This window comes from Methylomonas sp. 11b (assembly GCF_000515215.1).
GTDB lineage: Bacteria > Pseudomonadota > Gammaproteobacteria > Methylococcales > Methylomonadaceae > Methylomonas.
In genome coordinates this window covers 3,615,923-4,538,668 of record NZ_KI911557.1, presented here as the reverse complement: position 1 = coordinate 4,538,668, position 922,746 = coordinate 3,615,923, and the positions used below count along the sequence as shown (strand labels likewise).

Below are 922,746 nucleotides of genomic sequence, written 5' to 3'. Positions count from 1 at the left end.
TAATTCTATATCCGATAAATTTTCCAAACTCAGCAGCAAACTATGAGCGAGCTTTGCGCGCTCTGATGGGGGAAGATGTAGCGCTTCGCTTTCGATTATTGACGTGTCCATTATTTTTCCCGTAAAAATCGATTTAAATTTCAAGAATGCAATATGCTAGGCGTACGCGGTCAATACTAGCCGTAGACGCCAGAGTTCTAATAATTTGGTAATAAAACAAATAACACACCAAATATCAGTCTGATAACATGAAAAAAAGCAATCCCAACTGCAACAATTTGTGCCAAATAAATTTTCCAATTTTTTTGGCACAGACTTATAGATCTCCAGAAACAAATCAGGCCTGTTGAGTAGATTAAAAACTCAAAAAGTCCAAAAGGTATTGATAATGCAGGGTGCAACAAGTATCCATATGCAAACAAATTGGCATGACCATAAATCTTACCCAAAACCCTAACAATTACTATTGGAAGAACAACCAATAATAAAAATGCTAAACGTGGCGACAAATCTCCATTCCATGCACGAATAAACCAAATCATAAACAAATACTCAACCCGGTAACTCATAAGGCAGAAGCCGCTGGGCGTTCCTCCTTGTCAAGAGCAAGGGCGGATCGCCTGATGGCATCCGCCCTACACCTTACTTTTTATCGTCCTTAACTTCTTCAAATTCGGCATCGACCACGTTGTGATCATGCTCGGCGGCAGCGTCAGAGGCGCCTGCGGCATGTCCGGCCTCGGCACCGCCTTCCGCACCTTTCTGTGCGTAAACGCGTTCCGCCAATTTACCGGACAGTTCGGTCAAGGCATGAGTTTTAGCTTCAATCGCCTCTTTATCGTCAGACTTGATCACCGCGTGCAGGTCTTTGATCGCCGATTCGATGGCCGATTTTTCGTCGCCGGATACTTGATCGCCCAATTCTTTCAAGGACTTTTCGGTGGCGTGGATCATGCCTTCAGCAGAGTTGCGCGCCGACACCAGTTCTTTCAGTTTGCGGTCTTCGTCAGCATGTAATTCGGCATCTCGCACCATGCGTTCGACTTCTTCATCCGACAAACCGCTGGACGCTTTAATCACGATGGATTGTTTCTTGCCGGTGGCTTTGTCTTTCGCCGATACGTTCAAGATACCGTTAGCATCGATATCAAACGATACTTCGATTTGCGGGATACCGCGCGGTGCGGGTGGAATGTCTTGTAAATCAAAACGACCCAATGATTTATTACCCGCCGCCACTTCGCGCTCGCCTTGCAACACATGCACGGTTACTGCGGTTTGGTTATCGTCTGCCGTCGAGAAGGTTTGCGAGGCATTGGTCGGAATCGTGGTGTTTTTCTCGATCAACTTGGTCATCACGCCGCCCAGGGTTTCGATACCCAATGACAGCGGGGTGACGTCCAGCAACAATACGTCTTTGACGTCGCCACCCAATACGCCGGCTTGAATCGCCGCACCCAAGGCTACCGCTTCGTCAGGGTTAACGTCTTTGCGTGGTTCTTTACCAAACAACTCTTTCACGAAGGCTTGGACTTTCGGCATGCGGGTTTGACCGCCGACCAAGATCACGTCGTTGATTTTAGATGTCGAAATACCGGCATCTTTAATCGCTTGCAAGCAAGGACCTTTGGTTCTTTCGATCAGTTCGTCAACCAGCGACTCCAGTTTGGCCCGCGTCAGTTTGACATTCAAATGTTTCGGACCGGACGCATCGGCGGTAATGTACGGCAGATTGATGTCAGTTTGTTCGGCTGATGACAATTCGATTTTGGCTTTTTCCGCGGCTTCTTTCAGACGTTGCAGCGCCAATGGATCGTTGTGCAAATCGATGCCGCTGTCGCGTTTGAATTCGCCGGCCAGGAAATCGATTATGCGCAAGTCAAAGTCTTCACCACCCAGGAAAGTATCGCCGTTGGTGGCCAATACTTCGAATTGGTGCTCGCCTTCAATTTCAGCGATTTCGATGATGGAAATATCGAAAGTACCACCGCCCAAATCGTAAACCGCGATGGTAGTGTCGCCTTTCGGTTTGTCCATACCAAACGCTAACGCGGCAGCGGTCGGCTCGTTGATGATCCGTTTCACATCCAGACCGGCAATCCGTCCGGCGTCTTTAGTCGCTTGACGTTGCGAGTCGTTAAAGTACGCAGGCACGGTGATAACCGCTTCTGTGACTTCTTCGCCCAAAAACGCTTCCGCGTCTTTTTTCAGCTTCATCAGCACCCGTGATGATACTTCTGGCGGCGCCATTTTTTTACCGTGACATTCCACCCAAGCGTCACCGTTGTTGGCTTCCATAATTTTATAAGGCACCATCTTGATGTCTTTTTGTACCGCATCTTCTTTAAAGCGACGGCCGATCAAACGTTTGATCGCGAACAAAGTATTCTCAGGGTTGGTGACCGCCTGACGTTTAGCCGATTGGCCGACCAATACTTCGTTGTCGCCGGTGAATGCGATGATAGAAGGCGTGGTGCGCGCGCCTTCGCTGTTTTCGATAACCCGCGCGGTGCCGTTTTCCAGGACTGCGACGCAGGAGTTAGTGGTTCCTAAATCGATGCCGATCATTTTGCCCATTGATATTCTCCAGACTTGATTTGGTAATAAATTAAAAAGTTGTTAGCGATATGCGGTTGATCGTCTTAATTTCAAGCCTGCTCATCGATTTTTGCACTATCGGCCGGTTTATCGTCGGCTTTGGCCACCACCACCATGGCAGGACGCAGCAGACGGCCGTTCAATACATAACCTTTTTGGAAGACGTTTAACACGGTGTTGGGTTGGGCGGTGGCGCTGGGTTGCATCACCATGGCCTGGTGTAATTCCGGATTGAACACTTGACCAATGGGGTCGACGGTTTCGATATTAAACTTGGCAAATACCGACTCGAATTGTTTGATGGTCAATTCGCTGCCTTCGCGCAATTTCACTATTTCCGGGCTATCGCCGGTCGCCGCTTGCAGGCCTAATTCCAGACTATCCAAAACACTCAGCAATTCTTTGGCAAATTTCGCCAGACCGTATTTGCGTTCGTCGTCCAAGTCTTTTTGCACGCGTTTTTTTAAATTTTCCATCTCAGCCATGGTGCGGATGGCTTTATCCAGATTGGCCGCAGCCTGTTGCTGGGCTTGCTCCAGTTGTTCCTGCAAGGCTTCCACAGTGACTGCGGCGCCGGGCGCTTCATTAGGCTGTTCGTCGGCGTCCATTGGCTTGGTTTGCTCCAAGACTTCGGCTATCAAATCGCTATCCGATTGTGGTTCGTGGCTAGATTGCTGATGACTCATTACTTACTCCATGGTTCTAAAACTTTTTGTTGGCCTAACGATAGGGCCATTTATTTCGGATTCAAGGCCGCGCCCAATAATTTTGCCGTCACATCCACGAACGGAATCACTTTTTCGTAAGCCATGCGGGTCGGTCCAATCACACCCAACACCCCAACCACTTCGTCATTCACTGAATAAGGCGCCGTCACCAAGCTGCAATGATCGAATGCGCTATAGCCGGACTCTTCACCGATAAAAATCTGCACACCTTCGGCCTGTAAACACTGATCCAATAAATGGATGACGCCACGCTTTTGGCTAAAAGCTTCGAACAGTTGTTTAAGACGCTCCATGTCCGACAACTCGGAAAAGCCCATTAAATTCGTTTCGCCGCTTAATACATAATCGTCGTTGGGTTGCTCGGTGAAGGTAAGCTGTGCCATGTTCACCGCGTCCATCATGCCTTGATTGACCTGCCGCTGATCGTGTTCCATCTCCCGCACGATCAAATCGCGAATTTTCGCCAAGCTGCGGCCGGAATAAACCGAATTCAAATAGTTGGCAGCCTGTTGTAATTCCGCAGGACTGAATTGCTTGTGGGTATGAATAATTTTGTTGTGCACTTCCTGGTCGTCGGTGACGAAAATCACCAACACCCGGGTATTGGACATCGGTAGAAATTCGATGTGCCGCAAGGTGACGCTTTCTCTGCGCGGCAAAGTCACCACGCCGGCCATCCGCGTCACGTCCGACAGCAATTTAGAGGCCTTGCTCAACACGTCGCTAGCCTTATCCGCCTCGCCTTTCAAGCCATGTTGCAGTTGATCCAACTCGCTGGATGCCAAAGGCTTGACGGTTAACAAACTGTCGACGAATAAACGATAGCCGCTCACGGTCGGTACTCGGCCGGCGGAAGTGTGCGGGGAATGGATCAAGCCCATCTCTTCCAGATCCGCCATCACATTGCGAATACTGGCCGGACTAAGCTTTAGCTGCGGATCTTTAGACAACAATCGCGAACCAACAGGCTGGCCGTCCTGGATATAACGTTCAACCAAGGTTTTTAATAAATACAGCGATCTTTCGTTTAAATCTTGTCCGCCAGCCACGTCATCCCCCAAATTCCGTTAGCACTCGATATTGGTGAGTGCCAGACAGCAAAGCTATCAGCTGGGTCCAGCATTGTCAACGGCTTGAACAGGTTATCAATAAACTAAGCATAGCCTGCACATTCAAGGGCTGGGATTGAATCTCCGAAACACCAATCTTATCAAGAACTGATAGACGGGCAGTTTTTCCGGAACTGCAATTTTTAGACGCATCCTCGATATTGTCCAACAACGGGCAATAAAAAACCCTGCAAGCCTTGCGACTTGCAGGGTTTTGATTCGATCTAGCGTTTGGTTATCCGGACTGTATAACGGGAACGCAAACTGACAATAAACCGCTACTGCCAGTGATCTCAAGCGCCCATTTGGGAGAAAGACAACACATAGTAGCTGTAATAGACAACGACAAAAAACAACAATACATTCAATAACTTTTCCACTCTACTGTATTGCTCTTGTTGATATTTTTTACCATTTTTTATTCTCATTTTGTCCTCCTGTCGCATGAGCATCCAAAAATTCAAAGCCGGTTAATTAATTGGCGGTAGCTGATTAACGACTCATACTGTTGCCGATCCAAGCGCCCGCGGCGGCACCGATGCCGGCTCCCAACGGATCGCCCTTACTCATCTCGTAACCCGCTACACTACCTAACGCGCCGCCTACCAAGCCCTGAGTGGATCGTTGGTCGTTACTGTTGTAGCGCGGTGCAGGCGTCGGTGCCGGGACGTATTGCACAACCCGCTCCGGTACATACACCCGCTCGACCTCGACGTACCGGTCATGGTGGTGATGTTTGTGATGACCTCGTCCATGCCCATCAGCCATTGCTAACGGCGAAACCAACAGACTAATTACAACGACACTTGCCACTCTAAACATAAATCCCCTTTATCGAGAATAATTCATCTATGAGTTGATTCTAGAGCGCAATGTTTAAGTCTTGATTAGGAAAAGATTAAGAACAGATGAAGACGGCAAAGCCAGCGCTGACATCGCCAATTTTTGTGAACTGTGCACGCTAAGCGAGCGCTGGAGCCGCCAATAGCCTTGCTTCCGAATACTCGGTAGCGTGCGAATATCCGGAAACTGACAATCACTAAAGCTAAAAGCTGTAAGAAATTTCCCCATAAACCGTGCGGCCGGCTTGTTGGTAAAACGCCGAATACTCCCTAGCCAACAAGTTATTCACCGAAAACGACAAGTCGATATTCTTCGTGGCCTGATACGCGATGCGGGTATCAACCAGAAAATACGGGTCGTAGCTACCCGGCACATTAGTGTATTGGTCCAGGTTCTGATCGTCGAAGTACGGCTGACTGACATAGCGGCCAATGATGCCACCGATCCATTTGTCGTATTTGACGTCCAGTGCGCCGCTAAACATGGTTTCCGGCAATTGCACCATTTGCTTACCGACGATTAACGGATTGGCGGTGTTTTCGGTGATGATCGAATCGTTCAGCGTGTACGTGCCGTTGAAGTGCAGCCAATCCCAATACAGTTTCTGCCGCAACTTAACTTCCACGCCTTCCACCTCGGCCTTGCCGGCATTCTGCCTTTCGGTGAGCGTTTGCAGTAAACCGGGAGTCGGAATTCCGCTTTTGGCATAGATCAGATCGCTGATGTAATGATGAAAATAGCTGGCTGCTATAGTGGTGCCCCCGATAGGCGTAGCCTCGCCGCCCACTTCCCAGGAATGCATGGTTTCCGGTTCCAAGTTCGGATTGGGTTCGGTCAAAACCGTTGATGTTTGCGTGTTGCCGTACAACTCGAAATTGGTGGGCGGACGAAATGCCCAACCAGTGGACGCAAACAACTTGTAGCCGTCGACTGGCAACCAAGTCAGGCTAAACTTGGGATTAAACTGTCCAACCGAGCGTTCCTGATAGCTGCGGTTCACTGCGGGACTGGTACTTTGATTCAAACCCGAGGTCGACCAATCGTCATAACGCACCCCTAAATGCGCGATCAGATTGCTCATGATCCACAGTTCATCCTGCAAATAGGCCGAATAAATACTGGACTCACCGCTACCAAAAGCGGTGCGGCTGGTGATTGAGTCCCAGTTACGCCAGTTGCCTAGTGCATAGCGCGATTGGCCTTCCAACTCGCTGTGCGTGGCGCCAAAGCCCACAGTCAGGAAATTGCGTTGCGCCCAAAGAAAAGGAAAACGCAATGCCACGTTACCGTCAATCCGGTTGCTGGGCGTCACCGTCAATTGGCCAGTGCCGCCGCTTAGCGAATCCGAGGTAACGTTGGCAAACGGCGAGTAAGTCTCGTGTTGCATGTATTGGAAGTCGATATTCAACTTCACATCATGCCCAAAATCGTGCTTCAGATGCGTGAAATAACGCCGCGTGTCTTCGATTGACGGCAAGGAATGCAGGAATAATTGTTCGTAGACGTTGTAACGGCGACCGTCGATATTGATGTTATTGCTGGGATTGCCGGCGTTGCCGACGCCTATCGCCAGTGGATTGCCGTTACTACGGGTCAAATAACTGTTATAGCTACCGGTATCGCTAGTTTCGCTGCGGCTCCAACTCATGCCGCCGTCGATTTGGGTGCTGGGCGTCAGATCGTAATACAGATGCAGCGACGCGTTATTTTGCTCCCAGGGGCGCCTGCCCTTGTCGCCGATCAGATACACCGGGGCGCCCTGGTTGTTGATGGTCGGCGTTGCGCCTAACACCGGCACCGACGCACCGTTGGTGGCCGTGGTACTGCGCGCGACCGTGACATAATCCGAGACCGCCCAATTGTCGCTATCCATATGATTAAAGGTCAACGAAATCCCTAAACCGTTTTCGAAACGGTCCCGGTAACGGCCCTTGATGCCCCATTGATCGACCGCCGCGCCGCCGGCACCAAACGACAAGCGGCCCTCGCGTTTGGTCGGCACCTTGGAGATCACGTTCAATACCCCGCCCATCGCCCCGCTGCCGTACAAAGCCGAGAACGGTCCCGGCACGTACTCCACTTGCTGGGCGTCGTCCATGTTCAGGATATTCCAATCGACATTTCCGTTGCTGCCGGTATTGACCGGCAGACCATCGATTAAATACAAGGAGCGGTTAGTGCCGCTGACACCGTGAAAACTTGAAGACGCCACGCTGGATCCAGGAAAGTTAGTACCGTAAGCACTCCCGCGCAAATACACCCCCGGCACGTCTTTCAACGCATCGCCGATACGTTGGGTCAGGCGGTTTTCAGTATTATCGGTGGTAATCACACTGACATTCGCAGGGGCCATCGCGGCGCTCATTTCCGAGCGGGTAGCGGTCACCACGGTTGCGCCCAACGTGTCTTCGTTGCCCGCCGATTTGTCTGTCTTCGTGGTTTCGGTAGACCCCGCCGCAGCTTGATCGATTTCTTCCGCCAGGATTTGAGTGCTGTAGGCCAAATTGCTCAAGGCCAACAGCGTTATTAAAGATAAACGAGACAAAGTACTCCTCCTGTAATCAACCGCCAAACGAGATGGCTGCTTATGGTTTGTTGGATATATTTTTAATTTTTCTTACATCGAGCGCGGACCAGCCCTCGAATTTCGTCTATCAAGGCACCACGCCGTTATTCATATCGGGCCTAAGTCGGCCCTTAAATCCCCTATAGCCGCCATCCCCGCGCAAGCGGGGATCCAGACTTCCAACTTTTCTGAGTTACCGCCTTCGCTGGAAAGACATAACCAAGGTTTTCGGGCCGACCTCTAGGTTTTTTGCTTACGCTGCTCCCAACTACCGCGCAGATAACCGGCAGCAAACAACAGCAATATCGCGAAACTCAACCACCAGCTTTGCGCCGAACTCAACGGTTGCTGTTGCTCGGCGCTGTCGCTGTCGCTGGCGGCTTTCTTCTCTTCCATCTCATAGCCTTCCAGAGGCTTGGCGGCATCCGGCGCAGCTTGTGCTTGAGACTGCGCGGGTGGCTGTTGCGATTGCGGCTGACTCTGTATGGGCTGCGGCTGTGACTGAGCCGCTGCGGATGCCGGTGGTTGGGCTTGCGCCCCCGGCGCCGCTGCTTTCGCAGCCTTGGCTGCATCCTGTTGTTCGGCTAGCTTGGTGATTTCCGGGCTGCTGCAAGTGTCCTTGTTGCAGGCCACGCCAGCTTTGGCAATGACTTCCTTGTTAACTTGTTCCAGCTTGGCTTTCACCGCCGGATCGGCTTTCCAGTAGCCTTTGTTGATAGCCACCAACATCCGATCCACCATCGCTTGGTAGGCCAGCAGGTTGTCGGCCTGTTCGAACTTTTTCTGGATGTCCAGCTGGTATTTGTCCTCGACGTAGGTTTCGTACATCGCCTGCCATTTCTCGCTGCCGACCGCTTCCGGCACCGTCACCTGCCAACCCCACAGGTTTTCCGCGACCATATTGATGAAGCGGGCGCCGGCATAGCCTTCTTTCAACATCGACTCTATCCATTTCGGGTTCAGGTAGCGGCTTTGCATTTCCCGGCCCTGATAGCGCTCCAGACTCATAGTCTTGGCAGCGGTCGGGTCGGACAAATCGGCGACCAACACTTCAGGGGTTTTGCCGTTGACCTGCCTTGCCGCCATTGCGGTGCCGCCCAGATATTGGAAGAAGTCGTCGCCGTCCAGGCTGGCGTAGACGTTACTAGAGCGGCTGTGGATCACCGCGTCGGTATCCTTTAACGACATTTTGAATAAGTCCACCGCCAGCGTCGCGTCCTGGCTGGCTGCTTCGCCCCAATGGCCGCGACCGTAAACGTGGTGCATGCGGTTGAAGAATATGTCGGCCAGTTGCTTTTCGTCGGTCCAGGTGTTGGACAGCGGAATCGCCCGATCCAAATTGGTGCCGTAGGCACCGGACGGCACGCTGAACAAGCGGGCCGAAGCCATGTCCAACGCTTCCTCAGCTTTCAATCCGCGCTTGACCAATTCAGCCTGGGTTTCCTGGATATGCCGGCGTAATGGATTGTCCGGCTCGTCCTGTTCCTGAGCCTTGGTTTCGGCCTGATCCAACAGCTTGATGACTGAGGAGAACAAATCCCGATACAAACCGGACGGAATGATGGTGACATCGACGCGTGGCCGGCCCAGTTTATCCCGCGCAATCACGTCCACACCTTGGGTGCGACCGCGTTCGTCCCAATGCGGTTTGACGCCGAGCAGATGCATGATCTCGGCTTCCATCACGCCTTCGTGGCGCGAGCTTTCCACGCCCCACAAATTGAATACCAGCCGCTCCGGATAGTGGCCGTGCTGCTTTTTGAAATCGGCGACCACTTGCTCCGCCAGTCGTGCGCCTTCGTTATAAACCGACTCGCTGGGAATCCGCGACGGATCGAAACCGTACAAATCCTTGCCGGTCGGCAACGCGTCCGGGTTACGCAACGGGTCGCCGCCGCTGCCGGCTGCGATATAGAAGCCGGCCAGCGCATCCATCAGCGCGTCCATTTCGGCGTTGGCGCTGTCGGCTATGATGTTGGCCATGGCCTGGATTTTCTGCTTGCGGGCCTCACCTTTCAGCTTGGTGTCGCGCGACACGATGGCTTCGGCAAAACGCAAGCGGGTTGCTTCGTCCGGCGCCTTGCCAAAGGTATGCAAGCCCATCGGCACTTTTTTCTCGCGGATTTCCTTTAAATAATGTTCCAGCTCTTCCAGCTGGTCGCCGGTTTCGGCGCGTTGCATTTTCAGGTCTTTCAGCAGCCCGGCCTTGCCGGCGATCTGGTTGATCTCATCCAGCCTGATCTTTGCCAGCTGTTCGCTTTTTTGCGCGGCGACGTTGTAGTCGTCCAGTAAACCCGCCAGCTTAGCCAGTTCCGGATTCAGATCGGCCTTGTCCAAAGGCGGCGTCATATGCGAAATAATCGTCGCCATCGCTCGGCGCTTGGCCTGCAAGGCTTCGCCGACGTCATCCATGATGTAGGGGTAAATCTGCGGCACGTCGGCCATCAGAATCTCGCCGGGATCGACTGCGCTGAAACCCACTTCCTTACCGGATAGCCATTCGTGGGTGGCGTGGGTGCCCAGATGGATCATCGCGTTCGCGCCATAGCCTTTTTGCAGCCATAAGTAAAACGCCACGTATTGATGGTGCGGCGGCATGGTCACGTCGTGGTAGAGTTTTTTGACGTCCTGCTCCCAACCGCGCGACGGTTGCGGTGCCAGCAGCAGATTGCCGTATTGCAGCGCCGGTAGGATCAAAAAGCGCTTGCCCTTGGCGTCGGTCCAGGCGCCGATCTTGCTGTCTTCCGGTTTGCCCCACGACTTCAGCATCGCCGCCTTGAAGGTTTCCGGCAAGGTGTCGAACCATTTTTGGTAGTCTTCGATCGGCAGCAACACCGCGCGGCCGCTGGCGGCGGCTTCGGCAATCGCGCCGGGCTCCCAGTTGCCTAGGTTGATGCCGTGATTTTTGACAGCGGCTTTCAAGGCATCGCCATCTTGCGGCGCATTGCCCAATTGATACCCTTCCTTACGCAGTCTCTCCAAGATTTGCAGCAACGATTCCGGCAACACGTTCAAATAGGAGGCGCCGATGTTCTCCTTGCCCGGCGGGTAGTTGTAGTACATCAAGGCGACTTTTTTGTCGGCGTTGCCGGTACTGCGCAATTTCACCCACTTGTCCAGGCGGTCGGCGTAGCGGGCGATGCGTTCCGGGATTGGGGTTTCGCGGACGAAATCCTGGCCGGTGATCTTGTCGTGTACGCTCTCCTTGCTGGCGACCACGGTCGGGGCGATTTCGCCGGCGAATTCCGGCAAGGCCACTTGCCAGGCCCGCTCCATGACGTCCAGACCAGTTGCGGACTCGGTCCATTGCGTCTGGCTTTGGCTATTCAAGGCAATACCGTTTAACACCGGCACCCCCAAACGCGTCAGCGTCGGTACGGTTTTGTCCGGGCTGGCGCCGATCTTCAAGGCTAGCGCGGCGATGGCTTCGACCCGTGATTTGCCGTCGGCATTGATCAGCATTTTTTCCAGAGTTTTGTCGTAGGGGTAGCCGAACACCGGCAGTACGTTGTAGCCTTTGGCCTCCAGATTTTCGGCCAAAGTTTTTACCGTATCGGTTTGCCCGGACAAAGCCGAGGAGCGATAGAACAAAATGGCTATCCACGGTTGGCCTGCTTTGAAACCCGCGTAAGCTTTTTGGTAGCTATCAAAATCCGCGAACAATTGCTTGCTGCGCACGTCGAAGGCGCCGATTTCCGGCTGAGCTTGCGGCGGCGCGATGTCGGCCTGGACGTTTTTGAATTTGGCCAAGGCCAGTCGGATCATGTTGGCGGCATTGTCGGCGCCGCCGGCCGACATATAGGCTTGCAGCTCTTTGTCCAGTTGCAGGCCGTAGTCGGCGAAATCCGCGTCGTAACTCAAACCCACCGCGTACAGCTTGCCGCCGCGCGCGACGATCTGTTTGAACATCTCGCCGCCCTCGCGCAGAATGCCGCGCCCGGTAATCTGCGCTAGTACCAGATGGGATGTTTGCAATGCAGCACTATCGGCTTGCGCCAGCTTGGAGCTGGAATACACTCGGATCGACACGCCTTTCAACAACGGATCATTTTGCAGTTTGGCCGTGGCTTCGACGGCGGTTTGCGAATCCAGGTCACCGAGGATCAGGCTCAGGTTGATAGGCGTTTCGGCCGCTGCCAAACCGGTCGCCAACCACAGCAACGGGATCAGCAGCCAGGCCCAGTATTTATTCCGGCACATAAACTACCTTGCCGTCGTTCAAGCGATAGGCGGTCCCCAAGCGCTCGCCGGAACCGCTGAGTTTGCGGTCGGTGACTTTGGATACCTTGATCTGCGAACCCTTCTTACTGACGATCTCCATCGTGCCGTCGGCGTTCTCCTTGGTCATCGTCACAGTCGACTCCGGGTTCATCAAATCCAGCATGTTGTAAGCCATGAACAAGGCCACCATCATGCTAACGATGAACACCACGCTGGCATCGAACAGATTCGCGACGCCGGCAATCGGATCTTCCAGCGGCTCGCTGTTGCGGTGCAGATTAGAGCGTCTCAGATAGCGCATGGCTTTCCTCCGCGATAGTCAGGTCTTGTGCGTCCAGAATCCGACTGGCAGCCAGTTCGGCCTGATGGCGCATCGCCGCAAAATCGGCACGCAGCCATTGCTCGCGTACCAATGCCACCAGATAGGTGATTACGCCGCAGCCCAAACCGGTGACGGTAGCGGTAAACGCGGTGACCATGCTGCCGGCCATGCTGGGAATGTTGCCTTGTGCCAAGGCAGCCAGGGAAATACCCATCGGAATCAAAGTGCCCATCAAACCCAGCGCCGGCCCCAATTTAATGACAAAGCGAACTTGGTCCAACTTGATCAATTGCTGATGTTCGTGGGTTTGCAGCAGCAACTCCAATTCCACGTCCAGCGGCGCGGCATTGGCGCGTTGCTGGCGCCCCAGCGCGACGGCCAGATCGAGATTGAACAAGCGCACGGTGCGCGAGCCGGCCTTGCGTCGTTCCAGCCATTCCTGCGCCAAACGACCGCAGACATAGACCGAATAAGCGGCCAGCAAAGTGACGATCAGCAATACCGGCAGGTAGAGCGACGACGAGATCATGTACAGAATTTGTTCTAGTGTATGGGTGAGTTCCACGGCCTTCCTCCTCTATAAAATTGTTGTTGTTTTATTAAAAAATCTTTTTTACTCAGACGCTTACCTGAAAACCCATCACCGCTTTACCCAAACGACAGGCAATAGCAATCCGTGGCTCGGATGAACCATTTTTTTGGATCAGGATTGAATCAGGCCAGTTTAGGTGGCCTTGAGGCAGCAACTGCGGGCTTGGATCCCGCCATTCGGTTGTATTTACAGCATGATTCGCTCCACCAACCAGAATGCGCCCATCAAGCTGACGGCAATCGAACCGGCTTTTAGAAACTTCTCGGCAGTCTCGACTTTATTATTCAGCCACCAGATCATCGGCAACACGATAGCGGCGACGGCGATTTGTCCGGTTTCTATGCCTAAATTGAACGACAGCAAGGGCAACAAGATGCCGGTATCGCCCGAAGAAATATCCATTTCCTGCAACACGCCGGCAAAACCAAAACCGTGGATCAAACCAAAACCAAAGGTCAACCAGTGCCGGCCCTTGGGATGGTCGCCGCGGATGATGTTCTCCACACCCACATAGATAATCGTCGCGGCAATGAACGGCTCGACAAAACTGCTGGGCAACTCGATCAAGTTAAGTCCGGCGCAAGCCAGGGTGATGGAATGGGCTATCGTAAAAAACGTGATGATTTTCAAGGCCGGCCAGAAGCTGTGAGTGACCGCCAACAAAGCGAACAAAAACAGCAGATGGTCGTAACCGGTGACGATGTGCTCGATGCCCAGCTTAAAAAAATCGCCAAACGCCGCAAACGGAGCTTGGGGGGACTCCGCCGCCGCGTTAGCGATGGGTAAACTGATTTGATCGTCGTGTTTGCCCAGCATTTTCTCGGCAAGCGCTTTGCCGTCGGCGTCCCTGACCGTCAAATACTGCTGATGGCCGTCGGGCAGCAAAGCCAAAAACTTCGACTGTAGCAACAAAGCTGTTTGCACATGCGCCGCATAGTGCAGTTCCACCCGCGCATTATTTTGATCGTCGAAACTGACCTGCCCAGGTTCGCTAGGCTGAACATCCCGGCTATCGACACTGACGCGCAGTTGCGCGGCCAGCAATTTGGCAATTGCTGGCTTGGCCGCTTCACGCTCGGCATCGGTCACCTCCGCGTCCAAATCGCTATCCATCGGCGCGAAGGCTTCGATGTCTTGCAAGGCAAAGGTCACCTTGGCATCAATTTGCGCGGGTTTGATCGTTACATCCAGCGAGCTCAGGCCGGGCGGATGCGCGTAAACCCAGACCGATTGGATCATCAACAATGCCGCCATCAGCCATCGTCCATCTTTAAAGGTGCGAAATATCATCAGGCTGCCCTTAAAAATTGACCGTGATGGTGCCACGCACCATGCGCGGCTCTACCGGATGTTTCATTAGGCCTGCCCCGGCGACGCCGTTCGGATAGTTATATTCGTAGTTGTAGGCAATATCGTTGCTTTGCGAACCCAGGATGTTGAAGATATCGATCTCGAACTTGTATTGCTTTTGCTTATAGCCCGCGCCCAGGTTGACGATATTGGTATCGCCGGCCCAAACCGCGCCTGATTCATCCAAGGGTACGCTGCCGAAATGTCGAAAACGCAAGGTGCCGAACAGGCCGTTGGGCGCTTCGATCAGGGCACCGGCACTGATTACTCGGCCCACCGAATTAGGAATGAATTTATTGGTGGCGCCGTCCGGAGCTTTGTTGAATTGAGCGGTCGTCAGCGCATAATCGGCGTCCAGCGTCAGCCATTCGGTGGGTTTGTAGTAGTTGGTAAACTCGATACCGTAACGTTGCGATTTACCGTTGACTTCGGTAGTACCGGCATCGCCAACGAACACCAGCTCTTCGCTGGATTGCAGCCACCACAAGGCAAAGGTACTGTTCAAACCGGGGATGATATTCGTGCGGGCGCCAACCTCGCCGCCGCGCGACCAGGCCGCCGGACGAATCCGTGGGCTAACCGCATTGCCGTCCGGGTCCAAATCGGTGCCGGTCACTGGATGTACTTGCAGCGTAGTGCCGCGTGCATCGTTGGAGTGATAGCCGTAACCGATATTCGCGAAGTATTCGGTGTTGTACCAGGGGCCGACCACCAAACTCAGTTTCGGACTGATCATGGCTTTGCCACGGCTGCCGGAGTTAGCCGCATTGGTCTCGGCCGTGCCGCTGCCGCTGGCCAAAACCTCAACCTCATTATTGATGAAATCGCCACGCAAACCGGCGATGGTGCGGACTTTATCGTGCCAGTGGGTGGTGTTTTTGAAATAGGTGCCCACCGTGGTCACACCGACATTGCTTTTGCTGACGGTATTGACGATCTGCCGGGCTGTGGTTTCGTATAGACCTAAGTCCATGATCTGGTCGTTACGAAATTGCAGGCCGATGCTGTTGTCCATTTCAAAACCGAACAGCTTGTTGTAGCGGGTATGCTCGAAATGACCGCCGGTTTGTACTCGGCGCTCGGTTTGCAAAATCTGGTCGCCGCCGTCACCGCGGGTAAAGCCGCTGAAATTGGAGAATAAATTCAAATCGGTATAGACCGCGTAGATATTCGCGTCGTTTTTCCAGTTGCCGCCCTGGTTCCAAAAGCTGGCCGAGGCGCTATAGCGGTTGGTCTCGCCGCCGTCGGTCGGGTCCATGCTGCCGTACAGGCCGATGGCGCCGCTATCAATCGCGGCTTGCGGGATCTGGTTGGTGGCAGTCCAGCTGTTGGTATAGGCTTTGCCGTTGATTGCCATGCCCCAATCGCCGCGATCCAGCGTGTAGCGCAATTGGCCGTTAAATTTCTTCGAATCTTCCGGCACTTCCCAAACACCGTCGTACAGATTGAATTCGCCGGCATAGAGCAAATCGCCGTCGCCGATTTTATGGGAATTGGCCACCAGCGTTCGGTAGTAATCAAACGACCCGGCAGTAAATTTGGCGATACCTTTATCCAGCCTGTCCATACTGAACATTTTGGCGTAACCGGCCGCCGAGAAGTCCCCCACTTCCGCGTAATACGGGCCCTTGCCGTATTCGACTTTTTTCACCAGCTCCGGAATGATGCTGTTGATGTCCATATAACCTTGACCGTGGGCGTGGGTAGTCATGTTCATCGGAATACCGTCGACGTAAGTCGTAAAATCGGTACCGTGGTCCAGGTTAAAGCCGCGCAGGAAGTATTGGTTGGCCTTGCCGGAGCCACTATGCTGGGTGGCGACGGCACCGGGTACCACTTCGACCAATTCGCCGTTACGCGAGAACGGCCGGTATTCGAATTGCTTCTGGCTGACTTCGCCTTGCGAGGCCGACGGTGCAATACCGATCAAATTCTTGCCGCGGCCGTCTTCTTCCACTTCCACCGCGCCCAGCTCTTCCGTGTTATCGGCTTTGGCCTTCACCTTGGCTTTAGCCGGTTTGTCGGCAGTATCGGTAGCTTCGGACTGCGCCTGTTGTTCCGGCTGCTCTGTGCCGGGTGCAGCCTGGAGCGTCGCGCAGCTTAGGCCCAAAATGATTTCCAGGGCGACAATCAAAGGTTTCTTTTTCGTCATTGCGATATACGGATTCATTTCAGCTCCTTTACTGACCGTTAACAGGTGTTAGCGCACAAAAGACATGGGCACAGCGGACGTGGGTTAGGGTGTGCATTGCTTTCCTCATAAGTTGAATATGTGGTTGATTGTTATTGTTATGTTTGGAACGGGAAACACTCGGTCGAGCGGTTTTACTGACATTGCAAACGGCAAGCTAATTCGGCTTACCGGAAGCACATGAATACTGAAAATGCCGCCTGGAAACCTAGCGTCGGCGGTTAAGTACGATAGAAATTTAGTGGGGCAGAGAAAGCTGCCATGAGCGGATTGCCAGGTAAGATCTTGATTACGAACGGCGCAATCAGGCCTGGAGTATTCGAGCGTTTGGGTATGGAGATTGCCGCTATGAGGTTGGGCAAATTTCGATTGAAGATCAGACTCTTCAATGAATGAATTCGGGGTGGTGCAGGAGTTTTGGAACGCTTGCGGAGCTAAAACACTTGATACGGGCGGCGAAGTGAGGCCGACGCCGTTGCTGAGCAGATGTTTTCCGGGGGTGTGATTGACATCCCGATAGTAGTGCTTGAAATCCAATCCGGCATTGACCAGACGATCGCCATCGAATATCGCCCTATCCCGGCAAATAGCCAGCCCCTGAGCAGGCTTAGCTTTGGCCAGCAGCTGATGACTGTGCGAATGCTCGGCGCTAACCAGTAACTTTGAGCCACTGGAACCGCTGTGTGATCGGACACTGCCTAGCTGGTCTCGACAACATGTCGATTCGGCATCGAGTATTCGCTGCCGGGAGAACGCGTTATCATTCCCTGCCCCTCCTGCAATCTGCATGGTCAGCCAGAACGGCGCAGTTTGCTGCAAACCGGAATCGTGAACCAGTTTGACAGACGCGTCCAACCGGTCTTCATGGATGGAATCGGCAGATTTAGCCAGCGCCGCATTGGCAAACATGGCGGTCAACAGGCAAGTGGCACAGAACACCACCAATTTGGCTACCAAGATGCCGGCGCCATGCAGCAGCAAAGTCGCCAGCATGAATCCCAAAGTGTATGAAATCAGACTGGCCGAGGTGGATATTTCCTGACCGTGCGCATAACCGTGGAAAAACGCAAAAAACGCCACGATCAACACGTTGACTTTGGCGCTGAAACGCACCTTGCGGGTAATCAGGACGCTGAATACCGCGCACGATAACAGGATGATGCCTTCGACGCTGGGCAGCGCGATACCTGCAGCGCCGGCCAAACCGCCAAGACTCATCACCCCAACGAAGGCCAGCGGCAGCATCCAGATAGCCTGTCCGCGCAATTGCGCAGCCCAGATGCCGACGGCCAGCATCGTCACCAAATGATCCCAACCGTTCAATGGGTGGCTAAAACCATTGCTCCAGCCGATACTATCGAAACCGACGATTTGCTTACCCAAAAACGCCAACAACAAAACCAAAGGCAACCCAAAAGACAGCAGCTTACTTAGCTTACGTCTGGCAGTTGATTGTTTGTTAAGGAGGTTGGCTGGCATGGTGCGGTGATGGATTAGGTATTTAGTCTGATTAAATGTCGGTTAAAAAATAGCCAATAGAATTTGCGGAATTATGATACTGGTTTTTATGTGATGAACCTAAAACTTTCTTGCGCGTGGCCGGCAGACCTAGTTGCCAAACCTGACACTCCAAACTGCTTACGTCGAAGCCATTTTCGAACGATCAACGCCGAGGGCCTTGCCGCCTACTTATAGCGTTTCGCCATTTCGCTTAATGGTTTGGCTTTAATTTTACCGGCATGTCCAGCGGAACCGAATGCTTCGTAACGTGCCCGACAAAGCGTCTGCATGGCGTCTCTAGCGGCCTGGTAAATCTTGCGGGCATCCAATTCTGAGGCATTTTCCGGCTGGGCGACGAAACGGCGTATCGCGCCGGTGGATGCCATGCGCAAGTCGGTATCGATATTGACTTTGCGCACCCCGTATTTAATGCCTTCCACAATTTCCGCAACCGGTACGCCATAGGTTTCTGCAATATTGCCGCCGTATTCGTTGATGACTTGCAGCCAGTCTTGCGGCACAGAACTAGAACCGTGCATGACAAAATGCATATTCGGCAGACGCTGTTGCAAGGTTTTTAAACGGCTGATCACCAACACTTCACCCGTCGGCGGCTTGCTAAATTTATACGCCCCATGACTGGTGCCGATGGCCACCGCCAATGCATCGATCTGGGTTTGTTTGACAAATTCTACCGCCTCGTCAGGATCGGTCAGCAAGCGACTGTGATCCGAATCCTGCTGATTTTCCAACGAGCCCAGGCAACCGATTTCCCCTTCCACCGACACACCACAGGCATGCGCCATATTCACCACGCGGCGGGTCACCTCGACGTTATATTCAAAAGATGCCGGGGTTTTCATGTCCTCCAGTAAAGAGCCATCCATCATCACCGAACTAAATCCCGATTGAATAGCCTGGGCGCAGATGTCCGGCGACGGCGCGTGGTCTCTATGCATCACCACCGGAATATGCGGATATTGCTCGACGGCGGCTAATATCAAATGCCGCAGAAATACCTCGCCGGCATAACGATTCGCCCCAGCCGAGCCTTGCATAATCACCGGACTGTCGCAGGTATCGGCCGCCTGCATAATAGCCTGCACTTGCTCCATATTGCTGATGTTAAAAGCCGGCACGGCAAAGCTGTGTTCCGCCGCGTAATCCAAAAGTTGTCGCAATGATATTAAAGCCATGAACGGCTCTCCTTAGCTTGGTTTTATTAGATTCTATATGGAGTCTCGCAGTATCTATCCGCTGGTTATCGGCTCAGAAGCTCTCCGCGTCGCGGCGAATCAGTCGCTTGTTTAAAGCCTGCCGGCTTATACCTAGCAAGCCGGCGGCAACACCCTGATTGCCTTGGGCGCGCTGTAAGGCTTCCGCAATCAGCGACTCTTCGGCTTCCTTCAAAGTCGGCAAACGCTCCGGAAACTGGCCGGACAAAGCGGTCAGTCCGTCCATTGCCTCGCCATCTGCATTCATCGGCGCTTGGTCGGCAATGGCCTCCTTGAAGCTCTGCAAGGACAACACCGCGCCCTGACTGCGGGCCACCGCATCGAATGCCATGCCTTCCAACTCGCGGATATTGCCGGGGAACGCATAGTTATGCAACCACTGAAACAGCGCCGGCGGCACGCTGGGTACAGGCTTTCCCAGGCTGTCGGCGGCCTTTTCCACGAAATGCAGCGTCAGTTGCGGCAGATCCTCCCTGCGTTCGCGTAGCGGCGGCAGTTGAATATGATGGGTCCGCAACCGAAAATATAAATCCTTGCGAAAATTGCCTAGTTCGACCTGGCGTCTGACATCGCAATGGGTAGCGACGATAATCCGCGCCCGGTTTTGCCGGGGCCGATCCGCACCTATCGGGTAAAACGAACCATCCTGCAATAAGCGCAACAGCTTGACCTGCGAAGCGATGCTGAGGTCGCCGATTTCATCGAGAAACAGCGTACCCTCGCCGGTACTGGCGAGCAAACCGTCCCGAGCCCGTTCGGCGCCGGTGAACGAGCCTTTGGCGTGGCCGAACAGCGTGTCGGAAAATAGCGTATCGTCCAAACCGGCGACGTTGACCGCCACCAAGTCGCCAGTTCGCCCGGACAGACGATGCAAGGCGCGGGCAATCAACTCTTTGCCGGCCCCGGTTTCGCCGGTAATCAATACCGGCTGCGGTGAGGCGGCAATGGCTTCGATGTAACGGAATATCGCAAACATGGCAGGGCTTTGGGTAACGATGTCGGCGAATCCACTGGGCTCGTGCGGGCTGTTGGTTAACAGCCGGTCTTTCAGCGACAAAAACTCCGCGCGCAGCACTCTGCCCTCTACTGCCCGCCGCACCGCAGCCACCAGACAATTTTGCTCCACCGGCTTTAGCAAATAATCGCTCGCGCCGCTGCGCATACACTGCACCGCGATTTGCAAATCGTTGGTGGCGGTCATCATGATCACCGGGATTTCCGGATACTCGGCGGCTATCTGCTCCAATAACTCCTTGCCGGACAGATGCGGCATGGTCAGATCCAGCACTATTACGCCGACGGGCCGGCTAGCTAGTAACGGCAACACCTTCCGACTGTCGTCCAGAGTCAGCACCTCGGCGAAGCCGGCGCTGCGCAATACCAGACTGGCGCTGTGCAGCAATTGCGCTTCGTCGTCCACCAACAAGATAGGGAGGTTGCCCAGATCTTTACATTGCATGATTCGCTTCCATAGCTGGCACCGGATTTAGCGGAAAAATGACCCGGGCGCAGGTGCCTTGACCCGGCGCGGATGAAAAACTTAAGCGGCCGCCCTGGGCGCGCAGCAAAGAGGCGCTGATCGCCAAACCCAGCCCGGTGCCGCCATTGGCCTGCTTCGTGGTAAAGAAAGGGTCGCATAGTTGCTGGATATGCTCGGCGGCTATGCCAATGCCTTCGTCGCGGACTTCCACACACACGTGCCCGCCGTCGTCCAGCAGTTTGGTGGCAACGCTAACAGACTTTTGCGGGTCCGGAAGTGCTTCCAGTGCATTGATCAGCAGATTGACCAGCACTTGCTCCACCTGCTGTGGATCACCGTGCAACAAGGGCAAAGCTTCAGCCAAATCGGTTTTGAAATGCTGCGTTTTTTGGTCTATCAAATGTTTCAATAATCGCACTGCCCGTTCCACCACCTCATTGATAGCAAAAGACACTGAGGCCTCCGCACTTTGCGGGCGCGCATAATTTTTCAGTTCGGCGACGATGCGTTCGATACGTTTTGCGCCATCGTTAATGTCATGGATCAGCACCGCCGCACTATTACGCATTTCGCTGTAAGGCAAACCGCCCAACGAAAACTCACCGCTCGCCTGATAGCGATCTTCCAGAATTTCCAGCGCATCGCTCCAAATATCGGCGAGCAAACCGGAATTAAACAAAATCAGTTGATTGGGGTTATTGATTTCGTGGGCGACGCCGGATACCAAGGTACCTAAGGCCGTCATCTTATTAGCTTGGATGAGTTGCAGTTCTTGCTGCCGGGCTACTTGTTCCAAGTGTTTACGGGCACTAATGTCGCGGATGATGGCAGTCAGATAGCGCTCGGTGCCGCGCGTCCAACTGGATAGGGACAATTCGACCGGAAACTCGCTGCTGTCCTGCCTAAAAGCTATCGAATCCAGCATCGGGCTATTGAGTCGATTTATCTCCCCTTCTTCCCGAATTTGGTCGAAAAAGTCTGGCGACGGGTTTGCCAGCAACTGCTGAAATGGCTGCCCCAACATCCGGTCGGCCTTAAACCCAAACATTTGGTGCGCGCCCTGATTCCAGGAAACGATGTTACCTTGCATGTCCGCGGAGATAATCGCTTCATGGGCTGAGTCGGTGATGGCCCGCAGCCGGGCTTCACTTTCCCGCAACCAGGATTCCGCTTGCAAACGTTCGTTGATTTCTTGTTGCAGGTTGGCGTGGGCCCGGCGCAAAGCCAGCGTGTTCGCTCTGAGCAGCGCGAATTGATACAGCAAATACGCCAGCAGGACCACGGCGACCAGATATAGCGCCAGACGATAGACGTCGGCTTGTTGCTCCACGCTGTCGCTGTACTGGCGCAAGGCTTGTTGCAAATCATCGACCCGGCTGACGATAGGCTGGGCGATGATTTGTCGTAATAGCGTATCCACCTTAGGCGAGACGTCTATGATCAGCCGGCCGTGGGCGATCAGCAGCCGATAGTCATCTGACAGAGCGGCAAGTCCGGCCAACCGATCAAGCTCCTGCTGGATTTCGTTGGCTAATTCCAGCTGCGGGCTGTCCATGAAACTGAACATCAAGCGCCATAAATTGCCCAGCTTTGCGCTGTCAGCGGGCTTTGCTGAGGCCCGCAAGTTCTTACCGATCTCGTCGAAGGACATCACCGAATTGCGCAGCAAGGCATTGTCCGATTTGAGATACTCGATTTGCACCAAGCTATCCTGGACAGTCGCGGTTAGCTGGTCCGCTAATTTACCCATTAGTTTTTCGGCGTCAGCATTTGCCGGTGGCAATTCGGTTTGCAAACTCTGCGATAAACGCAGCAGTTCCTGACCGGCTTTTGTTAGTGAATCGTAGTTAGCGAGCAGACCGGCACGGGCCAGCAAAATATCGCGCATCAATTCGGCATCGCGCAATTCGATGATGCGCAGCGTAGTTTGCAGGCGGTTACGCCTTTCCAGTTCCGGACTGGCGCTTTGTAGCCAGAGATAGGTCAAGGCCAGCAACAGACCGGCGACGATCAGCCTGGGCTGCCAGGAAATAGCAGTCATGGATTGGTTGTGTTCTTGACGACCAAAGCCTTGCCAGCATATTCCCCAGTCAATGTCCGCAGAAATTTGACGATAGCATCGCGCTGTTTCGTCGCCAGCCGTTTGCCTAATTGATGCTCGGCCATCGTATCCACCGCCGCTTCCAGATTGGCGGCACGACCATCATGAAAATATGGCGCTGTGACGGCGACATTGCGTAAACTCGGCACCCGAAACACGCCCCGATCCCGCTCATTGCCGGTCACGCTAAAACGTCCCTGATCCACGGGCCCCTGCTGGCCTTGCGGTGCGCCGAATATGCCGAACTTCTGGAATAAATTGCCGCCCAGATTGACGCCCTGATGGCAAGCCACACAACCCAAGGCATTAAACTGGTGATAACCCTGCTGTTCATCAGCATCAAGCGCCGCAGTGTCGCCGCGCAGAAAACGGTCGAAGTGCGCATTGGGCGTGATCAAACTGCGTTCGAAATTGCTCAAGGCATCGACCACGTTGGCTTTCGTCAACCCGTCCGGATAGGTCCGGTTAAACGCATCGACATAATCAGGCACCGTGCGCAGACGCTCGAGCAACTCCGGCCATTTGGCGTTCATGATTTTCGGATTAAGCATGACTTTTTCGGTATGCGCCTCCAAAGTGGTGACTACGCCATCCCAATTGAAAAAGTAGTTAAAGGAAACGTTGAACAAGCTGGGAGTATTGCGCAGCAGCGAAACACCGTCCGCCGATTCGGCACGGACCTTACCGTCCATCCCGCCGCTGTCTAGTGGATGACAACTGGCGCAAGAGCGCTGGCCTTGATCGGAGAGTTTGGGATCGTGGAATAAGCGCTGCCCCAACACCACGCGCGGGGCATCTAAGTCCACCGTGAGCGGCAACGGTGCCAGCGGTTCCGGCGTTTGCGCCTGCACGGCAACCGATAAGGCTATACCTAAACATCCCGCTAAAAAAAGCCCAGGATTACTTTTCTGCTTCATGTTTACTTGTGTCAAAGCTTGGTTTACGAATCCGGTCTTCATTCTATCCTCGATTGAAATAGCGGTAAGCCTAAATTTCGCACTGGCTAAACGGCCTTTTGCACCGGTAATCGGCCACATTTAAGGGCCTGGCAATCATTCTGCTAATCCTCTCCGAAACCACCCAGCGACAAAAGTTGCTGACTATGCAGCTCTGTCAACCGTCCTCCGTCGCTTAACGCCTTGCACCCATCCGCTTTCAAGCGCTTTAGCCGCAACTTCCGTCGCACCCTCTCGCCAGAAAAATCATGTCACAAACAATCATAATTAACTGATTTTTAAACATTATTTATAAAAAAACACTTTTGGCACGCTACTCGCATTGTTAGAGACAGAAGCTGTCAGCAGTTTCTTTATCCGAGACAAGTTCTCCGCACTTTAACCATTTTAGGAGTATCCCCATGCAAACCAAATTAATCCCCATTCTGGCCATTTCCACGCTATTTGCCGCCAACGCCGACGCCGCAGCCTTCACTTTCAGCACCGGCAATTCGGATTATAGAATCGCCACCGGCGCACAAGCCGGCGGCACCAGCAAGGAAATAGAATCGGCCGACGATTTCGTGTTGACGCAACATACCCAGCTAAACCAAGCCACGTTCACCGGGTTGCTGGCCAACGGCGCCACGCTCGACGACATCGCCAACGTCAATGTAGAAATCTACCGGGTATTCGGAAAAGATTCGGTCAATCCGCCATCCGGCCGCGTCCCGACCCGTGTCAACTCGCCTTCGGATGTGGCGTTTTTGGGCCGCGAATCGGCCAGCAACTCGCTGAGTTATAGCGTCACTTTACTCAATGGTAACGCCTCGGCCGCCAACTCGGTAATAAACGGCATCCATCCGTTGCCCGATCAAACCACCGGCGGCGAAGGTGCGGTTTCCGGGCAGGAAGTGAGATTTGAGGTTAATTTTAACGACGCCATCTCGCTGGCGGCCGACCATTACTTTTTCGTGCCGCAGGTGGAATTGAAAAACGGTAATTTTCTCTGGTTATCTGCAGCCAAACCGATAGTCGGCGGCAGCGGCCCGTTCACGCCAGACCTGCAATCTTGGATACGCGACGGAAACCTGGACCCGGACTGGCTGAGAATCGGCACCGACATCGTCGGTGGCACCACCTTCAACCAAGCCTTCTCGGTATCCGGCGTTTCCGCGGTACCGCTGCCCGGCGCGACCTGGCTGTTCCTGAGCGGCATGCTGGGGGTAATGGGTTTGGGTAAACGTCGAAAAGCCGCCGCGTAAATCATCCTGCGCTCCCTTCCTTCCTACCTGCCATGCCGTTGGCGATCATCTTGCTGGCGGCATGGTTTTTTTGCCTAGAAAGCTACTCAGCGATGCCAAGAAGACGTTTATTTATTTGCTTGCCACAACGTAAAAAAGCCGGCACTTGGCCGGCTTTCTGATCAGAACCTCTTACTTTACGAAGAAGCCGATCTCAGCGGGTGGTAACGGTTGGGGATTAAGGCTTACCATGTTAAGCCTGCTAACCGCGCTATTGAACAGGTCGGGCAGAGGGCCGGGTTTTGGTCCTTTCCAAAAACCGGGGTAAGTAGTTCCGCACCAACCGCCGGATACGTTTTGCAGTTCTTCAGCATTCAGAACTCTGAAACTTTGATTTAATTGAGCGTTCATTTGACTGGCTCCTTTGAAATATCGAAAAATTACCACCTGTAAAAAGGTGGCTCCAAACCGCGAGTCGAACCGATCAGCCTTGAAACCGACCATTAAGGCAGGATGATTCAACGTGCTATTGCTCGTGACCAGAAAGGTCCATTTTCTGCCCAGAGCCAGAAAGTAAGGCCTATTTCTATCCGACCGGCAACGAACGTCTATCAGTCCTGTCACCAATCCCTGTGATGTCGGCATAGTCACTGTACGACTGCCGCACCCTTAAATCTGTGGAAAAATACCTGCTGCCGCCGGCAATAGTCCCTAGCGTCCCAATTACCCTGCTCTGACCATAATTTCGAAAGCTTTCGGTTCATCGAGTAACATTGATACAGTCGCCCTGAAGCGGTGCTGGCCCCTAAAACACACAGGAGAAAAATATGCAGCAGTTTATTTTCGGTTTATTGATAAGCATTGCAGCAGCCACCGCCAACGCCCTGCCGCCACCGGAGGCGAGATCGTTGCCACTGGAAGAGATAAGCCTGGAGCACATCAATATTCAAGGCCAGATCCAAACCTGGCGTTTACATAAGGTATGTATCGACGGCCAAGCCTATCTGCTAATCACCGGCGCCACTGGTCCGGGCGGTATATCGGCGGCGTATAAGGACGGCAAACCGGAACAATGTCAGATACATCCTGCTGATAAATGACATGTCCATCCTGAGTACAAACTCTGCTAGGCCTGTCCTTACGTCCGCTTACCTACTTCAACCCAGGGCAAGACGAAAACCAATATCGTAGATACGGTAGTCTGGCTGGCGCCTAATACGAATCGCGGAACGCACGAGCCTACCCTGAGAGTACCAACCGCCACCCCGCAACACGCGGTCACGGTCTTGATCCGACAGATCGAACAGCGGATCAGCTACATCGTTCCTGCCCAAATCAGCCAACCCGACATCTTGGCACCATTCCCAGACATTGCCATGCATTTCGTACAGGCCCCACGCGTTGGCAGGCAAGCTTTTCACCTCCACGGTGGTTTGGCGGTATTCGCCTTTTTCGCCGCCGGCGTAGGGAAGGTCGCCGTTATAATTAACTTGCCGCGGGGTAATGTAGTCCCCGAAACTGAATGCTGATTCGGTGCCGGCCCGGCAGGCGTATTCCCATTCAGCTTCGCTCGGCAGACGAGCATGCAATACAGCGGTTTGCCGGCTCAGGGTGTCAATAAATTGCTGAACCTCATACCAACTGACCATTTCAACGGGTTTTTGGGAATCGTCGTTAAAACGGCTGGGATTCTCCCTCATCACAGACTCCCATAAGCCTTGGGTACATGCGGTATCAGCCAGCCAAAAACCCTTGGTCAGGGTAACCAGGTGCCAAGTTTCTTTGCTTTCATTCCAAGGCTCGCGGTCCGGCTCGCCCGGCGGCGAACCCATCCAAAAACTGCCTGGCAAAATCCAACGAAAGCGTTGAACACACCCTTGGTAGTGCAACTCGGCAAACAAGCCAAATGTGTCTTCGCCCCAAGCCCTGGCCCAGGAGGGAGGAAACTTCTCGGGTAGTAGCTTTGGTGAAATCGAAATAAAAGATGAAAGTGCGGGTCTGAATTCGACCGGCAAGTTTTCCTGCTCAATGACTGTGCCGGGAAACAGGATATTCAAACGCTCGCACAAATCACGCAACTCGCGAATATTGCCTGGCCAAGCGTAGTCGCGCAGTAATTTAATCGCCTGATGACTGAGAACCGGTGCTTGCCAATTGTGGAGTTCGGCGAAGTCCGCCAAAAAGTGATCGGCCAGTAGCGGGATGTCTTCCTTCCGTTGGCGTAGCGGCGGTAATTCCAACGGCACGACATTCAAACGGAAATACAAATCTCGGCGAAAAGTGCCGTTGGCGACTTGCTGGTTTAGATCGGTATTGGTGGCGGCAATGACTCTGACATTAACACTGTAGAAGTTGGTGTCGCCCACCGCCAAGCATTCGCCTGTCTCCAAAAAACGCAGCACTTTAGGTTGAATGAATAGCGGTAAAGAATTGATTTCGTCGAAAAACAACGTGCCGCCGTCGGCCGCTTGAATCAGACCCTGCTTATTGCTAATTGCGCCGGTGAATGCGCCCTTAATGTGGCCGAACAGTTCGGACTCCCATTCGACTTCCGTCAGACCTTCCAGCATAGCGGCGCAATTTAGAGTAATGAAAGTTTGGTTGGCGCGGGGGCTTTCTTGCTGAATGGCAGCAGCAAGCAACTCCTTCCCGGTACCGGTTTCACCCTTGATCAAAACAGTGACGTCGGTGGCCGCAACTATACGGGCGCTTCGGATTAATACATGTATTTCCGGCGATTGACCGAGAATGGCGTTAAAGTGACTCATCGATAAAACCTCTCAAAGCGTCATGGTAAGTTCTGCGCGCATAACATTCAGCCATGAGAGTTGGAACCGAAAAACTGATGTTTTCATGATGACTGCCTTCCTGAAAATTTATTGTCACCGTCTCCGGCCTGACCGCCTGCGTTCCACTCCGGCTGTCCGTCCGGAGTTGTGCCTGCCAGAAAGCGCCTTCAACCTAGGGCAAGACGGAAACCGATTTCGACATCACTGTTGCCTGACTGGTACCTGCCACGGAAAGCGGAACGTACTTCCCGGCCGATAGTGATCCAGCTGCCGCCGCGCATCACGCGGTCAAGGTCTAGATCCTGCAAATCAAACAGCGGATCGGTCATTGGCTCGCTGCCCAAAGTCTCCTGCCAACCGTCCTGGCACCATTCCCAGACATTCCCGTGCATTTCGAACAATCCCCAGGCATTGGCCGGCAGGCTTTTCACCGCCATCGTGGTACCACGGTATTCACCTTCTTCGCCGTTGGCATACGGCCGATCACCGTAATAGTTGACTTGCTGCGGGGTAATGTTGACTCCGAAACTGAACGGCGTTTCCGTGCCTGCCCGGCAGGCGTATTCCCATTCGGCTTCTTTCGGCAGGCGAGAGTTCAGCGAGGCCGTTTGCCGATTTAGGACTTCTATGAATTGCTGAACGTCATCCCAGCTAACCGTCTCAACGGGTTTCCGGGGATCGTCGTTAAGACTGCTGGGATTCTCACCCATCACCGTTTGCCAGAAAAGTTGAGTACAAGCCGTATCGGCCAACCAAAATCCCTTTGTCAGCGTCACTGCGTGCTGTACTTCGTCATCATATCTCTCTATCTCCGAAGTAGGTGAACCCATCATAAAACTGCCAGGCTCTATCCAGCGAAAGCGCTGCGTCACAGAGCGAAAGCTCAAATCGGCATACAAGCCAAAGCGATCGACACCCCATTCCTTGGCCCAAGCCGGCGCCACCAGTTGATTCAAACAGATTTGCTGGCGGCCGGTGTGCAGCCAGAGGTCCCCGGCATGCAATTGGCTCAATGGCAAGGCCACAGATTGCAACAGCGGATCGGCCAGCACTGGCTGCTGCAGCCAATGCCAGGGCCGATAATGCAATGTTTGCCCGGCCTTTTGCACCGACCAAAGCAACACCTGCCGATCCAGTTTCAAGGTTAGCAAACGTTGCCAGCCCAGTTCTATTTGAAAATCCGTATGGTCGATAACTAGCGCGCCATCTTGGTGTTGCAACAAGTTGACCGACTGTGGCGGAATATCCGGCTGGCTTTGCAGCCAAGCAGCCCAATCCAGACCAACCGGCAAGGGCTGGGTATCCATAGGCCGGTTGCGGCTGACGGCAACCGACAGCCGATTCAGGTAAGCCTCGCCGGACAGGCTGACGGCGGTATGCTGCAAGTGGTGGTCGGCCATGTTCAGCAGCAAATGCCGGGCGGCGCGATGGTATTGGCCACTGTCGTCTTCTTGCAAGCTTTGGGTCAGTTTATGAAAAAACCCGCGAGCCTCTTGCGCATGGCCGTGTTCCGACTTTGCCAATTCGGGATTCACTCGGCTGGACCACAGCAAGGTTTCTTCATGATGGATCATTTGCGGCAAGCCGGCATGATACCGGCGCAGACAGGCCAACAGCTGTTGCTGCAAAGCGGCATCGAGCGCAGAAAACGCTCGCTGCCATTCGGCCGCCACCGCTTCGTTGACCGCACAGGCGCCGGCTGAGGTGTTCAATCGGGCATCCAGCCAGACCGCACCTTCCAATCCGGCATTATCGGCCTGCATCGGCAAGCTAAGACGCAGAGCCCGCAATAAGGCCGGTTCCGCGCGCGTCGCCATCGCCAGCAGGGTCAGCAACACGCGGTAGGCTAGATCGTCGTCACCGTAGACGTTGGCCTGATGCAAAGGCGACAGTTTAGCCACCGGTCGCAAACTGCTATCCGAACTAAGACGAAGCAACGGCAAGAGGTTGGCCGCTTCCGCCAGCAATTGGCTGTACGCCAACGGTGCGGCCACCAAACAGGGTATACCCTGCCGGCGAAAAGTCTGTAAGCGGTGCTGCCAGATTTGCCGGGCATAGGGCCTGGCGTTATCCAGCATACCCAAGTCGCTGGCTATCAATAGGGTTTGGTGGCTATTTGGCTGCGGCCAGGGCCGAGTTTGCGGCGATGAATAACTATGCAAGGCGGTCGCATCCGACCGATATAGTACCGACACCAGCAGGCGATCTTTGAGCAATTTACTTAGATTGTCTGCCAGCCAATGCCAGTCATCCCAGTAAGGGGTCAGGCGGTCGGAAAAATCCAGAATTAAATGCACTTTAGCTGGCCAGGTTTGCCGGGTCTGCCGGGGCAGTCGCTGAACCCATTTGGCTTGCGCTAATAGCTCGGTGAGCCCCGCGACATCCACGCTGGCTTTATGGCGTTGCGAGACGGTCTGATGCAAACGCGGCCACAGTCGTGTCCAGGGTACCAGCGGCTGAAAGGGTGGAACGCAGGCCGCTTCGTCCCAAGGCAGCTGGTCGTCGTCGCTTAACACGCCGTAGTTGGCCAGAGACGCGGGGTTCTGCCACTGTTCTTCACTGGCGGCGACTTGCAAATATTGCGCATGCAGCGGGCGGAAAAGGCCGCGCGGCAATCTTGGCGTGCCGGTTTGCGATGTAAACCCTGGCAACTGGCTAGTCAACTCGGTCACGCCCTGCTCTGGCTTTAACTGACCAATTTTCGAAGAAAAATCGAAACCAAGGACGTCCGCCAGCGCCATCTGCCTTTCGCTGCCGGCGTCCGCATGATCCACAAGCATTTGCAACAAATGGGCGCGCCCGAGCGCGGCTTTGCTTGAGTTGTCGGAGAGCATCGGGCTAGCCGGTTAACGAGGCGCTCTTACGGTAGGCAAATGCGCATATCCGCTCCAACCAAACTTGCTGTGTATGCGGATCGTCCGGTGCCAGCTGATGCAGGCCGCGCAGTAAATCCAGGTATTCCGCCAATCCCGGTAAATGCGCCTCGCCGCGCAATTGCTGCCGGTCTTCCATCAATATTTTTGCGGCTTGATCGAGGATGGCTTGAGCCATTGCCGGACGACCATCGTCATCCGGCTCAAGTTCGGGATCACGGTAATGACTGCGCGCACGATCTTTGATCCATAGTTGAAAATCATCACCGGCAGCCAAAGGTAAAACCAAACAGCGGCGTATGAAAGCGGCGGGTAGTTCGCGATCTTCGTTGGTGGTGATGATAATTAACGGTTTGCACTGGCTAGCTTTGATTTCGTAAGCTTCGGCACAGGGCAAGCGAAAACCACTGTTGGCCAGTACCTCCAGCAGACTGTTGGGTAATTCGCTGTCCGCCTTGTCGATTTCGTCGAGTAGCAAGACACAACCTTTGGTTTGGGCACGTTGCTGTTGATCGATAGCCTGGCTTTTTTGATCTTGCAGTTTTGCATCTGGACGTTGTGCGTGAACTTTAAAATCATTTTGCCATTGTTCGGCACGTTGCCAATCAATCGCCCACCATAAAGCGCCGGGAACAATATAATGGCGAATGTCTTGGGCACGCTCTTTTTGTTGTGCCTGGGCATCGGCCAGCCTTGCTACGGCATCGAAACGCCACAGTAAATCTTGTGGTTCGCTACGTGCGGTGACAACTTCGTAGACAAACGCCCGCTGCAGAAACTCTGCCGCCGCCCGCGCCAGATCACTTTTACCGGTGCCTGGCAATCCACGCACCAGCAAGGGCCGACCGCTGGCTTGCGCTAACTGAATCGCATCCTGGCAACGACCATCCAGCAAATAATGACTGGCGGGCCAGGTACCGACGGCGGGTAGATAATAGGTGATGGGGTCTGGGTGCTTGATGTTGGTCATAAAATGTCAACTGATCAGGGGAATCAAGAGTTGGCTAAGCTTTTCGATGCTGCCGGCAATGCTGGCAACATTTTTGAAACCTTCCAGCGTTTTTGCAGCGTTGGCAAGGGTCAACTTGTCGGCTTGCGGTTTGGCAATTTCGGTTTTCAGGGTTTCTGTGGCGGCTAGAATCTCCGCATATGGTTTTCTTTCTATGCTTTCATCCTCATCAGCAGCGTTTTTAAGGCGTTCCAGTTGGTCAGCTAGTGATTGCTTGGTGCTGCTTTCGATGGTTTGGGTGATATTGTTTCCAATAGCAGTACCGGGACTATTGTTAACCACATTGACGGTAATCGGCGAAGTGGTTTGATGGCTCATACTGGTTTCCTTTTGTTGAGTTGCGATGGCTTCGTGACCGGTTCGGTAAGGCGCTATGCGCTCAACCAACATGCCGCGAATATCGTCTTCGCTGACGTAAAGATAATCCTTTTCATCACCTGAACCGACGTCGCCGTATACAAATACCGGCAAATAGCGGCCGATTTTGCTGAGAAAATATTCAGCGATTTCGTTGTTTGCCAAAGGATGTTTATCCAAACTGCTTTGGTGGATGCGGATGCCTTTGATGGGTCGATTTTGAGGATTGGTGTCGTAAGCACGCAGGCGACTCGACAACAAAGTCACTGCGTTGTCGCTATCCGCATTTGGATCGGCAAGACTACGTAATAAGTCTTTAGCTATTTCCCGACATACGCGTTCTTTATCCCAATGCCCACTCGGCGGTTGATAATGGCTGTGGTCGTAAATATCCGACTTCTGTCTGCCATTGGTAAATTCATCATTCCCATAATCCGGAATCAGCGCTTGGTTATTGCGACTCGCCGAGAATAAATCCAGAGTTTCCGAATAATTAAACGGTACGCGGTTGATGCGATCAGCGTTGACTTCGTCCTTTCGAATCAATGTGTGTAGCAAATAAGCCAATAAAGTTTCTGCTTCCGACACACTAGATTTATCTTTGATCGCATCAAGTGCGTCCAGCAAAATTAAAACTTGCCGCCTACGCCGCTCATCATCCGCTTGGTTGACTAAATAGGTTGCAAAGTGTTTGTAGTCGGTTTGATGGCTGGAAAAGGCAGTATCGAAATGATCATCAATGAGCTCGACGAATTCGGTAATCAGTGTCAGCAATTCAGGGCGTTGAAACTGAGCAGCCAGATTATTGATTAGTTTTCCCCTGCTTTGTTGACCAATTTCGTTAACTGGTTGATTGGCAGCTGTGATTTGGATCTTTTCAATTGATACCCGATCAATTTCTGCTCTATGGTTGATCGGAGGTAAAACCATCCGCTTACCGATGGGTGGTTTTACAACCTCAGGTTGTTTGGTCAAAACCCGGCAGAGTCTTTCATAATCGGAATTGATTTTATAAGTTGAACCACGTTTTAGGATCAATGGAACATGGTCGATACTGCCGTGTTCCGGAATCACCGGCAGAAACTTGGTATTTTCCAAAAAATCATCGTACAACGTTTGGCTGATCAGTAAACCCTCGAAATTTACGCCCCTTCCGCCCAGTCTATCTTCGCCTTTGAATCGTTGCAGATAACTCTCTGTACAAACCACTAGCACGAATTCAGCCCATTCTATTTGCCGCTCCATCCAGCGAATCCAGCCCTCTGGCGGAGCTCCATTGATAAATTGATCGATCTCACAATCGATGCCGTCGTTACGCAGACGAGAAGCCAAAGCCAGAATGTCAGACTTGTGCTCTGACGTATCGTGGCTATAGCTAATGAACACCTTCGGAAAAATTTGCTGATCCAAGTACAAATCCCTGCTTTGGTTTTATTGGACCCGTGATTTCGCAACGTGAAATAGGTCTGCGACTCAAGACTCCGTCAAGCCAATGGTAACAAAATCCAAAACTAGTCAGTAGCTCAGATTTGATTTTTCATGGGCTCCAAATCTCAGCAATGGCGGCCGCTTGGGCTCCGGGCGTTAAGATGTACCGACAGATCCCCTTGCAACCCTTATCGTTCTGCTTAGTTGTCCTTTAAACCGCATCTTAATTGAGCTTGATAGCCATACAAACACCTTACAAGGTCTGAGATACATTCCGTGCTGCATATCAGACTGGATTAAGGCAGACCACACCCGATAAATATCATGAGGCATAAAAAAACCCGCTAAGCTAGAAAGCTTGCGGGTTTTTTATACTTCTTTGCACTTCCGTGCATCTTCAAATGGTACCGACGGGCGGATTTGAACCGCCACGACTTGCGTCACCACCCCCTCAAGATGGCGTGTCTACCAATTTCACCACGTCGGCTTAATTTGTTACGAGCTTACTTTGCCGCTGGTTTTTCGACTTCTTTGATAGCCGGCGCTTCAGGTAAGGTAAGTTCCTGAATTGGCAAGCTGCCGTCTGCGGGCATGCCCTGAGTTAGCGGCACATCAGACTTAACTGGTTCAGCAGCAGGCGTCGAATCCAATATGACGTCGGTTTTTTTACCTTGATAGCCGCTTAATACTGCCAAGCCTAAGCTGGTAATAAAAAACAAGGTGGCGAAAATAGCAGTGGTTCTGGACAAAAATGAAGCTGAACCTTGGGCACCGAATACTGAACCGGATGCGCCACCGCCGAAAGTCGCGCCGGCATCGGCGCCTTTTCCTTGTTGCATCAGGACTAAGCCCACGATGCCTATACCCAGGAAGATATGAATAATTATTATAATTTGGTACAACATAAAGACCTTAATCGGATGAAACTAAACCGAATGGCAAATTTGCAGGAAGCCTTTTGCATCCAGGGATGCGCCACCCACCAATCCACCATCAATGTCGGGCATAGCAAACAAGCCTTTTGCGTTATCTGGCTTGACGCTACCGCCGTATAAAATTTGTACTTTTTCCGCGATTACCGGATTTCTATCGGCAATCCGTTGACGAATGTACTTGTGTACTTCTTGCGCTTGCTCATCGGTCGCCACTTTACCGGTACCAATAGCCCAAACGGGTTCGTAGGCAATCACAGCTGTTTCGAACGCTTCGATGCCTGCGGCGGCGATCACGGCGTCCAATTGCTCGTCAACCACTTGGAAGGTTCTGTCTTGCTCGCGCTCTTCCAGCGTTTCACCAACGCAAAGCACAGGCACTACACCTTTGCTTAGGGCTTGGCAAAAACGTTTGGCAACCGATTCATTGGTATCGCCATAGTAGCTGCGACGCTCGGAGTGACCCACCAATGCATATTTGCAGCCGACTTCGCTGAGCATTGCCGCTGATACTTCGCCGGTATAAGCACCGGATGCTTGGTCGGCAACATTCTGCGCGCCAAGTGCGATAGGGGATGCAGCCAATACGCTACGAATATCTGACAAATAGACGAATGGAACGCAAACCGCGACTTCTTGCTGAACATTACCAAGACCATCAGCTAAAGCTTGAGCAAGTTTTTGCCCATCTTCCAGCGAGCCGTTCATTTTCCAGTTACCCATAATCAAAGACCGACGCATTACATCCTCCGAGCTAAATAAGACCGCATATAATATCGAGTTAAACCTTTTAGTTCAAGCCGGAATCGCTTTCTTGACATCGGCAGCGAGTTGGTTTGCAAACCTCACAACCTCGTCTTCGTCAACGCCTTCCACCATCACTCGGATCAACGGCTCGGTACCGGACGATCTCAGCAACACCCTGCCCCGCTCTCCCAGTTTTTTCTCTACTGCTTCCACGGCTTTTTTGATGCTGTCGATCTCTTCGATTTTGACTTTTTTATCGATTCTGACGTTAACCAACACTTGCGGATATTTGCTCATGCCGGATTTAAGCTCATTCAGGCTTTTACCGGTGCGTTGCATTTCCGCGAGCACTTGCAGGGCGGAAACGATGCCGTCGCCCGTGGTGGTTTTATCCAGACAGATAATATGTCCGGAGCCTTCGCCACCCAGCATGCCTTTGTGCTCCGTCAACATTTCCATCACATAACGATCGCCTACATTTGCGCGCAACAAGGGCACACCGACGGCTTTCAGCGCATGTTCCATGCCCAGATTCGACATCAGAGTGCCTATTACCGGCCCGAACAGCTTGCCTTCTTCCAGACGTGATTTAGCAATGATGTAAATCAACTCGTCGCCATCGACGATTTCGCCTTTGTGATCGACCATAATAATCCGGTCGCCATCGCCATCCAGTGCTATGCCCAAATCGGCGCGAAACTCCAAGACCTTCGCGGCGAGATTTTCCGGCTTGGTGGCGCCGCACTCGTCGTTGATATTTAAGCCATCGGGATCGGCACCGATGGTAACTACTTCAGCCCCCACTTCACTGAACACGTGCGGAGCAATGTGGTACGTCGCACCGTTGGCACAATCGATGACAATCCGCATCCCTTTAAAGTCCAATTGCGGCGGCACGGTTGCTTTACAAAATTCGATGTAGCGACCGGCAGCATCGCTAACCCGTTTGGCTTTACCTAATTTTGCCGATTCGACAGTGGTCATCGGCGTATCCAGATATTGTTCGATCTGATGTTCTACCTCATCCGGCAATTTGGCGCCGTCCACCGAAAAAAACTTGATACCGTTGTCGTAGTAAGGATTGTGGGAAGCGCTGATCACAATGCCGGCTTTGGCTCTTAAGGTCCTAGTCAAGTATGCGATGCCTGGGGTGGGCATAGGTCCCAACAAGCGGGTATCGACACCAGCCGCCGACAAACCCGCTTCAAGCGCGGACTCGAACATATAGCCGGAAATCCGCGTGTCTTTACCCAACAACACAAAGCCGCTGCCTTCCTTGGCAAACACTCTGCCTGTCGCCCAGCCCAGCTTTAGCATAAAGTCGGCAGTGATGGGGTATTCTCCGACCTTGCCGCGAATACCGTCGGTACCGAAATATTTTTTTGCCATACTCAAAACTCTCTTAACTAAATCCCAAAAAAAAGAGAGGCCGGAGCCTCTCTCGCTTTTGCCGTTAAGGCATCAGCCCTGCTCGGCCGCGCCTCCGATCGACGGGTCGGTATCTTTCTGATCCCAATGATCGCTTTTGATACCGCCGCTGGAAGACGGGGTGTCGTCCCAACCTTTTGGCTCTCTCACCGGCTTTCTTTCCATCAAATCATCGATTTGATATTTATCGATGGTTTCATACTTCATCAAGGCATCTGCCATTGCATGCAGAATATCTTCGTTTTCTTTCAGAATCTTTTCAGCTCTTTCATAATTTCTATCAATGATAGACCGGATTTCTTCGTCGATGGTGTGCGAAGTCTCTTCCGCCACAGATTTATGTTGAGTTACGGAGCGGCCCAAGAAAATCTCGCCTTCTTCTTCGCTGTACGCCAAGGGGCCAAGACGTTGCGACAAGCCCCATTTGGTGACCATGTTTCTGGCCAACTCGGTAGCGCGTTCGATGTCATTGGAAGCACCAGTGGAAACTTGTTCCCAACCGAAAATCAATTCCTCGGCAATCCGACCGCCGTACAAGCTGGAAATCATGCTATCCAGTTTACGTTTGCTGGCACTGTACTGATCGCGTTCCGGCAAGAACATTGTTACACCCAACGCACGGCCGCGCGGCATGATGCTGACTTTGTAGACAGGATCGTGCTCAGGTACCAAGCGACCAACGATAGCGTGACCGGCTTCGTGATATGCGGTCATTTTCTTTTCTTTCTCGTCCATCACCATGGAGCGTCTTTCCGCACCCATGATCAGCTTGTCCTTGGCTTTTTCCAAATCAACCATGCTGACCAAACGCTTGTTATAGCGCGCGGCGAACAAGGCAGCCTCGTTAACCAAGTTGGCTAAATCCGCACCGGAGAATCCTGGCGTACCTTGCGCGATGTATTTTATTTTGACATCGTCCGCCGCCGGTACTTTTTTCAGATGCACATTAAGAATCTGCTCACGCCCCCTAACATCGGGCAATCCGACCACCACTTGACGGTCGAAACGACCTGGGCGCAACAACGCTTTATCCAGTACGTCGGAACGGTTGGTTGCAGCGATAACAATAATACCTTCGTGACCTTCGAAGCCATCCATCTCAACCAGCAACTGGTTCAAAGTTTGTTCACGCTCGTCGTTACCACCGCCTAAACCGGCGCCGCGTGAACGACCAACGGCATCGATCTCGTCAATGAAGATGATGCAAGGTGCGTGTTTTTTAGCTTGTTCGAACATGTCACGCACCCTGGAAGCACCGACACCGACGAACATTTCCACAAAGTCCGAACCGGAAATAGTGAAAAACGGCACTTTTGCTTCGCCGGCAATCGCTCTAGCCAACAAGGTTTTACCGGTACCCGGGGGACCGACCATCAAGGCGCCGCGCGGCACTTTGCCACCCAGCTTTTGGTATTTTGCGGGGTCTTTAAGGAAGTCGACCATTTCTTCGACCTCTTCCTTCGCCTCGTCGCACCCCGCCACATCGGCGAAGGTCACTTTGTTTTGATCCTGATCCAACATCCGCGCTTTGCTTTTACCAAAGCCCATAGCGCCGCCACGACCGCCCACGCCGCCACCCTGCATCTGGCGCATGAAGAATACCCAAACCGCTATCAGCAACAAAATCGGGCCGAATGACACGAATATTTGCATCAGCATCGAAGGTTCTTCGGGAGGCTGAACAGATATTTCCACACCGTTAGCCAACAGATCGTCGATCAAATGCGGATCGTTAGGCATATAAGTCTTAAACTTATCGCCGGAGACCATTTTGCCTTTGACAGTATTATCGGAGATCGCAACCTGCTGAACTTGTCCAGCTTTGACAGCGTCGATCAATTGCGAGTACGAAAAAGTCGCGTCGCTACGAATCGCCCGCGACCCGAAACTGTTGAATACAGCCATCAACACTACGGCGATGACCACCCACAAAATTAAATTTTTAATCATATCGCTCAAGTTACGCGCTCCGGCCTGGATTGGCCTCAAAATTTAAAAACCGAGTAATTGTATCAGGACTACTCGCATCCCACCGCCATCATAGCCCTATGAACGGCGACTATCGCATATTTATTTAAAACCTTTCGCCAAAATATACACTTCGTTACTTCTGGCCCGCGAAGCTTTCGGCTTTCTAATCACTACACTACTGAACTGCTGACGCACTTGATTATAGTATTCATCAAATCCGGCGCCCTGAAACATCTTGATCAAAAACGTACCGCCCTTAGCCAATATGTGTTGCGCGGCATCCAGGGCCAATTCGCCCAAGTAAATCGCCCGCGGCTGATCCATTTCCCGGCTACCACTCATATTGGGGGCCATGTCCGACAATAACAAGTGAACCGGTTCGCCATCAAGCACTTTATAGAGTTGCTCAAGCACTTCGTATTCTCGGAAGTCGCCTTGAATAAAATCCACACCGTCAATAGGATCGATAGCCAACAAATCCAGCGCAATCACCTTATTTTTTTTACCGACGATTTTGCTGACATATTCCGACCACCCGCCCGGTGCGGCGCCTAGGTCAACTATATTAATACCAGGTTTTATGATTTTGTCTTTTTCTTGGATTTCTATCAGTTTGAACACGGCACGAGAGCGATAACCCATTGCCTGTGCTTTCTTGACATACTCGTCTTGGAAATGTTCCTGCATCCATTGCTGGCTACTTTTGCTGCGTGCCATATTTTCTATTCGTGTAAAATTGCCGGGTTTTTAAAGTTCAAGGAAATAGAGTGAACCCTATTCAAAAGAAAAAGCTGAAAGCTCAAGCTCACCCGCTAAATCCCGTGGTGATTATCGGCCAGGCCGGCTTGACCGACGCGGTTATTAAAGAAATTAATGTGGCGCTTGACGCTCACGAGTTGATTAAAGTCAAAATTCGCGCGGAAAGAGACGAGCGTGCCGCTATTAGAGAACAAATCTGCGCCCAAACCAAGGCCGAACTGGTGCAATCGATTGGTCAAGTAGCCGTTATTTATCGTTTGAACCCAAAAAAATAAAGCCAATGGGGAGGCGCTCCTCCCCATCAACCAATCAGCTTAAATATACTGAACCGAGAGAATCTCGTATTCGATATTGCCACCCGGCGCTTTTACCGTCACCACATCTTCCACTTCCTTGCCGATTAATGCTCTGGCAATCGGCGACCCCACCGAAATGCGGCCTTCCTTGATATTGGCTTCGTCTTCGCCGACGATCTGATACGTTACCGTCTTGCCGGAATCGAGATCCTCGATTTCCACTGTCGCCCCGAATACGACTTTGCCGTTGGCTTCGGTTTTAGTGACATCAATGATATTGGCATTGGATAACTTGCCTTCGATTTCAGCTATCCGCCCCTCGGCAAAGCTTTGCTGCTCGCGCGCCGCGTGGTACTCCGCATTTTCTTTTAAATCGCCGTGGGCACGCGCTTCAGAGATAGCCTGAATGATACGCGGTCTAACCACAGTTTTAAGTTCTTCCAATTCGGCGCGCAATTTATTGGCACCCACCACTGTTAGTGGAAACTTTTGCATTTACTGCTCCCCTCTTGAATTCAAATTCATCCGTTAAAATGTTTTGTGCAAGTCTTGCAGGCAATTCACATCGCCCGCATCGAGTTCACCCAAGGCATAACACGCTGCACGCGCGCCCGCCATCGTCGTGTAATAGGTAACTTTGCGCTGCAAGGCTTCGCGACGCATCGTAAACGAATCAGCCACGGCTTTAACGCCTTCGGTGGTATTGACGATTAACTGCACCTCGCCGTTTTTAATCATATCCACGGTGTTGGGCCGACCTTCGTTGACCTTGAAGATTTCCTTGCACGGAATGCCGGCTTCTTTCAACACCCTGGCAGTGCCGCGCGTAGCGACGATTTCATAGTTTTTCGCAATCAGCATTTTGGCTAATTCCGGCAACTTAGGTTTGTCGGCGTCGCGGATACTAATCAAAACTTTGCCGCTGTGGCTCAAATCTACACCCGACGCGCGCTGAGATTTAGCAAACGCTTCCCCGAAGGTCTTACCGACGCCCATGACCTCACCGGTCGATTTCATTTCCGGCCCCAACAACGGATCGACGCCGGGGAACTTAATGAATGGGAACACCGCTTCTTTCACCGAGAAATACTCGGGAATACGCTCTTCGGTGATGCCCTGTTCTTTCAAGGATTTACCGACCATAACCCGCGCGGCGATTTTCGCCAGCGGATAACCGGTAGCCTTGGACACGAACGGTGCGGTACGCGAGGCGCGCGGATTGACTTCCAGCACGTAAATAGTTTCGCCTTGAATCGCAAACTGGGTGTTCATCAAACCGCGCACTCCCAGCGCTTCGGCCATTTTCGCCACTTGCGCACGCAATTGATCCTGCATATGCACGGGCAAATCATAAGGCGGCAAGGAACACGCCGAGTCGCCGGAATGCACGCCGGCTTGCTCGATATGCTCCATCAAGCCACCGATCAACACAGTTTCGCCGTCGTAAATCGCATCGACGTCCATTTCCACCGCATCGTCCAGAAAGCGATCCAGCAGCACCGGCGAATCGTTGGAAACGCTAACCGCTTCTTTCATATAGCGACGCAAGCCTTCCTCGTTGAACACGATCTCCATCGCCCGTCCACCCAACACATATGATGGACGTACGACCAACGGATAACCCAGCTCGCGAGCGGAATTAACGGCTTGCTCTACCGAACGCGCGGTGGCATTGGGCGGTTGCAACAGATTCAGACGCTCCAGCAATTTTTGGAAGCGTTCGCGGTCTTCGGCCAAGTCTATGGAATCGGGCGAAGTGCCGATAATCGGCGCACCAGCGGCCTCCAAGGCCCGGGCCAGTTTCAACGGTGTTTGTCCGCCGTATTGGACGATCACACCCTTCGGCTTTTCCAGTTCGATGATTTCCAGCACGTCTTCCAGCGTTAATGGCTCGAAATACAAACGGTCCGAAGTATCGAAGTCAGTAGAAACGGTTTCCGGATTACAGTTGACCATGATGGTTTCGTAACCGTCTTCACGTAACGCCAATGCGGCATGCACGCAGCAATAATCAAATTCAATACCCTGCCCAATCCGATTTGGACCGCCGCCGAGAATGACGATTTTTTCTTTATTGGACGGATTGGCTTCGCACTCCTGCTCATAAGTCGAATACAAATAAGCGGTATCAGAAGCGAATTCTGCCGCACAGGAGTCGATACGCTTGTATACCGGACGGATGCCTTTTTTATGTCTGGTATAGCGGACTTCCGATTCTTTGGTTTCCAACAATTTTGCCAAGCGTCTATCGGAAAACCCCTTACGCTTCAGTCGCAACAACTCACCCGGCTCCAATGTGGCCAGGGTTTTGGTAGACAAGGTTTTTTCTGTGACAACCAAATCCTCGACCTGCGCCAGGAACCATGGATCAATCTTACAAGCCTGATGAATATCTTCGAAACTCAAACCGCTGCGAAAGGCGTCAGCCAGATACCACAAGCGCTCAGGACCGGGATAACGCAACTCCCTGAGTATAATGTCTTCGCTGTTGGCATCGCTTAGATCGGCAATTTCATCCAAACCATCCACACCCACTTCCAAACCGCGCAAGGCTTTTTGCAAAGATTCCTGAAAAGTACGACCAATCGCCATCACTTCGCCGACCGACTTCATCTGCGTCGTCAGACGGTCATTGGCTTGCGGGAATTTTTCGAAGGCAAACCGCGGCACCTTGGTGACCACATAGTCAATAGACGGCTCGAACGACGCCGGTGTCGCACCGCCGGTGATTTCATTGCGCAGTTCATCCAACGTGTAGCCCACAGCCAATTTGGCCGCGACCTTGGCAATCGGAAACCCGGTGGCTTTGGAAGCCAATGCCGACGAGCGCGACACCCTGGGGTTCATCTCAATGACGATCAGCCGACCGGTATCGGGATTGATGGCAAACTGCACATTGGAACCGCCGGTATCGACGCCGATTTCCCGCAATACTGCCAACGAAGCGTTACGCAGAATTTGATATTCCTTATCGGTCAAAGTTTGCGCCGGCGCGACGGTGATCGAATCACCGGTATGCACGCCCATCGGATCGAAATTTTCGATCGAGCAGATGATGATGCAGTTGTCTTTTGAATCCCGCACCACTTCCATTTCGAACTCTTTCCAACCCAAAATGGATTCTTCGATCAACAATTCGCTGGTCGGGGACAGATACAGGCCACGCTCGCAAATTTCGATGAACTCTTCGCGGTTATAGGCGATACCGCCGCCGCTGCCGCCCATCGTAAAGGAAGGACGAACTACCGTGGGGTAACCGACTTCTTCTTGTGCAGCAAACGCTTCTTCCATGTTATGCGCGATTTTAGCTCTGGACACTTCCAGACCGATGCGTGCCATTGCTTCATTGAACAGCGCGCGATCCTCAGCCATATTGATGGCCTCCTTGGTCGCGCCTATCATTTCCACGCCATATTTTTCCAGTACGCCGTGCTTGTCCAGCGCCAGCGCGCAGTTCAACGCAGTCTGGCCGCCCATGGTCGGCAGCACCGCATCGGGGCGTTCTTTTTCGATGATTTTTTCGACGGTCTGCCAGTCGATAGGCTCAATGTAAATCGCATCGGCCATATCCGGGTCGGTCATGATCGTCGCCGGATTGGAGTTGACCAGAATCACCCGGTAACCCTCTTCTCGCAAGGCTTTGCAAGCTTGGGTGCCGGAATAGTCGAACTCGCAGGCCTGACCGATGACAATCGGTCCGGCGCCCAGTAATAAAATCGATTTTATGTCGGTTCTTTTTGGCATATCACTCTGTATAAAACTTAAGCGGAACGAGGCTGATTCATCAAATCGATGAAATCGTCGAACAAGGACTCGACATCGTGCGGACCAGGGCTGGCTTCCGGATGCCCTTGAAAGCTGAAGGCCGGCACGTCGGTGCGAGCGATGCCTTGCAAACTACCGTCGAACAGCGACACATAGGTTGCCTTTAGATTGGCCGGCAAAGAATCCGGGCTGGCGGCAAAGCCGTGGTTTTGGCTGCTGATCATCACCCGACCGGTTGCCAGTTCTTGCACCGGGTGGTTGGCGCCGTGATGGCCGAACTTCATTTTTTCGGTTTTTGCGCCGCTGGCTAAGGCCAATAACTGATGCCCCAAGCAAATGCCAAACACCGGTACTTTTTTATCCAAGATGGTTTTAATCGCTTCGATTGCATACGTGCATGGCTCCGGGTCCCCTGGGCCATTGGAGAGAAATACACCGTCGGGATTCATTGCCAAAACCGTTTCGGCTGGCGTAGTAGCCGGCACAACCGTCACCCTACAGCCGCGATTGACCAGCAAACGCAGGATATTGCGCTTAATGCCAAAATCGTAAGCCACGACATGTTTAGTCAGATTGGGCGCTTGAGTATGGCCTTCGCCGAGTTTCCAGACGTTTTCGGTCCATTCGTAGCTCGTGGCCGTCGTCACTTCCTTAGCCAGATCCATACCTTGCAGACCAGGAAAACCTTCGATCGCCTGTTTCGCGGCATCTAAATCAACGCTCTCGCCGGCCATGATGCAACCGCGCTGCGCGCCTTTATCCCGCAGCAAACGGGTTAACTTACGGGTATCGATGTCGGCAATCGCCACCACTTTGTGCTCGCGCAGATATTCCGGCAGGGTTTTAGCGTTACGCCAGCTGCTGGCCAGCAAAGGCAAGTCGCGTATCACCAGACCACTGGCAAACACTTTTGCCGATTCGTCGTCTTCAGCGTTGGTACCGACATTGCCTATATGCGGATAGGTCAATGTGACGATTTGCCGTGCGTATGACGGGTCGCTGAGTATTTCCTGATAGCCGGTCAGTGCCGTGTTAAAAACCACTTCTCCCACGGAACAGCCGTCGGCACCGATCGAAATGCCGTGAAACACTGTCCCGTCTTCTAGTACCAGTAATGCAGGTTTGTTCAAGATTGGCCACCTTAGATGTAGAAAACGGGATAAGTCTTGCGACTCATCCCGTTCCTGATAGATAAAAACTTGAGTGATTTTACGAAATTATGGCTGTTTGGTCATTAACAATTTTCTAACTTGGTGCGTCGCTAAGATTCTGATCGTTCACAAAGACACTGTATTTATTGCCAATTCCACCTTAGCCGGACTGCCCTGGTGCCAGCAGCCACTGCAACGGGCTATGCAGGGACAACAGGTTCATTCAGTGTTCGAATTTGCCGATTTCAGCTTTCAGTTTTTCTTGCTGTTCAGCCGTTAACAACATAAAAATCTCATGATCAAGCTTGGATTTTTCCAAAGCCATCTGCTGATGCATAGCGGTAGATTTCTCAAGCAAGGCTTTGGTCTTTCCCTCATCGTAATCGGCGGAAAAGCTCAAAGCGTGCAATTCGCCTCTCAATGCATGCTCTTCTTTAAAACGGGCCTGCCCGTCGCCGAATCGGGTCTTCATTAAATTTTTGATATCGGCTTCCTGCTTTTCGCTGAGATCAAGTTTCTTCAAATACCGCGGCAAATGTTGCTCGCCGTCCGCTTCGCCGAACATATGCATCGGCGGTTTGCCGCCGCCGTGGTGTTCGCCATGCGGTGGCTGAGCCATCGCGGTTAAGGGTAACAAGCCGAGTAACAATACTAATTTTTTCATAAAAAATGCCTCAAAAATGATGATAAACATAAGGACAAAACCTGTTCGATTTCGTCGTAGTCAGTATTTCAAATCAGAGGTTAAGTGCTGTTAGTGCCGTGTAAAATCAGGTAAACCCCGCTGGTTGTCGGCGGAAGCCGGGGCTATGATGATGAGCACACAGCCAACGAGCGACAATCATGCACAAAGTGTTAATTATCGATGACGACGTAGAACTGGCCGGATTGTTCCAGGAGTATCTGGCGCAGGAAGGTTTTGCGGTGGACGTCAGCAATACCGGCGCATCCGGACTGCAACATGCCCTATCCGGCGAATATCAACTGGTCATTTTGGACATCATGTTGCCGGATATCAAAGGCACCGAGATATTGACGCGCATCCGCCTGGAAAGCAGGGTTCCGGTACTGATGTTCACAGCCAAGGGCGATGACGTCGACCGCATCATTGGCCTGGAATCCGGTGCCGACGACTATGTCCCCAAGCCTTGCACGCCCAGAGAGCTGGTCGCAAGAATCCGCGCAATTTTGCGCCGAACCCAGCCCGCCGCCAATCTCTCGCCCGGACCGATTGTGGCCGGCCCGCTGAAACTGTGGCCGGAAAAACGCAAAGCTGCCTGGTTCGAACAAGACCTGGACCTAACCAGCACCGAGTTCAATTTGCTGGAAACTTTGGCCAGTCAGGTGGGCCGGGTCGTCAGCAAAAACGAGCTCTCCGAAAAAGCTCTGGGACGGCCACTGGCACGTTTCGATAGAAGCATCGATGTGCATATGAGCAGCATCCGCCAGAAACTCGGCAACCAGCCGGACGGCCGCTCTTACATTCAGACCGTGCGCGGCCAAGGCTACCAGATGATCAAGGAATAAGATGGGCAGATTGTTCTGGAAGTTTTTCTTTGCGTTCTGGCTGGCGTTGTTAACGGCGGGCATTGGTGTGGGTACCGCCGTTTGGCTCAGACACTCCGCGCAGCAAAACCTGTCGTCCAAGGCGGCCGATGTCGTCGATGTCAGACGCGCCTCGCTGGTCAAACTGGCCGCCAGCACGTTGCCGCATGGCGGCGTCAAGGGCTTGCACGACTTTATTCAGACCTTACAAAACACCCGTTTCCCACCGATATACGCAGTAGACGATACGGACCGGGAGTTGTTGGGCAGGCCGTTAGCGACAGAGGTATTGCAACAGGCCCGAGCCTTACATCGAAAAAATGCCTACCCGGATGCCATACAAATGATTTCGGCCGACAACGGTCACCGCTATTTGCTGTTCGTGCCCTTGCCAGAGCACGGCTTTGGCGACCTGTTCAGGCCGTCATTTCCGGGTCATCCCGGACTATCTCCCTTTGGCTTCGACGGCCCTATGCCTGGAGATCGGCCGCCCCCGCCGAGCGGTAACCCGGAGGAGCATAGCCCTCGCCCGCACCGCGAACCGCCCGCGCCGATTTTACCGATAATCTCCGGCTGTTTGGCCAGTCTGCTGTTCAGCGGACTGTTGGCCTGGTATTTCGCCAAACCCATTCGCAACCTGCGCGATGCGTTTAGCGCTGTGGCTCAAGGCCGGCTGAATACGCGAATCGGTAATGCAATGGGTAGACGGAGCGACGAATTGGCGGACCTGGGTCGCGACTTTGACCATATGGTGCAAAAAATCTGCTCGCTAATCAGTGCCCAGCAACATCTGCTGCACGATGTGTCTCACGAACTGCGCTCACCGTTGGCGCGGATTCAGGCGGCTATCGGTCTGGCCCAACAACAACCGGAAAAATTGCCGGCCACGCTGGAACGTATCGAACGTGAATCGCAACGTATCAGTGATTTGGTGGGCGAACTATTGATGCTATCGAAGCTGGAAGCGGGCGTCGCGCCGGAAAAAATCGACCGAATCAATCTCGCCGATCTGTTGGCCGATATTGTCGCCGACGTGCGTTTCGAGACGGGACCAAAGAGTATCGCTTTGAGCTATCACGGCAACATCGATGCGGTGGTCGAATGCCAAAGCGAACTATTGCATCGCGCTATCGAAAACGTGCTGCGTAATGCGGTGCAGCACTGTAAAGCCGAAGGCACGGTATTAATTGCCGCCGATTTCAGTAGCGATAATCATTGCTTAAGAATTCGGGTGGACGATGACGGCCCTGGGGTACCCGCTCAGGATTTGACGGCTATTTTTCAGCCGTTTTTCCGTAGCGGCCAAGCACAAAAGCCGCACAGCACCGGCCTGGGACTCACCATCGCGCATCGCGCCGTCGAAGCGCATGGCGGCAGCATCAGCGCCAGCAACCGGCCGCAAGGCGGTTTAAGCGTGCTGATTGAGATCCCGTTTCCAACCCGGCAAGCAAACCAGAGGTAAGTATGTTTAAATTCAAAAAGTGGATGACAGCCCCGCTGATCGCTTTACTGTCGGCATGGGCACTAAGCGCGAACGCCGACCCGTTTCACCATCACGGCGGTCGGCATTTCGGCGGCCATTTCCGTCCGGGTTTTGGCTTTTACTTTGGTGCGCCACTCTATCCCAGACCGTTTTACCCGGCTTATCCTTACTACCCGGCGTATCCGTATTACCCGCGGGAAATTATCACCGTACCAGTGCAACCCCCGGTCTATATTGAACGCGAGCGCAGTCAACCCCAGAACGGTCCCTTAGCCGAAGGCTACTGGTATTACTGTAACGATCCGGCCGGCTACTATCCTTACATAAAAGAGTGTGCGAATGGCTGGCAACAAGTCGAGCCCACGCCGCAAAATTAAAGGGAGACCGCAAACATGAACACTAAAAAGCAAATGGCGGGAATCTGCGCGGCACTGGCCTTCAGCGGCTGCGCCCATATGCCCTCCGGCCCCAGCGTAATGGCGCTGCCCGGCACTGGCCTATCGTTCGAACAATTCCGCCAGGACGATTATCAATGTCAGCAATACGCGGCCGGGCAAGTCGGCGCCACACCGAACCAGGCCAGCGCCGATAGCCAAATTGGCAGTGCAGCGGTCGGCACGGCAGTAGGCGCAGCAGCCGGCGCCGCAATTGGTGGGGGAGGCGGAGCGGCAATCGGCGCGGGCTCCGGTTTAGTAGCCGGGACTATCGTCGGCAGCGGCGAATCAAGACGCTCCGGCTATGCCACTCAACAAGGTTACGACAATGCTTATGTGCAATGCATGTATGCCAAGGGGCACAGAGTACCGGTATCCGGGCAGTTTTCTTACCAATCGCCAGCCCCCAGAACGGCGCAACCGAGCATTCCACCACCACCTCCCGGATCACCACCGCCGCCACCGTATCAGTAACGGTCAAGAAGAGCTTGCGGAGCTAGAAAGTCATCCGCAGGCCGGCTTCCAGGATATGGTCAGAAATATTGGCTTGCCCTAAGCGGGTTTCGTAACGCACGAATCCGGATCCGCCATTGGGTAATGTTGCACTAACCGAACCGCCGAGGTTGAGATAATCGCGGTCGGGTTCACCGGTCTGAATCGTAAAATTGCCCTGCCCTGGCTCGGCCTGCGCCAAACGCATGTGGATCAAACGATTGTCGTTAAGGTATTGATGCTCCCATTCCACGCGAGCTGCCGGCGTGAACACCCCCCATGGCGTGCTGAGCGCATAACTGATTTGGGTACCGAGATTACTGACGAAGGAATGATTGATCTGCTCGCCGGTGATGATGTCGAAGCCGTTGCCGCTTTGCTCCTGATATCGGGCGATGTTCATGCCCAAATACTCCAAACGCAGATAAGGGCCGATGGCCCATTCGTCCCAATTAAAGTCTTTGCCGCCGCTCAAGGCAAAACCGTATTGATTGCCGGTGGTTGTAGACGTGGATTGGCCGGCGAAGCCGGAATAAGCATATTGGCGATTGAAGGCATAGTCATTAGCGCCATAATTTCCCACCCAATCCAGATAAATATCCTCGGGCAAATAATAGCTACCGTAAATCGCACCCAGATAGGTATCGCTACTCATATTACCGGCTGAATCGGCGTACTGCGTAGAAGAGTGCGTGTAGTTAAACGCCGCGCCAACCACCAATTTATCGCTAAGCCGATAATCCGCTCCGCCCGTCACGGTGCGCGCTTGCGAATCGAAGCCGCGATCCCAGGCGTCACCTTGCAGATTGGCAAAATTAAACCGGGTTTGCAAAAACAGACCCAACGGCGAATCGCGGAACAACTCGTCATCGCCGGCTGCGCCGCCTAGCCCCTGAGCGCCCAAGGTATTGGCGGATAATTGGATACCGTTAAAGTTAACCGACAATGGCGCACTGCCGCCGCCAGCGCGTAAACTCGCCAACCGGGTGAGCGGACCATCCATGCGCGTCGCTCCCAATTTCACCGGCCCGGCCATCTGGCTCGGCACTTGATCGGGAGTCAAAGCGGCAACCGCACTGGTTTGCTCCTCCGGACTGAGCGCCTGTAGTTGCAAGCACCGGGTAGCCAAAATGCCGCTTGGAGTAGTGCAAGCCTCGTTTAGGGCTGGCGCAAAGGTCTGTTGATTAAAGGTTAATTCCGACGCGGTAGTAGTCTCTTCGGCAAAAGGCTGCAAGCTCCAGGGCGCCAATTGCCCCCTACCGCCACCAAAACTGCGTATCGCCCCCAAAAGATACTGATTTTCGGGCAAAGTCGGATCTACGTAGATATTGTAATCGCTGCTGATGTTGCTTAATTGGTTTACACCATCCGCCAATACCAGCCGGCTGGCATACAGCGCAGCACCGGGCGTGCTATTGCCATCGATTAACTGCAAGCCGTTGCCGCTCGCCACTGTCACCGACCCCCAGGCAAAATTATTGATCGCACCGCTGGTGGTTTGTCCTTGGTCGCTGCCCGTCAAGCTCATTGCGTGTTGCGTGGCGTTGGGTCCGCTGAAAACCAGATCGGCATTCGCGGTATTCCATAGCGTATTTTGCGTACTGGCATTATTGAAATCACCGGTCACAATGAAAACATCGCCGGCACCGCCCACCAAATAGCCGCTGGAACCTATCGAAAGATTGTTGAATTGATTGGTCGACGGATCGCTCTCATAGCGGCCGTTATTCGTAAAGTTGCCGGTAAAAGCCACCGAGGTGTTAACCGTTCGAAAAACACCGTCGTTACTGACATTGCCATCAAATCGATGCGGATTGGTACCGGAAATATCGACGCGTCCTTGAGCACTATTATAGAAATCGCCGGCCCCGGTAATGAGTCCGGTTTGCGTCAGATTAAATTGGCCGTTATTGCTGATGGTCCCAGCATTGTTAAGCACGCCGTGATTGTTGAAAGTACCCTGATTACTCAGTTGTCCGGCATTGCCGAAACTACCCTGATTAACCAGTTCGCCGACGTTTGTCAGCGTATTGCCGGTAACATTGTCAATGCTGCCGCTATTGACCATCTGTCCAGCATTCTCAAGTACGCCTTGATTGTTGATGGCGCCAAAGTTGGAGAAAACCCCTGAACTATGACTGAGCGTGGCACTGTTATTGATCAATGTGCCGTGGTTGCTGAAATTGCCGCCGGTGCTGTAATAGTAACCAGGCAGCGTGCTGAAGCTGTCGCTGGACGTAATGGGACTCAGCGCTAAGGGTGTAACAGTAACCTGGAACGGCGCGAAACCGGAAATGCCATTCTGATCTTTTCCGAACCCACCGGCAGTATTCGGTTGGTAAACATAATCCAGCGTTGCGCCAAGACCAATAAAGTAAGTGCCAGGAGTTTTAGGGGCAGTGAGTTGGTTCGAGAAGGATCCGCTTTGGCTACCAAAACCGGGATAGATTACTCCCGAGAAAAAGCCGGCGGAACCGGCTTGAGCCGGTGCAATCCAAGCGTTGTAAAGCTGGATGACGCAGCCTGGACAATAACTGGTATCGCCTTCCTGGATGTTGTAACTACCAGCCAAATTGACGCTGGACCCCGAACCTACCGTTGCCGAATTACCGGCAAAACTGCCCCTGCCCACGCCGGCAAAGGACGGTTGAGTAATGGTGATGTTGCGCCCAATCACCGACCACGTCACGTCGGACGACAACGAATCGGCTAGCGAAGACTCCGAGGCGCAAGCCAGCAAAAACCCAATCCGCATTGGACCATTTAATTTCATCGCACTATTAATTTGCTACGCGCTTGGATTGTGGGATTCGGACAAATCTGCGCACTAGATTAGCCGAAACATTCAACAAAGCAACCGCATCGCTCCGGTACTCTAAACGATGCGGAACATGACAATAATCTACAAAGACCCCAAATAAGCCGCCACAGCCTTGATATCATCATCACTGAGTGACTGCGCCAGGGCATTCATTTGCGGCGCCTTGCGCGCGCCTTTTTTAAAATCGGTCAGCTGTTTGGCCAAATATTGCGGGTGCTGTCCGGCCAATTTCGGCACCATACCCATACCTTGCGCATTATTGCCGTGGCAACCCAGACACATTGCAGCTTTGTCTTTGCCCAATTTGACCAAGTTGGCGTCGCTGCTACCGGCCGATTTGCCGTGCAAGCTGGCGTAATATGCAGAAATATTTTGAATGTCGGTATCGCTCAAACCTGACGCCAACGGCTTCATTACCGGGTTTTCGCGCTGGCCGTTGCGGAATTTATTCAGCTGGCTCTCGATATACACCGCGCTCTGCCCCGCCAGACTGGGCCATAACGGACTGCTGCTGACGCCGGCCGCACCGTGGCAACCTTGGCACGCAGCGGCTTTCGCCTTGCCCGCTTCAATATCCGCCGCGTTGACGCCGGCGGCAAACAGCCCCAGCATGACGATATACTTGATTTTATGATATTTATTATTCATCGAGATCACCCTTGGTTGGCTTGTTGTACAATCCTGGCGACATAATGCGCTATCAGGCTTCTGCATCATAGTCAGGCAACATTGACTAAGCAAACCTAAAATTTCCTCAACCCACTCGAACCAAAGGAATAGGCCATGTCGTGGTTGCTATCACTTTTTAATCAAGATTCCGTACCGCACACACTACTAATTATCAGTTTGGTAGTGGCTAGCGGCCTGGTTTTGGGCAGAGTATCGCTGGCCGGCATCCAACTGGGTATTGCCGGCGTATTGTTTTCCGGACTACTGTTCGGACATTTCCAGTTCACTATCAATCCGGAAGTCATGCATTTTTTGCGCGAATTCGGCTTGGTGCTGTTCGTCTATGCAATCGGATTGCAGGTCGGCCCCAGTTTCGTCAGTTCGTTTTTTCGTTACGGCTTGCGCCTGAACGGCATGGCCGCCGCGATCGTGATACTGGGCGCCTTGATTACGGTATTGATCAGCATTTTAGGTGATATTCCCATGCCCGTAGCGGTGGGCCTGTTTTCCGGCGCCACAACCAACACCCCGTCGCTGGCCGCCGCCCAGCAAGTATTGAGCGGGATTGCCGGCATCGATAGCGAAACCTTGAAAATGCCGGGTCTGGGGTATGCGGTGGCCTACCCATTCGGTATCGCCGGCATCATTCTGGCCATGCTGTTAAACAAACGCCTATTTAAGGTAGATATTGCAGAGGAAGCCAAAAGTTTTGCCGACAGACAGCAGCAAGATGCGCACATCCCAATCTGGAAAGATTTACGGGTGGAAAACCCCAATCTAAACGGTTTGACGCTAAGCCAAATTCCGTTTTTCGAAGGCATGAACGTGGTGATGACCCGGATTCTGCACAATGGCGCGGTGGATGTGGCCGGTCAGGAAAGCCACTTGGCAATTGGCGACACCATCCGGCTGGTCGGCGAACGCGAACCCTTGGAACAACTGAAAATTCTGATCGGTCCGGAATCGGATATCGATCTGAAACAAATTGCCACCAATTTGCAAAGCAGACGGCTGGTAGTCACCAATAAATCAGCGATCAATCAAACCGTTGGCAATCTGTGCATGCTTTACGGCGTCACCATTTCCCGGATTCATCGTCCCGACGTCGAGTTTTCTCCCACCAGCAACGTGCATGTGCATTTTGGCGATGAATTGAATGTCGTCGGCAGCCAGGAAGCGCTGAACAGTATCGAAAAAGCCCTGGGTAACTCGCTGGAAGAACTGGCTCACCCGCAAATCATGCCTATCTTTATCGGCATTTCGCTGGGGGTGTTATTAGGCAGTGTGCCAATGTATTTGCCGGGCATTCCCTCGGCGGTCAAACTGGGCATGGCCGGCGGGCCGCTACTGGTAGCCATTATGCTGAGCAGAGTGGGCAATTGGGGGACGATGACTTGGCACTTGCCGAAAAGCTCCAACATCATTTTAAAAGACATCGGCATCGTGCTGTTCCTGGCATGCGTCGGTTTGCACTCCGGCGATCAATTCGTCGAAACACTGGTCAAAGGCGACGGTTTTTACTGGATGGCCTGCGCGGCTTTGATCACCTTACTTCCGCTCCTTATCATCGCCGCCGTGGGCCGGATAGTCTATAAACTCAACTTCCTGACGCTTTGCGGCTTGCTGGCCGGCAGCATGACCGATCCGCCGGCTTTGGCATTTGCCAACAATCTCAGCCCGGCGGCGGCGGTGTCTATGGCGTATGCTACCGTATACCCCTTGGTCATGATTCTCCGGATCATTGCCGCGCAGTTGATTATTTTGTTGGTACATTAAAACCGACTCATTTGTCTGATGGACTGGTTCGGCGGCTAAAGTCGCCGAAGCTGTCCAAACTCCTGCTGCGATGACATCGACCTTAATCGTCAAGTACCAGAATCTGGCTCCCTGCGATGGCGAGCTGTACCTGCTGCAAGCTTTCTACCCACAAACCATCGCAGACAATTACTTCAACAGCCTGCGGCAAAACCTGGCCTGGCAAACCGAGCAAATCCATATCTTCGGCCGCTGGGTGGAGGTACCGCGCTTGATGGCCTGGTATGGCGACGCAGACGCAGAATACCGTTATTCCGGGGTCGATCACCAACCCTTGCCCTGGACCAACGAGCTACAAACCTTACGCATCGACGTCGAAGCTGTTTGCCTACAACCATTCAACAGCGTTTTGGCCAATTTATATCGCGATGGCCGCGATTCGATGGGGTGTCATGCCGACAATGAAAAAGAACTGGGACCGAATCCGCTGATTGCTTCGCTGAGTTTCGGCGAGACACGACTGCTGCGTTTCCGTCATGCCCGCAGCCGTACGACGTTGGATATAGAACTAAGTCACGGCGACTTGCTGATCATGGCCGGTGAGTTGCAACACCACTGGCGCCACGAATTGCCAAAAACTCGCCAAGCCAAGCAAGCCCGTATCAATCTGACTTTTCGGCGGATTGTGTCAATGCCCACTTCGCCCGCGCTATCCGCAACGCGTTAATCTTATCGACCAACAGCTGTCTGACAGTCTGCTCCGCCGGTAGTTTGCTGATTACCCGGGTATTATCGCCATCCAGTTTCACCAGAAATTCATCGTTTTCGCCAAACACGCTAACCATATCCCGATTGTCGCCGCGACGATGAATGATGTATTTGGGTGAGGCTTTCGCTGCGCCGAACAATACTCCATTCCAATCCGAATAACACTGCTTGCCGGCGATCAGACCCTGCAAACTATTAAAGACATCAATTTGTTGATATTGATTGTTTTCCACGCTTGCCGGCTGATAACCATCGGCAATCACTAAAGGCACTTTTGCCGAAGCTTTATACTGGCCATATAACTCAACCTCGGCTTTTTTTAAGGGCGTCATCGAATGATGGTCGCCGACAATAATCAAGATGCCATTCTTGAAAAAGCCACTATTTTGGAGTTCTCGATAAAACCGGCCTATTTGCTTGTCGGTATAAGTAATGGCCGCCGATTCGGATTTTTCCTTAGTCTCCGGATTAATATAGGGATGATGGCTGCTAACCGTTTTGATAAACAGCAAAAAATTATTTTTTTTATTTTTCTCGATCCTATCCAAAGCTCTTAAATATAAGGCCTCATCCGGCGCGGCCTCAAAATGAAACCGTTCCCATTTATCGTATTCCGGCTGGTCGTGGCCTTCGACATAATCAAAACCCACACTTTTTGCCCAAACGCCGGTGTTACCGAATTCCAAATCGGCAGTGGTTAAAAACTCGGCTTTATAACCGTGCTTTTTAAGGATATTGGGTAGGGAGTCTTTTATATTATAAAAACTATAAAATGACGTACCGCCGTCGTCGGTATAACTGGAGGGCGGATAGAGCGGCTGCAAGCCAGTCAGCAGGGCGACTTCGCCGTCTTCGGTTATAAAACCATTGGCGTAAAAATTCTTGAACGCTTGATGTTGGCTAGCAATCTCGTCCAGATTGGGCGTCCAATCGTGGATGCCGGAGAAATACCGGCTTTGATAAGCGGAAAGCGACTCTACCATCAACATAATAATATTCTTAGGTTGAGCCGGCTGAGTTTGGCAGTTTATATGCTCTTGAAAACTAAAAGTATCGACATAAGCGGCGCTATACGGCGCAGCCTCAGACAATATGGTTAAATTATAATCAATGACATTTTTATAAATCCAGGCATGGGCATATTTTTCATTATCGGCAAACGCGGCGGCCAACGGCAAACTAAGAATTAAGAAGATGGGCCACTTTTTGACATAAGGATTTACGGATTTAAACCTTACCCACGAAAAATATAAAGGTACAGCCAACATTAATACGCTAAGCGCAAGCATACCAAAATCGCTTAAACCGTAAATTTGCTGAATATATTTATACGAATAATCCGTATATTTTATGGCGTCACCCAAAGCCAAATGGGTATTGAAATTAACGATAATGGCGTAATCGATAATATAAACTGCGAACAACAGTATAGCCGCCAGGCGCAATAATGCCGCCAACCAACGCATCATAGTCGGCAGCAGCGATAAATACAGTAATATTAAAATACCGCCATAAATCACGGCATCGTTAAATAAAACCTGGGTAAACCCCAACAAACGGGTACCGGTATAGCGATAAATGAAATTATCGACATACCAGCCTTTCAGCAGCAACGGCGCCACCAAAATAAGCAACCAAACAATCTGTCTCATGCTTGGGAAACCGCTGAAAATGGCGTTGGGATTAATCGCGCGTCAACTTCAGAAAATGAAAAATATCGACTTCAATCACGCCGAATGCGGCGATCCACAGCAGCGCATCGTAAGCATCCAGCCACTCTGACTGCATCAGCCAAGCCACAACCATACCGACTAAACCCACAAATACAGCGAGAGTGATCGACCAAAACAGCTGCCGGTGTCGAGCAACCAAAGTCGGCCAGCGCACTTCCAACTCGAGCAGCACAATCAACCCAAACCAGAGCAGAGAGTTGAGCACATCCAACCATTCGTTATCGCGGACGTAGCTGCCGAATACCAAGGCAATCACCACAATCAACACGTTCCTCACCGCGTGCAAGGTCGTCTCATTAAACGGCGCGGCCTTGACGGTTTCCAGTTCGAACATCACCAATAAGATCACCCAAACCAGCGCATCAACCGCAGTGGTCAGCGTATCGACCGCTGCGTATATGCCGATGTTGAACGTCAACAAGGCCAAAATCGCCAGCTTGAATTTGGGGTAGGAGAGAAAAAACTCGGCGTTGGGCATATTAATTGAGTCCGACGGCAAACGCCAAACTGCTCGTATAGCGATGGTTTGACGGAAAAGACATGAACCATGATGACAACCCAGTCGGGGCCATCATGGTCAACAGGAATTATTTAACGAAACAGGCTTTTTCCGCTTCGGCGTCAGCATCTTTCAACTTGGTGCGCAAATCCTTGGATTGTTTAGGATCGCGAAACGCCGCACCGGCTTCGCCTGGGGTTTTTTGCATCTGGGTAAAGGTTTTGGCTGACTCGTATTCTTCAAAACTGAGTTTTTCAGCGATTTTATCGATTTTGCAACCGCAGGCATATTGGCTGATATAAGTCAGGCCGCCGTGCTTGGCGACGCATTCCAACACATATTCGACGCGGTCGCGGGTGGGATAGTCATTGACCAATGCCGCAGGTTCGGCAGCGGCGGCCTCCGGCTTTGAGTTTTCCTGAGTCGTGGCGCAGCCGCTTAGCAGCGTTACAACAGCGAGAGTAGCGAAGAATGATTTTTTCATGATGCTCGGTTTTTATCGTTGTAGGGATATTTATTGTTCGGCGGCGAAGTCGACAATCTGTCGCAATTGCGGGTTCATTTCCTTGGCGAATTTATTCAAGGCCGGGTTGCCGGTATCTTCCGGCAACAGATGCGTCCTGACGATGGTTTTACCTTCGAATTGGTAGGTCACCACATTGCAGGGCATATAGCCTATCGCGTGCGGGGTGATTTCCAGCACGACCTTTGCCAACGTCAGATTGCAAAACTGTACGGTATCGTATTCCGGAAAATTCGTGGCCCCTCTATCACGGATCACCTTCCCCACCCGACTGTGGCCGGTGATGCGAAAGTTGTGTTCGGCAATCGCCACTTCCAGTTCCGCCAATACTTCGTCGTACGGTTTGCTGGTTTCCACCTGGTAATACGTGACTTCTTCGGTATGCAGAGGCTGCGCGGCACAACTTGCAATCAACGGCAGGCTTGCGAAAATGACGAGTCTTTTTAACATCGAGAAAGCTTACCATCATGAGCGGGCAAAACAAAGTTAGCGGCGTGGTGCTGGCGGGCGGCATGGCCAGACGCATGCAGGAGCAAGATAAGGGCTTGATGTTGTGCAATAACCGGCCCTTGGTTAGCTATGCGCTTGCTGCCATGGCCCCGTTGGTGGATGAATTATTAATCAGCGCCAATCGCCATCAAGACCAGTACCGGCAATTCGCTTACCCGGTTATCAGCGATGCCGAACCAAGCTTCGACGGCCCGCTAGCCGGTATCTTGGCGGCGATGCAGGCCACACAACATGGGATATTACTGGTAGCGCCGTGCGATTCGCCGCTGGTAGCAAGCATGCATTTGCAACGCTTGCTCGACGCATTAATTAGCCAGGATGCGGACATCGCCGTGGCGTTTGACGGCGAACGCTTACACCCGGTTTTCGCAGTGCTGAAAACCAGCTTGCAAACTGATTTACAGAATTACCTGCGTAGCGGTGAGCGCAAGTTGCAGACTTGGTTTCATCGGCATTCAATGGTCGAGGTGGATTTCAGCGACACGCCGCACATCTTCGTCAACATCAATACGCCGGCGGAATTGCTGACTGTGGAGCAATCGTTAGCCGAAATCTTGCCTTAATAGCAACTTGATATTAGCCGCTCAGCGCACCGCTTTTTCACTGCTGACTATTAACAACGCTTCTCCTGAACGATTACCCAGCACGGTGGCATGCATGCGCACCGGGATGATTTTCTGATCCTTGGTGAGGCGTTTGGTCTTGATACTTTTCACGCCGCCACCGACTATCAATTCCTGAATCAACTGTTGAGTAATGGCCCGTTCATCCTCCGAGACGATCTCTGTAAACGTCATACTGGCTGCATCCAAGCTATCCCAGCCGTATAAGGTTTCGGCGCCCTTATTCCAAGCCGTAATTTTACCCGACACTTCAAATAGAATTATCGCCTCATCGGTGTCCATCACTATCGTTGCCAGTTTTTGCAAACAATTTAAACATTCCTGTTTTTCAACTTGATGTTGGTGAACGTAGTCGCGCTCAGTCAAAGCGATTAACTCTCTGGCCGAGTTCTCCGCTTGAAACATGCAAGCCGACGCCGAAACGTGCACCACCTTTCCGGATTTGGTGAGCCGTCTGGCCTGAAAAGACGGCAAGGTGTTACCCACTTTCAAGTTGTTCAGACCTTGCTTGGCAAAATGTTTTTCCTCTTCCGGAATTAAATTGTAAAAATTCATCCCCAGCGCATCATGCGCCGACCAACCATAGAGTTTCTCGGCGGCGTGATTCCAGGTCACAATGGTACCGTCCGGATCGAGCAAGGTGATCGCATCATTGGAAAACTGTACAAACTTGGCCAGCCTCAGCGTTTCTTGCTCCTCACGCTTATGCAATTCCAGTTGCGCACTTTTCAGCTGATTGATGTCCACAAATGTCAGAATGACACCGGCATTGACTTTAGCGGAAACTACATAGGGAATAACCCGCAATAAATACCAGGTACCATTTTCCAGCTGAATTTCTTGATCAAAACAGTTGTGCCTATCATTGACACTTTTAACCACTGCAATGACATCGAGATTTTTAATGGTATGGGTTAGATGGTAAAACGGTCGCCCGAGATCGGTTTCCAAAATATGGAATATCGACTGTAGTTTCGGGGTAAAACGCCTGATATCCAGATTCTCGTCTAAAAACAAGGTAGCGATATTCGTACTATTGAATAAATTATCCAAATCGTTATTCAATAAGGTCAGTTCGACTATCTTGCCCTGGTGTTCGGCGTTAACGGTGTAAAGCTCTTCGTTAACCGATTGCAACTCCTCGTTGGTGCTCTGTAACTCCTCGTTACTCGCCAACAATTCTTCGTTGGTGGCCTGGAGCTCCTCGTTGGAGGTTTCCAATTCTTCCACCGTGGCTTGCAGGTTTTCGCGGGTAAATTGTAATTCTTGCTCCAAATCGATAATGCGTTGTTTGGCATCCAAATTGACATCGTAGACCAAGGTTTCCGTCTCGCTGAAACAGGAAGGATCGACCGTCTCCGTGATCATCGCCGCCACTAAGATTTCTTGGCCCTTCTTACCCGGCAGAGGTTTAAATTGCAGTCTAAACGTCCGCAAACTGTCCTGCTCTCTGACCCGAATATTGGACAACACAATTTCGTTATTCGTTTTTAAGGCTTTTTGAATACCTGTGGAAATAGGTATGGATAAATCTTTTTTGACAATTTTACTGACATTACTCACCAGCTTGCCGCTGGGATAACTCAAATAATCCTTGGAATCGCCGAAAATATGGGATATTTCCATATTCTCGTTGATTATCATCGTAAACGGCAATACATCATTGGATATTGCCCTGATGAACCTATCCAATACTCTTTCTTCCTGACCACTAAGCGCATTCGATGAGCGCACAGAAGTCGGATACGGCGAGTAAGTCATTAAAGCACTGGGAGATGCAGTAAAACCCAAGGATTTATATTTGCCTTTAGAGCGATATAGTTTTGATTTGGCACTTGCCACATCGAAATACTCACCCATATCGCCTATCGTTTCACTGGTACCCAACACCAACAAGCCGTCCTTTACCAGAGAAAAGTTGAATAACTCCAATATTTTCTTTTGCAATACCGGCTGTAAATAAATCAACACATTTCGACAGCTTAGTATATGAATATTGGTAAACGGCGGATCTTTAATCAGGTTATGCTGGGCAAACACCACCATTTCCCGAATTTTCTGGCTGACCTGAAAATAATCTTCCCGGCGAATAAAATATTTTGACAAAAGCTTAGGTGGAATATCCGCGATAATACTTTCCGGATATTTGCCATTACTGGCTTTCTCGATGGCCGTAAGATCGACATCCGTCGCAAAAATCTTCACGCGAAAATAATGTCCGGAATACTCCCGGTATTCCGACAACAACATCGCCAAGGAATAAGCTTCCTCGCCGGTGGAACATGCGGTCACCCAAACTCGCAACTCATCTTCTTGTAATAATTTGACGACTTTTTTCAACCAATGCTCGCGAATATCATCAAATACGTGCTCGTCGCGAAAAAAACTGGTAACGCCTATCAACAATTCCTGAAATAAAACCAAAACTTCGTGAGGATTTGTTTGTAATAAGTTTAAATATTCTGATATATCTTTTAAATGATTGATAGATATGCGCCGTTCAATGCGTCTAACCACCGTATTGGGTTTATAAAAGGTAAAATCGATTTTGCACTTTTCCCTAAGAATCGAAAAAATCCGCGTGATGTCGCTATCGTCGGAAGAAACGATATGCTTTTCCTGCAAGGTGGCATAGGGATGCTTAACAAAAGCCAACAACTGATCGGGCATCTTCTCCGGCGGCAAACTAAAATCCGCCAAACCGGTAGCAAAAGCATTCTTGGGCATACCGTCGAATTTGGCGGAGTTTTCATCCTGCACCATGACCATGCCGCCAAATTCCTTGATGGCGCGAATACCACGCGTGCCATCACTGCCGGTGCCGGACAAAATAATGCCTACAGCCAGTTCTCTGGCGTCTTCGCTCAAGGAGCGCAAAAATATATCGATCGGCAGATTAATGCCTTTGCTGGGGTCTTGCTCGGCCAACAACAGCTGATTGTGAAACACCGTGACGTTTTTCCGGGGTGGAATCAAGTAGACGGTGTTGCGCTCGATTTTCATACCGTCCTCGATGCGCTTTACCGGCATAGCAGTATGTTTGGACAATAGTTCAGCCATCAAACTTTTATACTGCGGTGACAAGTGCTGAATCACTACAAACGACAAGCCGCTATTGGCAGGCATATTCTTGAAAAATGCCTCAATCGCCTCCAAGCCTCCGGCGGAAGCGCCGATCCCGACAATGTACTGCGGCGGCACTTTTACAGTGTTTTCATTATCCATAAAACCATGTTATTTAATATCAATCGTTTAAATTAATAAAGCCTCTGGACAACTTTACCCGTCACGCTGCGACAGTACACTCAAGTCTTATTTGCGTCTGTTTTCACGTCGCTAATATCTGTGATAGTCACGATTAATTTACGCGTTTTCAAATCGAACGATTCGCTCGCCGTATCGCTACCGTCATCCGCATTACCTTTGATTAAAGCAGGGAAAGCAAAATTCTTATCCCCTTGCAAACGCAACTGTAAGCTTTTATTGGTTGGCGCTTTGAAAAAGGCATCAAAACGGTGAATAAATATATTCTTGTCTTCTTCGAAAATTAGCTTGGAAAAATGCGTTTTCTGCAATTTACTGGCTTTATAGCCCAACATATCTGCAAAGGTATGATTCGCTTGTTCTATGAAGCCTTGATAATCTAGGGTTATAATACCCACCGGAACACAATGGTAGGTAAAATTTAATTTATTATTTAAGCGGGACAATTCAAATTGCGCTTTTTGCAGCTCTTCATTCTGCATTTGCAACTCAATTTGATAAACTTGTAAATCATAAAATAAACGTTGAATTTCTTCCGGCGTAATACTACTGATTTCTTGAGGCGTAAAATCTATAATTTTCTCCGCCATTTCTTTTAATTTAGCAGCATGAGAATCTAATGTCATAACGGCATTTCCTTATTAATCTATTAATTTTTTGAACAATTTAGCGGAAAAATTCTAGTTCCCACTATTTATACTCCCTATCGATTCGTCCACTTCTACCCTCTTCGGATTTTACCGATACCCTGCTGGCAACTTATTGACTTAAAACAGCCTGATTCAGCACCCAGCCGCCCAGCGCACTGGGATTGTAGTACAGAACATATATTCGAGCGCTTGCTACGTGGTGTTTGCCGGCCTCAATATCCCTATTTTTTGCTTGAAAATTTATTTCAAGCGGTGAATTTTTTTGGTTCCCGAACATAAACCGCCTCCTTTTCAGAGCAAACACCAGGAAGCAAAGCCTAGTTTTCCGCAAATTATCAGCACTGGCAAACACTACAAATTAGTGGCGTTAAGGTCCGACTAATCAAAGGTTGTGTCATTTACGCCGCATTATGCTAACGTAATTTTCTTTTTGCTTGGAACCACGATGAAACGAACGACTCTCGCCATCATTCTGACATTCTGTTCGTCGGGTGTTTTTGTCCAATCAGCCTTTGCACTCACTACGCCGGCAGAGCAGGATAAATTGCGCATTCATACCAGCATGCCTCGCAGAACCAGCGATTCGCTGTTTTCATACACGGCGGAATGGCGTATCGACGATGGAGAGCTGTATCGCTCTACCGGCTTGAGCTTTCTCAATGCACACAAATTTGATGATGCGACACAGCCTCACGCGGTCACAAAAAAACTGCTCACATCGATGAAGGACGGCATGATTCAGCTGGATCCGAATTGGCGCGGCATCACCATTACCCAACCGCCGGAACAAGCAGAATTAATCATCGCCAACAAAACCGGCTATTCGTTGACAACGATAACAGTGAGAGATTACAGCAACCAAGGCTTGCGTTTCGATCTTGCCGATAAAAATTTCAACGCCGACGGCGTGCAAGTGGCTTTTGATCTGGTGTTCAGCGCGGATGTGGAATATTTGGACGGCTTTTCCTCGAAAAAAGCCCTCACCGCCTCGCAAGGCGAAATCGAGATTAAGATAGACGACCAAAAACCGATTCATATCAAAACCGACGGCAAAACCACTCGCGAGCTTGAGCAAGAAATCGCCAAGCAGTTGAGCATCTCGCAACTTGCTGAAACACCGCTTTATCCTGGCATGGTCAGCAACGATACCCGTAACAACAAGCCATTCGATGGCAGCGAAGTGCAATTTTTAAATCTTGCCGCCAAATCGATTACCATCGACATTACCGACCCCGCCTTGGGCGTACTCGCCAAGTTCAAATTCAAAGACGAAAATCATTCGGTGAAGGTCGTGGAACCGCGTTTCATGCTTGGCGCGTTGGCCTTGACGGTACTTTTAGCCATTGTCTATTTTCGGCGCAAAAACCAGCAGAAATCGATATAACAGTTCTAATCTCCGGGTGGCCGCCAGCGCACGCGGCCACCCGGCTTAAGGTTTAAATCAATGCCCGGAATGTTCAGGCTGCTTATCGGTGACGCTGGTTCTACGCAAAATATAGCGATCCGCAAGTTTGCCGGTGAACCGGTTGCCGCTGTTATCCAACTGAATCAACGCATCTTTTTCAACCAGATATTGCTGCGACGTTGAGCCATTCTTTGGCGTCAAAACCAGAGTATTGGCTTTTTCGCCAGGGGCAAACTTACCCTTTTCAGTAAACTCCCGTTCCGATTTCCCCAAAAACTGGGTCATCAGCAGATAACTGCCGTTTTTGTTCAAGGCCAGTGTGGTTTTCACGCCGATACAGTCGGCACAAGGGGTTAAGCCAGTATAAATCCCTGGCCAATCCATACTCTTGTGTTCGTGATGAACATCCTTATCATCAGCCCCAGCCGTTTCGGCAAGCGCTGGATTAAATGCAGAAAAAGCAGCCATCACCAGAAAAATGACCAGATTTTTTTTTAATTTTGATTTAACTGTTCGCATATTTGCTCCTGAGCAAACCGTCGCTAATAATAATTATTGAGTAGGTACCACGCTGGAAATCTTTTGTGCGCCGGCGTTCATTCGTGAAAAGCCGCCAAGGCAAAAACGGCCTGTTAACAACCAATGAGCATCTTTTTTACCGACCTTCATCAACTGATCGACGCACACAGTTGCTCTATAAAGCCCCGCTTACAAACACAGATGATTCCAACCGCCTATTGTGGCATAGCTGCAAAGGATTAACTGATTTCATATCGCTAAAGCCCCCCATTAAGCAATCAGCCAACTGCGCTAGAGAGCTAATAATCGGCGCGCAAACCGTTCGTTAACACTCGTCCGTACAATACCCTCACCAAAAATTAAACCTATTCGTGCGCTTTACCAGTATCGGCTGGGACATTTTTGTGCGCCAACCCGGACTTTTCGCAGACGTTTTTTGACTGAACACTTAAAAATTGGACCGTATTTCACCGAATATATTTTTGGATGTTACATTGCCGCCCGATTAGAAAATTTAATCGTTTATTACCGGTACCAAAACGGTAGCACTATTTTTACCCCGAGACGCCGCTAGGCGATCTCGCTTCAGTAAGTTGGCTCGGTTGGTGTGCTTGCTGAAGTTAAACTCCAAAGGTGACCGATATGACTACTCATATCCTTAAAAAACCCAAAACTCTGGCATCCGCTATTTCCGCCGGACTACTTTTTTCCACAATGGCGTTTGCCGCAGATACGTCCCGCCTGATCGGCAAGGATCTCGACCAAAATCGCGATCTGGTTGCCACTGTGATGCAGGGCCGCAACTACACGGTACAAATCGACGACCAAGGAAAAATCAAACAAGTCATCGACACCGGCGCCAACGGCGACGGCAGCGATCCGCTTTCAATCGCCAGTAACGCCTCTACTACGCCGTCTAACACAGGTGGGATGGTCGAATTGCCGGTCAATTATCAAGGCCAATACGCTATCGATATGCTGGGTGCCGATTTGCCCAAAGTGGCGTCAAATCATGGTTTGACCCCGGAAAAATTCAAGGAAATGTTGACTCAAGACGAGACGATGCGGGTCGACGGTAACGGCAGAGTATTATATGTGGACAATACAGCCGATCAGCAAAATCAAACGCAAGCCGGCAATCTGGTATCGCCCAATAATGTCGCCGGCACAACAGGCACCAGCAATCCGCCGGTACCTATAGCATCGAAAGCGGCGCTGGCTAACGCCTTTGTATTGCACAGCAAGCCTGGTGCAAGCAAAACCATTTACCTGGATTTCGATGGTCATATTGCTCAGGGCACCGCTTGGTCCGCCTCCACCATTAACGCGCCAGCTTACGATCTGACCGGCAACCCCAGCGTTTTCGACGACACGGAGCGCAGTAACATCATTAGCATGTGGAATCGGGTCGCGGAAGATTACATCGCCTTCGATGTGGACGTGACCACCCAACTGCCGACTAACGATGCCTTATTCCGCACCAGCGCGGCGGATACCAATTATGGAATACGCGTGGTGGTCACCAAAACCGTATTTAACTGCGGTTGCGGCGGTGTTGCCTATGTCGGCGTAGTCAATTTCGTCAACAACGCTTATTACCAACCGGCCTGGGTGTTCCAAGACGGCTTGGCAAACAACGAAAAATACATCGCTGAAGCAATCTCTCACGAAGCCGGCCATAACCTAGGCCTGCAACACGACGGCCAAAATCCTAGCACCGGCTATTACACTGGCCACGGTACCGGCGTCACCAGTTGGGCTCCGATTATGGGTGTGGGCTATTACAAAAATCTGACGCAATGGAACCCGGGCAGCTATCCAAACGCCAACAATCAACAGGATGATATTGGGACCCTTGCCAGTTACGGCATTCTGGCTCGAAGCGACGATTACGGTAATACACCAAGTACAGCAAGCTCTCTGAAAAATATCGGTACTGCCACTGCACTGAATATTCAAACTTTCGGCGTCATCGAAACATCAACCGATACTGATATGTTTGTGGTCAGCACTGGTGGCGGGCTTATTAACTTGACAGCCAGTCCGGCAGCGGTAGGTCCAAACCTGGATATTAAGCTGACTTTGTATAACGCCAGCGGTGCCGTGGTTGCTACCAACGCGCCGGAAACCACTTTAACGGCCGCAATCAACCAATCGGTACCGGCAGGCACGTATTATTTGGCTGTAGCAAGTTCAGGTCGCGCAGCAATCAGCGGCGACGCGGGCTACCCGGTTTACGGCAGCTTGGGGCAATACCAGATCACCGGCAATTACGTGCCAGCCGGCACAGTCCTGACAAAACCGCCAGTTGGCAGCATATCCGCCTCAACTTTGTCAGGCCCTGCACCGTTAACGGTAAATTTCTCGGCCAATAACACAGTTGGCAATGGCAACATCACCAGCTATCAATGGTCATTTGGGGATAACACCAGCGCGACCGGGTCGAATCCAGCTCATACTTTTACGACAGTTGGCACCTACACCGTTAAATTGCTGGTTACCAATCAATATCAATTGACCGACACCAAAACGGTGCAAATTACCGTCACCGCACCGCCCCTGCCAACCATGTGGGTGTCTACGATAGGTATGTCAATCGTTAAAAGTACGAATGTCCAGGCCAGAATGACAGTCAGATTGATCGACTCTAAAGGCAAACCGGTGCCAAATGCGACGGTTGTGGGAGTTTTCAGCGGCTCAATGACCGGCACCATCACCAGTAAAACCGACGCGAATGGCATCGTTATTCAATCGGCCACCACCGCTAAGCGAACTGGCGGTTCAGCCACCTACACGCTAAAAAGCGTTACCGCGACGGGTTACACCTACAACCCAAGCAAAAATGTCAGGTCGGTTATAAGCATGACTTGGTGAGCCACCTCTCCCGAAAAAGGGGGCGCTTACCCACTTTTTCATAGCCCTTCGGACCCCGTCGCCACTTAGCTGGCTAAATAAAAAGCCTGTAGCTAAACGCTACAGGCTTTTTCCTTTGCGCGATTGCCAACTCTCTAAAACGGAAATACCGAAAGATTTAAACCTATCATCGCGACATTAAGCACAAATCCGTAGTTAGCCATGGTTTTGCGGAGTTTCGACTTGAACATCGCCACGGAAGCCAATCCTAAACCGACCAGATCCATCACGATAAAAGACACAACTAAGAAGCGTAAGCCATCGCTGTTGGACACGCCATCCGTAGCAGCATAGATCGGAAATAAAATAAATAACCAGATCACAAAGTTACAAGCTGCAAGCAATAACGCCGCATTCGAAAACCCGAGTAATCGATATTTCACATGGCGGGGCGGCGTTTCTTGAAATTCGTTGATCGGTTGATTCATTGTGGCTACCGCTGGTTAGTGATTCGGCACGGACTCTTGCAAGCAGTTTTTAGGTGTTTCATGCTTGCGGGTCGTGGTAATTTTTATAAGGTCTAACTATCTATTTGCACCAAATAGTGACATGCCGACTTCGCCATTACCAGTTTTTTGGCTTTTTGACATACGCATCGGAGATTTCCAACCGCGCAGGGTTTCTAAATCTCCCGCTCTCCATCGTATTCCCCGCCCCATTAAAAGCCGAGGCCATTCTCAGCAAGCTTTCAGCCAATCCTCCTCTAACAATTCGTACCACTGATTTATCGCTTTCGATTAGTCCGAAGCTAAGGGTATGATTACCCCAGCAATCAGATGGTAAAGTCATCGGTAAGAATGACAAAGCCCCTGCTGTTCATGCCGTTGGTTGCCAACATAATTCCTATCAAAACGCATACAAGAAGGAAGGATATGAACAATCTCTCTGAAGAAGAACGTAAAGAAATTCTGCAAAGCGCCCCAATCGGCACCTGGGCATTAATGCTGATCGTCAGCGGCGGCATGGTGATAGCTTGGCTGCTGATGTATTACGGGGTGTTCTTACCTCGTGGCCATATCGGTTAGGGGGTCCAATGCATATTCATCAACTGGAAAAACAGTGGGCAGCTATTGCCCTAATGATCGCGGGACTATTTGTAGTAGTCATTTTATCTTCCGCATTATTCCATGGCATTCATGCCCCGAGTAATGTTGAAGCCATCGATTCGGCCAAACTGCATCTGTCGGCAGAATTTGCCGAAGATAAGCTCGGGGTGCAAGAGCATCCCGACGGGAGCATCACTGTCCGTATGGTGGCCGGCCGTTACGGGTTTTACCCTAAAGACCTGGTTTTACCCGCAGAAACCAACATTACCTTCCGCTGGGTCAGCCTCGACGTCATTCATGGCGTGCATATCCCTATGACCAACATGAGCACGATGATTGTGCCCGGCTATGTCGCGCAAGTCAAAACCCTGTTACACCATACTGGCGACTATCCGCTGCTGTGCAACGAGTATTGCGGCATGGGCCACGCCCACATGTGGAGCAATATTAAGGTAGTCGGCAAAGCGCAGTGGGAAGCGCTCAACAAACAAGGGGGAGTAAATCATGGATAACGTAGCGGAAAAAAAACTGGCGCTGACCCATTTCTGGGTGGCGTTTGGCGCGTTCGCGTTGGCCTGTGTAATGGGCGGCTATCAAGTCATCGAACGTAGCGGCTTTTTCAAAATTCTGGAATCGCGGGAAGTGTATTACGCATCGGTCAGTACTCACGGCGTTTTGATGGGTTTTGTACTGACAACCTTCTTTATCATGGGTTTTGGCTATTACGTAGCCACCAGCAGCTTGAAATTGCCGGTCTGGAATAAAACCTTCGCCTGGACCGGCTTCGGTGTGGCATTAACCGGCGTGGTTCTGGCTGCATTGCCGTTGTTAGGTGGCGCGGCCTCGGTGATGTTTACCTTTTACCCGCCCTTGCAAGCGCATCCTTTGTTCTACATAGGGGCAACCTTACTGGTGGTGGGCTCCTGGTTTTGGGCCGTGACGATGATCGTCATGTACATGCAATGGAAAAAAGCAAATCCTGGTAAGCCGGTGCCGCTGGCAATGTTTGCCACCACTGCCAACGCAATATTATGGCTGTGGACCAGTGCCGGGGTAGCCGCTGAAGTATTATTTCAATTGATTCCCTGGGCTTTGGGCTTGATTGACACCATAGACCCCGGTCTGGCCCGGACGCTCTTCGCTTGGACCCTGCACCCCATCGTCTATTTCTGGTTAATTCCTACATACACCGCTTTTTATACCTTGGTACCAAAGCAGGCTGGCGGCTATTTGTTCAGTGACATCATGGCGCGTGCCGCCTTTATTTTGCTGGTGGTCTTCAGCCTGCCGATCGGTTTCCATCATTTGTACATGGACCCGGAACAGAATCACGGCTGGAAGATTTTGCATGCCATCGGCACATTCGTGGTGACCTTGCCGACCTTTGTTACCGGCTTTACGGTGATTGCCTCACTGGAAATTGCCGGTCGTTTGCGCGGGGGTAAAGGCCTGTTCGGCTGGATAGCCGCCTTGCCTTGGCATAATCCGATGGTACTGGCGATTATCCTGGGTTTGTTGATGCTGATCTTCGGCGGCTTCGGTGGCTTGGTCAACGCCAGCTACGCGATGAATGCCATGGTGCATAACACCGCCTGGATTTCCGGTCACTTTCACCTGATCTTCGGCGGCACGACCATTATCATGTATTTCGGGATTGCTTATTACTTCTGGCCGGTTTTGACCGGCAAGCCCCTATTTAGCAACTCGTTGGCTACCACTCAATTGTGGACCTGGTTCGTTGGCATGGTCATCATGACCACGCCTTGGCACATCTTGGGCTTGTTGGGCCAACCGAGACGCATCGACAGTGTCAATTACAATAATTTATTGACCTTGTCATGGGAGCCTTATGAAGTAACCATGATATTCGGCGGCCTGATCCTGATCTTTTCTGCGGGATTGTTGATGTATAACCTCTATAAAACTCAAACCGGCACTGAAGTATTCAGCGGTGAAGTCGAATATGCCGAACAGTTCGACAGCCCTGACTACTTGCCCGGCTACCTAAACAGCTTCACCTTATGGAACATCGTGATAGGCGTATTCATGCTAATTGCCTTCGGCTATCCGATCCTGCAATTTTTCTTGATGGAAACCTTTGGTTCAGGCAGATGGGGGGTCTGATCATGAAAAAACTCATTTTAAGCGCAGCATTATTGTTGCCAAGCGCCGCGTTTGCACAACCGTCGTCGCAAGTCGCCTGGACCGCCGATCAGTTAAATTTCGTGAAAGCCGGCAACCCGCAAAAAGGCGAAGCACTGGCCAAGACTTGCAACGCCTGTCACGGCGAAAAAGGCATCAGTACCTCGGCGGCTTTCCCGTCACTGGCCGGGCAATTGCCAACTTATTTATATAAGCAATTGCAGGACTACGCTGACGGTAGCCGGGATAACGCGATGATGTCCGGTTTGGCTAAAACGCTCAGCAAACAAGACGCCGCCGATTTGGCGGTATGGTTCGGCTCGCAAACACCAGCGTTCCAATCAAAGACTGTCATGGTCTATGAAAAAGCCGAAACTCTGGTTAAAGGCGGCAGTAGCGAACGGGTGTTGCCGCCTTGCGAAGTGTGTCACGGCGGTGACGGCAAGGGCCAAGTGGTCGACATTCCAGCGCTGTCCGGCCAAAATGCGGATTACATCTCAGCCACACTGCATGCATTTAAGGATGGTACACGTCACAACGACATCTACAGCCGGATGCGCATCATCGCGCAAACCTTAACCGACGAAGAAATCAGCGAACTGGGTTATTACTACCAAAACATCAAAAAATAGTAATATGCTTGGCACGGGAGGCAAGGCTTTTGCCTCCCGCTTAAAGCCTTGCTCGAAGCGATAACTTTCCCAACAACCCGGATTGCAACTATGCCTGATCGCAACGAAACACCCGTTAAATATGCCTACAAAGGCGCTAATCTGATCAGTTTCGGCCTCTCGATCAAACTGCTGTTCACCGGTTATCTAACCACAATAGCCGCCGGTTATTTGATGGCATTAATCCAGATTTTGTTTACCCACGGTATGGCCGACGGCAAATTCGGTTTGTCGATGGACGATATTGTTTACAGCTATTATGGCGACCGCTCCGGTTCGGTATTGGAATCCAAACTAAACGGTTCGATGAAATACAACGCGCCTGAACAGGAGCGCTTCAAAATCATTCAATGGGTCCGGGATGGCGGCGACGAAGCGGTTTACAACAAGGAAATTAAACCCATCATCGAGCAATTTTGCACTGGCTGCCATGGCGCCAATGCCGGTTCGCTGCCCGATTTCACCAAATTCGAAAACTTAAAAAAGCTGACGGAATCGAATGAAGGCGCAACGTTTCAATCGCTGACACGGCTATCGCATATCCATTTGTTCGGCATCAGTTTTATTTTTATGTTTGTCGGCATCATTTTCAGCTTTAGTACTGGGGTACCGTGCAAGTACAAATATCCCGCTATCGTGATGCCCTATTTGTTTCTACTGATCGATATCGCCTCGTGGTGGCTGACTAAACTCAATCCACACTTTGCCTTGTTGGTGCTTTTTGCCGGCGCAGGCTTGGGCGTTTCCTTCGCGTTTATGTGGACCGTGTCCATGTATCAAATGTGGATACTAGGCGGCATACTGAAGCAATCGGACCGCCGCAATGCGATATTGCGCGATTAAGTGCTGAGTTGATTGATGGGGCGCAGAAGAATTTCTAAGCGCCCACTTTACGATAACAGGCGGCAAATTTAATCGGTAAGTTGTTCCGCAGTCGCTAGAATTTTCACTAAATCGTCATTCTGGCTATCGAGTATTTCCAGACAAACAGCCTCATCCAAACCCAGCAATCCCGGCACGTCTTCCGGACACACCTGGTTCGATGCGTCGCCTATGCCTAAACGTCCCAACAGACAATCGCTATAAAACGTCAACAGATTCAGTTGGTGGTTTTCGCCGCGATAGTAGGGGTTGTGGTGGTGATAGACAATATCGGTAATCATGCGCGGCATCGACCAGACATTCATCAGCCAAGCGCCGATTTCGGCATGATTGAGGCCGAAGGCAAAAGTTTCCAGATTGAAAATAGCCAGACTAGGGTTCGCGTTGATCAAGCCGCTCAAATAACTAAATTCGTCAGGAAAACGATGACCCAGCAATGGGAAACCGATATTGTGCATCAAGCCGGATAAAAACAAGGCTTGCGGCTCCGGCCGTGCGGCGGCAGGCATAACCGCGGCCAACTGCGCCATCAAGCGGGTGCTGGCCAAGGCATGGGTCCAGAACATCCGCGTACCTATCTGCCCTTCCTTGGGCGATTTCAACGGTGCCAGCACCGCCAAACCCAAAGCCAAATCCAATACAAAATCAAACCCCAACACACGAGTGATCGCATCATGCACGGTCGTGATCTGACCACGATAACCGTACAGAGCTGAACTGGCCCAGCGGGTAATTTGCGCTGTTAATAAAGGGTCGAGTTCGATGATGTCGGCTAATTTACGAGCATCCGCACTAGGATCGGCGATCAGATTCAATATGCGCAGCGCGCTGCCGGGCAACGGCGGCAAGGCTTTAATCTGGGCGATAGTCTCGCGCATGTCGCGCGGCGGGGTCAAACCGTTGCGTTGCCGGCTGCCAATGTTATCAAGCGTCCAGTTTATCAGGTTGGATTCCATCATTGCTCCGCCGCTTAATTCAGATTGAGTCGGTTAAGTTTACGGTAAAGCGTTCGTTCACTGATATTCATTTCCGCCGCTATCAACTTGCGATTCCCCTGATACTTGCTGATCAAACTATTGATAAACTCCGCCTCGAATTGCGCCATGCTGTTAATCGGTAGGGGATGCGCATCGCCACTTGCCTCGCTGGCGGCGGCCGACTCAACGCCCCCTTGGCGCTGCATGAAATGAATGTCGGCTTCTTGAATACTCTTGTCCTTACACAAGCCGGCCGCCAATTGCAGACAGTTTCTCAGCTCACGGATATTGCCGGGCCAAGCATATTGGATAAGCTTGATTAAGGCCGATTGCGTAATCGCATAGCCACCATCGGCGTCCGTGTTTAACTGCGCTAAAAAATGATCGATCAATAAGGGCAAATCCTGTCTACGCTGCCGCAGTGGCGGCACTTCGACCGGAAACACCGACAAGCGGTAGAACAAATCTTCGCGAAACCGGCCGGCTTTGACCATGTCGGCTAAATTTCTATGTGTGGCGCAGACCACTCTGACATTGGCTTTTTGCATCGCAGTGCCACCTACCCGCCGAAATTGACCGCTTTCCAATGCTCGCAATAACTTGGGTTGTTGCGATAGCGGCAGATCGCCAATTTCATCGAAAAATAAGGTGCCATTATTGGCTAATTCGAACAAGCCTTTTTTTGCAGATGTCGCGCCGGTAAAAGCGCCCTTTTCATGCCCGAACAATTCGCTCTCAAATAACTCTTCGCCAAGAATCGTACAATCGACAATCACAAAATCGCCATCCGCCTGCCTGGAATGGCTATGCACAAATTCGGCGGCCAATTCTTTACCGGTGCCTGTTTCACCAAGCAATAATACCGGTGCTTGCGTATCGGCCGCCTGTTGCAGCCTGGTTTTATATTGTGCAAACGCCGCTGACTTCCCGATCATGGCCGGTGCCTCGTCGCCTTTAGCTCCAGACCTTTTTAATACGGTTAACGTTTCGCCCAAATATAAAGTCGCGTCGGCATCCAGCAACGGAAAACCGCGAGCACTGAATGAGCGCTGGGCACTAGTATCGCTGGTGTCGGCAAAGATACCGGCGTAGGCTTCCAGAGTCTGAAACAAGCGCTGATGGCGGCAATTGCGGTTTTCGACGCAGCACGGTTGACCGACCAGATTCTGTCGCATGACGCCAAAACTATGTTCCCAAGCGCGATTCACTGCCACGATGCGTAAATCGGCGCCGATGATGATCAGCGGCAGATCATGAGTTTCCAGCAACGATTCCAGCGTAAAAGCACTTTGCGGCATAAATTCCTATCAATGTTTTCGGTGTTGTCAGCGTATTAAGGGCCATTTTAACCAAAAACGGCCCAAACCAAGGCCTAAAGCCCTTGGCATCGATGTTGTAATACCGCTAAGGATAACTCATTCATCATCAGGGAACATCTATGAAAGTTGGCCACCTGCCGATAAGAATGCGCCTATGTTTTAACCCTAGGGCAAGAGAGGCAGCATAACTATAGACGGAGATGTGTCCACTTGGAGGGGTACATCAAAACCGGGATGGCGAGAATGAGCGTCTCATTCATCCGGCAATGATCAAGTCTCACAGTATTCGGACTGCGGCTACATACCGCAATCCGTTAAAGAAAAGGGGGTGTTCAAGAATTTCAAGAAAATACAAAAGACGATGGGCAACAACGATATTACAACCATTGACCTAATACTGAAGTGCCGGGGCTTACTATCCGAACAGGGCCGGCAACCGGCCCCGCAAAATTTTTTTGAATGGCGCGTTTTTTTACATCTGCGATTGCAGATAGTTTTGAATACCGATTTTTTCGATCAGCTCCATCTGGGTTTCCAACCAATCGACGTGCTCTTCTTCGTTTTCCAGAATATGCTCGAACAACTCTCTGGTAACGTAGTCGTTGATGCTTTCGCAATAAGCAATCGCATCTCTTAATAACGGCAAGGCCAGATGCTCCAACTTGAGGTCGCATTCCAGCATTTCCTTGGGATTCTCGCCTATCATCAAACGGCCCAGGCTTTGCAGATTAGGCAAGCCTTCCAGAAACAAAATCCTCTCGATCAATTGATCGGCGTGTTTCATCTCGTCGATCGATTCGTGATATTCCTTTTCATTCAGCTTTTGAAAGCCCCAATTTTTGAACATCCGGGCATGCAAAAAATATTGATTGATGGCGGTTAATTCGTTTTCTAACGCTTTATTTAAAAATTCGATAACTTTTTTATCGCCTTGCATGTCAAATCTCCCGGGTTTTAGTGATTAGTTGTGCATCATTGGCAGCCTGCAATAGCCGACATGCATTTTTTCTATCCAAAATTTGCGTAATGTCCTTGTTACATTTACCGCAATCGCCACCAACGCCGAAACATTGAACCAACTGTTTCCGCGAACATAAGCCGCTGTCTATGGCGGCATCGAGCTGACTGTCGGTTACCGCTTTGCAGACACAAACGTACATGGGCTATGCCACCCGCCTGCGCTGGACTTGCGCGGGATCGGCGGTGATTTTACGATAAATTTCCACTCGGTCGCCTTCCTTGACCGGCGCATCCAACTTTGCCAGTTTACCGAAAATCCCGACTTTTTGGCTTTCCAGATCGATCTCCGGATACTGCGTCAACACGCCGGACAATTCGATAGCTTCGGCAATGGTACTACCCTCCGGCACTTCCAGCCGCAACCAGATTTGCCTGTCGGCCTGCGCATAACATACACCCACATTCATAGTTTACGCTCCTTCTTCCAAGACAATCGCATCAGTAATGATAGGTTCGGTAATTTTGGCTGCCGCTTTCCGGTCCAACAGCCGCTTCAGCGCCACCATGAAACCCAGCATGATGAAACCACCCGGCGGCAAAGCCATCAGCAAAAAGCCTTTGTATTCCGGAATCAAAGTGGTTTCCAAAAACCGGAAACTTTCGCCCAACAACACAGACGCATTGGCGAACAAGGTGCCAGCCGAACTAATCTCCCGCATGGCTCCCAGCACCACCATCGCAGCGGTAAACCCCACACCCATCATCAAGCCGTCCCACATCGACGGCATCACCGGTTGTTTGGAGGCAAAGGCTTCGGCCCGGCCGAGAATGACGCAGTTGGTAACAATCAGCGGAATAAACAAGCCCAGCACCTTATGCAATTCGTGCATCCAGGCGTTCAGAAAAATATCCACCAAGGTTACCAATGCGGCAATCAGCAACACGAAAATCGGGATACGGATTTCCGACGGAATCAGATGCCGGCTCACCGACACGGCGGCATTGGATGCCACCATTACCACCATGGTCGCTAGGCCCATGCCCAAGCCATTGGTCGCCGTCCCGGTTACCGCCAGCAACGGGCACAAGGCCAGATTCTGTGTCAGCACCACGTTATTGTCCCACAGGCCGTCGCGGGCGATTTTTCTATATTGTTCTGAAAACAGAATCGAAAGATTCATAGCAAGGCCTCCTTGCAGAGATGTTCGTAAGTTTGACTTTGTGTCGCTATCGCGACGAATATTTGAAGTCGGTTCTCGCACCGACGAGCGAGATACTTTTCTTTGCTTGTCCAAAGAAAAGTATCCAAAAGAAAAGACACCCGGATGCCGCTTATTCCCTGCGCTCCGAAGCTTTTGAACGTGGTTGCCGAAAGGGGCTTCCTGCCCCTTCGGCAACGTGCGGCATCCATGCCGCCCCCCTACGGGCTGATCCGTTCAAAAGCTCCGGTGCTCGGCGCGGCATACGGGAAAAAACCTTCTCCACCGAAAATAATTGCCATACATTGAATAAGCGTTATTTCTCAGCCAACAACTCCGCCTGATGCACCTTATAAAACTCCAATCCCCGCTTGATTGCCTGTACGACTTTGCGCGGCGTAATCGTCGCCCCACTAAACTGATCGAACACGCCGCCATCTTTTTTTACCGCCCATTGCTCAACGGTCAGGTTATTTAAGGATTTGCCGTTGAAGGACAGGACCCATTTGGATTTGGTCACTTCGATCTTATCGCCTAAGCCCGGTGTCTCAACATGCGCAATAACCCGTACCCCGAGAATTTCCCCTTTACTATCGATACCCATCACCAAGCTGATCGGCCCGGCATAACCGTCAGGTGCGACGAATTTAAAACAGACCGCGTTAACCAAACCAGCCTTTTTAGCCAGATAGACCTCAGTTTGCTCAGCGCCCAGATTGGCATCGGCAGAAGGCAGCAGCACGCTGTCTTTCAACAAATTATTATCGTAAAGCTCTGCCGGAACCACTTGCTCCAAATTAGCCTGTAGATCTTCCTGCAAGCGCAGCTCTATCACGCCGCGCGTCGCCAGATCGGCAACACCCAATAAAATTGCCGCCAACAGTGCGAATCCACCCAGCACGCCGGCCTGATACTGTAATAGCGGCCGCAGTTGCTCCAAATTTCCAGGTTCCAGCCACACGGCCAGTTTTTGCCTAAAGTTACTCACGGTACGCAAGGCATACTCAACGTATTGGTTCGCTTTAGGAGGTGATTTGACAGGTTCGGAATTCATAGCCGGTCTCAGGAATTGGAAATATCGAGCGGCTTGCCGTTACGGTAGCGGCCATAAATTCTCGGACGAATGTAATGATCGATCAACGGCGTGACCGCGTTCATCAACAGGATTGCAAAACCGGTGCCTTCCGGATAGCCGCCCCAAGAGCGGATCACGAAAATCAATAAACCGCAGCCGGCGCCGAAAATCACTTGGCCTAAAGGTGTGTTAGGCGAAGTGACGTAGTCTGTCGCGATAAAAAACGCCACCAGCATTACCGCACCGGAATTCAGATGTACCCACGGCCCCATATAGTGCTGACTATCCCAGGTATGAAAAACCGTCGACAGCAGGAAAATACTGAATAGCAGCGAGACGGGAATGTGCCATTTGATGACGCCCTGGCGCATCAACCAGATACCGCCGGCCAACAACAATAACGAAGAGGTTTCCCCCAGACTACCGCGCTCCCAACCAAGAAACGCTAAAAACCCAGAGTACTCGATCAAACTGCCGGGCAACAGCCGGTTTTGCGAAAACTCGGTCTTGACCCAACCCAACGTCGTGGCGCCGGTCACCGCATCGGGATTCTCCAAACCGCCAAAGGTTATTGCCAAGCTATCGATCACGCCGGGCCCGATGAACAGCGGGGATACGTTGGCCCAGGTAGTCATCTCGATGGGAAAGGAAATCAGCAAAGCCACCCTGGCCAGCATGGCCGGATTGAACAGGTTTTGCCCTAAACCGCCATAAACATGCTTGCCCAATACAATCGCCAACGCCGAACCTACGACGCCTATCCACCAAGGCGCCCAAGGCGGCAAGGTCATTGCCACCAGCAAACCGGTGACTATCGCCGAGCCGTCGCGCAGATAAGGCATCGCCGCCACGCCTTTCATCTTCAAACACAAACCTTCAAAAGCCATCGCCGACAATACAGTTACCGCCAGCAAATACAGCGCTGGCCAGCCGAACAACAACACACCGCAGGCCGTGGCCGGCGCCAGGGCAATAATGACCAAGCGCATGATTTGATCGACGCGGCGGGTAGCCGCAACGTGAGGCCCGCTAATCGGTTTATTACTCATACGGTTTCCTCTGCTGGCGCTGCTTGCGCCTGTTGTGCGGCAGCCAGACGGGCGGCCCTGGCTTCCTGAGCGCGCAGGGCTTCCGCTTCGGCTTCCAATCTAGCTCGTTCCATCCGATTATTTCTATCCTCGACTAAACGCTTGGTTTGTTCAGCTTTGTGCTCGGCTTGTTGCCGCTTCACCAACTCGCCGGAAGCGAATTTAAAGTAATGCACCAAGGGTATATTCGACGGACAGACATAAGAGCAACTGCCGCAACTGATGCAGTCCTTTAGGCCCAAATCAACTGCGGAGTCTAATTGATTGGCTTTGATGCGGCTGGCCATTTCCAAGGGCAACAAGCCTACCGGACAAGCAGTCACGCAACTGGAGCAACGAATGCAAGGCTGTACCGGCGGTTCGTCAATATCGGCAGCGGACAAGGCTAAAATGCCATTGCAGGCTTTGACGACCGGCACTTCGGCCAGCGGCAGCGCGTCGCCCATCATCGGTCCGCCCATCACCAAGCGCGCCATTTTCGATTTTTCCAAACCGCAAAATGCCAGCACTTCCGACATCAAGGTACCAATGGGCACTTCCACGTTTCTGGGTTTGGCGACGGCGGCGCCGGATACGGTGACTACTCGGCTAATCAAAGGCTGGCCCAGACATATCGCTTGATAGACAGCGAAGGCGGTGGCGACATTGTGCACCACCACGCCGATGTCGGTGGCTCGGCCATCGGCGGGAATCTCCTGGCCGGTCAGATAACGCAGCATTTGCCGGTCCCACCCCATCGGGTAGCGAGTCGGCACTTGTGCCACGACGATATTGGCAAAATCCCGGCTGGCCAGCTGCATGGCCGCAAAAGCCTCGGGCTTATTATCTTCGATACCTACCAAAGCCTTGGGAGCATCCATACCGCGCAACATTAACCTGATACCGACAACGATTTGTTCGGCGCGCTCCTGCATCAAGCGGTCATCGCAAGTCAGATAAGGCTCGCATTCGCCGGCGTTGATCAAAAGGGTGTGAATCTTGTTTTTGCGGCCCAAACTTAGTTTGACCGCCGACGGGAATACCGCACCTCCCAAACCCACCACGCCGGCGGCGCCGACTCGTTGACAAATTTCTTCCGGTTCGAGTTGAAACGGGTCTTCCGGCACCACTAATTCGGCCCATTGTTCTTTACCGTCGCTTTCAATCACTACGGTACGAATCGGCAAGGCGGACGGATGCGGTGCCGGAAAATCCTTCACATCGGCGATAACGCCCGATGTTGGTGCATGCACAGGCGCCGAAATGGTGCCTTGACTATAGGCCAGCAATTGTCCCTTCAAAACTTTTTCGCCGACTTTAACTACGGGCTCGGCAGGCTTGCCGACATGCTGTTGCACCGGAATGTACAACTTCTTGGGCAATGGAAAATCGGTAACAATGCTGAGCGGAGAGGTTTCGGCTTTGTGCTCTTCGGCATGGATGCCGCCGCGCAAGCGGGGATTCTCGAACAGGGCGAACATAGGTGTCTCCGTCTCAGGCGGCTAGCGGTTTCGGCCAGCGCCAGTTGCGCAAGGTCACTTCAACAGGGTGCATTTGCAGACATTCGGTAGGGCATACTTCCACGCATTTTTTGCAACCGATGCAGGCATCCGCTACTACGGCGTGGATCTGTTTTGGTGCGCCGACGATCGCGTCGGTAGGACAAACCTTGAAGCAGCGGGTGCAGCCAGTGCAGGTTTCTTCGCTAACCCTAGCCACCATTGCTTCTTGATCTTGCGTTTGGCTTAAATCGACATCGACGCCTAGTAATTTGGCGAGCTGTTCGACGAGAGATGTGCCGCCTGGCGGACACAATGTCACCGGTGCAGCGCCCGATACCAGAGCTTCCGCAGCTGGTCGGCAGCCGGGAAAGCCGCACTGCCCGCATTGCGAACCGGGCATTAAGGCCTCGATGGTTTCTATTAAAGGGTCCGATTCCACCTTCAGATATTTGGCGGCAATCCCCAAAGCCACGCCCAGCAACAATCCTAGCGATGTCAAAATAACAATGGCAGATAAAACGTACATGATGTGCCTCTTATTTGCTGTAAAGCCCCGCGAATCCCATAAACGCCAGCGACAGTATGCCGGCGGTGATAAATGCGATGGGGGTGCCGGAAAAAAGCGCCGGTACTGCCATGAGCGCTAGGCGTTCACGTAGACCGGCGAAGAGCACCATCACCAGGGTAAAACCCATTGCCGAACCAAAGCCGAACAGCAGGCTTTGCACGAAATTGTATTTCTCTTGGATGTTAAGCAGTGCCACACCCAAAACCGCGCAATTAGTCGTAATCAGCGGTAAAAAAATCCCTAAAACCTGGTACATGACCGGACTGGTTTTGTGTATCACCATCTCGGTAAACTGCACCACTGCCGCGATCACCAGAATAAAACCCAACACTCGCAAAAAACCGATATCGAACGGTATCAATAAGCGATGTTCCAACACCCAACTGGCCGCAGAAGCCAGGGTCAAGACAAATGTGGTCGCCAAACCCATGCCCAATGCGGTATCCAGCTTGTTGGAAACCCCCATGAACGGGCATAAACCTAAAAACTTGACCAACACGACATTGTTGACCAAGGCCGTACCCAATATCAGTAGTAAGTATTCGCTCATCGTTTTAGACCCGGTGTTTTGTAACAAGACAGCATCATTTATGCCAATGCTGCGAAACCCCCACAACTCCCCGATTTAGTGCAAAGCCAGGAGATTTAGCGCCAACATCTCTGTCCTAAAAAATACAGAGCTGAAACAAGTCCGCTAAAATTTGTCGTAAACCATACAAATAGCCGGGATTTTCCAACAGCAGCTAAGCCGAAACGCATTTGGCTCTCAAATTGCATGTAGTTTTCCAACTTAAGCCTAGAAAAACACGCGAGAACCATTTGCCATGACCAAATCCACCCCTGACTACCTGCAAGGCCAGATTGAGATTGATACGGCCGATATGCTATCGCCAGCCCAAAATGCCCTCGGGCAATCTCTCAAAGGCGGTAAAGCCTCTAAAACCCTGCCGTTTTCCTTATTCGTTAAGGCTGTGGAGCAGGCGCCGGTCGCCATTTCGATTACCGATAAAAAAGCCAACATCCTTTATATCAACCAAGCCTTCACCGATGTAACTGGCTACAACGCCGCTGAAATACTGGGTAAGAACGAATCCGAGCTGTCAGACAAGTCTACGCCCCGACAAATTTACTACGATCTGTGGCATACCATCTCCCGCAAACAGGTGTGGCACGGCCAACTGATAAACCGTCAAAAGATGGGTCAGCGTTATCTGGCCGACCTGACTATTGCGCCGATGTTCGATGACCGGGGCGCCATTAGCCACTACATAGGTATGCACCGCGACGTCACCCAGGCGCATTACGCGGAACAGCAGGTCAGCAACCAGAAACAGCTGATCGAATCGGTGTTGAACGCCTCTCCCGTAGCAATGGTGGTCATGGATAGCGACAAACGCGTTGTCCTCGACAATCAGATGTACAAAATGCTGATCAGCGAACTGGACAAGAAGGAACCCGCTTTATTTTTCCTGGAGGCTCTGGAACAGGACATGGGCGACCTGTGGGGCGAAAACATCGACAGGCAACAAGGTTTCGCCAATCGCGAAGTACGGATTGAAAGTGCCGGGCTCAAAGGTACGCGCTGGTTTTCCTGCTCCGGCAACTGGTTTATTGAAAACGATGTCTGTGCAGACAGCTTCTTCGCCAGGCAATCCAAGGACTATTTGTTGCTGACGATTAACGACATCAGCCCCTTGCGCCGGCAGCAGGAAAAGCTGCAGATACAGACTTTACGCACCATGTTGGCGGAAGAAGAACACATTCGCAGCATCCGCGAAACTCTGCTGGGCGCAATGCACCAGATTCGGCAGCCGTTGAACCAGATCCACGCGGCGATTCAAATCATGACCCAACGCAATGACGCCAACAACAGTCCGATCCGCGACCTGTTGGGCCAAGTGCAAAAAATGGGGGAAGAAACGCTTGCCACCTTGCAGCGCTGTGTGCCGGAAATACCGGAGTCCGCGGTGGTACCTGTTAACTTAAATCAGCTGCTACACGAAGTGATGCTGCTGTACAGCACCAAATTTCTGGCAAACGGCATCGTAGTGGATTGGCTGCCCAACCCGGTATTACCGAATATTCTTGGCGCCGAGAACAAGTTACGCATGTTATTCAAGCAATTGATCGACAACGCGGTGAATGCGATGAACCGGGCCAGCAGCCAGGAACGCATCATCAAAATCAGCACGACTATCGAGCATGATTGGGTGTGCGTGTCCGTAGCCGATTCCGGCCCCGGCATACCCGCCAACCAACGGAGCAAGGTGTTCGAACCGTTTTTTACGACAAATCAAAGCACGGCCGGCGTCCAGGCCGGCATGGGACTGGTCATGAGTAAGGAAATCGTCAATCAGCATAACGGCATGATAGAAATCGACCCGCAATATAAAAACGGCTGTAGTTTTAAAATCCGCTTTCCCTGTCAAAAAAACCTGGCCATGGTGAACATCCATGAGTGATCGTTTATTACTGGTTGAATCCGAGCTGGATACCCTGTTTCTGGTCAGTCAATTGCTGAATAGCACGCATGACTTACGCACCAAACTAAAGGGTATTCTGGAGATTTTGCACAAGCGTAACGGCCTGCATTTCGGCATGATTACCTTGCGTGACGTCGATGACGACAGTATGAGTATTTGCGAAATTTATGGTGACGGCATTGACCGTTCCGTGCGATACCAGCCGGGCGAGGGTCTGGTCGGCGCGATCCTCGACGAAGGCAGCACCATCGTTGTGGAGCGCATCGCCGACGAACCGCGCTTTTTAAGCCGCTTGGGCGTGTATAACCCTGATTTACCGTTTATCGGTTCCCCATTAGCCATCGAGCAAGGCGAAGTGGTCGGCATTTTGGCCGCGCAGCCTTGTACCTCGACATTTTTGGGCGAACGCGCCCGCTTCATGGAAATGGTCGCCAATCTGATCGCCCAAAGCGTGAACATGCTGCGGGTGATGGAGCGCAAGCAAAACGAACTGGCCAGCGAACGCGACTATTTAAAACAAACGCTGGTCAAAAATTACCGTTTCGAAAACATCATCGGTCATTCCGAGCCAATGCTGAAAGTGTTCGACATCATCCGTCAGGTGGCAAAATGGCATACCACAGTGTTGATTCGCGGCGAATCCGGCACGGGTAAGGAAGTGGTCGCCAGTTCCATCCACTTTAATTCGGCCTGTGCCAATGGCCCGTTTCTTAAGTTGAACTGCGCAGCGTTGCCCGACACCTTGCTGGAGTCCGAGTTATTCGGCCATGAAAAAGGCGCTTTCAGCGGCGCAATCGGCCAGCGCAAGGGCCGCTTTGAACTAGCGGACAACGGCACGCTGTTTCTCGACGAAATTGGCGAGATTTCCGCGTCTTTTCAGGCCAAGTTATTGCGCGTGTTGCAAGAAGGCGAATTCGAGCGGGTCGGCGGCGTCAGAACTTTGAAAGTAAACGTCCGCATCATTGCCGCTACCAACCGCAATCTGGAGCAGGAAGTAGCGGAAGGCAATTTTCGGGAAGATTTGTATTACCGCTTGAACGTGATGCCCATCAATATGCCGCCGCTCCGTGAGCGCATCGAGGACATTCCGGAACTAGCCAGTTTTCTCTTGAACCGAATTTCCCGCCAGCAAGGCGGTCGGCCCCTGGAAATCAAGGAAAGCGCGATTCGGATTTTGATGAAACATGATTGGCCCGGTAATGTCCGCGAATTGGAAAACCGCCTGGAGCGCGCAGCGATTATGAGCCAGGAAGGGATTATCGACCGCGACGTCATCGCCAGCACCGGCCTGGAAAACGAAATCGGCATTAGCCGCATCCCACAATCGATCAAACACATCGATCTGCACGACGAGAACATGGACGAACGGGAGCGAGTGATCGCTGCGCTGGAGCAAAGCGGCTGGGTGCAAGCCAAGGCTGCCAGGCTACTGGATATGACGCCTAGGCAGATTGCTTATCGGATCCAAACTTTGAATATCAACGTCAAGCAGATTTAGAAAACCTGGCACTTACGTTTGTCAGAGACGCGATAGGGGCGATTTCAATCGCCCCGGCCCGCACGATGCATGATTTAAAGCTTTTCTCGGACTATTCGGTAAATTTGCTCGGCAGCCTGTTCGCCGGCTTGCAACAAAGTATCCAACTCGGCGAGCTGCGCTTCGGCAAACGTCCTGTCCTTCAAACTCGCGGCATTGATTTGTACATTCAGCGCCGCGCTTTTTAATCCGGCATAGCCCGCCATCACAGCAACACCGGCATCGCTGATTACACCCAGGTTGCCGTGTTCGGCAGCCACCCGACTGAGCTCTATAGCTTTGGCACAGGCTTTGGCGCATTCCAGCGGCACAAGAGTGGCTTCTCTCAGCACCGCTTGAATTTGCCCTGCGCGCAGCGCTTTCTCGTCGTCAGTGCTTTTAGGTAAGCCATAACAGGCCATCAATTTGTCGAACACATCGACATCGGCTTTGATCATACCGATCAAGGTTTGCCGCAAGGCTTCTGATTCGGCCAGCAAGGCCTGCATCTGCGCTTCCACCGCCGCGTATTTGGGTTTGCCGATGGTCAGGTTACAGACCATGCTGGTCAAAGCGGCCGCTTGCGCGCCCATCACCGCCGCCGCACTACCACCACCGGGGGTAGCTTGCTTGCTGGCCAATTCGTCCAGAAATGTTTCTACCGCTTTATCTTTGATTTCGCTCATCGCCAGTCCCTTAATTTTCTCGGCGCCAAATGGTGTTACCGCCCGCCACATCCTCCAAAACAATGCCCTGCGCCTTCAATTGATCGCGAATTTGGTCAGCTTGCGCCCAGTCTTTGCCGGCTTTGGCGGCTTTTCTGACGCCGATCATTTGCTCGATTTCCGCTTCATTCAGGCCGTCGGTTATTGTGCCGCCTTTCAGGAAACTGTCGGGATCTTCTTGCAGCAAGCCCAAAATGGCCGCCAACTGCTTCAAAGTCGCGGCCAGCACGGTTTTGTCATCAGCTTTGTTCAATTCGCGCGCTAGATCGAACAGCACCGCCAAGGCCACCGGTGTGTTGAAATCGTCATCCATCGCCTGTTCGAACCGCAAGCGGTAGTCGGCATCAATGGTCGCATCGACAATCCCGACGCCTCTCAAGGCAGTGTAAAGACGCGTCAACGCCACGCCGGCATCGTCGAGCTGTTCGTCGGAATAGTTAAGCGGGCTGCGATAATGGCTGGAGAGTATGAAGAAGCGAATGACTTCCGGCCGATATTGTTTCAACACCTCGCGCACTGTGAAAAAATTACCCAAGGATTTGGACATCTTTTCTTCATTGACCCGCACGAAACCGTTGTGCATCCAGTAATTGACGAAGGGTTCGCCAGTGGCGCCTTCGGATTGGGCGATCTCGTTTTCGTGATGCGGGAATTGCAAGTCCATGCCACCGCCGTGAATATCGAAATGATTACCCAGACAACAAGTGGACATGGCCGAGCATTCGATATGCCAACCCGGCCTGCCCTGCCCCCACGGCGAATCCCAGTAAGGTTCACCGGGCTTGGCCATTTTCCACAGCACAAAATCCAGCGGATCGCGTTTAGCGGTATCGACGTTGACCCGTTCGCCGGCCTGTAAGTCCTCAATATTTTTGCCGGACAATTTGCCGTAGCCGTCAAAGCGGTTTACCGCGTAAAACACATCGCCATTGCTACCGACATAGGCAAAATCACGCTCTATTAATGTCGAAATCATCTTCACGATGTCGGCGATGGATTGCGTGGCTTTGGGTTCAATATCCGGCGGCAAAACCGACAAGGCCCGCTCGTCTTCGTGCATGGCATCGATGAAGCGTTCGGTCAATGCGGTAAACGCTTCGCCATTCTCGTTGGCACGCTGAATAATTTTGTCGTCGATGTCCGTAATATTTCTGACATAGGTAAGCTGATAACCGGCATGCCGCAAATAACGGGCGACCGTATCGAACACCACCATGACCCGCGCATGGCCGATATGGCAGTAGTCATAAACTGTCATGCCGCAGACATACATGCCGACTTTACCTGGCTGTTTGGGAATAAATTCTTGCTTACTTCGGGTTAGCGTGTTGTAAATTTTCAGCATGAGGATGGTAGGTGGATGCAGCGAAACATCTGGCAATCTATCAAGATTTCGGCTTCTCTTTCAAGATAAAAACACATAGAATTCGCGGCTTGCAGCGAGATTAAGGAGCTTTTAATGCGCACCACCCTGGTTTACCTGATGCTGTTTTTATTCTCAACCCTTTCATTTGCAACAGAAAATAAAATGTCAAACACACATAGCAAAGTCAAATTAACCACTTCACTGGGCGACGTCGTCATTCAATTGGAAGACGAAAAAGCGCCGGTTTCCGCCGCCAACTTTTTGGCCTATGTAAAACAGGGCTTCTATTCTGGCACCATTTTCCACCGGGTAATCCCAGGTTTTATGGCGCAAGGCGGCGGTTTTGACAGTTCTTTTAAGCAAAAAGAAACCAATGCACCGATCAAGAACGAAGCCGACAACGGCCTGAAAAACAAACGCGGCACCTTGGCAATGGCTCGCACTAACGATCCGCATTCGGCTACCGCGCAATTTTTTATCAATTACAAAGATAACTCGTTTCTGGACCACACCAGCCCAAGCCCGAGCGGCTGGGGTTACGCAGTATTCGGTGAAGTTGTCGAAGGCATGGATGTAGTCGATGCGATAGCCAAACAGGCCACCGGCAACCGCGGTCCGCATCAGGATGTACCGAAAACCGACATCGTCATCGATAAAGCTGAAGTTATTGAATGACAATTAGCGGTTTCGGCCTGCAAGTGGGCAGAAACCGCTGTTACTAAACGTGAAACAAGACGTACTCTTCATATCCGACCTGCATCTGGCTTTGGAAAAACCGGAGATCACCCGGCGTTTCTTGCACTTTTTGCAGCAGCGCGCCGTCGCAGCAAAATCGCTTTATATCCTTGGCGATTTATTCGATGCTTGGATCGGCGACGACGACAATACTCGGCCTATCCCGACCATCAAAAAAGCGCTCAGACAACTTGCCGACTCCGGCACCGAAGTTTTTCTGCTGCAAGGCAACCGCGATTTCCTGCTGGGCCAAAAGTTTTGCCAGGAAACCGGCATCCGTTTGCTGGACGAATATGCGCCGATTGAGCTGAACGGCCAGCGGATTTTGCTGACCCACGGCGATTTACTGTGTAGCGACGACCTGGCCTATCAGACCTTTCGCATTAAATCGCACAGCCCGGAATGGCAACAAAATGTGCTCTCAAAACCCTTATGGCTGCGGCTAATAGCGGCACGTTGGTATAGGTTCCGCAGTTTTTATCACAAACGCGGCAAAACGCTGGACATTATGGATGTCAATCAAGAGTCGGTGGCGGGATCTCTGCGTAAATATGCCTGTTATACATTGATTCATGGTCACACACACCGGCCGAGACTACACGAATTTATGCTTGACGGTTTGCCGGCCAAACGTTACGTGCTGGCGGATTGGAAACCGGATGGAGCGGAGATTTTGTGCTGGAAGAACAACGACTTTCAAACAGAATCGGTCTGATCTAAGCACAAAAAAACCGGTAGCGATATAACAGATTCCAGCGACCTGCGTTTTCTAATCTAAAACCCGCTGATACGTCACTGCCAGACACTACCGGGAATTGACTTACTATCTCCAAAAAGTAAGACTCAATAGAAACCAACTAGTTCACTCGGTATATGATTTTACTTGGTCAATGCCCGCTCGCGTTGTTCCAGGTGGAAATTAAGCGCTATGTAAGCAGGTACCTGCTGTCAAAGTGTAAACAACTGTTAATTCACGACGACGACCGCATTCATGCTAAGTTAGACTAAACTTTCCAAGCTGTGCCAATTAAGGCCCCATAACTCCTCTAGCCATGAAAAACCAAACACTGTATCTCTTGGCGCTATATATCGGACTATCCGCCATCGCACCCAGCCATGCCGATGAAATTAACCTCCCCGACATTCTTACCCGAGTCAAACCCGGAATAGTAGCTATAGGCACTTATATGCCAACACGAAACCCGCGTGCGGTTTTCCTGGGCACCGGCTTCGCCGTTGCCGACGGCAGAAAAGTGGTTACCAACGCTCACGTAACGGCAAAAAAACTAGACGAAGAGCACCTCGAGCGTTATGCGGTTTTTTATCGCCACGAGCAAAAAGAGCAAATGCAAATTGCCGAACTGACCGTGACCGACGAAGATCACGATCTGGCACTGTTAAAGGTAGACGGCGGAGTATTACACGCGCTGGAAATCGGTGACTCCCTGAGAGTGCGGGAGGGCGAGCAATATGCATTCACCGGTTATCCTATAGGTATGGTGCTAGGCTTATATCCCGTCACCCACCGAAGCATTATTGCGGCTATCTCGCCGAATGCCATACCGGCAATCGCCACGCGACAGTTAAACGTCAATATGCTGAAGCGGCTACAGACGCCTTACAATGTGTTCCAATTAGACGCCACGGCCTACCCCGGCAACAGCGGCAGCCCCTTATACGACATCAATTCCGGAAAAGTTATTGGTATCATTAACAAAGTCTTTGTACAGGGGAGCAAAGAAAATGCCATATCCAATCCCAGCGGCATCACCTATGCTATTCCCGCTGAACATATCAAGACGCTTCTAAACCAGAATGCCGTCAAATAGTTATTATTCAGGAGTTACACGGTAGCCGTATATGATAAGAATTTTTCGACATTACATTTCCACTGCCTATCTGTGGTTGCTCATGGCGGAATCGTTAGTGTTTTATTTAGCCATGTATTGCGGCGCGGGCCTAAGATTTTTATACACAGCGTCCTGGTACTCCCAACCCGAGCTTGCCGCCTCAGCAACGGTTTATTCCATCGTATTCATCGCTAGCTGCTCCGGCCTAGGCTTATATCGGAAAACACTGGATAAAGAAGAATACAATATCCTACAGCGTATCAGTTTCAGCTTCGCCGTTGCGGTATTCATACTGGCTTTCATCTATTACATCATTCCGGATTTGATGCTGGCGCGTAGCGTCTTGATTTCCGCAATTATTTTTTCTTTTGTGGGCTTGCTGTTAACACGTTATTTATTTTATCGCTTCGTCAATCTGGATAATTTAAAACGCAGGGTGTTAGTGGTGGGTTGCGGCCAAAGAGCGGGCGAACTCAGCGTCGTTAATTCCAGCTATATTTATAGAGGATTTGAAATAGTCGGTTACATCACGCTGGAGGACGAACCAATAAGCGTGCCCCATGCGATTGCGCTCAATGAAAAAATCAGGCTAACCGATATTGTCGAAGCCGCTAACGTTGATGAAATAGTTATCGCTGTGGATGATCGTAGAAAAAAGCTGCCCGTTGAAGAACTGTTGGATATAAAAATGTCCGGCGTGCAAATCATGGACTTGCAAACCTTCTACGAAAGAGAGCAACGATTGGTTTTTCTAGAGGCGCTGAGCCCTAGCTGGCTGATGTTTTCCGATGGTTTTGTGAGCGGCGGACTTCGTCCTATCGTCAAGCGCAGCTTCGATATTCTAGCCAGCCTGTTGCTACTCTCCGTAAGCTGGTGGCTAATGATACTCACTATGCTGGCAATCTATATCGAAAGCGGCTTTGGAGCACCGGTTTTCTATCGACAAAAACGTGTCGGCTACCGAGACATACCGTTCGATGTCATTAAGTTTCGCAGTATGCGTATCGACGCTGAAAAGAATGGCGCGCAATGGGCGAGCCAAACCGATGATCGCGTGACTCGCGTCGGCAAAGTGATCCGTAAATATCGGATAGACGAGTTACCGCAACTGCTAAACGTATTAAAAGGCGATATGAGTTTTGTCGGCCCGCGCCCGGAGAGACCGGAATTCGTTAAAGGCTTTGAAGAAAATATCCCTTACTACAAAGAACGGCACCGGGTGAAGCCTGGCATTACCGGCTGGGCGCAATTGTGTTATCCCTATGGCGCCAGCGAATACGACACACGACAAAAACTGCAATTTGATTTGTATTACGTCAAAAACTACAGCCTGTTTCTGGACTTGACGATAATGCTGAGCACGGTGGAAGTCATTTTGTGGGGTAAGGGAGCAAGATAATTTCTTGGCTCTGTAGTAAGAGAAACTAGCAATCAGCTTCACAATCTAAAACTACAATTTTTAACTGGCTTTACTAGTTTAATTACTCGCAAAAACTAAATTCATTCGAGGCCTGCAAAAACCTCTTAACCTTAAAAATTTACCAATTTCCGGCGAGGTGAACATGGCCAGCTGTAAGCAATGCTTGATTTCCGATGCAGTACCCGAAATAACCCTGGACGCGAATCGCGTTTGTAATCTTTGCCGGGATTTTAATCCTCAAGACCAAAGACAAGAGGAAGAGAGCCGCAAGGAGCGAGAGCTCGACCTGGAAAATGCGCTACGAGACTGTAAAGGTCAAGCGGAATATGACTGCCTAGTGCCAGTCAGCGGCGGTAAGGATAGTCTTTATTTGCTTTACAAATTAAAGGTCGAACACGGTCTAAAAATCCTGGCATTCACCACCGATATTAATATTCCTCCAATCGCCTGGGATAATATCCGGCGCACACTCGGTAAACTCGACATTGACCATCTGGTATATCGCCCATCCGATAACTTCTACCAAAAGGCTTTTCGCTATCTCTTAAAACACCAAGAACCGAGAGGCGCCGTCTACACAGTATCGTATGTCTATGCCCCGCTATTCGAAGGCGATGCAATCAAACTCGCCATGCAAAAAAACATACCGCTAATTCTTGCCGGATACTCGCCCGGGCAACCCGAACCGGAAAGAATGCTCTACGAATTCTCCAGAAAGCTGATTTGCGAAGTTGACTGGACGCCGCCGGCATTGAAAACCTGCGGCGAATTCGATGAATATGAATTGTCCCGCTTCTTCAATCCCAACAACTTCCCCAAAGGTACTCTGTTTCCACGCTATTTAGCCCCTTATCATGCTTGGGAATATAATCAGGAAGAAGTGATGCAAAAAGTGGTCGAATTGGGCTTGGTCAAGTCAAGCAAGCACGCCAGTCCGATCTTTAGCAACTACCCGATTAACTGGTTGCTAATGTACTCCGACTTAAAACACTTTGGCTACAATCCTTATCTGCCGGAATTCGCCTCGTTAATTCGTGAAGGCAAAGCCAATCTGAAAGAGTGGAAAATTTTAATCCCGTTGGTCGACTTCATGATCAAAAACAAAGTCTTCTTGGGCAAGGATGTCAGAACTAGTCTAAATTGGTTGGGAATGTCGGAACGCGAACTAGCTATTACCGAGCCTAAAGGTGCTTACGACCCGCCTGTATGACTTAAAAGGAGACCGTATGAGTCGATATAAGACACTTCCCGATTTATTAAAACTCAGAGCGAACGAACATCCGGACGATACAGCGCATTGGATTCTCAATACAGATGGTACTTGGCGCCCGATAAGTAACTTAGAGTTTTATCGGAAGGCGATGGATTTATCCTGGAAACTCAAAGACCTTGGCGTTAAAAAAAATCAAGTGGCAGCGATTATGGCTACCACCTCGCACGATTGGGAACTAGTCCATCATGCCTTTTTAGCAGTGGGTGGGATTGTGGTCGGTATCGATCCGAACGAGAATCCCGAACAGTTAAACGCCATCGTAAAAATTGCAAACACTAAAACACTTGCAATAGACCACGTAAAATATCTGGATAAGTTTCAGGATCTTAGTCAATTCGAAACCATTATTGTGCTTAATTCCGCTCCATTGGAGGGGCAACCAGATAATCTCAAATTTATAGATCTCTCCCTGACCGCAACCGGCAAACTCAACGACACTCCGCAACCCGATATACTTCAGCCTTCGGATATCGCCACCATCCTTTTCACTTCAGGCACTACGGGAACCCCAAAAGGCATAGCCTATCGACATGATCAAATCATTGCCGCTATCGACGCAATATTGCAAACTTACCCTGAGTTAAACCATCAGCCGTGTCATTTAGCTTGTTGGCTGCCGCTTTCCAACCTTTTTCAACGTATTGTAAATTTATGTGCTTTAGCAGGCGGAGCCGAAGTCTACTTTGTGGAACAGCCGCAAAAAATCATCGAATACCTGCCAACAATAAATCCGCACATATTTATTGCCGTTCCGCGTTTTTATGAAAAACTTTATCAGGGATTTGAAACTAAGCTAAATCAACAACCGCAGCTTATTTCTCAATGCCTACGATATTCCCTTAAAAAGGGTGAAAGCCAAACTGCTATCGGCTTGCTCTTCCGAACCGCCAATCGCCAAATTTTTAAATCATTTACCGCCCTTTTTGGCAAAAACATAAGGTATATGGTGAGCGGATCGGCAGCCATGCCACTATGGTTGTTACATCGCTACCAAGCCTTGGGTCTGTTGATTCTAGAGGCTTATGGCCTGAGCGAAAATGTGGTGCCTATTGCCGCAAATAGACCTTCGGAATACCGTTTTGGCACGGTAGGCAAGGCCTTACCCGGCAATACCATAATCTTGGCGGAAGATGAAGAACTACTGGTTAAAGGCATAGGCGTTTTTGATGGCTACCTTGACGACCAACACCCGGAAAAGAGTGCCAATGAATCGAAATTCCTTCCGACAGGTGACTACGCAAAAATCGACACACAAGGCTTTATAAGCTTGACTGGACGCAAATCCGAAGTTTTTAAAACGTCAACCGGTAGAAAAATAGCACCCGTTGCGATCGAGTCGGTACTCCAAAACAACATGACTGTAGAGCATGCTGTTGTTTTTGGCGAAAACAGAAAGTTCTTGGTTGCTTTGATAACCGTTGGCGATTCAAATATCATTAAAGACCAATCTATAACCACTTATGCGCAAAAAGTCGCTATCAATCTAACGGCGGCCATTGCCGGTCTACCTGAATATAAACGCCCGGTCGGCATCATTTTTTCGTTTAAGACCTTGTCGGTTGCTGAGCAAGAGCTAACGACAAACCTGAAGCTTCGGCGTAAAAATATCCGACACAAATACGAAAATTGGATAAACGAACTTTATAACTTGTTGGAAGACCCAAAATCGACCCTCCATTCCCAACCAATTTCAGCTAGTCCCGATATCGTGCTATTGAAACTTTAGTTTCAATTACAATACAGATCAGCTAAAAATTCACCACTACTGCGAAAGCGGTGATTCTGGATTTTTAGACGTCGGCAATATTCAATCCATCAAGGAGTGCCCTCATATGGCAAAAAGAATTTTTGTTACTGGTGCCACGGGTGCAGTCGGCAGTGCCTTGGTGCCCTTACTTTTGGAGGAAGCTGATAACTTCGTGTGGCTGCTGATCCGCGCTGAATCCTCTGAGCATTTAAAAAATCGTCTCGAAGAACTATTCCTTTTTTGGAATCTGGATAAGGAACAAGAAACAAGCGCCAGACACCGTGTCATCGCTTTACAAGGCGATGCCGATCTTGAAAAATTTGGAGTATCTGAAAGTGTTTACACCGAAGTATCTAGCCAATGTACCCACATTATTCATTGTGCGGGCGTTGTAAGAATGAATTTGCCCTTGGAAGTGGCCAGACACCATGCGCTGGGCTCCGCAAAAAGCGTTGTAGAACTTGCCCTAGCCTGTCAAGCGTCGGGAAATTTACAAAAAGTTGAATATGTCAGTACCGTTGGCGTTGCCGGCAAAATGTCGGGGGTCGTCCCGGAAACTTGGATCACCCAACCGAGGAGCTTTCACAACACCTATGAGCAATCCAAAGCCGAGGCCGAAGATTATCTTCGCCAAAAAATTGAACTTTACAATTTGCCGGTAACCGTTCACCGGCCCAGCATGGTTGTGGGCGACTCAAAAACCGGAAAGATTATCCACTTTCAAATTTTTTATTACTTGTGCGAATTCATTTCAGGATCCAAAACTCATGGCCTTCTACCTAATTTAAAAGACGCCACGCTTGATACAGTGCCGGTAGATTATGTCGCACGCGCGATCCAATGGAGCGCCGATCAGAGGACGGTTGCAACGAACAATATCCTTCATCTTTGTTCGGGTCCGCACCTATCCATGCAATTGATCAATTTGCAAAATTTGGTGCGCGACAAGATGCGTGAAGTTGATATGCCTTTGCCGGCTGTTATTGCCGTATCGTCAGTATTTTTTACAGTACTTCTGCGAGCGATGATGCCAATTGTTAGTCAAGCTACTTTGCGCCAACTAAAAACCGTTCCGATTTTTCTTGATTATTTGGCTGATAGGCAGATTTTTGGCAACGATAAAACAATCCATCTGTTTCAAGTAAATGGTGGTCCAGACTTGCCGCCGGTTAAAAACTGTTTGGCGCTTGCTATAACCCATTATTTACAAACTAAAACGGGTAAAAAATAAACTCTCGTAACGCCAACGGCCAAAATCACCCTGCATTAGGAAACAAGAGCAAGCCTGTCGGGAATTTTTACATCTGAAATTCTTAAAAAAATAACTTATTGTTTTATAGGTATTTTTTATATGGCACGCTTTCTGCTTCAAGTAAAACGTAAACCAACACTCTTACAACCCATTAAAACAGGAAATTTTATGAAACACTCAATTGCAAAGCTCACATTGGTGGGCGCACTTATCGCCCCTAGCTTATCTTTTGCTGCCAGCGTCGGCGGTGTAACGTGGAATGAAGCTAGCGGCTTCGACTTAACCTTCAACGGCACAATCTGGGAAAACGACGTGAATACCGTAGGTGATATTGTGACCGTTTACGGTACAGTGTCTAATATTAACGGCATTACAAACTTCGTTAGCGCGGGCTCAGAGTTGAGCTATTTTGGAACATATACATTGGCAAATGCTGGTGATTTTGACGGCGACACCAAAGGCGAAGCTATATTCAATTTGGCAACCTTGTCGTTTTATGTTGACCCAACCGCTGATTTCGATGCATCAAATAGCGCCACAGCAAACGACGGCAACCTCTGGCTAACACTGACCGGGCACGATTATGCCGCATTTGGTGCAGTTAACGGCTTGGGTTCAATTTTAGCTGAGTTAAATGGAGCCTCTATTAGCGCTACTGGTGACACCGGTGGCGGCTATGGCGCATGGGATGTAACAGGGGGCGTAGCTGCACCGTTCTTTGATACAAACACCATTGACGTTATTAATGGAATCTCTGTCGGCGCAACCAACGCGGACTTCACCTTCTCTGATAGCTTTCAACCAGCTGGTGTTCCTGGTCTTCTGACAGGAACTGGCGAACTAAGAGGCAAAACAGCTTCAGTTCCTGAGCCAGGCTCATTGCTTTTGCTGTCTGTCGGTTTGTTAGGCATGGGCTTGCGTAAAAACTACCGCTAATAAATCTGGCGAGATACATTTGCTATAACGCAATTAATCCCGCTTTTTGTTAAAGCTTAAAGAGCCACTTAAGTCCTTAAAAACTTAGGTGGCTTTTTATTGGCTTGCTACATGTACATGTCCTAGCCACTCTCATACATACCACGCTATATTGAAATGGTCTAAGAATCCCGGACACTTCTAAAGGCAGAATTTATAATGCTAGCGGAAGTGACCATGAGTAACGACAAAAAATACAATAGACCCAAATACAGCCTGGAATTCAAACAAAATGCCACCAGACTGGTTCTGGAAAAAGACTACAGCCAGCAACAAGCGGTCGATCATCTGGGTATATCGCAAAGTGATCTTGCCCGGATTTGAAGGACACTGAACTAAGGGATTTTTTTAGCTATAAATACTTCCGGGCTGACATAGCCCAATTTGGAATGAAGCCATTTTCGATTGTAATACACTTCGATATATTCGAACGCTTGGTACTTGGCTGCTGATCGGGTTAAAAACCGTTCACCATGAATCGCTTCGACTTTAAAGCTGTGGTTCCAACTTTCCATGGCGGCATTATCATAGCAATCGCCTGTCTTGCTCCTGCTACAAATCAATTGGTGTTTGGTGAAAAGCTTCTGATAAGCGGCAGAGCAATGCCGACTCCCCGCTCCGAATGGACAACCACACCTTTTGGAATTTGTTGACGCGATAACGCCATGATCAAGGCATCACAAACCAGCGTTGCCGTCATTCGCTCGCCGATGGCCAAACCGATTACTCGACGTGAATAAAGCTCAAGCACCACCGCTAAATACAACCAACCTTCTTCCGTCCAAATATAGGTGATATCCGACACCCATTTTTGATCAGGGCCGTATGCCGTGAAATTTTGTTCCAACAGATTCGGTGCGGTAATCCCCCCCTGAAAAAAGCAGCGTTTAAAAGTAGAATTTTCTCGTAACAGACGAAGGAAGTTTTACATGAAGACCTCACGATTTAGTGACAGCCAGATTCTGGCGATTTTGAAGCAAGCGGACGCCGGCACGCCAGTGCCTGAGATTTGCCGGGAACACGGTGTTAGCTCTGCCACGTTTTACAAATGGCGTTCCAAATATGGCGGCATAAATGCGTCCTTGATGGCACGCCTGAAAGAACTCGAAGACGAAAACCGGCGACTGAAGAAAATGTATGCCGAAGAACGGCTAAAGGCCGAAATTATCAAGGAAGCCTTGGAAAAAAAGGCCTAACGCCATCTTGCCGACGCGAGATGGCGCAAACCCTGTTGCAAGCTAAGCGGGCCAGTCTTCGGTTGGTGTGTTCGGCTTTAGGCATCAGCCAGAGCGGTTATCGCTATCAGTCTAAGCTCTCGACGGAAAACGCCGAGATTGCCGACTGGCTGAGGCGTCTGACGGACACCCATCGCACGCGGGGCTTTGGATTGTGCTACTTGTATTTGCGCAATGTGAAAGGCTTTCGTTGGAATCACAAGCGGGTCTATCGGATTTATCGAGCACTCGAACTCAACCTGCGGATCAAGCCTAAAAAGCGTTTAGTGAGGGAAACCCCGCAACCCTTGGTTGTTCCGGACCGCATCAACGCCGTTTGGTCGATAGATTTCATGCACGATCAACTGGCTGATGGGCGCGCGTTCCGCTTGCTCAATGTCATTGATGACTTTAATCGGGAAGGCTTAGGGATAGAAGCGGATTTTTCGTTACCAACGCTGCGGGTCACCCGCACCTTTGATCGCATCATCAAGCACCCATAGGGCATAAATGGCGCGGAAAACCTGACGCCATTCGCTGCGACAATGGGCCGGAATACATCAGCGAGACGCTAAAAACCTGGGCCGAGCAACAGGGAATCCAGATCAACTATATCCAACCGGGCAACCCGCAACAGAATGCCTACGTTGAGCGCTATAATCGAACGGTGCGTTACGAATGGCTGGCTAAGTATCTGTTTGACTCAATCACCCAGGTTCAGGATTTTGCCCAACGCTGATTATGGACCTACAATCATGAACGGCCCAACATGGCTATTGGCGGCATCACGCCAAAACAAAAGTTGGCACTCGCCGCTTAACCTCTACTTTTAGACTCTGCTCAAAATGGAGGGATTACCGTGCGACCAGTATCGAGTGGTTTCTGTTCGTTATCGCCTTGTATTTCTTAGCCGCTTTCGCTCTACAGTCATAGCTTCGCATGATTCTGGCTACGCGGTGTCGGCCCGCTGATTTGCCTTCGTCTTTTAGCCGTTGTGTAATTCTGGGCTAACCAAGACGGCCTTTCTCATCCTCAAAAATACGTTTAATATCATTGGCTAGCCATTTATTGGCTTCGCCTCTGCGGAAAGCGGCTTGTGTTTCCAGAGTCGTAGTAGCCACTCCGTGAGACCGCTAACAGGCGACACATGAGACCCATGAGACCCACAGGAAATTGATCTTCATTGGCTTTGATCATGGCGTACTTCACTTGGGCTGTTTGGCAAACTACCCACAGGGCATAAATACGCTGCCGCCTTTTTTAAAAAGGCGACTTCCTCTTCCAGTCGGGCGTTTTCTCGTTTAAGCCGCGCCACTTCGGCTTGCTGTAGCGTTGATCTTCGAAGGGCTGTCCCGTTTGGCGACTTTTGGCTCGCCAGTTGTACAGCATCGATTCGGCGAGCCCTAAATCTTTGGCCTTCTTTGGTATGCCATCCTTGTCGGCACGCTCCAGGGCCTGTTCTTTAAACTGCGCGGTATATTTGTTGCGTACAACGGGGATCTTTGATTTGTTTTCAGCTTTCATGATTTTCCTCGGGGTTAGAGATTACTCTCTTAGCCGAGTGTCCGATAGATGGGGACAAGATCACTCTGATCGAATTCGAGCGGGAGTTTTCGAAACACGCTGCCTAAACCGGTGTCCGGTTTTTATTGACCATTTCAGCCGCTGACAGACCGATAGGGGCAAGTTCAATAGCAAGAACCTATCCCGACTTTTTCCATCAAAAGATGTACAAGATTTCTTAATGTTTTTGGAGGCGCAGTTATCTTAAATCTTGCTTAACAAAAAACCTGAACATCCGCCAAACCGAACCAAATCCCATTAATGCCAATAAGCTGTATATAAAATTCTTTATCGTCAAGTATTCTAAAATATATTGAAGTCGCCCAGTGTCGACATCTTCTTTTCTTGCGAAATTACGTTGAGAAAAGTCAAGTATAACCTTGGAATTAGTATTGGAATCTTGATTTTTACTACCCCCAACGCCGTCAGGTTTCCCAGTTATCCCAAGACTGCTCTTGAAAACCATCATAGCATTCAGATTCTCATCCACCCCGATAAATTGTTGTAACTTTCCCAACAAACTGCTGCTACTTAAATCATACCCGACCATGCTAGCATATATTCTGTCATCAATATCTTTAAGATCGTAATACGTCCAAACTAATTTGCTATATATTCCTTCCCCAAGACCATCTCGTACTTCATCCAGGAATTTTTTAGACGAAAATACATCATCGGAGTAATTGTAGTTTTCTATACCCCCAACAAAATTGGTATCAAAAAAATCTCGAATAAAAAAGGAATCCTGCGTAGTTTTATTAATTTTTTCCTGCTGACGAAATATAGGTCGTGAAATCGAATAATCATCAACAGCGGGTTCGCCCGGAGAAACCTTGCCTCTGATGTTTTCGACGCCTATTTCATGATCATGGATTTTAGCAATATCTTTTTTAATACCAACCGAACTTAGAATATCTTTAACACCATCTGGAGCTGATTGAATCTTCTCTTTGTCATCTTTTTCTTTAACATTATCTACGACAAGATCAGCCTGAACACCCATCGCTACCACATTAGTAAAGAATATGCTCAACAATGCCATCAGCATAAGTGCGAATGGAAAACCTCTAAATATCATGCAAGACTACCCAATCGCAAAAATACATATCAATTTAAAAAACAGAATAAAAAATTAAAATTGCCACTTGGCAAACAAAAGAACGACTAAGTACTTCATTACACGCCTGTTTGACTATTTAATTGCGATGAATATCTTGACGCAACTACGTTACGAAAAATCATACACAGCGGAGCCTGAGCCATAAAAACCAATGAAATCAGCCCAAAGTGCGCCACAAAAAAACGCGCCTTTAATATATCGCCAGAAATTAAATGACTTCTATCAGTACTTAACAAAAATTGCATAGCCGAAAAAACAGTATCATATTTTAGAATAAACTGTTCAGTCCCCCAACTTAACAACTGATAGCCTAACCAAAAAGAAATTATAAATAATAATCCGATAACAATAATGCGCCGATTTTTATTAAAAACTGATAAAAACAAAATGGACGAACCTAGCCAGCCGACCAGAAAAAAATAAATACCAATACAGATGACCGAGAAAGAATAGCCACTATTGATCATTAACTCTGTTAGGTTGTCCGTCGCAGCTTCAATAACCACGACCCAATACCCAAATGGCAGTAACAAAACTATCCAAAACAAACCCAAAATAAAAAGCCGCACCAACTGTCGGGTTGAAACCACCCAAAAAAGCGCCGCATGAGTGGCTATCAATGCGATTAAGGAATAAACACCAAACAAACCTAAAAACCGAAACGCTAGCTCTAGCTCTGCGGGGACACTCAAAATTGGAGATCCCAACACATCATGTATACTTTCTAGGGGAACAATAGCCCTTACCAACATCCATGCTATCAGCGTATGTACTGCTAAAAAACGAGCATAAAAAAAAACCTCTCCCCTATCATTTTTCAATATATTCACCAAAGAGAATAGCGGATATGCAAAGCACCAATAAATCAATATGGTTATACCTAAAGCACTGATGATTGGGTATTCTTTCGCAAATAACTCCCTCACATTGTAAGGCATAGCCTCAGAGCCACTGACAAATATCAACGTACCCAGAGTCACAAACACAGATCCCACTGCCAGCAAAAATAGGAGACTCCCACGAGTGTCGCTTGTTTTATTTATTGGACGACTCACGGGGGCAGAGCCTTCAGTAAAATTAGTCTGCGGCCTTGAAATCGTAAAAAAAACATCATTTTCCAGCTTGTTTTTGGGCTCCGCTAAAGAAGGTCTATTAAGTTGCAGCAGTTTGACCACCGAATAACCGAGATACCCTCCAAAAGACTCTAAAATAACATCTGTGATATCAACATTTTTATTTGGCAAAAACAATTGCACAAATTCAATGCCCAGAGCCGTCAAAACTATTACTGCTAAGAAAATGATACTTACTTGATGACGGCCAATAACAGACAGAAAAGCATACCCCCCTATCAATCCAAAAGGCATAAAAAATAAAATTTTATGAAAAACCTCTGTAATAGCTCTGAATTCCGTACCATAATAATAAGCATAAAAAGGTACTCTAAGAAACTTATCACTCCAAGTTGAAAGCCTTATATAACTCCATTCAAAATCGTAAGGGTACAAAAATACAAAGCCGACAACCAATACCCATAAAAAATACGCTAAACACGCATATAAAACAGCGAATCTATGATAAGTTTTCAAACCACTACTGCTTCCAACCAAAGCAAGTCTATTTGAATCTAAAACTATCAATTGCACGCCAATAAAACCCCCCACCAACGCAAGGAAAATGTCCGTAACATCGGTAACCCTGCTGTATACAAACAGTTGAAAAAACTCAATTATAGCTGCCGATAAAAAAACTCTTTTTAATAGATCGCCTTTACCCAAAGGCTTCAACTTATACCATAGCCAAGGAATTGGCAGCCATAATATGACATCAGACAAGCAATCATATATATCTCGAAAAGCGTCTCCTTTTAACCCATAAAACGGCAGTAAAATAACGCGCCCTTCATGCCATTTATGATAAAACTCAACAGGACTTAGGGTTAAATCCAGCGGCATGACACTGTAAAAAAACATACACCCCAAGTAGATTTGCAAATAGGAAACTGAATTGGTTTTATTTATTTGCCAATTTTCCAACCAATTGACAAATCTTTCACCAAGAATCCACCAAGCAAAAACACCAATAATGGCTCCCAAAGTTTCGGCTATTATGTCGTTTAAGGACACTGTCCTAGGAGGAAAAAATAACTGAGTAAACTCGATAGCAGAACAAAGCAAAAAACTGCCTATCAATACAAAAACTGACGACACGCACCTGCCAAAAATTTGTTGTTTTAGGGAAAGCATACCCAGCCAAAGAAAGGCAAGCGGTATAAATAGCAGAATATTGGCAACCCAATCTGCTCTTGAGGCAATACCCAGTGTCAAATACTCAATATTCTGAAAACGAAACCAAGCATCGCTTAACGAAATACTATTAAATTGCCATGGCACCAAACTGCCATAAACGACAAAAATCGTATAAACAACACAAGAAATTAATAAGCTATTTTTCACAAAAAACTTGGCTCATTGATATTGGCTTTGAAAAGCGGCTACAAAATTGCTCAACTGCTGGTATGGAATATGATTAATACCTGCCGCTGCCTTACGGCCGCCACCGGAAAATAAGGCACATAACACATCTGCGCCAACTTTATTATTCAATGGGGCTCTCACACTAATTTGATAACCTCCCCGTTGATTGTTGCTAACGATTGCGTGAGCCCTATCCGGGTACTGATTAGCCAGTTGATTCCCCCACACACCAGATACCCGCCTTGCCCATTTTTCATCGGGCAAAATATATACCGAGATGCTGTCTGTCTTATATTCAGCGTCGACTTGTGCAGCTAGACGCATATCCTCGTTATAACCATTAAATAATTGCTGACAAACTTCCGCCTTATCTCTGATAAAGTCAAACGGCGATATATAACCTTCCAGCTGCCTATAGAGCATATCCGGAGCAAAATATAGATCATCGATACACGTACCGTAAGCGTTGTAATTGATAGCGATTCCCAGTTGCTTTAGTTGAAGCAATTCTTGGGCCGTTAAATTAAGTAACTTAGCGGCTTCGCTTGCCGAAGCATCCAAATTATCACCAAAAGCCCCTGTCACAGCCCACTCGGTAAAGCGTTGCTTTAAATGTATGTTCATCAATAAACTTGTGCAAACATTCGCATCCGTGTTTATTAAAGAGGTTAGACCCTGGTGAACAGGAATTTCACCTGCATAATGGTGATCCATGTAAAAAATACTGACACCATTGTTAAGGAGCTCGCACAGAGGCAAGCGATTCTTATCGAGAGAGATGTCGAGCACAACTATCTGATCGCCTACTTCAGCGCAAACTCGACTTAGCAAATCGATGTCGCGCTTGACCCCCGTAACAAGTGTCGACTCCAAGGGACAAGCCAGGCGCAACTGTAACAACGCACAAATACCATCCGCATCGCCATTAAATACGTCGATATTCACTTTACATTTCTCTTTGAGTAGGAGCGATAACACCACGCAGTTCGAGCATGTTCATCACTTGATCGACACACATTTCCAACTCATAAATCCCGGTATCTATTATCAAATCGGGTTTTTCCGGCACTTCATACGGCGAAGATATACCGGTGAATAGCTTGATATCGCCTTGCCGCGCTTTTTTGTATAGGCCTTTTACATCCCGCTGTTCGCACACAGACAAATCGCAGTTGCAGTAAATTTCGATAAAATCGCCGTGCGGTACCAAATTTCGCGCATACTGCCGTTCGGCCCGGAAGGGCGAAATAAAGGCAGTTAACGTTATCGTACCGGCTTCCAGCATCAGTTTGGCGACTTCGGCAATTCTACGGATATTCTCCTGCCGGTCTTGATGACTAAATCCCAGATCGCCACATAACCCTTGGCGAACGTTATCGCCATCCAACACAAACGTTCGACACTTTAATTGATGCAAACGCTCTTCGACGGCATGAGCCAAGGTTGACTTGCCGGCCCCGGACAAGCCGGTAAACCACAAAATAGCGGATTTATGCCCGTTTAATGCCTCTCGGCGACTACGCGTTACCGTGGCATGATGCCAAACAGTATTTGAGCTTTGTTTATCCATTTAATTGAACTCCATAATTGTTCCACCAAGACTACTTCATCGCAGGCAAACGATGCAATCCTCTTCAACAAATCCGGAAATCTCTCCGATTGCTTAAGCTTCTGCTTCATTCCCGGATTTCGCGGCAAGGATGGTCAGAGAATATTTAAAAGCCAACTTAATAATCAGGACTTACTCCCAAATCAACGCCATCAACGATTTTCAAGAACTTTCCTCTAACCGTCGTTAATCCGCGCGTTTTCGGGTATGATTTGCCGCCTTTTTCGACTAGCTTGGCTTTTCATGCGAATTGGCCCTTACGAACTTCCCAACCAAGTATTATTAGCACCGATGGCGGGCATTACAGACGCGCCGTTTCGGCAAATCTGTAGCGAATTTGGAGCAGGCCTCACTGTGTCGGAAATGGTGATTTCTAATCGCAGCTTGCAACATCACCCACGCACTCTGAAAAAGCTCGATTACAACGGCGACATCAGCCTGCGCTCGGTACAAATTTTGGGTACCGATCCTCGGCAAATGGCTGAAGCGGCCAAATTAAACCAAGACCGAGGCGCGCAGATTATCGACATCAATATGGGCTGCCCGGCAAAAAAAGTTTGCTCGGTGGCGGCGGGTTCAGCGCTGCTGAAAAATGAGTCATTAGTGGCTAAAATTTTAGATGCGGTGATTGATGCAGTGGAAATTCCGGTAACCCTCAAGATTCGCACGGGCTGGGACTTAGCCAATAGAAACGCGCCAAGCATCGCCAAGATTGCTGAGAGCTGCGGCATTCAAGCGCTCACCATCCACGGACGCAGCCGAGCCTGCAAATTTACCGGAAATGCCGAGTACGACACAATCAAACAGATCAAAAAAAGCGTCAGCATTCCGATTGTCGCCAACGGCGATATCGATAGCGCCGCCAAAGCCAGGCAGGTCTTGGCATACACGGGTGCCGATGCGGTGATGATAGGGCGAGCTGCACAAGGCAATCCCTGGATATTTAGCGACCTAGTCGCCCATCTCAGCAACACCACATATTCACCACTTTGCTTGACCGACATCAAAGCCGTCATTAACCGACATCTGGAAAATTTATACAGTTTTTATGGCAACGACAGTGGTGTTAGAATCGCCCGCAAGCACATCGGCTGGTATTTCGATCATCTCGGCACTCTGCCTGCCGACCAAAAGACTGCGATTAACCAAGCCCAACACGCTGCGCGGCAACTCGCGCTCGTCAATGCCTCTTTCAATTTGCTGACACCACGAGCCGCCTAGATGGGAAAACACCTTACACATAAAGTCACCGGCAGCGAGCAAACGCTGTCTGACCATGTCCGTCATTGCGTCGAAGACTATTTCGCCCACCTAAACGGGCACGATTCCAGCGGCTTATATCATTTGGTGTTAGCAGAAGTGGAAAGACCTTTATTGGAAACCACACTGAAACACTGCGATTACAATCAAAGCAAAGCCGCGATTATCCTCGGCCTCAGCCGCAGCACCTTACGCAAAAAGCTTGAACATTACGGCATAGGTTAATTTCCACCCCCTTCTCTTTACCCTTTTTTGAGGTTTGCATGAATCCCCCTTTGGGCATAAGTAAAAAAGTGACCCGCGCTCTGGTCAGCGTCTCCGACAAAACCGGTATTCTGGAGTTTTGCCGAGAACTAAACCACCTGGGCATCGAGCTACTATCCACCGGCGGCACGGCTAAATTGCTAGCCGAAAACAATATTGCCGTTACCGAAGTATCCGACTACACCGGTTTCCCGGAAATGATGGACGGCCGCGTTAAAACTCTGCATCCCAAAGTTCACGGCGGCATTCTAGGTCGGCGCGGCATTGATGACGGAGTGATGGCCGAGAACGGCATCAAAGCCATCGATATGGTGGTGGTGAACTTGTATCCGTTCGAACAAACCGTCGCAAAACCCGATTGCGACCTGGAAACCGCGATAGAAAATATCGACATCGGCGGCCCAAGCATGATCCGCGGCGCAGCCAAGAACCATAACGACGTGGCTATCGTTGTCGACCCTATCGATTACCCGAAAATTTTGGCCGAGTTACAAGCTAATGCAAGCGCCCTAAGCCACGATACCCGTTTTAAATTGGCGCTAAAGAGCTTCGAGCATACCGCGCGTTACGATACGATGATTGCCGCTTACCTCAGTAAAGTCCTCGATGGCGGTGATTTCCCGGAAACTCTAAATCTGCAATTCCATCGCCTACAGAACATGCGTTACGGCGAAAATCCGCATCAAAATGCAGCTTTTTATGGCGAAAAAAATCCACCGGCTGGCAGCATCGCAAGCGCCAAGCAATTGCAAGGCAAAGAACTGTCTTACAATAATATTGCCGATGCCGATGCGGCATTGGAATGCGTCAAAGCATTTAACGACCAACCGGCCTGCGTGATCGTCAAGCACGCCAATCCCTGCGGTGTCGCGGTAAGCGGCGACATTTTTGACGCCTACAATCTGGCGTACGCGACCGACCCGACCTCTGCTTTTGGCGGCATCATCGCTTTCAACCGCGAATTGGACGAAAATACCGCGGCGGAAATCGCAGGACGCCAGTTCGTCGAAGTCATCATCGCGCCGGCCATATCAGCGGGTGCGCAAGCGGCGTTGGCCAAAAAGCAGAACGTCCGGGTCCTGGAGACTGGCTATTGGCCGAATACCGATGAATCAGCCCTAGAGTTTAAACGCGTCGCGGGCGGTTTGTTAGTTCAAGAGAAGGACATCGGCAAGATTAGAGCTGCCGATTTGAAAATAGTCAGCAAACGCGCACCGACTGAACAAGAATTGGCAGATCTACTATTCGTCTGGAAAGTCGCTAAATTCGTCAAATCCAATGCCATCGTTTACGGTAAAAACGGCCAGACCGTCGGCATTGGCGCCGGCCAAATGAGTCGGGTCTATTCGGCAAAAATCGCCGGTATCAAGGCCGCCGATGAAGGCTTAACCGTGCCGGGCTCGGTAATGGCCTCCGACGCCTTCTTCCCATTCCGCGACGGCATCGACGCGGCAGCGGCGGCAGGCATAACTGCGGTAATCCATCCAGGCGGCTCGATGCGCGACGCAGAAGTGATCGCAGCGGCTGACGAGCACAATATTGCGATGGTATTGACTGGCATGCGGCATTTCAGACATTAATACGGGACAACCTAATATGAACATTTTGATCGTAGGTAGTGGCGGCCGAGAACATGCCTTGGCCTGGAAAGTCAGGCAATCCGCACAAGCCGACAACGTCTACGTTGCGCCGGGTAACGCCGGTACTGCCCTGGAACACGGCATAAGCAATGTCGATATTCAAGCCGACGATATCGAAGGTTTGCTGAGTTTCGCCCAGGCCCGAAACATAGAACTAACCATTATTGGACCGGAGGTACCCTTAGTTAAAGGCATAGTCGACCGATTTTCCGCCGCAGGTTTGAAGTGCTTCGGGCCGACGGCTCAAGCAGCGCAGTTGGAGGGCTCTAAATCGTTCTGCAAGGATTTTATGATCCGCCACAACATCCCGACAGCCGCATATAAAAGCTTTACCGAAGTCGAACCGGCCATCGCTTATATCCGCGAAAATGGCGCCCCCATCGTCGTGAAAGCTGATGGTTTGGCTGCCGGTAAAGGTGTGGTCGTCGCCCAGTCTGAACAACAGGCGATAGATGCCGTCCAAGATATGCTATCCGGCAATACGTTTGGCACGGCCGGGCATCGGGTAGTAATTGAAGAATTTTTGGATGGCGAAGAAGCCAGTTTTATCGTCATCGCCGACGGTTTGCATGCCTTGGCCATGGCCACCTCTCAGGATCACAAGGCTCGCGACAACGGCGATCAAGGCCCCAATACCGGAGGCATGGGGGCTTATTCTCCCGCACCTGTCGTGACGCCGGAGATCCACCAACGTGTCATGGATGAAGTAATTTTGCCCACCCTACAAGGCATGCGGGAAGATGGTAACGAATATACCGGCTTTCTCTACGCCGGCCTGATGATAGGTAAGAGCGGTAGTATCAAAGTATTGGAATATAACTGCCGCTTTGGCGACCCGGAAACGCAACCGATTATGATGCGTTTAAAAAGCGATTTAGTTGAGCTTTGTCTGGCGGCCATAGACAAAAATCTTGATCAGACGGCTACAGAGTGGGACGAACGCCCCTCATTGGGTGTGGTGCTGGCAGCGGGCGGCTACCCCGACGAGTATGCCAAAGGCCATCCGATCAGCGGCTTGCCAAACGATATCAGCAGCGAATACAAAGTATTTCATGCCGGCACCATACAAGTCGGCGACCAAGTAGTCACTGCGGGCGGCCGAGTATTGTGCGCCTGCGCGTTAGGCGACAGCATCGCTCAAGCTCAACAAAAAGCCTACGAGCTATGCCGACATATCGACTGGCAGGATGTGTATTTTCGAACGGATATTGGTTTTAAAGCGATTAGATCAGAAACCATTTAACAAGGCTTCAGAATAAGGTAGGTAAAATGTAATCCGGCCGATAGACCGGATTACATCGTGACAGACAACTTAGGCGTCGCCTACACGCAGTACTTCGAGTTTTATTTTCGCCAAGCCCGCTTGGATGAAACCAAGTTCGCTGGCTGCCCTTTTGGACACATCAAGCAACCGTTTATTGGCTTTGTGAGCGCGGCTATTTATCCGCAACTCCACACTACGATTATTGCTAAGATTAACGACACGCACCAAAGAGCCAAACGGCAGGCTCGCATGAGCCGCAGTTAATGCGTTTTTATCATAAAATTCACCGTTTGCTGTCCGCTGACCATGCATTTTGTCGCTGTAATACGATGCGACGCCGCTTTGTTCAAGGGAAAGAAAACCGTTCCTTTCTGTTTTCGCTAAACCTACAGAGCTAAAAGACGCTAGACTCGCTGAAAGCAATAAAATTGCCGTCAATTTCGTTTTTCGCATCCTACCCTCCTTACGTTGAGTATTGACAGGAGGTTTGAGGTTATCCGAATAAAAACGCTTTGACAAGCTTTTTTCGTTAGCCTACAGGTTTTACAAATTGTCAATAACTATTTTTATGCCAGCCAAAACTATCTTAAAACTGCTAAAAACAGGGCCTCCAGCATAAATCTCAACTTATAAACCAACACTTAAAAAAAGAAAAAAACTTGTTTAGTCACAGCGACCTTGGAGATGTAATACAGACAAAACAATGCACCACCGAAAGCCAACCAGCGAGTACGTCCCGATTGGCGAATCGCCAAAATCCCCAAGCCTATGTAAACCAGCAACATCAATAATTTGGCGACAATCCAAGCAAATTCGCTTGATAACCAACCCCCTTGAAAAACCAAGGCAAATCCAGTCAACAAGACCAAACTCGCAATAATGTGCGGACTAATTTTTAGCCATTTCTGCTCCAACAGAGCTGGCTTTAATTCGGCGAGCGCCACTCGACCGATAAAACTGATAACCAAAACTGCCACGAAAAGAAGATGTATATGTTTAAGCATGAATACCCCCTAGTTAATTAACGATTGTTTTCCCCGTTCCACCCGCTCGAACAGCACACTCGGCGAGAACAAACAGGCTGTCAGATTTAAAGCTCAATCCTATCATGCAACCTGCGCGATGACCGAGTTTACAGCCCCCCCTTCTTCATCGCATTGCCGAACACCCCGACAAGCTACGCGGATTCCCCACGACATTCCTCGACTTATGCCCCGCATTATCGACTTAGGGTTTGTTGACTTTATGCGTCACAAGCCGCGCCGAATCAGATATTCAACAACTATAGCGCATGAAGACAGGATGACTTTCTATCAGAAGAATCCGGTAATCATTTGATTTTATTAGAAATAAAAAATAAGCATAGAACAGCAAGATTAATCGCAAAAATATTGTTTTGACACAAAACAGTTTTGAGTGTAAAAAATGCACCGTCGACCAACAATAATACTAACTTCGACATACAACTCGAGTTGCCCCTTTTAGGGCTAATTATTACAACAACAAGATGAGGATTATAAAAATGGCTGAACAAGAAAAAGACAATACCTTTACTGTAGTTGCTGTCGTTACTGCAATTGCTATTGCCGGCGTCGTTATGCTGAAAGCTGACGAAACCAAACATCTTCAATACGGCGGCGAAACTTCTGCCCAAGCTGAAGCTCAAGTTTTGGCAAAGCACAAAGACTTTAACAATGACGTTTTAAGCCAAGCAAAATAATTTTTGCTTAGCAACTTAGGCGCCATCCGAAATTTCGGTTGGCGCCTTTTTTATGCCCGCAAGTTTCTCACTACGTTTCTGATAGTTCGCTTTTTCAAGAACCCGCCCTAATGTAGAATTGAACCTTTTACCAATTCTATTTCACCTAAAAGATGGACGTTATCCAACGAATTGCCGAAGAACTTTCAGTCAAGCCGCAACAAGTTGCAGCCGCTGCAGCCCTGCTCGACGACGGCGCCACAGTGCCGTTTATTGCTCGTTATCGCAAAGAAGTAACTGGCGGCTTAGACGACACGCAATTGCGAAACCTCGAGGAAAGATTGATATATCTGCGGGAGCTTAACAGCCGCCGCGACTCAATTCTCGATACCATTCGCTCGCAAGGAAAGCTTACGCCGGAACTGGAAAGAGCAATACTCGACGCCGACACCAAAACACTGCTCGAAGATCTATATCTCCCGTATAAGCCCAAGCGCCGCACCAAAGCGCAAATTGCTCGCGAAGCCGGCCTGGAACCATTAGCCGACGCCATTCTTGATAATCGCAGCGCAATTCCCGAACAAATTGCAATTAACTACATCGATGCTGAAAAAGGTGTCGCTGATGTCGCAGCAGCCCTGGACGGCGCTCGACAGATCATCATGGAACGCATTTCGGAAGATGCCGAACTACTAACAGAGTTGCGTGAACGTGTTTGGAATAAAGGTATCCTGCACTCTAGCGTCGCGACCGGCAAAGAAGCAGAGGCAGCAAAATTCAAGGATTATTTCGACTACAGCGAAGCGATCAACAAGATTCCATCACATAGAGCCTTGGCCCTATTCCGCGGCCGTAACGAAGATTTACTGTCTTTAACCCTGAAACCGGCAGAATTGGATCAGGAAGAACATCAGTTATTCGCCCAGTTCGTCAGCCAACGCCTGCAAGTGAAAGACACAGCAAAACCCGCCGATGCTTGGCTAGCCGAAACCGCTCGCTTTGCCTGGAAGATCAAGCTGTTTACCCGTATCGACATGGATCTAAAGTTACGACTGCGTGAAGCAGCCGAACAGGAAGCCATTCGTGTGTTTGCCAGCAATTTGCGTGACTTGATGTTGGCGGCGCCAGCCGGCCCGAAAGCAACCATGGGCCTCGATCCCGGCATTCGCACTGGCGTCAAAGTAGCTGTTGTTGACCCCACCGGCAAATTGTTAGCGACGGAAACCATTTACCCGCATCAACCTAAAAACCAGTGGGATCAATCGATAGCGGTTCTGGCTAAATTGATTAAGCAGCACCAAGTACAGCTGGTTAGTATCGGTAACGGCACTGCTTCTCGGGAAACGGATCAATTGGTTGCAGACTTAATGAAGCAACATAAAGAACTGTATTTTCAGAAAATCACCGTTTCCGAAGCTGGCGCGTCGGTGTATTCAGCATCCGAATTGGCCGCCAAGGAGTTTCCAGATCTCGACGTATCGTTACGCGGTGCGGTATCGATAGCACGCAGACTACAAGACCCATTGGCCGAGCTGGTAAAAATCGATCCAAAATCAATAGGGGTTGGCCAATATCAACATGATGTCAACCAAGTGCAACTGGCTCGTATGCTCGATACCGTGGTAGAAGATTGCGTGAACGCGGTCGGCGTAGACGTAAATACAGCATCGGTAGCTTTGCTTAAACAGGTATCCGGACTAAGCAGTAGCATCAGTGAAAACATTGTTGCGTTTCGCGATGCCAATGGCCCGTTTGCGAACCGCAATCAACTAAAAAAAGTACCGCGCCTGGGCGATAAAGCGTTCGAACAAGCCGCCGGCTTTCTCAGAATCATGACCGGCGACAACCCGCTTGACGCCTCGTCCGTTCATCCGGAAGCCTACCCCGTGGTCAATGCAATCCTTGATGATACCGGCAAGTCAATCCGCGACTTGATCGGTCAAAGCCAATTTTTACGCAGCCTGAATCCGGCAAACTATGCCAACGCAAATTTTGGCGTTCCCACCGTCTCGGATATTTTGCAGGAGTTGGAAAAGCCAGGCCGCGACCCACGCCCGGAGTTTAAAAGCGTACAATTCAAGGATGGGGTCGAAAAAATTACCGATCTAGAACCCGGCATGACACTAGATGGCGTCGTGACCAACGTCGCCAATTTCGGTGCTTTTGTCGATATTGGCGTACACCAAGACGGCTTAGTGCATATCTCGCATTTGGCGGACGACTTTGTCAAGGACCCGCGTAGCGTGGTAAAAACCGGCGATATGGTAAAAGTACGCGTATTGGAAGTCGATGTGGCACGCCAGCGTATATCTCTGAGCATGCGGAAAAACGTCGACGCCAGCGATATTGTTCCAAAAGAAAAGCCGCAAAAAACAGCTCATAAGCCTAAACCGCAACCCGTGCTACAAAACAGTATGAGCAATGCATTTGCCAAGGCATTGAAAAAGTAAACAGTTCAGGGCTCTGCTATACTTTTTAGAGAATGCTGGCCGAGCCGGTTAATCCGGCTCGGCCAGCAGATCTTACATCCGTTCTAATATACAGGATAAGTCATGAAACGAAATACCCGCACCCTGGCCACTGTTTTATTGGCAGCCTTCCTATTGACCAGCTTGCCAACCCAGGCGGAAGAGGCCGAAACCTACGGCGCAACCTTCGGGCGAAAATTGACCACCGGCTTGGCGAACATAGCGACATCTTCTCTGGAAATACCGAAAAACATTATTTTAATCAACAATCAAAGCAATGTTATTTACGGCTTTATCGGCGGTACATTTAAAGGATTATTGAACATGGGCGGGAGAATCGGCGTCGGTGTGCTGGATTTGGTTTCCTCGCCAATCCCCACGCAGCCTATCGTCTATCCTTTATATGTTTGGGACAATTTCAACGCTGAAACTACGTACGGCAAAGCCTTCCGCCCCAGCAATTAATCGCATAATTTTGTGGTGGAGCGCTCGCCGACTCCACCATTTCATCAAGCAACCATTTTCAACTCGCTCATACCGTTAGCTTTTTTTACCAATTCGATCTGCGTTTTAATGCGCTTTTTGACCGCTTCGACATGAGAAATGACGCCAACCGTTTTACCTTGAGTTTTCAAGCCTTCTAAGGCACTCATGGCCAGATATAAGGCTTCCGCATCTAAATTGCCAAAGCCCTCATCCAGAAACAACGAATCGATAGCCTTGCCATTGTTGGCAATCTCGGATAAAGCCAAGGCTAAGGCCAAACTCACCACAAAGCTCTCGCCGCCAGACAAGGTTTTCGGCAAGCGACGCAGGTTTTTTTGCTTGGTGTCTTCAACCTCCAACGCTAACCCGTTATCGCTGGCTAAACTACGAATATAGTAACGCCCGCTCAGTTTTTCCAAAATTCGGTTGGCTTGCGACAACAAATTATCTACCAACAACTGTTGAATACGCCGCCGGAAACCACCCTGCTCGTCGTTAATCAACTTCATTTCCGCTTCGGCTTGCGCGTGTATCACCAATTGCTCAGCCAAAAGCGCCTGGAGGCTCTGATGTTTTTCTTGATAAGAAGATTGTTTATCCAGCTTAGTATCCAACGTAGCCACTTCTTGTTCGGCAATATCGATTTTCTGGGATAGCTGACGTTGCATTGCTAAAAGATCCGCTTCGTTTAAGTGGACCGGCGCAACGGCCAACTCATTTTGTAAATCAGCGGATACTTTGGCCATTTCTTCGCCAATTGCAGCCAATTGCCGATTTTGCTGCTCCAGTGTCTGCTCTATTTCCGCCCGTCTATCGATCAGCTCTAAAGCCGAGCGCAAGCTGTCTACGTCAGCAAAAACGCCACCCGCAATTTTATTAGCCAGTACTCGCCGCATTGCATCCAGTTCGAGTTGCTGGGTAGCTATTTGTCGCTCCAGTTCTACAATGAGTTTTTGCTTCTCCAAGATAAGCAAATGCAAACCCAGCGATTCTTCAGTTTGCAAGCTACTCAAAGCGTCTGCCATCTGTTCCTGATAACTGGCTATTTTTGCTTGGCTAGCGTGCAGTCTATCTTGCAAGCTAGCAATTTCCTCCAGCAAGCCCTTCTGACGCAACTCTCTGATTTGGTAATCCTGGCGCCGGGTATTGAGCTTATCGAAGACTATATTTTCTTTGCCTTTTCCAGGTAGCTTCTCACCCAATAGAGCCAACTGCTTTTCAAGTTTATCGACAAGCGCTTTTTGTTCCGCCGTGCGACTAGCGAAAAGCTGTTCGGATTCGATGTATTCCTGCGGCCGATTACGCCAGGTCGTATCAAGCTGCTCCACCGACGCCGTTAGTTTTTCCACCAAAGCTTGCTTGGCTTCTACTTCGGCCGTCCACTTAGCCACATTACGCTGCAACTGCGCGTGATCATTGACCAGGTTTTTGATTTTCTCCAACTCCTGGGCTTCTGCGTCCCACAAGTGCTTTTGCAACGACAAATTGTTTATGTCCAACTCTGCACTGACGACATTTAAACGGTTACTCAAAACCAACCATTGCGAGCGCATTTGCTGCAATCTTTGCTGTCGCGCTGACAATTGTGTGCCTTGCTTTTTTGCTACTGCCAACTGGCCGGAGACACTATCAATCGCAGCTTTTAAAGCCTGCATCTTGCCGCGCTGGTCGACTAAGGCCTTTTTAGAGTTGGTTTGGATTGGCGGTTTAGAGACATAAGGATGATCTAATGAGCCACATAAAAAACACGGTTTACCGACAATCAACTTGCCACGATCACCGCTAAATTTTTTCAGCAATGCTTCATTAAGGACAGCTTGCTCCAGTGCTTTGCCGATATTCTCTTCACGGTCCATCTCGTCTCGCAGCGCATCCAATCTGGCTTGCAAGCGGGCCTCATCGGGCAGTTCCGACGTTTTATTACGAGAGAACCAACTAAAAAAACTTTTTTTGGTAAATTTGGCGTTAACCGCAGCCAGCGAGTGTAGCTCCTGAAAATCATTAACCCGTCTTTGCTGCTCTACCAGTAATTCCTTCAACTCCTCGAAACTTTTGCCTTGCGCCAACTCCAGCAAGGTTTTGCGTGCAGCTTCAATACGCTCACTCAATTCGGCGACCGCAGTTTTAGTATCGCGCAAAGCTGTCTGGTTTTTTTTCAACGCCGCTGTCGTGTTTTTAGTCCAATTGGCTTGTGTCTTCTGCTTACCGGCCAACTCCGCCAGTTCTGTCCGGAGATTACGTAACTGCACCACATCGGGAAAGTCAGACTGCAAACTAGCGTCCACCTGATGTTCTTGCAACCAGCCGTCTATTTCCGCTAGACTGGCCTTTCTTTCATCCAATTGCAGTTGCAGCGTTTGCGCCAGCTCGGTTTCACGCGGCAACTCCAGCTTCAGATCACCCACTTTCAACTTCAGCGCGTCGATGGCCTGCTTTTGTTCCTCCATGGTCTTGCCATTCAAGCCTGGGGCGATTGCGTTACTGACATCTTCACCAAGTTGGCGCTGTAGCGCATTCAGCTCCTGACGATATGCATCCAAGGTCGCCTGACTTTGGACAATCTGCCCCTGCTTACCATCCAATAAAATTACTTCTTCGCGAAACTGCGTCGCTTGCTGAAAGTCGGCAATTTTCTGTAAATCGTCTTGTAACAGCTTAATGTGCGCTTCTACTTTTTTTGACTTTTCGAGAAGTTGTCTTTGGCGGCCTTCAAGTGAATGAATGTTCTCGATTGTCAGTAGTTGCTGTTGCAACTGCTTTTGTTGGATTTTTAACTCAGCAACTTGATCCTTGAAATCCTGTAAGTCTTGCTCACCAGCTTGCAAGGCCTCCGGACTGAGTAAAGGAATCAGATCAATATCCTGCTGTAGTTGCGTTAAACGATTAAGCGATTTATGAAAGTTATCTTCGGTCCGTTGCCGATACTCAACATAGATGTTGGTACCGCTGATTTTTTCCAGAATATCCATGCGCTCGCTATCAAGCGCATTCAGAAAAGCAGCAAAGTCGCCCTGCGGCAAGACCATGGATTTGCTGAATTTATGAAAGTCCATGCCCGTCAACTCGGCAATTTTGGTCCGTACTGTATTTGGTGTCCTGGCTAGTAACTCCGAATCATCGCTTAGCTTAGTCAAGCTCATTTCCGGCTGTAAGACCTGATCTTGATTAGCGTCAGCAGGCCGTTTTACATGCCAAGAGGAACGAAACCTCTCGCCATCCAAAGCAAATTCAACCTGTGCGAAGCTATCGTTTGCCTGCTTGGTGATTACATGCTCGGCAGGCTTGTCGAAACGAAATGTTTCACCGTATAGGCCTAGCGTGATGACATCGAGGATACTGGTCTTGCCGGAACCGTTGGGACCAGTAATAGCAAACACACCACTGTCGGCAATAGGTCCCTGGTCGAAATCGACTCGACCTTCGCCTTCCAGTGAATTGATATTTTTAAAGACTATATTGAGTATCCGCATAATCCCAGGCCTTGGGCTGTTCTAACTAGCTGAATGCCAATTCACCGCTAAAAGAGCGTTGTCGATGAACCGGGGGCAAAACAAAGAGGTATTTTAGTGAATTTAAGCCGGGACTGCTCGACAATAACAAGACCGAAAGCTGATGTTTACTTTAAGGCTGCAAATTCGCTTGTAGGGAGACAATGATATCGCGAAGTTTTTGAAATTCTTTTCTGTCAGCTCCGTTTGCCACGCCGCGAGACTCGGCTTCACGCATCACCTGTTCCGCCATATCGAATTTCTTGAGCACCAAATATAAATGCGCCTTTTCGGCGTAGAAATACATTCGGTCTGGAGACATCGCAATAGCCTGATCGACCCCTTCCCAAGCTTTATCAAGCCGCCCTTGAAAGAAATTCAGCTTGGCTTTAATAATATGCATCATGGGCTTATCAGCAAAATCAGCCTGATTCAAGGTGCCATCTACCCACTCCAGAACATCCGGTGCCATGTTAATGCACATTGGATTTTCATTGAGCACACAGTTAGCGGCGGTCCGAATCGTAGTCATGGTACGTAATGTGTAGGTTCGATTTGCTATCCGCCTCAAAATCTCCTGATGAACCAATTTCTTTAAGGCTTGCATGTATTTTTTGTTTAAAATCAAAGGGTCATCATAATATTTTGGCAGGGGAACGTCTTGGCTATCTGGATTGAAGTGATACAAATCGAGCAAACTATTTAACTCGATAAAAACATCGACCAGCGTCGACATTTCAAAGGTGTCGAGCTGCGAAGCGATTAAAAAATACCGATAGCTTTCCTCATTTGCCCCGTACTTTAGCTCCAGAACTTTTGCATACGCACTGGTGGCACGCAGCGACGCTGGGTGATTGCGCATTTCAAAATAGCTAAAACTATTCGCATTAGACCAGACCGCTGATCGGGTATAGGTTGCAAAGGCCAGGCTGATTGTAATGCAAGCATACAAGACGTTGAGCAAACCATTGGAAATTTTTCCTGCGAGCCATTGATACAGTAAAGCTACAAAGCCAATCACAATACCAATACTGGGCAAATAATTACGATGTTCATAGACCAACTCCAGTGCAAATACACTGGACTCCATGACATGCCCTACAAAAAACCAAAGTATCGCAAAATTCAAAAATGCTAATCTTTTTCGGTGACAGTTGTATAGAGCAACTGCAATTAACCCGACAACGCCACCTATTGCCAGTACAGTATTAAAGGGCTGAAACAGGTCTGTGCTCAACGGAAAATCGTCATGCGCCAAGCTTAGTTGGGTGGCATCGGGATAGATAATTAGACCCAGGTAGTAAAACAAAACTCTAGCCTCAGTCATTACTCTTTCTGTGATTGAAAAATCCCTGATCAGGTAGCTGTTTAATAAGTATTGTGGATTAATGATTAAGTAAGCCACTCCCAATAAAACCGGAAGAATCGTGCTAACTGCGTAATACCCGTATACTTTATTGCGGGCTGCCGAAGGGATGGTTGGCAAAAGAGTCAATTCGGCGATAAAGATCAGGGCAGGCAACAGCAGGGCATTTTCCTTACTTAATACACCTAACACGGTGCCTAGTGCACAGCCCGATAGCATTAGAATGATACCAATAGGTTTATCGGCTTGAAATCTACCTTTTAAAAACAACAAAAAACCGCTCAACATGAATAAGCAAGACATGCTGTTCATCCTCTGCACTACGTATAACACCGAAGTGAGTTGCAGGGGATGTAATGCCCAAATTGCGGCGGATAGAAACGCTAATTTTCGTGAGGGAAAAGCTGGAGACACTGCTTTAAAAAGTAGTCGACTCAGAAAAAACACCAAAAAACTGTTGATGATATGAAGTCCAATATTAGTGAGCTTAAAAGCGGTCGGACTGAATTGCTGTCCAGAAAAATAATAATTGAACGCAAAACTTAGACTAGCTAGAGGACGCTTAAAAGGCCCGCTAGTATTAGCACTCCATGCGGCGGACAATTCCTGGCTATTGAAATGCTTCAGTAGCACGCCACTGTTATCGACAATATTTGGATAATCATCCGCTAGAAATGGACCTGCCTTACCAGGATTGTAGATAGCAATCACCGCCATGGCCAAAACCAGCAATATCAAGCCAGTCGACCAAAATAGCGAGGGCCGAACCAGCCATTCCACTAATCGCTTCATTACGGATAAAGGAAAATTGATACTTTCAGTAAACTTTACAAAAAACAAAGGGGGCATTCGCCCCCTCTGCACCTTTCAACTTATAGAATAGCTATCAGGATTTAGGCTGGTATTTGGGGTTGACATTACCCCAAGGAGTGGTTGAGTTTGGCTGCGTTGTAGACCATTGCATTCCAGAGCCGGTATTGCATGTGCCGTGATAAACAACAGTTTGACCACTATTGACCGAGGTACCAATTTGCTTATATGAAATAGACACACTTGCACCCGTGCCGCTCGTACCGGTAAACGTTACCGCACTAACATATTTCCCTGTGATTGCTGTTGCTGTATTAAGCCCAACAGAACCGTTAGTCAGAGAACTAGTCAGAGTTTGTTCGCTACAAGCCACACCACCAGCTGTCAGCGCCGGCGAAGCCAAGCTAGGACCTTCGGATACCTTGGATTTAACGGTGTAATCTTGGTAAGCCGGAATCGCGATAGCGGCCAGAATACCAATGATGGCGACCACGATCATTAACTCGATCAAGGTAAAACCTTGTTGTACTTTTTGCATTTGCTTATTCATAACCACCTTCTTTTTTATGATGAACGGGATTTAAAACTCTTAAAGATATAAACAATTAGCATGCCAACTACTTGCCCAACAAGATTAAAGAATGAAATAAAGAATATTTCACATATCTTTCAATAAGCTACAAAAAATGCTTTCTATAAAAAACCATGACAATATGGAAATATACCTGTAGCCACAACCCTATAAAGCAAGTAGTTTTTGTTCATAACTGACGTTTTTTGTCACTCTCTATAAATCGCTAGTTAATACGGGGATTGTTTGACTACAAACCCTTACCGGCAAACCAAAGCTCCAGCATCATCAACATCCACACTAAATCACCGTAATAGGCGGCATGCACACTTTGATGCATCTCGATAGCATGATCCAAAAAGTCCGGTTTAAAAAACTCGCGCCGCTTCAAATCATTTATTGCGCCATAAGCCAGTTGCTTAAGCGGCTGATGGTCCTTCAGCCAAACGCCGAAAGGCAACCCAAAGCCGTGCTTAGGCTTATTGATAATCCGCTCCGGAAGGAAATCCATCATGGCCTGTTTGTAAAACCAGCGCAGTTTTTGTCCACGCAACTTGTCATTCGAGGGAATTCGGCAAGATAAGTCGAGAATGCGTCGATCCAACAAGGGGTAGCAAACTTCAACACCTGCCATTTCGCACATTCTATTGACTTTGACCAAATCGTTATCGTGGAGCGTATTTTTCCAATCCAGATACAACATACGGTTCAAGGTACTAGCAGACTCCGGCCGCCAATAGTCTTCCCTAAACTGGCGCAAGGGCGCAGAAGTATCAATTTCCGCTAAAAAATCAGCTTGAAAAATGTCTGCCGCAGCATGCCTATGCAAAAAATTGTAGTCCTGTAAGCGGTCTGGCATCGCTGCGTTCGCTTGATCAATATAGCGTTTTGCCTTAAACGGCAACTTCTGCTTAGCTATGACGTCTGGCAGGGCATTTAATGTCGCTTCGAGGCCGGCGCTGAGAAATTTTGGTAAGCGGTGATAATTCTCAAACAACATTTGCTTGGCGTAACGCTCGTTACCCGCAAAAATCTCGTCCCCACCATCACCCGCAAGCAAACGGTCAACACCGTGATCCTTAGCCAACTTCGCGCAATAATACGCTGCCAAGGCCGACGCATTCCCAAACGGCTCATCGTAGTAAGCCGCTATTGCCGGCACGGCATTAACGGTATCCTCGGGAGTGACGTAATACTGGTGTTGCCGCGTATTGAAACGTTGCACTGCAATATTGGCGTACTCGATTTCATCATAGCCGTCAGCGTCAAAACCCATCGAAAAGGTTTTCGCCTTGCCTGGAAATACCTTAGCTAAGGCTCCCGCAACACTGGAACTATCTAGCCCGCCACTCAGAAACGCACCGGTGTTGTCTTCGGTATCGGCCATACCTCTAACCGCTTCGATCAACTGCTGCTGCAATTCCAGGCCGGCTTGCTGCAAATCGCAGGATTGCTCATGAAATACCGGCAGCCAGTAGCGTTTTAAGCTGATTCGTCCGTTGTGATAAACCAGGCATTGCCCGCCTTCCAGCTTTTTAACCTGCCGATAAATCGTTGTGGGGCTGGGACAATGATTGAGATAGATGTAATCAAATACCGCTTGCGGCGCAATGCCGTTACTGACCTGAGGATGACGCACTACAAAATCAGCACTTGAGCCAAATATTAGGCCGTCGGCAATTTCTGCGTAATAGATGTTACTGAGACCGATCGGATCCGTAGCCAACATCAGCAGTTGCTGATTGGTATCAATAAGCAGAAAGGTATCAGCTTCCGGCAAACCGACTAAAAAATCGACGCCGCGACTTAAATAGGCGTCCAACAAACCCTGTGAGCAACCTAATCGCGAACCGGATTGCGGAGCAAGCAACAACGTCCCATTACGGTCCGCAATATCGGTCGCGGTGGTTGAAAAGGCATAATTCTGACCATGCCGAACACTAAATGTCGAATCTGCCGCCGTCATTTGCCCCAGCAAGGCGATAGATTCATCTTTCTGGAGACCGCTCCCCATCCATCCCGCAAATTTTGTCATAGTGGTAGGTGTAATTAAGCCTTGACGTGACTGATCACATAACGGAACTTTCCTGAGCGTTCCTTGGGAATGTAATCAGTGTATTCGATCTTGATAGTAACTGCTTGTCCCAAACGTTTTTTAAATTCGTCGATGATTTTTTGTTCGTAAGTAGCTTGATATTTAAGGGTTTTAACAATTTGTACGGTAGTTTTATCCAAACTATCCTGGGTGATTTTAAATGAATCAACGCCTTCTAAATCGCGCAGCACATAAATCAATGCCAAGCCATGTAATACCGTTCCATCCTGAGCAACTACAAAGTCGGTGGTTCGACCTTGAATCTCCTCCAGTACTGGTAATCCGCGCCCGCAGGCACAAATTTTATCCGACAATATTCCCATATCGCCGGTACGATACCGAATAAATGGAAAATCTCTGGTCGCCATATGCGTAACCACAATTTCACCGAGCTCTCCATTAGGTAAAAGCTGCCCTTGTTTGTCTACAATCTCGACGACAATGTCTTCAGCGGTAATATGCATACTGCCTTCGGGACACTGATGCGCGATAAAGCCGGCATCACGCCCACCATAACCATTCGCGACCGGACAAGCAAACACGCTTTCTATTTTTGTCCGCTGGTGATCATAAAGCCGTTCTGATGTCACGAAAGCCACTTTAATCCCCAAATTATTCAATGCCACGCCCCTCTTCTCAGCATGACTGGCAATGTGAGCCAATGCGGAAGGATAACCAAATAACATTTTCGGGCGAATCTGCTGGATTTGTCGAACAAAGCCGTCCAACTTTTCCGACGACATTTCGAACGCCGGAATCAGATGCGTACGCAACAATTTATCGCGTAACAGGCGAATTTTATCCTGCGCACCTAGTTCAATTGGAGACCCCCAGATTACTGCTTCCGGATCGCCTATATCGACATCCCACCAACGGGTAGCTCGCCATTTTGCCGCGACATCATGACTAACTCGGCGGCTACCTATGTAAAAAATCAATGGCTCTCCACTGGAACCGCCAGTGTTGAAACGCGCGAGCCTTAGAGCATCGTCGGCTTTCATTTCATCAAGATGTTGCCTGATTTCCGGCTTACTCAACAACGGTAGCTCGGCTAATTTTTGCACACTATCGATGTTCGCCGGCTCAAACCCCAAGTTAGCGAACAACTGCCTGTAGTAAGGCACATGAATTTGTACGTCTTGCAGAAAAGCGCGTAAATGTTGCAATTGCAACTGTCTAATCTCGTCGGGTTTTAGCCACTGACTGCGCTCCATGCCGCGCCTAACCTGGACGGTAGTGTGCTTTTTTAAGGCTTCGTGAAGCGGAAAGATCACCGTTGAACAAAAAGACGTATAAAAGCTCATGACTCCACCAGTTTTTTGAATTCCGCCAACAAAATATCCACCCGCTTATCCCAAGAGTTATCAGCCGCATAATTTACAATAGCTTGCCGGCCCCACTGCCGCTGCAGAGCACCATCAAGCGCTAACAATAATGCCTCAGCATCCCCAAACGGCACGATAGTGCCCAGCGCTTTATCAGCAACCACCTCGCGATTGCCGCCAACATCGGTGCTAACCACCGGCAAACCGCAAGCCATGGCTTCCAGAAACACGTTTGCCCAACCTTCGTTAGCGGTCGCTAGCACGAATATGTCAGCCGCCGATAAGGGACCATGCAATTGTTCGGCAGGCATCGCCCCCAGAAAACGAACATGCTGACGAAGATTAAGCGTTTCAACCTGCTGCTCCAGGCGATTACGAATATCGCCTTCCGGACTGGCGCCTCCAACGATCAAGTATAGCAATCTCGGATATTTTTCGATTAATGCCGGCAAAATTTCGATCACCCGATGGAAGCCTTTTCTATCAACCAATCCGCCGACCGAAATCAAGACCTGAACGTCTTCAGGAATTTGCCAATGTTGCCGAGCCTGTTTCTTGTCGACAGGAAAAAACTTTGCGGTATCGATGCCGTTGCCCACCACCCGGATTTTTTCGGCGTCGGCCCCCAAATTAACCACATGCCGTTTTAAGGAATCCGATACCGAAAATACTCGGGCGGCATCGCTGAGGGCTTTCAATAGTCGTTGGCGACGACTGGGTATTTTAGACAACGGTACTTCCGTACCGCGCAACGTAATGGTGACCGGCACCTTAAACCGTTTGCCTAGCAGCGCAGCGGCATAGCCGTCCGGGTAAGCAAAGTGTGCATCGATCAAATTAAACGCAAAGTGCTTTTTTAATCGATAGCAAATTGCCAAGCTGCCAAGCGCCATAAAAAAGCCGTCCCAGGAACGCCCTACGCCAGGTATCGATAAAAAGCGTGGAAAATACACTGAGATACCGTCTTGATCTTCGTATTTATCCGGTTGTGGCCGGTAATCGGGTTTAATCCGTTGAATCAGGCTTTGCAGTGGAAACCAGGGAACCGGCGAAATGACAACCAAAGGGCAATGACGAGCCACTTTGGACATACGCTCGCGAATAAAAACGCCTGCGTTAGGTCTGACTCGACTGGGATACAAAGAACTGAAAACAATCAGTCTTGGCGAGTTATCTGCCATCTTTACCCGCCATTATCCGGCCGTAAACAGCTTGATAATGACTAACGCTTCGCTCCCAATTGCGCTCATCTTCGACATAGCGTCTGCCGGCGCGCCGAACTTGGTCCCATTGATCTTGCTGATTTAGGGCCGCCAACACCGTTTGCGCCAATGCTGCTTTATCGCCAGCCTTGAATAGATAGCCGGTTTCCCGGTCGCGAATCAATTCGTGATGCCCACCGACATCGGACGCCACCAACAATCGGCCTTGGGCCATGGCTTCCAGCGGTTTTAAAGGGGTCACCAGATCGGTTAAGCGCATCGCCAAGCGCGGATAAACGAAGATATCGACCAGATTGTAATAGCGCTGCACTTGATCGTGAGCAACGCGTCCGGGAAGGATTACCCAATCCCGCAAGCCCAACTCCTCAATTTTCTGCACAATCTGTTGCTGTTGCGGCCCACCACCCACTAACAACAAGCGCACATTTGGCTGTTGTTCGATAATCGCCGGCAACGCATCTAACAATAGCAATAAACCCTCGTAGGCATAAAAAGACCCAATAAAGCCGAGCACGATTTTGCCACTCAAACCTAGTTCTGCTTGCAAACTAGGCTCTGCGGCCTCGCCATAGGTAAACTTATCGATATCGACGGCGTTGGGAATCACGGTAATTTTTTCCTCAGCGACTCCGCGCCCGATAATATCTCGGCGCAAACCTTCGCAAATAGTCGTGACGGCATCAGCATGCTTAAACACGTGCGTTTCCAAAGCCTTGGTCAATCGGTAACGTAAACTGCCTTCTTGAGTGGTGCCGTGATCGACGGCCGCATCCTCCCAAAATGCCCGGCATTCGTAGACCAACGGCAGCCCATATTTCTTAGCTACTTTTAATGCCGCAAGCCCGTTCAACGCGGGCGAATGGGCGTGCAGAATGTCCGGCTTGATCTGCGGAATAATTTCATCCAACCGTTCCGCCAACGACTGTACGATGGCCCACTGATTTAAAACCGGCAGTTTCGCTGCCAAACCTTGCGGGATAACAGATCGATAAAAGGTAAGTCCATCAACGGTTTCAACGGAAGCTTCCGCGACTTGATGTTTGGCGGATGTGACGTGAAACGTCTCCCATCCCAGTTTGCGTTGTTGTTCGAGAATCGCACGAGTACGGAAGGTGTATCCGCTGTGCAAAGGAATGGAGTGATCCAGTATATGTAATATCTTCATGTCAAGAACGGGTTAAGGAATGTTCCTATTGGCAACTTGCCTGGTTCGACATGATTGCCATAATTTATGTTTTTTTAGTATTGTCGGCCAGCCGAAACCAAGCCTTTCTGATTAAATGCGGCACTAGTATATGCAAGGGCATTTTTAACCAATGCGAGCGAAGAAACAACAGCCAACGAGCAAAGCCGGTCAGGCTATCCGCGCAGCTACGATGGTGTGGCTTTAGGGCTTGCAAGAAAAGATAGTCCATAACTCGGTTTTTTCCGCGCCCCGCATAGATAGTAGAAGCCTCAATGGCACTATCAGGAATCGGGGTTCCCAATATTTTAGTGGCGTAGCGGAGGGCGTAAAACAAGGGCTTACCCAATCCCAACATTTCTGCTCGATTATGCAGGTTGTCCCAAAAACCCGGATCGTTGCCACTAAACTCGCGGAGAAGCAAATCTATATCGCTCAAATCGCGCAAACCATTTTCAAACTCTCCGCCCCAGAATAAATGGCTGGCGCTATGGAGAACCATATCTTCAGGGGCCAAAACCCAATAATCGGTATCGGTTATCTTAACAGCGGCTTTTAGCAACAACTCGGCATCGGGATATAAATTGCAGGTTTGCGGGAGTATATTGTGATGAATATCCAGCGAAGTCCCACGCTTGATATGCCTAAGTGGCGGCAATTCATGCATCCACCGCTCGTAATAGCGCCGATCATAATTATCCATGGATTCAGGAAGCCATCCATGCCATTTCAAGGCGTCTTTAACCGTTTTCAACTGATATTTAGGCACCAATATGTCGATGTCGCTGAATACGCGTCCCATACCAGCATTCAATCCGGATGCCGAATAAGCGGTGCCTTTCAACAAAATCAACCGAATATTCAAAAGCTTAAAGACCTGCGATAGGTTATATAGTTCCCAATTGACGATGCGTTTTTGAGACAACCAATAAGTCTCAGCTGACTCGAGATGATAAGAAAAATGCTGTGGCGGGTTGAACAATCGAAATTTTTTCCAGAAGAATGCCAGTCTGGACAATACTCCGGCACTCCTCGCTTGCCTTAACAACAGCTCCCAATCGGAATTCGAATCAATACTATCCTTTGCCTTGATCATCAAGTATTCATTCAACAAATCAGGCATCATGCGACTCTCTACCGTACATCATCCAATAATTGCACAAATAAATCAGATGCTTGGTTAAAGTCGCCATCGTAAATGAAATCATACGCCTGACAACTGTTTACCAGACCCACCATGGTTTCAAAACCCTGAGTACCTAGTACACTGTAATTGAATGAAAGGTCCGCCAGCCGCATGAACGCCTCGGCCTTTGCCACCGCGGATAAACTCAAGGATGATTCTGCCTGATATTTCGGAAATACAACCAAGCATGGCAGGGCGGTTTGGTCAGCTTTTGACACAGAGTCGGTGGGTGGCTTCATCAGGCAAACCGATCCTTTCAAAGTATCGTGAACAACAGGACTGAATTGGCAAAATGGAAAAGTATCCGCTACCACCGATATAGATTCGTTTTTCAAACTAACCGGACGCGGAACGGGAACAACATAACCGGTTGCGCGATCCACCAAAGTCAATTCATCAGATAATAGTCGCCAACCGTTGTTGATTAATGCTGCGCACAATGTGCTCTTACCTGACCCCGGCGCACCAGGTAAAATTAATGCTTTACCGTTTCGTTCCACTACGGCGGCGTGAACGATTAGAAACCGGTGTGAGTAGCCGGATATACACCAGTTCAATCCCCATTCAAAAAATGGAAATGCCTGCGCATAAGGCAAAGGCTTGAAAGGAATAAATTGATCAAAGGCAAATAGCACCTGTTTGCGAAAGAAACGTCTTACGCCCACTGGCTGAATTAAGCGAACATAAAAGTCGCAAAAAGTATCTGGGGGCAATATCGCATAGTCAGAGTAAAGCTCGAGGATACCTTGCTGAACTGACGATATAGCAGAATGAATTCTAATTGAAAAAGGACCAATCCTGACGACAAATTGCCCGGACGCTATCAAAGATGAAGTGGAATTAGGTCCGCTCAAAATATTTATATATTTTCAACAACATGAAGGCTCTGCAATACGCCTAACATGCCCGCTAAAGATTGCTGATCAACTCTCTGTAACCCTGCATTAATAGCCATACCTAGCAAGGCTGATTCACAAATCGGTGCTTGGGATTCCATAATCGTCAATAAAATTAAGCTTGCCGCCTCATCTAAACGATGAGTTTCTCCACTACCGTGATGAAATACTACGACCTGCTTATCAAGCAATACTATCTGAACAGGAAAACTTGAGGAAAGAGTCCAAGCCACAAATTAAAGAGGAACCAGACTTCTAAGTAACTCCTTAGCCGCTTCAGAATTAGAAACTAACAAACTCCCGTCATAAAAACTGTTTGCTGAATTAATTCCCAGAAGGTAAAGTTTTTTGATGTCTTCGGCGCTTACATCAGGTATTAAACCTAAGCTAGCGTTGAGATAATCAACACTAGCGGCTCCCCGGATGTCCACACTAGGGCTATAAAACAATGTTTCAAAAAACGTGGTCGCGGCTGATGCCGAACCAAATACGGATGAAAAAGTAGTTGCACTATAAGTTTCAGTGGTCTTTCCTGAGCTATCTACATTGACGCCGGTCTTAGGAAAGTTATTGACTATCAGTTGACACATCTTGATTTGGGCGGGTGTTGAAGCGTTTACCCAACTATTAGCTTTATAATACTTGTAAGTATAGTTAGTGGTATTTTTCGGCCACGATTTATTAACCAAAAAAGGATTGATCCTCGCGGCGATCCAGTCGTTGATATTTGGATGGGTGCCTGACTGAGTATTTACATCAATGGTATCGACATTACCCCTCCAGGCTAAAGCTGTATGCCCGGCCCTACAAACCGACATGTCCTCGGAATGACTTGACACATTGCCTGATTGCACTCCTGAGATAGTACACTGATACACACTGCCTAAAGCTGTCTTACTTGTGAGCGTCATTAAAACTGGCGCGATCACCCCGGCTTTCGCGAAAGATCTTCTGGATTTATCAAGTGATCTACCAACGTTCTGGGATTCTTCTGCAGTACGTTTCTTTTCATCTATTCTGTTCATCTGGAACCCTCTTAAATTAAACTTTGAATTGGTTCGCACTCTAGCAAAATACCTTGTATCTGTCTATTGCACACAGGTACAGATCCAGAATTTGAAAGTCGATCATTTAACTATTTCGAAGAAACGCTTCAAACATCAGCAATGACCAAATCGACGCGCTGTAATCGCGCAACCCGGACTGGTGTTGACTAACCAAATGATGCAAATAAGCCTCATCAAACCAACCGGTACTTTTCAGGGTTTCTCCCAACAATGCCTGCTGAACACGCAGCTTTAACGGCCCTCTAAACCAACTACTCAATGGCACTGCAAACCCCATTTTGGGCCTGTAAAGAATATCACTGGGCAAATAAGGTTCCAACGCTTTCTTAAAAAGATATTTACCTTCTCGCCCATGTAGCTTTAAATCGGGCGGCAAGGTCGCCATCCATTCGACTAGTTTATGATCCAACAGAGGTACTCGCACTTCCAGGGCATGAGCCATACTTGCCCGATCAACTTTAGTCAGAATATCGCCAGCCAGATAAGTTTTTAAATCCAAATATTGCACCATTGACAATGGATGATCAGGGGCTTGCTGACTATACCGACGGAATACTTCAATAGCTTGATAACCCTGCAACTCGCTCTTTAGACTATCGCTAAATAATTGGCTGCGCATGCCGTTGGAGAGTACCGACACACTATGAAAATAACCCGCCATCGAGTCTCTACCGATAGACTCGAGCGTGGTCTTCGCCCTCAATACCTTTGGCGCCCAATCCAGCTTCGGATATACCTTGCCTAAGGTAGAGAACAAAGGCATCCGCAACGCATCAGGCAATAATGCCCTCATCCTCTCTTCATAGGTATGCCAGCGATAGCGCCGGTAGCCAGCCAGATTTTCGTCGCCGCCATCGCCGGACAACACCACCGTCACCTGTTTCTTGGCCAATTCGCAAACCCGGTAAGTAGGTAACGCAGAACTGTCGGCATATGGCTCGTCATACAAACCGGACAATTGATCAATCAAACTAAAGTCTTCGGGATCGACTTGTTCGACTCGGTGTGCGGTGTGGTAACGGTCCGCAATCTGAGCAGCAAATTGCGCTTCGTTAAATTTAGGATCGCCGAAGGAAATCGAACAAGTATTGACCGGATCTTTGGATAGTCCCGCCATCAATGCCACTACGCCACTGGAGTCAACGCCGCCAGACAGAAAGGCCCCCAACGGCACGTCAGCGACCATTCGAATTTTCACGGCTTCTCGCAAGCGCTCGATTAACTCTTCACCGGCTTCGGCTACGTTGCCCGCAGAAGCTGTCTGAAATTTAACGTCCCAATATTGTTTAGGTCGAAAGCCTTTCTGCCCTCGTTTAATCGTTAGACAATATCCGGGCTCAAGCTTATAAACACCTTTATATATGGTTTTTGGATCGGGAATATACCCAAAGCCGAAATAGTCTTCTACCGCAGTAGGGTCAACATTTTTAGGCAGTAAAGGGTGTTGTTTCAATGCTTTCAGTTCGGAACCGAAAATGAACTGACCGTTACTTAATTCGGCATAAAACAGCGGTTTTACACCGAGACGATCTCTGGCCAAAAATAATGTTTGCCGCGGCCTATCCCAAATCCCAAATGCAAACATGCCGCGCAAGCGTTCCACGCAAGACTCACCCCAAGCTTGCCAAGCATAGAGAATGACTTCTGTATCGCAATGAGTCCTGAAGCTAAAGCCCAATGCCTCCAATTCTTCTCGCAATTCCGGAAAATTATAGACTTCGCCGTTATAGGTCAGCACCACATTGCCATCCTGACTATGCATGGGTTGCTGACCGCTGGACAAGTCAATAATGGACAGTCTGCGATGCCCAAACCCCAAACCAGGCTCGGTATGCAAACCGCCTTCGTCTGGCCCCCGGTGAAACTGGGATTCGTTCATCCGCGACAACAAATTGCGGTCTATTTCACTAGCACCTGTAATATCGAAAATACCGACTATGCCGCACATATGAGTTCTCTCTGAATCATTTACTGCTTGTCATAAACTTGCCGATAGCGGTTCACCATGCTATCGATTGAAAATTCCGCCTGAATCCGCTGAAGCGAAGCTTCGCCTAAATGTCGCCGTTTGCCGTCATCCAGCACCAACTCGCGCATTGCAGATGACATGCCCTTTACATCCTCTTTTTCTACCAGACACCCGGTTTTTCCGTCCAGCACCAGCTCGGGGTTGCCGCCGACTCGAGTGGCGATAACCGGCAAACCGCTAGCCATCGCCTCCAATATAGTATTGGAAATACCTTCCGCCTTTGAAGGCAATACGAAAATATCAAGGCTGCGCAAAATTTGGGGAATGTCGTCACGCTCGCCGGGTAACCAGGCTTTATCGATCAGGCTGGCGGTATTTAACAATTCAATCGCTTCTGCTCGCAAAGGCCCGTCGCCAATCAAAATCAAACGGGCAATTTGGGCAAATTCCGGAAAGTTTTCACAGGCATCGATAAATGCCCTAACCAGCGTCAATTGATCTTTCACGCCGTGCATGCGTCCAACTGTACCAATCACCAACTTTTGATCCAAATTCAGCGAGCAACCGTCCGGTATTTGTCTAATTCCGGAACGAGGATAAAACGTTTTGGTATCGACGCCGTTACAGATGCGCGTGATTTTATCTGAAGAAATGCCCACTCGATTCAGCAGATAATCCTGTAAATGCTGCGATAAGGGAATGAAGCGATCAATGATTGAACCCAATATGCGCCGCAGCCATTGATACTTGATATTAGTGCCGTCCGGATCGAAAACATCCCAACCATGCTCGCCATGCACCCGGTAAGGCACGCCGGCTAACAACGCGCAAGCCTGATATTCGATTGCCGCTAAATTACGGGTATGCACGATAGCGGGTTGCCATTGTTTCAACAAGCGATAGACTGTATAAAACGATGCCCAATCCTGCCCTGGTCGCTTATGCAACTCATGGACAAGCACATCTTGCCGCTTAATACGTTGGCTAAATTCGGTGCTATCCGCCAAACAGATAATGGCGTGCCGGTAATTGTTTTCCGGCAAATTGTTAATGATATTGACCAGACCGTTCTCCAGCCCGCCAATGCCAAGCCGATAAATGATGTGCACGATTAAGGGCGGCAACTGTCTGGACATTTAAGCAGACTCGCCCTCTAACAATCGGCACAAGCGTTGGCCGTTTTGCTCCCAACTGAAATCGCTTTCTACATAGCGGCGATTGACGTTAGCGGATTCGACCGGCTGCTCCAAAAACCGTAAAACTTGGTTGGCAAAGTCTTCCGGAGCGTCGGCTATCGCCACTTCCAAATTCGCCCCGCCCGGAATGCCTTCCATAGCCGCCGAGGTAGCCACTATCGGCTTGGCCATCGCCATGGCTTCCAGGACTTTGTTTTGAATGCCTCTGGCGATCCGTAAAGGCGCAACGACAACGTCCGCGTAAGCAACATAGGGCCTGACATCGTCAACCCGACCGGTCACAACTACGGCGGGATCTTTATCCGCCAGTTGCAACACTTCTTTGGCAGGCTTGGAACCCACTATGTAAAAATATACGTCAGGCAGGCGGTTTTTAATAATAGGGAACACCTGCTCGGCAAACCATTTGACCGCATCAACATTGGCCCAATAATCCATCGCTCCCGTGAAAACTACAGCCCGCTGCTTGGCCGGGAAGGGCATTTGCCATGACAAATCCGGATCGAACCTATCCGTATCCACTCCGTTGTTTACAAAACCAATTTTGCTTGCCGATTCAGGCGCCAACGTTTTGAACAAACCTGCTTCTTGTTCGGATACGAATATTGTCGCATCGGCCCTACCGGCGATACGGCGCTCATAAGTCAACAATTTCTCGGCTTCTCGCCGATAGATCCAACTTGCGGGCCAATGCTTACTAAGCGCATATTGCCGCCACTTGTCGGAATCGACATCGACAAAATCGGCCACCCAGTGCAAGTTTGTATATTTCTCAACATATTGCGCCATTGGCGACGAAAAGATCATTACCCGCTCGACACCCTGTTCGTGGATAGTCTTATCTACCCATTCCTGCAATTCGCGGTTACGGTAATACGGCAAACTCAAGGCTTCTCCATTCAGCAAGCCTATCAAACTTTTAATTTTACCTATCTTCGGATTTAATTCGATACAGCGAGTATCTGCACAGAAAGACTTTAAGGCGTCGATATGTTGCTTATCATCAGGGTCATCGATAAAGGTACCGAGGAATATCCGGTATTCGACCGCCAAAGCGAGCAAAAAATGAAAAGAACGAATTTTATCGCCCTTATTAGGTGGATAAGGAATACGATGGACTAAGTAAAGTAATTTAGGCTTTTCCATTAGCCTAAGTCCTTGGCAAGCCAAGGGCCGACCAGCTGACTAACCGGCAAAGGCAAGCGCTTCCAAGCCGCAATAAACAAGCGGTATTTAGGATTGAGCGGATTGATTTCGGGTATTTGTTTCGCTTTAACCAAATCAACCTCGTAATAGAGAGGTTCCGGTTCGAAACCCCAGTGCTTTTTAAAGCGATAAGAGCCTGTGCCAACTTTACTGCGACCGTAATCGAAAACCCGGCATCCCTTTTCCACCGCACGCCGCATCACTTCCCAATACATGAAATCGTTGCCTTTCAAATCACGGGCCGCGTCGGTGCCGCCGCCGTAATAAGGCAAAACCTCGTCCTTAAAATAAAAACTCATCACACTGGCGACCAGCTGACTTTCGTGCTCTATCGTTAGCACCTCGCAACGCTCGCCGAATACATCCTGCAAAATTTGAAAATATTTTTTCGGAAATACCGGGGTGCCCAGGTTCCTGACACTTTCAGAATAGGCGCGGTATAGACGTTCGACATTGTCGTCTATGACACTTGTAAGACCGGCTTTGATGCCAGCCCGCACCATAGCCCGCTGCTTGCGTGGGATTGCATTTAGATTTTTTTCAACGTCTGGATCGAGTTCTTTTCTAAACGTGACATAGAGTTCTTTATGCGGCCAATCAGGATGCTTCTGTTGCCGATTTCTCATTTCCAGACTATCCACGCCCAATTCCCTGGCCAGTTCTTGGGCTTTGGTTTGCAACGCTGCGAAGGCTTCATCATTGCTCGCGACAATTCCGCCATAAACACAAAACGCGTTTGACACCAAAGAATTGCCAAATAACAAGCTATTGACATGGGTCAAAGGCAAAATACCGGTGATTTCGCCACCTTGTTCTGCGTAGAAATAGTAAGTATCGTGGCCGAAGGCTTGTTTAATTACCTGCTGCCAAGCTGATAAATGAAAAAAGCTGCCATCGGCCGCAGCCATGACATAGTGATCCCAACGCTCTCTTTGGGCTGGCTCAAGTAATTTGATCATGACTAACTATGATGATTTGTCTGTTTGTTTGCTTAGAAACACATTCTGCATGGTGTCCCAAGCAAAATCGGACAGTAAACTGTTAAGGCGATTTTGCATTCGACCCAGATTCAAATAATGTCTGAAACGAGTTTTAAACGATAGATCATGTTGCCGCGGCTGTTCAGGATCTATTTCCCAAGGGTGAAAATAAAAAATTCCAGACTGATTTTCGTGTTTATTGAGGTGGCTGTAAGCCCACTTCGAAAACTGATAGGGATACAATCGAAAAAATCCACCGCCACCGCAGGGGACATTACGATCCAGGATTTTCAAAGTAGTAATCGGTATTTCTAAAAGTTTGGGTGCGTTATCCGGCCTGTAGGCGAAGCGGGGAGCGCTCGGCATACCGTATAAATCGTGTTTTACAGGATATATACTGGAACTGTACTGAAAGCCCTCGTCTTCCAATACCTGAAGCGCCCAGAGATTCTTAGCGCCTATCGAATAGCTAGCGGCGCGATAACCCACAATTGGCTCACCGCCGATGTCTTCGAGAATCTGCCGGCTAATTCTAAGATCTTCCCGGAACTGTTCCGGTGTTTGTTCGGTTACGCGGGTATGTTGATAACCGTGCGAAGCGAGTTCGTGCCCTTCATCGACAATCCGCCGAACCAGCTGCGGATAACGTTCGGCTACCCAGCCCAAGGTAAAAAAAGTGGCTTTTACCTGATGTTGCGCAAATAAATCCAAAATCCTCTGGGTATTCTGTTCTACCCGGTGCGGCAGAGCATCCCACTGACTACGCTGAATATTCGCCTCAAAAGCCGAGACCTGAAAATAATCCTCGACATCGACCGTCATGGCATTAACCCGTACAGGCAAATTCATATAGCCTTACCCTGCCAACTCATAACGACGCACAATTTCATCGACGATGCGACCAGCGGCTTTACCATCCCAATATTCCGGGACTCGGCCACTTTTACCACCAGTGAGCAAAATATCATCAACGCATTGCATGATTTTAGCCCGATCAGTTCCCACAATAGTATTAGTACCCTCGGTGATCGTGATCGGCCTTTCGGTATTTTCCCGCAAAGTCACACAAGGTACACCCAATGCGGTGGTTTCTTCCTGTAAACCACCGGAGTCAGTCAAAACCAATTGGGCGGATTGCATCAAACCGAGCATTTCCAAATATGCCACCGGAGGCAACATAATCACCCTCTGTTGCGGCAATATTTGCAGCAAACCCGCTTCCACAATTTTTTGCTGTGTACGTGGGTGGACCGGAAATATCACCGGGAGTTTTTCACTGATATCCCCTACCACCCGAACCAAGCGCGCCAGTGTTTCGGGGTCGTCAACATTAGAAGGCCTGTGTAGCGTTAACAAGGCATAAGCTTTTTCCGAAACAACCTGCTTAGAACCGTATCGCAGCAATGTTTCCGCCAAAGAAGAGGCTTGTTGGCAGTTAGCCAGAAGCGTGTCGATCATCACATTACCGGTAAAGCATATCCGCTGTTCGGCAATACCTTCCTTAATCAAATTGTCCGCCGCCGCACGTTCCGTGGTGAATAGCAGGTCTGAGATTTGGTCTGTCAAAATCCGGTTAATCTCTTCCGGCATTTGCCGATCATAACTTCTCAAACCGGCTTCAACATGGATCAATGGAATATTTTTTTTAACTGCGACCAACCCGCAGGCGATGGTTGAATTGACATCACCCACTACCAACACGGCAAAAGGCTTAACCTCATCCAAAACCGGCTCAAACCGCAACATGACATTTGCAGTCTGCATTGCATGACTGCCGGATCCAACACCCAAATCTTTGTCAGGTTCAGGAATACCGAGCTGTTGGAAAAAAGTATCTTTCATGGCTTGGTCGTAATGCTGACCGGTATGCACCAAATAAGGTGTCACCAAATGCCTAACTGCTTGTAACTGCCTAATAATTGGCGCCATTTTCATGAAATTAGGTCGCGCGCCAACCACGCAAACCAAGACTTTAGGGAACATTTTTGTTAATCCAGGGAGGTTGTTGTATCGCTGTAAACTGCATCCATATCCAATTGCAGCAAAATAGCTTTTCTAAGCAGCGCTTTTTCTTTATTCAGACTGTTTCTAAGATTGGTGACAAGATCTTCGAGTCTGGCAATCCGATGCTCGAGAGACTCTGAATCAGCACCACTGAAACGATGTAACGGAGGCATGGAACTCTCATACTCCTCGTCAGCAACCTCGAGCAACATTTCTTCCTTAACCTCGACGATAACTTTAGTTACTGCCTGTTCGTCCAACAGCTTCAACTCTTCCAAATAACCGAACAACAGCAGACGGTCACACAAGGAATTAATGCGTCTAGGAATACCTCCACTAAACTCGTGAATAGCCTCAAAAACACTTGGCGTAAACTCAGGAGTCCCAGACCAACCAGCAGTTTGCAACCTAAAAAGTATATATTCTTTGGTCTCTTCCAAATCCAACGGATCAAGCTGAAATGTAGAGACAATGCGCTGCTTTAGCTGCTCCATATCCGCAGAGTAAATGGTGCGTTTCAATTCGGGTTGCCCAATCAAAAACACCTGAAAAACAGGATTGCCATTAACATCCAAATTGGTAAGCATACGCAATTCTTCCAAGGATTGTTTTGGCAAATTCTGAGCTTCATCGACGATTAAAAGCAATCGCCTTCCTTCTCTGGCTTTTTCAGCGATAAACTTTTCAAACCCAGATAATAAACTGGCCTTATCCGTCAGAGAAAATGAAAAACCAAATGTCGATGCCGCCATCCTCAAGGTGTCTTCGGGACCCACTTGAGAAGTCATCATCACCCCAATTAACAACTTCTCTTTGTTCAAATTTTTTATCAAACTCTTTACCAGCATAGTTTTACCCGTGCCAGGCGAGCCTATAACGAGAACAAAGCCCTCACCCTGCGTCAAGCCGTAATGCATATAAGCTAAAGCACGTTTATGTACAGAGCTTTGGAAAAAAAAATCTGGATCAGCGCTAAGCTGAAAAGGCTTTTGGGTGAGATTATAAAATCCGTCGTACATGTATTTTCTGTTTAGAATCGTACGTTAAAATTAGCTGTCGCCCGGTTCTCAACATAACCATCAAATTGAGAGGAATTAGATATTTGATTGATATGTCGAAACTCGAGCCTGGTATCCATTAATAAAGGCCGTCCCAGATTAATTGGAACGCCCCTACTTACACCCAAAGCGACATCATATCGAGAATTACTGGACAATTCGCCATCCGTATGTTGCCAAGAAGGACGTAGATAAAGGTCCATTCTCGGAGTAAACTGCCATTGCCAACTGCCCGTAACGCCGTATGACATGTCCTCTCCTGAACGAGCTTCGTATGTTCTACGTTCATTAAATACCGAAGCGGTATAACTGCTCTTACCGGTTTGGTAGGAAAAAGAAAGGTTTCCACGCTTTCTAATAATCACGTCATTTACCAAATCAAACGGATTCAAAACTAGCTGGGTATTGTTAAAATTGGGCCCTGGAATCAACGACGATCGTCCGGTAACAGGATCAGTCGGACCAGGGGTTAGAATTCCCCGTGAAACTAAATCTTGAGTATTTACCACCTGAGTTAAACTGCCCGAAGCATCCCGAAGGAAAAAACCCTGCTCGGCGAACAATTGTTGCAGCGTCGTTGTCTCTTGGGAATAATTAAATCCAATAGTCAGCTGCTTAGCTCGATAGTTAAAATTTGCATCCCAAGAATCGCCAGTGTTTAACCCAACATCTTTATTACGATACGTAATGGTCGAACTAAGATTTTCCGATGGATTAAATTGCAATGTAGCATGCTTGTTATTACCGATACCAACCTCAAGTGAATACCACTTGCTTGGCGTCCATTGCCCGCCAACCGTATAAAAAAAACCATTACTTATGCTGTTCGTCGAGGTTTGAAAATCGTTATTTTCAAACCCTACCTGTCCAAAAAGGTTGAATTTATTATTGATATAATATCGGGCATTACCTTGGTATTGTTCAAATCGAACATCTTGTCCGGCAGCCCTACTTTGCTCTTGGGACGAATAGTTCAATCCCCAGTTAACTCTATTAAAGTAACTGCCGCTGGACAATCTAGCCTGACGCGTAATAGTATCTGAATCAGACACTAAACTAGACAACTGCGGTGTGACTGAAGACCCATTCAAATTCTCAAAGGAAGATTTACTATAACCGACTTTAGCTAAACCCGTTGCAAACTGGCCAAAACGAGGTGTCCAATAGGGTGAAACACTAAATGTCTTTACTTCAGTCCGACCACCGTTCCCAGAAATATTATCGGTCGTAACAAACGAATTACTAATATTTTGTTGACTAATTGAACTTGCAGTTTCCAGAAAAAGAGTGTTACGAACGGCTTGATACAAAGAATTCATATTAAGCTGATGATTTATATCTATAGCATCTCTACCACCCGCATTATAGAGACCTTGCATACGATAATTTAAATTGAAATTACTCCAAGGAGAATCTCCATACAACGAAACTCCAGGACTAATCTCAGTTACAAAGCCACTTTTTTTGTTATTTTCAGAAAGCGTCAAATTATCAGAAAATATTTCACTCGCCGATAAACTTGGACTAAATCTCCAATCAAGCGCTTTCGCAGCGCTAGAATGTAAAACCATGCCTACACTTAAACCAGAAAGCAAAGTGGCTAGAGATAAACCGGAAAGACGATTACTGTCACAAATGTCCATATTTCCCATAACTATAATTGTGACCGTATATATCTATCTCTTTTCTTGTTTTGTTCAGAAGGGTCATAACAACATCGCAATTACTAAGCTTCGCAACCGACTCATTAACCACGCTCTGAGGGGTTACTTCCGCCGCGATCACCAGCACTACTTGACCTACAAGTTCTGCAAGTATTTGGGCCTGAGTAGCAACTAACAACGGAGGCGAATCAAAAATAACAATTCGATCTTTGTATCGCCGACTCACTTCTTCCGCAAACAAATACATCCGTTGACTTGATAACAACTCTGTCGAGTATTTATGTCTTTTACCCGCCGTAATTAAACTAAGATTTGGAAGATCTGTTTTTAGTAAAATATCCGAAAAAGTGACTTTATCATCTTCTAGATACTCTATTAAGCCACGAGGGCTATTAATCCCCAATTGTTTTGATATACTTGGCTTTTCTACATCGGCATCTATAAGCAAAACTTTTTTATCTCTTTCGTTAGCGATGCTCAAAGCCAAGTTAATTGAAACGAATGTTTTACCTTCCCCAGGCAAACTGCTGCAAATAAGAATTAAATTAGAACGATTAATACCATTATTTTCCGCGCCCTGTATATTGTTTACCAAAGGTCTCTTAATAACCCTAAACTCTTCAGCTAGCTGAGACTTTGCATTATTATTATCTATAAAACCATTTTCAGCCAAACCAACCCAATCAACAACAACTTGTTGCTCGGGCGAAAATGCGCGGGAAGATTCTCGCAACCCAACCGATTCTAAATTGCTTTCGCTGACACCCAGATCAGGTTTACTTGTGATAGCCGACTCTTGACTATTATTTTCCACAACTAACCCTTGGCTCCCTGCCTTTTTCAGCGCATTCTCTATAATGCTCATATGCTTACCTGTTTAATACCACTTTACTTTAGTATCTCAAATATCATGATACCGATATAGCCACTTAGCAGTATTGCAAAAGTCGAAATAAGTAACCAGTCAATATTATTAGTCTGACTTATGCCCTGTGAGGTAAGAGACACACTACCTAAGGATGGTAGCCCGGTCACAATCCTTACTTGTCTTGTTGACATGAACACTGGTCGTATAAAATAAACCAAAAACGCGACACCGAATCCTAAAATCACCCCAACCAAAAGTGCGAAAGAGTAAAATAATTTTCTATTAGGGGAACTAGGTTTGTTGGGCTTACTAGGGGGATCAGCAATTTTGAATTTCAAACGAGATGTCTGGTCGTCAACGCGTTCGGTAATGTGAGCCTGTTCACGCCGATCAAGTAACTCAGCGTACTTACCGCTTATCGTTTCATAGTCCCGGTTAAGATTTTTCATTTCCGTTTCTATGGTCAATCTTTCATTCAAGCCTTCTTCAAGTTTTGCTATCCTGTTTCGAATTGATTCAACTAAAGTTTGACTAGAAGCAACTTCAGCCTGAGCATTGTCAAAACCCATTTTTAACGCCTGAACGTAGGGATTCGCCATTTTCTCTGCCCCAATACTTTCGGAAAGACCTTCCTGTATATCTCCGCTTGCTTGTGTCTGACTCGCCTTAGTTTGATTCTCTTGAGTTTTCAGCGTCTCAATCAACTTATCAATTTCAATTATTTCTGGATGGCGCTCGGTATATTTCAGCAACAATTCAGTGCGCTTATCTTTCAGCGATTCTATCCTTGCATTATCTGCAGATACTTCCTGAGTGGATGTAGGTAGCCCCCAGTCTTCTTCAGACTCTTGGATCTCAGCAACCTGCTCCGCTAATACATTTCGTCGAGAAATAGCTTGATCTAGAGCCGTGTTGGCATCTAAATACTGTTCCTTCATTTTCTGCAAACTCTGAAATTGATCTGAGCCGTTGAGTAAATCTATGTTTGCGCGCTTGAATTCTTCTTTTGCTTTTTCAGCATCTTGCAGCCTAATCTCGTATTCTCGTATCTGCTGTTCGATGAAACGTTGCGCATCACTTGCGTCAGCCAATGCCTTCCCCTCAGTTTGTTCTGAAAACACGGTAAGAACAGCCTGGACCACACTCTTCGCAACTTCAGGATCTTGGGAAGTATACGCAATATCGAATATATCTCCTCTGCCTCCGGCAATTGTTATGTCTTTCTTGAGTTTCTCAATCAATTCCGTAGCAGATCCTGAGCTATCCTGCGATCTACTTAGTTGAGATAGCGCAACAATTTTTTCCAGATTAGGTCTCGTAAACATTAGCTGCTGAATTATTCTGATCAGCGCAGATATATCAGGCTCTATAACCATCCCTCTCATGAGAGGTCTAATCACTGTGGCTGAATCAATATGAACTTTGGCTTTAGATTCAAATTTATCGGGCATCATAAAAATGTACGCCCAAGCAGCTGAACAGACAACCAAAGCGAAAACGATGGCGAGGCGCTTGTACTTTAAAGTACCTTTCAAATAAAAATAAACTTCGGAAAGATCTTGCTGCATATTAACTAGCCGTTGTTTTCAATCTAAAATTAATGGGGATACTACCTACAGAAAAAGTCAAACTACCTAAAAATACGCATCGGGAATAATTAAAATGTCCCCAGGCATCATCAAGACATTAGCTGACAAATCTGTATCATCAATCAGGTCGTCAATCCTTACTCCAAAAGGCTTCAATTCTCCATTCACGTCCCTGATAACACTGGCTCTATTGCCATCAGCATATTGGTTCAGACCAATTTGAATAATAACATCCAATAACGTCATCCCCCTCTCGTATGGAATGGATTTACCCTGGTAACGTCCTACGCCACCACCACCGGCTCCACCACCACCGCCACCGGCTCCACCACCAATTCTCCCAATAACCCTGATTTGCTGAGTGCTAATCCCTTTGAATCCGCTTACCATAACAACCACCTGCGGACTCTTGATATAGGTCGAAAGCACCTTCTCAATGTCCCGAGCAAGTTCAAATGGCGTTTTACCACTGGCCAACAATTCTTCTACTAGAGGAACGGTTATCTTTCCATCCGGACGAACGGGTGCTGAAGTAGATAACTCAGGGTTACCCCAAACAAAAATGTTGACACTATCACCGGGCCCTATCTGATAAGTATAATCAGCAGCCTGTTGCACATCCTCAAGCAGAGGTTGGGAACAACCAACAATACTAGAAACAAGGACAAACTCTATCAAACAGTACAACAACTTTTTTTTAAATATCGGCATATTCATAATCTAAGTAGTTACCCCAATTACCTGCTCAATTCTCTACTTCTTCAAGGATTTTTTTTGCGTTATCTTTACCAGAAAAACTTCGTTTTTGCTTTTCAGACATACTAATAGCTTGTTTAAGCTCACTTATTGCAGTCGCTTTATTACCCGCATTCATGTGTGCAACTCCTAAGTGATATCTAAACTCAGGCAGTTTAGGCTCTTTTAGAATCAAGGACTGTAATAACTTAAGTCCCTCCTCATTACTACCAGCTTTAATTAATGCCCAAGCATATGTATCTTGAAAATAGGAATTCTCGGAATCTTTAAATACTTTTGCTAACTCCATACCTTGACCAATCTCGTCGCGACTGTTTGACTCCACCAATAATGATGCTAAATTGTTAATAGCTAATTTATTGTCAGGATTTTTATCGAGCACTGATTTATACGCCCTGATTGCATTTTCCTTTTCGTTTAATTGCTCATACAAAGCAGCCAGAGCCATAGCTAATTGAGGATCATCTGGATTGACTTCCAATCCTCGCAAATACACATCTTTAGCTGAAGAAATATTTTTATTCATCATGGCCTCAACCCTTGCTAGAGCGAGATAAATAGATACTGCCTTTGGAGTGTGTTTAATCTGATCCGTCAGCAGCTTTTTGGTTTTTACAAAATCATTATTTGCAATATATATATCACTCAAAGCACCGACTGCATTTAATTGATCAGGATACTTCAAATGATGCTTTTCTAAATAAGCAACAGCCTTATCTCTTTGCCCAAGAGCCTCGTAAGATCTAACTAAATTAATCAATGAATTTAGATGATTAGGATACTGTTGTATCAATCTGTCATACAAGCTAATTGATTCAGAATACTTACCTTTACCCTGCAAAATATTGGCTTGAAGATATATAGGCATCGCCTTATCTTTAGAAAAAAGTGCTAGCCGCTGAATAGCCTCTTGGGCGCCATCCCACTTTTTCTCCAAAATATCCAACTCAGCCTTACTGGTAAGCAGTAAAACATCGTTTTGTTTTATCGATAACGCCTTTTCAAGATATTGTCTAGCATTTTCATTTTGCCCAGCCTGTATGTAGTTACTATATACTCGAGAAAAGGCCGTCAAATTGGCTGGATTAACTTCTAAGGCCTGCTTAAAACTTTTCTCAGCCTGTTTCCGATCTTGTTTTATCAAATAGGCATCACCTAACAAGGAATAAACATCGTCTACATTAGTTTTGTTCCATATAAGCTTATTCAGAAACTCAATGGCTTCATCCGTTTTATTTTGAGCCAGCAAAAAGCGACCTTTAAGCAAATTTGCCTGAATCAATTCTGAATTAACACTAAGAACATCTCTCAACGAGCTTTCTACAGCACTAAACTGCTTTTCCGTTAGCGCAATTTCCGCAAGAATGACTTTAGCTGACAAGCCTGCTTCGTTATTCTTCTCTAGCTGAACAACTTGTTCCAATCCTTCTTTACCAGTCTCAGCATACCCTGACGCAACCATCCATTTCGATAGCTCTAACAACACCTTAGGTTGCCCTTGATGACGGTTAAGCATAGCCTTGTACTCTGGAATAACCCGATCTTTAGCACGAGCATTTAGGAATTCGATCAAAACGATTTCAGGTTCGCTTTTATCATTTGATTTTTCAACCATTTCCCTTAATAGCCTCTCCGCCTCCTCAAGCTTATCAGTCATCGAGTAAATGGAAGCCAAACTCAATTTAAAGTTACTAGCATCCGGGTATAACTGAATAAGCTCCTCATACCCCTTTATCACACTATCTATATTATTCAGCCCTGCATCGAGTTTAATTTTAAATAAACGCAAAGGAAGGTTTTTAGGCTGTTTTTCCAACGCTCTATTTACCAATCCCAAGGCTTGATCTATTTCATTTTTTTCAGCAAGTAAAGCCGCCTGCAACGACAACGCCTCAACATTATCCGGGCTGTCCTTCAAAACAAAATCAACTATTTCCGCTGCTTGATCTTTTTTCAACTGCTTAATATAAACTGATGCCTTGATCAATTTTGCATCAGTATTGCTTGAATCACTTGCCAAAACTGACTCAGCTTGCTCCAATGCTTTCTCCAAATCTCCGAAAACGATATCGAGCTTACCCAGTTTTATTTTTGCGGAAGTCAAACTTGGCTCTAATTCTAAGGCCCTAATTAGGTTTTGCCGCATAGACTTGAAATTATTATTTTTTTCGTCCAATAAGGCCATATAGAAATAGGTCTCACCAAACTTATCGCTGCTTTGGCTAGACGTCTTCAACTCCAGCAAGGACTTATCAAACTCCCCTTTTTCAAAAAACTCCTTACCTTTTTGCAAATGACTCTGAGCAGCCTCCTCCGGAGAGGAACATGCCGCTGTTTGCAATAAAAATGAGCATGCGAGCACTACGGAACTGATTATTTTTTTCATCCTATTACCAAAACCTCGATATTTTATCTGGCTACCTATTAATCGCCGAGAAATATATAATTACATTCGATCCCGTCATATTAACTAACAATATTTTCTTTTATCCAGGAATATAACTCTAACAAATCGGGATGCATATTTCCCAAAACAGCCTGAGTAGTAATGAAATAAGGCGCACGTATTCCATGATAGTCAATATCCTTACCAACTCGTTGAAAATCTATACCTGACCGATGCATCAAACGCGGCAAGAACGGCTCCATCATTGCAAACACATTTGTACGCCCATCAACCTCTGTCAGGACTGTGGCAGCAAAAAAACAAGCAACTGCTATTGACGAAAAAGTCCTCTGCTCTTGAGGCGAAAACTGTAAGCCGTTAATTTCACCGAAACGCGTTAGAGTCTCTCCAGTACGTCTACGAAACGCCCCATCCACAGCTAATCTGGATATTTCGCATACTGTATTTCTCTGAAGCTTTAAATTATCTATAAGCTTGCTATCTAAACTAACTCCACAGTATTTTTCTAACGGCAATGGATTATTGTGTCGTTCTCCGATAGCAGGAACCATTCTTACACAACCAGCCGGGATACCAGTTTGCAAATGCGTAATCAAACAGTGGCGGGAATATTGATCGTATTCGTCTACTTCAAGGCGATTAGCAAAACGTTCAACAGGCTCATATTTAAACTCTTCACAATAAACACGATATCTTACTTGAAAAACAAATTCCTTTTGAGCGTCACTTTCAGCGAGACCCACCTTGAAGTAACGGCTAAAACTTTCTGCCAGTGATAACTTAGGCCCCACATCCATCTTGCCCTCTCATTTTCACGAGCATCATCCAACTACAAATATTTATCGATGTCATGTGCTTTAATTCCCCATGCCAGTAAATGCGCTATTCGATCATTTGCTAATCCCAAACGATTAGACATAGCTTGAAACAAGCCTTTCAAAAATAAATAACCCTGCACCGGATGATCGTCCAAGTAAACGCTCAACATGTCACTACGAACTTCAAGTAAACACACATCAGTCAATGAAACAACAGAGGCCGTTCTCTCTCTGGGCTCGTACAAACAGACATCTCCAAATACTGCCCCAGCCTCTAAATCACAGAGGCCGGGACTTATGCGCCGATTCCCATCCAGCTCTGCACCACCTAACACTCTAACAACACCTTCTTCTATGAGAAATAATGTGTTTCCTTGCTGGCCTTTTTTAACGATAGTCTGCCCCGCACTTAGGCGATATCGTTTCCAGCCGGAACCGTCGGAGAATTGCGCATTAGTTAGTACGTCACTAAATAATTCTTTCATGTCCGCCTGAATTTGCAAAGTAATGATCCTACCTACTGCTTATAAGGTCGTATAATAATTAACGTAGTATAAAAAACACTTAAAATCGACACTAAATGCAAAGCTACATTTATTACAGCTACTTGAGCGCAGCAATCGCTTATGGTTTTTTACTTTTATACGCTTGCTTTAGGAAAAACTGGCATCTGCCTTTCATAATAGCAGTTTTGTGCTCTTTAGCATGGTGCACAAGCGTGATAATCGCCACAAAAAACAGCCATTTCTTCTTCGCTGACACGCTGCCGTACGAAACTCTCCGCAATGCATCTTGGTTTTTGCAGCTTGGAGCACTGCTATCCAAACAGATATACAACGATCACAAGCAAATATTTAAGTCGAATGTTAGTGTGGTCGCTACCCTAACTATCGTGCTGGTTTTAGGTATTGAGATCTTCCCTGGCTACCTAACCCTAATCCGAGAACATCTGAACGTCGATCCTCGTTTCGCATCGCACGTTGTATCCGCTGTATTTGGCCTCATCCTGGTTGAGCAGCTTTACCGCAGCACCCCCCTGAAGCAAAGGTGGAATCTCAAATTTCTGTGTATAAGCCTTGGCTCGCTATTCGCGTTCGATTTGCTCGTTTACAGCAAATCACTGCTATTCAGCAGCTTAGACTTCGAGCTCTGGCAGTCACGAGGTGTAATTAACGCACTCATGACACCACTTTTAGCAGTCACATTGACCCGACTAAAGCTTAACAGCCAAAGTACAGAACTGACAACACCTCGCAAAACTATTTTTTACTCAACGATCCTGCTAGGTTGCGGCATCTATTTAATCCTCATGTCGTTTGCCGGTTTTTATATCAAACGCGCAAATACCGAATGGGGTGAGGCTGCACAAACTCTGTTTATTTTCCTCGCCATTCTCCTGCTGATTATCCCGTTTACATCCGGAAAAATACGGGCGATCTCCAAGGTGTATTTTAGTAAGCACTTTTTTCACTATAGCTACGATTACCGAGAAGAGTGGCTCAAGATCAGCAAATCGCTGGCAAAACTTGAGTCGCTTGAGGAACTGAAAGGATTCATCATAACCACTTTGACGGACTTAGTAGAAAGCGCAGGGGGCGGTTTGTGGTTAAAAAACGATCAAGGCCATTTTTTTCTAGCCGCAGAACAAAACCTCAAACTCACTCCACAAGAAATTGAATATCTCCACAACATAGGCGACCTGCCTCAATATTTAGCTAACAAGCAATGGGTCATCGATTTTTTCGAACTAGCTCATGCTCCAGAAGTGTACGATGATATAGATCTATCGCCGTGGTGCTACGAAGATAGCCAAGTGTGGCTTATAGTGCCGCTATTTCACCTAAACAAACTTGAAGCTTTTGTCGTGTTAACTCAGGCGCGCGCGCCAAGAAAACTTGACTGGGAAGACCACGATCTTTTAAAAACTGTGGGAATGCAACTTGCCAACGCTCTCGCGCTGAACCGGACAAGCGAAGAACTCGCCAATAATCGTCAATTTGAAACTTATCACCGCCTTTCAGCATATTTGGTACATGACCTCAAAAATCTGGTGGCCCAGATTTCCCTGATCGTAAAAAACGCGGAAAAACATAAACATAACCCGGACTTCTTCGACGACACCATAGACACGCTAAATAACGTAGTCAAAAAAATGCACCATATAGTCGAACAGTTAAAACAAGGCGAGACCAACACAACCACAGCCAATACCTTCATTAATTTGGTGGAATTGGTTAAAAACATCGCGCAACAGCATCTCGGCACTCCGCCATTGCAGATGGAAACCACAGTCAGCGAGTGTTTCGTGACGGCCGACAAAATCAAACTTACCAATATCTTGACTAATTTGGTTCAAAACGCCCAAGACGCCATAGCGACAAGCGATGGATGGGTTAAGCTTGAATTAACAAAAAACCAAGACTATGCTGTCATCAAAATTATCGATAACGGTATAGGCATGGACCACCAGTTCATTGCTGAACGCCTATTCAAGCCGTTCGATACGACAAAAGGCAATGCCGGAATGGGTATCGGCGCCTACGAAGCCCGCGATTACATTCTAAAGCAGTCCGGAAATATCCGGGTTGATAGCAATCCAGGCCAAGGCACTGCTTTCACCATTCAATTACCACTAGCTCAGCGAGTTTCCGCAAATCAAGGAAATAATGATCACTTCTAAAGTACTGTTAATTATTGAGGACGACCTAGGCTTACAAAAACAACTGAAATGGGCCTTCGAACAATACGAAGTAGTAATTGCAAGCAATAGAGATGAAGCAATAGCAGCACTTAGAAGATATACCCCAAGCGTCGTTACCTTGGATCTCGGTTTACCACCCGACCCTACCAACGCCACTGAAGGCCTAGCCACTCTCAAGGAAATCCTCGCGTTAGCGCCAGCCACTAAGATAATCGTGGTAACCGGCAATGATGACCGCGCAAATGCTATTCATGCAGTAGCCTTAGGCGCTTATGACTTTTATCAAAAGCCGGTAGACCCGGACGTCTTGGGCCTAATCATAGAAAGAGCGTTTCAACTCGACGCATTGGAGCGCGACTATCACATATTGCAGCAACAAAAGCCCCTGACGGGCGTGATCGCCACCAGCCCACAAATGCAGGCGGTCATGCGGATGATTGAAAAAATTGCACCTACTCAAGCGACTGTATTGCTAATCGGCGAAAGCGGCACCGGTAAGGAGCTAATGGCAAAAGCCTTGCATCGCTTAAGCGCACGCGCCTCTCAACCTTTTGTAGCGGTGAACTGCGCAGCCATACCAGAAACATTGTTAGAGAGTGAATTATTCGGCTACGAGAAAGGTGCATTCACCGGCGCGGTAGCACAAACTAAAGGCAAAATCGAATATGCGCAAGGCGGCACATTCTTTTTGGACGAAATCGGCGACCTACCTTTTGCCTTACAAGCAAAATTGCTGCGATTTATCCAGGAACGCGTGATAGAACGGTTAGGGGGTAGAAAGGAAATTGCCGTGGATGTGCGCATCATATGTGCAACACATCGCCATTTACCCGATCTTATTGCACAAGGTAATTTCCGGGGCGACTTATATTACCGGCTCAGTGAGATCGTCGTTGATATTCCTCCCCTGCGCGAGCGCGAGGGGGATATCATCACGATAGCCAATGTACTGTTACAACGCTATTGCCGCGAAAACAATTCCAAGGAAAAGCATTTTTCCCACGACGCTGCTCGTGCTCTTGAAGCTTATAACTGGCCCGGCAACATTCGTGAGATGGAGAACAAAATCAAACGTGCCGTCATTTTATCCGACAACAATTTCGTCACCGCCGAAGAGCTGGAAATTGGTACCGATAGCGACAAGTCTATGCCGCTGAATCTAAAGTCGGTACGAGAAGCGGCAGAAACCATCGCCATCAAACGAGCTCTGACCTACGCAGACAATAACATATCCGAAGCAGCTAAATTATTGGGCGTTACCAGGCCAACCTTGTACGGTTTATTTGAAAAATACGGACTCCAGGCTTTGCTGCGTAATCATACTGATGAACACCAAGAATGACATAGAAGGCCTGGTCAGATAATTCCAGGCCAGAGTTTTACGCGGCGGATTTAAACGGATAAATCATATTCTCGATACATAAGAAATAACCCCGATTTGCTTTACCTGGCGCCCGCCCATATCGACAGAAACGTCATTTGTAATATCCGAATATAAGCGGAAATCGTGTCGGTAGTCCTCAAACCATAAGGAATTTTCCAACACTTGCTTTGTGCTCAAACAATAAAGCAGACGCGTACTCTGACGACTGGCATCGCCTATTTGCTGTATATCAAAGCCTTGTTTTTTAACACTATATGCCAGTGCCGGATTGGATAACATATACCAATGCTTAATACCCTGCCGGAGAGAATAAACAGCCGCCGCCCGATACAGCCCCCACATTATGTCTCTATTGATATTGCGGTAATCGTGCAGAAAACTAATTTTGCGATTTTCTTCAGGTGCGTCTATAGCCGGGTTTCTAAAAGCAAACCGCCTTGCGTCCTTAGTAACGCATAGTCTGGAAATTTCAACGGAATTTTTGTATCTGCCGCTAGGTATACGTTCAGACGTAATGCTACTTTCTTGAAACGGAAAAACGTGACCTTTGGGCTTGACCATCCTCAACCCGCCCAACCACTGCTGCGTGTATTTATGCCTGACTAAAAAATGAATTGCGCTTTTATCCCATTCGTCGATTTCTTGCTGCGCCGGAAACTGCTCCGTATCGTCGAAGCCCATTTCATCGCAATAAACCCGGTATCTGAGTTGATAATGAATTTTTTTACTTTCCGGCGTATCAGCTAAAAATACCTCGAAACAATGATCGAAAGACTGCTTCTGTCGATTCAAGATACACCCCACCCTATAAACAAATATTCATAACAAGTTCAAATAGCTATAGCCACTTTGTCTCGTTCCTCAGGTAAGGATGGTATAGCAAATCGAGTCAATTTCAAGCTAAATTGTAAAAAAAACCGACACTCACTGATTGGATTTTTTTAATTTCCTCGTTCTGTCTAGCTCGCATTCCAGCGTAAATCCAGTGTAAACGGATAGTCTTTATTTAACTCCTCACTCGGTAATTCCAACACGGAGTCCGTCGGCGTATGACCGTGCTGCCAAAAACGACTAACCCTGCGTCCTTCAGCTTCGTAAGCATTAACCGGCAGCGTATCGTAATTGCGGCCGCCCGGATGAGAGACGTGATACGTACAACCGCCGATAGACCGGCCGTTCCAGGTATCAACCAAATCGAATACCAGCGGGGCCTGCACACCGATAGAGGGATGCAAGGCCGACGGCGGGTTCCAAGCCCGATAACGGATACCCGCCACCAGCTCGCCTTGCTTGCCGGTTGCCTTTAACGGCACCCTGCGACCATTGCAGGTTAAGGCATAGCGTTCACCCATCGCCCCACGAAGCGACACCTGCAAGCGTTCCACCGAGGAGTCGACATAACGGGCGGTGCCGCTGCTGGTAATTTCTTCGCCTAACACGTGCCATGGCTCAATAGCCTGATACAGATCCAATTGCAGATCGTTAACCCGCAGACTACCGATTCGAGGAAACCGGAATTCCAAAAACGGCGCGAACCATTCTGTCTTGAATTCGTACCCCGCGGCTTGCAGATCGCGCGCCACATCGTAAATATCGCTGGCAATGAAATGCGGCAACATAAACCGGTCATGCAATTGCGTCCCCCAGCGCACCAAGGGCTTCTTGTATGGCTCGCGCCAAAACCAAGCTACCAGGGTTCGCAGCAACAGCATTTGCATCAAACTCATTCGTGCATGCGGCGGCATTTCGAACGCACGCAACTCCAGCAGACCAAGCCGTCCGGCATCGGTACCCGGCGCATAAAGCTTGTCGATACAAAACTCGCTGCGATGCGTATTGCCGGTCATATCCACCAGTAAATTGCGGAACAGCCTATCAACCAGCCAAGGCGCGGCTACTTCGCCCTCCGGCATTTGTTGAAAAGCAATTTCCAGCTCGTACAGACTGTCATTGCGCGCTTCGTCGACGCGCGGCGCCTGGCTGGTTGGACCGAGAAACAAGCCGGAAAATAAATAGGACAAGGCTGGATGATGTTGCCAATAGGTGACCAAGCTGCGCAACAAATCCGGCCGCCGCAAAATCGGACTATCGGCCGGCGTAATGCCACCCAATGTCACATGATTGCCGCCACCCGTCCCAGTATGCCGGCCATCCAGCATGAATTTCTCGGTGCCAAGCCGTGTCAGCCGGGCCAGCTCATACAAAGTGGTGGTGTTATGCACCAGCTCTTTCCAACTGGCGGCCGGATGAATATTCACCTCTATCACGCCAGGATCGGGCGTCACCGGCAAACGGGTCAGACGCAAATCGTGCGGCGGTTGATACCCCTCTATCACCACCGGCATTTTCAAAGCCGCTGCCGTGGCTTCTACCGATGCGATAATATCCAGGTAGTGCTCCAACTCGGTAGTGGGCGGCACAAATACATATAAGCGGCCTTCACGGGTTTGCACCGACAAAGCGGTATGCGGCACCCATTCCGGGTCGTGCGGCATCTCATCGTCGGCCGCGTCCATTTCGGTCGGATGCAATTCCTGCTTTGCCATTTGACTGTAACGACGGCTAACTTCCGAATCAATATCGCCCAAAGGTTCCACCGGTTCGTAAAGACTGCGTTCATGGGGGTGATCGCGCTTTTCGAACGGCACCCAAGGCAAACTGTTCAAAGGTAAACGCAATCCCATCGCCGAATCGCCCGGCACCAGGAACATCTCCCCGCGGCGGAATTCCCAAGCGCTACTGTTCCAAGCGCTGGCCTGATAGCTCCAGTGCAAAGGCAAAACATAACCGACCGGCGCGCCGAGATCCGCGCTGAGCAATTTGGCCAAGCGCTGGCGCTCCAAGTCGTCTTTTAAATCGACTTGCAAAGGATCGAGGTTTTTCGGAACCAAACCCTCCTGTAATAAATAGTAAAGAGGGTCTTCGAAACCCGGCAGAATGAATTCTCCGGCCACGCCCAGCCGCTTCACCAAATCACGGATAAAAGCTTCCGCCTGCTTGATGTCGAACCCATAATCGCGGGTCTCATCCGCCAACAAGGCCGGATTCTTCCAGATCGGCTTGCCGTCCTTGCGCCAGAAACACGCCAACTGCCAGCGCGGCAACGGCTCGCCCGGATACCATTTGCCCTGACCGAAATACAACAAACCGCCCGGCGCAAAGCTGTCACGCAAACGTCTGACCAGTTTTCCGGCCAACTTGCGTTTTTCCTCGCCGTCGGCATCGGTGTTCCATTCCGGCGCATCCATGTTGTCGATGGACACGAAAGTCGGCTCGCCGCCCATGGTTAGACGTACATCGCCCGCTTTCAGCTCGGCATCCACCTTTTCGCCCAGACGCTCAATGTCTGTCCATTGCCTATCGGTGTAAGGCTTGGTAACACGCGGATCTTCATGGATGCGGCTAACGCGATTGGAAAAACCGAAAGTAGTCTCGGCCTTGCCGACAAAGCCGCCGCTGACCGGTGCTGCACTGACATAGTCGGCGGTGCAGGCTAACGGAATATGGCCTTCGCCGGCAAACAGTCCGGACGTTGGGTCAAGACCAACCCAACCCGCACCCGGGATGTAGACCTCAGCCCATGCATGTAAATCGGTAAAATCGTGATCGGTACCGGATGGGCCGTCCAGCGATTTCACATCCGCTACCAGCTGTACCAAATACCCCGATACAAAGCGCGCGGCCAAACCCATGTGTCGCAACACCTGTACCAACAACCAGCCGGAATCTCGACAAGAACCCAGCTTTTTTTCCAGAGTTTCCTCGCAACTTTGCACGCCCGGTTCCATGCGGATTGCATAATTGACAACCTGATTCACAGCTTGATTGATGCCCACCAGAAAATCGACGATCCCTTGCTTATCCCGCTTCAATCCGGCTAGAAAGGCTTTCAGTAAAGGGCCATGCTCACGAATTTCCAGATACGGCGCCAGTTCCTTGGCTAATTGCTCCGGATAGGAAAACGGATAATGCTCGGCGTACTCTTCCAGAAAAAAATCGAAGGGGTTGATCACCGTCATGTCGGCGATCAAATCCACCTCTATCGAAAACTCGGTGGTTTTTTCCGGAAACACCAAGCGCGCCAGATAATTGCCGAACGGATCCTGCTGCCAGTTAATGAAGTGCTTGTCCGGTTTGATGGTCAATGAATAGGCACTGACCGCAGTCCGTGAATGTGAAGCCGGCCGCAGCCTCAGCACATGCGGAGTCAACTGGACTGGATGATCGTAGTGGTAACTGGTTTTGTGGTTGATCGCGACTCTGATACTCATGCTGACACCGCATTGGCTGCTTCACTCTCTGCCTGCAACAAGCGCAGATTTTCCTCTACCCCGGCCGCGTGCGTTAATTCAGCAACATTCTGCTTGGTGAAAAAACCGTCGAAATTCCCGAAACGTTGTACATATTCCACAATCAACGAGGAATGCTCGGAAGCGCTGGAAAATATCTGTTTTAGACCTTCCTCGCGCGAACCGATGACATCCAACAGAAAATCCTTGCCCCTGGCTCTGATTGCCTGCACCACATAATCGATATTGGCTAGACCGTTGATCTCGCCGTCCGCCACTTCCAAAGCCACATGGTGCAAGCGCGGACCATAGTTACGCACGAAACTTTCGGTCGGCGACGGCAAGCCCACCAGATGATTAACAAAATACGGATGATTGGCAGCGGTAAACACTTTGGCCGGACTGATCCGCTCCTCGGGATAATGAATGCTTTTGGTCACGTTGGTAGACGAATTCTGATTGGCAATGTCGTAAGACCCCCAATAGTAATAGCTCGAGAGCGTCAAATATTCCAAGATCGCCACTTCCCGGTTCTGACTGTAAACCCGGGTGGCTAAATGATCGATGGGCCGGATGAGTTTATCCAGCCCTAATTCTTCCTGAATTTCCTTGGCTTGCAGATAGCCGCGATTCACTTCGTCGAGAATGATGCTGTTTCCCAAGGCATATACTCGGATGTCCTCCGGCGGCCTTTCCCAGTAAGCAACGATGTTATGCGTATACGGCGACGGCTTGACGATAGCCATATTGCCCGGCAATTCCAGTTTGCGGATTTGATCCTGATTGAAGAAGCGGATCTCCCTGGCTTTTTGCTGCTCGACCACTTCATGCAAATTGCTGACCCGAAAAATCTCGCCCATATAGCGCGAATTGGGCTTATGCGCGCCGATCGGATACACCTCGTTCAGACTGCGGAAGATGTCGCCCCGACCGGGTGCACGCACTTCCCGCACTAACAAGTCCGGCGAATTCATATCAATCCGCAACACATGGGTCCAATGACTCTCGGACTCTAAAGTCACCAGATAGTGGTAAGGCGTCATCAACGCCAATTCGCTGACGTAGGCCGCCGAACAGCCTGGCTCCACCGTCAACATCAACGCGTCGATTTCGCGGATCATTTCGGTCAGACCGGTACGATCCCGGTTTTCCAGCAATTTGACCAGAAACTCGTCAAACCAAGGCGAATTGGCCTTGTCGCCCTGCTTGGGGTGGATCAATGAATTTATCATCCGTTTACCTCTAACTCTATTTGTCCGTTAGGCTGAATCGCCAAAATGTCCTTTAAACCGTCGGCAAATCACATATTTGCGACTCGGTTCAATCAAGTGTTTATTCCGGCCCGTTTAGAAAAGCCCGCTGAATTTCGCCGCCAAGCGCGTTGTTGCGCAAAATGAAATCCTGCAAAAACTCATGCAAGCCGATACTAAAAATGTCGGCCATCCGCCCGTAATGCAGCCGCGCATGATTTTCGCCGGCTAACCGCAGACATTCCATGCCCCGCTGCCGGCACAGTTGCTCCAGAATAGGCGCCAACTCATCGTAGCATGCATGTAAGGAACGCGGCATGTCATCGCGTAACACCAATAACTCCGCCACTTTCCAGGGCTCGATGGTGTCCCGAAACACTTTTTGATAGGCCTCGAATGCCGACACAGAGCGCAGCAAGGAACTCCATTCGTAATAGTCGACCTGGGCTTCCTGAGCATCAACAGCCGGCAACAGCAATTGATACTTGGCATCTAAAAGTCTCGCGGTATTGTCGGCCCGCTCCACAAAGCTTCCCAAACGCACAAATTTGTAACTGTCATCGCGCAGCATGGTCCCGAAGGTAACACCGCGAAACAGGTGCGAGCGGGATTTCACCCAGTCGCAAAATTCGCAAATATCGGCTTCGTTCAGACCCTGGCGAATCCGTTGCCTTAGTTCCAGCCACAAGGCGTTGACGGTCTCCCACATCTCCGAAGACATCGCCACCCGCACCGCCCGCGCATTTTCTCGCGCCGAGTTAAGGGCGCTGACGATACTGGACGGGTTACGCTCATCCAAAGCCATGAAGTGAATTACATTGGCCGCAGTATAACCGGAGTAGTTTTTCTCGAAAGCCTCGATATCGTCGGCAATCTGCACCGGGGGTTTCCAGCGTGCGGTTTCGTCGTAGGCGCTGTTCGCTACCAATGACATCCGATAGGTCACGTCCAGCACCCGCGCCATGTTCTCGGCGCGCTCGATATAACGCGCCATCCAGTAGAGATGATCGGCGGTGCGGCTCAGCATGGTGCGTCTCCATTCAATACCCAAGTGTCCTTAGTGCCGCCGCCCTGCGAGGAATTGACCACCAGCGAACCTTCCCGCATCGCCACTCGGCATAAGCCACCCGGCACCAGCGTGGTGGTTTTGCCGGACAACACAAACGGTCGCAAGTCCACATGACGCGGTGCTACCCCTTGTTCAACCAAAGTCGGACAAGTCGACAATGCCAATGTAGGCTGAGCGATGTAATTGTCGGGCTCGGCCAAAATCCGCGCCCGAAAATCCTCGATCTGCTGTTTGGATGAGGTTGGCCCCACCAACATGCCATAACCGCCGGAACCCTGTACTTCCTTGACCACTAGTTCCTCCAGATGCTCTAACACATATTTCAAATCGTTAGGATTTTCCAGCTTATACGTGGGCACGTTGGACAGGATAGGCTCCTCACCCAGGTAAAAACGCACCATGTCAGGTACATAGGTATAGGTGGCTTTGTCGTCTGCCACCCCCGTGCCAATCGCGTTAGCCAGCGTGACGCCGCCGTTGCGATACACCGAGACCAAACCCGGCACACCGAGCATAGAATCTTCGCGAAACGCCAGCGGATCGAGAAAATCGTCGTCGATGCGCCGATAAATCACGTCAATGCGCTTTGGGCCTTCCGTGGTGCGCATGAACACCGCATTGTCCTTGCAAAATAAATCCTGGCCTTCCACCAGTTCTATACCCATTTGCTGGGCCAGAAATGCGTGTTCGAAGTAAGCACTGTTGTAGGCACCGGGGGTTAGCAGCACCACGGTCGGATCGTAAACGCCGGGCTGCGCCACCGCGCGTAGATTGTTCAGCAACACCTGCGGATAATGCTCGACCGGCGCTACCGCATAACGGCGGAACAGTTCCGGGAACAGACGCATCATCATCTTGCGGTCTTCCAGCATGTAGGAAACCCCGGACGGTGTGCGCAGATTGTCTTCCAGCACATAAAACTCGTTCTCGGCGGTGCGCACAATATCGACGCCGGCGATATGCGCATAAATGCCGCCCGGCACGTCCACGCCCTGCATTTCCGGCCGATACATCTCGTTTTCCAGAATACTGGCGGGAACGATACCGGCTTTGATGATTTCCTGATCGTGATACAGATCGTTCAAAAACGCGTTCAGCGCGGTGACTCGCTGAATTACGCCAGCCGACAATACCCGCCATTCCGTGGCAGCTAGGATACGCGGCACGACATCAAATGGAATCAGCCGCTCGGCACCGGCCTCGTCGCCGTAGACGTTGAATGTAATTCCCACCCGCCGGAACAGCATTTCCGCTTCGCGGGACTTTTGCATCAACTGGGCATGATCGGTACCGCTCAGCCACTCCGCGAATGGTTGATACAGGCGCCGGACGCTACCGGTTGAGGTGCGCATTTCATCGAAAAAAGTATTTATATTCATGACCATCCTTCAGCAATCCACATGCCAATCTTATTAATGTCTATTTATCAAAAAGTTAAATCGCCGCTACATCGCCCAAACCGCATTACGCACCATATCAGTGCAACACACTTCGGCAAGCGCCCTGAAAACGACCACAGCAGTTCAAACGCCGTTGTTATTTCCGCACGCGTTGATTATTGTGGCCGCCTTAAACCAGCAATTGCGGCGAGGTCAGACTGATGCAAACAGCTTTTTGTACCATCTTCGGTGAAGTACTATTCGACAACTTTCCGGACGGCAGCCGGATCCTCGGTGGCGCACCGTTTAATGTCGCCTGGCATCTGCAAGCTTTGGGCCGGCCTGCCCTGTTTATCAGCCGTGTGGGGGAAGATGACGCCGGCCGCGAAATCCTCGCGGCCATGCAAAGTGTCGGCATGACTCGATCCGCGATGCAGATCGACGCCGATCATCCATCCGGCAGCGTAGCGATCAGCATAACAGATGGGCAGCCCAGCTACCGGATTCTGGACCAGCAAGCTTACGACTACATTGATGCAGAGGCTTTCCATCATCTTCGCAAACAGGGCTTGCTCTATCATGGCAGCCTAGCGTTGCGAAACAGCGTTTCCAGGCAAGCCTGCCTCGATTTGCAACAAACCTGGAATGGCCCGGTGTTTCTGGATGTCAATCTGCGCGCGCCCTGGTGGCAAACGAATCAGGTCTTGGAATGGGTAGCCGGCGCGGATTGGTTGAAACTGAACGATGAAGAGTTGGAATTGCTGCTGCCCGGCGAGCAGAGCATAAGCAACAAGATGCATTTATTGCAGCAGACTTATCATTTAAGCGGCGTGGTACTTACACGCGGCAGCCAAGGCGCGATGGCGTTAGATTCAGAGGGTGAGTTGTTCGACATCGCTCCCGACCGTAACATCGAAATTCTCGATACGGTTGGCGCCGGTGACGCGTTTGCAGCGGTTTTGTTAGTGGGCATTGCCGAAAATTGGCCTATGCCTATGATACTAAAACGGGCGCAGGATTTTGCGTCCGCGTTGGTAGGTCAGCGCGGCGCGACCGTCGCTGACCCCGCGTTTTATCAAAGATTTATTGACGCGTGGCAATAACAAAAAACGCCATGTCTTACGCCTCTGCTGCACTCATCAAGACTGTTGTCTGGCAGGCACGCCGTCCGACCAATCGCCGGATTGTGCAGAAAAAAACTTTTTAAATGGCGGCATAAAGCTGGCGGTGATCGGAATCGAATAAAAACAGTACATCGCCGCCGCTTCGCCGGTACTGACCCCGAACAACCATTGCGGCATGAACAAGGTCATCAATGCCCCAAAGCAATGATAGATCCCGATGCGCCAATTGTTTTTCCAGACAAAAGCGCTGAACGCCAATGCAAACAGCGAGCCATGGGTCACCAGCAAACCAAAGGCACTGGAGATCGCATAACCGATGTGGTAAATGCCCGTGAAAAGGCAAGAGTTCATCCGGCCGATGAAGTTAGGGTCTATGTCAAACAGCTGCCAGTCGTTCGGCAAGCGGGTCAAAATCAAAAACAAACCACTCAAAGAACTACCGACAATAAAGGCTTTCTTCAAGGCTTTGGGGTCCGACGAATAGGTCGCCAAAGCCGGCATGATCGCAAACGCTTGCAAACTGATATGCACCGACGACAGCTCGCTCAGAAAAAGGTTGGTGCCATAACCGCACTGGTCCGCCACCGGATAGGCGAAAAACTGAATGAACTCCATCAAGGAGAAATGGAAGATGGCATAGGCACGGGCCAATCTGACCCAAAAGGTTTCGTCTTTATCCAGAAAAGTCACACTCGCTGCGACCAGGCCTGCTACGCCCAATCCCAGCGACATATTGGCGCTAAAACACATGGTTAATCCGTCATTTAAATTTTTAGAAACGGCTCGCGCGCAACTGCGATTGCCGGTTTAGTCTATTGGTTTCGGTCATGTTTACCGGAAGGCAAAGATACACGTAGCGGCATTTTATTGCAGCAATTTTGTGGAAATTAATCGCTATCAGCCTGAATACTACTCACTTAGCGCGGCCGATTGGCTAACTCAATCTGTTCTATCAACTGTTCGGCGCCATCCAACTCTCGATCATAAACGTCGGTGCGATAAGCCTCGCCGTTCAGCACAAGCGCGGATGCGGCTCCCGAACCCTCTGCTTTTTCTATGTTGATACGGGTTAATGTAGACAGGCCGGGCTGCAAGGGATTGGCCTTGAGTTCCGCGGCATCCAGTGCGACACGTACCTGCATGCGTTCGGCAATATGAATGAAATTACCGGTGGCATTATCGGTCGGCAACAGCGCAAAGATACTGCCTGTGCCAGGGTTAATGCCCTGCACCCGGCCGTGATAAAGCCGGTCGTCACCATAAGCGGCGACGCGAATTTCCGCCTTCTGCCCCGGCCTAACCCCAGCGATCTGGCTTTCCAGGAAGTTGGCTTCTATCCAAACATCGTCCAGCGGCACGATGGCTAGCAAGGGCGCGCCAGCCTTCAGATTATCGCCGACTTGTACCTTGCGCTTGGCCACGCATCCCGAGACCGGCGCGACCAGATTGCGCCGCTGATAGTCCAGATAAGCCTGGCGCAAGCGGCTCTTGGCTTTTTCCACGGCGGGATGATTATCGATGCCGGAATCCAGCAATTGCGCATCGACACCGCTTTGTTCGGCGCGAATTTCTTTAATCGCCGCGTCCAGCTCGCGGACCTTGTCCTGCGCGGTTTGCAGTTGCTGATCGGAAACCGCGCCGTCCTTGGCCGCGGCGTTGAAGCGCGCCAAATCGTGATTGACTTGTTCCAATACGGCTTGCTTGACCAACACCCGCTGCGTCAAGGTCTCGGATTTGGCGCGCAAACTGACAATATTCCGCACCGCCTCCGCCAGTTCGGCTTGCGTCTGCTGCAAGGCAATGCCGGCATGCACACCGTCCAGCCGCACCAGCAGCTGGCCTTTTGCCACGCACAGCGTGTTTTCGGCCAATACTTCCACCACGGTGCCGTCGGTCTGTGTTTTCAGCGTAATTAAATGCCCGGCCACGAAGGCGTCGTCGGTGGCGATCCAGTCGCGATGCGCCAGCCACCAATACCCCAGATAAGCCAATCCGGCCAGCAATAAGACCAAGGTGACGCCTTGCAAGCGGCGCCGGCGTTGGCGCAGAATTTCCCGAGGACGAATTTTTTTTGGCATGTTTGCAGTCATGGCATTGCAGGTTTAGTGTCGCTGTAGCCGCCGCCCAGCGCCTTGATAATATTGATCTCGGCTTTGTGGCGTTCGCCCACCAGAGCCGCCAAGCGAAACTGTTGTTGGTAGACCTCCAATTTGGCCAGACTCGGCGCGGCGCGGTCAGACAAGCCATGACTGCGTAAACTGTCGGCCAGCTTGTCAGCGGCTAATGCGTCGGCCAGGCTTTGCCTCTGGGCCACCAGGCGCTCATCCAGTTCGCGCCAGCGGCTCAGCGCATCCGCCACCTCCTGCACCGCATGCACCAAGCTGCGGTTATAGCGCTCGACCGCCGCGTCATAAGCAGACTGCTGATAATTCAAATTGGCACGCAAGCGGCCGCCTTCGAAAATCGGAAACTCTATTGACGGCCCGACCGCATAAGCCAAGCTGGAACCTTGCAACAACACATCGCTCAAGCTGACGCTATGTAAACCGGTGAAGGCCACCAAATTGACATCCGGGTAAAACGCCATCTCGGCCACCTTGATTTCCTCGGCTGCCGCCTCGGCATGCAAACGTGCCGCGCTAATATCGGGACGATGCGCCAATAAATGCAAAGGCAAATCCACCGGTAGGGTTAACGCCTGGTCAACCTCACCTGGTTCGATAACGATGCCGCCCCCCCAATCCGCACCCTTTCCGGCCAGCGCCGCCAACAGATTTTTATTTAATTCCACATCGGCGCGTGCCGCAGCCAAACCTTGCTCGGCGTTAGCAAGGGCAATTCGGGCCTGCAATATTGGTGCGTCGGCGGCCAAACCGGTCGCCAGACGCGTTTGTTCGAACCTCAACAACGCTTGGCGCTCGGCGACGATACGCGCGGCGATGTCCTGCTTTTCGCTGGCGGCCAGCAACTCGAAATAAGCCTTGGCCACGGTAGCCGCCAACAATAGCCGCGCATCGGCCAGTTCAGCCGCGACCGCCAGCGACCGACCGACCGCGCCTTGCAGGGCCGCCGCATCGCGCCCCCAAAAGTCCAGGTGATACCGCAAGATCAGGGGATTAATCAGCATTTGCCGAAAGTTTTCGCCGGCCAGCTTGGCTTGCACGCTGTTCGCCGAGAATCGTTGCGCCGAGAAGCTGACATTGGCATCAACCGTCGGATACAGTTCGGCCGCCTGGGCATCGACCATCGCCTGCGACTGCCGCAGCCGCGCTGCGGTGGCTTTGAAATCCGGATTATCGGCGAGCGCGGTCATTATCAAGCGCTGCAATTCCGGGCTGGCGAAGCGCGTCCACCAATCCTGCGCCGGCCAGACATCGCTGCTTGGGAAACTACCGCGGGCGACAGCGACGGTGTTTGTCATTTCGGGCATTGGTAATAGGCTGGCGCGCGGAGTTTCTTCATCGCCGAACCGGGCGCAGCCTGCTGAAAAGCTCGCCACCAAGGTTAACGCAATCAGTCTGCGGGCAGACATCAGGCTTCCTCCGCGAGCAATTCCTGAGTTTCCCGGCGCAACGCCTGCTCGACACTAACTTTCACCGGCGTGCGAGTCGGGTGCGCAAACCAGACCAGCGCCGCCATGCCGACAAACAGGCAACCTGCCAACCAAAAGGCATCGTTCATGCCATGCAGTACCGCATCTCGGCCGGCTAGCTTGGCATATTTGGCCAAAGCCGCCGTCTCGGCGAACCCCAACGAATTCAGTGCAGCCAGCGCGGGATGATCAGCCAGTTCAAACGCGCCATGATTTTCGGCAAAGCGCGTCAGATGCTGCGGCACCCGCCGGTACAACACGATGCCTTGTACGGCAATGCCGATTGCCCCGGCGGCTATTCGCAACAGATTCGCCAGCTCCAGTGCCCGCCATTGCCGCTCGGCTGGCAGGCCGTGCAGCAGTAAAGCGGTCATCGGAACGAAAAAACTGCCCAGGCAGGCGCCTTCCAGCAATTTTGGCCAGAACAATTGCGCAAACGCATCCGGATCGTCGAAACGGCTCAACCAGAAATAGGTGGCGGCAAATCCCAGTAAATTGGCACTGGCTAACAGCCGGGCATCGCAGCGTTTGACGATCTCGTGAAAGACGCTGGCCATCGGTTTGGCCAAGATGGCCATCGGCAGAAATACCAAACCGGCTTCCCAGGACGAGTAACCGAAAGCCAGTTGTAACTGTACGATTAACAAAGACAACAAGCCTTGAAAACACAGAAAACCGGTGAATAAAATGAAGACGCCGATGGCGAAATTGCGCTGGGCGAATAGGCGAATATCCAGAAATGGCCGGCGCACGTTCAATTCCCACACTACCCAGTAAATCAGCGTGACGCCTATCAACGCGATTAAGCCCTCGATATAGGCCGAGTGGGTCCAATCCCAATCGTTGCCCTGATTCAACAAAGTTTGTAAACCAAACACCAGCATCGCCAACAAGATAAAGCCGACGCTATCGAAACGCTGCCAGGATAGTCGATGACCGCGCCGATACAATAGCGCGCCGACGATGCCGGCAATCGCCAATGCCGCTGGGATGTTGAGCCAAAACAACCAACGCCAGCCGAGGTTGTCGGCTATCCAGCCGCCCAGGGGTGGGCCGAAGGTAAACGGTGTCAGAGTGAATATGCTCCAGACGCCGATGCCGAGCGATTTACGTTGATCGGGATATTCCTTAAGCAACAAGGCCTGCCCCAAGGGCAGCGTCAAACCGCCGGCAAATCCCAGCAAAATGCGCCCGGCCAGATAGCTATAAAAACCAGTGCAATAGGCGCAGATGAAAGAAGCCACGGTAAAAGCCATGAAGGCCGCGACGAAGGGCCGGTATTCGCCGAAGCGCCGCGCCAACCAGCCGCCCACCGGAAATGCCAGCGCCAGCGCTATCATATAATCGGTCTGGGTCCAGGTCGCAAAACTGGGCGGCACGCCCAAGCCGCCGGCTACTCTGGGCAGCATGGCGATATAAGCGCCGGCATTGAAGATCACCAGCGCATGCCCGAAACCCAGACACAGATTAAACAGCGTAAAACGCCAGCCGCGCAGGCGTTTTTGATAGACAACGCTCATCGGGTTATTGGCCGTGTCATCGCTCTAAGTTTCATCGGCTTGAGACGGCATGCGCAGACCGATGTCACCCAAGCTTTGCCGCAACAGCGGGACCGCCATATCGCCAATCAATTGCTTAAACGCCGCGCCGTCGTCATCCAGGGAGGCAAGCGCCCGATCATCCACCTTAAAACTCTCCGAAAGCGTGCGGGCGATAACATTGCGCGACACCGGATCGATGAGCTTGATCATTAACTGCAAAGACGTTTGTCCCTCGAAGATTCGATACCTGCCAACCCCCACCTCTATCACCGCATCGTAGCGGCCCATCGCCACATAATCGACTGGCGTGGTGTTCTGACCGTACCAGGCCTGAATCGCCTGATGCCAATGTTGCAAACTGGCGTCGCCCGCCGTCGGCAACTGATAATACTCAAGGCTCAATTCCCCTTTACGATTTTCCGCAGACAGCAAACCGCGCAGCTTCTGAGCCGCAGCCCTGGCCGGTGTCCAAAGCAAATCGGCACTCGCCGAACCGCCTGCGGCTGTTGGCGCTGCCTTGGTCATCGAATCCACATCCGCCGTATGAGTGTCGCTGACCATGCCCGCAACCACGATGCCTCCAGCGGTCTGATACAGCCCGGTGGGCAGTGCATAACCCAAGGCCATGTTTTCGAAATGTCGATAAGCCGGATCGCGGCGCTCGATCAAATCGGGTATCACTTCCAGTGGCGGCGCTTGCACCGGCACAATCAAGAAACTGTGCAATCGGTCGATTTGTGACGCGGCCGGCTTAATACTCGGCGCCGTACATGCCACCAACAGCCATGGCAAAGCCAATCCCATCAGGACTTTTTTGTGGTCGGCAAATAGCCAGGTAAACGAACATTTTGAAGTTTTCATGATTTCCTCCGCGCCAATGAATACCATCGAATCGACACATTACTAGACTGGCACTATAAAAACCGCTTTGATATAAGACAAGCGATATTTATTGGACTTTAATATCGACAAATGCAATATTAAAACCATGGACATCGATCAAATCAGAACCTTTTTAAGCGTCGCGGCTAACGGCAGTTTTTTGGAAGCCGCCAATCGCCTGTACGTGACGCAATCCACCGTCAGCACCCGCATCCAGCGCCTGGAAGCCTATTTGGGCGTCACGTTGTTTGTCCGCAATCGCTCCGGTGCAACTTTGACCTTGCCGGGCCGGCGTTTTTTGCGGCATGCCAAATCCTTGCTATTAACACTGGAACAAGCCCGGCACGACATTGGCCTGCCCAGCCGGTTTCGCGGCAGCATCAGCATTGGGGCGCGGATTGCCTTGTGCGAAACCTTGTTGCCGGAATGGATAGGCGCGATAAGACAGGCTATGCCGGATATTTCCATCCGTAGCGATATCGGTTTTGAAGAAGACTTGATGCGCAGTTTGGTGGAAGGCGCATTGGACATCGGCTTGATGTACACCCCCCAGCACAGCCCTGGCCTGCAAATCGAACATTTATTCGATGAAACATTGGTGCTGTTGACCACCGATCCCAAACAGCCCTGGCCAAACGACGATTACATTTATGTCGATTGGGCACCCGGGTTTTACGCCCAGCACAGCAATAGTTACCCCAATCTGGAACGGCCGGCCCAGGTGGTCAATATCGGCTGGATGGCGGTACAGCTGATTCTGGCACAAGGCCGTGGATCGAGCTTCCTGCCGGTGCGCCTGGCCGAACCACTGCTGCAAGCCGGCAAACTGTTTCCGGTCGCCGACAGCCCGCAATTCAAATTACCGGCGTATATGGTGTCGCAGCGCGATAACGATGCGCCGGTTTTGCAGCAGGTGCTGGCTCAGATCCGCGCCTTAGCGACCCTGGAGCGGCAAAAGGCTTATACGCTGCCCGATCAATCCAAGGTTGCCGACGCCACATGAAACGCATCGGCATGGATATCCTGCAAAGCCGCGCCATGCAAAAACGCCTGGCGCTTGGTTTGACGCACCATGTCGGGATGGCCGCATAAATACAGGCGCCAGCCTTTCAGACTGGGCAGCAGGGTCATTGCCACATCGTTGGCTCGACCCTTGGCCACGCCGTCAGGCGCGTCGCCGCGTGATATACACGGCGTGTAGTGAAAATTAGGGTACTGGCTAGCGAGATCCTGCATTTCCTCCAGCCAATACAAACCGTCCATCTCGCGGCTGCCATGAAACAGATGGATCGCACCCTTATGACCGTGATGCAGAGCTTCGCTGACAATCCCGGCCAAGGGCGCCAAGGCGCTACCGGTACCGATCAGTAACAGATTATTCTCTTGGCTCGTGGGCAGGTAGTAACACAGCCCTTGCGGATCAGAAACCTCTAACTTGTCGCCGACATTCAGTTCCTGGTGCGCCCATTCGCTGAAGCGGCCGCCGGCCAAACGGCGGATATGAAAGCTGAGTTTGTTGGCGTGCAAACGATTGTTGGCAATCGAATAGCTGCGGCTCAAACCGTCTGCGCGTTTCAGGTTCACGAACTGGCCGGCGTAATAATCCATGGTGTCCTTACACTGCAAGGTAAGTTGCAGCGTTTCCGCATTCAGCAAAGTTTTTTCAATCACCGTCGCTTCGGTAAAAAACTCGGCCGGCGGGCTAATGCTGATCGCCATATCCTGCTGCGGATAACACAGACAGGCCAGAAAATGGTTCTGATGGCGCAACACTTCTTTTAAACCGTCTTGCGCCGCCAGCGGTGGCGGGCCCTGCAAGCTGCGCACCATACAGCTCTGACAGGCGCCCTGCCGACAACCATAGGGGATGTCGATGTTTTCGCGCAGACACGCGTCCAGCACGGTTTCGCCTGACTCGCAAATAATGTCGCGGTCGTTCACGCTGAGTTTATACAAGCTCATCCCCTACTCCAGCGCCTAGCGGTCCAACACGTCGTTACGCGTGCTTTCGGCAATAGCCGCGACTTGATTGATCAGCTCTTGCGGCACGTTCAGCTCTTGTAAGGTAGCCGCCAGATCCTCGACCACCGCGTCAAAATGCGAATCGTCCAAACCCAGTTTTTTTACCAGATGCGCATGGGCCTGACGCATATCGGCGCCGGAATAGTTATTAGGACCGCCGAAGGCCATGGTTAAAAATGACTTTTGTTTGGCTGCTTGCTTGTCCATATCGGTGTTATCGAAAAAGCGGTTGATGCGGTGATCGCTCAAGACTTTGCGATAAAAAATATCGACGGCTGCATTAACGGCCGCTTCGCCGCCTAGTTGTTCGTAAAGAGTTGCCGTGGTTTCGCTCATGATGGTCTGCCTTTCGTTGCAAATAAAAAAATGCGGCTGTTTAAAGCCGAGCGCAGAGTAAGCGAAAAAAAACACTTTTGCAATATTTTTATTATAAAAGTTATTTATATGGCAAAAATAGGCTTGTAGTGCTTTGCCTGCCAGTTGATCCGGCGTAGAATGCCGCATCCCTTATTTCCGACCGCCCCACATTCACATGGTCAAACTCACCGGCTCACGCCAGGAACAAATCTTAAAATTACTGCTGTCCAGCGCGGCCGGTATGAGTATCGACGAGCTGGCCGCGCAATTGGAAATCTCCAGAAACGCGGTCAAACAACATCTCACCGGTTTGGAAAAAGACCAATTGGTTGCAGAAGCGGCCTTGAACAGCACCGGCGGCCGGCCTTCGCGCAATTACACGCTGACCGAACAAGGCCGTAACCGCCTGCCCAAGCAATATCCCTGGTTCTGCAACTTGTTGCTGGGCGAGTTGAAAGCTGAACTCGGTGAAACGGCTTTGCGGCAAATGCTGTGGCGTATGGGCGTTAATCTGGCACAGTCGCTGGCCCCGCAATTCAGCGGCAAAGATCCGGCACAAAAGCAAAGCGCGCTGGTGGAATTAATGCAATCGCTGGGTTATCACGCCGAAATGGACACCGAACAAGCGCAGCCGACCATTAAAGCCGTTAATTGCGTTTATCACGATCTGGCCCAGCAACATCCGGAACTGTGCGAATTCGACCGTGCGCTGATGTCCACCCTGTTGGACAAACCCATCGAGCAAACCGCCTGCATGGCCTTGCAGGATTGCGCCTGCAAATTCAAAATCTGCAATGCGGGTGCGTGAGCCAACTTGCCAACTAATCCAAACAGTTGCAACAATCTTCGGCTTTTAGCTCAAGCTGCTTAGCACAATACGAGGGTTTTTCTAAGCGGCGGCTCTCAGTGGTACAATGTCGGCTTCCAGAATGACTTTTTTGAATTGCGACCATGAGCCAACCTTTCCGTACGACAATCAGCCTGTTTAGCGGGCTGCTGTTATTGTTAACCGCCTTCTCGCTGCAAGCCGCCAGCCCGATTTTCACCCCCGCCGCCCCTAGCGTCGCGGCCTCCAGCTACTTCTTGATGGACTTCGACAGCGGCCGGGTATTGGCCGAAAAAGACGCCGATAAACGCGTCTCCCCTGCCAGTTTGACCAAGATCATGACGGCCTACGTGGTGTTCCGGGAACTGAAAGCCGGCCACTTGACGCTGGACGAAAAAGTCACCATTAGCCAGAACGCCTGGGAAACCGGCGGTTCGAAGATGTTCGTGGAAGTGAACAAACAAGTCGGGGTGGAAGACTTGCTGCAAGGCATGATCATTCAATCCGGCAACGACGCCAGCGTGGCCTTAGCCGAACACGTCGCCGGTAGCGAACAAACTTTTGCGACGATGATGAACGAACAAGCCAGTCGCCTGGGCATGGCCAACAGCAACTTCGAAAACGCCACCGGTCTGCCCAGCCCCAACCATTACAGCTCGGCGCATGACCTAGCCACGTTGGCCCGCGCGGTGATTAAAGAGTTCCCGGAATACTACCGCTGGGACAAGCAAAAGGAATTTACCTACAACGGCATCACGCAGCAAAACCGCAACCTGCTATTGTGGCGTGACCCCTCGGTTGACGGTTTGAAAACCGGGTTTACCGACGATGCTGGCTATTGCATGGTCGCCTCCGCCAAGCGTGAAGACATGCGGCTGATTTCGGTGGTCATGGGCACCGCCAGCGCCGGGGCTCGTTCCAACGAGAGCCAGTCCTTGTTAAATTACGGTTTCCGCTTTTTCGAAACCCATCGTTTGTACGAAGGCAACAAGCCCTTAGGCGAAGCGCGGGTCAGAAAAGGTGTGACGTCCAAAGTCCCGGTCGGTTTACCGGAAGACCTGTATGTCACCGCCCCGCGCAAACACTTCAACGAATTAAAAGCCGAAACCCAGATTGATAAGGGCGTGTTCGCACCATTAAACAAGGGTGATACGGTCGGCAACCTGAACATTTCGCTGGCCGGCGAATCCATACTCAGCAAACCGCTGGTGGCCTTAGATGCTGTCGCCGAAGGCGGCATTTTCCGACGCCTATACGATGCCGCTATCGGCCTGTTGGAGAAAGAATGACCGAGCAAGTCTATCTGAACGGCGCTTATCTGCCACTAGCCGACGCGAAGGTGTCGGTGCTGGATCGCGGTTTTTTATTTGGCGACGGCGTCTACGAAGTGATTCCGGCTTATAGGGGCCGGCTGTTCAGACTGGAAGACCATATTACCCGGCTCAACAACAGCCTGAACGGCATCCGTTTACCGTTGCCACATAGCGTCAATGACTGGGAAGGTATTTTCCGGCCGCTGCTGGCGGATGACCGGGATCAATATATTTACCTGCAAGTCACCCGCGGCTATGCGCCGAAACGCGATCACGGCTTTCCCGAGCAAATCGTACCGACGATATTTGCGATGAGTGCGGACATCAAGCCTTTCGCCGGCCGGGTCGACGGCATCAAGGCGATCACGCTGGACGACACCCGTTGGCAGCTCTGCAACATTAAAGCCATTACCTTGCTGGGCAACATTCTGCTCAGACAGGAAGCGCTGGATCAAGGCTGCGCGGAAGCGATACTGGTACGCAACGGTTACATCGTCGAAGGCGCAGCCAGCAATCTGTTTGCGGTATTGGATGGCGAATTGATTACGCCGCCCAAAAGCCATGAAATCCTGCCCGGCATTACCCGCGACGTGATTCTGGAACTAGCGGCGGAGAATAACATCCCTTATCAGGAAGACATTATCGCGCTGGAAGCGCTGCACAACGCCAGCGAAATATGGGTCGCCAGTTCCACCCGCGAGATCGTGCCGGTGATCGAACTGGACGGCCAGCAAGTCGGTGACGGCAAGCCCGGCCCGGTCTGGAAACGCATGGACGACTTACTGCAAGCATACAAAACATCACTGTCATGAGCGAAACCGAAAGTTTACTGGAATTTCCCTGCCAGTTCCCTATCAAGGTGATGGGCAAACATCGTGACGATTTCGACGCCATCGTCGTGGAAATCGTCCGCCGCCATGTCCCGGACATCCTGGAAGGTGCAGTCACCACCCGGCCCAGCAAAGGCGGCAATTATCTGTCGGTGACGGTAATGATCGAAGCCCATAGCCGCGAGCAACTGGACGCGATCTACCTGGGCTTGACGGCCTGCCCCGATGTGCTGATGGCCCTATAAAACGGACTGATGCCAAGTAAGGCGGCGACCGTCCTGCGTAATTTGGGGCGACAAGACTATCTCGGCGTCTGGCAGGCCATGCAGCAGTTCACCGCCGAACGCGATAGCGACACGGCCGATCAAATCTGGATCGTAGAACATCCGCCGGTTTACACCCTGGGTTTAAACGGCAAGCGCGAACATCTACTAAAAGCCAACGCTATCGAAATCGTCGAAAGTGATCGTGGCGGCCAAGTGACCTATCACGGCCCTGGCCAATTGGTGATTTACATTCTGTGCGACTTACGCCGACTCAGCAAGGGGCCAAGGCAGATGGTCACCATTCTGGAAAACTCGGTGATCGATACGCTGCGGCAATACGGCATCGCCGCCCAAGCCCAACCCAAGGCACCGGGCGTCTACGTCAATCAGCAAAAAATTGCTTCGCTGGGACTGCGTATCAAGCACGGTTGCTGTTACCATGGCCTGAGCATCAATAACGATATGGATTTGGCGCCGTTTGCAGACATCAATCCCTGCGGCTACGCTGGCTTGCAAGTGACGCAACTGGCTGATTTGGGCGTTAAGATAAGCACTCAGGAACTAGCAGTGCCGGTTGTGCATCAGCTACTGCAAGCGATAGAAATGTAAGACAAGCAAACTCAACAAGCCTCGCTGAACAATGCCAAGCTTGCGGAGATTCAAACACAAACTTAAGTGCCCGGTGGCAATATGACCCTCAACGCCCCTTCCCGCTCGACGCCAGAAACGCACCAACGCAACGCCGACAAGCTGTCGCGGATTCCGGTGAAAGTGGAAAAGCCCGAACAAATCTTACGAAAACCGGACTGGATCCGCATCAAACTGCCGACCGGCGACCAAGTCAACCGCATCAAGCAATCCCTGCGCGAGAACCGATTGCACACGGTCTGCGAAGAAGCCGCCTGCCCCAACTTGAGCGAATGTTTCAGCCACGGCACCGCCACTTTCATGATCATGGGCGATTTATGCACGCGCCGCTGCCCGTTCTGCGATGTCGCGCACGGCAAACCGCAGCCTTTGGATGCGGAAGAGCCGGCCAATCTGGCCGCGACCATCGCCGCGATGGCCTTGAAATACGTGGTGATCACCTCGGTAAACCGCGACGATTTGCGCGACGGTGGGGCCAGCCATTTCGCGGCCTGCATCGCGGCGGTGCGCAACGAGTCACCGAACACTACTATCGAGGTGTTGGTGCCTGATTTTCGCGGCCGGATGGACACGGCGCTGGATATCCTGCAGCAGCAACCCTGCGATGTGTTCAACCACAATCTGGAAACCGTGCCGCGCCTGTATCTGCAAGCCCGTCCCGGCGCCGATTACCACGTCTCGCTAAAACTGCTGCAACAACACGGCCAGCGTCTGCCTGACGTACCGACCAAATCCGGCTTGATGCTGGGCATAGGCGAAACCGAAGCGGAAGTGTTCCAGGTGATGAAAGATTTACTGGCCCACGGGGTCAGCATGCTGACCTTGGGCCAGTATTTACAACCGAGCAAGGATCATTTGGCGGTGCAGGAATATATTCATCCCGACCAATTCCAGCGCTATGCAGAAATTGCCCGCGAACTGGGCTTTCAACAAGTCGCCAGCGCGCCCTTGGTAAGATCTTCTTACCATGCGGATTTACAGGCGGCGGGGGTTGGCAAATAGCTCGACTACCGCCAACGAAACACTTTAGAGACGCAAAATCTTGCGTCTCTACGAATAACCGGTAAAACTACTAATTTTAAAGACAAATACCTCACCGAAAGCCTATGACTTCATGCAGAACCTTTACTTTGGCAACTACTGTCGTTCTGGGAACAGCGCTAATCAGCGGCTGCTCGTTTTCCACCAGCTCCGAGAGCTCGTCCGACAGCGTAGGTAGCTTGTCCGACAGTTCCGGCGGCATCTTCAAAAGTGCCTCCAGCCCTTTTACCTCCAGTTCCGACTCCTCGCGCAACAAACACGAAAAATACGAGACAGATGTAGCCGACTATACCGCTACCTTCGTGGTATCCAGCAGCGGCACTCTGGACAGTTTTCGCGGACATCTCAGCGAACTGGCCGAAAGTCATGAGATCACCAACTGGGAAACCGACCGGAATACTTACGTAGGTATCGGCCGCGGACTTGCCAAAGCCAAGCTCGGCAAACCGCAAATTTCGGCGTTTACCGAAAGTTTGAGCGATAACGAACCGTGGAAGAAACAAGCTATTGAAGAAGGATTGAAAAAATAATCCCGCAGTCCGTCGCCCACTTGGTCATGCCAGTTGCTGGCTTGAAATTCGCAAAGTGGGCGCTGGCACTGGGCTGTTTACTTTGGGTAACGGTTGCGGAAGCGGAAGATAGTCATCACTTCGAATTCCTGTACATAGACGCCAACGAAGGCAGCGCCAGCGGCGGCCATACCGCGATTAAATTCGACCAACAAGTCTTTCATTTTCAGCTCGTCGAACCTGGCCTGCTGCGTTTGTATCGCAACGATGCAGCCGCCTTTGAGTTTGCCTACGGCTTTCAGGAGAACCGTAACATATACGGTCACCGCATCGAAGTTTCAGAGGATTTTTTTCAAGCACTACGGGATACCTTTAGTCGCCGCCTGCTCATTCAAAACCAGCAATTATCACTATTACAAGCTCTGCACGACGATCAAGCGCTGGTTTCAGGCTTGCAAAATCTTGGCTCTGCGCCGCCTCTACCGATAAAAGGATTGGGATATTTTTTGACGCAATACCGAGCGACTGAAGCGCTCCCTATCGAAGCAGGCAACAGCAGCCACGCACTACAACAATTGCACGAGGCAATCGTTAACGAGTATGGCGAAGATTTTTTGGTGGCCAAACGCCAACAAGCTTGGCAAACCTTACAAGCCCTGAAACCGGACGTGGCGGTTGACCCCACAATTATTGAGCCAACCGATACACACTTTATCGCCACGAACAGTTCGTTTGCCGAACGCTACCGCAATCAGTTGCTGAATCTGGCTGCACTGGATGTACTGCAAGCCAGGCTATCGCCGCGTAGCGAAAGTTTGTTACAAATCCCCGAGGCGGCATGCAAACTCAACACAACGCAACGTGCCAAGCTGCAAGATTTTCGACAACGTTTGTTTGCCGATTTAATTAGACTGATGCAGAGCCAACGCAGCGACTGGGGCTATCCGATGCTGGTGGGTATGGCCCGTTTACATGCGCTGGACCATGCCATCGCATCAGGCTATCTAAGCGTGCTGGACCGCAGCCGCGCGGAAAATGACGACCCACAAGCCACTGTTATCGACGAAGACAACTTGCCGGCAGCGCTGCAATACAGTCAAGAGCTGTTTGCAGCGACGTCCAAACAACTGGACAGCCCCATAGCGTTGGATGAACTTGCTTACTCGGAACTTGAGCTAAGCGCGACAGCGCTAATGCAATTGCATAAGCCGCGCCATGACCAGCAGTCTTTGAAGCTGTTGCCATTGACAACCACGCCGTCGCGACCGACAGCGGCGGAATTGGTTGGTTTACCGCTGCCAACAAGCGAACTGGCAGATGTCCAAAACATCGTCACGCAGCAAATCGAAACATATCAAAACCAATTGCAGTCCTTGTATGGCTATAACCTGCTTAGCCGTAATTGCGTCACGGAAATATTTCGGCTCATCAACCAGACGATTTCTGACATGTCGACGACAGCCGAGGAAAGTAGAAGCCAGGCGTCGCAGCGACTGCTGGGCGGTTACGTTGACGAAGACGGCTTGAACATGATTCCGTTTGTCGCCTATGACCAGATAGGGAGCGCATATCGACTCAGCACCAGCTTCCAGCGCCAGCCCTACAGAGAACGGCAACGTCAACTGCGTTACCGGCAGATGCCGCAATGGCAGGTGGATTTACAGGAATCCAATACCCTAAGTTCGAGGATTTATAAATGGAACGGGGACGACGCGGCGTTTTTATTCTTCACTCAAGATCAGCTATGGCCTCGGCCATTGCAGGGCGGCTTGAATCTGGCGATAGCCGGCAGCCAGGGCCTATACGGCTTGTTCAGCTGGCCCTGGGATGACGGGGACAATTTACGCAAAGGCTTGAAAGGCATTATCGTCAGCCTGCCGGAACTGCTGTTCTTTAACATCCGCAAAGGCTCGTTTCCCGGATTGCTGCCGGAGGCAAGCATATATCGACCTGAGGCTTTTTAACGGGACTACCTGGCGGGTATCGACATAGCCAATCTAACTCTCAGCGGGATGGGGCGAATAATTGGTTGGCGTTTTACCGGACTGCTCTCAGACCTTAGGCAGTTCGGCGTAAAATTTTCGGGCATCAGGCGCGAACGTCAATAAATCTGCCTTTACCACCTTCGGTACTTTGATCGGCTTCTTTAACAACCGTTTGGGCTTGCTGGAACACTTGCGTGGGGCTGTTTGACTGGGCCTTTTTGACTGTTGGAACATTTGCCCCGGCAGCACTATGAATTTGGGACGCACCTGAATTAATTGACATGTATGACATTGGCTACTCTCTTTCACGGATTTAATTGCTACAACTCTAATCGAGAGCGTCCAATTTTATTCTAAGCCCCCTGTACGAGTTGCATGCTGCCTCGCAGTTTCCGAGATAAGTTTTATAACAGGTTCGCAGCCTATGCCTGGGCAATTGATCTGATTCGTCCGGCGTCCCGCATTGATCCGTTGTCGTGATGGTTTTGGCAAAGATTTGGCTGGGAAAACATCAGCCGGCATTTCGCTTATCGCCCCACCCTATTGATTACTGTCATTGAGTTCGGACTAAATGTATTGAAGCCTGACCTAGACTGCCCTATGACAGGCTCTTTGCAAGCTGAATCAATATTGCGGGTTAAGCGTTGTAGCATCGATCAACGCTTTATGACCGGCCCCGCTGGAGCCGCGTTCTGCGGCGCAAAAGGCGGTGGAGTCGGTGTCGTGGTTGCGGCTGGGGTGGCAAAATCGAAGGTAGCGATACAGTTGACACCGCCGATTAGTTCATCGCTGGGGTTGGGTAAGGTCATGCGCACCGTAAAGCTACCGCTGGCCGGATCGATCAATTGGTCAACTTTGGTGACCGTGGCTTTCACGACTTTTTTGACCGGCAGTTCAGGGCGTACGTCCACTTCCATACCCGGTTGAATCAGGCCAAAGTATTCAGTCGGCGCGATCAGCTCAACCCGCAAAGGATTCACTTGCGCCAGTTTCATAATCGCGCGATCACTGACCGACTCGCCGGGCATGGCATAGCGGTCGATGACGATGCCGTCTATCGGACTTTTGATGGTTTTAACCTCTAGTTGTGCCTTGGCCATTTCCAATGCCAGCATTGCGGACTTTTTGCGTTCCTCTGCCTTTTTTAACTCGATTCCAGCTAACACCACTTCGGTTTCGACTTTGTCTTTCTCGATTTGAGAAATAACACTGGTCGTGGCTAAGCTGCGATAGCGAGTGCGGTTGCGCGTGGCGTACTCCAATTTCACTTTCTGATTGCGCACCTCGCTATTGGTCTCGGCATCGGCCTTGGCCTGGTTGAACTTGGCCCATTCCACCGAGGCTTCCAATTGAGCAAGCGGCTGGCCTTTGGCAACGTGATCGCCCTTATCGACCAACAGCGCTTCGACGGTACCGGCAACCGGGCTGCTTAGCTCGACGTACATTTCCGGCTTGACCATGCAATCCAGATTGGCGGCAAGCAAGGTGCCGCTGAACAGGCCAGGGCCGAGTAGTGCGCGAAAAAAATGGTGGAGTATGGACATGTAAAAGTTACTAATGGATTAATTTGACTTGATTTGAAACGGTCTGATTTTTAACAAAATAGTAAATTCAAGGCCACAGCGTTTATTCAAACTTGCCGGAAAACGCCAAAATACGCGACAAATGCTTGTCCTGTTTGCTTAATTGCCTTCTGATGTTGCGCTGTTGCCGCTCTTTGTAAGTTTGCGGCAAGCGTAATATCAGTTTTCCCAACAGCGCCGGCAAAGCTTGCTGATCTTTAGCCAGACCGGCCAGAGCCTTGCGGATAGCAGACGAATAAAACTCACTCAGCGGCGCATCCTCCAGCGACAGTATCGCTTCGCAGCTACCCGGATCGCCTTGCCGGGCGCAACGGCCGTATAGTTGCCGATCTATGCGCCGAGACTCGTTACAGTTCAACGCGATCACATGCAAACCGCCCAGGTCCGCCACGCCTAAGCCCAATGCAATATCGGTGCCGCGGCCGGCCATATTGGTCGCCACGGTAAGGGCATTTAGCTGGCCGGCATGGGCAATAATTTCCGCTTCGTGTTGATCTTGCTCGGCATTTAATACCCGGTGAGGAAAGCCGGCCTGCTCCAACCATACGCTGACCTCCAGCGATTCGGCGACCGAACCGGTACCGATCAATACCGGCTGGCCTAATGAGTGCAACTCGCTGACCCGTTGTAGAAACACGCGTTGCTTGGCTGCCTGCGTGGCATAAATCCGCTCACTGAGCAAAATCCGTTTCGACACTCTATGAGTCGGCACTTTTACGCTATGTAAACCGTAAACGCGCTGCATTTCCGCCGCCACTTCCCGCACCGTGCCCGAGGTACCGGCCAGTTTGAGATAGCGACTGAAAAAGCGCTGATAACTGATCCTTGCCAGAGGTTCGCGCTGTTCGGAAATCAAGCAACCTTCCTTGGCTTCTATCATCTGCTGCAAGCCTTGTTCCCACGACCGATCTTCCATCACCCGGCCGGTAAACTCGTCGATGATTTGGACCTTGTTATCTTTGAGGATGTATTGCTTGTTGCGTTTGAAGCAATACTCGGCGATTAGCGCCTGCTTGACCATGGCTTCGCGCCAGCGCTTGTTTTTCCAACTCGGCCCCAAGCCGATAATCATATCCGCAATGGTATTTTCGCCTTGCGGTGTCAGTTCTATGTCGCGGGTCTTGGGGTCCATGACAAAGTCGTCGTTGATGAACAACGATGAGGCCAGATACAAGGCGTCACCATAGGTTTCCGGAGACTCCTCATTCGGCCGGGTCTGGGTGATGATCAGCGGCGTTTTGGCTTCGTCGATTAATACACTATCCGCTTCGTCGATGATGGCAAAGCATAAGCCGCGCATGATCAACGCATTGCTTTGCGGCTGTTTGATTTGCCGTTGAATCTGCTTGAATTGAAATTTCAACAAGCCCACATCTTCACCCATTTCAATGCGGTCTCGCAGATAATCAAAGGCAATCTGTTTATTCGTCGTGTGTACGATGGGTTGTTGATACAGTTTTCGGCGCAGCTCAAGATCCATGCCGTCAACCACCGCGCCGGATTTCAAGCCCAGGCGCAGATAAAGCGGTTTCAGAATCTCCGCATCGCGCGCCGCCAAGTAATCGTTGGCCGTAATCACATGCACCGGGATGCCCGCCAAGGCGGCGGTGCAGGCCGGCAACGTCGCCGTCAGCGTCTTGCCTTCGCCGGTTTCCATCTCCGCCAGCATGCCGTTGATCATTAACCAGCCGCCAAACAATTGCACATCAAAATGCCGTTTATTAAGAGTCCGACCGGCGGTTTCGCGAATCAGCGCGAAGGCGCTGATCATCAGCTCTTCGGTCAGACCATGCCTGTATAGATTTTCCCGCAGCTCCAGAATAGCGATGGTCAACTGTTGCTCGTTGTAGTTGCTTAAGGGTGGGGCAACTTTTTCGACGCGACTGACAATGTAAGCTTGGCTGTAACGCTGGCGAATCAAGCGCTTATGGGTTTTGTCAAAAAAAGCCGCCGCACCCTGCTCGAAATCGGTTAGCCGACTTTCCGGCTTTTGCGGGTAACTGCCGAAGCGCACCCCGGGACGCAGCAAAAGCTCAGACATTGAACTGCCGCAAAAATACCTGGCGAACTCGGCGGTAGACCTGGGTCATAACCGATTCGCCGCCATGGTTGATCCGCACATAGGCGCGCATGCCTATCGGTAGATTGCTCGGCGGCGAGAAGTCCAGATCGACCAAAAAGATTTTTTGCAGGGTTTGCATGTCTTGTTCGTTTTCCGTATTCACGCGGATCTTGCCGCCGCCGGTGGTCGCCAGGGCCAGACTGGGCAGCGTATTGGTCGCTTCCGGCGCCAGCCTGATAATGTGGGCCGGGTAGTCCCGATAGGGATCGCTAACTAAACGCACGCTAATGTCCGAGCTGCCTTGCCGTAGCAGGCCAATATTGTCTTGCGTTACCACCATGCGGATCGTCGGCGGCTGTTGGTCCATTATGTAGCCGATCAATTCGCCTTGGCGCAAATAGCTACCGGTCAGGTCGTCGGCATCCGGCAATAAAACGTAGCCGGATTTGGCAGCGCTAATCGTCATCGCAGCAGCTTTTTTGTGCAACTGATCCAGCTCGGATTCGGCAACGTGCAGCGATTCTTTCAAAATTTCCGCCTTCACCAAATCCGACTCTTTTTCCGCCCGATATTGGCTTTGTAATTCGGCAACTTTGGCGCGGGCGATCTTGGCTTTGGTTTCTAAGGCATCGTCATGCATAGTCAGCAAGACATCGCCCTGATTCACAAACTGATTGGATTTAACCAACAGTTCGCCGATAAAACCCTCTTGCTCGACCTTGATCAACGCTTCATCGGGCAGCCAGACCACGCCTTCGGCCAGGGTGTAATGCGGAATCGGCAAAGCACCGAAAACCAGAACAAGAAACAAGGCCAACCCTGCCGTAGTCAGCAGCGCCTTATCTCGTTTCCGACCCAGGCTGGGGCTGGTGAACACAAAACGAATGGCCTTGTACAGCGGTAACACTATCTGCAACGACACCATCAACAAGGCGACGACGACACCCAAGGAGAAAAATTTTTCGGTCAGATAGACACAGACGAACCACAACATCATCAGGCGGTAAGTCAGCGACGCCAAACTATAGATGACAAACCAAGCCGTTTCGCCCGGCGCGGAGGCCGGGGACACCGCTTGTTTCAAGTCAAACAAATAACGCTGGGCCAAAAAGCCCCAGATTTGGCTTGAACGCTGGTACAAATTAGGAATACTGAGCGCATCGGCCAGAATGTAATAGCCGTCGTACTTCAATAGCGGGTTGCCGTTAAAAAACAGCGACGACACGCCACCGGTCAGCAGGATGTCGAAACCAATATCCTGGACAAAGCCCGTCTCGGTGCTCAAAAACAAGAATAAACCGAGCGCGGCCAGAAAGCCTTCCACCAAAATGCCGGCGGCGCTGATCAACATCCGGTCGTATTTGTTACGCAGATGGTTGGCGGCTGAGACATTGACGTAAGGGACCGGCATAAACAATAAAAAATTGACGCCCATTTCATGCACTTCGCCGCCTTTCACCTTCATCGCAAAGCCATGTCCCAATTCATGCAAGACTTTGATGAGGGGGTACAGCAAGAACATGATCAAAAAATTGTAGGGGGCCAAGGCGTTCAATTCGAAATGATGGCTGATTTCCTGCCAATTCGCTCCGGCTTGCAGCAAAGCGATCGCGACGACCAGCAGCCAGACCACGCCGAATTTAACGCTGTACAAACCAGCCACTTTGGACACATGTTTGCCGAGAAACTCGTCCGGATCCCACAGCGGTAATTTCAACGACAGTGGATTTAACAAACGCTGATTGCTTTTCGCGCTGTTCAGTCGGGCTTGACGCTCGAACAATTCTTCGGTGTTGACCAAGGCGTCGGTTTGGATCAAATCGGCCTGATGCAATTGCCCCAGCAACTGAATGAGGTCTTGTTGGCTGGGTGCGTAATCACCCAATTGGCGATTCAGAGTGTCGGCAATCCCTTGCACCGTTAACTTGCCGTCCAGTAACCCGATAAACTGATAGGCCAGGCTGTTAAAGCGCTGGTGGCGGGCAGTATTGGGGTCTTCGAGGATGTACCAAATCAGGCCGCGATACTCGTGGCGATGGATCTCGATATGGCTGTGTAGCCTGGGCTTGAGTTTAGCGACTCGGTACCAATGCGGACTGAAAAGTTCGTTAGCCATGACGCAGCCTCAGCCCTCGTTTCACCACGACCAAATCCACAAACGCAACCAAGCCAGCATGTCGTGGCTCCAGATCCATAGCAAACTGGCCCGACCGGCCGCGATTTTGCCTATGCCCTCCATGCCTGGCCTTAGTAGCTCAGGCGCGTTTTCCAGACTGGCTTCGACGCGGAAGATATTTTTGCCACTATCGGTTTTGGCGACTGCGGTAATCTTTTGCACCTGTAGTGGGAAGGTCTGGCTGGGCATGCTGGCCAACACCAAGGCGCCTTTTTGGCCCTCCTGCACATAGGAAATCAAACTTTCATCCACTTTCAAAATGATACGGTAGCCCTCCAACGGGGCGATTTTGAACAGGATTTCGCCGCGTTCGACCGGTGAGCCGAGTTTCTGACTCAAATCGCCTTCAATCACCACACCATCGAACGGCGCGGCTAAATTGATCTTCTGCAACTGCTGACGCGTCAGCTCCATTTCCGCGTCGGCCTGATCGATTTGCGCGCTGATGACCCGGACTTTAACCAGATCGCCGCCGGACAGGGCTTCGCGGTACTCGCGGCGGAATTTTTGCAGCTGCCCATCCAGTTTGTTTAGCTCCAATTGCAGTTCCGCGTCGTCCAAACTAGCCATCAATTCGCCTTGTCGCACCGTATCGCCGGCCCGTACCGCCGCCGATTGCAAAAAACCGGCTATCGGCGCAGCCACCACCCGCTGAATTTTGCCTTCCAACACCGCGTCTGCCGTCAGGCGGAAATCACCGCGCAACAGGGCGGAGATCGACAAAAACAACACCAAACCCAGAACCGTCAACTTCACTTTAAATTGCTTCACGCCCAACAGTTCGGCTAGCCGTTGTTTAAGCTTGATGCCGATTTTTACCGACAACGCTTGTTCGTCGAGTTTTTTTAAGGCCAGATAGGGCGAGAGCAGTGCCAAGGCTTGTTGGCAAAGTAGAACGGCTTCCTTATCAAACGACTGTTCTTCGCCGCGCAGCAGGGTAACCGCGCCAATAAACTCACCGCCATGCAGCATAGGTATGGTCAGCAATGAACCATAGCCGTACTTGCGGACAATTTCCTGATGGGCACGCTGAATGGCGACCGATTTGACATCGGGAACCACCACAACACTATCCTGTTCAATGGCTTCGTCCATCGCGTCGGCGATTTTTTGCAACAGATTGGCTTGCTGGTCGAATTGCGCATTATTGGAAATCGCCACTACCGTGCTGTAGTTGTCTTTGAATTCGCCGATGGCAACCCGATCACAACTCAGCATGCGCGTCAGTTCGGTACCCAGGCTAATCAAAACCTCGCGATAACTGTGTTGCTCAAAACAAGCCGCCAGCAAACCCACTACGAAGCTGTAAAAATCATCGTTCTGCTGCAAACGGCCTTGCGCCAAACGCCACCACTCCACGCTCTGCTCCAGCATGGCAAAAACAGCCTCTCGCCGATCAGTAAGGGCATGCTCAAGTTTGAGCGCAATCACGCCCAGTAGTACAGAACCGTCAAATACCGGGAGACCGAAGAAGTCGTAATGGCGTTGATCGGCCTGTACTACGTTGGGAACGCAACTTGGTTGATTTTTCTCCAGCACAAGTTTGCAAATAGCGGACAACTCGGCAGCATCGGCGATGTTCTCCGGCCATTTCGCCAACAGCCGCAGTGCTTTGCCATCCGTATCGCTCACCATCAATACCGCAGCCTGAGTTTGCGTCACAATCCGGCAGACAATGTCCAGCCACTGTTGGGCAAATCTAATGCTCATGGCAGAAAACCTCGTCCTGGCTGGCAGAATTCAGAACAATATTCTGCGGACACAACATCAAAAATATTTCATCGAGATGGGAGGCTATTTCTTGACTGACCAGGTCTTTCAAATTGCTGGGGATAGCCGCAAATTGTTGATGGCTATCCTTTAGACCGCTGAGCACTTTATTAAATTGCTCCGGTTCGGCAAACACTTGCTGAGCCAAGTAAATCAGATAGGTTTCGTTGCGATAATGCGGATCGGTACGTTCGGGGTGCAGGTGGTGACCGATGATGTGCGAATACACCTCGGGTAAATGCCATAAGCGCATCAGCTCCGAGCCCAACTGGCAATAGTCAAAACCAAACACCAGCCGTTCCTGCTCGTCAATCGGCAAGCCCTCCTCCCGGCTTGCCATTAATGCGTTCAGCGCCTGTTCCGGAGCTTTGACAAACATCGCGGCGTGGCCGATTTCCAGTAACAGGCCTAGGGCAAAAAAGCGATGTCCAGCAGGCAGTCCGGCCAGCTTAGCCAGAGTGCGGCAGGCAATGCCGCATTCGATGGCGTGCAACCAGAACTCTTTCAAGTCCAGAACCGCGCCGGGAATATTGCAAAACGTGCGCATGCACAGACTGCTCAACAGCAAATCATGCAACTGGATGGTGCCTATCAGGCTGATTGCATCGTAAAGATCGTCGGCTTTGCGATTAAAACCAAAGAAGTTGCTGTTGGCCATGCGGATTATGCGAATTGTCAGCATCGAATCGGTTTGCAGCACGGCGACATAATCGCGGATTCTGGCATCCGGCTTTTCCAGTAACCGCCTGATTTTCAGATACACCTCGGGCATCGAAATTTTTTCGGCCAAATCGCAAAGGAATTGTTGTTCGGCTTTCATACGGGATCAGTTGAACATGAGCTTTTCCATCTCAGTCGCGGCTTTTAAGGCTTGTTCGACAGTGTCGTCCAACTGTTCGGGGTTGAGTTGCAAAATATCCCAAATGTCCCTGGATACGCTCTGCTCGATTGCGCTGATATGTCCGAATATAGATTTTTCGGCACAAGCCCGCACCAGATGCAGCAGAGCGGTTTCCCTGCGCTGCTCCGGGGCAAGGTCAGGGGTGGGCTGATAATGCACGATATCTTGAAAATGCGCCGGCAAACACCATTGCGCCATCAACTTGGCACCGATCTCCCCGTAATGCATGCCTAACAGCTTTTGTTCAGAGATGTGCAGCATTTCCTGGTTATTCCGGGAAAGTTCCATCGCGCGCTTCGCCAACTCAGAGTGCTTTGCGTAAAGCACCAGATGCCCTATCTCATATAACAAACCAATCACAAACAGGCGTTCGCTCTTGGGGATTTTTAGCTGGCTTGCCAACAACCGGGTCAGCACCGCCGAGAACAAGCTGAACCGCCAAAATGTCTTCAGCGGCATGATGTCATTGGGCAATTTTAACGAGGCAATCGCCGAGGTAGCCAGCACCAAGTCATGTAGCTGCCCTATGCCCAGCATGCTGACCGCCCGACTCAAGCTGTCGATTTTGCCTGGAAAACCAAAAAAAGCACTGTTGGCAACTCTTAACACGGCGACGGTTAAATTGGGATCGCTGGCCACAACTTCGACAAAGTGCTCGATATCCGAATGGGGATCGTCGATCAAATTTCTAACTTTCTGATATACCTCGGGCAAGGAAACCAAACCTTTGATTTCTTGCAAGGTGTGTTCGATCAAATCTGCTTGCGAATTGATCTTGACAGGATCAAGCAAGGGCGTCCCTCCAAATTAGACAGTGTTTAAATCAAGCGGAAGTATAGAACGGAAACCGGAGCTGTAGTAGGGAAACTACCGGTATTCCGTTCGGGCTGAGGTCGTCGAAACCCAAGCTGGTTTGCTCTTCGAGGGGTGATGGTATTTAAGGGTGGGGCTAATAAAAGCCACAAGCTCTCCATTTTTTCCATACACCCTCCGACACTTAACCACTGCACATTTTGAGTACGCTTATCTGTGTTCTATTGCGGATTATTTGTTGCAATCACAGAATAATTAAAGCGAAGTCGCTAAACTCTAGCAACATCTATGGCATCCGGTGCCAACGGCGTTCCATGCACATCGGTCAAACTGCAAATTTCAACGCCCATGAATTCAAAGTCACATCTCAAGCACTACCACTCCAAACCGATTCTGGAAGAGTTGGAATCTCGACAGCTGTTCTCCGGCGGCATCGAGGGGCTTTTGACCGAACAACTCATGGACCCCAATGCGACCTACGCCAACGCGACACCGCCCGCCGACACCCAACAGCCCCCCACGCAAACCAGCGCCAGCGAGACCAGCCGCAATGAAATCGTGTTTGTCGATACCCGCGTCCAGGGCTACGAATCGCTATTAAACGACATCAAAAGCAGCGACGTTTCAGACCGCAATCTGGAAATCATTACGCTGGACAGCAGCACTAACGGCATTCAACAAATCACACAGATTCTGGCCGAGCGCGACAATCTGGACGCGGTGCACATTATCTCGCACGGCAGCGACGGCAGCCTGGATTTAGGCAATAGCCAGCTCAACTTCGACACCTTGATTCAAAACCAGACCGACATCAGCGCCTGGGGGGATTCCTTCAACGCCAACGGCGATATTCTGCTTTACGGCTGCAATGTCGCTGAAACGCAGTTCGGCCAGAGTTTTGTCGAGTACCTGTCCGGCATCACCAATACCGAAGTCGCGGCGTCGGAAGATACCACCGGTAGTGCCGATTTGGGTGGCGACTGGTTACTCGAATACCAAAGCGGCGACGTCGAAACCGAAATTGTAGTCAGCGCGGCGGGTCAAAGCGAATGGACTGGCTTGATGGCGGTTACTGCCAATGGCACAGTGACATCTACGGATAGTACCAACACCAGCCAGCTGACATGGTCGCATAAGGTGAATGCCGGCGTCGACCGGGTACTATTCGTCGAGATTGCCATTGATGACGGCAACGCTGGGGTCAACAGCGTTAAATACGGTGCCGCCGATCTCACCCGCGTCGGACGCACAGCAGCCAATCACGCCGTCGAAATCTGGGCTTTGGTCAACCCCACCGAGGGAACCGATAACGTCTTTATATCATTTACTGGAAATACAGAAGCCGCTGCGGGTGCATCGACCTTTAACGGTGTTAACCAATCGACGCCCTACTATACTTACGCTGGCAACACCGGCACCACCGGTTTGTTGGGAGGATCAGGCACGGTGAATGTCGCCAGTGCGACTGGCGATTTGGTTATCGACGTGCAGTATTGGAAAGCTATTTCAGCTGATACAACGGGTACCGGGCAAACTTCGCAATGGACCAGCTCTTCCCTATTGTCTACGGCAAAGGCTGGCTCTTCCGTGGCGGAAGGCGCGAGCTCAGTAACGATGAGCGGTTCAGCGTTACTTGCTGCCGATTGGTCGATAGGTGCGGTATCTGTCAAAGCAAGTATAAACATCGCGCCTATGAATACAGTACCCGCAGCACAAACGACGAATGAGGACACCGCCAAAGTGTTCTCATCGGCCAATGGCAATGCGATTACGATAGCCGACGCCGATGCCGGCGGCGCAAACAACGAAATCACCCTGACGGTCACCAATGGCACGCTGACCTTGGCCGGCACCACCGGCTTGACCTTTTTGGCTGGCGACGGCACCGCCGATAGCACGATGACGCTTCGTGGCTCGGCCAGCGCCATCAACACCGCACTCAATGGCTTAAGCTTCACGCCCACTGCCGAATACATCGGCAGCGCGACACTGACATTGACTACCAAAGACTCGGTACTGTTGAGTTTGGATATCGATACCGGTCTGTTGGGCCGTTATGCTTTCGAGAACACCGGCACACTGGGTACCGATAGCAGTCCGGCGGCGGGTTACGCGGGCTCGGTCATCAACGGCATAGCGGTCAGTGACGCTACCCGCGGCAATGCGCTGAGTTTGGCTGGTGACGGTTATCTACAAACTACCGGGCTTTATGGCCAGCCATCCAGTGTAACCCTGGCGGCCTGGGTAAACTTGACGTCCGCCGACACCGGGGGCGCGGAAGTAATTTCGCTGGGTGACAACGTGGTACTCCGCCTAGATGCTGGCGGCAAAATCAAAGGCAGTTATGTCGACAGCGGGACTTTCAGATTTACCGAGACGGCTACGACATTGGCCGGAACCGGCTGGCACCACGTTGCATACACCATCGACAGCGCAGCCCATACCCAAACGGTTTATATCGACGACGTTGCCGTGGCTTCTACCGCTTACACCACATCCATTGCTTACAGCCAGGGAAGCAATAGCTTTATCGGCAAACACGGTAACGGCGGCACCACTTACGACTTTAATGGCAAGATAGACGATGCGCGGGTTTACAATCGAGCACTGACTACAGCCGAAATTGCCACGCTTGCTAAGGATTTGACATTAACAGATACCGATACGGTGGCGATCACAGTCGCGGCAGTCAACGACGCACCCAACGATTTATACAGTATCAACGGTGTCGCGGAATCCGATCTGGTGGGCGTTTATGGCTTCAATAATCTTGCCAATCTCGGCCGAGATGATGCCGGCAACAATGCCCCAATAACCTTTTACGGCAACCCTGGCCAAACCACCGGCCCCAGTGGCTCCGGTGCGTTAGAGCTGGCCGGCGGGACATTGGGCCAGTATGGTGATATTTCTGGAATCACAACTGGCGGCGCAATGACCTTTGCCGCTTCGGTCAAATTCGATAGCACCGGCGATTGGCAACGCGTGTTCGATTTCGGGCAAACCGATAGCACTGGAATTGGCAACATCTATGTCGGTCGGGAATGGAATACCAACAACCTCACCTTCACGATCGAAAAAAATGGCGTGTACACCTATCGCGCCACCGCTACCAATGCTATTACCAATGGCTCATGGTTGCATTTCGCTGCCACAGTAGATGCGACAGGCAATATGAACCTGTATGTCAATGGCAACTTGGCCGCTTCCACCACCGGCGTGGCACTGGAGACCGGTGTTCGCAGCAATAATTTCATCGGCAAATCACATTGGGGGGGCGACGCCGCATTTGACGGGGCTATCGACAATTTTGTCATCGCCAACGGCGTCATGAGCGCTGCCAACGTGGCGGCGCTGTATCAGCAAACCACCGGATTTACGGTCGCCGAGAACTCCGCTAACGGCACCGTAGTGGGCACCGTGGTGGGATTCGATGTCGACGCCAGCGCTAATCCCACTTACAGCCTAACCGACAGCGCCGGCGGACGCTTTGCCTTAGGAATCGACGGCACCATCAGCGTCGCCGATGGTAGCAGGCTGGATTTTGAAACCGCATCCAGTCATATCATTACCGTGAGGGTTACGGATGCGGGCGGTGCCTCGTACGATGAAAACTTCACCATTCAACTGTTGAATGTCAACGAGGCACCGATCATTTCAGGCATCGAAGGTACTGCACTGGCTTACACGGAGAACGGTCCCGCGACGGCGGTGACCTCAACTCTGGTGCTTTCGGACGTCGATAGCGCCAACCTGGCCGGTGCCACGGTGCAAATCTCCGGCAACTACGCCAGCGGGCAGGACGTGCTGGCATTCACTGACCAAAACGGCATCACCGGCAGTTGGAATGCAAGCACCGGCACACTGACCTTATCCGGATCGGCTACCGTCGCCCAATATCAAACCGCATTGCGTTCTATTACCTATGAAAACACCAGCGATGCACCGTCCACCGCCAGCCGTACCGTAAGTTTTAGCGTTACCGACGGCACGACGGCCAGCAACGTGACCACTCGGAGCATCGCGGTCACGGCAATCAATGACGCCCCAGTCAACAGTCTGCCCACCAATAGCTATACGGCCATCAACACCAGCAAAACCTTCTCCAGCGCCAATGGCAATGCCCTACAAATTGCCGATGTCGATGCGGCCTCCAGCAGTGTGCAACTGACCTTAAGCATCAGTCACGGCAGCTTGTCGCTGGCCAGTACCACGGGCATGACCTTGGTCAGCGGCGCCAATGGTAGCGGCAGCATGACCTATTCCGGCACAGTGGCAGTAATCAACACGGCGATGAATAGTGGCCTGACCTTTACCCCCGACAGCAATTACCGTGGCCTGGCAAAATTGACCATGACCACCAACGATCAAGGCAATACCGGTACCGGCAGCGCCTTAACCGACACCGATAGCCTGGATGTGCATGTCGGCGCCATCGTCGTCACCAACACGTCCGACACCATCAATGCCAGCGCCAATACCAGTTCGATCAGCGCATTGATCGCCAGCGACGGCGGCGACGGCATCTCGTTGCGGGAGGCGATTGCCGCCGCCAACAATACCGCCGGCCCGAATTATATTTATTTCGGCATCAGCGGTTCGTCGGTGCATACCATCAATCTGACCTCAGCGCTGACCATAACCAGCACAATTGTGCTGGACGCCACCAGCGACGATAGTTTTAGCGCCAATGGCAGTCGACCGGCCATTGTATTAAACGGCACAGGGAACATACAAAATGGCATCCAACTCTACGGCGGCAGCGACGGCAGTACCATCTGCGGCCTGGTGATTCAAAATTTTGCCGGCACCGGCATTGAGATTTCCGGCAGTAACGGCAATACCGTCGCCGGCAACTGGATCGGTCTTAACGCCGCCGGTACCGGCGCGGCGGGTAACTCCGCAGGTATTGGTATTTGGAATTCGGCCAATAACATCATCGGCGGCAGCTCGGCGGCGGATCGCAACGTGATTTCCGGTAATACTGGTATCGGTATCGGCTTGAGTACCGATAACGGTTCGGCCACCGGCAACCAAATCAAAGGCAACTACATTGGCACCGATGTGACCGGCGCCAATGCTGTGGGCAATGCCAATCAGGGGATCTGGGTCAATGCCGCCGGTAACAGCATCGGCGGAACGATGGCTGGCGAAGGCAATGTCATCAGCGGTACCACCAACTGGGTGGGCATTCAATTGGAAGCACCCGCCAGCAACACGCTGGTTGCTGGCAACCTGATCGGTCTCAATGCCGCCGGTACCGCAGCAATAGCCAATGCCGCCGGCGGTATTTACGTGCAGTCGGCCAACAACACCATCGGCGGCACAACCGCCGCCGCACGTAACGTCATTTCCGGTAACAACGGCTCTGGCATTACGCTGACCGGTAGCTCAGCTACCGGTAACGTCATCACCGGCGACTACATCGGTACCGACATTTCCGGTACTGTTGACTTGGGCAATGCCAATTCCGGTATTACCATCGAGTCAGCCGGCAATACCATTGGCGGCACGGCAATCGGTGCCGGCAACCTGATCTCAGGTAATAATTACTCCGGTATTTTTATCAATGGCGAAAGTGCCGACAATACGGTCATCCAAGGTAATTATATCGGTACCGATATATCCGGCAATGCCGGCTTGGCAAACAGTTGGGACGGCATTTCAGTGATCGGCGGCGCAGACAACACCGTAATCGGCGGCACCACGGTGGCGGCACGCAACATCATTGCCGGCAATACGGAGGCAGGCGTCTACATCAGCGATAGCGGCACCACCGGTACTGTCGTTCAAGGCAACTACATAGGGGTTAGCACGGATGGTGTGACAGCGTTGGGGAACGGTATGCAAGGTGTTGCTATTGAAAATTCCGCCACCAGTAGCTTGATCGGCGGCACGGCGGCCGGTGCAGGCAATATCATCGCCAACAATGACGTGGGCATAACCGTCGTGGGCGGCAGTTCCAGCAATGTGTTTTTGCAGAACAGTATTTACGACAATACCCGGCTTGGCATCGACTTGGGCGACGATGGAGTAACCGTAAACGACACGGGCGATGTAGATACTGGACCGAACAGTCTGCTGAACACCATGTTGCTCACCCGCGCGGCGGTGAATGGCACCAATTTAACGTTGAGCGGCACCTTTAACGGGGCCGCAAACAGCTATTACCGCATCGAAGTTTTTTCCGATGCCACGGCCAGCGGCGAGGGGCGGACCTATCTCAATGCGCTGAACATGGCCGTCGGCAGCTCAGGCATCGTCAATATTCAATTTAATTTCTCCGATGCCCGCCTAGCGACTGGCCAGTACCTTACCGTTACCGCTACCCGCACCGATTCCAGTTATTCGACGTTTTACGAAACCTCAGAATTTTCCAATGCCATTGTCGCGGAAACGCCCAACAGTGCGCCGGTCGGACAAGACCACACGATTACGGCGACCGAGGATACTGCTTACACCTTTACCACCGCCGATTTTCCGTTCACCGATGTCGACGGTAACAATCTCAGCCAGGTCTGGATCGAATCTCTGCCCGCCTCCGGCACACTGTATTTGAATGGCGTTGCCGTGCAAGAGTTGGACGCAATCAGTGCCGCGGACATTCAATCCGGAAAATTGACCTACACACCGGCTACCAATAGCACCGCAGCAACCAGCTTTTTATTCAGTATCGTGGACGATGGTAGTAGCTATGGCGGCGGACAAACCCTGGATAGCACGGCCAATACGCTGACCATCAACATTACCGCCGTTAATGATGCGCCGGTGTTCGCTAACCTGAATGGCGCGCCTACCTTTATCGAAAACGGTTCGGCGGTGGTCCTTGACGCCGACGTGACCCTTTTCGATGCCGAGTTGTCTGGTACTAACAATTTCAACGGTTCGACATTGACCCTGGCCCGCCACGGCGGCGCCAATGCCGAGGACGCGTTGGCGTTCGACGGCATCACCGTCACGGTCAGCGGCGCCGACGTTTATGTCGGCGGCGTCCAGGTCGGTACCTACACGTTCACCGGCGGGCAGATGGAAATTACTTTTGGCGCCAACGCGACCAATGCCCGGATCAACAGTTTGATGCGCAACACCGTCTACTGGAACTGGAGCGACACCCCACCGGCCAGCGTGCAGATCGACTGGACATTCAGTGATGTCAACGCTGGTGCCCAGGGCAGTGGCGGGGCACTGACCACCAGCGGTAGCACCACCGTAAGCATTAATGCAGTAAACGATGCGCCGGTTATCAACGTCGTTAGCGCCAGAACCACCAATGAAGATGTCGTGAAGCGTTTTTCGGCTTGGATTGGCAATGCCATTACGATCTCTGACGTTGATGCCGGTTCCGCAAATCTGGAGATGACGATTTCTGCTATCAACGGCACGGTCACTTTAGGCGGGTTGAGCGGATTGACATTTTCCGTTGGCGATGGCGCCGCGGATACCACAATGACGTTCCGTGGCACCCTAGCGGCGATTAACACCGCTTTGGATAACATCGATTACATGCCGGACCCCAACTACAGTGGGCCAGGCGGTATGGAATTTACGCTGAATGATTTAGGTAATACCGGAACCGGCGGCGGTTTGGTAGCCACTGCGACTCAGGTCATCACAGTCAATCCAGTCAACGATGCGCCGACTGCAACGATAACCCCAGCCAGCTATAGCGCTACCGAACAAACCAGCCTAACCCTGCACGGCACCGGGCTGAGTATCGCTGATGTCGATGCGGGCAGTTCCAGCGTGCAAGCGACCGTGTCGGTGGTATCCGGCACATTGACAGCCAGTGCGGGTACGACGGGGGTTACCGTTTCCGGCGCCGGCACCAGTTCCATCACGTTGACCGGCAGCCTCAGCCAAATCAACGATCTGCTGGCCGGAAATGCCAGCGGATCGTTGAGCTATATCATCAATTCCGATACGCCGCCCGCCAGCGATACCTTAACCTTGAGCGTTAACGACCAAGGCAACACCGGTTCGGGCGGCGCGCTGACTGGCTTTGATGTCGCCACGATCAACATTACCGCCGTGAACGATGCGCCGGTCAATACCGTTTACGGCGAAGGCACTAGCGTGCCGGAAGACTCGGTGATTCAAATGCTCGGCTCGGTCGTCATCTCCGATGTTGACAGCGGTTCGGGAACCGTGACCACCACCTTGTCGGTAAGCGCGGCAGCGGGTGTTTTTTCGGCTACATCAGGCGGAGGTGTCACGATCAGCGGTAGCGGCACCAACAGCTTGGTGCTCTCCGGCGATATAGCGTCGATCAACACCTATTTTGCGTCGGCGGCAACCGCACCGATTTTTACCGCCACGGCAGACTATAACGGTGCAGTTTCTTTCACAGTAGTGACTACGGACAACGGCAATTCCGGCTCCGGCGGCGCTTTGTCGGATAGCGACACTATCGGCGGCTCGATCTCGGCTGTCGCGGACATTGCAAATGACGGCGTGACAACGAATGAAGATACGCCGGTCACCTTCGACCCTCTGGCTAACGATACCTTTGAGAATTCAGGCCGGTATATTTCGGCTATCGACGGCATCAACATCAGTAGCGGTCAAACGGTCGCCATCACCGACGGCAACGTCACGCTAAATGCCAACGGCACCTTGACCTTCACGCCCACTGCCAACAGTAACGGCGCCACCAGTTTTAGTTATAGCGTGACATCCGGCGGCGCCACCGAGACCGCAGCCGTCTCGGTGACTGTCAATCCCGTCAACGATGCGCCGGTGTTAAGTTTTGCCACCGGCAATGTCAGTTATCCGGAAAATGCAGGGGCCGTAATATTGGCACCCAATGCGACGGTAACCGATGCCGACTTGACAAATTTTGACGGCGGCCAGATGGTGATTGAGTTTAGCGCTAACGGTCAAGCGGAAGATCGTCTGTCTATCCGTAACCAAGGTACGGCCAGTGGACAAATCGGCTTGTCGGGTAACGATGTCACCTACTCCGGCGTCGTCATCGGTAGTTTCACCGGCGGTAGTGACGGCGCGACGCCTTTGGTCATCAGCTTTAACAGCAATGCCAGCGTGGCCGCTGTGCAGGCCTTGGGCCGTAACATTAGCTATCAGAATATCTCGGACGCGCCGTCAAGCTTGGTGCGTACCTTGCAAGGATATGTGACTGATGGTGATGGCGGGACCAGCAATGTGGTGTCAGGTACGCTGAGTATCACCGCCAGCAACGACGCCCCGATAATCAGCAGCGCCAACCTGACCTTGAACGAAGGCGAGACCGTCACCCTATCGGCTGCCAACTTCGGCGTCACCGACCCCGACAACGCCAGCTTTACCTACACAGTCAGCAGTGTGTCCGGCGGCTACTTCCAATTGACGTCGGCAGCAGGTACACCGATCACCAACTTTACGACCGCCCAGCTGAGCGCCGGCCAGGTGCAGTTTGTAGATGACGGGAATGAAGTCGCACCGAATTTTGATGTCACCGTCAGTGACGGTTCCGCCAGTTCTACCACAATGGCCGCCAGCATTGACTATAGTGCATCTAACGACACAACGAATACTTTGCGCGACATCATCACATATAACCAAAAAAATGGTTTAAATGATAAAAATCAGGGAGACAACGCTCAAACGAATATCTCAGCAAGTCACCACGTTCCGACCGATCAATTTGCGGTCGTTGTCGATTTGAACACCCCAATCGAGCAACTAACCCGACAACCAGGCCGAGATAACCAGGCAACAGGCAATCGATTTATCCTAGAACCCAGTGCATGGATTAACGATGGAAATAGCCCACGGTTATCCGGACTGATAGACACTAATAAAAATGAGCAACAACGCAGCAGCGAAAATAGCCGAAAATACCACTTCCAATCCAGAATTCCATTGGTCGAAGAATACAGGATTGATAGCCAGACTGCTTTAAGTGAGCAAGAAGAAATGGAGTTTTGGAACAGATTGGAAAACATTCGCAAGCAAATGAGCGACCCTACGGTTGTGGCCGACGCCAATCCGGTAAACATTAAAATCATTCTGGGGACCAGCGCCGGCCTCACTGCCGGATTTGTCAGCTGGATCTTGCGGGCTGGGTCGCTAATGGCCAGCTTTATGTCTACGGTGCCGTTACTGAAACGCTTTGATCCATTGCCCATAATGAGGTCAGTCAAAAAATCAAGGCCGGCAAAAGACCATGAAGCTAATGAGCTTGACTCTGTATCTTCCCAATCTGAAGACACCCGGTGATGATCAGAAACGGTTTGCTTGAGTTTGGGTTTAATATTCCGGCATCGCAGCATTTAAGAGCATGGACACCCTAAAAAAGACGGTTGGACTTTTATTGCCGGCAATGCGCATCAGCCTGGCTTTAGCACTAATCAGTATCTGCTTGCTGTTTACGGCGGAAATGTTGGGGTTCATGCCGGATAAATCCAAATTTATGTTGGAGTCACGCAAACAAGTCAGCGAAGCGCTGGCCATTCAATTTTCCACCATCGCCCCCGATCAAGACCCACACCGCATTGAGAGAATGCTCAATGCCCTGATCAAAAGAAACCCGGACATTCTTTCCGCCGGAATCCGCTTGCAAAACGACCAATTAATTTTTCAAGTCAACGATCACGTTAAGGAATGGGCCGATTACGATAGCCAAAAATCCACTTCCACCCATTTGGTGGTGCCTATTTTTCGGGACTCGGAAAAATGGGGCGATATTGAATTTAAATTCGCGCCAATAGCCGGCGAATCGGCTTCGGATTTTCTTGAACACCCCAGTTTTAAAATGGCGATATTCTTTTTGGTCGTCGGCTTTTTTATTTACCTGACGTTCATGCTCAGAACCTTGAAAGTACTCGACCCAAGCGCCGTGATTCCCGACCGGGTCAACGCGGCTTTCGATACGCTGGCCGAGGGTGTCATCATCATTGATGAGCACGAGCAAATTGTGTTGGCCAATAATGCCTTTCTGAAAAAGATCTCCAGCCCCATGGCTGCTTTGCTGGGGAAAAAGGCCTCGCAATTAAAATGGAAAAGCGCCGACGATTCGACTACCGACACCTACCTGCCCTGGCAAACCGTTTTAAAAACCGGCAAAAGTTCGATTGGCGCGCATCTAAAATTGATTAACCCTGGCAATGACACATTTAAATTTGTGATCAATGCTTCGCCCATTCTCGGCGGCAACGATGCCGCTCAAGGGGTGTTGATTACGCTGGATGACATTACCGAAATAGAAGAACGCAATACCAAATTGCAAACCATGGTCAGCAAGTTGGAGGAAAGTCAGGCTCAGGTTAAAGAGCAAAACAAGGAATTGCACTTTCTCGCAACTAGGGACTCTCTGACCGGCTGTTTAAATCGGCGGGCATTTAACGAACTGTTTGAAAAAGCGTTTGCCGATGCGCTGCAAAACAATTTGGAGCTATCATGCATCATGGTCGACATCGACCATTTCAAACTGGTTAACGATAATTACGGTCATGCGACCGGTGACGTCATCATCAAATTGCTGGCCGAAATCTTAACCACCAACACCCGCAAAATTGATTTGGTTGGCCGCTATGGCGGCGAAGAGTTTTGCATCGTGCTGCCCGACTTAAGCGTTGACGAAGCCATTACCGTGGCCGAACGGATCCGCTTACGCATCAAATCGGAATCTGTCGCCCGTTACGAGAATGGACCATGGGTCACTGCCAGTTTAGGGGTCGCCAGCATCCTCGACCAACCGGAAGACCCGGGCGAACTGAATAAATTTGCCGATGAAGCGTTATATGTTGCCAAGGAATCGGGCCGGAACCGCGTCGTGCGCTGGCAACTACAAAACGAATTTGCGGAAAAAGTTAAATCCGACCCACAGCCCGCCGAAAAAAATCTACCTGCACCTCAAACAGAGACGGCTAAGGACGACAGTAAAGTCTCCAAATTGCAGACGCGGGTTGATGAACTTGAACAAATAGCCTCGCAAATCTCGACGGAACTGGATTATTCCAAACACTACGACAATCTTACCGGCTTGCCGAATCAGGTTTTATTTTACGACCGGGTCAATCAAGTCATTGAAAGAGGTCATCGATATAGCCATTTGGCGGCCATATTTGTGATCGATATCGGTATGTTCGGCATGATTAACGCAACCCTAGGCCGCGCGGTTGGCGACAAGGTTTTGAAAGCGATCGCCGACCGCTTGAATGTCACTTTCAGAAAAAGCGACGATATCTCGCGCTTGACGCTTTCCCGAATCGGCGGCGATGTATTCGCGGTGTTAATTCCAGAACTGTCGAATAAGGAAGCGGTTACCTGGATGGTCGAGCGTCTGATGGATGCTTTAGCCGATCCAATCGATATTGACCGCAACAGTATCTATGTTACCGGCCACATCGGCATCAGTGTGTATCCGGCCGATGCGAATTCGGTTGATGACCTGATCAACAATGCCATCACGGCCAAAACATTCTGTAAAAAAACATCATCTGAAACCAGCTTTCAGTTTTTTGACAACCAGATGCAGGCACTCTCCATCAAGCATCTGCACTTGGATAAAGAATTGCGCAGGGCCGTTCAGAGCCAAGAGTGGGAATTGTTTTACCAACCCATAATGGACATCGCCACCCAAGCTATCGTGGGAGTAGAAGCCTTGATTCGGTGGCGGCATCCCAGCAAAGGACTACTTGCACCTTTTGAATTTATCGACTTTGCCGAACAACGAGGCCTAATTGTTGCAATGGGCGAATGGGTAATCAGAACGGCATGCCAGCAACTCAAACAGTGGGAGGAGATGGGCTTTATGAATCGCAAAATTGCCGTCAACTTATCCGCGGTACAGTTGAGACAAGACGATTTTGTTGAAAAAGTCCTTGCCATCATCGCAGAATACCAAATCGCACCAAGGCAACTGGAATTGGAAGTAACGGAAACCACGTTGATGAATAATTTCCAGGCAGCATTAACGGCCTTAAAGCGGCTTAGCAGCCGCGGCATTACAATATCCATTGATGATTTCGGCACCGGCTATTCCTCTTTGAGCTACCTGAAAAACCTGCCGGTAGACAACTTAAAGATTGACAGATCCTTCATTATCGATATTTGCCATGACGAGAACGACCAAAAAATCGTCAAGATGTTGATCAACATCGCCCATTCCATGAACATGATGGTGATTGCCGAAGGCGTAGAAACCCAAAGCCAGTTCGATGTTTTGGCTGAATACGGCTGCGACGAAATTCAAGGTTATTTACTCAGCAAACCCGTCCCAGCTGAAGAGATAGTAAAAATGTTTAGCAAAGCAGGAACGGGAAGAAGCTCGACACCTTTAAGCGGCGATTCCCAAAATTAAATTGAAATCCGTGCTGTTGGTTAGAGAAGCTCTGATTAATGCAGTTTAGAGGTGGCCCCAAACCTTTAAACAGCAATTCCCAAAATTAAAGTGAAATCCCTGCTGTTGGTTAGGCTGCCATTTTGACCGGTGGCAGCAAATCGGTATAGGCCTGATGAGGCTTTTTTCGGTTCAAGCTGGAATGGGGTCGCTTGTGGTTATACCACTCGAAATAATCCAGAATCGAGGCTCTGGCTTGGCCGACGGAATCGTACGCATGTAGGTAAACCCGCTCGTATTTGACCGATCGCCACAATCGCTCGACGAAAACATTATCTCGCCAGGCGCCCCGTCCGTCCATGCTCAACTGGCAACCCTGATTTTTCACGGCATCGACAAACGCCTTGGCGGTGAATTGGCTACCCTGGTCGGTATTAACGATCTCCGGTTTACCATACAGCCGAAACGCCTGTTCCAGCACATCGACGGCATGACAGGCTTCCAGTGTAATCGCGACCTTGGCTGCCAAGACCTTCCGACTGGCCCAATCCACAACCGCAGTCAGGTAAACAAAGCCTTTTGCCATCGGAATATAGGTCGTATCCAGGGCCCAAACCTGATTGGCTCGGTTGATGGTCATGCCGCGCAGCAAGTAGGGAAAGATTTCGTGCCCTGGCGTTTTCTTGCTCGTATTAGGCTTGCAATACACGGCTTCGATGCCCATCCGCTTCACTTGTGCCCTGTGGGTATCAAGGTTTTCACATGCTTACGGCCAGTGGTGATCCCTTGTTCATTCAACTGATCTCGCAATTGCCGGGCGCCCATGAAGGGATGTTTCATGTGCAATCGATCCAGGCGTTTCATGATGTCCAGATCGCGCGCTGATAACGGCTTGGGCAGGTAGTAAACGCTACCTCGACTGATCCCCAACAGGTGCGCTTGCTGGCCAATCGACAGTTTGGATTCACGGTCTATCATCGTTTTGCGCTCAGCAATCCCGCCTTGGTGAGCGCGTTCCCTAAAAAATCGTTTTCCAAGGTCAGTTGGCCGATTTTCGCATGCAGGGCTAGCAGGTCGACTGGCGGTGATTCGGGCTCCGCGGGTTTCCCAAACACCTCGGCAGCCCGTTCGGTCAGCTGTTTCTTCCAGTCGACAATCTGGTTTTGATGAATCTCAAACTCCTGGGTCAACTGCGCCAGGGTTTTATCACCCGTCAAAGCGGCCAAGGCGACTTTGGCCTTGAAGGCCGGCGAATGTTTTCTTCTCGGTTTTTTGGACATCTTCTGCTCCATTGTTTTGTCCTTACGGACGTTCAAAAGTAGCAGGGATTTTCACTTAACCGGCTGTTCAATTTTTCGGGGCCAGCTCTGTTCGGTTTCGGCAATAAAGGCTTGCAGGTCTTCTTCGATAATCAGCGACTGGGTGATGGTATTGGCTTTGACTTCCCGGTAACCCAAGCCATCGCGCAGAAAAGGCACTAAAAATCGGTCTTGCAGGTGTAATTCATTCATCGTCGGTCAGCCATTCCGCTTTGACTTGGGCGATCACGTCATTCAATAAACTCGGACGAATGTGTAAGCTGGATTGGGCAGGTATGGCGGCTAATAACGCTAACACTTCGGCAGGGCTGCGATGTTGTTTGCGCACGGCGCGGATCAATAAACCCAAGGTGCCGTGGGCGTTGATATTGAGGTTTTTGGCGGCCAAACGGGCGGCAGTGTCGTCCGTCAGCAGCAGCGCAATGTTCTGTTGCAAACACAAGGCCAGCGCCTCGCGTTCGCCCCGATGCAAGGTGTATAAAGCCGCGACGGCATTGACTTGCGCCGAGGCCGACAGCATGGACTGTCTGAGCAGCTTTACAGCGGGATGTGATAAAGCCAGCGGCCGGTGTTGTTGCACTTCCCGCCAAACCGCATCGGGGACGATCACGGCGGCGAAATCGCCGAGCACATCCAGCGCGCCCAATTCATCCAGATGGATCAACGGCCCGGCGTCGGCGACGACCAGTGCCAATTTAGTCATCCCCATGCAAGCCCCATTGCACATCTTCCTGGATAAGGGCTTCGGTCAACGCCTCCTGATGGGATTCCAGATAGCGCCGCAGGGCATCGTTGACGATTTCCTGAAAACTGCCGGCCCAACCCTGATGCACCAGGGTTTGCGCCTGTTGGAACAGTTGATCGGGTATTTCGGCTTGTACGGTTTGGCTCATGGTCAGGTCCTCCTAAAGGATGCAGATTTTACCGGTCACGACATCGTTAATCAGGGTTTTGCGCAGTGCTTTCAGGTTGTCGATTTGGGTGTTGATAGTTTCGACGATGGCGTCGATTTTTGCGGTTTTTTCATCGAGATAATCAGCTATGGCTTTTTGTTCTGGAAGATGTGGAGAAAATACTCTTAAATTTTTAATAGTATCTTGGCTAATGTTTGGTTGTCCGCCACCGTAACTCAAAGAAATAATGAAATTTCTTTTTGAGATAAACCAATATAGTAGAAATTTACTACTAATAGTTTTACTTCCATTCAGAACACAACAAGCTTGATTAGTACAACCTTCTATCATCGCAATAGATACTTTACCGATTGTTGCTCCATACATAGCAATAATAATTGACTCTACAGGATAAATTGTCAGGCTATAGTCTTTCAAAGCTTCTTTGGTAACTTTTCTTTTACATATTTCGAGAATACCGTCATTTAGATCGCCTGTATTTATCCAGTTGATCGTACCGTTATCGTAATAAACATCCGATCCAGATTTTGGCGTTGTACCACTACCTATCTGACTAAATGACTGCGAAAGTTTTTTTAATCCCCAATGCGCCGGAATCTCACCAATCCACTCAATCCCGCTGTCTTTCATGGGCACGGTTTTATCCAGCCCGCGTGCGACGTTTGCCGTGCTCGATTTTGGAATCCACCCGAAACCGGCTTTCGATTTTGGCCAAGGCGTAAAGGGCGTCGTTCCAGTCCTGGCCGAAGGTCTGAGTCAATCGCTGGACCTTCTCGCTAATCCTATCTTCCACGCCAAATAGCATGTTGCCGCCGCCGCAGCTGCAGTCGTAAAGCTTTAACAGCTTTTCGGATGGCTGAATCTTGGAGGCGATAATCTCGGCAATCAGGCCGATGACATCATCAGGAGTATATTGCTCCCCGGCGGTTTCAGCGGAAATATCCGCCCATTTGCGCTTGATGTGCTCTTCCAGCGTGGTGATTTCGGAGTTATTGAAGGGCTTGAGGTCAATTTCGCTCCATTCCTTGGTGTAGCCCAGCAGCACGTTTTTGGCTTTCAGCTTGGTGATAACGCCTTTGATGTCCAGAAACTTCTCGCCCTCGCTGGCATCCACGCCCAGCAAATCCTTGGTTTCGCCGTCAAAGCCGTGCAAATAGGCGTCAAAATCAATCTCGAAGGATTTGTCGTTGGCGCAAATATCTTTCAGGGTTTTATGGCGCTCGAAAAGATAGCCGTTGTAACCCTGGCCCTTGTCCCTGATCATGCCAATGAAATCGTCCTGATCCATCTCCGCTAAAGTTTCTGCGCCGTATTCGGCTTTCATGTCGTCCAGCATGCGAATCAGCCGACTTTCGATCATGACCAGGGCAAAGAATGGCATCATGAAAGACGGCCACTCGGACTCTTTAATGCCGCAGCCTCTTAACAGATCGGCGGTTGCCCAGATTTTGGATTCGTATTGCAGGATATTTTGATTGTCGGCCATGGTTCCTAAGTAGATCGTATCCGTTGTTTATGTACAGTCAGGGTGCCGGCTAAATGTACAGGGTTTTGGTGGATTGCGTGTTGCGGCTTTTGAAGAAAGAATCCGCCGGTTTTTAAAGCGGATGAATTCCTGAGGTTGGACTATTCCGGTTCAACAAGCATTAAGCCGCGAATAATGGCGAATCTGCTGCCTTAGCGCAAGGTGAAATCATGAATAGGTGTGGCGCTGGTGAATTCGTTTTAATATGTTGATACGCTGTTTCTCGAAAGTGCAGAGGCGCGCGTCCAGCCTAGTCATGAAGACTATTGGGCACGCCTATCGTCCCAACGAGTTGTAGTGAGCGGGTTACATAATGCAAACCGATTGTTTTCATTGAAAATATATGCCGAAAATCCTGATCATCTACTCAACACGCGATGGGCAAACGCTGAAAATCTGCCAAAGGCTGCAATCGGTTATCGAGCAGCAGTCGCATCAAGTGACTCTGGTGCCGATTCAAGAGGTTGATCGCGTGGCGTTGCAGAGTTTCGATAAAATCGTGATGGGTGCCAGCATTCACTACGGCAATCATGGCCCTCAAGTTCTGGCTTTCATCAACCAAAACCAAACGATTTTGGACAGCAAACCCAACGCCTTTTTCTCGGTCAACGTGGTGGCTCGCAAACCGGAAAAGCAAGCGCCCAATACCAATCCCTACCTGAAGAAATTTCTCAAACGGATACCCTGGAAGCCTAAGCAGCTGGCGGCGTTTGCCGGGAAGATCGACTATCCCAGCTACAGCTCGTTTGATCGGTCCTTGATCCGCTTGATCATGATGATGACCAGGGGACCGACTGATCCGACAGCAGTTGTCGAGTTTACCGACTGGGATCAGGTGGACGCTTTTGGTCTTGCTATCAGTTCGATGGAAATCAGCGATCCTTAATGGCGCCGCCTATATATCAACACCAACATTTATTTACCGCCCCAGCGGTTGAACAAGAGGCGCATTATGGCTGCATTGGCCAAGCGTCGATCAAAGCGTTCGGGGTCGAAATCGCCGTCTGCCCATTCCCGCAAGCGTGCGGCTTCCTCTGAATCCGGTTCCTCTTGCAAGACTTCCAGAAAATCGGCATAACCTTCAACGCCACCGACATCTTCAGGCGGACAAGCCCGTTCGCCATCCAATACCCAGGCTCCGCCTTTGGGATCGTTGTCTAAGTCGCTGCGTATCGCTTCGACGGTAATCAAGTGTTCCCAGTTATCGCCCAGATCGTAGCGATACAGCATCGTGTCGTTGGTCGCCAGCAAGCGATTCAGGTAGGCTTTGCGCTCGTCCAAGAGGGCGTCCTCATCGCCAGGGTCCGGCATGGCATAAACCTTGTCATGAATCTTAAACTGATGCAGGTGAGAGTCGCTCCAGCCAAAGGCGGCCTGAATAAAGTGATGCAACTTCGCCAAGCTGATCCGGCCATCGACTTCCAGTCTGCGCCAAACCGGCGGACGAATTTCATTGGGCCTTAGCTCGATATGCAAGGTGTATAAGCAGGGTTGGCTGGTACTGCTGGCGTGTTTGTTACGAACGGACTTTTGCTCGGTCATTGCGACTCTCGAAATAGTTGATGACTTAAGTTTAACCCCAGGTCAGCAAGATTCGATTCGATAATAGTGATCGCGTGTTTTGATAAAGCGGCATAAACTGCGGGTTGAAGATGATGAAAACTCGTTTCCCGAGTTGATCGAGCGAATTGATAAAACACTGGCCCATATAAACTCATTCACCGCTGAACAAATCGACGGCTCCGAAGACAACACCATTCTGTTACCACGGCATGATCGGACATCAACCTTTACCGGCTTGGCCTACGTGACCGATTTCGTACTGCCGAACGTTTATTTTCACGTCACCACCACCTACGCTATTTTGCGACACAACGGGCTGGAAATCGGTAAGAAGAATTATCTCGGCGATGTGGGATGAAATTGAGTAGAGGGCGCGTTAGCGGACATACAGTTTGCTGAGCTGGGCGTGACATTTCGACCCGTTCCTGACAATCACTTCATTAATTTGAATGGCAGAAACGAGGCTCATAGTTGACACTTATTCTTTAATCACCATAGGGTGTGTAAGCTCTCTAAAAGTTGTGACTATTTTTCTTACGAACCCCTAATTTAATGTGATATTAAAAATTTAATGTCTTTTATTTATCTAAAATGCTTAGGCTATAAGCTTATCTAGTTCACTAAAATATTTAGCCACCTGTGCAAGATTTTTTTTCGAGTAATAAAAAATAAAATTAAGGATATCATTTTTTGTAATCAGCTAAAGCCTTGACCATGTTTATGGCATCCTTGTCTCCGCCTTGCGCAGCTTGTTGAAAAAGCTTTTTTGCGATATTTACATCTTTAGAAAAAGATTTGTCGCCAATAAAGTAAAGCCATGCCAGTCGATAAGTAGCATGTATTGAGCCCGAATCCGAAGCACTTTTGTAGGCCATTGCTGCAGTTCCAATATCCTTATCTACAATGTCAGAACCATTTTCCAACATCCCAGCCCATCTCAATTTATCGTCGGAGTTACCGATTTTAGAGGCTAAAGCAAAGCTATCATAAGCTTCCTTTGGGCTTCCATTTACTGATTGAATTTCGCCAAGCTTCCAAGCTGATGAAGAATATCCGTTGCTTGCAGAAAGTTTATACCAATGTAAAGCGCCCCCTATATCTTTAGAACCCAAACTGCCATCTTCTAAACAACTCCCGTAATTATGTTGAGCTACCGGGTGATTCATGTTGGCCGCATTCAAATAATGTGCGCAACCGACAATAGGATTTTTTTGATTGCCATCAAATCCGTTATAGATGATAGAGCCGAGCACAAACTCGTAATTGGGGTCAATTTGACCAGTAATTTTTTCTAAATTTCCTCGAGCCACACGAAAGGCTTGTGACGCAACCTGATTATCTGCAATTACCCCACCAAGACCATATAGGTAAATCACACCTTTATTATAATAACCTAGTGGCTCAACAGATTCCAAAGAACGTTGTGACCATTGAACAGCCAGCTTTTCATTCTTTTCAATTCCTGTGCCCCGCCATAACAATTGACCAAGTAATGCTTGGCAATATGGAACGCCCTCTTCAGCAGCAAACTGAACTGCTTTTGTATTAATAGGGTAATTATTACAATCCTTAATTCGATCGTTGGCTCCCGCCCAAACATTCCAACCTGATGATAAATTAATATATAAGATTATTCTTACTAATTTGATACGGCTTGAGAAAAACTTAATCATTAACTCACAACCTCAAATTAGATTTTGATGGTGACACAATAGATAGCATCCCTGAAATTACGCTAGAAATAAGATACGCTTTATCGACTTCGTCAGAGCCAATTGTTAGTTGCCCATTTTTATCTTTATCAAACAAGATTATTTCAGTTTGACCATTTTTACACTCAAATTCTAACTTAGAAAACAACCCACCTTCTCGGCACTCAAATTCTAACCTAGATAACATCCTGCCTTCTCGTACGAAGTTTATTTTATCTTGATCCGATTGAATGGAAGCAACTAACTCAGACTTATTGTCTATATATATGACTTGAATATTTGTACCTGCATGATTTGCGATAATTAGACGTCCTTTGTCATCGTATTCGTATGAATATTCACTATTTTGGATGCCATTTATAGTCAACAAAGACTTAATGCTACTATTAGATGCTGAAGAGCTATAAACATAATCTCGACTCCACTTGTTACTATGTATCGATTGTACGCGACCAGAATCATCAAACACAAAATCTGAAGAAATTATATCTTTGCTGTCAGGAGGCGACTTCTGTTCTAAATGTTTAAGGATGCCTTTATCATCGTATGAATATACTCGCTTTATGTTGTCAGAAACCGTAACAATTTCGTTGTTAACTTGTGTTCCAGAATCAGTTATTTTTAAATGATATTCCCGTCGTTCTTTAGAGGGGTATCCATATGTTTTGGGGGAAAGTCTTACAATTTCAGTAAAGTAATTCAACTCAGGACTTCCATTCATTGTTCCATAATAATATGATGTTTTAGTCCCATCTCTATCTATGACTTCGGTTGCTAGACTGTTTTTATCATATCCGATGCTCATTTTTGATTGATCGATGTATACGATTTGAGTCATATTGTGTCTGGCATCATATAAATATTGGTATATATTTGCCCCTAGATCATTACTCAAAATCAAGTTTTTATCACGATAACTATAAATAGTTATTTTTCCTGATTTCGGATTAAAAAGTCGATCAATAAATCCTTGGTCATTATAAAAAAAATAAATACTATCACTATCAAGATGAATTCCCCGAATACGTCCGTTATCTGATTGATCTCGTTCAATATTCAAGGCTTTTCCGCTATTGTCTGCTAATGAAACAAGCCGGCCCTCATTATCGAAAATATCCGTTTTACCCTCTGAAGTATAGCGATAACCGTCGATTGTCCTAATAAGATGTTGCGCTTTAAAGTTACAAGTGCAGGTATAGGTGAACTCAGTACCCAATGCAACATCAATGGGTTTGACTTTATTCTGACGTACAAGTCTATCCCATTCACTCGTTCTAAACTCTGCATCTTTGAGTTTTTCTTTAATGTCTTCATGCGCATTTTTTAAGACATTATTATCTTTATTGTTATCAAGCTTCTCATCAACTAACAGCTTTTGCATTTTTTCTAGAGAATAATTCAGTTGCTTCTCATATTTTTCATCCGATTTAATTGGTTTAAAGTAACTTACAGCTCCTTGTCCATTTTGATATATTACAGGGAGGCCTGAGGGATCGACAAACAGTCTGGTTTCAAAACTGGAGCCCCAACCAAAACCGAATAACCCGACAGTTACTGATTTAGAATTATAGGTTCTAGATACTTCTAATAAATCATTAATGTAAAAATCCGTGTAAGTGATATAAAAATTTCCATTTTTATCATTCACGCCACCTATGGCTTTTGAAGAGAAGAAAGATATGTCTAAAATCAACGTAATGATAATAATCCACTTCATCTCTGGGAATTCCATATATCCTGCCCAGATAAGACCTTAAGATCTCCAAGTCCGAGTAACCTAATAGCTTCTGACTGACCGTCATTCAAACCTTTTGAATATGCTGGAGAATTAATATCACCTTTTAAAACATTTTGAATGTACGCATTTTCTGCTTGAACCGATATGTCGCTAGAAGAATTAGAGGTGTTATTCAGTTTTTTTAACGCTTCAAGTCTTTGACCATGACTGCGGGCAAGTAAGTAAATAAATCGATCTTGATAGGGTGAGTTCAGCGCAAAGTTATTTAGTTCTTGTTCTGATTTTTTTGCAATTGCCAGTTCTGATGTACAACTGTTGTATTCAGCACTAGAAACGAAATCTTTATTTTCGGTACAAGATAGAGGACTATCTGAATTGATTATTGATTGCACAGCTATTGTTCCCGAGGCAGTTGCTAGTGCTGTTACAATTGGTATCAATACCGCAATGGGAATTCCGAGGAAAGTTCCAGGAGCTTTTGGTCTGAATGCCACCAGTCCATAAACTTTTGAAGGCCATTCGTCCAAAGGAGCAGTCCAAAGAATTCTATATTCTCCTCTTGGACTACGCTCAATATGATATTTTTCGGATGAAACTTGGCTGTAGCTTAATTCGTTCTTACTCAGCAAACCTTTTAATTCAACCCAATCATGCTCCATCAGGGGGAATGACCAATATTTACCTTCGTCATTCCACTCTAAAGGGACTTTGGTATCCGATGACTTTTCTTGCATTCCTTGATCCTTAAAATTTTATGCTCTTGGGATTAGAGAGGTGAGTCTCGTTCATTCCTAATAATTTTACTAATATCAAAAGGCTGTAGTCACGACATTTCAAATTAGTACCTATGGGGCCGATCGCACAAGGAACAGAACGCTTTACATTTTGGTCGCCCTGCTCCCTGACACCATGTATTGTGAGCTGCTAGTAAACGTTTTGCTGTCAAACTATTATTCTCGACAAAAGTCGGATTTTGGCCGAAGCTGTGAATACACAACTCTTAATAGCTGGCCTTACGGGTTTAACCTGTCAAGGCTAGCCTTCCCCGAGGCGGTCCCGGTTAGCTTGGCGTTAGACGCTGAATCAGAAAAATAAAATAATTTTGAAGGATTACTACCTATGGCTACAAGCATAAACTTTGCAAAAGCGTCAGTCAGCATACTACGGCTCATCTGCACGATAGCCCTATTCGCAATATTTGCCACACCAAGCTTGGCCAAATCAATCAGGATGACTATTTACGATGACGGCAAATCTTGCCCCGCTAGTTGCAATGCCCATGTGGTTTTTGGGGAAAGTTTAAACGGAACCGATTTTGCCCATGACCCTCGAACTCCGAAGGCACCTTTCAATAAATGTTCAATCGGCTCTTCCTGCGAAATTTGCTTTGACGACAAATCCCCGACTTCCTGCATGAAGGCAGAATATCAAGGCGGCGGGCCGCATGCTGACACATTCGATTTCACACCGAACTTTTATAAGGAAAACTGCCCGATTGCTTCAATTCCTAGCCAACTAAAAAACCAGTGCGCGGCGTTCCACAAGGCCGCGAAGCCTTTGGTAAACAAGACCAACTGCATCCAAAACCCCGGAGATACCAAGTGCGTTGCCATCATTAAAACCGCCGACACGTCACAAACAACCGACTTGCCTTTATACGACCAATGTAAAAAGGAAGGCGAGGCCAAATTCAATAGAGATCGACCTATCGAAGAGCAGCGCAGCAATGATTGCGCTTACGAACAAAAAGGAACCGGCGGCCCGAACTCTAAGGGGAATAGATGGAAACGGCTACTACCTGGGGCGTGCAGGACAGGCACTTATGTAGGCAAAGACGGTTTAGATTGCTGCACGGGAATTGTTGTCGCGGATGGGCCATTGGGTAGTGAGTGCCGGAACTTCTATCAATAGCCCGCGCAGAGCCTAACTCGGGGCCAAGCAGGAGCGCGGTTATAATGCGGTTTTATTTTTTCAGCGTCCGCGCCGCACCCGGTTAGCTCCACGTTGAATGACTGCTCTGAGGCCATCACTTTCCATTGACCTAAAAAGCTTGAAGGTCGGCTGCTGGCCGATACCGCCAATAAACTAGTAACTCCCATTTCTGGTAAAGAACGTAAACCCAAGCAAATTCTCGGATGGCAAAGCGATGAGCTTTTACTCGGACTTTGCTGTCCAGCCGCAAGCCCTTCAATGCTTCAGATTCCCGTAATTGACAATTGTCCATTACGGCTACTTTTTTGTCCTCACTGTTCAAACCTGTAAAACTGCCAGCCGATTTCAGCATGATTATCGGTTGTAGCCCCAGAAAGCTTAGGCTGGGATAAGTCATTGAATATGTTATACTATATCAACAGCAATCATCTTTCGTTTGATCGCTGTTCACGCCCTCCGCCCCTCGACGCTTCCATAGCATGACGCCTTTTTTTCATCGGGTTTGATCATCCGCTGCGTGTTCGTACGCCTGTCGTTTTGTGTGGGTTAGTCCGAGGTCCGGTGGGATTTGCTTGTTTATTGTTGTTTACTTCATAACAGGAGACATTTGATGTCAATTACCACCCTTGATAATGCCAGTCCGTTGCTACAGGTGTTAGCCGACGGTTTAAAAACCGCTTGCCGGGATTACACGCAGACGGTGCAACAGCCCGCTTCTTATGCTCTAACCCTGGAACTGGGCCATACCGTGCGCTATTTAGCCCGCTGTGTCACGCTGGTGTTATGCGCGGCACTGGGTGAGCACGATCCCGATTTAGAGGAGTTGGACAATCTGAGTCTGACTGACCTCAGCGGTGAAGACGATGACGAACAGGAATAAGCTCAATTGCTTCGGTCAAGTCAATCTCTTGGTCTTAAGGCGGCTTACCTTGAGAACTAGTCTGATTATTCGCTTCGCCGAGGGAGGACACAACTATGTCCAGTGATGCCGAGCACGAAGACGCTGGCGTTCACCCGTGTCTGCCGCAACCGCGTTTCGAGTCTGGGGAGTTGGTGGCGACGCCGGGGGCTTTGGCCGTGCTGGAACGCTTAGGGATAAGCCCCTTCGATTTACTGGGCCGTCATATCCGCGGCGATTGGGGCGATGTCTGTGCCGAGGATGCCAAGGCCAATGAGGACGCCTTACGCAGTGGCTCACGACTCCTGTCAGCCTATTACATTCCCACCCCAGCAGCGAATAGCCCTGCAACGGGGTTAGCAAAGCTTTGGTTGATTACCGAGGCAGATCGTAGCGTGACCACCATTCTGTTACCTGAGGACTATTGAACAGCGTCTGCCTGTTCGTTATCTCGTGCCATTTTTTTAACACTGATTGATTTCGTAAATACTTTGGAGAACTTCTCATGACAAAAAAAACTACCCAACCCGCATTAGATTCTAATACCCCCGCTAAAACCGCTGCAGAGACTGGCCCAACCGATAGTGCAAGTACCGGTACGGCGACTGCTAAAGGCGGGACAACCACTGCCGGTAAAACCGCGTCGGTCAAACCTGCAAAAAATCAACCTTCGCCTCAGCAAGTCAAGGAATCGGCTGTGGCTGGCGATGACGCTACTGGCCAAGATAACGGCGTTGGCGTTGGCGATGGTACTGGCACGGATGCTGATGCTAATGGTGACGATGATACCGAGAGTGGTACCGATAATGGTGTTCTTGACGGTGATGGTGATACTGATACTGATCAGGCTGGAGTTGACGATGCTGGGATTAGCGCCCCTGCAACGATTGCCGCAGATGCTGATGCAGAAACCAACATTGGGCGCACACGTACACTGGTTGGCAAAAGCACCGGCAAAGCCTCTGACACCAAAGGTGAGCTCTCGCCGGAAATCGTGGAACTGGTCACGGAGTTGCGCGATACGGTCAAGCAACTTGCCCCTAATCGGCATACGCCTAAGACCTTGAAACGGGCTTTGTCGAATGTCACCGCGATTCTGCAGGACATCGACAGTCTCTACCAACAGGCCGAATAACCGCTATTCACCGTGATAAGCGCTTGTCAGTTGTACTAATTCTGAACTGACGCACCTTTTTTTAAATCCCGACGTGACTTTTCCTGATGAGCCTCACCGCTCAGGCTGAGTCACGCCCATCGTTTTTGGAGTATTGACGATGACCGATCAGCATCCGCACCATCATCCCTTTCAAGTACACGAACTGCCTGGCCATTTTCTGATACTACGGCCCGTTACCGAAGCGGAAATAGTGGCGATGGCCAAGCATTTAATCGCGCAGCAGTTCATCCGTGGTCAGGCCTTACCACTTCAGAAGCGCTGGTTGAGCATTTCCAGCTACTGCGTTCGGTACGTTTTAAGCCGAGTTACAACATTGCGTCCAGTCGAAAAATACTAAATGTAGTAGAGTTGGATGACCACTCACGCAAATCGGTGAATCTGTTTTGGGGGTTGGTGCCTTCGTGGGCTAAGGACACTAGGAACAGTGGCCATTTGATCAATGCTCGGGTGGAAACGATGAGGGAAAAGCCTTCGTTCCGTTCGGCATTCAAACACCGCCGCTGCTTGATTCCCACCACCGGTTTTTACGAATGGGCGCGACTCGATGGCAAACAACCGTTTCACATTCACCGCCGAGATCATGGCCTATTTGCTTTCGCCGGCCTTTGGGAACAATGGTAACACGAGGCCGAAACCCTTTATTCCTGCACCATCATTACAACTGCGGCCAACGCACTCATGCAGCCCATTCACGAGCGGATGCCAGTAATTGTGTTGCCTCAGCATTACCAAGAGTGGCTAGACAAAACCGCCTATGCGGACCAGGCTTTTACGCTGCTTGATAACACGGCCTACGATCAAATAACAACCACTCTAGTCAGTGACCGGATCAATAACGGTAGGCATAATGACGAACGATGTATTCAACCCTTAGCGATTAGCGCCACGCTTAACCAGTGCTAACCCTCTAAGAAGAGATTCCGATACCTGATTCCGGATACTATTGACCGAGCAAGATCGACCCATACTTGACTGTCGCGTTTCTCCAAAGCGGTCAAATACCCAAACATCGTTTTTAGGGTTTCGCTTCTTCAAAGCAGCCTTTCGTGGTCTCCGGCAGTCGGCCATTTGCTGACCATCGTGCTTATAAAGTCATTGGCAAGAAAAACCCATAGAGCAGCCATTCAAAATGAGGATAAATTCATTGAGATCAGTGTTTAGCTTAATGGCCTAGGCAATCGGCGTTTCGTTTTGCGAGCCTCGTTCGTGCTTTTTACCTCGGAGTTCAATACCTAAACGCGGTGAATTCTTTTTCAATGGGAATTCGTGAATTGAAGATACAGTTTGTGCGCATGGAAATTGAACTTTTTAAGGAACGACCTTGCTTTTCCAGTGAAATTTAGAGCTGGTTTACAAATATTCTATAAACCAGTGACTAGTGACTGGTTTTATATACTAGACTTTAGCAGGCTGGTGAAAAACTCCCAAAGCCGAAGCCATCAAGACAGATAGCCTCACCAAACAGGTAAAATAACGCATCTAAATTGGAGAGCCCCCAATGCGCGGACACGATGCCATCCAAAACAGCTGGTTCAGCTATGTCAGCCTGGAAGACCCCATTCCCAAGCAGCATCCGTTGCGTCGTTTACGGCTATTGGTCGACGGCGTCTTGGCCTCGATGGACGGGGTGTTTGCCGAGCGTTACTCCCACACTGGTCGCCCGTCGATTGCCCCCGAAAAACTGCTGCGCGCCTTGCTGTTACAAGTGCTGTACACGATCCGTAGTGAACGGCAATTGATGGAACAGCTGGACTACAACCTGCTGTTCCGTTGGTTTGTCGGGCTGGGCATCGACGATGCCGTCTGGGAGCGCACGGTATTCAGCGCCATCAACGAACTCAAAGCACGAGACATCAAAGCCCATGTGGCCCGTAAAAAGACCGGCAGTGCCGTTGATGGCCGCACCGCGCGTGGCAAAGGCTATGCTCAAAGCCTCAAGCGCCGCTTCTTCGTCGAAGAAGCCTTCGGCTGGATCAAGACGGTGGGCGGCCTGCGCAAAACCCGTCACATCGGTTTAGCCAAAGTCGCCGGCCAAGCCTTGTTTTGCTTCGCCGCCTATAACTTGACGCGGTTGCTCAACCTGTTGGTGTTCACGCCAAAAGCGGCGTGGAGCTCGCCCACCTAGGGCGACGTGCGCCTGAGCACCGTCCAAAGACGGCTGCAGGCAGATAAAAAGCCCTTTAAACCAGGGGAAATTCGTTGAAACTTGGCTTCATGATCAATTTCAACGCAAAAATTTACCACTGGCGTGGGTAAGGGAAAATATGCCTGGGTTTTTCACCAACCTGTTAGGTGTGAACGCTTCTTCTGTCCGCTACCATTGAGCTATTTCCATACAAATTAAGCTAGTGCTTATTAGCTATTCTAACAACAAAAGGAAAAACATGAGTCACATCAACGTTTATCTCCGTGAAAACTTAAGTAGAATTTCGGCTAAAAATATTTCGATCGCTCCGCAAATCGACGAAAAAAAACTCAACAATGCGATTAAGTCTTTTGGCTACTCGGGAAGCCCAAGCAGCATTATTGCTTTATTTGACGACAGTATGTTCGGGAACGGTAAGGATGGATTGTTATTTACTGGTGAGCAGCTCATATATCGCGCAACTTTCTCTGATCCAATAAAAGTCACATATAATTCAATTGCTTCTGTGGAATACAAGGAAGCGCTAACTGGTAGCAAACAGGACAAGATTGAACGGAGCATAGAGCTAACTACACATGATGGCAGCGTCGTCGTAATTGGTAATATGCTCGAATTAGACTACCAGAAGCTTACTGAAATATTGCAAAAAACTATCAGCGATTTTGACGATTATAAAGAAGAGAAGCAGCTCATTTCGATTGATGAAATGAGCGAATCGCTCAAAGTCGCTTACGTCAAAGCTATCATCAATATGGCTTATGACAACGATGATGTCGTCGATGATAAAGAGTTTGCTGAGATATTACTTCTCATGACTCGTCTCGACCTTAGCACCGAATCACGATTCAGCTTGCGGGCCTATATGGCTTCGACAGAGGAAGTCACTCCCTTTGAACAATTGATTGCAGAAATTGATAATGAATGCCCAGATGGACAGGGTAAATCGCTGCATATTTCGTTGACCAAAGATCTGATCAATTTATATTTATGCACGGGCGGATCGTCGATTCAGGATTTTGCATTCTTCCAGAAGAACCGTCATTTGCTTAAGGTGACGGACGAAGAGGTAGAGCTCACTGTAATGGCAATTCAGAACGATCATAACATGCTGAAGGATGACTTCACTGATGATCAAATTGTCAGTGCATTAAAAGCCTTAACTGCAAAAGCTGCTGCCGTGGGTACGCCATTGGCAGCGGTTTATTTATCTGGCTCCGTCGTAGGGATGTCTGCCGCGGGATTAACATCGGGTCTCGCCACGCTAGGAATGGGCGGTATATTAGGGCTTTCCAGTATGGCGAGCGGTATCGGTGTTGCTGTGCTACTGGGGGTGGGGGCTTATGCCGGTGTTCGTAAACTCACGGGCGCTAATGAGCACACTCGTTCCAAACGTCGTGAACTCATGTTAAATGAAGTTATCAAGCAGACCCAGACTACCATTTCATTGTTAATCCAAGACATTAATTACATTACAGTAAAACTTAATGAGTTTATTTTGGCACATGGCACACAGGATGCCCAAATCAAAAAACTGATGAGTTTGATGAGTCAGATGACCGCTGCTGGAACCGTTCTTACAGGTAAATCAAATTCCGCCCAAAGTAGCGCGACTAAACTACGCTGCGCACAATATCTTGACGAAAACAAGCTGAAAACACTAACCCGTGAACCCACCAAAATGGAGCTATATAATTTCATAATGAGTTTTTACGAGGAAAGGAAATTCACGGAAGAAAAAGATGGTGAAACGCGAGATGTTATCAAGCTAACAATTAAGAAAAATCAGGCCATTAAAGACCTTGAAAATCTTGCCAAAGCATTTGAGGCTGTTGGTTATTTCAATGTCACTGACGTGCTGAAAGGAACAGCTGCCGACGTTGCCGGTAAGGCTAAAGGTAAACTGGCGGAACTACTTTCGTGACAAAAAAAAACAAATTTGACGATCAAGCTCATGCTCTGATTGTTCAAAAACATCAGCTTGATAGCACCCAAGCGCAGCTTGGGCGGATGAATAGTACTCTGGATGTCATGAGTATTGAGCAACGTTGTAACCAGGAGTTGGTGGAAACACTTTTGTTTCAAGCGCAGTCGATAGTTGAAGAAACAGATATTGTATTTGAAACCGAGGAAAACGATGCTCTATTGATTGAAAAATCGATCTATGTAACCTCAAGTGAAATTCAGATTGCTCATCAAATATTTTCTACCCTCGATCACATAGCAGTCTCGGCCGAAACTGATTGGGGCGATTACATCGACAATGTTGATGCCTATGCGACTCGGCATGACATTGACTTTGGAAAAGACCCGTTCCGCGATTTGATGAGCGTTAGTCAGCGTATTGCGTTGAAAAAACGTATAAAGGAAGAGTTCTCTCTAAAAGGTGCAAATTGCGATAAATACGATTACATGATCGCTGGTACTTGCGGCTTGATCGGTGGACTAATTGACGTGTTTTTTGTTGGACTACCCGGTCAGGGAGCTTTGACACATTTTACTGACGATCTAACAAATACTGCAGTTCAAAAATTTGCAAGGTTCAATGGTTGGAGTGGTCCGCGAGAAGGACATGATGCAACTGCAAGCGCAATTGGTTTTTTAGAGCAAAACTTCAAAGTCAACTACGATCATCGCCACGGTGGTGATGTAGATGGTCTTTTCAAAATGAGCACTAAGAATCACCACATCAAAAGCTTGGGTCACTCTCCTGATTTAGTTGGTCTTTTTTTCTCAATAGTTGATCAGTTCAATAGTACTGCACATTTTGTTGACGGCGGGCGCATTATCACAATTGATACTAAAACTTTTGAACTACAGGGAGCTGATGTAATTTCCAAATTTTTCGCCGGATTTACTAATTGGCTGGGACATTTATTTTCAGATGTTGCAGGATCTTCTGGTGCAGAAGGCAGAGGGTCAGGTATACCTATTCCATTTTATTCACTACTTCAATTTATAAACTTTGGTGAGTTTGGGCAGCATAGGCAAACTTTCGCAAAGGTAGCAGTTCAGGTCTTTGAGAATGGCTACGATTTACGTCATGGGATGGCACTATCCATACCTGTACTAATCACCGAGCTACTTACTAGACTGATGTGGACAGTCAAACAACGCTTTTACCATAAAAAATCGTGGGATAGTTGCATTCCTAGTGCTAGCAACCCTGAACTTCGAAGAATGTTGCTGATTGGTCATGGTTCACTCTGTTTGGTAGATACAACCGATGCTGCACTTAGATCTGGTGGCAATATGATTCAATTTATGCTCAGAAGTAATCTCTTGGCTTGGGCTCGTTTTGGTACGCTTACACTGAAAGAACTTAATGCCTGGTATAGAAAGGGAGGGATTGATGATGAAGCGGTCGATGCTTACCTTGATGCCGAATATACTCGCTTACTAGCCTCTTAGATCTTTACAGTCCATTTATTGCCTGTCTGATCAACATCAATTTGCAGTCACTGAAATAGTTATGCAGACAGTCTGGTTTGGGTCGCCTGACGACCGTCAGCTCATCAGATTCATCGCCCGGAAGCCGTCATTGAATTCCGATACCCGAAAGCCGCCGTTCGTCAACGAGTCCAACCGACCCATTCTTGTCGGTCACGTTTCTCAAAACCGGCCAGCCATCCAATGCAGATTCTGCGAACTAGAGGTCTATAAAGCCGTCACTGGCGACCGCCCCCCTATCTGCTCTTAAAAAACACCGCCCTTCCAATTAAATTGATCGAATTTTGCACTTCCGTGGGGTAGAGTCCTTATTTGCTGGTGCGTTTACGAAATGGCATAAGCAACTGATCTACCAAGGTCTCTGGCATTGAATTATTAATGCCGTAATGTTGCGGAAGTTGCTTGCGTGGGAGATAAAACGTGCCAAACAATTTATCTACCCAGGGGAATAATGCCGAGTAGTTTTTATTGATGACCTCGGGATTATCGTTAGCATGATGCCAATGATGGAATGCTGGGCTGGTAATCAAATATTCCAGGAAACCGAGGCGGATACGACAATTAGTATGGATAAAAAAGCCCCAGGTGGTGTTAAAGATCAGAATCGTAGCCACCAGATCCAAGATGTCGCTATCCGATTGATGACCCAGTCCAACAAGGAGTAGAAAAGTGGAGCTGACTGAACGGTCAAAAGCCAAATCAATTGGATGTGCCCGAGTATTCACCAGCCAATCAATCTCTGTCGGACTATGATGGATAGAATGAAATCGCCATAAATAGGGAATCTCGTGTGACCAACGGTGCGCCCAATAATAGGCAATTTCCCCCATCACTAGGGTGGCCGCCAGACGCCACCAGAACGGCAGCTCGCCAACCCAAGCGTAGAAATCGTGCGGGATTTGAGCTTGTGCGAGTTTCGCCGGGTAAAGGATCGCCACTACAAAAAAAGCGGGAATAATACCGCCCATAAAGTAGTAGAAAAGGTCATCAATAAAATTTTTACGAAAGACTTTTTGTTTTTTTACGGGCCATAAGCGCTCTAACGGGATAAATAACAACATGATGATTAGCAGCCAAGCGGCTAATCCAAAGAATCTTGGTGTACTCTCTGCAAGTAATTGTATCCATTGATTTATTAGTTCCATGGTTTACTCGATAATCACAAACAAAAACGGCGCTTGCTGAGTTGAGCAAAAGCGCCGTATTAAATCGATCAAGCTCGAATACTGCCTGAACAATGCAAATTAATTTGTTTTTCGTCTTCCAAAGCCGATCAAACCAGTAACTGCTGAACCGAACAACCAAATGGCAGCAGGAACGGGAACGGAAGATGTTTGCGTCAAAGTGACGCCATCGAGATTAAGGATCTGCGGGTTTGCGCCCGGCAGAAATGTTGCCAAAAACTTTAATGTCTCTGAGGTGTTGGTCGCGGTAAATTGCAGAGTGTCGGTAATCCAAGTGGTGTTGGTTAAGGTGCTAAATCCAGTTTGGTTTCCAAAAGACACTTTCCATTGTGCCAAGAAATTAGGGTTGGTATGTTCCTCATTCGATTCAAATGACAGGCTGTATGTTGCACCAACGGTTAGGTTATCAATGGTTTGATAAATACCACCAGCAGAAAATCTGGGTGCAAAAGCGTTTAAGTCCTGAATGCCAAAATAAGAGCCACCGTCACTACTGTGGATGCCAGGTTCAAAAGTATTCCATAACTCGCCGCCGGGAGTGATTAAAGTCCAGCCCGTTGGTTTACCAAGGGAAAAGTTCATTGATCCATTGGTTACCAAATTTGTTACCGGCGACGCCTGTGTTGTTGAACTTAAGAGCAGAACAAGTGTTGCGGAGACTGTCGTTAATTTTTTACTAATATGCTTCATGATTAAATCCCAAGTTGACTTGATAAAATGAGTTTCTAGCACCTTTTGGTAAGTAAATCAGAAGCTGTATATTCTTCTGTCCCGACCGACTTTAAGCGGGGTAAAGTTAATTAATTGAATATTGAGCAAGATAGCGTTAAGCTAAAAAGATCCAGTTAAATTAAGGCAAACTTAATACCAGTATAAAAATTGCTCATCTATTCATACGCATAATTAACAAGCTAATTTTACCTAAACTGGGCAGTGTAAAAAATACTGACATTAAAAGTGATTAGTCTTAACTTGCGCTCAGCCATATTACACAATTTGGGTCGCCAAGGAGCCGCCTTCTCTTCTGATTCATCTCCAGAAAGCGGACATTGAGCGGCCGACTCCCGAAAGCGGCCAGTCGTCACTGAGTTAAACCGACCCAAAAAGCCAGATATAAATCTCTAAGAAACGACTGGTTCAGCCCTTAAAACGACCCGTCAAATACCAAGGCATTCCGATTACTAGGCATATTACCAGGGCTCGCAATCTGGCAAATTCTATTCCCGCAAAAAGGCCTCATGGATATCACCCCTATGCCCTAAAAAAAGAACTTAAGCACTCTCATAAAGGAATTACCTAGCGAGCCCGCGACGTTTTAAACCCAGCAATCCCACCAGTCCAGTCACCATCAGCCAGATCGCACCTGGCACCGGCACGGCGGCCACTTGCCCTGGGCTGACTGCCCATGCGTACAACAGTTTGTACTTATAGTCGACATCGCCTAGTCCACCATTGGAGGTATTGAAAAGGTAAGCGAGGTCAGGAATAAAATCCGCCTCCGTAGCCAACCAGTACGCTGAGGCTTGCTCGTTGATGAAGTTGGCGGTGTTGGGAATGTTGTTGCTCGCTGTACCCCCTAATTCGTTGTAGAACAACTGGCCGAATGACGTGAAGGGATGGGAATAGCCGATCGGGGTAATGCCTGCGGCCGGCAAGGCCCACTGGTTGGAACCGGCGTAGTTGATAGAGTTGAGGTACTTGGTAAAGGCTTGGGCGCCAAACCAGGAGACCGCGCCGTTAGTGCCGAAGTCGCCTGTGTTTAGGGTGTGGCTACCGCTATTGACGGGGATGTCAAAAATATTGGGGGTATCGGTGATAGAGCCGATGGTACTGATGATGGTATTGATCAGATTGGCATTACTGGCTTCCAGGGTGCCCAGCAGATTGGCGTCGGCGGTCCAGGTGACGCCGCCGATGCTGCTATACACCAGGTTTTTACCGGCTGAGGTATAAGACGTTAATGTGGCCTCGGCATTGAGGGCTGCTAAGCTCAGTAGCAGGCCGGCGGCCAGCAGAGGTTTGTTGAATCGCATTTCCATACTCCATGTTGTTAAAACATAAAAAAATTGCCAACGGTTTGCCAGCTAGCTTTTTGCGTTAGCCTTTTGCCCTTAGCGCAACATGCAACGCAAAATATTAACGTTTGGAGTTTGGTGTTAATCAGAACTCAGTATCAAGCCTTGTAATGTTTAGACATCTTCAACCGAATTTGTGAACTGTGTCAAGTTTTACGAACTCAAGGTGAAGTACAGCTTGGAGACTGATCTTTGCCGGTGGGGTTGAAATCAGTGACTGGCAGTTGATGACGAGGTGCGGCTGCGATAATCTAAATTTGCTCGCCAAATACCGGACAGTCAGTGGAGCACAGGTTGCCATAACTGTCAAAATTGGATAGCGAGCCCGACGGTCGGGTAATGGCCGTATTTATTGAAAAATCCATATAAAACCTAAGCCAGTTATGAAAATTATGGCGTTGCTGGTCCGGATTATTGCGTAAGCTAAGCTTCAACTCGAACGCCTGGGGTAAGGATGAGGTAACGGTCAACATGACAACCTCCAATATCAGCTATGGGCTCCGTTTGGATGATATACGGAAGGGAAAATCCTTGTTCACAAATTTAGTGTTGCGACCCATGTTTCATGGTATACGTACCCTTAACAGCTTAATAACTTTTTAGGTGTCAGAAATAAAGACCTAGCAGCGGGTTGTTCGGAAAAAAATTCGGACAGAAATGCCAGTCCATCTTAGATGCATGTGGTCGACGAACCAGTCGATGTTCGCGCCTTTGCCCCCGTCCCCTACTGGGCAACAAATATAGTTACAGTAGGTATCGTTTCGTATTAACGTCCGGGCCGTCGGGTATGTTTCTACCGGTTGGGGCTAAAAGAAGGATAAATAGCAGATGAAAACCTTATTGCTCGCCGCCTCGCTGTTGCTCATCGCTTCGGTCCCCGCGCTCGCTGCTCCGCAGACCTATTCGCGCACAATCGTGACCAACAGAGACACGCAAATGCTCGTTGAGGATTTCCACGTGGTTCCCGGCGCGGCGTCGAGCGCCGCTTCTGCGCTCGACGGAAGCAGCGCCACCGCCACCGCCGATTTCGGCGTCGTCAAACTGTCCGCGAACGCACCCACCGATATCGGCTTTGCGCAGGCGATCGGCTCATTCCGCGATACGATCACGCTGTCAGGCACGGGCCCAGTGCCGATCACGATCAGCTTCCTCGCCAATGGAGTGGTGACCAATCACAACCCGGGCGTGGGCGACTGGTCCTACGATGTCGCTCTGCACCTGCAGGGCAACTTCACCGATCTCTCCCGCGAGACGCCAGTAATCTCGACGGCAACAGGCAACGTGTCGATCCCGCTCTCGATCAGCGGCAGTGCGTTCGCCGGCGTTCCACTCGATCTGTTCGGCTATTTTGCCATCTATTCGAGCGGGAATACATTCAGCGCCTTTGGGCTCGACTTCGCGCACACCGCGCTACTGACTGGAATCGACGTTCCCGACGGCGTGACGGTCACCTCGGCCACCTACGGGCTGCTGCCTACCAGCAACGGCCAATTTACCTATCAGGCTGTGAAAGACGCCCTCGTGCCTGTGCCGGTGCCGGCCTTGTTACCGGTGTTCGGGCTGGGGTTCAGCGTGGCAGCTCTAGCGCGTTGCCGTCGAATCTTTGGAGGAAAAGGCGGGTGTCTACTGTCCTAAATAGCCGGTAACGTAAGGAGCAATGACCAGCAAATCCGCCCCATCCGGCACGTAGCGCAGCTGGGACGCAAAAAGGTGCTTCGCTATTTGTTTTTTGACATGGATCTGAAGTGCCGAGCAAGGACATCCAAGAATTCATGCACTACCTGGCCAGCGCATCGAAGCGACACGCGTGGGGATTTGAATATTGTGCAGGCTCGGAACCTCTATGAGTTGCAAGCTGCCTCGGCGCCCATCATCTATATTCCATTGTCTATAGCCAACCCCGTAGCGAGTCCGAGGCACGAAGTTCGGTGAAAACTGAAAGGCCACGCACTCGTTTCCTCGGCTTTGAAAGATCGTACAAAAGCCAAAACGCCTTTCGGAACTGCCGCGCAGCAAGCGCCAGCTATGATTGCAGTTGAGTGAACGTTTGCCGACGGTCTATTGCTTATCAGCGTGTGTTGGCGGAGGTAGGCGCATAGCAAATCGACAAAGCCTTTAAATCTGTACTACATTGCAAAACCTAACCTAACTATTCAGCGTAAACACTTTCCGCTTCATCAAAACCGTTTGCTGAATAGTTACGAATAATCACAAAAAAGTAGGCCGCAATGAACGAAGAGCTGATTGTTGGTATTGACCGGCTTAACAACCCAAGTCTTAACAAGTCCACCGCCTTTACTTTAGAAGAAAGGGATAGGTACAAATTACACGGCCTGCTGCCAACAGCGGTGACGACCCAAGACATTCAGCTCACCCGGGTTTTAGCCAATATGCATCGACAGGAAAGCAATATCGCCCGCTATATCTTTCTGAATAGCTTGCAAAGCCGCAATGAGCGCTTGTTTTTTCGTCTGGTGTCGGAAAATATCAAAAAAATGCTGCCCATCATCTATACCCCGACCGTGGGGGAGGCCTGCCAGCAATTTGCCCATATTTACCAGCAACAAAAGGGTTTGACGCTAAGTGCTCAGTATCGGGGGCGCATTAAAGAGGTGTTGCAAAACTGGCCGCAACAAGATGTACGCATGATTGTTGTCACCGATGGCGAACGCATTTTGGGGCTCGGAGATCTGGGCGCTAACGGCATGGGCATCCCGATTGGCAAACTATCCTTATATACCGCTTGTGCCGGCATTCATCCCAAAAACTGCATGCCGGTGATGTTGGACGTGGGTACCAACAACGTTGGCTTACGCGAGGATCCGTTGTATTTGGGCTCGCCCCAGAAACGCCTAGAGGGTGAGGACTATTTTGCGCTGGTTGATGAATTTGTGCAGGCCGTGCAGGAGATTTTTCCGAAGGCATTGATTCAGTTTGAAGACTTTTTGACACCTAACGCCTATGCCTTGCTGGAAAAATACCGCCACGCGGTCTTGTGTTTCAATGACGATATTCAGGGTACAGCCGCTATGGCTCTGGCCGGTGTACTGGCTTCCTGTCGCATAACAGGACATGCCTTCAAAGACCTGCGCTTGATGTTTTTAGGCGCCGGATCGGCAGCTACCGGAATCGGCGACTTGATCAAACAAGCGCTGATAGCGGAAGGCCTGAGCGAATCAGAAGCCCTGCAGCGGCTATGGTACGTGGATGAACATGGCTTGATTTGTCGTGAACGAGACGATTTGATGCCGCACAACCTGCCGTATGCCCATGATCAGCCGATGCTGTCATTCATTGGCGCCATCAATCACTTTAAGCCGCATGTCTTGATAGGCGCGACGGGTATTGGCGGCACGTTTAACCACAAAGTGGTCAAGTCGTTATGTAAGCATAATGAACACCCGGTGATGTTGGCCTTGTCCAACCCAACTTCGCGTTCTGAATGTACCGCCGAACAAGCTTACGAATGGAGCGAAGGCAATGTCATTTTCGCCAGCGGCAGCCCATTTCCGCCGGTTAATATCGATGGGCGGCATTTTATCCCCGGACAAGGTAACAATGTCTATATTTTCCCGGGCGTGGGTTTAGGCGTATTAGCCAGCGATGCGAGTATCGTCACCGACGAAATGTTCTTGATTGCCGCCAAAACCCTGGCGAAACAGGTTTCAAAAGCCGATCTTCTGCACGGCACCATTTACCCTGATCTTAATAACATTCTGGATATTTCCTTAAAAATTGCCGAACAAGTGGCCGCCTATGTTTTTGAGCAAGGACTTAATCGCTCACCGCAACCAGCCGATATTAAGAAGGTTTTGCAAAATATGATGTACAACCCTACGTATTGATTGGCTGTAACCTCAATGCACGGCATCGGTGCTGGGGTTGGGGTTGTAAGCCGGAACCCCAGAAATTTTGTCACACTGAATAGACCTATTTTGCGTATTCCAGCAACCAGTTCCGATTCCACTCAGGCCATCGATTCCGGCACGAATCCACCAGTAGTGAATGTCGGCTGCTTATGGAAATAGCGAATTTACAGTTTCGACCTAAACCGGCCGTCACACTTCTCCAAACCGGCCAGTCAGCCAAACTCAGAGTCTGCGAACTGGAGGTCTACAAAGCAGCCATTTGCACTTCAACCAATCGGTCACTCCTGCCACTGACCAATCATTTTGAATTGACTGCCATTCGACTCATTGACTCCAATGATTTTCCTCCAAAACCCAGTGGACTTTTCGATTCCTTAATTGTTTTGCTGGAAATGGCGTAGATATTTCTATGGCAAAACCACGATCTAACGTGGTTCGTTTTCTTGATAAATTTCCCGATTTTTGGAGAGTTGCTTGCGCACGACGGCCGCGTAGGTTCTGCCTATCCTAACCTCGGTGCCGTCCTTCATGATGGCTAACATGGCGGCGAACGGTGCTTGTTTGATGCGAGCAATGGCGTCGCGCCGCACGATGGCGCTGCGGTGAATGCGTATAAAGTCTTCGGGGCATAGGCGTTGCTCCAGTGCAGTCAGCGTTTCGTGGTAGAGGTACTCCGCCCCGTCGACATGAATGCGCACATAGTCGCGCTCGGCCTGGATTCGAGTGATTCTGTCCTCGGTGACGCGGATGTGTTCTCCGCGGACCTTGACCCAAAATTCGTGGTTTTGCTTGGGTTGTTCGCGCAAGGCGCGCTTGAGGGCGGCGATGGTTTCTTGCAATTCGGCGATACGGTCGGTTTGGTTGCGTGCTGCAACGGCGGCTTTTGCCCTTTCCATTGCCTGCTTGAAACGGCCTGGTTCGACGGGTTTGGTGAGGTAGTCGACGGCGTTGGCTTCGAAAGCCCGCAATGCATGATGATCGAAGGCGGTGACGAAGACGACGACGGGCAGCTCCGAGCCTAATTGTTCCAGCACGTCGAAACCGCTGCCGCCGGGCATCAGAATATCCAGAAGCAGAATGTCCGGCTGCAATTCCAGCGTCTTACGGCGAGCGTCCGCCACATCGCCGGCTTGTTCGATGTGGCCGATCCAATCCAGTCTACTCAGCAGACGAACCAGCCTTCGCCGGGCGAGCGGCTCGTCGTCCGCAACCAGAACGCTGAACCCGGTCATACATGCCTCCAAGGTAGGTCCATTGCAACGCGGTAGCGACCGGGTACAACACATCCGGCTGATAAGTGCGCCTGTTCTTGAAACCGGGCCCGCAAGCGCTCTTCGACGTTACGCAATCCAACGCCAATGCCAGGACGGCAGTTTGTTTGCGCGTCTTCACGCGGCATGTCGTTTTCCACGACAATATGCAGCCGGTCGGCGATGCGGGAAGCGCTGAGAACGATTTCGACTGGACCGCTGGTGGCGCCGACGCCGTGTTTGATGGCATTTTCGATCAATGGCTGGAGGATCAGGCTGGGAACGAGGGCATCGCGCGCGTTTTCCGGCACGTCGACATTGAACGTCATGCGGTCGGAGAATCGCTCGCGTTCGATCTCCAGATATTCTTCCTGAAGGGCAATTTCGTCGACGAGCGACACGTCGTGCATGGGGTCGAGCGAAAGCGTGGTGCGCATAAAGGTTGAGAGTGACAGTACCATGCGCTCGGCGCGCGTGGCGGCGCCTTCCTCGATCAGACCGGCAATGGAGTTGAGCGTGTTGAACAGGAAATGCGGATTGATCTGGTAACGCAGTGCTTTCATTTGTGCGGAAAGTGCTTCTTCCCTAACTGCTGCCAATTGTCGCTCCCGGTCTCTGACATCAAAACTATACAAAAGTGTAAGAAACACGCTGGACCAGCCAAAGAACATGGCCCAACACATAAACAATTCCATTATGTTATCAATGAATGAAATACTCTGGCCCTCTTGGGCGTAGAGCATTTTGTAGAGCTCCTGTGTGAGAACATAATCCGTAATGGAAACAACCGCAGATATAAGGAAACACATGATTATGTTGTGAATCATGCTGTTTTTTCGCAGATACCAGACTGCAATCGACATGATGAAAAAAGATGTAAGTCCCGACACAATTTCGACCAGCGCAGAATGATCGACGGAGTCTGCCGGGACATTTTTATATGATTCCGGGTAGGGAATGAATGAAGACAGACTGAAGAATAAAGTGGCCAGGAGCAGGTAACTTACCCCCAGCCTGAATGCCTCTCTAAAAAGGGATTCACGAGGAGGTATTTCATCCTCGATCTGAAGTGCTAAAGACTGAATAGTCTTGCGTCTGGCAAGAGACTTGTCGTCCGACTCAAGCTGACGCATCAATTTCTCCCCAGCAGGCGACAAGCCGAATTTTGCAATTGCTGAAAGATTCTGAACATTTTTCCGTTGCTCTTTGCTCAACCTCTGTAATATCTGGCCCTCTTGCGGCAACATTGCCTTCGCCTCCCCTTGGAAACAAATAAGCAGAGAGCCGATAATCTTTCTTGAGGCTTTTGCATGTTGGCTTCCTCAGATCGGCCCCTGCGAACGAATTCAAGGTCAAGTCAGCCCCACCCGTTACAACGAACACAGTGTTGACCAACCTGGGGGTATGCATTGCTTATCGCGTACCTCAATGACGTCGGCTGTTCTCGACCCAGTAGATCCAGCCCGATGGCGCAAAAGCCGTATGAGGCTGCATATTGCCAGCAGTTCGTCGTCGATACGAATAAGGCCCTGTTCATGCGGTTCTCCAAGGCAGCGTAATGGCTGCCCTGTAACGGCTAGGGGATATTCGGCCTGCCAGAAAGCTGGCGGCATCCTGAAAGCGCACCCGCAGACGCTCATTCACGTTGCGCAGACCCACACCTGTGCCCGGGCGGGCACTGCTGGCTGCATCATCACGTGGCATATCGTTTTCGACAATAACATGAAGCCGGTTGTCTTCGCGATAGGCGCTGAGCGTAACCTCTACGGGGCCAACCGTCGCACCGACGCCATGCTTGATCGCGTTTTCAATCAAAGGCTGAAGAATGAGGCTGGGTACAAGGGCGGACTGCACGTCGTCTAGAACAGAGATTTTGAACGACATACGGTCGGCGAATCGCTCACGTTCGATCTCCAGATACTCTTCCTGCAGGGCGATTTCGTCGGCGAGCGATACATCGTGCATGGGATCGAGGGCAAGTGTGGTGCGCATGTAGGTGGAGAGCGAAAGCACCATACGTTCTGCTCGGGTGGCAGCGCCTTCTTCAATCAAACCGGCAATCGAGTTGAGAGTGTTGAACAGAAAATGCGGATTAATCTGATAGCGCAGCGCTTGCATTTGCGCGGCAAGCGCTTCTTTACGTGCAACTTCCAGGAGTCGTTCACGTTCCAGCACTTCGAAGTTATCGAGCACGGCGACAAATAAGCAGCTCCAGCCGAACAGTATTGAGGCGCCTTCGATCAGGGTATAGCCGGAATAAAGCGGGTCGAAGTTAACGGGGTTGGGATATTGGCAAAGGGTGTAGTTGATGAAGTCGATTGCCGTGTAGATCGGCGCAGTGACGGCCGCCATCAGGAAGCACAGCAGGGCTTTTTGCAAGAAGTTCAGTCGATGGCGCAGGCGTATCAACAGCCTCGCCATCAGGTAGGTCATGACCGCACTGATTCCAAACAGCACGGTTTTGAGCGGGGCGGATTCGATCGGATCGATGTTGATGAAATAACCCAGGATGCTGTCCGCGACGAACATACACAACCAGTAAAGTACATTGAGGCGGAACGCGGCTTGCAGGATTCCGCAGGATTCAGATGTGTCTTCGGTAGTCGTGGCCGTCGTATTCATATAGATATTATCGCCTGCTCAGGCACACAGTTGCGTGCATTTCGTCGTCGATTATTCGCTGTTCGCAGATTATTTTCGCTTCCGCCGACACCCTGCAACGCTTGAAAGAAATTCAATGGTATTTGCAAACATGGGTTTTTACACTGCGCGTGGTCCCTGCAACAAGCCGATGAGCAAGATGAATTTCGATTGGCTAAGCACGTTGCATGAGACTAGCTATGCGAGTCGATGAGTTCTGTAAAGATGGCGTTCAATCCTCCTTCGGTCGCCGGATGCCGCTATAGCGTTACCGGTTAGCTCTCTACGCTGGGCATCTCTTCCCGCTCCTATGCCCTGCGTTTCCTTAACTCGGAGTGGTGGAGAATCAAAATGGTACAAAAACTTCTGACGGCGACCCTTTTGTCGATGATTGCTGGTTGCGCAACGACGGCAAATAACACTTCCGCTCAAGGAAGCAACCAAGCCGAGAAGAAAATATCGATGGCTATTGGCCGTGAAATTGGCAACTTTAAAATCTCCAATTCACAGGCAACAGAAGCTCCTGCTGGTTATAACGGCACGCAGTACACCGTGAAAACTAATGATGGCGCCACCTTTAAATGTGAAATTTTAGAACCGTCCGGGTTTGGTAAGTTCGCGACGTGGGGCATGGCAAGCGGGGCAGACGCCATGTGCACGGATTTTACTAAAGGCTCGAGCGACATTGGAAAAACGAACAATGCAAGCTGCAATGCATTACTACGAGCTGCCGACAAATGCTAACGATATGCCCAAGCAAACTCCGCCACCGGTCGGTAGTTGTTATATGCCTCTCTGGCACTTATTCAAATGCATTTCGTCGTCGATTAAGCGCTGTCCGCAGAATTTCTTCTCCTTCGCAGTCGCATGGCGACTATTGAAAGAATTTGAATAGAAGCGGCAGACATGGGTTTTTACAATGCGGTCACGGTGTTGAGTGATGATTTTTTTAATTTTAAAGACGACTTCTATGGAGAAATACGATGAAACGTCGAGCTCTCTGCTGTGCGCTAGCAGCGTACTGTTCATTAATGATTGAAAGCGCGCAGGCGCAGTTGTTCGATCGAGGCGGCGGCCTAATTTATGACAGCGGCCTCAACGTCACCTGGCTGGCCGACGCCAATTACGCTAAAACCAGCGGATTCGACGCCGACGGCAAGATGAGCTGGCAAAACGCTACGGCCTGGGTAAGCAATCTCAGTTACGTCGACAGCGTGCGCAACACGACCTACAGCGACTGGCGCTTGCCAACCTTTACGGATCTGGGCGGGTCGGGCTGCGATTACGGCTATAGTGGCACCGACTGCGGATTTAACGTATCGACGTCAAGCTCCGAACTGGCGCATCTGTTCTACGGCGATTTCGCGAACAAAGGCGCTTTGGATTCGCGCGGCCTAAACCAATCCGGCTACGGCCTTGTCGACAACCCTTCTGACCCGAACGACGAAAGCTTGTTCAACAACCTGCAATCGTATTCATATTGGATGGGTACCTCATACACGGTTCCCGGAGCCAGTACACCGGGCACCGCCGCATGGTATCTGCAATTTTCGACCGGCATGCAGAACACTATCAGTAAAGGCACTCAATATTACGTGCTAGCGGTACGCGATGGCGACGTCGCCGCGATGCAGCCGGTGCCTTTGCCGGGCGCGGTTTGGTTGTTCGGGAGCGCAGTGCTGGGTTTATTTCTTCAGAAGCGCAAGCATTCGTCCTGATAAATGGACTGAAAGCTCGAATACAGGTTCGCACTGAGAGCGCTTGTCAGAATAAAACTTATTGCAGCAAATACTGAAAATTGATGGGAGTGAAAATAATGAAGAATAAACAGCGATTTCTAGCCTCTATGTTTGCCTTGGGATTGCCTATGTCGGCACATGCCTCAACCGTGGTGACGTTCGAGGATATTTCCCCGAACGATCTGGCGGATGGCTATGGTGGAATATCAGGATGGAGCGCTCTGGGCAGCGTCGGTATCGCTGATAAGGACTTGGGCGGGAATGGACATAAAGCACTTTATGGCCATGAGGGTATGATCAGTTTCGATCATTCGCCTGTTGTGTTTCAGGGTACGTATTACAAGGCTTATGCCGTACCTCAGGATGAGTTTCCGCTTGTCGCAATAGAGCTTTGGTATCAAGGCGCAATGGTACACAACCTCCAATATTTACATTCACCCCTTGGTCTGGAATGGCTGGCTTCGGGATATTCCGGACTCATCGATAAAATTTACTTCAGAGGAGGGCTGGAAGGCTTTTCGATCGACGACCTGAGCTATGATTCCGTCAGTTCCGTGCCGTTACCCGCGAGTTGGGCGATGTTCGCCGGTGGAGCCGCCATGCTGGGTTTCGCGCGGCGTCGCGATCGTTCCGCCATTTCAAAATCGCGAACATGAAAATTGCCGGTAATCCTGGGCTGTTGGCGCAATTTCGCTCAATCACGGCGGCAAAACCGAGTTTTCCGCGCAACGCCACGCGCGTTGCGTCGGATGCCGCCACGATTTCGTCGTTAGGCAAATCGTTGAGTGAGGGCAACAATCACCCCGTTGACCGCCAATCGATCACGCAAATCATGGCCGGAAAAAGTCTGCGCAACCTTCGATACACGGAACTCGTTTCCGTCGCCGACAAGCTACGAGATGCGGGACAACTTGCAGGTAAGGATTATCTGGATTTTATCGGGCCATCACCCGAATATTCCTCGATTGACGGCTCATTCAATCCAAACTGGGATGCCCCTATGGACTACATCGGCCGTCACGAAATGAATCTCGCGTTCTTGGCCGCAACCGGCGCGGAGCAGCGCTTTATCGACTTCGAGCGGCATCTGTTATCGCTTTACAAATCGTTTGAACCCTAATCAAAAAAGCGCCAGGTCAACCAAGTTGCTCATGCTAACTCAAATAAAAAACAACTGGCTCATACCGGTCGGCTTACTAATACTCAGCTTTATTCCTATATCAGCGGGCATTTTTCGTGTTGTCCAACTCGGTTTTGGTGCAGTCATTGCCGAGGAGAATGCGCGCTTCTTTGCCGCACCGCTACCTGTGGTACTGCATATTGTTAGCTCCAGCCTATTTTGCACCTTGGGTGTCGCACAATTTTGTTCCGATTTTCGTCGAGAGCATCTCAATCTGCATCGTCTATTCGGGCGCGTGCTGATCCCAATCGGGCTAGCGGCGTCGATTTCCGGCCTATGGATGACGCTGTATTACCCTCGTGCGACGGTAAATTTTGACGGTCCTGTGCTCTACGGTGTGCGTCTCATGGTCGGGCTGGGAATGAGCTTATTTTTAGTGTTCGGTTTAATTGCCGCCCGTAGGCAAAAATTTGCGAATCATCGAGCCTGGATGACACGTGCTTTCGCACTTGGCTTGGGCGCTGGCACCCAGGTTTTCACCCATATTCCGTTGTTTGTCTTCCCAAGCCTTTGGGGAGAAACATCTCGCGCACTTTGTATGATCGCCGGTTGGAGTATCAATATAGCTGTCGCCGAGTGGATATTGATACTCCATCGGCGTCGTTCGGCATTTTTTCAGCAACTCAGTTGATGCGGTGAAAAACATGAAAATGGTCAAAATACTATCATTAATTTTTCTTCTCGGCATGGCTTTCAATAAAAATTCCTATGCTGATGCAGACTACGATTATTGGGTGGATGCTTGGGACAGGGCATGGCTTGAACGAAATGGGGATAAGCTCTGCCCCGAGGGAAAGCAATGCAAGCTGATCGAGGTTTTCGATTCAAGCCAAATAGCGGACCAAGTCATTCAATAGGTAGCTGGCATGGACATTTACTTAAAGGAACTTGCTTTGGAGCAAAGACTCGTTGGTATTTTACTTATCATCATCGGCTTGTGCTCCGGCTGCACGTCGCAACAACTTTATGCGACCGGACAGTCCTATCAACGTAATCAATGCCTCCACCTTACTGACCCTGGCGACCACGACCGGTGTTTAGGAAATGCCGAAGCGTCCTACGATGAATACAAGCGTAAAGCCAGTGGGGTAAGGGGAAACGAGGCGATAAGCTATGAGTAGACTTGCAGTTATTTTATTGCTGGCGACGCTGGCGTCCGGTTGCGCCTCGCTACCGAACAAGGCCACGACTCAAATCGACAACCGACGCGTCGAATACGCTTTATCCGGCAACGGAGATAAGACAGTTGTGATTGAAAATGGCCTGGGCGGCACGATGGATTTGTGGGCAAAAGTGTTGCCCGAACTCAGCGGAAACGTTACCGCGTTCACTTACAATCGACCCGGATACGGTAATAGCGATCCCGTTTCCTCCCCTCGCGACGGTCAGCATATTGTCGAAGAATTGCGTCTGCTGCTGAATGCCAAACACTTGCCGCCACCATACATTCTGGTGGGGCATTCTCTGGGTGGTTTATACATGCAACTCTTTGCCAGGCTTCATCCCGACGAGGTGAGCGCATTGATTCTGGTCGATTCCACTCACCCGGAACAGTTCAAAGGCAATGGCGCCTACGAAAACTGGCCAACCTGGATACGCATAGTGTACCAGTTGGCCACCTCGGATGTCGTCAAGCAGGAATTCGATGCGATAGATGCCACCGGAAACGCGGTATTGGCAATCCCCACCTTTACCGGAAAACAGGTGCTTGTGCTCAGCGCGTTACAACCAACCAAAGAAACATCGGCATTGGCGGACGATGCCAATGCCAAACGCCGTGACATAGCCAGACTGTATCCTGGCGCCAAACAAATCTGGGTCGATAGCGGCCACGTCATTCCGCTGGAAAAGCCCAATTCAGTCGTTGAAGCAATTCGCGATGTGTTGGAGCAACACTGACGTAGCTCAAGACGGGGTGCGGCACATGGAGAAAGCCTGTACGTAACAGATACGAACTTATCTCAGCCATTGCTGATGGACGCCAAAAACGATGGATAACTTCTGATGGGCAACCCCGTTGAACCCAGTGACTTACTTGTCATATTGAAGCACTGGCAGCTAATTCACGAATAGACCGTTTAGAGCAACATGAAGAATGAACACAACCCTTTAGGCGCTTTGCTCGGCTTGGCTGCATCGTTTTATTGGCTTGGCGGAGTTATTTATTTGCCGACGCTGTTGGCAAATTATGACCCTGTTAGCCAGACCATTAGCGAGTTGAGCATAATTTCGACACCGCTCGCAAACCGAATCAATTTTGGCTGGTCGTTACCGTTGGGCTTGTTGCAATGCTGGGCCGTATTCACAGAGTGCCGGCAACGACATATTACGGTAGAGGTTCGTAAAGGGTTGGCAGCGTTCGGTAGCGTCGGAATCGCTTACGTGGCTTGCAGTTTTTTTCCGTGTGATCCGGGAGCGCCGCTATGGGGTTCATGGCGTCAAATGGTTCACAATGCGTTTGGCGGGCTTGAATACGCCGGTGGCGGTTTGGGATTATTACTATTTGGGATAGCCAGACGCGATAACTACCGATTGGCCATGGCAATTCAGCTGTCCGGACTATTGGTGTGGACGGGCTTACTGTTAATGACCGTTCAAGAGCTGTTTGGTGTACGCGGAGCGGTGCAACGCTTCAGCGAAGCACTACTATTTGGCTGGCTGGCCTGGGGAAGCATCAAACGACTCACCAGCGGATGACAGCTTGCTTGCGTCGTAGCCAAAAATGAGTGGAACGCTTCGAATATCTCGGATGGATCGTAGTGACGCGGTGATAATGTCAACTTGCTCGCCGAATACCGGACATTCAACAGGGTCACAGGTTGCCTTAACTATTGATTTTGGATAGTGACCCCGACGGTCGGCTTTTGGCCGAAGTGAGACCCAGACAAAGCAGTAAGTCATTGGTCGCTTAAACAACCAATGACTACCGAATGATAATTATCGGGGTTAGAGACCGAGAACCCGATTCATTGTGTCGTTCAGAATTTGACTTTTGTGCTCGGTACAAAGATGAGCATAGCGATCAGTACTAATCAAGCTTTTATGTCCCAATATCTCGGCAATTTCTTTCAGTGTTCGCCCATCTCTCGCCAGCGTTGAGGCCGTATCGTGGCGTAAATCATGCCAACGAAAGCTTTGGATATTGGCGGCCTTCAAGCAATTGGCCCACTGTTTTTTGTAATCGAATGGCTTATTGGGATCAGTGGTCGAGGGAAACAAAAGCCCACTCCCGATTTCACGGTGCTTTCGCATTTCTTCCAAGGTCACATCGGGGATTGGCGTGTGCCGAGGCTGTCCGTTTTTGGTGTCCGCCAGCAGTGCCAAACCTTTGTCGAAGTCAATGTCGCACCAGCGTAATTTATCCAACTCGCCTTTACGCATACCAGTGGTCAGCGCCATAAGCACTTTCAAATAAAATTTTCCACCAATGGTTTGTGCGGCCCGGATTAAGCGTGGCTTTTCCTCGTCCGACAGGTAGCGGACAACTTTATTATCCAAAGTTTGGGATCGGACTTTTTTACAGGGGTTTTCGTCGATGTATTGGTCGGAAACGGTATCGTCCTCTTGCTGCCGGGTGGCAAAATCCATAATGGAGGATAGAACGGCCAGATAACGGTTATAGGTGGCTGCCGCTTGCGAACGTTTAGGTTTGAGTTTAAATCGGATTTCGTCGGGCGTAATGTCTGGCAAAAGGGTTTTGCCGAATTGATCAACCCACCATTTTACCAATCGGGCGCGGTCATGATCTTTTCCTGTCCACCAAGCCATGTATTCATCCGCGAGACGGTCAAAAGGGATAGTGCATGGACGTATGCCTTTAGCGTCGTATTCTTGGTGCTCAAGAACAGAACGAGTACCCCATGTCCGGGCGTCTTGCTTACGTCTGAAAGTTTTGGTTTTGATGCCCTTACCAGATTTGGTAAGAATGGTGCGATAACGGGTTTCGCCGTTTTTGAGATCAATCTTGATGATATGAAAATTTAGCATCTGTGTTTCCTCAATTTGAGGTTAAAAACACGACTACCTATAAAATCACTGTAGTCGATGGTTTTTAGTACACAGTTACTAAGGCCATACTTCCTTGCAAGCCTTTGAATTTAAAACTTATTCAGTGGTGGGTCGTGTGCGATTCGAACGCACGACCATCGCATTAAAAGTGCATCACCAACGAATTGAAACAACGTGAAACTTCAGTGTATTCCTTATATGCACGCAGTTTCAAGTAGTTTCATTTTGAGTTGATTTAGCCTCAAGTTGTTTGACTAGTGCGCCTAAATTTACGCCTTGTTCTAATGAATTATTATCGATGCTTTTGGCTTATAGCGCATGCTTAGCACCATTAAACCTATCCACGCGCTAAACAACCACGCAGCGCCAGACAGTGGCACGGAAGTAAGATTGCCCGGGCTCACTACCCAAGCATATAACGGGAAGTCCTTAGTGGCGAAACTGCCTTGGTAGCCAGTGCTGGTAGCGAAGTACCATGCGTTGCTGGGATAAGGTGCATTCTCTGTAGCTAACCAGTAGAAGTAGGTTTGCTCATTAGTGAAGTTGGCGGTATTTGGAATAGGATTAAGAGCAGTGCCGCCTAGCTCGTTATAGAACAGTTCCGCAAATTGGCTACCGGGTGGGTTCATTCCAGATTGTGGGGTACTACCAGCGCTGGGCAACGCCCATCGATTGGAACCCGCATAGTTGATGGCATTTAAATAGCTCGCGAACGCTTTGGCACCAAACCAGCTGACTGCTCCAAGTCTATTGCTATCAAAATCTAAACTTGAGACGGTGTGCTTGCCACTATTGGCAGGTGTATCAAAGATATTCGGCATATCAATGATGACCGGACTAACGGCGATGATAGAATTCACCACTACCTCATACCCCAATTTGTTTTGAAGAGTACCCAGCAAATTGGCATCTCCAGTCCAAGTGATGTTGCCTAAACTACTATAAACGACACTTTTGCCGTCGGCATAACCAACAGTTAATGAGGCCTCTGTAGTTATAGAAGTGAGGCTAAGCAGCAGGCCGGCCATTAGGGTTCTATTTTTGCTCATACTTACCTCTCAATAGTGGATAACGAGTTGATTTTTCAGAAAACTTGAACGGGCTACCATCAAAAAGGGTTTATTCGCTACGAACCATTACATCTAAAGCTTCGAGTAGCGACTGGCTATCTACAGCCATAACACATTGCCAAATATGCACATATTGACCCAGGCAAAGGTATAAAACTCACTGGGGCTTTCTGCCCATTCGGAAAGCTCCCATTGCTAGTAAGCCAGATGCGAACATTAGAATACCAGATGGGATAGGCACTGCAGTTCCATACAATGTGTAAGCACCACCATCATAGCCGAGGGCATATACGGGTGAATTATCGTGACGGGTTAAGAATTGATTTACAGACGTGTAGTGCTGGTTAAATCCAAAAACGGCCTCAACAAAAGATGCCTTTGGAGGCCATTCTGAAAGCTGTATTACATTGTTAAATAGCCCCATATGGTTAGAAAACGATAGGCCGGGCGAAACCATATACGGTTTTGATTTGATAATGGGATTATCATCTTTGATAGCATCAATACCAAAGTCAATTATTTTAATGTCGTTACCGATGAAACTAGTCACAACATCAATAGACCCGTCGGGCAAAAGTGAAAACGAAACATTGCCAACCGATGGAATGCTAACTATTGATCCAGTTGCAACAGAATATTTGGCATCTAATGCGTAAGTGATTGAGTCAGCACTCGCGTTTGATTGAAAAAGAGAATAAGCAAAAAACATAGTTAAAAGGGCTAAGAATGCTAACTTTTTCATTTAAAGACCTAAAAAATAAAGGAAATTATTAAAAACAATTCATCTTATTTTGTTTCCAAAAAAAAGGGGGGCGATCTATGCAATATGGCGCTAAGGTGCGCGCGCCCAACTCGGGAACTAGATTTCTCTCCCATTTATGCACGATAGTGTTCTATCACTGTTTGCTATTCACTGAAGGTCATTCTTCTTCTTACGAAAATCTGATTTCGCCTCTTTCATCACTTGCTGCCCATCACTATCCGTAGCTACCAATGCAACCATGGCTTGCAACGCTTGCTCGCGTATTGTCGAAACATAACCCCCTTCGCAAAAAGCAAAGTCATCGCTTTAAAGTAAATGTAGATTACCAAGGCCGATAAAACGTATCACAGCAGCCATCAGTAATCTGTACGTTAACACTCACAGGCAATTCAATTGCTACGTTATTTTAGTTGTTTTAGGCAATCATCCTGCTCCCGCAACAGCGCTGACATTTCCAGAAGTCTTTGCCGCCACCCCCCTTAAATGCGTTCTGAGAGGCTTTAGCCTTACCAGTAACTGACTGCGGCCCCGTAGACTTATTCCACGGCTGCCATTACCTGATCTTGGCTGATTAGCTGACTCCTTAAGAGCAACTAAGCGCACCCCATCACCGCGACCTCTTTTTTCCTTGGCCTTAGCCAACTGCGCCAGGAAGTAGGTATCGTAATTCCAGCCTGGTCGAGGTGGCGGGGGTATGCGTGGCTTTGGCATGGTCATCATTGTGATATTTCGAGTTTTAAAGCTGATAGTTTATGCCTTGGATTGGGTGTTGCTGCGGCAATGTTCCTGCCGTGATCAAGCCACCGGTTTTAGGTTTAATTCTGATGGGTGAATTTGTAAACGATCTGACCCAATAATACCCCAGTCAGGATTTGAATGGTTCGGCGCCGACGCAACCCTACTTTTGTCTTTCTTTCGAGTATTGCCAGAGCGCAGCGTCTACTTGCCTCATAGACAATTTATTGCGTTTCGCCAAATCCCTGCAGATTTCGACATATTTCCCCCAAAACTCATATGTATACACAGGAGCTTTGGGTATCGAAAGTGACCAGAGCGCACGAAAATCAAGAATCGGGTACTTACTACTGTGGCAAAAATGAAGAATATATGACGCCGTCGGCCAACTGACGCCCGTGAGCATCATTAGAGATCTTATATGCAATTCCTCGAGCTTCGAGCTCATCGCAATTCTTGTAACCTCTTCGATCAGTTCAGTAGAATTGCTGGCGCAACGCGGCTTTGATCTAGGTGACTTCTCTGCACATATGCTAAGAAACTCTTGCCTTGAAAGATGTCCCCTTTCCCTAGCAGATTTTCCAATACGCTCTAAAGCTGAAAGATCACCTGTGTTTCTTTCTGCCCATTTCTCTAGTTCAAACTCAGGAAACCTCAACTTGAATTTCATCGATTTCTCCATCATAAACCTCCTTAATAGCCCAACTAAGCAAATCGATACCACCAGTTAGCCACAAAAAAAGCCGATAACCCAAGATCGGACTATCGGCCGTTTAGTGTGTATCAACTGCTCTTTGCCTGACGAGCCAAGTCTAGGCGCAGATAGAAAACAGCCTGGAAGTTATGCGCGGAAATAGAACGCTGGTCACAAAAAAGCCGACACTAGGCCGGCTCTTGTTACGGGGATCGCAGCCTTAATGAGTTGCCCAAGTCCACCGCATGAAAATGTAAAAAGCAGTCACCACCTCGAACGCTGCCAAGCATAGCCGCCTGATGATTTTAGGTTGTGTATGGCTATATCGCCTCTTGATGGCCGCGCGAACCCAGAACACCGCCATGCAAAGCTTAAACCGGATATACCATTTCATCTCGCACCGCCGTTGCCGAGCTGGCTCGCCCCAGCAGTGGCAGAATCATTGACTGCCGCTGCGGCCCGGTACCGTTTCAACTCAACATCGATGACGGCGGCTTCTTCGGCGACTGACTCGGCAAAACGAAACAACTTATCTAACAACTCAGATTGGCCAGTGTGAGGTTCCTCTCGCGCGGCCTGCTTCTCCGCACTGCCATCCGGAACGGCGGCGACTTCCAGATTATCACCCCAATTCAAAGCCTCAACGATACGCAACACTTCATGAATTTCTTGTTGAACGGAGTACAAAGCCAGTTGAACATCATCCCTGACGATACTATCGATAAACCCTTCAAAAATCAGTGACAGTATTCCATTGGCACGTTGCGCGGCGCCAAAGGCGTTGTCTAGGTTGTTGAAGTTAGGGGCGGTCATGCTGCACCTCCCGTTTCGCGTTGCGCTAGACCTTCTTGGGGCTCGTCACATGATACGGCGTCTATCGCCGCTTTGATTTCCCGAATCTCGCGCTCGACCGCCCACAACGAATAAGTAATAGCGTCGCCATACACAGGGTCGGAACAGGCGTCGGTTAACAATAAAATCACGGCGTGTGCGCGTTGTGCGGACTCAAAAAGAGTATCTAGCCTTGGTGGGGTTGCTGTGATTGCGTTCATGCTGCACCGCCTTTAACAAATTCTTGCGGCTTATCGGTGATAGCGTCGTCTTTGGGATAGATAAACCGCTCTAAGGTGCCAAGCCCGCTATTTACCTCATTCTGGACAACAAACAGCGAGTTAAGGACGTTCTCGTCGGTAATGCTGTCAACGTAACTGTCTAAGATCAGCGCAAGGACAGCCTGTGCGCGCTGAATATCGCAAAAAGCATTGAAAGCGGTGTCGAAGGCGGCGGTTTTTGGGCTGGTTTCGCCCTGGGCGGTTTGAGTGGTCATAGCGGTATTCCTTGAAAAGTCGAATAACCGCCGCCGAGCTTCTCACGGCATAGGCGACGGGATTGAGTGGGGTGAGAATACCGCATCAAGGAGCGGCCAGCCTTTCGGCTGCCCAAACAATCCCGCCATAAAAGAGGCACGGCAAAGCCATGCAAAAATGACGCGCATAAAAAAACCACTAAGGTCAGTGGCGTTTTTTACGCCTTGATAAACAGGTTCTCACGCCCGGCGCCGAATGTGTCGGCACGGTTAAAGCTTAGGCTGGGTGTTGTGGTGGTGTCAAGCAGAATTTATCAGGAACAAAAAGAATGATGATGTTGTCTAGGATCAGCATATTGGATTCCGTGCGAATCTGGGGAGATCCAATCCTCGGCTGAACCGGCAGATTCCGGTATAACAATAGAGAGCAGTCATGAAAACGATTATTCAAAGAATAAATGATCTAGCCAATCACCTTGATAATACTGGTGAGACTCGTGATGTTGGTTTTGATGTTATTTTCAAATTGCGACAAGCGTATGAGGTTGCTTCCGATAGCGAATGTTCAAAACAAGAACTGAGTGATTTGATCCTCTCCCATAAAGACTGTTTAGCAACAGAGAAAGCCAACGAGCTGCCAGCAGAGATGCTCGAAGAAATCAAAAATTTGCAGCATGAAATTGTTGACACCTTTGGTCTACAAGATTGAAACTCATCATAGCGCCTAGCCTATTAGATTATAGAAGCCGCAAGGATGCGGCGTAGTAGTTCGACTAGACGCCACCGGTTATCCCCAACTCCTGTGGAAAACCCTGTGACAAAGCCGTGACAACATAACCTAAGTAGCCGCCAGGCAACAAGGAAGGTCAAATTGACTGAAATTTGGTCAGCACTCAGTAGCGAGATATTGCGAACACCGCGCACAGTTGACGAGGCTGTTGACCGGCTTTTGCTCATCATGAACGACACCGAGCGCCGGGCAGTTGCCAGCGCTGAGGAAGACGAACTGGTCGAGTTCCACTTTTGCCTTGGTGTAGCGATTCGGAATGCGTTTGGGCTACACAACCCCGGCAGTGAATTGGCGGCGGCCTGCGGTACCGGCATTCATCCGGATGATGCAAGTGGTGTCATTATCACTTCACACCAACGGTTCATCGGTATCCACATCGCCAAACTGCAAGCCGCAGCTTTGGCAGACGTAGTTGTGTAACACCTTTTGGTCAATGACCTGACCCAGCTTGGCGCCGGTGACCCCGCCGGTAGCGGCCCAGATCAAGGCGCCGATCAACGCACCGCCGGCTGTGCCCGCCGCCACGCCCACCGGTCCGCCCATAATGCCCACCGTCGCACCCAGCTCTGCGCCCACCGCCGCCCCGGAACTCGATGCAGCCAGACTGCTCATCGCGCCACCCACGGCGCCGACCATACCGCCAAGCCGCGAACGGAAAGCCGGGCAAGCCATTGGAGGAATTATCATGGCAAAATCAACCCCCGGCCTTAGAAAGAAAGGCAACATCTGGCACATCGACAAAACCGTCGCGGGCATCAAACTTCGCGAAAGCACTGGAGAATCGGAGCTCGAAGAAGCAGAACGCTACCTAGCAAAGCGTATACAAGAGATCCGAAGTGAAGTGGTCTATGGTGAACGTCGGGAGCGAATCTTCGATGAAGCCGCCGCTCGCTTCATCGAAGAGTATGGACACAAACGGTCTTTGGACCGTGATATTGACACGTTAAAGGCTGTGATGCCTTATATCGGTGATCTTGCTTTAAAGAAAATCCATTCGGCTTCTCTGGATCAGTATATTCGAGATAGAAAGGCCGCTAAAATTTCTGCAGGAACACTGAACCGGGACATGGCTGTCATTCGTAGAGTGTTGAAACTCTGCGTGGCGATGTGGCGTGATGAACAAGGTAGGCCTTGGCTCGATAATGCGCCATTACTACCAACCGTTCAGGGCGTGAAACGTAAACCGCGCCCCATATCGGTTGCAGAGCAAGACAGGCTGATAAATGGTATGCCGCAATATTTGGCTGACATGGCATTGTTCGCTCTGCATACCGGCTTGAGAGATCAGGAGATATGTGGCTTACAGTGGCAACACGAGCGCCGCCTTTCTGGAACATCGGAAATTGTCTTTATTATCACGGAAGAGCGCGCGAAAAACGATCATGAAAGAATAGTGCCACTTAACTCCGTGGCAAGATCAATTGTGAATCGTTATCGGGATCAATCCGAGTTTGTTTTTCATCTGAAAGGCAACCGGTTAGAGAGGATGAACAACAGGGCCTGGCGAAAAGCGCGCGAAGCAGCTAATCTGGCTGATGTTCGGGTGCATGATTTAAGGCACACGTTCGGTATGCGTTTACGTGCAGCGGGTGTGAGCTTTGAAGATCGTCAGGATTTGTTAGGGCATCATGCAGGGCATATCACCACGCACTACTGCAAAGCAGAAATCGCTCGGCTGATAGAGTGTGTTGAATTGCTTTGCGGCGATATGCACGGAACAGAGCTTACGCTGATCCGGTAAGTCAAATCGTCAAAAAATCGGAAATGAAAAATGACAGGCACAAAAAAACCAGCTGCCCGCTAAAGCTAACTGGTTAATTTGTAAAGCTATTCAGTGGTGGGTCGTGTGCGATTCGAACGCACGACCATCGCATTAAAAGTGCAATTATGGAATCATAACCAATTGATTTTATTGTAATTTCAATCATCAAATATCGCGTAATATCCGTACAGATCACAACGAATCAGAACCAAGTCGCGTAAATCTCGCGTAAGATTTTTGCATATTTCTCTACCAAAATTACAGCGGCCCAACCTGTAGTGCTCGTTCTCATCGTGAAAATAGCCGTATAATATCAATTTTAAAATATATATTTTGTCGACATGCAACTAACAGCCTCACAACTTCAGTCGAAGCATAAAGTGCTCATTGATGCGCTTAAACGTGGAGAAACCGTTGAGATTACTTACCACGGCCAAACCCTGGGTATCGTTCATCCCGCTACTCCTACTGTCAATTCACAAGAGCAAGAAGCGGCAATGAATGAGTTTTTTGGTATGCACCAAGATTTAGGTATTGCCGATGTGGAGGATGAATTACGCGTTATTCGCAAAGGTCGGCGGAGCCTTTTGAGTGATCTTTGATACCAACATTTTGATTTATGCAGACCGAGGCGTGGTTTCGGCCAAAGAGCTGATCATGAGCACACAGCATCGATCAATTTCTGCTGTAACGTACATGGAATACGTACCTTTTTGCCGTAACAAAAAGGAATTGGCAACGTTTGAAAAAATGCTTCAGGCTCTACAGTTCACCATCCATGAAATTGATCATGGAATTTCTTACCATGCTCGGCAATTGGTTCGACAATTTGCACTAAGCCATTGCATGGAGATGGGCGATGCTTTAATTGCCGCAACGGCTATGGCGCACAATGAATTGTTATGCACCGGCAACATTAAGCACTTCTCTCAAATCACTGGCTTGTTGCTTGATCATTATCAGTCCAACGAAAACTGATCAGAAAAGCCTATCCTAAAACTCTATTCGCGGTGAATGAATCTATTTAGGGAGTTGGCCTCACCGATTTTGATCTAGCGAGTTGAATGCAATAAAAATTATGAATGTTCAAACCAATTTTCTATTGTCTAACCGACACAATAGTCTTCCCATGTAAACTCACGATCTGTGTTTGATTCTTTACGTAAGGATTGGAGTTCCTTGTCGTTAAATCCGATGTTGTCGGTCTGATTAAACCGACTGCGCCAATTCAAAATGGCTGAATTGAGGCTCTTATGTGTTCCGATAGAACATTTATACGGATCCTCAGAAATTAAGACCACAAAAGGTTTTCCATAGCGACTCAGATGGATGGCTTCCCCAGTTTCGAGTTGATGAATCAACTACGACAAGTTGTTTTTTCTGCAGCCATCGCGCTTGTTCTCATAGCTTTGACTCACTCAATAGATGTAGCAAGTTTTATGAGCTGATTTTGCTGATCAGATCAGAAGGTGAATAAATTGGCAGCGTTGCCAGCTTAAAATCATTCGAGTTTCTTGTGACAACGCCATCCAGACCTATTGCAACGCCAGAAAAATAAAGCACAGCATCTTCAAAGTCAGTAAAGTCCGAATCAAGGGCAGACCTGAGCGTTGCAGTGTTTACTTCCGCAATTTCGAATAAATCTAACAAACAGCTGATCGCATCTTTTGACGCAGCTCTGCCTTTGGACTTGGTGATCAGATAATCGATTGTTGTGATGGTGGTTGCACACAAAGTACCGTCGATTATTTTGTTCTCAACCGCGCTTAACAGTTCAATTGCGGCTGATGAATGCGGCTTTCGATCTAGCAATACGTCGAGAATGATGTTCGTATCAAACAAGATTTTCATGCTCAAAGGTACTTATTCTCAAGATGCTGCTTGTAGTCAGCTTCATCGATAGCCGAACCGCTCATTAGGCCTATCAATGATTTTGTCTTGGGTGGAATGCTCTGCGTCAGAGCCTTTTCTTCAAGAAGCAACCGTTCAATAGCGGTTTTCACAAATTCTTGAACGTTGGGGTGTTTTAGCACTTGCTTACCAAGTTCGTCTGGTAAATCGATAGCGAGCTGCATGTAATTCTCCTGAGTATCACCTGGAACGATTATAAAGCTTAGGTTCGTTTTTGCTAAATCTGAGGCGTCAGAGTCCAAACTGACACTAACCAAAGATTCCTAATCCACTATCACCGGTAGAGTCGAGATGTGGCGCGGTAGCATTAGATTTGGCTTGCTGTTTCCGTCCCTTTCGTTTGACGGTGTCCTAATAGCCTTGCCTTAACCCCGTTTCCACACCCCGCTCATCGAACCGGACTGGCAGATTTCCCGCATCCGGCTCTCGGACAAAATATCACGCGTTCGCCCACGGTTCGTCACACCCCAAGCGGCTTAAGCGCACCAAACCTAGCGTCTGGTAGAGGTACGGAAGTGGATAGCCTCCGCCTGCTCGCTTTCTCACCTTATACTTGTTGCGTAACCACCGACGCAACCGCGCTGCCGTGTAATTATCCAGCGCACGATAGGCGCGATTGAAGGTTCCTACCTTAAAATAGTTTGCCCAACCGCGTAGCATGCGATTCAATTTATATATCAGCAACGTGGTGTCATGCCACGCCATTGAATAGGCAGTCAAGGCATGGATCTTTTCGACCATGCGCCTGATGCTTTTCTTCGATGGCCGGAAGCCCAAATAGACCTTACCGTTTTGCGGCCGATACTGCAGGCCAAATGTGTAACCCAGAAAGTCGAACTCATCTTCCAACACATTACAGACTCGCGTTTTATCCTCGTTTACCGTCAGCTTGATTTGCCCCATGACCTTGCGCATCCATTGCAATGCTTCTTCGGCTTTACCTCGTCGGCACAAGATCACTAGGTCATCGGCATAGGTGACAATCCGACTGCCGAGCCGCTGTTCCAGGCCCAGTTTCTTCCACGCCAGCACAAACCGTCGCATGTACAAATTCGACAGCAGCGGTGAGATAGGCGATCCCTGTGGAATACCACACCGATGATCTTTGGCCTCGGTTGTGCGCTTCGTCCGTCCTCGCTTATCGGTTTCCTCTACCGGACATTCCAGCCACATCGTGATCAGATGCAGCACACGCCGATCCACAATCCGGCGTGCTACCGACTTGAGTAGCTCGGCATGGGGTATTGTCCCAAAGTAATCTGCAAGGTCGGCATCGACGACATCCGGGTGACCGTGATAGAGATGATCCTTCACCTCGATCACCGCCTGTTGAGCATTGCGGCCCGAACGGTAAGCATACTGCTCGTCCGGCAGATCGGCTTCGAAGATCGGTTCTATTACCAGCATGGCTGCCGTCATACAGACCCGGTCTCGTAGCGTCGATAGACCTAGCGGCCTCAGTTTGCCATTCGGCTTGGGGATGTAGACTCGTCTGATGGGATCTGGTCGATAAGTTTCCTCTCTGAGCGCAAGCGCCAGTTCACCAAGCCACCGCTCCACGCCATACGCTTCTATATCCGCAAAGCTCTGACCATCCACACCCGGTGCACCCTTGTTGGCGCGGCAGCAGGCATAGGCATGCGCCAAGATGTCTTCTCGGTATAGCTTGTCGTACAGCGCATAGAAGCGATAGTCAGTTTCAGCCTTCGCTTTTGCGTGTAACGCCATCTGTAGTTTCTGAACGCTTAACGGAGTTGATAGGTTGCCCAATCTCCTGTCCTTTTCCACTTATTGCGTTGATTTTGAACTAAGGCACCTTCCCTCCACCAGCATTACCCGGCTTCCTCGGTACTACAAGCCTCTCCGCCACCCTGCAGCGCCCGGCCTGTCCCTCACGGGCATCCGGTTGGTCATCGCTGGCCACGCCACAGGGCTTCCCGTGTTGCGTGCGCTTACCTTGTGTACATGCTGTCACCACTGCCCCGGCGCAGCGACTGGAAATACTCTTCGCTCGATTTCCCAGCCGTATCAGCCTTCCCCGAAAGGGTTGTCGGGTCGGCCTGCGCATCGACCTTTTCGAGGCTTGCTCGGTGTTCACTCACATTACGGCCTGCACACTCGCTGAATCGCCTAAAGCGATCTCTTTACATCGGAGGCTCCAGCCACTTCGTTACCTCCATGACTGCTCCGATTGCTTCCGGCCGGAGCGATTTAGCCGGGTGGGTCTCTCACCCACTGGTAAAGCGCCGCCTTTGCACGGCGCACGCCCAATACGGTCATTAGGCTCAAGGGCTGAAAATCAGGGGCTTTCTTAAGCCTGATAGTGGTCGAGTCACCTAGAATCACCAAAAACGCATCAAATTGCGAGTAACTGCAAAAAAAGCATTCAGTCTTTTAATCGATCAGCCGATAACAACGGCTATATCGCTTTCATTACTTCATAGCCCATCAGAGAGAAACCAATGAACTTTGTACACGCTTTACATACCCTGCTGGCGTTGACCTTGATTGGCTGTAGTTCCACCCACATGCTCCAGCCGAGCGCACCGATTGATTATCGCGCTGATGCCAGCGTGACAGCTGACCTTGATGTCGGAAGCAAAATTCAAGGTGAGGCGCATTCAACGCAAATTCTTTGGTTTATTACCTTGGGGCCCAATAAGTTCGCAGATGGGGTCAATTTCACCGCTAATGGCACCGACCCAATCAGTCAGGTGTTCCGATTCGATCCATTTTTCGCCGTCAAATCTGCCGCAGCCTACGATGCTGTCTCACAAGCCAATGCCGATGTGATTGTGGGTCCACGCTATATTATTGAAATCGACGATTACTTCATCTTCAGCAAGACCAAAGCCACGGTAAATGGATACAAAGGTACGATCAAAAAATTTAACAACTCGTTTCATTTTGACCCATCTAAGCTTGTACGCTGAATGCTTTGAAAACAATTACGCAAGGCCTCTACTGGCTTCTTGGATATAGCGTTTCACAAAAGCCGACGTATCAAAAAAAACACGCATGAACTTACCCGGTTATGCGTTTGACTCGCGCTCTTGCAGGATCAATTGGCTGACTGCAACCCCATCCAGCACTAAAGGTTGAGCCTTCCGTCGTTTCCATGAAGGCACATCCGCCATCACCGGAACGATATCAGCGATAGGTTTGCCATTGCGAATAACCCTAACGGACTCACCTGACTCAACAATATCGAAGTACTGTTTGGCGTGGTTACGGACTTCGGTAAAGGTCGCTTGTTTCATAGCCAGACTCCTGATGTACATTTATTTGAAATAATAATGTACATGCCGCCCATGTTATCGAGCTTTTACAGCTATTGGTGGATGTCGTCTTAACCAGCCGTTCAATATGTTGCCATCCGCTCCAAGCAAGGCAAAACTGCTTCCAACCTGTGCCTTCACTGTTTCTGATACGTTCCAATCAGCTCGGCTTGTTCAAGAATACGACCGTGAGAGCGCAGCATGGGCATTCAGGATAGAGATTACTACTGGGAAAAACATAAATCAGCGTCAAAATCGAATGTCAGTGACTTTTACCAATTTATCAAGCGCAATAAATACACCAAGAAATCCTCCAAAAAGAACTCTGGCGGTTTTAAATATCTTTTGATGCCGGCACTGATGCTGTTCGGGCTTTGGCAGGGTGCAGATAGGTTGCTGAAACAAAGAGCAGATCATCGCCCAACATCGCCAACAATTTCCATTCCTGGTGGTCCTAATCCTGTTGCTATTCCCATTTCAGGCGGTCTTGAAATAACGGCCGACCGGCAAGGACATTTTCGAGGGAGGGCATATATCAATGACGTTCCAATGCCTTTCTTGATTGATACCGGCGCAACCATAACCTCAATTCCTGCCAGCTTAGCCTATGCTGCTCATCTGCCCGTTGGTGCCCAAATAAACGCACATACAGCCGGAGGCCAAGTTGTAGACCGGCTTACTAAAATAAACCATCTGAAAATCGGCAATGCGGAAATCCAAAATCTTGATGCGGCCATCAACGAGCATCTGGAAGAAGTGCTGATCGGCATGAATACCTTGAAGTATTTCAATATCACCCAAAGCGGCAACACCATGACACTGGTGGCCAATGGTTTCAGCCTAAAAACAACGACAGATTGATCGTGATATGACGACAGATTGATCGTTGACCGTATATGCTTAATTTCCATCGCTTCCAGAACCTTTATTTCTGTTGTTATCCATGACCATATGACGACAGATTGATCGTTAAAACAACGACAGTTATTTTTATTTGTCGTTATTATGGAAGGGGCGTATAGTTAGACATCGTTTACTTCATGTCGTCATATTATCTTGGAACAATCGGCTCAACTCACCGTTGTCAAATCCAACAAGGTTGTCGAAGCTAGCTATATGCTGACGCTGGCCGAGCAGAGGGTTTTGCTGGCCTGTATTGCGCAGATTGATTCCAAGGCTATTTTGACGGAGAACTATCGTTTTGAAATAACGGCTTCCGGCGTGGCTGATTTGGCGGGTTTGGAAAATCTTACCAACGCCTATCGTGATCTCAAAAAAGCCACTGAAAAACTTTATGAGCGCAGCGTCATTATTGATGATCCCGATCCGGATAATCCCCAAATCAAACAGCGAAAAACACGCTGGATAAGTAGCATCGACTATGTGCCAGGCGAGGGCAAGCTGGTTCTTAGTTTCTCTGTTGGTATCATCCCTTATTTGTCGCAATTGTCCCGAGAATTCACCAAATACAAGCTCAAGCACGTTGCCAGGTTCGAAAGTGTGTACTCAATCCGCCTATACGAATTGTTAGTGCAATGGAGTTCGGCAGGTGAGCGAGAAATTGAAGTCGAGTGGCTAAAACGCCAGTTCCAGGTGGCCGAGAAATACGATAGGGTGGTTGACCTGAAAAAGCGGGTTATCGATCCGGCTGTCGAGGAAATTAATCAGCATTCCAATTTGTGGGTCAAATATGGCCAGCGTAAATCCGGTCGAACCATCACGCATTTTCAGTTTCAGTTTGGTTTGAAAGACAGCAGTAAATCTAAGTCGTTAGAACGTAAACAGCTTACCGAAGATGAAATCAACAAACAGGCAAGGCCAGGGGAAACAAGGGCGGCTGTGATTGCACGGTTGACGGGGACGTCGTTGTCGGAGATAGCTAAGCCAGGGGAGTCGTTTGATCAGGCATTGGAGCGGAAGCGGAGCTTGGCCGAGGTTAAGAAGAAGTTGAGGTGATTGCATGACGGAAGACGAAGACGATATTTACAGCGATCCGGAACTGGTCGAGGATTTTTTGCAAAAAGTGCTTTGGCCAATCCTTGAGTTTGGGCCAAACAGTGAAGCATTTCATTCCCTTGGTGTTATGAGTTCTGCACCTCTTAAAACTATGCCTTTCTGCGTAACACGATCAAAGCTGAAAACATGCTCTCTTGGGCTGTCATAACAGCGACCGACCAAGCGCAGAGGGAAATCAGGCTCCCCGTTCCCAAGATGAATTGTCGCACCACAGATAGGGCAGGGGGCTGAATACCGAACAAGACGTAGTAGTCTTAAATCTCCATCTCGAAATATCTCAATTTGCGCTGATTTTTCTTCAATCGATACCAATAATTCGGGTGCAACCACAATACGTTCATCGAACAAACGAAACCAAGGTTTGATGACGAAAAGCCATGTTCCGTAAGGGATGATGAACATACTCAAAAACATGCTTAATTCCCTTGTTGTAACAGTGCGAGGGGTTGTAAGTACGATCCAGTTTGCGAGAGATATGAGTGCAGCGATTCCGCCTATGGTTATCAACCAGATAATAATTGCCCGCGTGGACAATCGCACATCACCGTTACGAAGCAACCACTTAGCTATCCAGGCTGGTTTAACTTCTCCTTTATCGGCTAAATCATAATGGATAATATTATGTTCACTCGACGCTTCGATATTCGATGATTCATTGTCATTAACAACTTCGGGTAAAGGCTTTTTTACTATCCAATAACTGGATGGCCTACTCCTTCCACCATCAGATATATAAAATTCAATATCAGGATATGAATCCAATCCTTGGTTACGTGCAAGTTCTATAACGTGCCGTTTTTTGATATCCCAATAGGGTAATACAGTATTTTTCCAATTCACCCATTTATTCGGTGTGTCCTGTGTTTCTGGCTTAGCGGCATCAAAAATATCCCTGTTTGTAAATCGTTTAACCTCTTTCTGATTTGTATCTTGACTAAGCGATCCTATCGCTAAGATACGAAGTATTTGATGTGCTTTATCATCACTAGGTACATTGTCTAACCATTTGATAAGACATTGAATTACCTCTTTCATAAACTATCCAAAATCTGGTTTACGGTGGTTTGAGCCTTTTTTGGCCGGAAAAAATTCATCAAACTGAGTTCTCCTTAATTTCACTCAAGAGGTAAATAACTATGAGTACTCAGTTCGCAATAGACATATCAAATCGCATCACTCACATTTCAGAAACTGAACGCGGATTAAGCTGTAACTGTAACTGCATAGTCTGCGGTGAAAGAATGGTAGCTAAAAAAGGTGGAGAGCGTGAGCATCACTTCGCTCATGAATCTAACAAGATTGCCTGTGTGGTAAATCATGAAACCCTTTTGCATCAGTTTGCCAAGCGGGTTATCCAGGAAGCGGGCGGTCTTAATGTGCCATCAGTGTTACATACGCGATTGTCTCAGCAACTCAAGCTTAGCAGCGTTAACCAAACCTGGCTTATGTTGGAAAGAATCGAGGTTGAAAAACAACTAGGTGACATCGTTCCAGATTTGATGGGTTATTCTGGCAACACCCAGGTTTTGATAGAAGTGGCCTATAGCTCTTTCGTGGACAGCGAAAAACAGGCTAAGTTAGATCAGCTAGGTCTTTGGGCATTGGAAATCGATTTGAGAGAATTTCATCCAGAAAACTTTGATCCTGACGAAGCGAAAGAAGCTATTGTTAATGGCGTCGATCTGAAGAAATGGCTGGTTAGCGAAGACATTGTTGTCGAGCAGAAACCCCGCTACGTCGAGGAAGTTGTAACCATCAATGGTATTTGGGTTTCTCTGAGAGAATTACCTTTTGGTGGATTGGCGATCAAAGTCATCGCCTATAATCCGGAAGTGAATGCGATCGTCAAAGCTATTGCCAAACGTTACTACGGTAGATGGCGGAATGACTATAAAAACTGGATTGTTGAAAACCGTTGGCTGCAAAATGCGAAAAATGACCTGAAAGCTGTCGCCGATCAAGGGTAATTTTATAATTAGGCTAATTAACGAGAGAATAGCGCATGATATTGAGTCATATCATACCATTTCATATTTAGTGATTAGGTAGTCAACTCATGTCAAGAAGACGCCTGCATTGTCCACTAGACCCGCCGATAGTTCGCGATATTCGGCTAGTTCACGGCTTTTAACTTAGAGAGCAAATCTCCAGCTTTAGCGCTTATTGATAGATAATTTGGGTGTGTACGGATAATTTCCAAGCCGTATAAAACAGATTTTTTGTGTGTTGGCATTAAGCTAAGCATGAGACTGATAATCCATAGCAATCCGTGTCCCATGCCGCCACGCTTTTCTATCTCAGTGCATAGCAAAGCATTCTCAGATATTAATGGGTAGTTTCGGTTGTTGGCAATTGTTAGAGAAAAGCACTCTGTTAATGAGTAGCCTAGCTTTTGGCTATTTATATTTTGCGCATATGCTAATTCTTCGGGTGATAGATCCGCTATACCAAGCCCTAGATTACGTAAATAGGGGCCATTTTCACCCTGGCTATTTTTGCCCATCCCCTCGAAAAGGTAAAAATTAGCAATGGCTAATATTAAGGGTCGCTACCTTCTTCCACAGACTTACGCCAGAAATCAGGATCGTTATATCGTGCCGCCAACGCATCGATGTCAACCTTGGCGTTTTCTTCCGTAAATTCAAACTTACCGATCAGATTCACATTTTGCCAGGCGACGGGCGAAGTGCCTTTAATGATCTCGATAGCATCCTGGTCGTCGGCTGCCAGTTTTTGCTCATACACCCGCGACAAGATCAGCGTGTTGTAATGAATGATGGCGTTGGCAATAAGCCGGGAACAATCGTTCCAGATTTGCTGCTCCGCTTCGGTTTTTACCCGGAATTTACCGGCATTGACATAGGAAATCGCTCGTCGCATACGGTGATACGCCTCGCCGCGATTAAGTGCCTTTTGAATGCGCTGCCTGAGTATCGGGTCGTCGATGAAATCAAGGATATGAAGCGACCGACAGATATTGTCCAATTCCCATAGTGCCTTCTTGGTCTGGTTCTGCCGCTTATAACTGGCGAGCTTACGCACGATGGTTGCTTGAGTCACGTCTTTTTGAGCAAGCGAAGCCAGAATGCGCTGGATATTCGGCCACTCCTTGCAGATTAAGGTATCAAAGACCTTACGCGAGGGCTTAATCAGGATATCGCCATAACGGCTCGGGTGCTGGAATCCAACCAGGCTATCGATCTTTTTATGCAGGTCACGATAACGCGGCGAAAATTGGTAGCCGAAGACGCGCAAGGTAAAGAAGTTCACTTGATTGGTGCCATGCGTGTCCGTCGAATGCCTTTCCGGCTTGATCTCCGTGGTATTGTTGTACAGGATGTCGAACACGAAATGTGATTCGTGTTCGTGCGCACCGATAATCTTGGCATTAATCGGGACATGATTCATGGCCAAGGTAATGGCGTTTACGCCTTTCTTTAGCGCGAAAAATTTGCTGGAGTGCCGGGCATTGATCGTGTCGATCTGCGTGACTATATGCTGGCCATCACTGCTAGAATGTTTCTGATGGTGGATGTCGTACGCTTGGAAAACAGGTAACGCCGCCGTAGCGTTGGAAATGGCGTCATTCGCCGCATGCAGTGTTTCCGCTCGTAGGAAATTGCGCGCCGTCGTCAGCAACGCAGAATAACTAAGCCCCGAGACTTCCGCCATTTTCCATAAGCCCATATTGGTACCCATGGCAACAATACAAGCCAGGATCAGTTTCGGCTCGGTATCTTGTTTGACGTAGCGCTCCAAAACGTGGGCAAATGACTTCAGGAATCCTGTTTTTTCAGCGACAAACCAAAGCAGGTCGGCCACGCCGATACTTGGCAATTGAGCATAGAAAGGACTGTTGGTTGACTCTTCCTCGGAGGGATAAACCAATGTCCAGCGAAGCTTGTCCCCGCTGCCGGTGATTTTGATATGTTTATTGTCACCGCTAGCAATGCGCTGGTTCACTGATTTGTACTTGGCTTCCAGTTCCTGCTTCAGCGCGGCTAACGTATCCTGAATTGGCGTCAACAAAATCGGTGCGCCGATTTCTTGCAATATCGCGTCTTTATCCTTATTCCAGCGCTCGGCGTTGATCAGGTCGTCATCAAAGCTGCGAAATTCGTTACTATCCCGAACAAATACGTCACAGGCTTCCAGCGCCTTCCGTAGCTCGCGGTATACCAGGAACTCATAGCGGTCAACCTCTAGGGTTTTCTTTTTTTGTTCTTCCGCCCTGGTATATAAATACCGCTGCAAATTCTTTGCGATGATTCCGGTCGGGAAGTTGGCCGGGTTCATTTGTCGTGGTGTCTTGCCCTGGCGCAGCAGCTCCTGTAGAAACAAAATGGCTTCCAACAGTGGTTCATCCGACACCAGGCAGACGAAATCGAGGTTACAGAACAAATGTCGTAAATTGAGCTTGAATTTGTGGCGTAGCGTGCCGTAATACGACCATTCAAAAGCGGTTTTATCGAATTCGATGTTACGCATAAAACCGGATACGACTGGAAAGCTCTCGACGTTGAGTAGCTCGAAAGCCTTTTCCTTGATGGCCGCAAACGGTGTTTCGTCAGGGATTGAATTGTCGATGAACAGTTCCAGAACTTGGCCTGCCGCCTGTAGATTCGCGCCGGCCTCGTTGATGGCTTGCTGCATGGCCTCGTCGGCGGCAAGTTTGGCTTGTTTCTCGTATTGGCCAATGAGACAAATCAGGGCTTCGATCAAATTATCGTTGATTTGCCGAAAGCGATGAAAGGCGAAACACAGCAAATACAGGCGTGTTGTGGGTTCCGCCATGCGCCGCAGCTTGTAGACGGAGTAGAACGGAACCAATGATGCATAGTATTTTATACTCTCATTGGACAGGCCGGCAGTACCCAGAAAGCTTTGCCCGAATTCATACAGCGGCTGAAAAAATTTGCGGCGGTCAACCTCCTGGCGTAACTCGCGGTAACTGAAATCCTTAGGCTCGTGTTTGAGTAGGCTGATGCGATACATGCCTTCCTCGGACTCAAGCAAGGCTTCGAGCTGCTTGTCGACATCCGGCGTCATGGCTTTTTTCAGTAAGTCCGTAATTCGCCGACGTTCGCCAGTCACTACTCGGCTCACCATGTCCTGTAGATAAGTGTAGCCAGGAGCAATTAGGCGTTGGTTTGTCAGGTATTGTAAGGTTTCGCGTAGGATGTAAATCGGCTGTGTCGACAGCATGGCGACCCGCTGCGCTTTCTGTTCCAGTGCCGCCTTGGCCTCGCCGTCGCATAGGCGATAGTCGAATAACTGGAGGATGATTTGTTGCTGTTCGAGCCGGGTCGGCTTGGAAAGGGATTTGATCTTATCTAATGCCTGGTCGGGGAAATACCGCTGGAGAATATAGTGTAGGTCGTCGAGCACGGCCTCCCGCACGTAAACAAAAAACTGTTGCTTGGCCTTGAAATACCCGATTTGAAGGATTAAATGGACTGCCGATGAGCGGGCATAAACGGCGTCGACGGCTTTCTGTTCAACCGCGCTTAAATCGAAGAAGACACTGCGGTCGTCATCGCTGAAACGAGGCAACCCGTATAGATCATCGATTTCACTTTTCGTCAGGATAGACAGGCGGCGCGAATTGACATTCATTCGGCGCCGCTTTTCGGCGAGTGCAGAAAGTACACTTTTTGCACTCTATGTTCACCGATCCTTTTCAATTTCAATTCCTTCAATTTTTAGTGCAAAAACCTTTGCCAAAATCATAATGCATTTAACCCTACTATGTGATAACTTTTTGCACCATGCAAACCAATACGACTACGCCATTTCATCGAATCGGCTATGCCCGAGTCAGCAGTACCGGCCAAAATCTGGATTCTCAGATTGATGCGTTGCAAAAAGCCGGGTGCGGCAAAATATTTTCCGACAAGATGACCGGCTCGCACATGGATCGACCCGGCTGGGATCAGCTTTTAGAATATGCTCGCCCAGGCGATACCTTGGTCGTCAGTGAACTAAGCCGCATGACGCGCTCGTTGATGGATTTACTGACAACGGCAAAGGTGTTGGAACAGCGGCAAATTAACTTAGTGTCATTGCGCGAAAATATCGATACTACATCCGCAACTGGCCGTTGTTTCTTGTCGATGATGGGCGCTATTCACCAAATGGAACGGGAACTTCGCGCAGAGCGGGCGGCTGCCGGCCGTTCGTCCGCTAAAGCGCGGGGCAAAACGGGTGGAAGACCTAAAACTGACCCAGAAAAATTGGAGAATGCCAGAATCCTCTATGAAAACTCAGACAAAACTGCCGCCGAGGTTTGTGAGATTACCGGCGTAGGGAGGCGAAAATTCTTCTCCTACGTGGCAGAGAAACGGAATGGTTCTGGTAAAACGTAAAATTACATTTGAATTGGGGCGCAATCGAACGAAAAACCGAGTTAGCACCTAAAATAAGGTGCTAATGATTTTATATGGCTCGTCTGGCCGGCAATACCCGACCCAAACCGGCCATCGGATCTCAATAATTGACCGTCAGGTTCCCCTCGGATAGCTGCCAGTCAATTTAAGACAGCCAACTGGATCGATCTGCCGATCCATCAGCGGAAGCTGGGCCTTTCGAGTACTTCTCTAATAAGAATTCGCAGAGCCGGAAGCAGCTCAATTGTAAACCACGGATTTCTGCGTAACCACAGATTATTGCGTGGGCTGGGGTGCGGCAACGGCACTACGCCAGGCCAATGCTCGCGCCAATTTTGAACAGTTGCTGTTACTGATTTACTGGCATTCGGCAAATGATACCCTTGTGCATACTGACCAATGACCAGGGTCAGACTTAGGTTTGGCAGCAGCCCCAACAAATCCCCACGCCATTGGGTGGCGCATTCCGGTCTTGGTGGAAGATCACCCGATTTGCCCGTGCCGGGAAAGCAAAAACCCATCGGCAGAATGGCGACTTGTTGTGGGTCATAGAAAGTTTCACTGTTTAAGCCCAACCAATCCCTAAGCCGATCACCGCTGGCGTCTGAAAACGGCACTCCGGATTCATGGACTTTTCGCCCGGGTGCTTGGCCTGCCACCAAAATCTTTGCATCAGGATGCAATTGGAGGACAGGACGCGGACCTAGCGGTAAATGTTCTGAACAGAGTATGCAAGAGCGCACTTCATAAAGTAATGATTCAAACCCCGCCATAACTCGCTTCCTTAAGCAACGCAGTGACCATCCATTAGGTCATTGACCATTTGTTTTATATCAATTGGACAAGGCTTTTTCATCACTTGGGCAATTGCCCCCATGCCTTCCAGCAACACCAGCAGTTTAAAAGCCAAATCATTTGGATACATGACAGGAAGCCCCTTGGTTAACTCACGGAAAACATCCAGCTCCCACGTTTTAAATACAAGGCAGGCATTTTCTATCTTAGGATCTTTGCCGGAAAACTCGCCCATCGCATTGACCGCCAAACAACCGTGAAACTGCCTGTTCTCAAACCAGTTACCCGCATCTTCAAAAATGGCTATTATTTTTTCGCGGCTGCTTAAGTCATTTCTGGCTAACAAATCAGTTAAACCCTGATCGTAATTGGCACGGTAAAATTCCAGCACGGCGACGATCAAATCGTTTTTGGTCGGAAAATAAATGTACATCGTGCGTTTGGAGACATTAGCCTGGCGCATGATCAAATCTACGCCGGTGGCATAAAAGCCATTTTCGGTAAACAGCTTGAAGGCTGCCTGGATAATTTGTAAACGTTTAATGGATTTTTTAGGTACCGCTTCAATTTCGTTAGTCATAGTTCGCATTATTAGTGTGGGTGAACGTAGCTTAACAAATGCCCATAAAAAGTAAACAGATAAGTTTACAATTTAGTTGACAAGATAAACAGATCGGTTTACACTTTGCAGCAAGTAAACTTATCGGTTTACTTATCACGCTTAACTTTAATTAGGAATTTACCATGCAAAGAATCAAAGCAGTTACCCACGCCGAAGGCAAAGCCAAAGAATTGTTAGATGGCGTTAAAAAAGCGATGGGCTCGACGCCAAATATTTTCACCACGTTTGCCAATGCCCCGGCAGCATTGGAAGCTTATCTTAACTTCAACACCGCGTTAAGCAGCGGCGTACTGGACAAAAAACTGAGGGAACAATTGGCGGTCACCGTGGCTGGTTTTAACGGCTGTAATTATTGTGCTTCCGCCCATGTTTTCTTGGGGGGTAAAGCCGGTGTTGATAGAACCGAATTGGTTGCCAATAGCAAAGGCCATTCCAGCGATGGCAAAACCCAAGCGGCGATCAGCTTTGCCCGCGCTTTGCTGGAACAACGGGGCAAAGTCAGTGATGACGATTTAATAGCTGTCCGCGCGGAGGGCTTTACTGAGGAAGAAATTATCGAAATTCTGTCCCACGTCGCTTTGAATACGTTTACCAATTATTTCAACGAAACCGCTTTGACCGCTATCGATTTTCCTGTGGTCGATTTAAAAACCCTATAACGGAGAAGAACCCTGTTCAATGCAAAATTAGTGGCCATTATTTTTGGCTTAACGTTCGTTGTCGTCGGTTTGATGGGCTTTGTGGAAAATCCCATTGCTTCCGAATCCGGTTTTTTTCAAGCAAACTGGGCGCATAACCAAGTGCATTTAATCACCGGAGTGGTTTTTTTGTTGGGTGTCATAATTATCCAGGCCAAGAAAAACGCTTTGTGCTTTATTCAGGGTATTTTTATGGCTTGGTGGCCTTATTAGGCTTTGTTTGGCCAGGCGACATGTTGCTGGGTTTTATCCATATTAACGGGCCTGACCGCTGGCTACATTTAGGCTTGGCGATTGTCATCGTGGCGGCAGGAGTTCTTTCCACGCCTGTCCAAGCCCGGTTAAAAGCTGAATACAGCTAATTGAAAACAGGGCGATGTCTGACAAAAAATCAGATTCGCCCTTTTGCTAAACGCTTACGCCTTACTGTCAGCCGCACCCCTTTTGGCACCGCGACAACAGGGTCGAAAAAATGTTTAAAAATAGTTTAATTTCAAACTTTGAATAGACCAAAAGTGTATTTGCTCTTTGGCATCCAGATTTTTTGTAAGTCTGAAAATAGGTGCTTGGGATATTTTTTATAATCGAGGTTGCAACACATGTACTGGCTAACAAATGATTGGCAGCAATTTTTGCCCCATCCCTGGTTGGAAATCGCCTTAATAGCAGTTTCAGTGCTGTGCGGTTCACTGATCGGTACCGAACGCGAGCGTAAACTTAAACCAGCGGGACTTCGCACCATGATCTTGATTTGTCTAGGGTCTACGGTGTTCACACTGATATCGCCCGTGTTAGAAAGCAGCTCTGGTGAAAGTGGCCGTGTGGCTGCCCAAATCGTCACCGGCGTTGGCTTTTTAGGCGCAGGTGCCATCCTCCAGGGTAGCAGCGGTGTGCGTGGCTTGACATCCGCCGCCCTTATCTGGACGACTGCCGCCATCGGCATGGTTATTGGAGCCGGATTGGGTGGTGCAGGGTTAGCGTTAAGTTTGTTATTGCTTATAATTCAGACAGTCGTTACAAGAGTGGAAAGCCGTTATATTGGCCCCTGCGTTCATCGCCAAATTAAAATGATTTACGATCCTAGAGGCGGTAAAACCGCTGTCAAAATCGACCATATCCTTGATAATTATCAACTGCTCCATAGCATGGGCCAGGTCGAAACAAGTGAGGAGAAAAAAGTGAGCCTGACTTTAAGTTATTGCAACGCCCATAAGCACCATAAGGATTTTCTGGTAAAACTGGCTGAGCTGCCGGAGGTTGAGTCGATTGTTCAATTTGACTAAAAGCCTTAGGCTACAGATATATAGCGTGCAGTTATTGATTAATGGCTTTGGCTTAATGACTGCTTTCAACCGTATGCCGTCAGTTGTAAATCCGGCATCAGTGACTCCTGTTGGCCGGGTGTTGTCCGTCAGTTTGCTTAAGAAAGCCTGCAAGCGAATTAAAGTAGCCGCTAACGTACGTTTTCGTACCGCTGAATTTATCAGGCCGGGTCGGCATGCAGATGAATGCCTAGTGCCTTTGTTACCTTGAGAATCGTATCGAAACTAGGGATATGCTCGCCGTCCAGGGATCGATACAGGCTTTCGCGGGAAAGTCCGGTCTCTTTGGCAATCTGCGACATGCCACGCGCACGGGCAATATCGCCAAGCGCTTTGGCTATGAAGGCCGCATCGCCGTCGGCTTCCTCGATGCAGGCATCCAGATAGGCCGCCATTTCTTCGGTGGTTCTCAAGTGCTCCGCTACATCGTAGCGACTGATGATAGTTTTTGTCATTGCGTTATCCTACAGGTTACGGGCAAGACCTTGGGCGGTTTTAACATCGGCATCCTGAGTGCTTTTATCGCCACCGGCCAATAAAATGATGATTTCGTTGCCGCGTCGAGTGAAATACACCCGATAACCGGGGCCATAGTCGATGCGCATTTCTGATACACCTTCGCCTACCGACTTCACGTCACCCGGATTGCCGGCAGCTAGACGTTCGACCCTGGCCAAAACTCGTGCACGAGCACGAATGTCACGAAGATTGTCCAGCCATCGGGCATAAACATCGGTTTTCTTTATATCGACCATGCTTTAAGTGTAGCCTATAGGCTACGTTTGTCAATAGACTGACTACGAGCCAAACGTAAGGGCTCGTGTTGAAATGGATAATAGCGGGGTGGATTATGTGCCAGATAATATGGTGGAAATTGCATGCTAGCCTATTAGATATTGCTAATTTTTACCTTTTCGAGGGGATGGGCAAAAATAGCCACCCTCGAAATCGCGTTTATACGCCAGGTCAGGAATAACTATAGTAATCCCACCAGTAAGCATTGTCTCCAGTAACTGACAAAGTTCAAGAGTCATTAAAGTTGCAGTATCGGAGACAAAAACAGGCATCAACTGTCGAGGATGAGGTCGCCATTGTCAGTAGCAATCTCGAAAACGCGACTTAACAGCCTTTCTGGCTTCGGTGTATCAAAAGCATCATCAGCGCCAAACAAAACGTTGATTTCTTTTTTTGCTTCCTGGTTATGGCCAACTTCGGAATTGGTCCACCACGTCCAAGAGCTGATTCCTTCACTTTCAGAAAGATAATTTTTCACACGAGGCCTAGCTGTACCATCCTTGCCAAACCACATCCGACCTTCATGAAGTAGGCGTTTATATTCACTTTCAACATTTCCCCAGCAGCGTCCTGGAGGCGGTTCAAATTCATGTCCACTAGGTGAACGCAATTTATACATTTGATTTGGTCGCCATCCCTGCGCAGTAAAGTCGGCAGAAGCCCAAGGTCCCCGTGGATCATCATCAGGGTTTTTAAAGTTTTTAGCTTGTTCAGGTGAGATGGTTAACTTCCTAAACACGACTTTTTCAGCTGACTTCGCATACACCATTATGTGGTCGTGGGCTCCGCCAAGCTGAATCCGAGCATCAGGCGATGTTCGCTTCTGCCAGAGAACATTCGCAACAAAATTCCCCCGCCCAAACACCTCATCCATCATCACCTTCAAATAATGGGCTTCGTTGTCGTCGATGGATACCCAGATGCTACCGTCTTCGCTCAATAATTCCCGCAGCAGTTCCAGACGCGGGTACATCATGCTCAACCAAATCGAGTGTTCCAAATTATCGTCGTAATGGCTGAAGGCCGAGCGGGTATTGTATGGCGGGTCAATGTAGATACATTTGACCTGGCCGGCGTAGAACGGAATCAGTGCTTTCAAGGCTTCCAGGTTATCGCCTTGAATCAGCATGTTGTGGTTGCCGGCATCGCCATACGACAAGGCCGGCACTTCTTCCAACAAACGGTAAGCGCATTGGCTAACGGTTTTGACGGCTTGGTTTTTGTTGAGCCAGTGCAGAATTGGCACGGTAGGTTCCTTTCGTAGAGTCCGTTAAAGGTACAAATTCAAGTCCGGAATGAATTTGAAGTCCTTGGTATTCAGGGTGTACAGCGTCACATCATGGCTAAGCGCGGTCGCTGCAATCAACATATCGGGGACCGAGGCTTTATGGCTAAGCGAATAGCGCCGCATCAAGTCGATAAACAAGGATGAAATAGCCGGATTCAGGCCGTAGCAATGGCACTGTCCAAGATGGCGTTCAATTTTGGCCAGTTCTTGTTTGTCTCTAGCGCCGTAAAACAGTTCGGCTTTGGTGATGACGCTGACCGCTATATTAGTTGGTCCAATGGTTCTGAGGGTTTGGATGATCTCCGGATTGCCTTTGTAAAATTCAATCAGGATATTGGTATCACAGAGAATCATCCGCGCCGATCCGGCCAGGCTTTGGCACGAATGGACGTTTGGTCGATTTCTCGATCTTCCCAAATGCCGGCACAGTTAAAGAAATCGTCGCCGGATGCGGGCTGGGCGATGGCTGCCATTTCCTTGATCACCTCGTCATGCTCGATCACTTCGCCACGGTCAGCGGCGGTTATGCCTTGGCTGATTTTTTCAATTTGCCGGGCATGGGTTTTCAGATATTCGCGCAAGGCTTGGTTGACCAAGTAATTGCGGGAACGGTCCAAAGCTCCTGCCATGCTATCGAGTTGATGCACGATGTCTGTTTCCGCTCTAACGGTAAAGGCTTCTGTGGCCATGGTGGTTGCTCCGGTTAATGGTGGTTCGTTTGTAATCATATAGCATGGTTTAACGCTTGGCTAATTGCGTATTTAGTAAGCTTCCAATTTGTCCGATTATGATTCACTAATCGGACGCTGGCTAAATCATCGATCACTGATTTGACATATCAAACGGCGTTGAAAAGTTACCGGAAGCACTTAGGCGCTAAGCTATCACGCGGCACCCGTGCGCAACAAATGACCAACTCCAGAATGGTTTTTCAGCAGCTATACGACAGGAACGAATAACCAAATTTGCTATAATTTGTTATTCGTAGCCACAGCGAAGAACACTAACCATGAACATTTCCCTTAACCCCCATTTTGAAGAACTGGTGAAGGCCAAGGTTGATAGCGGTCTTTATAATTCCGTTAGCGAGGTCGTGCGCGAGGCTTTACGCCTTTTGGAAGAACGCGATCAGTTACGAGCGTTGCGAATGGATGAATTGCGGCGAGAAATTCAAAAAGGGATAGACAGCGGCGATCCCGCCCCTTTGGACATGGACGTCATTAAAGCCAGAGGTCGCCAAAGGCTGGCCGAGCGGAAACAATAAGGATAAAGATAAATGCCGCGTCTGCTCATTAGGCCAGAGGCCGAAAGCGATCTTGATGAAATCTGGTGGTATATCGCCCAAGATAGCCCGAACCAGGCCGACAAGTTTCTTGATCGGATTCAGGAAACACTATTGGCGTTGGCCGACTATCCGAAAATGGGATCCTGCCGAGACGAAATCAAAAACGGGGTGCGCAGTCATTCCGTTGGAAATTACCTGATTTTTTATTTTCCGCTACATGACGGCATTGACATTATCCGCGTGATGAACAAAGCGCGGGATATTGAAAACCTGCTCTAACATCAAAGAATACTATGCCTATTTTTTACGGGTTGACACGGGACAGGGCAGTAGGATGATGCCGAATTTATTTTGATGGCTTTGGCCGGTAGCCTTTTTTACATTTATTGGCTGCCAGTGTGTCTTCCGCGGCTAAAGCTTCCCTTTCGTTGGCAAACCAATCTTTCCTCACCGTACCTGGTGAGCCTACCCTGCCCCACTCCCTAACCAACGACCAATCCCCGAAAACGCCTGGCGTCACAAACATCTGATAAAACCGGTGCAGGTTTTTTTCGGGGTCGTGGCGTTCCAGATGGATGTGGGTCATGTTTTTGCCTCAAATATCAGCTACCAATTTACTCAACCGTTCCTGTCCTGCATGGGTGTATATCTGCGTGGTGGCGATACTTTCGTGACCGAGCAAGGCCTGAATGTCGACGAGTTGCACATCTTTTTCCAGTAAGCGGGTAGCGTAGGTGTGGCGCAGCTTGTGCGGCGTGACTTTCTTATCGATCCCGGCTTTCTCGATCAGCTTCTTTAAATAAGCTCGCACGGCGTGGGCTGTTGGCGGCTTGCCGCCAGGTTTCTTGGCGAATAGGTATTCATCGCCGTCCTTCCCTCCAATCGATAAGGCCAGCACCCGGCCGAAGGCCTCCGGCAACGGGACTTGCCGCTCCTTGTTGCCCTTCCCTATCACGCGAAGGCTTTTGGCCACGCCATCGACCACGCGTACATCGCGGTTTTTCATGCCCAAGGCTTCGCTGATGCGCAAACCGGACTTCTGGATCAGCTCGAACAGCAGTTCGTAGCGCCGGCGTACTTCGAGCAGGCTATCACGGCTGCGGCCAAAGATGTTGTCTGGAATATCGTCGTAATTGCGGGTGGCCTTGATAAAGGCGTTTTGCTCTTCGGTTTCCAGCCAAACCGGAATTCGGCGCGGACGTTTGGGTTTCTCGATCTGGTAGATAGGGTCTTCCTGGACTTTGCTATTACGCTTGGCCCATTTATAAAAGGTAGCCAGGCAGGAAATCTTTCTAGCCACCGCATGGGCCCCTACCCCTTCGCGCGACAAATGCGAAACGAAATGCTCAACATCGGTTGGGCTGCAGTTTTGCCAATCCAGTTTGGCCTCGAGTAACCAGCGCTGCCATATGCCCAAATCCGAGTTGTAGTTGTAGCAAGTGGTGTCGGAGTGGCCTTTGGTGTATTTCAAAAAGCTAAGGAAATCCTTTCGGGTTTGCTCGAAGGAAATTTCGGTGGATTCGCTCATCTTCACTCCTTACCGCGTGTGTAAACCTGGTCGGGATTTTTGGCCTTCGGGGCAGGATACCAGATTTACTAAAATTACTATTTTATAGCATCATACTTAAAATGCAAAAACGTAAACATTAGGCGAATAAACAAAAAATCGTTTATTCATGGGTGTGAAAACACCATGATATGGTATGAAAAACGACTATAATTACTAAAACATTTTTTTTGGTAACTATATGAATGATAAATTAGACTGCCTTTACAAGAAGGCGAAAGACCGGGCGAGGAACACAGAAGGTTTTGGTGAAAGTTTTGCGGGTAAATGCGGCAACATCAGCTTGGGATTGTTACAAGACGCAAGGCGCATTTTTGGCCAAGAAGTTCAGCTTTTTGTTGGTTATGTTGAAATTAAGGGCACAAAGCTATTTCATTTTGAAGACCATCAGCTAAATGAATGGCTTAATGGCAAACCAAAAGAGAAATACAGCGTGCATTGTTGGCTATCGTTACATGAAGAGCCTATTGATTTGACGTTGGCTGAATCAATTTACGAAATGCAACGCCAAAAATTGGTAACAGATTTGATTCCTGAAGGGATAACCTATATCGGTCAAAGTCAAGCTATAAAACATCAGATTACCCACCACAAAAAAATGGAAGGTGATGATGTTCTCAGTCGGATCGGGATGCTTCCTAACACTGTTATCCCCAGAATCTGTGGATAAGGTTGTGACCATTTGGTGACAAACCGCCCTAAACCGCCGTTAGGTAAGAAGAGAACTTAAACTGACTAAGAATTGGCCAGCACTGTAACCCCAATCACATATCTTAAAAGCAAAATTTACCTATTCTGGTTTTTATTATAAATTTAATTGATACCATCTTTTCCGAGGCGCTGAACATGGGTGACTGGTCCGATTATTTCGAAGATTTCCCTGAAGAAAACCCTGCCAACCAAGTTGATGGACATTAGCCTCTCCCTCATCCATACGCGTCAGTTTATGTACACACCTAGATGCTAGGTATCCCTGTTTTTCTCTATCGCTCATCACCCTGAATTGTTCTAAACTGCACAATTCAATGGCAATTCTGCGTTTGTTCTTTAAATTACAAAGCTCTTTGTATTGTTTTTCAAAGCAGTCCGAATTAAATGCCATAGTTTTCTTTGGCTTCAACCTAGATTTGAGTCGATGTTTTGAAGTACTAGAAATTTTGTTCTCTGATTGCGAGACATCTATTTCCGGGTACTTTAGCCATGGAAAACGTACAAGCAATGCCGGTCCAGTAACAACTTCTGGAGTTTGATCTTTCATTATCGTCTCCTTTGAGAATCATTTTTACATAAAGAAATGTTGACCAGAGAGTTATAGTAAATACATCGCTCGGTGTGAATTAGAGAGCGTCATTCCTAAAATCACGCCCAAGCGCCAGAAAATCCTAGATGTTTTTCCGGTAGTCGAGTTTTCCACAAAACTAGACCCTGCCAATAACACACCACCCGTCTTCCAAAAAGACTACGACTATCCTATGTGCTTTAGAGCCTCGGAAGATGAAGATGAAATCGCATTTTCAATAGATGGCAAGGATGAAGTTTTTATGGTGTTTTCTGCTGCGTTGCCAATAAAGGATCAAATTGAAAAAGCCAGGAAATATTTACTTAAGCAACAACAAGATTATGAAGAGCAAGGTAACGAACTACACCACAAAGGCCGGGTACAAACACAGCCTCTAAGAAATTATCTGCGTTATCTGGATGGAAAAGCTAGTGGAGCAACCCAAGCAGAAATAGCGAGTTATGTTCACTCTAATGAAGATAAAAATACGGCCCAACAAAAAGTCAGCAAAGGGCTCAATCAAGCGGAATCTTACAGAGATACGATTACACCAGAAGTTAATGACGGCTTTTGGGATTGGCGAACTAGCAGTACCGACCCTAGGGAGCCAGTCACATACTCGATTTGAACGGCAGCAAATGAGTTATTCTGTGGAAAAAGTCGGTTTTCGGTGAATTTAGGCCAATTTTGCCTACACTCGTATTTTCAACCCATTGTTTTTAAAAGGTAATAATTTTTATAAAAAGTACTGTTTTCACAAAAGAGCTTTTTTCAACACAATCGAGTTATTGCTTTCGTTGATCAGCGCATCCAGCCGCCATTTTTGAAACTATTTGGGGTGAGAACCAATCAATGCCATTATCCCATTCCTAGTCTTAGAGGATCGCACAAATGAGTTTTGCCGCTTTGAGTCAAATATTTTTGTTTCTATTATGGCCTGGGATTTTTCTGGCGATTTTTTACTTTAGCGACAAGGAAAAGTTTAAACAACGGTTGAAGCAGTTTAAATTTAAGGATTGGTAACTCGTAAGGGTGAGCGTATTGCAGTTTCGCCTAATGGGGATTAACGAATTTGCCTAACAAATCGCTCAAACCGGACCCGCTTCCGCTGGGCTCCAGTGGTCGGCTTAGCTCTAGGTAAAACGGCAGTTTAGCCGACTGACGCTATTGGAATTGAAGGAGCAAAACCGACCCTGAGGAGCCACTCGGCCGATAAATCATAATGGCAGCTTATCAACAGCAAGAAGACATCAGAAATTCTTTCCAATTTTGAACTTAAACAGCCAACCAGGAATGGTTCAGTGCTTCCTTCAATAGTCATCTAAATCCCCAGCTATATTACGGCTATGGTGTTTGCTCTTTGGCTTTTGACAATGCTTGTTCTGCTTCAATTCGTTTACGCTGCGCATCTAATAGTGCCGTCTCGGAAGCCAGAATAGCCAGTTGCTTGTCTTGGTCGGAGGATGGTTGTAGCGCTAATTTTGCTTTCTCATAATCCGCTTGGGCTTGAAGCTCGGCAGTGGACGCTTTGATTTCTTCAGCTTTAGAAAGCTTAGGTTTGCTCACCAGCGGGGCTATATCCTTAGTGCCTTGCAGGATAGTTGAGGCAACTTGGTTGAATGTGTCACTGGCTACTTCCGCCCGGCTGGACTTTTCCGTATATTGGAATGAGCTTAAAGTGCCATCGATGGCAAATTCGGCATTCAAAAGGTTGTTCTGGAAAATACCATTATGAAAGGGCAATACGAATGTCTGCCCTAGTTGAGGAATTGATGCACTAGTAATTTCTTGATCATCCATGGCCTTACATTTAGGGGCCAATGTGCCAGGTGCATGTTCAAAATTTTTGCAAACGGAAACCATTAACTTCCCTTTAACTGGAATCCGATAAACAATTCCATTTGTTGATTTTAATTTATTACTTGGTGCTTGCGTGTTTTCACTGACCGAAACCAATTTGGTGTCGACAATCGGTATGAAAACAGAGTGAGTTTTTTTGACATTTGGATCTATCTTGTTAGCAGTTTTGGTTTTATCAAAGATCTTATCAAGAAGCCAATCGTTTATTTTTTCCTTTTCTGGTGTAGAAATAATGTCTTTTTTTTCTAATTCATCGCCAGAATCAGGCCAACTGAGCTTTACCACAGGGCTGGTGATCTTTTCTATTGTTGCGGTTAGCTCTTTTGATTGGTTGCCGAGTTGCACTTGCAACAAAGCCAACTGCTCGGAATGAAAGAATATTTTCTTTTGTATTTCTGGGATTACTTCTTTACCGAGCGATGGGATGACATCAATTATTGCTTTAAGGTGCTTTGTCTCGGTATCAAGCCTGTCCGTCGTTTTTTCTAAACTTGCTTTTTGGGTGTCGTAATCTAATAAATATTTCCTTGCATCTGCGCTACATAGATTATCTATTTTCTCACCCCCAGCGCCAGCGCCAGCAATTACTGCGGCATGGGCGAGGTTTATCAAACCGCCCACGGTATTCACGATGACTTTTCCTGTTTTGTCTTCTGAGATAACTCCAATGGATTTCAGCATCTGACTATTGTCATATTTCTTAATCTGGAAGTCAGAAGTTTTCATCCAGCTTGAAAGGCTGCTATAGTCAATCAGAAAGTGCTTAGATGGGTCATTTTCATATCTTGCCGATGCCGTGACAGTGGTCTGTAAATCGGGCCAGCCTGATTCCGTTGCACATTTTTTAAGTCGAGTGCTGATAGCAATATCAAACTGCGCAAAAGGTAAAGCATAATCAATACCTTCCAAAGGTGTTTTTGAATACTCCATTGGGCTTACCTTTAGATCAGTTGTACAAGCCAACATTATTGATGCCACAAGAGCTAGAAAAAACCATCTAATCAAAGCGTTATAAAAAAACATGACAACTCCATTATGACAGGTAAAATTCGCCAACTGATTATTAAGGATGCACCGGGTAAGCTGAAGCGACAAACTCGCTCCAAGTTTGCAAGGCCATGACATTTTCATTCGCTGTGGCATTTGAGAATGATAAAAATCCTTTTGCGGTGTGCGATATCCATAAACACGATTTTGCACAATCAGGCAAATCAATAATTTTGATTTGATGCAAGCCAGCTATCCATTTGCGTTTTTTTCCCAACACCTGGAGGTAGGCAAGCGCATCATGTAAGGATAGTGCGGCATCGCCTGAGTGAATGAAGGGGGGACGTGTAGCTCCCTTTTTTATATCACAATCTATTAACGCGACGGGTTGGTCATCCAGCATAACCAGCATTCTCCATCCGAATTGCACTGTAGCCAGCTTAGGGCTGGCATTGTTGAGTATTTTTTCATAAATGACATGAAGCAAAGGGAATGGGCCAATTATTTCACAGTCAGCCTTCGACTCATTCATATCGCTAGGAAATATTCCGGCATGTTCTTTACTATATGCAATACAACTCAGAGCATGACTGATTTTCAGAATCAAATCCGTTACCAAATTTGGCGGATGGCTAGAATATGAGAACATATTTATCGACAGATTTTATGCTCAGGATAATGTGAAAGTGACTTTCCATTGTCCATTATTATAATAACTGTCACATAACTGATTGTAACTTGACCGCTGAGTGTTATGCAGTGGATCACCAATGATATATCTCCTATTGCCATCCTGGTCTCTCATCGCCTCAATGCCAACAATAGCTATCGCATGATAGCCTGTGCCATTTGACCATTCAATAAAAGCACAAACTGGACGGCCATTGGACAACTCATGGACCAATTCTTCCTCCTGGAGTGGGGCTTCTTTGCTAGCCGCATTCGGAAATCCGACACTACTGAGTGGAATTATTAAACTCGTATGGTCACCATGCTGGTTGTCATTAGAATCACATGCCGCACTGTTGGAGAGCTTCTCTTCCACAGTAAAATTAAAGTAATTGAAAACCAGATCTTCCTGCGTTTGATAATCGGTCACACCGAAATGTTTTCCCACGCTTAATGCCACTGCAGCCCAACACCAGTGTGCGCGGCATTGCCGTTCGACCGTCAAGATAGCCGGAATCCCGGCCTCTTGACCACCCGTCAGCTTCAGAGAAACGAGCTGTGAATTAAATGATGATAACCTCATAAAAGATATTTTCTGAAAAACACAGAACTAAACCATACCTTATCGACTTTAAGATAACAGCCAATACCAGGAAAAATAAATCGTCAAAAATCATATGGTAATTAACCCATATACCAGTTTATTGTTAACGGATCGGATTCGCTAGCGACCCAAAAACACATCGTTATCTCAGTAACTAAAATGGCTAACTCTTGAGCGACAATCGTATCATTATAATTTGTGTTTGATATCCAGTACTTTTGTACCAGTACGTAAGTAAGAAAAATATTGATGAAAATGCCTTCCACAATGAGCTATCAATCCTCCATCGAATTTGAATGAGATTCTTATAGAAACGCTGCTTGAATAGGTGTCCGATTTTTGTTGATAATTACAGACTAATAGCTACTTGAAGAAGACTTGATGCATGAACTCTGGCTCCACAATGGCAGCCATATTGGTAAAATATGGGGCGCGAAGAGATGTATTAGCACAGCAATTTTTATAAGTAGACATCACAAGGACTGGCTGCGACGCTGCCAAAACTTAGATTGTGGCCAGCGACGTTCGAGAGAGTAATAGTGTGTCCGATTTTCGAGATACTTTGAGAAAGTCTGGCGCTGTAAGTTTTGATATAGCTCTCCAGCACTCTGATGACCTGCTAGCATTTCTAAAATAACTGGGGCGGCGTTTTTCGCCGAATTCATAGCATTCACCAATCCGAGTCCGGTAAGCGGGTCATAGCTTTGGACTGCGTCGCCAATGGCGATCCAGTTTGGCTGCGCCGATACCATTCTTTGCATTGACAGGGCAGAGAACGCTCTTCTTCGTGCAGGAAACAAACTTACACGATTTTTTGTTAAGTTTGTCTCTACTATCAGTTCTTCTAAGTAGGTTGCAGAACACTGTATTCCCTGCGCATATATATCAGGATCAGTCATGAACGCTATCACGAGTTTTGAAGCAGGGAGACGAGCAGAGTAAAACCATCCGTCCCGCACTGCCTCGATCATTGTATAGTCCGATGAGGCTTGACTATTGGGACCTACCTCCAGAAATCCTGCGATTGCTATCAACCTATCATGCGTGATCCGGAAAGGATATGGTAATCGTTTTGAAGGATGACGTCCGGAAGCATCGACCAGCACAGTACACACTAACTCGCCGCCCGTGTTCGTACTAAGTACCCAGCCAGTTGCATTTTTGGATCGTTTCCAGCTATTTAGCGTTGTAGCATGAAAGAACTGTGCCCCTGCTTCAGAGGCTACATCGCGAAATTGCGTATTAAAACGCGATCTATCAATATGCCAACCATCTCCGTGCGGTGAAAAAAGGTAATCTGTGGCCAAAGGTTCTTCACTGCCCCAAACTGATACTATCCCTGGTGAAGGACGGTGACTTTGTTTCTGAAACCACTCTAGCAGATCTGCTTCTGCGAAAATACGTGTTGCTGCCGGAGGTAAGGTTTCACCGATCAGCATTTGGTTAGGGCGTGTATGATCGAACACCGCAACCGAGCATCCTGCACGGGCTAGAAGTAATGCGGCAAAACATCCTGCGGGACCTCCCCCGATGATAGCTGCATCATATCGAATCAGCGATCGATTCACGGACGTGGCAGTTCTTCGAAGCGACCGTCACCCCCTTCAACTACAAAGGCTAGATGGTTCCAACCATCAATCATTTCTTCGACCGACATCGCTACCGAGTTAACATCGCTCACCCGAGCCCACGGTATATATGTATTTGAACCTGGCTTCAAAACGTCAACCGGGCGCTGTGCTGGCCACCAAACAAGATCGTCTGGCCCATTACCAGATTCAACAGCGCAGTCGAGGAAGTCAGACTGCCATGGGAGGGACATCTGACTGGTTAAATCACCCGGATGCACTTGGGTAGGGTCGAGACGAAATGGCTCTATAAATGCGAATAAGTCGCGGGTTTTCCAACTTACCTCGATCCCAGGGAAGAATGCGGCTCCGACACAGGGTTCAAGGGCGGCGCGCGTGAGGCCTGCTGGAGTAATGGGGTCGTCGGGAGATGGCGGAGACCCCGCCTCAGTCTCTCCTTCCGTCCACATCTTCATCATAGTATATTGAATTCGAGTAAGTGTGCCGTTCGAACCGTCTGGATAGTCATCCGACCACATTTTGGGCATGTCGCCGTTGCCAGAACCTGGTTCGCCCGGGTTGGCTGAAGGCGTGGATAGCCTATTGAACACATTTTCCGCTGCAGCAGGTGGGATATTATTGAAAGTGTGGTGAAATCCTAGGGGGCGAAATTGTTGATGGCCTGCTGAATAAACCCAACGCACTTGGGCCGCACGCGTAAGGATTGGTATGATGTCTCTCTCAATCGAGGGTTTGAATTCTGGATTAGCAAACGGACTTGGCATCAAGTTACGATCCACGGCCGCCTGAAGCAAAGTATCGTAAAGTGTCACTATCGGCTGAATGCCTGGTGCGTATTTCGGTGGTGCGACGACTACCCAAGCGCTTACAACAACCGGCTGAGATCCGTCCGGAAGAGTTACTCTGGCGGTTACCAACCCATCAGAGACGTCATCATACCAGCCATCATGGTTGGCAAAATTGGATCCAGGCTCGTGAAGCGAGGATCCCGTCGGTGATTTTGATTCGCCATAACCGCCGAGTATAAGCAATCGTCCGATATCGTCAGTTGTCGCAGTGCCAAGGCTGAGTTGGATGTGGTGGCCGATGAATTGCTGATCAACTGTAAATTCCTTCGCCAAACCTGCAAGCCTGGAAGCCGCAAGATCGCTGAAGTTCTCATTCCTACCACTGACAGAAACTGGTGAAGGTGTCAGCTTGAGTTGGTCGCGATTTTGAAAATCGGCATTGCGTAGCCCGTGAGCTGTATCGTCTTTATCGAATTTACCGAAGAATCGATTCGCAGCAGCTTTGGTATTTGCGAGTTTGACAGTCCATTCAATGCTCTGTGCATTATCGAGCGTGACTTCTTCAACAAGTTTGTTATTTTCGTCAAATGCGAAAAGGCGAAATCGAGCAGCCTGACGCTTGATGAGTCCGAAGGCATCTCGGTAGCCTCCGTTTGGGATAGTCGGTGGTATCGGCTGCTCTGGACCGATGAAATAGCTATCTGGACTCTTACCTAACCGGGCTATACCGATTGGCGGGAAAATCTTAATTGATTCGATCATTGATCAAAACCTCTTTCGATTGTTAACACTAGGTTGCAGCCATCAGCATTCCTGTTCACTCAGGGAATCCGTTTAGCAACCAGTCAATAATATCGTCCTGAATCTGCTGTCCAGAAACTTGCGACCCATCCAACAGAGTAATTGCGTAGCCCTCATCAGTAATCCACGGTCCACCTCTCGGCATCTGTGCCTTGTTGCAAAAGGCCGCGTTGGCTTTCAGCACTAAGAAGAATGAGGAATTAGCTGGATTTTCGTGATCAATTATCGGGATGTCTGCTCCATGGCAATGCACGTTTGGAACAGTGCCGTTAACGAATTGTTCTCGAGACAGATCCTTCCAGAAGCGGTCATGCGGTGCGTCTTCGGTTTTGTTGATTCCTTTATCGGCGATTGCATCGAGATAAGCGATTACTCTGCTGTAGGTGATAGGCATATTGTTAATCTCTGAAAGTTGGCTACGGTTTAGGAGCGTCTATTAAGTATTTGGAGATAATGTGGCTGACATTGATCAGCTTTCCCCCAATTGTGAAGTCTTTATCAATTGGGATGTCCTGAGTGTCATGACAGGCAAAGCAGTTCTTATCGCTCTTCTGGGTAAAGGATTCCATGGCCGTACTAGAGAGGGCGTCTTCGCCAGCGACTATCCCGTCATCCGACGTCTCGGTTAGACCATTCTTAAATGGTTTACTAGGCTTAAATGTTTCGCTCGGTTTGTCAAGCCAGACGGCTCCTACCAAACGGTAATAGCGACGCTTGTCGGCAGTACCGTTTGCAACTTCCGTCTTGAAAAGATCTCCCATCCCCTTATTTACTGCGACGATTTGACCATCAAGTTTGTTTGCTGGTATCACCTTTTTAGTCGCATCATCTTTGCCATTGACCTTCGAGAAAGGATAAAGCCTGTAAATCGATGAGGGTATCTTGTCCGTCTTTCCTATGAATCTTTGGGTTGCTTCGTCGAACGAGGCGATTCGCTCTGCGGGGGATGAAGCCTTATTTCCTCCACCGACTGTTGTGTGCTGATGGAAGAAGAGAAAGTGGTCATCCGCATTTATTTCAGAGGTCTGCAACGGCGGTGGATTACTGTTTGGAATCGGCCCATTTGGTGCACTATCGGGATTTCCGTCTTCATCGGTATGTTCGAAGGTTGACCATATAAATTCGCTATGATTGCCAAGCACAAACACGACGTGAATTGCTACCAATGCTACTCTTACGTCGAGTGGAGGTGAACCCGTATCGATAACCACATCAGGGTCAGCACCGCTAGCCTTTTTCAGGCGTGGCACTTGCGCATCAACGGTGAAATACTTCTCATCGAGCTTGGAGCCAGCGGGAACGACCTTCCAGGCCGATTTGAGTTCTATTGCGCCTGCAGGAAACCCTTTATTTTTATCGAATGACTGTACTGCTGACTTTACTACTTTAGGGTCTGAATTAATTAAATTGTTGTCGCGTAGAAATTTCGTGAACACAAAGGGATCCATGTGAATCGCGTAATAAACTGGATAGCCATCGCGATCAATCAAAATGCCCGCCAGATCTCCAGCCTGCGCCACCCCGGCGTTAATTTGGGCGTGCCCCGGTTGCTTATCCCCCCGAGGAAGCAGCGCAAGCTTGCCAAGTTTCTGTGATGGAAACTTACCCTTCGCGGCCGTACCCAAGGCGCTTTCGATCGTATCAAATTTCGACACAAACGCAGGAAGTCCACCATCTGGATTCGTCGCGTAGAGGAATGTGTTCCAAGCAGCTTGATAAAAGGGGCAATCGTCACCTTCTGGGTGCGACTTCGGTGTCAGTGTAAGGTCGGGCGGTGAGGTGGGATGCAACCAAGCTTTATCTGGAGCGCATTCTTCCTCTGCGTAGCTTCGGTTGGTGGCAAATGGCAAGATAACAGCTAAAAACAAAACGATTTTGCCGCAAAAATGTAATTTTTTCATGATCCTCTGCCTCTTAAGTGAAAGTAACTTTTGGGATATCGTTCCCTGAACTCCATTGCCCATCAATCTGAACCCTGAGATTCAAAGTTTAGTTATTTATTAGTCACCGTAAGCAACTTGGACACTGATTTAATTGCCGTTTTTCCGTCTGTCCCGAGCAGTTCAAGAGTTATGGTGTATTTTGTGCTGGTAATGTCTTCCGGTAAGGTAAATGATTCGTTTATATTCCCGTCTGCGGATGTTTTGTTGGCGGTAATACCAGACCCATTCGTGCCAATCTTCAAGGAAGGGTCGGTTTTAATACGATATGTTCCACCCGGAGCGATCTTTCCCTCCAATTCAAGATTTTCCCCTTGTTTTATGCTCTCGACTTTCAGTTTTAATTCCGGGTTGATTTCAGATGGGCCATTGGGCTGTGAATTGCCGCCGCCATCCGGAGCCGTTGGCGGTTTTTTGACCATGACAAGGCGTTTCAACTTAGCAATTTCGGTATCGTTGCTGTCCTTGGCAGTTAGGGTGATTTTATAGGCGGTGTCAGCTTTTATGTCCGCTGGTGCATTCACCTGTAGATTGATGACGTTGTCAAGAATCTCCCCTTTCTTCTCAATGCCATTGGGTTCTGAACTTACCTCATAAGTATACGGTGGGGTGCCGTGAGTTAGTACACTGACGAGCGTGACGGGGCTACCAGCCTGCACTTCATTTGGGCTGACGATGAAAGTTTCGGAAACAGATCCGGTGGAGCCATGATCCGAACCGTAATGAAACCCGACGATGGTGCCAAGAATGCCGACAAACATCGTCAGTACTTCCTTTGACAACATAAAGCGATCTTTTAAGGAAAGGTTCTCCTTGTCAGAGCCTGTGATTGGATAGAGAACCAAAACCATCGCCATTGCAACGCTGACTATGGATATGGTCGTGGTGATCAGTCCACGGGCAACATCAATATTTTGGATTTTGTCCAAAAAGTCGCCCTTGAGCAAAAAATAAAGACCCAATAAGGCAACCGCACATAACAAGACATAAAAGCCAGAAATTGCCCCTGGTGAGGTTATCTTGTCAAAAAGCGTTGAAAATGAACCGAATTTGATACGCGAATTCAAAGCCTCCATACCGGCCTTTAATTGGCTAAACCTGTTCGCCGCAGCCTCAAATTCCTCCCTAGCTTTTTTCGCTTCTGTCAAAGCGTCAAATTCATTGTCAATGGCGGTTTTCAATTCCTTGTCGGCTGTTTCCTTGGCAGCTTTTGCATCGTCCAAATTAGTGGTGGCTGAGTTCACCAGTTCGTATTGCTTATTGACTTCAGTGTTGGCATTTTCAAAGTCCTTGTTGAGTTGGGCGTCGGCGGGGTTGGCATCAAGTTTTGTCTTTATTTCGTCCCGGTACTTCTGAAGGCGGACCAACTCCTTATTGACCTTATCCAGATTTTCCAATGCTATTTTCAGAGTGTTTTCACTTTCGGTGACTTTCTTAACCAAAGCGACGCTGGCGATTCTGGCTTGTTCTGCGTTTTTGTAAGATTCATCAGCATGCTTTAATTTGGTTTCGGCATCTTCACTCGTGTTGCGTGTTTGCTCGGTGAAAACCGCGACAGAGTTTTCAATCAGTTGCGCCTCTTCAAATTGTTGAATTTTTTGAAGCAAGCTCTCTGAAGTGGTTTTTAAGGGGGGGTTCTCTAATTCAGACTTTCTCAACGCCTCGATTTGTTTAATTGTGTCCTCTATCATAGGGATATGCTCCAGAAGTTGATTTTAGTACCCTTTGAATAACAAACCACGTGACTTACTTCACTACAATTTCCTCCCGGAGTAAAAAAGATCTGTAAGCTTAATGTCTGCAGGAAAATCAAGTGAGTTAGTAATCGGCATTACTTTTCCTAAAAAAGATTCACAACAATTAGAGAATGAATTTTGGATTGCAGAGTCAGTCGAGTTTTAAGTTTGATATGCTTAAAACATCGGCTAGTAAATGAAAATACAGGCCATCGATACTTTGTGTCAACCTTTCAAATGTACTAGTACAAAAGTACTGGATTGAAATTAATTTTCAGACAGCAATTACTAGTTGGCTCGATGAATTTCTAAATTTATAGTGCTTGCATGTTATTTTTTCAGAGAGAGATCAGTTGATCAAAGATGATCTACAAGCAATATGACCGTCAGCTTAGAGTTGAGTAAGTGCCATTAAGAGATTTTGAGCGAGTGTCTCCTGATGGCCGAACTTGCTCTGACAGGCCAAAATGTTTAGGATTAAATAACCCATTGCTTTGGGTTATTTAATCCTCGATTTACTCATTGAAAAAATCAAGCGCTTACCGTCTCCATCATCTGCGGGTTGTTAGTTTTTCGCCTTTAATACTCGTATCGTTTTTGCACACTCATGCAACTGGGGCGGAATTCTTCGAATGTCTACATGCTGATGTTTTAAAGTGTTTAGTTGATGTATCGCATCACTTGTTTTCCCCCATTGGTGACTTAAATCCCACCAAGGTGCAATGGATAAGGCGTTTTCAACTCCACCAATATACATTTGACCTGCACGGAAACATTGGCCAAGTATCGTAGCAAATTGATCATTTCGAATCGACTCTGCAACGCAAAATACAATCAATGACCTTAGGAAAAAGACGTTATCGCCACGAGCCTGACATTTGGCCAAGTCTTGAATAGCACTATTCAGTGATCCAGCACTAACTTTGGCGGCCCTGAAGGTCGAAGCATAACGTTCCATGTTAGCGGTGGCTACTTCGTTGATATAAAAATCCTTCTCGTTTACCTCAAGTTGGAGTGGCGGCGTCCCCGTGTTTTCCCCTGCAGAAAGTAAAATTCTGAATAATTGCGACGACTTCTTGCAAATACGATAGAAGGTGTTATCGAATCGGATAAGTCCCGTTTCATCGGAATGCGCGTTTCGGATCTGTGCAATTTGATCGGCCCACTGGAAGCCCACCTTTAAATGATGCATTTTGGCCTCGAATTTGGAATGTAAGGCGGTCTACTGCTCGATTTAACCTAAGTCTAGCTAAGATTCTCGGTGTCTGCTTTAGGTGCAATGGGTATTTGTGTCTAGCACAAATGAACTAGCAAACAAACCCTGATAGCCCTGGAACCTGAGCCTAGTTTAGTCGTTCCTATAGTCGTCTCTGCGTTGGTATTACTGTTGCTGCGATTGTTGCTGAGGTCAATATCTAAACTACCAAATGCAAGTCCATGCGTATGTGCGCCAATGATGTGCCAATGCTCATCAATACATCGCAATGCTGGGCGGCTGCTTCGGCAGCGTGCCAGCTGTCTAAGGGCAACGATTCGCTATGGATAGAGCTGGCCCCGAAAAATTGAACAGCCGGTTAAGTGAAAATCCCTGCTACTTTTGAACGTCCGTAAGGACAAAACAATGGAGCAGAAGATGTCCAAAAAACCGAGAAGAAAACATTCGCCGGCCTTCAAGGCCAAAGTCGCCTTGGCCGCTTTGACGGGTGATAAAACCCTGGCGCAGTTGACCCAGGAGTTTGAGATTCATCAAAACCAGATTGTCGACTGGAAGAAACAGCTGACCGAACGGGCTGCCGAGGTGTTTGGGAAACCCGCGGAGCCCGAATCACCGCCAGTCGACCTGCTAGCCCTGCATGCGAAAATCGGCCAACTGACCTTGGAAAACGATTTTTTAGGGAACGCGCTCACCAAGGCGGGATTGCTGAGCGCAAAACGATGATAGACCGTGAATCCAAACTGTCGATTGGCCAGCAAGCGCACCTGTTGGGGATCAGTCGAGGTAGCGTTTTACCTACATGCGTACGATTCCGTCGGCCAAGCCAGAGCCTCGATTCTGGATTATTTCGAGTGGTATAACCACAAGCGACCCCATTCCAGCTTGAACCGAAAAAAGCCTCATCAGGCCTATACCGATTTGCTGCCACCGGTCAAAATGGCAGCCTAACCAACAGCAGGGATTTCACTTTAATTTTGGGAATTGCTGTTTAAAGGTTTGGGGCCACCTCTGAACTGAACCAAAAGCCCTACGAGGCCTTGCTGAGAAAATACGGCGGCAACCAAAACAGTTGCTGGCCGATTTGATCGAGCTGATCCAGGAACGCTGCGGCAGCAGCCGCAACAAGGCCTTGTTCCTGAACGCCAACAAATCCGTGGCTTTGCAGGGCATCAAACTGCACTTGTTCTACACCGGCGACAGCGTGATTCATGACAATGCCTTGTTCGAGCAGAACATTTTTTCGGTGGTGCAGGAATTGCCCTACAAATACCGCTGTCAGGACCAACTGTTCTATTCCTTCCGGCCGGATTTGGCCTTCTTCGTTAACGGTATTTATCTGGGCTACAGCGAGCTGAAATCCAACTACACCAACCAGAACGCCAGCAAGAATGGCCGTGGCAAGGTCATCAAGGATTATTTCGAGGCGGTGAAAGCCTATTACACGTATGTGGACGCCAACGCCATGCTCAGCGAGAAGGACAAGGAAGCCGTCCGCCGCGATTTTCTGAAAGTGTTTGAAAAAGCCATTCACATCAGCACCACCGATATTAAAGACACCTACGTGATTCGCAATATCTCGGACTTTTTCGACGACATTCTGGAAACCTGCCGCCAGGGCAAGTTTGACCGCGAAGAGGCCGAAAAACGGGTGATGAAGGTGTTCAAGCCTTATCCCTTGGTTAATCCCGATGTCGACAAAAAGGACAAATTCAAGGAGCTGTTTACCGCCCATTACGGCAAGCCGTTCATCGAGAAGGAAATCCTGTATTACAACTTCATCGAGCGCGATGTGTATGTCTACGACAAGATCATGATTGTGGTGGATCGCTTGCAATTGCGCAGCCAGCTCGATGCCTTGATGCTGAATATGAACATCGACACCTAAGTGGCAGTAATGAGCATAATACGCATTCGGATAAAATTTATCGCGCAGAAAATTTACGCTGGACTCCGCCGATATTGCATTTTGAACTCGAGCGACATGGAGCTACAGCCAATGGTTCTAGCAGAGCCGATGTTCACCACTGGGAAATCGATATAGATGAAGGCACTGCTCAAATCGTGAAGGTCGGACGTCGACAGCTTACAAAAATGGCACCTAGAATGGATGTCAAAGCAAAAGCAACGGAGATTGCTAATGCTATCTTAAATGGTCTCGAACATCCGTCGCTCAACTGGGATAACAATCAAGAGAGTGTCGTTCTAACGATTAGTAAAATTATTCCGGAAACAGTAGCCCAGACGACACAGTCTAGGAGAAAACGTTTTAAAGATAGCCTTGATTCGATATTATTTGAACAAGGCTGGGTGCGTAAAGATCATGGGAATAAGTTAGGCTAGCTTTCGTTGTCTTCGTCACTTTCGAAACTTTTCTCGATCAACGTTTCGCCATCTTGTTTGTCCTGTTTGATAGTGACCTTAGGTTGCTTTTTGGAAGGAGCTTCAAACTTACGAAGATTGAGACGTTCAAGTTGCGCTAGAAAATACGAGTCGTAATGCCAATTCGGTTTTGCTGAAATTGGCTCTGGTTTAGTGTCGGTGATGTCGCTCATATTGCTTTTCGTTAATTTCTATCAAGTACCGCGAGAAAACTCGCTGCATTGATAATGGGGGTAACACCAACTCGCTGCATTGAAAGCAAATCCCGCTTATCTCCAGTAACAAGAAAGTCAGCTTTGCATTCCAAAGCAATAGCTAATATCGGATTGTCGTCAGGGTCTTTGCATAGATCGACTGCTGGGAGCGATTGGTAAACGAAAGCATTAAGCTTGATTCCGTTTATCATCTGCCCCGCTTCAGCAGGGTTGATAAATTTTTTGAGTTTTGGATAGCGACTGACACGACGAAACTCTTCAAGTTGCCATTCGGATGTCACTAGTTCAAACCGCTTCTTTTTCCAAGCTCTGTAGATTTTATCCGGCGGGGTTTCGGTAGTGATAAGCGCAGCAATCAAGATGCCAGTGTCTAATACGACTCGCATTCAGATCAGTGAGCAGCAAGAGCTTCGTCGATAGAAGAGAGAATCTCGTTCTGATCAAATTGTTTGTTGCGACTTTTCACCTTTTCCGTCACTAGGTCTGCTAAATGCAACTGGACAGCTTCATCAACAAAGTTGGAAATATCCCCTTTTTTCATCCCTGTTCCAGCAAGATAGGTTCTTAGCGCAATATCAGTAGATTCAGGAACGACAACTGACCATCGGACTCTGTTCATTGTAAGCACCTCATGTTTAGTTTAGAGCAACAAGCTGATTATATGCGTTTATGTGTTTATACGCACAATGCTTTTGAATTGCAGCATCACAGTTCTTAGCGCTTTAAGCACTCAAGAGGTCCAAGGCCATTCAGACTTCGATAGCATAGGTTTGTGAAAAATGATCTTTTTAGAGGTTGCTGACTTCAACGATAGCATAACAATGACTTGCGTAACGCCAACACTCATCTGCTTCAACATGTAATAGTGGTGAGTAATGGACGTAATACCGCCATTGGAACGAACTGATCGATAAACCGCAATGAGTCGGTTTTGCTCCTTGAATTCTGACAGAGCAAGTTCGGCCAATTGCGGACTGCTGGTTTTCTCTCGTCAGTGACCGGACTTGAATGAATAGCTGCCTGACAGTAGTTATAAGCGCCTAGCAAAAACTTTGGATGCATTGCTTTCCGCCTAGCCTTCCTGCTATCGACAATTAGGAGCAAAAGACACCTATCGATTTGTTGCTAAGCGCTTAAGTGCTTCATTGCAAGCTAGCCTTGACCATTTACTCGATTAGTTCTAGGTCATGTTTTTCAAGTGAATCGTATTTTGTTGTTTTACTAATGAAATAAAATGAAAAATGCTAGTACTATAAAAGCCACGAAATAGAGATAAATTTTATAGTCTTCATTATATGTGTTTAGGGCTGCGACAGGGATTTCTATTGAACCTATGTCGCATATAACTGGATGGTCTGTTATTATGTCAATAAAATCATCCCATTGATAAATTGTTTTTTGATCAATATTATTACAATGCGGTAACGTTAAACCTGTAACGTATTTTGATTCATCATAATAAATAACTAATGCATAGCCGTGATGTTCTGGTAACAGCAAAAACCTAACGACTCCATCTACATTTGTTTCTTGGCAATTAAGTGATTTTGAGATGCTGGTGGCTGTTTTTCCTTTGAAAATCCCTTGTAGCTTCCATGAAGTTTCGTCTCCTCCAGTTGGAGTTGAAATTGCGTGTCCAATGTAGCCCTCTGAATCTTTTAATAAATGAATCCAGAAGCCGTTAAATATTGGATTTTCGATTTTTCTCGACTGTATATTATAAGGAAGCTCTATTATTTTTAAAGATTCACAAAGGCTTATCGCGTTTTGTGGTAAAGCGTCGTTAAATGGCAGTGTTATTAGGGATTTATTTAATAAATTAGAAATTGTTTTAACTGAATTATCTGGCAAATCATCGAATTTAAGCATAAATCTAAGCCCCTTCTAATTCCGCCCATGAGTAAATCCAAGATCCGTATCCCCACGCAGACTTTAGTGCTGAATAAGGTATCCACCCATCAGAGTAATTTGGCCTGCTATCTATTACATAAATACCTATATCATCCTGAGTATTTTGAATGTGAACCCCACTTAACAGCAACATGTGCCCCGCCCCATTATTATACTGAATCATCGCAATAATGGGGCGATTGTAGTCATACAACTCTCGATATATCTCGTTTGGAGATAATGGGCGTGGAATAAGTCTACTCGATATATTTACTAACTTATACACACCAGATAGAAAATCTATTTGGCAGGGTAGATTGCAATTGCTAGGATTCAAGCATGCGTCACCACTGAAAGAAGGGGCGAGGAACTTTTTTATATATATATTTGCTACAGTACACTGATCAACTTTCTTTTTCAGTAGATATTCAGCTACCATTGCACCACAGGCTGCCCAGCACCATTGGCTTTGCGTCTGTTCTATGCTATTAATCGCCAAAAGCTTAATGATTGGGACTTGTTCGAGTGAGTTTGACATAGCGTGGGCCTGAGTACTCATATATATTTCCTAACGCTTCACTCGCATGCTGCCGGTTTCGGAGTTTGGCTGCAAATTTCCTGTTTTGCCTTTAACATTTCAGCATTTTTTGAAAGAAGACTAGTTTGAGCTTCGATTAATGTTTTCTGTGCGTTTAGTATGGCCGTTTGATCTTCTAGCGGGCGCTTCTCTTCATTTAATGCACTGTTAAGATTTTGGGTTCTTATGGTTAGCAATTCTGCCGGCACGGCTAACGCTTTTTGCGAAAGGGTCAATGGTATGGTTGAAAAACCTAAAAGTTGACTTCCTTTCTCCCAGCCATCTTCTTTCAATGAGCCTTCGTTAAAAGCTACTGTATATTGTTTTTTTGTAAACGCTGATCGCGATAGATCTAATGCGAAAATGGGAGATTCATTTGGTAAATAGACAATTGAAGAAGTTATTGATTCTTTTGTGGGGTTTAGGAATTTTTGTTGATTACGCAAATCTGGATTAGAAATAATCGTTAGTTTGTACGGCAGTTTTTGGCGATAAAATATTCCGTCATATTTCAAAGGGTTTTCTGTTAAGTCCTTGCTGGGATCAGTTCTTTCTCCTATTGACCATCCGGCTTTTTCGAACTTAATAACTAAACCAACATCCTCTAACGACTTATTGATATTATCTAATTCATCTTTTTTTATTGGATTAATAGTTTCATCGATCTTAAAAACTAATTCTTCGGCACCGGCTCCGCCAGCCATGGCCGCTAACTTAATAGCGTTTTTTGCTGTTTCTGCTAAATTAGAAATTATCTCTGGGCTTTTATCTTCAACTGTAAACGATACTGAGTTCAAGAGCCCCTTATCGCTTAAAGAGACCTTTATGTTGTCATTAAAAAACCAGTTATCTTTATAAGATAAAAGATAGGTTAAATTCGGGTCTGCCTCAATGCTGGTCTGAGTAGTTATATTCATTGTGCCACTAGAGAATAACTCAACTGTAACACGCAGTCTTCCTGTAGGAAGAAAATAATCTCTTGAATTTTCATTTGTGTCTGATAATTGAATCGTCCCCGATTCTAACCTTGAGAGCTTTGATTCTAAAACAGTGCATGATTGAAGTAGAAGGGAAATTGTAGATAACGTAAATAAGGTTTTTGACGCTTTTTTAATTTGTGTTTTCATATATTGTTATCCTGTTTTTCCGTTGAGAATTGTCGGCACTATCTTTATTGCCCGTAAAACTAGAGTCAGATCTTTCAAGCAAACAGAACTTGCGTAACCTGTTACTGTTTTTCATTTGATTAGCTGAAAATTGAAAGAATTAATCTATTTACTTCGTAATTTTGCTAAAGCCGGAAGCCCATTATTAACGCCTGAGATATTATGTGTCAACTATGCCTATCCGTAGATCTGGCAACGAAATTATGCCGATTACTCGCCTTACCCTGCCTATATTCTGTCCACAACCCTATCATAGCTGTTCTAAAAATCCAGTAGTTGTCAGATCTAGTTTAAAGTTCTACAAATTAATTATCACAAAACATGGATTTCGTGCAAAATACGCTCTGCATTCGGAATATAGAGATAAAGCTTATCTATGGCTTCAGTTCGGCTTATCGAGTTTGATGCATCAAGCAATTCTTTTGATGCCCAACAATTAATTTCGCATGTTGTTTTTTTATGTGAACCATTAACTGAATGTATTTCTTCAATTTTGGATAATGCATCTGGAGGCAGTTCGTTAGATAGTCTTATTAGGTATGGCCAAACATCATCATAAACAAACGTTATTTTTCCTTTTAACAAGGTACATACTAGAATCCTGTCCCACTCTCTAAGCGTCTGCAAAGAATTATAGATTATTGATGATTTAGGTAACGACCACCAACTTCCTTTGTAATCAAATCCAACAATAAAACCAACCACAGAGGGAAGACCTATTCTAGCCGACTCTAAAACAATCTTTTCTTGCTTGACAAATTCTTTTAAAATATCAGATGATGTTTCATAGGTAATAGTATTCATCTGCTTTGTTTTAATAGATTGTTATCCGTAAGCGATTCCAAGAAGGACACTATATCTGTAATTTCCTGATCTGTAAGAAATAAGGGCCTTATACCTGGCGCAATATTTGGATTCGGTATTCCGCCGTCGTTGTAGAATTCGACAACCTTTCTTAGAGTAGGCAGACTTCCGTCATGCATATATGGCGAAGTTAATGCTACATTTCTCAATATGGGAGTTTTGAATGCACCCCAATCTTCTTTTGCTCTTGTAGTCCAATATCTGCCAGTGTCAGACATTTTTCCGTTTTTATAACCAACACCCAAGTTGTGAAACCTATGATCAGTAAAGAGCGCTAAAGCCCCGCCCAAAGAATTTACCGTTGGGTGAAAAATATCATGACAAGTAATACAGCTTGCCTTGCCGATAAAAAGTTCGTAGCCTCTCATTGCTGATTGGCTAAGTGCTGATATGTCTCCTTTAAATAAAAATTCATCAAAAGGAGAGTTAGCCGAAATTAACGATCTTTGATAGCAAGCGAGTGCTTGGGCAATACCTATTTTATCAACGGCTCGTCCAAAAGTAGCCTCAAATAATCCATTATAATCTGATTGTGACTGGATAATAGTTATCGCTTCATCAATTTCAATATCCATGTCACCAGATTTAGAAAATGGAGTTTGTATTTGATCTTCCAACGTTCGAAAACGTCCATCCCAAGTTACTGTTGCAAGATATCCAGCATTTAATACTGATGGCGCATTCCTTTCTAGCCTTAAACCATTGGCATTGAAACTTATTGACCTTTTTTCAGAAAAGCCATGCTCTGGGTTGTGACACGTTGCACAGCTCATTCTTGAAGTGGATGACAACCTAGTATCAAAGAATAATTTTTTACCTAAATCTAGCTTTTCCTGGGTTAAGGTATTTGTATCAGGTATATCAGGCTCAATTAACCCTTTTGGAATATCTAAAGTTATTTCATTCGCAATAGCTCTATCGATAGACTCAATAGCACATATAAGTACACAACATTGAAAAAGCCGAAAAATAAACCTAGTTATATTCATACAATGTTATCTCGTATTTATTTCAATTGTGGTTAAATTGAGCATTTTATCTACATCTGAATCTAGTCGTTTTATTGTATTAGGAGTTACCTTCGAGAAATCTAATTTGATATTTTCTATTCGCCTTAAATCTGAAACAACCTCAGCAAATCTTTCCGGTCCAATATTTAATGCTCTAAGACGATTTGGATCTACACCAGCCTCATTCTCTTTAGTAAAATCCAAGTTTTCAAGCTGGATACCTTTTTTCTTTAGGACTTTTAATTTTGTTTGAATTTCTTTAAGTTGGTCAATCTCAAAAATCGGATTTTTCTGTGTCCGAGGGAAAATATAGGCATTTTCCAGCAATTTATTTGCTCCAGGAGGTGCGATGAAAGAAGTTGCATCAGAAGGAATAATTGTCGCAGCATTTCCGGCTGTATCAAGAGCTGTAAATCGAAGCTGAACTTTTGTATCCCTTCGAAATGGGCCTATCACAGTTTCAAATAACGTCGGGCGCACAAAGTTTCCAACTTTATAATTATGAGCCTTTCTTGCCCAAGTTTTCCCGCCATCAACTGAAAACTCTGTTGAAACTCCAGTTGCTTCAAGTATGCCCGAACCCTCGTCGGAAACCAGTGCTTGAATAGCAAGAGTACCATCCTCTAAAGAAATAAGCCTATAATCGGTTACAACAGGTGGTTTGGTATCATGTATTTGGAACCATTCATTCTGCATAAAAATCTGGTTACTATCTACATCGACTAAGCTTAACCTAGCTTCAAGAAAGTCGCCTTCTTTTAGTTCCATTGGCGCGCGCATTGTCAACGCTCCCTTCAAAGATTGGCCAGGCTCAAGAGTAATAGTTTGTTCGTTTTCAGGGATACCTTCAATTTTCCAATCCTTAGGGTAAGGCGTATGTTCGAACATCCACTTAACATGCTTAGTAGTGTCACTATGGTTTTTAAATTCGTAGTTATAACTATTCAGTTCCCCCGGGTTTACACGAAAAGGAATATTCCATGATTTAACTTTGACATTATCTAAAGGGTTGCTGTCAATTTTTCCAACTGTCTCTACTGTCGCGCGTATATGGTAACGAATTCGACTAATATCAAATCTATCAATTAGTGCATTGAGAACCCATTCCGCTCTCATTCGTAAAATTTTACCTTCTTTTCCACCTCTATCGCGAGCTGGCACTCTAATAACTTTTAACTCCTCAGGAGGCTCTAAATGCAGAAGCTGCTTTCCTGTTGCATCTAACACATCAACATAGACCTTCCCTTCTCCAGGTTCATCACCGCTATTAATTACTCTTACTTCTACCTCTTCAACCTGATTCGCATTTCGCCAAGCTATTGATACACCTGGCCGACTACCGACCCGGATTGCATCACTTAGTAATATCCTGGTTCCATCATCAGCGGGTTCTTCATTTTGAGACCACGCATTTGGTCTTTTGTAAGTCTCATCATCCGCAATACCTAAATCAACATCTGCGAAAGAGTTATTAGGGTGTATTGAGAGGATAAAGCAAATTATGCCCAAAAATTTATATTGCATATTATTAACCTCTAATAAACTAACGATTAGCCTTAATTATTCGTGAGAATAGATTTTATTGAAAAAAATTCAAAGGATTTATAGCATATAAATTGATTGTTGCAATAAACCACACAGTATCCATGGATTTATCTTTCGCAATTTTGATAACCTCAGTCCAAACAGAGAACTAGCAGGTTGGTGAAATACCATATCTTGGCCACTAATGTAGCTGAAAGAAGGCTTTATTTAGCAGGCAGTTGAAATTTAAAATTATTTTCTACTTTGGGCGGTTAAAACACAGTTTTTGCAAAGTTGATACGTATTAGCATCTATAAGATTAGCGATTGTCTCTGAAAGAGTCTTATTCAAGCGTTGTTGCAACTCAAGCAAACGATCTGCGTGTTTTGCATCTAAATCAGCTTGAATGTGCATAACAAACTCTAAAATCGTTTCAGCGCAATATTATGCGAAATTCTATCAAGTCGCTCTGTTCTGATGCCCACTGAGCAAAGCTAAATTGTCACGCCTAAGTAACACAATTGCATTCTGTAACATAGAAGTCATTGATAAGCGACAACAAAGCGATTCTGTTGCTCGGATTCGCTAGTGATCAAGGCTAGCTAACATTATCGTTGCGTCACAGTAGTCTTATTTTGTAAACATTATAAGACCACTATTATGTCGCCATAGAATGCTCCCTTGACGCGTCTTGGTTTATGTCTTATTTTATGGTCGTAGTAAGTTTAAAGACTTATGAGACATATAAGTGAGTAAGAATCATGGCTAAAATTGGATATGCAAGAGTTTCATCAACTGGACAGTGATTAGAAGTCCAGCTTACAAACAGTACTTGAAAATCTTAAAAATGATGATGGACGTTTAGAGCGCATTTTACGCGAGGAATTATCTGGGAATCGCCGCGAAATAAGTGACGCATTAAAACAAAATCGCGATGAATTAAATGCTTCTATTGATAGACAAAATAATGTCTTACAGACCCAAACAGAGCAATCAAGAAAAACCTTAGAAGATAAATTGAGTGCTTTTCAGAATGAATATATCAAGCAATCTGAACGCCTGCGCCAATTAGTTGATGAAAAACTAACTTTAGTTCAACAGGATGCAAGGCAAGGTCGTGAGGAAATGGCAAATAGTCTTAATCTATTTGGCGTAAATCAGAAGGAACAAGTCGAGGGACTTGGTAATTTACTTAAAAATCAGATTGAAACATTTACAAGTCAGTTGGGCTTGCAATTATCGGCATTCACTCAAAATAATGAACAAGGTCTGACTAAAATTGGGAAGATCTTAGATGAACGTTTAATTTCTGCTCAACAGGATGCTCGTCAAGGTAGGACAGAGCAAGCCGAAAGTTTGAAAAACTTTGGCGAATTATTAACAGGTCAGTTACACCAATTAACTCAACGCAACACCCAAAGTTTAGAAACCTTGCGGGAGACAGTAGAAACAAAGCTTTCAAGCATTCAAGTTGATAACAATCAAAAACTTGAGCAAATGCGCCAGACTGTTGATGAAAAATTACATAATACGCTCGAACAAAGATTAGGAGAATCATTTAAGCAAGTCAGCGATAGGCTAGAACAAGTACATAATGGATTAGGAGAAATGCGTACCTTGGCTTCAGGCGTTGGTGATCTTAAAAAAGTGCTAACCAATGTTAAAGTGCGTGGCACATGGGGCGAGGTCCAATTAGATACCTTATTGGATCAGATTCTCAGTGCTGACCAATATGCTAAAAATGTTAGTACACGTCCAAACAGTTCAGAGCGGGTCGAATTCGCCATTAAATTACCTGGTCGAGATATGACCGATGATGTTGTATGGTTACCAATCGATGCAAAGTTTCCACTGGAAGATTACCAAAGGCTTGTTGAGGCTCATGAATTAGCAGATCTAGTAGCCATGGAAGAAGCGTCCAAAGCTCTTGAGATTCGTATAAAGGCAGAAGCAAAAACCATTCGCGATAAATACTTGGAGCCGCCTCATACAACTGATTTCGGTTTATTATTTTTACCAATAGAAGGTCTATACGCTGAAGTTATACGCCGCCCAGGACTATCTGATTTCTTACAGCGTGAATATCGCGTTACGGTCATGGTTTCCTCCTTGTCAGGATCGGTAGTTTCCTACCTCAGGGCCGTTTACACAAAAATTCTTACACCCTCAACAAAAGAGCAGTTGAAAGAGTTGGTCGAGGCCACCCCATTGTGGGAACCCAAGCCCGTCACTGAACTCAGTGAGATTGAGTTGGCCATTAAGGCAAAAATTGAAGAGTTAAATCGTAAATATGCTACAGCGATGGTTAGAGGCAAATATGTAATCCTCGAACCGGACCGGATGGATCCTTCATTACAATGTTCCTCTGTGGAAATTATTCATCCAAGTTCGCTGACTAGTAAATTTGCCCACGATAAAATCACTGTCGGCTACAAAGCGGACAATAAGCCTATTGTGAAGAATGCCGTCAGTGTTTGGTTAGAAAGCCCGGATCGTCGCAATTATGAAGGTATCGTATTTGACCCTGGAGTCGATCATGGGAGCCAATATTTTAACTATTGGCGTGGCTTTTCTCTAAAACCCAAAGAGGGGAAAATTGATCTCTATTTACAACACATTCACGAAGTTATTGCCGATGGAGACACTGCGGTCTACGACCACATTATTGCGTTAATGGCCGATGCAGTTCAATTAAGGCCGAGACCGGGTGTGGCTTTGGCTATTATTGGGCAGCAAGGTGTTGGAAAGGGGGTTTTTGTCAATAATTTTGGCCGGCTATTTGGTGCACATTATTTACACATCTCCCAAAATAGCCACCTTATCGGGAAGTTTAATCGGCATCTTGCTGAAGGAATGATTGTGTTTGTCGATGAGGCATTTTGGGCTGGCGATAAGGCCGCTGAAGGTGTCTTGAAAGCATTGATTACCGAAGACCGTATGATGGTTGAGGCAAAGGGGGTAGATGCTATCCAGATAAAAAATCACACCCGTATCTTTATGGCATCGAATAATGATTGGATTGTCCCGGCAGGTCTTGAGGAACGTCGTTTCTTTGTGGTGAAGGCTTCCGAAAAATATATTGGAAACCAGGATTACTTTGGACGGTTGCAACAACAGATGGATCGTGGAGGTCATGCAGCTCTATTGCTTTACCTGCAACAATTTGAGTTGGATGGGATTAATTTATCTGCATTTCCTCGCACGGAAGCACTTGCTAGTCAAAAGGTGCTCAGCATGGGATTAGTTGAAAAGTTCTACTACCATTTACTCAAGGAGGGTATCTTATTTAGATCAAATGGTGATTTTGATCTCGAAAAAAGTCAAACGCCATGGGGCCAGGGTGAAGTTTCAACGAGTATTATATACACTGCCTTTTTGGACTATATCAAATCTGACCCTCGCAAGTGGTTTTCAGGGCCTGAAGGTTTTGGAATAGAGATAAAGAGGTTGGTACCGACCATCGAAAAAAAACGAATCAAGGGCCAAGCATGTTACATTTTCCCTTCGTTAAAGGAATGCCGTGATTCATTTGACCAACGTACAAAGCAAGATTGGGGTTGGCCTGAGGATTAACTAGAACGGCTAGAACGATGCAACCCATGCTCAGTTGCATGGGTTGCATGGGTTGCATGGGTTTTCTGGGGACTTTTCAATCAGAAAACGTAAAAAAAAACATTTGCTGAGTGGTTAGGGCAAAGGTTCGCTTCTAGCTTCTAGCTTCTAGCTTTTTAAAATTTAATTTATACCTATACAACCCATGCAACCCATGCAACCCATGCAAACAATGTAGCAATATAGACATTACCAGAGAGAATCAAATTTCTTAAAGCCAAGAACTAAAAAGCCTGAGCACCGAGAAGTTTTTTTTCACGTTTCTGGCTCCAAGCTTCTCGATGAGAAGAAAATGAAGCCACAAATTTATAATGTTTCTATATTTTTTTTGCGTGCTGGAATATCCGATGCTGGCTTAGATTATCAGTATGTGCTGTTTAAGCCCCCAAATCTAAATTTGATCAAATCGCCGAAAACTCAACGCTTACCGGACATCGTCATTGTCTGGAAAGCCCACCTGTTGGCGCCAATGCCGACCGCTTGTTCATTGCAACCGATTCGGTCAACTACCGGGTATTTTTTTTACGTTCCACGCCTCGGCTGAGCCGTATGTCCTGCTTCTGAGATTGTCATGATCAAGCGATTTAAAGTAGATGCAGGATTCATCCCTTGCCCGGTGAATGAGGGCGACGAGCTCTATCCGAATGGCATTTTCGAGTTCAATATCTCCTGCATCCTTGAACATATCCAACGCAACCCAACCGATGTCGCCCTCGTGGAGATTACCGTGAATGACTTCTATCACGGCTTTTCGTCCCTCAATGAATCGCAAGTCGAGTTGGCTGATATGTCTAAGCCCGTGGTTCTCGCCGAGATTTCTCCGGGGAAATCCAACCTGATCGATGGACACCACCGCCTGGAAAAGGCACGACGGAGCGGCGTGTGCACTCTACGTGCCCACAAATTGACAGCTGTCCAACATCTGCGTTTCTTGACTAGCGAACGAGCCTATCTGTCATACATTGAATACTGGAACGGCAAAGTGAAACAACTGAGACAGGTTAGCAGGGCCGAACATTGCCCTAACGGGTGAACAGAGCACTAATGACCAGATGTTCATAATCTGGTTAGGCTTGTACGGCGTTGATGATATGGGTTGTAGCTTAGCGGTTGCGATTTATGAATGGAACCTGCGGTCGATTTTCTCGAAAGTCGCAAAAGTAAATTCCATGCCAAACTATCACATGTTCCAATACAAACATGGCCATCGATTCGGATACGATTGCACCGGAAGTTAATGACGGCTTTTGGAAGTGGCGAACTGGCAATACCGACCCCTAGCCGACGCTCGGGCACGTCAGCAAATTATGTCTGCTACCGAGCATCAACCAGACATTGAATTGAGAATACAAGGCTTAATATGGCCTGTTGTAAAGTATTGACCAATCTTGTTGGAATCAGTTTGCGGCGTTAGACTATCCAGAGAATATTACTTTAGGTCCGTTCGGTAAATCACATGAAAAGTCTATTCAAAGTATACCTACTGTCCTCAGCGATGCTATTTAGCCAAAATTTGGCTGCCGTAGAGTCATTCCTTGGTTTGACCTTAAACCGATCTTCGATGAACGATGTGTTGCAGATCATTGCAACAAGTGGCGGCACTATTACTGAGAATGCACCTATGGATCGATTTGGGTTAACCCGAGTAATTAGGTTTAGTGGGGGTGCGTTACCCGGAGTACCGTTTTACACCAGCGGTAATTTTCTGTTTGATAAAAACGGCACGTTGTATCGATTTAACCTGGCCGGCCCGCTTTCTGATGCTAATGCCACTCAGGCTTATGGTGCACATGTCAAAACGGTCATCGCAGACAACAAGCTGCTTTCCAAAACCAACGATATTATGAAAGTAGCTCTATCAAACGCAATATTAACCTTCACACTAAATCGAAGCCAAAATATTTTTACTGAAGATTGGCAAGAAAGTCTTGCTTCTTCGCCCAGACAAAATGCCCCAGCGGACCATTGGGCTCTGAATGCCTTTTGCATCAATAACTGTGGCGTGGGGACGTGTAAAGTTTATGTAGGAACTGGCTCTGAAAGCATCGATTCAACAAACGAAGCAGCATGTAACCAAAACGCCCATCAGTGCGTTCAAGATTGTATGGCTGAACATGAGCAATAACACCCATGATGTAAACTAGGCGGCATTTTTTTTCAAAAATTAAGGCCCTGTGTGAAATACAGCGGGTAGCTAAATTTAAGCTTTCCGCAGAGGACGAAATATATATTGATGAAGTTATTGATATTCGATAGCCCCATAAGTACAAAATTTCTAATGTCATATGGAAGATTTCATCAGAATTAGAAGCGAAAAGGAATATCATTGAAAGCTAGACTAGTGCAGATAAATATATACGGATTATTGATAAATACTTATCGAGTTCAACAATTTTGGAGAAAAATATGAATGCAGTCAACACGTTTGGCATAACCTCCATTGGGTTTGTTTTAATTATTTATGGCCTAATTGGTCTAGGTTTATGGTTTTCCCACAAGAAAAAATGGCGTGAAGTCACCATCAACCCCAAAACCAAAGCTCGATATTCTTTTTCAGGCCTTGCCGTGTTTTGGATACTTTATATCTTCATAAATTGGATGAATCATAAATATGATGGCCAGTCGCCAACTGGCGAAACTGCACCTACTTTGTTGTCAATGTTTTTTCCTATTGGGCTTTTATTTTTTATTTGGATTAAATCAAGTCGAATTGCAATGAATCCAGGTAAAGAAGAAATTCTCGCCCACTTTGGTCAAACTAAAGAAGAACGAAGAAATAATATTGAGAAGTTTTTCGATGCTAAGCATGAATTTATCAATACCAGTCATAGCTATTTAAATGTCAAAGGTAATTTAGTTAAGATAAGTGCCCAGCGCAATTTAGCTGTCTTCAATCATAAAGAGCTTAATGCACTCAGAGTAGCGTTTCACCTGCTCAATGAAGATTTTTATACTAATGTAGACTATCTTAGAATAGCTCTTGCTATAGTGGCAGGCGAGCAAGCAGGGCAGCTGACTTATTCAATCAATGGAACGGCATGGAATCAGTTCCCAGAAGGCACTATTAACGAACCACCTGCAGAAATTCTAAAACAATACCTTTCAAGTTTGGGATTTGTAGGTACAACTAGCGTGGTTGATACTGCTTTAGGCCATTTTTTGTCTTTTGCCAAAACACCCACGACATCAAAGTTCTACCTAGAGCTATGTGAAAAGATTGGAATTGGTGATCCAGTAAATAATGTTTATGAGGAGGCCGCTTATGAGCCTGCGGCTGACTAATTTAAGCTCACGCGATGACGAATTTTTTCTTGGCAAGGATGGCGATAAAAATATTGCTTTCAGCGGGCCTGGCGCATTAATAACAATAGGTAGGCCAGGCAGTGGTAAAACGCAATGCCACGCAATGACTAACTTATTGAATTGGTCAGGATCAGTGTTGGTGCTGGATATTAAGGGCGAGCTTTACGACAAAACGCACAAATGGCGTGAACAAAATGTCGGCCCAGTTATTCGCTTTAGCCCCTTTAAAAAACAGACCGCTCGTTATAATCCATTAGCGTTCATTAGCAGCCAGCCAGCAGAAGCTTGGTCTCAAGGTAAATTCCTTGCTGAAATGTTAATACCGTCAGCGGAGGATGAAGGCAACCAGAAGTTCTGGAATGACTCGGCCCGTGAGATTATCGGCGCGGCTATAGCCGCCATCTGTGTCAATTTACAGCCACAAGACCGAAGCTTTGACAAGGTTTTAGACATCGTCAGTGGTAAGGGATGGGCATGGTTGATTGAGCAATTAACTGACATGTCGAACGCTTCTGGTTTACGGGCTGCAGCCAGAACCGTAGCTAATTTTGAAGATCTGCGTGTAAATGAACCTCGGCTGTTTACTTCATCAAGAACAACAGCATATGTAGCAATAAACAGCTGGAGTGACCCCAACCTTGAACATGCCATATCTGCTTCGGATTGGTCTCCCCACGATCTGCATGGCGATAAACCGCTCACAGTTTATATCACCGCATCTCCCCAACAACTTGCAACCCAGCGCAATTTCTTTCGCTTAGTCATTGGTCAGCATATAAACATGCTAATGGATGATCAATTCCTTCAAGACCATGGCAAAGACAAGGTTAAGCGGCAGGTTTTACTTTTGTTAGACGAATTTCCAACATTGGGATACATGAAGCCCATAGAAGAATCAATTGCCTTGGGTCGTCAATACGGTTTACGTCCTTGGTTACTTGCTCAATATGCACAGCAAATTACTAAAGCATATGCCAGTGATGCCGTGATTCAAACCTGCGCAGTACGCTCATATATGAATCCTGATTTTGAAACTGCCAAACAAATTTCTGATGAATTCGGTTACATAAACGATATAAACGGTAGTGGACGCAGACCTCTTCATGAACCTCAAAAAATCGTGGGGCCTGACCACAAGAATACCGTTTTTGTATTTGCAACTAACTGGAAAGCTACTTTGTTGAGCAAAGTTTTTGCTGGAGCGGTAGATGGGCCATTTTCTAGCCGGTATGGGGATTCATAATTAGTAGCAATGGCAAGTGTTGATCTACCCAAGTTTTGTTTATCAATATGGAGTTTTTAATGACACTTCAAGAAATCGATGCAGAAATAAATAAATTAGAACAAGATCGCGATCTTGTGAATACTACATTGGACGAACTGAAATTAAAGGCTGACTCATTAAGTAACTCCATTACTTCAGCTAAACAAAATACCGCTAGTATTTTAGATTCGGCAATACAAGCTAACGAGGACGCATTGAAAAATATAAATGCGCTTATTGGTAATTCAGAAAGAAAATTGTCTGATTTAAATAATCAGATTACAGAGTTTCATATAGAGAAACTAGAACAAGATCGCGTTCTTGTGAATGCTACATTGGACGAGCTGAGATTAAAGGCTGGTTCGTTAAGTAGCTCCGAGGTTTCGGCCCAACAAAACACATCTAGTATTCTAGATTCGGTAATACAAGCTAACAAGGACACCTTGGAAAACATAAATGCACTTATTGGTAATTCAGAAAGCAAATTGTCAGATTTAGATAATAAAATTGCAGAGCTTAATATTAAGCTAGTCAGTGAAACTCCAATTTTATACGGAGATAGCAAGGAAGAACTTTCTGAAACTAGGGTTAAAAATAATGCTAATACAGTGTTGGAAAGTAATAATCCTTCTTTTGCGGAAGATGCACATTCCGGTGGTCTTTTAAGAGCCCTAAAAAAAATAGAACCGGTGTTTAAGTTATTTGAGGCAGTTGAGCAGGTGGTTCAAATAATTCATCCTTCTCAACGCGAATTAATGGAGCATGTCATAAATGAGGCTAACAAGGATCAACCTAAAGTAAAAATGGAAATACCAGATGCAGAAAAATATCAGCCTCCTCTTGTTGAAAAAATTAACTTATCCTCTGACGAAATACTTGCGTTGGAAAATACAGGTATGGTTGTCAGCTCTAGTTCCGGGGCATTATTAGAGGCTAGCCCAAGCAATGATAAAAATCATAACAGATCCAATGATATTGCCGAGGAAGAAGTTAACAATATCCTTGCTAAAGGTTACTCAATAGAAAAGGATAAGGAAATAGAAACAGCAATTCATTCATGGGATGAAATGATGCGAGAGGCGAAAAATAAAACCGAAGAAATAAATCTGAGTCAAAAGAATGATTGGTTATCTCGGTAGTTGACTTAGTCTAACACTAAATGGTGTCCATAATGAATAATAAATACAACAAAATAATAATTGATACCGTAATCGTCATTGCCTCATTAGTTACAATATATGCAGGGTACCAGTACTATTCGATCAGAAATATAGACTGGAAGCCATACTCATCACAAACCTATGGCTACTCGGTTTACTTGCCAGATAGCCCATCCGAAATAACTAAAGATAAACCAGGTGAAGCTATTTTATCACTTCAGAAATTTTCAGACGGCAGCTACTTTGGGGCAAATAAATTAGTATTTTCTGTAACTGTTCAAATTGACAAACCATCAGATAACAACCAAGGTTGATGGCGTTGCTGGTGCATTAACCTCCTCGGATGATGCAAAAGTGATTTATGAAAAACAGCTACCTTTCGATCCTGGACTTCCTGGCATTAATCTTCCAGGAAAAGAGATAAAATTTCAAAATAGCGCCAATGAAAAAGTAGTCAGGGTATTAGGAAAGGATAAGTATGTGTATATCCTGATAGTTTCCTCAGCGCTAGGACAATTTGATCAAGAAGCTGCAAAGCGGTTTTTCGAGTCTTTTAAGGTTAGTTATATTAAATAATATGGTAACGAAAAGAAGAAAGTTAATTAAGATAATTATCGCTACTGTAGCGGTTATTTTGGTAGTTTTTATTTCCGCAATAATACTAATTGATCCTTATGCCTATTCAAAAAAACATATTGGCGATAACTACCCTTCACTTTAATTATTAAGCTATAAAAAATTGATTTATGAGCTATCGAGATAACTGTGGAATTTGCGGTGAAAGCTATAACGATGAAAATTTGCTGACATGTAAAAACTGCAGTACAAGCTTTTGTTATCATTGTGGCGATTGTAGAAAGTCCCTTTGCCAACGATGTATTGATAGTTTATTAATCGATAAAAGCAAAGACGAAAGTCTTGAAAAATTTATTGATGCTGAATAATTATTCCCAGTATTTAGCAAGGCATTCAATTTAATTCTTTTGTCTTTGAATAATTGTCCGGTTTCAGTCAAACACTGGTCATTTATGATTTGAATCTAGGATCAGTTGAATGACAGCTGATGGCCGATACCGCCAATAAACTAGTAACTCCCATTTCTGGTAAAGAACGTAAACCCAAGCAAATTCTTGGATGGCAAAGCGATGAGCTTTTACTCGGACTTTGCTGTCCAGCCGCAAGCCCTTCAATTCTTCTGATTCCCGTAATTGACAATTGTCAATTACGCCTACCTTTTTATCCTCACTGTTCAAACCTGTAAAACCGCCAGCCGATTACAGCACGGTTTGCGAATGCAGCCGCAGAAAGCTTAGGTTGGGATAAGTCATTGAATATGTTATACTATATCAACAGCAATCATCTTTCGTTTGATCGCTGTTCACGCCCTCCGCCCCTCGACGCTTCCATAACATGACGCCTATTTTTCATCGGGTTTGATCATCCGCTGCGTGTTCGTGCGCCTGTCGTTTTGTTTGGGATAGTCGTAGGTCCGGCGGGATTTGCTTGTTTATTGTTGTTTACTTCATAACAGGAGACATCTGATGTCATTTACCACGCTTGATAACGCCAGTCCGTCGCTACAGGTGTTAGCCGACGGTTTAAAAACCGCTTGCCGCGATTACGCGCAGACGGTGCAACAGCCCCCGTCTTATGCTCTAACCCTGGAACTGGGTCATACCGTGCGCTATTTAGCCCGCTGTGTCACGCTGGTGTTATGCGCGGCACTGGGTGAGCACGATCCCGATTTAGACGAGTTGGACAATCTGAGTCTGACTGACCTCAGCGGTGAAGACGATGACGAACAGGAATAAGCGCAATAGCCTAGGTCTCGTTATTCTCTTGGCTTTAAGGCGGCTTACTTTAAGGGCTAGTCTGTTTTTTCGCTTCGCCGAGGGAGGACACAACTATGTCCAGTGATGCCGAGCACGAAGGCACTGGCGTTCAACCGTGTTTGCCGCAGCCGCGTTTCGAGTCAGGAGAGTTGGTGGCGACGCCGGGTGCCTTGGACGTACTGGAACGCTTAGGCATCAGCCCCTTCGATTTACTGCAACGCCATATCCGCGGCGATTGGGGCGATGTCTGTGCCGAGGACGCCAAGGCTAATGAAGACGCCTTACGCAGTGGCTCACGACTCCTGTCAGCGTATGAATTACCTACCCCAGCAGTGGATAGCCCTGCAACGGGGTCAGTCAAGCTCTGGTTGATAACCGCGGCAGATCGTAGCGTGACCACCATTCTGTTACCCGAGGAGTATTGAACAACATCTGGCTGTTCGTTTTCACTTCCTATTTTTAAATACTGATTGATTTCATTACTACTTTGGAGAAATTCTCATGACGCAAAAAACTACCCAACCCGCATTAGATTCTAATACCCCAGCTAAAGCCGCTGTAGAAACTGGCCCAACCGATAGTGCAAGTACCGGTACGGCCACTGCGAAAGGCGTAACAACCACTGCTGGTAAAACCGTGTCGGTCAAACCTGCGAAAAATCAACCGTCGGCTGAGCAAGTCAAGGCGTCAGCTTTGGCTGGCGATGACGGCATTGGTCATGATAATGGCGTTGGCGGTGATACTGGCACGGATGCTGATGCTAATGGTGACGGTGATACTGAGAGCGGTACCGATACGGGTGTCCTTGACGGTGATGTTGATGGGGATACTGATCAGGCTGGAGTTGACGGTGCTAGTGTTAGTGCCCTTGCAACTGTTGCTGCAGATGCAGATGCAGAAACCAACATTGGGCGCACCCGTGCACCAGTAGGCAAAAGCACCGGCAAAACCGCTGACACCAAAGGCGAGCTCTCGCCGGAAATCGTGGAACTGGTGACGGAGTTACGCGATACGGTCAAGCAACTTGCCCCTAATCGGCATACGCCTAAGACCTTGAAACGGGCTTTGTCCAATGTCTCGGCAATTCTGCATGACATCGACACTCTCTACCAGCAGTCCGAATAACCGCTATTCACCGTGATAAGCGCTTGTCAGTTTTACTAGTTCTGAACTGACGCACTTTTTATTTTAATCCTGACGTGACTTTTCCTGATGGGCTTCACCGCTCAGGCTAAGTCACGTCTATTGATCGGAGAACAGATCATGAATAACCCTTTTCAAGTACACGAACTGCCTGGCCATTTTCTGATACTACGGCCCGTTACCGAAGCGGAAATAGTGGCGATGGCCAAGCATTTAATCGCGCAGCAGTTCATCCGTGGTCAGACGTTAACCTCCCCTGACGATGCGCGCGAGTTTCTGATGTTGGAATTAGCACATTTAGAGCATGAGGTGTTCTATTGCATTTTCCTGGATAACCAACACCGCATTATTGAGGCTGAGGCCTGTTTCCAGGGCACGATAGATTGTGCCAATGTCTATCCCCGTGAACTGGTGAAACGCACCTTGCAATTGAATGCCCGCGCGGTGATTTTGGCGCATAACCATCCTTCGGGTTTGGCGGAACCCAGCGAAGCCGACCGTGCGATTACACGTAAATTAATCGACGCCCTCAATCTGGTCGAAGTAAGAGTATTGGATCATTTCATTATTGCCGGCATTGAGCAGTTTTCCTTTGCCGAAAGAGGCTTGTTATGAGCGGGAATACACAATTGCCCGGAAGAACGTGCAGCAGTGCGGCGTTAACCCGTTTGACGTTTATCCGCTTGCCATGGATCGGCGTGAACACCCGCGTTGGTATCAGCCGAGCCGTCAACCTTGAACCAGTCGCCAATTGGCGACAAACCTCGCCTGTGAACATGCGATGGGGCTTACGGCGTCTCTTGCCGTCAAAGGTCTGGAGAACTGCACATCATTTAGGCATGTTAATGCACATTAACATGCCTATGCGGGCATTTATGATCACGGATATAGCAATGAATGCGGAAATTAGCGACGTGAGCGACATGGCTGTCGCGGACCGGATCGACTTCACTAGCATCGGTGTCCTTGATGTCCTTATCAACGTCTTTTGTGACGTCGATGTACTTGCTACCGTTGCGGCCTTTTTTGCCCCTGATGTCCTCAATGATGTTGATGTGATTGATGTCGTTAATGACATCAATGCGATTCATCGAGGCGCGGTAGATCACGAGGAGGCTGCGGTATGACCAACGACTCGTCATTACCCCTGACACATGATCATGCAGTCCGCAGTCGTGTCGCGCTGATGGTGTATCTCGATAATCTGGCACCCAGCGGTCGCCGTTCGATGCGGTCCTTGTTACAACGCGCGGGTCGGTTGTTGGCTTGGTCAGGGACAGTGGAGGACATGCCCTGGCTGTCGTTACGTTATCAGCAGCTGATGCAGTTACGGTCGGCGTTACGTCAGGCGGATTTGTCGATCAATACCGTGAATACCTGCCTGGCGGCGATACGCGGGGTGTTGAAAGCCGGCTTTTTGCTGGGTGACTATCCGGCGGAGGACTGGCAACGGATTCAGGCGCTAAACAGTGTGCGCGGTAAAGTGCTGCCAGCCGGTCGTCAGCTGGCGACACGGGAAATCCACCGGCTATTAGCTATTTGCGAACAAGACAAAGCCGCTCTGGTCGGCCAACGCGATGCGGCGATCCTGACCTTGTTGGTGTTTGCCGGCCTGCGGCGCAGTGAGGTCGTTAGTCTCTGTGTCAACGATTATGTGCCCCGCAACGGCTTGCTGCTGATTCGTGAAGGTAAAGGGCAGAAGCCGCGAGAATTGCAGCTGCCGGCCCAGGCCAGGCAGGCTTTAAAGCGCTGGTTGCATCAACGCGGAGGCGTGCCGGGGCCGTTGTTTTGCCAATTGGCGAAAACCCAGCGCTGTTCTGATCAAGATCATGTCCAGCAACAGCGAGGGAGTCTGGGTTGTTTACCGACCGAACCAATCAACGCCCATCAAGTGTATGCGCTGCTCAAGCGGCGTTGCCGGCAGGCGAAGCTCAAGCCTTGTACACCGCACGACTTACGTCGCACGTTTATCAGCAAGCTGTTGGAACAAGGGGTGGACTTTAACACCACCCGGCAATTGGCCGGCCATGAGCATTTGCAAACCACGGCCTTGTATGACCGCCGCACAGTGAAAACGCAACGACAAGCCATGGCGAATTTTCGCTTGTAACAAGCTAACAGCACGCTGCTGGTTGGTACAGCCCAACCGCGTTATTAAAAACTGTCACTCAATCAACGATGCCGGTATGCCGCGCCCGATGAGCAGGATGCTGTGCGTTTAAATCACCTCACCGAATTATCTCTGTTATCTGGAGGATTATTTATGCCTGTACTAATTGAACACATCGATGCCATTGCTCGCCAAAAACAACGGGCGGTGTTGTATCTGGAATTTCATCCGCAATCGGACTTCGCAGACTCGTCTGTTTACGACTATGAAGCCGATAACAAACGCCAAGCATTTTTAGACTGGCTGCAACAACACGGCATCGCCTGGCAGCCTAGCGCGCCGATAGCCTCAGGCTGTGGTTTCGGTGCCTATCTCGGCCAGATCTATGTCGATTTGCCGATGGACGATGACGATCCACTGTATCGCCATTTACGTGATCACTTGGAATATCCCGATGGTTCGATGCGCGATCCTAACCAACGATTTTTCTATCTGCCGTTAGACATCGCTATGCGGAATGCTCATCACGACGAGCCGGGATTTTGGGACACATGGGCCAAGGATTTTTAGTCACGTTGCAGAGAATGCCTTAGCGATTTTTTCGGGAAGGTTCATACAAAAAACCATCTTGCAAAGATAACAAAGTCGGCAATACCGATGCCGTTTTTTCAAATTATTTTTTAACCAAAAAGGACACCCAAAACTAACGATTACTACGCAGTGAAAAAATGCGCGAATTTTTTTGCGAAAAAAACGCACTGCAAAAAACACCGCAAAAACGCGGGAAAAACCGCGATTTTCAAAACTGTAAATGAGTTGCACCTCAACAAACCGTGGTGCCAATCATGTTCGAAAAAAATCATTCACAACTGCCATTTGTACCGAGATTTATCCGCATTCGCGATGCGCCGTTTTATCTCGGCATGGACAAAAACCGCTTTAACGCAGAGGTCAGACCGGCACTCACCGAAATCAAAATCGGTACGCAAGGTATTGCCTTTGATCGCAACGAACTTGATGCGTGGGCCGACGATTACGTGCGTCGTGTCGGTACGCCGGGTAACCAAAAACTGGAGAAAGAAACATGGCAAAAAAATCAACAGGGCTTACCAAAAGGAACGGTGTCTGGCACATCAATAAAGTTATCAAAGGAAAAAGACTTTATGAAAGCACTGGCACAAGTGACCTCGAAGAAGCGGAGCGCTACTTAGCGCAACGCATCACTGAATATCGGGGACAACTGATCTATGGCGAAAGAAAGTCCTATACCTTTATCGAGGCGGCAACGAAATACCTGAAAGAAGTCGAGAAGAAAAGTCTGGATCGAGATGCTGTCACGTTGAAGGCGGCGATACCTTTTATCGGTGATACGCCATTGGAAAAACTTCATATGGGCACGCTGGATAAATTTATCGCCGCCAGGAAAAAGTCCGGCCTGAAAAATGCCACCATCAATCGTGATCTGGCGATTATCCGCCGAATCTTAACCTTGGCGGCACGACTGTGGCGGGATGAGTTCGGTAATTCGTGGCTCAGTGAACCGCCGCTTCTTCAGCCGTTAAAATCCGATTTACGCAAACCCTATCCTATCGACAGCGAAGAAGAGCAGCGCTTATTGGCTGAATTACCGGAACATCTGCAACCGATGGTGACATTCGCATTACATACCGGGCTACGCGAACAAGAACTGACTCAACTGCAATGGTCTGAAGAAAATCGCAAGCTTGGGGTGTTTGTATTGCCCGGCGACAGGACTAAAAATAATGAGGATCGAATTGTGCCGTTAAATAGCAAGGCGCTGGCAATCATCAATGCACAACGCGGTAAGCATGATGAATATGTCTTTACCTTTAAAGGCGAACCCGTGCAACGCATCAACGGTCACGCCTGGCGCAAAGCAAGGAAACGAGCAGGCCTGGAGCAATGCCGAGTACACGATCTGCGCCATACGTTTGGTCGACGGCTACGTGCGGCTGGCGTCAGCTTTGAAAATAGGCAAGATTTGTTGGGTCATAAGTCCAACCGAATAACAGATCATTATTGCAAGGCGGAACTGGAAGAGCTGCAGGCTGCCGTTGAACGATTATGTAGCCTTTAGACCGCTGCGCCCATGAAGGATTGTGTGCATTCATGGGCATCCTACCCGCCGCATTCGCTTCATAGTCAAAGCTGTAGGCTCGAAGCCAAAACATCGATTAACCCAAAATCAAAACCATAGAGAGGAATACCCTAATGTTCAATGACCGCTTAATACAATCCCTACGCGATGCCCGGCATCTGGTTATTTTGACCGGCGCCGGGGTGTCGGCTGAATCGGGCATTCCGACATTTCGCGATGCCATGACCGGACTCTGGGCGCGATACGATCCCCAGCAATTGGCCAGTGAGAACGGTTTTCGTGCTGATCCGGCCTTAGTCTGGGGTTGGTATGAATGGCGTCGCGCCAAGGTCATGCAATCGTCACCCAATCCGGCGCATCGGGCAATTGCACAGTGTCAGCCATTGGTCCCGAAGCTAACGCTGATTACGCAAAATGTCGATGACTTGCATGAACGCGCCGGCAGTCAGTCCGTCATCCATCTGCACGGCAGTTTACATGAAGCGCAGTGTATTGCCTGTGCCACGCCGTTTGCATTGAGCGCTGCCCCAACGGTCATTTCTGAATCAAAGCGGGTTGAACCGCCTCGCTGTCCGGCTTGCGGTGATTACATTCGTCCCGGCGTAGTGTGGTTCGGTGAATCGTTGCCCTTAGACAGCTGGCACGCTGCAGAAGCCGCAGCGCAGCATTGCGACGTATTGATGAGCATCGGCACATCGGCGTTGGTGTATCCCGCCGCCACTCTGCCGCTGGCTGCCCTCACCGCCGGAGCCAAGGTGATACAACTCAATCCGGATAAAACCAACCTGGATGCCAAAGCCCACTTTAATCTACATGGTAAGGCGGGGGATCTATTGCCCGCACTGCTGCAAGCCGTGTATGCCCAGTAAAGAAAAAGGTGCTGACAAAAACCAGAGAACGGACAAGCATATGGCAGCAAGTTGCTCACTCCAGTCGTTGGTTTCTAAACAAAATAGGGGAATCTTTATCTTAAGCGAACGACCGTGCCATCCATAATTCTCGCGGCATTCACTGTGGCCATTTATTTGAAAATCATCGGCCCAAAATTTGCGTTACTCATTTTCAGTGCGGGCTTCGATGCTTTCCACGTCACCCTGCGAAGATTCAACGGCGATCGTGATAGGTCTACAGCAGACGCTACAGTCTTCAATATACTCCTGACTCTGAACCGAACAATCAACCAAAACCTCGATTGCTTCCCCGCAATACGGACATTGAATAATAGTGGGTTCTAGGTTGTGCATGATTTCATCCGCTAGTTAAAATTGGTGGCCGTAATCATGGTAATACACTTTGCTGTTTCGCAAGTAAACGTTGCGTTAGCCCATTAAAGAAAGCAACTCTGGTTCCAGAGCCCATCCTCTAAAGCAGATATGTCACCACCCAACAAATGACCGTCAATTCCAGCGCAATGGGCAGCACGAAAAAGTACGGATGATGCTTCATCACATTAAACAACTCAAGCAATTTGCTGCCGTCATATCCGAATGGACTCTCTACTTTGAAATCAGGTCTGGAAGGCACCGATTGAACTGGCGCTGGAGCGCTGCTGATATAAAAATTGTTATCGTCAAAAATGGAATCAAACAAATCATCCAGCTTTTTTTGATTTTCAAAAAGACCGTATAAGGCATTTCTATCAAGGACAACAGAGCTCATGACCATTCCTCCGACACGTTGCTTTGGACAATAGACTAATGAATCGTCCAGCAAGAATCTGTGAAAAGTCTCATGTTACGGATAGGTCCTTACGGACACCCGCTTACCAAAAACCGTCTTTCCATAGCGACGAATTCACTTCGGATAAAAAACTTTCCTCCGACGGTCTCTTGATGGCCGAGCTTGCTCTATCAGAATTGAAGGGGTGACAATACGTCACAACGAAGCTGGACGAAGCATAACGCCAAGTCGCGTAAATCTCGCGTACTCAAATTTCAGGCATAAAAAAAGCAGGTATCGAATTAACGATAACTGCTTGATTTTCCTAGTCATTCGATGGTGGGTCGTGTGCGATTCGAACGCACGACCATCGCATTAAAAGTGCACCCAACAGCGAATTATTCTATATAAATCAATAGCATATGCATGCACGATTGCGTGACTTTGCACGACAGCGCATAACAAGTCACGACCAAAACACGCAAAATTCACGCATAAATATTGCAGATGATGTCATGCGCTAGCCTGTTTTGACACATCCGTACCCTATGCGTATTCCAATTTCAAAACACCCAGGCATTCCAATCGAAACCTGCCAGCGGTGCCGACCGGCCAAAACCTACCGGTCGTTGTAGGACGTTGAAAGGCAGGTTTCCATGCTAAAGCAGTCACGCGATGCCCGTCCAAGTTCAAGAAATATAAGTAGTAGTGTTTGGACTACGACTTGATCTCCCAGAGGATAGAGAAGTCTTGCCAAAAATTCGCACTTGCAGCAAATATTTAGATAACAACATGCCGAGTGCCTTTCCGCTTATCGGCATTCAAAAACCGAAAAAAGAATCGCATGCCCAGTAACAAACTCAGCAATACAGCGAAGATGATTGGGTTGGTGAGATCTTTTTTCACTAACCAGCAGAAATGCACAACACCAGCGATTGCACATAGATAAATTACACTATGTAATGTCTTCCAGCGTTTCCCGCCCAGGCGGCGGATCATGGCGTCGTTTGAAGTCAATGCCAGAGGAATCAGCAACACAAACGCGCTAAAACCGATGGTGATATAAGGCCGCTTGAGGATGTCTTTCCCAATCGCGTCCCAATCGAAAAACTGATCCAGGACTAAATAAGTCGAAAAGTGCAAAGCGGCATAAAAAAACGCAAACAAGCCCAGCATGCGCCGTAAACGCATCAGCCATAACCAGCCCGACAGCCGCCGCAGCGGAGTGACCGCCAAGGTAATCAGCAAAAAGGTCAGCGCCCAGTAGCCGGTAACGTGGGTAATTTTTTCAATGGGATTGGCCCCCAAATCATCCACATAAGCCGCTAAACCCAATTTGGCGAGCGGTAGCAAGGAGGTTAGAAAAACCAGGGTTTTTACACAGCCCAGGGCGCGGTTGTCGAGATTTTTAATGGTCATGGCTTAAAAATTTTGTTTAAGGTCCATGCCGGCATAAAGTCCAGCCACCTCGTCGGCGTAGCCGTTGAACATCAGCGTCTTGCGCTTCAAAAACTCGCCGATGCGACGCTCTTTGGCCTGGCTCCAGCGCGGATGGTCGACCTCTGGATTGACGTTGGCATAAAAGCCATATTCACCGGGCCCGGCTTTCATCCAACTGGTCACGGGTTGTTTGTCGACAAAGCGGATTTTGACGATGGATTTCGCACTTTTAAAACCGTACTTCCATGGCGTCACAATTCTGACCGGCGCGCCGTTCTGATTGGGTAACACTTCCCCATACAGACCCAATGTCAACAGCGTCAAGGGATGCATGGCTTCATCGATTCGTAAGCCTTCGCGGTAGGGCCAGTCGAGCACCGCGGTTTTTTGTCCCGGCATCTGTTCCGGATCGTGCAGGCTGACAAATTCGACAAACTTGGCATTGCTGGTGGGCTCCACTCGCTTGATCAGTTCAGCGAGCGAATAGCCTAACCAAGGCACCACCATCGACCAAGCTTCCACACAGCGTAAGCGATAAACCCGCTCTTCCAAGGGCGCCATTTTTAATAACTCATCAATATCAAACACCTTGGGTTTTTTAACTTCGCCTTCGACTGTGACGGTCCAGGGCCGGGTTCTTAAGCTGCCGGCGTTGATCGCGGGTTCATCCTTACTGGTACCGAACTCATAAAAGTTGTTGTAACGGGTAACATCCTTCAATGGCGTCAGCTCTTCCGCCACGTTGTAGGCCGATTTTTTAACGTCGGTTAATTTATCAGCCGCCCATAGTGCCTGCGGCCAAATAGCTGCCAGCGATGCGCCTCCAGCCATTTGCATAAATTTTCGTCTTGCATGGAACAAGGCTTGCGGCGTGATTTCCGAGGAAGGGATAGCTGGTGGTTTATAGGTTTTCATCTTGTTGATCCTCCGTTCTTAAGGTTATTTCGCACTGGATCGCCATAAACGGCTGTAGCCAAATCAACTGCTATCTTTGCTACATCCTCTTGATTGGCATACCGACATTCAGCAAGGGAGGGAAAGTCCGCCGAAGTGAGATCAATGTTGGTATTTTCTTGATCAAGCGTTGTAGCGAAAGCTTTCGACAAACTGCTCATGCTGGGTTTGCTGACCGAATAAGCGATCCGCCCGTCCGGACTTAAAGCATTCCGCAACGAGGATACGCAAATGATATTACCTGCGGAATCCGGCAACGCAGAATGGCCCCCTTGTCTGGAAAATGCTCGCAAAGCCTGTCTAACGCAAAGAAATTGCTTGGCCAGATTTTGAGTAAGCACTGTCTGCGATGGCGTCTGTTTTATATCCAGCGCTGAGGTATCAATTTCCAGATCGGCATTAGTGACCAATATATCAAGGCCGCCCCAATAAGCGACCAGGACATCAAACATGCTTCTCACCTGACTTTCCTGGCTAATATCGGCTTGAAATATCATGGCTAGTCCTTGTTTTACGCGAATACGTTGCGCAACCTGATCGGCTCCCGCATTTTCATGCAGATAATTAATCATTACCTTGGCACCGGCTGCGGCGAATGCTTCCGCGACTGCGGCACCGACGCCGGCATTGGCTTGAACGACCAAGGCGGTTCGGCCTTGCAGCGGCTGCGCGGCATTTGCCGTGCTCATTTGCTCTCCCGATTGTCGGCTCTCGCTACGCGCTCGTTTTGCGGCGGAAAAAGGCAGAGTTTTATCCACGCATCGAGCGATAATTTACCCGGTCCCTGTAACATACAGACCAGTAGCATGATGCCCCAGACTTTATGTTGTTCAATACCGGCAGCGCCCAAATCAGGGTAGGAAATAACCGCGACGAGATTGAATAGAAACATTAGCACAGCTGCACCGCGCCCAAACAAACCGATTGCCAGCAATAACGGACCGGCCAGTTCAACCGCCGTCCCCAGCATAGCGGCAAATTCCGCTGATAATAGAGGGACGGCATATTCGTTTTCGAACAGGTACAAGGTGCTGTCCCAGCTTTGTAATTTGAGTAAGCCCGACACCCAGAACGCATAGGCTACCCAGCAACGCAGAATTGAATTGCCTAAGGGTGCCAGCTTATCCAGCAGGATTGCGAATCGATAAACCCGGCCGTTCGCTTGATAAAAAGGCGCTATCAGTTTGCAAATGTTTTTTGTGTTCATATCAGTGACATCAAACCAGATAAAAATCGGTCAATAGGCCTTTGCGCAACCAATGTTGCAAAAGGAGTGGGATATTTATATCGGGGTGAGCCGACATCACGGTTTCGACCGCTTGGTTGAGTGTCTGCCCGGCCCCCAATAGCGTTAAAAACTGATATTCGGCTGCCGCCAAATAATGGATTTCCACCTGCCACTGCGGCCGGTAAAGCAGCAAAGAACAGCCACCGGCATTTAAGTCGATGCATTCCTGCCCGCGATAATCAGGCTGGTTGCTTGCCCAGATACGTTCTATCGGATAATCCGAAGCGATGAAGCGCGCGCTGGGATGGAGCCTGAATGCCAATCGCGCGTATTGAGCCGGATCGATCTGAGCAAGGGCGGACAGCAGCAAAGGCTGTGCATCGGCAGCGTGATAGGCCTCGTGCCAGTGCCATTCCAGCCTGGCGATATCGGCTAAATAAGGTAAGCCTTGCGCTGCCTCAAACCGGGCTATGAGTTCGGCAAAATGCCCGCCGTATGTCAGCAAGCTGGCGGCTTGCAACGGATAGCATTTGATATAGTCAGCCGCGAGCCAATCAAAAAACGCGTCGCCGACCAAGCAGTTCACCACCGGATACGTGTCGCGTAATGCTGCGGTTAAGCTCAACCGGGTATTATTCCGATAGATGTTTAAACGTTGCTCGACACTCAAGCCATTCGCTTTGATGTCCAGCGGCAGCTGTTGGGTGTCTTGGCAAACAAAGCGGGAAAAATCCCGCTGCAGATCATGCAGTCTGTACATAAGCCTGCTCCAAATATCGATCGGCTGTTGCGGCTTCCGCCACTAATACCTGCCATTCGGGTAAGTCCGCATCCCATTCGATCAACGTCGGACGGCTGCCCAAGTGTTGAATTGCCGCTTGGTACAATTGCCAGACTGCGTCACTGACCGGCGCATTGTGGGTATCGATCAGTATGCTCTGCTCGCCTATTTTTTTGACGGTATGCCCCGCCAAATGAATCTCGCCGACTTTGTCAGCGGCTATTTCGTATATGTAGTCCAGCGCATTCCAGCCGTTGTTGACGCAGGACACATAGACATTATTCACGTCCAGCAAAATGCCGCAGCCGGAACGCTGCGCGAGTTCGTTGAGAAAACCGCTTTCCGAATAACTGGAAAAGCCGTATTCGAGATAGCTAGACGGGTTTTCGATCAATAGCTGTCTGCCCAAGTAATCCTGAACCTGCGAGATGCGTGCGGTTAAATGAGTCAGCGTTTCATCGGTATAAGGCATCGGCAGCAGATCGTTCAGATACCTGCCACCAAAGGAACTCCAGCTTAAATGCTCGGATACCAATCCCGGTTCGATGCGTTGAATTAAATCCCGCAATTGGGCTAACTGCTGCCGATCCAATTCGTCGACCGAACCCAGCGACATACCGACGCCATGCAGGCTGATCGGATAATCGTCTCTGATCGCTTCCAGGTCGCGTAACGGGATACCACCCGTGCCAAAATAATTTTCGCTATGCACTTCCAACCATCCAGTTTTGACGGGGCTAAGTAAAGCATCCCGATGATGCTGCGAGCGGAGTCCGATTCCGGCACACGCCGGAATCGCCGAGCTCACTAATGCATGTTTAGCTTGTTGCTGAGTGAGATGCATGTCTTATGATTTTTATTTCATGTCCGCAGGCGCTTCCATACTGCCGCCGACGATGCGCTCGCAAGTACCGGCAGGCAAGGCTATAAACGCATCTTTTTGATTGTCGGCTGTAGAGTGCCCTGCACAGGCATTGGACAGTGTTTTGCAGTCGTTCTTGCCGGCTTTGGCGACGCCATAACATTTCTCGACGTCTTTTTTGTCGGCGGCAAAGGCGTCGGATTGCAAACCCAAAGAGCCTAAAGCGATCAGTGAAGCCATGGCGGTCGATACAACAGTGTTTACGTTTTTCATGAGTCTTTTCCAAATAGTTAAGTGGTTTAGTTATGTCCACTAAGCTTTCAGCGGACATTTAACTAATGGCAAGCGGCGTGCCAACATCGAATAACAATATCTTTTTCTATTAAAACAATTGCTTACAGAAGGCATAACGAATTTTGACCAAGGTCATGCGTTTCTTGTGGCCACAACTATTTGCGGTTGCCGCGAATAGTTGTGGCTTGGTGTTGTGGAATCGACTGGTTAGAATGGCCGGTAGCCTTAGCAACTGGACCAAAAACTCATGCAAACAGTCGATTCGTCGGAACTCGCCATACTGCGGGCGTTGGTGGAAGGCACCGTGCAAACCACCGGCGAAGACTTCTTACGGTCTCTGGTGCGGAATCTGTGTATGGCCATCGACGTTGCGAACGGCTTCATTGCCGAATTCACCAGCGACAAAACCCGGATAAGGTCCTTGGCCTTCTGGACGAACGGCGAATTTATCGACAATCAGGAGTGGGAACTGGCGGGAACGCCCTGTGTAGACGTGTTGGCTGGCAAGCTGTGCCATTACCCGTCGGACCTTTGGAAAATATTTCCCAAGGAAGAAGGCGTAGAAAGTTATCTCGGCGTACCTTTACAAGATGCCGACGGTCATATCCTGGGACATCTGGCGATATTTGATGAACGGGCGATGCCCGAAGAACCGAGATTGCTCTATACGTTCAAGATCTTCGCCGCCAGGGCGGCGGCGGAGCTCAACCGGATTCGGGTCGAAGAGCTGCGGCGACAGAGCGAACATCGCTATAAGGATTTATTCGATGAAGCGCCGATTGCTTATGTGCACGAGGATACCGATACCCGCTTTCTGGCCGCCAATCAGGCCGCTATGCGCATCCTGGGCATCACGCCGGAACAAGTGCCGGGTCTGATTGGCAGCTCGTTTATACCCGACACGGTGGAAGCACAACAGCGATTGCAGCTAGCGCTAAAATCCATCGAAGACGGTACGAATAGCGATGGCGTCGTTCTGGAATTACGTCGCAAGGATAACGGCCAACCGATTTGGATACAGTGGTGGTCCAAACTCGATCCTAGTCGTCAATACTTGCGCACGATGTTCATCGACATTACCGAGCGTGTGTTGATGGAAAAGGAGCAAGCGCAGAACCTGTATTTGCAGGAAGAAATTAAATCGACGCATAATTTCGACGACATCATTGGCCGCAGTCCTGCATTGCAATCCTTATTAAACCAAGTCCAGCGTGTGGCGCAGACCGACGCGTCGGTATTGATCCAAGGCGAATCGGGGACCGGTAAAGAGCTGATCGCTCGCGCCATTCATGCCGCCAGTCCTCGGAAAAACCGGCCATTGATTAAAGTCAATTGCGCGGCCTTGCCTTCCAGCTTGATTGAAAGCGAATTATTCGGTCACGAAAAAGGCGCGTTTACCGGTGCCATCAGCAAACGCATCGGCCGTTTTGAATTAGCCGAGGGCGGCACACTGTTTCTCGATGAAGTAGGCGAGATTCCGCTGGACGTGCAGGTCAAATTGTTGCGCGTGATTCAGGAACGCGAATTCGAACGAGTTGGCGGGCAAATACCGATCAAAATGGACGTTCGGGTCATAACCGCCACCAACCGCAACCTATTACAGGAAGTGGCCGAAAAGAATTTTCGCGAAGACCTGTTTTATCGTCTGAATGTGTTTCCACTGACCACGCCGCCGCTGCGCGAACGGCTGGAAGATATTCCGTTGCTGGTGAATTTTTTAATCGCTAAGTTCGCGCCGAAAATTGGTAAAAAAATAACCGGGATCAGTGCCAAATCAATGCAGCGTTTGCAGAGCTATCGCTGGCCCGGCAATATCCGTGAACTGGAAAATGTTATCGAACGTGCCGTCATACTGGCCGATGCGCCGATTTTGGAAGTCGAGCCCGAGCAATTACCCACTTGTGCCAACAATGGCGTAAAACTCGCTCAAACCAGCGACGCCAGCCTGGATAGCGTCGCCAAAGAGCATATCCTCGGCGTCCTCCAACAAACCCGCTGGGTCATCGAAGGCCCAAACGGCGCCGCGCAACTGCTCAACCTAAAACCCAGCACTTTGCGTTACAGGATGCAAAAATTGGGTATCGATAAGGCGAGTCGATAGATATTGCCTTTTACTTAGATTAACTAAAGAACTCAGGGGAATAGCTTTTGCCTCGTCTCTCTCGGAACGTCTTGTCAGGCGAAGGTGAGCTCTGTCTTATCGAAGCACCCAATGCTTTTTCAACCCAATTACGCATAGAATCCGGGGCTTCAAATACTTCCGGAGGAGCTTCGAAATACCGCAAGGTTACTGACTTTCCTTGCGCCACGTAGGAAAATGGCTGCAAGTACTTTTCCTCAAAGTCGCGTTGGATGATGGCGTCTGATTTTAGGTAAAGCGTATCCTTAACGATGATCGCAAATATATGATCATCTTGATAAAGACCAAATCCACCGAACATCGTACGTATCCGCAATCCTTGAACAAATGCCATTTGCTCTAAAACAAACTCTACAAACTCTGAACGGTATCTCTTAATCATGATGTGAAGGTTGAAAACTGCCCGGTTGAACTATTCAAATCAGGCATCTCATCAAGAAGTTGAGTCAGCCATAACATAAAAGTATCAGAGGGTTCCGCTTGTGGATGAGAGCGGTAGAGAGCGGCAACCCGGCGTGTCTCTTCCAGTTGTCGAATAGCTTGCAATACTTCCGGGAAGCGCTTGGTCTGTGCGAGTGATTGCGCAAAAAGTAACTCCTTGGGCTGTATGCAGCCATGATCAATCGCCGCTCCTACTCTGAGGCGGCATTGGCAAGCATTGCTCGCTTCGATCAAGCCGCAGTGAGATGTCATGAAGGACACGATCCGCGATTTTGCACGTGACAACCGTTTGCGAAATGCCACAGGCGTAATTGCCAAGATTTCGGCGCCTTCCCGATGATCCAAATCCATAATTTCACCCAGAATGTAAGCAAATCGGTGTTCGCGATCCAGGCACATCAATAGAGCGTGAGTGCAGCCTATTTTTACTTCCTCTATCAGTAACTCCTCAGAAATATCATGGGTTTCTAAAGGAGGCGCAACACTAAGCCCGGTAGCTAAAGCGTCGCCAAACTCTTCAAACGTCAACGCCGACTGCTCCATGCGTTTTTTACCCAACGTCAGCAGGGTATTACTGGCGATGCGAAATACCCAGGTACGAAAACTGCTTTCACCTTTAAACCCGGCTAGGCCCGTTATTACACGAATTAGAATTTCTTGAGTGGCATCCTCGGCATCCTGCGGATGCCAGAGAAAGCGCATAGCTATGCTATGCACATCTCTTTGCACAAGGCGCACCAGGGACTCCAAGGCTTCGCGCTTGCCTTCCTTGGCGCGCAATATTAGGAAATCTATCTCATGCAGATCTTCGCTAAGCACGTTCAAGAATTCCTTTCAGTTTGGCAAGCTCTTTCGTCAGGGTTTTGGATTGCATCTCCAAAGCTCCCTCCAGCAGTTCAAGGGGAACCGGCGGTGGCGTTAAGATGAAAGTAAATATGCAACTATCGCAATTCAGCTCTACAACCCGCGAATAGGCGACGGCGATGCTACCATCCGGGAAAGTCATATGCCAATCTACCGTTCCCGTTTGTTCTGAAGCGCGCACATCGAGTCCAATTTCAACCTCGCCATTCGGTGTGCGCATAAGTGCCATGCCATTTGTAACGGAGGCAAACGCTTGTGCCCATTCAGGTAGACGCTGTCCATCAGCGATATAAATGAACGCTTGTTGCTGAGGAACATTGAGCGAAACGGCCTGAACATCGAAGTTTTTCATAAAATTTTCCTATCTTCACAATGAGCCAAGGAAATCTCGGCTCTTCGCTGGATTTAGACTCGTATTTGTCTCAATGTGTGACCGGACAATTTGTGGCTAATAAAATTATATTTGGCTACTGTGACGTAGCCCCACTGAGGACTCAATTTTTTTCCAGAACGATGTGTTTTTTCTCCGATGGGGGAGAAAAATTTCCGAAGGCTTCGTATAAATGTCATTTTTTTTTGGCCTTAGCACAAGGCAACACCCACTTTTCGACAAAGCCTGTTCGATGATGTTCACGACAGCTAAGCTACCGAAGGCGATCAGCGTTGATTGCTTTGCTGGGACCGCCCCGGTCGTAAAACGGTGAAGTCCTGCACATCTTCAAAAAGTTAGATGGTAAACATAAAACTGTTTATCGCGGGTCCAACCGGCAGATTGGTAAAGCGCTTGTGCTTCGGTATTGGTTATGGCGGTCGATAACGTCAGCCGTATGGCTTCCAAGGCTTTTGCATATTTCGCGGCCGTTTCGATGAGCCTTCTAGCCACCCCTTGTCTACGGTATTTTGAATCTACAAAAATATCATTGAGTACAAAAGTTCGTGCCAAAGAAACCGATGAAAAGCAAGGATATAGTTGTACGAAGCCTATGGCAGTGGCATTGTTCTCAGCAATAAACAGTACCGATTCGCCGTGATTGAAGCGATCCAGTAAAAATGATCGAGCAGCGCCGAAATCGCTGGCTTCGCCGTAAAACTGGCGATAGTTGTCGAACAAGAGGGCCAGTGCGCCCAGGTCAGACAGCACGGCTTGGCGAACGGAAAGTGTGTTCATGGTTTTGAAGTGAAGTGAACTTAAATTAATTTATGGCCTTATATATCAACAAACCCGCAATCCCCGGTTTGCCGGACGAGAGGGCAACACCAAATTCAATGCCGAAGCTCCAGTAGATCAGTGTGTCGGTAAAGTCATCCGACACATCTGACAATATCCGGGGGATCTAGAATGCTAACTCATGGTAAGCGGTCAATATTTCAAGCAGATTGCGAATCGATTTCGAATCATCAATTACCCCCAATGTGCCTTTAGTATGTGCGACCGCATTGTCAATGCATGACGCCATTTCATAAAAATTACCACCCAAGTATCACGAAACCTTCACGAATTCGTCAAATTTATGTGACTAGGACAGATTAGGTGATTCGATGATAATGCAGCATTTCGGGCTATTTTCTAAGTCATATGGCTAGGACGAACAAACGCATTCTGGTGATTGAGGACGACCCCGATATCGCCGATCTCCTGAACCTGAATTTACGCGACGAAGGCTTTGCGGTGGAATTGGCTACCGACGGTGAAACAGGGCTGGCGAGACTGGCGGCGCAAGCTTACGACTTGCTAATCCTCGATTTGATGTTGCCTGGCATAGACGGCTTAGAGGTGTGCCGACGCGTGCGCAATCAGCCAAGCTATACGCCAATTATCATCGTCAGCTCCAAATCAGGGGAATCGCAGCGCATCGTTGGTTTGGAAATGGGTGCCGACGATTACCTGACTAAACCGTTTTCCGTGTTGGAACTCACCGCGCGAGTTCGCGCTTTATTGCGTCGGGTCGAGGCGCTTAAGCAGGTGCCGCCCTTATCCAACAATACGACTATCGTCACCGCACACCTGCGTATCGATCCGCAAACACGGGAGGTATGGCTGGATGGGCGACCGATAACGCTGACAGTACGCGAATTCGATCTACTGTATTTCTTTGCAAAACATCCCGGTCATATATACAGCCGCTTGGAGCTACTTAATCAGGTATGGGGTTATTCTCACGACGGCTACGAGCATACGGTCAATTCACACATCAACCGGCTTCGTGCAAAAATCGAATCCGATCCGGCCCATCCCAGCCAAATTTTGACGGTGTGGGGAGTGGGTTACAAGTTTTGCGCCGCCGATCCCGCCGATGCTTAGACGTCGATGTGCCAGCCAAAACGGCTGCGCAACCGAAATGACACCCAATCCGATAACGGCTTGTCAGTGACCGTGAGTTTTCAATCCCGCATCGTGCTGTTTTTTTCAGCCTTATTTGTCGGCATACAAGCCTTGACGCTAGCGTGCGCGTATCGGGTTTCTCTCGACAATGTCACCCGACAACTCGATCAAAACCTACTGTTTGCAGAGCAAACCTTCGAACGATTAATGATGGAACGCGGCAAACGTATCGCTAGCGAGACGCGGATATTGGTCGCCGATTTCGGGTTCCGCACCACGGTTAGCGATGGCGATTCGAAAACCATTGCCTCGGCATTGGAAAATCTGACTTTACGGATTCGGGGGCAACGCGCCTTTTACATAGATCTGCAAGGTAACACTGTTGCAGACACCGCAGAGCTTTTGCAGGGCAAGCCGTTTATTTTCCCGGATGCCTTGGCTCAGGCCGAAAACCAAGGCAGTGCGGTGGTCTTCGGCCTGCTAGACGAAAAACTCTACGAATGGGCTATCGTGCCGGTACTGGCGCCGATCCCAATCGGCTGGGTAGCGGTGGCAATAGCGGTGGATCATGGCCGGGTCGATCAGTTTAAGCATTTATCCAGCCTCCTCCTCGATGTCTCGTTGATCGAAACGTCGCATAATCGGCCCCGGATTTTAACCAGCTCTCTACCTCTGGAGATACAGACTTTACTCGGCAATTTATCTATCGGGACGTTCAACCAGGAAAAAAAAGACTCCGTAATGTTCGAACTCGGCAATCGGGTGTTTATTAGTCGCATACAACGCTTACCCGCCGCGTCGCGCACCGTACCGATTTGGGCAATATTACAGATCGATTTCAAACAGGCATTAGCGCCGTATTGGGTCATGTTTTACGCTGCAGTGGTACTTTCGGTTATCGGTCTGATCGCGACCTTGCTCGGCAGTATCGTAATTGCCAAAAAAATCTCACAACCATTACGTCGCCTGGCCGGAGATACTGAACGTATCATCGATGGTCAGTTCGATTCAACATTGCCGGTATCCGGTGACGATGAATTGAGCCGATTGGCGAAAACCTTTAACCGAGCAGCTTGTCTTGCTAGTCAAATTGGCGAACTTAAACATAAGGACCAAAGACGCCGGGAAATGGTAGCGACGGTCTCGCACGATCTGCGTACCCCACTGACTTCACTACGTGGATTTCTGGAAACCCTTAAGCTAAAAAAAGATGGCATGCAGGCATCGGAGCAACAACATTTCCTGGAAATCGCCTTGCGCCAGAGTGAAAAGGTCAGCCGATTGGCGCAGGAATTGTTTGAACTAGCCAAATTGGAATGCGACGAGACCAGTCTTAACTTTGAATCCATAAACCTGGCGGAATTGGCCCAGGATGTCTGCCAAAAATTTCAGTTACCGGCGCGGCAAAGGGGCATCGAGTTGATAGCGGGATTAAGGCCCGATTTGCCGGCCGTCTCGGCGGATATCGGCTTGATCGAACGGCTGTTGACTAACCTTATCGACAACGCGCTACGCCATACCCCTTCAGGTGGCCAAGTCCGTGTGGACGCATGGCCTGCCGAGCAGCGCATCATGATGAGTGTGACCGATACCGGTATCGGTATTTCGGCGGAATATTTGCCGGGTTTGTTCGACTGGGAGTCGCCATTGTCAAGACAGGCAAGAGTCGAGGGAGGAGGCTTCGGTTTGGTGATTGTCGCCAAAATCGTGAGTTTGCATGGCGGCAAGATTCAAGTCCAAAGCAGGTTGGGACATGGCAGCTCATTTAGTTTCGACCTGCCGGTTGCATCGCCATGAGCTTCTCATCCGCTAGCCCCCGATTGTCCACTGCATATTATTACTAATGGCACGGTTGCTGACTAACACCGTTTTGCTCGGCATGCTCTCAGGCGCTGTGACAGCAGCAGAAAACACTTCGGAATTTCCGAATTTTACGCTGCACGGGGTGTTGGACCTTCGTTATCAAATCATGGATGCGCAATCCGGCGAATTGCAGCACGGTCTCGGAAAATTCCGCAGCGGGGCTGAGGGAGATCGTTTGCGTGTCAACGAGGCCGCAGTCGTGCTGCAAACGCGTTTGAGTTGGGACTGGTCGGGAACCTTCACGCTGAAATATGCCGATAAACAACACAATCCACTCGATCTGACTGAGGCGTTCCTCAGCTATCGACCGGTCAGCACTTCAGGGTGGCGGATCGGCGGCAGGGTGGGTATGTTCTTTCCGCCGATTTCGCTAGAGAACACAGGCACTGCCTGGAGTAGTCCCTATACATTAAATTCATCGGCTATCAATAGTTGGGTCGGTGAAGAACTAAGAAGCTTCGGCGGTGAGGCCCAGCTCAGTTATCAGCTGGACAGCGGCGACCGCCTCGGACTATTCGCCGCCGGCCTTGCCAATAACGATGCTACCGGCGTGCTGCTGGCCTGGCGAGGCTGGAGCTTACAGGATTACGAATCTACACTTCAAGACCGTTTGCGTCTACCCGATAACATCGGCATCCGTAGTCTATTTCCACGGCAAGCGGCTTTCACGCAGCCTTTCGTAGAAGTGGACGGGCGGCCCGGATACTATGTCGGTTTGAATGCCGAACAAGCCAATCGCTATACCTTCAGGGCCTTATATTACGATAACTCAGCAGACCCCTCCGCCATCAACAACGGCCAGTACGCTTGGCATACGCGTTTCTTTAGCTTGGGACTCAAGGCCGAATTGCCCTGGGAATTGACGCTAATTAGCCAAGGCATCAGCGGTCGAACCAGCATGGGTGACATTAAAGACGGTAAACGGGCCGTGGACGTTGGCTTCTGGTCGGCTTCTTTGTTATTCAGCAAGTCGTTTGGCAACCATCGCCTCAGTTTTCGCCATGATCGTTTCGGTACTGACGAAAACGATTATCTCCCCCAAGACCGCAACTCCGAAAACGGTTACGCGTGGACTGCCAATTACAACCTGACATTGGCGCAACGCCACCAATTAAATTTCGAGGTCAGTCATATCAACAGTAACCGCCCGGCACGCGCTAGCCTGGGACAGTCATCGAACCAAGAGGAAACTTTATGGCAAGTCGCCTATCGCCTGTTTTTCTAAGCTGCAGTGTTGCCGCCGTGGCATTGCAAGCTAACGCCGACAGTATATCCGGCACCGTTGAAAATGCCGGTAAGCCACTTGCCAGTGTCGTCATAACCGCAGAGCCGACAGTCAATGGCAAGCCAAGCTCGGCTAACGTCAATCCGGTCACGATGAAAATGGATCAGAAAGGCAAGGAATTTGTTCCGCATGTGTTGGCGATCAAAGTGGGCACGCCGGTTTATTTTCCGAATAGTGATGACATTCAGCACCATGTGTACTCATTTTCTCAGGCCAAACGCTTCGAAATTAAGCTTTATAAAGGCACGCCGTCAGCGCCGGTTATCTTCAACCAGCCGGGCGTGGTGGCATTGGGCTGCAATATCCATGACTGGATGTTAGGCTTTGTATTCGTTACCGAGAGTCCGTACTTCGCTATAAGCGACGATGCCGGACGCTGGACATTGGATCTTCCCAGCGGCGATTATCAATTGTCACTCTGGCATCCGGATGCTGCCGTAGAATTGCCGCCGCAAACCTTACGCGTGCCGCTGGAACAATCGTTGCACCATGTTATCGATTTGAAAATGAGTCGCCGGACCGGCAAGCCGCCGGGAACCTTACAAGCGGAAGGATATGCGGACGGTTTTTAACGGCTTCCGGTTACGCAATCGGCGTTGTTTAAGCCGAATCAGGGAATGACCTAACAAGAAAAACCCGGCTTGCGCCGGGTGAGAAGAGTTGGATGATCGCGCAAGCGGTCAGCGATCCCAGCGTTTAGGCAAGCACTGATGGGCGGCGCCCCCTTTGTAAACCCAAAAGCGGCAAGGCGCTGGCGAATAGCCAGAATGCCGCCGGTACCGGTACCGCCGCCACTGCGCTGATTTTTAACAAAGGCGTATTCGCGTCAGGTAAATCAGTAAAGTTATAGCCGGCTGCGGTTGCCAGTCCGCTGTATACCGAAAAGTCGCTATTGGCCTGAATAAAGCCGTTTTGCGCGGGGCTATCGGCGGCATTTGAACCGACCAGGAAAGCCGCGCCGGTGGTGCCGTCGAGTTCGGTGCCGGCATCCCAGATTTTATTGCCATTATCGACAAAGGTACCACCGGTAAAATGCCCCATTGCGTCGAACAGCTCGATTTCGGTTGGTGAGTCGTTACCGACGAAACGGTCGTTAGACGGCACGACCATGGCGAAGAAACTCAGATAGCGATTTTTCACCGGGTCCAAATCCAGGGTGACACTGCCGCTTCCTCCCGGTAAAAAAATTCCAGGACCAAACCCATTGACGGATGCGGTAACAGTTGTACTGATGCCGGCGGGAAATGCCGCCGCAAAACTAGAAGACAAGCCAGTGCCGCTCCCAAGCTCGGCTATCGCTTCGATGGCGGACGAGGCCGACGCGCCTATGTCGAAAGCATCGAAAGACCCGTCGTGGAGAGCGACAAAAAACGGACTCAGCGCGGGTCCGTTAGCACCCGAGATATTGGCAAAACTAAGTGTGACATTCGAGGCCTGTGCGCCGGCAACGGGCGCCAACATACCGGCGAGCAACAATACTGGTAAAGCTACTTTACTCTTAGACAAACGCATCATGTATCTCCGTTTTAGATGAAAGCCGATAGTGGCGATACTATTGTGCCGGGCAAAGAATCACGAAATCCTCACCGAACCTTAAAATAGTCGTGAGGCGCGCGCGAACACTGGCTGGGGTTCAAATTCCGCTTCTGCGATCACTAACCTAAAGTCGCTATTCGCAGTTGGGTGTGTTTTTTGTTCCATTTATTGGAATAGTCTCTTCAAATTTATGCGTATTCTCTCTCCAAACGGCATGTGACAAAGTATAGCCATCCCCACAACGCTGGGCGATGACGCTTAAAACCACAACCTTTTATTTGGAGAATTAGCATGAACAGAATCGCAATCCCTACCGCAGAACAAACACCTGCCGCCTCTTTACCCTTACTGGATGCGGTTAAAAAGCAACTGGGTGTCGTACCCAATTTAATGAAGCTAGTTGGCAATAGCCCCGCTGCCTTGGAAGGCTATTTGAGTCTTAATGGTGCTTTAGGCAAAGGTGTGCTGGAACCCAAAACCAGAGAACGCATCGCCCTGGCTATCGCTGAAATCAACGGCTGCAGTTACTGCCTGTCGGCTCATACTTATCTCGGCAAAAATGTTGCCAAGCTGGACGATGCTGAAATTGCCGCCAACCGTAGCGGACTTTCGTCCGATCCTAAAGCGGCGGCTGCCGTGAAATTCGCCGCCCGCGTGGCGCAACAGCGCGGACATGTTTCGGATGCCGAGCTATCCGCTGTCAAAGCCGCTGGTTACAGTAATGCCGAGATTGTGGAAATTGTGCTGCATGTGGCGCTGAATACCTTAACTAACTACATCAACGAGGTGGCCGAGACTGAAATAGATTTCCCTAAAGTGGATCTAAAAATCGAGGCATAACTTGCAACGTTGGAATTAGTCCGGCGGCAATCCATGCCGCCGGTCCTTTTGGAGAAATGTTATGGCTACTGCATTTGCGGACATCACTTTTACGCCCAGTGTCAAAGCGGCCCAGTCCTTGTATGGCAGCAGGGAAGCCAACAGCCGGTTTGAACTGGCCGACGATCCCGGTATCGGTTTGACCGAACCGGAAATTGAATTTATCGGCGAACGCGACAGTTTTTACCAAGCCACGGTATCGGAGTCCGGCTGGCCTTATGTGCAGCATCGCGGCGGCCCTAAAGGTTTTTTGAAAGTGCTGGATGCCCATACGCTAGGCTTTGCGGATTTTCGCGGTAACCGTCAATACCTGAGCATTGGTAATCTTAATTTCAATGATCGAATATCGATGATTTTGATGGACTACCCCAACAGAAGGCGTCTGAAATTGTGGGGCCGGGTGCGTATCGTCCATGAAAGCGAAGATCGCGACTTGGTCTCGAAACTAGGAGCACCGTCTTATCGCGCTCGCGTCGAGCGAGGCATCGTGATTGATGTCAAAGCGATTGAATGGAATTGCCCTCAGCATATTACGCCGCGCTATTCAAAAGCCGAGCTTAGTCCTTTAATCGAGCCCTTGCTTGATGAAATTGCAACGCTAAAAGCGCAGCTTGCTGCATCGAATGATTCGTCAAAACCTTAACTGATTATTGAGGAAATACCCATGATTACCCTTTACGAATTTGCCCTATCCGGCAATTGCCACAAAGTCCGCCTGATGTTGTCGCTACTGGGTCTTCAGTACCAGAGCATTGCTGTCAACGGCGGTGAACAGCAACAAAAATCCGAGTCATTCATCGCCATGAATCCCTTTGGCCAAGTGCCGGTATTAACGGACGGAGAGGTGGTGATTCGGGACAGTCAGGCGATTTTGGTATATCTGGCCCGGCAATATGGCGACGAGCCATGGTTGCCGAATGACCCTGCCTTACTGGCACAATGCATTGCCTGGCTTTCTACCTCAGCGAATGAACTCGCCGCTGGACCGAATCGCTTGCGCTTGCATTTTAAATTTGGCCGCACCATTAACCTGGACGAGTCCCGGCAAGTCGCTGCAAACCTGTTACAGGTGCTACAGAATCGGCTAACCAACCATGCCTATCTGGTTGCCGATCATATAACCGTTGCCGATATTGCCATCTATCCGTATATCGCGCTGGCACCGGAAGGCATGATTGACCTTGATGCCTATCCGGCCATTACAGATTGGCTTAGTCGCGTACAGGCGTTGCCCGGTTATATCGGCATGCCCGGTATGTGGCAATCTCAAAAGTGAGCTTCCCCCAGCGCTCCATAAGGCAAGCGCATCAAAATTTTCATTATTTATCTGGAGTTTTCAATGAATACTAGCAATGAAGCACGTCCGCCATTTCCGCCGTTCACCCATGAAACAGCAAGCCAAAAAGTCCGCATGGCTGAAGATGGCTGGAATGGCCGCAATCCGGAGCGCGTCGCTTTGGCGTATACAGTCGACAGTCAATGGCGAAATCGTGCCGAGTTTCCAGTCGGCAGGGAACAAATCCTGGCATTCCTTAGCCAAAAATGGGCTAAAGAGCATGAGTATCGTTTAATCAAAGAACTCTGGGCTTTTGCAGGTAATCGAATCGCTGTCCGCTTTGCCTACGAATGGCACAATGACGATGGCGAATGGTTTCGTTCTTACGGCAATGAGAACTGGGAATTTGACCAAAATGGCTTGATGCAGCGTCGGTACGCCAGCATTAATGATTTGCCGATCAAAGAAGCTGACCGTAAATTTCATTGGCCACTGGGACGCCGTCCTGACGATCATCCCGGACTCAGTGCTCTGGGGCTTTAAAGTAACTATCGATACCGTGCTGCTCGAATATTTCCACTGATAACAAGGGTTAAGATAATGATTACACTCTGCGGTTTTGGCGTCAGCAATTACTACAATAAACTCAAACTAGTCATGCTTGAGAAGGGTATTCCCTTTCAAGAGAAACTGGTCTATCCCTGGCAGCGTGAATCATTCAGACAACACTCTCCGTTAGGCAAAATTCCTTATATAGAAACTGAATACGGTAGTTTGTCGGAATCCCAGGTTATTCTGGACTTTCTGGAAGAACGTTATCCAGAACTGCCCCTTTACCCCACAGCTCTATTTGAACGGGCAAAATGTCGAGAGTTGATTCAGAACCTGGAACTCAATGCCGAGTGGGTGGCCCGTCGTCTCTATAAGGAGTCATTTTTTGGGGGCAATGTTTCAGAAGAAACCAAGCGCGAAGCCAAAGAAAGACTGATGATCGGTCTCCAAGCGGTGGCCCAACTGGCGCAGTTTTCCCCCTATATATTTGGCTCTGTGTTCACCGCCGCTGATTGCGTTGCCTATGTTCACTTTGTCATGATTGAGCATACGACCGTAAAAATCTATGGCCGTAACATGCTTGAGGAATTTCTGCCGGATGTGGCTGCGTATATGGCGCTAATGGATTTGCGTCCCCATATTCAAACCATAATGGAGGATCGCCAAGCCGCCTTGGCTAGCTTTCTTGCGCTAGACGTAAAATATGATGGATAGTCGAAGTTTGTAGATCTAATAAAGCATCTCGAATGGCGTCAGCCATCGTCGGGTGATAAACGACGTCGTCCGCTGTGAGGTTCGTTCCTAACAGGGGAACACAAATAGAGGCCTCTTCTACAATCACAGCCGACATGGTTCTGAGGGTTTCGCGCAGTGCTGCGTCGGCGTGGCTAGCTCGTGGTGAGGCATTTAGGACCGCGACGGGTTTGTTCGCGAAGGATTCAAAGCTAACTAACCAATCCAGGGCATTTTTGATTGCTCCGGTCACGCCATGCGCATACTCAGGACTTGCAATCAGCAGAGCCTGAGAGTCGGCTACCTGATTGCGAAACGTCTTTACTTGCTTAGGTACGTTGCATTCAAGATCAGGATTGTAAAGCGGTAACTCGCCGATGGTTGGATAGATTCTGATGCTCATGCCGGGTGGAGCTAGCTGAATGGCAGCATGCAACAGCATCCGATTAATTGAAGCAGTCCGCAGACTGCCGCAGATAGCGAGTACGTTCATCGTTAGTGTCGTTGACCAATGTCGAGGGAATTTATTTATGCCTGCGTTCATCGAGATCTGAATGTCTTGAAAAAACGCGGTGCTATTTGCAATATTACGCTGACCAGTGTCGAAATATTACACTCGCGTTGACACCGCCAAACCCAAAACCGTTAGACATCGCATGTTCGATAACCATTTTTCTAGCAACTCCTCTGACAATATCCACGCCTTCAGCAGCAACATCCGGATTGTCCAGATTGAGTGTTGCCGGAACGATCTGATCACGTAATGCTAACACCGTAAAAATGGCCTCAATTCCGCCGGCGGCTCCCAGCAAATGCCCTGTCGCCGATTTGGTGGAGGTAACGGCAACACTTTCTTGATTCCCGAACAGGGTTTTAATGGCGGCCAGTTCTCCCAGATCACCTACCGGCGTAGAGGTGGCGTGGGCGTTTATGTGCTGAATATCGTTAGCATCAAGCCCAGCCTGTTGCAGTGCTGTGAACATCGCTCGCTTAGCGCCCTCGCCATCCTTTGGAACGGAGGTCATGTGATAGGCATCTGCCTGTGTACCGTAACCGATAATTTCCGCAATGAGTTTGGCCCCACGAGCCAGGGCATGGTCCAGTGTTTCAATCACTAACATACCAGCACCCTCCGCCATCACAAAACCATCGCGAGCACTATCAAATGGTCTTGAGGCTGTTGTCAGCGAATGATTAAAAGCCGTAGACAAGGCCCGCGCCGCAGAGAAACTACCCAAGCTCACTAAGTCTATGCAGGCTTCTGCTCCACCGCAAATCGCCACATCGGCTTCGCCGCAGCGAATGAGCCGCACAGCATCGCCGATGGCTTGGACGCCCGCTGCGCATGCGGTAACCGGCGCTCCGAGTGGACCTTTATAACCATAACGGATGGACACATGGCTAGCTGCCATGTTCGCGATAAATGAGGGGATGCTAAAAGGCGACAGCCGCTGTACGCCACGCCGGTCTGTGGTGCGCACGGCATTAGCAATCGCGGGGAAACCACCGATTCCAGAACCGACAATAGTGGCGGTCCGTTCGCGTGAATACTCATCATCGGGCATCCAACCAGCTTGCAGAATAGCTTCTGACGCGGCTGCCAGGGCAAATAATATGAATCGGTCCATCTTGCGCCTTTCGTTTGGTGGTGCAACGCTGTCTGGATAAAATCCCGCCTCATTGTCTTCATCTTTTGTGGGAACGATACCTGCAACGGTGACCGGCAGGCTTTCGGTAAAGTCTTCACACAGTTTGCGTACTCCAGAGTGCCCAGAGATCAGCCTATTCCAAGTGGTTTCTACCCCACAACCCAGCGGTGAAACAATACCCATACCGGTGACAACGATACGTTGCCCGTTCAGACCATGATGTGTTTTGTAGGCTTTCATAAGCGGTTTTCCCGAAAAATAAAGGGTTGTAGCCGGCCGATGCTAGTGATATGCACGGCATGAGTGCTCTCCAAGAAATAGATGTATCAGTTCTGGAGTGAAATAAGCAGCGCCATTGGCTCGTGCATAGGCTACGGAATTTACCTAATGTAATGAATAACCTAAAATTACAAGACACTATTTCATTATTTGGAATAAATTATGGACAGATTTCATTCGATGCAGGTATTCGTTACGGTTGCCGATACGGAAGGTTTTGCGTCGGCTGCCAGGAAACTATATATGTCTCCACCGGCTGTGACGCGCACGATCTCGGCCTTAGAAGATCATCTTGGGGTGATGCTGTTTCATCGAACCACGCGGCAAGTAAAACTGACCGATGCGGGACTACGCTATTTGGAGGACTGCCGACGTATCCTAGCTGACCTCGCTGAAGCCGAGGAATCAGTGGTCGGAGCCCATCGCGTGCCACGGGGTAAATTGTCTGTGACTGCATCATCCAGGTTCGGACACCTGCATATCGCACCACTATTGATTGATTTTCTGGAACGCTACCCCGAGGTGTCGGTGCAAACTTTGTTTGTAGATCGGGTAGTGAACCTGATTGATGAAGGTCTCGATGTTGCGGTGCGTATCGGCGAGTTGCCGGATTCGTCACTTACCGCTATTAGGGTGGGCTCAGTGCGTCGGGTAGTCTGTGCCGCGCCGGACTATCTTGAGGCGCGAGGTGTGCCGCAAACGCCGCAGGATATTCAAGGACATGACATCGTCCAGTTTTCGAGCTTAGCTTCAAAAGCTGAATGGCGCTTCAAAGGCGTAGAAGGCGAAATCATAGTGCCTTTCTCGACTCGGTTTACCGTGAATACCGCCGATGTAGCCATAGCCGCCGCCGTGGCTGGTCGCGGATTAACTATGGTATTGTCTTACATGATCGTGCCGGAGCTTATGTCCGGAAAGCTCAGGATTGTTCTAGCCGACTATGAAAATCCTCCCCTACCTGTCCATGTGGTCTATCAGGAGGGTCGTAAAGCAGCGGCGAAAGTGCGTGCATTTGTGGATTTTGCAGTCGATCGATTGCGAACACTAGCTTATTTGAATTCTGGTCTGGACTAATACTCACTCATCATCGAATCAGGCGCTTTTCGAATCTTGAATTTTTTGATTAGTACAAAAGCAGCCAACTTGATCACAGCTTGAAATTGCAACCGCCACACTAAGCGAATACCGATCTAATGCTAACGGTTACAAACCAGCCAAACCAATGGCAGGGTTGTCACTTTAATTTCTCAAATCACTGTTCAAAGATTCGGAGACAATTTTTTTGATTGTCCGCTTGTAAGCCCCTTGTCGTCTTTCAAGGTTTTTTTTGCCAGGGGCTCTTTTGGGTCGGCTCATGTCCGTCACCCCTATTCAGTTTTCCGGTTTCTCACAGTCCGCTATGCCGATGTTGATGGTATTGGCTCAAGTTTGCTCAAGCAAATCTTCAACAGGAAGGAACTTGCAGCTATGTAAAGATTTCCGCAAAGTACAAATTCAAGTCATCCTTTTTCCCATTGGTGATGCGCTTGAGTACTTTGGCAAGGGGGAAAATCCAAGTTTCACCCTCCAACAAGCCGATCGCTTGGTGCTCATGGTTAATCTGCCATTCACCACCTTTGTTCTGACGGTAGACCTCGCCTATATAGCTCCCCAGCATTTTACAAACATTTTGGACGTCGCTTTCTGATGGCTCTTTGCGAAACAGTTTCGATATAAATCCTTTGGGGCGAGTGTGAAACAGTCGGTTTGCTAACGTTTCAACTTGTTCCACGCTCTCAACTGTAAAATCCAGTGTGATGCCAAAGTTACTGTGTGCGAAATTAACGGCATTTGCCGCATAGGCAGCCATCATTTCATTCGGACTGGGTTCAGTCATGGTTAATCCCTATAAGGCTAAATGGATTCTGCGGCAACCAACCAATGCGGCAAGATGGTTTCCAACTCCAGGTACTTCCTGTTTCCGTCGATAAGTCATTAACCCTGTCGTGGCAATCGACAACGCGGAGTGCCAAACAGCACGGATCACGCCGGTAGGTCGGAAAAACACTAGTTCCGTACCGAATGGCAGTTGGGTTTAGCCTTGAATCAAGAATTCGTCTTTGCTACGTCCTTCACTTAATAAGGCTTTCATCCATTTAGGTGCCAGACCGCGTCCTGTCCACGTTTCTGGACCATTGGGATTGCGGTACTTCGCCGATACTGATGACACTGAACGCTTAGAGGCCTTTTTATCGACTTCGTGAATTTCCACGGTCACACCTATGGATGCAGCCAGTTCTTTTATCTGGGCGATGGTGTCTTTACGCTTGCTATTTTGTTTTGCCGCTAATTGGGCTTGTGCTTGGGAAATAATGGCGGTTAATTCTTCTGGGCTTTTGGTATCGAGATCAATCATGTCTGTATGTTTGGTGATAATGGTTAATGGCGCTTTTAATTTACCCTACGCTAGGCTAATCGAGATGCGAAGTGACAGGCGTTTTAAATCGAATACAGCAATTTAAGTTCAAGTATACATCAAGTATGTTCCGGTGGATAAACAGTAAGAAACGTAATAGCTTTAAGCTCGCAATTGAATGCAAGCAATCTAGTTTCTACCAGAACTAGAATTATAATGTTTAACTTTCTATATATTTATTTTTATATAGACTTTTAAACATTTAAAATCTAACTCTTTAGCGGATGGAGTTAACCGGTAGAACAGCTTTATTTTCCGAGGGCAATTGGGTGAAAAATAACATATTTTCACCATGTGCATTGTGGCAAATACCATTTCATTATAAGAAACACGCCCAAGCAAAACGCCATCATCGAGTTACACAGGAATTTATACTGGCTCGACGGGGTCAAGCCGTACTAATAGCTTGGCGTCACAAACGATTCCAAATGCTTGAAATACCGCACTAGCAATTCCTCGTCATTATCATCCTGCCACTGGATAACGACCGGCAAATAGCCATCTAAATCTTGGTGGTCATTGATCTTAATCAGCAGATCAATCCACGCAATCGGCAAGGTGTGACGCTGATTGAGTACTTCAAGCCGATCCAAAGCCATTAAGGCACGTATTTGTCGAAACTCGTGCTGACAAAACACTAGACTCTGTATTTTGCCTAATACGGCCAAGGCTGCTTGTGTCGAGGGTAATCCGCAAGCGGTCAGTAACGTTAATGCGTATGAAGACCGATTTTCATGATCCGGTATAGAGGGGTGACAGCATGCCAATACCTTTGCCGGTGACCATTGCTGCTCTTGGACGACATTCAATAACAGCCATAGCAAGGTCGGCTGATGCTCAAACAGATCACATAATGCGGGATAACGGCTAATCAGCGCTAACAGCGTCAACCGCTGGCCACGATAGCGCATCAACAGCGCCACGACCGATGACGGCAATGTGGCCACCCAAGGCTGAAGGATGGGATGATCGAAACCATCGCCAATCAGCCAGTCATCGGTTAACAATGGCGGTCGGAAAAGAATTTGCCCATCGCGAACAATCCACCACTCCACCCCGCGATTCCTGCCCGTCAGAACCAACCGGTCATGCCGTTGGAGAACCGGCTGCAAATCGATATGCAATTGCTGTAGATCGTCATGCCATTGAGCGGTCGAAACTACAAATAACTGCGGTAGCTGTCGCAGATAACGGTCCATTAAGAACACTCCTTCCAAGACGTGAAAAGACTAACACCGCAAATGAGCAGTAATCCAAGCCTCCCCGCTTAAGTTCGTCACGATTTGGCTACCTAAAAATCCTTGGCACAGAAATGTTGAACTAACAAGGCAAGGCTCTACGACGCGCTTCTCGCTTCGAAAGCATCGTCGCATTCAAACCTCGATCAAATCGCACCTACCCAAGGATTGTCTGGGTGTACCAATACTTCGTTGATATTTGTGCGACAAATTTATTGCTCAGCAGGCAGGGAACATAGATGATAAATGGAGATCATTGATTGACTTGTTATGGGTTTAGTAATTATGGGTTTATCCAGGCGCCGCCATCCAACTTCGTGATCTTGCGGCGCGGTTCCTGGATACTGTAATGGTTTAATGATCCCGGACACTTCTAAAGGCAGACTTTATACTGTCAGCAGAGGTGACGATGACAAACGAGAAAAAACACAAGCAGCCCAAATACAGTCTGGAATTTAAGCAAGATGCCGCCAATCTGGTTCTTGAAAAGGGCTACAGCCAGCAACAAGCTGCCGACCATCTGGGCATCTCATTAAGCGCCCTGGGACGCTGGGTTCGAGCGGAGAGCAAGCCAATTACCCATGGCTCGGCGACGAAAAAGCCAAACTTGAGCCTAGGGGATCAGGATGAATTGATTCGCTTGCGGAGGGAAAATGAACAGTTGCGAATGGAGCGCGAGATATTAAAAAAGGCCGCGGTGAGTTCAACCGGTGGTCGCAACACACTGATTAAATTTATCACGGGGCGTTATAAAACCAAGCGTCTTTCTAGGTCTGGTATTGAGTTTTAAAGCAATCTCATCGAGATATGGCTGCGTATAACCACTTAGATCTGTCCCCTTTGGAAAATATTGTCGCAGTAACCGGTTGGTGTTTTCATTGGTCCCCCGTTGCCAAGGACTTTTAGGATCGCAGAAATACATTGCTACATCGGTCGCTACACTAAATCGTTTATGTTGGGCCAGTTCTGTACCGCGATCCCAAGTCAATGAAGCCATTACACCCTGGGGAAGTTGTTTTACTTGCCGTATCAATGCATTCACCGCATTAACCGTATCTTTACCATCTACTTGAACCAGCATGACAAATCGTGATTGACGTTCAACGAGCGTCGCAATGTGGCTATTTTTGGAGCCCGAAATAAGATCACCTTCCCAATGTCCAGGTATGGCTCGATCTTCAATTTCTGCTGGTCGCAACCGGATGGAAATGGCATCAACGATTTGCCCTCGTGGCTGACCCTCAGTGGAGGAAGACTTGCCTCGGCGCATCATGCGTCTAGAGCGAAGATGTTTCATAAGCTCCTTCTTCAAAACGCCTCGTGCTTGAATAAATAGGCTCTTATAAATCGTTTCATGAGATAAATGCATCTGTTGATCGACTGGATAAGTCTGTTTAAGCCAGCCTGAAATTTGCTCAGGCGACCAATCGAAATGAAGTTTGCTTGCGACAACCGCTTGTAATTCCGGATGTGTTTGCAGGCGACAGGATTTGGGGCGCTGCGCTCGATCCCAGGCATTTGCGTCGGCCTCAACAGCTCGATAATGATTTATGCTCTGATTTCGGGCAATTTCGCGGCTTATCGTTGAAGGGGAACGCTTGAGCTTGATGGCAATCTGGCGATGCGACTGACCCGCCGCAAGACCACGAGAAATTTCTTCTCGCTCCATTAAACTTAGTACCCTCGGCGATCGCGAACGTGTGGCTGGAATAATCCCACCGTGGGCAGATAGCACTGTATGGACGGAGCCCGCGTGCTTACCCAGAGCTCGGCCTATATCACTGAGTGATTGCCCTGCTTTCCATCGCCGCCAAAGTTCTGCCTTTTCTGCAGAAGACAAACCCGGTCGTCCTAATTGCGCCATGATTACACCCCCTATATCTCATTGTAGATTAGTTGGTGTTGCGACCACCGGTTGAACTCACCGCCGTCTTCTTTGCGAAAGAAGCCGAATAAAATACGGGTTTATTCAGGTGCAACAGCAGACGTATCCAGTGACCGTGCTCTGTCGAGTGATGCAGGTGAGTACCAGTGCTTATTATGAGTGGTTAAAAGCCCCGCGGGACTGTGACAAAGATAAACAAGATCAAAGCGTTGCCGAAAAAGCCAGGCAGATTTTCGTCGACAATAAACAGTGCTTTGGCTCGCGTCGTTTAGCGGATCGGTTGCAAAAACAAGGCTTTGCCGTTGGGCGCTTTAAAACGCGGCGCATCATGCGAGATTTAAAATTGCAGGTTCGCTATCCCAAGCGATTTAAAATCACGACTGATAGTAACCATAACGACGCTATATCGCCCAACCGATTAGATCGGCAATTCCAAGTCGCCAAGCCCAATCAGGTATGGACGACTGATATTACCTACGTGTGGACCCTGCAAGGCTGGCTGTATGTTGCGGTGGTGATTGATCTGTTTTCCCGCCAAGTGGTGGGCTGGGCAATTGACGATCACATGCGCACCTCGCTCTGCGTGCGGGCCTTGCAAATGGCATTTTGGCGCCGTAAGCCGCCAGCTGGCCTGCTACATCATTCAGATCGTGGCAGCCAGTACGCCAGCCGGGAATATCGCCAACATTTAGCGGTGATGAAGATGGAACAGAGTATGAGCCGCAAAGGCAATTGCTGGGATAATTCGCCGACAGAACGCTTTTTCCGTAGTTTGAAGCATGAACAGCTCAACTACGAGAAATTCAAAACCCAAATCGCGGCAAAACTGAGCGTGATCGATTATTTGGCTTTTTATAATGGCCGCCGGTCACACTCAACATTGGGCTATCAGTCCCCGATCGAATTCGAGCGGGAATTTTATAGAAACGCTGCCTAAACAGCTGTCCGGTTTCTGTTGACCATTACAATACATATACCCCGGAGCATGGACACGTCTCCGTTAGATGGTCAATGGTATAGGTCGAGATGTTCGCGCATTCCTTCCAAGCCTCGCCTGAGCTGTGCGTTCTGTTATTGAGAGCGTCATGATCAAGCGATTTAAAGTTGATGCTGGATTCACCCCTTGCCCGGTGAATGAAGGCGACGAACTCTATCCGAATGGCATTTTCGAGTTCAATATCACCGGCATTCTTGAACATATCCAGCGCAACCCAACCGATGTCGCCCTCGTGGAGATCACCGTGGATGACTTCTTTCATGGCTTTTCGTCCCTCAATGAATCGCAGGTCGAGTTGGCTGATATGTCTAAGCCCGTGCTGCTCGCCGAGATTTCTCCGGGGAATTTCAACCTGATCGATGGACACCACCGCGTGGAGAAGGCGCGACGGAGTGGTGTGTTTACCCTACGCGCCCACAAATTTACAGCTGTCCAGCATCTGCGTTTCTTGACTAGTGAGAGGGCCTATCTGTCATACATTGAATACTGGAACGGCAAAGTGAAACAACTGAGACAGGTTAGCAGGGCCGAACATTGTCCTAACGGATGAACAGAGCACTAATGACCAGATGTTCATAATCTGGTTAGGCTTGTACGGCGTTGATGATATGGGTTGCATCTTAGCGGTTGCGATTTACGATTGGAACCCACGGTCGATTTTCTCGAAAGTCGCAAAAGTGAATTCCATGCCAAACTATCACATGTTCCAATACAAAAGTGGCCATCGATTCGGATACGATTACGCCAAAAATTAATGACTGCTTTTGGGATTGGCGAACTAGCAATACCGACCCCTAGCTGCCGTTCGCACAATTTGCCGACCATGTCTGAAGTGCATCAATTAGCAGCCATTCCAAGCATTCATACTCCGAACGGTTGTAAAAGGATCTTGATCGCTTGATAAAGGGATAAATCCCGAAGGAATAAAATACCTCGGAAATCCGCTAATAGTCAGAAGGCAGACTAAACTTTGAAAAACTTTCTTGGTGTATAAGTAAATACTGAGCTGTTTGTTGATATTCTGCTGGTTAAAGGGAATCACCGTGCCGCAAATAGCTCCAGTTGGTCCAATAGGTGATGATGGTGCGCAGTTAGATTCGCCAACTCTGACGTTGCAGTCGATCAGGTTATTTTAACGTTTTGTTGAATAACAACTATGATTTCAGAATGAACTGAAATACTTTAAACGGGGTGAATACCCCGTCCGGCAATGGGTAGCAGGTTGGTGAAAAACCATATTCCGGCCACTAATTCAGCCGGAAAAGGCCTTTATTTAGTATAAAAACCAACCTGGTGACACTAAATGTAGGCTCGATTGATTGTAAAAAAGAGTTTTTCACCAACCTGCTAGAGCATTGGAGTTAGGTAAAACCTCTTACACGGATTATCAAAGTCCATCTAAGTGGCTCAAAGCTGATGTGAGCAACAATTTATTCATTTTCTGTTATTATTACAGTCTCATAAGTTACTTCAATATAGCCATCAACCAAATAAAGTCTAAAAATCATAGCTCCTGAGTTATTTTTCTTTACGTACCCATTGCTAATATTGCCTGCATTTAGATTAATTTCTAACTCACTCTTGTCGCAAGTAAATAATATACTCTTTACACCTTTAAACTGCAGCTTAAGGAAACTCCGACTTTTAGCATCCTCCGTTGAATAGATTAAGACCGAAATAACAAAGTCTTTTTCTACAGACATAGTCTCGAGGATTCCATCATGCCAGTCTATACTTTCTATGTTTGTTATTTTCATCACGATCTTAGAGATAAATTAATAAGCCAATTTACTACCGGCACCAACTACAAAAGGACATGCCTCAGGTTGTGCCACACAGATAGCTACAACACCAACACAACCGATACCAATGCCGACTCCCAGAATTACACCTTGGCATGTTGATCCGCACATTTGGGAATTATTTGGGCTACTTTGAGGAAGCACATCTGGTTCAAAACCATTTTTACGAGCACAATCTTTAATTTTTTGTGGGGCATCAGAAGAAGTTCCGCCATGGGATGTGCCACCGAATTCTCCCATCGATCCACTTCCTCCATTCCTACATTCCCAATGCAAATGCCTACCGTCACCTACAGAATTTCTGTCGATTCTTATGGTACAGCCCCCACCACAATCTATGGTTTTTCCAGTTTTATGGTCAGCTCCCATGGGATCAACAAAATTAATTGGATTTCCCTCTGTATAGGCATATAGGTTTGTACCTCCATTCTCGCCGATTGGATCTCTTGACAGCCATCGACCCGTATTTGGATCATATGCTCGGTAGTTAGTCAGATAAAGTCCAACACCCTGTAGATTAAACATCCCTCCGAATAGATAATCCGGCGTAATCCTGGCCAAACTCTGGACCGGTTTGCCGTAGGCATCATAATCGAACGAAGATGTCGTGGCGCCGGTATTCATCAGTTGTGCATCACGCACCGAGCCTAGGTGGTCACGGGCATAATAAAGACGCACGTTGCCCGCGGTTCGAATCTCCCCTTCTGGATAATAACGCCGTGTAACCGCATCAGCGGAAGTGCGAGCCTGACACAGGCTATCGCCACACCAAAGATAACGCGTGACCGTAGGCGCCGCCACGCCATTACTAGATCTGATAGAGATGCGCCGACCTAGGCCGTCGTAGCCGAATTGGTAATCAACGTTCGATTGCGCATTCAAGGTAACCTTGATCAGCCGGTTTTCGGCATCCCACACATAACTGCGCACACCGTCGTTGGTGACGTTGCCGTTGGCGTCGTAGGTATAGCTTTGGGCATTGACGGTAGTGATTTGATTCAGGCCGTTGACCGAGATTGGGATACTGCCTTTCGGCGTAGTGATCCCGGTCAGATTGGTGCCGGAGTCATAGTCGTAACTATATTGGTCTCCGGTAGACACATCGACCGACGTCAACCGGTCTGCACCGTCATAACCGAAGGTGTAATCCTTGGCAGCCCAGTTTCCGCTCAAGGTCGTGGTTTCGCTGATTTGGCTAATTCGATTTTCCGGCGTGGTAACATAGCCATAGCTTCGCGTGGCTCCGATGTTTTGGATGCCCAATAAACGCCGGTCGTTCTGGCTGCCGTCATATTCCCAGGTCGTTCCGACCTTGCCGGCGCTGTCTTGTAGACCAGTCAGTTGACTTGTTTCGCCCAAATAAGTTTGGACGAAGTTACCCAACGGGCTGTTGTGGGCAATCAAACGCCCAAGCGCGTCATAATTGAAGGTTTCAGTGACTGAATCAATGTTACGTTTGACGACTCTACGCAATTCATCATATTGAAAGCTGACCGTATCGTTGTTGTAGGGGCCATCGATCTGGCTCAGTTTTAACGCGCCTAATTGGCCAATAGCCTGATATTGGTACTGCGTGGCACCGGTACCGTCGGTCATCGAAGCCACTCTGGGGAACCAAGGATCGTAGCTAAAACTGACGTTCGGCGTGGTATTGACCGCATTGCTGTAAGTTAGCGCGGTTGGTTTATCATCCTTGGCATAGATGAAGGTTTTTTTCTGGCCCAGCGAGTCGGTTACCGATTTGAGCCGGCTGGTAGTCGCTTCATAGGCATAAGTTGTTTGTTTGCCGTCGGCATAAGTTTTAGCCGTGACCCGGCTTTGAATGTCGCGGTTCCAGGAGGTAACCTTGTCGTTGCCGTCGGTCAAACTTTTTAAGTACTGGTTAGGATAGTAAGTGTATTGGGTTTTATGCCCCAAGGGATCGGTTTCGGCGATTAGGTTGCGCACCGCGTCGTAGCTGTAATGCGTTGTGCGCCCTTCTCTGTCGGTGACTGACGCTTTGTCCAGCTTATCCCAGGTCGTGGTTTGCGAAGTGCCGTCCGGATAAGTGATTTTGGACAGGCGGTCGAAGTCGTCATAGCTGTACGCCAGGGTATAGCCTTCCGAATCGGTGCGGGTTTCGACCCGACCGTAGGTGTCGTAGGTCAAACTTAATTGGGTTTTGCCGTTTGCATTGGTCACTTGAGCCGGATAACCGAGATTATCGTAGCTGTAGCTAGTTATTTGGCCTAACGGATCTTTCACTTCGATCAGTTGGCCGGCACTGTTATAGCTATAGCTGGTCGTCTGTCCTGCTGCATCGGTCGAGGTTAACGGCAAATGCTGACTGTTATAGGTGAATTTAGCGATTGTGGTAAAGGTGTTCGCCGCCGTTTTTTGGTCGATCTGAATCGGATCAATTTGGTTGGCAGCGTAGGTAATTTTGGTATCTCGGCCCAGCGCATCGATTCGTTCGGTCACTTGCCCCAGACCGTTGTAACTGGTTTGCAACAATTGCGTCGTGCCGTCGTCCAGAACCCGGCCTTGCCGCGTCGGCTGGTCATAGGTACCGGATACAGCAGTGCCCAAGCCGCCATTCGGTTGCCCCGGATAATTGAACCAAATGCGGTTTTCCAGCGGGTATTTGATGCTTTCCACCGGCTGACAGGTAACCCCGGTATTTTGCGCGCAATGGGTCCAATGTTTGATGCGGGCCTTGGTGTAATCTCCCGCTGCAATTTTATAAGCGTGTTTGTCCCAGTAATAGGTATTTCTGCCGTTTATGTAGGAATTAAACGGTGCGATGATGCCTTGCGGTACTGTGGACGTGGGATCGTTAAAGGGAATAGACGATATGCCTTGCTGGAATTCCAGACGTTCGGTGTTTCCCAATGGATCGGTAGCCTGCAGATAACGCGAGGAGCCACTGCCCCCATAGGCGAAGGTCGTCGTTCCGTAAGGCGTGGTCATACTGTCAATCAGTGACGCACTGTCATAATGAAAACCGGAGGTCAGCCCAAAAACATCTTTAATACTGGTCAAGCGTCCACTGCTATCATAAGTCATCGATGCGCTACGTCCGAAGGGGTCGGTGATCTTCGTAACCAATAAAGGCCGGTTACTCAAGTCGTAGCTAAACGTCGTATCGCGCCCGGTAGCATCGGTAACGGATGACAGACGCAGTTGGTTATCATAATTTAAGGTTAACGCATTGCCGCTTGGGTCGACGATCTGGGTCAGAAACACCAAACGCGTTGACGTGGTAGAACCGTTGGATTGCCCATAAACCTCGACACTACCATTGGGTAAACGGCGTTCGTATCGTATCGGACTGCTGGAAACAAGGACTAAAACGGCTTGGTTTTTAGTCTCCGGGGTAAACTGATGGGTAGTGCTGTTATAACCGCTGTAATCATAACTACCGCCGCCAGCCGCGTAACGGGAAACACTGGCTCCAGGCGAAGTAGGGTTATCTTGAATGTAAGTCAACCAGTTCAGCGACCATTTTTGGCTGACGTTGAAAAAGCTGAAGTTGGCGGGTTGGTCTGCATCCCGTTGGTTATAAGTCAGGGTGGTAAAAACTTCTGGCCCTTTAGGCGGACGATAGCCAACTGGTATGTCACTGAAATTAAGGCTAACCGCCATCTCAGAGAAGTTGTAATCACACATCCCGCCATTACATTTACCGGGTTTGGTGGGGTCGCCTTGCGATCCGACTTGATTCGGATCGTTATTGCCGGTGTAACCCATACCGTACAATTTATCCGCCTCGGCGAGCTGAATTTTATGCCAGCCGGCTTCGAGCTTGTTAGTTGGCACCAAGTAATGACCACTGGCTTCTTGATCGATCGCGTCGCGTGTCACCCATAAGTCTTGGCCGAAAATGGGGTCTTGAATATGGTAGCGGCCTTGCCGCTCTTCCAAGATAGCGGCGTAATGGCTCACGTTCCAATGCACCACGGAAGGTACGGGAATCGGCTCGCCCGGAAGCCGTTTGATCAATGAGTAAGGGATTTTGGCTTGTTTAGCCAATTTACCGACTTTGGTCAGGCTTACGCCGTGAGTTCCGGAACGGTAGTTGTCTAAGAATTCGACTTGTTTAGGCGTCATGCCTTGCGATAGAAGCAGATTTTTCAACGCCATCGGTCCGCATAAATAAGCGATACCGTAATTATTGCGCATTTGCCATAAGCCTTCCCGCGCACCGGCGACATTCTCAGTTGCTGGTCCAGAGACTTGTCGATCACCCATTTCCGCAAAAAGGGCCTCCAAACGATCAGCATGACCAACACGGGCATGCATGCGCATTAATTCGCCTAAAGCACGATCGACCAGAACTTTAATTTGCGGTTCGGTAACGTTCTTGCCAAAAAGCCACGCTTTTTCCCAGGTGTCAATGGCCAGACTGAAACGACCCGCTTGATAATAAGACAAGCCTAAATTCGTAAGTAGTGCTGTTTGCCATCCTGAAGCCGGATGCGCGGCTAGGTAGTCGGTTAAGGCGCTGTAATCGTCTTCGCTACCACGTGTTTGATATTTTTGAATAGCCGAAAGAAGATCACTATCTTCATCTGCTGTCGTAGCGATGGTAGGGTACAGCGGTTCGGCAAATTGGGTGGCACTGAGTTTTGCCAGCTGCTCATGAACCCCATCTGCCGCTGGATTCACCTCTGCGTGAATAGCAGGGACCGTCAAACTAATGACCAACAGGAAAAGTAATTGGCGCCAACGTTTCAGGGTGTTCCCGAATTTGACGCGTTGTGATATGCGGAAGCCGAATAGTCCGGCGGCCAAAAGCAATAAAGACGACGGCTCTGGAACGGTGCCGCCGCCTGTGTTTCCGTTATTCGCTTGAACTGACAAATCGTCGACGGTAAATTGGGTGCAGTTAAAACTGCCGCAACTGTAGGGGTCGGAAGTATTCCCTGTCACGAGGGCAAAAAAATCCAATTGGTTGATACCGGTAAAATTGAAAGCGAATAATTGCGCAGTGGTCGAGGAAACGGTCACGGTCTTGCTAAATAGCACTGAACCGTTCAATAAGCCTTCTACCGTGACGTCGAGCCCATCGTAGTAGCCGGCAGCTAGATAGGCATCGCCAACATCGAAAAGACCGGAGGAACTCAAGGAGCCAATCACCGGCGAGATCGTAGAGCCATTAATCAATTCACCGCCAGTATAAGCGGCGTTTGTACCGGAAACTACCCCGCTGGAAAACCCAAAGAAACTATTGGAAGTGTCATAGGCTGAAAAATTGGACCAGCTATAGCCCTGATAATTGGTTCCGGTTAAATCGATGTCGCCGGTACTGGCATTGAGATCGTCGAAATTGAGGGAAAGCGCCTGGGCGAGTGGGGTAAATATCAGGCTGGAAACTGCGAAAAGAAATACGCTAACCGGCAAAACAAGAACGTTCATAAAAATCCCTCAAGAACATGTCCCTGCGCCCCTATAAACTCCTAGAGGCCAGTGAGAGTTGAAAAAAATCTAACAATTCAAGAATAGCGACCTACAAAAACCAAAAATATGGTCGGAACATACCATAACTTTGATGTACGTCACAACCGCGACAGAAAATTTTGACGTAGAGATAAATTCAGAGGACGAATTTAGGTATTTCTGCGAATTGCATCGACCAATAAGACCTAATGTAATCAGTGGGATTGTTGGAATTGACTTCTAAAAAATCCTCTGCGCCTATAAGAGTTAGCAGCCAGGCGCGGTAAAAATTCTCTAACTTTACACCTGATTCAAGCACCTAAGTCAAAGTTCAGCGAATCGCTGTCCTTATAATGCTATTCATATGCATATGACCGGAATGCGCTCAACAGCGGTCGTAGAAAAATATTTTTCCGACTTATTGGAGTGGCTGCTAATGGCCGAAACCGAGCGACCCTAAGCAACTCGCATTGCTAGTATTGAATGCACAGCCAAGCAAATTCTCGGATGGCAAAGCGATGAACGTTTAATCAAACTTTGCTGTTCACCCGCAAGCCCTTCAATGCTTCAGACTCCCGCAATTGACAATTGTCCATTACGCCCAACTTTTGTCCTCACTGTTCAAACCTGTAAAACTGCCAGCCGATTTCAGCGCGAATATCGGTTGTAGCCGCAGAAAGCTTGGGTTGGGATAAGTCATTGAATATGTTATACTATATCAACAGCGATCAGTTTGTTTCGGTCGCTGTTCGCATCCTCCACCCCTCGACGCTTCCATAACATGACGCCTATTTTTCATCGGGTTTGATCATCCGCTGCGTGTTCGTGCGCCTGTCGTTTTGTTTGGGATAGTCGTAGGTCCGGCGGGATTTGCTTGTTTATTGTTGTTTACTTCATAACAGGAGACATCTGATGTCATTTACCACGCTTGATAACGCCAGTCCGTCGCTACAGGTGTTAGCCGACGGTTTAAAAACCGCTTGCCGCGATTACGCGCAGACGGTGCAACAGCCCCCGTCTTATGCTCTAACCCTGGAACTGGGTCATACCGTGCGCTATTTAGCCCGCTGTGTCACGCTGGTGTTATGCGCGGCACTGGGTGAGCACGATCCCGATTTAGACGAGTTGGACAATCTGAGTCTGACTGACCTCAGCGGTGAAGACGATGACGAACAGGAATAAGCGCAATAGCCTAGGTCTCGTTATTCTCTTGGCTTTAAGGCGGCTTACTTTAAGGGCTAGTCTGTTTTTTCGCTTCGCCGAGGGAGGACACAACTATGTCCAGTGATGCCGAGCACGAAGGCACTGGCGTTCAACCGTGTTTGCCGCAGCCGCGTTTCGAGTCAGGAGAGTTGGTGGCGACGCCGGGTGCCTTGGACGTACTGGAACGCTTAGGCATCAGCCCCTTCGATTTACTGCAACGCCATATCCGCGGCGATTGGGGCGATGTCTGTGCCGAGGACGCCAAGGCTAATGAAGACGCCTTACGCAGTGGCTCACGACTCCTGTCAGCGTATGAATTACCTACCCCAGCAGTGGATAGCCCTGCAACGGGGTCAGTCAAGCTCTGGTTGATAACCGCGGCAGATCGTAGCGTGACCACCATTCTGTTACCCGAGGAGTATTGAACAACATCTGGCTGTTCGTTTTCACTTCCTATTTTTAAATACTGATTGATTTCATTACTACTTTGGAGAAATTCTCATGACGCAAAAAACTACCCAACCCGCATTAGATTCTAATACCCCAGCTAAAGCCGCTGTAGAAACTGGCCCAACCGATAGTGCAAGTACCGGTACGGCCACTGCGAAAGGCGTAACAACCACTGCTGGTAAAACCGTGTCGGTCAAACCTGCGAAAAATCAACCGTCGGCTGAGCAAGTCAAGGCGTCAGCTTTGGCTGGCGATGACGGCATTGGTCATGATAATGGCGTTGGCGGTGATACTGGCACGGATGCTGATGCTAATGGTGACGGTGATACTGAGAGCGGTACCGATACGGGTGTCCTTGACGGTGATGTTGATGGGGATACTGATCAGGCTGGAGTTGACGGTGCTAGTGTTAGTGCCCTTGCAACTGTTGCTGCAGATGCAGATGCAGAAACCAACATTGGGCGCACCCGTGCACCAGTAGGCAAAAGCACCGGCAAAACCGCTGACACCAAAGGCGAGCTCTCGCCGGAAATCGTGGAACTGGTGACGGAGTTACGCGATACGGTCAAGCAACTTGCCCCTAATCGGCATACGCCTAAGACCTTGAAACGGGCTTTGTCCAATGTCTCGGCAATTCTGCATGACATCGACACTCTCTACCAGCAGTCCGAATAACCGCTATTCACCGTGATAAGCGCTTGTCAGTTTTACTAGTTCTGAACTGACGCACTTTTTATTTTAATCCTGACGTGACTTTTCCTGATGGGCTTCACCGCTCAGGCTAAGTCACGTCTATTGATCGGAGAACAGATCATGAATAACCCTTTTCAAGTACACGAACTGCCTGGCCATTTTCTGATACTACGGCCCGTTACCGAAGCGGAAATAGTGGCGATGGCCAAGCATTTAATCGCGCAGCAGTTCATCCGTGGTCAGACGTTAACCTCCCCTGACGATGCGCGCGAGTTTCTGATGTTGGAATTAGCACATTTAGAGCATGAGGTGTTCTATTGCATTTTCCTGGATAACCAACACCGCATTATTGAGGCTGAGGCCTGTTTCCAGGGCACGATAGATTGTGCCAATGTCTATCCCCGTGAACTGGTGAAACGCACCTTGCAATTGAATGCCCGCGCGGTGATTTTGGCGCATAACCATCCTTCGGGTTTGGCGGAACCCAGCGAAGCCGACCGTGCGATTACACGTAAATTAATCGACGCCCTCAATCTGGTCGAAGTAAGAGTATTGGATCATTTCATTATTGCCGGCATTGAGCAGTTTTCCTTTGCCGAAAGAGGCTTGTTATGAGCGGGAATACACAATTGCCCGGAAGAACGTGCAGCAGTGCGGCGTTAACCCGTTTGACGTTTATCCGCTTGCCATGGATCGGCGTGAACACCCGCGTTGGTATCAGCCGAGCCGTCAACCTTGAACCAGTCGCCAATTGGCGACAAACCTCGCCTGTGAACATGCGATGGGGCTTACGGCGTCTCTTGCCGTCAAAGGTCTGGAGAACTGCACATCATTTAGGCATGTTAATGCACATTAACATGCCTATGCGGGCATTTATGATCACGGATATAGCAATGAATGCGGACATTAGCGACGTGAGCGACATGGCTGTCGCGGACCGGATCGACTTCACTAGCATCGGTGTCCTTGATGTCCTTATCAACGTCTTTTGTGACGTCGATGTACTTGCTACCGTTGCGGCCTTTTTTGCCCCTGATGTCCTCAATGATGTTGATGTGATTGATGTCGTTAATGACATCAATGCGATTCATCGAGGCGCGGTAGATCACGAGGAGGCTGCGGTATGACCAACGACTCGTCATTACCCCTGACACATGATCATGCAGTCCGCAGTCGTGTCGCGCTGATGGTGTATCTCGATAATCTGGCACCCAGCGGTCGCCGTTCGATGCGGTCCTTGTTACAACGCGCGGGTCGGTTGTTGGCTTGGTCAGGGACAGTGGAGGACATGCCCTGGCTGTCGTTACGTTATCAGCAGCTGATGCAGTTACGGTCGGCGTTACGTCAGGCGGATTTGTCGATCAATACCGTGAATACCTGCCTGGCGGCGATACGCGGGGTGTTGAAAGCCGGCTTTTTGCTGGGTGACTATCCGGCGGAGGACTGGCAACGGATTCAGGCGCTAAACAGTGTGCGCGGTAAAGTGCTGCCAGCCGGTCGTCAGCTGGCGACACGGGAAATCCACCGGCTATTAGCTATTTGCGAACAAGACAAAGCCGCTCTGGTCGGCCAACGCGATGCGGCGATCCTGACCTTGTTGGTGTTTGCCGGCCTGCGGCGCAGTGAGGTCGTTAGTCTCTGTGTCAACGATTATGTGCCCCGCAACGGCTTGCTGCTGATTCGTGAAGGTAAAGGGCAGAAGCCGCGAGAATTGCAGCTGCCGGCCCAGGCCAGGCAGGCTTTAAAGCGCTGGTTGCATCAACGCGGAGGCGTGCCGGGGCCGTTGTTTTGCCAATTGGCGAAAACCCAGCGCTGTTCTGATCAAGATCATGTCCAGCAACAGCGAGGGAGTCTGGGTTGTTTACCGACCGAACCAATCAACGCCCATCAAGTGTATGCGCTGCTCAAGCGGCGTTGCCGGCAGGCGAAGCTCAAGCCTTGTACACCGCACGACTTACGTCGCACGTTTATCAGCAAGCTGTTGGAACAAGGGGTGGACTTTAACACCACCCGGCAATTGGCCGGCCATGAGCATTTGCAAACCACGGCCTTGTATGACCGCCGCACAGTGAAAACGCAACGACAAGCCATGGCGAATTTTCGCTTGTAACAAGCTAACAGCACGCTGCTGGTTGGCACAGCCCAACCGCGTTATTAAAAACTGTCACTCAATCAACGATGCCGGTATGCCGCGCCCGATGAGCAGGATGCTGTGCGTTTAAATCACCTCACCGAATTATCTCTGTTATCTGGAGGATTATTTATGCCTGTACTAATTGAACACATCGATGCCATTGCTCGCCAAAAACAACGGGCGGTGTTGTATCTGGAATTTCATCCGCAATCGGACTTCGCAGACTCGTCTGTTTACGACTATGAAGCCGATAACAAACGCCAAGCATTTTTAGACTGGCTGCAACAACACGGCATCGCCTGGCAGCCTAGCGCGCCGATAGCCTCAGGCTGTGGTTTCGGTGCCTATCTCGGCCAGATCTATGTCGATTTGCCGATGGACGATGACGATCCACTGTATCGCCATTTACGTGATCACTTGGAATATCCCGATGGTTCGATGCGCGATCCTAACCAACGATTTTTCTATCTGCCGTTAGACATCGCTATGCGGAATGCTCATCACGACGAGCCGGGATTTTGGGAGAAATGGGCCAAGGATTTTTAGTCACGTTGCAAGTCATGCCTTCGCGTTTTTTCCGACAAGGTTCATACAGAAAACCATCTTGCAAAGATAACAAACTCGGCAATACCGATGCCGTTTTTTCAGATTTTTTTTAACCAAAAAGGACACCAAAAACTAACGATTACTACGCAGTGAAAAATGCGCGCATTTTTTTGCGAAAAAAACACACTGCAAAAAACACCGCAAAAACGCGGGAAAAACCGCGATTTTCAAAACTGTAAATGAGTTGCACCTCAACAAACCGTGGTGCCAATCATGTCCGCAAATACCCATTCACAACTGCCATTTGTGCCGAGATTTATCCGCATTCGCGATGCGCCGTTTTATCTCGGTATGGACAAAAACCGCTTTAACGCAGAGGTCAGACCGGCGCTCACCGAAATCAAAATCGGTACGCAAGGTATTGCCTTTGATCGCATTGAATTAGATGCCTGGGCCGACGATTACGTGCGTCGTGTCGGTACGCCGGGTAACCAAAAACTGGAGAAAGAAACATGGCAAAGAAAATCCCTGGCCTCGTCAAACGGGGCGACTGTTGGCACATCGACAAAGTCATCAAAGGCAAACGCATTTGCGAAAGCACTGGTACAGGCGACCTCGAAGAAGCCCAACGGTACCTCGCCAAAATCATAGATGACCTGCGGCAGGTGTCGGTTTACGGCGCAAGACCCGTACGCACCTTTCGCGACGCGGCCACTAAGTATTTAAACGAAACCGATAAGCGCAGTCTGGCGCGGGATGCGTATTGCCTGAAAAAACTGGAGCCGCATATCGGCGATATGGACATTACCCATGTGCACATGGGGACGTTGCAAGCGTTTATCGAGGCGCGTAAGGCGGACGGGGTTAAAAGCAAAACCATTTCCCGTGAATTGGCGGTGCTACGGCGGATTTTATCCTTGGCGGCCCGCGCCTGGCGTGACGAGCACAATAAACCCTGGATCGATACGGCACCGTTATTAGAGTTACCCGACTGGGAAGACGGTGCGGAACCCTATCCGCTGAACTGGCAGGAGCAAGAACGCTTCTTTGCGCTGCTGCCTGAGCATCTGCGCTGCATGGCGCTGTTCAAAGTTAACACGGGCTTACGGGAACAAGGCGTCTGCTGGTTACGCTGGGACTGGGAAGTCAACGTGCCGGAACTGAATACCTCGATCTTTATTACGCCCGGTAAACGGATTGAGTATGAGGATGGGATTTGGCGAGGCGAAAAGAACAAGGAGGATCAGATCGTGGTGCTGAATCAAGTCGCGCGCTCGGTCATCGCAGCGCAGCGGGGCTTGCACCCGGTTTATGTGTTTCCTTATGAGGGCCGCCGAATCGGTAATATTCATACCACTTCATGGAAAAAGGCTTGGCAGAAAGCCGGATTGCCGGTGGATGGCTCGTACAACAAAGGGCCGCATAACCTGAAGCATACCTTTGGCCGGCGCTTGCGCTCGGCCGGGGTGAGTCTGGAAACCCGGAAAGTATTGTTGCACCATAAGTCAGGCGACATTACCACCCACTATTCGGGTGCGGAAATTCAGGAGTTGATTAACGCCGTCGAACGGGTTTGCGCCTCGGAAGAAGGCATTAGTCTGACGATCCTGAAAAGGAGCTCCGGTAAACCCCGCTAGGGCGGATCATATGAAGATTAGAACTGCAATCCTGATCTGATAGTGACCGAATCGATTAGCACCGCCATACAGTGCTTTCGATGCGGTCAGCCGACCACAACTACTACGTCTTTGCAAACGGCTCAACAGCCGAATTTTATAACCCTAACACGCTAAGGAAATCTCTAATGTTCAACGACCGCTTAATCCAAACCCTACACGATGCCAAGCATCTGGTTATTTTGACCGGCGCCGGGGTGTCCGCTGAATCGGGTATTCCGACGTTTCGCGATGCCATGACCGGACTGTGGGCGCGATACGATCCCCACCAATTAGCCAGTGAGAACGGTTTTCGTGCTGATCCTGCGTTAGTCTGGGGTTGGTATGAATGGCGTCGCGCCAAGGTCATGCAATCGTTACCGAATCCGGCACATCGGGCAATTGCACAGTGTCAGCAACTGGTCCCGAAGCTAACGCTGATTACCCAAAATGTCGATGACTTGCATGAGCGCGCCGGTAGTCAGTCCGTCATCCATCTGCACGGCAGTTTACATACGGCGCATTGCATTGTCTGTGCCACGCCGTTTGCATTGAACGCTACACCAACAAGCCTATCTGAATCAAAGCGGGTTGAACCGCCTCGCTGTCCGGCTTGCGCTGATTACATTCGTCCCGGCGTAGTGTGGTTCGGTGAATCGTTGCCCTTAGACAGTTGGCACGCTGCCGAAGATGCGGCTCAGCATTGCGACGTATTGATGAGCATCGGCACATCGGCGTTGGTTTATCCGGCGGCCAGTTTGCCACTCGTTGCCCTCAATGCCGGTGCCCAGGTGATTCAACTCAATCCGGATAAAACCAATCTGGATGCCAAAGCTCACTTTAATCTACGCGGTAAGGCGGGTGATCTATTGCCCGCACTGCTGCAAGCCGTTTTTCCAAACTAAACCGACGGGGCAAGCAATTGTGAACAACGACGACCAATAATCTTGAACTACGCCAACGACTCGCAGCCTGCAAGGAATAATTGATTATCTGGGACATCAACTTCAGCCCTTCATAAGCAAATTTCGACCCAAACCGGACTCTGACGATTTTGTATAGCATCATATTGAGCTATGATGAATAACCTATTAATGGAACATGGAACATGGATCATTGCAATGATAACGTTAGATGATGCTGAAAGAAAAGCTATTGAGATACAAAATGATGTAATAAAGAATTTTGATAAAATCAAAAGTGAAGAAGATGCAAAGATTCAAATAATCAATAGGATATTGAACGAATGTTTAGATTGGCCATATACTGATTTTAGAGCAGAAAACCACCATGAGAGTGGTTTCTCTGATTACATACTTATAGATAATCAAAAACCGGTTTTACTCATTGAAGCAAAGCGCCTAGGTATTTTTGAAATTAGAACAGCGGAAAAAAACCAAGTTCGTCATCTTAAAATTTCAGGATCAAGCTTGAAAGAGGCAATGAGTGGTATTGATCAAGCGGCAAGCTATTCTCTGGCTAACGGTATTCCAATTACAGTTTTAACAGATGGTATTACATGGATAATATTTAAAACTTTTATTCCTGGAGAAAATTTTAAGACCAAAGAGGCTATTGTATTCCCTAGTTTGGAAGCAGTTATTTCCGATTTTTCACATTTCTTTGATTTGCTATCAAAGCAGCAATTCAAAAAAAGAGTATATAACTCTATTTTTGATCAGATTCACAATAATAGATTATTACTGAAGCAAGTACTCATGGCACCTTTGGAGGAATCTGAAATTAAAATTATTCAAAAATCCGATATTGCTTTTGATTTGGATAGGGTTTTTACGAATTTCTTTTCTAGACTTACAGGTGATGATGATGAAGACTTATTGATCGAGTGTTTTGTTGAAACACGTGAAAGTAGGATAGCTGATTTTTCTCTTGAGAAGATGACAACTAGCGTTCTAGGCAATATTACACCATTAGATAAAAACGTAGATTCTGAACTGATAAATTTAATTACATCAAATATTGAGGTAGAAGACCCACATTATGAAACCGGGCAGACTGTTTTTATTGTAGGTCCTACAGGAGCGGGTAAGACTACATTTCTTGATCGCTTCTTTCGCAAGACCTTGCCTGATGCAGTAAGGCGAAGATGTATAGTTGTGGGTGTAAATTGCTTGGATGCGACTGGGAGAGAAGATACTGCATTAGAATGGCTAACTGAAAGCCTAATTTCAGCTTTGGAGAAAGGGGTTTATGAAGAAGGTTTTCCAAGTTGGAATGATTTATTAGGTCTTTATCACCGGGAGTATAAAAGACGAAGTACGGGTGTAGATGCGGTGCTTTATGAAAAGGACAAAGATCAATTTAAGGTAAAATTTGGAGAGTTTCTTAGTGAAAGAGTTGAAAGTGATCGTGAGGGCTACCTTAAACGCATCCTTTCCGACGCAGTTAACAATAGAAAAATGCTGCCAATTATTGTAGTAGATAACACGGATGAATTTTCAAACGAATATAAACAAAAGTTTTTCCAGTTTTCCCAAGCCCTAAGGAGGCACGCCAATCACTGTCTGTTGATTTTTCCAGTTACAGATAAATCCGCGTGGTCTTTTTCTAAAACAGATATTTATGGAATTTACAAATCTAGATCCTTCTTTTTGCCTACTCCGTCACCTAGGGAGGTTTTTAGGAAACGAATTAACTTTCTAAAACAAAAGCTTTCGAACGATAAAGTCGATAAAAAAGAAAAGGGAGGCTATTTTTCAAGTAGAGGCATAAAAATTTCAATTGAGAATTTAGGCAGTTTTGCCCATGTCTTGGAGAACATTTTTGTTGATCATGACTATACTTCAAAAACAATCGGTGAATTAACAAACTACAATATTCGCAGAACCCTCTTACTTTCTCAAAGGGTGATTACATCACCTGTTATAAAAATTGAAGATATTATCAAGTCGTATGTAAGTGGTGACATTGTAACTACCAATTTTACTAGATTTATGGATGCTCTAATAAAAGGAGACTATGAAGCGTACAAGCAAGGTGACAATCATGAGATTTATCCAATTTTCCAAGTTGATAGCGATGTAAGACAGTCACCCCTGATAAATTTAAGAATACTATCACTTTTAGAATCTATACATAATAGCGGTAGAACAGTAGAAGAAAAACACTTAGGTATACAATCTATTGTAGATTATTTTGATGCTATTGGCTGTCCAGAGGTTGCAGTAGACAAGGCACTTATCTCATTGTTGGAGGCTGGTTTAATAGAACCTTATGATGTCTCAAACCGTGATTTGTCAAATAATCAAAAAATATCAATATCTTATAAAGGTATGGCGCATCTTAGGCTCGCGTCTCATAATAGTGTCTTTTTCTATCAAATGGCTTTAACAACAGCTATATCAGATCAAGATATTGCTTTAAAGCTACGTAGTTGCTACAAATCAAACGCATCATTTTCTGATAAGCTAATTACGATAAAGAGTACATTTCTTGCTTATTTAATTCAAGAGGATAAGCAGTTTATATCTATTGAATATCCATCTACACAATATGATTGCCAAAAAGAACTTACGAGTAACTTAGATAAATTTGTACATACTCATCCAACTCAAGATAATGACTTAGTTGCTTTTTACGGCGATGAATATAGGGAGGGGGTTTTTAAAGAGGACGTTTTAGCCACCGTTGAATTTTATGACTGTTCAAAAGGCTTTGGTTTCATAGAAGTTGAAGGCTTAGATTCTAAAATATTTGTTCACTCAGAAAAACTACAAAAATTTGGCGTGGAAGCCCTTAAAGACGGAGATAGTATTCTATGTGATTTGGCGCGTGGTAAAAAGGGTATTTATGTTTCAAAAATACATGATATTGAAACTGATGCTAGCCAAATTGAGGTAGTTAAATGCCGCATTGTAAGACTATTTCGTGACCGTGGTTATGGGTTTGTACAGCTAACGGATAAAGATCGTACTGCGTATTTTCATATATCAGTTTTTTCACAAGATTTAAGAAACAAAATTCAAGAGGGAGATTTTTTAGAGGCAGAAATTGGTCCTGATAGAAATGGAGACGGATTTCAAATAAAGCAAATTATATCAATCCCAGATTCAAACAAGTTTTTATCTTCCTAAATTCCAATGTCAGCTCCTGGCCGAAACCGCCATATGTAGCGCTATTTTTCCCGAATATCTTGCCTCAATTGACAACCGTTAACTTGCCACGCTTTTGAGGATGAGTTTTGTTTTAGGGGGCATAAGCGCATATCACTACTGCATAACTGCGGATTTATTCCCATTCGCGGCTAACAGTCCTACTGAGTTCGTTCTGTGGAATTATGGTCTGGTCGTCCTTTCGCATACAGAGCATATACACCATCAATAGGATGGCCCTTGATTGGCCCTAGGATGACCCGATTTAGTTTCTTGATTATTTCTGGCAGCATTGGTGTATGGACGCCGCCTTCATCTTCAATATGATAGCTGTACATAAATGACAACTCGTTCAGGCAGCCCAGGATTTGCCGACTGTTGGTATTGGCAAAGCCTACCTCATTAAATCTGGTCATCTGTTCGGCAATCCAATCTTGGTTGAATCCTTCTTCCGCCAAAATGCAGCCCAAGAAGGACTTGAACAACTCAACGAACTGATTGGTATTCATGCGGGGTAGATCGACGATCAGAAAATTGAACAAGGTCTGGTCGTTGGCAGCAATCACGCACAAATGCCGATCCAGTTCGATGATATTCAGATGCCAAGACCCCAAGTCCTCAGTTTGCGGATTCGCGTCAACAAGGCTGGTTTTGCCGATCTTTAAAAAGCTTTGCAGTTTTTTTGTGCAATGCAGTATGAGCACGGCGTTTCCCACCCCAACGGTTATCTGACACAAAGTGTACCCGCTATCTGACTTTACAGCATTGTGGCTGAACTGGTCGTGTTAAACAGCTGTGCTTTCGCTATTCGCGCAATGGGTGTTGTGATGCTGACGAATTGAGCCGGTGATGCGTGAAATCAAGTCACGCAAAATTCACGCAAGCCAAATTTCAGGCATAAAAAAAGCAGGTATCGAATTAACGATAACTGCTTGATTTTACTAGTCATTCGATGGTGGGTCGTGTGCGATTCGAACGCACGACCATCGCATTAAAAGTGCGGTGCTCTACCGGCTGAGCTAACGACCCCTGAATGAGCCGCCCATTATACTCAGAAATATTAGCTTTGCAACGACTAATTGTAATAAATACAAAAACAATGCTTTCCCTTCCTAAATAATGCCGGTCCTTTACTCTTTTACCGGCCTTTTTTCCAGCTTTCTTTGCAAGGTTCTTCTGTGCATATTTAATGCTCTGGCGGCGGCTGAGATGTTACCGTCGTGCTGCATCAGCACTTTTTGCAAGTGCTCCCACTCCAAGCGCTTTACCGATAGCGGATTGTCACTGATAGCTACCGACGCATCGCCTTCGTTTTTGTATAAGGCACTAACAATCTCATCGGCATTCGCCGGCTTGGTCAGATAATGGATAGCACCTAATTTTATAGCCTCTACAGCTGTGGCTATACTGGCAAAGCCGGTCAACATGACGATTTGGGTATTGTCATCCAAGGAAATCAATTTTTTGACCATTTCCAGCCCGGAGTCAAAACCGATTCGTAAGTCGATTACCGCATATTCGGGCTCGGTTTGTTCCGCCAGTTTCATTGCCGTATCGACATCATTGGCGACAGTCACTTGAAAATTGCGCTTTTCCAACGCCGGCTTCAGCACCGAACAAAAGGTGACGTCATCATCGACCAGCAATAAATTGGGCTTATCCATAGGTAATTGGTTCATGCATACTCTCCTTAGCTAATAGCGGCAAACTGATTTCGACGCAGGCGCCGCCCGACTCTAAATTACTGAACTGTATTTTACCGCCGAGCCGCTTGATAGTGGTATAAGTCAAAAACAAGCCAACCCCCATGCCTTGCTTATTGCTCTTGACCGGTTGATGCCCGGCAAACTCGATAAATTCAGCGGGCAAACCTGGACCGAAATCCCTGATTTTCAAGTTTAGTGTTTCTTCATCCCATTCCACATGAAACTCGATGCCCGCATCGACCGGCGATGCCTCAGCTGCGTTATTTAGAATATTGATGATAGAGTGAGTCACGGTACGTTCCGCAATCACGCGCGCATCCATATCCACATTCGGCGAAATAAATAGTTTCAGCCGGGTAGCGGCTTTATGCGTGCGCCACTGGCCCAATACTTCATCGATATACTCGCTCACCAGCATCACCTTGCCGGATTCCGCCCGCATCTCGCCGGCGGAGGCCGACATCACCGACAAGGCTTGTTTGCAGCGATCAATCTGCTGCTGAACAATCACCAGTTTCTGGTGCATATCCGGGTAACGATGCTCCGACAACTCTTCCGCCATTTCATGCGTCAAAATGGCAATCGTCCCCAACGGTGTGCCCATATCGTGCGCGGCACTAGCCGCCAAGGTGCCCAGGGATACAACTCGTTCGTCGCGTAGCGCACTCTCGCGGGCATCCGCTAAATTTCGCTCACGTTCTTTCAAGGTTTTGGACAGTTCGACTACGAAAAAAGCCACCAAGCCGGCGCTAAACACAAAACCAAACCACATACCAAATACATGCAGATTGAAATACCGCCTGTCGTTCATCAAATGCATTTGCAGACTCATTTCCGGCGTCATCTCCGCCATTGCCGGATGCGCCATATGCGGCTCCACGGCCGGCAAGGGTACGTTGTAGGCAATCAGCACGGTATAGACGCAGGACGTAATGATTACCATATTCCAGGCATAAGCCTGCGGTAGCATGATAGCGGTAACAATTAAAGGTAAAAGAAACACCCAAATAATCGGGTTTGACGCGCCGCCAGTGAGATAAAGCAAATAGGCCAGCGCCAACACATCCATGCATATTTGCGAAAAAATCTCGTGCTCGGTTACTTCTTCCGGCGTTCTCAGTCGCAGCCAGGTGTATAGATTGAGTATGGAAATCGCAAAAATCGCCAGCCACAACTGATTTTGCGGCAAATTGATACCCAAACCGTTCACCGCGATAAATACCGCTACCGTGACGGCAAACAGCATCAAATTTCTAAGAATGTATAACCAACGCAGGTTTTCGCGAATGGAGATTTCGGCTTTGGGCAGAATGTGTGAAAGCATAGAAACAACACTAAATTGAAGAAAGCACCGCAGCGATATACTACCGCCGCTCGCTTAATAAGGTGGAAAGCCAACCAAACTTGGATGGTGGCCACCTGAGTATTCACAATCGATTTTTGGTAGCAAAACCTTAACCCCGTTTGCTCGCCCGATATAAACCCCTACGCGCCTTGGCAAATACGGAATTAAGCTAGCCGCTTAAAAGATCGAAAGAAAATCTACGCGCTAATCTTTCCGGAGCAAACAACAAGGTCTGACGAATCATGCCCCAAAAAATAATGCGGCATATCACGCACCGGCCAAACGCCAGCCGCCGTTTTTATCCACCCACCTCATGCTCAGCCAATACCAGAAGGTCATGGGCAGCATCATCGCAAACCATTCCCAATCGTCGATTAAAAATAATTTGGCAACCCAGCCGTTGCCATCGAAATAGAGTGGCCAAGGCACACAGTACAGAGTAAAAACAATACTACTCCAGATCAACAGTAACGCACCTTTGCGGGTTTCTATACTGGACAGGGCCAAGAACACCCACAACGGGGTTTTATCGGTTTTTTGCATACATCTCTCCACTGAAAAATCTCGTGCCAACCCAATTAGCGGCGCAACAACCTAACAATAAACGACTAGAAAATAAAGAAATTCCTGATCAAATCCACCAAAACAAGCTTCAGCGCCAACCCCGGAATATTCCCCAATAATTGAACTGTGTTATATGAAGCAAGCGTCTGAGCTATTTCGCTGAGTTTCGCTCGCCGCTCACTCACGCCATCCCAGGCAAAATAAGCAGTAATGCAATGAAATTTATATATTTTATTAAGTTGGCCCACTATTCGCTTCAACTAGTGTACTTGCTTCGTGGTTTGCTTTCCGAAAAGCGGTTAGTAGGTCTCTATCCCTGCCATGTCTGCCGCTGGCGTAATTAGCAAATCTCTGAAAGCAAGAATTGCCACACCCGTCGTGAGGCGGGGCCGGAAAATCACGGTTCTTATAAAACGATTTAAAGAAGGCCGGATTGCCCCCATGCGCGCCATGGGCGAGGGCAAAATTTGGCTCGATGCAATTGGTCAAGTTTTGTCAGTTTCGCTGTTACCTTTAATTCCAATAACAAAGAGGACGATCATGATCTTTCATAAAACGGCTATAGCAGCTATTTTGACAGCTGGCCTAGCGGGCGTTTCAGGCCAAGCGTTTGCACATTCTTACTACAATCTGACCGGCGCGGGTACAGTAGCCTCGGGTAACTCAGCAATCGGCTTCGGCATCGCCAACAGCATCAACGGCACCGACGGTGTTTCCGCCAACTCTAACGGCACCAATAGAATCGCGAACGGTACCAACGTTTATACAGTGGGCGATTTAAGCGCGAATACCTTGATCCCTGGCACAGGTACAGCGGCTGAGACAGCCACAGAAGTAGCAGGTAACCTACCTTATATGTGGTACTCCGGTCAGCACACAACCGCTACCGGTTTCACCAAGCGCGAATTGCATACCGGCTCAAGCGCTACAGACAACACTGGCGCCTTGACAGCAAACCTTATTAGCTCAAACCCTAGCTTCGGCACCAACACTATCGGTAGCTTGTGGAAAGCTTACTCGGACAAAAACGGCGGCACCAACGCCGCTACCTGGGGCACCATCATGGCTGATCTGCCCGCTGATGGCGATCATCCTTACTTGGCGGTAGCAGGCAATTCGGCATCAACCGGCCTGGGACTGGATTACGGTTTGATTCATATTAGCTGCGGCGCAAACACAGCAAGCGCTAACTGCGCCAGCGCCGGCAATATCAAAACCACCATTACCGTGAAAAACGACGCCGATTACAGCCAATTTAACGGTTTATTGGATGTTGCCCTGTATCGCAATGTAGACAGCAGCTCCACATCTGACCGTAACGCGGCTGCCACAATCGGCGAAACCGGCCTGCAAGGCTCAAGCTTGGGCGAAGCTATCTGGACGGCCAGCATGAGCAGTACTTCCGACACCTTGTTCTACTCGTTTGTGTTCGACCAAGCCGAATGGAATGCAACCGGCACACCCGGGCTGCACACCAATGGCTTTTATACCTTGGTGGTCGGCGCACACGGTGGCGGCGCACTCGATGGCGTAACCTACGACGTATTGGTAACTACTTCGGCCGTGCCTGTTCCAGGCGCAGTCTGGCTGTTCGGCAGCGCCATGGCCGGCTTGATCGGTTTCGGTCGCCGCAAACAACAACTAGCGGCTTAATTGCCAAGCGGGATTGCCACCAGACAACGGCAATCCCCTCACCAAGCATTGTTTAACGATAGGCTTACTCTCATTTATTTCATTCGATAGAGATCCAAAATGACTGCAAACTCACCCTTTAAAAAACTAGTATTAGCAGGCGCCATGGGCGCACTGATGTCAGTCAGCGGCTTGGCTAGCGCTCACGTGACCTACAATTTGGCTGCCGGCGATACCTTCCCGCCGGACGGTTCCGCCACGGGCCCATGGTCTGATGGCGATCCAGGCTATATTGGCAATTTGCCCGCCACCTGGGTCGCGATGATCCACAACGACGGCGGCGTAGCGAACTCGCAAACCGCCAGCGGCCACGGCATAGGCATGGGCGCCAAAGCTTATAAAGACGGCGCGACAAACTGGGGGCATACCGCCGATTACGGTTTGTTTGAACTACATGCCGACGCGGAAGTGACTATCACCGTATCGTCGGACGGCTCCAATCTGCGTCCGGCTTTTGGTTTGTGGAGCGGCTGGGATACCGCGGGCAGCAGCAGTCGCCATCAAAGCTACCTGAACAACGGCGCACTGAACCCCATGGCTGCCAGCCCACTGGGCACAACGCTGGCTTTGGTTGACGCAAGCGCCTGGACCTTCGCGGCCACTCAAGGCACCACCGCCACCGCTACGCTGACCCGCTTCCTGACCGCCGGTAATTACACGCTGATTTTGGGCGGTTACGACGGCACGGTAGGCGGGGCCAATCTGGCCTATACCGCCACCATCTCCGCTGCTGCGTCACCGGTACCCGTACCGGGCGCGGTTTGGCTGTTCGGTAGCGCGATGGCGGGCTTAGTCGGTTTCGGCAAACGCAAAACGGCAGAAAACGTCTGACGCGTTTCTATGTAACTTAAGGCTGATTTTAACCCGATGTCCTTGAATACACGTGTTATTGAGGGCCGGGTTAATCAGTAAAAAATCAGTTCGGTTTCGGTCAAGGATGACCGGGGGCAAGGAAGCTCCATTTTTACATCCGCTCGATCCAAGTCCGCTTGGCCCAAAAGCTTAATCTACCCTTCCCATTCGCTTCATTCATGCGTAACCGAACGCATCGATATACGGCGCCAAAATCGGCAAAACCGGTTCGTAAAAACTTGCATAGTGCTGCCAACGTGCAACCGAGCGCGAATAAATCGGTTGAGAAACAGCAGCAAAACTCGGCGTGGCAATGTAACGGCCTTTAGCCTTTTCATGAAACGCGCTCACTTCGGCCACCCATTCCAAATCCAATAACGCAAACACCCGGCGAAAACTGTTTTCGAAATCGTTGACGGTATCCTCGTAACGCAATTCCATATAACGCGGCTGAATCATCGGCTTCATGTAAAGCCACAGCGCCATCACGGCCGCATATTGCTTGGCCACACCTTCCCAGCTCAGCAAATTGACTGTCACGCTAGACGGCTTAAACGCTTGCTGGAAACAACTGAGACAGACATCGCGCGGATCGCGCAGAGCAAAGATGATCCTGGCCTCCGGAAATAGGCAGCTAATCAGGCCTATATCGATACTATTCAGCGCCACTTTGTCGATGAAGCGTTTATTCAAGGCATCCGCGCCGTATTCCTCGCTAACCCGTCGCCAATAGTAAGCGCGCAACTTTCGGGCATCGTCCAAACCCAGCTGGCGGAGAGCGGCTGGAATGTCCTCTCGAAAACCGCTCAACCTTTGCAGCTCTTGAATCAAGCCATGAATCAGATCATTTTCATCGGAGGTAAACACATCGGGATGCGCTGCCAGGACTTGCTCAGTCAACGTCGTGCCGGAACGCAAAAAGCCCAGTAGAAACGTCGGCGCCGGCAAACTATCGGCAAAGTCGCTTACCGTCCAACGGAGCAGTAAAGCCCGATCAAACCCCTGTTTGTTGGATTGAATCGCGCGAAAAATCTGTCCGGCATCAAGAGAGCTGAGTTCAGGTAATTGCTTATACAAAGCTTTTGCTTGTTGGCAAGCCGCAAACGATGCCTCGTATTCTTCCAGCTTATCCAACACCCCTACCAACTCCTGCCAGGCGCGTGCGGTCTGCTGCATATTGCGATTGGCGGCTATCACATTCTGAAAGCGCTGTTTGGCTTCCGGCAAACGGTTCAAATGCGCCTCCAGCACCGCCAACATGTTATTGCAGGCCGGATCGTCGGGACGCAATTCGCAAACCTTGCTGGCGAAAGGGAAGGCTTCTGAGAATCGGTTAACCCGCGTCAAATAAAGCGCCCGATTATTCAGCGCGGCAGGATTATCAGGTTCCAGCTTAACCGCCAACGCGGTCAATTTAAGCGCGGTATCCAGATCGCCCCAGTGATGTAATTGCTCGGCCAGCTCCAGAATAAAACGGATATTACGCGTTTGCTGGGCGTCAATTTCCAGTTGGCGGGCGGCCTGTTGCAGATAAGCCAAGCCCTCCCGACGCTGCTGCTGCCAGCAGAGAGCCTGCCCCAGACCGGCCAGCGCTTCCGCATGGTTAGGCTGGATAGCCAAGACTTGCCGAAACCCCTGCAGAGTACCGGCCATATCGCGCCGCGCGACTGCTTGCCAAGCCTGCTTTAACGCATCGTCCACGCTTGGTTGAACCGATCTGGCGACCGCTTCGGCTTGTTTCAGGCAACAGGCTTTGTATTTCTTGCCGCTGCCGCATGGACACGGATCGTTGCGGCCAAATTTACCGTTGCCGGCTGCTGTTGTATTTTTCATATCGTTCCCTGACGAGGCATAGATTATTGGCGGCAATTATAAATCCGCTAGCACTGCCAACGCTTCTTGAATATTGCTGACCGCATGTATTTGCAAGTTCTTCACCGCATCCTTGGGTTTGTTGCTTTTCGGTATGATCGCCCGCTTGAAACCGTGCTTAGCCGCTTCGTTGAGCCGGGCGTGTCCATTAGCCACCGGGCGAATTTCGCCGTTCAAACCTACCTCACCAAAGAACACCGTGTCGTAAGGAATGATGCGATCACGCAGACTGGACACCACGCCTATCATGATCGCCAAGTCGCTGCTGGTTTCAGATACCTTTATACCGCCAACCACGTTGGCGTATATCTCATCGTTGCCGGTGAATATCCCACCGTGGCGCGACAACACCGCCAGCAACATGGCCAGCCGGTTCTGGTCCAAACCCACCGCCAGCCGGCGCGGATTGCCGTACTGGCTTTCGGTGACCAGGGCCTGAATCTCCACGAGCAACGGGCGGGTGCCTTCCCACAGTACGGTCACCACGCTGCCGGGCGACGGCTTTTCTGCCCGCGACAAAAACATTGCCGACGGGTTTTTCACTTCCTTCAAGCCGCTGCTTTCCATAGCAAAGAAACCCAGTTCGCCGACGCTGCCGAAGCGATTCTTGTCGGCGCGCAATACCCGAAATCGTGAATCGTCGGTGGACGACAACACCACCTGCGCATCGACGATATGGCTCAAGGTCATTGGGCCAGCGAGCGATTGATCCTTGGTCACATGGCCGACCATGAAAAACGACACGCCGGTACGTTTGGCGTATTGCGTCAGATAGCTCGCGGATTCGCGCACCTGCGACACCGAGCCGGGCGCCGAATCGGAGTCGGCGGTATACATCACCTGAATCGAATCGATGATCACCACCTTGGGCTGCTCCTCGTCCAAGACTTGGCAAATCTGCTGCACCGAGGTTTCTGCCAACATCTTGATGCCGGCAGTATTCAATTGCAGACGATGGGCGCGCTCGGCGATCTGTTGCAGCGACTCTTCGCCGGACACATACAACACCGGCAGTTGCTGGGCAATATGACCGATGGCTTGCAGCAGGATAGTGCTCTTGCCGGCCCCCGGCGCACCGCCGATTAACACCACGCTACCGGTGACGATGCCGCCGCCCAGCACCCGGTCGAACTCGGCCAGACCGGTGGAAATCCGCTCGGCTTGGGCCAGATTGACTTCCGACAACAAACGCACTTCGCTGCGGCTGCCGGCATAGCCGGAGTTATCGCGCGCGCTTTTACCGCTACCCAGCTTCACTTCCTTAATGCTGTTCCAGGCCCCGCATTGATTGCACTGCCCGGACCAGCCGGGAAAATCGGCGCCGCATTCGGTGCAGACGTAGGCGGATTTGGTTTTTTTAGCCATAACGATATTCGATTTCTGGTTGGTAAACGTCGCAAGAGGCGGTTAGGCTTTCATACTCAAAAAGCCTTTTGTATGTTCTGTCATTTAAGGCGAAGCCGACAATCACACAATGCACGGCAGCCTTGCCTTTCGCCTCATGTCCCGCATTTCTTGGTCGAAGGCCGCCATCAATATGCGTTCGAAGTACAGCTTGCCGCTGACATAAGGGAAGGCGGCTAGCTGTTTATCCAGGGTTTTCAGGCGTTTGTCGTGGGGTTTGTCCAACACTTCAAACAGGTTGACCAGCAATTGCGCGAGGTCTTAGCCGTCTTTCGCAGTGCGCTGTTCGATGAGCTCCCGAAACTGCCGCCGCTCTAGTGCCGACAGGCGCTTTTGGCGAAACGTGCTTCACCCCAGAAAATCCTCAATCGTCCGGGCAATCTCCGGAAAGGCTTTCTGCACTTTTCGGTCGGCGGTAATCAGCGGGACGTTCAACAGTTTGGCCAGCGCGACGAATTCGCAGTCGTAAGCCGAGCAATCGCTGCTGGCGACTAATTGCAAAACCTGGGCGGATGAGACTTCGTATTCGTTTTGCTGCAGCAAGGTTTCAGCCTGGCGCACAATCCGTAAGGCGTCGTCCAAGGCCAACAGATTTTTGCGTAGATACAAAGCCAGGACATTGCGAAATTCGCTTTTCCACAGATTGGGTGCAATCCACTGCGCTTCCTGTCTTAGCAGCTGTTCGGCTTGTGCGGATTTTTCGCTATTGAGGTAAAGATAAGCAATCGTGTTGGTATCGGCAACAATCATGGCCGGCCGGCAAATTTGGCTTGGTCGATGTCCTGGTCGGTTAACAGGTAATGCGCGGTTTTCTCGCGCAGTTGCCTGGCCTGAGCGAGATGCTGATCGACACTGAGCCGATGCGGATCGATGACCCTTTCCACGCAGTAAATGACTTCACTGTTAATGCTGCGGTGGTGCAGTTTCGCTGCGATTTTTAGCTGTTCGTATAAATCGTCGGGGATGTTTTTTAGGGTCAAGGTTGCCATGACGCTCACCTGGAAAATCAAATGGGTTCCATTATGGAACCAAATCAATACCTGTCAAGCGGCCGATCAGTAAAACACCCTAAACAAGCGCTGAATCTGCCCAAACTCGTACAAATACGGCTGCGCCACGTCGCGGTTGGCGGCGACCACGATCAAGTCGTGGGAAAACACCGAGGTGTTGTACCAGTTGAAACTGCCGTCGATGACGATGTAATCGTCGATCACGCAGTATTTACTGTGGATGGGCGAGTACGGCACCGGCAGATCGTCCTGGCCGTAAACCAAGCCCACGCGTATCCCGGCATCGCGCAGACGTTGTACGGCCGGTAACAGCGGCCTTGCCAATTCGTCGGCCATGCTGCGCTCGACGCCTATTTTGCCTTGACGGGCCAAGTGGCCGTTGAACAGCAGCTGCACATCAACACCACGGTCGCGGGCCTGGATCAAGGCGTTGACGACGCTATCGTGGTGATCGCCCAGCAAATCGCCGATCAAAAACAAACACAACTTCAAGGAGCGGCGCGCTCTATGAATTTCCGCCAATATAGCGTGATGCGGCCGGTAAACCCTGCCATTAGCCATGGTGTGGCGGCCAAAGGTATATAACAAGTTGAATGGGCTGAGCGGGTCGACGCCATACTTTTGAATCACACCGCCGCGCTGGCTCTGGAAGATGTTGTCCAGCAAACGGCACACGCCCTTGGAATGAAAACTCATCCCCGATTCCCAGTTGGCCCACCAGCGATCGAAAGTGATGTTGAACGAGCCGATAATGCAATCCTCGTCGTTGAAGATTACGAACTTGGTGTGCATGTCCGGTTCCACTTCGATCAAGTGGTGTTTGGGCGTGCAAAACACGCCAACCAGTTCAATGCCTGAGCGTTTCAAGCGCGCGTAATTCTGACTATTGGTCAGCGTCATCTTCCGCCAATCGACGATGCATTGCACCCATACGCCCTGCTGGCTGGCGTGAATCAAGTGGTTAATAAAATCGCCGTCGTCGATGCAATCCACGCTGACTTTAATGGTGCATAAGCGGTCGGGCTGGCTGTGTTTGGCCGCGATGACTTTATCGATATGATCGTGAATAAAGCGCTTGGGATGATAGGGGTGAAATTGCTGGCCCTTGGTAAATTTGGGCGTCAGTTGCAAGGAGTCGAAATGATGGTTGTACCAATCCACATCGCTTTGCAACTGTCCGGGGTCCAGCTCGTAACTGCGGAAATGGTTGGGCGTGGCCCAATGCTCGTTAATATGGCGCTGCTGCGGATGATTGTCGCGCAACTGGTCGCCATCCATGAAAATATAATCATGGCGCGAGGCGATGGAATGCTCGCCCAAATGCACGATAAACGAAAATTTGATGCAGCTGATCTTGCCGAATTGCCCGGAGTGCGGCATCACGTAAAAATCCCGCGTCGATCGTTTGTGTTTGTCCCACTGCACATCGTAAGCATCGGTGTCGACGATATAGGTTTCGCAGATCGACTCCCGATACACCTTTAGCACCACCTTCAAATTAGCGGCAATGCCGTGCGACATGTCGAAGTCTATCTTGCCCCAGCGCACGTCGAAGGTTTCCCTAAAATCGTTACCGCGTTGAAAACAACCGCCCAATTTGCCAAATACCGGTTTGGCGTAGTGTTCTGCTACTTGCATATGGTGCTGCCTAATTAAACAAGCTTTATTTTAATTGTAAAATCGCCTTAGCAATTCAGTCTATAGCGGCTCAAAGGTCATCAGATAGCCGCAATGATCGGATACCGGCCCGTAATCCTGCTCGGTGAACACAGTTCGCGCCGAACTGGCCCGCAGGCCGCTGTCCTTGTCCATAAAAATGTAATCGATTCGATAATCGTCGGCCAGATAATCCTGCCAATGCGCGTCGTTAACCCGAAAAATTTGTTGAAACAGTGCTGGGGCGTTGGCGGCCAGATATTGATCTTCATATTGATGGCCGTTGACCACCAATTCGTAACCAGTCGAGCCGGCGGCGATATTGAAATCACCACACAGCAAGGTGGCATCCACCTCAGCGCTGCGTTTGCCGTTAGCCCAAGCGGATAGCCGTTGAAATTGTTGCTGGAAGCCGTCTTCCCACCAACTCAAATGCGCGGAAAACACATCGAGAGTACCGATATACGGCACCTTGATCCGCGCCGACACCACTTTACGGGAATGAATGCTGTAAGCATCGTGACTATCCGACACGTAGCGGGCTTCTTGCTCGGCCAAGGGATGGCGGCTGAGTATGGCCACACCTTCGCGGAATTTGTCAAACCCCAGGTGCGACCAGTCGGTGTAAAGATGAAACGGTTGCGGCAAGCGCTGATTGATAATATTCGCGGAGTTCGACGGCCAGTCGCCGCGACCGTCATTCCAATACTCCGCCACTTCCTGCAAACAGACTACATCAGCGCCAAGTTCGTCGATGGCATTAGCAATTTGCCAGAATTTCCGGTCTTGCTCGTCTTCCTGATAACAATGCAGATTTAGAATCAACAGCCGCAGCGGCGTGCGGCTTAGGGTGTAATTTTGGCCGGCGTTGTTGTCCCACAGCGTCTGCTCCTTACTTTCGCAGCTGATACTGTATTGCAGACGAAACGCCTCCCCCACCCTGATCCGCCCGCTCCACACTTGGGCGAGATGCAGTCCGGCATAGAGGGCTTTACTGGCGGATTTTCTTTGCGCCTGGCGGCGGCAACTGGTCGTATGGCTGTGTTGCCAGTTATCGATAGTCCAGTGGATGGTGACTTTCTCTATCTCCAGCGCGGCGTCTACCGCCAGCTTGATCGGCACGGAATGCTGACCATCCTGAAGTTGTTCGGCATGGCTCAATTGTAGTATCGACGCAGCGCCGGTTAATCTGCCGCCGCTACCCGCACCGCTGAAATAATCGCCACCCTCGTTATTATCCCAATACTCAGTGCCGGCGGCTTGCAGACGCAAGGCAAATCGAATATCGCCGGGTATCTCGGCATGTGGTTGCGGCGGAAATACGATTTCGGCCTGCCAATACTCCCACCCATCTTCCGCCTTGCGGTTAAACAAGGCCGGCAAAAAGTGCCAGACGCCGTCTTCGCCGGCCCAGAGCACTTCCACCTGTTTGTGATAATCCAGGTCTGCGACTTGAATCAAAAACAGCAAGGATTGCTGACAGGCCACAGCTTTGCCGGTCACATTATTGGCTACATACAACAATTGGATGTTATTCATAGCTCCCCCTGGAGGTTGAGTTAGGCAGTGCCCGCCACGGGCGTCTGTCTAGGCGGCATAATGGCGAAAGTCAATATCCGGAAAAATATCGTCCATGATCTCCAGCGCTGTCAGGTAGCGTTCATCGATACGGTTTTTGCGGATCGCATCGTGCAGATAATTAAACCGGGCCAAATGATCGGTAATGCGTTTGCGCGCGTAATCGATCGTGGTGCCGGCCTTCATGATAAACGGCCAATCCGAAGACTGCGCCAGCAACAGTGATCGGGCGGCCTGATTTAAAGCGCGCCGCTGCAAATCACTCACGCCAAAGCCGCGCAAATCGCCCGCCAGCTTTTCCATTTCGGCGGCAGCCTTGTGCAATAAGGGATAAATCCAGTCGTTGCTTTCGTTCAGCCAGTAACTGGAATAACCGTGTTCGCCCCAACTGGAAGCGGCCGGCGTAGCCCGCACGTGCTGCAAAGGCAATTGCAAATAATCGCCGCAACTGACGGTCTGGACGCCGTTTTCGCTGCTGGCTGCCAAGCGTAATACTTGTTCAAGCCATAAAGGCCCTTCGAACCACCAATGTCCAAATAGTTCAGCATCGTAAGGTGCGACGATAATCGGCGCTTGCGGCATTTCCGCAGCCAACGCGTCGATTTGCTGCTGGCGGCGCAAGATAAAATCTTCGGCATGCCGGCGCGCTTTTAGCCTGGCCAGTTCAGGCTGGTAAACCTGCTTGGTTTGCTTGGCGCCGGTGATGCGGAAATACTTGATGCCGGTGTTAATCCGGGTTTCGCCGTCCAAAATATAAGGCGCGATATATTCCAGAGGCAAATCGAAACCGATGTCGCGATAATACTCGCGATAATCCCCATCGCCCGGATAGCCTTCCTCCGCGCTCCAGACCTGTCGCGACGACGCAGGATCACGGCCGAATGCGGCGACGCCGTTGCCGCAGTCCAGCGGCGCATACACACCATAGCGCGGAGACTGGTCGGCGTCCATGATCGCGTGACTATCGACGAAAAAATAATCTATGCCTTCGGCTTTCAGCAGCTGTTCCAGGCCCGGATAATATCCGCATTCCGGCAACCAAAAGCCGCTCGGCGCAAAGCCGAATTGGCTGTTAAAACTGGCAATGCCAACGCCAATTTGATTGCGCACCGACACCGGGCTGACATTCAACAATGGCAAATAGCCATGGGTGGCGGCCGTAGTGATCAACTCCAGGCAGCCAGCGCTGTGATGGCGCTGAAACGCTGTCAGCAAATCGCATTGATAGCGCTGCTGGTAGCGATGCAGGGCATCCTGAAACCACTGCATATACATCTGTGCCAGCGGCTCGAACTGCGGCAGCCGGCGCGTGCGCTCCAACTCCCGCTCCGCCAATTCCAGTCTGCCTTGCAGATAATGCAGATAACGGCTTTGCAACAAAGGGTCGCGCAACATCGTCATCAGTGTCGGCGACAAGGATAAGGTCAGCCGATACGGCACTTGGTCGACATGCAAGCGCTCCAGCATCGCCAACAAGGGCAGATAACATTCGGTAATCGCTTCGAACAGCCAGTTTTCTTCAAAAAAACTGTCGTGTTCTGGATGATGCACATAGGGCAAATGGGCATGCAAAACGATGCTGAGATAGCCTTTGTTCATCGCGGAGTTAATTTTGTTGGCCGGACGCGGTTACGGCAAGCGCCGAAGACGCTTGGGAAGGCGGTATTATAAACTGCGCCATCGCCGGCGACAGCCTTTCCATCATCGGCGACACTTGCGGTGCGAATGCTGCAGCCTGCGAATACGCCAACGGGCTGAATTCCTGCTGAGCGTTTAGCCGACCAATCGCTACCTGGTAAATCCCGGCGATGCAGGTGTCGCCGCTGGGCAGCGTAATCTGCTGTTGGCTGTGTTCGGCGGCGACCGGCACATCGAACCAAGTCTTGGCCGAGTCTTGCGGCGACGAGACCGCTTCAGCCGGCGCAGGCCGACTGTAAACGCGCAAGGTCAAATGCTGGGCATCTGGCGGTTCGGCAGGCGGCATAGACGCCTGTGCCACGTCATCAAGCTGCCAATAGACATGGATATGTTCCGGATCGACCGGCAACGCAACCAACTTGGCGCTTTCAACTTTGGCGGCAGTGAGTTGCTGGCGTGGGGCGAACTCGCGATTAATCTGCTGACTAATGCTTAACAGCTCTTGCGGCGAAAAGCCGCTACTCGTCAACCTCGCCGCGCCCGCTCTAAACCTTCGCGGGGCAAAGCCCCGGCTAATCTCCAGACTAATAGCCCGCATTTCCTCCGCAGAAAGCGGCATGCGGACTTGAGACGGTGAGGAGGAAAAGGCCATCGGCAATGTTAACGGGTCGGGTGACTAGGTTTTATCCTGTGGATAGCGGACATTCCGCGACGTATCGCCGCAGCGACCGGCGTTTATAGACTCTAACCGTTGTCGATTATTTACGCAAGGCGTAGGCCCGCAGCCCCTATATGCAGTAAAATCAGGACTAATTCACAGTTTCTCGGTAAAGGGCATGCACAAACCATACAGTTTAAAGTCAGGGAGTCCCTATCCTCACGGCGCCAAGGTTAGCGAGGGCGGCGTCAACTTCTCCATCTCCAGCCGCCATGCGACGGACGTGGAGCTGCTGCTATTTGCCGAGCCTGACAGCATAAAACCCTTACAAGTCATACCCTTACAAAAAGATAAAAACCATACGTTTTTCTCCTGGCACGTGTTTGTCGAAGAACTGCCGGTCGGCACTTGGTATGCCTGGCGCATCGACGGCCCGGACAACACCCGCGAATCGGGCCTGCGGTTTGATCGCGAAAAATTATTGCTGGACCCTTGGGCGCGCGCTATCAGCGACAAATTATGGAACCGCGCCGCCGCCTGCAAGCCCGGCGATAATAGCCATCACGCCATGCGCGCAGTGGTCGTCGACGACCGTTACGACTGGGAAGGCGACACGCCGCTGGCCATTCGTAGCGAAAAAGCCATTATTTACGAATTGCATGTCGGCGGTTTTACTCGCCACGCTTCCGCCAAGGTGAAGCACCCAGGTACCTTTATCGGCCTGATCGAAAAAATTCCTTATCTGAAAAAACTCGGTATCACCCATGTCGAACTGCTGCCCATCATGGCCTTCGATGAGCAAGACGTGCCGCCGCATACCGCCGATCTGGGCTTGAAAAACTACTGGGGCTACAGCACGCACAGCTTCTTTAGCCCGCATCCCGGTTATTGCGTCACACCGGAACAAGGCACGCACATCCGCGAGTTCCGCGATCTGGTCAAAGCGTTGCACAAGGCCGGCATTGGCGTGATCATGGACGTGGTGTTCAATCACACCTCGGAAGCCGGCGCCGACGGCCCGGTAATTAACTTCAAAGGCATTACCGGCAACAGCTTTTATTTGACCGACAAGCACGATAAACGCATCTTTCACGACTATACCGGCTGCGGTAACACCGTCAATGCCAATCACCCGCTGGTCACCAACTTCATCATCAGCTGCCTGGAATACTGGGTGCGGGAAATGCATGTCGACGGCTTTAGATTCGACCTGGCCAGCGCTTTGGCGCGCGGCGAAGACGGCAGCGTACTACAGGATCCGCCTCTGGTCTGGGGCATAGAACTATCCGAACAACTGGCCAAAACCAAGCTGATTGCGGAAGCCTGGGACGCGGCCGGCCTTTATCAAGTCGGCAACTTTCCCGGCTATCGCTGGGGAGAATGGAACGGCCGTTACCGCGACGTGATTCGCCGCTTCCTACGCGGCGACACCGGCATCATCAGCGAAGTAGCCACGCGTATCTGCGGCAGTAGCGATCTCTATCAACATCAGCACCGCCTGCCGATCAGCGGCATTAACTTTGTCACCTGCCACGACGGTTTTACGTTGAAAGATCTGTTCAGCTACAACGAAAAACACAACACCGCGAACGGCGAAAACAATCGGGACGGTTGCAGCAATAATCTCAGCAGCAATTGCGGCGCGGAAGGCCCGACCCCCGACCCGGCCATAGGCAAACTGCGGCGGCAACAGGTGAAAAACGCCTTTGCGGTTTTGCTGCTTAGCCATGGCGTACCGATGTTGCTGGCTGGCGACGAATTTCTGCACACGCAGCAAGGCAATAACAACTGCTATTGTCAGGACAACGAATTAAGCTGGCTGAACTGGGATAAAGCCAAGGAGAATGCCGACGTGCTGCATTTTGTGCAGCAGATGATCCGCTTGCGCAAACGTCATCCAGCCTTGATGCGTCGAAATTTCCTCACCGGCCGAAAAATGGAAGGCAAAGATATGGCCGACATCAGCTGGCATGGCCTGGAAGTAGATCAACCGCCGCGTTGGGACGACCCGAACACGCGGATTCTAGCCTTTACGCTGGCGGCATTAGGCAAAGACGAAGCTGACCTGCACGCGATAATGAACATGTCCGATAGCAAACACAACATGCAGCTGCCGGAGGTTGAAGGCAAAAGCTGGTGTCTGGCTTTGGATACCGCACAAACATCGCCCAAAGATATTATCGAGCCTGCGGAACAAAAAGCGCTGAGCAAACCCTGGTATACCGTGGAGCCGCATTCGATTGTGGTGTTTGAAAACATCCAACAAGCCGGTATCGATGGTGGCGATAGCGTGGCGAAACGGTCCGCCAGTTTTTTCAGCAAATTGACCGGCATCAAGTTGCTCGACCAGCCGGCGACGGAAATACCGACAAGTTAATGAGACAGCCTGTTGTCAGGGAACGCTATCGCGTACCCTGACCTACCGGACTTATCGCGTTATCACTGGCATGGATGACCGGAACCCAATTTCGCAGGCGAGATTGTCGCGATAGCGGCATCGCCGCCCCATGAGCAAGAATTTTCGTGCCTGCGAAAATTTTGACTCCGAGTCTGCGGCCTGGATTGCCCATGAACACGCCAAAGCAGCGAATTACTAGCGCTTGGCCGGCTTGTCCCCTACCCAGTTAGGGTGTGGGACGTACTTATGAACCTGTGCATCAAGTTCTTGGCTGTGATACATGTCCAGGCACTTAAGCAGGTTAAATTTCGCCCCAGCGTAACCTTCCACCGGATTGCTGTAGTCTCGATGCAGATATTTCTCAACAAGTTGATCGATTGCCGGATTCCCTTTATCGTCGTTGTAATACGTCCATTCCAAAAACGCGCTCTTGGTAATGTCAGCATCCTCGCCTGCCGGCGAATCCTTGTAAGCGGTTGATAAGCAGGCGGCCAGCGCCCTGTCTTTATAGTTTTCGGCGTTGCTACGTCGTGTGGCAGCGTTGGAATCCGCGATAGCTGTCAGTGAATAGCAACATAGCCCCACGGCAACGAATGTGTGGACGGCTTTCATTTGAGCACCCGGAAATTTGCGTGGCTAGTGCGATCTGTCACGCCTAGCTCGTTGAAATAGCAGTGGTCATAACAAGTCGTTCCGTCGAATAGCGTTGCATGACCGCTAGCATCACTCCAGCCATGAACTTCGAAGAGGACAATACCCTTTTTGCCTGACAGCGTACCACCGCCAGCGGGCGGATACGCAACGGCTTCCAGCGGCCCCCATTTGAGATTCAGAAAGGAAATCACGTCTTTTACCCGGTAAAAATAGTTTCGATGGTCCCCACCTTTCTTGGTTTTCCCCGCTGTCGCCGGGATGATCACGCAAGCTTGAATGGGTGCCAATCTTCCCCCTGAGTCAGAATAGTTGTTGCCTCAATCGAACACGTCGCCCCAATCCGGTGGTGGCGGGGCCTCTTCGGCTGGGGTTGCGTCAGTGTCAGCCGGTTTTGACTGCTCCGAATCGGTGCCGGCATGTTGTTGTTCAGTCTCGGCAGCCGGCTCGTCGGCAACCGGTTTTTCACCCGCTTTGGGTAAGCCGTCCAGATAACTATCCAGCAAACGGCACAGATTTTCGTAAAATCCGCCCACCGTCTGCTGCTGCATTTGCTGTTCTATAAACCCATACAAAAACTGCTTTTCCGCCGCAATCAGATTTTCGCTGACAGCCTGCGCGGTTTGTTCGTCTAAGTGATGTTTACCGGTCAAGGCCAAGGCCAACCTGTCGCTGCGCCGTTCCTGCCGGTCCTTAATGTCTTCCAGCAATTCTTCGATGCCGGCCAGCCGCCGACGTTTATTCCGGCGATTAACGACCAGCACGGCGATCAGGCCGGCCAACAACAACAGCGACAATTCTCCTAAGCCGATAAGCAGCAGAGATTGATTCATTTGCCCAACTCCGTAATGCTCTCGCGCACACCACGTTCGGCATCATGGAAAATTTGCAGCATCTTTTTACTGCTGTTTTCCAACTCTAAGGCGGTCTGGTTGCCGCTAAACACACGGGTATATTCGGCGGACATTTCGTCGATGGTTTTCATCGCGTTATCCAGTTGCCGCACCAGTTGTTGGTTAATACGTTCCAAGCCTGCCAATTGATGTGCTTGCGGCGAATCCTGCACCGCAGCAACCGGCGCAGCCGCGCCCCGATTTGCCAGCAAATTCTGATAAGGCTCGGTTAGGCGGCCGACACGTTGCTCGATCTCACTCAACAACACCAACTCGCGTTTCAGAAACAAGCGAATCACCCCTTCAAACACAGCGCGTTCAGACGCGTTGACTTCTTGCAACAATGGCTCGATCTCCGCTGTAGCCAACCCGCAGTTTTCCTCCAGAAATTGCTCCAGCCAGCGATTTTTGACGATGGCCTGCTCTTCAAGCTCGGTAATGAAATGATCAATTTCGGCCATCTCCTTCCCTCGCCGGTTTCTCGAGATAAAAAACAGCACGATAACCAGCAGCGTCAAAAACCCCAACGCCTCCGCCGCTAATATCACTACCACGGAATCGAATGGATTCATGACAATCTCTCCAGTAACTGCTGATGTTTTTCTGCTTGGCTTTTTTTCAGGTAACGATAGGTAAAAAACCCACCAACACCCAGTATCAGATTGATGGTCAACAGGATGCCGCCAACCAATAACCAATTGGTTTCCGCGGCGCCCGGCGGCGGATGTTGCTCATGGTCAGTCTGCTCATGCTGCTCGGCATCGGTTTTCTGATCGGTTTTTTCATGATCGCCTGACTCGTGATGTGCATCAGTCTCTGCCGCCGGTGCGGCAACCTCGACTTTCTCGGCAGCAACGAACCAACTGTCATCGATAGTGAGCGGTTTGATCGCCGGCGTCAGCGGCTTGCCGGCATGATCTTTAGCCATCACGTTGAAATTGACATGCGTGGTGGTCTGCGGCGGCAAACCGGCCAAATCCAGCAACCAGACTCCATCTTTATTGGTCAGCGCTCGGGTTTCCGGCTCATGCCCTGCTTGGTTAATCACCGCATGGACCACAAAGCCGGCAGGATCGATCAACTTGGGATCCGGCAGCAGTTTCAAACTAACCTGACGCTGAGCAGCATCCACGTGCTTCTCCACGGCAATAGGCGTGGCAACTACGTCGATCTCATGAATAATTTCCCGCTTGAAAGTCTTGCCGTCGGCGACGATTTTCAGCAGATGTTTACCCAAACTCAAATGCTCGACCTTATGCTGATAAAAACCGGGCTCGGCTGTCACAGCCTGCATTTTTGCCGGCGTTTGCTGATCTTGGATAATTTCCAGGGTCAACATGCCCAGAAAATCGGCGCGGTCGATCAGCTTATTTTTATCGGTGAAGTGCGCTTTGATTGGCAAGACTTCATTCTCGCCCAGAAAATTGGGAATTTCGCTAAGTTGCAGTTTCAGGTCGGTGACGATCATGACTTGGTTATCGGGATCGACTTCCGCCACCAAGCGCCATTCGCCGATCAAGGGTTGCTTAACGGTGATCAGGTCGTACGTCTGACTTTCCAGCCAGGACACATTGGCGACCATGCTTTGTTTACTGATGCTTTTACCGTCCGGCGCAACCAATTGCGTCGGCGCGGCATGCGGCTTTTTGAACACCAACACCGAAAATTCGTGGATGCCGCTATCGACCTTGAACTTATTGTCGGTTAGCGGCAAGGTTTCTTTCGGCGCGGCTTTTTGGGCCATTTTCAAAAATACCCGCTGCAATTGTTCGGCCGATTGCGCGGTTTCCGCCCAGCCGCCGGTCTCAAACGCCAGTTTTTCCAGCAGCTCTTTGTCGGCCTGCTCGGATAAGGCGATGGTTTGCACGTTGATATTTTGTTGCTGGAGTTTAGGGATCCACTCACTAAGAATTCGTTCGCGGGAATCCGCGCTTTGCATGATGTCCTTGGAAATATCCACAAAACCGTCGGTCAATAAAATCAGGTGTTTCTTGCCGCTACCGGTAAATCCTTGGCTGAGCACGGTCTGAATCGCATCTTCGATATGAGTGTACAAACCCCGAGAATGAATATTGGCCGTGGCTTTGCTGGCCTGCTGTTTCCAGGCAGAACTGACGACATCGGTCGCGGACAGCGGCGCGGTTTTTTCGGCGAACAGCCAGAACGAGGCCTTGGCACCATCCGGCAGCAAATTGACCAACAACCGGCTGGCGTCTATGCGCAGATTTTCCGGATCGTTCTGTTTCATGCTGCCGGATACGTCTATCAACACCTGAATTTCATCGGCGCCGGCAGCGGCAGGCGCGGGCTGGCAGTGCGCGGAATCGACACCTAATACCAACACGCAGAAAACCGAAAATACAATCGACTTGAACATAAGTCCGCCAACAAAAGTTTAGGCAATGGATAGCAAATATAGCCCAAGCATCTGACTGTTCTATTATTTTTTAAATCAGGCTGCGGCCGGCATTACACTTTATAATGTTTTCACTATTTCAACCAAAGGAGAACTTATGTCTATCAAACGAATGGTCGACCTGGATTTGGCCGGCAAACGCGTGTTAATCCGCCAAGATTTGAATGTGCCGGTTAAAGACGGCAAAGTCACCAGCGACTTGCGCATCCAGGCCAGCGTCCCGACCGTGGAAGCCGCATTAGCCGGCGGCGCGGCAGTGATTTTGATGTCGCACTTGGGCCGTCCCACCGAAGGCGAATACGACGAAGCCTCCAGCTTGAAGCCAGTCGCCGAGCGCTTTTCACAATTGCTGGGTCAACCAGTGCGCTTGGTGAAAGATTGGCTGGACGGCGTGGAAGTGAAACGCGGCGAAGTGGTGCTGTGCGAGAACGTCCGCTTTAACAAAGGCGAGAAGAAAAACAACGCCGAACTGGGCCAAAAAATGGCCGCGCTGTGCGACATATTCGTGATGGACGCCTTTGGTACCGCGCACCGCGCCGAAGCCTCGACCCATGCCGTAGCCGAACACGCAGCCATCGCTTGCGCCGGCCCGCTGTTGGCTGCCGAGCTGGATGCATTGGGCAAAGCCCTGGAAACCCCTGCCCGCCCTTTGGTGGCTATCGTCGGCGGCTCCAAAGTGTCCACCAAATTGACCGTACTGGAATCACTGTCTTCCAAAGTCGATCAGTTGATCGTCGGCGGCGGCATTGCCAATACCTTTATCGCCGCAGCTGGTTACCCAGTCGGTAAATCCTTATATGAAGCGGATTTAATTCCGGAAGCCAAACGTCTGATCGCCTCCGCCAAGGAACGCGGCGCGGATATTCCGGTGCCGGTCGATGTGGTATGTGCGAAAGAGTTTTCCGAAAGCGCTGCGGCTACCGTGAAAAACGTCGCCGACGTGGAAGCTGACGACCTGATCCTGGACATTGGACCGGAAACCTCCAAGCAATACGCGGAAATCCTGAAAACCGCCGGCACTATCGTCTGGAACGGCCCGGTCGGCGTATTCGAAATCGACCAATTCGGCGAAGGTACCAAATCCCTGTCATTGGCAATTGCCGAAAGCCCTGCTTTCTCAATCGCGGGCGGCGGCGACACTCTGGCGGCTATCGACAAATACGGCATCGCCGACAAAGTGTCTTACACCTCTACCGGTGGCGGCGCGTTCCTGGAGTTCCTGGAAGGTAAGGAATTGCCGGCGGTAGCTATTCTGCAAACACGCGCCTAAGCCCGCTGGTCTTGGCGGGGACTAATCGACCCTGCCAGTCTATTATGATCTGAAATTGTGTGCCAGTTGATCCACATCGAAAATTGTTGATCGACTGGTCACGACCCATTTCTGACTATCGAACAACTATTCGACCGACTGGTTTCTGAAGCATCGCAGCCGGTGAAACCGATTTAGTACTGGATATGCAGTAAACTATCTAGGCATTTTAGGGAGATTTTCTGTGTCTAGGACCACTTGTCTTTTAACGGGCCTGTTGTTTGCATTTGGCAGCAACACTTCACATGCGGCCACGGTATGCAAAATTTCTACCGAGAGGTGCATTACTGAATGTATGAATATTGCAGGCAGTGCTCTCGATGTCGGATACTGTTATTCTAACGAAATGGGAAAAGCCGATGGTGAGTTGAATGAACAGTATCAACGCTTGACAGTACTCGCAAAAAAGGTTTTTAGCGAAATAGCAAATCCTCTCTTGAATTCGGAAAGGGCGTGGCTCGCATTCAGAGAACATAACTGTGAACTATTCGAACGTAATGATATGGACAACCACGGTTTTGAACAGAAAGACTGCATGTTGCGTATGACAAGAGAGAGAATTATTGAATTGAGAGAGATAGCCGATAGCATTGAAAGCAGGTGATGAAGAGTAATAGCTCCAACAATATACTCCAGTGATGGTAATTATTTGTACCTGAATTCGTGACTTAAAAATCTATCCACAACTGCAACGCAATGATTTAAAAAGATTACTCTGAGATAATGCCGCTATTCTGCCATTCACCCAGAGAGTGATTTATGAAGCAAGTAGCCTCGATGAAATCGAGGTTTCGAAGACCAACCCCCCTTCAATTTCCGATGTGGGTTTGGTAGTCGGTAAGCCGACGCCCTCGATTCCGCTATCGCTGCATCGAGGCTACAATGGCCTGACTTCAATCGACGTAAGGAATGGCGATGGTGGCGTATCGGCGTAATTTCGTGGCGGGTGGCACCTACTTTTTTACGGTGACGTTGCGCGATCGCCGGGCGCGTTTTCTGGTCGAACATGTCGGCGATTTACGCCGAGCGTTTGCGCAAACCCGCGCCCGAAAACCCTTCGTGATTGAGGCTATGGTGGTATTGCCCGATCATTTGCATGCCATCTGGCGTTTGCCGGAACTCGATACCGATTATCCCGGCCGTTGGAAATCGATCAAATCACTGTTCACTCAGGCCATGGACCGCCAGGGTATGGATGTCGGCAAACGGCATGACGGCAGTGCATCTATCTGGCAACGCCGTTATTGGGAACATACCATACGCGACGAACAGGATTGGTTGCATCACATTGATTACATCCACTTCAACCCGGTGAAGCATGGTTGGGCGCAACGCGTGCAAGATTGGCCGTTTTCATCGTTTCACCGTTATGTCCGTCGCGGTTGGCTTCCTCTGAACTGGGCTGGCGAAAATGTTGCGGATCGGAGTTTCGGCGAACCGTAGCCTCGATGAAATCGAGGTTTCGAAGACCAACCCCTTTCAATTTCCGGTGTGGGCTTGATGATCGGTAGGCCGACACCCTCGATTCCGCTAACGCTAAATCGAGGCTACAATGGCCACACTTCAATCGAAAGGCCATAAGGTGCGCAGAATATAGGGTGCTGCCGGCAGGCGCACCGCTAGTGTTCGTTGCGCCTCGCATGGCTCGGCACAACCTATAGGCAGTCGCACATTTTTGGGATTACGGCTGGCGGCTGTATATTAATCAACTGACGTTCGTCAGAAAAACCATCCGTACACAAATGGCAGAACCTTACCGGACTGGATTTTTCTGATGGTGAAGTTTCGACTTCAATTTGATTGAAGCTAGAATTTAATCCCCTCTGTAGAGGATTAAATTCCATTAAACTCAGATTTTCATGAACTTTGGGAACGGACAGCGACTACCTTGGGCGAGGTATAGCGTTTCCAAAGTGCCGACCCCAGGTTTTTGAAATCGTCCAGATAGGTATAAGCCACCGGAATCACCAATAGGCTCAGCAAGGTGGACGTCACCAAGCCGCCGATGACCGCGACTGCCATTGGGCTGCGGAAGGATGAATCCGCGTTGCCCATGCCTATCGCAATCGGCAACATGCCGGCACCCATCGCGATGGTGGTCATCACGATCGGTCTGGCCCGCTTATGGCAGGCATCCAATAGCGCATCCATACGGCTCATGCCGTGCTCGCGGCGGGCGACGATGGCGTATTCGACCAACAGGATGGAGTTTTTAGTGGCTATCCCCATCAGCATCACCAAGCCAATTAGGGATGGCATCGAAAAGGCTTTGCCGGTCAATAGCAAGGCCACGAAGCCGCCGCCGAAGGACAGCGGCAAAGCCGCCAAAATGGTGATGGGCTGCAGGAAGTCTTTAAACAGCAAGACCAGTACGATAAAGATGCATAGCACACCGGTCAGCATGGCCAAGCCAAAACTGGTGAACAACTCGCCCATCATTTCCGCATCGCCGATATTGATGCGTTTAACACCGGCCGGCAGGTTTTTGATGCTTTCAAGATTCTCAACAGCAGCAGCAACGTCGCCGAGCGGCTGGCCGGACAACTCGATTTCGAAATTCACATTGCGCGAGCGGTCGTATCGATCAATCACCGCCGGTCCGCTGGACAGCTCCAGTTTAGCCACCTGGCCGACCATTACCGCGCCGATGCCCGGCTTGGCGGACGGCACAGCCAAGCGTTCCAATACGCTCAAATCGTGCCGGCCCTCATCGGCCAATTTCACCACCATCGGCACTTGCCGTTGCGCCAGATTGAGCTTGGACAACGACCAGTCGTAATCGCCCAGGGTGGCGATACGCAGGGTTTCCGCCAGCGCAGTGGTGGTCACGCCCAGATCGGCGGCGCGGGCAAAGTCCGGTCGCACCGCTATTTCCGGCCGAACCAGCGCGGCACTGGAAGCGATGCTGCCCAGGCCTGGAATGGTTCGCAGGTCGCGTTCCAGGCTGCGGGCGGCGTTACTCAAGGCTTGCGGATCGTCGCCGCTCAACACCAGCACGTATTTTTCGCCGGAAGCACCCAACCCCACTTTGGTACGCACGCCGGGCAGTTTTTGCAAAGCCTGGCGAATATTTTGTTCGATGACCTGTTTACGTACCGGCCTGTCCTGCCGGTTGGCCAGGGTAATCGTCAAGGTGGCTTTACGGACCTCGCCGCTGCCTTGGTTGCCGGCCATCGGGTCGCTACCTGCCGAGCCGCTGCCGATGGTGGTATAGATCGTTTTTACATAGTCGATACCGGCGACCAATTGCCTGGCGGCTTCGGCGGAAGCACGCGTTTGCGCCAAGCTGGAGCCAGGTGGCAATTCTACGAAGACCTGGGTCTGCGGGTTGTCGTCCGCTGGGATAAAGCCGGTGGGCAATAACGGAATCAAAAACAGCGAGCCGATAAAAAACGCCGCTGCGCCGCAGATCGTGGTGAACCGATGATGCAAACACCAGCCCGCTAGCTTCATATAGGTGCGCATCAGCACACCTTCTTTTACCTCTGCGTGCTCTTTGTCTTTTAACATGTACGCGGCCATCATCGGCGTCAGCATCCGGGCGACAACTAACGAGGCTAAAATTGCCAGCGCCGCCGTCCACCCGAATTGCTTGAAAAACCGCCCGGCCACCCCGCTCATGAATGCGGTCGGCAGAAACACCGCCACCAGCGCGAAGGTAGTGGCAACTACGGCCAAGCCGATTTCGTCGGCGGCCTCCATGGCGGCTTGATACGGGGTTTTTCCCATCCGCAAATGACGAACAATGTTTTCCACTTCGACGATAGCATCGTCGACCAAAATGCCGATTACCAAAGATAAGGCTAACAAGGTGATCACATTTAGCGAAAAGCCCAAATAATCCATGCCCAAAAAGGCTGGAATCACCGACAGCGGCAAAGCCACCGCGGAAATAAAGGTGGCCCGCCAATCGCGCAAGAACAGCCAGACCACTAAAACCGCCAATAAGGCGCCTTCGTAAAGCATGGTCATGGAACCTTGGAATTCCTCTTCGACCGGCGTCACGAAATTAAACGCTTCGGTGAACTCGATATCCGGGTTGGCGACGCGCAACTCGTCTAGGGCTTTTTTCACGCCTGCGCCGACTTCCACTTCGCTGGCGCCCCTGCTGCGGGTGACTTCAAAACCCACCACCGGTTTACCATTCAGCAGCGCCAGCGCGCGCGGTTCTGCTACCGAGTCGTCCACCTTGGCGACTTGATCGAGCCGAATATGGCGGCCGTCAGCCAATGAAAGCTGCAAGGGCCTTATTTCATCGACCGACGCCACGTTCGCCAAGGTGCGCACCGGTTGTTCGCCGCTACCCAAATCGATGCGACCGCCGGCGCTCTCGCGCTGGATTTGCCGCAATTGCCGGGAAATGTCTGCCGCAGTCGCCCCCAAGGCTTGCAGCTTGACCGGGTCCAAAGCAATCGTCACCTCCCGGCTGACACCGCCCACCCGGTTGACCGCACCGACGCCGCGTACCGCCAACAGGCGTTTGGCAACCGTGTCTTCGACAAACCAGGACAGCGCTTCTTCATCGCGCTGCGCGGAACTGACGGTTAAGGCCAAAATCGGCGAACCGGCCAAATCCAGCTTGGTGACAATCGGATCGCGCAGGTCGCCAGGCAAGTCGGCGCGGACTTTGGAAACGGCGGAACGCACATCGTCCAAGGCCTCCTGTACCGGCTTTTCCAGGCGAAATTCGGCGGTGATGGTGGCACTGCCATCCTGGACCTTGGAGGTGATATGTTTCAAACCCTGCAAGGTGGCGATGGCGTTTTCGATTTTCCGTGCCACCTCGGTTTCCAGTTGCGACGGCGAAGCGCCGGGCAGCGAGGTCGAGACCGTGATGGTAGGCAAATCCAGGTCGGGGAAGTTCTGGATTTTCATTGATTTAAAGCTGATCAAACCGGCAAAACTGAGCAGCACGAACAACATCATGGCCGGAATGGGGTTGCGGATACACCAGGCTGAAACGTTCATTGTGTTACCACCCGTACGCTGTCGCCGTCGGCCAAAAACGAGGCACCGCCGGCCACCAGCCGGTCTTCGGCGGCCACTCCGGATAAAATTTCCAGCTGGTCGCCGTTTCTGCGGCCCAGTTGCACTTTGACCTGCTTGACGCGGGCCCGGTCTTCGGTTTGTTCGGTCAGCAGAAACACATAGCTAAAGCCATCCCGCAGCGACAACGCATCTTGCGGCACGGTTAGAGCCGTGGAACTGCCCAAATCAAATTCACCACGGGCGAACATACCGGCACGTAAACCGCTTTGCGCAGCATGAGGTAAATCAACGTAAACCAAGCCATTGCGATTTTGCACATCAAGGGTTGGCGCCAGGAAACGTACACTTCCCTCTATGCTGCCGACATTCGGCACTTCCACCCTCACCCTGTTGCCCGGTTTCAGTTGCGTCATTTCCGCGGCGGTAAGCTCGCCGCGCCATTCCAGGCGGTTTTGCCGAATCAAGCGAAACAATTCCTGGCCTTTCGTGGCGACCGCGCCCAAGGTGGCGCTACGCGCGGAAATCACGCCGTCGTCGCTGGCCAATACCTTGGTATATTTCAGCCGTAGCAATTGCGCATCCAACTGCGCTTTGGCGGATTGCAGTTTGGCCTCCGCGGTTTTGGCGCCGGTCAGGTACTGGTCCACTTGTTGAGCGCTCAACGCCCCGGATACCGAGACCTTCCGTGCCCGCTCGGCGTTGAGTCGGGCTTCGGCCAGATTGGCTTCGGCTTCGGCCACTACGCCTCGGGCTTGCGCGACATCGGCCAATACGCTTTCGTCCGAAAAGGTTGCCAACACCTGGCCTTTTTTAACGGCTTCGCCGATTTGCACATTAATCGCACTCAGGCGCAGATCGCCGATTTCGGCGCCGATCACGGCTTCCTGCCAAGCCGCAATCGAACCGTTAGCCGTAAGACTGAGCGGAATATCACGCGTTTGCGGACGAATCGCCGAAACGCTGAGCGCCGGATTAGCCGCCGGTGCTTCGGCCGATGGCGCGGGCTGGCTGACGCGGCCGATAGCCACGCCAATACCGATTAATAGTAGTAAGGCGACGAATAGCGCGCCTATTTTTCCCTTGGTCATGATTTTCCTCCGCTGAGCATGTCTAATTGATTCGGAAATAAATGCGTGTTGCCGATGGCTCTAAGTTTGGTTGGGTCCGCTGCTGCCGTGTCAGGATTCGGCGAGTCGCCTCCGTCCGCCCAGCCGCCGCCGGCCGCGCGATAAAGCGCGATCCAGGCCCCGACCTGTTCCTGCTCCAGTTCTTCGAGCGCCAGTTCGGCGGCAAGCACGTTGCGGCGGGCCGTTTCCACATCGAGCAAATTACCCAATCCGCTTTGGTAGAGCGTTTGCAGCGCCTGAAAGTTTGCCCGGTAGCCGTTGACCGCCTCGCGGCCTTGCGGCAAGCGTTGGCGGGTGCTATCCAAACGCACCAGGGCGTCTTCGACTTCCTTGACCGCCGTGCGCACTTTGGCGCGGAAGCGGCTTTCCGCCGCTTGGTATTGCACCTTGGCGACTTCCACATCGGCCGCGCGCTTACCGGCGTCGAACAGCGGCAAGCTCAGGGTCGGCCCTATCGCCCAAGTCTGCGCCAGCATCAGCGCCGCGCCGTTGATGTTTTGCAACGTCGGGGTAATGTTGCCCGACAGGCTCAGTTTCGGAAATTGCTTGGCCCGTTGCACGCCGACATTGGCGCTGGCCTCGGCAAGGTCGCGCTCGGCGGCCGCCACGTCGGGCCGTTGCAATAACACCTTGGCCGGTAACGAGGCGATTTCGAACGCCGGTGGATTGGGCAGTTTCGCCGCCTGATCCGCCGAGCTGTTCAGTAATGTCCGCATGTCGGCTTCCGCGAGGCCGGTCATCGCCACCAGGCTTTTGATCGAACGTTCGCACTGTGCTTGTTGTTGCAGCAAGGTTCTGCTGCCTTCGGCGGCACTGGCGGTAGCCAAGGCCACGTCGCCCGGCGAGCGGAAGCCGCTCTGGCCGGCAACCGCCGCCACCCGCGCCGATTCGAGGCGCGAAGCGCTGTCGGTACGCAATAGTTGCACTTGCGCTTCGCAATAACGATAAGCCAGGTAGGCATCGGCGACTTCCACCGCCACCGCGACCCTGGCATCGTGCCAGGAGGCGTTGCGCGATGCCAGTTGGCTTTGGGCCGCTTCCTGCTGCCGGGCCAAACCGCCGAACAGGTCTATTTCCCAGCTGGATTGCAATCCGGCAGAAAACTGGTTCCAGATGAACGGTGTGCCGCCAAACGAGGACGAAGAGCGTTTGGAGGCGAGCTCGGAGTCCAATTTAGGGAGTAAGGCGGCATCGGCGCCCACGAGATTGGCTCTAGCTTCTTCGATGCGCGTTCTGGCATCGGCAACCGACGTGCTAACTTGCTCGGCGGCGCTCAACAGGCGAGTCAGGGCCGGGTCCTGAAAGCGCTCCCACCAGCGCATCAGCTCGGCGGGATCGCCTTGATGAGCCTGTTGCTGGTTGGCCACATCCGCTTGCGGCGCTTGCCAGCTTGCCGGCGCCGGCAGCGGTTCGGCTTGATAATCCGGGCCGACGGTAGTCAACAAACCGCCGGACCCGCAAGCCGAAAGCAGCAAGGGGATCACACTCAAGCCAAGCGGCCGCGAGATATTATTGCTCATGATCGCCATCCCGAGCGCGGCGCGCAGCTTCGCTGTCTATCATGGCCAACGCATAGCCGGCCAGACGTTCGGCCAGCACGTCGATGTGTTGTGGGGAATTTAAAATTTGCGGAGAGATCATCGAGATGACGTCTTGCCCCACATAAAAATACACCGCCATGCCTATCATCGCGAAAGCCAGCCTATGCAAATCCTCGTCGACGCTGCTCAATCCCAAATGTTCCTTGAGCAGCGACACCAAGGCTTCATGCTGAGGTTTGATTTCCGCATCGATTTCCTGTTGCCAGGCGCCGGTCGGCTCTATCATCTCCCGGAAGTGCAGTTTCATCACGAGCCCAAGCTCCTCGCCTTTTTTCAACGGTTCGAGGAATTCGCCGAAAAATCGGGTCAACACTTCGGCTAACGGTAAGTCGGCGTAGGCGGCGACATCGGAGCCGCAAGGCGTGTCGCCCATCGGTTCGAAAAACGCGGCGCGATATAGACCGGCCTTGTCGCCGAAGTAATAGCGGATGGCCGAAATGTTTGCCCCCGCCGCGTCGCAAATTTCCCGCGTGGAAGCGGCCTTGTAACCTTTTTCGGCAAATAGCCGCAATGCCGCCATTACCAGCCGGCTGCGAGCGTCGTGAGTTTCTATTTCGGAGTTTTCGGTTGTGACCATGCTGCCTCGGCGAAAGTGTATGCTGAAAAATAAATCAATCGATTGATTTTAAATTTATCAATCAATCGATTGATTGTCAAACTAAAATATGACGCATACCTTGAGCTTGAATGCCGAGCGATATTATTCGGCTTTACTGGGCAAGATTTTGGAAATGGCTTGACTGAAGCACTGGCTGCCAATTTGAAGGCCGAGGAGTTAACCGACGCCCAAGACGAATACCTTATTGCTGAACGATGAGATGTCGGTAAGGCAATCGGGCCTGCCACCGACTTACCCATCTACTGAAACGACCGCCTACCGCACCATGCGATGGCTGGCTTCGCACGTCAAATAGATATTAAATTGTGATTGACCGCCCGGCCGCAGAGATACCCAAGGTTCTTAACGTAAAACTTGCAAAGCTGAAGACGTCAAACGGGCGGCTTATCCAGGCTTTGGACTCCTGAAAACGCCACGATGCCGATTTGGCGATGTTTGAAAACAAACCTGTCTGGGTTGGAAAAGCTGAAAGTATTCATGTCGATACTTCAGTAACGGCCATGGTATGTAGCATGACCGAGCATCTGGATATGCTCAAGGACAACTTTCCCTCGATTCCTGCCGAAAATAGCTTCCATTGCGGCTGATTTGAGCAGAAACACCAGGTCATATGCCGCACGAAACTGCGTTATATGACATAGTTTTAGATGTAATCCTTCCCCCTACGCCTCGCCATCAACAACCTTACAGCCAAGCATTACCTGGATTGGCCGGCTGCCTGCGTTTATTGGCACACAGCTTGCGGCAATTTCCGTCTTCCCTTCACAAAATCCGGAGCCTGTCGCTTGTCCGTCATCGCCATCCAGCACGATCAGATAGCCGAATTATTTCTGAATCATAAAGAAGCCATCGTCGATTTTTTGCTGCAAAAGGTAAAGTGCCCCGATGCCGCACAAGATCTGAGTCAGGAGACTTATTTACGTTTACTGGGCAAGGACAGTCTGGCGCACACCGACAATCTGCCCGGTTATCTGTTTCGTACCGCCGAACGACTGTCGATAGACTTTATTCGCCACCATCAGCTTAGCGGCGCAAAGACTCAAGGCTTAGACGACGAGCTGACTTGCCCGCTTATGCAACCCGAGGACTTTGCCATTCTTAGCCAGCAATGCGAGCGCCTGTTACTGGCTATCGCCAGCCTGCCACGGCAATGCCGACATATTTTACTGCTGCGCAAGATCGACGAATTAACTTATGCGCAAATCGCCGGACAACTGGGCATCTCCGAAAAGACCGTGCAACGCCAATTGGTCAAAGCCATGCTGCACTGCCATCAGATGTTCAACGACGTGCGTTACTAAACCGGCCAATCAATGAAGGCGCCTAACCTTTCGCAAGAACAACAGATTCTTAAACAAGCCGCGACATGGTTTGTGGAGTTGCAGTCCGAATACTGCAACGACAGGCGGCGGCAAGCATTCGCGCAATGGCTTCTGCAAAACCCCGCGCATCAGCAGGCTTACGATGACATAGCCAGCCTTTGGGGAAACCTGGATAAGCTAAAAACCCGCGAGGTAGCTGGTTTGAGTGCCGCACGCTCAGCGCGGCCCCGCATCTGGCGAAACGGCAAAATGTTAACCGGCAGCCTGCTGCTTGCGACGATATTGACCGGCGCATGGCTGGACTTCAAGGCCCCTAGCAGGGTTTACCAAACAGGCATTGGCGAACGGCAAACCTTGCAGCTGGCCGACGGTTCCCAACTGCAATTGAATACAGACACACAACTGCGTGTGCGACTGTCCTGGTGGCGCCGCGAGATCGAATTGCAGCAAGGCGAAGCCATGTTCAACGTCGCCCATCAGGCTTGGCGCCCTTTTAACGTACATACCGGCAATCTACAAATTAAAGACATCGGCACCGTGTTTAACGTGCGGCACGATGCTTTGGGCACCGCCGTATCGGTACTGGAAGGCGAAGTGGCCCTGTACGCCGGCCGCAGCTGGTTTGGCGAAAATTTACCGGCCGGCTTCAGCCGCAAGATAGACCCAAACGGCCACTGGCAAAAATCCGAAAAACCCAATCCCGAACAAGTGGCGGCATGGCTTAACGGCCAGCTGTTGTTCGACCATACCCCGCTGACCGAAGTCGTCGCGGAATTGGAGCGTTATCACGCCGTGCGTTTTGCGTTTGCCGATCCTACTTTGGCCAAACAAACCCTGAGCGGCAGTTTCAATAGCGCCGATCTCAAGCCGTTTCTACAAGCCCTGGAAAAAATCCTGCCTATCCGCGTACAACGCCAAAAGCAAACCATCGTGCTTTACAGCCGCTAACAAGCAAGTGTGCGCTTTCGGGTTCAAAAAAATATTCCGCAAAAATGTCCAGTTTGACCAGTCTGCTTCGTTAATGGGGTATGGCGAATCAAAAAATATTGCCACCCACGACTAACAGGAGATGATCATGGATTGCAAACTTAACACCCCACCTGAGAAAAAACCGCGCCGACGGGCGCCGCTGCTGGCTTTGGCCCTAGCTGCTTCAATAGACGCAAGCGCGGCAGACAGCTCCGGCGCGAGCATAGACCTTCCCGCGCAGCCGCTGGCAGCTACGTTGGAGAACCTGGCAAAGTCCACCAATACCAAACTGATATACGCCGACTCAGTGGTGCAAGGCTTGCAAGCCCAGCCGCTGAAGGGCAATTACACTGTACAACAGGCCTTGGAAAAAGTGTTAAGTCAGAACGGCTTACAGTACGAGCAAGTGGGCGAAGGCGTAATTGCGGTTAAAAAAGTCCCAGCACCAAAAGCACAAGCCATCAAGGACGATTCGATTTTCGAGCTGGGTGCGGTCACCGTTAGTGATCAAGCAGAAAATGTAAAATTAACCAGCAAGGACATCGCCACTTCGGTGGACATCATGTACGCCGATAAGATCGCCGACCAAAACGTGTTGACGGCCTACGACTTATTCCACCGTATGCCCGGCGTCCAAGTTACTCAATTCGGCCAAGGCATTACGACCGGAAAAATGTCGTTTCGCGGCTTCAATGGCGAAGGCCGGGTTAACGCGGTCAAATTACTGATCGACGGCGTTCCCAGCAACACCAACAGTGGCGACACCTATTTCATCGACTCGCTGTTTCCGCTGGACATCGAGTCGATTGAAGTGGTGCGCGGTACCAACGACGCCCGCTACGGCCTGCACTCTTTTGCCGGTAACATCAGCATGAACACCACCGCTGGCGGCAACTACGCCAAGGGCCGGCTCAGTTACGGCAGTTTCAATACCCACGACATCCAGTCCGGGCTGGGTTACGAAAAAGACGGTCTCTCGCAAAACTATCAAATATCCTATCGTGCCAGCGACGGCTACCGCGACCACAGCGACACCGATAAAAACAGCTTTTCCGGCAAATGGTTTTACACCCCGGACGACCAAAAATACAAAATAGGTCTGATCGCCCGCTGGAGCGAAGCCGGCGCTCAAGAACCCGGCTATATGACTTACCAGGAACAGTTACTCAATCAAACCCAAACCTTCGCCCGAAATGCCACCGACGGCGGCAAACGTACGGTTGGTCAAGTCAGCACCCATTTGGATGTCAACCTCAGCAAAACCTTATTCTGGTCGTCCAAGGTTTACGGTAACTTATTCGACGACCAACGTTACGTGACCTATGGTCCAGGCGCGGCGCAGCAAGAACGCGACCGCGATGAAATCCAGTACGGCGCGATGACCTCGCTAACCTACCATCCGGTTGTCAGTTGGTTGGACGACTTTTCGCTGGAAACCGGTTTCGATTTCCAGCAGCAGGAGAACAAATACCTGCGTTATTTGACCGATAGCCGGGTTCGCCGTAGCAGCGGTTTGCGTAACGACGAGAAGTGGGATTTCTTGAACTACGGCGGCTACATTCAGGCCGTGATCAAACCCTTCAAATGGTTAAAGCTGACACCGGGCTACCGTGCCGATATCATCGACGGCAGCTTTTTCAACTACCGCCCCGGCACCACCTTCGGCTCTTCACCGTTGAACGATTACGGCACGATTTCGCAGCCGAAAATCGGCGCGGTGATTACGCCAATCGAAGGTTACAGCCTTTACGGTAACTGGGGCCGCACCTTCCAGGTCGGCCTGGGACAGGCAACCTTCATCGGCCGTAACCAAGCCAACATTGGCCCCTCGTTGAACGATGGCTGGGAAGTTGGGGTCAAGCTGAAACCGGTGGATTGGGCCGAGGGCCGGGTCGCCTATTGGGCACAAGACGCCAGCAACGAAATCAGCCGCAATTTGGCTAGCGTCGATTCGACGATGATCGGTGCCACCAAGCGCCAGGGCGTGGACATTGAAGTCAAGGTCTACCCCACCGACAAAGTCGGCGTTTGGGCGGCCTACTCTTTACAGGAAGCTAAAGTCACCAATCCGCCGGTGGTTTCGGCTGGCACTATGGAATACGTCGCCGGCAATCAGGTGGTCAATACCCCGAATTATTTGTTTTCGGCCGGTATCGACTACCAAATTTTGCCGCAATTGCGTTCTTCGCTGTGGACCAGCGGCCAAGGCGATTACTTTGTCGATCAAGCCAATCAACGCGGCCAATACGGGGAATACGCCCTACTTAACCTCGATTTGGGCTATCAGGTGACCAAGGAAGTGGAATTGCAATTTCAAGCCAAAAACCTGACCGATGCGCGCCGGGAATACGTTTGGTACGACGAAACTTTCGGCGCCACCGCCCAACCGTTCTTCTCGCCGGGCGACGGCATTGCCTTCTACGGCGCCGTCAACGTCAAGTTCGACTACTAAGCTCGCATCACCATGAAATTAACGGCCGGCAAAAAACAGGCTAGACGCCAGTTTTGGCTGGCCGTGCATTTGTATCTAGGCTTATCCTTGGGGCTGATCATCGCGCTGGTCGGTCTGACCGGCAGTCTATTGGTGTTTTATATCGATCTGGACGAGTGGCTGAATCCGCAATTGATCATTTCCGAACCCAGCCCCCAACGGCAAAGCTACGAAGATATTTTTCAAGCCTTGCGCCGGGCAGAACCTACCCGGCAACGCGGCTGGCGGCTGGAAATACCAGACGATCCGCAGCGGGCGATCACCGCCCGCTACTATAAGCCGCAAGAAACCGAGCATCACGGCTTTGCCCCGCTGATGTTGTCGGTCGATCCTTATACCGGCTCGGTACTCGCCAATCGCTTCTGGGGCGAATTTGCGATGACCTGGCTTTACGATCTGCATTACAAATTGTTGCTGGACGAAACCGGCAAGATATTGATGGCTATCGTGGGCGGCTTGTTGCTGATGTCCTTGGTCAGCGGCGTCTATCTGTGGTGGCCGCCGCTGCACAAATTAAAGAGCGCTTTGAGCCTAAAGCGACATGCCAGCCGCGAACGCTTAAATTACGATCTACATAAACTGGCGGGCGTCTACAGCTTAATCGTGATGCTGGTATTGGCGGTAACCGGGGTAGCTTTGGAGATTCCGCAATATGTCAATCCTATACTAGGTTATTTCTCGCCTTTGCAGGCATCGCCCGCGCCAAAATCGGCCATAACCCAAAACAACCCAGCCCGCATCAGCCTGGATCAAGCCGTCGCTGTCGGCCAAGCCCGCTTCCCGCAGGCGCGCCTGTGCTGGATAGAAACGCCGCACGACACCAACGGCAGCTATCGCATCAATCTGCGCCAAGCCGGCGAACCCAGTCTGCGCTTTCCCAAAACCAATGTCTGGGTGGATCAATATTCCGGCCAGGTGTTGGCCATCAGCAATCCGGATGAGCTTGGCGGCTCCGATACCGTCATTAACTGGCTGCATCCGCTGCATACCGGCGAAGCGTTTGGTTTGACCGGCCAATTGCTGGTGTTATTCTCCGGCCTCGTCTGCCCAATACTGTTTATCACCGGGCTGATACGCTGGCTGCAAAAACGTCGCGGTCGGCGTACGACCAAACGGCAGTCGCTCAGCGCAAAAAACCAGCCGCTATCGCCCCAAATGCTGAATCGATAACACCTTTGTGGTTTATGGCTGGTAACGGCTAAGTATTTGCGGCAAATTCGCTCGACTCATCTAAAATCTGCATAATTACTCGATCCGTTTCGGTGGCGTTTGCCGTAAATGGTCGCTACTCAATTCTTGATTTTAAAAGCACAACACTCATGTCTCACAGTAATTCGGCCTCAGCCATCATTTATGCGTTCGCCGCCAATCTGGGCATCGCCTTGACCAAAACCGGCGCGGCAGTCTGGACCGGCTCCGGCTCGCTGCTGGCGGAAGCCATTCATTCCTTTGCCGATTGCGGCAATCAGGTCTTGTTGTTTATTGGTATGAAACGCTCGGCGCGGGCAGCAACGCAGCACCATCCCATGGGCTTTGGCCGGGAAGCGTATATCTGGTCGATGATGGTAGCGATTACGCTATTCTCGGTGGGCGGATTATTCTCGATCCACGAGGGTTGGTTGCGTTATCACGAACCGCATACCGTGGAAAACGCCGGTATGGCTTTGGCGATATTGGCTATCGCCGTGGTTTTGGAAGGATTTTCGTTGCGCGCTGCCTTGGCAGCGATGGAAAACGAGCGTGGCGAACGGGGCATTTGGCAATGGTTTAAAGAAACTCAATCCAGCGAATTGATGGTGGTGATCGGCGAGGACTTGGCCGCGCTGCTTGGCTTGGTGATAGCCGCGGCGATGCTGGGTTTGACTATGCTTACCGGCAATTCAGCCTACGACGCGGTTGGCTCGATGTTGATCGGCGCATTGTTGGTGGTAGTGGCGGTGTTAATCGGCCGAGAAGTGCATTCTTTACTGCTCGGCGAAGCCGATGTCACGATTCGCGATGCAGTGCAAAGCTATCTGGAAAAACAAGGCTGTATCAACCGTGTGCTGAATATTTGGGCTGTTAGCCACGGCAGCCAAGTGATGCTGGCGATTAAAGCCGAATTGCTGGCGGATTTGAGCGTGGGGGAAGCTGTTGAATTAATTAACGGAATGGAAAAACAGATCAAAATCGACCATCCTCGCGTGAATTGGGTCTTTTTCGAAATCGATAATTCTGATTAAATAATACAGTCAAATGTTTAGGCCACATATCTGGAGCAAAGTAATAACTTGAGCACCCTACCGAAAACCCGTTTAGCGCTACTTTCTCTAGCTTGCCTAATGTTGCAGAGCGCTCCTGCGGCCGCCAGATACGCGGCAATCGTGATCGACGCCGACACTGGCCGCGTGGTCCACGAAACCGAATCCACCCAACGCTGGTATCCCGCGTCGTTGACCAAGGTCATGACCATCTATTTAACGCTTTCGGCATTAGAAAATGGCCGTCTGCGACTGACCGATACCGTGTTTGCGTCAAAACACGCCGCCTCGCAACCGCCTTCCAAACTGGGTTTGCGCACCGGCCAAAGTTTGACGGTAGAACAAGCCATCATGGCGGTCACCACTCGTTCCGCCAATGACGCAGCCGTAGTACTGGCGGAAAAGTTGGGCGGCACGGAAAGCAATTTTGCGACGATGATGACTCAACAAGCACGTACCCTGGGCATGTACAACAGCTCGTTCGAAAACGCCAGCGGCTTGCCAAACGACGGTCAAATCAGTAGCGCCCGTGACTTGGCCTTGTTGTCCGCCGCCTTGATTCGCGACTTCCCGCAACATTATCATTATTTTTCGGCGACGGAATTTAACTACAAAGGGCGGGTAATGCCCAATACCAACCGCATCCTGAAAAGCTATCCGGATGCCGACGGTCTGAAAACCGGTTTTACCTGCGGCTCCGGCTACAACCTGATCGCCTCGGCCAAACGCAACGGCCACCGCTTGATCGGCGTGTTATTAGGCGCGCACAGCAGCGGCGAACGCTTTGAACAAATGGGCAATCTGTTGGATATGGGCTTTGCCAATAGCGAAAAAGGCCTGTTCGGCGAACATATTTCGCAATTGAAGGATTACAGCGCCCTGCCGCCGCCGTTTCAGTTGTCGTCAAACCGTTGTGCCGGCAGTGCGGAACAAATGGGCGCCGACTCCGGCAGCAGCCGATATGAGCCGATTCGAATAAATGCGCCTTACAACAGCCGCCGCGAAAAACTCACGCAATTGGCGCAAGCCAAGCCGCAAAGCCACGGCAGCGTTTGGACGGTTAGCATGGGCAGTTATCCGAGAAAAATCGATGCCGATGTCAATCTACAGCGTGCGCGTAATGCTCTTGGTCCGTTAGCTAAATCCGGGCGGGCCGGCATCGTCAAAACCAAATCAAAAGGCAGCACTGCTTGGCGAGCCCAATGGACCGGCTTACAACAAGACGACAGTCAGGATTTTTGTCGGCGCTTGCGCGCCAAACGCATGGATTGCAGCGCCTCGCCACAACCCAGAACAAGTTTGGCGACAGCTTCCAACCCAACCAAGCAGCTACGCCGCGTCAGCCAGCGTAAGTCGTAATTTATACCTCAGTAATGGGGCGGACGCTCGTCGACCGCTCCGGCTTGGCGATCATCCAGCGCCAGGCTTTTGATCTTGTCGTGCAGCAATTTACAGGTTTCTTCCAGTTTGCCGATTTGCTTTTGCTGGTCTGCCACCACTTGGTTCAAGGCCTGAATCAAATCTTCCTGGTACGCTTGTTTGATCTCCAATTCGATGAATCTGTCTTCGCTCATGGCTCCCGCCGCTGACTGTGTAAATTTGCCATTCTAATCGAAAATCCCCACAGTTTTGCCCCATACACTCGCACAGCTTCTATAAACTCGCTATCATTGATAAGTCATCAACATAGCGAGGATGCAACTATGGCAACCATTACAGATCCGGTCATTGGCCGTTGGTATAAAGACCTGGAAAGTAATCTCACCTTCAAGGTCGTAGCGATTGAAGGTAACGACGAATCGGTGGAAGTGCAGTTCGCCAACGGCGACTTGGGCGAGTACGACAACGAATCCTGGTACGGTTCTACTATCGATTACATAGAAGACCCGGAAGATTGGAGCGCGCCCTTCGACGACCTGGAAGCCGACGATCTGGGCTACACAGACCCTGATCGCCACGCCCGCCCGGATGCGGAAGATTTGGACATTAGCGATTTGTTGGATTGAGATAATTTATGAGAATGACCCCGCAACAATTTCTGGACTGGGAATCCAAGAGTATCACCCTGCTGGCCATGTCCGGCGCCGGCAAGACCACCCTCTCGGCCAAGTTACCCAGGGATAAATGGTTTCATTACTCCGGCGATTACCGTATCGGCACCAAATACCTGGAAGAGCCGATTCTGGACAACATCAAGCAGCAAGCCATGGGTGTACCGTTTTTACGCGACTTGCTCAAATCCGATTCCATCTACATTTGCAGCAATATCACCGTGGAAAACCTGGCGCCGGTGTCCAGCTTTCTGGGCAAAATTGGCGATCCGGCCAAGGGCGGCTTGTCGCAAGCCGAATTCAAACGCCGCCAAGCGCTGCATCATCAAGCCGAAATCGCGGCAATGAACGACGTGCCGGACTTCATCCACAAAGCCGAAGACATCTACGGCTACAAGCATTTCATTAACGATGCCGGCGGTAGCGTTTGCGAACTGGATTGCCCGGAAGTCCTGGAAAACCTGGCCAAACACACTTTAATCGTCTACATCAAAATTCCACCGGCCTTGGAACAAACCATCATCGACCGCGCCAAACAAGACCCAAAACCCTTGTATTACCGGCCGGAATTCGTCGATGAAAAACTGACACAATTCATGGCTGAGCACGGTTACAGCTCTACAGACCAGATTCCTCCCGACGAATTCGTCAGCTGGGTGTTTCCGGAGTTGTTCAAAGCCAGGGTACCGCGCTACGAAGCGATTGCCGCCCAGTACGGCTACACCATCAGCGCCGACGAAACCGCCAAAGTTACTAACGAAGACGACTTTATCCGTCTGATTGCCGAGGCGATCGCCCGGCAACAATCCTGAGACCGTTCTTGTAATGCCGCTAGTTGCCCATACCGCTTTACCCACTTTTCAGCGCCTGCACGAAGAAGGCGAAGAAATTCTCAGCCCGGACCGCGCCAGCCATCAATCGATCAGAGAATTGCATATCGGTTTGCTGAATATCATGCCGGACGCGGCCCTGGAAGCCACCGAGCGCCAATTTTTCCGCTTGGTCGGTGCCTGCAATCAAATCGCGCAGTTTCATGTGCATCCATTTACGATTGAGGGTCTGGAAAGAAGTCCGCAAGCCCAGGAACATATTCATAGGTTCTACGAATCCTTTGAGCAAATTAAACAGGATGGCCTGGATGCCTTGATTATCAGCGGCGCCAACGTCACCCACGATCATTTGCAAGATGAGGATTTTTGGCGGCCGTTAACCGAAGTGTTCGAATGGGCCACGCAAAACGTCACCTCGGTACTCTGCTCTTGCCTGGCCACCCATGCCTTCATTCAGCATTGTTACGGTGTGGAGCGCACCCGTCTGCCTGCCAAACGCTGGGGCGTTTTTTCGCACAAAGTGGTCGATAGACAGCATCCCCTGGTGGCGGAAATCAATACCCGCTTCGACGTGCCGCATTCGCGCTTCAACGAAGTATTTCAGCGCGACATGGAAAAACACGGACTGAAAGTCCTGGTGGCAAGCGAAACTGCCGGCGTGCATCTGGCCGTCAGTCCGGACGGCTTTCGCATCGTGTTCTTCCAGGGCCATCCGGAGTACGACGACATCAGCCTGCTTAAAGAATATAAGCGCGAAGTGCTCAGGTTTTATCATGGCGAGCGCGACGATTATCCGCCCTACCCCGAGCATTATTTCAATAGCGAAGTACAACAGTTACTAGCCGAGTACGCAGAACACGTGAAAGAGGCCAAGCTGGGCAATTGCCTACTGCAAGCGATGCCGGAAAATCAGATCATTGAACACTTGGACATCACTTGGCGGGATTCCGCTAAAGCCGTGTTCAATAACTGGCTGGGGAAGGTTTATCAGATAACCAACGAAGACCGCCGGCTACCGTTCATGGACGGCATCGATCCTGATAATCCCCTGGATTTGTAATGCATCAAGGCTTTCTGAACCAAGCTATCGCGTTGGCCTGCGACAACATCGAAAACGGCGGCGGGCCGTTCGGCGCGATTGTGGTCAAAGACGGCGAAATTATTGCCGCCAGCGGCAATCGAGTCACGCCGGATCTGGACCCGACCGCGCATGCCGAAATTGTGGCGATTCGGCTGGCTTGCCAGCAACTAGGCGATTTTCAATTAAACGATTGCACACTCTACACCAGCTGCGAGCCTTGCCCAATGTGCTTGGGCGCCATTTATTGGGCAAGACTGCAAGCCGTTTATTACGCTTGCGACCGTTTCGACGCCGCTAGAGCCGGATTCGACGACGGATTTATTTACACCGAAATCGACAAACCCGCCGCACAACGCCGGATCGCCATGCAACAGCTAGGGCTAGACGCCGCCAACCGCCCTTTCGAATTGTGGCGGATCAAAACAGATAAAATTCGCTACTGAGCGGCAGCGGGCTGCTCCGCCGGTTTAGCGGCTTCTTCGCCTTTGATTTTAAGTAACCAGCCATCCTGGCCCAGACAACCGCTTTCCAATTTACTTTCCGCTGATTTAGCGGTGATATGCACTCGGGCAAACCCCGGAGTCAATGGCGGCAATTTGGCAGACACAAAATAAAAGGTCTTTTTATCCACCACGTTGACTTTCATTTTTTCGCCACGCGCTTCGGCGGTCACAGTCAAAGGATCAGCGTTGTGGGAGACATGAAACGAGACATCTGAACCCGCATCGACCTCAGTTTTTTGCTCGGGCACAAAATCCCGGAATTTCGGCCTTTTACACTCTTTTAACCTTTCTTCTTCATCCGGCGACAAAGCCAGCGCCGCACTTGAAAACACCATAGCACTCAGTAAGCACGCACCTCTCCAGCGATTTGACAATTTCATGACTACCCTCTTGTTGTTATTGTAATGTTGGAAACGCCGGTCAATGCGGCGCCTCCTTAAAATACCAGCACTTTGAACTTTAATCAGTTTTCTTACTTTGTTCAATATTTGCGCCTTTTACCCACCATACTTGCGGTTTTAAACTTCTACCCCATCGCCGCCGAGAACATGTAAAATCGCCGCCTTTCCCTTTTTCATTCACAGACATGACGAATTTCAGAGGCACCACCATTCTTTCCGTCAGACGCGGCGACAAAGTCGTGATCGGCGGCGATGGCCAAGTCACCCTGGGCAACACCGTGATGAAGGGCAATGCCCGTAAAGTCAGACGCTTGTATCACGATAAAGTGATAGCCGGATTCGCCGGCGCCACCGCCGATGCGTTTACCCTGTTCGAACATTTCGAAGGCAAGCTGGAAAAACATCGCGGCAATCTGACCCGCGCCGCCGTGGAAATGGCCAAAGACTGGCGCACCGACCGCGCCCTGCGTAAATTGGAAGCGCTGTTAATCATCGCCGACAGCAAAACCTCGCTGGTGATATCCGGCACCGGCGATGTAATAGAACCGGAATACGATTTTATTGCCATCGGCTCCGGCGGTGCGTTTGCGCAAAGCGCCGCCCGCGCCTTACTGGAAAACACCGAACTGAGCGCCCGCGAGATCGTCGAAAAGTCCCTGGGCATTGCCGCCGATATTTGCATCTACACCAATCACAATCTGCGTATCGAAGAATTAGACGCCGAACCACAACCGGCACAAGAGTAAAACCATGAGTCAAATGACCCCCAGAGAAATCGTCAGCGAACTGGACAAACACATCATCGGCCAAGCCGCAGCCAAACGTTCCGTCGCCATTGCCCTACGTAACCGTTGGCGCCGCAGCCAAGTTGCCGCCGAACTGCGCGACGAAATCACCCCGAAAAATATACTAATGATAGGCCCCACCGGGGTCGGCAAAACCGAAATCGCCCGTCGTCTGGCGCGCTTGGCCAACGCCCCATTTATCAAAATCGAAGCCACCAAATTCACCGAAGTGGGTTATGTCGGGCGCGATGTGGAATCGATTATTCGCGATTTGATCGATAGCGCTGTGAAAACCACCCGCATCTCGGCGATGGAACGGGTGCAAAACCGCGCAGCCGATGCCGCTGAAGAGAAGGTTCTGGACATTCTATTGCCGCGCGCCGAAGGCGGCATGCTCTCGGAATCAGAGGAATCGACGCGACAAAAAATGCGCAAAAAATTGCGCGAAGGCGACTTGGACGATAAGGAAATTCAAATCGACGTCGCCGCACCAGCAGTAGGTGTGGAAATCATGGCCCCACCGGGCATGGAAGAAATGACCAGCCAATTGCAAGGCATGTTTCAAAACCTGGGCAGCGGTCGCACCAAAACCCGGAAACTAAAAATCAAGGATGCCTTGAAACAGTTGCAGGAAGAAGAAGCCGGCAAACTGGTCAACGAAGAAGAAATCAAACAGACCGCGCTGGAAGCCGTCGAGCAGCACGGTATTGTGTTTTTGGATGAGATCGACAAGATTTGCAAACGCTCGGAAATGGGCGGCGGCGAAGTCTCCCGCGAAGGCGTGCAACGCGATTTATTGCCGCTGGTGGAAGGCAGCACCGTCACCACCAAGTACGGCATGATCAAGACCGATCATATTTTGTTTATCGCTTCCGGTGCATTTCATTTGACCAAACCGTCCGATCTGATCCCGGAACTGCAAGGCCGCTTCCCGATTCGGGTGGAATTGAATGCCTTGAGTGCGGACGACTTTGTGCGTATTCTGACTGAGCCCGACGCTTCCCTGACCGAGCAATATCAGGCGCTGCTTAAAACTGAAGGGGTTGACGTACAATTCAGCGCTGACGGCATCAAACGCATCGCCGAACTGGGCTGGCAAGTCAACGAAAAAACCGAAAACATCGGCGCCCGCAGATTACACACCATTCTGGAAAAGCTGTTGGAGGATATTTCCTTTGATGCGCCGGATCTGGTCGAAAAGTCCATCAACATAGACGCCGCCTACGTAGACGCACATCTGATGGAACTGGCCGACGACGAAGACCTTAGCCGTTATATCTTGTAATTATGCGTGTAAAAATCACCCCCACTCATCGCGTCCCGACCGAAATTAAGTTGCACAAGGTTTCGGCGATCCTGGAAATCCATTTCGACGACGAGAGCATTTACGAACTGCCCAGCGAATATCTGCGGGTGTTTACTCAATCGGCGGAAGCGGTCGGCCACGGCCCCGGCCAGGAAACCCTGCAAATCGGCAAGCAAGACGTGATGATCACCGACATCCAGCCGGTTGGCAATTACGCGATCAAGCTGGTGTTCAGCGACGGTCACGACACCGGCATTTATAGCTGGGATTTGCTTTACAAACTGGGTTCGGATTTCCCCCTTTTGTGGTCGAACTATCTGGAAGAATTGAAAGCCGCCGGCCTCAGCCGCCGCTCGCCCCTAACCAATTAAAGAACATCATGACAAACGACAATACCACCCATTTTGGTTTCAAACAGGTTCCCAAACAGGAAAAAGTGGCGCTGGTGCGCGGCGTGTTCGACTCGGTCGCCAGCCAGTACGATGTCATGAACGACTTGATGTCCATGGGTATCCACCGCATCTGGAAACGTGTGGCGGTGCAACTGGCCAACGTTCGGGAAGGCGACAGTGTGCTGGATTTGGCTGGCGGGACCGGTGACTTGACCAAGCTGTATGAAAAACGCGTGGGCAAATCCGGCCAAGTGGTACTGGCGGACATCAACGCGGCGATGCTGCGCACCGGCCGCGACCGGCTCATCGATCATGGTTTGAGCGGCAACATCCGCTACGCCCAAGTCAATGCCGAATGCCTACCGTTTGCCGACAACACTTTCGATTGCGTGACCATCGGCTTTGGTTTGCGCAACGTCACCGATAAAGACGCCGCCTTGCGGTCCATGTACCGGGTATTGAAACCGGGCGGCCGCGTCATCGTGCTGGAATTTTCACATCCCATCGATCCGATTACCGAAAAGGTCTACGACTTTTACTCGTTCAATCTGCTGCCGAAAATCGGTGCGATTGTGGCTAAAGACGAAGACAGCTACCGTTATCTGGCCGAGTCGATCCGCATGCACCCCAAACAAGACGAACTCAAGCAAATGATGGAAAACGCCGGCCTGGAACGTTGCGAATATTTCAACATGACTCAAGGCATTGTTGCCGTTCACCGCGGCTATAAGTTTTAAACAAGCACTATGCTCAAGCCGCTTTTTATTGCCACACTGGAAGGCGCGCTGAATCGCTATTTGGCGCTGGATGACAACTTGGAGCAATACCTGAGGCCGATGGCCGGTAAAGTTATTGCTTTGCACATTTCTTCATTTGACAGCAATCTCTATCTCTGCCCCACGGTAAATAGCATCCAGGTACTCGAAAGCTATCCAGGATCCGCAGATGCCACGCTGAGTGGCTCTCTGTCGGCACTGGGTTTGATGGGCTTAAGCGCCGCGCCGATGCGGTCCTTATTCAAAGGCGAAGTGCGCATCGAAGGTGACACCCAGTTGGCGCGCCGTCTGCAGCGGCTATTTGAAAAGTTGGACATCAATCTAGAAAGCAAAATCGCCCGCTATACCGGCGATGCCTTTGCCCAGCGCCTGACCAAGCTGTTTCGCAGCAGCCGCGATTGGACACAGCACAGCCTGACAACTTTTCGCTTAAACCTGGAAGAGTTTCTGCAAGAAGAAACCCGCGAATTACCCGCCAAATCCGAGGCCGAGTTAGTCTTTCGAGACATAGATACTTGCCGCAGTGATTGCGACCGCCTCAGCGCCCGCCTCGACCGTCTGGAAGCCTTGACCCAACCAACATCTGCGCCTCAATAACAAGGACCTGCCCGTGATTCGCCCGAAAATTCTGATGCGCCTCATCCATATCAACTGGGTGATGATGTTCCATGGCTTGGATGAAATTGTTTTAAAAACCCATTTGTTTCGCCCTATCCGTTATATCGCGTTTTTGTCGCCGAATTATTGGACCAGCAAAGCCCGCGAACCGCGCGGTGCGCGTATTCGTAAAACCCTAGAAGACCTGGGACCGATCTACGTGAAATTCGGCCAAACCCTGTCGACTCGCAAGGACTTGCTACCTGAAGACATCGCGGAAGAACTGGTCAAACTGCAAGATAAAGTCCCGCCGTTTTCCGCAGAAACTGCCCGAAAAATCATCGAGCAACAGCTGGGGCAATCGATAGAAGAAGCCTTTGCCGAATTCGATCCGCAACCCTTGGCCTCGGCGTCGGTGGCGCAAGTGCATACCGCGACGCTGAACACTGGCGAAAAAGTCATCGTTAAAGTCTTACGTCCAGACATCGAAGACAAAATCCATTCCGATGTGGGCTTGCTATACGAATTGGCGCGTCTGGCTGAACGCTTTTGGAGTGACGCCCGCCGCCTTCGGGCGATGGAAATCGTCGCCGAGTTCGAAAAGACCATCCTCGACGAACTGGATCTGGTAAGGGAAGCCTCCAACGCCAGCGCCATCCGCGCCAATTTCAAGAATTCCGAGATGCTCTACATCCCGGAGATCCATTGGCCACTGACCCGCCGCAAAGTGTTGGTGATGGAACGAATCTACGGCGTGCCGGTCGGCGACATCGAGGCCTTGCGCAAAGGCAACGCCGATTTCAAAAAGCTGGCTGAGCGCGGCGTGGAAATTTTCTTCACCCAAGTGTTTCGAGACAACTTTTTCCACGCTGACATGCATCCGGGCAATATTTTCGTGCAATTGCCGGACAAATATCTGGCAGTGGATTTCGGCATCGTCGGCAGCCTGTCCAGCACCGACCAGCGTTATCTGGCCGAAAACTTCCTGGCGTTTTTCAACCACGATTACCGCCGCGTGGCGCAAATGCACATCGAATCCGGCTGGGTGCCGGCTTCCACCCGCGTAGAAGAATTTGAAGCGGCAATTCGTAGCGTCTGCGAACCAATTTTCGAGAAGCCCTTAAAAGACATTTCGTTTGGCTTGCTGCTGCTCAGACTGTTCCAGACTGCTCGCCGCTTCGACATGGTCGTACAGCCGCAACTGGTGTTGTTGCAAAAAACTCTTTTGAACATCGAAGGTTTAGGCCGCCAGCTCTATCCTGATCTGGATTTATGGCAAACCGCCAAACCGTTCCTGGAAAACTGGTTCAAAGAGCGCGTCGGTCCGGCGAAAAAAATCAAAGAACTGTTCGCCAAATTCCCGGAAATCAGCGAACAAATTCCGGAAGTGCCCGGCCTGATATTCCAAGCCCTGCAAAGCGCTGCGCACATGGAGCAGCAGTTGCAGCAGCAGCAAAAAGATATGCTGGAGCTACGTAAGCAACTTAAACGTAACAACACCCGCACCTTGCGGGCTATTCTCAGCGCGGCGGTTTTGATTGCGGCGGCGATAGTGTTGCAGTCGCCGTTGTTTGGGGGGTAAGTGGTTGGTTTTTCTTCGCGAGGCGAAATCCAACCGGCACTTCACATGGCCTAGGGCGAGAGACAGAAGACAATATACTCTATAGAACATAGAGTTATTGGAGCCAGATTTGATTCGCGATAGATATGCAGTTAGCTATCTAATTACTTGTTAGCGTAGAAAGAGAGGATAAACGTGCAAAAAATCCACCCGTTGCAAGAGAAAGCATTTCCGCTTCTGCGAAGCTTGTACCTAGATGAAAATTTAGGTGTTACTAAAGCAATGCATGCCGCTCTCGCGAATTACTATCCGCCACTAGATGAAATTCTTGGAACGTTGAATAGATACAAAAAACATGAGCGGGTTACAAGGTTCGTTGCAGAGAACTTGGAGTTCATCGAGTCTGCAAATCACGAAATAGAAGCACAAAAACAACAAAAACAAGTCGAACCGTTTCAAACAGAAGAAGACAATCTTGCCTTGTCTTGGTTATCAGAACGTTGGTCAAAACCAGTCGATTTGCTAAAGTCTAAATCAACCAGGGAAATAGAAGAGGCGCTCTCAAATTCGTTAAGCGAGTTATGTAGCGGTCCGGTATCTATAGTTATTAAAAATATCTCCTACAATCGTAAAGCTCTCGATAATACAGTTGCCATTGAACTCTCAGTAGAAGCGGTGCGCTTTGAACGCTAACAACCGCGTAATTCCAACCTCTGCCGAAATGCGGGATAAGGGCCGTAGGGCCCATTAGCGATAACGTATGCGCAGAATGAATCAATACATGGCGCAATGCCCGTTGGTTATTGCGCCCTAGGGGTCAGACGTAGGGTGGGCACGGTTTTTGTGCCCACGCGGTTAATAGGCTTTCGTGTCTTGTGTCGCTAACGCGACGGTTGCTTTAATGTCGGGTGTCGGCCCGACAGCCGAGATACTTTTCTTTGCTTTTCCAAAGAAAAGTATCCAAAAGAAAAGACACCCGGATGCCGCTTATTCCCTGCGCTCCTCGCTTTTGAACGGGGTTGCCGAAAGGGGCTTCCTGCCCCTTCGGCAACGCGCCGCATCCCTGCGGCGCCCCTAACGGGCTGATCCGCTCAAAAGCTCCGGTGCTCGGCGCGGCATACGGGAGAAACCCATCCCGATTTTCAGTGGCCCTCTGTAGGTCCGATTAGCGAAGCGTAATCGGACGCATGTTGGCAACGCCTTAATAACTTGGGGCATATGCTACCTCGCAAATGGTCCAAACGATGTTTCGCATGTCCCTCGTTCCTCCGAATACGCTTCGCTATTCGGAGCTACACCATCATTCCTCTAAATCCAAAAGAACCGTCAAAGCCCTTTAAGCTCGCGACGGGGTTTCCCCGTATGCCGCGCCGAGCACCGGAGCTTTTGGTGGGAATAGCCCGAAGGGGTGCGGCAGGGATGCCGCACGTTGGCGAAGGGGCAGGAAGCCCCTTTAGCCAACCCCCACCAAAAGCTTCGGAGCGCAGGAAACAAGCGGCATCCGGGCGGCTTTTCTTTTGGTGACTTTTCTTTGGCCAAACAAAGAAAAGTTACTCGGCTGTCGGGCCGAGACCCGACATTAAAACCAACCGTTGCGTTAGCGACACCTATAAACCAAGCTTTACAAGTCATTCCCCCGATTACGCTGCACTAATCGGGGCCCTTGGAGTGGCACAGACTTTTAAGTGCAATTTCCCCCAGTTTGAATTAGCATCGTGCGACCATTTTCTTGAAGCGCCAGAACCTTGTATCAGCAATACTTCAATTTCAGCGAATTGCCTTTCTCAATCTCGCCTGACCCGCACTTCATGTTCATGAGCGAGCGGCATCAGGAAGGCTTGGCGCATTTGCTTTATGGCATTAATCAAGGGGGTGGGTTTGTCGCTTTGACTGGCGAGGTAGGCACTGGTAAGACCACGCTGTGTCACTGCCTGCTGCAGCAATTGCCGGACAACGTCGATATTGCCTTAATTTTGAATCCTAAATTAACGGTACAGGAATTACTGGCAACAATCTGCGACGAATTGGGCATTAACCATGCCGGTTTTGCGGCCAAACAGCTGATTGACGCCATCAATCAATACCTGCTGGCCGCTTATTCGCAAGGCAGGCGAACGGTTTTGTTGATCGACGAAGCGCAGAACCTTAGCTTGGACGTTTTGGAGCAAATTCGCTTACTGACCAATCTGGAAACCAGCAAAGCCAAGCTGTTACAGATCATTTTGGTCGGGCAGCCGGAACTGAATGCGCTGCTGCTTCGCCAAGACTTGCGCCAGCTCAATCAGCGCATCACCGCACGCTATCATTTGTTGCCGCTGTCGCTCGACGAGACACGGGCTTATATTCGCCACCGGTTGCGGGTCTGCAAGGGTAGTCATCGTCTATTCAACCCCGCGGCCATCCGCAAGATTTACCACTATTCGCAAGGCGTACCCCGCTTGATCAACATTCTCTGCGACCGGGCCTTGTTGGGCGCTTACGCCACCAACGCGCGGGAAATCAGCCCGGCGATCATTCGGCGGGCGGCGCAGGAAGTGCTGGGGTCGGTAAAAACAAAACGACGCTGGTATGGCGCAGCCGCAGCGATTTTGGCGTTCGGCGCCGCGGCGGGATTGCAATTTTGGCATCCGGCAATGCCCGTTATCGAACCGGCCAAACCGGTTGTTACCCAACAAGCCATGCTGCCGGCACCGCCGATCCCCGCCGCCAAGCCGGTCAGCTTTGCCGATCAGTTGGAGCATGCCGGCCTCAGCTTTTCCGAAGCATTGGCCGAGTCGCTGAAGACTTGGCATCTATCCTCCCCCCCTGGCCGCGCAGCGGATTGTGCGACGGTGGCGGCTCTGGGTTTGAGTTGCTTATTCGGCAAGGGCAACTGGCAAGAACTACTGAGCTTAAACCGGCCGGCGATTCTGGCTTTCTCCGACCCTACCGGCGCCAAACGCTATGTGTTATTGACAGGCATTGACGACGATTCGGCAATCATCCGCTTAAAGGACACCGTCAACATCCCGCTGGCGGAGCTTTTGACCATCTGGGACGGCAATTATTTGCTACTGTGGCGGCTGCCGCACCCCGGGGTTACGGAAATCGCACCGGCGCAGCAGTCCGCAGCAGTACTCTGGCTGCGCGAACAGCTAGGTAAAATCAACGGCAAACCTGCCGGCGACATGGCCTCCCAAGTGTTCGATGAAACGCTAAAAGCCGAGTTGATTGCTTTCCAACACCGACAACATCTGACGCCCGACGGCATAGCCGGCGCCCGCACCCTGATACAGCTAGACAATCAAAGCGGAGCCTCTGCTTCGCCCCATTTGGCAATCACCACTCGCTAGGCTTGTTGATATGTCTTACATCTTGAATGCATTGCGCAAATCCGAACGAGAACGCCAAGCCATGCAGCCCGACACGGTGACCAGTCGCATCGCTATCGAGCAAACGCCGGAACGGCACAGCCTGACCAAAGTCATCGTTTCACTGGTCCTGTTGAATTTGGCAATTCTGACCTATTTTCTGGGTATCGCGCCCCAAAAACCCGCAGACAAAGCGCCGCCGGTCGCCAACATCGAAAAACCATCGCCGTTGCTGGCGAAAACAAATCCGCCGCTTCCAGCCGATAGCCGTCCGAAACCGGCTAGGAATTCTCCCGCCCCCAAAATTGAGCAAGCTCGGAACCCGACGCCGACCCCCGAGAAACTTGCAACTAACGCGAAACAACCGATCGAGCCGGCCGTGAGGGTTAAACCGACCATTGCGCCGCAGCAGTCGGTAAAGGCTCTCCCGACGGTCATCGCCCAACCAACGCCGACTAGCAAACCAATTACCGAGCCTGAACCGCTTTCAAGCATGGTTCCGCAATCACACCCGGCCCCCGGCGAAGCTGCGGTCAAAAAACCGGAACCAGTCCCAACTGCACGAGTGCAGAACGATTTGCCCACAATACAAGACTTGCCGCCGGAGCTGCGCCAATCGCTCCCCAGTCTGCCGATCAATGTATTTAGCTATTCGTCAACCCCTGCCGAGCGCTTCGTGATGATCGACATGGTCAAATACGTGCCAGGCCAGACCATCAAAAACCAGTTGGAACTGAAGGAAATCGTGGAGGACGGGATTATCGTCCGTTACGAGGGCCGAGTGTTCAAGATCAAACGTTAATAGCTGTAGGCGGAACACCTATCGGCTTCCGCCCAGCCCATTGGAATTTGTTGCAACCAAGCTCAAAAACTATACTTGGCTGAAAACTGCACCCGCTGTAATACACCGTCCCGACCATCGATCAACTCGCGCGTAGCGTAGGTGTATTCCACGCCCAGCATGGCCTGACTGACTGGGCTCCACAGCAGATTGGCATGCACGGACTGCACCTGCTGGGTCAACACCGTATTGGCATACGTTGGGTAATCCGCCTGCGCAAAGCCATAGGTCAGATTGGAGCGCCATTGCTTATCCCACCAATGTTGATAAGACAACATCCCACCATACGCTTCGACCAGCTCGATAGCGCCATGTTGATCGAGCGCCGCGTCGGCAAAGGTGTTATTGGTGGACACGTAGCGCGCGTCGCCTTTACCGTAATGCACCATAAAGCGCATATTATCCAAACCGAAGGTACTTATCCGTCCGGCCAAGTTAATGCCGCCGCCCCACTCGGCTTGCCTATAACCCGTCGTGCCGTTGGTGTAGCGGACCTGTCTGCCGACCGCCGCCAGGGACACGTTACCCCAATCCGGATTCAGATTGAGCCTTGCCATCAAATCCGGATAACGATCCGCATTAGGGGTGGTGTAATAACCCGCATCCAGATTGGGATTGGCGCTTTTGCTCAATGAGGTTTCCAGCGCACTATCCACCCACAAGCGGCTACGCGGAGCCTCCAGCGCCACTTGCCACTCCATCGGCGTATCCAGCCAATTAAACGGCTCGCTCCAGCGTACCAAAGACTGGCGCAGACTGCTGACCGCCCCAGCCGAACCGCCAACATCCAAGGTATCGGGTAAAGCCGACACGTTCAGATAGGTTGTCCAGGTCTGTCCCGCCAGAAAATGCCCAACAGAACCATAGGCATGCCGCAAGCGCGGCGTATACGTATAGGTGGCAGGATCGCCAAAGAAATCCAGTTCGACATAGGTATTGACATCCCCCCAAGTATTGGGCGTAAACGATTTAAACCATAAACGGCTCTCCTTGCTATGGAACGCAATTTGGCCGCGCTCGCCAGCGGCTCCGACTGGAATTTGCGCCATCGCCAACTGTTGGTCGCCTATTCGATCCCGGCCGGCACTGACACTGTTGAACAGCGTATCCATTTTTACAAAGCCGCCTAAGCCCACGGACGTATCAGTACCGGGAATCTTAAACGTGCCTTTGACATCGCCCACGGTCACGGCCGCCTTCTCTTTGGCTTTATCGCTGGCTGCTCCGGAGCCGGTAAACACCGGTGGCGCCGAGGCCTCCACAGCATGAGCCGTATTGCTGACCGATGCCTTGCCGGCGGCAACTTGCTCGGCGCGGACATGCTGTAACTCCTGCTCCAACTGCTCTATCCTCGAGTTGGAACGATCAACTTGGCTTTGTAACTGAGTCACTTGCTGGCTCAAGGCTTTCAGCAAAGTCTTGATGTCTTCGTCGGCGGCGTGCACAGGGCTAACCATCCAACAACACAACAGCATTGAAAATAGTTTAGGCAATAGCGGCGATTGGCTCATTTTCTAACCCCCAAGCTTTCTAAACAAAGCATGACAAGAGGTACAGGTGGTATTGATTTCATGCAGACTATCCGGAATGGCGTCTATATGATTTTGCTCGGCAAGCTGCTGCAATTGGCGCATCTCTTCCCTCAGCTTGCCGGCCAGGGCCAGAAACGTGGTCTGCTCGACCGCGTTTAACTGCAAACGGGGCAACTGAGCAATCATCGTCTCGACATTAGCCGCCAAATCCCGCGCTGCTTCGCCGATTTGCCGTGAATATTTACGGCGCTCCACGTCTAATTGCTGCTCGGTCATAAACCGCTCCTGCATCAGGCTGTCCATCCTGTCCATCAGTTCATGCAAGCGATTGTCCCGCACCGCATGTAAGGCCGGCTGGCCGGTTTGGCTACGTCCGCCCTCCAAATGCGCATACTGATTATTTTGGCTACAAGCGCTCAATATCGATACTAGTGCCGATAGATACAGGGTTTTCATGCGTTGCGCTCCGATTCGATCAATCTGAAATCTGAAAGATGCGGCTCACAGCCGCATCATGGCCTAGTTTAAGTTTACCCGAATCCTGTAGGGATATTTTTTCAGTCGCTATCTAGGGTAGCGTTCGCAGTTTAGGTATCATGCTGCTTCCGTTCTTCCGACAGGATACCGCCTATGTCACTTCTCGATTCTCTGTCCCAGCACACGGTAATGTTGCCGGATGAACTGCGGACCTTGGCCGCCGACTTTTGTTCTCAGCTCGACGAAAAACTGAGTCAGGAGCAACGCCAAATTTTCGACAACGAGGTATTTTCCGCCTCGGTGCTAAAAGTGTGTGTTTGCAGCCAATTTATCAGCGAAAACTGGCTGCGCAATCCCGATCTGATTCCGGACCTGGTGACATCCACCGATCTGTTCGCCCCTTTGCGCAGCGCCGATTATGCCGCCGCATTGCAACAGAGCGGCTACGCCGAAGGTGAACCCGCCTTGGCCAAGCAATTGCGCCTTTTCCGCCGCCGGGAGATGATCAGAATCGCTTGGCGCGATCTGGCCGGCTGGTCCGACCTGGACGAAACGCTGACCGATTTAACCGCCTTGGCAGAGGCCTGCATTCAAACCGCTCTGGATTTTTTATACCGCCAGGCTTGCGCGCGCTGGGGCACGCCGACGCTGGCCGACGGTACGCCGTTTAATATCGTGGTGCTGGGGATGGGCAAGCTCGGTGCCTGGGAACTGAATTACTCCTCCGACATCGACCTGATCTTTGCCTACGCCGAGGACGGCGTACTGACCGAGAAAAAAGAAATCAGCTACGGCGAGTTTTTTACCCGCATCTGCCGGTCGCTGGTCAAAATGCTGGACGAGATAACCGTGGACGGTTTTGTGTTCCGCACCGACGTGCGCTTGCGGCCCTTCGGCGATAGCGGCCCGTTAATCATGAATTTCGACGGCATGGAGCAATACTATCTGACCCAAGCCCGGGAATGGGAACGCTATGCGATGATCAAGGCCCGCCAAGTAGCCGGTGATTTCCATACCGGCAAGCAACTGGCGGCGCTGATTAAACCGTTTGTCTATCGCCGCTATCTGGATTACGGCGCGTTCGAGGAACTGCGCTCGTTAAAATTCCAGATTGCCCAGGAGCTGAAACGCCGTGACCGCGCCGACAATGTCAAACTCGGCCCCGGCGGCATCCGCGAAGTGGAATTCATCGGCCAGGCCTTTCAACTGATCCGCGGCGGCCAAGACGTCGCCTTGCAGCAACGTGAAATTCAGACCGTCCTCACCGTGTTGGAAGAACTGGGGTTGATGATTGTCGAGGATGTGGCGACCTTAAAGTTTGCCTACCGGTTTTTGCGGCGCGTGGAAAACCACATCCAGCAATACCAGGACAAACAAACTCACGACCTGCCGGCAAATCCGCTGGTGCAGCGGATTCTGTCGTATTCGCTGGACTTTGAGGATTGGGGCGCGTTCAAAGCCGAGCTGGATCAGGTGCGTGCATCGGTGCAGGACATCTTCGAGCAGGTGTTTTCGCTCAGCGAACAAGACAACAAACAGCAAAGTGCCCGCTTGATCTGGACCAGCCCCGCCGACAACGAATTGGCGCTGGAAGCCCTGGCCGACTACGGCTTTACCGATCCGCTCAGCATCCAAAAAGCCCTGGTCGATTTTAAAGAATCGCACGCGATTAAACGCATGACCAGCAAGGGTGCCGGGGTGTTGGACCGGCTGATGCCGCAACTGATAGAACAAGTAGCAAACAGCGAAAATAGCGATGCGACCTTGCTGCGCATTTTAGATTTATTCGAAGCCGTGGCCGGCCGCAACGTCTATCTGGCCTTACTCGCCGAAAACCCGGATGCGCTGAATCAATTAATCAACCTAGCGGCAGCCAGCCCGTGGATTTGCGAATATCTGTCGCTGTATCCGATTCTATTCGACGAATTGCTGGATACCCGTTCGCTCTACGACCCGCTACAAAAACAGGCCTTGCGCGAGGACTTGCAACGCGAACTCGCCCGCGTCGATACCCAGGACAGCGAACAACTGATGATTGCGCTACGCCAGTTCAAGCACTTGAACGTGTTGCGGGTGGCCGCCGCCGACATCATGGGCGTGATACCGGTGATGATCGTCAGCGACTATTTAACCTGGACCGCCGAAGCCATTCTGGAGCAGGTCTTGCAATGCGCCTGGCACATGCTGGTCAGCAAGCACGGTCACCCGCCCGGCACCGGCCCTAATCCGCAGAACTTTGCGATCATTGCCTTCGGTAAATTCGGCGGAATCGAGCTGGGCTACGGCTCCGATCTGGATTTGGTGTTTTTATACGCCTGCGCCGACGGCGATGCGCAAACCAACGGCGAAAAACCGATCAATTCCGGCCAGTTTTATTTACGCCTGGGCCAAAAAATCCGGCATATTCTGGATACCAAAATGCTGTCCGGCATCCTCTACGAAGCCGACTTGCGCTTGCGACCCAACGGCGATTCCGGTTTGCTGGTCACGCATATCGACCATTACGAAGCGTATTTAAAAAACGAGGCCTGGACCTGGGAGCACCAAGCCTTGGTGCGCGGCCGGTTCGTGGCCGGCGACGAAAACTTAAAGCACAGCTACGAAGCGATTCGCGGCCGGATTTTAGCCTTACCCAGAGACCGGGAAGAACTGAAAACCCAAGTGCGGGAGATGCGCGAAAAAATGCGCGACAATCTGGCACCAAAAGACCCGGCGGTATTCGATCTGAAACAAAGCCAGGGCGGCATCGCCGACATTGAGTTCATCGTCCAATTCGGCGTGCTAGCAGAAACCGCGCAGCAGCCGAGTCTGGCGACTTACACCGATAACGTCCGCCTGCTGGAAGGTTTGCAGCAGCACGGTTTTATCTCGCCAACCGATGCCGCGCTGTTAAAACGAGCCTATTGCGCCTATCGCGATTATGGCCATCACCAAGTGTTACAAGGCCTCAGCGCCACCGCGCACGGTGACGACTTTCACGAGTTACGCGCTGAAGTAGAACGGATTTGGCAACAGTTTATGCTCTGATGCTGACCGGATGAAAAAGTAGGGGCGGATTCATTCGCCCTACCCTCTAAAACCTGGAGCAATTTATGAAAACTTGGTTACTGCTGTGTTTGGCAGCATTCTCGACCGGCCTGTCCGCCAACGGCAAGCCCGGCAAGTTCGACGCTTATGTGCTGGCTTTATCGTGGTCGCCCACCTATTGCGAGGAACAACCCAAAGACCGCGAACAGTGCGGCAAGAAATTGGGTTTGGTGCTGCATGGCCTATGGCCGCAATACAACGTCGGCTATCCGAGCTTCTGCACCAAAGAAGCCTATGCACCTAGCCAGGCCCAAGCGTTTCCAGAGCTATATCCCTCCGAATTTCTATTCGAACACGAATGGGAAAAACACGGCACCTGCTCCGGATTGACCCAAACCGGCTATTTTCAATTATCGCAAGCGCTGAAGAGCAAGGTCGCCATCCCGCTTAACTATCAGCGGCCGCAAAAACCTTTCCGAACCACAGCGGAAGGGTTGAAAAGCGCCTTTGCCGAGGCCAACCCTTGGCTGAAAGAACAAGCCATCGTCCCGTTTTGCAGCGGCGGTGGACGGTTTTTCAAGGAAATGTTCGTGTGTCTGGATAAGAGCGGTGCGACAGCCAGTTGCGGTGCCGACGTGGTGAAAAGTGCGGCGAAATCTTGCGGGCAAAAGGATTTTTTGGTGCGGAATATTAAATAGCTGCGCTGGCGCTACCGCTATTTTTTAATGTTTGCCAGCCTCGCAACTGCAAGGTTAAAAGACGTAAACTTGCTATCCACTCTATCTAAACGGAGACGGCCATGCGTAGCAAAATCGAAATCAGCCCCAACGGCTTACAAGTTAGGGCAATCGCCGGCACTTACGTGGTGCTGTTGGCATTTACCTGCCCGAAAGCGTATTGCAGCGGTTTGCTCGGTTTCGGCATCCGCCGCAAGGATCATGAAAACGGCGAAGTGACTTGGCTGCGCGGTTTGAAGCGCTTCGACCTGCCCGGTGACGACGGTTACAGCGTCAGCAGCCGCGACCATCCGATCCAGAAATTTCATTGGGGTGACTACACCACCAAACCTGGCCGTACGTATACTTACACCATTCACGCCCTGACCGGAAAACCGGGCGCATTAAAAACTTTCGAGTCGGTGGCAGTGCAAGTGAGTTGCGAACACCCGGTCGCCGTCGGCAACCAGGGACATGCCGTGCATTTCAATCGCAGCGCCGCTGCCAGCCAGGCTTTTGCATCGAGGTTTCCACATTTGCCGACCGGCGAAATTGTCGATGAAAACGCCCGCCGTTGGTTATCGCGCGGCTTGGAGGAAGCCCTAATCGCCTATATCGACGCTGCCAAAGCCAAACAGGGCCTACATTTATTTTTGTACGAATTTGCCAAAGACGCGTTTTTCGAGGCTTTGAAACGCGCCAAGTTGCGCAAAGTCAGACTGGAGATTTTGTACGACGGATTGCTGGACGGCAAGGGTGAAGGCCCCTCGCTTGACGCGCTACCGCAGATCAAAAAATACGGCTTAAAAAGCGCCTGCAAAGCTCGCACCGGTGCCGGCTTGACTATCTCGCATAACAAATTCATGGTGCTCAGCAACGGCAAAGGCCAGCCGATTTCGGTGTGGACCGGCTCCACCAATTTCACCGATGGCGCAATCTACGGGCAATCCAACGTCGGCCACGTGATAAGCGACGCCACAGTCGCCAAACAATATTTCGCTTGGCACCAAGCCGTCTGGAAAAACCCCAGTTTGCCGGGAGCCGATTCGCGGAAACTGGTGATGAGCTTAACCCAACCGCCGGCAACGACCGAAGCGGGATCGCATTTGGTACTTAGCCCGCGCAAATCCACAGAAGCCATCAGCGAATGCGCGGAATGGGTAACGGCGAGCAAACGCCTGATCTGTTTTACCGCGCCGTTTGCGATGCACGACGAACTAGAAGCCGCCCTAGTCAAAGCACCTGCGCATGTATTGGGTTTGTTGAACACCCGCAGCGTGGTGGGCAAAGCCTTACACGACGCCCCCAACACCCAACTCGCGGCCAGCGCCGCCATTAACGAAAAATCCATCCTGGAAGTATGGCAAGGCCGATTGTTAGCTGAGTCCAAACATCATTCCGGCGTACACGTACATACCAAAATCCTGCTGGTAGACCCGCTCTCGGATAACCCATTGGTCGTCACCGGCTCAGCCAACTTCAGCACCAACTCCTGCCGTTACAACGATGAAAACCAGTTATTTATCGTCGGCGATACGGCGGTCGCCGATGTTTATCTGGGCGAATTCATGCGCATGTTCGATCATTACTATTTCCGCGACTATTCCGCCTGGGCCGCCAAGCAGAAAAAGCTCAATCCGCAGGCCGGCTTTCTGGACGGCACAGACCAATGGGCTTTACGCTTTTTCGAAGGCGGCGAACGGGAGGCTGCACGGTTGGCGTTTTTTGCTTGAAAAGTTCCTCTAAGGAGTAAAGGACTCTCCATCTCCCTCTGGGAGGAGGCCGGTATGATGCAATATATTTAGAGATCCCCCTAAATCTTGCCTATCAATCTACGTCTAGGTAGACAGGCGCTAATCAAACTTTACCAAGCTTTACCTTTCCTAGAGGTTTGCCGGCTTGCCAAGCAAAGTGGCAGATAATACACTGCAAGCTAGTTTCAAAAGCCGCTCGCCCGCCGATTTGCAACGGGTTGATGCAGCGCACTCCCCAGATACCGCTGTCGAAGCCATCGCCACTACTGCTGGTCGGGAAACGATCCGTCATCCTAAAGTAGCCACTAATAAGTAACATGCCTCAATCCACCGCTTCATCGTCAAACCGCCGGGGTCTGCGCTGGCTTGTCGTGTTTTTATTGGCCATAGCCGTTGCTGTTGGCAGCTGGTATCTTGCCAAGCAACCCAAAAATACCGACCAGGACCACGCCGAAACCGTAGAAGTGACGCTGGGCGATCTGGAAGAAAACGTCACCGCCCAAGGCAAACTCGAGCCTAAGGAATATGTGGATGTCGGCGCCCAGGTGACCGGTCTATTGCAGAAAATTTACGTCAAAATTGGTGACAACGTGCAGACCGGCCAATTGCTGGCGCAGATCGATCCGCGGATCTACGCCGCTCGCGTCGCCGCTGGCGAGGCCAACATCAAGAATTTGCAGGCCCAGTTGACTGGTCAACAAGCCCAAGTGGTGTTTGCTCAACAGCAATACGACCGCAACCGCGAGTTGCTGCAAAGCAAAGGTATCAGCGTCCAGGACTTTCAGAACAGCGAGTTCACTTTAAAAAACGCCAAAGCCACTGCCGAGTCGCTGCAAGCGCAGATCGAACAAGTGCAATCGACTTTAAACGGCGACAAGACCAACCTGGGATTTACCAAAATCTTTGCCTCGATGGACGGCACCATGGTTGATCAGAAAGCCCGCGAAGGCCAGACCTTAAACGCCAATCAAACCACCCCCACCATCCTGCAACTGGCCAAGCTGGATACGATGACGGTGCGCGCCCAGGTTGCGGAGGCCGACGTGATGCGCTTGCGTTCGGACATGCCGGTCTATTTCACCACGCTGGGCTCCGGCGAACGGCGCTGGCAAGGCACGGTGCGGCAAATATTACCGACACCGGAAGTGATCAATAACGTGGTGCTGTACAACGTACTGGTCGATGTCGATAACCGCGACCGGCAATTGATGACCGGCATGAGCACGCAGATGTTCTTTGTGTTGGGCAAGGCCGAACAAGTGCCGCTGCTGCCGGTCAATGCCCTCGGGCCGCGCCAGCGCAACCAGGATCAAGGCAACGGCCACGCTTACCAAGTGAAAGTGCTTACCGAGCAAGGCCCGCAAGACAAAATCGTGCAAATTGGCTTGAGAACCCGCCGCTTTGCGCAAGTGGTTGAAGGACTGGTGGTTGGCGACCGCGTGCAGATCGCCGCCGGCAAAGAGGATAAATCCAAAAGCCGCAAAAAAGACCAAGGTTATCCCGGCGCCGGAGTTCCGAGACTATGAGCGCCCTCCCCCTGCTGGAACTTAAACATATTCAACGTTTTTACCCCAACGGCGACAGCATTGTCCGCGCGTTGGATGATGTCTCGTTGACCATCTGGCCCGGCGAGTTTGTGGCCATCATCGGTCAGTCCGGCTCGGGCAAATCGACTCTAATGAACCTGATTGGCTGCCTGGATAAGGCCGACGTCGGCAGCTACCGGGTGTTGGATCAAGACGTTGCCGACTTAAACCCGGATCAACTGGCCGAGCTGCGCCGGGAAAGCTTCGGTTTTGTGTTCCAGCGTTACAATCTGTTGAATACTGCCAGCGCCGCCGAAAATATCGAAATTCCGGCTCTGTACGCCGGCCTGGGCAAAGCCGAGCGTCATCAACGCGCCTTGCAATTACTAGCCAAACTGGGCTTGGCCGACCGTAGCGAACATAAACCGATGCAGCTCTCCGGCGGCCAGCAACAACGGGTCGCCATCGCCCGCGCCTTAATGAACGATCCGCCGGTAATTCTGGCCGACGAACCCACGGGTGCGCTGGACAGCCAAAGCGGTACCGAAGTTATGGCCTTGTTAAAGGCTTTGCATGCGGAAGGCCGGACCATTTTACTGATCACCCACGACGACAAAGTCGCCGCGCACGCCCAGCGCATCGTGCATATCGCCGATGGCAAAATCGTCAGCGACGGTCCCGCCAACCGCAGCGGCCAGCGCCTCGCGCCGCCCGTGCATCGTGGCATCGGTGCCGCCGGCTTGCTGGCCGAATTGGGCGAAGCCGCCAAAACCGCCCTGCGCTCACTGCGCGCCAACCTATTCCGCACTGCGCTGACCTTGTTGGGCATCGTCATTGGTGTTGCCGCCGTAGTAACCATGCTGGCGGTCGGCCAAGGCAGTCAGGAAAAAGTACTCGAGCAAATGCGGGCGATGGGCACCAACGTGTTATCCATCCGCCCCGGCATACCCGGTTTTCGCGGCGGGGGCGATGTTGCCACGTTGATGCCGGCCGACGCCGACGCCATCGCCGAGCTGGACAATGTGCTGTGGGCCTCACCGGAACGCAGCAGCCGTTTGACGTTGCGCTACGGCAATGTCGATTACGCCACCAGCGTGCAGGGCGTGGCCTCCAGCATGCCGCAGGTGCGCGACTGGCCCTTGGGTAGCGGCGACTTCTTCGACGAGCGCGACCAACGCCGCTACGCGCCGGTGATGGTGCTGGGCGAAACCGTGCGCAAATTGTTATTTGTAGACGGCGAAGATCCGCTCGGCCGCTACGTGATGATCGGCAACATCCCCTTCGAGGTAATCGGCGTGATGTCCAGCAAAGGTGCGGATGCCATGGGCACCGACCGTGACGACGCAGTGTTCGTGCCGATCAGTACTGGTTTGATCCGCTTGTTTGGGCAAAAGTATTTGGGTGGCATCACCGTGCTGGTCAAGGATGTCTCCATAATCGACACCACTCAGCAAGCGATCAGCGACTTACTGATTGCCCGCCATCAAACCGAGGATTTTCGGATTCGGAACATGGCCTCCATCATCGAATCGGCCACCGAAACTCAAAATACCTTCACGATGATGCTGGGCATCGTCGCGGCAATTTCCTTGCTGGTCGGCGGCATCGGCGTGATGAATATCATGCTGGTCAGCGTCACCGAACGTACACGGGAAATCGGTATCCGCATCGCCACCGGCGCCCGCCGCCGCGACATTTTGCTGCAATTTAATACCGAAGCCGCTGTGGTCTGCACTTTAGGCGGCCTAATGGGTGTGCTGCTGGGCTTTGCGGCCGGGTATGTCCTGAAGTATTTTGAGATGGCGGTATTGTTTTCGCCGCTGCCGGCGATCCTGGCTTTTTCCTGCGCCTTCGGCACCGGCTTGCTGTTTGGTTATTTACCGGCGCGCAAAGCCGCCCATCTGGACCCGGTTGTGGCCTTGGCGGCGGAATGACGATGAAGCCTAGTTATCCAGTGTTATTAGCTGGCTTGCTGAGTGTCGCAACCGGCTGCAATTTACTGACCGAATACCAACGGCCAACGGTGGAAACCCCGGCGCAATGGCACGAACCCGCGCAAACCACCTCGGCAAGCGTCGATCCGCAATGGTGGCAAGCCTTTGCCAGCAACCAACTCAACCGCTTAATGCGCGAGGCTTTGGCCTATAACAACGATCTGGCTGCCGCTACGCAACGCGTCGCCCAAGCCCGCGCCCAAGCCAAAATCGCCGGCGCCGGGTTATGGCCGGCGGCTAGCTTGAGCGGCGATTTCCGCGACAATCGGAACACCAAAACCGACAGCCAACAAAGCAGCGGTCAAATCGACATTGCCTACGAAGTGGATTTATGGGGCGCCAACCGCGCCCGACGCGACGCCGGCACCGCGCTGATGCTCAGTCAAATCTTCGCCCGCGATGCTTTGAAATTGGTGGTGATGTCCGACGTCGGCCAGGCATATTTCAATCTGCTGGCAATCCAGGAACGTCGGCAAATCGCCAGCGATTTCCTGGACACCGTCAACGCGATTTTGACCATCATCGAAGCCCGGCAACGCGCCGGCGCGGCTTATGAACTGGAAGTGGCGCAACAGCGCACCGCGCAAGCCAACGCCCGCGCCAGCCTGGATTTATTGATGCAGCAGCAAACGCTGGCGGAAAACAGCCTGGCGATACTGCTCGGTCATCCGCCGCAAAATCTGGCCCTGGAACCCGCGCGTTTCGTGGACCTTGCCGTGCCCGACATTGCCGCCGAGCAACCGGCCACGCTACTGCAACGCCGGCCGGACATCGGTCAGGTGGAAATGCAATTGATCGCTGCCAACGCCGACATCGCCGTGGCGCGCGCCGCGTTTTACCCAAAATTGCAACTCAGCCTGGGCAGCGTGTTAGCCAACCCGCAACCGGCCGGCGTCGCCGCGACGCTGGCGGCCGGCCTGACCCAACCCCTGTTTCAAGGCGGGCGTTTGGAAGGTGCTTTGAGCAACGCGCTGGCCGCGAACGCGGAGTTGGTGGAAACCTATCGGAAAACCGTGCTGACGGCGTTCAAGGAAGTCGAAGACGCCGCAGCTATTTACAACAACTCCAGCCGTCGCCTCAGCGCCCTGGAAACCGCCGCCGCGCAAGCCCGGCTGGCTTACAACATCTCCCAGGAGCGCTACCGATTAGGTGCCATCGATTATCAAGCCTTGTTAAACACCCAGACCAGTTACCTCAGCACCGAAAACAGCCGGGTGCAGGCGAGACTGGATGTGTTGGTCGCCCAGGTGCAATTGTATAAAGCCTTGGGGGGTGGTTGGTCGTTGAGTGAGCAGAATACCGATTTGTCGGCTGTGGGGCCTGGGCCATGACTAAGGAATTGGCGCAATGTCCGTTGCTTATTGCGCCTTACGCCCTTGACTAAGTTACCAGAATTGAATTCGTATTTTTAGAAAGTCATAGAATAACCGATCAGTCTATTTCCAGAATCCATGACATGACCAAGAAAATTTGAAACACCATTTAGGTACCGCTGCATTTCGAAATCTAATTTTTTTAAATTTACACCTTTGTATGACTCAAAATACGAAAATCTTGCAAGCCTATTATCGACTATTTCACTATGTTTAATCGCGTTATTCAACGTCCGACATTCATTGGTATCAGCATAACCATCTAAGTCTTTAAATTTTATTCCTTTCAATTTGAACTTACGTTCAAAATCCTCCCATTTGAATATACTTAAATTATCCTCAATCGAAATTGTTGGGAAATAGTATTCGATACACGTTATAAAGTTAAACAGAAACTTTTCCAAGGCTGCGGACAGCCCAATTACGGTATATTGATCAACAAATCTTTTAATTCTAGTTATTTCTTGTTCACAAGCCAACAAAGAGTCTAGGGATCTTATATTCTGAACCTGAAACCATAACAAATCATCTTCATCAAGATTTGGTGGATACTCACCCCATTTTATTTTATGAATAGCCTCCTGCTCATCCAGTAGTACAGATCTACGATTTATATCTTTATAAATAATTTGATGAAACTGACAAAGGTCTTGCATATGCCAATATAGCTCACCTCCATATTTTGAGAGTGGTCCAATATCAATAGAAAAGGGTTCTGGCCCGCCATCCTCTCCAAGCGGGAACTGATTTATCCAACGAATTGGTTTGAATCTTAAATTGCTGTGAACCATTGAAAATCTCTTAATCAAAAATTTTTGAACATATGGGGCATAAGAAACTCTGGTCATGTTCAAACGCGATAATGTTCGCAAAACCCTGACGAAAATAACTCGATAAGGTGCGCTAAATCCTGGCGAAAATAGGATGCTGCCGTTGTGGGCACATCAATCACGACTGTTGCGCCTCGTATGGCTCGGCACAACCTATTTTGGACTGAGCACCTTTATTGTTTCGGGCATAATGACAAACAGGGCTTTCAATGCGATAGCCTGCGCCAAATAGGATGTGCCGACGCCAGGAGGCGCATCTGTCGAGTTACTCGATACCTTTAATGTCCGGCCTTTCATTCTTCCCCCAACTCTCTGCATACACTCCCTGTTTCACAAAACGGTGGAAACTTGAATATGGCCAATCGACTACGTTTTTCACATGGCCGTGTTTTACCGGATTCCAATGAATATAATCGACGTGGCGATTGTAATCTTCTTGGTCTTCAATTAGGTGCGCCCAAAATCGCCGCTGCCAAACACCACGCTCGCGGCGTTTTTGCCGACTTTTCGAAATTCGTTCTCCATGGTCAATTGACCTGGAAAACCGCCCTTTCAAGATATTCCATCTGACAGAGAAATCGCCGTCATCGGGTGGCAAGGTCCAAACACAATGCAAATGATCAGGCATGATAACGATGGCATCGATATGAAAAGGTTTGCGTTGCTTTACATACCGAAAGGCATTTCGCAATTCGTCAATCCTATCAATCAGCAGGTCATTGTTTTTCCGTTCGGCAAGATTGACGGTGAAAAACCACATGGCGTTGGGTATGTAAAATCGACGGTATTCGGTCATGGGGTCATGGTGACTCGATCGATGCGCCTCCTAACGTCGGCACATCCTATAGGGTGCCCCTTAAGAAGCAATAAACAAAACAAAACAACCCAGCCCATCAACCGCTCAACACCTGTCGCCAAGCGGCATGTTCCTGAATAGTGGCCAAAGCCGCTTCCAGCAAACTGGCGCCCGGCTGGGTACGATGCCAGGTGGAGGCGCCGGAGGGATGCGGCAGCGGGATGACGTCGGTGTCGTGGCCGTGAAAATTCAGGCGATGCAGGCCGCCGATGACGTCGCTGAGTTTGTCGACCGGCAACATTTGCTGTATTGCAAGCTTGCCGACCGGGATGATCAACTTAGGCTGTAACAGTGCTACCTCTGCTTGCAGCCAAGTTCCACATTGCTCGATTTCCTGCGGGTTGGGCACGCGGTCGCCGCCCTTGGGATTTTTGCCCGGAAAGCAGCGGCACACAGCCGCCATATACACCCGCTCCCGAAAACTGGCTTCGTCCAGCCCGATCTGGGCAAACCATTTGAACATCGTCTTGCCCGCCGTCCAGGCAAATGGCCTACCGAGTGCGCCTTCCTTGTCGCCGGGTGCCTGGCCAATCAGCAAAATCGGCGACAACACCGGTTTGCCGCTGACTACAGGGCGGATCATGGCCGGACATCGGGCGCAAGCCAGCAGGGCTTGACGGTGTTGTTGCAGCAAATGCTCTGGTTCGCTCATGATTGATGAAAATCAAAAAATTAAAAACATCCCTCACCCTAGCCCTCTCCTTTATGCCCTGCGGGTACGGAGGGAGAGGGGACTTTTAGATTTTCCGGTTCAAAGCGCCAGCTCGATACCGACCGGGCAATGATCGGAACCAGTCACTTCCGGAAGAATGAAGGCGTCCTTGATCTGGCTGGTCAAAGCCTCACTGGTTAAAACGTAATCGATCCGCCAACCGATGTTGTTGGCGCGAGCATTGGCGCGATAGCTCCACCAGCTGTAGGCCACGGTATCGGGGTGCAGATGGCGGAAACTGTCGATCAGCCCAGCTTCGACGAAGTTACTGAAGCCGTCGATCTCGACTTGGGTATAGCCGGCGGATTTGTTGTAATTGGCTTTGGGTCGAGCAATGTCGATGGCTTGGTGGGCGACGTTAAAATCGCCGCAAGCTATCAGCGGTTTTTGGCTTTGCAGCTTTTGCATGTAGGCCAAAAACTCTTTATCCCAGGTCTGCCGGTAATCCAGCCGCGCCAAGCCGTCGCCGGAATTGGGTACATAGACATTCAATAGATAAAACGTTTCGAATTCCGCGACGATTACCCGGCCTTCCTGGTCGTGTTCGGCAATGCCCATATCGTGCACCACTTGCAGCGGCGGTTGCCGGCTTAATATCGCCACACCGGAATAACCCTTGCGTTCCGCCGAGTTGGTGTACAGGTGATAGCCGTGTATATTTTCCAAAGCCTTGCTGACTTGCTCGTCTTGGGCTTTGGTTTCTTGCAACAACACGCAGTCGGCGTCGAGTTGGCTCAGCGTATCGGCAAAACCTTTATCTTGCACGGCGCGGATGCCGTTGACATTCCAGGAGATAATTTTCATGTGGGATTCCATTGGGATAGAGCGAATTAGCTCGGTATTTTACCGGCTTGCCAGCCGCAAAGGGGATAGATCGTGAACAATTGGCGCATGCGCAAAACCTGGTCGGCCGCTGACAGGGTGCCGGCCGAACACCGATTGCAGGCTAGTTTAAGCTGGCCGCACCTCATGGCGCTGGGCGTAGGGGCGGTTGTCGGCACCGGCATTTTAACTTTGATCGGCGTCGGTGCAGCGAAGGCAGGGCCGGCGGTGATCCTGGCGTTTGTGATTGCCGGGGCGATTTGCGCCTGTGCGGCCTTGGCTTATGCGGAAATGGCGACACTGATGCCGGCCGCCGGCGGAGCCTACACCTATGCCTATATTGTCATCGGCGAATGGGCGGCCTGGTTTGTGGGTTGGAGCCTGATTTTAGAATATTCGCTGGTGGTCAGCGCGGTAGCGGTCGGCTGGTCCGGTTACGCAGCACCGCTGCTGCAGGAAGGCTTGGGCGTGCCGATGCAGTGGATGCAAGGCCCGGAACTGGGTGGATTGATCAATCTGCCGGCGATTATTATCATCCTGGTCGTCACCACGCTACTGCTGGTCGGCACCAAAGAGAGCGCCAGCGTCAATGCCTTGTTGGTGATGGTAAAGCTCACCGCTTTGCTGGTGTTTATTGCGGTGGTGCTGCCATTGTTGGACGTTACACATTTTCATCCCTTCATGCCGTTTGGCTTTGTTAAAACCCTGGGCGCTGATGGCGTGGAGCGCGGGGTAATGGCCTCGGCGGCCATCATCTTTTTTGCCTTCTACGGCTTCGATGCCATTGCCACTGCCGCAGAGGAAACTCGCAATCCTGATCGCGATTTGGCGCTAGGCATCGTCGGCTCTATGCTGATCTGCGTGCTGATTTATGTCGTCGTGGCGGTGGCGGCGCTGGGTGCTTTGGATTATCGGCGCTTCGCCGACAGCCCGGAGCCCTTAGCGCTGATCCTGCGCGAGTTGGACCGACCTAACGCGGCACGCTGGTTGGCGGCATCGGCGGTGATTGCTTTGCCGACCGTGGTGCTGGCGTTTTTCTACGGACAAAGCCGGATTTTCTTTGCGATGGCCCGCGACGGTTTGCTACCGCGCGCTCTGGCCAAGGTCTCGCGCCGCGGCATGCCGGTGCGCACCGTGTTATTTACCGCCGCCATCGTCAGCATTATCGCCGGTCTATTTCCCTTGGCCGAAATCGCCGCGCTGGCCAATGCCGGGACTTTGCTGGCGTTTATGACCGTGTCGCTGTGCATGCTGCTATTGCGGCGCAGGCAGCCGGGAATGGTTCGGAAATTTTCCGCGCCCATGGCCTGGGTCACCGGGCCGATTGCGATAATCGGCTGCCTGTATCTTTTTATCAGCCTGCCGAGTGCTACGCAGCTGTATTTTCTGATCTGGAATCTGCTGGGGATTGCGGTCTATTACTGGTATGGCTCGCGGCAAACCGCAAAGACGGGCTAATACCTGCCTTTGCTCTAGTTCAGTTATGGAGGGGACTTCTGAAAATTAAAAAACCTCCTTCTCCCTCCGGGAGAAGGTTGGGATGAGGGGAATAAAACCAATTATTTACATCCATCAGCCTAGCCCTCTCCCAGAGGGAGAGGGCTGTTTATAGTTTCCCCAGAGACATCACATCTTCAACTTACTGAATTGCGCTTCGAATTCTTCCAGCGACATCGCCCCGCTCTTACCCACACGCTGATGGCCAGCGTCGAAGAAATAAGTTCTGGGTAATTCGCCGTACCAGGCCGGGTCGATTTCGTAACGCAGCTTTTCCGGATTGTCCGAAGCAAACGCCCAGTTCTCCAGCCCGCCCAACTTGTGGCTATCAATAATCCGCTTAATCTCCGGCAAGGCTTCAGCATCGTCGGTGGCTAACATGACGATTTTTAAAGCCGGATGTTTCTCGTGCAGTTTACCTAGGATGTCCATGTCCTTTAGGCATGACGGACAATCCACCGACCAGATCGCCAGCATTAAAGGCTGATTGGGGCTTGCCGCCAAGATCTGTTGGTAACTGCCGGGGATGAAGGGTTTTATTTCGACCTGATCCGCCCAAACCGCGTTACTGCCAATTAGGTTTAAAGCTAGACCAACCAGAATGGTTCTTATGTTCATAGTATCCTTATTAAATAAGCTGCTATCGCAGGCCGATTGTAGACATCAAAATCAGCAAGCACCTTAACGCCAGTTAGGACGACATTCAAGCCTAAACGGAGGATGTGACGACAAAGTTGCTGTCGTCTAAATCCAATCCACGGAACATCGTTTTTTAACATAGTTTTATTTTTTTGTTTCTGCATGACTGACCCTTTATGACTAGGCACTTAATAATTTCACTACGCAAGCACCTCAATCTTTTATAAGCCGGTGTACGCATCAAATTGTTGAAAATATTGAACTATCCAGCATCTTTTAAAACTCTCGCTGGTTTAAAGGATATGGGTCCCAAGCATAGTGTCTTGGAATAACGAGGCGTATCACCCAAAAAAAACCAAAAAATCAGTCAAATAACACAGTTTATTAAAAATAAGCCGCAACTATTAATTATTTATCAATAAAATCAAAGCCATTTAATCTTGGCCCCAATCTTGCCGGAATTTCGGAATATCTTTTATCCGGAAAACCTGTTGGCTATCAGCATGATCAAGCTCTGAGAATCGCTAAAAGTGATTAGATCAGAAAGCTAAAAAACTTAGCAATAATCCAGAAATAATAATTACAACCGAGATTAAACGTGAAAAATCAATCCGAAACACTTGAGAAATCAGCACAACATAGATTGCCGATGCGTTCTTTACTGTCTACTGCTGTTCTGCTGGCCATTACCAGCAATTTAGCCATCGCTGAAACACAGAAGAAAAGTACTGGCGACGCGACGAAACATGCGGCAAAAAATGCAGAAGCTTCCAAGCCAACGGACCAGTCCATTGTTAGCGATAGCCAAACAGCATCAAAACTAGTGTCGTCGGAAACTCCTGCCGCGGGCAGTAACACAAAAGACGAGGTGATGGAAGAAATGGTTATCACCGGTGAAGTGGCGAAAGACTCGCATTTCACCTCGCCATCCACCCGCTTATCACGCGCCGAAATTGAACGGCAAAACGCCCAAACCACCGAGGAAGCCGTCAAGTACCAACCGAGCTTACAAATTCGTCAACGTTACATCGGCGACCCTAACGGCGTGTTGGGCATCCGTGGTGCCGATATGTTCTCTACGGCCAGAAACATGGTCTACGCCGACGGCTTGCCCCTGCACAATCAATTGCAAGCTTCTTTCAACGGGGCGCCGCGCTGGTCCATGGTGGGCCCAAACGAAATCGACGCGGTTGACGTGGTATACGGTCCTTTTTCCGCAGAATACAGCGGCAATTCCATCGGTGGCGTGGTAAATATCAAAACTCACATGCCGATGAAAGAAGAGTACTACGGAGAAACCAGCTACTTCGTGCAGCCTTGGGAGAACATTGGCGCCGATGGCGGCACCTTTGACGGCAATCGGCAATATTTCTCGTACGGCAACCGTCTGGATAAATGGTCGGCTCTGCTTTCCTATAATCGCTTGGAAGCGGAAAGCCAACCTATGAGTTACTTCATCGACAATACCGGTTTGCGTAATCCTACCGGTGTAACGACCGCAGTAAACGGCGCGGTACCGACACTGGACACCCGCGGCACGCCGAGTTATATCTACGGCGACACCGGCCCTGAATTGGTCAATACAGACCTGGTTAAGCTTAAAGTAGGCTACGACATCACCCCGGATTTGCAGGCGATATTTACCGGTGCATTCGAAGAACGTACCCGCAAATCAGAAAAACCGCGCAATTATTTGACCTCTGCAAACGGCAACGCCTACTACGGCGATAATACTACTGACAGCAACAACAGTACTCGTGATGCTGTATTCGCTGGCAGAGCGTTCAATGTTCAAAACAGCGGCTTTGGCCCTTCAGACGACGAAAGGCAAACCATGCAAATCGGTATGCAGCTTAAAGGGGCTATCACCGATACCTGGGACATCGACACCACGTTCAGTTATCTGGATGTCATAAAAGACGAACGCCGATCAGCGTTTTTCTCACCTGATGATCCCCGCAATCGAAACTCCGGCCAATTGCAGGTATTTGACGACTTCAATTGGAAGAACTACGACCTGAAACTAAGCACCCGGGAATTGTTCGGCTGGAAGCCATTAGAGTTCTTAGGTGGTTACCACTTCGATAACTACAACATGAATTTCAAGCAATTTGGTTATGACAGCTATTCGGCAAATCGAATTGGCGCTGAATCGTTAGATAGACGTAATCAAGGCGAAGTGACTACCAATGCGATGTTCGGTCAGTTCGCCTACCACTTTGCTCCCGACTGGGATTTGACCTTGGGCGCGCGTTACGAGTGGTGGTTGGCTTCCAGTGGTGTGGGTCGCGGCCGGGATTTGCCGGATCGCAGTGACGATGCAATTTCGCCGAAAGCATCTTTAGGCTTTGAACCAGCCAATTGGAAATTCCGCTACTCTTTCGGCCGTGCTTATCGTTTTCCGGTCATCGCGGAGATGTATCAAAACTCCGTGTCTCCAACAAGCGTAACGACCGCGAATGAAAACTTAAAAGCCGAGGACGGCTGGCATCACAACTTCATGATCGAATACGGATTGGACAACGGCTATGTGCGGGTCAATGTGTTCCGGGATGACATACGCAACACGATCCAGCAAGTCCGCCGCGCATCGGGCGTTTTTACAGAGAATGGGTTTCAAAACATTCCTGCTACCAGCACCACCGGCGTAGAATTGGTATACGACCAAGCTCGGGTGCTAGATTCTGACTTCGATTTGAATTTTAACGCCACGTGGATGAATGCCATCGTGGAAGATGGCGGGCCGGACCTCATCTTCACGGAAGCGAGTGGCTCACCCACCCGTTACAATCTGACCGGAAAAGAACGGATTCGACTACCCGAATGGCGCTTCAATGCCCTAGCTACTTATCACATCAGTGAGGCTTGGGACACATCAATGGCCGGCCGCTACACCAGCGACTCATACAACGATATCGACAACGGCGACCACGTTAACAACGTGTTCGGCTCTCAGGACGGCTTTTTCTTCCTGGACTTCAAAACCAGTTACCGCTTCAAATACGATTTGCTCGGTAAACCTGCGAAAAGTCGCATCTCATTCGGTATCAACAACCTGACGGACAAAACGGCTTATGTATTCCATCCTTATCCACAAAGAACGTTCTTTCTCGAGGGCGCAATAAGTTTCTAAGTTCTAAGAAATTTTTTGACCTAGCCCTTAAACATCGTCGCTCCCGCAAAGGCGGGAGTCCAGCGGCTATACTGGATTCCTTGAGCCGTCTAATGGCTCCCTCCTTCCCAGAAATGACGAATCCAAGAAATTTAAGAGCCGGGTTATTAATCGCCAAACCCGCGAGGCCATGGCGGTAGCACCAACCCACTCGAAATGCGCCCCAGCCTCTTTACAACCCATTTGATTTTTCGGATCCTATCCCCACAGCATCCGACCTAAAAAACACCCCATGCCATCAAACCATCGCATGCCCGCTAAAAGTTGCGCCCGCCGCCGTTTTCTAAAACTAGCGGCTGCCGGCTTGGCTTCCGCCAGCACACCGGCGTCTGCGCTATTTCGCTTAACCAACCAATGCCTCGATCCGACCGGGACGCCAGCATCAGCCCTGGAAACCGCCGCCTGGCAAGGTATTAATCCGGCAGACTGGTGGGATTGCCACACGCATATCGTCGGTTCCGGCGACAGCGGAAGCGGCATTACGCAAACGCCGGATATGCACGCGCCGCTAAAGCACCCGGTGCAAACCCTGCAACATTGGGCCTACGCCAACGCCGCCTGCATCCCCGACACCCACCAAGACGTCGCATTCGTCAAGCGTCTGCGCGCACTGATGGATACTACGCCCAAGGGCGCTAAGGCCATGCTGTATGCCTTCGACCGCGCTCACGGCGCCAGCGGCGACCCGGATCATGCCAATACCGCATTTTTTGTGCCCAATGAGTACGCCCAAAGTTTGGCGCAAGCCTATCCGGAGCGCTTCGAATAGGTGGCCAGCATCCATCCTTATCGCCAGGATTGCGTGACGGTATTGGAAAAAGCCGTGGCGAATGGCGCGCGTGCCGTCAAATGGCTGCCGCCGGCGATGGGCATAGACCCGGCTTCGCCGCAATGCGACCGGTTTTATAAAGCGGCTGCGCAATTAAACATCCCGATCATTACCCACGGCGGCGAAGAAAACGCGTTGCATGGTGCCGACCAACCTTTATTCGGCAATCCGCTACGTTTGCGGCGGGCTCTCGATGCTGGCGTCCGGGTTGTGATCGCCCATTGCGCGACGTTGGGCACGGATGTGGATGAAGACGGCCGGGAAGTCAGAAGCTTTGACTTGTTTGCCAAGCTGATGGCCGATAAACAGTGGCAAGATAGGCTATTTGGGGATATTTCCGCGATTACCTTGCGCAATCGTGACATGGAGGTCATTAAGACCTTGCTGACGGAAACGAGCTGGCATGGTCGATTGCTATATGGTTCAGACTACCCCCTGACCGGGATTTTGCCGTTGATTTCACCCGAAGCTTTTGCCAAAGCCGGCTTGCTGGCGGCAGACGCCATCGAACCGCTATTGGCCTTACAGGAATACCACCCCTTCCGCTTCGATTTTGTCTTGAAACGCAGTTTGGCCTGGCAAGGTAAGCGTTTTGCGGATGGCATCTTTGCGACTCGGCCGTTTTTTACGGGCCAACAACGTTAGAGTTAAAAAACTGCCGCTACGCCAAAGCGCGTGCTAGCATTGATAGCACCACCCCTTGGAGTTAGCTATGCCCAGCCTTGTTGTTAGAAATCTTGATGAAACGCTGGTTAAGGCTTTGAAAGCCAGAGCTGCCGCCCACCATCGTTCCACAGAAGCAGAACATCGCGCCATCCTGGCGGAGGTTTTGACCGGGCCGCAACGGAAATCTTTTACGGAAGCGCTAGCCGCCATGCCCAATGTCGGCTCGGATACTGACTTTCTGCGTGTTGATACCGAGAGCGATTTGGCTGATGTATTTGATTGACACGAATGTGATTAGCGAAATCCGCAAAGGCAGCAAGACAAATCCGGGCGTTAACCAGTTCTTTGCTGGCGTCGCCCAAAATGATCACAAGCTGTATATTTCTGTCGTCACCGTCGGTGAATTGCGGCGCGGCGTGGATCTGATTTATCACCGCGGCGATTTTAGCCAAGGCGAGTTACTCGAGAACTGGCTAAACCAGCTTATGAAGGAATATCGCCATCATGTCCTGCCTATCGACACCGAGATTGCGCTGGTTTGGGGGAAAATGCGCGTACCAAATCCTCAACACCCCTTGGATAAATTGATCGCTGCTACGGCGTTAATTTACGATCTTACCGTTGTCACCCGGCATGTTGGTGACTTTGCCGGCACAGGAATTCGGGTCCTCAATCAATTCACGGATTAAGCCGTCGCCCGCAGCAAATTGCCGTAAAACAAGGCTTTGCCGGTTTTGCTTTGCATCCAGAGCTGTTTTATTTCGATTTGGTTTTTAGCAAAGCATGGGGCGGCGTTGTTGGCCAAATCCGCCCATTCCACTTTCGGCGAGTAAGTATTCAGGATTAGAAACCCGCCGGGATTCATCAAGCGGCGCGCCGTTTCGATCAAATCGGCTAGCTGATTTTCCAGCTTCCATTTTTCGCCCTTGGCCCCCAAACCCCAGGCCGGCGGGTCCATGATGATGCCATCGTAATGGTTGCCGCGTTTCAATTCGCGCTTGGCAAATTTCAAGGCATCTTCCAACACCCATTTAATGTCGGTCAGCCCGCTACGCGCCATGTTGTCATTGGCCCAATCCAGCATTTGCTTGACCGAATCCACATGCACCACTTCCGCGCCTTTCGCTCTCGCCACCAGCGAGGCCGCACCGGTATAAGCAAACAGATTCAACATTTTTTGCCCTGGCTGCAAATGTTCAGCGATAAACTTCCAGTTAGCCTGCTGCTCCGGAAATAAGCCGACATGTTTAAATTTGGTGAGTTTCAAGCCAAACTGCAATTGCTCATAGGCAATTTGCCAGTGGTCCGGTGAATTCGGCTTCAGACTTTTCCAGCTACCTTGGGTGGATGATAGCTCTACAAACTCCCAATGCGCCCTGTCCTGCCATTCTAGCCATGACCAACCCGGCTTGGACTGCGCTTGAATCTCCGGACGGATGGTTATCACCTCGCCCCAGCGCTCCAGTTTTTTACCGTCACCGGCATCCAGTAACTCGTAATCGGGCCAGCTAACCGCGTATTCCCGATCTTCATTTCCAGAAATTGCCACGCTACTAGCGGGTTTGCTTGCAGATGATTGGCGGTGAAGTTGGTGCTTGGACATAGTGGTGGGCAGATGCAGAGGCTGGTTAAGCCGGCAATTTTATGCTCGAATGCGGCGGCACACCAACACTGACGGCGAACAGGCTAAGCAGAAACATCGTTTCGCCCGATTAACCTAATTGGACAGATAACATGGCTATGGCGCCCAGCGTAGTTTTGTCGGTTAAAAAACTCAGCTTATCGCCCTCGTCTTGCAAACCCAGGATATACAGCAAGGGCAGAAAATGCTCGTCGGTGGGAATAGCCAAAGCCGCATCTTTTAGCGCCTGGTAGTGAATTAAGGCCCGGTGATCGCCGGCGCGAATCAATTGTTTAACCCGTTCGGCAAACGTTACGGCCCAGTCATGGGCAGTATCCCGCCAAATCGCTGCCTGCAAGTTATGCACGATGTTGCCGCTGCCGACGATCAACACGCCTTCGTCCCTTAGCCAGCGTAACGCTTTGCCCAGTTGATAGTGTTCTTCCGGCGACTTATCGCTATCCAGACTGAGTTGTAAAACAGGAATGTCGGCATTCGGAAACATATGGCACAAAATCGACCAGCTGCCATGATCCAGACCCCACTCCTGATCCAGCTGAATAAATGGCATCTCGGCCTGAATCTTAGCCGCCAATGCGGGGCTGCCCGGCGCCGGATAGACAAAATCGAATAAGGCTTGCGGAAAGCCGTAAAAGTCGTGGATGGTCCTCGGTTGCGGCATCGCGGTAACCCAAGTGCCCTTGGTTTGCCAATGCGCGGAGACAGATAAAATGGCCTTGGGCCTGGGCAGGCTTTGTCCCAGCGCCGCCCAAGCTCGACTGAATTCGCTCTCTTCAATCGCATTCAACGGGCTGCCGTGACCGATGAATAAGGCCGGCATCCTTGGCAAGTTGCGGTTGTCAGGCTTGGCCGAATTCATCGTCTCTACTCCCATGAAAATCTTCTGTAAGCTACTAAGCGGCTGCGTTAAAGCGACCGGCCTGGTAATCGTCTATGGCTTGCTCAATCTGCTCGCGGGTATTCATCACAAACGGCCCGTGTTGCACGATAGGCTCGCGTAGCGGCGCGCCGGCCACCAATATCAAGCGGCTGTCTTGCTTGGCTTGCAAGATTACCCCATCTGCGGACGCATCGTTGTTCAGAACCGCCATGCGTTGCGCGGATACCGACCGCTCGGCCACAGCCGCTTCGCCGTGATATACATAGAAAAAAGCGTTATGGCCAACGGGCAGAGACTGGCTGAAACTAACGCCAGCCGGTACATGCACGTCCAGAAATAGCGGTTCGGTATCAGGCCGTTGAATTGCCCCCGCTGCGCCATGGCTACTGCCGGCTATCACCCGCACCTTGACGCCGTCAGCCGTGACAAATTCCGGAATCTGCTCGCTTTGCACGTCTTTGTAACCCGCCGACTGCATCTTCTCGGCGGCAGGCAGATTGATCCACAACTGAAAGCCTTCCAGCAAGCCGTCTTTTTGCTCGGGCATTTCCGAATGGATAATCCCGCGCCCGGCGGTCATCCATTGAATGCCGCCGGTTTCCAACAAGCCTTGATGACCGGCATTGTCGCTATGCCGCATCCGCCCGGCAATCAAATAGGTCAAAGTCTCGAAACCCCGATGCGGATGGTTCGGAAAGCCGGCGATGTAATCGTTAGGTTTATCGCTGCCGAAGGCATCCAGCATCAAAAACGGATCGAGACGTTGCTGTAAAGCCTGACCCAACACCCTGGTCAATTTCACGCCGGCGCCGTCCGAAGTCGCGTGCCCGACCACGAGTTGTTCGATAGCGCGCGAATGTTGGACTACATCTGTTTTCACTGCTTCTGTGTTCATGACTAATCTCCCGAAATAAGCTTAACGATCAGGCTGCCAACACGGCGATCTGGGTAGCAGCGGTTTGCAGGGCCAATTGTTCGGCATCGCCGCCCATCGCCAAACCTTCCGCGTAAATAAAGGTGACATCGGTCATACCCAAAAATCCCAGGACGGTACGTAAATAAGCACTTTGGCTGTCGGTCTCGGTGCCGCTATGTTTGCCGCCGGCGGTTTGGATTACATAGACCTGTTTGTTTTTCAGCAAGCCTTCCACGCCGTTTTCGGTGTATTGAAACGTCACTCTGGCGCGGGCGATAGCGTCTATCCAGGCTTTCAATTGTGCCGGAATGCCGAAGTTATACATCGGCGCAGTCAACACCACGATGTCGGCTTGTTGAATTTCAGCAATTAAGGCGTCGTCCAGCGCTACCCGTTGTGCTTGCGCAGGGCTGCGTTGCTCGACGGGCGTACTCAATGCGATCAAAGCCGCTTCATCCAGCAACGGATGCGGGGTTTTCGCCAAGTCGCGCACGACCAATTGTGCAGCCGGCGCTTGCTGCCGTAAGCCGGCAACCAAGCTATCGGCCAAGCGGCTGGAATAGGCATTTTCGGCGCGGATGCTGGAGTTGATTTGTAGAATGTTCATTTAAGTCTCCCAAAGGTGTTGAAGTTGGGTTGACTATACGCCTGGATAATATTGGGCAGAAGACCGGAAAATGGATAACATTGTTCCATTGGAGGAACAATAATGCAGATAGAACCTAACGACCTGTGGCTATTCGCCAAAATTGCCGACGCCGGCAGTTTTTCTAAAGCCGGCGAATTGCTGGGTTTACCAAAATCAACCCTGTCGCGGCGCATCAGCAATCTGGAAAAACAGCTGGGCGAACGTCTGCTGCAACGCACCACCCGGCAACTGAATCTAACCGAATTTGGCTTGCGCTTGCTGCAACATGGCCGGCAAGTGGGCGAAGAAATCGAAGCGGCGATGGCCTTGGCGCAACACCGGCAAATCCAGCCCAGCGGTGTGCTGCGCATCTCGATGCCCAACGACTTTGCCAATCTATTCTTGGCGCCGCTGCTGGCCGAATTCAGCGATACTTACCCGGCGATTGCCTTGGAGATCGATTTATCCGCGCGGCGAGTGGATTTACTCAGCGAGAGTTTTGATTTGGCGATTCGGATGGGCGATCTGCCTGACGACGCCACCTTGACGGCCAAGCGCCTGAACCTGCAAACCTGGGGCTTGTATGCGTCACAAGCCTATTTGCATAAACGCGGCACACCTAAGCAACCTGAAGAATTATTAACACACGATGCCCTCAGCCTGCTGGCCGGTAATCGGGAAGCCCCGGTCTGGCAACTGAGTAAAGGCGACCAACAATGGCTGGGTATGCCGCCGGTACGCGTCAAAGCCAACTCGCCGGAATTATTGGTCAAACTGGCAATCCAGGATCAAGGCATCGTCGCCGCGCCGGACTCATACGCCAGCACTTACCTACCTAATCAAGAGTTAGTGCGCGTGCTGCCGGAATGGTGCTTGCCGCAAACCACGGCTTGGCTGGTGTTCCCCGGCCGACGTTTGATGCCGACCAAAACCCGGGCATTTATCGATTTTTTGGAAACGCATTTAAATGCCTTTGCATGACACGGTATCGGCAACTGGGTAAACGGCAAAGCCGCCTGGCAGCATAGCTTATTTGTTTGACTGAAATTACCCGTGTCTATAGAATCCGCGTGGCCTAACGCATGGTTAGGAAGCCTGTCATTTCAACAATTCAAGGAAAATTCATGTTTAGATTTTTGGCTATTTCACGCGGCATCGCTCTGTTAGGCGGAATGATGGCGATTGGCTCCGCGCAGGCGACCGTGGTTGCTGGCTCGGACTTCATCAAGACCGCAACGACTCATTACGTTATTAACTCAGCGGAAAGCTTTGCTACCTACATCCCCTCTTTTATCGTAATCGGCGCAGACGGCTCAGAGCCAAGTGAGAACTTTGGACCGTTCAGCATAGCCGGATCATTTGACGTCGAACGCTATCAAAGTACGGCGAACCCTTCTGCAACGCCGGCAAGCGGTGGAATTGCCGACAAGCTATTGTTTACCAACGCCAACGTCACGCTGAACGGCGCAATCCATAGCTTCGATTTCCCAAGTTTCTTTAGTCTTATGACTAGCGGCACAGCCTTTCATTCGGAGTCGGCATCTTCCGGCTGTCCTGTGCCACTAGGCCTTATCGCGTCCTGTGTGACAATGCCCACCCCCAACCCATCGTCTTGGTACGGAACCCTGAGCGATGAATCCGTGAGCATGGACGGCTTCGCGGCAGTAGATAACATAAAAGCGGGTTACTCGTATCACATACAGGCTTCCGTGGTCCCGTTGCCGGGAGCCGTCTGGCTGTTTGCTTCAGCCCTAGGAATGGCCGGCATCACGCAAAGAAAACAGCGAGTCATTAAATAGTTCGCAAGGCATCGGATCTGCCTATGGCTTTGCATCTTGCTGGATTGATGCAAAGCCATGCGTTTGCCAAATCCTAACAGGCGTGTTTCCAGCTAATGTCCCGCCGCAGCCAAGCGGGGTATGAAGACGGCATCCTGCTCAAGCAATCGAGATTCCAGAGCAAAACCTTGTAACTCCACTTGGATATTCCGATCCGGTGCCGCTTGCAGGAAATCGCTTAGCGTTTCCAGAATGTCGTGATCGATAAACAACGCTTTGCCACCATCAACGATCAATTCACTATCATCGGCGATACTGCCCAGATAATTACGAAGCAAGGCTTTATTTAAAAAAGACACGTCCTTGTGCAGCCTCAGCAAATAGTTGGGCCCATGCTGGGTTAAGGTGATAGCCGCATGGAAATTGGCCCGTAATACGAAAAAAATACCGCACACCATACCTATCGCGATACCTTCCAACAAGTCGGTAAATAAAATCGCGAACACGGTGATCGCAAACGGCACAAATTGATTCAGACCTTTTTGGTAAAACTCCACAAACATGGCCGGCTTCGCCAGCTTGTAACCGGTTTGCAGCAAAATCGCCGCCAGACAGGCTAATGGGATCATGTTCAGAAAATGCGCGAAAAACAATACGCTGATCAATAACAGCACCCCATGGAAAAAACTGGATACCCGGGTTTGACCGCCGGCATTGATGTTGGCCGAGCTGCGCACAATCACTGCCGTGATCGGCAAGCCGCCCATCAAACCACTGAGCAGGTTGCCCAGGCCCTGGGCTTTCAATTCGCGATTGGTCGGCGAAACGCGTTTATGCGGGTCGAGCTTGTCCACCGCTTCGACGCTTAGCAGGGTCTCCAGGCTGGCGATGATGGCCAGAGTCAGCGCGATGCTATAAATCTTGGGATTGCCGAGATAGCTGAAATCCGGCAAGCGCAACTGGTTAACAAAATTACCGGTGGAACCCAGTTCCGGCAAAGATACCAGATACTTGACGCCGATAGACCATTCCGGCGCAGCCGCCAAGGCCCAGGCATTGAAAGATACCCCCCAAATCACCGCCAATAGCGGCCCCGGAATCATCCGTAAGGCATTAAATTGTTTGATGAAAGCGCTTTCCCAAAAAATTAGAATCAACAAGGCCACGCAAGCCACCAGGGTCGCGCCGGGCGAAATACCGTGCAAGGATTGCGTAAACTCGATGAAACTGGAGCCGGCGGTATCCGGCATATAACTCTCATCCGCCGCGTAGCCTTCATCGTAACCGGTAGCATGCGGGGTTTGCTTGATGATCAGGATCATGCCGATAGCCGCCAACATACCTTTGATCACCGCGGTAGGGAAAAACGCCGCAATCGCCCCAGCCCGAACGAAACCGAACAGGATTTGGAAAATCCCGGCAAACATCAGGCTCAACAAAAAAGCCTTGTAATTGCCCAAGGTTTCGATGGCGTTGAAGACGATGACCGTCAGGCCCGCCGCGGGGCCGGAGACGCTGAGCTGCGACCCGCTACACCACGACACGACGATACCACCGATCATGCCGGCGATAACCCCGGCGAATAAAGGTGCGCCGGACGCCAACGCCACCCCGAGACACAAGGGCAAGGCCACCAGAAACACCACGATGCTGGCCGAAAAATCCTGACGAAAATATTTCAGGTAATCATTAAACTGCATTTTCATAGACGGTCTCCGTGCGGGCAACTGGGAGCCTTAATGGGCGTATTGGTAGATGTTGTGAATCGGCGACGTGGCGTCGATGTGTATCAATTCATTCAGCAAACCATCGTGCAAACCGTATACCCAGCCGCGCAAACTGACTTTTTGGCCGGACATCCAGGCCGATTGCACGATAGAGGTGTGGGCCAGACGTTGCACTTGTTCAATGACATTCCATTCGATCAATTTGTTGAGTTTGCGTTCGGGCTGCAAATTGTCCAGTTCGTCTTGGTGCAAACGATACACTTCCTTAATGTGCGTCAACCACTTGTTGGCGATAGCCAGATCACCGCGCTGCTGCCGCAAGGCCGCTTCTACGCCACCGCAGCCATAATGGCCGCAGACAATCACATGCTTAACCTTTAAAGCGTTAATCGCATATTGCAACACGCTTAAACCGTTGAAATCGGTGGTGATGACTTGATTGGCGATATTCCGATGCACGAATATTTCGCCGGGTTGGGCGTGGACTATGGTATCGACCGGCACACGGCTGTCGGAGCAGCCTATCCATAAAAATTCCGGATGTTGCTCCTTGGCCATATTGACGAAGTAATCCGGTTGTTTACCGGTCATGGCTTCTGACCAGGCTTTGTTTTCCAGTAGTAATTTGTTGGGAGTCTGCATAAACCCCTCCTCTTGTGTCGTTGCAATGTAAACGATGCGATTCTTAGGTGTCGCACTTGAGCAACCGATGTATTGGAAGATATTGTCGGCGCCGGACAAATAATATCGAATCGAAATTTTTATGCAAGCAATAAAGTTTCGAATCGCTATTTATCGGCGCCAGTAGGGATTAAAGCAAGAGCTGCCGCGCACTATTTACGACAGTGCAAACAGTGCGCGAAAGACAGTCAGGATGACTTGGGGATGTGATGAATTTAAAACTGTCTGTTTTACCAGGGCAGCGCCGAGCCGTCGTACTTAACAAAGCTGCCGCTATCGGCCAGACTGAAATTGGCTATCACCTTACGCATGCCGGATACGCTTTCCTCAACATCGATCAAGCCGTTCGGTCCGCCCATATCGGTTCTGACCCAGCCCGGATGCAGAATCAATACGCCAATAGACGAAGGCCGCAAATCGATGGACAGGCTTTTCAATGCCGCATTCAATCCGGCCTTGCTGGAGCGGTACAGGATGCTGCCGCCGCTGGTATTGTCGGTCATGCTGCCCATCAAACTGCTCAAGGCCACAATCAAGCGTTTTTCGCTGCGTTGCACCTGCGGCAGGAAAGCTTCGGCCAATTTGACTGGCGCCATCACGTTGACCGCCAGCACGTTCGCCCAGGTTTGGTAGTCAAGTTGCCCAAAACCGCGACCGGCTTGATCGCCGTAAACGCCGGCATTGTTCAGCAACACATCGATTTTGCAGTCGGATAGTTTGCTTGCCAGTGCATCGATTTGATTGAAATCCGCTACATCCAGCGTCTCGATTTGCATCTGCGGATATTGTTGGGCAAGCGCGGCCAATTGCTCGGCCTTGCCCGGGTTGCGGCAGGCCGCAATGACTTTATAACCGGCGGCCGCATATTGCCGGCAAAATTCCAAACCCAAGCCGCGATTGGCACCGGTGATTAAAACAGTTTGCATCGTTACATCTCCAAACGAGTGATTGAAAGAATTAGGGAAGCTTATGCGGTTTGCTGAGGTGTTTACCGCAATCTTGATCAGAAATTGCCGATTGAACTATTCGTATTTAGCCATGCCTCACCGACACAGTTTTAGCATGACATTCCGGGAGGCTACTATGCAAATGCAGTCAGTGAAATCCAACACTATCGAAGTGATCGGCTACGACGAACAAACCCACAAAATGCGGGTGTGTTTCAAAGATAAGCAAGCCCAAGATTTTTGCCACGTTCCTGAACACCTGTTCGCCGCGTTTCTGAACGCGCGCTCCAAAAATCGGTTTTATAAGCGTCACCTACAGAACTTTTTTCCCTGCTAAAAAACTCACCTTGAAGCGGCGGCAGTTATTACCCCAGTCGCAATTGCCGATAAAGCCGAATCATGCTCTCTGCGATAGCTTGATCGGAGCAATACAACACGCCGCAATGATTCATATAAGTCGAGCCATCCGGATTTAACACCAGCGGTTTGCCGTGTATATCGCTGACCGGGACGCCGGCTTCCTGGAACAAACAGGCGGTGGCGGCGTAGTCCCAAACGCTGCCGCCGCCCTTATCCGGCTTGGGAAATTTGAAATAACACGCCGGAGCCTGCGTCAGCGCTTGGCAGGCATTCAAGGCCGCGCCGCCTTGCAGACGCAGCTTGGCGCCGGCATAGCCCAACTCAACGGCGATGCGTTCCAGTTCGGGCTGCGTAGCATGATACAACGGGTCCTGAGCAAAGCTTTTGTCGGTAATAAAAGTCAAGATTTGCGCTGGGGTTGCCAGCTTAAAAGCTTGTTGGTTTTGCCAAGCGCCTTGATCTTTAATCGCCCAATAAAGCGTGTGGGTTAAGGGATCGTAAACCACACCGATCGATGCTTGTCCGGCGCGCGACACCAAGGCAATGGACACCGAGTAACCCGGCACACCTTCGATAAACGGCAAGGTGCCATCCAAAGGATCGATGCACCAGAAATAATCCTTTTGTAGCCGCGCACCGTCGTCGGGACTTTCTTCCGACAACAGGGCTAAATCGTATCGCGCGCAAGTCGGCCGCAAAGTTTGCAAAATGATGTCCTGACTTCGATGATCGACTTCCGTCACGACCTGAGCCGCCAGACTGGTGCCGCCGTCTTTGGTATTGACCGCGACTGCGCGTTGCGCATGCCTGGCAATCAATGCTCCGGCCTGCATCGCCGCAGAAATAGCGGATTGGCCAAGTAAATGCAGATCGTCCGTTGACAAGCGCATCGGTTCTCCTTGTAGTTTTATAATTGCGCGATGACTTGCCGCGCCAGCCGCTCGCTATAGCTGTTGGGGGACCAATAGCCGGGGTTCCAGCCTTTTAAGAAGCGGTGAAAATCGGTCCAAGCCAGCGGATACAAGGCCCGCCAATCTTGCTCCACGGCATCGGCATCTACGGGTTTCTGTTTGCGCCGCAACGCTTGTTGCAAGGCTTGAAAATAAATATCCAGCAATTCACTCTCCCGGCGCTGGCACTCGTCCTGCCCTAAGCAGCTATCTATGAAATACGCGACATCCTTGATCCCGCATCCGCCGCCAACATACTGAAAATCCACCGCAGCGACCCGGCTGCCGTCCGCCGAAAAACAGAAATTAGCCAATTTGGCATCGCCGTGCACGAAGGTTTGATAAGGGGTATCACGCAGCTTTTGATCTATCGCCGACGCGGCATTTTTCAAAGCAATATCCTGCAAGGCTTCCAATTCGTTGGGCCGGGTTTGCAGATGCCAATAGGTGCCGGTGGGCCACAAACCCTTGGGCTTTTCGCCGATAAACGTGGCATGAAAATTTGCCAGCCATGCGAGGCAAGTACGTATTTCCTGTTCGCCGGCCCTAGAACGGCGTTGTGGAAATCCCACCGGGTGCAGGTCTTCCAAGACCATCACGATATCCTCGCCAAAGGTCTCGAATGCCAAATAAGCCGGCACACGGCAATCGGCGTCGCAATGCTTCGCCCAAGTTTGATACCAGGCTGTCTCAATCTGATAAGAGCGTACTTTGCGTCGATGCGACAAATCTTCATTGGAACCGGGCGTTTGCAGACTTTGTGCCGACAGTTTTACGTGTTTGACTATCACGCTAGCGCTGTCGCAACCGGTTAAACCGTAGCGAAAAATATAACCGTAGCCGCTCCATAGGCTTTGAATAGTCTCAAGTTGAAATGCATCATTAGCGCCGGAGGCCTTAAGCACGAGGTCGTGTATGGTATTTTGCATAGGGATGGTAAGTGCCTAAAGAATCGCTATTTTCCGGGAATACGCCGAACGAAAGCCAGGCTTACGTGTCGGATTGCGGTATCGTTGGTATAGTTCATACCGTCGCATCGCCAACACATTAAACATCACCGCCATGATACCGACCATGAATTTTGCATCCGATAATTGGGCTGGCGCGCACCCGGCCATTTCCCAACGCCTGTTGGCCGCTTCGGCGGGATTTTCGGCACCCTATGGCGCCAGCGCTCTGGATCGCCAAATCGAGCGACAGTTTAACGAGCTATTCGAACGGGAAGTCGCGGTCTATTTCGTCAGCACCGGCACGGCCGCCAACTCGCTGGCACTGGCCGCCGTCAACCGACCGGGCGGCGTATCGTTTTGTCACCGCGAAGCGCATATGTTGGAAGACGAATGCGGCGCTCCGGAGTTTTTTACCCATGGCGCGAGGCTGGCGCCGGTGGACGGCAACCATGGCAAAATCGCCCCCGACAATCTAAAAGCGGAAATCGAACGTTTCCCGCCCAATTTTGTGCATGCCGGCCAACCCATGGCCATTTCCATCACCCAAGCGACCGAAATCGGTACGCTTTACCAGCCCGAGGAGATTTCCGCTATTTCGGAGATTGCCCAAACTTACGGCTTACCGCTGCATATGGACGGCGCGCGTTTTGCCAATGCACTGGTCTCGCTAGAGTTAACGCCTGCGGAAATGAGCTGGAAGCTGGGTGTAGACATCGTCTCTTTCGGCGCTACCAAAAACGGCTGTTGGTGTGCGGAAGCGTTGGTGTTTATGAATCCGGCGCAGGCTAAAGATTTGCCGTTTATCCGCAAGCGCGCTGCTCAGCTGATGTCTAAAAGCCGGTTTATCGCCTGTCAGTTCGAGGCTTATTTAGAAGAGGGGCTTTGGCTGGAGCTGGCGCGCCACGCCAACGCGATGGCGGCACGCTTGCAACACGGTATTATTAACTCGAAACACGCCCGACTGGCCTGGCGCGCGGAAGCCAATGAAGTGTTTGCTGTGTTAGATCAAGGGCATGCGGAACGTTTGCAACAACACGGCGCGGTGTTTTACCCCTGGAATCCACCACGGGCGAACCCTGGTTTAGTAGATGACCAGGAAGTGTTGGTACGCTTGGTCACCAGTTTTGCGACGGAAGCGGAGCAAGTCGATGCCTTTGTCGCGCTTTTGAGTTGAAGGGGACCGATTTGCGCGGCTATCGTCCTAGACTCAACACCATGATCCGCCTGTTGACAATGCCGCCGCCTGGTAGGCCATGAGCTCGTCACCCACCGCAAACGTTTTGAAACGCCGCAGTTCATGGCCTACAACAGTCGCTGTTGCGCTCCTGGGAATTGCGCTGCTTTGCCTGGCCGTCTGGTGGCAACGCGCGGTTTTACTAGAGCTAATACTGCAACAGGCCCTGAAACACACCGTACTTAGCTCACCTTCGCTGTCGGGACTGTCGTTTGACTATAAGCAAGCCAAGCTGGCTGAAATCAGCTTCGGCTTGGCAACGCCGGCTGGCGACTTAACAGTCGCGATGCACGAGGTCGCCACTGATTACGATCTGGAAAAGCGCGTACTCTACAGCGTCAGCATCCGCCACGCCGTGCTGAAATTTAACTATCACCCTGCCGACCCACCCGCAACGAACGCTACGGAAAACGCCCCCATCAGTTTACCGCTGGACCGATTGAGCATCGCGAAACTGGAAATTGACGTCGACACACCCTGGGGCCTGAGCAGCTTCGCCGGTCAAGCTGAGATTAAGCGCAGTGCGGCCGATGCCATCGACGCAAAACTTCAGGATGCTCGACAATCGCTTCATCTGAAAATCGATCCGGGTTTTAGCGCAGCCAAACTCAGCGTTGATAGGCTACCAAGTGGCAATATATTAAAACTGGAAGCTCAACAACTGGATCGCCCCGCCAAGCAAATCAGTCTGCATGCCGGCGCACTTGGACTTATCGAGTGGTTTGGCAGCAGCTTACTGATACCGCAAACTTTGCGGGCAAAAACCCAGACCTATGATGTATCGAAGTTAAGCCCTTTGCTAAGTGCTGCGCAGCTAAGCGTAAACGCCAAAACAACGGACAACTTCGCCAGTCTGCAGGCTGAAGCCATGCTGAAACGCAATAAGCAGCCTTTAGTTGCTGTCGATATAGCGATGACAAACAAGCAGACTATCGATGCGATCGGCCGCCTGGACATGCCCGCCAGCGAGGCATTCGATTTAATCAAACCCTGGTTACCGGCCATGGCGGCTAGCGGGACAGTTACCGGCGGCGCAGTGCTGGGAAACCTGCAACTGCAAAAGCCGAGCAATCAAGATGCTTCCGGGACGGCACAATTGACTATTACCGATTTGGCCATGGCAGCCGGTCCGGCAAAAATCGAGAACGCTAAGGTCGAACTGAACATTCCGGAGTTGGCGACTCGGGCCGTGGACTTGTCTGCCGAAGTGCCGACGCTGGGATTGGGTAAAGATTTGATAGCGCGCAACCTTAATGTCAAAGCCCGCTATCTCGATCAGGCGCTGACCCTAAATCAGGCCAGCCTGGCACTATTTGGCGGCACGATGGAATTGATGCCGGACACGATACGCTTGGAGCAAACGCCGATTCTGTTGACCTTACGACTCCACGATGTCGATCTGTCGCAGCTTTTAATGAGCCTGCATTACCCGAATATTTCCGGGACCGGCGCGATAGCCGGCGAACTGCCGTTGCAGCTATCGGCGGGGGCCATAGACGTGCAAGACGGCAGCCTCAACGGCACGCAACCGGGTGTGTTACGCTATGTCGGACCGGCCGATAGTCAGAACATCGCCTTTAAGGCTCTTAAAAACTTGGTTTATCGGAGTCTGCAAGCCAAGGTAAATTATCGCCCGAACGGCGACTATCATCTGGGCTTACGCCTGGAAGGCAGTAACCCGGAAGTATTATCCGGCCATCCGCTGGCCTTTAACTTGAATATCAGCGGTCAACTGCCCGAGTTGTTGCAAAAAGGGATTTTAGCCGGCGATTTGGAACGAACCATTTTGGAACAAGCCATCGCCAAACCGGCTAATCTGGAAAAATCGCCGAACACCCCAACAGGGGATCAATTACCCAAACCGCCGCCGGCGGACCGGAGGAGTCAATGAACTGGAAAGCTGCAAGTAGCGCGGCCATGTTGTGCGGCAGCATCTACCTGACGGGGTGTTCGCCCTCGGTCAGGCTGGAAGCGCCGGACAAACCGATTGAAATTAATATGAATGTAAAGATCGAACACGAAATCCGTTTGAAAGTGGAAAAAGACGTCGACGAATTGCTTTCCAGCCAGAAAGGCTTGTTTTAAAGGAGCTAATGATGAACAACAAAAATTTGCTATCAATTTTACCGTCACTATTTTTAGGCTTATGTCTGGTCGCCCTGCCGGTCAACGCAACCGATCTAGCCCAGGCAAAATCGGCAGGGCTGGTGGGCGAACAAATGAACGGTTTCCTGGGCTTGGTCAAGCCCGATGCATCGGCCGAGATAAAAGCACTGGTTGAGAGCATTAATGCCCAACGCTTGGCGGAATATCAACGCATAGCCGCTAAAAACGGCGTCCCAGCGGAGGAAGTGGGCAGACTGACCGCGCAGAAAGTCATAGGGCAAGCGGCACCGGGTCAGTTTGTAGAAACGCCTTCGGGCTGGACGCAGCGCTGAGCGGTGAGAGCTTGGTCGGCACGAGTGGAGCGGTATTTTGAGTGGGCTTAGCAGGGTCTAAATACCTTCATTTGTTCGCAGTGGCACTAATAAGTCAAATTTAGCTATCTCCCGACCTAAACGTGAACATCACCAGCACCACTCGGGAGAAGTTACCTTGCGATCCCACTTAGTCAAGGCGAGCGAAATTCGTTAAAACCGCTGGCTGGAAAAGCAATTAGCTCTCTAAAGCGTCAATAAGCAGACGATTCGGTCATTCGCTCACGCCGAGGAGAAACCAGGCACAATGCCCACAAAATCAATGTGCGACAAATTGTCACACTTTTTTGTGGACAGCCGTATTTTAATCCAATAGAATGCGCCCACTTTCAGCGAAACGCAGATGATTCGAAAGAATCATGACCGTTAAATGAGGGGGGGGATAGGCGACCGTTAATCCGGTATAACAACAACAATAAACGCAAGAAATTAACCTACTGTTCAACGGTAGGCGTCCAATCAATATAAAAAATAACACCGGACGAAGCCCACTTTATGTGGGCTTTTTTATGCCTGCCGTTCTAGCTCACATGCCCGCCACTTTTTTATCGTCTTCTTCTTGGAAATTCCTGTAATTGATCGATATTTTTAAGCCGGCAAAGCGGCCAGACATTTTGATCAATTCGGAGGTGGTTTTATCGAACATCAACCTGACTTCGCTCAAAGCCCTGTCCTCGTAACCTTCTTCTATATCCTTGGCATCCAGCCGAAAATGGTAAAGATACACTTCCTGTTTTTCTTCATCGGTGATTTCCAGCGGTTCGCCCAATTGTTTGATCACCGTGGCTTTTTTCGGTAACAGCGCGGCGATTTTTTCCATTTGATCGGCTTTGGCTCTCAGCTGTTTTTTCTCTTCATTAATTTCCGCACCACCCAGCGAGCGAAACGAAGCCTCCAGAAACTCCGGCGGGGCGATTTGTAAAAACAGGTTGGAGAAGGTCCAGTCGGTGATTTTATCTTCCTTGTTAAAAGCTAGATCCAGGTAAAAGCTAATCTCCGGTGCAATCAACTTGCTGTCTTTGTCGATCTTACGAAACCAATAACGCCAGCGTTTGCCGTCTCCGGTATGTTCCTCAGTGCTGGCATGCAGCTTGGCCAGTGAAACAAAATCTTCGCTGAGCAGTTTGGGTTGTTTGAAATGCACGGTGAAATCATCTTTAGATGTCACCGCAAAATAACGATCAAACTCATCCATTTGTAGGTAAGTCTGGTAGGCGTGCAGCCAGTGCAAGCAGCCAGTCAAGGTACTCAGTAATACAAAAGCCAGGAACAGGCGAAAAAAGCGGTTAATTTTATTCATAGCCCCCTCAGTGCCGGGTAGGCGAGTTAGTATCGGTCTCGGCTGCCGGATTGGTCAGCAGGTTCTCCACATCAACCTTGTCAAAGTGGTATTGCGCTCCGCAAAATTGGCAATCGACTTCTATGTCGTCGCGTTCCCGCAAAATTGCTTCCAACTCTGACCGCCCTAATGCAGCTAAAGTGCCGCCGATTTTTTGCCGGGAACAATTACATTTAAATTCCACCGGCTCCGGCTCGTAAATTCTGACCTTTTCTTGATGAAATAAACGGTGTAACAAATCCTCGCAATCCAGACTTAACAGTTCGTCGGCAGTAACGGTATTAGCCAATATTTCAATCCGTTCCCAGTCGGCTTTATCCTGATTGCTACTCGGTAATTCCTGGATGAACAGCCCAGCCGCATGGGTTTTATTCGCAAACAGCCACAAACGGGTATCGAGCTGCTCGGATTGGGTGAAATAAGTTCTCAACACATCCGCCAGCGTTTCAGCTTCAACACCGACGATGCCTTGGTACGGTTCGGCATTCTCGGATTCCACCGTCAACACCAGCCTGCCGCCCTCACCTATCATGTCCCGCAAATTCGCACCGGTTACATGGGCCTCGCTGCGCACCAAGCCTCTGATTTGCCGCTCATTGCTGGATTGTGCCACCAGGGCTTTTAAATCACCGCCGCCTTGAATCTGCATGATCATCGCGCCTTTAAACTTGATGGTTGCCGACAATAACACCACCGCAGCCAAGGCCTGTCCCATTTGCGCATCGACAGCATCGTTGACTAAATGCTGATATTGTTTAGCTTGCTGCCAACTTTGTTCCAGCCGCACCCATTCGCCGCGCACCCCGTGTTCTTCGAAAATAAAGCGGCGTAAGCAATCTTGTTGTTTCATGATTTAGTGGAATCCTCTTAATTGAGCGGAGATTATAATCCGCACACCCCCATCATTCGACCTCGGGATGCACTTATGTCTTTTCTATTCAAAAAAACCGCAATGCCCAGCGCCGACCAAGCCTTACCGGGACGTCAGCAAGCCATAGACAGCGGCCAATTTCACGCTGTCAACGGACACCCTATCCATCCGCCATTTCCAGAGCATCTACGACAAGCCGTGTTCGGCATGGGTTGTTTCTGGGGCGCCGAGCGTAAATTCTGGCAACAAGACGGCGTATTCACAACCGCAGTGGGCTATGCTGGCGGCTTTACGCCCAACCCGACTTATCAGGAAATTTGCACCGGCATGACCGGCCACGCCGAAGTGGTGTTGGTGGTGTTCGATCCAGCCGTCATTACTTATGAAGATTTACTGACAATATTTTGGGAATCGCACAATCCAACGCAAGGCATGCGCCAAGGCAACGATGTCGGCACCCAATACCGGTCAGTTATTTACTGCCAGGACGACCAATATCAAGCAGCCTTGGCAAGCCAACAACAATACCAAGCAAAATTAACGGCCGCCGGCTTTCCAGCAATAACCACCGAAATCCGCAATGCCCCGACTTTTTATTATGCCGAGGAAGATCATCAACAGTATCTGGCTAAAAACCCGTCCGGTTACTGCGGCTTGGGCGGCCTGGGTGTCTGTTTTTCCGGATAGCCGAATCGCCGAGAAATCCTAAGGCATTATAAGACTTGAGATTATTGTTTCCCCGCCATCCCTGGAGAGTTTTTCCGGTTGACTTTTAGGAAAAAATCCTTCAATTTACGCGTCTGGTGTGGCTCTCCCTCTGCGCTCGGTTATAGCCGAACAAGCCCTAAAGGGCAGTCATCCAAACAGAGCTTTAAAACTAATATTAGTCTTAACAACACAAAACCGTACTCTGTCTCATCAACAGATTACCAGGAGGAAACATATGAAGAAGCCTGTAAAAAACTGGCTGCTTGCTTCGACTGTAGCTACTTTACTTGCTGCACCAACTGTCTCTACCGCTAACAGCGATGTTGAAAAACTGACACAAGACCCAGCTAACTGGGCTACATGGGGCGGCGACTACGCCGGCACACGTTACAGCAAGCTGTCGCAAATCAACGCTCAAAACGTTAAAAACCTGCAACCAGCCTGGTCTTTTTCTACAGGTGTTTTGCGTGGTCATGAAGGCGGCCCTTTGGTTGTTAACGGCGTTATGTTCATCCACACTCCGTTCCCAAACACCGTTTACGCGATAGATCAAAAAACTAAAGCAGTCATCTGGGAATTCACCCCGACCATGGACGCTGACGTAACCATCCCTGTGATGTGCTGCGATACCGTTAACCGTGGTTTGGCTTATGGCGACGGCAAAATCTTCCTGCAACAATCAGACACCGTTCTGACTGCATTGGATGCAAAAACCGGTAAACGCGTATGGAGCGTACAAAACGGCGACCCAAAACTGGGTATGACCAACACCAACGCACCATTGGTTGTTAAAGACAAAGTCATTACCGGTATTTCCGGCGGTGAGTTTGGTGTTCGCGGCTTTTTGGCTGCTTACAACATCCGTACCGGTCAACTGGAATGGAAAGGCTACAGCATGGGTCCTGATAAAGACACCCTGTTGAAACCAGGTAAATCCACCACTTGGGAAAATGGCAAAGTCACACCTGTTGGCGCTGACTCCGGCACTAGCACCTGGAAAGGCGACCAATGGAAAATCGGCGGCGGCACTACCTGGGGTTGGTATTCTTACGATCCTAAACTGAACTTGGTTTACTACGGCTCAGGCAACCCATCGACCTGGAACCCTGTACAACGTCCAGGCGACAACAAATGGTCTATGTCTTTGTGGGCACGTGACGCCGACACCGGTGAAGTTAAATGGGTTTACCAAATGACTCCACACGACGAATGGGACTATGACGGTATCAACGAAACCGTTCTGGTTGACCAAGAAGTGAAAGGCAAAATGCATAAAACCATCGTGCATTTCGACCGTAACGGCTTCGGTTATACCCTGGATCGTGAAACCGGCGAACTGTTGGTTGCTGAAAAATTCGACAAATCCGTCAACTGGGCATCTCATGTTGACCTGAAATCAGGCCGTCCTGAAGTAGTACCTGAGTTTTCTACAGAGCACAACGGTGAAGACGTTAACACTGTAGGCACCTGCCCTGCGGCGTTGGGTTCTAAAAACCAACAACCTGTTTCTTACTCTCCACAAACCGGCCTGTTCTATATTTCAGGCAACCACTTGTGCATGGAGTACGAACCGTTTGAAGTTTCATACACTGCTGGCCAACCTTATGTAGGTGCCACGCTGTCTATGATGCCTGCCGGTGCCGATGTGCTGACAGGTAAAAAAGACGGCACCACCAACCTGGGTCAGTTCACTGCGTATGATGCTAAAACCGGCAAAATCGCTTGGTCTAACAAAGAACAATTCTCTGTATGGTCAGGTTCGGTTGCTACAGCTGGCGGCGTCGTATTCTACGGCACCCTGGAAGGCTACCTGAAAGCAGTTGATGCTAAAACCGGTAAAGAATTGTACAAATTCAAAACCCCATCAGGCATCATCGGTAACGTCAATACCTGGGAATTTGAAGGCAAACAATACGTAGGCGTTCTGTCTGGTATTGGTGGCTGGGCTGGTATCGGTATCGCTGCCGGTATCGACGACGGTACATCTGCATCTAGCTCAGAAGGTTTGGGCGCGGTAGGTGCTTACAGAAGCTTGAGCTCTTACACCAAATTGGGTGGTACACTGACTGTGTTCGCTCTGCCTAACTAAGATCTAAGTCATTAGATTTCAGTAAAGCAAGCCTTGGCCGAGTAATCGGCCAAGGCTTTTTTACGTATAGACCCCAGCTAAAAGGAAACTGCGATGAAAATGTTCTCAACCGCCGCAAGACTGTTCATGACGGCGACCTTGGCGTTAGCCACTATTTCCGTGAACGCCCAAGATAAATTCCGGGTTTGCGCCGACCCGTTAAACCCGCCCTATTCGACCAAAGAACAAACCGGCTACGAAAACAAAATTGCCGCCCTATTTGCCGAACAGTTAGGACAGGAACTGGAATACACTTGGCTACCGGAAAGAATCGGCTTTATCCGCAACACATTGAAAGCCGAGAACGATAACGGCGAAGGTTTTAAATGCGACGTAGTGATGGGCGTGCCGGCCGGCTACGATCTTACCGATACCAGCAAACCCTACTTCCACTCGACATATGTACTGCTGATTGCCAAAGGCCGTGGCTGGGACGATATTAAAGACAGTGCACAACTAGCCAATCTCCCATTGGACAGACAGGAAAAACTGAAAATAGCGATGTTCGACCGCGGCCCAGGTACCGAATGGCTGCAAAAAAGCGGCTTGCTGGAGCAAGGAATTCCCTACCAAAGCATGACCGGAGACAGCGAACACAACACCGCCATGCAAATCGAAAAAGACTTACGCGCCAAAAAAATAGATATGGTGATACTTTGGGGACCTATGGCGGGATATGTGCAATCACAAGCCCCCAAAGGCAGTTATATTGCGATACCTATGCAATCTTCACCCGGCCTGAAGTTTGATTTTTCAATAGCCGTGGGCTTGCGTCAAGGCGACAACAAACGCAAGCAACAACTAAATGAATTGATCGACAAAAACCTGGATAAAATCCAAGCCATCATCGCAGGTTACGACATCGCTGTATTGCCGATCCCCGCAGACACCGGCAAAAAAGACGACGATTGAAATGCCATTTAAGGGTTAGCGTCCAAACAATCTCACCAGATGCGCAAAATGTCCGGCTTTATCATCGGTTAACTGCGACCAATCGAACCGCCAGCGCCAATTTCCTTCGGTTGTGCCTGGCGTGTTCATCCTATCGGGCGATCCCAACTTCAGAATATCCTGCATCGGAATCACCGCCAGATTGGCAACCGACCCGAACGCGGCATGAATCAAGGCACTGGGCATAGGCAGACTGGACCAGCCGAGATAATCGTATATGCGCTGTTTCTCGCCGTCATTAAGCCCTTCGAACCAGCCCAGCGTGGTATCGTTATCGTGGGTACCGGTATAGACCACGCTATTTTTCTGGTAATTGCACGGCAAATAGGGATTGCGGCTGTCGTCACCGAAAGCAAACTGCAAAATCTTCATCCCCGGCAAATCGAAGTCGTCGCGCAAAGCTTCTACTTCTTCGGTAATAATGCCTAGATCCTCTGCCACCAAGGACAGAGAGGCAAATTGCTCCTGAATAGCCGCCAGCAACTCAGCACCCGGCGCTTTAACCCAACGCCCGTTGATTGCGGTATGCTCGCTGGCCGGAATTTCCCATGCAGCCTCTAAACCGCGAAAATGATCGATTCGCAAAATATCGAACATTTCGTACTGGGATTTGATTCTATCCAGCCACCATTTAAAACCGGTTTTCTGCAAATATTTCCAGTCATAGTGCGGGTTACCCCAACGCTGACCGTTCTCAGAGAAATAGTCCGGCGGCACGCCGGCCACCGTATCCATTTCGCCCAAATCGTTAAGTTTAAATACCGCCCGGTTCGCCCAAACGTCGGCACTGTCGTACGACACAAAGATCGGAATGTCGCCAAACATCAACACGCCATGCTTGGCCGCGTAATCTTTCAACTCGTGCCATTGCCGGAAAAACACATACTGCTCGAATTTGATCGTTTCGATCACAGCCTTCAGTAACTGCTTCGATTCATTAAGCGCGTTCGGCTCGCGTTGCTTCAGCGCGTCCGGCCATTGGTTCCAGCTTTTATGTCCAAACACATTACGTAAGGCGATAAACAAGGCAAAGTCGTCCAGCCAATCGGCTTTTTCCACGCAGAACTGTTTAAAATCGTGCTGCTGCTCGGCATCAGCCAAGCTTTGAAAACCATAGAACGCTTTCGTTACCAAACAGCTTTTGGTGTATTCCGCATTGGTGTGGCAATCGCCGCAACGGTCTGTGGTTTGCAGCCAACCCTTGTCGGCTAGCCATTGAATGCTAATCAAGGCAGGATTGCCGGCATGTGCCGATAAGCACTGATAAGGTGAACCGTCGCCATGCGTCATGCCCAGCGGCAAGGTCTGCCAGACAGTGGCGCCTATATCATGCAGAAAATTAACAAAATTGAAGGCTTCCTTACCCAAATCGCCACACTCTCCACGGCCCGGGAGCGATGTTATGTGTAGCAAAACACCTGCGCGGCGTTTATCCAAGAGAGCACCCATGTTGTTTGTTCCGTTTTATTATATTTGAATACCGCGCCGCATTGCGCCACCCATCGCCGGGCTGCCGCTGCCTTGCGTAAACGATAAGGCCAGATACGGCGGAGGTTCTTCACCCAGCAAACGATAGAGATTGCTCAAATTAAGCCGGTACTGTTTTTCAAAATCGCTGACCGCTTCGCCCGGATTATAATCACCGAACCACCAAAACCAATCCGATCCCTCGCAGACGCCCAATTGCACCTGTGCGACAGCTAGCTGTTGCTCGGAGAGTTTACCGTTGGCGACCGCTTTGTCGAAAGCGATTTTGACATCGGCCAACATATCCCAGCCGCAGTTCTTATCGGCATCGCCAATCCAGGTCGAAAACGTACCATACACCCAACTACCGGCCACCAATTTCGGCAGGGATCCGCATTGGGGAGCAGCGCTATCCAGATAGTCCGAAAAAGTGGTTAATTCGATACGCGGGTGTTCGCTGAGCCGCTTATACAGTGCACTAAGAAAATGATACCCGTTATCCGGAAAATATTCCCAAGCATTTTCACCATCCATGATTATCGAAACCAAGGGCGTCTGGGGCTCATAATCGGCGATATTTTCCAAGTGATGAATCAGATCTGCCACCGCATCATCGGCATGCCATTTTGAATATTCAAATCCGATTAAATCCGACAATCCGTCGTCACGAAAAAAGCAGGCTATCTCTGCGGAACCCAACTTGAAGGGTCGATGCACAGCAACCGCTTCGCCGACCGCGCTGGCGCGTATGCTGTTATGCAAGACATTACCGCCACTGGCGGCCCATTTGAAACCAAAATCAGCTAACACTTGCAGAGTCCGCTGACTGATACTGCCCTCGGACGGCCAGCAACCTTGCGGTTCGAAACCGAAAAAATGCCGAAAAGTCGCCAAACCTTTTTGCAAATGCCAACGCACCCGCTCTTCACCGCCGGGGTAATGACTAATACCCGGCAAGATTACGCCGGGCATTGCCTCGCGCGCACTGTCTATCTCAAGCATCAACGGCATGATCGGATGCGCATAAGGCGTCACAGACAGTTCGATGCGGCCTTTTCTGGCCAAAGCTTTGTAACGGTAGATAACTTTCGATAGCAGATCGCCGATAATTTCGACAATCTCGATCCTATCATGCAGACTAAAACCACAGCCTTTTTCGATTAAGCGTTTCACCCGCTTATCATTGAGCTTGACAGTCTCGCCCATCCAGACCAGGTGATACCAAACCAAAATATCGGAAATAAATTGGGCGTTTAGATAATTGACAGAATCCTGATGCCCTTCAATCCAGTCGGCCATATCGGTTAATTTACGAAAAGCCGGATAGCGTTCGATCTGCCGTTCGCGATTGGCTTTCCGGCAATCGCGCAACAACTTTAAGCGCTTCTCCGGATCCGCGGACACCGAAGGCTCGACCAATGCTGCCAGCAGGGGGTCCTTGATGGCAATTCTATCGTGTAAATATCCGCTGACTTGGTTGGAATAATCTTCGATCTGCTCCAGCAGGATAGGCGCAAAATTCACTACCGCTTTGGCACCCGGCACGGCTTCCAGGTGTGCGACCATGTCCACATAGTCCTTGATCACATGCAGGTAGGTCCATGGCAGCTTGAATTCGCCGCTCTGCATGTCGCGGTACTCAGGCTGGTGCATGTGCCAGCACAGCACCAGCTTAAGCTTTTTATCGGACATAATTCCGTCTTTGTCCGAGCATATCGGAGGTCACCAACACCACGCCGCCCTCGCTGACATGAAAACGCTTTTCGTCTTCGGCTCGATCCTCGCCAATCACTGTGCCTTCCGGTATCTGACAACCTTTTTCGATGATGGCTTTGGTAATCCGACAGTGTCGGCCGATATTCACCTCGGGCAATACCACCGAATCCTGCACCGAGCTATATGAGTTGACCCGCACCATGGAAAACAGCAGGGAGTGGCGCACAGTGGCGCCGGAAATCACGCAACCGCCGGAGACCATGGAATCGATCGCCTGGCCCCGTCTATCGTCATCGTCAAACACAAATTTGGCCGGTGGCGTTTGCGCTTGATAGGTCCAGATCGGCCAGGTGTTGTCGTACAGATTCATATCAGGCTTAACACCGACCAATTCCATATTGGCCGCCCAGTAGGCATCAATGGTTCCCACATCGCGCCAGTAACTTTGCTGGCCGCTTTGTAAATCCAGGAACGGATAAGCATTGACCCGATATTTTTCGATCACCGACGGAATGATGTCTTTACCGAAATCGCGGCTGGAACCTTTGGTATCGGCATCCTTGATCAGTTGTTCAAACAAGAAACCGGCATTGAAAATATAAATACCCATGGACGCCAGCGCGGTGTTTTCGCGGCCGGGCATGACGGGAGGGTTTTCGGGCTTTTCCACAAAAGCCTTGACCCGGCGATTTTCATCGACGTGCATCACACCAAACGCTTTCGCGTCTTCCAGGGATACCTCAATGCAGCCTATCGTCAGATCGGCCTTGTTGGCGACGTGATCGGCCAGCATCACCGAATAATCCATCTTGTAAATGTGATCGCCCGCCAATACCAATACAAACTCCGGATTACGGGCCCGCAGGATGTCGATATTTTGGTAAATCGCATCGGCGGTACCTTGATACCAGGAATGTTCGTCATGCCGTTGTTGCGCAGGCATCAAGTCCACGTATTCACCAAACTCGCCTCGCAAAAAACCCCAGCCTTGTTGAATGTGGCGAATTAGCGAATCAGCCTTATACTGGGTAAGGATACCGATCTTGCGAATGTCGGAGTTGATACAATTGGATAATGGGAAGTCGATGATACGGAATTTACCACCAAACGGCACCGCCGGCTTGGCCCGCCAGTCGGTCATATCCTTTAGCCGCGATCCGCGTCCACCAGCCAGAATTAACGCAATGGTGTTGCGGGTTAAATCATTGACCCGTCTCTCCGTTTGATGTGTATCGACGACTGACATGTGTATCCTCTTTCAATTAAATAAGCTGTACCGCCCAAAACCGACTGCAACCGACATTTAACAGATTTCTCTACCTGCCACTTGCCGCGTAGAGCCATTATCGTTACTCTTCACGGAAAAGTAAAAACTCAAGCGATTTGATGCTGAAAAGTCGGTCATTACCAAAATTGCTATTCCTGCCAACCGATAACTAACTATAACTGAGGCATTGCAAAATGAACAAGCCAAGCAAAACCAACACGCTTGATTCAGAACTAATAAAACTCACCGAAGCAAAGCATCACGATCCTTTCTCAGTGCTAGGCCGTCATGGCCAAGGCCGCGATAATGTCATCAGAGTGTATTTGCCCTATGCGGAAACCGTGCGAATCAACAGTCCCCAAGGCCCTGAATTCTCTCGTATTCCCGACACCGATTTTTTCGAATACCATCCGGGTAGCGAAGCCATCGCCGAACATTACCCATTATTTTGGACGGATAAGGACGGCTATGACCACCAACACTACGATCCGTACTGCTTCGGCCCGGTGCTGCCGGAATTCGACCAGCATCTGTTTGCCGAAGGCCGGCATTGGCATATCTATCAAAAGCTGGGCTCGCATCTACACAGCGTAGCCGATATTCCCGGCGTACATTTTGCGGTCTGGGCACCGAACGCACAGCGGGTCAGCGTGATCGGCGACTTCAATCGCTGGGACGGCCGGTGCCATCCGATGCGCAGCCTGGGCAGTAGCGGCATCTGGGAAATTTTCATTCCAGGCCTGACCGTCGGCTGCCTGTACAAGTTTGAAATTCTGAATCGCCACACGGGCCAACTACTGGTCAAAACTGACCCTTACGGCCAGCAATTCGAATTCCGTCCGCAAACCGCCGCGATTGTCACAGCAGAAGACAGTTATACCTGGCAAGACGGCAGCTGGATGGATCACCGTCCGCAGCACGATTGGCTGCATCAGCCGATGTCGATTTACGAGGTACACCTGGGCTCCTGGCGGCGCGACCATCGCGGCAATTTCCTTAATTACCGGGAACTGGCCGAGCAATTGGTGGATTACGTCAAGGAACTGGGCTTTACGCATATCGAGCTGTTGCCAGTCACCGAGCATCCGCTGGACATTTCCTGGGGCTATCAAACCACCGGTTATTTTGCGCCCACCAGCCGTCACGGCACCCCTGACGATTTCCGCTATTTCGTCGACCATTGTCATCAAAACGGCATCGGTGTGATTTTGGATTGGGTCCCAGCCCACTTTCCGAAAGACAGCTTCGCGCTGGGTCGCTTCGACGGTACGCCGTTGTACGAACATGAAGACCCGCGCAAGGGTGAGCATCGCGACTGGGGCACCTTGATTTACAACTACAGCCGCAACGAAGTGAAAAACTTCCTGCTGTCCAGCGCTTTCTTCTGGCTGGAGGAATTCCATCTGGATGGCCTGCGGGTCGATGCGGTGGCATCCATGTTGTATTTGGATTATTCCCGCGACGCCAACGACTGGATCCCAAACATGTACGGCGGCAACGAAAACCTGGAAGCGATCGACTTCCTGCGCCAGATGAATACCGTCACCCACGAGCAGCATCCCGGCACGGTGATCATGGCCGAGGAATCAACCTCCTGGCCGCAAGTCACTCGCCCGACCTGGACCGGCGGCCTGGGTTTCTCAATGAAGTGGAACATGGGCTGGATGCATGACATTCTGCATTATATGCAGGAGCAACCGATTCATCGCTCGTATCATCACGATTCGCTGACTTTCGGCTTGCTGTATGCGTTCACCGAAAACTTCGTGCTACCGTTTTCCCACGACGAAGTGGTACACGGCAAAGGTTCGATGTTGAACAAAATGCCCGGCGATGAATGGCAGCGCTTCGCCAATTTGCGCCTGCTGTACACGATGATGTTTACCTACCCAGGCAAAAAACTGTTGTTCATGGGCTGCGAATTCGGTCAAGGCACCGAATGGAGTTGCAACCGCACGTTGGATTGGTACGTACTGGATTACCCACACCACAAAGGTCTGCAAACGCTGGTCAAAGACTTGAATAAACTCTATTCCAGCCATACCGCCCTGCACCGCTACGACTTTGATCATCACGGCTTCGAATGGATCGATTGCCACGACTATCAGCAATCCATTATTAGCTATCGGCGCAAATCAGCGCATGAAGATCTGATCGTGATCCTGAACTTTACGCCCGTGCCGCGTGAAGCCTACCGGATCGGCGTACCTAACCCAGGTACTTACTACGAAATATTCAACTCGGATTCGCAGTATTACGACGGCAGCAACACCGGCAATGGCGCAGTGCTGTCCGAACCGCAACCGTGGATGAACCAAGACCACTCCATTTCCGTCACCTTGCCGCCCCTGGCCGGCATTATTTTGAAAATGTAGTTTTATCGCCATGAAAAAAATTCTGTTCGCGAGCAGCGAAACTCATCCCCTGATCAAAACCGGCGGCCTGGCGGATGTCGCCGGCAGCCTGCCTTTGGCCTTGGCCGAACTGGGCCAAGACGTACGGATTATCATGCCCAATTACCAGGGCATCAAGAACTGCGAGCCCGGCCGTTACCTATGTACGGTGCGAGTCAACAATTGCGACGTCAATCTTTTGGAGACCCGATTGCCGGACAGCGACGTCATCGTCTGGTTGGTCGACTATCCGCCGTTCTTCAATTTTCCCGGTAATCCGTATCTCGATGAAGCCGGGCGACCCTGGCCGAACATCGGTGAGCGCTTTGCGCTGTTCTGCCGCATCATCGTGGAAGTGGCCACCAACCGGGCATATTTAAACTGGCACGCCGACATCGTGCATTGCAACGATTGGCAGACCGGCTTGGTGCCGGCGCTGCTGTCATTGGAACCCAACCCGCCAGCGACGATTTTTACCATTCACAATATGGCCTACCAAGGGCTGTTCCCCGGCAGCACCTACGCCCAGTTAAATCTGCCTGGGCAATTACTACACCCGGACGGCCTGGAGTTCCACGGCATGCTGTCATTCATCAAAGGTGGCCTGAGCTATTCCGACCGGATTACTACGGTGAGTCCCACGTATGCCCAGGAGATCCAGACTCCGGAATTCGGTTACGGCTTGGAAGGTCTGTTGGCCCATAAGCAAAGCCACTTGCGTGGCATTCTGAACGGCATTGATGTGTCGGTCTGGAACCCGGCTAAAGACGAATATATCGTTAAGCCTTTCAGCGTCGATACTTTAAAAGACAAGCTAATCAATAAAACGGCGCTACAACAACAACTGGGCTTGCCGGTGGACTCGGAAACCCCATTGTTCGGCTTGATTGGCCGCCTGGTCGAGCAAAAAGGTATCGATCTGGTACTGAGCTGTCTACAGGAGATGACCACCCTGCCCTTGCAATTTGCCTTACTGGGCAGCGGCGATAAAAGCATCGAATACCGCCTGCAAGAGTTTGCCCGCCTGTATCCGGAAAGAGTGTCCATCACCATCGGCTACGACGAGCGCTTGGCGCATCAAATCGAAGCAGGCGCAGACATCTTCCTGATGCCATCGCGCTTCGAACCTTGCGGCTTGAACCAAATGTATAGCCAATGCTACGGCACGATACCTATTGTCAGAAAAACAGGCGGCTTGGCAGACACAGTAGTCGATGCGCTGCCGGAAAGCATCAGCAATGGCAGCGCCAGCGGCATCTCGTTTAACGATGCGTCAGCGGCAGCGCTCATAGAAGCCATCAAACGCAGCCTGGTGTTATTCCACAACCGACCGGTCTGGAAGAAAATTCAGCGTAACGCGATGGTCAAGGATTTCTCCTGGCAGAACAGTGCGAATCAATATCTCGCGCTTTACAATGAAATCTAAACCCTGCTTGGCCGGCTTGATGTTGATAGCCGGCCTCGCGGTTGCCGACGAATCGGTGCTGGAAGTCATCCCGCTCGCCAACCGCCCCGCCTCAGAAGTACAGGCTTTAGTGGCGCCCTTGCTGGATGCAGATGATCGCGTCATCGATAACGGTTCCAGTCTGATCGTTAAAACCAATCCCGCCAAACTCGGCGAAATCAGGGCCCTCATTCAAAAACTCGATGCCCGGATGAGCAATCTAGTCATCAGCGTCTTACAAACCAGCAGCAAAACGGCAGCCGAGTTGAACGCCGAAGCGGCCATTGCCGCAGCGCCGAATACGATTCGGATGCGCGGCATGATGGGCAACACCGAGGATTTGCAAAACCGGCAACAACATCAACAATTACGCACCCTGGAAGGTCAGGCAGCCCATATCAAAACAGGACAGGTCCGGCCGGTGCAAAATTACAGCGTCTACGACTCAGGCTATGGTTCCGCGGTGAGCAGCAATACCCAGATGATTGAAGCCAGTACCGGCTTCGCTGTTACGCCGCGTTTGACCGGCAACCAAGTCACTCTCGATATCGAACCGTGGTCGGACACCTTTCAGCGCAACGGCCATATCGAAACCCAATCCGCACACACCACTTTACGCGCCAATCTCGGCGAATGGGTGGAACTTGCCGGCAATGCCGACACCGAACAATCCGACAGTCGCGGCTTCAACAGTTTCAACCACAGTACCCGGCAAAACGTTTTACGCATTCTGATCAAAGTCGATCAAGCGGATTGATCGGGACCCGCACTCGACTACCAGCCGAACAATCCTACCCGGCAGCGTCACAGTATTATTTTCGGAATCTGTGCGCGGCAACATAATATCAATATCGTAATTGGCGGAAAGCGCATACTAATTGGTTATGATGGCCCGACAAATTCATGCCGACAGCCTTATGAGCATTACTGCCAAACGTTCCGCCACCGTTTTTACATATTTTCTAACGATCATGTGTCTGGCAATATCCGGTTGGGTGTCCGCCCAGGAAACGTTGCGGATACTCACTTGGGACGGTTACGCCGATAATGAAGTGATTTCGGCATTCCAGCAGCGGTTCAACGTTGCGATAGAGTTGACCCTGGTAACGTCGGACGACGACCTTTGGCAGAAAATCAATAGCGGCAGCTATGACGTATTTGCTGTCAATACTGCGGAATTGCAGCGTTATATCGATCATGGCCTCAGCAGACCGATCAGCATGGCGAATATCCCCAACCATGCCCGGCAATTGCCGCGTTTCCAAAACTTGCAAGCTATCCCCGGTCTGGTTCGTGGGAACGACACGTATGCCGTTCCTTACACCTACTCGGAAATGGGGCTGATCTATAACCGCAAACTAGTTAACACAGCCCCACAATCCATGTCGGCTATGTGGGACACCGCTTATCGGGGCCGCGTGCTGGCTTTTAACGCCAGTAATCACAATTTTTCCATGGTCGGCTTACTGAGGGGCGTCTCCAATCCGTTCCGGATGACGTATCCCGAACTACAACAGGCCGCTCGCGAATTGGCCAAGTTACGCCGTAATGTTTTGACCTTTTACGCGACCGCCGAGGAAGCGACCAGGCTTTTTGTCAAATATGATATAGCCTTGATTTTCGGTAATTACGGCACCCAACAACTGAAAGCCTTGCGCGAAGCAGGTGCCGACATCGGCTATGTGATTCCCCGCGAAGGCGCGCTGGCCTGGCTGGATTGCTGGGCAATCACCCAAAATAGCCGAAACCCTGAATTAGCGGAAGCATGGATTAATTACACCTTGGAAAAAGCGGTCAGCGAGCGACTCACCCAGCAACACGGCTTGGCAAACACCCTTACAGCGCCGGAGAACGACAGTCCCCAAAACCAGCCCATCATTTGGCTGGAACCGATACTCAATCCTCTAGCGCGCAAAACGCTATGGGATAGAATCATTTCCGGCGAAGCGCCCGAGGCATTCTGAGTGCGCTCCAGCATAGGCATAAAACTGGGTTTCTGGCTGGCACTGCTAGGCACACTATCCACAGGCCTAACCGGTTATTATGTTTACGATCGTAGCCGGACCATGCTGGTGGGAACGGCCAAGGATAAGCTGTTAAACGACACCCAAGCCTTAGGACACCGATTTGCGGATGCGTTGGCAGCTACCGCCAGCAACGTAAAGTTTCTAACCCATCTGCCGGTCAGCGCCGACATCGTCTCGGCGAAACCTGAGTCAAAGTTGAGCATACGCAAAAATCAATTGGCGGAGATTTTTGTCAGCCTGCTGAATGCCCATCCCGAATACAGTCAAATCCGTTTGATCGACACACAACATTACGGCAAGGAATTGGTCAGAGTCGATAGAGACCAAGACAACCTCAAAATCATTGACGAGGCACAATTACAAGAGAAGAACCATTTCCCATACGTATTCGAAACCATGCCGCTAGCCGCCGAGCTATACTACGTTTCCGAAATCAATTTAAATCAAGAATTAGGCACTCACCTGGGATTCGGCAAACCCACTCTGCGGATAGCGATGCCCATCAAGTCGGCGAACGCCTCCACCATCGCGGTGATCGTCATCAATGTCGATTTACAAGGGTTGTTCGAGCAAGTGCGCGGCGATATTCCCGACGATATTGAATTGCTGCTCAGCAACGACAGAGGGGACTACTTGATGCACCCCGACGCGGCAAAAACCTTTGGATTTGAGAGCGGCCGCAATTTCCTGATTCAGGATGACATCCCGAACATAAAAGCGATTCTGGCTGGCAAACAAGCGCATTTGGTATTCGCGACCAGCGATAAGCAAAGTCTGGCCGCTTCTTCACTGGCCGCTTTCGTAAAACTGCCGTTGGGCTCGGAAAGCCGCGGGCGCTTCGCGATGCTGGGCTTGTACACGCCGCTGAAAAACGTTTTGCAGGAAAGTAAAGCCCTGGGAATAGGCGTTATCGAAATAACATTGTTGTTCAGCCTGCTGGCAAGTGCAATTTCGCTGCTGTTGGCGCGCGTCCTGGCCAAACCGCTAAATTCGATGACGACCGCCATCGGTCAATACAAGCTGGGCACGCCGCTGACCGGGCTACCGACGCAGCGTAACGACGAAATCGGCTACCTGGCTAATAGCTTCATGTCGATGACTGAGCAACTAAACTCGCAAATAGCTGAGCTACATGCCTCCGAAGCCAAGTTGCATGCCATTCTCGACAACGCACCGGTCGGCATTTGGCTGGCCGACCTTGATACGCGCTTTTTGTTTGTAAACCATACCTTTTGCGACGCCCTTGGCCTGCCGGAAGCCCGCTTCATTGCTAACGAGCAACTTGCCGAGCTGTTTGGGACGGAAATGGCCGCCCGTTTCCTAAGCGCCGATCAAGCCTGTTTAGCGCAAGCGAACCAACCGCATCAATCTCTCGAGCAAATTAAATTTGCCGACGGCAAACGGCATACCATCCAGATAACCCGCACCCAATTACAGGACATTAACCAAGAAACGGTCGGCATTATCGGTATTGCCATGGATATCAGTGATCGCCAACAAGCGGCTAATCGCGAACGCGCCCATAACCACGTACTGGAATTACTGTCAAAAGGTGCGGCATTACCGGATATCCTGCAAGCGGTAGTGCGGGGTGTGGAAACCCAAAATCCGGACTTACTCTGTTCAATCTTGTTATTGAATAGCGAAGGCAATCGCCTATTTATCGGTGCGGCACCGCGCCTGCCCGACTTCTACAATGCCGCCGTAGACGGCTTGTTCATAGGTCCCGGCGTCGGCTCATGCGGCACCGCCGCTTACTTTGGCCAACGCGTCATTGTCGAAGATATTCAGAACCATACGTATTGGGGACCTTTTACCGAGCTTGCGGCACGGGCCGACTTAGGGGCGTGCTGGTCGGAACCAATCCGTGGCTCCTCCGGCCAATTGTTGGGCACGTTCGCTATTTACCAGCGCCAGCCAGCGTCACCGGGAGCCGACGATATTCAGATGATTGAACAGGCTTCGCATCTGGCCGGCATCGCGATCGACCGTAGCCGCAGTAATGAAGAGCTGCAATTGGCTTCGTTAGTGTATCAAAACAGCAGCGAAGCCATGGCCGTAACCGACGCACAAGGCATGATCATCAATGTTAATCCGGCTTTCACCGCGTTGACCGGCTACACCTTGGACGAAGTCATCGGTAAAAACCATAACATTCTGAACTCCGAGCGGCAGAGCGAACAGTTTTATCAAGCCATGTGGCACGCCATCAACACTGGCGGTCACTGGAAAGGCGAAATTTGGAATCGCCGGAAGAATGGCGAGATTTTCGCCGAGCAACTGACCATCAATACCATCTTCAGTGCGGATGGCGTGCCGCAGCGGCGAGTTGCGTTGTTTTCCGACATCACGCAAAAAAAACAGTCCGAAGAACTGATCTGGACCCAAGCCAATTTCGATCCGCTCACTGGCCTGCCCAACCGCCGCATGTTTCACGACAGACTGGATCAAGAAATCAAAAAGGCACATCGTAGCGGCTTACAGGTCGCTTTGATATTGCTTGATCTTGACCGTTTCAAGGAAGTTAACGATACACTGGGGCACGATATGGGCGATTTATTGCTGAAAGATGCCTCGCAACGGCTACTGCGTTGCGTACGCGATTCCGATACTGTCGCCAGATTGGGCGGCGACGAATTCACAGTTATCCTCGGCGAACTTGATGATGCCGACGACGCCGAACGCGTCGTCAAAAACATCCTGCAAAGATTGGCCGAACCTTTTCAGCTGAAAAGCAAAGTGGCCTACATCTCCGCCAGTATCGGCATCACGCTCTACCCCAAGGACGCCGAGAGAATCGATTCATTAATCAAAAACGCCGATCAAGCAATGTACGCCGCGAAACATCAGGGCCGTAATCGCTATTGTTATTTCACTCCATCAATGCAGGAAGCCGCTCTAGCGCGCATGCTGATTGCCGACGATTTGCGTAACGCTCTGGAGGCCAACCAGTTCGAAGTGTATTACCAGCCGGTCGTGGAACTGGGCTCCGGCGCCATCCATAAAGCCGAAGCGCTGATTCGCTGGCAACACCCGACGCGCGGCATGGTCAGTCCCGCAGAATTTGTGCATATTGCCGAAGATATAGGCCTGATTGCCGAAATCGGCGATTGGGTATTTAAACAAGCGGCGGGACAGGTCAAACAATGGCGTTCCCGGTACCATCCGGATTTTCAGATCAGCGTCAACAAATCGCCGGTGCAGTTTTACGACGACCAGTCCCACGGCACTTGGCTGGATCACTTGCAAACACTTGAGTTGCCCGGACAAAGCATCGTGGCGGAAATTACCGAGGGCTTGCTGCTGGACGCCAGCAATGTGGTAAAAGATCAATTACTGGCTTTTCGAGATGCGGGAATTCAAGTATCGCTGGACGATTTCGGCACAGGCTATTCGTCGCTGGCTTATCTGAAAAAATTCGATATCGACTATCTGAAAATAGATCAGTCTTTCGTCGGTAATTTGTCGCCGAACTCCAGCGACAAGATACTCTGCGAAGCGATTATCGTCATGGCGCACAAGCTGGGCATAAAGGTCATCGCGGAAGGCATAGAAACCGAACAACAACGCCAGCTACTGCTGGAAGCGGACTGCGACTATGGACAGGGCTATTTATTCTCCAGAGCCCTGCCGGCCGATGCATTCGAGGAACTACTAGCCTCAGGCACCAGCGCACAGAACACACTTATTTGAGCTTCAATTTCAGTAAATGCACCCGCCGATTGTCGGCCCGCAATACCTCGAAACAGAAGTCTTCCAGCTCCACTTTTTCGCCTTTCTTGGGAAAATGCTCAAGGCGCTGCACGATCAAACCGCCTAGCGTATCGTATTCGTCGTCTTCCAGCGTAGCGGAAAAATAATCGTTGAATTCTTCGATGGGTGTAAGCGCGCTGACGATAAACTCTTTTTCGCTACGCTGAGAAATAAATTCTTGTACTTCATCGTCGTCGTGTTCGTCTTCGATCTTGCCGACGATTTGCTCGAGGACGTCTTCAATCGTCACCAAGCCGGCGGCGTTGCCGTATTCGTCTACAACGATGGCCATGTGATTGCGTTCGGTGCGAAATTCTTTTAACAACACGTTCAAACGCTTGCTTTCCGGAACCACGTTGACCGGACGCATCACATCTTCGACTTTCAGGGTTTTATCCCGCAAAGCATGAGCCAGCAAGTCTTTGGCCAGTAACACGCCGACTACCTTACTGCGGTCTTCTTCGATGACTGGAAATCGGGAATGGGCAAATTCGACAACTAAAGGAAAGATGGTTTCCAGCTCCGCATCCCGGGGCACGACCACCATTTGCGAACGCGGAATCATGATGTCTCTGACCCGCATCTCCGCTACGTGCATTACGCCTTCCATCATGGCCAACGCGTCGGAGTCTAAAAGATGTTTTTCTTGCGATTCTCTCAATATCTCCAGCAAGTCTTCCTGATCTTGCGGCTCCCCACTCAGAAAATGACCGATGCGCTCGATCAAGCTCTTATGGGGTTGACTACTCGGGGGGTTACCATCGCTCATTACTTTCCATCCTCCATATAAGGGTTTGCTATACCTAATTTGCTCAAAATCTCAATTTCTAATGCTTCCATTTGTTCGGCATCCTGATCCTCTATATGGTCATACCCTAGCAAATGCAATACGCCGTGTATAGTGATATGCGCCCAATGATGTTCGGCCAATTTGTTTTGCTGCGCCGCTTCCTGCGCAATCAGCGGCGCGCAAATCACCAAATCGCCCAGCAAGTCCATATCGATACCCGCCGGCGCTTCAAACGGAAAGCTCAGGATATTGGTCGGCCCATTCTTGTGGCGATATTGTTGGTTGAGTTGCGCACTTTCCGCATCATCGACTAACCGAATCACCAGTTCGCTGTCCGCGCCATCTTCAAAAATTGCCAGGGCGATATCCGCCCATTGCTGAAACTGCTCCAATTCGGGGTGAGGCGCCGACGTAGCAATTTGCATGTCGATATAATTCATACACTAAACCGAGGGCGTGTGCTCTTTTTCGTAGTGCTCGTAGGCGGCGACTATCCGCTGCACCAAAGGATGCCGGACCACGTCGCGCACGCCGAAAAAGGTAAAACTGATACCCTCTACATCCTTCAGCACTTTCAACACATGCTTCAAGCCGGACATTTTTTCGTTGGGTAAATCGATTTGCGTGACATCGCCGGTAATGACGGCGGTGGAGCCAAAACCGATCCGGGTCAGAAACATCTTGATCTGTTCCACCGTGGTATTTTGCGCTTCATCCAGAATAATGAAGGAATCGTTCAAGGTTCTACCGCGCATAAAGGCTAAGGGCGCTACTTCGATGACATTTTTTTCCAGTAATTTCTCGACGCGTTCGAAGCCCAACATGTCGTAAAGCGCGTCGTACAAGGGCCGTAAATAGGGATCGACCTTCTGCGCCATATCGCCCGGCAGGAAACCCAATTTCTCGCCCGCTTCGACTGCCGGCCGCACCAGGATAATCCGCCGTACCGTCTCGTTTTGCAGCGCGTCAACCGCACACGCCACCGCCAGATAGGTTTTACCGGTACCAGCGGGACCGACGCCAAAATTAATGTCGTGCGAAATGATCTTGCGCAAATAGTCCTGCTGATTAAAACCGCGTCCCTTGATTACTCCGCGCTTGGTTTTAATCGCCACCGGCTCCAATTTCACGTTCGGAGCCGCCTGTAGTAACTGGTCGATACTGGCATCCTGCAAACTCAAATGCACTTGCTCCGGGGTGATTTCTTCCCGCTCGGTGAGTTCGAACAATTTCTGAATCACCGCGCAAGCTGCCGTGACGGCGGCATCGACACCCGTCACTTTAAAATGATTGCTGCGATTGGCGATCTCTACCTGCAAGCGTTGCTCGATTTGGCGAATATGCGCATCCAATTGTCCGCAAAAATTGGACAAACGCTGCGCATCGGCGGGTAACAGGGTAATTTCTTGCGAAAAATGGTTGGCGTTCAACACTAGGCGGTCTGCTGGATTTTTTCGATGGACGATTCCACCAGACGGCCGCGTAACGAATTGGGCAAGGCTTCGGCAATGTAGACATCAACGAACTGGCCTATCAAGCGCGGGTGCCCGGCAAAATTCACGGCGCGGTTGTTCTCGGTACGACCAGTGAGATGCAGCGGATTTTTCTTGGAAATGCCTTCTACCAGTACGCTTTGCACCGTACCAATCATCGCTTCGGAAATAGCCATAAACATTTCGTTCAGCCTATCTTTCAAGCGCTTCAGGCGCTGTTCCTTAACCGCCATACTGACATCGTCGGCAAAATTGGCCGCCGGCGTGCCCGGTCTGGCACTGAAAATGAAACTGTAAGACAAGTCGTAACCGACTTCTTCGATCAGATCCATCGTATCTTGAAAATCCTGCTCGGTTTCGCCGGGAAAGCCGACGATAAAATCCGACGACAAACTAATGCCCGGCCGCACCGCTTTCATCTTGCGCATGATTTCCAGATAATCTTCGCGTCTATGGCCGCGCTTCATCTCGGCCAAAATACGGTTGCTGCCGCTTTGCACCGGCAAATGCAAATGATTGACCAACTGCGGAATTTCGGCAAACGCTTCGATAATATCGTCAGTGAATTCCAAAGGATGCGATGTGGTGAAACGTATACGGTCGATACCATCGACGGCAGCGACGCAATGCAACAGCAGCGCAAAACTAGCTAGATCGCCGTCTTCCATCGCACCGCGATATGCATTAACGTTTTGGCCGAGCAGGTTGATCTCGCGCACGCCTTGTCTGGCCAGCGTTTCGATTTCGGCAATCACATCGTTCAGCGGCCGGCTGACTTCTTCACCGCGGGTGTATGGCACTACGCAATAGGTACAGTATTTACTGCACCCTTCCATTACCGACACATAGGCCTTAGGACCTTCCGCACGCGGTTCCGGTAAATTATCGAATTTTTCGATTTCCGGAAAAGAAATATCTACGACATGCTTACCGCCGCTACGTGCTTGGTTTAACAACTCAGGCAAGCGGTGCAGAGTTTGCGGGCCAAACACGATGTCTACATACGGTGCGCGTTTTTGCAGCGCGGCACCTTCCTGGCTGGCCACGCAGCCACCGACGCCGATAATCACACCGGGACGTTTATCTTTGATTTTTTTCCAGCGCCCGACCGCAGAAAACACCTTTTCCTGGGCTTTTTCGCGAATCGAACAGGTGTTTAGCAGTAACACATCGGCGTGTTCCGGAATATCGGTCAACTCCATGCCATGCGATGCCATCAATACGTCCCGCATTTTATCGGAATCGTATTCGTTCATTTGACAGCCGTTAGTCTGTATGTAAAGTTTTTGCGCCATGCTTGATGAGATACCTCAACTACTCTCACTAACAAAAAACCCCCATCTCGCGACGGGGGCTCGTAATGGCCGGATTATAAACCCAATTTTCGGCAAATGCTTGTTTTATACGGCAATCCCCACTTGCAGGGCCTCGAACCAATCCAGAAAACGCTTCACATCATCGCCTTTAAACATCCGACCATGTTGCGGGGCCAGTATGTCGATATCCAACTTCCTGACCCGATCAATCCAGGCGCGCTTAGCTTGATTAGAGGGCATCCAACGCTGATGAAAGAAACGCATCTTCTCGACGTGCATATCGAAGTTGTCCACAAATACCGGCGTACCCGGCGCTTCCAAGGCTGCACCGACATCGCCGGACATCAGGATTTTGGCGTGTGGATCGTAAATATGGAAATTAGCAGAGGCATGCAGGTAGTGCGCAGGGATGATCTGCAACTCGGTAGTACCGAGATTGATGACCCCGCCATGATCGGGAATCGGCACATATTCGATAGTTTCGCAGCCGAAATGCCTTAAAAAACCTTCCCATAACGCTGCCGCATGCAGTTTGGCGTGAGGCAACGCTTGATCCCATAAACCTAAAGACGAAATGATGTCCGGATCTTGATGCGATGCGAACAAATCGGTAATTTCCTCTACCGGCGCATGGTGTAAAACCGCCGCCAGCATGGGTGCAAACAGTTCTATGCCGCCGGGATCAATCAATAAGCAGCGATTGGCCGTCCTCACCATATATTGGTTGGTATCGATAATTTTTTCGGGCTTATGTACGTCGCGGCCAAACATTATCCATTGGTAGGCGCCCTCATAAATTTTGGTCATTCTCATGCTAACTGTACCTCTTGGCCAGACTGGGTTTGGTGGGTGCGCTATTCGGTGACGTTTATAATCGTCAAAGCACTCCGGCATTTATGTACTTTATCGTTGATTATTTGCGCGGCGTTATCGACGCTTTCCGCGACCGCTTGCAGACTTTGCAGATACTCTCCCGCTTGCGAAGCCTCGATGCGGGAGTTGGCAGCAATCACCCGGGCCGCCCTGGCCGGATGCATCACATCAGCCAACTTAATCAATAATTCCGAAACCTGGATAATAAACTCTCGATGACAAATCTGAGTTCTTAGCCTGACTTCTTGCAATGGGGCGTTCAAGGAATCGGCATATCTGGCGCCGACGGCTAACTGTCCAACTTTCTCGAAGCGTCTGCACGCTTCGGTCATACGTTGTTCATTGACTGTCAGGCGATAAAGGTGGAAAGCGTATTCGTTGATGTTATTGACCAATTCGATCGTATCCTTGGCCAATTCGTTAATGAAGTCGGTGATGGGTTGGAAACCCTTGGCCTTTTCCCCGGCTCGAAAGGCAATGGCTTTGGCATTGGCTGCCGCTAGGGAAATTTCCTTGGCCACTTCCATCACCGCGCTCAATTCGGCGGCTATAGAAGCCACGGCGACAAATTGGGACTTGGTTTGTTTGACTTGCATACTGAAAGACCCTCAGATCGACGATAAATTTATTTATAGCTTAGCCGACAAATAAATACCCGTGCTATTTGAGTTTCTAATAAATGCGCGTCAACCCCGGTTATTTAGGTCGATAATGAGTTGGATCAGCCACGCCCAGATTTTGAAAACCGGCCGCCCGCAATCTGCAGGCATCGCAAACGCCACAGGCTCTACCTTTAATATCAGCAGAGTAACAAGATACGGTATCCGCGTAATCGACGCCCAGCTCCAAACCTTTTTGAATAATCTCAGCTTTGCTCAAAGCTATCAGCGGTGTGTGAATTTGAATTTTATGGCCTTCCACTCCCGCTTTGGTGCCCAGGTTGGCCATATCTTGAAAAGCTTTGATAAATTCCGGCCGACAATCGGGGTAACCGGAATAATCGACGGCGTTCACACCGATGAACACATCGTGAGCGTTCACCACTTCCGCCCAACCCAGGGCAAACGCCAGAAATATAGTATTTCTGGCCGGCACATAAGTCACCGGAATGCCGGCTTGCGGCGAAGTCGGTACATCGATCCGCGCATCGGTCAACGCAGAACCGCCTATTGCGCTCAACCCGAGGTTGATGATCTTATGATCAGCGACCTGGTAATGCTTGGCGATTCTCCGCGAAGCTTCCAATTCGGCATTGTGGCGCTGGCCGTAATCGAAACTCAAGGCGTAGCAAGTAAAGCCTTGTTGTTTGGCAAGTGCCAACACCGTAATGGAATCCAGGCCGCCGGACAATAAAATGATTGCCGGCCTGGAACTGCTGTTATTTTCCACGCGCGTCGTTCCAAAGAAATTTATGTAATTGAATTTGAAACCTAACCTGTAATTGGTCGGCCAAAATACGCTCGGCCAGCTCGGTATGTGACATCACATCCATCACCGGCGAGAACAGTACTTGGCAATGTTCGACTAAGCGATAGAGCTCAAGTTGCTGCTTGGCCCATTGGTAATCGGCGGCATCGGCAATCACGAATTTGACTTGGTCGTGCGCCGTTAAATACTGGATATTGTCATATCGATTGCGCTCAAGTTCACCTGAGCTCGGCGTTTTCAAATCCATGACTTTACTGACCCGGCTGTCAACCATCGACACATCCAAGGCACCGCTGGTTTCCAGCGAAACCTGGTAACCGGCATCCAACAAGCGAAGCATCAAAGGATTACAGGCAGGTTGAGCTAAAGGTTCGCCACCGGTTACCGTCACATAGCGGGTGTTGTAGCGGCCAACCTGCTGAAGAATATCGTCGAGGCTAAGTTTATCGCCGCCGCTGAAAGCATAGGCAGTATCGCAATAGGTGCAACGCAAGGGGCAGCCGGTCAAGCGAATAAAGACAGTGGGCAGCCCCACCGTATTCGCCTCACCCTGTAGGGAATAGAATACTTCGGTAATACGTAGCGTTTGCTCCATCCGTACGCCAATTTATTGCGGCATTTGCGCCAGCTTTTTTTCCGCCAAATGCGCAGCAGTAGTGCCTGGATAGCTGGTAGTCACCCGCGTTAGATAATCGCGAGCTTTTGCGGTGTTTTGCAGATCGAATTCGATATAGCCCAGTTTCAACAAGGCGTCCGGCACTTTAGAGCTGTTGGGGTATTGGCTGACCACCTTATTAAATGCAGCACGCGCCGCATCGAATTCACGATTGATCTTATGCGCTTCCGCCAGCCAATACTGAGAATTGTCGGCAAACTCGCCTGCTGGAAAGTCTTTCAGCAAATCCTGAAACATTTTGATGGCTTGGGCATTGTGGCCGTTACGCAAAGTATCGTAAGCCGACTGATAACGTTCCTTTTCGTTGCCTTGTGCCGCCGTCGCAGCCGGCTTATTGTCCACTACAGGCGCAGCCAGAGCTGGCGTCGCAGTTGCAACTGGCGCCGGGGTTGGTGCAACCGGGGCCGCTGGTGCGGGAGGTTGAGCAGCAGTGGCTGCCGCTTGTCCAGTCACAGCCGTATCGGCAGAAGCTGGCGCGGGCGATTGACTCTGCGGCGCTTGCCCACCGGCGGTAAGCGCCTGCATCCGATCATCAAGATCGGAGTACATATTGCTTTGTTTTCTTTGCAAGTCGGCGATGGTCTGGGATTGCTCCTCGACCATGCCGCGCAATTGTTGCACTTCCGACTGTAACTGCTCCAATCTGCCCAATACCTCAAAAATAGCATTGTCAGTAGCGGCCGGCTGCGCATAAGCATTCGCAGCCGGATAACCGGCACCATTAGGCGCAGCGCCAGCTTCGGCACATAAGCCAAAGCCGAGACTCAGGATCAGAAGCGCACGCTTACTCATTGATAGCCAACTTCCACGCGGCGATTTTGCTGCCAAGCTGATTCGTCATGACCCGACACAACAGGTTTTTCTTCGCCATAACTAACCACTTCCAATTGGCTCGCGGTGACACCTTGCGAACGCATCATTCTCTCTACTGATTTAGAACGTTGCTCGCCCAGCGCGATGTTGTATTCGCTGGAACCGCGCTCGTCGGCATGGCCGGACAGGATAACGTGTTGATTAGGATGTGAAGCCAAATAACGCGCATGCGCGGCCACGACAGGCACGTATTCTTGTTTCACTTGGCTGCTATCGATTTCGAAGTAAATGACCTGTTTGGACAACGGATTGTTAGGGTCGCTGAACTCAGGCCCCAGGTTCGCGCCGGAACCGGAGCCGAAGCTGCTGCCATTGCCTGAGCCGAATTGGCTACCAGACATAGATCCATCGGCCAGACCGCTGGTTGAGGCATCGGTACCTTGGGTGGAATCCGCCAAACCTTCTTCTTCGGTTGAGCTACAGCCTGTTGTTACCAAAATCGCAGTCATGGCCAAAGCCAAATAGGTTTTGTTAAATCTCATCAATTTTCTCCAATATATAAATTAAAACTCAGGTAGCGATAGTGTGAGGGCTATCGCGCTTGCAATCAAGGTGCCCAGGCCGGTTCACGGACCTCGCCACTCTCGAATGCCAATTTCTGTTGCATCGCGCCATCGGTAGACACCACCGATAAAGCCGACCGACCGCCGCGGTTCGCGGCAAATAAAACCATGCTGCCATTGGGCGCAAAACTAGGTGACTCGTCAAGATTTCCTTCCGTCAACACATTCACGGTGCGCGAAGCCATATCCATGACTGCAATTTTGTAGCCTCCGCCGCTGCCAGTAACCATTGCCAAGCTCCTACCATCCGCCGAAAAACGGCCTCTAGCGTTGTAGTCGCCCTGGAATGTAACGCGGCTGGCCTTGCCGCCGGAAGCAGGCATCAGGTAAAGCTGGGGTTTACCGCCTTGATCAGACGTAAACAAGATAGAGCTACCGTCCGGCGACCAAGTTGGCTCTGTATCGATGGACAAACCGCTGGTCAAACGGGTCAAAGAGCGACTACCCAAATTCAACACGTAAACATCCGGACTGCCGTCTTTAGAGAGCGTAATAGCCAGACGACTGCCGTCCGGTGAAAAAGCAGGTGCGCCATTGATACCCGGATAGGAAGAAACGCTTTCCCGTTGTCCGGTTGCCAGGGTTTGCACCCAAATTTCCGAACGCTTGGTATGGAAAGATACGTAGGCAATTTTACTGCCATCCGGCGACCAAGCTGGCGCCATAATAGGCTCTGGCGATTCGGCAATCGTCCTAGGGTTATAACCATCCGCATCGGCTACTTGCAGCATAAACTGCTTGCCGTTACCGCGACGAACGCTGGTCACATAAGCAATGCGGGTATTAAACGCGCCTTTGCGGCCGGTCAATTTTTCGTAAATCAGATCGCTAATATGATGCGCCGCCCGACGCAATTCGTTGGCGCCAGCAGTCAAACGGTAGCCCATTAACAACTGGCCGTTATGTACGTTGAACAAATGGAACTGGATGTTGTAGCTGCCGCCATTGCCGACCACTTGACCTATCGCCATATAGTCTTGGCCCAATACCTGCCAGTCCTTGAAGTTGACGCGCTCCGGCTCGCTGGGCTTGGTCAGCATATCGTCTTCCGACAAGGTTTTGAAAAAACCGCTGCCGCCCAAATCAGAACTGATCACATCGGACAACTTGACGTTGCCGATAGAGCCTTGTTGAGCAAACGGCACGATGGCAATAGGCACCGCAGTTTGCGAACCTTTGGTAATCTCTATGGTCAAACCGGCCGCCTGCGCCGCTGTAAACATCCCAGCCAAAATGCCGCCGACTAAAATTCTTGTGATTAACATCATTCTCTCGTTTCCGTTTACTGATTATTCCGGTTTAAACACAAAGGTAAAAACTCTAAATTCCTGATTAAATAAATTTCTATCTTGCGGTACCGGCAAAGGCGAAGCTTTTCTTACTGCATTCTCCGCCGAACGGTCAAAAATCGGATCGCCGCTGCTACCAATCACCACTGCGTCCATCACATCACCGCTAGCCAACAATTTTACCTGAATTGTGCATCTCAAGCCTTGCGTTGCGTTGATCGGCCGCGTCCAAGCCCCTTCGACTTTGCGGGCTATCATTTGCTTCGCGGAATCTACAGCTTGCTTATCCGACGCCGCTTTTGCCGCTGCAGCAGCGGCAGCCTCCGCAGCCTGGCGTTCTTTTTCCGCTTTTTCAGCCGCCGCTATCGCAGCTTGGCGCTCTTGTTCTGCCTTGGCTTTAGCAGCCGCTTCCGCCGCGAGCCGTTCTTTTTCGGCTTTCTCGGCCTTTTCCGCAGCCAGCTTGGCCTGACGTTCTTTCTCCGCCTTGGCTTTAGCTTCGGCTTCGGCCGCCATGCGTTCTTTTTCGGCTTTTTCTGCCGCTATTTTGGCTTGGCGCTCTTTCTCCGCTTTTTCGGCGGCGAGTTGTTTATCTTTTTCCGCCTTGGCTCTTGCCTCGGCTTCCGCTGCTTGTTTGGCTTTTTCAGCGTTAAGCGCGGCCTGTTTTTCTTTCTCGGCTTTAGCTTTTTCGTCAGCTAATTGCCTTTCCTTTTCCGCTTTTGCCTTGGCTTCCGCTTGCCTTGCTTGTTCCTGGCGCTTGGCTTCCTCGCTCTTTTGCTCCTGAAGCTTTTTTTGCTGTTCCAGGGCTTTTTGTTCCTGTAACTTCTTTTCCTGTTCCAGCTTTTTGATTTCCGCTTCCTGCTGTTGTTTCTCTCGCGCCGCTTCCGCCAGTTTTTGTTCCTTCAACTTGGCTTCGCGCTCCACTTCCTGTTGTTTTTGCTTTTCCAGTTGCTTTTGTTTCTCGGCTTCCTTTTGCTTTTCCGTCAATTCCTTCTGCTTTTCCAGTTCGGCTTGTTTCTGTTTTTCCGCGACTTCCTTTTGTTTCTCCAGTTCGGCTTGCTTCTGCTTTTCCGCGACTTCCTTGGCTTTTTTCTGTTCCAGAGCTTGCCGTTCCTTGGCTTCCTCTAACTTTTTTTCCTCTTCCTTACGCTTGGCGACCAGTTGTTCCTGCAGTTTCTTCTCTTCTAGCGCTTCTTGCTTACGCTTTTCGGCGGCTTCCTGAATTTTCTGCTCTTCAAGCACGCGTTGCTTTTTAGCTTGCTGCAACAACTGCTCTTCGGTTTTTCTGGCGTTTTCCAGTTGCTCTTGATGCTGCTTTTCGGCTTGTTGCTTGTTTGCTTCATTCTGCTTTAAGCGTTCGGCTTCCGCATCGATTTCCGCGCCATCCAATACAGTCGCTTCAATAATATCCGCCGGCGGGGCCATTTGTGCGTCGTCAGTTTCAGTTAGAAAACTAAAACTGAACAACAAGACAATCAGAATGTGCAGCGCTATCGCCTGTGCAAGCGAAGGTTTAAAACTTTTCATGGTGGTCTTTATTTGCTGTCTGGCGGCGGCGCGGTCATCAAGCCCACTTTGGGGGCACCGGTTTTCTTCAACTCCACCATCACGCTGACGATACTCCCGTATTCCACTTCGTGATCGCCACGCACATACAGCTGGGCTTTCGGATTATTTCTGAATACCGCAGCGACTCTGGTTTTAACGGTATCGACATCGACCGGCGTCTCGGCTTCCTCATCACCATTGCCAATATCGACATACAAACTGCCGTCTTTTTTGATCGAAACAATCACCGGCACCTGATCCTGTAAATCAACCGAATCAGCCTCGGCTTGGGGTAATTCGACCTCGACACCGGTTTGCACCAGCGGGGCGGTAATCATGAAAATCATCAACAGCACAAAGGTAACGTCGATATAAGGCACGACGTTAATTTCGGCCATTACTCCGCGTTTTTTGCGCGATCTGCGATTGCTGCCGCCTACATTCATTTGCTGTGCGCCTGTCTTTGCAGTAATACCACGAACTCGTCGACGAATAATTCGTAACGGCCAGCCAAACGATCCAAGCGCGTGGAGAAGCGGTTATAGGCAATAACTGCTGGAATCGCTGCAAACAAACCAATGGCGGTAGCAATTAAAGCTTCGGAAATACCGGGAGCGACATTTGCCAACGTCGCATTCTTGATTTCGCCTAAGGCACGGAACGAATTCATGATGCCCCAGACGGTGCCAAACAGGCCTATATAAGGACTGGTCGAACCGACTGTCGCCAAAAACGGCAAGGTCTCGTCCAGCCTATCCAACTCGCGAGATAACTCGATTCGCATCGCCCGCTGCGCACTTTCTACCTGCACCGAAGGTTCGACATCGCCCTTCTGGCGCATCCGCGCAAACTCGCGATAACCGGCCAGAAAGATTTTTTCTATGCCTTCCGGCTCGAAACGGTCACTGGACATTTTTTTATACAGCTCGGCCAAACCGACGCCGGACCAAAACTCCTCCTCAAAGTCGTCGGTGATGGCGATGGCTTGCTTCAATTCTTTACGCTTGGAAAAGATGAAGGTCCAGGAAGCAACCGATGCCGACAACAGGATGAACATAACAAACTGCACGACGATGCTGGCTTCTTTGACCAGCGTCAGGATGGATAAATCGGTATTCATTAGTTTAAATGTTCCAAAATAGCAGAGGGAATCAGTTTGGGCTTCATGCTTTGCGCATCAAGACAGGCAATTCGAACTTCAGCAGCGCACAACAGGTCTTGTTGCCGGGTAATCGATTGCTCAAAGGTAAAATTCGTTTTTTTGTGTTCAATCACTTTTGCATTAACATCCAACAGGTCGTTGAAGCGCGCCGGCTTCAAATAATCGACTTTTACCGAACGCACGACAAAAATCAGGTTTTGCTCAATAATCAGCCTGTCCTGTTCGAAACCGACAATACGCAGCATTTCGGTTCTGGCGCGTTCAAAAAACTTCAAATAGTTAGCGTAGAACACCACACCGCCCGCGTCAGTGTCTTCGTAATAGACCCTTACCGGCCAAGTAAATTCTTTCATTCGTCTCTTAACGAATTATTAATTGGCGAAGATGTCATCGACGCCGGGTTGCTGCTTGGGCACTGGTAAGCCAAAGTGGCTGTAAGCCTTATGCGTCACCACTCGTCCTCTGGGGGTGCGCATGATAAAGCCTTGCTGCAACAAATAAGGTTCCAGCACATCTTCCACGGTACCGCGCTCCTCGCTGATCACAGCAGCCAGCGTATCCAGCCCGACTGGACCGCCTTGAAAATGTTCTATCATGGCTGTCAATAACTTCCGGTCCAGCATATCAAACCCTTGCTGGTCTATTTTCAGCATATCCAAGGCTTGTTGGGCGATCTCACGACTAACCGTGCCGTTGCCTTTTACTTCGGCAAAATCCCGCACTCTACGTAAGAGTCGGTTGGCTATGCGCGGCGTGCCCCGCGAGCGGCAGGCTATCTCGTCGGCACCACCACTGTCCATGCCAATATTTAACAGCTTCGCCGAGCGACTGACGATACTGGCCAGTTCCTCAACGGTGTAAAACTCAAGACGTTGGACGATACCGAAACGATCGCGTAAAGGCGATGTCAACAAACCGGCTCGGGTCGTAGCGCCTATCAGCGTAAAGGGTGGCAAATCCAGCTTAATCGAGCGGGCTGCCGGACCTTCGCCTATTATAATATCAATTTGGTAGTCTTCCATAGCCGGATACAGTACCTCTTCCACCGCCGGACTGAGTCTATGGATTTCGTCGATGAATAGTACATCGTGCGCTTGCAGATTGGTCAGCAAAGCCGCTAAGTCCCCGGCTTTATCCAGCACCGGGCCGGAGGTTTGCCGAATGTTGACATTCATTTCCATGGCCACGATATTAGCCAAGGTAGTTTTCCCCAAGCCGGGCGGGCCGAAGATCAATACATGATCCAGAGCTTCCGAACGCGTTACCGCTGCCTGGATAAAGATTTCCATTTGCTCGCGGAGTTCTTTTTGGCCGACATAGTCTTTCAGACGCTTGGGGCGAATAGCTCGATCCACACGCTCTTCGTCATTATTTCCCTGAGCTGTAACCAATCTGTCACTCTCGATCATTTAACCGCACCGCGCAGCGCCAAACGAATAATGTCCTCACAGCTTTTATCTTCGGTGGCAATCGATTGCACCATTCGCGCCGCATCGGGCGGTTTATACCCCAAGGCGCACAGCGCACTAATCGCTTCTTGCTTCGGGCTGGCTGCCGACCCAGGTAACGAACTTGGCCGTTCATTCGTTGCCGATAGCTTGTTCAATTCCGGCAAACGACCGCGCATTTCAATAATCAAGCGCTCGGCGGTTTTTTGGCCGACACCCGGCAAGCGCACCAAACCTTTTAAATCGTTGTCATGCACGCAACGATAAAATTCTTCGGTGCTTTGCCCGGACAGTATCGTCAATGCCAGTTTCGGTCCGACGCCATTGACTTTGATCAGGGTTCTGAACAGCATGCGCTCGCTTTGAGTGGCAAAGCCGAACAAAATGTGCGCATCCTCTCGCACCACTAGATGCGTATGCAGTTTAACTTCCTCACCCAGTGCCGGCAGGTCGTAAAAGGTGTTCATCGGCGCTTCCACTTCATAGCCAACACCGTGTACATCCAGCAACAATTGCGGCGGGGCTTTGTGAATCAATTTACCGCGCAAAAAACCGATCACGAACTCGCCTTCTGCAAACGCATCGCGGTTTCCTGATAGTGACTATGACACAGACCTATTGCTAACGCATCGCTAGCGTCGATTTGCATATCGCCTTGAATACTCAACAAAATTTTCACCATGTGCTGAACTTGCAGCTTATCGGCATTACCTTTGCCAACCAAGGCCTGCTTCACCTGTCTTGCAGCGTATTCGAACACCGGCAAATCGCGGTTCAAGGTCGCGCAAATAGCCGCGCCCCGAGCCTGACCTAGCTTAAGGGCCGAATCGGCATTCTTATGCATAAACACCTGTTCGATGGCCATTTGCTCGGGACGATACAATTCAATCACCTGGCTGACGCCATCAAAAATCTGCTTTAAACGCTCAGGAAATTCATCGGATTTAATACGAATGCAGCCGCTCGCTACATAGCGAATACCGCGCGGCGTCGACTCCACCACACCGTAGCCGGTGATGCGCGAGCCTGGATCTATACCTAAAATTCTGGTCAATAGTCTATTGGTGCGAGTAATTGTGCGGTGTGATTAGGCATCGAGTGCAGTCATGATGTCGTCGCTGATGTCGGCATTGGAGTAAACATCCTGCACATCGTCCAGATCTTCCAAGCGGTCGATCAGCTTCAGCATTTTTTCGGCCGCATCGGCATCCAACTCGGTTTTGACGTCAGCATGCATCGTCACTTCGGCGTTTTCCGGCTCGAAGCCGGCAGCAACCATGGCATCCTTGACTGCCATATAGTCTTCAGGAGTGGTAAACACGTCGATAGAACCATCATCATTGGTGACCACATCCTCTGCGCCGGAGTCCATCGCCGCTTCCATCACTGCGTCTTCATCGACTCCATTGGAGTAGCTGATAATTCCGACCTTGCGAAACATATAAGCCACCGAACCGTCAGTGCCCAAATTGCCACCAGCCTTGGAAAACGCATGCCTCACATCAGCGACAGTACGATTGCGATTATCGGTCAAGCAATTGACCATCACCGCCGTACCTCCTGGGCCGTAACCTTCGTAACGTACTTCTTCGTAGACCACGCCATCAACCGCGCCTATGGCTTTTTTGATGGTGTTGTCGATGGTGTCGCGCTTCATATTGGCACCGAGCGCCTTATCGATAGCGGTGCGCAAACTTGGATTATTGGCAGGATCACCACCACCCGATCCTTTCGCAGCCACGGTAATCTCGCGAATCAGTTTGGTAAAAATCTTGCCGCGTTTTGCGTCCTGCGCGCCTTTACGATGCTTGATGTTAGCCCACTTACTATGCCCTGCCATTCTATCTCTCTGAATCTTCTAAAAATTTGGGAATTTTACCATCGTCCCGCCGGCTTATCGACCCTTGCTTAAAGTACTAGTGGCAATATCGCCGCTAACGAAGCATCCAAGACGTAACTATCGGCCTGCTCTTCCACCAACGGCCTGCGGACTACGCCGCCGAAACCGATCATATAGGCGCCGGCCAATTTAGCTTCCAAATCGGTCTTGCCATCGCCTATCATTACTAAAGATGAATGATTCATCCTCAGCCGCCGGCAAATCCTGGCTTTGCCGCCACTGACAGCCAAGGGCGAGTGTCGGGCAAAATCCTGATAATTACCGTCTTCGTCAAACAACACATCGACCGCATGCACATGCTCCTCCGGTATCCCCAACTGTTCCGCCAAGGGCAGTATCGCCTGCCGCAAGCCGCCGCTAATGATGTGGATTAACTTGTTTTTTGCTTGCAGGGCTTCGATCGTTTCGCTAACACCCTCGACCATTTCGGTGATATACAACTTGGCCAGCCAGTCTATCGCGGCTTTGTCGGGTTTGATCAAATCCAGCCGACTCGCGTAGACATCCTCGAGAGCCAATTCGCCGTTCATGGCCGCATCGGTTAACGCAGCAACTTGTTCGAATAAACCGTTACGCCTAGCCAATTCATCGATACCTTCGACCCGACTTAGCGTGCTGTCGCAATCGAAACAAATGACGTCATAACTCATAAAGCAATTTGCCTCGCCGTATGGACCGCCGGCACTTCGCAGACGGATTTCAGCACTTGTTCGTTTAGTGGATCCGAAACGCTGATGACCATCATCGCCAATTGGTGCTCGTCGGCGATACTGACCTGCATCCGGGTAATATTGATATTGGCGACGCCCAAGATTGAGCTAATCGCGGCGATCACGCCAGGCCGGTCATCATGACGGGTGATTAATAGAGCACCTTCCGGCACCACTTCGATTTCGAAATGATTGATGCTGACCAAGCGCGGATGTTGATTGCCCAACAAAGTACCCGCCAAGGACACCGATTTATCGGCGCAATGCCCCGTGATTTTGATTAGAGACTGATAGCCTTCTGATTCCTCGGTCTGCGACTCAATTAGCGTTATGCCTTGGCGCTTGGCAATGTTCTCGACATTGACGCGGTTGACCGGCGTGGAAAGTTGTCCACCCAGCAAACCGACCATCGCCTCAGCAGAAATCGGCCGAATTTTTACTTCTGCGGCCTTGCCAAATACTGCCACTTCCAGCTTTTGAATAGGCTGATCGATCAGACCAACCAGCAATTTGCCAAGAATATTGGCCAAGTTCATAAATGGTTGAGCCTTAGTCAACTCTTCTGCGGATAACCTAGGCAGATTCAGCGCATTAACAGCTTCACCGGTTTGCAAATATTTAACCGCCTGACGGGCGATCTCGACACTGACAGCCACTTGCGCTTCCTTGGTCGAAGCGCCCAAATGTGGGGTAAATACCACATTGTCTAGTGTAAGCAGCGGCGAATCCTTGGGTGGCTCTTGTTCGTAAACATCCAATGCCGCCCCGGCTATCCGACCTTCTTTCAAGGCATCGTACAATGCCGATTCGTCAACCAAACCGCCGCGTGCGCAATTGATCAAGCGTGCAGATTTTTTCATCATCGCCAATTGCTCCCGGCCGATGATGTTTTTGGTTTTTTCCAGTAAAGGACAATGCAGGGTCAAATAGTCGGCTTGTTTAACCAGAGTCTCCAAATCAACCATTTCCGCGCCATATGCGGCAAAAACATCCGGCGCTACAAACGGATCATAAGCGATCACGCGCATGCCCAAACCGTTGCCGCGTTGAGCGACTATCCGGCCAATAGTACCAAAACCCAGCACTGCCAGGGTTTTATGAGCAATTTCAGCGCCCATCAACTTGGAGCGTTCCCATTTGCCTTCTCTAACCGATTGATTAGCAAACGGCAGGTTGCGGCTCAAGGAAAACATATGTGCAATTGCGAGTTCTGCCGTCGTGGTGGCATTAGCATCAGGCGTATTCATAACGATGACGCCCTGCTCGGTCGCGGCATTTAAGTCGACGTTATCGACCCCTATGCCGGCGCGCCCGACTACTTTCAGTCGTGTCGCGGCTTTTAACACCCTCGCCGTCACCTGAGTATCGCTGCGAATCAATAAAGCATCGTACTCCGGAATAATCTCGCATAACGCGTCTTCACTCAAGCCGGTTTGAATATGTATCTGTATGCCTTCCTGGGCATTCAAGAAATTAATGCCATCTTCCGCAAGCTTGTCTGAAATTAGTATCTTTTTCATCGCCATGACTGGATTATTGGATAAGGCAGGCATTCTAGCAGCTTTGCTATAATCGCCGTAATGCGCGTTCCCGACAAACTACCGAATCTATGCTTATGAGAATAAAAGCGGCACTTGGCGTCCTATCGGTGATCTGTTTACTTGGCGCAATAGCCTGGTGGCTGACTTACACTAAAAGCTTCGCTCCCAACGCCGTTTTTACAACATTGACAGGTGAACGACTGGCAATTTCGGAGCTAAAAGGCAAGCCCGTATTGATAACATTTTGGGCAACCGACTGCCCTAGCTGTATTGAGGAAATTCCGGATTTGATCGCATTGCATCAGCAAGGCCTGCAAATCATTGCGGTGACAATGCCTTACGACCCGCCTAGCCGCGTGCAAGCATTAGCCAAGGAAAGACAGCTTCCCTATGCAGTGGCTCTTGATATAGACAGGAGTCTTGTACACGCTTTTGGTGATGTGCAGTTGACCCCCACGATGTTTTTAATAGATAGGCAAGGCATTATCATCTTGCACAAAGTTGGAGCATTTGACATGGCATCTTTGCAAGAGCTGCTGCGACATTTATAAACAATTGAGCACTTTGATGTTAGCCGAAGACTCCGACTAATCTTGATATCTCACAAAGTAGATATCAGCGATTCCACCACCGCAAATTTAAATGCCTTTGAGGTAGTCATATTTCCGGCCGAAAAAAAGCCCTGCTAGTGTTAGCAGGGCTTTTGGGATAGGCGCTTGGCGATGACCTACTTTCACATGGCAACCTGCCACACTATCATCGGCGCTAAGCGGTTTCACTTCCGAGTTCGGGATGGGATCGGGTGGTTCACGCTTGCTATGTTCACCAAGCAAACTGGTTAGGCTGTTGTTGCAGCCGTCATGCGCAGGTTTTAAGCGTTTCGCTTTGACCTGCTTTCATGGAAATCTGTATTGAGTTTGTCGTTCTCTTGCGTGTTCAGCTACTGTTGTCTTTTGACTTTACCCAAACGCATTGGGTGTTATATGGTCAAGCCTCACGGGCAATTAGTACACGTTAGCTTCACACATTACTGCGCTTCCACACCGTGCCTATCAACGTCGTAGTCTCCGACGGCCCTTCAGGGGACTTAAAGTCCCAGTGAGATCTCATCTTGGGAGGGGCTTCCCGCTTAGATGCTTTCAGCGGTTATCCTGTCCGAACGTGGCTACCCGGCAATGCCATTGGCATGACAACCGGAACACCAGAGGTTCGTCCACTCCGGTCCTCTCGTACTAGGAGCAGCTTCCCTCAAATCTCAAACGCCCACGGCAGATAGGGACCGAACTGTCTCACGACGTTCTGAACCCAGCTCGCGTACCACTTTAAATGGCGAACAGCCATACCCTTGGGACCTGCTTCAGCCCCAGGATGTGATGAGCCGACATCGAGGTGCCAAACACCGCCGTCGATATGAACTCTTGGGCGGTATCAGCCTGTTATCCCCGGCGTACCTTTTATCCGTTGAGCGATGGCCCTTCCATACAGAACCACCGGATCACTAAGACCTACTTTCGTACCTGCTCGACTTGTCCGTCTCGCAGTCAAGCACCCTTATGCCTTTGCACTCATTGCCTGATTTCCGACCAGGCTGAGGGTACCTTCGTGCTCCTCCGTTACTCTTTAGGAGGAGACCGCCCCAGTCAAACTACCCACCAGACACTGTCCCTAACCCGGATAACGGGTCGAGGTTAGAACTCCAAACATACCAGGGTGGTATTTCAAGGTTGGCTCCACGAGAACTGGCGTTCCCGCTTCAAAGCCTCCCACCTATCCTACACAAGTAGGTTCAAAGTCCAGTGTCAAGCTATAGTAAAGGTGCACGGGGTCTTTCCGTCTAGCCGCGGGTACACTGCATCTTCACAGCGATTTCAATTTCACTGAGTCCCAGGTGGAGACAGTGTGGCCATCGTTACGCCATTCGTGCAGGTCGGAACTTACCCGACAAGGAATTTCGCTACCTTAGGACCGTTATAGTTACGGCCGCCGTTTACTGGGGCTTCGATCAAGAGCTTCTCCGAAGATAACCCCATCAATTAACCTTCCAGCACCGGGCAGGCGTCACACCCTATACGTCCACTTTCGTGTTTGCAGAGTGCTATGTTTTTGCTAAACAGTCGCAGCCACCGATTTTTTGCAACCCCCTTCCGCTCCAGTCGCGAGGACCTTCACGTAATGAGGGCATACCTTCTCCCGAAGTTACGGTATCATTTTGCCTAGTTCCTTCACCTGGGTTCTCTCAAGCGCCTTAGAATTTTCATCCCACCCACCTGTGTCGGTTTAGGGTACGGCCACTAGTAACCTGAAGCTTAGAGGTTTTTCCTGGAAGCAGGGCATCTATCACTTCGCTGTTCTTTCGAACCGCTCGTCATCACGTCTCGGCATAAAGCACCCCGGATTTGCCTAAGATGCATGCCTACCTGCTTAAACTGCCACTTCCAACCGACAGCTGATATAGCCTTCTCCGTCACCCCATCGCAGTTACTACTGGTACAGGAATATTAACCTGTTTTCCATCGACTACGCTTTTCAGCCTCGCCTTAGGTGCCGACTAACCCTGCGTCGATTAACGTTGCGCAGGAAACCTTGGGTTTTCGGCGAGGGGGTTTTTCACCCCCTTTATCGTTACTTATGTCAGCATTCGCACTTCCGATACCTCCAGCCCACTTCTCAATGAACCTTCGCAGGCGTACGGAACGCTCCTCTACCACTCACGCTTAACGCGTAAATCCGTAGCTTCGGTACTATGCTTAGCCCCGGTAAATCTTCCGCGCAGACCGACTCGACCAGTGAGCTATTACGCTTTCTTTAAAGGATGGCTGCTTCTAAGCCAACCTCCTGGCTGTCTGTGCCTTTCCACATCGTTTCCCACTGAGCATAGATTTGGGGACCTTAGCTGACGGTCTGGGCTGTTTCCCTTTTCACGACGGACCTTATCACCCGCCGTGTGTCTCCCGTGCTTGCACTTGCTGGTATTCGGAGTTTGCATCGGGTTGGTAAGTCGGGATGACCCCCTAGCCGAAACAGTGCTCTACCCCCAGCAGTGATACACGAGGCGCTACCTAAATAGCTTTCGAGGAGAACCAGCTATCTCCGAGCTTGATTAGCCTTTCACTCCGATCCACAGCTCATCCCCGTCTTTTTCAACAGACGTGGGTTCGGCCCTCCAGTTAGTATTACCCAACCTTCAGCCTGGCCATGGATAGATCGCCCGGTTTCGGGTCTACACCTTGCGACTAAACGCCCTATTAAGACTCGCTTTCGCTACGCCTCCCCTATTCGGTTAAGCTTGCCACAAAATGTAAGTCGCTGACCCATTATACAAAAGGTACGCAGTCACCCCACGAAGGGGCTCCCACTGCTTGTACGCATACGGTTTCAGGTTCTATTTCACTCCGCTCTCCGCGGTTCTTTTCGCCTTTCCCTCACGGTACTAGTTCACTATCGGTCAGTAAGGAGTATTTAGCCTTGGAGGATGGTCCCCCCATATTCAGTCAAAGTTTCACGTGCTCCGACCTACTCGATTTCACTAAAAAAAGGTTTTCGTGTACGGGGCTATCACCCTGTATCGCCGGACTTTCCAGACCGTTCCACTAACCTTATCCTAGCTTAAGGGCTAGTCCCCGTTCGCTCGCCACTACTTAGGGAATCTCGGTTGATTTCTTTTCCTCCGGGTACTTAGATGTTTCAGTTCTCCGGGTTCGCTTCAGTGAGCTATGTATTCACTCAAAGATGACGTGCTGATGCACGCCGGGTTTCCCCATTCGGACATCTCTGGATCACAGCCGGTTTGCAGGCTCCCCAAAGCTTTTCGCATGCTACAACGTCCTTCATCGCCTCTTACTGCCTAGGCATTCACCGTATGCGCTTATTCACTTGACCATATAACCCGAATACGTCTGTACTTTGGTTATACTGTCAGCTGACATTTTCGCTGATTTTTTCTGCTTGAGAACGACATGCTGCTTGCTTTCCATCTTTATCTTTCGACATTGACTTCATTCAAACCGCAACTCGTTTCAGTTTCGATCATTGCTGATCGTTACTATAGTTACAGATTTCCATATTGTTAAAGAGCTATCGGTACGAATACCAATGCTATACAGTCTTTATCATGCGATAAAACCGTATAGCGCTGATGTCCACATCCAAGTGCTTACATTTGACGAACTGGTTTACCCTCAGCGTTCAGCGTGATGGTGGAGCCAGGGAGGATCGAACTCCCGACCTCCTGCGTGCAAGGCAGGCGCTCTCCCAGCTGAGCTATGGCCCCTAAAACAGACTAAAGACCAAGACTCAAGCCGGAATCCAACTATGCACAACCCTACCCATTTCTAACCAGGAGTGTTGTCTGATCGTTTTCCGCCTTATTGCTTTCGCCTTTTATGCGTTGGTGGGTCTGGGAGGAGTTGAACCTCCGACCTCACCCTTATCAGGGGTGCGCTCTAACCAACTGAGCTACAGACCCAGGTGCGTCTTTCAATCGAAATAATTTGTTGTGAGTACGTGTAACGGTGTGCCGTCTTTGTAAGGAGGTGATCCAGCCCCAGGTTCCCCTAGGGCTACCTTGTTACGACTTCACCCCAGTCATGAATCACAAAGTGGTAAGCGCCCTCCCGAAGGTTAAACTACCTACTTCTTTTGCAACCCACTCCCATGGTGTGACGGGCGGTGTGTACAAGGCCCGGGAACGTATTCACCGCGGCATTCTGATCCGCGATTACTAGCGATTCCGACTTCACGCAGTCGAGTTGCAGACTGCGATCCGGACTGGGACCGGCTTTTTGGGATTCGCTTACTCTCGCGAGTTCGCAGCCCTCTGTACCGGCCATTGTAGCACGTGTGTAGCCCTACCCATAAGGGCCATGATGACTTGACGTCGTCCCCACCTTCCTCCGGTTTATCACCGGCAGTCTCCCTAGAGTTCCCGGCATGACCCGCTGGCAACTAAGGATAAGGGTTGCGCTCGTTACGGGACTTAACCCAACATTTCACAACACGAGCTGACGACAGCCATGCAGCACCTGTCTCAGAGCTCCCGAAGGCACTCCGCTATCTCTAACAGATTCTCTGGATGTCAAGGGTAGGTAAGGTTCTTCGCGTTGCATCGAATTAAACCACATGCTCCACCGCTTGTGCGGGCCCCCGTCAATTCATTTGAGTTTTAGCCTTGCGGCCGTACTCCCCAGGCGGTCAACTTAATACGTTAGCTCCACTACTAAGTTCTTTAAGAACCCAACAGTTAGTTGACATCGTTTACGGCGTGGACTACCAGGGTATCTAATCCTGTTTGCTACCCACGCTTTCGTACCTCAGCGTCAGTTTTAGTCCAGGGAGCCGCCTTCGCCACTGGTGTTCCTTCAGATCTCTACGCATTTCACCGCTACACCTGAAATTCCACTCCCCTCTACTAAACTCTAGTTGCCCAGTATCAAATGCAGTTCCCAGGTTAAGCCCAGGGCTTTCACATCTGACTTAAACAACCGCCTACGCACGCTTTACGCCCAGTAATTCCGATTAACGCTTGCACCCTCCGTATTACCGCGGCTGCTGGCACGGAGTTAGCCGGTGCTTCTTGTATAGGTAATGTCAGTCTACCGGGTATTAACCGGCAGGTATTCCTTCCTATTGAAAGTGCTTTACAACCCTCAGGCCTTCTTCACACACGCGGTATTGCTGGATCAGGCTTTCGCCCATTGTCCAATATTCCCCACTGCTGCCTCCCGTAGGAGTCTGGGCCGTGTCTCAGTCCCAGTGTGGCTGATCATCCTCTCAGACCAGCTATGGATCGTCGCCTTGGTAGGCCTTTACCCTACCAACTAGCTAATCCAACATAGGCTCATCTATTAGCGCCAGGTCCGAAGATCCCCAGCTTTCCCCCGTAGGGCGTATGCGGTATTAGCGTGAGTTTCCCCACGTTGTCCCCCACTAATAGGCAGATTCCTATGCATTACTCACCCGTCCGCCACTCGTCAGCGCCCGAAGGCCTGCTACCGTTCGACTTGCATGTGTTAAGCATACCGCCAGCGTTCAATCTGAGCCATGATCAAACTCTTCAGTTTAATTTTAACTTGTCACTAAATAAGATTAGTGACCAATCTTGGCTCGACTACAGAACATCTTTTCTTGCGAATTGACGTGGTTTCTGTGTCGACTATTTTTAAACAGCACATAGTCGCTACACATACCCACACAAATTATTTCGATTTCGTTTGTTAAAGAGCCAGAGCATTTCGCCCTGTTGAGCCGACATATTCTACAGCGTTTTCAGTTCCTGTCAAATTTATTTTTAAGCCATTTCAAAAACCGAAACACTCAAAACAAACCCGCCACTCACAACCTTAAACCCGCCGAACCCAGCCGACTCCTTCACCGCCAAACCCAAAAAGCTAAAGCAGTGAAGAGCCGCGCATTTTAATCACCCATACACCCCGCGTCAAGATATTATTTCTATCCGCGCAAATTTTCTTTTGCCTACCTGATAAACATGCGTGGCCGGCGCCGAAATTAAGGTTTTCGGGTCTTCCAGTTTTTCACCATCAATCTTTACCGCACCTTGTTTGATCAAACGTAATGCTTCAGATGTGCTTTCCACTAACCCAGCATTTTTCAACACATTAGCAATCGGCATGCCCTGCTCATCGACTTTAATTCGAACTTCCTCGATATCATCCGGCAAAGCCCCGCGCTGAAACCGAGCCTCAAAATTCTCAAGCGCCGTTTTTGCAGCCTGAAACCCATGAAACCTGGCAACAATCTCCTGAGCGAGCGAAACTTTGTAATTTCTTGGGTTTTCGCCATCCTCGCACGCAGTTCGCCAATTCTCTATTTCAGTCATTGGCTTAAAGCTCAATAACTTAAAGTAACGCCACATCAGCTCATCTGAGATCGACATGATCTTGCCAAACATGTCATCAGGAACGTCGGCTATACCTATGTAGTTGTTAAGCGATTTGGACATTTTCTGGACACCATCAAGCCCTTCCAAAATCGGCATAGTCAACACGACCTGAGGTTTTTGCCCATAACCTTCCTGCAATTGCCTACCCATCAACAGGTTAAACTTCTGATCCGTGCCACCCAGCTCGACATCCGCTTTCATGACCACCGAGTCATAGCCCTGTATTAATGGGTATAAGAATTCGTGAATCGCAATGGGCTGCCCCCCCTTGTAACGCTTACTGAAATCATCACGCTCCAGCATTCTCGCCACGGTATTTCTCGCTGCTAACTGGATTAATTCGGCACTCGTCATAGAGCCCATCCACGCCGAATTAAATTTCACCTCGGTTTTATCAGGATCAAGGATCTTAAACACCTGCGCCTGATAGGTTTTCGCGTTTTCCGCCACTTCCTCACGACTCAACGGCTTACGCGTGACGTTTTTGCCGGTCGGATCGCCTATCATTGCAGTAAAATCGCCGATCAAAAATTGCACGTTATGCCCGGCATCCTGAAATTGCTTCAGCTTATTAATGAGCACCGTGTGTCCCAGATGCAAATCGGGCGCAGTCGGGTCAAATCCAGCCTTAATCGTTAACGGCCGATTTTCCTCCAGCTTTTTGATCAAATCAGATTCCAGCAAAATTTCTTCAGCGCCGTAACGCAACTGAGCCAAGGTTTCTTGCAACAATTTATTCTCCCGATAGCCTTTAGTTTTGGGCGCGCATTATAAGTGATGCAATTGTACGGAAGGATAAAAAATGGCCTTTTGTTGGCCTTATGCACCAAAATTGCCTACAATGAAACGCTCGACAAACAATGAAGTGTGATTACTGTGAAGAACAGAATACTCAAGTCGGTGCTATTAGGCACCTACACCGTTGTTGCCGCCAGCGCAAGTTACGGATTGATACCGCATAAAGGTTTTGAAGACGCAAAAACCTTGGAGCAAGACAGACTGATCTCTTCCAAGATCAACCAATACACCAAATACGTTGCACCACCCGAAGTACAACATCTCGATATTACCGAAGAACTGGAACATACCGTTAAGTCCGGCGAAAACCTTTCCAGCATTTTCTCAGCCTTAAATCTTAGCAGAGAAGATTTGCACAAAATTATCCACGCCAACGCCACGGGCAAGCAGTTTGCCGATGTCGAACCAGGCCAGGACGTTGTTGCCACCCTGAATGCGTCAGGCGAACTGGAACAACTTACTTACAGCAAAAATCCTTTCGAAACATTGATTGCCACCCGACATGATGACGAATTCGATGTGGCGTTGTTAAGCAAAAAAATCGATTACCAAGTAGCCAGCAGCAAAGGCACGATTAACTCTTCACTATTCGAAGACGGCAAGGAAGCTGGCCTTCCGGAAAAGCTCATACTGAAACTGGCTGACATTTTTGCGTGGGACATCGATTTTGCACTGAATTTAAGAGACGGCGACCAATTTACCGTCGTCTATGAAAAGCTGTTTGTGGACGGTAAAGAATTCGATACCGGCGAAATTCTCTCGGTCGAATTCGTCAACCAGGGTAAAACTTATACCGCCGTACGCTTCGAAGATAATCAAGGCAACACAGGCTACTACACCCCGGACGGTAACGGTTTGCGCAAAGCCTTCCTGCAAACCCCGATGGACTTCGCCAAAATCAGCTCGCATTTTGATTTACACCGCAAGCATCCGATCCTGAACACCATCCGCGCGCATAAAGGCGTCGATTATTCCGCAGCCATCGGCACTCCGGTTAAAACCACCGGCGACGGTAAAATCGTCTTCCGCGGCGTGAAAAACGGCTATGGCAATGTAGTGGAGATCGAGCATGGCCAAAAATATTCAACCTTGTACGCCCACTTGTCCGGCTTCAAATCCGGTCAAAAACTCGGCAGCACCATTAAACAAGGCGATGTAATTGGTTACGTCGGCAAAACCGGCTTGGCCACCGGCCCGCATCTACATTATGAATTCCGCATTGGCGGCGAGCACGTCAATCCGGTTACCGCGAAAATACCGCGCTCCATGCCTATGGATAACGCTTTACTGGCAAAATTCAAAGCACAAACCCAGCCATTTTTGGCGCAATTGAAACAAGCCAAAGGCGACGCGTTGGTTGCTCAAAACTAATACAGTGTCCGAGCTTTATATAGGCTTAATGTCAGGGACCAGCGTCGATGGTATCGATGCTGGTCTTGTCGATTTTAGCGACGGCAAAACACAACTTGTCGCATTCCATTACCAACCATTCTCCGTCGAATTCCGGCAAAAAATTCAAAATCTAAGCCAACCTGGCCAGCCTATTCTGCTAACCGATTACGGCTCTCTCGATAGCCAGATCGGTCGATTATTCGGCGAAGCAGTACAGAAGTTGCTTGATAATGCCAACATTCCGGCAAGTTCGATCAAGGGTATCGGCAGTCACGGGCAAACCGTTTATCACGCACCCGAGACTGCCTATGGCTTTTCTCTGCAAATCGGCGACCCGAATCGCATTGCCGAAATCACCGGCATCACCACCGTCGCCGATTTTCGCCGCCGCGACATTGCCGTTGGCGGCCAAGGTGCCCCGTTGGTTCCAGCCTTTCATCAAGCAGTTTTTAGCGATGTCACGCAAGCCAGGGTAGTCGTCAATATTGGCGGCATCGCCAACATAACAGTGTTAAACGATAAACCGGTCATCGGCTTCGATACCGGCCCCGGCAATGGCTTAATGGACTGGTGGTGTCAGAAACATTGCAACCAGCCTTATGACCGCAATGGCGATTGGGCAGCCAAGGGCAAACCCTATCCCGCCCTGCTCGATGCTTTAAAAGACGACGACTATTTCCGGCTAGCGCCACCGAAAAGTACTGGCAAGGAATATTTTTCGCCTGCCTGGTTGCAACAAAAGCTCAGCTTATTTCCAGACCTTGAGCCTGAAGATATTCAAGCCACACTCTGTCAATTCAGCGCCGATACTATCGCCGACGCCATTCGCCAATATGCGCCAAATACCTTGCAAACTTTGGTTTGTGGTGGCGGCGCGCATAACGGTCAATTGATGACCCTGTTACGAAAACTCCTCGATATGCCGGTGATTTCAACAGCTGAAAGGGGAATCGATCCCGATCATGTCGAAGCGATTGCGTTTGCTTGGCTGGCACGGCAAACTCTTAACAATTTGCCGGGAAACTTATGTAGCGTCACGGGCGCAGGGGCGCCCGTGATTTTAGGTGGGATTTATCCGGGTAGAAACGGTTTACGCTGAGAAAGACGAGCCGCAACCGCAGGTCGTCGTGGCGTTAGGATTGCGAATCACGAATTGCGCACCAGACAGGTCTTCCTTATAATCGATTTCGGCACCGCTAAGGTACTGAATACTCATCGAATCGATCAGAACTGTTACGCCGTCTTTGACAATTTGGGTATCGTCTTCATTAACATCTTCGTCAAAAGTAAAACCGTACTGAAATCCCGAACAGCCGCCACCACTGATATAAACTCTGAGCTTAAGATTATCGTTACCCTCTTCCTGAATTAAACCCGCAACTTTATGAGCGGCGCTGTCGGTAAACACAATAGGATCGGACATATAAAACTCTATAAGCAATTGAAAGATTGTATGATTATGACTATACCTAGTAATTCAGTCAAGAATTATCCACTATATTTTCCAGCCAAGCGATTAAAGCTCCAGCGAAGCAACCACCGCGCTAATATTTACGCTAAATTTAGCTGGAACTCTATTAACAAACTCCATAGCTTCGCCTAAAACCAGAAATTGTCGACAGCCGAAGATCCCACTTAAAATCGTTCGACAAGGAGACATACCATGCTTATCACCTTCCTCAGACACGCTACCGCGGAAGATGGCGGCTTATCGATACCCGACGCGGATAGAGCTTTAATTGACAAAGGCGAGAAACAGGTAAAACGCTTGGCGGCATTTTGTTTAGCCAACGGCTTGATTCCGGGATCGATTTATTGCAGCCCGCTGCTACGCGCCCAACAGACCGCGAGGATACTCAACCAGCGCTTGCCTGGCTGTCCTGCCCCACAAACCGTTGATTGGTTAGGCATCGATAATTCTGCGCTCACTATAATCGCAGAACTAAGCAAACTGGCAGACTTAGGCCTGGATGACATCTGGCTGGTGGGTCACGAACCGGATTTCTCAACTACCGTTTCCCTTTTATTAGGCACCGCTGCCGACAATATTGTTATCAAAAAAGCCTCTCTAACTCGCCTGGATGCCGATTTGTCGGATCAAGCTTCGGCCAAATTGCTGTGGAGCATTCCGTGCTCATTGATGCGCTAAGGACCAACTCACCCAAGTTCAAGCCAATTGTTCGACCAACTCCTTCAGTGCTGCCAGGGTTTCGGCATCGGTAACAGACTCCGCAATCCGCTTGTGCAAATTCTCCGCATAGCGTGTTGATGCCAGGCCAGCCTGAACCAAACCAAAATCCTGAACAAAGCTATCGATTTGCCGCCAGTCGTCGCCAGTCAATATGGCCTTTTCCGCAGCGGAAGCCATCTTGGCCCAGCCATCAATGTCGCCGGCAAACTTTCTGTAAATAGCAACTTTTTCCAGACTAATCATTTCTCATCTGAGACAGCACAATCTTTCTAAGCGCAGATCTCTTCGTCCAGCAAATAACAGCCTGGATCCTCAGCCCAAAAATCACCGGTCATTTGCTGCGCACGAACGCGGGTATTGCCGTTGCAGATACCTTGATAATGGCAATCGCCGCAGCGGCCTTTCAACGGCCGGGGCGAAGCTTTCAATCCGGCCATAAGCGGATCGCTGATGTCCGACCAGATTTCGGAGAACGGCCGTTTGCGGACATTACCCAAACCGTAATGCCACCAAAAGGTGTCGGGATGGACATTACCGAGATTGTCGATGTTAGCGACGTTGACGCCCGAGGCATTGCCGCCCCATTGCTGGAGTTTGGCCTGGATATGCTCTGCTTGCTCGGGGAAACGGCGCTTAACCCAATGCAGAAAATACACCGCATCCGCGTCGTTGTTGCCGGTCACCACTTCGCGATGCAAGCCTTGTTGTTCCCAGCTCAAAGATTTATCGAACACGACATCCATCACCTTGCGGGTCAACTGAAACTCGGCGTCGTCCTTGCGGTTCTTATTACCGCGACCGCCATAGTTCAAATGCGACAGATAGAATTTGTCGATGTCTTCGTCGTCCATCAATTGCAACAGACCTTCAAAGTCGTGTGCGTTGTCTTGGGTTAGCGTAAACCTGACCCCGGCTTTGATGTTGTGTTCGCGGCATAAACGAATACCGGCCAGCGACGCTTCGAACGAACCTTGTTTCTGGCGGAATGAGTCATGAGTCTGACCAATGCCATCCAGGCTGACGCCGATGTATTGGTAGTCAATCGCGGCGATTTGCTCAATGTTACTTTCGTTAATCAGCGTGCCGTTGCTAGACAGAGCCACATAAAACCCCTTATCCCGGGCGCGCTGCGAGATGGCAAAAATATCCGGATGCAGCAACGGCTCGCCACCGGACAAAATCAACACTGGCACTTTGAAGGCTTTCAGGTCATCCATCACCGTGTAGATTTCCTGCGTGCTGAGTTCGCCGGGAAAATTGATGTCGGCAGAGGTGGTGTAGCAATGTTTGCAGGTTAAATTGCAGCGGCGGATCAAATTCCAGATCACCACCGGCCCGGACGGTTTGCGCGGTGCGGCCAGCGGGGTCGGATGCAGCAATTCGCGCATGTATTGGCTCAGTCTGAACATGCCCTATCCCCCGATTCGCAAACCGGTTTTTTTAAGAATTTTGGTGCTGTACAGCACCTCGTGACTACGTGCCTGTTCTCCTAATAATTCGGCGATGATTGCGGACTGCCGTTCGGCATCCTGCTCGGTCTTACCATGCACCATGGCGAACAAATTGTACGGCCAGTCCGGCAAATGTCGGGGACGCTGGTAACAGTGGCTTACAAACGGCAGTTTCGCCACCTTTCGCCCAAGTTCGTCGACATGGCTATCCTCAACATCCCACACCGTCATACCGTTGTAGCGGTAACCCAGTTTGTAATGGTTGGGCACCGCAGCAATACGGCGAATGGTCCCGGTCTGCTGCATTTCAGCCAGATGTAACATGATCACTTGTGCAGACAAACCCAGTTGCTCGGCAACCGCTTGATACGGCTCACTGACTAAGGGCAAACCGGCCTGGGTGGCCTGGATAATTTTTCTGTCTATTTCGTCGATGGGCATCAGGCTTCCAATTGCAGACCAACGTAGTATTCGCTGATCTTCGGCATGTTGTAAACGGCCAATCCGGTCCGCCGCTCAATTTCCGCAATCACACTTTGCACCTGTTCCGGCTTTTCGGTGGCCAGCACAAACCACATATTCAACAAATGATTACGGGCATAGTTATGCGCCACTTCGGGGAAGGCGTTGACGATTTCGGTGACTTCGTCGAAGCGCTCATCCGGTACTTTCAGCGCCGCCAAAGTCAGAGCCCCACCCATTTGTTCGGCATGATACATAGGCCCAAAACGCGACAATATTCCGTCGGCCAACATGGCTTGCAATCTTGACAGCAATTCGGCTTCCGGCAGGCCCAATTCCGCGGCAACCCGTTGGTAGGGCGATACGCAGATAGGGAAACCTTGCTGCAAGCGGTTCACGATGGCTTTGTCTGTGGCGTCCATGTTTAGGCGAAGTGCATACGCAAAGACTGTTTGTTTTGAATCTCCTCACCCCTGCCCTCTCCAGCAAAAACGGGGGTTGGCCCATCGCCTTTTGTCATCTGGCGAGCATATAAAGCGCCCCGCTGTTTAAAGCAACGCCGGCTAAACAACACTTCAAAAGAATAATCGCTTAAATTGCAGTCATGCCGCAGTTCTGCCCATTGCTCAAGCACCACCTCCCGGCTCTTACCATGGATCATGCAATACAAGTTATAGGGCCAGACGTCACCCTGGCGCGGGCGTTGGTAACACAGATTGACGCAAGCCTGCTGACTGATCAACGCGCCGACCCGAGCTACCCGCTCGTCCGGCACATCCATCACGATCATCGCATTGGCCCGGTAACCCAACTGGCGATGCTTGACCACCACGCCCCAACGCTTGATCAAACCTTGAGTCTTTAAGCGCGCCAAACGCTCAATCACTTCCTGTTCGGTAATCGCCAATTGCTCCGCTATCGCCGCATACGGCCTAGCTGCAATCGGCAATCCGGCTTGCACGGCTGCAATCAGTTGATAATCAATGGCGTCAATCATGCAGATTAAGCTCAAATCCCAGGTTGATGAAATAGTCGGCCAACATCGGTAGCAACATCGCGGGATAGCCGGTTTGAGTCTCGATGTCCGCAATAACAGCTTTAAGATGGGTTTCGCTATCGGCAATCAACACAAACCACAAATTGAAGCGATTTTCGCGCTCATAGTTGTGATTGACTTCCGGATAAGCGCTCACCAATTCCGCAACTCTCGCCAAATCAAATTCCGGCACCGCCATCGCCACCAGCGCGCTGTTGCCAATGCTATTGGGCGCGATCACCGGGCCGATGCGGCTGATCATCTGTTGCTCTGATAAGGTTTTAAACGCATTCAGCACCTCGTCTTCGCTAACCCCAAGCTGCTCGGCGATGTCGCGGTATGGGGTCGGACTCAACGGAAAGTCCTGTTGATAATCGTTGAGGAGGCGTTTATGCAAGGGGGCCAGCATGTTACCAGCCTATGCGATTGGCGCGATCAGTGAAGAAAATCCCGCTGGGCTTCTGCGCCGGTAGACGGGCGGTCTCTTGAAAAGTTTCGGTGTCGTAAACCATCACCCGGTCCTCGTCGCGCACCGCCAGCCATACCGCTTCGCCGCGCGGGCTGAATTCCATATGCAATACGGCCTTTCCGGGCTGCAGGGTTTTTGCGATGTTAAAATCTTTCAAATCGATTACTTGTAAGGTCTGATTGTCCGGGAAGGCGAAATTCACCCAGACCTGCCGTCCATCCGGCCGCGAGGTGACGAATACCGGTTGTCCGGCTACGGGTATGCGCTTGACCAACTCCCATTCGCGAGTATCGATCACCAACACTTCATGCAATCCCACCGCTGGCACCAACAACCAATCGCCGGCCACAGTCCAACCCTCCAAATGCGGCATTTTGTAGACCGGCATTTGCTCGTCATCCTTACCGTAGTCTTCCAGGATATGTTCGACACCCTTCTCCGGCTGCCACAAATCCAGCAAGGCCAAGCCTTTCTCACCGAATAAACCAGCGGCATAGAAATGACCGTCCGGTGTCAGCAAGGCATCATATGGTTGTTTGCCGATGTCTTTAAATTTTTTCACAATGGGTTGACGCGGATTCTTGGCATCGATCAACCAAATTTCATTGCCTTCGAACAGGCTGCAAACGAAGCGCTGGCCCGGTGCATCAACAAGACCGACTACTTTGGATAACTTGTTGTCTTCGCCGTAAACAGCCGGAATCTCAGCCAGTTGCTCCAGCGTTACGGCGTCGAACAGTTTCACGCCGCCTGGTGTGTAATTAGAGACGGCAATTATTTTGCCATCCTGAGAAATCGCCCCGCCGATGCTGTTGCCGGCCTGGATGATGCGTTTTTCGATTTTGTCCTGGAGTAAATCGATCTTGGTCAAACCGCCGTCGCGACCGAAAACATAGGCATAGCGTTGATCGCGGGAGAACACCACTGATGCATGGGACAAATCACCCAAGCCTTCGATACGACTCAGCGACGCCGGTTTCGTGGTGTTAACGATCTGGATGCTGCCGGTTTCACGTTCGATGACTACGCCAAGGTCACCGGTAGCGCGCGGATCAGCATCAACTTGCGAACCAAAGCCGAGAGCAATTGAAAGAAAAATAAGCCGCAAACAGGGTTTCATAATTGACGCAGGAATGAGTGAGTAAAACCGTAACCTTGTGCTTTGCAAGGGGTCTTCATTACTTTAGGCCTTGACGTAATTGCTGTATTAGCCAGCCAGTTTCGTCAATTCTAAGAAAACTCTTCCAAGGCGGCATCGCTGACCCGGGTCGACCGTTTTGTATAGCATCCGCCAATAGCACGTCGCTTTTGTCGGCCAATGCTTCCGGCATCAACGATGGCCCCAAGCCGCCTTTCGGCGGCAGGCCATGGCAGGAGCCACAATCATGCTTAAGCATATTCAACAACTCCTGCTGCCTTTGCGGATTAGGTTGTTCCGCAAAGGCGCGGGATGACAGCAAGCCGATCAACAGCCAGCAATAGCGCATTGCTTAGGGTTTAACACTGCCGTAATACGCGGCGATGTCGTTAATTTCCGCATCGGTCAAAGAGCCGGCAATCGCATTCATGATGTCGGATTTCCGCGTCTTGTCGCGATATTGTTTGATCGCGGTTTTCAAATACTCCGGATCGCGGCCGCCCAAAGGGGGAAACGGTGCATCGGCGCTGGGCATCCGGATACCGTGACATTGCGCACACACCGCGCCTGCCTTGGCTTGACCGACATACAGACTAGTCGCCTGAACGCTACCGGCGGCGAACACCCCCGCCAACAGCGCCACGATAAAATGAGTCATCTTCATTTTGATTGCTCCATTTCGTCAGGCGACAAACCGCGAGTCATGTATTTGACCCGGCCACGCGAGAAGATACCCGCGGGGCTTTCCATCGGCACGGTCGCGACTTTTTGCAAGGTGTTGGAATCGTAAACCACCACTTCGTCGCCGTTATAGCCGGCGCTGATATACAGGAACTTGCCGTCGGCGCTATATTCTGGGAAGTAGGCGTGGCCGCCGACATCCAGCGTTCTCACTACTTCCAAAGTTTTCTTGTCGATCAATTGTACGGTGCGGGCGCGTCTGTCCTTGCTGATGATGTCAACCGCGACATAAGGCGCGTTGGCATGTGCGGCCGGCGATTCGGTGCCGCCGGAAACCGGTACTTGTTTGACGACTTCCATTTTATCCAGGTCCCAGACGCTGACCACGGTTTTGTCGCAATCGCCGAAGTTGGTACCGAAGCCCAAGGTACGGCCATCAACCTTGACCGCGGAACCTCCGCCGACATGCGGCACGCAACCGGCTTCCAATTTTTTGATGATTTCGCGTTTTTCCAGGTCGATGGCGGCGACGATGCTGTCGTCGTAAGAAGCAATCATCAATTTTTTGCCGCCGTGGGTCAGGAAGGCATCATGCAAATGTCGACCGACATTCTCGATCCGGGTGACAGGAAAACCCTCTTTGTTCAAATCAATCACCCAAACCTGCCCGGCATTTTCCAGCGCAATCGCGAAAATATCCGCATACGGGGTACCGATGATCATGCCGGAGTCGGATGACACGTGTTTGCCGTCCGGGTCGATGCCTTCCAACTCAAAGGTTTTTAAAGGTTCCAGCGTATCGGCATTTAGAATCACGGCGTTATGCGGTACGAAAGAACCGGCCATGATGTATTTACCATCGCGCGATACGCCCATACCTGGGCCGTTCCAGCCGGTTTTGATACTGCGCACCGCTTGCATGGAATACAAATCGACTTTAAAAATCTCGGCAGTATCGGTTTTTACATAGGCCCAGCGCGGATTGGCCGGGTTGAAATCGATAATATGCGCGGCGGTGCCGGTAGGTACTTCGCCGACTTTTTGATGGGTGGAACTGTTGATGAAGATGGCTTTGGAGCCTTCGCCACGACCGTATTTGCCGCGCGCCGCGACGCCGATCAGATTTTCGAATTTATCGTCGATTTGGAAAGTCGGCTTGGCCGGCAGCGTGCTTTCATCTTTAACATAGACTTTCAGCGACTTTTTCATGTCGTCGATAGTCCAGGCCGGGTTAGGCTGTTTGGGGGTTTCTTGCAAATGCTTAATCACGCCGCGAATTTGGTCGTCATCAAGCCTGCCGTAGAACGGAGGCATCAAAGTGTCGAAGCTGCCGGCCATTACGATGGTACGTAATGCGGTGGGGCTGCGGCCTTTCAAGGTAGCCGAGTTCAGCGCCGGCGCCAAATAACCGCCGTGATCGGAACCATGACAGCTGGCGCAATTGTCTTGGTAGAGCTTGTGGAAATCGTCGGATTTTGCCATCGCCACTCCGGATGACAACAGCATGGCGATAGCACTCGCCAGTAGGGATTTATTCAGCATTTTTATAGTATTTTTCATTTAAAATTCCTGCCACCCGCAAGTTAAAAAAAAGAGCCAACTTGGTGCATTAAACCATAAAAGACCAGGACGAACAGCCGCCCGATTTAGCATGGTAAAATAACAGCTTGTTGACTCCAGGCCGATGTTATAAAGTAAAGTTTCGATTCGCTATCAATTTACTCCCTGAACCATCGCCTTGTCAACCTTGTGGATCATGATGAGAATGCAATTTATGCAACAAACTGATATTTACGAACTTATTGAGTGCATGACCACCTTGATCCGTTCCGAGGAACGGAAAAAATGTACGGAACTGGGCTTGCAGCCAGTACACTTTCAAGTGCTCAATTACCTCTCGCGCTGCAACAAATACAGCAATACGCCTGCTGCTGTCGCCAATTATTTAGGTATGACGCGCGGCACGGTATCGCAATCGCTAATTATTCTGGAAAAGAAAGGTTATATCGGCAAAACGCCGGATGCCAACGACAAGCGCGTAGTGCATTTGCAATTGCTGCCGGATGGCGCTGCGATACTTAAGCAAGCGCGACCTTCGGATTTATTCCACAGCGCCACCTCTATCTTGCAAAGCAGCGATTCGCCGCCGTCAGACGCCAATGTTTTCCAACAAGCCTTGACCGCCCTGCAAAAAGCCAACCACTCGCAGTCGTTTGGCGTGTGCAAAACCTGCCGCAACTTCAGCGAAATAGACGGCGGTTTTTTCTGCCAGCTTACCCAGGAGAAGCTCAGCACAGGCGATAGCGAACAAATTTGCCAGGAACACAACCCTGTCTAACTATCCGACCAATGCACAGATAGGCATTAAACAAATCCCGGCCGGGCTTATACTGCGGGATTTACCGGGTCGATTGGGGAGCTAATATGTCTATACCTCGCATCGCTTTGACGCCCGGCGAGCCTGCCGGCATCGGCCCGGACTTGTGCATACAACTGGCGCAGCAGGAACAAGCTTGCCAACTCGTTGCCATTGCCGATCCGGAATTATTACAGCAACGGGCAGAACAACTTGGCTTGCCGCTGGCAATTCAACTTTTCGACATCGATCAAACTGCCAACAAACAGCAAGCCGGCACCATATCCGCTCTGCCCATCAGCTTGAGCGAGCCAGCCGTTTGCGGACGGCTCAATTCCGCCAATAGCCGATACGTTCTGGAAACCATCCGCCAAGCCACCTTGGGCTGCATGAGCGGCGCATTCTCTGCGATAGTTACCGGCCCGGTTCACAAAGGCGTGATTAACGACGCCGGCATTCCCTTTAGCGGCCACACCGAATTTATCGCCGAATTGGCTGGCGGTACGCCAGTCATGATGCTGGCCACACCCGGCCTACGCGTCGCTTTGGCGACGACCCATTTACCTTTGTCTGAAGTCAGCGCCGCCATTACCCCCGAATCTTTGGCAACGGTGATTAGGTTATTGGACCACGACCTAAAGCAACGCTTTGCAATAGCTAAGCCGAAAATACTGGTTTGCGGCCTCAATCCGCACGCCGGCGAGAGCGGCCATCTGGGCCGCGAGGAAATCGACACCATCGAACCGACTCTTGAACGCTTACGCTGCGAAGGTATCAACCTTTACGGACCACTACCCGCCGACACATTGTTTACGCCCAAATACCTGGAAAGCGCCGACGCCGTGTTAGCGATGTATCACGATCAAGGCCTGCCAGTATTGAAATACAAAGGCTTCGGCCAAGCCGTGAATATCACCCTCGGCTTACCCATCGTCCGCACCTCGGTCGACCACGGCACCGCGCTGGAACTGGCCGGCACCGGCAAAGCCAACCTAGGCAGTTTGCAGTTTGCGTTGCAGACTGCGCTGGATATGATTCCCCACTTAACAAACTAAAAATGACCCACACCGCCCGCAAACGCTTCGGCCAGAACTTTCTGCACGATCACAGCATCATTTACAACATTCTAGCCAGCGCCCATCCGGTAGCAGGCGAACATTGGGTGGAAATCGGCCCCGGTCTCGGCGCGTTGACCCTGCCTTTATTGGAGTCCGGCGCCAAACTCGACGTGGTCGAACTAGACCGGGACTTGGTCAGCCGCTTGCAAAAACAGTTTGCCGGCCACAGCAATTTAACCGTGCATAGCGCCGACGCGTTGAAGTTCGATTTTGCCGCACTGGCGCAAGCCGGCGAGAAGCTGCGCATTATCGGTAATCTGCCGTACAACATTTCCACACCATTAATGTTTCATCTGCTGGAATCCACCGATTGCGTGGAAGACATGTTGTTCATGCTGCAAAAAGAAGTGGTGGAGCGGATTTGCGCCGAACCTGGCAGCAAGGCATACGGCCGGTTGAGCGTGATGATGCAATATTACTGCGAAACCGAATTGCTGTTCGACGTGCCGCCGGAAAGTTTCGACCCGATTCCGCAAGTCATTTCGGCCATTGTCCGCCTGACCCCGCACGCACAGCCGCCGGTCAAGATTCCGGACCTGAAAAGCTTTAGCCAATTGGTGACTCAAGCCTTTTCGCAGCGTCGTAAAACCATCCGCAATTCACTGAAAAACTTCATCTCAGAGCAGCAGATCATCGAGCTTGGAATCGACGCCAATCTGCGCGCGGAATCGATCAGTCTCGCCGAGTTCGCCCTGCTCAGCGCTCACAGCCAAGCAAACATTGCCAGCTAGATTCGCAACTCCCTACACCCTCGACTAGACAAGATTTGACGGCATTCACAGGGCAAGTGCGATAAAATGTCGGATTTTTCCGCCAGGCTCACGAACTGATGCGCTTGAGCCGGCTCTCTTTATATATAAAGGCACCAAGCCTGATTCATACACTGGAGTGATTGATATGCGCATTATCCTGTTAGGCAGCCCCGGTTCGGGCAAAGGCACCCAAGCCCAGTTCATCACGGAAAAATTTGCGATTCCGCAAATTTCCACCGGCGACATGCTGCGCGCGGCTGTCCGCGCAGGCACCCCACTGGGAATCGAAGCCAAAAAAGTCATGGATGCCGGCGGACTGGTATCCGACGAGATTATTCTGGGGCTGATTAAAGAGCGTATCGCCCAGGATGATTGCACCAACGGCTTTTTGCTGGATGGCTTTCCGCGCACCATCGCTCAGGCTGAAGGCCTGGCAAAAATGGGTGTGGAACTGGATCATGTCATCGAAATTGCTGTGGACGACGAGGAAATCATCAAACGCATGAGCGGCAGACGTGTCCATATGGCGTCCGGTCGCACTTATCACGTCGTGTTCAACCCGCCGAAACAGGAAGGCTTGGACGACGCCACCGGCGAGCCTTTAATTCAACGCGACGATGACAAGGAAGAAACGGTGCGCAAGCGCTTGAGCGTGTATCACGAACAAACCAAACCGTTGGTCGGCTTTTATTCCGCGCCCGGTCAAAACGCTAAATTCGCGTCGATTGCCGGCGTTGGCTCGGTCAGCGACATCACCTCCAAATTGCTGGCCATTTTGGGCTGAGCAGTATTGTTAACTTCTTTATCGGAAACTGAGATGGCTGGTAAAACCTTATACGACAAACTCTGGGACGACCACGTCGTCCACACCGAAGACGACGGCTCCTGCCTGATTTACATCGACCGGCAATTGCTGCACGAAGTGACTTCGCCGCAGGCTTTCGACGGCTTACGGCTATCGGGTCGCCAACCTTGGCGCATTGCCCGCAATCTGGCTGTAGCCGACCACAACGTGCCAACTACTGATCGCGCCAAAGGCATCGCCGATCCGGTTTCAAGGTTGCAAGTCGAGACCTTGGAAAACAACTGCAAAGAGTACGGCATTACCGAATTTGATATGAGCGATATTCGCCAAGGGATCGTGCATGTGATCGGCCCGGAACAGGGTGCCACTCTGCCAGGCATGACCATCGTCTGTGGTGACTCCCATACTTCTACCCATGGCGCTTCGGCGGCTTTGGCGTTTGGTATCGGCACCTCCGAAGTCGAGCACGCACTGGCCACCCAGTGCCTGGTACAGAAAAAAGCGAAAAACATGTTGATCAAGGTCAACGGCAAAACCGGCCCAGGCGTCACCGCCAAGGACATCGTGTTGGCGATCATCGGCCAAATCGGCACCGCCGGCGGCAATGGCTACACCATCGAATTCGGCGGCGACGCGATTTGGTCTTTGTCGATGGAAGGCCGGATGACGGTCTGCAACATGGCTATCGAAGCGGGCGCCCGCGCCGGTTTGATTGCGGTCGATGACATTACCATCGATTACTATCAAGGCCGCCCCTATGCCCCCAAAGGCGATGATTGGAATATGGCTGTGCGTTACTGGCAAAACCTGCGCTCCGACAGCTATAGCGGAGATTTATTCGACAAAGTCATCGACATCGATGCCGCAACGATTAAACCGCAAGTTAGCTGGGGCACTTCCCCGGAAATGGTCGTAGCAGTCGATGCCAATGTGCCCGACCCTGCTCAAGAAGCTGATCCGGTTAAACGCCAAAGCATCGAACGCGCTTTGCAATACATGGGTTTGCAAGCCGGTCAAAAAATTACCGACATCAAGCTGGACAAAGTTTTTATCGGTTCCTGCACCAATTCGCGCATCGAAGACTTGCGTGCCGCTGCGGCAGTCATCAAAGGCCGGAAAAAAGCGGCTTCCGTGAAACAGGTACTAATTGTGCCTGGCTCAGGCTTGATCAAGCAACAAGCCGAAGCTGAAGGACTGGACAAAATCTTCACCGCCGCCGATTTCGAATGGCGCGATCCCGGTTGCTCGATGTGCCTGGCGATGAACGCCGACCGTCTGGAAGCCGGCGAGCATTGCGCGTCGACTTCGAATCGCAACTTTGAGGGTCGGCAAGGCTACGGTGGCCGTACCCATTTGGTCAGCCCAGCCATGGCCGCGGCGGCGGCGATTGCCGGCCATTTTGTCAACATTGCTGAGGAGGCATAATCATGACAAAAATACAGGATAGGATTTTTGCATCGCCATCGGCGACCCGTCAGGGTGTCGCACACGGAGGTGCGGCATGAGGGCTTTTACTACTTTGACAGCACTCGTTGCCCCCTTGGACAGAGCCAATATCGATACCGATGCAATCATCCCCAAACAGTTTTTGAAATCGATCCGTCGCGCCGGTTTCGGCCCGTATCTGTTTGACGAATGGCGTTATCTGGATAGAGGCGAGCCGGAGATGGATTGCACTAACCGGCCCTTGAACAAAGACTTCGTGCTGAACCAGGCAAAATATCAAGGCGCGCAAATCCTGCTGACCCGCGAAAATTTCGGTTGCGGTTCCTCGCGCGAGCATGCGCCTTGGGCTCTGGAAGATTACGGTTTCCGGGCCATTATCGCGCCGAGTTTTGCCGATATTTTCTTTAACAACTGCTTCAAGAACGGCATCTTGCCTATCGTCTTGCCGGCGGAAACCGTCGATCAGTTATTCCAGGAAGTCGTAGATGGCTATCAGTTAACCATTGATTTACAAGCCCAAACCATCACCACGCCTAGCGGTCAAAACATTGGCTTTACCGTCGATGAAAACCGCCGCTTCCGCCTGATGAATGGTCTGGACGATATTGCGCTGTCGTTACAACACGCCAACAAAATTAAAAGCTATGAAACCGAGCGCGCCAAACGCGCTCCGTGGTTGTTCAAAGACGCGTAAGCTCCATTGAAAGGTAAAAAAATGCCCAAAAAAATTGCAGTCCTGGCCGGCGACGGCATCGGACCGGAAATTGTTGCCGAAGCAATCAAAGTCTTGAGTTTTATCAACACCGACATGAATCTGGGTTTGATATTCGAGAACGCATTGATCGGCGGCGCCGCTTACGACGCTTTCGGTACGCCGCTACCGCAAACCACGCTGAATCTCTGCAAAAACGCCGATGCGGTGTTGCTGGGAGCGGTTGGCGGCCCAAAGTGGGAACCGCTGGCACATGCGGTACGTCCGGAACGCGGCTTATTGGGCATTCGCTCCGAACTGAACCTGTTCTCCAACCTGCGCCCGGCGATTTTGTATCCGCAACTGGTCGACGCATCGACCTTGAAGCCGGAAGTAGTCTCTGGCCTGGACCTGATGATCGTGCGCGAACTGACCGGGGGCATTTATTTCGGCCAGCCGCGCGGCGTGCATGTTGCGGAAAACGGCGAGAAAGTGGGCATCAATACCAAGATTTACAGCGAATCGGAAATCCGCCGCATCGCTCATTCCGCGTTCAAGATTGCGCAAAAACGCCACAAAAAATTGTGCTCGGTAGATAAAGCCAATGTGCTGGAAGTGACCGAATTGTGGCGTAGCGTGATGACCGAAGTCGGCAAGGAATACCCAGACGTGCAATTGAGCCATATGTATGTCGATAACGCCGCGATGCAACTGGTGCGGGCACCGAAACAATTCGACGTGATCGTGACCAGCAATATGTTCGGCGATATTTTGTCCGACATTGCGGCGATGCTGACCGGCTCTATCGGCATGTTGCCTTCGGCTTCATTGGATGCTAACGCCAAGGGCATGTATGAACCGATTCACGGTTCGGCACCGGACATCGCCGGCCAGGGTATCGCCAATCCATTGGCAACCATTCTGTCGGTGGCGATGATGCTGCGTTACACGTTTAACCAGCCGGAAGCCGCCGAACGTATAGAACGCGCGGTGAATACCGCATTAGACAGTAAAGCCAGAACCGCGGACATTTACTCGGAAGGCATGATCAAGGTCAGCACTTCCGGCATGGGCGATGCCGTACTCAACGCCGTAAAAGGATAATTAATATGTCTAAAACTTATGATGTAGCAGTCGTCGGCGCCACGGGTGCGGTCGGCGAAACCATGATTGCCATCCTGGAAGAACGTAATTTTCCGGTTGGCAAAGTCTATGCCTTGGCTAGCGAGCGCTCGGCAGGCAAACGCATCCCGTTTAAAGGCGGTTCGTTGGTCGTTGAAGATTTGGCAACCTTCGATTTTTCTAAAGTGCAGATTGGCCTGTTTTCGCCCGGCGCTTCCGTTTCCGCCGAGTATGCGCCGAAAGCGGCTGCGGCAGGCTGCGTGGTCATCGATAACACCTCGCAATTTCGCTACGACGACGACATTCCATTGGTAGTGCCCGAAGTTAATCCGGAAAAAGTCGCTGACTACAAAAATCGCGGCATTATTGCCAACCCGAATTGCTCGACTATCCAAATGTTGGTGGCCTTGAAACCAATCTACGATGCCGTAGGTATCAGCCGCATCAATGTTGCCACCTATCAAGCCGTTTCCGGCACCGGTAAGGAAGCAATCGAGGAACTGGCGACGCAAACCGCCAACCTGCTGAACGCCAAACCGGTGACACCTAGCGTGTATCCCAAGCAGATTGCTTTCAATGTGTTGCCGCAAATCGACGTGTTTATGGACAACGGCTACACCAAGGAAGAAATGAAAATGGTCTGGGAAACTCGAAAAATCCTGGGCGATGCCGATATCCAAGTTAATCCGACCGCAGTTCGAGTACCGGTGTTTTTCGGGCACTCGGAAGCCGTGCATATCGAAACTAAACAGAAAATCTCCGCAGAGCAGGTTCGCGAACTATTGGCCGCAGCCCCCGGCGTCACTTTGTTGGACGAGCGCGAGAACGGCGGCTATCCAACCGCAGTTACTGAATCGTCTGGTAACGACGACGTGTTTGTCGGCAGAATCCGCGAGGATATTTCGCATCCGACCGGCATCGATCTGTGGGTCGTTAGCGATAACGTCAGAAAAGGTGCTGCGCTTAACAGTGTGCAAATAGCCGAAGTGCTGGTAAAAAGCTATATCTAGTCTACGCTTAGCTCTGTGTTTTATAGTGGGTCAGTAAGTACCGAGGTATTACAAGTGAAGGAAAGCAATGTGAGCAATTTAACTAAAGCCTTAGCGGTTGTATCTTTACTGGCACCAGTCAGTGCCCAACCCTTAGGTATCGGCGAAATTGAATTACATTCTGCCCTTAACCAAAAACTCAATGCCGAAATCAGACTGAGCGTCGCGCCGGGCGAAAATCCGGCCGATGTCACGGTGAAATTGGCCCCACCGGAAAAATTCGACCAAGCCGGCGTGGTTTGGAATTATTTTCTGTCAAAGATCAAACTGGAACCGGTAGTCCAAGCAAACGGCTCCATCATCGTAAAAGTATCCTCTCGGGAAGCATTGACGGAGCCGTTTCTGGATTTCCTGTTGGAAGTGACGTGGCCGCAAGGCAGCATGATGCGCGAGTTCACATTGCTCATCGACCCGCCGACGGCTTATAACCAGCCGGTAATGCCTGTCGCGGAAACTAGCGGTTACAGCGCCGAACCCATTGAGCCATTAGAGCGCCCGGTAAGAAAACCTCGAACCGCACCAAAAAGAGCGGTACGTGCAGCCCCTACCGACGACATTACCCCACAAACACCCACCAGCGGCGAATTCGGCCCAATCCAAAAATCGGACACCTTGTGGAGTATCGCAACCCAAGTGGGTCAGGAAAAAAACATTCCTACCCAGAAAATGCTGACCGCTTTATACAGAGCCAATCCGGACGCATTTAACAACGGCAATATCAATTCCTTGAAAGAAGGCGCCACGTTAAAGATTCCTGAGCCGGATGCAATTATGAATCCGGCGCAAAGACAAGCGCAAAATGAGCGAAAAGCCACCAGTAAACAGGTCAAGCCGGAAACCGCTCAAGCCGAAACGACCAAGAAAGCGCTTGAATTGGTAGCACCCACCGAAGCCAAGGCCGCCGGAACCGGTTCGACAAAAACCGAACAAGCCGCGGCTGCCGCAGCTAACCCGGCTTTAAATAGCACTACTGATCAAGCCAGCGATGGGAAGGATTTGGAGCTACAAGCTCGCATCGAAAAACTGGAACAACAACTGGGGATGATGCAGCAATTGCTGGCCTTAAAAGATCAGCAACTGGCCACTTTACAAAATAACAAACCAGCACAGGCCGAGCCTAGCCCGCAGCCTGCGCAACCAACTCCTCAGCCGCCCGTCGTCAGCCCCGAGCCTCCAACGCCGGCCGTAACGCCCACGCCGCAACCACCGGTTTCCGAACCTGCAGTGGTGGCACCACCGACGCCCAAGCCTATTGTTCCACCCGCGCCTAAGGTTACCCCACCGCCACCTCCACCGGTTGTTGCGGAAGACGAAGGCTTATTTGGCTCGGACGCTTATTACTGGGTTGCCGGCACCTTAGGCACTGGCATTTTTGGCTTACTGGGCTGGTTACTATGGCGCAAACGTAAAATTGACGAGCGCACCAACACCGAAAGCATGTTCGCTTCGGCCAGCCAAATTCGGCTGCCCGACTCGGAAAGTAGCCTTTCCGTACCGATTATGGACATCAGCAGTACCGACGAATACGACGTCGGCACTGTAGGCGAAAGTTCGTTTATCAGCGACTTTACCCCTAGCGATTTCGATGCCTTCGATACCGATCAAAACGAAGTGGACCCCATTTCGGAAGCTGATGTTTACTTGGCTTATGGCCGATACCAGCAAGCGGAAGAACTGATCCGTCATGCGATAAGCGAACAGCCTAACCGCGACGAATGCAAACTGAAATTACTGGAAATCTATTACGCCAGTGAAAACAAAGATAGTTTTGCCAGTTATGCGCAAGAACTAGCCGATGCCGGCAAACAGGCAGATAAGCCATTCTGGAAAAAAGTCACGGACATGGCTAAAGAAATTGTCCCTGATTTAGCCTTGTTTGGCGGCAGTTTTGCCGCTACCACCGCCCCTATCAGCAAAAGCGATACTAGCGTCGGCGTAGCGAACTCCACTACGGCCGACACGGAAATTATCGATTTAGATAAAAGCTTTGCGTTGCTCGAAGACGACTTGTCGGATCTGGATATCGATAAGGATTTAGCGCTGGAGGATAACGGACTGGATTTTGATCTGGGAAGTTTCGGCGGTAGCGCCAAATCGTCGGACCAAAGCAAACAAGCCAATGTAAATATCGAAAGTATCGATTTCGATCAGCCACCTGCTTCCCAAACTGCTGCTGATACTACCGAAACCGCTGAAAATATCGCAGTTTCGAGCAACGACAACATAGAATCATTCGACTTCGACTTTGCGCTAGATACTGACTCGGAAAAATCTGAAGCGAATTCGGCTGCCTTGGAACTGGAATCTCTGGATTTCGCCAATTTTGCAGGAACAGGTGCAGATACTGCATCCGGACCGGCTGACAGCACCGAGGAATCTCCTAGTGCTCTGGACGCTTTGGAGAGTTTCGATTTTAACTTCGACATTGATAATGCCGACTCCGCAGCGACAGCCGATAAAACCAACACGGATGCAGCAAAGTCCGAGATACCAACCGATTTAGAGTCATTCGACTTTAGCGATTTCGATGACATAAAAAAGACTACTTCAGACCTGGCTGATACCAGCAAAGAAGCGTTAGCGGACGCAGACAGTTTCGATTTCGACTTCGACAGCATCACCTCCAAAGCACAAGCTGACGATAGCCTAAGCATCGAACCGGAGCTGAATTTAGAATCGCAGTTGAAGCTGGAAACATTCGATTTTTCCGATTTTGACAATATCACGCCTAAACCAGCGCAATCCTCCGACAAAGCTTTGGAAACGCCAGCGCAATCAGGCGGCGAGTTTGATTTTAACTTCGACTTCGACACGCCAATAATCAGTACCACTGACAACAACGAGTTTGAGTTGGGAGTTTCTGATTTGACCGATATGGACGAATTCGAAACCAAAATCGATTTGGCGAAAGCTTATATCGACATGGGCGATACAGAAGCTGCAAAATTGATAGCCGAAGATGTATTGTCCAAAGGCTCAAAACAACAACAGCAAGCCGCACAGGCTTTACTTGACGAACTTAAATAAGCATCCATTGCAGCCGATTTTCTGAATTATTAGCTCCCGCTTTTTGGAAAAATCGGTCGCCGTTCAGTTAATTCATAGGCCGATTAGCACAAGCGTTTTATCCCCCAGCTAGCACCGCCCTAATCAGAAATCGGCAACATAATTCACCGAGCCAAGCTGATACGGCCCAGCATTTTCACCGCAAAGCCACTTTTTTATAAATAGTTTGCAGTATCGCGTAACCTGCACTTACCAACCTGCCTAGAGCTGTTTCTGACACCAAAATTGGTGCTATGCTGGCGCATTAAACCAATCAAGACGCAATCCGCCTCATCAGATATGCCCAGCATCGTTATCACCACTCTCAACGCCCGATATATTCACACTGCTTTTGGCTTACGCTATCTCTACGCGAACATGGGCACGTTACAAACAGACACGGCTTTATTAGAATTCGGCATCCAGCAGCGTCCGATCGAAATTGTCGAAAAACTACTGCAACAACAAGCGCGGATCATCGGCCTTGGCGTTTATATCTGGAATGTGGCGGAAATCAGCGCAGTGGTAGCCATCCTGAAACAAGTCGCACCGGACATTATCATCGTGCTTGGCGGACCGGAAGTCAGTCATCCGCCGGATTTACCGAGCGTTGCCGAATTGGCGGACTATATCGTCACCGGTAACGGCGAAATAAGCTTTCCGAAATTATGCCGGCAGTTATTGTCAGGACTTAAACCAACAGAAAAAATTGTGGCCGGCGAAATGGCCGCATTGGACAACTTGGCATCGCCATATCCACACTATTCCGACACCGACATTCGTCAAAGAATTATCTACGTGGAAGCCTCGCGAGGCTGTCCATTCAAATGCGAATTTTGCCTGTCATCCCTGGATATTACTGCCAAACCGTTTAATTTAAACGGCTTTTTGCGCGAGATGGCGATTCTGTACCAGCGCGGCGCACGACATTTTAAATTCATAGACCGCACGTTTAATCTAAAAGTAGACAGCAGCGTCGCTATCCTCGAATTTTTTTTGGCACGCTTGAGCGAAGATTTATATTTGCACTTTGAAGTGATTCCGGACAATTTGCCTGCGCGTCTGCAGCAGGCCATCAGCCAATTCCCGCACGGTGTACTGCAATTTGAAGTGGGCGTACAAACCTTCGATCCGGCCATTCAACAATTGATCAGCCGCAAACAGGATAACCAAAAGACCGAAACCAATTTACGCTGGCTCCGGCAGCATTCCAACGCCCATATTCATGCCGATTTAATTGCCGGTCTGCCTGGCGACACCCTGGCCGGCTTCGGCGCCAGTTTCGATAAATTGTTTGCGCTGAATCCCCAAGAAATTCAGGTCGGGATTTTAAAACGCCTGCGCGGCGCGCCAATCAATCGACACACAGATGACTACCAGCTACGTTATGACCCACAGCCGCCCTATGCCATTCTCAGCACCCGAGATATAGGCTTTACCGACTTGCAACGTGTTACACGATTCGCTCGCTTTTGGGATTTGATCGGCAACTCCGGCCGGTTTACCGCGACCTTGCCGCTCATTGTCGCCGAACAACCGTTTACCCGATTTTTACAATTCAGCGATGCACTATACGCCTTAACGGACAGCACCTGGCAAATTGCTTTGAAGCGCTTATTCGAATTAACCTATTCGGTCATGACCGACACACTGCTTGTACCGCCCGCCGAAGCTATGGCTACATTAGACGAGGACTATCAAAGGAGCGGCGAAAAAAGTCCGCCAGCGTTCTTACAACAAGCCACAACATTGATTGCGACAAAACGTGGCGTGGCGAATAGGCGGCAAACACAACACTTATAACCTTGCTTGTGCTTGAATAACATGAAGGGGCTTAAAGGTATTGAGTTCACCCATCCGCGCCCGGCAAGGGTCACACGGTTGCATAACCGTCCCGATAGCTAGGGTACAAAAAGCGGTAACCCAAGGCCTTGAGCCTGGTGTTGCGGCAGCGTTTGTTTTGCGGGGTATCCGGAGCTACTGACAACGGTGAAGGCTGAGGACAAGCAAATTGTTCGGCCAACCAACTCATCACATCCCAAAGCGGAGCCGGCTCGTCGTCGGTCGCCAGATAACAAGGCTCTAAGGCTAAACCGGCGAGTTGTTTTTCCAGTAAAAATAGCAAAACCGCCACGCAATCCTCGGCGTGAATGCGGTTGGTATAACTGGGCGGTTGTTGCTGGACGCTCTCCCCCCGCTCAGCTCGGCGTATCAACCAATCACGACCCGGCCCGTAAATACCGGAAAAACGCACGACGCAATTACGATCACTCGCAGCCCACAACCGTTTCTCGGCCGCAGCCAGCCACCGGCTAGTGGCGCCAACTGGCTCTGCCATACTGGTTTCATCGACCCATTCACCGCAATTCTGTTCGTAAACACTGGTTGAAGATACCATCAACCAACTGGGTGATCTTTCAGCTGCCGTAAAATGCGCCAACAAATTGCTCAGACCGACATCATAGAGAGCCTGATACTCTTCGGCCAGTCGGCTACCGGGAGCCACTATAAATATCACCGCATCAAAATTGTTTGGCAAGGAAGCCAATGACGACGCCGATCTTATATCGGCAATAAAGATAGGAAACGGCGTTGGGATAGTTGGGGCGCTGCGCTTCAGCCCTGTTACCTGATGTCCCTGCTGATGCAAGCGCAAAGCCACCGGATAGCCAATATCACCACAACCGATCACTAGTATTTTTGCCATAGATTTTACCCTGGAGAATGTGCACACTGCCTATTATGGTCTGCCGCAGCAAGATAAATACTACAAAAATCCGTGTCTCGAACACATGCGTGCTGATTTCACTGCGTTCCCGATTTTTGCGAGAACGAGGAATAGGTATTTTTGGAAGTCCGCCAAAACGACTTTCCTATAGTGGGATGTATTGCCGGATTCGCTCACAGCTTTGTTTAAGCACTTCTGAACAGACCAGCCTGGAATATTCAATAGGCATAAAAAAACCGGGTGGAGTACTAGACTCCAACCGGCCTAAAAGCCCACTGATAGCTTGGGATTAAACGACCTGTTTACGACGACCTATATACAGAAAGCCCATCAATGCACTTGTCATAAACCATACAGAAGCAGGGAGAGGCACGCTAGTGACAGGGTTTTGATTAGCAGCTGCTTTCAGATCAAATCCAAACAGAAAGCTTAAGTTGTTGGTGATCACACCGGGTTTTACAAAGGTCAACAAGAACGTATTAGAAGCGCTCAGCTCGTAATTACCGGCTTCGCTAACCCAGCCGCTTGCTGTCAACAGGCCCAATTTAAAAGGGCTAGCAGAAGCAAAGCTGCCTACACCATTAAAAGTGTACACAGGTGCATCAGCAGCCAGATCAGCGGTAGCAGCGAAGATACCGAAGGTGTCACTTGAAGTAAATGGGAATGAACTGGAACCGAAGGAGATAAAATTACTATCGCCGTCAGTAGCTTCCCAAATGATACCTGCTGAGCTTGCAGTCGAAACTGCAAACAGGCAAACAGCAAGCCAAAGTTTTAAAGATAAAAGCATTTTCATGGATTGTTCCCCATTTTCACTTACGTTAACAAACGGCTATCCTTTAGCCACCTTATACTCCGAAGCCGATATCGCATAACAACATCAGCTTTAGCAGAGTTCTGTCTGCCTACAAAGAGTCTTTAACTCTCGTAAGCAGCTATTGCCGAACATTCGTTGATCGCAAGGCAATACTCAAAATGGTTAATCCCTGAAACAGAGATCAAGTTCAATAGATGAATTGATATATTCAAACGACTTTACTGAAACGAAGCTTTTTACAAAGCCATGGCAACTACTTGAATAACCTGGCTATGTAGGGCACATAGGCCCTCCGGCTTTCTCCAGAGACTTACCCATATTTAACGTCATAAACCACTTGATGGGGGCCCCGCTACCCACCACAACTCGCTCCTGACTCTACCGCGCAACGTAATGCGCCACAATCCATTGCTAAGACAGAAACGGCCCTTAAAATCTATGAAGAGTCGTGCATCTGTCGGGTAAATCGGTTGTTCAAGACTAAAAACTGCAATAGGAAATTGGATATGCGGAGATTCTACAGCCGGCAACTTAATCCTTTATTAACAAAAGATTAAGTTTTGATTAAAGCCTTCCTGACATTAAATTCATATGCCATTGATTAACACAAACTCAACGCAGCAGACGCCGGCTCTGTTTGCGGAGACCAGGGCTCGTGGGTAAGAAATATTCCAAAAATACATCACCTTGTTTATACAAGGTTCGCACATACATTCACAGGTAGGCGAAGCTAGCGTACCCCATTTTGGGACACACCTACATTAACCATAGATAGTGAAAAAAACAGAGGTCAAACAATATGCCGACTCCGAAATTTAAACCCGGTCAATCTGGGAATCCAAACGGTAGGCCCAAGAACAAAACCCCGGCGACATTGCTTAGAAAGTCGATAACCGAGGATATGCCGGAAATTGTTAAAACCTTGGTCGGGTTAGCCAAGGGCGGCGATGTGCAAGCGGCGAAGGTGTTGATTGATCGAGTCTGCCCACCACTTAGGCCGCAAGCCTTGCCGGTCAATATCGAAACCGGCGCAACTTTACCGGAAACCGGCGGCAATGTCGTTAATGCCACGTTAAACGGCAGCATTGCCCCTGACATTGGCTCGATGTTAATTAGGGCTTTAGCCGAGCAAGGCAAACTGATTGAATTGCAGGAAATGGCCGACCGCTTACAACGTCTTGAAAAACTGTTGGAGGCCAGAACATGAAGCCAGCACAAGTGAACAAGCTATATGCCAAGCTGACCCCACACGAACAAGCAGCACTCGCCGTTGAAGCTGCTTCAAGGCATGACGAAAGCGCTATAGATGCTATTTTGGCGCATGTTGAGCGTACCCCCCGCTCATGTAACACGGGGGGCTACAGATACATACCGTAAAAAATCTCCGCATCATCTAACATCTATAATCTTCCCGTCAAATTAGAAACCAATGAGCAGCCATCCACAGGAAGCGCCGCCGGGGCCCTCTAAAAGGCCCCAGAGGCGGTGTTTCCTGTGGGTGGGTGCGGCCCTTAAGGTTGATGAAAACCCTTTATGGAGTTACAGTACCCTTTCTCTTTGCCTTCTTCTATCCGAAAACCATGAAAAGCAATCCCCATTTTCAAGAAAATCTTGCCAAGTTAACACCTCGCGATTTGGAAAGAGCATCAGAACTGGAACGCATCGAACGTGAGGCCATAGCTGAGTTTCACGGTCAATTGGATGAACTTTCCGGTGCGCTTGGCATGCTGCGGATGGGCGATTATTTCGGTTGGCGTGTACTTGTTCTGATTCACAACAAGCGTACTGTTAGAAAATACGAGACCATTCTGGGAATTAAGATTCGTGAATTTTTCCCGGAAGAAGGCCCTGCTTCAGAACGATCAATTGGTTATAAGCTAGTAAAACAGATCGGTAATTTCTGGAAAGCTGTTAGTGGCGACATCAAGATTGAGCAACGGCGGGAAATCAGCGAAAACTAAAAGGGTATTGACAACCCTTAATCCCACCATTTACGATAAGGGTCATGAATAACCCTTATCACGCACTATTACAAAACCATCAGCCCCCGCCAGAGCACCAAGCTTTTCATTTGTTGCTTGCCGGCCTCGATACGGTTGAATGCGCATATTTTTTAGCACCTGGGCCGGCTTGCTCTCTCGATTTCGAACGGCTAACACTAGAAAAAGAAACCCTTCGCCAAAAAAAGAGCCGCGATCCAAAGCTGATCAATCTTGGCGACATTGAATTCATGCTCCAGCCTTACGGCAGTTCGTCCGGTTATCCCTTCGTCATATCAAATCAGGATTTCACGATTGCCTTTGGCGAATACAATACCCCTGCCTTCTTCGTTAAGTTCAGAAGCTTTGCCCTATGGCATCAAAGTGCATCCGCCTTACACCAGAGTTTTCTTAACTGGGCTCAATCGTTAGGCTTTTTCCAGCTAAGGCCGGAAAGCTTATCGCGAGTCGATTTCACCTTTGACTATGCCTTGTCTGAAATCAATTTCGACGAAAATCACTTCGTTTCCCAATCGAAAAAAGATAACCGTTTCCGCAAGGATCAACAAATTCAAACTCTGCAATTTGGCAAAGGAGATGTGGTGCTTCGAGTCTATGACAAACGCGCCGAAATTGAAGAACAAAGCCATAAGACTTGGTTTCAAGATCTGTGGAACACTGAAAGCGAAAAGGTTTGGCGTATTGAATGGCAGGTCAGAAAAGAGATTCTAAAACGGTTCAGCATCCGCAGCTTTAAGGATTTACAAGATGGCACGGGCGATATCCTTCGCTACCTGGCAAATGAACACGACAGCCTTAAAATGCCGACTACCGACAGCAACCGTGCCCGCTGGCCTTTGCATCCCTTATGGCAGGACTTGATTCAGCAGATTGGACGCTTCAACGCCCAAGGCGTTTATCGTTCAATCGATCCGCAAATGATGTTGGATGAGCGCCTAACCCGAATCGCCATCAGCATGTATGGCTATTTGAAACGCATCGCGGCAATCGATTGTGTTCAGAAAGGCAAGGAAATGATTAGCTACGAGGACGCCATTAAGCGTATTGCTCGAAAAATGGAATTGATCCACGATCCCCTAACATGGGAAACCGACGTGGAAAAACGCATCAATCAAATCAGGCTGGGCCAATGGTAACGGTTACGGTCGACGCCATCAAAAAATTGATTGATTCCCGGAAAAGCAGGGCACTGTTATTGGCGCAAACGGCGCTACCGGAACACCAGTATTTGGCGTTTCGGAGGTTATTTCTCGATGAATTCGGTAAAAGTGGTTTGGAATCGGATTTGGAAAGGCTATTCAACGAGAATTCAGAACACACCAGAAAGGCAAGGCATGGGCAGGAATAGATTATGCAAAAAAGGAGGTGTGTCATGAGTGACACCGGCTAACCTTTTTGACCTTTCCATCCAATTTAAACCAGAAACGGAGGAAGTCAATGCGGATGAGATGAAACACATCCTCGACTTTCTCCCAGATATTTATAAAGAACTGGCTCGCCAGACTGACAACGAAAATGAGGATTAATCAACGATGGCCGTTGCTCTTTATGCCCGTGTATCAACCACCCGCCAAGCTGAAAATGATCTATCCATCCCTGACCAGCTTAAACAAATGCGGGACTGGTGCAATGCCAACGGTTATTCCGTGGCACAAGAGTACATCGAGTCGGGAGCATCGGCCACCGACGACAAACGCCCGATATTTCAGCAGATGATCCGGGAGGCCACCTTATCGCCCTCGCCTTTCGAAGCTGTCATAGTCCACAGTCAATCGAGATTCTTCAGAAATTCGATTGATTTCGGATTATACGAGCGCAAGCTGAACCAAGCTGATGTGCGACTGTTCTCAATCACCCAACCGACCAGCGAAGACGCATCCGGCGACATGGTGCGGAAAATTTTCAGTGTCTTTGATGAATTCCAGAGCAAAGAAACCGGTAAACACACCGCACGCTCGATGCTGGAAAATGCCCGGCAAGGTTTTTTCAATGGTGCTCAACCACCTTTCGGCTATCGCACTATTGAAACCGAAACCATCGGCAATCGAGGTCGCAAGAAAAAACGCCTGATCATCGATGAAGCCGAAGCGGAAACAGTCAGACGCATTTTTAGGCTGTATATCCATGGCCAACAGGGCAAGCCACTCGGCATGAAATCCATTGCCACCCACTTAAATCAGCAAGGCGTCACCATGCGCGGACGTCCTTGGCGCACTCAAAAACTGCATGACCTGTTATCCGACACCCTATACATGGGCGAGTATTATTACAACCAATATGACTCAAAAAGGAGAAAGCTCAAGCCTAAAGAAGATTGGATCAAAGTCAGCGTTGATCCGATTATCGATGAATCAACCTTCGCCAAGGCACGGGGCGAGCGCGCCGAGCGCGCGCCCGGGGCCGTGGCACCAAGGTTGGTCAGTTCGCCAATCTTATTAAGCGGCCTTCTGACCTGTGCTGAATGTGGCTCTGGTATGTCTCTGATGACCGGCAAAAGTGGCAAATACCGTTATTACAAATGCACCAATCAACGGGACAAAGGCAAGAATCGTTGCAGCACGCCAAACATCCCAATGGATAAACTCGATCAATTGGTTCTGGAAGGTTTGGCAAATCGAATTTGCAAGCCGGAGCGGATCAAATCCATGCTTTCTGAACTCCAAAAGCAACGCAAACAAGCCAATGCCGAAAATGATCAGCAACTAACGGTGTTAAAAAATCAGATCAAGGGCAACGAACAAAAAACCGCCAATCTCTATCAAGCGATTGAAAACGGTCTGCCTTTTGATGACAGCACTAAAGAACGGTTGCACAAACTTAAGGCCGAACGTGAAAACCTGTTGATCGAAATATCGGCCATTCGTCGCCATCAATCGATACCAACTACCAGCATCAACCAGAACCAGATAGACGCGTTTTGCCGAGCCTTAAAAACAAGGTTGCTAGATAGAAGCTCAGGCTTTGGAAAAGGCTATCTGAAACTATTGGTGGATGAAGTCAGGATCGACGGCAAGCAAGCCATCATGCAAGGCAGCTACGAAAATCTAGCTTATGCCGTGGGCAGTTCTAAAGAAGCTAGCGAAGAGGTGCCCACTTTCATGCGTCAATGGCGTCCCGGAGACGATTCGAACGTCCGACCTGTCCCTTAGGAGGGGACCGCTCTATCCTGCTGAGCTACCGGGACCTGGGTTGCAATTTTATCACAGGGCAAAAGGCTAAGCTTTCTGTTTTCTAATCTCTACGCGTTCAAGCGAAGTGATGAAATAGGACAGCTTGGATTGGCTTTTTGAAGACAGGTTTTCGAATAGTCCGCCGATTTGCACTTTGGCTGATGCCGCCGACACCGGCTTTACAAAACGCACGGACAAATCAAAATCCATTACGTAATCTTCAAAGGTAATTTGACAGTTTTTGACGGTATCGCCGCGCTGAACCCTTGCTCTGTTGACGGGAACGGTAATACCTGCGCCGCCTCTGGATAAATCGAACAGACTACCTCCGACCGAAATACCCGTACGCTGCACAACCCCGGAAAACGGAATATCGATACTGCTTATTTCCAGACGCGGGGTGCGCCGCCGCTGGGGATAAAACACGCGATCAGGCAACGGCGCTTTATAGTAATTGATTCCTCGTGAATGACCGACTTCGATTCCAGTCAGATTAAACGATAAATGGATGCCTTTGTGAAAGGTAGAAAGTTTCAACGAGCGACTAAGCAACAAAAAATCGTTACCGTGCTTGGGCATCAGTTCGTCGAGGATAATGACCTTCTTATCCAATTTGACCGCGAGTATCGAGGAGCTAAAGTCCTCCCCCTCCACCTGGACAGTACATAGCGGCGAACTATTTTCAATTTCACCCAGCAACTTGGCAACCTTGTCGGGATCGGTAATAAAGTTGGGGTTCTCAAAACTTATTAGCTCGTCATCGTCATCTTGAGCGGGCTCCGTCGGCAACGGTTTTGAAAATAAATGCTTGAGTTTTCGCAGCATATGGGCGACCTGTCTGGTTATTCGTCGCTCAGTCTACACCGAAATTAATGTATGCGAAAACAGCTCGTTGCGGGTAACGCCATCGGGCCCGTAGGTGGCGGCTAACGGCGACTTACCTCTTAAGATTTGTAGCGATCTTTGAGTATGTCGACTCAATAACGCGATGCTGGCACCGTTTTGTTCGTTGATTGTGCGACAGGTTTGGGAGAGTCTAACGATGTGATTCCAATAGTTCCAAGATTCAGAAATATTGATACCAGCGGCTTTGGCTTTGACCAGATAGGCTTCGATGCCATCGTTACTCACCACCAATTGCTCGGTGGCGAGCACTTGCCCTAATTGCTTAGTAAATTGCTCAAGTTGGGCAACCAGATCTTTTTTGTGTGTAGCGAGTGCGGAAATCGCATCCGCATCGGTTTTTTGTTTCAGGCTTGCGGCTTCGGCGTTTAGCAGCTCGAGCAAACTTTGCGTCGCTTTTAAACCGTTATTTAGTAGTTTCTCGGTGATTTGGTAAGTTTTCTCTATCATGACGTCATGTGCTATTGGTTAGTTGACCTTCAAATTGCAACATTTTCTCGGCAACGCGCTCGGCGTTAACTTGATAGCTGCCATCCTGCACAGCGGCTTTTATGGCCGCCACACGGTCTTCGTTCACCACGGGGGCGGCAGCGCTTGAAGCGGTTGCCGATTTAATGTCCAAAGCGGTCGTGGTGATGTTGACTGTGTCCGTGGAGGCGCCGCTGACGGGCTTCTCTTTAAATTCGGCCGAGTCCTTAACCGCTGATTTTGCCGGTAGCGGTGTGCTAACAGATTTGCTGGTGATAGGGTCGATAGCCATGACGGAATTCCTAAATTAGTTTTATCTGTAGCATTTAGCGGCATCATCATAAATTCCTTTAATGCTTTATCAAAAATAAACCGACACCTGACCGGAATCGACCACGGTAGCCTGGATTACGCGTTGCGAAGACAGGTTTTTCACATTGATTTTCTGACCTTTGGCTCCATCCGCCATCGCCGTGCCAACCGCGCTAATCAGCACTCCGGCCTTGCCTGATTGAATATTTACCCGCTCGCCGCGCTTCACCAATGTCAACTCGGTAACGTGCTGCTTGCTTAACACACTGCCGGCGGGAATGTTGCGTACCGCCTGCTTATCGACGACGTCATCCAGCTCGGTCAGATAGCCCTGCTGCAACAAGCCGATATCGCGGGTTTCCGCAGTCAAATATTCGGCACGAATCACATCGCTGCGCTGTAATGATCGATTCAGGACCAATACGTCTTTAAACGACCTTACCGACACCATGCTGTAAATCGTCCAACCTCTTTCGCCCTGGCAACGCACTCCCACCGTATTCCTGCCCGGTTTTATCTCGCCGGATTGGACAAATATTTGCAATGGTTGTTCGCACTGCGGCAATTGCAAACGCGGGTCGATTTGCGCGCCGCCTATTTCGTACTTGCCACCAGGAGCAAGGCTGTTACTGATGTATTGGTTAACCGCATCCTGGATTAACGGCACCGATTGCATCGGCCCCGCTAACGCTGTTTCGCAGACCAACAGCCAAATCACTCTCAAGTTTTTGCTCTTCATTGCAGTCGCCATTTTTTTGACTTTTGCAAGGATAAAGCACGAAACATACCAGTAATTTTATAAAGTAAAAAAAAGCAAAGTGTCTATAATTGCAAGCAGTATATTTCAGGGGGTTTTATGGCCGGAGTCTTAGACGGAGTCGATCAGCGCACCAAACTGGCGGGGCACAACAGATTCGAACTTTTGTTGTTTAAACTTGTTAGTAAACAACGATTTGGGATTAATGTTTTCAAAGTTCAGGAAGTGATTCAATGCCCGCCCTTAACGCAAATTCCCAATTCACATTCTGTGATTTGCGGCGTTGCTCACCTGCGCGGCAAAACCATTCCCGTACTCGATTTGTCGATGGCTATCGGCATGAGACCCTTGGTGCGCGACGCCGGCTGCTACGTCATCGTGACCGAATACAACCGTTCCATTCAAGGCTTTCTGGTCGGTTCGGTAGACCGGATCATCAATATCGGCTGGGAACAAGTAAAAGCCCCACCTACCGGCACCGGTAAAGAAAGCTACCTAACCGCAGTAACTGAAATAGACGGTGAGCTGATAGAAGTGATTGACGTCGAAAAAGTCATGAAAGAAGTCATCGGCGGCCGCGAAGAAGCTTCTGCAGAAATCATCGACATGGAAGTAACCAGCAAAAACGATCACATACTGGTGGTGGACGATTCATCGGTGGCCAGAAACCAAGTTAAACGGGTCTGCCAGCAAATTGGCATCGAATGTACACTGCTAAAAGACGGCCAAGAAGCCTGGGATCATTTAAACGCACTGGTGGCCGACGGCATCGATATTCAGGACAAATACTCGATGATCATTTCCGATGTGGAAATGCCGCGCATGGACGGCTATACCCTAGCCACCAAAATCAAGGCCGACCCCAACATGAAAAAAATCTATTTGATTTTGCATACTTCATTAAGCGGCGTGTTTAACACATCGATGGTCCAAAAAGTCGGTGCCAACGAATTTCTGGCCAAATTTGATCCCGACTCGTTGATGAATTCCATCCAGCACCAGCTCAAACTTTATCATGCAGCCCATTCCTGACCGATACTCAAGGCGCCGTCCACCCGCAAAATTCAGACATGTTGAACCAGGCTGAACCGGGTAGTCCGGTGGGTAAAAATATCGACATTTCCGCCGCGGAGTATCAATCTATACAGCAGTTCCTCAGCCAAAATTGCGGCATTGAGTTGGGTGACAGCAAACAATACCTGGTAAAAAGCAGGTTATTGCCCTTGATGGGCAAATTTGAATTCGCAAGCTTTGCTGAACTGGTCAACAGCCTGCAATCTGCGTCATTTTCCGCGCAAAAAATCAAAAGCGCCGTCATCGACGCAATGACCACCAACGAGACCTTCTGGTTTCGCGACGAACGGCAATTCGTCGAACTCAAAGACCAGGTCCTACCCAGCTTGCTAAATCGCAAAAATGGCAACGTCAGAGTTTGGTCCGCCGCTTGCTCATCCGGCCAGGAACCCTACTCGATAGCCATCTGCGCACTGGAAGCAATCAAAGCCTCTACCAAATCACGCTCCTTGCAAATTATCGGCACGGACATCTCCGAAGCCATTCTCGAGGAAGCCAAGAGAGCGGTTTATTCGGAAGCCGCGCTGTCGCGTGGCATGGATAGCGCGGCAAAAGCGCGATATTTTCACAAAAATTACGACGGTTACTTACTGACCCCTGAAGTCAGCCAACTCGTGCGTTTTCAACAATTCAATCTGCTCAAATCGTTCACTGCCTTGGGCCGTTTTGACCTGATCTTCTGTCGCAACGTACTGATCTATTTCTCCGATCAAGTCAAACGCGACATTCTCACCCGCATGGCCGACAGTCTGGAACCGGGCGGCTATCTGTTCCTCAGCAGTACCGAAGCGATGCCAACGGGCTTAAACAGCTTTGAATTGGTTCGCTCCGGCTTAACCAGCTACTTCAAAAAAGTCGGTTAAGCCGCTCGCCAGTTTATTGACGACTTAAATCAGCGGCAGCATTTTGCCGCCCCGTCTGAAACACTGTTTTTTGACACTCACGTCAACCATTCAAATTGCTATACAAATGAAATAAAAGCATATTTATTTTATGGCACATTTACTGCTTTTAGGTATAAAAAACCCAAAGGTGGCAATTATGGCTATTAATTTCGACAGTGCCTTAGGCATACATCCGCAAGCGTTAGCGTTGCGCGAAAAGCGCAGCGAGATTTTGGCTTCAAACCTGGCCAACGCCGACACGCCCGATTACAAAGCCCGCGACCTGGACTTCAAGTCGGTGTTTCAACAAGCCCTGGCCGGCGACGGCTCGGAGCTGAAACGCAGTCAGCAAGGCCATCTACCTAGTCACAATAATGTACTCGGCGCCGATCTGCTCTATCGCAATCCGCAACAAGCCTCGCTGGACGGCAACACCGTCGAATCGCACATCGAGCAAGCCAAATACGCAGAAAACGCCGTGCAGTACGAAGCCAGCTTGCGCTTTATCAACAACAAATTTTCCGGCCTGATGTCGGCCATTAAAGGAGAATAGCCATGTCTTCATTTCGCATCTTCGACGTCGCCGGCAGCGGCATGAACGCGCAAAACCTGAGACTGAATCTGGTAGCCAGCAATATTTCCAATGCCAGCAGCGTCAGCAGCAGCATCGACCAGGTCTACAAATCCCGTCAACCGGTATTCGCCGCCGAGCTGAAAAATGCGATGGATAAGAACAGCACCAGCAGCGGCGTCAATGTGCTGGGCGTCGTCGAAAACCAGGCCCCGCCGGTGATGGAATACGCCCCCAATCATCCGCTGGCGGACGCCACCGGCTACATCTATAAATCCAACGTCAATACCGTGGAAGAAATGGCCAATATGATGTCCGCTTCCCGCTCCTACGAAAACAATGTAGAGGTGTTGAACACCGCAAAAAACCTGATTTTGCAAACCCTGAAAATGGGACAGTGAGGCATTTATGACCAGCGCAATCGATACATTTAACAGCCTCGGCTTAGCCACTACCGGTTCGGGCACGGCAAAGGGCGTGCAAAAACAAACCTTGGGGCAAGACCAATTTCTGAAACTGCTGACCACGCAAATGACGCATCAAGACCCGATGAAGCCCATGGACAACGGCGAATTTCTCGGTCAGATGGCCCAGTTCAGTACCGTTTCCGGCATTCAGGATCTCCAGGCTTCGTTCAAGGATTTCGCCAGCTCGCTCAGTTCAGACCAAGCCCTGCAAGCCGCCGGTTTGGTAGGTCGCCACGTGTCCGCTCCGGCTAAGGAAGCATTGCTGGGCGCCGGCGGCAGTGTCTCGGGGGATTTCGAAATGCCCAGCAGCTCGCCGAATGTCAGCGTAAAGATCATAGACCCGCAGACCGGAGCCATCATTAGAGAACTCGATATGGGCGCGCAAGCCGCGGGCACTACTACTTTTGAATGGGACGGCAAGGATAGCAACAAGCAATTGGCCGACCCGGGCGTCTACAAAATCCAAGCTGAAGCCAAAATTGACGGCGTCAATACGGTATTGGCCACCAACATTAAATCGCTGGTGAAAAGCGTGACGATGGGTGGCGGCAGCGGCGGTTTGCAAGTCAATCTCGACGGCGTCGGCACCGTGAAATTCAGTCAAATTAAACAAATCTTGTGAAGGAGAAGGCATCATGGCTTTTACAACAGCACTAAGCGGCTTAAACGCCGCATCCAACAACCTGGCGGTGACCGGCAACAATATTGCCAACGCCAATACCGTGGGCTTTAAAAAGTCGCGCTCGGAATTTGCCGACGTCTACGCCTCCAGCCTAGGCGGCGTGAGTAGCACTACGGCCGGCGCCGGCGTTAGAGTTGCCAATGTGGCCCAACAATTCAATCAAGGCAGCTTGTCGTTCACCGACAACAATCTGGATTTAGCGATCAGCGGTGAAGGCTTCTTCACCATGGCCAAAAGCCCGACAGAAACCAACGACATCACTTATACCCGCTCCGGCGAATTCAAACTGGACAAGGACGGCTACCTGGTCAATAACCAGGGCAAATCGCTGATGGTTTATAAACCCAACGGCACCGCAGTCTCCGACGGCTTCAGCACAGGGGTTACACAACCGGTTCAGATCAATACCCTCACCGGTCTGCCCAGCGCCACGGACACTGTATCGCTGGCGGTGAATCTCAATGCTAACGAAACAGTTCCGACGGTGACGCCGTTCGACCCAACCAACAATAACTCCTACAACTCGCAAACCTCGGTGACTGTTTACGATTCGCTGGGCTCGCCGCATATTCTCTCTACATATTATGTGAAAGGCGCCTCGACAGCTTCTACTACGGATTGGAGCGTGTATCATTATATGGCCGAGCCGGCCACCCCAACCGCCCGAACCTCAATCAATGCCGGCACCTATGGCACGGCAGTCGCCGCACCGGCCACCCCCACCACATTGCCGACCCCGGCCGTGATGACTTTCGATTCCTCCGGCAAATTACAAACCCCGGTGTCGGGCCGATTCGCCTTGAGTAATTACACCATACTACCGGCGACCGGCGCGGCACCTGTGAAGATCGGCACGATGGACTTCTTCGGCTCCACCCAGGTTCAGGAAAAATTCAGCGTGAATACGATGACCCAAAACGGCTTACCGGCCGGACGCTTGACGGGCATTGATATTGACGATGAAGGGGTAATATTTGCCCGTTTCAGTAACGGCGGTTCGCAAACCATGGGTAAAGTCGCCTTGACACGCTTCGCCAATACCAACGGCTTGGCCAAAATCGGCGATACGGCCTGGGGACAAAGCGCGAACTCAGGGGAGCCGATTCCCGGCGAGGCCGGCGCTAATAACTTCGGTCTGATTCAGGCCGGCGCGTTGGAAAGCTCGAATGTCGAGTTATCCGCGCAATTGGTCAATCTCATCGTCGCCCAACAGCATTACCAAGCCAATGCGCAAACCATCACTACTGAAAACAGCATCATGCAAACGATACTGCAAATTCGGTAATTCATAGGAAACCGCCATGGACCGTAGCCTTTATATCGCGATGAACGGCGCCAAGCAGACCTTGCTGGCGCAAGGCGCCAACGCCAATAATCTGGCCAACGCCCAAACCACCGGCTTCAAAGCCGATTTCGAGCAATTTCGCGCGATGCCGGCTTTCGGTCCCGGCTACCCCTCGCGGGTGTATTCGATGACCGAACGTCCCGGCACCAATATGTCGAGCGGCAGTATCCACACCACTGGCCGCGACCTGGATGTCGCGATCAACGGCCAGGGCTGGATCGCGGTGCGTAATGCAGAGGGCCAGGAAGCTTATACCCGCGCCGGCGATCTTCGACTAACTCCCGAAGGCTTATTGCAAAACGGCGCCGGACTCTCGGTACTCGGCGAAGGCGGCGAAGCGATTACCATACCGCCTGCCCAAAAAATGGAAATCGGCACCGACGGCACCATCTCTATCGTCCCGCAAGGCGTCAATGCCACCAACAGCGTGATTGTTGAACGGATCAAGCTCGTGAATCCCGATCCGGCCAATCTGGAAAAACGCGAAGACGGCTTGATGCACGCCAAGCAAGCCGGCGCCATACCGGCCGACGCTAATGTCACGCTGATTCAAGGCTCGCTGGAATCCAGCAACGTCAATGCTTTGGCGGCTATGGTGGAAATGATAGAACTATCTCGAAACTTCGAATTGCAATCCAAGGTCATGAAAAACATCGACGACACATCCGGCGCCAGTGCCAAGTTGATGCAAGTGGCATAGTTTCTGCTTTACTCCTGATAAGACAAAAAATTGTCAGATTAGGAGATTGTCATGACAGAAAGAGCATTATGGGTCGCAAAATCCGGTTTGGATGCCCAACAAACCCGCATGGCGGTTATTTCCAATAACCTGGCCAACGTCAACACCACCGGCTTCAAGAAAGCCAGACCGATTTTCGCCGACTTGATGTATCAAAACGTCCGTCAGGCCGGCGCGCAGTCCACCCAAAACACCCAATTGCCGACCGGCTTACAGCTTGGTACCGGGGTACGCACCGTGGCTACCGAAAAACTGCACACCCAAGGCAATATTCTGCAAACCGGCAACTCGCTGGATATAGCGGTAAGCGGACGCGGTTTTATGCAAATTTTAATGCCCAACGGCGATATCAACTACACCCGCGACGGCTCGTTCAAAATGGACTCCACCGGCCAAGTGGTCACCTCCAACGGCATGCCGCTGGAACCGGCCATCACCATTCCGCAGGACGCGCTAAGTATCACAATCGGCCAGGACGGCACGGTCTCGGTAACCCAACCCGGTGCTGCGGCAGCCAATCAAGTAGGCCAAATTCAAATTGCCGACTTCATCAATACTGCCGGTCTGGAGCCTATTGGCGACAATCTGTTCCGGGAAACCGTGGCCAGCGGTGCGCCGATTATCGGTGCGCCTGGCGAGAACGAACTTGGCACCATGATTCAAGGTTCTTTGGAAACATCAAACGTCAACGTCGTGGAAGAACTGGTGAACATGATCGAAACCCAGCGCGCTTATGAGATGAACTCCAAAGCCATTTCCACCACCGACCAAATGCTGTCCTTCGTCACGCAACAACTTTAATTTAGGACAAAGCTCATGAACAAATTCATTACACGGCAAGCAGGCGGCAAATTTTTGCTGGTAGCGGCAATCGCGATCTTAGTGGGCTGCGATACCTTGCCGAAACGCGACCCCGACTTCGCCCCGGTACAACCCGCCGATTTGCGCCCGCCCCAACAAAGCAACGGTGCAATTTACCAGGCCGGCTACGACATGCGTTTATTCGAAGATCATGCCGCGCGCCGGGTCGGCGATATTTTGACGGTAACCTTCGACGAAAATACCAACGCCACCAAGCAAGCCAATTCCAAAACCAGCAAGAACAGCGACATCAAGACCACTGGCTCCGCGCCAAGCATTTATGGCATGGCTACCTCTGCCTTGTTCGGACATGATTTAGAGACTTCCATCGACTTCAGCGCGGACCGTAGCACCGAAGGCAAAGGCGACTCCCGGCAAAGCAACCGGTTGACCGGCAGTATGAGCGTGACCGTAGTCGATGTGCTGCCCAACGGCAATCTGCGCGTGCGCGGCGAAAAACGCGTCACGCTGAACGACGGCAGCGAATATATCCGCCTGTCCGGCATCGTGCGGCCTATCGACATCAACGTCGCCAACACCCTGGCCTCCAGCAAAGTGGCCGACGCTACCATCATGTACACCGGCGACGGCGCCTTGGCCGACAGCAGCAAGCCCGGCTGGATTTCGCGAATTTTTTCAAGCCCATTGTTTCCTTTCTAGCCGAGGCTGACGGAGAAATCAGATGAACAAAATACTCTTTTCAATCGCCCTGCTGCTAACCAATACCGCGCAAGCGGAACGTATCAAAGACATCGCCTCAATCGCCGGCGTGCGCAGCAACCAATTGGTGGGCTATGGCTTGGTCACCGGCCTGGATAAAACCGGCGACAAAACCAAATTTACCGGCCAAAGCCTGCGCAGCATGATGGGCAAACTGGGCCTGACCTTGCCGCCCGATACCGACCCCAAATCAAAAAACGTCGCGCTGGTCAGCATTCACGCCGATCTGCCTGCTTTCGCCAAACCCGGTCAAAAAATTGACGTCACGGTTTCGTCGATAGGCGATGCGAAAAGCCTGCGCGGCGGTTCGCTGTTGATGAGCCCCTTACGCGGTGCCGACGGCAATGTTTATGCGGTGGCGCAAGGTAATCTGGTGGTGGGCGGCCTTAGTGCCAGCGGCCAGGACGGTTCGAAAATTACTGTCAATAACCCGCTGGTGGGCCGGGTGCCTAACGGCGCCACGGTGGAACGCATCGTCCCTAGCTCGTTCGATCAGAGTGCTGAGCTGGTTTTTAATTTGAACTCTTCGGATTTCACCACCGCGCAACGCATGGCGGACTCCATCAACAAAGCGCTGGGCGCCGAAACCGCGCAAGCCGTCGATGCCACCTCAGTCAGCGTCAGAGCGCCGGTCAATCCCAACCAACGGGTCGGCTTTGCCTCCGTTATCGAAAACCTGGAACTGGCGCCTGACGACGCCCCCGCCAAAGTGATTGTCAATTCCCGCACCGGTACCGTGATTATCAACAGCAAAGTCAGAGTACAGCCGGCCGCCGTGTCTCATGGCAGCTTGACTGTGACGATCAGTGAGAATCCGCAAGTCAGTCAACCCAACCCATTATCGGGCGGCAGTACCGTAGTGACACCGCAATCCAATGTCTCGGTAAATGAAGACAAGAATCACATGTTTGTCTTCAACCCCGGCGTTTCGCTAGACGAGATTGTCCAAGCGGTAAACGGCGTCGGCGCCGGCCCCAGCGACTTGGTGGCCATTTTGGAAGCATTAAAATCCGCCGGCGCACTCAGAGCCGAGTTGATAGTGATTTAAAGAACGTGACACAGCAGTTGATTAGATGAATTATTGGAGATTCCCATGTTAAACGTAGACAGCGCTTCGGTGTATACCGACTTCAACGGCCTGGCGAAACTTAAACAAGGCGCCCGCGAACAATCGCCCGAGGCGATCAAGGAAGTCGCCAAACAATTCGAGTCGGTGTTTTTAGGCATGGTCATGAAAAACATGCGTCAGGCTAAATTGTCCGACGGCATATTGGACAGCCAACAAACCCAGTTTTATCAAGACATGTACGACCAACAAATGTCCGTGCATCTGGCCGGTAAACCCGGTATCGGCTTTGCGGATTTGATTGCCCAACAATTGTCGCCCAAACAAAACAAGGACGAAGAAAAAGACAAGCAACTGTCCGCTAGCGATTTCTTGAATCGCGCGGCCGGCACCGGCGCCAGCAATAACCCCGACAATCACCAGTCGCTGCGGGCCGGCGAGGAAACCGAAGAACAAATGCCGCTGGATGCATCAGGTTTAAGCAGCCTGGAGCGCAGCTTGGCCCGCTTGGAACGCAGTCAGAAAGTCCTAGCCGACCAATGGCAAACCCTGGACGATAAAGTGCGCAACGATAGCGATCAGCCGCTAACCTCCAGAGACGAGTTCGTTAACCAACTCCGGCCGCATGCCGAACAAGCCGCGCGCAGCCTGGGAGTCGATCCCAACGTGTTACTGGCTCAAGCGGCACTGGAAACCGGCTGGGGCCAAGGCATGGTGAAAAATGGTCAGGGCGATAACAGCTTTAATCTGTTCAATATCAAGGCCGATAGGTCCTGGCAAGGCAAACAAGCCAAAACCATGACACTGGAATATGCCGGCGGTGTCGCCAAAAAAGAAATGGCCGGCTTCCGCGCTTACGACTCTTACAAAGACAGCTTCGACGATTACGTGAACTTTATCAAAACCAATCCGCGTTACAGCGAAGCCTTGAAGAAAGCCGGCAACGCCGGACATTATTTACACGAACTACAACAAGCCGGTTATGCCACCGATCCGCGGTATGCCGAAAAAGTCATGACGATCTACCACAGCCAAACCGCGGCCCAGGTAGCAGCTCTAAAAAGCGCGGGATAGGAGGCGAACATGGCCATTGGCATTCTCGGCAATGCATTATCAGGGCTGACCGCGTTCCAACGCTCGCTGGAAACCACCAGCAACAACATCAGCAACGCCAACACCGAAGGCTACAGCCGGCAACGCGTCGAACTAGCCACCCGCCCGGAACAATTTACCGGCAACGGCTATATGGGCAATGGCGTCGAAGTTGCCAACATCACCCGCAGCTACGACCAGTTCATCAGCAATCAAGTCCGCTCCAGCACCGCTACGTTTCACGATATAGACAGTTTTTACACCTTGTCGTCGCAAATCGACAATATCACCGCCGACGACACCACCGGTCTGGCGCCGGCCATGAAGAGCTTTTTCGATGCGATAGACAGCGTCGCCAACGACCCCAGCTCGGTGGCAGCCCGCCAAGTGATGTTGACCGAAGCCGAATCCCTAACGCAGCAATTCAACACCATGAGCGCCCGCTTCGGCGATTTGCGTAAGCGCGTCAACGATAACATCACCAGCTCGGTGCAAGAGCTGAATGGCTTTGCCAAAACCCTGGCCGAATTGAATGTGAAGATTGTCTCGGACATCGGCCGCTCGTCCGGCAAACAAATGCCCAATGAGTTGATGGATCAACGCGATCTATTGCTGACCAAAATCGCCGAAAAAGCCGACGTAACCTATGTCAGCCAAGCCGATGGCTCATACAACGTGTTTATCGGCAAGGGCCAACCCTTGGTGCTGGGCAGTGCGGCCTCCACGCTGTCCGTGGTCGGTGACAGTAACGACGTCAATCAAAAGCTGATCATGCTGAATGGTCAGGATATTTCAAAACAGTTGTCCGGCGGCGAACTCTCCGGCAATCTGCGTTTTAGAGATCAAGTTCTGGACCCCGCACAACAACAGCTGGGTCTGCTGGCAACCGGTTTGGCTACCGAATTTAACAACATCCATAAAGCCGGCTACGACATCAACGGCAATACCAATGTGGCGTTTTTTGATTTAAATTCGCCAACGCCGCAAGTGAAAGCCACCGTCAGCGATAGCAATCTGGTGGTGTCCAGCGCGTTTGTCGCGCCGACCACCGTGGCGGGTTTAGGCGCCGCCTATCGGCTGGACGTTACCGCAACCGCGCCGGCAGCCACGTTCAGCCTGACCAACCTCAGCGACAACACCACGACTGCCGGCTTAAGCGCCGCCACCCTGGCGACTACCGCTGCGACTAACGGTTTTAGTATCAGCTTTAGCGGCGGTTCGCTGACCATTGGCGACTCCTTCCAAATCAGCCCTAATTTTAACGCCGCCGCCAAAATCAAACTTAACTCGGCCATCACCAATCCTAGACAAATCGCCGCCGCCAGCGCCACCGGCCTGCCCGGCGACAACAGCAATGCGCTGAAATTGGCTAATCTGGAAACCCAGGCAAAAATGTTCGGTGGTAAAGCCAGTTTTACCCAAGTGTATGGGCAAATGATCTCGGATGTTGGTTCGCAAACGCATGCCGCCTCAGTTGGACGCACCGCCCAGGAAACCCTGTTAAAACAAGCCACCAGCGCTAAAGAAAGCGTATCCGGCGTCAATCTGGATGAAGAAGCGGCCAATCTCATCAATTTTCAAAATTCGTATCAGGCGGCCGCCAAGGCCGTTTCGGTGGCTAATTCACTGTTCGACACCCTGATCGGGGCATTCCGCTAGGAGATTATTATGCGCATTTCAACCTCATGGAATAATCAGCTAGGCCTTAACGCGATGTTGGATCAACAATCCAAACTCAGCGAGACTCAGCTAAAACTATCCTCCGGCAAGAAATATCTGAGCCCATCCGAAAACGCGGTGGCGGCCACCAGCATGATCGACCTGAATCACAACATTAAGGAAAATCAGCAATATCAGGTCAATATCGGCGCGGCGCGGCAAAGGCTGGACTTGGAAGAATCGGCACTGGATAACGCCGGCAGCGTGTTGCATAGAATCAGAGAATTGACCGTGCAAGGCTTGAACGACAGCAACACCGCCACCAACCGTAAGCAAATCGCCATGGAAATCGACGAACTGAACAAGCAATTGTTAAGCATCGCCAATACCAAAAATGCCAACGGCGAGTATATTTTTTCCGGGTACAAAACCGACCAAGCCGCATTTACCGACACTCCGGCTTACGCCTATCAAGGCGACACCAACCAACGCAGTATCGCTATAGGCCCCAGCCGGCAAGTAACCGACGGCGATCCCGGCGAATCGGTATTCGGCAGCATTCAAGCCGCACCGCTGACAGCCGGCAGCATCAGCAACGTCTTTCAAGCAGTCGCGCAAATATCCGCTGATTTAAAAGCCAACACCCCCAATAAGAACTCACTGAACGACATGGATACCGCGCTGGTGCGCTTCGATACCATTCGCGCATCGGCCGGCGCCCGCTTGAACGCATTGGACGACCAGGAAAACTTGAACGCCGACTACATACTGGATAACAAATCCACCGCCTCGGACATCGGCGATCTGGACTATGCGGAAGCCTTGAGCAAATTTAATCTGCAACAAATATCCCTGCAAGCCGCACAACAGGCGTTTACCAAAGTGCAAAATCTGTCGTTGTTTAATTACATTTCTTAAGTTTTTCGCGCGGGGCTTTACATAGCGCGGTAAGCACTTGTATGGCCCGTATCGCCTTCCGATGTTAATATTCTTGGGGCTGATCGAAATCCAGTAACAACGCGATTTAGGTCCATTGAGCTGATTTAGTGACGGAAGGAATGAAATGGCAAAAACCATGAGTTGGCACCGCATCACACTCTCGCGCCAGGAATACGAATCCGGCGAAATCTACGTGCTGTTAGGCGCGTTCCGAGCCGCCTATGTGGCGCGAAACGGCCCCGAGGGCATGGCGATGTTCGGCGGCTGGTCCGACGACGACACTGCCTTCCTGGTTTACACCACGCCTAGATCGGTACGCCACATCACGCCAATCTTGGACGCCTATTCGGCCAAACAAAGCAAAATTCCTGATCCGTCCGGTCTATCGTTGATATATGGCGACGAGTCCGGCTTCTCTTCCTTCGAGATTGGTTTCGAAGCCTGATGTAGTTCCGGGACTTTTTGAATTGTCTTGAAACCTATCGCAAACCTAATTTTTCGGTAGGCATTCTTGAAAGGCTTGATGGGCAAATTTAGGCCGATTGTGTTGAAAAAGGGCTCTTTTGTGAAAGGAGCTGTTTTTATAAAAATTATTACCTGTTGAAAACAATAGGTTGAAAATACGAGAGGAGGAAAAATTGGCCTAAATTCACCGAAAACCGACTTTTTCAACACAATCGGCCATAAGCCGCCGGTCGCGGCAACTAACCAATTTCAATAGTTAGGGCGTCCAGTGACTCATTCGACTGTCCGGTATTCGGCGAGCAAATTGACATTATCACTGAGTCACCTCGGTCATCTTCTGCCAGAACTAGTGATTGCTCTTAGACCGAATACGCATTGAAAAATCCACCGCCTGATCGGCCGTTTGCGCTAAAGGGTTGATCAGGGCTTGCCGTTGCAGTTCGGAAAAAGGCAAACCGGTGTCGAGCCGTTGAGCTTCGTATAGATATTCCGGCACATAACCGCTCAGCAAAATTTTCCAGGAAAACGACAGGTGATCCCGATTTGCCAAGGTTCGCATCCAGATCGCGGTCGTGCAATTATCCAGCAGCGTATTGTAGAACGCCGGCTTTTCGTTGAGTTCGTTGATTTTGCGCAGGTACTCCAGAAACAGCCGTTTCGCGTTTTCTATCGGACCTTGCAATTTATACAGATAAACCTGCTCGGGCGGATTATTGCGGTAGTTGGTACGTAGACGTATCACGTCGCGTTCGTCGGCGACGAAATAAATCAGTTCATACTGGCGAAAAAAACCTTTGATCGTCGAATAGCCTTCGCCTTGTTCTTTGCGCGCCTCGATGGAGATGGCCAAATGATCGTTGCCGCCGAAATCGAAACTCAGGATGGTATGGGCAATTGCCGGCCCCATCCAATAGACCGAAAACAGATCGACACCCTGCAATTTGTTCAGGTCGAAGGTTTTGGTGTAATACGCCGGCCGATAATCGAATTCGCTACGATAATCGAAGTTGCGGATGTCATGCACCGTTACGCTATCGCCCTCGAAGGTGGCATAGGCCAATTTTTCGGCGTCGGCTTGCCAATGCCGTTGGTTAGACGGGGCAATACTCAACCAATACAGCAAAACCAAACCAAACACCGTCCCATAGGCGATTAGTCCATACTTGCGCCAGCGGGCGAACGCAAGGCTAATCAACGTCGCCACGCCAAGTAGAGCGAACAGCGCCGCCAACACACGCTGCGGCCATCCCGTTGCGGAATCACCGAAATAGAGTGCGCAAACGCCCCATAGGATTGTTATCAGCAGAATGAGAACCGAAGCGCTGGCTTTGATCCATCTCACGGCGCTTCATGCTCCGCAGGGTCGAAAATCAATCGGCCTTTATCGGTGATCAGTTTGAGCTGCCCAGTCTTGTCGATTACTTCGAATTGGCGAACTTCGCTCAACTGGCGAAGATATTGCGCATAGTGCGAATCCGGCCCACATTCGGCCAAGGTCGCCGCTCCTAGCGATAACGCGATACGTCGCTCGCTTTCCAGCCGGTAAGCACCCTGCATGCGATTGCAATCCGCTTTGACACGATAAGAACCATCCGCCAGCAAGGTCAGCGTATAGCGGTCGGAGGCGCCAACCGTGAACGATTCATCGCCTGCATCGGCATCGAAGCGCGATAACTGCCATACCCTGTCTTTGATTGCCGCATCGGCCTGAGCTTCGCGTCCCACGCTTGCATCGCCGTCGACGACGGCGCAGGCGGAAATCCACAGCAACGGCAAGACCAGCAAACACCGTCGCGGCAACCGAAAATTTTTAAACATTGCTGACCTCACCGAAAGTCCATAAAACCGAAATCGCGCCGACTCGGCAGCCAGACACGACAGTTGGGATAAACAAGGGCCTGTTGAAACGATTGCTCATCAGCGACATCACAAGCCGCCACCGAAGCGATATTGCCAGGCGATACCGGTGGTGTCGAAATCGCTGCCTCTGCGTCCGGAAATTGCCGTGCTGTAATAAAGCTTGATCGAGTTGGCTTTATTGACGGGCAGCGCCAGCGTGGCGCCGCCACGGGTGTTTTCCAAGTTATCGTCATTTTTATCGCCGTCCACCCGGCTTTGTCCGCCGGTGTAAAAAGTGGCATCCGCCGCCACCCAGATGCCATGGGTAATGTGATAAATCAGGTGACCCTGCACCGAATAAACCGGGTCTTGCGAGCGCAGTTTGCCGCCGAAAAATTCGTCGTTGTCGGTGTAGAATCGGACACCGCTCGCCAATTCCAGCGTCACCGGCCCCATGCGTTTGGAAACGCCCAACTCCGGCTTGATCGACCAGCGGTTGGTGCCGAGGTTGACCAATTTGCCGGCATCGTACTGCCCACCCGGCGCCGTCACCTCGATATTAGCGCCGACTATCGTATCCTGTTCGTATTTTGCAAATTCCTCGAGCGAAAGCGCGGGCGCGCCGAAAAAATTGATCGAAAAATGAAACCGGGGATCGATCAAACCCGAGACTTCCCGGTCCCGCTCCTGACCCACCACCGTGGCCGTGCCCTGCAGCGAAGCATAGGGCAACGCCATATCGAATTTGGCCGATTTACCAAACACATTGATCGCACGCACATAAGCCAGCACGCCGGAATGCAGTTCGATCTGGGTATTTTCTATCGGCAAGGCAGGATCTGTGGCTACACCGCCCCCAGTGTAGCCATAACCCGCAATCAAAAAATTCAACCCTACCGGGGTATTAGCGTACGTGCGCGGCTCTAAATCCTGCCCCATGGCCGAAAAGCTAACAGCCAACGAAGCCGTCATGAAAACCGCGATTGTCGCGCTATCCCGACGAAAATAGTTCGTCATGAAAAACCAACCTCCCGTTAGTAAGGCGCCGGCACCGGGGTATAGATCGGGCCGTTGGCGCCATAAGCCTGCGTGTACCAAGAAGTACCGCATTGATAATACGTCACCCCTTGAAGAACGGCAGTGTTTGGGGTACATGGCAATCCGCCATTACCGGAAGGCGGGGTGGTATAGACCACGGTGGTCGACGGAGCCGTGGTTTGCGTCGTGTTTGATTGACCGGCCGCATAACCCGCCATCGCCCCTACTGCCGCCGCACCGACCGCTACAGCCGCCACTTCGCCATCGTCCCAGTGATCATCATCGTGGTAGTACCCGCCATGATACGACTCTGCCGTTTGCTGCCGGCTTTGGGATCTGCTGGTAGCGCCTTGCTGACGGGTATTGACGTTCTCATTCGATGCCGATTGGCGTTGAGCTTGGTTTTGCGACGCGGCGTCCTGCCGCTGGGCTTGATTTTCTGTTGATGAGGATGCCCGAGTTTGTTGGGTCGCGGCCCGGTTGGTCGACATTGTCGAAGCCGATTCAGTCCTATTGGCAGAAACCGATTGTGCGGTTTGGCTTTGTGTACGATTCGTGGAAGCCGTTTGAGCCGTCGCTGACCTGCTGGACGCCGACGAAGCGCCTCCCGCTGAAAAACTGCGGCTTGCCGAAAAACTACCGCTGGCCGCCGCGCCGCCTCGGGAAAAACCACCCGCGCCACCTTGCGAAAAACCACCCACACCACTAGCTCCACCACGGGCGCCTCCACCGCCTCCAGCCATGCCGCGGGCCGCCGCATCTCCGATGCCGACGCTGAAAATGACAAAGGTGGCGGTCATCGCCGTCACGATAGCATTAAGTTTTGTGTTCATTATTTTTCTCCCGAATGTGCTGGATTTTCAGAAGCACCAGGTACGATGCTGGGCACTTGCGCCAGGAAGGCAATTTTTTTGGCGCCTTCGGCTGGGGTAAAGGCAAACTGGGTGCTGTCGATTTGCGGAGCCAAATTCCAATCGGAAAATTGCGCCCTGAACTGCGGTTGGCCTTCCTCCAGTTTGTAGGTCAATACCACCCGCAGAGGCAGGGGCTTTGGCCCTTCCGCTATCCATACCTGATAATCGACGGTCTCGGTGCGCGCAGCCAGATGATGCGCGGCTTGTCCGTGTATCGTGGTCTTCTCGACGTACTCGAGCGATTGGGTCCTACGTTCCAGCTCGGCGGGTAATTCGCTTACCAGCAACACGGCCAGCGGCAGCCGCATATTCAGATCTTTCAGGAAGTATTTGACCGCTTCATCGATACCGCCCGGTTTTGCCGTCTGGGCATAAACGTTATCCGACGGACTGAATATCGTGATGTCCTTGCCGTCATACAACACCATCTGCTTCACGCCATCGCTTCCCTCGCGCTCAACCCGCAGGCCATTGGGCCGACTGACGACAACCTTGCGCGTGGCCGAAAATTCGATCTTTTCTCCGGACGCCTGTACCGTGTCGTAGGAATCGTTGAGGTTCACCGCAAATGCCGGAGTCTTGGCCAAGTAATTGGCCATACGCTGCAAAATACCCTTGGCATCGATCGCTTCCGGCCCTGCTTGCGGCAAGCTTTGCTGGGAAATCGCAGCCTGTGGATGGCTAACCGTCTGCTGCTCCGCGCAGCCCGCGAGTATCGACAGGATAGCCACGCATAGCGCGTTGCGTATTCCCGGTTGTAGTGTTTTATACATGTTTCACCTCCTTAAGGTGATGGGATTGAACTGATAAAGGCACCCGTCGAGGATAACCCTACGGCCACCAGCGAACACCAAACGATTTGAGTCGGAATAACGTTCCAACCGCCGATTTCTTTTCATGCCGCGGCGCCCCCTGATGTCATGGCGGTGTTTAATTCCACCCTGACCGGCTGGGTTATATCCAAATGTACGTCGCGTTGCGGAAAGGCCAGCAAAATGCCATGTTGGCTGAACAACTCTTCGATTCGCAGGCGCACGTCGCTCATCAAACGCATACGGTTAGGCTGTACCAACAGATCGACCCAAAAATCCAAACGCAAACTCAATGCACTGTCTGCAAACTCCTGCAGATAAATATCCGGCGCGGGCTGTTTGAGTACCTGGGGATTTTCGATAGCCGCAGTCTCGACCAAGGCCAACGCCTTGCGCACCTGCGAGCCATAAGCAATGCCCAGCGTAATGGTGCAACGTAGTCGCTGGTCGGAGAGGGTCAAATTCGTGACGTTGTTCTCCAGGAAACGGCTGTTCGGTATCAACATGTCGATGCCGTCCAGCCGATGCACTTGACAGCAACGGCTACCGATTTGGGTAACCCGACTCAGTACGCCTTCGATTTCAACCATATCGCCCAGCCTGATCGAACGCTCCGCCAATAAAATCAAGCCGCTGATAAAATTATTGATAATGTTCTGGGCGCCGAAACCAACACCAATCGCCAAGGCGCCACCAAAAAAGGTAAATACCGTGAGCGGAATATGGACGCTAACCAGGGCAAAGACGATGATGGCCACCACCGCAACCAGACTGAACAACCTCAAGGACAATAAGCCGGAACTCGCCTTGATCGGCTGCCAGTTTTTCACCCGGCGCAAGCCTTGGTCCGCGACGCGATTGACCAGCCATAAGCCCACCGCCAGTATCGCTATCAATTTGAATATCTTGCTCACCGTTACGCTACGTTTACCGGTAATCTGCCGCCCTTCGACGACGATGGTGTCATCGATAGCCAGTAGTTCGAAGTCGCTGAATGCTGTTACCAAAGCCATGGAATCTGCGTAGAAAGTTTTCAGCTTTTCAGTTAATGACGCATTGACATTTTTTAGCGCCAGCAAATCGAACATATTGAGCAGACTGCTATCCAGATCATTTAATTCGCTCAGTGCGCGCCTAAGCAGCTTTTCCTCACTGTCAAAGGAGGCCTTTTTACGCTGCTCTTGTTTTTGCTCGCCGTACCCGCTTTGCCAGTTGGCTAGCATTTTTGTCTGGTTGTCCAAATGGATTTGTATCGAATCCAATTCCGACTTCAGATATTTGCGCCACAAGGAAAGCCGTTCCATACCTTGCTTTAAATCCACCCCAGCTTTATTCAAGGCGACAGGATCTTCGGTATGGCCGACTAGATAACGCAATTCCCAAGCCTGTCGCTCACTCACCACTGACAGGGCAAGCAAACGCAAGGTTCTCAAGTTGGAAGACGCCACCTGACTTTCCACTGAATCGGCATCCAGTATTTGCTGGATGCGTTCAAGTTCGGGCTTAGCGTCTTCAACCTTGGCACCACTCTCCAGGTTGATTTGCTCGCTCAGCTTTTTCAAACGCTCACGTGTACTTTGTAACTGGCTTTCCGCAGTTTGGGCCGCCCGGACGGCCAAGGCAATTTCGCCATCGAGTTCCAGTTGACGCTTGGTAAGCTGATCCAGTTTCTTGTTCAGATCGGCTTGCGATAACGGTGAACTGCTACTGGCCTCCATGGCCTGCTGGAGCAGTAATGCTTTTTCGTCAGCTAGATGCGCCAATCGTTCGTTACGTAAATCGCGGCTGGTACTCAGCAGGCCGATGCGAGCCTCGTCCCTTTGAGTGCGCAGCGCGTTCAGTTCCTGCAACCAGCGCGCCCGCTCGGCCTGTTCCGGTCGAGCGGCCTCAAGCGCTTCGTTCGCCTGACGCAGATTCTGAGCGGATTCCAGATATTCCTGTCGCCGCGTTTCCAGCAAACCATCAAACAAGGTCTGTTCGAGTCTTGTAGCCTCAAGTTCATGGTCTTTCAGACGCACCTGTTGCCATTGGTAGTCAATAAAATCCACCGAATAAGGCGGCGGTTCGGAAAAATTCGTCCAAACCATGGCTTTTTTTTGAAAATCCTCACGTGTTTGACCCATCCCACGAAACTTACGCAAGGTATCCAGATGCTGTTCGTAGTCGTTTACTATTAAATTTAACAATCGGGTGTATTCAGCCCATTCGGTCTCGGTAGCGGCCACAGGCGCGACCGCTCCGTCTTTCGATAAAGCGATCAGGCGAGTGCGGACTTGATCGAGTCTGGACTTTAGTGCCGTTTCTCTTGCCTGCAACGAGGGCGTATCCTGATTAGCGGATCGTGCCGTAGCCGACGGCTTGGATACAGGCGATCCTTGAGCACAAGCCGACAAGGCAGGCAATGACAGCATCGCCGCAACTACCGCGAACCGGGCACACCGGAGCGTACCCGACAACCGCGGCGAGCATGGCATAGTGCCGCGCGGGAACGGTAACTGTTTATGCGGGTGAGTCATGGCCGCCTCAGTCGAATCGGCGCGATCAATTGACCGAATAACCCAGTGCGCCTAGACAGGATTTCATGGCGCGGTTGTAGTTATCCAGACCGGGAGGTGGCGCGGACGCGGCCTGCTGTTGCCGATCTCGCTCTTGAAAACCGCGTCTCATGCCGCCGCCAACAGCGCCAATGGCGGCGCCCTTGCCGGCATCGCCGGCAATCGCACCGATTGCCGCTCCGGCCGCCGCGCCCCGTAAGCCACCTTTGAGCACTTCCTTGGACGCGCTGCCAAAACTGGGCCCCGAACTCGGTGCGGGAGGATTGCTCGGATCGTAACCGGATTGCTGAACCGACCAGCCGTGGCAGTTATACTGGTCTTGCTGCTGTTGCTGCGGACTTTGCCCGGCGGCTGGATAGATCATCAGACTCTGAGCCCAGGCGTTCATGGTTCCGGCGCCCAATAAAAGGGCACAGACCAGGGTGTTACGAATTTTTCGATGGTTCATATTCATCTCCTGCGTAATTGAATCGGTTATAGCCGAGCATCGAATTTCGGTTTTTATACCTCCCCGGCAACCGCTCGGTGCGTTCGGCAGGAGAGAGGCGAAGGTGCCGAAATTTGATGCGCGATCGCTATCTTCAGGTTTTGTCGGACCGGGCCAATATTATTCAGGCCGAGTGGCACCGCAGTTTTCCAGCCGGTAAGCCATCCGATCCGCCCAATCATCGAAAGTCCGGGTTACGTCGTCCCATTTGCCGGTGACGCCTATCGTCGACTTATTACCGACCATGCGATCGACAGCCGCGCCCATGCGTTCGCCGGTACTGGCATCGGTGATTTCAACCTCACCGCTGGCCTTACCGACGAAGGCACCAGTGCCGGTGGCAATTTCCTTCAATTTGGACATCACCAGCATCTGCGGCACGAACGACGACACGGTATCCAATGCCACCCAGGAGCCTTCAGCTTCGGTAATCGCGGTTTTGATTCGTAGTGTGCCTGGCTGCGGCGTTTTGACGATTTGATAGTGTTTGCCCAATTCGCTGACTAACGAACCATGCAAATGATTAACCAGCATTTGCCTATCTTCCGCCGGGATAGAAGCTGTATCGGAATTTTTGCCAACCCAGATACCGACAGGCTCGATCAGCACCTTGTCATAGGTTTTGCAGGTTTGTTGATATTTTGGATTAAGGTAGACTTTTAGGGCCTCGCCGTCTTTTCCCGCGCGCAAGGCTGAATAATCCCCTAAAAATCCGGATTCCTCGACGTTACGCGCCTGCTTGATCGGCGTACAGCCGGATAAGCCCACCATCAAGGTCAGCCCCAAAATACCGATTACATTTTGTTTGTGATTACGTGCCATTTTTTTAATCTCCTTATTACTGGATAGTGAACTTCATTTACGGATTGATACGGGTAATTTTGGAGCCCTGTATGCCCAGCCCAGCCATCAAGCCTTGCTGGCCAAACACAAAGGCATAGACATCGTCCCGCAAGGTCGTGGTGGTGGCTTTCTTGGCCAGGCCTTCATCGAGCACCACAACGCTAGGGCCCACGCCCACTTCCAGGCCTTTGGCGCTATTCAGGCTGGCTATCGCCTCGTCGTTCATGAAAAACATGGCGTAACCGAAGGATTGCACGCCGGCTTGCAAGCCATAAGAACCGGCCACGATGTTGTAGTAACCGGCTGTTCTGCCGCCTTTACGCATGGCGCCCTTGCCGTACTCGGCACCGCCGATGAAGCCGGCCTTGATCACATTCGGAAACACCAGAATACCCCTGGCTTTTGCCGCCAGCGTTCTGGCCGACGGCGTGGTTTGGTAAAGCTTGTTCAAAGCGGCATCCACTTCGCGGTCAATTTGCGCCGCGTTAGCGTGCGAATCGCCCTGTGACCCGCCCGTGGACTGACAACCGCTCAGCGTCGACGATAGGACCAACACTAGACACGCGATTAGCCTGAATCCAAGCAGCGGGGCAATTTGAGGGGATGGTGTCGATAATTTCATGAGTTATTCCTCTTGGGTGAATTGCGCGTTTAATGCGTTTAAAGCAGGATCGTGCGGTGTCGCCGTCAACGCGGAGCGAACGACATCGCGCGCATCCCGCCCCTTTCCGACACTGGACAAAGCCATGGCGTAGACATAGCTGAACCGAGGTTGGTTTGGCGCCAATTTGACCGCGCGTTCCAGAGACTTCAGCGCCTCTTCGGTGTTTTTCAGTCTGACCTGTAACAAGCCCAGGCTGTGATGTAAATCGGCGGCGTCCGGCAATCGGGACAAGCCTTGTTGCAGCAGGCTTAGTCCTTCGTTGTCGCGATGAATCAGTCGAAAAAGATCGGCCAGATTGATGTACGCCATCACAAAGTCTGGATCGATCTGCAAGGCCTCCCGGTAAGCCTGTTCGGCGGATTCGAATTCCTTGCGGGCGGTATGAAAATTGCCGCGATTGACTTGCGCGGCCGGATCGTCGGCGTTCCAATCCAACGAAGTCAAATAATCGCGGCTGGCCGCTGCGTAATTGGCCTGTTCGCTTGCAGAAATGGTGGCAGGGGCAAGGCCAGCCAATGCCGCGGCGGCCAGTACACGCAGCGAACGCACGGGATCGCGCAGCGCGTCGTGAGCCAGCGGCCAACGCTGTTCCGGCGGTAGTTGTTCCATAGCTTGCAGCGCCGCTCTACGCAGCAAGGGATCGGCATCCCGCAAGGCTTGAGTCAGAATCGGCAACTGTTCCGGCGTCAGACCGGCGGCCATTTCCGAGATGGCTGTGGCTCGGGCGATAGCCGGTTGGCTTTTGTCTTGCGCTAATGCCGATAACTGCGCCGTGGCATCCGCGCTTGCGGTGCGCGCGGCATGCAAGGCTTCGGCATAATTTTGATAAGCCTTGGGCTGATGCCCGTACCAGCGTTTGACCGTATCCGCCGCCCACTGCGCCGGTTTATCGGCATGACAGGCGTTACAGGTATTGGGGGTGCCGAGTTTTTCGGATAGATCGGGGCGCGGAATACGAAAGCCATGGTCGCGGCGGGCATCGACGCCCATATAGGTCTTGGTCGGCATGTGGCAAGCGATGCATTTAGCGCCGGCGGAACCCTCGGTATGGAAATGGTGCTTGGCATCCTCGTACTTGGCGGCGGCATGGCACTGCAAACACGTGCCGTTATCGGCGACGCGCAATTTGAGGCTGTGCTGTTCGTGGCAATCGCCGCAGGTCACGCCGGCCTGATACATCTTGCTTTGCAGAAACGAGCCGTATTCATAGACTTCGCCGTCGATCTGGCCATCGGCGTGGTACAAGGTTTGGGTCAATAAGGAAGGTAAATGGCTGTCCATCAAGCGCCCATCATGGTAATCGCCCAATAGCTGCGCGCGCCGGGAATGGCAACGGGCGCAGACCTGGATTTCCGTATCTCCACTACGCGGGATATTGCGCCGGGCGTTGCCGGTTTGCCAATCGATGCTCCAAGCCGCGCCGCGCCGCTCATTCAGCAATACCGCCAAACCCTTGGTTTGATCGTCCGCCGCTTTAGAGCCCGATTCCGGTTTGGCCCAGGTCACATGATTGGAACCGGGACCGTGGCAAGCTTCGCAAGACACATCGATTTCCGACCAGGTGCTGCGATAAGTGCGGTTGGAGGCATCGTAATTTTTTTGCAGATGGGTGGAATGGCATTCGGCACACATGAAATTCCAGTTCTGCGAGCGCCGGGTCCAATGCAATTCGTCGGTGTGGTCGATTTTTTCGTTGGGATACAAATGAAACCAGCGTTGCCCGCCCTGATCTTTGGAGCGGCTGTCCCAGGCAATTGACAAGGCTTGCAACTTGCCGCCGGGTAATTCGATCAGGTATTGCTGCAGCGGCGTAACCCCAAACACGTATTTGATTTCAAAATCCGCCAGTTTGCCATCCGGGCTGTCGGTGTTGACCAGGAACCGGCCGTTTTGCCGAAAAAAACGCGATGTCAGGCCGTCCTTGCTGAATTTAGCGTCCTTAAAATCGCCGAGCACGGTTTGTTCGGTGACTTCCTGCATCGCCAAATCATGATGCGAACCTTGCCAGAGCTTATCCTGCTCGACGTGGCAAGCGGCGCAAGCGGCTCTGCCGACGAAAGCCGGCTCGATTTTCACTTGCTTTGCCGGCATGGCAGTGGAATCAGCGGCAAGCGGGAACAGGTAAAACCAAGTACCCAATCCCGCCAGCACCACTACGCATAGGGCGAATAACCACCCATAGGTACGTTTAACCCCTTTGTTCGCGACCGATTCCGGCGCTGGATTTCGTTCACCGGCCGACTTCATTGCATGCTGCCGCGCAGTTCGATCAAAACCCGATCCACTGCATCCACCCGAATCAAGCCGGCGCGAGGATATTCGATATCGAGTATCACATATACCGTGATTGCGATGATGGCGGCAAAACCGAAGACATGAAACCGGGTGGTTTCCGGGTTATTGCCCATCGAGTAACCGGCCAGAAAAGAGCTCAGCAACGCCAAGGCGAACAGCATCACGAAGATGACCGTGGGCGGATGCATCACGCGCGCGGTCGTTGTGCGCAACGTCGCCATATCGAACATTTCGTTCAAAGCCGCCAACAACAGCGTGGTCGCAGGCACCGATCCCGAAGCTTGACAGGCCTGGACCGCCATCGGCCAGATTTGATTTTGTAATTGATTGGCCTTGAGCAAACTGGCTTCCGCCGCCGCCATGTCGGGTAGTTTCTGAAATGCATCCAGGCGCGCATCCAGGTATTGCCGGAACAAATCCCGCAATGGCGGTTGGCTTGCAGATGGTAGCAGATTCAAGCGTAGATAAGCCGTGCCAATGGCGTTGGCCTCGTTGATAACCAAATCCCGACGATGATCCAGGCGCGAGGCCGCTCCGGAAAACGTAAAAGCGATCAACAGGCCCATCAATCCGAAAATGGCGCCGTCGATCAAACCAGCGGCGGTGTTATCGGTTTTTTGATCATCGCCCCTGGTTTTAAGGCCTAGCCTCCTGCCGAACTCTATGGCCAGCAACATGCCAAGAAATAAAACCAGCGCCACCAACACCGCGAGACTAGCAATGTCCATAATTCAATACCCCCATTGCCCCATCAGTTTTAGCCATCACGCGTTAACCCTCGCAGCCCGGGCCGTGTGTTGGCTGCGGGCGTTCGAAAATTCCGCGTCGCAGCGTACCTTCGCCCAAACGCTGATCCAATCCCGCATACACGTGATAAGCCAAAAAGGTCAAACCCACGCAAAGCAGCTTCATCAGCATCAGGTTCCAGTCTTTATGTGCCCATACTTCCGAAACGGCCTGATTCAACAAGCCCGTCTCCCGATAGGCATGAAAGACTTTTTCCAGAAAAAACACCATGAACGCGATGCCCAAATAGACCAAGGTCTTGTAAACAGCCGCCACCCAGAGCGGCTGGCGGGTATCGAAACGATTGCCGGCGGCGGTATGATCAAGAATGACGACGACTTTGGCGATGATCAAGGCACTGACGGCCGCCAGGGAAACGACCTGAACGTCAACCTGATAATCGGCGAGCAACAGTTTCTTCAAGGTCAGTATGACGCTAAAGCAAAAGAAGAAATACAAGGTCACCAGACCCACTTCCTGGGCCTCGTGCTTTAGCTTGATGAGTAGGCTCATGGCTTGTTTTCCTCAAAAAACATCAATTAAAACCAGTGTTTTCAGCGCTCACTTCGGAAACAACAAGGTGACGGCGAAGCGCAGCCCCCAGTCCGGGCCGCCTTCCGCTTTCTCGGCGTAGTAACGACCACCCACGGTGAAAGCCACCGGCTGCGAACCGAACTTCACCAGCTGTTGCACAGTTAGATTGAGCGGAACCGTCCAGCGCGTGTTTTCCCAGTCGTAGGTCGATTCGGTGTTAAGTTGCAAAGTTGTGAATGTTTTTGTTGTGTAAGCCAGAAAAGGTTGCATAAAAGTCGCGCTTACGTCCTGGCGACTGCCGCTGCCAGCAAAATTCCACAGATGATTGGCCAGCATGCCGTAAGTCCAGCCGTTTTCCTGTCTTAAGGCAACCGCCGTTGGCCCAGCACCCCATTTTTGCCCGCCCAGATTATCTTCGGAAGCGGAAGGGTACAAAAACACCGGCCCGCCACCCACTATCCAACCGCCGACCGCTTCCTTGGGCGACAAAAAGAAGCTTTGCACGATGTCGCCGAAGCCACTGGTGTCCGAACCGCCGGCCAAGGGCGATTCGGCATGGATAATAGGCATGATGGTACGGGTGATCAGATTCCAGTTGTCGCCGATCGAAAACGGAATCACCGGCTGTACATTGGCGGTAAAGCGCATGGCATCGGCCGGGCCGATGCCGAAATCCCAATTGTTTTGCACGGGAACGCTGATCAGATTGGCGATCGGGTTTTGTAATTTCTTGGCCAACTCGGCGGCATTTGCCTGATTACTATCCGCAGCCCCGTCACCGGCCAGCGCCGTCCGCATGATCATGGCAGCGCCAAGCACCAGCAAACTCCTGTTGATTCGCATGGCATGTTTCACTGTTTTTCCTTTTAAGTTCACTGCGGTTACGAATTACTTCCGAATAACCCGGCAATAGCGCTTTAATGTCTTGTCGCCTCGACGACTGCTTTGCGCATCACCCGAACACGCTTAGGCTGACTCAAAATTTAATATTCACGCGCAAATTCGCTTCGACGACCGTATCCATATCCCGCAACTGGTGATTTTCATCAAGGGTTTTACTCAGAGCGGAATTGACGACCTGAAGATGCGGGCTTACATCCAGCCAAGGCGTGATCGCGGCTGCGTAATACAGCTCGACGGCATCTTCATGATCCAGGCCAAGCCCCAATCTTTCCCGCAGTAAGGGCACGAACTGATCGCTAAACTGGGTACGCGCCCAGCCTATGCCGAAGCTATCGTGCGGACGCGAGGCGAATACGCCCTTGCCGCCTATCCCCATCATATAGGTGTACTGAATCGGATTGGGGTTGCCATCGGTGGCGCCAAAATTGAAGAACACGCCGAGGCCGCGTTTCGAGTCACCCTCGGGTTGCCAGAAGTATTGATCGAAGCTGTAGATCACCGACCAGGTATTTTCCTTGCGGTTGAAGGGTTGGACCGGAAGCAGCAGATTTGGAAAACGCTCACGAAGAATCCGTTCCAGGATCGGGCCTGGATTGCCCAGGAAGGGAAAACGCTCAGTCAGCAGGGCGCGAGCCAGGTTGTCGGGGTCTTGGGTCAGCGAGAAACGGGTCTTATTGCTCCACACCCCGTTGATAGCCTGATGCCCGACCAGGCCAAACGGTTTGATTTTGATGTTCGCCCCACTTATCAGGGTCACGCCGTCTTTAAAGGCTTTGCCGATGTCGTTTTCCATTGGCGTGCCGCTGGCGTCCAGCGCCAAGGCCATCAGCGTGATGTCCTTGGTGGGCAGGCCAATCACGCCGCCGCCATAAGCGGAGATAGGCACCATCGCTAAGGCCAAGGACAGATTCAGCCCGGTATTCAGGAACTGGGTGTTGTAATTGCCATAAAACTCATTGGGGGCGAAATCCAGCAGATTCAATTTTCCCATCGTCACCCCGGCGTGTTCACTCAAGAACTGGGTGTAGGATGCCCCCATCAAACCACTGCTGGGCTGGTTGAAGGCGGGGGATAGCGAAGATATATTGGTGGGTATCATCGCCCCGGCTTCGTTATACAAGGTATTGCCAAAACTGGAAATACCTTCGAATTTAAAGAAGCCGCCCGGCCACAGTCCCATTTTGCCGGTATCCAGATTCAAGGAGTAATCGACGCTACCCCAAAAGTCGGCTCCGGTTTGTCGCCCCCCGGTGGCGACACCGCCCGGCAGAAGAAGCATGTTGGCATCCAATACCACGCCTTTTTTGGCCATGTCATCCCTGACGCCGCCCCAATCGCCGGTCAGCCTTTCGCGTGAAGCCAAGTCCCCGCCCCAGGTTTCCGGGACTGCCACGGGACCGATGGCATTGGCGTTCGAGCCTAAGCCCATCAGCAACACCGAGCCAACCAGACTCAAGGACGTTCTATTCAGCCTATTGTTATTTTTGACATTCATTGCAAGGCTTTCGGTCTTCATCATCACATTTCCTCAATTTTTAATACAAGGCGCACTGGTTTTAAAAGCCGCCAAGTGCGCCATTGCTGCCCTACTTAACCGGCTCGATCTCGCCCGGCCGCCAGGTTTTGTCGAACCAGGGTTGGAGCGGGCTGTAAAGGCGTAGAATCGTGTTCCAACCTTTGCCGGGAATGGTTTGCAACCAGTTGGCTTGGCCGGATGGCGCTTTGGGGCCGAAGTAGATGTCTACCGAGCCATCGACGTTAACCACCAACTCCTTGTTTTGACTGCTGACGCTGGGGAACTGTTGATCGGTTTGCAGCATGGAGCGGGTCTGGTTGTCATACAAAATCACTGACCAGAAGTTTGCGACCGGAATATTCGGCGGCAGGTGCAACTTGTAGTTTTTGCCACCATCGAGCGGCTTAGCTTTGGCATCCTTGGCGGTCCAGGCGTATTGCGAGCCTTGCCCCACCATTTTCGACTCCATGGCGGGTGTGACGCCGGTAGCCATAAAGTAGTAAAAATTGTAGCCATCCAGGTTGCGTACCCCAGGTTGCGTCTCAAACTTGTAGCCACCGAAAAAAGGCAATTGCCAGGAACTGCCCTCGTAATAGTAGGCTTCCTGCTGCCGCATCCTAAAAGCGGTGGCACGGGCGGTGGCGTCGCCAACGGTCGCCGCTTCGCTGAGGATTTTCTTCATCCGCGCATCCGGCGCAAAGGGTTTACCCTTTTGAATGCCAATAGCCGCATAGTAACCCAAGGTGACCGGATCAAGCGATTCGCTGGGTTCTTGTTGCACCACCTGATCCAAATACGCCCAAAATTGGTAATCCGCCGGGGCGACCGTGCCGAAGTCCTTGCCGGAGACGTTGACAAAGTTCATAGGCGGCGGATTGGCTGCATCGGCCAGACGATAAACCCGCGTATGCTGTTTGACCAGATCCACGCCCGGTTTTGGATCGCCATCCACCACGAAACTGCGCCAGGGTGCCCATAGATTAAAGGTCGGCGACTTGACCACAATATAACCCTCTGGAACCTCACCGCTGTATCCAGGTGGCAAAATCAGAAACTTGCCGCCTTCGCCCTTATCCGGCCCGGTGAAGCCGATGTCAACCACCCAGCGGAACCACATGTCATTGAGTGCGCCCAACACCTTGGGCGGCGCCTCCAGTACGACCGGGCCGTCTTTCAGATCCAGCCACATCCAGCTATAAGGGGTTTCGGTATTGGGGGTCAAGAATAACGACTTCGAATCCATGCGATTTTCAAAAATCGGCACAGTGGTGTTGGCTGGCCCCAATTTGAGAATCTCGTTGCGATTCGCAGCTTGGCTGACGGCAGGCAAAGCCAGCAAGTAGGCTTGTACCGCGCGTTGAAAATCCAGATTGTCGTAGAGTTTTTCGACGCTGGCTTCATCTGGAAAACCGTCGAAAAATTTCAGCGTGCCCAAGCGGGTCTTGACCTGATCCGGCATGGCAATGCCTGCAGGCACTTCCGTGGTCATCTTGTACTGGGCCGGCTTGGTTGATTTGGCGAACGCAGTGCCCGCCAACAGGCCGCAGCTTAAGGCCATTGCCGTGGCTAGTCTGGTTTTTTGCATCATTAAATTAGTCTCCTTTAGTTTTCAGTCTACTTCGGAGTAGGTGCGCAAACACGCACCTACTCCGAGCCGCTTATTTCACGTCGATGGTGACTTTCTCGATCTTGCCGGTAAAGCGGGTCTGCGCGCCCTGGCCGATTCCGGCCACGACTGGCGTGGCGTCGTCTATGCCCACATCCGCGGTTTCGTCGGCGGAGAAGATCATCAGCTGGGTTTTATCGATACGGCCTTCGGCCAATTTGCGGCCATCGACGGACAAGGTGCCGGTGCCGCCCTTACCCAAGCCGCCACTGTCGTAGGCAAACTCGAACACCAGTTTGTTTTTGCCTTTCGGCAAGGCTTCCGGCGAACTGATGGTGTAATGGTTCAGGTTGAGGAAGTTATAGGTATAGGTCGGTTTGCCGTCCTTCAGATACAAACACCAGCCGCCGAAACGACCGCCTTGAGCCGCCACCACGCCGTTGGCGCCGCCCTCCGGAATATCCAGCTCGGCGGTGATGGTTTTGGACTTGTTCTTGACGTTGATGAAGGCGTTCTCGGACATGCCGCTCATGCCTTCGGCCAAGGTCAGCGAGGTACGGCCCGCCATCAGATCGGGGCGACCGGCAAGTTCCGCGTTCATGCGTTCAATCGAGCGATCGTCGATCGGCAATACCTTGTTTTTCTTGGCCTCTTTCAGGAACAAGGCTTGCAGTTCCTTGAGTTTCTTCGGATTCTGCGCCGCCAGATCGTGCGTCAAGCTAAAATCGCTGCGGGTGTCGTACAATTCCCAAATATCGTCCGCCAACGGACGGCGCGGCTGCATTTCCCACGGCGCACGATGTATGGTGCGTGCAAACCAGCCTTCATGATAGATGGCCCGGTTGCCGAACATCTCGAAGTATTGCGTGGTATGGCGCTCTTTGGCTTTGGCATCATCGAAGCTATAGGCCATGCTGACCCCATCCATTGGCCATTGCTTGACGCCATTCACGCTTTTGGGTTCCGGCAGGCCGGCGGCTTCCAGAATGGTTGGTGCAATGTCGATCACGTGATGGAACTGGGTACGTTGTTCGCCTTTGGCCTTGATGCCTTTGGGCCAGCGCACGGCCATGCCCACCTTGGTGCCGCCGTGATCGGACGCCACCTGTTTGGTCCATTGATACGGCGTATCCAGTGCCACCGCCCAGCCCGCGGCCATGTGCGGATAGGTTTCCGGGCCGCCCCACTGATCCAGATGCTTGAGCATGTCGGCAACCTGTTCCGGAACGCCGTTGAAGAAGGTGTATTCGTTGAACATGCCGTTGCGGCCGCCTTCGGCGCTGGTGCCGTTGTCGCCGTAGACGAACAGCACCAGGGTGTTATCGAGTTGACCGGTATCTTCTACGGCCTTGAGCAGGCGGCCTACTTCATGATCGGCCATCTCGACAAAAGCGGCAAAGACTTCCATCTGCCGTGTGTATAGACGTTTTTCGTCAGCCGACAGCGTGTCCCAGGCCGGAATCGCCTCTGGTCTAGGCGCCAATTGGGTGCCTGCCGGCACTACGCCCCGTTGGATTTGCCGAGCCAGAATTTCCTCGCGCAGTTTGTCCCAACCTTGATCGAACTTGCCCTGCCAGCGCGCTATCCAGTCCTTGGGCACGTGATGCGGTGCATGCACGGCGCCCGGTGCGAAATAGGTGAAGAAGGGCTTATCGGGCGTCAGGGCTTTTTGATACTTGATCCAGGCTACCGCCTGATCGGTCATGTCGGTCATGAAGTGGTAGTTGGGATCGTTCGGCAACTCGACCGGCTTGGTGCCGTCGTAAATGAACGGCGCCCATTGGTTGGTCTCGCCGCCTAAAAAGCCGTAAAACTTGTCGAAACCCTGCCGGGTCGGCCAGCGGTCGAATGGCCCCGCCATGCTGGCTTCCCAGGCCGCGGTTTCGTGCCATTTGCCGAAGGCGGCGGTAGCGTAGCCGTTCAGGCGCAGCATTTCGGCGACCGGCGCGACGCTGTTGGGAATCTGGCCGGTATTACCGGGAAACGCGGTGCCGATTTCGATGATGCCGCCCATGTTGTTGACATGGTGATTGCGGCCGCTTTTGATGGCGGCGCGGGTTGGCGAACAAAGTGCGTTGGTGTGAAAGTTGTTATAGCGCAAACCTTCGTTGGCGATTTGCTCGAAGGTAGGGGTCGTCACCGGTCCACCGAAGCTGCTGGTGCCGGCAAAACCGAGATCGTCCAGCAACACCAGCAGCACATTCGGCGCATTCGCCGGGGCTTTCACCTGGAAACGCGGCGGCGCCTTGGCGTTGCGCACGTCGACTTCGGTGATCGGACTGGGCTGAGGTTCCGCGATAGGCAGTATTGTACGATCGATACCTTCGGTTGGCTTGGTTTGGTTTTTGGCAACGGCGATTTGGCAGTTGGTCAGCATCACAGCTGACAAACCGACCATCGCGAGGACATGCTGTTTCATAATTTCGCTCTCTGGTGAATAAAAAAAATTTAGGCAACCGATTTACAGTCGAATCCAGCCTGGATTTTTCAATAAATCTTGCACCCAGCTCCAACGCGAGCCGTGACTCCACATCCCTTACAAACGCAGAATTCGTGCCGCTTTCCGTAATCATTACACCCGTCGGGCTAATCCTTGCTATTCAAGTGGTTACTGTGGAATTAAAAAATAAGCCACGGACACCTCCGAGACATGCCCACGAAATATCGGAGTTTCTCCGAAATAATGAAAGCCCTGCAAAAATCGCTCAGCGAGGATAGCTTTGTTACTCGGCGCCTTGCGAACAGGGAAAATCGGCCACGATTTTTTTACCGCTTGGGAACAAGCGGCCAGAAAAAAACGCTGACCGCAAACAAATTTCGACTGAATGGCGTTGGCAAGGTGATGATCTAATATTCTTTCAACCAAGCCTGCGCTTTATCAATCTCGCCCGGCTCGAAATATTCAATCGGAAACTCTCGAAAGCCTTTACCGGTAAACATCAAGGCCAGATCTGCCCATTTCTTCTCGCCGACTAAGGCCATTTTGTTGATATAGGGGTCGCTTTTGTTTTGAAAGGATACATCTTCCCAATCACCTTCTTTTGCCCATCCCTGAAAATCTTCGCAGATAATCAAGACTCGGATACCGCCTTCACGGCCTATGATGCCAAACGCTTCTTGTTGCAAGGCGGTGAATTCCGCGTGAGTCAATATACCCGTGATTTTAACGGTTACAACGCCATCAAAATGACTGATGATTCCTACGCTCATAGATTTTTCCTGAGTTAATTACAATGGATGGATTCTTTGCTGAATCGACGGCCACGTTTATCCAACGGCGCGAGTATCAGTTTGTCGGCATTGAAAGCGTCGCCAAATGCTCCAATAAAATCCTGCGCACCTCTCCGACAACCTCCGGCTGCCCCTGGCAGGAGTGATTCCAGCGCACCACTTTTTCCGAAACCGCCTCGTCGATATGCGCACTCCGATAAGCCACTACACCATCATCCCCCTCGTCCTTGGGGCCATCCCCATCAACGGCAATAATCGAATGCGCGGGAATGGCGGTTACCGGAATAGATGCTAATGCCTGCAAACCTTGATTATTGGGGTTCATGTTGTCTGCCGCCGTCGGTGGTCTGCGCAATTTGGCCAGCAGTTTTTCGTCGCCGCTGGCTGCGGCCGCCAGGGCAAAACCACGCATCATGGTCTGAGGCAGCGTGACCAGCTTGGCGACCAGCCCTGTCAGCCATTCGGACGCGGCGGCCATCGCGCCGTGTTGCGGCGTGGCGATGAACACCACCCGTTTCACAAACGGCAAAGGCTTGAAGAATATCGAGCGTTTCAGCATCGACTCTACGTCCGGGCTGACCTTGATCTTATCGAAGGGTGTATCGCTAATCATGTTCCAAAACCGGTCGCCGCTGTCGATCGCCGTCAGCTTGGTCAACAAACCGCCTTGACTATGGCCGATGACCACCATCTGTTGTAGAGCCGCATCTTTACGCTCGGGATCGAATTCGTTGAGGGTATTTTCCAAGGCCTCCCGCAACACGCCCGCCGAATAACTGATGGGATTGGCGGAATCATAGTAAAACACCCAAACCTGATACTTTTCGCGGATTAGCGGATCGCCTTCGAGTTCGTTGATCATTTCAGCCCAGCGCAATGGACTGGAAGCCGTGCCATGCACCAAAACCACAGGAATCTTGCCGTGACGATAAGGGTAGACGGTAAATAAACCATCCTTGGCCCGATCTTTAGGAATGGCGCCGGCAAAGACGCCTCCCTTGATAAAATTGAGAATCTCCATGCTGTACAAGGGATTATCGCTGAGCACATATGCGAAAGCAGCGGTCGGATCGACCTCCAGAGGCTGTACGCGACCATCTACGCTAACGGTTTTGGCGCGATCATTGGCATACAACTCAAGTTGGCCTTTGATTTGCCCGGTCGCCAAAGCGGACCTAGCCTGATTGAAGCGCGCGAGTAAGGTCACCGGTACTTTTGTACGAGGCCCCAGGCGGTTTGCTCCCGCTACGTTGGCCGCCGAATGCTCTTTGGAAATGCTGGCGGCAAGTGTGGATCCCAGCCCCGGACTGCGATAACGATTCCTGAATCCCCGAATTTCCAGGAAGGCAGTCGAGATAAAATGTTCGAGATTATAGCCGCCCCAAGACAAGCCGCTTTCGTCCATAGCCAATTCCAATGTGCCGAAAGGCAATGGATAGAGTCCCGGCTTTAATTGAACCGCGACTTCATCCGACTGATTTGCGTCGAGATCGGCCAAACCTTGCGCCAGCGCTTGATTGTAAAGGTCGTAGGTTAAGCGGTAGCGCGGGTCGGAAGGCTCAAACCGAATCGTTTGACCATCCCCCGGAAACAGCAACGACCAGGCATAAACCGCGGCGGCCAGGAAATAGGCACGGTCTTTCGTTTTTTGACCATGCAGCAATGACAGTTCCGCCAAGGTGAACAACTTGTCCTCATCACCGCTGGGTTTAAGTTCGGCATGGAGTTCGGCAAGCACTTTTTCCGGTTCGTTTTCGAACCTATCCATCAGCCCATTGCGTCTGAGCACCATTTTTGACGCTTCGGAAGGACTTCCAGATGACAAAGCATTCTCGGTATTCAAGCGATAACCGGTCTGAATATCGACCGGCGCTATACCCACCGGCGTAGCGCAACCCTGAATCAATAGGACGACTAGAGCCAATGCGGGAAATCTTAAAAACCCAGTCGGGAAAAACGCGATCGCTACTTGGAGACTTATCTGAATCATGAATATTTACGGGTAATAATCAATCGGATAAAAGAAATTTTTATAATTATCGTGGGTATTCTTAATCGATTTCGGCCAACTTCCATCCCTTAAACAGCTCAAATAAATACCATACTGACCGCCACGGTTGGGCAGAACAAAGCCACCCCTAGCATGAGCGCAAGGGTGGCATCGCTATCAAAACGGCCTTAGCGTAAACGGTGTCGGATCGGTGACCATTTCACCCGGTTTGCGATTGGCAATCTGCACGAATTGCTCGGCCCAACGATCCATGATGCCTTTGGCTGGCCCGTACCAAGTCAGACGCGTCAAGTCTATCGGGCCGGCATCCTGCATATCGCGGTCGGCAAAAGTCGCCACCACTTCGCCGGTTTGCACGTCGCGCAAGCGTGCTTCGAAAGCCGCGCGGCGCTGGTTAACCATGCCAACCGCAGTCCCCGTACCCGGCGGTCCCGCCCAGCTCAGTGCGTGCAGCATGGATTGGGAAGGCATGACTTCGATCAACGCAATCTCCAACTGCAGGGCCGGGAAGCGATGTTGATTGGCATAGTCGATCAAAATAAAGCGATGGTTAGGGTCTTCCCTGAATTTTTTGATGACTTGCTGACGAAAATACACCGCCAGTTCCTCGGTATCCTTTTTGACATCGCCAATGATATTGGCGGAACTGAGGCTATGCAGCCAATCCATTTTTTCCATGTATTGGGTATTGACCGAGGTCACGATCAGTTCGCGATAGTTCGATTTGTCGAAGCCGGGTTTGATCCAGACTTTCTGAAACGGTAAATCGGCGCGTTTGCTCTGACGCTCCGGGTGTTCGATGAAACCGGCATCGGGCGCGGGTTCCACGACATTAGCCTTGATGTCGTTGGTACCACTGCGAACCATGCTACAGCCGGCCAGCGCAACTGATATCGCGATAGCAAGACAATTTAGTTTACTCAGATGCATAAGTTTTCCAGTATTAAAAGGATATGGGATTTCGAAAAATGGGATTACTTTTTGCGTACCAGCAGTTGGGCGACTTTTTCTCGCTCATCAAACGTGTCATGCAAAGGCGTAATCTCGCCTGGAGAGTTCATCGCTACTTTTCCATCAACGGAATAGATGAGCCAATCACCACATCGCCGGCACCATGCAAGACAGCTTCGACTTGCAAAAAACGGGCGGCAATGACTTTAGAAGTGGCTTTTGCCACTTTGGCATAATATTTTTCCAGCAACGCAGTGCGCTGTTTGCGGTAATTGAGTGAACGTTTGACCAGTTTATCGGCTTCCTTATCGGTGATTTTTTCAAAGTTATCCGCATAGTCATTTATGATGGCCAAGCGTTCGTCGTTCAACGACGCCAATTCAATGTCGTAACGATCATATTGCGCCAAAAACTTTTTTTCCTGTTCCGAATTTAAGTGCATCGCCTGTTTGACGAAATCCAACTTATCCATGCGAGTAGCAAAACGAAACATCTTAAATTCGTTGCTCTCCGCAGCTACATCGGCGGATGAAGCGGCGGCGGGCGTCGTATCTCCTTCAGCATAGGCGACATGATTAATTGCTGGAAGACTAGCAGTTGCAAAAGCGGCCAGCATGGCCAGGTGTTTGTATTTCATTTCGTTATTCCTGATTTTCTGGGTGTAAATTGCGGATAGGTGAAAAGTTTATTTACAACCTTTATTGTTACGGGTCTTAACACAGGTTGTGCCGCCCGGTGTCTGGACGACGCCCACCCCGTTTTTGGTTTTGGCTTGGCCACCCCGACTGGTTTCAGTGGTTTTTACACCCAGGTCATTGGTTTCAGTCTTCTTGACAGTTCCCGTGTTTGGATTATAGCTGCCGGCATTCTGACCATTGCCACACACCACCTTGCCTGTCGCCGTCCGCACGCAATCACTATTGGCGCTTGCGGCCGACGACAAAACGCAACATCCAACAAACAACATCATTCTGCTTAACATATTTTTATCCTCAGTTTCCGGTTGAAAACGCTTGCCAACGTTTGATCAATTCGGCCAGCAAAAACGCTTCGTGATCGAACCTTTTCTGCTGGCTAAACTTTGAACATCAAAGCGCTCATTGAACAAACCCTTTGCCTGCCATACACGCATTGAATGCTTGGTTAAAAGCATCGGTTGCAGTACTTTGTTGTTGTTGATCTTGGCGGCGTTGCTGACGTTGTTTGGCGGCTCCGGCGGCAGCGCCCATCTTGGCCGCGTCCTGCATCTGGTTGCGGGTATATTCCTCCGCTACCTCATCAGGCACATTGCCGTATTGGTTGGCCTTGCTCTTACCTTTGGCGGCACCCGCCAACGCCCCGGCCGCAGCGCCCTTGGCACGCCCGCCTTGCGGTTGTTGGGCAGGGGCCGAAGCGCCGGCTTGCTGTTGGGCGATACTCTGACACTCGGCTTGAGCTTGCTCATAGGGAACCTGAGCCTGCGCCAGACCCGCCAACGCGATACCGCACACACCGACGCCCAGACGAATTAAGTTTGGATTTAACATGGTTTATCTCCTCATCTATTAAAATTTAAAATCACCATCGGGCCTGGATGCCGAAAGCTTCCTGACCTTGCCAGGAAAGAAGCGACAGCCAGAGCCAAAGTGACTTATTCCTGCGCCTGAAATGGCTGCCAGGTCGAATCGGGGTTGTATTCCGTTATGCGCTCGGCAAGCTCGGCGGTTTTTGGCCCCAAATCCTTTTGATAAACCTTACCCTGATGATTGACGACGAAAGTCATGATGCCGGATGAGCCGTATTGAGCCGGAAAGGCGACCAAGCCAAAACCGGCGATCATGTTGCCGTTGATGAGGTAGTCGTACTTGCCGCCAGGTGCGGCCGCACCTTGCCTGGTCAGTATGCGGTAGTAATAGCCGTGAAACGGGGCAGGTTGTTCGGTTGCTTCCGGGGCCTGGTAACCTTCGGCTTTGGCTTGCGCAAACAGCGGCCCGAGCGGACTTTGCGGCTGGCCTTCCCCGGCGTCCCAGAACAGGCCATCGAATTTACCCGGATCGCTGCTAAACTTTTGCGCGTATTCCGACACACTGTCGCCATCCCTATCCAGATTGGCATACTCGAATTGAGCTTCGACATAGCCGCGCATCGCGTCGACTGTGCTGAGCTCGTTGCGGCCGATACGCCGATTCAAGATTTCCTGGCGGCCTTGCGCGGCATCGAATTGCCAATGTCCGTCCGTTTTTACCAGTGGAATCGGAAACGGCCAATCGTTGTTGCCGACATGCAGAATGGCTTTGTCTTCGCCCGACGCTTCCATGCGCGTTTTTTCCTGAGCTAAGCCGGCAAATTCCGCGCGATTGTTGTTATCCTGCACCTCATCGCCGGACGATAACAACTCATCCTCCAGGTTGCCGAACAACGCAATCAACTGCCCCTTATCCTTGCTGCCGAGCGCTTCCAGCAGTGCCTTGACAGCCTCATCTGGCGTGGAAAAACTTTTCGCCGCGACAGTATTAACCGTGGCAGGCGCCGCTACTGGAGCTGCCAGTGTTTCCGCCTGAGCCAGTAAGGGGGCTGAAATAAGGGCCGCCAGCAAAAAGTGTGTGGTTATGCGATTCATGGAAAAAACCTCGGTCTGGAACGCTTGAGTAAAATCGGCGGATATTGGCTTGGGAACACATAACGAATGACACCCCAAACTACCCAGCCCATTAAAAATGCCTGTGAACGGACTCATCATCGACGTCTGCCGCCTCCACCTTGAAATCCAGCCGCGGTTCGCTGAGTTCCGGCACTCACCGAGCGTTGCATGCTGGAAGCACCACGCTGGCTAAAGCTCTGAGTGGCGCTGGTGTTACGAGACATGTCAAACGCGTTCGGCCTGGCCGCTTGCGTAGATTGCTGGGCACGCGGCAATTGGCTTTGCGCCGGTTTGGTAAATCCGCCGCCAGCGGCTAAGCCACGACTGTTGGCTCCGCGTTGACTTTGCAGTTGCGATGCTTGGCCCGAGGTTTTTAGCCCTTGCAAGGCACTTTCGCCAGCTGTTTGCCCTCTCGTCGCTGCCGGCCGGTTTTGCACGGCCTTGGGCTGAGGTTGGGACTGGGGTTTAGCGACCGGTTTTTGCGCCAGCTGCCTTTGAATATCCGTGCTGGAAGGCCGCCGCTCGGCTGGCAAGGTTCCTACCGAGGTTCGCTGCCCGGTCTCGCCAAAGCCTCGGGCCGAAGCCGGCAAGGTTTGCGCCGTACCAAGCCTTTGCCCGGCTAAAGCCGGCTGCTGGATTTGCCCCAAGCGTTGCTGCGCTGCCTTGGAATAGGGCTGCCCTCGTCTATGTCGTGGGTCGGATTGCCAACCGGCCGGCAGTTGAGAAGGCCGCAAATTATTCTGGCTAAAATTAGCACCCCGGTCGATATTGATTTCGTTGCCGGAGAAATTGATATTTTTGTTGTAATTGACGTTACCGCGATCACCGTAATAACCTCCGCCTCCGTAATATCCGCCACCGCCGTGCCAACAATTGCCACTGTGGCAAACAGTATTGCCGTAGTAATGACCGACGTAATCATCATTGTCATCGGCCCATTCCATGATGCCCCAGGTCAACAACCCGCCCACCACGGCGCCGGTGGCGAAGTTCATCCAGCTGTCATTGCTGGAGCTGGTGGTGGTCGCTGTTGTCGATGGATAGTAACTGGGGTAATAGCTCGGCGCGGCGGCATTGACATTAACGACTGTTGCGGGTGGCTGAGCCAGCGGCGCTTGGTAAACCACTTCCGGTTTATATTGCGGCACGTAGACCGTATCGGCTTTGGCGGGCTTGATGCTGATCTTTTCCGCCGACACGTTGTTTTTGGCAACTTTCTCGGTGCTGACTTTCTGTTCTGGGGTGTCTTTCAAAAATCCGGCGTCCTTGGCACGCTTACGTAAAGCTTGTATCGAGGCCATTACCTCGCCGGGTTTGGCCAAGAAGGCATCGCCCAGCTGCGTGGTCCAATCCAGATGATCGTTCATCATCTTGATCACCAGCGGCACGCTGGCCAGTCGCATGATACTGGCATCCCAATCCTTGCTATTGAGAGACGCCAGATCGGGTTTGGTCTCCAGCCACCTGGCCGCCTGCACCACCTCGAACGGATAGGTTGAGGCTACCAATAGCTCCGCCAGCAACGGATCCGGATACAAAGCAATCGGCGCGACCAGCGATTCCAAATCGCTCAGCGGTTTGGCCGGCGGCGCGACGACTGCTGGTGCCGGCGGTGGTGCCGGTTCGCTCTGCACCACTGGCGCTTGGATTGGCGGCGGCACTTTACTCGATTGCTGTTCTTCCTTGTTGCAAGCCGCCGGCAACATGGCCAAGGCTATCAACATGGCGCGCAACAGAACGCCATTGCGCCTATGAAAACCAGTATTTGCTTGCTCGGACTCAACGGTAATCGCTTTCATCTTGTCACTCTTAGGTTTTTGTCGACGGCATTCTCGACGGCAACGAATGGGTTTCCTGCATACAGGTTTTTAGCCGCATGAAAACGGCCGAAAAAGTGGAGAATTTCTCGCCAACGGCCCCGTCTATCCGCTGTGGCGATTGCAAGCAGTTCAATATCGCTGCGGCAATAATCGCGGGGTATTCGATATAAAATCATTAAAGGATATAGTCTGTCAGGCATTGTCATAACCCCTAACCTGCTCGGCAAAACCGAGTCCATAAGTTTGACTGATGAAGCGAAATTCACAGGATGGCGGTTCGCTGGATAATTCCATCAAGGCAGCCAACTGACTGAAATGATGAGAAGCAATCATGCGGCGCAATTCTGGTTCAGACTCCCAAACTTCGTCATAACAAAGGCAGCGAGGCTGAGCCACGTTTTTATAAACCTCGACGTTGACACATCCCCGCAAAGTGCGCGCACTTTTTGCCAACGCTTGCAAAGCGGCAGTCATGCTGCGAGTTTGATTGGGCGGCGCCCTGAGTATGACATGTAGTTCGATCATGGCTTATTCGATGCAGAATACGAGCCATTTTGAAATCAAACCAAACGAGATAGAAAAACTAATGAAAAAACGGCTACTTACAAGAAATACAAGGGGAGATTTACAGCTGGTTTTTCGCCCATGCCCCCCGAAATATCGTGGTTAACCCGAAATATTACTAAACGGAACTTGGCCGCCGTATGTCCAACTTGGTCATACGACTCTCCAGCGTGTTGGGATTGAGTCCCAGAATGGCGGCGGCGCCACCTTGACCACGCACTCGCCAACCACAAGCCTCCAGTACGTGGGTAATATGCTGGCGTTCGACTTCTTCCAGCGAAGCCAGACCGGATGAAGAGGGCATTGATACAGTGCCCAAGCCGTCGATTGGCAAAGCAATTTTGAGAATAGGGCTTTTGGTCAGAATAACGGCACGTTCGATAACATTCCGTAATTCTCGAATATTGCCGGGCCAGTCATAAAGGCACAAGCCCTGCAAACTATTTTTATCCACCGCAACGATATTTTTATCCATGCCGGCGGCAAATTCCTGGACAAAAGTCTCGACCAGCTTGGGTATGTCTTCCCGTCTCTCACGCAAGGGAGGCAACTGAATAGGGAAAACATTCAAGCGATAGTAAAGATCTTCGCGGAAACGGCCTTCGGCGACTTCTTGAGACAAATTGCGGTTGGTGGCCGCGATGATCCGAACATCTACCTTGATGGGTTTTGGATTACCAAGACGCTCGAATTGTTTTTCCTGTAACACTCGCAATAGCTTGGCCTGGGCATCCAGGGGCAATTCGCCGACTTCATCGAGAAACAAGGTCGAGCCGTCGGCTAATTCGAAACGGCCAACTTGCTTGGATAGCGCACCAGTGAAAGCGCCTTTTTCACGGCCGAAAAGCTCGCTTTCGATCAATGCGGCGGGAATGGCTGCACAGTTGACTTGAATCATGGATCTGTTTTTTCGCGGACTAGCTTCGTGAATGGCTAACGCCAACAACTCTTTCCCGGTGCCGGTTTCCCCGCTGATCAGCACCGAAGCCGGCGTCGCCGCTACCTGCTGCACCTGCTCCAGGATACGTCGGATTGCCTCGCAACCATTGACGATTTTTGAACCCTTGCGATCGGCTATTTCATGACGCAAATAAATATTCTCGTGCTGAATCCTTTCTTGCAAGTTATGAATTTCTTCCAGCGCGGCCTTGAGTTCATCGTCGGCGCGCCGCTTTTCAGTCACATTCAAACTGGCGCCCATTATGCGCTCGGGCTGACTAGACTCTGTGACTTGACAATTGCCGATAGCGCGGATCCAATATTTACTCCCATCGGGATGAACCACCCGATATTCTTCCTTAAAAGCGCCGCCGTTTCGAAACGCCTGTTCAACCGAATTTTTGACGCGTTCAAAATCGTCGGGATGCAGACAGGCCAAAAAGCGTTGCATATTCAGTACCTCATCGGACGATACACCATAGAGATTACGGGCCTTATCCGTCGCCCAGATGGTATCCGATGCAATATCCCAAACCCAAAGCCCCACATCGGCCGCCTCGGAAGCCAGTCGCATGTGTTCTTCCCGACTTTGCACCACATGTAAATGGTATTTGCGCTCCAAGGCATTGGCAAACACATCGCTCATCAAACTAAGTCCGCGCACAACGTTCTCGTGCCATTGTCGCGGACGCGAGGAGGCGAAGCCAATGCCACCGCGTAAATGACCGCCTATAATCATAGGAAATACTAAGTCTGCTCTAATACCGTAGCGAAGAAATCCCTCTCTGTCCTTGGCGGCTTCGGGTGGCAGTTTCTCGACGTCATGCATGATGAAGGGCTTTCCCGCCAGCAGAGTCTTGGTGAGATAGGGACCTTCCGACATCAAGGAAGAACTCAACCAAGGTTTTACGCGGGCGTTGCCGGTATATTGATACTTCGAGTAAAAGTCTTGACCATCCCCGGTTAATAAACCCAGGGCAATCAGGTCCAAATCCAGGTTTTCAGCGATGCGGCGCAGACTTTCCTGAATGGCACCATCGACCGCATCGCAGGAAATACGCACGAAATTGGCCGAAATTTCGGCCAGCAAACACTGAAACAGCAGATGCGGTTCCAGTTCGTTGACGACTACCTGGGGTTTATGTTGATTGCTCACGGAAACCTACTAAGCCAATATTTGTAATTTTTGTATTAAGCATGATCCTTGATCAAATCTAATAACTTTAAGGCTTACCAGCCAAATCTTAGGCCTTTTCGCGCTTTGCTCCTCCCCTTCACGCGCTATCAGCCCAAGCGATTGATACGAAAACAGTAACCATGCGACAAGATACCCATCCATCCCTGACTGAACACATCGCCATGCAACACCGTGTGATCACAACAAAATACCGATCAGCCGTTTCATCAAGTCTTCCAGCGAAATAATCGTCAGCAACAGCGGCAACAACGGCAACAGCGCCACCACCGCCAGTTGCAGTACCGTTTGTTTGCCGAATGGAAACAATTGCATGGACTTTACCACTTCAAAACTGTTGTTCAAGTCCGCCAGAGACTGGATGTCGCCGCTGCCGATAAAGCTTTCTTCGCTATCGGCTCCACCTCGAAGCCATTTGTTATCGAATTCGCGGACATAGCGGCTTGCCAGCGTGCCGTAGTTTAGCAAGCCTTCGCGCTTGGCATTCGCCAGCTTTGGCGCAAACACGCTCAAGGGTCCCAGCACTAAAATCATTACAAATACAGTGAATACGGCGATTTCCAGTTTGAACGCCATCAGCTCAGTGCCTTGGTACAAAATCCGTTCCGCGATCATCGCCGACAGCAAAGCCCCCTGGGCCAACAGAAAAGGCACGAAGGCCACGGCGCTTTGGTCAAGAAAGCCCAAGCCGGCGGCCTTGTCCGGGTGTGTCGAGACCAAATACAGGTCCAGGCGCGACACCGACCAGAGAAACCTGGTCCAAACGCCAATCCGGAACAGCCATCGCAGGAAAATAAATTGATAAACCGGCAAACTGACGTAAGCCAGCCAAAATCCCGCCGTGGACAACTGTAATTCGGATGTCGCCCCAGTCGCATACCAAATGCTGGTGTTCAAGATAATCTGCTCGAAAAAGAGCCTATGCCCCAGCGTCAGTACCAAGACAACCAGGCCGATCTCAATCAACAAGGAATTACGCAAGCGCAACGCCGATTGAATGCAGGCATCGAAACCTGGGTGGTTCTCTGGTGTGATGATACCTCGGTCGATAAATTGCAGCACCACCGGCCGCAGTCTGCTATGGACCATCCACTCCGTTGCCAACAGCAAGGGTAAAGCCACTAAAAAACGGACGTGCGTTTCAAGATCATACAGAAAAGACACCCGCACCTCACCACCTATCGCTTGTCCGGATAGTAGCGAAAGCATCAACAGCGGTAGCCAAGTCAGCAATACCAAAAACAATATTCGACGTTTCAACCAGCCCAAGGCATCTGTGGCTAAATGGCAGCGGATCAATAACTGAAATAATGGTCCGCCCTGAACTAGGGAAAAATCCTGCACCCTATTTATTTCTGTTTTTTCGGTCATGTTATCCCCCAATCCAAAACCGAAGTTTCGCGCCTATCATTCGTCTTCCTCTATCAGGGTCTTCACCCGCCCTGAGTTGACGGCGTCCACCAGTGCGGTGTAATCCCGCTGATTTTGATCCGCGTATGCCAGGGCAAACTCGCCGATGGCTTGGTCGAAACGATCCGATTTACCCAGATAGCCGCTGATGGCCGCGGCATCGCCCGAACGGGCATGCGCGCGCGCCAGGGTCCAGCCGCACAGCTCGGCATAGATAAAACACCGTTGCAGCGTGGCGCCTTCTATCGGCACCGACATCTTCATGTCGCGCAGTTGGCGCACAAAGAAATCACGACCGCGCGCGCCTCTGGCCCAACCCAGGAATATGTCGCTGGACGATTGCATCAACCGCTGCCCCACCACTACACGTTGAGCGTGATTGTCGTAGCCGCTTTTGCCGGCGTAGGGCTCCAGCACTGACGGGCAGGCCTCCTTGATTTGCAGTAACAGAGGATGGTTTTCGGCTGAGAAAAACAAGCCCACCATACAGCGCGTGCCGACACTGCCGATACCCACCACTTTCCCGGCAAAATCTTCCAGGCGATAACGATCGAACAGCACCCGGCGCTCGTCGGCAAGCGACGCTTTATAGGCTTCCAAGCCTTCCTGAATCAGTTGCTCCGCCTCCTCATCCTGGATGTGAAACAGTACCGGCGGCTGATCGATAAGGCGGTGACGACCGCCGACCGTAGCGGCAATCTTGGGCACGAGTTGGTCGCCAACCCGCTGCCTGGCTTTTTCGATAATTTGCTCGCGTTTTTTTCTCAGCTTTTCATCGGGGGCCATCTCGATCAGCTTCTCAGCGTCCATGCGGTCGTACCAAACTTCCAAGGGGCTCATTCTCGAATAGTCGCGCAAGTGTTCGCGGTAAGCGCGAGCGCATTCGACGGCAACGGCTTGCGCGTCCTCATCACTAAAACGTTGGTCGCGGACCGCGACCACGAAACTGGTTGCCAGACGCTTGAGATCCCATTCCCAGGGGGCGGGTAAGGTTTCGTCGAAGTCGTTGATATCGAACACCAAGTTGCGCTCGGGGGTGGCGAACAAGCCGAAATTGAGCAAATGGCAATCGCCACAGGCTTGCACGCGCAAACCGGTAGTCGGCGTAGTAGCAAGATCGTAAGCCATCAGACCGGCCGATCCACGCAGAAACGTGAAAGGACTGCGCAACATGCGTCCATAACGAATCGGCACCAATTCCGGCAAGCGGTCCCGGTTGGATTCTTCCAGGATGTCAATCGGATCGCGGCGTTTAGCTGGAGCCAGCCAAGCGGCGTGGCTGGTGCGCGGTGCTTTGTCGCGCAGCGATTTGCCGGCGGCAAGTCGCTCCTCGCGCGATTTAAATTCAATGTTGCCGGCAAGCGTTGCCTTCGAACTGGAACCTTCTTGCTTGGATTTCTTCTTGCTGCTAGCCATAAATAATTCCTTTTTTAATCGAGGAAAGGACTGTCTCTATATATAGCCCATTCTTAGTTAAATTTTCGATGCTACGGATAATAATGGGATGGGGCTGGGGCCCGGTTATAACGCCAGGGATGTCGTCATTCAGCGGTCATACGCTGTTCGCTCGGACAATGGCTGGCTGAACCCGCTTTCAACGCACACTATCCAATAACCGATTAAGCTGGTTCGCCGTTTCCGGCGCATTGAGTATGCCCATGTGCGAGTGCGGATAACCGTAGATGCGATCAGCCTCTTCCTGAGCTTCCGCGCGTAACTCGCTGGCCAAACTCACGGTGCCGTCGCCGGCCTCGGTTTCGATGAATGAAAACAGCAAATGTTTCGACATCGTTTCCGGCAATTTGCGACGCGGACTATCCGCGCCGTTGCCGGTATAAAATAAGTCGTGCAGAAAACGGCTGCCAGGCGCCAAATCCTCCCAGGAATAAACCGGCGTGGGCGCATGGTCCACGCCTAATTTTGCCGCCGCGTGGCCATTCCAGGGGGTGGAAATCGATACGAACAACGGAATGGTCAGATGATTGGCGGTTTCCAAATGTTTCAAGATGAAGCTGCGCGACACCAAACCGCCCATGCTGTGCGCAATTACCGCCATTTTGTCGAATTGATACCGAGCCTGCAGTTGTTGCAGCATTTGATCGAGATAGCGGGCGACATTATCGATATAGGCACCCGAGGGATAATAAACTACCCATGGCTGATAACGGCTCCTGTCGAGCTGACGAATCAGATAATCGAAATTGAGTGGCGTGCCGTTGATGCCGTGCACGAACAGCACCGGCATTTTTTGCGCGGAATAAGGTTCCAGAAAATAGATGCCGGCGTTGCCTTCAATCAAAAAATCCAGGGGCTTCCAGAGGCTTTGTTCGGCGACTGCGTCGGCGAAACGCGGCTCATCCAGTGCGGCGATGGCACCAACCTGGGCCACCTGGCCCAGCGAAATATCCAGCTGTTGCTTGGCGCTACGTACCTGCAACTTGGAAATATCCACTGGCGCTGCCGCGTTGGAACGGCCTTGCTCGGGTATGACTAAGTCGTTGCCGGTTTTGACTTCCCCCGCCCGACATTGAATCAACTCGCCGCGAACCGGCGCAAAGACCGGTTCATCCAGCTGGTAGATCAAGTCGCCATTGACGTCCTTGAACGCCCCCAACCGGTAATCGCCGGGCGCGGTCGAAAAATACCACTTGCCGGGACCATCGACGACAAAGTGATCGAATACGCTCCAGTTCTTGGGATTCCGGATGTCGGGCCCCGCGACCTTAAACAGCGCCACGATCATTTTTTTGCCATTATCGATTTCCGGTTTTACCGAGCCGTAGATTTGGCAATAACTGGCGATTTTTTCGTGCTGCTCTTGGACGGCGAACAATCCACAGCCGGACAGGAAACCGGCGATCAATAATAACATCGCCAGAAAACGATATTTTGGGTGCATGTTTTCCTCTCCTATGGGGTATGAAGTCAGTTCTCTGGCTTACGAGTTAGATCGAAAGTGTCGCTACAGCGCATTCAAACAATTACAGAAAACGCTTATATTACTCAAAAAACTTGTTGCCGCTTTTTTTTGATTTTCCAAAAGGCGGCATTAGCCCGCAAGAATATGCGGTAGCCGCGGTTTTAATCCACCTGCTTAAGCTGGTAGTTGTTGAGTACTTGCGCGACATTTGATCTTCCACGACATGACACGCACAATCTTTCGGGCCAAAGTCGCGGAGTTATATCGGAAACCCCGCTGACGAAAAAGTTAAGCATCAGCTCGCCCAATACCGTGGTGGACTGGGTAAGTCTTGAAATTGCCCGTTCGTTGGATGCTGAAGGTGCTCGTTTAGTTATCAACGGTCGTATTCAGGCAAGTGTGCTGATGTGCTTGCAAGTTATCCGGATGAGGTCGCCAATCAATGGCTGCTTTGTAACGCTCCAGTCGGAGAATCTGGATTTGGCTAACTGGCCGGCTTGGAGAAACGCGGCCGACTGGTTAGGGGTCGTACGCCGTCAATCCTGACTGAGCAAGTTCGGCCAATTTGCACGTGCTGGAGTGCTAACATTTCCAAGCGGATTGCGGCAGTTGATTGAGTGCAACCGCTGTCATTCAAACATCTACGGTTCAACAGGGTCTTATTTGTTACAAACGCAACATATACCCACAACTTTTTTCACTGATTAATCAATTACTTAAAAATTGGTGCGAAATATGAATTAAGCAAGCCATACAAAAATCGATGATATGTTCGGTTACTCATTCTTTTACGGTGCTTATGTCTGAAATCATCCCGTTTCCCGTTCCCAACAAACAACAAAAATCAGATCTTGATACGCTTATCGATGCAGCGCTAAAGGCCATCCCCAGGCAAGACCGAGAAAAGCTCAGGTTTGAGTTGCTCAAAACGATAGACAGCTACGATACCTTTTTTTCTGAATGGTCATTGAGTCTACCCGCGGATAGTAACGAAACACTCAGGAAACAAATTTACGATATTGCGCATCAGGAACATGACCGAAAAATACAAATGCTAAAAGACATTATGCGACTAAAGATTAAAGTGCTGGTTGCGGAATACCAGCAACGCAAGTAACGCGGTTTGTAATTACCGACCCGGCCCATTGGCTTCGGCAGAGCGCGGGTTAACAACACCAAAGACCATCGATTTTAAGACCTGACCTTAGTCGTTCTTTGGCCCAAATATTTTTATTGAGGAGTGTCATATGAATCAACTTGCCGATGTAAACAGTATCGCGGAGCTTGAAGTCGACGCAGATAAGCTGATCGTGGCTTTTGCAAGTTCCGATGGGGAAATGGTCAATCAGCATTTCGGGTCATCCTTGGGATTTCATGTTTATGCTATTGATGGCACTACCGCTACGCCTTTGGCGGCCAAGTCGTTTGGTAAGGAACAACGAGACGGGAATGACGACAAACTAAAACCCAAGCTGGCCTGGTTAACAGGCTGCGATATGGTGTATTGCGGTTCTGTCGGCGGCACGGCGACCAATGAGTTGATCAAATTGGGCGCGCATCCTGTCATCGTTAAAGGCGGTCCCGACATTGAAGAAATCATCGCCGAATTACAACAAGAGATTACCGGAACCCTATCGCCGCTGCTGGAACGCATTTTTAAACAAAAAACCGCTAAAGATAACAGCCGTTTTGCGGAGATGGCTGACGAAGAATGGGCTGAATAAGGATGCCCCGCAATTTTGCCTAAATGCAATCCAAGCATTCACCTTACAACCCGGCCTTCTCTTTGATCGGTTTCGCTAGCCGATACTGAGGAGGCTCACTTCAATTACTGCGGAATCCGGTTCGTCAGCCTACCGCCTGCTCTAACGCGCGTATTGACCGCTCCGCCTCTCGGCGACATGGGTAACCATCGCATTTTTTGTGCTCGCCAGCGGCATTGACGCCTGTGCAGCCGCCGCACAACCACCTTTTTCTAAACTCAGGGTGTTCGGTTTTTACCCCGCGATTTTCAATCGCCAGCCTTTTGGCCCCTAGGCGATGCCGTTTGTGACGGATTTATGACCAATTTTTAGCATGCCGTTTCATCTATACTATGGCGTGATTTATTGCTTCTCGCACACGGATGAAATTTAAAAACTTTTTATCGTTAAAGTCCCTGATCGTCCTGGGCTTTGTCATTGCGGTGATTCCGCTGTTTCTGGCCGTGATGTACGCCGCTTTCGGCATGCGCGAAACCTCGGCGCTGGGCCGCACCGTCAACACGCATGTCTTCGAACAAACCAAAACCATCCGCCTGGTTTTACAAAAAGCCTCCGATATAGAGCGTAAGGCCAAGCTGTTTGTGTTGCTGTCCGACCCGACGCTACGCCAACCCTACGAACGGCAATCCTACGAAACGGTGCGGGCCTCGTTTAAACAGGCGTTAGGCGATTTGCTTAAATTGCATGTCGACAACAAAATTGCACTGCTGGTCAACGAATTATCCGAGAAGGAAAACCTGATTTATCAACAAATCATCGGCTCGGATGACGAAAACAATCTGGAATTGCCGATAGACGAGGCTTTCCAGGGTTTGCGCGAATCTGCCGCCACCTTATCGCGCGAGTTTGAAAACCACGTCGATCACGAATTCAACGAACTGCACCAATTGTCGGAATCGCTGGAGCATGGTCTATTGGTCAAGGGCGCGGTATTGCTGGCAATTTCGTTCAGCGTGATCGCCATCCTGTTAATCGTGTTATCGCGTTCGATGCGGCAACTTGACGTATCGATACGCCGTTTGGGCGCCGGCGAATTGGCCGAACCGATTCTGGTCAACGGTCCGTCGGATTTACGTTATCTGGGCAACCGTTTGGAGTGGCTGCGCACTCACTTGCTGGAACTGGAAGTGTCCAAGCAACAATTTATGCAAAACGTCGCCCGCGAGATAGAACTGCCGTTGGCAAGCCTGCGCCAGGATGCCGAACTGTTGGCCGGCGAAACCGACTACGCCCCCAACAGCAAGCGGGAAAACACGGTGTTGCATTTATGCGCCAATATCGAAAAGTTAAACACGGTATCCGAGGAACTGCTGCGCTACAGCCGGATCAACTCCCTACCCGACAGCAAACGCAAGGAAAGTGTAAAGATCAAAGACTTGCTGGAAACCGTCATTGACGATTTTCAACCCGTTTTAAGCAGTAAAGCTATTGCTATCCGCATGCTGGCACGGCCGGTGGAAATTTCCGGCATTCCCGAACAATTGCGTGCGATCATCGAACAATTGCTGACCAACGCCGTGAAATTTTCGCCGGAAGGCGGCGAAATTCGCGTCATATTGCGCGACGCAGGCACGCTAATGGAACTGGAAGTGGAAGACGAAGGCCCCGGTATCGCCGCCGACGAACGCGATCATATTTTCGAACCGTTTTATCGCGGCAAGGCTGGCGATACAGGCGATAGTGATGGCCCCGGCCTGGGCTTGGCCATCGTCAAGGAATACGTCGCCAATCATCAAGGCAAAGTCGAAGTCATCGATGCCCGTCAAGACCAACAAGGAGCCCGCATCCGGGTTCAAATTCCGTTAAACGGGGAGAATTGAGGAACATGCAGTCACTATTTATGCGCGTATTGACGCTGATCGCATCATTGTTGGCCATCAGCGGCTGCGCCGAGGTGGATTCCAGCGTCAGGGAACATTTTCCAACCATTCACAGCGCCCCGGTGGTGCATTCCGATATAGACGAGCTGCTGGAATTCGGCAACAACCTTGCCAACATGACCACGGCGGGTCGCACCGAGACTTGCCGGTCTTTAGTGAAACGCCAAAAAGACGAACCCGAGATTGGAGTGTTACTGCATTTGCTGGTGGGCCGCCTGTTATCCGATGCCTGCGGCGACATTCCGAAAATTCTGGATGAAATTGCCGGCATCCCCCCCTCGGGCTTGAGCGACGAACGCATGCGCCACCTGGTTGCCATTCACACCGAAGCCTTAAAACGCATCAACAGCGCATCAAGGAAACTCGGCTCATTGGAACGCAAACAAAAAACCGTGCAAAACGTGCTGGAAACGAAAGACGCCGCCGGTTCCAAGAAAGAAGAATCAAGACTGCTGCGCGAAAAACTGGAAGCCATCCGTTCGATGGAAAAGCAATTGGACGAGACTAGCGAAGGCAAGTAAAGCCAATGTTTCGGTTTCGCTTGGCGATAGTCATTGTTGTTTCTTTCTGCTTTGTGTTGAGTTTGGGCATTGCCTTGTATTGGGGAGCCAACGAAGTAGCTCGCTATTTTCAGCACAGCCAAACCGCTTACGAAACCTTCGACGATTACGAACAGCTGTCGCAAGAAGCCTATCGCCATTTCAAACAACGCATGGACCGGCTGATCACGGCCAACCCTAATTCGGAAACCGGCGTGGAGTCTTCCAAGCGCCGTCTTTACGAGGCAATGCAAACGCTGCGCGACACCGCCGTCAAAACGCCGGGCACAGACAGCGCCAGCGAAGACTGGACCAATAAACCCGCAGAATTGGAGAAAGTCGCCCATCTCACCGCCTTCCTGGAAGCCAGCGAATATCGCTTCGAAGAAGTCGAGCGGCTGCGCTTGCAAGGTAAGCTGACTACCGCCGTGCAGGCTTTGGCTAAATTCACCGAGGAAGAGATAGACGGTAAATTCCAACCCTTGATCGACGCCGCCATTAACGCCGAGCGGCAAAAAGCCCAGAAAGCCAAGCGGGAGTTGGAGATTTTGGTCGAAAAGTCGCGCTGGACGGCGATTTTAGCTTCGTTAACCGCGGCGTTATTCAGCTTGGTAGCCGGCATCATGTTGCTGCGCGCGTTTAAAAAACCTATCGAAGCGCTAATGAAAGGCACGGACGAAATCGCCTCCGGCAACCTGGATTACCGGATTGCCTTGGACAGCCGGGACGAATTTGCGTATCTGGCCAGCCACTTCAATCAAATGGCCAAGGAGTTGGAAGTCCAACAAGATAAACTACGCGAAGGCCGCGCCGTATTGGAAGAGCGAGTGACCGAGCGGACCTTTGAACTTAATCTGTTGAACGAAGAATTAAAGCGCATGGATAATGCCCGCCGTGAGTTTTTGGCGGACATCAGCCATGAACTGCGCACGCCGATCACGGTGATTCGCGGCGAGGCGGAAGTGACGCTACGCGGCCAGGACCGCGACGCCGAAGAATATAAAGACGCATTGCAGCGCATCGTGGAGCTATCGATGCAGTTGGGCAAATACGTGAACGATTTACTGTTTCTGGCCCGCGCCGACACGGCCAATCTGCAATTCGAATGGAATAAAGTCGACTTGGCGGATTTGGTGGCCAGCAGCGTCGAGGATTTTCAGGTGATGGCGCAAGAGTATTCTATTTCTGTCAGTCTGGACGCGCCGTCCGGGCCGCTATGGGTGCGCGGCGATAAGCAGCGGCTACGGCAAGTGCTGTTCATTCTGGGCGAAAATGCCTGCCGCTATTCCAAACCGCTCGGCCATATCGCCGTGGCTTTATGGCGTGACGGCAAACAGGCTTGTTTCAGCCTGACCGATCAGGGCATAGGCATACCGACAGAGGATCTGGAGCGCATTTTCGAACGCCACTTCCGCAGCAGCAACGCCCAACATTCGCGAGATGACGGCTCCGGCCTGGGTTTGCCGATGGCCAAATCCATCCTGCAAGCTCACGGCGGGCAAATCGCGGTGCGTAGTGTCGAAAACGCCGGATCGACATTTACGGTTACACTACCCCTGCTTACGGTAGCATAAGAGGGATTTTCATATGAATGAGAAATACATGACAACCAATACTCTGACGGGGATAGGCTATATGCGGGTGCTGATGGTTGAAGACGACGAGCGCATCATCGATTTTGTGCAACGCGGCTTAAAAGCCGAGGGCTATGCCGTAGAGGTGGCCCGCAGTGGGCAAGAGGCCATTGCCTTGGGTACCGAGGGCAGCTTTCAGGTGATCATTCTGGACTTGGGCCTGCCGGACATGAACGGCCGGCAGATTTGCGAACGTTTGCGCAGCAACAGCATCGACACCCCGATTTTGATGCTGACCGCGCGCGATACTGTGCAAGACAAAGTGGCCGGCCTACGCTCCGGCGCCGACGACTATATGACCAAGCCGTTCGCGTTTGAAGAATTACTGGCCCGTATCGAAGTTTTACTCAGGCGGCGCGGCGGCGAAGTGAAGCAGGACGATAAAGAATTGCGTATCGAAGACCTGGTACTCAACGGCGAAACCCACGAGGTACGCCGCGGCGATAACGTCATCGAGTTAACACCCAAGGAGTTTGCTTTGCTGGAATGCTTTATGCGCATGCCGGGTAAAGTGTTGAGCCGCACGCGAATTCTGGAACAAGTCTGGGGCTATAGCGCCGATCCGCTGACCAATGTGGTGGATGTTTATATTCGCCAGCTACGGCGTAAAATCGACGACGATTACGAGCTGAAATTGCTGAAAACCGTGCGCGGCTTTGGTTACAAAATGGATGCGTCTTGAGTTAGATCCGCGAGATTTTGTCTCCAGGCGCCGCTAACAGCAGCCCAGCCGGCCGCCGCCCACAAACCTTGGTAAGCTAAGTCATTACACAAACCAGCGCCAACCCGAACCCACGCGCCTCCTATGCAACTCACCCTGCTCGACCCGGATCATCCGCACCAAGCCTTTCCGCCACTGCATAAGGCCTTGAAACAACCCAACGGCTTATTGGCCTTTGGCGGCTGTCTGTCGCCGCAGCGCATCGTCAACGCCTACCGGCACGGGGTATTTCCCTGGTTCAATCCCGGCGAACCTATTCTGTGGTGGTCGCCCGATCCGCGTTTGGTATTGTTTCCCGAACATCTGAATATTTCTCGCAGCCTGGCAAAAACCCTGCGTAAGCAATTATTCGAGATTCGTTACGACAGCGCTTTTCGCCAAGTGATCGATGCGTGCGCGGCGCCGCGTAGCGAAGACGGCGGCACCTGGATTACCGACGACATCCGCCAAGCCTATATCACCCTGCACCACCTGGGTATCGCGCACAGCTGCGAAGCCTGGCTGGACGGCCAATTGGTTGGCGGCCTGTACGGCATTGCCATTGGCCAAGTGTTTTTCGGCGAATCGATGTTTCATCGTAAAACCGACGCCTCCAAAGTGGTGTTTGTGCATCTGGTTCAGCAACTCAGCGCTTGGGGTTATCAAGTCATCGACTGTCAGGTCAGCAGCGAACACTTACTCAGCCTTGGCGCGGCGGAAATCCCTCGCAGCCGCTTTGTAGAACTGCTGGATAGGCTCTGCGATCAAACACCGACGCCCGACGCTTGGCAAGCATGAGTTCCATACCGATTTGGCTGGACAGCGGCCATGCCTGCGGCTATCTGGACGACCGTCTGGCACGTTCCGGCTTCGTGCATCCGTCGGTGGAGATGGACACCGCGCTGTATTCGCAGCTGATCGTCCAAGGCTTCCGGCGCAGCGGCGATCATGTTTACAAACCCTATTGCGAAACTTGTCAGGCTTGCGTACCGACCCGCTTACCGGTGTCGTCATTCCTACCGGACCGTAAGCAAAAACGCTGTATCAAGCGCAATGCGCAAACCCGGATAGTGGTCAAAGACGCCGATCTCGACCCGCGGCATTTCCAGCTGTATCAACGCTATCTAAACGCCCGTCACGACAAACCCGGCGAAGATACCAAAACCACGCCGGATGACTACATCAAATTCCTCGGTAGCAGTTGGTGCGACACGATGTTTGTGGAGTTTTTGATTGGCGGCCAATTGGCGGGGGTGGCGGTTGTCGATGTGGTGACTGACGGGCTATCGGCGGTGTATACCTTTTTTGACCCGGATTTTGCCGACTACAGCCCCGGCGTTTACGCCGTGTGTTGGCAAATCGAAACCGCCAAACAATTGGGCCTGGAATATGTTTATCTGGGCTACTGGATCAAAGACTGTCGTAAAATGCGCTACAAAATCGATTATCAACCGCTGTCCGGCCTGATAGACGGCCAGTGGCAAGCTATTTCAAAACAAACATTCAACGAGGACTAAGCCGTGCCAAAAGCCAACGAACTGAAAAAGGGAACCGCCATCGAAATCAACGGCGAACCGTATGTGGTCAAAAACATCGATGTGCGCAACCCCACTTCGCGCGGCGCCACCACGCTTTACAAAGTCCGCTTCACCCATATGAAAACCCGGCAGAAGTTGGATGAAACCTACAAAAGCGACGAGATGTTGAAAGCCGCCGATTGCTCGCGTTGCAACGTGCAATATTCCTATCAAGACGGCGACACCTATTACTTCATGAACGCCGAAACCTACGAGCAATACAGCTTGTCTGCGGAAGATTTGGAAGGCCAGACCGAGTATTTATCGGACGGCTTGGAAGGCATCATCATGCTCCTGATGGACGACGCGGCGCTGGGCATCCAGTTACCCACCACCATCACGCTGCAAATCGTCGAAACCCCGCCATCCATGAAAGGCTCCAGCGCCACCAAACGCACCAAAACCGCCAAACTCAGTACCGGGCTGGAAGTGCAAGTCCCCGAATATATAGAATCCGGCGAGATGATCAAGGTCAATACCGACACCGGCGAGTTTTCATCGCGGGCGTAAGACTACCCACCCCGGCCAGCCGCCGACCGAATCAGCCGTCGGCGGCAAAGGCTTCACTAAAACACCTCACCCTTTACTCAGAACACCTAAATCATGATTGGCGGCATGCCCGAATTCGTGTCGGAGCCGCAATGATTAACCCGGCTCTATTGGGATATTTCACAGGCATATCGTGCTGACTGAGCGAGTTCAGCCAATGCAAACTTTTATTCCTTAAAAGCCAAAGCAACCAGTGCCAGCATAAGGGCTTAGCTGACCCACGCCGTCCCTGCTTTGCCTACTCTCAAGCTTGGAAAGGTGATACCCTGATTTTTTTTGTAAAATAATTTACATAAATGTATAGTTAATTACATGAATAAATGGTATCTATTAATAATCAGCCTGCCTACCGAGAACGCCACCGCGAGAATGCGCATTTGGCGATCCTTGAAAGCGTCGGGTGCTGCCGTGCTGCGTGATGGCGTCTATTTGATGCCGGATCGTGCTGAATGCCTGGAAACATTCAAAGGTCTAGCTGTAGAGGTCAAAGCGTCGGGCGGCACGGCCTTGGTGTTGAAAACCGATGAGCCGGAATCTGAAAGTTTCGTTGTTCTCTTTGATCGTAGCGAAGAGTACGCTTCGTTATTGGCCGACATTTCCAAGCTGAGCAGTGATTTAGCTACTGATTCAGCTCCAGACCGGCTCAAGCAAGCCCGAAAACTACGCAAAGCGTTTACCGGTCTCGCGTTTATCGACTTTTTTCCAGGCGAAGCGCAGCAACAAACTGAATCCGCATTACGCCAGCTTGAGTGGACAATCGCCCGCTTGTTATCGCCCGATGAACCGCAACCCGTCGCAGGGTTGATCAGCAAACTATCGATCAACGATTTTCAAGGCAAAACCTGGGCAACCCGGCAACGCCCCTGGGTAGATCGGTTAGCCAGTGCCTGGCTGATTCGGCGGTTCATTGACCCGCAAGCCCATTTACTTTGGTTGCCTGCGCCCACTGTTTGCCCGCAGGACGCCATTGGCTTTGATTTCGACGGCGCTCGATTTAGCCATAGCGATGGTCAGGTGACGTTTGAAGTCTTAGTCGCCAGTTTTGATTTGGCAACGCCAGCCCTGAAACGCTTAGGCGGCTTGGTTCACTTTTTGGATGTCGGTGGCGTACAGCCACCCGAAGCCGCGGGTATCGAGAGCGTACTGGCGGGCTTACGCGATGCCATCCAAGACGATGACCAATTATTGGTAGCGGCCAGTGGGGTGTTTGACAGCTTACTGATCAGTTTCGAAAAAGGAGCATCCCATTCATGAGCGGATTCAATACGCCTTCTGCCGATAATCCCCAAAACCGGCCTGATCCCGTGGGCTTTTGGCAAGCCTTTCGTTTCTGGTTGAAATTGGGCTTCGTCAGCTTTGGCGGCCCGGCCGGGCAAATCGCCATCATGCATCAGGAGTTGGTGGAACGGCGGCGCTGGATTTCCGAGCAACGTTTTCTGCATGCGTTGAATTACTGCATGCTGTTGCCAGGGCCGGAAGCGCAACAATTAGCTACGTATATCGGCTGGTTGATGCATCGCGGTATCGGCGGCATCGTGGCGGGCGGCTTATTTGTACTGCCATCGCTACTGATTCTGATCGGCTTGAGCTGGGTCTATATGGCCTACGGCGATGTCCCGGCAGTAGCCGGGGTACTGTACGGCATCAAACCGGCGGTGACGGCGATTGTACTGTTTGCCGCTTATCGGATTGGTTCCAGGGCTTTGAAAAATGAGCTGTTATGGGCTATGGCGGCCTTGGCGTTTTTGGCCATCTTCATATTGAATGCAGCGTTTCCATTGATCGTCTTGCTGGCCGCCGTTTTGGGGGCGATGGGTGGTAAATGGCTACCCGAAAAGTTCGCATTAGGCGGCGGGCACGGTGCGACCAAACTGAGTTACGGCCCGGCGTTGATTGACGACGATACGCCGACACCACTCCATGCGCTGTTTTCCTGGTCTGGCCTAATCAAAATCACCGTCATCGGCTTAATTTTATGGGGCGCCGTTATCGGTTGGTTATGTGCCGAGTACGGTTGGGACGGTACACTGACGCAAATGGGTTGGTTTTTTACCAAGGCCGCCTTGCTGACTTTCGGCGGCGCTTACGCGGTGCTGCCCTATGTCTATCAAGGCGCGGTCGAGCATTTTCACTGGCTGACACCGCAGCAAATGATGGATGGTTTGGCACTGGGTGAAACCACGCCAGGTCCCTTGATCATGGTGGTGACCTTCGTCGGCTTCGTGGCCGGTTGGGGCCAACAAGTCCTCGGCGCGGAGCAAATGCTGCTGGCAGGCGCGTTGGCGGCGACCGTGGTCACTTACTTCACTTTTCTACCCAGCTTCCTATTCATTCTGGCTGGCGGCCCGATCGTGGAATCGACCCACGGCAATCTCAAATTTACCGCACCGTTGACCGGCATCACCGCTGCCGTGGTCGGTGTGATTCTGAATCTGGCGGTGTTTTTTGCCTGGCATATGCTCTGGCCACAAGGTTTTAGCGGCCATTTCGATGCCTTTTCCGCGTTGACCAGCCTGTGCGCATTCTGGGCGCTGTTCCGTTACAAGGTGAATGTCATTCCGGTGATCATGTTCTGCGGCATTGCGGGACTATTGGTTCATTTCGCCAAAATCTGGCTGACTCAGCAAGGGGTGGTTTTATGAACAGCATGCGTCTATTTCCTATCTTATCGCTGGCAATAGCATCACTATTGACGGCTAATGCCATGGCTCAAGAGCCTACGCAACATGCAGCAGCCGCATCGTTGGATACCGCCAAAATCGAACAACTCACCGGAGCCAAAGGCAAACTGGATAGCGCCGAAAATGTATTTCGAGTGGCTGTGCCGCGCAACGATCTCGCTGTGAGCGTGGCTGGGGTCAAAATGACAGCCGCCACCGGTTTTACCTCGTGGGCCAGCTTTACCCAGGCAGGGGACAAAACCATGGTCATGGGCGACATCGTGCTGGCGGAAGACCAGATCAATCCGGTGATGAGTACCGCACTGGACAATGGCGTCGAAGTAACGGCATTGCATAATCATTTTTTGTGGGATACGCCCAAGGTGATGTTCATGCACATCGGCGGCACCGGCGATGTCGATACCTTGGCCACCGGCATAGGCAAAGTCTTTGCCAAAATTCGGGAAACCGCCGGCACCAAACCGAAACGCAAAGCCAAATCGTTCGACGCCGCCAAAACCTCGCTTGATCCCAAACCGCTCGAACAAATCTTGGGCGTTCCGCCCGAAAAGACAGGAGAAGTCTACAAGGTGACGATAGGCCGCACCACGCAAATGATGGATGGACATAGCGTCGGTAAAACCATGGGCGTCAACACATGGGCTGTGTTCGCGGGCAGTGACGACAAAGCTATTGTTGAAGGTGATTTCGCTGTTTTGGAAGCCGAACTGCAAGGTGTTTTGAAGTCATTACGGGCTTCCGGCATCGCCATTACCACGATCCACAATCACATGGTGGGGGAATCGCCCAGAATCGTCTTTCTGCACTATTGGGGCGAAGGGCACGCCGTTGATTTGGCTAAGGCATTTAAAGCCGCATTACCCAAAAGCTGAGATATTGGTCATGAAGTGGATTACCCGTGAACGGCCCAAAATTGACCGTATTGCTTGTCCGTGGCTGATTCGTGCGGCGCCACCAACCGCACTAAACCGGCGAGATGGTGAAGATTAATACCGAGACTGGCAAGTATTCTTCCAAGACTTAGACGCGGCTACCCTTGCCGGATGGCGGCGGGCATCGCCCCCATCCGCTGCGGAGTCCGGCAAATCATTCTTGTTGTCCGTACATGGTTCCGCACTCTCACCAACACCGTCGGCAAATTGCTCGTGCTCTTGCCTGCCTTGGATACCACGATCCGCTACAAAGCGGATCTTCAATCGCAAGACTTATGTCTCTATCCATCGCCCGCCCAATCTTTTCCAACGCGCTAACTCAGCCTACCCATTCCTCGGCTAAATCTGCCAATTTCCCCGCCTGCGGTGCTTAATTCACCACATCTGTTAGATAAATCACGAAATTTGTCGAACAGCCCCAAAACTGTCATCTAACCGTAATGAAACTGGATTAACTTCTAACCTTAGTCAACATTCCGCCGAAAACAACGCATGAAAATCAGCCAAATTTCCAAGCTCGTGACGCTGGCGCTGCTCATTGTGATCATTAGCTTCGGGATTACGGTCAGCTGGTCGTTAAATCATCTGAACAAAGCATTTGCCACAGTCGCGTTCTTTGGCCAACAAAAGGATAAGATTTACCTCGAAATCAGTCAGCCGATTTCCACCTATTTGCAGAATGGCGACGCCACATTACTCACTGAGCTGGCGAACAATCTCAATCGGCTGAGTAATGACATCAACGCCAATACCGCGCTTTCCGAGACCATAAAGACCGCCCTGACTCAACTCATCGTCGACGTCCAACAAACCGCATTACCTGGATTGAGCGCAGCAGGAAAGCTTGCGGACCCGCAGATTTTACTGGTCAACAACGAACAACAACTTTCAGCGCACCTGCGAACCTTGCAGAACTATGTAGAGAAAGCCAATAGCGCCGGGCTCAGCGAGCAACGAAGCTACCTCATGGCGATTAGCCAGACCCAACTCGCCTTGCAAAATCTATCCCGCGTCCGACAAAGCTTCTTTTCAGAGCGGAAACAAGCATCGACTGACAATGTTCTGAATTATTTAAAGCAACTTTCTGACGCAGCTGCAACCATCGAGCATTTGCCACTGCTCGGGGTAATGAAAACTCAGGCTAGCGAAGACCAAGAGTTTACGCTTGGCAATCAAACGACTCTGGCCAAAGCGGAAGATATGGCGCTCGAACCCATTGCCGAAATGCGCTACTTGTTGAGTCGTTACGAAAAAGATCTGGCTAATGCCCGGAATATCGTCAAACAAAAGCAGCTCAGCCAGAGCAACATCAATCAACAAATGCAGGCATTTCAAGAAAAACTCCTGGGCTTGGAAGACAACATCAACCGGGAGTATCAAGACTATGAACACATGCTGTATGCCGTCATGATCGCCTGCACGGTGTTGATACTGGTAACGAGCGGCATCACCCTGTTGGTCAAGCACCATCTGGCTACCATCATCAGCCGGTTCTCGATCTATGTCGACAAATTGGCGAATGGCGACTTAAGTTCGAAATTTACCTTGGAGAGTCGAATCGCGGAAATTGTGCAATTGCGCACTTCGCTGGAGAAACTGCACGCGTATTTCACTTCGTTGATTGACAACATCAACCGAGAATCGCAGGCCTTGAAAGAATACGGTAGAAACATTGAGGCGGTAGCCCAGAATTTGAATAGTATCATCGCTGATCAACAGCAGGCCACCGAAGTCGCCGCCCGACAGATGGCCGATCTATCCAAATCCTTCAACGGCGTAGCCTGTCATGCCGCGGAATCGCAGAACTGCACCACGGAGGCAAAAAACCTTATCGAGCTTGGCGTTCGACATATCGTGCATACCAACCAGCAAGTCACCGAACTTGAACAAGTCATTAATAAAACCGCTGACGCCTTATTGTTGTTGCAACGTGACGCCTCGGCAATTGAGGGCGTCCTGGGCATGATCCAAAGCTTTGCCGAACAAACCAATCTGTTGGCGCTAAATGCCGCTATCGAGGCGGCGCGTGCCGGTGAGCACGGTCGAGGCTTTGCGGTCGTGGCAGATGAGGTCAGAAGCCTGGCTGGAAACACCGCCAATTCTGCCAGTCAGATTCAAGCCCTGGTCGAGAAGCTCAGCTCGGCCACTAAAACGACAGTCGCTATGATGAACAATCAGCAAGCCGCGGCTACCCGCACTACCCAAGCGGTAAAACAAGTCAACGACGCAATCAAGGGTATCAATTTATCCATCGACCACATTTACGATAAAAGTTCGCAGATTTCCGAGGCAACCATCCAGCAATCGAAAGCCACTGAGCGAATCGCCGGTAATTTCGAACAAACCGCCGAACTGGCAAAGAAAACCACGGAGGCGGCAAAAACCAATATGTTGAGTGCATCTTCCCTGACAGGCGTCAGCAACAACCTGGAACAATTGGTCGTACAATTCAAGCTGAAATAAGCTCAACACAGCCCGCGCGGCAAGGTGTTCGACCATTCGTTTCGAACCAGACAAGGCGGGACAATTTTGATAATCTGACCGGGAAGGTGCCGCCAAATCAGACGGATTGAAGTTTTAATCAGCAGATGATGCATGCTAACCACGGGCGAAGTATTGGCACAGCGGACGTTATATGTCAGGCTGTCGCCACGATGCCAACCCCGCTGGACGCAAAATGCGACGCTCTGAATCGGACGCCAGCGCTCATTTACCGTAACCCAGATCCTGTCATGACTACAATTTCCCCCGTTTTAGCCGCAAACAACCTGGTTGTCGAATACCGACAGCACCGCGCGGTCGATAACTTAAACCTACAAATTCCCAAGGGCTGTGTGTATGCACTGCTAGGCGGCAATGGCGCCGGCAAGTCTACGACCATCAGCACTTTTTTGACTTTCAATCGCCCCAACAGCGGCCAGGTGCTGATAGAAGGCGAATCGCCACACGCCAATCCCGATCTGGTGCGGGCAAAACTGGCCTATCTGCCGGAAAACGTCGCGCTATATGACGTGATGAGCGGCCTAGAGAATTTGACCTATTTTTGCACCTTGGCCCATATTCGTTTGAGCAGCGAGCAAGCCCACAGCTTATTGCTGGACAGCGGTTTGCAAGCCGATGCCCATCAGAAACGGGTGGCGGCCTATTCAAAAGGTATGCGGCAAAAAGTCGGTTTGGCTATCGCCTCCGCCAAGCAAGCCAAAGCCATGTTGCTGGACGAACCGACCTCGGGCCTGGACCCGAGCGCCGCCAACGATTTTGCCCAACGCATCCGCGCTGCCGCCGATCGCGGCATGGCAGTGCTGATGGCGACGCACGATTTGTTCAACGCCAAACAAGTCGCCGACCGCATCGGCATCATGAAAAGCGGCCGGCTGGTGGAAGAATTCGACGCCCACACCGTGCAACACGACGAACTGGAGCAAAAATATCTGGCTCATGCCCGGGGGTTGGCATGATCAAGACCATCATCCGCAAAGAATTTCTCGCCACACTGCGCGACGGCCGCTTGCTGACTTTGGGCGTAGCGCTATTGCTATTGTTTGTTGGCTTTTTCCTGGCATCAGCCTACGAATTGCAGCAATTGCGCGCGGAAAAACACAGCGTCGGCAGCACCGCCAAAGAACAGTGGAATACTCAGAGTGTGAAAAACCCGCACTCTGCCGCGCATTACGGCATCTACGTGTTTAAGCAAGACACGCCGGTGGCGGCCCTGGATCCGGGTTTGCGACCTTATATCGGCCAGTCTTTATGGTTGGAGCCGCATAAGCGCAATCTGACCCGGTTCAGCCCGGCAGCGGACCAAGTGTTAGCCGGCCGCTTCGGTCAAGCCACAACCAGCTTTGTGTTGACCGCGCTATTGCCGCTATTGATTGTGGCATTGACTTTTAACTCGATCAGCCAGGAACGCGAATCCGGCACGTTGCGAATGTTGCATAGCTTGGGCGTACATGCCGGGCAGTTGTTGTTCGGCAAATTGCTGGGCTTGCTGAGCGCGTTTGCCCTGGTCTTGGCACCGGCGCTGTTGGTAGCCGCCGTGATACTACTGGGCCACTTCGCATTTACGCTGGACGACGTGCTGCGCCTGCTGGTTTTGATGCTGCTGTTGAATCTGTACTACGGCGTCTTCGCCGCAGTCGCCATCGCCGCTTCCGCATCTTTCAACACCAGCCGCACCACCTTGTTTTGCCTGCTGGGCTTTTGGCTGGCCAGCGTATTTATCGCCCCGCGCCTGGGGGCGGTAAGCGCGGAATTGCTAGCGCCCAATCCCAGCGCCAGCGAATTTTGGAGGGAAATTAAGGACGATATCGATCATGGTTTGGAACACGACGGCGATCATGAGCAGCGTGCCAAGGCCTTCGAGGCGCAAGTGTTGGCTCAGTACGGCGTGTCTCGCAAAGAAGATTTGCCGGTCGGTTTCGTATCCTTAAGTCGTCAGCATAACGACGCCTATTCCGTTAAGGTTCACACCCTGCATTTCGACGCCTTACGCGACAATTTTATTAAACAACAACACTTGAGCCATCTGGCTTCCTGGCTGGGCCCCAGCCTGGCGCTACGGTCTTTATCCATGACCTTGGCCGGTACGGATTTAACCCATCAACGGCATTTCGAGGACGCCGCCGAGCAATATCGTCACTATTTTATCAATCTGACCGAAGACTGGGACCGCGAACGCAGCCGTGGCACGGAGCGCAAGGCCACCGGTGCCGAGACCGATTGGCGTAGCGTCGCGGATTTTAGTTATCAAGCACCGGACATCGGTTTCGCCTTACAGGCCGCACAGTTGGATCTATGGGTGTTATTGCTGTGGCTGGGCTTATCGGTGGGCTTATTAGGCCTTTCCGCACGGAGGCTGGTGCCATGATGCCATTAATCGCCATCGAATGGCTGCGTTTTAAACGCAACACCTTAAACCTGTGGGTGACAGGGTTATTTCTGCTCGTGATGCTGGGTAGCGCAGTCTGGTCGGGTTTGGCTGCGCGCGAATTCCGTCAACACGGCACGGCAGCGCCGCAGACCGTCAACGCTATGTCTAATCAAGCGGAGATGCATGACGCCCCGAAAGCGGCGGATCACACGCCCAAAGCCAATGCCTTCTCCGCCAGCGCCGCCGCGCCGCCTTTGCGGCTGCCGGCCCTGAGCGGTTTGGCCTTGAGCGTACGGCAACTGGACTTTTTAAGTACCGGCATCAAAATCTCCACCCGCAGCCGCCACACCGACGGTCGTAACAGCGATCAGTTGTTCAACCCAATGCTGCATGAGTTGGGTATGCTGGATTTTGCCACCGTGTTCGCGCTACTGACGCCGTTAATGGTGATTGCCTTGAGCTACGGCTTGGTGCAGGAGGACCGAGAGAGTGGAGTCTGGCGACTGGTCTGCACACAAATGTCGGCACCCTGGCGCTTGGTGTGTGCAGCGCTGAGCGTGCGGTACAGCGTGGTAGTACTGGTAGTTTTCAGCAGTTCGCTGTTGGCGCTATGGCTCGATCCCGAATTTAGCGCGGATACACTGGCTTATTGGCTGGTGTTCACAGGCATATACACACTGGTGTGGTTTGGCATCGCCGGCCTGTTTCTGCTGCTGCCCTTCTCCTCAGGGGCGGCGGCCATCGGCATGCTTGGCGTCTGGTTGATACTGACCTTTGCCGGCCCGGCCTTGCTGACCTGGGCAGCCGACCAACATGCGCAGATGCCTTCCCGGCTGGCGAGCATCATCGCCATCCGCCAGTTCCAGGAGCAAAACAATCAACAACGCCAAGCGCTGCTGGCGCAGTGGTATAGCAATCATCCCGACCTGACGATGCCGCAAACAGGCAAAGAGTTACCGCGCGAAATCGCCGGTTTGCCTGCCGGCTTGGTTCTGGATCAACAGATCAGACCGGTGATGTACCGCTTCGACAGCGCCCGCCAAGCGCAATTCGAGTTTTTGGAAGCGTGGTCTTGGCTGTCGCCGGCGCTGGCAGCTGTGCAAATGGCGGATAGGCTGGCCGGCATCGATGCGCCGCGCTATGCTGAGTATATTCAGGCGGTCAATCACTTTGAAGATCAATGGCGCGACTATTTCGTACCGAAGATCATGACCGATAGCGCTTGGAGCGATGAGCACAGTCACGATCAACCACGCTTTGCATTTGCGCATCCGGCAAATCCGGCGGCTTGTCAAAGCTTGATTGCCGGACAAGCGGCGTTGGCGTTTGTGTTGTTGGCGGTACTCTTCGGCTCACGCCGGCGCTTTGCCAAAGCCTGACAACGCTATTTGCTCAAGAGACGTCCTGGACGACTCTAGTCGTCCGGGTCGGCTGCGCAACTTTAAGCCACTATATTTCTGACGCATTGCCTGGCAAACACATTGATGGGTACGCTGCTGCTTAAATAGCGATTGAACAATTCGTTAATAGTAAGCGGATTGAGGTACACATAAATACCGCAACCGGTAATGGCGATAAACTGCCGACTTAACGTTTCGATAAACACGATACGCAGCGTGCTGATTTCGTTGACTTCATTGCTTGTTTTCATGACGCTCTCCCGAATCTGCCGATTTGACTAATAAATCTTGAGCATAATTGACGCCAACTAACAAAAGCCTTTAAAAATCATACCCGTAAGATTTTTCCAAGCTTAGGCAACTTCTAAAAATTGACGCTGAGTTTAATTTATCGCAAACAGCACTTGCCGTCGGTAGCCTATGCCACGAGGAACCAGTGAATTATTTCACCCGTACACACAACGCATCTTGAGGCTGCCAAACTCATTCCCTCGCCAAATTTAGGACTTCTGCGCAGCCGGTATTGCCGGGGGGCGCTTTATAGTACAATTTCCGTCACTTTTAAGCCGACGCGGCGCAGCAATAATCACTAAACAAAACAGGTTCAGATAATGGCAACGATGGATGATAGAGACGGGTTGATTTGGCTAGACGGAAAATGGGTTGATTGGCGCGATGCAAAAGTCCACGTATTAACTCATACCCTGCATTACGGCTGCGGCGTCTTTGAGGGCTTACGCGCGTATAAAACTGATGCCGGCACCGCGATTTTCAAGCTGGCCGAGCACACTGATCGCTTGTTTCGTTCCGCGCATATCATGAACATGAAAATGCCGTTCTCTAAAGAAGAGATTAACCAGGCGCATCGCGACGCGGTTGCCAAAAACAATCTGGACAGCGCCTACATCCGCAGCATGGTGTTTTTCGGCTCCGAAGGCATGGGCCTGCGCGCCGACAATCTGAAAGTACACGTGATGGTCGCCGCGTGGACCTGGGGCGCGTATCTGGGCGCGGAAAACATGGAAAAAGGCATCCGCATCCGTACCTCGTCCTATACCCGTAACCACGTCAACAGCACGATGTGCAAAGCCAAAGCAAACGGCAATTACATCAATTCGATCCTGGCCTTGCAGGAAGCCTTGTCCACCGGCTATGACGAAGCTTTGTTGCTGGACCACGAAGGTTTTTGCGCGGAAGGCAGCGGCGAGAACTTGTTCATCGTCCGTAACGGCAAAATCTACACCCCGGAAACGACATCGGCTTTGGAAGGTATCACCCGCGATACCTTGATCACCATCGCTCGCGAACAAGGCTACGAAGTGATCGAAAAACGCATCACCCGTGACGAAGTCTATGTCGCCGACGAAGCCTTCTTCACCGGTTCCGCCGCCGAAGTAACGCCAATTCGCCAATACGACAACCGCGACATCGGCGCCGGCAGCCGCGGCCCGATCACCGAAAAGCTGCAAGCCTTGTATTTCGACTACGTCCAAGGCCGTCGTGCCGACCATAAGGAATGGCTGACGCTCGTTTCTTAAGTGGCGGAGCAAGCTTATAAAATCCTGGTCGTCGGCCCGTCCTGGGTCGGCGACATGGTGATGGCGCAAAGCCTGTTCATCACCCTTAAGCAACAACATCCCGCTTGTCTCATTGATGTGCTGGCCCCGGCTTGGTCCTTGCCTCTATTGGAGCGCATGCCGGAAGTGCATAAAGGTCTGACGATGCCGCTGGGCCACGGGCAATTTGATTTGCGCGGGCGTATCCGCATAGGCCGGGAATTGCAAAGTCAGCGTTACGATCAGGCGATTGTACTGCCCAACTCCTGGAAGTCAGCGCTGATTCCGTTTTTTGCGCACATTGCTAAACGGACCGGTTATATCGGCGAACTACGCCGCGGCCTGTTGAACGATGTTCGCACGCTAGATAAATCAGCGCTGACCATGACCGTGCAGCGCTTCGTCGCACTGGGCTTGCCGAACGAAGCGCCTCAGCCGCCAACTTACGAATTTCCGAGGTTGACTATCACGACCGAGCAACAATTAAACGTCTGCAAAAAATTCGAGATTACCGGTGCGGATTTAATCGAAATCCCCCACCCCAGCGCCCAGCTTGAGGGTTCGGAGGAATTACGCCCTATCGTCAGCAAAATCCTAGCGCTATGTCCAGGAGCGGAGTTTGGCCCCGCAAAGCGCTGGCCAGCCGAACATTACGCCGCCGTCGCCCGGCAAAAGGAAGAACAAGGCTGGCAAGTCTGGTTGTTCGGATCGGAAAAAGACAAAGCAGTCGCCGAGCAAATCAATGACTTATCGGGCGGCGTTTGCCGCAACTTCGCCGGCATTACCTCGCTGGCCGATGCGGTGGACTTGCTGTCCTTGGCTGACGCCGTCGTCAGTAACGATTCGGGTCTGATGCACGTCGCGGCCGCACTGGATAAAAAACTGATCGCGGTTTATGGCTCTTCCGACCCCGGCTTTACCCCGCCGCTGCATCCCAAGGCGGAGATTCTGGATTTACACCTAGAGTGTTCGCCGTGCTTTAAGCGTGAGTGTCCGTTAGGCCATACTCGCTGCTTGACGGAAATCCGGCCGGAACAGGTACTGGCGGCATTGGACGCCTAAGCGATGAAAATTGCCATCGTCAAGCTGTCAGCCTTGGGCGACATCGTGCATGCGATGGCAGCCTTGCAATTCATCAAAGCCGCATTGCCGCTGGCACAAATCGACTGGATCGTCGAGGAACGCTTCGCCGGCGTGCTGGCCGACAATCCACATCTGGATAATATTTTAGGTGTAAATTTAAAAGCCTTGAAAACCGACAAATGGCGCGTCTTTGCCGAGCTAAGCAAAATACGCGCTTATGCCGAGCAGGGCTACGACTTAGTTCTGGATGCGCAAGGTTTGATTAAGTCCGCAGTGGTCGCGCGTTTGCTGTCGGCCAATTGCGTGGGTTTCGATCAGGATTCGATCCGGGAAAAATGGGCGGCTTTTTTTTACAGCCGGCATGTCGCGTACCCTTACGACGCCAATACCATTGATCGAAATGTCGCCGTACTGACCCAGCCGCTGGGTCTGAATGTGACAACTGAGCAAATCCAGGCAAAGCAACCGTTTTTGTTTTTTCAGCCGCCGCAAACCGCGTTGGATAAGTATTTTCCAGCCGGTCAGCCCAACATCATTCTGGTCATTGGCTCTACTTGGCCCAGCCGTAACTACCCTTTAGAAAAATTTCTACAGGTCATCTTCGGCCTGGAAGCTAATTTTCTGATCAGTTGGGGCAACGAGAAGGAACACTGGATGGCGCAGTGGCTGGCCGAACGCAGCCTGGCACGGGTATTACCGCAATTGAGCCTCAATGATTTGAAAGCGGCGCTGGCCAAAGCCGACTTAGTGATCGGTAACGATACCGGGCCCACCCACATGGCTTGGGGTTTGAATCGGCCGTCGATTACCTTGTTCGGACCAACGCCGGTCAGCCGGATTTACCAAACCGACATCAATAAAGCGTTGAAGTCGCCTTCACAGGTCAATCCATTCAAACTCGATAAAAACGATTTCTCCATTGCCGAAATCGATCCTCGCGCCGTCATTGCCCTGAGTAATGAACTATTCGGCAAGACCCAACAACTCGCCTGAGTGATTGGCTGCCTAAGTTTTTTCCAGTTCGACAAACATTTTCAGTAGCTCGATAATCGGTTCATCACTAGCCAACACTCTGACTATGTTGATCTGGTTTTGCTGCTCATCGGCCAGATCAAGCAGGCGTTCTTGGAACAGCAATTGTTTCTGCGGATTGGTGATCACCTTTAATAATGGACGCTGGGGAAATTGTGAATTTTCCTTGACCACTATAGCTAGTTCATCAGTCTGCAATTCGACGATGCAATTAACAGGGTAAGCAGAATCATTTTCCTTGGCGCGGCTGCGCATCTCCGTAGCCGCAGAACCGCCGGAATCGATTATGTCGGTTTCAGCGGGCTTTTCCACATCGATACCTTTGCCGGTATCGATAGAAACGGTTTGGCAATACTCTTTTAAAGTATTAATTTGTTTATCAGATGAAATCAGAAATTTGGTTCGAAAGAAAGGTGTATCTATCCATTTCCGATCAGTGCCGCAAACAAACATGCCTTTTCTGAGCTGGTTAATATTAATTTTTTTAACCATGTTGAAAAAATAATATCCAAGGCATGTTATTTACAGAACTAAAACCTTAGCCAACTACCGCATATTCTTTCGTAAATTTGCCGTCTTGATAATATTTGGCTAAATCGACACCGCAATCCTGCGGCCTTATCACCTGTTTGACTCCATAGCGCTTACCGCTTGCATCGGCAATATTCAAGGATAGATCGAGTATCTTCTCTTCAATAGGATTTTTATTACCATCTTGAATCAGTAATATTTTTGGCTTTAGCCTATCGGCTTTATTTTGCTCGACGATTAAGCCAATTTCGCCGCTGCTTAATTCGACTAAATTACCTTGCGGATAAAAGCCAATACAGTTAATAAACTGCGTAACATAATTAGCTTCAAATTGCTGCCCCATCCCTTTTACCAAAATCCCCAACGCCATAAGATGCGGCTTACCGCGCTGATACACCCGGTCGCTGGTGATGGCATCGTAGGTATCGACCACCGCTACCAGCTTGGTAAATATCGATAAGGTCGTTTTGTTCAAACCTCTCGGATAACCGGTGCCGGCCAAATGTTCATGATGATCGTAGGCAACGTCGACCGCACCGGGATAGACATTACGGGCCGACATTAACACATTGCGTCCGTATAGCGTGTGTTTACGCATTATATCCATCTCATAGTCTTCTAAAGAGCCTGGTTTATTGAGTATCTCTAAAGGTATTTTCATTTTGCCGACATCGTGCATCAAGCCGCAAAAACCTAATTTATTCAGTTCTTCCACTGATAAATTTAACTCACGCCCTAGCAGAATCGACAATATGCACACATTCATACTATGTTGCGCGGTATATTGATCCTGATCTTTAATCTGTGTCAGTAATAGCATGGTATCGGGGTTTTCCAATACTTTATCGACACACTCGGAAACAGCTTGTTTAACCGCACTGACACTAAATTGATTACCGAAACGAATATCGTCCATCACCGTTTTAATTAAATTACCGGTGCGTTGAAAGGTATTGGCGGTTTGGTTAAAAGATCGCGCAAAACTCAGATGTTTACGCGCTTCAGTGTTTCTGGTTGGAATCGCGCCGGAGAAGGATTTTTGGTATTTGACATCGATATAGACATAATCACAAATCGCCTGAATGGCCTGAATATCCGCATGGCTTTCAATAACAATTCTATCCAATAAAAAAGGTGAATCTGCCGTCGGCGCTTCCAAACGGCTTACGCACATACCAACTCTCAGTTCATATACATGAATTCTGAGTATTCCATCCTCTTTATCTGCCATACGAATCCAATCGGGGGATTTGTGGAAATCCAAAAATTTGAAAAACAGCCGCAAAAACGGCATCAAGGAAAATTGTGTCCGCCTAACCTCAGACGCCAGTTAGCCAGCATACCTAGTTCAGTCGTTCTTGTCCGAACCAAAAGCCCGCAAACCGGCGGCGGATCACAAATCCAATTGGCTTTTTAGTATAGGCGAAGCATATTTTATCGTGGCTTAATATCTCGGATTTGAAAGCTGCTCCCACACCGCCCCGCTAATCGTTTTTCGGCTCACAACTTAACTGGGACTGATGACAACCCGTTAAAGCCGTTAGCAAATTTAGAATTGCTAGATTTTTGGATTGGTTTAAACTGGCGGCTCGGCGATATTGACTGTTCCGTTATCAAAGTTGGCCTACCAGCGTGGATCTTGGGTCTACGGCCCTGAAAATGGCTTTACAGGCGTAAAGCACAATCAAGATTGCCCTATTGCTTCAGAGGTCAGCAGTCAATATCGACAACACTAAACACGATATTCATTTAAGTGCCGTTATCGAAACTGACTTTCACCGACATGGATAGCTTAGTAGGATTTTCTAAAATTCCGTCAGGTGGGCCAGAATAAAAACTATAACCTTCGGACTTAGCGCCAGGGAGAAAATCGTGATGCTTCCATATCGCCATGATTTCCACATCGTCGGAGACGATTTTTACCGTTCCAATCCAACGCCTTGGCCACGCCGCTTAAGGCGTAGAACCTTATTCTTGCTGGTACTTCTGCCTTTACTGCTGATTACCGAAATCTATGTATTTCTACAGCCGGCCATTTTTGAAAGCCGAGCCTTAGTATTGACGACCGCGGCAACCGACATTGATCAAACTCATGCAGAGGCGGACCTGGAGCATGTCAACATTCAAAAGCAGGTCTTGCTGGGACAACCGGTATTGGAAAAAACCGCCGACACGCTGAAGCAGCAGAATGATATTGAGCATCCCAGTGTCAACCAGCTAAAAGAGCTGTTCCAAGTAAAACCGGTAGCGGAAACCAATCTGGTGCAATTGGCAGCGGAAGGCTCGCATCCGCAATTTCTACAAATGGCCTTAAATACTTGGATCAAAACCTACCAACAAATTCGCGCGGAGTACATCGCCGAAATCACCGATAAAGCGAGTACCTCGATCAAATCGGAATTGACTCGCCTCGAACAACAAGTGCGCGACAAACGCCAGGACATTGAATCGTTTAGATTGCAGCATGACATTCTCTCCCTGGAGAGCACCGATAACGAGGCCCACGCCCGCTTGCAAGGTTTAAATAATTCCTTGAATGCCGCGTTGGAAGAAGAAGCGAAAGCCAAGGCCAAACTGGACGCCATTCGTGCAGCCATCGCAGAAGGCAAAGCTGTGGTACCGGAAGCCGATTCGCAAAGTCTGGCAGTGTTAACCCAGCAAGCCGAACGCCTGCGCGAACGCCTGGAAGCGCAAAGAAGCCAATACACCGACGAATACATCGAATTCCACCCCAGCTTGCGCAATTTAAAAGCCCAATTGGCCGAGCTGGATGAAAAAATCGCCAGCAAGGAACAAGCAGGCTCGAGCTATGCCACGCAAGAAGCCGAAAACGCCTACGGCGCAGCACATCGCACCGTTCTGACCATTCAAAAACAAATGGCCGAGCATAAACAAAAAGCCACGGAATACACCAATCAATTCGCCAAACACCAAGCCATGCTGGAAGAATTGGTTAAATTGGAGGAATTATTACAGCAAACCAAACAACGCTTGGTGGAAATCGACGTCAAACAACGCCAAAGCAATCCGCAATTGGACGTCGTGGATTGGGCATCACTACCCGATAAGCCGGTGAAACCCGATTACGGACAGGACGCCGGCATCGCCGGCGCTGCCAGCCTGGCAATCGCGTTACTGGTGGTCTGGCTTAACGATTATCTGAATAAGGAGCCGACGCTGACCACGATAAATTCGGTCACCGAATTTCAAATCTACCAGCAAAGCGAGCCCAAGTTGGAGAACCAAGCCGGTCACCGCACTGTCGAGACAGAACGGCGTCATAGGCTGCGCCGCGCGGACGATCCCAAGCAATTACCGAACGAAACCACCGATTCATAGCTGCAATGCGGCAACAATGCTAAAATTCGCCGCTCGATCAACTTCATTCAAACAGGAAACCCATGAGCCAAATTACCGTCGAACATAACCCTAGCGAAGAACGTTTACAGGAGCTGGGCGTATCAAGCTGGCCGATCTGGGAAAAAGAAATTTCCACATTCACCATCGATTTCGACGAAACCGAGACCGCTTATGTACTGGAAGGCGAAATCATCGTCACCCCAGTCGGCGGCGAGCCGGTGCGGATTTTACCGGGCGACCTGGTCATGTTCCACGAGGGCCTGGATAGTCATTGGGAAGTGGTTAAGCCTTTGCGCAAGCATTACCACTACGATTGATCGTCGCCACATCGGTCGACAATCCGAAAAAGGCATCTTCAGGATGCCTTTTTTAGTTGTGCCGGTAGACTTGGCTAACTGGCACGATGCCAGACTCCACTTACTGATATTCGCATGGCTATGAACAAGGATCAGGATTTTTCCGCATTACCGCGGAGGTCGCGCTGGCGCTGGGCGTTAGTATTCGCATTGCTTGCTGCGGTAGGCGGCTATTATTTGCATCGCGCCGGCCAGCAAAATCAGGAAAACAAGGATGCACGCAGTAACCCCTATGAAAACACCCCGGTCAGCGTGGCCATAGCACTGACCCGACAAGGCGACCTGCCGATTTACCTGAACGGCTTGGGCACGGTTACCCCGCTGCACACCGTCACGGTGCGCTCACGCGTCGATGGCGAACTGATCCGGGTGGCATTTACCGAGGGCCAAGCAGTTAAACAGGGCGAACTGCTCGCCGAAATCGACCCCCGCCCCTATCAAGTAGCGGTGCAACAAGCCGAAGGCCAGTTGCTGCGCGACGAAGCACTGCTGAAAAACGCCGAAATCGACCAGGACCGCTACCAAACCTTGCTGGAGCAAGACTCCATCGCCGCCCAACAAACCGCCACCCAGGCTGCGCTGGTCAAACAATATCGCGGCACCGTCGAAATCGACCGCGCCCAACTCGACAACGCCAAACTGCAACTCAGTTACGCCCGCATCACCGCGCCGGTCAGCGGCCGCATCGGACTGCGCCTGGTCGATCAGGGCAACATGGTCCGCGCCAGCGACGTGAATGGTCTGGCGGTGATTACCCAAGTCCAGCCTATCTCGGTGGTATTCACCCTACCGGAAGACGACATACCGGCGGTGATGCGGCGCTGGCGCTCCGGCGACGTGATAGTCATAGACGCTTACGACCGGGCTGGCCAGCAAAAATTGGCCAGCGGCAAACTAATGGCGGTGGACAATCAGATCGACGCCAGCACCGGCACCTTGAAATTAAAAGCCCAGTTCGATAACGAAGATCGCACCTTATTCGCTAACCAGTTCGTCAACATCAAAATGCGCCTGGACACCTTGCGCGCCGCCACCTTGGCGCCTAGCGCAGCGATCCAGCACGGCGCCAACGGTGCGTTTGTGTATCTGGTGAAGGAAGACAACAGCATCACGGTACGGCGGGTAAAAACCGGACCGGCGGACGGCGAAACCGTCGCTATCCTGGAAGGTCTGGCACCGAACGACAAGCTAGTGATCGACGGCGCCGACAAGCTGCGCGAAGGCAGCCAAGTTAAGGTCATCGATAAAACCAAGCCGGCCGCTCCCAGCCCCGGCAAACCCGCCAACTGAACATGGCCGCCGCGCAAAACCCGCTTACCGGCTTCAACCCTTCACGACACTTTATTCTGCGCCCGGTCGCCACCTCCTTGCTGATGGTGGCGCTGCTGCTGGCCGGGATTTTGACTTACCGTTTATTACCGATTTCCGCATTGCCGCAAGTCGATTACCCGACTATCCAGGTTACTACGCTCTACCCCGGCGCCAGCCCGGAAGTGATGACTTCGGCAATCACCGCCCCGCTGGAACGCCAGTTCGGGCAAATGCCCGGACTGCGGCAGATGTCCTCGACCAGCTCCGGCGGCGCCTCGGTGGTGACGTTGCAATTTGACCTGGAATTGGATCTGGACATCGCCGAGCAAACCGTACAAGCCGCGATCAATGCCGCCAACAATTTCCTGCCCAATGACCTGCCGCTACCGCCGATCTACAACAAGGTCAACCCGGCGGACGCGCCGATTTTGACGCTGGCGGTCACCTCGTCCAGCCTGGCCTTGCCCAAAGTCCAGGATTTGGTCGATACCCGCCTGGCGCAGAAAATCGCCCAGCTGCCCGGCGTCGGTTTGGTCAGCATCAGCGGCGGCCAGCGGCCGGCGGTCAGGATCCAAGCCAACCACCAAGCTCTCGCCGCCTATGGCCTGAGCCTAGAAGACCTGCGCAGCGCAATCGCCGCCGCCAACGTTAACCAACCCAAGGGCATGTTCGACGGTCCACAGCGTTCAGCCATCATCGACAACAACGATCAACTGCGTTCGGCGGCCGAATACCGCGACTTGGTGGTGGCTTACCGCAACGGCGCGCCGGTTCGTCTAAGCGAAGTCGCCGATACCATCGACGCCGCCGAAAACGTCAAGCTGGCAGCCTGGGCCAACGACAGCGCCGCCGTCATCGTCAATATCCAACGCCAACCCGGCGCCAATGTCATCGAGGTGGTGGATCGCATCAACAAGCTGTTGCCGCAATTGCGCGCGACATTGCCAAGTGCGGTCGAAGTGCTGCCCTTAACCGACCGCACCGTGACCATCCGCGCCTCGGTGCACGATGTGCAGTTCGAGTTGTTGCTGGCCGTGGCGCTGGTGGTGATGGTGATTTTTCTATTCCTGCGCAACCTGCCGGCTACCCTGATCCCAGCAGTCGCAGTGCCGCTATCGCTGGTCGGCACCTTTGCCGTGATGCATTTGGCCGGCTTCAGCATCAATAATCTGACCTTGATGGCGCTCACTATCGCCAGCGGCTTTGTGGTGGACGACGCCATCGTCGTAATCGAAAACATCTCCCGCTACCTGGAGCGCGGCGAATCGGCCTTGCAGGCGGCTTTGAAAGGCTCGGAGCAAATCGGCTTTACCATCATCTCGTTAACCGTTTCGCTGGTGGCGGTGCTGATTCCACTGCTGTTCATGGGTGACGTGGTCGGCCGCTTGTTCCGTGAGTTTGCCATCACTTTGGCCGTGGCGATTCTGATCTCGGCGGTAGTTTCGCTGACCCTGACGCCGATGATGTGCGCGAAGATGTTGCGGCCGCTTCAGGCCGACCATGAAAAACGAGACGACTTCATCGCCAAAGTCATCGCCGGCTATGGCCGCAGCCTGGAATGGGTACTAAAGCGGCAAGGCCTGACGCTGCTGATCGCCATTGCCACATTGGCACTGACCGTGTTGTTATACATCGCCATGCCTAAAGGCCTGTTCCCCATCCAGGACACCGGCCTGATTCAAGGCATCTCCGAGGCACCGCCCAGCATTTCCTTCGCGGCGATGGCCGAACGCCAGCAAGCCATGGCCAAACAGATATTAGCCGACCCGGCAGTCGCCAGCCTATCGTCTTTCATAGGTGTGGATGGCAGCAACTCGACATTGAACAGCGGCCGCTTCCTGATCAACCTCAAGCCCCAAGCCCAACGCGACAGCGCCACGGCGGTGATCGAACGTTTAAGGCCACGTCTGGCCGAAGTGCCGGGTATCTCGGTTTATCTGCAACCGGTGCAAGACATGACCTTGGAAAATAAAGTCAGCCGCACCCAATTTCAATTTACCTTGCAGACCGTCGATCTGGCAGAACTGAACCGCTGGACCCAGCGTCTGGTCGAGCGCATGCGCCAAGTTCCCGGCATTGTCGATGCCGCCAGCGACGTGCAGGATCAAGGCCTGCAAGCGTATATCGAAATCGACCGCGCCAGCGCCAGCCGCTTGGGCGTCAGCACCGCCGACATCGACAACGCCTTATACAACGCCTTTGGCCAACGCCTGGTCTCGACCATCTTCACCCAGTCCAACCAATACCGGGTGGTACTGGAAGTGGACCCAAAGCAGCAGAGCGGTCCGGAAGCCTTAGCGCAATTGCGCATTCCCTCCAGCAACGGCACCCAGGTACCGCTATCGGCCTTGGCGACCGTATCCGAGCGGCAAACCGCACTGGCCATCAATCACCTGGATCAGTTTCCGGCCGCGACCATTTCCTTCAATCTGGCGCCTGGCGCCGCCTTGGGCGATGCAATCAATGCCATCGAAGCCGCCAAACGGGACATTGGTTTACCGCTGGCTGTACAAAGCGATTATCAGGGCGCAGCCTTGGCATTTAATGCCTCGCTGAGCGGCACGCTGTGGTTGATCCTGGCCGCCATCGTCACCGTGTATATCGTGTTGGGTGTGCTGTACGAGAGTTATATTCATCCCATCACCATTCTGTCCACGTTACCTTCGGCCGGGGTCGGCGCGCTACTGGCCTTGCAACTGTCCGGTAACGATCTGGGCATCATCGCGGTGATCGGCATCGTGTTGCTGATCGGCATCGTCAAGAAGAACGCGATCATGATGATAGACTTTGCCTTGGACGCCGAGCGCAAGCAAGGTTTGCCGCCGCGCGAAGCCATTTTCCAGGCCTGCCTGCTGCGTTTCCGGCCAATATTGATGACTACGCTAGCGGCCTTACTAGGCGCCCTGCCCTTGATGCTGGGCAGCGGCGTTGGCTCCGAATTGCGTCATCCCTTGGGCATCAGCATGGTCGGCGGGCTGTTGGTCAGCCAATTGCTGACACTGTACACCACGCCGGTGATCTACTTGAGCCTGGACCGGCTGGCCCGCCGACTGCGCGGCGTATCGGAATCGACCTTAATCGATCAATGAACATCTCGGCGCTGTTCATCTATCGGCCGGTCGCCACCACGCTGCTGACGCTCGGTGTGGCACTAGCCGGCATCATCGCCTTCCTGCAACTGCCGGTCGCACCCTTGCCGCAAGTGGATTTTCCGACCATTTCGGTGTCCGCCAACCTGCCGGGAGCCAGTCCGGAAACCATGGCCGCCACCGTCGCCACCCCGCTGGAACGGGCGTTGGGCCGCATCGCCGGCATCAGCGAAATGACCTCAGCCAGTTCCCTGGGTTCGACCCGGATCACCTTGCAGTTCGATTTAAATCGCGACATCGACGGCGCCGCCCGCGATGTGCAAGCCGCCATCAACGCCGCCAGCAGCTTGCTGCCCAGTAATCTGCCCAATCGGCCCAACTACCGCAAAGTCAATCCGGCCGATTCACCGATTCTGATTCTGGCGCTCACCTCCACCAGCCTCAGCCGCGGCCAAATGTACGACGCCGCGTCAACGATATTAGCGCAGAAAATCAGCCAGTTGCCGGGCATCGGCCAGGTCAATGTCGGCGGCAGTTCCTTACCGGCGGTACGGGTGGAACTCAATCCCGGCGCATTGGCGCAATACGGCATAGGCCTGGATCAGGTCGCCAAGACCATCAACGCCAGCAACGCCAACCGGCCCAAAGGCGCGCTGGAACGGGGCGAGCGACATTGGCAAATCCACGCCAACGATCAGGCCGAACATGCCGCCGACTACCTGCCGCTAATCGTCGCTTACCGCAATGGCGCGCCGGTGCGCATCGCCGATCTGGGTACGGCAGTGGATTCGGTGGAAGACCTGCGCAGCACCGGCCTGAAAAACGGCCAACCGGCGGTATTGCTGATCATCAATAAACAGCCCGGCGCCAATATTATCGACACCGTCGAACACGTCAAAGTCATGCTGCCGCAGTTGCGCGCGCTGTTGCCGGCAGCGATGGAATTGTCGATTGTCTCGGATCGTTCGCAAACCATCCGCGCCTCGGTCGATGAAGTCGAGCGCAGCCTGTTGATCGCGGTGGTGCTGGTGATCCTGGTAGTCTTGCTGTTTCTGCGCCGGCTGCGCTCGACTTTGATCCCGATTATCGCCGTGCCGGTATCGCTGATCGGCGCCTGCGCGGTGATGTATTTGTGCGATTACAGCTTGGATAATTTGTCGTTAATGGCTTTAACCATCGCCACCGGCTTTGTTGTGGATGACGCCATCGTGGTCTTGGAAAACAGCAGCCGGCATATCGAAGACGGCGTGCCGCCGTTCCAAGCCGCATTGCGCGGTGCTACCGAAGTAGGGTTTACGGTACTGGCAATGAGCTTGTCGCTGATCGCGGTATTCACGCCGATTTTGTTAATGGGCGGCATCGTCGGCCGGCTGTTTCGGGAATTTGCCGTGACACTGTCGGCAGCGGTACTGGTATCGCTGGTGGTGTCCTTGACCGTGACGCCGATGCTCTGTGCGCGCTGGCTGGAACCAGAGGCACAACACCAGCCCAATCGGTTGTCGCTTTGGATAGAATCGCAGTTTCAACGCCTTCATAACGGCTACCGGCGCAGTTTAGGTTGGGCCCTGCACCATCCCAAGCTGATGTTGTTGGTCTTGTTGGCGTGCATCGGTTTGAATGTTTATCTTTATATTATCGTCCCGAAAGGCTTTTTCCCGGTGCAGGACAACGGCCGGCTCAGCGGCACCATCCAGGCCGACCAGAGCATTTCTTTCCAGGCCATGCAGACCAAGTTACATGATTTTGTCGATATTTTACGGCAAGACTCGGCCGTCACTGCGGTGGTCGGCTTTGCCGGCGGCATGCAAAACACCAATTCCGGTTTGATGTTTGCGGTACTCAAGCCACCCGAGCAGCGCGACGCGCCGATAGCCGAAATCACCCAACGGCTGCGGGAAAAACTGGCCGACGAACCCGGCGCCAGCCTGTATTTACAACCGGTGCAGGACTTACGCATTGGCGGCCGGGGCTCGGCGGCGCTCTACGAGTTTGCCTTGCAATCCGAAGATTTGAGCCTGCTGCGCGAATGGACGCCCAAAATTGTCGCGGCGCTGCGCAAGCGGCCGGAACTGACCGACGTCAACACCAATCAGCAAGACAAGGGCCGACAAATATCACTGGTAGTCGATAGAGACAAAGCCTCCAGCTTGGGCGTCAGTCAGGCGGCCATCGATACGGCACTGAACAACGCTTTCGGTCAACGCCAAGTCTCGGTGATTTACAAGCCGCTGAACCAATACCGAGTGGTAATGGAACTGGCGCCGGAATACTGGCAAGACCCTCGCACCCTGCAACAACTTTACATCAGCTCCAACAACGGCAAACAGATTCCGCTGGCAACACTGGCCAGCTTCCAGACCAGCAACGCGCCGCTGACCGTCAATCATCAAGGCCAATTTGCCGCCGCCACCGTGTCGTTTAACTTAATGCCCGGCACTTCGCTGTCCACCGCCACGCAACTGATCGAGCAAACCCTGCGCGACCTCGGCACGCCGGCTGCGGTGCGCGGCAGCTTCCAGGGTTCGGCCAAGGCTTTTCAGGAATCGTTACGTAACCAACCCTGGCTGATTGCCGCAGCGCTGTTGAGCATTTACATCGTGCTGGGCATACTCTACGAGAGCTATATTCAGCCGCTGACCATATTGTCCACCCTACCCTCGGCCGGGGTAGGCGCTTTGTTGGCTTTGCTGGCCTGCGACACCGAGTTCAGCATCATCGCGTTGATTGGGGTGATTTTGTTGATCGGCATCGTCAAGAAGAATGCGATCATGATGATCGATTTTGCGCTGGACGCCGAGCGCCACAGAGGTCTAAGCGCCGAGGAAGCGATTTTCCAAGCCTGTTTGTTGCGCTTTAGGCCGATCATGATGACCACGCTGGCGGCGATGCTGGGCGCGCTGCCTTTGGCCTTGGGTTCGGGTTACGGCGCGGAATTACGCCAGCCTTTGGGGATTTCCATCGTCGGCGGTTTGATTTTCAGCCAATTGCTGACGCTGTATACCACGCCGGTGGTGTATCTGTATCTGGATGGATTGAGCGCCTGGGGCCGCCGCTTGTTTCTGCCAAACCAAGATAGCCGGCAGTCTGAATAACTTGGCTAGCAACTCAAGAATTAGCCGGCTGTGCCGTGCCACGCTTGAGCGCGTCGGCCTGCAACAAGCTTAAAAATTCGTCGTTAGGTACGGGCCGGCTGAATAAATAGCCCTGAAATAAGCCGCAGTGATGTTGTTTCAATAACTCAAGTTGCGCTGCGGTTTCGACGCCCTCGGCGATAGTCTCCATACCCAAGCCGTCGGCAAGCGCCAGAATAGCGCGAACAATAGCCGTGCTACTGTCATCGTTTTCCAGCTGCCTGACAAACGATTGATCGATCTTCAGCACATCTAGCGGCAATTCTTTTAGATAAGACAGCGAGGAGAAACCGGTACCGAAATCGTCCATGGACAGGGTCAGACCCAGCGCTTTCAAATGATGCATGCGTTCGATACAGGCTTTGATATCGCCGATAGCCACCGATTCGGTGAGTTCCAGTTCGATGAACTCCGGATCCACACCGGTTCTGTTCAAAACGGCCGCGATTTTCTCGACTAATTCCGGGTGCTTAAAATCGACAGCGGACAGATTCACGGAAATCCGCAACGGCCCGAGGCCTTGGGCGTGGCAAGCGTTCACCCACAAACAGGTTTGCTCCAACACCCAGTCGCTAATCTCCACGATCAAACTGGTCTGCTCGGCCAACGGAATGAACTTGGCCGGCGAAATCATGCCCAGTTCGGTGTGCCGCCAGCGGATCAACGCTTCGGCGCCGACGATACGACCATCCCAATCCACCTTGGGTTGGTAAAACACCAATAATTCATTTCTGCCGATTGCGCCGCGCAACTCTTGTTCCAGCTTGATATTTTCCAGAGCCGCCGCATTCAGTTCCGGCGAATAAAACCGGAAATTGGCGCGCCCCTCGCTCTTGGCGTGGTACATGGCAGCATCGGCATTCTTCAGTAAATCCGGCACGTTGTCGGCATCATCGGGAAACAAGGCAATACCGATACTCGTGGTCACGGTCATGGGCAGACCTGCCACCGTGACGGGTTGCTTCAGCGCGCTAAGGATTTTCTCGGCAACAGTACTGATGAACGCAGCCGGGTTATGCTGAGTATGCAATTCGCCAATCACGATCACGAATTCGTCGCCGCCCAATCTGACCACCAGATCGGTGGCTCTGACGCAATTGAGGAAAATGCCCGCCACCTGGCGCAGCAATTCGTCGCCAGCGGAGTGCCCCAAAGAATCGTTGACGTTTTTGAAGCGGTCCAAGTCCATAAAAAACACCGCCAGTTGTGCGTCATCGCGTCTGGCCCGCGCGATTTCTTGCCCCAACCTGTCATGCAGCACCAAGCGATTGGGCAGCCCGGTCAAGGAATCGTAATGGGCATGCTGGTACAGCTTCTCTTCCCAGGCGGCATTGGACAGCGCGACAGCGATGCGGTCGCCAAAGCTGATGGCCGCGTTACGCGATTCCGGTGGAATCCGTTTCGGCGCCTGATAACCCAAGCAAATAATCGACGCCAGTGCGCCATTGACATGAACGGGAACGACCAAATAGCGCCATGCGCCGGACACGCCGAGGAGCTGCAAATACTCGGACATCTGCTCGCTATCATTAGCAATCTCCAGAGCCCCGTTTTGCATGGCGCGCAAATCCGCCACATCCTGTTGGTTCAAAATCACCGGCTCGGCTAATATTTCGCTATTTTGTCCACGGCGTTGCACCCGAATATCGTTGGCGATACCGATATCGGGATTGACGGCGGCGATGGAAATCAAATCGCAAAACAATATGCTGGGCAAGCGATTCAGCGCAGTGTCGATAATATCTTCGGCATTTAATGCAGAGAGAATATGACGGTCGATTTCGGCCATGGTGGCGAGAATATCGAACTGGCTGCGCAAGCGGCGCGTCATTTCGTTAAACGAATCCGCCAACTCTTCAAATTCATCGTTGCTATCGATAGTGACACGGCATTCCAAATCGCCCTCGGCAACCCTATGGGTGCCTAGTTTCAGGCGTTCGAGGGGGGTCAGATATTTAACAATTAAGCGGCTGCTCAAATACACGACAATCAGCACCGCGAGCAGGATGACCGGCGGGTAAATCATACTAAACTGCCTGATTGCCGCGAACGCCAGCGATTCCGGCTGACTTTGCACGATGATCAGGTCCGGACCGAAAAACAAAGTTGCAACCGGCAGCTTCCAATACGCCCCAAGATAAGCTTCGCCGGCCTTTTGCCACGAGAAGCGGCCGCTATTAGCTTGTGCCACTTGCGCCCTAAGTTCGGGGGATGGATCGAAATTTTGCTCCAGCGCGAACAGCATCCGCACCGAATCTGCGGCCATCACCCACAACAGATTGTTGGGATCGATAGTTTCGGAATTCCATAACAAGTCGGGTTTCAATTCGGCCATCAGGATGCCGGCTTTCGGTGAGTTTTCGACCAGATTGATGGCCATCCACAAACGATTATCCTCAAGCCGCTGACCACTCACCGGTTTAATCAGCGTTTTCCCGACCAGAATCTGCGCAAGCTCTTCTGCCGTCAGGGTCGGTATCGCCGCATTGTCTCGGGACAATGCGGATGGTTGACCATCGGCACGGAGCACTGCCAACCCGGTGAACTGGCCTTGCAGCCATTGTTCGCCGGCCAACGCCACAGGTTTATCGTCCTTGTTGGATTTATGAATTTTCAAGGCCGCCAGGCGCAAAGAGTTTTCGGCAAACAGCAAACGGCTGACCAATCCGTAGGCGTAATCCTTACACCCTCTCTGCAATGCCTTGGCAGTCTGCTCTTGCAACTGCTGCTTCACTTGTTGAAAGGAAAGGACACCCAAAATAGCGATGGGGATCAGCGCGGCCAGTACGAAAGAAAATAGAATGCGGCGGGCAACCTTACTACCGCTAAAAGACAGCTTGCGATCCATTACTAGTGGCTTCTCTCAGAAATCCGCCGCCAAGCCGACGAACCCCCCATCTCGGGCCAGGATAATATCGTCCAGACTGTCCTTCTGGCTAATCTGTTTTTTAGTGACGCCATTTTTACCCAGGCTGTACAAATCGTATTTGGTATTGATTGGGTTAAGCGCGTGGTCTTTGCGCACATCGCCGTGGGTACCCGGACCACCCTCAATGATATTGAGAAAAACATAATCTCTACCCCAAGGGTCCTTACCGTTGTTGGGAAGAACGGAGGTAATGTCGCTAAGCGCATTCGGATAGTGAAATTCGCGGGTGTAGTAGCGTTCGATTTCAGTTTGTATGGCTAACAGATAGCTAATAGCAAGGTCGTTCTTACTTTTATCTATGTAACCGTTGTAGGCAGGTATGGCAATGGCTGTCAATACCGCCATGATGGCAACCGCCAACAGCATTTCCATCAGCGTAAATCCGTTGCCCATCAGGTTTTTTCTGTACATTGAATTCCAAGACGCCAGAAGAAGATTTGTAGCCATGGCTTGGCAAGCCGCGACAATCCAGACGATTTAGCCCATAAACAAACTGTGCCGAACCCATCATTAGATGCCTCATTCTAGCAGAATCGCTCTAAACGTCCGGTTCGCTAAGGTGCCCTAGCGTTTGTCGTTAGCAAATCCCTTTTGCAATACGCCCTGTTGATAATATTTTTTGATGTCGATGTTGTAATCCTGAGCTTTGACTATCCCTTTGATAGTTAGCACCTTGCCGTGTTCGTCCAGCAGCATATCCGCAAGATTGACGATTCTTTCCGGAATCCGCTGTTTCTGCGCATCAAGCAACATGATGACTTTGGGCCGTAGCTTCTGCAATTCGTTGACTTCCACCACAATCGCGATGTACCCGTTGGTCATCATGACGATACTGCCGGGCGGATAAACCCCCAGACATTCTATAAATTTGATCACCAAACGCTCGTCCAGCTGAGAGCCGGCCATATTGGCCAGGATATTGGTCGCTTCCAGATGAGTCCGGCCTTTCTGATACACCCGGTCGCTGGTGATGGCATCGTACATGTCAACGATGGTCACCATTCTGGTAAATAGCGAAATACCTCTTTCGCCGATTTGTCGGGGATAGCCTTTGCCGTCCAGCGTTTCGTGGTGAGAATACGCCGTGTCTATCGCCCCTGGATACATCTGATCGCTGGATTTGAGCAGTTCGTAGCCCAAGGCGGCATGCGAGCGCATAATTGCCAACTCGTCTGGTTCCAACTTGCCGGGCTTATTCAGAATATCCAAAGGCACCAGCATTTTACCCATGTCGTGCATCATCCCGCACAAGCCGACATTGTTAAGGTTGGCTACGGAAAAATTCAGGTACCGGCCCAATACAATCGCCAACGCGCAAACATTCAAACTATGTTGTGCGGTGTATTTGTCTTTGTTCTTCAGCTGATTCAGCCACAAAAAAGCATCCGGCGAATGCAAAATACTGTTAACGCATTGCGCCACCGCTTCTTTGGCAGCCTTAGTGTCTATGCCTTCGCCATTGGCGATGCGCTCCATAAAGTTGGATACCAACTGCCCCACTTCTTTATGAACGTGTTCGGCGCGCGCGAATTCTTTCTCAAAAACGCTTAATTTTGGCGGTGGCGGCGCGCCAAAATCGATATTGCTTTCGCTTAGCAAACTGTCCTGCGTGGTTTTAGCCTGGACCGGGCGCTTTCTTTTCCGGGTGGCGTCGATGTAGACGTACTGGCAGACATCTTTTACCGCGCGGATATCCGCTTCGGTTTCAAGTTCAAATCCTTGAAATAAGAACGGGCTCTCCAGCCAAGGCCGATCCAATTCGATGACATACATGCCGACGGTCAACTGGCTAACCGGCGTGTAGATGCGCTGATTGACATCGAAGGAATCATCCTTCTTGGTCTGATTTTTCAGCTTGCGGCGGAAAGGCCACCAATTCTTAAAAAACATACAAAGACAATATCATTATTAAATATTAGAAATACCGCATGGGTAACCGTTCCCAGGTAAAAAATGTGGCTGCAAACCGCCACTTACAAGTCCTATGACAAAACCGGGTACACGCCTGCTTATGCCCGGCGCCCGAGATTGCCATCAATTATAGAGTGTGTAGCCGATTATTCTCCGACGTCGCCCGTGCAACGCAACAGACTCCCGTTATCGGCCCATAAATACCGTTCGCCTTAATGTGCTTGAGGGTACTGAATCTATCGAAGGGCTAACCAACTCGCTTCTACGAGCTCAGCGCACGAGTGACAACCATTGAGAGATCGGAGCCATAATCCGAGGCGGATATGCACCTAACCCCCGCCTCAATACAAAAACCCCGCGATTTATGTTGGTTAGATAACAGGCCTTACAAAGAATGTTGCTAATCCGACTATCGAAAAAGCCGGAAATATTATTTTTTATCTATATTTTTCAATGACTTAAAATACATCAAAACTTTGGCACGGCCATTGCTCTTATCAGGTTGTTATTAACAACACCTACTCAAGAGGAGAAGATCATGGCGAAATTACGTCAATGTGCTATTTACGGTAAAGGTGGTATTGGTAAATCTACCACCACGCAAAACCTGGTTGCTGGCTTGGCAGAGCTTGGCAAAAAAGTAATGATCGTCGGTTGCGACCCTAAAGCCGATTCTACTCGTTTGATCCTGCATGCGAAAGCGCAAAACTCTATCATGCAAATGGCAGCCGACGCCGGCAGCGTAGAAGATTTGGAACTGGAAGACGTATTGAAAGTGGGTTACCGCGACATCAAATGCGTTGAATCAGGCGGTCCAGAGCCAGGTGTAGGTTGCGCAGGCCGTGGTGTTATCACCGCGATCAACTTCTTGGAAGAAGAAGGCGCTTATACCGACGACCTAGACTTCGTATTCTACGATGTATTGGGTGACGTTGTATGCGGCGGTTTCGCGATGCCAATTCGTGAAAACAAAGCGCAAGAAATTTACATCGTGTGCTCAGGCGAGATGATGGCTATGTATGCTGCCAACAACATCGCTAAAGGTATCGTGAAATACGCTAACTCAGGCGGCGTACGTTTAGCCGGCTTGATCTGCAACTCACGTCAAACCGCTCGTGAAGACGAACTGATCATGGAATTGGCCAGAAAAATGGGCACTCACATGATCCACTTCGTACCACGTGACAACGTTGTACAACGCGCTGAAATTCGTCGTATGACAGTTATCGAGTACGAACCAGAAGCTAAACAAGCGCAAGAGTACCGCGACCTGGCGAACAAAATCATCGTCAACACAAACCTGGTTATTCCAACTCCAATCACTATGGACGAACTGGAAGACCTGTTGATGGAATTTGGCGTCATGGAAGAAGTGGATGAAAGCGTTGTTGGTGTAACCGCAGCAGCAGAAGCCACAGCTTAATCACTATGTAGGTTGGGTTGGCTATCAGCCGACCCAACTTGCTTTCGCATTGTTCCTAACAGGTCTGTGGGGGATTACCCACGACTACCAGGAGGATTTCATCATGGCAGCCATGACAAGAGAAGAGACCGAAGCGCTTATTCAAGAAGTGCTGGAAGTCTATCCCGAAAAAGCCAAAGCAGATCGCGCCAAACATTTGGCCATCAACGATCAAAGCTTGGAAAAATCAAACAAATGTATCACTTCCAACCGTAAATCCCTACCAGGCGTCATGACCATTCGTGGTTGCGCATACGCAGGTTCCAAAGGGGTGGTTTGGGGTCCTATTAAGGACATGATCCATATTTCACACGGCCCGGTTGGCTGTGGTCAATATTCCCGTGCCGGTCGCCGTAACTATTATGTAGGTACTACAGGCGTCAACACCTTCGGTACCATGAACTTTACCTCGGATTTTACCGAGAAAGACATCGTATTCGGCGGTGACAAAAAACTGGCCAAATGTATCGACGAAATCGAAACTTTGTTCCCGCTCAACAAAGGTATCTCCATTCAATCTGAGTGCCCAATCGGTTTGATCGGCGACGACATCGAAGCGGTTTCTAAAGTTAAAAACAAAGAGTACAACAAAACCATCGTGCCAGTGCGCTGCGAAGGCTTCCGTGGTGTGTCTCAATCCTTGGGTCACCATATCGCTAACGACGCGATCCGCGACTGGGTTTTGGAAAATCGCGACGGCGACGAAAGCTTCCCAACCACTCCATACGACGTAGCCGTGATCGGCGACTACAACATCGGCGGCGATGCTTGGGCATCACGTACTTTGCTGGAAGAAATGGGTCTGCGCGTGGTGGCTCAATGGTCCGGCGACGGTACCATTGCCGAGATCGAAAAAACTCCAAAAGTGAAACTGAACCTGATTCACTGCTACCGTTCGATGAACTACATCGCGCGCCATATGGAAGAAAAGTACAACATCCCTTGGATCGAGTACAACTTCTTTGGCCCGACTAAAATCGCCGAGTCTTTGCGCAGAATCGCTGCTCACTTCGATGACACTATCAAAGAAGGTGCTGAGCGCGTGATCGAACGCTACAAAGCCGAATACGATGCAGTTATCGCTAAATACAAACCTCGTCTGGAAGGCAAACGCGTGATGTTATACATCGGCGGCTTGCGTCCTCGCCACGTGATCGGTGCCTACGAAGATTTGGGCATGGAAGTGGTCGGTACCGGTTACGAGTTCGGTCACAATGACGACTACGACCGTACCATTAAAGAAATGGGCAATGCGACATTGCTGTATGACGACGTCACCGGCTACGAATTCGAAGAGTTCGTGAAAAGAGTCCAACCTGACTTGGTCGGCTCCGGCATCAAGGAAAAATACATTTTCCAAAAAATGGGTGTGCCTTTCCGCCAAATGCACTCCTGGGATTACTCAGGCCCTTATCACGGCTACGACGGTTTTGCCATCTTCGCCCGCGATATGGACATGACCATCAACAACCCTTGCTGGAAAAGCTTCAAAGCGCCTTGGAAAACCGAGGCCACCGAAAGCGAACCCGTTAAAGCGGTTGCGTAATCCGTAAGGTGGGCAGTGCCCGCCTTAATTCCCGGCAAGGTGGGCTTGTGTCCACCTTACCAGGTGCCAAAATGTCGGTCGGGATTTCATTCCCGGCAAAATCCAATCAACGCCGGACCACAGATTAGTGGCGCGTTAGGAGATTATCATGAGCCAAAATGTCGATAAAATAGAACCCAGTTATCCTTTATTCAGAAACGACGAATATAAGGAGAGTCTGGCCAATAAACGCGAACAGTACGAAGAACGTCATCCGCAAGACACGATAGACGAAGTATTCCAATGGACGACCACCAAGGAATACCAAGAACTGAACTTCCAACGCGAAGCGATTACTGTTAACCCTGCAAAAGCTTGCCAACCTTTGGGCGCGGTACTGTGCGCACTGGGTTTCGAAAAAACCATGCCTTATGTGCACGGTTCGCAAGGTTGCGTGGCTTACTTCCGTACTTACTTCAACCGTCATTTCAAAGAGCCTATCTCTTGCGTGTCCGACTCGATGACTGAAGACGCGGCGGTATTCGGCGGTCAGAAAAACATGTTCGCCGGTTTGGAAAACGCGAAAGCCTTGTACAAACCTACCATGATCGCGGTATCGACCACCTGTATGGCGGAAGTTATCGGTGACGACTTGAACGCGTTCATCAACAACGCCAAAAAAGAAGGTCACGTCGATCAAGACTACCCTGTACCATTCGCTCACACTCCTAGCTTCGTTGGTAGCCATACCACCGGTTGGGACAATATGTTCGAAGGCATTGCCCGCTACTTCACCCTTGAGAAAGGTGTGATGCCTGAAGGTAAATACGAAGTTGGCAGTAACAACAAAATCAACTTAGTCCCTGGCTTTGAAACCTATTTGGGCAACTTCCGCGTGATTCACCGGATGCTGAACGAAATGGGCGTCGACCATACCTTGTTGAGCGATCCTACCGAAGTATTGGATACGCCTGCTGACGGTCACTTCAACATGTATGCCGGCGGCACCACCATTGATGAAGTCAAAGACGCGCCGAATGCGATTACGACCATTCTGTTGCAACCTTGGCAATTGGAAAAAACCAAAAAATTCTTGGAAACCAGTTGGAAACATGACGCGCCTAAGCTGAACATCCCAATGGGCTTGGAGTGGACCGACCAGTTCCTGATGAAAATCTCCGAACTGACCGGCAAGCCGATTCCAAAATCTCTGGAAGTTGAACGCGGCCGTTATGTTGATATGATGACCGACTCCCACGCTTGGTTACACGGCAAAAAGTTTGCCCTGTACGGCGACGCAGACTTTGCTTTGGGTATGACCAAATTCCTGCTGGAAATGGGTGCCGAGGTAACAGACGTGTTAGTCAACCACGCGAACAAACGTTACAAAAAAGCGGTTGAAGAAGTGTTGAAAGCCTCTCCATATGGCCAAACCGCGACTGTACACATCGGTAAAGACTTGTGGCACTTCCGTTCCTTGATGTTCACCAATAAACCGGACTTCATGATCGGCAACTCCTACGGCAAATTTATCCAACGCGACACCTTCTACAAAGGCGAAGAGTTCGAAGTACCGTTGATCCGCATCGGTTTCCCCATCTTCGATCGTCACCATCTGCACCGGATGACGACTCTGGGTTACGAAGGCGGTATGTATCTGCTGACCACCATCGTCAACGCCTTGTTGGAACAGCTGGATAAAGAAACCAAAGGTATGGGAACCACCGACTACAACTACGATTTGATTCGTTAATGTAGCCTGGGATACGCTGAGCCTAATCACAGCGTATCCCAACATTTCAAAGCCCTCGTGTCGGGTTACGGCTCACGCCTAACCCGACCTACTCTTGTCTGGAGAATCCCAATGCCTAGCGTCATGCTCAGGAAACGCGAAGACGGCAAATTGCTGTTCTATATTGCCAAAAAAGACCTTGAAGAAACCATCGAATCCTTAGAATTCGACAGCGCCGATAAATGGGGCGGCGAAGTGGTTTTGGGTGACGGATCCAAATATTACTTTGATCCATTGTCACCTCCGCCTAAAATCCCTACGACGTTACAAGCTAAACGGTTATCGGAGGAATAAAGCTATGTCTCTGTATATTGTTGCCGAAGAATGCATCTCCTGCGGCGATTGCCTGCCGGTATGCCCTACCGACTCCATCAAGGAAGGGGCGATTGTTTTTGAAATCAACAAAAAAACCTGCACCGAGTGCAATGGCGATTACGACGAACCGCAATGCGTCAAGGTTTGTCCGATCGACAACTGCATTCTGCCTTTAGTGGCGTGACGCCATGAGCCAGTCTACCTTAACCCGGGAACTGGCACTGCGCATCGGGCTTGCGGCTCGCGCCCTGCCCGATACCCCACCCAAACTGTTTATCTCCGTGCTCCGTGCCTGTACCGGCACGGTTTTAAACGACAAAAGCCTGGCCGAACTCGGCAAAGCACAGTTCCAACAAGCCTTGAACAATTTCGGCATTGTGGCCGACACCGACAGCATCCGCGAGTCGTTGCGTATTCTGCAGAACACTGAGGCTCAAGTACCAAAAGCTGAGAACTCTCAGGCAATTGAATCGGCCAGCTCGATCCGAATTGCCATCGGCAGCGACGATCCGCAGTTAATCAGCGGTCATTTTGGCTCGTGCCGGCAGTTTTTGGTTTATCAGATTGCCGCGGACGACGCCCGTCTCATCGATGTGCGCAGTATCGATAGCGACGCGCAACGGCAGCATGACGACAAGAATGTGTATCGCGCGGAACTGATCGCCGATTGCAGAGTGTTGTATATTGCTTCTATCGGCGGCCCGGCGGCAGCAAAACTTATCAAATACGGCATTCATCCGGTCAAAGCCGATCAGGGCGAAGCCATCAATCAAATTATCAAGCAGTTGCAAATCGTTTTAGCACATGCTCCGCCACCGTGGCTGGCTAAATCGATGGGCATCCAGCCCGTGCAACGCGTTTGTTTCGAACAGGAATCCTAGCAATGATTAGTCCAGAGCAACTGCAAACCATAGCCGAGAAAATTAACGGCCAAGCCTTGAACGAAACCGTGGTGAGTGGACTACGCGGCGAATACCCCGGCGTGCATTTCACCTATTGCATGGACGACGACCTGCCCAACAATGAACCGTTATTAGAAGGCGCAGGCTTCAATCTGTATTTGGTCGATGGCCGCGAACATTGCTTACGCATTACCGATAATTACGAAAATGCCTCGGGCATTGTGATCGCCGAAGTTATCCCCGAATAAGGCGATAATATGGCGGAACAAGACAGCCCTGTTACCCTGCCCGTCGCCGATTGCAGCCTCTGCCCATTCCGGGGGAAAACCCTGCTGATGGGCCGGTGCATGCCCGGCGATACCTGCGTCTTCATTAATAGCGGCCGGCAAATCGACCGCTTCTTTCGGGTTAATCCGGCCTATGCCGCGCATTATCTGCAAGATCCTTTCTGGGAACGCCGCGCCATCGCCGTGCGTTACGCACCGCTAAAAGCCTTGTCGGCGCTAATCACTGACGAAGACGAAGTGGTACGCCGCGCCGTGGCTTTTCGGCTGCCGGCCCAGCAATTAAGCGCCTTGATCGACGACCCGGACCGCGAAGTACGCATGACGGTAGCGGACCGCATCGACCTCGAACAATTGGAATTGCTGGCTGACGATCCCGACTATATCGTGCGCTTAATGGTAGCCAAACGCTTGGCGCCAGGCCGCTTGTTCCGTTTCATCAAAGACGAAGACTTACAAGTACGCAAACGCGTAGCCGAAAGGCTGCCGGAAGTCAGCTTGGGGCTGATGGCCAATGACCGCTCGCCGGACGTGCGCCGCATCGTCGCGGAACGCATGGCCCCGGAAGACGCCACCATGCTGTTAAACGACAGCGACTGGGTAGTGCGCTACACTGCGGCATTAAAGGTCGATCCCGCGCATTTGGCCGGACTAGCCGACGATCCGGAACCGGATGTCCGCGAACTCGTGCAGCAACGCTTAAATTCAAACTCCACTCCTGAAGCCGATCATGACTGAATCACGACTCAATCTTGCCGGACAAGACATTACCGATTGCTGTAAAAAAATCATCCCCGGTCAAACCGACGATTTGCTGCTCAGCAAACTACAGGCGCTGATACCCGACCACCCCATCCGCCTGGCCTTAACCGGCGACGAATGGTACCGGCTGGGCGGCGTGGTGGACATGGACGGCAAACGCATCGCCAACGACTTGATCGAATGGGTGGAGCGCACCTATCTGGAATGCGGGCAAAACCTGCAAACCCTGATCGATTACACGCTGGAACAAAAGCTGATCGCCACCAAACAGACCGGTAAGACCCTGTACTTTGTGGTGCAGACCGGCACTAAAGCCGAAGATTTCACGCTGATCGAAATTGATAAAACCCACGAGGTTTCGGACCGGATGCTGGTAGACGAAAACAATCCGCCCGACGATTTGGAAGAATTCATCGACCCGCTGCAACCCTTTTGCATCGAGAGCTTCGGCTTTGGGCATTCAAGGTATACCTACCGGCGCAAAACCGATGTCAAGCTGTTCATGGAAGTCATTAACGAGCGCCATCCCGGTGAACACCCGGTACAACGCTTCATGGAAGACTGGAACCGCAGCAGCGCCGGCCAAAAACACAGCATGTCCGAAGATTGGATCATCCGTCCTTACCGCCATACCGGCCGCTTTGGCGAACAAATCGTCAACGTGGAAATCGTCAACACCCACAAAAACAACCTGCCGCATCTGGAAGACTTTGCCGGAAAAAAAGGTAGTGCATTGAGTAATGTGTTGAGTCGGTTTGACCGTCAGGCCGGCTATCCGTTTGCCTGGTTTTTTTACATGGTCAAGGGTAAGTTGGTTTCTACCTATAGCGCTGAGTCGGTTTATAAGGATATTTCCGGGGATTTTGCTTATTTGCCGGAACGGGATGAGGCGGTGTTGAGGGATTGGATTTCTACGCCGTATAACGTTTAGGCTTTGTTAAGGTCATTCTAAATTGGTCGTCATCTTTGCTGGGCGTAGGGTGGGCAAGGGTTTTTGTGCCCACGCGGGTTAAAGTGTCGCTATCGCGACGGCTAAGTTTAATGTCGGTTCGCGGACCGACAACCGCGATACTTTTCTTTGCTTGTCCAAAGAAAAGTATCCAAAAGAAAAGACACCCGGATGCCGCCTATTCCCTGCGCTCCGAAGCTTTTGAACGGGGTTGCCGAAAGGGGCTTCCTGCCCCTTCGGCAACGCGCCGCATCCCTGCGGCGCCCCTAACGGGCTGTTCCGTTCAAAAGCTCCGGTGCTCGGCGCGGCATGCGGGACTAACCCGTCCCAAAATCGCAGGTCAAACCAAGTCGAATCACTTTTCAATGTAGTTCCAGACAACTCTCTATTAGTATCCATACTGAATTGACGAGTAGAAACGCGTTGCCGGCCAAACTTTCACCAAATTAACGGAAATCAGCTATCATCTGATTTGGGAAAATATACAGAAACATAAAATTACTTGTTAGATCAACTGCATTCAGCATATGGGAAAAGAACTAACAAAGCTAAAACGCCGCCGTGAGGCCCAAAAGCGCCTTGCGGAGATCGATGAGAAACGAGAACTACATTTCGTAATTCACTACTCTTGCGAGTCCTTCTACGACATCAAGGACGGACATACACCCAGAATTACGTCAATTGCAATACGCAACTTCTCCACTGGGCAAACACACTCATTCTCTATTCATAAGAGTGCCGAACAGCAGCATGTAGCCTTCGCTGAAATCCCGGAGAAATACGACGACCTAGAGCGAAGTATGCTTGATGAGTACTTTGACTATTTGAAGTCTCAAAGCATTAGTAACTTCATCCACTGGAACATGCGAGATATCAACTACGGATTCCAGGCTATAGAACACCGCTATAAAGTTCTTGGAGGGAATCCATACATCATTGATGATCGAAGAAAAATCGATTTGGCGCGCGAACTCATATCACTCTATGGCGTTGCCTACATTTCTCATGGGAGCAATGGACGACTCCATAGTCTTTTGGATCTCAACAAAATAACAGCCAAAGACCTTCTTAACGGAAAAGAGGAGGCTGCAGCATTCGAAAACAAAGAATTTATTAAATTACATCAATCAACCTTGCGGAAAGTTGATGTCATGTCCAACATACTTGAGCGTGTTCTTGATGGCTCACTAAAGACAAACTCGTCTTGGCTGGAGGTCAGCGGCCTACACCCATCAATCCTTCTTGAACTCGCAAAAGAGCATTGGGCTTGGGGAGTAGCCGTATTTCTGATTGGGTGCATCGGGTTTGCCTCCTCTGTTAAGGGGCTGTTCTAACTAACTATTCAACTCGGACTCCAAAAGCTATACTTTTGCCTCCGATTAATCTGAGCGTTACGCATCAACTGGAGAAGGTCCATAGATTAGGGCCGTAAGGCACAATTTTAAGGCCATAAGTTGCAATACGTAGGGCGAGCCGTATTTCGCCGAATGTTGGCTTTAAATCATTCGGCGCATTACGCTACCGCTAATGCACCCTACAAAACTTTGTAAATAATAAGCTGTCGGATTTCGCGCGGGGGGTTCTCCCGTATGCCGCGCCGAGCACCGGAGCTTTTATCGAGAATAGCCCGAAGGGGTGCGGCAGGGATGCGCACGTCGGCGGAGGGACTGGGAAGCCCCTTCTGTCGACCCTCGATAAAAGCTCTGGAGCGCAGGATCAAAGCGGCATCCGGGTGGCGTTTCTTTTGGTGACTTTTCTTTGGCCAAACAAAGAAAAGTTACTCGGCTGTCGGGCCGAGACCCGACATTAAAACCAGCCGTCGCGCCAGCGACACATAAACTTCAACCACGCGCCCACCCGACAAATCCAATCTAATCACTAGCCGTCTTAAACCGCGCCGCCGCCCCCAACAAACCAGAAACAAAAAACGCCGTCCCCACCAAGGTAAACCGCAAATTCAATTTCTCAATTGCCAAATCGTCCGTCGCATACAGCATGAAAATCACCGCAATCCCGCCCCAGGCCAGAAAGCCCAACACGGCGGACAGAATGGTTTTGCTCAAGGCTTCGGATTCGCTGGCCGGCGCGTCCATCCGGTAGGCGACGAAACCGCAAATCAGCGCCGGCATAATCCCCCAGCGGGCATGGTCGAGGAAACTGTCCAGGAAATTAAAATCATCCCGGCGATAAAAGGTTAACTCCAGAATAAATGTCGAGATGGTGGTACTGACCAGGAAGCAGACGAACATGATTGCCATGTAGAAGCCGTAATTATGCTCGGCGGGTTCCTGTTGATGCCGGAATGCGACGCTGCGCAAAGCGAAAACCAGCGTGATCGGCACCACGTAAATCGCGATCGAATAGGCTATCCAGCGCAAGGTGGTATAGCTAAAGTGCGGCAACGGTTTATCCGGAAACAAAAATACATTGTGCAGAGCCACCGACACTTCGCGCCCCAAAATCACGCCAAACGCCGTCGCCGCAGCGAATATCAGCAAGTATTTATAGGTGTGCTTCAAGCGCGCTTCGTGCACATTACCGCCGAGCTTTCTGACCGTCTCCCACATGTCGTTTTCGCTGGGGCTGCCGAATACCACCGCCGCCGCCAGCAATCGGCACAGCAGACTGGTCAGTCGGTCCAAGTCCTTTAGCAAGTTGACGGTCTTGGTGTAATGCGGTTCGGCTTCTTTCCAAATATTCACTTTTTCCGACATTGCATTATAGGAAATGCAGATTTCGCCCCATTTCAGCGAAGGCTCGCTGAACAAGCGTCGGTAAGAGGATTGGTCGGCGTAATGTTGAATCTGGTCGAACAGCAGGCTGTTATGGGCCCATTTGTATTCGACCGTGGCGCCGGATTTATCGAAATCGCCGGCGTCGATGCTTTGCACCAACAGCCGATCGGCGATTTGGGCTTTTATTTTATCGTCAACCGCCGACAGCCTGGATTTGATCAGCGCGTTATACACTTCGACCGCTTTAGTCGGAATGGCAAAGGCGTCGTGAATGCTGTCGCGTAAAATTAGCAAGGGGTTAAACGGGCTTTCCCAGGCGACGAAAAATAACATGATGCCGGCAGCAATCAGCGGCAACAGTTTATTGCCATCCAAACCGAAGAGCAGATTCACCAGCTCGCCAGCGCGTAGATGGCTAACAATCAAGGTTACCAGCGGCTCCAACGGCAGCCACTGCCAGGTCAGCAAGTAGAACAAAACGGCCATTAACGCGCAGTAAAGGGCAACTCCGCTCCAGTAAGTGCCGCGCCGGATAAAATACTGCGGCAAAGTCGGTTCCGCTCCGAGCTGGATCCGGCGCTTTTGAAACGAGCGGTAAGCCAAAAACCCGGCGGCCAGAGTGCCGAGCAACAGAATCAGAAAATTGATCAGAAATTCGATGGTCATTGTTCCAACGTGATTGTGCAAAGTTTGGGAAAGCGGCCATGCCGGCTGACAGCCATTCTAAAGCAAAGCCTTGCGTTTTAGCGACGGCAATTGGTCGACCCGGTATTAGGAAGCGGTACCAGCAGGGTTGCCCCGCATCACAGGTGTATGACTGGGGTTGGCGCGTCAGACAGACAAGGCCAGCGAATCTTCCAGCGCAATTTCCAATTCGGCCAGCATAATCTCCGATAGGCCGAGCCGACCGGCTTCCTCGCTGCTGGAGATCACCAGATCGGGCTGCGGCCGAGGCGCAATACCCAGCTTGTAGGCCACCATGTCGGCTACTCGCACCAACAATTCCACCGTGCCGGTATGTTCGGTGGCCGGCTGATGATGGTTGGCGGCAACCGTACGATAGGTTTCCGGTAAATTCCATTCTTGCAGCAACCATGCGCCTTTGCTCTCGTGCTGGCGGATTATCAGTTCTCGTTGCAAATTGGCGGGTAAATTTAGGTTGGGGTCCTTGGCCGCCAGATCTTCGAGGCAGCGCAGCAGCAACAGTTCGCCAATATCGTGAAACAGGCCGGCCATAAAGGCTTCTTCCGCTATCGTGTGGAACGACAAACGCTTGGCCAGCCATTCGGCGCCCAAGGCTACCGCGACGCTATGCTGCCAAAGTTTGACCATGTATTGCTGAGTTGCGGCATCTTTTGCCGCGAACAAGCCTTTCTGCATGACCAAGGTGGCAATCTGGACGATGCGCGGCAAACCCAAGCGGACGAGAGCGTCCTTGACCGTGTTGATCGATCCCAAACCTGCATAGAATGACGAGTTGGCAACGCGCAAAATCTGGCTGGCCAAACTGGCGTCCATGGCCAATTGTTTAGCAATCGCGTCCAGCGATCTATTTTCGTCTTGCAAGGCCAAACGCAGCTCGGTTATCGCCCGCGGAAATACCGGCAAGGCGCTGGCCCCCGAGGTAATGGCCTCGTCTATTAATTCGGAAAGCGTTTTTTCACTCATAGGATTGTTTTATTCGTTCATCGACTGCCCAACAAACGGCGCAGCTCGTAAAGAGGACGGGGTTTTCCAAAACGCGGCAGATTGCGGATCACTTCCTGTAGCGAAGTTGCGCCGGCGGCGGCCTTTACCAAACCATCCTCGACCAGGGTAACCAAGCCCGCCGTCTCCAGGCTAACCCGACGGATTTCGTAGGAGGTTTTACGCTGCAATATCGCATCTTTGACCAATTCGTTCATCGACAACAGTTCGAACACGCATACCCGGCCGGAGTATCCGGTAAAACGGCACTTTTCGCAGCCTTTGCCCAACACAAATTGAGCGCCGGCAATGTCATCAGGCGTCACATTCAGCCGACGCAGCAAAGCCGGATCGGGCTTGAACGGTTCGGCACAATGCCGGCACACCCGGCGCAACAGGCGCTGGGCAACTACCGATACCACGGTCGAAGAAATCAGAAAAGCCTCGATTTCCATGTTCAACAGCCGCAGCAGGCCGCCTATGCTGTCCTCGGTGTGAAATGTGGTCAACACTTTATGGCCGGTCAGGGCCGCCTGGATCGCGGTGTCCGCAGAAAACTTATCGCGAATTTCGCCGAGTACGATGATGTCCGGGTCCTGACGCACGATGTGGCGCAGGGTTTCTTCGTAAGTCAGATTGATCTTCGGGTTGATCGAACATTGCGCCACGCCGTCAATCACGTATTCGACAGGGTCTTCGGCGGTAACGATGCTGACTTCCGGGGCGTTCAGATAATCCACTGCGCTATACAGCGTCGTGGTTTTACCCGAACCGGTCGGTCCGGTGATGATGATAACGCCGGTCGGCACGTCCAGCGAATCTTGAATAAAGCGTTCCAGCATCAAAGGCGCCATGCCCACTTCGTGTATGTCCAGCAATTCTGTCTTGCGGTTCAATAGCCGCAACACGATTTTTTCGCCGTTTATGGTACTGAAAAACGAAGCGCGCATGTCGATCACGCGATTGCTGCTGGCCTGTTCATACATGACCCGACCGTCCTGATGCCGGCGCTTTTCGGCAATATCGGCGCCGGCCATTACTTTGATCCGGCTAATCAAAGCCTGGGCGATTTCGATCGGAAAATCCCGGTAGTGCACCATTACGCCATCGATCCGTTGCCGAACCCTGACCTTATGCTCCAGCGGTTCGATATGGATGTCGCTGGCTCCCTGGCGTATCGCGTCTTCAAAGATCCGGTTGGCAACCGCGACGGCCGACTGCTCGCCCACTGCTGCTTTTTCGGTGCCGGTGTTGCGCTCGTAATTGAGGAGAAAACGCATGATTTGCGAATAACGCCCCACCGCCGGAATGATCTCGGCACCCAAGACGTGCCGGGCCATTTCGATGGCGTTTTGATCCAGCGGATCACCAAAAGCCACCAATACGCCGTCCACTTGCTTTTCGATAGGCAAAAAACAATGCTTGTTGGCGGACTTCAACATCGGCTTGGTCATCAGCGTCTGATCGATCACGGCAGTACTCAAATCGATAACCGAAATGCCCATCAGATCGGCCAAAACCTCGAGCATTTTCATTTCTGATATCAGATTGCGTTCCACCAGAATTTCGCCCAGGCGTTTGCGCCCTGCTTTCTGCTGTTGCTCTGCCAGCGCCAGTTCCAAGTCGGTGTTGGTGATGTACCCGAACTCCACCAAGAACAGGCCTAATTTGACTTTGACCGGATGGTTACGAAACAACTCGACCAGCTGGTTGTGAGTGACATAACCCAGATCGCAAAGCACCAACAAAATCGGCTTTGGCGACTCCAGTTTGCTTTGCACCCGCAAGGCGTATTTCAGTTTTTCCGCATCGATCAGGCCCTGACCAACCAATAGGCCCAAGAAGTTTTCTGTAAAGCTTTTACCGGAATCGCCAGTGTTCGTGTCGCTTATGTTCATTATCGCGTAATCGTTGTTGTCCAGCGGAGCGAAAAGGAAAGGGGCATGTTATCAAGAGATACTGGGGGACGGACTTAGTCAATACAGCGCTAGCTAACCGAATTTTGAGCCGCGATTATAGTCACCGTGCCTTATACCACCCTGCGCGCGAGCTACCAGCAGACTAACAACAAACACGTGGGGGAATATCGAAAGAGCACAGGAAATCGAGACAAGAAAAATCAAGAGATCTCCCGCCTGCGCCGTCTGATACTTTCGTCCTTGAACCGAAGGTTCAAGTGGAAACCAAATCCAGTCAATCAGGCTTCCTGAATAAACAGGCATGCGCACCATGAATGGCAAAAAGTTTCCGGGGTAAAAACAGGTTCAGGAAACACCCAGTACTGCTCGAACGCCGCAGGAGATTGGACTTATAGTCTACCGGGGATTTACGGGTTTTCCAAAACGTTTTCTATTTTGTTACGCAAATCCGCCAAACGCGCACATATGTCGATGCCACCACCGCTTTCGGTTTTATTGGATGCCACCAAGTCGTGGGCCAAGTTCAAAGCGGCCAGTACCGCGATGCGGTCCGTACTGCTGACCTTGCCGGTGTCGCGAATTTTACGCATTTGCCTATCCAGCTCACGCGCCGAGCTAATCAAAGTCTCTTTTTCGTCGGCGGCACAGGCGATTTTGTATTCCTTATCCAGGATATTCAGCGAAACAGGCTGGACGGCTTTACTCACGAATCGTGCTCCATGGCTTTCAAACGGGCAATCATCGCTTCCACTCGGGTTTTAGCCAACGTAGTTTTTTCCAGCAATTTGGCTTTTTCTTTAACCAAGGCATCCTGCTTAACTTTCAAGGACTTGTTCTCGCTTTTGACTTGATTGAACTGGGCAATGAGCGTATCCAGTTTCGCTTCCAATGCTTCGAGTTCGGTTGACGGATCTTTTTCTGTTTCAGACATAGCAAGAGTATGGGCCGATATGACGTTATAATCATCGTAGATGACTAAGAATGTTAGCATAAGCCATGTTATTAAACAGCTTTAATAGGAAACACAGCCCAGATGACCTACCGTTCGGTTGAAGCAATTTTAGAGCAACAAGACGCCGATATCGGCGCTGCCGAGGCGCACGGTATCGCCACCGGCATGCTCTGCGTCGAAATCCGCGCCGACGCGGAAAACTGGCTACGCGAACTGATCGACGACGAGCAACAATTGATTGACGAAGACAAAGCGCTACTGCATGGCGTATTCGAAAAAACCAGGGTATTACTGGAAAACCAGAATGAGGATTTTGCCTTCGACTTGCTGATGCCAGAAGACGACGATCCGCTGGACGAACAAGTGGAAGCGCTGCGCTGTTGGTGCCAGGGCTTTTTGTTTGGCGTGGGTTACGCACAAACCGGCGCCGACTGGCCGGGCGATACCGCCGAAGTGATGCGCGACATGATAGAGCTCACCAAAATCGACACCGATGTCGGCGACGAGGACGACGAAAATGCCTTGGTAGAACTGCGCGAATATGTGCGCGCCGCCGTGTTTACCGTCCGCGATCAATTTGCCGAACTCGGCCATTCGCAAACGCATTAATCAGGTAGATCGACCATGAAACAAAGCGAATTCAAAAAACGCCGCGCGAGCCTGATGAAGCAAATCGGCAAAGGCAATATCGCCATCATTGCCAGCGCGCCGCAGCGCACCCGCAATCGCGACGTGCACTACCCGTTCCGCCAAGACAGCGACTTTTATTACTTAACCGGCTTTAACGAAGCCGAATCGATGGCCGTATTCATCCCCGGTCGCGAACAAGGCGAATACATTCTGTTCTGCCGCGAGTTCGACGAGAAAAAAGCGCAGTGGGAAGGCGCCCACGCCGGCCTGGAAGGTGCCACCAAACACTACGAAGCCGACGACTCCTTCCCGATCGACGATCTGGACGACATCCTGCCCGGCATGCTGGAAAACAAAAGCAAGGTGTTCTACCCGATGGGCAAGGACAGTGATTTGGACCACAAACTGTTGGAGTGGATCAACCACATCCGCAAGCAGTCGCGTACCGGCGTCACCGCGCCGGGCGAATTGGTGTCGTTGGAGCACATCGTCCACGAAATGCGCTTGTTCAAAAGCACGGAAGAACTGAAATTGATGCGCAGAGCCGGCGAAGTATCGGCCAAGGCGCATATTCGCGCCATGCAAGCCTGCAAACCCGGCTTGTACGAGTATCAAATCGAAGCCGAGCTGATCCACGAATTTATTCAGGACGGCCTGCGCGCGGTGGCTTATCCGTCCATCGTCGCCGGCGGCAAAAACGCCTGCACGCTGCATTATGTGGAAAACAAGGACAAACTCAACAAAGGCGATTTGCTGCTGATCGACGCCGGCGTAGAATGCGACCATTACGCCGCCGACATCACCCGCACCTTCCCCGTGTCCGGCAAATTCAGTGAGCCGCAAAGGTTGTTGTACCAATTGGTGCTGGATGCCCAAGCCGCTGCGTTGGCCGAAATCAAACCCGGCAATCCCTGGAACAAAGCCCACGACGCCTCAGTAGAAACGCTGACCAAGGGCTTGATCGAGCTGGGATTGTTAAAAGGCAAACCCAAAAAACTGATCAAGGACGAAAAATACAAACAGTTTTACATGCACCGCATCGGCCACTGGCTGGGCATGGATGTGCATGACGTCGGCGATTACAAAATCAAAGACGAATGGCGCTTGTTGGAACCCGGCATGGTGTTAACCGTGGAACCCGGCCTTTACGTGCCGGCCGACTGCGAAACGGTGGACAAACAATGGCGCGGCATCGGCATTCGCATCGAAGACGATGTCTTGGTGACTAAAAACGGTCATGAAATTCTCACTCATGGCGTGCCCAAAACCGTTGCCGACATCGAAGCCATTATGGCGGGCTAAGCAATGCAAACCGATTTCGACCTGATCATCGTTGGTGCCGGCCTAGCCGGCAACTGTCTGGCCCTGGCACTGAAAAACAGTGGCTTAAAGATAGCCTTGGTCGAAGCCAATAGCCGCGAGCAACTGCGCAACTCGCCAGCCGGCGACCGCGCGTTGGCCTTGGCGGCCGGCACCGTGGAACTGCTGAATGACTTGGGCGCCTGGCGCGGCGTCGCCGATAAAGCCACCGCCATCAAACACATCCACGTCTCGGATCGCGGTCATTTCGGCAAGACCCGCTTGGCAGCGGAAGATCAAGGTGTCGAAGCGTTGGGTTACGTCATCGTCGCCCGCGACATCGAACAGCATATGGCCGATCTGGTCGAAAAAACCGACACGGTTTGCCTGTATCAAACCCGGGTTGCCGGCTTAATGTCCGGCCGGGATGCGGTGAACGTCAGTTTGAAACAGCACGACGGCAGCTCGTTAAACGTCAACGCCCAGTTACTGGTCGGCGCGGACGGCGGCAATTCCACCGTGCGTAAATTGTTGGAAATTCCGCAGCAAGTCACCGACTACGGCCAAACCGCCTTGGTCACCACCGTACAATCGGCGCTACCACATCGCAATATCGCCTTCGAACGCTTCACCGAATTCGGCCCGTTGGCCTTGCTACCGGTGGCCGGCAAACAATCGGCGGTGGTCTGGACGCGCACGCACGAACAAGCGGAAACCCTGATTAACGTCAGCGACCGCGAATTTCTCGCCGAACTGCAAAACTGCTTCGGTTACCGCTTAGGCGAATTAAAACTGGCCGCGCCGCGCCGCGCCTTTCCGTTAAGCCTGATCCGCGCCGAAAGTATGGTCTCTGGCCGCACCGTCATCATCGGCAACGCCGTGCATCAACTGCATCCGGTCGCCGGCCAAGGTTTTAATTTAGGGATACGCGATGTGGCCTTACTGGCCGAAATGCTGATAGACCAACACGAACGCCATGGCGATTTGGGCGATGCCCGCCTGCTGAAAAACTACAGCCGGCAACGTCAACAAGATCACGGCAAAACCATAGGCTTTACCAACAGTGTGGTGAAGCTGTTCTCCAACGACAATCTGCCGCTAGCCGCTGTCCGCAACGCTGGATTGACCATGCTGGACCACCTGCCCTTCGCCAAGCAACTGCTGACGCGGCATGCGATGGGTTTGGCGGGTCGCTTGCCTAAGATCGGCGAACGCAAATAAATCCAAATCGCGCCGCCTCACTCAAAGAAACTTAGCCAAATCGCTGCCATCAGACTAGCTAAAGTCAAAGCAGCGGAGATAACTCGGGCAACGGGCCTGGGACGTGCAGCAGTCCATACCAACAGCGTCGAATACGCCGCGGCCGGCAGCAAAAAGCTCAGGAAAATCATCATTAACGCCCGCCCCGGCGCACAAGCTTCGTTGCAGATTAATGTCCACTGCTTCCACAAGCCGACGCCCAAAGCGACCGAGAGAATGGCACCCGCCAGGTGCAATAGCCGTCTGAAACTGATTTGAACCTCCCGGAACAAAATGTCGCACTTGATGCCAATGGGGAATACGGCTTTCGCCTTTCGTGCGAATCGCAGCCGTAGGTCACATTGCCGCGTAAGCGGTTATGTGACATTTCAATACTAGCTTTTGGATATGACGGGGAACGCTAACGCGCACCTTGACCTACTTGGCTTTATCCCGTAGCGTGCTGCGACCAAAGGGAGTGAGGTTGAGCGCTGGGTTAGGGTGCATTTTTGCCGCACCTCTTGATTGACATGATGGCAAGGAACGTAGTTGGCCCACCGGGTTTAGACGACGGACATCTGTAGCAACCTACGGCTCCGAGATGCTTTAGGCACATAGCAGTTAATTCCCAAGCCATTGACTCATCTTCGACCGTGAAAGCATTTTCATACCCGAAGATCTCTATGCCTGTGATGGCTTCAAGCTCTTTGAGTTTTTCTGCTCTTTGCCGTAGCCACGGCAATACTGAATCATTACCCCACGCCCATTTCCACGAATTGGACTTGGGTGAATAACTGCCAATATCAATCACATCCGTTTCAACGGATAAATTGTCTGCGGCATCAAAAAACTGAAGATTTCCCGTCGTTTGCTCGAACCACCAACGTCCGGCACTTCCGAGACCATAATCATCGGCCAATATCGTTTGTTTATTTCGGAGTTCAGCATTGGCAGTTTCAACAAAGAGTTGAAACTCGTCGTTGGTCATGGGCATAGTGAGAACCCTAACAAGTGATTATAAAGTTTCCGTATATCACCCAAACACATGCTTAGCAACTTGCCAGGAAGAAGAACAATGTAACTCGGATTATTCCCAAAGTTGCCCCTGGATTACGCTTTGCTTCATCCAGGCTACATTGACTTAACCCTACGCCGCTTAAACACCACCCAAAACCCACCAACCATCGGCCAAAACATCCCCGGCAAGGGCACGGCGGCGGCAGTGTTGACGTTAAACGGCGCGGTGTTTACCGACAAGCCATCCCCGCTGGCATCCGCCAAACTGTTGATCAGTAAATCAAGCTCACTGCTACCGCCGATCAGCACATTGAAGCGGATGATCGCCAATGTAAAGCTATCGGCTTGCAGGGTTTGCAAATCCGCCGCGTTGTCCAAGGACGACTCGAATAGGTTCACCATACCCGGAGCCAGCAAATCGGCGGCAACGCTGTTTCCACCCAAATCAAACACATCCAACTCGTCACCCAGAAGCGGGTCGCCGAAAGCCACGCCGGCAAACGCCAAATGCGTCGGATCGAACTGAATATTAAAGTCATACGTTCCTAACGCGGCGTCGCCCAAGCCGGAAATGCTCAAGCCAATTTCAATGGCGTCGGCGGTTTGGCTAAGCGGCGTGAAATGTAAATCAATGGCAGCATCGGCGACACCGCTGGCCGCGTATAAAGCTATGCCGGCCAGGCCTGCTTTGAATTGTTTCATCATCGTTGTTATTCCTATATTTGGCATCCTGGATTCCCGCGTGCGCGGGAATGACGGGATACTTTCGGTTCATATAGCCGGTCAGGTGTGTCGATTGCGGGCCGACTGGCGCCGGTCTGGTTACACAGCACAGCGTAACCGCGTACACAGTAAAGTCAGCTTGCGCACATCCAACGCATTGATCACGCCGTTTTTGTCCAGATCGCGCGGATCGTTTACGCCGGAAGCCGGTTTGTTGCGGGCAGCAACGACCACGTTCAAATCCAATTGATCGACATCGCGGTCACCGTCCAGATCGCCTTTTACTGCGATGTTCTCGCAGCTATCCGGTAGATGATTGAAGTTGGTATCGCCGCTAACGCGGTTTTGAATATCCAGCACGTCCGACTTGCCGTTGCTATTGCAATCCGGAAATACGTTCAAGTAATACACATCCTGCTCGCCGTGGTAGGTGGCGGTGTAGGCAATGTGTGCGCCGTTGGCGTCGGAGACTAACTGGGTGTAATCACCCATTTTGTCGCCTTGCCGCTCTTCGCCGTTCACGATGTTATACGGCAGATGCGTATTGAACACGGGCGTCACCGCCTGGTTTTTGCTCCAGGTTGCGCCACCATCCCAGGAGTAGGCGTAGTAAAGCTGGGAATAGCGATACGGCGCGCTGCCGCTGCCGTTGCGGGTGTCGTACCACACCGCGTCGATGCGGGAATTGGCCGCCACGCCTAGCATAGCAAACCATTGATAAGCCGTGGCGCCGGGTGGATCGTCATTCACACGTACCGGTGCCGACCAAGTGGCGCCGCCGTCGCTGCTGCGCACGAAATGTATATCCTGCGGATCGTCGCCCGCTTGCCAAGCGTAGGGCGTGACGTGTGCCAGCAAATAAATATTGCCGCGCAACGGCCCGGCCGATTGATCGGCAGCGATTTGCACATCACCGTCGCCGCCCAACGGATTGGGTAACTGCAAACTCGGCGACAGGAACATCATGCCGTGGCCGCCCATATCGATTTTTTGCGCGCTAAAGCTGGGCGAGGTATTAGGATCTTTGGCATCAACCGATTTCAGGAAATAATGCCCGCTACGCACTATGCCCAAGGCACTGACGGACAAAATCGTTTCATCGACGCCAAATAAATAAACCTCGCCGTCCGGGCCGATGGCCAGCCGGCCGAAACCGAAGTTTGCCACCGGCAACGCCGCATCCGGCTCCTGGTAACTCAACCCACCATCCGTGGAACGGCTGAAATACTTGGGCACATAATTTGGATCGGGGTTGCTATCGGCCGGCCGCCGCCAGGTGCTGTAAATATTCCCGTCGCTGGGACCCCCGGTTTTATCGATGGCCAGCCAGTTCTTGTCGCCTTTAAACTGATACACCGGCTCCGACCAGGTCACGCCGCCGTCGCTGGATTTAAACACCGACGTGCTATCCGATATCGCCAGGGACTGGTAATAAAAATTCCCCTGGCCATCAACCTCCAACACCGGATCGGTGCGGGTTTGCAGCGGCAAGGCCGGCAGCATGCCGGTACCCCAACTGACGCCGCCGTCGAAGCTATTGGCATAGCCGCCGTGTTTGACAGCAGTGGGCGGCGAATCGAACCTACGCCAGCCCACAACGATATTCGCGGGATTCAGCGGATTCAAGGCCAGCGTCGGTTCGTTGCCTTTGTCACCGACAATGTTTTGGCCGCCGGCATCGACATTGACCTGATGACTACGATACTGTCCAAAGCTTATTACCGGGGAAGGCCCTGCCTGCGCGGCTGTCGTCAATGTCAAACCGACTCCTAAGCCTGCCGCGATTTTTACCAGCCTGACGTTACGGAAAAATGGTGTGCGCCATTCGCCAGGCTCTGGGCGAACGGCAGTTAGGGGCCGAGTCAATCCTGCAACTTCATCCTGTTTCATCAGACGATCTCTCTTTTAGATCGGCCATTCAGAACCAGTCCAGCCAAGCCGCTGGCAAACAGCCATACCGTCATCGGCACCGGTACTGCCGCAGGCAGCTCTCCCGACACCACCGTGGTTTGAAAGCTGAAGGTGCCGATGCGGGTATCGCGCAAACGGGCGTCGCGAGCGCCCAGATGATCGAAGCCCCACCCTAAACCCAGATTGCCGTTGAGACTTAAAGTATCCCCGACTATTGCGGTGGTGACATCAAACAGCTCAAAACCGCCCGCATCGAAACCTATATGATTAGTAATCACCCAACCGGAACGCCCGGGCGTAGCCGCTTCAAGAGCAGGATCGTATTCCAAGGTCATGTCGCCCAACAACACTCTATTGGTTGGTGGCTCGACGTCCACTCTAAACCGCATGACGCCGCCCAGACCGATACTACCGCTGGCAGTGCCGAATAAATTGCCGGGCTCGAACGCGAAATTAGTATTTCTGTTCTGCCGCCCGCCCGGATTAACTATCGGACTCAACCCGTTGACACTAAATTGCAGCCCCGTCGCCGGAATTTCATCGGACACCAGATCGTATAAATCCGGAGCATTGCCGTCCCGCAACTGTACAAAGGTTTTTGATGCCGCCGAAGCGTCGTAAAACTCTTCCAGATAAATAGAAGGCCGGCAGCAAATCGGAAAGTCGGCGGTGGGTGTGTCCGGATAGTCATTCACATCGACGCTGGCGATTAGCACATCGCGGTTTAGGTTAAGGACCAGCGCACCGCCGCTTACTGTCGCGGCGTGGACATGGCCGGACATTAAAATACCGCAAACCGCCAGTAGTAACCCGGCTCCTAAATAGCGTCGTTCCGGCGCAGACGGAGGTTGAGCGACTGTAGTGGATTCCAGCCTGCACGGGATTGGCGAATCCAGGGAATTTAATAGTTTCGCGGCCAACAGCCTGCCGGATGATCGATGATTATTGATTTTCATAATGTCACACTCCTTGAAAGATATGGCCTACGGCCTATGCCGATAAAGCCCAAAAAGCCGCTACCGAATAACCAGACCGCAGCGGGCAGCGGCACCGCCGATACCTGACCGCAACCGGCATAGGCACCCGTGCCCAAACAGAAACTGCCGACATCGACCAGTTGCACGCCTTGCAACATGCCGGCGTTTTCCGGCGACATCAGTAAATCGCCGCTAAACTGCCAGTTTTCGGCGTTGGTAAAGCTCAGGCTTAGGTTGTTTAAGTCGTACACCGCCATCGTGAAATAAATGTTATTGGCTAGGTACCAGCCGGTGCGGCCCAAAGTTTGCCGGCCGGCATCGTATAGCAGCGAAAAATCGCCGTTGACCAAGCCGGCCCCGCCGGGCGGCCAGTTCGGCGCATAAAACCCCTGCACGCCGCTCATACCGACTTGCGCCCCGGCCACCCCGGCCAGTGTGCCGGTATCGATGGCAAACTCGGCTGACGTCGCTTTGACATGACGCTGACTGGCTTGCGGACTAGGATCGTTACCGATAGCCGTCAACTCGAACACCTGATTAAGTCCGGAAATCTCGGTGTTGTTGAGTTGGCTAAGCAAATGGTCGCCGGTATTGACCGGATTATCGGCATTGGACGTTGCAGTACTCCAAAACGTCGACAAGTAATAACCCCCGGCGTAAGGCGCCAGCGCATTGCGGTCCAGGTTCATCGTAAAGGTACCACCGGATGGCGCATTCAATATCGCGGCATCGGCGCTTGGAGATACCATCCCCATGCCAATAACCAGCACGGCCAAAACGGGATAGCCGTGGTTTTTGTTGATCTTCATAAAAGCCCTACAGCCGATGGTCAGAATAAGCCCTCTCCCTGCCTGAATACGCAAACAGCCGCAGTGCACGGCATGCGGGCAAGAAGAAGGATTTATTTCAATAAGCTAAGGCCCGGAGCGAATCTTGGCGACCGCCCCAAGCCCACTTTGCGAGTTAAGCCGCGACCAAGGCTTTTCTGCGACTTGCACCCAGCAAGCCCAGCAGACCGCTGCCGAACATCCACACGGCCGCAGGCACCGGCACAGCGGACGGCGCCAGACTAAAAGTACCGACCACGGCATTGGTATTGGCGCCAACCAAACCGGCCCACAAACCGGTCCATTGCAAATCGCCGCTCAGTAGTAATTCGCCATTGCTGTTCAGCGACTCGGCGACGTTGGTCAGCTTCAAGAAATTTTGGTAGCCGAAACCGGTATCGAAGGTTTTTATATTCCAGGTGCTCCCGGTTTTTACCAGGCTAAAGTCGTAGGGCGTCAAAATGCCGCTGCCGCCTTGGCTGGTCAACAACCAGGCGCCGCTCAGACCGATTTGACCGATCGAGGTGTTGCCGGCGTCCATCGTTGTGGCTTGTTCGGTACGGCCATAGGGGCCGGCAGCCGGATAGCTGTTGGTCGTGGTGTTGCTGTTAACCGCAAACGACATCGCTGTGCTAGCGGTTGCCGATAGCGCCGTTCCGCCGTTGGTTGCGCCGGTAATGCCGAGTAAATTATCGCTGGCGCCCCAATGTTTCGTGACAATCCAGCCATTCGGATACCCGCTGCCGACATTGACAGATGCCGCCGCAAAAGCGGCATTGTTGATGGTGATGGTGGCATCGCCGCTAACTTGTGCAGCGCTCGCTGTTGCAGGCGCTAAAACGGCGGTCAATGCGCTGAAGGCTAACAGGCCGGCGCTTGCCAGTTGATTGCGGTTGTAGTGCAAGATTGTCATTTTTTATTCCTTAATAAATTACGGTTAAAGTTAATCTGCAAATCGCCAACCCGAATTTAGGGCAGTTAACTTGCAGGTAACCCGGCTGTCTTAATCTCCAAGACCCGTGGCTTTCCGGCTCCGTCTCGCGGCGGATGTGGCATGTTTGTCGCGGTCCTTACGACATCACTCTAAGTCCCTGAGTGAGGTGCTCCTGAAAAACTCCTGTGGCAAATAGATAACGACGACATCAGTACTCCTGATTAGTAAGCTGCTTCAGCTAATTCAAAGGCACGTCGCGTAAGTCGTCATTTCGGCAGGGATTGCCGAAATCCAGACTGCATGGATAGCTCGAAGCTCGCCATCCATGGCACTGGATGCCCGCTCTTGTGCCCTGTGGGTATCCCGGCGAGCATGACGGACTTTTTTGGTTTAGCTGAAGCATCTTGCTATCAGGTCAGTACTTGATCGAAACACTGACAAATCCGGCTCGGCCGGGTCCCGGCGCCACCCGGCCCTCGAAATAGCCGTAGGGCTGAAAATAATCCTCATCGCTGAGATTCTTGACGGTGGCCGCCCATTTGAAACGCCCGGTTTCGTAAGCTAACGCCGCGTCGAAGCTTTGGTAGCCGGCGGTTTTGAAGCGGTTGTCGTCGGACAAATACGCCCCGGCACGGGCATAAACGCCGAAACCCAAGCTAAAGCCTTGCAGCGCATCCTGCTGAAAACGGTAATGCGCCCAGAGCCGCCCGGCATCCTCCGGGACTTGGGCTAAGCGAGTGCCGGCAGCCACCCCGGCTTCGTCGTCCATGAACCGGGCGTCGGTATGCGCATAGTTCGCCAGCACGCTGAAGCCCTCGACCGGTTGCCAGAGCAAATCCATTTCAACACCACGCGAGCGTTGCTGGCCGGCGGCGACCGAACGCCGCTGAAAATCGCTGCTGTCGGTAACCGCGACCTGGCTGCGCTCGATTTGATACAGCGCCAATTGGCCGCTGAATTGGTTCGCAAAATTGAATTTCAGGCCGGTTTCCAGATGGTTGGATAATTCCGGTGCCGGCGTATCGACAAAATTCACAAAGGGTTGACCGCGCATGCCTTCGCTGTAGGAAACAAACCAGGAAACCTCGTCGTTCAGATCAATCACGCCACCGAGTCGCGGCAGCCATTTCAGCGTATCGGTTTTAGCGTGTACCCCGGTTTGCGCATTATTAAAATCGATGCCAACCTTGCCCAGCCTGACACCGGACAGCCAATGCAAACGCCGGTACAGCGTGCTTTGCCACTGGAGGTAAGCGCCGTAAGTGATGTTTTCGATGAACTGATTTTCCAGGCCCGGCCCCGGCACAGCATAAGGGGTATCAAATATCGGCGCCCGCAGATCGACCGTACCGACACCCAAACCCAAGGGGCCAAAATCGCCCTCGATAAAGCCTGCATCGCGCAAGCGACTGTAATCCGCGCCCAGCAACAGATTGTTTTCGCTGGGACCCAGCTTGAAATTACCCTGCAAATTGCCCAGCACGCTGCGCTCTTGCTGTTGTTGAAACAATTCGGCATTGACCAATGCCCAACTCGATGCCGGTAGCAAGGGCCGGTCCGCGACGAGGCCATCGCTGCCGAACAGGGTCTGAATTTTCTCGTCGAATTCCGAGTGCGCATAGCGCGCCTTCAGGTTTAAGCGCCAGCTCCGATTGATGCTCCTTTCCAACGAGGCCCACACCGCATCGGCATTCGAATGGCTATCGGGCAGATTGGCCGGCCCCAAGAACAGGTCGGGCCGGGTAGCAAAATCGCCGGCAATGCTGCCGGTGGCGGGTAAGCCCTGATACTCCGGTTGCTGCCAGCGCGACACTTTGGCTTGGAACGTCAAACGGGTTTTATCGTTATCGGTCAGCGTCAGAGCCGGATTGATGTTGAAACGCTGAGTTTCGATCATGTCGATGTTGTGTCTGGCGTTGGTATATTCACCCGTCATGCGCAACAAAATATTGGCGTTTAGCGGTTGATTGACATCGAAAAACGGCTGATAAAAGCTGTGACTGCCGATTCTAAAACCCGCTTCGCCGAAGGCTTTGGCCTGCGGCAATTTGGAAAGCAGATTCACCACCCCGCCCACCGGGGAGCCCGAGCCGCCGCTGTAGAGCAAGGCGTTAGACCCCTTCAGCACCTCGATTCTCTCGATATTAATAGTGCTTTCCCGGTCGCCGGGGTTGTAGTACTGGGTAAAGCCGTCCATCAGTTGTTCGGAACGAAAACCGCGAATCAATGTACCCTCGATAACCGGACTGTAGAGCTCATTGCGCGCCACTATGCCGCTGACATTGACTAAGGATTCGCTGACGTTGATCGTTTGCTGGTCGTCTAACAAAGGGCGTTTAAGCGCATGCACCGACTGCGGGATTTGCTTGATTGGCGTGTCCGTTCCGGTAGCGCTGGCAATATGCCTGACGGCATAGGTCCGCGCCTCGTCAAGCATCGGCTCGGTGAGGATTTCCGCACCGGCCTCCCTTGTTTTCAAGCCCACGACAGTCATGGCATCCAGGGTAACGGGCGGCAGGTTAGATGACTCCGTTGCCGTCAGGCTGCGTTCCAAAGTCACCGTATCGGCATCGATAAAACGGTAGGTAAAGCCGCTGTCATGCAACAAGTGTGTTAATGCCTGCTCCGCCGACATATCACCGCGCAGCTCGGGACTTGCGAGCTCACGCAACATGTCCGCTGAAAAAATCAATTCCAACTCTGCTTGCGCGGCAAATTGAATCAACGCGTTATTTAAGGACTGGCCGCTGATGTTGAAGTGGCGGATAACTTCCGCGGCAACCGCCTGGCTGCTGCTCAATTGTCCGCCGGCCGCCACCAGCCCAATCAACACCCAGGTATCGACGCCGACACGGTTGCCGTTCAGCGCATAGCAAAGATATACGGCTGGCCGATGCCATACGCCGACTGCAAGCTGGTAGCGAAAATCGTTAATCCGTGCTTTCAAGATCCGTCCTGTCCAAAAAAAAATGTTTCTCAACATAGAAGTCGTTTCAGCACAAAAATCGATCACAAAAATTTAACTATTTTCGAAATTAGGGAGTCGAAGCGGACGGTTTGAGCTTATGCGCTCGAGCTTTCGACTCCAAATTAGAGCGGCATCGTCGTTCCCGTCTGTGCGGGAGCGACGATGTTCAAGGGCTGGGTTGACGAAATATGCACGAAGGGTTTCCGCGCCAAAAACTCAGCGACGCAATAACACCCACCAGGGACCGATACGGGTTTCTTGCAAACCCAGCGCTATGCGCACCGAGGACAGCGCCTCATCGGGCGTATCCAGAGAAAACACTCCCGTCACCCGCAGATTTTTAAGTGCGGCATCGGCGAGAAATATCCGCCCGAAGCGATAGCGCTCCAACTCGCTTATCAATTCGGCTAAAGGTCTATCATTGATCACCAGCCGATGTTGCTGCCAAGCGGACTGTTCCGCACCCACGGCCCGCGGATGCGGTAACGGCAGTTCGGGGTTGTAGCGCAAACCTTGGCCTTGTGCGACGGTAACGTCTTTCTCTCGACCGGCGACGCTGACCGCTACGGCATGCTCCTGGACAGTCACCTCGGTATGATCCTCTGCGGTTTTATACACTTCAAACACGGTACCCAAAGCGCGTACCGTCAAGTCGTCGGCCACCACTTCGAAAGGCCGCCGGCTATCCTTTGCCACCGTAAACTGCACCTGACCGTGATGCAACACAATACGCCTCGCCTCACTGCTGAACGCCACGGAAACAGCGCTATTGGTGTTCATCAATAACCGGCTGCCGTCGCTGAGTTGAATCTCGCGAATTTCACCGGTTTGCGTGCGGTAGTCGCTTAAATAATCGCTGAGTAAGCGCGCTTGTTGCGGCATGATCAGACCAATCGCCAGCAGCCACATCGCAGCAAAGGCAAGCCCGGCAGTAAACCAGGGCCGGCGCGATTGGGGTTTGGCTGACTTGATTTTAGCGGCGCGGAATGTCACCGGGGCGATTTGCCGAGACGCTGGTTGTTGGGCCTCGGCCTGTCTGGACTGGTTGCCGGCCAGCACCATATCTCTGAACAAATTCTCCGCCTCGGTAAACGCTTCGGCATGCAAGGGGTCGCGGCTCAGCCAATCGGCGAACGCTTCGAGTTCCGCATCGCTCAAACTGTCGTCGCGCAGACAAGCCAGCCAGGCGATGGCCTGGTCTTGCAGACTTGTGTAAGCGGATTTGTCGGACGGCGCAGGCATGCGATCTCCAATTAAGCAAGGGTATTATTGATAAAGACGTGCGAGGCACGAAAGCGATCATACCAAGAAGGGCAAGCGGCAGGCGTTAACGGCATCGGTGTGAAGCGGGTTGCGGAAAAATAATGCGGGCGTTTTGTTCAATCAGCCAGTTGCCGCGCGCAATGCGCCATGGCTTTAGCCAACAACTTGTTGACCTGGGACTTGGAAATCCCCAAGCGTTCGGCAATTTGCGTATAGGTCAGGCCATCGACCCCATGCAGCAAAAACACGCCACGACAGACGTGCGGCAACTCGTCCAGCGCATGTTGCAATGCGGCCAAACGTTGTTGACTGATCAACACCTGCTCCGGTGGCGCGGTGTTGCCGGGAATGGATTCAGCTAGCGCATCAAAATCTTCGTCAGCGCCGTAACGGTCCCTGACCATGGTTTTACGCTGATGATCGATGGTCAGATTGATCGCGATCCGAAACGCCATGGCGCGAGCATTATCCGGCGGCGTTTTCTCGGCGATTTGCCGTAAGCCCAGATAGGTGTCATGGGTTAATTCGGCGGCAATGTCCGGGCATTTCAAGCGCCCGGTTAAAAAACGCAATAGCTCATCGGCCAAGGACTCGGTCCAGAACGCGGAAATATCGGTCAATGGCTGTGCACTCATGCGTATCGGTAATATCCAAAGCTTTATTCAAAAACAGCGGCTGGCTGATACCCCACCACAATGTCGCAGCGCGGCCTTGCGTCAGAGCGTTTGCAATAATTGAACCAACGACGGATGCTGCCGGCAGGCCCCACCCTACATGCAGACTGGCTTTGAACCTTGCTTGCTTGCAATCCGGGAATGCGGCAAATAACCCGCGAAATGGCCGGCAGATAACATAGTTTTATCCAGAATCGCCGTCCGCCTCGCCGACTTTGATTTTTAGCGCGCGCCAAGCCTGTATAATCCCCGCAAACCCACGTATTTATTCACTCAGCTTAACCATCCCCTGTCATGCGCCCCACCAATCTGCTGTTCAGCCTAATTTTCATCGTTATCGTTCACGGTGCCATCGCCTGGAGCCTGAATCGCCCCCAGGACGCCGGTGTCGATGTGCCTTCGGGCAAATTGCGCAGCTTGTCGTTTGCGCCTTATCGGGAAGGTTTTAGTCCGATAGAAGAAAAATTTCCGTTGCCGGAGCATATCGACGCCGACCTGGGCTTGATTGCGGATAAAACCCATACCATCCGCACCTACTCGATACTCGGCGGCATGCAACCAACTCCGGAGTTTGCGCGCAAACACGGCGTGGAGATGATTCAAGGCGGCTGGCTGGGCGACGGCCATGCCAGCAATAAAAAGGAAATCGCCGCGCTGATCGAAGCGGTGAACGCCAATCCGGATGTGGTGAAACGGGTGCTGGTCGGCAACGAAGTCCTGCTGCGCAAAGACATGGATGTAGACACGCTGATCGGCTATATCCGCCAGGTCAAACAGGCGGTGAAACAGCCGGTATCGTATGCCGATGTCTGGTCGATTTATCTGAAATACCCGCAACTGATGCACGAAGTGGATTTCATCACCGTACACATTCTGCCCTACTGGGAAGACGAGCCGGTGGCTATTGAAGATGCCGCAGGCCATGTCGAGAAAATCGTCCAGCAGATCGAAGACAAAGCACATAGCATGGGCCTGAACAAACCGATTCTGATCGGCGAGTCCGGCTGGCCCGCCGCCGGCCGCCAACGCGGCCGAGCCATTCCCAGCGTGGTTAACGAAACCCGCTTCATACGCAGCCTGATCGAAGTCGTGAACCGGCACGGCTTGGACTACAACATCGTCGAAGCCTTTAACCAGCCCTGGAAAAGTCATAACGAAGGCGTAGTCGGCGCTAATTGGGGCTTGCTGACTATCGACCGCGAGCCCGTGTTTCCATTGACCGGCCCGGTTTACGAAAACCCGGACTGGTTGCTGCATTTTGCCTGGGCAACTGGCTTGTGGCTGTTACTGGTTGCAGTCTACTTCAAAAAATTATCCGAATTGTCGCTGCCGCGCCTATTGGTGTTTTTAGCCTTGGCCCAAGTGTTTAGCGTTTGCCTGGTGACGCTGGCCGACTTTCTGTGGTTTACCAGCTATAGCATCTGGCAACAGGCTTACACCATTTTGCTAATAGTAGCCAACACCCTATTAAGCGGCTTGTTGCTGCAACGCGGTTATGCGCTTTTAGCCAACCAAGCCGCGCTGCCGGCCCTGGCAAACCGTTTGAGAAGCGCCTATCTGTTCTTCGTGGTGCTGGCGCTTTTTAAAACCTATAGCCTGGCATTCAACGGCCGTTATCTAAGTTTCCCGGTCGAACAATTCGCGATTCCGGCCTTTGGCATCTGCGGATTGATGGTCTGCCTGTACCTCGCCCAGCACCGGCTACACTGGCAGATGCTGCGCTTCGACAGCCTGTCCGGCGGTGATTCACAAACGCCCCGCGACCGCTTATTGGCGTATTTTTTAAGTTTCGGCACTGTCGCCGTGGTGATAGGCGAGACGCACGAGTTTATGGCTGCCTACGACTTTATCCAAGCGCATCCGGGCTTTAGCGAAGGTTTACCGATAGCCCTGGGTTACACGTTTTACAATCAGCAACTCATGGCTTGGTTGCTGTGTATACTGGTGCTGTCGATCCCGTTCTGGCCCCTCCGCTCAGGCAAAGCCAAGATTTAGCACGTACGATCAATGTTGCTCAAGCGGCTGGCTCCGGCAACGCGCCTATCGGCGCGTGCCCCAAGGCTAATTTTTCGGTAATCAACACAAGGACACCCCATATGTGGCTGCGCACTAGTTGCGAAATAACCTTCGATGTCAGCATCGAGACTCCGTTCATTTTGATGCTGCGACCGCGCAACGGCGCCAATCAATGGGTAGCCCGCGAGTCGTATACATTGAATCCGACGGTGCCGGTATTCGAATATACCGACTACTACGGCAATCTCTGTCAACGCCTGATCGCGCCACCCGGCGAGTTTGCCGTGCGCACCAGCGCCGATATTCATACTAACGAGCATATCGACGTCTGCCCCGGCGCACCGTTTACGGAAGTGCAAAGTCTGCCGGATTCGGTACTGACCTATCTGATCCCGACCCGCTATTGCGAATCCGACCGGTTTATCGATCTAGCCCAGGAAATCGTCGCCGATGCCTTACCGGGTTACGACCAAGTCGCGACGCTGCACCGCTGGCTGCGCGACAATATCCGTTTCAATCCGGACTCGCCGCATTTCCAGCTGTCGGCAGTCGAAACCAATATGGCCGGCGAAGGCGTCTGCCGCGAACTTGCCCATTTGGGCATCGCTCTGTGCCGGGCCTTATGCATTCCGGCACGGATGGTGGTGGGTTATCTATACGGCTTGCAGCCGATGGATTTTCACGCCTGGTTCGAGGCTTATGTGGGCGGTCGATGGTATACCTTCGACCCGACCCAAGCCGAACCGTGCGGCGGTAGGGTCATCGTCGCTTACGGCCACGACGCGGCGGACGTAGCGATTTTTACTCAATTCGGACCGGCGCTTTATCCCATGCATATGGCCGCCAATGTCGAACGCCTGCCTGGCCCGCCGGATTAGCGCGCGCCCGGCGGTGCCATCACACATCGAGCAAAGGTGCGGATTCCCGGTATAATGGCCATTCCGCTGTAATCAACGCTTTATTTATGAGTAATCTTGTTCTGGTCGCCTGCGCCTTGTTGCTGGTATTTCTAAACGGCTTCTTTGTTGCGGTCGAGTTCAGTCTGGTCAAACTAAGGCAGACCAGAATCAAGACCATCGAACAAACCGAAGGCTGGCGCGGCCGGATTCTCGCCAAAGTACACAAAAAACTCGATGCCTATCTATCAGCCTGCCAACTCGGCATTACCCTAGCCTCGCTGGGGCTGGGCTGGATCGGCGAACCGGCTTTCGCTGATCTGTTAATACCGCTATTTGCCAAGGCCGAAATCACCTCCCCGGAAATCATCCATAACGTCTCGTTTGCGTTTGCGTTTTGCACGATCTCCTTTCTGCATATCGTCGTTGGTGAGCAAGCGCCTAAATCGCTGGCTATCCGCAATCCGGAAGGCATAGGCCTGTGGAGCGCCGGACCGCTTTACGCGCTGTACTGGTTGATGTATCCGGCCATCTGGTTGTTGAACGGCAGCGCCAACCTGGTGTTACGCATCGCCGGACTTAGCGATGGTCACAACCTCGACAGTCATTATTCCAACGAGGAATTGAAACTGATTCTGCGCTCCAGCCGGGCCGGCGAGAACCTGACCAGCGACGAATGCAACGTGCTGGCCAAGGCCCTGGATTTCGGCAAGTTGGAAGTCTCCGATTTAATGCGGCCGATTCACGAAATTACCGCGCTGTACCAGGGCCAATCTCAACAACAAATGCTGGAAACGGTTTATAGCAGCTGCTTCAGCCGCTACCCGTATTTCGACAGTAACGGTATCGATGTGCTGGGCATTATCCATTTAAAAGATTTGTTCCTGGCGCAACAACACGGCCAGCAAATCGACGATTTGGAACCTTATTTACGCCCGATTCAACATATCTCCGCGCATATGCCGGCCCTGGAATTATTCCGACGCTTTACTCAGGGCTCACCGCATTTTGCCGTCATCGGCCAGAAAGGCCACAAGCCGCACGGCTTTATCACGCTGGACAATTTGCTATCGGCCATGGTCGGCGAAATCCGCGACGAATTTCGAAAAACAGAAAGCGACTGGACCCGTCAAGACGACGGCAGCTTGCTCGGTAAAGGCAGCTTGCCGATTTTCTCGCTGGAACGGATTTTGGGTATCGATGTGGAAAACGAAGAACTGGATCTGGACGATGTCGATTCCGTGGGCGGCATGATCCTGGCGCAATTGCGCGACATCCCCGAAGCCGGCGAGCGCATCGCCTTTAACGACTTTGAAATCGTCGTGAAGGAAATGAACGGCCCACGTATCGAGTGGGTGCAGGTTTATCCTAAGCAATAATGTGGAAAGCTCACAGTGTAGCTAGCGACTCAGCCACTCCTTGTTAGCCGCGATTAGCGAAGCGTAATCGCGGGAATGGTCAGTTGTAGTTGGATTGCTGCGTCCTTGAATTCTCCCCTCTAAACTAATCAAAACTGAAAACTTGGTGAAACAATCCTAGACGGCGTTTTCCGTAAGATTCAAGCCTGTATTGCTACCTCTCAATTTGATTCTAATAGGAGCTTAGCCGTTGCTCTCACAGCCCATCCACCACGATACTCCGTTCCCGTTTTTTTATGTCAATTCCGCATTTTCTGCGGAGCAATGTACTGCGCTTGAAGATTTATTTTTGCTAGACGGAGACTGGCAGCATCGGGATGGGGCGTTTTATCGCTGCTCTCTCAAGGACGTTACTGAGAACATTCCCGCCGCTTTTCAAGCAGGAGTACTCGCTAGAATGCGCGAGATTACCGGATTACCTCTCACGAATCGCGTGTTAGTGACGGCGCAACGTATGCTGCCTGGACAAGTGATTGGCATACACAGCGACCGGCCGCTAGTCGGTTATGAGATTGCCCGACTGGTTGTGCAACTGAATAGGCAATGGCAACCCGAGCATGGCGGGGTGCTGGAATTATTCTCCTCGCCGGAGAGTGAAGCGGTTTTTAGCGTTAATCCTGAGTACAACAAAGCCTTCGGTTTTCTGCTGCACGGCGATTCATACCATGCCGTAACGGCGGCTATTCAGCCGCGACAAACCGTGGTCTTCAATTTCTGGCACGCGGCCAATACACCCGAGCTTGCCGAACACGTGCAAAGTTTGTTTGCCGACATGCATTTTTCGGAGCTGCCGGCAGCACTTAACCCTTTGGCCTCGGCTGCGGAATCGAGTCTGCCCGAGGAGACGACATTTCATGCCGGTTTGGCTGCGCTTGCGCTCCATCGCTGGGGCTATGATGAGACTACTGTTATCGCGGGCTACCGGCACAGCGCCGGTCTTTCTGTCTGTGACACCAACGCTGCCGAGACCTTTTCAGCCGTACGGCTGGCGGATTGGGTTGCGTGTTTGTATCGGGATTCGTTTGACCTGGCCCGTTGGCAAATCTTGCAAGACGAGCTTGAAGGAATGGAAATATTTACACGCCTGAAGCCTACATGGCAGCATTGTCTGCCGGAATAGAGATGGCCTGACAATGGAAAGTCTGCCACCCATTCCGGTAACGGATTGTCGCAATCGACCATTAGCCGACAGGCAAATATTATCCCTTAAAACGGCGCGGCGGCTGCGCAAAGCTCATAGGCCATCGGTGGTTTTCCTATTTTTTGAAACCGCGATAGATTTTAGTTCGGAAAGAATTGACTTCGTCACCACGATACGAAATTACACATTCCATATGATTATTTGTAATGTTACAACTCAAGGCGAATACCTACCTCAATTACGCGTTCGACCGGAATTTTGAAATATTCGATAGCGCTGGATGCGTTGTGGAGCAAGAATCTAAATAGCGCCCTGCGCCATTTCGGCATGGGGCTTCTCCGGCGAAACGATATTCTCTCGTTACCGATGAAAAACGATGCAGCTTTTTGATCAATTACCAGTCCCTCATGGCTGCATAGCTGGAGTGCGCGACGCACGTCCTGTTCTTCCTGAAAGCCGAAATACATCTTCACCCTATAAAAATTGCCCTCGTCACCGAAAGCGCGAATTTTGATACGGTGAGACTCATCGACGTACGGCTCGTCTTTGGTGACTATCGTCAGCACAATCATTTGCTCATGCAGCGCATGATTGTGTGCCAAATTGTGTAGCAGCACTTGCGGTACGCCGTGTAGATTTTTGGCTAAATAAATTGCGGTACCGGGCACTTTGGCTAGCTTCTGGCCCTGAACTTTGTCTTCCAGTTCTTCAAACATCACCCGTTTTTCATCCATGTTTCTGGCCAGTAACTCGCGACCTTTAATCCAGGTGGTCATGATCAGGAACAATACGACACCCACGGTCAAAGGCAACCAACCGCCCTCGGGTATTTTCAGCGTGTTGGCCAAGAAATATAAAATATCCAGGGTCAAAAAAATTGACAGAAAGTTGATACTGGTGACTTTATTCCACCGCCACAATTCCGAAATGACGATAAACGCCAGTATCGTGGTAGTAATCATCGTGCCCGTTACCGCCAAGCCATAGGCAGAAGCCAATGCGGTGGATGATTTAAAACCGGCTACCAGAATAAATACCGATGCCATCAACAACCAGTTCACGGCTGGAATATAGATTTGGCCCATTTCGTCACCCGAGGTATGCAGAATATTCATGCGTGGCGAATAGCCCAACTGGATAGCCTGTCTAGTCAACGAAAACGCCCCGGAAATAACGGCTTGCGAGGCAATCACCGTAGCCAATGTCGACAGAATTAACAAAGGGTAAAGAGCCCAGTTTGGCGCGAGCAGATAGAACGGGTTTTCAATCGCGTCAGGATGGCCCATCAACAGCGCCCCTTGTCCGAAGTAATTGAGTAGCAGGGCAGGAAACACAAAACTAAACCAGGCATACCGAATCGGCTTTAAACCAAAATGGCCCATGTCGGCATACAGCGCTTCGGCACCGGTAATGGCCAACACCACCGAGCCCATGATTAAAAATCCTTTCCAACCCAATTCACCTAATAGACTAATCGCGTAATAAGGATTGATAGCCTGTAATACTTCAGGTTGCTGGACAATATTGACTAGGCCCATGATCGCTAAGACCGCAAACCAAACACACATGATAGGCGCAAACAATTTGCCGACCGCCTCGGTGCCCCTGGCTTGAATCAAAAACAAGCCCCCCAATACCGCAAAGGTTATCGGCAACACGTAATGTTCCAGCTTTGGCGCGATGATTTGCAGCCCTTCCACCGCGCTCAACACCGATATAGCCGGTGTGATAATGCTGTCGCCATAAAACAGCACCGCGCCAATCAAGCCGGTAGTGACGATGAAACGGGTTTTTTGCGGATTGTCCTTGGCAGTTTGAAGGGCCAAAGCCAGCAAAGCCATGATACCGCCTTCGCCCTTGTTGTCGGCGCGCATGATGAAAATCGCGTATTTGGTGGTGACGACTAGCGTCAGTGACCAAAAGATCAGCGAAAGCGCGCCAAGAATATGGGTGGTATCCGTCGTTAATCCGGCATGAAAGACTTCCTTAACGGCGTATAGGGGGCTGGTGCCTATATCGCCAAAGACGACACCTATCGCGCTCAGCGTTAATCCGGTTAATGGTTGAGATTTATTGTCGGCAGACATTACAAAAAACCTGTGTAGATCAGGAGAAAATCAAGCAGACCGTTTTTGGATCTGAATCAAATGAAAGGCTCGAAACAATTGGTTTAGCAAACCCGAGTCTTACCAGGAAAAGCGCGCGACTATACGCAATTTCATCTAAAAAAATTGTAAAAATTTGCCCTGTAAACTCGGAAATTTTCGATTCTGACGCTCAAATTGCTAGTTTTGAATCAGTATTTGGCTGCGGTTACGCCAACGGTTTCACCAATATCGGGAAAACAGCGCCTAATCCTTTAGTAATAAACTCCACGGCTATCGACAAAATGATCAATCCAAAAACCCGTGTAATTACATTCATGCCGGTTCTGCCCAGCAAATGGGCTATTTTCTCGGCCATTAACAAGCATGTCAGAACGATCAAGGCTATGGTGGCGATGACGCAAACGGCCAAGACGTCATAATTCCAGGACGGATTTAGGTTATGGTTGACGATCACGGTACTCATTGCGCCGGGCCCACTGAGCAAGGGAATGGCCATTGGCACGACCGCGATAGACTCTTTATCGACAGACTCGGCCCGTTCCTCCGGCGTGTTTCTGGATCGATCATGCGACGCTTTGACCATGGAAACGCCCATTAACATGATGACTATGCCACCGGCAATTTGAAACGACGGAATGCTGATCCCAAAAAATGCCAGCCAACTATTGCCGGCAGTGTGTGCAAATAGCAGTACCGCGCCAACCGACAAAGCACAAACGCAGGCGATACGTCGCCTCTCCTCAGAGCTGCGGTGATCGGTCAAGCTGATGAAAAGCGGGATAGCGCCGATAGGGTCCACTACCGACAAGAGTCCCGCAAGCAATTTGATGTATTCATCTACTTCCACAATCATGGTTCTTTCACGGTAGCTTTTGGCCTTTTATCAGGATGTCATCGATGGGAATATGTGGGGCAGTGAGTTTTGCAGTCATGATCTGAAGTTCGTGCAACAGTGCCGCCATCTTCTCATTGCTAATGCCGGACAAAGGTAAGCGGCATCCACCCACATTAAGACCCAAATGATTCATGATGGCTTTAATGGGTGCGGGATTCGACCCTGACTTTAACAATGCCCGGCAAAAACCATGACTGGCTTGCGCAATAAATTTCGATTGATTTAGTTCCCGGCGCTCGAAACTGGCGACCAGTTCGTTCATCACGCTAGGCATCACGTTGGCCGCCACGGAAATGACGCCCACGCCACCCACCGCAAGAATCGGCAAAGTCAGCGAGTCGTCGCCGGAAAACACCGAGAAAGGCCGGTCAAGTTGATAAGACCGGTAGACAATTTCGGTGATTTGATCGAGATTACCATTAGAAGCTTTTAATCCGATAATAGACGGGCATTTTTCGCAAAGCGCCATGATCAGCTCGACGCCCAACTCGACACCGGTTCGGCTGGGAATATCGTAAAGAATGATGGGAAGACCCACTTTATCCAGTTCTTGATAATGCGCCAGTATCCCCTCCGGGCTAGGCCGGTTGTAATACGGCGTGACAACCAGGCAAGCATCTGCACCTAACTTGGCGGCTTGCTCGGTCCGTCGCACGGCTTCTCGGGTACTGTTCGAACCGGTGCCCGGAATGATTTTGAGAGAGGTAGACCGGGCGGCTTCGATTGTTGTCGACACCACAGTTTCCCACTCGTCGTCCGACAAAGTCGGCGACTCGCCGGTCGTGCCGCAAGGAACGATGGCCACCGTGCCACTGATGGCGTGGAACTCGATTAATTCGACAAGTTTTTCCCGGTTGACGGATTGGTCGTTATCGCCATGAAAAGGGGTAACCAGGGCTACAACGGAGCCGTTCAATAGTTGCATAGTGTTTTTATCCTCGATTGAGGTGTTACGAGACTTTCAGTCGATAACCGACACCGGACTCAGTCAGTAACAATTTTGGCTGGGTGGGGTCTGCTTCCAGTTTCTGGCGGAGTTGACTCATGTAGATGCGCAGATAATGGGCGTTCTCCTCGAAAGAAGGCCCCCAGACGTCCTTAAGGATTTGCTGATGGGTCAGGACTTTGCCGGCATTTTTAACCAAGACCGTTAGCAAGCGGTATTGAATCGGGGTGAGGTGAATTTCTTGGTCATCGACACTGACCACGCGATTGAGTAGGTCCACTTTCAGATTGCCGGTGCTGAACACATCAGACTGACTTTGTTCCTGCGGCCTGCTCGCATGCCGCAGCGCCACGCGTATCCTGGCTAACAATTCGCCAAAACCGAACGGTTTGGTCAAATAATCGTCGGCCCCGACATCCAAGGCGTCGATCTTCTGCTGTTCGCTGCTCCGCGCCGACAATATGATGATGGGCACGGCTGACCAGGCGCGAATAGCTTTGATCACCTCGACACCATCCATATCCGGCAACCCCAGATCGAGTATCAGTAAGTCGGGCTTGCGCACACCAACCTCGACGATACCTCGTTTGCCGGTATCGGCATCAAATACGTTAAAGCCGTGAGTACTGAGACTGGTGCGCAGAAAACGCCGAATGGAGGGATCGTCCTCTATGACAATAATGACAGGATCGGTTTTAGCCATAACAAAACATCCTTAGCGTGGGCATTATTCTTCCGGCTCCACTGTAGGTGGTGTTTGATCCAGCGGCAAGGTAAAAATAAATACCGCTCCGCCGTCGGCGCGGTTACGCGCCACAATCCGGCCACCATGCACCTCTATGATAGCTCGACAGATTGCCAAGCCCAGACCTACGCCACTTTGCGCGGTCTCATGCCGGGTTTGGTAAAATTTTTCGAACAGCCTTTCTTCCTGGCCCTTGGGGATACCGGGGCCGTGATCGGCAACCGCTATTTCCACCGAAGCGTCGTTAATCTCGGCAACAATCTCCAGGCCGCTGCCTGGCGGTGTATAACGCACAGCGTTTTCCAACAGATTGATCAGCACCTGTTCGATCATCACCGCATCGGCCAGAATCATCGGTATACCTTCCGGCAATTTGACTTTCACGGGCCTGCCCAGCAGTTGCGTGTGCAACAGCGTCAACACCGTGCCGATGATTTCCTCGAGCGGATACCACTGCTTGTTCAATTCCAGCACACCGGCTTCCAACCTGGCCATGTCCAGAATATTGTTGACCAGATTCGACATGCGTTCCGCTTCGTCGACAATGCCTCGGCTCAGATCCAATTTATCTTGCGGTTGTAATTGGCCCTTGTCTTCCACCAGCGCACTGGCGGAGCCGATAATCGTTGCCAACGGGGTGCGCAAATCATGGGAAATCGCGCTAAGCAGGGAGTTACGCAAGCGTTCGGCTTCCATTTGCAATTGGGTGGAACGGGCCTGTTCCGAAAAGCGTATCCGGGCCACCGCCTGGCCGATCTGGCGCAAAAAAGTTTCCAGTAGTTTCTGTTGCTCAGGTAGAAAAACCCGACGCAAATTGACCGGCAACAGCGCCAACACCCCTAACACTTTGTCTTCGTTATGAATTGGAAAATAAACCGCATCGGCGCCAGGCAAGGTGTTGGTACCATGCCCGGCAATTTCTTTGTGGTCGAATACCCATTGGGCAACACTCAGATCGGCGCCTCTTAATGACACGGCAATACCCGGCTTCCTGGGAAAAACCACCCGGCCATGACTATTGGGAAACAAGATCACATTCGGACTGCTGAATTCCGAGTACAGATGTTTGACGGCGATACGCACGGCCTCGTCTTCCGACTGGATGCTGCTCAACTCTTTACTCATCGAGTACAGCGCCGCCGCCCGTCTTTCCCGATGCGCCGCTACTTTGGCCTGCGAACGAACGTTAATCATCAGGTTGCTGATGACGATACCGACCACTAGCATGGCCAGCAAAGTAATCAGGTACTGACTGTCGGACACGGAAAAACTGTAATAAGGCTGCACGAACAGAAAATCGAAACTACCGACGCCCAATAACGATGCCAGAATAGACGGTCCGCGCCCGAAACGCGTGGCCACAAACACCACGCCCAGTAAATACACCATCACCAGATTGGCCAACTCAACATGACCGAGCAGCAAACGGCCGAGAGCCGTGCTCAATAGGGTGACCGCGACAGCCCAGAAATAACCGCCGTAGCGTTTTTTGGTTTTGGTCGGTATGCGTTGCTTTAACCCCGGCAAAGGGGTCTTTCTTAATAAGGATAACTCGGACTGTAATTCCGTGGTGCGCCCCCGGATTTGAGGGCTACCCAATAGATAAATATTGATGTTGTGAGCATGTGCAATTAACACATCGACGACCGAACCCATTAGCCAGCGCCGCCAGCCCCGCCGACTCGGCTTGCCGATCACAATTTTATTGATGTTGCGCTCGCGGGAGAAACGGATCAGCGCCTCGCTCATCTCCGGTGCGCTGAGGGTAACGGTTTCGGCGCCGAGTTGTTCGGCCAAGCGTAAAATCCGCAAGATGCCGTCGCGCTTCACCGCCGGCATGCGTTGTAATTGCGGTGTTTCAACATACGCCACAATCCATTCGGCACGCAGGCTAGTCGCCAAACGCTTACCGGCCCTCACTAATCGCTCGGCCAAATCATTGGGGCCGATGCAAACCAAAATGCGTTCGCTGACCTGCCATACTTCGCGTATCGCATTGTCTTCGCGATAATCCAGCATCTGCGCGTCAACGCGATTGGCAGTTTGCCGCAAAGACAACTCCCGCAAGGCAATCAGATTACCTTTACGAAAGAAGTGATTGACCGCTTCCTGCGCTTGTTGCGGCAGATACACCTTGCCTTCTTTCAGGCGCAGCAACAATTCGTCCGGCGGCAAATCCACCAGTTCCACTTCGTCTGCTTCTTCAAATACGGTATCGGGCACGGTTTCCCAAACCCGTATGCCGGAAATCTGACCGATGTCGTCATTCAGGCTTTCCAGATGCTGCACATTGAGCGCTGTGTAGACATCAATACCAGCCTCTAGTAGTTCGTGTATATCCTGCCAACGTTTCGGGTGCCGGCAACCCGGCGCATTGGAGTGCGCCAACTCGTCAACCAAAATGATGGCTGGCCGGCGCTTTAGCGCGGCATCGATGTCGAATTCCTGCAGAACGGTGCCTTTGTAATCGATCTTCCGGGGCGGCAGAATTTCCAGTCCATCCAGCAAGGCTTTGGTTTCCTTCCGGCCATGGGTTTCCACGACACCAATAACCACGTCTAGGTTCTCGGAACGTCGCTCTCGAGCCGCCAATAACATCGCGAAGGTTTTGCCAACGCCGGCAGCAGCGCCGAAGAAAATCTTCAACCGGCCGCGTTTAGCTTTGGCCTGATCCCGCTCGACGCGGGCCAGGAGTTGGTCGGGATCGGGTCGTTCTGCATTCATCGTCGCCTTCCGGTGTTAGCTGCAAGTTGGATGTCGGTATAAAAAAGAGCTATCGCTGGTGGACATTTAGCTCACGTATTTCTGATGGCGCAGCAGGAGTTCTGTTGTGTTCGAACCGCGTCATACCGACTCTTCAATTGCTTCGCCGATGGTCCGGCTAGCCGTTTTGGTATGGCCGGCATTGTTCAGCAATAACTTTTGCAAGACTTCCATGCGCAGTTGCAATTGGGCCAATTCGTCGAGAATCAGCTCATGGCTACCTTGTAAACGGTTGCTCTCCGCTTCGCGTCCCAACGGAAGGCTACCCAAGATATCCTTATTTCTGCCGATTAAAGTCACCGAGACCAGTGCGGTGAACAACGAAAATAACACCATACCCAATAAAATCAATCCCGCCGCCAATACACGACCGAGAAACGATACCGGCACCACATCACCATAGCCGACATGAGTCATTGTTACCCAAGCCGACCAAATGCCATCCAGCGGCGAATGTATATTGACGTCGATCAAAAATAGCAGCATGCCGACCGTCAAGGTCGCAGCCAACGCCAGCAGCATCAGGTAACCCAGATGTTTGGATTTGAACAGATCAGCGCGTAGGTGATTAGCCCAATGTAGCGCTTGATAAAAGTCGCTTATTCCACTCATGATTTTTCTCTCGATATACGGACAGTGATTCTTTAAGTAACGCCATGATCAAATCATGCGTTCGGCGCAGCAGGCCAGCAGATAAGCGCGACGCGAATTCGCCTGAAACACGGGCGCTGTCGATTCTGTTGGCAACCAATCCAGGTGCAGTCTTAAACCGGCATTGGACATCAACACCACTTCGACGCCAGCGATACCGCTGATATATTTCACCACTTCGAAAGCATGCGGATTCGTCGGGTTCAAACAGATTTTCGGCCTGTCGCAACGTTCGTTAATGAAGCGCACCAAGGCTTCGAGTTCGGCGGGAGTATGCCCGTACGGTCTGGAAAAAATGCTTTTCCCCTCGCACCACAAAACCACTATCCACTCGTTTTTATCCGTGTTGTCGATACCAACGTAACTTCGCTCGTTCATGGGTTACCCCTGGAGTTGAAAACGTCTACAGTTTATGAAAAAGCTCGTAAAAAGGTCGTTAATATTCAAAGCATAAACATAAAGAAAATATAAAAATTCGCGGGATGAATGCTGAATTCAATGATCTCGGGAATAACGGCGGGAGGGTTTTGGAAACTACGGGCTAATTGGCTCAGTGCTACCAGCAATAATCAACGGCCCTCGAAACAGCGCATGCATCAGCTGAGTGACCCTCAATGTAATCGCCTCTTTATGCAAACATGTTGGAGGGATATTCCAGTTAAAACGCCCCCTAAGTTATGTTGAATGCAACGGGAAAAGTTATCCGAAATAGCGTGGGGAAGATTGCATGGGGGATAAACAAAATGTTATTGATTGGCTCCCATCGACCCAAACCCGTCTATCGAGTTTCTCCAAAGCGGTCATTCAGTGAAATACAGATTCTTCGAACTGCTGGACCATAAAGCAGACGTTAGTGGCCTCAACCTATCGGCCACTTGGCGGCATTCAATATTTAAACTGTATGGCTGCGAGATCACGGCTAGCTGCCATTCAGTGACAAAGCTCAACTGTGGCGTCGTATCCTTACTTAGCCAGCTAACGCTTTCTTTCCAAGGTGTGATGACCAACTCATCTACATATTTGGATCCCATTGATCTACAGCTATTGCTGTACATTCAGCGACGAGCAGATCGAGTACTGACTCGATCTTACTAACGTCATACACACCTTCGGCCAAAGTTACAGAAGTTTGTTTCAAGAACTCCTTGCTATAGGACTCCTTGTATTCGAGCGCCCCCTGATAGGTGTCTAAGCTTTTTTTGTAGTTGGTCCAGAGCACTTTGGCTGGTGGGTGGTCGCCGACCTTGAGGTCGAGATAGCACTCAATTGCCGCCGCGCGCCGGTTTATATCCGAGTCGCGGAGTCCCTCGGGTCCTTGCGCCGGAAATTGGCGGAATTCCTCGAGTTCGGGCAACATGATCCCACGCATGTTCGCTGGCATAGTGAGCGTAGACAGACGCTGATGGGCATCGAGCCCCTCAGCGTCATTGTCAAATACGAAAATCAGCTGGTTCTGGACGTCTATCTTAGCGAGCCCTTCAGCGAACTTAACTAGGCTGCCTGTACCCGAAAATGGATGGCTTTCGCTAACGTCGATGAAGCGAAAGAAATCCGCGATCCCAGGCCGCAGCAGCGCGAGCGCATGTTTTAAGATATGGACGTCCGAGCTGCCTTCGGTAGCGATCAGGAATGTCTCGGTTCGCCGGGCGTGAGGCACGAACTCCCTCTCTGTCGCCCACCCAGCCTCCACCAACGGCCCATATTGCCAAACAACAGGAGCGTCCTCGTTCGCCTCCGCCAAGACGCGCAGGACCGAATACGGGTGAAGGATGCCTACCAACCCGCCGAAAAAGCTTCGCTCCGAATATGCGTCGTTGTCATAAGAACGGTAGGCGGGAATTCGCTCAAACTGCATTCCATCAAATCGGCCTCGGATCATCTTTTCGCTTGCGCTGTCCGTACCCATGATAAAGGTGTCGTCGAGACTATCGAGCGGGTGTGAGGTAACAAATTTGCAAAACTCCGCAAAGCTCATCAGGTCAGGAATGGGCTCATCATCTTGAAAAGACGGCCTCTCCTCTAGCCAGCCTTTCGCGACGGCATCATATTCTCGGCGGACGCGTTCCAGATTGAAGCCTAGCAGTTCGAGGCGCGGAGCTACATGCTTAAGCGGACGCATGAAAGCCATCTCGGAAAGAGTTGGGTCTTCACCATTCTCTCGATACCAATCGTAGTTGAGCTGGTTACTTTCTATCGCTTTTCGATCTTTTTCCTGAAAAATAGAGCCATGATCAATTCCACGATGGTTCTTGCTGTACGTGACCGATACCCCGGCCACATCGAGCGTGATCTCTGTACCCACGTTTCCCCTTTATCGTAAATAGAAAGCCGGAGCTGCGCCGCCTATACTCCGGTGGATGGCGGCTGAAATAATGGCCGGTAATAGTCTTATCGCCGCCATTCAATCAACACCGACAAGTCTAATGTTTAGCCGTAGCCTGGGCAAACCTAAGTGAAATCCAGTCTATGGGCTAAACGAACGGCTTACCGAAAAAACCTTTTCTTGCAGCCAAGTCACCAATCCGGCTTTTACGGCCATTTCGGCCAATTTGTTCACGCTTAAAAACTTAATATGGTTCGGAATATTGGAGACGGATTCCAGATCCTTGGCTGGCGAATGCACCGCAAAATAAATATATCGATAGTCTTGGTCGGAAAAGCTTTCTTCTAGTTTCTTTAAGTCCGCCAATCCTGCTTGTGATTTGATCTGTACAACGTAACGGTCACCTGTAATGGGCTCTACAAGAGCAATGTCATAGGCTTTCTCATGTTGGCCCAAAATACTCACTCGCAACCAACCAGCGTTTCGAAAAATCAAATCAACGAATGTTTCAAAATCCTTCCAATGCAATTCTTTGATGGCAAAGATCAAACTGTTCTCCAACGCTAACCGGTGTAAACGAATTGATTCAGCCAAGTTGCCCGGCGTATTGTTCAGAAGGTTACGCAAAAGCGGAATTTGTTCATCCTTTACAGCACAGGTTGTCCACCTGTATCCTTGCAGCATTGCCAATCGACCAGGTAAACCATTGGTGAAAAGAGTTGCTCCGCTCGCATTCTTATCACTCCAGCCTTGGACTTTTCGGAACTTCGAAGTATCGTCCTTTTCCACTGGTGAAGACTGTTCGACTCGGGTCCACCAAAGCTTGTTTTGGGAAAACGTGATCCAAATATCCGTCTCGTCGGATTCAACAATGCGGCGCAATCCGTTTAGCGCGCGAGTGGCCCCGCCTTGCGGCCCTTTATGTGCAGAACGAAGCTGATTTTCTATCCTTTCCCAGCTTCTGGAATTGATGTCATCAACTGTCTGTTCTTCCCAACCGAATCTGAGTTTGTTGTCGGGCAAACTTTTGGCTTCCCAATCACCGCCTTGACCTAGCTTGATATAAAACGCATTTTTAAAATCAATGGATGTCATACTTCTCGCAAGTAATAGACTGGTGTAATTGTAAGGTTTAGGCCTTGTAGTTAAGCATTAATAATAGCTGATTAATGTCCGGTATTCATTCATCGTCGCCATTAACGGTCGAAGCGTAGTGGTCAGCTATGGTCCGGATGAGGTAGTGATAATCTCAATTTGCTCGCCGAATAGCGGACAGTCAACTGGGTCTTAGAATGACCTAACTATTTAAATTGGATGCTGCTCTCGACGGTCGGGTTTTGGCCGATAGCCACGTAAGTCTGCCAGCAATACATTGATCGATCACATGCAATTCCGGGACGGTTGGACAGTGCCGGGCCTGATTTTCTAAGGGATAAGGCTTCTCCCCTCAACCACAGGCCTTGAAGCCTCGCGCTAGTCGCATTTTGCTATTCGCTAAAGTTTCGCTCGCTTGGACGCAAACCAAAACGCGTTGCCGCAGGGCTTTGCAGGCTTGCGGGCAAGGTAAAAAGCTTTACTGCGATAGCACAAAGACCGCATGCGCGAGCTTAAATGGGAGTGTCCCAAATTTTGTGTAAACGGTAGTTTGGTTTAATGGCTAGGGAAGCGATCTTCGAACTGAATACTAAACCGATTCAAAGCGGCTTTCCAATCGTAGACGGGCATGGTCCAATTTTGGCTGATATTGCGCAACGCCAAATAGAGCAGTTTGGACAAGGCGTCATCACTGGGGAAGACCGCGCGGTTTTTCATGATTTTTCTCAGACTTCGATTCACCGATTCGATGGTATTGGTGGTGTAGATCACCTTGCGAATCTCGGGCGGATAGTCAAAAAAAGGGATGATGTGCCCCCAGTTTCGTCGCCAGATGGGGGCGATCGTGGGATAGGTCTCCAGCCAGTTGGCCTCGAATTCGGTCAGCTTTTGCTCGGCTTCCCTCGCCGTTGCGGCTCGATAAATCTGCTTGAGGTCGTCGGCAACCGACTGGCGCCTTTTGTAGCTGACATAGTTGAGGCTATGACGGACCAAGTGGACAATACACAGTTGAACGGCCGCTTTGGGAAACACGGTTTCGATAGCCTCCGGAAATCCCTTCAGACCATCGACACAGGCGATAAAGATGTCGTTGACGCCACGGTTCTTGAGCTCGGTGACCACTTGCAACCAAAATTTGGCGCCTTCGCTTTGGGCAATCCACAGCCCCAGCACTTCTTTGTGGCCGTCCAGATTGACACCGATGGCCAGATAGACGGCCTTGACCCGCACGCTGCCACTATCGCGCACTTTGGTATGCAGACAGTCGAGGTACACAATCGGGTAAATCGGATCCAGCGGGCGGCTTTGCCAGACGCCCACCTCTTCGAGTACCGCGTCGGTCACCGAGGAAATCAAGGTGGGGGATACCTCGGTGCCGTAAAGCTCGAATAAATGGGCTTGGATTTCCCGTACCGTCAGTCCTCGGGCATATAACGAAATGATCTTATCGTCGAAACCGGTCCAGCGCCGTTGATGCTTAGGAATGATCTGCGGTTCGAATTCGCCATGACGGTCGCGGGGAATCTCGATAGGCAAGTCGCCGAAGTCACCTTTCAGCGTTTTCCGGCTTTTGCCGTTTCGGGCATTGCTGCTGGCGTTGGTCACCGCCTCATGCTTACCGTGGCCCAAGTGCGCGGTCATTTCCGCTTCCAGGGCCCGTTCGACTATCGCTTTGGTCAACTGCTTCAGCAGACCATTGGCACCGATCAGGTCCTCGGGTTTTTGATAGTGCGACATCAAGGCGTCGAGTAGGTCATCCGGTATGGCTTTTGATGATACGGTCATGGTTTCCTCCTTGTCAGGATCGGTAGTTTCCTACCTCAGGGCCGTTTACACAAAAATTCTTACACCCTCTCAAGCTAGTGAACGCGACGATTTGTCCATTCGCCAAATCGAATTGGACGGATCATTCAGCTTCGCCGCGCGTTTGCATTTCGTAACATATCGAATAGGTTTTCTGGCTAAGGTAGTACGCGCAGCTCTTCGAGAACGCCAGGATGCAGACATTGATACCGGTTGAGGATTACCAAATGCACTCATATGTCGATGTTACTCATGCCCCAATCATATTTTCAATTAGCGGCCCGCTCTATCCAACGCCAGATTCAATTTCAAGACGTTGACTCTAGGTTCGCCAAACACCAGCCATTGCCGCCCTTCGGTGTGAGCATCAACAAGTGCCTGTAGCTTCGCTGTATCGATTTTGCGGACCTTGGCGATACGTTTAATCTGGTATTCCGCTGCGGCGATGCTGATGTGTGGATCGAGGCCGCTGCCGGAGGCGGTAATCAAATCCACCGGCACCGGCGCTTTATTGTCAGGATCGGCCTCTTTCAAGGCTTGAATACGGGCCGCGACGGCGTCGGTCAACGCCGGATTGGTCGGCCCCAGGTTGGAGCCGCTGGAGGCAGCGGCGTTGTAACTGTAGGGCCCGGTCGCCGACGGGCGGCTCCAGAAGTATTTCGGCCCGCTAAAGGTTTGGCCGATCAGTTCCGAACCAATCAGTTGGCCTTTGTCATCCTGGATCAAACTGCCGTTAGCTTGATCGTTAAACAGCATTTGGGCCAAGACCGTGACCAGGGCCGGATAAGCGGCGCCGGTGACCAGGGTCAAGAGGAATAACATCATCGCTGCGGGTTTTAAATAGGTAAACATATTCGTTCCTTACACCAAATTCATAGCAACCAAGACTAAATCAATCGCCTTGATACCGATAAACGGCACAATCAAGCCGCCGACGCCATAGACCAGCAAGTTGTTTTGCAGGAGCTTTTCCGCGCCGACGGGTTGATATTTGATACCTTTCAAAGCCAATGGAATCAGGGCGATGATGATCAATGCATTGAAAATCACCGCCGACAGGATGGCGCTGGCCGGCGTCGCCAAGCCCATCACGTTCAATACATTCAAGACCGGATAGGTGGTGGCGAAGGCCGCCGGAATGATCGCAAAATATTTGGCGACGTCGTTGGCAATACTAAACGTGGTTAATGCGCCACGGGTCATCAGCATTTGTTTGCCGGTTTCGACGATTTCGATCAGCTTAGTCGGATTGGAATCCAGATCGACCATGTTGCCGGCTTCCTTGGCGGCCTGGGTGCCGCTGTTCATCGCTACCGCGACGTCGGCCTGCGCCAAAGCCGGGGCGTCGTTGGTGCCGTCGCCGGTCATCGCCACCAGACGGCCATCGGCTTGGTGCTGGCGAATCAGGCTGAGTTTGGCTTCCGGCGTAGCTTCGGCCAGGAAGTCATCGACACCGGCTTCGGCGGCGATGGCGGCAGCGGTCAAACGGTTGTCGCCGGTGATCATGATGGTCTTGATGCCCATCTGCCGTAGTTCGATGAAGCGCTCCTTGATGCCCCCCTTGACGATGTCTTTCAGTTCGATCACACCTAAGGCTTTTATACCGTCCGCCACCACTAACGGCGTACTGCCGCGCCGAGCTACGTCGTCGACCAGCGTTTTCAATTCCGGCGGAAATTTGCCGCCTTGATCTTCGATATGTTGTCTTATCGAGTCAGCCGCACCCTTACGGATTTGCCGGCAAGGCTCGCCGATTTTGCATTCCTCTCCGGGTAAATTGACGCCGCTCATCCGGGTTTGGGCGCTGAAATGCACGAAAGTGGCCCCTAAGGAGTGAATATCGCGTTCGCGAATGCCGTATTTTTGCTTGGCCAAGATCACCACGCTACGGCCTTCCGGGGTTTCGTCGGCCATCGAAGCCAATTGTGCGGCGTCAGCCAATTCGGCTTCCTTGACGCCTTTGACGGGAAAGAAACCCGATGCTTGGCGGTTACCCAAGGTGATGGTACCGGTTTTGTCCAGCAGCAGTACATCGACGTCGCCGGCCGCTTCCACGGCCCGGCCAGAGGTTGCGATGACATTTTTCTGCATCATCCGGCCGATACCGGCCACGCCAATGGCAGACAATAAACCGCCGATGGTGGTTGGAATCAAACACACCAATAAAGCCACCAACACCGTGACGCTGATCGGGTTGCCGGTACCAGCGGTTTGCACGCTATACAAGGAAAACGGCAGCAAGGTGACGGTCGCCATCAAAAACACCAGTGTTAACGCCACTAACAAAATGGTCAAAGCAATCTCATTGGGGGTTTTTTGCCTTTTGGCGCTTTCCACCATACCTATCATGCGGTCGAGGAAGGTCTCGCCGGGATTGGTGGTGATGCTCACCACCAGCCAATCGGACAGCACCCTGGTGCCGCCGGTCACCGAACTGAAGTCGCCGCCGGATTCGCGGATCACCGGCGCGCTTTCGCCGGTAATGGCGCTTTCGTCGACCGAGGCCACGCCTTCGATGACTTCACCGTCGCCGGGCACAAAGTCTCCGGCTTCGATCAGCACTACATCCCCTTTGCGAAGACTGGAGCCTTCGACTTTACTGTAATTGCTACCGTATTTCGGTTCATCAAGCTTTTTGGCAGCGATGTCGCGTTTGGCGCTACGCAGGAACGCGGCTTGAGCCTTGCTGCGGCCTTCCGCCACCGCTTCGGCGAAATTGGCGAACAATACCGTGAACCACAGCCACAGCGTGATGCTGAGGATAAAACCGGCGGATTCTTCGCTTTCACCCGTCAGCGCCTGCAACCACAATACCGTGGTGAGCAAACTGCCGAGATAGACTACGAACATGACCGGGTTTTTCCATTGCTGCTTGGGCGTGAGTTTGGCAAAAGCGTCTATGAACGCTTGTTGCAAAATTTGCGGATCCATTAAGGATGTTGAAACGGGCTTGCTAGTCATAGGGTTACCTGTCCTGAAATTATTGATGACCGATCATTTGCAAATGCTCGACGATAGGCCCCAAGGCCAATGCCGGGACGAAGGTCAGTGCGCCGACCATCAACACAGTGATGATCAATAAAACGGCAAACAATGGGGTATGAGTCGGCAGCGTACCGGGACCAACCGGCACAGTCTTTTTGGCCGCCAGAGAGCCGGCAATCGCCAATACCGGAATCATCAACCAATAGCGAGAGAACAGCATCGCCAGACCCAGCATGAAGTTGTAGAACGGTACGTTGGCTGACAGACCGCCGAAGGCACTGCCGTTGTTATTGCCCGCCGAGGAGTAGGCGTACAACACTTCGCTGAAACCATGGGCGCCGGGGTTGAAGATGGACGCTTTGCCGGCGTCCATCACCAGTGTCACTGCGGTACCGCCCAATACCATCAAAGGGGGTATCAGAATAATGATGGCGGCCATTTTCATCTCATAGGCTTCGATCTTTTTACCCAGGTACTCCGGGGTGCGGCCTATCATCAAGCCGGCGATAAACACCGCGACGATGGCAAATACGATCATGCCGTACAGGCCTGAACCGACGCCGCCAAAGATCACTTCACCCAATTGCATCAGCCACATGGGTACCATGCCACCGATTGGCGTGTATGAATCATGCATGGAGTTGACCGAACCGTTCGAGGCAGCGGTGGTCGCCACCGCCCATAACCCGGAGTTGACGATGCCGAAGCGCGCTTCTTTGCCCTCCATATTGCCGCCGGGCTGCTGTGCCGATACAGTTTGATCAACACCCAAGGCAGTTAACGCCGGGTTGCCGCTTTGCTCGGCCGGTACAGTGACAAAGATCAAGGCGACTAACACCAGCGTCATGGCACCCAATATCGTCCAGCCCTGGCGAGTGTCTCCCACCATCAGCCCGAAGGTGTAGCACAGCGCAGCCGGAATCAGCAGAATAGCCAGCATTTCCAGAAAATTGGAAAGCGGTGTGGGATTTTCATACGGATGGGCGGAGTTGACGTTGAAGAAACCGCCACCATTGGTACCCAATTGTTTAATCGCGATTTGCGATGCAGCAGGTCCCAATGCCAGGGTTTGTTGTTGCGTTTGCAACGTTTCAGTCACCGGCTTGCCCTCGGCATCCAGCAATGCCTTACCGTCAGCATCCAGTTTCGGCGCCGAGTAGCTGACTGTTTCTTGCAAATTAACCGTTTGGTAGGGATTAAACGTTTGCACCACGCCTTGTCCGACCAATACCAGCGCCAACACCAACGACAACGGTAGCAGGATGTATAAAGTACTGCGCGTCATATCCACCCAGAAGTTACCGATGCTGTTACTGTTACGGCGCACGAAGCCACGAATCAGAGCCACCAGTACCGCCATGCCGCTGGCGGCGGAAACGAAGTTTTGTACCGACAAACCCAGCATCTGGGTCAGATAACTCATCGTGGCTTCGCCGCTGTAGCCTTGCCAGTTGGTGTTGGTGGCGAAGCTGACGGCAGTGTTAAACGATGAGTCCGGCGTCACGGCCGGCAGCGTTTGGGGGTTTAGCGGCAACACGTCTTGGAAACGTTGTAAGCAATAAACCGCCAACAAACCAAACAGATTGAACGCCAGCATCGCCAGCGCATATTGGGTCCAACGCATCTCCTGATCCGGCTTGACGCCACTGAGGCGATAGAACAGTCGCTCAATACCGGCGAACCAACGGTTCAATCCCACCGACTCGTCTTGATAAACCCGCGCCATATAAGTGCCCAAAGGCTTGGCCAGCGCCACCAGGGCGATGACGTAAATAGCAATCTGTAAAAAACCTTGACCAGTCATCAGAATTTCTCCGGATAAAACAACGCGACCAGTAAATAGACGAACACAGCAAGAGTCAGTCCTCCGCTCAAAAGATAAATCCAGCTCATGATTGCCCCCTTAATGCTTCGCAACCAGCGATCAATAACGCCGTCGCGACAAAGAACGCCGCTGTTAACAGCAAATACACCATGTCCATCTACATGACCTCTTGAAAAAATGAAAAAACTCAATCTTGCAATCGTCCCTGATCACCAGTTAAACAATGTACAGATTGATCGATAAAAAAGTCGTAAAAATATCCATGCCCGATATAAAGGAAATATAAAAATAAAAGTAGCCGAAACCGTGGACAGATTTTCAGGACAAAAAAAAACCCTTCATCTAGGAAAAGGGGCAGAGGTCAATCCGCAGTGTTGCTGCTGACCGACAAGCAGGAGCCAACATGAAATCAGGAACCTGAAACGTGTGTTCCAGTTGAAAAGTAGTTTGTGATCAAACCAGACCACCATCAATAACCTGTGAATTGTTGTGATGTTTACGTGATCATCCCCAACGCTGTCACGCCCTAACTGCTGCCATGAATAGCAAAAAAACGATATTCACTCGCAAGACCTATTTTTGAAAGTTAATAAGGCGCTCTGCTAAGTGATCTGGTCCCGCCTATTAAAATAGCCTTCAATGAACTGATTACGAGAAAGCTTGCTGCGGCAATGCTGTTACAAAATGGCATTACCTAAGGGTTAAGGATGTTGAGCATGACTAGACGTCAAGCGCGGAGCGATGAACCGAAATCGAGGTTACTGGAGATGCTAGCCAGACAAAACAGCATGGTAGAAACAATGAATTCGTCGGACATAAACACAAACATACCCGCTGTAAAGGTAATGCCGGTAAAAATGTCTCTGTATAAATTGTTCGATTTGTTCATTTTGCCCCCTAAAGGACCACCGCCGTCGATAATAGAACACAATGTTCATCGATAGCAGTTAGTAAAATATAAAACGTATCCCTTCACCGATTTAAGCAATTGTCCTTAATTGCATGTTGCTTAATTTACAGAAAGACGAATAAAAAGATCGTAAAAATCAGTAGCTTGCTTATAAAGAGAATGTAAAATTTGATTGGCTGCTGTGTTCTTTGCCTACCAATGCCAATAAAACCGTTCGCCTAGTTCGCGTGTACCCGATTGAAATTTAGGGCATGAATTTTTGGACTTCGACTCTTGGGTTGTTGGCAGAGTCGCAGAGCATATGGTCCTGGCGAGAGTGAAATAGAGTCTTGAGTATGCCGAAATGGCCGATCCGAGGCATTCAAAATCTAGCTGCCTTTGTATCGGAGTGGGTGACGGGTTTTATCGCAACCGGTATCAACAAGCGAAAAATCACTCGTTACCGAGTTTCTTGACAATTTGTGGCTTAAAACAAAGATGGAGGAGAAGTAGACTTTGGCAGCGGTTAATCAACCAAAAGCCCGCCAGCAATGTTGTTAACGCCACTTCGGGTAGGTAATCGGTATTATATGGCTCGGGTAGCCAGGCTTCGGCCAGGCCCACACCAACCAGCATAAAAATCAACGGCACCAGGTAGAGTAGCAACGATGTGAGCAGCAGTTGACCATCGTCTATCGCCACCATCACATGATCGCCGGCTTGCAATGTTAAATCGCAATCGACTGGAAACTCGCGTTTGGGGAGGACTTTTGCCAGCGTGGCCGTGCCGCAGGACTGATGTTGCGCACAGCCGCTGCAAGCACTGGTTTGCAGACTTTTAATCCAAGTGCGACCATCGCTAACGCGGGTAACGACGGCCGCTTCTTCGATCATGGCTCGCCTATCAAGCCCAGGCGGAGGAAATCGAATCCAGCCAAGCGCTGAGCCTGCCTTCGCTCAGTTCTTTCTGGTTATCTTCGTCCAAGGCCAAACCGACGAATTGGTCGCCCAACAGCGCTTTGGACTTTTTAAAGGTGTAACCTTCGCTGCTGGTCATGCCGACGATGGTCGCGCCGGCGTCGGCAAAGGCGTCATATAAAAAGCCCAAGGCATCGACGAAATTGCCGGGATAACCTTCCTGGTCGCCCAAACCGTAAATAGCCACGGTTTTGCCGGAGAAATCGGCGCCAGCCAGCGTTGGTAAAAACTCTTCCCAGCTCTCGTTATCGTGTCCGGCGCTCATGCCCGGTAATTCGCCTTCACCGTACGTGGGCGAACCGACGATCAATACATCATAGGCCAATAAATCGTCCACGGAGGCTTTGTTGATATTGACCGGTTTGTCGGCTGCATCGCCCAACTTCGTAGCAATGGTTTTGGCCACTTTACGCGTGTTGCCGGTATCGGTTCCGAAAAAAATGCCTACTTTTGCCATAGTGTTGTCTCCTTGTTAACTAGATCAGATTTGAATTTGCAGTAAGCCCGGATTGGCCGCCGGCTGGAGCGCGGCCCAAGCTTCAGGCGTATGAGTCTTCAGAGTGACGGCATGCAAACGGCCGGAAGCCAGCGGCACGCTCAGAGTCGCCATAACGCCTTGATGTTGTTTGATCATAGGTTGATCGGCGAACAATTCGCTGACCACGGTGATGTTTAAGTCGCAACCCGCACCTTCGATGCCGATGGTCGCTCCCGGATAAGAAGCCAGAATCAAGGCTTCCACTTCGGAATGGGTAATGGTTTGACTGGCGTCCGCATTCTCGGCGGGCTGAACCGTCGCTTGCAGCAACGGCAACAGGGTTCCGTCCTTATACATGGACTCGACGATGTCGGCGCCGCCGACCAATTCGCCTTTGATGAACACTTGCGGAAAGGTCGGCCATTTGGAAATGGACGGCAGTTTTTCGCGGATGAACGGCGATTGCAAGACGTTGACATAAGCGTAAGGAATCTTGGTTTCATTCAAGATGCCGACAGTCTTCGCGGAAAAACCGCATTCCGGAGCGCTAGGCACGCCTTTCATATAAATAATCACCGGATTTTCGGCAAGTTGTTGCAAGATTTTTTCTTTAACGCTCATAGTAGGTTTCTCGATTAACTAAAACTTTTCAATGCAACGGCTGGGCTTCAGCTTGCGCAGCCCGGCCGCCAAAATTATTCCCCGCCCGATAAGCGTTTCAAATCATCACCGTCAGTAGGTTTGTCGCGCGGCACCACTTCAATTTCCGCTTCACCGCGTATCACCTCGGCATTCACGATGCAGCGCTCGACGTCGGGCCTGGAGGGTAAATCGAACATGGTGCGGCGCAAAACGTGCTCCATGATGCCGCGTAGGCCTCTGGCGCCGGTGTTGCGGGCGATGGCTTTTTCGGCGATTTCCGCCAACGCATCCTGGGTGAACTCCAGCTCGACATCGTCGAAGGCAAACAGATGTTGGTATTGTTTGACCAAGGCGTTTTTCGGTTCGGTCAAGACTTGAATCAAGGCGTCCACGTCCAACGGCTCCAACGGTGCCAGTACCGGGAAGCGGCCGATAAATTCCGGGATCAAGCCAAAGCGTTTCAAATCGTCGGGCTGCGTGGCGTTTAACATCGCTTCCAGCGTCGGTTTGTCGTCGGGATTGCTGACTTCGGCATGGAAACCGATAGCGGTTTTCGGCGGCAACAAACGTTTTTCGACATGCTTTTCCAAGCCCGGAAACGCCCCACCGGCAATAAACAATATATTGCTGGTGTCGATCATCACCGAGTCGTTACCGCTGTGATCCTTACGCCGCCCCTTGGCGGAGACTTTAACTTGCGAGCCTTCCACCAGTCGCAACAAGGCTTGCTGCACGCCCTCGCCGGAGACGTCGCGCGTACCGAAGGCTTGCTCCGGGCTGCGGGCAATCTTGTCTACTTCATCGATGTAAACCATGCCCCACTCAGCTCTGCTGATCTGGCCGTCGGCCACGTCCAGCAAGCGCACCAGGATATTTTCGACGTCGTCGCCGACGTAACCGGCCTGAGTCAAGGTCGTCGCATCAGCAACGGCAAACGGTACGCCGACGATTTTTGCCAGCGTACTGGCCAGCAAAGTTTTGCCGGTTCCGGAAGGGCCTATCATCAAGATATTGGATTTACCGATTTCCACACTGTCATCGGACTCGCCCAGACCGCCGGCTTTACGGCTGACGTTTTTCAGGCGTTTGTAATGGTTATACACCGCTACCGACAAAATTTCCTTAGCCAAATCCTGACCGATCACATACTGGTCGAGCATGGCTTTCATTTCCGCCGGCTTGGGCAATGGCCCTTGCATATCGGCCAATTCTTTTTTCTTGCCCCAGCTGGATACCACCTGGCTGGCCAACATCACGCAAGCTTCGCAGATGTAGCCTTCCGTGCCGGCGATCATCGGCACGGCCGCCGACGCTTCGATACCGCAAAACGAACAATGTTTGGGTTCTTTTACCATGTTAGGCACTCCTGTTAACTGCGGGCAGACTGGCCAGCCACGTGCGCTGGCAATTTCTGCGGTAACGATCCTGCATGATCTGCTGAATCTTCGGTGTCGCTTTTTTTAAGGACATGGTTTCAGCGTGGATGATTTTCATGCAATGAATGACATGAAAGCCCATCTCGGTTTCCACCACATCGCTGATGGCGTCTTCTTTCAAACTAAACAATACCGCATCCAGTTCCGGAAACAAGGTGCCTTTGGCTACCGTACCCACTTCACCGCCCTGCACCGCCGTCGGACATTCCGAATATTTCAGCGCCAGATCGGCAAATTTATGCGGCTTGCGTTTCAAGGTGCCGACAATCTCGTTAATTCGCCGCCAGGCGGCCTCGCGGGTGTTATCCGGGTAATCCGGATTGATACTGATCAAAATATGTCTGGCCTGACGTGTCTCAGGTTTGTGGAATTTTTCCGGGTGCGAGTGGTAGAAAATGCCGATTTCCACCTCGTTGACCTTGGGCGCGCGGGCGGCCACTCTATCCATCACCGCATCGACTTTGCACTGCCGATACAAAGCCGCTTTGAGTTTATCAATATCTAAATCGTTGGCGCTCAATGCCGTTAAAAATGCCTCTTCGTCTTCGAAGCGGCCGCGCACTTCCTTATAGGCTCTATCCAGTTCGGTGTCGGAAATCACCACGCCAGTCGCTTCCGCCGAATTCAATACCCGGCCTTCGATTTCGTATTCGTTTTTGGCTTGCACTTCCACCTGGCGCAATTGCAGTTGCTCCAACTCGGCCGGTGCCTTCTGGAACAGGCTCAAGGCGGCGCGCAACAGGGTGTAAGGCTCTATCGACGTCTGGCTCATCATTATGCCTCCGGTTCTTTAAACGTAGCCGGGTCCGCCGGCTCCAGCACGCTCTCGGGTACCTGCATGGTTTTACCCGGAAAACGCACGTGGTAGAGCATTGGATCGCTGTCCCGCAATACTTTCAGGATTTCACCTTGGGTGCCGGCGGGGTAACTGCCCTCTTGGGTGGGGATGTCTATCGTGCACACCACCTGGTCGCGGAACTCGAAACGGCTTGGGTTCCAGGGCGCATCGGCCGGGATCAATTCTTCGGCCCGGCAGCCTACCATGCGTCCCGCATCCAAAAAATGCACGGTGTAGATCACTTGATCTTGCAAGAAAGTGCCCACTTCAATCACGTTGCCGACACTACCCCGGCGCAGCAAAAAGTCGCCGACATCCATGCCAGGATACGTGCCATCGTTGCGGACGTTACGTGTCAGCCTAACACGCTCGCCGAATTCGAAGCGCTCTTCATCGTAACGTTCGTCTATCATGTTTTAATATCCCCTAGGGAAACAAACACGGTTTGCGGCTCCATCATCTTAAAGACCTTAAATACTTTTTCGGTCTGTGCGTCGGAGTCCACGAAGTCGCTGTAAGCCCGATGCAACAGCTTTTTGTAGACTTCCCGTTGCGCATCTTCGTCTTCCGGCATGTTCTCGCCGGCTTGACTCAGATAATTGTGGAAGCGCTGCAGGATATGTAGCCGGTTGACGTGGACGACGGTAGTATCGTATTCCAGCTCGAAATACCGCAGAAAATCTTCCGCGGCTTCCAGCTCTTCCATATCTTCTTCTAAACTCATCGTCATTACCTCATCATCAGGTGATCAAGATTGGCAGGTTGTTCTCCCAATGCGTACACCACTAATAAAACCACCAGCATCACAGCTGTTTGGGCCAAAAATGGATCGGATTTTTGTTTCTTCATCATGGCGATCACCTTTAGGTTAATTGCGCGGAACAACAAACATCACTTATCGTTTGCATCTGATTAGCGGGCGATGCCTACCCGAAAACTTCCGGCATCCGGAAAATGCCTTCTGCCGCTTCTTGACGACGCACGACTAACTCCAGCAAGCCGCGTGCACCGATCCGGTCTTTGTCATCCAATGACACCAATTTTTCAAAAATCGCCTTGCTCAGTTCCAGGTTTTCCAAGCGCATATTCAAAAAGCCGATGGATTTCAAGGTGAACAAATACAGCCTGATCCGGGTCAGCAAGTCTTTCGGCGCTTCGCTGATATGCGCTCTTTCCAATTGCCGCCAATCTTCCGGGAAATCGATGCCGGGCCGTATCAGCTCCAACGCTCTCTCGGAAATCAACAAAGCTTCGGTCAAGCGATGCTGGTAGTAATAAAATCGATTTAGCGACACCAGCACATTCAAGGATTCCGGCGCCCGCAAATAGGCTTGTAATAGCGGCAGTTCCGCTTCGCCGCTGGCGTAGAGTTCGGAAGCGTATTGGATTAAGTCCTCCACTTCCTGGCTGTCCGCCTTCTCGTAGTACAGATCCTTGGCGTCGAATTGCAACAGATCCATTTCCATCACTTGCCACCCGCCGCCTGCTTCAGGACCACCACTTCTTCGCCGTGGCAGACACCTTCCGCTTCGCAGCTGCCGCAGGTTTCTTCCGCTACCACAAAGCGTTTTTGATTGTTTTCCAATTCGTCCAAACGGTCCACCAAGCAACTCAGCGCTTTGCCGACCGGGTCCGGCACCAAATGGTGGTCCAGATCGATACCGCGTGGATCCTGAATTTTTATTCCTTTTTGCTGGATAATCCGGCCGGGAATGCCGATGACGGTGCAGCATGGCGGCACGTCTTTAATCACCACCGAGTTGGCGCCGACCCGGACGTTATCACCCAGATTGATCGCACCGAGGATCTTGGCACCGGCACCGATCAACACATTGTTGCCTAGCGTCGGATGGCGTTTTTCCTTGTTCCAGGTGGTGCCGCCCAGCGTCACGCCGTGATACATCGTCACGTCGTTACCGATCTCGGCGGTTTCGCCGATCACCACTCCGGCGCCGTGATCGATAAAAAAGCGTTTACCTATCGTCGCACCCGGATGAATATCGACGTTGGTCAGCCAGCGGGCAAAAGCTGCCAATAAGCGTGCAGTCAATTTCCAATCGGCATGCCACAAGCGATTAGTCACCCGATGCAGCAACACGGCATGCACGCCGGGGTAAGCCAGTAACACTTCCGGTAAACCGCGCGCTGCCGGGTCCCGGGCAAACACGCAAGCCACATCGTCGCGCCAGTCTTGCCAGAGTCCGGATGCAACGCTGGGACGCGACGGCGAGAAGAACATCATTTTGCCAAGCTCCAGGTGGTTTTACCGGGCATAGGCACGCCGGGCACCCGGAAGAACGAACCGGGGTAACGGTCATCCGGCAGTTCGTGCTGCGCCACAGTTTGCTGCGGTACGTCCACTTTTGCGGTGCTGGGCACGGCTGGTTTTTGACGATTGCTACTCATCTGACACCTCACTATAGGCTGTGTAAAAATTGATTCAAATCGGTCGATTGCGGTGCGCGTTTGTGCAAACTGACAAACTCGCGAATCAGCGGCAGCAGGCGGCCGGCCTGCCAGCGGTTAATTTGGATGCCTAGTTGTTTGTAGGCGTGCATCACGCCTTGACTACCGGAATGTTTACCCAGCACCAACTGGTGGCTACGGCCGACCAAGGCAGGGTCCACGCCTTGATAATTGTTAGGATCTTTTAGCAAGCCATCAACGTGGATACCGGCTTCGTGGCTGAACACATCGCGGCCGATCAAACTTTTGCGGCTGCCTATCGTATCGCCGGAAGCGGTCGCCACCTGACGGGACAGGCCGGGAAAATTGCGCAAATCCACACCGGTTTCAAAGCCGTAAAGCTGTTTCAAGCCCACCACCACTTCTTCTAAAGCGGCATTACCGGCCCGTTCTCCTAAGCCGTTGACGGTGGTATTGACGTGGGTAGCGCCGGCGAATGCCGCGGCCAGGGTGTTGGCGGTTGCCAGCCCCAGATCATCATGGGCGTGCATTTCAATGTCCATATCGGTGACGGCGCGCAGTTTGCGTATCGCTTCGAAGACGCCGAACGGCTCCATGATGCCGACCGTGTCGGCGAAGCGGATCCGGTACGCACCGGCTGCTTGCGCCGCTTCGGCCATCAACGCCAGAAAATCGCTGTCGGCGCGGGAAGCATCCTCGGCGCCCACACATACCTGCATACCGGCATCAACCGCAGTTTTCACACAGCGTTCGATGGTGGCCAGCACCCAGGCCCGGCTTTGTTTGAGTTTGTGTTGAATGTGTTGGTCGGAAGCGGAAATGGACAGATCGATACTGGTCACGCCCAAACCCAGACAATGCTGCAAATCGTCATCGCGCATTCTGGACCACACCAATAAATTGCTGGGCAGTTTTAACGCGGCGATGGCTTTGATTTCGTCCCGTTCCTGTGCGCCCATGGCCGGAATTCCAATCTCCAATTCAGGCACACCCAACGCGGACAACTGTGCGGCAATCGCTAACTTTTCCGCCAGCGAGAACACCACGCCAGCCGACTGCTCGCCATCGCGGAGCGTGGTGTCGTCGATGATGATGTTGGAGTTGCTTTTCATGGTTAAACCTTGAGTCGCAAAGTTAAAGATTAGAAAACCGGAGCGTGAATAACGCCTTCGATAGGATTGATGCAAAAGACTTGCCAACTGAAAAAGCTTGAAGAATTATGGCTTGAGCGAAGGTATTGGCAGGATGTCGACAAGACAAGCTCGGAAGAGCAAGACGAATTGTCGCAAACACGACAATTTATCATCGTGACTGCAAACGAGGCTGTGAACGTATAAAATTTCGGCACCACCGGCAAACTGTTGGCAGTTGCCGAGAACGTCCCTCCTGAGTTAGGCTGATAGAGTCTCAATTCGGTTGCGTTGATTGAGACCGCTCCCGATGCCTCGATCCGCACTATTCCGCCGGCATCCGGCTCTTGCCGCCGCATGACGACGATATGCGCTTCGGCAATACTGTTGTTTATTTATGAACGCTTTCATTTCACCGATTGACAGATCACTACTGGAGACAAACATGACAAAAAAGCCCTATTCAATTGCACTATTTTTCGCATCGCTCCTGGCAAGCAGCCAAGTTGGTGCGACACCTTTTTCAAATTTATTCGTATTCGGCGACAGCCTCTCCGACAGCGGATCTAGCGCTTCCTCGGTACTGAGCGCCTATAACCTGGGCGGAAAATGCGATTCTGACCACCCCTGCCCGCCTTATTACCAGGGCCGCATCAGCAACGGTCCGACAGCCGCGGAATATATAGCCAACTCAGCGCTTTCGGGTGGAGGTAATGCCGGCAATTTTTTTAATTTCGCGGTAGCCGGCTCAACGACGGGGATAGGCAATGAGGGCGATGGCGGCAGCCAAACCAGCCAAGGCTCATTACTTGCCCCAGGCATGGCACAACAATTCGGTTTGTTTTCAGCGCAATTCACTGCGGCGGTAACTCCGGATTCGCTATTTTTTGTCTGGGGTGGGGCCAACGACTTTTTGACGGGTAACTCCGCGACAGCAGCAGCGGCAAATATTGCCAACTATGTCGGCGCGCTAATCGGCTATGGCGCACAACATATCGTGGTGCCGAATTTGCCGGACTTGAGCATCACCCCGTTCGCGCAATCTCTGCCGTCAAACGTGTTAATGGCAGCACAGAATTATTCATTGACATTCAACCAGGAACTAACCAACCGACTCGACGCACTGTCCTTGTTGTCGCCCAATACTCAAATTGTGGAATTCGATGCGTATAATTTTTTTACCGCTGTGATCCAAAATCCAACCGCTTACGGCTTTACCAACAGCACGGAAGCTTGTGTCAGCTTGCCTGACGTTTGTTCCGATCCGGCCAGCCGGGTATTTTGGGACGATTTCCATCCAACTACGCAAGTGCATGCACTTTTTGCCGGCGCAGTAGTCAGCCAAGTGCCGCTGCCTGGATCCATCGTATTCTTGGTTAGTGGACTGATGGGATTACTTTTCGCCAAACGCCGTCCGGCTTAAGTCATTGCTCGGTGAAAGCGGCGAGTGCCTCGGCTGTTTTCACCTGCTTTGCCGCTGTTGGATTCGGGCCGGTGTCACCCGGCTGCTTGAACGGTGTTCGACTTGGTTGACAGCGAAGCGCGCTACGTGCGCTTAAAAATCAACTCTTATTACGAAGCCTATCGGGTTTCGGAAATTGGCGAGATTGCCTTTGATGTAGCCGCACCCGCGGCCGTACCGATTCCAACTGGCATTTGGTTGTTTGTTTCCGGGTTTGCCGGCTGGGTCGTTAGCCTTAAAAAGGCTGGCCAGGGCCTTACCCGAAAAACCAGAAGGGTTTGAGCGAACTGCTCCTGCAAAATGCAGAAAAGGCGGTTGCTCAACCGCCTTTTTTGGGTCCTGAGATAAGCCGACAATCATTGAGCATCAATGCAACTAACAACTCCGAAACATCGCAATCTGCTAAAGCCTCGGGGCAAACTAGGACTGGGCTAACGATTTAAGCCAAGGTGTTGGCTTACAGCGTTCAACTTTCGGCTTCACAAACCGATTTGAATTCTGCTATGCCGGCGGCCAACCTTGAACGCAGAAAATTCAGTTGTCTTTGCAATTCATCCTCGGCGTCACCAACATTCTTGAAAACCTGGACGACTTTTTGATCATTCAACAACGTCGAATAGTGGACATCAACAAACTCAAGCACTTCCGCGTTGAATTCGGTGATGGAACTCAATGCGGCTTCCATCTTGGACAATACCGCGTGTAAATCAGCAAGCGTCTCAGCCATAACAATCCTCAGTCAAAATTATTGGTTACAACACCGGCTTCAGCCGCGTTGATTCAAAACTCAAAACCAAACTGGCCGGATTGCGCCTGGCATGATTTATCACCAGAGCAAACCCGACCAATTGATGCGCTCAATCAAGCATAAGTCGGCTGGAAGGCCTGTTCCGGATCAGCAACCGGTTCGTTGTTGATGCTGTCCCAATAAGGCGACAGTTTCCGCAAAGTGGCGACAATGCTTGGCATCACTTTCAGGACTTCGTCGACTTCGTTCATAGTGTTATAGCGCGAGAAGGAAAAGCGGATAGTACCGTGCGCGGCGGTGTAAGGAATGTCCATCGCCCGCATCACGTGCGAAGGCTCCAGAGAACCCGAGGTACACGCCGAACCGCTGGAAGCCGCGATACCCGCTTTGTTCAACAGCATCAAAATCGCTTCGCCCTCGATATACTCGAACGCAATGTCAGTGGTATTGGGCAAGCGGTTGTTCAAATCGCCGGTGATAAAGCAGTGCGGCACGGCGGCAATGATACCTTGCTCCAGGCGGTCGCGCATGGCTTTGACCTGCACGTTTTCGTATTCCATGTGCTCCAGCGCCAGTTCGCAGGCTTTACCCAAGCCGACAATCGACGCGGTATTTTCAGTACCGGCCCGACGACCGCGCTCTTGATGACCTCCGCGTAATAACGGACGAAAACGGGTACCGCGGCGCAGATACAACACACCTATACCTTTGGGTGCATGCAATTTGTGGCCGGAAATCGACAACATATCGATCTTGGTGTCTTGCAACATCATCGGAATCTTGCCGACCGCCTGCACCGCATCGGTATGGAACATCACGCCGGCCGCATTGGCCATTTCAGCCATTTCCACCACCGGAAAGATGGTGCCGGTTTCGTTGTTCGCCCACATCACCGACACAATCGCCACTTCGTCGGATAACAGGTTTTTGTAAGCTTCCAGATTCAAGCGGCCGCATTTGTCCACCGGCATGCGATGTATCGTGTAGCCCTCTTTCTCCAGGTTTTCGCACAAAGCCAAAATAGCCGGATGTTCCACCGAGGTGGTGATGATTTCCTTACGATTGGGCTGGGCCTTGATCGCCGACAAGATTGCCGTCGAATCGGATTCCGTGCCGCAGGATGTGAAAATAATCTCCGAATCGTGCTCGGCACCAATCAACTCTTGCACTTGCGAGCGCGCCTTCTTGATGGCTTTAGCCACGCCGTCGGCGAAGCGATGGATAGACGATGGATTACCAAAGTACTCGGTAAAATAAGGGATCATCACATCGACTACCGCGCTGTCCACCTTGGTGGTCGCGTTGTTATCCAGATAAATATCAGGCATGACTGGCCTCCTCAATCGTGACCAGTTTCGGCATTTGCGAGGCCGGCACGACCTTAATGAATTCGCCCATCACTTCCATCAAACGTTGCTGAATGCCGGCAATGGTCATGGCAGACATTTGGCAACCGTTGCAAGCGCCGGTCATATTCACGTAAGCGGTTTTGTCGACCACTTCCACTAATTCCACGTCGCCGCCGTCGGCCATCAATTGCGGACGGAAGGACATGATCACTTCTTCGATTTTCTTGATGCGTTGCAGGTTGGTCAGCGGGCCTTTGGCAACCACAGGCTCGGGTTTGGCGACCGGCGCCGCATTCGGGTCGAAAGTCTCGCCGCGCTCTTTCAGAACTTTTTCCAGGATTGCTTCGATGTCTTCGTGGCAGGCCGCGCAACCTCCGCCGGCTTTGGTGTAGTTGGTCACGTCTTCAACAGTACGCAACTTGTTAGCCCAGACCATTTCTTCGATCATCACCGCATCGATGGCAAAGCATTTGCAAACCAGGGCGCCTTCTTCATGATCGTCTTTCCACTCTTCGCCGCGATAGTTAGCAACAGCCGCTTGCAAGGCTTCCCGGCCCATGACTGAACAGTGCATTTTTTCCGGTGGCAGGCCGTCCAATTCGGCGGCGATGTCTTGGTTGGTGACTTTTAAGGCTTCGTCTAAAGTCAGGCCTTTGATGATTTCGGTCAGCACTGAAGAAGACGCAATCGCCGAGCCACAACCGAAGGTTTGAAAACCGGCATCTTCGATCACTTCAGTGTCGTCGTTGACCTTCAAGGTCAAACGCAAAGCGTCGCCGCAACTGATGGAACCCACTTCGCCAATGGCATTAGCACCCGCAACCGCGCCGGCATTTTTTGGGTTGAAGAAGTGATCTTTTACTTTATCTGAATAATCCCACATAGCTATTTCCTCGAATTCTTAAGAACAGGTTTTTGGTGTACCGCCGGCGTCTCCGGTGGTAAACGATGATCCGCAGGCACAGCTTTTAACCGCGTTGGGATTGGTAAATTTGAAGCCAGAACCTTCCAGGCTATCGACGAAATCGATAGACATGCCATCCAGGCTGGGCAGGCTCAACGGGTCTACAAACACTTTGACGGCGCCACAATCGATAACGGTGTCATCTTGATTTTCTTTCGCTTCCAGTTTCATGCCGTAAGACAACCCGGAACAACCGCCATCGGTCACTTCGATGCGCAGCCCACCGGTCGGCTTGTCGGAACTGCTGATAAAACGGCCCACGGCTTGAATGGCGCTTTCGGTTAATGTAATCATCTTTAAGTCTCCTGAACGGGTTTGGCATTGATTTTGTAAACAGATAAAGCAACCAGCATGCCATACGCGAAAATTTCGGCTAAGCCGCTGAAATTGCTCACTCGCCGGCAGATGGCCAACCTTAATCGGCACGCCGTTTCACAACAAACCGAGAGCGTTTGTCGGCTTTACTACAAAACTCTCACAGGAGCACAGCATGAACGTAGAAGATTTGGATTTGGGCGACGTGGTGTACGCCGCGCATACGATTGTTGACGATGGCAGTATGCCGGACAGCGAAGAAGGCGAAGTGCTGGCGCAGGAAGGCGCCCGCGGCGTGATCGTGATGAAAGGACATGTCGAGGAAGATCCTGGACTCACGGTTTTTTTAGTCCGCTTCGAAGACCAGGATCTAAATCTGGGCCGGCCGATTGGGTGCTGGACCGAGGACTTGGTCGTTCCGGAAAAAGAGTTAGTTACCCATTAACCCGATTCCGCCCAGCATTAGACAGGTGGTTTAGCCGCCGAGCGTCTCGTCCCGTCGAAGTATTGGCGATTGCCCTGGGCCAAGTGGCGACTGGCTTTGTAACATTCCTACGCTCTCGCGTGGGAATGCCGTGCCCGGCCCACCAATGTCCCGCCGCGCAGCCTTCCAACAAGCGTCAGGAATCGCCGCAATCAAAGGTTTGCATGCGCCGAGGCATGGCGTGTGCTTGAATGAATATACACCCAGCTTAATTAAGGCCAACCCATGCCAACTCCTTCCGAGTCCGTCATCCAATACCACAACCGCACCAAACATCAATTAAATGCCTACGCCAAAGGCCCGGAATCGTTGGATTGGGACGACCAACCCAATCCGTTTCGGCGTTTTAGCGGCTGCGAAGCGGTGAAACTGCCGCCGCCTGGCGCCGAGCTAAGTTGTTTGTTCGCTGACTTGGACAAACCGGAACGGATAGAGCCGCAGTCTTTAAACCTGGCCAATCTGGGTCTGTTATTAGAACTGTCTTTAGGTTTGTCGGCATGGAAGCAATTCGGACCGGACCGCTGGGCCTTGCGCTGCAATCCCTCCAGTGGCAACTTACATCCGACCGAGGCCTATTTGCTTTGCACCGACCCGGACTTATTGCAGCCCGGCGCATATCACTATGTCAGTCACGATCATCATCTGGAACGCCGCAGCCGATTTACGGCCGATACGGCGACAAAGGAAGTTTATATAGGTCTGTCATCCGTCCACTGGCGGGAAGCTTGGAAATACGGCGAACGGGCCTTTCGCTATTGCCAACATGATATAGGCCACGCTTTGGCAGCGTTAAGTTACGCCGCCGCTTGCTTGGGTTGGTCGATAGAGTTGCTCGGCGAGACTGCCGATGCTGACATCGCCGCTTGGTTGGGGCTGGATCGCAGCGACGATTTTGTCGCTACCGAACATGAGGCGCCGGATTTATTCTGTCGGCTGCACACAAGCCAAACCGCCGATGGCACGCTCTCCACTGCAGATTTGCCGGCGCTTGCCCAAAGCGCCGAATGGTTCGGGAAAGCCGAACGTTTAAGCGGCCGGCATTTTTACCGCTGGCCGATTATCGACGAAGTCTCCGCGCAGGCTATAAAGCCCGCCACCACTGCGGAACGAGTAACGCTGCCGAGCCTGGATCTGCCCCCGCCCAGCCTCAATCTCCCTGCCAGCCGTCTGATTCGCCAACGCCGCAGTGCGCAGCATTTCAACGGCAAATCGCTGGATCTACCGCTGGCCGACTTTCATCGCATGCTGGCTGCGCTAATGCCAAATTCAAAACCACCCTTTACGGCCTGGAACTGGCCGGCGCAAATCAATATCGTCTTATTCGTGCATCGGGTAGCGGGTCTGGAGCCGGGCCTGTATTTACTACCGCGTACCACGGATGCGGCGACGGAATTAAAACAGGCTTGTTCCGCCGACTTTGAATGGCAATCAGTCGAAGCGCCGTTCGAATTTTATCGACTGACGGCCGGCAACATCAGGCAAGCTGCGAAAACCCTGTCCTGCCACCAACCCATCGCCAGCGACAGCGCATTTAACTTAGGCATGTTGGCGCGCTTTTCAGAGAATGTGGAAGCCGAAGCTTGGCGCTATCGCCGGCTATTTTGGGAAAGCGGCTTGCTGGGACAGATTTTGTACCTGGAAGCGGAAGCCGCGGGCGTGCGCGGCACCGGCATCGGCTGCTTCTTTGATGATGCAGTGCATGGCGTGTTGGGTTTAAAGGATAACGACTGGCAAAGTCTGTATCACTTTACTATCGGCGAACCGCTGGATGACAGTCGTTTGCAAACGTTTCCGGCCTACGCGCATTTGAGCCAATAGGTCGCGAACGCCCGATTAGCTTGGGTTTGGCGAGCGGGCGAGCCGCGTTGAAATATTTACGAAACAATCCCGCCAACAATGTTTAAAATCATGACTTTATCCCTGCCAACATATGAAGGCCCGCCATGAGTTTTAAATCCAACGTGATCCGCTTTATCATCAAATTAACGCCCAACGCCCTGATCATTTGGGGCGCGAACATCATCATGAAAGGTATCGCGGAGTTAACCCAATTTAATTTCGATCTCGATGCCCGTAAGGTTTATGTGCAGACCCGGCTTTACGGCGAGGAGCACACCATAGAAGTCACGCTGGAAGACTTTGCGGTATTCAACGACGGCGAGTCCTATCGTTTTATTATTCACCGCGCCAATTCCGACCGGCTTTGGCTGAACAACATCCTGGCCAAATTCACCGGCAAAGCCTGGAAAATTCCAACCCTGCCGCTATTTGCCGCGCAACTAGAACTGGTTGCCGAAGTATTTAGCGCCAAGCCGGTGGTATTGGAACAAATTGATTGATCCGGGCCGCGCCAAGCGCTTATTTGCCGATACAAAAGCTGGAAAAAATTTCGCCTAAGAGATCATCCGAGGTAAATTCGCCGGTGATGGCGGATAAGCTGGTTTGCGCCTGGCGCAGTTCTTCGGCAACCAGTTCGTGGGCTTGATGCTGCAATTGCTCGGCGGCGCGGTCGACGGCCTGCGCCGCCAGTTGCAGGGCTTGGATGTGGCGCGTTCTAGCGACAAACACGTTATCCGCGCTTTCGGTAAAGCCCATGCTTTGCTTCAGGTGTTGGCGCAGTAAATCCAGTCCCAATCGGTGTTTGATGGACAGATGAATTTCCGCGCCGTGCGGTGTTTCCAAGGCCTGGGGCTGGCCGCCGACCAAATCGATTTTATTGAACACTTTGGTGACCGCTATATTGGCCGGCAGACTGGCGTCCAGGCTGGCGCCATCCGGGTCGGTGCTGTCTATCAAGAGTAAAATTCGGTCGGCCTTGGCAATTTCCTGGCGGGCGCGGCGGATGCCTTCCTGCTCGACCGGGTTGTCGCTGTCGTGCAAGCCTGCGGTATCGATGATATGCAAAGGCATGCCATCCAGTTGAATACGTTCGCGCAGCACGTCACGCGTGGTGCCGGCAATATCGGTCACGATGGCCGCATCATGACCGGCCAGGGCGTTCAATAAACTGGATTTGCCGGCATTGGGTTTGCCGGCCAGCACCACGGTCATGCCGTCATGTAACAGCCTGCCCTGCTGAGCGGTTTTACAGATTTCGGCAAGTTTACTTTGCAAGCGCGCTATGCGCCCGGCTACCACGCCATCACCAAGAAAGTCGATTTCTTCATCGACAAAATCAATGGCCGCTTCGATAAACACCCGCAGTTCGATCAGTTCATCTATCAATTCGTTAATCTGTTCGGAAAACACGCCTTGCATAGATTGCTGCGCAGAGCGCACGGCTTGCTCGGTGCCGCTGCTGATCAGGTCGGCTATGGCTTCGGCTTGAGCCAAATCGATTTTGTTATTCAGAAAAGCCCGCTGACTGAATTCGCCGGGATTCGCCAGTCGCGCGCCCAGGGCCAATACTCGCCGCAGCAGCATATCCAACACCACGCTGCCGCCGTGGCCTTGCAGTTCTACAACCTGTTCACCGGTAAACGAAGCCGGCGCGGCAAAATACAACAGCAATCCGCTGTCGATCACCCGGCCATCGGCATCGAGGAAATTGGCATATTGTGCGTAGCGAGGTTTGGGAAGATTTTTGCCGGTGAGGCTTTGCACGATTCCGGGCGCGGACGGCCCGGAGATGCGAATGACGCCGACGCCGCCGTTACCGGGCGGCGTGGCAATGGCGGCTATGGTGTCGCCGTCACGCATGCGTTTTAGTGGGCGTGATTGTCTTCGGCCAGCACGTGTTTGGTGATGTACCACTGTTGAATGATCGACAAGCTGTTGTTGCAGATCCAGTACAGTACCAAACCGGATGGGAAGAACAGGAAGAACACGGTGAAAACGATAGGGAACATTTTCATCACCTGGGCTTGCAGCGGATCGATAGGTGCCGGATTCAAGCTTTGCTGAATCTTCATGGTGATGCCGTACAGGATCGGCAACAGATAGAATGGGTCTTGCGCGGACAAGTCATGTATCCACAAGGCAAACTCGGCCTGACGCAATTCCACCGTTTCGATCAATACCCAATACAGGGAAATGAACACCGGAATCTGCACCATGATCGGCAAACAGCCGCCGAGCGGATTCACTTTTTCCTTTTTGTACATCGCCATCATTTCGGTGTTGAACTTCTGGCGGTCGTCGGGATAACGCTCTTGCAGCTCTTTCAAGCGCGGCTGGATTTTGCGCATTTTTGCCATGGACTGGAAGCTGGCTTTCGACAGCTTAAAGAACAGCAATTTGATACACAGAGTCACACCCAAAATTGCCACACCCCAGTTTTCCACGTAACCGTAGATTTGGTTCAGCAGCCAGTAGATAGGCTTGGCTACCACGGTCAACCAACTGTAATCGACTGTCAATTCCAGACCTGGGGCAATGGCTTCCATGACCGGCTGAATTTTGGGACCAACAAACAATTGCGATTTAAGCACCGCTTCGCCATTGGCGGGCACGCTGACATCCGGCGAATAGGAACCGATGACATAACGGGCATCGTTCAGGGCTTTGGTGTAAAAATGGTTTTCCTGATCCGCAGGCGGAATCCAGGCAGCGGCGAAGTAATGCTGGATAAACGCACTCCAACCGCCTTGGCTAACGACGTTTAAGGTGTCGTCTGCCATGTCTTCGTATTTAACTTTTTTGTACTTGTCTTTCTCGGTGTAAACCACGCCACCGGAGTAAGTTCTGATGAAGTTGTTATTGCTTTTATCGCTGTGCTCGACCCGCAACAGTTGGTCGTACTGTTTGCCGACCCAAGGGTTGGCGGTTTGGTTGGCGACTTTTTGCTCGACTTGCACCAAATAGCTGCCGCGTTTGAACGTAAAGGTTTTGGTGACTTTCAAACCTTGTTGATTAGTCCACGTTAGCGGGATGCTGATTTGCTCTTGACCGTCTGCCAACTCATAGGACGTTTGCTCGGCAGTGAACACCGCGTGATGATCGGGAGCAGCAGCGGAATTCTGACTGGCGACTAGACCGGTTTGCGCCAAAAACATTTTTTCCGGACTGCTATCGAACAGCCGAATCGGCGATAAATCTTTCGCCGGCGCTTGCATACCTATCAAGGCATAAGCCGCGCTGACTGCGGAATTTTCTTTCTCGTGCGGATATTGCAACAAATCCAGGTTGCGTAAGGTACCGCCTTCGGTATCGATTTCCAGTGCAAACACATCGGTTTTGACTTTGACGACTTTGTCGGCGGCAACTTGCGCAGCAGCAGCCTGACCGGCAGTTTGTTGTGTACCTGGCTGGGCGGGATCCGCATTAGCCACAGTCCCGGCATCGCCGGCTACAATGGGCTTGTCGGAGATGATGGCCTGCGGCTTGGGACCGTAATCAATCTGCCATGACTCCCACAACATGTAGGAGATCATCAACATCGCCATGACAAGTACAAATCTTATGTTATCCATTGTTATTTACTCAATTTTTCCGGAACAGGATCGATGCCACCCTCGTGGAACGGATGGCATTTCAATAATCGTCGAAGCGTGAGGTAAGAGCCTTTGAAAGCACCATGAATCTGGATTGCCTCTAAGCCATAACTTGAACAGCTGGGATAAAAACGACATCTGGGTCCCAGCAAAGGACTTATGAAGTATTTGTAAACCTTGATCAGGGTTATGAGCAGGAATCGCATCGATCTACCAGTTTATGCCAATGCCTTTCCAATGACTTCCTCAATATGGGCGAGGCTGCATTTGCTGCATCGCCTCGTGCCAAAACAACAATATCAATGCTGACGATATGTTGACGCTGTAATCTAAAACTTTCCCTGACAGCCCTTTTTATGCGGTTCCGTGCGACTGCTTTTTTTATAGTTTTTTTTGCGATGGCCAAACCCAGCCGCGGATGCTGCAGGATATTGCTCGTCGCCAATACCGTAAAATATTTATCTGTGGACTTTACGGGATTGGTAAATACTTTTTTATACTCAGCGGGCGTCCCTAGCCGATACTGATCGGGAAAGCCGAAATCTTCCGCCGACAATTAAACCGTCAGCGAAGCGCGGCCTTTGGCTCTGCGCGCATTGATCACTTTGCGACCACCTACGGTAGCCATTCTGGCACGAAAGCCGTGAGTTCTTGCGCGTTTAATTTTGCTGGGTTGATAAGTTCTTTTCATGTGCTACTGCCTATGGTGATAAAAACGGATAAAAAAGGCTGCGAATCATACGTGACAGGCTTGCCAGTGTCAATTTGACTTGTAAATTTCCAAAACAGTGCAAAATGAACTACTCTCTGGAACACTACCGATGCATTCAGCATTATTGAAGGAGACTTGTTATGCATAAATTACCGTTTAAATCGATTTTAGCAACCAGCTTGTTAGTCGCAGGTTGCGCCACCACCACCGGCTGGACTCCCACCGTGGACACCTATAACGATCCCAATGCGTTCCGTTTGAATCAAGACATGCAGGAATGCGAACAGTTGGCTTCGCAGTCGGCCAGCACGGTTAAGGACACTGCGACCGGTGCAGCCGTCGGCGGCTTGATAGGCGCGGCGGGCGGCGCGGCAATTGGCGCGGTAGTCGGCAACCCTGGCACCGGCGCTGCCATTGGCGCCGCGGCCGGCGGTATTGGCGGCGGCGCTCAACAAGGCATACATTCCAACGACAGCTATAAAAATGCCTACCGCAACTGCCTCAGACAGCGCGGTCACAACGTCGTCAATTAATCCGCATTAACCCGTCGCTATTTTGGAGGCATTGGTTCCGTTTATCGGTGTTGCGATCATCATTGTACTGGTATTTGATTACACCAATGGTTTTCATGATGCCTCCAATATCATTGCCAGCGTCATCGCCTCCCGCGCGATGACGCCGGCTCAGGCGGTTATGCTGGTTGCAATCTTCGAATTCCTGGGGCCGCTACTCGGCGGAACTGCCGTCGCCAATACAGTAGGCACCTTGCTCGACCTTTCCTTTATCCCCAAAGCCGATGCGCTGTTAATCGTGGTGTCAGGCCTTTTTGCCGCGGTGTTCTGGAATTTGTTTACCTGGTGGCGCGGCCTCCCATCCTCCTCCTCGCACGCACTGGTAGGCGGCTTGATCGGCGCCACGCTAATCGGCATAGGCAGCGAACCCATCGCCTGGGGATTCAACGAATTAAGCGACGGCCGAATACATGGCTTCAGCAAAATTCTACTGGCTTTACTGCTCTCGCCCGTCTTGGGCTTTCTGGTAGGCTTTGTAATTCAGCGACTGACGATGTTCTTATTGCGGTCCGCATCGCCAAGCATTAATCGGCAGCTTCGTAACGTCCAGTGGCTAACCGCCGCCGCGCTGGCTTTTGCTCACGGCGCCAACGATGCGCAAAAAAGCATGGGCGTGTTGACCTTGATTTTGTTACTTAGCGGGGAAATCGACAGCTTTAAAGTACCAGGCTGGGTGATGTTGTTTTGCGCTTGCGCCATGACCGCCGGCGTGCTGACCGGCGGCTGGCGCATAGTGCGGACCTTAGGTTTTGCCATCTATAAAATCCGCCCGATCCACGCCCTAAATGCCCAACTGAGCGCATGCCTGACCATTTTCGGCAGCTCGCTGATGGGCGCACCGGTGTCCACGACGCATGTAGTGGCATCGTCGATCATGGGTATTGGCGCCTCTGATCGCCCAAGAGCGGTGCGCTGGGGAAAAGCCTTGGAAATTTTGCGAACCTGGCTGATCACCATCCCCGGCTCGGCAATCATCGCCTGCATCAGTTTTCTGATATTCGATTACCTTCTTAAATAGCCACTGCAATCTTCATGTCATCTCCCAAGCTTTCACTGGCCTCACGGCTGTTCCAGAGAATATTCCCCAAAACCGCAGACTTTTATCTGTTACTGCACCAACAGTGCCAGCAGGTCTGCGTCACCGTCGACAATCTGGTCCGCTTCATGGCCAGCGAATCGGTGGAAGCCGGCAAGATGCTGAAAGAAGACGAACACGAAGCCGACCGGATCCGCATTCACAACCTGCACGAACTAAACAGCTCGTTTGCCACGCCGATAGACCGCGAAGACATTTATCGCGCCATCGCCTCCATGGACAGCATCGTTACCTATTGCAAAAGCACTTATAACGAGATGGAAGCACTGGAACTGAACCCCGACAGCCATTCACAGGCGATGGTCATCGAGCTGCAAGTGGGCATCAAAGCGCTGGAGCGCGGCTTCGCAGTCTTGGGCAAACATCCTTCCGAGGCCGAACAACACGCCTTTGCCGCCCGCCATTCGGAACGCCGTATCGAGAAGATGTACCGCAAGGCCATCGCCGACTTATTCCAAGGGGAAGACTACTTAAACATGTTTAAACAACGCGAGCTTTACCGGCATCTGTCCAATGCCGCCGACAAGGTTCATGCCACCGCGAATGTACTGGAAGACATCATCGTCAAACTGGGCTGAATAGTGCGACAAGCCGTTTAAAATAGCCCCGTGCAGCCCGTTATTTTCAACGGGCGAATGCGTCCGGCATCGCCCCCAAAAGCCCTATCATCCATGCTACAATCTGCCCCGGTTTAAATCCTGTTACTCAAAGAGGTTCACTTCGTGGCAAACATCACCAGCCGAAAATCCGCAATGACTCTTTTTTCATCGCCAGCCTGCATAATGAGCCACTGCGCCAGGCTAGTTGTATACGAAAAAGGCGTGCCAGCGGAAGTTGAGTTTTTCGACCCGAATGACCCGCCCGAAGACCTGCTGGAACTGAACCCCAACGGTAATGCCCCGACTTTCGTGGAACGCGACTTGGTGCTGTACGACGCCCGCATCATCATGGAATATTTGGATGAACGCTTCCCTCACCCCGCCTTGCATCAAATGGACCCGGTCTCCCGCGCCAACGCCCGGATGCTGATCAAACGCATCGACCAGGAGTGGTATCCGCTGCTGGATGACGTACTGGTCAACGGTGACAAAAAGGCCGCCAAAGCTAAAAAACAGCTCCGGGAAAGTTTGATGGCTGCCGCGCCGGTATTTGAAGCCACACCGTATTTCATGAGCGAGGAGTACTCTCTGATCGATTGTGCGATGGCGCCGTTCTTGTGGCGACTACCGAGCATCGGCATTGATATTGCCGGCCTAGGCAAAGGCATCACTGCCTACGCCAACCGACTTTTCTCGAGACGGGCTTTTCAAGAAAGCCTGAGCCGCGAAGAAAAAGACATGATGCAAGCCCCAAGCAAATGACCCCACTTAAACCCTATCTGATTCGCGCCATCTACGAATGGATCGTCGACAACAGCCTGACCCCCCATCTGTTGGTCAATGCCGACTATCCCGGCGTAACGCTGCCAGGCGACTTCGTGGAAGACGGCCGAATCGTGCTGAACATGCGCCCGGAAGCCATTCAAGGTTTGGTGCTGGGCAATGAAGAAATCCAATTCAACGCCCGTTTTTCCGGCAAACCCATGCGCATTATCGCGCCGTGCAAAGCGGTGTTGGCCATCTATGCCAAGGAAAACGGCAAGGGTATGATTTTCGACCCGGAAGAGAATGAGGACGAAACCCCACCGACACCGACAGAACCCAAACCTCCGCAAAAACCACAATTAAGAGTGGTTAAATAGCAAACGTATGCCGAAAGGAATGCCTCGGTACCGAGGCATTCTTCAGCCAGCCTAAGCAAACCTGTAAAAAAGCCTCCTCCAGTTACCGACAATTGGCACCGAAACCCAGCCAAACACCTGTACACCTTAAAGACACCGACTAAACTGTGCGATAGAATGCCGAGTCATTTCAATCCGGGGGATAAACGATGTCGCACGATACTGCCAAGGTCTATAGCGAGACCGAAATCGCCGAGCGTTTAACACAGGAACTGCCGCACTGGTATTACGAAAACGGCTGGATCCGCCGCAAAATAAAGACCAGCGGCTGGAAAGCGACTTTAATGGTTGTCAATACAGTCGGCCACTTGGCCGAAAAAGCCTGGCACCACCCGGATTTAACTGTTTCCTATGCGTTTGTGATCGTCAAACTGGTCACGCATTCGGCAAAAGGCATCACGGATAAAGATTTTCTGCTGGCCAAAAAAATTGAAGAAGTGTTGTTGTGGGATGCAGCGGAAACCTCCGCCGGCATCTTTGAAGGCACACCCGACGATCCACGATTCAAATATATTAAAAAAGATTGAGGACTTTTCTATGACTGAAATTACCGAGGTACCCAGCCCTTTTTGCGGCATTGGTACCGACGACCTGAGCATACGGGTGAACGGCACAACCTTGAAAGTGACCGCAAACGGTTGCTCAGTCAATACACCGGCATTCGAACAGGCCATAGCGGACACCTCGCCGCGCATTGCCGGGGAGGCAGCGAGCTTGGAAGCGGCGGCCAGCAAAGCTGCGGAATTACTACGAGACACTAATCAACCTGTGATTGGCGGCTGCGCGACCGACGTTAACGGCATGCGCGCCCTGCTGGCTTTAGCCGACAAGAGCGGCGCGGTGGTCGATAACCTCAATTTTAGTAACGCCCGCCGCAATTTGCTGGCTTTGCAGGACTCCGGCTGGATGAATACCACGTTAGCCGAACTGAAAAACCGTTGCGATTTATTGCTGGTGGTCGGCACCGATCTGGAGGCCTTTGCCCCGCGTTTTTTCGAGAAATATCTGTGGAACGAAGAATCGATGTTCCTCGACAGCACTGCCAACCGCGAAATTATTTATCTGGGTAAAGCACCGTCTGGAAACGCCTCAACGTCTCCTACCGGCCAAAAAGCCAGCGTACTAACTTGTGCTGACGCCGACTTGCCGGATGTGACCGCCGCATTGTCAGCCCTGGTTAAAGGCCGCATAGTACACGCACAAAGCGTCGCCGGCATTGCCATTAGCGATTTGCAATCCATCGCGGACAAACTGAAAGCCGCCCATTACGGCGTAGTGCTGTGGGGCGCAGCGGCATTGGCATTTGATCAAGCAGAGCTGACCGTACAAACCCTATGTAATATCGTCAAAGACCTTAACCAGTTAGGCACACGCTGCTCCGGTTTCCCATTGGGCGGCAAGGAAGGCGACCAAACCGCTAACCAAGTCTGCGGCTGGACTACCGGTTACCCGGCGCGCGTCAATTTTGCCCGTGGCTATCCCGAGTACGACCCTTATCTGTACGACACCCAAGCGCTGCTAAATAACGGCGAGGCCGATGCCTTGGTGTGGGTTCAGACCTTTAACAGCAGCGCACTGCCGCCGAAAACCGACTTACCGACCATCGTCATCGGCCGCTCAGGCATGAAGTTCGAGAATGAGCCGGATGTGTTCATTCCGGTCGGCACGCCCGGCATCGACCATGCCGGACACGCTTATCGCCTGGACAACGTGGTGGCGATCCGCCTGAAAAAATTGCGCGACTCCGGCCTACCCAGCACCGCCGAAGTCCTGACCGCTATCGAACAAGCACTTTAGGATCAAACACATGCTGATAAAACTTACAGGTGGAACCGTTTACGATCCGGCCAGCGGCATCGACGGGCAACAGCAAGACATTTACGTACAGGATGGCCGCATTATCGATGCGCCAAAAGACGACAGACCGGTCGATCAAGAATACGATCTGCGCGGCAAGGTAGTCATGTCCGGCGCCATCGACATGCACACGCATATCGGCGGCGGCAAAGGCAATATCGCCCGCACCCTGCTGCCTGAAGACCATCGCCAGGACCCGGTGCACCGCACACCAATTACTCGCTCCGGCAACGGCCACGCGATGCCCAGCACCTATGTCGCCGGCTATCGTTACGCGGAAATGGGCTATACCGCCTGCTTCGAACCGGCGGTATTGCCGATCAACGCCCGCCAAGCACACATGGAAATGGGCGACACGCCGATAGTCGACAAGGGCGGTTACGTGATGCTGGGCAGCGATGACTTTTTGCTGCGCATGATGACCGCCAACAAAGATCAAAAAGCCATCAATGATTACGTAGCTTGGACACTGAACGCCGCCAAGGGTATCGGCATTAAAGTGGTGAATGCCGGCGGCATCAGCGCGTTTAAATTTAACCAGCGCAAACTGGATTTGGACGAGCAAAACAGCCATTACGCTGTGACGCCAAGACAAATCCTGCAAACCCTAGCCAGAGCCGTGCAAGAGTTGGGCATCACGCATCCGCTACATGTGCATGGTTGCAACCTGGGCGTCCCCGGCAATCTGGAAACAACCCTAAACACTATCGAAGGCATCGACGGCTTGCCGATGCACTTGACGCATATTCAGTTTCATAGCTACGGTAAAGAAGGCGATTTCAAATTCTCCTCCGGTGCCGCGCAGATCGCCGAGGCAATCAATAGCAATCCGAACATCACCGCCGACGTCGGCCAAATCCTGTTCGGCCAGACCGTCACCGCCTCCGGCGACAACATGCGCCAACATGCCAACCATCGCTTCGCCAGCCCCAATAAATGGGTATGCATGGACATCGAATGCGATGCCGGCTGCGGCGTGGTGCCGTTTAAATACAAAGATCAAAACTTCGTCAATGCCTTGCAGTGGGCCATCGGTTTAGAAATATTCCTGTTGGTCGAAGATCCTTGGCGAATATTCCTGACCACCGACCACCCCAACGGCGCGCCGTTCACCAGCTATCCGCATTTGATCCGCTTGCTGATGGACCGCAGCTTCCGTAACGACATGCTGGCCACCATCCATCCGGAAGCGCAAAAGATGACTACGCTGGCCTCGATTGAACGCGAATATACATTGAATGAAATCGCCATCATGACCCGTGCCGGCGCGGCCCGCATCATCGGTTTGAAAGACCGCGGCGCCTTGAGTGCCGGCAACTTCGCAGACATCACCGTTTACACCGAAAACTCGGACCGTCAGACCATGTTCACCAAACCTGACTTTGTGTTCAAAGACGGTGAACTGGTAGTCAAAGACGGCGAAGTCGTGAAAGTCACCTGGGGCACCACCCACATCGTCAAACCGGACTACGATCTATCCATCGAAAAAGACCTCAAACCTTATTTCGACAAATACCTGACCATGAAACTCGGCAACTTTAAAATCAGCGACGACGAAATTAGCGAAGACGGACGCGGTAGCTTGACGGCGCATCCATTGCGAGGTGCAGCATGATTATTAACGGCGTAACCATAGACAAAACCTTTGCAGAGGCCTTCCCGATGAAGGCAACGCGGGCCATCATCACCGCGCAGAACGAAAAATGGGCGATGATTTCCGCGCAAGCGATGACCGGTTTTGCCACATCGGTGATCGCTTGCGGTTGCGAGGCTGGGATCGAACGGGTGTTGAGCCCGAACGAAACGCCGGACGGACGGCCCGGCATCGCCATCATGATTTATGCGATGGGCGGCAAAGGTTTGGCCAAGCAATTGGAAACCCGTGCCGGCCAATGCGTATTGACCTCGCCGACCTCAGCACTATTTGCAGGCATCGAAGGCGGCAAGCCAATTCCCTTGGGTAAGAACCTGCGCTACTTCGGCGACGGCTTTCAAATCGCCAAGAAAATCGGCGGCAAGCGTTATTGGCGAGTGCCTGTGATGGATGGTGAATTCTTGACTGAAGCCACGACCGGTATGGTAGACGCGGTTGGCGGCGGCAACTTTCTGGTACTGGCGGAATCGCAACCGCAAGCCCTAGCGGCCTGCGAGGCGGCGATTGAAGAAATGCGCAAAATTCCCAATGTGATTATGCCCTTCCCTGGCGGCGTGGTACGTTCCGGATCGAAAGTCGGATCGAAATACGCCTCGTTAGGCGCATCTACCAACGATGCCTTTTGCCCCACGTTAAAAGGCGTGACCAAAACCGATTTGTCGCCGGAAATCGAATCGGTGATGGAAATCGTCATTGACGGCTTGAGCAAGGAAGACATCGATAAAGCCATGCGCGTTGGTATTCAAGCGGTTTGCGATTTGGGCGCCGCCAATGGCATCAAGCGTATCAGCGCCGGCAACTATGGCGGCAAGTTGGGCCCGTTCCACTTTCATTTGCAGGAGATCATGGCATGAGCGCGCTAACCTTTACCCTGAAACAGCCAACCGACCAGCGCATCGACATGTCTCCGCTGGTCTGTCAAAAACTGCAAGGTTTGGATGTGGATGCGATTGCCGCTATCGAACTTCAAAACGGCAAGCGGCGGATGCGAGTTGATGAATTGTTTTATATAACCGGCATGAACACCCAGGAAATCATCATTGCCTACAGTGACGGCAAGTTGGACTTTATCGGTAAAGAACTGGACGGCGGCAGCATCAGTGTGCAAGGCGATGCCGGTGCTTATCTGGGCATGCAAATGAAATCGGGCACTATCAACGTTAGTGGCGATGCGGGCTTGTACGCCGCTTGTGAAATGAAAAACGGCTTTCTGCAAATCGAAGGCGATGCCGGAGATTTTCTGGGCGGCGCCCTACCCGGCAACAAACAAGGTATGAAAGGCGGCACGGTGCTGGTGAAAGGCAATGTCGGCCAGCGCGCCGGCGACCACATGCGGCGCGGCCAGATTCTGATCGAAGGCAATGTCGGCGATTATTGCGGCTCGCGCATGCTAGCAGGCACTATTGCCGTGATGGGTAACACCGGCCGCTATCTGGGCTATGCGATGCGGCGCGGCACTTTGTTGCTGTGGAATCAGCCGCAATTATCAGCGACTTTCAACGACTGTGGCTCACATACCCTGGCCTTCCTGCCCATACTGTTCGCATCGTTCAAATCCTTCAACTCCCGGTTTGCCGACAGTGGTGCGGCGTTTAACCGCGTGCAGCGTTACGGCGGCGACATGGCGGAAACCGGACGCGGCGAAGTGCTGATCCGAATCTAACCCATTGCCGCGCAAACCGATTACGGTTTGCGCGGCGCATCTCAAGTGAAGCCGATACTCACCACCACAAATCATAACCGCAACGTTGCCGGTCTGAAATATGTGTATCCGGTCATCTCTCGTCGTGCGGGCGGTTTGTCGATTGGGGTAAATTTCAACCCAAATAGTGCCTGCAACTGGCGCTGCATTTATTGCCAAGTACCGGAGTTACAGCGCGGCAACGCACCGGAAATGGATTTTGCATTGCTGGAGCAGGAACTGCGTTTCTTTCTGGAATACGTGCAGCACGGTGATTTTTTCGAGCAATTTAACGTAGAAATCAACCAGCGTGTTATCAAGGATATCGCCATTTCCGGCAACGGCGAGCCGACCAGCCTGATGGATTTCGATAAAGCCGTACATCTGATCGGCGAGATTGCCACAGAATCAGGCGTATTTCCTGCCAGCAAATTCGTCTTGATCAGTAATGGCAGCTTAATACACCAATCAACAGTGCAAGCAGGCTTGGCGGAATTGGGCAGGTATCACGGCGAACTCTGGTTCAAGCTGGACAGTGCGACCGAACAGGGCCGTAAACTGATCAACAACACCGGTCAGAGTCAGCACAAATTATTAGAACACCTAAAGATTGCCACCAGCCTTTGCCCAACCAAACTACAAACCTGCATGCTGCGTTATCGGCAAGCGTGGTCTGACAGTGAAAAACTAGCCTATTTAGCGCTTTTGCAGGAATTACGAGCTAGCAAGATTAAACTGCAAGAAATTATGCTTTACAGCGTGGCCAGACAATCGTTCCAAGCGGAAGCAAACGAGCTAGAAAGAATGGATATTGAAGAGATGAATGCGTTTGCCGCTGACATCAAAGCGCTGGGCTATGATGTCAGCGTTAGCCATTAGGCCATAACATCGAGAAGAGATCCGAGCATTTTTTCATGAGTCTTGATCATTTTGGCACCAGCTGAGGTTTCCAACTCTGCTTCTTTCAAGCTCAACACCGGCTTAAATAAGTCAGCTGAACCGACATCTTTTGAACCACCGACTTCCTGAGCTTGCACCGGCAAATTCGCAATCGTTTGCGCGGCGGTACTGGCTTTTTGCTGAGCATTGCTGATCAGAGTGGTTGCGCTATTCAGTACATTGCTAATCATGGTACACCTCCTGCAAATCGAGTTTGCATCATACCGCTCCGGTTATCGGCTTGCCAAGCGCAGAGCTTTAACTTCTCAACACCGTTTTGCCTAGCCAGTCACACTTACTTAACTATTTGTCTTTCTTAACTATTTTTACGTAGAGATCTTTCAAAAACGGCAGACCTTGGCTCTGGAATTTCGACCAGACATAAACACCGGCTTGCTTCAGTAACTCAGCTAATTTTTTAGCCGCAGCTTCTCCGCCAATCTGCTTAAATTTAGCTTCGACTATCGTACTCCACTGTGGTCTGGGCTGACCTTCGGCATCCAGAAACACCCTATCAAACAACCACATTTCCGCGACCGACACCGTCCACATAAACGCAAACGACACCGCCATGCCACCACCCGCCACGATCACCAGCCAGGCGAAGATCGGATCCAGCTTCGTCAACCACCACGACAATATATCCACCAGTAAAAACACATACGGCATACCGATCGCGATACATTTGTACTTGATGGTACTGGTTTCCGAAAAGCTGAAAATCAAGCCGACAAACATGAAGATAAAACTGATGCCGAACAAGTGAATATGCGAAACCCGCGTCAGCGAACTAAACGTAGCGCCTTCGTCTTCCTTGGTGTATTCCTTCAATACTTTGAAGTCACTTAAGTTGGGGATGGATGCATCCTTGTTATGGCACATCACGCAACGATTCTCGATGATTTTATCGACTCCGCGATCAACAAAGTCATCCTGATCAGCACCATCGCGCACCCATTGTATGATGGCGAAACGCTCCTGCTCGGAGGCGTTTTCTTTCATTGCCCCGTTTAATTGAGTTTCCAGCATCGTTCCCGAGCGGTTGCCGTAATAACTGTAGACAATATCGTCTATCGACAGGCCAAACTTGCCGTCAGCCATACCGTGAGTAAACAGAATTTGGATCAAGGCCATCAGATAGCCGACCGCCACGGTAGTCAAATAGCCGGTAAACAGCACTTTGACAGGGGTATCCATTTGTTTTAAAGAAGAAAATTCGCGTGCCATGGTCAGTTACGCCGAAAAGGAAGGGATGGCCGCATTATAGCTTGGTTATATTACCGTTAACCGAAAATTCCATATTGTTGCGGGCATAAAAAAGGCCCTTGCAAGCAAGAGCCTTTTTACCCGTAACCGTTAACGCTTATCTGGGCAGGACATTCGCGGCAGTCAAACCTTTAGGACCGGATTCGATATCGAATTGAACCGATTGGCCTGGAGACAAGGTCTTAAAACCTTCGCCCTTAATAACAGAATGATGTACAAAAACATCTTCCTTGCCTTCGGAAGGCTCGATAAATCCAAACCCTTTGGTGTTGTTGAACCACTTTACAGTGCCTGTTGCCATTTCTAAAACTCCTACAAAATAAAACTAATGGTTACGCAGACCGACAATATTGACAACCGGACCTGCTGACTAGCAATGGCCATAATCCCTCAACATCTGTTATCTGAGCGGCGACATTGTACTTTGAAACATTTATCAAGGCTACCAACGATGTCCATCTCAACCCGCCAATCAATAGCCATAATTTCACCCAAAAAATAGTGGAATTATCCGCTAGTCCTCGCTTGAAAAGCGCTACGTAGCGCCCCATCTCTGCGGCAACACAATTTATATCCCAAATGAGGTACGCAGCATGCGAATGGATAAATTAACCAGTAAATTTCAACAAGCGCTCAGCGACGCGCAAAGCATGGCCTTGGGCAAAGATCACCAATTTATAGAGCCCGTGCATGTGATGTTGGCGCTGATCGACCAGGAAGGCGGCAGCATCAAGCCATTGCTGATGCAGGTCGGCATTCAGGTCAACGCGTTGCGTAACGAGCTAAGCAAGGAAATCGACCGCCTGGCCAGCGTCTCCGGGTCCGGCGGCGACGTGCAAATCTCCAACGAGCTGTCGCGGATGTTGAACCTGACCGACAAACTGGCGCAGAAGCGTAAGGATGCGTTCATTTCCAGCGAATTATTTTTGCTGGCAGCCCTGGAAGCCAGCAGTTCCCTGCAAAAAATTCTGAAACAGGCCGGCGTCACCGCATCCGCTGTGGAAAAAGCCATAGAAAACATGCGCGGCGGCCAAAACGTCAATGACGCCAATGCCGAAGACCAACGCCAGGCTCTGAAAAAATACACCATCAACCTGACCGAACGCGCCGAGCAAGGCAAACTCGATCCAGTGATTGGCCGCGACGACGAAATCCGCCGCACCATCCAGGTCTTGCAACGCCGCACCAAAAATAATCCAGTGCTGATCGGCGAACCCGGCGTCGGTAAGACCGCCATCGTCGAAGGCCTAGCGCAACGTATCGTCAACGGCGAAGTGCCGGAAGGTATCAAGGGCAAGCAGTTGCTGTCGCTGGATATGGCCGCACTGATCGCCGGCGCCAAGTTTCGCGGCGAATTCGAGGAGCGCTTGAAAGCGGTGCTGAACGACGTTGCCAAACAGGAAGGCCAAATCATCTTGTTCATCGACGAATTGCATACCATGGTCGGTGCCGGCAAGGCAGAAGGCGCGATGGACGCCGGCAACATGCTGAAGCCAGCTCTGGCCCGCGGCGAACTGCATTGCGTCGGCGCCACCACGCTGGACGAATACCGGCAATACATCGAAAAAGACGCCGCTTTGGAACGGCGTTTTCAAAAAGTACTGGTCGACGAGCCCAGCGTCGAAGACACCATCGCCATCTTGCGCGGTTTGAAAGAACGTTACGAAATTCATCACCGCGTCGAAATCACCGATCCGGCCATTGTCTCCGCTGCGGTGCTGTCGCACCGTTACATTTCCGACCGGCAGTTACCGGACAAAGCCATAGACTTGATTGATGAAGCCGCCAGTCGAATCCGCATGGAAATGGATTCCAAGCCCGAGGCCATGGATAAACTCAGCCGCCGGTTGATACAGCTGAAAATCGAGCGCGAGGCCATGAAAAACGAAACCGACGCGGCTTCGAAAAAGCGTCTGGAAATCTTGCAAGTGGAAATCGCCGATCTGGAGAAAGAATACTCAGACCTGGACGAAATCTGGAAGGCCGAAAAAGCCGCGCTGCAAGGCACCGCCAGCATAAAAGAAAATCTGGAGCGCGCCCGCCTGGAATTGGAAGCGGCCCGCCGCAGCCAAGATTATGCACGCATGTCGGAACTGCAATACGGCGAAATTCCTAAGCTGGAAAAAGAGCTGGATCTGGCATCGCAGGCGGAAATGCAAGAAACCACCTTGTTGCGCAGCAGGGTGACCGAAGAAGAAATCGCTGAAGTGGTCTCGAAATGGACCGGCATTCCAGTTTCGAAAATGATGGAAGGCGAGCGCGAAAAACTCCTGCGCATGGAAGAAGAACTGGGTAAACGGGTGATCGGCCAAACCGAAGCCTTAAAAGCCGTCAGCAACGCCATCCGCCGTTCGCGGGCCGGCCTGTCCGATCCGAACCGGCCCAACGGCTCGTTCCTGTTTTTAGGTCCGACCGGTGTCGGTAAAACCGAGTTATGCAAGGCTCTAGCTGAGTTCATGTTTGACACCGAAGAAGCCATGGTCCGCATCGATATGTCGGAGTTCATGGAGAAACATTCGGTGGCCCGCTTGATCGGCGCACCGCCCGGTTATGTTGGCTATGAAGAAGGTGGCTATCTAACAGAAGCGGTGCGTAGGAAACCCTACTCGGTGATCCTGCTCGACGAAATCGAGAAAGCCCACAACGATGTGTTTAACGTATTGCTGCAAGTATTGGACGATGGCCGCTTGACTGATGGCCAGGGCCGGACTGTGGACTTTAAAAACACGGTGGTAGTCATGACGTCGAACTTGGGCTCCAGCGTGATCCAGGAACTGGCGGGCGAGAGTAATTACATCGAGATGAAGGATGCGGTAATGGACATCGTCGGCCAGCATTTCCGGCCGGAATTCATCAACCGGGTAGACGAAGCCGTGGTGTTCCATCCGCTAGGCCAAGGTCAAATCCGCGCGATCTGCAAAATTCAGATCGAGCTGCTACACCAACGTTTACAAGAAAAAGACATGGGTATGGAAGTCAGCGAAACGGCGCTGGATTTACTTGGTGAGGCCGGCTTTGACCCGGTCTATGGTGCGCGGCCGTTGAAAAGAGCAATACAACGGCAACTGGAAAATCCGCTAGCGAATGAAATTTTGTCCGGACATTTCATTCCTGGGGATGTAATTAAAATCGATGTCGCCAACGACGGACTAACTTTTAGCAAATAAATGTAGTTCTGAGCGCCGGGTTAGACCAATGTCTAGCCCGGCTTCCGGCGACTACTCCTCCGCCCCAGCCTGAACCAAAATACTCTCAATTTCCTTATGCCCTCGTGTTTGGGCAAACTGCAACGCATTGGCTGTCGGCTTAGCGCCGTTGGCCAATAAAAGCTTGACCATTTCCAACTGCCCTCTACCGGCGGCCAATCCCAGCGCCGCTCCGCCTCCGGCATTCACATCCATGCCGGCGTCGAGAAACAGCTTTACGACCAACATGTCCCCAACACCGGCCGATGATGCGAATTGCGGCTCGGTATATTCGATGCCCATTTGTTGCAATTCTTTTCTGGCGGCTACGACATCCGCTGCAAACGCTACTTCGGTTTGAAACAGGCAGGACACCGCCAGAGTCAAAGCGACCAGGGCGCTAGCTCGGCGATTGCGGGGTAAGAGTCTATTGACCATTTTTGCCTCCGTGGAAAATAAACGGGAACACCCAGCGCATGTGGGGCTAAATCAAATTTTAATCACCCGCCCCTCGGCGGCCGATTGCAGCGCGGCAACAATGGTCCGGCAATTGTCGCGAGCGTCGTTGATCGACAATTGCGGATCCTTGCCGTTTAATACGCAATCGCTGAAATGCTCTATTTCCAGACGAAAATGATTGGCGACAGGCAAACGCTCTTCCGACTGCCGCCCGTCTTCCGTCCACCAGGAGATTACCGGCACATCCCCAGGTAACTGCCAAACCACGTGGCATTTGATTCCGCCTTGGGTACCGATAATTTCATATTCGCAGCGCCGGGCACGTTCGAAGCTGAAATCGAAATGCGCGAATTTTCCGTCGCCAAAATCCAGAATGCCGCTAGTCGTGATGTCGGCACCACTTTCCACATATTTGGATAAGGCAGTGACGGTACGTGGTGCTTGTTGAAAGAACATGCGTAACGAATGGATCGCATAGCAGCCAATATCCCACATCGCCCCGCCGCCGCGCGAGACGTCTTCGGCCAATCGATACATCCGCGCCGGACGCATCATGAACGAGTAGCTGGCGCGCACCGAGCGGATTTCGCCGATCAAACCGGACCGGATCAATTCCAAGACGCGGGCGTGCTGCGAATGGAAGCGATACATAAAACCTTCCATCACGGTCACCCGATAACGGCGCGCGGCGGTTTCGATTGCGTCAATGTCTTCTACCGTCAAAGCCATCGGCTTTTCGCACAGCACATGCTTACGGTGTTCAATGGCTCGCAAGGTCCATTCTGCGTGCTCATGATTGGCCATCGGCAAATAGATTGCCTGCACGTCTTCGTCATTCAGCAACGCATCCAGATTGTCGTAACTCGGTATTTCCGGATGGCAAGGGGCGTATTGAGCGAGTGTTTGTCCTGCGGCTCCGGGGCGGCGGCTGGCTATGCCTACCAGCTTTGCATTGGACGCTTCGACTATCGCCGGCAACAGGCGCTCGTTGATACGGGCAGCGCCGAGAATGCCCCAACGAAGTTTGGCTTGGTCTTGGTTATTCATGACAGTACCTTAGACTGATGAGCTGAGAGCTATCAGATTAGCAGCTTGTCTGCGCGCCGCAAGCTCTTCATCCCAAAAAGTTATGCGAGAATAGACAGTTTTCGACTAACGGCAAGACTAGAAATCACAGTACTTGGGCAGTGTAGAACTACCGCGCATAAAAAAGGCCCAAGCAACATCTGTTGCATAGGCCTTGTTGATCTATCGACCTGCTGTCGAGATCAAGCCATCGCGCGCAATCTGTCGTTAAGTCTGCTTTTGCTGCGAGCCGCTTTATTTTTGTGGATAAGGCCTTTGTTAACAGCCGAATCGATTACAGGAACAGCGGTTTTAAACGCGGCTTGAGCTTGCTCTTTATCGCCTGCTCTAACAGCGGCGATCACTTTTTTAACGAAAGTGCGTAAGTTGCTGCGCTGTCCGGCATTGCGAATACGGCTTTTCTCAGCCTGACGCGCTCTTTTTCTAGCTTGTGGTGAATTAGCCATAGTCTATCAGTTCTTTTGAGTTAATCTGGAACCGCGTATTATCATTTTGGATGCTATGATTGTCAAATTTTTAGTGTTTCCAAACCCAATCTGAGGCCTGCAGTGAGCAAGCAGCTGTTTAAATCTACCGCAATCGTTAGCAGTATGACCATGATTTCGCGGATCATGGGTTTTGTAAGAGACATGCTATTTGCCAACATTTTCGGCGTTAACGCGGCAACCGATGCGTTTTTCGTGGCCTTCAGAATTCCGAACTTTCTCCGCCGCTTATTCATGGAAGGCGCGTTCGCGCAGGCATTTGTGCCGGCACTGACCGATTATAACGAAAAAGGTAGCCGCGAGGCATTGCAACTGTTTATCGACCGCACTGCCGGCACGTTGGCAGTCTTGTTGATGCTATTCACAGTGGCGGGCGTCATTGCCGCCCCATTGCTAATCCTGCTTTTTGCGCCGGGCTTTCTGTGGGAAGGCGGCCAGTACGAACTGGCGGTGCAAATGCTCCGCATTACCTTCCCGTATTTATTCTTCGTTACTCTAGTTGCATTCGCAGGCGCAATTTTGAATGCACGCGGTAAATTCGCAATTCCGGCTCTAACCCCGGTATTTCTGAATATTTGCATGATAGGCGCTGCGGTATGGATTTCGCCGCTTATGGAGCAACCGATCATGGCGCTGGCGTGGGGCGTATTCGCAGCCGGCGTGGTGCAACTGCTGTTTCAAATCCCCGCTCTAATTCGACTAGGCTTAATGCCGCGACCACGCTGGGGTTACCAAGATCCGGCAGTGAAACGCATGCTAAAACAGATGCTCCCCGCCATTTTTGGTGTATCCGTGGTGCAAGTTAATTTACTATTTGGCACTTTGGTCGCCTCGTTTTTGACCTCCGGCAGCGTTTCCTGGCTGTATTACTCGGATCGGTTGGTGGAGTTTCCGCTCGGTATTTTGGGTGTGGCGCTTGCAACAGTCATTTTACCCAGATTGTCCGAAAATCATGCTACTGAGGATGCCATGGCCTTTTCCAAGGCGTTGGACTGGGGCCTGAAATTGGTATTATTGATAGGCTTGCCGGCCACTTTGGGTTTAACACTGTTGGCCGAACCCTTGCTATCGACGCTGTTTCAATATAACGAATTTGGCAGCGAAGATGTGCGGATGGCGGGTAAAAGCCTGATGGCTTATGCGCTAGGCTTATTGGCATTTATGCTGATCAAGATCCTGGTTCCAGGCTTCACTTCTCGCCAGGACACACAAACGCCGATGCGTTTTGGCATGTATTCCATCGTCGCGAATATCGTGTTGAGCCTATTGCTGGCATTTCCCTTCGCGCATGCCGGCATCGCCCTGGCAACGACTTTGTCGGCATACCTAAACGCGCTACTCCTGTTGCTTAGACTGCTAAAAACCCGAACATACCGTCCCAGCGAACAATGGCTGTCATACATTCTGCGGATTGTGGCAGCCAACGCAGTTATGTCAGGGTTCTTGTATTATTTTGTCGATGCCACGCTTTGGCTGGATTGGAACGCCTCGCAACGAGGATTGCATCTGGGAATGACAATCGGATTGGCAATATTGATTTATAGTTTGACGCTAGTATTGTTGGGCATCCGGCCCCGACATATCGGCTTGCAAAAATCCGTAACGACTTGAGATTCTCTGCGACGCCACCATTGTCATGTAAAATGCTCCGCAAACAGCGGTTTCCGTAACGATTCAACATAATAATCAGTAAGCTATGAAAACAAAAACAATCGGTTTTATTGGTGGCGGCAACATGGCGACCAGTCTAATCAGCGGCTTGATTGCCAGCGGTCATTCACCGCAGCAGATCTGGGTATCGGATACCGCGCCCGCCACGTTGCAGGCTCACGCCGATCAACTTCACGTGAATACTACCGCCAGTAATGAGACAGTCGTTAACGAAGTCGAAGTGGTGGTGCTGGCAGTTAAACCGCAAATACTGCGTGACGTTGCTTTGCAAATCGCCCCCTGTCTGAAGCAAAAAAATGTGCTGGTAGTATCGATTGCCGCCGGCATTTCGCAGCAAAGTCTATCCAAATGGCTAGGCAGCGAAGTCGCTATTGTGCGCTGCATGCCTAATACTCCGGCATTGGTGCAAACCGGCGCAACAGCATTGCACGCCAACGCGAATGTAGACGAGGAACAAAAAGATCTAGCTGAAAACATTCTACGCGCAGTCGGGTTGGCGTTGTGGGTAAACGACGAAAGCCAACTCGACGCCGTAACTGCGGTATCGGGCAGCGGGCCGGCTTATTTTTTTCTGCTGATGGAAGCGATGGAAAAAGCCGCCCTGGAATTGGGCCTGGACGAACGCTCAGCGAGACTGCTGATTCAGCAAACAGCACTGGGCGCCGCCAAAATTGCGCTGGAATCGTCCGAATCGCCCACCCAATTGCGCGTCAGAGTTACCTCACCGGGCGGCACCACTCAACAAGCTATAGAAACGTTTGTGCAAAACGGTTTTGTCGAACTGGTTGCCAAAGCCTTACATGCCGCCAAAGACCGTTCGATTGAAATGTCAAAACAACTGGGAGCCGACTAATGGGCAGTAATTATATGACCGACCCGATAGTGTTCCTGATAGACACATTGTTTTCCTTGTATATTTTGGCGGTGGCATTACGCTTCTTGCTGCAATGGACCCAGGCCGATTTTTACAACCCGGTATCGCAATTTCTGGTGAAAATCACCCACCCGCCATTGCGGATTTTGCGCCGTTTTATTCCTGCCATCGGCCGCATAGATAGCTCTTCCCTAGTGCTGGCGTTGTTGCTGCAAATAGTCGCCAACTTTTCGATACTGGCTATTAAAGGCTTATCGGTCAGTTTTGTGGCATTGACGCTATTGTCGTTTACCGACTTATTGAAAATGCTGATCGATATTTTCGTTTACGCCATTTTTGCCGGCGCCATCCTGAGCTGGTTCGCCCCCGGCAGTTATGGCTCCGCCTCGTCGATTTTGTACAGTTTGACCGATCCGCTGTTGAATGTGTGCCGCAAGGTTTTACCCGACCTGGGCGGCATAGACTTATCGCCGCTGGTGGCGCTGGTATTGTTGCAACTGGCAAAAATGATGATTTTACCGCCCTTGCATCAATTGGTCAGCCTACTGGGCTAAGTCTCAGCTAGCATTACCCATGCGACAAGTCACCAACAAACGCACACCGATAGTCGTTCTAGCCTTGCTGCTTGCAATGGCTGAACCGGCTTATGCCAAAAAAATGTATCGCTGGGTGGATGAAAACGGCAACGTCTATTTCTCCGATCAAGTGCCGCCCGACCAGGTAAAGCACAAACGGGAAACATTAAGCGAGAAAGCCCGCGTGCTCGATGTGCTGGAAAAAGCCAAAACCGCCGAGCAAATTGCCCAGCAAAAGCGGCTGGATGCGCTACGTAAGGAACAGGAAAAGATCATTGCCAGGCAAAATGCCAATGACAAGGTGCTGTTAAGCACGTTTCGTAGCATCGACGATATGAATAAAGCCTTGAGCAATAAAATGGCGTCCTTCGATGCCGGGCAAAAAGTGATTGAAGGCAATATCGAACGCATTCAACAGCAATTGCAGCAGCAACAGCAGCAAGCCGCCAATCTTGAGCGCGGCGGCAGCAAGATCCCACCGAAATTACTGGCGGATATTGCCGCCAGCAAACAACAGATAGAAGCTGGCAAACAAGAACTTTTGCGCCATCAACAGGACAGACAAAACAGCGAAAAAGAATTCAAAGCCGACATAGCCCGCTTTCAATTCCTCACCCAAACCAACAACACCGACGGAAAACCGGTCAATGGAGACAGCTTAGCGGCCAGTAACGCCAGCAACGAGCTAGGCCTGTTTGTTTGTCAGGACGCCGGGCAATGCGAAAAAGCCTGGAAAATCGCTGGCGAGTTTGTCGCGACTAACTCCACCACCGGTCAAGACGTGGAAAGCGAGAAGCTGATCATGCGCGCGGCTCCGCAGAAAGACGATGACTTAAGTCTGTCGGTATCGCTGCTGGAGCGAGACAAAACTTTGCAGATATTTCTGGATATCCGCTGCCGCCAATCCAGTATGGGCAACGAATTATGTTCAGGAGCAAAGGCGCAGAGCATTCGCCAGGCCTTTGCCCCTTTTATTCAATCCAGCTTAGCGGCGCAGCAATAGAGTACCAACGCCCTGATCGGTAAAAAGCTCCAGCAACACCGCGTGCTCGACCCGACCGTCGATGATATGCACACTGGTCACGCCGCCCTTTAAGGCATCAGTACCGCAGCGGGTTTTCGGAATCATTCCCCCGGAAATAGTGCCGTCAGCGATCAGATTATCAATATCGGTTAAGGTCAGACCAGTCAGCAAATTGCCCTGTCTATCCATAATGCCGGGGATATTGGTCAATAACATCAGCTTTTCAGCCTTTAGCACTTCGGCAACCTTACCTGCCACCAGATCCGCATTGATGTTGTAGGAGTGTCCGTCCTTACCCACGCCGATCGGCGCGATCACCGGAATGAAATCGCTGTTACCCAACATCTCCACCACCGCCGGATCGATACTGCTGACTTCGCCGACATGACCCAGATCGATAATTTCCGGTGCATCCTCCAAAGTCGCACCGGCCTTTGTCATATTGATTTTACGGGCGTGGATGAAATTTCCGTCCTTACCGGTCAGCCCCACGGCCTTGCCGCCCTGCATATTGATCATATTCACGATCTCTTTATTGACTAGGCCGCCCAACACCATTTCCACCACATCCATGGTTTCGCTGTCGGTAACGCGCATACCGTCGATAAACTCGGAGGTTTTACCCAAGCGTTTTAACAAGTCGCCAATTTGCGGACCGCCGCCGTGCACCACGATGGGATTAATACCCACCAGCTTCATCAAAACGATGTCACGGGCGAAACTGTGTTTCAACGCATCGTCGACCATCGCATTACCGCCGAATTTAATCACTACGGTTTTGCCTTTGAATTTTTGAATATAAGGCAAGGCTTCGATAAGTACGTGGGCAATCTGGTGCGCGTTTTTTTCTTTCATGTTCGCTAACAATTAAAAAGGAAGTTTGATGTCGGGTTTGATTTGCAGCATCAGCTGCCTGAATTGAGTTTGAATACGCTGCATCGCGTCCTGGCTATCCGCTTCGAAACGTACTGTCAATACCGGCGTAGTATTCGAGGCTCTGACCAGTCCCCAGCCGTCGGCAAATTCAACACGCATGCCGTCGATATTGATAATCTTGCCGTCTTTGAATTTGGCCTGGCTGAATAGCTGTTCCACGAAGCGCACGCCTTCGCCTTCGGCCATCGGCACATGCAGTTCCGGCGTATTGATACTGTCAGGCAGATCGGCAAATACGTCGCTACTACTGCGCATATCGCCAGACAAAATTTCGATCAAGCGCGCCGCCGCATACAAGGCATCATCGAAACCAAACCAGCGGTCGTTGAAGAAAATATGCCCGCTCATCTCGCCTGCCAGTGCTGCCGCCGTTTCCTTGAGCTTGGCTTTCATCAGGGAATGACCGCTTTTCCACATCAATGGCCGTCCGCCGCGCTTAACAATTTGATCGTGCAAATGCCGGGAGCATTTCACATCGTAAATAATTTCCGCTCCGGGCTTATTCGCCAACACATCACGGGAATAGAGCATCATTTGCCGATCCGGCCAAATGATTTTACCACCGGAATCGACCACGCCGATCCGGTCGCCATCGCCATCAAAGGCCACACCGATATCCGCCTCGTAATGCTGCACGGCCTTAATCAGATCAGCCAGATTTTCCGGCTTGCTGGGATCGGGATGATGATTAGGAAAGTTGCCATCAATCTCGCAATACAACTCGATAACTTCACAACCCATGGTTCGTAACAGGATGGGGGCCAATTGTCCGGCCGCACCATTGCCGCAATCGACAGCCACTTTCATCGGTCTGACCAAATGCACATCGTCGGAGATCATGCCGATATATTCGTTACTGAATAGGCTATTCAACTCAATGGAACCAGGAGCTCCGTCGCTAAAATCGTTGGCTTCGATGCGTTTTTTCAGTTGTTGAATCTTGTCGCCAGATAAGGTTTCGCCGTTCAAAACCAGTTTAAGGCCGTTATAGTCCGCCGGGTTGTGGCTACCGGTAATCATCACGCCACTGCGGCCTTCGCTGTGCTGGGTGACAAAATACAGCAGTGGCGTCGGTACCAGGCCTGTGTCCAACACATCGCAACCTGCTTCTGTAATGCCTTTTGCCAACGCGTCGGCTAAGCCCGGGCTGGATAATCGTCCATCCCTGCCCATGACGATAGTTTTGATATTCAACTGCCTGGCTTCGCTACCTAAAGCCCGACCGATATTTCTCACAGTTTCCGAGGTCAATCCCTTGCCGACGATACCGCGAATATCGTAAGTCCGAAAAATATCGGCAAATGACTCCCCCGCCGTCGGCGCGACAGTCGGCATCGCTACGGCTGCCGATTTCTCGGCGGGAGCCGCCGAACTAAGCGGGGCCTGATCGGCCATGCTGATCGGCGCCGTCGCCAGGCTCACCGGCACACTGGCATATTGTTCGGCTGTTTTGGGTGAGTCTTCGATAAAATCGATGTCGAACGACTCGTCAAAAAAGTCATATTCACCCAATTCGTCAGGTGCTTTACTCGGGCTTTTTTCTTGTTCCAAGATACGTTTGAACTGGGACAAGGTAGAAATGATCGGCCGCATCTCATCCAGTTGCACAGGATAGTGGCCAACCTGCTTGCCGGTCATCATGTCCTTGGCAGCCTTTAAAATACTACTTTGATCGTGGTGCAGATAGTCGGCCAATTTACGATAACCAATAAAAAACGCCAGACAACCCAACAAGGCCGGGATCAGGATAATGCAGGAAAATAAAATGATGTCGCCTGCACTGGTGCCGCCACCAATCGAGAGCTCCAACGACCACCGGCTGTTAGTCAACGGCATCACTTGCGGCTCGTCGTCCCTCAACTCCGCCATACCGACACTGGCCAATACGGCCTGCTCTTGCTTGATCTCCACATAGCCATTACTGACGGTAGTCTTGGTAATCAACTGTTGCAACAAATCAGGTTTTAAACTGACCAAAATCACGCCGATTGCCTGCTGATTTTGGCTGACAGCCGCTGTCATCGCCAAATGCCGATGCTCGCCCTCACCTTGCACGAACGGCTTTTGCTTGGCGGTCAGCGTGGCGCGCACCATTTCCAAGTCGGCAAAGCCCATATTCGGCACTTGGGTAAGATCCGGTTCGCTGACCGTGGCCGGCAGCAAACGCACTCGCATCGCTTGCGGAATCGTGTTCTGCAGCCTGATAGCGACGTTATCCAGCGCCGCTTGATTGTGACTATCGCTGGCAAGTAGCGCCACCACATCCGGCGCCTGCGCCAGACCATCGATAACCCGCTGTAGCGTCTCGATCTGGCTGACGATGCTGACTGTCATACCGCTGGCAATGGCTGTGGTACTGGTTTGTTGGGTTTCTCTAACCTGGGCCGCCGAAAACCAATAGGCGCCGCCGCCGGCCAATAACACCATCAGCGCCGCAATGCCGGCAACTATGCTAAATATGCGTCCCATCTGTCGCGGCTCCGCTTAGTGCCGGCCGCTGTGCCCAAAACCGCCGCTGCCGCGATGGCTTTCGTCGAACTCGGCCACACACTCGAACTCGGCCTGCACCACCGGCACAAACACCATTTGCGCGACACGCTCGCCTATCTCGACGGTAAACGGGCTGTTGCCGCGATTCCAGCAGGAGATAAAAATCTGTCCCTGATAATCCGAGTCGATCAAGCCCACCAAATTACCCAGCACAATGCCATGCTTATGCCCCAGTCCAGAGCGCGGCAGCAATACCGCCGCCAAATGCGGATCGTCGATATGAATGGCCAGGCCGGTGGGTATCAAAGCCGTTTCGCCGGGTTGCAAGGTCAAAGCCTGATCCAGGCAAGCGCGCAAATCCAGTCCCGCAGAGCCATGGGTAGCGTAGGCGGGCAAAGCAATCTCCTGGCCCAGGCGCGGATCAAGAATTTTTAACTGGATTTTTTTCATGCAATTTCTCGGCTATCAGTTTAAGCAGCTGTGCGGCTAAGGTATGTTTATCGGTCATCGGCAGGATTTGTTGACCACCCGGCCAAAATACTTGCAAGGCATTGCGATCACTCTCGAAACCGCCTTCAGCCTGCCCTACCCAATTCGCGGCGATCAGGTCCAGATTTTTGCTTTGCAGCTTGTGTTTGGCGTAATTTTCCAGATCGTCAGTTTCCGCGGCAAATCCCACTACCAAGGGCTTTGGTTGCAAATCAGCCACTGCGGCGATGATATCCGGATTTTTTACCAAGGCTATATTGCTGGTGTCGCCAGCCTTTTTTATCTTGCCGTCAGCCAGCTGTTGCGGACGGTAATCCGCTACCGCCGCAGCGCCAATGTAAATATCCGTCAGCCGGCAATGCTCGATCACCGCATCATACATTTGCAGAGCTGTTTCCACCGGAATAAGTTTGGCTCCGGCCGGCGCTGCTAAGTTCACCGGACCACTGACCAATGTCACGTTGGCGCCGGCTGACAGGGCTGCGCCCGCCAAGGCATACCCCATTTTGCCGGAGCTTCGGTTAGTGATGTAACGCACCGGATCAAGCGGCTCAAGCGTCGGTCCGGCACTAATGACTATATTAAAGCCTGACAGAAAGCCGGGCGGCTCAGGCCCCAGCACTTGCCGACAAATATCGGCCGGCTCCAGCATCCGCCCCAAGCCTTGCTCGCCACAAGCCTGCTCACCAGCCGCAGGGCCAATAAAATGCACGCCGTGGCTTTGCAATCTGGCAATATTTTCTTGCGTTACCAACTTAGCCCACATCGCCTGATTCATCGCCGGCGCAACGAATACCGGGCATTCGGCCGCAAGGTATAAGGTAGATAACAAATCGTCCGCCAAACCATGCGTCATTTTCGCCAACATATCGGCGGTCGCCGGCGCAATCAGCAACAGGTCCGCCCAGCGCGCCAAATGGATGTGACTCATGGCCTGTTCCTGCTCGACATCCAGCAAATCGCTATGCACGGCATGGCCGCTCAAGGCCTGAAACGTCAGCGGCGTGACAAACTGGCGGCCGGCGGCGGTCATCACCACGCGAACTTCATGGCCTTGCTTACGCAACAAGCGCACCAGTTCCGCCGCTTTATATGCCGCGATACCACCGCAAACCCCCAACAAAATTCGCTTGTTAATGTTCATGCCCCAAAAAGATCAGTTCTTGGAATTATGGCAAACTCGACCTTTGATGTATAGGAACAGCTTATTTTGCAATCAGTCCATGCCGCCGAGGCTTAAACCGTGGATTTTACAGTTGCCTCACTTAAAACCGGCCTCCCGTTTTGAACCTTTTAGCCGCCACACGGAATACACCGCGAAATAAGTTGCGCCGTTGAAAGAGGCAAATAGCACGACCTAATAGGATTCGCGCGGCTTATTCAACAAAACCCTGATGACTTATAGAGACAGATTTTAAAAGGCAAAACCATGAAAATTACGCGTATTCCCCTGATCGCCCTTAGTTTGAGCGGAGCGCTTGTGATACCTGCCGCACAAGCTTCCAATATATCCTTAAACAGTAACACCTGGACGGCAAGCGGCGCAGCAGGGCTGATTTACGGGGACAACACGGTCAATAATTCACCGACGGGAAACGCTCAGTTCGGTTACGTGTCGACATCTGGCGGTGTCTATGATGTTTCGCCTTTGGTTCTGAGAGATGAAGGACGCGGCACCAAGAACCAAACCAATGGCTCGAAAATTCAATCGAATGCTTTCAATGCCAATGCAAATGACACTGTGACTTTACAATTCAATTACATTTCAACCGATGGTCGCGGTTACGACGACTATGCCTGGGCACGCTTGGTCAATGCGGATACTAACAATACAGCCGCCTGGTTGTTTACAGCGCGCAGCACCAATTCCGCTAACGGGAATGTCGTACCGGGTAATGTGTTGAACCGTCAGGTAGATAACAACTTACCGGATGAACTCGATGCCGTATTGAATGACGGTAACACCATTGGCTTTGCTGTAGCTGGCACAAATTGGACCCCATTGGGTGGCTCAAGCGGCGTTTGCTGGGATAACGCCAACACCTGTGGCCCGACCGGCTGGATTAAGTCTGCTTACTCGTTCACCGCAACGGGATCGTATTTTCTTGAGTTTGGGGTAATCAATTGGGGCGACGAAGCGTTTGACACTGCACTCGCTTTTGATTTTGGCGGACTACAGCAAGTGAATTTCAGCGGTGTCACAATAGTACCGCCACCAGCGGCTGTACCTCTGCCTGGCGGCTTCCTGCTGATGTCTTTGGGCATGGGCTTAGTAAGCGCAATCTCTCGCATAAATAAATTTGCCGGCGAATCCTAAAAAATCGGCGGCCAGTCATCTTGAATTCGAATTTTATTTGGATTTGGGTTGACCCTCTGTTTGAATTCCGTGACAGACAAATTGGATACTGACTGAGGCGGATTTGAACAACAGATAGAGTCCTATAGCAAGAAATCAGGGGATGAGTTTGTCTGCTCTCTGCCAATCGAAAACAAGGGACCCAACCAGGCCCCGCGCCGGCAGACCAGCCACAATCACATCAAAAACAACAGTTTAAATCGCCGTAAACTCAACCCTGTGATATATTCGCGCCACGCTCACCTGCCCATATGGGCAATATAGCCTCAGCAAAACAGAGGGTATAGTGCGGACAACCTTGAAGCAGTTCCGGTAAAGCTAACACCCTCAGCGGCTCCGGGACTATTTCAAGGTTTGCCAACATCCTGCGGGATGCAATTAAGCGCAATTGCACGGAAACTCGACCATATGGGCGATCAAGCACTTGCAATGTATACGGTAGCTGGAAGCTTGGAGGATTGACGCTTCAATCCTTTTCCGGCCGGGTTTAGAAGAGCCTAGTCTCAGCAATACAGAACGAGAATTTTATGAACTTGAAACGCCAATCGCTACTTGCCCTGTGCTTAGGTTTCGCCGCCCAAATCGGCAACGCCCAGGATGCTGCACCAGTTAATCTGGAACAAATCCGCAAGACCGCTGCCGATTTCGAACACGGCCGCACAGTCAAACAAGATTACCATCAAGCATTTGATATGTACTGCAAGGCCGCACTGCAAGGCGATGCCGAATCAGCTTACAGCATCGGATTTATGTACTTCAACGGCCGCGGCCTAACCCGTAGCATTCCGCTAGCCAGTCATTGGTTTAAATTGGCCGCAGAGCATGGCGACACGCATGCGCAACAAATGCTGATCCGTTTTGGCGATGTCACCCCCAGTGAAGACCCAGCATGCCAACCGCAGGCACCGGAACCCGAAGTTAAACTGGTTGCCGAACCCAATCCTAAGCGCGAACTGGTCGAAGCCTGGGTTAAAGAGATTGCGCCGATTTACAGTATCGATCCACAACTGATCATGGCGGTAATTCAAGCCGAATCGGCTTTCAACCCCAGCGCACTGTCCGGCAAAAATGCCCAAGGCCTGATGCAGCTGATACCGGCAACCGCCGAACGCTTCGGGGTAAAAGACAGTTGGAATCCGATTCAAAATATAAAAGGCGGCACCGCCTATCTGCATTGGCTGCTAAGGCATTTCGAAGGCAAAGTCGATTTAGTACTGGCGGCCTATAATGCCGGCGAAGGTGCGGTAGAGCGCTATCAAGGCATCCCCCCGTATCAAGAGACCCGCAATTATGTGAAGCAAATTCTGGCGGCGTATCAAAAACCGACCCATCCGGTACCGCCGCAGGAACTGCAAAAAAACCTTGTTATTGAACAGAAAACCTAAGTTATAACCAATACTCCTGATCTACCCAAGCTTAGAAACACGGTATTTCGTAATATTGACGAAATACCGTCCGCACTTAGCCCCAACACCTCGCATTATCCAGCTCCTCTTCCATCTTTTCATTCCTCCTAAACTCCTTAAACAACAGGCAGTTACTTAGCAATACTTTCAAGATCACAAGTCCTGGCATAAGAATTGATCTTATTAAGCCAACAAACCTCGGTTAACGAGCTTTCCGGCCACTCAATTCATACAGGTTATTGTCATGAAAGTTGATAATTCGATTTTATTCATCGCGGCGTTGACTGCCATCAATTCAGCAACTGCCCTAATGGAGGTGCTGTGATGAATAGCCGAATCAGACACCAGCCCCAGAAGCAAAGCCTTATTTCATCGGTTGTCGCCCAACGCTGGCTCAGCCAAACTCCAGAATGCGAAAGCAACAGCGAATGCTGTCAGTTAGAGCAATCCCGTGCGGAGATTGCCGGATTGGAGCGCGCCTTGGCGATTAGTCAACAGCAGTTGGCCGATGCCCGCCGACAAATCGAATCGCTTGCCGCGACACGCAAAACCTTGGAAAAGCAACTGCTGGAAAGTGACGAGAACTACAGACAAGCCTTGCATTGCGCACATCACGACGAGTTAACCGGCCTCCCCAATCGAGTTTTACTGCTTGATAGACTGCAACAGGCCATGGCCCAAGCGGATCGTCAGCAACGGCCGGTCGCGCTATTGTTTATCGATCTGGACGAATTCAAAAACATCAACGACGAACTCGGCCACGCGGCCGGCGACCAATTACTCAAAGAAGTGGCGGGACGCTTGTCAGCTTGTCTTCGCTGTGGCGACACCGCTTGCCGTTATGGCGGAGACGAATTTTTGGTGTTGTTGGGCGAAGTCGATGCTGATCGTAGCGTAGCGGCAGTGATAGAAAAAATTCAGTCGCAATTGGCAGAAGCTTGCAGCATTAATGGCAAACCGGTTGCTATCAGCGCCAGCATAGGCGCGGCCATCTATCATCACGACGGCCAAAGTAGCATCGATTTACTAAACCGAGCCGATAGCGCGATGTACCGCGCGAAAAAACTGAAACTCTCGCAAGAAATTGAATAACCTTGGAAAATAGGATTAGCGACGGCTGCTATGCGACGTTTTGTAGCGGCCGACGCTAGCCAGAATTTCCTGCCGCGCATCTTCAATACCGCCCCACCCCTCCACGCAGACCCATTTGCCTTCCTCCAGGTCTTTGTAGTGTTGAAAAAAGTGGGTGATCTTGGCCAACTTGTCCGGTTGCAAATCTTTGTAATCGGTGACGTGATTGTAAAACGGCGTCAAGCGCGGCACGGGTACCGCCAACAGCTTAGGATCAGGGCCGGCTTCGTCTATCATTTTCAACACCCCTACCGGCCGACAATTGATCACGCAACCACTTAGTAAAGGTGCCGGCGTGATGATCATCACGTCCACCGGATCGCCGTCTTCGGACAAAGTTTGCGGGATGTACCCATAATTGCAGGGATATTGCATGGCGGTGCCCATGAAGCGGTCCACTGTTAGAGCGCCGGTATGTTTATCCACCTCGTATTTGACCGGATCGCTGAAGGCGGGAATCTCGACCACCACATTTATTTCAAACGGAATATTGCCACCAGCAGCAACTTGCATGAATGACATCGAATCCTCTTTGAGTACGCTGGAAACGCTGTCATTATAGCCGCCGTTATTAAGCTATCGGGATTAAATCAAGTGTTAGGCAGTCTGCAAAAAATGACCAGCGCGTTGGCCGAGCCAGTGCAATACCGCTTGCCGGTCGGCGCACAAGCAATCGAATTGAACCCGCTGCTGGGCAAACAACTGTCGCTACGCTACACCGGCCAGATTTTTTGCGTCCATTGCGCGAAAAAAACCAATAAAAGCTTCAATCAAGGCTACTGCTACCCCTGTTTCATCAAGCTGGCGCAATGCGATATGTGCATCATGAAACCGGAAACCTGCCACTACGCTGCCGGTACTTGCCGCGAACCCAGTTGGGGCGAGGAGTTTTGCTTTCAACCGCATATTGTTTATCTGGCGAACTCTTCCGGAATTAAGGTCGGCATCACCCGCCAATCGCAAACCCCAACCCGCTGGATCGATCAAGGCGCGGTGCAAGCCTTACCCATTTTTAAGGTCGTTTCCCGCCATCTGTCGGGATTGATCGAAGTCACCTTGGCGCAACATGTCAGCGATAAAACCAGCTGGCAACAAATGTTGAAAAACAACACCGTGCCCTTGGATCTGGCTGTAATCCGCGATCAATTGCTGAAAGAATGCGCGGATCAGTTGCAAGGCATCGCCGCGCAATTTCCCGACAGCCCGCCGCAATTGCTCAGCGATGCCGAATCCCTGACGCTGGACTATCCGGTGCTGCAATACCCCAGCAAGGTAAAATCGTTTAATTTCGACAAAGAACCACTGGTGTCCGGCATCTTGGAAGGCATCAAAGGCCAGTATTTGATCTTCGACAACGGCGTGATCAATATCCGCAAATACTCGGGGTACGAAGTGGAAGTGGGGGTATAACTTTGATAAAGTGGGCTCGTTTTGGGCTTGCAATAATTTGTGGTAATCGGCACCTGAAATGTGTTCCGCCAACATAAGGCCGGATAACCCGATTTGAAGTTTTCGGCTATAGCGTTTTAATCAATACACAACTTTACCTACAGGGAAAAAACATCATGAGGAAGTTATCAATTTTTGTATTTCTTATTTCTTTATTTAGTTTTAGTAGTATTTGTTCAGGAAGCACTTTTTCTTATTCTTTTTTCAAAAACGCCCCATCGATCTACGCGACAGACCATGATATAGAAAACTTAAATACACCATTTGCTGCAGTAACAATAACTGACGTATCTAGTAACTCTATTAACATAGATATCTCTCTGTCGAACCCAAATGGAATGTTTGAACAGTTGTATTTTGAGTTTTTGCCTGAAATTGCTTATATAAAAAGACAAGATTTTTCAGACCCAACAGAAGCTAATTTTTTCTTATCTAGAGTAAGTTATTTCGCTTCTGAAAATCCCTCATCATCTTGGTATTCTAGCATTACGCCATATTCTGGTGTTGCGTATAACATCAATCCTTGGAGTGCAAGCAACATTATTTTTGGAATGCAATATTCCTACGCACAATCCGTGCTTCCGTCGTTTATGCAAATAGCTTTGCGGAACTTGCCCGATACTGTATCGGCTGTTGATTTAATTCCAACTTACTTAACAGCAAAGGATGTGACCTGGGGAAGACTGGGAAATGGCCAGGGTCTTTTATTAGCATCGCCTGTTCCAATTCCATCAGCACTGTTTTTGTTTGTTTCCGGCATAGCCGGTTTTCTGGCACTAAGAAAAAATTACCGGTAAGTCAATTAAGCCATTTTTATCCGCTCTTTGCAGAACATGGAAGAAACGAACTCGCACCGATTAGTGATCGCCCATATCCGGATACTCGAGTTAAAAGCTGAATAGCCCAAAAAAGCTCGATGATTAAGGATTAAGGAACCTTCGCACTTATTCCGTGCCCTGCTCGATGACCTGCACCCGCTGCGTAATCCCGCACAGCAAGGTGTAGGGGATGGTTTCCGCATAGCGGGCGATTTCTTCGACCGGCAAGCCGTCGCCCCACAAGGTCACGGGGTCGCCGGGTTGCGCAGCCGGTTGTTCGTTAAGATCGACGGTGATCATGTCCATGGATACCCGGCCGATTAACGGCACTCGTTGGCCGTTTACCAACACCGGCGCGCCGCTCTTGGTGTGGCGGTGGTAACCGTCGCCGTAGCCGATGGAAATCACACCCAGCCGAGTCGCAGTTTTGCATTGCCAGGTGCCGCTGTAACCGACCGTTTCGCCGGCGGCGACATCCTTGACCGCGATCAACCGTGAATGCAAACTCATCACCGGCTTCAAACCAAAATCCGCCCCGGTCTTGCCGGCAAACGGCGAACAGCCATAGAGCATCAACCCCGGCCTAACCCAATCGCTACTGCGATCCTGAGCGGCGCCGAAGCGGACATTCGGCCAGCCGATAATGCCCGCGGAATTGGCGATGCTGCACACGCCGGGGTAGTCTTTGACCGCGTCGTTGAACAAATCGATTTGCCGGCGGGTTTTGTCGTCCAGCAAGTCGTCTGCGTTGGCAAAATGGGTGATCAGATTGATCGGTTGCTCGACTAGCGCGCAGCCCAATAACTGCTGATAAGCAGCGCTGAAGTCCGCGCCCTTAAAACCCAGGCGGTTCATGCCAGTATCCATTTTCAGCCAGACGGCAAGCTTGCCTTCGGAGTCGGCTTGCTGTTGCAAAATAGCGATTTGCTGGGGAGTGTGGATCACCGCCGCCAATTGATATTTCAACAACTGCCACAACTCATCGACGCAGACAAAGCCTTGCAACACGGTGATGGATTGTTTAAATCCGGCTTGCCGCAGCCTGACGCCCTCGTCCACCCTGGCGACGGCAAAGCCGTCCGCCAAGTCCAAAGCGGTGGCTACCAGCGTCATGCCGTGGCCGTAGCCGTTGGCCTTGATCACCGCCATGATTTTTTTGTCCGGCGCGTAACGCTTCACTTGCGCCAAATTGTGGCGCACGGCGTCCAAATCCAGATGCACAAAAGCCGCAGGCGTCATTCGTAATCCTCGGGGCCGTTATAGACGCCGGCAAAGTTTTCGAAGCGGGTGTATTGGCCCAGGAAAGTCAGCCGCACCGTCCCCAAAGGGCCGTTCCGCTGCTTGCCGATAATCACCTCGGCGATGCCTTTGTCCGGGCTGTCTTCGTGATAGACCTCGTCCCTATAAACAAAGATGATCAAATCGGCGTCCTGCTCGATCGCGCCGGACTCACGCAGATCGGACATCACCGGCCGCTTGTTGGGGCGTTGCTCCAGATTACGATTGAGCTGAGACAGTGCAATCACCGGTACATTGAGCTCTTTTGCCAGCGCCTTCAAGCCGCGGGAAATATCGGAAATCTGTTGCACCCGGTTATCGCCGCTGGCCGGCGATTGCATCAACTGCAAATAGTCCAGCACGATCAAGCCCAGCTGACCGTGTTCGCGGGTCAAACGGCGGGCGCGCGAACGCACTTCGGTCGGCGTCAAGGCTGGCGTGTCGTCGATAAACATCTTGGTTTCCGCCAGCAAGTTGATCGCCGAAGTCAAACGCGGCCAATCGTCGTCGTCCAGCTTACCTGTGCGTACCTTGTGTTGATCAATGCGGCCCAGCGACGACATCATCCGCATCGCCAATGATTCGCCCGGCATCTCCATACTGAACACCGCCACCGGCATGCCGCTTTTCAGCGCCACGTTTTCGGCCATATTCATCGCAATCGTGGTTTTACCCATCGATGGCCGGCCGGCGACGATAATCAAATCGGCGGGTTGCAAACCGGAGGTTTTTTCGTCCAGATCGGTGAAGCCGGTGCTGGCGCCGGTGATGTCGCCATCGAGTTCGTAGAGAGTTTCGATTTTATCCACGGCTTTGGCCAGCAAGGATTTGATAGAGCTGAATCCCCCCTGCCCACGTTGGCGCTGTTCGGCGATTTCGAATACCTTGCGTTCGGCATTTTCGAGCAAATCGGCAGTTTCCCGGCCCTCGGTGGTAAATGCCGAATCGGAAATTTCGGTGCCGACGTGGATAAGTTGCCGCAAAACCGAGCGATCACGGACGATGTTGGCATAGGCCACGATATTCGCTGCGCTGGGTGTATCTCGCGCCAGCGTACTTAAATATGCCAAACCGCCCACATCCTGCAATTCGCCGGTCGTTTCCAGCACCTCTGACAAGGTCACCACGTCGAACGGATCTTGTTTCTCCGCCAACTGGGCTATAGCACGGAAAATCAATCGATGATCGCGGCGATAAAAGTCTGTCTCGACCACTTTGTCGGCGACCGAATCCCAGGTTTGGTTATCCAGCATCAAGCCGCCCAGCACCGACTGCTCGGCCTGAATGGAATGCGGCGGTACTTTTAGGGATTCGACGGCTTGGTCGGGGGTGAAATAGTAGTCTTCGGACATGGCGAACAGCGGTTGCAAACAATAGCGGCGGATTATACCCGGCTATGCGGTAATCGCGGCAGCGTCGATTTCTTTACCGAATTGCAGACGTCAAGACTGACGGACTTCCAGCCGCTGAATTAACTCTCTAGTCATAACTGCTTACACTACAAGCAACTGAGCTAAGAATTCGCTCTTTTGATGCCACTATTCAGCTCTGTTAGGTTTTCATCCCGCTCAACAGCGGACTCGGTAGGGTGGTAATCCATACCGCCCTTAAGCTATCTCGGCAATCCAATCTCTCCGTCCAAACCGTCCGCCATGACAAAATTGTCATGGCACGAACGGACAATTAAACACAGTTACATACCTGGATACACTGATCACCAGCTGATTTGCCGCACACATCCTGTTCTGCGTCCAATCGCCTCCGATAAATTTCCATTCATTACTTCTGGGTACTTGCCATGAAAACGCTATTGACTGCTTCCATTCTATTATCTTCGGCCCTGCTCACTCCCTCCGCCTTTGCGTCAAATGGTTTTGAACATGAACACGACAACGATTCCAGACACGGTGGCTGCGGCAACCAAGCGTCTTGCGATTTAGAAACATTGAGTCTGACTTTATCCGGCGGCAGCAGCGGCATGCTAATTTCGAAAGCAGATAGCGATACCAGCAATAATAGCTACACCCTTAACTTCGACTATCAGCTGGACACCACCTTTATCAATAACGCTCTACTGAAAATATGGTTGCGCGATGACTCAACATCGGCGGACGATTCCAACTCAAATGGCCTGATAAAAGATAGAAAGGAATACGCCCGTATTACATCGATTAACGGCTCCAACGTTTCCACAAGCTGGACCGAAGTCGATGGCTACAAACAATATATTAGTTTGGATGTTAGCGATTTTCTTTCCAAAACCGGCTTCGCCTCATTGACGGCCGTATTGGGCGTGAAGGATTCTGGTAGCAAAGATTATTTTTTCAAAGCGGCAGAGCTCTATGTTGAATATTGCCTAGACAACAATGGCGGAAGCGGCCCAATTACCTCAGTACCGGTTCCCGCCGCAGCCTGGCTGATGGGTTCCGGCTTACTCGGTTTGATGGGCTTTAATACCAGAAAACAACGCCAAGCGTAATCAGCGGTTTAGTTCGCTGTCGCTAAAAGCCGGAGGCGTGTATTGATGCCTTCGGCTTTTGTGTTTTCGGCTTCGAGCGAATATTTTTACAAGGCCCAGACCTATATGTCGCGGACAAGCACAGTGCTTTGGCGGCCGGTTTAAGCCATTGATCAATTGCCTTGCGCCAGTTCGTAATAAACGTCCGCATTCTCGATCAACTTAGCAACCACCTCGCCATCCAATACGCCTTCAGCCACGCGTTGCCGCAGATGCTCGATAATGCCAGCCAATAACATACCCTCGCGATAGGGGCGGGACTGCGCCAAGGCCTGAAAAATATCAGCGACGCTGATAATCCGACACTCCAACTCCAAAGACTTGCCGATAGTCTTGAACGGATAGCCTTCGCCACGCAGATTTTCGTGGTGCAAGCCAGCCCATTGCGGAATCTTAGAGTCGGTAAATACCCGCTGCAAAATTCGGTAAGTATCGTAACTGTGCCGCTGCATGCAGGCCCGTTCTTCAGGGGTCAGGCTACCCGGTTTGTCGATGATGTCTTCGGAAACCCGCAATTTGCCAAGATCGTGCAATAAACCAGCAATTTCCACCTGCTCCAGATCGCAACCAGTCACCCCCAAATCCAATGCCAATTGCCTGGAGATTTGCGCAACCCGTTCAGAATGCTGCTCGGTGTACGGGCTTTTCGCATCCACCACTCGCGAAAATAGCCGCGCCATTTCCCGCAGCGAAGGATAAGCCAAGTCTACCGTCGGCAAGTCGCGCCCCAATTCGCGTAAATCCTCATCCAAATAATCCGGATCCATCGCCAGCCAAAACGCCTGGCTTTTCGCCAGTTCCGCAAACGCAGCCAACAGCTCAGGCGCAAACAGCGATCCCGAATAGCTCAGTAATCGCTCCACTATTTTGGGCGCGGCCACCAGAATTTGTTCGCTGGCCAAATACGGGACTTGCAACACATCAATCCGATCAGCCAGAAACAACAGATTGGCACGCAACCGCACACGAGGCGCCAGCGGCAACTCAACTAATTGCTCCCAGCGCGTGTGATGGTAGCGAATCTCCTCTGCCAGATAGGCCAGCGGTGGGCAGGCTTGTAAGTATTCCGCGCCGCGTAAGCAATGTGCCTCGGCGCCGTCCCACTCCAACGATTCGGTCAAATGCCTATGCTCGCGAACCTTCGCCACCCCGCAATCGTGCAGCATGCCGGCATATAGAATGCTCAATCTATCGACAGCTGACCAATCGAGCTTACCGGCAATATGCCAAGCCATCATCGCGACCCGCTTGCCGTGTTTCACTTCGTCGATACCGACTAAATCCAGCGCACAACTCAGGGAGATGATGGAGCGGTGCAAATCGATATGTTGACTATCCATTAGGCTGGACTCCAGATTGAAGGTGTTAGTACGATGCTATCGTACTTTGAAAAGATCGGCAAAGTATCACAAACATTCCAACTCACTCACCACGACGACAAACAGCAACTTCGCTTACTACTAAAAGCCGGACATGACAGCTCCATGCCATCCTGCCAAAACTGTCGCAACATCTGCCCCGGCTGTCAGCTGCTTAACTGAAAAATTACTACCAAATCACATTTAAATAATTGATTGGATTAATTTAAATTAAATTGGCACCACTAATGCTTAGTTAGATTGACGCACTATGCAACCCAATGGCTTGCAAGCGAATCACTTATCTTTCAGCCACTGACAAAAAGGAATCGACATGAATTCTGTAATGCCGAAAATGCCCTTATCCGGATTAATCCTGATTTTAGCCTTATTCACTCAAGCCGCCGAGTCGGCAACAGTGATCGATAATTTTGCCAACCGTCAATCCACCACTAACAACGTCAACGGCCCAGTTAATGTATCCGGATCAAATCTAAGCAATTTGCAACGAACATTAAATTCCAGCCCTACCCCAGGCGGTACCACCAGAATTTTTGTGGAAGATGGCTTGTTGACGGTCGGGAACAGTAGCAATTCAACAGGTACCGCCAGCATCTTTTACAATTTCGCTGCCGTCGACTTTACTGCTTTCGCTAACGCGATACTGCTAACGACCGAATCTAGCGATGCCAGTTACCAAATTCAAATGATCGCCAACGGCACTTCGATGCTAAGTTTTCAGAATTTGGCCAGCGTTGCAATCGGTTCGCCCAGCACTATTAGATTCGACTTCTCACAATTCTCGAATCCCGCGGCTTTCAAGAATCTAAACAGTCTGGAGCTGAAATTGCGGGGTACCAATGCCGCTTGGGACGCTGACTTCAGCCAGTTATCAACGGTCCCCGAACCTTCCGTCACCGCTTTATTGATCATAGGCGCTTTGGGCATTACCGTAGGCAAACGCCAAAAATTAGTAGCCGTTTAACGCCTGCCGTCAAAATCTTCTGATTTCCAAATTTCAATTCTGATCACGGATAATTCACATGAATGCTAAACATTTTCACAAAAACCTCGCGCCTTTGCTTCTAAGCCTGGGCTTAGCGCTATCCAGCCCAAGCCAAGCAGGTATACTGACGATTGATAATTTCAGCCATTCTCAAACCGTATTCGACGACGGCAGTAGCTCAGGCTCTACCAGCGATACAGTATCTGTTCTTACCGGCACGGACCTGAGCAATGCCTCAAGGACCTTTATCGCCGAAGCCTCGGGAACCGCGTCAGCCAACACCACGGAAATCGTTTCCGGCGGTAACCAGCTGATCATATCAAATGACGGCCGTTCAGCCGGGAGCGCCTCCATTCTGTGGAATTTCGACCCACTTGATTTAAGCGCTCACGGCAACGCCATCCTACTGGAGGTGTTGGCAATCGACCTGGGTGTCAATGTGGAAATGGTAGCCAACGGCAGCTCAAGCTCAGGTATCAAAACGTTTACCGGCAACAATAATTACTTGGTAAGTTTCAGCGACTTCACCAATCTTGCGGTGTTTACCAACCTGCATAGTTTTCGCTTGAACTTCACCGGCCCGGCAAAGTGGGACGGACAGTTCAGGCTGTTAACTACCACGACCCCAGTTCCTGTTCCTGTTCCTGTGCCTGCGGCCTTTGGATTAATGGGTTCGGCATTATTGGGCTTCATCGCCGTATCCCGCAAAAAATCACTTTCCTGATTCTCAAAAATCTACAACGCTCACCTCCGCCTCTAGTGCGGAGGTGATTTTTTAAGCACTATTCCGCTCGGAAAACACCGCAGAGCTAGCGCTTCTTCCTCCCCGCATAGCCGGGGCGGCGTATCAACATGGACCAATCCTGACCGACAAGGCACAATAGCCCGCTATTTAATCCCTTTCGTCGCTCATGCTCGCACTTCTGGTCCGTTTTTCCATCCGTTATTCCGGCATCGTCGTGGCCCTGGCGCTACTGCTATTCGCTTACGGCATTTACCGTCTGGCGAACGCCGGCCTGGATATTTTCCCGGAGTTCTCGCCTAAGCAAGTCATCATCCAGACCGAAGCACCCGGCCTGGCCGCCGAGCAAGTGGAAGTGCTGGTCACCCAGCAAATTGAGAACAGTATCAGCGGCCTGATTGGTCTGCAAAACTTGCGTTCGCAGTCTATTCAGGGCTTATCCATCGTTACCGCGACGTTTAACGAACACAGCGATGTATATCGCAATCGGCAATTGGTCAGCGAACGCCTGAACAGTCTAAGCCAACGCTTGCCGGCGGGCGTCGGTATGCCCGTAGCGGTACCGCTGTCGTCCTCGTCGGCTACAGTATTGACGATAGGCATGCATTCGGATAGTAAGACGCTGATGGAACTACGCAGCTTGGTGGACTGGAGCTTAGTGCCACGCCTGCTGGCTGTTCCGGGCGTGGCCGATGTGAATGTGTTCGGCGGCGACATCCAGCAACTACAGGTGCAGTTACAACCGGCGGCCTTACAGCGCTTCAATCTGTCGATAGACGACATTGTCAACGCGGCGGCCGGTGCGGCGGAACTGAACGGTGCCGGCTTCATTGAAAACGCCAACCAGCGTTTTACACTACAAATCAGTGGCCAGCCAGCCAATCCCGAGCAGTTCAAACAGCTGGTCGTCAAACGCCAGGACGGCATGAACGTGACCTTGGGCGATGTCGCGCAGATCGGTTATGGCGCCGAGCCTCCCATAGGTGCGGCGCAAATCATGGGTAAGCCCGGCATCGTGATGATGGTGATCGGCCAGTATGGCGCCAATACCTTGTCGGTGTCGCGGCAGGTGGAAAGCGTGTTAGAGGAATTTCAACCGATTTTTAAACAACAGTCCGTGGATTTCTATTCTCACTTGTTCCGGCCAGCCGATTACATCGAAACCTCGGTGCATAATTTGTCCGGACATTTACTGATCGGCGGTCTGTTCGTACTGGTGGTGCTGTATGTGTTCTTATTCAATCTGCGCAGTGCCTTTATCGCCGCCACTGCCATTCCGTTGTCGCTGCTGACCGCCGCGATAGTACTCTTAGAATGCGGCATCAACTTAAATATCATGGTGCTCGGTGGGCTGGCCATTGCGTTGGGCGAAGTGGTGGACGACGCCATCATCGACACCGAAAACATCTTTAGACGCCTACGCGAAAATCGTTTAAAAATCTTCCCCGATAGCGCTGAAACGGTGATTTATCAAGCTTCGCTGGAAGTACGTAGCTCGGTGGTTTACGCCAGTTTCATCGTCGCCTTGGTATTTGTACCGTTGCTGACCTTGGATGGCGTCAGCGGCCGCTTGTTCGCGCCGCTGGGCGTGTCTTATATTCTGGCGATTTTGATGTCGTTGCTGGTGGCGTTAACCCTGACACCGGCTCTATGCCATTTACTGTTTCGTAACAAACTGCCGGACGACAGCGATCCTCCCTTGTTGCGCCGGCTTAAACCACTGTATGCCAAGCAATTACTCTGGGCTATCAGGCACTTCAAAGCCGTGATGGCGATAGGTGCGGTAGCCTGCCTCATCGGCGTGGCCGCGTTTCTGCGTTTGGATCATAAGTTTCTGCCGGAACTACGCGAAGGCCATTTCATCGTCCACACCGCCAGCGTGCCGGGTACGTCCTTGCAGGAATCGATTCGCGTCGGCAGTTTACTCACCGAGCAAATCACGGCTATCGACGGCGTGGAATCGGTGTCACAATGGGCTGGCCGCGCCGAACGCGGCGCCGATACCTACGGTAGCCATTACAGCGAATACGAAGTGCGCTTAAAACCATCATCCGGCCAAGAACAACAGCAGGTGCAGGACCGCTTACGCGAGGTTTTAGAACAATTCCCCGGCATCAATTTTGAAGCCAATACCTTTTTAACTGAACGGGTCGACGAGACCATTTCCGGTTACACCGCGCCGGTGGTAGTCAATATCTACGGCAACGATTTAGCCGAACTCGACCGCAAGGCCCAACAGCTTTCCACGCTAATCAATACGATTCCCGGCGCGGAAGACGTGCAACTGCGCTCGCCGCCGGCCACGGCCATGCTGCAAGTAGAACTCAATTTGGAGCAGTTGAAGTTTCGCGGCATCAGCCCGGCCCAAGTGATGAGCGCCCTGCAAACCGCTTACGAAGGTCGCATCGTCGGCAAACATCTGCAAGGCAACCGGATTTTCAATGTCGCGGTAGCATTGGCCCCGGAATGGCGCAGCCAACCGGATTACCTGGCTCAGTTGCAGTTGAAAAACACGGAAGGCAAGCGGGTGCTGCTTGGCGAAGTGGCCGAAATCCGCCACGGCGAAGGCCGCTATAACATCCTGCATCAAGGTGCACAGCGCATTCAGACCGTTACTTGCAAGGTGGAAGAGCGGGATATGGATGCATTTATGACGGAACTGAAACAGCGGGTACAAAACGAGATCAGTTGGCGCGACGGCAGCTACCCGGAGTTCATCGGTGCGGCGCTGGAACAAGCCAAGGCCCGCGAAACGCTGATCATCCACGCCCTGCTGGCCGGTGCCGGCGTGCTGATTTTCGTGTTCATTGCCTTGGGTAGCCTGCGACACATGCTGCTGACCTTGCTGAATCTGCCGTTTGCCCTATTGGGCGGCGTGGCGGCGGTCGTGATCACCGACGCCACGCTGTCGGTCGGCTCTTTCGTCGGCTTCGTTACCTTGTTCGGCATCACCGTGCGCAACTGCATCATGCTGATCTCTCATTACCGCCATCTGGTTGAGCTGGAAGGTCAAATCTGGTCGACGGAGACCTTGATTCGCGGCGCCCAAGAACGCCTGCCGGCCATCCTGATGACTGCGTTGGTCACGGCACTGGCGATGCTGCCGATTGCGATAGGCAGCGACAATCCGGGCCGGGAAATCATGGGGCCGATGGCTGCCATCATCATCGGCGGCTTGACGTCTTCGACCGTATTGAATTTATTGTTGTTGCCGGCTATTTTGCAGCGTTATGGCCGGTTTGAGGTGGCGTTTGAGAAGCAGGTTTGATAGCCTGAATGCTTGATATTCGCCTATAAAATAGGCAGTAGAGGTACGTTAGTTATAGCTTAACAGCCACGACAATCGCCGCCTGCCCTAAAGCCAAGCCACCGTCGTTCATCGGATAGCGTTGCGGTGATAGCACCGTTTTACCGTGTTGGCGCAATTGTTCGCTCACCGCTTCCAGCAGCAAGCGGTTTTGAAATACGCCGCCGCTTAAGACGATACTATTTGCGCCGGTTTGGCTGCTCAATCGATTCAGCAACTCGACGGTTGCCGCCGCCAGGCTTTGGTGGATGCGGGCGGCAATGCGAGATTTGTCGGTGCCGCGTTGCAGATCGTCCAACACCGCTAGCCATAGTCCTTGCCAGCTTAGTACCACCAACCCGCCGCTAAGGCCCAAAGACCAGGCTCGCTGGTAAGGCTGTTCTTCCGCGAATAGCGGCGTCGCTAAAACCTCCAGCGCAATAGCCGCTTGGCCTTCGTAATGAACGTGCTCGGCATGCAAGCCCAACGCGGCGGCAAAGGCATCGAACCAACGTCCGCAGGAACTGCTGAGCGGCGAGTTGAGATTTTTTGCCAACATCGTATCCAGCGTCAGCAAGGGTTTGCCGGCTAGTAACTGAATGATGTCCAAATCCGCATAATCGCGTGCCAAAGTTTGCCAGTCAAAATAATGCCGCAATTGCGCATAAGTATTCCGCCAAGGCTCGCGCATCGCTTGTGTACCGCCCAGCATAGCGATGGGTTGAATATGCCCCAGCCGCGCGCATCTGCGGTAATCGCCGAACAAAAACTCGCCACCCCACCACTCGCCGTTTACGCCCATACCCAGGCCATCGAAAATTGCCGCCAATACCGGCGGTGCATCCAAACCCGCACTGTGTTCCGCCAGGCAAGCCGCAAAATGGGCGTGATGATGCTGAACACTGACAAGTTCGATCCCCTCGGTCGCCGCCAAAGCCTGTCCGTATTGGGTCGACAGATAGCCGGGATGCTCATCGACAACGATCTGGTTCGAACGAAAATCGTTAAGTTTTAGGTACAAATCGATGGCTTGCCGGTAATCCTGCTGCACGACGGCATTTTCCAAATCGCCGATATGCTGGCTGACGATGGCTTGGCCGTTTTTCAGTAAGCAAAAGCTATTTTTTAATTCGGCACCCATCGCCAGGATATTGCTTGCATCCTTAAAACCAGCCGGCAAACTCAGTGCCTCCGGACTAAAACCTCGGCCCCTGCGCAACATCCGCATCTGTCCATCCATCAAACGCACCACCGAATCATCCAGACGATTGACAATGTCGCGGTCGTGCAGGAGCCAATAATCGGCGATGCCCGCGAGTTTTTCCCGTGCTTGGCTATTATCGATACATTGCGGTTCGTCGCTGATATTGCCGGAGGTTAAGACGATAGGACTGTCCAGTTCTTGCATCAACAAGGTATGCAAGGGTGTATAAGGCAACATGAAACCGAGCTTGTCGTCACCCGGCGCGATACCGGGAGGAAGTTGGTCGCCTCGGGCTGGCAACAGCACAATCGGCGCAGCGCGATGCTGCAAGGCAGACAGTTCCAGTGGACTTAGGGACGCATGACGGCTAACCATCGCCGGATCCTTTGCCATCAAAGCAAACGGTTTAGCATAGCGGCGCTTACGCTGCCGGAGTCTATCGACAGCCTCAGCATTGCTGGCATCGCAAGCAAGATGAAAACCTCCCAGTCCTTTGATGGCGACGATGTAACCTTGGCGGATCAATTCGGCGGTACGGCCAATCGGATCATCCGCTGCCAAAGTCTGCCCCTGATGATCCGCCAGCCACAAGCTCGGACCACACGCTGGACAACAATTAGCCTGAGCGTGAAAGCGCCGGTCGGCTGGATCATTGTATTCCTGTTGACAGTGCGGACACATGGGAAATGCCGCCATGCTGGTGTTGGGCCGGTCATAGGGGACGCTGCGCACAATAGACAAGCGCGGGCCGCAATGAGTGCAATTGGTGAAGGGATAGCGATAGCGGCGATTGTGCGGATCGGCACTATCCGCCAAACACTCCGGACAGGTCGCGACATCAGCGGCAATCGGGGTATCGATGCCATTGTGACGGCTAGCCATAATCGTAAATTCATCAGGCGCGATGCCCGGCAATTCATCAACTTCCAAACTATCCAGGCGTGCTAAGGGTGGCAACTGCTGCGGGATTTGTGCAATAAAGTTGATCAAATCTTGCGAGTCTCCGAAGACATGAATCATCACCCCTTCGCCGTCGTTCCACACCGATCCGGTCAAGCCGTGCTGGCGCGCCAAATGCCAGATCGTCGGTCGAAACCCGACGCCCTGCACCACGCCGCGCGCTCGAATGGCTTTGCCAGGCATCAGCAGATGCGCGGTAACTGCTCACCGACCGGCCAATCGACGATACGCCGACCACCAAAAGCCGTGGTCATCTGCACGAAGCCGTGCTGGTCGGCAATGACTTCGCCGATGATAGCGGCGTCGCGACCCAGCGGGTGCTGCCGCATCGCCGCCAACAAGTCGTCGGCGGCAGCGGCGTCGCAAATGCATACCAATTTACCTTCGTTGGCGACATATAAGGGATCTAGGCCGAGGATTTCACAGGCAGCTTTGACTTCGGCTTTGACCGGAATCTTGGCTTCGTCGATCACCATCCCCACCCCGGACTGTTTGGCCAACTCATTCAGAGCTGTTGCCAACCCGCCGCGCGTCGGATCGCGCAAGCAACGTAAAGCCGTCGGCGCTGTTGCGACTAGATCGGCTACCAAGCCATGCAAGGCCGCTGAATCGGAAACGATAGTGGTCTGAAATTGCAGATTTTCGCGACTGGCCATGATTGCCACGCCGTGGTCGCCGATGCTGCCGCTGAGCAAAATCGCGCAACCCGGCTCAGCACGGTCGCCGGAGATAGTCACTCCATCCGGCACCAGGCCCACGCCGGTCGTGGTGATAAACACGCCGTCGCCCTTGCCACGTTCCACTACCTTAGTATCGCCAGTAACAATCGGCGTGCCGGCAGCCTTGGCAGCGGCAGACATGCTGATAACGATTTTTTCCAGATCGGCCAGCGGCAAACCTTCTTCCAGGATAAAACCTGCCGAGAGATATAAGGGTTTTGCACCGGACATCGCCACGTCGTTCAGCGTACCATGCACCGCCAATGAGCCGATGTCGCCACCCGGAAAAAACAAAGGTGAAATCACATGACCGTCGGTGCTGATCGCCAAGCGCCCAGCCGGTACATTGAATAACGCTTGATCGTTATGCTGACGCAGTAGCTCGTTGTCAAAATGCTTGATGAACAGCTCGTCGATCAATTGCGCCATGGCGCGACCGCCGCCACCATGACTAAGATCGACGTGGCCGGATTTCAGATTTAAAGGGACAGCATAGCGCTCTGGCATAGTTCAGGTCTCGTTTTTGAAAGAATTCATGGCGGACAAGCTCGTAAGGCATGCACAGCAAACCACTTAAAAACTCCCACAGCATCGCGAGATGTTTGCTTCGCATTTCAGGCTGTGATAGAAAACTTCCGCCGGTGAAAAATTCATCAGCACCGTCGGTTGGCTCCGGATACTGATGTCAAACAGTGTTAGCGCTCACCGCTCGGTAAAATAACTACAATCACGAGGAAACCACAATGAAAACTAAAATTTTTGCACTGCTGGCGATTGCTTCTGTTGCTTTAATTCCTTCCCTATCATCTGCTGGCGAGGCGGACACCTGTAAAGGTTGCCACAACGGCTCCGTGGCGCCGGCTGTTGACGCTTTGAAAGCCAAATTCAAAACCGCTGACGAATTGGTCGCCGGCGCTAAAGCGTCTAAAAACGAAATGATGAAACCAATGCAAGGCAATGACGCGAAATTGAAAGCCGCTGCCGCAGAAATCTATAAATAAGCCCAGTTTACTCACCCCGCTTTAAGTCGGGGTGATCCAGGTGGACACTTTATCTGTGTCCACCTTTTTACGCCTACACTTGCCGCAGCCGTCCATAACTCCAATACGCAGCACACGCGCCTTCAGACGACACCATGCACGAGCCCATAGGGTTTTCCGGGGTGCAAACGGTGCCCAATAATTTGCAATCTTGCGGTTTTTTCGCGCCGCGCAGGATGGCGGGACATTCGCAGCCTTTGACATCGCTGGCTTTGATAGCCGGCATTTCGAAGCGCTGTTCGGCGTCAAATTCGGCATAAGCAGCTTGTAATTTCAATGCGCTATTCGGAATCAGTCCCAAGCCTCTCCATTCAAATTGCGGACGCAACTCAAACACCTCGGCCATCAAGGCTTGGGCTTTAACGTTGCCGTCGCGCGTCACCGCCCGGCTGTATTCGTTTTCCACTTCATGCCGGCCATCGTTCAATTGCCGAATCAGCATCAAGGACGACTGCATCACATCCAGCGGTTCGAAACCGGCGATGACAATGGGCTTGGCGTAATGTTCAGAGAAGATTTCGTAGGGTTTGCTACCGATCACGCTGCTCACATGCGAGGGGCCAAGAAAAGCGTCGATAGCCACCGGCTCCGGCGCATCCAAAATAGCCTGCATTGCTGACGGGGTGAGTGCATGGTTGCAAAACACCGAGAAATTAGTCAGCCCTTCGGTCTGTGCCTGTTTGATGGCAACGGCTGTGGGCGGGGTGGTGGTCTCAAAGCCAATCGCAAAAAACACGACTTGCCGGTCCGGGTTATCCCGGGCGATTTTCAAGGCGTCTTGGGTGGAATAAACCATTCGAATATCGCCGCCGGCCGCTTTGGCTTTCATCAGACTTTGCCTGCCGCCACCCGGCACTCGCATCAGATCGGCATAAGTGCAGAGGATTACGTCGTGCTGTTCCACCAATTGAATCGCGTTGTCGATGCGTCCCGTCGGCAACACACACACCGGGCAGCCGGGGCCGTGAATGAACTCGACATTGCTCGGCATTAAATCCTGCACGCCGTAACGAAAAATCGCATGGGTATGGCCGCCGCAAAACTCCATTAGCCGGTAATGCCGATCTGGATTAACGGTTTGGGCAATGACCTGCGCCAATTGCTTTGCTACATCATGCTGACGGAATTCGTCGATGTACTTCATGATGCGCTTAGACCCGCTTCGGCAAACAATGCCAAGGTTTTCAGGGCTTCGTCCTCGTCGATCTTGTTTAGCGCGTAACCGACGTGCACCAGCACGTAATCGCCGACTTTCACATCATCCACCAAAGCCAACGACACTTCCACCTTGACGCCGTCCACCGACACCGTCGCCATCTGGGTCGCAAAATCAATATCGGTAATTTGGGCAGGTAGGGCTAAGCACATAGCGGTATTAAAATTTGCGGCAACGTCGGTTAAGCATACGCTATCCGCTGCAAGGCCATCTCCGCGCGCAACCAGGTCAACCAGTTTTCCATGCCCTCACCGGTCTTCGCCGATAAGGACAACACCTTGATGCGTGGGTTAACTTGCTTCGCATATTGGATGCATTGAGCACTGTCGAAATCCAAATAAGGCAGCAGATCAGTTTTGTTTAAGATCATCAAGTCGGCGGCGTGAAACATATCCGGGTATTTGATTGGCTTGTCTTCGCCCTCGGTGACCGACAGGATCACCACTTTATGCGCCTCACCCAAGTCAAAGGCCGATGGGCACACCAAGTTACCGACGTTTTCGATAAACAGCAGGCTATGCTCGGGTAGATTCAAACTTTCCAAACCGTGACCCACCCGATGCGCGTCCAAATGGCAGCCCTTGCCGGTATTGATTTGCAGTGCCGGCACGCCGGTAGCGCGAATGCGGTCGGCATCGCGGGCGGTTTGTTGGTCGCCTTCGATCACCGCGATGCTTAACTCCTCTTTCAACCGCAGAATGGTTTCGGTCAGGAGCGTGGTTTTGCCGGAGCCGGGACTGGACACCAGATTCAAAGCCAGCATGCCGCGTTCACTGAAATAGCGGCGGTTTTCGTCGGCATAACGATTGTTCTTAGCCAGAATATCCTGCTCAATCTGTACCATCCGTGCCTGCGTCAAACCTGGCGCATGAGAATGTTCTGCAGTATGTTCGTGACGATGATGTCCGTGGTCATGGCTGTGATCATGAGCATGCTCGTGATCGTGTGGTTCGTCGTGCGAGTGAATAGGGCCCTCGCCGCAGCCGCATACGCCGCACATTACTCTACCTCCAGTTCTTTAATTCGCATTTGATCGCCGTCGACGATTTGTAATTGATGACTGCCGCAGTGCGGGCATTCGTCGTATAACTGTCGCACCAGCACCTCACAGCCGCAGGGCATGCACCAAGCCACACCCGGCACGTCGATAATCTCCAAGCGGGCCTGGTCTGCGAGCGAACCTTGCATCACCACTTCAAAACTAAACCGCATCGCATCCGGCTCCACACCGGACAAAGCGCCAATCTCCAGCCACACGGTTTTGACTTTGGCAAATTGCTGGGCCTTGGCCTGTTGTTCGATAATCTGTAACACGCTCTCGCAGAGCGACATTTCGTGCATGATGATTGCTCTGTAAATTTCAGTTTTCCGGCGTTAACACCAGTCGGTATTGCACACAGGGGTCCACCGCGTTAATCAGCCATTCCGCCTGCTGCCGCAAGCCATCGACAGCGTCCGCTTGCAAAGACTTTAAACTTTGGGCCAACACACCATCGGGGTGAAAATTCCATTCGGTCGGAGCCACTATGCGGTAATCGTACACCCTGCCTTGACGCAACTCCAGGCGATGAATCAATAAGCCGCGCGCGGCTTGGACTTGCGCCAAGCCAACGTCATCAGCCGCGTATGCCGACATCATGCCAGCCATTGAGCTTATTCCCCGCGGGATTACTGCCACTTCCATTAACACGGCAACACAGCGCAGCAACAAACCATTGCCGTAACGGCTATGCAAATCCGCGAGCAAGGGTGACGCTTGCTGACGACTCAAAGGCGTCGTCTCAAAACAGCAACCCTGCCACTGCGGCGTCCGACAGAAGCCCAAAGGATCTGTGTTTTGCATCTGCCTGTCCAGTTCTGCCGGATCCAATTCCGGCAAACCCACCACAAGGCTGCTCCCCAGCGCCGGCCAATCGCGTTGATATACGGCATTCAATAGTTGCGCTGCCAATCCTGTATTTTCATCCAACCAGTCGCGCAAATGCGCTTCGTCCGAAATCGCCAGAAATCCGCTGAGGCCACCAGCAAAAATCGCTTGATCAATCAAGCTGGTCAATTCAACAAGCAAAGTCTGCAAAAACGGTCCGTCGATCTGCAACTGGCTATCCAGCTTAAACGCCTCGCCATCTTTAAATAAACACGATTTGAACTGTCTATCCAATTTTAAAAGCGCCGCAAGCGCGATCTTATCGGCAGGCTGGTCCAGCAAAACCGGCCAATCCAGTAATATCCGCCAAGCGTGTTCGCGGACCGTTTCCAGTTGCAGCAAACATTCCCGAGCGGCATCCGCTTCCGGCTCGGCGTCCAAGCTCAGCGTGGCGCGACAAGCCAGTAATGCGGCGTAAGCCTGAGCATTGCTACACAGGGAAAATAGCAGCGGCACCATACTCAACAGCTGTTCCGGGGTTTTGCCGCGAAACACCCGCGCCGCTTCGGGCCGAGTCGAGTCTATCTTCACCGCACCGACCTGGCCGGCACGATGCGTCAGTTCGATAGTAATCTCGCCCGCCGGCGTCACTTAAGGTCTTGCCAGATTGCCGCGCAACAAATCGCGACGACTGATGGCTCGTGGCGCGGGAGCGGCTAGCAAAGCTTGCAAAGCACTTTTCGCCGCAGTCACGGCCGCCGCCTGATCGGCAAATTGAAACATCGGCGAAAATAGCGAACATTGCGCGTAGCGCCCCAATAGCACTTCGTCAGCGACGACAAACTCGAAACTGCCGTAGGGAAAAGTCTGTTCAAACTTGGTTCCTGGCGCTTGCGCCGGCCATTGGCTATCCGCGCCTGGCAGCAGCAACAGATTCATAAACCATGGCGTAATCAATAAGCCCACCCAATCGGCGTTGTAGCGATTAAATCCGAGGGCTCGCACCGCCAATGCCGGATTCAGCAATGGCATATCCTGCATCCGCGTGGTCAGAATATCGTTAAACACCGCGTCCAAGGTCTGCCGAATCTGCTCACCGTCCTGCCATTGCATAATTAATCGTCCAACACCAAAAAACCTTGTTTGGGTGCGCCGCATTGCGGGCAACTCCAATGGTCGGGCAGGTCGGCAAACGCGGTACCGCGCGGCACTTGCCAAACGGCATCGCCCTCAGCCGGGTCATAGACATGCCAGCAAATCTTGCATTCCAACTTGGCTTCCGCCGGCAAGCGCGAGGCATCGCCGCCGTATGCCCCGGCAAAAAAGCCTTCGCTCACAAATACACCTGCAAAATTTCCTGCAAACGCTGATGGCTATCGGCGATGTCTTCCGCGGACGCACAAGCTACGTTCGGCACCTCGCTGACTTCCAGCGTATTCAGGATTAACGTATCCTGCGAATTAAAATACCGCACCCACCAGACATTGTGGGTGGCGGTAGCGTCGATCCGACAATTACCGTAACCGCGCGACAAAATCGTCACCGCGCCCTTGCCCAAGCGTTGCTCCAGAAACGCCAAATCCTGCTCGGTTTGCGGCAGCAAACTCAAGTTGATGATATGCGCTTCGGTGCCGGGTTGATACTCGGCGATCTTGGCATTCAACTCCGCCAACAACGGCGGTGCGTTCATCACACCGTCCGGCAGCGCGCTCATGTCAGTATCGATATGCTTGGCGGCATCGGCAAATGCGGTTTGCAGGATGGCTTGGGGAATGATGCCGACTTCCAATGTATCGGTAACGATCTGCTTTTGCGCGTCGAGGCGTTGCGAACGCCAGACACCGGCCAGCACCGATTCCTGAATCCGCAGAGTTTGCGCGCCTTTACAGAGCATGCTGACTTCGCCTTCGCCGAGCAGTTCGTCGACGAACTGGCGATTGGTTTGGTCCAGGGATATCAAATCTATGGTTTGGCTGCTTGCCGGATACGTTGCCAAATCCTGTTCCAGTTGCTGCAATACGGTTTTGGCCTGCGCCAAATCGGTCGCATTCAAGTCCACCGAAATGGTCGGCATCCGGTAGGTCGCCATTTCTTCCGGCATCGCCAGATAGTCGAGTTCGACGCCGTCTTCCTCGGCGGGTTGGCTGCCTTGGCCGAAAATTGGGAGAGATATGCTGGTCATATTTTGGTTGTTTGTTGAATTAAGTTCGTAGGCTGGATAGACGAAATGTATCCGGCGTCGGATTGTTGGTTTATTTGGTGTCGCTATCGCGAGGATGGTTTTGCATGTCGGGTCTCGGCCCGACAGCCGAGTAACTTTTCTTTGTTTGGCCAAAGAAAAGTCACCAAAAGAAAGGCCACCCGGAATTCCGCCTTAATCCTGCGCTTCTCGCTTTTGGCGAGGGTTTTCGGAAGGGCCATCCCTGGCCCTGCGAAAACGAGCGGCATCCCTGCCGCTCCCCTATCGGGCTAATCTCGCCAAAAGCTGCGATGCTCGGGGCTGAATAACGGGAGAAAACCGTTCTGAAATTCAAAGGTAAATCAGGTGAACACAAGATGTATCCCCGATCATCTAGGGATGACTTATTATTTCGCCCCAGCCTGAATAAGTAATTTCTCGGCTGGCTTATTCCCCATATATCTCGCAAACTCAAGCGGGGTCAATTGCTTTTCGGCAAATGTAATGTCTGGACCGACAGACAGCGTGGTCTCATTGATTCGATTAATTCCCGAAACTGGAAATTCAAATCTATAACTCTTGTTTAGGTTCAATCTATGCGCCACCAATAGTTGGAGCATCTTCTCTGCGGAATCGTTTTCGGCCCCTCCCATCCACTGTGCAACTGACAGGTCGTCTATTTCAGCACCGTTATTTAATAAAAGCTCCACAATTTCCGGTTGATCGTAAAGAATTGCATCAGACAATGCGCTACCACCATTTTGAATCTTTAAATTGTTGCTACCTACGGCTTCGACAAGGATTTTTGCTAGGTTGTAGTCTGCTTCAGGATAAATTGCATATTCAATAGGGGTCACCGATCGGTTTTCATGCCCCTTTTCCGGCTCTTCCGGAAAGACATTTGGCAAAGCACCCGCTAACAAGAGCGCTTTGACCAAATCCAACCGTTTTTCATAAATAGCCACCCATAGTGGTGGTGTTGAGTATTCCCCTGATGAATTTATATCCCAGCCTGCGGCAAGCGCTACCTCAAAAGCAGTAAGTCCAGGCAAACGGCTAATCGAATACCACGGATTATTATCAGGCGTGCGATTTTCCTTAGCTTCCCGAAGAATGCGTTCGTCATCTTTTAGAATTCGGTGATATTTTTTACCGTCCGCTTCTTGAAATTGCTCAAGCTCGCATTCAACAGCAAGCTGAAAATTGTCCGTTACCCGCCAAACAGCCCTAGGAGAACTCTCGTCAGTGACAAAAGCGTGGCGTCCTCGATAACCTGCATTCAATACAACGATGTACGGTACACCATCGACTTTAACTACTCGTTTTTCATAAGTATCTGTAGTAATCGGATTGATGAAGTCTTGCGCCCCACTAACCTTTATTTCATCCCCGTGCTCACGGACCGAATTTATCAGCGCCAATTCATAGTCTGAATTGATTCCAGCAACTAACCCACTAAGTGATGCATCGACTGGAAATGAACCAAATATCTCTTCAAAGCCATCGCCATTAAGATCTGCTTTAACGGTATAAATTGATGTTTTGAGTATTGCCGGAAATGATTCACGCAAGGAAGGGTCATCCCGTAACACCGCAGATTGGATTTTTCCGGCATCGGCAATTTCAATTATGGATTGGCAAGCGGAGTCTGGTCTGACATTCGTTTGACAACCGGGAAGCAAAAAAAATGACAGCAACAATATTCGATACATCAAACACTCCAAAACGTTTGTGGCAGTTCGTGGTCTGGATAGAGCAAAGCGATACCCAGCAATATAGGCCAAAACTGGGTTTACACTCGCATCCCAACCCACCAAAAAACCTTTGCTACACACAATAACCGCTGGAGTGGGCTGTTCCCGTTATTCCGCCCCGAGCATCGCAGCTTTTGGCGAGATCAGCCCGCAGGGGAGCGGCAGGGATGCCGCTCGTTTTCGGAGGGGCTGGGAAGCCCCTTCCGAAAACCCTCGCCAAAAGCGAGAAGCGCAGGATTGAGGCGGAATGTCGGGTGGCCTTTTCTTTGGATACTTTCTTTTGGTCACGCAAAAGAAAGTATTTCGGCTGTCGGGCCGACAAATCGGCAGGATTGCCGATTTGCATGCGAAGCACCCGTAGGGCGAAAAACAGGGATGTTTTTCGTGAAACCGACTTCGAAAAAACCGTCGCGATAGCGACACCAAATCAATCAAAACCCCTGAAACAAAAAATCCAACGCGGCCCCTATCTCAAACCGCTGCGCTTCCAACGACATAATCGGTGATTTCAAAATCCGAGCCGGAACAGCTGCCAATTTCGGCGTTTCCAACACACACTCAAGACCATCGACCACCACAATCGGGCTCAAATTAGTGGGTAATTTGACTGCCGGAAAGCGATCAAGCCGGCGCAGCGGTACGACGACTCGACTCTCCAAAGAATTCAAGACATCGCTTTGCACATCCAGCAGATACGGTACGTCGTCAGACGTTGTACTGCTATTGCGGTAAACATCGAAACGCGCCATTTCAGAAAGACCGCCATTCGTCTAGCGGCAAACCGTCTTGCTCAATCGTTTGGTTGTAGGCTGCGATAAACTCGGCATGCTCTTGCTGCCAACGCCTCTCTCTTTCGCCGCGCACCAACTCGCGCAGGTGTCGGTCGCAGGCCTGCGAAATATTGATATTCAATGCCTTGGCCTCTGCGAGCACATCGGCAGACAAGGTGATGTTGGTGGCTTTCTTTGAGGCGCTGTTCGTGGCTGCCATGATGTTGTCTCCATGAGTACGGCTTTATTATGCGCATTGTACTCCAACATAAAGACTGTTGGAGTACTGCGCAATAGTGACACCAAATTGTTAAAGAGCCGGTGAGAACTTAATCCTCGACCAAAAAGCGCGCTAGCCAGAAAACTGGCTTTTGGCTTCGAATGTTGGGTTACGCTCTATCGAGCTAACCCAACCTACATTTTTTGAAAACTAAGCATGCCCAACCCCACAAACCTTCCCAAGATCAAACCCCGGCGGCTGCCCCGGCTCGGCGGCCAAAATCCGCGCAAACTCCTGCCCGTATTCCGCCCAATCCTTAATCCCGGTAATCACGCCCAGATACTCACCGCCGCGCAAAAACACCAAAGACGGCCAACTGGTAAATCTAAACCTGGCCTGCAATTCGCGTTCGATGGATTTATCGATCACCGCACCGTGTAAACGCCCAGCAAAGGCTTTTAACAACTCCGGCAAAATCACGGCCACATCGTGGCTTTCCGGAAACATCATGGGATCGTTGGCAAAGAACAGTACAACGGTGTCACGACCGTGTACGAATAAATCATAACCATCGGCATCCAGCAGCGGCAGGCCATGGCGGGTTTGCAGTTGCTCCAGCAAGGGTGTGCTCATGTTCTTAAAAACTCCGGCAGTTCGGGTTCGCGGTCGACCAGATCGGCGAATAAATGATCGAAGTTGGTTTCACCTTGCATGGCTAAACGCATGGCTTCCAAGGCATCGGCGATTTGTGCGGCGCGTTCTGCTGAGATAACTTCCCGAGCCGCATCCAGAAATACCAGCAACCAAGTGCCGGCGACTTGTTCGCCCACCAACATCATGTCGATCAGCGTGGTTTGGCCGCGATACTCGCACAGCGCGGAATCGCCGAGGGGTTCAATGACTTGCATGGGGATGCCGATGCACATCAGTATTTGCCCCGGTAATCTACATCGACTTGCAGACTGGGCAAGTCAGACGCAGACGGTGGCTTCACCTCAAAGGCAGCGGATAATACGATGCGTTCATCCCCGAGCCGACAGGCTTGCTCGGGTGAGGGGCGTTCTTGTTCGTAGCGTTGGATATTCAAGATCGGATCGGCCAATACTTGCGGCGTGTCCACGCACTCAGCAACGACGCCGAACGTTTGCAGATAAGACAGAGCCATTTCAATAGCCGGTTGAATTTGCGCTTTGACGGCGGGCCGCAAGCTGCCACCGTAATCTTCTAGTTCTTCCGGCTGCACGCCAATCAGCAGTAAATGCTGGGGATATTGACCGAGCATTTGCGCCAGGGCCAATACTTCCTGAAAGCCGGTTTGGTGCAGGCTCATTTTCTTCGCGCCCAGGAAATTCGGCACCTCGTCATTTTCAACGCGCTTCATGGTGGCCGGCAGCAAGCCGTAATCCACCGCGTCGAACACCACCAGCACGTCCGCCGCTTGCACATGTTCAATCAGGTATACGCCTTGCGTACCACCATCCACCACTTGCACGTTATCCGGGAAACGGTAGTGCTTTTGCAGATGCTCGATAACGCGCACGCCAAAGCCTTCGTCAGCCCAAAGCAGGTTGCCGATGCCGAGCAGCAGGATGTTGTTGGATGGAGTACTTGCCATGGCTCGCTCAGACAAGCGTAGGGTGGGCACAATCAAGTGCCCACCGTTCGATTCCGCGTGGGCACAAAAACCGTGCCCACCCTACGAATTTAATGGGCATCGTCCACCGGTTTGTCGTCTTTAAAAGTGCGCCAGCCGCTCACAATCGTCGAAAGCATGCTCTGCCCGGACAATTTATCCTCGCGGACCGCGACATAAACATGAATCAACACGAAGCAGACGATGAACCACATCACCAGATGATGCCAGGTGTGCACGGTTTGGCTGTCGCCAAACAGCGGCAACAACCAACTGCTGAACAGCGTGTATTGCCAACTGCCTTGGCCCTCACCTTCGCCGTACAAGGCAAAGCCAGTGAAGATCATGAACAGAGAGCCCCACACCAACACGAAATGCATCGCCAAGATCGCAAGCGGGTTATGCCCGATGTAGTGGCGCGGCGACTTGGTCAGAAAGGCATACCACAAGACTTCTTGCAGGACACCGTCCCAGAAATGCGCTTGCCAGAGCGGTGGCAGAAAGATTTGCCGGGCATGCTCGTTGCCGGCAAACGCCCAATACAAACGCCCGAGCAAACTGATCGCCAACACATAGCCCGCAGCAAAATGCGCGAAGCGGATGTAACCCATCAGAAAATGCTCGCTAGCTTCGCCGCCCGGTGAAGGCAACGGCGATGCAATCAGATAACCGCTGACCGCCAACACCGTGATCGCCAGCGCGTTGATGCCGTGCCATAGGCGAACCGGCAGTTCGTAGACATAAACCGGAGCAAGCGGCGCGCTCATAAGGGTCTCCGCCACCGGCTAGCCCACCACACCCCAGCCACCGCCAGCACCAGTAGCAATAGACTGGCACCCAAGGCATAGGGCATAGATAAACCTTGCAGCAAAAACATATGTTCGACGGCATGCGTTAGGCTGTCGATGCCTGGATGGCTGTGCGCTTGGGCATTGCCGGCCAGGGCCAGCAGAAACAGAATCGAAAACAAATTTTTCATGGCTATTCCTTATCTGACTTGGACGCGGGTTAATTCTGTACCGTCGGGGCTGATCACATGCGTGGAGCAAGCCAAACACGGGTCGAAACTATGCAGTGTGCGCAAAATTTCCACGGGTTCGTCCGGCACCTCGACCTTGGTGTTCATCAAAGAAGCCTCGAACGCGCCGATATTGCCTTGCTCGTCGCGGGGCGAACCGTTCCAGGTGGTCGGCACCACGCATTGATAGTTGGCGATTTTGGTATCTTCGATTTTCAACCAATGACCCAATGCGCCGCGCGGGGCTTCGGTGAAACCGACGCCTTTGACGTTGCTCGGCCAGGTTTCCGGATCCCAACGCTCGACATTAGCCGTGCTGAGATCGCCGGCTTTCAGATTGGTGATTAGTTTGTCCATGAAATAGCGCATCTTGCCGGCGGCCCATTGCGCTTCCAAACCACGCGCGGCGGTTCTGCCCAAGGTCGAGAACAAGGCACTGACCGGCACGTCCAGAGTTTTCAGGACAAAATTGATTTGCTCGGTGATTTCTTTGTTGCCTTGCGCATAGCCAATTACGTAACGGGCTAGCGGGCCAACCTCCATAGCGTGGCCGCGCCAGCGTGGGGCTTTGATCCAGGAATATTTGGCGCTTTCGTCCAGTTCCTGAATATTGGTGCGGTCGCCCTTGGTTTTGGCGCCGATTTTGTAGTTCGGTTCGGTGATGCCGTCATAAGGATGCAGACCCAGCGCTTCGTCCGGGTATCTGTACCAGGAGTGCGGTACGTATTCCTTGATTTGCTCTGGGTCGGTCAAGTCCACTTCATGAACTTTCGTCAGATCGCCGTTGATGATCGCGCCGCGCGGCATTAAGAGGTTAGCGGCGGAGTAATCGTTGGCCTTGTCCGGAATATCGCCGTAAGACAGCATGCTGGCGCCGGCCAAACCACCGCCGTACATCCAGCCTTTGTAGAACTGAGCAATCGCCAGTAAATCCGGAATATAAACCTGATCGATAAAGGTGATGGTGCGGTCGATGATGGAGGACACCAGATTCAGCCGCTCCATATTAATAGCGCCGACCGCGCCAACACCGTCCAGATTGATCGCGCACGGCACGCCGCCGACCAGCCAATTCGGATGCGGATCTTTGCCGCCGAAGATGGTGCGGATTTTCATGATGTCTTTTTGAAAATCCAGCGCTTCCAGATAATGGGTCACGGCCAGCAAATCGGCTTCCGGTGGCAGCAAATAGGCCGGATTAGTCCAGTAACCGTTCTTGAACGGGCCGAGCTGGCCGGATTCGACGAACTTTTTCAGGCGGTTTTGCGTGTCGCGGAAATAGCCCGGCGAAGACTTGGGATTGCTCGGCGAAATCTGTTGCTGCAAAGCAGAGGTTGCCACCGGATCGGCCTTCAAAGCATTGACCGGATTCACCCAGTCCAAGGCATGCAAATGATAGAAATGCACCAAGTGATCGTGCGCTTGCAGACTGAGCTGCATGATGTTGCGGATCGAATTGGCATTTTCCGGGATCTTGATTTTCAAGGCATCTTCGACCGCCCTCACCGAGGTCAATGCGTGGGTACCGGTGCAGACGCCGCAAATGCGTTGCACGAAGGCCCAGGCGTCGCGCGGATCGCGGCCTTTTAAAATCACTTCCAGGCCGCGCCACATGGTGCCGCTGGAGATAGCGTTACGGATGATGTTGTCGTCGTCGATGTTGACTTCGCAGCGCATGTGGCCTTCGATGCGGGTAACCGGATCGACCACGACGCGGCGACCGGCGTCGTTTAAATTAAAACCATTGGGGGTGTTTCGGACTGTCATTATTGTTCTGCTCCTGGTTGTTTATCCCCGGACTGTTTGGCGCGACTCAAGGCCGTCAAACCCGCATGCGCGGCGACGCCGGCACCTACAATCGCTGCGGCGGTTCCGCCGACCACATCGGCGTTGGCTTCGATACCAAATTGATTGATGCCGGTGAGGCGGTCGTAAAAGCTGCCTTTATCCCAGAAACCATCCTCGGAACAACCGATACAGCCGTGGCCCGATTGAATCGGAAAGGAGGTGCCTTCGTTCCATTTCACCGTGGAGCAGGCGTTATAAGTGGTCGGTCCTTTGCAACCCATTTTGTAAAGGCAATGACCTTGGCGGGCGGCTTCGTCGTCCCATTGTTCGACAAACTGGCCGGCATCGAAATGCGGCCGTCTATAGCATTTGTCGTGGATGCGCTGGCTGTAGAACATTTGCGGCCGGCCTTGTTTATCCAGGGTCGGCAATTTGTCGAAGGTCAATAGATAAGCCACCACGGCGGTCATCACTTCCGCAATCGGTGGGCAACCAGGCACCTTAATAATCGGCTTGTCGGCTAAACCGGGGACTTTATGTACCGGCGTCGCCCGAGTGGGATTAGGCTTGGCGGCTTGTACGCAACCCCAAGAAGCGCAAGAACCCCAGGAAATGATAGCTTTGCAACTCTCTGCGGCATATTTCAGTTGCTCAACAAACGGCTTGCCGCCGATGATGCAATACATGCCGTCTTCGGCCAGCGGCGGATTACCTTCTACGGCCAGAATGTAATTGCCTTTGTATTTTTCGACAATCTCGGTGACGATAGCTTCGGCATTATGGCCGGCGGCGGCCATGATGGTGTCGTCGTAATCCAGCGACAACATCGACAAAATCACGTCTTTGGCTAGCGGATGGCCGGAGCGAATAAACGACTCCGAGCAACAGGTGCATTCCAAGCCGTGCAGCCACAATACCGGGATACGCGGCTTGGTTTCCATCGCGTGGGCAATTTTCGGCGCGAATGCCGGCGATAGGCCCAGCGAGGCGGCGGTTAAACTGCAAAATTTCAGAAAACTGCGGCGGGTGATGCCTTGCCTGCGCATCACATCGTAAAAGGTTTCGATCATGGACACTCCAGTCGTCGTTGTGGCTAATTAAAGTGACTGGCTTGACGACACCGCGCGAGGTTCGGCGCTGATGGTTGTTATCCAGTAGCTTTAATAGCAGGTTTTCAAAGCCGCCCCCGCAGCTATGCCGGCCGGAATTCGCCGGAAGTTTGAAAACCTTTGCTTGTTATTATTTAGGTGACAACACTAAGAACCAGCGTTGCCCCGCCTTGCCAGAGCAACATCTATGCCGGCCATAGGGCAACGTTAAAACCTTTGCATTAGTGGGACTATTAGCGTTTAACGCGGCTTACCCTCTGTCTGCTAACTAACAAACCCAACAAAACTACACAATGATTGCCAGAAATACGACATATGCATAGCTTTTAGAATGGGGCTTCGAAAACCTGTCCAGCACTTGGTTGACAGCCCCAAGCGGAGGCGACTAAAGTGAATAACCGTCCTCGAAGCCTTTGAAGACGGGATTAACTCAAAATAATTAAGCGGAGACGGCACTAAAGTCCGTTCCACCGCATCGCCGGGAGAGCTCTTATGAACCGCGTTATCGTGCTGATGTTACTGACGATTTTTAACACCAATGCCCCGGCGGATTGGGACCCGGAACTGGAAGCTCAAGAACAAGCACAGCGCGAAGCTACCCAGCGCGCCGAACAAGCCAGGGCACGTGAGGCGCAAAAATTGATTAACGAAGCCAATGCCAAGGCAAACCGGGAGATGATGGGCAGTAAGCGTAAAAACCTGGGCGCGGCGGCCAAGGGCAAATCGGATGCAGAAGTGAATCGTCTGTACGACGCCAAGATCAAACAAACCACGGAAGACGCCAATCGCTTGGCTCAGGAAGCTCGCAGTGCGCTTAGTCAAGGCCAAGGCGCAGCGGCGGTAAAACAAGTGACCGGCAAAAGCCTACAAGAATTGGAAAATATGTCCGATGAGGAAGCCGAAGCCCTATCGCGGGAATTGGAAAAGAAATACGTGCAATGACGAATGCAGCCCGGCACACGTGCAGTGCGGAAAAATCAAATGGGCTAAGCTAATCAACGCTGGATATTCACGTTAATCCAGCGCATGTTCTCGACCAAGGAATGCCCGCGTTTACTCACTCGCTGTCTATCTCTTGTTCCAGCAAAGTCCGCAGGCCGGCCGGCATTTCCAGGGTTTCCGGATCCCAGCCTTCCAGCTCCAGCACATCTTTCAGGCATTCTTCCATGATCAAATGGGCTTTCTGGGTAGCATCGGCGATGCGCTGATGTACTCTGGTTTGCACCTCGCTGCCGCTGCGCTCGGAGCAATTGGCCTGATAGTCAAACAGCTTGCGCAAGCTATCGATTTGTCCGCCAACCTGCGACGGGCAAGAACACATATACAAAATGCCCTGAACGTTGATGCGTTTGAGTTGCTGATTGCTAAATTGGGTTTCCAGTTTCATGATGCGAGCTCTCGATTTTCTCGTTTATTATAATTATCGGGTTGGCGCCAACCCTGGCTCAAATTGTTTTCCGCCAAATACGCCGCTAAGCTTCGACCGGCGGCATAGGCTATCAAGGCCACGGTCAGTTATCAACTTTTGGCAAATTCGTTGCGCTCCAAAAGGCGAATTTCGGCAATCAATTCAACCTCAAGCCGGCGTGAAGCCGCTGTTAATCAATTGCCGGGTACGGGCATAGGTTTCCTGAATGATTAAGGCATCGGTACTGGCCCGATGCCGCAACAAGGCCATATCCTGAATCACTTGCCGTTTGGTTTGGGTCCAGATGTCCATTTGCGCTTCTTTCAATATCATTTCCAACGCGCTGAGATAAAAGCCCGGCTGTACGCCGCAGCGAAAAAACAAGCGAGATAACCAAGGCTTATCGACCACCCAGCCATCGCTATACACCGTTTTACCGGCTAAAAAATCATTCAATTCGCTGGCCACCAGAGCGATGGGCTTTCCATAACTGATTAAAGTCTCTCGACTGAGGCCGTGCACCCGTTCGGCCTGCGCGTCCCAATAAGTCCAGTCACTGGCAGGCTTGATCAACGCGCAATATTTTTGCCCGTTTCCCAATACCACGCCTACTTCGATGGGATAACTATCGAAGCCAAACCCGGAAGCTTCGAAATCGATTACATTCGGTCTGATGATTTGCAACTGAGCATCCCTTTGCACATCGTAAAACGTGTAAGCCTAGCCTATATCGACGAATACGAACGACGTAAACGGGCAGATTTAATTTTATAAAACCAGCGCAAGGCCAGTAACAAAGCCAGTATCCCGCCGAACAGCAGCGGCCGGCTCAGATCTTTTTTGACTAGCCAGGCAAAATGCACCACCCCTGCAGCGGCAATCGGGTAAACCATACGGTGCAAGCGTTTCCAATTTTTGCCGCCGAGCCGGCGCTGCATCGCATTGGTGGAGGTTACGGCCAAAGGAATCAGGAACAAGAACGCCGTAAAACCGATAGTAATGTAGGGACGTTTCAGGATATCTTTGGCTATTGCCGACCAATCGAAAAACTGGTCCAAAACCAGATAAGTCAGAAAGTGCAGACAGGCGTAGAAAAAGGCAAACAATCCCAGCATACGTCTAAGCCGGATAAGCCAGCTTGCGCCGCTCAGTTGCCGCAGCGGCGTGACGCCGATACTTATCAGCAAAAACGTCAATGTCCAGTAACCGGTGTTATGGGTGATTTTTTCGATGGGGTTGGCGCCCAATTGGTCTTGCCAGACCGCAGTCAGCAATAGCGCCAAGGGTAGCAAAGCCGCCAAAAACGCCAGCACTTTATGACGGCGAAGGTTTTGATCGTCAAGAGTTTTCCAGTTCACTGTTCAAAAGTTTTTTGTCAAATCCATCCCGGCATACAAACCGGCCACCTGCTCGGCATAGCCGTTGAACGGCAAGGTTGGCCGCTTCAGAAAGTCGCCCAGCCGGCGTTCCTTGGCTTGACTCCAACGCGGGTGATCGACTTCCGGATTGACGTTGGCATAAAATCCGTATTCGCTGGGGCCGGCCTGCATCCAACTGGTCGTCGGTTGCTGTTTAACCAAGCGAATCTTAACGATGGACTTGGCGCTTTTGAAGCCGTATTTCCAGGGCACCACCATTCTGACCGGTGCCCCGTTTTGATTGGGTAACACTTCGCCGTATAAGCCAAACGTCAGTAAAGCCAAGGGATGCATGGCTTCGTCGATGCGCAGGCCTTCGCGATACGGCCATTCCAGGACAGCGCGCCGCTGCCCGGGCAGTTGTTCGGGGTCGTGCAGACTGACGAACTCCACATAACGGGCCTCACTAGTCGGCTCGACTTGTTTCAGCAACTCCGCCAACGGATAACCTAGCCAGGGAATCACCATCGACCAAGCTTCCACGCACCGTAAGCGGTAGATGCGCTCCTGCATCGGCGCCAATTTCAGTAAATCCTCTATGGCAAATTGTTTGGGTTTACGGACTTCGCCTTCCACACTGACCGTCCAGGGCAGGGTTTTCAGACGGCCGGCCATTTTGGCCGGACCTTCCTTGCTGGTATCGAACTCGTAAAAATTATTGTATTGGCTGACGTCTTCCAGCGGCGTCAATTTATCGGTCAAGCCATATGCTTCGGAGAGACTGCTCGCCAGTTTTTCCCCGCCGAAGGCTGCGCCGGCAAGCAAGGCAGTGGAGCCGCCCAGTGCCAACTGCATGAAATGCCGGCGCTGGTAAAACAGCTCGCGTGGCGTGATTTCGGAAGCGGGAATTGCAGGGATGCCGGGAAGTTTCATGGGGACGCCTCTTGAAAAGTTTAGAACTACTCGACCATAAACCGGGCAGGCAGTTCCGCCTGCGCCAAAGTCACGCCACGGGCTTTGTCGATTTGGCAATCCGCATCAGCTTAAACTCTATTTGCGCGGCTTTTTCTTACTATCCGGTTTTTTGGCCGTCGTCTTTTTTGCGGACTTACTAGGCTTGGCTACTTTTTTATGCCCGGATTTCTGCGGATTTTCCTCCGCAGTAACTTTCGCAGCGTCAGTCTGCGCAGACTGCTCTGCCAGGTCCGCGCTATCCGGCGGCAAATCCGGCATCGGCAATGCGGCAGTTTCGTTGCCGTCATCCACGGCGGATCGATCACAGTCCGGTAAGTCTTGATCTTCAGGCGAGCAAATGACGCGATAGATGATTCTCCGGTCGTCGTTTTTGCCGGTTTTGGGTTCTAGCGACTTGCTAACCGGCGCGGTGTCATCAGAGATTGTGCCCAATAATTCGGCCGTTGCGCTGCCGCTATATACCCAGACGCTGAAAAGCACACTCAAATAGTACGCTTTGTAACTTGAGGGTTTGAAGCCACGCTTGCGCAAATTAGCCATTGTTCTGCAATTGCTTTAAGTGACGCTTGGCTTCGTTCCATAAGCCGTCCAGCTCCGCCAATTCGCAATCGCGCAACTCACGGCCGGAGGCTTCCACCTGCTTCTCGATGTAATTAAACCGACGGGTGAATTTTTTAGTGGCTTCGCGCAAGGCAATTTCCGGATTGACTTTCAGATGCCGGGCCAGATTGACGACCACCAGCAGCAAATCGCCGATTTCTTCCTGAATATGCGGTTGATCGCCTGACTGCCAGGCTTCGTGGACTTCTTGCAATTCTTCGCGCACCTTGTCGAATACCGGTTCCGCTGCCGGCCAATCGAAACCGTGGCTGGCGGCGCGATTCTGAATCTTCTCGCACTGCACCAGGGCTGGCAGGCTTTGCGCCACGCCGGCTAACACACTTTCGGTCATTTGTGCGGACTGTTTCAGGCGGCGTTCTTGCGCTTTGGCTGCGTCCCAGGCTTGCTGGCGCTGCTCATCGGTATCGAATTTGACATCGGCAAACACATGCGGATGCCGGCTAACCAGTTTCTCGCTGATTGCCGCCGCCACCTGCTCAAAGTCGAATAAGCCGCGTTCTTCGGCAATCTGCGAGTGAAACACCACTTGTAACAACAGATCGCCCAATTCGCCGCGCAAATCATCGAAGTCATTACGTTCGATGGCGTCGGCCACCTCGTAAGCTTCTTCTATGGTATAGGGGATCAGGCTATGGAAATCTTGCTTTACGTCCCAGGCACACCCCTGTTCCGGGTCGCGCAAGCGGGCCATCAAAGCCAGCAGTTCCTGGGTTTTGGTCAACCTCAAAATGTCGAACCGAACGTATCCTGATAGCGTTTTTTGAATTCCGCCATCGTAAAGGTGTGGTTCTGGGTGCCGTTGTGCTCGATTTTGATCGCGCCTAACAGGGAAGCAATCCGACCGGTAACATCCCAATCGTAATCGTTGATCAAACCGTACAGCAGACCGGCACGATAAGCGTCGCCGCAGCCGGTGGGGTCCAGCAGTTGTTTGGGCTTGGCTGGCGGAATATCGATGCATTCGCCGCGCGTATACACTTTGGAACCGTTGCCGCCCAAGGTGATGATCAAGGCATCGACTTTTTCGGCAATTTGCTCCAGCGTCAAGCCTGTGCGTTGCTGCATCAATTCCGACTCGTAGTCGTTAAAGGTGGCGTAATTAGCCAGTTCCAGAAACGCCAACAACTCGTCGCCATCGAACATCGGCATACCTTGGCCTGGATCGAAAATAAACGGAATGCCTTGCTCAACAAATTGCTGCGCATGTTCCTGCATACCTTGTTTACCGTCCGGCGAGACGATGCCGATAGTAATGCCCGAGTCGGCCGGCACTGCGTTTAAATGCGAAAAGCTCATCGCCCCCGGATGGAACGCGGTAATTTGATTGTCGTCGACGTCGGTGGTGATGTAGGCCTGGCCGGTGTAATGATCGTCCAGCACCTTGATATAACGACTGGAGATGCCGCACTGGCTCAGCCATTGCGCGTAGGGTTCGAAATCGTGGCCGACAGTCGCCATGATGGACGGCTCTTCCTGCAACAATTTCAGGTTATAAGCGATGTTACCGGCACAGCCGCCGTATTCGCGACGCAGGGCCGGCACCAGGAAAGACACATTCAGCATATGTACTTTCTCTGGGAGGATGTGATGTTTAAATTTGTCGTGAAACACCATGATGGTGTCGTAGGCCATGGAGCCACAGATCAATGCACTCATTATTATCCTTGTTTAACGATTTCAGCGGCCCTAAGGTAACGGATGTTGGAAATAGGCACAAGACGAAAGCGATAAAATCAACCGCTATTCTTCCTCTTTCCCGCTTATAACAGTATCAACGCCCAAGTCACGCCGGCCCAAATCAAGGACAGCATGACCGCCGCCGAGCCTATATCCTTGGCTCGTCCGGATAGTTCGTGATGTTCGAAACCCACCCTATCCACTACCGCTTCCACTGCGGAATTCAACAACTCCACCAGCAACACCAATACCACGCTGCCGATTAACAGGACTTTTTCAATGGCGGATTGGCCGAACCAGATTGCCAGCGGCGTCGTCACCACGAACAGCGCTACTTCCTGGCGAAACGCTTCCTCATGTTGCCAGGTGGCCTTGAAACCGGCGACCGAAAAGAAACAGGCGTTGATCAGCCGCTTAAATCCCTTTGCATTTTGATTTGCCATTGGCTAGTCCTACTCCTCGATCAGAGTCCGATAAGCATCGGCATCCATTAATTGTTCCAGCTCCGCTGGGTTATCGGCTTTGATACAAAACAGCCAGGTTTGATAAGCGCCGTCATTGACCAATTCCGGTTCGTCAGTCACTGCTTCGTTGACCTCAACCACACTTCCGCTGACCGGGCTGAACAGATCGGAAGCGGTTTTTACCGATTCCACCACTGCCAGTTGTTCGCCGGCTTTCACGACCCGGCCCACATCGGGCAAGCCGATAAACACTATGTCGCCCAATTCGGACTGAGCAAAATCGGTGATACCGACGCGCACGACATTGTCGTCTTCCAGCTTGGCCCATTCATGGGTCTCGGCATATTTCAAATTTTCAGGTGTTTCACTCATTTGCATTTCCCTCAAGCCGTGACAGTAATCCAAAAGGATAACCGGCTATTTTTTTAACACAACAAAAAATTACAGACGTCAGCCCAAACTTTATAATCCCAACTCTATGGGGAGCACTTACAACAAGTTCGGCCATTAAGACGTCAAACTACATTTAACAAAATTCATGCGAATAGCACTTTTCCTAGCAGGCTGGCTTGGCTTTGTTAGCCTGACTCCGACCGCCGCCAGGGCGGACGATGACGACTCACCGTCAAGCGCCGCCCAAACCAAACAGGCCGGCCCGAATGCCGCCCCCGATGCATTACAGCTGGATCAGGCAGCCCAGAAATTGGCCGGCATTCAAACCCAAACACTCGTAGCGGTTAAACAAACGCCCGAATTTGCCGCTTACGGCACGGTGGTCAACCCGGAACCGCTGCTGAGCATCCGCCAACAATTCCTGGCCGCCAGCGCCCAGCAAGACAGCGCCCAAGCCCGTTACAGCGAAGCGGCGCAAAACCTGAATCGCACCCGAGACCTGCATCATCAGGACATCGTTTCCACCCGCCGCCTGCAGGAACAGCAAGCGATCTGGCAGGCCGACAAAGCCAATCTGGCCGCCAATAATTACCAACAGCAACTGATCGCCGCCAACAGCCGCCTGGTCTGGGGCGACACCTTGAGTAGCTGGTTTACCAAAGCCCAAGATAAAAACGCCACGCAACTGTTGGAACATCAAGCACAATTGCTGCAAATCACCCTGCCCGCCAATAGCCGGCTCGATCCGGGCGTCAAGCTTATCCATATTCAGGAACGCGGCCAGCGTCAAGCAGCCTTGCCCGCCGCGCTGATTTCCGCGGCGCCTCAGGTCGATCCGGTATCGCAAGGTCCGCGTTATTTTTTCAAATGTGCGGACTGCCGCCTACCATTCGGCACCCATATCACTGCCTGGATTCCGGAAGGCGGCCAAATCAGCGAAGGGGTTAATATCCCGCAATCAGCCCTGGTCTGGCATCTGGGCCAGGCGTTTGTATTTATCAAAACCGATGCGGAGCATTTCAGCCGCCGGCCGCTTAAGCAATACACCAGCGATAGCCAGGGTTATTTCGTGGCCGACGGCTTGCGGCCCGGCGAAGAAATCGTCACCACCGGCGCGCAAACGCTGTTATCGCAACAATTGAAAGGTCTGATACCTGACGAAGATAAGGATTAGCAGCCGGCTTAGTATTTGATCGGCAACACCTGAACCGACTCCCAAACCCGCTCGGTGAACTCCGCATCCATCGCCGGCATGCCATCCTGAAGCCACTGCACAATAACTTTAGCGATATTGGGGTAGGTAACATGCACAGCATGTGGATTGTGCAGCCAGTCCTCGATCACTGCGTCGTCCAGATCGAACATCGTGTGACCGTAGCCCAGTTGCTTTAAAGCCTCGGCGTTGGAAATTTGCTCCATTTGCGCGTGTAAGGGCTTGACCAGAATCTTCTTGCCCAATTGCAAGGACTCGCTGGCCAATTCGAACCCGGCATTGCTGATAATGCCGGCGCAATCGTACAAGTCGCGCTGAAAGCCTTCTCTGGATAGTTGTTTGCAAACGATGTGCGGATATTTCGACACCGCCGGTTCCGGCGCATAGACGTGAAACTCGAAGTTTTCGAACGGACACAACAGCTTAACCACCGCTTGCGGGTCTTCGAAGGGCAAATACACCACTATCTTATTGGCTTGGGTATTTTGCGGAAACTCCGGCGTTTCGATAATCGGCGGCAAGATCGGCTGACCGAAATGATGCCAGTGCAAGCCGATGCCGATGTCGGCCGGCGCGAAATACTTCATCACCTGTTCGGCAATCGGATCGCCGCCGGCACGGGGAATTTTGTGTCTAAACGCATATTGATGGCCGATCCCCAGCACTTTTTTCTTTTGCCGTTTCGCGGCCCAAGCGGTAACCGGCTCGAAATCGCTGATCACCAGATCGTAAGCGCTTAAATCCAGACTGTTGATGTCTTTGACAAAGCGGATCGGACTGGCTTCCAACGCGGTTTTCACATAACTGACTTGGCCGTTGTGGGTGTTAAAGGTCAAGCCGGTTTTGACTTGATAACCGTTAAACACCTCCATATCGAAGTATTTCTCCGCCGGCCGGCCGGTAAATTGGAAGGTGACATCAAAACCCGCCGCGTATAGTTCTTTCGCCATCACTCTGGCGCGGGTGATGTGTCCATTGCCCGTGCCTTGCACACCGTAAAAAATTTTCATCATAAAATGTAATCGAGACTAAAAATTGCCGTACTAACCCCCAAGACCACGCCCATCAGCGTATCGGTGGGGAAATGCACGCCCAAAACCACTCTGGAAAAACCGACCAGCGCGGCCCAAACATAAAGAACCGGCAGCAACGACGGCGCAAAATACCCTACCAAGGTTGCCACCATGAAAGCGGCAGAGGTATGTCCGGAGGGGAAACTGAACTGATCCGATGGCGTAATCACGCTTTTGAAATCCGGTAACGCTTGCTGCGGGCGGTTGCGCTTAAAGCCTTTTTTCAGCAGCGTATAGACCGGCCTTTCGATCAAAAACGCCAGTATCATGGCCCGCAACAACGCATCGTTGATGCCTTGATCCCAGTAAAGCCAAGCCGCGAGAATGACGTACAGAAAACCGTCGGCGGTGCGGGAAATCATGCGGCAAAAGCGCACTAAATAGGCATGAATGGCAACACTGTTTAGCCAAGTAAACATCGTCACGTCGTACTTATGGATCGAGTAAATCAGCTTCATGGTCTGGCCCTCGTTGTTTGCCGCACGCGTCGACCGCGAGCTTCGTGCAGCAGTTGAAAATCGTCGATTTTCCGTTTCACGTTTATCCCTGATAACGAGGCCAGCTTAGAGATGCTTTGTGACAACAATATGAAGCTTTGTTTAAGCTTATGTGACAGGCCCATTTCGGCGATTGTTTGTTACAATTGCCGGCTGCGGGGCGCTCGGCTGTTTGGTGCGCTCGACCGGCGATCCATAACAACACGGCAAAACCTTTTCGGTTTTAATCAGGGCACTATGCAACGTTTTTGCACTTTAGGGTTTGTACTCGGCCTGATCTTGATGGTCTTCGGCATCACTTACACGCTACCGATAGCCACTTCGCTGTACTTCGAGGATGGCATGGTCGATCATTTCTTGAACGGCATGTCGCTGAATATCGGGGTCGGCAGCCTGCTATCCGGCTTAACCATGCGCTTTCGCGGCGAAGTAAAAACACGCGACGGCTACTTATTGGTAGCTTCTTTCTGGATATTGATGTCTGCAACAGCAACATTTCCGTTGCTTTGGGGGATGCCGGGGCTATCGTTTACCGATGCGTTTTTTGAAACCACATCGGGGTTAACCACCACGGGAGCTACCGTTTTCGTCGGCCTGGATAATCTGGCACCGTCGCTAAACCTCTGGCGCCACGAATTGAACTGGATCGGCGGCCTAGGCATTATCGTTTTGGCGGTAGCTATCTTGCCACTGCTGGGAATCGGGGGCATGCAGCTTTACAAAGCCGAAATCTCCGGCCCGATCAAAGACAGCAAACTGACGCCACGAATCACCGAAACCGCCAGATTGCTTTGGATAGTTTATGCCGGCATTACAGTTGCCTGCATCGTATCCCTGAAATTGGCCGGAATGAGCTGGTTCGACGCCATTTGCCATGGCTTCGCGACGATGGGCCTGGGAGGCTTATCGACCCATGACGCCAGTGTCGGCTATTTCGATTCTCCGGCCATCGAACTCGTTCTAACCGTGTTCATGCTTATTTCGGCGATGAATTTTGCCGTGCATTTTCAAGCCTTGCATCAGCGCAGCGCTAAACCCTACTTAGAAGATCCAGAGGCCATTCCCATGTTGGGCGTAATTGCCGGGAGTATTTTGTTATGTACCGGACTCATCTGGTATCACCATGTTTATCCCGATTTTCTCACCGCTCTGCGCCATGTCACTTTCAACCTGGTTTCGGTTGGCACTTCCAGCGGCTTCGTTAGCGTCGATTACGATAAATGGCCGCCGTTTGTGCCTTGGTGGATGCTTTATTTGAGCTGTATCGTTGCCAATACCGGTTCCACCGGCGGCGGCATCAAAATGTTCCGCACCATATTGTTATGGAAACAGGCCGGACGGGAAATGTTCAGCATTCTGCATCCGCGCGCTATCAACCCCATACGCATCGGCGGCACTCCCGTTGCCAATAAAATTATTTTCTCGGTATTAGCCTTTATTTTTCTTTACTTCATTTCGATTGTAGTTCTAACTTTTTCGCTTCTATTTTCCGGCTTGGAACCGATTTCAGCACTCAGCGCGGTACTGGCATGCATCAACAACGCCGGCCCAGGCCTTGGACAGGTAGGGCCTGCCAGCAATTACCAGGGTTTAAGCGATTTCCAGACCTGGATTTGTTCGATTGCAATGCTGTTGGGGCGGTTCGAAGTCTTTACTCTGATAATGCTTTTTACGCCTGCTTTCTGGAGAAAATAGTACAATTCTCATCCCTTTAAGCAGACAAACTTAGTTTTATTGCCGAACCATTAAATCCGGTCGGACCACAACCATAATTATTTATCAGGAACATTGGCATGACTTCCGCTTCACACATTGATTTTCTTAGTAAAAGAAAACTGGCCTTTTACTTTTCCGGCACTCTGCTATTGATTTCCATTGTTTCGTTTTTCGTCAAGGGTCTGGATCTGGGCATAGACTTTACCGGCGGCAGCGTCTACGAATTGCATTACAACCAAGCGGCGGATCTGGACAAGATGCGCAGCACACTGGAACAACAAGGCTTCGCCGATGCCAATCTGCAACATTTCGGCAGCGCGGCCGATGTGTTAATCCGCCTGAAACCGGTAGAAAACGTTAGTCAAAAAGAACTTAGCGAAAAAGTGCTAAGCGTCGCCAATAGCAGCCAAAGCCAACCTGGCGAACTGCGTCGAGTAGAATTCGTCGGCCCGCAAGTGGGGGATGATTTGGTCAACGATGGCGGTCTGGCGCTATTCTTCGCTTTTGTCGGCATCATGGTCTACGTCAGCATTCGCTTCGAATGGAAATTATCCTTGAGCGCGATCGCGGCTTTATTCCACGACAGTATCATTACGATGGGTTTTTTCTCGGTATTTGGCTGGGAATTCGACATGACCGTGTTATCGGCGATTTTGGCCTTGATCGGTTATTCCATCAACGACACCATCGTCGTCTACGACCGGATTCGCGAAACCGTCCGCTCTAGCCGAATCAAGGAATCCATTAACGACATCGTTAACACCGCACTGAACGACACTCTGAGCCGAACTATCCTGACCTCGTTGACCGTATTTTTAACGCTGTTGGCCCTGGCATTCCTCGGCGGCAAAACCATCCACGGCTTTGCCATTGCGATGCTGATCGGCGTCGTTAAAGGCACCTACTCATCGATTTACATTGCCAGCTCACTAGCGCTGAGCCTGGGCTTGAGCCGCGACGACCTGATGCCGCCCGCCAAGGACAGCGTCGTCGACGACATGCCTTAACCCGAATTTTCATTTATCACTTCAAGCGAACGCTCACGGAATAACTTGATGACACAAAAGCTTAATACTCGCGACCTTACCCAACTCACCCTCGGCATCCCCGGCTTCGAATATAAAGATTTATACGATGCCAAACGTCTGTCTGATTTGTTGACAGTATTCGATCAGTCGGTACAGCAACACGATGCAGCCTTGTTTGCGGAAATTACCGCTTACCGCGCCTGCGGCGGCGAGGGCATGAAGCCGGAGGACATTTCCGAGTTATTGGTGAAGATGGCGCCGCTGGTCGGCACCTTTGTCGCGCGTTTGTTCAATGTCAACGATGTGCGCGAGCAACAAATCGGCAATATTCGTGGCGAATTCGACGCCGTATTTGTTTATCGCACCGAAATCGTAGGCACTTTGAGCAAGCTATTCAAAGGCCAAACTATCGAAGGTTGGGATATTGCCGCATTGCGGGTGCAACTAGATGGTTTGTTGACCGCCGCCGACAAACAGGATTTATTCCAGGCCGATCCGGAGTTGGCGATTAGCCAACTCGGTGCCGATTTATGGCGCTTGTCGCAACAGGCAGAAATTACCGATGCCGACGTTGCCGCGTTCAAAAACCAATTGACCGGCTACGACAGCCCTGCTGCGCTGGTAGCCGGTCTGCTTGACATCATCCGCCGCTGGAGCTTTGCCGCCCAACACGACCCAGAATTGCAAGCCTATGTAGCCAAATGGGTGAGCTTCAAAATCCCGGAAAAAACCAATCTGGACAATCTGGTTGACCACGAAACGGTGGCGCAAAACGGTTATGACGTCTGGGCCTGCGACGATCACCATCAGCGCCGCCGCGACGGCTTCGCGTTGACCGACAAACGCTTCAAGCAACGCCAGGTGCTCTATGAAGTAGATCATTGCATTTACTGCCACGACAGGGACAACGACTCCTGCTCGAAAGGCATCAAGAACAAAAAAGACGGCACGTTCAAAACGAATCATTTGAGCGCACTGATGACCGGCTGCCCGCTGGAAGAAAAAATCTCCGAGATGCATGTAGTCAAACGCCAGGGTGACAATATCGGCGCGCTGGCGATGATCATCATCGACAATCCGATGTGCCCCGGCACCGGCCACCGGATATGCAACGATTGCATGCGCGGTTGTATTTATCAAAAAACCGAGTCGGTGAATATTCCGCAAATCGAAACCAATGTGCTGACCGACGTGCTGTTCATGCCGTGGGGTTTTGAAATATACAGTCTGTTGACCCGCTGGAACCCGCTGAATATCAAACGCTCCACCACATTGCCTTACAACGGTAAAAATGTGCTGGTAGCGGGCATGGGCCCTGCCGGCTATACCTTGTCGCACTATCTGTTGAATGAAGGCTTTGGCGTGGTCGGTATCGATGCCTTGAAAATCGAGCCGCTACCCCTGCATTTGACCGGCGACCGCGACAATCTGCCAATGCCGATCATGGACTTTCAAGACCTTTACGAAGATCTGGATAAGCGTGTATTGCTGGGCTTTGGCGGCGTGGCCGAATACGGGATTACCGTGCGTTGGGATAAAAACTTTTTGAAAGTCATTTACCTGACTTTGCTGCGCCGCAACGCTTTCAAATGCTACGGCGGCGTGCGTTTCGGCGGCACCATCACCATTGACGAAGCCTGGGAAATGGGTTTCGACCACATAGCGATTGCCAGTGGCGCCGGCAAGCCGACGGTGATCGATCTGAAAAACAACATGACCCGTGGCATCCGCAAGGCCTCAGACTTTTTGATGGGCCTGCAATTGACCGGCGCGGCCAAAGAATCCTCGCTGGCTAATTTGCAGGTGCGTCTGCCGGCCGGCGTCATCGGCGGCGGCTTGACCGCCATCGATACCACCACCGAATTACTGGCTTACTATCCTGGTCAAGTCAGCAAAATTCTACATCGCTACGAAAAATTAGTGGCTAAATACGGCGAGGCCTCAGTACGTAGCCGCTATGATGCCGAAGAGCTAGAAATCCTCGAGGAGTTTTTGGCGCATGGCCGTGTGATCGAGCAAGAACGCGAACGTGCGGCTGCCGCCGGTGAAATGCCTAATTTCCTGCCTTTCCTGAAACAATGGGGCGGCGTAACGCTGTTCTACCGCAAAGGTATTAAGGATTCGCCAGCATACCGGCAGAACCACGAAGAAATTCACGAAGCACTCTCGGAAGGTATTTACCTGGCCGAAGGCATGAGCCCACTGGAAGCTGTCGAAGATCAATATGGCCATTTGCAAGCCGTACGTTTTGAGAGACTGACCGAACAAGACGGTAAATGGCGCAAAACGGATGAAGTGGAAGTGAAGCTACGCGGCCTGTTTATCGCCGCCGGCACAGCTCCCAACACGATCTACCAGTCCGAGCATCCCCGCACTTTCGCGATGGAAGGCAAATTTTACAAGCGCCACGAACCCGACTGGTTGGACGGCAATGCGCAACTGGCGCCGATGGCCGATGAAGCGCAAGTCAAAGTGGGCAAACCGGCACCGTTTACTTCCTATCACAGCAACGGCCGGTACATCACTTTTTATGGCGACAACCATCCGGTTTATGCCGGCAACGTGGTAAAAGCCATGGCCAGCGCGAAAGACGGTTATCCGTATATCGTTAAACTGTTTGCCAACGAGATTGCTGAATTGGATGCATCACAGCAACCGCAACGCGATGCCCGGTTACGCGACTTGCAGGACAGACTCGATGCGACTTTCCTGGCGCATGTCGTCGAAGTGAATCGCCTGACACCAACCATCATCGAAGTGGTCATCAAAGCACCCGCCGCCGCGAAACATTTTGAGCCCGGCCAGTTTTACCGGGTGCAAAATTACGAATCACTAGCCCCTGTAGTCGAAGGCACCACGCTAGCCGCCGAAGGCTTGGCCCTAACCGGCGCCTGGGTAGACAAGGAAAAAGGCTTGGTATCTTTGATTGCCCTGGAAATGGGCAGCTCCAGCCGCTTATGCGCAACCTGGAAAGTCGGCGATCCGCTGGTGTTGATGGGCGTAACAGGCGCCCCGACTGAAATCCCAACCGGCAAAACCGTTTTGCTACTGGGCGGCGGTTTGGGTAACGCGGTATTGTTCTCAATCGGTAAAGCCATGCGCAATGCTGGTAACAAGGTGCTGTATTTCGCCGGCTACCGTAACAGCGAAGACTTGTTCAAGGTTCCTGAAATCGAAGAGGCGTCCGACGTGATCGTTTGGGCTGTCGATGACCGGCCGGGCAACGACGCGATACCCGTCACACGACCTCAGGATAAAACCTTCGTCGGTAATATCGTCGAAGCGATGGTGTCCTATGCCACCGGAAAATTGGGGGAAACTAGCATACGTCTGCAAGACGTCGATCACCTGATCGTCATCGGCTCGGATCGGATGATGGCAGCGGTAAAAGCGGCACGCTTTGTCGCATTAAAACCGTACTTGAAGGAAGGCCACGAGGCGGTCGGCTCAATCAACTCGCCTATGCAATGCATGATGAAAGGCGTCTGCGCCCAATGCTTATGCAAACACGTGGATCCGGAAAGCGGCGAAGAGAGCTTTATGTACTCTTGTTACAACCAGGATCAGGCGCTGGACTATGTAGATTTCCCGAACCTGGCTGCCCGTCTGCGGCAAAACACGGTACAGGAAAAACTGTCCTCGCTCTGGCTGACGTATTTGCTGGAAGCCCAATCGTAACAAGATAGGCTGACTTTAAGCCTAACCCCGGTAGACTATAAAATACGGGCATTCGAAGCCGAATGCCCGTATTTAGAAATACTAAACTAGACTCGCTGTAATGTTACAAACTTTGTAGCATCGTGAAGGCCAGGCCCGTAGCTATGCGGGCAGGGCAAAAAGCAATCACGGTCGAGGAACTCACCCCCTACCGTGACTGTCCAGCACCCAGTTATTGAAAGGAGTTCACCCGTGTTTTCGCGCATCCTTCTACTCATTTTACTCGCCTGCTCACCACTACTAGCTTGGGCAGACGCAGAACAAGCAGCACAAGCGCTTAATCTGACTAAGCATTGGGTGGGTTATTTGGCTATCGGTATATTTGCCGTTGCCTATCTACTGGCAATGACCGAAGAGGTCACCGAATTAAACAAATCCAAACCCATGGTGTTAGCCGCAAGCTTGATCTGGGCCTTTATCGCCGGCATTTACGTGAATAATGGCATGAGCGAACAGGCCGGCCACGCATTCCGTGCTTGTCTGGAAGGCTACGCGGAATTGTTTTTGTTCATCATGGTGTCCATGGCTTATCTCAACGCCATGGAAGATCGCGGCGTTTTCGATAATCTGCGAGTTTGGTTGCTCAGTAAGGGTTTCAGCTACCGTAAGCTATTCTGGATTACCGGAGTCATGTCGTTTTTTATGTCCTCGGTTTGCAACAACCTGACCACTGCACTACTGATGGGCGCAGTGATCGCGGCAATGGGCAAGGATAATCGCAAATTCGTTACATTGGCTTGCATCAACGTAGTGGTCGCCACGAATGCCGGCGGTTCGTTCAGCCCCTTCGGCGATATCACCACGCTGCTGGTATGGCAAAGCGGGGTAGTACCCTTTAAAGATTTCTACTCACTGTTCATTCCCGCGGTGGTCAATTTCGCACTGCCGGCGATAATTATGCATTTCTGGATACCCAAGCAACAACCGGCGGCAGTGGGTAAAGCCCCAAAAATGAAACGCGGCGCAATAACGATGATCGTGCTGTTTTTACTGACGATTATTACCGCGGTCTGCTTCGAAAACATGTTGAAACTACCGCCTGCGGCCGGCATGCTGGCGGGCCTGACTTATCTAAAATTCTTAGGTTTTTATTTGCAAAAAACCGCCGATAAAGACAACGGCAAAATTAGCGATTTCGCCCACGTGTATAAGTTATTTAACGTTGCGGTTCCCGACGCGAGGCCAAGCCAAAAATTCGACGTATTTAAAAGCGTTGCCACGCTGGAATGGGACACCCTGCTGTTTTTTTACGGCGTGATGATCAGCGTCGGCGGCCTGAGTTTCATCGGTTATTTGACCATGGCCTCGGATGTGTTGTACGTCGGCATGGACCCGACCATCGCCAACATTGTGGTCGGCATCCTGTCGGCGTTTATTGATAACGGCACCATCATGTTCGCGGTACTCACCATGCATCCCGACATCTCGCAAGGCCAATGGCTGTTAGTGACATTAACCGCTGGCGTCGGCGGCAGTTTACTGGCAATCGGATCGGCGGCAGGCGTAGGCTTGATGGGCCAAATGAAAGGCGTTTACTCCTTTAGCGCGCACTTGAAATGGATGCCGGTCATTTTGATCGGTTTTTTCGGCAGCATTGCTACCCATTTTCTGATTAATGGCAGCTATTTTTGAAACGATAAGCTTTATTGGGCAGTCTTTTTCATGGCCTGCCCAATAGGTCAATTGCAAAATCCAGTATTTTTTTGCTTTTTTGCGACGATCAATTTCGCATTTGCAATAGCCCAAAGTCGGACTTAAGCAAAACGGCCCCCCCCAAAAGCCTGATAAAAAACCACTTCATTTCAATATCTTAGCCAGCCAATAGCCACCCGCAACCTGCGTTAGCCTGACATACGCACCCAACAAAGGCGGCTGAGAACCTATTGTCACAATCATTTAACACGCAAAATCTAGCTAGTTTTTGTGGATACCCGCCGATTGCGATGTATAATGGAGTCGATTTAGCTCGGTATCGTTGTCGCTTTTCAAGTCTGCAATCGGATCAACAAACATTGTTTTCCACTACCTGCTTTATTCACCAACCCTAGTTACAAACCAGCGAATAGCACTTTATTAGCAAGAGAGATTTATGTCAGTTCAAGTAGAAGGCAAAGTAAAATGGTTCAATGATGAAAAAGGCTTCGGCTTCATTGAGCAAGAAGGCGGCAAAGATGTATTCGTACATTTCAGCGCCATCAACGGCAACGGCCGCAAAACCTTGAAAGAAGGCCAAAAAGTCACGATGGAAGTGACCAACGGCCAAAAAGGTCCACAAGCGGAAAACGTAACACCGCTGTAAATTGAACTGAAAAAGCCGCCTAACCAGCGGCTTTTTCGTTAGATCAGTTTAGCCCACAAGTCGTACTCGTCGGCTTCCTCGATTTCCACATCGACGAAATCCCCGACTTGTAAATGGCTTGCGCCGTCGATAAAGACCTGACCGTCGATCTCGGGTGCGTCGCTGCGGCTGCGCGCGACTGCGCCCTCTTCGACCACTTCATCGACCAATACTGTCTCGACTCTGCCGACCCGACGTTGCAAGCGCTCGGCACTGATTGCCGACTGATGCTCCATAAAGCGCGCCAAGCGCTCTTGCTTGACCTCTTCCGGTACAGCATCCGGCAAATCGTTGGCTACCGCACCCTTCACCGGCGAATAAGCAAAACAACCTACCCTATCCATTTGCGCTTCGCTTAAGAATTGCAACAACTCTGCAAAATCTTGCTCGGTTTCACCGGGAAAACCGACGATAAACGTACTGCGAATAGTCAAATCCGGGCAAATCTTCCGCCAAGCGCGGATGCGCTCCAGATTATTTTCCGCTGCCGCCGGACGTTTCATCAGCTTTAAAATTCGGCTGTTGGCGTGCTGAAACGGAATATCCAGATACGGCAGAATTTTGCCTTCCACCATTAACGGCACCACGTCATCGACATGCGGATAGGGATAGACATAATGCATCCGCGCCCAGATACCCAGCTCACCCAATGCTTCGGCCAAATCGTAAAACCGGGTTTGCATTTCCCGACCCCGCCAGCGCCGGCTCTCATACTTCAAATCCAAACCGTAAGCACTGGTATCTTGCGAGACGATCAGCAATTCCTTAACACCGGCATCGGCCAGCCGCTCGGCTTCCTGCATCACATCGTCGATAGGCCGGCTCACCAAATCCCCGCGCATCGACGGGATAATGCAAAACGTGCATCTGTGATTGCAGCCTTCCGAAATTTTCAGATAAGCATAATGCTTGGGCGTTAGTTTGATACCTTGCGGCGGCACTATGTCGGTAAACGGATTATGCGCCGGCGGCAAGTATTCATGCACCGCAGACACCACTTCGTCAGTCGCGTGGGCGCCGGTGATTTTTAAAACCTGCGGATGCCGCGCCAAAATCTCATCCTGGCGCGCACCGAGACAACCGGTGACGATCACCTTACCATTTTCCGCCAAGGCCTCGCCGATGCTATCCAGCGACTCTTCAACCGCCGCATCGATAAAGCCGCAGGTATTCACAATCACCAAATCCGAATCCTTGTAGTTCGGCGAGACTTGATAGCCTTCGCTGCGCAGCCGGGTCAGAATCTGCTCGCTATCGACCAAGGCTTTGGGGCAACCTAAACTGATAAATCCAACGCGGGGGTTAGTCATGAAACTCTCTTGAAAACATTTTTATAAACAGGTGGGTGGCTTGGGCAAGCCGGCGATTTTACAGGCGTATTTCAGCGGCCCTTGCGGAAACAGTTTTTGCAGATAGCGGCTATTGCCCTTGTCTTCACCAAATTGTTTGCGGATAGCCGCCACAAACATCCGAGCATTGGGCAAGTGCTGGAATTTTTGATAGTAATCGCGAATGTACAACAGGATTTCCCAATGCGCATCGCTAATTTCAATAGATTCAAGCCGGGCCAACTCGTCCGCGACTTGTCGGTTCCATTGCCCGGCATCGCGCAGAAAACCATCGTCACTGGTTGGCAGCGCAACGCCATCAACTATCAACACCACGAATGAATCACCGGGTTCTGCACGGTCAGCTCGACCAAGCCCGCATAATCGACTGGTTCCACGCCTGACAACAAAAGTTGCGGCTCGACGCCATGAACCAATAACATCTCTTGCAATGCATAAACCCTACACAACTGACTCAACAATTGCCGCAACAACGCATTGCCACTATGCCCGGCCCGCGCGGCACACACCGCGCCATCCATCAAGACAACATCGTCACCACTGCCAATGCGCTCGATAACCGCCGCTTGCAACGGCAATTGCGACAACAAATGCAGCATTATTCCACATGCGTCAGCTTCAAACCGACGATGCCGACGATGATTAACAGGATAGACGCCAAGCGGAACCAGTCTGCCGACTCCTTAAACAGAAAAATCCCGATTATCGCGACACCCACTGCCCCCATGCCGGTCCACACCGCATAGGCCGTACCCAGGGGCAAGGTTCTGATCGCCAGCATTAACAGGTAAAAACTGCCCGCCCCCGACACGCCGGTTACTACGCTCGGCCATAGCTTGGTAAACCCGTCATTGTATTTAAGACTTATCGCAAACACGATTTCCGAGCAACCCGCGGCGAACAATAGCAACCAACCCATCAAAACTCCTTTCCTATGCACTATAATCTGCGGTATTTTACAGCAGTGCTCTCACCTATCCGCAATATTTAGTAATTTAATGGAAAAAGAATCCGACTATCTTGTTAGAAGCGCCAGACTGATTTTTGGCCACTTGAGCGATCTAATCAAAAAGAAATGCATTATCTCCGCGCATTTTGGCGAACATAACCAATCATTTTTGACCACCATCATCGATCTCGATCAAAAAGCCAATCTGATTACACTGGATGTTGCGCCGACAGAATTACTGAATAAGCAGCTGCTAGGTTCAGCGAAAGTGCTGTTCCGCACCGAATACGAAGGTATTAAAGTTTCATTCCGCGGCAAAGCCATCAAAAAGTCGCAAAGCGACGGCCACCCGGTTTTTGCGATGCCTATCCCGGACGCTATATTCTGGATGCAACGCCGCCAGTATTATCGGGTTAAAGTGCCGCTGTCACATAAAAACAGTACCTGCGAACTCAACCTTGCCACAGAAAATGAAGCGGGCGAAGTCGACACGCAAACCAAAGTGTTCAGCGTGGCCGACATCAGTATTTCCGGATTTTCGTTTTTGAATCCCGACACTAAAATTGCCGACTTTTTAGTGCCTGATACCGTCATAGACGAATGCGCCTTGTATTTGCACGATGGCAGCAGGGCCCACGTAGGCTTTGTGATTAAAAGCGTGACCAATGTTCGAGCCAACGCCACAACCTATCAACATCGCATAGGCTGCAAATTCACTCACATACCGCAGGTGTTCGAAAACAACCTCCAGCGTTACATGCAGGAAATCGAATTGCAGCAAAAAAATTTAAGCATTTAAATCCCAAACAGCTGAGCATAGGTTTTAGGCCGCGAATTTGCGGCAAATACTCACCAAAACAGCATTCCCAACGCCGGCCACTGGCAAAGTGCGGATGCTTAGTCCAAGCCTGACCTTACTGGTTATAATTGAGCGCTTCAAAAATCTGATTTCAAACTAATGTCCTTACCGCTAATACCCGCCGCGGCATTGCCGCAGCAACCCACCACGGTATTCTGGAGCGGCCTGAACGGTTGCGGCGACTCCCTGACGCTGGCCCAAACAATTACCCAGGAAAAACGCCTGCTGGTCATCGTCACGCCGGACACGCAAACCGCGTTGCGCCTGGAACACGAGCTGGCGTTCTTTTTAGACAACAGCCTGCCGATTCTGCATTTTCCGGATTGGGAAACCCTGCCGTACGACGTATTCTCGCCGTTGCCGGAGATTATCTCCGAGCGCTTGCGCACTTTAGCGCTGCTGCCCGACACCAAACGCGGCGCGTTGATCCTGTCAGTGGCAACGCTAATGCACCGGCTGGCGCCGCGCGAGCATATTCTGGCACACAGCTTTGCCATCGAAGTCGGCGGCACTTTAAGCCTGGAAGTCACCCGCGCCAAACTGGAAGCGGTGGGCTATCAATGCGTGTCGCAAGTCTATCAACACGGCGAATTCGCGGTGCGTGGCTCGATTTTGGATTTGTTTCCGATGGGCTCAAAGCAGCCTTATCGCATCGAATTGTTCGACGACGACGTGGAATCGATCCGCAGCTTCGACCCCGACACGCAAATGTCGCAAGACAAAATGCAAAAAGTCGAGTTGTTTCCGGCCCGCGAGTTTCCGTTTACCGACGAAGCCATCAAACGCTTCCGCCAAGCCTTCCGCGAGCAATTCCCGGAGGCCTCACCGAAGAACAATCTGTACCTCGACGTTTCCAAGCAAATCGCCCCGGCCGGCATCGAATATTACTTGCCGCTGTTCGTCGAACGCACCGAATCGTTGTTTGCCTATTTACCGAAATCCGCTTTGTTTGTGCTACCTGCCCAGTTTGCGGAAAACGCCCAGCGCTTTTACAGCGAAGCCGACGAACGCTATCAGCAACGCAAATACGATACCGACCGGCCCTTGTTGCCGCCGACGCGCCTATTTTTGTCAGCCGAGGAAATCCAGCAACACACCGATAGTTTCAGCCGCGTAGTGCTGGACAACCAAGCAGAAACCGCCCACTCCTTCGACTGCAAGTTGCTGCCGGATGTGGCTATCGACAGCCGTTTGAAAGAACCCGCCCAACGCCTGCGCCAATTCATCGAAGGCTTTGCCGGTAAAATCCTTTTCGTCGCCGAAACCGCCGGCCACCGCGAAGGCCTGATCGACAAACTAAAAAGCGTCAAACTCACTGCGAAACAAGTACAAAGCTGGCCGGAGTTTCTCCAAACCGATCATTCACCATGCATCGTCGTCGCGCCGATGGATCATGGGCTTTGGCTCGAGAATCAAAAACTAGCCATCATCACCGAAAGCCAGCTCAGCGGCGAAAAAGTCCAGCAACGCCGGCGCCGGCAAAAATCCGCGGCGCGGGCGCTGGAAAACATTTTCAACAACCTCGACGAGCTGAGCATCGGTTCGCCGGTGGTGCATCAGGAACATGGCGTCGGTCGTTACCTGGGTTTGCAGATCCTTAACGTCGGCGGTATCGACGCCGAGTTTTTGATGCTGGAATACGCCAATAACGACAAGATTTATGTGCCGGTATCGTCGCTGCACATGATCGGTCGTTACAGCGGCGTCAGCGCCGAAAACGCCCCGCTGCATCGTTTAGGCACCGACCAATGGAGCAAGGCCAAGAAAAAAGCCATGGAGCGCGCCCGCGACGTGGCCGCCGAATTGCTGGACATCCACGCCAAACGCGCGGCCCGCGAAGGTTTTGCTTTTAACATCGACAACAGCGACTACAACGCCTTTGCAGCCGCCTTCCCCTTCGAGGAAACCCCGGATCAGCTCAGCGCCATCGAAGCCATCCTGCAAGACATGGCCGCCACTCAACCGATGGATCGAGTGGTTTGCGGCGACGTCGGTTTCGGCAAAACCGAGGTGGCGATGCGCGCGGCCTTTGTGGCAGTGCAAAGCGGTAAACAAGTCGCGGTGCTGGTGCCGACCACCCTGCTGGCTCAGCAGCATTATCAAAATTTTCGCGACCGCTTCGCCGACTGGCCGGTGCGTATCGAAGTCACCTCGCGCTTCGTTACGCCTAAACAGCAAAAAGCCATCGCCGACGACTTGGCGGACGGCAAAGTTGATATTGTCATCGGTACGCACAAGCTGTTATCCAAGGAAATGCGGTACAAAGCCCTGGGCCTGGTGATCATCGACGAAGAACACCGTTTTGGCGTCACCCAAAAAGAGCATTTCAAAAAGCTGCGCCACGAACTGGATTTGCTGACGCTGACCGCGACGCCAATTCCGCGCACCTTGAACATGGCCATGGCCGGGCTGCGCGATATTTCCATCATCGCCACACCGCCACCAAATCGCCATGCCATTAAGACCTTCGTCACCGAATGGATAGACTCGCAAGTACAGGAAGCCTGCCAACGGGAAATCAAACGCGGTGGCCAGGTGTTTTTCCTGCACAACGACGTGAAAAGCATGGAAAAAATGATGCGCGAGCTGAGCGAACTGGTGCCGGAAGCGCGGATTCAGATCGCCCACGGCCAGATGGCCGAACGCGAGCTGGAGCAGATCATGCTGGATTTTTACCACCAGCGTTTCAATCTGCTGATTGCCAGCACGATCATCGAAAGCGGCATCGACATCCCCAGTGCCAACACCATCGTCATCAACCGCGCCGACAAGCTGGGTCTGGCTCAATTGCATCAGTTACGCGGCCGAGTCGGTCGTTCCCATCACCGCGCCTATGCTTACTGCATCGTGCCGCCCAAGTCGTTAATGACCAAGGACGCCATCAAACGTCTGGAAGCCTTCGAGACCTCCGGCGAACTGGGTGCCGGCTTCATGCTGTCTTCGCACGACATGGAAATCCGCGGCGCCGGGGAATTGCTGGGCGACGAGCAAAGCGGCCAGATTCAGGAAATCGGCTTTACCATGTACACCGAGTTGTTGGAGCGCGCGGTCAAAGCCTTGAAATCCGGCAAACAACCGGAACTGGACGCGCCGCTGGATACCGGCCCGGAAGTGGATTTGCAAATCGCCGCGTTGATTCCGGAAGACTACTTGCCGGACATCCACGCTCGTTTGGTGCTGTACAAACGCATTGCCAGCGCCGAAACCGAAGACGATTTGCGCAAATTAAAAATCGAAATGATCGACCGCTTCGGTTTATTGCCGGATCAAGTCAAAGCCTTGTTCGCGATCACCGAACTGAAACAACAAGCCGCGCATCTGGGCATCCGCAAAATTGAAGCCCACGCCACCGGCGGCCGCATCGTCTTTACCGCCACCCCGCAGATCGATACCGGCGAGTTGATCCTGATGATTCAAAGCCAATCGCAGGTGTATAAATTCGATGGCGCGGACAAATTACGCTTTACCCAAACCTTCAAGGATATGGAGGATAAGGTGGTGTTTTTGGAGAAGTTGTTGGCGAGGTTGGGGGCGAAAACGTAGCCAGTGGCTTAGCTATCCGGCTAAACTTGGGGGGGTGAACAGCATTTGAAATCCTCGAGTTAGGCACCCCTAAACGAGCTATGTAAGTTAAAGAAACTTTTTTGAATATCAAAAGAAATGGTCATTGATAACCTACCGGAAGACCTAAGGTCTTTTGCCCAGGAGGCCTTTGAATTCCGACAAACACTTTCACCAGAATCTGATCGGGGGTGCGCACTTATGGCAGCAGCATTTCTCGACAGCCGGCTAGAGCTACTTATTAGTAAGAAGCTAGTGGATGACAGAAAAATTGTTCAGCAATTTCTAGAATTCAACGGCGTGGCAGGAAGTTTCTCATCCCGAATAGATTTCTGCTATCTAACGGGACTACTAACTAAATCAGTATATAGCGATCTAAATCTAATTAGAAAAATACGCAATGAATTCGGACATCGAGTTGAACCTATTTCTTTCGAAACCCCAGAAATCCGATCTCGTTGTGAACAGCTTCAAAATAATAATACCCCGATAGATGCGTGGCCGAGACTTAAATTCACAAACACCTGTTTCGGAGTACTCTCTAGTATTGACGCTTCAATTATTCGAGTGAATTCCTTTAAAACACCGGTTGATCATCTCTGGACACGAGAGGAGAAAGAAAAATCATACTTAAATTTCTTGAATAAATTTAACGGTGTCTTGGATGGTATGAGCCCTGAATTGCTATGCTCAAAAGAGGGAAAGATGAAAATTTTTGGCGAGTTGATAGACAGTATGTACGATGAAACGAAAACCGGAACAGAAGATCATTAACGGAACAATCTCAATTGCCTAAATAGCCTCACCCCGAAACACTCCCATCCGGCAACACAAACTTAATATCCAAACTGCGCAAATAAGTCTGTAATCCGGCGTCTTGCAACGGAATCAAATGCGCCTCTTTATCCGACTCGTTGTAATGCGCGTGCCAGTAGCCCGGAGGGGTGATGAAGGCCGAATAGGGTTGCCAATCGACGCGGGTGGGATTGACGATCTGGCCGTTAGCCGAAATCTGCGGCCCGACCAGGGTGTAACAACCCGGCGCGCAATCCAGAATCAAATCCAAGGCTACCGATTGGTGCCGATGCGGCAATTGCACCGCGCCCTTGGGCAACACACCCAGCATCGCCCACAGCGTGTGAGTCACGGTCAAGGTTTGGTCCATGGCTTTGTTGGCCAGCAACACACTGATGCGGTTGCGATTCACCGCCTCCGCTGCTTTTTGCGCCGCAGCCAACTCGCGAAGAGAATCGGCTGCGGTATACAGCGTCGGTTTAAAGCACTGCGTTTCGGCTTTGACGCCCAGGTAAGTCAACAAGGGCTGGTCGTGCACCAGATAAAAAGCCGCATCGCTGTCGGCAAAATGCCGGGTGTCCTTACCTATCGGCAGCACCACAAAATCGCCGGTTTGCCACGGAATAGTCAGGTCATCGAATTCGGTGTGGCCGCTGCCGTACATCACGTAAAACAACAGCGAGGTGGCATTGAAATTAGTCGCCAGCGACTCGCCGGCCAGAATTCTGACAAAGTTCGCGCACAACGCCGGACTTGTGGCCGGGCCGGGACAATTTAATTGCGCGCTGACATCCAGCGGGATAACCCGAGTTTCGCCGCTTTGATGTAACTCGCTACCGAAATTGGCGAACGGCAGTTTGGAAATCGTTCCTGAACCGATTGGATCGGCGGCTTGGGTATATTCGAAATAGCGGCAATTTTCCTGCAACTGCTCAAGCGGGTTATGCGGTTGGGGTATGGTCATGGCGGCACCTCTTGAAGATTTAAGCAATCCAGACAAACAATGTGATGGCTTAAATTGTACGCGCAGTGTTTTGGAAAAGTTGGTTTCTTAAGTTAGATAGTCAGCCCGCAAACACATGGCCGATTTGTTTGGTGCAGCCCATTCGGCGGAACCGGTTTACCGTATTCCGCCGAATAAGATCTTCCCAACAGCCTTGCCTGTTTAGTTTGGCTTGATGGATTCTATGGATATTGATTTCTTGTCTGTATTTCGGCGTCTCGCCTGTCGGCAGCCGCCAGACAGACTAAACCTTTGAATTGATCAAAAAGTCGCACGTTTCGCCAGTGTTCAAGTTTTCCGAGTGATACGTTAGCAAATGCGTTCCTTTTGGTAGGGTTACACTAGCCAAAAAAATCGATGGCGCCGGCCGCTCATTGGTATCTGTGAAATCCAGAAGGAGAGTAGTTTGGTTATCGGTGATCGTGGTATGCCATATTCCGGGAACACTAACACTTCCGCCATTAAAGCCCAAATTACTGAACAGAGCCCCTTGCTTTTGAAAGACTGCCGCTGTCGGGGTACCTTGGCTGCAAACGACAGGCAACAACGTGACACTTTTTGCTGCGGCCGGCTCTATAAAAGCGGCAAGACTTGTAAACACTGTCGTGAGCAAAGCAGTTTTGTTCATTGTTCTCTCCAAAAATTGTTATTGTTATCGACCAGACCATAAAGTTATCTAATCAACTTAGCGGGAAGTACAACTTGATAGCGTTGCCTTTCCCGCGGGTTGATTCCAAAAAAGGGACGTATGGTTCATTTGGGGAGATAAAATTACACTTGCCGGCAAAATAAAGCGTTGAAAGATTTTTCATAAAGCGATTACCTATTTCGGGATGGTTACCTGATTGGGTAATCGAAGACACTGCTCCGTCATCAGCGGGTTTCGTTCGAAAGGATGAGCTATGTTCAATCGCAATCAGTTATTTGCTAGCTTTTTGGCGTATCGCCTATAGAAATCCATGCTGGGCTTGGAGGTTTAGCTGCGCAAATATCGGGTGTTTAAGACTGAGACACGTTGAGGTCTTATTTTTTGAAAAATCTTATATACAGCCCAAGCAAGCGCAGACGTTTTGCTTAGCAAAATTCCTAGCGAAATACTTGGCGCGAGGGTTCCACATTTACCCGGCAACCGTTAGAATCGTTTTATATATCCAAGACAAATCAGCGATGGCTCTGGCAGAAAAATTAAAACTAAGCGCGGAAGACTACCTGCAAGGCGAGGCCTCGGCGCAAATCAAACATGAATATCTCGACGGCGAGGTTTGGGCCATGGTCGGTGCCAGCGATGCGCATGTTTCAATCGCCGGGAATCTGTTCTTTCTACTTAAACAACATCTGAAAGACACTCCCTGCCGCACCTATATCTCCGACATGAAAGTCAATGTTACTAAAGCTAACGCGTTTTTCTACCCCGATGTGCTGGTGACCCGCGAAGCCAAAGACCGCGACAACCGCCTGTTCAAACAGCATCCGCTATTCATCGCCGAAGTATTGTCACCTTCCACCGAAGCGTTTGATCGCGGCGCCAAATTTGCCACCTACCGCCAACTCGACAGCCTGCAACATTACTGGCTGATCGACAGCCAAAGCCAGGCTATTGACTGTTTTCAGCGCACTGCGCAAGGCTGGTTGTTACATAGTTTTTCCAACATCGGCGACCGTCTGCCGCTAGCCGGCTTGAACATCACGCTGGATTTAAACGCGATTTATGAGGACGTGCTGTTGGACCTTGCCGATCAGGTATGATGTTCAGCTTTGTCATCGCCCAAGCGCCATTTCCGCTGTTGATCTGACCCCATTTCCTTTAACTTCCAAAGTACCACCCATTGAATAACACCATGAAATTAGCAAAATCTTCCCGTTTTCCCGCCTCCCCCGGTCCTGTCGTTACCATCGTGCTGGACGGCGTCGGCATTTCGCCGCGCGAAGATGGCGATGCAGTCAAAGCCGCGCGCACACCTAATCTGGACCGTTACATGGCCAGCTATCCAATGATCAAACTGCTAGCGCACGGCACCGCTGTCGGCATGCCCAGCGACGAAGACATGGGCAATAGCGAAGTTGGACACAATGCCTTCGGCGCCGGCCGGGTGTTCGCGCAAGGCGCCAAATTGGTCGCCGAATCCATCAGCAGCGGCCACCTCTGGCAAGGCCAAGCCTGGCACGACGTGATCGCCACCGCCAAGCAAGGCGGCACTTTACATTTCTTAGGTCTGTTCTCCGACGGTAACGTGCATTCGCATATCGACCATCTGAAAGCGATGATCGAGCAGGCAAAGCAAGAAGGCGTAGCCAAAGTGCGCTTGCATATCCTGTTGGATGGCCGCGATGTCGGCGAGACTTCTGCGTTGGAGTATGTCGATCCGTTTGAAGCTTACCTGGAAGGCTTGCGCAGCTCTGAGTTCGACGTGGCGATTGCCTCCGGCGGTGGCCGCATGCAAATCACCATGGATCGTTATGAAGCAGACTGGAGCATGGTGAAACGCGGCTGGGACATTCACGTACTGGGTCTGGGCAGACAATTTGCCAGCGCCCACGAAGCGATTGAAACCTTCCGCAACGAAGCCAACGTCATCGACCAAGATTTGCCCGGTTTCGTAATTGCCAAAGACGGCCAACCGCTAGGCACTATCGTTGACGGCGATGCGGTGGTGTTTTTTAACTTCCGAGGCGACCGGTCTATCGAAATTTCCCGGGCCTTTATCGAAGAGCAATTCAGCCCATTCGAGCGCGGCCCGCTGCCGAAAGTGACTTACGCCGGCATGATGCAGTACGACGGCGATACCAAATTACCGCCGCGCTTTCTGGTGGAACCACCGACCATCGACCGCACTCTCGGCGAATATTTAGCCAAAAACGGTATCAGCCAATATGCGATCAGCGAAACTCAAAAATTCGGTCACGTGACGTATTTTTGGAACGGTAACCGCTCCGGTAAATTCGACGAGGCTTCCGAAACTTATGTCGAAATCCCCAGCGACGTGGTGCCGTTCGAACAACGGCCGTGGATGAAATGCGCGGAGATCACCGACGCCCTGATCGACGCGGTGCGCAGCGGTAAATACAAATACCTGCGGGTCAATTATGCCAACGGCGACATGGTCGGCCACACCGGCAATTTCGAAGCGGCGGTTACCGCGATGCAAGGCCTGGATCTGCAATTGGCACGTTTGATTCCGGTGATTCTGGAAATGAACGGCACCGCGATCATCACCGCCGACCACGGCAACGCCGACGAAATGTACGAGCTCGACAAGAAAGGCAATGTCACGCGCAATGCCGAAGGCCGCGCTAAAGCCAAAACCTCCCACACCTTAAACCCGGTGCCGTTTGTGTTGATCTCCGGAGAAAACCCAGGTTACACATTGCGCCAGGATTTACCGAAAGCCGGTCTATCCAATGTAGCGGCAACCGTTTTAAATCTGTTGGGTTTTGATGCGCCGGAAGATTACGATCCTAGTCTGATCGAAGCCAACTAAGACCAAACCGCTCTGGACCTAAAAGCCGCCTACCGGCTACACGCTGTTGGGCGGTTTTTATTGTCCGCAGCAAACTGAGTTAACGCCTCTGATTACCTAATTTGGATTGCCAAATGGATTACCCTGAACGCATCGTCTGTTTAACCGACGAAACCACCGAAACCTTGTATTTGTTAGGCGAGCAAGCGCGCATCGTTGGTATCTCCGGCTATACCGTCAGGCCGGCACAGGCTCGCAAGGAAAAACCCAAAGTCTCGGCATTTACCAGCGCCAAAATCGATAAAATTCTGGCGCTGCAACCGGATTTGGTGCTCGGATTTTCCAATTTGCAGGCCGACATCGCCGCGGATTTAATCCGGGCCGGCGTAGAAGTACACGTTTTTAACCAACGCTCGGTGGACGGCATTTTGCGAATGATTGGCTTGCTGGGAGCTATGGTCGGCGCTCCGGAAAAGGCCGCTGTGCTAGTGGCGCAATACCGGCAGCAACTGGAAACAACCCGCCAACACAGCCTAAGGTTTGCCAAACGGCCGAAGGTGTATTTTGAAGAATGGGACGAGCCGATGATTTCCGGCATTCGCTGGGTATCGGAGTTGATTGGCATCGCCGGTGGCGAGGACTGTTTTGCCGAATTGTCCACCGAACATTCCGCCAAACAACGCATCATTGCTGATCCCCAGGAAGTCGTGCGCCGCGCGCCGGATATTATCATCGGCTCCTGGTGCGGCAAAAAATTCCGCCCGGATCATCTAGCTGCTCGCCCCGGTTGGGATAGCATTCCGGCCGTGCAACAGCAGCGGGTTTACGAGATTAAGTCTTGCGATATTTTACAACCCGGCCCGGCGGCACTCAGCGACGGTTTGGACCAGTTGTGCCGGATCATCAATGATTGGCAGCGAGATTTTAATTAGCCTAACAGGCACTCAAACACCGTCAATAGCGCAGAAAATTGCTGTTAATTAATCACGCCGGATCAGATGGAATAGTTCATATAAAAGTCCAAGCTTAAATCTTAATATCCTCTTCGAAAGGGATTATTCATGCCGCCCCACATCCCAGGGAGCTTGATCAATTAAATCATCGAAGAGGTATCACATGAAAACCCCAAAATTATTTGTCCTATCCGCCGTTTTGTTCGGCGCCAGCGCCATTTCCCATGCCCAGCCGACCGGCGGCGGCACGACACCAAAACCGGTATGCAAAACGTTTGATATTCCCACGATTATTTGTCCGGACGGTTGGACCATAGCCGACGACCTGAGCAACGGCACCAATAAATGTACAACCGGTTTTATCAAAAGAACGTTCTGCAAAAATGTTGCTGCGCGCAGTGGTTTTCAAGGTAACGTAGAAGTCATCAACACCGGCTCCAAACTGTTTGAATTTGTGCAGCCAGTCGATGAATCAGGTGACCCCATAGCCAAAGAAGCCGAATAAACTGATTTTGCTTTTTAAATCGACTATCTAACCTGTATTGAGCTGACGAAAGTAGCTCAATACAGCGTCATAAAATCAGACGGCAACTTCAGCTTGGCTCAAGCCCTCCATCAAATTTTTGGCTTATCTGAACCGTAACTATAAATAGCGCTGAGGATCGACCCCGCACTTCGCGGGTACCTCAAACGAAGTGATGCGGTCATGGCAATCGGGTTTGGACAGATCGAAATCTGCGGGAGGTGTGTAGCAGCGAGTCCGGGCATTGAATACCACCCTTACCCTGGGATGCAGCAGGTTTTCATGATGTTGTTCCACTACGACGGCCAGATAGCCGCTCTCCAGTCGCACCAAGGTGCCGACCGGGTAAATGCCGATGCTGCGGATAAATTGATGTACCAGTGTCAGATTGAAATGGTGGTCACTCCATTCCAGCAATTTTCTTAACACTTCCGTGGGTTCGATGCCGGTGTGATAGATACGCGTGGAGGTCAGCGCATCGTACACATCCACCACCGATGCCATCTGCCCATACAGGCTGATTTCATCGCCCTTCAAACCCAATGGATAACCGCTGCCGTCAAAACACTCGTGATGCTCAGCCGCGACACTTAAGGTAATGGGTGAAAGACCCGGCGTTTTCTCCAACACCTGGCAGCCGTAGCTTACATGCTTCTTCATGATCTCAAATTCGCTTTCCGTCAGCTTTCCAGGTTTATTGAGGATGTTATTCGGCACCTGCATTTTGCCGATGTCGTGCAACAAACCGCCAAGGCCGACCTGTTCGATGAGTTTGCGGTCTATATCCAAGGCTCTGCAAAAGCTAATCAGCAGCGTGCCCACCGCAACGGAATGCTGAAAAGTATATTTATCGGCCTGCTTGATTCTGAGCAGACTGACAATGGCATCCGGGTTCCGAAAAATCGACTCGATGATGCCGGAAACCACCGGTTCAACCTGCTCCAATTGAACCTGCTTACCCAAGCGACAATCCTGTAGGACGTTGTGTACGATGCGATTGGCTTCGCGGCAGACTTGCTTGGCTTTAACCCGTTCCTTTTCGACGCTTACCAGCGGCGGCGGCACGCGCTTAAGCGTGCGCCCCAAATGCTGCATATGCTCGTCTAGCTGCCGGTTTACTTCATGCATAGTCGGAGCTTCCGGCATATCCGGTCCGAGTGCGGTATCAATGTAGACCTGGCGAATGCCGTAGGCGGCGATTTTTTCGATGTCTTGAGCGGATTCGATCAAAAAGCTGTTGCGCAAAAACGGGTGGTTTATCCACGGACAGTTGATGTCGTGGATGAACATCTTGGGCTTCAGGTCGGCTACATCAATTTTTTTGATCATTGCGCATTTGCCTGCCGAATTGCGACTGAATTGCGGTACGTTTATTAACCCGGGGCTTAAATTCCCTGGAATCGTGATTCCCGCGAAGCCGCAGGCGACGATATTGAAGGGCCGGATTCATAGCGGGTTAGCTGTAAGTGTATCAGCAGTGGTCGTGGCCATAGCAGTAACCAATAAAGCCACTAAAACAATCCCTAATCCTCGTGCCGGGATCATCAAAAAACACGCAAAAATTGGCAATCGCCAGCCGCTGAGCTAACCTAGACGATCCCGTTAACTGCTAATTTAGGGAATACACAGAACCATGCTGCGTTACGACCGCTCTCGATATATAGCTTTAGGGCTGCCAGCTTTGCTGAATGCTTTGGCACTACCCTTGTATGCGCATCAGATAACGACCAGCGGGTCGTCCGACGAATATGCCGTGCCGTTTTACCTGATTATCGCCTTGGCATGCGGCTTATTCGGTGTATCCGCCATGATAAAACGCTGCCGCGACATCGGCTCTTCGGCCTGGGGAATATTGCTCGGATTTTTGTTCGCGCCGCCGCTGATGCTGTTGGTCGCTTTGGTATTAATATTCGCCCCCAGCAATCCGTCGGCAGACCAACTCGAAGCTCCGGCCTTGCGCCCTACTTTCGATATCTGGTTTACCGGCTTTCTGTTATTGGTAAGCCCGTGGATGCCGGTGCTATTAGTAAGGGCTTTGTAAACGCGTATTCCAATCAGCTGGTTTGAACCTTTTCAAGATTATCAACCATGCCCTTAGACGCCCCTAAAGCCTTGGTTCCCGGATAGGCAAGAATCTGTTAATCCGACCCTTAATTATCGTCGCTCCCGCGCCGATGGGAACCCAACGGTAATCTTGGATCCCCACTTTCACGAGAATGGCGGCGACGGGCTTATTCGGTCGATACAAGCGGAACGCCCGAAGGCGTCCGCCAAGAGTTGAGCTCATTTTGTATTTCTGGGATAGCTGTAAATAGCTTGTCCATAGGCCTTATCGACATAAATCATATCTTTTTCCGCTACCACAACAGGCGCAAGCGGATTGGGATAACTATGTATGCCGCGATTGTGCGCGGGATTGTCGTAAACCACTTCAGCAACCCAACTATTTAAAAAGCCGCCGGAGGCGATGCGATCACCCTGTGCTTGAACACTTGTCGAAACAAGAGCGGCAGTAAGGACGATAGCAACTTGGATGGTGTTTAAGGTTTTCATGATAAGTCTCCTGGTAATAATTGTTATGAACCCGGCCGTATCTGCTATTGACACTCCGTTCGGTAAGAACAGTATTTTCCGACTGGGTTAATAAATCACTGGAAATCTGATTGGAAATTCAACCGATCCAGCTTGGGGACCATTGTGAACAAACCCCTGCAACAAATAAAATTGATTGTTTTTATAGCTTCAATAGATTTTACATATAGTAAATTCCTTCCCGACTTGTCGAATATAACGGCGTTCTCAGTATCGCCAGCGGGGATGATTGGCTTTGTTCATCAGCGCTGCAAAACCTGTCGATTACTTTACATTTCACACGCAAAACTGCGGATTTGGCGGGGAACGAACCAGATTTACCCAGTTAAGTCCCAACACCCTATTGCCGACTTTTCATCTGTTTCCAACGAATAATCAGTGAGTTGGCAGGATCATCACCGCCAGAAATCCGGCGCCAAGACTGATGGCATCAAAATTGATAGCGTTTAACGATAAGATGGAAATCTCCCGGCCTTGCGCTGACCTTCCGGTCATGGCCGGGCATTTGTTCAGACATGGCTTTGGAATTTAAATACCTATGACCACCTATGCCATCGGCAGCGTAAACGGCGATTACCAAAGACTTATGCAACTTCTGACGACTATCGGCTTCGATCCGTTGGAAGACCGGGTATGGTTTGCCGGCAATCTTGTCAATCAAGGGCCGGAATCTTTGCAGGTACTGCGTTACGTTAAAAGCCTGGGCAAGGCGGCAGTCGTGGTATTGGGCAAACAAGAACTCCATCTCCTCAGCGTTGCGCTCGGCTACGCCCAATTGGGCCCGGACGATACTTTGGATGAAATTCTTAACACACCGGACCGGGACGAGTTATTGAAATGGCTGCGGCTGCGCAGCCTGATTCATCACGATTCCAAGCTTAATTTTACGTTGGTGAATGCCGGTCTTCCTGGCGAATGGACTTTCAGCCAGGCGCTGACTTTTGCGTATGAAGTGGAATCGGTTTTATCGGGAAGCAATTACGCGGCGTTTCTGGAAAACCGCAAGCAAGACCAGTCGCGCTGGCATGCCAAACTGCGCGGCTGGAAACGACTGAATTTTATTGCCAATGCTTACACGCAAATGGCGTATTGTAACGAGCAAGGCAAGCTGGATTTTAAAGCAACGGGCTCAGTCTATTCTCAACCAGCCGGTTTAATGCCTTGGTATCGTGTACCCAACCGACTGACATCGCAATTGAACATAGTTTTTGCCGATGACGCGCATTTTGCCGATAGTGATTGCGTGGGCTTCTATCCGCTGCCCGCTTTGTCGGCGTTGTCATTATCGACACCCGGCGAAATGATCGCAGCAATGTCTTAATGAGCGTTTGTTTGAACTCAGCCTGTCCTGCCGGACCGGCCAATTTAAACTCATTTTTTAAAGCCCAGGGCTGTATCGGCCCCTTTCACATTACTCAAATTTGCGTCATCAAAGTTGGCACTTCTAAAATCCGCGCCGGAAATGGTCGCACCGTCTAAATTAGCACCGGACAAGTCCGCCCAGATAAACTGACCTCCGCTTAAATTGGCATGGCGGAGCGATGTATTGCTCATCAGCGCATAATTAAAATTAGCGCCGCTCAAATCCGCATCGTTCAGTATCGCATTGTTGATTTCCAGCTTATCGCGCAGTTGCCGCGGACTCGCGGAATTGGGACCTAAATTGGCCTGTGCTAATTTGGCGCCCGCGAAATTAACATTGTTCAGCGATCCGGTCACACGACTGCGGCTCAGGTCCGCGCCCGATAAGTCGGCATAGTCCATCAGCACGCCATATAAGCTGGCATAGGATAAATTGGCATTCTGCAAATTCGCATTACGCATCTGCGCAAGATTCAGATTGACACCTACCAACCTAGCCGCCGTTAGCTTTGCACCGTCAAGATTGCTGGAAAACAAGTCGGCTTTATTGAAATCGATCCCGGATAAATCCAAACCCGACAGGTCTTTCTTGATCAAGTTCGGCCGCTGACTGCCGGCTTCAGCTATAATCGCGATAACACCTTCTCGAGTGAGTTCCGCGGAAGCGCATGGCAATAGCCAAAAACCCAAACTGAAAGCTACCAATGTTTGGCAAACACCGGAATCGTATTGCATAACTACTCCTCAAAGCGGGTTAAACGGTCACAAGGACCGCCATCTTGCGAGTTTCAGTGCATCATAATCCAATAAATCAGGCTTTAGGCAAATTTTCCCGCCGGATAGAAACTACTTCAGGCCAGTCATGATTAAGGGCTTACCGGCAAGCTATATACTTTTCGCAACACAACCAAGGTAGGCTTTATACCGTGAACGCGTTCTGTCATAAATTATTGAGTTTGGCACTGATACTAGCGCTACCCGGTTTAGGCTGTTTCAGCTATTACACGCTTGAAGAAGCCGGTCCAAACACCGCGCTACCGGCGTTAGCGTTCATGATAGCGTATCCGGCCCTACTGATTTCCCTGACAATCCTCATCATGCTGCGAGTTTCGAAAAAACCGTCCCGTCCAGGCACTTGGCTGGCGGGAAGCTGTTTAATCATTTCGGCGGCGATCCTGCTGATTGCCCGCCTGTAGAACATAAAACTGCTTAACAAGCTCACCGCCGCGCTAAGCCGCCGATTAAATTTACTAGATACTTTCCAAAAAACATAAAACAACTATAGTTGCCTGCAAACGCGCCTCAACAACATCGCCAGGATCTTAACTATGGATTTTGTTATTTCGCCCGCAATCGCTTTGATGGATAGGCTCCGCTATCCCGCAAAATTTGCGCTGCTATTCAGCATCGTGCTGATCCCCATGCTGTTCATGGCAGGCACCTTGGTCAGGCAATTTCAGACGGAAATCGACTCCTTGGAGCGAGAACGCCATGGCCTAAGTTACATCGCCGCCCTCAGAAAACCAATCGAGCACATTCAACAGCATCGGGGCATGACCAGCGCGTTTCGTAACGGCGCGACCCAATTTAAGGAACGCATCACTAGTAAACGCGAAGAAATCGATGGCTATTTTACGGAACTTGAAAAAACCGACCGTGAACTGCATGACGCCTTGCAAACCGACAGCATGCTCGCCAAGCTCAGCCAACAATGGAACGACATCAAAACACATTCCCAGGATCAAGAGTTAAGTGCAGCGATAACCGCTCATAACGTTTTGATTGCCGATGGTTTGAAGCTACTAAACCATATTTCGAATACATCCGGCATCATCCTCGACCCCAAGCTCGATAGTTTTCATATGGGATTCGTACTAACGTCCGATTTGCCCGAATTAATCGAAGTGATGGGGCAAGCGCGGGCTCTGGCCTCCGGCATCGCAGCCAAGGGTAGCTACACGCCGCAAACATTAACCAAGTTGTTAATCTTAATCGCCAATATAGAAACCCATGCCCGCAAGGTGGATGAAGGCTTGGCCGTGGCGTTTGCGGAAAATCCCGAGGTGTCGCGAAATTTGCGCGGCACCAATGAAAACTACCAAACAGCCTTACAAACCATGCTCGGTTTATTACGCCAGCAATTGGTCGAAAGCGAAACCATTTCTGTTGGTAGCGACACAGTATTCGAAACCTCCACCCAAGCCATCACCCAGTCTTACCAACTTTACACCGGACTGATAGCGGAACTCGACCTGCTTTTTCGCACCCGCAGCGCGGCGGCTGACCGATTTTTACAATTTACGCTGGCCGGACTACTCGGGGTGTTGTTGGTGGTCATTGTGTTATTGCTGGGCTTGACCAAGTCGGTCAGTCGCAACATAACCGCTATTAACATCGCGACTAAACGCGTTGCCCAAAACGACCTGAGCGCGAGAGTACATATCGATGCCAACGATGAAATGCGGGAGATTGCCGAAAACTTCAACGCCATGATAGACACCAGTTCGGCTTTGCTGAGGGAAATCATTCATACCAGTGCCGAATTGCATACGTCGGCGCAAAAAGTCTACACAGTTGCCAGCCAAAGCGCGATTCATCTCGACCGGCAACGCGAAGAAACCACCTCGGTCGCGACGGCGGTCAACCAGATGAGCGCTACCATCCAGGACGTTGCCTCCACCACCAATACGGCGGCCCAAGCGGCCAGCACCGCTAACGAGCAAACAAAAAACGGTCAAAGCATAGTGGCAAGCGCCACAATATCGATCAGCCAATTGGCTAAAGACATCGAAGGCGCCGCCAATGTGATTCAAAGCCTTGAAAAAAGCAGCGAATCCATAGGCTCCTTGGTGGACGTGATTAAAAGTATCGCCGAACAAACCAACTTATTGGCCTTGAACGCCGCCATTGAAGCCGCCCGCGCCGGCGAACACGGGCGCGGTTTTGCGGTAGTGGCGGATGAAGTTCGCAGCCTGGCAAGCCGTACCCAAGAATCAACTGCAGTAATCGAGAACATGATAGGCGAATTACAGGCCGGATCGCGCGAGGCGGTCGCTGTGATGCGGCAAAGCCGTACGCAAGCTCATATAGGTGTGGAGAAATCTCGGGAGGCGATGCAATCCCTGGAAGCGATCAGCCAATCGGTGGAAACTATCGACGCGATGAACCTGCAAATTGCCAGCGCGGCCGAAGAACAAACGGCCGTGACCGAGGAAATCAATCGGAATATCGTCCACATTACCAATTTATCGGAACACACCAGTAACGGGGCGAATCAGACTACCTCTGAAGCCCACCAGTTGAATCAGCTGGCGGAAAACTTACAAAAACTAACCACGCAATTCAAACTGAATATCTAGCAGGAGAAGCCGCTACCCGATTTGCGCAGGCGACCAGGTAGCGGAACCAATTTTATTTACCGAGTACTTCGCCTCTAACGCTTTCTACCAGTGCCGCAGCTTCCGCAATGAGTTCGGCAGGCACATTCAGCTCTTGCATGGTTGCGCCCAGATGTTCCATGACGGCATCGTAATGGGAGTCGTTCAAACCCATTTTCACCAAGCGTGCGTGGCCGTCGCGCAAGGAACGTCCGGTGTAGTTGTTGGGGCCGCCGAAAGCCACCGTCATAAAGGTTTTTAAATGCTCGGCTTGTTTAGCCATGTCGGTTCTTTCAAAAAAGCGGTTGATTCGATAATCACCCAGCACTTTGCCGTAGAACACATCGACCGCCGCGTTGACTGCCGCTTCGCCGCCGATACGTTCATATAAAGATGGTCCTTGTACTTCGTTTGCTTCACTCATGTTACCCCCTCATTATAATTTTCTAATTTTCGAGGCGGCGTCTAAACCGGCAAACTATTGATTTTGACTGATTTAGCGGCCTCGGCGGCGATGATACCCGATGATAGTTTCGCATCCAAACTATTTCACCGCCGCCAAAGACCCGACTGGTTGTAAGTTATTGAATCTTTTCGAGACCTCCCAGATAAGGTCGCAAAGCTTCCGGCACAGTGATCGAACCGTCTTCGTTTTGATAATTTTCCATCACCGCGATTAAGGTCCGTCCAGCCGCCAATCCCGAGCCGTTTAAGGTATGCACCAATTCAGGTTTACCGGTTTCCGGATTGCGCCAGCGCGCTTGTAAACGCCGCGCCTGGAAATCCTTGAAGTTACTGCATGAAGAAATTTCGCGGTATTTTTGCTGGCCGGGCAACCAGACTTCCAAATCGTAGGTTTTGGACGATGAAAAGCCGGTGTCGCCCGCGCACAGCAACACCTTACGGTACGGCAGGTTCAGCTTTTTCAGAATGGTTTCGGCATGGGCGGTCAATTCTTCATGCGCTTGCTCCGATTGCTCCGGCGTGACGATTTGCACCAACTCGACCTTTTCGAATTGATGCTGACGAATCATGCCTCGTACGTCGCTGCCGTATGCGCCGGCTTCGCTGCGGAAACACGGTGAATGACAAACGAATTTCAACGGCATTTGCTTGGCTTCGACAATCACATCGCGGACGATGTTGGTGACCGGCACTTCGGCGGTCGGGATCAAATAAAACGTCGGATCGTTTTGGACCGTGAACAGATCTGCTTCGAACTTGGGTAATTGGCCAGTACCGCGCAAACTGTCGGCATTAGCCAAAAACGGTACATAGGTTTCCTGATAACCATGTTCGTTGATATGCGTATTCAGCATCAGTTGAATAATTGCGCGCTGCAAAGTGGCCAGTTTGCCGGCCAATACCACGAAACGGGCGCTGGCAATCTTGGCGCCCAGTTCGAAATTCATGCCCAATGGCTCGCCCAAATCGACGTGGTCTTTTGTGGTAAACGCAAACTGCCGAGGCTCACCCCAACGGCTGACTTCCTGATTGTCCGCATCGCTTTTACCGGCCGGCACCGCTTCGTCGAGAATATTGGGAATGCCTTCCATTAGGACACTCAATTGGTTTTGAATGTCGTTCAACTCAGATTCTGCGGCTTTCAGTTGATCGCCCAAATCCGCGACTTGATCCAGCAGGGGTTGCACGTCTTCGCCCTTGGCCTTAGCTTGGCCGATGGCTTTAGAACGGGTGTTGCGTTCGTTTTGCAGCTCCTGGGTTTTGACCTGAACCTCTTTACGCCGGTCTTCCAGGGCTTGATAGGCAGCGGCATCGAATTGAAAACCGCGTCTTTGCAATTGTTGTAAAACCAGTTCCAGGTCGCTTCGAAATAAACGGGGGTCTAGCATGGTGATGAATATCCTGAATTGAAGAAAGAGAGAAAACGGCGGCTATACCTGCTTGCCCAGCCACAAGCCAAGCCAAAGCGCAGCAGTGCAAAAAACGACATTACTCAAAAAAACGGTCAGCATTGCCCCCATATGCGATTCAAAGGAATGGCCGCTTTCCAGCAGGTAGAGAATTAAATATAAGCCGGACAGGGTGATGAATAAACCAATCAGCACGGTCACTAAAATAGCCCGGTATTCTATTGAAACGGACAGTTTGTGCATCAACACCGTGGCGACGATGCCGATCAAAAACGCGCCGATGCCATTAACCAGCGTCAAGGCATAAGGAAACGGCCAATCGAACAGGCGGAATGTACCTTGCGAATAGAAAAATAACCCTTTGCCTAGCGCCAGACCGGCCCATACGGCCAACAGACACCCAAACACGCTGGCGACAATATTTAGCCCGGCCTTGCTGATTTGACCTTGTTCCAGCAAATAGAAAGTTTCCAGGGAAAAGCTGGAAAAGGTGGTAAAGCCGCCCATCACTCCGACGATAATCGCGGTCCGGTATTCCAACGCTATCGCAAGCCTTTGCAGGATCAGTGCTTCAGTCATCAGCCCGATCAGAAACGAGCCGAGCAAATTTACAGTCAACGTACCGTAAGGAAAGCCCCTACCCAGCCACAAATACACCCCGCTGGAGGCCAGATAGCGCAACATGGAGCCGATGGCGCCGCCCAGTGCGACCGCGAACAATTGCAACATCAGAATTTAAAGAACGTTTCCCGGTAGTACCGCAGTTCTTCGATGGACTCGATAATGTCGTCCAAGGCTTTGTGCGAGGCCTGCTTGTTGAAGCCGTCCTTCAACTGCGGCGCCCAGCGCGCGGCCAATTCTTTCACGGTAGACACATCCAGGTTACGGTAGTGGAAAAACGCTTCTAATTTGGGCATGTAGCGATACAAAAACCGCCTATCCTGACAAATGCTGTTACCGCATATCGGCGAGGTTTTGGCGGGCACCCATTGCTGCAAAAACGCGATGGTGCGAGCCTCCGCTTCGGCAGCATCGATTTTGGAGTCTTTGACCCGCTGAATCAGGCCGGATTGACCATGATGCTGCTGGTTCCAGTCGTCCATTGCCGCCAACGCCGCGTCGGATTGATGCACCGCCATCACCGGCCCTTCGGCCAGGATTTGCAGATTTTTGTCGGTCACTACCGTGGCGATTTCGATGATCAGATCGTTATCAGGATCTAAGCCTGTCATTTCCAGATCGATCCAGATAAGATTGTCGGCATCTTGAGCCATTTTCATTCCATGGTATTAATAATGTTGCGGCAAATTGTAGCATTAGCTAATCTGTACCGCTAATTGTTAACCCCACCTACATAGGCTTGATGAACACGTTTACCGGCATTTTTTTAGTAGCTTTAGTCCTTTCCTACGGCACCCAATTCTGGCTGGCAATGCGCCAGAAATCCTACGTTTTGCAGCATCGTGAGCAGGTGCCGACCGCCTTTCAAGACCGGGTGTCGCTCAGCGCCCACCAAAAGGCTGCCGATTACACCATAGAGAAAAGCAAGCTGGGCGACATCGACAGCGTGATCGGCATGATATTTCTGCTGGCGCTGACCTTGGGTGGCGGCATCAGCCTGGTATTCGATTTCTGGTCGACCTTCGACTTGTCGCCGCTGATAGCGAGTTTGTTCTCAATGGCCAGCATTTTTCTGCTGATGACCGTGATTGAAATCCCGTTCAGCTTGTACCAAACCTTTGTCATCGAAGAAAAATACGGCTTCAATAAAAGCAAACTGCCGCAGTTCGTGAAAGACCAACTGATGTCCATGGGCTTGACGCTGGCGATAGGTTTGCCGATTCTGGCCCTGATTCTGTGGGTAATGGACAGCATCGGCGGCCTCTGGTGGCTTTATGCCTGGGCCATCATCATGAGTTTTTCGCTGTTGATGAGTTGGCTGTTTCCTACTCTAATCGCCCCACTGTTTAACAAATTCGAGCCTATGCAGGAAGGGTCGTTGAAACAACGCATTCAGGGCTTGCTGGAACGTTGCGGCTTTAACAGCCAAGGTATTTTCATCATGGACGGTTCACGCCGTTCCGGTCATGGCAATGCTTATTTCACCGGCTTGGGCAACAACAAGCGCATCGTATTTTTCGATACGCTGGTCAATTCGCTGGACGAGGAAGAATTGGAAGCGGTTTTGGCCCATGAACTGGGCCATTTCAAATGCAAACACACCATCAAAATGCTGGTCGCATCGTCGGTAATGACACTAATCAGCTTTGCAGTCTTGGGCTGGTTGATTACTCAGGATTGGTTCTTTGACGGCCTAGGCGTCAGCACCCACTCCAACGCCGCGGCGCTGTTGCTGTTTATGCTGGTATCGCCTGTCTTCACCACCTTCATGCAACCGATCAGCGCCTATTTTCAACGTAAATTCGAATTCGAAGCCGATGATTTTGCCACCCGCAACGCCCAAGGCAGCAAAATGATTAGCGGCTTGGTGAAACTTTATGAAGAAAACGCCAGCACCCTGACGCCCGACCCACTTTACTCGGCGTTCCATTACAGCCATCCGCCCGCCGCGATCCGCATAGCGCATATCGAAGAAAAGATGCAGTCCGCCTGATGGCAGGCCTGCACGAGGGATTGGTGGTCGCCCATCTCGGCAAGGGTATCGCCGTCGAGGTTAGCGACGACGCTGACAAAGCTGCCGAGCAACTCGTGCTCTGCCAGACTTTACGTAAACTGGACACAGTGGTCGTCGGCGACCGAGTGTTGCTCTCCATGTCCTCCCCCGAGCAAGGCCGCATCGAGCAGATACTGCCCAGGCGCTCGGTGTTGCAGCGTCCCAGCCGCGGCAACGACACGCGGCCGGTAGCGGCTAATCTGGATACCATTTTCATCGTCTTCGCCGCCGAACCGGAATGCGATTTTTTGCTGCTGGATCAATACCTGGCAATCTGCGAAAACTGCAATATCGATGCTGCTTTGGTGTTAAATAAAGTCGATCTGCCGCTGTCACCTTTGGTTGAAGAAGGGTTAGCCTATTATCAAAACTTGGGCTACAGCCTGCATAGAGTCAGTGCCAACCAAAAAATCGGCATAGCCGGCTTGCAACAGGTTTTGGCGCAGCGAACCAGCATGTTCGCCGGCCAATCCGGGGTTGGCAAGTCCTCATTAACTAATGCGCTATTGCCGGATCGGAATTTAAAGATCAACAGCGTCTCTGAAATCACCCGCCACGGTCGCCACACCACTACTGCCGCGACGCTTTACCATTTACCGGGCGGCGGCGATCTGATCGACAGCCCCGGCGTCGCGATATTTGGCTTGGCGGGGTTGTCGGAAGGGCAACTGGCTTGGGGTTATAGAGAGTTTCAGCCGTACATTTCCAAATGCCGCTTCAACGACTGTCGGCACGTCACCGACAAGGATTGCGCGGTGCGGCTGGCCGTAGAAGCGGGGCAAATTGCTTCCGAGCGCTATCAGCGCTTCTTAAAACTCAGAGAAAAGATGCCGCCAGGCAATCGCAACTAATCTCTCCAAACAGATGATTTCGCACCCCGGATCAATTCAATCGGTTCTTGCACGGTATTCTCGGTTCGCGTAAATTATATTCTTATGACTAAAGCACTATCCAAGACCGCCGGAACCAGTAAATGGACACACATAAAGTAGCACGCCTTCCGGAGGATAAAACTTGGGAAGTGCCGGGTTTCATTCGCGACCAGCACGGTAAACCGCAAATCGGGCTTGAGCCGGAAAGTCTTTATGCTTACGGTCACCTGATTCGCCTGACCGAAGAGCTGGTGCTTGATCAATTTTCCCGCGGCCTGGTCTCGGGCACCACCCACACCTGCATCGGCCAAGAACTTACCGCATTATCGGTGGTGCGTGCCTTGGATCATCCTGATGACGCCGTCCTCTCCAATCATCGCAATCACGGGCATTTCCTGTCGTACTCCGGCGACTTTGTCGGGCTGGTTGGCGAAATTATGGGTCGCGAGGCTGGCGCCTGCCGCGGTTGGGGCGGCAGTCAACATCTGGTCCACCGCAATTTTCACAGCAACGGAGTCCAAGGCGGCATGCTGGGCATCGGCGCCGGCCTGGCTTTGGCGCGCAAGCTGCACGGCAGTGCCGGAATCGTAGCAGCCATCATTGGCGACGGCACCCTAGGTCAGGGCTTGCTATACGAAGCTATGAATCTGGCGTCGGTCTGGAAAGCACCGCTGCTGGTCGTAGTCGAGAACAACGGCATTTCTCAAACTACAGTCAGTCGCGACAACCTGGGCGGCGACATCGAAGCCCGCGGCACGGCATTCGGGCTACCCACCTGGCGCATTGCGGACAATGATCCGGAGTTTTGCGACAAAGTAGCGGAAGTAGTCAGCGCGGTACGCGCAAGTCGCGGTCCCGGTTTCCTGGTGATTGACACCCGACGGATGGGTCCGCACAGCAAAGGCGACGATCTGCGCGATCCAAACGAACTTGCAGAAATTCGCGCCCGCGATCCCTTGGCCGCGTTAGCCAGACAGTTGCCTGCCGATACGCTGGCAACCATCGAGGCCCGTAATCGCGAGTTTGTGGAAACGGTACGCCAGGCAGCCAACGCCTCGCCGGAAGCCACGCTTGCCGAACCCCCAACCCATATCTTCACCGCCCAACTTGAGCACCCAGTGCCCAGTTATCCGCTAGTCGCGGCGGGCAGCAACGTGCGTCAGGCGCTTAACACCGCCTTGCAATTTCTGCTCAAGTCCGATCAGCGCACGCTATTAATCGGCGAAGACCTGCACGACCCCTACGGCGGCGCCTTCAAAGTCACACAAGGCCTGTCCAGCGAATTTCCCGGTCGCGTCATCTCCACACCGATCAGCGAGGCAGGCATCACCGGCTCGTCTATCGGCTTGTCGCTTGATGGCTACTTGCCCATCGTGGAAATCATGTTCGCCGACTTCCTGTCGCTATGCCTGGATCAACTGCTCAACCATGCCGTAAAGTTTCCCGGCATGTTCGCAGACACCTCGGTGCCTATCGTCATCCGCACGCCTTGCGGCGGCCGGCGCGGTTACGGCCCCACACACAGCCAAAGCCCGGAACACCTGTTTACCTCGGTGCCGGGTCTGACCGTGGTTTACGGCAGCCACAGACACAATGTCGCCGAACTCCTGATCGACGCGGTACTGCGCTGGCACTATCCGGTGCTGTTTCTTGAACACAAACTGCTGTACGGCGAAAAGATGGATCAGGCGGATTATGTCGCGCTGGCGGCAACGGATGATGTCGCTACCCACCTGTTCCCTACATTACGTCGCGGTGCGAACGAACCTGATGTAACCTTAGTAAGCTACGGTGGCATGCTGACGATGACGGAAGCCGTGGCAAACAGGCTGGAAAACGAAGAAGAGCTGGAAGTTGAAATCGTCTCGCCGTCGCTGCTTTCGCCACTGCCGCGCGAATCGTTGATCAAGCATCTGGCAACGCGGGAGTGCGTGGTCGTGATCGAGGAATCTCACCACGACTTCGGCGTCAGCGCCGAAATAGCCGCCGCTTTGCTCGAGTCCGGATTCAAGGGCGAGTTTCTGCGCATCGGTACACCGCCCGTGCCCATCGCCTCCGCCCGCAGTCTGGAGCGCAGCATTATTCCCGACGAACAATCGATCATCGACCAAATTCTCGACCTTTTTTAAAGGACAGCCATGCCCAGTTTCCAAACCGTCCCCTGCGTGAACATCAACGACGAGTTCGTGGACGTCGTCAGCATCGACGTCAAGCAAGGCGAGTTCATCAATAGCGGTGACGTAGTCGCCACCGTCGAAACCGACAAATCCATGATAGACGTGGTCGCGGAACAGGACGGCTACGTGCTGAGGGTCGACTGCGAACCGGGACAAAAAATCCGCGTCGGTGCAGTGATGTTCTGGCTGGGCGCCACGCGCGACGAAGCGATCCCGGAAGAAACCAAGGACAGTTCGTCAACAGTAAGCTCCGTGCGCCAACCCACTGCAAAAGCCAGAGCCATGCTCAAGGAACTGGACATCGACCCGGCCCGCGTTCCTGCCAGTGGCGAGCGCCTGTCGGTAGCCGATATCGAAGCTTGGCTGAGCAAGGGCGGCAAGCCGGGCAAATCCGCACTATCGACCCAAACGGCTATCCGCCGGGAAGATACGCCAGCAGTTGCCGGCGACTTGCAGGAATTGTCGCCGGAAGCGGCGGGCATGCTGCACACAGTTGCCTGGCATCGGGATTTTGCGGCCTCGGCCTATCTGGAGGTCGAATACGACCCCAAACCCTGGGAGGAGCGGGCCGCCGCCTATGCGGCGGAACATAAACTAATGCTCTCGCCCTTGCTGCCGCTGATGGCTTTTCGTCTGGCCGAACTGGGCCGCGAACGGCCTTTGATCAATTCCACGATAGTCAACGGTCAGCGTTTCCAATATACGCCCGTGAATATCGGCTTTACCGTGCAGGCCGGATCTATGCTTTATCTAACTGTGGTCCGCGACACTCAAGACATGGATGCGGCACAATTCATCAGCGCCCTAGGCGAGGTACAGCGCCACGCGATGGCTCACAAGCTGCCGCCGCAGGAAGCCTCCGGCGCCACCTTATCGTTTTCGAGTATGGCCCGCTGGAATGTCAGCCGCCACACCCCTATTCTACCGCCGCAAACATCGCTGATTATCGCCCACGCAGCCCCGAAAAATTCGGACAAGGCCGTATTGGGCGCCACTTACGATCATCGTGTTCTCACGGGTTTTGACGTCGCACAGGTGCTGCTGGCGTTGTCTCGTCCGGCATAACCAGCACACATAAACCAGAGGCTACCGATAAATGAACCTAAATCCCGACCAGATCAAAGCCGCGATTCGCAACAAAGTAATAGAACTTGCCAAAGCGTTGGATATGGACGCGTCCGGCGTCACTGACGAAGACATCCTGCCCGCCACCGGCTTGCTCGACTCCGGCGCCATTCTGGAATTGGTGGTCTGGTTCGAGGCCAGCTACGACTTTCGGATCAAACAGGAAGACATGAACATCGACAATCTCGGCTCGATTAACGCGATGACCAACTTTCTGCTTTCCAGCAAACCAGCGTAACCATAATAATCACCCCATACGCCTATTTGACCCCATTGCGCTGAAGGAATAATCATGGCCATGCCGACGCTGGAACCGATTCAAGACGGCGACCTGCTCGCTTTCTGCCAATTTCTTACGGAGCACCTCAGTTCCGAGCGCAGCGCCGAACAATGGGTGCAAGCTTTCCAGCAGAACTGGGGGGTCGCCAAACCCAACAACGGCTTTCTGATTCGCGACGAGGGCAAAATTGTCGGCGGCATAGGCGCGATCTATGCCGAGTGCATCATCCGCGGCCAAGCGGAACAATTTTGCAATATCACCAGTTGGTGCGTGCTGGAAGCCTTCCGCTCCCAAAGCATGCGGCTGGCGATGGCTGTCGTCTCGCAGCCCGGCTTCCATTTCACCGACCTGACGCCGACGGAAGTGGTATCGAAGACGCTACAGTTCCTGAAGTTCAAGCCCATGAACGAACGCCACGCACTGTGGCCCAATCTTCCCTGGCCATTTGCCCGCCTCACCGGCATTCGCGTGCTTACCGATTACGATGCAATCGAGCAAGCGCTGGCGCCGGCGGATGCCAAAGTATTTCATGATCACCGCCACCTACCCTGGCTAAGACATCTTGCCGTTGGGAAACCCGGCGCGTATTGTCTTGTGACGTGGAAACCGAACCGATTGAAAGGCATACCCGGCGCGCTAATAATAGGATTCAGCGATCCCGAGCTGTTTCTGAATTACCGACAAACCATCGGCTGGCACCTGTTACAAAACGGCTGTTTTTATACGCGAGTGGAATCACGTCTGCTACCTAGGTTACCGCTGATTTCGCACGAACTAGCCGGCTATCGCAACAAAGTATTTCGCAGCGACACGCTGGTCGAGTCAGACATCAGCAACTTTTATTCCGAGATCGTGGGGCTAAACCAGTGAGTGAGCGAAAACTGATTCGCGTAGACAGCGAAACTCGCCCCATCCTCACGGTAGTCATCCATACCGAAGAGGAGTTCGACTGGAACAAGCCGCACGACAGACACGCCACAGGCGTCAAGCATATGCGTCACATCGACCGTGCGCAGAATGTTTTCGATAGTTTTGGTATTGTGCCGAACTATGTGGTCGACTATCCGATTGCCTCGCAAGAAGCAGCCTTCGGTCCGCTTAAAGCCTACGCCGATTCGGGCCGAGCACTGATCGGTGCGCATTTGCATCCCTGGGTGTCGCCACCGTACGATGAAGAACTGAATGCGCGCAATTCCTATCCCGGCAATTTACCGCGCGCGTTGGAGCATGAAAAACTCCGGCTACTCACTGAGCAAATCAAGACCTCGTTCGGCACCTCGCCCTTAACTTATCTTGCCGGCCGTTACGGCTTCGGCCCCAATACCGGTGAGATTCTCGAGGATCTGGGCTATGAAGTCGATATCAGCGTTGCCGCTTCAATCGATTACAGCGCTGACGGCGGTCCGGACTACTCTAGCTACACCAGTGACCCGTTTTGGTTTGGCAGCCAGCGCCGCCTGCTCAGCTTACCGGGCTCCGGCGGTTATGTAGGAAGCTTACGAGCAGGCGGCACGCCCCTTTACCGCCGATTGATGCATCCTTGGCTGCGCAAGTCCAAAATATCGGGCGCTGTCGCAAGGCTCCGGCTATTGGAACGGATTAGGCTATCGCCGGAGGATTACAGTGAACCGGAAATGCGCCGCTTAACCAATTCCTTGCTGGACGATGGCGTGCGAATCTTTGTGTTCAGCTTTCACTCACCCTCGGTGATGCCTGGCGGTACGCCTTACGTGAACAGCGACGCGGATCTTGAACGGTTTTTGGAAAAATGCCGTCGCTACTTCGACTTTTTTATGCGCGAACTGGGCGGAACCTCCATGACCCCGCTAGAGATAAAGGACTGGCTGGAACAGCATTGATCCGCCCGGCGGTTACCAAAATGCATAAAAAAGCCGCGAATTTCGCGGCTTTTTTTATTTGATTTAACCCGGAGGCCAATGCATCTGTCTGCCCGCCAGCAGATGCAGATGTAAGTGATGCACGGTCTGTCCGCCATCGCCGTTGCAGTTGAATATTGTCCGGTAACCGCTTTCCGCATAGCCAAACTGCCCCGCAATTTTAGCGGCGGTTTGCAGCATTCGCCCGCCTAGCAAGGCATCATCGAGATCGTTTAAATTGGCGACATGTCGCTTCGGAATGACCAGCACATGCAAGGGCGCCTGCGGATGAATATCTCGGAACGCCAATAGTTGCTCATCTTCGTAAACCACATCCGGCTTGATTTCGCCGCTGGCCATCTTGCAAAACAAACAATCGCTCATGTTTCCTCCTAAAATTCCCGGCGGCCGTTGAAGGCATGTGCCAAGGTACCGCTGTCGATAAATTCCAGCTCACCGCCCATCGGTACACCGTGCGCGATGCGCGTAGCGCGGATATTGAATTTGGCCGCGACTTCGCCGATGAAATGCGCGGTGGCCTGGCCTTCCACGGTGGAATTAGTGGCCAGAATGATTTCCTTGATTTGCCCGGATGCCATGCGCTGCTCGAGTAACTCAACACCAAGCTGATCGGGACCGATGCCATCCAACGGCGACAAGCGGCCATGCAGCACAAAGTATTTGCCTTTGAAGGTGGTAGCTTGATCGATCACCCATACATCGGCCGGACTTTCGACTACACACAAGGTTTCCGAATCGCGTAACGGGTTGGCGCAGACCTCGCACAATTCCGCTTCGGTCAAGGTCCGACACTCGCGGCAGTGGCCGACTTCGGCGATGGCTTTCGCAAGCATTTTGCTTAGCTGCATGCCGCCGTCGCGGTTGCGCTGCAACAGATGAAAAGCCATGCGTTGCGCCGATTTCGGCCCGACGCCGGGCAGGCAGCACAGGCTTTGGATCAACTCTTTCAGCAAACCCTGGTTTTGCATGTTTAGAACGGCATTTGGAAACCGGGCGGAATCGGGATGCCGGCTGTGACGTCGGCCATTTTTTCTTTTTTCATTTTGCCGACTTTATGCACGGCGTCGTTGATCGCCGCCGCCACCAAGTCTTCCAGCATATCCTTGTCGTCGCCGACCAGGGATGGATCGATACTGACCTTACGCACCTCGCGTTTGCCGGTCATCACAATCGTCACCAAGCCGCCGCCGGATTCGCCGTGTACTTCCATCGCCCCCAGTTCTTCCTGGGCTTTTTTTAAGTTGTCCTGCATTTTTTGGGCTTGTTGCATGATGCCCGCTAGCGCATTTTTCATCATCGTCTCTCCAATATTTAATTCAGCGGTTCGATACTACCAGGCATGATTCTGGCGCCAAAGGTGTCTTTCAAAGCCTGTACATTTTCATCGGTGTTAATGCTATCCACCGCCGCTTGCTGCCGATCTTCGCGGGCTTTTTGAATTTCCAGCGCAGGCGTCATTTGCTGCTCTGCTTGCTTGCTTATGACCAGTTTTAAGGGTTTACCGTAATAATTTTGCAACGCTACCCTTAGATTGTCCTCGGCTTTAGTACCGATCTGCTGGAAGCTCGGATCGAGCAGCAAGCGACAACTGCTGTCGTCTATACCGTCCAACACGCAATTATTCGCAAGTTCGCGGGTACGGCCGCTGATATTCAACGCAGCGATAATCTCGGTCCAATTGCCCGGATTGGTAGTTTGCGAGACCGATGTAGGACGCGGCTCGTCGATATGCCTGGCCTCGGTCGCCACCGCCGCAGCCGGCGCCGATACACTAGCATTCGGTTTAACGACAACCGGTTTGATGGGCTCAAGCGCTTGCGCTTCTGCGGCTTGCGGCCGAAAAGTCAGCATCCGCAACATCACCATTTCAAACCCGCTGCGCGGATCGGGCGCCAGCGGCAGATCGCGTTGGCCGATCAAACAAATCTGATAATACAGTTGCACATCTTCCGGCAATAAGCTCTGGGCCAGCGTATCCAGTAACTGTTTATCGAATTCCTGATCGACGAAATCCGGCATTTGCTGTAACAGCGCTACCCGATGCAACACTCGCAGCATCTGTTGCAAAATATCTGCAAAATCGGGCGTCAATTCCGCCACATCGGCAATTTTTGCCAGTAACCTCCGCGCATCACCAGCAGCCAGCGCTTGCAAAATATCGTCGATGGGTTGCTGCGCGACGGTACCGAGCATGCCGATCACCGCTTCCGTGGCGACGCTGCCGCTACCGTAAACGATAGCCTGATCCAGCAGACTCAAGCCATCTCGCAAGCTGCCGTCGGCGGCTCGGCCCAACATTTTTAGCGCAGCAGGCTCGAAAGCGATTTGCTCCTGGCCCAAAATAAACTGCATCTGCGCATCGATTTGCTCCGGCAACAGCCGCTTCAAATTGAATTGCAAGCAGCGCGACAATACCGTGACCGGAATTTTATGCGGATCGGTAGTAGCCAGCAGAAACTTGACGTGCGGCGGCGGCTCTTCCAGGGTCTTTAACAGGGCGTTAAAGCTATGCCCGGACAGCATGTGCACTTCGTCGATCAAATAGACTTTGTAGCGACCTTGATTGGGGGCGTACTGAGCGTTGTCGAGCAGATCGCGGGTATCTTCGACTTTGGTGCGGGAGGCGGCATCGACTTCGATCAAGTCCATAAACCGGCCCTGTTCGAAATCCCGGCACACCTGGCATTCGCCGCAGGGATTAAAATCTTTCAGATTTTCGCAGTTGATGGCTTTGGCGAGAATCCGCGCCACCGTGGTTTTGCCAACGCCGCGCGTGCCGGTGAACAGATAGGCATGATGCAATCTATCATGTTGCAAGGCGTGCATTAGCGATTGGCTGACATGCTCCTGACCGACAAGCTGGGTGAAGTTGCTGGGACGCCATTTTCTGGCAAGAACCTGATAAGCCATTAGCAACGCGGAAAGGCAAGAGTTGGGCGGCTACTGCGCCAGCCACATCCCGGCACACGAGTCCGCTGCTACCGTTGCTTCCTTCCGGACCTGGCGGGGTTTACAGCGTATCGTTGCGAGAGGACCGACACAGTAACCATAAAACATCAGCAAGACGCTGAAGAGTTGCGCATTATCCATAAAAGCCAACAGATAAGCAACTGTCTTGCCAAAATTAAGTAAATAACTCCGACAACGCCCCTCGGCTACTGTATTGCCGGAATAGGCAAACTGCTGGCAATGGCATGACCGAACGAGGCGCCGAACTTGCCGGCCAAGCGGTCGATCAAGCGCTCCTGCGGGGTAAAGTTTACTTTTTCCTCGGTGCCGAACTGGTCGCGCGCGACACTATCAACGCTGCCGAAATCGTCCGCCAACCCCAGCCTGACGCCTTCCGTACCGGTCCAAATCAGCCCGGAGAACATCTCCGGCGCTTCGACTTCCTTCAAACGTTTGCCGCGTCCTTCCCGCACCGCACCGATGAATTGTTGGTGTACTTGATCCAGCAATGACTGCATATGCTTGCTTTCTTGCTGATTGACCGGCGAGAACGGATCGAGCATGGCTTTGTGCGCGCCGGCGGTCAACAAGCGCCGCTCCACGCCCAGTTTGTCCAACACATCGGTAAAACCGAAGCCATTCATGATTACGCCGATAGAGCCGATGATACTGGCCTGATTCACGAATATCTTGTCGGTAGCCGAAGCAACATAATAACCGCCGGATGCGCACATATCGCCCACTACCGAATAAATCGGCAATTGCGGATGTTCGACTTTCAAGCGCCTGATTTCATCGTAAATGTATGCCGATTGTACCGGACTGCCGCCGGGCGAATTGATATTGAGGATGATACCCTTGGTATTTTTATCCTTGGCTGCATCGCGCAAGCCCTCAATCACCGTATCGGCGCCGGCGGCCTCACCTTCTACAATCTGCCCCAACACATCGACGATAGCCACATGCTCGCCCGTACCGGAATCGATGCCCTCCTTAAATTTTGGATACACCGCTATACCCAACGCGACAGTCAAATAAGCAAAGGTCAGCAGCTTAAAGAATATTCCCCAGCGCCGCGCGGCTTTTTGCTCATCGATCGCCGCGAACGCCAATTTTTCCAGCACCGACTTTTCCCAACCGGGGCTGTTTTCAGCATTATCTTCGGGAAGATCGTAATTATTCTCCACCATTTGTCTCCTATATGATTCCGATTAAGTCGGTGGGGTAGTTCACACACAACAAGGGATTGTACTTTTGCAAGGTTGCCGCGGAATGCGCCCCGCAAGTGACGCCGACTGACGCGACTTGCGCATTTAAAGCCATTTGCAAATCGTGCACCGAATCGCCGACCATCAAGGTCCGCTGTTTATCTACGCCCAGTTCGGCCATGATTTCATCCAGCATTAGCGGATTGGGCTTGGAAGCCGTTTGGTCCGCGCAGCGCGTGGTAGAAAACAAACCTGCCGCACCTGTCGCATTCATTGCCGCATGCAAACCCGTGCTTTTCTTGCCGGTCGCCACAGCCAAGTGATACCCTTGGTCACGAAACTGCTTCAACATCTCATGCACACCGGGAAACAAGTCGTCAGGGCCAATTTTCTTGGTAAAAAAGGTTTTCGCGTAATCGGCAGCGATCTTTTGACGGATATCGGACTCTTCATCCGGAAACAATTGCTTCATCGCATTTTCGATGCTCAAGCCGACAATGTCCCTGACAGCTTGCACGTCTGGCACCGCACATTCGCAATTCATCGCCGCTTGCTGGATGCAATGCACGATCCAGTCCACCGAATCCATCAAAGTACCGTCCCAATCGAAAATAATTAAATCAAAGCGGTTTTTCATGATTCAGCAAGTCTTGTAAATCCTCGGGTAAAGGCGCCGTGAAGTGCAGCACGGCACCGCTTACAGGGTGGGCGAACTGCAATTGCTCGGCATGCAAAAACAAACGTTTGTAGCCGCGCTTTTTAAAGGTTTTATTCGTACTGTCATCGCCGTAGCGGTCGTCGGCCACAATCGGATGCCCCAACCAAGCAGCATGCACCCTAATCTGATGGGTGCGGCCAGTCTTGGGTGCAGCATGCACCAAGGTCACATCCTGAAACTGCTTCAAGCGGGTGAACAAGGTTTCCGCGGATTTGCCGGCTTGGCTGACCACCACCATCCGTTCGCCACCTTGGGCGACGTTTTTCAACAAGGGCACCTCGACTAACTGCTTCTTGCGTTGGAACTGCCCAACCAGCAAGGCAAGATACGTCTTCTGAATACCATCGCCGCGAAAAAGTTCATGCAATAGCTTCAATACCGAGCGCTTCTTGGCAATCAACAGACAACCGGAGGTTTCCTTGTCCAGCCTATGCACCAGCTCCAAAAATTTCTGTTGCGGCCGAACCTGTCTTAGCCCCTCGATCACGCCGGAACTGACGCCGCTACCGCCATGCACCGCAAAACCCGCTGGCTTGTTCAACACGATAAAGCCGTCGTCTTCGTAGAGAATGTGGTTTTCCAGGCTGAACTTCAAGGTGGGCTGAACGATGATTTCGTCTTTTTTTTCCGCGACTCTGACCGGGGGAATTCGCACAATATCGCCCAACTGCAACTTGTAACTGACGTCGATACGGCCTTTATTGACCCGAACTTCGCCCTTTCTAACCATGCGATAGATACGGGTTTTGGGGACGCCTTTGAGATAAGTGATCAGAAAATTATCGAGCCTTTGTTCGCTGTTTGCCTCGGTAATCTCTAGCCATTGTACTTGCGGATTGGTCTGATTTTCTGCGGTATTCATGCAGCAAATAATAACAACATATCCGCCAGCCATGTTTAAAATTGCTGCTGTCAATAAACATTGCTATATTAGGCTAGTTTATCTTTGGATAGACTTTAGCTATAAAAATTTAAAGACCGGGGTTTCAGCGTTGTGTCTTCGCGCTGACCTAAAAGAATTTTTTCGGGTTTTATCGCTCAACCCATGATGAGCGAGCTGCATCCTTAGAATAGAGTTCGGTATAACAGACCTCCCACTTTTCAAGCGCCACCCTCGGCAATGCCGATAACCCGCTGCGACAATTACTACAACTAATTGCAGTTTTCCGTCAGTCTGGCCGCTCACTTAAGTACATATTGGGAAACACGCCGCCTTTATCCGCGACAACCAAACCTGTTTAAGCTCTAAGTAGGATACAAATTACAATAAGGATAATTTAATGAAAAGAATGCTTATCAACGCCACGCAGCCCGAAGAGCTGCGGGTGGCATTGGTAGATGGTCAGAAACTCTATGATTTCGACATCGAAGTTCCTTCAAAAGAACAAAAAAAATCTAACATTTATAAAGGTATCATCACTCGGGTAGAACCCAGCCTAGAAGCCGCCTTCGTTAATTACGGCGCCGAAAAACACGGTTTCCTGCCGTTCAAGGAAATCGCTCCTGAATATAGAACAGGCGATAACGAAGAAGGTAAATCCTCCAAGTCCAATATTCGCGAAGGCCAGGAAATCGTCGTTCAGATCGAAAAAGAAGAACGCGGCAACAAAGGCGCGGCGCTAACGACTTACATCAGTCTGGCCGGCACCTACTTGGTGCTGATGCCGAACAATCCGAAAGCCGGTGGGATTTCCCGCCGCATCGAAGGCGACAACCGTAGCGAATTGCGCGAAACCATGGCTGCTTTGGAAATTCCGGACAGCATGGGCTTGATCATCCGCACCGCTGGCTCCGACAAAAACGTCGAAGAGCTACAGTGGGATTTGAACTACCTGCTGCAACTCTGGGAAGCCATCGACCGTTCCAGCAGCGAACAAACGGCGCCCTTCCTGATATTCCAGGAAAGCAACGTGATCATTCGCGCCCTGCGTGATCACTTGCGCGGCGACATCGACGAAATCCTGATCGACCAGGAAGGCGCCTTTAAGCTGGTGCATAACTTCCTGAAACAGGTGATGCCGCACAATCTGCACAAGGCCAAACTCTATCAGGACAGCGTGCCCTTGTTCAGCCGCTATCAAATCGAAACCCAAATCGAAATGGCCTATCGCCGCGAAGTGTCTCTGCCTTCCGGCGGCTCGATAGTCATCGATCATACCGAAGCATTGACTTCGGTCGACATCAACTCGGCGCGCGCCACCAAAGGCAGCGACATCGAAGAAACCGCGCTGAACACCAACCTGGAAGCGGCCGACGAAATCGCCCGCCAACTGCGTTTGCGCGACTTGGGTGGCTTGTTCGTCATCGATTTCATCGACATGATGTCGAACAAAAACCAACGCGAAGTGGAAAACCGCTTGCGCGATGCCCTGAAAATCGACCGTGCCCGCATCCAGACCGGTCGCATCTCGCGGTTCGGCTTGATGGAAATGTCCAGACAGCGTCTGCGTCCCTCACTGGGCGATTCGACGCAACTGACTTGCCCTCGCTGCAAGGGCCAAGGCACCATCCGTAACGTCGAATCCGTCACGCTGGCTGTATTGCGCTTGATCGAAGAAGAAGCGATGAAAAAAGGCACCGAGCGCGTCATCGCCCATCTGCCTATCGATTGCGCGACGTTCTTGTTGAACGAGAAACGCGCGGCGATTCAGGAAATCGAAACCAGACTGCAAGTAGGCATTATCGTGTTGCCCAGCAAACATCTGGAAACGCCGTCTTACGACATCGAACGCATCAAATCGGCCGGCGAAGTTAGCGAAGAAAAAGCCAGCCATTTGCATATCAAGGAAGAAGATATTTCAGTACCGGAATTTGCCAAACAGGCCGGTCCCAAAGCCGAAAAAGCCGCTATCAAGGAGTTTTTACCAGACTCCCCTGCCCCCGTACAAAGCAAAAAAACCTCTGCCGGTTTGATTCAACGCTTCTGGCAGCGTCTGATCGGGAGTAGCAAAGCCTCAGAAAGCTCTGAAGCCGCTGAAAAAAGCAGCGAAGACAAACCCAGATCCGGTAGAAACAATCGCCGGGACCGTGGAGATCGCGGCGACCGAGGGGAGAGAGGCGAGCGCTCAACATCAGGTCGTAACAACAACCGCCGTAACAACAACCGTCGCCCACCCAACGGCGCGGCAAATAGTGAAGCTACCGGCAACTTACCGGCCGAGCCGAAACAAACCGTGGCTATTGACCAGGAAAACGGTGGAGACGCCGCTGCAACCGCCAAAAAAGAGAACGGCGGGCAAGAACGTAGCCGCCGCAGCCGTAGCCGCAGACGCGGCCCGCGCAACGGCGGCGAGAGACGTCCCGAGCAAAGCGCCGGTGGCGAAGCTGGCGAGAATAGCCAAGCGGGAAATCAAGACGGCGAACGTCCAGCCCCCGCGTCCAGCTATTCCGAAGGCGGCGAAGCAGCCAGCCAGCCGCGCTCTTATGACAGAGAGTTCGCCGAGCGCAGCAACAATCGCCACAGCGAAACACCTCAAGAACCTATCAGCCGTAGCGCTAGCGAAGACTGATTAAAAAAGCCGGGCAACAGTTCTTGCTGTTGCCCGGCTTTCTCAAGTCGCTGAACTCATCAGCGTTTAATCGATAAACCGTCTCTTCAAATCGGCATACTCATCTATCCGGCGATCCCGCAGAAACGGCCAAATGCGTCTGACATCTTCGCTGCGCTGCGCATCAAGTTCGGCAAATAACAACACATCCTGACTATCGTCAGCGCTGCTTAGAATCTCGCCTTGCGGGCCGGCGATAAAGCTATTTCCCCAAAACTGAATGCCCGGCGCCTGATCCGGCGCAGCTTCAAAACCGATGCGGTTACACGAAATAACTGGAATGCCGTTCGCCACCGCATGCGCGCGTTGTACCGTAATCCAGGCATCGCACTGGCGCTGCTTTTCAGCGGCGTCATCTTCGGGATTCCAGCCGATTGCGGTCGGATAAATCAAAACATCCGCGCCAGCCAGCGCCATCAAGCGCGCCGCTTCCGGATACCATTGGTCCCAGCAGATCAACACCCCCAGCTTGCCTATCGAGGTTTTGATTGGGGTAAAACCCAGGTCGCCAGGCGTGAAATAAAACTTCTCGTAAAACCCAGGATCGTCAGGGATATGCATTTTCCGGAACGTACCGGCGATGCTGCCGTCCCTATCAAACACCACGGCAGTGTTGTGATACAAACCCGGCGCGCGTTTCTCGAAAATGGTCGAGACAATCACCACCTGGTTGGCCTTGGCCACTTCAGCCAGCGTTTCACAAGCCGGGCCGGGAATTGGCTGCGCCAAATCAAAACAGGCAGTGTCTTCACTTTGGCAGAAATAATGATCGAGATGTAGTTCGGGCAAGACCACCAGATCGGCGTTCTGTTGGGCAGCTGTTTCGATTTGACGGATCGAATAAGCCAGATTGGTTTCCCGGCCGCGATTGCAAGGCTGCTGCACGGCGCAGGCGATAATCGATTTTTTCATGGTTAATCGGCTTTAAAAACTAGGTAGGGTGCAATAGCGATAGCGTATTGCACCGAGAAATTGGGTGAAGACTTTAGAAATTCAATTTCACAAATGCCGGCACCTGCATGCTCGCGCAATGCAAACTGCCATACTGATGTACTAATGGCCGACAAGGCGTGGCGATAATTTCATGATTAGGGAAGCAGGTTTTCAGCCGCTCCAGCGCCACCGCATCCATCGCGTCTTCATAAACCGGCACCAACACTGCGCCGTTGATGATCAAAAAATTCGAGTAATTAGCCGGCAATTGCTGGCCTTGTTCGTCAAAAATTGGTTTTGGTAAGGGCAACGCCACTAACTGATACGCTTCACCATTTGCGGTTTTAAAGGTTTTTAACTGCGCTTCCATATTTTTCAAACTTTGGAAATGCGGATCTGCGCTGTCTTCGCAAGCCGTGTAAGCAATCGTATTGGCGTCGCAAAACCGCGCCAGCGTATCGATGTGCGCATCGGTATCGTCGCCTGCCAGATTGCTTTGCTCGACCCATAAAATCCGCTTCGCGCCCAAATAGTTTTGCAACTGCCCGGCAATTGCCGCTTCCGACAAATCCGGATTGCGGTTGGGGTTGAGCAGACAATTTTTGGTGGTCATCACGGTACCTTGACCGTCCGATTCCACGCTGCCGCCTTCCAGCACCAGGTCCAGCGTCGCGGTAGGATGGCCTTTGAAAATCGGATGCGCAAACAGCGCCAGATTCAAGGCATCGTCGGCCGCATGCGGATATTTCTTACCCCAGCCATTGAATCGAAAGTTAAGCAACTGCACGCTGGCTTTAGGATGCTCCCATTCCATCGTCAAAAACACCGTATCCCGCAGCCAAATATCGTTGTAATCGGCCTGCACCATATGAATTTTGTCGTTGTGGCCCAGTTGCGTCTGAATATGCTGCTGATGCTCGCCGTCCTTACAAATAATCACCAAGGGCTGAAAGCGGCTGATGGTAGTGGCGACAAAATGATAGGTGTCTTCGACGGCGGACAGATTGGTAAAGTCGCCGCTGTGATGCGGCCAAGCAATGATAACGGCTGATTGTGTTTCCCATTCTGCTGGAAAGCGAATCATGAAGTACTCCCTGGATAATGTGGCTTTGAGAAATAATGCCTTATTGTATCAATGCTGACCGGTTAGGCCTATTCCACGGAATTTTAATGTCATTGCGGCGTATGCCTGGATACAGAAGCAAGGTGCTAACATCAAGAAACAGCCGAAGTGCTGTTCGCAAAGCAGGAAGGGAGAAATAACCGGAGATGGATGATGAGCCCGCCGGCGGGGGATTCGACAGCCTAAACTGTAGTTTCCAACCCGCCAGCCTACCGCCGATGCCGTTGGCGAGGTCAGACTCGAGGTCTGTAGTCAGTCAGAAATCCCGAAATTTACCGTGAGGCCGCACTAACCAAGACATCTGCCATCATTTCAGCCAATTATGAACAAAATACGAAACCACGATTGCTCGAGGGATTCGACGCCACTATGCACCAATTTGAATCTTTCCGTACCCGCTCTTTACGTGGTAATTGCCCCTAACGTTCAATCCTCAGACAGGACACGCGTTGCCGCTCATTTGTTCCACTCGTCATCGACCGCTTGCGCAGTGTTAACACCGCAGTAGCGCTCTGCGTTTCATTCTGGCCTTCCGGCCGATTTTTTCAAGCGGGAATATTGATTTTGCGGGGGGTTATTGACGCAGTTTCAACAATTAGGGCATCAAGCTGGACGTTGAAAGTAACGCCGTATCCCTTAGACCTGATAACAATTAGAAATAAATTGGCGCGCTTACTAATAACCTTGGGGCGCTATAAAGAGCGCTTAGCGCAGATTGATAATCAGGTCTGGAGGGCGCTATGGCCTTGCTGCGGTAGAGTCGAGATGTGGCGCGGTAGCATTAGATTTGGCTTGCTGTTTCCGTCCCTTTCGTTTGACGGTGTCCTAATAGCCTTGCCTTAACCCCGTTTCCACACCCCGCTCATCGAACCGGACTGGCAGATTTCCCGCATCCGGCTCTCGGACAAAATATCACGCGTTCGCCCACGGTTCGTCACACCCCAAGCGGCTTAAGCGCACCAAACCTAGCGTCTGGTAGAGGTACGGAAGTGGATAGCCTCCGCCTGCTCGCTTTCTCACCTTATACTTGTTGCGTAACCACCGACGCAACCGCGCTGCCGTGTAATTATCCAGCGCACGATAGGCGCGATTGAAGGTTCCTACCTTAAAATAGTTTGCCCAACCGCGTAGCATGCGATTCAATTTATAGATCAGCAACGTGGTGTCATGCCACGCCATTGAATAGGCCGTCAAGGCATGGATCTTTTCGACCATGCGCCTGATGCTTTTCTTCGATGGCCGGAAGCCCAAATAGACCTTACCGTTTTGCGGCCGATACTGCAGGCCAAATGTGTAACCCAGAAAGTCGAACTCATCTTCCAACACATTACAGACTCGCGTTTTATCCTCGTTTACCGTCAGCTTGATTTGCCCCATGACCTTGCGCATCCATTGCAATGCTTCTTCGGCTTTACCTCGTCGGCACAAGATCACTAGGTCATCGGCATAGGTGACAATCCGACTGCCGAGCCGCTGTTCCAGGCCCAGTTTCTTCCACGCCAGCACAAACCGTCGCATGTACAAATTCGACAGCAGCGGTGAGATAGGCGATCCCTGTGGAATACCACACCGATGATCTTTGGCCTCGGTTGTGCGCTTCGTCCGTCCTCGCTTATCGGTTTCCTCTACCGGACATTCCAGCCACATCGTGATCAGATGCAGCACACGCCGATCCACAATCCGGCGTGCTACCGACTTGAGTAGCTCGGCATGGGGTATTGTCCCAAAGTAATCTGCAAGGTCGGCATCGACGACATCCGGGTGACCGTGATAGAGATGATCCTTCACCTCGATCACCGCCTGTTGAGCATTGCGGCCCGAACGGTAAGCATACTGCTCGTCCGGCAGATCGGCTTCGAAGATCGGTTCTATTACCAGCATGGCTGCCGTCATACAGACCCGGTCTCGTAGCGTCGATAGACCTAGCGGCCTCAGTTTGCCATTCGGCTTGGGGATGTAGACTCGTCTGATGGGATCTGGTCGATAAGTTTCCTCTCTGAGCGCAAGCGCCAGTTCACCAAGCCACCGCTCCACGCCATACGCTTCTATATCCGCAAAGCTCTGACCATCCACACCCGGTGCACCCTTGTTGGCGCGGCAGCAGGCATAGGCATGCGCCAAGATGTCTTCTCGGTATAGCTTGTCGTACAGCGCATAGAAGCGATAGTCAGTTTCAGCCTTCGCTTTTGCGTGTAACGCCATCTGTAGTTTCTGAACGCTTAACGGAGTTGATAGGTTGCCCAATCTCCTGTCCTTTTCCACTTATTGCGTTGATTTTGAACTAAGGCACCTTCCCTCCACCAGCATTACCCGGCTTCCTCGGTACTACAAGCCTCTCCGCCACCCTGCAGCGCCCGGCCTGTCCCTCACGGGCATCCGGTTGGTCATCGCTGGCCACGCCACAGGGCTTCCCGTGTTGCGTGCGCTTACCTTGTGTACATGCTGTCACCACTGCCCCGGCGCAGCGACTGGAAATACTCTTCGCTCGATTTCCCAGCCGTATCAGCCTTCCCCGAAAGGGTTGTCGGGTCGGCCTGCGCATCGACCTTTTCGAGGCTTGCTCGGTGTTCACTCACATTACGGCCTGCACACTCGCTGAATCGCCTAAAGCGATCTCTTTACATCGGAGGCTCCAGCCACTTCGTTACCTCCATGACTGCTCCGATTGCTTCCGGCCGGAGCGATTTAGCCGGGTGGGTCTCTCACCCACTGGTAAAGCGCCGCCTTTGCACGGCGCACACCCGTTGCGGTCTGCCGTTCGATCTGCTTCGATGACAAAAGCTTAGTGGCTAACTACCTCAGATGATAAATGGACAGGAAAATCGTATGCTAATCGAGATATTGTCTGGTAGAACTGGGTAGTGATGAGTATCGAGGGTAAAGGCGAATGTTGGCGCTGTGCTTACAAACTACGGCAAACCGATTATGCGTACGAGTCCAAATGCGCCGGCTGCCGCACCGCCACGCGCGTCTGTCGCAATTGCCGGTTCTTTGCTAACAGTACCCCTAACAAATGCAGTGAACCAAAGGCCAAATTGATTACCAACAAGCAACGGGCGAACAGATGTGAATATTTCCAGGCTTTTTGATTGCTATTCCCCTAAATCAAGCCATTCATCGCAACTAAAAACCACCACATTCCCTAATCTAAACTAGGCCACCTATTCTGATAATATTGGTAATTGATGATGGCGGTTTTGAATTGGCGAATTGTCAAAACCGACTCTTTGCTGACAATCCCTATATTCGTCAAATGACGGCAAATTGGTCTTTACCGGCTATTAATTTTCACAGTACGGGATGATAAACAGAAGGAAAAACCCTTGCAGACCGATATGTATTGAGGAGAGTCAAGATTAGTGGTAGATATACCGTTAACTAATTAACAATGGTAATACTGAACGATGGAGTTCAATTCAGTGAATACGTATCAAAGGATCGGTATCCCAGATAACGTAATAAATACTTTCCTCGTGATCACAGTAGTTCTTCTGCTCGCTCCTTACGTCGGAGGACTCGATTTTGGGATTTTTAAGGTGCCAAGCTTTCCCCCTGAAATTGAGAAGTCTCTCAGGTGGATAGCTCCAGTTCTGTTTGTGCTCTTTTTGATTCTATTCATTCCAATATGGAAAACTCACACCGTCCATCTGGAGGCAAATAATGTAGAGCAGCAAAACGCGGTACATTCGAAATCCAAATACCGACTGCAGAGCACTCCCGATATCATATTGAATGAGCTTCACAGGCAAAATGTAAATACTGGAGGAATTAAAATTGTTCCGGGAGTAAATATTCATGATCTTAAGAAGCGGATCAAAATATTAAATCAGCAACTATCTGATGAAAAAATAGATCATTTAGTAGGGTTTGCCCGTGAAACAGCTTTTACATCAAAGTATGCTGCACCTAGAGAAGATGAAAAACTAGTAAACATTGCGGAACTAGGAGTTCAAGGGATCCAGGAATGGCACACTTACCTGTGCTTGTTTTTGGCAAGGCTGGGTATAACGGATATTAAGAACATTGAAGTGTTAGACGTAGGCATTGGAAATGCCTATGCATCACAAGTATTCTTGGATAATTGCGCGAGCTTAACTGGAGTTGATATCTCACCTGAAGCGCTAAATTATGCAAAAGACAAGTTACCCAATGCAGTGCTAAAAATCGGAAGTGCAGAGGATTTAAAAGAAATCGACTCCTTTTCAAAGGATCTATACATCTCGCTAAGAACATATCAGTCAACCCTTTTTGATATAAAAGAGTCGCTTCATGAAGCATACAGAGTATTAGCGAACGGCGGAGGTATTGTGGTTTCTATTCCAAACATGTTCCTAAAGAAGAACGAAGAGGGAAAATTTATTGGAGTTCTACATGGCCTTATACCTCCAGGGTCAACCGTCCCAAGCGTTGATTTCGCGATGCACATTTCCGAAAAGATCGCCGAATACATGAATCTATTGGGTTTTCAGGGAGTCGAAGTGTACAAGGTGTCACCATTTGAAATATTCATTGGCGCGACGAAATAATGCTCTTAACATCTAATATTAATATAGCGTTGAAGCGAGACGGGTTTTATCTCCCCCTTCCCTTGGCTTAGAGAGGAAAGACAGCTTGCTATTATGCGGCTGCCATACGCGGAAATCATTGAATGTCTCCGATTGACCGTTGCCCACCGTTCAAAAAATCCTTTTCACCAAATTGGTTAACCCCCGGCAGATTCAAAACCTTCCCGCCTCACTAAACTCAACTCACCAACAACATCTTCCGCGCCTTAACCCCGTAAGCATCATCCGGCAAATCCGCCAGTTGTCGCAGCAATTGCGCGCCGGATTCCTGCTCGCCGTTTTGCTGTAAGGCTAAACCCAAATAAAACTGATATTTGCTGGATGCGCGTACAGACTCGCTTATCGACTCCAGCAGTTCCAACGCCGCCGCCGTATGCTGGCCGGATAACAAAACCACGGCCAAATCCAGGCGGGATTCGTCATCGTCCGGATTATGTTCCAGCAAATGCTCGAACTGGGCGATGGCGACATCACGGTTACCCAGACTCAGGTTCACCAAGGCCAGATGCCGCAACGCATTGCTATCTTCCGGGTTAAGGGCCAGCGCGGTTTCCAACGCGTCGCGGGCGCTGCCCAGATCGTTACGCAGGAAACAGGTAATACCCAGTTGCGCCCAGGCTTCTTGATGTCTGTTGTCCAGTGCCAAAGCCTGCTGATAATGCTGCAAGGCCTCGGGCAGCCGTTGCTGAGCGGCCACGGCGATGCCCAGACGAGTATGCAGCTGCGGCGCGTTGGGTTGCAGTTTCAAGGCTCGGATCGCCGCATACTCGCCGCCCTGAAAGTCGCCGAGTAAGACTCTGATGCGGGCCAGATTGTCCCAAGCCGTGACGCTATCCGGATCGCATACCGTAGCCTGCTCCAGATGTGCCAAGCCCTCGCCGGCACGACCGGTATTCACCAGCACCTGTCCGATATTGCAATGCGCCATCGCCATATTCGGTTTCAGACGTAGCGCGGTACGCAAATGCACCAAGGCCTCCGACCACTCTTGCCGCTGAGCCAACACAAAACCCAGATTGTTATGCGCGCTGGCATTGTCAGCGTCCAATTCCAGCGCCGCCCGATACAAACGCGCCGCCTCGACCAGATTGCCGGCCTGATGGGCGATTACCCCTTCTCTGAGCAGATCGTTAAGCGCATTCATCAAGCTATCCTGGCAATCAAACCGTTCAATATGTCACCCGGCGAAATGTCCGGCACCTCGAACTGCACATCGTCCAGCGACACATCGAAGGGTTGGCCTTCGTGATAATGCACCGGCAGGCTGATACCGAACTTATAATCAGAGCCGAACTGGTACGAAGCCAGTTGCCAACGCTGGTCATAAACGCTAAAGCCCAGCGCAGTGACTGCTACGTAACCGGAAATATCAAAGGTAAAGCTGGGTTGGGCGGATACCGCTAGCTTGGCGGTTAAATCCAGACCGGTAGTCGGCGTCCAATCCACGTGCACACCGGCCTCCGCCGCGCCTTCGATGCCCAATTTGCCGCCAATCTCCAGGCCGCCGGTGGCACTGGCGCCGGTAATACCCAGACCGATACCGGCTCGCACCGCCAAGCGCAAGCCGGCATCGGCTGGCACTTTAAGATGCGCGTCGCCGGTAATTTTGGTGTTTTCTTCATGATCCGGATTGTAGGTCAAACCAATTTTCAACTGATCCAGGCTGCCGGGGCCAATGCCTGCCGTCGCACTGAGATTGCCGCCCACTTCCGCGACGATGCCCGGCACAATCGGTACTTGCGTGGCGACGGCAAACAACGATTTGTTGATCTCCTTGCGCGGAAAGATCTCCAACGAACTGGGTAAACCCAATTCGCCGGACACGGTAATCTCGCCTTTCTCGTCCAATGTCAATCCAACCGTCGCTTTCAACCAAGGCGCGGCAGTGACATCGACCGTGCCGCTGCCCCACACCTTGATGGGCTCGGCCTCGCCGCCACCTTCACCGACCACGGCTTTGGCATTCAAATCGATATTACCGGCCAGCATGCTGCGTTTGTAATTGGCCGTGAGTTTGCCATTCAATAAGCCATCTTTATAATCCAGTTTGATTTTGGCGCTGGCGTCCAATCCGCTCAAATCGGGTTCCAGCTCGCCGCCGCCGCCCAATGACCAGACATCGCCCTTTCGATCAGCTGCAATAGTCAGCTTGCCGCCCTTGATGCGCGGAATGGTGTCGGACAGCGTTGCCTCGCCGCCCAGGCTGATATTGCCGGTATCGTCGGCATGCGCGGACAGTTTGGCGCCTTTAAAGCCGGGCACGGAAACCTCGGCATCGCCGGCAAAATCGATGGCTTTTTTGGCATCGTCGTAAGCTAGGGTAAAACTGGCTTTTTTGATGCCTTTCAACGCCCCCGGCTTCAGGCCGAGCGTACCCGAAGCTTTGATGCCTTTAGCGCTGTCATAATCGATGCGCCCCGCACCGGTGAACAGCTGTTTATCAAATTCCAATTGGCCGGCCATCGCAAAGCCTCCGGCGGTGGCACTGCCTTCCAAAGAACCTTTGGCTAGTTCGCCGATATGAAACTCCACCAAGCCGGCGGCTGCAATCGGCGTGGCTGCGCCGGCACTCAGCGTCAGCGAACTGCTATCCAATTGGATAGGCCCTTTCATATCGAATTCATCAGTGGAAAAGGTTTTCGAGAACACCAGATCGCCGCCTACCAGCGCCACATCGACAGTCGTGCCGGCCAACAGCGGAATGCCGTCTATCGTCAGCACCCCACCGCCAACAATATTGGCGCTGGCATCCATATCGGCGTTATTCAGCGCAATCGGGCTCAAAGTCTTGGCTTTAAAAGCGTTGCGATAAGCATCCGCTACCTGGCCGGGCGGAATATGGCATAGCGTCGGCGCACCGCTGCTGACAAAATTTAGTGTAGTGTTCTGCGCATCGACTTTTTTGGTTTTGGGCATGGTCAGCGTCACCGTACCGCTACCGGCGCTGCGGTTAAAGGTACCGCCGACCACGGACATGCCGCCCCAACTGCCGGCATCGAAGGTTTCGCTACCGGGGTCGCCCTTAAGCGCACTGACAAACATCACCCCGGCACCGGGACGTGGCAGCAGCCGCAATTTATCGTTGGCAAACAGATCCGGCGCATTGGTTTTGGTGGCCTTCTCCAACGGCTTCATATGCTCCATCTTCGTGACGCGGTCGGCCTGCCAACAGATGCCCGGATTGCCGCCGACGGCCCCCTCGAATTTCACTTCGTCGAAAATCAGCTTATCCTGATAGCTGGTTTTGATCGCGTCCAGTGCAGCCGACGCCGGATCTTTGGCGGCGGTAGCCGGTGCTGCGCCGCCTCCCGCAGCTGGGGCCGGAGTAGGCGCCGCGGCATTCGCAGCCGGTGCCGGTGCAGCGCCAGGGGCGGCTTTGCCCCGCCCTGGCAACGGTTTGGAGAGATTTTCCGGCAAGTCGCCACCACCTTCCACTTCGGGTGGAATGGCCGCGCGTATCGCCTTATCGATGGCGTTTTTAATCTTGCTACCCGAACTGCGATTGGCGCTGGCATCCAGTAACTGGAAGTTTTCCAGCTTGTCCGCATCGCCGCCCAATTGAAGCTCCAGAATATGATCGACATCGAACAGGTGCGGCGCGCCCTGACTATTCCACCACGGCAGAATGGCCTGCTCGCGGATGTCGCTTTCGGAGCCGATCAGATAGCCTTGGCCGCCACCCCCGGCTTTCAGCTTCAAGGCATATTGCGTGCTGGCACCGTTGGTATCCGGCAAAGTGTTGTCGCTGCCGAGGTAGGGTTTTAAATCCCAGCCGCCGGACGACGGTTTGATCTGCTTTTTCCAGTCGTCAATCTGGTTGGTACGCTCGTCGGCTTGCGGCAATTTCCAATTGGTCAACCCGCCGTATTTAGCGCTGAATTTTTCCTGCATGCCCGGTTTTTGCGGCAAAGTCAGCAGGGGCACATGCAATTCCCCACCCTTCAGCGTACCTTTACCGGCACTTTTGGCACCGCCCGCTGCGGGAGCGGCAGCAGGTGCCGCCGGCGGTGCGCGCATTACGCGTTGCACCCCACCGCTTTGTTGCACCACATGGCTCAACTCGTGCGCCAGCAGTTCGCGTCCGGCGTCGGCTTCCGGCGCAAACTCGCCGGGCGCGAAGTAAACATCGTTACCAACGGTAAAGGCACGGGCATTAAGTTGCTTGCACAAATCCGCCGCTTCGGCATCGTTATGAATGGTCACCCCGGCAAAATCCGCACCAAGCTGTTGCTCCATCTCGCGCCGGATATTTTCCGGCAACGGCGCCCCCTTACCCCGGCTTTCCTCGATTCGCGCTTCCACCGACTGCTCGACTGTGTTTGCCGACGCGGCTGATTCGGTATCTCCAGGCTGTTCCACTTGTTCGGCGGCAGCCCTGTGCAGGCGGGTTTGGGCGACCGCTTGCTCCTCTTCCGCCGGTTTGGATTTGCGCAACAAACGCGCAGCAGTCGTTTGTTGTTCGTCTGTTTTTTCCGGTCCTGCGGCCTTGCGAAATAGCCGGGCAGACTTGGGGTTTTCTTCTTCCTTGGTTTTACGACTCAGACGTTTGAGTTGATCCTCTTTTTTGTCTTCGGTTTCCACAGAACGCTGCGCAACCGGGTTTTTGTTTTCGTCATCCGGCTTTTTCGCCCGGCGCACCGGTCTTTGCTCCTCTTCCGGCTTGGCGGTATCCGCCGCCGCCCGGTTTAACCGCCGCAGCAAGCGCTGAGCACTCGGCACCGGCTTGCTGGAAATCATCCCCTTGTCTTCCTTCACCCCCGGCTGTTCGCCGGTTTTTTTGGCGCGGCTGACTTCCTGCGCTACTTGGTCCGCTTCCTTTTCTTCGGGGTCATGCGGCTGGCTGACGGCCATCTTGCGTTGCAGATACGCCGGTTTGCGCTGTTTTTTTTCTTCGTTGGGTTTGGGCGGCGCACTGGATTTGCGCTGTGGCTGCTTTTTACGGAGTTTGGACGCCAGGGTTGCCATAAGCTAACTCCTTAACTGTTTTAACTGCGCCGGCGGATTGCGGCCCAGTTTTTGATATTCGCGCTGCAAAGCCGACAGTAACGGCTCGACACCGATAGGCTGGTCAGCCGAACTGCAACCTGCGGCGGTCAGCACCACGTTCCGGATCTGGCCGCCGCTAATGTCGCAATAGCTGGCCAACGTCTTGCACAAATCGTCGCTGGGGCTGCGTTGGCCGAAATGGCTCCGCCATAAATCCAGACGCTCCTGAAACCCCGGCATTGGAAAATCCACAATCGCATCCAAACGCCGGGTAAAGGCATTGTCGATGCGCTCGCGGCTATTGGTTGTGAGGATGGTGATGCCGGGATGATTTTCGATGCGGGTTAATAAGAAGTTGGTCAACATATTGGCGTAACGCTCGCCGCTTTGCTGGGCGTCGGTGCGGCGACCAAATAACGAATCGGCTTCGTCGAACAACAATATCGCGTCGGCGGCGGCCGCTAGATCCAGCAAACTGCCCAGGTTTTTTTCCGACTCACCGACGTATTTGTTCATGATCGCCGCCAGATCGACCCGGTACAAAGGCGCGCCCAGCGCGGTGGCGACATAACTGGCGGCCAGGGACTTGCCGGTGCCGCTGTCGCCGACAAACAAGGCCCGCAGGCCGGCATTGCGCGACGCTTGCAAGGTTACGCCCAAAGCTTCCCACAACGATTCGCGGCTGTGGGCACGGGCGATGAAATCGTGCAGGTATTGTTCGACCAAGGGTGGAAACACCACTGCCTCTCGCTCGACCCGCCGTCGCACCGGCTCGGCCAATAGTCGCAAGCGCTCCGCGCCTAAGTCGCGGCGGGCTTGGGCAATGTGCTCGGCATTCAATACACTTCGGCTTTGTTCGGCGCGCAGCACCGCATTGCGGGCTACTTTCTGAATCACCGGCCCGCTCAGTAGCGCACTGGCGGCACGGCCGGCCAATTCGGGATCGGCGAGATAACGCGCCCAAAGCTGGCGGCGTTCGGCTTCGTCAGGTACGCCCATTTCCAGTTCCAGCAAATCCTGACCGGACACCGCATCGGTCATCCCCAGCACAATCACATGGGCAATATTGGGCTGTATCGCCGGTAACTGCCAGCTCTCGCCGGCCGAGACCTGCACCTTGATTACCGGCAGCCAGCCGGCCAGTTGGCAGGCCAGCGGTAAGGCCGGCTGCTGTTGCCACAATTCACTCGGCACTTCGATGGCAGTCAATCCCAACAAACCGGCCAATTCGGAGGCCAAGGCCCGCCGACCGCAACCGCTGTTACCGCGTATAGCCAAGCCGCGCACCTCGCCTTTCGCGATTAATGTTGCCAGATGCGGCAATTGTTTGCGGACGCGCAGCGGCAACAACTCGCGGTCAGTCAATGCAATCGCCCGACAGCCCGGCCAAATAGCCGGTCTGCCGCACAATACCGACCACAAGGCCGGCTCGATACGCAATTGCCTGAGCGACAACGGCCCCGATCCTTCCAGTAATAACACCTGTTGTTGCACCAACGGCGTAGCATGCAAATCCAGCGCATCCAGCGTGCCGGCACCGAACAATTCGTCCAACATCGTCAAAGCCAAATGCACGGCCAAGCGATTGCCGGGATTGGGCGCCTGCAACTCGCTGAGCGTCAGGGTCACCAGATAGTCGGTCTCGGCGCTGCCGACCACGGCCAACAAAAAGGCTTGCGGCAAGTCGATACGTTGTTCGCGCAGCCAATGTCCGAAGGGACCGGGCAAGTTAAAAAACTGCATCGCCGCAGCATCTTGCATTTGTATCCAACTCGGCAGAACTTCCACGTTTAACTGCCGGGCGGCTTGCCGACGTAATTGCACGGACAGCTCGGTGTCGCCCGGCATCATCAGCTCCCAGAACTCGGCCAAACCGACCCACACCAAAGCCGCGAATGGTTGCTGCCGGTTAGGTGCTTGCAGATTTAGCGATTCGGCAAAGGGCTGCGACGACTTAGTCATAATGAAAACTCACGACTCTGCCCAGCCACGGCAGCCAGCCCGGATTGATGTCCAACCCGGCTAGGCGCACCGGCAATCTGATCGCCGACATCGGCGCGTACAAATCGATATGGCTGGGGCTGTAGTGAATTTTCCCGGCAAGCGCCAACAACTCAGGCTGCCAAACGCCGGTCTTGCCATACCAGCGCTCGGCCAGACTCAACACCTGTTCGCGGGCTGGCAAAGGCGGCAATTGGACCAGTTCGGCGCTATCATCCAGACCCAATTGCAGCGCGATGAAATCGACCAGCGCATCGTCCTCTTCCAACTGCAATTCTTGCCCCAACCGATACAACCAGGCCCAGCCGCTAGGCAAGATTTCAGCATGTTCCAGCATCAAGCCGCGCATTTCCGCGCGGTTGAGCATATTCAATAAATACAACAAGCCACTTTGCCGGGTATGGAATCCGGCAAACTCAGGGCGTTCGCTGACTTGTGAGGAATGTAAAACCTGTTCAAGCTCCGTAGCACGAACAGACGAATCGGCAAATGACCGATCTACTTGAATACGATTTTGCAATGATCGTCCGCTCTTTGTGCCGTCAGGTCCGACATAATAGTTGCGCTCAGACAGCAAAGGCGTTTGGTTTTCCACACCGTTATCGGAATTTAATTTTGTATCACGCCCTACCTGCGCTGGCGTCTGGCCGGCTTGTCTCACCGACGGTGCTTGGGGAAGGGCATTAGATGGTGCCGGATGAACCCTTGCCTGGGTCGCGTCATTCATCTGCGCTGACCTAAGCTGGCCACCAACATCCTTTTGTTTGGCTTGCAAAGGGAAGGCAAAACAGCTGGATAAAAACGCCAGCACGTTAGTCGGCTGCTGTTGCAACAATAGCGGGGCCGCTTCCCGACCGATCAGTAACAAGGCCAATTGATAGCGGCCATCGGTGACATTCAACTCTTGCAACACCCCGCGCCAATGCGCCGATAATTCTGGCCGCAAGGATATTTGCCCAGCCCAAGTGTGTGTTGCAGCTACTGACGGGTGTAGCCTTTCCGCCCTCCCAATTCCAGGATCAAGTAGTTCTGATATTTCCAACACAGTTGGCAATCGAAAACCATTCAGTCCGGCCAGTTCAACCGCCAATTGTCGAGCATCGCTGTCGTTCAGACTCAACCAGACGGCGGCTAAGCCACCCCGTTGCGCCAACCGCGCAGCAACCGACGGCAGCAAAGCCAGATGCTCCGATAAGTTGCCAGCGATCGCCCGCGACACCGGCAAATCGAACCAATGCGCCCAGCGTCGCCAATACCAGTTAAAGCCGGCGCGACCGCGCACCAGATCTGTAAGCAAGGCCGCCAACAGCTCGGCCAGGCTGGCGAAGCGCATCACCTGTTCGGGGTTGTTGCCTTGCGTTAAATATTGGCGGGATTGGTCGAGCAATTGCCCAGGCAGTTGCCGCGAAGTACCGCTGACGTGCAGGCGACGGATAAACACCCAGCTATCCTGCCCTGCTTGCGGCCAATCCACGCTTTGCAAACTGTCGCGCACGCTTTCCGCCGCCCGCTGTTGTCCGGCCCGGACGGTCAGACGGTGTATCGCAACGGTATCAGCGGCCAGCTTAGTCATGACGGTGCTTTACAAGCGCTGCTGCGTCAGCTTGTTCGCCACCACGCTGAAGCGGGTGTTGATCTTCACACCGCTTTGCAGCATATCGACGATAGTGACCTGGGTGCTCTGCGGACTGTGGTCTTCCACCGCCAGCACCGCCACCACGCGCTGCTCGGTATCCAGCAATTGCAGCCGGGTGCCCGGCAAAGGCGGCCGATTCAATTTTACCTGCAAGCGCTCGCCGACAGCCGCCAAGCGCGGCGGCACATGCACATTACCGCGAATGATTTCCTGCGGATCGCCCAACGAAGCGTGAATCAGCACTGCCCTAATCATATTGCGCATGGCGCTGCGACTGGCGGCGGAGGCATCGCGGTCCAACTGCCGAAACCACCAGGCGATCAATTCCGACACGGTGCGGGCGGCATTGAAATCATCGGCTTCCGCCCTATCCATGCCTGGCCACCAGGACACGTCTTCGACCCGAATTTGATCGTCTTCCGCCAATTGCCCCCATTGCAAACGCAAGGACGGCGGCAGTAAATTGAGTTTTTCCAGCAAACAAAACTGGCAATGCTCCAGCTGCTCGCGCAATTCGTGGGCTGGTTTGCGTAGCGGTCCAGCGACGCCGGCCAGATCTTCCAAAGCCAACACCTTGGCGGCTGCGGCCTGGGTTTGCAAACTGCTGGCGGTAAAAGCCGGCAAACTAAAACTCGCCCATTGCTGCATCACGATCTGGGTTTGTAGATGCACGGTTTGCAGGCGGGCCTGCAAGGTATCGGTATTGGCCGGTGTCAGCAAGCTGGCGGGCCTGGCCTTGAAGCGGGCCTGGCGCAATTGCCCCAGGTAATCGAATTGCTGAAACGGCGGCAGCCTGGGCCGCAAGGGTTTTAAGCCGGCCCAGTCGTCCATCGGAATTTCACAGATCGCCGCAAAAAACGGATCCAGCGCCGCCGGCAAATCCACTTCTTCTTCCCAGTCGCAGCCGGGGACGATGTCCTTGCTGCTGCCGTAACGCAGCGTCAAGGGGTCGGCCAAGGCCGCGCTGACCGGCGAGCCGCGCACTCTGACGTAATACAGGCCGCGCAAGGCTTTGGTCAAAATACGAGTGCGTTCCTTATTCAAAGCCCAAACCTGCCGCCAGTCTTCGTCCAGCAAACGCTGCGCGACGCCGTAATCGCCGAGTTGCTCGACGCGGAATCTGTCCATACCTTCCAGAGTTTCCCGCGCTACCCGAATCAATCCTGCCAGCTTGTCGATCTGCGCTAGCTTGTTGGCTTGTTCGCGTAATTTGCCTTGTAGTTTGCGTTCGATATTGTTGTACCGCGCCTCGAAAATCGCGATCCATTGCGTCAAAATCCGTCCGGCTTTGAACAAGGCATGATAGCGATATTGAGTCTTCAACAGGCTGGAACGCTGCGGATTGTTCGGGGCATTTTTGTCGGCCAGATTATCCAGCACGGTCGGCGATTCCAGTTTGCCGCTACGTTCAAACGGGTTGGTGGCATTGGCGCCGGCCTGATCATCTTCCACCACGCCGATTTTTTCCATCTGTTTGCGCAAGGTGGCGGCATCGGTGGGGTCGAATAAATCGGTCAACGTGGCCAGCAATTCCTTCATCCCGTAATAGGCCTTGGCATATTCGTTGATTTCCGGGCTGATGTGATCGATCACCCCGAACCTATATTCCTTGGCTTCGAAAGCAGGCTTGCTGACCGCTTCCTTGGTAATGCGCGACAACATATCCAGGCGGTTTTTGTTGATGCCCAATTCAAACGCCGAATAGGTTTGCGGCTTGCTGGTCAATAAAAACGCCGACTTGGACACCGATGACGTGGACGCCAGCGCGTTGCTCAACAGATTGTTGCTCAAGGCACTACTGGCGCTGATTTTCGGCGCCGCCATCTTACTAACCGCGTTGTTGAACAGGCCTGCAGAGGCGGTGGCAAAAACGGCTTTAGGCGCGTTGCTGACCACACTTTCCGTGCTGACGGCTTTTTCGACATTATTGGGAATTTCGGTGGCGTTGAGATTGGCGTACGGCAACCAGCGCGCCACCTGCAAGCCGGTGCCGTCGCCGGCCACGCCGCCGGCCAGGGCGGCCAAGGCCACGGTTTGCGAATCCAGTTGCTGGCGTTGCAATAATAAAAAGTCGCGGGTTTTCTCGACCCGGCTGCGGATCGCCCGAATCTGGTTTTCGATGGCTTCCAGTTCCACTAGGGCTACCGCATATTGCACCACCAAGCCATCGTCGCTGGGCACGGCTATCGGCGGCGGATTGCCGTCTTCACCTAACCAATTGCTGTAAAAATTCGGCAGCGCCGGTACACCGTTGCTATAGGGATATGGCGTACCGGGATTTTGCGGGTCTTGTTGTTCGCTGTTGGCGCGGGCTATGACTTTCTCGAAAATTGTCAAAGGCAAGGCCGGCGGCATTTCCGGTTTAGGCAAATCCAGATTTTTGAATTGCGCCGGATCGAGCACCGCATGTTCGATAACGCCTATGCCGCCAGCCAAAGGCGGGGTGTTGGACGGTTCGACGAAATACAGCGCATCGAATTGTTGGCGCCATTTGCGCCAAGCCTCGTAAGCACGCATGTAAAACTGGAAAATATCGCTTTCCAGTACGCTGTCGGTTTGCGGAATGTCCAATAAATTAGGCCGATAATCCGGCTCGTTCACCGCCAACAGCAAGCGAATCTTATCGCCGGCCGGCTGGCGCAAATCGATTACCCGCCGGGCGATATGGCCGTTTAACAACTCGATCACCGCTTCTTCCGGCACCGGCACCATGTCTATGCCCAGATGCGTGGGCAGCCAGAGCAAATTCGGCGCGGGCTCTGCGGGATTTTGCAGCCAATCCAGCGGCAACTGACCGGCTGCCGGTAGAAAATCCAGATGCAGATTGTCTTGCAGAAATTGCGGCAACGGAATTTCAGCATTAGCCGGCAATCCTGCCGCTTGCATGACTCGGCGCATCGCCGCGCCGCTTTGATTCAACAAAACCCGGTAACCACTATTTGGCACCGCTTCGTAGCGGCCGGCTTCTTGAGATAGCCAGGCGATGCGGTAGCTGGCATCCTCGTTGCTCACCGCCGCCAGCAAAGCCAGCGGTACGGCATGGCCCAACTTGGCCATGAAACCGGCATCGACCCGGTCGGCGGCGACCCAGTTTTCGATGCGTTCGCGCGGCCAAGTATTGACGGCGGCGTCGCTGATATTGATACGTTGCAAGGCCAGACTGCCGGCCAATACCCGCTGAGTGTCACGGGTCGGGTCCAACTCGGTGCGCTGACACGGATCGACGCCCGACCCGTCGATTTCCCGGTCGCCGCGGGTCAGCATCAGATAATAAACACCGACCGCGCTGGTGACCTGGTTGCGGATTAGGTAGGCGTCGATCAAATCCTGCCACTCGGCACGTAGCGGATAGTAAAGACCCAGCGCCTGGCCATTGGCGGCCAAAGCCAAGCCGGCACTGACGCTAAAACCGGGTTCGGATACACCGTTGGGCCCCAATTGTAAATCCAGGCCATGGACGATGCCGGCGGTTTTGCTCTGTAAAACAGTAGCCAGGCGCGCATCGGCATACGCCTGTTCGCGGTCGAACTCTTCCTCGCCCAGATGCCGGCCGGGAAACATGTGCACCCGCTGCAAGCTGCGGGAGCTGGCGATTGGGTTATGCAGCAGGATCATGGACATGATGGCTACTCCTTACTCTTCTTTCAATATCTGTTGGGGAAATTTTGTTCGCATAAACTTTCCCCGACCTGGAACAACTTTTATTGTGTCGCTAGCGCGACGGATGTTTTTAATGTCGGTTCTCGCACCGACAGGCGAGATAACACTCCCCTCCAACCCAAAGCTATTGATTACTCATCAAAAGTCGAAACAGTCCCCTCTCCCTCCGGGAGATGGCTAGGGTGAGGGGATTTAAAACCGCCAATTTCCCCATCCTCTTAAAGCATTGCAAAGCAACTAAGCGTTTCTCAAGCACCCCATCACGGCACCAACTCCACCCATTGCCCGATTAAACCATTCTCCAAACCCAACGCCGCACCACCTGCAACAACCAATTCGCGAGTTGTCTGGTTGACTGGCTTGGCTCGCAATGCAACCAAAAATGCATCCAGGTTATTCGCGGCAGCCAGCTGTTGCAGGGTTTGCCAGATGACCGGGTCGTATTGGCGCTCCACCAATAGCAAGATGCGTTGGCTGGCGGCGACTAATGTTGATTCACTGAAAGACTCCACCAAAGCAGCTAATGCCTCGCGGCCGGCATCGTCTCTCGGAACGCGCAGTTCGGCCAGCATCGGATAATTGACCCGTTTCAAAAACACGCTGTCTTCGTCGTCGATCAAACCGCCGCCGTCTGCCGGTCCGCCCACCACTTCGGGCGGTGCCGGCAAGGACGTGCCCAGCGCTAACACTATGCCGCTGATCGAGGTTTCCGCCGCGCGACTGGGCCGACGCACGTACAACGGCGCGTTGCTGCCGAAGCGGTCCCAGATGGCCTGCCAAGCCGCCTGGTCGGTGTCCAGCGCATGTACCGGCCTGACCGGATACAGTTTCAGGCGCAGTAGATCCAGTTGCGGCAGCAGACGTTTATTCGGATCGAAATTACGTTCCAGTTGCGCGGCGTAATGACCGTAATCCAAATTGGACAGCGGCACTAGCACCACGATGTCCACCGGCTCGCCGTTGCTTAAATCAATGGGCGGCAAAGCCAGGGATTCGGCGCGGATCTGTTCCACGTCGGATTGCCGTAACGGCGCAATCGCCACTTGGTAGTTTTCCGGGAAATAGCCCTGCCGACCGTTGACCGGATCGACCACTTCCTTGGGCAAACTGCCGACCGGCGGCAGCAAGGAAAAATAATCGCTGGCATGAAAATCGCCGGTCAGGCCGCCGCTACGGCGATTAACCAGAATGTCGGCCAGCAGAGCTTCATATTGCCGCGACAAATCGCTTTGCAATGAGTCTATGCCCGGTTCGGCGCGCAAGGGATGCCGCAGCAATTGTGCGTCCAGCCACTGCGGCGCGCCTTCCTGTATCGCCACCAAACCCAAGGCCACGGCGTCTTCCGGCAATAAGCCATGCAGTTGATCGTCGCCGAGCAACTCCCGCATCAGTCGGGCCCGAATCTGCAACGGACTTTGCTGCGGCAATGGAATAGGCAACGGCACCAGGCCCATCTGCACCGACTCTGTGATCATCGCGTATTGAAAACCGCGCTTTGCACTTAAATCTTTCGGAAACACCTCTGCAATGTCGGTACCGACATCGGCATACCGCAGCACGACTGCGTACAAACCTCGGTTCAGGTTGGAAAAATTGCCGTCGTTCAAGCCGCTGATCAGGGCCCGGTCGCGCAGATTGACGATCAGCCGGCTACCCAGCTCCAGTACCCGGCCGGCCGGCGTCATTGCCAAACCCGGTTCCAAAGTCAGCAAGCCGGTGAAGCGGTCGAAGCTCAATGCTAAACCGCCAACTATGCCGCTGCCCAGCACCCGGCCCAGTTCGCGCAAGCGCTGATCCAGATAGATTTGATCACGGGTCAGGTCTTCGGCAGTCAGCAAGCGGCCATCGAAATAATGGCTGCGGGTCAGACGCGGATCGATGTCGGCGACCTGATCCAGCGCCAGCCCGGCGGCAATCGGATTACCGAGAGGTTGAAATAAAATTTCGCTCATATACCCTCCATGATCAGGGCTGGCGCGCCAGCCAGGCCAATTGGCTGGCGGTGGCCAGGAACGGCCGCACCAAGTTGTTGATCGAGATTAATTGCGGGTTGACCAGAATGGCGTTGATGTCTGCGACGCTGATGCTAATCCTGGCCAGTAGCAAGCGGGCGCCCTCCTCCAACTCGTCTTGCAGTTGTTGGGGATTAACGCCGTTTCCATCCAGCGCGTACAGCAAACGGGCATGCAGCGCCAGTTGCGCACCGGCCTCGACATTATCGTTTTGCACTTGCTGCAACAAGGCTTGTTCGGCGGCCGACAACGCCGGCATCACCACCGGCAGCGCCTGATGGCAAGCCCAAGGTTGATAATCATCGTCTGCCGCTGGCGGCGGCAATTCCGGAATCAATTCCAGACGCACACTATCGGCGGTGCGACTAGGTTGCACCGCGTCGGTACTGAGATTGAGCTTGCGCGCCAGCACCGGCTGCATCGCCACCGGGCAGTCTTTTTGCCGCACGCAGATTTTCAGCCAGAGCAAATTGTCGGCGTCGCTGTAACCTTCGCGCAGATGACTCTCGGATTGCGCCGCCAGCCAGTCGCCGAGATTGATGCAATAAGGCTCGTGGATCAGCACCTCGCGGCCCAGGCCGTCGATGCCGATACCGGGACTAACCAGCAAGCGCACGGTTAGATTGTCTGTGTTGTTGGGGTGCGTCGCGGGTGCCATGCTCACCACCATGCCCGCCAGTGTGCCGTAACCTTGCAGCCAATATTGATGACGGGTCAGTCGGCGGCGATGGTAGGCCTGTTCGTCGCGGGTCGCTTCCAGTCCCAGCATCATCCCGGCCTCGTAAGCCACGCGGCGCAAGGGTTCGGACATACTGGCGTCCTGTTCCAGCGTGGTGAAATCGTCTAGGGTATCCATGCGGCCTCCGCGTATGGCCCTAATCGGGCCTCTAATAGGAAATTAGCCAATTGCTGCAGGGGCGAATTCATTCGCCCGGTGGCGCGGAATACGGTGCCACGCGTTGCGTGGAGGGCGATTGATATCACCCCAACATCAACACCTTGACGATCTCCGGACATACGCCCCGAAACCGCCTGATCAGTTTGGCGGACTTGAAGAATCCGATAATCACAACGCCAACGCATTGATGTCCTCCGGTGAAAATGCCGCCGGGTTTTTCAAGATCCCCTCGCGGCCCAGATAAGTGTCGTCCAGCGTCACGCGGCGGAACGGCGGCGCGGTTTCTATAAAGGTATCCATGCCCAGCAGCGGCGCAATACCTAGCACGAAGGGGTGTTCGGTTTCGATGATCCGGTATTGCAAATGCGCCGGTAGCTGTTCCGTCAAAATGTCTTCCACAGCAGTCCGCAAACTCACCGCCCGCCCGTGTAGCAAGATGCTGACTTGGTGCGCGTATTCCTCGAAAAACGCTTTGACCTGCGCCGCCTCGTCAACTGTCGCCAACTCCGGGGCGAACAAAGCCAGAAATTGCCGGGCATCGCTTTCCGACAGAATCAAGCTGTCGCCGACGATGCTGTTGCCGCTCATGCCGGTACCCAAGGTCAAGGGGTGATCGCCGTCGTCCATGTCTACACCCAGTATTGTCGCCATGGTGCGCCGCAAGCGGAAATTCTCTAAAACCACGATTTCGCCACGCTGCACGCCACCGTCGCTGGCAATATCTAAGGCAAGATTCAGCGCCGCCAATGTGCCCTTGTATTGTTGAATCAGGGTCACATCCCTTAGCCAGCGCCGCTGCCGGGCTTCCGGCCAGTGGCTTGGCAGGCGGCCACCGACCGCCTCGGCCAGCCAAGGCAGGTTAGCGGCAGGCGTCGCCTCCGGAGCAAGCAATTGCTCGCTGGCGGCAATCCGGCCTTCCAAGGGGGTCAACACGCCTTCGACGGCTGCCAGCAAACGCTCTCGCACATCAGCGCCATTGGCCGGACCGACGACTTGCCCCGGGTCATAACTGAGCCCCTGCCGGTAAAATTCCGGGAAATAAGCTTCCTGATAGGAAAACCGTGGGTAATACACCCTGATGGCGTGCAAGGCCGGACTTTGCCGGCCGTCGCCGCGCAAGGTCACTTGAATTTGTAGATAACGTCCGCGCAACTGCCGCACCCGACCGGAAGGCTGTTGCAACAAAATTTCGAACAGACCGCTAGTACCGGTTTGCTGGCCCGCCAAGCTGGGCGCGAACGGCAATTCGGACGGCAACGGATTCCATAACGGCGCGGGTTGCTCGATAGGCTTGGGCCGAACCGCCTGCCTGCTGGCAAATACCCGCACCGCAATCTGAATGTCGCAGCCGGGCGGAATGCAGGCATCCAGATACAGCCTGTGCCATTGGGTATCGACTTGGCCGGAATCCAGCTCATGCAGCAAAGCCGTGCCTTCCAGATGAAACTGCGGCCGGCGCAAGGCGTGTAATTCTCTGGGGCGCGGCACAATCTGAGGAAAATCCGGATCGGCCTCGGCTTGATAACGCAGCTGGCCGTCGGCGCTGCTGACAAAACGCGGTAAGGCTTGCGACAACATTGGATAACGCTCGTGCAGCAAGCGGGCCTGGCCGGTGTTGGTTTCGCTATCCCAATGCAGGGTCAATACCGGGCAATCGCGTTGCGCAAAATTCAGATCATCAGCCGCGCGCGGCACCAAAGCCGCCAGCCGGCCGCTGTCCGGCAAAGCCGAATCGGCAGCCAAAGCCAAATCGATAGCGAAAGGCAATTCCGCAGGACAGGCGTAGGCTTTGAATGGCGCATCAGCTAATGCCGATAGAGGCCGGGTCAATATGGCCTGCGCGCCGGCGCCGTCGTGGCACAAGATATAAAGCTGCTGCAAATCGCAACACAGGGCCAGGGCCTGCAAGCCCTCGGGTAAGGCTTGCTGCCAGATGCGGGTTAACGGATGCGGATTGGCCTGCTCGGGTTCGAAGCGCACCGGTTGCGGCGTGTACGGCAAGGGCAGTGGTTGACCGCTGCACAACATCAAACCGGAATTACTGATTAGCCAGATTCGCTGCTCGGCGTCGATACACGCCCTTAGCGGCATTTGCGACGCCACGTCCTCGCCTTCCGCATTGTCCCATTCGCAAAAGGTTTGCCAGCGCCGGGCCAGATGAAACAACAGCAAACCATGCTGATTAACCCCGTCACTGAACGGCAAGGCCAATCTGCCGTCGCCGGCTGGTTGCCCGAAGTCCGGCTTGCCGCTGCTCGCGACCGCCGCGAAAGCCATATCGGCAAACCGGCCCTGCGGCGCAGCGACATCTCGCAACTCGTTGTCCTGCAAAGTCAGGTAGCCGCGACCGCTATTGAATTCGACGCGAGCGCCGTCGGCACTCAAACGCCCAATCTGATTAAAACTGTCCAAGGCCAGCGGCGCACTGTTCTGCCACGCCAGCAAAGCCGCCGCCGGATCGGAGGCCGGCAAACGCAAAACCTGGTTTTGTGCCAGCGTCAGCGCCTGCAAACCGGCATTCCAGTTCAAATGGCTGGAGCCCTGTTCGAAATCGGCCTGGCCTTTCAGTAAAAAATACGGGGTGTTGTTGACGTCCATCGCTCACCCTCAACAAATGTCCGGTATTACCGGTACAGCCACGCCCAGACTGTCGTCCGGGGTTTGGCCTTCCAGCAAACCAATACCGTCCGGCAAAGCCGGCGTGCCGGAACCTCCGTCAGCGCGCACACCCAGCAGTTCGGGCAACTGATACTGAGTCAGACTGATCGTTTCGTCGGCTGGCAAGCGGCGCCAGCCATTGCTGCCTCGTTGAAACAGACTCAAGCTATTCACGGCCTGCACCCCGGCCACCCGTGCTGCTTGAGTCAATAATTCGTTGGCGCGCACCGCACCGCCCAAGGGCCACCCAGCACCGCGCGCGCCGCCGGGCGCCAGGGGCCACAGATATTCCAGCAAAGTCTGCTGCACTTCGCGCAGGGTTTGTTGCTCGGTTTCGATGTCGCGCACCTGCACTTTTACACTGACGGCAATCGGCACAAACTCCGGACTTAATACATACAGCTCGGTGCCGACCATGGTCCGCTGCAATAAGTAGGCAAACACGTCCTTCAACAAGCCTTGATTAGGTTTGGGCGTGTGACCCACAGCCGTTTCGGCCGGCGGCAGCACGAATACGCTGACCACACCCGGCACACCGTCCCGCGCCGCGCGGATGCTGGCGCCGGGCAGAAAACCGACCAATACTTCGGCGCGGGCCACCGGATTCAGCGGATTGGCCTCGGTGATGATTTTAAAATCCTGCTGGGTCACCGCCCGATTGCGATGAGTCAGAAATTGCGGGATGCGTTTTTCGGCCTGTTCGACGGTCTCCGCATCCAAACCACCTTGCAAGGGCCATTCGTGACGAATTTTGTAGCGCGAACTGCCGTTAACCACCTCTTTGATGGTGCCGGCGGGGATATTGCCGGCGCTGCCGCCGCCAAACAGATAAGCCGCGATACGAATCCGGCTACCTGACGGCGGACGGCGCCCGGTCGTACCGTCACCAAAGTAGACATAGCCGGACTGTGGATTGAGTCGATATACTCTAGCATCGGCGGCTTGACCGGCCAGAAAAGCCACCTGCTGCCAACGCACCCAGGCACCATTTTCCTCGACATCCAGTTGCAAGGTCGCCGCCTCGATATTCTGATCAGGCAATACCACCACCTGATCGGGCTGACCAGTACCCATGCCCACCAGTAAATCCTGCTGCAAACCTTGAGCAAGCACATCGACGGCGTTCAATCCCAGGTAGCCCAGTTGTAACGTGGGATGTTCCGGACAACGTAAGCGCAACCAAAGAGCCACCCGACCGGCTTCGACCTGATCAGCCAATTCCGGCGGCCGGTCGCCGACACCGCTAAACATAGGATCGGTGGGCACAAAAGCCTGAAACAGCGCCGGATTTTTGGGTAAGCGCAAGCGCACCACGCCGGTCTGCCGACCGCCTTTCGAGCTGTCGGCCAGCACATCCAATGGTAGATAAATCGTTTCGCCGGCCTCGCCGGTGGAAACCAGCTCCCAGATCAGCTTACGCGGATTCAGCTCGTTAATCGCTTCGCCGTCCAAATCGTCGGCGGGCGCGATGCCAATGTTAAAGGCGATGCCGGCCAGATGGCTGCGCAGCAAGGCAATTTGGCCTTCCAGTTGCCGGGGGGCGATGCAGGCCAGGTAAAAGCTACGATCCAGACTGCCGGTCAGATCCAGCACTTCCTTAACCGGCTCGAAGCGGCGCGGCTGAAACGGCTCCGGGCGTTGGCCGTTGCGCAAACCGTACTGCTCCTGCAAATCCTGCAAAGTCAAACCCAGCGCGGCCAAATCGGCAGCCTCCAGCTTTTGTTTAATCAACACTTGCAAGCTCAGGCAAGTGGGTTGCAATTCGCCAACCGCCGTCAAAATCTGTTTTCCAGCCCGCAGTTGGCTGCCGTCCGCCAATAATGCCGCCGGCAACACGCTGGTCGGCCCAGCGTCAACGCTGACGATGCCTTTGGCTGGTCGGGCAGCGCGCACCGGAATTTGCAACAAATTCAAAAATACCCGGCGCTGGCGCTCCGGAATTAAATTGGCGCGATACAAAATGGTTTCGGTCAGCCAGGCGAACAAATCGACAAAGCTGTTGAGCGGGTCGCCGGGGGCAATCTGTGTCAGTTCCGGCAAATGGCTCGCCAGCCGCGCCTTGGCCTCGGCAACCAGGTCGTCGAAGCGTCTGTCGTCTAAATTCGGTACCGGTAATGGCATAGCGGCCTCTCTTGCAGCCTCAAGCCGGCAGGCTCAGGTTTAGCGTGAATCCCAGTTCCGCCGGACGCTGGCTGTTACGCAGCCGGTAGCGGATATTGATATGCACATCGGCGACGCTGGCCGGACTGGCCTGCACTTGCACTTCGTCGATTTCCACTCTAGGTTCCCAGGTCTCCAGCGATTTGCGCACCACACCCGCAATCAAATGCCGGGTGGTTTCGTTATTGGGTTGATGTACGAAGTTTAATAAACCGGCACCGAAGTTTGGCCGTTGCAAGCGTTCCCCGGGCCGGGTCAGCAGGATGTTAAGCATCACTTCGCGAATACTCTGATCGTCACGCGTCCAGCTCAAGCGCCCGTCGGAGTCGATATTTCCCAGGGGCCAACTCAAAATTTCCGGTACCGGCGTACGCATCCTTAATCTCCTTTGATTTTTGGAAACGGCAAGCAAATCCGTACCCACGGCAGCCAGAAAAACACGATGTTCAGCAGCGAGATCATGATCATCAGCAAAATCATCGCCACCAGCGTAATCACCGGCAAGCTAAACGAACAAATCCATTGAATGCCAAAATCCGGGCCGGAAGTGTCTTTTACCGTGTCTTCGCTGGCGCCTTTGTTCAATTTCAGCTTGTTCATCAAATCGAAGGTATCGGCCGGCGTAATCATCGCCGCGCCCTTGGCCAGACCACGGCGCAGATCGGCCAACGACGGCATCTGGATCAAGGCTGGTCGGCTGGCATCCGGATCGAAGGGCGCGGCGACGCGGAAGTGAATGCTGCGGGTGTCGGCATTGGCCCATTGAATCTGTTCTTGCCCCTGATCGTTTTTGGCACGGACGAAGGCCACTATTTGATAGACATCGCCTGCATTTTGCGCAAACTTGGGCAGAGGGATTTCCTTGACCTTGCTCAGAGCCTGATCGCTGAGGCGTTGGCCCAGCAACACTCGAATTTCCTGGGCATCGGCGGCCAGCAGCAACAGGGTCAAATTGAGATTGCCCACACCGTTGGCATTCGGCAAGGCCGGTAATGCCCCTAATTTGTCCAAGCCGCCGACCGCATCGATCACTTGTTCTTGCAGAATTAGCCAACGCACCAGCGGGTTTTCGCCGCCTAATGCAAAGCAGGCTTGTAGATAGCTGTAAAAGCTTTGCTGCCGATATGCGGCGAACAAGCCCTGGCTGATTTCGGTGTAGGCTTGGCCTTGCAAACCCGCCGGCAGTTTGGCTTCGTCGTACAGCCACAGTTGCTGCGCTTTATTTTCCAGCACGGCATTCTCGGCAATGCCGGCTTCGCCGAGGTGATAGCGGTTGACCAGCATTCTCAGCAACTCGAAACAGGCTTTGCTGGCTACGCCTTGCGCCACCGGCTTGCTGTGTTCGGCCAGCCAGGTTTGATTCAACGGCTGCCGATAACCGAACGGCCAAGGCAACATCGCCGCCGCGACGCTGGCGGTTTGCGCTTGATCGGTACTATCGAAAGCCTGACTGACATCACGCAGATAATAAAAACCGCCGAGCGGCAAATAACCGAACAACAGCGTGTGGGTTTTACGGTTGGCATCGCTGGTTTTTAACACATGCAAGGGATGTACTTCCTCGCCGCTATAGGCCGCCTGATCATCGCGTTTGTGCAGCACGCCGTTGGCGCACAGCCGGCGATGCAAATCAGGGTCACGCAGTTCGCTGGGCGCGTCTTGCCAGCCCAACGCTTCACCGTCTTCCAGCATCCAGGCCTGCTCGCGACCACCACTGAGCCGGCGAATCACGAAGCCGGCCGAGCTAATTTTTTGCGGATCCAGCGCCGGCTCGCCGAAGCGGTCGCAAACCACTTCGCAACTGACAATATGAAAGGCCCGATGCAGCGGTAGGCGCAGCACCGGCTGCTGGCCATGGCGACTGTGACGTTCCTCCTGCTGCCAGGCATTGAACTGTGGCAAATCAAACTGGCGACGCTGCATGTCCTGCTTGAAGCGATTAATAAACTCCGCATCCAGATAACGATGCAAGCCGCATTGTCCGCCCTCTTGATAAAACGGCGGTTTCAATTTAAGCGGATGCAGCGCCTGCTCTATTTTCATAATCCCTTACCAAATATTGCCGGCGCCCGGCGTGTAGGAACTGCCCACCACCGAGGTAGCGATCACGGTGTCGGCTTGCACCACGCCGCTGAACTTGGACATGCTGGCATTCACCGTCACCATGCTGGCGTTAATGGTGACTGTGCTGGCATCGACCGTGACGCTGCCGCTGCTGCGCACCGCAATGCTGCTGCTGTTGAGCGTAACGCTCTGGTCGGCGCGCTCGATAACGATTTCCCCGCCGCCGGCTTCGTCTATCGAAATCTTGTAACCGGAGCGGGTACGCAATTCCACTTTCGGGCCGTTGCCGTCGTCGAAATCCAACACCGTTTCCTGCGGGGTGCGGATCACATAATGATCTTCCTGCGGATCGGCCTCTGCCGGCACGCTGCTGCTACCGGCCCAAACACTGCCCAGCACCAACGGCATTTCCGGGTTGATGAAGGCCAGCACCACGATTTCTTCCAGACGCGGCACAAAACTGGCACCGTACCCCTGACCGGCGGACGGCGCGACGACGCCGGCCCATAATTCCATCTGCGTCGCCAGCAAGCGCACCTTGATGCGGCCACGGCTATCCGGGTCGGCGTTGTCGGTGACCTGGCCGAGTTGCAAACTGTGCAGATTGCCCAAGGCGTGACTGTTCATGACTGCCACCCGCCTTTATTGACTTTAAGATGCGTTTCGAAACCGCTGTTGTTATCGAAGCGGTGCACGCAATGCACGATTTGGTAGCGGCCTTTCAGGCGCGGCGACACGCCGTCCAATTCCACTTCCCGGCCTGGTTTTAGGGTCGCCTCGCCTTGGCAGACGATCTCGCCTTGAATAAAGCGTTTGGCTTGGCGTTTGAACGCGGCCTTGGCGTAGGCTTCAGCCTCGCTGCTGGTGCCGGGAAACGGCTGCGGGACAATTTCCGGGCCGGGCCAGCTCAGATTGCCTAAAGCCGCCGCCGCACTGGTGCCGCTGGGCGCCGGCGTCATTGCGTCGGCGGTAAAATCCACTGGTTCAGCACTAGCCAGGTTATAGCCATTGACCTGACTGCTGAGCGGTTGATGATTCAAATCGGCGATCAAGCGTACTTTCAGGGCACTGTCCTGGGCGCTGAGCTCGATCGGATTAGGATCGGATTCTTCGGCCTTGGCGCGCAGACGATTGCCGTCCAGCCGCACCGCAATATCGAAGCGATTGCCGATCCGCATTAAAAACGCCAAATCGCTTTCGTTGAGTTGGTGCCAAGTGGCGGTGATGGCGGACAGCGCGGCATCGGCTTGCAGGCCAGCCTCGCCGGCGACGGCTTGCACTAAATCGTCAGGACTTTGATCTTCAAAGCTGCGGTTATGCCGACTGCGCGCCAATCTGTGCAGTCTATCTTGCAGCAGCAGCGCGATGTTGGGCGCGCCTTCGCCGTAGCTTTCCTCTATCGCGGTAATCTCACCGCTGAACAGCTGTTGCGGGGTGTCGCTGCCCATTTCGATCTCGACGCCGGCACCCAAGGCTATGTCGTTCAAGGCAAAGTCAGGATCTTGCCCACCCTCCGGCCTACCCCAATTGGACAGCTGCAATTCGGCATGCGCGCAGCCGTGCAAGGGCAGATTGACTTGCATCGCCAGCAAGGCCTGCTGCAGGTCATCGCGTTGTTCGCCGTCGATCTTGATCGTTGGGCGGGAGCTGGTGAAGGCGGTTTCGGGCATAGTGTTGTTTTTATTTGTTGTTGTTTATTTATTTTTGAGTCGCTAACGCGACGGTTTTTCTAATGTCGGTTCGCGGACCGACAACCGCGATACTTTCGCTACGAAAACCGTCCGTGGTTTTCGCCCTGCGGGCCAGCCAGTCGGCTGTTCAAATTCGCTCCAGGCGAATTTGTGCTCCGCCAAAGAAAAATCACCAAAAGAAAGGCCACCCGGATGCCGCTTATTCCCTGCGCTCCTCGCTTTTGAACGGGGTTGCCGAAAGGGGCTTCCTGCCCCTTCGACAACGCGCCGCATCCATGCGGCGCCCCTACGGGCTGCTCACTCGGTACGTCCCTGTACCTCGCCCTCACGGGTGCTCCGCATGCAAATCGGCTATCCTGCCGATTTGTCCGTTCAAAAGCTCCGGTGCTCGGCGCGGCATACGGGAAGAAACCGCTTCCGCAACTTAAAGTCTCCTAAAACCCTTTTACAAATCCCCTCTCCCTCCGGGAGAGGGCTAGGGTGAGGGGATTAAAATCTATGTTCTCAACTTTCTCCTCTCAATCAATCCTCAACCGCTCCTGCCTCTGCCTGATCAATTCCAGCATTTGCGTCAATTCGAGTTCCGCAGGCGACAACGGCGTCTGCTGGGCAGCCGGTTGTTGCTCGGCGGATTCGGTGACACCGTCTTGCACGTCCAATATCACTTCGTCTATCAAAACCGGCATTTCTAATTCCTGCTCAATCGAAACCAACGCCACTGTCGGCGGCGGCTTTTAATAAACTGCTTACCGATACGCCGCTACTTTTGCGGGTCACAGTTGCCGAACCGGCTTGGTTCGCGGCGGCTGTTGATAAGGGTCTCCCTCCGGTCGCCGCAGTTACCGCTTGTCCGTTTTGCACGCCGCCAAAGGTTTGCGCAGCATCGACTCTTAGCGGCACACTGCCTGTCTGAATGTTAGCTGCATTCAAGCTGCCCTTTTTTCCAGCCGGGCTGAACGCACCTTCAATGCCGGTACCTAGGCTGGCGGAATTGCCGAATTTAAACGCCGGACTTGCCGGTGGTACCGCTTGTGGCGCAGCTTTTGCCCCGCCGGCACTATTGGTCGAACCGGCGACAGCGCCGCCACCGACACTGACTGAGGCAGTCAGGCTTGCCGAAACATTGGCGCAGATACCACCACTGATATTGACGCCAGCACTTAAGCCAAAACCCATCCCACCGCTAATGCCCACCGAAGCACTCAAGCTCAGGCTAGGCACCGCCACCACCGATAGAGACGGCATTCTCGGTGACTCTATGCCGTTAAACAGCGAAGTATCCCGCCAGTTACCGGCACCTTCGCCGCTACCGCCGGGCACCGGTGCGGCATTCTGTCCGGAACCGCCTTGCGGGCCGGCGCCGGTCGAACTCAGGCTGGGCGTGTTGCGGGCGGCTTGCTCCACAGCACGGTTACGGAATTGGTAGCGGTCTTCGCTGAGCTTTAAGGACACGGTGGCGCGCAGCGGCCGGCCTTCCGGCGAGAAGAAATCCAGGGTTTCGTCAAAGCTCTGTACCAGGCCCAAAAACTCAAACGCCCCCCATTGAAATAAACAGCGCTTAGGCGCCTTCATTTTTTTGCCGTCTTCTACCGGCTTAATAAAGGTATCGGCAATTTTTTTGGTCTCCAGCCGCACGTCCGAGCCCTGCTCGATGGCTTTCTTGGAGCTGCTGTTGCTGCCGGCACTGCTGGCGGTCTGCCCGCCGCCCTCTCCGCCGCCGGGCGCTTCGATATACGTGGTGTCGAAAATCAGTTCTATGGTCAAGTTGGACGAGCTCTTATCGACAAACTGCGCGGCGCGACTATTGCCGTTGCGGGCGTTTTCTTTCAACGTGTTCGCCAGACTGACTTTCAGGCTGGACGGATTGAATTGCACGTCGATGGCGTTATCCAGATCAGGACTGTCGTTGTCGCCGTTGACCGGGATCAGTTTGCCGCGTTCTATGGCTATCATGCTGTCCCCCTGCCTTGCGTACTGGTTGGAGCCGGCCTTTGCAATTCCAGGCCTTGATGCACCAGATGCAGTTCTTCGATCGCCACCTGGCTGGCAGTGGCCGACAAATCCGGGCCTTTGAACTTGGTCGGCAACACCCCGCTGAGTTTCCAAACCAGCACCGCGTTATCGGTGACGTTGCCGCCGCTGACGCTGGGATTGCCGAACACGATAATCTCGCCGCTCAGCCGGTAACCGTAGTTGGCCTGGCTGGTGGTGATGTCGAACCAGGACCATAAATCGTTGATGTCGGTGACGCCGCGTTTCAAAATAATCGGCGCGAATTTAGTCGGCCCGGAGCGGTGATGTTCACCCCAATTATGGCCACCCTCGTTGATGACCTTAGGTTCCATCGTCGCTTCGAAGCCGGTCACTTCGCTGAAATAACCGCTGCATAACAAGCTGCTCTGGTCGCTGTTGTACAGATTGACCTTGAAGCGAAAGGCGACGAATTCGCTGACTTCAGCCATCGACCACCTCCGAACGCCATTCGCCGTTCAGATTGGCGAAGGTCAGAAATAGCTTGTCTATCGGAAAGGCCGGCGCCAGCATGATCTCGTAGAGCACCGCCCCTTCCTGCGGTGTCGATTCGCTGATCGAGAAAGCTTGCTCCGCAGACGCGCCGCGCAACGCACCCTGGCTGTATAAACGCCGGAAAAACTGTTCCAGCAGCAAACGCGGGCGGGGGTCGCGGTAATCCAGATTAAAGATCAATTGCTCGCCCAAGGCCTGCAATTGCCGGCGCAAAAAACCCAGGAAACGCATCACTTCCGCGGAACGAAAACCGTCGTATCGCTGGCGGTCGAACGGATAATCGGCGACCGGCAAGGCTGGCACCACGAGGCGTTCGTCGTCGAGACTGAGTTGCGCGCCGCCGCTAAACGAATGGCGATAGTTGATCACGCTGATGCCGGGCTTATCGCGTAACACCAAGGTTTGGGCGATGGACAAACGCGGATAGGGCAAAGCGTCAGTGTTTAAGGGTTTGGCCGCCATCGAGCGCCAAGGGCCGTCGCGGCGCGCCGCTGCCGCCTGCTGGCCGGCGATCAAACCAACCGGGCTATGCAAGGCAAAGCGCGGCCCGCGTAAGTATGGAAACAAAAACTGCACATACCTTAGCGCTTGCGCCGCATCCCGATTTTCTTGATACCCGGCCAGTGCGCTCAAAGCCGCCGGATCGATTACCGGGCTATCCAGTTCGCCGGAGTAGGACAGCGGCAAGGTGAACAGACATTGCAAATCCGGCCGATGACTGCTGATGAATTGCAGCATGCCGCGCAACACCTGCGGCAATTGCCAAGGCGGCGGCATGTCGATTAACTCATTGCTGTAACGGCGTTCGCGGTGATCGTCATCGGTATTTTGCGTGCACGGCAGGAACTGCGGATCGTTGTTTTCAAGACGTACCCTGGGAATATCCGGCAGGCGCGGCGGTATTTGCAGACGTTCCAAATCGGGAAAACTCACTACGCCCAAGGCCGGAATCACCAATACACAGGCCAAGCCTTGGAGGGTAGCAATATCGTGCAATTGCGTGTTGGCAGCGGGCAGAAAACCGGCTTGTCCCGCACTTTCCGGTATACGAAGCACCCACAGTTTTTCACCGCCGTTGGAGAAAAAATCGTCTACCGCCAGCCCCAGCCAGGCTTTTTTACCGGCTAACAGGCTGACGTATGCGGTCTCGGAATCCAGCGCATCCGGGAAAATGTCGTGAAATTCGGCGCTGGACTGCAACGGTATCGGCAGATGGTAAAGTTCGCTGACAGCACCGGGGCGCAACAAGGCATCGACCGCCAAGCCGTATCCGACCGCACGCATATCAGCCAGCGCCGCCGGCAATTGCAGCAGGCGCTCAAGCCTGACCCGGCCCGGACAATGGCCGAGCATGGCCGCTTGCAGCGCCGCAATCCGGCGTTCAACCGGCCGTGGCGTCAAGGCAATACGCGCTCCCGCTAACAATTCCATTCGCTATCGCTCCGGCTAGCTTTGGATGATGGTTTCGACCGAGAGCACCAGCTCTTCCATCGCCACGTCGCTGCCGCCCTTGGCGGTTAAGGTCGGCCCTGTCCATTTGATCGGCATGGCCCTGACCAGTTTCCAGGTGACTACAGCACTGGCGCTGGTGGGATCTTCGTTTTTAAGCTTGATCACTACGTCGCGCTTGGCGGTCACATCGCCGCCGCGAATTTGCTCCAGCCAGTTATAAATGTTTTCAGCGCCGATCACGCCGCGTTTCAACGTCACGTCGCCGGCCTTGTTGATGGCCGGAATCTTGCGTACATAGTTCACCGCTTCGTTGCCGTTACGGTATTCCGCTACCGTCACTTCGGCATTCAGACCCGATACCTCGGAAAAGCCGCCCTGCACTTCGCCTTCGCTGCCGTCGCCCAGGTTGACCAGATAATTGAACACCCCATAGGGCGTTTCCCGATATGTAGCCATGGTTTATCTCCAGTCTAGGGTTCAGGCGTCGGCGGTTTTTTGGCCGATGCGGAAAATCACAAATTCGGCCGGTTTCAAAGCGGCCACGCCGATTTCGCAGACCAAGCGGCCATTGTCCAGATCGTTTTGAGTCATCGTGCTGCGATCGCAGCGCACGAAATAAGCAGTTTTGGCGCTACCCAACAGTCGGCCGTTGACCCATTCGTTGTACAAAAAGCTTTCCACGGTCTGGCGAATGTTGTCCCACAGCCGCTCGCCGTTGGGCTCGAACACCGCCCATTGCGTGGATTTGTCGATGGAGCGTTCTAGGTACAAAAAGTAACGACGAACGTTGACATATTTCCATTCAGGATCGCTGGACAAGGTCCGCCCACCCCAAACCCGATGCCCGCGCCCCGGAAACGAGCGCAGACAGTTGATACCGTTGGGATTCAGCAATTCCTGCTGGAAGCGGTTGATTTCCTGGGCAAATCGTAAGGCGCCGATGACCGGTTCGTTGGCCGGCGGTTTATGCACGCCTCGCTGTACGTCGGTATTGGCATACACACCGGCGACAAAACCGGACGGCGGCACGTTGATAGTGCTGAGCAGGCCGCGCGGATCGGCAATGACCACCCAGGGGTAGTACAGCGCCAGCCGCGAATCGTCGAAGTTGGAGCGGAACTCGCGTATTTCCGACAGCGCCATGCCGTCACGGCTATCGACAATGCCGACCCGATAGCGCATTTTCAGACAGTGTTTTTGTACCTCGGCGACGATGGCTTGATGATTAGTGGCGTCAGCCGCCGCTGCCGGAGTCATCACGATCGACACATCTTCGATATTTTCCAGGGCAACAAAACCGCTACTGCCGTTGACCTCGTCCTCCACGCCGCCGTATTGAACAGCGCCGGGCACGTTGCCATCGCTGCCGCCGGACAGGTTTATCAAATAGCGCGGGCCTTGGACCGACATCGGACCGGGATTTAAACCATCCGCTTCAAACAGACTGTACAAGGCTGCCACCACGTCTGCCCCACTAATGCCGGCACTAAGGGTACAACTGACCGGGCTGGTCAATTGGTCGTAACGTTTGTCGGGATTGACGGGCAACATCGCACTGAGACTGTTTTTTGCGTCGGGAGCGCTGGAAATATCGCCATAACTGTAAATCACCGGGCCGTCGCGGCCGCCGGCATGCACGGCAATATCGAAATTGCGCTGCACCACCACCGCCCGCACCGTATTCGGCGCAGCAGCCAAAGCCGCCAGCGGCAGGGTAATGTCGGCATTGACGCCCACATTCAAACCGCCGCCGTCCACCACAAACTCACTGCCGGCCGCATTCAGCGTACCGCGCAACGCGGTTAGGGTGCCCCAATGCGCCGCGCCGGTATACACCGACAAGTTGGTTTCCGCGCTCAGGGTTAACACCGCCGACGTACCGTTAGCCAAGGACCCGCTGCTGGGGTTTTTCGCAAACACCCGGGTGTAGCTGACCGCAACACCGGGACCGTTCACCAAGCCGGCCGCCATCAATACACCCTGACTGCCGTCGGCCTGGCCGTTCGGCCGCAGGGCCGTGCCGCCCGCCGCGACATCGTCGGCGGTATCCAGTTCGCAGCGATTATTGACGATGACGAAATGATCGCCTTCCCGGCGCACCAGGGCGCGAACGTTCAAGGGAAAGCGTTCGTCGGGAAATTGCGCGGCGATGCCGGCTGAGCGCACGGCATTGGTCAAGCCGGTGGCATTCAGAAACACCACTTCTCCCTCGGCGGGCGCCGAAGTGGCCTCGGTTTTTAACAGATTTTCGCTATCGCGCCAGAGCAATTCCAGCGTGAAATCGCCCATCGTTCCCGGAAACCGGCTGCTGAAACTCAGCACATTTGGCACAGACCGCGTCGACACCCCAGGCGCGTTTTGCGGAAAATTGCCGACCCGCGACACATAGAGTTGTTTACCGCCGCCGTCGAAAAAGGCTTTCGCGGCGATGGCGGTGTGATTAAGAACCGATACGCCGGCCAGAGTGAGATTTTGGATGTCGCCGTAGATGCGGCTGAATTCGCCAAAGCTAGTCACTACCTCGGGATTACCCCGCAACGGTCCGAAACGCGTGGGACCGACCACCGCCGTGACGCTGGTCCCCACCCCTTCGATCGATTTGGCGCGAAAGCTAACTTCTTCTACAAACACACCCGGTGCAAGATATTCAGGCATGCTCCCCTCCTTAATTTTTATGTGGACCAGCGTTTAAAGGACGAACTCAACTCATGCATGACTCAATTGGGTTGAACGGCAAGATGATCCCGATTAAAGGACCGGATTAAACCAATTTCGCCGGGCACCACGGCCAGGGTAAGCTCGGCGGCAAAACTATTCTCGGCATTTAGCGCACCCAGCGTCATCGCTACAAGATCGTCCGGATCGATAGCTTCTGTGGCATTGGCGGCAACAAGAGCCCGGATACTTAGTGTGGCGGCATACTCGACCACCCCTTCCGGCAAGGGCGGTAGCCGGTGCATCGCGATGATGAAATCGCCATTGGCGTCGGCTTGGGCGCGACAGATCAAATTGCCTCCGACACCCAGATTGACCGTCAGCGTCAGCAAGGCCCAGACGACCGGAGCATTGCTGCCGATGAACCGCAGCGTGCCGCGCAAACCGCCGCCGCGACCTAACTTGGTACCGAATGGCGTCGGATAAAGTACAACGCTGTGCCCGGCCGCGTTACCGGCTTGAATCTCAAAGCGGCGCGAGACATAGCGGCGTTGACTGTCGGCTACCGAGCCGACGATAGCGTATGCCACTTCTGCCGGACGCAATTTGTCCGCCTCGCTAGGCGCGCCTTGCACCGTTTTGCCGGCCGAACGCCGCCACAACGCAGTTTTGCCTGGCGTGTGTAAAAATTGCAGATCGGCGGGATGGGTATCGAGTTGCAGAACAACGACTTCGCTCAGCCGTCGCATATCGGCTTCCTGCGCGGCGCTGCTGCCGTCCAGCCAATAGATCACGTCGCTGGCGTAGAGGATATTGGTTTCCAGCACTTTGACGGCTTTCATACCGTGCCTCCGGGAAATATCCGTGTCGATACAGGCGGCCCTTCCGTGCGCGGCCGCTGCAAGCGCAAGCGCACGGTGCGCGCCACATAGGGTACGGTGCTGGTGTAAGGCGATTTGAAGACATCCCAGATGCGCATCAAGTCCTCGGTGGTCATCTCGTCCGGGGCGATATTCAGCACTTCGGCCTGGCCCCATTCGTCGTCGATGTCTTGAATATGCGAAATGTCGAGCTGACATTGGTTGGCGAGCTCGACCATCGCCCAACTCAGCAAGTCGGCTTCGATGGTGGCGCTGGCGGCGTTGGCGATTAACAGGAAATGCAGATTGACTGGCAGCTCGGCCTGCGGAGCGCTTTGATCGCTGCCGCGCTGCGCAAAGGAGCGCTGCCGGCCGTGCGGATCGATGGTAATTCGGTGCAGGTAGATACCCAGCAGGTTGCCGGTGAGGATATTGGCGATGTCTGCGCTACCCAACAGTTTTGCTTGGGCATTGGTGGGCTCGCTGCTCAGCTCGGCAGGTAATCTGCTAGTCAAGAACGATTCCAACGCCAAAAGCGCGCCGGTCACTCCCCGGTACGAAGCCATTTTCCCTCCCCTACTTGAGCGGTAGCATAGCCTAGTACATAGGTCTACTGTACGCAAGTCGATTTTGTGAGGCAATCCGCCAACAAAAACCGAAAAAAGCGATGCACAGCAAACTAACCGGCTAAATTCCGTGCCTCAATCAAATAATGGCTTTAATTTTTAGCAGAGTTTTTGAAATTTGCCGGGGCAGAATTGATTAAAATCTGATTAAAAACGGGGACAACTTGCTGCTCGGCCAAGCTTGCGCTTAAAACAACTATGCCGGATACGGTAAACCGGGCGAAGATAAACGCCTCGCCATCCGTCGCACAAACACATCCATGCTCTCAATGACGCTGCAACTCATATTAGCCCTGCTCTACGCCAATCTGGGCGAATGGCTGATGCATAAATTCATCTTGCATCGCTTAGGTAAACAGCCGGATAGCATCTGGGCCTATCATTGGTACGAACACCATGCAATATGCGCCAAACATCATATGTTTGATCCCGGCTATCGCCGGTTGGATTTATCGACCTGGAATGCTCAAACCAAGGAATTGGCGGTATTGGCCGCGATTGTATTGGCGCATCTGCCGATACTTTGGTACTGGCCGGCTTTCGTGACGGGTTTATATGGCTCGTTGACGCTTTATTACCATCGGCATCGCAAGGCTCATCTCGATCCGGAGTGGGCTAAACAGCATTTAGCCTGGCACTACCAACATCATACCCAGCCCGGCTCCGGCAACTGGTGCGTCACCTGGCCGGGGTTTGATTATCTGTTGGGAACTCGCAATAAATGATTTGCGCACATCCAATTGAAAAAATTTCCTCTCCAGGAAATCCGGAATTTAAAGCTTGCATCTATGATTGATTGGCAAGCAGCCAATAATAAAGAGTAAATTGAAAGAAGAATTCGTCATTTGATTGCCGGCTATCAGGCAAATGGCTGTCATAGCAAGCTATGGCATATGGGAAATTCTCTAGCCCTTATTTTTTACCCAGTATCAAGATCAAATACGTATACAGATATGAATGTTTTGCTGACACTTGTAGGCCTATTTATCATTTTTCAATTGACGGGTTGTGAGCAACAAATTCCCGAGGACACCCCCCTGCAATATTCCAGCAGCCCTTTGGAGCCGAACGCGCCAATCTATCGCTTTGCCATTCATCCCCTGCATAACCCTGAAAAGCTTAGCGAGACCTATCAGCCTCTTATCGACCATCTCAATAGCCAATTGCAGGGCGTGCGATTGGAGCTGGAAGCCTCCCGCGATTACCAAGCCTATGAGCAAAAATTCCGTGAACGTAGCCCCGCATTTTTGCTGCCCAATCCCTGGCAAACCCTCCAGGCACAGAAGGTTGGATACCATGTCATAGCAATGGCAGGCAGCGCAGAAGACTTCAAAGGTATCTTTATCGTGCGGCGGGACAGCAGGATTGAAAAACCTAGCGATTTAAAAGGCAAGGTTGTGAGCTATCCTTCACCCTCCGCATTGGCGGCCGCCATCATGCCGCAATATTTTCTTTATGCACATGGCATCGATGTTAATCGAGACATTCAGAATATTTACGTTGGTTCGCAGGAATCATCGATAATGAATGTCTATCTGGGTAACTCTGCAGCGGGCGCCACATGGCCGCCACCCTGGCGATCATTTCAAAAAGACCATCCAACAGAAGCAGCACAACTCAAGTTAATCTGGGAAACCCCGTCGCTGATTAATAATTCCGTAATGGTGCGGGATGATGTGCCGGAAAGCGTTCGCGAATACGTCAGAAAATCACTGCTTGATTTGGTCCAGTCGCCGGAGGGAAAAATCATCCTTTCAGACATGGGCACTGCCAGATTCCAGGCCGCCGACGATGCCAGCTACGCGGTTGTGGCTGACTATATCAAGCGCTTTGAGAAAGACGTGCGCCCGGTGGAGCTTCAATAAAGATGGGTAAATTGAAAAATCTATTATTTGGCAACCTCCGCAAGCAATTGATAGTTGGCATGACGGTCACTGTTTCCATGATGATGTCTCTATTCGTCTGGGATACGACTAGACGCCAAGAGAAACTCGAGTTGGCGCACAATTACGAACAAGGTAGCGCCCTTGCCAACAGTTTGGCAACATCCTCGGCGGTATGGGTGATGTCCCGCGATTTTAGTGGCCTGCAAGAAATCGTCCTGGGCGCCTCAAAGTATCCCAATTTAACTTACGTTATCGTGCTTGACCGGTCGGGCCATATATTAGCCCACAATGACCCCAGCAAGATTGGCCTGTATCTGAACGACCTGCCTCAGGGTATCGCTGAGCCTGTTTTGAAACGTACCGCAAGATCGCTTGACGTCATCACCCCCATCATCCTGGGCCAAAAGCATGTGGGCTGGGTCCGGATCGGCTTAAATCTTGAGTCTTTCACCGCCCAATTAGCCACTATAAAACAAAGTGCCTTCAGTTATGTGCTGGCAGCCATCGGCTTGAGTGTGTTGTTAGTCGCACTGACTAGCCGTATTCTGACCCGTCGACTTTATGCCATCCAAAAAGTAGCTGACGCCGTGCAGACCGGAAGTGCCGATATGCGCGTGGCACTTTCCGGCACTGATGAAGCCGCTAGATTGGCCAAACAGTTTAACGTCATGTTGGACAGCTTGAATGAGCGAGAACAACAACTTCGATCCTTTTACGAATTAAACCTGGTGGGCTTGACGATTACCTCACCCGACCAAGGCTGGATTCGCGTGAATAATTGTTTGTGTCGCATGCTGGAGTATTCGGAACAAGAATTGCGAGGCATGAATTGGGCGCAGTTGACCCATCCAGAAGACTTGGCTGCCGATTTAGAACAATTCAACAGAGTACTAGCGAATGAAATTGATGGCTATAGCTTAGAAAAACGCTTTATAAGCAGGACGGGCAAAATCATACCCACAAAATTGGTAGCGGGATGTGTTCGCAAGCCCAATCAAGAAGTGGATTATTTAACGGCTATGGTTGAAGACATTACTGATCGTAAAAACGCAGAGCGGGAGATTGGCATCGCTGCAACCATCTTCGATTCGCAGCAATGCATGCTGGTTTCGGACGCCAATGAATTGATCTTACGAGTAAATTCCGCCTTTACACGAATCACGGGCTACAGCCAAGAAGAGGTCATCGGCCAAAATCCTCGCCTACTTAAATCAGGCAGGCACGATGCAAGTTTCTACGATGCCATGTGGAAATCCATCAATACTCAGGGCATGTGGGAAGGTGAAATATGGAACAGGCGAAAAGATGGGAACGTTTTTCCTGAATACCTTAACATTACGGCAGTGAAAGACAGCAAAGGCACGGTGACCAATTACGTGGCTACTTTCACCGACATCACCCAGATTAAAGCTGCAGAAACCGAGATCAGAAACCTAGCGTTTTACGATCCGCTCACAGGCCTGCCCAATCGTCGCCTGCTCTCCGACCGGCTCAAACAGGCCGTCAATTCCAGTATGCGCAACGGAAAAACCGCTTCCTTGCTGTTTCTGGATCTCGATAATTTCAAAACCTTGAATGATACCTTGGGTCACGACATTGGCGACCTGTTACTTGAACAGGTGGCAACGCGCCTTACGAGCTGCGTTCGAGAATGCGACACCGTTGCCCGTTTAGGCGGGGATGAGTTCGTTGTCATGCTTGAAGATCTGAGCGAACATGCCATGGAAGCGGCCGAAAAAACTGAATTTATTGCCAATAAGATCCTGGCAGCACTCAATGAGCCGTACCAGTTGGGCCAACATCCCTACAGGAATACTCCTAGTATTGGTATCGTCCTTTTCAATGGGCGAGAGCAACAATCGAATGACGAACTGCTGAAACAAGCAGACATCGCCATGTATCAAGCCAAAAAGTCCGGGCGCAATGGCATCTGCTTCTTCGACCCACAAATGCAGGACAATATTTCCGCCCGTGCCGTCCTAGAGTCGGAAGTGCGCAATGCGATCGAGGATAAGCAATTCACGCTTTTTTATCAGGCTCAAATCGATCATTTAGGGAATATTAATGGTGCCGAAGCCTTGATTCGCTGGCAGCATCCGAAACGTGGCTTGCTACTCCCAAATGAATTTATTTCACTGGCAGAAGAGACGGGTCTGATTCTGCCCATCGGCCTATGGATCTTTGAAACGTCATGTAAGTTAATCAATGCATGGCAGGCAAACGAGATAACCAAGCATCTAGTTCTGTCCATCAATGTCAGCGCCAAACAATTTCAGCAAACTAACTTTGTAGCCAAAGTGGAGACAGCAGTGCAACGTCATGCAATTGCGCCTGGTCGGCTAAAACTGGAATTGACCGAAAGTATGTTACTGGGTGATATAGAAGACACCATCAAAAAAATGACAGCATTGAATGCCCTAGGAGTTTACTTCTCATTGGATGACTTTGGCACCGGCTACTCATCGCTGCAATATCTGAAGCGTTTACCGCTGCATCAACTCAAGATCGATAAATCCTTTGTACGCGACATTGCCACAGACGCCAGTGATCAGGCAATTGTGCGCACTATCATTGCCATGGCTCGCACGCTAAATCTGAACGTAATCGGCGAAGGCGTGGAAACCGAGGAACAAAAACAGTTTCTGATCGACAACGGCTGCACACACTTTCAAGGCTATTTATTTAGTAAGCCGTTACCACTTGAACAGTTCGAAATGCTTTTGAACTGAAAAGTCAGCATTACCCCGGGATTGCCGGTTATGCGTTGTGACCAGCCAAAGGTTGAAGCCTATGAGTCCAGTCCAGACGATAAATATCTTGTAGCTGATCAACGCCACGCACCTCAGCACTCGTCGCCCTCATCCATGTTTTGACATCACTTCTTTCATCAGCGGTTTTATTAAGTTTAATTTAAGGGCTTGAGGTGATAGTGATCGCCATACCAAACTGAAAGCCGGAGAAAAAATCGTGAGACAAGCCACACCATCGGATGCAAATAATGCCCTTACTCAAGTTAAGTACGCGATAAAGGATTTGATCCACTCGGATTATGACGATAACGAAGACGATGTGATTTACACCGCCAATAAATTGAATGCTGTACTACGTATGGTGCATGATAACCATCAGACCTGGAACGATGAAGCCATTCAGGAATTCGTACTGCGCCAACATGACCCACTGAGACATATCCCTGTTAAATCGGAAAAGCTCCATCACATGGTTCGCCATATTCAACAAGACATCATCGTCAAATTTTCCTGACTGTAAGGGGTAGCCACTAGAGGCTGACACTTGGCAGAAGTCTTACAAACCCGGGATCCCCATCTGCTGAATCCGCATGGCGTTATCGCCTTCTTCATACGCCAGCAGTTTGCCGTCATGCTGATAAAGCTTGAAAGCCAGGGCATAGGACAATACCCGAATCGGATAATCGCGCGGCAAGGTTTGTAAGTAAGGCTGCATCGTCACAAAGTCTGTGGCACCGTATTGCTGCATGATGAAACGCAAGCCGCCGTTGCGCGGCCCGATGTTGTAAGCCAGTAAACCTAAAAACAAATCGCCGTTCATTTCTTGCAGATAATGTTTGAAGGTGGCGGCGGCGACAAACGCATTGTGCCTGGGATCGTTGACTTGCACTTCCGCCACATCCAGTTCATCGGCTGCCTCACGGGTTATGGCTTTGGGCACGGCGGTAATCTGAAACAAGCCTTTGCCGCCATCAAAACTGTCGCGTGGCATAAACGAAGACTCGGTCGCGGCGATGCCTTGCAGCAAATTGACATCGACATCAAATGCCTTGGCGGCCTCGACTATCGCCGGATTGAAGGCATCGGCACGGGCCATCATTTTTTGTAAGCCGCCGATGCCGTGGCGGCGATACGCGGCATAGACTTGATGGGCCAGGGTCACTTTTTCGGCTTCCTGCTTGCCGCCGACCAAGGTGCGAAAATGCGTGAAGACTTGGGTGTAGCCGCCGTGCATCACAAACCAACCGGTCGAAGCGGCCAGACCGACTGCCAATGCGGCAGGCAAATAATCGAACCGGCCATGCAACCAAGCACGCAAGCGCGACCAGGCCAGCAATAGCGCAGCCGCTGCCAACATCAAGATCACCACGCCAATCGCGAACGGCAGCAAACTGGTAAAAAAACCGGGACCGGATAACCAACTGGCCGAGTAGCCAAGCACAAACATGGTCGCCAACACAGCAGCAATCATCAGTGCCAAGCCTTCCAAAACGATCAGCCACCAATTTGGTTTGCGCAAGGGCTTGGTTTTGCGGCGCGGCTTGCCTGGCTTGCGCCCGGAACCCGCTTTTGCTCGGCTAGGCGGGACAGCTTTGACCGGTGTTTTGGCGATAGGAATTGGCCGACTCATCAAGAACAGTGAAACATGGTTGGAAATAATCCGGAAAACCTCAGACAGGCAACAGCGAAACATCCGCCGCAAAGACTCGCGCTAGCGTTTAGCGACACAAAAGGTATATTCCTCTCGAACTATCGCCTAACAACTACTATAAAGCAGGTCCACAACCATGCACAACGCCTTCCGCCCGGCCTGGTGGCTGAACAGTCCGCATTTGCAGACTATCTATCCGGCCTTTTTGCGATGCATAACGCCGCCAGATGGCGTCCGCCGCGAGAGACTGGACACGCCGGACGGCGACTTTCTGGACATCGACTGGATCGACAATGACGACCGGCCGCTGGTAATTCTGTTACATGGTTTGGCCGGTAGCAGCCGCTCCGGTTACATCCAAGGTTTGCAACACAGTTTACTCGCTGCCGACTTTGCCAGCGTGGCGCTGAATTTTCGCGGTTGCAGCGGCGAGATGAACCGCATGGCGCGCTGTTATCACTCCGGCGAAACCGAGGACATCGACTTTTTGTATAAAACCTTGCGTCGGCGTTTTCCGGAGCGGGCGATGGCGGCGATAGGTTTTTCCCTGGGCGGTAACGTGTTGCTAAAATGGCTGGGCGAACAAGGCGATAAGCTTGAGTTATCGGCGGCGATAGCCGTATCGGTGCCGCTGCTATTGAACGAATGCGCCGACAAACTGGATCGTGGCTTCTCGAAACTCTATCGCGACTATCTGCTGCGCGAGCTGAAACAGTATATGCGCATAAAACTCCGGCATTTACAGCACATCGGTCAACTCGAACAAGCGGACAGAATTCTAAAACTAGGCGATCTCTCGGGCATCAAATCCTTCTGGCAATACGACGATAAAGTCGTCGCCGGCCTGCACGGCTTTAAAGACGCCCACGACTACTACCGGCGCAGCAGTTCCCGGCAATTTTTAAAGCACATCCGCGTCCCCACCTTGGTCTTACAAGCCAAGGACGATCCGTTCATGACCGAGCGGGTATTGCCGGCCAATGCCGAACTGTCCGATCAAGTGCAATTGGAAATTTGCGCCGGTGGCGGGCATGTGGGGTTTGTGGGTGGATCGTTGCTTAGGCCGGAGTATTGGGTGGAAGAGCGGATTGGCGAGTTTTTGCGACGACACCTGCCATCCGCAACCACCGGGCAAAATACCCTTGGCAGAGAAGCCTAAAGCCGACTACGCACCTAAGGTTGCTTTCTTCCCTTATTCCAATGATAGGTCAAGGCTGCGGAGATACAAATAGAGAGACTATCCATATCGACATCTTCCGTTTCTTGAAAAACAATCGCCCGATTACCTTCATATTTGAACTGGTATGGAAACAGCGTCCGAAACGTCTCAACCAAATTCGTGGTGCAGATGAAATACATTGCATATTGGGTCCGCTTGTCTTTTTTCCACGCCATTCTGATCGTACTGCCACATCCGGTTTCGGCGGTAATATAAGCAGGCTCGCCCCACTTTAAAGTTTCCTCAAGTTGTCCGACACCCTCGCTAGCCGCCACAGCAAAGATCGCTTCGCGAAGCACCAGCATTTTTCGGCGAATTTCCGGCGGATACTCGTCGAAAACAGCCTTGACGGTCGTATTTAGAAAAGGCTTCATAGAGGGCAAAGAATCTCGGAATTGTTGGATTAAATTAGCGCTATACAAATGGCGTCAACTTAAGCTAAATATAAAACCCAGCCGTCAGCGCCGCCAGTTGGAAAACCTATTTGACGGAAAAGCGGATCAAAATGCTGGAAGAGTTTCTAAATTAGTCCTGCCGATATAAGTCATCGAGCTAATCAAGCAGCCCGAGTTCGGAGTAGTTTCTACCGAAACAGTTATATCGACCTATGCTGCCCGCCAACACTAAAACTCATCCCCAACTAAGGGCTCACGCTTGGGCACCTTAGCCAAAATGGTCTGAAAAGCGGCTTTGTCGGCACGTTCCGCACGGGCCTGCAAGTAGTCTTCGGTGGCGATGGCCGACACTTTTTCGGCAACCGCACTGGCAATAAATTGATTGATCGATACACCTTCCTTGCTCGCCAGCTCTTTGATATGGCGGTGTATGGAGTCCGGCAATCTCAAACTTAATGCACTCATGGTAAACGCTCCAGCAAGGTTTTTGGCGTGATAGCTTCAACGCCGAATTTTTCGATACGAGTAAAATCTTTTAAATTATGGGTAACAATGGTGTTTACTCGGGCGGCAACGGCCAACTCCAAGACCAAATCATCTTTCGGGTCCGGCAAATAAGGTCGCCATAAAAAATACACCTTTTGATGGCGACTGAATCCGCACAGGTTATCCAACACTATATCTATTTCGGCATCGGTCAGTTGCAGCATGGAACGGTTGCGTTTCAGAACATCCTCATACTCGAACAAAAGCGGCGTCGATATGGCTGTTTGTAGCTGCCCGCCTGCTAAAAGCTCCAGCAATTTAAAGGATGCGCCATTGGCGGAATACAAACCGGCAAACAGAACATTGGTATCCATTATAATTTCTTGCATACCATATACGGTATCACCACCATGATAGCTTAAACAAAATTTTTTTTACCCTCTGCACAAATGTAAGTAATCGCTTTAAGCCGCCTAACCAAAAGGAGTTTTATGAGCACCACCCACTCCCAAATCCTATTCCTCTGCACCGGCAACTACTACCGCAGCCGGTTTGCCGAGTATTTGTTCAATCATCATGCACCGGATTACTCATTGCCGTGGCGGGCGTTTTCGCGTGGGCTGGCTATCGAGTTACTGAAAGACGATGCCGGGCCGATTTCACCGCACACCCGGCATGGCTTGGCCTTGCGGGAGATTCCCATCGAGCCCATCCGCGCGCCAATTGCACTGACCGAGCAGGATTTAGCCGCCGCCCGCCACATCATTGCCTTGAAGCAAACCGAGCATCAACCCTTGCTGCATAGCCGCTTCCCGGCTTGGGTGGAGCGCGTGGAATACTGGCAGGTGGACGACATAGAAGACGCCCACCCGAGCGAGGCCTTGCCGCAGATAGAAACGGCGGTGTTGGCTTTGCTGCGGCGCTTGGGCAACGAATAGTCACGTAAAAACCGTCACAGGAACTTGTCAGTTCAATCCTACTCTTTTAGCAAACGGCAATAACACAGCGCGGCGCTGTGTTACTATTTTCTTCTTTTATTTTTCTGTTTGAATGTAATGGCGCCTAGCAAACCGTTGCAACTGATAGACCGCTTCGGCAGAGTGGTCAACTACCTGCGGGTATCGATTACCGACCGCTGCGATTTTCGCTGCGTGTACTGCATGGCTGAAGATATGACATTTCTGCCGCGTAGCCAGATTCTCAGCCTGGAAGAAATCCGTTTTATCTGTGAAACCTTCGTCGAGCTGGGCGTGGGCAAAATCAGGATTACCGGCGGCGAACCGCTGGTGCGCAAAGGCGCATTAGGCTTGCTGCAAGACCTGGGACGGGTGCCTGGCCTGAACGAACTGGTATTGACCAGCAACGGCTCACATCTGGCCGAAATGGCCGACGACTTACAAGCAGCCGGCGTCAAACGCGTCAACATTAGCCTGGATACCTTGGACCCGGCCAAATTTAAGGAGCTGACGCGTACCGGCGATTTAGCACAAGTGCTGAAAGGCATAGCCAAAGCCAGGGAAGCCGGCTTTCAGCGCATCAAACTCAACGCGGTCATTCTGAAAAACCGCAATCATCAAGAAGTCTGCGATCTGGTGCAATTTGCTGTCGAGCGTGGCATCGATATCAGCTTTATCGAAGAAATGCCGCTAGGCGCGGTGGACAACCATCATCGCGGCGACGCTTTTTATCCCAGCGAGTTGATTAGGCAGGATTTGCAACAGTGCTTTACGCTGGAAGCCGTGACCGACTCGACCGGCGGACCTTCGGCTTATTACCGGGTGGCAGGCAGTAACAGCAAAGTCGGTTTTATCTCGCCGCACAGCGCCAACTTCTGTAGTAGTTGCAACCGGGTGCGCCTGACCGCCGAAGGCCGCTTATTGCTTTGCTTAGGCAACGAACATTCGGTTGATCTGAAACAGGTGGTCAGAGATCATCCTGGCGACAAAGCTATGTTGAAACAAGCCATCGTCGAAGCCATGCAAATCAAACCCGAAAAACACGAATTCAATATTCACGAACAGCCGGTGATTTTGCGGCACATGAACGCCACCGGCGGCTAATATACGGAGGACCTTATGTCGGATAACAAAGCCTATCACATCGTCGCCGAAGCCCGACGCTACAAGGAAGAGCGGGAAAAAGGCTACCGCGAGCAAGCGTTAAAACTTTATCCCTGGATTTGCGGACGCTGCTCCAGAGAGTTCGATCATAAAAACCTGCGCGAACTGACCGTACATCACGTCAACCACGATCACGACCACAATCCGCCCGACGGCAGCAACTGGGAGTTGTTGTGCCTTTACTGCCACGACAACGAGCATCAACGCTACGAAGAGCACGTGCGTTACGGCGGCAAAGCCACATCGGACGGCAAGGCACCGGTAGCGACCTTCAACCCATTCGCCGATTTGAAAAACCTGATGAAGAAAGACTGATGCCCAGCAAATGCGTGTGGGCGCTGGGCAGCGCTAACGAAGAGCATTATCACGATCACGAATGGGGCGTGCCGCTACACGACGAGCGGATGTTGTTCGAGTTTCTAATATTGGAAGGCGCACAAGCCGGGCTCAGTTGGCGGACCATACTCGACAAGCGCGAGGCTTACCGCGCCGCTTTCGATCATTTTGATCCGGTTAAGGTCGCCGCTTATGACCACAAAAAACTGGCGTCGTTATTGCAAAACCCTGGCATCGTCAAAAATCGCCTGAAAATTGAATCCGCGGTAAACAATGCCCAGGCTTTTTTACGGGTACAGCAGGAGTTCGGCAGTTTTGACTCATACATATGGAGCTTCGTTGGCGGTGAGCCGCGGCAGAACCGTTGGCTGCAACATAGCCAGTTACCGGCTTACACGCCGGAATCGGAACGGATGAGCAAGAATCTGCAAAAGCGCGGCTTTAAGTTTGTCGGCAAAACCATCTGCTATGCTTATATGCAGGCGGTGGGCATGGTCAACGATCACACCGTCGATTGTTTCCGCCACTCGCAACTGACAGCTACCACAACACCATGAGCGCCGAACCGCTAGCCGCCGATTACCGGACTTTAATTGCCAACAGCCAAAGCCTGATAATCGCCAGCAGTTCCGAGCTAGGGACAGCCGAAGTCAGTTATGCGCCGTTTTTGGAATACCAAAATACTTATTACATCTATGTCAGCCAATTGGCCCGGCATACCGGCAATATGTTGCGCCAAAGCCAGGCATCCATCATGTTTATCGAACCCGAGGCCGAAGCGGTCAATCCGTTTGCCAGACGTCGCCTGGTGTTCGAATGTGCTGTTGGTGAAATTGACAAACTCCAGGCGGCATATGCCCAGTTGTTAGATATGCTGCAAGACCGGTTCGGCGAAACAGTTACCGTTTTGCGCTCACTCGCGGATTTTCATTTACTGGCGCTAACCCCTTTGCGTGGCCAATATGTCGCCGGTTTTGGCAAAGCATTTACCATCGATGTCGAGAATGGCATTCTGTTACCCGCAAATCATTAAAGCCGCTGCTTCGCCCAGCGTCGGCGAAAACCAGAGTCCGCCTGTTTAATCATGCCGACAGCTCTTAGACTTTTTCTAATCAACAGCGCCTTGGCCCTTGCCTATTTTATCGGCGGCTATTTAGGGCATTTGCTGGCGATGCAGCCCAGCCATGCCAGCCCAATCTGGCCGTCAGCGGGTATCGCTCTGGCCGCGTTGCTTGGTTACGGCCCCAGAATATTGCCGGGCCTGATCATCGGCACCTTGGGCACGCAAATTTACGCTTTTGCGGACCTGGCCACCCCAGAGGATTGGTTTACCCCGATTTGGGTAGGCTCCGCCGCCAGCGTCGGCGCCATCGCCCAGCCTTTGCTCGGTGCGGCCCTGATCAACCGCTGGATAGGCAAACACAATCCGTTGATGGAAGATCGGCATGTCGTCTGGTTTTTCTTATTGGCAATTGCAAGTAGCTTAATATCGGCTAGCGTCGGCACTAGTTTTCTGTACATTTTCGACACCATCGATGCTGAAGAATTCGGCCTGAACTGGTGTACTTGGTGGATAGGCGATGCGATAGGCACGGTGATCTTCGCGCCCTTGCTGCTGTTGTTCATCGGTACACCGCGCCATATCTGGCGGCAGCGGCAAAAATTCGTGGCCTATCCTTTATCGATTTCGCTGTTGTTGGTGGTCATCGCCTTTGTCTACAGCCGCAATCTGGAAAATCAACGCATTAATGGGCTGTTCGAAAATCAGATTAATCTGACCCATACCAACCTCCAGGAACATTTCGGCGACGACATTCTGAATAATCAGTTGCTGAAAGCCTTGTTCGACAGCTCGGAATCGGTCAATCCCAACGAGTTCAGGCTATTTGCCCATACCATCTTCACCAAACATCCCGAGTTGGAGGCATTGGAATGGATACCCAGAGTCAATGCCGAAGACCGTGGCGCATTCGAACAACAGACGGAAACCACCATCCGCGAACTCGACCGCAATCATCAATTGATACCGGCCGGTAAGCGAAACATTTATTTACCCATTGCTTACTCCTTCGGCAATCAGCACAACATAGGTTTCGATGTTGCCAGCAACCAACAGCTATTAGCGGCTATCCACAAAGCGATTAATTCCGGCGAAACGGTGGTGACGGCCGGCATCGTCTGCGATGATAATCAACCCTGCTTCGCCATTTATTCGCCGGTTTATCTTAAAGGAAAATCACTTAACACCAGCGCCCAACGCCAGCAGTTTTTTCTGGGCTTGGTCGCCAACGTTTTTAAGTTAAGCAGCGAAATTCAGGAATTGTCCACACGCCTGCAAAGCATAAGTTTGTCCGTAGCCATCTATGATCAAGACCTGCTGTTATATCGCAGCACTCCGGAAGGCGCTGAATCGAAAAAATATTACTTTCCGCCAACCAGACGGCAATCGCTGGCGGTTGCCGACCGGAGCTGGACGCTTGAATATAAACCACTGCCGGAGTTTTATGCGCAACAACATTCCTGGACGGTTTGGTGGCTGCTTTCCGGGAGCTTTTTGCTCTGCGGCCTGACCAGCTTCGGTTTAATGCTGATGAGCGGACGCACCGCCCGCATCGAAGATCTGGTGGCTTTGAAAACCCGCGACTTGTTGCGCAGCAACCAGGCCCTGAATACCGAGATCGAACGCCGCAAACAGCAGGAAAACGAGCTCCGCATTGCCGCGACCACGTTCCAGTCGCACGAGGCCATTATCGTCACCGATGCCGATGGGGCGATCTTGCGCGTCAATAACGCCTTTAACAAAATCACCGGCTACAGCGCAGAGGAAGTGATTGGCCGCCAGCCGGATTTTCTGTCGTCGGCTCATCAAGCACCCGGATTTATTCAAGCCTTGATCCAGGCCTTGGACAGGGATAACCAATGGCAGGGCGAAATTTTGAATCGGCGCAAAAACGGCGACGTATTTCCGGAATGGCTCACCGTTACCGGCGTCCGGGACGAGCAGGGCCGCCTGCTTAATTATGTAGCGATTTTTTCCGACATCAGCGAGCAAAAAGCCGCCGAGCGGGAAATCCATGAACTGGCATTTTACGACCCGCTGACCGGCTTGCCGAACCGGCGTTTGCTGCTGGATAGGTTGAAACAGGAAATCGCCGCCGCCAAACGCCAAAGCTATTACGGTTCGCTGTTTTTTCTGGATTTGGATCATTTCAAAACCCTTAACGATTCGCGCGGACATCAAGTCGGCGACGAATTGCTGATCCAGGTGGCCCAACGTCTTAAATCGATTATCCGCGACGAAGACACCGCGTGTCGGTTGGGCGGCGACGAATTTATCGTGATGGTGCCGGGCCGCTATGCGCAACTGTCGCAAGCGACCAGTCATGCGGCGATGCTGGCGGAAAAAATTCTGCACACCATCAATCAACCTTTCACGGTACAGGGCAGCGAACATCACTTTTCCACGAGCATAGGCGTTACCTTGTTTCCAGAGGTAGCCGAGCAGCCGGAAGAGGTCATTCAACAAGCGGACACCGCAATGTACCGGGCCAAGGAAAGCGGCCGTAACGGCATCAGTTTTTATCGGCCATCGATGCAGGAAACCGCCGACCGCCGTCTGACTTTGGAAAAAGAGATTCGTCAGGCGCTGAAACAAAAGCAGTTTTTACTGCACTATCAAGCGCAGGTCGATCATCAAGGCAAGGTAGTCAGTGCCGAAGCACTGATCCGCTGGCAACATCCGGAAAAAGGCATGGTCTCGCCGGCGGAGTTTATCCCGATTGCCGAAGATACCCAGTTGATTCTGCCGATAGGCGAATGGGTAATGCGCGAGGCCTGCCGGCAAATTAAAGTGTGGGACGAACAGAATCTAGCCATTCATCATGTGGCGGTTAACGTCAGTTCCCGGCAATTCCGTCAAGCCGATTTCGTCGATCAAGTTAAACGCATTTTGATAGACGCCGAACTGCCGGCTGAGCGTCTGGTCATCGAACTGACCGAAGGCTGCGTCATCAGTGACATAGACGACACCGTGGAAAAAATGCGCGACTTGCAAACCCTAGGCGTGAAAACCTCAATCGACGATTTCGGTATCGGCTATTCATCGCTGTCTTACCTGAAAAAACTGCCCATCAGCCAATTGAAGATCGATCAGAGTTTCGTCCGGGACATCGCCAGCGACCCCAACGACGCGGTGATTGTGGAGACCATTATCAATATGGCTAAAAACTTAGGTCTACATGTGATTGCAGAAGGCGTGGAAACCCAGGAACAAATGATCTTTTTACGCAATAAAGGCTGTCTATCCTACCAAGGCTATTACACCGGCCGGCCGGTGGCCGCCGCCAGATTTGAGCGGGAAGACAGATTACTTCCCACCGGGTGATAGGCGAATAAGCACCGGGAAGTGTCTGCACCACAGCCGTTAATTTTCCTGAATGCTATACCTATAGCTATCAGCATTCCTTGCCGAAAGGACGATTTTGCGGCTGCAAGGCACACGGCTAAAGCTTGTTTAAGCTAGCCCTTGAATTCCTCGCTGACCAGCAATTCCGGAACCCAAGCTTACGCGCGAGGTCTAGCTGGCTCGGGCTTTTGGGAATATCGGTCGAAGGGCTTGCCGTTAAACCCTAGACAACACATCGCCGCCAAGCAAATCCGACAAACATTCTCGTATTCGCGGCGGCTGCGTTAAAATCGTCGCGTTAACCATCCGACTAGGGACTTTGCAGATGAATATGAAAATTTGCCTGTTTGCCATTGCCGCTTTATTGCCGCAGTTTGCCAGCGCCAACGAGAAACCCACTATCCGCATAGGCGCCATGGCCGCCGGTACCTTAAATTGGGAACTGGCGGCGATGCGTAACCAAGGCCTACTGGACAAAGCGGAATTCAGTGTGGAGAACATTGCGGTTGCCAATCAACAAGCGGGTAAGGTTGCTCTGCAAGCCGGCTCGGTCGATGTAATCGTCTCCGATTGGATCTGGACTTCCAGCATGCGCAGCACAGGTACAAATTTGAGCTTTTACCCGTTTTCCGACACGTCCGGCGTGCTGCTGGTGCCGGCTGATAGCTCCATCAAGTCGCTGGCCGATCTAAAAGGCAAAAAACTGGGTATAGCCGGCGGCGAGCTGGATAAAAACTGGCTGTTGTTGCAAGCCCTGGGGCAACAGCAACAACTGGATCTAAACGCCGGCGTCGAAAAGATCTACGGCGCGCCTCCATTACTGAACCAGCAACTGCTAGAAAAACGCGTCGATGCCATACTGACCTTCTGGCAATTTGCCGCGCATCTGGAAGCGCAAGGCTACCAGGCGTTATTGACCGGCGAAGACATCATCCGCCAACTCGGCATCAGCGAAACCGTACCCAGCATCGGCTACGTATTCAAACAGGACTGGGCCGATCAACATAAAGTGGCTTTTAAACAATTCTTGAGTCTGAGTAAACAAGCCCACGACACCCTGTGCAGCTCCGATACGGAATGGCAGAAAATCGTGCCGCTTACCGACGCAACCAGTCCGAAAGAACAACAAAAACTCAGAGAGCGCTATTGCCAGGGCCGGGTAGAACAATGGGGCGCCACTCAACAAAGCGCTGCCGCTAAAATCTACGCCATGCTGCACCAACTCAGTAACAACAAGCTGACCGGCCAATCGGCTCAACTACAAGCGGGGACATTCTGGTCGGCGGATTGATGTTGACGGGCACTTTTAAATTTAATCACACCGCCCTTACGCTGCTGTCGCTGTTAATGCTGCTAGGCATCTGGCAGCTAGCGGCTGGCTTGGCAAACAGCCCCACATTACCCTATCCAGCCCGAGTCGCATTGGTGTTCTGGCAGGCCACTCAATCCGGGGAACTGCCTTACCATTTAGGCGTGACGTTGCTGCGCTTGGTGGTCAGTTTCTCGATTGCGATGGTATTAGGCTGCGCGATAGGGGTGACGCTGGGTAACAATAAAACCCTGGATGCGTTTTTCGATCACTGGCTGGTGATTTTTCTGAATATCCCGGCGCTGGTCACCATTATTCTCTGCTATGTCTGGTTTGGACTGGCGGAATCGGCGGCGATTCTGGCAGTGGTGATCAATAAGTTGCCGAATGTGATTGTCACCATTCGCGAAGGCACGCGAGCGCTGGATAAGGATTTGCTGGAAATGGCGGAAAGCTACCGGTTCGACCGCAAAAAAACCTTCCGCCATGTGATCTGGCCGCAGTTGCACCCGTTCGTGATGGCCGCCACTCGCTCCGGTCTGGCGCTGATCTGGAAAATCATTTTGGTGGTGGAACTGCTCGGCCGCAGCAATGGTATGGGCTATCAGCTGCATCTGTTCTTTCAATTATTCGATGTCGCCAGCCTGCTGGCTTATACGTTTGCCTTCGTCGCGGTGATCCAACTAATCGAATGGCTGCTGCTCCGCCCCTTGGACCGCAAAGCCTTACGGTGGCGGCGATGAACGATATTACCATCAGCATCCAGGATAAGACTTATCGCTCCCGGCATGTCGACGACCGCCAACACCAGGCGATTGCCGACTTACAACTCGGCGTGGGGCGTAACGAATTCGTCTGCCTGCTCGGCCCGTCCGGCTGCGGCAAAACCACATTGCTGAATATGATCGCCGGGCTGGATAGTCATTATCAGGGCCAAATCCGCATTGGTAGCCAAGCCGCATCCGCCAAGATCGGTTATGTGTTTCAGAATCCCAGATTGTTGCCCTGGTATACGGTCCGCCAAAATATCGAAGTCGTATTTGCGCAAACGCCGCCAGCCACTTTGATCGATGCCTTATTGGCGGACATGCAACTAAGCGATGTGCAGCAGGTGTATCCGGAACGCCTGTCGCTAGGCATGCAACGGCGGGTGGCGATCATCCGCGCCTTTGCCATCAACCCCGACATTTTGCTGATGGACGAACCCTTCGTCTCGCTGGATGCGCCCAGCGCCCGGCAGGTACGCAATTTATTGTATAAATTGTGGCAACAGCGGCCGCATACGGTATTATTCGTCAGTCACGATCTACGCGAAGCGATTGCGTTGGCAGACCGCTTGATTTTCCTGTCGCCGCCGCCGATGCGGATTGTCAGCGATATTCCGGTAAACATTCCCCGCGAACTGCGTAACGACGAGACGGAAATAGAAGCGTTTCGCGAGCATTTGCTGAACCAGCATCCGGCGATTAACGGGCTGTTGTAAGGTGCGTGTCGTCGTCAAGACTTGTGAAGTGGAGGAAATCATCAAGAAATCCCGCTTCCTCGGCATCATCCGCCCTTGCCAGACCGAACGCGAAGCCTTGCTGTTACTGCGAGACTTGCATCAAAGCTATGCGGATGCCAGTCATATCGTTTACGCCTACCGCATCCAGTCGCCGGACGGTCTGATCTGTCGCTTTCACGATGCCGGCGAACCCAGCGGCACCGCCGGCAAGCCGATCTTTCAGCACCTGGAAGGCAAGCAGTTAATCAATCTAGTCGTGGCGGTGATTCGTTATTTCGGCGGAGTGAAACTGGGTGCGGGCGGTTTGACCCGCGCTTACGGCAATGTCGCCAAGCAAGTCATAGAGGCCGCCGACATTGTCGAATACATTGAATTTGTCGAGCTGACATTAAATCTCGATTACCACCGGCTACAAGCGCTGGAATACCAGTTAAAAAAACTGGACGGCAGCATTATCGGCCAGGATTTTTCCGATTCGGTAAGGCTCTCCGTCAAACTACCCAAGAGCAATCTGCCCGCGCTTCGCGCATTCCTGGATTAAAAACAGCTTATAACAAGCCTAGATGACAGCTTTATTTCACTTTTGTTTCTCAAAAGGAAACAAATAATCCACTATTGCCGGTATTGTAAATAAAAAAATAAAGCTTATAGTGAAGTCGTCTTCATTGGTATCGACTGTATTCAGTCTAGGAGCAAAAATGAACAAATCGAACAATCTGTATAAAGACGTACTCACCGGCCTGTTTTTCACCACCGGCGTGTTTGGCTTCATGTCTGGCGAGTTCATCATCTCCACCATGCTATTTGGCGCTGCAACCATCGCCAGCAATCTGGATTTCAGCGACTCGTTTCGCGCTTAAGTTTTGTTGTACCTCCCTCGTTGTTAAGCAGTTAATCTGTTTATTTCAAGCCCGTCAGCCGCCTCTGTGGCTGGCGGGCTCTTTTTAAAACCCTCTTGCTTCACGTATCGTTTCGTAGGCTTTCCTGATTTGCTGAGTCTTTTGCTTGGCCATCTGCATCATTTCCTCGGGTAAACCTTTAGCCACCAACTTGTCCGGATGGTGCTGACTCATCAGGCGCCGATAGGCTTTTTTCACATCGGCATCCTCGGCTGTCGGGGGTATGCCCAACACGGCATAAGCATCCTCCAATTTTGACAGGCCGGACTTAGCCTGGAACTGTTCGCCGGACTGCTGAAAACGATGCTGCGCCTGTACTTGCCCTTTAATAATTTGATATTCGAAACGCGATACACCCAGTTGCGCGCAAATATCCAGCAACAGCTTTTCTTCCTTGGCATCGTAGACGCCGTCGGCAAAAGCCGCCTGAATCTGGATTTCCACGAACATTCGTACCAAATGGGTACGGCGATGACATTCCACGCGAAATTGCCGCAACACTTCCGCCAACGGAAAATCGACCTGCTTGCCTTGCTGAAACAGTTGCACGGCGGCTTCGCGCAGCTCGGGGTTGAGTTCCATGTTGTCCATTACCCGTTTCGCCAACCCGATTTCCTCGTTGGAAACCCGGCCATCTGCCTTGGCGACATGCCCCATCACCGCGAAGGTGGCGGTGAAAAAGGCCATTTGCACGCGCTGCTGGTCGCCAGGATTATATGACTCGCCGGCCATCCCTTCCAGCCCTGCATCGAACTGATGCCCCACCGACGCACCGAAAATCGCCCCCAGCGGTCCGCCCAGCATAAATCCAAACGCCCCACCCACCAACTTGCCCAGCCAACTCATGCGTTTCCTATCCTCAACAGGTTTAATGATAAAATTGCGGCCACTTTTCACTGACTCCACAAACGTATTATGAATGCCCCCGCCGCACTTTACGAATCCTCTCTGCCGCATTTGAAATTGCTCGGCCGCGGCAAAGTCCGCGACATGTACGAAATCGATGACAAACATCTATTGATCGTCACCTCCGACCGGATGTCTGCGTTCGATGTGATCATGCCCGACCCGATCCCCGGTAAAGGCCGCGTATTGACCCGGGTGAGTAATTTTTGGTTTGAAAAAATGCGCGATATTATTCCCAATCATTTAAGCAACGATTTGACGCTGGAAGATGTAATTCCCGATGCCGATCTAAGAGCACAAGTGGAAGGCCGGGCCATCATCGTCAAACGCCTGAAACCGCTGCCGGTGGAAGCCATCGTGCGCGGCTATCTGATTGGCTCGGGTTGGAAGGATTATCAACGCTGCGGAGCAGTGTGCGGCATCGAACTGCCGGCCGGCTTGCAACAAGCGCAACAACTGCCGCAGCCGATTTACACACCGTCCAGCAAAGCCGAAATGGGCACGCATGACGAAAACATCAGCTTCGCCGATACGGTGGCGTTAATGGGCGAGGAACTGGCCGGCAAAGTGCGCGACGCCAGCTTGCAGCTCTACACGACAGCGGCTGATTACGCTCGCGAACGCGGCATCATCATCGCCGATACTAAATTCGAATTTGGCCTGGACGGAGACGGCACACTGTATTTAATCGACGAAGCGTTGACCCCCGATTCATCACGCTTCTGGCCGGTCGAACAATATCAAGTCGGCATCAGCCCACCCAGCTTCGATAAGCAGTATCTGCGCGATTACCTGGAAACATTGGATTGGAACAAAACCGCCCCCGGCCCGAAATTGCCGGAAGAAGTTAGCAGAAAATGCGCTGAAAAATATCGGGAAGCGGAATTGAAACTGGTTGGAAATTGAACTGATCAATCAGGCCGCCATCCCGCGGTAATAGCGGGATGGCCTTAGATCAATAAAACCTAAATCGGCTGGAATTGATAGCCCTGCGCAGTTTGCCAGGACAAATAGACATTATCGCCATCGCTCAACAGAAAAGCGTCGTCCGCGCTTTCCGCCGATTTACCGACGACTTCGGGTTTCGACCAACTCAGTCCGCCATCATTAGACTTAATCAACTGCAACAGATTATGGCTGCCGTCGAATTCCGACCAAACCACTGCTACTTGTTCGCCCTTGGCAAACACGTTGGGATGTTTGGCACCTTGATTGCCAAAACGGTAGGCTGGCGAATAACTTAGACCGCCATCCTTGGAGTGGCCGTAAAACAAGCCTTGTTTATCAGCGGCTCCGCTGAACCATACCGAATGGTAAACGCCATTGTCGGCAATTGACAGGGCCGGACCATGATGCGGACAGGCGTCGATTTTCCAGTTTTCTTGGCTGACGCGCTGCACAGCTCCCGGCGTGTGCCAATCATTAAATTTAACCAATGCATGGTCGCGGATATTGCCGTCATAAACATGCCGCCACAGCACCACCGGCAAATTGTCGGCATCTATTTCCACGCCCAAGCGGCAGCATTCGCAACTATGCGGCGCGACAACCTTGTTGGGGTAAAAACTTTTGCCGCCATTATCCGACCAAGCGTAATACACAGCAGTACCGGCAAACTCTTGCTTAGCGGCCTTGGCTTTTTCTTTATCGCGCGCATCCAGCCAGGCGACGAAAATCTCGCCATTCTTCCCCACCGCCAACGCATCGAAACGGTGACCGATCACATCCGGATTGTCGTTGACCGTCACCGGCTTGGAAAAACTTTTCCCGCCATCCGTCGAACGACTGAAACGAATATGGCCGGTATGGCGTTTTTCCAGGTTCTGGGTCCAGGTCAGATAGATATTACCTTGCGCATCGAGTTTGATTTTTGGCCGGTATTCGCCGCGCGCGGCAATAGCTTCCGGCTCCGCGTTTACCGCAACCGGTGCGGAAAAGCTCGCACCTTTATCGGTAGACGATTGCACATAGATATGATCGCGAACTACCCAAGCCAACCACAGCACACCGCTATTGTCGAAAGTCGCGGTGACCGTCTCGGAACATCCGATGGCCGGACTGGTTTGCAGATCAGCGCATAGCGCTTTTTTGTCGGCATGCTGTTCGTGCTTAGCCGACTCAGCGCCTTGCTGGATTGTAACCGGCTCGTTGGCACATGCGGTCAAAATCAACGAGGTAATCATTGCCAAAGGAAGTTGAAATTTCATCATCGTCTTTTAGTAGGCATCCGGAAAGTTACGAACATTTTTACCCGTTTGACAGGATACAATTAAACTGTGTCATTTAACGCAGAGCAAGGATATGACGCACTCTGTCCTATCCTTGCTGGATACATTCAATACCCGGTTAATAGTTAAATTTCAATTCCGCGATATAGGTGCGCTGCGGAAACACGTGGAACAGCCAATATTTTTCGTTGGTGATATTGTCGATACCTGCTGAAAGCGTCAGTTGCTTGGTCAGTTGATATTTGGCACGGGTATCCACAACGAAAAACGCACTGCCGGTACCGGTGTAGGTATCCGGATTGACGTCGCTGTTATCGATTTGTCCATATTGCTGACTGCTATAGCGTCCGCTGATAGAGGACGTAAAATCCTTAGTCACATGGTATGTGGCGGTGGCACTGGCCCGCCACTCCGGCACTCTAGGCTGATACTTGCCAACCGAAGCCGGCAACGCCGCATTTTTATCGATACGCGAGTTCGCCCACGTCACATTACCCGCCAAATCCAGACCATCGATAACGACATTACTGTGTTCACCGGAAAACTCCCAACCATAGGTGCTAATTTGATCGATGTTCTGCGCATAGGACAGGGTCGAGTTTGCGGTGGGACTGAAAGTGGTCTGACTATAGATGGCATCGTAGACTTTCTCGTGAAACAAGCTCAAGCGCAACGAACCTTCGCTCAAGAAATATTGCGCGGAAAGCTCGGAGGACAATGCTTCTTCAGGCTTTAAAGTTGGATTGGGATTGACGATATTAGATGTCCCACTTACGGTGATATTGGTACCCTGAAACAGTTCGGTCACCGTCGGAAAACGGTAAGCCTGTGCAATAGAACTCGTAAATTTCCAGCTATCTGTTGGCTTCCAGGCCAGCGATGCTTTTGGCGAAAACCGTAAATCACTGCGGTTGGATTGGTTGATCGTTCTGCCATTGGTGCCAGTATTGGTACCATCGAAGGCATTCCAGTTTTCTAATCGCCCGCCCAATGTCAGTGTCCAATCCGGATCAAATGTCCATGCTTCTTGAAGCCAGACAGCATTGGTTTCGGTCTTACCTTGCGAATTGGTATTTAAGCGACCTGGTGCACCGTAGATCCAATTGGAGGTTACATATTGTTGGTTGTTTAATTCGTAAAGATCATGATGAAATCCAAAGCTGACATGGTGCGGTCCCCATGCGGAATCCGGACGCCATATACCTTTGGCATCCACGGTATGCCAACCAGTGTCGTTTAAGCTGGTAAGGGTTCCCGCGCCGCCTGCTGTGGCGAGATTGGGCGCAACAGTGGGAGCGCGTTGCTCATCCTGACCGTAATTGATCACGCTGCCGGTCAATTCCCAATCGAAAATACCGCCGGTGTTCGACTTGAGCGCCATGCCGTGGGACCAATGCATCTGCTGGTAATCGTTCTCGGCAAACGTCGAACCCAGACTGTAGTTTCGTCCGTTCATATTGATTATGCCGCTATTTACCGGCCTTCCGGTACTGGCATTGCGCAAGTAGCTATTAAAGCCACCGCTTTCGTCGTTTTGCCACAAACCCAATGTGTACGAGGCTTTTAGGGTTGGCGTGATGTCGTAAGCCAACTTCCATTTAAAATTATCCTGCACCGTATGTCTGATATTACCTTCACCGATGGCAAATATCCGTTGCGTGCCCGTTCTATCGACATCGCCGACGGCACCAGTTACCGGTACGCCACCCGTGCCGGAACTAGTGGGAAGATAGGTATAGCTAATAGGCTGACTATGCGCATCCAAATGACTGACATCAAAGCGCCAAGAAAAATCGCCGTGTCGGCTACCTAGATTTGCCGTGTATTGTTGCGAATCATAGACGTCTGTATGGCCGTAAACATCGTATTCCTGCCAAGTCGACTGCACGCCGCCACCGGCCTCAAATTTCTCGGGCATCCGCGTCGTAATATCAATAACACCACCGATCGAGTTACCGCCGTAGGCTGCGGAAAACGGTCCGTACATCACATCAACCCGCTCGATTTCCGACGGCGATACCATATTCCAGCGCGGCGAACCGGTCATACCGTTGTTATTGCCCAGTAGCGACGATAGCAAAATGCCGTCGGCATAAATCAAGCTGCGCGCACTGGAACCGGTCCCGGAAGTGCGCATCGACACCGGCATTTCCTTGTCGCCGATATAACGTTTGCGCACCAGAATATTAGGTAGATACTTGATCGCATCCTCGGTGTTCATCACGTTGATGGTATCTTCCATCTTCTCGCGGGTAACGCTTTCGGTCACAGCAGGCAATTTATATTTTTCTGTGGCTGTTTGCGTAGCGGCTTTTTCGCTTTCGGCAGTCACAGTCATTTCCGGCAATACAGCGGTTTGATTGCTACCGGTTTTGTTGTCCGGCTTGCCATCTTCAGTCGCCGAGACTCCCGGTAACACAGTGAGCAGCATCGCTCCCAATAAACAGGGCTTGGCGCTAAGTTTGAATTTTGCGTGTTTCATAGGTTAAAAATTGCGAAGGTATGCGATTTGTTATTTCTAAGGACTGATTGTCGGCAAAAGCGCTATTTAAAACACCAAGGGTTTTGGGTGATCTCACACACTTTAAAACAACCGTTTGTAGAGATAAGCAATTTTCAACCCTTAATAAATTATTGCTTTTTTATCAATCAATTAATAAAAAACATCATCAAATACGCTACGCAAATAACCCATTTATGCGGCAAATGCCTCATGTGAAATAAGCCATATAACACAGTTTATTTTATTCACTCCCGCCATACCCTCTGTTTTGGCGCTTAACCTTAAAACCTCAGCAACACATCAGGTAGCAACTGGAACCGGTCCCACCCAAAAAAACAAAAAACCCTTGCCAGCTTTAGCCGACAAGGGTTTTCAGAGACTAAGCAAGCAATACTTATTCGTCCGCGTCTAACTCATCGGCGGAGAGTTTTTTGCCTGGAAAATAGTTAGGCGCAACGCTGATCAGGATCGTCAGTAAAGTGGCGACATAAGGCACAGACTGCACCGCCAATACCGCCATCCACAGCCGGCCACTCAAGTTGTCGAAATGCTCGATGGAGCGCATCGCCAGAATACCGGCGACGAGTAAGGTCAGCAGTAACAACTCCTGCCAAATGATCAACAACCCCGCCACCAACGGCCCTTGTTGCTCGTATTTTGGCGTGCGCATGAAGGGCTTGCCGGAGGTGAACAAACCCTGCAAGGTACCGCGTGCCACAGTATGCGTCAGCGACAAACCCGCCAACGCCGCACCTAAGGCATGCAGCATCGAACAAGCCACCCGCGCTTTGTACAACCACAAACCGCGCAAAATCTTGAATGCAAACAAGCCTATGGTCGGCAACAAGAACGCGTTTACCGGCAGTTCGCTGTGAATAGGATCCGACACGATCAGCGCGGTCAATATCAAACTGGTCCCGGTAAACAACAACGCCAGCGCATCGGAAAACCAGGGCAACCAACCCGCCACAAAGTAATAACGCTGCGCGGAGGTCAGCGAAGACTTTTTGTTAGGCAAGAAATGCCGCCAATGCTTTTTGATGATCTGCATAGCGCCGTATACCCAGCGGAAACGCTGCGTCATATAACCAGAGAAGGTGTCCGGCATCAGACCGCGACCAAAAGACTCCTTGCAGTACACCGAGTCGTACCCGGCTTCGTAAAGACGCAAACCCAATTCGCTATCCTCACAGATGCACCATTCGCCCCACGGACCGACTTTGTCGAAGGCCGACTTGCGGACCATGGTCATCGTGCCATGCTGAATGATGGCGTTGAATTCGTTACGCTGCACCATGCCAATATTAAAGAAGCCGGCATACTCCCAGTAGCAAATATCCTTGAAAGTACTTTGACCGGAATCGCGATAATCCTGCGGAGACTGCACAAAGCCGACATTTTCCTGGTCGAAATACGGCACCATCGCTTTCAACCAATCCGGGCTCAAGATGTAATCGCTATCGATCACTGCGATGATTTCTGCGTCTTCGGCGGTATTGGTCAACGCATAATTGATCGCACCGGCTTTGTAACCTGGCCAATTATCCAAATGGAAGAAGCGGAATTTCGGGCCAAGGCGGTCGCAATCATCACGCACTGGTTGCCAAACTGTCGGATCCTTGGTGTTGTTATCCATCACCAATACTTCATAGTTCGGATAGTCGACCTTAGCCAACGCATTCAGGGTTTTCCGCACCATTTCCGGTGGCTCGTTATGAATCGGCAAATGGATGGACACTTTCGGATAACGAAAATCCGCCGAAGGCGTTAACGGCGTAAACGTCCGCCGGCCTTTGCGGTGCCAAATGACTTCGGCTATCTCCAGACTCTCGGTCAATAACACCAAGATTGCCATAGCCTGCATCATTAGCAAAATGGCCCAGAACACCACCGAAAAGCTGGTCTGATATTGCGCGGCCGCGATTGACGCCGACCAGAACAAGACCGATGCCGCCAAGTTGGCAACGATACCGAAGAAAAATTTGCCCGGCAGCTTCAGACTCTTACGAGTGAACAAGAAGGCCGCCATCAAGATAATACTGAGTACCGCAGCCCCACTGGCCCAGTTGCGCCAGGTCGGGTTTGCTAAGACATCGCCTTCCATCGGGAATTTCGGCTGCCGGTCGGCATTGAATAAGCCCCAATAAGCACCGGCGGTACCTTCCAGCTTGATCTTCCAAGGCTGGTCAAACGCTTCGACCACGTAATAAATCACGTTTTCCGCCGTCGCCCGGTTCAGGAATTCGCGCAAAAACTTAGCTTGATTCGCCAACGATGCGCTGGCGGCTTTTTGCGGCGGACCGTCGGACGGCCAACCCACCTCGGTGATCACGATGGTTTTGTTGGGGTACAACTGCTGCAATTCGTAATAACGCTTGAACACATATTCGACCGCATTATCGCCTTCCGCACCTTTGGGTAAATCTACCGGCACACCTTCCCAATAGGGCAGAATGTGCACAGCGATGTAATCGACTTCCGCCGCCAAGGCCGGATTGGATACCCAGATATCCCAGGTTTCAGCTGTGCTAACCGGCTTCCAGGTGCGTTTTTTTACTTCGCGAATATACTCGATCAGTTCGTTGGCTTTGCCAGCTACCTCAGCCTTAACATCCGCCTCAATTTTCAGTTGCAAATCTTGTTCGCTCATTGAGCCAGAAAATTCTTGACGAACTTTCTGCGCGATGGGGCCACTAACCTTGTTTCTGTAACGCAACAAGGATTCGTTACCAACCAGCGTGCGGACAATAGTTTTTGGATATTGATTGGTTAGATTGATCAGACTTTCGACTTCGCGCTGATTTTTATCCAGCCGCTTCTGCGTGTTCTCTAATTTTTTTTGCGGATCGTCCTCAGAGCTGTCGTCATCAACCAAATCCACCCAACACCCCATCGCCAGGTTGATTGCATTCTTGGCCGTCAACTCAGGCACAACCTCCATGCCCTCCAACGAGGTATAAGTTCTTATCGAATGGGCTTTACCGGACAACAACTCCAGATCGGATTGAATTTGCTCCCTGGTGGGAAATACGCCGTCCGCAGGATTGAAATCGCGGCTCTTGGGGTTAAAGGTCACCCCCATCATGGTATCGCTCCAGGATGGCAGTTTTAACGGGTTATTGACGTAAGACCAGATACCCAGGTTGATGACAACCAGTAGCACCAAGGTGAAAAATGTGGCAATTTTGGCTTTCATTTCGACAGAAAGACTCCGCGTTAGAGGGTTATTAGAATCAGTATTTTTATAGTTTTTTACGGCATCACGCAGCCATTCCGTCGGCAAATTAAAATGGGTTTGCTACGGTATCTGATTTCGACAGAGCGCCTGGCGCGTGTCTAAGCGGGCCACGCATTCCTGTCAGGTAACAGATTTACCAACAAAACACAGCGGCATTTAGGAACCCGCCCAAGGGCAAACCCCGGCGACGCTCATACCGGGCAAGGAGCCGGTATTGAATGCCGCCACGCTTAGCTCAACCTTAAGCAGGTTGCGGGAAAACTTTTACTTCAATGAAAGGGTTTCTACGCGGCCTTTCATTTCAATATTAAGTTTGTCTTCTTTAGCCAGCCAACCGATCGCTCGCTGTACGTCGTTCTTACCCAAGCCGGTTTCGGTTGTGACTTTATTAACGCTAGCTTCGCCATGCGTATGCAAATATTGCCAGACTGCTCCAGCTGCTTCGCCAATTGTATCCACCATTTCAACTCCTCATCATTTAAACAACAAAAAAAATCGGGGGGTTTTAGTCGTGCTATCCAGCCTCACGCGGCATAAGCCGCAGCAAAAGCCAGTCAGCACAACTAACGCTCATCAGGCAGCACAATATTAAGTTCCAGGGTTTCCTGGTTTCCATCCTGTTCAAAATTAACGGTAATGGCATCCTGCCCGACATTGACATATTTACGGATCACCGCCAACAATTCTTGTTGCAACTCGGGCAAATAGGACGGCTGATTTCTGGATGCACGCTCATGGGCGACCAGAATTTGCAATCTTTCCTTAGCCAGCGATGCCGTATTGGTTTTCGAGGATCTGAAATAATCTAAGAGACTCATCACTTGCTCCCGAATAGCTTACTGAATAAGCCCTTTTTCTCTTCCTCAATAAAACGATGTGGTTTGGTTTCGCCCAAGTAACGCGCCACGATGTCCGCATAAGCCTGACCTGCATCGCTCTGCTCGTCGAGGATGACCGGCGTACCGGAGTTTGACGCATTCAACACAGACTTGGACTCAGGGATAACGCCCAACAAATGTAACGACAAAATTTCCTGTACATCGTCAACGCTGAGCATCTCACCCAATTTCACCCGATCCGGCGAATAGCGCGACAACAACAAATATTCCTTGATCGGCTCTTCGCCATTCTCGGCGCGGCGCGATTTACTGGACAAAATACCCAGCATCCGATCCGAATCTCTGACGGACGAGACTTCCGGGTTAGTGACCACAAACGCGTCATCAGCGAAGTACATGGCAAGTGTAGCACCGCGCTCTATTCCTGCCGGCGAGTCACAAACGATGTATTTAAAGTCTTTGGACAACTCTTCCAGAATTTTGCCGACGCCTTCCGTCGTTAATGCATCTTTATCACGGGTTTGCGATGCCGGCAATATAAATAACTGGTCGCAACGCTTGTCTCTGATCAAGGCCTGATTTAAGGTGGCCTCGTTGTTGATCACATTAACCAAATCATAAACCACGCGACGCTCACAGCCCATGATTAAGTCGAGGTTACGCAGCCCCACATCGAAATCGATCACAGCGGTTTTATGTCCACGCTTCGCTAAGCCCATCGCGATAGCGGCGCTGGTTGTGGTTTTGCCCACACCACCTTTTCCCGATGTTACTACGATAATTCTGGCCAATGTTGTTCCTCCAAGAAAAGCTTAAATATCTTTGATAATCAGAGTCTGGTTATCCAGACTGATCTGTACGGGCTTGTGCGCGGGATACTTGCTCAAATCGTCGCTGAGCTGGTAAATGCCGGCTATCGAAATCAATTCGGCTTGCAAATCCGAACAAAAAATACGGCTGTTGACGTTACCCAGCACACCGGCTAACGCTCGTCCACGTAAGGAGCCGTAAATATGAATATTACCTTCCGCCATGATTTCCGCGCCGGCACTAACGGTTGCGGTGACGATCAAGTCGCCTTTGGCATAAACCCGCTGACCCGAGCGTATCGGCTGGGTGACTAACTTATTTTCTATTGATTGACTAGCTTGCTTTTGCTCTTCCGGCGCGGGTGTCGGCAACGTTTTTGCCGGCGCTTTGTTGACCAGGGGCGCATTGCTGCCGTGCAGGGAATGCTGAGGCAAATTCATAGCCAAGGCGTCGCCGTTCTGTTGTTCGTTGCCGCCGCGCAGCCCTATCGGCATGAAGCCGTGCTGACGGACGATAGCAACTATTTCGGTGAAATCAATTGGCAGGTTTTGCGCGTTAAGTTTTTGCAGATCGATCAGCAATGGCGAGTTTTTAAAAAACTCGGGGGCCTGAACCACCTTTTCCTTGAGCTGTTGATCGATCAGAGAGATATCGTTACTGGCTAACAGCAACACCGGCACCGTCAGAGACGTGCTTTTAAACTCCAAAGCTGTTTTTTGCGAAGTAGGTGCGCCGGTTGACATCGAGTTTGGAAAATCCGCTACTGAATGTCCGAAATACTATCATTTTCCGTGACAAAAAGCACAGTTCCTTACAGTAAAAACAAGGTTGCCAAACCCAAAAATGCCATGAATCCAACCACATCGGTAACGGTGGTCAGTAACACACCGCCAGCCAGAGCAGGATCCACACCGATCTTGTCCAACAACACCGGAATCGCCACGCCGGATAAAGCTGCGCATACCAAATTGATCAACATCGCCACACCAAGTAGCATACCGATATGCGGATTATGGAACCACAACCCGGCCACTACCGCCACCACAACAGCCCATACCAAACCGTTTAACAGGCCCACGGAGACCTCTTTAAACAAAAGACTCACAGCATTACTGGTGGTGACCTGCCGCAAGGCTAAACCTCTGACAACCAGTGTCAACGTCTGACTACCGGCGATACCGCCCATACTGGCAACAATCGGCATTAATACCGCCAGAGCGACGATTTGCTGAATGGTAGCCTCAAACAAATCGATGACCGAAGCCGCCAGGAACGCGGTAAGCAAATTCACGCCCAACCAGAGCGCACGGCGCTTCGCACTACTAAACACCGGCGCAAACATGTCCTGCTCTTCGCTTAAGCCGGCCATACTCATTAAAGAGTGATTGGCTTCCTCACGAATCAAACCCACGACATCGTCGATAGTGATACGCCCCAATACCTTGCCGTCATCCGCCAAAACCGGCGCGGACAACAATTTCCGCCGTTCGAACAATCCAGCGACGTCGCGGCTGGGCATGCTGTAAGGAATGCCGGAACTACGGGCATCCATAATCGACTCAACCTTGGTGTGCGGATCATGGGTCAACAATTGATTAATCGGCAACAAGCCCTGAAACTGCTCTTTGCGGTCCACCACGATTAGACTGTCTGTAGCGGTCGGCATATTCCCGCGCAAGCGTAAATAACGCGTCACCACATCCAGCGTCACATCGGCGCGAATGGTCAATACATCGTCGGACATCAAGCCGCCAGCAGTATGCTCGTCGTAGCTAAGCGCCTTTTCGATGCGATTGCGGTTATGTACGCCGATCGATTCCATCACTTGCGACAGCAACGGCTCGGGCAATACATGCAGCAAATCGACCATGCCGTCAGCACCCATGGATTCGGTAGCAGCTATCAAATCCTTTCTATCGGTGATTTTCAGCAAGCTGCTGCCCACTTCGACATTTATTTCAACCAGAATTTCGCCGATCACGCTGGGCGGCATCACTGCCCACAGCTTGGCGCGCAGTTCCGGCTCCAACGACTCGAGAATATGCGCCGCTTCCGCCGGGTATAAGGAACGCACTAAGTTCCTAATCTCGATCAGAGAGTCTTTTGCCAGCACTTCGATGGCGCGATCTAAAAGATGCTCGGTATTTTCAAGCTTTGCTGCTGATGTCATGGGTAAAAACCAAGAAATTGGGCTGGATAGTTGCGTTAACGCAATTCCCGATGCCTGACGATAACGTTAGGAGTAATAGTTTGAAAGTGCTTACTTAATGCCTCAACCAAGTAAACCGAACGATGTTGACCGCCGGTACAACCGATCGCTATGGTTAAATAACTGCGATTATCCGACTCGAAGCGCGGCGCCCAGCGACCGATGAAATAACCTATGTCATGCAGAAACTCTTTGACGATCACTTCGTTCTGCAAAAAATCGATGACCTCGGTGTGTTTGCCGGTCAATCCTCGCAACTCCGGCGCCCAATAGGGATTGGGCAAACTGCGGGCATCGAACACAAAGTCGGCATCCAACGGAATACCGTATTTAAAACCGAAAGACTGAAACAAAATCGACAAAGAACTTTTGCCCTTTTCACCCAAACGGTTTTTCAGTAAATCCCGTAACTGATGATAGTGGGTGTAACTGGTATCGATGACTATGTCGGCACGCGTCGCCACCGGCCGCAGCATTTCCCGTTCGATTTCCAGAGCCTCACGCAGCGGCCGGCTTTCGGTCGTCAACGGATGGCGGCGGCGCGTTTCGCTGTAACGCTTCAGAATAATATTCTCGTCCGCTTCCATATAAACCAATTCGCAATCGATGCCTTTGTTGCGAATAAAACTCAAACTATCCGGAAAATCCGCCAACTTCTGGTTACGGTTTCTGGCATCGATACCGATAGCGGTTTTACTGTAGGTCGCCGGATCTTTCAGCATCACATGATCGACAAAATCGTCGAGCAAGGTCACGGGAAGATTGTCGATACAGTAATAGCCGCAATCTTCCAACGTATCTAGGGCAATACTCTTACCCGATCCCGATAAGCCGCTAACAATGACTAGTTTCATATCCAAACCGATACAGAGCAAATTACCTTATCCACTCTGTACCGCTCGACCTCAACTTAACGATGGTTCTGATTTTTTTCTTTATGTTTGACGATTTGTCTATCGAGTTTGTCGACCATATTGTCGATAGCCGCGTACATATCTTCTTGTACATCTTCGGCATACAGTTTGGCACCGCTGATTTGCACGGCTGCTTCGGCTTTTTGCTCAAGCTTCTCAACGGTCAAAATGACGTGAACATCAACGACATTGTCGAAATGACGTTTGATTTTGCTAATTTTTTCATCCACGTAGGCTTTTAATGCTTCGGTGACTTCTACGTGATGACCTGTGATACTGACTTGCATGGAATACTCCTGTTTTTAAAAATTATTCTTCCAGATTGATCAAATGTGCCTTTTCCGCTGGCTGGTTGAAGGAATGGACATCGCTTCCCGATATTTGGCAATGGTGCGGCGCGCGACATTAATGCCCTTCTCATTCAATAAGTCCGATATTTTACTATCGCTCAATGGCTTGGCCGGGTTTTCACTGCCGACCAACTCTTTTATCAGCGCCCGAATCGCGGTCGCCGAACACTCTCCCCCGCCATCGGTACTGACATGGCTGGAGAAAAAATATTTAAACTCGATCACACCGTGCGGGGTGTGCATGTATTTTTGCGTGGTGACCCGAGAGATCGTCGATTCGTGCAATTCCAATTCCTCGGCAATATCGCGCAAGACCATCGGCTTCATCGCAATCGCGCCGTGCTCGAAAAAATCGCCTTGTTTTTCGACAATGCTTCTCGCCACACGCAACAAGGTGTCGTTACGACTATGCAGGCTTTTAATAAACCAACGCGCTTCCTGCAGATGGTTTTTCATGCTGACATTGTCATGGCTATTGTCGGCACGTTTGATCATCCCGGAATAAAAAGGATTGACGCGCAATTTGGGCGCTATCTCCGGGTTTAGATTAACCTGCCACTGCCCATTCACTTTGGCAACAAACACATCCGGCACCACATATTCGACGTCCGAATCCTGCAAGCGTGCGCCAGGTTTGGGGTCCAGGGTTCGAATCAGCGCCAGCACGCCTTTCATCACGTCCTCAGTCAAGCCAACCCGTTTCATCAACCGGGCTTGGTCGCAACTGGCCAACAAATCCAAATGCCTATGCACGAACTCCAAAGCTTCCGACCGATAAGGCGTCGTAACCGGCAATTGCTGTAGCTGTAAGCCCAGACAATCGGCCAAATCCAGCGCAGCCACACCGACGGGGTCAAAGTTTTGCACCATATGCAGCACAGCCAAAACCTCATCCATTTCCAAGCCTTCCAGTTGATCCTGCAAGCCCTGAAAAATATCAGTCAATTCGCTAGTCACATAACCATCGTCATTGACGGCGTCGATGATAGCCGTGGCAATTGCATAATCGCGGTCCGAGATCGGAATCAGTTCCAACTGCCAGACCAGATGATCGCGTAAAGACTCTGACTTACCGCGAAAGGCCTCAAACTCCGGACTATCGCCCTCATCGCCGCCGCTGGGCAACGAACTTTCGTAAACGTCGTCCCAACTGACATCGACCGGTAACTCATCCGGCATATCCGTTTGCGAGCCCTCGCTGGTCTGCTGATCGGTGTTTTCCAGCTTTTTGTCCCTGAACTCGAGATTCGGCAGCTCCTCTTCATCGATCTCCAACATCATGTTGGATTCCAGGGCTTGCTGGATTTCCTGTTGTAAATCCAAAGTCGACATTTGCAACAGCTTGATGGCCTGCTGCAATTGCGGCGTCATGGTCAGACTCTGACCGATACGGAGTTGTAGAGATTGCTTCATGACTATTCGAATTTCATAAACTAAATTTCTCGCCCAGATACACTCTACGCACCTCTTCGTTATCCACCAACTGGCGCGACTGGCCTTCGGCGATAACCTTCCCATTGTTCAAAATATAAGCGCGATCACAAATCTCCAATGTCTCCCTCACTTTGTGCTCGGTAATCAAAATACCGATACCACGGTGCTTCAAGTGAGCAATGATTTTTTGCAGCTCCAGCACTGAAATCGGATCGACCCCGGCAAACGGCTCGTCCAGCAGGATAAACTGCGGCTCGCTCGCTAGCGCCCTGGCAATTTCCACCCGGCGCCGTTCGCCGCCTGACAAACCCAGCGCCACCTGATTCCGCAAGTGGTTGATATTAAACTCTGTCAGTAACTCGTCAATCAACAACTCGATTTGCCCATCGGTCAAATCGGCCCGAATCTGCAATACCGCGCGTAAATTGTCGGCCACACTCAACTTACGGAACACCGAAGCCTCTTGCGCCAGATAACCTATTCCCAAGCGCGCCCGCCGGTGCATCGGATGATGCGTGATGCGCTGCTCGTCGAGAAAAATCTCGCCGCTATCGGCTTTGACCAAACCCACCATCATGTAAAAGCTGGTGGTTTTGCCGGCTCCGTTCGGGCCCAGCAAACCTACTACTTCCCCGGTGTCCACCCGCAGGCTGACCCCATCGACCACATTTCGGTTGTTGTAGCGTTTAAACAGCTGTTCCGCAACCAATCGCGCCATTATTGCGCCTGCTTGGGCTTAGGTTTAATAACCGAGTGCACGCGCTTGCCGTCGGATTGCGCCTCACCAGCCTTCAGCAAGGAGTTTTTGGTATCGTACTCGATATACTCACTGGATTGTTTGGCGTCACCCTGCCAGACCGAGGCATTTTTCATAAATTTCAGCAAATTCTGGTCGGGATAAAATTCGTTGATCAAACCTTCCCCGTGCATTTCTTCCTTGCCAACCGCCGGCAACTGCTTGAATCGCGACGGTTTACCGGTGGCAATCAATTTGATAATCGCGCCATCCTTCAGATAAACCACCAACTTGTCGCCATCGATTCTAATCGTCCCTTGAGTAGCAACCACATTGCCGGTATAGGTGCTGATCTGCGCCTTTTCGTCGTAAACCGCATTATCCGAGTCGATGTAGATGGGTTGCTCGGAATCCGACTCCAGACCAAACGCCACCCGTGCCGAGAATAACAGGCCTACACCGACCATTTTACTTAATTTCATAGCGACCTTTCACTTTGGACAACAATTTCAGGTGAATCGGACTAACAAAAGTCGCTTCCATTCCTACTCCCGCCGTTTTGTTGGGCGGGCTGATGATCTCCGCCCACGCCTGTGTCTCCGCATAATGGCTGGCGAGTTTCACCCGCAAATCCGATGTATTGATGGTCAGCGCCGAATTGGTTTTCGAGGCTTCCCGGTTGATATAAGCACTACCGTTGAGTTGTAAATTATCGCCGTCCGCCGCCATCACGCCGCTGTCGGCCCTGATCAGCCAAGGCATCTGGTTGGGGTTATACAAAGTCATCACCGGCTTTTCCAGATGCGTACTGCCGTCGGCTTTAAAGTGCTGCATTTTTTCCGCGGCCAATTCGCTTTTCGGCACGCCGTCAATATTCATCTCTTTCTTGAAATAACCCAAACTAAAAAAATCCGGGCTATTCTCGGCAATTTTCATTTCGGCGTCACGTTCCTCATTCAACTGCACCAGCCACCATGACAACAATGCGGCCAAGCCGACATAAATAAAAATCTGGAGATTTTTCAGTACGGTCATAAATAGGTTTGCAGCACGCCGTCAAAGCTACCTTGGACTTGCATGATTAAATCGCATACTTCCCGAACCGCGCCTAAACCGCCGGCAGTATGGGTTTGCCAATGAGCATAATTTTTTAGCACGAAATTAGCATCTTGCACCGCGACCGCGAAACCCACTTGCCGCATAACCGGCAAATCCAGAATGTCGTCGCCGATATACGCCACTTGTTCCGGCGTTAGGACCAGACGCTGCAAAATTTCCGCGAATGCCGCGCGCTTGTTCTCGTGACCTTGGTAGACGAGCTCGACCCCAAGACTCTGCATACGCAGCGCGACCGAATTGGATTTGCGGCCGGAAATCACCGCCACTTCCACACCGGTCTGCCGCAACAATTTAATACCATGCCCGTCACGCGCGTGAAAACATTTGTATTCTTTGCCGTTATCGTCGAAAAACAAACGACCGTCGGTCAGCACCCCATCCACATCCAAAATCAACAGCTTTAGCTGCTTAACAATACTCAGTAATTGGGAATTTAAATCGAACATCACTCGTCACTCTTCAGACTATGCCGGCCCGCAGCAAATCGTGCATATTCAACGCGCCCAACAATTTTTGTTGGCTGTCGACGACCAGCAGGGCATTGATTTTTTTACTTTCCATGATTTGCATGGCTTCCGCCGCCAACATATCCACATCGATCACTTTACAAGGACCGGTCATCACTTCGGCGATGCGTGTCGCATGCACATCCAGATTTTTTTCCAGCATGCGCCGCAAGTCACCGTCGGTAAATATCCCGGCGACCCGGCCTTCGCCATCGACCACTGCGGTCATGCCCAGCTTCTTGCCGGTCATTTCCAGCAATGCATCGCTCACTAAAACGCTATCAGTGACCACCGGCACTTCAGTACCGCGGTGCATGATGTCGTTAACCTGCAACAACAAGCGCTTACCCAAGCTACCGCCTGGATGCGATAAAGCAAAATCGTCACGGGTAAATCCCTTGGTTTCCAATAACGACACGGCCAACGCATCGCCCATCACCAATGCCGCGGTGGTGCTGGCAGTGGGCGCCAAACCCAACGGACAAGCCTCTTGTTCGACAGCAACATTGATGTGTACGCTGGCAAACCGGGCCAAAGCCGATTCCGGATTGCCGGTCAACGCGATCAGCGGCACGCCTAGTCGCTTAATAATAGGCAATATCGTCAGGATTTCTTCGGTTTCGCCGGAATTGGACAAAGCCAGCACCACGTCCTGCCGGGTAATCATGCCCAGATCGCCGTGACTGGCTTCTCCCGGATGCACAAAAAAAGCCGGGGTGCCGGTACTAGCCAGCGTGGCGGCAATTTTACCGGCAATATGCCCGGATTTACCCATGCCGGTGACCACCACCCGGCCTTTACAGGCCAGCAGCAAACGGCAGGCGCTAACAAATTGTTCATCGATGCGTGCAGCCAAGCCGGCAACCGCCTGCATTTCGGTCTGAATCACCGCCAACGCCAACGCCTGTATGTCTTGATCACAACCCACGCAAATTAACTCCACGCACCGAAACAAAAAGGAACCATTATTGCATGTTATTAACCGACTTTTCACCCCAAGTCATTGACTTATTCTCGGCCAGTCATAGAAAATAGCCTGCTCCCAATCCCAAAACTCTTTTGATTCCGGTAGATGGCCAATAGCGCAAGTCCTGAAGACAATATCGTTTCGATTAGTAACTTGAGCTTTTCCAGAGGCCCCAGAAAAATTTTCGACGCCGTCAGCCTGGAAATTCAGCGCGGCAAAGTCACGGCCATCATGGGCCCCAGCGGCACCGGCAAGACCACGCTATTGAAATTGATCGGTGGTCAGTTGACCCCGGATCGCGGCCAAATTCATGTGGACGGGCAAAATGTTCACCGCCTGAAAACTCGCGAACTCTACGAATTGCGCAAACGCATGGGCATGCTATTCCAAAGCGGCGCCCTGCTCACGGACATGAGCGTCTACGATAATGTGGCGTTTCCCATGCGCGAACACACCCATTTGCCGGAATCGATGATCCGCACTTTAGTATTGATGAAGCTGCACGCGGTGGGCCTACGCGGCGCGCGCCATTTAATGCCCAACGAATTATCCGGCGGCATGGCCCGACGGGTGGCTTTGGCACGTGCGATTGCTCTCGATCCGCTGATGATCATGTACGACGAACCGTTTACCGGCCAGGATCCGATTTCCAAGGGCGCACTGGTGCACTTGATCAAGTCGCTGAACACCACGCTGGGCCTGACCAGTATCATCGTCTCGCACGATGTACAAGAAACCGCTGCCATCGCCGATTACATTTATGTCTTGTCCGGCGGCAAAATCATCGGCCAGGGTACCCCACAAGAGTTACAGCAGTCCGATTCGGAGTGGGTACAACAGTTTATGCACGGCGATGCCGACGGCCCTGTACACTTTCACTATTCGGCGCCTGATTATCTCGACGACCTGCTGGCCAGCAAATAACCACCTTGTATTCATCAATGTTTCAATTTCTGCAAAATCTAGGAAAAACCACTCGCAGCAGCTTTGCCAAGCTCGGCCGTGCCTCGTTTTTTCTGAGCCACACCTTAGCCGGCATCAGTGATGTGGTGCCGCGCCCCAACTTGCTGATCAAGCAGGTGTATTCGGTCGGCGTTTTGTCATTTCTGATTATCACCATCTCCGGCCTGTTCGTCGGCATGGTTTTAGGTTTGCAAGGCTTTAACATTCTGTCGGACTTCGGCGCCGAGGAATCGCTGGGGGTCATGGTCGCGGCGTCATTGGTACGCGAACTGGGACCTGTGGTATCGGCACTTTTGTTTGCCGGCCGGGCCGGCTCTGCATTAACCGCCGAGATCGGCTTGATGAAGGCCACCGAACAACTATCAGGCATGGAAATGATGGCTGTCGATCCGATCAAGCGCATTATTTCGCCGCGCTTTTTAGCAGGTTTTTTATCGATGCCATTGCTGGCCGCCTTGTTTAGCGCCATCGGCATCATGGGCGGCCATCTGGTCGGCGTGGGCATGCTGGGCGTTGACGACGGCGCATTTTGGGCGCAGATGCAAGCCAGCATCGATTTTCAAGAAGACATCATGAACGGCATTCTGAAAAGCGTGGTGTTCGGTTTTGTGGTGTCCTGGATAGCCTTATTCGAAGGTTACGACGCGATTCCTACTTCAGAAGGCGTCAGCCGCGCCACCACTCGCACTGTGGTCAATTCGGCCTTCTCGGTTCTGGCACTCGATTTCATTTTAACCGCACTCATGTTTGGAGACATTTAACATGCAGCATTCCAAGACCCAGGATACTCTGGTCGGTTTTTTTGTCGCCAGCGGCGTTGCCGCCTTGTTTTACATGGCGTTGCAAGTCAGCAATCTCGGCAGCTACACCGGCAACGACAGTTACACCGTGATCGCCCACTTTCAAAATAGCGGCGGCCTGAAAGTTAAATCCCCGGTGTCCGTGGCCGGCGTGCGTATTGGCCGCGTTTCAGCAATTCGACTGGATAAGGACAGCCACGAATCCATCGTGGAAATGCGCATCGAATCGCAATACAACAATCTACCCAGCGATTCCGGCGTCAGTATTTATACCGCCGGCCTGCTGGGCGAACAGTACGTCAGCCTGGACCCCGGCTCGTCGGAAGAATATTTGAAGGATAAAAGCACCATCGACATCACCAGCTCGGCGATTGTGCTGGAAGAAATGATAGGCAAATTCATGCTGAACAAAGCGGAAGGCAAATAATGTCCAAGCTGACATTAACCGAACAGTCTCCCGGCCACTTTACCGTGGAAGGCAGCCTGACTTTTGCCAGCATCGACAAACAAACCTTGCAATCCTTTAAGTTTTTGAAAGGCATGGATAGCATGTGCATCGATCTGGCCAAGGTACAGACCACCGATAGCGCCGGTCTGGCCTTGATGATCGAATGGATCAGGCTCAGCCGCATGGGCCGGGTCAAGCTGTCTTTCAAGAACATCCCTGCTCAGCTGCTGGCATTAGCCAAACTCAGCGGCTTAGACGAAACCGAATATTTTGCAATCCACACGCATTAAGCTGCGTTCCAATTTACAAACCAATAAAAATCCATGGATAAATTACTGATTACCGGCGGTCAACCGCTGCACGGCGAACTGAGAATCTCCGGCGCCAAAAACGCCGCTCTGCCTATTCTCGCCGCCACCTTGTTGTCCGATGTGCCGGTCAGCGTCGGCAACATTCCGCATTTGCACGACATTACCACCACCATGGAATTGTTGGGACAAATGGGCGTGCGCCTGACCGTCGACGAAAAAATGAACATCGAAGTCGATACCAGCACCATCGATAAGTACGAAGCGCCATACGAACTGGTGAAAACCATGCGCGCCTCGATTCTGGTATTAGGACCGTTACTGGCCCGTTTCGGCGAAGCCTATGTCTCGCTGCCCGGCGGTTGCGCCATCGGCACCCGACCGGTGGATATTCACATCGACTCGCTGCTCAAAATGGGCGCCGATATTACTGTCGAAGCCGGTTATATCCACGCCAAGGTTAAGCGCTTGAAAGGCTGTCATCTGGTGCTGGATAAAGTCACCGTAACCGGCACCGAAAACATCCTGATGGCCGCCACGCTGGCCGAAGGCATCACCATCATCGAAAACGCCGCGAAAGAACCGGAAGTCACCGATCTGGCGCATTTTTTAAACAAAATGGGCGCCAAAATTACCGGCGTCGGCACCGACATACTGACCGTGGAAGGTGTGGAAAGACTGGGCGTGGAAGGTTTGCATTACGACATACTGCCAGACCGTATCGAAACCGGCACGTATTTGGTGGCCGGCGCCATCAGCCGCGGCCATGTCAAACTGAAAAACACCGACCCATCAACGCTGGACGCAGTTCTGGTGAAACTGAAAGAAGCGGGCGCCGACATTACCTGCGGTGAAAACTGGATCGAACTGAATATGCACGGCAAACGCCCGAAAGCCGTTACCGTGCGCACTGCGCCTTATCCGGCTTTCCCGACCGATATGCAGGCCCAGTTCACCGCGTTGAACTCGGTTGCCGAAGGCGTGGGCTTGATCACCGAAACCGTGTTCGAAAACCGCTTCATGCACGTCCAAGAACTGCAACGGATGGGCGCACAAATCAGGTTGGAATCCAACACCGCTATCTGCACCGGCAGTACTCAGTTAAAAGCCGCACCGGTGATGGCTACCGACTTACGGGCGTCCGCCAGCCTGGTCTTGGCAGGACTGGTTGCAGAAGGCGAAACCCTGGTGGACCGGATTTACCATATCGACCGTGGCTACGATCACATCGAAGAAAAACTGTCGCAACTGGGCGCCACCATTCGCCGCGTTCCTAACTAACTCCATTGCAAAGCCATGTTGACCATTGCCGTATCCAAAGGCCGTATTTACGAAGAAGCCCTGCCCTTCCTGGAACAGGCCGGCATCACGCCGATCGATGATCCGGACAAAAGCCGCAAACTGATTCTGCAAACCACCCGCCCCGACGTGCAGTTGGTGATCATCCGCGCCACCGATGTCCCCACCTTTGTGGAATACGGCGCGGCGGACTTGGGTATCGCCGGCAAGGACGTATTGATGGAGCATGGTGCGGAAAGTCTTTACGAGCCGTTGGATTTAGGCATCGCCGGTTGCCGCTTGATGACTGCCGGCCCGGTCAATGCCCCGGAAGTGAAAGGCCGCTTGCGGGTCGCCACCAAATACGTAAAAACCGCGCAGAGCTACTATGCCAACTTAGGCATTCAAGCCGAAATCATCAAACTTTACGGTTCGATGGAGTTGGCGCCGCTGGTCGGCTTGGCCGATTGCATCGTCGACTTGGTCGATACCGGCAACACTCTGAAAGCCAACGGCCTGGAGCCACGAGAACTAATCGCCAACATCACCTCTCGACTGGTGGTGAATAAAGCGGCGATGAAAATGAAACATCAAGCCATTCAAGCACTCATCGATCAGTTCGAAACCACGTTGGCCCAGAGGGCGTAATCATGACTGCTATAAAAATGCTCCGCCTTGATAGCGCGGCAATCGACTTTGAAAAACAACTGCAAGCCCGCTTAGCCTGGGATGCCAGCGACGATCTGGAAATACACAAACGAGTGTTGGACATCATCGCCGACGTAAAAAAACGTGGCGACAAAGCGCTGCTGGAGTACACCAACCGCTTCGACGGCACCGCCTTTAAAACCGCTGCCGAACTGGAATTGGACCGAACTGCGTTGCAACAGGCCTGGGATACCTTACCCAGCACCCAGGCCATTGCTTTGCAAACCGCCGCCGACCGAGTCCGTGCTTATGCCGAGCATCAAAAACTGCAATCCTGGCAATTCACCGAGATAGACGGCACTGTGTTGGGGCAAAAAGTCACGCCACTGGATAAAGCCGGCCTCTATGTGCCGGGCGGCAAAGCCGCTTACCCATCCTCGGTATTGATGAATGCGATTCCGGCCAAAGTCGCCGGCGTCGGCGAACTGATTATGGTGGTCCCGACCCCGCGCGGCGAGACGAATGCGCTGGTATTGGCGGCGGCGCATGTCGCAGGCGTGGATAGAGTATTCACCATCGGCGGCGCCCAAGCCGTCGCGGCCTTAGCGTATGGCACCGAATCGATTCCGGCGGTGGATAAAATCGTCGGCCCCGGCAACATCTACGTCGCCACCGCCAAAAAGCTGGTGTTCGGTCAAGTCGGCATCGACATGATCGCCGGCCCGTCCGAGATATTGATCATCTGCGACGGCCAGACCAACCCGGACTGGATTGCGATGGATTTGTTCTCGCAAGCCGAACACGACGAAAACGCCCAAGCCATTTTGATCAGCGACGATGCCGCTTTTCTGCAACAAGTTGAAGCCAGCATCAATAAACTGCTGCCGGAAATGGAACGCGCCGACATCATCCGCGCCTCGCTGACCAGTCGCGGCGCGTTTGTTAAAGTCGCTAACTTATCCGAAGCCGCGCAGGTAGCCAATCGCATCGCCCCGGAACATTTGGAATTGTCCGTGGCGGAGCCGGAAGCCTTGTGCGAGCAAATCCATAACGCCGGCGCGATCTTCATGGGCCGCTTCACCGCCGAAGCGCTGGGCGATTATTGTGCCGGCCCCAACCACGTCCTGCCCACTTCCAGCACTGCCCGCTATTCGTCGCCTTTAGGGGTTTACGACTTCCAAAAGCGCAGCAGTTTGATCAATTGTTCGGCGGTTGGTGCACAGAATTTGGGCAAGATTGCTTCGGTGTTGGCGCGGGGGGAGAGTCTTACCGCGCATGCGCGGTCGGCAGAATTTAGGATTTAAGGAAATATTGCAGCCTCGGCAGGCCGGATCAGTGCGAGTGTTTCCGGCCGCTTATACCCTTCGTAGCAACACCTAAAAACCATAGCCTCCTGAACATTACCCTGCCAAAGTGATGCTGCCCTTGCACCTGGTAGGCCAATGAACTACACTGACCCCATGAATTTCGAATGGGATGACACCAAAAGCGAAACCTGTTTTCGGGAACGCGGATTCGATTTTGCCTATGCGGCCAAGGCGTTTTTTGACCCCAATCGACTAGTTCGAGCCGATAACCGCCGCGTTTACGGCGAAGACAGGTATCAACTAATGGGAATGATTCACCAGCGCCTATTTGTAGTGGCCTACACGCCGCGCCCAGAGGCCATTCGGATTATCTCGGCCCGCAAAGCCAATCAACGAGAGATCAAATTCTATGAAAATAGTACGCATGACAATTGAACCGGATTCAGAAGTTGGCCGTGTCGATCCCGCTCGTATCGATACCACCACGGAAGCCGATATAGCCCAACAAATAGCCCAGGACGAAACCAATGCGATGCTGGATTCCGCACGTTTCGCCCGTCGAGTCCGTAACCGCCTGGGTTTGAGTCAAGCCGAATTCTCCAAACGCATCGACGTTTCATTAGAAACCATCCGTAACTGGGAACAAGGCAAACGCTCACCCACTGGCGCAGCCAAGGCGTTGCTGAAAGTATTGGACAGGGCACCGGAAGCGGCTTTGGCGGCGCTAGACTAATTTTTTGTGTCGCTTTCGCGATGGATTTTATATGCCGGCGCGAACCCATAGTCGCGATACTTTATTTTACTAGGCTAAAAGTTACGATGCTCGGGGCGGGATAACGGGAACAAAACCGTCCCACAATTCCAATACTATAGAATGTACCCACGCAATGAGGCTCATCAATCGCGAACGATGCGCTTCACGTTGTTCAGCACATCCTACGGCCCTATACCCGGCCAAAGCTCCGGTGCTCGGCGCGGCATACGGGAAAAACCCACCGTGTTAGCCATGACTGAACTTGGACAGCAGGAATTGCTCCACGAAACCCAATACACTGCTCACATCTGGTTCAGCGATTTTGTCCCAATCAGCATGCATAGCAAGGTTTCGAATTCTCGGCATAGCGTCCAGTAGCGTCTTCTGGGCGCCAGCGACAAGACCTGACGACTTCAATGCATTCACAACTTCTTGCATAGACTTGTCTCCAACCGCTAGTCCATTAACATCGGCAAATCGCTTAAGAGCATCTTCGAGTGCAGCACAGGCAAGAACGGCCGCAACGTCTTTGTGTCCTTCCGCGAGGGATTTGCGGGCAAGCGCTATGAAGTCGCCGAATACCTCACCGGAAACCCTTAACTCAACATCGAATAGATAACCGCCCTCAAAGTCCTCTTTTGCGCTTAGAAACAGCGCATTCAAAGTTCTTACACTGCTATCAGATCCACCACATTCTTTGTATGCATTGACGAAGTTTTGATAGTGAGGGGATAGTTCCCCAAACGCCGCGCGAATTAGGCTTTGAGTACTTGTTGCCCATTTTTGCCATTGCCCATCTGGCACATAACTACCTGGTATTCCCCTACTATGAGACTTGAAAGGGATGGAAGAAAAACTTGCTTCCAACTCAGTAAAACGGCGCGCAAAAGTGTCTCTGAGCATAATCTATGGTTTATGTGAGCTAAAAGAAGGAGACGGTAACAACAGTATCGTTTAAAAATTTGCTGGCGCTTAGAATTTGGCGTGAGGGTGTAAGAATTTTTGTGTAAACGGCCCTGAGGTAGGAAACTACCGATCCTGATAAGGAGGAAACCATGACCGTATCATCAAAAGCCATACCGGATGACCTACTCGACGCCTTGATGTCGCACTATCAAAAACCCGAGGACCTGATCGGTGCCAATGGTCTGCTGAAGCAGTTGACCAAAGCGATAGTCGAACGGGCCCTGGAAGCGGAAATGACCGCGCACTTGGGCCACGGTAAGCATGAGGCGGTGACCAACGCCAGCAGCAATGCCCGAAACGGCAAAAGCCGGAAAACGCTGAAAGGTGACTTCGGCGACTTGCCTATCGAGATTCCCCGCGACCGTCATGGCGAATTCGAACCGCAGATCATTCCTAAGCATCAACGGCGCTGGACCGGTTTCGACGATAAGATCATTTCGTTATATGCCCGAGGACTGACGGTACGGGAAATCCAAGCCCATTTATTCGAGCTTTACGGCACCGAGGTATCCCCCACCTTGATTTCCTCGGTGACCGACGCGGTACTCGAAGAGGTGGGCGTCTGGCAAAGCCGCCCGCTGGATCCGATTTACCCGATTGTGTACCTCGACTGTCTGCATACCAAAGTGCGCGATAGTGGCAGCGTGCGGGTCAAGGCCGTCTATCTGGCCATCGGTGTCAATCTGGACGGCCACAAAGAAGTGCTGGGGCTGTGGATTGCCCAAAGCGAAGGCGCCAAATTTTGGTTGCAAGTGGTCACCGAGCTCAAGAACCGTGGCGTCAACGACATCTTTATCGCCTGTGTCGATGGTCTGAAGGGATTTCCGGAGGCTATCGAAACCGTGTTTCCCAAAGCGGCCGTTCAACTGTGTATTGTCCACTTGGTCCGTCATAGCCTCAACTATGTCAGCTACAAAAGGCGCCAGTCGGTTGCCGACGACCTCAAGCAGATTTATCGAGCCGCAACGGCGAGGGAAGCCGAGCAAAAGCTGACCGAATTCGAGGCCAACTGGCTGGAGACCTATCCCACGATCGCCCCCATCTGGCGACGAAACTGGGGGCACATCATCCCTTTTTTTGACTATCCGCCCGAGATTCGCAAGGTGATCTACACCACCAATACCATCGAATCGGTGAATCGAAGTCTGAGAAAAATCATGAAAAACCGCGCGGTCTTCCCCAGTGATGACGCCTTGTCCAAACTGCTCTATTTGGCGTTGCGCAATATCAGCCAAAATTGGACCATGCCCGTCTACGATTGGAAAGCCGCTTTGAATCGGTTTAGTATTCAGTTCGAAGATCGCTTCCCTAGCCATTAAACCAAACTACCGTTTACACAAAATTTGGGACACTCCCTTTGGCGTTGGTTCACAATGGAACAATCCGCACAAAAGAATTTATTATCCACAACGTAATGCCTGTCATAACGACTATTGCATGTGGCAGAAAGACGTGAGGCCAAGACATTACCTTACTGAGGCGAACTTCCCTCCAACCCAACGACCAAGCGTGAGTTATGTAGGGAACACTGAAATCTTCTTCTATTGTTGCTTTTCCCTGCATATAGTTTTCAATCTTCCGAAGTCTGAAATAATTTGCTTGCTGAAATGTTTTCCACGAACCCTCCACAATCCAAAAAAGCAATGACGCTCCCGCAGAAAGTAAAAGGAGTAATGGCAACTTAGCGGTGAAGGCCGCTCCGATCCCAACCATGCTTAATGTTACGCTCCACGCTTTAATGGTAAGCGCTTTTTCATCAAAGGATTCAACGGTACTTTGCAAATGAAAGTACTCCTGTCGCAAGAACTCCAAATCTACGTCTTTAGCCATATAAACCCTCTTAAGTAATCCGATGAGCTGCAATTATAGGCTGTAATTGGTGTTCGCCGTATTGCGCCAAATATTGGCCGTCGGGTTGGTGTAATGCGTTGGCTATATTGCACCCTAGACTTTCCAGTGCTAAACAACGTCCAAATCACGGGACGGTTTTCTCCCGCATGCCGCGCCGAGCACCGGAGCTTTTGGTGGGAATAGCCCGAAGGGGTGCGGCATGGATGCCGCACGTTGGCGAAGGGGCAGGAAGCCCCTTTCGCCAACCCCCGCCAAAAGCTTCGGAGCGCAGGACCAAAGCGGCATCCGGGTGGCGTTTCTTTTGGTGACTTTTCTTTGGCCAAACAAAGAAAAGTTACTCGGCTGTCGGGCCGAGACCCGACTCCAAAACCAGCCGTCGCGCCAGCGACACAACGACATAACGAGTCAGCGCGTTACGCTCGACGAATACGCGACCACCCCCCCGCAAACCCCACGCCAAATAACCAAAACGCCCCCGGTAGCGGCACCGTTTGCAAAACCACATTGTCCAGGCCGGCAGTTTCCATGATACCGCTGGTAAATTCGCCGTGAATATAAAGCCCACTCAAGTCGGACAACACATTATGAAAATCACTTTGGCTGGCGAACGCTCCGTCTGTGGTGCCCAGTCGCCATTCGGAGGACGGTGCCAGGCTCAGGCTGACATGAGTCCATCCACTGTTTGGGACGATGTTCGGATTGCGTTTCCATAGCAAGCGTTGGCCGTTGCCGACCAACATGACGTCGGTGGTTTGCCAGTTGACATCGCCATCGCGATACGTCAAATCGTAGGACAATCCGGTAGCACCGGTCTGCGGCCCCAGGAAAGCAGCGGGGGCGGAGAAGGTAAAATCGCCCCCGTCCGGATCACTGGCGGCGAGATAATTGCCGGGATTGCCACCACCTGACACGTAATTGGGTTGGTATTGACCAATGATCGAATAATTGTTCTGGCTGAAATCGGCAAAACTGACGATTTGCCAGTTCTCGCTGTCGACATCGAACGAACTGGACACGCTGGCGAGAATCGGCTGTGAAGTCAACAGGGCAATAGCAACAGGTAATAACTGTTTCTTGTTCATGATCGGTACTCCCAAGGTAAAAGCTCGGCATTGAGATCGGGCAACGTGCTTGCTTGGCCATAAGGCTCAAGGCATTGGTGGCAATAGTCGCAATTTTTGTCGCGCCTCTCATCTCCGCCTTCGAATATTCCAAGCATCAGGCTATTATCAGGCGCAATAAGGGTTAAGGACTTTTCAAATATTAGACGATTTGTAATTTCACGTCGGCGATTACTCCAGTATGCCGCAGTAAGTACCTATCTTAGTTTTTAAACGGACATACGAGACAAGGGCCGCCTTTTTTTCGGCTAAATACAAATTTACTTCTAACGAATACCCGCAGCCGACAGGCTGCCATACAGAGCAAAAGAACATCAAAGGTTTTCGTGGAAAATGTCATTTGGCCGTCAGTTCACTAACTGCCAATAAAATAGTCGCCACGCCAGCGGTGCTACCTAAATGTCCTTAGCCGCATCCCGCACCAATCCGCTCAAGCGCCGAATTAAATCCCCTCTGGCGCTGGTCTTGCGCCAAACCATACCTATGGTCCGGCTCGGCGCCGGCGCAGCGAACGGCAGATAACGTACCCCTGGTTCGTCGCGCACCGCGATACGTGGCATGAAGGTGATGCCTGTGCCGGCGTGGACCATTTGCCGCAAGGTTTCCAGACTGGTGGCGCGAAGATCCTGTTCTTCGTCGGCACCGATGGTTTGGCAGATTTGCAGGGCATGCCCACGTAGGCAATGACCTTCCTCAAGCAGCAGTAAATGCTCGCCGTTCAGATCATCTTGCTCGACTTGCAGCTTGGCCGCCAACGGATGACCTTCCGCCACCGCCAGTAAAAACTCATCGTCGAACAAGGCCTGGCTTTCCAGAAAATCCTCATAAATCGGCAAGGCTAGCAAGGCGCAATCCATCTGTCCGCTGCGGAGTTGCTGTAACAATTGCTCGGTTTTTTCCTCGACCAGAATCAGCCGGATGCGCGGTAAATCTCTCTTGATTAGGGGGACCAATGGCGGAAATAAATAGGTAGCCAGAGTGGGAAAGGCGCCGAAACGCAGGTTACCAGCCAGCGGGTCCTGGGCTGTAGCGGCCAGTTCCTTGATATTGTCTTGCTCCTTCAAGATGCGCCTTGCCGACGCCACGATCTGCTCGCCCAGCTCGGTAGGCAGCACTTTTTTATTGGTGCGCTCGAAAATCTGGATACCCAATTCGTCTTCCAACTTTTTTATCTGGGTACTCAAGGTCGGCTGGCTGATGCAGCAACGGTCTGCCGCCTGTACAAAGCTGCGCAAGTCGGCAACGGCGATTAAATAATGTAAATCCCGCAGATTCATAGCCACCCCGTAAATAGCCAATAGCTATCGTTTAAATGATAACAATCGATTATAAGTCGATCATCGCGCAGAAACGAGCCTCGGCAGCCAAAGCCGCGACTTAAAATAAAGTCTAAGCAGTCCTTGGTTACCGGCACAAGCGGCATATACTGGCTACAGTGGGTAGCCACATTTCCACAATAGCTATAACTTTCCCACAAAATCTGTGGATAACTCTGTTGGCAACCCGTTAAAAGCCGCGCTAAGTTGTTGCTGTGCTTAGAGTGGCGTTAAATTGTCTAAAATTTATACAATATTCATTTCTTTACACAAACCGGCACTTCGACCGGCCCCAGCCAAGGATCACAGATGATAGATTGGAACCACACCTATGCGGCAATTTGGCGCCAGCGCCAGGCGTTTCTGCGTCCCGTTCGGCAAATCGATCCGATCCGGCTGGACCAACTGCTGGGCATAGAGCCGCAAAAGCAGCAAATGATAGACAACACCCTTCGCTTTCTGGCCGGACTGCCGGCGAATAATGCCTTGTTGTGGGGTGCGCGCGGCACTGGCAAGTCCTCGCTGGTGAAAGCCTTGTTGAACGAATATTTGCACGAAGGTTTACGCGTCATCGAAGTCGATAAGCAAGACTTGCTGTATCTGCCGGAAATCGTCGACGACATCCGCGAACACAATCAGCGTTTTATTATTTATTGCGACGATTTATCGTTTGAGAATGGCGACGCGCTCTACAAGCCGCTGAAAAGTGTATTGGAAGGCTCTATCGAACTGCCGCCTGAGAATGTGTTGTTTTATGCCACGTCCAATCGCCGCCATCTGCTGCCGGAACATATGCGCGACAATCTGGATACCCTGCTGGTTGACAACGAGGTGCATTATTCCGACACCATAGAGGAAAAAATCTCGCTGTCCGACCGCTTCGGTTTGCGGCTGGCGTTTTACCCGCAACACACCCAGACTTACTTGGACATTGTCGACAGTTATTTCGTCGATTATCCCGGCAACCGTGAGGCTTTGCACAAGGCCGCGTTGGACTTTGCCCATCAGAATGCCGCCAAAAACGGTCGAACCGCGAAGCAATTTTTCAATGCCTTTAGTAATGACGAGCGTACCGAACAGCTGTAACTCAGCTCTAAAACGGCTACCGGTTATAAAGATTCTTCTGATTAGACAGAATCTTCAGTTAACGCGAAGGAGGAACCGTTGGAAGACCTCTGACTATTGCAAATCCTCGTCGTCGAGAATAATGGAACCATCTTGCGCCCAATTGACTTGAGTGATACCCGGCTCCTCGGCTTCCAACGCTTTAATAATCGCTTCTTTTTCATTCAGGAGTATCTGCTGCGCCCGCACCTGATCGGCCAAGGCGCGGTTTTCCAACAACATCCGCTTGTGCGCCAGACCATTCTCAACGACGTTGACGATTTCCAGATTACTCCATGGCTTGTTGATAAAGCGAAACACTTCCGCCTCATTGATGGCGTGCTGCGCGCCTTCCAGATCGGCAAAGCCGGTCAACACAATGCGCACTGCATCGGGCTGCATGCGCTTGAACAAAATCAAAAAGTCGATACCGTTAATTCCCGGCATCCGGTAATCGGAAATCACCAAATCAAAGCTATGTTCTTCGGCTAACAACAGCGCTTCCTCGCCGCTGATTGCGGTAATAGGCTCGTATTGTTTCAGCAAACGCGTCAGCGCTTTCAACACGTTCGGCTCGTCGTCGACGATCAGTATTTTAATGTCTGCCTGGTTCATGGTTTTGCAATATCAGTAATCTATTAATGAGATAGTCTGGCAGGTAACGCCCCTTCTGCAAGTTCGGTTTTAAAAAACCGCCAGACAGCCAGACTATTCGGCGGCCCCCAATTCCGGCGGCCGAATCGGCAGCCAGACTCGAAACCGGCTACCCTGCCCAAGCTGGCTGGTCACTTCGATTCTACCGCCATGCTTACGGACGATATTTTGCGACACCGACAACCCTAAGCCGGTGCCCTTGCCGACCGGCTTGGTGGTAAAGAACGGCTCAAACAAACGCGGCAGGTTCTCCGGGTCAATACCTTTGCCGTTATCGCTGATTTCCACCCAGACACCCCGGTCCGCGCAACCCGTACTAATCTGAATATCGCCTTTGGTCTCGATAGCGTGCGCGGCGTTAATCAGTAAATTCATAAACACCTGATTCAATTGCGAAGGCAAACAATAAATCTGCGGTATCTCGCCGTATTGCTTGTGTACGGTGCAATGGTACTTCAGTTCATTGTTGATGATATTCAACGTGGAATCCAACCCCTTGTGCAAATCGCCCAATTCCCAATCGTTTTTGTCGGCATGCGCAAAATCCTTCAAATCCTGAATAATGTCGCGCACCCGCGACAAGCCTTCCATGGATTCGGCGATCAATTCCGGAATATCATTACGTAAATAATCAAGCTGCTTGGTATGTTTCAGCTCGCGCAAGCTTTGCAGCGTCTCCGCCGATAAGGGATTTTCGTCTAAGGCCGCGTTACTGGCATCCATCACGCAAAAAACATCGCGCAAATAGCCGCTCAGCGTATTCAAATTGGAATTGACAAAACCGATGGGATTATTGATTTCGTGAGCGATGCCGGCCGCCAATTGCCCTATCGCCGCCAATTTTTCCGATTGCAATAATTGCAAATGCACAGCCTCATTCTCCTGATGCCGGCGTTGCACTTCGGTTTCCAGATAGGCATTTTGGTCTTTTAGCCAATCGCGGGCATGCTTCAGTTCCAGCTGGGTTTTGATTCGGGCCAATAGAATCGACAAATGACACGGCTTGTAAAGGTAATCCACCGCACCGAGTGACAGCCCCCGCTCTTCCTCCAGATCAGAGGTCAAGGCGGTCACGAATATCACCGGAATATCGCCGGTTTTGGGATCGGCTTTTAGCTGGCCGATGACTTCATACCCATCCATATCGGGCATCATCACATCCAACAAAATCAAATCCGGCTTTGGGGTACCTCGCGCCAGTTGCAAGGCTCTCTGCCCGCTGGTAGCCACCAAAACCTGATAATACGGCGCGAGAAACTGCCCGAACACCGACAGATTGATGGACTCGTCATCGACTAACAGAATGGTGGCTTGGCGCTCTGTCGATTGTTTATCGGATTCCATCTAAATTCCGTTGGATTGGGTAAAACCATGATCTGGATTGACTGCAAGCGTCTCAGGCAGGCGGGTTCCAGTCACGAATCCGCTTTTTGGCGCATCGGCAAAGTTTACCCGATTGTCGATGACATTCCATCACGAACAGTGTGCCCTTAGCCCAAAGCGCCTTTTCGGCAAAGCTTAGCCGCATATCGGGGAGTTTATGCCGTAAAAGCCGATCTGATAAAGACAAATCGCTTACACAACAGGATTGGGCCAGCGAAACGGCCGATACGCACTAAAATGATAGGGGAAAACCACTGGCTGTTTTACCAATGCCGAATAGATCAAAACCCAGATCATGCCAGACCTTAACGAAGGCGAAGGCGCAATTGCTATCACTCATACAGGTTTCCATCGCCTATGATCACCATCGCTCCCGATACCGGACGACCAGAGCCCCCAGCTGGCGATATGCTGGCGACGGTCGCCAGTAACGAACAGACGCTACGCATACCGCTTAAACCTGATCTGTCGGTCCGCCAAGCCCTCGACACCACCGATTTACGCGTACGCGCAGCCTGTGGCGGTTTGGGCACCTGTGGCGCGTGTCTGATTCAAACCGTCGACGGCGAGTTTAACCCGCCGACGCTGGCGGAACGGCAAAAGCTGCTACCGGAAGATCTGGCTAGCGGCATACGTTTGGCCTGCCAGTTGCGGGCGCGCAGCGACTGCAAGCTTTACCTGGAAAATCCAGCGCCGCGTTCTGCATGGAAAAGTCTGGACCCCACCCCGCTTTATCAAGCACAAGGCAATCCAGCCGTTTCCGAATATGTCTATGGTGTGGCGGTCGATCTGGGGACGACACACATCCGCCTGTCATTGTGGAATCGACAATCCGGCCGACGCATTGGCACCCGTTACAGCATCAATCCGCAAGTCGCGTATGGCGCCGATGTTCTGACCCGGCTGGATGCTGAGCGCCTGGACGAGCAAGATTGCCGCCGCATAGGCCAGCAAGCGCGCGACGCGATCATGGACGGCATACGCGATATTCTCAGCCGCGATATGGGCGAAATAACGCCGATACTGGCAGAGTTGGGCAAGGTGTTGATCGTCGGCAATACCGCGATGTTGACGCTGATTTGCGGCAATAGCGGCGACAGCCTCTACCAACCCGAAAACTGGCAAAGCCCCATCACCTGCCTGCCCGCCGATGCCGATGTCTGGCGCCAGGCATGGCGTACCCCGCATGCCGACATCGACATTGCCCAACCGCTGGCCGGCTTTATTGGTTCGGATTTGCTGGCCGACCTGCTCGCCACCGGTATTACCGAACAATCGCAACCGATGTTGTTGGCCGACTTCGGCACCAATACCGAAATCGCGGTGTGGGACGGCACAAACCTGTGGGCCAGTTCGGTGCCGGGCGGCCCGGCTTTCGAAGGAGTAGGCATGCGCAACGGTTTAACCGCCGAGGCCGGTGCAATTTGCAAAGTGTCGGCAAACGGCTTACAGACGATAGGAGATGCCCCGGCGCGCGGCTATTGCGCCAGCGGCTTCATTGATGCAATTGCCTTGCTGCTGGACCAAAAGCACCTGAAACCGTCCGGACGCTTCGCCGAACCCCCAACCGAACATGGCTTTTTATTGCAAGCCGATATGCCAAAAAGTGCCATTTTTGCGAGCGACATCGATATTTTCCAGCGTGCCAAGGCATCGACAGCCGCTGCCATGGCACAATTGCTGGCTTTAGCAGACTTGTCAGTAAACGATTTAGACAGGTTATGGATTTGCGGAAGTTTTGGGCAACATCTGGACCTAAACAGCGCGTTCCGGGTCGGTTTACTGCCGACGATGCCCCGCGAGCGGATCAGCCTGCTGGCCAATGCCAGTCTGGCCGGCTGCGAACAACTGCTGTTGAATCCAGCCGGGCCAAGTCTCTTAAGTAATATTGTGCAACGGGCGCACGTGGTCAATCTCGGCGGGGTTTTCGAATATGAAAACCGCTTCATCGACAATTTACGCTTGCAGCCCATGTCCATCGAGGAATTCCAGTAATGCTCGACGCTTATATTCAATCCTACAACCAAGCGGTATTCGAGACCGATAAACAGGGGGCTCTGGATGTCGTCAATCAGGCCTTGAGCGACGGATTCAGCCCGGAAGATATCGTCTTCAAATTAGTCATCCCCGCTGTCGAATTGATGATGACTTTGATCGAAAAGGATCCTGACGCCAATCTGGCTCAGCATTTCATGACCGCGCAAATCGCCGCCGACGTCACCGAAAAAATGCTGGAAAAATTCAGTAAACCGCCGGAAATGATAGGTCGCGTCGTCATCGGCGCCGCTTACGGCGACCTGCATTCCTTAGGCAAACGGATCGTCAGCGGCTGTTTGAAATCGCTGATGGTGGACGTGGTCGATCTGGGCACCAATGTCAGCGCCGAAAAATTCGTCGATACCGCAATGACCGAGAACGCTCAAGTCATCGCGGTATCCGCCATGATGGTCCACACCGCCACCAGCGAAAAAGGCAGTTTGGGTGTGCGCGCACTATTACAGGAGCGCGGCTTGGAGCAACAAATCAAACTGGCGGTAGGCGGTGCTCCCTACCGTTTCGATCCCGAGTTATACACCAAGGTCGGCGCGGATGCCTGGGCGCCGGATGGCGTCACCGCCGCCAAAGTCATCGTCGATTTGATTCGCGAGGTTAAGCCATGACACCCTTGGAAATTCTCAGCGCCGCGACGACCGGCAGCCCCGCGCCGCGCATCCCGGTTTTTTGCAATCTGCCCGATCACGGCGCCCGGGAATTAGCTATGACCGCCAAGGAATACTTCAGCAGGGGCGAATATGTCGCCGATGGTCAATTACGCCTGTTGCAGCGCTACGGCTACGACAACATCTGGAGCCTGCATTACGTAGGCAAGGAAGCCGAATTGTTGGGGTGCCGGGAAATCCTGTTTGCCGACGACGGCGTACCGAATGTCGCCGACTTCATCATCAAAAACCTGGACGACATCGCCAAACTCGAAATTCCCGCCGACATTACCCAACAACCAGCCTGGCAACCCGTCGCCGACAGCCTAAAGATTTTGCGCAGCGAAGTCGGCGCCACGCATCCGATTTGCGCGTACATCACGGCCTCGACCACGTTGCCGGCCATCTTGATGGGCATGGATAAATGGATGGAGCTATTCCTGCTCGGGCCATTCGATGTCCGCGACGAATTGCTGCGAAAGTGCTCGGATTTCGTCCAAAAGGAAATCGCTGCGCTCCGCGCCTTCGGCGCCAATGTACTGATTTATTCCACGCCATTCGGCTCACCGTATTTCGTCAGCCGCAAACAAATAGAGCAAATCGTGATGCCCTGGATGCGGCGAGACCTGCTGCCTGGCGATAACGAAGACATCGTCTATTACTGTGGCATGGCGCCATTCAACGATGTGATCGACTTAGTTTTCGATGAACTTCACATCAAAACCCACCACATCAGCCCGCTCGCCGACATTGCCGAAGCCAAACGCCTGATTAATACTCGCGGCCTGACCTGCGGGGTAATCGACGATATAAAAATGATTCACTGGAGCGCCGAGCAAACCCGCGCCGAAGTGCAGCGTATTGTCGAAATAGGCAAAACCGGCGGCCATTTTTTGTTCGGTAACGGCGTAATGCCATTGGCAGTGCCCGAGGCCAATATTAGAGCCATGGTCGCTGCCGCATTCGAATATGGGAGACAGCCATGAAAACCTTCGCGATACAGCCGGAAAATCAAACACCGCTGACCATGATAGGCTGCGGCATCTTACGGAAGGAAGTGGATAGATTAATCGCGAAAAATCACTGGAACGTCCACACCCATTATCTGGATTCGGCCCTGCACAATTACCTGAATCGTTTATCGACGGAATTGAATCAGGCATTGGAAGAGCGCGAAAAACTCGGCGAGAAAACCGTGGTGTTTTACGGCGGCTGCCACCCGTTGATGGAAAAATATCTGGAAGGCCACCACACCTGCCGTACCCAAGGCCAAAACTGTATTGTGATGCTGTTGGGCTACGAATTATTCATGCAGGAACTGGAAAAAGGCGCGTATTTTTTACTGGAAGACTGGGCCTTGACCTGGGAACCGATGATCACCGCCTGCTTCGGCGCGAACATGACGGTGATCAGGGAGATATTTCACAGTAGCCACAAATATATCCTGGCGCTGCGCACCCCGTGTAACGGCGATTTCAGCGCCGCCGCCGAAACCGCTGCGCGCTTCGTGGATTTGCCGCTGGAATGGATGGATGTCGGCCTGGAGCATTTGGAAACCGTTTTGGCCGATGCCATTCAACGCCGGCTTGCCGGGGAACAATGACTCAAGCACCTTCCAATCAAGAGTTGCAGGAACGGATCAAGCAATTGGAAACCCGCGTCCGCAAGCTTTCGGAAGAAAAGGCGAATCTATATTTGATTCTGCACATGCTGGAGCTGTTAAACCCCATCGCCGGCGTCGAAGGGCTGCTGGAGAGCTTAATGACTGCTTTGTGCGGCAGTTTGGGCGGCAGCAATATCGAAATTTATTATCTGGACGCGGGGATCATCCATTACGCCAATTTGGCCGGCGACCGCCAAGTTATCGACCATATCGACGACCCCTTGATCAACGAAGTTTTTCAGCAGCGCCGCTTTGTCGAACAAGCCACGGATTCTCAGCATACCTTACTGCGCGGCATGACCCCGGCCATTGCCTGCACCTGGGTCATGCCCTTACAGGTGGGCAAAGAATTAATCGGCGCCATCAAAATGACCGACATGTTGGGCTCTGCGCAAATGCGCGATTATCTATCGCCGTTTTTCTCGCACATGGCGCTGATTTTAAGCAACGAAATTAAGACCCGCATCGCGGAAAGCGCGAATCAGGCCAAAAGTAATTTCCTGGCCACCATGTCGCACGAAATCCGCACCCCATTGAACGGTATCTTGGGAATGGCGCAACTGCTGAGTCTGCCAGACTGCGACCCAAGCAGGCATCAAGAATGCGCCCGCACTATCCTCGCATCCGGACAAACCCTGTTAACCCTGTTAAACGATGTCTTGGATTTGTCCAAAATCGAGGCGAATCGACTGGAACTGGTTTACTCAGCCGCGCAGCCTCGGCAAATCATCACCGAAGTACAGTCGCTGTTCAGGGAAAGCGCGCTTCAGAAAAACCTGCAAATCGAAACCGTCTGGCTCGGCCCCTGCGAGCAATGCTATCTACTGGATCAAATCAGAGTAAGGCAAATGCTCTCAAATCTGGTCAGCAATGCCATCAAATTTACCAATCATGGCGCGATCCAAATCCAGGTAACGGAGTTGCGTCGGCAAGGTTCGCAAGCACAACTGGAATTTTCTGTGTCCGATCAAGGCATCGGCATTGCCGCCGACCAACAAAGCCTACTATTCAAACCTTTTACCCAAATCGACGCCAGTTCGACGCGGCGTTACACCGGCACCGGCCTGGGCTTATCCATCGTCCAGCGTTTTGCCGGGCTGATGCAGGGCGAAGCCGGAGTGGAAAGTAGTCCCGGCATGGGCGCACGGTTCTGGTTCAAAATTCGCTGCGACCTGGCTGATTGTCAACTGCATAACCACAACTCAGAACAACAGCGCTTACCCGTCCCGTGCGCGGAAATGTATTCCGCAGCAATCAATGCCGAACACTATCAAGACACACCCATCCATCCTGGGCAACCCGTCATGGCGGTGACCGACCCGGCAATCAGTAAGGAAGACATCTACTTGCTTCACCACAACCAAGAAATACGGCCGCTACTGGACGAACTCGACGCATTACTTGCCAAAAACATGTTCCATGCCATTAATCACGTTAAAGCATTGCAGAATTTACTGCGCGCTAGTGCGGTAGAACCGCGGTTTTCCGAAATAGCTCAATCGGTCAACGAAATGAAATTCGACCAGGCACGCCAGCAATTGCGGCAGCTTTATTCAGCCTTGGGTTGGGACGGAGCACAAACCGAGTGAACAGCAAACAGTTGAAAATTCTCGCCATTGACGACAGCCCCGCCAACCTGGCCTTGTTGGGCTTGGCATTACAGGACGATTATCAAATTCAAATCGCCACCTCCGGCGGTAAAGGCCTGGAACTGGCGCTGGATGAGCCGCCCGATCTAATCCTGCTCGATATTATGATGCCGGATATGGACGGCTACGAAACCTGTCGGCGGATCAAGGCCAGTCCGCTATTAAAGGACATTCCGATTGTGTTCGTGACCGCTTTGAACGAAATTCAAGCCGAAGCCCAGGGCTTTTCCTTGGGCGCCGCGGACTATCTGACCAAACCCATCAGTATCGAAATTGCCCGCTTGCGGATTCGCAACCTGTTGGAACGCGAACAATTTCGTCAGGAACTGCAACGCCGCGAAGCTGAACAACGCTTGGCAGCCAGCGTCTTCGCCCACACTCACGACAGCGTAGTCATTACCGACAGCGAGAATCGCATCATCGATGTCAACGCGGCTTTTAGCCGAATCACAGGTTACGCACGCGAAGAAGTGCTGGGTAAAAACCCCAGCATGCTCAAATCCGGCCGGCAATCGGCGGAGTTTTATAAATCTATGTGGCAATCGCTAAACACACACGATCATTGGAGCGGCGAACTGTGGAACCGCAACAAAAAGGGCGAGGTCTTCGCGGCACTGACGTCAATTTCGGTGGTGCGGGACGACGACGGCCAAATTCATCATTACATCGGCTTATCGGCGGACATCACTCCGCTGAAGAACCATGAATACGATCTGGAACGCATCGCCCATTTCGATCCGCTGACCGGCATTCCCAACCGCGTGTTGCTGGCCGACCGCCTCGCACAAGCACTGGCCCACACGCACCGTGCCGGCAACCATATGGCGGTATGCTATCTGGATCTGGATGGTTTTAAACCGGTCAACGATCAGTACGGCCACGAAGTGGGCGATCAATTGCTGATTGAAACATCCCTACGCATCCGCGACTGCCTGCGCGCCGGCGATACTGTGGCTCGCATCGGCGGCGATGAGTTTGTGCTGCTATTGCTGGATTTTAACGACAGCCGCGAATGCGAGGCGGTATTGGAGCGCATGCTTTGCAAAGTCGCGGAACCCATGTCGATTGCAGATAACCTGGTCTGCGTCTCCGCCAGCGTGGGCCTTACCCTGTACCCCGACGATCTGGCGAGCGCGGACACCTTGTTGCGGCATGCCGACCAGGCCATGTATGTCGCCAAACAACGCGGCAAAAATCGCTACCACCTGTTCGATCAGGAACTGGATCGGATAGCGCTGATACGCGGCGAAACCTTAACGCAAATCGAAACCGCGCTGCTGAATAACCAGTTCGTGCTGTATTTTCAACCCAAGGTCAATATGCGCCTGGGTAAAGTACTGGGCGCGGAAGCATTGATTCGCTGGCAGCACCCCGAGCGTGGCTTATTGTCGCCTGCGGCGTTTTTACCCGACATAGAAGGCACCGAGCTGGTCATAGCGCTAGGCAATTGGGTCTTGGCCCGCGCCCTGGACCACCTGCAAATCTGGCAAGACATGGGCTTGAACATTGCCATTAGTATCAATATCGCCCCGCGCCACTTACTACACCAGGACTTCGTCGAAACCTTGAAAACCGGCTTTGCCGCGCATCCGCAATTGCGCCCCCACTGCCTGGAACTGGAGATACTGGAAACAGCGGCGCTGGAGGATATTGGCCGGGTCACCGCCGTGATGAAGGAATGCCAAAAACTAGGCGTCGGCTTTGCATTGGACGATTTCGGTACCGGTTATTCGTCACTAACTTACCTGAAAGCCTTACCGGCCGACACCTTAAAGATCGACCAATCGTTTATTCGCGACATTCTCGGCGATCCGGAAGATTTGGCCATCGTCGCCGGCATTATCAATCTCACCGCCGCCTTTCATCGGCAAGTAATAGCCGAAGGCGTCGAAACGGAAGAACACGGCCTGCTGCTGCTGAAACTGGGCTGCGACAACGCCCAAGGCTATGGCATCGCCCGGCCCATGCCGGCCGCGGACTTACCGCGATGGATAACTAATTGGCTGCCGAATCAGGAATGGCTGAAAAATTAGTTGTTGGGACGGATCGACTTTTACGACAGCCCCTCCGCGAGCGGGCCGGGGACCAGGGAATTTAAGCAAATACGTTAATACCGAGGCTATCCAGTCAAAACAGCGTAAAACAATCGTGGCTATAAGCGAAGCGCATCCGGCAATTTTGGTGGATGCGCACAGCTTATCCACCCTACACGTCACAAGCGCTGAACAGAGACAATAAATACTTGGGCTATTAACCCGGCTCTATTTTTCACAAGTATTCCGTTCCGGCTCACTGCGGCTTATGGATTTCCAGGTTTTCGATGAAATATTTAAACAGTCGACAGTCGTCGTCACTGGGCGGACCAAATGCTTGCAAATGTTGGATTATGGATTGCACGGAATTTGGATGCGCACTCAAATAAGCACCGCGGGTCTTGGCTAGTTTTAAATTGTTGGCGGCTTTTTCAAAGCCCTCTTCACCCAAATAAAAATGCAAAGCTGCCAACGCCACCAACTGCGCTTCGCCGTGCGCGCCAGTCGTTTTCGGCCAGCGACTGGCGAAGCAGCGCAAGCGATTTAAAAAGGCTTTGACGGTACGCGGCGAATTAATCTCCGGCGGCTGGGATTGGGTTTGGTGAATCAGCGGGTACCAGATCCGTAAGGCTGCGGCAAACTCCGGGGTGTCCTGAGTTTGCCTGGGTCCGAACCAATCCCGACCAAAGGCTTTGTAAGCCACGTCCAGATTATCCACCAGCCAATTTCGCGCCCTTTCGTTGACACCTACCCACGCCAAACCACCGACCAACAGCATAAACAGCAGCAACAAGCCATAGCCGATGCGTTGCGGCCAGGGCGTCAGTTGTTCGAGGTTGAAATCGGCGCGAAACGAAGCGATGCCGGACACGATTTGAGGTTGGTCCAGCTGATCGGCGACAGGATCGACGCTGGTTTCCACTGCCTTAGCCGTCGATTCCGTCGCCGGCTGCGCAGCCGCAACCAGCGGTTTGGGAGTGGAGGGTATCGGTTGACTGGCATGGTAGCCCGCCCAAACCATCGCAACTAATAGGAGTAAAACTTGTAAGGTCAAAACCAAGCCTTTGCCCATTTTTTGTAAACGCTGATCGCGTTGGCCAAGACCATCCTCCTCGCCGCCGTTGCCGGTTAACAGGTTCAACATGGCCTCGCTACCGGCGGTAGGCACCGGCACTTCAATGTTGATCAATTTTTGCAGATAAAAGCGTGCCAGACTGCGTGGTTTTTGAATTGGGGCATGCTGAGTCTGGCCCTCTGTACCAACCCCAGTTTGACCATTGTCGTCAAATTCGTGCAGGGCTTCCGCGAGTTCCTTGAAATGCAGTTTGACGTTTGCCAGTACATACTAAGGGGCGATGCCCATCACAATGAACAACTCGCCGCTGCTGACCAAAAAGTTACAGGTCTCCAACACCCGCAGCGCATGCTCGCGGCTGCACCGGTCCAGATCGTCGATAAATAACACCAAGCGGCGCCGGCCTAAAAGTCCGGTCAAACGTTCGAAGCGCCGTTCCCATATTTGCCGGGTGCCCACCGGCTCGGCTGCTTCGATAACGCCGGTTTTGCTGATCGCGGTTTTCAATAAATCGGTGCTGGCCAATCCAAACAACGACGCCCCCTTAACCACCACCACACCAGCCACGGTAGTCAGCACCGTCAACAAAGCTGTCAACCAGGCCGGCAAAGCAAACGGCGCTTTGCCGGGGCTATGTTCCAGTTGTTTAACGATGGCTTGTTTACGTTCCTGAGTTAATTCATGCTCGAGTACTTTCCCGGCTTGAGCCAGTAACTCGTCGTCGCTGGCAAAGGCGCTTAAGGTATCTTTGCAGTTTGCCGGATCTTTGGCTATGCCGGAGACATCCGCATTCACCAAACATTGCAGTTTCTCGCAATCGGCACGGCTAAACAGCTGGTCGGCGAGGGACTTGGCAGGACTATTGACACCATCGGCTTGAGCACATAAGCGGGCGTGGCCTTGTACAGTCAACACCGCCGGCTGCTCCAAGCCGGCCAGATGGGAAGCGAAGTGCCACACCTGATTTTCTTCCGCCTCTTCATGAAAATACGCAAACGCCGCCAACCAGCAAAATCCGGTCAACAGCGCAGCCGCCAGCAACTGTAACCAAAAACGCCGATGCGTCAACAATCGCAACCGAAACCACAGGCCCGGCAACAGCCAAGGCCATAGCGGCGGCGTGGCCTGCTGGCGCACGCATTCCAGGATGGAGCCCAGCACCTGTTGTTCTTCCTGATGGTGCCAGGCGTTGTACCAGACCGGCCGCAAACCCTCGCGGCGTAACTCGGCTTGCAAATAATTCATCACCGAACTTTTGCCGCTGCCCCAATCGCCGGTTATGGCCAACGTCAATGGCGGTTGGGTATTTTCGTTGCGCAGAAACGCGGACAAATCTCTAGCCAACTGCAAACTGCCCAGATAGTCCTTGCTGCCGGGCCCGGTAGGTTTATCAGAAGCAGCGGTGGGATTGATGCCTAAGTTGGGATCATGGGCTTCCGGTTCGCGCAATTCAGTCAGTTGCAAGTGCAAGCCACGGCTAAACAACAGCATGATCGGCAACCAGCTCAGGTAATACCAGGGTGCCGGATAGCGTTGATAGGGCAACACAGGGTCTTGCCAATTTTCGCCGCCGTCGCTGGTGGCGAGTAGGGTGCCGGCTGCGCCGACGGTCCAGGCATATCGGCCTTCGTTGTCGGCATCTATATCAATCAAATTTACTGAGGTATTAGTGTTTTGCGCCTGCCATGTGCCACCGCTATTTGTAGTAGACACTACCGTGCCGCCGACACCGACTGCCCAACCACGACTGCCATCGCCGGCGAAAGCTGATCCTCTGAGATTCTGTTGGGTCGTACTCACTTGAGCATGCCAATTTTTTCCGCCATCGGATGTGGAATAAATCGCCCCCTTAGAGCCGACAGCCCAACCGTTTATATTGTCGGCCTGAAACTGAAGATCGAGAATGCCTGCCCTTGAACCAATCACTTGCGATTGCCAAGTCAAGCCACCATCCTCAGTAAAGTCCGACTTACCGCTGACGTCGGCCAGCCAACCTCGCTGACCATCCTCCGAAAAATGCATGGCAAAAAGTGTTCCCCATATATTAGGGTCAAGTTGCCAGTTTTTGCCTCCATCACGGGTGACCAGAAGCCCCCCGTCACCCGCGGCCCAGCCGTGCAAACCGTCATTGAGAAATTGCACTCTGAATAAGAATATCTTGGTGTTGTTGTTTTGAGCACGCCAATTTTTCCCAGCATCGCTGGTAGCAAAAATAACCCCATTGCTACCGGTCAACCAGCCACGTTGGCCGTCAGCTAAAATGTGCAAGCCAAATAGGTCTTGATGGGTTTGAATTTCCTGCGTTCGCCAATTTCGACCAGCATCGGTACTGGATAAAACTGCGCCATCAGCGCCAATTACCCAGCCAAGTTGACGATTAGTCATAAATTGCACACTGCTAAAAACCTTCTGGCTTGCAGCCTGCCAACTATTACCACCGTCAGCGCTGGCAACTATAGTTCCGTCGGCGCCGACGGCCCAACCGTGCAAACCATCAAGAAGAAATTTAACGCTACGCAACTCACCTGAAGTTCCGCTGTTTAGTAATCGCCAGCTTAGTCCGCCGTCAGTCGTCGCTGCGAGCATACCGTTCGTACCAGCCACCCAACCCCGTAAGCCGTCTTTTAGAAAGCGGACACTACGCAGAAATTGCGACACCTGGTTAGGTTGCGACTGCCATGTGTTCCCGCCATCCGCGGTGGCAACGATGCGCCCACCGGTTCCCACGGCCCAACCTCGCAGATGATCGATAAAATCTACCGATTGAAAAATTTGATTGGCATTTTTAGCTTGAGCTTGCCAAGTTAGGCCACCATCTGCGGTGGCAAGTATGGCCCCAAGATCACCGACGGCCCAACCATGCAGGTCATCGGAAAACGTCACACTATTCAGATGCGACTCGGCAACACTCGCCTGATTTTTCCAACTTTTACCACCGTCTGCGGTAGCCAGAATGAGGCCCGCCTGGCCTACTACCCAGCCATGCGCAGGATTGACGAAATGCACGCTGTTCAATATTTCCTTGGTGCCGCTGGCTTGGAACTGCCAACTTTTGGCGCCATCGGCGGTAACCAGAATCACACCATCTTCGCCGACCGCCCAACCATGAGAGGTATCAACGAAATGCACGGAATATAAATTGGCGCGCTTCGGGTCTCGTTCACTCGGCTTTTGCTTCTGAACGGGTGGCGGCGAAACGGAGTCGCCCGCCTTCTCGACTGTAATTGCTTGAGGCAGGTTTTTTGAAGTGGGCGCCGTTGGCTCGTTATTGGTCTTTGGCGCAGCTAGTTCTTGCTCTAGCGGCGCACTCGGCGCCTTTTGGACTGGCGACTGGTTTGCATAATCGAGCGCAGGGTTTATCTCCCTGGCAGCATTTGCCTCACCGCTGTCGGTTTTTCGAACGCTTAAAGGCGCATTGTCGAGGTTAGTCGGGGCCGATTGCTGTTGTGGTGGGTAGGCCCCCGGCATCCCGGCTTGTGCTTCCTTGATCCAAAAACCGTCGGTCTGCGCCAGCGGCACAGCTGGCGCAGCGCCAATTTGCCCTTGCTGCCAGCTCACCCCACCGTCCTCACTAAACACAATTAAACCGCCGTCACCGACCACCCAGATATGCTGGCCATCTTCGGAAACAGCCAGATCATTAAGATTCCCGGCAATCGCCGGCAACCTCCGAAAAGCGTTGCGCTCGACGGGGTAAGCCCAATAATCCCAACTCAACAATTTGGGTTCAGGGCGATAGGCGTTGCGGTGCGGCGCTTGCTGGAAGGCGATGACGGTAGAGAGCAAGGCTAGCATCAAGGCCCAGCCTAACCAGTATCCAGGGCGGCTCAGCCAATACCGGGGGAGCATTTTTGTAACCGCAGCGTCGTTACCCGCCGCGTGTTTTGTCGCCAGTCCGGACATGTCGTCCCCCTTATCGCCGTTAGATAAGGGCTTTTTAACAACAAAATCGCCGCAAGGAAAGGCCAATCGAATGGCACTATTTCACAGCGAATCGATTCCTGAGTTTGCGGGCAGATTGAATCAAGAATACACCTGGCTATTCAGTAGGTGTTCAGTGACAACTTTCCGTCTTATTAACGATTAAGGCTGGTGGTGGCCGTGGTGCATATGCTGTCCGCCCGGCACTGCGTGGCGAGCGTGGTCGCTAAGTTGGGCATCGAAATAGCTGTGTACCGCTGCTATCAACTGTTTATCTTCCGTTCGATACTCGATTTCCGCACCGTTCGGCAAATCCCGATACATAAAACTGACTTTTCCGGCGGCTGACGCCAAGGCTTTGAGTCCCGGCATATCGTCGCCATGAATACGGCTCGGCCCGGAAAAATCGCCTTTGGCAAACCCCGCAGCCAGTTGCGCCAGGTGGCTGCGCGCCAAGCCGATTTGCTCAGTATCCGCAGCATCTTTGGCAATGACTTGCTGGATGCCGCCGGTGTCGGTTTTATTAAAAATATGTAAAGTTTTTTCCAGATCAAACGGCATGACATGACTGCCACGTTCTTGCACTTCGTCCAGTCGTGCCGGATCGACCGGTGGGATGGCCTCGGCTGCAGAGACCGATAGCAGTAAGGCAGCTAGAAATAGTGTTGTTTTCATCTAAATCGTCCTGTGTGAATGAGCCGAGCTCACAAAATATTCGAGTTGAATCGGGCATCTGCGTTACCAAACACCCGCGGGTAGCCGCCTAAATCTGTCGAGATTGAGGTTGAATTGAGTTTTACGATTCGTCGCTAGGCTTGCGAATAATGATGGTCGATAAGGCCAGCAATAAAATACCGCCGGACACTAATAAAATCCCCATATCGGCCTGGTGATGCGCCTGTATGTCGGCGATCAACAATCTAGCCAGCGCGGTGATGGCAATGTAAATCAGACAACGCACCGGCATCAGGTTGGTTTTGAAATAAATGCCGACCATCGCACCCAGCTCCAAATAGATAAACAGCAGCAAAATGTCGCCAATGGTGGCATGGCCTTGCAGCATCATGCCGCCGTATGCCACCACCGCCGACCAAACAATACTGGCGCCGATGACAAACAAGGCCAAATAATGAAAAACTTCGATCAGCAAGTTGCCTATTTCGTCCGCCAGTAGTTTGGCTTGCTCGTTCAATTGTCTGAAACGGTGAATATCCAAGATTTTAACTCACTGAACGGGTTGGGTATGCGAGGGCATCGCTGCGGACATCTGGCCTGCTTGGACGATTTTCAAGCCGCGTTGCGCCATCATGACACCCATCGCGATAACCAATATTGCGGATACCTTGACGAGCTGACGCATAAATACCGGCGACAATAAACTGGCGAAAAACCCAAAACCGAGCAACGGCGCCAAAGTGCCGAGGCCAAACCAGAACAGAATCAGCGCGCCCTGCACCGGGTCGCCGCTGCCGGCGGCCATTACATACATGGCTTGTAGCGGGCCACAGCCCAGCAATAAACCTGTCAATAAGCCGGTACGTAAAGCACTGCGCGGTTTGCGCATTTCGTCTGCAAGCTGGCGATTGACAGCCCTGGGCATGCGCAAAGTAAAGCGGCGCAAGAAGGCGAAGAAGTTGAGCATCTTCAAACCGTATAGCAATAGAAATACGCTCGCGGCTAATGCCAGTCCGCCGCGTATCTGCGGGGTCATGGCGATAGTGGCACCTAACAAACCAAAGCCGGCACCCAGTGCACTGTAAGACAAGGTCTTGCCGAACGCGTAACTTAAATGCGCCAGCAACTGGCGGGATTTGGGTTTGGCCGGATCGGTATAACCCACTACAAAACCGCCGCACATGCCGATACAATGAAAACCGGTGAGAAAGCCGATGCCCAGCAATACCGCGTGATCCATATGCGGTGTGATTTGTTGCATCACGCCTGGCATCAAACTCTTGCCCCAGAAGGCCACGCCACCGACAGCCAGCAATAACAATATAAAAATCAACAGACCTTTTAGCTTGCCGCTAGCAGAGGGTGGCGTAAGTTCCACGCCGTAACCCTTGGCGCGAATGGTTTGGTGCAGCGCCGCTTCGTCGGCCAACTGGTCGTCGAATTGCACATCAACCGTTGCTCGCGCATAGCTGACCTCTACCGTTATCACCCCCGGTAAGTCAGCCAATTCTTGGCGAATGGTGTCTTCACAACCCGGGCAGTGCATGCCCTCGACCGTCAAATGCCTGTTGATTATCGTCATATCCCCTTCCCTGGCAATTGGCGTCTCGGTCTGATCATACAACCAAGAAATCCCGCATCATGCCCATATCTTCGTGTTCCAGGTTATGGCAGTGGTACATAAACAAACCTTTAAAGTCCTGGAAGGGCTTAATGATTTTTACCCGTTCGCCTGGCATGACCAGCACTGTGTCTTTCCAGCCGCCTTCGATGAAGCCATCTTTAACCGTGGCGTAATCTTCGCCGGCGTTGGTGGCTATGGTCCGGCTTAGGATTTGGAAATATTGGCCGTGCAAATGAATCGGATGCGCCATCGACATCATCATGCCACCGCCCATGCCACCCATCTGATGCCCGCCGGCTTCGTCGCTATCGCCATCATGGCGCATGCCCATCATACCCATGCGCCGATGACCACCTTCATTCTGACCGGTTTCGCCATCGTGCCGCATGCCGCCCATCATGCCCATACCACCCATTTTGTGGCTACCGGAGTCGGGTTTCTCCGTACCGCCGTGCTCGCCACCGACCTTGCCGCCATGGCCACCGCCGTGCACATGAAAAATCTCCAGCAATTGCACGGTATTCAGCGGAATGCGCTCGCTGGGTAAAATATCGTTATAGGCATAGGGCCGGCCATTTAAAACCATGCGCATGGGCCCTTCCGAAATAGCGATAGGCACCGGTTTACCGGGATTAGCTGTGTCGCTTAAACTGTAATGACTAATTTGCGCCAAGCTGTTAGGTAATTTTGGGCTATCACTCACCTGACGAGTAACTTTTACGGTAAATATCGGATAGTCGCTCCCCAACGGCAAAACACTGGCATGCATGCCCATGCCACCACCCATGCGACCTTTTTGGCCTTGGCCACCGCCCATCATCCGTTCGGCCATTCCCGGCAACACGCCAGAAAAAGAACGGCTACGCAATACAAGCTGAGAGCCGACTTTACGCCCGCTGAAATCCACCCAAATATCTAAACGTTCGCCGGGGGCCAGCATCACGTAAGGTTTATTGACCGGTGCTTCCAGCAAGCCGCCATCGGTGCCGATGACGGTAATAGGCGATTTGTCGTCCCAAGCCAGTTTGTAGATGCGCGCCGTTGAGCCGTTGAGGACGCGGAAACGATAAGCTCGACTGGCCACGTCGAGTTGAAAATTCGGGCGACCGTTAACCAAAATCCGGTCGCCGTAAAAACCCATCATCCGATCGCGCATATGCCGCACGTAGACGAGTTGGTTATTGTCGTCAAACAATTTATCTTGAATGACGATAGGTACTTCGTATTCGCCGCCGGGCAATTCCAGACGCCGTTCTTCCTCGTCGTTCACCAAAATGGCGCCCGCCAGGCCGTGATAAACCTGTTCCGCCGTGGTGTTGTGCGGGTGGGGATGGTAGATATTCATGCTGGCCCGATTGAGCATTTCAAACTCATACACAAACACTTGACCGCTATCTATCGTGTACAGCGGATGACCATCCACTTCGGCAGGCACGTGCAAACCATGCCAGTGGGTGATACTGGGCTCGTTAAGCTGATTGTGCAGATTGATTCGAATCTTCTGGCCTTTCTCAAAGCGCAGCACCGGCCCCAGGTAAGAACCGGGAATTTCGGTCAAGGTCTGCGCCGGTCCCTTCACCAATTTGGCAAAGTATTGCTGCACCCGCGTGGGCTGGCCGGGCAAAATAGCGACCGAGCCAGGTTTGCAGATCAAGTCTAATTCCACATCCGGGTGAAAATTGGCCGAGGCTTTTCTCGGCGGCATTTTCGGCATGTCGCCCATGTTTTCCATGGCCCGCAGCCACGCGGGCGTTGCCGCCCACGCCATTAATCCGGCTCCACTTTGCGCGAAAAAGCGCCGACGGGACTTATTGAATGAATAAGACATATACCCTCCTCAAACGTTTTTTATAGTTATGCGCCAAGCGGTTAACACCGGATGGCTAATGTGACGGTCTAACACAACCGTCAATATTAGTCTAGCCTAATTTACAGGTGCTGCCGAGGCGGCATTGGCACCGCTTCTATACGCGGTTTACGGCTATGAATACGATTGCCGATTAGGCCTAGTGCCAAGATGGCAGCTAAGCCGGCCAACACCCGTCGCCAGGCAAGTTCGTCATCCTGCCACACCGCTAAAGATGCCAACAGTTGCCAACTCACGGCGTTAAACAACACGTAAACCGCCACCACCATCACGAACCAGCCGAACCCGCGCCGTAACACCGCCGCACTAATAAAGTTGGATAACCAACCACCCAGAAAACTGCCGCATACCGCACCGGCGGTGACCAGCACCATCAACTCGATATCCAGCTGTGCGTGATTGGCGTAACCGCTCAAGCCGGCGGTGGCGTTCATCACGATAACCAGTAACGAGGTACCGATCGCCGCCGGCATCGGCAAACCCACCAACAAGGTCAATGCGGGCACGATCAAAAATCCGCCGCCGACCCCCACTAGACCGGTCAAACCGCCGACCAAAATCCCATCGAACAACAAACGCAATATCGGTGTTTGTAAAGGACACATCGGTAGTGCCTGCTCAATAGTTGGCTCGCTAGGCGCTCTCTTGAAGATCATCGCCAGGCCGGTCAAAAAGGTAATCGCCCCAAAAAACACCATCAGCCATTCGCCGGAAAAATGCCCGGCCAAGCGACCGCCACCGAATGCGCCTAACATGCCGGCCAAACCGAATACCAGAGCGCTTTTCCAGCAAACATGGCCGCGCCGCGCATGCGGAATTAACGCCATCAAGCTGGAGACGCCCACCACCACAAAAGAGGTAACGATGGCCGTCTTGGGCGGCACATGCAGCACATATACCAGCATCGGCACCGTCAAAATCGAGCCGCCGCCACCCAACAGCCCCAGCAGCAAGCCGATACAGATTGCCAAGATCAGCGTCAGGATCATCGGTTAACTCCGCCTACTCGGCCAGCGTCCCACAAGACTGATTGGCCGGCAGCGCCTGATCGATAAACTTGGGATACGCCAGCTTCAATTCGCTCATGATCGCTATGAACTCAACACGCGTGCGGCCTTGACCCACGCGGGGGTTTTTAGCCATTTCCTGTTTGATAGTGGACACGGTATTGCCCTGGTAATCGTGTCCCGGATAAACCAAAGTATCAGGGGGCAAAGTAAACAATTTGCCGGTGATACTGTCGTAAAGCTGGCCGGCATCGCCTTGCTGGAAATCGGTACGGCCGCTGCCGCCGATCAGCAAGGCATCGCCGGTAAACACCCGGTCGGCCATCACGTAACTGACGCAACCGCCGGTATGGCCGGGGGTATGCCGTACCTGAATATCCAGATCGCCAACTTGCAACAATACTCCATCAGTGACCAGCAAATCCGCGCAGAGCGCGCCGGCATCCCGATGCACCACGCTCTTGCTGCCAAGTTTTTCGCGCAGCAAACCGGCGCCGGTGATGTGATCGGCATGCACATGAGTTTCGAAGGTGTAAATCAGCTTCAGATTCAGGCTTTGCAGTAGATCGATGTAAATCGGCAGCTCCGAAGCGACCGGATCGATCAAGCAAGCGCGACGGCTGCGTTCGCAGCCCAACAAATAACTGTAGGTAGAGGTTTCTGTTTCGAAGAGTTGTCTGAAAATCATGACCAGCCTCGTTTATCGCAAAATAAGAAGAATATAGGGTTTGCATATCAATACTCGTGCCAGCTTATCGGCAGCCTTTATCTCCGCACTACTTATAAAATCAGCTCTGCAGAACGTGGACAAAATACAGATATGTGTTTGTTTTAAACGAATATTTTATTTTTCATCTCTTGGATTGATAAGTCGATAGATTCCATAGCATGGCCTCGCAACGGCCACAGACGATGTTTCAATATGAAATACTGAAACAATACTGATACACTTGAAACATCCCTGAAACAAGACAAGATACTCCGCATGGCATCCTCCTCGCCCCTATTCAAACGTTGGCTCGGCCAAATCGGCGCCGATCAAGTCGTAGAAGTGTTGACCGACTTATTCGAAAGCGGTGCGGCCTTTATTGTGGACAGCAATAGCGACATTTTGCTGTGGAGCAAAGGTGCCGAACAATTGTTCGGCCTGAGCGCGACCGAGACCATCGGCAAGCCTTGCAAGACCGCACTGAATTGCGACAGCGACAACGACCCCTGCAACCTGGCCGAACTCGGCATCGTCAAGTCGCAAGCGGTACGGATACATCGCCCGGATGGCCGGACGCTGAATTGTTATCGAACCGCCCGCGCCTTCTACGACAGCAATGGCGGCTTCGCCGGGGCGATTGAATTTCTGCAAGCGCAAAGCGACACAGCGCCCGAGCAAAAACCGGACGACAGCGACAGCTTTCACGGCATTCTGTCGCGTGACCCGGCGATGAAAGAGGCCATCAAAATTATTCGCAACGTCGCCGAAACCGAAGCCACCGTGTTGATCCGCGGCGAATCCGGCACCGGTAAAGAGATGGTGGCACATGCGCTGCATTTGGAAAGCCCGCGTCACTATCAACCCTTTCTGGCCATCAACTGCGCGGCCTTGACCCCCAGCCTGTTGGAAAGCGAGTTATTCGGCCATGTGAAAGGCGCATTCACCGGCGCGGTACGTAACCATGCCGGCCTGTTTCAACGCGCCAACGGCGGCACGCTGTTTTTAGATGAAATAGCGGAACTGCCATTGGAACTGCAAGCCAAACTATTGCGCGTGATACAAGAACGCAATTTCATCCCGGTCGGCGGCGATAGCGCCGTCAGCGTCGATGTGCGGATTATCGCCGCCACGCATAGATCGCTGCGCGAAGAGGTCAAGGCCGGCCGGTTTCGAGAGGATTTGATGTACCGCTTACGGGTCGTGCCGATCTTTCTGCCGCCGCTGCGCGAACGTCGCCAGGACATCAGCCTGTTGCTGCAATATCTGATAGACCGGCATAACACCCAAGGCCATCGCCATATCGACAGCATCGCGCCGGAAGCGATGCGCCTGCTGTTGGATTACCGCTGGCCGGGCAATGTTCGGGAATTGAATAATGTCGTCGAATACGCTTATGCGGTGGGCCGCGACAGCGAGCTAAGCATAGGCGATTTGCCGCCCGAGTTCCGCGAGCCGCTTAGACCGACAGCAACGATTGACCAACACCTTACAGCACGCCCGAAAAGTCAAAACGAAGCGGAATTGATCCGAGAAGCCTTGGAAAATAACCCGGACAATCTGGAACAGGCCGCGCAATATGCGGGGATGAGTCGGGCGACTTTTTGGCGGAAGCGGCGGAAGTATGGTTTATAAATTTGCTTTATTGGCGGGTTAATCGCGTCAACGCCACGCCAATATCGTATTGACGTCCTATTGATTGCGTCTTATGGTGTAGCTCCATTCATCAATGGGAGTCTATTCATGCAAACACCCACTCTAAAACAGGAAGCGCTGGAATCGATTGACCGTTTGCCTGACAACGCAGACATTGACGAAATCATGTATCAGCTTTACGTCGTCGACAAGTTACGTAAAAGCCGCGAAGCTATCACTGAAGGCCAATTCATTCACCAAGAAGAGTTAAAGCGCGAAATCGAACAATGGTGATTGTTTGGTCAAAACCCGCGCGCGAAGACCTCCACTCGATACATCAATTTATTGCTCGTGATTCCAAACTCTACGCAAACCGCGTAACGCAAGACATTCTCGCTAAAGTGGATGTACTGGCGACCATGCCAAAGCTGGGCCGGACAGTTTCCGAAATTGGCGAGGAAAATGTGCGCGAAATCGGCATATATTCATACCGGATACTTTACGAAACAATCGGCGAAACCGTTTATATCCATGGCGTAATCCACAAGCGACGAGACTTCAAACAGGAAGATCTGCAACGCTAATAAGCTATGAATAGCTCATATTAGACTACAGCCGAATTATCTAACGCCGACCCACCATCAACTCGATTTCCTCGACGATTTCTTCCTGGCGCAGCCGATTGCGTTGTCGTTGTAATTCTTCGCCGCCGCGCTCAAGATGTCGCAACGCGGTTTCCATCTGCATCAGCCGCATGTGGTTTTCCACCCGAATCGAGCGCAACAATAAGGCCAGCAGGCTGTGAAACAGATAATGTTCGGCAACGCCTTGGGCCACTTCCGCCGGCGGTGCGAACGTCAACGGCGGGTTTAGCCTGGCGCTACTAGCCACATCAGACAGCGGCCAAAGACGTTGGCTGCGCGCACCTTGTTCGTCACGCACACAGGCTATCAACCCAAACTCGACCCCGCGCAGTTCCGCGACCGCCGCCAGAATACTATCTATCGCGGCCGGCGCATCCAAACCGCCGTCGGCACCGCGCAGCCGTTGCAATGCGGCGCGCTCCTCAACCATTTGGTGCAGGCGTTCACCAACTAGAATCAATGGGCCTTGCTGAGTGGATTCTGTTCGCCAGTAGCGCATCACGTCTTCGTTAAAGCTGCCGCAAAAGCCGCGCACGGAACCGAATAACAGCCAGATGTCGTTGGCGGGCGAGCTTAAAGCCGGCTCCGGCAAGCTATCGGCCAAATCGGCCAAGGCCGTCTGCAACGATTGCACGACTTGTTGCTGCGCGGCCTCGCGCCTACCCACTTTCCGCAGCTCAGCCAAGGCAAAACTGCGCATCGCGCCGAGAATGCCGGACAAATCGTCGAACAAGGCTAATCGCGCCTCAACTTCCCGACGCTGGCTCATGTTTTATCCGCCAATAATTGCCGCAACGCTGACAACCATTGCTTTTTAGGTGAATCCAAGATCAAGGTATCCGGCAATTTTACAAGCAGCTCCGCCAATACGCCGGCCGCCTGTTCCGGCTTGAGGTTTTCCAGCAAGCCCTCGCCATAGGCCAGCAGCCAGGCCAGATGGGCTCGTTCGGACAAAGGTTGCAAGCGGTCCTGTTTCAATATTTCCCGCAGCAAGCGACCGCGTTGCAGTTTTTCCTCGACACCGGCTTCTAAACGCGTACCGAAACGGGCGAAAAGCTCCAGCTCCAGAAATTGCAAATAATCCAGCCGAATATGCGCGGAAGCGGTTTTGATAGCCGGATGTTGAGCCTTGCCGCCGATGCGCGATACCGAACGGCCGATGTCGATGGCCGGCAGCATGCCCGCCGCGAACAGCTTGCTTTCCAGATAAATCTGGCCGTCGGTGATCGAAATCAGGTTGGTGGGAATATACGCCGACAGCTCGCCCTGGCGAGTTTCGATGATAGGCAAGGCCGTCATGCTGCCGCCGCCATATGCCGACGACAATACGGTGGAACGCTCCAGCAGCCGGGAATGCAGATAAAAAATATCGCCAGGATAGGCTTCGCGGCCAGGCGGCCGTTGCAGTAGCAGCGACAGCTCGCGATAGGACTGGGCGTGGCGCGTCAGATCGTCGTAGACCACCAACGTGTCGCGGCCCATGCGCATCCAGTGCTCGGCAATTGCGCAACCGGCAAACGGCGCTAGGTAGCGAAAACCCGGCAAGGCGTTGGCTTCGGCCACTACCACCACGGTATAGGCCAGCGCATCGGCCTGGCGCAGCACTTCTATAGTACCGGCTACGGAAGAACGCGGCTGTCCGATCAACACCATCACACACAACACATTACGGCCACGTTGATTGAGCACGGCGTCCAGGGCCAGCGCGCTTTTGCCTATGCCGTCGTCACCGATGATCAATTGGCGCTGGCCCTTACCGATCGGAATCAGCGTATCGACAATCTTGCAGCCAGTATACAAAGGTTCGGAGACGAAATCGCGCTCGATGATGGGCGGCGCGGCAGCTTCCAACGAGCGAAATTGGCGCAATTCCGGTGGCGGCAATCCGTCCAGCGGACTGCCAAGCGGATCGACCACCCGCCCCAACAAGGTATCGCCAACGCCAATTTCCAGTTTGCGGCCGATATGCTGCACGGCCATGCCGGCGGTGACGCCACGGTTTTGCGACAACAAAATCGCCCCCAGCACTTCCCTGCCCAACTGAAACACCAGACCGGTACTGCCGTCGTCGAAACCGATCAATTCATCAAGCCGGGCAGTGGGCAACCCGCGTATCCAGGCGATGCCGTCACCGATGCCGGCCACGCAACCGCGCTCGGATAGACGCAGGCCAAATTGGTAGGCTTTAACCGGCTCAACCATGATTGGCTTGGCGCCGGAAAAACGCCAACTCATCGGCCAGATTAGCGTGCAATTGGCATTCGCCAACTATGGCACGCAGGCCGGCAATCAAGGCCGGGTCTTCCTTGAACCTGAGTTGCAAGGTTTGTCCGGCAGCGCTCGATAAGGCTTCCGTCACTCGAGCTTGATCGGCTTCGCTCAACGGGTGCGCGCTAAGCACCTCGACCGCAGAAGCGGCAATCAGCATCGCCGCCGCTTTGCGCAGTGCAGTTTGTTCGCTATCCGGCATATTCAGCAGATCTTGCAAAAATACCTCGACAATAGTCTGCGTCAACTGCGGCGACGCCAGTCGTTGCAACATCGCCGCTGCCTGTCCATATGCCGCGCCCGCTGCTTCCCTTATCAAAGCGGCTTCCCGTGCCGCAATCAGCGTCTGGTTGCGGACCCGCAATTTAGCCTCTTCGTCAGCAAGCGTCTGTTTCAGATTCTCCGTTGCAGTATTGCGCAACTGAGTTAACTCTTCGTCTAGTTGGCGGCGACTGGCTTCTTGTTGTTGATTCCAATCGGTTAGCCGTTGTTCGTATTGTTGGCGCAAGGCTTCCGCTTCGTTGCGCAACTGTGCGGCCTGCTCGGTTTCATCTTTGATGCGCTGCTGCCGGGCATCGAGCATTGCCAGCACCGGGCGATACAGGAAGCGTTGCAGTATCCACACCAGGACCAGGAAATTGAGGATTTCCAGGATAAAGGTTGTCCAGTCGAATTGCATCATGGATGGGTAACCCGTTTTGTTGGATATGAACTTGCGGCGTTGTTCCGAAAAAACCGCCGATTTTTTGTTTCTCCGCTATCTTAAACCCCGCAATGGCTTTGATGTCTGAAAATTTAGCCCGCGTAGCTTGCCATTTAGGCACGTCTTGAGGCTCGAATACTTACGGCTTAGAATACCGCCCGACTTTCCGGATTCGAGCCTGCCCGACCACCTAAGCCAGGGCAAATAAGACGGGAAGCCCGAACCAACTCAGCATTTCGTTACCCTATGACCTCTTTGCAAGAACATCTGTCACACCCCAAGTATCGGCCCGATATTGACGGCTTGAGAGCCATTGCCGTTCTCTCGGTTATCGCCTTTCACGCCTTTCCCAAGAGCTTGCAAGGTGGATTTATAGGTGTAGACATCTTCTTTGTGATTTCAGGTTATCTCATCTCCACCATCATTTTTCAGAACCTGGAAAAGGGTACATTCAGCTTCACCGAATTTTATGCCCGCCGGGTTAAGCGAATCTTCCCGGCACTGATTCTGGTCTTAGTTGCGTGTTATGTCTTCGGCTGGTTCGCGCTGTTTGCCGACGAGTACAAGCAGTTGAGCAAGCATATTGCCGCCGGCGCGGGATTCGTTTCCAACATTGTGCTATGGAGCGAGGCCGGCTATTTCGACAACTCCGGTGAGACTAAACCGCTGCTGCATTTGTGGAGTTTGGGCATTGAGGAACAGTTTTACATCGTCTGGCCCTTGTTGCTTTGGTTTGCCTGGGAGCGGAATTTCAATCTGCTGACCATTACGGTTCTGATTGCCATCGTCTCTTTCGGCCTGAATATCACAGGCGTCATCGCCCATCCTGTCGCGACGTTTTATTCTCCACAAACCCGGTTTTGGGAGCTGTTATGCGGTAGTTTGCTGGCTTGGATGACGCTCTACAAGAAGGACTCGTTCTCTTCTATCAAACTGAAGCTTGACGGTTGGTTGGCTTGCGCGGTTTATCGACACTCTCACGCCGCCGACGGCAAGACGCTGGCCAACGCGCTGTCTATTCTGGGCATACTGCTGTTAGCCTTCGGCTTTTTCATCATCAATAAAGATTTCAATTTCCCTGGCCGTTGGGCGGTGATACCGATGTTGGCTGCGGTCATGATCATATCGGCCGGACCCAATGCCTGGGTTAATCGCATCGTCTTATCCCACCCGCTAGCGGTATGGTTCGGCTTGATCAGTTTTCCATTGTATTTGTGGCACTGGCCTCTCCTATCTTTTGCGCAAATCATCGAGACCGAAGTGCCCAGTATGAATATCCGCGCCATTGCGGTGTTGCTGGCCGTGGTATTGGCTTGGCTGACCTACAGACTGGTGGAAAAACCGATACGTTTGGGTAGTCACAGCAGAGCCAAGACGGCGGTACTGCTGCTGTTGATGCTCGGTATCGGCTATGTCGGCTACGCTTCATATTCTCGGGATGGCCTGGAGTTTCGTAAAGCCGATGCGCAGACAAAAACCAAGATGTATGCCGACGTGAACGGCACAGTACTCTACAACACGCCGGAAGACTGGGTCGATGAGCGCTGTAAGGGGGTATTGGGAGGGGCCAGTTACAATTATTTGATGTGTCGCTTTACCACGGCTACGCCAAAAACGCTGGTGGTCGGCGATAGTCATGCTGCGCAATTTGTCTACGATTCGATTACCAAAGGCTCGAACGATCTGGCATTGGTAGCCGTCAATGGCTGCCTGCCGTTTATCGATCTGGTGAGCATTAATCCCACGGAAGAATTTGCAGAAAAATCGACCAGATGCCGGGTAGTCGTTCCTATCGTGCTGAAGCTGCTGAAGGAATTCCCATCAATTCAGCGCGTGGTGTTTGCGACCAGAGGCGCAATGTATATCGAAGGTTCTGGATTCGGCAATACCGAAACAAAAAACGTCTATCGGATTATTAAAAGCCCGGATGATGTATTGGCGGAAAATTACAATCAATTTGTTTCCGGCTATGTCGCAACCATCAATGAGATTTTAAAGCTGGGCAAATCGGTGGTTTTTATTGAAGACGTACCGGAGATTGGGGTAAGTGCCAAAAACTGTGTGGACGAGCGCCCGCTGCGCATTACCGAAAGAGCCCTGCCCGAGTGCGATGTCTCCAGAAAGTCTTTTGAAGAGCGGAATATAAACTACAGAAGAGCTGTCGATGCTATCGATGCCTCCACGCATAAGCGGATTAAGATTTTTCCCGCCTACGAATATTTATGCGATGAATCGACTTGCGGCGGCATGCACGATGACATGTCTTATTTTTACGACGACGACCATCTTTCCATGCGCGGCAGTAAGTTTATTTTCGACAAATTCGCTGAATGGCTGAGCAAAGAGTCCAAGTAACCGAATGGACCGCTCTATGTAATCTGACGTGGGTTATTTTAAAAAATATTCCAATAACGGGTTTCTAAACAACACGATCAGGGCCACCACCAAACAATAAATCGCCAACGACTCTATCATCGCCAAGCCGATAAACAGGGTACGGGTGATAGTTTTTTCGGCTTCCGGCTGACGAGCCAGGGCTTCCAAAGCGGCAGCGATGGCCTTACCCATTGCCAGAGCCGGCAACATCGTCCCAAGGGCGATCACCAGACCGGCCACGCCGGTGGAAATCATGCTGAATAAATGGATGTCGTTCATGGCTATTCCTCGGGAATTGCGGATGTATCGGATTCGCTAGGTTCCAACGCACCGGCGATGTAGATGAGCGCCAGCATACCAAAGATATAGGCCTGGACCACGGCTTCGATCACGTGCAGCATTAATAAAGGCACCGGCACCAGGAAGCCGGCGATCAACAGCACCAATAAGGCCGCCATTTCCAGACTCATGATGTTGCCGAATAGGCGGATGGCCAAAGCCAGGGTGCGGGTAAACTCGCTGATGATGTGGAACGGTAACAGGATGATGCTGGGCTCAGCGTAATGGCGAAAATGCTGCCGCCAGCCGCGATCTCGAATCCCGAACCAGTGCGTGGAACCGAACACCAGCACCGCCAGCGCGGCGGTGGCGGACAAATCGCGGGTGGGCGCATGTAGTTCCGGAATTAAACCCACCAGATTGGCGACCAATACAAACAGCCATAAGCTTGCCACGAACGGCAACACCCGCCGCACTGAAGCCGCCGGTAAGACTTCGGCAATCGCGCCTTCTATCGCCACGACCACCGCTTCGAGCAAATTTCGCAATGAAGATGGCTGACGGCTGAAGCGCAGCAACAGGGTTAACATCACAAAGCCCAGCATCACACCCCAAGTAGTGATTACTGTGTTACTGATCGCCAGTGGGCCGAGTTGAAAAACAGTGTTGGCGACAGATTCTGAGTTGTTCATATCCGCACCTCGATAAACATAAGGGCATAGCCGAAAGCCAGCCTAGATACCCAACATTTTGATTTTCTTGGGTTTCGCTCTGCTCTGCCCAAGCTACATTTGACTCTTACGATAGCTCTCTTGGCGAGGGCGCTATGCGCTCCGCCCGGAAAACGGCCGGAGCACTAAGGTTAACTTATTCGACAGCCAGATATTGGCCGGGGGCCAACGGACTTTCGTAGCGGACGCCTTCACGGAAAAACTGTTCGGGGTTGGAAGCAATTTCGCGGGCGGCCAGGAATTGCGCATAGTAGTTGCGGGAAGCAAAACCGAAGGCGGGACCGTCATAAGAGTCTACGATACGCACGAAATCGCTGCCGACTTGGTTTTGTGCACGCTTCATCCCGCCGATGCCGTGGTTGTATGAAGTCACAGCCGCCGGCCAATCACCAAGCTTACCGTAAGCGTAACTCAGGTAACGGGCCGCGCCGTTGGCGGAGACGAAAGGATCGTAACGTTGATCGACACGATCACCGCCGGGCATGAAGGTTTTGGCGGCGGCTTTGGTAAATTGCCACATGCCGACCGCTCCGGCGGAAGATTTGGCGGACGGTTGAAACGAGGATTCTACGTGCGGCAGATAAGCCAAGTCTTCCGGCAAACCGGCATCGCGGAAGGTCTTTCTAAACTGCAAATCATAGCGGCCGCTGATCTCCAATCCGCGTTTGAAACGCTCACGCGTGCCGCGCTGCGAACGCAGTCTGTCGCTAAGGCCAGGCAATACGCTGTTAAGTGATCTGCCGTTACTTTCCAGTTTGGCGATCAATTGCCTGTCGTTGGCGTTCAACGCCGCACCGTAACGCACTTTACTTTCCAATTCGGCCAGTTGCGCTTTCCAGTATTCGCGCCGCTGGCTGATCATGTCTTTTTGCTCTGATGTCAGGCCTTCCCCGACATAGCCCGGCAAGGTCATCACTTCGTAGACGACATCCAGATAACGATCATCGTGAAAAGCCACTTCGGAACGTTGCCAGACCGCATAGGTTTTTCGCCAGAAATCCACGGCCGGCTCTAACGCTGCGGGTTTTGGGAAAGTCCCCGTATAAAACGCTGGTTTATATGGGGTCGGTTGCGGTTGATAAGCCGGTCGTTGTTGAGCGATATTCGGCCTAACCGAAACCATTTTATCTCGCTTTACCGGCGAACTGCTGGTGCAAGCATTGAGTAACAACAAGGCTAATAAGGGAAGAGTTAAACGCAGCAAGGGTGGTTTCATTTTGGTCTGGGTATTGGATGCAACATTGATCGATGTAAAGTTTGCTACGCCGAAGAGTCGTAAAATATTCCTCGTGTATTTTCAATAAATAATAGCGCTCATTTCGAATTTTCGTGAAGAATAAATCCGAAAAAAATTAGCTTTTTTCCTGCAAAAATCGAAAAACGTTATAGGCACCAACCACAATACCCAACACAATCAAACTGACCGTCCAGCGTACCGAATAACCAGCAGCCAAAGTATCCAGCCAGCGCCCCAGATAAGCGCCGGCGACGATAGGTACTACAAACAGCAAACCCAGCGTACCGCCGTAAAACAACATGCCTACCCAAGTCGCTGGACGTCGCGTTTTTTCTTCCAGGCGCCGCAGATCGCGGCGGGTGTGTTCGATTAGTTTGTTGCGAAAACTCATGTCTATATTCCTGCTGATCCGCGACTACTCAGTTCGGCTAGGCGTCGCACCAAAGAACGTTCGATTTCCGACAGCGTAGCCCGCGCGGTGTGTACTTCGGAATCAGCCTGGGCCATTTCCGCCGCAAGTCGTTCGCAGATGGCATCGCGGTCTTCGCCGAGAAAATAGCGTACCGTAGTAACGGTAAGTTGATTGTCGGCAAAGCGCAGCACACCGCTGGGCAAGGCCAAATAATGCCAGACACCGGCTTGATCGCTGAAACGGGCTAGCCCGTATCTCAGCAAGGCCACGCAGTGAATATGTCCGGCCAAAATCCCGAAACTGCCGTCGGCATCGGCGCCGATAAACTGGGTGACGGTATCGAAATGCTCAGCGCCACGACTATCCAACAAAGTTAACGCAAAACCGTTCATGCCGACATTGCGCCTTTCATATAGCAATCGGCTTCGCTGAGCTGGTCATATTTGCCGTCCATAAATGCTTCGCAATCGGCGATGGTTTGCGCTAGCGGCACCCTTACGCCCGGCATGCCGGTATGGTCGGCAACGGTGGTAAACGGTTGAGTCAGGTAGCGTTGCAAGCGGCGCGCTCGTTCGACGATACGGCGGTCTTCCTGCGAGAGCTCTTCGATACCGAGCATGGCGATAATATCTTCCAACTCCCGATAGCGCGACAAATGCTCGCGCACAGCTCGGGCCACCTGATAGTGCCGGTCGCCCAGGATATGGTGATCCATGATTCGGCTACCGGAACGCAAAGGGTCTATGGCTGGATAAATGCCTTTTGCGGCCTGTTGCCGGGACAGGATCACCACGCTATCCAGATGCCCAAGGATGGTAGCGACCGCCGGGTCCGACATGTCATCGGCCGGCACATACACAGCCTGCACCGAGGTAATGGAGCCGGATTTGGTGGAGACGATACGTTCTTCCAGCGACGCGACCTCGGTCAGCAAGGTCGGTTGATAACCGACCGTGGCCGGCATCCGCCCCAGCAAACCGGAAATTTCGCTGCCGGCCTGGACGAAGCGAAAAATATTGTCCATCAGAAACAGTACTTCGGTATCCAGCGTATCGCGCAAATACTCGGCATACGCCAAAGCGGTGTAACCCACATGAAAGCGCACGCCGGGTGATTCGTCCATTTGCCCGTAGACCAGCAGTGCTTTGGGTAATACGCCGGCATCGGCCATTTCATGCCAGAGTTCGTGGCCTTCACGCATGCGTTCGCCGACACCGGCGTAAACCGATACGCCTTGCATCGCCACGCTGACCGCGTGCATGAACTCCATCATCAGCACGGTCTTGCCGACGCCGGCGCCGCCAAACAAGCCGGTTTTGCCGCCACGCACGAACGGACAAAGCAGGTCAATGACCTTGATGCCGGTTTCCAGAATTTGCGAGGCCGGCAGAGTGTCGGACAACAGAGGCGGCGCAGAGAGGATATTGCGGAAAACACCATTTGGTAATGGCTGACCACCGTCAAGCGGATCGCCGAACACATTCAGCATGCGCCCCAAACAACTGGGATCGACCGGCACATTCAGAGCATCGCCACGGTCGAACACCGGCATGCCGCGAAATAGCCCCGAGACCGAATGCAAGGCAATCGCCCTAATCAGCGTAGGCTCCAGATGCTGAAACACAACCAGCACATAGCGACCCGCACCGTTCACCACATCAAGCGCCTGACCGATTGGCGGCAGATATTCGCAACGCACATCGACCACCGGCCCCTGCGCGGCCTCAATGCGCCCCACCTGATTCATCTCAACTGTCATAGCAGCTTGCTCCGACGCATAATCCCCCTAAAGCACTTGGAGTAGCATATTTTTTAGATTCTTGCGCCCAACAACGAAAAAAGCTTGCTACGGAATCCTCACTGCTTGGATAATCGCATTAGATATTTCGCATATTTGCACTATGTCGCAATCACCGATTAGCGCCGGTCTCCCGGTGTTAGTTCAGGAACTTTGGACTTTATCACATTGCCCTAACCGCGGAGTGTTGAAAAATGCCGGCGTTCCAACAGAAGGCAACAAATATTCCGTTTATCCTCAGCAGCGATTTTCACGAGAAAGAGGGGGAAACATGAAACCAAAGGCAACGCAGTTAAGCTTTTGCTCAAGGTGCGGGGATGAAATTCCGCCAGACGAATTGCAATTTTTGCCAAATACTTCGCTATGTGCTTTTTGCTACAACACGCAGCTGGAATGCAGGGATATCCATAACTCAAGCACTAAAATATCCCAACCCGTCTTAACCTTAGTCCCGCAAAACCCAAAGGTTCAAGACAGCAACGCGGCCTAACCGCATCAATCCGGTAGCAAAAGCACTTAAACGCTGGCAGCCACCGGACTGAAAAACTCTATCATCGCTAAACTTTACAAAAAGCATCCGGCTACTGCATTCGGGTTGCCTACTGTTTTATGTTTTTATAACCTTCCTCACTTTCACGCATGATTTTTTGGCCTTCCTCAACCAGATTGCGGCCTTCGTCGATCTTTATCTGACCCTCACGTTGCATCACTTGTCCGCGTTCGACCATTTGCTTACCTTCCTGCCAACGGCTACCCAACTGCGCAATGCCCTGACTATCCCGCAACATTTGTTCACCGGACAGAATTTTGTCCGCCTGCTTTGTTGGGGCGACAGGCTCGCTTGCACAACCGGCGACCAGTAAAGTGAAGAGAAGAACGGAAGTATTCGGTCTGACTCTGCGCATAAATATGTCCTCTTATGATGCACTGGAAATGATGGGTAGAAATATTGCAAAACACCATGGTATCTGGCAATCATTTTTTCAAGTTGGTATCCCGTTTTGGTCTAATCGCCGCGTCCAACTTTAGCTTGCCGCTGGGACCAAAACCCATAAACGATTAACGCCGATACCAACCAGCTACTGACCAAAGGGCCTACCACGCCGTCGTAATAGGTGTTGACCAGAAATAGCGAATCTGCGTGCAAATTGACGTTGAACAAATCTCTGCTCACCTTAATTTGCCACACCCAAGCAGCATGACAACCGATACATAGGCCCAGACTTTGCCGCACCCGGCTTCTAAGGATTGCTAAAAACACCCCAACGACAAATAAAGCCAGCAAGGCGCTGAGTATCAGCGGATTCAACCAGTTGGCAAAGGCTTCGGCGATTAATTTTAAACCGCTGCCCGGCGTTAAATCGGCGTAAACCGGTTGCGACTGACTTTTTAAAAAATGTAGCGCCGCGTAATAGATTGAGCTGACGGTCACGGCAGCCATAATTGACATTTTCCTGCCTAAAGCACCCAACAGCAGGCCGCGAAATAACATTTCTTCGCCGAGCGCAATCAGCATCGCAAAAAACAAACCCAATCCGATTTTTTCCGCGATTTTGCCCGCTGTCCAATGCCGGGTATCATCCCAGACATGAACATCCAGCCAATACAGCGTCAACAATACCGGCAGCAAGGTCAATAAACCCAATGCCAGACCTTGAGCCATTTGTTTGAAAAACACCGCTTTGGGCGCGAATCCCAAATCCGCCCAAGTGAATTGCAGATAGTTCTTTAGCGGAAAAATACTCAGCAGCAAAAGAACCAACGTAATTTTGCTGATGACTTTTGCCAACGGCAAAACGTCGCCGGCAATCCACAGCAAACCGGATCCCAACATGCTGGCAATAATCGCCGCAATGACCAATATGACCAACGGCGCCAACGCATAGACAAACCAGCGGATCAACGAAAATCTCCCCATAAGGTTTGCACAGCGGTCAATGCCGATAACACCGCGGTCTCGGTACGCAATATCCGGGCACCCATTCGAACCGGCACGAATCCTGCTGCCTTGGCAATTTGTCGTTCTTGCTCGCTAAAGCCGCCTTCGGGTCCGGAGAGCAAGGTAACACGGGAGTTTTCCGGTTTCAGGTCCGCAAGGGATTGCTCGGCATAGGGATCGAGAAACACGCTTAATCCTTGCTGCCCGCTCACCCAATCGCCTAAATTCACAATCTCGCCAATTGACGGACAGTAAGTTCTTCCAGATTGTTCGGCCGCGTGCTGGACAATATGCTGCCAATGTAGGAGGCGTTGCTGTTTTTTATCGTCGTTGAATTTGATCACGCAACGCTCGGTTACCAAGGGTGTCAATTGCGTCACACCTAGTTCAACGGCTTTTTGTACCGCCCAGTCCATCCGATCACCGCGAGAAATGCCCAAACCCAGATTGATCGCCAGAGGGGATTCGACATTACGCTCAACGAACTGCTCGATTTCGACGCGAACAGTCTTACGGCTGACTTCGCTGAAACGGCACAGGTATTCGCCGCCTTCCCCGTTGAACAACACGATGCTCTGGTCCTGCTTTAAACGCAGAACACTGCGCACATAATGGGCCGCGTCTTCATCCAGTTCAATGCGCCCGCCAACATTTAGCGATGCAACAACATATAAACGAGAAACCCGCATCAGTCCTGCACCGCCAGTTGAATGCCCTGCCAGGCCACTTCTGTCATTAGCTGTATCTCCTGCTCGTTAATCACATAAGGCGGCATGAAATAAATCACATTTCCTAGCGGCCGCAGTAACACGCCACGACTCAAAGCATAGCGATAAACTTTTAAACCGCGCCGCTGTTGCCAGGGATAGGCTTCCCGGGTTTGCTTATTTTTAACCAATTCTATGGCGACGATCATGCCGGTTTGCCGCACTTCCGCGACGTTGGGATGTTCCTTAAACCGAGCTACCGCTTTGGTCATAAGCCCCGCCAAATGACGATTGCTTGCAATCACATGTTGCTGTTCAAATATCCCCAACGTCGCCAATGCCGCCCGACATCCCAATGCATTGCCGGTATAGCTATGCGAGTGTAAAAACGCGGTTAGATTTTGATAGTCGTCGTAAAAGGCTTGATAGACCTGATTGCTGGTCAATACCGCGGACAAGGGTAAATAGCCGCCGGTCAGGCCTTTGGATAGGCAGATAAAATCCGGGCTGATGGCCGCTTGCTCGCAAGCAAACAAGGTACCGGTACGGCCAAAGCCCACGGCAATCTCGTCGGCAATTAAATGTACCTGGTATTTATCGCACGCTTCACGCAGTAATTTTAGGTACACCGGATGATACATGCGCATACTGCCGGCGCATTGCACTAACGGTTCGACAATCACCGCGCAAACGTCGTCAGCATGTTGCGCCAAAGCTTGCTCTATGGCGGCGAAACGACGAATGGAGTAGGCCTCCCAGCTTTCGCCCTCTTCTCGATAGTAACAATCCGGGCCAGCTACCGTGATCACATCCATCAACAACGGCGCGTAGGTTTCCTTGTATAACGCCACGTTGCCAACTGCCAAAGCCCCCAGAGTTTCGCCGTGATAGCTGTTTTCCAATGTGATGAATTTGATTTTTTGAGTTCGTCCGAGATTACGCCAATAATGAAAACTCATCTTTAACGCAATTTCGACCGCTGACGAACCGTTATCCGCGTAAAAACATTTATCCAAACCGGGCGGCGTGAGTTCCACCAGCTTTTCCGCCAGTGTTAGCGCGGCTTCATGGGTAAATCCGCCGAGGATTACATGCTCGAGCGTTTCAAGCTGCTCTCGTAGCGCTTGATTGATAATGGGATTGGCGTGACCGAATAGATTGACCCACCAGGAACTGATCGCATCCAGATAACGGTTACCTTCGAAATCCTCTAGCCAGACGCCTTGTCCGGATTTGATCGGGATCAACGGCAACCCATCCGGAGCAGAAGCCCGCGGATCGTGGTCCTTCATCTGACTACAGGGGTGCCAGAGCACCGCGAGATCTCGCTGAACGATAGTTTGATTATTCATAGCTTGCATAAAAAAGGGGCTTGCGCCCCTTTTTTGTTGGATTGACCTAATCCTTAGTAACGATAATGATCCGGTTTGTACGGACCTTCGACCGGCACATTAATATATGCCGCCTGTTCTTTGGTCAATTCGGTTAGTTTTACACCGATTTGCGCCAAGTGCGAACGCGCGACTTTTTCGTCTAGTTTTTTCGGCAACACATAGACTTTGTTTTCGTAGCTGGCGGCATTGCTCCAAAGCTCCATTTGCGCCAATACTTGGTTGCAAAACGAGTTGGACATTACGAAGCTAGGATGACCCGTGGCGCAGCCCAAATTCACCAGACGACCTTCAGCCAACACGATGATGCGCTTGCCGTCAGGGAAGATGACATGATCGACCTGCGGCTTGATGTTTTCCCAGGTGTAGTGGCGTAAGGACGCAATATCGATTTCCGAATCGAAATGGCCGATATTGCAGACGATAGCCTGATCACGCATCGCTTTCATGTGATCGTGAGTAATGACCCCGACGTTGCCCGTAGCCGTAACAAAGATGTTGGCAATAGGCGCCGCTTCGTCCATTGTTACTACACGATAACCTTCCATTGCTGCCTGCAATGCGCAGATCGGATCAATTTCGGTAATCAAAACAGTGGCGCCCAAACCGCGCAGCGATTGCGCGCAACCTTTACCTACATCGCCATAGCCGCAGACCACGGCAATTTTACCGGCCACCATGACGTCAGTAGCACGCTTGATACCGTCGACCAAAGACTCGCGGCAACCGTACAGGTTGTCGAATTTGGATTTAGTGACCGAATCGTTGACGTTAAAGGCTGGTACTTTAAGCGTACCTTTCGCCACCATTTCAGTCAGACGCAACACGCCGGTGGTGGTTTCTTCCGACAAGCCTTTCACATCCGCCATCAATTCGGGGAAGTTATTGTGCATCATGGTTGTCAGGTCACCACCGTCGTCCAAGATCATATTCGGACGCCAGCCGTTAGGGCCGATAATGGTTTGTTCGATACACCATTCAGCTTCGGCCTCGGTTTCGCCTTTCCAGGCAAAAACCGGAATACCGGCAGCGGCTATCGCGGCGGCGGCATGATCCTGCGTAGAAAATATATTGCAAGACGACCAACGTACTTCTGCACCCAATGCTGTCAGCGTTTCTATCAATACCGCAGTTTGGATAGTCATATGCAGACAACCGGCGATACGCGCGCCTTTTAACGGCTGTTGGGCGCCGAACTCGGCACGCAAAGCCATCAAACCGGGCATTTCGGTTTCGGCGATATTAATTTCTTTACGACCCCATTCCGCCAGGGCTAAATCGGCAACTTTGTAATCGGCTTGGCTCATAATATTTTCCTGATCCTGGTTAAATACCGGCCGCATCTTTCAATGCTTCGGCTTTGTCGGTTTTTTCCCAGCTGAAGCTGGCTTCGTTGCGACCAAAATGGCCGTAAGACGCGGTTGGGCGATAAATGGGTTTTAACAAATCCAATTGCGCAATCAAACCTTTTGGTCGCAAGTCAAAATGCTCCCGCACGATTTGCACCAAACGTTCTTCCTCGATTTTACCGGTACCAAAGGTTTCAATACTGATGGAAGTCGGTTCCGCAACACCAATGGCATAAGACACCTGGATTTCGCAACGCTCTGCCAAGCCGGCAGCAACGATATTTTTTGCTACATAGCGCCCCATGTAAGCCGCTGATCTATCCACTTTTGACGGATCTTTACCAGAGAACGCACCACCACCATGGCGCGCCATACCGCCGTAAGTATCGACAATAATTTTACGACCGGTCAAACCGCAATCGCCTACAGGCCCGCCAATGATGAATTGCCCGGTAGGATTGATGAAATACTTGGTGTCTTTGTGCAGCCACTCTTTCGGCAAAGTCGGCAGGATGATTTCATCCATCAC

Annotated in this window: 856 protein-coding genes, 5 tRNA genes, 3 rRNA genes, 2 other RNA genes, 6 pseudogenes and 2 riboswitches (2 of these 874 only partly in view); of the genes and pseudogenes, 363 read left to right on the top strand and 509 right to left on the bottom strand. The window is 51.3% G+C overall.

Annotated features, from left to right (window positions below; all coding sequences use genetic code 11):
* The 17 genes from METH11B_RS0121850 to METH11B_RS0121770 form a co-directional block, all read right to left on the bottom strand.
* Positions 1–111, bottom strand: the 5' end (the start) of a protein-coding gene (locus tag METH11B_RS0121850; protein ID WP_026603864.1) for an addiction module protein. 114 nt of this gene lie to the left of the window's left edge; only the first 111 of its 225 coding nucleotides appear in the window; the start codon lies at positions 109–111; its stop codon lies beyond the left edge, outside the window.
* Positions 112–197: 86 nt separating this feature from the next.
* Entirely contained in the window at positions 198–542 is a 345-nt protein-coding gene (locus METH11B_RS29285) for a hypothetical protein (RefSeq protein WP_133120723.1), read from the bottom strand.
* Positions 543–642: 100 nt separating this feature from the next.
* The gene (gene dnaK / locus METH11B_RS0121845) at positions 643–2,577 is read right to left on the bottom strand and encodes a molecular chaperone DnaK (RefSeq protein ID WP_026603863.1); all 1,935 of its coding nucleotides are present in this window, start codon (positions 2,575–2,577) and stop codon (positions 643–645) included.
* A gap of 71 nt (positions 2,578–2,648) precedes the next feature.
* The gene (gene grpE, locus METH11B_RS0121840; RefSeq protein ID WP_026603862.1) at positions 2,649–3,284 is read right to left on the bottom strand and encodes a nucleotide exchange factor GrpE; all 636 of its coding nucleotides are present in this window, start codon (positions 3,282–3,284) and stop codon (positions 2,649–2,651) included.
* A 50-nt stretch (positions 3,285–3,334) separates the two neighbouring features.
* Positions 3,335–4,375: a heat-inducible transcriptional repressor HrcA gene (gene hrcA, locus METH11B_RS0121835; protein ID WP_026603861.1), complete on the bottom strand. Its 1,041-nt coding sequence runs from the start codon at positions 4,373–4,375 to the stop codon at positions 3,335–3,337.
* 552 nt (positions 4,376–4,927) lie between these two features.
* Positions 4,928–5,257, bottom strand: coding sequence for a glycine zipper 2TM domain-containing protein (locus METH11B_RS0121825; protein ID WP_036276311.1), 330 nt, complete (start codon positions 5,255–5,257; stop codon positions 4,928–4,930).
* 223 nt (positions 5,258–5,480) lie between these two features.
* Entirely contained in the window at positions 5,481–7,823 is a 2,343-nt protein-coding gene (locus METH11B_RS0121820) for a TonB-dependent receptor (RefSeq protein ID WP_155931177.1), read from the bottom strand.
* A gap of 261 nt (positions 7,824–8,084) precedes the next feature.
* Positions 8,085–12,044 (bottom strand): cobaltochelatase subunit CobN, encoded by a 3,960-nt coding sequence (locus METH11B_RS0121815; RefSeq protein WP_026603858.1) that lies wholly within the window; start codon positions 12,042–12,044, stop codon positions 8,085–8,087.
* Positions 12,031–12,366 carry a DUF2149 domain-containing protein gene (locus tag METH11B_RS27250; protein WP_036278116.1) on the bottom strand — a complete coding sequence of 112 codons (336 nt, stop codon included), beginning with the start codon at positions 12,364–12,366 and terminating at the stop codon, positions 12,031–12,033. The genes METH11B_RS0121815 and METH11B_RS27250 overlap by 14 nt, the downstream gene beginning before the upstream one ends.
* Positions 12,344–12,952 (bottom strand): MotA/TolQ/ExbB proton channel family protein, encoded by a 609-nt coding sequence (locus METH11B_RS0121805; protein WP_026603856.1) that lies wholly within the window; start codon positions 12,950–12,952, stop codon positions 12,344–12,346. The genes METH11B_RS27250 and METH11B_RS0121805 overlap by 23 nt, the downstream gene beginning before the upstream one ends.
* Before the next feature lie 213 nt (positions 12,953–13,165).
* Positions 13,166–14,269, bottom strand: coding sequence for a HupE/UreJ family protein (locus tag METH11B_RS0121800; protein ID WP_026603855.1), 1,104 nt, complete (start codon positions 14,267–14,269; stop codon positions 13,166–13,168).
* Positions 14,270–14,279: 10 nt separating this feature from the next.
* Positions 14,280–16,499: a TonB-dependent receptor gene (locus METH11B_RS0121795; protein WP_026603854.1), complete on the bottom strand. Its 2,220-nt coding sequence runs from the start codon at positions 16,497–16,499 to the stop codon at positions 14,280–14,282.
* An 87-nt stretch (positions 16,500–16,586) separates the two neighbouring features.
* Positions 16,587–17,999, bottom strand: a complete 1,413-nt coding sequence (locus tag METH11B_RS28055; protein ID WP_026603853.1) for a HupE/UreJ family protein — start codon at positions 17,997–17,999, stop codon at positions 16,587–16,589.
* Between the two features lie 206 nt (positions 18,000–18,205).
* Positions 18,206–19,216, bottom strand: coding sequence for a class II fructose-bisphosphate aldolase (gene fba, locus METH11B_RS0121785; protein ID WP_026603852.1), 1,011 nt, complete (start codon positions 19,214–19,216; stop codon positions 18,206–18,208).
* A 73-nt stretch (positions 19,217–19,289) separates the two neighbouring features.
* Positions 19,290–20,714 carry a sigma-54-dependent transcriptional regulator gene (locus METH11B_RS0121780; RefSeq protein WP_026603851.1) on the bottom strand — a complete coding sequence of 475 codons (1,425 nt, stop codon included), beginning with the start codon at positions 20,712–20,714 and terminating at the stop codon, positions 19,290–19,292.
* A complete protein-coding gene (locus METH11B_RS28050) occupies positions 20,704–22,776 on the bottom strand; it encodes a DAHL domain-containing protein (protein ID WP_026603850.1) in 2,073 nt (690 codons plus the stop codon). The genes METH11B_RS0121780 and METH11B_RS28050 overlap by 11 nt, the downstream gene beginning before the upstream one ends.
* Positions 22,773–23,795 (bottom strand): cytochrome-c peroxidase, encoded by a 1,023-nt coding sequence (locus METH11B_RS0121770; protein WP_231499652.1) that lies wholly within the window; start codon positions 23,793–23,795, stop codon positions 22,773–22,775. Before METH11B_RS0121770 ends, METH11B_RS28050 begins: the two co-directional genes overlap by 4 nt.
* A 398-nt stretch (positions 23,796–24,193) precedes the next feature.
* On the opposite strand from METH11B_RS0121770, the gene METH11B_RS0121765 reads away from it, so the two are divergent.
* Entirely contained in the window at positions 24,194–25,036 is an 843-nt protein-coding gene (locus METH11B_RS0121765) for a hypothetical protein (RefSeq protein ID WP_026603848.1), read from the top strand.
* Between the two features lie 171 nt (positions 25,037–25,207).
* Here the strand turns inward: METH11B_RS0121765 and METH11B_RS29280 are convergent, their stop codons facing one another.
* Entirely contained in the window at positions 25,208–25,426 is a 219-nt protein-coding gene (locus METH11B_RS29280) for a bacteriocin (protein ID WP_155931176.1), read from the bottom strand.
* 416 nt (positions 25,427–25,842) lie between these two features.
* Here METH11B_RS29280 and METH11B_RS0121755 point away from each other — a divergent pair, with 416 nt between their 5' ends.
* Positions 25,843–26,115, top strand: coding sequence for a hypothetical protein (locus METH11B_RS0121755; RefSeq protein WP_026603846.1), 273 nt, complete (start codon positions 25,843–25,845; stop codon positions 26,113–26,115).
* 57 nt (positions 26,116–26,172) lie between these two features.
* On the opposite strand, the gene METH11B_RS30055 is transcribed toward METH11B_RS0121755, so the two are convergent.
* The 10 genes from METH11B_RS30055 to rlmE form a co-directional block, all read right to left on the bottom strand.
* Positions 26,173–27,783 carry a sigma 54-interacting transcriptional regulator gene (locus METH11B_RS30055; RefSeq protein WP_026603845.1) on the bottom strand — a complete coding sequence of 537 codons (1,611 nt, stop codon included), beginning with the start codon at positions 27,781–27,783 and terminating at the stop codon, positions 26,173–26,175.
* A gap of 188 nt (positions 27,784–27,971) precedes the next feature.
* Positions 27,972–30,638 carry a formylglycine-generating enzyme family protein gene (locus METH11B_RS29595; RefSeq protein ID WP_026603844.1) on the bottom strand — a complete coding sequence of 889 codons (2,667 nt, stop codon included), beginning with the start codon at positions 30,636–30,638 and terminating at the stop codon, positions 27,972–27,974.
* Between the two features lie 4 nt (positions 30,639–30,642).
* Positions 30,643–31,647: an AAA family ATPase gene (locus tag METH11B_RS28040; RefSeq protein WP_026603843.1), complete on the bottom strand. Its 1,005-nt coding sequence runs from the start codon at positions 31,645–31,647 to the stop codon at positions 30,643–30,645.
* Between the two features lie 6 nt (positions 31,648–31,653).
* A complete protein-coding gene (locus METH11B_RS28035) occupies positions 31,654–33,453 on the bottom strand; it encodes an SEFIR domain-containing protein (protein WP_197026984.1) in 1,800 nt (599 codons plus the stop codon).
* Positions 33,454–33,873: 420 nt separating this feature from the next.
* Positions 33,874–33,958 (bottom strand) — tRNA-Leu (locus METH11B_RS0121730).
* 16 nt (positions 33,959–33,974) lie between these two features.
* Entirely contained in the window at positions 33,975–34,376 is a 402-nt protein-coding gene (gene secG / locus METH11B_RS0121725; RefSeq protein ID WP_026603841.1) for a preprotein translocase subunit SecG, read from the bottom strand.
* Between the two features lie 21 nt (positions 34,377–34,397).
* The gene (tpiA, locus tag METH11B_RS0121720) at positions 34,398–35,144 is read right to left on the bottom strand and encodes a triose-phosphate isomerase (RefSeq protein ID WP_026603840.1); all 747 of its coding nucleotides are present in this window, start codon (positions 35,142–35,144) and stop codon (positions 34,398–34,400) included.
* Between the two features lie 54 nt (positions 35,145–35,198).
* Positions 35,199–36,539, bottom strand: coding sequence for a phosphoglucosamine mutase (gene glmM / locus METH11B_RS0121715; RefSeq protein WP_026603839.1), 1,341 nt, complete (start codon positions 36,537–36,539; stop codon positions 35,199–35,201).
* Between the two features lie 72 nt (positions 36,540–36,611).
* On the bottom strand, positions 36,612–38,528 hold the full coding sequence (gene ftsH / locus METH11B_RS0121710) for an ATP-dependent zinc metalloprotease FtsH (protein ID WP_026603838.1): 1,917 nt from the start codon (positions 38,526–38,528) through the stop codon (positions 36,612–36,614).
* A 120-nt stretch (positions 38,529–38,648) separates the two neighbouring features.
* Positions 38,649–39,266: a 23S rRNA (uridine(2552)-2'-O)-methyltransferase RlmE gene (gene rlmE / locus METH11B_RS0121705; protein WP_026603837.1), complete on the bottom strand. Its 618-nt coding sequence runs from the start codon at positions 39,264–39,266 to the stop codon at positions 38,649–38,651.
* Between the two features lie 50 nt (positions 39,267–39,316).
* On the opposite strand from rlmE, the gene yhbY reads away from it, so the two are divergent.
* Positions 39,317–39,583, top strand: coding sequence for a ribosome assembly RNA-binding protein YhbY (gene yhbY / locus METH11B_RS0121700; protein ID WP_026603836.1), 267 nt, complete (start codon positions 39,317–39,319; stop codon positions 39,581–39,583).
* Positions 39,584–39,622: 39 nt separating this feature from the next.
* Here the strand turns inward: yhbY and greA are convergent, their stop codons facing one another.
* The 4 genes from greA to METH11B_RS0121680 all read right to left on the bottom strand — a co-directional run bounded on the left by greA (position 39,623) and on the right by METH11B_RS0121680 (position 45,184).
* Positions 39,623–40,099, bottom strand: coding sequence for a transcription elongation factor GreA (greA, locus tag METH11B_RS0121695; RefSeq protein WP_020485125.1), 477 nt, complete (start codon positions 40,097–40,099; stop codon positions 39,623–39,625).
* 33 nt (positions 40,100–40,132) lie between these two features.
* The gene (carB, locus tag METH11B_RS0121690; protein WP_026603835.1) at positions 40,133–43,348 is read right to left on the bottom strand and encodes a carbamoyl-phosphate synthase large subunit; all 3,216 of its coding nucleotides are present in this window, start codon (positions 43,346–43,348) and stop codon (positions 40,133–40,135) included.
* 17 nt (positions 43,349–43,365) lie between these two features.
* On the bottom strand, positions 43,366–44,499 hold the full coding sequence (carA, locus tag METH11B_RS0121685; RefSeq protein ID WP_026603834.1) for a glutamine-hydrolyzing carbamoyl-phosphate synthase small subunit: 1,134 nt from the start codon (positions 44,497–44,499) through the stop codon (positions 43,366–43,368).
* Between the two features lie 244 nt (positions 44,500–44,743).
* The gene (locus tag METH11B_RS0121680) at positions 44,744–45,184 is read right to left on the bottom strand and encodes a Spy/CpxP family protein refolding chaperone (RefSeq protein WP_197026983.1); all 441 of its coding nucleotides are present in this window, start codon (positions 45,182–45,184) and stop codon (positions 44,744–44,746) included.
* A gap of 179 nt (positions 45,185–45,363) precedes the next feature.
* Here METH11B_RS0121680 and METH11B_RS0121675 point away from each other — a divergent pair, with 179 nt between their 5' ends.
* Genes METH11B_RS0121675 through METH11B_RS0121660 form a run of 4 tightly spaced genes read left to right on the top strand, consistent with a single transcriptional unit; the run spans position 45,364 to position 48,456 of the window.
* Positions 45,364–46,047 carry a response regulator transcription factor gene (locus METH11B_RS0121675; protein WP_026603832.1) on the top strand — a complete coding sequence of 228 codons (684 nt, stop codon included), beginning with the start codon at positions 45,364–45,366 and terminating at the stop codon, positions 46,045–46,047.
* Position 46,048: 1 nt separating this feature from the next.
* The gene (locus METH11B_RS0121670) at positions 46,049–47,527 is read left to right on the top strand and encodes an ATP-binding protein (protein WP_026603831.1); all 1,479 of its coding nucleotides are present in this window, start codon (positions 46,049–46,051) and stop codon (positions 47,525–47,527) included.
* A 2-nt stretch (positions 47,528–47,529) separates the two neighbouring features.
* Positions 47,530–47,925: a hypothetical protein gene (locus METH11B_RS0121665; RefSeq protein ID WP_026603830.1), complete on the top strand. Its 396-nt coding sequence runs from the start codon at positions 47,530–47,532 to the stop codon at positions 47,923–47,925.
* Between the two features lie 15 nt (positions 47,926–47,940).
* Entirely contained in the window at positions 47,941–48,456 is a 516-nt protein-coding gene (locus tag METH11B_RS0121660; protein WP_026603829.1) for a glycine zipper family protein, read from the top strand.
* 22 nt (positions 48,457–48,478) lie between these two features.
* Here METH11B_RS0121660 and METH11B_RS0121655 read toward each other — a convergent pair whose 3' ends face one another.
* Positions 48,479–51,247: an autotransporter family protein gene (locus METH11B_RS0121655; protein WP_081733861.1), complete on the bottom strand. Its 2,769-nt coding sequence runs from the start codon at positions 51,245–51,247 to the stop codon at positions 48,479–48,481.
* A gap of 129 nt (positions 51,248–51,376) precedes the next feature.
* Complete coding sequence (locus tag METH11B_RS0121650) at positions 51,377–51,943, bottom strand: c-type cytochrome (protein ID WP_026603827.1); 567 nt, start codon at positions 51,941–51,943, stop codon at positions 51,377–51,379.
* A 135-nt stretch (positions 51,944–52,078) separates the two neighbouring features.
* Between METH11B_RS0121650 and METH11B_RS0121645 the strand changes: the two genes are divergently transcribed.
* Both METH11B_RS0121645 and METH11B_RS0121640 read left to right on the top strand, forming a co-directional pair.
* Positions 52,079–53,740, top strand: coding sequence for a putative transporter (locus METH11B_RS0121645; RefSeq protein WP_026603826.1), 1,662 nt, complete (start codon positions 52,079–52,081; stop codon positions 53,738–53,740).
* Positions 53,741–53,810: 70 nt separating this feature from the next.
* Positions 53,811–54,446, top strand: a complete 636-nt coding sequence (locus tag METH11B_RS0121640; protein WP_026603825.1) for an alpha-ketoglutarate-dependent dioxygenase AlkB family protein — start codon at positions 53,811–53,813, stop codon at positions 54,444–54,446.
* Here the strand turns inward: METH11B_RS0121640 and METH11B_RS0121635 are convergent.
* The 4 genes from METH11B_RS0121635 to METH11B_RS0121620 form a co-directional block, all read right to left on the bottom strand.
* Positions 54,382–56,139, bottom strand: coding sequence for an LTA synthase family protein (locus METH11B_RS0121635; RefSeq protein ID WP_026603824.1), 1,758 nt, complete (start codon positions 56,137–56,139; stop codon positions 54,382–54,384). The two genes, METH11B_RS0121640 and METH11B_RS0121635, sit on opposite strands and share 65 nt — an antisense overlap.
* Before the next feature lie 31 nt (positions 56,140–56,170).
* Positions 56,171–56,698, bottom strand: coding sequence for a hypothetical protein (locus tag METH11B_RS0121630; RefSeq protein WP_026603823.1), 528 nt, complete (start codon positions 56,696–56,698; stop codon positions 56,171–56,173).
* A 109-nt stretch (positions 56,699–56,807) separates the two neighbouring features.
* Entirely contained in the window at positions 56,808–57,203 is a 396-nt protein-coding gene (locus tag METH11B_RS0121625; RefSeq protein WP_026603822.1) for a hypothetical protein, read from the bottom strand.
* A gap of 30 nt (positions 57,204–57,233) precedes the next feature.
* Entirely contained in the window at positions 57,234–57,692 is a 459-nt protein-coding gene (locus METH11B_RS0121620) for a DUF302 domain-containing protein (protein ID WP_026603821.1), read from the bottom strand.
* Between the two features lie 17 nt (positions 57,693–57,709).
* Between METH11B_RS0121620 and mobA the strand changes: the two genes are divergently transcribed.
* The gene (gene mobA / locus METH11B_RS0121615; protein WP_026603820.1) at positions 57,710–58,315 is read left to right on the top strand and encodes a molybdenum cofactor guanylyltransferase MobA; all 606 of its coding nucleotides are present in this window, start codon (positions 57,710–57,712) and stop codon (positions 58,313–58,315) included.
* Positions 58,316–58,336: 21 nt separating this feature from the next.
* Here mobA and METH11B_RS0121610 read toward each other — a convergent pair whose 3' ends face one another.
* Together METH11B_RS0121610 and METH11B_RS0121605 are read right to left on the bottom strand one after the other, a co-directional pair.
* Positions 58,337–61,600, bottom strand: a complete 3,264-nt coding sequence (locus METH11B_RS0121610) for a chemotaxis protein CheB (protein ID WP_026603819.1) — start codon at positions 61,598–61,600, stop codon at positions 58,337–58,339.
* 80 nt (positions 61,601–61,680) lie between these two features.
* Positions 61,681–62,265, bottom strand: a complete 585-nt coding sequence (locus METH11B_RS0121605; RefSeq protein ID WP_026603818.1) for a PAS domain-containing protein — start codon at positions 62,263–62,265, stop codon at positions 61,681–61,683.
* Between the two features lie 469 nt (positions 62,266–62,734).
* On the opposite strand from METH11B_RS0121605, the gene METH11B_RS0121595 reads away from it, so the two are divergent.
* Positions 62,735–63,673 carry a hypothetical protein gene (locus METH11B_RS0121595; protein WP_026603817.1) on the top strand — a complete coding sequence of 313 codons (939 nt, stop codon included), beginning with the start codon at positions 62,735–62,737 and terminating at the stop codon, positions 63,671–63,673.
* Positions 63,674–63,730: 57 nt separating this feature from the next.
* On the opposite strand, the gene METH11B_RS0121590 is transcribed toward METH11B_RS0121595, so the two are convergent.
* Positions 63,731–64,213 carry a copper resistance protein NlpE gene (locus METH11B_RS0121590; RefSeq protein ID WP_026603816.1) on the bottom strand — a complete coding sequence of 161 codons (483 nt, stop codon included), beginning with the start codon at positions 64,211–64,213 and terminating at the stop codon, positions 63,731–63,733.
* A 642-nt stretch (positions 64,214–64,855) separates the two neighbouring features.
* Here METH11B_RS0121590 and METH11B_RS28030 point away from each other — a divergent pair.
* Complete coding sequence (locus METH11B_RS28030) at positions 64,856–67,087, top strand: PKD domain-containing protein (protein ID WP_081733860.1); 2,232 nt, start codon at positions 64,856–64,858, stop codon at positions 67,085–67,087.
* A 134-nt stretch (positions 67,088–67,221) separates the two neighbouring features.
* Here the strand turns inward: METH11B_RS28030 and METH11B_RS0121580 are convergent, their stop codons facing one another.
* On the bottom strand, positions 67,222–67,554 hold the full coding sequence (locus tag METH11B_RS0121580) for a hypothetical protein (protein WP_026603814.1): 333 nt from the start codon (positions 67,552–67,554) through the stop codon (positions 67,222–67,224).
* A gap of 444 nt (positions 67,555–67,998) precedes the next feature.
* On the opposite strand from METH11B_RS0121580, the gene METH11B_RS29590 reads away from it, so the two are divergent.
* From METH11B_RS29590 to METH11B_RS0121555, 5 genes are all read left to right on the top strand, one after another.
* Positions 67,999–68,151 carry a hypothetical protein gene (locus METH11B_RS29590; protein WP_026147195.1) on the top strand — a complete coding sequence of 51 codons (153 nt, stop codon included), beginning with the start codon at positions 67,999–68,001 and terminating at the stop codon, positions 68,149–68,151.
* Between the two features lie 8 nt (positions 68,152–68,159).
* Positions 68,160–68,684 carry a cytochrome c oxidase subunit II gene (locus METH11B_RS0121570; RefSeq protein WP_020485101.1) on the top strand — a complete coding sequence of 175 codons (525 nt, stop codon included), beginning with the start codon at positions 68,160–68,162 and terminating at the stop codon, positions 68,682–68,684.
* A complete protein-coding gene (locus METH11B_RS0121565; protein WP_026603813.1) occupies positions 68,677–70,296 on the top strand; it encodes a b(o/a)3-type cytochrome-c oxidase subunit 1 in 1,620 nt (539 codons plus the stop codon). Before METH11B_RS0121570 ends, METH11B_RS0121565 begins: the two co-directional genes overlap by 8 nt.
* A gap of 2 nt (positions 70,297–70,298) precedes the next feature.
* Positions 70,299–70,946 carry a c-type cytochrome gene (locus METH11B_RS0121560; protein WP_036276305.1) on the top strand — a complete coding sequence of 216 codons (648 nt, stop codon included), beginning with the start codon at positions 70,299–70,301 and terminating at the stop codon, positions 70,944–70,946.
* 90 nt (positions 70,947–71,036) lie between these two features.
* A complete protein-coding gene (locus tag METH11B_RS0121555; RefSeq protein ID WP_026603811.1) occupies positions 71,037–71,828 on the top strand; it encodes a hypothetical protein in 792 nt (263 codons plus the stop codon).
* A 68-nt stretch (positions 71,829–71,896) separates the two neighbouring features.
* On the opposite strand, the gene METH11B_RS0121550 is transcribed toward METH11B_RS0121555, so the two are convergent.
* The 11 genes from METH11B_RS0121550 to rsxA all read right to left on the bottom strand — a co-directional run bounded on the left by METH11B_RS0121550 (position 71,897) and on the right by rsxA (position 81,084).
* Entirely contained in the window at positions 71,897–72,826 is a 930-nt protein-coding gene (locus METH11B_RS0121550; protein ID WP_026603810.1) for an HDOD domain-containing protein, read from the bottom strand.
* A gap of 11 nt (positions 72,827–72,837) precedes the next feature.
* On the bottom strand, positions 72,838–74,142 hold the full coding sequence (locus METH11B_RS0121545; RefSeq protein ID WP_026603809.1) for a sigma-54 interaction domain-containing protein: 1,305 nt from the start codon (positions 74,140–74,142) through the stop codon (positions 72,838–72,840).
* A gap of 493 nt (positions 74,143–74,635) precedes the next feature.
* Entirely contained in the window at positions 74,636–75,100 is a 465-nt protein-coding gene (bfr, locus tag METH11B_RS0121540; RefSeq protein WP_020485095.1) for a bacterioferritin, read from the bottom strand.
* A gap of 1 nt (position 75,101) precedes the next feature.
* Positions 75,102–75,323, bottom strand: coding sequence for a (2Fe-2S)-binding protein (locus METH11B_RS0121535; protein WP_026603808.1), 222 nt, complete (start codon positions 75,321–75,323; stop codon positions 75,102–75,104).
* Positions 75,324–75,326: 3 nt separating this feature from the next.
* Positions 75,327–75,590: an RnfH family protein gene (locus METH11B_RS0121530; protein ID WP_020485093.1), complete on the bottom strand. Its 264-nt coding sequence runs from the start codon at positions 75,588–75,590 to the stop codon at positions 75,327–75,329.
* Positions 75,591–75,593: 3 nt separating this feature from the next.
* Positions 75,594–76,304 (bottom strand): electron transport complex subunit E, encoded by a 711-nt coding sequence (locus METH11B_RS0121525; protein ID WP_026603807.1) that lies wholly within the window; start codon positions 76,302–76,304, stop codon positions 75,594–75,596.
* A gap of 334 nt (positions 76,305–76,638) precedes the next feature.
* Positions 76,639–77,376, bottom strand: coding sequence for an electron transport complex subunit RsxG (gene rsxG / locus METH11B_RS0121515; protein WP_026603805.1), 738 nt, complete (start codon positions 77,374–77,376; stop codon positions 76,639–76,641).
* Between the two features lie 8 nt (positions 77,377–77,384).
* Entirely contained in the window at positions 77,385–78,446 is a 1,062-nt protein-coding gene (locus METH11B_RS0121510) for an RnfABCDGE type electron transport complex subunit D (protein ID WP_026603804.1), read from the bottom strand.
* Positions 78,443–79,945 carry an electron transport complex subunit RsxC gene (gene rsxC, locus METH11B_RS0121505; RefSeq protein WP_026603803.1) on the bottom strand — a complete coding sequence of 501 codons (1,503 nt, stop codon included), beginning with the start codon at positions 79,943–79,945 and terminating at the stop codon, positions 78,443–78,445. Before rsxC ends, METH11B_RS0121510 begins: the two co-directional genes overlap by 4 nt.
* Positions 79,946–79,958: 13 nt before the next feature.
* Positions 79,959–80,492, bottom strand: a complete 534-nt coding sequence (gene rsxB, locus METH11B_RS0121500; RefSeq protein ID WP_020485088.1) for an electron transport complex subunit RsxB — start codon at positions 80,490–80,492, stop codon at positions 79,959–79,961.
* 10 nt (positions 80,493–80,502) lie between these two features.
* Entirely contained in the window at positions 80,503–81,084 is a 582-nt protein-coding gene (gene rsxA, locus METH11B_RS0121495) for an electron transport complex subunit RsxA (protein ID WP_026147191.1), read from the bottom strand.
* 274 nt (positions 81,085–81,358) lie between these two features.
* Between rsxA and nifL the strand changes: the two genes are divergently transcribed.
* Both nifL and nifA read left to right on the top strand, forming a co-directional pair.
* A complete protein-coding gene (gene nifL, locus METH11B_RS0121490) occupies positions 81,359–82,996 on the top strand; it encodes a nitrogen fixation negative regulator NifL (protein ID WP_026603802.1) in 1,638 nt (545 codons plus the stop codon).
* On the top strand, positions 82,989–84,515 hold the full coding sequence (gene nifA / locus METH11B_RS0121485) for a nif-specific transcriptional activator NifA (protein WP_026603801.1): 1,527 nt from the start codon (positions 82,989–82,991) through the stop codon (positions 84,513–84,515). Before nifL ends, nifA begins: the two co-directional genes overlap by 8 nt.
* A 74-nt stretch (positions 84,516–84,589) precedes the next feature.
* Here nifA and fchA read toward each other — a convergent pair whose 3' ends face one another.
* Both fchA and cysS read right to left on the bottom strand, forming a co-directional pair.
* Positions 84,590–85,219: a methenyltetrahydrofolate cyclohydrolase gene (gene fchA, locus METH11B_RS0121480; RefSeq protein ID WP_026603800.1), complete on the bottom strand. Its 630-nt coding sequence runs from the start codon at positions 85,217–85,219 to the stop codon at positions 84,590–84,592.
* A gap of 10 nt (positions 85,220–85,229) precedes the next feature.
* Entirely contained in the window at positions 85,230–86,603 is a 1,374-nt protein-coding gene (gene cysS / locus METH11B_RS0121475) for a cysteine--tRNA ligase (RefSeq protein WP_026603799.1), read from the bottom strand.
* 114 nt (positions 86,604–86,717) lie between these two features.
* On the opposite strand from cysS, the gene METH11B_RS0121470 reads away from it, so the two are divergent.
* The 9 genes from METH11B_RS0121470 (at position 86,718) to METH11B_RS29275 (ending at position 96,200) form a co-directional block, all read left to right on the top strand.
* Positions 86,718–87,299 (top strand): peptidylprolyl isomerase, encoded by a 582-nt coding sequence (locus METH11B_RS0121470; RefSeq protein WP_026603798.1) that lies wholly within the window; start codon positions 86,718–86,720, stop codon positions 87,297–87,299.
* Positions 87,300–87,348: 49 nt separating this feature from the next.
* Positions 87,349–88,074 (top strand): UDP-2,3-diacylglucosamine diphosphatase, encoded by a 726-nt coding sequence (locus METH11B_RS0121465; RefSeq protein WP_026603797.1) that lies wholly within the window; start codon positions 87,349–87,351, stop codon positions 88,072–88,074.
* A gap of 337 nt (positions 88,075–88,411) precedes the next feature.
* Positions 88,412–89,188 carry a S1 family peptidase gene (locus METH11B_RS0121460; RefSeq protein WP_026603796.1) on the top strand — a complete coding sequence of 259 codons (777 nt, stop codon included), beginning with the start codon at positions 88,412–88,414 and terminating at the stop codon, positions 89,186–89,188.
* A gap of 31 nt (positions 89,189–89,219) precedes the next feature.
* Complete coding sequence (locus METH11B_RS0121455; RefSeq protein ID WP_026603795.1) at positions 89,220–90,608, top strand: TIGR03013 family XrtA/PEP-CTERM system glycosyltransferase; 1,389 nt, start codon at positions 89,220–89,222, stop codon at positions 90,606–90,608.
* A 163-nt stretch (positions 90,609–90,771) separates the two neighbouring features.
* Positions 90,772–91,839 carry a hypothetical protein gene (locus METH11B_RS0121450; RefSeq protein ID WP_026603794.1) on the top strand — a complete coding sequence of 356 codons (1,068 nt, stop codon included), beginning with the start codon at positions 90,772–90,774 and terminating at the stop codon, positions 91,837–91,839.
* Positions 91,840–91,855: 16 nt separating this feature from the next.
* On the top strand, positions 91,856–93,628 hold the full coding sequence (locus tag METH11B_RS0121445) for an AMP-dependent synthetase/ligase (protein WP_081733859.1): 1,773 nt from the start codon (positions 91,856–91,858) through the stop codon (positions 93,626–93,628).
* Positions 93,629–93,734: 106 nt separating this feature from the next.
* Positions 93,735–94,880, top strand: coding sequence for an SDR family oxidoreductase (locus METH11B_RS0121440; protein WP_026603792.1), 1,146 nt, complete (start codon positions 93,735–93,737; stop codon positions 94,878–94,880).
* Positions 94,881–95,000: 120 nt separating this feature from the next.
* The gene (locus tag METH11B_RS0121435) at positions 95,001–95,837 is read left to right on the top strand and encodes a PEP-CTERM sorting domain-containing protein (protein WP_081733858.1); all 837 of its coding nucleotides are present in this window, start codon (positions 95,001–95,003) and stop codon (positions 95,835–95,837) included.
* Between the two features lie 216 nt (positions 95,838–96,053).
* Positions 96,054–96,200, top strand: coding sequence for a hypothetical protein (locus tag METH11B_RS29275; protein ID WP_155931175.1), 147 nt, complete (start codon positions 96,054–96,056; stop codon positions 96,198–96,200).
* Positions 96,201–96,211: 11 nt separating this feature from the next.
* On the opposite strand, the pseudogene METH11B_RS29855 reads toward METH11B_RS29275, so the two are convergent.
* Positions 96,212–96,735, bottom strand: a pseudogene (locus METH11B_RS29855) (IS3 family transposase); the annotation flags it as partial.
* Between the two features lie 70 nt (positions 96,736–96,805).
* Here METH11B_RS29855 and METH11B_RS27200 point away from each other — a divergent pair.
* Positions 96,806–97,910: pseudogene (locus METH11B_RS27200) on the top strand (IS3 family transposase).
* 34 nt (positions 97,911–97,944) lie between these two features.
* Here METH11B_RS27200 and METH11B_RS30205 read toward each other — a convergent pair.
* The 6 genes from METH11B_RS30205 to cysC all read right to left on the bottom strand — a co-directional run bounded on the left by METH11B_RS30205 (position 97,945) and on the right by cysC (position 103,820).
* Complete coding sequence (locus tag METH11B_RS30205; protein ID WP_409521208.1) at positions 97,945–98,091, bottom strand: hypothetical protein; 147 nt, start codon at positions 98,089–98,091, stop codon at positions 97,945–97,947.
* 259 nt (positions 98,092–98,350) lie between these two features.
* Positions 98,351–98,614: a transposase gene (locus METH11B_RS0121405; RefSeq protein WP_026603786.1), complete on the bottom strand. Its 264-nt coding sequence runs from the start codon at positions 98,612–98,614 to the stop codon at positions 98,351–98,353.
* A 238-nt stretch (positions 98,615–98,852) separates the two neighbouring features.
* Positions 98,853–99,731: a hypothetical protein gene (locus tag METH11B_RS0121400; RefSeq protein WP_026603785.1), complete on the bottom strand. Its 879-nt coding sequence runs from the start codon at positions 99,729–99,731 to the stop codon at positions 98,853–98,855.
* A gap of 98 nt (positions 99,732–99,829) precedes the next feature.
* A complete protein-coding gene (locus METH11B_RS0121395) occupies positions 99,830–102,229 on the bottom strand; it encodes a VanZ family protein (RefSeq protein ID WP_081733856.1) in 2,400 nt (799 codons plus the stop codon).
* 12 nt (positions 102,230–102,241) lie between these two features.
* Complete coding sequence (locus METH11B_RS0121390) at positions 102,242–103,195, bottom strand: DHHA1 domain-containing protein (RefSeq protein WP_020485066.1); 954 nt, start codon at positions 103,193–103,195, stop codon at positions 102,242–102,244.
* Position 103,196: 1 nt separating this feature from the next.
* Positions 103,197–103,820 (bottom strand): adenylyl-sulfate kinase, encoded by a 624-nt coding sequence (gene cysC / locus METH11B_RS0121385; protein ID WP_020485065.1) that lies wholly within the window; start codon positions 103,818–103,820, stop codon positions 103,197–103,199.
* Between the two features lie 282 nt (positions 103,821–104,102).
* Between cysC and dusB the strand changes: the two genes are divergently transcribed.
* The 4 genes from dusB to purD are packed head-to-tail and all read left to right on the top strand — an operon-like array spanning position 104,103 to position 108,266.
* A complete protein-coding gene (gene dusB, locus METH11B_RS0121380; protein WP_026603783.1) occupies positions 104,103–105,080 on the top strand; it encodes a tRNA dihydrouridine synthase DusB in 978 nt (325 codons plus the stop codon).
* Positions 105,081–105,344: a helix-turn-helix domain-containing protein gene (locus METH11B_RS0121375; RefSeq protein ID WP_020485063.1), complete on the top strand. Its 264-nt coding sequence runs from the start codon at positions 105,081–105,083 to the stop codon at positions 105,342–105,344.
* Between the two features lie 38 nt (positions 105,345–105,382).
* Positions 105,383–106,963, top strand: a complete 1,581-nt coding sequence (purH, locus tag METH11B_RS0121370; protein WP_026603782.1) for a bifunctional phosphoribosylaminoimidazolecarboxamide formyltransferase/IMP cyclohydrolase — start codon at positions 105,383–105,385, stop codon at positions 106,961–106,963.
* A gap of 16 nt (positions 106,964–106,979) precedes the next feature.
* Positions 106,980–108,266 (top strand): phosphoribosylamine--glycine ligase, encoded by a 1,287-nt coding sequence (gene purD / locus METH11B_RS0121365; RefSeq protein WP_026603781.1) that lies wholly within the window; start codon positions 106,980–106,982, stop codon positions 108,264–108,266.
* Positions 108,267–108,335: 69 nt separating this feature from the next.
* On the opposite strand, the gene METH11B_RS0121360 is transcribed toward purD, so the two are convergent.
* Positions 108,336–108,740 (bottom strand): septal ring lytic transglycosylase RlpA family protein, encoded by a 405-nt coding sequence (locus METH11B_RS0121360; RefSeq protein WP_026603780.1) that lies wholly within the window; start codon positions 108,738–108,740, stop codon positions 108,336–108,338.
* 188 nt (positions 108,741–108,928) lie between these two features.
* Positions 108,929–109,291 (bottom strand): SirB2 family protein, encoded by a 363-nt coding sequence (locus METH11B_RS0121355; RefSeq protein ID WP_026603779.1) that lies wholly within the window; start codon positions 109,289–109,291, stop codon positions 108,929–108,931.
* Between the two features lie 518 nt (positions 109,292–109,809).
* Between METH11B_RS0121355 and METH11B_RS0121345 the strand changes: the two genes are divergently transcribed.
* From METH11B_RS0121345 to METH11B_RS0121335, 3 genes are all read left to right on the top strand, one after another.
* Entirely contained in the window at positions 109,810–110,007 is a 198-nt protein-coding gene (locus METH11B_RS0121345) for a hypothetical protein (RefSeq protein ID WP_020485057.1), read from the top strand.
* Positions 110,008–110,159: 152 nt separating this feature from the next.
* On the top strand, positions 110,160–112,436 hold the full coding sequence (locus METH11B_RS0121340; RefSeq protein ID WP_026603778.1) for a Tex family protein: 2,277 nt from the start codon (positions 110,160–110,162) through the stop codon (positions 112,434–112,436).
* A gap of 102 nt (positions 112,437–112,538) precedes the next feature.
* Positions 112,539–112,919: an exosortase system-associated protein, TIGR04073 family gene (locus METH11B_RS0121335; RefSeq protein ID WP_026603777.1), complete on the top strand. Its 381-nt coding sequence runs from the start codon at positions 112,539–112,541 to the stop codon at positions 112,917–112,919.
* Between the two features lie 44 nt (positions 112,920–112,963).
* Here METH11B_RS0121335 and METH11B_RS0121330 read toward each other — a convergent pair whose 3' ends face one another.
* The 25 genes from METH11B_RS0121330 to METH11B_RS0121215 all read right to left on the bottom strand — a co-directional run bounded on the left by METH11B_RS0121330 (position 112,964) and on the right by METH11B_RS0121215 (position 145,150).
* On the bottom strand, positions 112,964–116,410 hold the full coding sequence (locus tag METH11B_RS0121330) for an AAA family ATPase (RefSeq protein WP_026603776.1): 3,447 nt from the start codon (positions 116,408–116,410) through the stop codon (positions 112,964–112,966).
* Positions 116,411–116,561: 151 nt separating this feature from the next.
* On the bottom strand, positions 116,562–118,643 hold the full coding sequence (locus METH11B_RS0121325) for a hypothetical protein (protein WP_026603775.1): 2,082 nt from the start codon (positions 118,641–118,643) through the stop codon (positions 116,562–116,564).
* A gap of 37 nt (positions 118,644–118,680) precedes the next feature.
* Entirely contained in the window at positions 118,681–119,154 is a 474-nt protein-coding gene (locus tag METH11B_RS30025) for a pilin (protein WP_026603774.1), read from the bottom strand.
* Positions 119,155–119,425: 271 nt separating this feature from the next.
* Positions 119,426–121,189, bottom strand: a complete 1,764-nt coding sequence (locus METH11B_RS0121315; protein WP_026603773.1) for an asparagine synthetase B family protein — start codon at positions 121,187–121,189, stop codon at positions 119,426–119,428.
* 35 nt (positions 121,190–121,224) lie between these two features.
* Complete coding sequence (locus tag METH11B_RS0121310) at positions 121,225–122,574, bottom strand: phenylacetate--CoA ligase family protein (protein ID WP_026603772.1); 1,350 nt, start codon at positions 122,572–122,574, stop codon at positions 121,225–121,227.
* Positions 122,571–123,776 carry a glycosyltransferase gene (locus METH11B_RS0121305; protein ID WP_036276301.1) on the bottom strand — a complete coding sequence of 402 codons (1,206 nt, stop codon included), beginning with the start codon at positions 123,774–123,776 and terminating at the stop codon, positions 122,571–122,573. The genes METH11B_RS0121310 and METH11B_RS0121305 overlap by 4 nt, the downstream gene beginning before the upstream one ends.
* Positions 123,766–124,983, bottom strand: a complete 1,218-nt coding sequence (locus METH11B_RS0121300; RefSeq protein ID WP_026603770.1) for a TIGR04063 family PEP-CTERM/XrtA system glycosyltransferase — start codon at positions 124,981–124,983, stop codon at positions 123,766–123,768. The genes METH11B_RS0121305 and METH11B_RS0121300 overlap by 11 nt, the downstream gene beginning before the upstream one ends.
* A gap of 64 nt (positions 124,984–125,047) precedes the next feature.
* Positions 125,048–126,127, bottom strand: coding sequence for a nucleotidyltransferase domain-containing protein (locus tag METH11B_RS0121295; RefSeq protein WP_026603769.1), 1,080 nt, complete (start codon positions 126,125–126,127; stop codon positions 125,048–125,050).
* Between the two features lie 8 nt (positions 126,128–126,135).
* Positions 126,136–127,041 carry an HprK-related kinase A gene (locus METH11B_RS0121290; RefSeq protein ID WP_231499651.1) on the bottom strand — a complete coding sequence of 302 codons (906 nt, stop codon included), beginning with the start codon at positions 127,039–127,041 and terminating at the stop codon, positions 126,136–126,138.
* A 5-nt stretch (positions 127,042–127,046) separates the two neighbouring features.
* Positions 127,047–127,274: a hypothetical protein gene (locus tag METH11B_RS29270; protein ID WP_155931174.1), complete on the bottom strand. Its 228-nt coding sequence runs from the start codon at positions 127,272–127,274 to the stop codon at positions 127,047–127,049.
* Between the two features lie 45 nt (positions 127,275–127,319).
* Positions 127,320–128,108, bottom strand: coding sequence for a hypothetical protein (locus tag METH11B_RS0121285; protein ID WP_026603767.1), 789 nt, complete (start codon positions 128,106–128,108; stop codon positions 127,320–127,322).
* Between the two features lie 106 nt (positions 128,109–128,214).
* Entirely contained in the window at positions 128,215–130,098 is a 1,884-nt protein-coding gene (locus METH11B_RS0121280) for an XrtA/PEP-CTERM system amidotransferase (protein WP_026603766.1), read from the bottom strand.
* A 20-nt stretch (positions 130,099–130,118) separates the two neighbouring features.
* Positions 130,119–131,255, bottom strand: a complete 1,137-nt coding sequence (locus tag METH11B_RS0121275; RefSeq protein WP_026603765.1) for a TIGR03088 family PEP-CTERM/XrtA system glycosyltransferase — start codon at positions 131,253–131,255, stop codon at positions 130,119–130,121.
* Positions 131,256–132,461: a TIGR03087 family PEP-CTERM/XrtA system glycosyltransferase gene (locus METH11B_RS0121270; protein WP_026603764.1), complete on the bottom strand. Its 1,206-nt coding sequence runs from the start codon at positions 132,459–132,461 to the stop codon at positions 131,256–131,258.
* Positions 132,461–133,480 (bottom strand): FemAB family XrtA/PEP-CTERM system-associated protein, encoded by a 1,020-nt coding sequence (locus tag METH11B_RS0121265; RefSeq protein ID WP_026603763.1) that lies wholly within the window; start codon positions 133,478–133,480, stop codon positions 132,461–132,463. The genes METH11B_RS0121270 and METH11B_RS0121265 overlap by 1 nt, the downstream gene beginning before the upstream one ends.
* A gap of 6 nt (positions 133,481–133,486) precedes the next feature.
* The gene (locus METH11B_RS0121260) at positions 133,487–134,350 is read right to left on the bottom strand and encodes an XrtA system polysaccharide deacetylase (RefSeq protein ID WP_026603762.1); all 864 of its coding nucleotides are present in this window, start codon (positions 134,348–134,350) and stop codon (positions 133,487–133,489) included.
* A gap of 6 nt (positions 134,351–134,356) precedes the next feature.
* On the bottom strand, positions 134,357–135,484 hold the full coding sequence (gene wecB, locus METH11B_RS0121255; protein WP_036276299.1) for a non-hydrolyzing UDP-N-acetylglucosamine 2-epimerase: 1,128 nt from the start codon (positions 135,482–135,484) through the stop codon (positions 134,357–134,359).
* A 5-nt stretch (positions 135,485–135,489) separates the two neighbouring features.
* Positions 135,490–136,524 carry an XrtA/PEP-CTERM system-associated ATPase gene (locus tag METH11B_RS0121250; RefSeq protein ID WP_026603760.1) on the bottom strand — a complete coding sequence of 345 codons (1,035 nt, stop codon included), beginning with the start codon at positions 136,522–136,524 and terminating at the stop codon, positions 135,490–135,492.
* A gap of 11 nt (positions 136,525–136,535) precedes the next feature.
* Positions 136,536–138,206: a TIGR03016 family PEP-CTERM system-associated outer membrane protein gene (locus tag METH11B_RS0121245; RefSeq protein WP_231499650.1), complete on the bottom strand. Its 1,671-nt coding sequence runs from the start codon at positions 138,204–138,206 to the stop codon at positions 136,536–136,538.
* Complete coding sequence (locus tag METH11B_RS0121240) at positions 138,193–139,092, bottom strand: XrtA-associated tyrosine autokinase (protein ID WP_026603758.1); 900 nt, start codon at positions 139,090–139,092, stop codon at positions 138,193–138,195. Before METH11B_RS0121240 ends, METH11B_RS0121245 begins: the two co-directional genes overlap by 14 nt.
* A 23-nt stretch (positions 139,093–139,115) precedes the next feature.
* Positions 139,116–140,663 carry an XrtA system polysaccharide chain length determinant gene (locus tag METH11B_RS0121235; protein WP_026603757.1) on the bottom strand — a complete coding sequence of 516 codons (1,548 nt, stop codon included), beginning with the start codon at positions 140,661–140,663 and terminating at the stop codon, positions 139,116–139,118.
* A gap of 66 nt (positions 140,664–140,729) precedes the next feature.
* Positions 140,730–141,401: a polysaccharide biosynthesis/export family protein gene (locus tag METH11B_RS0121230; protein ID WP_026603756.1), complete on the bottom strand. Its 672-nt coding sequence runs from the start codon at positions 141,399–141,401 to the stop codon at positions 140,730–140,732.
* A 28-nt stretch (positions 141,402–141,429) separates the two neighbouring features.
* Positions 141,430–143,826, bottom strand: a complete 2,397-nt coding sequence (locus METH11B_RS0121225) for a tetratricopeptide repeat protein (RefSeq protein ID WP_026603755.1) — start codon at positions 143,824–143,826, stop codon at positions 141,430–141,432.
* Positions 143,827–143,906: 80 nt separating this feature from the next.
* The gene (locus tag METH11B_RS0121220; RefSeq protein ID WP_026603754.1) at positions 143,907–144,644 is read right to left on the bottom strand and encodes a PEP-CTERM/exosortase system-associated acyltransferase; all 738 of its coding nucleotides are present in this window, start codon (positions 144,642–144,644) and stop codon (positions 143,907–143,909) included.
* A gap of 32 nt (positions 144,645–144,676) precedes the next feature.
* A complete protein-coding gene (locus METH11B_RS0121215) occupies positions 144,677–145,150 on the bottom strand; it encodes a Crp/Fnr family transcriptional regulator (protein WP_026603753.1) in 474 nt (157 codons plus the stop codon).
* Positions 145,151–145,245: 95 nt separating this feature from the next.
* Here METH11B_RS0121215 and prsK point away from each other — a divergent pair, with 95 nt between their 5' ends.
* Both prsK and prsR read left to right on the top strand, forming a co-directional pair.
* On the top strand, positions 145,246–147,345 hold the full coding sequence (gene prsK / locus METH11B_RS0121210) for an XrtA/PEP-CTERM system histidine kinase PrsK (RefSeq protein WP_051427017.1): 2,100 nt from the start codon (positions 145,246–145,248) through the stop codon (positions 147,343–147,345).
* Positions 147,332–148,708, top strand: coding sequence for a PEP-CTERM-box response regulator transcription factor (prsR, locus tag METH11B_RS0121205; RefSeq protein ID WP_026603751.1), 1,377 nt, complete (start codon positions 147,332–147,334; stop codon positions 148,706–148,708). The genes prsK and prsR overlap by 14 nt, the downstream gene beginning before the upstream one ends.
* Before the next feature lie 63 nt (positions 148,709–148,771).
* Here prsR and METH11B_RS0121200 read toward each other — a convergent pair whose 3' ends face one another.
* From METH11B_RS0121200 to METH11B_RS0121180, 5 genes are all read right to left on the bottom strand, one after another.
* Positions 148,772–149,542, bottom strand: a complete 771-nt coding sequence (locus METH11B_RS0121200; protein WP_036278053.1) for a PEP-CTERM/exosortase system-associated acyltransferase — start codon at positions 149,540–149,542, stop codon at positions 148,772–148,774.
* 167 nt (positions 149,543–149,709) lie between these two features.
* On the bottom strand, positions 149,710–153,021 hold the full coding sequence (locus tag METH11B_RS0121195; RefSeq protein WP_026603749.1) for a transglutaminase family protein: 3,312 nt from the start codon (positions 153,019–153,021) through the stop codon (positions 149,710–149,712).
* On the bottom strand, positions 153,018–154,271 hold the full coding sequence (locus METH11B_RS0121190) for a hypothetical protein (RefSeq protein ID WP_026603748.1): 1,254 nt from the start codon (positions 154,269–154,271) through the stop codon (positions 153,018–153,020). Before METH11B_RS0121190 ends, METH11B_RS0121195 begins: the two co-directional genes overlap by 4 nt.
* Positions 154,272–154,371: 100 nt before the next feature.
* Complete coding sequence (locus METH11B_RS0121185; protein WP_020485025.1) at positions 154,372–155,316, bottom strand: alpha-E domain-containing protein; 945 nt, start codon at positions 155,314–155,316, stop codon at positions 154,372–154,374.
* On the bottom strand, positions 155,310–156,743 hold the full coding sequence (locus tag METH11B_RS0121180; protein WP_036276297.1) for a circularly permuted type 2 ATP-grasp protein: 1,434 nt from the start codon (positions 156,741–156,743) through the stop codon (positions 155,310–155,312). The genes METH11B_RS0121185 and METH11B_RS0121180 overlap by 7 nt, the downstream gene beginning before the upstream one ends.
* 215 nt (positions 156,744–156,958) lie before the next feature.
* On the opposite strand from METH11B_RS0121180, the gene METH11B_RS0121175 reads away from it, so the two are divergent.
* Positions 156,959–157,840 (top strand): PfkB family carbohydrate kinase, encoded by an 882-nt coding sequence (locus METH11B_RS0121175; protein WP_026603746.1) that lies wholly within the window; start codon positions 156,959–156,961, stop codon positions 157,838–157,840.
* A 36-nt stretch (positions 157,841–157,876) separates the two neighbouring features.
* Here METH11B_RS0121175 and METH11B_RS0121170 read toward each other — a convergent pair whose 3' ends face one another.
* From METH11B_RS0121170 to METH11B_RS0121150, 5 genes are all read right to left on the bottom strand, one after another.
* Positions 157,877–158,611, bottom strand: a complete 735-nt coding sequence (locus METH11B_RS0121170) for a DUF5765 domain-containing protein (protein WP_026603745.1) — start codon at positions 158,609–158,611, stop codon at positions 157,877–157,879.
* 167 nt (positions 158,612–158,778) lie between these two features.
* Positions 158,779–159,939, bottom strand: a complete 1,161-nt coding sequence (locus METH11B_RS0121165; protein ID WP_036278049.1) for an efflux RND transporter periplasmic adaptor subunit — start codon at positions 159,937–159,939, stop codon at positions 158,779–158,781.
* A gap of 8 nt (positions 159,940–159,947) precedes the next feature.
* On the bottom strand, positions 159,948–161,393 hold the full coding sequence (locus tag METH11B_RS0121160; protein WP_026603743.1) for an efflux transporter outer membrane subunit: 1,446 nt from the start codon (positions 161,391–161,393) through the stop codon (positions 159,948–159,950).
* Positions 161,393–162,973 carry a DHA2 family efflux MFS transporter permease subunit gene (locus METH11B_RS0121155; RefSeq protein WP_026603742.1) on the bottom strand — a complete coding sequence of 527 codons (1,581 nt, stop codon included), beginning with the start codon at positions 162,971–162,973 and terminating at the stop codon, positions 161,393–161,395. Before METH11B_RS0121155 ends, METH11B_RS0121160 begins: the two co-directional genes overlap by 1 nt.
* Before the next feature lie 24 nt (positions 162,974–162,997).
* Positions 162,998–163,855 carry a hypothetical protein gene (locus METH11B_RS0121150; protein ID WP_155931173.1) on the bottom strand — a complete coding sequence of 286 codons (858 nt, stop codon included), beginning with the start codon at positions 163,853–163,855 and terminating at the stop codon, positions 162,998–163,000.
* 91 nt (positions 163,856–163,946) lie between these two features.
* On the opposite strand from METH11B_RS0121150, the gene METH11B_RS0121145 reads away from it, so the two are divergent.
* The gene (locus METH11B_RS0121145) at positions 163,947–164,879 is read left to right on the top strand and encodes a LysR family transcriptional regulator (protein WP_026603740.1); all 933 of its coding nucleotides are present in this window, start codon (positions 163,947–163,949) and stop codon (positions 164,877–164,879) included.
* Here METH11B_RS0121145 and METH11B_RS0121140 read toward each other — a convergent pair.
* Entirely contained in the window at positions 164,852–165,838 is a 987-nt protein-coding gene (locus METH11B_RS0121140; protein ID WP_026603739.1) for a 2Fe-2S iron-sulfur cluster-binding protein, read from the bottom strand. The two genes, METH11B_RS0121145 and METH11B_RS0121140, sit on opposite strands and share 28 nt — an antisense overlap.
* Positions 165,839–165,853: 15 nt before the next feature.
* Positions 165,854–166,234, bottom strand: a complete 381-nt coding sequence (locus METH11B_RS27195; protein ID WP_020485015.1) for a group I truncated hemoglobin — start codon at positions 166,232–166,234, stop codon at positions 165,854–165,856.
* Positions 166,235–166,430: 196 nt separating this feature from the next.
* Between METH11B_RS27195 and METH11B_RS0121130 the strand changes: the two genes are divergently transcribed.
* The 8 genes from METH11B_RS0121130 (at position 166,431) to METH11B_RS0121095 (ending at position 173,652) form a co-directional block, all read left to right on the top strand.
* Positions 166,431–167,063, top strand: a complete 633-nt coding sequence (locus METH11B_RS0121130) for a helix-turn-helix transcriptional regulator (protein WP_026603737.1) — start codon at positions 166,431–166,433, stop codon at positions 167,061–167,063.
* A gap of 143 nt (positions 167,064–167,206) precedes the next feature.
* Positions 167,207–168,370 carry a D-alanyl-D-alanine carboxypeptidase family protein gene (locus METH11B_RS0121125; protein ID WP_026603736.1) on the top strand — a complete coding sequence of 388 codons (1,164 nt, stop codon included), beginning with the start codon at positions 167,207–167,209 and terminating at the stop codon, positions 168,368–168,370.
* Positions 168,367–169,206 (top strand): D-amino acid aminotransferase, encoded by an 840-nt coding sequence (locus METH11B_RS0121120; RefSeq protein ID WP_026603735.1) that lies wholly within the window; start codon positions 168,367–168,369, stop codon positions 169,204–169,206. The genes METH11B_RS0121125 and METH11B_RS0121120 overlap by 4 nt, the downstream gene beginning before the upstream one ends.
* The gene (locus METH11B_RS0121115; protein ID WP_026603734.1) at positions 169,203–169,469 is read left to right on the top strand and encodes a YbeD family protein; all 267 of its coding nucleotides are present in this window, start codon (positions 169,203–169,205) and stop codon (positions 169,467–169,469) included. Before METH11B_RS0121120 ends, METH11B_RS0121115 begins: the two co-directional genes overlap by 4 nt.
* A gap of 9 nt (positions 169,470–169,478) precedes the next feature.
* Positions 169,479–170,099 (top strand): lipoyl(octanoyl) transferase LipB, encoded by a 621-nt coding sequence (lipB, locus tag METH11B_RS0121110; RefSeq protein ID WP_026603733.1) that lies wholly within the window; start codon positions 169,479–169,481, stop codon positions 170,097–170,099.
* Between the two features lie 81 nt (positions 170,100–170,180).
* Positions 170,181–171,140, top strand: coding sequence for a lipoyl synthase (lipA, locus tag METH11B_RS0121105; RefSeq protein WP_026603732.1), 960 nt, complete (start codon positions 170,181–170,183; stop codon positions 171,138–171,140).
* A gap of 104 nt (positions 171,141–171,244) precedes the next feature.
* Complete coding sequence (locus tag METH11B_RS27190) at positions 171,245–171,709, top strand: putative lipoprotein (RefSeq protein WP_026603731.1); 465 nt, start codon at positions 171,245–171,247, stop codon at positions 171,707–171,709.
* A gap of 41 nt (positions 171,710–171,750) precedes the next feature.
* A complete protein-coding gene (locus METH11B_RS0121095; protein ID WP_155931172.1) occupies positions 171,751–173,652 on the top strand; it encodes a hypothetical protein in 1,902 nt (633 codons plus the stop codon).
* 124 nt (positions 173,653–173,776) lie between these two features.
* On the opposite strand, the gene METH11B_RS0121090 is transcribed toward METH11B_RS0121095, so the two are convergent.
* The 7 genes from METH11B_RS0121090 to METH11B_RS0121060 form a co-directional block, all read right to left on the bottom strand.
* Positions 173,777–173,965: a hypothetical protein gene (locus METH11B_RS0121090; protein WP_155931171.1), complete on the bottom strand. Its 189-nt coding sequence runs from the start codon at positions 173,963–173,965 to the stop codon at positions 173,777–173,779.
* A 364-nt stretch (positions 173,966–174,329) separates the two neighbouring features.
* Entirely contained in the window at positions 174,330–175,217 is an 888-nt protein-coding gene (locus tag METH11B_RS0121085; protein WP_026603728.1) for an efflux RND transporter periplasmic adaptor subunit, read from the bottom strand.
* Between the two features lie 82 nt (positions 175,218–175,299).
* Positions 175,300–177,297, bottom strand: coding sequence for a preprotein translocase subunit SecA (locus METH11B_RS0121080; RefSeq protein ID WP_026603727.1), 1,998 nt, complete (start codon positions 177,295–177,297; stop codon positions 175,300–175,302).
* A complete protein-coding gene (locus METH11B_RS0121075; RefSeq protein WP_026603726.1) occupies positions 177,290–179,434 on the bottom strand; it encodes a biotin/lipoyl-binding protein in 2,145 nt (714 codons plus the stop codon). Before METH11B_RS0121075 ends, METH11B_RS0121080 begins: the two co-directional genes overlap by 8 nt.
* Positions 179,435–179,455: 21 nt before the next feature.
* Positions 179,456–181,204 carry an HlyD family efflux transporter periplasmic adaptor subunit gene (locus METH11B_RS0121070; protein ID WP_026603725.1) on the bottom strand — a complete coding sequence of 583 codons (1,749 nt, stop codon included), beginning with the start codon at positions 181,202–181,204 and terminating at the stop codon, positions 179,456–179,458.
* Positions 181,194–182,084 (bottom strand): HDOD domain-containing protein, encoded by an 891-nt coding sequence (locus tag METH11B_RS0121065; protein WP_026603724.1) that lies wholly within the window; start codon positions 182,082–182,084, stop codon positions 181,194–181,196. The genes METH11B_RS0121070 and METH11B_RS0121065 overlap by 11 nt, the downstream gene beginning before the upstream one ends.
* Positions 182,085–182,090: 6 nt before the next feature.
* A complete protein-coding gene (locus METH11B_RS0121060) occupies positions 182,091–182,957 on the bottom strand; it encodes an HDOD domain-containing protein (protein ID WP_026603723.1) in 867 nt (288 codons plus the stop codon).
* Between the two features lie 369 nt (positions 182,958–183,326).
* On the opposite strand from METH11B_RS0121060, the gene METH11B_RS0121055 reads away from it, so the two are divergent.
* Together METH11B_RS0121055 and METH11B_RS28025 are read left to right on the top strand one after the other, a co-directional pair.
* Positions 183,327–193,190: a DUF4347 domain-containing protein gene (locus METH11B_RS0121055; RefSeq protein WP_197026982.1), complete on the top strand. Its 9,864-nt coding sequence runs from the start codon at positions 183,327–183,329 to the stop codon at positions 193,188–193,190.
* Between the two features lie 61 nt (positions 193,191–193,251).
* The gene (locus METH11B_RS28025) at positions 193,252–196,275 is read left to right on the top strand and encodes an EAL domain-containing protein (RefSeq protein ID WP_026603721.1); all 3,024 of its coding nucleotides are present in this window, start codon (positions 193,252–193,254) and stop codon (positions 196,273–196,275) included.
* A 109-nt stretch (positions 196,276–196,384) separates the two neighbouring features.
* Here the strand turns inward: METH11B_RS28025 and METH11B_RS27175 are convergent.
* From METH11B_RS27175 to METH11B_RS0121010, 6 genes and pseudogenes are all read right to left on the bottom strand, one after another.
* A pseudogene (locus METH11B_RS27175) lies at positions 196,385–197,534 on the bottom strand (IS3 family transposase).
* Between the two features lie 51 nt (positions 197,535–197,585).
* The gene (locus METH11B_RS0121030; protein WP_026603720.1) at positions 197,586–197,765 is read right to left on the bottom strand and encodes a hypothetical protein; all 180 of its coding nucleotides are present in this window, start codon (positions 197,763–197,765) and stop codon (positions 197,586–197,588) included.
* A complete protein-coding gene (locus tag METH11B_RS29585; protein WP_026603719.1) occupies positions 197,758–198,276 on the bottom strand; it encodes a hypothetical protein in 519 nt (172 codons plus the stop codon). The genes METH11B_RS0121030 and METH11B_RS29585 overlap by 8 nt, the downstream gene beginning before the upstream one ends.
* On the bottom strand, positions 198,269–198,466 hold the full coding sequence (locus tag METH11B_RS0121020; protein ID WP_026603718.1) for a hypothetical protein: 198 nt from the start codon (positions 198,464–198,466) through the stop codon (positions 198,269–198,271). Before METH11B_RS0121020 ends, METH11B_RS29585 begins: the two co-directional genes overlap by 8 nt.
* 12 nt (positions 198,467–198,478) lie before the next feature.
* Positions 198,479–199,117: a restriction endonuclease subunit S gene (locus METH11B_RS28855; RefSeq protein WP_026603717.1), complete on the bottom strand. Its 639-nt coding sequence runs from the start codon at positions 199,115–199,117 to the stop codon at positions 198,479–198,481.
* A 10-nt stretch (positions 199,118–199,127) separates the two neighbouring features.
* A complete protein-coding gene (locus METH11B_RS0121010) occupies positions 199,128–199,973 on the bottom strand; it encodes an N-6 DNA methylase (protein WP_026603716.1) in 846 nt (281 codons plus the stop codon).
* 382 nt (positions 199,974–200,355) lie between these two features.
* Between METH11B_RS0121010 and hemG the strand changes: the two genes are divergently transcribed.
* The gene (gene hemG / locus METH11B_RS0121005) at positions 200,356–200,898 is read left to right on the top strand and encodes a menaquinone-dependent protoporphyrinogen IX dehydrogenase (RefSeq protein WP_026603715.1); all 543 of its coding nucleotides are present in this window, start codon (positions 200,356–200,358) and stop codon (positions 200,896–200,898) included.
* A gap of 29 nt (positions 200,899–200,927) precedes the next feature.
* On the opposite strand, the gene METH11B_RS0121000 is transcribed toward hemG, so the two are convergent.
* A complete protein-coding gene (locus tag METH11B_RS0121000) occupies positions 200,928–201,554 on the bottom strand; it encodes a plasmid pRiA4b ORF-3 family protein (RefSeq protein WP_026603714.1) in 627 nt (208 codons plus the stop codon).
* A gap of 79 nt (positions 201,555–201,633) precedes the next feature.
* Between METH11B_RS0121000 and METH11B_RS0120995 the strand changes: the two genes are divergently transcribed.
* Complete coding sequence (locus METH11B_RS0120995) at positions 201,634–201,933, top strand: DUF1993 family protein (protein WP_026603713.1); 300 nt, start codon at positions 201,634–201,636, stop codon at positions 201,931–201,933.
* A gap of 325 nt (positions 201,934–202,258) precedes the next feature.
* Here the strand turns inward: METH11B_RS0120995 and METH11B_RS0120990 are convergent, their stop codons facing one another.
* Genes METH11B_RS0120990 through METH11B_RS0120980 form a run of 3 tightly spaced genes read right to left on the bottom strand, consistent with a single transcriptional unit; the run spans position 202,259 to position 205,759 of the window.
* Positions 202,259–203,248: a tetratricopeptide repeat protein gene (locus METH11B_RS0120990; protein WP_026603712.1), complete on the bottom strand. Its 990-nt coding sequence runs from the start codon at positions 203,246–203,248 to the stop codon at positions 202,259–202,261.
* A 4-nt stretch (positions 203,249–203,252) separates the two neighbouring features.
* A complete protein-coding gene (locus tag METH11B_RS0120985; protein ID WP_155931169.1) occupies positions 203,253–205,004 on the bottom strand; it encodes a DUF6531 domain-containing protein in 1,752 nt (583 codons plus the stop codon).
* Positions 205,001–205,759: a hypothetical protein gene (locus METH11B_RS0120980; RefSeq protein WP_026603710.1), complete on the bottom strand. Its 759-nt coding sequence runs from the start codon at positions 205,757–205,759 to the stop codon at positions 205,001–205,003. The genes METH11B_RS0120985 and METH11B_RS0120980 overlap by 4 nt, the downstream gene beginning before the upstream one ends.
* A 385-nt stretch (positions 205,760–206,144) precedes the next feature.
* On the opposite strand from METH11B_RS0120980, the gene METH11B_RS29265 reads away from it, so the two are divergent.
* From METH11B_RS29265 to METH11B_RS0120925, 9 genes and pseudogenes are all read left to right on the top strand, one after another.
* Positions 206,145–206,936, top strand: coding sequence for a hypothetical protein (locus tag METH11B_RS29265; RefSeq protein ID WP_155931168.1), 792 nt, complete (start codon positions 206,145–206,147; stop codon positions 206,934–206,936).
* Positions 206,937–207,567: 631 nt separating this feature from the next.
* Positions 207,568–207,837 carry a hypothetical protein gene (locus tag METH11B_RS0120965; RefSeq protein WP_026603707.1) on the top strand — a complete coding sequence of 90 codons (270 nt, stop codon included), beginning with the start codon at positions 207,568–207,570 and terminating at the stop codon, positions 207,835–207,837.
* 95 nt (positions 207,838–207,932) lie between these two features.
* Positions 207,933–208,283: a hypothetical protein gene (locus tag METH11B_RS0120960; protein ID WP_026603706.1), complete on the top strand. Its 351-nt coding sequence runs from the start codon at positions 207,933–207,935 to the stop codon at positions 208,281–208,283.
* Positions 208,284–208,360: 77 nt separating this feature from the next.
* Positions 208,361–208,990 (top strand): hypothetical protein, encoded by a 630-nt coding sequence (locus tag METH11B_RS0120955; protein WP_026603705.1) that lies wholly within the window; start codon positions 208,361–208,363, stop codon positions 208,988–208,990.
* Between the two features lie 139 nt (positions 208,991–209,129).
* The gene (locus METH11B_RS0120950) at positions 209,130–209,369 is read left to right on the top strand and encodes a hypothetical protein (protein ID WP_026603704.1); all 240 of its coding nucleotides are present in this window, start codon (positions 209,130–209,132) and stop codon (positions 209,367–209,369) included.
* Positions 209,291–209,935: pseudogene (locus METH11B_RS27165) on the top strand (SOS response-associated peptidase). The gene METH11B_RS0120950 and the pseudogene METH11B_RS27165 overlap by 79 nt, the downstream one beginning before the upstream one ends.
* Positions 209,936–210,530: 595 nt before the next feature.
* On the top strand, positions 210,531–211,157 hold the full coding sequence (locus tag METH11B_RS28020) for a transposase (protein WP_026603702.1): 627 nt from the start codon (positions 210,531–210,533) through the stop codon (positions 211,155–211,157).
* Positions 211,158–211,416: 259 nt separating this feature from the next.
* Positions 211,417–213,099 carry a hypothetical protein gene (locus METH11B_RS0120930; protein ID WP_026603701.1) on the top strand — a complete coding sequence of 561 codons (1,683 nt, stop codon included), beginning with the start codon at positions 211,417–211,419 and terminating at the stop codon, positions 213,097–213,099.
* Positions 213,096–214,586, top strand: a complete 1,491-nt coding sequence (locus tag METH11B_RS0120925) for a hypothetical protein (protein ID WP_026603700.1) — start codon at positions 213,096–213,098, stop codon at positions 214,584–214,586. The genes METH11B_RS0120930 and METH11B_RS0120925 overlap by 4 nt, the downstream gene beginning before the upstream one ends.
* Positions 214,587–214,933: 347 nt before the next feature.
* On the opposite strand, the gene METH11B_RS0120915 is transcribed toward METH11B_RS0120925, so the two are convergent.
* The 3 genes from METH11B_RS0120915 to METH11B_RS0120905 form a co-directional block, all read right to left on the bottom strand.
* Positions 214,934–215,770, bottom strand: a complete 837-nt coding sequence (locus tag METH11B_RS0120915; RefSeq protein WP_155931167.1) for a sterol desaturase family protein — start codon at positions 215,768–215,770, stop codon at positions 214,934–214,936.
* Positions 215,771–215,869: 99 nt separating this feature from the next.
* Entirely contained in the window at positions 215,870–216,499 is a 630-nt protein-coding gene (locus METH11B_RS0120910) for a hypothetical protein (RefSeq protein ID WP_155931166.1), read from the bottom strand.
* Between the two features lie 602 nt (positions 216,500–217,101).
* Complete coding sequence (locus METH11B_RS0120905) at positions 217,102–217,842, bottom strand: VPLPA-CTERM sorting domain-containing protein (protein ID WP_026603697.1); 741 nt, start codon at positions 217,840–217,842, stop codon at positions 217,102–217,104.
* Positions 217,843–218,712: 870 nt separating this feature from the next.
* Here METH11B_RS0120905 and METH11B_RS0120895 point away from each other — a divergent pair.
* On the top strand, positions 218,713–219,519 hold the full coding sequence (locus tag METH11B_RS0120895; protein WP_026603695.1) for a hypothetical protein: 807 nt from the start codon (positions 218,713–218,715) through the stop codon (positions 219,517–219,519).
* Positions 219,520–220,112: 593 nt separating this feature from the next.
* Entirely contained in the window at positions 220,113–221,729 is a 1,617-nt protein-coding gene (locus METH11B_RS0120890; RefSeq protein ID WP_026603694.1) for an NAD-dependent malic enzyme, read from the top strand.
* A 449-nt stretch (positions 221,730–222,178) separates the two neighbouring features.
* Here METH11B_RS0120890 and METH11B_RS0120885 read toward each other — a convergent pair whose 3' ends face one another.
* From METH11B_RS0120885 to METH11B_RS0120875, 3 genes are all read right to left on the bottom strand, one after another.
* Positions 222,179–222,985: a LytR/AlgR family response regulator transcription factor gene (locus METH11B_RS0120885; protein WP_026603693.1), complete on the bottom strand. Its 807-nt coding sequence runs from the start codon at positions 222,983–222,985 to the stop codon at positions 222,179–222,181.
* Positions 222,982–224,250: a sensor histidine kinase gene (locus tag METH11B_RS27155; protein WP_026603692.1), complete on the bottom strand. Its 1,269-nt coding sequence runs from the start codon at positions 224,248–224,250 to the stop codon at positions 222,982–222,984. The genes METH11B_RS0120885 and METH11B_RS27155 overlap by 4 nt, the downstream gene beginning before the upstream one ends.
* A gap of 286 nt (positions 224,251–224,536) precedes the next feature.
* Positions 224,537–225,625 (bottom strand): sensor histidine kinase, encoded by a 1,089-nt coding sequence (locus METH11B_RS0120875; RefSeq protein ID WP_026603691.1) that lies wholly within the window; start codon positions 225,623–225,625, stop codon positions 224,537–224,539.
* A 369-nt stretch (positions 225,626–225,994) separates the two neighbouring features.
* On the opposite strand from METH11B_RS0120875, the gene METH11B_RS0120870 reads away from it, so the two are divergent.
* From METH11B_RS0120870 to METH11B_RS0120830, 8 genes are all read left to right on the top strand, one after another.
* The gene (locus METH11B_RS0120870; protein WP_026603690.1) at positions 225,995–226,387 is read left to right on the top strand and encodes a hypothetical protein; all 393 of its coding nucleotides are present in this window, start codon (positions 225,995–225,997) and stop codon (positions 226,385–226,387) included.
* A 239-nt stretch (positions 226,388–226,626) separates the two neighbouring features.
* The gene (locus METH11B_RS0120865; RefSeq protein WP_081733855.1) at positions 226,627–227,361 is read left to right on the top strand and encodes an Lcl domain-containing protein; all 735 of its coding nucleotides are present in this window, start codon (positions 226,627–226,629) and stop codon (positions 227,359–227,361) included.
* Positions 227,362–227,459: 98 nt separating this feature from the next.
* Positions 227,460–228,038, top strand: coding sequence for a PEP-CTERM sorting domain-containing protein (locus METH11B_RS0120860; RefSeq protein WP_155931165.1), 579 nt, complete (start codon positions 227,460–227,462; stop codon positions 228,036–228,038).
* The gene (locus METH11B_RS0120855; protein WP_026603687.1) at positions 228,035–228,502 is read left to right on the top strand and encodes a hypothetical protein; all 468 of its coding nucleotides are present in this window, start codon (positions 228,035–228,037) and stop codon (positions 228,500–228,502) included. The genes METH11B_RS0120860 and METH11B_RS0120855 overlap by 4 nt, the downstream gene beginning before the upstream one ends.
* Positions 228,503–228,533: 31 nt before the next feature.
* Positions 228,534–229,193 carry a DUF2306 domain-containing protein gene (locus tag METH11B_RS0120850; RefSeq protein ID WP_026603686.1) on the top strand — a complete coding sequence of 220 codons (660 nt, stop codon included), beginning with the start codon at positions 228,534–228,536 and terminating at the stop codon, positions 229,191–229,193.
* 13 nt (positions 229,194–229,206) lie between these two features.
* A complete protein-coding gene (locus METH11B_RS0120845) occupies positions 229,207–229,419 on the top strand; it encodes a hypothetical protein (RefSeq protein WP_026603685.1) in 213 nt (70 codons plus the stop codon).
* Between the two features lie 256 nt (positions 229,420–229,675).
* Entirely contained in the window at positions 229,676–230,461 is a 786-nt protein-coding gene (locus METH11B_RS0120835; protein ID WP_026603683.1) for an alpha/beta fold hydrolase, read from the top strand.
* A 189-nt stretch (positions 230,462–230,650) separates the two neighbouring features.
* Positions 230,651–231,259, top strand: a complete 609-nt coding sequence (locus tag METH11B_RS0120830; protein WP_026603682.1) for a DUF998 domain-containing protein — start codon at positions 230,651–230,653, stop codon at positions 231,257–231,259.
* Between the two features lie 249 nt (positions 231,260–231,508).
* Here METH11B_RS0120830 and METH11B_RS0120825 read toward each other — a convergent pair whose 3' ends face one another.
* The 7 genes from METH11B_RS0120825 to METH11B_RS0120780 form a co-directional block, all read right to left on the bottom strand.
* Entirely contained in the window at positions 231,509–232,549 is a 1,041-nt protein-coding gene (locus METH11B_RS0120825; protein WP_026603681.1) for a tyrosine-type recombinase/integrase, read from the bottom strand.
* 302 nt (positions 232,550–232,851) lie between these two features.
* Positions 232,852–233,619: a DUF1566 domain-containing protein gene (locus METH11B_RS0120820; RefSeq protein ID WP_026603680.1), complete on the bottom strand. Its 768-nt coding sequence runs from the start codon at positions 233,617–233,619 to the stop codon at positions 232,852–232,854.
* A 178-nt stretch (positions 233,620–233,797) separates the two neighbouring features.
* Positions 233,798–234,382, bottom strand: a complete 585-nt coding sequence (locus tag METH11B_RS0120815) for a hypothetical protein (protein ID WP_155931164.1) — start codon at positions 234,380–234,382, stop codon at positions 233,798–233,800.
* A gap of 919 nt (positions 234,383–235,301) precedes the next feature.
* Complete coding sequence (locus tag METH11B_RS0120800; RefSeq protein WP_155931163.1) at positions 235,302–235,823, bottom strand: hypothetical protein; 522 nt, start codon at positions 235,821–235,823, stop codon at positions 235,302–235,304.
* Between the two features lie 399 nt (positions 235,824–236,222).
* Positions 236,223–236,645 (bottom strand): hypothetical protein, encoded by a 423-nt coding sequence (locus METH11B_RS0120790; RefSeq protein WP_026603677.1) that lies wholly within the window; start codon positions 236,643–236,645, stop codon positions 236,223–236,225.
* Positions 236,642–236,884, bottom strand: coding sequence for a hypothetical protein (locus METH11B_RS0120785; protein WP_026603676.1), 243 nt, complete (start codon positions 236,882–236,884; stop codon positions 236,642–236,644). Before METH11B_RS0120785 ends, METH11B_RS0120790 begins: the two co-directional genes overlap by 4 nt.
* A complete protein-coding gene (locus METH11B_RS0120780; protein WP_026603675.1) occupies positions 236,881–237,159 on the bottom strand; it encodes a hypothetical protein in 279 nt (92 codons plus the stop codon). The genes METH11B_RS0120785 and METH11B_RS0120780 overlap by 4 nt, the downstream gene beginning before the upstream one ends.
* Before the next feature lie 412 nt (positions 237,160–237,571).
* On the opposite strand from METH11B_RS0120780, the gene METH11B_RS0120775 reads away from it, so the two are divergent.
* Complete coding sequence (locus METH11B_RS0120775; RefSeq protein ID WP_026603674.1) at positions 237,572–237,847, top strand: hypothetical protein; 276 nt, start codon at positions 237,572–237,574, stop codon at positions 237,845–237,847.
* 162 nt (positions 237,848–238,009) lie between these two features.
* The gene (locus METH11B_RS28850) at positions 238,010–238,348 is read left to right on the top strand and encodes a DUF6794 domain-containing protein (protein ID WP_081733854.1); all 339 of its coding nucleotides are present in this window, start codon (positions 238,010–238,012) and stop codon (positions 238,346–238,348) included.
* On the opposite strand, the gene METH11B_RS0120770 is transcribed toward METH11B_RS28850, so the two are convergent.
* Positions 238,277–238,615 (bottom strand): hypothetical protein, encoded by a 339-nt coding sequence (locus tag METH11B_RS0120770; RefSeq protein WP_051427016.1) that lies wholly within the window; start codon positions 238,613–238,615, stop codon positions 238,277–238,279. The genes METH11B_RS28850 and METH11B_RS0120770 overlap by 72 nt on opposite strands.
* Between METH11B_RS0120770 and METH11B_RS0120765 the strand changes: the two genes are divergently transcribed.
* From METH11B_RS0120765 to METH11B_RS0120755, 3 genes are all read left to right on the top strand, one after another.
* Positions 238,614–239,669 (top strand): tyrosine-type recombinase/integrase, encoded by a 1,056-nt coding sequence (locus METH11B_RS0120765; RefSeq protein ID WP_026603672.1) that lies wholly within the window; start codon positions 238,614–238,616, stop codon positions 239,667–239,669. The genes METH11B_RS0120770 and METH11B_RS0120765 overlap by 2 nt on opposite strands.
* A 401-nt stretch (positions 239,670–240,070) precedes the next feature.
* Positions 240,071–240,292, top strand: coding sequence for a hypothetical protein (locus METH11B_RS0120760; RefSeq protein ID WP_231499649.1), 222 nt, complete (start codon positions 240,071–240,073; stop codon positions 240,290–240,292).
* Complete coding sequence (locus METH11B_RS0120755) at positions 240,282–240,668, top strand: type II toxin-antitoxin system VapC family toxin (protein ID WP_026603670.1); 387 nt, start codon at positions 240,282–240,284, stop codon at positions 240,666–240,668. Before METH11B_RS0120760 ends, METH11B_RS0120755 begins: the two co-directional genes overlap by 11 nt.
* 459 nt (positions 240,669–241,127) lie before the next feature.
* On the opposite strand, the gene METH11B_RS0120750 is transcribed toward METH11B_RS0120755, so the two are convergent.
* From METH11B_RS0120750 to ltrA (METH11B_RS0120740), 3 genes are all read right to left on the bottom strand, one after another.
* Positions 241,128–241,541: a PIN domain-containing protein gene (locus METH11B_RS0120750; RefSeq protein ID WP_026603669.1), complete on the bottom strand. Its 414-nt coding sequence runs from the start codon at positions 241,539–241,541 to the stop codon at positions 241,128–241,130.
* Between the two features lie 2 nt (positions 241,542–241,543).
* A complete protein-coding gene (locus METH11B_RS0120745; protein ID WP_026603668.1) occupies positions 241,544–241,765 on the bottom strand; it encodes a hypothetical protein in 222 nt (73 codons plus the stop codon).
* A gap of 274 nt (positions 241,766–242,039) precedes the next feature.
* Positions 242,040–243,329 (bottom strand): group II intron reverse transcriptase/maturase, encoded by a 1,290-nt coding sequence (gene ltrA, locus METH11B_RS0120740; RefSeq protein ID WP_026603203.1) that lies wholly within the window; start codon positions 243,327–243,329, stop codon positions 242,040–242,042.
* Positions 243,330–244,063: 734 nt separating this feature from the next.
* Here ltrA (METH11B_RS0120740) and METH11B_RS0120735 point away from each other — a divergent pair.
* Positions 244,064–244,534, top strand: a complete 471-nt coding sequence (locus METH11B_RS0120735) for a hypothetical protein (protein ID WP_026603667.1) — start codon at positions 244,064–244,066, stop codon at positions 244,532–244,534.
* Positions 244,535–244,633: 99 nt separating this feature from the next.
* Here the strand turns inward: METH11B_RS0120735 and METH11B_RS0120730 are convergent, their stop codons facing one another.
* Positions 244,634–244,861 carry a type II toxin-antitoxin system Phd/YefM family antitoxin gene (locus tag METH11B_RS0120730; RefSeq protein ID WP_036277994.1) on the bottom strand — a complete coding sequence of 76 codons (228 nt, stop codon included), beginning with the start codon at positions 244,859–244,861 and terminating at the stop codon, positions 244,634–244,636.
* A gap of 219 nt (positions 244,862–245,080) precedes the next feature.
* Here METH11B_RS0120730 and METH11B_RS27145 point away from each other — a divergent pair, with 219 nt between their 5' ends.
* Both METH11B_RS27145 and METH11B_RS27140 read left to right on the top strand, forming a co-directional pair.
* Positions 245,081–245,740 carry a retropepsin-like aspartic protease family protein gene (locus METH11B_RS27145; RefSeq protein WP_026603665.1) on the top strand — a complete coding sequence of 220 codons (660 nt, stop codon included), beginning with the start codon at positions 245,081–245,083 and terminating at the stop codon, positions 245,738–245,740.
* Positions 245,741–245,935: 195 nt separating this feature from the next.
* Positions 245,936–246,835 (top strand): RepB family plasmid replication initiator protein, encoded by a 900-nt coding sequence (locus tag METH11B_RS27140; protein ID WP_026603664.1) that lies wholly within the window; start codon positions 245,936–245,938, stop codon positions 246,833–246,835.
* 111 nt (positions 246,836–246,946) lie between these two features.
* Here the strand turns inward: METH11B_RS27140 and METH11B_RS0120715 are convergent, their stop codons facing one another.
* Positions 246,947–247,930 (bottom strand): hypothetical protein, encoded by a 984-nt coding sequence (locus METH11B_RS0120715; RefSeq protein ID WP_026603663.1) that lies wholly within the window; start codon positions 247,928–247,930, stop codon positions 246,947–246,949.
* Between the two features lie 206 nt (positions 247,931–248,136).
* Here METH11B_RS0120715 and METH11B_RS0120710 point away from each other — a divergent pair, with 206 nt between their 5' ends.
* Complete coding sequence (locus METH11B_RS0120710; protein WP_026603662.1) at positions 248,137–248,862, top strand: hypothetical protein; 726 nt, start codon at positions 248,137–248,139, stop codon at positions 248,860–248,862.
* 146 nt (positions 248,863–249,008) lie between these two features.
* Here METH11B_RS0120710 and METH11B_RS0120705 read toward each other — a convergent pair whose 3' ends face one another.
* The gene (locus METH11B_RS0120705) at positions 249,009–249,398 is read right to left on the bottom strand and encodes a hypothetical protein (RefSeq protein WP_026603661.1); all 390 of its coding nucleotides are present in this window, start codon (positions 249,396–249,398) and stop codon (positions 249,009–249,011) included.
* 35 nt (positions 249,399–249,433) lie between these two features.
* Complete coding sequence (locus tag METH11B_RS0120700; protein WP_026603660.1) at positions 249,434–252,511, bottom strand: Tn3 family transposase; 3,078 nt, start codon at positions 252,509–252,511, stop codon at positions 249,434–249,436.
* A gap of 152 nt (positions 252,512–252,663) precedes the next feature.
* On the opposite strand from METH11B_RS0120700, the gene METH11B_RS0120695 reads away from it, so the two are divergent.
* Positions 252,664–253,260 carry a recombinase family protein gene (locus METH11B_RS0120695; protein WP_026603659.1) on the top strand — a complete coding sequence of 199 codons (597 nt, stop codon included), beginning with the start codon at positions 252,664–252,666 and terminating at the stop codon, positions 253,258–253,260.
* 200 nt (positions 253,261–253,460) lie between these two features.
* On the opposite strand, the gene METH11B_RS28845 is transcribed toward METH11B_RS0120695, so the two are convergent.
* Both METH11B_RS28845 and METH11B_RS0120685 read right to left on the bottom strand, forming a co-directional pair.
* A complete protein-coding gene (locus METH11B_RS28845) occupies positions 253,461–254,054 on the bottom strand; it encodes a uracil-DNA glycosylase family protein (protein WP_081733853.1) in 594 nt (197 codons plus the stop codon).
* A gap of 11 nt (positions 254,055–254,065) precedes the next feature.
* The gene (locus METH11B_RS0120685) at positions 254,066–254,656 is read right to left on the bottom strand and encodes a TetR/AcrR family transcriptional regulator (RefSeq protein ID WP_026603658.1); all 591 of its coding nucleotides are present in this window, start codon (positions 254,654–254,656) and stop codon (positions 254,066–254,068) included.
* 164 nt (positions 254,657–254,820) lie between these two features.
* Here METH11B_RS0120685 and METH11B_RS0120680 point away from each other — a divergent pair, with 164 nt between their 5' ends.
* The 4 genes from METH11B_RS0120680 (at position 254,821) to METH11B_RS27135 (ending at position 256,679) form a co-directional block, all read left to right on the top strand.
* Positions 254,821–255,357 carry a carboxymuconolactone decarboxylase family protein gene (locus METH11B_RS0120680; RefSeq protein ID WP_026603657.1) on the top strand — a complete coding sequence of 179 codons (537 nt, stop codon included), beginning with the start codon at positions 254,821–254,823 and terminating at the stop codon, positions 255,355–255,357.
* A gap of 30 nt (positions 255,358–255,387) precedes the next feature.
* Positions 255,388–255,609 carry a hypothetical protein gene (locus METH11B_RS29575; protein WP_026603656.1) on the top strand — a complete coding sequence of 74 codons (222 nt, stop codon included), beginning with the start codon at positions 255,388–255,390 and terminating at the stop codon, positions 255,607–255,609.
* Positions 255,567–255,758: a DUF4383 domain-containing protein gene (locus METH11B_RS30200; protein WP_081733852.1), complete on the top strand. Its 192-nt coding sequence runs from the start codon at positions 255,567–255,569 to the stop codon at positions 255,756–255,758. The genes METH11B_RS29575 and METH11B_RS30200 overlap by 43 nt, the downstream gene beginning before the upstream one ends.
* 237 nt (positions 255,759–255,995) lie before the next feature.
* Positions 255,996–256,679: an MgtC/SapB family protein gene (locus tag METH11B_RS27135; protein WP_026603655.1), complete on the top strand. Its 684-nt coding sequence runs from the start codon at positions 255,996–255,998 to the stop codon at positions 256,677–256,679.
* Between the two features lie 200 nt (positions 256,680–256,879).
* Here the strand turns inward: METH11B_RS27135 and METH11B_RS0120660 are convergent, their stop codons facing one another.
* The 5 genes from METH11B_RS0120660 to METH11B_RS27130 form a co-directional block, all read right to left on the bottom strand.
* Positions 256,880–257,173, bottom strand: a complete 294-nt coding sequence (locus METH11B_RS0120660) for an addiction module antidote protein (protein WP_026603654.1) — start codon at positions 257,171–257,173, stop codon at positions 256,880–256,882.
* Positions 257,174–257,182: 9 nt separating this feature from the next.
* A complete protein-coding gene (locus tag METH11B_RS0120655) occupies positions 257,183–257,473 on the bottom strand; it encodes a type II toxin-antitoxin system RelE/ParE family toxin (RefSeq protein WP_026603653.1) in 291 nt (96 codons plus the stop codon).
* 311 nt (positions 257,474–257,784) lie between these two features.
* Positions 257,785–258,759, bottom strand: a complete 975-nt coding sequence (locus METH11B_RS0120650; RefSeq protein WP_026603652.1) for a site-specific DNA-methyltransferase — start codon at positions 258,757–258,759, stop codon at positions 257,785–257,787.
* Positions 258,760–258,783: 24 nt separating this feature from the next.
* Positions 258,784–259,155 carry a type II toxin-antitoxin system VapC family toxin gene (locus tag METH11B_RS0120645; protein WP_026603651.1) on the bottom strand — a complete coding sequence of 124 codons (372 nt, stop codon included), beginning with the start codon at positions 259,153–259,155 and terminating at the stop codon, positions 258,784–258,786.
* Complete coding sequence (locus METH11B_RS27130; protein ID WP_026603650.1) at positions 259,152–259,490, bottom strand: CopG family ribbon-helix-helix protein; 339 nt, start codon at positions 259,488–259,490, stop codon at positions 259,152–259,154. Before METH11B_RS27130 ends, METH11B_RS0120645 begins: the two co-directional genes overlap by 4 nt.
* Positions 259,491–259,810: 320 nt before the next feature.
* Here METH11B_RS27130 and METH11B_RS0120635 point away from each other — a divergent pair, with 320 nt between their 5' ends.
* Positions 259,811–260,065, top strand: coding sequence for a type II toxin-antitoxin system ParD family antitoxin (locus METH11B_RS0120635; RefSeq protein ID WP_026603649.1), 255 nt, complete (start codon positions 259,811–259,813; stop codon positions 260,063–260,065).
* Between the two features lie 12 nt (positions 260,066–260,077).
* A complete protein-coding gene (locus METH11B_RS0120630) occupies positions 260,078–260,365 on the top strand; it encodes a type II toxin-antitoxin system RelE/ParE family toxin (protein ID WP_026603648.1) in 288 nt (95 codons plus the stop codon).
* 67 nt (positions 260,366–260,432) lie between these two features.
* Here the strand turns inward: METH11B_RS0120630 and METH11B_RS0120625 are convergent, their stop codons facing one another.
* Together METH11B_RS0120625 and METH11B_RS0120620 are read right to left on the bottom strand one after the other, a co-directional pair.
* Complete coding sequence (locus METH11B_RS0120625; RefSeq protein ID WP_026603647.1) at positions 260,433–260,672, bottom strand: WGR domain-containing protein; 240 nt, start codon at positions 260,670–260,672, stop codon at positions 260,433–260,435.
* Between the two features lie 9 nt (positions 260,673–260,681).
* Positions 260,682–261,614 carry a tyrosine-type recombinase/integrase gene (locus METH11B_RS0120620; RefSeq protein WP_026603646.1) on the bottom strand — a complete coding sequence of 311 codons (933 nt, stop codon included), beginning with the start codon at positions 261,612–261,614 and terminating at the stop codon, positions 260,682–260,684.
* Between the two features lie 220 nt (positions 261,615–261,834).
* On the opposite strand from METH11B_RS0120620, the gene METH11B_RS0120615 reads away from it, so the two are divergent.
* Positions 261,835–262,323, top strand: coding sequence for a hypothetical protein (locus tag METH11B_RS0120615; protein ID WP_026603645.1), 489 nt, complete (start codon positions 261,835–261,837; stop codon positions 262,321–262,323).
* Between the two features lie 135 nt (positions 262,324–262,458).
* Here METH11B_RS0120615 and METH11B_RS0120610 read toward each other — a convergent pair whose 3' ends face one another.
* Entirely contained in the window at positions 262,459–262,911 is a 453-nt protein-coding gene (locus tag METH11B_RS0120610) for a hypothetical protein (RefSeq protein WP_026603644.1), read from the bottom strand.
* Between the two features lie 214 nt (positions 262,912–263,125).
* On the opposite strand from METH11B_RS0120610, the gene METH11B_RS0120605 reads away from it, so the two are divergent.
* Positions 263,126–263,560: a hypothetical protein gene (locus tag METH11B_RS0120605; protein WP_026603643.1), complete on the top strand. Its 435-nt coding sequence runs from the start codon at positions 263,126–263,128 to the stop codon at positions 263,558–263,560.
* A 716-nt stretch (positions 263,561–264,276) separates the two neighbouring features.
* Here METH11B_RS0120605 and METH11B_RS0120595 read toward each other — a convergent pair.
* The 9 genes from METH11B_RS0120595 to METH11B_RS0120555 all read right to left on the bottom strand — a co-directional run bounded on the left by METH11B_RS0120595 (position 264,277) and on the right by METH11B_RS0120555 (position 275,098).
* Entirely contained in the window at positions 264,277–265,815 is a 1,539-nt protein-coding gene (locus tag METH11B_RS0120595; RefSeq protein WP_026603642.1) for a hypothetical protein, read from the bottom strand.
* 40 nt (positions 265,816–265,855) lie between these two features.
* Positions 265,856–266,386: a hypothetical protein gene (locus METH11B_RS0120590; protein ID WP_155931161.1), complete on the bottom strand. Its 531-nt coding sequence runs from the start codon at positions 266,384–266,386 to the stop codon at positions 265,856–265,858.
* A gap of 63 nt (positions 266,387–266,449) precedes the next feature.
* On the bottom strand, positions 266,450–267,031 hold the full coding sequence (locus tag METH11B_RS0120585; protein WP_026603640.1) for a papain-like cysteine protease family protein: 582 nt from the start codon (positions 267,029–267,031) through the stop codon (positions 266,450–266,452).
* Between the two features lie 494 nt (positions 267,032–267,525).
* The gene (locus METH11B_RS28835; RefSeq protein WP_081733851.1) at positions 267,526–268,620 is read right to left on the bottom strand and encodes an FAD-dependent monooxygenase; all 1,095 of its coding nucleotides are present in this window, start codon (positions 268,618–268,620) and stop codon (positions 267,526–267,528) included.
* Entirely contained in the window at positions 268,617–270,191 is a 1,575-nt protein-coding gene (locus METH11B_RS0120575) for a LodA/GoxA family CTQ-dependent oxidase (protein ID WP_026603638.1), read from the bottom strand. Before METH11B_RS0120575 ends, METH11B_RS28835 begins: the two co-directional genes overlap by 4 nt.
* 55 nt (positions 270,192–270,246) lie before the next feature.
* Positions 270,247–270,624 (bottom strand): hypothetical protein, encoded by a 378-nt coding sequence (locus tag METH11B_RS0120570; protein ID WP_026603637.1) that lies wholly within the window; start codon positions 270,622–270,624, stop codon positions 270,247–270,249.
* A gap of 22 nt (positions 270,625–270,646) precedes the next feature.
* The gene (locus METH11B_RS0120565; protein WP_155931160.1) at positions 270,647–272,131 is read right to left on the bottom strand and encodes a hypothetical protein; all 1,485 of its coding nucleotides are present in this window, start codon (positions 272,129–272,131) and stop codon (positions 270,647–270,649) included.
* Between the two features lie 92 nt (positions 272,132–272,223).
* Positions 272,224–273,861 (bottom strand): hypothetical protein, encoded by a 1,638-nt coding sequence (locus METH11B_RS0120560; protein WP_026603635.1) that lies wholly within the window; start codon positions 273,859–273,861, stop codon positions 272,224–272,226.
* 610 nt (positions 273,862–274,471) lie between these two features.
* Positions 274,472–275,098, bottom strand: coding sequence for a hypothetical protein (locus tag METH11B_RS0120555; protein ID WP_026603634.1), 627 nt, complete (start codon positions 275,096–275,098; stop codon positions 274,472–274,474).
* 441 nt (positions 275,099–275,539) lie between these two features.
* Between METH11B_RS0120555 and METH11B_RS0120550 the strand changes: the two are divergent.
* The 4 genes and pseudogenes from METH11B_RS0120550 to METH11B_RS0120535 all read left to right on the top strand — a co-directional run.
* Positions 275,540–275,913, top strand: a pseudogene (locus tag METH11B_RS0120550) (transposase); the annotation flags it as partial.
* The gene (locus METH11B_RS0120545) at positions 275,852–276,070 is read left to right on the top strand and encodes an integrase core domain-containing protein (protein ID WP_155931158.1); all 219 of its coding nucleotides are present in this window, start codon (positions 275,852–275,854) and stop codon (positions 276,068–276,070) included. The pseudogene METH11B_RS0120550 and the gene METH11B_RS0120545, both read left to right, overlap by 62 nt.
* 121 nt (positions 276,071–276,191) lie before the next feature.
* Entirely contained in the window at positions 276,192–277,007 is an 816-nt protein-coding gene (locus METH11B_RS0120540; protein ID WP_026603632.1) for a type I restriction endonuclease, read from the top strand.
* Positions 277,008–277,081: 74 nt separating this feature from the next.
* Positions 277,082–277,462, top strand: a complete 381-nt coding sequence (locus tag METH11B_RS0120535) for a hypothetical protein (RefSeq protein ID WP_026603631.1) — start codon at positions 277,082–277,084, stop codon at positions 277,460–277,462.
* Here METH11B_RS0120535 and METH11B_RS0120530 read toward each other — a convergent pair.
* The 10 genes from METH11B_RS0120530 to METH11B_RS29260 form a co-directional block, all read right to left on the bottom strand.
* Positions 277,459–277,674, bottom strand: a complete 216-nt coding sequence (locus tag METH11B_RS0120530) for a hypothetical protein (protein ID WP_026603630.1) — start codon at positions 277,672–277,674, stop codon at positions 277,459–277,461. The genes METH11B_RS0120535 and METH11B_RS0120530 overlap by 4 nt on opposite strands.
* Positions 277,675–277,685: 11 nt before the next feature.
* The gene (locus METH11B_RS0120525) at positions 277,686–278,102 is read right to left on the bottom strand and encodes a putative toxin-antitoxin system toxin component, PIN family (protein WP_026603629.1); all 417 of its coding nucleotides are present in this window, start codon (positions 278,100–278,102) and stop codon (positions 277,686–277,688) included.
* A gap of 5 nt (positions 278,103–278,107) precedes the next feature.
* Positions 278,108–278,335, bottom strand: a complete 228-nt coding sequence (locus tag METH11B_RS27125; RefSeq protein ID WP_036276278.1) for a ribbon-helix-helix domain-containing protein — start codon at positions 278,333–278,335, stop codon at positions 278,108–278,110.
* 602 nt (positions 278,336–278,937) lie between these two features.
* Positions 278,938–279,585 (bottom strand): hypothetical protein, encoded by a 648-nt coding sequence (locus tag METH11B_RS0120515; RefSeq protein ID WP_026603628.1) that lies wholly within the window; start codon positions 279,583–279,585, stop codon positions 278,938–278,940.
* A gap of 4 nt (positions 279,586–279,589) precedes the next feature.
* Complete coding sequence (locus METH11B_RS0120510; protein WP_026603627.1) at positions 279,590–280,165, bottom strand: papain-like cysteine protease family protein; 576 nt, start codon at positions 280,163–280,165, stop codon at positions 279,590–279,592.
* A 17-nt stretch (positions 280,166–280,182) separates the two neighbouring features.
* A complete protein-coding gene (locus METH11B_RS0120505) occupies positions 280,183–281,310 on the bottom strand; it encodes a hypothetical protein (RefSeq protein ID WP_155931157.1) in 1,128 nt (375 codons plus the stop codon).
* Positions 281,311–281,661: 351 nt separating this feature from the next.
* On the bottom strand, positions 281,662–282,153 hold the full coding sequence (locus tag METH11B_RS0120500; protein ID WP_026603625.1) for a hypothetical protein: 492 nt from the start codon (positions 282,151–282,153) through the stop codon (positions 281,662–281,664).
* A complete protein-coding gene (locus tag METH11B_RS28830; RefSeq protein WP_081733850.1) occupies positions 282,150–283,202 on the bottom strand; it encodes a cytochrome-c peroxidase in 1,053 nt (350 codons plus the stop codon). The genes METH11B_RS0120500 and METH11B_RS28830 overlap by 4 nt, the downstream gene beginning before the upstream one ends.
* Positions 283,203–283,208: 6 nt before the next feature.
* On the bottom strand, positions 283,209–284,747 hold the full coding sequence (locus METH11B_RS0120490) for a hypothetical protein (RefSeq protein ID WP_026603623.1): 1,539 nt from the start codon (positions 284,745–284,747) through the stop codon (positions 283,209–283,211).
* Positions 284,748–284,999: 252 nt separating this feature from the next.
* Positions 285,000–285,161: a hypothetical protein gene (locus tag METH11B_RS29260; protein WP_155931156.1), complete on the bottom strand. Its 162-nt coding sequence runs from the start codon at positions 285,159–285,161 to the stop codon at positions 285,000–285,002.
* 603 nt (positions 285,162–285,764) lie between these two features.
* On the opposite strand from METH11B_RS29260, the gene rmuC reads away from it, so the two are divergent.
* The 18 genes from rmuC (at position 285,765) to METH11B_RS0120390 (ending at position 302,159) form a co-directional block, all read left to right on the top strand.
* Positions 285,765–288,320, top strand: coding sequence for a DNA recombination protein RmuC (gene rmuC / locus METH11B_RS28015; RefSeq protein WP_026603622.1), 2,556 nt, complete (start codon positions 285,765–285,767; stop codon positions 288,318–288,320).
* 610 nt (positions 288,321–288,930) lie between these two features.
* Positions 288,931–289,392: a hypothetical protein gene (locus METH11B_RS0120475; RefSeq protein WP_026603620.1), complete on the top strand. Its 462-nt coding sequence runs from the start codon at positions 288,931–288,933 to the stop codon at positions 289,390–289,392.
* A gap of 423 nt (positions 289,393–289,815) precedes the next feature.
* Entirely contained in the window at positions 289,816–290,484 is a 669-nt protein-coding gene (locus tag METH11B_RS0120470) for a hypothetical protein (RefSeq protein ID WP_026603619.1), read from the top strand.
* A gap of 281 nt (positions 290,485–290,765) precedes the next feature.
* A complete protein-coding gene (locus METH11B_RS0120465; protein ID WP_026603618.1) occupies positions 290,766–291,641 on the top strand; it encodes a hypothetical protein in 876 nt (291 codons plus the stop codon).
* Entirely contained in the window at positions 291,622–292,905 is a 1,284-nt protein-coding gene (locus tag METH11B_RS0120460) for a type IV secretory system conjugative DNA transfer family protein (RefSeq protein ID WP_026603617.1), read from the top strand. Before METH11B_RS0120465 ends, METH11B_RS0120460 begins: the two co-directional genes overlap by 20 nt.
* Before the next feature lie 59 nt (positions 292,906–292,964).
* On the top strand, positions 292,965–294,065 hold the full coding sequence (locus METH11B_RS0120455) for a hypothetical protein (RefSeq protein ID WP_026603616.1): 1,101 nt from the start codon (positions 292,965–292,967) through the stop codon (positions 294,063–294,065).
* A 32-nt stretch (positions 294,066–294,097) separates the two neighbouring features.
* A complete protein-coding gene (locus METH11B_RS29255; RefSeq protein ID WP_155931155.1) occupies positions 294,098–294,400 on the top strand; it encodes a hypothetical protein in 303 nt (100 codons plus the stop codon).
* The gene (locus tag METH11B_RS0120450) at positions 294,369–294,662 is read left to right on the top strand and encodes a hypothetical protein (protein ID WP_026603615.1); all 294 of its coding nucleotides are present in this window, start codon (positions 294,369–294,371) and stop codon (positions 294,660–294,662) included. The genes METH11B_RS29255 and METH11B_RS0120450 overlap by 32 nt, the downstream gene beginning before the upstream one ends.
* A 965-nt stretch (positions 294,663–295,627) precedes the next feature.
* A complete protein-coding gene (locus METH11B_RS0120445) occupies positions 295,628–295,897 on the top strand; it encodes a hypothetical protein (protein WP_026603573.1) in 270 nt (89 codons plus the stop codon).
* A 95-nt stretch (positions 295,898–295,992) separates the two neighbouring features.
* Complete coding sequence (locus METH11B_RS0120440; RefSeq protein WP_026603572.1) at positions 295,993–296,343, top strand: hypothetical protein; 351 nt, start codon at positions 295,993–295,995, stop codon at positions 296,341–296,343.
* Between the two features lie 76 nt (positions 296,344–296,419).
* A complete protein-coding gene (locus tag METH11B_RS0120435) occupies positions 296,420–297,043 on the top strand; it encodes a hypothetical protein (RefSeq protein WP_026603571.1) in 624 nt (207 codons plus the stop codon).
* Positions 297,044–297,181: 138 nt separating this feature from the next.
* Positions 297,182–297,676, top strand: a complete 495-nt coding sequence (locus METH11B_RS0120430) for a JAB domain-containing protein (protein ID WP_026603570.1) — start codon at positions 297,182–297,184, stop codon at positions 297,674–297,676.
* Positions 297,673–298,188, top strand: a complete 516-nt coding sequence (locus METH11B_RS29250; RefSeq protein ID WP_155931154.1) for a hypothetical protein — start codon at positions 297,673–297,675, stop codon at positions 298,186–298,188. The genes METH11B_RS0120430 and METH11B_RS29250 overlap by 4 nt, the downstream gene beginning before the upstream one ends.
* Positions 298,185–299,171, top strand: coding sequence for a tyrosine-type recombinase/integrase (locus tag METH11B_RS0120420; protein ID WP_026603568.1), 987 nt, complete (start codon positions 298,185–298,187; stop codon positions 299,169–299,171). Before METH11B_RS29250 ends, METH11B_RS0120420 begins: the two co-directional genes overlap by 4 nt.
* 153 nt (positions 299,172–299,324) lie before the next feature.
* Positions 299,325–299,741: a hypothetical protein gene (locus tag METH11B_RS0120415; RefSeq protein WP_026603613.1), complete on the top strand. Its 417-nt coding sequence runs from the start codon at positions 299,325–299,327 to the stop codon at positions 299,739–299,741.
* 275 nt (positions 299,742–300,016) lie between these two features.
* Positions 300,017–300,382, top strand: coding sequence for a hypothetical protein (locus tag METH11B_RS29840; RefSeq protein ID WP_026603612.1), 366 nt, complete (start codon positions 300,017–300,019; stop codon positions 300,380–300,382).
* Between the two features lie 128 nt (positions 300,383–300,510).
* Positions 300,511–301,269, top strand: a complete 759-nt coding sequence (locus METH11B_RS27110) for a tyrosine-type recombinase/integrase (protein WP_231499699.1) — start codon at positions 300,511–300,513, stop codon at positions 301,267–301,269.
* 134 nt (positions 301,270–301,403) lie between these two features.
* Entirely contained in the window at positions 301,404–302,159 is a 756-nt protein-coding gene (locus METH11B_RS0120390; RefSeq protein WP_026603609.1) for an SIR2 family NAD-dependent protein deacylase, read from the top strand.
* Between the two features lie 183 nt (positions 302,160–302,342).
* On the opposite strand, the gene METH11B_RS28820 is transcribed toward METH11B_RS0120390, so the two are convergent.
* From METH11B_RS28820 to METH11B_RS0120345, 9 genes are all read right to left on the bottom strand, one after another.
* On the bottom strand, positions 302,343–302,534 hold the full coding sequence (locus tag METH11B_RS28820; RefSeq protein ID WP_081733847.1) for a CPXCG motif-containing cysteine-rich protein: 192 nt from the start codon (positions 302,532–302,534) through the stop codon (positions 302,343–302,345).
* A gap of 118 nt (positions 302,535–302,652) precedes the next feature.
* Complete coding sequence (locus METH11B_RS0120380) at positions 302,653–302,949, bottom strand: hypothetical protein (protein WP_026603607.1); 297 nt, start codon at positions 302,947–302,949, stop codon at positions 302,653–302,655.
* 780 nt (positions 302,950–303,729) lie between these two features.
* On the bottom strand, positions 303,730–304,368 hold the full coding sequence (locus METH11B_RS0120375) for a sulfite oxidase heme-binding subunit YedZ (RefSeq protein ID WP_026603606.1): 639 nt from the start codon (positions 304,366–304,368) through the stop codon (positions 303,730–303,732).
* A gap of 3 nt (positions 304,369–304,371) precedes the next feature.
* Positions 304,372–305,304 (bottom strand): protein-methionine-sulfoxide reductase catalytic subunit MsrP, encoded by a 933-nt coding sequence (gene msrP / locus METH11B_RS0120370; protein WP_026603605.1) that lies wholly within the window; start codon positions 305,302–305,304, stop codon positions 304,372–304,374.
* Positions 305,301–306,032, bottom strand: a complete 732-nt coding sequence (locus METH11B_RS27105; protein ID WP_026603604.1) for an SDR family NAD(P)-dependent oxidoreductase — start codon at positions 306,030–306,032, stop codon at positions 305,301–305,303. Before METH11B_RS27105 ends, msrP (METH11B_RS0120370) begins: the two co-directional genes overlap by 4 nt.
* Positions 306,029–306,550: a DoxX family protein gene (locus METH11B_RS0120360; protein ID WP_026603603.1), complete on the bottom strand. Its 522-nt coding sequence runs from the start codon at positions 306,548–306,550 to the stop codon at positions 306,029–306,031. Before METH11B_RS0120360 ends, METH11B_RS27105 begins: the two co-directional genes overlap by 4 nt.
* Positions 306,551–306,560: 10 nt before the next feature.
* Entirely contained in the window at positions 306,561–307,331 is a 771-nt protein-coding gene (locus METH11B_RS27100; RefSeq protein ID WP_026603602.1) for an HvfC/BufC N-terminal domain-containing protein, read from the bottom strand.
* Positions 307,315–308,196, bottom strand: coding sequence for an MNIO family bufferin maturase (gene bufB / locus METH11B_RS0120350; RefSeq protein ID WP_026603601.1), 882 nt, complete (start codon positions 308,194–308,196; stop codon positions 307,315–307,317). The genes METH11B_RS27100 and bufB overlap by 17 nt, the downstream gene beginning before the upstream one ends.
* 12 nt (positions 308,197–308,208) lie before the next feature.
* Positions 308,209–308,487, bottom strand: a complete 279-nt coding sequence (locus METH11B_RS0120345) for a BufA1 family periplasmic bufferin-type metallophore (protein ID WP_026603600.1) — start codon at positions 308,485–308,487, stop codon at positions 308,209–308,211.
* Between the two features lie 268 nt (positions 308,488–308,755).
* Between METH11B_RS0120345 and METH11B_RS0120340 the strand changes: the two genes are divergently transcribed.
* Positions 308,756–310,609 carry a sigma-54-dependent Fis family transcriptional regulator gene (locus METH11B_RS0120340; protein ID WP_026603599.1) on the top strand — a complete coding sequence of 618 codons (1,854 nt, stop codon included), beginning with the start codon at positions 308,756–308,758 and terminating at the stop codon, positions 310,607–310,609.
* A gap of 19 nt (positions 310,610–310,628) precedes the next feature.
* Here the strand turns inward: METH11B_RS0120340 and METH11B_RS0120335 are convergent, their stop codons facing one another.
* The 4 genes from METH11B_RS0120335 to METH11B_RS0120320 all read right to left on the bottom strand — a co-directional run bounded on the left by METH11B_RS0120335 (position 310,629) and on the right by METH11B_RS0120320 (position 313,121).
* Positions 310,629–311,030 carry a TfoX/Sxy family protein gene (locus METH11B_RS0120335; protein ID WP_026603598.1) on the bottom strand — a complete coding sequence of 134 codons (402 nt, stop codon included), beginning with the start codon at positions 311,028–311,030 and terminating at the stop codon, positions 310,629–310,631.
* Positions 311,027–311,908, bottom strand: coding sequence for an RNA polymerase sigma factor (locus tag METH11B_RS0120330; RefSeq protein ID WP_026603597.1), 882 nt, complete (start codon positions 311,906–311,908; stop codon positions 311,027–311,029). Before METH11B_RS0120330 ends, METH11B_RS0120335 begins: the two co-directional genes overlap by 4 nt.
* Positions 311,901–312,305: a hypothetical protein gene (locus tag METH11B_RS0120325; protein ID WP_026603596.1), complete on the bottom strand. Its 405-nt coding sequence runs from the start codon at positions 312,303–312,305 to the stop codon at positions 311,901–311,903. The genes METH11B_RS0120330 and METH11B_RS0120325 overlap by 8 nt, the downstream gene beginning before the upstream one ends.
* 366 nt (positions 312,306–312,671) lie before the next feature.
* Positions 312,672–313,121 carry a GNAT family N-acetyltransferase gene (locus tag METH11B_RS0120320; RefSeq protein ID WP_026603595.1) on the bottom strand — a complete coding sequence of 150 codons (450 nt, stop codon included), beginning with the start codon at positions 313,119–313,121 and terminating at the stop codon, positions 312,672–312,674.
* A 408-nt stretch (positions 313,122–313,529) separates the two neighbouring features.
* Between METH11B_RS0120320 and METH11B_RS0120315 the strand changes: the two genes are divergently transcribed.
* The 4 genes from METH11B_RS0120315 (at position 313,530) to METH11B_RS27090 (ending at position 317,996) form a co-directional block, all read left to right on the top strand.
* Complete coding sequence (locus METH11B_RS0120315; RefSeq protein WP_026603594.1) at positions 313,530–314,255, top strand: response regulator transcription factor; 726 nt, start codon at positions 313,530–313,532, stop codon at positions 314,253–314,255.
* A 72-nt stretch (positions 314,256–314,327) separates the two neighbouring features.
* Complete coding sequence (locus tag METH11B_RS28000; protein ID WP_197026981.1) at positions 314,328–316,073, top strand: sensor histidine kinase; 1,746 nt, start codon at positions 314,328–314,330, stop codon at positions 316,071–316,073.
* Positions 316,074–316,119: 46 nt separating this feature from the next.
* The gene (locus METH11B_RS0120305) at positions 316,120–317,364 is read left to right on the top strand and encodes a hypothetical protein (protein WP_026603592.1); all 1,245 of its coding nucleotides are present in this window, start codon (positions 316,120–316,122) and stop codon (positions 317,362–317,364) included.
* Complete coding sequence (locus METH11B_RS27090; RefSeq protein ID WP_026603591.1) at positions 317,334–317,996, top strand: methylamine utilization protein; 663 nt, start codon at positions 317,334–317,336, stop codon at positions 317,994–317,996. The genes METH11B_RS0120305 and METH11B_RS27090 overlap by 31 nt, the downstream gene beginning before the upstream one ends.
* 124 nt (positions 317,997–318,120) lie before the next feature.
* On the opposite strand, the gene METH11B_RS27085 is transcribed toward METH11B_RS27090, so the two are convergent.
* Positions 318,121–318,939 (bottom strand): spondin domain-containing protein, encoded by an 819-nt coding sequence (locus tag METH11B_RS27085; protein WP_081733845.1) that lies wholly within the window; start codon positions 318,937–318,939, stop codon positions 318,121–318,123.
* A gap of 312 nt (positions 318,940–319,251) precedes the next feature.
* Here METH11B_RS27085 and METH11B_RS0120290 point away from each other — a divergent pair, with 312 nt between their 5' ends.
* The 5 genes from METH11B_RS0120290 (at position 319,252) to METH11B_RS0120270 (ending at position 322,381) form a co-directional block, all read left to right on the top strand.
* Entirely contained in the window at positions 319,252–319,800 is a 549-nt protein-coding gene (locus METH11B_RS0120290; protein ID WP_026603589.1) for a carboxymuconolactone decarboxylase family protein, read from the top strand.
* Between the two features lie 61 nt (positions 319,801–319,861).
* Positions 319,862–320,482 carry a pyridoxamine 5'-phosphate oxidase family protein gene (locus METH11B_RS0120285; protein WP_026603588.1) on the top strand — a complete coding sequence of 207 codons (621 nt, stop codon included), beginning with the start codon at positions 319,862–319,864 and terminating at the stop codon, positions 320,480–320,482.
* Between the two features lie 21 nt (positions 320,483–320,503).
* Entirely contained in the window at positions 320,504–321,115 is a 612-nt protein-coding gene (locus METH11B_RS0120280) for a glutathione S-transferase family protein (protein WP_026603587.1), read from the top strand.
* A gap of 63 nt (positions 321,116–321,178) precedes the next feature.
* The gene (locus tag METH11B_RS0120275; RefSeq protein ID WP_026603586.1) at positions 321,179–321,658 is read left to right on the top strand and encodes a nuclear transport factor 2 family protein; all 480 of its coding nucleotides are present in this window, start codon (positions 321,179–321,181) and stop codon (positions 321,656–321,658) included.
* A gap of 57 nt (positions 321,659–321,715) precedes the next feature.
* On the top strand, positions 321,716–322,381 hold the full coding sequence (locus tag METH11B_RS0120270) for a glutathione S-transferase family protein (protein ID WP_036276268.1): 666 nt from the start codon (positions 321,716–321,718) through the stop codon (positions 322,379–322,381).
* Here the strand turns inward: METH11B_RS0120270 and METH11B_RS27080 are convergent.
* Together METH11B_RS27080 and fabF are read right to left on the bottom strand one after the other, a co-directional pair.
* The gene (locus METH11B_RS27080; protein ID WP_081733937.1) at positions 322,344–322,892 is read right to left on the bottom strand and encodes an NADPH-dependent FMN reductase; all 549 of its coding nucleotides are present in this window, start codon (positions 322,890–322,892) and stop codon (positions 322,344–322,346) included. The two genes, METH11B_RS0120270 and METH11B_RS27080, sit on opposite strands and share 38 nt — an antisense overlap.
* A gap of 94 nt (positions 322,893–322,986) precedes the next feature.
* Positions 322,987–324,288, bottom strand: coding sequence for a beta-ketoacyl-ACP synthase II (gene fabF / locus METH11B_RS0120265; protein ID WP_026603584.1), 1,302 nt, complete (start codon positions 324,286–324,288; stop codon positions 322,987–322,989).
* Between the two features lie 201 nt (positions 324,289–324,489).
* Here fabF and METH11B_RS0120260 point away from each other — a divergent pair, with 201 nt between their 5' ends.
* Positions 324,490–325,401 carry a LysR family transcriptional regulator gene (locus METH11B_RS0120260; protein WP_026603583.1) on the top strand — a complete coding sequence of 304 codons (912 nt, stop codon included), beginning with the start codon at positions 324,490–324,492 and terminating at the stop codon, positions 325,399–325,401.
* Between the two features lie 391 nt (positions 325,402–325,792).
* Here the strand turns inward: METH11B_RS0120260 and METH11B_RS0120255 are convergent, their stop codons facing one another.
* From METH11B_RS0120255 to METH11B_RS0120245, 3 genes are all read right to left on the bottom strand, one after another.
* The gene (locus METH11B_RS0120255; protein ID WP_026603582.1) at positions 325,793–326,203 is read right to left on the bottom strand and encodes a hypothetical protein; all 411 of its coding nucleotides are present in this window, start codon (positions 326,201–326,203) and stop codon (positions 325,793–325,795) included.
* A gap of 198 nt (positions 326,204–326,401) precedes the next feature.
* Positions 326,402–326,722: an H-NS histone family protein gene (locus METH11B_RS0120250; RefSeq protein WP_026603581.1), complete on the bottom strand. Its 321-nt coding sequence runs from the start codon at positions 326,720–326,722 to the stop codon at positions 326,402–326,404.
* A gap of 458 nt (positions 326,723–327,180) precedes the next feature.
* Positions 327,181–327,981, bottom strand: coding sequence for a hypothetical protein (locus tag METH11B_RS0120245; protein ID WP_026603580.1), 801 nt, complete (start codon positions 327,979–327,981; stop codon positions 327,181–327,183).
* A gap of 448 nt (positions 327,982–328,429) precedes the next feature.
* Here METH11B_RS0120245 and METH11B_RS27075 point away from each other — a divergent pair, with 448 nt between their 5' ends.
* On the top strand, positions 328,430–328,810 hold the full coding sequence (locus METH11B_RS27075; RefSeq protein ID WP_026603579.1) for a transposase: 381 nt from the start codon (positions 328,430–328,432) through the stop codon (positions 328,808–328,810).
* On the opposite strand, the gene METH11B_RS28815 is transcribed toward METH11B_RS27075, so the two are convergent.
* Positions 328,724–329,884, bottom strand: a complete 1,161-nt coding sequence (locus METH11B_RS28815) for an IS30 family transposase (protein WP_081733844.1) — start codon at positions 329,882–329,884, stop codon at positions 328,724–328,726. The two genes, METH11B_RS27075 and METH11B_RS28815, sit on opposite strands and share 87 nt — an antisense overlap.
* 76 nt (positions 329,885–329,960) lie before the next feature.
* On the opposite strand from METH11B_RS28815, the pseudogene METH11B_RS0120230 reads away from it, so the two are divergent.
* Positions 329,961–330,842: pseudogene (locus METH11B_RS0120230) on the top strand (IS3 family transposase); the annotation flags it as partial.
* Between the two features lie 148 nt (positions 330,843–330,990).
* A complete protein-coding gene (locus METH11B_RS0120225) occupies positions 330,991–331,452 on the top strand; it encodes a hypothetical protein (protein WP_026603576.1) in 462 nt (153 codons plus the stop codon).
* Between the two features lie 880 nt (positions 331,453–332,332).
* Here the strand turns inward: METH11B_RS0120225 and METH11B_RS0120220 are convergent.
* On the bottom strand, positions 332,333–332,605 hold the full coding sequence (locus METH11B_RS0120220; RefSeq protein ID WP_155931152.1) for a hypothetical protein: 273 nt from the start codon (positions 332,603–332,605) through the stop codon (positions 332,333–332,335).
* 72 nt (positions 332,606–332,677) lie between these two features.
* Positions 332,678–338,101, bottom strand: a complete 5,424-nt coding sequence (locus METH11B_RS27995; protein WP_026603574.1) for an RHS repeat-associated core domain-containing protein — start codon at positions 338,099–338,101, stop codon at positions 332,678–332,680.
* 933 nt (positions 338,102–339,034) lie between these two features.
* Here METH11B_RS27995 and METH11B_RS0120210 point away from each other — a divergent pair.
* The 4 genes from METH11B_RS0120210 to METH11B_RS0120195 all read left to right on the top strand — a co-directional run bounded on the left by METH11B_RS0120210 (position 339,035) and on the right by METH11B_RS0120195 (position 341,083).
* A complete protein-coding gene (locus METH11B_RS0120210; protein ID WP_026603573.1) occupies positions 339,035–339,304 on the top strand; it encodes a hypothetical protein in 270 nt (89 codons plus the stop codon).
* A 95-nt stretch (positions 339,305–339,399) separates the two neighbouring features.
* Positions 339,400–339,750, top strand: a complete 351-nt coding sequence (locus tag METH11B_RS0120205) for a hypothetical protein (RefSeq protein WP_026603572.1) — start codon at positions 339,400–339,402, stop codon at positions 339,748–339,750.
* A gap of 76 nt (positions 339,751–339,826) precedes the next feature.
* A complete protein-coding gene (locus tag METH11B_RS0120200; protein ID WP_026603571.1) occupies positions 339,827–340,450 on the top strand; it encodes a hypothetical protein in 624 nt (207 codons plus the stop codon).
* A gap of 138 nt (positions 340,451–340,588) precedes the next feature.
* Positions 340,589–341,083 (top strand): JAB domain-containing protein, encoded by a 495-nt coding sequence (locus METH11B_RS0120195; RefSeq protein ID WP_026603570.1) that lies wholly within the window; start codon positions 340,589–340,591, stop codon positions 341,081–341,083.
* A 227-nt stretch (positions 341,084–341,310) separates the two neighbouring features.
* On the opposite strand, the gene METH11B_RS29245 is transcribed toward METH11B_RS0120195, so the two are convergent.
* A complete protein-coding gene (locus METH11B_RS29245; protein WP_155931151.1) occupies positions 341,311–341,559 on the bottom strand; it encodes a hypothetical protein in 249 nt (82 codons plus the stop codon).
* A 32-nt stretch (positions 341,560–341,591) separates the two neighbouring features.
* Here METH11B_RS29245 and METH11B_RS0120185 point away from each other — a divergent pair, with 32 nt between their 5' ends.
* The 6 genes from METH11B_RS0120185 to METH11B_RS0120160 all read left to right on the top strand — a co-directional run bounded on the left by METH11B_RS0120185 (position 341,592) and on the right by METH11B_RS0120160 (position 348,897).
* The gene (locus tag METH11B_RS0120185) at positions 341,592–342,578 is read left to right on the top strand and encodes a tyrosine-type recombinase/integrase (protein WP_026603568.1); all 987 of its coding nucleotides are present in this window, start codon (positions 341,592–341,594) and stop codon (positions 342,576–342,578) included.
* Positions 342,579–342,731: 153 nt separating this feature from the next.
* On the top strand, positions 342,732–343,148 hold the full coding sequence (locus tag METH11B_RS0120180) for a hypothetical protein (RefSeq protein ID WP_026603567.1): 417 nt from the start codon (positions 342,732–342,734) through the stop codon (positions 343,146–343,148).
* Between the two features lie 273 nt (positions 343,149–343,421).
* Positions 343,422–343,799, top strand: a complete 378-nt coding sequence (locus METH11B_RS29570) for a hypothetical protein (protein ID WP_036276260.1) — start codon at positions 343,422–343,424, stop codon at positions 343,797–343,799.
* Between the two features lie 14 nt (positions 343,800–343,813).
* Entirely contained in the window at positions 343,814–344,785 is a 972-nt protein-coding gene (locus tag METH11B_RS27060; protein ID WP_081733843.1) for a tyrosine-type recombinase/integrase, read from the top strand.
* Positions 344,786–344,952: 167 nt separating this feature from the next.
* Entirely contained in the window at positions 344,953–345,708 is a 756-nt protein-coding gene (locus tag METH11B_RS0120165) for an SIR2 family NAD-dependent protein deacylase (protein WP_026603565.1), read from the top strand.
* A gap of 174 nt (positions 345,709–345,882) precedes the next feature.
* Complete coding sequence (locus tag METH11B_RS0120160; RefSeq protein WP_231499647.1) at positions 345,883–348,897, top strand: cold shock domain-containing protein; 3,015 nt, start codon at positions 345,883–345,885, stop codon at positions 348,895–348,897.
* A gap of 179 nt (positions 348,898–349,076) precedes the next feature.
* Here METH11B_RS0120160 and METH11B_RS0120155 read toward each other — a convergent pair whose 3' ends face one another.
* The 5 genes from METH11B_RS0120155 to METH11B_RS0120135 form a co-directional block, all read right to left on the bottom strand.
* A complete protein-coding gene (locus METH11B_RS0120155; protein ID WP_026603563.1) occupies positions 349,077–349,619 on the bottom strand; it encodes a DUF6933 domain-containing protein in 543 nt (180 codons plus the stop codon).
* A 249-nt stretch (positions 349,620–349,868) separates the two neighbouring features.
* Positions 349,869–349,944, bottom strand: a tRNA-Lys gene (locus tag METH11B_RS0120150).
* 101 nt (positions 349,945–350,045) lie between these two features.
* On the bottom strand, positions 350,046–350,594 hold the full coding sequence (locus METH11B_RS0120145) for a response regulator transcription factor (protein WP_026603562.1): 549 nt from the start codon (positions 350,592–350,594) through the stop codon (positions 350,046–350,048).
* Positions 350,572–351,945: an ATP-binding protein gene (locus METH11B_RS0120140; protein ID WP_026603561.1), complete on the bottom strand. Its 1,374-nt coding sequence runs from the start codon at positions 351,943–351,945 to the stop codon at positions 350,572–350,574. The genes METH11B_RS0120145 and METH11B_RS0120140 overlap by 23 nt, the downstream gene beginning before the upstream one ends.
* Positions 351,946–352,233: 288 nt before the next feature.
* Positions 352,234–352,509, bottom strand: a complete 276-nt coding sequence (locus METH11B_RS0120135; protein WP_020483075.1) for a hypothetical protein — start codon at positions 352,507–352,509, stop codon at positions 352,234–352,236.
* Between the two features lie 377 nt (positions 352,510–352,886).
* A riboswitch (cyclic di-GMP riboswitch) is annotated at positions 352,887–352,971 on the top strand.
* Positions 352,972–353,070: 99 nt separating this feature from the next.
* On the opposite strand from METH11B_RS0120135, the gene METH11B_RS29835 reads away from it, so the two are divergent.
* Both METH11B_RS29835 and METH11B_RS0120120 read left to right on the top strand, forming a co-directional pair.
* Positions 353,071–354,183, top strand: coding sequence for a hypothetical protein (locus METH11B_RS29835; protein WP_231499646.1), 1,113 nt, complete (start codon positions 353,071–353,073; stop codon positions 354,181–354,183).
* 99 nt (positions 354,184–354,282) lie between these two features.
* On the top strand, positions 354,283–355,053 hold the full coding sequence (locus METH11B_RS0120120) for a hypothetical protein (protein ID WP_155931150.1): 771 nt from the start codon (positions 354,283–354,285) through the stop codon (positions 355,051–355,053).
* A 198-nt stretch (positions 355,054–355,251) separates the two neighbouring features.
* On the opposite strand, the gene METH11B_RS27990 is transcribed toward METH11B_RS0120120, so the two are convergent.
* The 9 genes from METH11B_RS27990 to METH11B_RS0120075 all read right to left on the bottom strand — a co-directional run bounded on the left by METH11B_RS27990 (position 355,252) and on the right by METH11B_RS0120075 (position 364,851).
* Positions 355,252–356,907 (bottom strand): tetratricopeptide repeat-containing sulfotransferase family protein, encoded by a 1,656-nt coding sequence (locus METH11B_RS27990; protein WP_026603559.1) that lies wholly within the window; start codon positions 356,905–356,907, stop codon positions 355,252–355,254.
* Between the two features lie 36 nt (positions 356,908–356,943).
* Positions 356,944–358,311: a DNA repair protein RadA gene (gene radA / locus METH11B_RS0120110; protein ID WP_020483080.1), complete on the bottom strand. Its 1,368-nt coding sequence runs from the start codon at positions 358,309–358,311 to the stop codon at positions 356,944–356,946.
* 102 nt (positions 358,312–358,413) lie between these two features.
* Positions 358,414–358,599 carry a hypothetical protein gene (locus METH11B_RS0120105; protein WP_026603558.1) on the bottom strand — a complete coding sequence of 62 codons (186 nt, stop codon included), beginning with the start codon at positions 358,597–358,599 and terminating at the stop codon, positions 358,414–358,416.
* 99 nt (positions 358,600–358,698) lie between these two features.
* Complete coding sequence (locus tag METH11B_RS0120100; RefSeq protein WP_026603557.1) at positions 358,699–359,100, bottom strand: type II toxin-antitoxin system VapC family toxin; 402 nt, start codon at positions 359,098–359,100, stop codon at positions 358,699–358,701.
* Positions 359,097–359,339 (bottom strand): FitA-like ribbon-helix-helix domain-containing protein, encoded by a 243-nt coding sequence (locus METH11B_RS0120095; protein ID WP_026603556.1) that lies wholly within the window; start codon positions 359,337–359,339, stop codon positions 359,097–359,099. The genes METH11B_RS0120100 and METH11B_RS0120095 overlap by 4 nt, the downstream gene beginning before the upstream one ends.
* Positions 359,340–359,405: 66 nt before the next feature.
* Entirely contained in the window at positions 359,406–360,998 is a 1,593-nt protein-coding gene (locus METH11B_RS0120090; protein ID WP_026603555.1) for a phospholipase D-like domain-containing protein, read from the bottom strand.
* Between the two features lie 60 nt (positions 360,999–361,058).
* Positions 361,059–362,555 (bottom strand): endonuclease/exonuclease/phosphatase family protein, encoded by a 1,497-nt coding sequence (locus METH11B_RS0120085; protein WP_026603554.1) that lies wholly within the window; start codon positions 362,553–362,555, stop codon positions 361,059–361,061.
* A 48-nt stretch (positions 362,556–362,603) separates the two neighbouring features.
* Positions 362,604–364,193, bottom strand: a complete 1,590-nt coding sequence (locus METH11B_RS0120080) for a glycoside hydrolase family 57 protein (RefSeq protein WP_026603553.1) — start codon at positions 364,191–364,193, stop codon at positions 362,604–362,606.
* Positions 364,194–364,200: 7 nt separating this feature from the next.
* A complete protein-coding gene (locus METH11B_RS0120075) occupies positions 364,201–364,851 on the bottom strand; it encodes a DUF4912 domain-containing protein (protein ID WP_026603552.1) in 651 nt (216 codons plus the stop codon).
* 217 nt (positions 364,852–365,068) lie between these two features.
* Between METH11B_RS0120075 and glgX the strand changes: the two genes are divergently transcribed.
* The gene (glgX, locus tag METH11B_RS0120070; RefSeq protein ID WP_026603551.1) at positions 365,069–367,267 is read left to right on the top strand and encodes a glycogen debranching protein GlgX; all 2,199 of its coding nucleotides are present in this window, start codon (positions 365,069–365,071) and stop codon (positions 367,265–367,267) included.
* A 216-nt stretch (positions 367,268–367,483) separates the two neighbouring features.
* On the opposite strand, the gene METH11B_RS0120060 is transcribed toward glgX, so the two are convergent.
* Genes METH11B_RS0120060 through METH11B_RS0120040 form a run of 5 tightly spaced genes read right to left on the bottom strand, consistent with a single transcriptional unit; the run spans position 367,484 to position 371,209 of the window.
* On the bottom strand, positions 367,484–367,900 hold the full coding sequence (locus tag METH11B_RS0120060; RefSeq protein ID WP_026603550.1) for a type VI secretion system amidase immunity protein Tai4: 417 nt from the start codon (positions 367,898–367,900) through the stop codon (positions 367,484–367,486).
* The gene (locus METH11B_RS0120055) at positions 367,897–368,229 is read right to left on the bottom strand and encodes a T6SS effector amidase Tae4 family protein (protein ID WP_081733841.1); all 333 of its coding nucleotides are present in this window, start codon (positions 368,227–368,229) and stop codon (positions 367,897–367,899) included. The genes METH11B_RS0120060 and METH11B_RS0120055 overlap by 4 nt, the downstream gene beginning before the upstream one ends.
* Positions 368,230–368,259: 30 nt before the next feature.
* Positions 368,260–368,772: a hypothetical protein gene (locus METH11B_RS0120050; RefSeq protein ID WP_026603548.1), complete on the bottom strand. Its 513-nt coding sequence runs from the start codon at positions 368,770–368,772 to the stop codon at positions 368,260–368,262.
* Positions 368,769–369,404: a hypothetical protein gene (locus METH11B_RS0120045; RefSeq protein ID WP_026603547.1), complete on the bottom strand. Its 636-nt coding sequence runs from the start codon at positions 369,402–369,404 to the stop codon at positions 368,769–368,771. The genes METH11B_RS0120050 and METH11B_RS0120045 overlap by 4 nt, the downstream gene beginning before the upstream one ends.
* A complete protein-coding gene (locus METH11B_RS0120040; RefSeq protein ID WP_026603546.1) occupies positions 369,401–371,209 on the bottom strand; it encodes a VWA domain-containing protein in 1,809 nt (602 codons plus the stop codon). Before METH11B_RS0120040 ends, METH11B_RS0120045 begins: the two co-directional genes overlap by 4 nt.
* Before the next feature lie 136 nt (positions 371,210–371,345).
* Between METH11B_RS0120040 and METH11B_RS0120035 the strand changes: the two genes are divergently transcribed.
* From METH11B_RS0120035 to METH11B_RS0120025, 3 genes are all read left to right on the top strand, one after another.
* Positions 371,346–372,518: a phosphoglycerate kinase gene (locus METH11B_RS0120035; RefSeq protein ID WP_026603545.1), complete on the top strand. Its 1,173-nt coding sequence runs from the start codon at positions 371,346–371,348 to the stop codon at positions 372,516–372,518.
* Between the two features lie 334 nt (positions 372,519–372,852).
* The gene (locus METH11B_RS0120030; protein WP_026603544.1) at positions 372,853–373,161 is read left to right on the top strand and encodes a lysozyme inhibitor LprI family protein; all 309 of its coding nucleotides are present in this window, start codon (positions 372,853–372,855) and stop codon (positions 373,159–373,161) included.
* Positions 373,162–373,472: 311 nt separating this feature from the next.
* On the top strand, positions 373,473–374,000 hold the full coding sequence (locus METH11B_RS0120025) for an REP-associated tyrosine transposase (protein ID WP_036277916.1): 528 nt from the start codon (positions 373,473–373,475) through the stop codon (positions 373,998–374,000).
* A gap of 414 nt (positions 374,001–374,414) precedes the next feature.
* Here METH11B_RS0120025 and METH11B_RS0120020 read toward each other — a convergent pair whose 3' ends face one another.
* The 4 genes from METH11B_RS0120020 to METH11B_RS0120005 are packed head-to-tail and all read right to left on the bottom strand — an operon-like array spanning position 374,415 to position 380,851.
* Entirely contained in the window at positions 374,415–377,525 is a 3,111-nt protein-coding gene (locus METH11B_RS0120020; protein ID WP_026603542.1) for an efflux RND transporter permease subunit, read from the bottom strand.
* Complete coding sequence (locus tag METH11B_RS0120015; RefSeq protein WP_026603541.1) at positions 377,522–378,634, bottom strand: efflux RND transporter periplasmic adaptor subunit; 1,113 nt, start codon at positions 378,632–378,634, stop codon at positions 377,522–377,524. The genes METH11B_RS0120020 and METH11B_RS0120015 overlap by 4 nt, the downstream gene beginning before the upstream one ends.
* A complete protein-coding gene (locus METH11B_RS0120010) occupies positions 378,631–380,193 on the bottom strand; it encodes an efflux transporter outer membrane subunit (RefSeq protein WP_026603540.1) in 1,563 nt (520 codons plus the stop codon). The genes METH11B_RS0120015 and METH11B_RS0120010 overlap by 4 nt, the downstream gene beginning before the upstream one ends.
* Positions 380,183–380,851, bottom strand: a complete 669-nt coding sequence (locus METH11B_RS0120005; RefSeq protein WP_026603539.1) for a CerR family C-terminal domain-containing protein — start codon at positions 380,849–380,851, stop codon at positions 380,183–380,185. The genes METH11B_RS0120010 and METH11B_RS0120005 overlap by 11 nt, the downstream gene beginning before the upstream one ends.
* 473 nt (positions 380,852–381,324) lie before the next feature.
* Here METH11B_RS0120005 and METH11B_RS29235 point away from each other — a divergent pair, with 473 nt between their 5' ends.
* The 7 genes from METH11B_RS29235 to METH11B_RS0119965 all read left to right on the top strand — a co-directional run bounded on the left by METH11B_RS29235 (position 381,325) and on the right by METH11B_RS0119965 (position 389,274).
* Positions 381,325–381,480: a hypothetical protein gene (locus METH11B_RS29235; RefSeq protein WP_155931149.1), complete on the top strand. Its 156-nt coding sequence runs from the start codon at positions 381,325–381,327 to the stop codon at positions 381,478–381,480.
* Positions 381,481–381,678: 198 nt separating this feature from the next.
* Positions 381,679–382,194 (top strand): RNA polymerase sigma factor, encoded by a 516-nt coding sequence (locus METH11B_RS0119990; protein WP_026603537.1) that lies wholly within the window; start codon positions 381,679–381,681, stop codon positions 382,192–382,194.
* A gap of 12 nt (positions 382,195–382,206) precedes the next feature.
* Entirely contained in the window at positions 382,207–383,163 is a 957-nt protein-coding gene (locus METH11B_RS0119985) for a FecR family protein (protein ID WP_026603536.1), read from the top strand.
* Between the two features lie 127 nt (positions 383,164–383,290).
* Positions 383,291–385,636 carry a TonB-dependent receptor domain-containing protein gene (locus METH11B_RS0119980; RefSeq protein WP_051427077.1) on the top strand — a complete coding sequence of 782 codons (2,346 nt, stop codon included), beginning with the start codon at positions 383,291–383,293 and terminating at the stop codon, positions 385,634–385,636.
* A 12-nt stretch (positions 385,637–385,648) separates the two neighbouring features.
* The gene (locus METH11B_RS0119975; protein WP_026603534.1) at positions 385,649–386,845 is read left to right on the top strand and encodes a PepSY-associated TM helix domain-containing protein; all 1,197 of its coding nucleotides are present in this window, start codon (positions 385,649–385,651) and stop codon (positions 386,843–386,845) included.
* A gap of 149 nt (positions 386,846–386,994) precedes the next feature.
* A complete protein-coding gene (locus METH11B_RS0119970) occupies positions 386,995–387,897 on the top strand; it encodes a cation diffusion facilitator family transporter (protein ID WP_020483106.1) in 903 nt (300 codons plus the stop codon).
* Between the two features lie 48 nt (positions 387,898–387,945).
* Positions 387,946–389,274, top strand: coding sequence for a D-alanyl-D-alanine carboxypeptidase family protein (locus METH11B_RS0119965; protein WP_231499645.1), 1,329 nt, complete (start codon positions 387,946–387,948; stop codon positions 389,272–389,274).
* Positions 389,275–389,282: 8 nt separating this feature from the next.
* Here the strand turns inward: METH11B_RS0119965 and METH11B_RS0119960 are convergent, their stop codons facing one another.
* Entirely contained in the window at positions 389,283–389,489 is a 207-nt protein-coding gene (locus METH11B_RS0119960) for a SlyX family protein (RefSeq protein ID WP_026603533.1), read from the bottom strand.
* 129 nt (positions 389,490–389,618) lie between these two features.
* On the opposite strand from METH11B_RS0119960, the gene METH11B_RS0119955 reads away from it, so the two are divergent.
* The 4 genes from METH11B_RS0119955 to METH11B_RS0119940 are packed head-to-tail and all read left to right on the top strand — an operon-like array spanning position 389,619 to position 392,320.
* Positions 389,619–389,921 carry a DUF6763 family protein gene (locus METH11B_RS0119955; RefSeq protein ID WP_020483109.1) on the top strand — a complete coding sequence of 101 codons (303 nt, stop codon included), beginning with the start codon at positions 389,619–389,621 and terminating at the stop codon, positions 389,919–389,921.
* 8 nt (positions 389,922–389,929) lie between these two features.
* Positions 389,930–390,778: an ATPase gene (locus METH11B_RS0119950; protein WP_036276250.1), complete on the top strand. Its 849-nt coding sequence runs from the start codon at positions 389,930–389,932 to the stop codon at positions 390,776–390,778.
* A gap of 13 nt (positions 390,779–390,791) precedes the next feature.
* Positions 390,792–391,856, top strand: coding sequence for a homoserine O-succinyltransferase MetA (metA, locus tag METH11B_RS0119945; RefSeq protein ID WP_026603531.1), 1,065 nt, complete (start codon positions 390,792–390,794; stop codon positions 391,854–391,856).
* Complete coding sequence (locus METH11B_RS0119940; protein WP_026603530.1) at positions 391,856–392,320, top strand: nucleoside deaminase; 465 nt, start codon at positions 391,856–391,858, stop codon at positions 392,318–392,320. The genes metA and METH11B_RS0119940 overlap by 1 nt, the downstream gene beginning before the upstream one ends.
* Here the strand turns inward: METH11B_RS0119940 and METH11B_RS0119935 are convergent.
* The gene (locus tag METH11B_RS0119935) at positions 392,314–392,760 is read right to left on the bottom strand and encodes a hypothetical protein (RefSeq protein ID WP_152428846.1); all 447 of its coding nucleotides are present in this window, start codon (positions 392,758–392,760) and stop codon (positions 392,314–392,316) included. The genes METH11B_RS0119940 and METH11B_RS0119935 overlap by 7 nt on opposite strands.
* Positions 392,761–392,966: 206 nt before the next feature.
* Between METH11B_RS0119935 and hslV the strand changes: the two genes are divergently transcribed.
* From hslV to METH11B_RS0119890, 9 genes are all read left to right on the top strand, one after another.
* Positions 392,967–393,527 (top strand): ATP-dependent protease subunit HslV, encoded by a 561-nt coding sequence (gene hslV / locus METH11B_RS0119930; RefSeq protein WP_020483114.1) that lies wholly within the window; start codon positions 392,967–392,969, stop codon positions 393,525–393,527.
* A 4-nt stretch (positions 393,528–393,531) separates the two neighbouring features.
* The gene (hslU, locus tag METH11B_RS0119925; RefSeq protein ID WP_026603529.1) at positions 393,532–394,851 is read left to right on the top strand and encodes an ATP-dependent protease ATPase subunit HslU; all 1,320 of its coding nucleotides are present in this window, start codon (positions 393,532–393,534) and stop codon (positions 394,849–394,851) included.
* Positions 394,852–394,853: 2 nt separating this feature from the next.
* Positions 394,854–395,243 (top strand): gamma-butyrobetaine hydroxylase-like domain-containing protein, encoded by a 390-nt coding sequence (locus tag METH11B_RS0119920; protein WP_026603528.1) that lies wholly within the window; start codon positions 394,854–394,856, stop codon positions 395,241–395,243.
* Positions 395,244–395,251: 8 nt separating this feature from the next.
* The gene (gene ubiE, locus METH11B_RS0119915) at positions 395,252–396,001 is read left to right on the top strand and encodes a bifunctional demethylmenaquinone methyltransferase/2-methoxy-6-polyprenyl-1,4-benzoquinol methylase UbiE (RefSeq protein WP_020483117.1); all 750 of its coding nucleotides are present in this window, start codon (positions 395,252–395,254) and stop codon (positions 395,999–396,001) included.
* Between the two features lie 9 nt (positions 396,002–396,010).
* Positions 396,011–396,637, top strand: coding sequence for a ubiquinone biosynthesis accessory factor UbiJ (locus METH11B_RS0119910; protein WP_026603527.1), 627 nt, complete (start codon positions 396,011–396,013; stop codon positions 396,635–396,637).
* Between the two features lie 13 nt (positions 396,638–396,650).
* Positions 396,651–398,219, top strand: coding sequence for a ubiquinone biosynthesis regulatory protein kinase UbiB (ubiB, locus tag METH11B_RS0119905; protein WP_036276246.1), 1,569 nt, complete (start codon positions 396,651–396,653; stop codon positions 398,217–398,219).
* Between the two features lie 174 nt (positions 398,220–398,393).
* On the top strand, positions 398,394–398,891 hold the full coding sequence (locus tag METH11B_RS0119900) for a hypothetical protein (RefSeq protein ID WP_026603525.1): 498 nt from the start codon (positions 398,394–398,396) through the stop codon (positions 398,889–398,891).
* Between the two features lie 1,052 nt (positions 398,892–399,943).
* On the top strand, positions 399,944–401,530 hold the full coding sequence (locus METH11B_RS0119895; RefSeq protein ID WP_036276244.1) for an AAA family ATPase: 1,587 nt from the start codon (positions 399,944–399,946) through the stop codon (positions 401,528–401,530).
* A 10-nt stretch (positions 401,531–401,540) separates the two neighbouring features.
* Positions 401,541–402,350: a general secretion pathway protein GspB gene (locus METH11B_RS0119890; protein ID WP_026603523.1), complete on the top strand. Its 810-nt coding sequence runs from the start codon at positions 401,541–401,543 to the stop codon at positions 402,348–402,350.
* A 62-nt stretch (positions 402,351–402,412) separates the two neighbouring features.
* Here the strand turns inward: METH11B_RS0119890 and METH11B_RS0119885 are convergent, their stop codons facing one another.
* Positions 402,413–403,846, bottom strand: a complete 1,434-nt coding sequence (locus tag METH11B_RS0119885) for a DcaP family trimeric outer membrane transporter (protein WP_231499644.1) — start codon at positions 403,844–403,846, stop codon at positions 402,413–402,415.
* 57 nt (positions 403,847–403,903) lie between these two features.
* A complete protein-coding gene (locus tag METH11B_RS0119880) occupies positions 403,904–404,377 on the bottom strand; it encodes a cytochrome c (RefSeq protein WP_026603521.1) in 474 nt (157 codons plus the stop codon).
* Positions 404,378–404,551: 174 nt separating this feature from the next.
* On the opposite strand from METH11B_RS0119880, the gene glnE reads away from it, so the two are divergent.
* The 3 genes from glnE to METH11B_RS0119865 all read left to right on the top strand — a co-directional run bounded on the left by glnE (position 404,552) and on the right by METH11B_RS0119865 (position 409,874).
* Positions 404,552–407,425: a bifunctional [glutamate--ammonia ligase]-adenylyl-L-tyrosine phosphorylase/[glutamate--ammonia-ligase] adenylyltransferase gene (glnE, locus tag METH11B_RS0119875; RefSeq protein ID WP_036276241.1), complete on the top strand. Its 2,874-nt coding sequence runs from the start codon at positions 404,552–404,554 to the stop codon at positions 407,423–407,425.
* A 65-nt stretch (positions 407,426–407,490) separates the two neighbouring features.
* Positions 407,491–408,123 carry a ribonuclease T2 family protein gene (locus METH11B_RS0119870; RefSeq protein WP_026603519.1) on the top strand — a complete coding sequence of 211 codons (633 nt, stop codon included), beginning with the start codon at positions 407,491–407,493 and terminating at the stop codon, positions 408,121–408,123.
* 101 nt (positions 408,124–408,224) lie between these two features.
* Positions 408,225–409,874, top strand: coding sequence for a phospholipase D-like domain-containing protein (locus METH11B_RS0119865; protein WP_026603518.1), 1,650 nt, complete (start codon positions 408,225–408,227; stop codon positions 409,872–409,874).
* A 124-nt stretch (positions 409,875–409,998) separates the two neighbouring features.
* On the opposite strand, the gene METH11B_RS0119860 is transcribed toward METH11B_RS0119865, so the two are convergent.
* Positions 409,999–410,214, bottom strand: coding sequence for a hypothetical protein (locus METH11B_RS0119860; protein WP_036276238.1), 216 nt, complete (start codon positions 410,212–410,214; stop codon positions 409,999–410,001).
* On the opposite strand from METH11B_RS0119860, the gene METH11B_RS0119855 reads away from it, so the two are divergent.
* From METH11B_RS0119855 to METH11B_RS0119845, 3 genes are read left to right on the top strand one after another with little or no spacing between them, the layout of a single operon-like run.
* Positions 410,213–411,421, top strand: a complete 1,209-nt coding sequence (locus METH11B_RS0119855) for an efflux RND transporter periplasmic adaptor subunit (protein WP_026603516.1) — start codon at positions 410,213–410,215, stop codon at positions 411,419–411,421. The two genes, METH11B_RS0119860 and METH11B_RS0119855, sit on opposite strands and share 2 nt — an antisense overlap.
* A complete protein-coding gene (locus METH11B_RS0119850) occupies positions 411,418–413,355 on the top strand; it encodes a MacB family efflux pump subunit (protein WP_026603515.1) in 1,938 nt (645 codons plus the stop codon). The genes METH11B_RS0119855 and METH11B_RS0119850 overlap by 4 nt, the downstream gene beginning before the upstream one ends.
* Before the next feature lie 2 nt (positions 413,356–413,357).
* Positions 413,358–414,746, top strand: coding sequence for an efflux transporter outer membrane subunit (locus METH11B_RS0119845; protein WP_197026980.1), 1,389 nt, complete (start codon positions 413,358–413,360; stop codon positions 414,744–414,746).
* A 77-nt stretch (positions 414,747–414,823) separates the two neighbouring features.
* On the opposite strand, the gene METH11B_RS0119840 is transcribed toward METH11B_RS0119845, so the two are convergent.
* From METH11B_RS0119840 to METH11B_RS0119825, 4 genes are all read right to left on the bottom strand, one after another.
* Positions 414,824–415,636, bottom strand: a complete 813-nt coding sequence (locus METH11B_RS0119840) for a hypothetical protein (protein WP_155931148.1) — start codon at positions 415,634–415,636, stop codon at positions 414,824–414,826.
* Between the two features lie 247 nt (positions 415,637–415,883).
* Positions 415,884–416,414: an REP-associated tyrosine transposase gene (locus tag METH11B_RS0119835; protein ID WP_026603512.1), complete on the bottom strand. Its 531-nt coding sequence runs from the start codon at positions 416,412–416,414 to the stop codon at positions 415,884–415,886.
* Positions 416,415–416,511: 97 nt separating this feature from the next.
* The gene (locus METH11B_RS0119830; RefSeq protein WP_036277908.1) at positions 416,512–417,057 is read right to left on the bottom strand and encodes a uracil-DNA glycosylase family protein; all 546 of its coding nucleotides are present in this window, start codon (positions 417,055–417,057) and stop codon (positions 416,512–416,514) included.
* A 168-nt stretch (positions 417,058–417,225) separates the two neighbouring features.
* Positions 417,226–417,990: an exodeoxyribonuclease III gene (locus METH11B_RS0119825; RefSeq protein ID WP_026603510.1), complete on the bottom strand. Its 765-nt coding sequence runs from the start codon at positions 417,988–417,990 to the stop codon at positions 417,226–417,228.
* Positions 417,991–418,062: 72 nt separating this feature from the next.
* Between METH11B_RS0119825 and METH11B_RS0119820 the strand changes: the two genes are divergently transcribed.
* Entirely contained in the window at positions 418,063–419,466 is a 1,404-nt protein-coding gene (locus METH11B_RS0119820; RefSeq protein ID WP_036276235.1) for an amino acid permease, read from the top strand.
* A 168-nt stretch (positions 419,467–419,634) separates the two neighbouring features.
* On the opposite strand, the gene METH11B_RS0119815 is transcribed toward METH11B_RS0119820, so the two are convergent.
* Entirely contained in the window at positions 419,635–420,123 is a 489-nt protein-coding gene (locus tag METH11B_RS0119815) for a TlpA family protein disulfide reductase (protein ID WP_020483141.1), read from the bottom strand.
* Positions 420,124–420,742: 619 nt separating this feature from the next.
* Here METH11B_RS0119815 and METH11B_RS0119810 point away from each other — a divergent pair.
* The 5 genes from METH11B_RS0119810 (at position 420,743) to METH11B_RS0119790 (ending at position 425,500) form a co-directional block, all read left to right on the top strand.
* Entirely contained in the window at positions 420,743–423,277 is a 2,535-nt protein-coding gene (locus METH11B_RS0119810; protein ID WP_231499643.1) for a TonB-dependent receptor, read from the top strand.
* Positions 423,278–423,566: 289 nt separating this feature from the next.
* Positions 423,567–424,085, top strand: coding sequence for a hypothetical protein (locus METH11B_RS29565; RefSeq protein ID WP_026603507.1), 519 nt, complete (start codon positions 423,567–423,569; stop codon positions 424,083–424,085).
* The gene (locus METH11B_RS29560; RefSeq protein ID WP_026603506.1) at positions 424,086–424,790 is read left to right on the top strand and encodes an amidohydrolase family protein; all 705 of its coding nucleotides are present in this window, start codon (positions 424,086–424,088) and stop codon (positions 424,788–424,790) included.
* A gap of 67 nt (positions 424,791–424,857) precedes the next feature.
* On the top strand, positions 424,858–425,094 hold the full coding sequence (locus METH11B_RS0119795; protein WP_026603505.1) for a FitA-like ribbon-helix-helix domain-containing protein: 237 nt from the start codon (positions 424,858–424,860) through the stop codon (positions 425,092–425,094).
* Positions 425,081–425,500 carry a type II toxin-antitoxin system VapC family toxin gene (locus METH11B_RS0119790; protein WP_026603504.1) on the top strand — a complete coding sequence of 140 codons (420 nt, stop codon included), beginning with the start codon at positions 425,081–425,083 and terminating at the stop codon, positions 425,498–425,500. Before METH11B_RS0119795 ends, METH11B_RS0119790 begins: the two co-directional genes overlap by 14 nt.
* On the opposite strand, the gene METH11B_RS0119785 is transcribed toward METH11B_RS0119790, so the two are convergent.
* From METH11B_RS0119785 to METH11B_RS0119770, 4 genes are all read right to left on the bottom strand, one after another.
* Positions 425,497–426,360, bottom strand: coding sequence for a class I SAM-dependent methyltransferase (locus tag METH11B_RS0119785; RefSeq protein WP_231499642.1), 864 nt, complete (start codon positions 426,358–426,360; stop codon positions 425,497–425,499). The genes METH11B_RS0119790 and METH11B_RS0119785 overlap by 4 nt on opposite strands.
* 163 nt (positions 426,361–426,523) lie before the next feature.
* A complete protein-coding gene (gene ygiD, locus METH11B_RS0119780) occupies positions 426,524–427,312 on the bottom strand; it encodes a 4,5-DOPA dioxygenase extradiol (RefSeq protein WP_026603502.1) in 789 nt (262 codons plus the stop codon).
* Between the two features lie 34 nt (positions 427,313–427,346).
* On the bottom strand, positions 427,347–428,228 hold the full coding sequence (locus METH11B_RS0119775; RefSeq protein ID WP_026603501.1) for a pirin family protein: 882 nt from the start codon (positions 428,226–428,228) through the stop codon (positions 427,347–427,349).
* Positions 428,229–428,256: 28 nt separating this feature from the next.
* Positions 428,257–428,856 (bottom strand): FMN-dependent NADH-azoreductase, encoded by a 600-nt coding sequence (locus METH11B_RS0119770; protein WP_026603500.1) that lies wholly within the window; start codon positions 428,854–428,856, stop codon positions 428,257–428,259.
* A gap of 102 nt (positions 428,857–428,958) precedes the next feature.
* Here METH11B_RS0119770 and METH11B_RS0119765 point away from each other — a divergent pair, with 102 nt between their 5' ends.
* Positions 428,959–429,858, top strand: coding sequence for a LysR family transcriptional regulator (locus METH11B_RS0119765; RefSeq protein WP_026603499.1), 900 nt, complete (start codon positions 428,959–428,961; stop codon positions 429,856–429,858).
* Positions 429,859–430,001: 143 nt separating this feature from the next.
* Positions 430,002–430,676: a hypothetical protein gene (locus METH11B_RS0119760; RefSeq protein ID WP_026603498.1), complete on the top strand. Its 675-nt coding sequence runs from the start codon at positions 430,002–430,004 to the stop codon at positions 430,674–430,676.
* Between the two features lie 92 nt (positions 430,677–430,768).
* Here METH11B_RS0119760 and METH11B_RS0119755 read toward each other — a convergent pair whose 3' ends face one another.
* The 3 genes from METH11B_RS0119755 to METH11B_RS0119745 all read right to left on the bottom strand — a co-directional run bounded on the left by METH11B_RS0119755 (position 430,769) and on the right by METH11B_RS0119745 (position 433,989).
* Positions 430,769–432,361: a SulP family inorganic anion transporter gene (locus tag METH11B_RS0119755; RefSeq protein ID WP_020483152.1), complete on the bottom strand. Its 1,593-nt coding sequence runs from the start codon at positions 432,359–432,361 to the stop codon at positions 430,769–430,771.
* A gap of 30 nt (positions 432,362–432,391) precedes the next feature.
* Positions 432,392–433,024 (bottom strand): carbonic anhydrase, encoded by a 633-nt coding sequence (locus tag METH11B_RS0119750; protein WP_026603497.1) that lies wholly within the window; start codon positions 433,022–433,024, stop codon positions 432,392–432,394.
* 269 nt (positions 433,025–433,293) lie between these two features.
* Positions 433,294–433,989 carry an SDR family oxidoreductase gene (locus tag METH11B_RS0119745; RefSeq protein WP_026603496.1) on the bottom strand — a complete coding sequence of 232 codons (696 nt, stop codon included), beginning with the start codon at positions 433,987–433,989 and terminating at the stop codon, positions 433,294–433,296.
* A 157-nt stretch (positions 433,990–434,146) separates the two neighbouring features.
* Between METH11B_RS0119745 and METH11B_RS0119740 the strand changes: the two genes are divergently transcribed.
* Positions 434,147–434,347, top strand: a complete 201-nt coding sequence (locus METH11B_RS0119740; RefSeq protein ID WP_020483155.1) for a KTSC domain-containing protein — start codon at positions 434,147–434,149, stop codon at positions 434,345–434,347.
* 28 nt (positions 434,348–434,375) lie between these two features.
* Here the strand turns inward: METH11B_RS0119740 and METH11B_RS0119735 are convergent, their stop codons facing one another.
* Positions 434,376–435,260 (bottom strand): 3'(2'),5'-bisphosphate nucleotidase CysQ family protein, encoded by an 885-nt coding sequence (locus tag METH11B_RS0119735; RefSeq protein ID WP_026603495.1) that lies wholly within the window; start codon positions 435,258–435,260, stop codon positions 434,376–434,378.
* Positions 435,261–435,277: 17 nt separating this feature from the next.
* Complete coding sequence (locus tag METH11B_RS0119730; protein ID WP_026603494.1) at positions 435,278–436,249, bottom strand: phosphotransferase; 972 nt, start codon at positions 436,247–436,249, stop codon at positions 435,278–435,280.
* Between the two features lie 145 nt (positions 436,250–436,394).
* On the opposite strand from METH11B_RS0119730, the gene METH11B_RS0119725 reads away from it, so the two are divergent.
* The 4 genes from METH11B_RS0119725 (at position 436,395) to METH11B_RS0119710 (ending at position 439,942) form a co-directional block, all read left to right on the top strand.
* Entirely contained in the window at positions 436,395–437,444 is a 1,050-nt protein-coding gene (locus METH11B_RS0119725; protein ID WP_026603493.1) for a threonine aldolase family protein, read from the top strand.
* 79 nt (positions 437,445–437,523) lie between these two features.
* Positions 437,524–439,395: an intermembrane phospholipid transport protein YdbH family protein gene (locus METH11B_RS0119720; RefSeq protein WP_026603492.1), complete on the top strand. Its 1,872-nt coding sequence runs from the start codon at positions 437,524–437,526 to the stop codon at positions 439,393–439,395.
* Positions 439,392–439,589 carry a YnbE family lipoprotein gene (locus METH11B_RS0119715; protein WP_026603491.1) on the top strand — a complete coding sequence of 66 codons (198 nt, stop codon included), beginning with the start codon at positions 439,392–439,394 and terminating at the stop codon, positions 439,587–439,589. Before METH11B_RS0119720 ends, METH11B_RS0119715 begins: the two co-directional genes overlap by 4 nt.
* Positions 439,590–439,600: 11 nt before the next feature.
* On the top strand, positions 439,601–439,942 hold the full coding sequence (locus tag METH11B_RS0119710) for a YdbL family protein (RefSeq protein WP_026603490.1): 342 nt from the start codon (positions 439,601–439,603) through the stop codon (positions 439,940–439,942).
* A 565-nt stretch (positions 439,943–440,507) separates the two neighbouring features.
* Here METH11B_RS0119710 and METH11B_RS0119705 read toward each other — a convergent pair.
* Together METH11B_RS0119705 and hslO are read right to left on the bottom strand one after the other, a co-directional pair.
* Positions 440,508–441,281 carry a hypothetical protein gene (locus METH11B_RS0119705; RefSeq protein ID WP_026603489.1) on the bottom strand — a complete coding sequence of 258 codons (774 nt, stop codon included), beginning with the start codon at positions 441,279–441,281 and terminating at the stop codon, positions 440,508–440,510.
* A gap of 7 nt (positions 441,282–441,288) precedes the next feature.
* Complete coding sequence (gene hslO / locus METH11B_RS0119700; protein ID WP_026603488.1) at positions 441,289–442,170, bottom strand: Hsp33 family molecular chaperone HslO; 882 nt, start codon at positions 442,168–442,170, stop codon at positions 441,289–441,291.
* A 75-nt stretch (positions 442,171–442,245) separates the two neighbouring features.
* Between hslO and msrA the strand changes: the two genes are divergently transcribed.
* From msrA to METH11B_RS0119685, 3 genes are all read left to right on the top strand, one after another.
* Positions 442,246–442,878 carry a peptide-methionine (S)-S-oxide reductase MsrA gene (gene msrA / locus METH11B_RS0119695; protein ID WP_026603487.1) on the top strand — a complete coding sequence of 211 codons (633 nt, stop codon included), beginning with the start codon at positions 442,246–442,248 and terminating at the stop codon, positions 442,876–442,878.
* A gap of 256 nt (positions 442,879–443,134) precedes the next feature.
* Entirely contained in the window at positions 443,135–444,988 is a 1,854-nt protein-coding gene (locus METH11B_RS0119690; RefSeq protein ID WP_026603486.1) for a methanol/ethanol family PQQ-dependent dehydrogenase, read from the top strand.
* Between the two features lie 93 nt (positions 444,989–445,081).
* Positions 445,082–445,939 carry a quinoprotein dehydrogenase-associated putative ABC transporter substrate-binding protein gene (locus METH11B_RS0119685; RefSeq protein WP_026603485.1) on the top strand — a complete coding sequence of 286 codons (858 nt, stop codon included), beginning with the start codon at positions 445,082–445,084 and terminating at the stop codon, positions 445,937–445,939.
* Positions 445,940–445,954: 15 nt separating this feature from the next.
* Here the strand turns inward: METH11B_RS0119685 and malQ are convergent, their stop codons facing one another.
* The 3 genes from malQ to glgC are packed head-to-tail and all read right to left on the bottom strand — an operon-like array spanning position 445,955 to position 450,407.
* Positions 445,955–447,427, bottom strand: a complete 1,473-nt coding sequence (gene malQ / locus METH11B_RS0119680; RefSeq protein WP_026146963.1) for a 4-alpha-glucanotransferase — start codon at positions 447,425–447,427, stop codon at positions 445,955–445,957.
* Between the two features lie 18 nt (positions 447,428–447,445).
* Positions 447,446–449,137: a glycoside hydrolase family 57 protein gene (locus tag METH11B_RS0119675; protein WP_026603484.1), complete on the bottom strand. Its 1,692-nt coding sequence runs from the start codon at positions 449,135–449,137 to the stop codon at positions 447,446–447,448.
* Positions 449,127–450,407, bottom strand: coding sequence for a glucose-1-phosphate adenylyltransferase (gene glgC, locus METH11B_RS0119670; protein WP_026146964.1), 1,281 nt, complete (start codon positions 450,405–450,407; stop codon positions 449,127–449,129). The genes METH11B_RS0119675 and glgC overlap by 11 nt, the downstream gene beginning before the upstream one ends.
* A gap of 215 nt (positions 450,408–450,622) precedes the next feature.
* Between glgC and glgB the strand changes: the two genes are divergently transcribed.
* The 5 genes from glgB (at position 450,623) to METH11B_RS27985 (ending at position 459,985) form a co-directional block, all read left to right on the top strand.
* Positions 450,623–452,803 (top strand): 1,4-alpha-glucan branching protein GlgB, encoded by a 2,181-nt coding sequence (gene glgB / locus METH11B_RS0119665; protein WP_026603483.1) that lies wholly within the window; start codon positions 450,623–450,625, stop codon positions 452,801–452,803.
* Between the two features lie 10 nt (positions 452,804–452,813).
* The gene (gene glgA, locus METH11B_RS0119660; protein ID WP_026603482.1) at positions 452,814–454,247 is read left to right on the top strand and encodes a glycogen synthase GlgA; all 1,434 of its coding nucleotides are present in this window, start codon (positions 452,814–452,816) and stop codon (positions 454,245–454,247) included.
* The gene (locus tag METH11B_RS0119655; protein WP_026603481.1) at positions 454,237–455,022 is read left to right on the top strand and encodes a type II and III secretion system protein; all 786 of its coding nucleotides are present in this window, start codon (positions 454,237–454,239) and stop codon (positions 455,020–455,022) included. The genes glgA and METH11B_RS0119655 overlap by 11 nt, the downstream gene beginning before the upstream one ends.
* A 160-nt stretch (positions 455,023–455,182) precedes the next feature.
* Positions 455,183–456,229, top strand: a complete 1,047-nt coding sequence (locus METH11B_RS0119650; RefSeq protein WP_051427076.1) for an extracellular solute-binding protein — start codon at positions 455,183–455,185, stop codon at positions 456,227–456,229.
* Positions 456,230–459,985, top strand: coding sequence for a bifunctional diguanylate cyclase/phosphodiesterase (locus METH11B_RS27985; RefSeq protein WP_026603479.1), 3,756 nt, complete (start codon positions 456,230–456,232; stop codon positions 459,983–459,985).
* On the opposite strand, the gene METH11B_RS0119640 is transcribed toward METH11B_RS27985, so the two are convergent.
* The 21 genes from METH11B_RS0119640 to serA all read right to left on the bottom strand — a co-directional run bounded on the left by METH11B_RS0119640 (position 459,978) and on the right by serA (position 477,631).
* Complete coding sequence (locus METH11B_RS0119640) at positions 459,978–460,814, bottom strand: HlyC/CorC family transporter (protein ID WP_020483175.1); 837 nt, start codon at positions 460,812–460,814, stop codon at positions 459,978–459,980. The two genes, METH11B_RS27985 and METH11B_RS0119640, sit on opposite strands and share 8 nt — an antisense overlap.
* Complete coding sequence (gene ybeY, locus METH11B_RS0119635; RefSeq protein WP_026603478.1) at positions 460,814–461,275, bottom strand: rRNA maturation RNase YbeY; 462 nt, start codon at positions 461,273–461,275, stop codon at positions 460,814–460,816. The genes METH11B_RS0119640 and ybeY overlap by 1 nt, the downstream gene beginning before the upstream one ends.
* Positions 461,276–461,278: 3 nt before the next feature.
* Positions 461,279–462,268, bottom strand: a complete 990-nt coding sequence (locus tag METH11B_RS0119630) for a PhoH family protein (RefSeq protein WP_026603477.1) — start codon at positions 462,266–462,268, stop codon at positions 461,279–461,281.
* Entirely contained in the window at positions 462,268–463,623 is a 1,356-nt protein-coding gene (gene miaB / locus METH11B_RS0119625) for a tRNA (N6-isopentenyl adenosine(37)-C2)-methylthiotransferase MiaB (RefSeq protein ID WP_051427014.1), read from the bottom strand. The genes METH11B_RS0119630 and miaB overlap by 1 nt, the downstream gene beginning before the upstream one ends.
* A gap of 105 nt (positions 463,624–463,728) precedes the next feature.
* Complete coding sequence (locus METH11B_RS0119620; protein ID WP_026146965.1) at positions 463,729–464,457, bottom strand: MBL fold metallo-hydrolase; 729 nt, start codon at positions 464,455–464,457, stop codon at positions 463,729–463,731.
* 41 nt (positions 464,458–464,498) lie between these two features.
* Complete coding sequence (locus METH11B_RS0119615; RefSeq protein ID WP_026603475.1) at positions 464,499–465,113, bottom strand: hypothetical protein; 615 nt, start codon at positions 465,111–465,113, stop codon at positions 464,499–464,501.
* A gap of 100 nt (positions 465,114–465,213) precedes the next feature.
* Positions 465,214–465,906 carry a 7-cyano-7-deazaguanine synthase QueC gene (gene queC, locus METH11B_RS0119610; RefSeq protein WP_026603474.1) on the bottom strand — a complete coding sequence of 231 codons (693 nt, stop codon included), beginning with the start codon at positions 465,904–465,906 and terminating at the stop codon, positions 465,214–465,216.
* Complete coding sequence (gene queE, locus METH11B_RS0119605; RefSeq protein WP_026603473.1) at positions 465,896–466,540, bottom strand: 7-carboxy-7-deazaguanine synthase QueE; 645 nt, start codon at positions 466,538–466,540, stop codon at positions 465,896–465,898. Before queE ends, queC begins: the two co-directional genes overlap by 11 nt.
* Positions 466,541–466,552: 12 nt before the next feature.
* The gene (gene ybgF / locus METH11B_RS0119600; protein WP_026603472.1) at positions 466,553–467,413 is read right to left on the bottom strand and encodes a tol-pal system protein YbgF; all 861 of its coding nucleotides are present in this window, start codon (positions 467,411–467,413) and stop codon (positions 466,553–466,555) included.
* Positions 467,410–467,976 carry a peptidoglycan-associated lipoprotein Pal gene (gene pal, locus METH11B_RS0119595; RefSeq protein WP_026603471.1) on the bottom strand — a complete coding sequence of 189 codons (567 nt, stop codon included), beginning with the start codon at positions 467,974–467,976 and terminating at the stop codon, positions 467,410–467,412. Before pal ends, ybgF begins: the two co-directional genes overlap by 4 nt.
* Before the next feature lie 65 nt (positions 467,977–468,041).
* Positions 468,042–469,280, bottom strand: a complete 1,239-nt coding sequence (gene tolB / locus METH11B_RS0119590) for a Tol-Pal system beta propeller repeat protein TolB (RefSeq protein ID WP_231499697.1) — start codon at positions 469,278–469,280, stop codon at positions 468,042–468,044.
* A 66-nt stretch (positions 469,281–469,346) separates the two neighbouring features.
* Entirely contained in the window at positions 469,347–470,870 is a 1,524-nt protein-coding gene (tolA, locus tag METH11B_RS0119585; RefSeq protein ID WP_026603469.1) for a cell envelope integrity protein TolA, read from the bottom strand.
* 8 nt (positions 470,871–470,878) lie between these two features.
* Positions 470,879–471,289 carry a protein TolR gene (gene tolR / locus METH11B_RS0119580; protein WP_231499641.1) on the bottom strand — a complete coding sequence of 137 codons (411 nt, stop codon included), beginning with the start codon at positions 471,287–471,289 and terminating at the stop codon, positions 470,879–470,881.
* 44 nt (positions 471,290–471,333) lie between these two features.
* A complete protein-coding gene (gene tolQ, locus METH11B_RS0119575; RefSeq protein WP_020483188.1) occupies positions 471,334–472,011 on the bottom strand; it encodes a protein TolQ in 678 nt (225 codons plus the stop codon).
* Positions 472,011–472,406, bottom strand: a complete 396-nt coding sequence (gene ybgC, locus METH11B_RS0119570; protein ID WP_026603467.1) for a tol-pal system-associated acyl-CoA thioesterase — start codon at positions 472,404–472,406, stop codon at positions 472,011–472,013. Before ybgC ends, tolQ begins: the two co-directional genes overlap by 1 nt.
* Before the next feature lie 18 nt (positions 472,407–472,424).
* Positions 472,425–473,459, bottom strand: coding sequence for a Holliday junction branch migration DNA helicase RuvB (ruvB, locus tag METH11B_RS0119565; protein ID WP_197027027.1), 1,035 nt, complete (start codon positions 473,457–473,459; stop codon positions 472,425–472,427).
* Positions 473,459–474,061 (bottom strand): Holliday junction branch migration protein RuvA, encoded by a 603-nt coding sequence (gene ruvA / locus METH11B_RS0119560; RefSeq protein WP_026603465.1) that lies wholly within the window; start codon positions 474,059–474,061, stop codon positions 473,459–473,461. The genes ruvB and ruvA overlap by 1 nt, the downstream gene beginning before the upstream one ends.
* The gene (gene ruvC, locus METH11B_RS0119555) at positions 474,058–474,555 is read right to left on the bottom strand and encodes a crossover junction endodeoxyribonuclease RuvC (RefSeq protein ID WP_026603464.1); all 498 of its coding nucleotides are present in this window, start codon (positions 474,553–474,555) and stop codon (positions 474,058–474,060) included. Before ruvC ends, ruvA begins: the two co-directional genes overlap by 4 nt.
* A gap of 33 nt (positions 474,556–474,588) precedes the next feature.
* A complete protein-coding gene (locus tag METH11B_RS0119550) occupies positions 474,589–475,341 on the bottom strand; it encodes a YebC/PmpR family DNA-binding transcriptional regulator (protein WP_026603463.1) in 753 nt (250 codons plus the stop codon).
* Positions 475,342–475,409: 68 nt separating this feature from the next.
* Positions 475,410–476,051 carry an HAD-IB family phosphatase gene (locus METH11B_RS0119545; protein ID WP_026603462.1) on the bottom strand — a complete coding sequence of 214 codons (642 nt, stop codon included), beginning with the start codon at positions 476,049–476,051 and terminating at the stop codon, positions 475,410–475,412.
* A complete protein-coding gene (gene serA / locus METH11B_RS0119540; RefSeq protein ID WP_036277893.1) occupies positions 476,048–477,631 on the bottom strand; it encodes a phosphoglycerate dehydrogenase in 1,584 nt (527 codons plus the stop codon). The genes METH11B_RS0119545 and serA overlap by 4 nt, the downstream gene beginning before the upstream one ends.
* 95 nt (positions 477,632–477,726) lie before the next feature.
* Here serA and METH11B_RS0119535 point away from each other — a divergent pair, with 95 nt between their 5' ends.
* Positions 477,727–478,203 carry a TlpA family protein disulfide reductase gene (locus tag METH11B_RS0119535; protein ID WP_036277890.1) on the top strand — a complete coding sequence of 159 codons (477 nt, stop codon included), beginning with the start codon at positions 477,727–477,729 and terminating at the stop codon, positions 478,201–478,203.
* A 163-nt stretch (positions 478,204–478,366) separates the two neighbouring features.
* On the opposite strand, the gene rrf is transcribed toward METH11B_RS0119535, so the two are convergent.
* The 6 genes from rrf to tyrS all read right to left on the bottom strand — a co-directional run bounded on the left by rrf (position 478,367) and on the right by tyrS (position 485,279).
* Positions 478,367–478,482: ribosomal RNA gene (gene rrf, locus METH11B_RS0119530) — 5S ribosomal RNA — on the bottom strand.
* 153 nt (positions 478,483–478,635) lie between these two features.
* Positions 478,636–481,531 (bottom strand): 23S ribosomal RNA (locus METH11B_RS0119525).
* 315 nt (positions 481,532–481,846) lie between these two features.
* Positions 481,847–481,922, bottom strand: a tRNA-Ala gene (locus METH11B_RS0119520).
* 118 nt (positions 481,923–482,040) lie between these two features.
* Positions 482,041–482,117, bottom strand: a tRNA-Ile gene (locus tag METH11B_RS0119515).
* A 60-nt stretch (positions 482,118–482,177) separates the two neighbouring features.
* A 16S ribosomal RNA gene (locus tag METH11B_RS0119510) occupies positions 482,178–483,711 on the bottom strand.
* The 16S, 23S and 5S rRNA genes sit together here with 2 tRNA genes alongside, the layout of an rRNA operon.
* Positions 483,712–484,085: 374 nt before the next feature.
* Positions 484,086–485,279: a tyrosine--tRNA ligase gene (gene tyrS / locus METH11B_RS0119505; protein WP_033194184.1), complete on the bottom strand. Its 1,194-nt coding sequence runs from the start codon at positions 485,277–485,279 to the stop codon at positions 484,086–484,088.
* A gap of 147 nt (positions 485,280–485,426) precedes the next feature.
* Between tyrS and METH11B_RS0119500 the strand changes: the two genes are divergently transcribed.
* Positions 485,427–486,719 (top strand): peptidoglycan DD-metalloendopeptidase family protein, encoded by a 1,293-nt coding sequence (locus tag METH11B_RS0119500; protein ID WP_036276226.1) that lies wholly within the window; start codon positions 485,427–485,429, stop codon positions 486,717–486,719.
* 4 nt (positions 486,720–486,723) lie between these two features.
* Positions 486,724–487,839, top strand: a complete 1,116-nt coding sequence (locus METH11B_RS0119495) for an anhydro-N-acetylmuramic acid kinase (RefSeq protein WP_036277886.1) — start codon at positions 486,724–486,726, stop codon at positions 487,837–487,839.
* On the opposite strand, the gene erpA is transcribed toward METH11B_RS0119495, so the two are convergent.
* Entirely contained in the window at positions 487,831–488,163 is a 333-nt protein-coding gene (gene erpA / locus METH11B_RS0119490; RefSeq protein ID WP_020483200.1) for an iron-sulfur cluster insertion protein ErpA, read from the bottom strand. The two genes, METH11B_RS0119495 and erpA, sit on opposite strands and share 9 nt — an antisense overlap.
* A gap of 240 nt (positions 488,164–488,403) precedes the next feature.
* Here erpA and METH11B_RS0119485 point away from each other — a divergent pair, with 240 nt between their 5' ends.
* Entirely contained in the window at positions 488,404–488,889 is a 486-nt protein-coding gene (locus tag METH11B_RS0119485) for a SixA phosphatase family protein (RefSeq protein WP_026603457.1), read from the top strand.
* Positions 488,890–488,907: 18 nt separating this feature from the next.
* On the opposite strand, the gene METH11B_RS0119480 is transcribed toward METH11B_RS0119485, so the two are convergent.
* From METH11B_RS0119480 to METH11B_RS0119435, 10 genes are read right to left on the bottom strand one after another with little or no spacing between them, the layout of a single operon-like run.
* The gene (locus tag METH11B_RS0119480) at positions 488,908–489,174 is read right to left on the bottom strand and encodes a hypothetical protein (protein WP_026603456.1); all 267 of its coding nucleotides are present in this window, start codon (positions 489,172–489,174) and stop codon (positions 488,908–488,910) included.
* 26 nt (positions 489,175–489,200) lie between these two features.
* Entirely contained in the window at positions 489,201–490,340 is a 1,140-nt protein-coding gene (gene nirJ, locus METH11B_RS0119475; RefSeq protein WP_026603455.1) for a heme d1 biosynthesis radical SAM protein NirJ, read from the bottom strand.
* A gap of 3 nt (positions 490,341–490,343) precedes the next feature.
* On the bottom strand, positions 490,344–490,823 hold the full coding sequence (gene ahbB / locus METH11B_RS0119470) for a siroheme decarboxylase subunit beta (protein ID WP_026603454.1): 480 nt from the start codon (positions 490,821–490,823) through the stop codon (positions 490,344–490,346).
* Positions 490,823–491,266: an Lrp/AsnC family transcriptional regulator gene (locus METH11B_RS0119465; protein ID WP_026603453.1), complete on the bottom strand. Its 444-nt coding sequence runs from the start codon at positions 491,264–491,266 to the stop codon at positions 490,823–490,825. The genes ahbB (METH11B_RS0119470) and METH11B_RS0119465 overlap by 1 nt, the downstream gene beginning before the upstream one ends.
* Positions 491,267–491,268: 2 nt before the next feature.
* Positions 491,269–491,841 (bottom strand): siroheme decarboxylase subunit beta, encoded by a 573-nt coding sequence (ahbB, locus tag METH11B_RS0119460; RefSeq protein WP_026603452.1) that lies wholly within the window; start codon positions 491,839–491,841, stop codon positions 491,269–491,271.
* Positions 491,834–492,289, bottom strand: coding sequence for an Lrp/AsnC family transcriptional regulator (locus METH11B_RS0119455; RefSeq protein ID WP_026603451.1), 456 nt, complete (start codon positions 492,287–492,289; stop codon positions 491,834–491,836). Before METH11B_RS0119455 ends, ahbB (METH11B_RS0119460) begins: the two co-directional genes overlap by 8 nt.
* A gap of 1 nt (position 492,290) precedes the next feature.
* Positions 492,291–493,469, bottom strand: a complete 1,179-nt coding sequence (locus tag METH11B_RS0119450) for a cytochrome D1 domain-containing protein (protein WP_026603450.1) — start codon at positions 493,467–493,469, stop codon at positions 492,291–492,293.
* Between the two features lie 58 nt (positions 493,470–493,527).
* A complete protein-coding gene (locus METH11B_RS0119445) occupies positions 493,528–493,836 on the bottom strand; it encodes a c-type cytochrome (protein WP_026603449.1) in 309 nt (102 codons plus the stop codon).
* 3 nt (positions 493,837–493,839) lie between these two features.
* Positions 493,840–494,151 carry a c-type cytochrome gene (locus METH11B_RS0119440; RefSeq protein WP_026603448.1) on the bottom strand — a complete coding sequence of 104 codons (312 nt, stop codon included), beginning with the start codon at positions 494,149–494,151 and terminating at the stop codon, positions 493,840–493,842.
* Positions 494,148–495,728: a nitrite reductase gene (locus METH11B_RS0119435; protein WP_026603447.1), complete on the bottom strand. Its 1,581-nt coding sequence runs from the start codon at positions 495,726–495,728 to the stop codon at positions 494,148–494,150. The genes METH11B_RS0119440 and METH11B_RS0119435 overlap by 4 nt, the downstream gene beginning before the upstream one ends.
* 214 nt (positions 495,729–495,942) lie before the next feature.
* Between METH11B_RS0119435 and METH11B_RS0119430 the strand changes: the two genes are divergently transcribed.
* From METH11B_RS0119430 to METH11B_RS0119385, 10 genes are all read left to right on the top strand, one after another.
* Positions 495,943–496,506, top strand: coding sequence for a MarR family winged helix-turn-helix transcriptional regulator (locus METH11B_RS0119430; RefSeq protein ID WP_036276221.1), 564 nt, complete (start codon positions 495,943–495,945; stop codon positions 496,504–496,506).
* A gap of 86 nt (positions 496,507–496,592) precedes the next feature.
* Positions 496,593–497,579 (top strand): 4-hydroxythreonine-4-phosphate dehydrogenase PdxA, encoded by a 987-nt coding sequence (pdxA, locus tag METH11B_RS0119425; RefSeq protein WP_026603445.1) that lies wholly within the window; start codon positions 496,593–496,595, stop codon positions 497,577–497,579.
* A 2-nt stretch (positions 497,580–497,581) separates the two neighbouring features.
* Positions 497,582–498,373 carry a 16S rRNA (adenine(1518)-N(6)/adenine(1519)-N(6))-dimethyltransferase RsmA gene (gene rsmA, locus METH11B_RS0119420; protein WP_026603444.1) on the top strand — a complete coding sequence of 264 codons (792 nt, stop codon included), beginning with the start codon at positions 497,582–497,584 and terminating at the stop codon, positions 498,371–498,373.
* A gap of 166 nt (positions 498,374–498,539) precedes the next feature.
* Complete coding sequence (gene adk, locus METH11B_RS0119415; RefSeq protein ID WP_026603443.1) at positions 498,540–499,178, top strand: adenylate kinase; 639 nt, start codon at positions 498,540–498,542, stop codon at positions 499,176–499,178.
* A 33-nt stretch (positions 499,179–499,211) separates the two neighbouring features.
* Positions 499,212–500,624, top strand: coding sequence for a 3-isopropylmalate dehydratase large subunit (leuC, locus tag METH11B_RS0119410; protein WP_026603442.1), 1,413 nt, complete (start codon positions 499,212–499,214; stop codon positions 500,622–500,624).
* Between the two features lie 76 nt (positions 500,625–500,700).
* Positions 500,701–501,339, top strand: a complete 639-nt coding sequence (gene leuD, locus METH11B_RS0119405; RefSeq protein ID WP_026603441.1) for a 3-isopropylmalate dehydratase small subunit — start codon at positions 500,701–500,703, stop codon at positions 501,337–501,339.
* 21 nt (positions 501,340–501,360) lie between these two features.
* Positions 501,361–502,440 (top strand): 3-isopropylmalate dehydrogenase, encoded by a 1,080-nt coding sequence (gene leuB, locus METH11B_RS0119400; RefSeq protein WP_036277877.1) that lies wholly within the window; start codon positions 501,361–501,363, stop codon positions 502,438–502,440.
* 5 nt (positions 502,441–502,445) lie between these two features.
* Entirely contained in the window at positions 502,446–503,468 is a 1,023-nt protein-coding gene (locus tag METH11B_RS0119395; protein WP_026603439.1) for an aspartate-semialdehyde dehydrogenase, read from the top strand.
* A 69-nt stretch (positions 503,469–503,537) separates the two neighbouring features.
* Entirely contained in the window at positions 503,538–506,534 is a 2,997-nt protein-coding gene (locus METH11B_RS30020; RefSeq protein WP_155931147.1) for a FimV/HubP family polar landmark protein, read from the top strand.
* A gap of 318 nt (positions 506,535–506,852) precedes the next feature.
* Positions 506,853–508,355, top strand: a complete 1,503-nt coding sequence (locus METH11B_RS0119385; RefSeq protein WP_036276219.1) for a B12-binding domain-containing radical SAM protein — start codon at positions 506,853–506,855, stop codon at positions 508,353–508,355.
* A gap of 70 nt (positions 508,356–508,425) precedes the next feature.
* Here METH11B_RS0119385 and METH11B_RS0119380 read toward each other — a convergent pair whose 3' ends face one another.
* Together METH11B_RS0119380 and METH11B_RS0119375 are read right to left on the bottom strand one after the other, a co-directional pair.
* Positions 508,426–509,259 carry an SDR family oxidoreductase gene (locus METH11B_RS0119380; RefSeq protein ID WP_026603436.1) on the bottom strand — a complete coding sequence of 278 codons (834 nt, stop codon included), beginning with the start codon at positions 509,257–509,259 and terminating at the stop codon, positions 508,426–508,428.
* 310 nt (positions 509,260–509,569) lie between these two features.
* A complete protein-coding gene (locus METH11B_RS0119375; RefSeq protein ID WP_020483224.1) occupies positions 509,570–510,076 on the bottom strand; it encodes a hypothetical protein in 507 nt (168 codons plus the stop codon).
* An 820-nt stretch (positions 510,077–510,896) separates the two neighbouring features.
* Here METH11B_RS0119375 and METH11B_RS27040 point away from each other — a divergent pair.
* The 6 genes from METH11B_RS27040 to METH11B_RS30195 all read left to right on the top strand — a co-directional run bounded on the left by METH11B_RS27040 (position 510,897) and on the right by METH11B_RS30195 (position 515,246).
* Entirely contained in the window at positions 510,897–511,304 is a 408-nt protein-coding gene (locus METH11B_RS27040; RefSeq protein WP_036276215.1) for a DUF5681 domain-containing protein, read from the top strand.
* Between the two features lie 313 nt (positions 511,305–511,617).
* Positions 511,618–512,058: a hypothetical protein gene (locus METH11B_RS27035; RefSeq protein ID WP_026603434.1), complete on the top strand. Its 441-nt coding sequence runs from the start codon at positions 511,618–511,620 to the stop codon at positions 512,056–512,058.
* Between the two features lie 44 nt (positions 512,059–512,102).
* Entirely contained in the window at positions 512,103–513,233 is a 1,131-nt protein-coding gene (locus tag METH11B_RS0119355) for a replication initiation factor domain-containing protein (protein WP_026603433.1), read from the top strand.
* Entirely contained in the window at positions 513,227–513,445 is a 219-nt protein-coding gene (locus METH11B_RS0119350) for a hypothetical protein (RefSeq protein WP_026603432.1), read from the top strand. The genes METH11B_RS0119355 and METH11B_RS0119350 overlap by 7 nt, the downstream gene beginning before the upstream one ends.
* 28 nt (positions 513,446–513,473) lie before the next feature.
* Complete coding sequence (locus METH11B_RS29230; protein WP_155931146.1) at positions 513,474–513,623, top strand: hypothetical protein; 150 nt, start codon at positions 513,474–513,476, stop codon at positions 513,621–513,623.
* A gap of 6 nt (positions 513,624–513,629) precedes the next feature.
* Positions 513,630–515,246 (top strand): recombinase family protein, encoded by a 1,617-nt coding sequence (locus tag METH11B_RS30195; RefSeq protein ID WP_442919035.1) that lies wholly within the window; start codon positions 513,630–513,632, stop codon positions 515,244–515,246.
* On the opposite strand, the gene METH11B_RS0119325 is transcribed toward METH11B_RS30195, so the two are convergent.
* From METH11B_RS0119325 to flgA, 5 genes are all read right to left on the bottom strand, one after another.
* A tRNA-Arg gene (locus METH11B_RS0119325) sits at positions 515,205–515,281 on the bottom strand. The two genes, METH11B_RS30195 and METH11B_RS0119325, sit on opposite strands and share 42 nt — an antisense overlap.
* A 31-nt stretch (positions 515,282–515,312) precedes the next feature.
* Positions 515,313–516,092, bottom strand: coding sequence for a flagellar brake protein (locus METH11B_RS0119320; RefSeq protein ID WP_026603429.1), 780 nt, complete (start codon positions 516,090–516,092; stop codon positions 515,313–515,315).
* Between the two features lie 33 nt (positions 516,093–516,125).
* The gene (locus METH11B_RS0119315) at positions 516,126–516,620 is read right to left on the bottom strand and encodes a flagella synthesis protein FlgN (protein WP_026603428.1); all 495 of its coding nucleotides are present in this window, start codon (positions 516,618–516,620) and stop codon (positions 516,126–516,128) included.
* A 4-nt stretch (positions 516,621–516,624) separates the two neighbouring features.
* Positions 516,625–516,930, bottom strand: a complete 306-nt coding sequence (flgM, locus tag METH11B_RS0119310; protein ID WP_026603427.1) for a flagellar biosynthesis anti-sigma factor FlgM — start codon at positions 516,928–516,930, stop codon at positions 516,625–516,627.
* A gap of 69 nt (positions 516,931–516,999) precedes the next feature.
* On the bottom strand, positions 517,000–517,689 hold the full coding sequence (gene flgA, locus METH11B_RS0119305; RefSeq protein ID WP_026603426.1) for a flagellar basal body P-ring formation chaperone FlgA: 690 nt from the start codon (positions 517,687–517,689) through the stop codon (positions 517,000–517,002).
* A 117-nt stretch (positions 517,690–517,806) separates the two neighbouring features.
* Here flgA and METH11B_RS0119300 point away from each other — a divergent pair, with 117 nt between their 5' ends.
* The 14 genes from METH11B_RS0119300 (at position 517,807) to METH11B_RS0119235 (ending at position 530,251) form a co-directional block, all read left to right on the top strand.
* Complete coding sequence (locus METH11B_RS0119300) at positions 517,807–518,739, top strand: chemotaxis protein CheV (protein ID WP_020483236.1); 933 nt, start codon at positions 517,807–517,809, stop codon at positions 518,737–518,739.
* A gap of 38 nt (positions 518,740–518,777) precedes the next feature.
* Positions 518,778–519,644, top strand: coding sequence for a CheR family methyltransferase (locus METH11B_RS0119295; RefSeq protein WP_026603425.1), 867 nt, complete (start codon positions 518,778–518,780; stop codon positions 519,642–519,644).
* 178 nt (positions 519,645–519,822) lie between these two features.
* The gene (flgB, locus tag METH11B_RS0119290; RefSeq protein WP_026603424.1) at positions 519,823–520,218 is read left to right on the top strand and encodes a flagellar basal body rod protein FlgB; all 396 of its coding nucleotides are present in this window, start codon (positions 519,823–519,825) and stop codon (positions 520,216–520,218) included.
* A 2-nt stretch (positions 520,219–520,220) separates the two neighbouring features.
* Entirely contained in the window at positions 520,221–520,637 is a 417-nt protein-coding gene (flgC, locus tag METH11B_RS0119285; RefSeq protein WP_026603423.1) for a flagellar basal body rod protein FlgC, read from the top strand.
* Positions 520,638–520,644: 7 nt separating this feature from the next.
* Positions 520,645–521,325: a flagellar hook assembly protein FlgD gene (locus METH11B_RS0119280; protein WP_026603422.1), complete on the top strand. Its 681-nt coding sequence runs from the start codon at positions 520,645–520,647 to the stop codon at positions 521,323–521,325.
* A 13-nt stretch (positions 521,326–521,338) separates the two neighbouring features.
* Complete coding sequence (gene flgE / locus METH11B_RS0119275; protein WP_026603421.1) at positions 521,339–522,670, top strand: flagellar hook protein FlgE; 1,332 nt, start codon at positions 521,339–521,341, stop codon at positions 522,668–522,670.
* Positions 522,671–522,686: 16 nt separating this feature from the next.
* Positions 522,687–523,430: a flagellar basal-body rod protein FlgF gene (flgF, locus tag METH11B_RS0119270; protein ID WP_026603420.1), complete on the top strand. Its 744-nt coding sequence runs from the start codon at positions 522,687–522,689 to the stop codon at positions 523,428–523,430.
* Between the two features lie 51 nt (positions 523,431–523,481).
* Positions 523,482–524,270 (top strand): flagellar basal-body rod protein FlgG, encoded by a 789-nt coding sequence (gene flgG, locus METH11B_RS0119265; protein ID WP_026603419.1) that lies wholly within the window; start codon positions 523,482–523,484, stop codon positions 524,268–524,270.
* 15 nt (positions 524,271–524,285) lie between these two features.
* Positions 524,286–524,990: a flagellar basal body L-ring protein FlgH gene (gene flgH, locus METH11B_RS0119260; protein ID WP_026603418.1), complete on the top strand. Its 705-nt coding sequence runs from the start codon at positions 524,286–524,288 to the stop codon at positions 524,988–524,990.
* 22 nt (positions 524,991–525,012) lie between these two features.
* Positions 525,013–526,098, top strand: coding sequence for a flagellar basal body P-ring protein FlgI (locus tag METH11B_RS0119255; RefSeq protein WP_026603417.1), 1,086 nt, complete (start codon positions 525,013–525,015; stop codon positions 526,096–526,098).
* Between the two features lie 45 nt (positions 526,099–526,143).
* Positions 526,144–527,190 carry a flagellar assembly peptidoglycan hydrolase FlgJ gene (gene flgJ, locus METH11B_RS0119250; protein ID WP_026603416.1) on the top strand — a complete coding sequence of 349 codons (1,047 nt, stop codon included), beginning with the start codon at positions 526,144–526,146 and terminating at the stop codon, positions 527,188–527,190.
* A gap of 9 nt (positions 527,191–527,199) precedes the next feature.
* On the top strand, positions 527,200–528,867 hold the full coding sequence (flgK, locus tag METH11B_RS0119245; protein WP_026603415.1) for a flagellar hook-associated protein FlgK: 1,668 nt from the start codon (positions 527,200–527,202) through the stop codon (positions 528,865–528,867).
* 9 nt (positions 528,868–528,876) lie between these two features.
* Positions 528,877–529,785: a flagellar hook-associated protein FlgL gene (gene flgL, locus METH11B_RS0119240; RefSeq protein ID WP_026603414.1), complete on the top strand. Its 909-nt coding sequence runs from the start codon at positions 528,877–528,879 to the stop codon at positions 529,783–529,785.
* 145 nt (positions 529,786–529,930) lie between these two features.
* On the top strand, positions 529,931–530,251 hold the full coding sequence (locus METH11B_RS0119235; RefSeq protein WP_231499640.1) for a hypothetical protein: 321 nt from the start codon (positions 529,931–529,933) through the stop codon (positions 530,249–530,251).
* Between the two features lie 366 nt (positions 530,252–530,617).
* Here the strand turns inward: METH11B_RS0119235 and METH11B_RS0119230 are convergent, their stop codons facing one another.
* From METH11B_RS0119230 to METH11B_RS0119155, 16 genes are all read right to left on the bottom strand, one after another.
* Positions 530,618–531,613 carry an Lnb N-terminal periplasmic domain-containing protein gene (locus METH11B_RS0119230; RefSeq protein WP_036276206.1) on the bottom strand — a complete coding sequence of 332 codons (996 nt, stop codon included), beginning with the start codon at positions 531,611–531,613 and terminating at the stop codon, positions 530,618–530,620.
* Positions 531,610–532,089 (bottom strand): META domain-containing protein, encoded by a 480-nt coding sequence (locus tag METH11B_RS27030; RefSeq protein ID WP_026603411.1) that lies wholly within the window; start codon positions 532,087–532,089, stop codon positions 531,610–531,612. The genes METH11B_RS0119230 and METH11B_RS27030 overlap by 4 nt, the downstream gene beginning before the upstream one ends.
* 108 nt (positions 532,090–532,197) lie before the next feature.
* Positions 532,198–533,127, bottom strand: coding sequence for a transporter (locus METH11B_RS0119220; RefSeq protein WP_026603410.1), 930 nt, complete (start codon positions 533,125–533,127; stop codon positions 532,198–532,200).
* Positions 533,128–533,144: 17 nt separating this feature from the next.
* Complete coding sequence (locus METH11B_RS0119215; RefSeq protein ID WP_026603409.1) at positions 533,145–533,981, bottom strand: hypothetical protein; 837 nt, start codon at positions 533,979–533,981, stop codon at positions 533,145–533,147.
* The gene (locus METH11B_RS27025; RefSeq protein WP_026603408.1) at positions 533,981–534,835 is read right to left on the bottom strand and encodes a DUF2092 domain-containing protein; all 855 of its coding nucleotides are present in this window, start codon (positions 534,833–534,835) and stop codon (positions 533,981–533,983) included. Before METH11B_RS27025 ends, METH11B_RS0119215 begins: the two co-directional genes overlap by 1 nt.
* A 122-nt stretch (positions 534,836–534,957) precedes the next feature.
* Positions 534,958–537,390, bottom strand: coding sequence for a mechanosensitive ion channel domain-containing protein (locus METH11B_RS27980; RefSeq protein WP_081733839.1), 2,433 nt, complete (start codon positions 537,388–537,390; stop codon positions 534,958–534,960).
* Between the two features lie 25 nt (positions 537,391–537,415).
* Positions 537,416–537,877, bottom strand: a complete 462-nt coding sequence (locus METH11B_RS0119200; RefSeq protein WP_026603406.1) for a glycine zipper family protein — start codon at positions 537,875–537,877, stop codon at positions 537,416–537,418.
* A 159-nt stretch (positions 537,878–538,036) separates the two neighbouring features.
* Positions 538,037–538,738, bottom strand: a complete 702-nt coding sequence (locus METH11B_RS27015; protein WP_026603405.1) for a DUF3313 domain-containing protein — start codon at positions 538,736–538,738, stop codon at positions 538,037–538,039.
* 37 nt (positions 538,739–538,775) lie between these two features.
* Positions 538,776–539,381 carry a YSC84-related protein gene (locus METH11B_RS0119190; RefSeq protein ID WP_155931145.1) on the bottom strand — a complete coding sequence of 202 codons (606 nt, stop codon included), beginning with the start codon at positions 539,379–539,381 and terminating at the stop codon, positions 538,776–538,778.
* A 3-nt stretch (positions 539,382–539,384) separates the two neighbouring features.
* Positions 539,385–541,670: a tetratricopeptide repeat protein gene (locus METH11B_RS0119185; RefSeq protein WP_026603403.1), complete on the bottom strand. Its 2,286-nt coding sequence runs from the start codon at positions 541,668–541,670 to the stop codon at positions 539,385–539,387.
* Positions 541,667–542,446 carry a bestrophin-like domain gene (locus METH11B_RS0119180; protein WP_026603402.1) on the bottom strand — a complete coding sequence of 260 codons (780 nt, stop codon included), beginning with the start codon at positions 542,444–542,446 and terminating at the stop codon, positions 541,667–541,669. The genes METH11B_RS0119185 and METH11B_RS0119180 overlap by 4 nt, the downstream gene beginning before the upstream one ends.
* Positions 542,447–542,489: 43 nt before the next feature.
* Complete coding sequence (locus METH11B_RS0119175; protein ID WP_026603401.1) at positions 542,490–543,017, bottom strand: hypothetical protein; 528 nt, start codon at positions 543,015–543,017, stop codon at positions 542,490–542,492.
* Between the two features lie 48 nt (positions 543,018–543,065).
* A complete protein-coding gene (locus METH11B_RS0119170) occupies positions 543,066–543,893 on the bottom strand; it encodes a hypothetical protein (RefSeq protein WP_026603400.1) in 828 nt (275 codons plus the stop codon).
* 121 nt (positions 543,894–544,014) lie between these two features.
* Positions 544,015–545,460, bottom strand: coding sequence for a carbohydrate porin (locus METH11B_RS0119165; protein WP_036276201.1), 1,446 nt, complete (start codon positions 545,458–545,460; stop codon positions 544,015–544,017).
* Positions 545,461–545,527: 67 nt separating this feature from the next.
* Positions 545,528–547,045, bottom strand: coding sequence for a DUF1254 domain-containing protein (locus METH11B_RS0119160; protein ID WP_026603398.1), 1,518 nt, complete (start codon positions 547,043–547,045; stop codon positions 545,528–545,530).
* Between the two features lie 70 nt (positions 547,046–547,115).
* Positions 547,116–549,482 (bottom strand): arylsulfatase, encoded by a 2,367-nt coding sequence (locus METH11B_RS0119155; RefSeq protein WP_026603397.1) that lies wholly within the window; start codon positions 549,480–549,482, stop codon positions 547,116–547,118.
* Positions 549,483–549,746: 264 nt separating this feature from the next.
* Between METH11B_RS0119155 and METH11B_RS29555 the strand changes: the two genes are divergently transcribed.
* A complete protein-coding gene (locus METH11B_RS29555) occupies positions 549,747–549,914 on the top strand; it encodes a hypothetical protein (protein ID WP_197026979.1) in 168 nt (55 codons plus the stop codon).
* Here the strand turns inward: METH11B_RS29555 and METH11B_RS0119145 are convergent.
* From METH11B_RS0119145 to METH11B_RS0119075, 13 genes are all read right to left on the bottom strand, one after another.
* Positions 549,911–550,273: an STAS/SEC14 domain-containing protein gene (locus METH11B_RS0119145; RefSeq protein WP_026603396.1), complete on the bottom strand. Its 363-nt coding sequence runs from the start codon at positions 550,271–550,273 to the stop codon at positions 549,911–549,913. The two genes, METH11B_RS29555 and METH11B_RS0119145, sit on opposite strands and share 4 nt — an antisense overlap.
* Positions 550,274–550,349: 76 nt before the next feature.
* Positions 550,350–552,218 carry an esterase/lipase family protein gene (locus METH11B_RS0119140; protein ID WP_155931144.1) on the bottom strand — a complete coding sequence of 623 codons (1,869 nt, stop codon included), beginning with the start codon at positions 552,216–552,218 and terminating at the stop codon, positions 550,350–550,352.
* Positions 552,219–552,461: 243 nt separating this feature from the next.
* A complete protein-coding gene (locus METH11B_RS0119135; protein ID WP_197026978.1) occupies positions 552,462–553,172 on the bottom strand; it encodes a DUF3313 family protein in 711 nt (236 codons plus the stop codon).
* 196 nt (positions 553,173–553,368) lie between these two features.
* A complete protein-coding gene (locus METH11B_RS0119130) occupies positions 553,369–553,893 on the bottom strand; it encodes a hypothetical protein (RefSeq protein WP_026603393.1) in 525 nt (174 codons plus the stop codon).
* A gap of 48 nt (positions 553,894–553,941) precedes the next feature.
* Positions 553,942–554,238: a hypothetical protein gene (locus METH11B_RS0119125; protein WP_036276196.1), complete on the bottom strand. Its 297-nt coding sequence runs from the start codon at positions 554,236–554,238 to the stop codon at positions 553,942–553,944.
* 115 nt (positions 554,239–554,353) lie between these two features.
* Positions 554,354–554,782, bottom strand: a complete 429-nt coding sequence (locus METH11B_RS27975; RefSeq protein ID WP_026603391.1) for a hypothetical protein — start codon at positions 554,780–554,782, stop codon at positions 554,354–554,356.
* 104 nt (positions 554,783–554,886) lie between these two features.
* Positions 554,887–555,855 carry a DUF2950 domain-containing protein gene (locus METH11B_RS0119115; RefSeq protein ID WP_026603390.1) on the bottom strand — a complete coding sequence of 323 codons (969 nt, stop codon included), beginning with the start codon at positions 555,853–555,855 and terminating at the stop codon, positions 554,887–554,889.
* Positions 555,856–555,971: 116 nt separating this feature from the next.
* Complete coding sequence (locus METH11B_RS27970; protein ID WP_026603389.1) at positions 555,972–557,675, bottom strand: DUF3300 domain-containing protein; 1,704 nt, start codon at positions 557,673–557,675, stop codon at positions 555,972–555,974.
* A 213-nt stretch (positions 557,676–557,888) separates the two neighbouring features.
* Entirely contained in the window at positions 557,889–558,221 is a 333-nt protein-coding gene (locus METH11B_RS0119100; RefSeq protein WP_026603387.1) for a putative quinol monooxygenase, read from the bottom strand.
* 157 nt (positions 558,222–558,378) lie between these two features.
* Positions 558,379–560,355 carry a sigma-54-dependent Fis family transcriptional regulator gene (locus METH11B_RS27965; RefSeq protein WP_026603386.1) on the bottom strand — a complete coding sequence of 659 codons (1,977 nt, stop codon included), beginning with the start codon at positions 560,353–560,355 and terminating at the stop codon, positions 558,379–558,381.
* A gap of 219 nt (positions 560,356–560,574) precedes the next feature.
* Positions 560,575–561,765, bottom strand: coding sequence for a hypothetical protein (locus tag METH11B_RS0119085; protein ID WP_026603385.1), 1,191 nt, complete (start codon positions 561,763–561,765; stop codon positions 560,575–560,577).
* 36 nt (positions 561,766–561,801) lie between these two features.
* Positions 561,802–563,220 carry a DUF2252 domain-containing protein gene (locus tag METH11B_RS0119080; RefSeq protein WP_026603384.1) on the bottom strand — a complete coding sequence of 473 codons (1,419 nt, stop codon included), beginning with the start codon at positions 563,218–563,220 and terminating at the stop codon, positions 561,802–561,804.
* A gap of 178 nt (positions 563,221–563,398) precedes the next feature.
* The gene (locus METH11B_RS0119075) at positions 563,399–564,703 is read right to left on the bottom strand and encodes an esterase/lipase family protein (protein ID WP_026603383.1); all 1,305 of its coding nucleotides are present in this window, start codon (positions 564,701–564,703) and stop codon (positions 563,399–563,401) included.
* A gap of 820 nt (positions 564,704–565,523) precedes the next feature.
* On the opposite strand from METH11B_RS0119075, the gene METH11B_RS0119070 reads away from it, so the two are divergent.
* The 17 genes from METH11B_RS0119070 to METH11B_RS0118995 all read left to right on the top strand — a co-directional run bounded on the left by METH11B_RS0119070 (position 565,524) and on the right by METH11B_RS0118995 (position 583,228).
* Positions 565,524–565,841, top strand: coding sequence for a hypothetical protein (locus tag METH11B_RS0119070; protein ID WP_036277834.1), 318 nt, complete (start codon positions 565,524–565,526; stop codon positions 565,839–565,841).
* Positions 565,842–565,971: 130 nt separating this feature from the next.
* Positions 565,972–566,448 (top strand): NifB/NifX family molybdenum-iron cluster-binding protein, encoded by a 477-nt coding sequence (locus METH11B_RS0119065; RefSeq protein ID WP_026603381.1) that lies wholly within the window; start codon positions 565,972–565,974, stop codon positions 566,446–566,448.
* Positions 566,449–566,849: 401 nt separating this feature from the next.
* On the top strand, positions 566,850–568,307 hold the full coding sequence (locus METH11B_RS0119060; protein WP_026603380.1) for a sensor histidine kinase: 1,458 nt from the start codon (positions 566,850–566,852) through the stop codon (positions 568,305–568,307).
* A 5-nt stretch (positions 568,308–568,312) separates the two neighbouring features.
* The gene (locus METH11B_RS0119055; RefSeq protein ID WP_036276192.1) at positions 568,313–568,888 is read left to right on the top strand and encodes a hypothetical protein; all 576 of its coding nucleotides are present in this window, start codon (positions 568,313–568,315) and stop codon (positions 568,886–568,888) included.
* A gap of 5 nt (positions 568,889–568,893) precedes the next feature.
* Positions 568,894–570,480, top strand: coding sequence for a sensor histidine kinase (locus METH11B_RS0119050; protein WP_026603378.1), 1,587 nt, complete (start codon positions 568,894–568,896; stop codon positions 570,478–570,480).
* 28 nt (positions 570,481–570,508) lie between these two features.
* Complete coding sequence (locus tag METH11B_RS0119045) at positions 570,509–571,222, top strand: response regulator transcription factor (protein ID WP_026603377.1); 714 nt, start codon at positions 570,509–570,511, stop codon at positions 571,220–571,222.
* A gap of 123 nt (positions 571,223–571,345) precedes the next feature.
* Entirely contained in the window at positions 571,346–572,038 is a 693-nt protein-coding gene (gene aat, locus METH11B_RS0119040; protein ID WP_020483261.1) for a leucyl/phenylalanyl-tRNA--protein transferase, read from the top strand.
* A complete protein-coding gene (locus tag METH11B_RS0119035; RefSeq protein WP_026603376.1) occupies positions 572,035–572,757 on the top strand; it encodes an arginyltransferase in 723 nt (240 codons plus the stop codon). The genes aat and METH11B_RS0119035 overlap by 4 nt, the downstream gene beginning before the upstream one ends.
* A 3-nt stretch (positions 572,758–572,760) precedes the next feature.
* The gene (gene efpL, locus METH11B_RS0119030) at positions 572,761–573,327 is read left to right on the top strand and encodes an elongation factor P-like protein EfpL (RefSeq protein ID WP_020483263.1); all 567 of its coding nucleotides are present in this window, start codon (positions 572,761–572,763) and stop codon (positions 573,325–573,327) included.
* Between the two features lie 351 nt (positions 573,328–573,678).
* On the top strand, positions 573,679–574,620 hold the full coding sequence (locus METH11B_RS0119025) for a chromate resistance protein ChrB domain-containing protein (RefSeq protein WP_036276188.1): 942 nt from the start codon (positions 573,679–573,681) through the stop codon (positions 574,618–574,620).
* Complete coding sequence (gene chrA / locus METH11B_RS0119020; RefSeq protein ID WP_026603374.1) at positions 574,617–576,008, top strand: chromate efflux transporter; 1,392 nt, start codon at positions 574,617–574,619, stop codon at positions 576,006–576,008. The genes METH11B_RS0119025 and chrA overlap by 4 nt, the downstream gene beginning before the upstream one ends.
* Positions 576,005–576,919: a DUF1259 domain-containing protein gene (locus METH11B_RS0119015; RefSeq protein WP_026603373.1), complete on the top strand. Its 915-nt coding sequence runs from the start codon at positions 576,005–576,007 to the stop codon at positions 576,917–576,919. Before chrA ends, METH11B_RS0119015 begins: the two co-directional genes overlap by 4 nt.
* 10 nt (positions 576,920–576,929) lie before the next feature.
* Positions 576,930–577,037 (top strand): chromate resistance protein ChrB domain-containing protein, encoded by a 108-nt coding sequence (locus METH11B_RS30190; RefSeq protein ID WP_197026977.1) that lies wholly within the window; start codon positions 576,930–576,932, stop codon positions 577,035–577,037.
* Between the two features lie 434 nt (positions 577,038–577,471).
* Positions 577,472–579,442 (top strand): methyl-accepting chemotaxis protein, encoded by a 1,971-nt coding sequence (locus tag METH11B_RS0119010; RefSeq protein ID WP_026603372.1) that lies wholly within the window; start codon positions 577,472–577,474, stop codon positions 579,440–579,442.
* A gap of 269 nt (positions 579,443–579,711) precedes the next feature.
* A complete protein-coding gene (locus tag METH11B_RS0119005) occupies positions 579,712–580,437 on the top strand; it encodes an ABC transporter ATP-binding protein (protein WP_026603371.1) in 726 nt (241 codons plus the stop codon).
* A complete protein-coding gene (locus METH11B_RS0119000; protein WP_026603370.1) occupies positions 580,434–581,846 on the top strand; it encodes a DUF3526 domain-containing protein in 1,413 nt (470 codons plus the stop codon). Before METH11B_RS0119005 ends, METH11B_RS0119000 begins: the two co-directional genes overlap by 4 nt.
* Positions 581,843–583,228, top strand: coding sequence for a DUF3526 domain-containing protein (locus METH11B_RS0118995; protein ID WP_026603369.1), 1,386 nt, complete (start codon positions 581,843–581,845; stop codon positions 583,226–583,228). Before METH11B_RS0119000 ends, METH11B_RS0118995 begins: the two co-directional genes overlap by 4 nt.
* 62 nt (positions 583,229–583,290) lie before the next feature.
* Here METH11B_RS0118995 and METH11B_RS0118990 read toward each other — a convergent pair whose 3' ends face one another.
* Positions 583,291–583,500: a hypothetical protein gene (locus tag METH11B_RS0118990; protein ID WP_020483272.1), complete on the bottom strand. Its 210-nt coding sequence runs from the start codon at positions 583,498–583,500 to the stop codon at positions 583,291–583,293.
* A gap of 360 nt (positions 583,501–583,860) precedes the next feature.
* Here METH11B_RS0118990 and METH11B_RS0118985 point away from each other — a divergent pair, with 360 nt between their 5' ends.
* Genes METH11B_RS0118985 through waaC form a run of 3 tightly spaced genes read left to right on the top strand, consistent with a single transcriptional unit; the run spans position 583,861 to position 586,881 of the window.
* Positions 583,861–584,787, top strand: coding sequence for a branched-chain amino acid transaminase (locus METH11B_RS0118985; RefSeq protein WP_026603368.1), 927 nt, complete (start codon positions 583,861–583,863; stop codon positions 584,785–584,787).
* Positions 584,788–584,841: 54 nt separating this feature from the next.
* Positions 584,842–585,867 (top strand): lipopolysaccharide heptosyltransferase II, encoded by a 1,026-nt coding sequence (gene waaF / locus METH11B_RS0118980; protein WP_036277826.1) that lies wholly within the window; start codon positions 584,842–584,844, stop codon positions 585,865–585,867.
* Between the two features lie 3 nt (positions 585,868–585,870).
* Complete coding sequence (waaC, locus tag METH11B_RS0118975) at positions 585,871–586,881, top strand: lipopolysaccharide heptosyltransferase I (RefSeq protein WP_026603366.1); 1,011 nt, start codon at positions 585,871–585,873, stop codon at positions 586,879–586,881.
* Positions 586,882–586,893: 12 nt separating this feature from the next.
* Here the strand turns inward: waaC and METH11B_RS0118970 are convergent, their stop codons facing one another.
* Positions 586,894–587,412 (bottom strand): DUF3391 domain-containing protein, encoded by a 519-nt coding sequence (locus tag METH11B_RS0118970; RefSeq protein ID WP_026603365.1) that lies wholly within the window; start codon positions 587,410–587,412, stop codon positions 586,894–586,896.
* Between the two features lie 46 nt (positions 587,413–587,458).
* Entirely contained in the window at positions 587,459–588,682 is a 1,224-nt protein-coding gene (locus METH11B_RS0118965) for an HD-GYP domain-containing protein (RefSeq protein ID WP_036277823.1), read from the bottom strand.
* A gap of 641 nt (positions 588,683–589,323) precedes the next feature.
* On the opposite strand from METH11B_RS0118965, the gene METH11B_RS26995 reads away from it, so the two are divergent.
* The 5 genes from METH11B_RS26995 (at position 589,324) to METH11B_RS0118940 (ending at position 598,659) form a co-directional block, all read left to right on the top strand.
* Positions 589,324–590,790: a GumC family protein gene (locus tag METH11B_RS26995; protein ID WP_155931142.1), complete on the top strand. Its 1,467-nt coding sequence runs from the start codon at positions 589,324–589,326 to the stop codon at positions 590,788–590,790.
* Between the two features lie 62 nt (positions 590,791–590,852).
* Positions 590,853–591,128 carry a cupin domain-containing protein gene (locus tag METH11B_RS0118955; protein WP_020483279.1) on the top strand — a complete coding sequence of 92 codons (276 nt, stop codon included), beginning with the start codon at positions 590,853–590,855 and terminating at the stop codon, positions 591,126–591,128.
* A 114-nt stretch (positions 591,129–591,242) separates the two neighbouring features.
* Positions 591,243–592,457: an MdtA/MuxA family multidrug efflux RND transporter periplasmic adaptor subunit gene (locus METH11B_RS0118950; RefSeq protein ID WP_442919025.1), complete on the top strand. Its 1,215-nt coding sequence runs from the start codon at positions 591,243–591,245 to the stop codon at positions 592,455–592,457.
* 2 nt (positions 592,458–592,459) lie between these two features.
* The gene (locus tag METH11B_RS0118945) at positions 592,460–595,567 is read left to right on the top strand and encodes an MdtB/MuxB family multidrug efflux RND transporter permease subunit (protein WP_026603361.1); all 3,108 of its coding nucleotides are present in this window, start codon (positions 592,460–592,462) and stop codon (positions 595,565–595,567) included.
* Positions 595,564–598,659 (top strand): multidrug efflux RND transporter permease subunit, encoded by a 3,096-nt coding sequence (locus METH11B_RS0118940; RefSeq protein WP_026603360.1) that lies wholly within the window; start codon positions 595,564–595,566, stop codon positions 598,657–598,659. The genes METH11B_RS0118945 and METH11B_RS0118940 overlap by 4 nt, the downstream gene beginning before the upstream one ends.
* 13 nt (positions 598,660–598,672) lie before the next feature.
* Here METH11B_RS0118940 and METH11B_RS27960 read toward each other — a convergent pair whose 3' ends face one another.
* The 3 genes from METH11B_RS27960 to METH11B_RS0118925 form a co-directional block, all read right to left on the bottom strand.
* Positions 598,673–601,546, bottom strand: coding sequence for an EAL domain-containing protein (locus METH11B_RS27960; RefSeq protein ID WP_026603359.1), 2,874 nt, complete (start codon positions 601,544–601,546; stop codon positions 598,673–598,675).
* A 15-nt stretch (positions 601,547–601,561) separates the two neighbouring features.
* Positions 601,562–602,038 (bottom strand): type IV pilin protein, encoded by a 477-nt coding sequence (locus METH11B_RS0118930; protein WP_026603358.1) that lies wholly within the window; start codon positions 602,036–602,038, stop codon positions 601,562–601,564.
* 153 nt (positions 602,039–602,191) lie between these two features.
* Complete coding sequence (locus METH11B_RS0118925) at positions 602,192–603,517, bottom strand: HD-GYP domain-containing protein (RefSeq protein WP_026603357.1); 1,326 nt, start codon at positions 603,515–603,517, stop codon at positions 602,192–602,194.
* 559 nt (positions 603,518–604,076) lie between these two features.
* Here METH11B_RS0118925 and nifH point away from each other — a divergent pair.
* The 10 genes from nifH (at position 604,077) to METH11B_RS0118875 (ending at position 612,863) form a co-directional block, all read left to right on the top strand.
* Positions 604,077–604,961 carry a nitrogenase iron protein gene (gene nifH, locus METH11B_RS0118920; protein ID WP_026146987.1) on the top strand — a complete coding sequence of 295 codons (885 nt, stop codon included), beginning with the start codon at positions 604,077–604,079 and terminating at the stop codon, positions 604,959–604,961.
* Between the two features lie 103 nt (positions 604,962–605,064).
* Positions 605,065–606,546: a nitrogenase molybdenum-iron protein alpha chain gene (gene nifD / locus METH11B_RS0118915; RefSeq protein WP_020483286.1), complete on the top strand. Its 1,482-nt coding sequence runs from the start codon at positions 605,065–605,067 to the stop codon at positions 606,544–606,546.
* A gap of 148 nt (positions 606,547–606,694) precedes the next feature.
* Positions 606,695–608,278, top strand: a complete 1,584-nt coding sequence (gene nifK / locus METH11B_RS0118910; protein WP_020483287.1) for a nitrogenase molybdenum-iron protein subunit beta — start codon at positions 606,695–606,697, stop codon at positions 608,276–608,278.
* A gap of 111 nt (positions 608,279–608,389) precedes the next feature.
* A complete protein-coding gene (gene nifT / locus METH11B_RS0118905; RefSeq protein ID WP_020483288.1) occupies positions 608,390–608,611 on the top strand; it encodes a putative nitrogen fixation protein NifT in 222 nt (73 codons plus the stop codon).
* 4 nt (positions 608,612–608,615) lie between these two features.
* Positions 608,616–608,816, top strand: coding sequence for a 4Fe-4S binding protein (locus METH11B_RS0118900; RefSeq protein ID WP_020483289.1), 201 nt, complete (start codon positions 608,616–608,618; stop codon positions 608,814–608,816).
* 4 nt (positions 608,817–608,820) lie between these two features.
* A complete protein-coding gene (gene nifX / locus METH11B_RS0118895; protein WP_026603356.1) occupies positions 608,821–609,513 on the top strand; it encodes a nitrogen fixation protein NifX in 693 nt (230 codons plus the stop codon).
* Positions 609,514–609,515: 2 nt separating this feature from the next.
* Positions 609,516–609,782: a DUF6129 family protein gene (locus METH11B_RS0118890; RefSeq protein ID WP_026603355.1), complete on the top strand. Its 267-nt coding sequence runs from the start codon at positions 609,516–609,518 to the stop codon at positions 609,780–609,782.
* 9 nt (positions 609,783–609,791) lie between these two features.
* Entirely contained in the window at positions 609,792–610,556 is a 765-nt protein-coding gene (locus tag METH11B_RS0118885; protein ID WP_026603354.1) for a 4Fe4S-binding leucine-rich repeat protein, read from the top strand.
* Positions 610,549–611,511 carry a hypothetical protein gene (locus METH11B_RS0118880; protein WP_020483293.1) on the top strand — a complete coding sequence of 321 codons (963 nt, stop codon included), beginning with the start codon at positions 610,549–610,551 and terminating at the stop codon, positions 611,509–611,511. The genes METH11B_RS0118885 and METH11B_RS0118880 overlap by 8 nt, the downstream gene beginning before the upstream one ends.
* Before the next feature lie 545 nt (positions 611,512–612,056).
* Complete coding sequence (locus tag METH11B_RS0118875) at positions 612,057–612,863, top strand: hypothetical protein (RefSeq protein WP_026603353.1); 807 nt, start codon at positions 612,057–612,059, stop codon at positions 612,861–612,863.
* A 537-nt stretch (positions 612,864–613,400) separates the two neighbouring features.
* Here METH11B_RS0118875 and METH11B_RS0118870 read toward each other — a convergent pair.
* The 6 genes from METH11B_RS0118870 to METH11B_RS26985 form a co-directional block, all read right to left on the bottom strand.
* Complete coding sequence (locus tag METH11B_RS0118870; protein WP_026603352.1) at positions 613,401–614,930, bottom strand: hypothetical protein; 1,530 nt, start codon at positions 614,928–614,930, stop codon at positions 613,401–613,403.
* Positions 614,931–615,095: 165 nt separating this feature from the next.
* Positions 615,096–615,932 carry an HDOD domain-containing protein gene (locus METH11B_RS0118865; protein ID WP_026603351.1) on the bottom strand — a complete coding sequence of 279 codons (837 nt, stop codon included), beginning with the start codon at positions 615,930–615,932 and terminating at the stop codon, positions 615,096–615,098.
* Positions 615,933–615,949: 17 nt separating this feature from the next.
* The gene (locus METH11B_RS0118860) at positions 615,950–617,848 is read right to left on the bottom strand and encodes a GspE/PulE family protein (protein ID WP_026603350.1); all 1,899 of its coding nucleotides are present in this window, start codon (positions 617,846–617,848) and stop codon (positions 615,950–615,952) included.
* 226 nt (positions 617,849–618,074) lie between these two features.
* Positions 618,075–618,254, bottom strand: a non-coding RNA gene (gene ssrS, locus METH11B_RS28765) — 6S RNA.
* A 22-nt stretch (positions 618,255–618,276) separates the two neighbouring features.
* Positions 618,277–618,576 (bottom strand): cell division protein ZapA, encoded by a 300-nt coding sequence (locus METH11B_RS0118855; RefSeq protein ID WP_020483300.1) that lies wholly within the window; start codon positions 618,574–618,576, stop codon positions 618,277–618,279.
* Positions 618,573–618,800, bottom strand: coding sequence for a TIGR02449 family protein (locus tag METH11B_RS26985; RefSeq protein ID WP_026146988.1), 228 nt, complete (start codon positions 618,798–618,800; stop codon positions 618,573–618,575). The genes METH11B_RS0118855 and METH11B_RS26985 overlap by 4 nt, the downstream gene beginning before the upstream one ends.
* A 102-nt stretch (positions 618,801–618,902) precedes the next feature.
* Here METH11B_RS26985 and METH11B_RS0118845 point away from each other — a divergent pair, with 102 nt between their 5' ends.
* The 3 genes from METH11B_RS0118845 to ubiH are packed head-to-tail and all read left to right on the top strand — an operon-like array spanning position 618,903 to position 621,971.
* Positions 618,903–619,430, top strand: a complete 528-nt coding sequence (locus METH11B_RS0118845; RefSeq protein WP_020483302.1) for a UPF0149 family protein — start codon at positions 618,903–618,905, stop codon at positions 619,428–619,430.
* Positions 619,431–619,445: 15 nt separating this feature from the next.
* Positions 619,446–620,753, top strand: a complete 1,308-nt coding sequence (pepP, locus tag METH11B_RS0118840; protein WP_026603348.1) for a Xaa-Pro aminopeptidase — start codon at positions 619,446–619,448, stop codon at positions 620,751–620,753.
* Positions 620,754–620,756: 3 nt separating this feature from the next.
* Positions 620,757–621,971, top strand: a complete 1,215-nt coding sequence (ubiH, locus tag METH11B_RS0118835) for a 2-octaprenyl-6-methoxyphenyl hydroxylase (protein ID WP_026603347.1) — start codon at positions 620,757–620,759, stop codon at positions 621,969–621,971.
* A 514-nt stretch (positions 621,972–622,485) separates the two neighbouring features.
* Here ubiH and METH11B_RS0118825 read toward each other — a convergent pair.
* From METH11B_RS0118825 to METH11B_RS0118785, 9 genes are all read right to left on the bottom strand, one after another.
* Positions 622,486–622,983 (bottom strand): DUF6882 domain-containing protein, encoded by a 498-nt coding sequence (locus METH11B_RS0118825; protein WP_026603345.1) that lies wholly within the window; start codon positions 622,981–622,983, stop codon positions 622,486–622,488.
* Between the two features lie 137 nt (positions 622,984–623,120).
* Entirely contained in the window at positions 623,121–623,711 is a 591-nt protein-coding gene (locus tag METH11B_RS0118820) for a cohesin domain-containing protein (protein ID WP_026603344.1), read from the bottom strand.
* 117 nt (positions 623,712–623,828) lie between these two features.
* Entirely contained in the window at positions 623,829–625,619 is a 1,791-nt protein-coding gene (locus METH11B_RS0118815; RefSeq protein WP_026603343.1) for a hypothetical protein, read from the bottom strand.
* On the bottom strand, positions 625,619–626,596 hold the full coding sequence (locus METH11B_RS0118810) for a hypothetical protein (protein ID WP_026603342.1): 978 nt from the start codon (positions 626,594–626,596) through the stop codon (positions 625,619–625,621). The genes METH11B_RS0118815 and METH11B_RS0118810 overlap by 1 nt, the downstream gene beginning before the upstream one ends.
* Entirely contained in the window at positions 626,593–627,426 is an 834-nt protein-coding gene (locus METH11B_RS0118805; RefSeq protein WP_026603341.1) for a hypothetical protein, read from the bottom strand. Before METH11B_RS0118805 ends, METH11B_RS0118810 begins: the two co-directional genes overlap by 4 nt.
* Positions 627,427–627,580: 154 nt before the next feature.
* Positions 627,581–628,357 (bottom strand): hypothetical protein, encoded by a 777-nt coding sequence (locus METH11B_RS0118800; RefSeq protein WP_026603340.1) that lies wholly within the window; start codon positions 628,355–628,357, stop codon positions 627,581–627,583.
* A gap of 72 nt (positions 628,358–628,429) precedes the next feature.
* Positions 628,430–628,508: riboswitch (cyclic di-GMP riboswitch) on the bottom strand.
* A 285-nt stretch (positions 628,509–628,793) separates the two neighbouring features.
* Positions 628,794–631,325 (bottom strand): TonB-dependent siderophore receptor, encoded by a 2,532-nt coding sequence (locus METH11B_RS0118795; RefSeq protein ID WP_231499638.1) that lies wholly within the window; start codon positions 631,323–631,325, stop codon positions 628,794–628,796.
* A 237-nt stretch (positions 631,326–631,562) separates the two neighbouring features.
* Positions 631,563–632,588, bottom strand: coding sequence for a FecR family protein (locus METH11B_RS0118790; RefSeq protein ID WP_026603338.1), 1,026 nt, complete (start codon positions 632,586–632,588; stop codon positions 631,563–631,565).
* A 137-nt stretch (positions 632,589–632,725) separates the two neighbouring features.
* Positions 632,726–633,244: a sigma-70 family RNA polymerase sigma factor gene (locus METH11B_RS0118785; protein WP_026603337.1), complete on the bottom strand. Its 519-nt coding sequence runs from the start codon at positions 633,242–633,244 to the stop codon at positions 632,726–632,728.
* 333 nt (positions 633,245–633,577) lie between these two features.
* On the opposite strand from METH11B_RS0118785, the gene METH11B_RS0118780 reads away from it, so the two are divergent.
* The 4 genes from METH11B_RS0118780 to METH11B_RS0118765 all read left to right on the top strand — a co-directional run bounded on the left by METH11B_RS0118780 (position 633,578) and on the right by METH11B_RS0118765 (position 638,733).
* A complete protein-coding gene (locus tag METH11B_RS0118780) occupies positions 633,578–635,278 on the top strand; it encodes a glycoside hydrolase family 17 protein (RefSeq protein ID WP_026603336.1) in 1,701 nt (566 codons plus the stop codon).
* A 101-nt stretch (positions 635,279–635,379) separates the two neighbouring features.
* Positions 635,380–636,177: a transglutaminase domain-containing protein gene (locus METH11B_RS0118775; protein ID WP_020483318.1), complete on the top strand. Its 798-nt coding sequence runs from the start codon at positions 635,380–635,382 to the stop codon at positions 636,175–636,177.
* Positions 636,178–636,263: 86 nt separating this feature from the next.
* On the top strand, positions 636,264–637,574 hold the full coding sequence (locus tag METH11B_RS0118770; protein ID WP_026603335.1) for a hemolysin family protein: 1,311 nt from the start codon (positions 636,264–636,266) through the stop codon (positions 637,572–637,574).
* Between the two features lie 229 nt (positions 637,575–637,803).
* Positions 637,804–638,733, top strand: coding sequence for a 2OG-Fe(II) oxygenase family protein (locus tag METH11B_RS0118765; protein ID WP_231499637.1), 930 nt, complete (start codon positions 637,804–637,806; stop codon positions 638,731–638,733).
* Positions 638,734–638,963: 230 nt separating this feature from the next.
* Here METH11B_RS0118765 and METH11B_RS0118760 read toward each other — a convergent pair whose 3' ends face one another.
* The 27 genes from METH11B_RS0118760 to nifV form a co-directional block, all read right to left on the bottom strand.
* The gene (locus METH11B_RS0118760) at positions 638,964–640,841 is read right to left on the bottom strand and encodes a potassium transporter Kup (protein ID WP_026603333.1); all 1,878 of its coding nucleotides are present in this window, start codon (positions 640,839–640,841) and stop codon (positions 638,964–638,966) included.
* 226 nt (positions 640,842–641,067) lie between these two features.
* Positions 641,068–641,715, bottom strand: coding sequence for a MarC family protein (locus METH11B_RS0118755; RefSeq protein WP_020483322.1), 648 nt, complete (start codon positions 641,713–641,715; stop codon positions 641,068–641,070).
* Between the two features lie 7 nt (positions 641,716–641,722).
* Positions 641,723–642,682 carry a 4-hydroxy-tetrahydrodipicolinate synthase gene (gene dapA / locus METH11B_RS0118750; RefSeq protein WP_026603332.1) on the bottom strand — a complete coding sequence of 320 codons (960 nt, stop codon included), beginning with the start codon at positions 642,680–642,682 and terminating at the stop codon, positions 641,723–641,725.
* A gap of 25 nt (positions 642,683–642,707) precedes the next feature.
* Positions 642,708–643,406, bottom strand: a complete 699-nt coding sequence (locus tag METH11B_RS0118745) for a response regulator (RefSeq protein ID WP_020483324.1) — start codon at positions 643,404–643,406, stop codon at positions 642,708–642,710.
* 24 nt (positions 643,407–643,430) lie between these two features.
* Complete coding sequence (locus METH11B_RS0118740; RefSeq protein ID WP_026603331.1) at positions 643,431–646,172, bottom strand: sensor histidine kinase; 2,742 nt, start codon at positions 646,170–646,172, stop codon at positions 643,431–643,433.
* 120 nt (positions 646,173–646,292) lie between these two features.
* A complete protein-coding gene (locus METH11B_RS0118735; RefSeq protein ID WP_026603330.1) occupies positions 646,293–646,823 on the bottom strand; it encodes a potassium channel family protein in 531 nt (176 codons plus the stop codon).
* A 48-nt stretch (positions 646,824–646,871) separates the two neighbouring features.
* Positions 646,872–647,240 (bottom strand): hypothetical protein, encoded by a 369-nt coding sequence (locus METH11B_RS0118730; RefSeq protein WP_026603329.1) that lies wholly within the window; start codon positions 647,238–647,240, stop codon positions 646,872–646,874.
* Between the two features lie 634 nt (positions 647,241–647,874).
* On the bottom strand, positions 647,875–649,164 hold the full coding sequence (locus tag METH11B_RS0118725; RefSeq protein WP_026603328.1) for a HEPN/Toprim-associated domain-containing protein: 1,290 nt from the start codon (positions 649,162–649,164) through the stop codon (positions 647,875–647,877).
* Between the two features lie 162 nt (positions 649,165–649,326).
* Positions 649,327–650,280, bottom strand: a complete 954-nt coding sequence (locus tag METH11B_RS0118720; protein ID WP_026603327.1) for a restriction endonuclease — start codon at positions 650,278–650,280, stop codon at positions 649,327–649,329.
* A 555-nt stretch (positions 650,281–650,835) separates the two neighbouring features.
* On the bottom strand, positions 650,836–652,065 hold the full coding sequence (locus tag METH11B_RS0118715) for an IS256 family transposase (protein ID WP_026600850.1): 1,230 nt from the start codon (positions 652,063–652,065) through the stop codon (positions 650,836–650,838).
* 291 nt (positions 652,066–652,356) lie between these two features.
* Positions 652,357–652,935, bottom strand: a complete 579-nt coding sequence (kdpC, locus tag METH11B_RS0118710) for a potassium-transporting ATPase subunit KdpC (RefSeq protein WP_026603326.1) — start codon at positions 652,933–652,935, stop codon at positions 652,357–652,359.
* Positions 652,936–652,944: 9 nt separating this feature from the next.
* Positions 652,945–655,044 carry a potassium-transporting ATPase subunit KdpB gene (kdpB, locus tag METH11B_RS0118705; RefSeq protein ID WP_036276180.1) on the bottom strand — a complete coding sequence of 700 codons (2,100 nt, stop codon included), beginning with the start codon at positions 655,042–655,044 and terminating at the stop codon, positions 652,945–652,947.
* Between the two features lie 19 nt (positions 655,045–655,063).
* Entirely contained in the window at positions 655,064–656,872 is a 1,809-nt protein-coding gene (kdpA, locus tag METH11B_RS0118700) for a potassium-transporting ATPase subunit KdpA (RefSeq protein WP_026603324.1), read from the bottom strand.
* Complete coding sequence (locus tag METH11B_RS28760) at positions 656,872–656,961, bottom strand: potassium-transporting ATPase subunit F (RefSeq protein ID WP_081607927.1); 90 nt, start codon at positions 656,959–656,961, stop codon at positions 656,872–656,874. Before METH11B_RS28760 ends, kdpA begins: the two co-directional genes overlap by 1 nt.
* 659 nt (positions 656,962–657,620) lie before the next feature.
* Positions 657,621–657,782 carry a hypothetical protein gene (locus METH11B_RS29545; protein WP_197026976.1) on the bottom strand — a complete coding sequence of 54 codons (162 nt, stop codon included), beginning with the start codon at positions 657,780–657,782 and terminating at the stop codon, positions 657,621–657,623.
* 453 nt (positions 657,783–658,235) lie between these two features.
* The gene (locus tag METH11B_RS0118690) at positions 658,236–658,676 is read right to left on the bottom strand and encodes a SoxR reducing system RseC family protein (RefSeq protein ID WP_026603323.1); all 441 of its coding nucleotides are present in this window, start codon (positions 658,674–658,676) and stop codon (positions 658,236–658,238) included.
* Between the two features lie 10 nt (positions 658,677–658,686).
* A complete protein-coding gene (locus METH11B_RS0118685; protein ID WP_020483339.1) occupies positions 658,687–659,217 on the bottom strand; it encodes a flavodoxin in 531 nt (176 codons plus the stop codon).
* A 24-nt stretch (positions 659,218–659,241) separates the two neighbouring features.
* Positions 659,242–659,859: a Grx4 family monothiol glutaredoxin gene (gene grxD / locus METH11B_RS0118680; RefSeq protein WP_026603322.1), complete on the bottom strand. Its 618-nt coding sequence runs from the start codon at positions 659,857–659,859 to the stop codon at positions 659,242–659,244.
* A 74-nt stretch (positions 659,860–659,933) separates the two neighbouring features.
* The gene (gene clpX / locus METH11B_RS0118675; RefSeq protein ID WP_020483341.1) at positions 659,934–661,235 is read right to left on the bottom strand and encodes an ATP-dependent Clp protease ATP-binding subunit ClpX; all 1,302 of its coding nucleotides are present in this window, start codon (positions 661,233–661,235) and stop codon (positions 659,934–659,936) included.
* A gap of 1 nt (position 661,236) precedes the next feature.
* Positions 661,237–662,091, bottom strand: a complete 855-nt coding sequence (nifM, locus tag METH11B_RS0118670; protein ID WP_026603321.1) for a nitrogen fixation protein NifM — start codon at positions 662,089–662,091, stop codon at positions 661,237–661,239.
* On the bottom strand, positions 662,091–662,567 hold the full coding sequence (locus METH11B_RS0118665) for a nitrogen fixation protein NifZ (RefSeq protein WP_020483343.1): 477 nt from the start codon (positions 662,565–662,567) through the stop codon (positions 662,091–662,093). The genes nifM and METH11B_RS0118665 overlap by 1 nt, the downstream gene beginning before the upstream one ends.
* Positions 662,564–662,878 (bottom strand): nitrogenase-stabilizing/protective protein NifW, encoded by a 315-nt coding sequence (nifW, locus tag METH11B_RS0118660; RefSeq protein ID WP_026146992.1) that lies wholly within the window; start codon positions 662,876–662,878, stop codon positions 662,564–662,566. Before nifW ends, METH11B_RS0118665 begins: the two co-directional genes overlap by 4 nt.
* 5 nt (positions 662,879–662,883) lie before the next feature.
* Entirely contained in the window at positions 662,884–663,006 is a 123-nt protein-coding gene (locus METH11B_RS30015) for a hypothetical protein (RefSeq protein ID WP_256438917.1), read from the bottom strand.
* A 74-nt stretch (positions 663,007–663,080) separates the two neighbouring features.
* On the bottom strand, positions 663,081–663,614 hold the full coding sequence (locus METH11B_RS0118650; protein WP_051427074.1) for a hypothetical protein: 534 nt from the start codon (positions 663,612–663,614) through the stop codon (positions 663,081–663,083).
* A 5-nt stretch (positions 663,615–663,619) separates the two neighbouring features.
* Positions 663,620–664,393, bottom strand: a complete 774-nt coding sequence (cysE, locus tag METH11B_RS0118645) for a serine O-acetyltransferase (RefSeq protein ID WP_026603319.1) — start codon at positions 664,391–664,393, stop codon at positions 663,620–663,622.
* Positions 664,393–664,560, bottom strand: coding sequence for a hypothetical protein (locus tag METH11B_RS29540; protein WP_192393148.1), 168 nt, complete (start codon positions 664,558–664,560; stop codon positions 664,393–664,395). Before METH11B_RS29540 ends, cysE begins: the two co-directional genes overlap by 1 nt.
* An 11-nt stretch (positions 664,561–664,571) precedes the next feature.
* Positions 664,572–665,693, bottom strand: a complete 1,122-nt coding sequence (nifV, locus tag METH11B_RS0118635) for a homocitrate synthase (protein WP_026603318.1) — start codon at positions 665,691–665,693, stop codon at positions 664,572–664,574.
* A 463-nt stretch (positions 665,694–666,156) separates the two neighbouring features.
* Here nifV and METH11B_RS0118625 point away from each other — a divergent pair, with 463 nt between their 5' ends.
* Together METH11B_RS0118625 and METH11B_RS0118620 are read left to right on the top strand one after the other, a co-directional pair.
* Positions 666,157–667,134 (top strand): SGNH/GDSL hydrolase family protein, encoded by a 978-nt coding sequence (locus METH11B_RS0118625; protein ID WP_026603317.1) that lies wholly within the window; start codon positions 666,157–666,159, stop codon positions 667,132–667,134.
* A gap of 93 nt (positions 667,135–667,227) precedes the next feature.
* Entirely contained in the window at positions 667,228–667,455 is a 228-nt protein-coding gene (locus METH11B_RS0118620; protein WP_026603316.1) for a hypothetical protein, read from the top strand.
* A gap of 184 nt (positions 667,456–667,639) precedes the next feature.
* On the opposite strand, the gene METH11B_RS0118615 is transcribed toward METH11B_RS0118620, so the two are convergent.
* The 4 genes from METH11B_RS0118615 to METH11B_RS0118600 form a co-directional block, all read right to left on the bottom strand.
* Positions 667,640–667,900: a hypothetical protein gene (locus METH11B_RS0118615; RefSeq protein ID WP_026603315.1), complete on the bottom strand. Its 261-nt coding sequence runs from the start codon at positions 667,898–667,900 to the stop codon at positions 667,640–667,642.
* A gap of 134 nt (positions 667,901–668,034) precedes the next feature.
* The gene (nifS, locus tag METH11B_RS0118610) at positions 668,035–669,249 is read right to left on the bottom strand and encodes a cysteine desulfurase NifS (protein ID WP_026603314.1); all 1,215 of its coding nucleotides are present in this window, start codon (positions 669,247–669,249) and stop codon (positions 668,035–668,037) included.
* Positions 669,242–670,153: a Fe-S cluster assembly protein NifU gene (gene nifU, locus METH11B_RS0118605; protein ID WP_020483356.1), complete on the bottom strand. Its 912-nt coding sequence runs from the start codon at positions 670,151–670,153 to the stop codon at positions 669,242–669,244. Before nifU ends, nifS begins: the two co-directional genes overlap by 8 nt.
* 18 nt (positions 670,154–670,171) lie before the next feature.
* Complete coding sequence (locus METH11B_RS0118600) at positions 670,172–670,528, bottom strand: HesB/IscA family protein (RefSeq protein WP_020483357.1); 357 nt, start codon at positions 670,526–670,528, stop codon at positions 670,172–670,174.
* 196 nt (positions 670,529–670,724) lie between these two features.
* On the opposite strand from METH11B_RS0118600, the gene METH11B_RS0118590 reads away from it, so the two are divergent.
* From METH11B_RS0118590 to METH11B_RS0118580, 3 genes are all read left to right on the top strand, one after another.
* Positions 670,725–670,994 carry a nitrogen fixation protein NifZ gene (locus METH11B_RS0118590; protein WP_026603313.1) on the top strand — a complete coding sequence of 90 codons (270 nt, stop codon included), beginning with the start codon at positions 670,725–670,727 and terminating at the stop codon, positions 670,992–670,994.
* A 264-nt stretch (positions 670,995–671,258) separates the two neighbouring features.
* The gene (locus tag METH11B_RS0118585; protein ID WP_026603312.1) at positions 671,259–672,851 is read left to right on the top strand and encodes a SagB/ThcOx family dehydrogenase; all 1,593 of its coding nucleotides are present in this window, start codon (positions 671,259–671,261) and stop codon (positions 672,849–672,851) included.
* A gap of 125 nt (positions 672,852–672,976) precedes the next feature.
* Complete coding sequence (locus METH11B_RS0118580) at positions 672,977–673,372, top strand: hypothetical protein (RefSeq protein ID WP_020483361.1); 396 nt, start codon at positions 672,977–672,979, stop codon at positions 673,370–673,372.
* Positions 673,373–673,391: 19 nt separating this feature from the next.
* On the opposite strand, the gene mnmE is transcribed toward METH11B_RS0118580, so the two are convergent.
* Genes mnmE through rpmH form a run of 5 tightly spaced genes read right to left on the bottom strand, consistent with a single transcriptional unit; the run spans position 673,392 to position 677,156 of the window.
* A complete protein-coding gene (mnmE, locus tag METH11B_RS0118575) occupies positions 673,392–674,732 on the bottom strand; it encodes a tRNA uridine-5-carboxymethylaminomethyl(34) synthesis GTPase MnmE (protein WP_026603311.1) in 1,341 nt (446 codons plus the stop codon).
* 5 nt (positions 674,733–674,737) lie between these two features.
* Positions 674,738–676,444: a membrane protein insertase YidC gene (yidC, locus tag METH11B_RS0118570; RefSeq protein ID WP_036276173.1), complete on the bottom strand. Its 1,707-nt coding sequence runs from the start codon at positions 676,442–676,444 to the stop codon at positions 674,738–674,740.
* 2 nt (positions 676,445–676,446) lie between these two features.
* Positions 676,447–676,671, bottom strand: a complete 225-nt coding sequence (gene yidD / locus METH11B_RS28755; protein WP_081733834.1) for a membrane protein insertion efficiency factor YidD — start codon at positions 676,669–676,671, stop codon at positions 676,447–676,449.
* Complete coding sequence (gene rnpA, locus METH11B_RS0118565; protein WP_026603309.1) at positions 676,653–677,021, bottom strand: ribonuclease P protein component; 369 nt, start codon at positions 677,019–677,021, stop codon at positions 676,653–676,655. Before rnpA ends, yidD begins: the two co-directional genes overlap by 19 nt.
* Positions 677,022–677,156: a 50S ribosomal protein L34 gene (gene rpmH, locus METH11B_RS0118560; RefSeq protein ID WP_020483365.1), complete on the bottom strand. Its 135-nt coding sequence runs from the start codon at positions 677,154–677,156 to the stop codon at positions 677,022–677,024.
* 161 nt (positions 677,157–677,317) lie between these two features.
* Between rpmH and METH11B_RS0118555 the strand changes: the two genes are divergently transcribed.
* The 11 genes from METH11B_RS0118555 (at position 677,318) to METH11B_RS0118505 (ending at position 686,696) form a co-directional block, all read left to right on the top strand.
* Positions 677,318–677,710, top strand: coding sequence for a glycine zipper family protein (locus METH11B_RS0118555; RefSeq protein ID WP_020483366.1), 393 nt, complete (start codon positions 677,318–677,320; stop codon positions 677,708–677,710).
* A gap of 31 nt (positions 677,711–677,741) precedes the next feature.
* On the top strand, positions 677,742–678,767 hold the full coding sequence (locus tag METH11B_RS0118550) for an inorganic phosphate transporter (protein WP_026603308.1): 1,026 nt from the start codon (positions 677,742–677,744) through the stop codon (positions 678,765–678,767).
* Between the two features lie 14 nt (positions 678,768–678,781).
* A complete protein-coding gene (locus METH11B_RS26980) occupies positions 678,782–679,423 on the top strand; it encodes a DUF47 domain-containing protein (protein WP_020483368.1) in 642 nt (213 codons plus the stop codon).
* A 174-nt stretch (positions 679,424–679,597) separates the two neighbouring features.
* Positions 679,598–680,206 carry a glutathione S-transferase N-terminal domain-containing protein gene (locus METH11B_RS0118540; protein ID WP_409521151.1) on the top strand — a complete coding sequence of 203 codons (609 nt, stop codon included), beginning with the start codon at positions 679,598–679,600 and terminating at the stop codon, positions 680,204–680,206.
* Complete coding sequence (locus METH11B_RS0118535; protein WP_026603306.1) at positions 680,203–680,586, top strand: ClpXP protease specificity-enhancing factor; 384 nt, start codon at positions 680,203–680,205, stop codon at positions 680,584–680,586. The genes METH11B_RS0118540 and METH11B_RS0118535 overlap by 4 nt, the downstream gene beginning before the upstream one ends.
* A 188-nt stretch (positions 680,587–680,774) precedes the next feature.
* Positions 680,775–681,152, top strand: a complete 378-nt coding sequence (locus tag METH11B_RS0118530) for a 4a-hydroxytetrahydrobiopterin dehydratase (protein ID WP_020483371.1) — start codon at positions 680,775–680,777, stop codon at positions 681,150–681,152.
* Positions 681,153–681,162: 10 nt separating this feature from the next.
* Positions 681,163–682,422 carry a formylmethanofuran dehydrogenase subunit B gene (locus METH11B_RS0118525; RefSeq protein ID WP_026603305.1) on the top strand — a complete coding sequence of 420 codons (1,260 nt, stop codon included), beginning with the start codon at positions 681,163–681,165 and terminating at the stop codon, positions 682,420–682,422.
* A 10-nt stretch (positions 682,423–682,432) separates the two neighbouring features.
* On the top strand, positions 682,433–684,097 hold the full coding sequence (locus METH11B_RS0118520; protein ID WP_026603304.1) for a formylmethanofuran dehydrogenase subunit A: 1,665 nt from the start codon (positions 682,433–682,435) through the stop codon (positions 684,095–684,097).
* Positions 684,094–684,990, top strand: coding sequence for a formylmethanofuran--tetrahydromethanopterin N-formyltransferase (gene fhcD / locus METH11B_RS0118515; RefSeq protein ID WP_026603303.1), 897 nt, complete (start codon positions 684,094–684,096; stop codon positions 684,988–684,990). Before METH11B_RS0118520 ends, fhcD begins: the two co-directional genes overlap by 4 nt.
* On the top strand, positions 684,987–685,799 hold the full coding sequence (locus METH11B_RS0118510) for a formylmethanofuran dehydrogenase subunit C (RefSeq protein WP_020483375.1): 813 nt from the start codon (positions 684,987–684,989) through the stop codon (positions 685,797–685,799). The genes fhcD and METH11B_RS0118510 overlap by 4 nt, the downstream gene beginning before the upstream one ends.
* A 45-nt stretch (positions 685,800–685,844) precedes the next feature.
* Positions 685,845–686,696: a radical SAM protein gene (locus tag METH11B_RS0118505; protein ID WP_026603302.1), complete on the top strand. Its 852-nt coding sequence runs from the start codon at positions 685,845–685,847 to the stop codon at positions 686,694–686,696.
* Here the strand turns inward: METH11B_RS0118505 and METH11B_RS0118500 are convergent.
* The 3 genes from METH11B_RS0118500 to METH11B_RS0118490 all read right to left on the bottom strand — a co-directional run bounded on the left by METH11B_RS0118500 (position 686,693) and on the right by METH11B_RS0118490 (position 688,323).
* A complete protein-coding gene (locus METH11B_RS0118500) occupies positions 686,693–686,947 on the bottom strand; it encodes a hypothetical protein (RefSeq protein ID WP_026603301.1) in 255 nt (84 codons plus the stop codon). The genes METH11B_RS0118505 and METH11B_RS0118500 overlap by 4 nt on opposite strands.
* Positions 686,948–687,059: 112 nt before the next feature.
* Positions 687,060–687,983, bottom strand: coding sequence for a hypothetical protein (locus tag METH11B_RS0118495; RefSeq protein ID WP_026603300.1), 924 nt, complete (start codon positions 687,981–687,983; stop codon positions 687,060–687,062).
* A 136-nt stretch (positions 687,984–688,119) separates the two neighbouring features.
* Positions 688,120–688,323 carry a cold-shock protein gene (locus tag METH11B_RS0118490; protein WP_020483379.1) on the bottom strand — a complete coding sequence of 68 codons (204 nt, stop codon included), beginning with the start codon at positions 688,321–688,323 and terminating at the stop codon, positions 688,120–688,122.
* Positions 688,324–688,615: 292 nt separating this feature from the next.
* On the opposite strand from METH11B_RS0118490, the gene clpB reads away from it, so the two are divergent.
* Positions 688,616–691,189: an ATP-dependent chaperone ClpB gene (gene clpB / locus METH11B_RS0118485; protein ID WP_036276165.1), complete on the top strand. Its 2,574-nt coding sequence runs from the start codon at positions 688,616–688,618 to the stop codon at positions 691,187–691,189.
* Between the two features lie 51 nt (positions 691,190–691,240).
* Here clpB and METH11B_RS0118480 read toward each other — a convergent pair whose 3' ends face one another.
* From METH11B_RS0118480 to rpsT, 3 genes are all read right to left on the bottom strand, one after another.
* A complete protein-coding gene (locus tag METH11B_RS0118480) occupies positions 691,241–691,645 on the bottom strand; it encodes an ankyrin repeat domain-containing protein (protein WP_026603298.1) in 405 nt (134 codons plus the stop codon).
* Between the two features lie 51 nt (positions 691,646–691,696).
* The gene (locus METH11B_RS0118475) at positions 691,697–692,713 is read right to left on the bottom strand and encodes a Gfo/Idh/MocA family protein (RefSeq protein ID WP_026603297.1); all 1,017 of its coding nucleotides are present in this window, start codon (positions 692,711–692,713) and stop codon (positions 691,697–691,699) included.
* A gap of 221 nt (positions 692,714–692,934) precedes the next feature.
* Positions 692,935–693,198: a 30S ribosomal protein S20 gene (gene rpsT / locus METH11B_RS0118470; protein ID WP_020483383.1), complete on the bottom strand. Its 264-nt coding sequence runs from the start codon at positions 693,196–693,198 to the stop codon at positions 692,935–692,937.
* 102 nt (positions 693,199–693,300) lie between these two features.
* Between rpsT and murJ the strand changes: the two genes are divergently transcribed.
* The 4 genes from murJ to METH11B_RS0118450 all read left to right on the top strand — a co-directional run bounded on the left by murJ (position 693,301) and on the right by METH11B_RS0118450 (position 697,360).
* Positions 693,301–694,848, top strand: a complete 1,548-nt coding sequence (murJ, locus tag METH11B_RS0118465; protein ID WP_026603296.1) for a murein biosynthesis integral membrane protein MurJ — start codon at positions 693,301–693,303, stop codon at positions 694,846–694,848.
* A gap of 85 nt (positions 694,849–694,933) precedes the next feature.
* The gene (gene proC / locus METH11B_RS0118460) at positions 694,934–695,761 is read left to right on the top strand and encodes a pyrroline-5-carboxylate reductase (RefSeq protein ID WP_026603295.1); all 828 of its coding nucleotides are present in this window, start codon (positions 694,934–694,936) and stop codon (positions 695,759–695,761) included.
* Positions 695,761–696,336, top strand: a complete 576-nt coding sequence (locus METH11B_RS0118455; protein WP_026603294.1) for a YggT family protein — start codon at positions 695,761–695,763, stop codon at positions 696,334–696,336. Before proC ends, METH11B_RS0118455 begins: the two co-directional genes overlap by 1 nt.
* 19 nt (positions 696,337–696,355) lie before the next feature.
* Complete coding sequence (locus METH11B_RS0118450) at positions 696,356–697,360, top strand: DUF4124 domain-containing protein (RefSeq protein WP_026603293.1); 1,005 nt, start codon at positions 696,356–696,358, stop codon at positions 697,358–697,360.
* Here METH11B_RS0118450 and argB read toward each other — a convergent pair.
* The 4 genes from argB to coaBC are packed head-to-tail and all read right to left on the bottom strand — an operon-like array spanning position 697,343 to position 702,440.
* Positions 697,343–698,236, bottom strand: a complete 894-nt coding sequence (argB, locus tag METH11B_RS0118445) for an acetylglutamate kinase (protein WP_026603292.1) — start codon at positions 698,234–698,236, stop codon at positions 697,343–697,345. The two genes, METH11B_RS0118450 and argB, sit on opposite strands and share 18 nt — an antisense overlap.
* Positions 698,237–698,248: 12 nt before the next feature.
* A complete protein-coding gene (locus tag METH11B_RS29810; protein ID WP_026603291.1) occupies positions 698,249–700,786 on the bottom strand; it encodes a phosphomannomutase/phosphoglucomutase in 2,538 nt (845 codons plus the stop codon).
* A gap of 15 nt (positions 700,787–700,801) precedes the next feature.
* A complete protein-coding gene (dut, locus tag METH11B_RS0118435) occupies positions 700,802–701,257 on the bottom strand; it encodes a dUTP diphosphatase (RefSeq protein WP_026603290.1) in 456 nt (151 codons plus the stop codon).
* Positions 701,229–702,440 (bottom strand): bifunctional phosphopantothenoylcysteine decarboxylase/phosphopantothenate--cysteine ligase CoaBC, encoded by a 1,212-nt coding sequence (gene coaBC / locus METH11B_RS0118430; RefSeq protein ID WP_026603289.1) that lies wholly within the window; start codon positions 702,438–702,440, stop codon positions 701,229–701,231. The genes dut and coaBC overlap by 29 nt, the downstream gene beginning before the upstream one ends.
* Before the next feature lie 285 nt (positions 702,441–702,725).
* On the opposite strand from coaBC, the gene METH11B_RS0118425 reads away from it, so the two are divergent.
* The 3 genes from METH11B_RS0118425 (at position 702,726) to METH11B_RS26975 (ending at position 706,150) form a co-directional block, all read left to right on the top strand.
* Positions 702,726–703,613 (top strand): NF038132 family protein, encoded by an 888-nt coding sequence (locus METH11B_RS0118425; protein ID WP_026603288.1) that lies wholly within the window; start codon positions 702,726–702,728, stop codon positions 703,611–703,613.
* 566 nt (positions 703,614–704,179) lie between these two features.
* Entirely contained in the window at positions 704,180–705,037 is an 858-nt protein-coding gene (locus tag METH11B_RS0118420) for a transglycosylase SLT domain-containing protein (protein ID WP_026603287.1), read from the top strand.
* Between the two features lie 345 nt (positions 705,038–705,382).
* Complete coding sequence (locus METH11B_RS26975) at positions 705,383–706,150, top strand: GGDEF domain-containing protein (protein ID WP_026603286.1); 768 nt, start codon at positions 705,383–705,385, stop codon at positions 706,148–706,150.
* A 15-nt stretch (positions 706,151–706,165) separates the two neighbouring features.
* Here METH11B_RS26975 and ppa read toward each other — a convergent pair whose 3' ends face one another.
* A complete protein-coding gene (gene ppa / locus METH11B_RS0118405) occupies positions 706,166–706,711 on the bottom strand; it encodes an inorganic diphosphatase (RefSeq protein WP_026603285.1) in 546 nt (181 codons plus the stop codon).
* A gap of 93 nt (positions 706,712–706,804) precedes the next feature.
* Between ppa and METH11B_RS0118400 the strand changes: the two genes are divergently transcribed.
* Together METH11B_RS0118400 and METH11B_RS29225 are read left to right on the top strand one after the other, a co-directional pair.
* Positions 706,805–707,599 (top strand): DUF2797 domain-containing protein, encoded by a 795-nt coding sequence (locus METH11B_RS0118400; RefSeq protein ID WP_051427071.1) that lies wholly within the window; start codon positions 706,805–706,807, stop codon positions 707,597–707,599.
* A 155-nt stretch (positions 707,600–707,754) separates the two neighbouring features.
* Entirely contained in the window at positions 707,755–708,435 is a 681-nt protein-coding gene (locus tag METH11B_RS29225; RefSeq protein WP_155931141.1) for a hypothetical protein, read from the top strand.
* Positions 708,436–708,582: 147 nt separating this feature from the next.
* On the opposite strand, the gene alr is transcribed toward METH11B_RS29225, so the two are convergent.
* Together alr and dnaB are read right to left on the bottom strand one after the other, a co-directional pair.
* A complete protein-coding gene (alr, locus tag METH11B_RS0118395) occupies positions 708,583–709,695 on the bottom strand; it encodes an alanine racemase (RefSeq protein ID WP_026603283.1) in 1,113 nt (370 codons plus the stop codon).
* On the bottom strand, positions 709,692–711,086 hold the full coding sequence (gene dnaB / locus METH11B_RS0118390; RefSeq protein ID WP_033159133.1) for a replicative DNA helicase: 1,395 nt from the start codon (positions 711,084–711,086) through the stop codon (positions 709,692–709,694). The genes alr and dnaB overlap by 4 nt, the downstream gene beginning before the upstream one ends.
* Positions 711,087–711,532: 446 nt before the next feature.
* Between dnaB and METH11B_RS0118380 the strand changes: the two genes are divergently transcribed.
* A complete protein-coding gene (locus METH11B_RS0118380; protein WP_026603281.1) occupies positions 711,533–712,213 on the top strand; it encodes a VPLPA-CTERM sorting domain-containing protein in 681 nt (226 codons plus the stop codon).
* Between the two features lie 152 nt (positions 712,214–712,365).
* On the opposite strand, the gene METH11B_RS0118375 is transcribed toward METH11B_RS0118380, so the two are convergent.
* The gene (locus METH11B_RS0118375; protein ID WP_026603280.1) at positions 712,366–713,592 is read right to left on the bottom strand and encodes an HD-GYP domain-containing protein; all 1,227 of its coding nucleotides are present in this window, start codon (positions 713,590–713,592) and stop codon (positions 712,366–712,368) included.
* Positions 713,593–713,944: 352 nt separating this feature from the next.
* On the opposite strand from METH11B_RS0118375, the gene METH11B_RS0118370 reads away from it, so the two are divergent.
* The 3 genes from METH11B_RS0118370 (at position 713,945) to METH11B_RS0118360 (ending at position 718,626) form a co-directional block, all read left to right on the top strand.
* Entirely contained in the window at positions 713,945–714,595 is a 651-nt protein-coding gene (locus METH11B_RS0118370; RefSeq protein WP_081733833.1) for a PEP-CTERM sorting domain-containing protein, read from the top strand.
* 58 nt (positions 714,596–714,653) lie between these two features.
* Positions 714,654–715,340, top strand: coding sequence for a hypothetical protein (locus METH11B_RS0118365; RefSeq protein WP_026603278.1), 687 nt, complete (start codon positions 714,654–714,656; stop codon positions 715,338–715,340).
* Between the two features lie 187 nt (positions 715,341–715,527).
* On the top strand, positions 715,528–718,626 hold the full coding sequence (locus tag METH11B_RS0118360) for an efflux RND transporter permease subunit (RefSeq protein WP_026603277.1): 3,099 nt from the start codon (positions 715,528–715,530) through the stop codon (positions 718,624–718,626).
* 52 nt (positions 718,627–718,678) lie between these two features.
* Here METH11B_RS0118360 and hypF read toward each other — a convergent pair whose 3' ends face one another.
* Together hypF and hypE are read right to left on the bottom strand one after the other, a co-directional pair.
* Positions 718,679–720,991 (bottom strand): carbamoyltransferase HypF, encoded by a 2,313-nt coding sequence (hypF, locus tag METH11B_RS0118355; RefSeq protein ID WP_026603276.1) that lies wholly within the window; start codon positions 720,989–720,991, stop codon positions 718,679–718,681.
* The gene (gene hypE, locus METH11B_RS0118350; RefSeq protein ID WP_026603275.1) at positions 720,991–722,034 is read right to left on the bottom strand and encodes a hydrogenase expression/formation protein HypE; all 1,044 of its coding nucleotides are present in this window, start codon (positions 722,032–722,034) and stop codon (positions 720,991–720,993) included. Before hypE ends, hypF begins: the two co-directional genes overlap by 1 nt.
* Before the next feature lie 236 nt (positions 722,035–722,270).
* Here hypE and METH11B_RS0118345 point away from each other — a divergent pair, with 236 nt between their 5' ends.
* Positions 722,271–722,528 (top strand): hypothetical protein, encoded by a 258-nt coding sequence (locus METH11B_RS0118345; RefSeq protein WP_026603274.1) that lies wholly within the window; start codon positions 722,271–722,273, stop codon positions 722,526–722,528.
* A 73-nt stretch (positions 722,529–722,601) separates the two neighbouring features.
* Here METH11B_RS0118345 and hypD read toward each other — a convergent pair whose 3' ends face one another.
* From hypD to METH11B_RS0118250, 18 genes are all read right to left on the bottom strand, one after another.
* A complete protein-coding gene (gene hypD / locus METH11B_RS0118340) occupies positions 722,602–723,711 on the bottom strand; it encodes a hydrogenase formation protein HypD (protein ID WP_026603273.1) in 1,110 nt (369 codons plus the stop codon).
* Entirely contained in the window at positions 723,708–723,935 is a 228-nt protein-coding gene (locus METH11B_RS0118335) for a HypC/HybG/HupF family hydrogenase formation chaperone (protein WP_026603272.1), read from the bottom strand. The genes hypD and METH11B_RS0118335 overlap by 4 nt, the downstream gene beginning before the upstream one ends.
* Before the next feature lie 29 nt (positions 723,936–723,964).
* On the bottom strand, positions 723,965–724,783 hold the full coding sequence (gene hypB / locus METH11B_RS0118330) for a hydrogenase nickel incorporation protein HypB (protein WP_026603271.1): 819 nt from the start codon (positions 724,781–724,783) through the stop codon (positions 723,965–723,967).
* The gene (gene hypA, locus METH11B_RS0118325; protein WP_026603270.1) at positions 724,783–725,124 is read right to left on the bottom strand and encodes a hydrogenase maturation nickel metallochaperone HypA; all 342 of its coding nucleotides are present in this window, start codon (positions 725,122–725,124) and stop codon (positions 724,783–724,785) included. The genes hypB and hypA overlap by 1 nt, the downstream gene beginning before the upstream one ends.
* A 19-nt stretch (positions 725,125–725,143) precedes the next feature.
* Positions 725,144–726,301, bottom strand: coding sequence for a nickel-dependent hydrogenase large subunit (locus METH11B_RS0118320; protein WP_026603269.1), 1,158 nt, complete (start codon positions 726,299–726,301; stop codon positions 725,144–725,146).
* On the bottom strand, positions 726,302–726,763 hold the full coding sequence (gene hybE, locus METH11B_RS0118315; protein WP_026603268.1) for a [NiFe]-hydrogenase assembly chaperone HybE: 462 nt from the start codon (positions 726,761–726,763) through the stop codon (positions 726,302–726,304).
* 2 nt (positions 726,764–726,765) lie between these two features.
* Complete coding sequence (locus tag METH11B_RS0118310) at positions 726,766–726,987, bottom strand: rubredoxin (RefSeq protein ID WP_026603267.1); 222 nt, start codon at positions 726,985–726,987, stop codon at positions 726,766–726,768.
* Positions 726,984–727,832 (bottom strand): hydrogenase expression/formation protein, encoded by an 849-nt coding sequence (locus METH11B_RS0118305; RefSeq protein ID WP_026603266.1) that lies wholly within the window; start codon positions 727,830–727,832, stop codon positions 726,984–726,986. Before METH11B_RS0118305 ends, METH11B_RS0118310 begins: the two co-directional genes overlap by 4 nt.
* 404 nt (positions 727,833–728,236) lie before the next feature.
* A complete protein-coding gene (locus tag METH11B_RS0118295; protein ID WP_026603264.1) occupies positions 728,237–729,541 on the bottom strand; it encodes an ankyrin repeat domain-containing protein in 1,305 nt (434 codons plus the stop codon).
* 473 nt (positions 729,542–730,014) lie between these two features.
* On the bottom strand, positions 730,015–730,332 hold the full coding sequence (locus tag METH11B_RS0118290; protein ID WP_026603263.1) for a CcdB family protein: 318 nt from the start codon (positions 730,330–730,332) through the stop codon (positions 730,015–730,017).
* Position 730,333: 1 nt separating this feature from the next.
* On the bottom strand, positions 730,334–730,573 hold the full coding sequence (locus METH11B_RS0118285) for a type II toxin-antitoxin system CcdA family antitoxin (protein ID WP_026603262.1): 240 nt from the start codon (positions 730,571–730,573) through the stop codon (positions 730,334–730,336).
* Positions 730,574–730,783: 210 nt separating this feature from the next.
* Positions 730,784–731,206: a hydrogenase gene (locus METH11B_RS0118280; protein WP_026603261.1), complete on the bottom strand. Its 423-nt coding sequence runs from the start codon at positions 731,204–731,206 to the stop codon at positions 730,784–730,786.
* Positions 731,203–731,499, bottom strand: coding sequence for a HypC/HybG/HupF family hydrogenase formation chaperone (locus METH11B_RS0118275; protein WP_026603260.1), 297 nt, complete (start codon positions 731,497–731,499; stop codon positions 731,203–731,205). The genes METH11B_RS0118280 and METH11B_RS0118275 overlap by 4 nt, the downstream gene beginning before the upstream one ends.
* Positions 731,499–732,188 (bottom strand): HyaD/HybD family hydrogenase maturation endopeptidase, encoded by a 690-nt coding sequence (locus METH11B_RS0118270; protein WP_026603259.1) that lies wholly within the window; start codon positions 732,186–732,188, stop codon positions 731,499–731,501. Before METH11B_RS0118270 ends, METH11B_RS0118275 begins: the two co-directional genes overlap by 1 nt.
* A gap of 89 nt (positions 732,189–732,277) precedes the next feature.
* Positions 732,278–732,973 (bottom strand): Ni/Fe-hydrogenase, b-type cytochrome subunit, encoded by a 696-nt coding sequence (cybH, locus tag METH11B_RS0118265; RefSeq protein WP_026603258.1) that lies wholly within the window; start codon positions 732,971–732,973, stop codon positions 732,278–732,280.
* Positions 732,970–733,185, bottom strand: a complete 216-nt coding sequence (locus METH11B_RS0118260; protein ID WP_026603257.1) for a hypothetical protein — start codon at positions 733,183–733,185, stop codon at positions 732,970–732,972. The genes cybH and METH11B_RS0118260 overlap by 4 nt, the downstream gene beginning before the upstream one ends.
* 9 nt (positions 733,186–733,194) lie before the next feature.
* A complete protein-coding gene (locus tag METH11B_RS0118255) occupies positions 733,195–734,991 on the bottom strand; it encodes a nickel-dependent hydrogenase large subunit (RefSeq protein ID WP_026603256.1) in 1,797 nt (598 codons plus the stop codon).
* The gene (locus METH11B_RS0118250) at positions 734,991–736,082 is read right to left on the bottom strand and encodes a hydrogenase small subunit (protein WP_026603255.1); all 1,092 of its coding nucleotides are present in this window, start codon (positions 736,080–736,082) and stop codon (positions 734,991–734,993) included. Before METH11B_RS0118250 ends, METH11B_RS0118255 begins: the two co-directional genes overlap by 1 nt.
* A gap of 531 nt (positions 736,083–736,613) precedes the next feature.
* Here METH11B_RS0118250 and METH11B_RS0118245 point away from each other — a divergent pair.
* On the top strand, positions 736,614–737,063 hold the full coding sequence (locus tag METH11B_RS0118245) for a hypothetical protein (RefSeq protein WP_026603254.1): 450 nt from the start codon (positions 736,614–736,616) through the stop codon (positions 737,061–737,063).
* A 115-nt stretch (positions 737,064–737,178) separates the two neighbouring features.
* Here the strand turns inward: METH11B_RS0118245 and METH11B_RS0118240 are convergent, their stop codons facing one another.
* From METH11B_RS0118240 to gcvH, 9 genes are all read right to left on the bottom strand, one after another.
* Positions 737,179–737,508: a hypothetical protein gene (locus METH11B_RS0118240; RefSeq protein ID WP_020483434.1), complete on the bottom strand. Its 330-nt coding sequence runs from the start codon at positions 737,506–737,508 to the stop codon at positions 737,179–737,181.
* 189 nt (positions 737,509–737,697) lie between these two features.
* On the bottom strand, positions 737,698–738,213 hold the full coding sequence (locus METH11B_RS0118230) for a hypothetical protein (RefSeq protein WP_020483436.1): 516 nt from the start codon (positions 738,211–738,213) through the stop codon (positions 737,698–737,700).
* Between the two features lie 41 nt (positions 738,214–738,254).
* A complete protein-coding gene (locus tag METH11B_RS0118225; RefSeq protein WP_036276159.1) occupies positions 738,255–738,887 on the bottom strand; it encodes a sulfite oxidase heme-binding subunit YedZ in 633 nt (210 codons plus the stop codon).
* Between the two features lie 3 nt (positions 738,888–738,890).
* Positions 738,891–739,820: a protein-methionine-sulfoxide reductase catalytic subunit MsrP gene (msrP, locus tag METH11B_RS0118220; protein WP_026603252.1), complete on the bottom strand. Its 930-nt coding sequence runs from the start codon at positions 739,818–739,820 to the stop codon at positions 738,891–738,893.
* Positions 739,821–739,937: 117 nt separating this feature from the next.
* Positions 739,938–740,402 (bottom strand): hypothetical protein, encoded by a 465-nt coding sequence (locus tag METH11B_RS0118215; protein WP_026603251.1) that lies wholly within the window; start codon positions 740,400–740,402, stop codon positions 739,938–739,940.
* Positions 740,395–741,210 carry a nucleoside triphosphate pyrophosphohydrolase gene (mazG, locus tag METH11B_RS0118210; protein ID WP_026603250.1) on the bottom strand — a complete coding sequence of 272 codons (816 nt, stop codon included), beginning with the start codon at positions 741,208–741,210 and terminating at the stop codon, positions 740,395–740,397. Before mazG ends, METH11B_RS0118215 begins: the two co-directional genes overlap by 8 nt.
* Positions 741,207–742,139, bottom strand: coding sequence for a carbohydrate kinase family protein (locus METH11B_RS0118205; RefSeq protein ID WP_026603249.1), 933 nt, complete (start codon positions 742,137–742,139; stop codon positions 741,207–741,209). The genes mazG and METH11B_RS0118205 overlap by 4 nt, the downstream gene beginning before the upstream one ends.
* 104 nt (positions 742,140–742,243) lie before the next feature.
* The gene (locus METH11B_RS0118200; protein ID WP_026603248.1) at positions 742,244–742,603 is read right to left on the bottom strand and encodes a diacylglycerol kinase; all 360 of its coding nucleotides are present in this window, start codon (positions 742,601–742,603) and stop codon (positions 742,244–742,246) included.
* Positions 742,604–742,612: 9 nt separating this feature from the next.
* Positions 742,613–742,996 carry a glycine cleavage system protein GcvH gene (gene gcvH / locus METH11B_RS0118195; RefSeq protein WP_026603247.1) on the bottom strand — a complete coding sequence of 128 codons (384 nt, stop codon included), beginning with the start codon at positions 742,994–742,996 and terminating at the stop codon, positions 742,613–742,615.
* A gap of 166 nt (positions 742,997–743,162) precedes the next feature.
* Between gcvH and METH11B_RS0118190 the strand changes: the two genes are divergently transcribed.
* Positions 743,163–744,191: an efflux RND transporter periplasmic adaptor subunit gene (locus tag METH11B_RS0118190; RefSeq protein ID WP_026603246.1), complete on the top strand. Its 1,029-nt coding sequence runs from the start codon at positions 743,163–743,165 to the stop codon at positions 744,189–744,191.
* Between the two features lie 8 nt (positions 744,192–744,199).
* Here the strand turns inward: METH11B_RS0118190 and METH11B_RS0118185 are convergent, their stop codons facing one another.
* Positions 744,200–745,240: an MJ1255/VC2487 family glycosyltransferase gene (locus METH11B_RS0118185; RefSeq protein ID WP_026603245.1), complete on the bottom strand. Its 1,041-nt coding sequence runs from the start codon at positions 745,238–745,240 to the stop codon at positions 744,200–744,202.
* Positions 745,240–745,761 (bottom strand): phosphatase PAP2 family protein, encoded by a 522-nt coding sequence (locus tag METH11B_RS0118180; RefSeq protein ID WP_020483446.1) that lies wholly within the window; start codon positions 745,759–745,761, stop codon positions 745,240–745,242. The genes METH11B_RS0118185 and METH11B_RS0118180 overlap by 1 nt, the downstream gene beginning before the upstream one ends.
* Before the next feature lie 276 nt (positions 745,762–746,037).
* Between METH11B_RS0118180 and METH11B_RS0118175 the strand changes: the two genes are divergently transcribed.
* The 5 genes from METH11B_RS0118175 (at position 746,038) to METH11B_RS0118155 (ending at position 754,560) form a co-directional block, all read left to right on the top strand.
* Positions 746,038–747,495 (top strand): TrkH family potassium uptake protein, encoded by a 1,458-nt coding sequence (locus tag METH11B_RS0118175; RefSeq protein ID WP_026603244.1) that lies wholly within the window; start codon positions 746,038–746,040, stop codon positions 747,493–747,495.
* Positions 747,496–747,593: 98 nt separating this feature from the next.
* Positions 747,594–748,523 carry a protein translocase subunit SecF gene (gene secF, locus METH11B_RS0118170; protein ID WP_026603243.1) on the top strand — a complete coding sequence of 310 codons (930 nt, stop codon included), beginning with the start codon at positions 747,594–747,596 and terminating at the stop codon, positions 748,521–748,523.
* A 48-nt stretch (positions 748,524–748,571) separates the two neighbouring features.
* The gene (locus tag METH11B_RS0118165; RefSeq protein WP_026603242.1) at positions 748,572–752,222 is read left to right on the top strand and encodes a pyridine nucleotide-disulfide oxidoreductase; all 3,651 of its coding nucleotides are present in this window, start codon (positions 748,572–748,574) and stop codon (positions 752,220–752,222) included.
* Positions 752,223–752,606: 384 nt separating this feature from the next.
* Complete coding sequence (gene nhaD / locus METH11B_RS0118160; protein WP_442919034.1) at positions 752,607–753,893, top strand: sodium:proton antiporter NhaD; 1,287 nt, start codon at positions 752,607–752,609, stop codon at positions 753,891–753,893.
* Between the two features lie 457 nt (positions 753,894–754,350).
* Positions 754,351–754,560 (top strand): cold-shock protein, encoded by a 210-nt coding sequence (locus METH11B_RS0118155; RefSeq protein WP_020483452.1) that lies wholly within the window; start codon positions 754,351–754,353, stop codon positions 754,558–754,560.
* A 38-nt stretch (positions 754,561–754,598) separates the two neighbouring features.
* On the opposite strand, the gene rimO is transcribed toward METH11B_RS0118155, so the two are convergent.
* From rimO to METH11B_RS0118135, 4 genes are read right to left on the bottom strand one after another with little or no spacing between them, the layout of a single operon-like run.
* Complete coding sequence (gene rimO / locus METH11B_RS0118150) at positions 754,599–755,909, bottom strand: 30S ribosomal protein S12 methylthiotransferase RimO (RefSeq protein WP_026603240.1); 1,311 nt, start codon at positions 755,907–755,909, stop codon at positions 754,599–754,601.
* 21 nt (positions 755,910–755,930) lie between these two features.
* Entirely contained in the window at positions 755,931–756,263 is a 333-nt protein-coding gene (locus METH11B_RS0118145; RefSeq protein WP_020483454.1) for a TusE/DsrC/DsvC family sulfur relay protein, read from the bottom strand.
* On the bottom strand, positions 756,254–756,547 hold the full coding sequence (locus METH11B_RS0118140) for a DsrH/TusB family sulfur relay protein (protein WP_026603239.1): 294 nt from the start codon (positions 756,545–756,547) through the stop codon (positions 756,254–756,256). The genes METH11B_RS0118145 and METH11B_RS0118140 overlap by 10 nt, the downstream gene beginning before the upstream one ends.
* On the bottom strand, positions 756,547–756,867 hold the full coding sequence (locus METH11B_RS0118135) for a DMT family transporter (RefSeq protein ID WP_020483456.1): 321 nt from the start codon (positions 756,865–756,867) through the stop codon (positions 756,547–756,549). Before METH11B_RS0118135 ends, METH11B_RS0118140 begins: the two co-directional genes overlap by 1 nt.
* A 79-nt stretch (positions 756,868–756,946) precedes the next feature.
* Here METH11B_RS0118135 and METH11B_RS0118130 point away from each other — a divergent pair, with 79 nt between their 5' ends.
* The 3 genes from METH11B_RS0118130 to METH11B_RS26970 all read left to right on the top strand — a co-directional run bounded on the left by METH11B_RS0118130 (position 756,947) and on the right by METH11B_RS26970 (position 762,091).
* On the top strand, positions 756,947–757,696 hold the full coding sequence (locus tag METH11B_RS0118130) for a flagellar brake protein (protein WP_020483457.1): 750 nt from the start codon (positions 756,947–756,949) through the stop codon (positions 757,694–757,696).
* A 159-nt stretch (positions 757,697–757,855) separates the two neighbouring features.
* The gene (gene mfd, locus METH11B_RS0118125) at positions 757,856–761,299 is read left to right on the top strand and encodes a transcription-repair coupling factor (RefSeq protein WP_026603238.1); all 3,444 of its coding nucleotides are present in this window, start codon (positions 757,856–757,858) and stop codon (positions 761,297–761,299) included.
* Between the two features lie 117 nt (positions 761,300–761,416).
* On the top strand, positions 761,417–762,091 hold the full coding sequence (locus METH11B_RS26970) for a hypothetical protein (RefSeq protein WP_026603237.1): 675 nt from the start codon (positions 761,417–761,419) through the stop codon (positions 762,089–762,091).
* Between the two features lie 28 nt (positions 762,092–762,119).
* Here the strand turns inward: METH11B_RS26970 and METH11B_RS0118115 are convergent, their stop codons facing one another.
* Together METH11B_RS0118115 and METH11B_RS0118110 are read right to left on the bottom strand one after the other, a co-directional pair.
* Entirely contained in the window at positions 762,120–763,076 is a 957-nt protein-coding gene (locus METH11B_RS0118115; protein WP_026603236.1) for a cupin, read from the bottom strand.
* 283 nt (positions 763,077–763,359) lie between these two features.
* Positions 763,360–763,743 carry a hypothetical protein gene (locus tag METH11B_RS0118110; RefSeq protein WP_026603235.1) on the bottom strand — a complete coding sequence of 128 codons (384 nt, stop codon included), beginning with the start codon at positions 763,741–763,743 and terminating at the stop codon, positions 763,360–763,362.
* A 539-nt stretch (positions 763,744–764,282) separates the two neighbouring features.
* Here METH11B_RS0118110 and METH11B_RS0118105 point away from each other — a divergent pair.
* The 4 genes from METH11B_RS0118105 to METH11B_RS0118090 all read left to right on the top strand — a co-directional run bounded on the left by METH11B_RS0118105 (position 764,283) and on the right by METH11B_RS0118090 (position 768,031).
* Positions 764,283–764,861: a Uma2 family endonuclease gene (locus tag METH11B_RS0118105; protein ID WP_026603234.1), complete on the top strand. Its 579-nt coding sequence runs from the start codon at positions 764,283–764,285 to the stop codon at positions 764,859–764,861.
* A 92-nt stretch (positions 764,862–764,953) separates the two neighbouring features.
* Positions 764,954–766,594 carry a 2,3-bisphosphoglycerate-independent phosphoglycerate mutase gene (gpmI, locus tag METH11B_RS0118100; protein WP_026603233.1) on the top strand — a complete coding sequence of 547 codons (1,641 nt, stop codon included), beginning with the start codon at positions 764,954–764,956 and terminating at the stop codon, positions 766,592–766,594.
* Between the two features lie 113 nt (positions 766,595–766,707).
* The gene (locus tag METH11B_RS0118095) at positions 766,708–767,505 is read left to right on the top strand and encodes a cobalamin-binding protein (RefSeq protein ID WP_026603232.1); all 798 of its coding nucleotides are present in this window, start codon (positions 766,708–766,710) and stop codon (positions 767,503–767,505) included.
* A 184-nt stretch (positions 767,506–767,689) separates the two neighbouring features.
* Positions 767,690–768,031, top strand: coding sequence for a hypothetical protein (locus tag METH11B_RS0118090; protein ID WP_026603231.1), 342 nt, complete (start codon positions 767,690–767,692; stop codon positions 768,029–768,031).
* A 138-nt stretch (positions 768,032–768,169) separates the two neighbouring features.
* Here METH11B_RS0118090 and METH11B_RS0118085 read toward each other — a convergent pair whose 3' ends face one another.
* Positions 768,170–769,378, bottom strand: coding sequence for an HD-GYP domain-containing protein (locus METH11B_RS0118085; RefSeq protein WP_026603230.1), 1,209 nt, complete (start codon positions 769,376–769,378; stop codon positions 768,170–768,172).
* On the opposite strand from METH11B_RS0118085, the gene METH11B_RS29220 reads away from it, so the two are divergent.
* Positions 769,371–769,637, top strand: coding sequence for a hypothetical protein (locus tag METH11B_RS29220; protein ID WP_155931139.1), 267 nt, complete (start codon positions 769,371–769,373; stop codon positions 769,635–769,637). The genes METH11B_RS0118085 and METH11B_RS29220 overlap by 8 nt on opposite strands.
* A gap of 45 nt (positions 769,638–769,682) precedes the next feature.
* The gene (locus METH11B_RS0118080; RefSeq protein WP_026603229.1) at positions 769,683–770,090 is read left to right on the top strand and encodes a DUF805 domain-containing protein; all 408 of its coding nucleotides are present in this window, start codon (positions 769,683–769,685) and stop codon (positions 770,088–770,090) included.
* 242 nt (positions 770,091–770,332) lie between these two features.
* Here the strand turns inward: METH11B_RS0118080 and METH11B_RS0118075 are convergent, their stop codons facing one another.
* The gene (locus METH11B_RS0118075; RefSeq protein ID WP_020483470.1) at positions 770,333–770,602 is read right to left on the bottom strand and encodes a hypothetical protein; all 270 of its coding nucleotides are present in this window, start codon (positions 770,600–770,602) and stop codon (positions 770,333–770,335) included.
* A 577-nt stretch (positions 770,603–771,179) separates the two neighbouring features.
* On the opposite strand from METH11B_RS0118075, the gene METH11B_RS0118070 reads away from it, so the two are divergent.
* Positions 771,180–771,962: a symmetrical bis(5'-nucleosyl)-tetraphosphatase gene (locus tag METH11B_RS0118070; RefSeq protein WP_026603228.1), complete on the top strand. Its 783-nt coding sequence runs from the start codon at positions 771,180–771,182 to the stop codon at positions 771,960–771,962.
* Positions 771,963–772,012: 50 nt separating this feature from the next.
* Here METH11B_RS0118070 and METH11B_RS0118065 read toward each other — a convergent pair whose 3' ends face one another.
* Complete coding sequence (locus tag METH11B_RS0118065; protein WP_026603227.1) at positions 772,013–772,738, bottom strand: pentapeptide repeat-containing protein; 726 nt, start codon at positions 772,736–772,738, stop codon at positions 772,013–772,015.
* Positions 772,739–772,929: 191 nt separating this feature from the next.
* Between METH11B_RS0118065 and METH11B_RS26965 the strand changes: the two genes are divergently transcribed.
* A complete protein-coding gene (locus tag METH11B_RS26965) occupies positions 772,930–773,199 on the top strand; it encodes a hypothetical protein (RefSeq protein WP_036276149.1) in 270 nt (89 codons plus the stop codon).
* 132 nt (positions 773,200–773,331) lie between these two features.
* Entirely contained in the window at positions 773,332–775,362 is a 2,031-nt protein-coding gene (locus METH11B_RS0118055; protein ID WP_026603225.1) for a methyl-accepting chemotaxis protein, read from the top strand.
* 52 nt (positions 775,363–775,414) lie between these two features.
* On the opposite strand, the gene METH11B_RS0118050 is transcribed toward METH11B_RS0118055, so the two are convergent.
* The 4 genes from METH11B_RS0118050 to orn form a co-directional block, all read right to left on the bottom strand.
* Complete coding sequence (locus METH11B_RS0118050) at positions 775,415–775,804, bottom strand: group I truncated hemoglobin (protein ID WP_026603224.1); 390 nt, start codon at positions 775,802–775,804, stop codon at positions 775,415–775,417.
* 157 nt (positions 775,805–775,961) lie between these two features.
* On the bottom strand, positions 775,962–777,233 hold the full coding sequence (serS, locus tag METH11B_RS0118045; RefSeq protein ID WP_026603223.1) for a serine--tRNA ligase: 1,272 nt from the start codon (positions 777,231–777,233) through the stop codon (positions 775,962–775,964).
* 42 nt (positions 777,234–777,275) lie between these two features.
* Entirely contained in the window at positions 777,276–777,983 is a 708-nt protein-coding gene (crcB, locus tag METH11B_RS0118040) for a fluoride efflux transporter CrcB (RefSeq protein ID WP_026603222.1), read from the bottom strand.
* Complete coding sequence (orn, locus tag METH11B_RS0118035) at positions 777,983–778,528, bottom strand: oligoribonuclease (RefSeq protein WP_036277782.1); 546 nt, start codon at positions 778,526–778,528, stop codon at positions 777,983–777,985. The genes crcB and orn overlap by 1 nt, the downstream gene beginning before the upstream one ends.
* An 89-nt stretch (positions 778,529–778,617) precedes the next feature.
* Here orn and METH11B_RS0118030 point away from each other — a divergent pair, with 89 nt between their 5' ends.
* The 7 genes from METH11B_RS0118030 (at position 778,618) to METH11B_RS0118000 (ending at position 786,241) form a co-directional block, all read left to right on the top strand.
* Entirely contained in the window at positions 778,618–779,868 is a 1,251-nt protein-coding gene (locus tag METH11B_RS0118030; protein WP_026603220.1) for a M48 family metallopeptidase, read from the top strand.
* A complete protein-coding gene (rsgA, locus tag METH11B_RS0118025) occupies positions 779,868–780,779 on the top strand; it encodes a ribosome small subunit-dependent GTPase A (protein ID WP_026603219.1) in 912 nt (303 codons plus the stop codon). Before METH11B_RS0118030 ends, rsgA begins: the two co-directional genes overlap by 1 nt.
* 122 nt (positions 780,780–780,901) lie before the next feature.
* Positions 780,902–782,929, top strand: coding sequence for a dehydrogenase E1 component subunit alpha/beta (locus METH11B_RS0118020; RefSeq protein ID WP_026603218.1), 2,028 nt, complete (start codon positions 780,902–780,904; stop codon positions 782,927–782,929).
* 9 nt (positions 782,930–782,938) lie between these two features.
* Positions 782,939–784,042, top strand: a complete 1,104-nt coding sequence (locus tag METH11B_RS0118015) for a 2-oxo acid dehydrogenase subunit E2 (protein ID WP_026603217.1) — start codon at positions 782,939–782,941, stop codon at positions 784,040–784,042.
* 31 nt (positions 784,043–784,073) lie between these two features.
* Positions 784,074–784,340 carry an acyl carrier protein gene (locus tag METH11B_RS0118010; RefSeq protein WP_026603216.1) on the top strand — a complete coding sequence of 89 codons (267 nt, stop codon included), beginning with the start codon at positions 784,074–784,076 and terminating at the stop codon, positions 784,338–784,340.
* Between the two features lie 54 nt (positions 784,341–784,394).
* Positions 784,395–785,252, top strand: a complete 858-nt coding sequence (locus METH11B_RS0118005; RefSeq protein ID WP_026603215.1) for a hypothetical protein — start codon at positions 784,395–784,397, stop codon at positions 785,250–785,252.
* A complete protein-coding gene (locus tag METH11B_RS0118000; protein ID WP_026603214.1) occupies positions 785,249–786,241 on the top strand; it encodes a polysaccharide deacetylase family protein in 993 nt (330 codons plus the stop codon). Before METH11B_RS0118005 ends, METH11B_RS0118000 begins: the two co-directional genes overlap by 4 nt.
* 63 nt (positions 786,242–786,304) lie before the next feature.
* Here METH11B_RS0118000 and METH11B_RS0117995 read toward each other — a convergent pair whose 3' ends face one another.
* The 8 genes from METH11B_RS0117995 to rluC form a co-directional block, all read right to left on the bottom strand.
* Positions 786,305–786,643 (bottom strand): histidine triad nucleotide-binding protein, encoded by a 339-nt coding sequence (locus METH11B_RS0117995; RefSeq protein WP_026603213.1) that lies wholly within the window; start codon positions 786,641–786,643, stop codon positions 786,305–786,307.
* A gap of 8 nt (positions 786,644–786,651) precedes the next feature.
* Entirely contained in the window at positions 786,652–787,248 is a 597-nt protein-coding gene (gene recR / locus METH11B_RS0117990; RefSeq protein WP_026603212.1) for a recombination mediator RecR, read from the bottom strand.
* Positions 787,249–787,250: 2 nt separating this feature from the next.
* Positions 787,251–787,574 (bottom strand): YbaB/EbfC family nucleoid-associated protein, encoded by a 324-nt coding sequence (locus tag METH11B_RS0117985; RefSeq protein ID WP_026603211.1) that lies wholly within the window; start codon positions 787,572–787,574, stop codon positions 787,251–787,253.
* A gap of 17 nt (positions 787,575–787,591) precedes the next feature.
* Positions 787,592–789,190, bottom strand: a complete 1,599-nt coding sequence (gene dnaX, locus METH11B_RS0117980; RefSeq protein ID WP_026603210.1) for a DNA polymerase III subunit gamma/tau — start codon at positions 789,188–789,190, stop codon at positions 787,592–787,594.
* Between the two features lie 33 nt (positions 789,191–789,223).
* An RNA gene (gene ffs / locus METH11B_RS28745) (signal recognition particle sRNA small type) lies at positions 789,224–789,320 on the bottom strand.
* A 115-nt stretch (positions 789,321–789,435) separates the two neighbouring features.
* Entirely contained in the window at positions 789,436–790,419 is a 984-nt protein-coding gene (gene sppA, locus METH11B_RS0117975) for a signal peptide peptidase SppA (RefSeq protein WP_026603209.1), read from the bottom strand.
* Between the two features lie 7 nt (positions 790,420–790,426).
* Positions 790,427–791,074: an HAD-IA family hydrolase gene (locus METH11B_RS0117970; RefSeq protein ID WP_026603208.1), complete on the bottom strand. Its 648-nt coding sequence runs from the start codon at positions 791,072–791,074 to the stop codon at positions 790,427–790,429.
* The gene (rluC, locus tag METH11B_RS0117965; RefSeq protein WP_026603207.1) at positions 791,058–792,017 is read right to left on the bottom strand and encodes a 23S rRNA pseudouridine(955/2504/2580) synthase RluC; all 960 of its coding nucleotides are present in this window, start codon (positions 792,015–792,017) and stop codon (positions 791,058–791,060) included. The genes METH11B_RS0117970 and rluC overlap by 17 nt, the downstream gene beginning before the upstream one ends.
* Before the next feature lie 418 nt (positions 792,018–792,435).
* Between rluC and METH11B_RS0117960 the strand changes: the two genes are divergently transcribed.
* Positions 792,436–794,664, top strand: a complete 2,229-nt coding sequence (locus METH11B_RS0117960; RefSeq protein WP_026603206.1) for an Rne/Rng family ribonuclease — start codon at positions 792,436–792,438, stop codon at positions 794,662–794,664.
* A 66-nt stretch (positions 794,665–794,730) separates the two neighbouring features.
* Here the strand turns inward: METH11B_RS0117960 and METH11B_RS0117955 are convergent, their stop codons facing one another.
* From METH11B_RS0117955 to ltrA (METH11B_RS0117945), 3 genes are all read right to left on the bottom strand, one after another.
* Positions 794,731–795,615: a carbon-nitrogen hydrolase gene (locus METH11B_RS0117955; protein ID WP_026603205.1), complete on the bottom strand. Its 885-nt coding sequence runs from the start codon at positions 795,613–795,615 to the stop codon at positions 794,731–794,733.
* Between the two features lie 73 nt (positions 795,616–795,688).
* The gene (locus METH11B_RS0117950) at positions 795,689–796,720 is read right to left on the bottom strand and encodes an agmatine deiminase family protein (RefSeq protein WP_026603204.1); all 1,032 of its coding nucleotides are present in this window, start codon (positions 796,718–796,720) and stop codon (positions 795,689–795,691) included.
* A gap of 951 nt (positions 796,721–797,671) precedes the next feature.
* Entirely contained in the window at positions 797,672–798,961 is a 1,290-nt protein-coding gene (gene ltrA, locus METH11B_RS0117945) for a group II intron reverse transcriptase/maturase (RefSeq protein WP_026603203.1), read from the bottom strand.
* Positions 798,962–800,178: 1,217 nt separating this feature from the next.
* Here ltrA (METH11B_RS0117945) and METH11B_RS0117935 point away from each other — a divergent pair.
* Positions 800,179–801,285 (top strand): class I SAM-dependent methyltransferase, encoded by a 1,107-nt coding sequence (locus tag METH11B_RS0117935; protein WP_197026974.1) that lies wholly within the window; start codon positions 800,179–800,181, stop codon positions 801,283–801,285.
* Between the two features lie 217 nt (positions 801,286–801,502).
* Here METH11B_RS0117935 and METH11B_RS0117930 read toward each other — a convergent pair whose 3' ends face one another.
* The 21 genes from METH11B_RS0117930 to METH11B_RS0117825 form a co-directional block, all read right to left on the bottom strand.
* Positions 801,503–802,468 (bottom strand): tetratricopeptide repeat protein, encoded by a 966-nt coding sequence (locus tag METH11B_RS0117930; protein WP_026603200.1) that lies wholly within the window; start codon positions 802,466–802,468, stop codon positions 801,503–801,505.
* The gene (locus tag METH11B_RS27955; RefSeq protein ID WP_026603199.1) at positions 802,468–806,289 is read right to left on the bottom strand and encodes an eCIS core domain-containing protein; all 3,822 of its coding nucleotides are present in this window, start codon (positions 806,287–806,289) and stop codon (positions 802,468–802,470) included. Before METH11B_RS27955 ends, METH11B_RS0117930 begins: the two co-directional genes overlap by 1 nt.
* A gap of 3 nt (positions 806,290–806,292) precedes the next feature.
* Entirely contained in the window at positions 806,293–808,272 is a 1,980-nt protein-coding gene (locus METH11B_RS0117920; RefSeq protein WP_026603198.1) for an ATP-binding protein, read from the bottom strand.
* The gene (locus METH11B_RS0117915) at positions 808,265–809,884 is read right to left on the bottom strand and encodes a hypothetical protein (protein ID WP_026603197.1); all 1,620 of its coding nucleotides are present in this window, start codon (positions 809,882–809,884) and stop codon (positions 808,265–808,267) included. The genes METH11B_RS0117920 and METH11B_RS0117915 overlap by 8 nt, the downstream gene beginning before the upstream one ends.
* Positions 809,885–809,893: 9 nt before the next feature.
* The gene (locus METH11B_RS27950; protein ID WP_026603196.1) at positions 809,894–813,568 is read right to left on the bottom strand and encodes a hypothetical protein; all 3,675 of its coding nucleotides are present in this window, start codon (positions 813,566–813,568) and stop codon (positions 809,894–809,896) included.
* Positions 813,569–813,867: 299 nt separating this feature from the next.
* Positions 813,868–815,559 (bottom strand): hypothetical protein, encoded by a 1,692-nt coding sequence (locus METH11B_RS0117905; RefSeq protein WP_026603195.1) that lies wholly within the window; start codon positions 815,557–815,559, stop codon positions 813,868–813,870.
* Between the two features lie 13 nt (positions 815,560–815,572).
* On the bottom strand, positions 815,573–816,475 hold the full coding sequence (locus METH11B_RS0117900; RefSeq protein WP_026603194.1) for a hypothetical protein: 903 nt from the start codon (positions 816,473–816,475) through the stop codon (positions 815,573–815,575).
* Positions 816,476–816,685: 210 nt separating this feature from the next.
* The gene (locus METH11B_RS0117890; RefSeq protein WP_026603192.1) at positions 816,686–819,115 is read right to left on the bottom strand and encodes a phage tail protein; all 2,430 of its coding nucleotides are present in this window, start codon (positions 819,113–819,115) and stop codon (positions 816,686–816,688) included.
* A 9-nt stretch (positions 819,116–819,124) separates the two neighbouring features.
* On the bottom strand, positions 819,125–821,296 hold the full coding sequence (locus METH11B_RS0117885; protein ID WP_026603191.1) for a putative baseplate assembly protein: 2,172 nt from the start codon (positions 821,294–821,296) through the stop codon (positions 819,125–819,127).
* Between the two features lie 19 nt (positions 821,297–821,315).
* On the bottom strand, positions 821,316–821,711 hold the full coding sequence (locus tag METH11B_RS0117880) for a GPW/gp25 family protein (protein ID WP_026603190.1): 396 nt from the start codon (positions 821,709–821,711) through the stop codon (positions 821,316–821,318).
* Positions 821,712–821,713: 2 nt separating this feature from the next.
* Complete coding sequence (locus METH11B_RS0117875) at positions 821,714–823,378, bottom strand: hypothetical protein (RefSeq protein ID WP_026603189.1); 1,665 nt, start codon at positions 823,376–823,378, stop codon at positions 821,714–821,716.
* A 6-nt stretch (positions 823,379–823,384) separates the two neighbouring features.
* Positions 823,385–824,026 (bottom strand): phage baseplate assembly protein V, encoded by a 642-nt coding sequence (locus METH11B_RS0117870; RefSeq protein WP_026603188.1) that lies wholly within the window; start codon positions 824,024–824,026, stop codon positions 823,385–823,387.
* Positions 824,023–825,069: a phage late control D family protein gene (locus tag METH11B_RS0117865; RefSeq protein ID WP_026603187.1), complete on the bottom strand. Its 1,047-nt coding sequence runs from the start codon at positions 825,067–825,069 to the stop codon at positions 824,023–824,025. The genes METH11B_RS0117870 and METH11B_RS0117865 overlap by 4 nt, the downstream gene beginning before the upstream one ends.
* Positions 825,070–825,608: 539 nt before the next feature.
* Positions 825,609–825,776 (bottom strand): hypothetical protein, encoded by a 168-nt coding sequence (locus METH11B_RS0117860; protein ID WP_155931138.1) that lies wholly within the window; start codon positions 825,774–825,776, stop codon positions 825,609–825,611.
* 13 nt (positions 825,777–825,789) lie between these two features.
* A complete protein-coding gene (locus tag METH11B_RS27945; RefSeq protein ID WP_026603185.1) occupies positions 825,790–827,043 on the bottom strand; it encodes a CIS tube protein in 1,254 nt (417 codons plus the stop codon).
* Positions 827,040–827,552 carry a phage tail protein gene (locus METH11B_RS0117850; protein WP_026603184.1) on the bottom strand — a complete coding sequence of 171 codons (513 nt, stop codon included), beginning with the start codon at positions 827,550–827,552 and terminating at the stop codon, positions 827,040–827,042. Before METH11B_RS0117850 ends, METH11B_RS27945 begins: the two co-directional genes overlap by 4 nt.
* Positions 827,545–829,047: a hypothetical protein gene (locus tag METH11B_RS0117845; protein WP_026603183.1), complete on the bottom strand. Its 1,503-nt coding sequence runs from the start codon at positions 829,045–829,047 to the stop codon at positions 827,545–827,547. The genes METH11B_RS0117850 and METH11B_RS0117845 overlap by 8 nt, the downstream gene beginning before the upstream one ends.
* A gap of 15 nt (positions 829,048–829,062) precedes the next feature.
* A complete protein-coding gene (locus METH11B_RS0117840; RefSeq protein WP_020483515.1) occupies positions 829,063–829,524 on the bottom strand; it encodes a phage tail protein in 462 nt (153 codons plus the stop codon).
* 21 nt (positions 829,525–829,545) lie between these two features.
* Complete coding sequence (locus METH11B_RS0117835; protein ID WP_026603182.1) at positions 829,546–831,723, bottom strand: phage tail sheath family protein; 2,178 nt, start codon at positions 831,721–831,723, stop codon at positions 829,546–829,548.
* A 62-nt stretch (positions 831,724–831,785) separates the two neighbouring features.
* Positions 831,786–832,565, bottom strand: coding sequence for a hypothetical protein (locus METH11B_RS0117830; RefSeq protein WP_026603181.1), 780 nt, complete (start codon positions 832,563–832,565; stop codon positions 831,786–831,788).
* Positions 832,562–833,149, bottom strand: a complete 588-nt coding sequence (locus tag METH11B_RS0117825) for a DUF4255 domain-containing protein (protein WP_026603180.1) — start codon at positions 833,147–833,149, stop codon at positions 832,562–832,564. The genes METH11B_RS0117830 and METH11B_RS0117825 overlap by 4 nt, the downstream gene beginning before the upstream one ends.
* A 320-nt stretch (positions 833,150–833,469) precedes the next feature.
* Between METH11B_RS0117825 and METH11B_RS0117820 the strand changes: the two genes are divergently transcribed.
* The 4 genes from METH11B_RS0117820 to METH11B_RS0117805 all read left to right on the top strand — a co-directional run bounded on the left by METH11B_RS0117820 (position 833,470) and on the right by METH11B_RS0117805 (position 838,359).
* Entirely contained in the window at positions 833,470–833,934 is a 465-nt protein-coding gene (locus METH11B_RS0117820) for a sterol desaturase family protein (RefSeq protein WP_051427013.1), read from the top strand.
* 228 nt (positions 833,935–834,162) lie between these two features.
* Entirely contained in the window at positions 834,163–835,074 is a 912-nt protein-coding gene (locus tag METH11B_RS0117815) for a phosphate/phosphite/phosphonate ABC transporter substrate-binding protein (protein ID WP_026603178.1), read from the top strand.
* A 2-nt stretch (positions 835,075–835,076) separates the two neighbouring features.
* Entirely contained in the window at positions 835,077–837,824 is a 2,748-nt protein-coding gene (locus METH11B_RS0117810; RefSeq protein WP_026603177.1) for an EAL domain-containing protein, read from the top strand.
* A gap of 238 nt (positions 837,825–838,062) precedes the next feature.
* Positions 838,063–838,359 (top strand): hypothetical protein, encoded by a 297-nt coding sequence (locus METH11B_RS0117805; RefSeq protein WP_026603176.1) that lies wholly within the window; start codon positions 838,063–838,065, stop codon positions 838,357–838,359.
* Positions 838,360–838,401: 42 nt separating this feature from the next.
* On the opposite strand, the gene METH11B_RS0117800 is transcribed toward METH11B_RS0117805, so the two are convergent.
* On the bottom strand, positions 838,402–839,475 hold the full coding sequence (locus METH11B_RS0117800) for a lytic transglycosylase domain-containing protein (RefSeq protein ID WP_026603175.1): 1,074 nt from the start codon (positions 839,473–839,475) through the stop codon (positions 838,402–838,404).
* A 157-nt stretch (positions 839,476–839,632) separates the two neighbouring features.
* Here METH11B_RS0117800 and METH11B_RS0117795 point away from each other — a divergent pair, with 157 nt between their 5' ends.
* A complete protein-coding gene (locus METH11B_RS0117795) occupies positions 839,633–840,655 on the top strand; it encodes a hydrolase (RefSeq protein ID WP_026603174.1) in 1,023 nt (340 codons plus the stop codon).
* Between the two features lie 14 nt (positions 840,656–840,669).
* Here METH11B_RS0117795 and METH11B_RS0117790 read toward each other — a convergent pair whose 3' ends face one another.
* From METH11B_RS0117790 to METH11B_RS0117780, 3 genes are all read right to left on the bottom strand, one after another.
* Positions 840,670–841,089 carry a DUF1801 domain-containing protein gene (locus METH11B_RS0117790; protein ID WP_026603173.1) on the bottom strand — a complete coding sequence of 140 codons (420 nt, stop codon included), beginning with the start codon at positions 841,087–841,089 and terminating at the stop codon, positions 840,670–840,672.
* A gap of 249 nt (positions 841,090–841,338) precedes the next feature.
* Positions 841,339–841,575, bottom strand: coding sequence for a toxin-antitoxin system HicB family antitoxin (locus METH11B_RS0117785; RefSeq protein WP_026603172.1), 237 nt, complete (start codon positions 841,573–841,575; stop codon positions 841,339–841,341).
* Positions 841,572–841,970, bottom strand: a complete 399-nt coding sequence (locus METH11B_RS0117780; RefSeq protein ID WP_026603171.1) for a putative toxin-antitoxin system toxin component, PIN family — start codon at positions 841,968–841,970, stop codon at positions 841,572–841,574. The genes METH11B_RS0117785 and METH11B_RS0117780 overlap by 4 nt, the downstream gene beginning before the upstream one ends.
* A gap of 117 nt (positions 841,971–842,087) precedes the next feature.
* Here METH11B_RS0117780 and METH11B_RS0117775 point away from each other — a divergent pair, with 117 nt between their 5' ends.
* From METH11B_RS0117775 to METH11B_RS29530, 11 genes are all read left to right on the top strand, one after another.
* A complete protein-coding gene (locus METH11B_RS0117775; protein WP_026603170.1) occupies positions 842,088–842,534 on the top strand; it encodes an arsenate reductase/protein-tyrosine-phosphatase family protein in 447 nt (148 codons plus the stop codon).
* Positions 842,535–842,651: 117 nt separating this feature from the next.
* A complete protein-coding gene (moaA, locus tag METH11B_RS0117770) occupies positions 842,652–843,656 on the top strand; it encodes a GTP 3',8-cyclase MoaA (RefSeq protein ID WP_036277766.1) in 1,005 nt (334 codons plus the stop codon).
* Between the two features lie 15 nt (positions 843,657–843,671).
* Entirely contained in the window at positions 843,672–844,031 is a 360-nt protein-coding gene (locus METH11B_RS0117765; protein WP_020483531.1) for a YajD family HNH nuclease, read from the top strand.
* Positions 844,031–844,609 (top strand): DNA-3-methyladenine glycosylase I, encoded by a 579-nt coding sequence (locus METH11B_RS0117760; protein ID WP_020483532.1) that lies wholly within the window; start codon positions 844,031–844,033, stop codon positions 844,607–844,609. The genes METH11B_RS0117765 and METH11B_RS0117760 overlap by 1 nt, the downstream gene beginning before the upstream one ends.
* Positions 844,606–845,085, top strand: coding sequence for a HugZ family pyridoxamine 5'-phosphate oxidase (locus METH11B_RS0117755; RefSeq protein WP_026603168.1), 480 nt, complete (start codon positions 844,606–844,608; stop codon positions 845,083–845,085). Before METH11B_RS0117760 ends, METH11B_RS0117755 begins: the two co-directional genes overlap by 4 nt.
* Before the next feature lie 51 nt (positions 845,086–845,136).
* Positions 845,137–848,436 carry an EAL domain-containing protein gene (locus METH11B_RS0117750; protein WP_026603167.1) on the top strand — a complete coding sequence of 1,100 codons (3,300 nt, stop codon included), beginning with the start codon at positions 845,137–845,139 and terminating at the stop codon, positions 848,434–848,436.
* A 352-nt stretch (positions 848,437–848,788) separates the two neighbouring features.
* Complete coding sequence (locus tag METH11B_RS0117745; RefSeq protein ID WP_026603166.1) at positions 848,789–849,748, top strand: ABC transporter substrate-binding protein; 960 nt, start codon at positions 848,789–848,791, stop codon at positions 849,746–849,748.
* Entirely contained in the window at positions 849,748–850,509 is a 762-nt protein-coding gene (locus tag METH11B_RS0117740; protein ID WP_026603165.1) for an ABC transporter permease, read from the top strand. Before METH11B_RS0117745 ends, METH11B_RS0117740 begins: the two co-directional genes overlap by 1 nt.
* Complete coding sequence (locus tag METH11B_RS0117735) at positions 850,506–851,249, top strand: ABC transporter ATP-binding protein (protein ID WP_026603164.1); 744 nt, start codon at positions 850,506–850,508, stop codon at positions 851,247–851,249. Before METH11B_RS0117740 ends, METH11B_RS0117735 begins: the two co-directional genes overlap by 4 nt.
* 1 nt (position 851,250) lies before the next feature.
* The gene (locus METH11B_RS0117730; RefSeq protein WP_026603163.1) at positions 851,251–851,811 is read left to right on the top strand and encodes an IMPACT family protein; all 561 of its coding nucleotides are present in this window, start codon (positions 851,251–851,253) and stop codon (positions 851,809–851,811) included.
* A gap of 157 nt (positions 851,812–851,968) precedes the next feature.
* Positions 851,969–852,130: a hypothetical protein gene (locus tag METH11B_RS29530; RefSeq protein WP_020483539.1), complete on the top strand. Its 162-nt coding sequence runs from the start codon at positions 851,969–851,971 to the stop codon at positions 852,128–852,130.
* 84 nt (positions 852,131–852,214) lie between these two features.
* Here METH11B_RS29530 and djlA read toward each other — a convergent pair whose 3' ends face one another.
* Entirely contained in the window at positions 852,215–853,015 is an 801-nt protein-coding gene (gene djlA / locus METH11B_RS0117720) for a co-chaperone DjlA (protein WP_026603162.1), read from the bottom strand.
* 69 nt (positions 853,016–853,084) lie between these two features.
* Here djlA and METH11B_RS0117715 point away from each other — a divergent pair, with 69 nt between their 5' ends.
* Positions 853,085–853,981, top strand: a complete 897-nt coding sequence (locus tag METH11B_RS0117715; RefSeq protein ID WP_026603161.1) for a phosphoribosylaminoimidazolesuccinocarboxamide synthase — start codon at positions 853,085–853,087, stop codon at positions 853,979–853,981.
* 59 nt (positions 853,982–854,040) lie between these two features.
* Here the strand turns inward: METH11B_RS0117715 and METH11B_RS0117710 are convergent, their stop codons facing one another.
* From METH11B_RS0117710 to METH11B_RS0117635, 16 genes are all read right to left on the bottom strand, one after another.
* Complete coding sequence (locus METH11B_RS0117710; protein WP_026603160.1) at positions 854,041–855,282, bottom strand: sialidase family protein; 1,242 nt, start codon at positions 855,280–855,282, stop codon at positions 854,041–854,043.
* A gap of 139 nt (positions 855,283–855,421) precedes the next feature.
* Positions 855,422–857,785 (bottom strand): TonB-dependent receptor, encoded by a 2,364-nt coding sequence (locus tag METH11B_RS0117705; protein WP_026603159.1) that lies wholly within the window; start codon positions 857,783–857,785, stop codon positions 855,422–855,424.
* Between the two features lie 415 nt (positions 857,786–858,200).
* Positions 858,201–861,002, bottom strand: a complete 2,802-nt coding sequence (locus METH11B_RS0117700; protein ID WP_026603158.1) for a glycosyltransferase — start codon at positions 861,000–861,002, stop codon at positions 858,201–858,203.
* 306 nt (positions 861,003–861,308) lie between these two features.
* Positions 861,309–861,506: a winged helix-turn-helix domain-containing protein gene (locus METH11B_RS0117695; RefSeq protein ID WP_020483545.1), complete on the bottom strand. Its 198-nt coding sequence runs from the start codon at positions 861,504–861,506 to the stop codon at positions 861,309–861,311.
* Between the two features lie 101 nt (positions 861,507–861,607).
* Complete coding sequence (minE, locus tag METH11B_RS0117690; RefSeq protein ID WP_020483546.1) at positions 861,608–861,862, bottom strand: cell division topological specificity factor MinE; 255 nt, start codon at positions 861,860–861,862, stop codon at positions 861,608–861,610.
* Positions 861,862–862,674, bottom strand: a complete 813-nt coding sequence (minD, locus tag METH11B_RS0117685) for a septum site-determining protein MinD (RefSeq protein ID WP_036276137.1) — start codon at positions 862,672–862,674, stop codon at positions 861,862–861,864. Before minD ends, minE begins: the two co-directional genes overlap by 1 nt.
* 21 nt (positions 862,675–862,695) lie before the next feature.
* Entirely contained in the window at positions 862,696–863,436 is a 741-nt protein-coding gene (minC, locus tag METH11B_RS0117680) for a septum site-determining protein MinC (RefSeq protein WP_026603156.1), read from the bottom strand.
* Positions 863,437–863,504: 68 nt separating this feature from the next.
* Positions 863,505–864,863, bottom strand: coding sequence for a magnesium transporter (gene mgtE, locus METH11B_RS0117675; protein WP_026603155.1), 1,359 nt, complete (start codon positions 864,861–864,863; stop codon positions 863,505–863,507).
* 35 nt (positions 864,864–864,898) lie between these two features.
* Positions 864,899–865,756, bottom strand: coding sequence for an RNase adapter RapZ (rapZ, locus tag METH11B_RS0117670; protein WP_026603154.1), 858 nt, complete (start codon positions 865,754–865,756; stop codon positions 864,899–864,901).
* A gap of 56 nt (positions 865,757–865,812) precedes the next feature.
* Entirely contained in the window at positions 865,813–866,103 is a 291-nt protein-coding gene (gene hpf, locus METH11B_RS0117665; protein WP_020483551.1) for a ribosome hibernation-promoting factor, HPF/YfiA family, read from the bottom strand.
* Between the two features lie 39 nt (positions 866,104–866,142).
* Entirely contained in the window at positions 866,143–867,579 is a 1,437-nt protein-coding gene (locus tag METH11B_RS0117660) for an RNA polymerase factor sigma-54 (RefSeq protein WP_020483552.1), read from the bottom strand.
* A 13-nt stretch (positions 867,580–867,592) separates the two neighbouring features.
* Positions 867,593–868,318: an LPS export ABC transporter ATP-binding protein gene (gene lptB, locus METH11B_RS0117655; RefSeq protein ID WP_026603153.1), complete on the bottom strand. Its 726-nt coding sequence runs from the start codon at positions 868,316–868,318 to the stop codon at positions 867,593–867,595.
* Positions 868,318–868,818 (bottom strand): lipopolysaccharide transport periplasmic protein LptA, encoded by a 501-nt coding sequence (gene lptA, locus METH11B_RS0117650; RefSeq protein ID WP_026603152.1) that lies wholly within the window; start codon positions 868,816–868,818, stop codon positions 868,318–868,320. The genes lptB and lptA overlap by 1 nt, the downstream gene beginning before the upstream one ends.
* On the bottom strand, positions 868,805–869,371 hold the full coding sequence (gene lptC, locus METH11B_RS0117645) for an LPS export ABC transporter periplasmic protein LptC (RefSeq protein ID WP_026603151.1): 567 nt from the start codon (positions 869,369–869,371) through the stop codon (positions 868,805–868,807). Before lptC ends, lptA begins: the two co-directional genes overlap by 14 nt.
* Entirely contained in the window at positions 869,368–869,901 is a 534-nt protein-coding gene (gene kdsC / locus METH11B_RS0117640; protein ID WP_020483556.1) for a 3-deoxy-manno-octulosonate-8-phosphatase KdsC, read from the bottom strand. Before kdsC ends, lptC begins: the two co-directional genes overlap by 4 nt.
* Positions 869,902–869,914: 13 nt before the next feature.
* Positions 869,915–870,889 (bottom strand): KpsF/GutQ family sugar-phosphate isomerase, encoded by a 975-nt coding sequence (locus METH11B_RS0117635; RefSeq protein WP_026603150.1) that lies wholly within the window; start codon positions 870,887–870,889, stop codon positions 869,915–869,917.
* Between the two features lie 144 nt (positions 870,890–871,033).
* Between METH11B_RS0117635 and METH11B_RS0117630 the strand changes: the two genes are divergently transcribed.
* From METH11B_RS0117630 to METH11B_RS0117590, 9 genes are all read left to right on the top strand, one after another.
* Positions 871,034–871,852: an ABC transporter ATP-binding protein gene (locus METH11B_RS0117630; RefSeq protein WP_026603149.1), complete on the top strand. Its 819-nt coding sequence runs from the start codon at positions 871,034–871,036 to the stop codon at positions 871,850–871,852.
* Positions 871,853–871,869: 17 nt separating this feature from the next.
* The gene (mlaE, locus tag METH11B_RS0117625; RefSeq protein WP_026603148.1) at positions 871,870–872,652 is read left to right on the top strand and encodes a lipid asymmetry maintenance ABC transporter permease subunit MlaE; all 783 of its coding nucleotides are present in this window, start codon (positions 871,870–871,872) and stop codon (positions 872,650–872,652) included.
* Between the two features lies 1 nt (position 872,653).
* Entirely contained in the window at positions 872,654–873,118 is a 465-nt protein-coding gene (mlaD, locus tag METH11B_RS0117620) for an outer membrane lipid asymmetry maintenance protein MlaD (protein WP_026603147.1), read from the top strand.
* A complete protein-coding gene (locus METH11B_RS0117615; protein WP_020483561.1) occupies positions 873,118–873,429 on the top strand; it encodes an STAS domain-containing protein in 312 nt (103 codons plus the stop codon). The genes mlaD and METH11B_RS0117615 overlap by 1 nt, the downstream gene beginning before the upstream one ends.
* Positions 873,430–873,462: 33 nt before the next feature.
* The gene (gene murA / locus METH11B_RS0117610) at positions 873,463–874,728 is read left to right on the top strand and encodes a UDP-N-acetylglucosamine 1-carboxyvinyltransferase (RefSeq protein WP_026603146.1); all 1,266 of its coding nucleotides are present in this window, start codon (positions 873,463–873,465) and stop codon (positions 874,726–874,728) included.
* A 15-nt stretch (positions 874,729–874,743) separates the two neighbouring features.
* A complete protein-coding gene (hisG, locus tag METH11B_RS0117605) occupies positions 874,744–875,373 on the top strand; it encodes an ATP phosphoribosyltransferase (RefSeq protein WP_026603145.1) in 630 nt (209 codons plus the stop codon).
* Positions 875,374–875,375: 2 nt separating this feature from the next.
* Positions 875,376–876,677, top strand: coding sequence for a histidinol dehydrogenase (hisD, locus tag METH11B_RS0117600; protein WP_026603144.1), 1,302 nt, complete (start codon positions 875,376–875,378; stop codon positions 876,675–876,677).
* A gap of 138 nt (positions 876,678–876,815) precedes the next feature.
* Positions 876,816–877,115, top strand: a complete 300-nt coding sequence (locus METH11B_RS0117595) for a BrnT family toxin (protein WP_231499633.1) — start codon at positions 876,816–876,818, stop codon at positions 877,113–877,115.
* Positions 877,105–877,413 carry a helix-turn-helix domain-containing protein gene (locus METH11B_RS0117590; protein WP_026603142.1) on the top strand — a complete coding sequence of 103 codons (309 nt, stop codon included), beginning with the start codon at positions 877,105–877,107 and terminating at the stop codon, positions 877,411–877,413. Before METH11B_RS0117595 ends, METH11B_RS0117590 begins: the two co-directional genes overlap by 11 nt.
* Before the next feature lie 267 nt (positions 877,414–877,680).
* On the opposite strand, the gene METH11B_RS29215 is transcribed toward METH11B_RS0117590, so the two are convergent.
* On the bottom strand, positions 877,681–878,337 hold the full coding sequence (locus METH11B_RS29215) for a DUF4145 domain-containing protein (protein WP_026603141.1): 657 nt from the start codon (positions 878,335–878,337) through the stop codon (positions 877,681–877,683).
* 152 nt (positions 878,338–878,489) lie between these two features.
* Here METH11B_RS29215 and METH11B_RS0117580 point away from each other — a divergent pair, with 152 nt between their 5' ends.
* Entirely contained in the window at positions 878,490–879,719 is a 1,230-nt protein-coding gene (locus METH11B_RS0117580; protein ID WP_026600850.1) for an IS256 family transposase, read from the top strand.
* A gap of 49 nt (positions 879,720–879,768) precedes the next feature.
* Here the strand turns inward: METH11B_RS0117580 and METH11B_RS0117575 are convergent, their stop codons facing one another.
* From METH11B_RS0117575 to METH11B_RS0117565, 3 genes are all read right to left on the bottom strand, one after another.
* Positions 879,769–880,230 carry a hypothetical protein gene (locus tag METH11B_RS0117575; protein ID WP_036277763.1) on the bottom strand — a complete coding sequence of 154 codons (462 nt, stop codon included), beginning with the start codon at positions 880,228–880,230 and terminating at the stop codon, positions 879,769–879,771.
* 434 nt (positions 880,231–880,664) lie between these two features.
* Entirely contained in the window at positions 880,665–881,333 is a 669-nt protein-coding gene (locus METH11B_RS0117570) for a laminin B domain-containing protein (protein ID WP_026603139.1), read from the bottom strand.
* Between the two features lie 434 nt (positions 881,334–881,767).
* Positions 881,768–882,649, bottom strand: a complete 882-nt coding sequence (locus tag METH11B_RS0117565; protein WP_026603138.1) for a LysR substrate-binding domain-containing protein — start codon at positions 882,647–882,649, stop codon at positions 881,768–881,770.
* Positions 882,650–882,997: 348 nt separating this feature from the next.
* Between METH11B_RS0117565 and METH11B_RS0117560 the strand changes: the two genes are divergently transcribed.
* A complete protein-coding gene (locus METH11B_RS0117560; protein ID WP_026603137.1) occupies positions 882,998–883,774 on the top strand; it encodes an ATP-binding protein in 777 nt (258 codons plus the stop codon).
* Between the two features lie 93 nt (positions 883,775–883,867).
* Here the strand turns inward: METH11B_RS0117560 and METH11B_RS0117555 are convergent, their stop codons facing one another.
* Positions 883,868–884,407 (bottom strand): response regulator, encoded by a 540-nt coding sequence (locus tag METH11B_RS0117555; protein WP_020483574.1) that lies wholly within the window; start codon positions 884,405–884,407, stop codon positions 883,868–883,870.
* A 93-nt stretch (positions 884,408–884,500) separates the two neighbouring features.
* Positions 884,501–885,790, bottom strand: coding sequence for an ATP-binding protein (locus tag METH11B_RS0117550; RefSeq protein WP_026603136.1), 1,290 nt, complete (start codon positions 885,788–885,790; stop codon positions 884,501–884,503).
* A gap of 396 nt (positions 885,791–886,186) precedes the next feature.
* On the opposite strand from METH11B_RS0117550, the gene METH11B_RS0117545 reads away from it, so the two are divergent.
* Genes METH11B_RS0117545 through METH11B_RS0117520 form a run of 6 tightly spaced genes read left to right on the top strand, consistent with a single transcriptional unit; the run spans position 886,187 to position 893,873 of the window.
* Complete coding sequence (locus METH11B_RS0117545; RefSeq protein WP_026603135.1) at positions 886,187–887,824, top strand: ASKHA domain-containing protein; 1,638 nt, start codon at positions 886,187–886,189, stop codon at positions 887,822–887,824.
* Positions 887,824–888,489: a cobalamin B12-binding domain-containing protein gene (locus tag METH11B_RS0117540; protein ID WP_026603134.1), complete on the top strand. Its 666-nt coding sequence runs from the start codon at positions 887,824–887,826 to the stop codon at positions 888,487–888,489. Before METH11B_RS0117545 ends, METH11B_RS0117540 begins: the two co-directional genes overlap by 1 nt.
* Positions 888,486–889,514, top strand: coding sequence for a uroporphyrinogen decarboxylase family protein (locus METH11B_RS0117535; protein WP_020483579.1), 1,029 nt, complete (start codon positions 888,486–888,488; stop codon positions 889,512–889,514). Before METH11B_RS0117540 ends, METH11B_RS0117535 begins: the two co-directional genes overlap by 4 nt.
* Positions 889,511–890,131 (top strand): DUF1638 domain-containing protein, encoded by a 621-nt coding sequence (locus METH11B_RS0117530; RefSeq protein WP_026603133.1) that lies wholly within the window; start codon positions 889,511–889,513, stop codon positions 890,129–890,131. The genes METH11B_RS0117535 and METH11B_RS0117530 overlap by 4 nt, the downstream gene beginning before the upstream one ends.
* The gene (locus METH11B_RS27940; protein ID WP_026603132.1) at positions 890,128–891,780 is read left to right on the top strand and encodes a sensor histidine kinase; all 1,653 of its coding nucleotides are present in this window, start codon (positions 890,128–890,130) and stop codon (positions 891,778–891,780) included. The genes METH11B_RS0117530 and METH11B_RS27940 overlap by 4 nt, the downstream gene beginning before the upstream one ends.
* Positions 891,777–893,873 carry an EAL domain-containing response regulator gene (locus METH11B_RS0117520; RefSeq protein WP_026603131.1) on the top strand — a complete coding sequence of 699 codons (2,097 nt, stop codon included), beginning with the start codon at positions 891,777–891,779 and terminating at the stop codon, positions 893,871–893,873. The genes METH11B_RS27940 and METH11B_RS0117520 overlap by 4 nt, the downstream gene beginning before the upstream one ends.
* 256 nt (positions 893,874–894,129) lie before the next feature.
* Here the strand turns inward: METH11B_RS0117520 and METH11B_RS0117515 are convergent, their stop codons facing one another.
* From METH11B_RS0117515 to METH11B_RS0117480, 8 genes are all read right to left on the bottom strand, one after another.
* Entirely contained in the window at positions 894,130–895,062 is a 933-nt protein-coding gene (locus METH11B_RS0117515; protein ID WP_026603130.1) for a hypothetical protein, read from the bottom strand.
* Positions 895,063–895,218: 156 nt separating this feature from the next.
* Positions 895,219–898,851 carry a YCF48-related protein gene (locus tag METH11B_RS27935; protein WP_026603129.1) on the bottom strand — a complete coding sequence of 1,211 codons (3,633 nt, stop codon included), beginning with the start codon at positions 898,849–898,851 and terminating at the stop codon, positions 895,219–895,221.
* 180 nt (positions 898,852–899,031) lie between these two features.
* Entirely contained in the window at positions 899,032–899,544 is a 513-nt protein-coding gene (locus tag METH11B_RS0117505; protein WP_026603128.1) for a hypothetical protein, read from the bottom strand.
* 121 nt (positions 899,545–899,665) lie between these two features.
* Positions 899,666–900,085: a phosphate-starvation-inducible protein PsiE gene (locus tag METH11B_RS0117500; RefSeq protein WP_026603127.1), complete on the bottom strand. Its 420-nt coding sequence runs from the start codon at positions 900,083–900,085 to the stop codon at positions 899,666–899,668.
* Positions 900,086–900,094: 9 nt separating this feature from the next.
* Positions 900,095–901,126 carry an urease accessory protein UreH domain-containing protein gene (locus tag METH11B_RS0117495; protein WP_026603126.1) on the bottom strand — a complete coding sequence of 344 codons (1,032 nt, stop codon included), beginning with the start codon at positions 901,124–901,126 and terminating at the stop codon, positions 900,095–900,097.
* Between the two features lie 34 nt (positions 901,127–901,160).
* Positions 901,161–902,996, bottom strand: a complete 1,836-nt coding sequence (locus METH11B_RS0117490) for a multicopper oxidase family protein (RefSeq protein ID WP_036276127.1) — start codon at positions 902,994–902,996, stop codon at positions 901,161–901,163.
* Between the two features lie 101 nt (positions 902,997–903,097).
* Entirely contained in the window at positions 903,098–904,024 is a 927-nt protein-coding gene (locus METH11B_RS0117485) for a sulfite exporter TauE/SafE family protein (RefSeq protein ID WP_026603124.1), read from the bottom strand.
* A gap of 13 nt (positions 904,025–904,037) precedes the next feature.
* The gene (locus METH11B_RS0117480) at positions 904,038–904,730 is read right to left on the bottom strand and encodes an MBL fold metallo-hydrolase (protein ID WP_026603123.1); all 693 of its coding nucleotides are present in this window, start codon (positions 904,728–904,730) and stop codon (positions 904,038–904,040) included.
* Positions 904,731–905,027: 297 nt separating this feature from the next.
* Between METH11B_RS0117480 and METH11B_RS0117475 the strand changes: the two genes are divergently transcribed.
* The 3 genes from METH11B_RS0117475 (at position 905,028) to METH11B_RS0117465 (ending at position 906,967) form a co-directional block, all read left to right on the top strand.
* Positions 905,028–906,383, top strand: a complete 1,356-nt coding sequence (locus METH11B_RS0117475; RefSeq protein ID WP_026603122.1) for a sigma-54 interaction domain-containing protein — start codon at positions 905,028–905,030, stop codon at positions 906,381–906,383.
* Positions 906,384–906,491: 108 nt separating this feature from the next.
* Positions 906,492–906,677 (top strand): hypothetical protein, encoded by a 186-nt coding sequence (locus METH11B_RS0117470; RefSeq protein ID WP_026603121.1) that lies wholly within the window; start codon positions 906,492–906,494, stop codon positions 906,675–906,677.
* Positions 906,671–906,967: a type II toxin-antitoxin system RelE/ParE family toxin gene (locus METH11B_RS0117465; RefSeq protein WP_026603120.1), complete on the top strand. Its 297-nt coding sequence runs from the start codon at positions 906,671–906,673 to the stop codon at positions 906,965–906,967. The genes METH11B_RS0117470 and METH11B_RS0117465 overlap by 7 nt, the downstream gene beginning before the upstream one ends.
* Positions 906,968–907,007: 40 nt before the next feature.
* Here METH11B_RS0117465 and METH11B_RS0117460 read toward each other — a convergent pair whose 3' ends face one another.
* From METH11B_RS0117460 to METH11B_RS0117450, 3 genes are read right to left on the bottom strand one after another with little or no spacing between them, the layout of a single operon-like run.
* A complete protein-coding gene (locus tag METH11B_RS0117460) occupies positions 907,008–907,796 on the bottom strand; it encodes a F0F1 ATP synthase subunit gamma (protein ID WP_026603119.1) in 789 nt (262 codons plus the stop codon).
* Positions 907,793–909,262 (bottom strand): F0F1 ATP synthase subunit alpha, encoded by a 1,470-nt coding sequence (locus METH11B_RS0117455; RefSeq protein ID WP_026603118.1) that lies wholly within the window; start codon positions 909,260–909,262, stop codon positions 907,793–907,795. The genes METH11B_RS0117460 and METH11B_RS0117455 overlap by 4 nt, the downstream gene beginning before the upstream one ends.
* A complete protein-coding gene (locus METH11B_RS0117450) occupies positions 909,222–909,974 on the bottom strand; it encodes a F0F1 ATP synthase subunit delta (RefSeq protein WP_036277750.1) in 753 nt (250 codons plus the stop codon). Before METH11B_RS0117450 ends, METH11B_RS0117455 begins: the two co-directional genes overlap by 41 nt.
* Positions 909,975–910,244: 270 nt before the next feature.
* Between METH11B_RS0117450 and METH11B_RS0117445 the strand changes: the two genes are divergently transcribed.
* Positions 910,245–912,353, top strand: a complete 2,109-nt coding sequence (locus METH11B_RS0117445; RefSeq protein WP_026603116.1) for an acyltransferase family protein — start codon at positions 910,245–910,247, stop codon at positions 912,351–912,353.
* A 33-nt stretch (positions 912,354–912,386) separates the two neighbouring features.
* Here the strand turns inward: METH11B_RS0117445 and METH11B_RS0117440 are convergent, their stop codons facing one another.
* The 6 genes from METH11B_RS0117440 to atpD form a co-directional block, all read right to left on the bottom strand.
* Positions 912,387–912,653 (bottom strand): F0F1 ATP synthase subunit C, encoded by a 267-nt coding sequence (locus METH11B_RS0117440; RefSeq protein ID WP_020483596.1) that lies wholly within the window; start codon positions 912,651–912,653, stop codon positions 912,387–912,389.
* A gap of 2 nt (positions 912,654–912,655) precedes the next feature.
* Positions 912,656–913,345 carry a F0F1 ATP synthase subunit A gene (locus METH11B_RS0117435; protein ID WP_036276123.1) on the bottom strand — a complete coding sequence of 230 codons (690 nt, stop codon included), beginning with the start codon at positions 913,343–913,345 and terminating at the stop codon, positions 912,656–912,658.
* 175 nt (positions 913,346–913,520) lie between these two features.
* On the bottom strand, positions 913,521–914,600 hold the full coding sequence (locus METH11B_RS0117430; protein WP_026603114.1) for a lytic transglycosylase domain-containing protein: 1,080 nt from the start codon (positions 914,598–914,600) through the stop codon (positions 913,521–913,523).
* Positions 914,601–914,736: 136 nt separating this feature from the next.
* Positions 914,737–915,012 (bottom strand): AtpZ/AtpI family protein, encoded by a 276-nt coding sequence (locus tag METH11B_RS0117425; RefSeq protein ID WP_026603113.1) that lies wholly within the window; start codon positions 915,010–915,012, stop codon positions 914,737–914,739.
* A 2-nt stretch (positions 915,013–915,014) separates the two neighbouring features.
* The gene (locus METH11B_RS0117420; RefSeq protein WP_026603112.1) at positions 915,015–915,425 is read right to left on the bottom strand and encodes a F0F1 ATP synthase subunit epsilon; all 411 of its coding nucleotides are present in this window, start codon (positions 915,423–915,425) and stop codon (positions 915,015–915,017) included.
* The gene (gene atpD / locus METH11B_RS0117415; protein WP_231499632.1) at positions 915,422–916,792 is read right to left on the bottom strand and encodes a F0F1 ATP synthase subunit beta; all 1,371 of its coding nucleotides are present in this window, start codon (positions 916,790–916,792) and stop codon (positions 915,422–915,424) included. The genes METH11B_RS0117420 and atpD overlap by 4 nt, the downstream gene beginning before the upstream one ends.
* A 142-nt stretch (positions 916,793–916,934) precedes the next feature.
* On the opposite strand from atpD, the gene METH11B_RS30185 reads away from it, so the two are divergent.
* Positions 916,935–917,321 (top strand): TraR/DksA C4-type zinc finger protein, encoded by a 387-nt coding sequence (locus METH11B_RS30185; RefSeq protein ID WP_409521149.1) that lies wholly within the window; start codon positions 916,935–916,937, stop codon positions 917,319–917,321.
* Between the two features lie 109 nt (positions 917,322–917,430).
* Here the strand turns inward: METH11B_RS30185 and METH11B_RS0117410 are convergent, their stop codons facing one another.
* From METH11B_RS0117410 to metK, 6 genes are all read right to left on the bottom strand, one after another.
* On the bottom strand, positions 917,431–917,736 hold the full coding sequence (locus METH11B_RS0117410; RefSeq protein ID WP_026603110.1) for a hypothetical protein: 306 nt from the start codon (positions 917,734–917,736) through the stop codon (positions 917,431–917,433).
* 101 nt (positions 917,737–917,837) lie between these two features.
* Positions 917,838–918,749 carry a CPBP family intramembrane glutamic endopeptidase gene (locus METH11B_RS0117405; protein ID WP_231499631.1) on the bottom strand — a complete coding sequence of 304 codons (912 nt, stop codon included), beginning with the start codon at positions 918,747–918,749 and terminating at the stop codon, positions 917,838–917,840.
* A complete protein-coding gene (locus METH11B_RS0117400; RefSeq protein WP_026603108.1) occupies positions 918,731–919,459 on the bottom strand; it encodes a 16S rRNA (uracil(1498)-N(3))-methyltransferase in 729 nt (242 codons plus the stop codon). The genes METH11B_RS0117405 and METH11B_RS0117400 overlap by 19 nt, the downstream gene beginning before the upstream one ends.
* Positions 919,459–920,829 (bottom strand): adenosylmethionine--8-amino-7-oxononanoate transaminase, encoded by a 1,371-nt coding sequence (locus METH11B_RS0117395; RefSeq protein ID WP_036277749.1) that lies wholly within the window; start codon positions 920,827–920,829, stop codon positions 919,459–919,461. The genes METH11B_RS0117400 and METH11B_RS0117395 overlap by 1 nt, the downstream gene beginning before the upstream one ends.
* 53 nt (positions 920,830–920,882) lie before the next feature.
* Positions 920,883–922,175, bottom strand: a complete 1,293-nt coding sequence (ahcY, locus tag METH11B_RS0117390) for an adenosylhomocysteinase (protein WP_036277747.1) — start codon at positions 922,173–922,175, stop codon at positions 920,883–920,885.
* A gap of 19 nt (positions 922,176–922,194) precedes the next feature.
* A protein-coding gene (metK, locus tag METH11B_RS0117385; RefSeq protein ID WP_026603105.1) for a methionine adenosyltransferase crosses the window boundary here: on the bottom strand, positions 922,195–922,746 show its end. It continues 609 nt past the right edge of the window; 552 of the gene's 1,161 nt are visible here — the last part of the coding sequence; its start codon lies beyond the right edge, outside the window — the gene reads right to left on this strand; its stop codon occupies positions 922,195–922,197.

Coding starts and splice junctions, on each gene's coding strand:
- METH11B_RS29285 (WP_133120723.1), bottom strand. CDS start 542: ATGATTTGGTTTATTCGTGCATGGAATGGAGATTTGTCGCCACGTTTA.
- dnaK (WP_026603863.1), bottom strand. CDS start 2,577: ATGGGCAAAATGATCGGCATCGATTTAGGAACCACTAACTCCTGCGTC.
- grpE (WP_026603862.1), bottom strand. CDS start 3,284: ATGAGTCATCAGCAATCTAGCCACGAACCACAATCGGATAGCGATTTG.
- METH11B_RS0121825 (WP_036276311.1), bottom strand. CDS start 5,257: ATGTTTAGAGTGGCAAGTGTCGTTGTAATTAGTCTGTTGGTTTCGCCG.
- METH11B_RS0121815 (WP_026603858.1), bottom strand. CDS start 12,044: ATGTGCCGGAATAAATACTGGGCCTGGCTGCTGATCCCGTTGCTGTGG.
- METH11B_RS27250 (WP_036278116.1), bottom strand. CDS start 12,366: ATGCGCTATCTGAGACGCTCTAATCTGCACCGCAACAGCGAGCCGCTG.
- METH11B_RS0121800 (WP_026603855.1), bottom strand. CDS start 14,269: ATGATATTTCGCACCTTTAAAGATGGACGATGGCTGATGGCGGCATTG.
- METH11B_RS0121795 (WP_026603854.1), bottom strand. CDS start 16,499: ATGAATCCGTATATCGCAATGACGAAAAAGAAACCTTTGATTGTCGCC.
- METH11B_RS28055 (WP_026603853.1), bottom strand. CDS start 17,999: ATGCCAGCCAACCTCCTTAACAAACAATCAACTGCCAGACGTAAGCTA.
- fba (WP_026603852.1), bottom strand. CDS start 19,216: ATGGCTTTAATATCATTGCGACAACTTTTGGATTACGCGGCGGAACAC.
- METH11B_RS0121780 (WP_026603851.1), bottom strand. CDS start 20,714: ATGCAATGTAAAGATCTGGGCAACCTCCCTATCTTGTTGGTGGACGAC.
- METH11B_RS28050 (WP_026603850.1), bottom strand. CDS start 22,776: ATGACTGCTATTTCCTGGCAGCCCAGGCTGATCGTCGCCGGTCTGTTG.
- METH11B_RS0121770 (WP_231499652.1), bottom strand. CDS start 23,795: ATGAAGACCGGATTCGTAAACCAAGCTTTGACACAAGTAAACATGAAG.
- METH11B_RS0121765 (WP_026603848.1), top strand. CDS start 24,194: ATGCAAACCAAATTAATCCCCATTCTGGCCATTTCCACGCTATTTGCC.
- METH11B_RS29280 (WP_155931176.1), bottom strand. CDS start 25,426: ATGAACGCTCAATTAAATCAAAGTTTCAGAGTTCTGAATGCTGAAGAA.
- METH11B_RS0121755 (WP_026603846.1), top strand. CDS start 25,843: ATGCAGCAGTTTATTTTCGGTTTATTGATAAGCATTGCAGCAGCCACC.
- METH11B_RS30055 (WP_026603845.1), bottom strand. CDS start 27,783: ATGAGTCACTTTAACGCCATTCTCGGTCAATCGCCGGAAATACATGTA.
- METH11B_RS29595 (WP_026603844.1), bottom strand. CDS start 30,638: ATGCTCTCCGACAACTCAAGCAAAGCCGCGCTCGGGCGCGCCCATTTG.
- METH11B_RS28040 (WP_026603843.1), bottom strand. CDS start 31,647: ATGACCAACATCAAGCACCCAGACCCCATCACCTATTATCTACCCGCC.
- secG (WP_026603841.1), bottom strand. CDS start 34,376: ATGTTGTACCAAATTATAATAATTATTCATATCTTCCTGGGTATAGGC.
- tpiA (WP_026603840.1), bottom strand. CDS start 35,144: ATGCGTCGGTCTTTGATTATGGGTAACTGGAAAATGAACGGCTCGCTG.
- glmM (WP_026603839.1), bottom strand. CDS start 36,539: ATGGCAAAAAAATATTTCGGTACCGACGGTATTCGCGGCAAGGTCGGA.
- ftsH (WP_026603838.1), bottom strand. CDS start 38,528: ATGATTAAAAATTTAATTTTGTGGGTGGTCATCGCCGTAGTGTTGATG.
- rlmE (WP_026603837.1), bottom strand. CDS start 39,266: ATGGCACGCAGCAAAAGTAGCCAGCAATGGATGCAGGAACATTTCCAA.
- greA (WP_020485125.1), bottom strand. CDS start 40,099: ATGCAAAAGTTTCCACTAACAGTGGTGGGTGCCAATAAATTGCGCGCC.
- carB (WP_026603835.1), bottom strand. CDS start 43,348: ATGCCAAAAAGAACCGACATAAAATCGATTTTATTACTGGGCGCCGGA.
- METH11B_RS0121680 (WP_197026983.1), bottom strand. CDS start 45,184: ATGAAAAAATTAGTATTGTTACTCGGCTTGTTACCCTTAACCGCGATG.
- METH11B_RS0121675 (WP_026603832.1), top strand. CDS start 45,364: ATGCACAAAGTGTTAATTATCGATGACGACGTAGAACTGGCCGGATTG.
- METH11B_RS0121670 (WP_026603831.1), top strand. CDS start 46,049: ATGGGCAGATTGTTCTGGAAGTTTTTCTTTGCGTTCTGGCTGGCGTTG.
- METH11B_RS0121665 (WP_026603830.1), top strand. CDS start 47,530: ATGTTTAAATTCAAAAAGTGGATGACAGCCCCGCTGATCGCTTTACTG.
- METH11B_RS0121660 (WP_026603829.1), top strand. CDS start 47,941: ATGAACACTAAAAAGCAAATGGCGGGAATCTGCGCGGCACTGGCCTTC.
- METH11B_RS0121655 (WP_081733861.1), bottom strand. CDS start 51,247: ATGAAATTAAATGGTCCAATGCGGATTGGGTTTTTGCTGGCTTGCGCC.
- METH11B_RS0121650 (WP_026603827.1), bottom strand. CDS start 51,943: ATGAATAATAAATATCATAAAATCAAGTATATCGTCATGCTGGGGCTG.
- METH11B_RS0121645 (WP_026603826.1), top strand. CDS start 52,079: ATGTCGTGGTTGCTATCACTTTTTAATCAAGATTCCGTACCGCACACA.
- METH11B_RS0121640 (WP_026603825.1), top strand. CDS start 53,811: ATGACATCGACCTTAATCGTCAAGTACCAGAATCTGGCTCCCTGCGAT.
- METH11B_RS0121635 (WP_026603824.1), bottom strand. CDS start 56,139: ATGAGACAGATTGTTTGGTTGCTTATTTTGGTGGCGCCGTTGCTGCTG.
- METH11B_RS0121630 (WP_026603823.1), bottom strand. CDS start 56,698: ATGCCCAACGCCGAGTTTTTTCTCTCCTACCCCAAATTCAAGCTGGCG.
- METH11B_RS0121625 (WP_026603822.1), bottom strand. CDS start 57,203: ATGAAAAAATCATTCTTCGCTACTCTCGCTGTTGTAACGCTGCTAAGC.
- METH11B_RS0121620 (WP_026603821.1), bottom strand. CDS start 57,692: ATGTTAAAAAGACTCGTCATTTTCGCAAGCCTGCCGTTGATTGCAAGT.
- mobA (WP_026603820.1), top strand. CDS start 57,710: ATGAGCGGGCAAAACAAAGTTAGCGGCGTGGTGCTGGCGGGCGGCATG.
- METH11B_RS0121610 (WP_026603819.1), bottom strand. CDS start 61,600: ATGGATAATGAAAACACTGTAAAAGTGCCGCCGCAGTACATTGTCGGG.
- METH11B_RS0121605 (WP_026603818.1), bottom strand. CDS start 62,265: ATGACATTAGATTCTCATGCTGCTAAATTAAAAGAAATGGCGGAGAAA.
- METH11B_RS0121595 (WP_026603817.1), top strand. CDS start 62,735: ATGAAACGAACGACTCTCGCCATCATTCTGACATTCTGTTCGTCGGGT.
- METH11B_RS0121590 (WP_026603816.1), bottom strand. CDS start 64,213: ATGCGAACAGTTAAATCAAAATTAAAAAAAAATCTGGTCATTTTTCTG.
- METH11B_RS28030 (WP_081733860.1), top strand. CDS start 64,856: ATGACTACTCATATCCTTAAAAAACCCAAAACTCTGGCATCCGCTATT.
- METH11B_RS0121580 (WP_026603814.1), bottom strand. CDS start 67,554: ATGAATCAACCGATCAACGAATTTCAAGAAACGCCGCCCCGCCATGTG.
- METH11B_RS29590 (WP_026147195.1), top strand. CDS start 67,999: ATGAACAATCTCTCTGAAGAAGAACGTAAAGAAATTCTGCAAAGCGCC.
- METH11B_RS0121570 (WP_020485101.1), top strand. CDS start 68,160: ATGCATATTCATCAACTGGAAAAACAGTGGGCAGCTATTGCCCTAATG.
- METH11B_RS0121565 (WP_026603813.1), top strand. CDS start 68,677: ATGGATAACGTAGCGGAAAAAAAACTGGCGCTGACCCATTTCTGGGTG.
- METH11B_RS0121560 (WP_036276305.1), top strand. CDS start 70,299: ATGAAAAAACTCATTTTAAGCGCAGCATTATTGTTGCCAAGCGCCGCG.
- METH11B_RS0121555 (WP_026603811.1), top strand. CDS start 71,037: ATGCCTGATCGCAACGAAACACCCGTTAAATATGCCTACAAAGGCGCT.
- METH11B_RS0121550 (WP_026603810.1), bottom strand. CDS start 72,826: ATGATGGAATCCAACCTGATAAACTGGACGCTTGATAACATTGGCAGC.
- METH11B_RS0121545 (WP_026603809.1), bottom strand. CDS start 74,142: ATGCCGCAAAGTGCTTTTACGCTGGAATCGTTGCTGGAAACTCATGAT.
- bfr (WP_020485095.1), bottom strand. CDS start 75,100: ATGCAAGGCGATAAAAAAGTTATCGAATTTTTAAATAAAGCGTTAGAA.
- METH11B_RS0121535 (WP_026603808.1), bottom strand. CDS start 75,323: ATGTACGTTTGTGTCTGCAAAGCGGTAACCGACAGTCAGCTCGATGCC.
- METH11B_RS0121530 (WP_020485093.1), bottom strand. CDS start 75,590: ATGAATGTGGGTGTATGTTATGCGCAGGCCGACAGGCAAATCTGGTTG.
- METH11B_RS0121525 (WP_026603807.1), bottom strand. CDS start 76,304: ATGAATCTTTCGATTCTGTTTTCAGAACAATATAGAAAAATCGCCCGC.
- rsxG (WP_026603805.1), bottom strand. CDS start 77,376: ATGAATTCCGAACCTGTCAAATCACCTCCTAAAGCGAACCAATACGTT.
- METH11B_RS0121510 (WP_026603804.1), bottom strand. CDS start 78,446: ATGAGTAATAAACCGATTAGCGGGCCTCACGTTGCGGCTACCCGCCGC.
- rsxC (WP_026603803.1), bottom strand. CDS start 79,945: ATGTTCGCCCTGTTCGAGAATCCCCGCTTGCGCGGCGGCATCCATGCC.
- rsxB (WP_020485088.1), bottom strand. CDS start 80,492: ATGTACGTTTTATCTGCCATTGTTATTTTGACATCGCTAGGATTGTTG.
- rsxA (WP_026147191.1), bottom strand. CDS start 81,084: ATGAGCGAATACTTACTACTGATATTGGGTACGGCCTTGGTCAACAAT.
- nifL (WP_026603802.1), top strand. CDS start 81,359: ATGACCAAATCCACCCCTGACTACCTGCAAGGCCAGATTGAGATTGAT.
- nifA (WP_026603801.1), top strand. CDS start 82,989: ATGAGTGATCGTTTATTACTGGTTGAATCCGAGCTGGATACCCTGTTT.
- fchA (WP_026603800.1), bottom strand. CDS start 85,219: ATGAGCGAAATCAAAGATAAAGCGGTAGAAACATTTCTGGACGAATTG.
- cysS (WP_026603799.1), bottom strand. CDS start 86,603: ATGCTGAAAATTTACAACACGCTAACCCGAAGTAAGCAAGAATTTATT.
- METH11B_RS0121470 (WP_026603798.1), top strand. CDS start 86,718: ATGCGCACCACCCTGGTTTACCTGATGCTGTTTTTATTCTCAACCCTT.
- METH11B_RS0121460 (WP_026603796.1), top strand. CDS start 88,412: ATGAAAAACCAAACACTGTATCTCTTGGCGCTATATATCGGACTATCC.
- METH11B_RS0121455 (WP_026603795.1), top strand. CDS start 89,220: ATGATAAGAATTTTTCGACATTACATTTCCACTGCCTATCTGTGGTTG.
- METH11B_RS0121450 (WP_026603794.1), top strand. CDS start 90,772: ATGGCCAGCTGTAAGCAATGCTTGATTTCCGATGCAGTACCCGAAATA.
- METH11B_RS0121445 (WP_081733859.1), top strand. CDS start 91,856: ATGAGTCGATATAAGACACTTCCCGATTTATTAAAACTCAGAGCGAAC.
- METH11B_RS0121440 (WP_026603792.1), top strand. CDS start 93,735: ATGGCAAAAAGAATTTTTGTTACTGGTGCCACGGGTGCAGTCGGCAGT.
- METH11B_RS0121435 (WP_081733858.1), top strand. CDS start 95,001: ATGGCACGCTTTCTGCTTCAAGTAAAACGTAAACCAACACTCTTACAA.
- METH11B_RS29275 (WP_155931175.1), top strand. CDS start 96,054: ATGAGTAACGACAAAAAATACAATAGACCCAAATACAGCCTGGAATTC.
- METH11B_RS0121405 (WP_026603786.1), bottom strand. CDS start 98,614: ATGAAAGCTGAAAACAAATCAAAGATCCCCGTTGTACGCAACAAATAT.
- METH11B_RS0121400 (WP_026603785.1), bottom strand. CDS start 99,731: ATGATATTTAGAGGTTTTCCATTCGCACTTATGCTGATGGCATTGTTG.
- cysC (WP_020485065.1), bottom strand. CDS start 103,820: ATGGATAAACAAAGCTCAAATACTGTTTGGCATCATGCCACGGTAACG.
- dusB (WP_026603783.1), top strand. CDS start 104,103: ATGCGAATTGGCCCTTACGAACTTCCCAACCAAGTATTATTAGCACCG.
- METH11B_RS0121375 (WP_020485063.1), top strand. CDS start 105,081: ATGGGAAAACACCTTACACATAAAGTCACCGGCAGCGAGCAAACGCTG.
- purH (WP_026603782.1), top strand. CDS start 105,383: ATGAATCCCCCTTTGGGCATAAGTAAAAAAGTGACCCGCGCTCTGGTC.
- purD (WP_026603781.1), top strand. CDS start 106,980: ATGAACATTTTGATCGTAGGTAGTGGCGGCCGAGAACATGCCTTGGCC.
- METH11B_RS0121360 (WP_026603780.1), bottom strand. CDS start 108,740: ATGCGAAAAACGAAATTGACGGCAATTTTATTGCTTTCAGCGAGTCTA.
- METH11B_RS0121355 (WP_026603779.1), bottom strand. CDS start 109,291: ATGCTTAAACATATACATCTTCTTTTCGTGGCAGTTTTGGTTATCAGT.
- METH11B_RS0121345 (WP_020485057.1), top strand. CDS start 109,810: ATGGCTGAACAAGAAAAAGACAATACCTTTACTGTAGTTGCTGTCGTT.
- METH11B_RS0121340 (WP_026603778.1), top strand. CDS start 110,160: ATGGACGTTATCCAACGAATTGCCGAAGAACTTTCAGTCAAGCCGCAA.
- METH11B_RS0121335 (WP_026603777.1), top strand. CDS start 112,539: ATGAAACGAAATACCCGCACCCTGGCCACTGTTTTATTGGCAGCCTTC.
- METH11B_RS0121330 (WP_026603776.1), bottom strand. CDS start 116,410: ATGCGGATACTCAATATAGTCTTTAAAAATATCAATTCACTGGAAGGC.
- METH11B_RS0121325 (WP_026603775.1), bottom strand. CDS start 118,643: ATGCCCCCTTTGTTTTTTGTAAAGTTTACTGAAAGTATCAATTTTCCT.
- METH11B_RS30025 (WP_026603774.1), bottom strand. CDS start 119,154: ATGAATAAGCAAATGCAAAAAGTACAACAAGGTTTTACCTTGATCGAG.
- METH11B_RS0121315 (WP_026603773.1), bottom strand. CDS start 121,189: ATGGGGAGCGGTCTCCAGAAAGATGAATCTATCGCCTTGCTGGGGCAA.
- METH11B_RS0121310 (WP_026603772.1), bottom strand. CDS start 122,574: ATGAGCTTTTATACGTCTTTTTGTTCAACGGTGATCTTTCCGCTTCAC.
- METH11B_RS0121305 (WP_036276301.1), bottom strand. CDS start 123,776: ATGGCAGATAACTCGCCAAGACTGATTGTTTTCAGTTCTTTGTATCCC.
- METH11B_RS0121300 (WP_026603770.1), bottom strand. CDS start 124,983: ATGAAGATATTACATATACTGGATCACTCCATTCCTTTGCACAGCGGA.
- METH11B_RS0121295 (WP_026603769.1), bottom strand. CDS start 126,127: ATGATGCCTGATTTGTTGAATGAATACTTGATGATCAAGGCAAAGGAT.
- METH11B_RS0121285 (WP_026603767.1), bottom strand. CDS start 128,108: ATGAACAGAATAGATGAAAAGAAACGTACTGCAGAAGAATCCCAGAAC.
- METH11B_RS0121280 (WP_026603766.1), bottom strand. CDS start 130,098: ATGTGCGGCATAGTCGGTATTTTCGATATTACAGGTGCTAGTGAAATA.
- METH11B_RS0121275 (WP_026603765.1), bottom strand. CDS start 131,255: ATGTCCAGACAGTTGCCGCCCTTAATCGTGCACATCATTTATCGGCTT.
- METH11B_RS0121270 (WP_026603764.1), bottom strand. CDS start 132,461: ATGGAAAAGCCTAAATTACTTTACTTAGTCCATCGTATTCCTTATCCA.
- METH11B_RS0121265 (WP_026603763.1), bottom strand. CDS start 133,480: ATGATCAAATTACTTGAGCCAGCCCAAAGAGAGCGTTGGGATCACTAT.
- METH11B_RS0121260 (WP_026603762.1), bottom strand. CDS start 134,350: ATGAATTTGCCTGTACGGGTTAATGCCATGACGGTCGATGTCGAGGAT.
- wecB (WP_036276299.1), bottom strand. CDS start 135,484: ATGTTCCCTAAAGTCTTGGTTTGCGTGGTTGGCGCGCGACCTAATTTC.
- METH11B_RS0121250 (WP_026603760.1), bottom strand. CDS start 136,524: ATGTACGACGGATTTTATAATCTCACCCAAAAGCCTTTTCAGCTTAGC.
- METH11B_RS0121245 (WP_231499650.1), bottom strand. CDS start 138,206: ATGGACATTTGTGACAGTAATCGTCTTTCCGGTTTATCTCTAGCCACT.
- METH11B_RS0121240 (WP_026603758.1), bottom strand. CDS start 139,092: ATGAGCATTATAGAGAATGCGCTGAAAAAGGCAGGGAGCCAAGGGTTA.
- METH11B_RS0121235 (WP_026603757.1), bottom strand. CDS start 140,663: ATGCAGCAAGATCTTTCCGAAGTTTATTTTTATTTGAAAGGTACTTTA.
- METH11B_RS0121230 (WP_026603756.1), bottom strand. CDS start 141,401: ATGAATATGCCGATATTTAAAAAAAAGTTGTTGTACTGTTTGATAGAG.
- METH11B_RS0121225 (WP_026603755.1), bottom strand. CDS start 143,826: ATGAAAAAAATAATCAGTTCCGTAGTGCTCGCATGCTCATTTTTATTG.
- METH11B_RS0121220 (WP_026603754.1), bottom strand. CDS start 144,644: ATGGATGTGGGGCCTAAGTTATCACTGGCAGAAAGTTTTAGCCGTTAC.
- METH11B_RS0121215 (WP_026603753.1), bottom strand. CDS start 145,150: ATGAAAGAATTATTTAGTGACGTACTAACTAATGCGCAATTCTCCGAC.
- prsK (WP_051427017.1), top strand. CDS start 145,246: ATGCAAAGCTACATTTATTACAGCTACTTGAGCGCAGCAATCGCTTAT.
- prsR (WP_026603751.1), top strand. CDS start 147,332: ATGATCACTTCTAAAGTACTGTTAATTATTGAGGACGACCTAGGCTTA.
- METH11B_RS0121195 (WP_026603749.1), bottom strand. CDS start 153,021: ATGAGTATCAGAGTCGCGATCAACCACAAAACCAGTTACCACTACGAT.
- METH11B_RS0121190 (WP_026603748.1), bottom strand. CDS start 154,271: ATGATAAATTCATTGATCCACCCCAAGCAGGGCGACAAGGCCAATTCG.
- METH11B_RS0121185 (WP_020485025.1), bottom strand. CDS start 155,316: ATGCTGAGCCGCACCGCCGATCATCTCTACTGGATGGCGCGTTATATC.
- METH11B_RS0121180 (WP_036276297.1), bottom strand. CDS start 156,743: ATGGTCATGAATATAAATACTTTTTTCGATGAAATGCGCACCTCAACC.
- METH11B_RS0121175 (WP_026603746.1), top strand. CDS start 156,959: ATGCAAACAGCTTTTTGTACCATCTTCGGTGAAGTACTATTCGACAAC.
- METH11B_RS0121170 (WP_026603745.1), bottom strand. CDS start 158,611: ATGTGTTTTAGCGCCAATATGTCGCTGGGATTGGGCGTAGCAGGCCTG.
- METH11B_RS0121165 (WP_036278049.1), bottom strand. CDS start 159,939: ATGCCAAAAAAAATTCGTCCTCGGGAAATTCTGCGCCAACGCCGGCGC.
- METH11B_RS0121160 (WP_026603743.1), bottom strand. CDS start 161,393: ATGTCTGCCCGCAGACTGATTGCGTTAACCTTGGTGGCGAGCTTTTCA.
- METH11B_RS0121155 (WP_026603742.1), bottom strand. CDS start 162,973: ATGAGCGTTGTCTATCAAAAACGCCTGCGCGGCTGGCGTTTTACGCTG.
- METH11B_RS0121150 (WP_155931173.1), bottom strand. CDS start 163,855: ATGAAAACTTCAAAATGTTCGTTTACCTGGCTATTTGCCGACCACAAA.
- METH11B_RS0121140 (WP_026603739.1), bottom strand. CDS start 165,838: ATGAGCTTGTATAAACTCAGCGTGAACGACCGCGACATTATTTGCGAG.
- METH11B_RS27195 (WP_020485015.1), bottom strand. CDS start 166,234: ATGAGCGAAACCACGGCAACTCTTTACGAACAACTAGGCGGCGAAGCG.
- METH11B_RS0121130 (WP_026603737.1), top strand. CDS start 166,431: ATGGTCAAACTCACCGGCTCACGCCAGGAACAAATCTTAAAATTACTG.
- METH11B_RS0121125 (WP_026603736.1), top strand. CDS start 167,207: ATGAGCCAACCTTTCCGTACGACAATCAGCCTGTTTAGCGGGCTGCTG.
- METH11B_RS0121120 (WP_026603735.1), top strand. CDS start 168,367: ATGACCGAGCAAGTCTATCTGAACGGCGCTTATCTGCCACTAGCCGAC.
- METH11B_RS0121115 (WP_026603734.1), top strand. CDS start 169,203: ATGAGCGAAACCGAAAGTTTACTGGAATTTCCCTGCCAGTTCCCTATC.
- lipB (WP_026603733.1), top strand. CDS start 169,479: ATGCCAAGTAAGGCGGCGACCGTCCTGCGTAATTTGGGGCGACAAGAC.
- lipA (WP_026603732.1), top strand. CDS start 170,181: ATGACCCTCAACGCCCCTTCCCGCTCGACGCCAGAAACGCACCAACGC.
- METH11B_RS27190 (WP_026603731.1), top strand. CDS start 171,245: ATGACTTCATGCAGAACCTTTACTTTGGCAACTACTGTCGTTCTGGGA.
- METH11B_RS0121090 (WP_155931171.1), bottom strand. CDS start 173,965: ATGTCATACATGTCAATTAATTCAGGTGCGTCCCAAATTCATAGTGCT.
- METH11B_RS0121085 (WP_026603728.1), bottom strand. CDS start 175,217: ATGTCCATACTCCACCATTTTTTTCGCGCACTACTCGGCCCTGGCCTG.
- METH11B_RS0121080 (WP_026603727.1), bottom strand. CDS start 177,297: ATGTCTGAGCTTTTGCTGCGTCCCGGGGTGCGCTTCGGCAGTTACCCG.
- METH11B_RS0121075 (WP_026603726.1), bottom strand. CDS start 179,434: ATGGCTAACGAACTTTTCAGTCCGCATTGGTACCGAGTCGCTAAACTC.
- METH11B_RS0121070 (WP_026603725.1), bottom strand. CDS start 181,204: ATGAGCATTAGATTTGCCCAACAGTGGCTGGACATTGTCTGCCGGATT.
- METH11B_RS0121065 (WP_026603724.1), bottom strand. CDS start 182,084: ATGAAAGCCGAACAACAATTCCTTTGCGATTTGGCCGAAAAAATTTCG.
- METH11B_RS0121055 (WP_197026982.1), top strand. CDS start 183,327: ATGAATTCAAAGTCACATCTCAAGCACTACCACTCCAAACCGATTCTG.
- METH11B_RS28025 (WP_026603721.1), top strand. CDS start 193,252: ATGGACACCCTAAAAAAGACGGTTGGACTTTTATTGCCGGCAATGCGC.
- METH11B_RS0121030 (WP_026603720.1), bottom strand. CDS start 197,765: ATGAATGAATTACACCTGCAAGACCGATTTTTAGTGCCTTTTCTGCGC.
- METH11B_RS29585 (WP_026603719.1), bottom strand. CDS start 198,276: ATGACTAAATTGGCACTGGTCGTCGCCGACGCCGGGCCGTTGATCCAT.
- METH11B_RS0121020 (WP_026603718.1), bottom strand. CDS start 198,466: ATGAGCCAAACCGTACAAGCCGAAATACCCGATCAACTGTTCCAACAG.
- METH11B_RS28855 (WP_026603717.1), bottom strand. CDS start 199,117: ATGAAAGACAGCGGGATTGAGTGGATTGGTGAGATTCCGGCGCATTGG.
- METH11B_RS0121010 (WP_026603716.1), bottom strand. CDS start 199,973: ATGGCCGACAATCAAAATATCCTGCAATACGAATCCAAAATCTGGGCA.
- hemG (WP_026603715.1), top strand. CDS start 200,356: ATGCCGAAAATCCTGATCATCTACTCAACACGCGATGGGCAAACGCTG.
- METH11B_RS0121000 (WP_026603714.1), bottom strand. CDS start 201,554: ATGACCGAGCAAAAGTCCGTTCGTAACAAACACGCCAGCAGTACCAGC.
- METH11B_RS0120990 (WP_026603712.1), bottom strand. CDS start 203,248: ATGATTAAGTTTTTCTCAAGCCGTATCAAATTAGTAAGAATAATCTTA.
- METH11B_RS0120985 (WP_155931169.1), bottom strand. CDS start 205,004: ATGAAGTGGATTATTATCATTACGTTGATTTTAGACATATCTTTCTTC.
- METH11B_RS0120980 (WP_026603710.1), bottom strand. CDS start 205,759: ATGCAAGAAAAGTCATCGGATACCAAAGTCCCTTTAGAGTGGAATGAC.
- METH11B_RS29265 (WP_155931168.1), top strand. CDS start 206,145: ATGGCTACAAGCATAAACTTTGCAAAAGCGTCAGTCAGCATACTACGG.
- METH11B_RS0120965 (WP_026603707.1), top strand. CDS start 207,568: ATGTCAATTACCACCCTTGATAATGCCAGTCCGTTGCTACAGGTGTTA.
- METH11B_RS0120960 (WP_026603706.1), top strand. CDS start 207,933: ATGTCCAGTGATGCCGAGCACGAAGACGCTGGCGTTCACCCGTGTCTG.
- METH11B_RS0120955 (WP_026603705.1), top strand. CDS start 208,361: ATGACAAAAAAAACTACCCAACCCGCATTAGATTCTAATACCCCCGCT.
- METH11B_RS0120950 (WP_026603704.1), top strand. CDS start 209,130: ATGACCGATCAGCATCCGCACCATCATCCCTTTCAAGTACACGAACTG.
- METH11B_RS28020 (WP_026603702.1), top strand. CDS start 210,531: ATGCGCGGACACGATGCCATCCAAAACAGCTGGTTCAGCTATGTCAGC.
- METH11B_RS0120930 (WP_026603701.1), top strand. CDS start 211,417: ATGAGTCACATCAACGTTTATCTCCGTGAAAACTTAAGTAGAATTTCG.
- METH11B_RS0120915 (WP_155931167.1), bottom strand. CDS start 215,770: ATGGAACTAATAAATCAATGGATACAATTACTTGCAGAGAGTACACCA.
- METH11B_RS0120910 (WP_155931166.1), bottom strand. CDS start 216,499: ATGAAGCATATTAGTAAAAAATTAACGACAGTCTCCGCAACACTTGTT.
- METH11B_RS0120905 (WP_026603697.1), bottom strand. CDS start 217,842: ATGCGATTCAACAAACCTCTGCTGGCCGCCGGCCTGCTACTGAGCTTA.
- METH11B_RS0120895 (WP_026603695.1), top strand. CDS start 218,713: ATGAAAACCTTATTGCTCGCCGCCTCGCTGTTGCTCATCGCTTCGGTC.
- METH11B_RS0120890 (WP_026603694.1), top strand. CDS start 220,113: ATGAACGAAGAGCTGATTGTTGGTATTGACCGGCTTAACAACCCAAGT.
- METH11B_RS0120885 (WP_026603693.1), bottom strand. CDS start 222,985: ATGACCGGGTTCAGCGTTCTGGTTGCGGACGACGAGCCGCTCGCCCGG.
- METH11B_RS27155 (WP_026603692.1), bottom strand. CDS start 224,250: ATGTTGCCGCAAGAGGGCCAGATATTACAGAGGTTGAGCAAAGAGCAA.
- METH11B_RS0120875 (WP_026603691.1), bottom strand. CDS start 225,625: ATGAATACGACGGCCACGACTACCGAAGACACATCTGAATCCTGCGGA.
- METH11B_RS0120870 (WP_026603690.1), top strand. CDS start 225,995: ATGGTACAAAAACTTCTGACGGCGACCCTTTTGTCGATGATTGCTGGT.
- METH11B_RS0120865 (WP_081733855.1), top strand. CDS start 226,627: ATGAAACGTCGAGCTCTCTGCTGTGCGCTAGCAGCGTACTGTTCATTA.
- METH11B_RS0120860 (WP_155931165.1), top strand. CDS start 227,460: ATGAAGAATAAACAGCGATTTCTAGCCTCTATGTTTGCCTTGGGATTG.
- METH11B_RS0120855 (WP_026603687.1), top strand. CDS start 228,035: ATGAAAATTGCCGGTAATCCTGGGCTGTTGGCGCAATTTCGCTCAATC.
- METH11B_RS0120850 (WP_026603686.1), top strand. CDS start 228,534: ATGCTAACTCAAATAAAAAACAACTGGCTCATACCGGTCGGCTTACTA.
- METH11B_RS0120845 (WP_026603685.1), top strand. CDS start 229,207: ATGAAAATGGTCAAAATACTATCATTAATTTTTCTTCTCGGCATGGCT.
- METH11B_RS0120835 (WP_026603683.1), top strand. CDS start 229,676: ATGAGTAGACTTGCAGTTATTTTATTGCTGGCGACGCTGGCGTCCGGT.
- METH11B_RS0120830 (WP_026603682.1), top strand. CDS start 230,651: ATGAAGAATGAACACAACCCTTTAGGCGCTTTGCTCGGCTTGGCTGCA.
- METH11B_RS0120825 (WP_026603681.1), bottom strand. CDS start 232,549: ATGCTAAATTTTCATATCATCAAGATTGATCTCAAAAACGGCGAAACC.
- METH11B_RS0120820 (WP_026603680.1), bottom strand. CDS start 233,619: ATGAGCAAAAATAGAACCCTAATGGCCGGCCTGCTGCTTAGCCTCACT.
- METH11B_RS0120815 (WP_155931164.1), bottom strand. CDS start 234,382: ATGAAAAAGTTAGCATTCTTAGCCCTTTTAACTATGTTTTTTGCTTAT.
- METH11B_RS0120800 (WP_155931163.1), bottom strand. CDS start 235,823: ATGATGGAGAAATCGATGAAATTCAAGTTGAGGTTTCCTGAGTTTGAA.
- METH11B_RS0120790 (WP_026603677.1), bottom strand. CDS start 236,645: ATGACCGCCCCTAACTTCAACAACCTAGACAACGCCTTTGGCGCCGCG.
- METH11B_RS0120785 (WP_026603676.1), bottom strand. CDS start 236,884: ATGAACGCAATCACAGCAACCCCACCAAGGCTAGATACTCTTTTTGAG.
- METH11B_RS0120780 (WP_026603675.1), bottom strand. CDS start 237,159: ATGACCACTCAAACCGCCCAGGGCGAAACCAGCCCAAAAACCGCCGCC.
- METH11B_RS0120775 (WP_026603674.1), top strand. CDS start 237,572: ATGAAAACGATTATTCAAAGAATAAATGATCTAGCCAATCACCTTGAT.
- METH11B_RS0120765 (WP_026603672.1), top strand. CDS start 238,614: ATGGCAAAATCAACCCCCGGCCTTAGAAAGAAAGGCAACATCTGGCAC.
- METH11B_RS0120770 (WP_051427016.1), bottom strand. CDS start 238,615: ATGATAATTCCTCCAATGGCTTGCCCGGCTTTCCGTTCGCGGCTTGGC.
- METH11B_RS0120750 (WP_026603669.1), bottom strand. CDS start 241,541: ATGAAAATCTTGTTTGATACGAACATCATTCTCGACGTATTGCTAGAT.
- METH11B_RS0120745 (WP_026603668.1), bottom strand. CDS start 241,765: ATGCAGCTCGCTATCGATTTACCAGACGAACTTGGTAAGCAAGTGCTA.
- ltrA (WP_026603203.1), bottom strand. CDS start 243,329: ATGGCGTTACACGCAAAAGCGAAGGCTGAAACTGACTATCGCTTCTAT.
- METH11B_RS0120735 (WP_026603667.1), top strand. CDS start 244,064: ATGAACTTTGTACACGCTTTACATACCCTGCTGGCGTTGACCTTGATT.
- METH11B_RS0120730 (WP_036277994.1), bottom strand. CDS start 244,861: ATGAAACAAGCGACCTTTACCGAAGTCCGTAACCACGCCAAACAGTAC.
- METH11B_RS27145 (WP_026603665.1), top strand. CDS start 245,081: ATGGGCATTCAGGATAGAGATTACTACTGGGAAAAACATAAATCAGCG.
- METH11B_RS0120715 (WP_026603663.1), bottom strand. CDS start 247,930: ATGAAAGAGGTAATTCAATGTCTTATCAAATGGTTAGACAATGTACCT.
- METH11B_RS0120710 (WP_026603662.1), top strand. CDS start 248,137: ATGGTAGCTAAAAAAGGTGGAGAGCGTGAGCATCACTTCGCTCATGAA.
- METH11B_RS0120705 (WP_026603661.1), bottom strand. CDS start 249,398: ATGGGCAAAAATAGCCAGGGTGAAAATGGCCCCTATTTACGTAATCTA.
- METH11B_RS0120700 (WP_026603660.1), bottom strand. CDS start 252,511: ATGAATGTCAATTCGCGCCGCCTGTCTATCCTGACGAAAAGTGAAATC.
- METH11B_RS0120695 (WP_026603659.1), top strand. CDS start 252,664: ATGCAAACCAATACGACTACGCCATTTCATCGAATCGGCTATGCCCGA.
- METH11B_RS28845 (WP_081733853.1), bottom strand. CDS start 254,054: ATGGCGGGGTTTGAATCATTACTTTATGAAGTGCGCTCTTGCATACTC.
- METH11B_RS0120685 (WP_026603658.1), bottom strand. CDS start 254,656: ATGACTAACGAAATTGAAGCGGTACCTAAAAAATCCATTAAACGTTTA.
- METH11B_RS0120680 (WP_026603657.1), top strand. CDS start 254,821: ATGCAAAGAATCAAAGCAGTTACCCACGCCGAAGGCAAAGCCAAAGAA.
- METH11B_RS27135 (WP_026603655.1), top strand. CDS start 255,996: ATGTACTGGCTAACAAATGATTGGCAGCAATTTTTGCCCCATCCCTGG.
- METH11B_RS0120660 (WP_026603654.1), bottom strand. CDS start 257,173: ATGACAAAAACTATCATCAGTCGCTACGATGTAGCGGAGCACTTGAGA.
- METH11B_RS0120655 (WP_026603653.1), bottom strand. CDS start 257,473: ATGGTCGATATAAAGAAAACCGATGTTTATGCCCGATGGCTGGACAAT.
- METH11B_RS0120645 (WP_026603651.1), bottom strand. CDS start 259,155: ATGATTCTCTGTGATACCAATATCCTGATTGAATTTTACAAAGGCAAT.
- METH11B_RS27130 (WP_026603650.1), bottom strand. CDS start 259,490: ATGGCCACAGAAGCCTTTACCGTTAGAGCGGAAACAGACATCGTGCAT.
- METH11B_RS0120635 (WP_026603649.1), top strand. CDS start 259,811: ATGAACATTTCCCTTAACCCCCATTTTGAAGAACTGGTGAAGGCCAAG.
- METH11B_RS0120630 (WP_026603648.1), top strand. CDS start 260,078: ATGCCGCGTCTGCTCATTAGGCCAGAGGCCGAAAGCGATCTTGATGAA.
- METH11B_RS0120625 (WP_026603647.1), bottom strand. CDS start 260,672: ATGACCCACATCCATCTGGAACGCCACGACCCCGAAAAAAACCTGCAC.
- METH11B_RS0120620 (WP_026603646.1), bottom strand. CDS start 261,614: ATGAGCGAATCCACCGAAATTTCCTTCGAGCAAACCCGAAAGGATTTC.
- METH11B_RS0120615 (WP_026603645.1), top strand. CDS start 261,835: ATGAATGATAAATTAGACTGCCTTTACAAGAAGGCGAAAGACCGGGCG.
- METH11B_RS0120610 (WP_026603644.1), bottom strand. CDS start 262,911: ATGAAAGATCAAACTCCAGAAGTTGTTACTGGACCGGCATTGCTTGTA.
- METH11B_RS0120605 (WP_026603643.1), top strand. CDS start 263,126: ATGTGCTTTAGAGCCTCGGAAGATGAAGATGAAATCGCATTTTCAATA.
- METH11B_RS0120595 (WP_026603642.1), bottom strand. CDS start 265,815: ATGTTTTTTTATAACGCTTTGATTAGATGGTTTTTTCTAGCTCTTGTG.
- METH11B_RS0120585 (WP_026603640.1), bottom strand. CDS start 267,031: ATGAGGTTATCATCATTTAATTCACAGCTCGTTTCTCTGAAGCTGACG.
- METH11B_RS0120575 (WP_026603638.1), bottom strand. CDS start 270,191: ATGATCGAATCAATTAAGATTTTCCCGCCAATCGGTATAGCCCGGTTA.
- METH11B_RS0120570 (WP_026603637.1), bottom strand. CDS start 270,624: ATGCCTATCACCTACAGCAGAGTAATCGCTTATCTCGATGCAATCGCC.
- METH11B_RS0120565 (WP_155931160.1), bottom strand. CDS start 272,131: ATGAAAAAATTACATTTTTGCGGCAAAATCGTTTTGTTTTTAGCTGTT.
- METH11B_RS0120560 (WP_026603635.1), bottom strand. CDS start 273,861: ATGATAGAGGACACAATTAAACAAATCGAGGCGTTGAGAAAGTCTGAA.
- METH11B_RS0120555 (WP_026603634.1), bottom strand. CDS start 275,098: ATGCATCATTTAAAGGTGGGCTTCCAGTGGGCCGATCAAATTGCACAG.
- METH11B_RS0120530 (WP_026603630.1), bottom strand. CDS start 277,674: ATGAGCGACATCACCGACACTAAACCAGAGCCAATTTCAGCAAAACCG.
- METH11B_RS0120525 (WP_026603629.1), bottom strand. CDS start 278,102: ATGCGAGTCGTATTAGACACTGGCATCTTGATTGCTGCGCTTATCACT.
- METH11B_RS27125 (WP_036276278.1), bottom strand. CDS start 278,335: ATGAACAGAGTCCGATGGTCAGTTGTCGTTCCTGAATCTACTGATATT.
- METH11B_RS0120515 (WP_026603628.1), bottom strand. CDS start 279,585: ATGCTTAAATTCGATGATTTGCCAGATAATTCAGTTAAAACAATTTCT.
- METH11B_RS0120510 (WP_026603627.1), bottom strand. CDS start 280,165: ATGAGTACTCAGGCCCACGCTATGTCAAACTCACTCGAACAAGTCCCA.
- METH11B_RS0120505 (WP_155931157.1), bottom strand. CDS start 281,310: ATGAAAACACAAATTAAAAAAGCGTCAAAAACCTTATTTACGTTATCT.
- METH11B_RS0120500 (WP_026603625.1), bottom strand. CDS start 282,153: ATGAATACTATTACCTATGAAACATCATCTGATATTTTAAAAGAATTT.
- METH11B_RS28830 (WP_081733850.1), bottom strand. CDS start 283,202: ATGAATATAACTAGGTTTATTTTTCGGCTTTTTCAATGTTGTGTACTT.
- METH11B_RS0120490 (WP_026603623.1), bottom strand. CDS start 284,747: ATGCAATATAAATTTTTGGGCATAATTTGCTTTATCCTCTCAATACAC.
- METH11B_RS29260 (WP_155931156.1), bottom strand. CDS start 285,161: ATGCACATTCAAGCTGATTTAGATGCAAAACACGCAGATCGTTTGCTT.
- METH11B_RS0120475 (WP_026603620.1), top strand. CDS start 288,931: ATGATCAAGCGATTTAAAGTAGATGCAGGATTCATCCCTTGCCCGGTG.
- METH11B_RS0120470 (WP_026603619.1), top strand. CDS start 289,816: ATGAAAAGTCTATTCAAAGTATACCTACTGTCCTCAGCGATGCTATTT.
- METH11B_RS0120465 (WP_026603618.1), top strand. CDS start 290,766: ATGAATGCAGTCAACACGTTTGGCATAACCTCCATTGGGTTTGTTTTA.
- METH11B_RS0120460 (WP_026603617.1), top strand. CDS start 291,622: ATGAGCCTGCGGCTGACTAATTTAAGCTCACGCGATGACGAATTTTTT.
- METH11B_RS0120455 (WP_026603616.1), top strand. CDS start 292,965: ATGACACTTCAAGAAATCGATGCAGAAATAAATAAATTAGAACAAGAT.
- METH11B_RS29255 (WP_155931155.1), top strand. CDS start 294,098: ATGAATAATAAATACAACAAAATAATAATTGATACCGTAATCGTCATT.
- METH11B_RS0120445 (WP_026603573.1), top strand. CDS start 295,628: ATGTCATTTACCACGCTTGATAACGCCAGTCCGTCGCTACAGGTGTTA.
- METH11B_RS0120440 (WP_026603572.1), top strand. CDS start 295,993: ATGTCCAGTGATGCCGAGCACGAAGGCACTGGCGTTCAACCGTGTTTG.
- METH11B_RS0120435 (WP_026603571.1), top strand. CDS start 296,420: ATGACGCAAAAAACTACCCAACCCGCATTAGATTCTAATACCCCAGCT.
- METH11B_RS0120430 (WP_026603570.1), top strand. CDS start 297,182: ATGAATAACCCTTTTCAAGTACACGAACTGCCTGGCCATTTTCTGATA.
- METH11B_RS29250 (WP_155931154.1), top strand. CDS start 297,673: ATGAGCGGGAATACACAATTGCCCGGAAGAACGTGCAGCAGTGCGGCG.
- METH11B_RS0120420 (WP_026603568.1), top strand. CDS start 298,185: ATGACCAACGACTCGTCATTACCCCTGACACATGATCATGCAGTCCGC.
- METH11B_RS0120415 (WP_026603613.1), top strand. CDS start 299,325: ATGCCTGTACTAATTGAACACATCGATGCCATTGCTCGCCAAAAACAA.
- METH11B_RS29840 (WP_026603612.1), top strand. CDS start 300,017: ATGTTCGAAAAAAATCATTCACAACTGCCATTTGTACCGAGATTTATC.
- METH11B_RS0120390 (WP_026603609.1), top strand. CDS start 301,404: ATGTTCAATGACCGCTTAATACAATCCCTACGCGATGCCCGGCATCTG.
- METH11B_RS28820 (WP_081733847.1), bottom strand. CDS start 302,534: ATGCACAACCTAGAACCCACTATTATTCAATGTCCGTATTGCGGGGAA.
- METH11B_RS0120380 (WP_026603607.1), bottom strand. CDS start 302,949: ATGAGCTCTGTTGTCCTTGATAGAAATGCCTTATACGGTCTTTTTGAA.
- METH11B_RS0120375 (WP_026603606.1), bottom strand. CDS start 304,368: ATGACCATTAAAAATCTCGACAACCGCGCCCTGGGCTGTGTAAAAACC.
- msrP (WP_026603605.1), bottom strand. CDS start 305,304: ATGAAAACCTATAAACCACCAGCTATCCCTTCCTCGGAAATCACGCCG.
- METH11B_RS27105 (WP_026603604.1), bottom strand. CDS start 306,032: ATGAGCACGGCAAATGCCGCGCAGCCGCTGCAAGGCCGAACCGCCTTG.
- METH11B_RS0120360 (WP_026603603.1), bottom strand. CDS start 306,550: ATGAACACAAAAAACATTTGCAAACTGATAGCGCCTTTTTATCAAGCG.
- METH11B_RS27100 (WP_026603602.1), bottom strand. CDS start 307,331: ATGTACAGACTGCATGATCTGCAGCGGGATTTTTCCCGCTTTGTTTGC.
- bufB (WP_026603601.1), bottom strand. CDS start 308,196: ATGCATCTCACTCAGCAACAAGCTAAACATGCATTAGTGAGCTCGGCG.
- METH11B_RS0120345 (WP_026603600.1), bottom strand. CDS start 308,487: ATGAAAAACGTAAACACTGTTGTATCGACCGCCATGGCTTCACTGATC.
- METH11B_RS0120340 (WP_026603599.1), top strand. CDS start 308,756: ATGCAAACAGTCGATTCGTCGGAACTCGCCATACTGCGGGCGTTGGTG.
- METH11B_RS0120335 (WP_026603598.1), bottom strand. CDS start 311,030: ATGATTAAGAGATACCGTTCAGAGTTTGTAGAGTTTGTTTTAGAGCAA.
- METH11B_RS0120325 (WP_026603596.1), bottom strand. CDS start 312,305: ATGAAAAACTTCGATGTTCAGGCCGTTTCGCTCAATGTTCCTCAGCAA.
- METH11B_RS0120320 (WP_026603595.1), bottom strand. CDS start 313,121: ATGAACACACTTTCCGTTCGCCAAGCCGTGCTGTCTGACCTGGGCGCA.
- METH11B_RS0120315 (WP_026603594.1), top strand. CDS start 313,530: ATGGCTAGGACGAACAAACGCATTCTGGTGATTGAGGACGACCCCGAT.
- METH11B_RS0120305 (WP_026603592.1), top strand. CDS start 316,120: ATGGCACGGTTGCTGACTAACACCGTTTTGCTCGGCATGCTCTCAGGC.
- METH11B_RS27090 (WP_026603591.1), top strand. CDS start 317,334: ATGGCAAGTCGCCTATCGCCTGTTTTTCTAAGCTGCAGTGTTGCCGCC.
- METH11B_RS27085 (WP_081733845.1), bottom strand. CDS start 318,939: ATGATGCGTTTGTCTAAGAGTAAAGTAGCTTTACCAGTATTGTTGCTC.
- METH11B_RS0120290 (WP_026603589.1), top strand. CDS start 319,252: ATGAACAGAATCGCAATCCCTACCGCAGAACAAACACCTGCCGCCTCT.
- METH11B_RS0120285 (WP_026603588.1), top strand. CDS start 319,862: ATGGCTACTGCATTTGCGGACATCACTTTTACGCCCAGTGTCAAAGCG.
- METH11B_RS0120280 (WP_026603587.1), top strand. CDS start 320,504: ATGATTACCCTTTACGAATTTGCCCTATCCGGCAATTGCCACAAAGTC.
- METH11B_RS0120275 (WP_026603586.1), top strand. CDS start 321,179: ATGAATACTAGCAATGAAGCACGTCCGCCATTTCCGCCGTTCACCCAT.
- METH11B_RS0120270 (WP_036276268.1), top strand. CDS start 321,716: ATGATTACACTCTGCGGTTTTGGCGTCAGCAATTACTACAATAAACTC.
- METH11B_RS27080 (WP_081733937.1), bottom strand. CDS start 322,892: ATGAACGTACTCGCTATCTGCGGCAGTCTGCGGACTGCTTCAATTAAT.
- fabF (WP_026603584.1), bottom strand. CDS start 324,288: ATGAAAGCCTACAAAACACATCATGGTCTGAACGGGCAACGTATCGTT.
- METH11B_RS0120260 (WP_026603583.1), top strand. CDS start 324,490: ATGGACAGATTTCATTCGATGCAGGTATTCGTTACGGTTGCCGATACG.
- METH11B_RS0120255 (WP_026603582.1), bottom strand. CDS start 326,203: ATGACTGAACCCAGTCCGAATGAAATGATGGCTGCCTATGCGGCAAAT.
- METH11B_RS0120250 (WP_026603581.1), bottom strand. CDS start 326,722: ATGATTGATCTCGATACCAAAAGCCCAGAAGAATTAACCGCCATTATT.
- METH11B_RS0120245 (WP_026603580.1), bottom strand. CDS start 327,981: ATGGACCGTTATCTGCGACAGCTACCGCAGTTATTTGTAGTTTCGACC.
- METH11B_RS27075 (WP_026603579.1), top strand. CDS start 328,430: ATGACAAACGAGAAAAAACACAAGCAGCCCAAATACAGTCTGGAATTT.
- METH11B_RS28815 (WP_081733844.1), bottom strand. CDS start 329,884: ATGGCGCAATTAGGACGACCGGGTTTGTCTTCTGCAGAAAAGGCAGAA.
- METH11B_RS0120225 (WP_026603576.1), top strand. CDS start 330,991: ATGATCAAGCGATTTAAAGTTGATGCTGGATTCACCCCTTGCCCGGTG.
- METH11B_RS0120220 (WP_155931152.1), bottom strand. CDS start 332,605: ATGTCTGTAGAAAAAGACTTTGTTATTTCGGTCTTAATCTATTCAACG.
- METH11B_RS27995 (WP_026603574.1), bottom strand. CDS start 338,101: ATGAACGTTCTTGTTTTGCCGGTTAGCGTATTTCTTTTCGCAGTTTCC.
- METH11B_RS0120210 (WP_026603573.1), top strand. CDS start 339,035: ATGTCATTTACCACGCTTGATAACGCCAGTCCGTCGCTACAGGTGTTA.
- METH11B_RS0120205 (WP_026603572.1), top strand. CDS start 339,400: ATGTCCAGTGATGCCGAGCACGAAGGCACTGGCGTTCAACCGTGTTTG.
- METH11B_RS0120200 (WP_026603571.1), top strand. CDS start 339,827: ATGACGCAAAAAACTACCCAACCCGCATTAGATTCTAATACCCCAGCT.
- METH11B_RS0120195 (WP_026603570.1), top strand. CDS start 340,589: ATGAATAACCCTTTTCAAGTACACGAACTGCCTGGCCATTTTCTGATA.
- METH11B_RS29245 (WP_155931151.1), bottom strand. CDS start 341,559: ATGAATCGCATTGATGTCATTAACGACATCAATCACATCAACATCATT.
- METH11B_RS0120185 (WP_026603568.1), top strand. CDS start 341,592: ATGACCAACGACTCGTCATTACCCCTGACACATGATCATGCAGTCCGC.
- METH11B_RS0120180 (WP_026603567.1), top strand. CDS start 342,732: ATGCCTGTACTAATTGAACACATCGATGCCATTGCTCGCCAAAAACAA.
- METH11B_RS29570 (WP_036276260.1), top strand. CDS start 343,422: ATGTCCGCAAATACCCATTCACAACTGCCATTTGTGCCGAGATTTATC.
- METH11B_RS0120165 (WP_026603565.1), top strand. CDS start 344,953: ATGTTCAACGACCGCTTAATCCAAACCCTACACGATGCCAAGCATCTG.
- METH11B_RS0120160 (WP_231499647.1), top strand. CDS start 345,883: ATGAATAACCTATTAATGGAACATGGAACATGGATCATTGCAATGATA.
- METH11B_RS0120145 (WP_026603562.1), bottom strand. CDS start 350,594: ATGAACCAATTACCTATGGATAAGCCCAATTTATTGCTGGTCGATGAT.
- METH11B_RS0120140 (WP_026603561.1), bottom strand. CDS start 351,945: ATGCTTTCACACATTCTGCCCAAAGCCGAAATCTCCATTCGCGAAAAC.
- METH11B_RS0120135 (WP_020483075.1), bottom strand. CDS start 352,509: ATGCAAAAAACCGATAAAACCCCGTTGTGGGTGTTCTTGGCCCTGTCC.
- METH11B_RS29835 (WP_231499646.1), top strand. CDS start 353,071: ATGATCTTTCATAAAACGGCTATAGCAGCTATTTTGACAGCTGGCCTA.
- METH11B_RS0120120 (WP_155931150.1), top strand. CDS start 354,283: ATGACTGCAAACTCACCCTTTAAAAAACTAGTATTAGCAGGCGCCATG.
- METH11B_RS27990 (WP_026603559.1), bottom strand. CDS start 356,907: ATGAAAAATACAACAGCAGCCGGCAACGGTAAATTTGGCCGCAACGAT.
- radA (WP_020483080.1), bottom strand. CDS start 358,311: ATGGCTAAAAAAACCAAATCCGCCTACGTCTGCACCGAATGCGGCGCC.
- METH11B_RS0120100 (WP_026603557.1), bottom strand. CDS start 359,100: ATGATTGTTGCCGATACCAACACGATTGCTTATCTTTACCTCAATAGC.
- METH11B_RS0120095 (WP_026603556.1), bottom strand. CDS start 359,339: ATGGCAACCTTGACCCTAAAAAACATCCCCGACGATTTATACGAACAG.
- METH11B_RS0120090 (WP_026603555.1), bottom strand. CDS start 360,998: ATGCAAGTAGCAGAACACTACGCCAAACCGGTATTTGGCAAATTGGGC.
- METH11B_RS0120085 (WP_026603554.1), bottom strand. CDS start 362,555: ATGAATAACATCCAATTGTTGTATGTAGCCAATAATGTGACCGGCAAA.
- METH11B_RS0120080 (WP_026603553.1), bottom strand. CDS start 364,193: ATGAACAAAGGCTATCTCAGCATCGTTTTGCATGCCCATTTGCCCTAT.
- METH11B_RS0120075 (WP_026603552.1), bottom strand. CDS start 364,851: ATGCCGCTTTCTGCGGAGGAAATGCGGGCTATTAGTCTGGAGATTAGC.
- glgX (WP_026603551.1), top strand. CDS start 365,069: ATGCACAAACCATACAGTTTAAAGTCAGGGAGTCCCTATCCTCACGGC.
- METH11B_RS0120060 (WP_026603550.1), bottom strand. CDS start 367,900: ATGAAAGCCGTCCACACATTCGTTGCCGTGGGGCTATGTTGCTATTCA.
- METH11B_RS0120050 (WP_026603548.1), bottom strand. CDS start 368,772: ATGAATCAATCTCTGCTGCTTATCGGCTTAGGAGAATTGTCGCTGTTG.
- METH11B_RS0120045 (WP_026603547.1), bottom strand. CDS start 369,404: ATGAATCCATTCGATTCCGTGGTAGTGATATTAGCGGCGGAGGCGTTG.
- METH11B_RS0120040 (WP_026603546.1), bottom strand. CDS start 371,209: ATGTTCAAGTCGATTGTATTTTCGGTTTTCTGCGTGTTGGTATTAGGT.
- METH11B_RS0120035 (WP_026603545.1), top strand. CDS start 371,346: ATGTCTATCAAACGAATGGTCGACCTGGATTTGGCCGGCAAACGCGTG.
- METH11B_RS0120030 (WP_026603544.1), top strand. CDS start 372,853: ATGAATATTGCAGGCAGTGCTCTCGATGTCGGATACTGTTATTCTAAC.
- METH11B_RS0120025 (WP_036277916.1), top strand. CDS start 373,473: ATGGTGGCGTATCGGCGTAATTTCGTGGCGGGTGGCACCTACTTTTTT.
- METH11B_RS0120020 (WP_026603542.1), bottom strand. CDS start 377,525: ATGAACGTTTCAGCCTGGTGTATCCGCAACCCCATTCCGGCCATGATG.
- METH11B_RS0120015 (WP_026603541.1), bottom strand. CDS start 378,634: ATGACCAAGGGAAAAATAGGCGCGCTATTCGTCGCCTTACTACTATTA.
- METH11B_RS0120010 (WP_026603540.1), bottom strand. CDS start 380,193: ATGAGCAATAATATCTCGCGGCCGCTTGGCTTGAGTGTGATCCCCTTG.
- METH11B_RS0120005 (WP_026603539.1), bottom strand. CDS start 380,851: ATGGTCACAACCGAAAACTCCGAAATAGAAACTCACGACGCTCGCAGC.
- METH11B_RS29235 (WP_155931149.1), top strand. CDS start 381,325: ATGTTTGAAAACAAACCTGTCTGGGTTGGAAAAGCTGAAAGTATTCAT.
- METH11B_RS0119985 (WP_026603536.1), top strand. CDS start 382,207: ATGAAGGCGCCTAACCTTTCGCAAGAACAACAGATTCTTAAACAAGCC.
- METH11B_RS0119980 (WP_051427077.1), top strand. CDS start 383,291: ATGGATTGCAAACTTAACACCCCACCTGAGAAAAAACCGCGCCGACGG.
- METH11B_RS0119975 (WP_026603534.1), top strand. CDS start 385,649: ATGAAATTAACGGCCGGCAAAAAACAGGCTAGACGCCAGTTTTGGCTG.
- METH11B_RS0119970 (WP_020483106.1), top strand. CDS start 386,995: ATGTCTCACAGTAATTCGGCCTCAGCCATCATTTATGCGTTCGCCGCC.
- METH11B_RS0119960 (WP_026603533.1), bottom strand. CDS start 389,489: ATGAGCGAAGACAGATTCATCGAATTGGAGATCAAACAAGCGTACCAG.
- METH11B_RS0119955 (WP_020483109.1), top strand. CDS start 389,619: ATGGCAACCATTACAGATCCGGTCATTGGCCGTTGGTATAAAGACCTG.
- METH11B_RS0119950 (WP_036276250.1), top strand. CDS start 389,930: ATGAGAATGACCCCGCAACAATTTCTGGACTGGGAATCCAAGAGTATC.
- metA (WP_026603531.1), top strand. CDS start 390,792: ATGCCGCTAGTTGCCCATACCGCTTTACCCACTTTTCAGCGCCTGCAC.
- METH11B_RS0119940 (WP_026603530.1), top strand. CDS start 391,856: ATGCATCAAGGCTTTCTGAACCAAGCTATCGCGTTGGCCTGCGACAAC.
- METH11B_RS0119935 (WP_152428846.1), bottom strand. CDS start 392,760: ATGAAATTGTCAAATCGCTGGAGAGGTGCGTGCTTACTGAGTGCTATG.
- hslV (WP_020483114.1), top strand. CDS start 392,967: ATGACGAATTTCAGAGGCACCACCATTCTTTCCGTCAGACGCGGCGAC.
- hslU (WP_026603529.1), top strand. CDS start 393,532: ATGAGTCAAATGACCCCCAGAGAAATCGTCAGCGAACTGGACAAACAC.
- METH11B_RS0119920 (WP_026603528.1), top strand. CDS start 394,854: ATGCGTGTAAAAATCACCCCCACTCATCGCGTCCCGACCGAAATTAAG.
- ubiE (WP_020483117.1), top strand. CDS start 395,252: ATGACAAACGACAATACCACCCATTTTGGTTTCAAACAGGTTCCCAAA.
- METH11B_RS0119910 (WP_026603527.1), top strand. CDS start 396,011: ATGCTCAAGCCGCTTTTTATTGCCACACTGGAAGGCGCGCTGAATCGC.
- METH11B_RS0119890 (WP_026603523.1), top strand. CDS start 401,541: ATGTCTTACATCTTGAATGCATTGCGCAAATCCGAACGAGAACGCCAA.
- METH11B_RS0119885 (WP_231499644.1), bottom strand. CDS start 403,846: ATGGTTAGCCCTGTGCACGCCGCCGACGAAGACATCAAGACTTTGCTG.
- METH11B_RS0119880 (WP_026603521.1), bottom strand. CDS start 404,377: ATGAAAACCCTGTATCTATCGGCACTAGTATCGATATTGAGCGCTTGT.
- glnE (WP_036276241.1), top strand. CDS start 404,552: ATGTCACTTCTCGATTCTCTGTCCCAGCACACGGTAATGTTGCCGGAT.
- METH11B_RS0119870 (WP_026603519.1), top strand. CDS start 407,491: ATGAAAACTTGGTTACTGCTGTGTTTGGCAGCATTCTCGACCGGCCTG.
- METH11B_RS0119865 (WP_026603518.1), top strand. CDS start 408,225: ATGCGTAGCAAAATCGAAATCAGCCCCAACGGCTTACAAGTTAGGGCA.
- METH11B_RS0119855 (WP_026603516.1), top strand. CDS start 410,213: ATGCCTCAATCCACCGCTTCATCGTCAAACCGCCGGGGTCTGCGCTGG.
- METH11B_RS0119860 (WP_036276238.1), bottom strand. CDS start 410,214: ATGTTACTTATTAGTGGCTACTTTAGGATGACGGATCGTTTCCCGACC.
- METH11B_RS0119850 (WP_026603515.1), top strand. CDS start 411,418: ATGAGCGCCCTCCCCCTGCTGGAACTTAAACATATTCAACGTTTTTAC.
- METH11B_RS0119845 (WP_197026980.1), top strand. CDS start 413,358: ATGAAGCCTAGTTATCCAGTGTTATTAGCTGGCTTGCTGAGTGTCGCA.
- METH11B_RS0119840 (WP_155931148.1), bottom strand. CDS start 415,636: ATGACCAGAGTTTCTTATGCCCCATATGTTCAAAAATTTTTGATTAAG.
- METH11B_RS0119835 (WP_026603512.1), bottom strand. CDS start 416,414: ATGACCGAATACCGTCGATTTTACATACCCAACGCCATGTGGTTTTTC.
- METH11B_RS0119830 (WP_036277908.1), bottom strand. CDS start 417,057: ATGATCCGCCCTGTAGTCAGCGGCAAACCGGTGTTGTCGCCGATTTTG.
- METH11B_RS0119825 (WP_026603510.1), bottom strand. CDS start 417,990: ATGAAAATTATCTCCTGGAATGTCAACGGCATCCGCGCCGTGCAAGAT.
- METH11B_RS0119815 (WP_020483141.1), bottom strand. CDS start 420,123: ATGAACATAAGAACCATTCTGGTTGGTCTAGCTTTAAACCTAATTGGC.
- METH11B_RS29565 (WP_026603507.1), top strand. CDS start 423,567: ATGCCCGCTAAAAGTTGCGCCCGCCGCCGTTTTCTAAAACTAGCGGCT.
- METH11B_RS0119795 (WP_026603505.1), top strand. CDS start 424,858: ATGCCCAGCCTTGTTGTTAGAAATCTTGATGAAACGCTGGTTAAGGCT.
- METH11B_RS0119790 (WP_026603504.1), top strand. CDS start 425,081: ATGTATTTGATTGACACGAATGTGATTAGCGAAATCCGCAAAGGCAGC.
- ygiD (WP_026603502.1), bottom strand. CDS start 427,312: ATGAATTCGGCCAAGCCTGACAACCGCAACTTGCCAAGGATGCCGGCC.
- METH11B_RS0119775 (WP_026603501.1), bottom strand. CDS start 428,228: ATGAACACAGAAGCAGTGAAAACAGATGTAGTCCAACATTCGCGCGCT.
- METH11B_RS0119770 (WP_026603500.1), bottom strand. CDS start 428,856: ATGAACATTCTACAAATCAACTCCAGCATCCGCGCCGAAAATGCCTAT.
- METH11B_RS0119765 (WP_026603499.1), top strand. CDS start 428,959: ATGCAGATAGAACCTAACGACCTGTGGCTATTCGCCAAAATTGCCGAC.
- METH11B_RS0119760 (WP_026603498.1), top strand. CDS start 430,002: ATGTTTAGATTTTTGGCTATTTCACGCGGCATCGCTCTGTTAGGCGGA.
- METH11B_RS0119755 (WP_020483152.1), bottom strand. CDS start 432,361: ATGAAAATGCAGTTTAATGATTACCTGAAATATTTTCGTCAGGATTTT.
- METH11B_RS0119750 (WP_026603497.1), bottom strand. CDS start 433,024: ATGCAGACTCCCAACAAATTACTACTGGAAAACAAAGCCTGGTCAGAA.
- METH11B_RS0119745 (WP_026603496.1), bottom strand. CDS start 433,989: ATGCAAACTGTTTTAATCACCGGTGCCAATCGCGGCTTGGGTTTGGAA.
- METH11B_RS0119740 (WP_020483155.1), top strand. CDS start 434,147: ATGCAAATGCAGTCAGTGAAATCCAACACTATCGAAGTGATCGGCTAC.
- METH11B_RS0119735 (WP_026603495.1), bottom strand. CDS start 435,260: ATGCGCTTGTCAACGGACGATCTGCATTTACTTGGCCAATCCGCTATT.
- METH11B_RS0119730 (WP_026603494.1), bottom strand. CDS start 436,249: ATGCAAAATACCATACACGACCTCGTGCTTAAGGCCTCCGGCGCTAAT.
- METH11B_RS0119725 (WP_026603493.1), top strand. CDS start 436,395: ATGAATTTTGCATCCGATAATTGGGCTGGCGCGCACCCGGCCATTTCC.
- METH11B_RS0119720 (WP_026603492.1), top strand. CDS start 437,524: ATGAGCTCGTCACCCACCGCAAACGTTTTGAAACGCCGCAGTTCATGG.
- METH11B_RS0119715 (WP_026603491.1), top strand. CDS start 439,392: ATGAACTGGAAAGCTGCAAGTAGCGCGGCCATGTTGTGCGGCAGCATC.
- METH11B_RS0119710 (WP_026603490.1), top strand. CDS start 439,601: ATGAACAACAAAAATTTGCTATCAATTTTACCGTCACTATTTTTAGGC.
- METH11B_RS0119705 (WP_026603489.1), bottom strand. CDS start 441,281: ATGAATAAAATTAACCGCTTTTTTCGCCTGTTCCTGGCTTTTGTATTA.
- hslO (WP_026603488.1), bottom strand. CDS start 442,170: ATGAAACAACAAGATTGCTTACGCCGCTTTATTTTCGAAGAACACGGG.
- msrA (WP_026603487.1), top strand. CDS start 442,246: ATGTCTTTTCTATTCAAAAAAACCGCAATGCCCAGCGCCGACCAAGCC.
- METH11B_RS0119690 (WP_026603486.1), top strand. CDS start 443,135: ATGAAGAAGCCTGTAAAAAACTGGCTGCTTGCTTCGACTGTAGCTACT.
- METH11B_RS0119685 (WP_026603485.1), top strand. CDS start 445,082: ATGAAAATGTTCTCAACCGCCGCAAGACTGTTCATGACGGCGACCTTG.
- malQ (WP_026146963.1), bottom strand. CDS start 447,427: ATGGGTGCTCTCTTGGATAAACGCCGCGCAGGTGTTTTGCTACACATA.
- METH11B_RS0119675 (WP_026603484.1), bottom strand. CDS start 449,137: ATGTCCGATAAAAAGCTTAAGCTGGTGCTGTGCTGGCACATGCACCAG.
- glgC (WP_026146964.1), bottom strand. CDS start 450,407: ATGTCAGTCGTCGATACACATCAAACGGAGAGACGGGTCAATGATTTA.
- glgB (WP_026603483.1), top strand. CDS start 450,623: ATGAACAAGCCAAGCAAAACCAACACGCTTGATTCAGAACTAATAAAA.
- glgA (WP_026603482.1), top strand. CDS start 452,814: ATGAAAAAAATTCTGTTCGCGAGCAGCGAAACTCATCCCCTGATCAAA.
- METH11B_RS0119655 (WP_026603481.1), top strand. CDS start 454,237: ATGAAATCTAAACCCTGCTTGGCCGGCTTGATGTTGATAGCCGGCCTC.
- METH11B_RS0119650 (WP_051427076.1), top strand. CDS start 455,183: ATGAGCATTACTGCCAAACGTTCCGCCACCGTTTTTACATATTTTCTA.
- METH11B_RS0119640 (WP_020483175.1), bottom strand. CDS start 460,814: ATGAGCGATGGTAACCCCCCGAGTAGTCAACCCCATAAGAGCTTGATC.
- ybeY (WP_026603478.1), bottom strand. CDS start 461,275: ATGAATTATATCGACATGCAAATTGCTACGTCGGCGCCTCACCCCGAA.
- miaB (WP_051427014.1), bottom strand. CDS start 463,623: ATGGCGCAAAAACTTTACATACAGACTAACGGCTGTCAAATGAACGAA.
- METH11B_RS0119620 (WP_026146965.1), bottom strand. CDS start 464,457: ATGAGAATGACCAAAATTTATGAGGGCGCCTACCAATGGATAATGTTT.
- METH11B_RS0119615 (WP_026603475.1), bottom strand. CDS start 465,113: ATGCAAGTCAAACAAACCAAGTCCCAATTTGTCGCCGTGGCTTCTATA.
- queE (WP_026603473.1), bottom strand. CDS start 466,540: ATGGAGCAAACGCTACGTATTACCGAAGTATTCTATTCCCTACAGGGT.
- ybgF (WP_026603472.1), bottom strand. CDS start 467,413: ATGAGTAAGCGTGCGCTTCTGATCCTGAGTCTCGGCTTTGGCTTATGT.
- pal (WP_026603471.1), bottom strand. CDS start 467,976: ATGAGATTTAACAAAACCTATTTGGCTTTGGCCATGACTGCGATTTTG.
- tolB (WP_231499697.1), bottom strand. CDS start 469,280: ATGTTTACAGCGGCGCAGGCGGCCGGTTTGACCATAGAGATTACCAAA.
- tolA (WP_026603469.1), bottom strand. CDS start 470,870: ATGAAAAGTTTTAAACCTTCGCTTGCACAGGCGATAGCGCTGCACATT.
- tolR (WP_231499641.1), bottom strand. CDS start 471,289: ATGGCCGAAATTAACGTCGTGCCTTATATCGACGTTACCTTTGTGCTG.
- tolQ (WP_020483188.1), bottom strand. CDS start 472,011: ATGAATACCGATTTATCCATCCTGACGCTGGTCAAAGAAGCCAGCATC.
- ybgC (WP_026603467.1), bottom strand. CDS start 472,406: ATGAAAGAATTTACTTGGCCGGTAAGGGTCTATTACGAAGACACTGAC.
- METH11B_RS0119550 (WP_026603463.1), bottom strand. CDS start 475,341: ATGGCAGGGCATAGTAAGTGGGCTAACATCAAGCATCGTAAAGGCGCG.
- METH11B_RS0119545 (WP_026603462.1), bottom strand. CDS start 476,051: ATGAGTTATGACGTCATTTGTTTCGATTGCGACAGCACGCTAAGTCGG.
- serA (WP_036277893.1), bottom strand. CDS start 477,631: ATGAAAAAGATACTAATTTCAGACAAGCTTGCGGAAGATGGCATTAAT.
- METH11B_RS0119535 (WP_036277890.1), top strand. CDS start 477,727: ATGAGAATAAAAGCGGCACTTGGCGTCCTATCGGTGATCTGTTTACTT.
- erpA (WP_020483200.1), bottom strand. CDS start 488,163: ATGTCCGATCCTATTGTGTTTACCGACAGCGCCGCTCATAAAGTTGCG.
- METH11B_RS0119485 (WP_026603457.1), top strand. CDS start 488,404: ATGCTTATCACCTTCCTCAGACACGCTACCGCGGAAGATGGCGGCTTA.
- METH11B_RS0119480 (WP_026603456.1), bottom strand. CDS start 489,174: ATGATTAGTCTGGAAAAAGTTGCTATTTACAGAAAGTTTGCCGGCGAC.
- nirJ (WP_026603455.1), bottom strand. CDS start 490,340: ATGTTCAGACTGAGCCAATACATGCGCGAATTGCTGCATCCGACCCCG.
- ahbB (WP_026603454.1), bottom strand. CDS start 490,823: ATGCCCATCGACGAAATAGACAGAAAAATTATCCAGGCCACCCAGGCC.
- METH11B_RS0119465 (WP_026603453.1), bottom strand. CDS start 491,266: ATGGACGCCACAGACAAAGCCATCGTGAACCGCTTGCAGCAAGGTTTC.
- ahbB (WP_026603452.1), bottom strand. CDS start 491,841: ATGATTGACGCCATTGATTATCAACTGATTGCAGCCGTGCAAGCCGGA.
- METH11B_RS0119455 (WP_026603451.1), bottom strand. CDS start 492,289: ATGCTGGCCCCCTTGCATAAACGCCTCCTCAACGATTATCAACAGGAC.
- METH11B_RS0119450 (WP_026603450.1), bottom strand. CDS start 493,469: ATGAAACCCTGTTTGCGGCTTATTTTTCTTTCAATTGCTCTCGGCTTT.
- METH11B_RS0119445 (WP_026603449.1), bottom strand. CDS start 493,836: ATGCGCTATTGCTGGCTGTTGATCGGCTTGCTGTCATCCCGCGCCTTT.
- METH11B_RS0119440 (WP_026603448.1), bottom strand. CDS start 494,151: ATGAAGATGACTCATTTTATCGTGGCGCTGTTGGCGGGGGTGTTCGCC.
- METH11B_RS0119435 (WP_026603447.1), bottom strand. CDS start 495,728: ATGAAAAATACTATAAAAATGCTGAATAAATCCCTACTGGCGAGTGCT.
- METH11B_RS0119430 (WP_036276221.1), top strand. CDS start 495,943: ATGCAACAAACTGATATTTACGAACTTATTGAGTGCATGACCACCTTG.
- pdxA (WP_026603445.1), top strand. CDS start 496,593: ATGTCTATACCTCGCATCGCTTTGACGCCCGGCGAGCCTGCCGGCATC.
- rsmA (WP_026603444.1), top strand. CDS start 497,582: ATGACCCACACCGCCCGCAAACGCTTCGGCCAGAACTTTCTGCACGAT.
- adk (WP_026603443.1), top strand. CDS start 498,540: ATGCGCATTATCCTGTTAGGCAGCCCCGGTTCGGGCAAAGGCACCCAA.
- leuC (WP_026603442.1), top strand. CDS start 499,212: ATGGCTGGTAAAACCTTATACGACAAACTCTGGGACGACCACGTCGTC.
- leuD (WP_026603441.1), top strand. CDS start 500,701: ATGAGGGCTTTTACTACTTTGACAGCACTCGTTGCCCCCTTGGACAGA.
- leuB (WP_036277877.1), top strand. CDS start 501,361: ATGCCCAAAAAAATTGCAGTCCTGGCCGGCGACGGCATCGGACCGGAA.
- METH11B_RS0119395 (WP_026603439.1), top strand. CDS start 502,446: ATGTCTAAAACTTATGATGTAGCAGTCGTCGGCGCCACGGGTGCGGTC.
- METH11B_RS0119385 (WP_036276219.1), top strand. CDS start 506,853: ATGCCCAGCATCGTTATCACCACTCTCAACGCCCGATATATTCACACT.
- METH11B_RS0119380 (WP_026603436.1), bottom strand. CDS start 509,259: ATGGCAAAAATACTAGTGATCGGTTGTGGTGATATTGGCTATCCGGTG.
- METH11B_RS0119375 (WP_020483224.1), bottom strand. CDS start 510,076: ATGAAAATGCTTTTATCTTTAAAACTTTGGCTTGCTGTTTGCCTGTTT.
- METH11B_RS27040 (WP_036276215.1), top strand. CDS start 510,897: ATGCCGACTCCGAAATTTAAACCCGGTCAATCTGGGAATCCAAACGGT.
- METH11B_RS27035 (WP_026603434.1), top strand. CDS start 511,618: ATGAAAACCCTTTATGGAGTTACAGTACCCTTTCTCTTTGCCTTCTTC.
- METH11B_RS0119355 (WP_026603433.1), top strand. CDS start 512,103: ATGAATAACCCTTATCACGCACTATTACAAAACCATCAGCCCCCGCCA.
- METH11B_RS0119350 (WP_026603432.1), top strand. CDS start 513,227: ATGGTAACGGTTACGGTCGACGCCATCAAAAAATTGATTGATTCCCGG.
- METH11B_RS30195 (WP_442919035.1), top strand. CDS start 513,630: ATGGCCGTTGCTCTTTATGCCCGTGTATCAACCACCCGCCAAGCTGAA.
- METH11B_RS0119320 (WP_026603429.1), bottom strand. CDS start 516,092: ATGCTGCGAAAACTCAAGCATTTATTTTCAAAACCGTTGCCGACGGAG.
- METH11B_RS0119315 (WP_026603428.1), bottom strand. CDS start 516,620: ATGATAGAGAAAACTTACCAAATCACCGAGAAACTACTAAATAACGGT.
- flgM (WP_026603427.1), bottom strand. CDS start 516,930: ATGGCTATCGACCCTATCACCAGCAAATCTGTTAGCACACCGCTACCG.
- flgA (WP_026603426.1), bottom strand. CDS start 517,689: ATGAAGAGCAAAAACTTGAGAGTGATTTGGCTGTTGGTCTGCGAAACA.
- METH11B_RS0119300 (WP_020483236.1), top strand. CDS start 517,807: ATGGCCGGAGTCTTAGACGGAGTCGATCAGCGCACCAAACTGGCGGGG.
- METH11B_RS0119295 (WP_026603425.1), top strand. CDS start 518,778: ATGTTGAACCAGGCTGAACCGGGTAGTCCGGTGGGTAAAAATATCGAC.
- flgB (WP_026603424.1), top strand. CDS start 519,823: ATGGCTATTAATTTCGACAGTGCCTTAGGCATACATCCGCAAGCGTTA.
- flgC (WP_026603423.1), top strand. CDS start 520,221: ATGTCTTCATTTCGCATCTTCGACGTCGCCGGCAGCGGCATGAACGCG.
- METH11B_RS0119280 (WP_026603422.1), top strand. CDS start 520,645: ATGACCAGCGCAATCGATACATTTAACAGCCTCGGCTTAGCCACTACC.
- flgE (WP_026603421.1), top strand. CDS start 521,339: ATGGCTTTTACAACAGCACTAAGCGGCTTAAACGCCGCATCCAACAAC.
- flgF (WP_026603420.1), top strand. CDS start 522,687: ATGGACCGTAGCCTTTATATCGCGATGAACGGCGCCAAGCAGACCTTG.
- flgG (WP_026603419.1), top strand. CDS start 523,482: ATGACAGAAAGAGCATTATGGGTCGCAAAATCCGGTTTGGATGCCCAA.
- flgH (WP_026603418.1), top strand. CDS start 524,286: ATGAACAAATTCATTACACGGCAAGCAGGCGGCAAATTTTTGCTGGTA.
- METH11B_RS0119255 (WP_026603417.1), top strand. CDS start 525,013: ATGAACAAAATACTCTTTTCAATCGCCCTGCTGCTAACCAATACCGCG.
- flgJ (WP_026603416.1), top strand. CDS start 526,144: ATGTTAAACGTAGACAGCGCTTCGGTGTATACCGACTTCAACGGCCTG.
- flgK (WP_026603415.1), top strand. CDS start 527,200: ATGGCCATTGGCATTCTCGGCAATGCATTATCAGGGCTGACCGCGTTC.
- flgL (WP_026603414.1), top strand. CDS start 528,877: ATGCGCATTTCAACCTCATGGAATAATCAGCTAGGCCTTAACGCGATG.
- METH11B_RS0119235 (WP_231499640.1), top strand. CDS start 529,931: ATGGCAAAAACCATGAGTTGGCACCGCATCACACTCTCGCGCCAGGAA.
- METH11B_RS27030 (WP_026603411.1), bottom strand. CDS start 532,089: ATGTTTAAAAATTTTCGGTTGCCGCGACGGTGTTTGCTGGTCTTGCCG.
- METH11B_RS0119220 (WP_026603410.1), bottom strand. CDS start 533,127: ATGACGAACTATTTTCGTCGGGATAGCGCGACAATCGCGGTTTTCATG.
- METH11B_RS0119215 (WP_026603409.1), bottom strand. CDS start 533,981: ATGAACACAAAACTTAATGCTATCGTGACGGCGATGACCGCCACCTTT.
- METH11B_RS27025 (WP_026603408.1), bottom strand. CDS start 534,835: ATGTATAAAACACTACAACCGGGAATACGCAACGCGCTATGCGTGGCT.
- METH11B_RS27980 (WP_081733839.1), bottom strand. CDS start 537,390: ATGACTCACCCGCATAAACAGTTACCGTTCCCGCGCGGCACTATGCCA.
- METH11B_RS0119200 (WP_026603406.1), bottom strand. CDS start 537,877: ATGAACCATCGAAAAATTCGTAACACCCTGGTCTGTGCCCTTTTATTG.
- METH11B_RS27015 (WP_026603405.1), bottom strand. CDS start 538,738: ATGGCACGTAATCACAAACAAAATGTAATCGGTATTTTGGGGCTGACC.
- METH11B_RS0119190 (WP_155931145.1), bottom strand. CDS start 539,381: ATGAAATTATCGACACCATCCCCTCAAATTGCCCCGCTGCTTGGATTC.
- METH11B_RS0119185 (WP_026603403.1), bottom strand. CDS start 541,670: ATGAAGTCGGCCGGTGAACGAAATCCAGCGCCGGAATCGGTCGCGAAC.
- METH11B_RS0119180 (WP_026603402.1), bottom strand. CDS start 542,446: ATGGACATTGCTAGTCTCGCGGTGTTGGTGGCGCTGGTTTTATTTCTT.
- METH11B_RS0119175 (WP_026603401.1), bottom strand. CDS start 543,017: ATGAGCCTACTCATCAAGCTAAAGCACGAGGCCCAGGAAGTGGGTCTG.
- METH11B_RS0119165 (WP_036276201.1), bottom strand. CDS start 545,460: ATGATGAAGACCGAAAGCCTTGCAATGAATGTCAAAAATAACAATAGG.
- METH11B_RS0119160 (WP_026603398.1), bottom strand. CDS start 547,045: ATGATGCAAAAAACCAGACTAGCCACGGCAATGGCCTTAAGCTGCGGC.
- METH11B_RS0119155 (WP_026603397.1), bottom strand. CDS start 549,482: ATGAAACAGCATGTCCTCGCGATGGTCGGTTTGTCAGCTGTGATGCTG.
- METH11B_RS29555 (WP_197026979.1), top strand. CDS start 549,747: ATGAAAGCCCTGCAAAAATCGCTCAGCGAGGATAGCTTTGTTACTCGG.
- METH11B_RS0119145 (WP_026603396.1), bottom strand. CDS start 550,273: ATGAGCGTAGGAATCATCAGTCATTTTGATGGCGTTGTAACCGTTAAA.
- METH11B_RS0119135 (WP_197026978.1), bottom strand. CDS start 553,172: ATGGTTCGCAGTGGTACCAACGACATCAAGGCTAATGTCGTGGAACCC.
- METH11B_RS0119130 (WP_026603393.1), bottom strand. CDS start 553,893: ATGAAATACAAACACCTGGCCATGCTGGCCGCTTTTGCAACTGCTAGT.
- METH11B_RS0119125 (WP_036276196.1), bottom strand. CDS start 554,238: ATGTTAAGCAGAATGATGTTGTTTGTTGGATGTTGCGTTTTGTCGTCG.
- METH11B_RS27975 (WP_026603391.1), bottom strand. CDS start 554,782: ATGTTAAATCCAAACTTAATTCGTCTGGGCGTCGGTGTGTGCGGTATC.
- METH11B_RS0119115 (WP_026603390.1), bottom strand. CDS start 555,855: ATGAATCGCATAACCACACACTTTTTGCTGGCGGCCCTTATTTCAGCC.
- METH11B_RS27970 (WP_026603389.1), bottom strand. CDS start 557,675: ATGAAAGCGATTACCGTTGAGTCCGAGCAAGCAAATACTGGTTTTCAT.
- METH11B_RS0119100 (WP_026603387.1), bottom strand. CDS start 558,221: ATGATCGAACTACATGTCATACTCAGGGCGCCGCCCAATCAAACTCGC.
- METH11B_RS0119085 (WP_026603385.1), bottom strand. CDS start 561,765: ATGACCGAAAAAACAGAAATAAATAGGGTGCAGGATTTTTCCCTAGTT.
- METH11B_RS0119080 (WP_026603384.1), bottom strand. CDS start 563,220: ATGGCTAGCAGCAAGAAGAAATCCAAGCAAGAAGGTTCCAGTTCGAAG.
- METH11B_RS0119075 (WP_026603383.1), bottom strand. CDS start 564,703: ATGCACCCAAAATATCGTTTTCTGGCGATGTTATTATTGATCGCCGGT.
- METH11B_RS0119070 (WP_036277834.1), top strand. CDS start 565,524: ATGTCTGAAATCATCCCGTTTCCCGTTCCCAACAAACAACAAAAATCA.
- METH11B_RS0119065 (WP_026603381.1), top strand. CDS start 565,972: ATGAATCAACTTGCCGATGTAAACAGTATCGCGGAGCTTGAAGTCGAC.
- METH11B_RS0119060 (WP_026603380.1), top strand. CDS start 566,850: ATGAAATTTAAAAACTTTTTATCGTTAAAGTCCCTGATCGTCCTGGGC.
- METH11B_RS0119055 (WP_036276192.1), top strand. CDS start 568,313: ATGCAGTCACTATTTATGCGCGTATTGACGCTGATCGCATCATTGTTG.
- METH11B_RS0119050 (WP_026603378.1), top strand. CDS start 568,894: ATGTTTCGGTTTCGCTTGGCGATAGTCATTGTTGTTTCTTTCTGCTTT.
- METH11B_RS0119045 (WP_026603377.1), top strand. CDS start 570,509: ATGACAACCAATACTCTGACGGGGATAGGCTATATGCGGGTGCTGATG.
- aat (WP_020483261.1), top strand. CDS start 571,346: ATGCAACTCACCCTGCTCGACCCGGATCATCCGCACCAAGCCTTTCCG.
- METH11B_RS0119035 (WP_026603376.1), top strand. CDS start 572,035: ATGAGTTCCATACCGATTTGGCTGGACAGCGGCCATGCCTGCGGCTAT.
- METH11B_RS0119025 (WP_036276188.1), top strand. CDS start 573,679: ATGAATAAATGGTATCTATTAATAATCAGCCTGCCTACCGAGAACGCC.
- chrA (WP_026603374.1), top strand. CDS start 574,617: ATGAGCGGATTCAATACGCCTTCTGCCGATAATCCCCAAAACCGGCCT.
- METH11B_RS0119015 (WP_026603373.1), top strand. CDS start 576,005: ATGAACAGCATGCGTCTATTTCCTATCTTATCGCTGGCAATAGCATCA.
- METH11B_RS30190 (WP_197026977.1), top strand. CDS start 576,930: ATGAAGTGGATTACCCGTGAACGGCCCAAAATTGACCGTATTGCTTGT.
- METH11B_RS0119010 (WP_026603372.1), top strand. CDS start 577,472: ATGAAAATCAGCCAAATTTCCAAGCTCGTGACGCTGGCGCTGCTCATT.
- METH11B_RS0119005 (WP_026603371.1), top strand. CDS start 579,712: ATGACTACAATTTCCCCCGTTTTAGCCGCAAACAACCTGGTTGTCGAA.
- METH11B_RS0119000 (WP_026603370.1), top strand. CDS start 580,434: ATGATCAAGACCATCATCCGCAAAGAATTTCTCGCCACACTGCGCGAC.
- METH11B_RS0118995 (WP_026603369.1), top strand. CDS start 581,843: ATGATGCCATTAATCGCCATCGAATGGCTGCGTTTTAAACGCAACACC.
- METH11B_RS0118990 (WP_020483272.1), bottom strand. CDS start 583,500: ATGAAAACAAGCAATGAAGTCAACGAAATCAGCACGCTGCGTATCGTG.
- METH11B_RS0118985 (WP_026603368.1), top strand. CDS start 583,861: ATGGCAACGATGGATGATAGAGACGGGTTGATTTGGCTAGACGGAAAA.
- waaF (WP_036277826.1), top strand. CDS start 584,842: ATGGTGATGGCGCAAAGCCTGTTCATCACCCTTAAGCAACAACATCCC.
- waaC (WP_026603366.1), top strand. CDS start 585,871: ATGAAAATTGCCATCGTCAAGCTGTCAGCCTTGGGCGACATCGTGCAT.
- METH11B_RS0118970 (WP_026603365.1), bottom strand. CDS start 587,412: ATGGTTAAAAAAATTAATATTAACCAGCTCAGAAAAGGCATGTTTGTT.
- METH11B_RS0118965 (WP_036277823.1), bottom strand. CDS start 588,682: ATGGCAGATAAAGAGGATGGAATACTCAGAATTCATGTATATGAACTG.
- METH11B_RS0118955 (WP_020483279.1), top strand. CDS start 590,853: ATGAGCCAAATTACCGTCGAACATAACCCTAGCGAAGAACGTTTACAG.
- METH11B_RS0118950 (WP_442919025.1), top strand. CDS start 591,243: ATGGCTATGAACAAGGATCAGGATTTTTCCGCATTACCGCGGAGGTCG.
- METH11B_RS0118945 (WP_026603361.1), top strand. CDS start 592,460: ATGGCCGCCGCGCAAAACCCGCTTACCGGCTTCAACCCTTCACGACAC.
- METH11B_RS0118940 (WP_026603360.1), top strand. CDS start 595,564: ATGAACATCTCGGCGCTGTTCATCTATCGGCCGGTCGCCACCACGCTG.
- METH11B_RS27960 (WP_026603359.1), bottom strand. CDS start 601,546: ATGGATCGCAAGCTGTCTTTTAGCGGTAGTAAGGTTGCCCGCCGCATT.
- METH11B_RS0118930 (WP_026603358.1), bottom strand. CDS start 602,038: ATGTACAGAAAAAACCTGATGGGCAACGGATTTACGCTGATGGAAATG.
- METH11B_RS0118925 (WP_026603357.1), bottom strand. CDS start 603,517: ATGTTTTTTAAGAATTGGTGGCCTTTCCGCCGCAAGCTGAAAAATCAG.
- nifH (WP_026146987.1), top strand. CDS start 604,077: ATGGCGAAATTACGTCAATGTGCTATTTACGGTAAAGGTGGTATTGGT.
- nifD (WP_020483286.1), top strand. CDS start 605,065: ATGGCAGCCATGACAAGAGAAGAGACCGAAGCGCTTATTCAAGAAGTG.
- nifK (WP_020483287.1), top strand. CDS start 606,695: ATGAGCCAAAATGTCGATAAAATAGAACCCAGTTATCCTTTATTCAGA.
- nifT (WP_020483288.1), top strand. CDS start 608,390: ATGCCTAGCGTCATGCTCAGGAAACGCGAAGACGGCAAATTGCTGTTC.
- METH11B_RS0118900 (WP_020483289.1), top strand. CDS start 608,616: ATGTCTCTGTATATTGTTGCCGAAGAATGCATCTCCTGCGGCGATTGC.
- nifX (WP_026603356.1), top strand. CDS start 608,821: ATGAGCCAGTCTACCTTAACCCGGGAACTGGCACTGCGCATCGGGCTT.
- METH11B_RS0118890 (WP_026603355.1), top strand. CDS start 609,516: ATGATTAGTCCAGAGCAACTGCAAACCATAGCCGAGAAAATTAACGGC.
- METH11B_RS0118885 (WP_026603354.1), top strand. CDS start 609,792: ATGGCGGAACAAGACAGCCCTGTTACCCTGCCCGTCGCCGATTGCAGC.
- METH11B_RS0118880 (WP_020483293.1), top strand. CDS start 610,549: ATGACTGAATCACGACTCAATCTTGCCGGACAAGACATTACCGATTGC.
- METH11B_RS0118875 (WP_026603353.1), top strand. CDS start 612,057: ATGGGAAAAGAACTAACAAAGCTAAAACGCCGCCGTGAGGCCCAAAAG.
- METH11B_RS0118870 (WP_026603352.1), bottom strand. CDS start 614,930: ATGACCATCGAATTTCTGATCAATTTTCTGATTCTGTTGCTCGGCACT.
- METH11B_RS0118865 (WP_026603351.1), bottom strand. CDS start 615,932: ATGAGTGAAAAAACGCTTTCCGAATTAATAGACGAGGCCATTACCTCG.
- METH11B_RS0118860 (WP_026603350.1), bottom strand. CDS start 617,848: ATGAACATAAGCGACACGAACACTGGCGATTCCGGTAAAAGCTTTACA.
- METH11B_RS26985 (WP_026146988.1), bottom strand. CDS start 618,800: ATGTCTGAAACAGAAAAAGATCCGTCAACCGAACTCGAAGCATTGGAA.
- METH11B_RS0118845 (WP_020483302.1), top strand. CDS start 618,903: ATGACCTACCGTTCGGTTGAAGCAATTTTAGAGCAACAAGACGCCGAT.
- pepP (WP_026603348.1), top strand. CDS start 619,446: ATGAAACAAAGCGAATTCAAAAAACGCCGCGCGAGCCTGATGAAGCAA.
- ubiH (WP_026603347.1), top strand. CDS start 620,757: ATGCAAACCGATTTCGACCTGATCATCGTTGGTGCCGGCCTAGCCGGC.
- METH11B_RS0118825 (WP_026603345.1), bottom strand. CDS start 622,983: ATGCCCATGACCAACGACGAGTTTCAACTCTTTGTTGAAACTGCCAAT.
- METH11B_RS0118820 (WP_026603344.1), bottom strand. CDS start 623,711: ATGATGAAACAATTCAAAGCAGGCCTGGCCGGCATAGCTTTATACGCG.
- METH11B_RS0118815 (WP_026603343.1), bottom strand. CDS start 625,619: ATGAAACAGGATGAAGTTGCAGGATTGACTCGGCCCCTAACTGCCGTT.
- METH11B_RS0118810 (WP_026603342.1), bottom strand. CDS start 626,596: ATGAAAATCAATAATCATCGATCATCCGGCAGGCTGTTGGCCGCGAAA.
- METH11B_RS0118805 (WP_026603341.1), bottom strand. CDS start 627,426: ATGAAGATCAACAAAAACCACGGCTATCCCGTTTTGGCCGTGCTGGTT.
- METH11B_RS0118800 (WP_026603340.1), bottom strand. CDS start 628,357: ATGACAATCTTGCACTACAACCGCAATCAACTGGCAAGCGCCGGCCTG.
- METH11B_RS0118790 (WP_026603338.1), bottom strand. CDS start 632,588: ATGCCTGCGCCGTCCGACAAATCCGCTTACACAAGTCTGCAAGACCAG.
- METH11B_RS0118785 (WP_026603337.1), bottom strand. CDS start 633,244: ATGAGTGCACAGCCATTGACCGATATTTCCGCGTTCTGGACCGAGTCC.
- METH11B_RS0118780 (WP_026603336.1), top strand. CDS start 633,578: ATGCGCCCCACCAATCTGCTGTTCAGCCTAATTTTCATCGTTATCGTT.
- METH11B_RS0118775 (WP_020483318.1), top strand. CDS start 635,380: ATGTGGCTGCGCACTAGTTGCGAAATAACCTTCGATGTCAGCATCGAG.
- METH11B_RS0118770 (WP_026603335.1), top strand. CDS start 636,264: ATGAGTAATCTTGTTCTGGTCGCCTGCGCCTTGTTGCTGGTATTTCTA.
- METH11B_RS0118760 (WP_026603333.1), bottom strand. CDS start 640,841: ATGTCTGCCGACAATAAATCTCAACCATTAACCGGATTAACGCTGAGC.
- METH11B_RS0118755 (WP_020483322.1), bottom strand. CDS start 641,715: ATGATTGTGGAAGTAGATGAATACATCAAATTGCTTGCGGGACTCTTG.
- dapA (WP_026603332.1), bottom strand. CDS start 642,682: ATGCAACTATTGAACGGCTCCGTTGTAGCCCTGGTTACCCCTTTTCAT.
- METH11B_RS0118745 (WP_020483324.1), bottom strand. CDS start 643,406: ATGGCTAAAACCGATCCTGTCATTATTGTCATAGAGGACGATCCCTCC.
- METH11B_RS0118740 (WP_026603331.1), bottom strand. CDS start 646,172: ATGAATGCAGAACGACCCGATCCCGACCAACTCCTGGCCCGCGTCGAG.
- METH11B_RS0118735 (WP_026603330.1), bottom strand. CDS start 646,823: ATGAGTGGAATAAGCGACTTTTATCAAGCGCTACATTGGGCTAATCAC.
- METH11B_RS0118730 (WP_026603329.1), bottom strand. CDS start 647,240: ATGAACGAGCGAAGTTACGTTGGTATCGACAACACGGATAAAAACGAG.
- METH11B_RS0118720 (WP_026603327.1), bottom strand. CDS start 650,280: ATGACATCCATTGATTTTAAAAATGCGTTTTATATCAAGCTAGGTCAA.
- METH11B_RS0118715 (WP_026600850.1), bottom strand. CDS start 652,065: ATGACCGTATCATCAAAAGCCATACCGGATGACCTACTCGACGCCTTG.
- kdpC (WP_026603326.1), bottom strand. CDS start 652,935: ATGTTTACCTATTTAAAACCCGCAGCGATGATGTTATTCCTCTTGACC.
- kdpB (WP_036276180.1), bottom strand. CDS start 655,044: ATGACTAGCAAGCCCGTTTCAACATCCTTAATGGATCCGCAAATTTTG.
- kdpA (WP_026603324.1), bottom strand. CDS start 656,872: ATGACTGGTCAAGGTTTTTTACAGATTGCTATTTACGTCATCGCCCTG.
- METH11B_RS28760 (WP_081607927.1), bottom strand. CDS start 656,961: ATGAGCTGGATTTATCTTTTGAGCGGAGGACTGACTCTTGCTGTGTTC.
- METH11B_RS29545 (WP_197026976.1), bottom strand. CDS start 657,782: ATGAACAAATCGAACAATTTATACAGAGACATTTTTACCGGCATTACC.
- METH11B_RS0118690 (WP_026603323.1), bottom strand. CDS start 658,676: ATGATCGAAGAAGCGGCCGTCGTTACCCGCGTTAGCGATGGTCGCACT.
- METH11B_RS0118685 (WP_020483339.1), bottom strand. CDS start 659,217: ATGGCAAAAGTAGGCATTTTTTTCGGAACCGATACCGGCAACACGCGT.
- grxD (WP_026603322.1), bottom strand. CDS start 659,859: ATGAGCGTTAAAGAAAAAATCTTGCAACAACTTGCCGAAAATCCGGTG.
- clpX (WP_020483341.1), bottom strand. CDS start 661,235: ATGGTAAAAGAACCCAAACATTGTTCGTTTTGCGGTATCGAAGCGTCG.
- nifM (WP_026603321.1), bottom strand. CDS start 662,091: ATGATGAGCCAGACGTCGATAGAGCCTTACACCCTGTTGCGCGCCGCC.
- METH11B_RS0118665 (WP_020483343.1), bottom strand. CDS start 662,567: ATGATAGACGAACGTTACGATGAAGAGCGCTTCGAATTCGGCGAGCGT.
- nifW (WP_026146992.1), bottom strand. CDS start 662,878: ATGAGTTTAGAAGAAGATATGGAAGAGCTGGAAGCCGCGGAAGATTTT.
- METH11B_RS30015 (WP_256438917.1), bottom strand. CDS start 663,006: ATGATGAAGAAACAAAAATCCGATCCATTTTTGGCCCAAACAGCTGTG.
- METH11B_RS0118650 (WP_051427074.1), bottom strand. CDS start 663,614: ATGGATCTGTTGCAATTCGACGCCAAGGATCTGTACTACGAGAAGGCG.
- cysE (WP_026603319.1), bottom strand. CDS start 664,393: ATGTTCTTCTCGCCGTCGCGTCCCAGCGTTGCATCCGGACTCTGGCAA.
- METH11B_RS29540 (WP_192393148.1), bottom strand. CDS start 664,560: ATGAGTAGCAATCGTCAAAAACCAGCCGTGCCCAGCACCGCAAAAGTG.
- nifV (WP_026603318.1), bottom strand. CDS start 665,693: ATGAAAAGCAACTCCAACATCATCATCGACGACACCACGCTCCGCGAT.
- METH11B_RS0118625 (WP_026603317.1), top strand. CDS start 666,157: ATGACAAAAAAGCCCTATTCAATTGCACTATTTTTCGCATCGCTCCTG.
- METH11B_RS0118615 (WP_026603315.1), bottom strand. CDS start 667,900: ATGGCTGAGACGCTTGCTGATTTACACGCGGTATTGTCCAAGATGGAA.
- nifS (WP_026603314.1), bottom strand. CDS start 669,249: ATGCCTGATATTTATCTGGATAACAACGCGACCACCAAGGTGGACAGC.
- nifU (WP_020483356.1), bottom strand. CDS start 670,153: ATGTGGGATTATTCAGATAAAGTAAAAGATCACTTCTTCAACCCAAAA.
- METH11B_RS0118600 (WP_020483357.1), bottom strand. CDS start 670,528: ATGATTACATTAACCGAAAGCGCCATTCAAGCCGTGGGCCGTTTTATC.
- METH11B_RS0118590 (WP_026603313.1), top strand. CDS start 670,725: ATGAACGTAGAAGATTTGGATTTGGGCGACGTGGTGTACGCCGCGCAT.
- METH11B_RS0118585 (WP_026603312.1), top strand. CDS start 671,259: ATGCCAACTCCTTCCGAGTCCGTCATCCAATACCACAACCGCACCAAA.
- METH11B_RS0118580 (WP_020483361.1), top strand. CDS start 672,977: ATGAGTTTTAAATCCAACGTGATCCGCTTTATCATCAAATTAACGCCC.
- mnmE (WP_026603311.1), bottom strand. CDS start 674,732: ATGCGTGACGGCGACACCATAGCCGCCATTGCCACGCCGCCCGGTAAC.
- yidC (WP_036276173.1), bottom strand. CDS start 676,444: ATGGATAACATAAGATTTGTACTTGTCATGGCGATGTTGATGATCTCC.
- yidD (WP_081733834.1), bottom strand. CDS start 676,671: ATGCGATTCCTGCTCATAACCCTGATCAAGGTTTACAAATACTTCATA.
- rpmH (WP_020483365.1), bottom strand. CDS start 677,156: ATGAAAAGAACTTATCAACCCAGCAAAATTAAACGCGCAAGAACTCAC.
- METH11B_RS0118555 (WP_020483366.1), top strand. CDS start 677,318: ATGCATAAATTACCGTTTAAATCGATTTTAGCAACCAGCTTGTTAGTC.
- METH11B_RS26980 (WP_020483368.1), top strand. CDS start 678,782: ATGTCATCTCCCAAGCTTTCACTGGCCTCACGGCTGTTCCAGAGAATA.
- METH11B_RS0118540 (WP_409521151.1), top strand. CDS start 679,598: ATGACTCTTTTTTCATCGCCAGCCTGCATAATGAGCCACTGCGCCAGG.
- METH11B_RS0118535 (WP_026603306.1), top strand. CDS start 680,203: ATGACCCCACTTAAACCCTATCTGATTCGCGCCATCTACGAATGGATC.
- METH11B_RS0118530 (WP_020483371.1), top strand. CDS start 680,775: ATGTCGCACGATACTGCCAAGGTCTATAGCGAGACCGAAATCGCCGAG.
- METH11B_RS0118525 (WP_026603305.1), top strand. CDS start 681,163: ATGACTGAAATTACCGAGGTACCCAGCCCTTTTTGCGGCATTGGTACC.
- METH11B_RS0118520 (WP_026603304.1), top strand. CDS start 682,433: ATGCTGATAAAACTTACAGGTGGAACCGTTTACGATCCGGCCAGCGGC.
- fhcD (WP_026603303.1), top strand. CDS start 684,094: ATGATTATTAACGGCGTAACCATAGACAAAACCTTTGCAGAGGCCTTC.
- METH11B_RS0118510 (WP_020483375.1), top strand. CDS start 684,987: ATGAGCGCGCTAACCTTTACCCTGAAACAGCCAACCGACCAGCGCATC.
- METH11B_RS0118500 (WP_026603301.1), bottom strand. CDS start 686,947: ATGATTAGCAATGTACTGAATAGCGCAACCACTCTGATCAGCAATGCT.
- METH11B_RS0118495 (WP_026603300.1), bottom strand. CDS start 687,983: ATGGCACGCGAATTTTCTTCTTTAAAACAAATGGATACCCCTGTCAAA.
- METH11B_RS0118490 (WP_020483379.1), bottom strand. CDS start 688,323: ATGGCAACAGGCACTGTAAAGTGGTTCAACAACACCAAAGGGTTTGGA.
- clpB (WP_036276165.1), top strand. CDS start 688,616: ATGCGAATGGATAAATTAACCAGTAAATTTCAACAAGCGCTCAGCGAC.
- METH11B_RS0118480 (WP_026603298.1), bottom strand. CDS start 691,645: ATGGTCAATAGACTCTTACCCCGCAATCGCCGAGCTAGCGCCCTGGTC.
- METH11B_RS0118475 (WP_026603297.1), bottom strand. CDS start 692,713: ATGAATAACCAAGACCAAGCCAAACTTCGTTGGGGCATTCTCGGCGCT.
- rpsT (WP_020483383.1), bottom strand. CDS start 693,198: ATGGCTAATTCACCACAAGCTAGAAAAAGAGCGCGTCAGGCTGAGAAA.
- proC (WP_026603295.1), top strand. CDS start 694,934: ATGAAAACAAAAACAATCGGTTTTATTGGTGGCGGCAACATGGCGACC.
- METH11B_RS0118455 (WP_026603294.1), top strand. CDS start 695,761: ATGGGCAGTAATTATATGACCGACCCGATAGTGTTCCTGATAGACACA.
- METH11B_RS0118450 (WP_026603293.1), top strand. CDS start 696,356: ATGCGACAAGTCACCAACAAACGCACACCGATAGTCGTTCTAGCCTTG.
- argB (WP_026603292.1), bottom strand. CDS start 698,236: ATGAAAGAAAAAAACGCGCACCAGATTGCCCACGTACTTATCGAAGCC.
- METH11B_RS29810 (WP_026603291.1), bottom strand. CDS start 700,786: ATGGGACGCATATTTAGCATAGTTGCCGGCATTGCGGCGCTGATGGTG.
- dut (WP_026603290.1), bottom strand. CDS start 701,257: ATGAAAAAAATCCAGTTAAAAATTCTTGATCCGCGCCTGGGCCAGGAG.
- coaBC (WP_026603289.1), bottom strand. CDS start 702,440: ATGAACATTAACAAGCGAATTTTGTTGGGGGTTTGCGGTGGTATCGCG.
- METH11B_RS0118425 (WP_026603288.1), top strand. CDS start 702,726: ATGAAAATTACGCGTATTCCCCTGATCGCCCTTAGTTTGAGCGGAGCG.
- METH11B_RS0118420 (WP_026603287.1), top strand. CDS start 704,180: ATGAACTTGAAACGCCAATCGCTACTTGCCCTGTGCTTAGGTTTCGCC.
- METH11B_RS26975 (WP_026603286.1), top strand. CDS start 705,383: ATGAATAGCCGAATCAGACACCAGCCCCAGAAGCAAAGCCTTATTTCA.
- ppa (WP_026603285.1), bottom strand. CDS start 706,711: ATGTCATTCATGCAAGTTGCTGCTGGTGGCAATATTCCGTTTGAAATA.
- METH11B_RS0118400 (WP_051427071.1), top strand. CDS start 706,805: ATGACCAGCGCGTTGGCCGAGCCAGTGCAATACCGCTTGCCGGTCGGC.
- METH11B_RS29225 (WP_155931141.1), top strand. CDS start 707,755: ATGAGGAAGTTATCAATTTTTGTATTTCTTATTTCTTTATTTAGTTTT.
- alr (WP_026603283.1), bottom strand. CDS start 709,695: ATGACGCCTGCGGCTTTTGTGCATCTGGATTTGGACGCCGTGCGCCAC.
- dnaB (WP_033159133.1), bottom strand. CDS start 711,086: ATGTCCGAAGACTACTATTTCACCCCCGACCAAGCCGTCGAATCCCTA.
- METH11B_RS0118380 (WP_026603281.1), top strand. CDS start 711,533: ATGAAAACGCTATTGACTGCTTCCATTCTATTATCTTCGGCCCTGCTC.
- METH11B_RS0118375 (WP_026603280.1), bottom strand. CDS start 713,592: ATGGATAGTCAACATATCGATTTGCACCGCTCCATCATCTCCCTGAGT.
- METH11B_RS0118370 (WP_081733833.1), top strand. CDS start 713,945: ATGAATTCTGTAATGCCGAAAATGCCCTTATCCGGATTAATCCTGATT.
- METH11B_RS0118365 (WP_026603278.1), top strand. CDS start 714,654: ATGAATGCTAAACATTTTCACAAAAACCTCGCGCCTTTGCTTCTAAGC.
- METH11B_RS0118360 (WP_026603277.1), top strand. CDS start 715,528: ATGCTCGCACTTCTGGTCCGTTTTTCCATCCGTTATTCCGGCATCGTC.
- hypF (WP_026603276.1), bottom strand. CDS start 720,991: ATGCCTGGCAAAGCCATTCGAGCGCGCGGCGTGGTGCAGGGCGTCGGG.
- hypE (WP_026603275.1), bottom strand. CDS start 722,034: ATGCCAGAGCGCTATGCTGTCCCTTTAAATCTGAAATCCGGCCACGTC.
- METH11B_RS0118345 (WP_026603274.1), top strand. CDS start 722,271: ATGAAAACTAAAATTTTTGCACTGCTGGCGATTGCTTCTGTTGCTTTA.
- hypD (WP_026603273.1), bottom strand. CDS start 723,711: ATGAAGTACATCGACGAATTCCGTCAGCATGATGTAGCAAAGCAATTG.
- METH11B_RS0118335 (WP_026603272.1), bottom strand. CDS start 723,935: ATGTGCTTAGCCCTACCTGCCCAAATTACCGATATTGATTTTGCGACC.
- hypB (WP_026603271.1), bottom strand. CDS start 724,783: ATGTGCGGCGTATGCGGCTGCGGCGAGGGCCCTATTCACTCGCACGAC.
- hypA (WP_026603270.1), bottom strand. CDS start 725,124: ATGCACGAAATGTCGCTCTGCGAGAGCGTGTTACAGATTATCGAACAA.
- hybE (WP_026603268.1), bottom strand. CDS start 726,763: ATGCAATGGCAGGACGGTGAGCAGATTCGGCAGACCTTGGACGCGGTG.
- METH11B_RS0118305 (WP_026603266.1), bottom strand. CDS start 727,832: ATGACCAGCATATCTCTCCCAATTTTCGGCCAAGGCAGCCAACCCGCC.
- METH11B_RS0118295 (WP_026603264.1), bottom strand. CDS start 729,541: ATGTATCGAATATTGTTGCTGTCATTTTTTTTGCTTCCCGGTTGTCAA.
- METH11B_RS0118290 (WP_026603263.1), bottom strand. CDS start 730,332: ATGGCGCGTTTCGATGTTTACCGCAATAGCAGTACAACGTCTGACGAC.
- METH11B_RS0118285 (WP_026603262.1), bottom strand. CDS start 730,573: ATGGCAGCCACGAACAGCGCCTCAAAGAAAGCCACCAACATCACCTTG.
- METH11B_RS0118280 (WP_026603261.1), bottom strand. CDS start 731,206: ATGAGCACACCCTTGCTGGAGCAACTGCAAACCCGCCATGGCCTGCCG.
- METH11B_RS0118275 (WP_026603260.1), bottom strand. CDS start 731,499: ATGTGCATCGGCATCCCCATGCAAGTCATTGAACCCCTCGGCGATTCC.
- METH11B_RS0118270 (WP_026603259.1), bottom strand. CDS start 732,188: ATGGCAAGTACTCCATCCAACAACATCCTGCTGCTCGGCATCGGCAAC.
- cybH (WP_026603258.1), bottom strand. CDS start 732,973: ATGAGCGCGCCGCTTGCTCCGGTTTATGTCTACGAACTGCCGGTTCGC.
- METH11B_RS0118260 (WP_026603257.1), bottom strand. CDS start 733,185: ATGAAAAATTTGTTTTCGATTCTGTTTCTGCTGGCCCTGGCCGGCAAT.
- METH11B_RS0118255 (WP_026603256.1), bottom strand. CDS start 734,991: ATGACAGTCCGAAACACCCCCAATGGTTTTAATTTAAACGACGCCGGT.
- METH11B_RS0118250 (WP_026603255.1), bottom strand. CDS start 736,082: ATGATCGAAACCTTTTACGATGTGATGCGCAGGCAAGGCATCACCCGC.
- METH11B_RS0118245 (WP_026603254.1), top strand. CDS start 736,614: ATGAACCGCGTTATCGTGCTGATGTTACTGACGATTTTTAACACCAAT.
- METH11B_RS0118240 (WP_020483434.1), bottom strand. CDS start 737,508: ATGAAACTGGAAACCCAATTTAGCAATCAGCAACTCAAACGCATCAAC.
- msrP (WP_026603252.1), bottom strand. CDS start 739,820: ATGAAACTTCCCGGCATCCCTGCAATTCCCGCTTCCGAAATCACGCCA.
- METH11B_RS0118215 (WP_026603251.1), bottom strand. CDS start 740,402: ATGGCTAATTTGCGCAAGCGTGGCTTCAAACCCTCAAGTTACAAAGCG.
- METH11B_RS0118205 (WP_026603249.1), bottom strand. CDS start 742,139: ATGAGTGCATTGATCTGTGGCTCCATGGCCTACGACACCATCATGGTG.
- METH11B_RS0118200 (WP_026603248.1), bottom strand. CDS start 742,603: ATGGCAAATCAAAATGCAAAGGGATTTAAGCGGCTGATCAACGCCTGT.
- gcvH (WP_026603247.1), bottom strand. CDS start 742,996: ATGAGTGAAACACCTGAAAATTTGAAATATGCCGAGACCCATGAATGG.
- METH11B_RS0118190 (WP_026603246.1), top strand. CDS start 743,163: ATGCGAATAGCACTTTTCCTAGCAGGCTGGCTTGGCTTTGTTAGCCTG.
- METH11B_RS0118185 (WP_026603245.1), bottom strand. CDS start 745,240: ATGAAAATTTTTTACGGTGTGCAAGGCACGGGCAATGGACACATCACC.
- METH11B_RS0118180 (WP_020483446.1), bottom strand. CDS start 745,761: ATGAAGCTGATTTACTCGATCCATAAGTACGACGTGACGATGTTTACT.
- METH11B_RS0118175 (WP_026603244.1), top strand. CDS start 746,038: ATGCAACGTTTTTGCACTTTAGGGTTTGTACTCGGCCTGATCTTGATG.
- secF (WP_026603243.1), top strand. CDS start 747,594: ATGACTTCCGCTTCACACATTGATTTTCTTAGTAAAAGAAAACTGGCC.
- METH11B_RS0118165 (WP_026603242.1), top strand. CDS start 748,572: ATGACACAAAAGCTTAATACTCGCGACCTTACCCAACTCACCCTCGGC.
- nhaD (WP_442919034.1), top strand. CDS start 752,607: ATGACCGAAGAGGTCACCGAATTAAACAAATCCAAACCCATGGTGTTA.
- METH11B_RS0118155 (WP_020483452.1), top strand. CDS start 754,351: ATGTCAGTTCAAGTAGAAGGCAAAGTAAAATGGTTCAATGATGAAAAA.
- rimO (WP_026603240.1), bottom strand. CDS start 755,909: ATGACTAACCCCCGCGTTGGATTTATCAGTTTAGGTTGCCCCAAAGCC.
- METH11B_RS0118140 (WP_026603239.1), bottom strand. CDS start 756,547: ATGCTGCATTTGTTGTCGCAATTGCCGTTGCAAGCGGCGGTTATCGAG.
- METH11B_RS0118135 (WP_020483456.1), bottom strand. CDS start 756,867: ATGGGTTGGTTGCTATTGTTCGCCGCGGGTTGCTCGGAAATCGTGTTT.
- METH11B_RS0118130 (WP_020483457.1), top strand. CDS start 756,947: ATGGAAAAAGAATCCGACTATCTTGTTAGAAGCGCCAGACTGATTTTT.
- mfd (WP_026603238.1), top strand. CDS start 757,856: ATGTCCTTACCGCTAATACCCGCCGCGGCATTGCCGCAGCAACCCACC.
- METH11B_RS26970 (WP_026603237.1), top strand. CDS start 761,417: ATGGTCATTGATAACCTACCGGAAGACCTAAGGTCTTTTGCCCAGGAG.
- METH11B_RS0118115 (WP_026603236.1), bottom strand. CDS start 763,076: ATGACCATACCCCAACCGCATAACCCGCTTGAGCAGTTGCAGGAAAAT.
- METH11B_RS0118110 (WP_026603235.1), bottom strand. CDS start 763,743: ATGAACAAAACTGCTTTGCTCACGACAGTGTTTACAAGTCTTGCCGCT.
- METH11B_RS0118105 (WP_026603234.1), top strand. CDS start 764,283: ATGGCTCTGGCAGAAAAATTAAAACTAAGCGCGGAAGACTACCTGCAA.
- gpmI (WP_026603233.1), top strand. CDS start 764,954: ATGAAATTAGCAAAATCTTCCCGTTTTCCCGCCTCCCCCGGTCCTGTC.
- METH11B_RS0118095 (WP_026603232.1), top strand. CDS start 766,708: ATGGATTACCCTGAACGCATCGTCTGTTTAACCGACGAAACCACCGAA.
- METH11B_RS0118090 (WP_026603231.1), top strand. CDS start 767,690: ATGAAAACCCCAAAATTATTTGTCCTATCCGCCGTTTTGTTCGGCGCC.
- METH11B_RS0118085 (WP_026603230.1), bottom strand. CDS start 769,378: ATGATCAAAAAAATTGATGTAGCCGACCTGAAGCCCAAGATGTTCATC.
- METH11B_RS0118080 (WP_026603229.1), top strand. CDS start 769,683: ATGCTGCGTTACGACCGCTCTCGATATATAGCTTTAGGGCTGCCAGCT.
- METH11B_RS0118075 (WP_020483470.1), bottom strand. CDS start 770,602: ATGAAAACCTTAAACACCATCCAAGTTGCTATCGTCCTTACTGCCGCT.
- METH11B_RS0118070 (WP_026603228.1), top strand. CDS start 771,180: ATGACCACCTATGCCATCGGCAGCGTAAACGGCGATTACCAAAGACTT.
- METH11B_RS0118065 (WP_026603227.1), bottom strand. CDS start 772,738: ATGCAATACGATTCCGGTGTTTGCCAAACATTGGTAGCTTTCAGTTTG.
- METH11B_RS0118055 (WP_026603225.1), top strand. CDS start 773,332: ATGGATTTTGTTATTTCGCCCGCAATCGCTTTGATGGATAGGCTCCGC.
- METH11B_RS0118050 (WP_026603224.1), bottom strand. CDS start 775,804: ATGAGTGAAGCAAACGAAGTACAAGGACCATCTTTATATGAACGTATC.
- serS (WP_026603223.1), bottom strand. CDS start 777,233: ATGCTAGACCCCCGTTTATTTCGAAGCGACCTGGAACTGGTTTTACAA.
- crcB (WP_026603222.1), bottom strand. CDS start 777,983: ATGTTGCAATTGTTCGCGGTCGCACTGGGCGGCGCCATCGGCTCCATG.
- orn (WP_036277782.1), bottom strand. CDS start 778,528: ATGGCTCAAGATGCCGACAATCTTATCTGGATCGATCTGGAAATGACA.
- METH11B_RS0118030 (WP_026603220.1), top strand. CDS start 778,618: ATGAACACGTTTACCGGCATTTTTTTAGTAGCTTTAGTCCTTTCCTAC.
- rsgA (WP_026603219.1), top strand. CDS start 779,868: ATGGCAGGCCTGCACGAGGGATTGGTGGTCGCCCATCTCGGCAAGGGT.
- METH11B_RS0118020 (WP_026603218.1), top strand. CDS start 780,902: ATGGACACACATAAAGTAGCACGCCTTCCGGAGGATAAAACTTGGGAA.
- METH11B_RS0118015 (WP_026603217.1), top strand. CDS start 782,939: ATGCCCAGTTTCCAAACCGTCCCCTGCGTGAACATCAACGACGAGTTC.
- METH11B_RS0118010 (WP_026603216.1), top strand. CDS start 784,074: ATGAACCTAAATCCCGACCAGATCAAAGCCGCGATTCGCAACAAAGTA.
- METH11B_RS0118005 (WP_026603215.1), top strand. CDS start 784,395: ATGGCCATGCCGACGCTGGAACCGATTCAAGACGGCGACCTGCTCGCT.
- METH11B_RS0117995 (WP_026603213.1), bottom strand. CDS start 786,643: ATGAGCGATTGTTTGTTTTGCAAGATGGCCAGCGGCGAAATCAAGCCG.
- recR (WP_026603212.1), bottom strand. CDS start 787,248: ATGCAAAACCAGGGTTTGCTGAAAGAGTTGATCCAAAGCCTGTGCTGC.
- METH11B_RS0117985 (WP_026603211.1), bottom strand. CDS start 787,574: ATGAAAAATGCGCTAGCGGGCATCATGCAACAAGCCCAAAAAATGCAG.
- dnaX (WP_026603210.1), bottom strand. CDS start 789,190: ATGGCTTATCAGGTTCTTGCCAGAAAATGGCGTCCCAGCAACTTCACC.
- sppA (WP_026603209.1), bottom strand. CDS start 790,419: ATGGTGGAGAATAATTACGATCTTCCCGAAGATAATGCTGAAAACAGC.
- METH11B_RS0117970 (WP_026603208.1), bottom strand. CDS start 791,074: ATGAAAAACCGCTTTGATTTAATTATTTTCGATTGGGACGGTACTTTG.
- rluC (WP_026603207.1), bottom strand. CDS start 792,017: ATGAATACCGCAGAAAATCAGACCAATCCGCAAGTACAATGGCTAGAG.
- METH11B_RS0117960 (WP_026603206.1), top strand. CDS start 792,436: ATGAAAAGAATGCTTATCAACGCCACGCAGCCCGAAGAGCTGCGGGTG.
- METH11B_RS0117955 (WP_026603205.1), bottom strand. CDS start 795,615: ATGAAAAAATCGATTATCGCCTGCGCCGTGCAGCAGCCTTGCAATCGC.
- METH11B_RS0117950 (WP_026603204.1), bottom strand. CDS start 796,720: ATGATTCGCTTTCCAGCAGAATGGGAAACACAATCAGCCGTTATCATT.
- ltrA (WP_026603203.1), bottom strand. CDS start 798,961: ATGGCGTTACACGCAAAAGCGAAGGCTGAAACTGACTATCGCTTCTAT.
- METH11B_RS0117930 (WP_026603200.1), bottom strand. CDS start 802,468: ATGAATGCGCTTAACGATCTGCTCAGAGAAGGGGTAATCGCCCATCAG.
- METH11B_RS27955 (WP_026603199.1), bottom strand. CDS start 806,289: ATGGCAACCCTGGCGTCCAAACTCCGTAAAAAGCAGCCACAGCGCAAA.
- METH11B_RS0117920 (WP_026603198.1), bottom strand. CDS start 808,272: ATGACTAAGTCGTCGCAGCCCTTTGCCGAATCGCTAAATCTGCAAGCA.
- METH11B_RS0117915 (WP_026603197.1), bottom strand. CDS start 809,884: ATGACTAAGCTGGCCGCTGATACCGTTGCGATACACCGTCTGACCGTC.
- METH11B_RS27950 (WP_026603196.1), bottom strand. CDS start 813,568: ATGTCCATGATCCTGCTGCATAACCCAATCGCCAGCTCCCGCAGCTTG.
- METH11B_RS0117905 (WP_026603195.1), bottom strand. CDS start 815,559: ATGAGCGAAATTTTATTTCAACCTCTCGGTAATCCGATTGCCGCCGGG.
- METH11B_RS0117900 (WP_026603194.1), bottom strand. CDS start 816,475: ATGGATACCCTAGACGATTTCACCACGCTGGAACAGGACGCCAGTATG.
- METH11B_RS0117890 (WP_026603192.1), bottom strand. CDS start 819,115: ATGGACGTCAACAACACCCCGTATTTTTTACTGAAAGGCCAGGCCGAT.
- METH11B_RS0117885 (WP_026603191.1), bottom strand. CDS start 821,296: ATGCCATTACCGGTACCGAATTTAGACGACAGACGCTTCGACGACCTG.
- METH11B_RS0117880 (WP_026603190.1), bottom strand. CDS start 821,711: ATGCGTACGCCGGTACCGGAAATTTTGAGTTGGCCCCTGGGAAATATC.
- METH11B_RS0117875 (WP_026603189.1), bottom strand. CDS start 823,378: ATGAAAATAGAGCAGGCGCTGCATCCGCTTAAATTGAAACCGCCGTTT.
- METH11B_RS0117870 (WP_026603188.1), bottom strand. CDS start 824,026: ATGAACAGTCACGCCTTGGGCAATCTGCACAGTTTGCAACTCGGCCAG.
- METH11B_RS0117865 (WP_026603187.1), bottom strand. CDS start 825,069: ATGCCCGAAACCGCCTTCACCAGCTCCCGCCCAACGATCAAGATCGAC.
- METH11B_RS0117860 (WP_155931138.1), bottom strand. CDS start 825,776: ATGCCGGTTTTGATAGACGAAGTGATATTGGACGTGCAAGACGGTGTC.
- METH11B_RS27945 (WP_026603185.1), bottom strand. CDS start 827,043: ATGATAGCCATAGAACGCGGCAAACTGATCCCGGTCAACGGCGACAAC.
- METH11B_RS0117850 (WP_026603184.1), bottom strand. CDS start 827,552: ATGGCTGAAGTCAGCGAATTCGTCGCCTTTCGCTTCAAGGTCAATCTG.
- METH11B_RS0117845 (WP_026603183.1), bottom strand. CDS start 829,047: ATGGAATTGTTAGCGGGAGCGCGTATTGCCTTGACGCCACGGCCGGTT.
- METH11B_RS0117840 (WP_020483515.1), bottom strand. CDS start 829,524: ATGGCTACATATCGGGAAACGCCCTATGGGGTGTTCAATTATCTGGTC.
- METH11B_RS0117835 (WP_026603182.1), bottom strand. CDS start 831,723: ATGCCTGAATATCTTGCACCGGGTGTGTTTGTAGAAGAAGTTAGCTTT.
- METH11B_RS0117830 (WP_026603181.1), bottom strand. CDS start 832,565: ATGAAAGCCGTCAAAGTGCTGGAAACCAATATCCTCTACGCCAGCGAC.
- METH11B_RS0117825 (WP_026603180.1), bottom strand. CDS start 833,149: ATGGCTTCGTACCGGGGAGTGACCGGCGCGCTTTTGGCGTTGGAATCG.
- METH11B_RS0117820 (WP_051427013.1), top strand. CDS start 833,470: ATGCTCTCAATGACGCTGCAACTCATATTAGCCCTGCTCTACGCCAAT.
- METH11B_RS0117815 (WP_026603178.1), top strand. CDS start 834,163: ATGAATGTTTTGCTGACACTTGTAGGCCTATTTATCATTTTTCAATTG.
- METH11B_RS0117810 (WP_026603177.1), top strand. CDS start 835,077: ATGGGTAAATTGAAAAATCTATTATTTGGCAACCTCCGCAAGCAATTG.
- METH11B_RS0117800 (WP_026603175.1), bottom strand. CDS start 839,475: ATGAGTCGGCCAATTCCTATCGCCAAAACACCGGTCAAAGCTGTCCCG.
- METH11B_RS0117795 (WP_026603174.1), top strand. CDS start 839,633: ATGCACAACGCCTTCCGCCCGGCCTGGTGGCTGAACAGTCCGCATTTG.
- METH11B_RS0117790 (WP_026603173.1), bottom strand. CDS start 841,089: ATGAAGCCTTTTCTAAATACGACCGTCAAGGCTGTTTTCGACGAGTAT.
- METH11B_RS0117785 (WP_026603172.1), bottom strand. CDS start 841,575: ATGAGTGCATTAAGTTTGAGATTGCCGGACTCCATACACCGCCATATC.
- METH11B_RS0117780 (WP_026603171.1), bottom strand. CDS start 841,970: ATGGATACCAATGTTCTGTTTGCCGGTTTGTATTCCGCCAATGGCGCA.
- METH11B_RS0117775 (WP_026603170.1), top strand. CDS start 842,088: ATGAGCACCACCCACTCCCAAATCCTATTCCTCTGCACCGGCAACTAC.
- moaA (WP_036277766.1), top strand. CDS start 842,652: ATGGCGCCTAGCAAACCGTTGCAACTGATAGACCGCTTCGGCAGAGTG.
- METH11B_RS0117765 (WP_020483531.1), top strand. CDS start 843,672: ATGTCGGATAACAAAGCCTATCACATCGTCGCCGAAGCCCGACGCTAC.
- METH11B_RS0117760 (WP_020483532.1), top strand. CDS start 844,031: ATGCCCAGCAAATGCGTGTGGGCGCTGGGCAGCGCTAACGAAGAGCAT.
- METH11B_RS0117755 (WP_026603168.1), top strand. CDS start 844,606: ATGAGCGCCGAACCGCTAGCCGCCGATTACCGGACTTTAATTGCCAAC.
- METH11B_RS0117750 (WP_026603167.1), top strand. CDS start 845,137: ATGCCGACAGCTCTTAGACTTTTTCTAATCAACAGCGCCTTGGCCCTT.
- METH11B_RS0117745 (WP_026603166.1), top strand. CDS start 848,789: ATGAAAATTTGCCTGTTTGCCATTGCCGCTTTATTGCCGCAGTTTGCC.
- METH11B_RS0117740 (WP_026603165.1), top strand. CDS start 849,748: ATGTTGACGGGCACTTTTAAATTTAATCACACCGCCCTTACGCTGCTG.
- METH11B_RS0117735 (WP_026603164.1), top strand. CDS start 850,506: ATGAACGATATTACCATCAGCATCCAGGATAAGACTTATCGCTCCCGG.
- METH11B_RS29530 (WP_020483539.1), top strand. CDS start 851,969: ATGAACAAATCGAACAATCTGTATAAAGACGTACTCACCGGCCTGTTT.
- djlA (WP_026603162.1), bottom strand. CDS start 853,015: ATGAGTTGGCTGGGCAAGTTGGTGGGTGGGGCGTTTGGATTTATGCTG.
- METH11B_RS0117715 (WP_026603161.1), top strand. CDS start 853,085: ATGAATGCCCCCGCCGCACTTTACGAATCCTCTCTGCCGCATTTGAAA.
- METH11B_RS0117710 (WP_026603160.1), bottom strand. CDS start 855,282: ATGAAATTTCAACTTCCTTTGGCAATGATTACCTCGTTGATTTTGACC.
- METH11B_RS0117705 (WP_026603159.1), bottom strand. CDS start 857,785: ATGAAACACGCAAAATTCAAACTTAGCGCCAAGCCCTGTTTATTGGGA.
- METH11B_RS0117700 (WP_026603158.1), bottom strand. CDS start 861,002: ATGAAAGCCAAAATTGCCACATTTTTCACCTTGGTGCTACTGGTTGTC.
- METH11B_RS0117695 (WP_020483545.1), bottom strand. CDS start 861,506: ATGGTGGATACAATTGGCGAAGCAGCTGGAGCAGTCTGGCAATATTTG.
- minE (WP_020483546.1), bottom strand. CDS start 861,862: ATGAGTCTCTTAGATTATTTCAGATCCTCGAAAACCAATACGGCATCG.
- minC (WP_026603156.1), bottom strand. CDS start 863,436: ATGTCAACCGGCGCACCTACTTCGCAAAAAACAGCTTTGGAGTTTAAA.
- mgtE (WP_026603155.1), bottom strand. CDS start 864,863: ATGACATCAGCAGCAAAGCTTGAAAATACCGAGCATCTTTTAGATCGC.
- rapZ (WP_026603154.1), bottom strand. CDS start 865,756: ATGAAACTAGTCATTGTTAGCGGCTTATCGGGATCGGGTAAGAGTATT.
- hpf (WP_020483551.1), bottom strand. CDS start 866,103: ATGCAAGTCAGTATCACAGGTCATCACGTAGAAGTCACCGAAGCATTA.
- METH11B_RS0117660 (WP_020483552.1), bottom strand. CDS start 867,579: ATGAAGCAATCTCTACAACTCCGTATCGGTCAGAGTCTGACCATGACG.
- lptB (WP_026603153.1), bottom strand. CDS start 868,318: ATGGCGCGATTGGTTGCGGAACAGCTGTTTAAACGCTACAACAACCGA.
- lptA (WP_026603152.1), bottom strand. CDS start 868,818: ATGAAATTAAGTAAAATGGTCGGTGTAGGCCTGTTATTCTCGGCACGG.
- lptC (WP_026603151.1), bottom strand. CDS start 869,371: ATGACCGTACTGAAAAATCTCCAGATTTTTATTTATGTCGGCTTGGCC.
- kdsC (WP_020483556.1), bottom strand. CDS start 869,901: ATGTTCGATTTAAATTCCCAATTACTGAGTATTGTTAAGCAGCTAAAG.
- METH11B_RS0117630 (WP_026603149.1), top strand. CDS start 871,034: ATGGCCAATAGCGCAAGTCCTGAAGACAATATCGTTTCGATTAGTAAC.
- mlaE (WP_026603148.1), top strand. CDS start 871,870: ATGTTTCAATTTCTGCAAAATCTAGGAAAAACCACTCGCAGCAGCTTT.
- mlaD (WP_026603147.1), top strand. CDS start 872,654: ATGCAGCATTCCAAGACCCAGGATACTCTGGTCGGTTTTTTTGTCGCC.
- METH11B_RS0117615 (WP_020483561.1), top strand. CDS start 873,118: ATGTCCAAGCTGACATTAACCGAACAGTCTCCCGGCCACTTTACCGTG.
- murA (WP_026603146.1), top strand. CDS start 873,463: ATGGATAAATTACTGATTACCGGCGGTCAACCGCTGCACGGCGAACTG.
- hisG (WP_026603145.1), top strand. CDS start 874,744: ATGTTGACCATTGCCGTATCCAAAGGCCGTATTTACGAAGAAGCCCTG.
- hisD (WP_026603144.1), top strand. CDS start 875,376: ATGACTGCTATAAAAATGCTCCGCCTTGATAGCGCGGCAATCGACTTT.
- METH11B_RS0117595 (WP_231499633.1), top strand. CDS start 876,816: ATGAACTACACTGACCCCATGAATTTCGAATGGGATGACACCAAAAGC.
- METH11B_RS0117590 (WP_026603142.1), top strand. CDS start 877,105: ATGACAATTGAACCGGATTCAGAAGTTGGCCGTGTCGATCCCGCTCGT.
- METH11B_RS29215 (WP_026603141.1), bottom strand. CDS start 878,337: ATGCTCAGAGACACTTTTGCGCGCCGTTTTACTGAGTTGGAAGCAAGT.
- METH11B_RS0117580 (WP_026600850.1), top strand. CDS start 878,490: ATGACCGTATCATCAAAAGCCATACCGGATGACCTACTCGACGCCTTG.
- METH11B_RS0117575 (WP_036277763.1), bottom strand. CDS start 880,230: ATGGCTAAAGACGTAGATTTGGAGTTCTTGCGACAGGAGTACTTTCAT.
- METH11B_RS0117570 (WP_026603139.1), bottom strand. CDS start 881,333: ATGAACAAGAAACAGTTATTACCTGTTGCTATTGCCCTGTTGACTTCA.
- METH11B_RS0117565 (WP_026603138.1), bottom strand. CDS start 882,649: ATGAATCTGCGGGATTTACATTATTTAATCGCCGTTGCCGACTTGCGC.
- METH11B_RS0117560 (WP_026603137.1), top strand. CDS start 882,998: ATGATAGATTGGAACCACACCTATGCGGCAATTTGGCGCCAGCGCCAG.
- METH11B_RS0117555 (WP_020483574.1), bottom strand. CDS start 884,407: ATGAACCAGGCAGACATTAAAATACTGATCGTCGACGACGAGCCGAAC.
- METH11B_RS0117550 (WP_026603136.1), bottom strand. CDS start 885,790: ATGGAATCCGATAAACAATCGACAGAGCGCCAAGCCACCATTCTGTTA.
- METH11B_RS0117545 (WP_026603135.1), top strand. CDS start 886,187: ATGATCACCATCGCTCCCGATACCGGACGACCAGAGCCCCCAGCTGGC.
- METH11B_RS0117540 (WP_026603134.1), top strand. CDS start 887,824: ATGCTCGACGCTTATATTCAATCCTACAACCAAGCGGTATTCGAGACC.
- METH11B_RS0117535 (WP_020483579.1), top strand. CDS start 888,486: ATGACACCCTTGGAAATTCTCAGCGCCGCGACGACCGGCAGCCCCGCG.
- METH11B_RS0117530 (WP_026603133.1), top strand. CDS start 889,511: ATGAAAACCTTCGCGATACAGCCGGAAAATCAAACACCGCTGACCATG.
- METH11B_RS27940 (WP_026603132.1), top strand. CDS start 890,128: ATGACTCAAGCACCTTCCAATCAAGAGTTGCAGGAACGGATCAAGCAA.
- METH11B_RS27935 (WP_026603129.1), bottom strand. CDS start 898,851: ATGTCCGGACTGGCGACAAAACACGCGGCGGGTAACGACGCTGCGGTT.
- METH11B_RS0117505 (WP_026603128.1), bottom strand. CDS start 899,544: ATGAAAACAACACTATTTCTAGCTGCCTTACTGCTATCGGTCTCTGCA.
- METH11B_RS0117495 (WP_026603126.1), bottom strand. CDS start 901,126: ATGACGATAATCAACAGGCATTTGACGGTCGAGGGCATGCACTGCCCG.
- METH11B_RS0117490 (WP_036276127.1), bottom strand. CDS start 902,996: ATGTCTTATTCATTCAATAAGTCCCGTCGGCGCTTTTTCGCGCAAAGT.
- METH11B_RS0117485 (WP_026603124.1), bottom strand. CDS start 904,024: ATGATCCTGACGCTGATCTTGGCAATCTGTATCGGCTTGCTGCTGGGG.
- METH11B_RS0117480 (WP_026603123.1), bottom strand. CDS start 904,730: ATGATTTTCAGACAACTCTTCGAAACAGAAACCTCTACCTACAGTTAT.
- METH11B_RS0117475 (WP_026603122.1), top strand. CDS start 905,028: ATGGCATCCTCCTCGCCCCTATTCAAACGTTGGCTCGGCCAAATCGGC.
- METH11B_RS0117470 (WP_026603121.1), top strand. CDS start 906,492: ATGCAAACACCCACTCTAAAACAGGAAGCGCTGGAATCGATTGACCGT.
- METH11B_RS0117465 (WP_026603120.1), top strand. CDS start 906,671: ATGGTGATTGTTTGGTCAAAACCCGCGCGCGAAGACCTCCACTCGATA.
- METH11B_RS0117460 (WP_026603119.1), bottom strand. CDS start 907,796: ATGAGCCAGCGTCGGGAAGTTGAGGCGCGATTAGCCTTGTTCGACGAT.
- METH11B_RS0117455 (WP_026603118.1), bottom strand. CDS start 909,262: ATGAGTTGGCGTTTTTCCGGCGCCAAGCCAATCATGGTTGAGCCGGTT.
- METH11B_RS0117450 (WP_036277750.1), bottom strand. CDS start 909,974: ATGCAATTCGACTGGACAACCTTTATCCTGGAAATCCTCAATTTCCTG.
- METH11B_RS0117445 (WP_026603116.1), top strand. CDS start 910,245: ATGACCTCTTTGCAAGAACATCTGTCACACCCCAAGTATCGGCCCGAT.
- METH11B_RS0117440 (WP_020483596.1), bottom strand. CDS start 912,653: ATGAACGACATCCATTTATTCAGCATGATTTCCACCGGCGTGGCCGGT.
- METH11B_RS0117435 (WP_036276123.1), bottom strand. CDS start 913,345: ATGAACAACTCAGAATCTGTCGCCAACACTGTTTTTCAACTCGGCCCA.
- METH11B_RS0117430 (WP_026603114.1), bottom strand. CDS start 914,600: ATGAAACCACCCTTGCTGCGTTTAACTCTTCCCTTATTAGCCTTGTTG.
- METH11B_RS0117425 (WP_026603113.1), bottom strand. CDS start 915,012: ATGAGTTTTCGCAACAAACTAATCGAACACACCCGCCGCGATCTGCGG.
- METH11B_RS0117420 (WP_026603112.1), bottom strand. CDS start 915,425: ATGAACGGTTTTGCGTTAACTTTGTTGGATAGTCGTGGCGCTGAGCAT.
- atpD (WP_231499632.1), bottom strand. CDS start 916,792: ATGACAGTTGAGATGAATCAGGTGGGGCGCATTGAGGCCGCGCAGGGG.
- METH11B_RS30185 (WP_409521149.1), top strand. CDS start 916,935: ATGTCGCAATCACCGATTAGCGCCGGTCTCCCGGTGTTAGTTCAGGAA.
- METH11B_RS0117410 (WP_026603110.1), bottom strand. CDS start 917,736: ATGCGCAGAGTCAGACCGAATACTTCCGTTCTTCTCTTCACTTTACTG.
- METH11B_RS0117405 (WP_231499631.1), bottom strand. CDS start 918,749: ATGGGGAGATTTTCGTTGATCCGCTGGTTTGTCTATGCGTTGGCGCCG.
- METH11B_RS0117400 (WP_026603108.1), bottom strand. CDS start 919,459: ATGCGGGTTTCTCGTTTATATGTTGTTGCATCGCTAAATGTTGGCGGG.
- METH11B_RS0117395 (WP_036277749.1), bottom strand. CDS start 920,829: ATGAATAATCAAACTATCGTTCAGCGAGATCTCGCGGTGCTCTGGCAC.
- ahcY (WP_036277747.1), bottom strand. CDS start 922,175: ATGAGCCAAGCCGATTACAAAGTTGCCGATTTAGCCCTGGCGGAATGG.